The 917,381-nt window shown below is 71.8% G+C and carries 788 protein-coding genes, 1 tRNA gene, 15 pseudogenes and 2 riboswitches (2 of these 806 running past the window's edge); of the genes and pseudogenes, 447 read left to right on the plus strand and 357 right to left on the minus strand.

What is annotated here, in order from left to right; all coding sequences use genetic code 11:
* The 9 genes from ACGH7X_RS28540 to ACGH7X_RS28580 all read left to right on the plus strand — a co-directional run.
* On the plus strand, positions 1-1,630 hold the 3' portion of the coding sequence (locus ACGH7X_RS28540) for a DNA translocase FtsK (protein ID WP_399889898.1). 1,124 nt of this gene lie to the left of the window's left edge; 1,630 of the gene's 2,754 nt are visible here — the last part of the coding sequence; the start codon falls outside the window, past its left edge; its stop codon occupies positions 1,628-1,630.
* Positions 1,631-1,892: 262 nt separating this feature from the next.
* Complete coding sequence (locus ACGH7X_RS28545) at positions 1,893-2,756, plus strand: helix-turn-helix domain-containing protein (RefSeq protein ID WP_399889901.1); 864 nt, start codon at positions 1,893-1,895, stop codon at positions 2,754-2,756.
* Between the two features lie 91 nt (positions 2,757-2,847).
* Positions 2,848-4,329 (plus strand): 30S ribosomal protein S12 methylthiotransferase RimO, encoded by a 1,482-nt coding sequence (rimO, locus tag ACGH7X_RS28550; protein WP_399889904.1) that lies wholly within the window; start codon positions 2,848-2,850, stop codon positions 4,327-4,329.
* Entirely contained in the window at positions 4,326-5,144 is an 819-nt protein-coding gene (pgsA, locus tag ACGH7X_RS28555; RefSeq protein ID WP_399889906.1) for a CDP-diacylglycerol--glycerol-3-phosphate 3-phosphatidyltransferase, read from the plus strand. Before rimO ends, pgsA begins: the two co-directional genes overlap by 4 nt.
* Entirely contained in the window at positions 5,141-5,686 is a 546-nt protein-coding gene (locus ACGH7X_RS28560; protein ID WP_399889909.1) for a CinA family protein, read from the plus strand. The genes pgsA and ACGH7X_RS28560 overlap by 4 nt, the downstream gene beginning before the upstream one ends.
* A 109-nt stretch (positions 5,687-5,795) precedes the next feature.
* Positions 5,796-6,176 carry a helix-turn-helix domain-containing protein gene (locus tag ACGH7X_RS28565; RefSeq protein WP_007387871.1) on the plus strand — a complete coding sequence of 127 codons (381 nt, stop codon included), beginning with the start codon at positions 5,796-5,798 and terminating at the stop codon, positions 6,174-6,176.
* Between the two features lie 204 nt (positions 6,177-6,380).
* Positions 6,381-6,851, plus strand: a complete 471-nt coding sequence (locus ACGH7X_RS28570) for a Dps family protein (protein WP_399889912.1) — start codon at positions 6,381-6,383, stop codon at positions 6,849-6,851.
* A gap of 6 nt (positions 6,852-6,857) precedes the next feature.
* Positions 6,858-7,163 carry a hypothetical protein gene (locus tag ACGH7X_RS28575; protein ID WP_399889915.1) on the plus strand — a complete coding sequence of 102 codons (306 nt, stop codon included), beginning with the start codon at positions 6,858-6,860 and terminating at the stop codon, positions 7,161-7,163.
* 229 nt (positions 7,164-7,392) lie between these two features.
* Complete coding sequence (locus ACGH7X_RS28580) at positions 7,393-7,878, plus strand: SRPBCC domain-containing protein (RefSeq protein ID WP_399889918.1); 486 nt, start codon at positions 7,393-7,395, stop codon at positions 7,876-7,878.
* 22 nt (positions 7,879-7,900) lie between these two features.
* On the opposite strand, the gene ACGH7X_RS28585 is transcribed toward ACGH7X_RS28580, so the two are convergent.
* Positions 7,901-8,740, minus strand: a complete 840-nt coding sequence (locus tag ACGH7X_RS28585) for an Fpg/Nei family DNA glycosylase (protein ID WP_399889921.1) — start codon at positions 8,738-8,740, stop codon at positions 7,901-7,903.
* Between the two features lie 18 nt (positions 8,741-8,758).
* Positions 8,759-13,711 carry an ATP-dependent helicase gene (locus ACGH7X_RS28590; RefSeq protein ID WP_399889924.1) on the minus strand — a complete coding sequence of 1,651 codons (4,953 nt, stop codon included), beginning with the start codon at positions 13,709-13,711 and terminating at the stop codon, positions 8,759-8,761.
* A gap of 231 nt (positions 13,712-13,942) precedes the next feature.
* Between ACGH7X_RS28590 and ACGH7X_RS28595 the strand changes: the two genes are divergently transcribed.
* The 3 genes from ACGH7X_RS28595 to ACGH7X_RS28605 are packed head-to-tail and all read left to right on the plus strand — an operon-like array spanning position 13,943 to position 15,881.
* A complete protein-coding gene (locus ACGH7X_RS28595) occupies positions 13,943-14,809 on the plus strand; it encodes an AraC family transcriptional regulator (protein WP_399889926.1) in 867 nt (288 codons plus the stop codon).
* The gene (locus ACGH7X_RS28600) at positions 14,806-15,576 is read left to right on the plus strand and encodes an AzlC family ABC transporter permease (RefSeq protein ID WP_399889929.1); all 771 of its coding nucleotides are present in this window, start codon (positions 14,806-14,808) and stop codon (positions 15,574-15,576) included. The genes ACGH7X_RS28595 and ACGH7X_RS28600 overlap by 4 nt, the downstream gene beginning before the upstream one ends.
* The gene (locus tag ACGH7X_RS28605; protein ID WP_399889932.1) at positions 15,573-15,881 is read left to right on the plus strand and encodes an AzlD domain-containing protein; all 309 of its coding nucleotides are present in this window, start codon (positions 15,573-15,575) and stop codon (positions 15,879-15,881) included. The genes ACGH7X_RS28600 and ACGH7X_RS28605 overlap by 4 nt, the downstream gene beginning before the upstream one ends.
* 8 nt (positions 15,882-15,889) lie before the next feature.
* Here the strand turns inward: ACGH7X_RS28605 and ACGH7X_RS28610 are convergent, their stop codons facing one another.
* Positions 15,890-16,903 (minus strand): hypothetical protein, encoded by a 1,014-nt coding sequence (locus tag ACGH7X_RS28610; RefSeq protein ID WP_399889935.1) that lies wholly within the window; start codon positions 16,901-16,903, stop codon positions 15,890-15,892.
* Positions 16,904-16,984: 81 nt separating this feature from the next.
* Between ACGH7X_RS28610 and ACGH7X_RS28615 the strand changes: the two genes are divergently transcribed.
* Both ACGH7X_RS28615 and ACGH7X_RS28620 read left to right on the plus strand, forming a co-directional pair.
* Positions 16,985-17,179: a DUF3046 domain-containing protein gene (locus ACGH7X_RS28615; protein ID WP_007445009.1), complete on the plus strand. Its 195-nt coding sequence runs from the start codon at positions 16,985-16,987 to the stop codon at positions 17,177-17,179.
* Positions 17,180-17,350: 171 nt separating this feature from the next.
* Positions 17,351-18,514 (plus strand): AI-2E family transporter, encoded by a 1,164-nt coding sequence (locus tag ACGH7X_RS28620; protein WP_399897413.1) that lies wholly within the window; start codon positions 17,351-17,353, stop codon positions 18,512-18,514.
* A 7-nt stretch (positions 18,515-18,521) separates the two neighbouring features.
* Here ACGH7X_RS28620 and ACGH7X_RS28625 read toward each other — a convergent pair whose 3' ends face one another.
* Positions 18,522-19,262 (minus strand): hypothetical protein, encoded by a 741-nt coding sequence (locus tag ACGH7X_RS28625; RefSeq protein WP_399889939.1) that lies wholly within the window; start codon positions 19,260-19,262, stop codon positions 18,522-18,524.
* A gap of 328 nt (positions 19,263-19,590) precedes the next feature.
* Between ACGH7X_RS28625 and recA the strand changes: the two genes are divergently transcribed.
* From recA to ACGH7X_RS28640, 3 genes are all read left to right on the plus strand, one after another.
* Positions 19,591-20,718: a recombinase RecA gene (gene recA, locus ACGH7X_RS28630; RefSeq protein ID WP_399889942.1), complete on the plus strand. Its 1,128-nt coding sequence runs from the start codon at positions 19,591-19,593 to the stop codon at positions 20,716-20,718.
* Between the two features lie 3 nt (positions 20,719-20,721).
* Complete coding sequence (gene recX, locus ACGH7X_RS28635) at positions 20,722-21,504, plus strand: recombination regulator RecX (protein WP_399889945.1); 783 nt, start codon at positions 20,722-20,724, stop codon at positions 21,502-21,504.
* A gap of 272 nt (positions 21,505-21,776) precedes the next feature.
* Positions 21,777-22,739 carry a sugar ABC transporter substrate-binding protein gene (locus ACGH7X_RS28640; protein ID WP_399889947.1) on the plus strand — a complete coding sequence of 321 codons (963 nt, stop codon included), beginning with the start codon at positions 21,777-21,779 and terminating at the stop codon, positions 22,737-22,739.
* Between the two features lie 5 nt (positions 22,740-22,744).
* Here the strand turns inward: ACGH7X_RS28640 and ACGH7X_RS28645 are convergent, their stop codons facing one another.
* The 8 genes from ACGH7X_RS28645 to ACGH7X_RS28680 all read right to left on the minus strand — a co-directional run bounded on the left by ACGH7X_RS28645 (position 22,745) and on the right by ACGH7X_RS28680 (position 29,183).
* The gene (locus ACGH7X_RS28645) at positions 22,745-23,143 is read right to left on the minus strand and encodes a rhodanese-like domain-containing protein (protein ID WP_399889950.1); all 399 of its coding nucleotides are present in this window, start codon (positions 23,141-23,143) and stop codon (positions 22,745-22,747) included.
* Entirely contained in the window at positions 23,140-23,688 is a 549-nt protein-coding gene (locus tag ACGH7X_RS28650) for a cysteine dioxygenase (RefSeq protein ID WP_399889953.1), read from the minus strand. Before ACGH7X_RS28650 ends, ACGH7X_RS28645 begins: the two co-directional genes overlap by 4 nt.
* A gap of 79 nt (positions 23,689-23,767) precedes the next feature.
* Positions 23,768-23,971: a putative leader peptide gene (locus ACGH7X_RS28655; protein WP_399889956.1), complete on the minus strand. Its 204-nt coding sequence runs from the start codon at positions 23,969-23,971 to the stop codon at positions 23,768-23,770.
* A gap of 17 nt (positions 23,972-23,988) precedes the next feature.
* Positions 23,989-25,611 carry an FAD-dependent monooxygenase gene (locus tag ACGH7X_RS28660; protein WP_399897416.1) on the minus strand — a complete coding sequence of 541 codons (1,623 nt, stop codon included), beginning with the start codon at positions 25,609-25,611 and terminating at the stop codon, positions 23,989-23,991.
* 185 nt (positions 25,612-25,796) lie between these two features.
* Entirely contained in the window at positions 25,797-26,684 is an 888-nt protein-coding gene (locus ACGH7X_RS28665) for an amino acid ABC transporter permease (protein ID WP_399889959.1), read from the minus strand.
* Positions 26,681-27,349: an amino acid ABC transporter permease gene (locus ACGH7X_RS28670; protein WP_399889962.1), complete on the minus strand. Its 669-nt coding sequence runs from the start codon at positions 27,347-27,349 to the stop codon at positions 26,681-26,683. Before ACGH7X_RS28670 ends, ACGH7X_RS28665 begins: the two co-directional genes overlap by 4 nt.
* Before the next feature lie 84 nt (positions 27,350-27,433).
* Positions 27,434-28,270 carry a glutamate ABC transporter substrate-binding protein gene (locus ACGH7X_RS28675; protein WP_399889965.1) on the minus strand — a complete coding sequence of 279 codons (837 nt, stop codon included), beginning with the start codon at positions 28,268-28,270 and terminating at the stop codon, positions 27,434-27,436.
* A 136-nt stretch (positions 28,271-28,406) separates the two neighbouring features.
* Positions 28,407-29,183, minus strand: a complete 777-nt coding sequence (locus ACGH7X_RS28680; RefSeq protein ID WP_399889968.1) for an amino acid ABC transporter ATP-binding protein — start codon at positions 29,181-29,183, stop codon at positions 28,407-28,409.
* Positions 29,184-29,471: 288 nt separating this feature from the next.
* Here ACGH7X_RS28680 and ACGH7X_RS28685 point away from each other — a divergent pair, with 288 nt between their 5' ends.
* Positions 29,472-30,158: a response regulator transcription factor gene (locus ACGH7X_RS28685; RefSeq protein ID WP_399889971.1), complete on the plus strand. Its 687-nt coding sequence runs from the start codon at positions 29,472-29,474 to the stop codon at positions 30,156-30,158.
* Positions 30,159-30,167: 9 nt separating this feature from the next.
* A complete protein-coding gene (locus tag ACGH7X_RS28690) occupies positions 30,168-31,607 on the plus strand; it encodes an ATP-binding protein (RefSeq protein ID WP_399889974.1) in 1,440 nt (479 codons plus the stop codon).
* 29 nt (positions 31,608-31,636) lie between these two features.
* On the opposite strand, the gene ACGH7X_RS28695 is transcribed toward ACGH7X_RS28690, so the two are convergent.
* Positions 31,637-32,632 carry a TAXI family TRAP transporter solute-binding subunit gene (locus ACGH7X_RS28695; protein WP_399889977.1) on the minus strand — a complete coding sequence of 332 codons (996 nt, stop codon included), beginning with the start codon at positions 32,630-32,632 and terminating at the stop codon, positions 31,637-31,639.
* Between the two features lie 143 nt (positions 32,633-32,775).
* Between ACGH7X_RS28695 and ACGH7X_RS28700 the strand changes: the two genes are divergently transcribed.
* On the plus strand, positions 32,776-33,291 hold the full coding sequence (locus tag ACGH7X_RS28700) for a MazG nucleotide pyrophosphohydrolase domain-containing protein (RefSeq protein ID WP_399889980.1): 516 nt from the start codon (positions 32,776-32,778) through the stop codon (positions 33,289-33,291).
* A 77-nt stretch (positions 33,292-33,368) separates the two neighbouring features.
* Here ACGH7X_RS28700 and ACGH7X_RS28705 read toward each other — a convergent pair whose 3' ends face one another.
* Genes ACGH7X_RS28705 through ACGH7X_RS28715 form a run of 3 tightly spaced genes read right to left on the minus strand, consistent with a single transcriptional unit; the run spans position 33,369 to position 35,327 of the window.
* A complete protein-coding gene (locus tag ACGH7X_RS28705; protein WP_399889983.1) occupies positions 33,369-34,607 on the minus strand; it encodes a cation:proton antiporter in 1,239 nt (412 codons plus the stop codon).
* Positions 34,608-34,611: 4 nt separating this feature from the next.
* The gene (locus tag ACGH7X_RS28710; protein ID WP_399889986.1) at positions 34,612-35,097 is read right to left on the minus strand and encodes a cation:proton antiporter regulatory subunit; all 486 of its coding nucleotides are present in this window, start codon (positions 35,095-35,097) and stop codon (positions 34,612-34,614) included.
* 11 nt (positions 35,098-35,108) lie between these two features.
* Complete coding sequence (locus ACGH7X_RS28715) at positions 35,109-35,327, minus strand: hypothetical protein (protein ID WP_399889989.1); 219 nt, start codon at positions 35,325-35,327, stop codon at positions 35,109-35,111.
* On the opposite strand from ACGH7X_RS28715, the gene ACGH7X_RS28720 reads away from it, so the two are divergent.
* Positions 35,296-36,270, plus strand: coding sequence for a HAMP domain-containing sensor histidine kinase (locus ACGH7X_RS28720; protein WP_399889992.1), 975 nt, complete (start codon positions 35,296-35,298; stop codon positions 36,268-36,270). The genes ACGH7X_RS28715 and ACGH7X_RS28720 overlap by 32 nt on opposite strands.
* Positions 36,270-36,929 carry a response regulator gene (locus ACGH7X_RS28725; RefSeq protein ID WP_399889995.1) on the plus strand — a complete coding sequence of 220 codons (660 nt, stop codon included), beginning with the start codon at positions 36,270-36,272 and terminating at the stop codon, positions 36,927-36,929. The genes ACGH7X_RS28720 and ACGH7X_RS28725 overlap by 1 nt, the downstream gene beginning before the upstream one ends.
* A 118-nt stretch (positions 36,930-37,047) precedes the next feature.
* Here the strand turns inward: ACGH7X_RS28725 and ACGH7X_RS28730 are convergent, their stop codons facing one another.
* Positions 37,048-38,256 (minus strand): cellulose-binding domain-containing protein, encoded by a 1,209-nt coding sequence (locus tag ACGH7X_RS28730; RefSeq protein ID WP_399889997.1) that lies wholly within the window; start codon positions 38,254-38,256, stop codon positions 37,048-37,050.
* Between the two features lie 164 nt (positions 38,257-38,420).
* On the opposite strand from ACGH7X_RS28730, the gene miaB reads away from it, so the two are divergent.
* Positions 38,421-39,938 carry a tRNA (N6-isopentenyl adenosine(37)-C2)-methylthiotransferase MiaB gene (gene miaB / locus ACGH7X_RS28735; protein ID WP_399890000.1) on the plus strand — a complete coding sequence of 506 codons (1,518 nt, stop codon included), beginning with the start codon at positions 38,421-38,423 and terminating at the stop codon, positions 39,936-39,938.
* 50 nt (positions 39,939-39,988) lie between these two features.
* Complete coding sequence (locus tag ACGH7X_RS28740; protein WP_399890003.1) at positions 39,989-40,702, plus strand: class III extradiol dioxygenase subunit B-like domain-containing protein; 714 nt, start codon at positions 39,989-39,991, stop codon at positions 40,700-40,702.
* An 82-nt stretch (positions 40,703-40,784) separates the two neighbouring features.
* On the opposite strand, the gene ACGH7X_RS28745 is transcribed toward ACGH7X_RS28740, so the two are convergent.
* Together ACGH7X_RS28745 and ACGH7X_RS28750 are read right to left on the minus strand one after the other, a co-directional pair.
* Positions 40,785-41,072, minus strand: coding sequence for an antitoxin (locus ACGH7X_RS28745; RefSeq protein ID WP_399890006.1), 288 nt, complete (start codon positions 41,070-41,072; stop codon positions 40,785-40,787).
* A 24-nt stretch (positions 41,073-41,096) separates the two neighbouring features.
* Complete coding sequence (locus ACGH7X_RS28750) at positions 41,097-41,372, minus strand: hypothetical protein (protein WP_399890009.1); 276 nt, start codon at positions 41,370-41,372, stop codon at positions 41,097-41,099.
* Between the two features lie 182 nt (positions 41,373-41,554).
* On the opposite strand from ACGH7X_RS28750, the gene miaA reads away from it, so the two are divergent.
* The 6 genes from miaA (at position 41,555) to hflX (ending at position 49,854) form a co-directional block, all read left to right on the plus strand.
* Positions 41,555-42,493 carry a tRNA (adenosine(37)-N6)-dimethylallyltransferase MiaA gene (miaA, locus tag ACGH7X_RS28755; protein WP_399890012.1) on the plus strand — a complete coding sequence of 313 codons (939 nt, stop codon included), beginning with the start codon at positions 41,555-41,557 and terminating at the stop codon, positions 42,491-42,493.
* 107 nt (positions 42,494-42,600) lie between these two features.
* Complete coding sequence (locus ACGH7X_RS28760) at positions 42,601-43,101, plus strand: hypothetical protein (RefSeq protein ID WP_399897419.1); 501 nt, start codon at positions 42,601-42,603, stop codon at positions 43,099-43,101.
* Between the two features lie 102 nt (positions 43,102-43,203).
* Positions 43,204-44,073, plus strand: coding sequence for a diaminopimelate epimerase (dapF, locus tag ACGH7X_RS28765; RefSeq protein WP_399890014.1), 870 nt, complete (start codon positions 43,204-43,206; stop codon positions 44,071-44,073).
* A 274-nt stretch (positions 44,074-44,347) separates the two neighbouring features.
* Complete coding sequence (locus ACGH7X_RS28770; RefSeq protein WP_399890017.1) at positions 44,348-46,519, plus strand: RelA/SpoT family protein; 2,172 nt, start codon at positions 44,348-44,350, stop codon at positions 46,517-46,519.
* A gap of 175 nt (positions 46,520-46,694) precedes the next feature.
* A complete protein-coding gene (locus tag ACGH7X_RS28775; RefSeq protein WP_399890020.1) occupies positions 46,695-48,215 on the plus strand; it encodes a M1 family metallopeptidase in 1,521 nt (506 codons plus the stop codon).
* A gap of 145 nt (positions 48,216-48,360) precedes the next feature.
* Positions 48,361-49,854 (plus strand): GTPase HflX, encoded by a 1,494-nt coding sequence (gene hflX / locus ACGH7X_RS28780; RefSeq protein WP_399890023.1) that lies wholly within the window; start codon positions 48,361-48,363, stop codon positions 49,852-49,854.
* Between the two features lie 88 nt (positions 49,855-49,942).
* Here hflX and ACGH7X_RS28785 read toward each other — a convergent pair whose 3' ends face one another.
* Both ACGH7X_RS28785 and ACGH7X_RS28790 read right to left on the minus strand, forming a co-directional pair.
* Positions 49,943-51,154 carry a trypsin-like serine peptidase gene (locus ACGH7X_RS28785; protein ID WP_399890026.1) on the minus strand — a complete coding sequence of 404 codons (1,212 nt, stop codon included), beginning with the start codon at positions 51,152-51,154 and terminating at the stop codon, positions 49,943-49,945.
* Between the two features lie 115 nt (positions 51,155-51,269).
* Entirely contained in the window at positions 51,270-52,499 is a 1,230-nt protein-coding gene (locus ACGH7X_RS28790) for a trypsin-like serine peptidase (protein ID WP_399890029.1), read from the minus strand.
* A 449-nt stretch (positions 52,500-52,948) separates the two neighbouring features.
* On the opposite strand from ACGH7X_RS28790, the gene ACGH7X_RS28795 reads away from it, so the two are divergent.
* The 4 genes from ACGH7X_RS28795 to ACGH7X_RS28810 all read left to right on the plus strand — a co-directional run bounded on the left by ACGH7X_RS28795 (position 52,949) and on the right by ACGH7X_RS28810 (position 59,253).
* Positions 52,949-54,214: an aminotransferase class III-fold pyridoxal phosphate-dependent enzyme gene (locus tag ACGH7X_RS28795; protein ID WP_399890032.1), complete on the plus strand. Its 1,266-nt coding sequence runs from the start codon at positions 52,949-52,951 to the stop codon at positions 54,212-54,214.
* A 144-nt stretch (positions 54,215-54,358) separates the two neighbouring features.
* Positions 54,359-56,227: an IucA/IucC family protein gene (locus tag ACGH7X_RS28800; protein ID WP_399890036.1), complete on the plus strand. Its 1,869-nt coding sequence runs from the start codon at positions 54,359-54,361 to the stop codon at positions 56,225-56,227.
* Between the two features lie 55 nt (positions 56,228-56,282).
* A complete protein-coding gene (locus ACGH7X_RS28805; RefSeq protein ID WP_399890039.1) occupies positions 56,283-56,996 on the plus strand; it encodes a GNAT family N-acetyltransferase in 714 nt (237 codons plus the stop codon).
* Positions 56,997-57,240: 244 nt separating this feature from the next.
* A complete protein-coding gene (locus tag ACGH7X_RS28810; protein WP_399890042.1) occupies positions 57,241-59,253 on the plus strand; it encodes an ATP-dependent DNA helicase in 2,013 nt (670 codons plus the stop codon).
* Positions 59,254-59,387: 134 nt separating this feature from the next.
* Here the strand turns inward: ACGH7X_RS28810 and lexA are convergent, their stop codons facing one another.
* Positions 59,388-60,167, minus strand: a complete 780-nt coding sequence (gene lexA / locus ACGH7X_RS28815; RefSeq protein WP_104631071.1) for a transcriptional repressor LexA — start codon at positions 60,165-60,167, stop codon at positions 59,388-59,390.
* Between the two features lie 585 nt (positions 60,168-60,752).
* On the opposite strand from lexA, the gene nrdR reads away from it, so the two are divergent.
* The gene (gene nrdR / locus ACGH7X_RS28820; RefSeq protein ID WP_399890045.1) at positions 60,753-61,304 is read left to right on the plus strand and encodes a transcriptional regulator NrdR; all 552 of its coding nucleotides are present in this window, start codon (positions 60,753-60,755) and stop codon (positions 61,302-61,304) included.
* Positions 61,305-61,471: 167 nt separating this feature from the next.
* Complete coding sequence (locus ACGH7X_RS28825; RefSeq protein WP_399890048.1) at positions 61,472-64,369, plus strand: vitamin B12-dependent ribonucleotide reductase; 2,898 nt, start codon at positions 61,472-61,474, stop codon at positions 64,367-64,369.
* Between the two features lie 102 nt (positions 64,370-64,471).
* On the opposite strand, the gene ACGH7X_RS28830 is transcribed toward ACGH7X_RS28825, so the two are convergent.
* A complete protein-coding gene (locus tag ACGH7X_RS28830; RefSeq protein WP_399890051.1) occupies positions 64,472-65,005 on the minus strand; it encodes a TerD family protein in 534 nt (177 codons plus the stop codon).
* Positions 65,006-65,162: 157 nt separating this feature from the next.
* Here ACGH7X_RS28830 and ACGH7X_RS28835 point away from each other — a divergent pair, with 157 nt between their 5' ends.
* From ACGH7X_RS28835 to ACGH7X_RS28845, 3 genes are all read left to right on the plus strand, one after another.
* On the plus strand, positions 65,163-65,777 hold the full coding sequence (locus tag ACGH7X_RS28835) for a YdbC family protein (protein WP_399890055.1): 615 nt from the start codon (positions 65,163-65,165) through the stop codon (positions 65,775-65,777).
* Between the two features lie 107 nt (positions 65,778-65,884).
* Complete coding sequence (locus ACGH7X_RS28840; RefSeq protein ID WP_399890058.1) at positions 65,885-66,544, plus strand: histidine phosphatase family protein; 660 nt, start codon at positions 65,885-65,887, stop codon at positions 66,542-66,544.
* Positions 66,545-66,556: 12 nt separating this feature from the next.
* Positions 66,557-67,465 (plus strand): ADP-ribosylglycohydrolase family protein, encoded by a 909-nt coding sequence (locus ACGH7X_RS28845; protein WP_399890061.1) that lies wholly within the window; start codon positions 66,557-66,559, stop codon positions 67,463-67,465.
* A gap of 334 nt (positions 67,466-67,799) precedes the next feature.
* Here ACGH7X_RS28845 and ACGH7X_RS28850 read toward each other — a convergent pair whose 3' ends face one another.
* A complete protein-coding gene (locus ACGH7X_RS28850) occupies positions 67,800-69,347 on the minus strand; it encodes an MFS transporter (protein ID WP_399890064.1) in 1,548 nt (515 codons plus the stop codon).
* Between the two features lie 186 nt (positions 69,348-69,533).
* On the opposite strand from ACGH7X_RS28850, the pseudogene ACGH7X_RS28855 reads away from it, so the two are divergent.
* From ACGH7X_RS28855 to ACGH7X_RS28865, 3 genes and pseudogenes are all read left to right on the plus strand, one after another.
* Positions 69,534-70,065: pseudogene (locus tag ACGH7X_RS28855) on the plus strand (TetR/AcrR family transcriptional regulator C-terminal ligand-binding domain-containing protein).
* Between the two features lie 81 nt (positions 70,066-70,146).
* Positions 70,147-70,848 (plus strand): ribonuclease HII, encoded by a 702-nt coding sequence (locus ACGH7X_RS28860; RefSeq protein ID WP_399890067.1) that lies wholly within the window; start codon positions 70,147-70,149, stop codon positions 70,846-70,848.
* 68 nt (positions 70,849-70,916) lie between these two features.
* Complete coding sequence (locus ACGH7X_RS28865; protein WP_399890070.1) at positions 70,917-71,558, plus strand: hypothetical protein; 642 nt, start codon at positions 70,917-70,919, stop codon at positions 71,556-71,558.
* A 257-nt stretch (positions 71,559-71,815) separates the two neighbouring features.
* Here the strand turns inward: ACGH7X_RS28865 and ACGH7X_RS28870 are convergent, their stop codons facing one another.
* Complete coding sequence (locus tag ACGH7X_RS28870; protein WP_399890073.1) at positions 71,816-72,430, minus strand: hypothetical protein; 615 nt, start codon at positions 72,428-72,430, stop codon at positions 71,816-71,818.
* Positions 72,431-72,744: 314 nt separating this feature from the next.
* Here ACGH7X_RS28870 and ACGH7X_RS28875 point away from each other — a divergent pair, with 314 nt between their 5' ends.
* The 7 genes from ACGH7X_RS28875 (at position 72,745) to ACGH7X_RS28905 (ending at position 83,872) form a co-directional block, all read left to right on the plus strand.
* A complete protein-coding gene (locus ACGH7X_RS28875) occupies positions 72,745-74,904 on the plus strand; it encodes a RecQ family ATP-dependent DNA helicase (protein WP_399890076.1) in 2,160 nt (719 codons plus the stop codon).
* Positions 74,905-75,047: 143 nt separating this feature from the next.
* Positions 75,048-76,604 carry a DUF4192 domain-containing protein gene (locus tag ACGH7X_RS28880; protein ID WP_399890079.1) on the plus strand — a complete coding sequence of 519 codons (1,557 nt, stop codon included), beginning with the start codon at positions 75,048-75,050 and terminating at the stop codon, positions 76,602-76,604.
* 232 nt (positions 76,605-76,836) lie between these two features.
* A complete protein-coding gene (locus tag ACGH7X_RS28885; RefSeq protein WP_399890082.1) occupies positions 76,837-77,595 on the plus strand; it encodes an NUDIX domain-containing protein in 759 nt (252 codons plus the stop codon).
* Between the two features lie 94 nt (positions 77,596-77,689).
* On the plus strand, positions 77,690-79,867 hold the full coding sequence (locus tag ACGH7X_RS28890; protein WP_399890085.1) for an ATP-binding cassette domain-containing protein: 2,178 nt from the start codon (positions 77,690-77,692) through the stop codon (positions 79,865-79,867).
* 164 nt (positions 79,868-80,031) lie between these two features.
* The gene (gene whiH / locus ACGH7X_RS28895; protein ID WP_399890088.1) at positions 80,032-80,919 is read left to right on the plus strand and encodes a sporulation transcriptional regulator WhiH; all 888 of its coding nucleotides are present in this window, start codon (positions 80,032-80,034) and stop codon (positions 80,917-80,919) included.
* 427 nt (positions 80,920-81,346) lie between these two features.
* A complete protein-coding gene (locus ACGH7X_RS28900) occupies positions 81,347-82,882 on the plus strand; it encodes an RNA polymerase sigma factor (RefSeq protein ID WP_399890091.1) in 1,536 nt (511 codons plus the stop codon).
* A 135-nt stretch (positions 82,883-83,017) separates the two neighbouring features.
* On the plus strand, positions 83,018-83,872 hold the full coding sequence (locus ACGH7X_RS28905) for a S1 family peptidase (protein WP_399890094.1): 855 nt from the start codon (positions 83,018-83,020) through the stop codon (positions 83,870-83,872).
* Positions 83,873-83,983: 111 nt separating this feature from the next.
* Here the strand turns inward: ACGH7X_RS28905 and ACGH7X_RS28910 are convergent, their stop codons facing one another.
* Positions 83,984-84,214 (minus strand): hypothetical protein, encoded by a 231-nt coding sequence (locus ACGH7X_RS28910; RefSeq protein WP_031035360.1) that lies wholly within the window; start codon positions 84,212-84,214, stop codon positions 83,984-83,986.
* 440 nt (positions 84,215-84,654) lie between these two features.
* On the opposite strand from ACGH7X_RS28910, the gene ACGH7X_RS28915 reads away from it, so the two are divergent.
* The 6 genes from ACGH7X_RS28915 to ACGH7X_RS28940 all read left to right on the plus strand — a co-directional run bounded on the left by ACGH7X_RS28915 (position 84,655) and on the right by ACGH7X_RS28940 (position 91,593).
* Entirely contained in the window at positions 84,655-86,778 is a 2,124-nt protein-coding gene (locus ACGH7X_RS28915; protein ID WP_399890098.1) for a type IIA DNA topoisomerase subunit B, read from the plus strand.
* Between the two features lie 225 nt (positions 86,779-87,003).
* Entirely contained in the window at positions 87,004-87,528 is a 525-nt protein-coding gene (locus ACGH7X_RS28920; RefSeq protein ID WP_399890101.1) for a DUF1453 domain-containing protein, read from the plus strand.
* Positions 87,525-88,679 (plus strand): sensor histidine kinase, encoded by a 1,155-nt coding sequence (locus tag ACGH7X_RS28925; RefSeq protein ID WP_399890104.1) that lies wholly within the window; start codon positions 87,525-87,527, stop codon positions 88,677-88,679. The genes ACGH7X_RS28920 and ACGH7X_RS28925 overlap by 4 nt, the downstream gene beginning before the upstream one ends.
* On the plus strand, positions 88,676-89,359 hold the full coding sequence (locus ACGH7X_RS28930; protein ID WP_399890107.1) for a response regulator: 684 nt from the start codon (positions 88,676-88,678) through the stop codon (positions 89,357-89,359). Before ACGH7X_RS28925 ends, ACGH7X_RS28930 begins: the two co-directional genes overlap by 4 nt.
* A 69-nt stretch (positions 89,360-89,428) precedes the next feature.
* Positions 89,429-90,004: a DUF485 domain-containing protein gene (locus tag ACGH7X_RS28935; protein ID WP_399890109.1), complete on the plus strand. Its 576-nt coding sequence runs from the start codon at positions 89,429-89,431 to the stop codon at positions 90,002-90,004.
* Entirely contained in the window at positions 90,001-91,593 is a 1,593-nt protein-coding gene (locus ACGH7X_RS28940) for a cation acetate symporter (RefSeq protein ID WP_399890112.1), read from the plus strand. Before ACGH7X_RS28935 ends, ACGH7X_RS28940 begins: the two co-directional genes overlap by 4 nt.
* A gap of 46 nt (positions 91,594-91,639) precedes the next feature.
* Here the strand turns inward: ACGH7X_RS28940 and ACGH7X_RS28945 are convergent, their stop codons facing one another.
* The 4 genes from ACGH7X_RS28945 to ACGH7X_RS28960 form a co-directional block, all read right to left on the minus strand.
* Entirely contained in the window at positions 91,640-92,320 is a 681-nt protein-coding gene (locus ACGH7X_RS28945) for a response regulator (RefSeq protein ID WP_399890115.1), read from the minus strand.
* Entirely contained in the window at positions 92,317-93,987 is a 1,671-nt protein-coding gene (locus tag ACGH7X_RS28950) for an ATP-binding protein (protein ID WP_399890118.1), read from the minus strand. The genes ACGH7X_RS28945 and ACGH7X_RS28950 overlap by 4 nt, the downstream gene beginning before the upstream one ends.
* A gap of 89 nt (positions 93,988-94,076) precedes the next feature.
* A complete protein-coding gene (locus tag ACGH7X_RS28955) occupies positions 94,077-95,021 on the minus strand; it encodes a sucrase ferredoxin (RefSeq protein WP_399890121.1) in 945 nt (314 codons plus the stop codon).
* A 54-nt stretch (positions 95,022-95,075) separates the two neighbouring features.
* Positions 95,076-96,332 carry a citrate/2-methylcitrate synthase gene (locus tag ACGH7X_RS28960; RefSeq protein ID WP_399890124.1) on the minus strand — a complete coding sequence of 419 codons (1,257 nt, stop codon included), beginning with the start codon at positions 96,330-96,332 and terminating at the stop codon, positions 95,076-95,078.
* A gap of 113 nt (positions 96,333-96,445) precedes the next feature.
* Between ACGH7X_RS28960 and ACGH7X_RS28965 the strand changes: the two genes are divergently transcribed.
* A complete protein-coding gene (locus ACGH7X_RS28965) occupies positions 96,446-97,618 on the plus strand; it encodes a citrate synthase/methylcitrate synthase (RefSeq protein ID WP_399890127.1) in 1,173 nt (390 codons plus the stop codon).
* Positions 97,619-97,758: 140 nt separating this feature from the next.
* Here the strand turns inward: ACGH7X_RS28965 and ACGH7X_RS28970 are convergent, their stop codons facing one another.
* Both ACGH7X_RS28970 and ACGH7X_RS28975 read right to left on the minus strand, forming a co-directional pair.
* On the minus strand, positions 97,759-97,995 hold the full coding sequence (locus ACGH7X_RS28970; protein WP_100048050.1) for a hypothetical protein: 237 nt from the start codon (positions 97,993-97,995) through the stop codon (positions 97,759-97,761).
* 149 nt (positions 97,996-98,144) lie between these two features.
* Positions 98,145-98,675: a DUF6082 family protein gene (locus ACGH7X_RS28975; RefSeq protein ID WP_399890131.1), complete on the minus strand. Its 531-nt coding sequence runs from the start codon at positions 98,673-98,675 to the stop codon at positions 98,145-98,147.
* 318 nt (positions 98,676-98,993) lie between these two features.
* Between ACGH7X_RS28975 and ACGH7X_RS28980 the strand changes: the two genes are divergently transcribed.
* Entirely contained in the window at positions 98,994-100,115 is a 1,122-nt protein-coding gene (locus ACGH7X_RS28980) for a CobW family GTP-binding protein (protein ID WP_399890135.1), read from the plus strand.
* Here ACGH7X_RS28980 and ACGH7X_RS28985 read toward each other — a convergent pair.
* Entirely contained in the window at positions 100,112-102,568 is a 2,457-nt protein-coding gene (locus ACGH7X_RS28985) for a DNA topoisomerase (ATP-hydrolyzing) subunit A (protein ID WP_399890138.1), read from the minus strand. The two genes, ACGH7X_RS28980 and ACGH7X_RS28985, sit on opposite strands and share 4 nt — an antisense overlap.
* Before the next feature lie 306 nt (positions 102,569-102,874).
* Between ACGH7X_RS28985 and ACGH7X_RS28990 the strand changes: the two genes are divergently transcribed.
* The 4 genes from ACGH7X_RS28990 (at position 102,875) to ACGH7X_RS29005 (ending at position 107,662) form a co-directional block, all read left to right on the plus strand.
* Positions 102,875-104,224, plus strand: coding sequence for a M16 family metallopeptidase (locus tag ACGH7X_RS28990; protein ID WP_399890141.1), 1,350 nt, complete (start codon positions 102,875-102,877; stop codon positions 104,222-104,224).
* Complete coding sequence (locus ACGH7X_RS28995) at positions 104,221-105,609, plus strand: M16 family metallopeptidase (RefSeq protein ID WP_399890145.1); 1,389 nt, start codon at positions 104,221-104,223, stop codon at positions 105,607-105,609. The genes ACGH7X_RS28990 and ACGH7X_RS28995 overlap by 4 nt, the downstream gene beginning before the upstream one ends.
* Before the next feature lie 191 nt (positions 105,610-105,800).
* A riboswitch (cyclic di-AMP (ydaO/yuaA leader) is annotated at positions 105,801-105,965 on the plus strand.
* A gap of 12 nt (positions 105,966-105,977) precedes the next feature.
* Positions 105,978-106,742: a M23 family metallopeptidase gene (locus ACGH7X_RS29000; RefSeq protein WP_399890148.1), complete on the plus strand. Its 765-nt coding sequence runs from the start codon at positions 105,978-105,980 to the stop codon at positions 106,740-106,742.
* A gap of 224 nt (positions 106,743-106,966) precedes the next feature.
* Positions 106,967-107,662 carry a GntR family transcriptional regulator gene (locus ACGH7X_RS29005; RefSeq protein WP_399890150.1) on the plus strand — a complete coding sequence of 232 codons (696 nt, stop codon included), beginning with the start codon at positions 106,967-106,969 and terminating at the stop codon, positions 107,660-107,662.
* 168 nt (positions 107,663-107,830) lie between these two features.
* Here ACGH7X_RS29005 and ACGH7X_RS29010 read toward each other — a convergent pair whose 3' ends face one another.
* Positions 107,831-108,112 (minus strand): HPr family phosphocarrier protein, encoded by a 282-nt coding sequence (locus ACGH7X_RS29010; protein WP_399890153.1) that lies wholly within the window; start codon positions 108,110-108,112, stop codon positions 107,831-107,833.
* A gap of 198 nt (positions 108,113-108,310) precedes the next feature.
* Between ACGH7X_RS29010 and ACGH7X_RS29015 the strand changes: the two genes are divergently transcribed.
* From ACGH7X_RS29015 to ACGH7X_RS29030, 4 genes are all read left to right on the plus strand, one after another.
* Positions 108,311-111,322 carry a GNAT family N-acetyltransferase gene (locus ACGH7X_RS29015; RefSeq protein WP_399890156.1) on the plus strand — a complete coding sequence of 1,004 codons (3,012 nt, stop codon included), beginning with the start codon at positions 108,311-108,313 and terminating at the stop codon, positions 111,320-111,322.
* 138 nt (positions 111,323-111,460) lie between these two features.
* Entirely contained in the window at positions 111,461-112,057 is a 597-nt protein-coding gene (locus ACGH7X_RS29020) for a DUF5998 family protein (RefSeq protein WP_399890159.1), read from the plus strand.
* Complete coding sequence (locus tag ACGH7X_RS29025) at positions 112,057-113,250, plus strand: alkaline phosphatase family protein (RefSeq protein ID WP_399890162.1); 1,194 nt, start codon at positions 112,057-112,059, stop codon at positions 113,248-113,250. Before ACGH7X_RS29020 ends, ACGH7X_RS29025 begins: the two co-directional genes overlap by 1 nt.
* A gap of 49 nt (positions 113,251-113,299) precedes the next feature.
* Positions 113,300-113,950, plus strand: coding sequence for a thymidine kinase (locus ACGH7X_RS29030; RefSeq protein ID WP_399890165.1), 651 nt, complete (start codon positions 113,300-113,302; stop codon positions 113,948-113,950).
* A gap of 419 nt (positions 113,951-114,369) precedes the next feature.
* Here the strand turns inward: ACGH7X_RS29030 and ACGH7X_RS29035 are convergent, their stop codons facing one another.
* A complete protein-coding gene (locus ACGH7X_RS29035) occupies positions 114,370-114,873 on the minus strand; it encodes a PASTA domain-containing protein (RefSeq protein ID WP_399890168.1) in 504 nt (167 codons plus the stop codon).
* Positions 114,870-115,391, minus strand: coding sequence for a SigE family RNA polymerase sigma factor (locus ACGH7X_RS29040; RefSeq protein WP_399890171.1), 522 nt, complete (start codon positions 115,389-115,391; stop codon positions 114,870-114,872). Before ACGH7X_RS29040 ends, ACGH7X_RS29035 begins: the two co-directional genes overlap by 4 nt.
* Before the next feature lie 323 nt (positions 115,392-115,714).
* On the opposite strand from ACGH7X_RS29040, the gene ACGH7X_RS29045 reads away from it, so the two are divergent.
* The 5 genes from ACGH7X_RS29045 (at position 115,715) to ACGH7X_RS29065 (ending at position 120,560) form a co-directional block, all read left to right on the plus strand.
* Entirely contained in the window at positions 115,715-117,268 is a 1,554-nt protein-coding gene (locus ACGH7X_RS29045; RefSeq protein ID WP_399890174.1) for a sugar ABC transporter ATP-binding protein, read from the plus strand.
* 82 nt (positions 117,269-117,350) lie between these two features.
* Positions 117,351-118,370, plus strand: coding sequence for an ABC transporter permease (locus tag ACGH7X_RS29050; protein ID WP_399890177.1), 1,020 nt, complete (start codon positions 117,351-117,353; stop codon positions 118,368-118,370).
* Positions 118,371-118,413: 43 nt separating this feature from the next.
* Complete coding sequence (locus ACGH7X_RS29055) at positions 118,414-119,406, plus strand: ABC transporter substrate-binding protein (RefSeq protein WP_399890180.1); 993 nt, start codon at positions 118,414-118,416, stop codon at positions 119,404-119,406.
* 370 nt (positions 119,407-119,776) lie between these two features.
* On the plus strand, positions 119,777-119,902 hold the full coding sequence (locus tag ACGH7X_RS29060; RefSeq protein WP_399890183.1) for a hypothetical protein: 126 nt from the start codon (positions 119,777-119,779) through the stop codon (positions 119,900-119,902).
* A gap of 214 nt (positions 119,903-120,116) precedes the next feature.
* Positions 120,117-120,560 (plus strand): hypothetical protein, encoded by a 444-nt coding sequence (locus ACGH7X_RS29065; protein WP_399890186.1) that lies wholly within the window; start codon positions 120,117-120,119, stop codon positions 120,558-120,560.
* A 282-nt stretch (positions 120,561-120,842) separates the two neighbouring features.
* On the opposite strand, the gene ACGH7X_RS29070 is transcribed toward ACGH7X_RS29065, so the two are convergent.
* Complete coding sequence (locus ACGH7X_RS29070) at positions 120,843-121,646, minus strand: VOC family protein (protein ID WP_399890189.1); 804 nt, start codon at positions 121,644-121,646, stop codon at positions 120,843-120,845.
* A 250-nt stretch (positions 121,647-121,896) separates the two neighbouring features.
* Between ACGH7X_RS29070 and ACGH7X_RS29075 the strand changes: the two genes are divergently transcribed.
* Complete coding sequence (locus ACGH7X_RS29075) at positions 121,897-122,748, plus strand: sulfurtransferase (RefSeq protein ID WP_399890192.1); 852 nt, start codon at positions 121,897-121,899, stop codon at positions 122,746-122,748.
* A gap of 148 nt (positions 122,749-122,896) precedes the next feature.
* Here ACGH7X_RS29075 and sepH read toward each other — a convergent pair whose 3' ends face one another.
* A complete protein-coding gene (gene sepH / locus ACGH7X_RS29080) occupies positions 122,897-123,961 on the minus strand; it encodes a septation protein SepH (protein WP_399890195.1) in 1,065 nt (354 codons plus the stop codon).
* A 472-nt stretch (positions 123,962-124,433) separates the two neighbouring features.
* Here sepH and ACGH7X_RS29085 point away from each other — a divergent pair, with 472 nt between their 5' ends.
* Positions 124,434-125,291 carry a hypothetical protein gene (locus ACGH7X_RS29085; protein WP_399890198.1) on the plus strand — a complete coding sequence of 286 codons (858 nt, stop codon included), beginning with the start codon at positions 124,434-124,436 and terminating at the stop codon, positions 125,289-125,291.
* Here the strand turns inward: ACGH7X_RS29085 and ACGH7X_RS29090 are convergent.
* The gene (locus tag ACGH7X_RS29090; protein WP_399890201.1) at positions 125,215-126,552 is read right to left on the minus strand and encodes a D-arabinono-1,4-lactone oxidase; all 1,338 of its coding nucleotides are present in this window, start codon (positions 126,550-126,552) and stop codon (positions 125,215-125,217) included. The genes ACGH7X_RS29085 and ACGH7X_RS29090 overlap by 77 nt on opposite strands.
* On the minus strand, positions 126,494-127,750 hold the full coding sequence (locus ACGH7X_RS29095; RefSeq protein WP_399890204.1) for an MFS transporter: 1,257 nt from the start codon (positions 127,748-127,750) through the stop codon (positions 126,494-126,496). The genes ACGH7X_RS29090 and ACGH7X_RS29095 overlap by 59 nt, the downstream gene beginning before the upstream one ends.
* Before the next feature lie 174 nt (positions 127,751-127,924).
* Between ACGH7X_RS29095 and ACGH7X_RS29100 the strand changes: the two genes are divergently transcribed.
* Both ACGH7X_RS29100 and ACGH7X_RS29105 read left to right on the plus strand, forming a co-directional pair.
* On the plus strand, positions 127,925-129,052 hold the full coding sequence (locus ACGH7X_RS29100; protein WP_399890207.1) for a ferrochelatase: 1,128 nt from the start codon (positions 127,925-127,927) through the stop codon (positions 129,050-129,052).
* Between the two features lie 8 nt (positions 129,053-129,060).
* On the plus strand, positions 129,061-129,879 hold the full coding sequence (locus ACGH7X_RS29105; protein WP_399890209.1) for an inositol monophosphatase family protein: 819 nt from the start codon (positions 129,061-129,063) through the stop codon (positions 129,877-129,879).
* Between the two features lie 851 nt (positions 129,880-130,730).
* On the opposite strand, the gene ACGH7X_RS29110 is transcribed toward ACGH7X_RS29105, so the two are convergent.
* Positions 130,731-130,904 (minus strand): hypothetical protein, encoded by a 174-nt coding sequence (locus tag ACGH7X_RS29110; RefSeq protein WP_007387792.1) that lies wholly within the window; start codon positions 130,902-130,904, stop codon positions 130,731-130,733.
* 416 nt (positions 130,905-131,320) lie between these two features.
* Between ACGH7X_RS29110 and ACGH7X_RS29115 the strand changes: the two genes are divergently transcribed.
* The 4 genes from ACGH7X_RS29115 (at position 131,321) to ACGH7X_RS29130 (ending at position 134,902) form a co-directional block, all read left to right on the plus strand.
* On the plus strand, positions 131,321-131,974 hold the full coding sequence (locus tag ACGH7X_RS29115) for a response regulator transcription factor (RefSeq protein ID WP_003993508.1): 654 nt from the start codon (positions 131,321-131,323) through the stop codon (positions 131,972-131,974).
* A gap of 6 nt (positions 131,975-131,980) precedes the next feature.
* Positions 131,981-133,225, plus strand: a complete 1,245-nt coding sequence (locus ACGH7X_RS29120; RefSeq protein WP_399890212.1) for a sensor histidine kinase — start codon at positions 131,981-131,983, stop codon at positions 133,223-133,225.
* Between the two features lie 413 nt (positions 133,226-133,638).
* Positions 133,639-133,935, plus strand: coding sequence for a DUF4193 domain-containing protein (locus ACGH7X_RS29125; RefSeq protein ID WP_003993510.1), 297 nt, complete (start codon positions 133,639-133,641; stop codon positions 133,933-133,935).
* A gap of 13 nt (positions 133,936-133,948) precedes the next feature.
* Positions 133,949-134,902, plus strand: a complete 954-nt coding sequence (locus tag ACGH7X_RS29130; RefSeq protein ID WP_399890215.1) for a hypothetical protein — start codon at positions 133,949-133,951, stop codon at positions 134,900-134,902.
* Between the two features lie 32 nt (positions 134,903-134,934).
* Here ACGH7X_RS29130 and ACGH7X_RS29135 read toward each other — a convergent pair whose 3' ends face one another.
* A complete protein-coding gene (locus ACGH7X_RS29135) occupies positions 134,935-135,396 on the minus strand; it encodes a DUF3093 domain-containing protein (protein ID WP_399890217.1) in 462 nt (153 codons plus the stop codon).
* Positions 135,397-135,453: 57 nt separating this feature from the next.
* On the opposite strand from ACGH7X_RS29135, the gene ACGH7X_RS29140 reads away from it, so the two are divergent.
* The 8 genes from ACGH7X_RS29140 (at position 135,454) to ACGH7X_RS29175 (ending at position 142,903) form a co-directional block, all read left to right on the plus strand.
* Entirely contained in the window at positions 135,454-136,038 is a 585-nt protein-coding gene (locus tag ACGH7X_RS29140; RefSeq protein ID WP_399890220.1) for a PaaI family thioesterase, read from the plus strand.
* A complete protein-coding gene (gene dut / locus ACGH7X_RS29145) occupies positions 136,035-136,586 on the plus strand; it encodes a dUTP diphosphatase (RefSeq protein ID WP_399890223.1) in 552 nt (183 codons plus the stop codon). The genes ACGH7X_RS29140 and dut overlap by 4 nt, the downstream gene beginning before the upstream one ends.
* Before the next feature lies 1 nt (position 136,587).
* Positions 136,588-137,340, plus strand: coding sequence for a DUF3710 domain-containing protein (locus tag ACGH7X_RS29150; RefSeq protein WP_399890226.1), 753 nt, complete (start codon positions 136,588-136,590; stop codon positions 137,338-137,340).
* A gap of 208 nt (positions 137,341-137,548) precedes the next feature.
* Positions 137,549-138,241 (plus strand): ABC transporter ATP-binding protein, encoded by a 693-nt coding sequence (locus ACGH7X_RS29155; RefSeq protein ID WP_399890229.1) that lies wholly within the window; start codon positions 137,549-137,551, stop codon positions 138,239-138,241.
* A 122-nt stretch (positions 138,242-138,363) separates the two neighbouring features.
* Entirely contained in the window at positions 138,364-140,985 is a 2,622-nt protein-coding gene (locus ACGH7X_RS29160) for an ATP-binding protein (protein WP_399890232.1), read from the plus strand.
* Positions 140,982-141,665 carry a response regulator gene (locus ACGH7X_RS29165; protein WP_399890235.1) on the plus strand — a complete coding sequence of 228 codons (684 nt, stop codon included), beginning with the start codon at positions 140,982-140,984 and terminating at the stop codon, positions 141,663-141,665. Before ACGH7X_RS29160 ends, ACGH7X_RS29165 begins: the two co-directional genes overlap by 4 nt.
* 26 nt (positions 141,666-141,691) lie before the next feature.
* Positions 141,692-142,090 (plus strand): OB-fold nucleic acid binding domain-containing protein, encoded by a 399-nt coding sequence (locus tag ACGH7X_RS29170; RefSeq protein WP_115744619.1) that lies wholly within the window; start codon positions 141,692-141,694, stop codon positions 142,088-142,090.
* Between the two features lie 3 nt (positions 142,091-142,093).
* Positions 142,094-142,903 carry a DUF3159 domain-containing protein gene (locus ACGH7X_RS29175; RefSeq protein WP_399890239.1) on the plus strand — a complete coding sequence of 270 codons (810 nt, stop codon included), beginning with the start codon at positions 142,094-142,096 and terminating at the stop codon, positions 142,901-142,903.
* An 87-nt stretch (positions 142,904-142,990) separates the two neighbouring features.
* Here ACGH7X_RS29175 and ACGH7X_RS29180 read toward each other — a convergent pair whose 3' ends face one another.
* Together ACGH7X_RS29180 and ACGH7X_RS29185 are read right to left on the minus strand one after the other, a co-directional pair.
* A complete protein-coding gene (locus ACGH7X_RS29180) occupies positions 142,991-143,671 on the minus strand; it encodes a potassium channel family protein (RefSeq protein ID WP_399890242.1) in 681 nt (226 codons plus the stop codon).
* Positions 143,671-144,342, minus strand: coding sequence for a potassium channel family protein (locus ACGH7X_RS29185; RefSeq protein ID WP_399890245.1), 672 nt, complete (start codon positions 144,340-144,342; stop codon positions 143,671-143,673). Before ACGH7X_RS29185 ends, ACGH7X_RS29180 begins: the two co-directional genes overlap by 1 nt.
* Before the next feature lie 554 nt (positions 144,343-144,896).
* Here ACGH7X_RS29185 and ACGH7X_RS29190 point away from each other — a divergent pair.
* On the plus strand, positions 144,897-146,960 hold the full coding sequence (locus tag ACGH7X_RS29190) for an APC family permease (RefSeq protein WP_399890248.1): 2,064 nt from the start codon (positions 144,897-144,899) through the stop codon (positions 146,958-146,960).
* A gap of 53 nt (positions 146,961-147,013) precedes the next feature.
* Positions 147,014-148,402: a class I SAM-dependent RNA methyltransferase gene (locus ACGH7X_RS29195; protein ID WP_399890252.1), complete on the plus strand. Its 1,389-nt coding sequence runs from the start codon at positions 147,014-147,016 to the stop codon at positions 148,400-148,402.
* 74 nt (positions 148,403-148,476) lie between these two features.
* Here the strand turns inward: ACGH7X_RS29195 and ACGH7X_RS29200 are convergent, their stop codons facing one another.
* Both ACGH7X_RS29200 and ACGH7X_RS29205 read right to left on the minus strand, forming a co-directional pair.
* Positions 148,477-150,123, minus strand: coding sequence for an MFS transporter (locus ACGH7X_RS29200; RefSeq protein ID WP_399890255.1), 1,647 nt, complete (start codon positions 150,121-150,123; stop codon positions 148,477-148,479).
* Between the two features lie 211 nt (positions 150,124-150,334).
* Complete coding sequence (locus tag ACGH7X_RS29205; protein ID WP_399890258.1) at positions 150,335-151,111, minus strand: IclR family transcriptional regulator; 777 nt, start codon at positions 151,109-151,111, stop codon at positions 150,335-150,337.
* A 68-nt stretch (positions 151,112-151,179) separates the two neighbouring features.
* Here ACGH7X_RS29205 and ACGH7X_RS29210 point away from each other — a divergent pair, with 68 nt between their 5' ends.
* From ACGH7X_RS29210 to ACGH7X_RS29230, 5 genes are all read left to right on the plus strand, one after another.
* The gene (locus tag ACGH7X_RS29210) at positions 151,180-152,340 is read left to right on the plus strand and encodes a cupin domain-containing protein (protein WP_399890261.1); all 1,161 of its coding nucleotides are present in this window, start codon (positions 151,180-151,182) and stop codon (positions 152,338-152,340) included.
* A 2-nt stretch (positions 152,341-152,342) separates the two neighbouring features.
* Positions 152,343-153,170 carry a fumarylacetoacetate hydrolase family protein gene (locus tag ACGH7X_RS29215; protein WP_399890264.1) on the plus strand — a complete coding sequence of 276 codons (828 nt, stop codon included), beginning with the start codon at positions 152,343-152,345 and terminating at the stop codon, positions 153,168-153,170.
* Positions 153,167-153,802 (plus strand): maleylpyruvate isomerase N-terminal domain-containing protein, encoded by a 636-nt coding sequence (locus tag ACGH7X_RS29220; protein ID WP_399890267.1) that lies wholly within the window; start codon positions 153,167-153,169, stop codon positions 153,800-153,802. Before ACGH7X_RS29215 ends, ACGH7X_RS29220 begins: the two co-directional genes overlap by 4 nt.
* Before the next feature lie 13 nt (positions 153,803-153,815).
* Positions 153,816-155,084 (plus strand): FAD-dependent oxidoreductase, encoded by a 1,269-nt coding sequence (locus tag ACGH7X_RS29225; protein WP_399890270.1) that lies wholly within the window; start codon positions 153,816-153,818, stop codon positions 155,082-155,084.
* 302 nt (positions 155,085-155,386) lie between these two features.
* Positions 155,387-155,995: a TetR/AcrR family transcriptional regulator gene (locus ACGH7X_RS29230; RefSeq protein WP_399890273.1), complete on the plus strand. Its 609-nt coding sequence runs from the start codon at positions 155,387-155,389 to the stop codon at positions 155,993-155,995.
* A 19-nt stretch (positions 155,996-156,014) separates the two neighbouring features.
* Here the strand turns inward: ACGH7X_RS29230 and ACGH7X_RS29235 are convergent, their stop codons facing one another.
* The 4 genes from ACGH7X_RS29235 to ACGH7X_RS29250 are packed head-to-tail and all read right to left on the minus strand — an operon-like array spanning position 156,015 to position 159,442.
* Positions 156,015-156,938 carry a LysR family transcriptional regulator gene (locus tag ACGH7X_RS29235; protein ID WP_399890276.1) on the minus strand — a complete coding sequence of 308 codons (924 nt, stop codon included), beginning with the start codon at positions 156,936-156,938 and terminating at the stop codon, positions 156,015-156,017.
* A 10-nt stretch (positions 156,939-156,948) separates the two neighbouring features.
* Positions 156,949-158,088 (minus strand): NAD(P)/FAD-dependent oxidoreductase, encoded by a 1,140-nt coding sequence (locus tag ACGH7X_RS29240; RefSeq protein WP_399890279.1) that lies wholly within the window; start codon positions 158,086-158,088, stop codon positions 156,949-156,951.
* Positions 158,085-158,273 carry a ferredoxin gene (locus tag ACGH7X_RS29245; protein ID WP_399890282.1) on the minus strand — a complete coding sequence of 63 codons (189 nt, stop codon included), beginning with the start codon at positions 158,271-158,273 and terminating at the stop codon, positions 158,085-158,087. Before ACGH7X_RS29245 ends, ACGH7X_RS29240 begins: the two co-directional genes overlap by 4 nt.
* The gene (locus ACGH7X_RS29250; RefSeq protein ID WP_399890285.1) at positions 158,270-159,442 is read right to left on the minus strand and encodes a cytochrome P450; all 1,173 of its coding nucleotides are present in this window, start codon (positions 159,440-159,442) and stop codon (positions 158,270-158,272) included. The genes ACGH7X_RS29245 and ACGH7X_RS29250 overlap by 4 nt, the downstream gene beginning before the upstream one ends.
* 246 nt (positions 159,443-159,688) lie before the next feature.
* Here ACGH7X_RS29250 and ACGH7X_RS29255 point away from each other — a divergent pair, with 246 nt between their 5' ends.
* From ACGH7X_RS29255 to ACGH7X_RS29280, 6 genes are read left to right on the plus strand one after another with little or no spacing between them, the layout of a single operon-like run.
* Positions 159,689-160,663, plus strand: a complete 975-nt coding sequence (locus ACGH7X_RS29255; RefSeq protein WP_399890288.1) for a phosphotriesterase — start codon at positions 159,689-159,691, stop codon at positions 160,661-160,663.
* 49 nt (positions 160,664-160,712) lie between these two features.
* A complete protein-coding gene (locus tag ACGH7X_RS29260; protein WP_399890291.1) occupies positions 160,713-161,669 on the plus strand; it encodes a phosphotriesterase in 957 nt (318 codons plus the stop codon).
* Positions 161,670-161,681: 12 nt separating this feature from the next.
* Positions 161,682-162,806 carry an FAD-dependent oxidoreductase gene (locus tag ACGH7X_RS29265; protein WP_399890294.1) on the plus strand — a complete coding sequence of 375 codons (1,125 nt, stop codon included), beginning with the start codon at positions 161,682-161,684 and terminating at the stop codon, positions 162,804-162,806.
* A gap of 5 nt (positions 162,807-162,811) precedes the next feature.
* The gene (locus ACGH7X_RS29270) at positions 162,812-163,735 is read left to right on the plus strand and encodes an alpha/beta hydrolase (RefSeq protein ID WP_399890297.1); all 924 of its coding nucleotides are present in this window, start codon (positions 162,812-162,814) and stop codon (positions 163,733-163,735) included.
* A gap of 37 nt (positions 163,736-163,772) precedes the next feature.
* A complete protein-coding gene (locus ACGH7X_RS29275; RefSeq protein WP_399890300.1) occupies positions 163,773-164,732 on the plus strand; it encodes an MBL fold metallo-hydrolase in 960 nt (319 codons plus the stop codon).
* Positions 164,729-166,477, plus strand: a complete 1,749-nt coding sequence (locus tag ACGH7X_RS29280) for a CocE/NonD family hydrolase (RefSeq protein WP_399890303.1) — start codon at positions 164,729-164,731, stop codon at positions 166,475-166,477. The genes ACGH7X_RS29275 and ACGH7X_RS29280 overlap by 4 nt, the downstream gene beginning before the upstream one ends.
* Positions 166,478-166,761: 284 nt before the next feature.
* Here ACGH7X_RS29280 and ACGH7X_RS29285 read toward each other — a convergent pair whose 3' ends face one another.
* Both ACGH7X_RS29285 and ACGH7X_RS29290 read right to left on the minus strand, forming a co-directional pair.
* Complete coding sequence (locus tag ACGH7X_RS29285) at positions 166,762-167,271, minus strand: hypothetical protein (protein ID WP_399890306.1); 510 nt, start codon at positions 167,269-167,271, stop codon at positions 166,762-166,764.
* 360 nt (positions 167,272-167,631) lie between these two features.
* Positions 167,632-168,087, minus strand: coding sequence for a MarR family winged helix-turn-helix transcriptional regulator (locus ACGH7X_RS29290; protein WP_399890309.1), 456 nt, complete (start codon positions 168,085-168,087; stop codon positions 167,632-167,634).
* A gap of 176 nt (positions 168,088-168,263) precedes the next feature.
* On the opposite strand from ACGH7X_RS29290, the gene ACGH7X_RS29295 reads away from it, so the two are divergent.
* Positions 168,264-169,385 carry a Gfo/Idh/MocA family protein gene (locus ACGH7X_RS29295; protein WP_399890312.1) on the plus strand — a complete coding sequence of 374 codons (1,122 nt, stop codon included), beginning with the start codon at positions 168,264-168,266 and terminating at the stop codon, positions 169,383-169,385.
* Between the two features lie 155 nt (positions 169,386-169,540).
* Positions 169,541-169,759, plus strand: a pseudogene (locus ACGH7X_RS29300) (ATP-binding protein); the annotation flags it as partial.
* 178 nt (positions 169,760-169,937) lie between these two features.
* On the opposite strand, the gene ACGH7X_RS29305 reads toward ACGH7X_RS29300, so the two are convergent.
* From ACGH7X_RS29305 to ACGH7X_RS29315, 3 genes are all read right to left on the minus strand, one after another.
* Complete coding sequence (locus tag ACGH7X_RS29305) at positions 169,938-171,074, minus strand: M20 family metallopeptidase (protein ID WP_399890316.1); 1,137 nt, start codon at positions 171,072-171,074, stop codon at positions 169,938-169,940.
* A gap of 11 nt (positions 171,075-171,085) precedes the next feature.
* Entirely contained in the window at positions 171,086-172,510 is a 1,425-nt protein-coding gene (locus ACGH7X_RS29310) for an aldehyde dehydrogenase family protein (protein WP_399890319.1), read from the minus strand.
* A 73-nt stretch (positions 172,511-172,583) separates the two neighbouring features.
* Positions 172,584-174,146: a GMC family oxidoreductase gene (locus ACGH7X_RS29315; RefSeq protein ID WP_399890322.1), complete on the minus strand. Its 1,563-nt coding sequence runs from the start codon at positions 174,144-174,146 to the stop codon at positions 172,584-172,586.
* A 126-nt stretch (positions 174,147-174,272) separates the two neighbouring features.
* Between ACGH7X_RS29315 and ACGH7X_RS29320 the strand changes: the two genes are divergently transcribed.
* Positions 174,273-174,797: a GbsR/MarR family transcriptional regulator gene (locus ACGH7X_RS29320; protein ID WP_399890324.1), complete on the plus strand. Its 525-nt coding sequence runs from the start codon at positions 174,273-174,275 to the stop codon at positions 174,795-174,797.
* 48 nt (positions 174,798-174,845) lie between these two features.
* Here the strand turns inward: ACGH7X_RS29320 and ACGH7X_RS29325 are convergent, their stop codons facing one another.
* Together ACGH7X_RS29325 and ACGH7X_RS29330 are read right to left on the minus strand one after the other, a co-directional pair.
* The gene (locus ACGH7X_RS29325) at positions 174,846-177,548 is read right to left on the minus strand and encodes an AAA family ATPase (RefSeq protein WP_399890326.1); all 2,703 of its coding nucleotides are present in this window, start codon (positions 177,546-177,548) and stop codon (positions 174,846-174,848) included.
* Between the two features lie 98 nt (positions 177,549-177,646).
* Complete coding sequence (locus ACGH7X_RS29330) at positions 177,647-179,149, minus strand: multicopper oxidase family protein (RefSeq protein WP_399890329.1); 1,503 nt, start codon at positions 179,147-179,149, stop codon at positions 177,647-177,649.
* A gap of 244 nt (positions 179,150-179,393) precedes the next feature.
* Here ACGH7X_RS29330 and ACGH7X_RS29335 point away from each other — a divergent pair, with 244 nt between their 5' ends.
* The 7 genes from ACGH7X_RS29335 to ACGH7X_RS29365 all read left to right on the plus strand — a co-directional run bounded on the left by ACGH7X_RS29335 (position 179,394) and on the right by ACGH7X_RS29365 (position 187,289).
* Entirely contained in the window at positions 179,394-180,047 is a 654-nt protein-coding gene (locus ACGH7X_RS29335) for a TIGR03086 family metal-binding protein (protein WP_399890332.1), read from the plus strand.
* Between the two features lie 48 nt (positions 180,048-180,095).
* Positions 180,096-181,274: a cytochrome P450 gene (locus tag ACGH7X_RS29340; RefSeq protein ID WP_399890335.1), complete on the plus strand. Its 1,179-nt coding sequence runs from the start codon at positions 180,096-180,098 to the stop codon at positions 181,272-181,274.
* Between the two features lie 139 nt (positions 181,275-181,413).
* On the plus strand, positions 181,414-182,370 hold the full coding sequence (locus ACGH7X_RS29345; protein WP_399890338.1) for a polyphosphate polymerase domain-containing protein: 957 nt from the start codon (positions 181,414-181,416) through the stop codon (positions 182,368-182,370).
* Positions 182,367-183,044: a DUF4956 domain-containing protein gene (locus ACGH7X_RS29350; RefSeq protein WP_399890341.1), complete on the plus strand. Its 678-nt coding sequence runs from the start codon at positions 182,367-182,369 to the stop codon at positions 183,042-183,044. Before ACGH7X_RS29345 ends, ACGH7X_RS29350 begins: the two co-directional genes overlap by 4 nt.
* Positions 183,044-184,705, plus strand: a complete 1,662-nt coding sequence (locus ACGH7X_RS29355) for a CotH kinase family protein (RefSeq protein WP_399890343.1) — start codon at positions 183,044-183,046, stop codon at positions 184,703-184,705. The genes ACGH7X_RS29350 and ACGH7X_RS29355 overlap by 1 nt, the downstream gene beginning before the upstream one ends.
* Positions 184,706-184,905: 200 nt before the next feature.
* Positions 184,906-185,553, plus strand: coding sequence for a TetR/AcrR family transcriptional regulator (locus ACGH7X_RS29360; protein WP_399890346.1), 648 nt, complete (start codon positions 184,906-184,908; stop codon positions 185,551-185,553).
* 167 nt (positions 185,554-185,720) lie between these two features.
* Positions 185,721-187,289, plus strand: a complete 1,569-nt coding sequence (locus ACGH7X_RS29365; protein ID WP_399890349.1) for an MFS transporter — start codon at positions 185,721-185,723, stop codon at positions 187,287-187,289.
* Between the two features lie 33 nt (positions 187,290-187,322).
* Here the strand turns inward: ACGH7X_RS29365 and ACGH7X_RS29370 are convergent, their stop codons facing one another.
* Together ACGH7X_RS29370 and ACGH7X_RS29375 are read right to left on the minus strand one after the other, a co-directional pair.
* Positions 187,323-187,757 (minus strand): hypothetical protein, encoded by a 435-nt coding sequence (locus ACGH7X_RS29370; RefSeq protein ID WP_399890352.1) that lies wholly within the window; start codon positions 187,755-187,757, stop codon positions 187,323-187,325.
* A gap of 114 nt (positions 187,758-187,871) precedes the next feature.
* Positions 187,872-188,552 carry a helix-turn-helix transcriptional regulator gene (locus ACGH7X_RS29375; protein ID WP_399890354.1) on the minus strand — a complete coding sequence of 227 codons (681 nt, stop codon included), beginning with the start codon at positions 188,550-188,552 and terminating at the stop codon, positions 187,872-187,874.
* A 141-nt stretch (positions 188,553-188,693) separates the two neighbouring features.
* Between ACGH7X_RS29375 and ACGH7X_RS29380 the strand changes: the two genes are divergently transcribed.
* Complete coding sequence (locus ACGH7X_RS29380) at positions 188,694-189,413, plus strand: DUF2249 domain-containing protein (protein WP_399890357.1); 720 nt, start codon at positions 188,694-188,696, stop codon at positions 189,411-189,413.
* A gap of 30 nt (positions 189,414-189,443) precedes the next feature.
* Here the strand turns inward: ACGH7X_RS29380 and ACGH7X_RS29385 are convergent, their stop codons facing one another.
* From ACGH7X_RS29385 to ACGH7X_RS29415, 7 genes are all read right to left on the minus strand, one after another.
* Positions 189,444-190,292, minus strand: a complete 849-nt coding sequence (locus ACGH7X_RS29385) for an ATP-binding cassette domain-containing protein (protein WP_399890360.1) — start codon at positions 190,290-190,292, stop codon at positions 189,444-189,446.
* Positions 190,289-191,038: a cobalt ECF transporter T component CbiQ gene (gene cbiQ / locus ACGH7X_RS29390; protein WP_399890363.1), complete on the minus strand. Its 750-nt coding sequence runs from the start codon at positions 191,036-191,038 to the stop codon at positions 190,289-190,291. Before cbiQ ends, ACGH7X_RS29385 begins: the two co-directional genes overlap by 4 nt.
* Positions 191,039-191,386, minus strand: a complete 348-nt coding sequence (locus ACGH7X_RS29395) for an energy-coupling factor ABC transporter substrate-binding protein (RefSeq protein ID WP_399890366.1) — start codon at positions 191,384-191,386, stop codon at positions 191,039-191,041. It lies immediately after the preceding gene.
* Positions 191,383-192,090, minus strand: a complete 708-nt coding sequence (locus ACGH7X_RS29400) for an energy-coupling factor ABC transporter permease (RefSeq protein ID WP_399890368.1) — start codon at positions 192,088-192,090, stop codon at positions 191,383-191,385. Before ACGH7X_RS29400 ends, ACGH7X_RS29395 begins: the two co-directional genes overlap by 4 nt.
* Positions 192,091-192,119: 29 nt before the next feature.
* A riboswitch (cobalamin riboswitch) is annotated at positions 192,120-192,305 on the minus strand.
* 70 nt (positions 192,306-192,375) lie between these two features.
* Positions 192,376-192,969: a MerR family transcriptional regulator gene (locus ACGH7X_RS29405; protein ID WP_399890371.1), complete on the minus strand. Its 594-nt coding sequence runs from the start codon at positions 192,967-192,969 to the stop codon at positions 192,376-192,378.
* Positions 192,970-193,038: 69 nt separating this feature from the next.
* The gene (locus ACGH7X_RS29410) at positions 193,039-193,500 is read right to left on the minus strand and encodes a potassium channel family protein (RefSeq protein WP_399897422.1); all 462 of its coding nucleotides are present in this window, start codon (positions 193,498-193,500) and stop codon (positions 193,039-193,041) included.
* A 92-nt stretch (positions 193,501-193,592) separates the two neighbouring features.
* Entirely contained in the window at positions 193,593-194,939 is a 1,347-nt protein-coding gene (locus tag ACGH7X_RS29415; RefSeq protein ID WP_399890374.1) for a chloride channel protein, read from the minus strand.
* Between the two features lie 287 nt (positions 194,940-195,226).
* Here ACGH7X_RS29415 and ACGH7X_RS29420 point away from each other — a divergent pair, with 287 nt between their 5' ends.
* Positions 195,227-195,694: a hypothetical protein gene (locus tag ACGH7X_RS29420; RefSeq protein WP_399890376.1), complete on the plus strand. Its 468-nt coding sequence runs from the start codon at positions 195,227-195,229 to the stop codon at positions 195,692-195,694.
* 204 nt (positions 195,695-195,898) lie between these two features.
* Here the strand turns inward: ACGH7X_RS29420 and ACGH7X_RS29425 are convergent, their stop codons facing one another.
* Complete coding sequence (locus ACGH7X_RS29425; protein ID WP_399890380.1) at positions 195,899-199,030, minus strand: FAD-binding and (Fe-S)-binding domain-containing protein; 3,132 nt, start codon at positions 199,028-199,030, stop codon at positions 195,899-195,901.
* A gap of 195 nt (positions 199,031-199,225) precedes the next feature.
* Here ACGH7X_RS29425 and ACGH7X_RS29430 point away from each other — a divergent pair, with 195 nt between their 5' ends.
* The 7 genes from ACGH7X_RS29430 (at position 199,226) to ACGH7X_RS29460 (ending at position 207,141) form a co-directional block, all read left to right on the plus strand.
* A complete protein-coding gene (locus tag ACGH7X_RS29430; RefSeq protein ID WP_399890383.1) occupies positions 199,226-199,618 on the plus strand; it encodes a cell division protein SepF in 393 nt (130 codons plus the stop codon).
* 95 nt (positions 199,619-199,713) lie between these two features.
* Positions 199,714-200,877 (plus strand): ATP-binding protein, encoded by a 1,164-nt coding sequence (locus ACGH7X_RS29435; protein ID WP_399890386.1) that lies wholly within the window; start codon positions 199,714-199,716, stop codon positions 200,875-200,877.
* The gene (locus ACGH7X_RS29440; protein ID WP_399890389.1) at positions 200,874-201,218 is read left to right on the plus strand and encodes a nucleotide pyrophosphohydrolase; all 345 of its coding nucleotides are present in this window, start codon (positions 200,874-200,876) and stop codon (positions 201,216-201,218) included. Before ACGH7X_RS29435 ends, ACGH7X_RS29440 begins: the two co-directional genes overlap by 4 nt.
* A 185-nt stretch (positions 201,219-201,403) precedes the next feature.
* The gene (locus ACGH7X_RS29445; RefSeq protein ID WP_399890391.1) at positions 201,404-201,874 is read left to right on the plus strand and encodes a DUF6099 family protein; all 471 of its coding nucleotides are present in this window, start codon (positions 201,404-201,406) and stop codon (positions 201,872-201,874) included.
* Positions 201,875-201,988: 114 nt separating this feature from the next.
* On the plus strand, positions 201,989-202,912 hold the full coding sequence (locus ACGH7X_RS29450) for an LLM class F420-dependent oxidoreductase (protein ID WP_399890395.1): 924 nt from the start codon (positions 201,989-201,991) through the stop codon (positions 202,910-202,912).
* A 165-nt stretch (positions 202,913-203,077) separates the two neighbouring features.
* Positions 203,078-204,550 (plus strand): 3' terminal RNA ribose 2'-O-methyltransferase Hen1, encoded by a 1,473-nt coding sequence (locus tag ACGH7X_RS29455; protein WP_399890398.1) that lies wholly within the window; start codon positions 203,078-203,080, stop codon positions 204,548-204,550.
* Positions 204,547-207,141 (plus strand): polynucleotide kinase-phosphatase, encoded by a 2,595-nt coding sequence (locus ACGH7X_RS29460; protein ID WP_399890401.1) that lies wholly within the window; start codon positions 204,547-204,549, stop codon positions 207,139-207,141. Before ACGH7X_RS29455 ends, ACGH7X_RS29460 begins: the two co-directional genes overlap by 4 nt.
* 15 nt (positions 207,142-207,156) lie before the next feature.
* Here the strand turns inward: ACGH7X_RS29460 and ACGH7X_RS29465 are convergent, their stop codons facing one another.
* Complete coding sequence (locus tag ACGH7X_RS29465; protein WP_399890404.1) at positions 207,157-208,449, minus strand: cation:proton antiporter; 1,293 nt, start codon at positions 208,447-208,449, stop codon at positions 207,157-207,159.
* 184 nt (positions 208,450-208,633) lie between these two features.
* On the opposite strand from ACGH7X_RS29465, the gene ACGH7X_RS29470 reads away from it, so the two are divergent.
* The 3 genes from ACGH7X_RS29470 (at position 208,634) to ACGH7X_RS29480 (ending at position 212,489) form a co-directional block, all read left to right on the plus strand.
* Entirely contained in the window at positions 208,634-209,857 is a 1,224-nt protein-coding gene (locus ACGH7X_RS29470) for an arginine deiminase (RefSeq protein WP_399890407.1), read from the plus strand.
* Positions 209,858-209,922: 65 nt separating this feature from the next.
* On the plus strand, positions 209,923-210,930 hold the full coding sequence (argF, locus tag ACGH7X_RS29475) for an ornithine carbamoyltransferase (RefSeq protein ID WP_399890410.1): 1,008 nt from the start codon (positions 209,923-209,925) through the stop codon (positions 210,928-210,930).
* A 116-nt stretch (positions 210,931-211,046) separates the two neighbouring features.
* On the plus strand, positions 211,047-212,489 hold the full coding sequence (locus tag ACGH7X_RS29480; RefSeq protein WP_399890413.1) for an amino acid permease: 1,443 nt from the start codon (positions 211,047-211,049) through the stop codon (positions 212,487-212,489).
* Here the strand turns inward: ACGH7X_RS29480 and ACGH7X_RS29485 are convergent.
* A complete protein-coding gene (locus tag ACGH7X_RS29485; RefSeq protein WP_399890416.1) occupies positions 212,449-212,886 on the minus strand; it encodes an ATP-binding protein in 438 nt (145 codons plus the stop codon). The genes ACGH7X_RS29480 and ACGH7X_RS29485 overlap by 41 nt on opposite strands.
* Positions 212,887-213,061: 175 nt before the next feature.
* Between ACGH7X_RS29485 and ACGH7X_RS29490 the strand changes: the two genes are divergently transcribed.
* Both ACGH7X_RS29490 and ACGH7X_RS29495 read left to right on the plus strand, forming a co-directional pair.
* Positions 213,062-213,889 carry an enoyl-CoA hydratase family protein gene (locus tag ACGH7X_RS29490; RefSeq protein WP_399890418.1) on the plus strand — a complete coding sequence of 276 codons (828 nt, stop codon included), beginning with the start codon at positions 213,062-213,064 and terminating at the stop codon, positions 213,887-213,889.
* Between the two features lie 4 nt (positions 213,890-213,893).
* Positions 213,894-216,299 carry a bifunctional salicylyl-CoA 5-hydroxylase/oxidoreductase gene (locus ACGH7X_RS29495; protein ID WP_399890421.1) on the plus strand — a complete coding sequence of 802 codons (2,406 nt, stop codon included), beginning with the start codon at positions 213,894-213,896 and terminating at the stop codon, positions 216,297-216,299.
* On the opposite strand, the gene ACGH7X_RS29500 is transcribed toward ACGH7X_RS29495, so the two are convergent.
* The 3 genes from ACGH7X_RS29500 to ACGH7X_RS29510 form a co-directional block, all read right to left on the minus strand.
* Positions 216,287-217,177: a sulfotransferase family protein gene (locus ACGH7X_RS29500; protein ID WP_399890424.1), complete on the minus strand. Its 891-nt coding sequence runs from the start codon at positions 217,175-217,177 to the stop codon at positions 216,287-216,289. The genes ACGH7X_RS29495 and ACGH7X_RS29500 overlap by 13 nt on opposite strands.
* Positions 217,178-217,260: 83 nt before the next feature.
* The gene (locus ACGH7X_RS29505) at positions 217,261-218,106 is read right to left on the minus strand and encodes a PaaX family transcriptional regulator C-terminal domain-containing protein (RefSeq protein ID WP_399890427.1); all 846 of its coding nucleotides are present in this window, start codon (positions 218,104-218,106) and stop codon (positions 217,261-217,263) included.
* A 15-nt stretch (positions 218,107-218,121) separates the two neighbouring features.
* Entirely contained in the window at positions 218,122-219,792 is a 1,671-nt protein-coding gene (locus ACGH7X_RS29510) for an AMP-binding protein (protein WP_399890430.1), read from the minus strand.
* 127 nt (positions 219,793-219,919) lie between these two features.
* On the opposite strand from ACGH7X_RS29510, the gene ACGH7X_RS29515 reads away from it, so the two are divergent.
* The 3 genes from ACGH7X_RS29515 to ACGH7X_RS29525 are packed head-to-tail and all read left to right on the plus strand — an operon-like array spanning position 219,920 to position 222,411.
* Positions 219,920-221,128 carry an acyl-CoA dehydrogenase family protein gene (locus ACGH7X_RS29515; protein WP_399890432.1) on the plus strand — a complete coding sequence of 403 codons (1,209 nt, stop codon included), beginning with the start codon at positions 219,920-219,922 and terminating at the stop codon, positions 221,126-221,128.
* Positions 221,125-221,523: a RidA family protein gene (locus ACGH7X_RS29520; protein WP_399890435.1), complete on the plus strand. Its 399-nt coding sequence runs from the start codon at positions 221,125-221,127 to the stop codon at positions 221,521-221,523. Before ACGH7X_RS29515 ends, ACGH7X_RS29520 begins: the two co-directional genes overlap by 4 nt.
* Positions 221,524-221,583: 60 nt before the next feature.
* Positions 221,584-222,411 carry an alpha/beta fold hydrolase gene (locus tag ACGH7X_RS29525; protein WP_399890438.1) on the plus strand — a complete coding sequence of 276 codons (828 nt, stop codon included), beginning with the start codon at positions 221,584-221,586 and terminating at the stop codon, positions 222,409-222,411.
* Positions 222,412-222,442: 31 nt separating this feature from the next.
* Here the strand turns inward: ACGH7X_RS29525 and ACGH7X_RS29530 are convergent, their stop codons facing one another.
* On the minus strand, positions 222,443-222,712 hold the full coding sequence (locus tag ACGH7X_RS29530; RefSeq protein ID WP_399890441.1) for a DUF5999 family protein: 270 nt from the start codon (positions 222,710-222,712) through the stop codon (positions 222,443-222,445).
* Between the two features lie 240 nt (positions 222,713-222,952).
* Between ACGH7X_RS29530 and ACGH7X_RS29535 the strand changes: the two genes are divergently transcribed.
* Positions 222,953-223,396, plus strand: coding sequence for a DUF6299 family protein (locus ACGH7X_RS29535; protein ID WP_399890444.1), 444 nt, complete (start codon positions 222,953-222,955; stop codon positions 223,394-223,396).
* Positions 223,397-223,419: 23 nt separating this feature from the next.
* Here ACGH7X_RS29535 and ACGH7X_RS29540 read toward each other — a convergent pair whose 3' ends face one another.
* Both ACGH7X_RS29540 and ACGH7X_RS29545 read right to left on the minus strand, forming a co-directional pair.
* On the minus strand, positions 223,420-224,448 hold the full coding sequence (locus tag ACGH7X_RS29540) for a LacI family DNA-binding transcriptional regulator (protein ID WP_399890447.1): 1,029 nt from the start codon (positions 224,446-224,448) through the stop codon (positions 223,420-223,422).
* The gene (locus tag ACGH7X_RS29545; RefSeq protein ID WP_399890450.1) at positions 224,445-226,907 is read right to left on the minus strand and encodes a glycoside hydrolase family 2 protein; all 2,463 of its coding nucleotides are present in this window, start codon (positions 226,905-226,907) and stop codon (positions 224,445-224,447) included. Before ACGH7X_RS29545 ends, ACGH7X_RS29540 begins: the two co-directional genes overlap by 4 nt.
* 283 nt (positions 226,908-227,190) lie before the next feature.
* On the opposite strand from ACGH7X_RS29545, the gene ACGH7X_RS29550 reads away from it, so the two are divergent.
* From ACGH7X_RS29550 to ACGH7X_RS29560, 3 genes are all read left to right on the plus strand, one after another.
* Positions 227,191-228,513 carry an ABC transporter substrate-binding protein gene (locus ACGH7X_RS29550; RefSeq protein WP_399890453.1) on the plus strand — a complete coding sequence of 441 codons (1,323 nt, stop codon included), beginning with the start codon at positions 227,191-227,193 and terminating at the stop codon, positions 228,511-228,513.
* A gap of 97 nt (positions 228,514-228,610) precedes the next feature.
* The gene (locus tag ACGH7X_RS29555; protein ID WP_399890456.1) at positions 228,611-229,579 is read left to right on the plus strand and encodes a carbohydrate ABC transporter permease; all 969 of its coding nucleotides are present in this window, start codon (positions 228,611-228,613) and stop codon (positions 229,577-229,579) included.
* Positions 229,576-230,439, plus strand: a complete 864-nt coding sequence (locus tag ACGH7X_RS29560) for a carbohydrate ABC transporter permease (protein WP_399890459.1) — start codon at positions 229,576-229,578, stop codon at positions 230,437-230,439. Before ACGH7X_RS29555 ends, ACGH7X_RS29560 begins: the two co-directional genes overlap by 4 nt.
* Before the next feature lie 36 nt (positions 230,440-230,475).
* Here ACGH7X_RS29560 and ACGH7X_RS29565 read toward each other — a convergent pair whose 3' ends face one another.
* Positions 230,476-231,321: a DUF2637 domain-containing protein gene (locus tag ACGH7X_RS29565; protein WP_399890462.1), complete on the minus strand. Its 846-nt coding sequence runs from the start codon at positions 231,319-231,321 to the stop codon at positions 230,476-230,478.
* A 498-nt stretch (positions 231,322-231,819) separates the two neighbouring features.
* Between ACGH7X_RS29565 and ACGH7X_RS29570 the strand changes: the two are divergent.
* Positions 231,820-231,993 (plus strand): annotated as a pseudogene (locus ACGH7X_RS29570) (TetR family transcriptional regulator); the annotation flags it as partial.
* Between the two features lie 96 nt (positions 231,994-232,089).
* On the opposite strand, the gene ACGH7X_RS29575 reads toward ACGH7X_RS29570, so the two are convergent.
* The gene (locus tag ACGH7X_RS29575) at positions 232,090-233,082 is read right to left on the minus strand and encodes a hypothetical protein (protein ID WP_399890465.1); all 993 of its coding nucleotides are present in this window, start codon (positions 233,080-233,082) and stop codon (positions 232,090-232,092) included.
* A 410-nt stretch (positions 233,083-233,492) separates the two neighbouring features.
* Between ACGH7X_RS29575 and ACGH7X_RS29580 the strand changes: the two genes are divergently transcribed.
* From ACGH7X_RS29580 to ACGH7X_RS29595, 4 genes are all read left to right on the plus strand, one after another.
* Positions 233,493-234,365, plus strand: a complete 873-nt coding sequence (locus ACGH7X_RS29580) for a helix-turn-helix domain-containing protein (RefSeq protein ID WP_399890468.1) — start codon at positions 233,493-233,495, stop codon at positions 234,363-234,365.
* On the plus strand, positions 234,362-234,574 hold the full coding sequence (locus tag ACGH7X_RS29585) for a DUF397 domain-containing protein (RefSeq protein ID WP_399890471.1): 213 nt from the start codon (positions 234,362-234,364) through the stop codon (positions 234,572-234,574). The genes ACGH7X_RS29580 and ACGH7X_RS29585 overlap by 4 nt, the downstream gene beginning before the upstream one ends.
* 245 nt (positions 234,575-234,819) lie before the next feature.
* Positions 234,820-235,101, plus strand: coding sequence for a hypothetical protein (locus tag ACGH7X_RS29590; protein WP_399890473.1), 282 nt, complete (start codon positions 234,820-234,822; stop codon positions 235,099-235,101).
* Between the two features lie 522 nt (positions 235,102-235,623).
* Positions 235,624-236,148: a transglycosylase SLT domain-containing protein gene (locus tag ACGH7X_RS29595; protein WP_399890475.1), complete on the plus strand. Its 525-nt coding sequence runs from the start codon at positions 235,624-235,626 to the stop codon at positions 236,146-236,148.
* 484 nt (positions 236,149-236,632) lie between these two features.
* On the opposite strand, the gene ACGH7X_RS29600 is transcribed toward ACGH7X_RS29595, so the two are convergent.
* From ACGH7X_RS29600 to ACGH7X_RS29610, 3 genes are read right to left on the minus strand one after another with little or no spacing between them, the layout of a single operon-like run.
* Positions 236,633-237,307: a hypothetical protein gene (locus ACGH7X_RS29600; RefSeq protein ID WP_399890478.1), complete on the minus strand. Its 675-nt coding sequence runs from the start codon at positions 237,305-237,307 to the stop codon at positions 236,633-236,635.
* Positions 237,304-237,726 (minus strand): hypothetical protein, encoded by a 423-nt coding sequence (locus tag ACGH7X_RS29605; RefSeq protein WP_399890480.1) that lies wholly within the window; start codon positions 237,724-237,726, stop codon positions 237,304-237,306. Before ACGH7X_RS29605 ends, ACGH7X_RS29600 begins: the two co-directional genes overlap by 4 nt.
* A gap of 39 nt (positions 237,727-237,765) precedes the next feature.
* Entirely contained in the window at positions 237,766-240,228 is a 2,463-nt protein-coding gene (locus tag ACGH7X_RS29610) for a glycoside hydrolase domain-containing protein (protein ID WP_399890483.1), read from the minus strand.
* A 585-nt stretch (positions 240,229-240,813) separates the two neighbouring features.
* Here ACGH7X_RS29610 and ACGH7X_RS29615 point away from each other — a divergent pair.
* Positions 240,814-241,029: pseudogene (locus ACGH7X_RS29615) on the plus strand (VOC family protein); the annotation flags it as partial.
* A gap of 20 nt (positions 241,030-241,049) precedes the next feature.
* Positions 241,050-241,394, plus strand: coding sequence for a hypothetical protein (locus ACGH7X_RS29620; protein WP_399890486.1), 345 nt, complete (start codon positions 241,050-241,052; stop codon positions 241,392-241,394).
* Here the strand turns inward: ACGH7X_RS29620 and ACGH7X_RS29625 are convergent.
* Positions 241,376-242,290, minus strand: coding sequence for a tyrosine-type recombinase/integrase (locus ACGH7X_RS29625; RefSeq protein ID WP_366472475.1), 915 nt, complete (start codon positions 242,288-242,290; stop codon positions 241,376-241,378). The genes ACGH7X_RS29620 and ACGH7X_RS29625 overlap by 19 nt on opposite strands.
* 734 nt (positions 242,291-243,024) lie before the next feature.
* Between ACGH7X_RS29625 and ACGH7X_RS29630 the strand changes: the two genes are divergently transcribed.
* Positions 243,025-243,258, plus strand: coding sequence for an AlpA family transcriptional regulator (locus tag ACGH7X_RS29630; RefSeq protein ID WP_217171185.1), 234 nt, complete (start codon positions 243,025-243,027; stop codon positions 243,256-243,258).
* Positions 243,259-243,541: 283 nt separating this feature from the next.
* Here ACGH7X_RS29630 and ACGH7X_RS29635 read toward each other — a convergent pair.
* Both ACGH7X_RS29635 and ACGH7X_RS29640 read right to left on the minus strand, forming a co-directional pair.
* Positions 243,542-243,670 (minus strand): annotated as a pseudogene (locus ACGH7X_RS29635) (YdeI/OmpD-associated family protein); the annotation flags it as partial.
* A gap of 14 nt (positions 243,671-243,684) precedes the next feature.
* Positions 243,685-243,909: pseudogene (locus tag ACGH7X_RS29640) on the minus strand (transposase family protein); the annotation flags it as partial.
* Between the two features lie 183 nt (positions 243,910-244,092).
* Between ACGH7X_RS29640 and ACGH7X_RS29645 the strand changes: the two are divergent.
* Entirely contained in the window at positions 244,093-244,539 is a 447-nt protein-coding gene (locus tag ACGH7X_RS29645; protein ID WP_399890489.1) for an SRPBCC family protein, read from the plus strand.
* A 947-nt stretch (positions 244,540-245,486) separates the two neighbouring features.
* Here the strand turns inward: ACGH7X_RS29645 and ACGH7X_RS29650 are convergent.
* From ACGH7X_RS29650 to ACGH7X_RS29695, 10 genes are all read right to left on the minus strand, one after another.
* The gene (locus ACGH7X_RS29650) at positions 245,487-246,908 is read right to left on the minus strand and encodes an NADH-quinone oxidoreductase subunit N (protein ID WP_399890492.1); all 1,422 of its coding nucleotides are present in this window, start codon (positions 246,906-246,908) and stop codon (positions 245,487-245,489) included.
* A complete protein-coding gene (locus ACGH7X_RS29655) occupies positions 246,905-248,410 on the minus strand; it encodes a NuoM family protein (protein ID WP_399890495.1) in 1,506 nt (501 codons plus the stop codon). The genes ACGH7X_RS29650 and ACGH7X_RS29655 overlap by 4 nt, the downstream gene beginning before the upstream one ends.
* Before the next feature lie 5 nt (positions 248,411-248,415).
* Positions 248,416-250,287: a proton-conducting transporter membrane subunit gene (locus ACGH7X_RS29660; RefSeq protein WP_399890498.1), complete on the minus strand. Its 1,872-nt coding sequence runs from the start codon at positions 250,285-250,287 to the stop codon at positions 248,416-248,418.
* Positions 250,284-250,589: an NADH-quinone oxidoreductase subunit NuoK gene (locus tag ACGH7X_RS29665; RefSeq protein ID WP_399890501.1), complete on the minus strand. Its 306-nt coding sequence runs from the start codon at positions 250,587-250,589 to the stop codon at positions 250,284-250,286. Before ACGH7X_RS29665 ends, ACGH7X_RS29660 begins: the two co-directional genes overlap by 4 nt.
* Positions 250,586-251,155 carry an NADH-quinone oxidoreductase subunit J gene (locus ACGH7X_RS29670; RefSeq protein WP_399890504.1) on the minus strand — a complete coding sequence of 190 codons (570 nt, stop codon included), beginning with the start codon at positions 251,153-251,155 and terminating at the stop codon, positions 250,586-250,588. Before ACGH7X_RS29670 ends, ACGH7X_RS29665 begins: the two co-directional genes overlap by 4 nt.
* Before the next feature lie 14 nt (positions 251,156-251,169).
* The gene (locus ACGH7X_RS29675) at positions 251,170-252,099 is read right to left on the minus strand and encodes an NADH-quinone oxidoreductase subunit H (protein ID WP_399890507.1); all 930 of its coding nucleotides are present in this window, start codon (positions 252,097-252,099) and stop codon (positions 251,170-251,172) included.
* Positions 252,092-253,345 (minus strand): hypothetical protein, encoded by a 1,254-nt coding sequence (locus tag ACGH7X_RS29680; RefSeq protein ID WP_399890509.1) that lies wholly within the window; start codon positions 253,343-253,345, stop codon positions 252,092-252,094. The genes ACGH7X_RS29675 and ACGH7X_RS29680 overlap by 8 nt, the downstream gene beginning before the upstream one ends.
* A complete protein-coding gene (locus ACGH7X_RS29685; protein WP_399890511.1) occupies positions 253,336-253,686 on the minus strand; it encodes an NADH-quinone oxidoreductase subunit A in 351 nt (116 codons plus the stop codon). The genes ACGH7X_RS29680 and ACGH7X_RS29685 overlap by 10 nt, the downstream gene beginning before the upstream one ends.
* Before the next feature lie 314 nt (positions 253,687-254,000).
* Positions 254,001-255,254: an MFS transporter gene (locus tag ACGH7X_RS29690; protein ID WP_399890513.1), complete on the minus strand. Its 1,254-nt coding sequence runs from the start codon at positions 255,252-255,254 to the stop codon at positions 254,001-254,003.
* Complete coding sequence (locus ACGH7X_RS29695; RefSeq protein WP_399890516.1) at positions 255,251-256,384, minus strand: PLP-dependent cysteine synthase family protein; 1,134 nt, start codon at positions 256,382-256,384, stop codon at positions 255,251-255,253. Before ACGH7X_RS29695 ends, ACGH7X_RS29690 begins: the two co-directional genes overlap by 4 nt.
* Before the next feature lie 851 nt (positions 256,385-257,235).
* Here ACGH7X_RS29695 and ACGH7X_RS29700 point away from each other — a divergent pair.
* The 4 genes from ACGH7X_RS29700 to ACGH7X_RS29715 all read left to right on the plus strand — a co-directional run bounded on the left by ACGH7X_RS29700 (position 257,236) and on the right by ACGH7X_RS29715 (position 260,009).
* The gene (locus tag ACGH7X_RS29700) at positions 257,236-257,637 is read left to right on the plus strand and encodes a DUF6153 family protein (protein WP_399890519.1); all 402 of its coding nucleotides are present in this window, start codon (positions 257,236-257,238) and stop codon (positions 257,635-257,637) included.
* Positions 257,638-257,759: 122 nt separating this feature from the next.
* Entirely contained in the window at positions 257,760-258,401 is a 642-nt protein-coding gene (locus tag ACGH7X_RS29705; RefSeq protein WP_399890522.1) for a DUF305 domain-containing protein, read from the plus strand.
* Positions 258,402-258,495: 94 nt separating this feature from the next.
* Complete coding sequence (locus tag ACGH7X_RS29710; protein ID WP_399890524.1) at positions 258,496-259,398, plus strand: F510_1955 family glycosylhydrolase; 903 nt, start codon at positions 258,496-258,498, stop codon at positions 259,396-259,398.
* 86 nt (positions 259,399-259,484) lie between these two features.
* Positions 259,485-260,009 carry a DUF4396 domain-containing protein gene (locus ACGH7X_RS29715; RefSeq protein ID WP_399890527.1) on the plus strand — a complete coding sequence of 175 codons (525 nt, stop codon included), beginning with the start codon at positions 259,485-259,487 and terminating at the stop codon, positions 260,007-260,009.
* 263 nt (positions 260,010-260,272) lie between these two features.
* Here ACGH7X_RS29715 and ACGH7X_RS29720 read toward each other — a convergent pair.
* Positions 260,273-260,416 (minus strand): annotated as a pseudogene (locus tag ACGH7X_RS29720) (cation transporter); the annotation flags it as partial.
* A 230-nt stretch (positions 260,417-260,646) separates the two neighbouring features.
* Between ACGH7X_RS29720 and cutA the strand changes: the two are divergent.
* Entirely contained in the window at positions 260,647-260,973 is a 327-nt protein-coding gene (gene cutA / locus ACGH7X_RS29725; protein ID WP_399890529.1) for a divalent-cation tolerance protein CutA, read from the plus strand.
* A gap of 51 nt (positions 260,974-261,024) precedes the next feature.
* Here the strand turns inward: cutA and ACGH7X_RS29730 are convergent, their stop codons facing one another.
* Positions 261,025-262,272: a helix-turn-helix transcriptional regulator gene (locus ACGH7X_RS29730; RefSeq protein ID WP_399890532.1), complete on the minus strand. Its 1,248-nt coding sequence runs from the start codon at positions 262,270-262,272 to the stop codon at positions 261,025-261,027.
* A 245-nt stretch (positions 262,273-262,517) separates the two neighbouring features.
* Between ACGH7X_RS29730 and ACGH7X_RS29735 the strand changes: the two genes are divergently transcribed.
* From ACGH7X_RS29735 to ACGH7X_RS29810, 16 genes are all read left to right on the plus strand, one after another.
* A complete protein-coding gene (locus ACGH7X_RS29735) occupies positions 262,518-262,919 on the plus strand; it encodes an ATP-binding protein (RefSeq protein WP_399897425.1) in 402 nt (133 codons plus the stop codon).
* Positions 262,877-263,500, plus strand: a complete 624-nt coding sequence (locus ACGH7X_RS29740; protein WP_399890534.1) for a hypothetical protein — start codon at positions 262,877-262,879, stop codon at positions 263,498-263,500. Before ACGH7X_RS29735 ends, ACGH7X_RS29740 begins: the two co-directional genes overlap by 43 nt.
* 512 nt (positions 263,501-264,012) lie before the next feature.
* Positions 264,013-264,708, plus strand: coding sequence for an HAD family hydrolase (locus tag ACGH7X_RS29745; RefSeq protein WP_399890537.1), 696 nt, complete (start codon positions 264,013-264,015; stop codon positions 264,706-264,708).
* A complete protein-coding gene (locus ACGH7X_RS29750; protein ID WP_399890540.1) occupies positions 264,705-266,552 on the plus strand; it encodes a hypothetical protein in 1,848 nt (615 codons plus the stop codon). Before ACGH7X_RS29745 ends, ACGH7X_RS29750 begins: the two co-directional genes overlap by 4 nt.
* Complete coding sequence (locus tag ACGH7X_RS29755; protein WP_399890543.1) at positions 266,549-267,499, plus strand: thymidylate synthase; 951 nt, start codon at positions 266,549-266,551, stop codon at positions 267,497-267,499. The genes ACGH7X_RS29750 and ACGH7X_RS29755 overlap by 4 nt, the downstream gene beginning before the upstream one ends.
* A gap of 8 nt (positions 267,500-267,507) precedes the next feature.
* Positions 267,508-269,226: a carbamoyltransferase gene (locus ACGH7X_RS29760; RefSeq protein ID WP_399890546.1), complete on the plus strand. Its 1,719-nt coding sequence runs from the start codon at positions 267,508-267,510 to the stop codon at positions 269,224-269,226.
* Entirely contained in the window at positions 269,223-270,275 is a 1,053-nt protein-coding gene (locus tag ACGH7X_RS29765; RefSeq protein ID WP_399890549.1) for a hypothetical protein, read from the plus strand. The genes ACGH7X_RS29760 and ACGH7X_RS29765 overlap by 4 nt, the downstream gene beginning before the upstream one ends.
* A gap of 96 nt (positions 270,276-270,371) precedes the next feature.
* Positions 270,372-270,881: a topology modulation protein gene (locus ACGH7X_RS29770; protein ID WP_399890552.1), complete on the plus strand. Its 510-nt coding sequence runs from the start codon at positions 270,372-270,374 to the stop codon at positions 270,879-270,881.
* A 31-nt stretch (positions 270,882-270,912) separates the two neighbouring features.
* On the plus strand, positions 270,913-271,761 hold the full coding sequence (locus ACGH7X_RS29775) for a class I SAM-dependent methyltransferase (protein ID WP_399890555.1): 849 nt from the start codon (positions 270,913-270,915) through the stop codon (positions 271,759-271,761).
* Positions 271,758-272,519, plus strand: coding sequence for a phosphotransferase (locus ACGH7X_RS29780; protein WP_399890558.1), 762 nt, complete (start codon positions 271,758-271,760; stop codon positions 272,517-272,519). Before ACGH7X_RS29775 ends, ACGH7X_RS29780 begins: the two co-directional genes overlap by 4 nt.
* Entirely contained in the window at positions 272,516-273,172 is a 657-nt protein-coding gene (locus ACGH7X_RS29785) for a histidine phosphatase family protein (protein WP_399890562.1), read from the plus strand. The genes ACGH7X_RS29780 and ACGH7X_RS29785 overlap by 4 nt, the downstream gene beginning before the upstream one ends.
* On the plus strand, positions 273,169-274,005 hold the full coding sequence (locus tag ACGH7X_RS29790; protein WP_399890565.1) for a phosphotransferase: 837 nt from the start codon (positions 273,169-273,171) through the stop codon (positions 274,003-274,005). The genes ACGH7X_RS29785 and ACGH7X_RS29790 overlap by 4 nt, the downstream gene beginning before the upstream one ends.
* 35 nt (positions 274,006-274,040) lie before the next feature.
* Positions 274,041-275,039: an NAD-dependent epimerase/dehydratase family protein gene (locus ACGH7X_RS29795; protein ID WP_399890568.1), complete on the plus strand. Its 999-nt coding sequence runs from the start codon at positions 274,041-274,043 to the stop codon at positions 275,037-275,039.
* Between the two features lie 31 nt (positions 275,040-275,070).
* Positions 275,071-276,192, plus strand: coding sequence for an adenosylhomocysteinase (locus ACGH7X_RS29800; RefSeq protein WP_399890571.1), 1,122 nt, complete (start codon positions 275,071-275,073; stop codon positions 276,190-276,192).
* 5 nt (positions 276,193-276,197) lie between these two features.
* Entirely contained in the window at positions 276,198-276,749 is a 552-nt protein-coding gene (locus ACGH7X_RS29805; RefSeq protein WP_399890574.1) for an NUDIX hydrolase, read from the plus strand.
* 29 nt (positions 276,750-276,778) lie between these two features.
* Positions 276,779-277,588 carry a 3-deoxy-manno-octulosonate cytidylyltransferase gene (locus ACGH7X_RS29810; RefSeq protein WP_399890576.1) on the plus strand — a complete coding sequence of 270 codons (810 nt, stop codon included), beginning with the start codon at positions 276,779-276,781 and terminating at the stop codon, positions 277,586-277,588.
* Positions 277,589-277,683: 95 nt separating this feature from the next.
* Here the strand turns inward: ACGH7X_RS29810 and ACGH7X_RS29815 are convergent, their stop codons facing one another.
* Genes ACGH7X_RS29815 through ACGH7X_RS29825 form a run of 3 tightly spaced genes read right to left on the minus strand, consistent with a single transcriptional unit; the run spans position 277,684 to position 280,599 of the window.
* On the minus strand, positions 277,684-278,871 hold the full coding sequence (locus tag ACGH7X_RS29815) for a cytochrome P450 (protein WP_399890579.1): 1,188 nt from the start codon (positions 278,869-278,871) through the stop codon (positions 277,684-277,686).
* Between the two features lie 4 nt (positions 278,872-278,875).
* Positions 278,876-280,063, minus strand: coding sequence for an MAB_1171c family putative transporter (locus ACGH7X_RS29820; protein WP_399890582.1), 1,188 nt, complete (start codon positions 280,061-280,063; stop codon positions 278,876-278,878).
* A complete protein-coding gene (locus ACGH7X_RS29825) occupies positions 280,060-280,599 on the minus strand; it encodes a regulator component (protein ID WP_399890585.1) in 540 nt (179 codons plus the stop codon). The genes ACGH7X_RS29820 and ACGH7X_RS29825 overlap by 4 nt, the downstream gene beginning before the upstream one ends.
* Before the next feature lie 347 nt (positions 280,600-280,946).
* Between ACGH7X_RS29825 and ACGH7X_RS29830 the strand changes: the two genes are divergently transcribed.
* Positions 280,947-281,666 (plus strand): helix-turn-helix domain-containing protein, encoded by a 720-nt coding sequence (locus tag ACGH7X_RS29830; protein ID WP_399890588.1) that lies wholly within the window; start codon positions 280,947-280,949, stop codon positions 281,664-281,666.
* Between the two features lie 161 nt (positions 281,667-281,827).
* On the opposite strand, the gene ACGH7X_RS29835 is transcribed toward ACGH7X_RS29830, so the two are convergent.
* Entirely contained in the window at positions 281,828-282,274 is a 447-nt protein-coding gene (locus tag ACGH7X_RS29835) for a helix-turn-helix domain-containing protein (RefSeq protein ID WP_366472515.1), read from the minus strand.
* Between the two features lie 506 nt (positions 282,275-282,780).
* Between ACGH7X_RS29835 and ACGH7X_RS29840 the strand changes: the two genes are divergently transcribed.
* The 9 genes from ACGH7X_RS29840 to ACGH7X_RS29880 all read left to right on the plus strand — a co-directional run bounded on the left by ACGH7X_RS29840 (position 282,781) and on the right by ACGH7X_RS29880 (position 289,725).
* The gene (locus tag ACGH7X_RS29840; protein ID WP_399890591.1) at positions 282,781-283,014 is read left to right on the plus strand and encodes a transcriptional regulator; all 234 of its coding nucleotides are present in this window, start codon (positions 282,781-282,783) and stop codon (positions 283,012-283,014) included.
* A gap of 1 nt (position 283,015) precedes the next feature.
* Positions 283,016-284,023, plus strand: coding sequence for a hypothetical protein (locus ACGH7X_RS29845; RefSeq protein ID WP_399890594.1), 1,008 nt, complete (start codon positions 283,016-283,018; stop codon positions 284,021-284,023).
* Positions 284,023-284,730 (plus strand): ATP-binding protein, encoded by a 708-nt coding sequence (locus ACGH7X_RS29850; RefSeq protein ID WP_399890597.1) that lies wholly within the window; start codon positions 284,023-284,025, stop codon positions 284,728-284,730. The genes ACGH7X_RS29845 and ACGH7X_RS29850 overlap by 1 nt, the downstream gene beginning before the upstream one ends.
* A 117-nt stretch (positions 284,731-284,847) precedes the next feature.
* Positions 284,848-285,414, plus strand: a complete 567-nt coding sequence (locus ACGH7X_RS29855; protein WP_399890600.1) for a WhiB family transcriptional regulator — start codon at positions 284,848-284,850, stop codon at positions 285,412-285,414.
* The gene (locus ACGH7X_RS29860; protein WP_399890602.1) at positions 285,411-286,460 is read left to right on the plus strand and encodes a DUF2637 domain-containing protein; all 1,050 of its coding nucleotides are present in this window, start codon (positions 285,411-285,413) and stop codon (positions 286,458-286,460) included. Before ACGH7X_RS29855 ends, ACGH7X_RS29860 begins: the two co-directional genes overlap by 4 nt.
* Positions 286,461-286,561: 101 nt before the next feature.
* On the plus strand, positions 286,562-286,786 hold the full coding sequence (locus tag ACGH7X_RS29865; protein WP_399890604.1) for a hypothetical protein: 225 nt from the start codon (positions 286,562-286,564) through the stop codon (positions 286,784-286,786).
* Positions 286,783-287,448, plus strand: coding sequence for a plasmid mobilization protein (locus ACGH7X_RS29870; protein ID WP_399890606.1), 666 nt, complete (start codon positions 286,783-286,785; stop codon positions 287,446-287,448). Before ACGH7X_RS29865 ends, ACGH7X_RS29870 begins: the two co-directional genes overlap by 4 nt.
* Complete coding sequence (locus ACGH7X_RS29875) at positions 287,448-289,217, plus strand: relaxase/mobilization nuclease domain-containing protein (protein WP_399890608.1); 1,770 nt, start codon at positions 287,448-287,450, stop codon at positions 289,215-289,217. The genes ACGH7X_RS29870 and ACGH7X_RS29875 overlap by 1 nt, the downstream gene beginning before the upstream one ends.
* Positions 289,218-289,323: 106 nt before the next feature.
* Positions 289,324-289,725 carry a hypothetical protein gene (locus ACGH7X_RS29880; protein WP_399890610.1) on the plus strand — a complete coding sequence of 134 codons (402 nt, stop codon included), beginning with the start codon at positions 289,324-289,326 and terminating at the stop codon, positions 289,723-289,725.
* Positions 289,726-289,866: 141 nt separating this feature from the next.
* On the opposite strand, the gene ACGH7X_RS29885 is transcribed toward ACGH7X_RS29880, so the two are convergent.
* Genes ACGH7X_RS29885 through ACGH7X_RS29900 form a run of 4 tightly spaced genes read right to left on the minus strand, consistent with a single transcriptional unit; the run spans position 289,867 to position 292,575 of the window.
* Entirely contained in the window at positions 289,867-290,970 is a 1,104-nt protein-coding gene (locus tag ACGH7X_RS29885) for an ArsO family NAD(P)H-dependent flavin-containing monooxygenase (RefSeq protein WP_399897428.1), read from the minus strand.
* Complete coding sequence (locus ACGH7X_RS29890) at positions 290,919-291,146, minus strand: DUF2180 family protein (RefSeq protein WP_399890612.1); 228 nt, start codon at positions 291,144-291,146, stop codon at positions 290,919-290,921. Before ACGH7X_RS29890 ends, ACGH7X_RS29885 begins: the two co-directional genes overlap by 52 nt.
* Positions 291,146-292,270, minus strand: a complete 1,125-nt coding sequence (gene arsB / locus ACGH7X_RS29895) for an ACR3 family arsenite efflux transporter (RefSeq protein ID WP_399890615.1) — start codon at positions 292,268-292,270, stop codon at positions 291,146-291,148. Before arsB ends, ACGH7X_RS29890 begins: the two co-directional genes overlap by 1 nt.
* Positions 292,267-292,575: an ArsR/SmtB family transcription factor gene (locus ACGH7X_RS29900; RefSeq protein WP_399890618.1), complete on the minus strand. Its 309-nt coding sequence runs from the start codon at positions 292,573-292,575 to the stop codon at positions 292,267-292,269. Before ACGH7X_RS29900 ends, arsB begins: the two co-directional genes overlap by 4 nt.
* 93 nt (positions 292,576-292,668) lie before the next feature.
* On the opposite strand from ACGH7X_RS29900, the gene ACGH7X_RS29905 reads away from it, so the two are divergent.
* From ACGH7X_RS29905 to trxA, 3 genes are read left to right on the plus strand one after another with little or no spacing between them, the layout of a single operon-like run.
* A complete protein-coding gene (locus ACGH7X_RS29905; protein WP_399890621.1) occupies positions 292,669-293,091 on the plus strand; it encodes an arsenate reductase ArsC in 423 nt (140 codons plus the stop codon).
* Complete coding sequence (gene trxB, locus ACGH7X_RS29910) at positions 293,088-294,071, plus strand: thioredoxin-disulfide reductase (RefSeq protein ID WP_399890624.1); 984 nt, start codon at positions 293,088-293,090, stop codon at positions 294,069-294,071. The genes ACGH7X_RS29905 and trxB overlap by 4 nt, the downstream gene beginning before the upstream one ends.
* A gap of 24 nt (positions 294,072-294,095) precedes the next feature.
* Positions 294,096-294,422, plus strand: a complete 327-nt coding sequence (trxA, locus tag ACGH7X_RS29915; RefSeq protein ID WP_399890627.1) for a thioredoxin — start codon at positions 294,096-294,098, stop codon at positions 294,420-294,422.
* Between the two features lie 136 nt (positions 294,423-294,558).
* On the opposite strand, the gene ACGH7X_RS29920 is transcribed toward trxA, so the two are convergent.
* The 4 genes from ACGH7X_RS29920 to ACGH7X_RS29935 form a co-directional block, all read right to left on the minus strand.
* Positions 294,559-294,987, minus strand: a complete 429-nt coding sequence (locus ACGH7X_RS29920) for a cobalamin B12-binding domain-containing protein (protein ID WP_217171125.1) — start codon at positions 294,985-294,987, stop codon at positions 294,559-294,561.
* Positions 294,988-295,032: 45 nt separating this feature from the next.
* The gene (locus ACGH7X_RS29925; RefSeq protein WP_399890631.1) at positions 295,033-296,610 is read right to left on the minus strand and encodes a methylmalonyl-CoA mutase; all 1,578 of its coding nucleotides are present in this window, start codon (positions 296,608-296,610) and stop codon (positions 295,033-295,035) included.
* 107 nt (positions 296,611-296,717) lie between these two features.
* A complete protein-coding gene (locus ACGH7X_RS29930) occupies positions 296,718-296,993 on the minus strand; it encodes a DUF5988 family protein (protein WP_399890634.1) in 276 nt (91 codons plus the stop codon).
* Between the two features lie 553 nt (positions 296,994-297,546).
* Positions 297,547-297,900: a helix-turn-helix transcriptional regulator gene (locus ACGH7X_RS29935; RefSeq protein WP_217171121.1), complete on the minus strand. Its 354-nt coding sequence runs from the start codon at positions 297,898-297,900 to the stop codon at positions 297,547-297,549.
* A gap of 88 nt (positions 297,901-297,988) precedes the next feature.
* On the opposite strand from ACGH7X_RS29935, the gene ACGH7X_RS29940 reads away from it, so the two are divergent.
* Positions 297,989-298,765, plus strand: a complete 777-nt coding sequence (locus ACGH7X_RS29940; RefSeq protein ID WP_399890638.1) for an SDR family oxidoreductase — start codon at positions 297,989-297,991, stop codon at positions 298,763-298,765.
* A gap of 62 nt (positions 298,766-298,827) precedes the next feature.
* On the opposite strand, the gene ACGH7X_RS29945 is transcribed toward ACGH7X_RS29940, so the two are convergent.
* Positions 298,828-300,309: an NAD(P)-binding domain-containing protein gene (locus ACGH7X_RS29945; protein WP_399890641.1), complete on the minus strand. Its 1,482-nt coding sequence runs from the start codon at positions 300,307-300,309 to the stop codon at positions 298,828-298,830.
* Between the two features lie 36 nt (positions 300,310-300,345).
* Positions 300,346-300,510 (minus strand): hypothetical protein, encoded by a 165-nt coding sequence (locus ACGH7X_RS29950; protein WP_399890644.1) that lies wholly within the window; start codon positions 300,508-300,510, stop codon positions 300,346-300,348.
* A 502-nt stretch (positions 300,511-301,012) separates the two neighbouring features.
* Here ACGH7X_RS29950 and ACGH7X_RS29955 point away from each other — a divergent pair.
* From ACGH7X_RS29955 to aepY, 4 genes are all read left to right on the plus strand, one after another.
* Positions 301,013-308,011: an SDR family NAD(P)-dependent oxidoreductase gene (locus tag ACGH7X_RS29955; protein ID WP_399890647.1), complete on the plus strand. Its 6,999-nt coding sequence runs from the start codon at positions 301,013-301,015 to the stop codon at positions 308,009-308,011.
* A 26-nt stretch (positions 308,012-308,037) separates the two neighbouring features.
* Positions 308,038-309,078: a ketoacyl-ACP synthase III family protein gene (locus ACGH7X_RS29960; protein WP_399890650.1), complete on the plus strand. Its 1,041-nt coding sequence runs from the start codon at positions 308,038-308,040 to the stop codon at positions 309,076-309,078.
* An 86-nt stretch (positions 309,079-309,164) separates the two neighbouring features.
* Positions 309,165-309,860 (plus strand): DedA family protein, encoded by a 696-nt coding sequence (locus tag ACGH7X_RS29965; protein WP_399890653.1) that lies wholly within the window; start codon positions 309,165-309,167, stop codon positions 309,858-309,860.
* Positions 309,857-310,960, plus strand: coding sequence for a phosphonopyruvate decarboxylase (aepY, locus tag ACGH7X_RS29970; protein WP_399890656.1), 1,104 nt, complete (start codon positions 309,857-309,859; stop codon positions 310,958-310,960). The genes ACGH7X_RS29965 and aepY overlap by 4 nt, the downstream gene beginning before the upstream one ends.
* 119 nt (positions 310,961-311,079) lie before the next feature.
* On the opposite strand, the gene ACGH7X_RS29975 is transcribed toward aepY, so the two are convergent.
* Both ACGH7X_RS29975 and ACGH7X_RS29980 read right to left on the minus strand, forming a co-directional pair.
* The gene (locus tag ACGH7X_RS29975) at positions 311,080-311,481 is read right to left on the minus strand and encodes an ArsR/SmtB family transcription factor (protein WP_381506265.1); all 402 of its coding nucleotides are present in this window, start codon (positions 311,479-311,481) and stop codon (positions 311,080-311,082) included.
* A gap of 110 nt (positions 311,482-311,591) precedes the next feature.
* Positions 311,592-313,157 (minus strand): MFS transporter, encoded by a 1,566-nt coding sequence (locus tag ACGH7X_RS29980; RefSeq protein ID WP_399890659.1) that lies wholly within the window; start codon positions 313,155-313,157, stop codon positions 311,592-311,594.
* 756 nt (positions 313,158-313,913) lie between these two features.
* Here ACGH7X_RS29980 and ACGH7X_RS29985 point away from each other — a divergent pair.
* The 8 genes from ACGH7X_RS29985 (at position 313,914) to ACGH7X_RS30020 (ending at position 324,271) form a co-directional block, all read left to right on the plus strand.
* Positions 313,914-314,636: a hypothetical protein gene (locus ACGH7X_RS29985; RefSeq protein WP_399890662.1), complete on the plus strand. Its 723-nt coding sequence runs from the start codon at positions 313,914-313,916 to the stop codon at positions 314,634-314,636.
* Positions 314,637-314,744: 108 nt separating this feature from the next.
* The gene (locus tag ACGH7X_RS29990; RefSeq protein ID WP_399890664.1) at positions 314,745-317,267 is read left to right on the plus strand and encodes a molybdopterin-dependent oxidoreductase; all 2,523 of its coding nucleotides are present in this window, start codon (positions 314,745-314,747) and stop codon (positions 317,265-317,267) included.
* A 55-nt stretch (positions 317,268-317,322) separates the two neighbouring features.
* Positions 317,323-318,645: a 3-phosphoshikimate 1-carboxyvinyltransferase gene (gene aroA / locus ACGH7X_RS29995; protein ID WP_399890667.1), complete on the plus strand. Its 1,323-nt coding sequence runs from the start codon at positions 317,323-317,325 to the stop codon at positions 318,643-318,645.
* Positions 318,642-320,177 carry a 2,3-bisphosphoglycerate-independent phosphoglycerate mutase gene (gene gpmI, locus ACGH7X_RS30000; protein ID WP_399890670.1) on the plus strand — a complete coding sequence of 512 codons (1,536 nt, stop codon included), beginning with the start codon at positions 318,642-318,644 and terminating at the stop codon, positions 320,175-320,177. The genes aroA and gpmI overlap by 4 nt, the downstream gene beginning before the upstream one ends.
* Positions 320,174-320,533: a hypothetical protein gene (locus ACGH7X_RS30005; protein WP_399890673.1), complete on the plus strand. Its 360-nt coding sequence runs from the start codon at positions 320,174-320,176 to the stop codon at positions 320,531-320,533. The genes gpmI and ACGH7X_RS30005 overlap by 4 nt, the downstream gene beginning before the upstream one ends.
* Before the next feature lie 364 nt (positions 320,534-320,897).
* Positions 320,898-321,770, plus strand: a complete 873-nt coding sequence (locus ACGH7X_RS30010; RefSeq protein WP_399890675.1) for a phosphate ABC transporter substrate-binding protein — start codon at positions 320,898-320,900, stop codon at positions 321,768-321,770.
* 3 nt (positions 321,771-321,773) lie between these two features.
* On the plus strand, positions 321,774-323,594 hold the full coding sequence (gene pstC, locus ACGH7X_RS30015) for a phosphate ABC transporter permease subunit PstC (protein WP_399890678.1): 1,821 nt from the start codon (positions 321,774-321,776) through the stop codon (positions 323,592-323,594).
* A complete protein-coding gene (locus tag ACGH7X_RS30020) occupies positions 323,582-324,271 on the plus strand; it encodes an ATP-binding cassette domain-containing protein (protein ID WP_399890681.1) in 690 nt (229 codons plus the stop codon). The genes pstC and ACGH7X_RS30020 overlap by 13 nt, the downstream gene beginning before the upstream one ends.
* Positions 324,272-324,316: 45 nt before the next feature.
* Here the strand turns inward: ACGH7X_RS30020 and ACGH7X_RS30025 are convergent, their stop codons facing one another.
* Together ACGH7X_RS30025 and ACGH7X_RS30030 are read right to left on the minus strand one after the other, a co-directional pair.
* The gene (locus ACGH7X_RS30025; protein ID WP_399890684.1) at positions 324,317-324,580 is read right to left on the minus strand and encodes an ArsR/SmtB family transcription factor; all 264 of its coding nucleotides are present in this window, start codon (positions 324,578-324,580) and stop codon (positions 324,317-324,319) included.
* Positions 324,581-324,774: 194 nt separating this feature from the next.
* Complete coding sequence (locus ACGH7X_RS30030; protein WP_399890687.1) at positions 324,775-325,134, minus strand: ArsR/SmtB family transcription factor; 360 nt, start codon at positions 325,132-325,134, stop codon at positions 324,775-324,777.
* Between the two features lie 164 nt (positions 325,135-325,298).
* Here ACGH7X_RS30030 and ACGH7X_RS30035 point away from each other — a divergent pair, with 164 nt between their 5' ends.
* The 4 genes from ACGH7X_RS30035 (at position 325,299) to ACGH7X_RS30050 (ending at position 328,881) form a co-directional block, all read left to right on the plus strand.
* Positions 325,299-326,687, plus strand: a complete 1,389-nt coding sequence (locus ACGH7X_RS30035) for an NAD(P)-binding domain-containing protein (RefSeq protein WP_399890690.1) — start codon at positions 325,299-325,301, stop codon at positions 326,685-326,687.
* A gap of 66 nt (positions 326,688-326,753) precedes the next feature.
* Positions 326,754-327,098 carry a glyoxalase/bleomycin resistance/dioxygenase family protein gene (locus tag ACGH7X_RS30040; RefSeq protein WP_399890693.1) on the plus strand — a complete coding sequence of 115 codons (345 nt, stop codon included), beginning with the start codon at positions 326,754-326,756 and terminating at the stop codon, positions 327,096-327,098.
* Between the two features lie 10 nt (positions 327,099-327,108).
* Positions 327,109-328,332 carry an MFS transporter gene (locus ACGH7X_RS30045; RefSeq protein ID WP_399890696.1) on the plus strand — a complete coding sequence of 408 codons (1,224 nt, stop codon included), beginning with the start codon at positions 327,109-327,111 and terminating at the stop codon, positions 328,330-328,332.
* A gap of 168 nt (positions 328,333-328,500) precedes the next feature.
* Entirely contained in the window at positions 328,501-328,881 is a 381-nt protein-coding gene (locus ACGH7X_RS30050; protein ID WP_366472556.1) for a metalloregulator ArsR/SmtB family transcription factor, read from the plus strand.
* An 83-nt stretch (positions 328,882-328,964) separates the two neighbouring features.
* Here the strand turns inward: ACGH7X_RS30050 and ACGH7X_RS30055 are convergent.
* The 30 genes and pseudogenes from ACGH7X_RS30055 to ACGH7X_RS30200 form a co-directional block, all read right to left on the minus strand.
* Positions 328,965-329,081: pseudogene (locus tag ACGH7X_RS30055) on the minus strand (pyridine nucleotide-disulfide oxidoreductase); the annotation flags it as partial.
* Positions 329,082-329,243: 162 nt separating this feature from the next.
* Entirely contained in the window at positions 329,244-329,573 is a 330-nt protein-coding gene (locus tag ACGH7X_RS30060; protein WP_399890700.1) for an esterase, read from the minus strand.
* Positions 329,574-329,662: 89 nt separating this feature from the next.
* Positions 329,663-329,875, minus strand: a complete 213-nt coding sequence (locus ACGH7X_RS30065) for a hypothetical protein (protein WP_399890703.1) — start codon at positions 329,873-329,875, stop codon at positions 329,663-329,665.
* 241 nt (positions 329,876-330,116) lie between these two features.
* Positions 330,117-330,629, minus strand: coding sequence for a hypothetical protein (locus ACGH7X_RS30070; protein ID WP_399890706.1), 513 nt, complete (start codon positions 330,627-330,629; stop codon positions 330,117-330,119).
* A 70-nt stretch (positions 330,630-330,699) separates the two neighbouring features.
* Positions 330,700-331,638 (minus strand): DUF317 domain-containing protein, encoded by a 939-nt coding sequence (locus ACGH7X_RS30075; protein WP_399890708.1) that lies wholly within the window; start codon positions 331,636-331,638, stop codon positions 330,700-330,702.
* 175 nt (positions 331,639-331,813) lie between these two features.
* On the minus strand, positions 331,814-332,482 hold the full coding sequence (locus ACGH7X_RS30080) for a hypothetical protein (protein ID WP_399890711.1): 669 nt from the start codon (positions 332,480-332,482) through the stop codon (positions 331,814-331,816).
* Positions 332,479-332,955, minus strand: coding sequence for a hypothetical protein (locus ACGH7X_RS30085; protein ID WP_399890714.1), 477 nt, complete (start codon positions 332,953-332,955; stop codon positions 332,479-332,481). The genes ACGH7X_RS30080 and ACGH7X_RS30085 overlap by 4 nt, the downstream gene beginning before the upstream one ends.
* Entirely contained in the window at positions 332,952-333,737 is a 786-nt protein-coding gene (locus ACGH7X_RS30090; RefSeq protein WP_399890717.1) for a glycosyl hydrolase, read from the minus strand. The genes ACGH7X_RS30085 and ACGH7X_RS30090 overlap by 4 nt, the downstream gene beginning before the upstream one ends.
* A complete protein-coding gene (locus tag ACGH7X_RS30095) occupies positions 333,734-334,339 on the minus strand; it encodes a DUF4913 domain-containing protein (RefSeq protein ID WP_399890720.1) in 606 nt (201 codons plus the stop codon). The genes ACGH7X_RS30090 and ACGH7X_RS30095 overlap by 4 nt, the downstream gene beginning before the upstream one ends.
* Positions 334,340-334,432: 93 nt before the next feature.
* Positions 334,433-334,777, minus strand: a complete 345-nt coding sequence (locus ACGH7X_RS30100) for a hypothetical protein (RefSeq protein ID WP_399890723.1) — start codon at positions 334,775-334,777, stop codon at positions 334,433-334,435.
* Positions 334,778-335,098: 321 nt separating this feature from the next.
* Positions 335,099-335,329 (minus strand): annotated as a pseudogene (locus ACGH7X_RS30105) (DNA cytosine methyltransferase); the annotation flags it as partial.
* 121 nt (positions 335,330-335,450) lie between these two features.
* Positions 335,451-335,633, minus strand: a pseudogene (locus ACGH7X_RS30110) (DNA cytosine methyltransferase); the annotation flags it as partial.
* Between the two features lies 1 nt (position 335,634).
* Positions 335,635-335,805, minus strand: a complete 171-nt coding sequence (locus tag ACGH7X_RS30115) for a hypothetical protein (RefSeq protein ID WP_399890726.1) — start codon at positions 335,803-335,805, stop codon at positions 335,635-335,637.
* Between the two features lie 50 nt (positions 335,806-335,855).
* Positions 335,856-337,025 (minus strand): DnaB-like helicase N-terminal domain-containing protein, encoded by a 1,170-nt coding sequence (locus ACGH7X_RS30120; RefSeq protein WP_399890730.1) that lies wholly within the window; start codon positions 337,023-337,025, stop codon positions 335,856-335,858.
* On the minus strand, positions 337,022-337,252 hold the full coding sequence (locus ACGH7X_RS30125; RefSeq protein WP_399890733.1) for a hypothetical protein: 231 nt from the start codon (positions 337,250-337,252) through the stop codon (positions 337,022-337,024). Before ACGH7X_RS30125 ends, ACGH7X_RS30120 begins: the two co-directional genes overlap by 4 nt.
* Positions 337,249-339,037, minus strand: a pseudogene (locus tag ACGH7X_RS30130) (type IV secretory system conjugative DNA transfer family protein). Before ACGH7X_RS30130 ends, ACGH7X_RS30125 begins: the two are co-directional and overlap by 4 nt.
* A 66-nt stretch (positions 339,038-339,103) precedes the next feature.
* Entirely contained in the window at positions 339,104-339,790 is a 687-nt protein-coding gene (locus ACGH7X_RS30135; RefSeq protein ID WP_399890736.1) for a hypothetical protein, read from the minus strand.
* 50 nt (positions 339,791-339,840) lie between these two features.
* Positions 339,841-340,581: a hypothetical protein gene (locus tag ACGH7X_RS30140; protein WP_399890739.1), complete on the minus strand. Its 741-nt coding sequence runs from the start codon at positions 340,579-340,581 to the stop codon at positions 339,841-339,843.
* Positions 340,582-340,809: 228 nt separating this feature from the next.
* Positions 340,810-341,307 carry a hypothetical protein gene (locus ACGH7X_RS30145; protein ID WP_399890742.1) on the minus strand — a complete coding sequence of 166 codons (498 nt, stop codon included), beginning with the start codon at positions 341,305-341,307 and terminating at the stop codon, positions 340,810-340,812.
* 26 nt (positions 341,308-341,333) lie between these two features.
* Positions 341,334-342,098, minus strand: coding sequence for a hypothetical protein (locus ACGH7X_RS30150; RefSeq protein ID WP_399890745.1), 765 nt, complete (start codon positions 342,096-342,098; stop codon positions 341,334-341,336).
* Between the two features lie 97 nt (positions 342,099-342,195).
* On the minus strand, positions 342,196-343,341 hold the full coding sequence (locus ACGH7X_RS30155; RefSeq protein ID WP_399890748.1) for a hypothetical protein: 1,146 nt from the start codon (positions 343,339-343,341) through the stop codon (positions 342,196-342,198).
* A 134-nt stretch (positions 343,342-343,475) separates the two neighbouring features.
* On the minus strand, positions 343,476-344,174 hold the full coding sequence (locus ACGH7X_RS30160; protein WP_399890750.1) for a hypothetical protein: 699 nt from the start codon (positions 344,172-344,174) through the stop codon (positions 343,476-343,478).
* A gap of 27 nt (positions 344,175-344,201) precedes the next feature.
* Positions 344,202-344,645 (minus strand): hypothetical protein, encoded by a 444-nt coding sequence (locus ACGH7X_RS30165; protein ID WP_399890753.1) that lies wholly within the window; start codon positions 344,643-344,645, stop codon positions 344,202-344,204.
* A 54-nt stretch (positions 344,646-344,699) separates the two neighbouring features.
* Positions 344,700-346,205 carry an ATP-binding protein gene (locus ACGH7X_RS30170; protein ID WP_399890756.1) on the minus strand — a complete coding sequence of 502 codons (1,506 nt, stop codon included), beginning with the start codon at positions 346,203-346,205 and terminating at the stop codon, positions 344,700-344,702.
* A gap of 24 nt (positions 346,206-346,229) precedes the next feature.
* The gene (locus ACGH7X_RS30175) at positions 346,230-346,682 is read right to left on the minus strand and encodes a DUF6238 family protein (protein ID WP_399890759.1); all 453 of its coding nucleotides are present in this window, start codon (positions 346,680-346,682) and stop codon (positions 346,230-346,232) included.
* A gap of 35 nt (positions 346,683-346,717) precedes the next feature.
* Positions 346,718-348,184: an SCO6880 family protein gene (locus tag ACGH7X_RS30180; protein ID WP_399890762.1), complete on the minus strand. Its 1,467-nt coding sequence runs from the start codon at positions 348,182-348,184 to the stop codon at positions 346,718-346,720.
* Between the two features lie 133 nt (positions 348,185-348,317).
* On the minus strand, positions 348,318-349,742 hold the full coding sequence (locus ACGH7X_RS30185; protein WP_399890765.1) for an ATP-binding protein: 1,425 nt from the start codon (positions 349,740-349,742) through the stop codon (positions 348,318-348,320).
* A gap of 27 nt (positions 349,743-349,769) precedes the next feature.
* A complete protein-coding gene (locus ACGH7X_RS30190) occupies positions 349,770-350,459 on the minus strand; it encodes a hypothetical protein (RefSeq protein WP_399890767.1) in 690 nt (229 codons plus the stop codon).
* Complete coding sequence (locus ACGH7X_RS30195; protein ID WP_281907606.1) at positions 350,459-350,767, minus strand: DUF6112 family protein; 309 nt, start codon at positions 350,765-350,767, stop codon at positions 350,459-350,461. The genes ACGH7X_RS30190 and ACGH7X_RS30195 overlap by 1 nt, the downstream gene beginning before the upstream one ends.
* 86 nt (positions 350,768-350,853) lie before the next feature.
* Positions 350,854-351,993: a C40 family peptidase gene (locus ACGH7X_RS30200; RefSeq protein WP_399890770.1), complete on the minus strand. Its 1,140-nt coding sequence runs from the start codon at positions 351,991-351,993 to the stop codon at positions 350,854-350,856.
* A gap of 571 nt (positions 351,994-352,564) precedes the next feature.
* Between ACGH7X_RS30200 and ACGH7X_RS30205 the strand changes: the two genes are divergently transcribed.
* Positions 352,565-353,311, plus strand: a complete 747-nt coding sequence (locus tag ACGH7X_RS30205; RefSeq protein WP_399890773.1) for a DNA-methyltransferase — start codon at positions 352,565-352,567, stop codon at positions 353,309-353,311.
* 96 nt (positions 353,312-353,407) lie between these two features.
* On the opposite strand, the gene ACGH7X_RS30210 is transcribed toward ACGH7X_RS30205, so the two are convergent.
* A complete protein-coding gene (locus ACGH7X_RS30210) occupies positions 353,408-354,343 on the minus strand; it encodes a DUF5655 domain-containing protein (RefSeq protein ID WP_399890776.1) in 936 nt (311 codons plus the stop codon).
* A 260-nt stretch (positions 354,344-354,603) separates the two neighbouring features.
* Here ACGH7X_RS30210 and ACGH7X_RS30215 point away from each other — a divergent pair, with 260 nt between their 5' ends.
* The 6 genes from ACGH7X_RS30215 to ACGH7X_RS30240 all read left to right on the plus strand — a co-directional run bounded on the left by ACGH7X_RS30215 (position 354,604) and on the right by ACGH7X_RS30240 (position 372,263).
* Positions 354,604-356,715 carry an AIPR family protein gene (locus ACGH7X_RS30215; RefSeq protein WP_399890779.1) on the plus strand — a complete coding sequence of 704 codons (2,112 nt, stop codon included), beginning with the start codon at positions 354,604-354,606 and terminating at the stop codon, positions 356,713-356,715.
* A 255-nt stretch (positions 356,716-356,970) separates the two neighbouring features.
* Positions 356,971-359,127 carry a restriction endonuclease subunit M gene (locus ACGH7X_RS30220; RefSeq protein ID WP_399890782.1) on the plus strand — a complete coding sequence of 719 codons (2,157 nt, stop codon included), beginning with the start codon at positions 356,971-356,973 and terminating at the stop codon, positions 359,125-359,127.
* Complete coding sequence (locus ACGH7X_RS30225) at positions 359,124-360,554, plus strand: restriction endonuclease subunit S (RefSeq protein WP_399890785.1); 1,431 nt, start codon at positions 359,124-359,126, stop codon at positions 360,552-360,554. Before ACGH7X_RS30220 ends, ACGH7X_RS30225 begins: the two co-directional genes overlap by 4 nt.
* Positions 360,554-364,927, plus strand: coding sequence for a protein kinase (locus ACGH7X_RS30230; RefSeq protein WP_399890788.1), 4,374 nt, complete (start codon positions 360,554-360,556; stop codon positions 364,925-364,927). Before ACGH7X_RS30225 ends, ACGH7X_RS30230 begins: the two co-directional genes overlap by 1 nt.
* The gene (locus ACGH7X_RS30235) at positions 364,918-366,564 is read left to right on the plus strand and encodes a hypothetical protein (RefSeq protein WP_399890791.1); all 1,647 of its coding nucleotides are present in this window, start codon (positions 364,918-364,920) and stop codon (positions 366,562-366,564) included. Before ACGH7X_RS30230 ends, ACGH7X_RS30235 begins: the two co-directional genes overlap by 10 nt.
* Positions 366,564-372,263 carry a hypothetical protein gene (locus ACGH7X_RS30240; RefSeq protein ID WP_399890793.1) on the plus strand — a complete coding sequence of 1,900 codons (5,700 nt, stop codon included), beginning with the start codon at positions 366,564-366,566 and terminating at the stop codon, positions 372,261-372,263. The genes ACGH7X_RS30235 and ACGH7X_RS30240 overlap by 1 nt, the downstream gene beginning before the upstream one ends.
* A gap of 169 nt (positions 372,264-372,432) precedes the next feature.
* Here ACGH7X_RS30240 and ACGH7X_RS30245 read toward each other — a convergent pair whose 3' ends face one another.
* From ACGH7X_RS30245 to ACGH7X_RS30260, 4 genes are all read right to left on the minus strand, one after another.
* Positions 372,433-373,710, minus strand: a complete 1,278-nt coding sequence (locus ACGH7X_RS30245; RefSeq protein ID WP_399890796.1) for a nucleotidyltransferase — start codon at positions 373,708-373,710, stop codon at positions 372,433-372,435.
* Positions 373,711-373,712: 2 nt separating this feature from the next.
* Complete coding sequence (locus ACGH7X_RS30250) at positions 373,713-374,303, minus strand: SLATT domain-containing protein (protein ID WP_399890799.1); 591 nt, start codon at positions 374,301-374,303, stop codon at positions 373,713-373,715.
* Between the two features lie 933 nt (positions 374,304-375,236).
* Positions 375,237-376,766, minus strand: a complete 1,530-nt coding sequence (locus ACGH7X_RS30255) for a helix-turn-helix domain-containing protein (protein WP_399890802.1) — start codon at positions 376,764-376,766, stop codon at positions 375,237-375,239.
* Positions 376,767-376,852: 86 nt separating this feature from the next.
* Positions 376,853-377,050, minus strand: a complete 198-nt coding sequence (locus tag ACGH7X_RS30260) for a DUF4236 domain-containing protein (RefSeq protein ID WP_399890805.1) — start codon at positions 377,048-377,050, stop codon at positions 376,853-376,855.
* Positions 377,051-377,355: 305 nt separating this feature from the next.
* Here ACGH7X_RS30260 and acnA point away from each other — a divergent pair, with 305 nt between their 5' ends.
* Positions 377,356-380,091: an aconitate hydratase AcnA gene (acnA, locus tag ACGH7X_RS30265; RefSeq protein ID WP_399890808.1), complete on the plus strand. Its 2,736-nt coding sequence runs from the start codon at positions 377,356-377,358 to the stop codon at positions 380,089-380,091.
* Positions 380,092-380,155: 64 nt separating this feature from the next.
* On the opposite strand, the pseudogene ACGH7X_RS30270 reads toward acnA, so the two are convergent.
* The 4 genes and pseudogenes from ACGH7X_RS30270 to ACGH7X_RS30285 form a co-directional block, all read right to left on the minus strand.
* A pseudogene (locus ACGH7X_RS30270) lies at positions 380,156-380,626 on the minus strand (acetylxylan esterase); the annotation flags it as partial.
* Between the two features lie 49 nt (positions 380,627-380,675).
* A complete protein-coding gene (locus ACGH7X_RS30275) occupies positions 380,676-382,304 on the minus strand; it encodes an IS200/IS605 family accessory protein TnpB-related protein (RefSeq protein ID WP_399890811.1) in 1,629 nt (542 codons plus the stop codon).
* Between the two features lie 301 nt (positions 382,305-382,605).
* Complete coding sequence (locus tag ACGH7X_RS30280) at positions 382,606-383,136, minus strand: hypothetical protein (protein WP_399890814.1); 531 nt, start codon at positions 383,134-383,136, stop codon at positions 382,606-382,608.
* A gap of 160 nt (positions 383,137-383,296) precedes the next feature.
* On the minus strand, positions 383,297-387,103 hold the full coding sequence (locus tag ACGH7X_RS30285; RefSeq protein ID WP_399890817.1) for a GH92 family glycosyl hydrolase: 3,807 nt from the start codon (positions 387,101-387,103) through the stop codon (positions 383,297-383,299).
* Positions 387,104-387,762: 659 nt separating this feature from the next.
* Here ACGH7X_RS30285 and ngcE point away from each other — a divergent pair.
* From ngcE to ACGH7X_RS30330, 9 genes are all read left to right on the plus strand, one after another.
* Positions 387,763-389,175 (plus strand): N-acetylglucosamine/diacetylchitobiose ABC transporter substrate-binding protein, encoded by a 1,413-nt coding sequence (gene ngcE, locus ACGH7X_RS30290; RefSeq protein ID WP_399890821.1) that lies wholly within the window; start codon positions 387,763-387,765, stop codon positions 389,173-389,175.
* Positions 389,176-389,182: 7 nt separating this feature from the next.
* A complete protein-coding gene (locus tag ACGH7X_RS30295; protein WP_399890824.1) occupies positions 389,183-390,244 on the plus strand; it encodes a carbohydrate ABC transporter permease in 1,062 nt (353 codons plus the stop codon).
* Positions 390,241-391,149, plus strand: coding sequence for a carbohydrate ABC transporter permease (locus tag ACGH7X_RS30300; RefSeq protein WP_399890827.1), 909 nt, complete (start codon positions 390,241-390,243; stop codon positions 391,147-391,149). The genes ACGH7X_RS30295 and ACGH7X_RS30300 overlap by 4 nt, the downstream gene beginning before the upstream one ends.
* Positions 391,150-391,381: 232 nt before the next feature.
* Positions 391,382-392,593, plus strand: coding sequence for an ROK family protein (locus ACGH7X_RS30305; RefSeq protein ID WP_399890830.1), 1,212 nt, complete (start codon positions 391,382-391,384; stop codon positions 392,591-392,593).
* A gap of 133 nt (positions 392,594-392,726) precedes the next feature.
* Entirely contained in the window at positions 392,727-393,830 is a 1,104-nt protein-coding gene (locus ACGH7X_RS30310; protein ID WP_399897431.1) for a sugar ABC transporter substrate-binding protein, read from the plus strand.
* Positions 393,831-393,994: 164 nt separating this feature from the next.
* Positions 393,995-394,786, plus strand: a complete 792-nt coding sequence (locus tag ACGH7X_RS30315) for an ATP-binding cassette domain-containing protein (protein WP_399890833.1) — start codon at positions 393,995-393,997, stop codon at positions 394,784-394,786.
* Positions 394,783-396,075 (plus strand): sugar ABC transporter permease, encoded by a 1,293-nt coding sequence (locus tag ACGH7X_RS30320; protein WP_399890836.1) that lies wholly within the window; start codon positions 394,783-394,785, stop codon positions 396,073-396,075. Before ACGH7X_RS30315 ends, ACGH7X_RS30320 begins: the two co-directional genes overlap by 4 nt.
* 258 nt (positions 396,076-396,333) lie before the next feature.
* Positions 396,334-398,262 (plus strand): 1-deoxy-D-xylulose-5-phosphate synthase, encoded by a 1,929-nt coding sequence (gene dxs / locus ACGH7X_RS30325; protein ID WP_399890838.1) that lies wholly within the window; start codon positions 396,334-396,336, stop codon positions 398,260-398,262.
* Positions 398,263-398,421: 159 nt separating this feature from the next.
* Positions 398,422-399,951, plus strand: a complete 1,530-nt coding sequence (locus ACGH7X_RS30330) for an amino acid permease (RefSeq protein ID WP_399890841.1) — start codon at positions 398,422-398,424, stop codon at positions 399,949-399,951.
* A gap of 73 nt (positions 399,952-400,024) precedes the next feature.
* On the opposite strand, the gene ACGH7X_RS30335 is transcribed toward ACGH7X_RS30330, so the two are convergent.
* Together ACGH7X_RS30335 and ACGH7X_RS30340 are read right to left on the minus strand one after the other, a co-directional pair.
* Positions 400,025-400,192: a hypothetical protein gene (locus tag ACGH7X_RS30335; RefSeq protein ID WP_399890845.1), complete on the minus strand. Its 168-nt coding sequence runs from the start codon at positions 400,190-400,192 to the stop codon at positions 400,025-400,027.
* Positions 400,193-400,253: 61 nt separating this feature from the next.
* A complete protein-coding gene (locus ACGH7X_RS30340) occupies positions 400,254-400,631 on the minus strand; it encodes an NTP pyrophosphohydrolase (protein WP_399890848.1) in 378 nt (125 codons plus the stop codon).
* Between the two features lie 90 nt (positions 400,632-400,721).
* Between ACGH7X_RS30340 and ACGH7X_RS30345 the strand changes: the two genes are divergently transcribed.
* A complete protein-coding gene (locus tag ACGH7X_RS30345; protein WP_399890851.1) occupies positions 400,722-401,747 on the plus strand; it encodes a hypothetical protein in 1,026 nt (341 codons plus the stop codon).
* Positions 401,748-401,778: 31 nt separating this feature from the next.
* Here the strand turns inward: ACGH7X_RS30345 and ACGH7X_RS30350 are convergent.
* The 6 genes and pseudogenes from ACGH7X_RS30350 to ACGH7X_RS30375 all read right to left on the minus strand — a co-directional run.
* Positions 401,779-402,027 (minus strand): annotated as a pseudogene (locus ACGH7X_RS30350) (LytR family transcriptional regulator); the annotation flags it as partial.
* 211 nt (positions 402,028-402,238) lie between these two features.
* Complete coding sequence (locus ACGH7X_RS30355; RefSeq protein WP_399890854.1) at positions 402,239-404,377, minus strand: 3-hydroxyacyl-CoA dehydrogenase NAD-binding domain-containing protein; 2,139 nt, start codon at positions 404,375-404,377, stop codon at positions 402,239-402,241.
* Positions 404,374-405,591, minus strand: a complete 1,218-nt coding sequence (locus ACGH7X_RS30360) for a thiolase family protein (RefSeq protein ID WP_399890856.1) — start codon at positions 405,589-405,591, stop codon at positions 404,374-404,376. Before ACGH7X_RS30360 ends, ACGH7X_RS30355 begins: the two co-directional genes overlap by 4 nt.
* 251 nt (positions 405,592-405,842) lie before the next feature.
* Positions 405,843-407,129, minus strand: coding sequence for an HRDC domain-containing protein (locus ACGH7X_RS30365; RefSeq protein WP_399890859.1), 1,287 nt, complete (start codon positions 407,127-407,129; stop codon positions 405,843-405,845).
* A gap of 165 nt (positions 407,130-407,294) precedes the next feature.
* Positions 407,295-407,957 carry a response regulator transcription factor gene (locus tag ACGH7X_RS30370; protein ID WP_003972894.1) on the minus strand — a complete coding sequence of 221 codons (663 nt, stop codon included), beginning with the start codon at positions 407,955-407,957 and terminating at the stop codon, positions 407,295-407,297.
* Between the two features lie 288 nt (positions 407,958-408,245).
* Positions 408,246-408,923, minus strand: a complete 678-nt coding sequence (locus ACGH7X_RS30375) for a DUF3000 domain-containing protein (RefSeq protein ID WP_399890863.1) — start codon at positions 408,921-408,923, stop codon at positions 408,246-408,248.
* Positions 408,924-409,074: 151 nt separating this feature from the next.
* Between ACGH7X_RS30375 and hemE the strand changes: the two genes are divergently transcribed.
* Positions 409,075-410,142, plus strand: a complete 1,068-nt coding sequence (hemE, locus tag ACGH7X_RS30380; protein ID WP_399890865.1) for a uroporphyrinogen decarboxylase — start codon at positions 409,075-409,077, stop codon at positions 410,140-410,142.
* 7 nt (positions 410,143-410,149) lie between these two features.
* Here hemE and ACGH7X_RS30385 read toward each other — a convergent pair whose 3' ends face one another.
* The 11 genes from ACGH7X_RS30385 to ACGH7X_RS30435 all read right to left on the minus strand — a co-directional run bounded on the left by ACGH7X_RS30385 (position 410,150) and on the right by ACGH7X_RS30435 (position 423,438).
* Positions 410,150-410,989, minus strand: coding sequence for an ABC transporter permease (locus tag ACGH7X_RS30385; protein WP_399890868.1), 840 nt, complete (start codon positions 410,987-410,989; stop codon positions 410,150-410,152).
* Positions 410,990-410,994: 5 nt separating this feature from the next.
* On the minus strand, positions 410,995-411,834 hold the full coding sequence (locus tag ACGH7X_RS30390) for an ABC transporter permease (RefSeq protein WP_399890871.1): 840 nt from the start codon (positions 411,832-411,834) through the stop codon (positions 410,995-410,997).
* A complete protein-coding gene (locus ACGH7X_RS30395) occupies positions 411,831-412,856 on the minus strand; it encodes an ATP-binding cassette domain-containing protein (RefSeq protein WP_399890874.1) in 1,026 nt (341 codons plus the stop codon). Before ACGH7X_RS30395 ends, ACGH7X_RS30390 begins: the two co-directional genes overlap by 4 nt.
* Positions 412,853-413,947, minus strand: coding sequence for a hypothetical protein (locus tag ACGH7X_RS30400; protein ID WP_399890877.1), 1,095 nt, complete (start codon positions 413,945-413,947; stop codon positions 412,853-412,855). The genes ACGH7X_RS30395 and ACGH7X_RS30400 overlap by 4 nt, the downstream gene beginning before the upstream one ends.
* 165 nt (positions 413,948-414,112) lie before the next feature.
* The gene (locus ACGH7X_RS30405; protein ID WP_399890880.1) at positions 414,113-415,657 is read right to left on the minus strand and encodes a hypothetical protein; all 1,545 of its coding nucleotides are present in this window, start codon (positions 415,655-415,657) and stop codon (positions 414,113-414,115) included.
* Entirely contained in the window at positions 415,654-418,086 is a 2,433-nt protein-coding gene (locus tag ACGH7X_RS30410) for a pyridoxal phosphate-dependent decarboxylase family protein (RefSeq protein ID WP_399890883.1), read from the minus strand. The genes ACGH7X_RS30405 and ACGH7X_RS30410 overlap by 4 nt, the downstream gene beginning before the upstream one ends.
* Before the next feature lies 1 nt (position 418,087).
* The gene (locus ACGH7X_RS30415; RefSeq protein WP_399890886.1) at positions 418,088-418,768 is read right to left on the minus strand and encodes a class I SAM-dependent methyltransferase; all 681 of its coding nucleotides are present in this window, start codon (positions 418,766-418,768) and stop codon (positions 418,088-418,090) included.
* Positions 418,765-419,868 carry a hypothetical protein gene (locus tag ACGH7X_RS30420; protein ID WP_399890889.1) on the minus strand — a complete coding sequence of 368 codons (1,104 nt, stop codon included), beginning with the start codon at positions 419,866-419,868 and terminating at the stop codon, positions 418,765-418,767. The genes ACGH7X_RS30415 and ACGH7X_RS30420 overlap by 4 nt, the downstream gene beginning before the upstream one ends.
* Positions 419,869-419,873: 5 nt before the next feature.
* Complete coding sequence (locus tag ACGH7X_RS30425; protein WP_399890892.1) at positions 419,874-421,016, minus strand: monodechloroaminopyrrolnitrin synthase PrnB family protein; 1,143 nt, start codon at positions 421,014-421,016, stop codon at positions 419,874-419,876.
* 87 nt (positions 421,017-421,103) lie between these two features.
* Positions 421,104-421,733 carry an HAD family hydrolase gene (locus tag ACGH7X_RS30430; RefSeq protein WP_399890895.1) on the minus strand — a complete coding sequence of 210 codons (630 nt, stop codon included), beginning with the start codon at positions 421,731-421,733 and terminating at the stop codon, positions 421,104-421,106.
* A 193-nt stretch (positions 421,734-421,926) separates the two neighbouring features.
* Positions 421,927-423,438, minus strand: a complete 1,512-nt coding sequence (locus tag ACGH7X_RS30435; protein WP_399890898.1) for a glycoside hydrolase family 3 protein — start codon at positions 423,436-423,438, stop codon at positions 421,927-421,929.
* A gap of 503 nt (positions 423,439-423,941) precedes the next feature.
* Between ACGH7X_RS30435 and ACGH7X_RS30440 the strand changes: the two genes are divergently transcribed.
* Genes ACGH7X_RS30440 through ACGH7X_RS30460 form a run of 5 tightly spaced genes read left to right on the plus strand, consistent with a single transcriptional unit; the run spans position 423,942 to position 429,294 of the window.
* A complete protein-coding gene (locus ACGH7X_RS30440) occupies positions 423,942-425,030 on the plus strand; it encodes a phytanoyl-CoA dioxygenase family protein (protein WP_399897433.1) in 1,089 nt (362 codons plus the stop codon).
* Positions 425,012-426,337, plus strand: coding sequence for a DUF6271 family protein (locus ACGH7X_RS30445; protein ID WP_399890901.1), 1,326 nt, complete (start codon positions 425,012-425,014; stop codon positions 426,335-426,337). The genes ACGH7X_RS30440 and ACGH7X_RS30445 overlap by 19 nt, the downstream gene beginning before the upstream one ends.
* Complete coding sequence (locus ACGH7X_RS30450) at positions 426,334-427,542, plus strand: type III PLP-dependent enzyme (RefSeq protein WP_399890904.1); 1,209 nt, start codon at positions 426,334-426,336, stop codon at positions 427,540-427,542. The genes ACGH7X_RS30445 and ACGH7X_RS30450 overlap by 4 nt, the downstream gene beginning before the upstream one ends.
* Complete coding sequence (locus ACGH7X_RS30455; protein ID WP_399890907.1) at positions 427,535-428,083, plus strand: GNAT family N-acetyltransferase; 549 nt, start codon at positions 427,535-427,537, stop codon at positions 428,081-428,083. Before ACGH7X_RS30450 ends, ACGH7X_RS30455 begins: the two co-directional genes overlap by 8 nt.
* Positions 428,083-429,294, plus strand: a complete 1,212-nt coding sequence (locus tag ACGH7X_RS30460; RefSeq protein ID WP_399890909.1) for an MFS transporter — start codon at positions 428,083-428,085, stop codon at positions 429,292-429,294. Before ACGH7X_RS30455 ends, ACGH7X_RS30460 begins: the two co-directional genes overlap by 1 nt.
* A gap of 28 nt (positions 429,295-429,322) precedes the next feature.
* On the opposite strand, the gene ACGH7X_RS30465 is transcribed toward ACGH7X_RS30460, so the two are convergent.
* Positions 429,323-430,141, minus strand: coding sequence for a rhomboid family intramembrane serine protease (locus ACGH7X_RS30465; RefSeq protein WP_399890912.1), 819 nt, complete (start codon positions 430,139-430,141; stop codon positions 429,323-429,325).
* Between the two features lie 136 nt (positions 430,142-430,277).
* Here ACGH7X_RS30465 and ACGH7X_RS30470 point away from each other — a divergent pair, with 136 nt between their 5' ends.
* Positions 430,278-430,640: a hypothetical protein gene (locus tag ACGH7X_RS30470; RefSeq protein ID WP_399890915.1), complete on the plus strand. Its 363-nt coding sequence runs from the start codon at positions 430,278-430,280 to the stop codon at positions 430,638-430,640.
* Between the two features lie 15 nt (positions 430,641-430,655).
* On the opposite strand, the gene ACGH7X_RS30475 is transcribed toward ACGH7X_RS30470, so the two are convergent.
* Together ACGH7X_RS30475 and ACGH7X_RS30480 are read right to left on the minus strand one after the other, a co-directional pair.
* Positions 430,656-432,053, minus strand: coding sequence for an FAD-dependent oxidoreductase (locus ACGH7X_RS30475; protein WP_399890918.1), 1,398 nt, complete (start codon positions 432,051-432,053; stop codon positions 430,656-430,658).
* Positions 432,054-432,089: 36 nt separating this feature from the next.
* Complete coding sequence (locus ACGH7X_RS30480; RefSeq protein WP_399890921.1) at positions 432,090-433,106, minus strand: DUF4349 domain-containing protein; 1,017 nt, start codon at positions 433,104-433,106, stop codon at positions 432,090-432,092.
* 176 nt (positions 433,107-433,282) lie between these two features.
* On the opposite strand from ACGH7X_RS30480, the gene hemG reads away from it, so the two are divergent.
* Complete coding sequence (hemG, locus tag ACGH7X_RS30485; protein ID WP_399890924.1) at positions 433,283-434,827, plus strand: protoporphyrinogen oxidase; 1,545 nt, start codon at positions 433,283-433,285, stop codon at positions 434,825-434,827.
* A 4-nt stretch (positions 434,828-434,831) separates the two neighbouring features.
* Positions 434,832-435,563, plus strand: a complete 732-nt coding sequence (gene hemQ / locus ACGH7X_RS30490) for a hydrogen peroxide-dependent heme synthase (RefSeq protein WP_399890927.1) — start codon at positions 434,832-434,834, stop codon at positions 435,561-435,563.
* Here the strand turns inward: hemQ and ACGH7X_RS30495 are convergent, their stop codons facing one another.
* The 5 genes from ACGH7X_RS30495 to ACGH7X_RS30515 all read right to left on the minus strand — a co-directional run bounded on the left by ACGH7X_RS30495 (position 435,564) and on the right by ACGH7X_RS30515 (position 441,033).
* Positions 435,564-437,177, minus strand: a complete 1,614-nt coding sequence (locus tag ACGH7X_RS30495; protein ID WP_399890930.1) for an alpha/beta hydrolase — start codon at positions 437,175-437,177, stop codon at positions 435,564-435,566.
* A gap of 115 nt (positions 437,178-437,292) precedes the next feature.
* Complete coding sequence (locus ACGH7X_RS30500) at positions 437,293-438,090, minus strand: TIGR04222 domain-containing membrane protein (RefSeq protein ID WP_399890933.1); 798 nt, start codon at positions 438,088-438,090, stop codon at positions 437,293-437,295.
* 117 nt (positions 438,091-438,207) lie between these two features.
* On the minus strand, positions 438,208-439,536 hold the full coding sequence (locus ACGH7X_RS30505) for a DUF692 domain-containing protein (RefSeq protein WP_399890935.1): 1,329 nt from the start codon (positions 439,534-439,536) through the stop codon (positions 438,208-438,210).
* A gap of 117 nt (positions 439,537-439,653) precedes the next feature.
* Positions 439,654-440,226 (minus strand): GNAT family N-acetyltransferase, encoded by a 573-nt coding sequence (locus ACGH7X_RS30510; protein ID WP_399890937.1) that lies wholly within the window; start codon positions 440,224-440,226, stop codon positions 439,654-439,656.
* A gap of 33 nt (positions 440,227-440,259) precedes the next feature.
* Positions 440,260-441,033 (minus strand): peptidyl-tRNA hydrolase, encoded by a 774-nt coding sequence (locus ACGH7X_RS30515; protein ID WP_399890940.1) that lies wholly within the window; start codon positions 441,031-441,033, stop codon positions 440,260-440,262.
* Between the two features lie 43 nt (positions 441,034-441,076).
* Here ACGH7X_RS30515 and ACGH7X_RS30520 point away from each other — a divergent pair, with 43 nt between their 5' ends.
* Together ACGH7X_RS30520 and ACGH7X_RS30525 are read left to right on the plus strand one after the other, a co-directional pair.
* Positions 441,077-441,931, plus strand: a complete 855-nt coding sequence (locus tag ACGH7X_RS30520; protein WP_399890942.1) for an ATP-binding cassette domain-containing protein — start codon at positions 441,077-441,079, stop codon at positions 441,929-441,931.
* Positions 441,928-442,599 carry an ABC transporter gene (locus ACGH7X_RS30525; RefSeq protein WP_399890945.1) on the plus strand — a complete coding sequence of 224 codons (672 nt, stop codon included), beginning with the start codon at positions 441,928-441,930 and terminating at the stop codon, positions 442,597-442,599. The genes ACGH7X_RS30520 and ACGH7X_RS30525 overlap by 4 nt, the downstream gene beginning before the upstream one ends.
* Here the strand turns inward: ACGH7X_RS30525 and ACGH7X_RS30530 are convergent.
* Complete coding sequence (locus tag ACGH7X_RS30530; protein WP_399897436.1) at positions 442,591-442,785, minus strand: hypothetical protein; 195 nt, start codon at positions 442,783-442,785, stop codon at positions 442,591-442,593. The genes ACGH7X_RS30525 and ACGH7X_RS30530 overlap by 9 nt on opposite strands.
* Before the next feature lie 36 nt (positions 442,786-442,821).
* The gene (locus ACGH7X_RS30535; protein WP_399890947.1) at positions 442,822-443,610 is read right to left on the minus strand and encodes an IclR family transcriptional regulator C-terminal domain-containing protein; all 789 of its coding nucleotides are present in this window, start codon (positions 443,608-443,610) and stop codon (positions 442,822-442,824) included.
* 202 nt (positions 443,611-443,812) lie between these two features.
* Between ACGH7X_RS30535 and ACGH7X_RS30540 the strand changes: the two genes are divergently transcribed.
* The 10 genes from ACGH7X_RS30540 to ACGH7X_RS30585 are packed head-to-tail and all read left to right on the plus strand — an operon-like array spanning position 443,813 to position 453,573.
* Positions 443,813-444,796 carry an ABC transporter substrate-binding protein gene (locus tag ACGH7X_RS30540; RefSeq protein ID WP_399890950.1) on the plus strand — a complete coding sequence of 328 codons (984 nt, stop codon included), beginning with the start codon at positions 443,813-443,815 and terminating at the stop codon, positions 444,794-444,796.
* A gap of 1 nt (position 444,797) precedes the next feature.
* On the plus strand, positions 444,798-446,510 hold the full coding sequence (locus ACGH7X_RS30545; RefSeq protein WP_399890953.1) for a dihydroxy-acid dehydratase: 1,713 nt from the start codon (positions 444,798-444,800) through the stop codon (positions 446,508-446,510).
* A complete protein-coding gene (locus ACGH7X_RS30550; RefSeq protein ID WP_399890954.1) occupies positions 446,507-447,343 on the plus strand; it encodes an ABC transporter permease in 837 nt (278 codons plus the stop codon). The genes ACGH7X_RS30545 and ACGH7X_RS30550 overlap by 4 nt, the downstream gene beginning before the upstream one ends.
* A complete protein-coding gene (locus ACGH7X_RS30555) occupies positions 447,340-448,116 on the plus strand; it encodes an ABC transporter permease (RefSeq protein WP_399890957.1) in 777 nt (258 codons plus the stop codon). Before ACGH7X_RS30550 ends, ACGH7X_RS30555 begins: the two co-directional genes overlap by 4 nt.
* An 8-nt stretch (positions 448,117-448,124) precedes the next feature.
* Positions 448,125-448,916, plus strand: coding sequence for an ABC transporter ATP-binding protein (locus ACGH7X_RS30560; RefSeq protein WP_399897438.1), 792 nt, complete (start codon positions 448,125-448,127; stop codon positions 448,914-448,916).
* Positions 448,913-449,695, plus strand: a complete 783-nt coding sequence (locus ACGH7X_RS30565; RefSeq protein ID WP_399890960.1) for an alpha/beta fold hydrolase — start codon at positions 448,913-448,915, stop codon at positions 449,693-449,695. The genes ACGH7X_RS30560 and ACGH7X_RS30565 overlap by 4 nt, the downstream gene beginning before the upstream one ends.
* Positions 449,692-451,044 carry an FAD-dependent oxidoreductase gene (locus tag ACGH7X_RS30570; RefSeq protein WP_399890963.1) on the plus strand — a complete coding sequence of 451 codons (1,353 nt, stop codon included), beginning with the start codon at positions 449,692-449,694 and terminating at the stop codon, positions 451,042-451,044. The genes ACGH7X_RS30565 and ACGH7X_RS30570 overlap by 4 nt, the downstream gene beginning before the upstream one ends.
* Before the next feature lie 7 nt (positions 451,045-451,051).
* A complete protein-coding gene (locus ACGH7X_RS30575) occupies positions 451,052-452,338 on the plus strand; it encodes an aconitase X (protein ID WP_399890966.1) in 1,287 nt (428 codons plus the stop codon).
* Positions 452,331-452,738, plus strand: a complete 408-nt coding sequence (locus ACGH7X_RS30580; protein ID WP_399890969.1) for an aconitase X swivel domain-containing protein — start codon at positions 452,331-452,333, stop codon at positions 452,736-452,738. The genes ACGH7X_RS30575 and ACGH7X_RS30580 overlap by 8 nt, the downstream gene beginning before the upstream one ends.
* 4 nt (positions 452,739-452,742) lie before the next feature.
* Positions 452,743-453,573, plus strand: coding sequence for an SDR family NAD(P)-dependent oxidoreductase (locus ACGH7X_RS30585; protein WP_399890972.1), 831 nt, complete (start codon positions 452,743-452,745; stop codon positions 453,571-453,573).
* A gap of 18 nt (positions 453,574-453,591) precedes the next feature.
* On the opposite strand, the gene ACGH7X_RS30590 is transcribed toward ACGH7X_RS30585, so the two are convergent.
* The 3 genes from ACGH7X_RS30590 to ACGH7X_RS30600 all read right to left on the minus strand — a co-directional run bounded on the left by ACGH7X_RS30590 (position 453,592) and on the right by ACGH7X_RS30600 (position 457,550).
* The gene (locus ACGH7X_RS30590) at positions 453,592-454,458 is read right to left on the minus strand and encodes a polysaccharide deacetylase family protein (RefSeq protein WP_399890975.1); all 867 of its coding nucleotides are present in this window, start codon (positions 454,456-454,458) and stop codon (positions 453,592-453,594) included.
* Between the two features lie 102 nt (positions 454,459-454,560).
* Positions 454,561-456,084, minus strand: a complete 1,524-nt coding sequence (locus tag ACGH7X_RS30595) for an FAD-dependent oxidoreductase (RefSeq protein WP_399890978.1) — start codon at positions 456,082-456,084, stop codon at positions 454,561-454,563.
* Between the two features lie 71 nt (positions 456,085-456,155).
* On the minus strand, positions 456,156-457,550 hold the full coding sequence (locus ACGH7X_RS30600) for a PhoX family protein (protein WP_399890981.1): 1,395 nt from the start codon (positions 457,548-457,550) through the stop codon (positions 456,156-456,158).
* A 297-nt stretch (positions 457,551-457,847) separates the two neighbouring features.
* Between ACGH7X_RS30600 and ACGH7X_RS30605 the strand changes: the two are divergent.
* A pseudogene (locus ACGH7X_RS30605) lies at positions 457,848-458,039 on the plus strand (zinc ribbon domain-containing protein); the annotation flags it as partial.
* Positions 458,040-458,087: 48 nt separating this feature from the next.
* Here the strand turns inward: ACGH7X_RS30605 and zapE are convergent.
* A complete protein-coding gene (zapE, locus tag ACGH7X_RS30610; RefSeq protein ID WP_399897441.1) occupies positions 458,088-459,167 on the minus strand; it encodes a cell division protein ZapE in 1,080 nt (359 codons plus the stop codon).
* A 202-nt stretch (positions 459,168-459,369) separates the two neighbouring features.
* On the opposite strand from zapE, the gene ACGH7X_RS30615 reads away from it, so the two are divergent.
* The 4 genes from ACGH7X_RS30615 (at position 459,370) to msrB (ending at position 462,785) form a co-directional block, all read left to right on the plus strand.
* Positions 459,370-460,167, plus strand: a complete 798-nt coding sequence (locus ACGH7X_RS30615; RefSeq protein WP_399890984.1) for a pyrimidine reductase family protein — start codon at positions 459,370-459,372, stop codon at positions 460,165-460,167.
* Between the two features lie 217 nt (positions 460,168-460,384).
* Positions 460,385-460,858: an indole-3-glycerol phosphate synthase gene (locus tag ACGH7X_RS30620; protein ID WP_399890987.1), complete on the plus strand. Its 474-nt coding sequence runs from the start codon at positions 460,385-460,387 to the stop codon at positions 460,856-460,858.
* A 108-nt stretch (positions 460,859-460,966) separates the two neighbouring features.
* A complete protein-coding gene (gene murC, locus ACGH7X_RS30625; protein ID WP_399890990.1) occupies positions 460,967-462,370 on the plus strand; it encodes a UDP-N-acetylmuramate--L-alanine ligase in 1,404 nt (467 codons plus the stop codon).
* A gap of 13 nt (positions 462,371-462,383) precedes the next feature.
* A complete protein-coding gene (gene msrB / locus ACGH7X_RS30630) occupies positions 462,384-462,785 on the plus strand; it encodes a peptide-methionine (R)-S-oxide reductase MsrB (RefSeq protein WP_399890992.1) in 402 nt (133 codons plus the stop codon).
* Between the two features lie 5 nt (positions 462,786-462,790).
* Here the strand turns inward: msrB and ACGH7X_RS30635 are convergent, their stop codons facing one another.
* Entirely contained in the window at positions 462,791-463,240 is a 450-nt protein-coding gene (locus tag ACGH7X_RS30635; RefSeq protein ID WP_399890995.1) for a hypothetical protein, read from the minus strand.
* A gap of 149 nt (positions 463,241-463,389) precedes the next feature.
* Here ACGH7X_RS30635 and ACGH7X_RS30640 point away from each other — a divergent pair, with 149 nt between their 5' ends.
* Both ACGH7X_RS30640 and ACGH7X_RS30645 read left to right on the plus strand, forming a co-directional pair.
* Positions 463,390-463,716, plus strand: coding sequence for a hypothetical protein (locus tag ACGH7X_RS30640; RefSeq protein ID WP_399890998.1), 327 nt, complete (start codon positions 463,390-463,392; stop codon positions 463,714-463,716).
* Positions 463,713-464,198 (plus strand): hypothetical protein, encoded by a 486-nt coding sequence (locus ACGH7X_RS30645; protein WP_399891001.1) that lies wholly within the window; start codon positions 463,713-463,715, stop codon positions 464,196-464,198. The genes ACGH7X_RS30640 and ACGH7X_RS30645 overlap by 4 nt, the downstream gene beginning before the upstream one ends.
* Positions 464,199-464,492: 294 nt before the next feature.
* On the opposite strand, the gene ACGH7X_RS30650 is transcribed toward ACGH7X_RS30645, so the two are convergent.
* A complete protein-coding gene (locus ACGH7X_RS30650; RefSeq protein WP_399891004.1) occupies positions 464,493-467,756 on the minus strand; it encodes an AfsR/SARP family transcriptional regulator in 3,264 nt (1,087 codons plus the stop codon).
* A 281-nt stretch (positions 467,757-468,037) separates the two neighbouring features.
* Here ACGH7X_RS30650 and ACGH7X_RS30655 point away from each other — a divergent pair, with 281 nt between their 5' ends.
* A complete protein-coding gene (locus ACGH7X_RS30655) occupies positions 468,038-469,297 on the plus strand; it encodes a hypothetical protein (RefSeq protein WP_399891007.1) in 1,260 nt (419 codons plus the stop codon).
* Entirely contained in the window at positions 469,297-470,058 is a 762-nt protein-coding gene (locus ACGH7X_RS30660) for a hypothetical protein (RefSeq protein WP_399891010.1), read from the plus strand. The genes ACGH7X_RS30655 and ACGH7X_RS30660 overlap by 1 nt, the downstream gene beginning before the upstream one ends.
* On the opposite strand, the gene ACGH7X_RS30665 is transcribed toward ACGH7X_RS30660, so the two are convergent.
* The 3 genes from ACGH7X_RS30665 to ACGH7X_RS30675 all read right to left on the minus strand — a co-directional run bounded on the left by ACGH7X_RS30665 (position 469,968) and on the right by ACGH7X_RS30675 (position 474,369).
* Complete coding sequence (locus tag ACGH7X_RS30665; RefSeq protein WP_399891013.1) at positions 469,968-472,118, minus strand: ATP-binding protein; 2,151 nt, start codon at positions 472,116-472,118, stop codon at positions 469,968-469,970. The genes ACGH7X_RS30660 and ACGH7X_RS30665 overlap by 91 nt on opposite strands.
* Positions 472,119-472,225: 107 nt before the next feature.
* Positions 472,226-473,683: a sensor histidine kinase gene (locus ACGH7X_RS30670; protein ID WP_399891016.1), complete on the minus strand. Its 1,458-nt coding sequence runs from the start codon at positions 473,681-473,683 to the stop codon at positions 472,226-472,228.
* Positions 473,680-474,369, minus strand: a complete 690-nt coding sequence (locus ACGH7X_RS30675) for a response regulator transcription factor (protein WP_399891019.1) — start codon at positions 474,367-474,369, stop codon at positions 473,680-473,682. The genes ACGH7X_RS30670 and ACGH7X_RS30675 overlap by 4 nt, the downstream gene beginning before the upstream one ends.
* Positions 474,370-474,652: 283 nt before the next feature.
* On the opposite strand from ACGH7X_RS30675, the gene ACGH7X_RS30680 reads away from it, so the two are divergent.
* The 4 genes from ACGH7X_RS30680 to ACGH7X_RS30695 all read left to right on the plus strand — a co-directional run bounded on the left by ACGH7X_RS30680 (position 474,653) and on the right by ACGH7X_RS30695 (position 478,270).
* Positions 474,653-475,843 carry an ABC transporter ATP-binding protein gene (locus ACGH7X_RS30680; RefSeq protein WP_399891023.1) on the plus strand — a complete coding sequence of 397 codons (1,191 nt, stop codon included), beginning with the start codon at positions 474,653-474,655 and terminating at the stop codon, positions 475,841-475,843.
* Complete coding sequence (locus ACGH7X_RS30685) at positions 475,840-476,550, plus strand: ABC transporter permease (RefSeq protein ID WP_399891026.1); 711 nt, start codon at positions 475,840-475,842, stop codon at positions 476,548-476,550. Before ACGH7X_RS30680 ends, ACGH7X_RS30685 begins: the two co-directional genes overlap by 4 nt.
* Entirely contained in the window at positions 476,547-477,212 is a 666-nt protein-coding gene (locus tag ACGH7X_RS30690) for an ABC transporter permease (protein ID WP_399891028.1), read from the plus strand. Before ACGH7X_RS30685 ends, ACGH7X_RS30690 begins: the two co-directional genes overlap by 4 nt.
* Positions 477,213-477,310: 98 nt before the next feature.
* Positions 477,311-478,270 (plus strand): ABC transporter substrate-binding protein, encoded by a 960-nt coding sequence (locus tag ACGH7X_RS30695; protein ID WP_399891031.1) that lies wholly within the window; start codon positions 477,311-477,313, stop codon positions 478,268-478,270.
* Between the two features lie 12 nt (positions 478,271-478,282).
* Here ACGH7X_RS30695 and ACGH7X_RS30700 read toward each other — a convergent pair whose 3' ends face one another.
* The 5 genes from ACGH7X_RS30700 to ACGH7X_RS30720 form a co-directional block, all read right to left on the minus strand.
* Positions 478,283-478,894 (minus strand): GTP-binding protein, encoded by a 612-nt coding sequence (locus tag ACGH7X_RS30700; RefSeq protein ID WP_399891034.1) that lies wholly within the window; start codon positions 478,892-478,894, stop codon positions 478,283-478,285.
* Positions 478,881-479,240 carry a DUF742 domain-containing protein gene (locus ACGH7X_RS30705; RefSeq protein WP_399891037.1) on the minus strand — a complete coding sequence of 120 codons (360 nt, stop codon included), beginning with the start codon at positions 479,238-479,240 and terminating at the stop codon, positions 478,881-478,883. Before ACGH7X_RS30705 ends, ACGH7X_RS30700 begins: the two co-directional genes overlap by 14 nt.
* A 1-nt stretch (position 479,241) precedes the next feature.
* Positions 479,242-479,661: a roadblock/LC7 domain-containing protein gene (locus ACGH7X_RS30710; RefSeq protein ID WP_399891040.1), complete on the minus strand. Its 420-nt coding sequence runs from the start codon at positions 479,659-479,661 to the stop codon at positions 479,242-479,244.
* Positions 479,658-482,147, minus strand: coding sequence for a nitrate- and nitrite sensing domain-containing protein (locus tag ACGH7X_RS30715; RefSeq protein WP_399891043.1), 2,490 nt, complete (start codon positions 482,145-482,147; stop codon positions 479,658-479,660). Before ACGH7X_RS30715 ends, ACGH7X_RS30710 begins: the two co-directional genes overlap by 4 nt.
* Before the next feature lie 68 nt (positions 482,148-482,215).
* Positions 482,216-483,229 (minus strand): substrate-binding domain-containing protein, encoded by a 1,014-nt coding sequence (locus tag ACGH7X_RS30720; protein ID WP_399891046.1) that lies wholly within the window; start codon positions 483,227-483,229, stop codon positions 482,216-482,218.
* 355 nt (positions 483,230-483,584) lie between these two features.
* On the opposite strand from ACGH7X_RS30720, the gene ACGH7X_RS30725 reads away from it, so the two are divergent.
* The 4 genes from ACGH7X_RS30725 (at position 483,585) to ACGH7X_RS30740 (ending at position 488,549) form a co-directional block, all read left to right on the plus strand.
* Positions 483,585-484,232 (plus strand): ScbR family autoregulator-binding transcription factor, encoded by a 648-nt coding sequence (locus ACGH7X_RS30725; protein WP_399891049.1) that lies wholly within the window; start codon positions 483,585-483,587, stop codon positions 484,230-484,232.
* 101 nt (positions 484,233-484,333) lie between these two features.
* The gene (locus tag ACGH7X_RS30730) at positions 484,334-485,554 is read left to right on the plus strand and encodes a damage-control phosphatase ARMT1 family protein (protein WP_399891053.1); all 1,221 of its coding nucleotides are present in this window, start codon (positions 484,334-484,336) and stop codon (positions 485,552-485,554) included.
* Between the two features lie 110 nt (positions 485,555-485,664).
* Positions 485,665-487,863: a germacradienol/geosmin synthase Cyc2 gene (gene cyc2, locus ACGH7X_RS30735; protein WP_399891056.1), complete on the plus strand. Its 2,199-nt coding sequence runs from the start codon at positions 485,665-485,667 to the stop codon at positions 487,861-487,863.
* 83 nt (positions 487,864-487,946) lie between these two features.
* The gene (locus ACGH7X_RS30740) at positions 487,947-488,549 is read left to right on the plus strand and encodes a PDZ domain-containing protein (protein WP_399891059.1); all 603 of its coding nucleotides are present in this window, start codon (positions 487,947-487,949) and stop codon (positions 488,547-488,549) included.
* On the opposite strand, the gene ACGH7X_RS30745 is transcribed toward ACGH7X_RS30740, so the two are convergent.
* Positions 488,542-489,297, minus strand: a complete 756-nt coding sequence (locus tag ACGH7X_RS30745) for a metallophosphoesterase (protein WP_399891062.1) — start codon at positions 489,295-489,297, stop codon at positions 488,542-488,544. The two genes, ACGH7X_RS30740 and ACGH7X_RS30745, sit on opposite strands and share 8 nt — an antisense overlap.
* 171 nt (positions 489,298-489,468) lie before the next feature.
* Between ACGH7X_RS30745 and ACGH7X_RS30750 the strand changes: the two genes are divergently transcribed.
* Together ACGH7X_RS30750 and ACGH7X_RS30755 are read left to right on the plus strand one after the other, a co-directional pair.
* A complete protein-coding gene (locus ACGH7X_RS30750) occupies positions 489,469-490,599 on the plus strand; it encodes a M24 family metallopeptidase (protein WP_399891065.1) in 1,131 nt (376 codons plus the stop codon).
* A 63-nt stretch (positions 490,600-490,662) separates the two neighbouring features.
* Positions 490,663-491,598 carry an aminoglycoside phosphotransferase family protein gene (locus ACGH7X_RS30755; RefSeq protein WP_399891068.1) on the plus strand — a complete coding sequence of 312 codons (936 nt, stop codon included), beginning with the start codon at positions 490,663-490,665 and terminating at the stop codon, positions 491,596-491,598.
* A gap of 214 nt (positions 491,599-491,812) precedes the next feature.
* On the opposite strand, the gene treZ is transcribed toward ACGH7X_RS30755, so the two are convergent.
* Positions 491,813-493,558, minus strand: a complete 1,746-nt coding sequence (gene treZ, locus ACGH7X_RS30760) for a malto-oligosyltrehalose trehalohydrolase (protein WP_399891071.1) — start codon at positions 493,556-493,558, stop codon at positions 491,813-491,815.
* A 177-nt stretch (positions 493,559-493,735) separates the two neighbouring features.
* On the opposite strand from treZ, the gene ACGH7X_RS30765 reads away from it, so the two are divergent.
* The 3 genes from ACGH7X_RS30765 (at position 493,736) to ACGH7X_RS30775 (ending at position 496,262) form a co-directional block, all read left to right on the plus strand.
* A complete protein-coding gene (locus ACGH7X_RS30765) occupies positions 493,736-494,287 on the plus strand; it encodes an FHA domain-containing protein (RefSeq protein WP_399891074.1) in 552 nt (183 codons plus the stop codon).
* A 215-nt stretch (positions 494,288-494,502) separates the two neighbouring features.
* Positions 494,503-495,828: a M14 family zinc carboxypeptidase gene (locus ACGH7X_RS30770; RefSeq protein WP_399891076.1), complete on the plus strand. Its 1,326-nt coding sequence runs from the start codon at positions 494,503-494,505 to the stop codon at positions 495,826-495,828.
* The gene (locus ACGH7X_RS30775) at positions 495,825-496,262 is read left to right on the plus strand and encodes an SSI family serine proteinase inhibitor (protein ID WP_399891079.1); all 438 of its coding nucleotides are present in this window, start codon (positions 495,825-495,827) and stop codon (positions 496,260-496,262) included. Before ACGH7X_RS30770 ends, ACGH7X_RS30775 begins: the two co-directional genes overlap by 4 nt.
* Before the next feature lie 90 nt (positions 496,263-496,352).
* Here the strand turns inward: ACGH7X_RS30775 and treY are convergent, their stop codons facing one another.
* Together treY and glgX are read right to left on the minus strand one after the other, a co-directional pair.
* Complete coding sequence (gene treY / locus ACGH7X_RS30780; RefSeq protein WP_399891082.1) at positions 496,353-498,833, minus strand: malto-oligosyltrehalose synthase; 2,481 nt, start codon at positions 498,831-498,833, stop codon at positions 496,353-496,355.
* 70 nt (positions 498,834-498,903) lie between these two features.
* Positions 498,904-501,021: a glycogen debranching protein GlgX gene (glgX, locus tag ACGH7X_RS30785; RefSeq protein WP_399891085.1), complete on the minus strand. Its 2,118-nt coding sequence runs from the start codon at positions 501,019-501,021 to the stop codon at positions 498,904-498,906.
* Positions 501,022-501,386: 365 nt separating this feature from the next.
* Here glgX and ACGH7X_RS30790 point away from each other — a divergent pair, with 365 nt between their 5' ends.
* Positions 501,387-502,634, plus strand: coding sequence for an SAV2148 family HEPN domain-containing protein (locus ACGH7X_RS30790; protein WP_399891088.1), 1,248 nt, complete (start codon positions 501,387-501,389; stop codon positions 502,632-502,634).
* Between the two features lie 146 nt (positions 502,635-502,780).
* On the plus strand, positions 502,781-503,515 hold the full coding sequence (locus tag ACGH7X_RS30795) for a 3'-5' exonuclease (protein ID WP_399891091.1): 735 nt from the start codon (positions 502,781-502,783) through the stop codon (positions 503,513-503,515).
* A 26-nt stretch (positions 503,516-503,541) separates the two neighbouring features.
* On the opposite strand, the gene ACGH7X_RS30800 is transcribed toward ACGH7X_RS30795, so the two are convergent.
* Complete coding sequence (locus ACGH7X_RS30800; RefSeq protein ID WP_399891094.1) at positions 503,542-504,408, minus strand: phosphotransferase enzyme family protein; 867 nt, start codon at positions 504,406-504,408, stop codon at positions 503,542-503,544.
* Between the two features lie 197 nt (positions 504,409-504,605).
* Here ACGH7X_RS30800 and ACGH7X_RS30805 point away from each other — a divergent pair, with 197 nt between their 5' ends.
* The 5 genes from ACGH7X_RS30805 (at position 504,606) to ACGH7X_RS30825 (ending at position 510,095) form a co-directional block, all read left to right on the plus strand.
* Positions 504,606-505,577 (plus strand): carbohydrate ABC transporter permease, encoded by a 972-nt coding sequence (locus ACGH7X_RS30805; protein WP_399891096.1) that lies wholly within the window; start codon positions 504,606-504,608, stop codon positions 505,575-505,577.
* Positions 505,574-506,407: a carbohydrate ABC transporter permease gene (locus ACGH7X_RS30810; RefSeq protein ID WP_399891099.1), complete on the plus strand. Its 834-nt coding sequence runs from the start codon at positions 505,574-505,576 to the stop codon at positions 506,405-506,407. Before ACGH7X_RS30805 ends, ACGH7X_RS30810 begins: the two co-directional genes overlap by 4 nt.
* A complete protein-coding gene (locus ACGH7X_RS30815) occupies positions 506,407-507,690 on the plus strand; it encodes an ABC transporter substrate-binding protein (protein WP_399891102.1) in 1,284 nt (427 codons plus the stop codon). The genes ACGH7X_RS30810 and ACGH7X_RS30815 overlap by 1 nt, the downstream gene beginning before the upstream one ends.
* A gap of 300 nt (positions 507,691-507,990) precedes the next feature.
* A complete protein-coding gene (erm(O), locus tag ACGH7X_RS30820; RefSeq protein WP_399891105.1) occupies positions 507,991-508,773 on the plus strand; it encodes a 23S rRNA (adenine(2058)-N(6))-methyltransferase Erm(O) in 783 nt (260 codons plus the stop codon).
* Positions 508,774-508,841: 68 nt separating this feature from the next.
* Complete coding sequence (locus tag ACGH7X_RS30825) at positions 508,842-510,095, plus strand: glycosyltransferase (protein ID WP_399891108.1); 1,254 nt, start codon at positions 508,842-508,844, stop codon at positions 510,093-510,095.
* Between the two features lie 70 nt (positions 510,096-510,165).
* Here ACGH7X_RS30825 and ACGH7X_RS30830 read toward each other — a convergent pair whose 3' ends face one another.
* From ACGH7X_RS30830 to ACGH7X_RS30905, 16 genes are all read right to left on the minus strand, one after another.
* Positions 510,166-512,436, minus strand: coding sequence for an MMPL family transporter (locus ACGH7X_RS30830; protein WP_399891111.1), 2,271 nt, complete (start codon positions 512,434-512,436; stop codon positions 510,166-510,168).
* Between the two features lie 411 nt (positions 512,437-512,847).
* Complete coding sequence (locus ACGH7X_RS30835; protein ID WP_399891114.1) at positions 512,848-513,618, minus strand: sirohydrochlorin chelatase; 771 nt, start codon at positions 513,616-513,618, stop codon at positions 512,848-512,850.
* A gap of 8 nt (positions 513,619-513,626) precedes the next feature.
* Positions 513,627-514,538 (minus strand): ABC transporter permease, encoded by a 912-nt coding sequence (locus ACGH7X_RS30840; protein WP_399891117.1) that lies wholly within the window; start codon positions 514,536-514,538, stop codon positions 513,627-513,629.
* Entirely contained in the window at positions 514,525-515,319 is a 795-nt protein-coding gene (locus ACGH7X_RS30845) for an ABC transporter ATP-binding protein (protein ID WP_399891120.1), read from the minus strand. Before ACGH7X_RS30845 ends, ACGH7X_RS30840 begins: the two co-directional genes overlap by 14 nt.
* A gap of 30 nt (positions 515,320-515,349) precedes the next feature.
* Positions 515,350-516,453 carry an aliphatic sulfonate ABC transporter substrate-binding protein gene (locus ACGH7X_RS30850; RefSeq protein ID WP_399891123.1) on the minus strand — a complete coding sequence of 368 codons (1,104 nt, stop codon included), beginning with the start codon at positions 516,451-516,453 and terminating at the stop codon, positions 515,350-515,352.
* A 239-nt stretch (positions 516,454-516,692) separates the two neighbouring features.
* On the minus strand, positions 516,693-518,093 hold the full coding sequence (locus ACGH7X_RS30855; protein WP_399891125.1) for a sulfate adenylyltransferase subunit 1: 1,401 nt from the start codon (positions 518,091-518,093) through the stop codon (positions 516,693-516,695).
* A 2-nt stretch (positions 518,094-518,095) separates the two neighbouring features.
* Entirely contained in the window at positions 518,096-519,043 is a 948-nt protein-coding gene (cysD, locus tag ACGH7X_RS30860) for a sulfate adenylyltransferase subunit CysD (RefSeq protein WP_399891128.1), read from the minus strand.
* Positions 519,040-519,618, minus strand: coding sequence for an adenylyl-sulfate kinase (gene cysC, locus ACGH7X_RS30865; RefSeq protein WP_399891131.1), 579 nt, complete (start codon positions 519,616-519,618; stop codon positions 519,040-519,042). Before cysC ends, cysD begins: the two co-directional genes overlap by 4 nt.
* Before the next feature lies 1 nt (position 519,619).
* Positions 519,620-520,330: a phosphoadenylyl-sulfate reductase gene (locus ACGH7X_RS30870; RefSeq protein WP_399891134.1), complete on the minus strand. Its 711-nt coding sequence runs from the start codon at positions 520,328-520,330 to the stop codon at positions 519,620-519,622.
* Positions 520,327-520,506, minus strand: coding sequence for a hypothetical protein (locus tag ACGH7X_RS30875; RefSeq protein ID WP_399891137.1), 180 nt, complete (start codon positions 520,504-520,506; stop codon positions 520,327-520,329). Before ACGH7X_RS30875 ends, ACGH7X_RS30870 begins: the two co-directional genes overlap by 4 nt.
* On the minus strand, positions 520,503-522,200 hold the full coding sequence (gene sirA, locus ACGH7X_RS30880) for a sulfite reductase SirA (protein ID WP_399891140.1): 1,698 nt from the start codon (positions 522,198-522,200) through the stop codon (positions 520,503-520,505). The genes ACGH7X_RS30875 and sirA overlap by 4 nt, the downstream gene beginning before the upstream one ends.
* Before the next feature lie 148 nt (positions 522,201-522,348).
* Positions 522,349-522,522 (minus strand): putative leader peptide, encoded by a 174-nt coding sequence (locus tag ACGH7X_RS30885; protein ID WP_399891143.1) that lies wholly within the window; start codon positions 522,520-522,522, stop codon positions 522,349-522,351.
* A 36-nt stretch (positions 522,523-522,558) separates the two neighbouring features.
* Positions 522,559-523,131: a GNAT family N-acetyltransferase gene (locus ACGH7X_RS30890; RefSeq protein WP_399891146.1), complete on the minus strand. Its 573-nt coding sequence runs from the start codon at positions 523,129-523,131 to the stop codon at positions 522,559-522,561.
* Positions 523,132-523,194: 63 nt separating this feature from the next.
* The gene (locus ACGH7X_RS30895; RefSeq protein WP_399891149.1) at positions 523,195-524,508 is read right to left on the minus strand and encodes a hypothetical protein; all 1,314 of its coding nucleotides are present in this window, start codon (positions 524,506-524,508) and stop codon (positions 523,195-523,197) included.
* 627 nt (positions 524,509-525,135) lie between these two features.
* Entirely contained in the window at positions 525,136-526,425 is a 1,290-nt protein-coding gene (locus tag ACGH7X_RS30900) for a GAF domain-containing protein (protein ID WP_399891152.1), read from the minus strand.
* Positions 526,426-526,666: 241 nt separating this feature from the next.
* Positions 526,667-528,310, minus strand: coding sequence for an acyl-CoA dehydrogenase family protein (locus ACGH7X_RS30905; protein WP_399891155.1), 1,644 nt, complete (start codon positions 528,308-528,310; stop codon positions 526,667-526,669).
* Positions 528,311-528,408: 98 nt separating this feature from the next.
* Between ACGH7X_RS30905 and ACGH7X_RS30910 the strand changes: the two genes are divergently transcribed.
* On the plus strand, positions 528,409-529,611 hold the full coding sequence (locus ACGH7X_RS30910) for a YihY/virulence factor BrkB family protein (protein ID WP_399891158.1): 1,203 nt from the start codon (positions 528,409-528,411) through the stop codon (positions 529,609-529,611).
* Between the two features lie 34 nt (positions 529,612-529,645).
* Here ACGH7X_RS30910 and ACGH7X_RS30915 read toward each other — a convergent pair whose 3' ends face one another.
* Positions 529,646-530,512, minus strand: a complete 867-nt coding sequence (locus ACGH7X_RS30915) for an NmrA family transcriptional regulator (RefSeq protein WP_399891161.1) — start codon at positions 530,510-530,512, stop codon at positions 529,646-529,648.
* A gap of 82 nt (positions 530,513-530,594) precedes the next feature.
* Between ACGH7X_RS30915 and ACGH7X_RS30920 the strand changes: the two genes are divergently transcribed.
* Together ACGH7X_RS30920 and ACGH7X_RS30925 are read left to right on the plus strand one after the other, a co-directional pair.
* Positions 530,595-531,527, plus strand: a complete 933-nt coding sequence (locus ACGH7X_RS30920; protein ID WP_399891163.1) for an AraC family transcriptional regulator — start codon at positions 530,595-530,597, stop codon at positions 531,525-531,527.
* Between the two features lie 10 nt (positions 531,528-531,537).
* Positions 531,538-532,227 carry a helix-turn-helix domain-containing protein gene (locus tag ACGH7X_RS30925; RefSeq protein ID WP_399891166.1) on the plus strand — a complete coding sequence of 230 codons (690 nt, stop codon included), beginning with the start codon at positions 531,538-531,540 and terminating at the stop codon, positions 532,225-532,227.
* Here ACGH7X_RS30925 and ACGH7X_RS30930 read toward each other — a convergent pair.
* From ACGH7X_RS30930 to ACGH7X_RS30955, 6 genes are all read right to left on the minus strand, one after another.
* On the minus strand, positions 532,207-532,611 hold the full coding sequence (locus tag ACGH7X_RS30930; protein ID WP_399891169.1) for a VOC family protein: 405 nt from the start codon (positions 532,609-532,611) through the stop codon (positions 532,207-532,209). The genes ACGH7X_RS30925 and ACGH7X_RS30930 overlap by 21 nt on opposite strands.
* Positions 532,612-532,754: 143 nt before the next feature.
* Entirely contained in the window at positions 532,755-534,827 is a 2,073-nt protein-coding gene (locus ACGH7X_RS30935; protein WP_399891172.1) for a DUF4185 domain-containing protein, read from the minus strand.
* Between the two features lie 28 nt (positions 534,828-534,855).
* Positions 534,856-536,961, minus strand: coding sequence for an N-acetylmuramoyl-L-alanine amidase (locus ACGH7X_RS30940; RefSeq protein ID WP_399897444.1), 2,106 nt, complete (start codon positions 536,959-536,961; stop codon positions 534,856-534,858).
* A gap of 57 nt (positions 536,962-537,018) precedes the next feature.
* The gene (locus ACGH7X_RS30945; protein WP_399891175.1) at positions 537,019-538,521 is read right to left on the minus strand and encodes an FG-GAP repeat domain-containing protein; all 1,503 of its coding nucleotides are present in this window, start codon (positions 538,519-538,521) and stop codon (positions 537,019-537,021) included.
* Positions 538,522-538,567: 46 nt separating this feature from the next.
* Positions 538,568-540,061, minus strand: coding sequence for an FG-GAP-like repeat-containing protein (locus ACGH7X_RS30950; RefSeq protein WP_399891179.1), 1,494 nt, complete (start codon positions 540,059-540,061; stop codon positions 538,568-538,570).
* A 136-nt stretch (positions 540,062-540,197) separates the two neighbouring features.
* Positions 540,198-542,870, minus strand: coding sequence for an FG-GAP-like repeat-containing protein (locus ACGH7X_RS30955; RefSeq protein WP_399891182.1), 2,673 nt, complete (start codon positions 542,868-542,870; stop codon positions 540,198-540,200).
* A gap of 484 nt (positions 542,871-543,354) precedes the next feature.
* On the opposite strand from ACGH7X_RS30955, the gene ACGH7X_RS30960 reads away from it, so the two are divergent.
* Genes ACGH7X_RS30960 through ACGH7X_RS30970 form a run of 3 tightly spaced genes read left to right on the plus strand, consistent with a single transcriptional unit; the run spans position 543,355 to position 545,074 of the window.
* Positions 543,355-543,684 (plus strand): hypothetical protein, encoded by a 330-nt coding sequence (locus tag ACGH7X_RS30960; RefSeq protein WP_399891185.1) that lies wholly within the window; start codon positions 543,355-543,357, stop codon positions 543,682-543,684.
* A 50-nt stretch (positions 543,685-543,734) separates the two neighbouring features.
* Complete coding sequence (locus tag ACGH7X_RS30965) at positions 543,735-544,403, plus strand: hypothetical protein (RefSeq protein WP_399891188.1); 669 nt, start codon at positions 543,735-543,737, stop codon at positions 544,401-544,403.
* A gap of 23 nt (positions 544,404-544,426) precedes the next feature.
* Entirely contained in the window at positions 544,427-545,074 is a 648-nt protein-coding gene (locus tag ACGH7X_RS30970) for a ThuA domain-containing protein (protein ID WP_399891191.1), read from the plus strand.
* On the opposite strand, the gene ACGH7X_RS30975 is transcribed toward ACGH7X_RS30970, so the two are convergent.
* Positions 545,071-546,132, minus strand: a complete 1,062-nt coding sequence (locus ACGH7X_RS30975) for a LacI family DNA-binding transcriptional regulator (protein ID WP_399891195.1) — start codon at positions 546,130-546,132, stop codon at positions 545,071-545,073. The genes ACGH7X_RS30970 and ACGH7X_RS30975 overlap by 4 nt on opposite strands.
* A gap of 139 nt (positions 546,133-546,271) precedes the next feature.
* Positions 546,272-546,610 (minus strand): STAS domain-containing protein, encoded by a 339-nt coding sequence (locus ACGH7X_RS30980; RefSeq protein ID WP_399891198.1) that lies wholly within the window; start codon positions 546,608-546,610, stop codon positions 546,272-546,274.
* Positions 546,611-546,757: 147 nt separating this feature from the next.
* On the opposite strand from ACGH7X_RS30980, the gene ACGH7X_RS30985 reads away from it, so the two are divergent.
* Positions 546,758-548,260 carry a carboxylesterase/lipase family protein gene (locus ACGH7X_RS30985; RefSeq protein ID WP_399891201.1) on the plus strand — a complete coding sequence of 501 codons (1,503 nt, stop codon included), beginning with the start codon at positions 546,758-546,760 and terminating at the stop codon, positions 548,258-548,260.
* On the opposite strand, the gene ACGH7X_RS30990 is transcribed toward ACGH7X_RS30985, so the two are convergent.
* Together ACGH7X_RS30990 and ACGH7X_RS30995 are read right to left on the minus strand one after the other, a co-directional pair.
* Positions 548,217-548,447 carry a DUF397 domain-containing protein gene (locus ACGH7X_RS30990; RefSeq protein WP_399891204.1) on the minus strand — a complete coding sequence of 77 codons (231 nt, stop codon included), beginning with the start codon at positions 548,445-548,447 and terminating at the stop codon, positions 548,217-548,219. The two genes, ACGH7X_RS30985 and ACGH7X_RS30990, sit on opposite strands and share 44 nt — an antisense overlap.
* Positions 548,444-549,262, minus strand: a complete 819-nt coding sequence (locus ACGH7X_RS30995) for a helix-turn-helix domain-containing protein (RefSeq protein ID WP_399891207.1) — start codon at positions 549,260-549,262, stop codon at positions 548,444-548,446. Before ACGH7X_RS30995 ends, ACGH7X_RS30990 begins: the two co-directional genes overlap by 4 nt.
* 112 nt (positions 549,263-549,374) lie before the next feature.
* Between ACGH7X_RS30995 and ACGH7X_RS31000 the strand changes: the two genes are divergently transcribed.
* The gene (locus ACGH7X_RS31000) at positions 549,375-549,779 is read left to right on the plus strand and encodes an ATP-binding protein (protein WP_399891210.1); all 405 of its coding nucleotides are present in this window, start codon (positions 549,375-549,377) and stop codon (positions 549,777-549,779) included.
* Here the strand turns inward: ACGH7X_RS31000 and ACGH7X_RS31005 are convergent.
* Positions 549,776-550,645, minus strand: a complete 870-nt coding sequence (locus ACGH7X_RS31005; protein ID WP_399891214.1) for a LysR family transcriptional regulator — start codon at positions 550,643-550,645, stop codon at positions 549,776-549,778. The genes ACGH7X_RS31000 and ACGH7X_RS31005 overlap by 4 nt on opposite strands.
* Positions 550,646-550,750: 105 nt before the next feature.
* Between ACGH7X_RS31005 and ACGH7X_RS31010 the strand changes: the two genes are divergently transcribed.
* The gene (locus ACGH7X_RS31010) at positions 550,751-551,743 is read left to right on the plus strand and encodes an MBL fold metallo-hydrolase (RefSeq protein WP_399891217.1); all 993 of its coding nucleotides are present in this window, start codon (positions 550,751-550,753) and stop codon (positions 551,741-551,743) included.
* A 34-nt stretch (positions 551,744-551,777) separates the two neighbouring features.
* Here ACGH7X_RS31010 and ACGH7X_RS31015 read toward each other — a convergent pair whose 3' ends face one another.
* The 6 genes from ACGH7X_RS31015 to mmuM form a co-directional block, all read right to left on the minus strand.
* Positions 551,778-552,374, minus strand: coding sequence for a hypothetical protein (locus ACGH7X_RS31015; RefSeq protein WP_399891220.1), 597 nt, complete (start codon positions 552,372-552,374; stop codon positions 551,778-551,780).
* Complete coding sequence (locus ACGH7X_RS31020) at positions 552,371-553,717, minus strand: DUF58 domain-containing protein (protein WP_399891223.1); 1,347 nt, start codon at positions 553,715-553,717, stop codon at positions 552,371-552,373. The genes ACGH7X_RS31015 and ACGH7X_RS31020 overlap by 4 nt, the downstream gene beginning before the upstream one ends.
* Positions 553,714-554,712, minus strand: a complete 999-nt coding sequence (locus ACGH7X_RS31025; protein ID WP_399891226.1) for an AAA family ATPase — start codon at positions 554,710-554,712, stop codon at positions 553,714-553,716. The genes ACGH7X_RS31020 and ACGH7X_RS31025 overlap by 4 nt, the downstream gene beginning before the upstream one ends.
* Positions 554,709-555,302: a hypothetical protein gene (locus tag ACGH7X_RS31030; protein ID WP_399891229.1), complete on the minus strand. Its 594-nt coding sequence runs from the start codon at positions 555,300-555,302 to the stop codon at positions 554,709-554,711. Before ACGH7X_RS31030 ends, ACGH7X_RS31025 begins: the two co-directional genes overlap by 4 nt.
* On the minus strand, positions 555,299-556,198 hold the full coding sequence (locus ACGH7X_RS31035; protein WP_399891232.1) for a DUF4129 domain-containing protein: 900 nt from the start codon (positions 556,196-556,198) through the stop codon (positions 555,299-555,301). The genes ACGH7X_RS31030 and ACGH7X_RS31035 overlap by 4 nt, the downstream gene beginning before the upstream one ends.
* A gap of 111 nt (positions 556,199-556,309) precedes the next feature.
* Positions 556,310-557,224: a homocysteine S-methyltransferase gene (gene mmuM / locus ACGH7X_RS31040; protein WP_399891235.1), complete on the minus strand. Its 915-nt coding sequence runs from the start codon at positions 557,222-557,224 to the stop codon at positions 556,310-556,312.
* Positions 557,225-557,385: 161 nt separating this feature from the next.
* On the opposite strand from mmuM, the gene ACGH7X_RS31045 reads away from it, so the two are divergent.
* From ACGH7X_RS31045 to ACGH7X_RS31065, 5 genes are all read left to right on the plus strand, one after another.
* On the plus strand, positions 557,386-558,225 hold the full coding sequence (locus ACGH7X_RS31045) for a lysostaphin resistance A-like protein (protein WP_399891238.1): 840 nt from the start codon (positions 557,386-557,388) through the stop codon (positions 558,223-558,225).
* On the plus strand, positions 558,222-559,379 hold the full coding sequence (locus tag ACGH7X_RS31050) for a sensor histidine kinase (protein ID WP_399891241.1): 1,158 nt from the start codon (positions 558,222-558,224) through the stop codon (positions 559,377-559,379). The genes ACGH7X_RS31045 and ACGH7X_RS31050 overlap by 4 nt, the downstream gene beginning before the upstream one ends.
* The gene (locus ACGH7X_RS31055) at positions 559,376-560,035 is read left to right on the plus strand and encodes a response regulator (protein ID WP_399891244.1); all 660 of its coding nucleotides are present in this window, start codon (positions 559,376-559,378) and stop codon (positions 560,033-560,035) included. Before ACGH7X_RS31050 ends, ACGH7X_RS31055 begins: the two co-directional genes overlap by 4 nt.
* Before the next feature lie 64 nt (positions 560,036-560,099).
* Positions 560,100-560,561 (plus strand): hypothetical protein, encoded by a 462-nt coding sequence (locus tag ACGH7X_RS31060; RefSeq protein WP_399891247.1) that lies wholly within the window; start codon positions 560,100-560,102, stop codon positions 560,559-560,561.
* Positions 560,558-561,310 (plus strand): isocitrate lyase/phosphoenolpyruvate mutase family protein, encoded by a 753-nt coding sequence (locus tag ACGH7X_RS31065; protein WP_399891250.1) that lies wholly within the window; start codon positions 560,558-560,560, stop codon positions 561,308-561,310. Before ACGH7X_RS31060 ends, ACGH7X_RS31065 begins: the two co-directional genes overlap by 4 nt.
* On the opposite strand, the gene ACGH7X_RS31070 is transcribed toward ACGH7X_RS31065, so the two are convergent.
* Entirely contained in the window at positions 561,307-561,891 is a 585-nt protein-coding gene (locus ACGH7X_RS31070) for a TetR-like C-terminal domain-containing protein (protein WP_399891253.1), read from the minus strand. The two genes, ACGH7X_RS31065 and ACGH7X_RS31070, sit on opposite strands and share 4 nt — an antisense overlap.
* Positions 561,892-562,041: 150 nt before the next feature.
* On the opposite strand from ACGH7X_RS31070, the gene ACGH7X_RS31075 reads away from it, so the two are divergent.
* Together ACGH7X_RS31075 and ACGH7X_RS31080 are read left to right on the plus strand one after the other, a co-directional pair.
* Positions 562,042-563,766 (plus strand): PHP domain-containing protein, encoded by a 1,725-nt coding sequence (locus ACGH7X_RS31075; RefSeq protein WP_399891256.1) that lies wholly within the window; start codon positions 562,042-562,044, stop codon positions 563,764-563,766.
* Positions 563,763-564,287 carry a hypothetical protein gene (locus ACGH7X_RS31080; protein WP_399891260.1) on the plus strand — a complete coding sequence of 175 codons (525 nt, stop codon included), beginning with the start codon at positions 563,763-563,765 and terminating at the stop codon, positions 564,285-564,287. The genes ACGH7X_RS31075 and ACGH7X_RS31080 overlap by 4 nt, the downstream gene beginning before the upstream one ends.
* Positions 564,288-564,326: 39 nt before the next feature.
* Here the strand turns inward: ACGH7X_RS31080 and ACGH7X_RS31085 are convergent, their stop codons facing one another.
* Complete coding sequence (locus tag ACGH7X_RS31085; RefSeq protein WP_399891263.1) at positions 564,327-565,583, minus strand: FAD-binding protein; 1,257 nt, start codon at positions 565,581-565,583, stop codon at positions 564,327-564,329.
* A gap of 107 nt (positions 565,584-565,690) precedes the next feature.
* On the opposite strand from ACGH7X_RS31085, the gene ACGH7X_RS31090 reads away from it, so the two are divergent.
* From ACGH7X_RS31090 to ACGH7X_RS31100, 3 genes are all read left to right on the plus strand, one after another.
* Complete coding sequence (locus ACGH7X_RS31090; protein WP_399891266.1) at positions 565,691-567,010, plus strand: radical SAM protein; 1,320 nt, start codon at positions 565,691-565,693, stop codon at positions 567,008-567,010.
* A gap of 126 nt (positions 567,011-567,136) precedes the next feature.
* Positions 567,137-568,657 (plus strand): cellulose binding domain-containing protein, encoded by a 1,521-nt coding sequence (locus ACGH7X_RS31095; protein ID WP_399891269.1) that lies wholly within the window; start codon positions 567,137-567,139, stop codon positions 568,655-568,657.
* A gap of 87 nt (positions 568,658-568,744) precedes the next feature.
* Positions 568,745-569,017: a hypothetical protein gene (locus ACGH7X_RS31100; protein WP_399891271.1), complete on the plus strand. Its 273-nt coding sequence runs from the start codon at positions 568,745-568,747 to the stop codon at positions 569,015-569,017.
* A 25-nt stretch (positions 569,018-569,042) separates the two neighbouring features.
* On the opposite strand, the gene ACGH7X_RS31105 is transcribed toward ACGH7X_RS31100, so the two are convergent.
* Positions 569,043-569,999: a DUF1963 domain-containing protein gene (locus ACGH7X_RS31105; RefSeq protein ID WP_399891273.1), complete on the minus strand. Its 957-nt coding sequence runs from the start codon at positions 569,997-569,999 to the stop codon at positions 569,043-569,045.
* A gap of 266 nt (positions 570,000-570,265) precedes the next feature.
* On the opposite strand from ACGH7X_RS31105, the gene rsgA reads away from it, so the two are divergent.
* The 3 genes from rsgA (at position 570,266) to ACGH7X_RS31120 (ending at position 573,447) form a co-directional block, all read left to right on the plus strand.
* Positions 570,266-571,399 (plus strand): ribosome small subunit-dependent GTPase A, encoded by a 1,134-nt coding sequence (gene rsgA, locus ACGH7X_RS31110; RefSeq protein ID WP_399891276.1) that lies wholly within the window; start codon positions 570,266-570,268, stop codon positions 571,397-571,399.
* An 81-nt stretch (positions 571,400-571,480) separates the two neighbouring features.
* On the plus strand, positions 571,481-572,911 hold the full coding sequence (locus ACGH7X_RS31115) for a DNA-3-methyladenine glycosylase 2 family protein (RefSeq protein ID WP_399891280.1): 1,431 nt from the start codon (positions 571,481-571,483) through the stop codon (positions 572,909-572,911).
* Positions 572,908-573,447 carry a methylated-DNA--[protein]-cysteine S-methyltransferase gene (locus ACGH7X_RS31120; RefSeq protein ID WP_399891283.1) on the plus strand — a complete coding sequence of 180 codons (540 nt, stop codon included), beginning with the start codon at positions 572,908-572,910 and terminating at the stop codon, positions 573,445-573,447. The genes ACGH7X_RS31115 and ACGH7X_RS31120 overlap by 4 nt, the downstream gene beginning before the upstream one ends.
* Here the strand turns inward: ACGH7X_RS31120 and ACGH7X_RS31125 are convergent.
* Entirely contained in the window at positions 573,410-573,892 is a 483-nt protein-coding gene (locus ACGH7X_RS31125) for a DUF456 domain-containing protein (RefSeq protein WP_399891286.1), read from the minus strand. The two genes, ACGH7X_RS31120 and ACGH7X_RS31125, sit on opposite strands and share 38 nt — an antisense overlap.
* An 81-nt stretch (positions 573,893-573,973) precedes the next feature.
* On the minus strand, positions 573,974-574,957 hold the full coding sequence (locus ACGH7X_RS31130; RefSeq protein ID WP_399897447.1) for a winged helix-turn-helix transcriptional regulator: 984 nt from the start codon (positions 574,955-574,957) through the stop codon (positions 573,974-573,976).
* A 1,315-nt stretch (positions 574,958-576,272) separates the two neighbouring features.
* Here ACGH7X_RS31130 and ACGH7X_RS31135 point away from each other — a divergent pair.
* The 3 genes from ACGH7X_RS31135 (at position 576,273) to ACGH7X_RS31145 (ending at position 579,805) form a co-directional block, all read left to right on the plus strand.
* Positions 576,273-577,523 (plus strand): protein phosphatase 2C domain-containing protein, encoded by a 1,251-nt coding sequence (locus tag ACGH7X_RS31135; RefSeq protein ID WP_399891289.1) that lies wholly within the window; start codon positions 576,273-576,275, stop codon positions 577,521-577,523.
* 28 nt (positions 577,524-577,551) lie between these two features.
* The gene (locus tag ACGH7X_RS31140) at positions 577,552-579,294 is read left to right on the plus strand and encodes a pyruvate dehydrogenase (protein ID WP_399891292.1); all 1,743 of its coding nucleotides are present in this window, start codon (positions 577,552-577,554) and stop codon (positions 579,292-579,294) included.
* Between the two features lie 115 nt (positions 579,295-579,409).
* A complete protein-coding gene (locus ACGH7X_RS31145) occupies positions 579,410-579,805 on the plus strand; it encodes an ATP-binding protein (RefSeq protein ID WP_399897449.1) in 396 nt (131 codons plus the stop codon).
* Between the two features lie 43 nt (positions 579,806-579,848).
* Here ACGH7X_RS31145 and ACGH7X_RS31150 read toward each other — a convergent pair whose 3' ends face one another.
* Together ACGH7X_RS31150 and ACGH7X_RS31155 are read right to left on the minus strand one after the other, a co-directional pair.
* Entirely contained in the window at positions 579,849-580,901 is a 1,053-nt protein-coding gene (locus ACGH7X_RS31150) for a DUF2637 domain-containing protein (RefSeq protein WP_399891295.1), read from the minus strand.
* Between the two features lie 267 nt (positions 580,902-581,168).
* Positions 581,169-582,014, minus strand: coding sequence for a (2Fe-2S)-binding protein (locus ACGH7X_RS31155; protein ID WP_399891298.1), 846 nt, complete (start codon positions 582,012-582,014; stop codon positions 581,169-581,171).
* A gap of 168 nt (positions 582,015-582,182) precedes the next feature.
* Here ACGH7X_RS31155 and ACGH7X_RS31160 point away from each other — a divergent pair, with 168 nt between their 5' ends.
* Positions 582,183-583,007: a GntR family transcriptional regulator gene (locus ACGH7X_RS31160; protein ID WP_399891301.1), complete on the plus strand. Its 825-nt coding sequence runs from the start codon at positions 582,183-582,185 to the stop codon at positions 583,005-583,007.
* Between the two features lie 625 nt (positions 583,008-583,632).
* Here the strand turns inward: ACGH7X_RS31160 and secD are convergent.
* The 4 genes from secD to ACGH7X_RS31180 form a co-directional block, all read right to left on the minus strand.
* Positions 583,633-586,023, minus strand: a complete 2,391-nt coding sequence (secD, locus tag ACGH7X_RS31165) for a protein translocase subunit SecD (protein WP_399891304.1) — start codon at positions 586,021-586,023, stop codon at positions 583,633-583,635.
* Between the two features lie 76 nt (positions 586,024-586,099).
* A complete protein-coding gene (locus tag ACGH7X_RS31170) occupies positions 586,100-586,486 on the minus strand; it encodes a hypothetical protein (protein ID WP_399891307.1) in 387 nt (128 codons plus the stop codon).
* Between the two features lie 131 nt (positions 586,487-586,617).
* Positions 586,618-587,370: a response regulator gene (locus ACGH7X_RS31175; RefSeq protein ID WP_399891310.1), complete on the minus strand. Its 753-nt coding sequence runs from the start codon at positions 587,368-587,370 to the stop codon at positions 586,618-586,620.
* Between the two features lie 8 nt (positions 587,371-587,378).
* Positions 587,379-588,326, minus strand: coding sequence for a HAMP domain-containing sensor histidine kinase (locus ACGH7X_RS31180; RefSeq protein ID WP_399891313.1), 948 nt, complete (start codon positions 588,324-588,326; stop codon positions 587,379-587,381).
* Between the two features lie 341 nt (positions 588,327-588,667).
* On the opposite strand from ACGH7X_RS31180, the gene ACGH7X_RS31185 reads away from it, so the two are divergent.
* The 4 genes from ACGH7X_RS31185 to ACGH7X_RS31200 all read left to right on the plus strand — a co-directional run bounded on the left by ACGH7X_RS31185 (position 588,668) and on the right by ACGH7X_RS31200 (position 591,482).
* A complete protein-coding gene (locus tag ACGH7X_RS31185) occupies positions 588,668-588,994 on the plus strand; it encodes a TraR/DksA C4-type zinc finger protein (RefSeq protein ID WP_399891316.1) in 327 nt (108 codons plus the stop codon).
* Between the two features lie 56 nt (positions 588,995-589,050).
* A complete protein-coding gene (locus ACGH7X_RS31190; protein ID WP_399897452.1) occupies positions 589,051-589,440 on the plus strand; it encodes a TraR/DksA family transcriptional regulator in 390 nt (129 codons plus the stop codon).
* Complete coding sequence (locus ACGH7X_RS31195; protein WP_399891319.1) at positions 589,437-590,261, plus strand: rod shape-determining protein; 825 nt, start codon at positions 589,437-589,439, stop codon at positions 590,259-590,261. Before ACGH7X_RS31190 ends, ACGH7X_RS31195 begins: the two co-directional genes overlap by 4 nt.
* A gap of 576 nt (positions 590,262-590,837) precedes the next feature.
* Entirely contained in the window at positions 590,838-591,482 is a 645-nt protein-coding gene (locus ACGH7X_RS31200) for a hypothetical protein (RefSeq protein ID WP_399891322.1), read from the plus strand.
* Between the two features lie 28 nt (positions 591,483-591,510).
* Here the strand turns inward: ACGH7X_RS31200 and ACGH7X_RS31205 are convergent, their stop codons facing one another.
* Together ACGH7X_RS31205 and ACGH7X_RS31210 are read right to left on the minus strand one after the other, a co-directional pair.
* Positions 591,511-592,299 (minus strand): hypothetical protein, encoded by a 789-nt coding sequence (locus tag ACGH7X_RS31205; RefSeq protein WP_399891325.1) that lies wholly within the window; start codon positions 592,297-592,299, stop codon positions 591,511-591,513.
* Positions 592,300-592,473: 174 nt separating this feature from the next.
* The gene (locus tag ACGH7X_RS31210; RefSeq protein WP_399891328.1) at positions 592,474-594,186 is read right to left on the minus strand and encodes a PucR family transcriptional regulator; all 1,713 of its coding nucleotides are present in this window, start codon (positions 594,184-594,186) and stop codon (positions 592,474-592,476) included.
* Positions 594,187-594,472: 286 nt separating this feature from the next.
* On the opposite strand from ACGH7X_RS31210, the gene ACGH7X_RS31215 reads away from it, so the two are divergent.
* The 5 genes from ACGH7X_RS31215 (at position 594,473) to ACGH7X_RS31235 (ending at position 601,310) form a co-directional block, all read left to right on the plus strand.
* On the plus strand, positions 594,473-595,363 hold the full coding sequence (locus tag ACGH7X_RS31215; protein WP_399891332.1) for an FAD binding domain-containing protein: 891 nt from the start codon (positions 594,473-594,475) through the stop codon (positions 595,361-595,363).
* Positions 595,363-595,965, plus strand: a complete 603-nt coding sequence (locus tag ACGH7X_RS31220) for a (2Fe-2S)-binding protein (RefSeq protein ID WP_399891335.1) — start codon at positions 595,363-595,365, stop codon at positions 595,963-595,965. The genes ACGH7X_RS31215 and ACGH7X_RS31220 overlap by 1 nt, the downstream gene beginning before the upstream one ends.
* Before the next feature lie 2 nt (positions 595,966-595,967).
* Complete coding sequence (locus ACGH7X_RS31225; protein ID WP_399891338.1) at positions 595,968-598,352, plus strand: xanthine dehydrogenase family protein molybdopterin-binding subunit; 2,385 nt, start codon at positions 595,968-595,970, stop codon at positions 598,350-598,352.
* Between the two features lie 297 nt (positions 598,353-598,649).
* A complete protein-coding gene (locus ACGH7X_RS31230; protein WP_399891341.1) occupies positions 598,650-600,107 on the plus strand; it encodes an NCS2 family permease in 1,458 nt (485 codons plus the stop codon).
* A gap of 51 nt (positions 600,108-600,158) precedes the next feature.
* Complete coding sequence (locus tag ACGH7X_RS31235) at positions 600,159-601,310, plus strand: XdhC family protein (protein ID WP_399891344.1); 1,152 nt, start codon at positions 600,159-600,161, stop codon at positions 601,308-601,310.
* Between the two features lie 127 nt (positions 601,311-601,437).
* Here the strand turns inward: ACGH7X_RS31235 and ACGH7X_RS31240 are convergent, their stop codons facing one another.
* The gene (locus ACGH7X_RS31240) at positions 601,438-602,316 is read right to left on the minus strand and encodes an endonuclease/exonuclease/phosphatase family protein (protein ID WP_399891347.1); all 879 of its coding nucleotides are present in this window, start codon (positions 602,314-602,316) and stop codon (positions 601,438-601,440) included.
* 85 nt (positions 602,317-602,401) lie between these two features.
* The gene (locus ACGH7X_RS31245) at positions 602,402-602,842 is read right to left on the minus strand and encodes an SRPBCC family protein (protein ID WP_399891350.1); all 441 of its coding nucleotides are present in this window, start codon (positions 602,840-602,842) and stop codon (positions 602,402-602,404) included.
* A 490-nt stretch (positions 602,843-603,332) separates the two neighbouring features.
* Between ACGH7X_RS31245 and ACGH7X_RS31250 the strand changes: the two genes are divergently transcribed.
* Together ACGH7X_RS31250 and ACGH7X_RS31255 are read left to right on the plus strand one after the other, a co-directional pair.
* Positions 603,333-604,445 carry a glycosyltransferase gene (locus tag ACGH7X_RS31250; RefSeq protein ID WP_399897455.1) on the plus strand — a complete coding sequence of 371 codons (1,113 nt, stop codon included), beginning with the start codon at positions 603,333-603,335 and terminating at the stop codon, positions 604,443-604,445.
* A 72-nt stretch (positions 604,446-604,517) separates the two neighbouring features.
* Positions 604,518-605,735 (plus strand): glycosyltransferase family 4 protein, encoded by a 1,218-nt coding sequence (locus ACGH7X_RS31255; RefSeq protein ID WP_399891353.1) that lies wholly within the window; start codon positions 604,518-604,520, stop codon positions 605,733-605,735.
* A 3-nt stretch (positions 605,736-605,738) separates the two neighbouring features.
* On the opposite strand, the gene ACGH7X_RS31260 is transcribed toward ACGH7X_RS31255, so the two are convergent.
* Together ACGH7X_RS31260 and ACGH7X_RS31265 are read right to left on the minus strand one after the other, a co-directional pair.
* Positions 605,739-607,211 (minus strand): tol-pal system YbgF family protein, encoded by a 1,473-nt coding sequence (locus ACGH7X_RS31260; protein WP_399891356.1) that lies wholly within the window; start codon positions 607,209-607,211, stop codon positions 605,739-605,741.
* On the minus strand, positions 607,208-607,603 hold the full coding sequence (locus ACGH7X_RS31265) for a hypothetical protein (protein WP_399891358.1): 396 nt from the start codon (positions 607,601-607,603) through the stop codon (positions 607,208-607,210). The genes ACGH7X_RS31260 and ACGH7X_RS31265 overlap by 4 nt, the downstream gene beginning before the upstream one ends.
* Positions 607,604-607,913: 310 nt before the next feature.
* Between ACGH7X_RS31265 and ACGH7X_RS31270 the strand changes: the two genes are divergently transcribed.
* The gene (locus tag ACGH7X_RS31270; RefSeq protein ID WP_399891361.1) at positions 607,914-611,699 is read left to right on the plus strand and encodes a WD40 repeat domain-containing protein; all 3,786 of its coding nucleotides are present in this window, start codon (positions 607,914-607,916) and stop codon (positions 611,697-611,699) included.
* A gap of 57 nt (positions 611,700-611,756) precedes the next feature.
* On the opposite strand, the gene ACGH7X_RS31275 is transcribed toward ACGH7X_RS31270, so the two are convergent.
* The 3 genes from ACGH7X_RS31275 to ACGH7X_RS31285 are packed head-to-tail and all read right to left on the minus strand — an operon-like array spanning position 611,757 to position 613,296.
* A complete protein-coding gene (locus ACGH7X_RS31275; protein ID WP_399891363.1) occupies positions 611,757-612,095 on the minus strand; it encodes an Asp23/Gls24 family envelope stress response protein in 339 nt (112 codons plus the stop codon).
* Positions 612,092-612,751 (minus strand): Asp23/Gls24 family envelope stress response protein, encoded by a 660-nt coding sequence (locus tag ACGH7X_RS31280; RefSeq protein WP_399891366.1) that lies wholly within the window; start codon positions 612,749-612,751, stop codon positions 612,092-612,094. Before ACGH7X_RS31280 ends, ACGH7X_RS31275 begins: the two co-directional genes overlap by 4 nt.
* Positions 612,742-613,296 carry an RNA polymerase sigma factor gene (locus ACGH7X_RS31285; protein WP_399891369.1) on the minus strand — a complete coding sequence of 185 codons (555 nt, stop codon included), beginning with the start codon at positions 613,294-613,296 and terminating at the stop codon, positions 612,742-612,744. Before ACGH7X_RS31285 ends, ACGH7X_RS31280 begins: the two co-directional genes overlap by 10 nt.
* Positions 613,297-613,466: 170 nt before the next feature.
* Here ACGH7X_RS31285 and ACGH7X_RS31290 point away from each other — a divergent pair, with 170 nt between their 5' ends.
* From ACGH7X_RS31290 to ACGH7X_RS31315, 6 genes are all read left to right on the plus strand, one after another.
* Positions 613,467-613,994 (plus strand): Asp23/Gls24 family envelope stress response protein, encoded by a 528-nt coding sequence (locus tag ACGH7X_RS31290; RefSeq protein WP_399891372.1) that lies wholly within the window; start codon positions 613,467-613,469, stop codon positions 613,992-613,994.
* 45 nt (positions 613,995-614,039) lie between these two features.
* Complete coding sequence (locus ACGH7X_RS31295; protein ID WP_399891375.1) at positions 614,040-614,225, plus strand: hypothetical protein; 186 nt, start codon at positions 614,040-614,042, stop codon at positions 614,223-614,225.
* Entirely contained in the window at positions 614,222-615,424 is a 1,203-nt protein-coding gene (locus ACGH7X_RS31300; protein WP_399891378.1) for a DUF6286 domain-containing Asp23/Gls24 family envelope stress response protein, read from the plus strand. The genes ACGH7X_RS31295 and ACGH7X_RS31300 overlap by 4 nt, the downstream gene beginning before the upstream one ends.
* Positions 615,421-616,005 (plus strand): hypothetical protein, encoded by a 585-nt coding sequence (locus ACGH7X_RS31305; protein ID WP_399891381.1) that lies wholly within the window; start codon positions 615,421-615,423, stop codon positions 616,003-616,005. The genes ACGH7X_RS31300 and ACGH7X_RS31305 overlap by 4 nt, the downstream gene beginning before the upstream one ends.
* Positions 616,002-616,889: a YihY/virulence factor BrkB family protein gene (locus ACGH7X_RS31310; RefSeq protein ID WP_399891384.1), complete on the plus strand. Its 888-nt coding sequence runs from the start codon at positions 616,002-616,004 to the stop codon at positions 616,887-616,889. Before ACGH7X_RS31305 ends, ACGH7X_RS31310 begins: the two co-directional genes overlap by 4 nt.
* Positions 616,890-616,978: 89 nt before the next feature.
* Positions 616,979-618,085 (plus strand): winged helix DNA-binding domain-containing protein, encoded by a 1,107-nt coding sequence (locus ACGH7X_RS31315; RefSeq protein ID WP_399891387.1) that lies wholly within the window; start codon positions 616,979-616,981, stop codon positions 618,083-618,085.
* Positions 618,086-618,216: 131 nt separating this feature from the next.
* Here ACGH7X_RS31315 and ACGH7X_RS31320 read toward each other — a convergent pair whose 3' ends face one another.
* From ACGH7X_RS31320 to ACGH7X_RS31330, 3 genes are all read right to left on the minus strand, one after another.
* Positions 618,217-618,999 carry a S1 family peptidase gene (locus ACGH7X_RS31320; protein ID WP_399891390.1) on the minus strand — a complete coding sequence of 261 codons (783 nt, stop codon included), beginning with the start codon at positions 618,997-618,999 and terminating at the stop codon, positions 618,217-618,219.
* A 200-nt stretch (positions 619,000-619,199) separates the two neighbouring features.
* Positions 619,200-622,031: an AAA family ATPase gene (locus ACGH7X_RS31325; RefSeq protein ID WP_399891392.1), complete on the minus strand. Its 2,832-nt coding sequence runs from the start codon at positions 622,029-622,031 to the stop codon at positions 619,200-619,202.
* Between the two features lie 148 nt (positions 622,032-622,179).
* Positions 622,180-623,016, minus strand: coding sequence for a response regulator transcription factor (locus ACGH7X_RS31330; RefSeq protein WP_399891395.1), 837 nt, complete (start codon positions 623,014-623,016; stop codon positions 622,180-622,182).
* A gap of 124 nt (positions 623,017-623,140) precedes the next feature.
* Between ACGH7X_RS31330 and ACGH7X_RS31335 the strand changes: the two genes are divergently transcribed.
* Together ACGH7X_RS31335 and lbuL are read left to right on the plus strand one after the other, a co-directional pair.
* Positions 623,141-624,817, plus strand: a complete 1,677-nt coding sequence (locus ACGH7X_RS31335; protein ID WP_399891398.1) for an AMP-binding protein — start codon at positions 623,141-623,143, stop codon at positions 624,815-624,817.
* A complete protein-coding gene (lbuL, locus tag ACGH7X_RS31340; protein ID WP_399891401.1) occupies positions 624,814-626,427 on the plus strand; it encodes a linear/branched/unsaturated fatty acid:CoA ligase LbuL in 1,614 nt (537 codons plus the stop codon). Before ACGH7X_RS31335 ends, lbuL begins: the two co-directional genes overlap by 4 nt.
* Positions 626,428-626,433: 6 nt before the next feature.
* Here lbuL and ACGH7X_RS31345 read toward each other — a convergent pair whose 3' ends face one another.
* From ACGH7X_RS31345 to ACGH7X_RS31355, 3 genes are all read right to left on the minus strand, one after another.
* Positions 626,434-627,465 carry a hypothetical protein gene (locus tag ACGH7X_RS31345; RefSeq protein WP_399891403.1) on the minus strand — a complete coding sequence of 344 codons (1,032 nt, stop codon included), beginning with the start codon at positions 627,463-627,465 and terminating at the stop codon, positions 626,434-626,436.
* A gap of 31 nt (positions 627,466-627,496) precedes the next feature.
* Positions 627,497-629,464 (minus strand): DNA/RNA non-specific endonuclease, encoded by a 1,968-nt coding sequence (locus ACGH7X_RS31350; RefSeq protein WP_399891406.1) that lies wholly within the window; start codon positions 629,462-629,464, stop codon positions 627,497-627,499.
* A gap of 67 nt (positions 629,465-629,531) precedes the next feature.
* Complete coding sequence (locus tag ACGH7X_RS31355; protein WP_399891408.1) at positions 629,532-632,891, minus strand: ALF repeat-containing protein; 3,360 nt, start codon at positions 632,889-632,891, stop codon at positions 629,532-629,534.
* 367 nt (positions 632,892-633,258) lie between these two features.
* Here ACGH7X_RS31355 and ACGH7X_RS31360 point away from each other — a divergent pair, with 367 nt between their 5' ends.
* A complete protein-coding gene (locus ACGH7X_RS31360; RefSeq protein WP_254394723.1) occupies positions 633,259-633,801 on the plus strand; it encodes a hypothetical protein in 543 nt (180 codons plus the stop codon).
* A 56-nt stretch (positions 633,802-633,857) separates the two neighbouring features.
* Positions 633,858-636,071 carry a trypsin-like serine protease gene (locus tag ACGH7X_RS31365; RefSeq protein WP_399891411.1) on the plus strand — a complete coding sequence of 738 codons (2,214 nt, stop codon included), beginning with the start codon at positions 633,858-633,860 and terminating at the stop codon, positions 636,069-636,071.
* A gap of 15 nt (positions 636,072-636,086) precedes the next feature.
* Here the strand turns inward: ACGH7X_RS31365 and ACGH7X_RS31370 are convergent, their stop codons facing one another.
* Entirely contained in the window at positions 636,087-636,773 is a 687-nt protein-coding gene (locus ACGH7X_RS31370; protein WP_399891414.1) for a hypothetical protein, read from the minus strand.
* A 147-nt stretch (positions 636,774-636,920) separates the two neighbouring features.
* On the opposite strand from ACGH7X_RS31370, the gene gcl reads away from it, so the two are divergent.
* Positions 636,921-638,705, plus strand: a complete 1,785-nt coding sequence (gcl, locus tag ACGH7X_RS31375; protein ID WP_399891416.1) for a glyoxylate carboligase — start codon at positions 636,921-636,923, stop codon at positions 638,703-638,705.
* Between the two features lie 62 nt (positions 638,706-638,767).
* Here gcl and ACGH7X_RS31380 read toward each other — a convergent pair whose 3' ends face one another.
* The 5 genes from ACGH7X_RS31380 to ACGH7X_RS31400 all read right to left on the minus strand — a co-directional run bounded on the left by ACGH7X_RS31380 (position 638,768) and on the right by ACGH7X_RS31400 (position 643,665).
* On the minus strand, positions 638,768-639,415 hold the full coding sequence (locus ACGH7X_RS31380; RefSeq protein ID WP_399891418.1) for a TIGR04222 domain-containing membrane protein: 648 nt from the start codon (positions 639,413-639,415) through the stop codon (positions 638,768-638,770).
* 67 nt (positions 639,416-639,482) lie between these two features.
* Positions 639,483-639,776: a hypothetical protein gene (locus ACGH7X_RS31385; protein ID WP_399891421.1), complete on the minus strand. Its 294-nt coding sequence runs from the start codon at positions 639,774-639,776 to the stop codon at positions 639,483-639,485.
* Positions 639,777-640,235: 459 nt separating this feature from the next.
* The gene (locus tag ACGH7X_RS31390; protein ID WP_399891424.1) at positions 640,236-641,714 is read right to left on the minus strand and encodes a catalase; all 1,479 of its coding nucleotides are present in this window, start codon (positions 641,712-641,714) and stop codon (positions 640,236-640,238) included.
* A gap of 187 nt (positions 641,715-641,901) precedes the next feature.
* On the minus strand, positions 641,902-642,795 hold the full coding sequence (locus ACGH7X_RS31395; protein WP_399891427.1) for a 2-hydroxy-3-oxopropionate reductase: 894 nt from the start codon (positions 642,793-642,795) through the stop codon (positions 641,902-641,904).
* Positions 642,796-642,825: 30 nt separating this feature from the next.
* A complete protein-coding gene (locus ACGH7X_RS31400) occupies positions 642,826-643,665 on the minus strand; it encodes a TIM barrel protein (protein ID WP_399891430.1) in 840 nt (279 codons plus the stop codon).
* A gap of 139 nt (positions 643,666-643,804) precedes the next feature.
* Here ACGH7X_RS31400 and ACGH7X_RS31405 point away from each other — a divergent pair, with 139 nt between their 5' ends.
* The 7 genes from ACGH7X_RS31405 to ACGH7X_RS31435 all read left to right on the plus strand — a co-directional run bounded on the left by ACGH7X_RS31405 (position 643,805) and on the right by ACGH7X_RS31435 (position 649,634).
* A complete protein-coding gene (locus ACGH7X_RS31405; RefSeq protein ID WP_399891432.1) occupies positions 643,805-644,071 on the plus strand; it encodes a hypothetical protein in 267 nt (88 codons plus the stop codon).
* A complete protein-coding gene (locus tag ACGH7X_RS31410; RefSeq protein WP_399891435.1) occupies positions 644,068-644,436 on the plus strand; it encodes a helix-turn-helix domain-containing protein in 369 nt (122 codons plus the stop codon). The genes ACGH7X_RS31405 and ACGH7X_RS31410 overlap by 4 nt, the downstream gene beginning before the upstream one ends.
* A 185-nt stretch (positions 644,437-644,621) precedes the next feature.
* Positions 644,622-645,137 carry a 2-oxo-4-hydroxy-4-carboxy-5-ureidoimidazoline decarboxylase gene (gene uraD / locus ACGH7X_RS31415; RefSeq protein WP_399891437.1) on the plus strand — a complete coding sequence of 172 codons (516 nt, stop codon included), beginning with the start codon at positions 644,622-644,624 and terminating at the stop codon, positions 645,135-645,137.
* Entirely contained in the window at positions 645,134-645,535 is a 402-nt protein-coding gene (uraH, locus tag ACGH7X_RS31420) for a hydroxyisourate hydrolase (protein ID WP_399891440.1), read from the plus strand. Before uraD ends, uraH begins: the two co-directional genes overlap by 4 nt.
* Positions 645,536-645,542: 7 nt before the next feature.
* A complete protein-coding gene (gene pucL, locus ACGH7X_RS31425) occupies positions 645,543-646,478 on the plus strand; it encodes a factor-independent urate hydroxylase (RefSeq protein WP_399891443.1) in 936 nt (311 codons plus the stop codon).
* A gap of 136 nt (positions 646,479-646,614) precedes the next feature.
* The gene (locus ACGH7X_RS31430; RefSeq protein WP_399891446.1) at positions 646,615-648,003 is read left to right on the plus strand and encodes an 8-oxoguanine deaminase; all 1,389 of its coding nucleotides are present in this window, start codon (positions 646,615-646,617) and stop codon (positions 648,001-648,003) included.
* Between the two features lie 239 nt (positions 648,004-648,242).
* Positions 648,243-649,634 carry a nucleobase:cation symporter-2 family protein gene (locus ACGH7X_RS31435; RefSeq protein ID WP_399891449.1) on the plus strand — a complete coding sequence of 464 codons (1,392 nt, stop codon included), beginning with the start codon at positions 648,243-648,245 and terminating at the stop codon, positions 649,632-649,634.
* Between the two features lie 73 nt (positions 649,635-649,707).
* On the opposite strand, the gene ACGH7X_RS31440 is transcribed toward ACGH7X_RS31435, so the two are convergent.
* Positions 649,708-651,159 (minus strand): MFS transporter, encoded by a 1,452-nt coding sequence (locus tag ACGH7X_RS31440; protein ID WP_399891452.1) that lies wholly within the window; start codon positions 651,157-651,159, stop codon positions 649,708-649,710.
* 100 nt (positions 651,160-651,259) lie between these two features.
* Between ACGH7X_RS31440 and ACGH7X_RS31445 the strand changes: the two genes are divergently transcribed.
* A complete protein-coding gene (locus ACGH7X_RS31445) occupies positions 651,260-651,661 on the plus strand; it encodes a winged helix-turn-helix transcriptional regulator (RefSeq protein ID WP_399891455.1) in 402 nt (133 codons plus the stop codon).
* Between the two features lie 23 nt (positions 651,662-651,684).
* On the opposite strand, the gene ACGH7X_RS31450 is transcribed toward ACGH7X_RS31445, so the two are convergent.
* From ACGH7X_RS31450 to ACGH7X_RS31465, 4 genes are all read right to left on the minus strand, one after another.
* Positions 651,685-652,107, minus strand: coding sequence for an acyl-CoA thioesterase (locus tag ACGH7X_RS31450; RefSeq protein ID WP_399891458.1), 423 nt, complete (start codon positions 652,105-652,107; stop codon positions 651,685-651,687).
* A gap of 54 nt (positions 652,108-652,161) precedes the next feature.
* Positions 652,162-652,812: a hypothetical protein gene (locus ACGH7X_RS31455; protein WP_399891461.1), complete on the minus strand. Its 651-nt coding sequence runs from the start codon at positions 652,810-652,812 to the stop codon at positions 652,162-652,164.
* Between the two features lie 56 nt (positions 652,813-652,868).
* Entirely contained in the window at positions 652,869-653,468 is a 600-nt protein-coding gene (locus ACGH7X_RS31460) for a histidine phosphatase family protein (protein ID WP_399891464.1), read from the minus strand.
* A gap of 94 nt (positions 653,469-653,562) precedes the next feature.
* Complete coding sequence (locus ACGH7X_RS31465) at positions 653,563-654,771, minus strand: pyridoxal phosphate-dependent aminotransferase (protein WP_399891467.1); 1,209 nt, start codon at positions 654,769-654,771, stop codon at positions 653,563-653,565.
* 87 nt (positions 654,772-654,858) lie between these two features.
* Here ACGH7X_RS31465 and ACGH7X_RS31470 point away from each other — a divergent pair, with 87 nt between their 5' ends.
* Positions 654,859-655,506, plus strand: coding sequence for a winged helix-turn-helix transcriptional regulator (locus tag ACGH7X_RS31470; RefSeq protein WP_399891470.1), 648 nt, complete (start codon positions 654,859-654,861; stop codon positions 655,504-655,506).
* A gap of 51 nt (positions 655,507-655,557) precedes the next feature.
* On the opposite strand, the gene ACGH7X_RS31475 is transcribed toward ACGH7X_RS31470, so the two are convergent.
* From ACGH7X_RS31475 to ACGH7X_RS31485, 3 genes are all read right to left on the minus strand, one after another.
* Positions 655,558-656,376, minus strand: coding sequence for a hypothetical protein (locus ACGH7X_RS31475; RefSeq protein WP_399891472.1), 819 nt, complete (start codon positions 656,374-656,376; stop codon positions 655,558-655,560).
* Positions 656,376-657,641: a VWA domain-containing protein gene (locus tag ACGH7X_RS31480; protein ID WP_399891475.1), complete on the minus strand. Its 1,266-nt coding sequence runs from the start codon at positions 657,639-657,641 to the stop codon at positions 656,376-656,378. Before ACGH7X_RS31480 ends, ACGH7X_RS31475 begins: the two co-directional genes overlap by 1 nt.
* 62 nt (positions 657,642-657,703) lie before the next feature.
* A complete protein-coding gene (locus ACGH7X_RS31485; RefSeq protein WP_399891478.1) occupies positions 657,704-659,239 on the minus strand; it encodes an IucA/IucC family protein in 1,536 nt (511 codons plus the stop codon).
* A 112-nt stretch (positions 659,240-659,351) separates the two neighbouring features.
* On the opposite strand from ACGH7X_RS31485, the gene ACGH7X_RS31490 reads away from it, so the two are divergent.
* From ACGH7X_RS31490 to ACGH7X_RS31505, 4 genes are all read left to right on the plus strand, one after another.
* Entirely contained in the window at positions 659,352-660,905 is a 1,554-nt protein-coding gene (locus ACGH7X_RS31490; RefSeq protein WP_399891481.1) for an IucA/IucC family protein, read from the plus strand.
* Between the two features lie 63 nt (positions 660,906-660,968).
* Positions 660,969-661,583: a TOPRIM nucleotidyl transferase/hydrolase domain-containing protein gene (locus tag ACGH7X_RS31495; RefSeq protein WP_399891484.1), complete on the plus strand. Its 615-nt coding sequence runs from the start codon at positions 660,969-660,971 to the stop codon at positions 661,581-661,583.
* 165 nt (positions 661,584-661,748) lie between these two features.
* Positions 661,749-662,321, plus strand: coding sequence for a DUF5994 family protein (locus ACGH7X_RS31500; protein WP_399891487.1), 573 nt, complete (start codon positions 661,749-661,751; stop codon positions 662,319-662,321).
* A gap of 6 nt (positions 662,322-662,327) precedes the next feature.
* On the plus strand, positions 662,328-662,693 hold the full coding sequence (locus ACGH7X_RS31505) for an STAS domain-containing protein (RefSeq protein ID WP_399891489.1): 366 nt from the start codon (positions 662,328-662,330) through the stop codon (positions 662,691-662,693).
* Positions 662,694-662,727: 34 nt separating this feature from the next.
* On the opposite strand, the gene ACGH7X_RS31510 is transcribed toward ACGH7X_RS31505, so the two are convergent.
* Positions 662,728-663,768, minus strand: coding sequence for a fatty acid desaturase family protein (locus tag ACGH7X_RS31510; protein WP_399891492.1), 1,041 nt, complete (start codon positions 663,766-663,768; stop codon positions 662,728-662,730).
* Positions 663,769-663,924: 156 nt separating this feature from the next.
* Here ACGH7X_RS31510 and ACGH7X_RS31515 point away from each other — a divergent pair, with 156 nt between their 5' ends.
* Positions 663,925-665,166, plus strand: a complete 1,242-nt coding sequence (locus ACGH7X_RS31515) for a PP2C family protein-serine/threonine phosphatase (RefSeq protein WP_399891495.1) — start codon at positions 663,925-663,927, stop codon at positions 665,164-665,166.
* Positions 665,167-665,272: 106 nt separating this feature from the next.
* On the plus strand, positions 665,273-666,187 hold the full coding sequence (locus tag ACGH7X_RS31520) for a HipA family kinase (RefSeq protein ID WP_399891498.1): 915 nt from the start codon (positions 665,273-665,275) through the stop codon (positions 666,185-666,187).
* 95 nt (positions 666,188-666,282) lie between these two features.
* Here ACGH7X_RS31520 and aceB read toward each other — a convergent pair whose 3' ends face one another.
* Both aceB and ACGH7X_RS31530 read right to left on the minus strand, forming a co-directional pair.
* Positions 666,283-667,905, minus strand: coding sequence for a malate synthase A (gene aceB / locus ACGH7X_RS31525; protein ID WP_399891501.1), 1,623 nt, complete (start codon positions 667,903-667,905; stop codon positions 666,283-666,285).
* A 184-nt stretch (positions 667,906-668,089) separates the two neighbouring features.
* Positions 668,090-668,689 (minus strand): NTP transferase domain-containing protein, encoded by a 600-nt coding sequence (locus tag ACGH7X_RS31530; RefSeq protein ID WP_399891504.1) that lies wholly within the window; start codon positions 668,687-668,689, stop codon positions 668,090-668,092.
* 141 nt (positions 668,690-668,830) lie between these two features.
* Between ACGH7X_RS31530 and ACGH7X_RS31535 the strand changes: the two genes are divergently transcribed.
* Positions 668,831-669,145, plus strand: a complete 315-nt coding sequence (locus tag ACGH7X_RS31535) for a DUF5955 family protein (RefSeq protein ID WP_217165441.1) — start codon at positions 668,831-668,833, stop codon at positions 669,143-669,145.
* A 22-nt stretch (positions 669,146-669,167) separates the two neighbouring features.
* On the opposite strand, the gene allR is transcribed toward ACGH7X_RS31535, so the two are convergent.
* Positions 669,168-669,971 carry an allantoin degradation transcriptional regulator AllR gene (allR, locus tag ACGH7X_RS31540; protein WP_399891507.1) on the minus strand — a complete coding sequence of 268 codons (804 nt, stop codon included), beginning with the start codon at positions 669,969-669,971 and terminating at the stop codon, positions 669,168-669,170.
* 251 nt (positions 669,972-670,222) lie between these two features.
* Here allR and allB point away from each other — a divergent pair, with 251 nt between their 5' ends.
* Positions 670,223-671,578 carry an allantoinase AllB gene (gene allB, locus ACGH7X_RS31545; protein ID WP_399891510.1) on the plus strand — a complete coding sequence of 452 codons (1,356 nt, stop codon included), beginning with the start codon at positions 670,223-670,225 and terminating at the stop codon, positions 671,576-671,578.
* A 43-nt stretch (positions 671,579-671,621) separates the two neighbouring features.
* Positions 671,622-672,752: an allantoicase gene (alc, locus tag ACGH7X_RS31550; RefSeq protein WP_399891513.1), complete on the plus strand. Its 1,131-nt coding sequence runs from the start codon at positions 671,622-671,624 to the stop codon at positions 672,750-672,752.
* A 316-nt stretch (positions 672,753-673,068) separates the two neighbouring features.
* On the opposite strand, the gene ACGH7X_RS31555 is transcribed toward alc, so the two are convergent.
* Entirely contained in the window at positions 673,069-673,839 is a 771-nt protein-coding gene (locus ACGH7X_RS31555; RefSeq protein ID WP_399891516.1) for an SDR family oxidoreductase, read from the minus strand.
* Positions 673,840-673,973: 134 nt separating this feature from the next.
* Here ACGH7X_RS31555 and ACGH7X_RS31560 point away from each other — a divergent pair, with 134 nt between their 5' ends.
* Together ACGH7X_RS31560 and ACGH7X_RS31565 are read left to right on the plus strand one after the other, a co-directional pair.
* On the plus strand, positions 673,974-674,600 hold the full coding sequence (locus ACGH7X_RS31560; protein ID WP_399891519.1) for a dihydrofolate reductase family protein: 627 nt from the start codon (positions 673,974-673,976) through the stop codon (positions 674,598-674,600).
* Positions 674,601-674,707: 107 nt separating this feature from the next.
* Positions 674,708-675,103, plus strand: a complete 396-nt coding sequence (locus tag ACGH7X_RS31565; RefSeq protein ID WP_399891522.1) for a ribonuclease domain-containing protein — start codon at positions 674,708-674,710, stop codon at positions 675,101-675,103.
* An 18-nt stretch (positions 675,104-675,121) separates the two neighbouring features.
* Here ACGH7X_RS31565 and ACGH7X_RS31570 read toward each other — a convergent pair whose 3' ends face one another.
* Complete coding sequence (locus tag ACGH7X_RS31570; protein WP_399891524.1) at positions 675,122-675,322, minus strand: hypothetical protein; 201 nt, start codon at positions 675,320-675,322, stop codon at positions 675,122-675,124.
* A 170-nt stretch (positions 675,323-675,492) separates the two neighbouring features.
* Between ACGH7X_RS31570 and ACGH7X_RS31575 the strand changes: the two genes are divergently transcribed.
* Together ACGH7X_RS31575 and ACGH7X_RS31580 are read left to right on the plus strand one after the other, a co-directional pair.
* Positions 675,493-676,752, plus strand: a complete 1,260-nt coding sequence (locus ACGH7X_RS31575) for a histidine kinase (RefSeq protein ID WP_399891527.1) — start codon at positions 675,493-675,495, stop codon at positions 676,750-676,752.
* Positions 676,753-676,828: 76 nt separating this feature from the next.
* Positions 676,829-677,509, plus strand: coding sequence for a response regulator (locus ACGH7X_RS31580; RefSeq protein WP_399891530.1), 681 nt, complete (start codon positions 676,829-676,831; stop codon positions 677,507-677,509).
* A gap of 17 nt (positions 677,510-677,526) precedes the next feature.
* Here ACGH7X_RS31580 and ACGH7X_RS31585 read toward each other — a convergent pair whose 3' ends face one another.
* Positions 677,527-678,549, minus strand: a complete 1,023-nt coding sequence (locus ACGH7X_RS31585; RefSeq protein ID WP_399891533.1) for a Gfo/Idh/MocA family oxidoreductase — start codon at positions 678,547-678,549, stop codon at positions 677,527-677,529.
* Between the two features lie 128 nt (positions 678,550-678,677).
* Here ACGH7X_RS31585 and ACGH7X_RS31590 point away from each other — a divergent pair, with 128 nt between their 5' ends.
* The 9 genes from ACGH7X_RS31590 to ACGH7X_RS31630 all read left to right on the plus strand — a co-directional run bounded on the left by ACGH7X_RS31590 (position 678,678) and on the right by ACGH7X_RS31630 (position 691,117).
* Positions 678,678-679,415, plus strand: a complete 738-nt coding sequence (locus tag ACGH7X_RS31590) for a myo-inositol degradation transcriptional regulator (protein WP_399897458.1) — start codon at positions 678,678-678,680, stop codon at positions 679,413-679,415.
* A gap of 196 nt (positions 679,416-679,611) precedes the next feature.
* On the plus strand, positions 679,612-680,616 hold the full coding sequence (locus ACGH7X_RS31595; RefSeq protein WP_399891536.1) for a sugar ABC transporter substrate-binding protein: 1,005 nt from the start codon (positions 679,612-679,614) through the stop codon (positions 680,614-680,616).
* Positions 680,613-681,653, plus strand: coding sequence for an ABC transporter permease (locus tag ACGH7X_RS31600; protein WP_399891538.1), 1,041 nt, complete (start codon positions 680,613-680,615; stop codon positions 681,651-681,653). The genes ACGH7X_RS31595 and ACGH7X_RS31600 overlap by 4 nt, the downstream gene beginning before the upstream one ends.
* On the plus strand, positions 681,650-682,444 hold the full coding sequence (locus tag ACGH7X_RS31605) for an ATP-binding cassette domain-containing protein (RefSeq protein ID WP_399891541.1): 795 nt from the start codon (positions 681,650-681,652) through the stop codon (positions 682,442-682,444). The genes ACGH7X_RS31600 and ACGH7X_RS31605 overlap by 4 nt, the downstream gene beginning before the upstream one ends.
* Before the next feature lie 21 nt (positions 682,445-682,465).
* Positions 682,466-683,095 carry a suppressor of fused domain protein gene (locus ACGH7X_RS31610; RefSeq protein ID WP_399891544.1) on the plus strand — a complete coding sequence of 210 codons (630 nt, stop codon included), beginning with the start codon at positions 682,466-682,468 and terminating at the stop codon, positions 683,093-683,095.
* A 603-nt stretch (positions 683,096-683,698) separates the two neighbouring features.
* Positions 683,699-684,847, plus strand: coding sequence for an ROK family glucokinase (locus tag ACGH7X_RS31615; RefSeq protein WP_399891547.1), 1,149 nt, complete (start codon positions 683,699-683,701; stop codon positions 684,845-684,847).
* Positions 684,844-685,425 (plus strand): sugar kinase, encoded by a 582-nt coding sequence (locus tag ACGH7X_RS31620; RefSeq protein ID WP_399891550.1) that lies wholly within the window; start codon positions 684,844-684,846, stop codon positions 685,423-685,425. The genes ACGH7X_RS31615 and ACGH7X_RS31620 overlap by 4 nt, the downstream gene beginning before the upstream one ends.
* A 107-nt stretch (positions 685,426-685,532) precedes the next feature.
* The gene (locus ACGH7X_RS31625; RefSeq protein WP_399891552.1) at positions 685,533-688,559 is read left to right on the plus strand and encodes an SNF2-related protein; all 3,027 of its coding nucleotides are present in this window, start codon (positions 685,533-685,535) and stop codon (positions 688,557-688,559) included.
* A gap of 707 nt (positions 688,560-689,266) precedes the next feature.
* Positions 689,267-691,117 (plus strand): SWIM zinc finger family protein, encoded by a 1,851-nt coding sequence (locus ACGH7X_RS31630; protein WP_399897460.1) that lies wholly within the window; start codon positions 689,267-689,269, stop codon positions 691,115-691,117.
* A 24-nt stretch (positions 691,118-691,141) separates the two neighbouring features.
* Here ACGH7X_RS31630 and ACGH7X_RS31635 read toward each other — a convergent pair whose 3' ends face one another.
* Both ACGH7X_RS31635 and ACGH7X_RS31640 read right to left on the minus strand, forming a co-directional pair.
* Positions 691,142-691,819, minus strand: a complete 678-nt coding sequence (locus tag ACGH7X_RS31635; protein ID WP_399891555.1) for a response regulator — start codon at positions 691,817-691,819, stop codon at positions 691,142-691,144.
* Positions 691,820-692,998 carry a sensor histidine kinase gene (locus ACGH7X_RS31640; RefSeq protein WP_399897463.1) on the minus strand — a complete coding sequence of 393 codons (1,179 nt, stop codon included), beginning with the start codon at positions 692,996-692,998 and terminating at the stop codon, positions 691,820-691,822. It abuts the gene before it with no gap.
* A 190-nt stretch (positions 692,999-693,188) separates the two neighbouring features.
* On the opposite strand from ACGH7X_RS31640, the gene ACGH7X_RS31645 reads away from it, so the two are divergent.
* A complete protein-coding gene (locus ACGH7X_RS31645) occupies positions 693,189-693,842 on the plus strand; it encodes a hypothetical protein (RefSeq protein ID WP_399891558.1) in 654 nt (217 codons plus the stop codon).
* 44 nt (positions 693,843-693,886) lie between these two features.
* On the opposite strand, the gene ACGH7X_RS31650 is transcribed toward ACGH7X_RS31645, so the two are convergent.
* Genes ACGH7X_RS31650 through ACGH7X_RS31670 form a run of 5 tightly spaced genes read right to left on the minus strand, consistent with a single transcriptional unit; the run spans position 693,887 to position 697,836 of the window.
* Positions 693,887-694,516: a histidine phosphatase family protein gene (locus ACGH7X_RS31650; RefSeq protein WP_399891561.1), complete on the minus strand. Its 630-nt coding sequence runs from the start codon at positions 694,514-694,516 to the stop codon at positions 693,887-693,889.
* Positions 694,517-694,576: 60 nt separating this feature from the next.
* Entirely contained in the window at positions 694,577-695,056 is a 480-nt protein-coding gene (locus tag ACGH7X_RS31655) for a thioesterase family protein (protein ID WP_399891564.1), read from the minus strand.
* Positions 695,053-696,009, minus strand: coding sequence for a 3-hydroxyacyl-CoA dehydrogenase NAD-binding domain-containing protein (locus ACGH7X_RS31660; RefSeq protein WP_399891567.1), 957 nt, complete (start codon positions 696,007-696,009; stop codon positions 695,053-695,055). Before ACGH7X_RS31660 ends, ACGH7X_RS31655 begins: the two co-directional genes overlap by 4 nt.
* Before the next feature lie 28 nt (positions 696,010-696,037).
* Positions 696,038-696,931 carry a 3-keto-5-aminohexanoate cleavage protein gene (locus ACGH7X_RS31665; protein ID WP_399891570.1) on the minus strand — a complete coding sequence of 298 codons (894 nt, stop codon included), beginning with the start codon at positions 696,929-696,931 and terminating at the stop codon, positions 696,038-696,040.
* A gap of 47 nt (positions 696,932-696,978) precedes the next feature.
* The gene (locus tag ACGH7X_RS31670) at positions 696,979-697,836 is read right to left on the minus strand and encodes a TetR family transcriptional regulator C-terminal domain-containing protein (protein WP_399891573.1); all 858 of its coding nucleotides are present in this window, start codon (positions 697,834-697,836) and stop codon (positions 696,979-696,981) included.
* A 201-nt stretch (positions 697,837-698,037) separates the two neighbouring features.
* On the opposite strand from ACGH7X_RS31670, the gene ACGH7X_RS31675 reads away from it, so the two are divergent.
* On the plus strand, positions 698,038-699,042 hold the full coding sequence (locus ACGH7X_RS31675; protein ID WP_399891576.1) for a DUF6215 domain-containing protein: 1,005 nt from the start codon (positions 698,038-698,040) through the stop codon (positions 699,040-699,042).
* Between the two features lie 605 nt (positions 699,043-699,647).
* Positions 699,648-699,803 carry a hypothetical protein gene (locus ACGH7X_RS31680; protein ID WP_219186103.1) on the plus strand — a complete coding sequence of 52 codons (156 nt, stop codon included), beginning with the start codon at positions 699,648-699,650 and terminating at the stop codon, positions 699,801-699,803.
* 456 nt (positions 699,804-700,259) lie between these two features.
* Here the strand turns inward: ACGH7X_RS31680 and ACGH7X_RS31685 are convergent, their stop codons facing one another.
* Complete coding sequence (locus ACGH7X_RS31685) at positions 700,260-701,096, minus strand: lysostaphin resistance A-like protein (protein ID WP_399891579.1); 837 nt, start codon at positions 701,094-701,096, stop codon at positions 700,260-700,262.
* Between the two features lie 570 nt (positions 701,097-701,666).
* On the opposite strand from ACGH7X_RS31685, the gene pcaC reads away from it, so the two are divergent.
* The 4 genes from pcaC (at position 701,667) to ACGH7X_RS31705 (ending at position 705,042) form a co-directional block, all read left to right on the plus strand.
* On the plus strand, positions 701,667-703,043 hold the full coding sequence (pcaC, locus tag ACGH7X_RS31690) for a 4-carboxymuconolactone decarboxylase (RefSeq protein WP_399891582.1): 1,377 nt from the start codon (positions 701,667-701,669) through the stop codon (positions 703,041-703,043).
* A gap of 44 nt (positions 703,044-703,087) precedes the next feature.
* Positions 703,088-703,723, plus strand: a complete 636-nt coding sequence (locus ACGH7X_RS31695) for an MBL fold metallo-hydrolase (protein WP_399891585.1) — start codon at positions 703,088-703,090, stop codon at positions 703,721-703,723.
* Positions 703,724-703,795: 72 nt separating this feature from the next.
* Positions 703,796-704,575 (plus strand): exodeoxyribonuclease III, encoded by a 780-nt coding sequence (locus ACGH7X_RS31700; RefSeq protein WP_399891587.1) that lies wholly within the window; start codon positions 703,796-703,798, stop codon positions 704,573-704,575.
* 59 nt (positions 704,576-704,634) lie between these two features.
* Positions 704,635-705,042: a DUF6278 family protein gene (locus ACGH7X_RS31705; protein ID WP_399891590.1), complete on the plus strand. Its 408-nt coding sequence runs from the start codon at positions 704,635-704,637 to the stop codon at positions 705,040-705,042.
* Positions 705,043-705,258: 216 nt separating this feature from the next.
* Here the strand turns inward: ACGH7X_RS31705 and ACGH7X_RS31710 are convergent, their stop codons facing one another.
* On the minus strand, positions 705,259-706,023 hold the full coding sequence (locus ACGH7X_RS31710; RefSeq protein WP_399891593.1) for a hypothetical protein: 765 nt from the start codon (positions 706,021-706,023) through the stop codon (positions 705,259-705,261).
* A 141-nt stretch (positions 706,024-706,164) separates the two neighbouring features.
* Here ACGH7X_RS31710 and ggt point away from each other — a divergent pair, with 141 nt between their 5' ends.
* Positions 706,165-707,967 (plus strand): gamma-glutamyltransferase, encoded by a 1,803-nt coding sequence (gene ggt / locus ACGH7X_RS31715; protein ID WP_399891596.1) that lies wholly within the window; start codon positions 706,165-706,167, stop codon positions 707,965-707,967.
* 22 nt (positions 707,968-707,989) lie between these two features.
* Here the strand turns inward: ggt and ACGH7X_RS31720 are convergent, their stop codons facing one another.
* Both ACGH7X_RS31720 and map read right to left on the minus strand, forming a co-directional pair.
* Positions 707,990-710,518 (minus strand): ATP-dependent Clp protease ATP-binding subunit, encoded by a 2,529-nt coding sequence (locus tag ACGH7X_RS31720; protein ID WP_399891599.1) that lies wholly within the window; start codon positions 710,516-710,518, stop codon positions 707,990-707,992.
* 164 nt (positions 710,519-710,682) lie between these two features.
* Entirely contained in the window at positions 710,683-711,459 is a 777-nt protein-coding gene (gene map, locus ACGH7X_RS31725; RefSeq protein WP_399891602.1) for a type I methionyl aminopeptidase, read from the minus strand.
* Between the two features lie 127 nt (positions 711,460-711,586).
* Here map and ACGH7X_RS31730 point away from each other — a divergent pair, with 127 nt between their 5' ends.
* The 8 genes from ACGH7X_RS31730 to ACGH7X_RS31765 all read left to right on the plus strand — a co-directional run bounded on the left by ACGH7X_RS31730 (position 711,587) and on the right by ACGH7X_RS31765 (position 720,927).
* A complete protein-coding gene (locus ACGH7X_RS31730; RefSeq protein ID WP_399891605.1) occupies positions 711,587-711,838 on the plus strand; it encodes a helix-turn-helix domain-containing protein in 252 nt (83 codons plus the stop codon).
* 156 nt (positions 711,839-711,994) lie between these two features.
* On the plus strand, positions 711,995-712,837 hold the full coding sequence (locus ACGH7X_RS31735) for a nitrilase-related carbon-nitrogen hydrolase (protein WP_399891608.1): 843 nt from the start codon (positions 711,995-711,997) through the stop codon (positions 712,835-712,837).
* Complete coding sequence (locus tag ACGH7X_RS31740) at positions 712,834-714,117, plus strand: aspartate aminotransferase family protein (protein ID WP_399891611.1); 1,284 nt, start codon at positions 712,834-712,836, stop codon at positions 714,115-714,117. Before ACGH7X_RS31735 ends, ACGH7X_RS31740 begins: the two co-directional genes overlap by 4 nt.
* A gap of 90 nt (positions 714,118-714,207) precedes the next feature.
* Positions 714,208-715,833 (plus strand): PucR family transcriptional regulator, encoded by a 1,626-nt coding sequence (locus tag ACGH7X_RS31745; protein ID WP_399891614.1) that lies wholly within the window; start codon positions 714,208-714,210, stop codon positions 715,831-715,833.
* 135 nt (positions 715,834-715,968) lie between these two features.
* Positions 715,969-716,811 (plus strand): nitrilase-related carbon-nitrogen hydrolase, encoded by an 843-nt coding sequence (locus ACGH7X_RS31750; protein WP_399891617.1) that lies wholly within the window; start codon positions 715,969-715,971, stop codon positions 716,809-716,811.
* Between the two features lie 47 nt (positions 716,812-716,858).
* A complete protein-coding gene (gene hydA / locus ACGH7X_RS31755) occupies positions 716,859-718,262 on the plus strand; it encodes a dihydropyrimidinase (RefSeq protein WP_399891620.1) in 1,404 nt (467 codons plus the stop codon).
* 11 nt (positions 718,263-718,273) lie between these two features.
* A complete protein-coding gene (locus tag ACGH7X_RS31760) occupies positions 718,274-719,296 on the plus strand; it encodes a TIGR03842 family LLM class F420-dependent oxidoreductase (RefSeq protein ID WP_399891623.1) in 1,023 nt (340 codons plus the stop codon).
* A gap of 104 nt (positions 719,297-719,400) precedes the next feature.
* Positions 719,401-720,927 (plus strand): NCS1 family nucleobase:cation symporter-1, encoded by a 1,527-nt coding sequence (locus tag ACGH7X_RS31765; RefSeq protein ID WP_399891625.1) that lies wholly within the window; start codon positions 719,401-719,403, stop codon positions 720,925-720,927.
* An 18-nt stretch (positions 720,928-720,945) separates the two neighbouring features.
* On the opposite strand, the gene ACGH7X_RS31770 is transcribed toward ACGH7X_RS31765, so the two are convergent.
* The 3 genes from ACGH7X_RS31770 to ACGH7X_RS31780 all read right to left on the minus strand — a co-directional run bounded on the left by ACGH7X_RS31770 (position 720,946) and on the right by ACGH7X_RS31780 (position 723,576).
* Positions 720,946-721,611, minus strand: coding sequence for a hypothetical protein (locus tag ACGH7X_RS31770; protein ID WP_399891628.1), 666 nt, complete (start codon positions 721,609-721,611; stop codon positions 720,946-720,948).
* Positions 721,612-721,744: 133 nt separating this feature from the next.
* Complete coding sequence (locus tag ACGH7X_RS31775) at positions 721,745-722,566, minus strand: class I SAM-dependent methyltransferase (protein WP_399891631.1); 822 nt, start codon at positions 722,564-722,566, stop codon at positions 721,745-721,747.
* Positions 722,563-723,576 carry a carboxymuconolactone decarboxylase family protein gene (locus ACGH7X_RS31780; protein WP_399891634.1) on the minus strand — a complete coding sequence of 338 codons (1,014 nt, stop codon included), beginning with the start codon at positions 723,574-723,576 and terminating at the stop codon, positions 722,563-722,565. Before ACGH7X_RS31780 ends, ACGH7X_RS31775 begins: the two co-directional genes overlap by 4 nt.
* Positions 723,577-723,743: 167 nt before the next feature.
* On the opposite strand from ACGH7X_RS31780, the gene ACGH7X_RS31785 reads away from it, so the two are divergent.
* Positions 723,744-724,856 (plus strand): sensor histidine kinase, encoded by a 1,113-nt coding sequence (locus ACGH7X_RS31785; protein ID WP_399891637.1) that lies wholly within the window; start codon positions 723,744-723,746, stop codon positions 724,854-724,856.
* Positions 724,853-725,527 (plus strand): response regulator, encoded by a 675-nt coding sequence (locus ACGH7X_RS31790; RefSeq protein ID WP_399891640.1) that lies wholly within the window; start codon positions 724,853-724,855, stop codon positions 725,525-725,527. The genes ACGH7X_RS31785 and ACGH7X_RS31790 overlap by 4 nt, the downstream gene beginning before the upstream one ends.
* A gap of 5 nt (positions 725,528-725,532) precedes the next feature.
* Here ACGH7X_RS31790 and ACGH7X_RS31795 read toward each other — a convergent pair whose 3' ends face one another.
* From ACGH7X_RS31795 to ACGH7X_RS31810, 4 genes are all read right to left on the minus strand, one after another.
* A complete protein-coding gene (locus ACGH7X_RS31795) occupies positions 725,533-726,597 on the minus strand; it encodes a biotin/lipoate A/B protein ligase family protein (protein ID WP_399891643.1) in 1,065 nt (354 codons plus the stop codon).
* Complete coding sequence (locus ACGH7X_RS31800) at positions 726,587-727,642, minus strand: HAMP domain-containing sensor histidine kinase (RefSeq protein ID WP_399897466.1); 1,056 nt, start codon at positions 727,640-727,642, stop codon at positions 726,587-726,589. The genes ACGH7X_RS31795 and ACGH7X_RS31800 overlap by 11 nt, the downstream gene beginning before the upstream one ends.
* A 188-nt stretch (positions 727,643-727,830) precedes the next feature.
* Entirely contained in the window at positions 727,831-734,820 is a 6,990-nt protein-coding gene (locus ACGH7X_RS31805; protein WP_399891646.1) for a glycoside hydrolase domain-containing protein, read from the minus strand.
* 157 nt (positions 734,821-734,977) lie between these two features.
* A complete protein-coding gene (locus tag ACGH7X_RS31810) occupies positions 734,978-735,820 on the minus strand; it encodes a helix-turn-helix transcriptional regulator (RefSeq protein WP_399891649.1) in 843 nt (280 codons plus the stop codon).
* Positions 735,821-736,059: 239 nt separating this feature from the next.
* Between ACGH7X_RS31810 and ACGH7X_RS31815 the strand changes: the two genes are divergently transcribed.
* The 5 genes from ACGH7X_RS31815 to ACGH7X_RS31835 all read left to right on the plus strand — a co-directional run bounded on the left by ACGH7X_RS31815 (position 736,060) and on the right by ACGH7X_RS31835 (position 741,974).
* Entirely contained in the window at positions 736,060-736,998 is a 939-nt protein-coding gene (locus ACGH7X_RS31815) for an SDR family oxidoreductase (protein ID WP_399891652.1), read from the plus strand.
* A 142-nt stretch (positions 736,999-737,140) separates the two neighbouring features.
* Entirely contained in the window at positions 737,141-738,979 is a 1,839-nt protein-coding gene (locus tag ACGH7X_RS31820) for a gamma-glutamyltransferase family protein (RefSeq protein ID WP_399891654.1), read from the plus strand.
* Positions 738,980-739,063: 84 nt separating this feature from the next.
* A complete protein-coding gene (locus ACGH7X_RS31825; protein ID WP_399891657.1) occupies positions 739,064-739,909 on the plus strand; it encodes an inositol monophosphatase family protein in 846 nt (281 codons plus the stop codon).
* A gap of 110 nt (positions 739,910-740,019) precedes the next feature.
* Positions 740,020-741,429 carry a phytoene desaturase family protein gene (locus ACGH7X_RS31830; RefSeq protein WP_399891659.1) on the plus strand — a complete coding sequence of 470 codons (1,410 nt, stop codon included), beginning with the start codon at positions 740,020-740,022 and terminating at the stop codon, positions 741,427-741,429.
* 35 nt (positions 741,430-741,464) lie between these two features.
* The gene (locus tag ACGH7X_RS31835; RefSeq protein WP_399891662.1) at positions 741,465-741,974 is read left to right on the plus strand and encodes an O-acetyl-ADP-ribose deacetylase; all 510 of its coding nucleotides are present in this window, start codon (positions 741,465-741,467) and stop codon (positions 741,972-741,974) included.
* A 69-nt stretch (positions 741,975-742,043) separates the two neighbouring features.
* Here the strand turns inward: ACGH7X_RS31835 and ACGH7X_RS31840 are convergent, their stop codons facing one another.
* Positions 742,044-743,426: a ricin-type beta-trefoil lectin domain protein gene (locus tag ACGH7X_RS31840; RefSeq protein ID WP_399891665.1), complete on the minus strand. Its 1,383-nt coding sequence runs from the start codon at positions 743,424-743,426 to the stop codon at positions 742,044-742,046.
* 280 nt (positions 743,427-743,706) lie between these two features.
* Here ACGH7X_RS31840 and ACGH7X_RS31845 point away from each other — a divergent pair, with 280 nt between their 5' ends.
* Positions 743,707-747,624, plus strand: a complete 3,918-nt coding sequence (locus tag ACGH7X_RS31845; RefSeq protein ID WP_399891668.1) for a glycoside hydrolase family 2 TIM barrel-domain containing protein — start codon at positions 743,707-743,709, stop codon at positions 747,622-747,624.
* Positions 747,625-747,650: 26 nt separating this feature from the next.
* Here the strand turns inward: ACGH7X_RS31845 and ACGH7X_RS31850 are convergent, their stop codons facing one another.
* Positions 747,651-748,013 carry an ArsR/SmtB family transcription factor gene (locus tag ACGH7X_RS31850; protein WP_399891670.1) on the minus strand — a complete coding sequence of 121 codons (363 nt, stop codon included), beginning with the start codon at positions 748,011-748,013 and terminating at the stop codon, positions 747,651-747,653.
* Positions 748,014-748,063: 50 nt separating this feature from the next.
* Between ACGH7X_RS31850 and ACGH7X_RS31855 the strand changes: the two genes are divergently transcribed.
* From ACGH7X_RS31855 to ACGH7X_RS31870, 4 genes are all read left to right on the plus strand, one after another.
* On the plus strand, positions 748,064-749,995 hold the full coding sequence (locus ACGH7X_RS31855; RefSeq protein ID WP_399891673.1) for a heavy metal translocating P-type ATPase: 1,932 nt from the start codon (positions 748,064-748,066) through the stop codon (positions 749,993-749,995).
* 79 nt (positions 749,996-750,074) lie between these two features.
* On the plus strand, positions 750,075-751,559 hold the full coding sequence (locus ACGH7X_RS31860) for an AlkA N-terminal domain-containing protein (RefSeq protein WP_399891676.1): 1,485 nt from the start codon (positions 750,075-750,077) through the stop codon (positions 751,557-751,559).
* A 28-nt stretch (positions 751,560-751,587) separates the two neighbouring features.
* The gene (locus ACGH7X_RS31865) at positions 751,588-752,082 is read left to right on the plus strand and encodes a methylated-DNA--[protein]-cysteine S-methyltransferase (RefSeq protein WP_399897469.1); all 495 of its coding nucleotides are present in this window, start codon (positions 751,588-751,590) and stop codon (positions 752,080-752,082) included.
* A gap of 194 nt (positions 752,083-752,276) precedes the next feature.
* The gene (locus tag ACGH7X_RS31870) at positions 752,277-753,128 is read left to right on the plus strand and encodes an LLM class flavin-dependent oxidoreductase (protein ID WP_399891678.1); all 852 of its coding nucleotides are present in this window, start codon (positions 752,277-752,279) and stop codon (positions 753,126-753,128) included.
* A gap of 23 nt (positions 753,129-753,151) precedes the next feature.
* Here ACGH7X_RS31870 and ACGH7X_RS31875 read toward each other — a convergent pair whose 3' ends face one another.
* Both ACGH7X_RS31875 and ACGH7X_RS31880 read right to left on the minus strand, forming a co-directional pair.
* On the minus strand, positions 753,152-753,877 hold the full coding sequence (locus tag ACGH7X_RS31875; protein WP_399891681.1) for an SIR2 family NAD-dependent protein deacylase: 726 nt from the start codon (positions 753,875-753,877) through the stop codon (positions 753,152-753,154).
* Positions 753,878-753,917: 40 nt separating this feature from the next.
* Complete coding sequence (locus ACGH7X_RS31880) at positions 753,918-754,412, minus strand: NUDIX domain-containing protein (protein ID WP_399891684.1); 495 nt, start codon at positions 754,410-754,412, stop codon at positions 753,918-753,920.
* Positions 754,413-754,586: 174 nt separating this feature from the next.
* On the opposite strand from ACGH7X_RS31880, the gene ACGH7X_RS31885 reads away from it, so the two are divergent.
* Entirely contained in the window at positions 754,587-755,729 is a 1,143-nt protein-coding gene (locus tag ACGH7X_RS31885; protein WP_399897472.1) for a glycerate kinase, read from the plus strand.
* Positions 755,730-755,902: 173 nt separating this feature from the next.
* Here ACGH7X_RS31885 and pssA read toward each other — a convergent pair whose 3' ends face one another.
* The 9 genes from pssA to ACGH7X_RS31930 all read right to left on the minus strand — a co-directional run bounded on the left by pssA (position 755,903) and on the right by ACGH7X_RS31930 (position 766,740).
* Positions 755,903-756,685, minus strand: a complete 783-nt coding sequence (gene pssA / locus ACGH7X_RS31890; RefSeq protein WP_247696888.1) for a CDP-diacylglycerol--serine O-phosphatidyltransferase — start codon at positions 756,683-756,685, stop codon at positions 755,903-755,905.
* A 58-nt stretch (positions 756,686-756,743) separates the two neighbouring features.
* Positions 756,744-757,400, minus strand: a complete 657-nt coding sequence (locus tag ACGH7X_RS31895; RefSeq protein WP_399897475.1) for a phosphatidylserine decarboxylase — start codon at positions 757,398-757,400, stop codon at positions 756,744-756,746.
* A gap of 170 nt (positions 757,401-757,570) precedes the next feature.
* On the minus strand, positions 757,571-758,776 hold the full coding sequence (locus tag ACGH7X_RS31900; RefSeq protein WP_387059123.1) for an acyl-CoA dehydrogenase family protein: 1,206 nt from the start codon (positions 758,774-758,776) through the stop codon (positions 757,571-757,573).
* Positions 758,777-759,289, minus strand: coding sequence for a MaoC family dehydratase (locus ACGH7X_RS31905; RefSeq protein ID WP_399891687.1), 513 nt, complete (start codon positions 759,287-759,289; stop codon positions 758,777-758,779).
* 5 nt (positions 759,290-759,294) lie between these two features.
* Positions 759,295-760,257, minus strand: coding sequence for a CoA ester lyase (locus ACGH7X_RS31910; protein WP_127892804.1), 963 nt, complete (start codon positions 760,255-760,257; stop codon positions 759,295-759,297).
* Positions 760,254-762,281: a protein meaA gene (locus tag ACGH7X_RS31915; RefSeq protein WP_399891690.1), complete on the minus strand. Its 2,028-nt coding sequence runs from the start codon at positions 762,279-762,281 to the stop codon at positions 760,254-760,256. Before ACGH7X_RS31915 ends, ACGH7X_RS31910 begins: the two co-directional genes overlap by 4 nt.
* A gap of 10 nt (positions 762,282-762,291) precedes the next feature.
* Positions 762,292-763,635 (minus strand): crotonyl-CoA carboxylase/reductase, encoded by a 1,344-nt coding sequence (gene ccrA, locus ACGH7X_RS31920; protein ID WP_399891693.1) that lies wholly within the window; start codon positions 763,633-763,635, stop codon positions 762,292-762,294.
* Positions 763,636-763,982: 347 nt separating this feature from the next.
* Entirely contained in the window at positions 763,983-764,798 is an 816-nt protein-coding gene (locus tag ACGH7X_RS31925; protein WP_399891696.1) for a TetR family transcriptional regulator, read from the minus strand.
* 136 nt (positions 764,799-764,934) lie between these two features.
* A complete protein-coding gene (locus ACGH7X_RS31930; RefSeq protein WP_399891699.1) occupies positions 764,935-766,740 on the minus strand; it encodes a 3-hydroxyacyl-CoA dehydrogenase family protein in 1,806 nt (601 codons plus the stop codon).
* A 391-nt stretch (positions 766,741-767,131) separates the two neighbouring features.
* Here ACGH7X_RS31930 and ACGH7X_RS31935 point away from each other — a divergent pair, with 391 nt between their 5' ends.
* Positions 767,132-767,725 carry an adenylosuccinate lyase gene (locus ACGH7X_RS31935; RefSeq protein WP_399891702.1) on the plus strand — a complete coding sequence of 198 codons (594 nt, stop codon included), beginning with the start codon at positions 767,132-767,134 and terminating at the stop codon, positions 767,723-767,725.
* A 37-nt stretch (positions 767,726-767,762) separates the two neighbouring features.
* Here ACGH7X_RS31935 and ACGH7X_RS31940 read toward each other — a convergent pair whose 3' ends face one another.
* The 4 genes from ACGH7X_RS31940 to ACGH7X_RS31955 all read right to left on the minus strand — a co-directional run bounded on the left by ACGH7X_RS31940 (position 767,763) and on the right by ACGH7X_RS31955 (position 771,571).
* Positions 767,763-768,266 (minus strand): GNAT family N-acetyltransferase, encoded by a 504-nt coding sequence (locus ACGH7X_RS31940; protein ID WP_399897478.1) that lies wholly within the window; start codon positions 768,264-768,266, stop codon positions 767,763-767,765.
* Positions 768,267-768,292: 26 nt separating this feature from the next.
* Complete coding sequence (locus ACGH7X_RS31945) at positions 768,293-768,691, minus strand: RidA family protein (RefSeq protein WP_399891705.1); 399 nt, start codon at positions 768,689-768,691, stop codon at positions 768,293-768,295.
* Between the two features lie 43 nt (positions 768,692-768,734).
* Positions 768,735-770,321, minus strand: coding sequence for an alpha/beta hydrolase (locus ACGH7X_RS31950; RefSeq protein WP_399891708.1), 1,587 nt, complete (start codon positions 770,319-770,321; stop codon positions 768,735-768,737).
* A 194-nt stretch (positions 770,322-770,515) separates the two neighbouring features.
* On the minus strand, positions 770,516-771,571 hold the full coding sequence (locus tag ACGH7X_RS31955; RefSeq protein ID WP_399891711.1) for an Rv2578c family radical SAM protein: 1,056 nt from the start codon (positions 771,569-771,571) through the stop codon (positions 770,516-770,518).
* A gap of 159 nt (positions 771,572-771,730) precedes the next feature.
* Here ACGH7X_RS31955 and ACGH7X_RS31960 point away from each other — a divergent pair, with 159 nt between their 5' ends.
* From ACGH7X_RS31960 to ACGH7X_RS31970, 3 genes and pseudogenes are all read left to right on the plus strand, one after another.
* Positions 771,731-772,174, plus strand: a complete 444-nt coding sequence (locus ACGH7X_RS31960) for an SRPBCC family protein (RefSeq protein ID WP_399891714.1) — start codon at positions 771,731-771,733, stop codon at positions 772,172-772,174.
* Positions 772,175-772,324: 150 nt separating this feature from the next.
* Positions 772,325-774,736 (plus strand): MFS transporter, encoded by a 2,412-nt coding sequence (locus ACGH7X_RS31965; RefSeq protein WP_399891716.1) that lies wholly within the window; start codon positions 772,325-772,327, stop codon positions 774,734-774,736.
* 146 nt (positions 774,737-774,882) lie between these two features.
* A pseudogene (locus ACGH7X_RS31970) lies at positions 774,883-777,379 on the plus strand (SpoIIE family protein phosphatase).
* A gap of 28 nt (positions 777,380-777,407) precedes the next feature.
* Here ACGH7X_RS31970 and ACGH7X_RS31975 read toward each other — a convergent pair.
* The gene (locus tag ACGH7X_RS31975) at positions 777,408-777,665 is read right to left on the minus strand and encodes a hypothetical protein (RefSeq protein ID WP_399891719.1); all 258 of its coding nucleotides are present in this window, start codon (positions 777,663-777,665) and stop codon (positions 777,408-777,410) included.
* A gap of 208 nt (positions 777,666-777,873) precedes the next feature.
* Between ACGH7X_RS31975 and ACGH7X_RS31980 the strand changes: the two genes are divergently transcribed.
* The 6 genes from ACGH7X_RS31980 (at position 777,874) to ACGH7X_RS32005 (ending at position 784,677) form a co-directional block, all read left to right on the plus strand.
* Positions 777,874-778,599, plus strand: coding sequence for a class I SAM-dependent methyltransferase (locus ACGH7X_RS31980; RefSeq protein WP_399891722.1), 726 nt, complete (start codon positions 777,874-777,876; stop codon positions 778,597-778,599).
* Between the two features lie 100 nt (positions 778,600-778,699).
* Positions 778,700-779,533: a M55 family metallopeptidase gene (locus ACGH7X_RS31985; RefSeq protein ID WP_399891725.1), complete on the plus strand. Its 834-nt coding sequence runs from the start codon at positions 778,700-778,702 to the stop codon at positions 779,531-779,533.
* On the plus strand, positions 779,526-780,848 hold the full coding sequence (locus ACGH7X_RS31990; protein WP_399891728.1) for a M20/M25/M40 family metallo-hydrolase: 1,323 nt from the start codon (positions 779,526-779,528) through the stop codon (positions 780,846-780,848). The genes ACGH7X_RS31985 and ACGH7X_RS31990 overlap by 8 nt, the downstream gene beginning before the upstream one ends.
* 230 nt (positions 780,849-781,078) lie before the next feature.
* Positions 781,079-783,085 carry a prolyl oligopeptidase family serine peptidase gene (locus tag ACGH7X_RS31995; RefSeq protein WP_399891731.1) on the plus strand — a complete coding sequence of 669 codons (2,007 nt, stop codon included), beginning with the start codon at positions 781,079-781,081 and terminating at the stop codon, positions 783,083-783,085.
* Between the two features lie 5 nt (positions 783,086-783,090).
* On the plus strand, positions 783,091-784,017 hold the full coding sequence (locus ACGH7X_RS32000) for an LD-carboxypeptidase (RefSeq protein WP_399897481.1): 927 nt from the start codon (positions 783,091-783,093) through the stop codon (positions 784,015-784,017).
* 42 nt (positions 784,018-784,059) lie between these two features.
* Positions 784,060-784,677: a GNAT family N-acetyltransferase gene (locus ACGH7X_RS32005; protein WP_399891734.1), complete on the plus strand. Its 618-nt coding sequence runs from the start codon at positions 784,060-784,062 to the stop codon at positions 784,675-784,677.
* Here the strand turns inward: ACGH7X_RS32005 and ACGH7X_RS32010 are convergent.
* Positions 784,649-784,996 (minus strand): DUF6204 family protein, encoded by a 348-nt coding sequence (locus tag ACGH7X_RS32010; RefSeq protein WP_399891736.1) that lies wholly within the window; start codon positions 784,994-784,996, stop codon positions 784,649-784,651. The genes ACGH7X_RS32005 and ACGH7X_RS32010 overlap by 29 nt on opposite strands.
* Positions 784,997-785,142: 146 nt before the next feature.
* Here ACGH7X_RS32010 and ACGH7X_RS32015 point away from each other — a divergent pair, with 146 nt between their 5' ends.
* Positions 785,143-787,113: a DUF5107 domain-containing protein gene (locus tag ACGH7X_RS32015; protein ID WP_399891739.1), complete on the plus strand. Its 1,971-nt coding sequence runs from the start codon at positions 785,143-785,145 to the stop codon at positions 787,111-787,113.
* A gap of 18 nt (positions 787,114-787,131) precedes the next feature.
* Here ACGH7X_RS32015 and ACGH7X_RS32020 read toward each other — a convergent pair whose 3' ends face one another.
* Complete coding sequence (locus tag ACGH7X_RS32020) at positions 787,132-787,479, minus strand: VOC family protein (RefSeq protein ID WP_399891742.1); 348 nt, start codon at positions 787,477-787,479, stop codon at positions 787,132-787,134.
* Between the two features lie 80 nt (positions 787,480-787,559).
* On the opposite strand from ACGH7X_RS32020, the gene ACGH7X_RS32025 reads away from it, so the two are divergent.
* Entirely contained in the window at positions 787,560-788,090 is a 531-nt protein-coding gene (locus ACGH7X_RS32025) for a phage holin family protein (RefSeq protein WP_399891745.1), read from the plus strand.
* A gap of 41 nt (positions 788,091-788,131) precedes the next feature.
* Here the strand turns inward: ACGH7X_RS32025 and ACGH7X_RS32030 are convergent, their stop codons facing one another.
* Entirely contained in the window at positions 788,132-789,094 is a 963-nt protein-coding gene (locus ACGH7X_RS32030; protein ID WP_399891748.1) for an LLM class F420-dependent oxidoreductase, read from the minus strand.
* Between the two features lie 160 nt (positions 789,095-789,254).
* On the opposite strand from ACGH7X_RS32030, the gene ACGH7X_RS32035 reads away from it, so the two are divergent.
* The 13 genes from ACGH7X_RS32035 (at position 789,255) to ACGH7X_RS32095 (ending at position 799,434) form a co-directional block, all read left to right on the plus strand.
* Complete coding sequence (locus ACGH7X_RS32035; RefSeq protein WP_399891751.1) at positions 789,255-791,204, plus strand: FAD-dependent oxidoreductase; 1,950 nt, start codon at positions 789,255-789,257, stop codon at positions 791,202-791,204.
* On the plus strand, positions 791,201-793,048 hold the full coding sequence (locus ACGH7X_RS32040; RefSeq protein ID WP_399891754.1) for a transketolase: 1,848 nt from the start codon (positions 791,201-791,203) through the stop codon (positions 793,046-793,048). The genes ACGH7X_RS32035 and ACGH7X_RS32040 overlap by 4 nt, the downstream gene beginning before the upstream one ends.
* Before the next feature lie 26 nt (positions 793,049-793,074).
* On the plus strand, positions 793,075-793,980 hold the full coding sequence (gene ligD, locus ACGH7X_RS32045) for a non-homologous end-joining DNA ligase (protein ID WP_399897484.1): 906 nt from the start codon (positions 793,075-793,077) through the stop codon (positions 793,978-793,980).
* Positions 793,981-794,062: 82 nt separating this feature from the next.
* Complete coding sequence (locus ACGH7X_RS32050; RefSeq protein WP_399891757.1) at positions 794,063-794,425, plus strand: gas vesicle protein; 363 nt, start codon at positions 794,063-794,065, stop codon at positions 794,423-794,425.
* A 75-nt stretch (positions 794,426-794,500) separates the two neighbouring features.
* Positions 794,501-794,944 (plus strand): gas vesicle structural protein GvpA, encoded by a 444-nt coding sequence (locus ACGH7X_RS32055; protein WP_217166320.1) that lies wholly within the window; start codon positions 794,501-794,503, stop codon positions 794,942-794,944.
* On the plus strand, positions 794,941-795,714 hold the full coding sequence (locus ACGH7X_RS32060; RefSeq protein ID WP_399891760.1) for a GvpL/GvpF family gas vesicle protein: 774 nt from the start codon (positions 794,941-794,943) through the stop codon (positions 795,712-795,714). Before ACGH7X_RS32055 ends, ACGH7X_RS32060 begins: the two co-directional genes overlap by 4 nt.
* Before the next feature lie 4 nt (positions 795,715-795,718).
* Positions 795,719-795,982 carry a gas vesicle protein GvpG gene (locus ACGH7X_RS32065; protein ID WP_399891764.1) on the plus strand — a complete coding sequence of 88 codons (264 nt, stop codon included), beginning with the start codon at positions 795,719-795,721 and terminating at the stop codon, positions 795,980-795,982.
* Positions 795,979-796,695, plus strand: a complete 717-nt coding sequence (locus ACGH7X_RS32070) for a DNA primase (protein ID WP_399891766.1) — start codon at positions 795,979-795,981, stop codon at positions 796,693-796,695. Before ACGH7X_RS32065 ends, ACGH7X_RS32070 begins: the two co-directional genes overlap by 4 nt.
* Positions 796,692-797,831, plus strand: coding sequence for an SRPBCC family protein (locus ACGH7X_RS32075; protein WP_399891769.1), 1,140 nt, complete (start codon positions 796,692-796,694; stop codon positions 797,829-797,831). Before ACGH7X_RS32070 ends, ACGH7X_RS32075 begins: the two co-directional genes overlap by 4 nt.
* The gene (locus tag ACGH7X_RS32080; protein WP_399891772.1) at positions 797,828-798,154 is read left to right on the plus strand and encodes a gas vesicle protein; all 327 of its coding nucleotides are present in this window, start codon (positions 797,828-797,830) and stop codon (positions 798,152-798,154) included. The genes ACGH7X_RS32075 and ACGH7X_RS32080 overlap by 4 nt, the downstream gene beginning before the upstream one ends.
* Positions 798,151-798,960, plus strand: coding sequence for a GvpL/GvpF family gas vesicle protein (locus ACGH7X_RS32085; protein ID WP_399891776.1), 810 nt, complete (start codon positions 798,151-798,153; stop codon positions 798,958-798,960). Before ACGH7X_RS32080 ends, ACGH7X_RS32085 begins: the two co-directional genes overlap by 4 nt.
* Positions 798,957-799,139: a gas vesicle protein gene (locus tag ACGH7X_RS32090; RefSeq protein ID WP_399891779.1), complete on the plus strand. Its 183-nt coding sequence runs from the start codon at positions 798,957-798,959 to the stop codon at positions 799,137-799,139. The genes ACGH7X_RS32085 and ACGH7X_RS32090 overlap by 4 nt, the downstream gene beginning before the upstream one ends.
* Before the next feature lies 1 nt (position 799,140).
* A complete protein-coding gene (locus ACGH7X_RS32095; protein WP_399891782.1) occupies positions 799,141-799,434 on the plus strand; it encodes a gas vesicle protein K in 294 nt (97 codons plus the stop codon).
* A 33-nt stretch (positions 799,435-799,467) separates the two neighbouring features.
* Here ACGH7X_RS32095 and ACGH7X_RS32100 read toward each other — a convergent pair whose 3' ends face one another.
* From ACGH7X_RS32100 to ACGH7X_RS32110, 3 genes are all read right to left on the minus strand, one after another.
* Positions 799,468-799,638: a hydrophobic protein gene (locus tag ACGH7X_RS32100; RefSeq protein WP_399891785.1), complete on the minus strand. Its 171-nt coding sequence runs from the start codon at positions 799,636-799,638 to the stop codon at positions 799,468-799,470.
* 54 nt (positions 799,639-799,692) lie between these two features.
* Positions 799,693-800,514, minus strand: a complete 822-nt coding sequence (locus tag ACGH7X_RS32105; RefSeq protein WP_399891788.1) for a methyltransferase domain-containing protein — start codon at positions 800,512-800,514, stop codon at positions 799,693-799,695.
* 142 nt (positions 800,515-800,656) lie between these two features.
* The gene (locus tag ACGH7X_RS32110; protein ID WP_399891791.1) at positions 800,657-802,162 is read right to left on the minus strand and encodes a bifunctional phosphatase PAP2/diacylglycerol kinase family protein; all 1,506 of its coding nucleotides are present in this window, start codon (positions 802,160-802,162) and stop codon (positions 800,657-800,659) included.
* A 122-nt stretch (positions 802,163-802,284) separates the two neighbouring features.
* Here ACGH7X_RS32110 and ACGH7X_RS32115 point away from each other — a divergent pair, with 122 nt between their 5' ends.
* Positions 802,285-803,904, plus strand: a complete 1,620-nt coding sequence (locus ACGH7X_RS32115; protein ID WP_399891793.1) for an ABC-F family ATP-binding cassette domain-containing protein — start codon at positions 802,285-802,287, stop codon at positions 803,902-803,904.
* Positions 803,905-803,950: 46 nt separating this feature from the next.
* On the opposite strand, the gene ACGH7X_RS32120 is transcribed toward ACGH7X_RS32115, so the two are convergent.
* Entirely contained in the window at positions 803,951-805,072 is a 1,122-nt protein-coding gene (locus ACGH7X_RS32120) for a Vms1/Ankzf1 family peptidyl-tRNA hydrolase (RefSeq protein WP_399891796.1), read from the minus strand.
* Between the two features lie 60 nt (positions 805,073-805,132).
* Here ACGH7X_RS32120 and ACGH7X_RS32125 point away from each other — a divergent pair, with 60 nt between their 5' ends.
* On the plus strand, positions 805,133-805,411 hold the full coding sequence (locus ACGH7X_RS32125) for a DUF6158 family protein (RefSeq protein WP_399891798.1): 279 nt from the start codon (positions 805,133-805,135) through the stop codon (positions 805,409-805,411).
* A 74-nt stretch (positions 805,412-805,485) separates the two neighbouring features.
* On the opposite strand, the gene ACGH7X_RS32130 is transcribed toward ACGH7X_RS32125, so the two are convergent.
* From ACGH7X_RS32130 to ACGH7X_RS32140, 3 genes are all read right to left on the minus strand, one after another.
* Positions 805,486-806,028 carry a type 1 glutamine amidotransferase domain-containing protein gene (locus ACGH7X_RS32130; RefSeq protein ID WP_399891801.1) on the minus strand — a complete coding sequence of 181 codons (543 nt, stop codon included), beginning with the start codon at positions 806,026-806,028 and terminating at the stop codon, positions 805,486-805,488.
* An 88-nt stretch (positions 806,029-806,116) separates the two neighbouring features.
* Positions 806,117-806,509: a CBS domain-containing protein gene (locus tag ACGH7X_RS32135; protein ID WP_399891804.1), complete on the minus strand. Its 393-nt coding sequence runs from the start codon at positions 806,507-806,509 to the stop codon at positions 806,117-806,119.
* Positions 806,510-806,531: 22 nt separating this feature from the next.
* Entirely contained in the window at positions 806,532-806,939 is a 408-nt protein-coding gene (locus ACGH7X_RS32140) for a DUF2795 domain-containing protein (protein WP_399891807.1), read from the minus strand.
* A 197-nt stretch (positions 806,940-807,136) separates the two neighbouring features.
* Between ACGH7X_RS32140 and ACGH7X_RS32145 the strand changes: the two genes are divergently transcribed.
* The 7 genes from ACGH7X_RS32145 (at position 807,137) to ACGH7X_RS32175 (ending at position 815,782) form a co-directional block, all read left to right on the plus strand.
* Entirely contained in the window at positions 807,137-809,527 is a 2,391-nt protein-coding gene (locus ACGH7X_RS32145; RefSeq protein ID WP_399891809.1) for an ATP-binding cassette domain-containing protein, read from the plus strand.
* A 67-nt stretch (positions 809,528-809,594) separates the two neighbouring features.
* A complete protein-coding gene (locus tag ACGH7X_RS32150) occupies positions 809,595-810,023 on the plus strand; it encodes a helix-turn-helix transcriptional regulator (protein ID WP_399891812.1) in 429 nt (142 codons plus the stop codon).
* A gap of 5 nt (positions 810,024-810,028) precedes the next feature.
* On the plus strand, positions 810,029-810,445 hold the full coding sequence (locus tag ACGH7X_RS32155) for a VOC family protein (protein WP_399891815.1): 417 nt from the start codon (positions 810,029-810,031) through the stop codon (positions 810,443-810,445).
* Between the two features lie 335 nt (positions 810,446-810,780).
* Positions 810,781-811,575 carry an RNA polymerase sigma factor SigF gene (locus ACGH7X_RS32160; RefSeq protein ID WP_399891818.1) on the plus strand — a complete coding sequence of 265 codons (795 nt, stop codon included), beginning with the start codon at positions 810,781-810,783 and terminating at the stop codon, positions 811,573-811,575.
* A 250-nt stretch (positions 811,576-811,825) separates the two neighbouring features.
* Positions 811,826-812,689, plus strand: coding sequence for a hypothetical protein (locus tag ACGH7X_RS32165; protein WP_399891821.1), 864 nt, complete (start codon positions 811,826-811,828; stop codon positions 812,687-812,689).
* Between the two features lie 766 nt (positions 812,690-813,455).
* The gene (locus tag ACGH7X_RS32170; RefSeq protein WP_399891824.1) at positions 813,456-814,715 is read left to right on the plus strand and encodes an aminotransferase class I/II-fold pyridoxal phosphate-dependent enzyme; all 1,260 of its coding nucleotides are present in this window, start codon (positions 813,456-813,458) and stop codon (positions 814,713-814,715) included.
* Positions 814,712-815,782: an MBL fold metallo-hydrolase gene (locus ACGH7X_RS32175; RefSeq protein ID WP_399891827.1), complete on the plus strand. Its 1,071-nt coding sequence runs from the start codon at positions 814,712-814,714 to the stop codon at positions 815,780-815,782. Before ACGH7X_RS32170 ends, ACGH7X_RS32175 begins: the two co-directional genes overlap by 4 nt.
* A 36-nt stretch (positions 815,783-815,818) precedes the next feature.
* Here the strand turns inward: ACGH7X_RS32175 and ACGH7X_RS32180 are convergent, their stop codons facing one another.
* A complete protein-coding gene (locus ACGH7X_RS32180; protein ID WP_399891830.1) occupies positions 815,819-816,445 on the minus strand; it encodes a DedA family protein in 627 nt (208 codons plus the stop codon).
* Entirely contained in the window at positions 816,442-817,215 is a 774-nt protein-coding gene (locus ACGH7X_RS32185; RefSeq protein WP_399891833.1) for an MBL fold metallo-hydrolase, read from the minus strand. The genes ACGH7X_RS32180 and ACGH7X_RS32185 overlap by 4 nt, the downstream gene beginning before the upstream one ends.
* Before the next feature lie 94 nt (positions 817,216-817,309).
* Between ACGH7X_RS32185 and ACGH7X_RS32190 the strand changes: the two genes are divergently transcribed.
* From ACGH7X_RS32190 to ACGH7X_RS32210, 5 genes are all read left to right on the plus strand, one after another.
* Positions 817,310-817,711, plus strand: a complete 402-nt coding sequence (locus ACGH7X_RS32190; protein ID WP_399891836.1) for a hypothetical protein — start codon at positions 817,310-817,312, stop codon at positions 817,709-817,711.
* Between the two features lie 115 nt (positions 817,712-817,826).
* Positions 817,827-819,968 (plus strand): phage holin family protein, encoded by a 2,142-nt coding sequence (locus ACGH7X_RS32195; RefSeq protein ID WP_399891839.1) that lies wholly within the window; start codon positions 817,827-817,829, stop codon positions 819,966-819,968.
* A gap of 120 nt (positions 819,969-820,088) precedes the next feature.
* Positions 820,089-821,150: an ATP-binding protein gene (locus ACGH7X_RS32200; RefSeq protein ID WP_399891842.1), complete on the plus strand. Its 1,062-nt coding sequence runs from the start codon at positions 820,089-820,091 to the stop codon at positions 821,148-821,150.
* On the plus strand, positions 821,147-822,958 hold the full coding sequence (locus ACGH7X_RS32205) for a hypothetical protein (protein WP_399891845.1): 1,812 nt from the start codon (positions 821,147-821,149) through the stop codon (positions 822,956-822,958). The genes ACGH7X_RS32200 and ACGH7X_RS32205 overlap by 4 nt, the downstream gene beginning before the upstream one ends.
* 85 nt (positions 822,959-823,043) lie before the next feature.
* Positions 823,044-823,469 (plus strand): OsmC family protein, encoded by a 426-nt coding sequence (locus ACGH7X_RS32210; RefSeq protein WP_399891848.1) that lies wholly within the window; start codon positions 823,044-823,046, stop codon positions 823,467-823,469.
* A 20-nt stretch (positions 823,470-823,489) separates the two neighbouring features.
* On the opposite strand, the gene narI is transcribed toward ACGH7X_RS32210, so the two are convergent.
* The 6 genes from narI to ACGH7X_RS32240 all read right to left on the minus strand — a co-directional run bounded on the left by narI (position 823,490) and on the right by ACGH7X_RS32240 (position 831,847).
* Complete coding sequence (narI, locus tag ACGH7X_RS32215; protein WP_399891851.1) at positions 823,490-824,212, minus strand: respiratory nitrate reductase subunit gamma; 723 nt, start codon at positions 824,210-824,212, stop codon at positions 823,490-823,492.
* A complete protein-coding gene (gene narJ / locus ACGH7X_RS32220; protein ID WP_217166356.1) occupies positions 824,209-824,703 on the minus strand; it encodes a nitrate reductase molybdenum cofactor assembly chaperone in 495 nt (164 codons plus the stop codon). The genes narI and narJ overlap by 4 nt, the downstream gene beginning before the upstream one ends.
* A 4-nt stretch (positions 824,704-824,707) precedes the next feature.
* Positions 824,708-826,303: a nitrate reductase subunit beta gene (gene narH, locus ACGH7X_RS32225; RefSeq protein ID WP_399891854.1), complete on the minus strand. Its 1,596-nt coding sequence runs from the start codon at positions 826,301-826,303 to the stop codon at positions 824,708-824,710.
* Complete coding sequence (locus tag ACGH7X_RS32230) at positions 826,303-829,998, minus strand: nitrate reductase subunit alpha (RefSeq protein WP_399891857.1); 3,696 nt, start codon at positions 829,996-829,998, stop codon at positions 826,303-826,305. Before ACGH7X_RS32230 ends, narH begins: the two co-directional genes overlap by 1 nt.
* A gap of 110 nt (positions 829,999-830,108) precedes the next feature.
* A complete protein-coding gene (locus ACGH7X_RS32235) occupies positions 830,109-830,924 on the minus strand; it encodes an SAM-dependent methyltransferase (RefSeq protein WP_399891860.1) in 816 nt (271 codons plus the stop codon).
* A 59-nt stretch (positions 830,925-830,983) separates the two neighbouring features.
* On the minus strand, positions 830,984-831,847 hold the full coding sequence (locus ACGH7X_RS32240) for a helix-turn-helix domain-containing protein (RefSeq protein WP_399891863.1): 864 nt from the start codon (positions 831,845-831,847) through the stop codon (positions 830,984-830,986).
* Positions 831,848-832,074: 227 nt separating this feature from the next.
* On the opposite strand from ACGH7X_RS32240, the gene ACGH7X_RS32245 reads away from it, so the two are divergent.
* The gene (locus ACGH7X_RS32245) at positions 832,075-832,500 is read left to right on the plus strand and encodes a hypothetical protein (RefSeq protein ID WP_399891866.1); all 426 of its coding nucleotides are present in this window, start codon (positions 832,075-832,077) and stop codon (positions 832,498-832,500) included.
* Here the strand turns inward: ACGH7X_RS32245 and ACGH7X_RS32250 are convergent.
* Positions 832,482-833,306, minus strand: a complete 825-nt coding sequence (locus tag ACGH7X_RS32250; RefSeq protein WP_399891869.1) for a helix-turn-helix domain-containing protein — start codon at positions 833,304-833,306, stop codon at positions 832,482-832,484. The genes ACGH7X_RS32245 and ACGH7X_RS32250 overlap by 19 nt on opposite strands.
* Positions 833,307-833,435: 129 nt before the next feature.
* Between ACGH7X_RS32250 and ACGH7X_RS32255 the strand changes: the two genes are divergently transcribed.
* Positions 833,436-833,741 carry a 4a-hydroxytetrahydrobiopterin dehydratase gene (locus ACGH7X_RS32255; RefSeq protein ID WP_399891872.1) on the plus strand — a complete coding sequence of 102 codons (306 nt, stop codon included), beginning with the start codon at positions 833,436-833,438 and terminating at the stop codon, positions 833,739-833,741.
* 4 nt (positions 833,742-833,745) lie between these two features.
* Positions 833,746-834,504: a class I SAM-dependent methyltransferase gene (locus tag ACGH7X_RS32260; RefSeq protein WP_399891874.1), complete on the plus strand. Its 759-nt coding sequence runs from the start codon at positions 833,746-833,748 to the stop codon at positions 834,502-834,504.
* On the opposite strand, the gene ACGH7X_RS32265 is transcribed toward ACGH7X_RS32260, so the two are convergent.
* Both ACGH7X_RS32265 and ACGH7X_RS32270 read right to left on the minus strand, forming a co-directional pair.
* Entirely contained in the window at positions 834,473-834,940 is a 468-nt protein-coding gene (locus tag ACGH7X_RS32265) for a hypothetical protein (protein WP_399891877.1), read from the minus strand. The genes ACGH7X_RS32260 and ACGH7X_RS32265 overlap by 32 nt on opposite strands.
* Positions 834,937-835,416, minus strand: a complete 480-nt coding sequence (locus tag ACGH7X_RS32270; protein ID WP_399891880.1) for a hypothetical protein — start codon at positions 835,414-835,416, stop codon at positions 834,937-834,939. Before ACGH7X_RS32270 ends, ACGH7X_RS32265 begins: the two co-directional genes overlap by 4 nt.
* Positions 835,417-835,455: 39 nt before the next feature.
* On the opposite strand from ACGH7X_RS32270, the gene ACGH7X_RS32275 reads away from it, so the two are divergent.
* Together ACGH7X_RS32275 and ACGH7X_RS32280 are read left to right on the plus strand one after the other, a co-directional pair.
* The gene (locus ACGH7X_RS32275; protein WP_399891883.1) at positions 835,456-836,424 is read left to right on the plus strand and encodes a helix-turn-helix transcriptional regulator; all 969 of its coding nucleotides are present in this window, start codon (positions 835,456-835,458) and stop codon (positions 836,422-836,424) included.
* Positions 836,425-836,461: 37 nt separating this feature from the next.
* On the plus strand, positions 836,462-838,348 hold the full coding sequence (locus ACGH7X_RS32280) for a rhamnogalacturonan lyase (protein ID WP_399891886.1): 1,887 nt from the start codon (positions 836,462-836,464) through the stop codon (positions 838,346-838,348).
* 45 nt (positions 838,349-838,393) lie between these two features.
* Here the strand turns inward: ACGH7X_RS32280 and ACGH7X_RS32285 are convergent, their stop codons facing one another.
* Together ACGH7X_RS32285 and ACGH7X_RS32290 are read right to left on the minus strand one after the other, a co-directional pair.
* Positions 838,394-841,057 (minus strand): cellulose binding domain-containing protein, encoded by a 2,664-nt coding sequence (locus ACGH7X_RS32285; protein ID WP_399891889.1) that lies wholly within the window; start codon positions 841,055-841,057, stop codon positions 838,394-838,396.
* Positions 841,058-841,302: 245 nt separating this feature from the next.
* Positions 841,303-844,224, minus strand: coding sequence for a glycoside hydrolase family 48 protein (locus tag ACGH7X_RS32290; protein ID WP_399891892.1), 2,922 nt, complete (start codon positions 844,222-844,224; stop codon positions 841,303-841,305).
* A gap of 513 nt (positions 844,225-844,737) precedes the next feature.
* On the opposite strand from ACGH7X_RS32290, the gene ACGH7X_RS32295 reads away from it, so the two are divergent.
* The 3 genes from ACGH7X_RS32295 to ACGH7X_RS32305 all read left to right on the plus strand — a co-directional run bounded on the left by ACGH7X_RS32295 (position 844,738) and on the right by ACGH7X_RS32305 (position 848,367).
* Entirely contained in the window at positions 844,738-846,477 is a 1,740-nt protein-coding gene (locus tag ACGH7X_RS32295; RefSeq protein WP_399891895.1) for a cellulose 1,4-beta-cellobiosidase, read from the plus strand.
* A 160-nt stretch (positions 846,478-846,637) separates the two neighbouring features.
* On the plus strand, positions 846,638-847,567 hold the full coding sequence (locus ACGH7X_RS32300; RefSeq protein ID WP_399891897.1) for a class I SAM-dependent methyltransferase: 930 nt from the start codon (positions 846,638-846,640) through the stop codon (positions 847,565-847,567).
* Between the two features lie 98 nt (positions 847,568-847,665).
* Positions 847,666-848,367 carry an SDR family oxidoreductase gene (locus ACGH7X_RS32305; RefSeq protein ID WP_399891900.1) on the plus strand — a complete coding sequence of 234 codons (702 nt, stop codon included), beginning with the start codon at positions 847,666-847,668 and terminating at the stop codon, positions 848,365-848,367.
* Between the two features lie 66 nt (positions 848,368-848,433).
* Here the strand turns inward: ACGH7X_RS32305 and ACGH7X_RS32310 are convergent, their stop codons facing one another.
* The 3 genes from ACGH7X_RS32310 to ACGH7X_RS32320 form a co-directional block, all read right to left on the minus strand.
* Positions 848,434-849,267, minus strand: coding sequence for an aldo/keto reductase (locus tag ACGH7X_RS32310; protein WP_399891903.1), 834 nt, complete (start codon positions 849,265-849,267; stop codon positions 848,434-848,436).
* A gap of 83 nt (positions 849,268-849,350) precedes the next feature.
* A complete protein-coding gene (locus ACGH7X_RS32315; protein ID WP_399891906.1) occupies positions 849,351-851,177 on the minus strand; it encodes an AMP-dependent synthetase/ligase in 1,827 nt (608 codons plus the stop codon).
* Between the two features lie 215 nt (positions 851,178-851,392).
* Positions 851,393-852,907, minus strand: a complete 1,515-nt coding sequence (locus tag ACGH7X_RS32320) for an MFS transporter (RefSeq protein ID WP_399891909.1) — start codon at positions 852,905-852,907, stop codon at positions 851,393-851,395.
* A 122-nt stretch (positions 852,908-853,029) separates the two neighbouring features.
* On the opposite strand from ACGH7X_RS32320, the gene ACGH7X_RS32325 reads away from it, so the two are divergent.
* A complete protein-coding gene (locus ACGH7X_RS32325; protein ID WP_399891912.1) occupies positions 853,030-854,007 on the plus strand; it encodes an Lrp/AsnC family transcriptional regulator in 978 nt (325 codons plus the stop codon).
* On the opposite strand, the gene ACGH7X_RS32330 is transcribed toward ACGH7X_RS32325, so the two are convergent.
* The gene (locus tag ACGH7X_RS32330; RefSeq protein WP_399891915.1) at positions 853,986-854,867 is read right to left on the minus strand and encodes a LysR substrate-binding domain-containing protein; all 882 of its coding nucleotides are present in this window, start codon (positions 854,865-854,867) and stop codon (positions 853,986-853,988) included. The genes ACGH7X_RS32325 and ACGH7X_RS32330 overlap by 22 nt on opposite strands.
* Positions 854,868-855,025: 158 nt before the next feature.
* On the opposite strand from ACGH7X_RS32330, the gene ACGH7X_RS32335 reads away from it, so the two are divergent.
* Positions 855,026-856,036, plus strand: a complete 1,011-nt coding sequence (locus tag ACGH7X_RS32335; protein ID WP_399897487.1) for a bile acid:sodium symporter family protein — start codon at positions 855,026-855,028, stop codon at positions 856,034-856,036.
* Between the two features lie 19 nt (positions 856,037-856,055).
* Here ACGH7X_RS32335 and ACGH7X_RS32340 read toward each other — a convergent pair whose 3' ends face one another.
* The 6 genes from ACGH7X_RS32340 to ACGH7X_RS32365 all read right to left on the minus strand — a co-directional run bounded on the left by ACGH7X_RS32340 (position 856,056) and on the right by ACGH7X_RS32365 (position 864,731).
* Complete coding sequence (locus ACGH7X_RS32340) at positions 856,056-857,969, minus strand: exo-alpha-sialidase (RefSeq protein ID WP_399891918.1); 1,914 nt, start codon at positions 857,967-857,969, stop codon at positions 856,056-856,058.
* A gap of 196 nt (positions 857,970-858,165) precedes the next feature.
* A complete protein-coding gene (fdhD, locus tag ACGH7X_RS32345) occupies positions 858,166-859,014 on the minus strand; it encodes a formate dehydrogenase accessory sulfurtransferase FdhD (protein ID WP_399891921.1) in 849 nt (282 codons plus the stop codon).
* Positions 859,015-859,032: 18 nt separating this feature from the next.
* Positions 859,033-859,893 (minus strand): 2Fe-2S iron-sulfur cluster-binding protein, encoded by an 861-nt coding sequence (locus ACGH7X_RS32350; protein WP_399891924.1) that lies wholly within the window; start codon positions 859,891-859,893, stop codon positions 859,033-859,035.
* Positions 859,890-861,854, minus strand: coding sequence for an NAD(P)H-dependent oxidoreductase subunit E (locus ACGH7X_RS32355; RefSeq protein WP_399891927.1), 1,965 nt, complete (start codon positions 861,852-861,854; stop codon positions 859,890-859,892). The genes ACGH7X_RS32350 and ACGH7X_RS32355 overlap by 4 nt, the downstream gene beginning before the upstream one ends.
* Complete coding sequence (locus ACGH7X_RS32360; RefSeq protein WP_399891930.1) at positions 861,835-863,763, minus strand: molybdopterin oxidoreductase family protein; 1,929 nt, start codon at positions 863,761-863,763, stop codon at positions 861,835-861,837. The genes ACGH7X_RS32355 and ACGH7X_RS32360 overlap by 20 nt, the downstream gene beginning before the upstream one ends.
* Positions 863,760-864,731: a 2-dehydropantoate 2-reductase gene (locus tag ACGH7X_RS32365; RefSeq protein WP_399891933.1), complete on the minus strand. Its 972-nt coding sequence runs from the start codon at positions 864,729-864,731 to the stop codon at positions 863,760-863,762. The genes ACGH7X_RS32360 and ACGH7X_RS32365 overlap by 4 nt, the downstream gene beginning before the upstream one ends.
* 196 nt (positions 864,732-864,927) lie before the next feature.
* Between ACGH7X_RS32365 and ACGH7X_RS32370 the strand changes: the two genes are divergently transcribed.
* The 19 genes from ACGH7X_RS32370 to ACGH7X_RS32460 all read left to right on the plus strand — a co-directional run bounded on the left by ACGH7X_RS32370 (position 864,928) and on the right by ACGH7X_RS32460 (position 889,058).
* Complete coding sequence (locus ACGH7X_RS32370) at positions 864,928-866,268, plus strand: OFA family MFS transporter (RefSeq protein WP_399891936.1); 1,341 nt, start codon at positions 864,928-864,930, stop codon at positions 866,266-866,268.
* The gene (locus ACGH7X_RS32375) at positions 866,237-866,380 is read left to right on the plus strand and encodes a hypothetical protein (RefSeq protein ID WP_399891939.1); all 144 of its coding nucleotides are present in this window, start codon (positions 866,237-866,239) and stop codon (positions 866,378-866,380) included. The genes ACGH7X_RS32370 and ACGH7X_RS32375 overlap by 32 nt, the downstream gene beginning before the upstream one ends.
* A 181-nt stretch (positions 866,381-866,561) precedes the next feature.
* Positions 866,562-867,512 (plus strand): beta-ketoacyl-ACP synthase III, encoded by a 951-nt coding sequence (locus tag ACGH7X_RS32380; protein ID WP_399891942.1) that lies wholly within the window; start codon positions 866,562-866,564, stop codon positions 867,510-867,512.
* A gap of 132 nt (positions 867,513-867,644) precedes the next feature.
* Positions 867,645-868,322: a GntR family transcriptional regulator gene (locus ACGH7X_RS32385; RefSeq protein WP_399891945.1), complete on the plus strand. Its 678-nt coding sequence runs from the start codon at positions 867,645-867,647 to the stop codon at positions 868,320-868,322.
* A 252-nt stretch (positions 868,323-868,574) separates the two neighbouring features.
* Complete coding sequence (locus ACGH7X_RS32390) at positions 868,575-869,756, plus strand: ROK family protein (RefSeq protein ID WP_399891948.1); 1,182 nt, start codon at positions 868,575-868,577, stop codon at positions 869,754-869,756.
* 140 nt (positions 869,757-869,896) lie between these two features.
* A complete protein-coding gene (locus tag ACGH7X_RS32395; protein ID WP_399891951.1) occupies positions 869,897-871,414 on the plus strand; it encodes a sugar ABC transporter ATP-binding protein in 1,518 nt (505 codons plus the stop codon).
* Entirely contained in the window at positions 871,411-872,430 is a 1,020-nt protein-coding gene (locus ACGH7X_RS32400; protein ID WP_399891954.1) for an ABC transporter permease, read from the plus strand. Before ACGH7X_RS32395 ends, ACGH7X_RS32400 begins: the two co-directional genes overlap by 4 nt.
* 17 nt (positions 872,431-872,447) lie before the next feature.
* Entirely contained in the window at positions 872,448-873,494 is a 1,047-nt protein-coding gene (locus ACGH7X_RS32405; RefSeq protein ID WP_399891957.1) for a substrate-binding domain-containing protein, read from the plus strand.
* Between the two features lie 86 nt (positions 873,495-873,580).
* Positions 873,581-874,852, plus strand: a complete 1,272-nt coding sequence (locus ACGH7X_RS32410) for a Gfo/Idh/MocA family protein (protein WP_399891960.1) — start codon at positions 873,581-873,583, stop codon at positions 874,850-874,852.
* A gap of 16 nt (positions 874,853-874,868) precedes the next feature.
* Positions 874,869-875,867: a sugar phosphate isomerase/epimerase family protein gene (locus tag ACGH7X_RS32415; protein WP_399891963.1), complete on the plus strand. Its 999-nt coding sequence runs from the start codon at positions 874,869-874,871 to the stop codon at positions 875,865-875,867.
* A gap of 284 nt (positions 875,868-876,151) precedes the next feature.
* Positions 876,152-879,868 carry a ThuA domain-containing protein gene (locus ACGH7X_RS32420; RefSeq protein ID WP_399891966.1) on the plus strand — a complete coding sequence of 1,239 codons (3,717 nt, stop codon included), beginning with the start codon at positions 876,152-876,154 and terminating at the stop codon, positions 879,866-879,868.
* 145 nt (positions 879,869-880,013) lie between these two features.
* A complete protein-coding gene (locus ACGH7X_RS32425) occupies positions 880,014-881,279 on the plus strand; it encodes an inositol-3-phosphate synthase (RefSeq protein WP_399891969.1) in 1,266 nt (421 codons plus the stop codon).
* Positions 881,276-882,433, plus strand: a complete 1,158-nt coding sequence (locus tag ACGH7X_RS32430) for an SCO3242 family prenyltransferase (protein WP_399891972.1) — start codon at positions 881,276-881,278, stop codon at positions 882,431-882,433. Before ACGH7X_RS32425 ends, ACGH7X_RS32430 begins: the two co-directional genes overlap by 4 nt.
* On the plus strand, positions 882,430-883,533 hold the full coding sequence (locus ACGH7X_RS32435) for a sugar phosphate isomerase/epimerase family protein (RefSeq protein ID WP_399891975.1): 1,104 nt from the start codon (positions 882,430-882,432) through the stop codon (positions 883,531-883,533). The genes ACGH7X_RS32430 and ACGH7X_RS32435 overlap by 4 nt, the downstream gene beginning before the upstream one ends.
* Positions 883,534-883,547: 14 nt before the next feature.
* A complete protein-coding gene (locus ACGH7X_RS32440; RefSeq protein WP_399891978.1) occupies positions 883,548-884,285 on the plus strand; it encodes an EboA domain-containing protein in 738 nt (245 codons plus the stop codon).
* Positions 884,285-885,133 (plus strand): TatD family hydrolase, encoded by an 849-nt coding sequence (locus ACGH7X_RS32445; RefSeq protein WP_399891981.1) that lies wholly within the window; start codon positions 884,285-884,287, stop codon positions 885,131-885,133. The genes ACGH7X_RS32440 and ACGH7X_RS32445 overlap by 1 nt, the downstream gene beginning before the upstream one ends.
* A gap of 3 nt (positions 885,134-885,136) precedes the next feature.
* Positions 885,137-886,312, plus strand: a complete 1,176-nt coding sequence (gene eboE, locus ACGH7X_RS32450; RefSeq protein ID WP_399891983.1) for a metabolite traffic protein EboE — start codon at positions 885,137-885,139, stop codon at positions 886,310-886,312.
* Positions 886,309-887,724 carry a nucleotide pyrophosphatase/phosphodiesterase family protein gene (locus ACGH7X_RS32455; RefSeq protein WP_399891986.1) on the plus strand — a complete coding sequence of 472 codons (1,416 nt, stop codon included), beginning with the start codon at positions 886,309-886,311 and terminating at the stop codon, positions 887,722-887,724. Before eboE ends, ACGH7X_RS32455 begins: the two co-directional genes overlap by 4 nt.
* 113 nt (positions 887,725-887,837) lie before the next feature.
* Positions 887,838-889,058: a sugar phosphate isomerase/epimerase family protein gene (locus ACGH7X_RS32460; RefSeq protein ID WP_399891989.1), complete on the plus strand. Its 1,221-nt coding sequence runs from the start codon at positions 887,838-887,840 to the stop codon at positions 889,056-889,058.
* A 90-nt stretch (positions 889,059-889,148) separates the two neighbouring features.
* Here the strand turns inward: ACGH7X_RS32460 and ACGH7X_RS32465 are convergent, their stop codons facing one another.
* From ACGH7X_RS32465 to ACGH7X_RS32480, 4 genes are all read right to left on the minus strand, one after another.
* Positions 889,149-890,528, minus strand: coding sequence for an OFA family MFS transporter (locus tag ACGH7X_RS32465; protein ID WP_399891992.1), 1,380 nt, complete (start codon positions 890,526-890,528; stop codon positions 889,149-889,151).
* A 122-nt stretch (positions 890,529-890,650) separates the two neighbouring features.
* The gene (locus ACGH7X_RS32470; protein WP_399891994.1) at positions 890,651-892,795 is read right to left on the minus strand and encodes an acetate--CoA ligase family protein; all 2,145 of its coding nucleotides are present in this window, start codon (positions 892,793-892,795) and stop codon (positions 890,651-890,653) included.
* Between the two features lie 4 nt (positions 892,796-892,799).
* On the minus strand, positions 892,800-894,032 hold the full coding sequence (frc, locus tag ACGH7X_RS32475) for a formyl-CoA transferase (RefSeq protein ID WP_399891997.1): 1,233 nt from the start codon (positions 894,030-894,032) through the stop codon (positions 892,800-892,802).
* Between the two features lie 11 nt (positions 894,033-894,043).
* Entirely contained in the window at positions 894,044-895,726 is a 1,683-nt protein-coding gene (locus ACGH7X_RS32480; protein WP_399892000.1) for a thiamine pyrophosphate-binding protein, read from the minus strand.
* 143 nt (positions 895,727-895,869) lie between these two features.
* On the opposite strand from ACGH7X_RS32480, the gene sucC reads away from it, so the two are divergent.
* The 3 genes from sucC to ACGH7X_RS32495 are packed head-to-tail and all read left to right on the plus strand — an operon-like array spanning position 895,870 to position 899,496.
* Positions 895,870-897,012 carry an ADP-forming succinate--CoA ligase subunit beta gene (sucC, locus tag ACGH7X_RS32485; protein WP_399892003.1) on the plus strand — a complete coding sequence of 381 codons (1,143 nt, stop codon included), beginning with the start codon at positions 895,870-895,872 and terminating at the stop codon, positions 897,010-897,012.
* A gap of 22 nt (positions 897,013-897,034) precedes the next feature.
* Positions 897,035-897,940 (plus strand): succinate--CoA ligase subunit alpha, encoded by a 906-nt coding sequence (sucD, locus tag ACGH7X_RS32490; protein WP_399892006.1) that lies wholly within the window; start codon positions 897,035-897,037, stop codon positions 897,938-897,940.
* Complete coding sequence (locus ACGH7X_RS32495; RefSeq protein WP_399892009.1) at positions 897,937-899,496, plus strand: aldehyde dehydrogenase family protein; 1,560 nt, start codon at positions 897,937-897,939, stop codon at positions 899,494-899,496. Before sucD ends, ACGH7X_RS32495 begins: the two co-directional genes overlap by 4 nt.
* A 78-nt stretch (positions 899,497-899,574) precedes the next feature.
* Here the strand turns inward: ACGH7X_RS32495 and ACGH7X_RS32500 are convergent, their stop codons facing one another.
* Positions 899,575-900,906: a DUF2254 domain-containing protein gene (locus ACGH7X_RS32500; RefSeq protein ID WP_399892012.1), complete on the minus strand. Its 1,332-nt coding sequence runs from the start codon at positions 900,904-900,906 to the stop codon at positions 899,575-899,577.
* Positions 900,907-901,058: 152 nt separating this feature from the next.
* Between ACGH7X_RS32500 and ACGH7X_RS32505 the strand changes: the two genes are divergently transcribed.
* Together ACGH7X_RS32505 and fusA are read left to right on the plus strand one after the other, a co-directional pair.
* Positions 901,059-901,143: transfer RNA gene (locus ACGH7X_RS32505), tRNA-Leu, on the plus strand.
* A gap of 397 nt (positions 901,144-901,540) precedes the next feature.
* The gene (gene fusA / locus ACGH7X_RS32510) at positions 901,541-903,619 is read left to right on the plus strand and encodes an elongation factor G (protein ID WP_399892015.1); all 2,079 of its coding nucleotides are present in this window, start codon (positions 901,541-901,543) and stop codon (positions 903,617-903,619) included.
* A gap of 45 nt (positions 903,620-903,664) precedes the next feature.
* Here the strand turns inward: fusA and ACGH7X_RS32515 are convergent, their stop codons facing one another.
* Complete coding sequence (locus ACGH7X_RS32515) at positions 903,665-905,503, minus strand: coagulation factor 5/8 type domain-containing protein (protein ID WP_399892018.1); 1,839 nt, start codon at positions 905,501-905,503, stop codon at positions 903,665-903,667.
* A 266-nt stretch (positions 905,504-905,769) separates the two neighbouring features.
* On the opposite strand from ACGH7X_RS32515, the gene ACGH7X_RS32520 reads away from it, so the two are divergent.
* The 4 genes from ACGH7X_RS32520 to ACGH7X_RS32535 all read left to right on the plus strand — a co-directional run bounded on the left by ACGH7X_RS32520 (position 905,770) and on the right by ACGH7X_RS32535 (position 912,524).
* A complete protein-coding gene (locus tag ACGH7X_RS32520; RefSeq protein ID WP_399892021.1) occupies positions 905,770-906,846 on the plus strand; it encodes a DUF1996 domain-containing protein in 1,077 nt (358 codons plus the stop codon).
* A 97-nt stretch (positions 906,847-906,943) separates the two neighbouring features.
* Positions 906,944-908,695: a discoidin domain-containing protein gene (locus tag ACGH7X_RS32525; RefSeq protein ID WP_399892024.1), complete on the plus strand. Its 1,752-nt coding sequence runs from the start codon at positions 906,944-906,946 to the stop codon at positions 908,693-908,695.
* Positions 908,696-908,739: 44 nt separating this feature from the next.
* On the plus strand, positions 908,740-911,430 hold the full coding sequence (locus ACGH7X_RS32530) for a glycoside hydrolase family 3 C-terminal domain-containing protein (RefSeq protein ID WP_399892027.1): 2,691 nt from the start codon (positions 908,740-908,742) through the stop codon (positions 911,428-911,430).
* Between the two features lie 53 nt (positions 911,431-911,483).
* Positions 911,484-912,524 (plus strand): LacI family DNA-binding transcriptional regulator, encoded by a 1,041-nt coding sequence (locus ACGH7X_RS32535; protein WP_399892030.1) that lies wholly within the window; start codon positions 911,484-911,486, stop codon positions 912,522-912,524.
* 191 nt (positions 912,525-912,715) lie between these two features.
* Here ACGH7X_RS32535 and ACGH7X_RS32540 read toward each other — a convergent pair whose 3' ends face one another.
* Positions 912,716-914,032 (minus strand): ROK family protein, encoded by a 1,317-nt coding sequence (locus ACGH7X_RS32540; RefSeq protein WP_399892032.1) that lies wholly within the window; start codon positions 914,030-914,032, stop codon positions 912,716-912,718.
* Positions 914,033-914,210: 178 nt separating this feature from the next.
* Between ACGH7X_RS32540 and ACGH7X_RS32545 the strand changes: the two genes are divergently transcribed.
* The 3 genes from ACGH7X_RS32545 to ACGH7X_RS32555 form a co-directional block, all read left to right on the plus strand.
* Positions 914,211-915,527 (plus strand): ABC transporter substrate-binding protein, encoded by a 1,317-nt coding sequence (locus ACGH7X_RS32545; protein WP_399892035.1) that lies wholly within the window; start codon positions 914,211-914,213, stop codon positions 915,525-915,527.
* Between the two features lie 85 nt (positions 915,528-915,612).
* Positions 915,613-916,641 carry a carbohydrate ABC transporter permease gene (locus ACGH7X_RS32550; protein ID WP_399892038.1) on the plus strand — a complete coding sequence of 343 codons (1,029 nt, stop codon included), beginning with the start codon at positions 915,613-915,615 and terminating at the stop codon, positions 916,639-916,641.
* Between the two features lie 16 nt (positions 916,642-916,657).
* Positions 916,658-917,381: the 5' portion of a carbohydrate ABC transporter permease gene (locus ACGH7X_RS32555; protein ID WP_399897490.1), read on the plus strand. 116 nt of this gene lie beyond the right edge of the window; only the first 724 of its 840 coding nucleotides appear in the window; it begins with the start codon at positions 916,658-916,660; the stop codon falls past the right edge of the window.

Genomic DNA, 917,381 nt, shown 5'->3' on the forward strand with positions numbered 1-917,381 from the left:
GGCCGCGCGCCCGCAGCCGGGCAAGCTCAAGAAGGACGCCGCCAGGACGCGCGAGGCGGACTCGGCGGACGGCGCGGTCCCCGACCTCACGAAGACCCCGCTGCCCAAGGAACGGGATCTGCCGCCGCGCGCCGAGCAGCTCCAGCTCTCCGGCGACATCACCTACTCGCTGCCGGCCCTCGACCTCCTCACGCGCGGCGGGCCCGGCAAGTCCCGCAGCGCCGCCAACGACGCCATAGTGGCCTCGCTGACCACCGTCTTCACCGAGTTCAAGGTCGACGCCTCCGTCACCGGCTTCACCCGCGGCCCGACGGTCACCCGCTACGAGGTCGAGCTGGGCCCGGCGGTGAAGGTCGAGCGGATCACCGCACTGACCAAGAACATCGCGTACGCCGTCGCCAGCCCCGACGTGCGGATCATCAGCCCGATCCCCGGCAAGTCCGCGGTCGGCATCGAGATCCCCAACACCGACCGGGAGATGGTCAACCTCGGCGACGTACTGCGCCTCGCGGAGTCCGCCGAGGACGACGACCCGATGCTGGTCGCCTTCGGCAAGGACGTCGAGGGCGGTTACGTCATGCACTCGCTGGCGAAGATGCCGCACATACTGGTCGCCGGCGCCACCGGCTCCGGCAAGTCGTCCTGCATCAACTGCCTGATCACCTCGATCATGATGCGGGCGACCCCCGAGGACGTCCGGATGATCCTGGTCGACCCCAAGCGCGTCGAGCTGACCGCGTACGAGGGCATCCCGCACCTGATCACGCCGATCATCACCAACCCGAAGCGGGCCGCCGAGGCGCTCCAGTGGGTCGTGCGCGAGATGGACCTGCGCTACGACGACCTCGCCGCCTACGGCTACCGGCACATCGACGACTTCAACCGCGCGGTGCGCGAGGGCAAGGCCAAGGCGCCCGAGGGCAGCGAGCGCGAACTCTCGCCGTATCCGTACCTGCTGGTGATCGTGGACGAGCTGGCCGACCTGATGATGGTCGCCCCGCGCGACGTCGAGGACTCGATCGTGCGGATCACGCAGCTCGCGCGGGCGGCCGGCATCCACCTGGTGCTCGCCACCCAGCGGCCGTCCGTGGACGTCGTCACCGGTCTGATCAAGGCCAACGTGCCCTCGCGGCTCGCCTTCGCCACCTCCTCGCTCGCCGACTCCCGGGTCATCCTCGACCAGCCCGGCGCCGAGAAGCTGATCGGCAAGGGCGACGGCCTCTTCCTGCCGATGGGCGCGAACAAGCCGACCCGTATGCAGGGCGCCTTCGTGACCGAGGACGAGGTCGCGGTCGTCGTCCAGCACTGCAAGGACCAGATGGCGCCCGTCTTCCGGGACGACGTCACGGTCGGCACCAAGCAGAAGAAGGAGATCGACGAGGACATCGGCGACGACCTCGACCTGCTGTGCCAGGCGGCCGAGCTGGTCGTCTCCACGCAGTTCGGGTCGACCTCCATGCTCCAGCGCAAGCTGCGCGTCGGCTTCGCCAAGGCCGGTCGGCTGATGGACCTGATGGAGTCGCGGAGCATCGTCGGACCGAGCGAAGGCTCAAAGGCTCGTGACGTTCTTGTGAAGCCTGACGAGCTGGACGGCGTGCTCGCGCTGATCCGGGGGGAGTCTGAAGGGTAGGGAACGGCACGCGCGATGATCGTGCGACGGAGGGTCACGAGGGCCGGCGGCCGATCGTGACTCACCCGTTAGGGATCATTGAGCAACCGTTTCCCCACGGCCTACGTCAAGTTGAGGGAAGTGACAAACAGGTAGTCCGCCATCGGGGTCCCGGGCCATTCCGATGGCGTACAAAGTCGTACCGCCCGGTTGCCCCACCCGTTTGTACCCCCCCTAGACTGAACGTCCAGCACAGGCGGCTAAACGCTCGAAAGGCGCCCCCGTGTCCAACGGCAACTCCCCTGAAGACGAGCGTCCGATCGAAGACGTTTCCCAAGACGTTACTGAACCCGTCTCCGAGGAAACCCGCCCCTCCGTCGGCCGTGCCCTCCGGCAGGCACGGATCGCCGCCGGGCTGACCGTCGACGACATCACCACCGCCACCCGGGTCCGGATCGCCATCGTGCACGCCATCGAGGCGGACGACTTCGCGCCCTGCGGCGGCGACGTCTACGCGCGCGGTCACATCCGCACCCTGGCCAAGGCCGTCGGGCTCGACCCGGCCGAACTGCTCGCCCAGTTCGACGCCGAGCACGGCGGACGCCCGGCGCCGACCCCCGCCGCGCCTCTGTTCGAGGCGGAACGCATCCGTCCCGAGCGGCGCGGACCCAACTGGACCGCCGCCATGGTCGCCGCGATCGTCGCCGTGATCGGCTTCGTGGGGTTCACGTTCGTCAAGGGCGGCGACGACGGCGGCAACGAGGCGAGCGTCGCCGAGGGCTCCCAGCCGACCTCCGGGGAGTCCGCCTCGGCGAGTGCCAAGCCGAAGAAGCCCGCCGACCCCAAGCCGGAGCCGAGCGACAGCGCCATCGCCGCGGCACCCGCCGACAAGGTGACCGTCAAGGTCAGCGCCACCGAGGGCCGCAGCTGGATCTCCGCCCAGGACCACAACGGCCGGCTGCTCTTCGACGGCCTGCTCAAGCAGGGCGACTCCAAGACCTTCCAGGACAACGAGAAGGTCAAGCTCGTCCTCGGCGACGCCGGCGTCATCCAGCTGTACGTCAACGGCAAGAAGATCGAGGACGACTTCCAGCCGGGCGCCGTGGAACGCCTGACGTACACGAAGGGCGACCCGCAGGTCGGATAAGGGGTCGCGGGGACGAGTCGTCACGGGGTTGGCCGGGATCGGCCAACCCCGTCGACGTGGGCTGTCGGCGGGACGAAGTAGTCTTGAGCCCATGCCTGAAAGCCGTACCGTCGCACTCGTCACCCTTGGCTGCGCCCGTAACGAGGTGGACTCGGAGGAGCTCGCAGGCCGTCTGGAGGCGGACGGCTGGAAGCTCGTCGAGGACGCCGAGGAAGCGGACGTCGCCGTCGTGAACACGTGCGGCTTCGTCGAGGCCGCCAAGAAGGACTCCGTGGACGCCCTCCTGGAGGCCAACGACCTCAAGGGCCACGGAAGAACGCAGGCCGTCGTGGCGGTGGGCTGCATGGCCGAGCGGTACGGCAAGGAGCTGGCCGAGGCCCTCCCCGAGGCCGACGGCGTCCTCGGCTTCGACGACTACTCCGACATCTCCGACCGCCTGCAGACCATCCTGAACGGCGGCATCCACGCCGCCCACACCCCGCGCGACCGGCGCAAGCTGCTCCCGATCAGCCCCGCCGAGCGCCAGGAGGCCGGTGCCTCCGTCGCCCTGCCGGGGCACGGCCCGACCGACCTCCCCGAGGGCGTCGCCCCGGCCTCCGGGCCCCGCGCGCCCCTGCGCCGTCGCCTGGACGGCTCCCCGGTCGCCTCGGTGAAGCTGGCCTCCGGCTGCGACCGGCGCTGCTCCTTCTGCGCCATCCCGTCCTTCCGCGGCTCCTTCATCTCCCGCCGCCCGAGCGACGTGCTGAACGAGACGCGGTGGCTGGCCGAGCAGGGCGTCAAGGAGATCATGCTGGTCTCCGAGAACAACACCTCCTACGGCAAGGACCTCGGCGACATCCGCCTGCTGGAGTCGCTGCTGCCGAACCTCGCCGACGTCGACGGCATCGAGCGCGTGCGCGTCAGCTACCTCCAGCCGGCCGAGATGCGCCCCGGCCTGATCGACGTGCTGACCTCCACCGAGAAGGTCGTGCCCTACTTCGACCTCTCCTTCCAGCACTCCGCGCCGAACGTGCTGCGCGCGATGCGCCGCTTCGGCGACACCGACCGCTTCCTGGAGCTGCTTGACACCATCCGGAGCAAGGCGCCCGAGGCGGGCGTGCGCTCCAACTTCATCGTGGGCTTCCCCGGCGAGTCCGCCTCCGACCTCGCCGAGCTGGAGCGGTTCCTGAACCACGCGCGGCTGGACGCCATCGGCGTCTTCGGCTACTCCGACGAGGAGGGCACCGAAGCGGCGACCTACGGCGACAAGCTGGACGAGGACGTCGTCGCCGAGCGGTTGGCACGTGTATCCCGCCTGGCCGAGGAACTCGTCTCGCAGCGGGCCGAGGAGCGCGTGGGCGCGACCGTCCGGGTGCTCGTCGAGTCCGTGGAGTCCGCCGACGAGGGGGACGGCGTCCGCGGCCGCGCGGAGCACCAGGCGCCGGAGACGGACGGCCAGGTGCTGCTCACGAGCGGCGAAGGCCTGAGTGTCGGTCGTATGGTCGACGCGAAGGTGGTCGGTACGGAGGGTGTCGACCTGGTGGCCGAACCGCTGCCGGGTTCGCCCCAGTGGAGTGAGGAGGCCGGCAGATGACCGGAGTCCCGGCGTCCGCGGCGGGCGGCTCCTCCAGTGCGCGCAGGACCGGCCCGCGCGCGGTCCCGGGCTCGGCGCACGAACCGGCCGAGCGTGCGACTCCGGGGGGTGCCGTGGAACGGGGTGCGACGGAGCGGGGCAGGGCGGGACGGGGCGGCACGGAACGGGGTTCGACCGAGGGCGGCGCCGCCGGGCGCGGAGGCAAGATCACGGCAGCCGCCGTCAACCAGGCGAGCGTGTGGAACGTCGCGAATCTCCTGACGATGCTCCGGCTGCTCCTCGTGCCGGCCTTCGTCGCGCTGATGCTCGGCAACGGCGGGTACGACCCGGCCTGGCGGTCGTTCGCCTGGGCCTCCTTCGCCGTCGCCATGATCACCGACCTCTTCGACGGGCACCTGGCGCGCACCTACAACCTCGTCACCGACTTCGGGAAGATCGCCGACCCCATCGCCGACAAGGCGATCATGGGAGCGGCGCTCATCTGTCTGTCCGCGCTCGGCGACCTGCCGTGGTGGGTGACAGCCGTCATCCTCGGCCGGGAACTCGGGATCACCGTGCTGCGTTTTGTGGTCATCCGGTACGGCGTCATCCCCGCCAGCCGCGGCGGCAAGCTCAAGACCCTCACCCAGGGCATCGCCGTCGGGATGTACGTCCTGGCGCTGACGGGGCCCCTGGCGACCCTGAGGTTCTGGGTGATGGCCGCGGCGGTCGTCCTGACCGTGGTGACCGGGCTGGACTATGTGAAGCAGGCCATTGTGCTGCGCCGCCGGGGAATCGCCGAGCGCAAGGCGGCGTTGAAGGGGTCGGAAGCTTGAGTTCCACGGCCGCCGACGTGGTACGACTACTCACGGTCAAGGGCCAGACCCTCGCGGTCGCCGAGTCACTGACCGGCGGAATGGTCGCGTCCGCGCTCACGGCGGTCCCCGGGGCCTCCAAGGCCTTCCGGGGTTCCGTCACCGCGTACGCGACGGAACTCAAGCAGGAACTGCTCGGCGTCGACGCCACCCTGCTCGCGACCCACGGCGCGGTGGACCCGCAGGTCGCCGCCCAGATGGCGGCGGGAGTGCGCACGGCGCTCGGTGCCGACTGGGGCATCGCGACCACGGGCGTCGCCGGCCCGGACCCGCAGGACGGGCAGCCCGTGGGGACGGTTTTCGTGGCCGTGGACGGGCCTTCGGGGACCGTCGGGGGTTGCGCCGATGGCGGAAAAGTGGAGGCGCTGCGGTTGAACGGCGACCGCGCGGAAATTCGTATGGAGAGTGTACGGAGCGTACTCGCACTCCTTTTGAGGGAGCTTGCGGGCGAACAGACCGGGAATGAGCGGGCACAGGATACGGAACGGAACGGGGGGTTTTGATGTTTGCAGCCCTGAGTGAACACGACATCGCTCCCCGCACGGCCGCGGCGCGAGGCGGTACGGTGGGGCGTGAAGGATGCGGTTACACGGTCCGAGGAGGGAGCCACCGATGATTCTGCTCCGTCGCCTGCTGGGTGACGTGCTGCGTCGGCAGCGCCAGCGCCAGGGCCGTACTCTGCGCGAAGTCTCCTCGTCCGCCCGAGTCTCACTCGGCTATCTCTCCGAGGTGGAGCGGGGGCAGAAGGAGGCTTCTTCCGAACTGCTCTCCGCCATCTGCGACGCGCTGGACGTACGGATGTCCGAGCTCATGCGGGAAGTGAGCGACGAACTCGCCCTCGCCGAGCTGGCCCAGTCGGCCGCGGCGACGCCCAGCGAGACCGTTCCGGCACCGGTGCGCCCGATGCTGGGTTCCGTCTCGGTGACCGGTGTGCCACCGGAGCGGGTGACCATCAAGGCGCCCGCCGAGGCAGTGGACGTCGTCGCCGCCTGAGCGCCCGAGCACGTGTGCGTGCGAGACCCCGGCCGGGGTCACTCCGGGAGACCGGGGAGACGGGGCCGGGGTTTTCGCATGCCCGGACGGGGGCCGGCGCGCTTGCGTGAGCGCCGTCGGCGGTGCGTCCGCCGGTTTGCCGGTCCGTGCGGGTGCGGTCATCGTGGAGGGAGATGGCCGGGGGGCGAACCGACGGAGGTGTGGATGTACGTCGTGAAGAGCCCGTTGTCCGACGCGGACCTGAAGACCGTTTCCGAGGCGCTCCAGGGTGGCCTCGTCGACCTGGTGGACCTGGCCCTGGTGGCGAAGCAGATCCACTGGAACGTGGTCGGTCCGCGATTCCGCTCCGTACACCTCCAACTCGACGAACTCGTGGGCACCGCCCGCACGCACTCGGACACCGTGGCGGAGCGTGCCTCGGCGCTCGGTGTGTCCCCGGACGGTCGTGCCGCGACGGTGGCCGTCGGCAGCGGCATCGACGTGACCCCCGAAGGCTGGGTCGACGACACCACCGCCGTACAGACGATCGTGGACGCGCTGGGCGCGGTGATCGGGCGGATGCGCGAGCGGATCGCGTCGACCGCGGACCCCGATCCCGTGAGCCAGGACATCTTCATCCAGATCACGGCCGATCTCGAGAAGCAGCATTGGATGTTCCAGGCCGAAAACGGATGACGCGGTATGGCACCGGCGCGGACGGCTCGCCGGGCGGCCGCGCTGGGCCTCGGCGCGCTGTGGTGGTGGGCCGTGCTGCGCCTGGCGCTGGAGCCCGGCGCCGGTGTGCTCGAAGGGGCGGTCGCGGTCGGCGGCTGGGGGCTGAGCGTGCTGCCGGTGCACTGCGTGCCGCGGCGCAGTGCCGCGGGCGCGCTGGGGGCGGGTCGCTGGCGGCGGGCCCTGCGGGCGGCAGTGGGCCCCCCGGGGCCGGCCACGGCGCGTGGAACCCGTCGCTCCGGGGAGGACGCCGCGGCGGGCCCGTACGGCCCGTGAGCGCGCCGTGTGCTGGGTCCCCGACGCCCAGCCTTCAAGGCGGGGATGCTCGTCCAGAGCACGGCGGGCCCGGCCCACGGCGCCGGGATCGGTGCGCGAGAGCTGCTTCCGTCCGCGAGACCGCTTGACCACCAGGCCGGTCGGGGGCGGGTCGGGTCGACCGGCTGTCCGGACTGCTCGCCGAGGAGACGGGCCCCGACGCGCACCAACCGATGGAAGGACAGAGCTGATGAGTGTCACCAGCCTGGACAAGGATGTCGACAACCTGACCCTCACCCTCGTCGCCGACTTCTCCGCCCCCGTGGAACGGGTGTGGCGGCTGTGGTCCGACCCCCGGCAGCTGGAGCGCTGGTGGGGACCGCCGACCTACCCGGCCACGGTGGAGGAGCACGATCTGACGCCGGGTGGGGACGTCACCTACTTCATGACCGGCCCGGAGGGTGACAAGTTCCGCGGCTGGTGGCGGGTGGCCACGGTCGACGCACCGAGGTCGCTGGAGTTCACCGACGGGTTCGCCGATGCGGAAGGCGCGCCCAACGCCGCCATGCCGACGACCACGAACCGGGTGACGCTCACGGACCGCGACGGCGGCACCCGTATGGAGATGCGGGCGGTCTTCGACACCCGCGAGCAGATGGAGCAGCTCACGACGATGGGCATGGAGGAAGGCCTCAGGGAAGCGGCCGGCCAGATGGACGCCCTCCTCGTCGGCTGATCCACCGTCGAGGCCGGCCGGGTCACGCCCTCCCGCGCCGCTGCCCGCCACCGGCCGGGCGGTCCGGCCGCGGCGCGGGGCCGGGCTGGCAGGTCGGGCACCAGTAGGTGGGGCGTTCACGGGAGCCGTCGCCCTGGTCGGCGACGCGCACCGACGTGCCGCAGCGCAGGCAGGGGCGGGGCGCCCGGCCGTACACGAACAGGTCCTGGCCGCGCAGGCCCGTCGTACGCCGGACCGGGCGGTCGCGGTTGGCCTCCAGGAGCCTCTTCGCGAGGAACGGCAGCTGTGCGGCCCGGTCGGCGGGCAGGTCGCCGACCGGGAGCCACGGCGTGACGCCGAGCAGGAAGCAGAGCTCACTCTTGTAGACGTTGCCGATACCGGCGAGATTGCGCTGGTCGAGCAGGGCCTCGCCGAGGGGGCGGGCCGGGTCCGCGCGCAGGTTGGCGAGGGCCTGCCCGGGATCCCAGTCCGGGCCCAGCAGATCCGGGCCGAGATGGCCGACGGCGCGCTCGTCGTCGGCGGTGCGCAGGAGCTCCACCACGGGGAGGCGGTAGCCGACGGCCGTGCGGTCGGCGGCGGCGAGGATCACCCGGATCTGGTGCGCCGGGCCTCCGCTCCAGCGCTGACCGGCCGCGAAGACCTTCCAGGAACCGTCCATCCGCAGGTGTGTGTGCAGCGTCAGGCCGCCCTCGACGTGGGTGAGCAGGTGCTTGCCGCGCGGGGTGACGTCCAGGACGGTGCGCCCCGCGAGGTCGACCGTGGCGTACCGGGGGACGCGGAAGTCGCTGCGGGTCAGCACCTTGCCCGCGAGGGCGTCGTGCAGCCGTCGCGCCGCCTGCCAGACCGTGTCTCCTTCGGGCATGGGTCAAGGGTGGCAGGCTCACGCCCTGATGCGCAGACCACGCGGGGTGGCGATGAACCCCGCCTCCTCCAGTACGGGGCCGAAGGGGGAGGTCAGGGACGCGGTGCCGTTGACCCGCTCCACCGTGACCGTGCCGAGGGAACCGGCGCGGGCGGCCTCCGCGAGCGCCTCCGTGGCGGCGCGCAGACGTGAGTCGTCCGTGGGCAGCGCGTCGGGGTCGGCGGGCCACAGCAGGAGTGTCTTGCCGCCGCGCTCCATGTAGAGCGCCGGTTCGCCCTCGACGAGCACCACCAGGGAACCCGCCTTGCGGCCGGGTTTGTGCGTGGCACCGGCCGGCGGCTCGGGCCAGGCGAGGGCCGCGCCGTACGCGTTCGCCGGATCGGCGGCCGCCAGGACGACGGCCCGCGGCCCGACGGCCGGGCGGCCGCGACGGCCCGGGAATCCGGTGTCGTACGGACCGCGCGGGCCGCCGAAGCCGCCTCCGCCCTGCGCACCGCCCCCGCGCGGCCCCCCGGCGCCCGGCTCGGCATAGTCGCGAGGCGAGATGTAATCGCCCCGGGAAGGCGAACGGCCCAGGTGGTCGGGGTCGGCGAAGACGTCGTCGAAGGGGTCCGGGCCGCCGGAGCCCGCCGGACCGCCGGACGGGAAGTCGTCGAAGGCGGAGTCGGCGGACGCGAGGTGGTTCTCCGAGGCGCCGGTGGACCGCGCCTGCCCGGGCGGGCCGGCACCGCGCTCGCGGGCGCCCTCCACCGCGCGCAACCGGTCCACGGCGCCCTCCATGGCGAACTGCGCCGCGCCCAGCCCCTCCACGACATAGCCGCGCCGGGCCTGCCCGCTCTCCTCGAACGCGGCCAGGATCCGGTACACCGCCGAGAAGCCGCCCTCGACGCCCTCCGCCGCGACGGCGCCACGAGTCACCACGCCGTGCCGGTCGAGGAGCGTGCGGGCCAGGGCATGGGCACGCACCGTCCCGTCGGCCTCGCGGGCCGGAAGCAGCGACCAGCGGCCCGCGACCGTCGGCGGACCGGTGCGGGACACCGGGCGGGCGGCGGCCGTCAGCGAGCCGTACCGCCCCCTGGGCACCGCGCGTTTGGCGCGGTGCGCGGTGGAGCCCGCGGTGCGGCCCGAGCCCAGTAGGGAGCGCAGGGGCGCGAGTGTGTCGTTCGTCAGCCGTCCGGACCAGGCCAGGTCCCACAGGGCGTCGGCCAGCTGCGGATCGGTGGCGTCCGGGTGGGTGGTGGCGCGGACCTGGTCGGCGATCTGCCGGAAGAACAGGCCGTACCCGCCCGAGAGGGTGGTCAGTACGGACTCGTGGAGGGCGGTCGTCTCCAGCGGATGCGGGGGCGGCAGGAGCAGCGGAGCGGCGTCCGCCAGGTAGAGGGAGACCCAGCCGTCCTTGCCGGGGAGGGAACCCGCCCCCGCCCACACCACCTCACCTGCGGCCGTCAGCTCGTCCAGCATCGCGGGGCCGTAGTTCACCACCCGGGAGGGCAGGACCAGCTTCTCGAGGGCGGACGCGGGCACGGAGGCGCCCTGCAGCTGCTCGACCGCGCGCACCAGCCCGTCGACGCCGCGCAGCGTGTGCCCCTTGCCGATGTGCTGCCACTGCGGGAGGAACTGGCCGAGGGCGGCCGGCGGCACCGGCTCGAGCTCGTGCCGCAGCGCGGCCAGGGAACGGCGGCGCAGCCTGCGCAGTACGGTCGCGTCGCACCACTCCTGGCCGATGCCGGCCGGATGGAACTCGCCCTGCACGACCCGCCCCGTCCCGGCGAGCCGCTGCAGGGCGCCCTCGGTGACGGCCACGCCCAGACCGAAGCGGGCCGCCGCGGTGACCGACGTGAAGGGGCCGTGGGTGCGGGCATGGCGGGCGAGGAGGTCGCCCAGGGGATCCTTGACCGGCTCGGTGAAGGCCTCGGGCACACCGACGGGCAGCGCCGTGCCCAGCGCGTCGCGCAGCCGGCCCGCGTCCTCGATCGCCGCCCAGTGCTCGGCCCCGGCGACACGCACCCTGATCGCGCGGCGGGCCGCGGCCAGCTCCGGCGCCCACTGCGGCTCGGCGCCGCGCTCGGCCAGCTCGGCGTCGGTCAGCGGACCGAGCATCCGCAGCAGGTCCGCGACGCCCTCGGGGTCCTTGATCCGGCGGTCCTCGGTGAGCCACTGCAGCTCGCGCTCCAGCTCGGTGAGCACCTCCGCGTCGAGCAGCTCGCGCAGCTCCGCCTGGCCGAGCAGTTCGGCCAGCAGCCGCGAGTCCAGGGACAGCGCGGCGGCCCGCCGCTCGGCGAGCGGCGAGTCGCCCTCGTACAGGAACTGGGCGACGTAGCCGAAGAGCAGGGAGCGGGCGAACGGGGACGGCTCCGGGGTGGTGACCTCGACCAGGCGCACCTTGCGGCCCTCCACGTCGCCCATCAGCTCGACCAGGCCGGGCACGTCGAAGACGTCCTGGAGGCACTCGCGGACCGCCTCCAGGACGATCGGGAACGAGCCGTACTCGCTCGCCACCTCAAGCAGCTGCGCGGCGCGCTGGCGCTGCTGCCACAGCGGGGTCCGCCTGCCGGGGCTGCGGCGCGGCAGCAGCAGCGCACGGGCGGCGCACTCGCGGAAGCGGGACGCGAACAGGGCCGAGCCGCCCACCTGGTCGGTGACGACCCGGTCGACCTCGCCCTTGTCGAAGACGACGTCGGCCGCACCGACGGGAGCTTGCTCGGCGTCGTACTCGAGCCCCGGCTTCGCGGGGTCCTGGTCGAGGAAGTCCAGGCCCATCAGGTCGGCGTCCGGCAGGCGCAGCACGATGCCGTCGTCGGCGTGCATGACCTGGGCGTCCATGCCGTACCGCTCGGACAGGCGGGCGCCGAGGGCGAGGGCCCAGGGGGCGTGGACCTGGGCGCCGAAGGGGGAGTGGACGACGACCCGCCAGTCGCCCAGCTCGTCCCGGAAGCGCTCGACGACGATGGTGCGGTCGTCCGGGACGTGGCCGCAGGCCTCGCGCTGCTCGTCGAGGTAGGACAGCACGTTGTCCGCGGCCCAGGCGTCCAGGCCGGCGGTGACCAGGCGCAGCCGGGCGTCCTCCTTGGAGAGGGAGCCGACCTCACGGAGGAAGGCGCCCAGCGCACGGCCCAGCTCCAGGGGGCGGCCCAGCTGGTCGCCCTTCCAGAACGGCAGCCTTCCCGGCACACCCGGAGCGGGGGAGACCAGGACCCGGTCGCGCGTGATGTCCTCGATCCGCCAGGAGCTGGTGCCGAGCGTGAAGACGTCGCCCACCCGGGACTCGTACACCATCTCCTCGTCCAGCTCGCCGACCCGGCCGCCGCCCTTCTTCGGGTCGGCCCCGGCGAGGAACACCCCGAAGAGCCCGCGGTCGGGGATCGTGCCGCCGGACGTGACGGCGAGGCGCTGCGCGCCCGGGCGGCCGGTGACCGTGCCGGCCACCCGGTCCCACACCACGCGCGGGCGGAGCTCGGCGAAGGCGTCGGACGGATAGCGGCCCGCGAGCATGTCCAGGACGGCCGTGAAGGCCGACTCCGGGAGCGAGGCGAAGGGTGCGGCGCGGCGGACGGTGGCGAGGAGGTCGTCGACCTGCCAGGTGTCCAGCGCGGTCATCGCCACGAGCTGCTGGGCCAGGACGTCCAAGGGATTGGCCGGGACCCTGAGCGCCTCGATGGCGCCGCTGCGCATCCGCTCGGTGACCACGGCCGCCTGCACCAGGTCGCCGCGGTACTTCGGGAAGACCACGCCCGTGGAGACCGCGCCGACCTGATGGCCCGCGCGGCCGACGCGCTGGAGGCCGGAGGCGACGGAGGGCGGCGACTCGACCTGGACGACCAGGTCGACGGCGCCCATGTCGATGCCCAGCTCCAGGCTGGAGGTGGCCACCACGGCGGGCAGCCGGCCCGCCTTGAGGTCCTCCTCGACGAGCGCGCGCTGCTCCTTGGAGACCGAGCCGTGGTGGGCGCGGGCGATCACGGGCGGGGCGCCCTGGGCGGCGCCCGAGCCGCCCATCAGCTCGGCGGGGGAGTGGTGCTCGTCCAGGGGCTCGCCGGTGGCCCGCTCGTACGCGATCTCGTTGAGCCTGTTGCACAGGCGCTCGGCCAGGCGCCGGGAGTTGGCGAAGACGATCGTGGAGCGGTGCGACTGGACGAGGTCGGTGATCCGCTCCTCGACGTGCGGCCAGATCGACGGGCGCTCCGCGCCCTCCTTGCCGTCCGCGACCGGGGACCCGCCCAGCTCGCCCAGGTCCTCGACCGGGACGACGACCGACAGGTCGAACTCCTTGCCCGAGTCCGGCTGGACGATCTCGACCTTCCCGCGCGGGGCGAGGAACCGGGCGACCTCGTCCACCGGGCGGACCGTCGCCGACAGCCCGATGCGACGGGCCGGCTTCGGCAGCAGCTCGTCCAGCCGCTCCAGGGTCAACGCGAGATGGGCGCCGCGCTTGGTGCCCGCGACCGCGTGCACCTCGTCCAGGATCACCGTCTCGATGCCGGTCAGCGCCTCGCGCGTGGCCGACGTCAGCATCAGGAACAGGGACTCCGGCGTGGTGATCAGGATGTCCGGCGGCCGGGTGGACAGGGCGCGCCGCTCGGCGGCCGGGGTGTCGCCGGAGCGGATGCCGACCTTGACCTCGGGTTCGGGCAGACCGAGGCGTACCGACTCCTGGCGAATGCCGGTCAGCGGGCTGCGGAGATTGCGCTCGACGTCGACGGCCAGGGCCTTGAGCGGAGAGACGTACAGGACGCGGCAGCGCTTCTTGGGGTCGGCGGGCGGGGGCGTCGAGGTCAGCTGGTCCAGTGCGGCGAGAAAGGCGGCCAGCGTCTTGCCGGAGCCGGTGGGGGCGACCACCAGCACGTCCGAGCCCTCCGAGATGGCCTGCCACGCGCCCGCCTGGGCGGAGGTGGGCGCGGAGAAGGCCCCCGTGAACCAGCCGCGGGTCGCGGGGGAGAAGCCGTCCAGGGCTCGGCGTGCGGAGCTGACCATGGATCCATCGTGCACCCGGGCACTGACAATCGGCCCGAACCGGCTCCGGCCGGGCGCCTGAGCCGGGCGCCTGAGCCGGGCGTCGGAGCAGGGCGTCGGTCCGCCCGCCCGCCCGCGCCGCCCGCCCCCGAGCCGACCGCCCGAGCCGGGTCCGAGGCGGGCCCGAGCCTGGCGGTCGGACCGCCTCGGGCCGTCGCCGTGGGCGGAGGGCGGCTGACGGAGAATGGGGGCATGGCGGGATCGGACGAGCGGGCACGGCACTGGCGGTACGAGGAGCTGCCCGGCGTCGATCTGCTGCGCGCCCAGTACATACGGAAGACCTTCGTCCGCCACACGCACGAGCACTTCGTCATCGCCGCCATCGCCGACGGCGTCGAGGTCTTCCACCACGGCGGGAGCGACCAGTACGCCGCGGCGGGATCGCTCGCCCTGGTCAACCCGGACACCCCGCACACGGGGCGGGCCGGCGTCCCCGAGGGATGGCGGTACGGAGCCGTCTACCCGGCGCCCGAGCTGGTGGCCCGGATCGCCGCGGAGACGACGTCGCTGCGCGGGACGCCCGGGTTCGTCCGGCCGGTGCTCGACGATCCGTACACCGTCGAGCTGGTGCACCGCGTGCTGCGCGCCGCCGACGAGGGGAACGCACTCGCCGCCGACACCCTGCTGCGGGTGGCCGTGACCCGGCTGCTGCGGCTGAACGGCGGCACGCTGCCACGGCGTCAGGTGCGCACGGCCGGAGCCCGGACGGCGGCACGCGCGCGTGCCGTGCTGGAGGAGCGGATGGCCGACCCGCCGAGCCTGGAGCGGCTCGCCGGGGAGCTCGGGAGCAGTCCGTTCGCGCTGCTGCGGGCCTTCCGGGACGCCTACGGGATGCCACCCCACACCTGGCTGACCGACGCCCGGGTGCGTCGGGCGCGGGGGCTGCTGGACACCGGCACGTCACCGGCCGAGGCCGCCGTCGCCGTGGGGTTCACCGACCAGCCGCACCTGAACCGGCACTTCGCGCGGATCGTGGGCGTGCCGCCCGGCGCCTACCAGCGGGAGCGCAAGAACGTACAAGACGCGCGGCCCGGGCTGCTCCTACCGTTCGAGGCGTGACAGAACAGACAGCCCTTCCCGACGCTCCCGGCGCGGGTGGCGCCGGCGGCAAGCCGGACGCCGCCGTCGTACGGGACGCCCTCGGGGTCGGAGTCGCCGTCGGCCTGTCCGGGTTCGCCTTCGGGGTGACCTCGGCCGGCAGCGGACTCACACTGGCCCAGACCTGCGCCCTCAGCCTCCTGGTGTTCACCGGGGCGTCCCAGTTCGCGCTCGTCGGGGCGCTCGCGGCCGGCGGCAACCCGCTCACCGCGGCGGCCGGGGCCTTCTTCCTGGGCGTACGCAACGCCTTCTACGGGCTGCGGCTGTCGCAGTTGCTGGCCCTCCCGCGCGCGGTGCGGCCGTTCGCCGCGCAATGGGTCATCGACGAGACGACGGCCGTGGCCCTGGCCCAGCCCACACGGCGCAGTGTCCGGATCGGGTTCACCGTCACCGGACTCACCCTGTACGTCCTGTGGAACCTCACCACCCTGCTCGGCGCGCTGGGCGCGGAGGCCATCGGGGACACCGACGCGTGGGGGCTCGACGCGGCCGGCCCCGCCGTCTTCCTCGCGCTGCTCGCGCCGATGCTGAGCACCACCACCGAGCGCGCGGTGGCCGCCCTGGCCGTCCTCCTGGGCCTCGGCCTGCTGCCCGTGCTGCCCGCAGGCGTGCCCGTCCTGGTGGCCGCGCTGGCGGCACCGCTCGTCCTGTGGGGGCGCGGACGCCGCGTGGGTGCTGGCGCGGACGCCGCGGACCACGAGGGCCCCGCGGGGGAGGGAGACCGATGAGCGTCTGGATCGCCATCGGCGTGACCACGGTGGGCTGCTACGCGGTCAAGCTCCTCGGGCTGCTGGTGCCCGCGGGCGCCCTGGAACGGCCCCTGGTCCGGCGGCTCGCCGCCCTCCTGCCCGTGGCCCTCCTCGCGGCGCTCACCGCCCAGCAGACCTTCGCCGACGGGCACACGCTCGTGCTGGACGCGCGGGCCGCGGGAGTCGCCGCGGCCGCCGTGGCGCTGCTGCTGCGCGCCCCGTTCCTGCTCGTCGTCGCGGCGGCCGTGGTGGTCACCGCGGGCGTACGGGCCATGGGCGGCTGAGAACCGGGTCAGCCCAGGGTGCGGCCGTACGCCCGGAGGGTGCGCAGGGCCTCGAGCGTCACCCCGGGGCGGGCCTCCAGTGCGGGCGCGGGTGCCCAGCGGGGCCGGCGGACGGGCCAGCCGCCGTCGTCCTCCTGCTCCGCGACGAGGAAGTCGAGGGAGCGGACCATCTCGTCGTCGGTGAACCACGCGCGCGCGAGTGAGCGCGGGTTCCTCGCGTAGTCGTGCGGGAAATGGCGCTCGCCCGGGGCGCATCCCGGGGAGAGCGGGTACGCGTCGAGATCGCCCGGGTCCAGTACCGCCAGGCGCCGCTCGCGCACCAGGCGGCCGAGCCGGTCGGCCGCGGCCTGCGCGCGCGGCCGGTCGGGAGCGGTGTCCAGGAAGGCCACGGCGGCCTCGACCTCGTGCGGGTGCGAGGATTCCAGCGACTCGACTGCCCGCCAGCAGAAGTCCGTGGCGCGGAACAGCCAGGCGTGCCAGACCTCGTTGCGGTGCAGCAGACCGACCACCGGACCGGTGGCGAGCAGCTCGCCGGGCGGGTCGTCCACGACCGGCACGAAGGGCGCGGCCGGATACTCGCGCCGGCCCGGACGGATCGCGGGCAGCGCACCGTCCGGCGTGGACACGGAGGTCAGATAGCGGCACACCCGCTCGGCACGCTGCCCGCCGCAGCGTCCGACGGCGTCCAGGACGTGCAGGGCACGCGCCGTGTGCGGCGGCTGACTGACCGGGCCGCGCAGATCGGGCTCCAGGGCGTGGCCGTACCCGCCGTCCTCGTTGCGGTAGGCGTCCAGCGCGGTCTCCACCGGGTCCGGGTCCCCGCCACGGAAGTGGTACGCGAAGAGGCGCTGCTCCAGTACGCGCGCGGTGAGCCAGACAAAGTGCTCCGCGCGCGCGAGCGGTGAGCCCGATTCGGAGGTGCGAGGGGTCGGGGGGCGCGGGGTAGGGGGGCGTGGGGTCGGGCTGAGCGGGGTCGGGCTGAGCGGGGTCGGGGGGAGTGGGGAAGCTCCGGTTTCGGCCATGGGACAGACCGTAGGCCGGGGAGCGGTACCGGCAGGTGGTCCCGGCTCAGGGCCCACTCTCAGGGGCGGGATACTGGGGTCATGCGGTTGACGGTCTTCTGGGAGCGGATGACGGATCACTTCGGTCCGGGGTACGCCGACACCTTCGCGCGCGATCACGTGATGGCGGAGCTGGGCGGGCGTACGGTGCACGAGGCGCTGGACGCCGGCTGGGACGCCAAGGACGTGTGGCGGGTGGTCTGCACCGTCATGAACGTGCCGCGGGAGCAGCGGTGACGGTTCGCGAAGATCACCGGACGGGGCTCCGCCCGTGGTGGCGTGGGCGAGACTTGGCCCGTGGCATCCACTGACGAGACCGGGCAGGCGACCCGGCACGCATCCCCGACCGGCACCACGCCGCCCAGCGGGCCCCCGGCAGACGGCGCCGCCGCCGGGCCGGGCGCCCGCATGCCGCGCTGGCTGCCGCGCGCCATGGTGCTGGCCCTGGCGCTCATCGCCGCCTTCCAGCTGGGCAGCTGGGCCTTCCACCAGCTCACCGGGCTGCTGATCAACGTCCTCATCGCGTTCTTCCTGGCCCTGGCCATCGAACCCGCGGTGAGCTGGATGGCCGGGCGCGGCATGCGCCGGGGGTTTGCCACCTTCCTCGTCTTCCTCGCCGTGCTGATCGCAGCCGCGGGGTTCGTCACCCTGCTCGGCTCCATGCTCGCGGGCCAGATCGTCAAGATGGTCGAGGACTTCCCTGAGTACCTCGACTCCGTCATCAACTGGGTCAACGGCCACTTCCACACCGAGCTGAGACGGGTCGACATCCAGGAGGGCCTGCTGCGCTCCGACTGGCTGCGCAACTACGTGCAGAACAGCGCGACCGGCGTCCTGGACGTGTCGGCCCAGGTCCTCGGCGGCCTCTTCCAGCTGCTGACGGTCCTGCTGTTCTCGTTCTACTTCGCCGCCGACGGGCCCCGGCTGCGGCGCGGGCTCTGCTCCGTCCTGCCCCCCGCCCGCCAGGCCGAGGTCCTGCGCGCGTGGGAGATCGCCGTGGACAAGACCGGCGGCTACCTGTACTCACGCGGGCTGATGGCCCTGGTCTCCGGCGTCGCCCACTACGTCCTCCTGGAAGTACTGGAGGTGCCGTACGCCCCCGCGCTCGCGGTGTGGGTCGGCCTGGTGTCGCAGTTCATCCCCACCATCGGCACCTATCTCGCGGGCGCCCTGCCCATGCTGATCGCCTTCACGGTCAACCCCTGGTACGCGCTGTGGGTGCTGATCTTCGTGGTGATCTACCAGCAGTTCGAGAACTACGTGCTCCAGCCCAAGCTGACGTCCAAGACCGTGGACATCCATCCCGCGGTCGCCTTCGGCTCGGTCATCGCGGGCACCGCCCTGCTCGGCGCCGTCGGCGCGCTGATCGCCATCCCGGCGATCGCCACGCTCCAGGCGTTCCTCGGGGCGTACGTCAAGCGTTACGTCGTCACCGATGATCCGCGCGTCCACGGGCGCCGGAACCGTCCGTCCGGACCGGCGGGCGCCACCCGCATACGCGCCCTGTGGGCCCGCCGGCCGGAACCCGGCCGCCCCGATACGGGAGGAACCGGGGACGGCGGCGCCTCCTGAGGCCGGTTCAGTACGTGAGGGCGGCCCACACACCGGCGCCCGCCACGGCGGCCGCGTAGCAGCACACGGCCCCCGCCACCACCCGCCGGCGTACCGTCTCGCCCCACGGGGTGAGGGAGAGCAGCCAGGCCAGCACCGGCAGTACCAGCACGGCGTGCAGGGACACCCCGTGCAGCGGCTTGAGCCATGCCGTGGAGTGGTAGGCGGCCTCCTGGTGACCGGTGCGGGTGAGCACCACACCGCGCGCGATCATCGCGGCGCCCGAGGCGAGCCCGACGAGCAGCACCGCGAACCCCGAGCGCACGGCCAGGGCCATCCCCGCCGGCCCCGTGGGCCGACGGAGGAACGAGGCGAGCGCGAACGCGGTGAGCAGCACGACCAGGACGCCGCCGCCCACCGCGAGGGTCATGGACACGGCGGTGTCGAAGGGCGTCTCCATGTTGAGGTGCGAGGGCACCTCGCGCCATGCCTGGAGGGTGATGCCGCCCACCTCGACGACACAGTCGGCCGCGAACACGGCGAGCAGCGCGGCGCGCAGTCGCGGCCGGACGCCCAGGTACGAGGTGATCCAGGTGATCGCGATCAGCGTCACCCCGAAGGAGAGCCCGAACGTCACCGGTTTCCGCCAGGACACCGGTCCGTCCCACGGGCCGCCGTCCACCGCGAACACCACCAGGTGCACGAGGCCGGAGAGGATCAGCAGAAGGCCGATCGTGAGGGCGGTTCGGGCGGTCCTCGAGTTCTGCATGGGAGGAGCCTGGCAAGGAGCCCTCCACGCCGTCGTCCTCCGGCCGGAGGCACCCGCCCTGCGCCGCAGGGAGCAGAGACCGGTCGACCACGTCCGCCGGGCCGGTGGACGTACGCTCGGAAGTGCCGGGTGGTGCGCTTGACACGAAAATCGAACATCCATTCTTATGGAGGTTCCGGCGGGGCTCGGGACGGGTGATTCGAGTGGGTTCGGGTGGAGAAGTGCCCGAGTTATCCACAGGCCGGACCGGCATCGGGGCCCATTGTCAGTGGCAGGCATTAGCGTCTTTGACGTGAAGCGATCGAATCAAGCAAACCGGGTGGAACCCATGGCAGGAACCGACCGCGAGAAGGCCCTCGACGCCGCGCTCGCACAGATTGAACGGCAATTCGGCAAGGGCGCGGTCATGCGCATGGGTGACCGGACCAACGAGCCCATCGAGGTCATCCCGACCGGGTCGACCGCGCTCGACGTGGCCCTCGGCGTCGGAGGCATCCCGCGCGGCCGTGTCGTGGAGGTCTACGGCCCCGAGTCCTCGGGCAAGACGACCCTGACCCTGCACGCCGTGGCGAACGCGCAGAAGGCCGGCGGCCAGGTCGCGTTCGTGGACGCCGAGCACGCCCTCGACCCCGAGTACGCGAAGAAGCTCGGTGTCGACATCGACAACCTGATCCTGTCCCAGCCGGACAACGGCGAGCAGGCTCTGGAGATCGTGGACATGCTGGTCCGCTCCGGCGCCCTCGACCTCATCGTCATCGACTCCGTCGCCGCGCTCGTCCCGCGCGCGGAGATCGAGGGCGAGATGGGCGACAGTCACGTCGGTCTGCAGGCCCGCCTGATGAGCCAGGCCCTGCGGAAGATCACCAGCGCGCTGAACCAGTCCAAGACCACCGCGATCTTCATCAACCAGCTCCGCGAGAAGATCGGTGTGATGTTCGGCTCCCCGGAGACCACGACCGGTGGCCGGGCGCTGAAGTTCTACGCCTCGGTGCGACTCGACATCCGGCGCATCGAGACGCTGAAGGACGGCACCGACGCGGTCGGCAACCGCACCCGCGTCAAGGTCGTCAAGAACAAGGTCGCGCCGCCGTTCAAGCAGGCCGAGTTCGACATCCTCTACGGCCAGGGCATCAGCCGCGAGGGCGGCCTGATCGACATGGGTGTGGAGAACGGCTTCGTCCGCAAGGCCGGCGCCTGGTACACGTACGAGGGCGACCAGCTCGGCCAGGGCAAGGAGAACGCGCGCAACTTCCTGAAGGACAACCCCGACCTGGCCAACGAGATCGAGAAGAAGATCAAGGAGAAGCTGGGCGTCGGAGTGCGTCCCGAGGAGCCGGCCACCGAGCCGGGCGCGGACGCCGCCGTCTCCGCCGCCGCGGCCGACGCCGCACCGGCGGTCCCCGCCCCCGCGACCGCCAAGGCCACCAAGTCCAAGGCCGCGGCAGCCAAGAGCTGATCCGTGACACGACGAACCGACTGGGCCGAGTACGCGGGCGGCTCCGCCGGGACGGGTGACGACGCGTACGGGGCGGCTGCGGCCCCGTACGAGGCGGACCCGTCCGCCGCAGGTTCCCGCGACGATGGCGAGGCGCGTCACGGTGACGGCGAGGCGCGCCGAGGAGGCGGACGGGGCCGTGGCACGGGCGGCGCGCGCGGTCGCCGGCGGCGCGAGCGTGCGGAGCCGTCCACCGAGGACGGAGGTGCCACTTCCTCGTCGAGGGCCGAGAAGGGGGAGCCTCCGCGGGACCCGGTCGAGCAGGCACGGGCGATCTGCCTGCGCCTGCTCACCGGGACCCCGCGCACACGCAGCCAACTGGCCGACGCCCTGCGCAAGCGGGAGATCCCCGACGAGGCCGCCGAGGAGGTGCTGTCCAGGTTCGAGGAGGTCGGCCTGATCAATGACGGTGCCTTCGCGGAAGCCTGGGTGGAGTCCCGGCACCACGGCCGCGGGCTGGCCAGGCGCGCCCTCGCCAGAGAGCTGCGGACCAAGGGCGTCGACGCCACGCTCATCGACGCCGCGGTGTCCCAACTGGACTCCGAGCAGGAGGAGGAGACCGCGCGCGAGCTGGTCGACCGGAAGCTGCGCGCCACCCGGGGCCTCGACCGCGACAAGAGGCTGCGCCGCCTCGCGGGCATGCTCGCCCGCAAGGGCTACCCCGAGGGCATGGCCCTGCGAGTGGTCCGCCGGGCGCTGGAGGAGGAGGGCGAGGACACGGAGTACCTCGGCGACGAGGCCTTCTGACCCGACGTCACGTCGGCTGGGCCAACGTGACGGGAAGACGCCCGGGTCGGCGCATGCGGCGCGATACCGCGCCCGCACCGAGAGGCGAGGACCGCGCAGGATTACCTTGCGCTCCCGGAAGGGTGAACGCCCTCCGTACGGCTGTACCGTCTGCGCCGTCGCGTGACCGCGCGAGCCGCGGCCACCACGCGCGTACGCCGCCCCCGGAACACGGGCGGTGCACGGACCTCGCACGGACGCCCCTCCCGCATGCCCCGAAAGGCGGCCCAGCCATGCCTACGCCCCCGCGCCGCCGAAGAGCCACGCACGTTCTGCTCCTCGGCGCCGGCCTGCTTCTGAGCGGCTGCGGCCTCTACCCGGCCGACTCCGGTTCCGCGGACGACGGTCCGCTGACCCTCGGGTTCGTCAACGGCGGCGACAGCCAGTTCCACACCTGCCTCCAGCGGTCCGTGGAGATCGCTGCCAAGAACAACTTCGCGAGGCTGGTCACCGCCAACTCGAAGCAGGACCCCGCGACCGAGCTGGCCAACATCGAGGACATGATCGCGCGCGAGGTCGACGCGATCATCCTGCAGACCGTCGACACGGACGCCCTGAAGCGCGACATCGAGAAGGCCCGGAAGGCTGACATCCCCGTCTTCCTGACCTCCGTGAACGCCGACCCCGACGACATCCTGGGCGCGGTGGTCGTCGACCTCGAGGCCGTCGGGCGACTGGACGCCCAGTGGGTCGCCGACGACGCCGCGGGCCGGGACGTACAGGTCGCCGTCGTCGCGGGAGCGCCGGGCGCCGCCTCCGACCTGCTCACCGACGGCTTCACCGAGGCACTGCCCGCCAATGCCGAGGTGGTCGCCGACGAGCCCGGCATGTTCGATGCCGACAAGGCCGGAAAGGTCGCCGGCGCCATGGCCCGGGCCCACCCCGACCTGGACTACGCGTTCGTCGCCAACGAGCAGATGGCCTTCGCCGCCCGAGAGGCCTTCGACGCGGCCGGCGCCGACCAGGTCAGGATCGTGACGGTCAACGGCACCGACGAGGCCCTCGCCGCGCTGAAGGACGGGCGCTTCTCCGCGACGGTGTCCAACTCGGCCGGGAACACCGGCGAACTGGCCGTCCGCAACACCATCGCCCTGTTGCGCGACAGAAGGGCCGAGAAGATCGACCACACCGCGATCCGCCTGGTCACCAAGGGCAATGCGGACACCGCGCCGCTGTACTGCCCCTCCGACTACTGATCCGGCTACTGATCCGGCGCGGTCACCGGCAGACCCGCCGCCCGCCACGCCTGGAAGCCACCGATCAGATCGGTGGCCCGGTGCAGACCCAGACGGTGCAGGGACTCCGCCGCCAGCGTCGAGGCGTAACCCTCGTTGCACACCACCACGACACGCACGTCATGGCTCGTGGCCTCGGGGAGATGGTGGCTGCCCTGCGGATCCAGACGCCATTCCAGCTCGTTGCGTTCGACCACCAGGGCGCCGGGAATCACACCGTCCCGCTCACGCAGAGCGGCGTACCGGATGTCGACCAGAAGCGCCTTTCCGGCCTCGGCGGCGTCGTACGCCTCGCCCGGTGCGATCCGCCGGTATCCGCCGCGCACCCGCTCCAGCAGGGCGTCGATCCCGGTCGGCCCGCTCACTGCCAGTCCTGCGGGCGCTCGACCTGTTCCAGGCGCAGGGTCTGCCCGCTGCGGCTGTAGCGGCGGATCTGCGGAAGGGGCGGGTAGTAGGCGTGCACGGACACCGCGTGCCGGTCGGACGACTCGTTGAGGACCTCGTGCACGTGGTGCCGGCCGAAGGCGCGCCCCTTGCCGACGGTCAGCCGGCGTTCCCGGTCCACACCGTCGCTGAGCTCCAGGGTCTTCCAGCCGTCGGTGGGCAGGCGGGCGGCGAGCGCGTTCTCCTTGAGCTCGCCCGCGGCGGTCACGAAGGCGCCCACGGAGTCTGCGTGGTCGTGCCAGCCGGTGCCCGTGCCGGGCGGCCAGCCGATCAGCCAGGCCTCGCTGCCGCCCGGTCCGGCCAGCCGAACCCAGGTGCGGCCCTCGGGGTCGAGCGGCAGGGAGGCGATCAGTTCGGCGTCGGCGGCCGCACGCCGTACGAAGTCGAGGAGTTCGGCCTGCGTCGGGGCGGCCGGGGCCGCGGACGAGGAGGCCGGAGAGGCAGGGGCAGGGGAGGAAACAGACACGGGTACCGTCCTGTGAGTTTCGCGAGGAAGCGCGCGGCGGCACGTCGCGGTGGCGCGCGCGAAGGAAGAGGGGGCGAAGTCAGCAGGACGGACGACACACGCAGCCCGCATAGCGGACGAGGTCCATATGGACCCTCCGCCACAGGCGCACACAGGTGTCGGTCACGATCCGGAGTAGACCATGACGGTGTCGACCGGTCAACTCGCTGTCACCATGCGGACAGCGAGCGCGCGCAGGAAGCCACGGCCGATGGCCGGAAGCCATCAGCGAACCGGCGAACATACGGTCGGGACGACCCTTCAACGGGACCCGGCCGTCGCTCCCGCCCCCTCCTCGGCCTCCGACGCCACCGCGGCCTTCGCCCCGCCCAGCGCGCTCTCGGCGGCCGCGTAGAGGTCGGCCGGGCGCACCCCGTTCAGCGCCGTGACCAGGTGGCCGTCGGGCCGCACCAGCAGCACCGTGTGCGCCGCGGCGCCCGGATAGCTCTCGGCGACCAGCAGCTCGGCGCGGTGGGGCAGCGCCGTCACCGCCGCCGCCAGCCGGGGCATGATTCCGGCCGTCACCCAGTGCTTGCGGTCCCACACCCCCGTGCCCGGCGCGATCAGCACCACCAGCAGCGCCCCGCGCCCGAGCCGGTCGCGCAGCGGTACGAAGGTGCCGTCCTCCGCCGTGACCCGCACATCGGTGACGGGCGCCCCGGGCGGTGTGCCGACGGACACCTCCCCGGCGAGGCTCTCGGGCGCGAGGGGCGAGGCGGCGTACGTCCCCGGCGTGCCCAGCGTCCCGCGTCCCAGGTGGCCGTCGGCCAGCAGCGCGTCGTTGCCGCGGACCGCGCCGGGGACGTAGGAACGCAGGCCGCCGCCGCCGCGCAGCAGCGGGAGCAGTTGGTCGGCGGCACGCAGCCGAGCGGCGATCGCCGCACGCCGCTCCGCCTGGTAGCTGTCGAGCAGCGCCTCGCGAGGCCCGCTGTGCCAGGCCAGGGCCAGTTTCCAGGCGAGGTTGTCGGCGTCCAGCAGCCCCTCCTCGAGGCCCTGCGTGCCCAGCGCGCCCAGCACGTGCGCCGCGTCCCCGGCGAGAAGCACGCGGCCCACCCGCCAGCGGCGGGCGAGGCGGTGGTGGACCGTGTGAACGCCGGTGTCGAGCAGTTCGTACGCAGGGGTCGAACCGCCGGCCCACCCGGTGAGGGTCTCGCGGACCCGGTTCACCAGCAGTTCCGGTGTGACCAGGTCCTTGCCGGGAGGCAGCAGCCAGTCCAGGCGCCACACGCCGTCCGGCAGCGGGCGGCCGACGATCTCGCCGCCCGAGGGACCGGTCGTCCGCCACGGTGGCATCCGGTGCAGCAACGCCTCGTCGGCCCACGGGAGTTCGGTGCGCAGCGCGGCGACGGCGTATCGTTCCACCGCCGTACGGCCGGGGAAGCGGATGTCCTGGAGCTTGCGGACGGTCGAGCGAGGGCCGTCGCAGCCGACCAGGTAACTGCCGCGCCACCAGGTGCCGGCCGGGCCGCGGGTGTGGGCCGTGACGCCCGAGGTCTCCTGCTCGATGCCGTCCAGGCGGCTGTCCACCGCGACCTTGACGAGCGGCTCGCGGGCGAGTGCCCTGCGCAGGACACCGGTCAGCTCGTGCTGGGCGATGTGCAGGGGCGCCGGGTCGGCGTCGCCGAATCCGACCTCGCGCATCACCTGCTTGCGCCGCATCGACCGCCATCCGGCCCAACGCGTACCGAGCCCCGTCAGCGGTGTGCCGGTCAGCCGCTCGACGAGCGCCACGGCGTCCTCGCGCAGGACGGCGGTGCGCGCGGGACGCGGCTCGTCCTTGCCCGGCCCCTCGTCGAGGACGACGCAGGGCACCTCCTGCCGCGCCAGCGCCAGGGCGAGCGTGAGCCCGACGGGCCCCGCTCCGGTGATGATCACCGGGTCCACGGTGCGGCGCCCCCTGCCCGTGGCGGCGTCCCGGGGGACGTGGGTGAACAGGACGTTGGAGCAGGGTGCACGGTCACAGAACGTATGCAACCTATTGCCGCTGCTTGCGTCAAGTGACGGAGGCCGTGGCGATCATGCCACGGCCTCCGTTGATGGTCATACGAGGTGACTGAGTGTCAGGAGTGCTAGATCTTGCCGCCGGCACCGGCCTCGGCGGTCTCCACGTCGTCCGCCTTGAGCACCGCACCGGTCGACTTCCTGGCCCGCCGCAGCCGCCGCTCCAGCCAGCTCGCGAAGCTCGTGAGGGCGAAGTTGAGCGCGATGTAGATCACGGCGACCACGGTGTAGCTGGCGATTACGTTGGCGCCGTAGTAGCCGCTCATGGTGTTGGCGGACGCGAGCAACTCGGGGAAGGTGAGGATGGCGCCGCCGAGTGCGGTGTCCTTGAGGATCACGACCAGCTGGCTGACGATGGCCGGCAGCATCGCGGTGACCGCCTGCGGCAGCAGGATCAGCCGCATGACCTGGCCCTTGCGCAGGCCGATCGCCATCGCGCCCTCGGCCTGGCCCTTGGGCAGTGCCAGGATGCCGGCCCGGACGATCTCGGCGAGGACCGAGGCGTTGTACAGCACCAGGCCCGTGACGACCGCGTAGAGCGGGCGGTCGTCGGAACTGACGTTGGTGTACTCCGAGAACAGGGCGAGACCGAAGATCATCAGGACCAGCACGGGGATGGACCGGAAGAACTCGACCACGATCGAGGCCGGGACCCGGACCCAGACGTGGTCCGACAGCCGGGCGATGCCGAGGACGGCGCCGAGCGGCAGCGCGATGATCACCGCGAGGGCCGCAGCCTTCAGAGTGTTCTGCAGACCTGGCCAGATGTACGTCGACCAAGCCTCGGTGCCGGTGAAGAACGGCTTCCACAGGGCCCATTCCAACTGGCCCTTGTCGTTGAGGGTGCTGAACACCCACCACAGCAGTGCCGCGAAGGCGACGAGGAAGACGACCGTGAAGAGGACGTTGCGCCGCTTGGCGCGGGGGCCCTGGGCGTCGTAGAGAATGGAGCTCATCGCTTCACCGCCACCTTCTTGCCCACCCAGCCGAGGATCAGACCGGTCGGCAGCGTCAGAACCACGAACACGAGGGCGATGACGGCGGAAATCAGCAGCAACTGCGCCTCGTTCTCGATCATCTCCTTCATCAGCAGCGCCGTTTCGGCGACACCGATGGCGGCGGCCACCGTGGTGTTCTTGATGAGTGCGATCAGTACGTTCGCCAGGGGGACGACCGAGGACCGAAACGCCTGCGGCAGCACCACGTGGCGCAGTACCTGGCTGAAGCTGAGCCCGAGTGCCCTGGCCGCTTCGGCCTGGCCGACCGGCACGGTGTTGATGCCGGAGCGCAGTGCCTCGCACACGAAAGCCGAGGTGTAGAGGATCAGGCCGAGGACGGCGAGTCGGAAGTTGATCGTCTCGAAGTCACCCCCGGCGCCGAGGGTGATCTGCAACGTCTGGTTCAGTCCCAGCGACGCGAACAGAATGATCACGGTCAGCGGGATGTTCCGCACGATGTTCACGTACGCGGTTCCGAAGCCGCGCATCAACGGCACCGGGCCGACCCGCATGGCGGCCAGTATGGTGCCCCAGATCAGGGAGCCGACGGCCGAGAGCACAGCGAGCTGCACCGTCGTCCAGATGGCTCCCGCCAGGTCGTAATCCTGAAGAAAGTCGAACACGATCTCCCGCGCTTCCGCGTGTAGGGATGCCCGCCCCGGTGCGCCGCCCCTGCCGTGGGGCGGCGCACCCTGTCAGGCCCGGCCTCAGCTCTTGACGTCGCCGATCTTCGGCGCCGGCTCGTTCTTGTAGTTGGCCGGGCCGAAGTTGTCCTTGACGGCCTTGTCCCAGGCGCCGTCGGCGACCATGGCCTCGAGCGCGTCGTTGATCTTGGCCTTGAGGTCGCTGCCCTTCTTGACGCCGATGCCGTAGTTCTCGTTCGTCAGCTTGAAGCCGCCGAGCTTGAACTTGCCCTTGAACTGCGACTGGGAGGCGTAACCGGCGAGGATCGAGTCGTCCGTGGTCAGCGCGTCGATGGCACCGTTCTGCAGGCCGGGCAGGCAGGCCGAGTACGTCGGGTACGGCTGCAGCTGGGCCTTGGGAGCCAGTTTGTCCTTGATGTTCTGCGCCGAGGTCGAACCGGTGACCGAGCAGAGCTTCGCGTCGTTCAGGTCCTCCGGCGACTTGATCTTGTCGTCGTCGGCGCGGAGCAGCACGTCCTGGTGGGCGAGCAGGTAGGGGCCGGCGAAGTCGACCTTCTCCGAGCGCTCGGGGGTGATCGAGTAGGTGGCGGCGATGAAGTCGACGTCACCGCGCTGGAGCATGGTCTCGCGGTCGGCGCTCTTCGACTCCTTCCACTCGATCTGGTCCTCGGTGTAGCCGAGCTTCTTGGCGACGTACGTGGCGACGTCCACGTCGAAGCCCTCGTAGCCGTCCGGGGTCTTCTGGCCGAGGCCGGGCTGGTCGAACTTGATGCCGATGGTGACCTTCTTGCCGTCGCCGGAGGAACCGCTGTCGCCCCCGTCGTCGGAACCGCACGCGGTGGCGGTCAGGGCGAGAGCGAAGACGGTGGCCGAGGCGGCGGTGACCTTGCGGAGCTTCATGGGGAACATCCTTTGGCTGTGATCGAGCTGAGATCGAGCTGCGATCGGACGATCAGAGGATCAGGCGATCAGGTGCGGCCGTCGGGAAGGGGCCGCCGGGGCGGCCGACGCGGGACGTCGGAGCCGCTCCGGAGTCTCAGTGGTGCAGGATCTTCGACAGGAAGTCCTTGGCACGGTCGCTGCGCGGATTGCTGAAGAACTGGTCCGGCGTGGCCTCTTCGACGATGCGGCCGTCCGCCATGAACACCACGCGGTTGGCCGCCGAGCGGGCGAAGCCCATCTCGTGCGTGACCACGACCATCGTCATGCCGTCCCGAGCGAGCTGCTTCATGACCTCGAGCACCTCGTTGATCATCTCGGGGTCGAGAGCCGACGTCGGCTCGTCGAAGAGCATGACCTTCGGGTCCATGGCCAGGGCCCGCGCGATGGCGACACGCTGCTGCTGACCGCCGGAGAGCTGCGCGGGGTACTTGTCCGCCTGGGCGCCCACGCCGACCCGGTCGAGCAGGGCGCGGGCCTTCTCCTCGGCCTTCTTGGCGTCGACCTTGCGGACCTTGACCTGGCCCAGGGTCACGTTCTCGAGCACCGTCTTGTGCGCGAAGAGGTTGAAGGACTGGAAGACCATGCCGACGTCGGCACGCAGCTTGGCGAGCTCCTTGCCCTCGGCGGGCAGGGGCTTGCCGTCGATCGTGATCGATCCTGAGTCGATGGTCTCCAGGCGGTTGATGGTGCGGCACAGGGTGGACTTACCGGACCCGGAGGGTCCGATGACCACGACGACCTCGCCGCGGGTGATCGTCAGGTCAATGTCCTGGAGCACGTGCAACGCGCCGAAGTGCTTGTTGACACTCTTCAGGACGACCAGTTCGCCGGTCGCAGCCTTGTCTTCCTTGGCCACCGATACTTCGGTCATCGCTCTCGGGCTCCGTCCTCCTGGGTTTCGCAGGACAGTAGTGACCCGGGACACGTCACGTCTCTACATCTGAGCGAGATCTGAGCATCACGATCCGATAGCAATCGGACACGAGTCGTAGCACTTGTGAGCTGGGCGCATATCGGCCGGATAACTTCGAGCGGCCGCAACCGGAAGCCTCTTGACGCCGTCCCCCTCCATCGGCGTCACTGCACAGGGCGCACGCGCGCGTGCGGCTGCCTTTCTACCCGTTGTGAGCGTACGGCCGATGAACCGAAGGGAGCCCGGATGAGACTGCTGCTCGTCGAGGACGACAACCACGTGGCCGCCGCCCTGTCCGCGATCCTGGCACGGCACGGCTTCGACGTCACCCACGCGCGCAGCGGCGAGGAGGCGCTCCAGGCGCTCGTCCCCGAGGTCGACGGCTTCGGCGTCGTCCTGCTCGACCTGGGCCTGCCCGACCAGGACGGCTACGAGGTCTGCGGCAAGATCCGCAAGCGCACGAGCACCCCGGTCATCATGGTCACCGCGCGCGCCGACGTCCGCTCCCGCATCCACGGCCTCAACCTCGGCGCCGACGACTACGTGGTCAAGCCGTACGACACCGGGGAACTGCTCGCCCGGATCCACGCCGTCAGCCGGCGCACCGCCCACGAGGACGCCACGGGATCCACCGAGACCGTCGTGCGCCTCGGCGCGGTGCGCATCGAGCTGCCGACACGCCAGGTGAGCGTGGACGGTTCGGTTGTCCAACTGACCCGCAAGGAGTTCGATCTGCTCGCCCTGCTCGCCCAGCGCCCGGGCGTGGTCTTCCGGCGTGAACAGATCATCAGCGAGGTCTGGCGCACCAGCTGGGAGGGGACCGGGCGCACCCTGGAGGTGCACGTCGCCTCCCTGCGCTCCAAGCTGCACATGCCCGCGCTGATCGAGACCGTCCGCGGCGTGGGCTACCGCCTCGTCGCCCCCGCCGCGTAGCGGGCCGGGGTGAGCACACGCCTGCTCCCGCTGCTCATCGTCCTGATGGCGGCCGTACTGCTCGCGCTCGGCGTGCCGCTCGGCGTCAGCGTCGCCCGCGCGGAGCAGCAGAAGGTCGTCATCGACCGCATCGACGACACGGCACGCTTCGCCGCGCTCGCCCAGTTCGTCACCGAGGACGTGCCGGGCGGCTCCCGCCCGACGGACACGGACGAGCGCCTGGACACCCTGCAGACCGAGCTGACCAGCTACTACGAGGTCTACGGCATCAAGGCCGGCGTCTTCTACCGCAACCACATCCCGATGGCCAACGCCCCGACGACGTGGTTCCTGCCCCAGACCGGCGAGGTCCGCGACTCCTTCGACGAGGCCCTGCTCAGCCGCCGCAGCCACGATCCGCAGCAGGTGTGGCCCGGGCAGGACGGCCGGCTCGTGGTCGCCTCGCCGGTCATCCGGGACGGCGACGTGGTCGCGGTCGTGGTCACGGAGTCGCCCACCGACTCGATGCGGGCGAGCACCGTGCGCGGCTGGCTGTTCATCGGTGCCGGGGAGATCGCCGCGATGCTGCTCGCCGTCGGCGCCGCGCTCCGGCTGACCGGCTGGGTGCTCCGACCGGTGCGGGTGCTCGACGCCACCACCCACGACATCGCCACCGGGCGGCTCAAGTCCCGGGTCGCGCCGTCCGGGGGGCCGCCCGAGCTCAGACGCCTGGCCCGCTCGTTCAACGAGATGGCCGACCACGTGGAAGACGTGCTGGAGCAGCAGCGCGCCTTCGTCGCCGACGCCTCGCACCAGCTGCGCAACCCGCTCGCCGCGCTCCTGCTGCGCATCGAACTCCTCGCCCTCGAACTGCCCGAGGGCAACGAGGAGATCGCCTCCGTCCAGACCGAGGGCAAACGCCTGGCCCGGGTCCTGGACGACCTGCTCGACCTCGCACTGGCCGAGCACAGCCGGGCCGACCTGAAGGTCACCGACATCGGCGCGCTGGCCGCAGAGCGGGTGGCGGCCTGGTCACCGACGGCCGACGCCAAGGGCGTACGCCTGGTGGGGGAGTGTCCACCGACCACGGGCTGGGCCGACCCGGTGTCGCTCTCCAGCGCCCTGGACGCGGTCATCGACAACGCGGTGAAGTTCACGCCGCGGGACGAGACCGTGCGCGTCGAGGTCGCCTCCACCGGCGACGTCACCACGGTCGTCGTCACCGACAACGGGCCCGGGCTCACCGACGAGGAACTCGCGCGCGTGGGCGACCGTTTCTGGCGCAGCGGGCGGCACCAGAACATCAAGGGCTCGGGCCTGGGCCTGTCCATCTGCCGGGCGCTGCTCGCGGCGGGCGACGGTTCGATCTCCTTCGGCCACCACGAGCCGCACGGCCTGAAGGCGACGGTCACGGTGCCGAGGACCGGTACGGCGTCCAAGGAGCCGGAGCGGTCCCACGGCCTGCCGTAGCGCAGCCCCAAGGCCTGCCGTAGCGGCCCCTACGGCTTGACCGACCGGTAGTAGCGCCGGGCGCCGTCGTGCAGCTCCAGCGGGTCGGTGTAGATCGCGGTGCGCAGGTCCACCAGCTGCGCGGAGTGCACGTGCGCCCCGATGCCGTCGCGGCTGTCGAGCACGGTCCGGGTCAGCCACTCGGTCAGCCGCGGATCGACGTCCGCGCGGGTCACCAGCAGGTTGGACACGGCCATGGTGGGCACCACGGCGCCGTTCTGCACGGTGGGGTAGGCCGACTCCGGCATGTTGGTGGTGCGGTAGTAGCGCGTCGCGCCGCCGGATTCGTGCAGCTTGGTGACGAGGTCGTCGCCTATCGGCACGAAACGGAAGGCGGAGGTCTTCGCTATCTGCTTGAGGCCGTCCGTCGGCACGCCGCCCGACCAGAAGAACGCGTCGAGCTCGTCGCCCAGCCGTCCCGGCCCGGTGTCGATCCCGTCCGCACTGGGCGTGATGTCCTGCTCCGGGTCGATGCCCACGGCCTTCAGCAGCCGGGTGGCGATCAGCCGTACACCCGAGTCGGGCAGCCCGATGGCCACGCGCTTGCCGCGCAGGTCCGCGACCGACTGGATGTCCGAGTCGCTAGGCACCACCAGCTGCACGTAGTCGTCGTAGAGGCGGGTGACACCACGCAGCTTGTCGGCGCCGGGGCTGCCCGCGAGCTTGTACGTCTCGACCGCGTCGGCCGCGGCGATCGTGAAGTCGGCCTTTCCGGACGCCACCCGCTCGACGTTCTCCTGCGAGCCCGCGCTGGTCATCAGCCGCACGTCCAGGCCCGGCATGTCCTTGCGCAGCTCGGCGCGCAGCAGCTCGCCGTACTTCTGGTAGACGCCCGCGCGGGTGCCCGTGCTGAACGTGATCGTCCCGCTCGGCGGCTTCTCGCCCAGCGGCAGCAGCCACCACAGCAGCAGCCCCAGCACGACGGCACCGGCGACCGCGACCTGGGCGGTCCGGCGCCTGCCGATACGGGAGAACAGCGTGGACATGTGGGCGATCCTGCCAGTCCGCACCCGCACTGACCAGGGCCGGGCTCACACGGCGGGGCGTGCCACGGGGTGCGCGGGCCTGGGCCGGCGGCTCCGGCTCGGCCGCGGACCCGCTGTCAGTGGCGGTCACTACAGTCGTCGGCATGAGCAACACCTCGCCCGCCGAAGGCAACACGTCACCCGCCGAAGGCAGGACCTCGCCCGTCGAGGGCGAGGCCGCGCCCGTCGGGGCCAAGACGTCCCCCGCCGACCTGGTCCACGCCTTTCACCTGGCCTTCGGGCTGGACACCCGAAGTACCCCGACCGAGGTGTCGCCCGACCTGGCCGCGCACAGAGGCGAGCTGCTCGCCGAGGAAGCCGCCGAGGTCGCCGAGGTGTCGGTGCGGGGCCCGCTCGACCTGCTCGCGCACGAACTGGCCGACGTGGTGTACGTCGCGTACGGCACGGCCCTCGTCCACGGCATCGACCTGGACGCGGTGATCGCCGAGGTGCACCGCTCCAACATGACCAAGCTGGGCCCCGACGGCCGCGTCAGCCGCCGAGCCGACGGCAAGGTCCTCAAGGGCGACCACTACGAGGCACCGGACGTGTCCGGCGTACTGCGCCGACAAGGGTGGACGCCGCGGACGTCGCAGGCCCCGGAGACACCGGGCGACTGACCGCCGTACGACGACCCCGGTACCCGTGTACCGGGGTCGCAGCGGGCCGGCCACCACGTGCCGGGGGCGTGCCGGCGTCAGTCGCCCACCGAGGCCTCCGCCTCCGTCGCCGTCGTCCGGGGCGTTTCCTCCGTGGGGCCGCTGGGACGGTCGGGGTTGTCGTGGCGGCGGAAGAGACGGGACGCCAGCGGTTCGGTGAAGCGGGCGGTGAGGGGGCCGAGGACGACCAGGATGAGGACGTACGCCGTGGCCAGCGGGCCCAGGGACGGCTCGATGCCGGCCGAGACCGCGAGGCCCGCGATGACGATCGAGAACTCGCCGCGTGCCACCAGCGCGCCGCCCGCGCGCCAGCGGCCCTTGACGGAGATCCCGGCACGCTTCGACGCCCAGTAACCGGTGGCGATCTTCGTCACGGCGGTGAGCAGGGCCAGCGCGAGGGCGGGCAGCAGGACCGGCGGAATGCTGGCCGGATCCGTGTGCAGGCCGAAGAAGACGAAGAAGACCGCCGCGAACAGGTCCCGCAGCGGGCTCAGCAGCGTGTGCGCGCCCTCCGCGACCTCCCCGGACAGCGCGATGCCCACCAGGAAGGCGCCCACCGCGGCCGACACCTGGAGCTGCTGCGCGACACCGGCGACCAGGATCGTCAGGCCCAGCACCACGAGCAGCAGCTTCTCCGGGTCGTCGCTGGAGACGAACCGCGAGATGACCCGGCCGTAGCGCACCGCCACGAACAGGACCAGGCCCGCCGCGGCCAGCGCGACCGCCAGCGTGATGCTCCCGGTCATCAGCCCGGCCCCGGCCACCAGGGCCGTGACGATCGGCAGGTACACCGCCATCGCCAGGTCCTCGAGGACCAGCACGCTCAGGATCACCGGGGTCTCGCGGTTGCCGACCCTGCCCAGGTCGCCGAGCACCTTGGCGATGACACCGGACGACGAGATCCACGTCACGCCGGCGAGGACCACGGCGGCCACCGGCCCCCAGCCCATGAGCAGCGCGGCCACCGCGCCCGGCACGGCGTTGAGCGCACAGTCGACGAGACCGGCCGGATAGTGGGACTTGAGGTTGGTGACCAGGTCACTGGCCGTGTACTCCAGGCCCAGCATGAGCAGCAGGAGGATGACACCGATCTCGGCGCCGGTCGCGACGAACTCCTCGCTCGCACCGAGCGGGAGCAGCCCGCCCTCGCCGAAGGCCAGCCCGGCCAGCAGGTACAGCGGGATGGGGGACAGCCGGTAACGGCCGGCGAACCGGCCGAGCAGCCCGAGCCCCAGGATGATGGAACCGAATTCGATCAGCAGAACCGCGGAGTGCACAGGCTCACTCCTGCCCGAGTATCGCCGCGGCGGCGTCGACGCCCTCACGGGTGCCGATGACGATCAAGGTGTCACCACCCACGAGCCGGAAGTCCGGCGCCGGCGAGGGAATGGCCTCGGCCCGCCGCAGCACCGCCACGATCGAGGCCCCCGTGTCGGTGCGCATCCGGGTGTCGCCCAGCAGCCGCCCGTTCCAGCGGGAGGTGGCGGCCACCTCGATCCGCTCGGCGACCAGCCCCAGATCGGTGGTGTAGAGCAGGCTCGCACTGTGGTGGGAGGGCTTCAGCGCGTCTATCAGCGCGCCCGCCTCGGGGGAGGTCAGCCGCAGCGAGTGGGCGCAGGAGTCGGGATCGTCGGCCCGGTACACGTTCACCGTGCGGGTGCCGTCGCGGTGTGCCACCACCGAAAGGTGGCGGTGTTCGCGGGTCACCAGGTCGTACTGGACCCCGATACCCGGGAGCGGCGTGGCCCTCAGGCGTGGAGCTGACACGAGCTTTCCCCTCATTCGTCCTGCGTCTCGGGCCGCGCTTCCTGCACGTGCGTGACGTGCTCGCGACCTCGCCATGCTGCCATCCGCACGTACGGTGGCGATATGGGTGTCGTGACGGATATACGCGGCCGGTCGCGGGCGGCGAAGCTGGCTTCGGGGGTGTCGTGCGCGAAGTCCGGGAGGAGCGGAAAGAGGAACGTGTCGCTGTTCTGGCGGATCTTCTCGCTCAACGCCGCCGGCCTGGTCGTCGCCACCGCACTGCTGCTGGGACCGGTCACCGTGTCGACGCCCGTGCTCGCCGGGGAGGCGCTGATCCTGCTGGCGGGCCTCGCGGCACTGCTGGCCGGCAACGCGATCGTCCTGCGCATCGGACTCACCCCGCTGCACCGGCTGGGCCGGGCCATGACGACCGCCGATCTGCTCGTGCCCGGGACCCGGCCGAGAGTCTCAGGACCGGCCGAGGCGGCGCAGCTGATCGCGACCTACAACACGATGCTGGACCGGCTCCAGGCCGAACGCGCCGCCGGCGCCGGCCGGGCGCTGCAGGCCCAGGAACGCGAACGCCACCGCATCGCCCGCGAACTGCACGACGAGGTCGGCCAGACCCTCACCGCCGTTCTCCTCCAGCTCAAGCGCGTCGCCGACCGGGTCCCCGGGGAGCTGCGCGAGGAGGTGACCCTGGCGCAGGAGGCCACCCGGGCAGGGCTCGACGAGATCCGCCGCATCGCCCGCCGCCTGCGCCCCGGTGTCCTGGAGGAACTCGGCCTCGCCAGCGCCCTGCGCTCACTCGCCGCCGAGTTCACGCATCACGGACTGACCGTCCACCACCGCATCCCCGGCGACCTGCCACCGCTCACCCCGGAGGCCGAACTGGTGATCTACCGGGTCGCCCAGGAAGGCCTCACCAACACCGCCCGCCACGCCGGCGCCGACCGGGCCACGCTCACCCTCGGCCCGCTGCCCGCCGGTGTCGAACTGCTCGTCCGCGACAACGGCACCGGTCTCGGCACGGCCGCCGAGGGCGCCGGCATCCGCGGGATGCGTGAGCGGGCCCTGCTGATAGGAGCCGAGATCCACTTCGCACCCGCCCCCCAAGGGGGCACCGACGTACGCCTGCGCGTCCCCGTGCCGCCTGGGGACCGTTCCGCAGACCGAACCGGAGACAGCCCCTGATGTCCGCACGGCCCCCGATCCGCGTCCTGCTCGCCGACGACCACACCCTCGTACGCCGCGGGGTCCGCCTCATCCTGGACGGCGAACCGGACCTGACGGTGGTCGCCGAGGCCGGTGACGGTGCCGAGGCGGTCGCGGCCGCGCGGGCCAACGAGGTCGACCTGGCCGTCCTGGACGTCGCCATGCCCCGCATGACCGGCCTCCAGGCGGCCCGCGAACTCTCCCGCCGCCTGCCCGAGCTGCGCATCCTGATCCTGACCATGTACGACAACGAGCAGTACTTCTTCGAGGCCCTCAAGGCCGGCGCCTGCGGATACGTCCTCAAATCCGTCGCCGACCGTGACCTGGTCGAGGCCTGCCGGGCCGCCGTGCGCGACGAGCCGTTCATCTACCCCGGCGCCGAGCGCGCCCTGGTCCGCTCCTACCTGGACCGCGTCGAGGGCGGCGGCGGGCTCCCCGAGCGGCCCATCACCGAGCGCGAGGAGGAGATCCTCAAGCTCGTCGCCGAGGGCCACACCTCCAAGGAGATAGGCGAGCTGCTGTTCATCAGCGCCAAGACCGTCGAACGCCACCGTGCGAACCTGCTGCAGAAGCTCGGTGTGCGCGACCGCCTGGAACTCACCCGGTACGCGATCCGCGCGGGCCTCATCGAACCCTGAGCCGCTTCCGCGTCCGCCCGCCGCCGCGTCGAAGGCCGCCCGCGCCGACGCGTGCCGCGTGCGGCCCCACCGGCACGGCTGCACCGCCCGTGGGGCCGCGTCGACCGCCCGGCCCGCGTCAGCAGCCGATCGGCGTGGAGCCGACGGCCACGTCGTCGAACCAGAGGGTGTCGTCGCCCGTCGCGTAGCTTTCCCAGCCCAGCCGCAGAGCGGTCGGCCGGGGCGCGGTGGCACGGGCGAGCCACTGCTGGTCGACGTCCTGCGTCGGCACCCCGTCGGCATGCAGGCCCGGGACCTGCTCGTCGCCGAGCCAGGTGTCGAGGTTCGGAGCCGAGGTGTCGACCGCGAACCGCAGGCACTGCCAGCTTCCCGTCGGCAGCGGCCTGCTCAGCGCGACCCCGGCCGGGCTCTGCGCGGGCAGGGTGGCGTCGTCGCTCTCCCGGTTCCACTGCAGGGCGCCGTTCTGGCCGCCCACACGCAGCGCACGGCCGCCCTGTGCGGAGTCCGGCATCGACACGAAGGTGACGTGCGAGGTCGGGAGCGCGGTGGTGTGCCGGACCCACATGCGTACGTACATCACCGGGCCGAGCGAGGACAGGTCCGTGGCGTGGGCGACGAAGGCGTGGTTGCAGTAGCCGGCCCGGCCGTCCACCCGCAGCGACCTGCCGCCCTCGTGCGACACGGCCGAGTCGACGGCGACCGCACCCGTGCCCTGGCAGTCGGGTGCGGTGAACCGCCAGTCGCCGGACGGCTCGGAGCCTGCCTGGTCCTCGAAGCCCGAGCAGATCACGGCGTCACCGCACTCCGCGGACGGCGGCGGGGTCGTCGTGGGAGGCGTGGTCGGTGGCGTCGTGGGCGGGGTGGTGGGAGGTGTGGTGGGAGGAGATGTGGTGGGAGGTGTGCCGTCGCCGCCGCAGGAGGCGCCGTTGAGCGCGAAGTCGACCGGCGCGGGATCGGCGGACTGCCAGGTCCCCTGCAGCCCGAACTCGGCGGTGCCGCCCGTGGACAGCGCGCCGTTCCAGTCGGTGTTGACGGCGACCACGGACGTACCGGTCTGCGCGACGGTCGCGTTCCATGCCGACGTCACGTGCTGGTCGCCGGTGTAGGTCCAGGTCAGACGCCAGTCGCTCACCTCGGGGCCGAGGTTGGTGATCCGCACCTGGGCGGTGTAGCCGCCCGGCCACGCGTCGACGGTGTAGTCGACGCGGCAGGCGGCCGCCGCCGCACCGCTGGCGGGCATCGCCACCAGGACCGACACCACCACCGCGACGGCGGCCACCGCCGCGGTCCACGGCCGGCGCAGTAATCGCAGGACTCCGGTGCGCACAGGGTGCCTCCAGTGTGGGAGTGGGAGTAGGAGATGGAGAGGTGCGGGCGAGGGGCATGGGGAGTACGCATGGGAGCGCTCCCATGCATGACACCGACTCTGACGGCGTACTGTCAATAGGCGGGCGGCCTTCGTCGCGATCCGGACCGCCTACCCTTGTTGCCATGAGCAGCATCGACCGGAGCCAGTCAGTGGGCGGCACGCGCACCTATGAAGTACGCACCTACGGGTGCCAGATGAACGTCCACGACTCCGAGCGATTGTCCGGTCTGCTGGAGGGCGCGGGTTACGTCCGCGCCCCCGAGGGTGCCGACGGCGACGCGGACGTCGTCGTCTTCAACACCTGCGCCGTGCGGGAGAACGCCGACAACAAGCTGTACGGCAACCTCGGCCGCCTCGCCCCGAGGAAGGCGAGCCGGCCCGGGATGCAGATCGCCGTCGGCGGCTGCCTGGCGCAGAAGGACCGCGACACCATCGTGAAGCGGGCGCCCTGGGTGGACGTCGTCTTCGGCACGCACAACATCGGCAAGCTCCCGGTGCTGCTCGAGCGCGCCCGCGTGCAGGAGGAGGCGCAGGTCGAGATCGCCGAGTCCCTGGAGGCGTTCCCGTCCACGCTGCCGACCCGGCGCGAGAGCGCCTACGCGGCCTGGGTCTCCATCTCCGTCGGCTGCAACAACACCTGCACCTTCTGCATCGTCCCCGCGCTGCGCGGCAAGGAGAAGGACCGCCGCCCCGGTGACATCCTCGCCGAGGTCGAGGCCCTGGTCGCCGAGGGCGTCAGCGAGATCACCCTCCTCGGGCAGAACGTCAACGCCTACGGCTCCGACATCGGCGACCGCGAGGCGTTCGGCAAGCTGCTGCGCGCCTGCGGGAACATCGAAGGACTGGAGCGCGTCCGCTTCACCTCCCCGCACCCGCGCGACTTCACCGACGACGTCATCGCCGCCATGGCCGAGACGCCCAACGCGATGCCGCAGCTGCACATGCCGCTCCAGTCCGGCTCCGACCGGGTGCTCAGGGCGATGCGCCGCTCGTACCGCCAGGAGCGCTACCTGGGGATCATCGAGAAGGTCCGCGCCGCCATCCCGCACGCCGCGATCACCACCGACATCATCGTGGGCTTCCCCGGCGAGACCGAGGAGGACTTCGAGCAGACCCTGCACGTGGTCCGCGAGGCCCGCTTCGCCCAGGCCTTCACCTTCCAGTACTCCAAGCGGCCCGGCACCCCGGCCGCCGAGATGGACGGCCAGATCCCCAAGGCGGTCGTCCAGGAGCGCTACGAGCGTCTCGTCGCCCTCCAGGAGGAGATCTCCTGGGAGGAGAACAAGAAGCAGGTCGGCCGCACCCTGGAGCTGATGGTCGCCGAGGGCGAGGGCCGCAAGGACGGCGCCACCCACCGCCTGTCGGGCCGCGCCCCCGACAACCGCCTGGTGCACTTCACCAAGCCCGACCAGGAGGTCCGTCCGGGCGACGTGGTGACGGTCGAGATCACCTACGCCGCTCCGCACCACCTCCTCGCCGAGGGCAAGGCGCTCGGTGTGCGCCGCACGCGCGCGGGCGACGCCTGGGAGAAGCGCAACGCCGCCGAGCAGGCCAAGCCGGCCGGCGTCATGCTGGGCCTGCCGCAGATCGGGGTTCCCGAGCCCCAGCCGGCCGTGGCGAGCGGCTGCGGCTGCGACTGACGGCGGGGGTTGCCGCGGAGGGGCGGCGCTGCGGGGTTACGCTGCCGATCATGCTTGTCGCCGCCGCCGTCTGTCCCTGCCCGCCGCTCCTCGTACCGGAGGTCGCCGCGGGCGCCGCGCCCGAGCTGGACGCCGCCCGCGCCGCGTGCGTGGACGCGCTGGGCGTGCTCGCCGCGGCCCGGCCCGACCGGCTCGTGGTCGTCGGACCCGCGGATTCCGCCGGGCCCGAGGTCCACCCGCCGGGCGCGCGGGGGTCGTTCCGCGGCTTCGGTGTGGAGGTGGACGTACGGCTGGGCGCAGGGGCGGGGGCGTCGGACGGGCCGGAGCTGCCGTACGGGCTCGCCGTCGGGGCCTGGCTGCTCGGGCGGATCGGGTGGGCCGACGCTCCCGTCGAGGGCGTCGGGGTGGGGGAGGCCCTCGACGCCGGGCGCTGCGCGGCCCTCGGGCGGGATCTCGCCGCGCGGGACGATCGGGTGGCGCTGCTGGTGCTGGGCGACGCGAGCGCGTGCCGCACGCTCAAGGCCCCGGGGTACCTCGACGAGCGGGCGGCGCCCTTCGACGCGGCGGCGGGACGTGCGCTGGGCGCGGCGGACGTGACCGCCATCGCCGCGCTGGACGCCGTACTGGCCCGTGAGCTGAAGGTGTCCGGCCGGGCGCCCTGGCAGGTCCTCGCGGGCGCCGCCGAGGGCGCGGACCTCGCCGGCGCGCTGCTGTACGAGGACGCGCCGTACGGGGTGGGGTATATCGCGGCGACCTGGGCGTAGCTCAGGCGTGCCACAGCGCGCGCGGACGGTCCGGAGCGGGGTGTGCTGATCCGCTCCGTGGCCGTCCGCCGACGCGCTGGGGTCAGGAAGCCGGAGGCGGTCCGGCGGGCGGGGTGGCGCCGGGGGTGCCCGGTGTGCCGCCTCCGTCCCTGCCTTCGTCGTCCTTGTGAGCGAGGCGGTCCTTGGCGCCCTTGGCCTTGTCCGTACCCGTCTGGATCCGGTCGCTGTACTTGCCCTTGGTCCTCTCGTCGACGGTCCGCGCCATCTTGTCGAGACCGCGATCGATCTTGTCCCCGTGCTGCTGGGCGAGGTCGGAGACCTTGCCCTTCGCCGGTTCGAGTCTGGCCTTCAAGTTGTCCAGGAGACCCATGGTTCGCCTTCCCTCACGGGGCAGTCAGGTGCGGGCGCCCTTGTCGGCCTCGTTGTCGACGGCCTCCCCGGCGGACTGCTGCTTGGGGATGCCGACGCCGTCCGAGTCGCCGGCCTCGGCGGCTCCGGCGGCCGCGTCGGCCTCCGCCGTGTTCCGGGGACCGGCGTCGGTCGTCTCGGCGGCCTCGGCTGTCTTCTCCTCGGTCGCGAGCCCGGGGTCCGGGGTGTCGGTCCGCTTCTCGGCGGCCGACGCCTCCTCGGTGGTCTTCGACCTCCGAAAAAGCCGTGCAAAAACGCCCATATCAACTCCATACGTTACTCGTGCGGGCGAAATCCCGCGGCATCCGGTGCGTCCGTTTGCGTGGCCGGGGCCATGACCCGGTGGTCCGGGGAGCGGGAACCTCGCAACGGGCAACGACCCCGGCCGCGGAGCGTCACGTAACTCGTTCGAGGGCGACGTGGGAGGTTTGCGAGACTGGTGCCGTGAGCAGCGCACCCCCCGCCCCCCGCGTCATCGCCGTCGTCGGTCCCACCGCGGCCGGAAAGTCCGATCTGGGCGTTTTCCTGGCCGAGCGGCTCGGCGGCGAGGTCGTCAACGCCGACTCCATGCAGCTCTACCGTGGGATGGACATCGGCACCGCCAAGCTGACGCCCGACGAACGCGGCGGCGTCCCGCACCATCTGCTGGACGTCTGGGACGTGACGGTCACGGCGTCCGTCGCCGAGTACCAGCGGCTGGCGCGGGAGCGGATCGACGCGCTGCTCGCCCGGGGACGCTGGCCGGTCCTCGTCGGCGGCTCCGGCCTCTACGTCCGCGGGGCCGTCGACAACCTGGAGTTCCCCGGCACCGACCCCGAGATCAGGGCCCGGCTGGAGGAGGAGCTCGCACTGGGCGGCTCCGGTGCGCTGCACGACCGCCTGGCCGCCGCCGACCCGGAAGCCGGGCGGGCCATCCTGCCCAGCAACGGGCGCCGCATCGTGCGCGCCCTCGAGGTGATCGAGATCACCGGCAGGCCCTTCACCGCCAACCTCCCCGGTCACGACTCCGTCTACGACACCGTGCAGATCGGCGTCGACGTGGCCCGCCCCGAACTGGACGAGCGCATCGCCCTGCGCGTCGACCGGATGTGGGAGGCGGGACTGGTCGACGAGGTGCGCGCACTCGAAGCGCAGGGGTTGCGCGAGGGTCGTACGGCGTCGCGCGCGCTCGGCTACCAGCAGGTCCTCGCGGCGCTCGCCGGCGAGTGCACGCTGGACGAGGCGCGCGCCGAGACCGTCCGTGCCACCAAGCGCTTCGCGCGCCGTCAGGATTCGTGGTTCAGGCGCGATCCGCGGGTGCACTGGTTGAGTGGGGGTGTGGCGGATCGCGCGGAACTTCCGCGGCTCGCCCTGTCGTTGGTCGAACGACCGGTCACAGCCTGATCACGTGATGGCATCGGGACGCCCCGGCCGTCATCCGGGCCTTCGGCGGCGTGCCATCATCGAGCTTCGATCGACCGAGTGAGTCCAAGTTGGGAGGGCGCGTGGCGATGGAGGCCGGCCCTCGCGACACCGCACCGAGCACCGAGCACGGCACCGCCGACCACGGCGGACCGGAGCCGGACGGAGCCGCCCTGAGCCCCGACGGCCCCGACGAGGCGCCGGAGCGTGTCGCCGCCGACGGCCCCGAGCCCGACGCGATGTACGGGGACGAGGTCGAGGTCGAACTGCGTCCCCAGCGCCGGCTGCGGATCTGGCAGCTCGCGCCCATCGTGTGCCTGGCCGCGCTCGGCTCCCTGATGTTCGCCTTCCCGCTCGCCTTCGACTTCGGCGACAGCGGCGCCGTGATCGCGATGCTGGGGCTGCTGATCTGCTCCTGCGCGGCCGGCTGGGGCATGATGGCCGCCCGCCGGGTCGGCTACACCTGGCCCGGACTGCCGCAGCGCGGGTCGGGGCGGCGTGCCGACTGGCGGATGATCATGGTCTACGCCCTGGCCGTCGCCGCAGTCGTCGTCCTGGCCGTGTGGCGGGTGGCTCGCCTGCGGGGCTGAGCGGGCTCCGCCCCTCCCGATCTCCGCCGTCCCCGCCCACCTCCCGCCCGGCCCACCTCCGCCCCTCGTCGTCACGTCGTGCCCAACCCGTACGATCGAGGAATGAGCACGCGGATCGCCTTCCTCAAGGGGCACGGCACCGAGAACGACTTCGTGATCGTTCCGGACCCGGAGAACGCCCTCGACCTGCCCCCCGCCGCCGTCGCCGTCCTGTGCGACCGCCGCGCGGGCGTCGGCGGCGACGGACTGCTGCACGTGGTGCGGTCCGCGGCGCACCCCGAGGCCCGCGGCATGGCCGCCGAGGCCGAGTGGTTCATGGACTACCGCAACGGCGACGGCTCGGTCGCGGAGATGTGCGGCAACGGCGTGCGGGTCTTCGCCCGCTACCTCCAGCGCGCCGGGCACGCCGCCGAGGGCGACCTCGCCATCGCGACGCGCGGCGGCGTGAAGCACGTCCACCTCGCGAAGAACGGTGACGTCACCGTCGGCATGGGCCGCGCCGGGCTCCCCGAGGGCGACGTCGTGGTGAGCGTCGGTGAGCGCAGCTGGCCCGCGCGGAACGTGAACATGGGCAATCCGCACGCGGTCGCCTTCGTCGCCGACCTCGCCCACGCCGGCGACCTGTACACCCCGCCGCCCCACGAGCCCGCCAGCGCGTACCCGGACGGGGTCAACGTGGAGTTCGTGGTCGACCGGGGGCCCTGCCACGTCGCGATGCGCGTGCACGAGCGCGGCTCCGGGGAGACCCGCTCCTGCGGCACCGGCGCCTGCGCCGTCGCCGTCGCCACCGCCCGCCGGGACGGCACCGACCCGGCCGTCACCGGCACCCCGGCGACGTACACGGTCGACGTGCCCGGCGGCACCCTGGTGATCACCGAGCACCCCGACGGCGGGATCGAGATGACCGGACCCGCGGTGATCGTCGCCGAGGGCGAGTTCGACTCCGCATGGCTGGAAGGGGTACTCGCCTGAACCACGGATCAAGCACGGATCAAGCACGGATCAACGATGAATGACGACGAACGGGTGAACCACAGCCCGGACCATGACACTCAGTGCGAAAACGTAAACCCTCGGACCATCGCTCGAATGGGTGATCCGTTTCACGCTCGGCGAGAGGCGGTCAGCCGCACGTGGTGGGCTCGATAGCATCAAGCACCGGCCCGGACGGGGGACCGACACCATCCCCTGAGCCGTGTCCGCCCTGGGATACCCCGTCCGCCGGTCCGCGCAGTCGGAGGTGCCCATGAATGCGGAGGCCGTGAATCCAGCGAGCCCAGGCCCTGTGCCGCCCGCGGCCACCGGCGCCGTCGCGCCGGCGCCCCGCAGAAAGGCCCGCCCCCGGATCGACCTGCGCCGGCTGGGCCGCGCCGCACTGCTCGGCTCCGCCACCCGCAGCCGGCTGCCCGACGCCATCAGCCACGTCGTCGAGGCCCACCGCGCCCACCACCCCGACGCCGACATCGACCCGCTGCGCCGCGCCTACGTCCTGGCCGAGTCCTCGCACCGCGGCCAGATGCGCAAGAGCGGCGAGCCGTACATCACCCACCCCCTCGCCGTCACCCTGATCCTCGCCGAACTCGGCGCGGAGACCACCACACTGACCGCCTCGCTCCTCCACGACACCGTCGAGGACACCGAGGTGACGCTCGATCAGGTCGGCGAGCAATTCGGCGCCGAGGTCCGCTACCTCGTCGACGGCGTCACCAAGCTGGAGAAGGTCGACTACGGCGCCGCCGCCGAGCCCGAGACCTTCCGCAAGATGCTCCTCGCCACCGGCAACGACGTCCGCGTGATGTCGATCAAACTCGCCGACCGGCTCCACAACATGCGCACCCTCGGCGTCATGCGCCGCGAGAAACAGGAACGCATCGCCAAGGTCACCCGCGACGTCCTCATCCCGCTCGCCGAACGGCTCGGCGTCCAGGCGCTCAAGTCGGAGCTGGAGGACCTCGTCTTCGCGGTCATGCACCCCGAGGAGTACGAGCACACGCGGGAGTTGGTCAACGAGAACGCCGCCCGCGCGGACGACCCGCTCGCCGCGGTCGCCGACGAGGTGCGGGGTGTGCTGCGCGAGGCGGACATCCAGGCCGAAGTCCTCATCCGCCCCCGCCACTTCGTCTCGGTGCACCGCGTCTCCCGCAAGCGCGGCCCGCTCGGCGGCGCGGACTTCGGCCGCCTCCTGGTGCTCGTGCAGGAGGACGCCGACTGCTACGCCGTCCTCGGTGAACTGCACACCTGTCTGACGCCCGTCGTCTCGGAGTTCAAGGACTTCATCGCCGTCCCCAAGTTCAACCTGTACCAGTCGCTGCACACCGCGGTGGCCCGGGCGCAGGACGGTCAGGTCGTCGAAGTCCTCATCCGCACCCACCAGATGCACAAGGTCGCCGAGGCCGGCGTCGTCGCGCTCGGCAACCCCTACGCCCCGCCGTCGGAGGAGCAGCAGGGCGCGGGTGACGGCGAGCGCGCCGACCCGACCAGGCCCGGCTGGCTCTCCCGGCTGCTCGACTGGCAGCGCGGGGCCCCCGACCCCGACACCTTCTGGTCCACCCTGCGCGAGGACCTCGCCCAGGACCGCGAGATCACCGTCTTCCGCCCCGACGGCGGCACCCTCGGCCTCCCCGAAGGCGCGACCTGCGTCGACGCCGCCTACGCCCAGTACGGCGAGGACGCCCACGCGACCATGGGCGCCCGGGTCAACGGCCGGCTGGCGACCATGAGCACGGTGCTGCGTGACGGCGACACCGTGCAGCTCCTGATGGGCCAGGACCCCGCCTCCGAGCCCTCCAGGGAGTGGCTGGAGCACGCCCACACGCCGGCCGCGCGGATCGCCATCCAGCGCCGGCTCGCGGCCCACCCGGAGCCGGCACCCGAAGCGGAGGAGACGGCCCGCGGCTCCGTCGGGCCCGACGCCCGCTCCCACACCCCGCGCCCGGCCACCGACGCGCCGGCCGGCCGCCCCGACTCCGCCGACGTCCTCGTCGACCCACCGGGCGCGGCCGTGCGACTGGCGGGCTGCTGCACCCCCGTACCGCCCGACGAGATCACCGGCTTCGCCGTGCGCGGGGGAGTGGTGACCGTGCACCGCGCCCACTGCGCGGTGGTGGCGCGCATGAAGAGCGCCGGGCGCGCGGAGGTCGGTGTGCGCTGGGGGGAGAGCACCGAATGCCGGGTCACCCTGCTCGCCGAATCGTTCGGCCGCCCGCACCTGCTGGCCGACCTCACCGAGGCCATGGCCCTCGAAGGCGCCGAGATCGTCTCCGCCACCGTCGAACCCCCGGACCGGCAGCGGGTCCGTCACACCTACACCGTCCTGCTCCCGGACGCCGCCCGGCTGCCCGCCCTCATGCGCGCGATGCGCGACGTGGCCGGCGTGTACGACGTCAGCCGGGCACAGCCGCAGCCGACCGGCGCCTGATCCCGGCACGCCGTACGGGAGAGCCGCGCGAGCCCCACGCGTACGGGAGAGCCGGGAGAGCCGTCCCGGACGGTGATGCCGGTGCGCCGCGGCACGGCCCGGGGGACGTACCCGTTCGGGTGCCCCGGGCGCGCGCCGTCGCCGCGGGGCACGCGCGCGCTGATAGCCGTGAGGGATGCTGCACACCCCTCACCCCCCGACTCCGCGGTCCCGCCCGCGCTCCCGGCGCCGGCTCAGGGCCGCGGCGCTGCTCGCCTCGGCCGTCTCCGTCTGCCTGGTCGCCGCGAGCGCCCCGCCCGCCCCGCTGGGTGTCGGCGACCGTCTCTACCCGCACCTGGGCAACCCCGGCTACGACGTGGCGGCGTACGACCTCTCCTTCACCTACTCCGGCAGCAACACCAAGCCGCTGAAGGCCGTCACCACCATCGACGCCCGGACCACGGCCGACCTGAACCGGGTCAACCTCGACTTCGCCCACGGAACGGTCGACTCCGTCGAGGTCGACGGCGAGCCCGCCGACTTCGGCACGGCCGGCGAGGACCTCGTCGTCACGCCGGAGGACCCGCTCGACGAGGGCGAGTGGACGCGGATCACCGTGCGGCACAGCAGCGATCCCGTGTATCCCGAGGACCGCCAGGGCGGCTGGGTGCGCACCGCCGACGGCCTCGCCATGGCCAACCAGGCCGACGTCGCCCACCTCGTGTTCCCCTGCAACGACCACCCCTCCGACAAGGCGCGCTTCACCTTCCGCGTCACCGCCCCCGACGGGCTCACGGCCGTCGCGAACGGCCTGCCGACGGGCGTGGACCGCAGCGGCGGATCGACCACCTGGACCTACCGGACCCAGCACCCCATGGCCACCGAACTGGCCCAGGTGTCCATCGGCCGCTCCACCGTGCTGCACCGGGCCGGCCCGCACGGACTGCCCGTGAGGGACGTCGTGCCGACGAAGCACCGCGCGGCGCTCGAACCGTGGCTGAAGAAGACCCCCGACCAGATCGCCTGGATGGAGAAGAAGGTCGGGCGCTACCCCTTCGAGACGTACGGCCTGCTCATGGCCGACGCCACCACCGGCTTCGAACTCGAGACCCAGACGCTCTCCCTCTTCGAACGGGAGCTGTTCACCGAGCCCGCCTACCCCAAGTGGTACGTCGAGTCGATCATGGTCCACGAGCTGGCCCACCAGTGGTTCGGCAACAGCGTCGGCCCGGGCACCTGGTCCGACCTGTGGCTCAACGAGGGACACGCCACCTGGTACGAGGCGCTGTACGCCGAGGAGACCGCGGACAAGCCCATGGCGGCGCGCATGAAGGCCGCCTACGGTGCCTCCGACCGCTGGCGCACGGCGGGCGGACCGCCCGCCGCCCCCAAACCGCCGAAGAACGGCAGCAAGACCGGAATCTTCCGCGCCAACGTCTACGACGGCGCCGCCCTCGTGCTCTACGCCCTGCGCCAGGAGATCGGCCGCCCGGCCTTCGAGCGCCTCGAGGCGGCCTGGGTCGGCCGCCACCGGGACGGCACGGCCACGACCTCCGACTTCGTCCGGCTCGCAGCCGAGATCTCCGGCCGCGACCTGGGCGACTTCTTCCAGGCCTGGCTGTACGGCGAGAAGACCCCGCCGATGCCCGGCCACCCGGACTGGAAGCCGACGGCCACCGAGCAGGCGCCCGCGTCCCAGAAGGCACACGGGGAATAAGCCGATGACGAGACGGCCCGTACCGTGCGACCATCTTCGGGACGGCGCGGTACGGGCCGCGGGAATCTCCCCGGCGGCTCGTACGTTGTTCAGAGCGTCGCGGTTCAAGTGCCGCGCCACCCCTTCCCAGCTACGTAAGGATCCAATGACCTCCTCTTCTTCCCCCTCCCAGGACACCAAGCGTCTCGCGCAGACCTATCCCGAGGGCCTTCGGGCCGATGCCCTGATGGAAGAGGACGTCGCCTGGAACCACGAGAGCGGCTCGCAGTGGGACGGCGAGCAGTTCGACCGCTCCGACCGCGCGGCCCTGCGCCGGGTGGCGGGCCTGTCCACCGAGCTCGAGGACGTCACCGAGGTCGAGTACCGCCAGCTCCGCCTGGAGCGGGTGGTCCTCGTCGGCGTGTGGACCTCGGGCACCGTGCAGGACGCGGAGAACTCCCTGGCCGAGCTGGCCGCCCTCGCGGAGACGGCGGGCGCGCTCGTGCTCGACGGCGTCATCCAGCGCCGCGACAAGCCCGACGCCGCCACCTACATCGGCTCCGGCAAGGCCGAGGAGCTGCGGGACGTCGTCCTCCACACGGGCGCGGACACGGTCATCTGCGACGGTGAGCTGAGCCCGGGTCAGCTGATCCACCTCGAGGACGTCGTCAAGGTCAAGGTCATCGACCGCACCGCCCTGATCCTGGACATCTTCGCCCAGCACGCCAAGTCCCGAGAGGGCAAGGCGCAGGTCGCGCTCGCGCAGATGCAGTACATGCTGCCGAGGCTGCGCGGCTGGGGTCAGTCCCTGTCCCGGCAGATGGGCGGCGGCAAGGGCGGCGGCCTCGCCACCCGCGGTCCCGGTGAGACCAAGATCGAGACGGACCGGCGACGGATCCGCGAGAAGATGGCGAAGATGCGCCGGGAGATCGCGGAGATGAAGACCGGCCGCGAGATCAAGCGCCAGGAGCGCAAGCGCCACAAGGTGCCCTCCGTCGCCATCGCGGGCTACACCAACGCCGGCAAGTCGTCGCTGCTCAACCGCCTCACGGGCGCGGGCGTGCTGGTGGAGAACGCGCTGTTCGCCACCCTCGACCCGACCGTGCGCCGCGCGGAGACGCCGAGCGGCCGTCTGTACACCCTGGCGGACACCGTCGGCTTCGTCCGGCATCTGCCGCACCACCTGGTCGAGGCGTTCCGCTCCACGATGGAGGAGGTCGGCGAGTCCGACCTGATCCTGCACGTGGTCGACGGTTCGCACCCCGTCCCGGAGGAGCAGCTGGCCGCCGTGCGCGAGGTGATCAGGGACGTCGGCGCCACCGGCGTACCCGAGATCGTCGTGATCAACAAGGCCGACATGGCCGACCCGCTGGTCCTCCAGCGGCTGCTGCGGGTCGAGAAGCGGGCCATCGCCGTCTCGGCGCGCACCGGCCGCAACATCGACCAGCTGCTCGCGCTGATCGACAACGAGCTGCCGCGTCCCTCGGTCGAGATCGAGGCGCTCGTGCCGTACACCCACGGCAAGCTCGTCGCCCGCGCCCATGACGAGGGCGAGGTGATCTCCGAGGAGCACACCCCGGAGGGCACCCTGCTCAAGGTGCGGGTGCACGAGGAACTGGCGGCGGAGCTGACGCCGTACGTTCCGGCGCCGCTCGCCTGAGACCGGGGGCCGCCCCGCGCGGCCGTAGGGCAACGACCGAGGGCCCGTCCCCTGCCGCGGCAGGGGACGGGCCCTCGTCACGTGCGGTTCACCGACCGCCGTACGTCTCGCTCATGTTCTGGTACATCGCCTCGGCCGACCGGCCCAGCTGCGGACCCGCCAGCCAGGTGTTCTCCAGCGGGCCGATCGAGGTGTTGGAGACCAGCTTCGTCTCCCCGTCCACCACCCGGAACCAGCCGCCGCCCGACGAACCACCGGTCATGGTGCAGCCGATGCGGTACATCGGCGGCAGCGACGGGCTCAGCGACAGCCGGCCGGGCTTGTCGACGCACTTGAACATCTCCAGGCCGTTGTACGGCGGCGCGGCCGGGTAGCCCCAGGCACCCATGCTGGACACCTCCGTCGCCGACGGCGCGGAGAAGTCCACCTCCAGCGCGGCACCGACCGTCTCCTCCAGCGACTTGCCGCCCTGCTCCGGCTTCACGTGCAGCACCGAGTAGTCGTACGCGGCCCCGTCACCGCCGCTCTCCGAGCCGCCCCGGATCCACTGGTCCGAGGTCGACGCCCAGTCGGCCCACCAGGTGCCGTACGGGGCCATCTCGGTCGTGGTCGCGTTCGCCAGCTCCGCCTCGGACTTGCCGTAGTCGTTGTACGAGGGGACGAAGGTGATGTTGCGATACCAGCCGCCGCCACCACCGGCGTGCACGCAGTGGCCCGCCGTCCACACCAGGTTGGACTTGCCCGGGTGGTTCACGTCCTTGATCACCGTGCCGGAGCAGACCATCGAGCCCTCGGGGGAATCGAAGAAGACCTTGCCCACCGGGGCGGCGTTCTCGTGGTACGGCTTCTTCTCGGCCACGGCCTCCACGGGCGCCGGCTCCGGGTCGGTGGTGCCCTGGTCGGCGGCCGTGTCCTTGGTCGTGACGGTCTTGTCGGCCTCCTTCGCGGACTTCATCCGGTCCGGCTTCCACAGGCCCTCGATCACCGGGTTGACGAAGTCCTTGGCCTCACTGAGCCACTTGTCCTCGTCCCAGTTCTTCCAGCCGCCGTCCTTCCACTGGTCGACGTCGATGCCGTGCTCCTTGAGCCGGTCCGCGAGTCCGGCCGGGAGCCCGCCCTCGCCACCGGTGTCACCGGCGTCGGCGGCCTGGGAGGTGCCACCACTGGGCTTGGCGTCCGCCTCGTCCTTCTCCGCCCCGCAGGCGGTCGCGGTGAGCGTCAGGACGGCGGCGAGGCCGGTGGCGACGAGTACGGTGCGCCGCCGGCGCCGTGGCGCGGCGGACGTAGGTGTGGAACGCATGGTGCGACGACCCCCGTTGAAACGTATGAATGTCGTGGAACGTGCGGTGGGGTGCCGGCCTCGGCCCGACGCACCCCACCCCTGGCGCTGGTTCAGCGCGGTGCCCGGTACGGGATCACTGGCCGGTGAACTTGCCGCTCACCGCGTCGAACACGCCCTTGGCCTCCTTGCCGAGGCGCGGACCGGCCAGCCAGCCGGCCGTCACCGGGCCGATCGACGTGTTGGACACCAGCGTCGGCTTGCCGTCGGAACCCGTGGCGATCCAGCCGCCGCCGGACGAACCGCCGGTCATGGTGCAGCCGATGCGGTACATCGTCGGGTCGGAGGCGTTGATCGACAGCCGCCCGGGCTTGTCGGCGCACTGGTACAGCTTCTGACCGTCGTAGGGCGGCGCGGCCGGGTAGCCGATCGCCTTCATGCTCTCGATCTCCGGCACGGCGGGCGCGTCGAAGTCCACCGGCAGAGCCGAGCCGACCGTCTCCTCCAGGGACTTGCCGCCGCTGCCCTTCTCCGGCGTCACATGGATCACGGCGAAGTCGTACGAGGCGCCGTCACCGCCCGTCGCACCGCCCTGCTCGATCCACTGGTCCGAGGTCTGCGCCCAGTCGCCCCACCACACGCCGTAGGGAGCGACTTCCTCCTTGGTGGCGTTCTGCAGTTCCTCGGCCGACATGTCCGCGTCGTTGTACGACGGCACGAAGGCGATGTTGCGGTACCAGCCCCCGCTCTTGCCGGCGTGCACGCAGTGACCGGCCGTCCACACCATGTTGGACTTGCCGGGGTGGGCCGGGTCCGCCACGACCGTCGCCGAGCAGACCATCGAACCCTTGGGGGAGTCGAAGAGGAGCTTGCCGGCCGTGGCGGCGTTGTCGTGGTACTTCGCCGGTACGGCCGCCGCCTCGACGGGTGCCGGCTCCGGGTCGGTGACGCCCTGGTCACCCGAGATGTCGCTGTCGTCGACCTCCTGGTCCGGCTCCTCGGCGTCCCGCATCCGGTCCGGGTCCCACAGGTCCTCGATGATCGGGTTGACGAAGTCCTGCGCCTCGCGCAGCCAGTCGTCCTTGTTCCAGTTCTTCCAGGCGCCGTTCTTCCAGTCGTCGACGTCGATCCCGTGTTCCTTGAGCTTGTCCTTGATGTGGTCCGGGATCTGGATCCCGCCCTTGGCGTCGTCCGCGGCGGACGCGGAGGCCGAGGCGTCGCCGCCCGCCTCGGGGTCGCCGTCCTCGCACGCCGTGGCGGTGAGTGCGAGCGCCGAGACGAGCGCCACGGCGGCGGCCGCGGAGGAGGTTCCGCGGCGCCCGCGCCGGTTCTGGCGCGTGGTGAACGACGGCCGTATGGATCGCATGGTGTTGATTCCCCCTGCTGTGAACGTACGTGGTGCCGCGGCCGAGCCGCCGTGCGGCGGTGACCTGGAACGGCACCACACACTATTGGTTGGCTGTGGGGGAGTTCCGACGGAACGGCAACGGTTCGGACACAGCCGTCTGACCTGCCACGGGGCGCCCGACGTCCCGGACGGCCGGGCCGCGGCGCCGGACCGGACGGCGAAATCCCCGTTCGGGCAAGGATCTTCCGGCCGGCCGTAACCCGGTGAACGGTCCGCGGTTGGTAGCGGTGGGGGGCCCGCTGTCCGGACGCGGTCCCCCGTGCCGGGAGCGACCGGTGCGTCGCATCGTCCGGGCGGCGGGAGGTCGACGAGCCGTGGCGGAATCCGCGTACGGGGCATGTGCGTCCGCAGGCGTAGACGCCGGGCCGGTCGAGGGGAGGGGGCCCGCGGCCGAGACGCCCACACGGGTGCGCACCGCGCGAGAGGGCGCTCCGAGGCGCCAGCCGGCGCGTGAGCCGGCGGCGCGCACCTACGCGCGCGCCCTCCCGGTCGTACCGGTCCGGGCCCGGGGGCTCACCATCGAGGGCGCCGACGGCCGCCGTTACCTGGACTGCGTCTCCGGCGCGGGAACCCTGGCCCTGGGACACAACCACCCCGTCGTATTGGAGGCGATCCGCAGGGTCCTCGACTCGGGTGCCCCCTTGCAGGTCACGGACCTCACCACCCCCGTCGAGGACGCCTTCGTCACCGAACTGCTGCGCACCCTGCCAACCGGGCTCGCCGACCACGCGCGCGTGCGGTTCTGCGGCCCGTCCGGAGCGGACCCCGTCGCACATGCCGTCGCACTGGTGCGCGCCGCCACCGGACGGACCCGGGTGATCGCATCCACCGACGCCCGCCCCGGCACGACGGACGCCGACCACGGGGCCGCATCCGTCCTCGAGGACCTCCGGCCGGGCGAGGAGCCGCCCGCCGGTCTGATCCTGGAACCGGTCCGCAGCGAGGACGGGGTGCTTCCCGCGCCGGACGACTGGGTCCGGCGGATGCGGAGCAGCACGGCCGCACGGGCCGTCCCGCTGATCGTCGACGAGACCGGGACAGGCGTCGGGCGGACCGGCGCCTACTGGGCGGTCGAACACAGCGGAGTCACCCCCGACGTACTCGTTCTCTCCGGGGCGATCGGCGGCAGCCTGCCGCTGGCCGCCATCGTCCACCGCGACGACCTGTACGACCGGGACGCCCCGCGCGCAGGGGAGCCCGGAGCCGGTGCCTTCCGCGGCAACCAACTCGCCCTGGCCGCGGGCGCGGCCACCCTCGCCCACGTCCGCGAGCACCGCCTCGCCGAGCACGCCGCCGCACTGGGCGGCCGGATGCTGACCCGACTGCGTTCCCTGGCCGGGGAGTTCGCGTGCGTCGGGGAAGTGCGGGGGCGGGGTCTGATGGCCGGTGTCGAGTTGGTGGCGCCGGACGACGGCCCCGACGACCGTGCCCACGGCGCCCGTTCCGGCCCCTGCGCCGAACTCGCCGCCGCCGTCCGGCGGGAGTGCCTGCGCCGGGGGCTGATCGTGGACGTCACGGGCCCGCGCGCGAACGTCGTACGCCTGCTGCCGCCGCTGATCGTCACCGAGGAGCAGATGTCGGCCGTCCTGGACCGGCTCGCCGACGCCGTGCAGGCGGTGGACCGCCGCCCCGGCGACCCCGCCGGGTTACGCGAGGACCGCGCCCCGCGTTGAGACCCACCGCCCGGACACAGCACGTCAACCGGACACAGCACGTCAAGAGGACCCGCGTTGCACACCGACTCCGACTCTGCACCCGAACCGGTACGTTTCGCCGCCCCCGCACCTGGGGCTTCGGCAGCTCAGGAGACTGGCGCCGTGCCCGCGCCGGCGCCCGTGCCCGTCCCGGGGCCCGTGTTCGCGCGGGGGCCCGTGCCCGCCCCGGCGGCCGTGGCCGACCCCCCGGACCACCCCGATCCATACGCCGCCGCACAGGCCGCTGCCACGGAGAACCTGATCCGCTGCTGGGCCCGCGAGGCCGACGTACCCGCCCCCGACAACGGCGTCCTCCACGTGCCGCTCCCGGCCGGGCACGCGGCCCTGGCCGTTCCCGTCCACTACTGGTCCCCGACCGGCCTGCACCGCTTCGGCCTCCCACGCCTGGCCGGCGCGCCCGCCTCGGCGCCGCCCGTGGACGCGGTGACGCTGGCCGCGCTGCTCGTGCGGGAGACGGCGGGCGTCCCGGGCGGCCCGGACGCACCCGACCTCGTCGCGCGTGTCGCCGACTCCGTCCGCCGCACCGCCGTATTCCTCCGCGATCGCGGGGCACCTCCCGACGGCGACACCGGTCACCCGGCGCCGGCGCCCCCCGACCTGTTTCTCGCCGCCGAGCAGGCGCTCCTCCTCGGGCACCCGCTGCATCCCACCCCGAAGAGCCGCGAGGGCCTCACCGACGCAGAGGCACGCCGGTACTCACCGGAACTGCGCGGCTCCTTCCCCCTGCACTGGGTGGCCGTCGCGCCCTCCGTACTCGCCACCGACTCGGCCTGGACCGAGCGCGGCCGCCCGGTCACCGCGTCCCGGCTCAGCGCGCGCCTGGCCGCGGCCGGTCCGGCCGTGCCGGACGGATACGCGGTCCTTCCCATGCACCCCTGGCAGTTCCGCGCGGCAATGCACCGGCCCGGACCCGCCGCGCTGCTGGACGCCGGGCTGCTCAGGGACCTCGGGGCCCAGGGTGCCCGGTGGCACCCCACCTCCTCCCTGCGCACCGTCCACCGCACCGGCGCCCCCGCCATGCTCAAGCTCGCGCTGGCCCTGCACATCACCAACTCCCGACGGGAGAACCTCCGCAAGGAACTCCACCGCGGAGTCGAGGTCCACCGTCTGCTGCGCCGCGGCCTGTCCCGCCAGTGGCAGGCGGCCCACCCGGACTTCGACATCGTCCGCGACCCGGCCTGGCTGGCCGTCGACGGGCCGGACGGCAGGCCTGTGCGCGGGCTGGACGTCGTCATCCGCCACAACCCCTTCCGACCCACGGACGACGTCTCCTGCGTGGCCGGTCTCGTCGCGCCGCTCCCGCCCGCGCGGGCGGACGGCTGCGACCCGCACGCCGCTGCCGACTCCGTCCCGCGCTCCCGGCTGGCCGAGGTCGTGACCCGGCTCGCCGGGCGGACCGGCCGCCCGCGCGGAGCGGTCGCCGCCGAGTGGTTCCTGCGCTACCTGCACCACGTCGTACGTCCCGTCCTGTGGCTGGACGCCCACGCGGGAATCGCCCTGGAGGCGCACCAGCAGAACACGCTCGTGCTGCTGGACGCCGACGGCTGGCCCGCCGGCGGCCGCTACCGGGACAACCAGGGCTACTACTTCCGGGAGTCCCGGCGCGCGGAACTCGACGCCCGGCTGCCCGGGATCGCGGAGCACAGCGAGACCTTCGTGGCCGACGAGGTGACCGACGAGCGCTTCGCGTACTACCTCGCCGTCAACAACGTGTTCGGCCTCATCGGCGCCTTCGGCTCCCAGCGTCTCGCCGACGAACGGCTGCTCCTCGCCGCCTTCCGGCACTTCCTCGGATCGCTCGCCTCGGGTCCGGCTCCGATGGGCGGTTCGCTCCCGGCGTGGCTCCTCGACTCGCCCGTCCTGCGGTGCAAGGCCAACCTGCTGACCCGGTTGCACGGCCTGGACGAACTCGACGGTCCGGTGGACACCCAGTCCGTCTACGTCACGATCACCAACCCGCTGCGCGCCTGACCGGCTCGCCGCCGCCCCTTCTCAGCCCACTCCGCCCTCCCGAAAGAGCGACGCCTTGTCTTCCACGCCTCCCGCCGACGACACCCTGGACCTGCACCTGCCCGAGGACTTCCTCGCCCTCTTCGGGAACGCTGGTCCTGTGGGGACGGATCACGCCGGGACGGATCACGCGGGGACGGGCGCGGCACCGGCCGGCCAGGACCTGCTCGACCGCGTCGCCGACTGGGGCCCGGCCCCCACCCCGGCGGGCGTGTTCCACCTGGTCCCCGTCCGCGTCGAACGGGACGTTCCGCTGGTCGCCCGCTGGATGAACGACCCGGCCGTCGCCGCGTACTGGGAGCTGACCGGGCCGCAGAGCGTGACCGAGGACCACGTACGGGCCCAGCTCACCGGCGACGGTCGCAGCGTCCCGTGCGTCGGGGTGCTGGACGGGGTGCCGATGAGCTACTGGGAGATCTACCGGGCCGACCTCGACCCGCTGGCCCGCTACTGCCCCGTCCGGCCGCACGACACCGGCATCCACCTCCTGATCGGCGCTGACGCCGATCGTGGGCAGGGCATCGGCACCACGCTGATCAGGACCGTCACCGGCCTCGTCCTCGACGGGCGGCCCGCCTGCACGCGGGTGCTCGCCGAACCGGACGTCCGCAACACCCCCTCCGTCGCCGCGTTCCTCGGCGCGGGGTTCCGGTTCGCCGCCGAGGTCGACCTGCCCGCCAAGCGAGCCGCCCTCCTGGTCCGCGAACGCACGGCGCCCGAGTCGCCGTGACTCCCGTGCCGCTCCGGGCACAGTCCCGCCGGCCCGGCCCCGTTCGCCGGCCGGTCCCTTCGCCGCCCCGTCCCGTCCGTTCAGGAGCCCCCTTGCCCCGGCTGTCCCCCTTGCCCCGGCTGTCCCCGCAGTCCCCGCGATCCCTGCGGTCACCCGCGCCGGTGTCCGTCCCGTCGCCTCCTGCGTCCCTCGCACCCGCCTTGCCCGTCCGTTTGTCAGTCCCGGGCCGTAGGGTGGTCGCGCTATGACGAAGCCCTCACTCCCCGAACTCCTGCACGCCGCCGTCACCGCCGTCGGCGGCACAGAGCGTCCCGGCCAGGTGACCATGGCCGAAGCCGTCGAGGAAGCCATCGACGGCGGCTCCCATCTGCTGGTCCAGGCCGGCACCGGCACCGGAAAGTCACTGGGTTACCTGGTGCCCGCGCTGGCGCACGGGGAGCGGGTCGTCGTCGCCACGGCGACCCTGGCCCTGCAGCGCCAGCTCGTCGAGCGGGACCTGCCCCGCACGGTCGACGCGCTCCACCCCCAGCTGCGCCGCCGCCCGGAGTTCGCGATGCTCAAGGGCAGGTCGAACTACCTGTGCCTGCACCGCCTGCACGAGGGAGTCCCGCAGGACGAGGAGGAGGGCCTCTTCGACCAGTTCGAGGCCGCCGCCCCCACCAGCAAGCTGGGCCAGGACCTGCTGCGGATGCGCGACTGGGCGGACGGGACCGAGACCGGCGACCGGGACGACCTCACGCCGGGCGTCTCCGACCGCGCCTGGTCGCAGGTGTCGGTGTCCTCCCGGGAGTGTCTGGGCGCCTCGAAGTGCGCCTACGGTGCCGAGTGCTTCGCCGAGACGGCCCGCGAGCGCGCCAAGCTCTCCGAGGTCGTCGTCACCAACCACGCGCTGCTCGCGATCGACGCCATCGAGGGCGCGCCCGTTCTGCCGCAGCACGAGGTGCTGATCGTCGACGAGGCGCACGAGCTGGTCTCCCGGGTCACCGGGGTCGCCACCGGTGAGCTCACGCCCGGCCAGGTCAACCGCGCGGTGCGCCGCGCCGCGAAGCTGGCCAACGAGAAGGCCGCCGACCAGCTCCAGACCGCCGCGGAGGGCTTCGAGCGGCTGATGGAGCTGGCGCTGCCCGGCCGCCTCGAGGAGATCCCGGAGGACCTCGGTTACGCCCTGATGGCGCTGCGGGACGCCTGCCGTACGGTCATCTCGGCCATCGGAGCCACCCGGGACAAGTCCGTGCAGGACGAGGACGCGGTCCGCAAGCAGGCGCTGGCCTCCGTGGAGGCCGTGCACGACGTGGCGGAGCGGATCACCAACGGCTCCGAGTGGGACGTCGTCTGGTACGAGCGGCACGACCGGTTCGGTGCCTCGCTTCGGGTCGCTCCCATGTCCGTCGCGGGTCTGCTGCGCGAGAAGCTCTTCACCGACCGCTCCGTGGTCCTGACCTCCGCGACCCTGAAGCTGGGCGGCGACTTCAACGGGGTCGGGGCGTCGCTGGGCCTCGCCCCCGAGGGCACAGAGGGCGACGACGTGCCCCAGTGGAAGGGCGTCGACGTGGGCTCGCCCTTCGACTACCGCAAGCAGGGCATCCTCTACGTCGCCAAACACCTGGCGCGTCCCGCCCGGGACGGCGACCGCGGCGACATGCTCGACGAGCTCACCGAGCTGATCCAGGCGGCGGGCGGTCGCACGCTGGGCCTGTTCTCCTCGATGCGCGCGGCCCAGCTGGCCGCCGAGGAGCTGCGCTCGCGCATCCCGGAGTATCCGATCCTCCTCCAGGGCGAGGAGACGCTCGGCGAGCTGATCAAGAACTTCGCCGCCGACCCGCAGACCTGCCTCTTCGGCACGCTGTCGCTGTGGCAGGGCGTCGACGTTCCCGGGTCGAGCTGCCAGCTGGTCGTCATGGACAAGATTCCGTTCCCGCGCCCGGACGACCCCCTGATGAGCGCCCGCCAGAAAGCGGTGGAGGAGGCCGGGGGCAACGGCTTCATGGCCGTCGCCGCCACGCACGCCGCACTGCTGATGGCCCAGGGCGCGGGCCGGCTGGTCCGGGCGTCCGACGACCGCGGGGTGGTCGCCGTACTGGACCAGCGGCTGGCGACGGCCAGGTACGGGAGCTATCTGAAGGCCTCCCTGCCCGACTTCTGGTTCACCACGGACCGCAATCAGGTCCGCAAGTCGCTCGCCGCGATCGACGCGAAGGCACGACAGACCGAGGCCGCAGAACAGACGGAGAGCGCAGGGCAGACGGAGAGCGACTGAGCGCTCGCCCCGCGCCCCGCGCTGTGCCGGGCCCCGGGCCCCGCACAGCGCGGGGCCCCGGAACCGGCGCAGAGGTTCCGGGGCCCGGTCGGGTCGGCGGGTCGCTTTCGCGGCGTGCCCGCCCGCCGTGGCGCTCAGACGCGGCGCAGTACGGCCACCACCTTGCCGAGGATGGTCGCGTCGTCACCGGGGATCGGCTCGTACGCCGAGTTGTGCGGGAGGAGCCAGACGTGGCCGTCCTCGCGCTTGAAGCGCTTGACGGTGGCCTCGCCGTCGAGCATCGCGGCCACGATGTCGCCGTTCTCGGCGACGGGCTGGCGGCGGACCGTGACCCAGTCGCCGTCGCAGATCGCGGCCTCGATCATGGAGTCACCGACGACCTTGAGGACGAACAGCTCACCGTCGCCGACCAGCTGCCGGGGGAGCGGGAAGACGTCCTCGACGGACTCCTCGGCGAGGATCGGACCACCGGCGGCGATGCGTCCGACCAGCGGGACGTACGACGCGGCCGGCTTTCCGGCGGTGTCCGTGGGCTGCACCGAGGCGGCCTGGTCGGAGCCGCGCACCTCGTAGGCGCGCGGGCGGTGCGGGTCGCGGCGCAGGAAGCCCTTGCGCTCCAGCGCCATCAGCTGGTGTGCGACGGACGAGGTGCTGGAGAGACCGACGGCCTGGCCGATCTCCCGCATCGACGGCGGGTATCCGCGTCGCTGCACCGAGTCGCGGATGACCTCGATCACCCGGCGCTGGCGGTCGGTGAGTCCCGAGCTGTCCGCCCGGATGCCGGGAGGTCGTCCCGGCAGGGAGCGCTTGTGCCCCTCGGGATTCGCGGCGTCGCTCGTCGCGTGCACCGGCTCAGGTCGGCCCTGGGGGCGGTCCTGGGCAGTGATGGTGGCACTGTCGGCGGTGGTGGTCACGTCGGCCCCTCTCGATGGTCTCCCTGCTGCACAACGGTAGTAGCTTTCGAAAGGTTGCGCCAAACACACGTTCGAGTGAAAAACCGCGAATCACTCGCCCGCATCGCATGTCTGGGTGTATGGCTACCGTGGTGCCTGGCGGACAAAAGGGCTCATTGCTGTACTCTTCACCGCCGTGGTGACAACCTCGGGGATGTCGCTCCAGTCTGCCATCCGGCATCCCGTTCGACGGGGCGGGTCTCCCATCCCTCGCGGTAGTCCCACGCCCCCTCCTCGCGGTGCCCACCGTATCTCCGCATGCCCGCGGGCGATACGGCTGTGCGTGTGCGCGTCGAGACCGTGCGCGCGCGGGGTCGCCGAGCCGGCGTGGCCGAGCGGACGCGTACACACAGGCGCGACACGCGTGCAGGGTGTGAATGTATGCGCCAATCCCCACATGTAGTGGTTGGATTGCGGTAGCAGCCCACAAGTTGTGGTCCCCCGGGTCTTCGAGCCCGCCGCGATCGCCTATGCTGGGGGCTGCTTCGAGGGGCCTGAAGGGCTCTTCGAGGCCATTGAGTCTGCTGTGAGGAGGGTTCGGAGTCCATGCACTGCCCCTTCTGCAGGCACCCCGACAGCCGTGTCGTCGACAGCCGTACGACCGACGACGGCACGTCGATCCGCAGGCGCCGCCAGTGTCCTGACTGCTCCCGTCGGTTCACGACCGTCGAGACGTGCTCGCTCATGGTGGTGAAGCGGTCCGGGGTCACCGAACCGTTCAGCCGTACCAAGGTCATCAACGGTGTACGCAAGGCCTGCCAGGGCCGGCCCGTCACCGAGGACGCGCTCGCCCAGCTCGGCCAGCGGGTCGAGGAGGCGGTGCGGGCCACCGGAAGCGCCGAGCTGACCACCCACGACGTGGGACTGGCCATCCTCGGCCCCTTGCAGGAGCTCGACCTCGTCGCCTATCTGCGATTCGCCTCCGTCTATCGGGCGTTCGACTCGCTGGAGGACTTCGAGGCCGCGATCACGGAACTGAGGGAGACGACGGGGCATCCCGGCGCGGACGGCGACGACGCCGACGCGGGGAGCCAGGAGAACGACCGCGGGTCCACGGGGGCGGGACAGGTCCCCGAGCCCGCAGGCGCCGCCGACTGACACGGCGGGCCGGACCCGGACTTCGGCGCCCGGGCCGGCCGGACGGCGGCGAGTGAGAAAGACCTGTTGCGGGCGGAACGTGAGATGCCCGCAACACCAGACAGCACATCGTGCCACGGGAACAATCGCGGCACTTCAGGGCGTTTTCGCCCGTACAGGGAGGCGGCATGACAGAGACGGCGAGCGGTCCGGCACGGAGTTCCCGTGCCAAGGGCACCAAGGCGGGCAAGGGGCTCCGCGTCGAACGCGTCCACACCACTCCCGGCGTCCACCCCTACGACGAGGTGGCCTGGGAGCGTCGTGACGTCGTCATGACCAACTGGCGCGACGGCTCGGTCAACTTCGAGCAGCGTGGCGTCGAGTTCCCCGAGTTCTGGTCGGTGAACGCGGTCAACATCGTCACCAGCAAGTACTTCCGAGGTGCCGTGGGCACCCCGCAGCGCGAGGTGAGCCTGAAGCAGCTCATCGACCGCATCGTGAAGACGTACCGGAAGGCCGGCGAGGACAACAAGTACTTCGCCTCGCCCGCCGACGCCGAGATCTTCGAGCACGAGCTGGCCTACGCCCTCCTGCACCAGATCTTCAGCTTCAACAGCCCCGTGTGGTTCAACGTGGGCACGCCCCAGCCGCAGCAGGTCTCCGCCTGCTTCATCCTGTCCGTCGACGACTCCATGGAGTCGATCCTCGACTGGTACAAGGAAGAGGGCATGATCTTCAAGGGCGGCTCCGGCGCCGGCCTGAACCTCTCCCGGATCCGCTCCTCCAAGGAACTGCTCTCCTCCGGCGGCAACGCCTCGGGACCGGTCTCCTTCATGCGCGGCGCCGACGCCTCCGCCGGCACCATCAAGTCCGGCGGCGCCACCCGCCGTGCCGCCAAGATGGTCATCCTCGACGTCGACCACCCCGACATCGAGGACTTCATCCAGACCAAGGTCTCGGAGGAGGAGAAGATCCGCGCCCTGCGCGACGCGGGCTTCGACATGGACCTGGGCGGCGACGACATCACGTCCGTCCAGTACCAGAACGCCAACAACTCGGTCCGCGTGAACGACACGTTCATGAAGGCCGTCCAGGACGGCGGCAAGTTCGGCCTGACGTCCCGCATGACCGGCGAGGTCATCGAGGAGGTCGACGCCAAGGCGCTCTTCCGCAAGATGGCCGAGGCCGCCTGGGCCTGCGCCGACCCGGGCATCCAGTACGACGACACCATCAACCAGTGGCACACGTGCCCGGAGTCCGGCCGCATCAACGGCTCGAACCCGTGCAGCGAGTACATGCACCTGGACAACACGTCCTGCAACCTCGCCTCGCTGAACCTGATGAAGTTCCTCAAGGACGACGGCAAGGGCAACCAGTCCTTCGACGCCGAGCGCTTCGCGAAGGTCGTCGAGCTCGTCATCACCGCGATGGACATCTCCATCTGCTTCGCGGACTTCCCGACCCAGAAGATCGGCGAGAACACCCGCGCCTTCCGCCAGCTCGGCATCGGCTACGCCAACCTCGGCGCCCTGCTGATGGCGACCGGCCACGCGTACGACTCCGACGGCGGCCGTGCCCTGGCCGGCTCCATCACCTCCCTGATGACCGGTACCTCCTACCGGCGCTCCGCCGAACTCGCCGCGATCGTCGGCCCGTACGACGGCTACGCCCGCAACGCGAAGCCGCACCTGCGGGTCATGAAGCAGCACTCGGACGAGAACGCCAAGGCCGTCCGCATGGACGACCTCGACACGCCGATCTGGGCGGCCGCCACCGAGGCCTGGCAGGACGTGCTGCGCCTCGGCGAGAAGAACGGCTTCCGCAACTCCCAGGCGTCCGTCATCGCCCCGACCGGCACCATCGGTCTCGCGATGTCCTGCGACACCACCGGCCTCGAGCCCGACCTCGCCCTGGTCAAGTTCAAGAAGCTGGTCGGCGGCGGCTCGATGCAGATCGTCAACGGCACCGTCCCGCAGGCCCTGCGCCGCATGGGCTACCAGGAGGAGCAGATCGAGGCGATCGTCGCCCACATCGCCGAGCACGGCAATGTGATCGACGCCCCCGGGCTCAGGCCCGAGCACTACGAGGTCTTCGACTGCGCCATGGGCGAGCGCTCCATCTCCGCGATGGGCCACGTCCGCATGATGGCCGCGATCCAGCCGTGGATCTCCGGCGCCCTCTCCAAGACGGTCAACCTGCCGGAGTCGGCGACCGTCGAGGACGTCGAGGAGGTCTACTTCAAGGCCTGGAAGATGGGCGTCAAGGCGCTCGCCATCTACCGCGACAACTGCAAGGTCGGCCAGCCGCTCTCCGCCAAGACCAAGGAGAAGCCCGCGGCGGACGCCGCCGCGGAGAAGGCCGAGGCGACCATCCGCGAGACGGTCGAGAAGGTCGTCGAGTACCGCCCGGTACGCAAGCGCCTCCCGAAGGGCCGGCCCGGCATCACCACCTCCTTCACGGTCGGCGGCGCCGAGGGCTACATGACCGCCAACTCCTACCCGGACGACGGTCTCGGCGAGGTCTTCCTCAAGATGTCCAAGCAGGGCTCGACCCTCGCGGGCATGATGGACGCCTTCTCCATCGCGGTCTCGGTCGGTCTCCAGTACGGCGTGCCGCTGGAGACCTACGTCTCGAAGTTCACCAACATGCGCTTCGAGCCGGCCGGTATGACGGACGACCCGGACGTGCGGATGGCGCAGTCGATCGTCGACTACATCTTCCGCCGCCTGGCGCTGGACTTCCTGCCCTTCGAGACGCGCTCGGCGCTCGGCATCCACTCCGCCGAGGAGCGTCAGCGCCACCTGGAGACGGGTTCGTACGAGTCGTCCGACGACGAGCTCGACGTCGAGGCCCTGGCCCAGTCGGCGCCGCGCGCCCAGGAGCTGAAGGCCGTCGCCACGCCGAAGGCCGAGGTCGAGGCCGCCAAGCCCGCTCCGCAGCAGGCGCACACCAGCGCCGAACTGGTGGAGATGCAGCTGGGCATCCAGGCCGACGCCCCGCTGTGCTTCTCCTGCGGCACGAAGATGCAGCGCGCCGGTTCCTGCTACATCTGCGAGGGCTGCGGCTCGACCAGCGGTTGCAGCTGACGCTGACGCGTAGCTCCATATGAGTAAGGGGCGTCCGCCATGGTGGACGCCCCTTACTCATGCACTGATCGCCTTGCTCATGCACTGGTCGCACCGGCGCGGTCAGGGTCGGCGCGTCTCGCCCATCGTGTCGGCGAACGCGTCGGGATCGCCGTCGAAGCCGTGTACGCCGGCCCGGAACTCCCAGGCTCCCGAATCGTCCCGGACGAACTCAGCGACCGTAGCCGCGGTGGCGACGAGGACACCGCCGAAGTCGTCCGTGGCCAGGTCCGTGTACCCCTCCCGGATGCGCAGGCCCGGGTTGGCCACGTCGCCGAAGGTCCGGTCCTCGGTGGGCTGCTGTATGGCGACGCCCACGACCACGCGCGCGTACCGGGCGTCGAGCCGCTCCAGCTCCAGCGTCATGATCTCGTCGAAACCGAAGCCCTTGCCGTCCTTGCTGTCCCGGTTGAGATAGATCGTCCCGTCGGGGGAGCGGCTGTCGAAGTGCACCACGTACGACGGGCGGCCGTACGGATCGTCGGCCGGATAGGTCCCGGCGACGAGGTCCAGGTCGGCGGGTGGCTGCCCCGCCGGACTCGGGTCCCACCGCAGCGCGACCTCGACCTTGCGCATGCCCTTGCTGAGGCCGTTCACAGACTTCCCCTTCCCAGGTCCCCGCCCTGCCCGGCCATTTGAACTGCCGAGCGGTGACGGCCTGTTGTCCATCCTGCCACGCACAGAGACAGAGGTGCGGGCAAGCGGTCCTCCGGAGAGTGACCGGTGCCACGTTCCCTGGCCTTACCATGGCGCGGTGCTGGTCAAGTGGATTCGCTGCACCGTGGTGGACCGCCGCGGTTTCGAGCGGGGGCAGCGGAAGTGGGCGGGGCTTCCGGGGGAGCCGGGTTTTCGGGGACAGGGGGGTGGCTGGAGCCGGGGACGGCCTGACGTGGCGCACGTCTTCGCCTTCTGGGAGAGCCGTGCCTTTTACGACTCCTTCATGGCCCGCTCCCACGACAGGCTGGCCTCCGCCCAGGTGGGCACCTTCAAGGACGCCCAGGTCAGGCTCTTCGACTACCGGTTCGACGTGAAGACCGGCTTCGAGCCGCGCTTCACCGACGCCGACCTGCTGCGGGTGGCGCTGTGCCGCGTCCACGAGGAGCGGGCCGAGCACTACGTCCTCATGCAGGAGAAGGTCTGGAACCCGGCGATGGCCGGCTCGCCCGGAATGATCCGCGGCCTGTTCGGCGAGGCGCCGGGGAACGGGTACAACGAGTACCTGGTGCTGTCCATGTGGCTGTCGGCCGCCGAGCACGGCAAGTACCGCACCGAGCGGGTGGAGCGGCTCGCCCTGCGCGCCCAGACGGAGGCGGACGTCGCGGCGCTGACCGGGGACATCATTCGACTGGAACCCTCCTGGACCGTCTGAGATCCGCACTTCGCCTGTCCTCGCCCACGTGTGGAATCTGTGTGACGTACGCCGTATGGGGCCCGTACGAGTGCTTGGTTCCACCTGTCTCGATCTAGGGTTCTGGCATGGCACGACCACGGCGCATCGTTCTTGTCCGGCACGGCGAATCGACCGGCAACGTCGATGACACCGTGTACGAGCGCGAACCCGACCACGCGCTGGCCCTCACCGACCGGGGCCGGACGCAGGCGGAGGAGACCGGCAAGGGGCTGCGCGAGGTGTTCGGCCGCGAGCGTGTCAGCGTGTACGTCTCCCCGTACCGCCGCACCCACGAGACGCTCCGCGCCTTCCACCTCGACCCCGAACTCATACGGATACGCGAGGAGCCCCGGCTGCGTGAGCAGGACTGGGGCAACTGGCAGGACCGCGACGACGTGCGCCTCCAGAAGGCCTACCGCGACGCCTACGGGCACTTCTTCTACCGCTTCGCCCAGGGCGAGTCCGGTGCCGACGTGTACGACCGGGTCGGCGGCTTCCTGGAGAGCCTGTTCCGCAGCTTCGAGGACCCCGACCATCCGCCGAACGTACTCCTGGTGACCCATGGACTCGCCATGAGGCTGTTCTGCATGCGGTGGTTCCACTGGACGGTCGCCGAGTTCGAGTCGCTGTCCAACCCGGGGAACGCCGAGATGCGGATGCTCGTTCTCGGTGAGGACGGCAGGTACACCCTTGACCGGCCCTTCGAACGCTGGCGAGATCCGGAACCGTACGGGATCACCGGATAGAGTGGCAGGGCGATGACCGCTCATTCATCTCCTGACGGGCGCCTGGACCGGGCCCTGTCCAGCCTGCGCGGCCTTTCGGTGGGCGACGCGCTGGGCTCACAGTTCTTCGTACCCGCGAACTACCCGCGGCTCAAGCGCCGCGAGCTGCCGCCCGGCACCTGGCAGTGGACCGACGACACGGAAATGGCCTGCTCCGTGGTCTCCGTCCTGGCCACCCACCACCGCATCGACCAGGACGCGCTGGCGCTCTCCTTCGCCCGGCACCACGACTTCGACCGCGGTTACGGCCCCGCGGTCAACCGGCTGCTGCGGCTGGTCCGGGAAGGCGGCGACTGGCGCGAGCTGGCCGCGGCGCTGTTCAACGGGCAGGGCTCCTGGGGCAACGGCGCCGCCATGCGTATCGCGCCACTCGGCGCCTGGTACGCGGACGATCCGGAACAGGCGACCCACCAGGCGGAGATCTCGGCCTACCCGACACATCAGCACCGTGAAGCGGTTGTCGGCGCCATGGCCGTCGCGGCGGCGGCGTCGCTGGCCGCGGACCCGGCCGGCCCGCCCAGTGCGCACGCCCTCCTCGACGGGGTGATCGCACTGGTGCCGAAGAGCGCGGTGGGCGCAGGCCTGCGACGCGCCCGGGACATGCTCGACTACGGCGACGCGGCCACCGTCGCGGCGGTACTGGGCTGTGGGCGGCGTACGACCGCGCATGACACGGTCCCCTTCGCCCTCTGGTCCGCCGCCCGCGCCCTCGGGGCGTACGAGACCGCGTTCTGGACGACCTCCCAGGTCGGCGGTGATGTGGACACGACCTGCGCCATCGTGGGCGGGGTGATCGCGGCCGGCAAGGCGGGGGCGCCGCCGGCCGAGTGGGCGGGGCGGGTCGAGGCGTTGCCCTCCTGGATGACGGCGTCGGCTGGATGACGGCGTCGGCCTGACGGCTCCGCCCGGAAACTCTCCGTGTGCGACGGGAACTCTCCGTGACCACTTGCTCGTTGTCGTGACAATCGCTGTGTGAGGCCTCGGCCCTGCACAGGCCGGGAAGGTCATGAGGGGGTGGGACGTGGGGGCGCTGTCGGTGTTCGTCGCAATGATGCCCGTCGTGCCCGTCGTGCCCGTCGTGCCCGTCGTGCCCGTCGTGCCCGTCGTCCTGGCCGGTCGGCCGGGAGGGCCGGCGGCCGCGTGCCGAGGGGGTCTGGCCCGGCGAGCGTGTGGGACGCCCGCCGGTGTGCCCCGCCCGGCCCGCGGTGTCGCAGGGTCAGCCCACCCCCGGACCGGCCGAGCCGGACAGGGCCTCCAGGTCGCTCTTGCGTACCCGGATCACCAACCACGCCGTGGCCAGGGCGAGTACGGCCATGGCGGCGGCCGGGATGAAGGCGGCCGAGATGCCCTGTGCCAGCACGTCGTGCGCCCAGGGCGCCGGCAGCTGGTGGGTCTGGGCGAACTCCGCCTGCTGTTGCGGCGAAGCGTTGGTGAGGAAGTCCGGCACCTGCTTCTCCGCCTCGTTCTTGCTGGCCGTGCCGAAGACCGTCGTCAGAATGGCGAGGCCGATCGATCCGCCCACCTGCTGCATCGCGTTCAGCAGGCCGGACGCCGCACCCGCCTCGTGCTGGGCGACCCCGGAGACCGCGGTCAGCGTCAGTGTCACGAAGTTCAGCCCCATGCCGAAGCCGAAGATCAGCATCGGCCCCAGGATCCCGCCGACGTACGAGCTGTCGGAGCTGATGAGGGCCTGCCAGCCGAGCCCGAGCGCCGCGAGCGCCGAGCCGACGAGCATGAACGGTTTCGGACCGAAGACGGGCAGGAACCGCTGCGACAGACCCGCACCGAGCGCGATCACGACCGTGACCGGCAGGAAGGCCAGACCGGCCTCGATGGGGGTGTAGCCCAGCACGTTCTGCACGAACAGCACGATGTAGAAGAACATGCCGAACATCGCCGCGGCCAGGCTCAGCATGATCACGTACGTGCCGGAGCGGTTGCGGTCGGCGAACATCTTCAGCGGGGTGATCGGTTCCTTGGCCCGCGACTCGATGAAGACGAAGGCCAGCAGCAGCACCGCCGCGGCCGCGAAGGAACCGATGGTCAGGTTGTCCCGCCAGCCCTCGTCCGCGGCCCGGATGAAGCCGTAGACGAGGGATGCCATACCCGCCGTCGAGGTCACCGCCCCGGCGATGTCGAAGCGGCCGGAGTGCCGTTCGGACTCGCTGATGTACAGCGGGGCGAGCACGGCGATCAGCACACCGATGGGCACGTTGACGAAGAGCACCCAGCGCCAGTCGAGCCACTCGGTGAGCATGCCGCCCGCCAGCAGGCCGATGGCGCCGCCGCCCGCGGAGACGGCCGCGAAGACGCCGAAGGCCCGGTTGCGTTCTGGCCCCTCGGGGAAGGTGGTGGTTATGAGGGCGAGCGACGTGGGCGACGCGATCGCGCCTCCCATACCTTGCAGGACACGCGCCGCCAGCAGCTGCCAGGGTTCCTGGGCGAAGCCGCCGAGCAGCGAGGCGAAGGTGAACAGCAGGATGCCGGTCATGAAGACCCGGCGCCGGCCGAGGATGTCACCGGCTCGGCCGCCGAGCAGGAGCAGGCCGCCGAAGGTGAGCGTGTAAGCGCTGACGACCCAGGTGAGGTCGGTGGTGCTGAACTTGAGCGCGTCTTGAATGTGCGGGAGCGCGATGTTCACAATCGTCGCGTCGAGTACCACCATGAGTTGGCAGGCCGCGATGACCGCGAGTGCGATGCCGGGATGCCCCTCCCGGCGGGCCGCTCCCGGCTTCTGGTCTTTGATCAGAGAAGAGGCTGTCACAATGTGTCCCCCACGAATGACTTAGTGAACGCTCGCGTTCACTGTTGTTCAACGTTAGTGACTCGCAGACAGTGAACGCAGCCGTTCACTTAGTGCCTTGCTGTGCACCTCGTCCCCCGTTGAGGTCGCGCGGTGCGTCACTTATCCCCGAATACCCGTTTTTCCCGCTTTCTGGAGATCCTCGACATGGTTGCTTCGTACTGCGTGGCCGCCTCCGCCGAGACGTCCTCCCATCGGCGTGGTGCGGTCCTGGAGCGCGCGATCCTCGAGGCTGCGCTGGATCAGCTCGGCACCGTCGGCTGGAACGGCCTGACGATGGAGGGTGTGCCCGCGGGCGCGCAGACCGGCAAGGCGGCCGTCTATCGCCGGTGGCCTGCTGGAGCTGTGCCGCAGGGCGCGCGACGCGATGTTCTCCCGGCCTGGCTTCGCACTGCGTTCGGTGATTCACGAATGCGACAACATGCAGGCCGAGCGCTTCCATGCGGTGATCATCAAGGGTGTGGTCGAGCCGACCCCCGAGATGCTCTGCAAGGTCATCGACCGTGGAATAGAGCGGGGAGAGGTACGACGCGACGCGGCCAACGGATACGTCTTCGACGCCATCCCGGCGATGATGATGTACCGCTCGAAGATTTGTGCAAGTGAATGAGCGGACCAGGAGCTGGAGGAAATGATCGACCAGTTGACGGTCCCGCTGCTGCGGCCCGACGGCGCCTGATCCCGGCCTCCGGGAGCCCCGGTCCCGATTGGGGAACCGGGGTGTCGCCGGAGGTTCGCAGCGGCGTACGCTAGGGGCGCCATGCCGTACGAACCACCTACTCACACCGTCGAGCGCTCTCTGCGCGCCACGACCGGAGCGAAGGTCATTGCCGGTGTCGACGAGGTGGGGCGCGGTGCGTGGGCCGGTCCGGTCACCGTCTGCGCCGCGATCACCGGACTGCGTCGGCCCCCGGTCGGCCTGACCGACTCCAAGCTGCTCACCATCAAGCGACGCACCGAACTCGCCTTGGAGTTGCGGACCTGGGTCACGTCCTACGCCCTGGGGCACGCCTCCCCGGAGGAGATCGACGCACTGGGGATGACCGCCGCCCTGCGACTGGCGGCGGTGCGAGCCCTGGAAACCCTGCCGGTGCGCCCCGAAGCCGTCATCCTCGACGGCAAGCACGACTATCTCGGGGTGCCTTGGCGGGTTCGCACGGTGATCAAGGGCGACCAGTCCTGCGTCGCCGTCGCGGCGGCCTCGGTGCTCGCCAAGGTCCAGCGCGACAAAATGATGGCCGAACTGGGTGTCGACCATGCAGACTTCGGTTTTGCGGACAACGCCGGGTATCCGTCGCCCGTGCACAGGGCCGCACTGGAGGAGCGGGGCCCCACCCCGCACCACCGGTTGTCGTGGGCGTATCTTGATGCGCTGCCCCAGTGGCGGCACCTCAAGAAGGTCCGCAGTTGGGTGGACGGAAGCGTTCCGGAAATCGAGGGTCAGCTCGGATTCGATTTCTGACGGTTCCGCTCGCAGGTATGTGCCACCCGCCGACGCGAGCCGCACCAACGTTTGATAAATATCAGCTCATGCCTCTCATTCCCGAGGAGCCTCAGATTCACGAGAAGGCCCAGGGTCCCCGCGCCACTCCGGCCAGTGGCCGCACCGCGCCGACCCCCCGCCCCGTACCCGGCCCCCGTCCCGCGGCTCCGCCGCGCCCCGGCCGTCCCGGCCCGGTGCGGCCGGCACCGCCGGCGCAACGCGCGTCGCGAGACACGGCCGAGGCCAAACCCGGACCCTCGGGTCCGGCCACTCCGGCCACTCCGGCAGCCCCCCCGGCCGCCCCGCAGATCCAGTTGATCCCGGCCACGCCCGACGGCGCGCTCGACGCCGCCGAAGAGGCCGTGGACCTGCTGCTGGACTCGGGTCGTACCCCGGGTGACGTGCTGGTGATCACCACCGGCGACCCCCACCCGTGGGCGGCCCACGAACTGTCCTTCGGCGACGCCTCCTACTGGGCGCAGCACGACGCGGGCGACGACGTCTTCTACACCGACGCCGCCGTCGCGGACCGTGCCGTGTCGCGGGCCGTGGTCGTGGTGGCGCTCAACGGTGGCCCGGAAGCCGCCGCTGTCACCGCCCTGACCGTGGCCCACTCCCGGGCCGGCGCCCTGCTGATCGTCTGCGGAGACCCGCAGCGGATCAACTCGGTGCTGGGCGCGGGCGTCTGAGCCCGCTCCGCCGGGTTCGGCGGACGTCGGTGTGACGCAGGGGGGTGCCGGACCGGAGCCCTCGCACGGTGGCGGCTTCGGTGTGCCCGGCGCACCCGACGTCCTTCGACGCGCGCGGGCTCCCCGCACGACGAGCGAAGGCGGGCGGAACTGGTGGGCGTGCCCGCCTGGACGGCAGCGGCGGACGGCTCGTGCCGCGTCCTGTCACCGGTCGGGCCGTCCCGTCGCGGTCCCCGGACCCGCCGCTCCCGTGGCGCTCAGCGGGCCGCCGCGCGGCGCAGGACGTCCGACGCGACACCGCCGGTGCGCGGGGGCGGAGGCGGCGTGTCCGACGTGGCGAAGGGCTCCGGCACCGACGTCGCGTTCGGCCGGCGCCCGCCGCGGCCCTCGCCGAGGACCTGCCAGCCGTCCCGGGTGAGTGTGATGTACGCGCCGCAGCGCAGCCCGTGCAGCGTGCAGGCGTCCCGCAGCCCCCACATCCAGGCGCCGTCCTCCTCCGTCCAACGCGCGTCGCCTTCACGGCAGTAGAGCAGCACGGCGGTGCGCACCGGTGTGCGGCGCCGCAGATCGTGCGGGATGACACGGCGCAACTGGGAGAGCAGCGCGTTGCGGAACATCCATCCGTCGGCTGGGGAGCGGCGGCTGGTGAACGAGGCGCTGGCGCGCAGTCGTTCGTCCGGATCGAGTACGGCCACGACCGCCGTCGCCGGCTTGGGGCGGTGCCGCGAGTGCAGCCCGCTGACGACCTCCCGAGGATTGCGCAGCAGCGGGATTCCGGCGGCGGCCCACTCGGCCGGTTCGAGCATGCGAGTGGCGGAAACGGCGGACGACGAAAACGAGGCGGCCGAGGACGGAGCGAATCCGAAGGTCACGTTCCTCCCTTCGGCTACGCGCCCACACTGCGGGCAGGGTCGGATTCGGGGAGCGCGCACCGCAGTGAAGCCCTGCCGGATCACGGGAGGGCCGTGCGGGGAGCGGACTTCAATTCTTCCTGTCGAACTTGGATGCGGCAACGAGCAATTGAGACCGACGACCGTTATCGACTGATGTGCGTTCTATATCCCTACCCGGAGCGCCGCCTGGTGACGCACGGGACGCGGCACGTGCAACGGCTGCGGAGCGGGCGGCGACGGGCGGCGTGGCGGCTGATTCGCCGATTGTCAGTGCCATCGGGTTGCATGGAGACATGGACCATCAGGAGCTCCGCACCGAAGCAGACGCCGTCCTCGCCGAGCTCGTCGGTGACCCAGAGGGCTCCGCACGGCTGCGTGAGGACCAGTGGCAGGCGGTGGCGGCCCTGGTGGAGGAGCACCGGCGCGCGCTGGTGGTGCAGCGCACCGGCTGGGGCAAGTCGGCGGTGTACTTCGTTGCCACCGCACTGCTGCGTCGGCGTGGTGCGGGCCCCACGGTGATCATTTCCCCGCTGCTGGCGCTGATGCGCAACCAGGTCGAGTCGGCGGCACGGGCGGGAATCCAGGCGCGCACGATCAACTCGGCCAACCCGGAGGAGTGGGAAACGATCTACGGGGAGGTCGAGCGGGGTGAGACCGACGTTCTCCTGGTGAGCCCCGAGCGTCTCAATTCCGTGGACTTCCGCGATCAAGTACTGCCGAAGCTCGCGGCTACGACCGGCCTGCTCGTGGTGGACGAGGCGCACTGCATCTCCGACTGGGGCCACGACTTCCGCCCCGACTACCGTCGGTTGCGCACCATGCTCGCCGAGCTGCCGGCCGGGGTTCCGGTCCTGGCCACCACCGCGACCGCCAACGCGCGGGTCACGGCCGATGTGGCGGAGCAGCTGGGCACGGGGGGCGGGGACGCTCTGGTGCTGAGGGGGCCGCTCGACCGGGAGAGTCTTCGCCTCGGTGTGCTCCAGTTGCCGGACGCGGCGCATCGCCTGGCGTGGCTGGGGGAGCGGCTGGGGGAGCTGCCTGGTTCCGGGATCATCTACACGCTGACGGTGGCAGCGGCGGAGGAGGTCGCGGCGTTCCTGCGGCAGCGGGGGCATCCGGTGGCCTCCTACACCGGGAAGACGGAGAACGCCGACAGGTTGCAGGCGGAGGAGGACCTGCTGGCGAACCGGGTGAAGGCGCTGGTGGCGACCTCGGCGCTCGGTATGGGCTTCGACAAGCCCGACCTGGGGTTCGTCGTGCACCTCGGGTCGCCCTCGTCCCCGATCGCCTACTACCAGCAGGTGGGGCGTGCGGGGCGCGGCGTGGACCATGCCGATGTCCTGCTGCTGCCGGGACGGGAGGACGAGGCGATCTGGGCGTACTTCGCTTCGGTGGGCTTCCCGCCGGAGGAGCAGGTGCGGCGCACGCTGGCGGTGCTGGAGGAAGCGGGTCGTCCCTTGTCGCTGCCGGCGCTGGAGCCGTTGGTGGACCTTCGCCGTTCCCGGCTGGAGACGATGTTGAAGGTCCTGGACGTGGACGGTGCGGTCAAGCGCGTCAAGGGGGGTTGGACCGCGACGGGACAGCCGTGGGCGTACGACGCGGAACGGTACGCGTGGGTGGCCCGGCAGCGGCAGGCGGAGCAGCAGGCCATGCGGGACTACGTGGCGACCACGGGGTGCCGGATGGAGTTCTTGCAGCGGCAGCTCGACGACGAGAAGGCGGTCCCGTGCGGTCGCTGCGACACCTGCGCCGGGCCCTGGCTCGACCCCGCCGTCTCCTCCGCGGCCCTCACGGCGGCGACGGGCGAGCTGGACCGCCCGGGGGTGGAGGTCGAGCCCCGCAAGATGTGGCCGACCGGGCTGGCCGCGGTGGGCATGGACCTCAAGGGCCGCATCCCCGTGGGCCGCCAGGCGGTCACAGGGCGTGCGCTGGGGAGGCTGTCGGACATCGGCTGGGGCAACCGCCTGCGGCCGCTCCTGTCGGCGCAGGCGGCGGACGGGCCGGTCCCGGACGACGTGCTGGACGCCGTCGTGACGGTGCTGGCCGACTGGGCCCGCTCGCCGGGCGGCTGGGCGAGCGGTACTCCTGACGCGGTGGCGAGGCCCGTGGGCATCGTCGCCATGCCCTCCCGCGCCCGCCCCCAGCTGGTCGGCTCCCTGGCCCAGGGCGTGGCACGGGTCGGCAGACTCCCGCTGCTGGGCAGCCTCGCCCACACCCCGCACGCCGACGAGCACGCCGCCCACCGCAGCAACTCCGCCCAGCGGCTGCGCGCCCTGGCGGAGTCGTTCACCGTGCCCGACGAACTGGCCGCGGCCCTGGCCGGCGCCCCCGGCCCCGTCCTCCTCGTCGACGACTACACCGACTCCGGCTGGACCCTGGCCGTGGGCGCACGTCTCCTGCGCGAGGCCGGTGCCGCCGAGGTGCTCCCGCTCGTTCTCGCCGTGGCCGGATAGCCGGATAGCCGGATAGCCGGATAGCCGGATAGCAGGTCAGCCGGATACACGTCACGCCGCCGGGTCGGGCGGGGTGACGTGTCGCTGATGGTAGTTATCCACAGGTAAAAGCGGAACTTCCCGATTCGCGAGATCGTCAGTCCATGACGAACCACAGCGAAACGACTGGATCCTCCGAGAACGGCGACATCTCGGGCGCCGCGGAGCCCGGCCGGGCGGACGGCACCTCGCACGACGGCCCTGGAGACGAACACCAGGTCACTCTGCGCACCCCCGCCGAACTGGCCGACGCCCTGCCGTATCTGCTCGGGTACCGCCCCGAGGACAGCATCGTCCTGGCCGCCCTGCGCGACAGGGACGGCCGGGGCCGTTTCGGCGGACGGGCGAGGCTCGGCATCCCCGCGAGCCCGGACGACTGGGCGGGTGCGGCCGGACAACTGGTTCACGGCCTGGTCACCGGAAGCGAGCGGCGAGGGGTCCGGCCCGAGCAGATGGTCGCCTACCTCTGCCAGGAGCCGGCCCGGGGCGAGACCGGCCGGGAGGTGATGGAGCGATTGCGGCCGCTGGCCCAGAAACTGCGCGTCGAGTGCGGTGCCCTCGAGGTGCCCGTGGTCGAAGCCCTGTGCATTTCGGCCGGGCGTTTCTGGTCGTACTGCTGTGACGACCAGGTCTGCTGTCCGGACGAGGGCGTCCCCATGGGACTGCCGGGTACGTCGGTGCTGGCCGCGGCGGCCACCTACGCCGGTCTCCAGGTGCGCGGTTCGCTCAGTGAGCTGCGGGCCAGGCTGCTTCCCGTCGAGAACGTGGTGGTCGAGCAGGTGGCCGCCCTGGACGCCGCCGCCACGACGCTGGTCTCCAGGATCCTGGACGCCGTAGGCCGCTCGGACGTGGCCGAGGAGACGCTGCGGACGGCGGAGCGGGTCATGCGACGCCTCGCCGGGGCCCCGCCCGTGTCCGGCATGCCGGCCCAGGACCTGCGTGACGACCAACTGCTCGGGCACGACGAGGCGGCGGCGCTGATCCTCGGACTCCAGGACCGTACGACACGCGACCGCGCGGCCGCATGGATGGAGGGTGACGAAGCGGGACCCGCGATGCGCCTCTGGCGGGCGCTGGCACGCCGCTGCGTCGGGCCGTACGGCGAACACGCGGCCGCGCCCCTCACCCTCGCCGGATGGGTCGCCTGGTCCACCGGTGACGAACTGGAGGCCCGGGAGGCCCTGGCCATGGCCCTCGGCGCGGATCCTGACTATCTCTTCGCCCGGCTCCTGCACCAGGCGTGCAACGAGGGTCTCGATCCCGAGTCGATCCGCTGCTGCCTGCGCGAGGGCAGGGACGGCGGCGGGGGCACGGCGGACGGCGCTTCGGACGGTGACGGGCACAGTGGCGCGCCGACGGAGCGAGAGTCCACCGAGCCCTCGCCCGCGCCGCCGCCCGGCCGCCGGCGCCGCTCGCGCTCCCTCGCCTCGGCCAACGGCGTCCGTCGCCGTGGGAGGGCGCAGGACCGCGAGTCCGGCGCGAGGGTCGTGCGTCCCCGCACTCCGTCCGGGACCGAACGCCCCGGGACCGCACGGCAGGGCCAGACCCCTTCTCGCGCCTCCATGGCACGGCCGCCGGGCCGAAAGGGCGCCTGCCCGGAAGGGGCGCCTACGGCAGAGCGCGGGACCGAAGGGACCGAGAGCGGCAGCGAGCGCCCTTGAAGCGGGCGGGCGCCGGTGCGTCCCGGTAGGGAGCGTGCCCCTGGGAGAGTTCGCACGACCGAGGTCCAAGAGCTGGCTGCCGGGCAGCGATCATGCGCATGACCTGGTATGACGTGGCCTCGCGCGGCCCTTCGGGCAGGTGGCGGGAGGCGTGCGGAGCGGAAGTGGATCAGCGCCCGAAGCGGTTGGTGAAGGGAGTGTTTATCGTCAGGCAGACGACTATGATCGCCGCATGCCCTACGACCCGTCAGCCTTTCCGCCCTTCGCCGTCACTGTGGACCTGGTCGTGCTGACCGTGCGCCGCCACTCCCTGTGCGCGCTGGCGGTGCGCAGGGGCGAGCCGCCGTTCCAGGGCCGCTGGGCCCTGCCCGGCGGGTTCGTGCGGGCCGACGAGAACCTGGCGCAGGCGGCAGCGCGGGAGCTGGCCGAGGAGACCGGGCTGTGTGTCCACGACCCGGCGGCGCCGCCCCAGGACAACGGCGCCCACCTGGAACAGCTCGCGACCTACGGCGACCCCGGGCGGGATCCGCGGATGCGGGTGGTCAGCGTCGCGCACCTCGCACTCGCGCCCGACCTGCCCGCACCGCGGGCGGGCGGTGACGCCAGCAACGCCCGCTGGGCTCCGGTCGAGGAACTGCTGGAACAGAGTGGCTACGGCCGCGTCGACGAGGCGGTGGCACCGCTCGCCTTCGACCACGCCCAGATCCTGGCGGACGGGGTGGAGCGAGCCCGCTCCAAGATCGAGTACTCGTCGCTGGCCACCGCGTTCTGCCCGCCCGAGTTCACCGTCGGCGAGTTGCGCCGCGTCTACGAGGCGGTGTGGAGCGTGGCGCTCGACCCCCGCAACTTCCACCGCAAGGTGACGGGGACTCCGGGCTTCCTCGTCCCCACCGGCGGGACGACCACCCGCCAGGGCGGCCGTCCCGCCCAGCTCTTCCGCGCGGGCGGCGCCACCCTCCTCAACCCCCCGATGCTGCGTCCCGAGGTGTGACGCCGAGCCAGGGCGGGGGCGCCGTGCCCGGTAACCGGTGCGATAGGCCGTGCGATGCCCGAAAAACCGGATATGGCACGCTATCTTGCTACGGGTGATCCAGGCCTTCGGACTGACCAGCAACCCCCGCAAGGAGCTTCCGCCCGCCGTCGACGACGTCTCGTTCGAGGCGCGCGCGGGCCGCGTCACCGCACTGCTCGGAGCATCGGGCGCCGGCAAGACGACGGCACTCAGACTCATGCTCGAACTCCAACGCGGCCGGGGTCTCACCTACTTCAGAGGCCGCCCCCTGCACCGCATCGCCCACCCCTCGCGCGAGGTCGGTGTGCTGCTCGGAGACGTCCCGGGGCACCCGGCCCGTACGGTGCGCGGCCATCTCCGCATGCTCTGCGCGGCGGCCGGCGTCCCGGTCCGCAGGGCCGACGAAGTCCTGGAGTCGGTCGGTCTCGTGAGCTTGCGCGACGAACGCCTCGGCACCCTCTCCCGGGGCATGGACCGACGCCTCGGACTGGCCTGCGCCCTGGTGCCCGACCCGCACACCCTGGTCTTCGACGACCCCGCCGGCGCACTCTCCGCCCGTGAGGCCCGTACGCTCCACGGCGTGCTGCGTGCCCACGCCGCCCAGGGAGGCACCGTCCTGTTCAGCACGGCAGACCCCAAGGAGGCCGCACACAACGCCGACCACGTCGTCACCCTGGAGCGGGGCAGAGTCGTCGCCGACCAGGAGGCCGCGGACTTCTCCCGTACCCGGCTGCGCCCCCGTGTCGCCGTCCGCAGTCCGCACGCGGTCCGTCTCGCTGCCCTCCTGGCCAAGGAGGCGCGCGCGGCACGCCGTTCCGTCGAGGTCGTACGCGAGGGCGGCAACCGGCTCGCGGTATACGGGAGTACGTGCGCTGACATCGGCGAGTCCGCCTTCCGCCACGGGATCCTCGTACACCAACTGGCCGACGAGATCGGTGACATGGGTCCTGGAGCCGGTGCGGTTCCCGCGGCCCGGCAACAGGAGACGGACGGCGTTCGGGTGCGGGACGTCGAGAGGCCGGGTGGCACCCGCCCGTCGCCCGCGGGACCACCGCACCCGGCCTCCGCCGACTCGGTGGAGACCGACCCGCTCAGGTCCCCCGGCGCCGTCGGTCCGCGGCCCGGCGGCCCCTCGTCGCCTCCAGCCGACGCCGCGCAGTCGGCTCCCGACGACGGACGACCCCTTGGGAGTCCGGGGCATGCCTCCCCCGCCACAGACGCCGCCACAGACACCGGCGCGGACGGTTCCGCGCCCGGCGCCGCCCTCCATAGAGCCCCTGGGCCCCGCCACGCCCTCGCACCCGCCGCGGCCTCCGCCTCCGCCTCCGCCTCCGCCTCCGCCTCCGCCAAGCATTTCGAACTGCGCGAGGCCCCGGCGGCCGAAACCGCTCAAGGCCAGCGCCCGTTCGCCGTCCTCGTCCCCGGCACGGCGAAGTCCCGGGAAACGGCCTCCGCGCTTCCGCCCCCCATCTCCGTCCGCTCCGCCCCCAGCCCGCTCCGTCCGCTCCGCTACGAACTCCGTCGTGCGGCGGGTGTCAGTACTGGGTTCATCACCGGCGCGGCCGTACTCGTCGTGTCCGCGGTCACCGCCGTGGTCCTGGCCCGCGTCGGACACACGCCCCAGGCGCGGCTCCTGGCCGCGTGGCCGCGGGAGCTCCCGCTGCCGCCCGCGGCGCTGGGGGCGGGGTTGCTCGGCGCGCTCGCCTTCGGCGACGAGTTCCGCCACCCCGCCCTCGCGGCGGACCGCGGTACGGTGCCCCGCCGAATGGGACTGCTGACCGCCAAACTCCTCGTCTCCGCGGCCGTCGGTATGGTGCTGGCCACCCTGACGGTGGGCTGCGACGCCGAAGTGCTGCGTCTGTTCTACGGACAGGAGCTCGCGGAGGTTCCCGCCGACTGGCCCGCGCTGAGCGCCGGTTGGCTCGGGCTCGTGATCGGGTGCGCGTGGTCCGGCGTGCTCGCCGCGGGTGTCTTCCGGTCCACCACCGCCGGGCTGGCGGCGGTGGTCGCCGTTCCGGTCGTCGTCGTACCACTCGTACAGAAGGCCTGGGAGGGCCCGTCCGTACGGACGGCCGCCGGCTTCCCGATGCGGGTGCGCGAGGTCCTCCTGACGCAGTGGCCCTTCGGTGGTGAGCGGTACGTGGCGGACGTGCTGCGCCTGGTCGTCCAACCGGTCGGCGGCGCAATGACGTTGTCACTGACCGCTCTGCTCTGCGCCTATCTGCTCATGACCTTGCGCAGCAAGGTTTGAGGACGGGTGTCTCACGCTTCCGTTCCGACCGTGTGCGCAACTCCCCGGGGAAAGCCCATTTCTTTCCGATAAGGCGTCAATTGCGACGGGGTGAGCGATCACCCTTTCGTGTGCTTTTCACCAAAGACCTCAAGGGAGTTGGGAACGGCGCCGACAAAGGATGCGTGAGTACCCTTGCGCACACCATGATGACCGCCGCCCGCTCCGCCGACTCCGGCCTCGCGAACCCGGGCGAACTCGACCGCTACCCGTACGCCGAGACGCCCCCCGTCGACCGCGTCGGGGCGCCCTCCTGGGAAGGGGTGGAGCCCGAGCTGGGCCGCGTGGGCCGGCGCACCACGGGCAACCGTGGCCGCGGACTGCACGGGCAACTCGTCCAGCAGCTGGGCCAGATGATCGTTTCGGGCGACCTCGGTGCCGACCGCCCGCTGGTGCCGGAGGAGATCGGCCAGCGTTTCGAGGTCTCCCGCACCGTGGTCCGTGAGTCCCTTCGTGTACTGGAGGCGAAGGGCCTGGTCAGTGCCCGTCCGAACGTCGGCACGCGTGTGCGTCCCGTCAGCGACTGGAACCTCCTCGATCCGGACATCATCGAATGGCGTGCCTTCGGGCCGCAGCGTGACGACCAGCGCCGCGAGCTGAGCGAGCTGCGCTGGACGATCGAGCCGCTCGCCGCGCGCCTGGCCGCCGGGCACGGGCGCGAGGACGTCCAGCAGCGGCTCTCCGACATGGTCGGGATCATGGGCCATGCGATGGGGCAGGGCGACGCCCTCACCTTCTCGCGTGCCGATGCCGAGTTCCACACCCTGCTCATCCAGATCGCGGGCAACCGGATGCTGGACCACCTCTCGGGGATCGTCTCCGCCGCCCTCCATGTCTCCGGTGGCCCGGTCACGGGCTGTGACCGGCCGAACGACGTGTCGCTGGCACAGCACGGCAGGATCGTCGACGCCCTCGCCACCGGGGACGGCGCGGCGGCCGAGTCGGCCATGCGTCAACTTCTGACCGTCCACCCCGAGGTGGAACGCGTGGTGCCCGCCCCCCGCGAGCACTGACCGCCTTCCGCCGGAACGGCGGGGGCCGGGCACGCCAAACCCCTCCTGTGGCAGTGGCCGGTCGTTCGCCGTCACCGTCGGACCCCGTGGAGTCACCAGCGACTCCACGGGGTCCGACGGTGTGATGAGAGGCTGAGCCTCCCAGCGCGGCCGGGATGCACGAGTTGATGACCTTGTTTATCCGTGTCTGACCGATTTTGATCGCTTACGGGGTGTGACTCGGGCCACGCGGATTGGGCGTAACGCTCTTGGGAACAACACGATGACCTAAGAGGTGACAGCCGCGGAGGGAATACGGACGCCGTTCACGGCGCTGTGCATCTCCCCGGCCCGCCCGCACCGTCGGCCCATCCCCAAGCCGGTGGTCGGCTCCAGTCCACCGTGGACGGGGCCGGAAGCCGTTTTTCAACGTTCCGAGAGGTTGTTCGTGTCGGCCAGCACATCCCGTACGCTCCCGCCGGAGATCGCCGATTCCGTCTCTGTGATGGCGCTCATCGAGCGGGGAAAGGCTGAGGGGCAGATCGCCGGCGATGACGTGCGTCGGGCCTTCGAAGCTGACCAGATTCCGGCCACTCAGTGGAAGAACGTACTGCGCAGCCTCAACCAGATCCTCGAGGAAGAGGGTGTGACGCTGATGGTCAGTGCCGCAGAGCCCAAGCGCACCCGAAAGAGCGTCGCAGCGAAGAGTCCCGCCAAGCGCACCGCCACGAAGGCGGTCGCGGCGAAGGCGGTGACCAGCAGGAAGGCCACCGCCCCTGCCCCCGCCCCGACGGCGCCCGCCACCGAGCCGGCCGTCGAGGAAGAGGCGCCCGCCAAGAAGGCGGCGGCCAAGAAGGCGACCGCCAAGAAGGCGGCAGCGAAGAAGACGACCGCCAAGAAGACGGCGGCCAAGAAGACCACGGCCAAGAAGGAAGACGGCGAGCTTCTCGAGGACGAGGCGGCCGAGGAGCCGAAGGCCGCGACCGAGGAGCCCGAGGGCACCGAGAATGCGGGCTTCGTGCTGTCCGACGAGGACGAGGACGACGCTCCGGCCCAGCAGGTCGCCGCGGCCGGCGCCACCGCCGACCCGGTCAAGGACTACCTGAAGCAGATCGGCAAGGTTCCCCTGCTCAACGCCGAGCAGGAGGTCGAACTCGCCAAGCGCATCGAGGCGGGCCTGTTCGCCGAGGACAAGCTGGCGAACTCCGACAAGCTCGCGCCCAAGCTCAAGCGCGAGCTGGAGATCATCGCCGAGGACGGCCGCCGCGCCAAGAACCACCTGCTGGAGGCCAACCTCCGTCTGGTGGTCTCCCTGGCCAAGCGCTACACCGGCCGCGGCATGCTCTTCCTGGACCTTATCCAGGAGGGCAACCTCGGTCTGATCCGCGCGGTGGAGAAGTTCGACTACACCAAGGGCTACAAGTTCTCCACGTACGCCACCTGGTGGATCCGTCAGGCGATCACCCGCGCGATGGCCGACCAGGCCCGCACCATCCGTATCCCGGTGCACATGGTCGAGGTCATCAACAAGCTCGCGCGCGTGCAGCGCCAGATGCTCCAGGACCTGGGCCGCGAGCCCACCCCGGAGGAGCTGGCCAAGGAACTCGACATGACCCCGGAGAAGGTCATCGAGGTCCAGAAGTACGGTCGTGAGCCCATCTCGCTGCACACCCCGCTGGGCGAGGACGGCGACAGCGAGTTCGGCGACCTCATCGAGGACTCCGAGGCAGTCGTCCCGGCCGACGCGGTCAGCTTCACACTCCTGCAGGAGCAGCTGCACTCCGTCCTCGACACCCTGTCCGAGCGCGAGGCGGGCGTCGTCTCCATGCGCTTCGGTCTCACCGACGGTCAGCCGAAGACCCTCGACGAGATCGGCAAGGTGTACGGCGTCACGCGCGAGCGCATCCGCCAGATCGAGTCGAAGACCATGTCGAAGCTGCGTCACCCGTCGCGCTCCCAGGTGCTGCGCGACTACCTCGACTAGGTCGCGGCAGTACGAGCGACAAGGCCCGGTCCCGCCAGGTGCGGAACCGGGCCTTCGCGCTGGGCAGCGGGTGCGCGGCACGGCGCACTGGATCACTGTGGGTGTCTCATGACCACCTAGGAGTGAGGAGCCCGCATGCGTCGTCTCTTTGCCCGGGCACTGGCCCGGCCGCTGGTCCTGGCGGCCGCCGCGACCGCGATACCGCTGGGGTCCGCCGCCCCCGCGGCCGCCGACAGCATCGTCGTCGGAGGCTTTCCGGTCGAAGTGTCCGACAGTCCGTGGACCGTCGCCCTGTCCAGTCGTGACCGGTTCGGAGGTACGCGGGCGGGACAGTTCTGCGGGGGAGTGGCCGTCGGCCGGACCACCGTGCTCACGGCGGCCCACTGTCTGGGGGAGGAGGTTCTCGGGTCGCCGCCGGAGCAGGTGGACGACCTGAGGGTCATCGCCGGCCGGACCGATCTGCTGTCGGACCAGGGCCGGGAGATCCCCGTCCGTGCCGTCTGGGTGAACCCGGAGTATGACGGCGTCAGCAACGCCGGCGACTTCGCGGTGCTCACCCTTTCCCAAGCTCTTCCCGCCGACTCGGTCATAGGGATGGCGGCGGACGGTGACCCCGCGTACACGCCGGACACCGGAGCTCTCGTCTACGGCTGGGGGGACACCTCGGGTGCCGGGGACTACGCGAACGGCCTGCGGGCGGCTCGGGTGCGCGTGCTTCCCGACGCATCCTGCGAGCGGGCCTATCCGGGAAGCGACGACGGGCGCTATCTCTCCGGCACCATGCTCTGTGCCGGGGAGGACGCCGGAGGCCGTGACGCCTGCCAGGGCGACAGCGGCGGACCGCTGGTCGGCCGGGGTCGGCTCATCGGTCTCGTGTCCTGGGGGAGCGGCTGCGGACGCCCGGGCAGTCCCGGGGTGTACACGCGCGTCTCCTCGATAGTGCGGACGCTGGGCTGGGACACTGCCACGCGGCAGCGCGAGGGCGTCTGACGGCCACTGAGAGCCTTCTGGGCACGAGCACGGGCGGCCGCCTCCGTGGTCCGGAGGCGGCCGCCCGCTCATCGGCCTGTGCCGAGTCGGCTCGTCGTCGGGCGCGTAGTGTCAGCGCTCTTCCTCGGCGGAAGATTCCGGAACGGCCGTCAGCCGCTCCGTCTCGTCCTGTATCTCAGCGGCGATCTTCTTGAGTTCCGGCTCGAACTTGCGACCGTGGTGGGCGCAGAAGAGCAGTTCTCCGCCGCTCAGCAGGACGACGCGCAGGTATGCCTGGGCGCCGCAGCGGTCGCAGCGATCAGCGGCCGTCAGCGGGCTTGCGGAAGTCAGAACAGTAGTCACGTCGCCTCTTCTCTAGCTCGACGAGCTGTCGTACCAGGGTCAACATCCAACCAGCCCCAAAACGTTCCCGCTCGTGGCTTTTCCTCGAAAAAACTTTCCGAGGGGTCGGCTGTTGCCGATTGGCGGCGAATGTGCCGTATTGCGTGTCTCTGTGTCGTACGGGTTCGCGCAGTCGGTCAGTGTCGGTCCCGCCGGCTGGGTTGCCGGTTTGTTCATGAGGACGTGCCCGGAGCCTAAATGGTTCATGCGTCGAAGGGAACGTGATGTGTACTTCACCCCATCGAGGGATCGAACAGGCATACGACCCTGGACTAGGGTGAGTCCGTGACGAGGGTGGCGTTACAACGGCTCTACCAGGCCTCGGTACCCTCTGACCGGTGAACCGAGCCGCGCCCTTACCCAGCGGGGCCCCATCTGAAATTCAGCGAGGAGCGAACCGCGTGACCGCCGAGACATCCGTGCCGTCCACTGCGCTGCTGGCAGGAGCAGACCGGGACGGATCCAATTACACCGCGCGGCACCTGCTCGTCCTCGAGGGGCTCGAGGCCGTACGCAAGCGCCCGGGCATGTACATCGGATCCACCGACAGCCGTGGCCTGATGCACTGCCTGTGGGAGATCATCGACAACTCCGTCGACGAGGCCCTGGGTGGTTACTGCGACCACATCGAGGTGATCCTCCACGACGACGCCTCGGTGGAGGTCCGGGACAACGGCCGGGGCATCCCGGTCGACGTCGAGCCCAAGACCGGCCTGTCCGGCGTCGAGGTCGTCATGACCAAGCTGCACGCCGGCGGCAAGTTCGGCGGCGGCGCCTACGCCGCCTCCGGCGGTCTGCACGGCGTCGGCGCCTCCGTGGTGAACGCCCTGTCCGCCCGCCTCGACGTCGAGGTGGACCTCGGCGGGCACACCCACGCCATCAGTTTCCGGCGCGGAGTCCCGGGCGCGTTCGCGGGAGCGGGCCCGGACGCCAAGTTCGAGGCCGGGAACGGGATGCGCAAGGCCAAGAAGATCCCCAAGAGCCGCAGCGGTACGCGTACGAGGTACTGGGCCGACCGTCAGATCTTCCTCAAGGACGCGAAGCTCTCCCTCGACACGCTGCACCAGCGGGCCCGCCAGACCGCGTTCCTGGTGCCCGGCCTGACCATCGTCGTCCGCGACGAGCTCGGCCTCGGCGACGGCGGCAGCAAGGGCGAGGAGTCCTTCCGCTTCGACGGCGGCATCAGTGAGTTCTGCGAGTTCCTGGCCGGTGACAGGCCCGTCTGCGACGTCCTCCGCTTCACCGGGCAGGGCAGCTTCAAGGAGACGGTCCCGGTCCTGGACGAGGACGGCCAGATGACGCCCACCGAGGTCACCCGCGACCTCGCTGTCGACGTCGCGATGCGCTGGGGCACCGGTTACGACACCACCCTCAGGTCCTTCGTCAACATCATCGCCACGCCCAAGGGCGGCACCCACGTCGCCGGCTTCGAGCAGGCGGTGGCCAAGACGATGAACGAGGTGCTGCGGACCAAGAAGATGCTGCGCGTCGCCGAGGACGACATCGTCAAGGACGACGCCCTCGAGGGGCTCACGGCCGTCGTGACGGTCCGCCTCGCCGAGCCGCAGTTCGAGGGCCAGACCAAGGAGGTCCTCGGCACCTCGGCGGCCCGCCGTATCGTGAACAACGTCATCACCAAGGAACTCAAGGCGTTCCTGACCTCCACCAAGCGCGACGCGGCCCAGCAGGCGCGGGTGGTCATGGAGAAGGCCGTCGCCGCGGCCCGTACCCGCATTGCCGCCCGCCAGCACAAGGACGCCCAGCGCCGCAAGACGGCCCTGGAGTCCTCCTCGCTGCCCGCGAAGCTCGCCGACTGCCGCAGCGACGACGTCGACCGCAGCGAGCTGTTCATCGTCGAGGGAGACTCCGCGCTGGGTACGGCGAAGCTCGCCCGGAACTCCGAGTTCCAGGCACTGCTGCCGATCCGCGGCAAGATCCTGAACGTCCAGAAGTCGTCCGTGACGGACATGCTGAAGAACGCCGAGTGCGGGGCGATCATCCAGGTCATAGGAGCCGGATCCGGCCGTACCTTCGACATCGACGCGGCCCGCTACGGCAAGATCATCATGATGACCGACGCCGATGTGGACGGCTCCCACATCCGCACCCTGCTGCTGACCCTCTTCCACCGCTACATGCGGCCCATGGTGGAGGCGGGGCGGGTCTTCGCCGCCGTGCCGCCACTGCACCGCATCGAGCTCGTCCAGCCGAAGAAGGGCCAGGACAAGTACGTCTACACATACTCGGACCGTGAGCTGCGCGACAAGCTCATGGAGTTCCAGAGCAAGAACATCCGGTACAAGGACTCGATCCAGCGCTACAAGGGCCTGGGCGAGATGGACGCCGACCAGCTGGCGGAGACGACCATGGACCCCAGGCGCCGCACCCTGCGCCGGATCAACCTCACCGACCTGGAGTCCGCGGAGCAGGTCTTCGATCTCCTGATGGGCAACGACGTCGCACCGCGCAAGGAATTCATCTCCAACTCGGCGGCGACGCTGGACAGGTCGCGCATCGACGCGTGATCACACTCAGTGATCGAACCGGGCCCGGGAGCGAGAACCGGGCCCGGTTCCCTGTATGGGCGTGCGTCCGGCACGCTCCGTCCACCCCTGGGTGGACTTCCGTGTCTCGCGGGCTCCACCCATGATCCACCCGGGCTCCGATCCCGTGACCTCGCCGTTTCCGTAACGTCGAAGGCGTCGGCGGATCCGCCGCCGGCATCACCTTCTTCCGCTCACGGAGGCACGATGTCCGGGCTCGTCGACGCGTTGGTGATCACGGCGGTGGCCGGCGTGGTGATCGCCCGGCAGTTCCGCGCAAGCCGGATCGACACCGACCGGCGCTGGTGGGTGCTGCCCGTGGTGCTGGGCATCGTCGCCCTTCGCGAACCGGGCGTGATCGACGCCCACCACCACACCGCTTCCGTGCTGCTGCTCGCCGCCGAGATACTCATCGGCCTGATCACCGGAGCGGGCTGGGCCTGGACCACCCGGATCTGGGTCGAGGCGGACGGTGCGGTGTGGAGCAGAGGTAGCCGGGCGAGCGTCGCGGTGTGGATGATCGGCATCGCGCTGCGCGCCGGTCTCTTCGGGGTCGGCGCGGCCCTGGAAGTGCGCCAGGACAGCTCCGCCCTCCTGCTCGCCCTCGCGGCGACCCTACTGGTCCGGTCCGGCCTCCTGGCCTGGCGCGTTCAGGCCACGCGTCCGGTTGGGACGCCCGGTCCCGCGTACGGTGACGCCGTGTCCCGGCCCACCTGGAAGGAGCCCGCGTGACGGAGAACGTCTGGACGAGGTGGCCTTCCAGGGAGGCGCTTCTGCACGAGGGGATCTCCCGTCCCCGGCGCCTGCTCGCCTGGGCGGTGCGTGCGGTGGTGTTCGGGGTGCTGCTTTGGGGCGCGTTCACCAGCAGCCCTCTGCACGGGTGGGGCGCGGTCGCTGCGGCCGTGGGTCTGCTGGTCGCCGTCGGCGTGGCATGGGCCTTCTTCCGGACCACGCTCGCGCACCGGTTGTGGCCGTCCCTGGCCCTCGTCGCCGTGATGCTCGCGATCGCGGCCGTCGTCCAGCCCGTCGGCCTCCGGGTCCCCGCACTGGTCATCTGGTGCGGCTGCGCCGTCCTGGCCCTGGAACGGCTGCCCATCGCGGCCGCGCTGCCCGTGGCCTCGGCGGGCCTGGTCTCCTACGCCCTGATCAGCGACGACGCATGGCTGACCTCGGCGGCGACGGCGGGAGGACTGGCTCTGGCCGGATACGTCCTGAGACTCGACGCCGAGGCACGGGGGAACGCACAGCGGCTGCTGACCCAGGAGCGGGCCGCCCGGGCGGCCGAGGCGCAGTCCGCGGCGCTCGCGGAACGGGCCCGCATCGCACGGGAGATCCACGACGTGCTGGCGCACAGCCTCTCGGCCCAGATGGTGCACCTGGAGGCGGCCCGGTTGCTGATCGAGCGGGACGCGGACCGGCAGCAGATCCTCGACCGGGTGGTGGCCGCCCGGGGGATGGCCCGCGACGGGCTCGCCGAGACCCGGCAGGCGCTGTCCGCGCTGCGCGGCGAGCTGACGCCGCTGGAGGACTTCCTTGCCTGCCTCGTCGACACGGCCGAGGGCGATGCCGAGGTCACCATTACGGGGGATCGCAGACCGCTGCCGGCCGAGGCGTCGCAGGCCGTGCGCAGGGTCGCCCAGGAGGCGCTGACGAACGCCCGCAGGCACGCCCCCGGCGCCAGAGTGCGGGTGCGGCTGGACTACGGCGCCCACGAAGTGCTGTTGGACGTGCGGGACTCGGGAGGCTCGTCCGGTGAACCCACCGGCACCGGAGGTGGGTACGGTCTGCTGGGCATGCGGGAGCGTGCCGAATTGCTGGGCGGCTCGCTGCGGGCAGGTCCGGGCGAGGAGGGGTTCGTGGTGACGTTGAAGGTGCCCGTATGACGGAGGAGGCAGGGCAGAGCCCGGCACGGGTGGTGGTCGCGGACGATCAGACCGTTGTGCGGGAGGGGATCGTGATGCTGCTGGGACTGCTGCCCGGAGTGGAGGTCGTGGGCGCAGCCGGCGACGGAGAGGAGGCGGTGCGCCTAGTCGCCGAACTCGCTCCGGACGTGGTGCTGATGGACCTGCGCATGCCCAGGTGCGACGGGGTGGAGGCCACCCGCCGCATCCGGGCCGAACACCCCGCGACACAGATCGTCGTGCTGACGACGTACGCGGACGACGAGTCACTCTTCCCCGCGTTGAGGGCGGGCGCGCGCGGCTACCTCACCAAGGACGCCGGCGGCGACGAGATCGTCCGGGCGGTGCACAGCGTCCTGTCCGGAGATGCGGGACTCGCCCCGAGCATCCAGCGGCGGTTGCTGGAGCGCCTGTCCGAGTCCGAGCCGCGGCGGGAGGGGCCGCCCGAGCCACCGGACGGGCTCACCACCCGGGAGACCGAGGTGCTGGTGCTCATCGCCGAGGGGCTCAACAACCACCAGATCGCGAGCAGACTCCACGTCTCCACGGCGACGGTGAAGACCCACATCAACAACCTGTTCTCCAAGACAGGCATCAAGGACCGTGCTCAGGCGGTGCGTTACGCCTATGGGAAGGGGCTGGTGCGGCCACCAGGGGGATGAATCACCTGATGGGGTGAAGTGCGTGGGGAAGAAGAGTCGGGGATCTTCCCGTTCTGTCCATCCTTGGGCATGCAGTCAAGCAACGATCGGCCACGCGGTGCCAGGGGCGGTCCTGAACGCGCGGTCCACCACCGCGCCGTGCCGGGCAGGGCCTACGTCGAGACGGCCCCCGGCCCGCGGCACGACGAGCCGCGGTACGACGACCCGTGGTACGACGCACTCGCCTCCGGCTGGGGCGAGTCGGCCGGTCCGGGAGCCCCCGAGCAGGCGCTGCCACCGATGCGCCGGGAAGCGGGGCAGCCGCCCCGGGCCACGGCCGACGTGTATCTGGAGGTTCAGCGCAGCGCGGCCTTCCAGGAGGTCCGCAGTCGGTACCGAAGGTTCGTGATCCCGGCAGTCGCCGCCTTCTTCCTCTGGTACGTCGCCTATGTGGTGGCCGCCACGACGGCACCCGCCCTCATGGCCCGGCCGGTGGCCGGCGCGGTGAACGTGGCGATGGTCGCGGGGCTCGGGCAGTTCCTCACCACGTTCCTGCTCACCTGGGCCTACGCGCGTCATGCCCGGCTGCGCAGGGACCGGGCCGCGCTCGAACTGCGCTGGGACACCCAGGAGCTGACGCGCGGGATGCAAGGCGGTGCGTCGTGACGGGCGACCATCAGACGCTGGCGCTGCTGCTGTTCAGCACCTTCGTCGCCGTCACGCTCGGGATCACCACCTGGGCGGGCCGCCACCGGCACGGTTCGGCGGAGGAGTTCTACGCGGGCGGCCGTCTCTTCTCACCCATGGAGAATGGTTTTGCCATCGCCGGCGACTACATGTCGGCCGCGTCCTTCCTCGGCATCTCGGGACTGATCGCGCTCTACGGGTACGACGGCATGCTGTACTCGGTGGGCTTTCTGGTGGCCTGGCTCGTAGTCCTGTTCCTCGTCGCCGAACTGGTCCGCAACTGCGGGAGGTTCACCCTCGCCGACGTCGTGGCCGCCCGGATGAGGGAGCGGCCGGTACGGATCGCGGCGGGGACCTCCTCGGTCACCGTCTCGGTTCTGTACCTGGTGGCGCAGATGGTGGGCGCGGGCAGCCTGGTCGCGCTGCTGCTCGGCGGCACGACCGAGGCGGCGCGGACGTGGACCGTCATCGGCGTGGGCGCGCTCATGGTGATCTATGTGTCGCTGGGCGGGATGCGCGCCACCACCTGGATCCAGATCGTGAAGGCGGTGCTGCTGCTCGGCGGCACCGTGGCGCTGACCACGCTCGTCCTGGTGCGCTTCCACGGCGACATCGACCGTCTGCTGCGCTCGGCCGCCGAACGCAGCGGTCACGGTGAGGCGTTCCTCGCGCCCGGGCTGGCGTACGGCGGGGACTGGGTCTCCCGCTTCGACTTCATCAGTCTGGGGCTCGCCCTGGTGCTGGGCACCGCCGGACTGCCGCACATCCTGTCCCGCTTCTACACGGTGCCCACCGCACGGGCGGCCAGGCGGTCCGTGGTCTGGTCGATCGGGCTCATCGGCGGCTTCTACCTGATGACGATCGTGCTCGGTTTCGGTGCCGCCGCCCTGGTCGGGCCGGACACCGTGCGCGCGTCGAACGCCGCCGGGAACACCGCGGTGCCACTGCTCGCCCTCGACCTGGGCGGCGGCGCGCAGTCCACCGGCGGGACGGTCCTGTTCGCGGTCGTCGCCGCGGTCGCCTTCGCCACCATCCTCGCGGTGGTCGCCGGCATCACCCTGGCCTCCTCCGCGTCCGTGGCCCACGACCTGTACGCGTCCCTGCGGCGTCGCGGCTCCAAGCCGCGCAGCGAGGTCGCCGTGGCCCGTGTCGCCGCCGTCGGCATCGGCGCCGTCGCGATTGGGCTCGGCCTGCTCGCCCGCGACCTCAACGTCGCGTTCCTGGTGGGTCTCGCCTTCGCGGTCGCCGCGTCCGCCAATCTGCCGGTGCTGCTCTACTCGCTGTTCTGGCGCGGCTTCACCACGCGGGGTGCGGTGTGGGCGGTCTACGGGGGCCTGGTCCCGTCCGTGGTGCTCGTGCTGCTGTCCCCGGTGGTCTCCGGCAGCCCGCAGTCGCTCTTCCCCGGCCTCGACTTCCAGTACTTCCCGCTGCAGAACCCAGGCCTCGTCTCGATTCCGCTGGGCTTCGTCGCGGGCTGGCTGGGCACGGTCACCTCGCCGGAGATCCCGGACGAGGCCAAGCACGCCGAGACCGAGGTGCGGTCGCTGACCGGGGCAGGGGCCGTGTAGGAACCGGGAGCGTCGGGTTCCGGGCGTTCTGGTCCGACGGGACCTTTCAGGCGCGGGTCGCCCACTCGTAGCGGTGCTCCGGGCGGCCCGCGTCGCCGTACTTGAGTGTCAGTCGGGCCCGCCCGGTGCGTTCCAGGAGCTTCAGATAGCGCTGCGCGGTCTGGCGGCTCACGCCGGTCCGCTCGGCGATCTCCAGGGCGGAGAGCGGCCCGTCGGCCTTCAGCAGGCACTGGCGCACCAGTTCGGCGGTGGTGGGGGAGTGCCCCTTGGGCAGCCCCGGCTCCGACGGCGCGGACAGGGCGCCGAAGATCCGGTCGACCTCCGCCTGTTCCGCCTCACCGCCCCCGTCGAGCGTGCGGCGCAGCTCCGCGTACGCCTCCAGCTTCGCGCGCAGGCCGGCGAAGGCGAACGGTTTCACCAGGTACTGCAGGGCACCCTGGCGCATCGCCGCCTGTACGGTCGACACGTCCCGAGCGGCCGTCACCATGATCACGTCGGTCTGGAGGCCACGCCTCCGCATCTCCTGGACGACCTCCAGACCCGTCCGGTCGGGCAGGTAGTGGTCCAGCAGGATCAGGTCCAGGCGGGGCAGCCGCTCCACACTGCGCAGTGCCTCCAGCGCGCTGTGCGCCTCACCGGCGACATGGAAGCCCGGCACCTTCTCCACGTAGGCGGCGTTGACCCGCGCGACCCGCGTGTCGTCGTCCACGACCAGGACCTCGATCATCGGGACTCCTTCTCGGCAGCGGCGGTCACACGGGCGGTGGGGGCGGACCCCGGGTCCGATTCGGTCAGGGCCTCGGGCAGGACGACGACGAACTCCGCGCCGCCGCCGTACGCCTCGTCGACGCTCGCGCTGCCGCCCTGCCGCTCCGCCAGCCGGCGTACCAGCGACAGCCCGATGCCGCGCCGGCGATGTGCCGGCGGCTCCTTGGTGGACCAACCCGCCGTGAACACCAGCTCACGATGGTCCGGCCGAATCCCGGGGCCCGTGTCGCGCACCGTGAGCGTGGCGGCGCGCCCCTGCGCACGCAACTCGACCTCCACGCGCGCGTGCGGTGTTCCCGCGGCGGCGTCGAGGGCGTTGTCGACCAGGTTGCCGACGATCGTGACCAGTCCCCTGGGGTCGACCAGACGGTCCGGCAGCCGCGTCCGGTCCGAGACCCACAGGGCCACTCCGCGTTCGGCCGCGACGGTCGCCTTGCCGACCAGCAGGGCGGCGAGAAGGGGGTCGTGGATCCTCTCGGTGATCTGCTCCGCGGTGACCCGGTGGTCGCCGACCACCTCGCCCACGAAGTCCACCGCGTCGTCGTACATCTCCAGCTCGAGCAGGCCCAGCAGGGTGTGCATGCGGTTGGCGTGCTCGTGGTCCTGCGCGCGCAGGGCGTCGATCAGACCGCGCGTGGAGTCCAGCTCCCGGCCGAGCTGCTCCAGCTCGGTGCGGTCGCGCAGTGTGGCGACGGCCCCGCCGTCGTCGGTGGGCATCCGATTGGCGACCAGGACCCGCTGGCCGCGCACGGTCAGCAGGTCGGTTCCGGCCACCCGGCCGGCCAGGACGTCGGCCGTACGCCCCGCGCCGAGCGCCTCGTCGGGGGAGCGGCCGACGGCCTCGCCGCCGATGCCGAGCAGGCGCTGCGCCTCGTCGTTGAGCAGCCGCACCCTGCCGCCGCGATCGAGGGCGACGACCCCCTCCCGGATGCCGTGCAGCATCGCCTCGCGCTCCGCCAGCAGCCCCGCGATGTCCGAGAAGGCCAGGTCCCGGGTCTGCCGCTGCACCCGGCGCGAAATGATCCAGGACGCCAGGGCGCCGACGGCCAGGGCGCCACCGGCGTACGCGAAGAGGCCGGGAATGGCGTGGATCAGCCGCGCCCGGACGCTGTCGTACGCGATGCCCACCGAGACCGCCCCGACGATCTCGCCGTCGCCGTCACGCAACGGCACCTTTCCGCGGGCGGAGCGTCCCAGAGTGCCGTCGTCGATCTCCATGACCTCGCGTCCGCCCAGGGCCTGCCCGGGGTCGGTCGACACGATCTCCCCGATCCGCGCCGGATCGGTGTGCGACCAGCGCACGCCCTGCCGGTCCATCACGACGACGTACTCCGCCTTGGTGGCCTTGCGGACCCGCTCCGCCTCCCACTGCACCGGGCCGTCCGCCGTCGGCCGGGTGGTCCCGAGGTCCCGTACGACCTGCGGCTGCTGCGCGGTGGTCTGCGCGATCGCCAGCGCCCTGCGCATCGCCTGGTCGTCCAGCTGGTCGCCGAGCGGTGCCAGGAACAGCCCGGTCGCGAGCACCGCGACCCCCGCGGCGATCGCCAGCTGCATCAGCAGGACCTGCGAGAACACCCGCCGCGGCAGGCCCAGGCGCCGACGGCGTACGGAGGGAGTGGAGCTCATACCCATGACCGTACGTGGGAGGTGGCGGCATGCCGTAGAGGGGTGTGGCGCGGATCTCCCGCTCGCTGGGCGCCGGCCGGAGCGGAACGTCAGCTCGCGAGCGCCGCCGTCACCGACAGTTCGCGCACCTCGGTGACCTCCATCCGCGCGGGGGAGCCCAGGACCGACGCCCCGCAGCTCTCCGGGCGCGGCGGCGCCGACGCGCTCTGTACGACGGTGACGCGCCAGTGTCGGCCGTCGCGGTGGGCCAGGGTCACCTCCCAGCGCGGTGCGGCACCGTCCGTCCGTACGACGCTCAGCGCCTCGGCCGCGTCCTCGCCGGCGGCCGACCGCACGGCCAGCTCGGCCGCCTGACCGGGGCGCTCCCACGCGGAGTGCCCGCGGCAGCCCTCGACGACGATCCGGCCCTCCCGCGCACCGTGCAGGATCTCCTCGACGGTGTGGGACCGCACCCGGCCGTACACGTATCCGTGGGGCAGCACGAGCACGGTCGGCGAGAAACGGTGGCCCCCGAGGTGGGTGACTTCCCAGACGCCGTCGGCTCCACCGGCGGCGAGTTCGGCCGCCAGAGGCCTGCCGAGGAGTGCGCAGCACCGGTCGCGCTTGCCGTTGGTGCAGACGAGGGCGAGCGGATCGCCCAGGTGGGGCCCGCCGTCGAGCACCGAGTCGAAGGTATGGCGATCTCCCCGGCCGAGTGCCGCGAAATCGAGGTCGAGCAGCCGACGGGGGTCTCCGATCGTGGTGCCGTGCAACCACACCCTGCCCGGCACGGTGTGGGCCGCGTACACCCTGCGCTCTGCGGGCGTGCCACGGTCCGCGTGGCGTCCGGGGCGGCGGATGAGCGCGACGCGTACGCCCGTCCCCTTCGCGGCCGCCTCGAGGGCACGGCCCAGCGCGGGTTCCAGGTGGCTCGAAGTGAGCGCCTTGGCGCCCCACGGGCCGGGCTGTTCGAGTAGCAACCAGGTCCTCGCGACGGGTGCGGTGCCCGAAACGGGCTCGTCGAGGTCCCGGGAGACGGTTGAGCACGTACTCACAGAGGTGAGCCTAACCTGACTTGCCCGGTGGTGACTTCCAGCCGCGCCTGAGCGCTACTCCGGCAGAGGTCGTGGCGGTCTCGGTCCCGAGTAGAGCCCACTGGGACGCATGCGCAGCGGACGCTCCCCGTACTCCTCCAGCGCATGCGCGATCCAGCCCGCCGTACGGGCCACGGCGAAGATCGTCTCGGCCGCGGTGGGGGGCATGCCCGAGGACGCGGTGAGCACGGCGAGCGCCAGGTCGACGTTGGCGTGCAGCGGGGCGTGGCGGGCGGCGGTGGCCTGGATGTCCCGGGCCGCCGCGAGCGCGGGCGCGGCCCGGGGAATCTCCTCCAGGAGCGCGAAGAGGGCACGCGCGCGTGGATCCTCGCCGGGGTAGAGCCGGTGGCCGAGCCCCGGGATGCGCCGGCCGGCGCGCAGCTCCTCCGCCACCACCGGCGCCGCGCTGCCCACGTCGAGCACCTCCAGCAGCATCCGGTGGGCGAGCCCTCCGGCGGCGCCGTGCAACGGCCCCTCGATCACGCCGAGCCCGGCGGACACGGCCGCGTAGGCGTGCGCCCGCGCCGACGCGGCCACGCGTACGGCGAGTGTGGAGGCCGCCAGGTCGTGATCGACGAGGAGGGAGAGCGCCGTGTCGAGGGCGCGCAGTGTCGGTTCGTCGGCGGGCCGTCCGCTGAGCCGCGTCCACAGGCGACGGGCGATCGGGTCCCCGTCGGTGCCGTCGCGCAGTACGGGCGGCAGCGCGGCGACGAGGGTGGGGATGAGGACGCGCGCGGTGCCCAGCACCGCTTCCTCGGACAGGTCGAAGCGGAGCGGGTCCGCGACCGCCGCGGCGATCGCCGCGACGCGCAGCCGGTCGGTGGGACCGGCGTGTTCGGGCAGGGAGTCGACGGCCCGGCGGGCGACGGCCACGGAGGATTCGGGGGCGGAGAAGGTGATGCCGGGACGCAGCCGCCCCGTCCAGAGCCACTCGGCCACCTCCTCGTAGGTGTGACGGGCGGCGAGTTCGACCGCGTCGACGCCCCGGTAGTAGAACCGGTCGCTCTCGATGAGCGTGAGACGGGTGCGCACGGCCAACTCATGGCCGGAGGCGGCAGCGGCGCCGTCGCGCCGGTTGCGCCGGGCAAGGGCCCGCACCTCGACGGGGTCGAAGGTGCTGCCCCGGCCGCCGGGTGTGCGCCGGCTGCCGAGCTGGCCGCGGCTGACGTACGCGTACACGGTCTCGGGTTTCACTCCGAGCAGTTCGGCGGCCTCCCTGGTGGACAGCCGCCGCTCGCTGCCGACGGGGTGGTCGGGCTCTTGATCGCGCATGAGGTCACCGTATCGATCGAAGGATGTCTGCCTTGAGCTTTAGATTGATTCAATCAATATTGACAGAGACTCAGTCAAGTATGGACAGTGGGGTCAAGTTCGAGGAGGCAATCATGACTGTCAACAGAAACGCGGCCGCCGCGACGCTCGTCGAGGTACCGCGCGGGCTCGCCGGTGTCGTGGTGGCCGACACCGAGGTCGGCGACGTGCGAGGGCTCGAGGGCTTCTACCACTACCGGCAGTACTCGGCCGTCGAGCTGGCACAGAGCCGTGGCTTCGAGGACGTCTGGCATCTCCTGGTCCACGGGGAACTCCCCGACGCCCGACGCGGCGCCGCCTTCGCCGCCGAGACCGCGGCGCTCCGCCGGCTCCCCGACGCGGTGCGCGCGGCCCTGCCCGCCATCGCCGCGGCCGGCGGACGTTCCGGCCCGCTCGCCGGTATGCGCACGGGCCTGTCACTGCTGGGCGCCGCCCAGGGCTTCGGGCCCGTGTACGACCTGTCGGCAGACGAGCGCCGCCAGGACACCCTGGTGGCCGCCGCGGCCGTACCCACACTGCTCACCGCGCTGCACCGGTTGGGGCGGGGGCTCGATCCCGTGGAGCCCCGGGAGGACCTGTCGTACGCGGCGAACTACCTCTACATGCTGACCGGTGAGGTGCCGGACGAGGATCGATCGCGAGCGGTCGAGCAGTACCTGATCTCCACCATTGATCACGGATTCAACGCGTCAACCTTCACCGCGCGGGTCATCGCCTCGACGGGTGCGGATGTCGCGGCCTGCCTGGCCGGTGCGGTGTCGGCCTTGTCCGGCCCACTGCACGGCGGGGCGCCCAGCCGGGCCCTCGACACCCTGGACGCGATCGGCACGCCCGAACGGATCGACGCGTGGATCCGCGAGCGGGTGCTCGTCGGCGACCGCATCATGGGCTTCGGCCACGCGGTCTACCGCACGGAGGACCCGCGCTCCCGGATGCTGCGTGAGGTGGCGCAGCGGTTCGGCGGCCCGCGCGTGGAGTTCGCCGTCGAGGTGGAACGGCAGGTCGAGGCGATCCTCGCGGAGCTGAAGCCGGGGCGCGAGCTGCACACCAACGTCGAGTTCTACGCGGGCGTGGTCATGGAGCTGTGCGGTCTGCCCCGCGAGATGTTCACGCCCACGTTCGCGGCGGCGCGGGTCGTGGGCTGGAGCGCGAACATCCTGGAACAGGCGCGCGACTCGAAGATCATCCGTCCGGCGGCACGGTATGTGGGGCCGGGGGCGCCGGTTGGGGTGCCCGCGGTGGCCTGAGAAACACGAGCGGCCTGGTGCCGTTCGGGCGCCAGGCCTGGTCGGGGAGCGTCGAGCAAGGACGGGGTGCCGGATTGCTCGCCGGGTGGTGGGGTCCGTGCGCGGTCGGCGGTGGGTGCGGCCGGAGACACGGGGTGACGTCAGGCGTCGGGGATGTCCGCCTTGGCTCGAATGAGGGTCTCCCGGCTGACGACGACGATGCGTTCGTAGTCGGCCCGGGCGGCGTCGGCGGGCAACTCACGCTCCAGCGCCTCGGTGGCCTCGGTGCCGATGACGGCGAAGTTGCCGTCGCTCAGTTCGAACACGTCGGGGCAGGTGGATCCCGAGTTACTGCCCCTGGCGCTGGGAGGCACACCGATGCGGCGCACGATCTTCAAAGGTACCGGTCCTTATGAGTCTCCAGAGTGATAGTGAGCACACGCTACTGGTGTTCATGAGGCTCAAGTGACTGGATGGCTGAAAACCCACTCCGTCGTGTCGCCGCCGTCGGACCGTGTTGACCTGCTCGGACGATTCGTCGGCGCCGTCAGTCCGTCGGAGGGGTCCCCACGACCCACCATTCGTCGGTGTCGGCATCGTCGAGGTCCTGGACGAGGCCGTCGACCATGCGGCCCAGCCGGGCTTCCTCCGACGCCTCGTTGAGGGAGGCGCGCATGTGCTCGGACGCGTCCCAGTACTCCCGGAAGATGGGGCTCTGGAAGAACTCGCGCAGGATGCGGTACAGCTCCTCCCGGTCCAGCAGGCCCGTTCGATAGCAGTGGTACAGGTGCGTGTACCAGGCGTTGGCGTAGAGGAACTGACGGCGCCGCGCGGCCGGGATGCTCTTGTCGTACGTGTCGATGACCTCCGCCAGCGAAGGGTCGTCGATCGCCCTGTTCAGCAACTCCCAATGCATGCGCTGCTGGTGCCGCAATGCCTCGCGTCGGATCGCGGACTCCTCCAGCCGCAGCTGCCGCTCGTGCAGACGGACCCTGTCCAGTCGCCGCTGCCGCGCGGCCGTCAGCATCCCGGCCGCGGCGGAGCCGAACCTCCCCGTGATCTTCTTCCGTGTGGCCATGTCAACCCCCGAATCAGGCGACCGCCCGCCGGTCGTCGAGTGCGGGTCGGCTGACGGGGACCGGTGAGCGATGCGTGGTGCTGCCGCCTCCAGGGTGCCGAGCGGCGCTGACCGGCGGGGAGGCGGAGAGGAGGCGCACGGAGGGAAGTGAGGGTCGCACGGCCCGGCGCCATGCAAAACGTCTGCCCACCAAGTGCTGCTAACAATCGTTCACTCCGCGGGTGCTCCGCCGGCTCGTATCCTGAGCAGGCAATTCCGTACGTGGATGTACGCCCCGGCGCGGGCCGGCGTACGCGTGGGTGAGAGAGAGGTCGCACGGTGGGGCAGCGCCCGACTCCGCAGCAGATCCCGGTCGTCGTACTCGCCGGATTCCTCGGCTCCGGAAAGACCACACTCCTCAACCACCTCCTGCACCGCAGCGGAGGCAGCCGTATCGGCGCCATCGTCAACGACTTCGGCTCGATCGAGATCGACGCGATGGCCGTCGCGGGCGCGCTCGGCGACTCCACGGTGTCGCTGGGCAACGGATGCCTGTGCTGTGCCGTCGACGCGAGTGAACTCGACGGGTACCTGGAGCGGCTCGCCCGGCCCGAGGCCGGCATCGACGTCGTCGTCATCGAGGCCAGCGGTCTCGCCGAGCCGCAGGAACTGGTGCGCATGCTGCTCGCCAGCGAGCAGCCGCAGGTCGTCTACGGCGGACTCGTCGAGGTCGTCGACGCCGCCGAGTTCGACGACACCCGTGCCAGACACCCCGAGATCGACCGGCACCTGGCGCTCGCCGACCTGGCCGTGGTCAACAAGACCGACCGCGCTCCCGACGCCGAGCGCGTGCTCGCGCTCGTCCAGTCGCTCGGCGACGGCGCCGCCGTCGTGCCCGCGACCTACGGCCGTGTCGACCCCGAGTTCCTGTACGACTGCAGGCCGAGCCGGGAGCGGGTGGGACAGCTGTCCTTCGACGACCTGCACGACCACTTGGGGGGCGGCGCCCACGCGGGGCATCTGCATGCCGCCTACGACACCCTGTCGTTCGTCTCGGACCTCCCGCTCGACCCGCGCCGGCTCATGCGCTTCCTCGACAGCCGGCCCGAGGGCCTGTACCGGATCAAGGGGTACGTCGACTTCGGCCCGTACGACACGCGGAACCGGTACGCCGTCCACGCCGTCGGGCGTTTCCTGCGCTTCTACCCGGAGCCCTGGACGCCCGGCGACACCGACGCCGACACCCGCCGCACCCAGCTCGTCCTCATCGGCTCCGGCATCGACGCACCGGCCCTCCGCGAGGAACTCGACGCGTGCCGCCGGGACGCCGACGCCCCACCCGCCGACGAGCACGGCATGTGGGGCGTCCTGCGCTACGTCCAGGACGCCGACGGCGAGGACCCCGACGGCGAGGACCCGGGCGGCGAGGAGTCGCCACCCGCGTCCCAAGACACCCCCTAGACCGGACCCGCCACCACCGACACCGTCTTCGGCAGCGACACGCCCGAGCCGTCGCGGCGCGGGTCGATGTCCGGGAGCTGGGCCGGCGTGCCGTTCCGCTGCGCCGCGAGGGCCGGTGTGGCGCCCGCCCAGGCGAAGGCCAGGCAGTCCTCGCCCTTCAGGAACCGCTGGCAGCGCACGCCACCCGTGGCGCGGCCCTTGCGCGGATACTGGTCGAACGGGGTCAGCTTGGCCGTGGTCTGCACGGAGTCGTCCAGCGTGCCGCGCGAACCGGCGACCGTGAAGACCACCGCCTCCGCGGCCGGGTCCACCGCCGTGAAGGAGATGACCTTGGCGCCGTCGGTGAGCTTGACGCCCGCCACACCCCCCGCCGGACGGCCCTGCGGACGGACCTGCGAGGCCTGGTAGCGCAGGAGCTGCGCGTCGTCCGTGATGAAGACCAGGTCCTCGTCACCCGTGCGCAACTCGGCGCCACCGACGATCCGGTCGCCCTCCTTGAGGGTGATGACCTCCAACTCGTCCTTGTTGGACGGGAAGTCGGGCACCACCCGCTTGACGACGCCCTGTTCCGTGCCGAGTGCGAGGCCCGGCGAGGACTCGTCCAGCGTGGTCAGGCAGACGACCCCCTCGTCGTCTTCCAGGGACACGAACTCCGCCAGCGGCGCACCGCCCGCCAGGTTCGGCGTCGGCATGGACTCCGGGAGCTGGGGGAGGTCCACGACGTCCACCCGCAGCAGCCGTCCGGCGGACGTCACCACGCCCACCTCGCCGCGCGCCGTGGCCGGCACCGCCGAGACGATCAGGTCGTGCTTGATCCGCTTGGCCCCCGCCTCGGTGACGAGCGGATCGTCGTTCGCGGTGCGGGCCAGCAGGCCCGTCGAGGACAGCAGCACCCGGCACGGGTCGTCCGCCACCTGGAGCGGCACGGCGGCGACGGCGGCGCCGCTCGACTCCAGCAGCGTCGTACGGCGGTCGGTGCCGAACTTCTTGGAGACCGCCGCCAGTTCGGTGGAGACCAGCTTGCGCAGCTCCGCGTCCGAATCGAGGATGCGGGTCAGCTCCTCGATCTCCGCGTTCAGCCGGTCCTTCTCGGACTCCAGCTCGATGCGGTCGTACTTGGTGAGTCGGCGCAGCGGGGTGTCCAGGATGTACTGGGTCTGGATGTCGCTCAGCGAGAAGCGCTCCATCAGGCGCTGCTTGGCCTGCGCGGAGTTCTCGCTGGAGCGAATGAGCCGGATGACCTCGTCGATGTCGACCAGGGCGGTGAGCAGGCCCTCCACCAGATGCAGCCGGTCGCGCTTCTTGCTGCGGCGGAACTCGCTGCGGCGTCGGACGACGTTGAAGCGGTGGTCGAGATAGACCTCCAGCAGCTCCTTGAGGCCCAGCGTCAGCGGCTGGCCGTCCACCAGGGCGACGTTGTTGATGCCGAAGGACTCCTCCATCGGCGTCAGCTTGTAGAGCTGCTCCAGGACCGCCTCGGGCACGAAGCCGTTCTTGATCTCGATGACCAGACGCAGCCCGTGCTCGCGGTCGGTGAGGTCCTTGACGTCGGCGATGCCCTGGAGCTTCTTCGAGCCCACCAGGTCCTTGATCTTGGCGATCACCTTCTCCGGGCCGACCGCGAAGGGCAGCTCGGTCACGACGAGACCCTTGCGGCGGGCCGTCACGGTGTCCACGGTGACCGTCGCGCGGATCTTGAAGGTGCCGCGGCCCGTCGCGTAGGCGTCCCGGATGCCGGGCAGGCCGACGATGCGGCCGCCGGTGGGCAGGTCGGGGCCCGGAACGTGCTTCATCAGGGCTTCGAGGTCGGCGTTCGGGTACCGGATCAGGTGCCGGGCGGCCGCGATCACCTCGCGCAGATTGTGCGGCGGCATGTTCGTCGCCATGCCGACCGCGATGCCCGAGGCGCCGTTGACCAGCAGGTTCGGGAAGGCGGCGGGCAGTGCCACCGGCTCCTGCTCCTGGCCGTCGTAGTTGGGGCCGAAGTCGACGGTGTCCTCGTCGATGGACTCCGTCATCAGGCTGGTGGCCTCGGCCATGCGGCACTCGGTGTACCGCATGGCGGCCGGCGGGTCGTCGTTGCCCAGCGAACCGAAGTTGCCGTGGCCGTCCACCAGGGGCACGCGCATCGAGAAGGGCTGGGCCATGCGCACCAGCGCGTCGTAGATCGACGCGTCGCCGTGCGGGTGCAGCTTGCCCATGACCTCGCCGACGACGCGGGCGCACTTCACATAGCTGCGCTCGGGCCGCAGCCCCATCTCGTTCATCTGGTACACGATGCGGCGGTGCACCGGCTTGAGGCCGTCGCGGGCGTCCGGCAGTGCACGGGAGTAGATGACCGAGTACGCGTACTCGAGGAAGGAACCCTGCATCTCGTCGACTACGTCGATGTCGAGGATCTTCTCCTCGTACGAGTCGTCGGGCGGCGGGGTCTTCGTACTACGGCGGGCCATCGCTGCCGGCTCCTTGCTGAAGCGTGAACGGTGATCTGACGCCGTCCATTGTGGACTGCGGCACTGACAGCGACCGACCAGGACCCGTCACGGGCTGCCCGGCTGCCCGGCCCGGCGCTGCCCGCAGGGTACGCCCTCGACCCGGGCGGCCCACCAACCGCGTTCTCGCTCTCGGCGTACCGGGCCCGGGAACTCCACCGGCGCCCCGGACGCTTGCATACAGTGGCAGCATCGGTGGAATTCCGCAGTTCCGCCCAATGATTCACCAGTGATTCCGCCAAGGATTTCGCGATCGAAGGGATGTACATGCCCATGGGTCACACGGCCACAGCCCAGGCAGGCTCCGGCGGCCTGACAGCGACCGAGCACCGCCTGGCCAACGGCCTGCGCGTGGTGCTCTCCGAGGACCACCTGACCCCGGTCGCGGCGGTGTGCCTCTGGTACGACGTCGGCTCCCGCCACGAGGTCAAGGGACGCACCGGCCTGGCTCACCTTTTCGAGCACCTCATGTTCCAGGGCTCCGCCCAGGTCAAGGGCAACGGCCACTTCGAGCTGGTGCAGGGCGCCGGCGGCTCCCTCAACGGCACCACCAGCTTCGAGCGGACCAACTACTTCGAGACCATGCCCGCCCACCAGCTGGAGCTCGCCCTCTGGCTGGAGGCCGACCGCATGGGCTCCCTGCTGGCCGCCCTGGACGAGGAGTCCATGGAGAACCAGCGGGACGTCGTCAAGAACGAACGCCGCCAGCGCTACGACAACGTCCCCTACGGCACGGCCTTCGAGAAGATGACCGCGCTCGCCTACCCGGAGGGCCACCCCTACCACCACACCCCGATCGGCTCGATGGCCGACCTGGACGCGGCGACCCTCGAGGACGCGCGCGCGTTCTTCCGCACGTACTACGCGCCGAACAACGCGGTGCTGTCGGTCGTCGGCGACATCGACCCCGAGCGGACGCTCGCCTGGATCGAGAGGTACTTCGGCTCCATCGCCTCGCACGACGGCAAGCCCGCCCCCAGGGACGGCTCGCTGCCCGACGTCATGGGCGAGCAGTTGCGCGAGGTCGTCGAGGAGGAGGTCCCGGCCCGTGCCCTGATGGCGGCCTACCGCCTGCCGGAGGACGGCACACGCGCGAGCGACGCTGCCGACCTGGCCCTCACCGTGCTGGGCGGCGGCGAGTCGTCCCGCCTGTACAACCGGCTGGTACGCCGCGACCGCACGGCCGTCGCCGCCGGGTTCGGCCTGCTGCGGCTCGCCGGGGCGCCCTCCCTGGGATGGCTGGACGTGAAGACGTCCGGTGACGTCGAGGTGCCGGTCATCGAGGCCGCCGTCGACGAGGAGCTGGCCCGGTTCGCCGAGGAGGGCCCCACGGCCGAGGAGATGGAGCGCGCGCAGGCCCAGTTGGAGCGCGAGTGGCTGGACCGGCTGGGCACGGTCGCGGGCCGCGCCGACGAACTGTGCCGGTACGCCGTCCTGTTCGGCGACCCGCAGCTCGCCCTCACCGCCGTACAGCGGGTCCTGGAGGTGACCGCGGAGGAAGTTCAGGAGGTCGCCAAGGCCCGCCTGCGGCCCGACAACCGCGCGGTCCTCGTCTACGAGCCCACCGCCCCCACCGACGAGAACGACGCCGACGAGAACGAGGAGGCGGCCAAGTGAGCGAGCTCGCCACCATGGAATTCCACGCCCAGCCGCAGGCCGGCGAGCCCAAGCCGTGGGCCTTCCCGGCCCCGGAGCGCGGCAGCCTCGACAACGGCCTCACCGTGCTGCGCTGCCATCGCCCCGGCCAGCAGGTCGTCGCGGTCGAGGTGAACCTCGACGCGCCCCTGGAAGCCGAGCCGGCCGGTCTCGACGGCGTCGCCACGATCATGGCGCGCGCCTTCTCCGAGGGCACCGACAAGCACTCCGCCGAGGATTTCGCCGCCGAGCTGGAGCGCTGCGGCGCCACGTTGGACGCGCACGCCGACCACCCCGGCGTCCGGCTGAGCCTGGAGGTGCCCGCCTCGCGCCTGGCCAAGGCCCTCGGCCTGGTCGCCGACGCGCTCAGGGCGCCCGCCTTCGCGGACAGCGAGGTCGAACGGCTGGTGCGCAACCGGCTCGACGAGATCCCGCACGAGCTGGCCAACCCCTCCCGCCGGGCCGCCAAGGAACTCTCCAAGGAGCTGTTCCCGGTGCAGTCGCGCATGTCGCGCCCGCGCCAGGGCTCCGAGGAGACCGTCGCGAGCATCGACGCCGCGGCCGTGCGCGCCTTCTACGAGAGGCACGTCCGTCCCGCCACGGCCACCGCCGTGGTCGTCGGCGACCTCACCGGCGTCGACCTCAACGCGCTCCTCGGCGACACCCTGGGCGCGTGGACCGGCTCGTCCGCCGAGCCGCGCCCCGTGCCGCCGGTGACCGCCGACGACAGGGGCCGGGTCGTCATCGTGGACCGCCCCGGCGCCGTCCAGACCCAGCTGCTGATCGGCCGCACCGGCGCCGACCGGCACGACCGCGTGTGGCCCGCGCAGGTGCTCGGCACCTACTGTCTCGGCGGCACCCTCACCTCGCGTCTGGACCGCGTCCTGCGCGAGGAGAAGGGCTACACCTACGGCGTACGGGCGTTCGGGCAGGTCCTGCGTTCCGCGCCGGACGGTACGGGCGCCGCCATGCTCGCCATCAGCGGCTCCGTCGACACCCCCAACACCGGTCCCGCCCTCGACGACCTGTGGACGGTGCTGCGCAAGCTCGCCGCGGAAGGGCTCACCGACGCCGAGCGCGACGTGGCCGTGCAGAACCTGGTGGGCGTCGCACCCCTGAAGTACGAGACGGCGGCGGCCGTGGCGAGCACCCTGGCCGACCAGGTCGAGCAGCACCTGTCCGACGACTTCCAGGCGACGCTCTACCGTCAACTCGCCGCCACGGGCACTGTGGAGGCCACGGCGGCGGTCGTGAACGCCTTCCCGGTGGACCGCCTGGTGACCGTCCTCGTCGGTGACGCGGCGCAGATCAAGGAGCCCGTCGAGGCCCTCGGCATCGGTGAAGTCACCGTGGTCGCGGCCGAGTAGCGGCACGCGCGCGCGGTGGCCCTGGTGACCGGAGTGTCACCAGGGCCACCGTTTGTCCGAATTGGGGGAGTGGCTGCCTGTCTGCCCTGTGGCGTGCGCTACAAAAACCCTGTTGCGTTTGAGGATTGAAGACAGCCCCGTTTAGCTTCGTCCGGGCTGTTCGTCAGGCAGTGCGCCGCACCCGCGGCACCGGACAGTCATCGCCGAGTCCCCGTACGGCGCGAGCCAGGGGAGCCGGGGACCCAACGCAGTCCCTGGGGTGAATCGGACGCCCGCGCGCACGGCGAGGGTGTCCGTAGGAGACCTTCCACCTCCGAACCCGTCAGCTAACCCGGTAGGCGAGAGGGAAGGAAAGGACCAGCCTCTACATGGCGTTCACGCGCGCCACCGGGAAGCACCGCCGTACCGGCCGGGTGCACCGCACCACCGCCCGCGCGGCGGGTGTCGCGGCCCTCGCCACCACCGGCGTCGTCGGCACCCTCGCGGCTCCGGCGCTCGCCGCCGAGCCCGCGGTGGAGCAGAGCGGAATCACCCCGGTCATCACCATCGGCGACTCCATAGCCGACGAGATCGACGCCCAGGCCGTCGCCCAGGAGCAGGCCGCCGTGGACGCCGCGGCCCGCGAGGCGGCCCAGGAGGCGGCCCGCGAGCGGGCGGCCGAGGCGGCCAAGGAGGCGCGCGAGGCCAAGGAGCGCGCCGCGCGGGAGGCGGAGCGCAAGCGCCTCAACACCTTCGTCGCGCCGATCACCGCCTCCTACGTCTCCACCGCGTACCAGGCCGGCAGCTCCCTGTGGTCCTCCGGCAGCCACACCGGCATCGACTTCCACGCCTCCAGCGGCACCTCCGTGCACGCGGTCGGCGTCGGCACCGTCGTCGAGGCCGGCTGGGGCGGGGCGTACGGCAACCAGGTCGTGATCAAGATGCACGACGGCACGTACACGCAGTACGGGCACCTGTCGTCCATCGGTGTCTCGGTCGGCCAGTCGGTCGAGCCCGGTCAGCAGATCGGCCTCTCCGGCGCCACCGGCAACGTCACCGGACCGCACCTGCACTTCGAGGCCCGTACGAGCCCCGATTACGGCTCGGACATGGACCCCGTCGCCTACCTCCGCTCCCACGGCGTGGACGTCTGACGCCGACGTCCCGGCACGGACGTCACGGCACGGACGTCGCGCACCCGAGAGCCCCGGCTTCCCGAGCCGGGGCTTTCGCATTCCGTCCTCCGGCGGGGGTGCCCCATGTCCGAAAGGCATCCACGAAATCCGTCCCGCCGTCGGAATATCCGCTTGATTGGCCTAGAGTCGCTGAACACGCGTCAATCGTCGACGTTTCACGGGGATTAAGGCGGAGGTCGGGCATGCGTATTCCGGCGCATTCGGTGTGTACGGCGATCCGGGACGACATCGTCGCGGGCGTCCACGGGCGCGGGAGCCGGCTCACGGAGGAACTCCTCGCCCGCCGCTACGGCGTCTCCCGCGTCCCCGTCCGCGAGGCCCTGCGCACCCTGGAGGCCGAGGGCTTCGTGGTGACCCGGCGGCACGCGGGCGCGTGCGTGGCGGAACCGACCGAGCAGGAGGCCGCCGACCTGCTGGAGACGCGCACGCTCCTGGAGCCCCTCGGCGCCTCCCGGGCCGCCCGGCGGCGCACCGAGGCCCACCTCAAGGTGTTGCGCGGACTGGTCAGGCTGGGGCAGGAGCGCGCCAGGCAGGGCACCTTCGAGGACCTGCGCTCCCTGGGCGGCTGGTTCCACGAGACCCTCGCCCAGGCGGCCGGCAGCCCCTCGCTGACCGCGCTGCTGACCCAGCTGCGGCACAAGATCGCCTGGATGTACGTCGTCGAGGTGCCGGCCGGGCCGGTGGAGTACTGGGCCGAGCACGGGGCGATCGTCGACGCGGTGGCCCGGGGCGACGGCGATCGCGCGCGGGCGCTCATGACGCTGCACACCGAACGGTCGGCGCCGGCGCACCGGCTGCGATTCGCCTCCGACGGCGGGCGGCCGGACCGTGTGAGGAAATCGCAACGTCCCGTAAACATGCCGAGCCTGCGCCATTAACAAGGGTGCCGTATACAGAGAGGAGGAAATTCGGGGCCCTTTTTCTGCTGCCCGCAAGGAGCCTTTTCTGCTGCCGCAAAGAAACGGGCAATCGGATCGGGAAAGCGGATCGGGAAAGCGAAAGGCCCGCCCGGTGGGTCCGGGCGGGCCTTTCGATTCCGCTGTCCGTCAGACGGTCTCGGGAAGCTCCTCGAGCCCCTCGGCGACCAGCTTGGCCAGCCGGTCCAGGGCGGCTTCCGCGCCCTCGGCGTCGGAGGTGAGGACGATCTCCTCGCCTCCCTGGGCGCCGAGGCCGAGGACGGCCAGCATGGAGGCCGCGTTGACGGGGGACCCGTCGGCCTTGGCGATCGTCACCGGGACGCCTGTGGCCGTGGCGGCTCGGACGAAGATGGAGGCGGGGCGGGCGTGGAGACCCTCGGCCCAGCCGACGTTGACGCGGCGCTCAGCCATGTGATGCTGCCCTTCAGGTGTTCAGAGGGGTGAAGTTGTCTAGACCAGTCTTGTCTAGACCAGTTTCCCACATCGTGAAGCATGCCGGGACGGCCCTGTGCCGCCCCGGGCGATCGTCGGACCGCGGCCTCGGTCCGAGCTCTCGCCCCCACAGACTGCCCCGCGCCGTTGTCGTACGCGAGCCGTACTCTGGGGCCCATGCAGACCTCGTCGGACCGGCACGAGTATCCCGCCCACTGGGAAGCCGACGTGGTGCTGCGCGACGGCGGCACCGCGCGCGTCCGCCCCATCACCGTTGATGACGCCGAGCGCCTGGTCAGCTTCTACGAGCAGGTTTCCGACGAGTCGAAGTACTACCGCTTCTTCGCGCCGTACCCTCGCCTGTCCGCCAAGGACGTCCACCGCTTCACGCACCACGACTTTGTGGACCGGGTGGGACTCGCGGCCACCATCGGCGGCGAGTTCATCGCCACCGTACGCTACGACCGGATCGGCGCCGGCGGAACGCCCGCCTCGGCACCGGCCGACGAGGCCGAGGTCGCCTTCCTCGTCCAGGACGCGCACCAGGGCCGCGGCGTCGCCTCCGCGCTCCTGGAGCACATCGCCGCCGTCGCCCGCGAGCGCGGCATCCGCCGCTTCGCCGCCGAGGTGCTGCCCGCCAACAACAAGATGATCAAAGTCTTCATGGACGCCGGGTACACCCAGAAGCGGAGCTTCGAGGACGGTGTGGTCCGCCTGGAGTTCGATCTGGAGCCCACCGACCGCTCGCTCGCCGTGCAGTACGCGCGCGAGCACCGCGCCGAGGCCCGTTCCGTCCAGCGGCTGCTGCAACCGGGCTCGGTCGCGGTCGTCGGCACCGGCCGCACAGCGGGCGGCGTCGGCCGCAGCATCCTCGACAACGTCCGGGACGCGGGCTACACGGGGCGCCTGTACGCCGTGAACAGGGCCTTCCCCGAGGACATGAAGGAGCTCGACGGGGTTCCGGCGTGCCGCTCCGTGCGCGACATCGACGGGCCCGTCGACCTCGCCGTCGTCACCGTCCCCGCCGAACACGTCCCCGACGTCGTCACCGAGTGCGGCGAGCACGGAGTGCAGGGCCTGGTGGTGATCTCCGCCGGATACGCCGACAGCGGCCCCGAGGGACGCGAACGCCAGCGCGCCCTCGTGCGGCACGCGCGCACGTACGGCATGCGGATCATCGGGCCCAACGCCTTCGGGATCATCAACACCTCCCCGGACGTGCGGCTCAACGCCTCCCTCGCCCCCGAGATGCCGCGCCCCGGCCGGATCGGCCTGTTCGCCCAGTCCGGCGCCATCGGCATCGCCCTGCTGTCCCGGCTGCACCGGCGCGGCGGCGGGGTCACCGGCGTCACCGGCGTGTCGACCTTCGTCTCCTCTGGCAACCGGGCCGACGTCTCCGGCAACGACGTCCTCCAGTACTGGTACGACGACCCGCAGACCGACGTCGCGCTGATGTACCTGGAGTCCATCGGCAACCCCCGCAAGTTCACCCGCCTGGCCCGGCGCACCGCGGCCGTCAAGCCGCTGGTCGTGGTGCAGGGCGCCCGGCACGGCGGCGTGGCACCGCAGGGGCACGCGGTGCGGGCGACGCGGCTGCCGCACGCGACGGTCTCCGCGCTGCTGAGGCAGGCCGGCGTGATCCGCGTCGACACGATCACCGACCTGGTCGACGCGGGGCTGCTCCTCGCCCGCCAGCCGCTGCCGACCGGGCCGAGGGTGGCCATCCTGGGCAACTCCGAGTCACTGGGACTCCTCACGTACGACGCGTGCCTCTCAGAGGGGCTGCGACCGCACCCTCCCCTGGACCTGACGACGGCGGCTTCGGCCGACGACTTCCACGCGGCCCTGTCCCGGGCCTTGGCCGACGACACCTGCGACGCGGTGGTGGTGACCGCCATCCCGACCGTGGGGGAGGGGTCGGCCGGGGACGCCGCGCTGGCGGAGGCCCTGCGCTCGGCTGCCGGCGCGGTGCCCGCCAAGCCGGTCCTCGTGGTCCACGTGGAGCTGGGCGGACTGGCGGAGGCCCTGTCGGCGGCGGCGAGCACCGCCCCCCAGGCCGCGCCGATCCCCGCCGAGAAGCCCGCGCCGGCCGCTCCGGTACCGCCCTCGCCGCCCTCGCCGGCAGGGTCCTCGCCTGCCGCCTCGGCGCCGGACGCGCCTGCCGCCCCGGCGCAGCGCCCGCCCGACGCCCCGGCACAATCCGCGCCTGCCGCTCCGGTACCGCCCTCGCCCGTCGCTCCGGCGCAGCCCGCGCCTGCCACCCCGGCACAGTCACCGCCCTTCACCTCGACCCAGCGCACCCCCGGCGTGCGGGCCCCGGAAGGCGCGCACCTCATCCCCGCCTACCCCGCCGCCGAGCGCGCGGTCCGGGCCCTCGGTCAGGCGGTCGCCTACGCCCAGTGGCGACGCGACGCCGCCGACCCCGGCAAGGTGCCGGAGTACGAGGACATCGACGAGAAGGGCGCCGCCGAGCTGATAGCCGGACACCTCGCGCGCGGGCAGGGGCTCACCCTCGGCACCCAGGAGACCTGCGACCTGCTCGGCAGGTACGGCGTCCACGTCCACCGCGCCCTGCCCGCCCCCACCCCCGACGACGCCGCGGCCGCCGCGCGGACCATCGGCTACCCCGTGGCCCTCAAGGCGACCGCCCCGCACCTGCGCCACCGCGCCGACCTGGGCGGCGTACGCCTGGACCTCGCGGACGAGGAGCAACTGCGGCGGGCCTACGCCGAGTTGGCCGAGCTGTTCGGGAAGCCCGCCGAGCTGCGCCCCGTAGTGCAGGGCATGGCACCGCGCGGCGTCGACACGGTGGTGCGGGCGGTCATCGACCCGGCGGCGGGCGCGGTGCTCTCCTTCGGACTCGCGGGTGCCGCCACCCAGCTGCTCGGCGACGTGGCGCACCGGCTGATCCCGGTCACCGACCGCGACGCCACCTCACTCATCCGCTCGATCCGCACGGCGCCGCTCCTCTTCGGCTGGCGCGGCTCGGCCCCGGTCGACGCCGCCGCCCTGGAGGAGCTGCTGCTGCGGGTCTCCCGGCTGGTCGACGACCACCCGGAGGTCGTGGCGGTCACCCTGGAGCCGGTCGTGGTGGCCCCGCGCGGTCTGAGCGTCCTCGGTGCCTCCGTCCGCCTCGCGCCCCCGCCCGCCAGGGACGACCTGGGCCCACGGACCCTGCCGGCCTACTGACCCTCCAGTGCCCGGCCACTGCCCGGCGACGGCCCGGCCACTGCCCGGCCACTGCCCGGCCGGACCCGGTGACGGCCCGGCCGCGGCCCGGGACGGGTACCGCAGGAGCGTGCCTCGCAGTCAGTGGGTCCCCGTAGGATGGACGGCATGGCCAAGACCAGTACGACGACCCAGGGGCTGCGAGCGGCGATCGAGCGCAGCGGCTACTACCCGGCCCTCGTGGCCGAGGCGGTGGAGGCCGCCGTGGGCGGCGAGCCCGTGCGGTCGTACCTGGTCCATCAGGAGACGACGTTCGACCAGAACGAGGTGCGCCGGCACGTGACCGTGCTGGTGCTGACCGGCAACCGCTTCATCGTCAGCCACACCGACGAGCAGGCCGCCGACGACACCTCCCCGACGCCGTACGCCACGACGTCCACGGAGTCCGTCAAGCTCGGCCGGATCTCGTCCATCGTCGTGAGCCGTGTCGTCGCCAACCCGGAGCAGTACAAGCCGGGCACGCTGCCCCGCGAGATCGTGCTGACCATCGGCTGGGGCGCCGTGTCCCGCCTCGACCTCGAGCCGGCCGCCTGCGGCGACCCCAACTGCGAGGCCGACCACGGCTACACGGGCAGTTCGACGGCCGACGACCTCAGCCTGCGCGTCAGCGAGGCGGGGGACGGTCCCGAGACGGTGCGCCAGGCGCTGAGCTTCGCGCAGGCCCTCTCCGAGGCGACCGCGGACTCCACCCGCTGATGGCGCAGCACACCGCCTGGGACACCCACCCGGAACCGCTCCCCGTCGACTCCGCCCCCGTACCCGAGTACGGCACGGGCTCGCTCGCCGACCTCCTGCCCACCCTGGCCGCCGGCCTCGGCGTCCCCGGTATGACCGCCGGGATCACTGAACTGACCCCGGCCGACCGGAACTGCGTGTTTCTGATCGACGGCCTCGGCTGGGAGCAACTGCGCGCGCACCCGGACGACGCCCCCTTCCTCACCTCCCTCCTGGACACCTCGCGCGGCGGCACCGGACGCCCGATAACCGCCGGCTACCCGGCGACCACGGCGACCTCCCTCGCCTCCGTCGGCACCGGTCTGCCGCCCGGCGCCCACGGCCTGCCCGGCTACACCGTGCGCAATCCGGACACCGGCGCGCTGATGAACCAGCTGCGCTGGCAGCCGTGGACCGCGCCCGGCCCCTGGCAGCCGTACCCCACCGTCTTCCAGCTCGCCCACGAGGCGGGTGTGCACGCCGCGCAGGTCTCCTCCCCGACCTTCGCCAACACCCCGCTGACCAAGGTCGCGCTCAGCGGCGGCGAGTTCCACGGCCGGCTGTCCGGCGAGGACCGGATGGACTGCGCCGCCGAGCAGCTGGCGGGCGCCGACCGCGCCCTCGTCTACACGTACTACGCCGAGGTCGACGGCGCCGGTCACCGCTTCGGCGTCGACTCCGACACCTGGCGCGGCCGGCTCGGGCACGTCGACCGGCTCGTCCAGCGCCTCGCCGAGCGGCTGCCGCCGCGCAGTGCCCTGTACGTCACGGCCGACCACGGCATGATCGACGTGCCCTTCGACGAGGACCACCGCATCGACTTCGACGAGGACTGGGAGCTGAAGGCGGGCGTCGCGCTCCTCGGCGGCGAGGGCCGCGCCCGGCACGTCTACGCCGTCCCCGGCGCGCACAACGACGTGCTGACCTGCTGGCGCGAGGTGCTCGGCGAGCAGTTCTGGGTGGCGTCCCGGGACGAGGCGATCGCGGCGGGCTGGTTCGGTCCCCGCATCGACGACCGGGTGTACGGCCGCATCGGCGACGTGGTCGCCGCCGCGCGCGACGACGTGCTGCTCATCGCCTCCGAGCGTGAACCGAAGGAGTCGGCGATGGTCGGCAACCACGGTTCGATGACCCCTGCCGAGCAGCTCGTCCCCCTGCTCGAAGTACGCTCCTGACGCTCTGCCGCACGCCCCGACCCCGTTGCCGAAAGGTGCTCAACCCCTCATGCCCGAGCTGGTGTTCTTCTCCGGAACGATGGACTGCGGGAAGTCGACACTGGCTCTCCAGATCGAGCACAACCGCTCGGCGCGCGGACTGGCCGGCATGATCTTCACCCGCGACGACCGCGCCGGCGAGGGCAAGCTCTCCTCGCGCCTGGGTCTGGTCACCGACGCGGTGGAGGTCGGGGACGGCCAGGACCTCTACGCCCACGTCGTCGACCACCTCTCGCAGGGCGGGCGCGTGGACTACGTGATCGCGGACGAGGCGCAGTTCCTGGCGCCGGACCAGATCGACCAGCTCGCGCGCGTGGTCGACGACCTCGACGTCGACGTGTACGCCTTCGGCATCACCACCGACTTCCGCTCCAAGCTCTTCCCCGGCTCCCAGCGCCTGATCGAACTCGCCGACCGCGTCGAGGTGCTCCAGGTCGAAGCCCTGTGCTGGTGCGGCTCCCGCGCCACGCACAACGCCCGCACCGTGGGCGGCGTCATGGTCGTCGAGGGCGCCCAGGTGGTCGTCGGCGACGTCGCCCAGTCTCCCGACGAGATCGGCTACGAGGTGCTGTGCCGACGTCACCACCGCCGCCGCATGACGAGCGCTTCCGCCCGTGCCGGCGCGCTCTCGCCGGACGTCCTGCCGGTCCCGCCTGCCTGAGCGTTCGGCCGAACAGGCCGCGGTTCACTGTGCCCGTGGTCCGGCGGACGGCCTCTCCGTCCCCGCCGGGTGGTATAGGACGCAACCCAGCGCGTACAGGCGCCGTTCACACGGCGGGCGGCAGCCACCTCCCTGGGCGACCGTCCCAGGTACGCACTGCCCGTCCCACCCCAACCGAGCCCGGCCACCAGCCGGTACGGCCCGACCTGCTCCGGGTCGGTCGCCCGCAGCGCCGCGAACGCCTCCACCCGTCCCTTCTCCCTCCCGAACGGGACCAGCCGGGAATCGAGGGGGCATGACTCACAGGGAACGGAACTGACTTTACAACCGGTGCCCGCAGCGAGGTCTGGTGTGATGCTGTGACGGGCGCCCGCCCCTGATTGGTGCAGGGGCGGGCGTCGCATCCACTCAGGCCTGGTTCAGCCGGCGCAGACGGTGAAGCTGACCGTGTCGCCCTTCTTGACGGTCTTCGGGGCGTGCGGAGACACGCCGAGCACCGAGCCCGGCTTGCAGCCCTTGACGGCCTTCTTGGTGACGGTGCCGAGCTTCGTCTGGGTCTTCTCCATGTACGTCTTGGCCTGGTCCAGGCTCCAGCCCGCAAAGTCGATCGGGACGCTGTCGCCGTCGGAGAAGAGGTACAGCATGGTGGTGGCGTCGCTCTTGGCGGCCGTGCTGGTGGCCGCCGGGGTCGAGCTGCTGCTGCCGCCGACCGAGGTCGCCAGGGCCGTACCCCCGCCCGCCGCGATGAGTGCGGCGGCGACGGCGGCAATGCCGAGGGTGCGCCTGCGCCGGGTGCGGCGCAGGATCTGGGGCGCGTCGAAGTCGGGAGCCTCGGCGGAGTTCGCGAATCGGTTCATGGCGTTCATCAGTTCCTCTTCGAAGGGTGTGCAGCCGGAAGGCCGTACGTCGTCGTGCGAGGTCACCGGATTCCTTCCGTCTGCTGCTGTGGTGAGGGGGCGGAGAGTGCGGGGATCTCGTTTCTGAGCTTCTCGATCCCGCGAGTGAGCTGGGAGCGCACTGTGCTGGGCGATATGTCCAGATCGGCTGCGATCTCGCTGTCGGAGAGGTCGTGGAAGTACTTCAACACCACGACCGTGCGCATCCGCATGGGCAGTTGTTGCAGAGCGCGCACCAACTGGTCCCGGTTGTCCACCTGGCCGAACACGTCTCCCGGGGCGGCCTTGTCTCCGCTTTCCGAATCGGAGGTCGTGACCAGGCGGCGGAACCTGCGCCAGCGGTCGTTGGCCAGGTTCACCATGATCCGCCGCACGTAGAGGTCCGGAGCGTCCTTCCCGGCGATGGTGCGCCATTTGCGGCAGGCCCGCTCCAGGGTCTCCTGGACCAGGTCCTCCGCCGCGTCACGGTTGCCCGTCAGAACGAAGGCGCCCCGGAACAGCGCGGTTGACCTCGCGGCGACGAAAGCCTGAAAGTCCGCCTCCATGTGCTCCTCCCTTCCTGTCACCCTTCCTCGACGTGGACACCGCCCCATCTGCTGCACGGCCCCACTGAGACCTGGGTCACAGGTGTCGCGTTCGTGGACAGTCCCGGCCGCCCGGCCGCACCTGACGGCAGTGCTGAAACGGGCAGGTCTCGTTTTCAGACCGTATGAGAAATCGATTTCACTCCTTCCAGGGCGGTCGGTGCGTGCAGGATCTGTGATCATCCGCCGGTGTTCCTGTCGTCCTTGCCGTGGCCATTGACGACGTGGAGGACGCTTCCTACCCTCTGGTGAAATCGTTTTCTCGGTTCTGGCGGTGCTTGCTCATGAACGTTCACGCGGCCGGGGACCACCCGGCACTGTTGAGCCTGAAGGGCGTCTCCAAGGGGTTCCCCGGTGTCCAGGCGCTCCAGGACATGCGGCTCGAGCTCAGGAGCGGCGAAGTGCTCGCACTCGTCGGCGAGAACGGGGCCGGCAAGTCCACGCTCATGAAGGTGCTTTCAGGCATCCACACCCCGGACGCGGGGGAGTTCTCCCTCGACGGCAGCCCGGTCCGCATCGAGAGCCCACGGCATGCCCAGCGGCTGGGCATCAGCATCATCCACCAGGAGTTCAACCTGATGCCCGACCTCACGGTCGCGCAGAACGTCCTCATCGGGCGCGAGCCCCGCGGCAGGCTCCTGCTGCGGGAGAGGGCACTCAACGACAGGGCGAGGGAGCTGACGGAGCAGCTCGGGCTGCCGCTCGAGCCGCAGTGGCGCGTCGGTGACCTCACCGTGGCGCAGCAGCAGATGACCGAGATCGCCAAGGCGCTGTCGTACGACGCCAGAGTGCTGATCATGGACGAGCCGACGGCCGCCCTGAACGATGCGGAGGTGGCGGCGCTGCATGCCCTGATCGGCAGGTTCGTCGGGCCGGGCAGGGGCGTCATCTACATCTCGCACCGCATGGACGAGCTGAAGGCGGTCTCCGACCGCGTCACCGTCATCCGCGACGGGCGTTACGTCACGACCCTGGACACCGCGGACACCACGACGCCCGAGGTGATCACCCACATGGTGGGCCGTGAACTCAAGGCGGACGCGGGCCCCGAAGGCGTCCACGGCGACCGCGAGGCGGTCCTGGCCGTCGAAGGGCTGACGACCAGGGCGCTGCTCCGCGATGTCTCGTTCGAGGTGAGGAAGGGGGAGATCCTCGGCCTCGCCGGGCTGATGGGATCGGGCCGCACCGAGGTCGCCCGCGCCGTCGTCGGCGCCGATCCCGTGGAGTCCGGCACCCTCACGCTGCACGGTCGCCCGGTGAAGATCAAGAACCCGGCGGACGCCGCCCGGCACCGCATCGGCTACCTCTCCGAGGACCGCAAACGCCTCGGTCTGATGCTGGACGCCGACGTGGCCACCAACATCGGCCTCAGCTCGCTCGGCGACCGCTTCCAGTCGTACGGCTTCGTCAAGGACGGCGCGCTCCGGGAAACCGCCCGTGACCTGGTGGGCTCCCTGCGTATCAAGACCCCCTCGCTGAAACAGACGGTCAAGCACCTCTCCGGCGGCAACCAGCAGAAGGTGGTCATCGCCAAGTGGCTCGCCAAGGACTGCGACGTCCTCATCGTCGACGAGCCGACGCGCGGCATCGACGTGGGCGCCAAGGAGGAGATCTACGACCTGCTCAACGAACTGGCGAGCCAGGGCAGGTCGATCGTCATGATCTCCTCCGAACTCCCCGAAGTGCTGCGGATGTCGCACCGCGTGATCGTCATGAGCGAGGGCCGGATCACCGGGGAGCTCCCGGCGGGCGAGGCCACGCAGGAAGCGGTCATGCACTACGCGACCCTGCGGCCCGACGCGGTCGGCACGGCCGCCGACCCGCCCGGGGACGCCTGAGACCCGGCCGGACGGCACCAGCCCCTGCCGCCGGAGACCGCCTGCCCCCGAGGCCCGTGCACGCAGACAGGAAAGAAGCGACATGACAGCCCCCACCACGGCCACCGCCCCGCAGCGGCCCGACGGACCGGCCGGGCCCGGCGCCGTACGCGCGACACTGACAGGCAGGTTCCAGCAGATGCTGGCGTTCGCGAGCCTGATCGCGATCTTCGTGTTCTTCGCCTTCGCGAGCCCGCACTTCCTCAACTACAGCAACGTCACCTCGATGCTGTTCTCCACGGTGGTGATCGGGACACTCGCCCTCGGCGTCACCTTCGTCATCGTCGCCGGTGGCATCGACCTGTCCGTCGGCACCGGGATGGCGCTGACCGCCGTGATGTCCGGGGTGTTCATCACGGACATGGGACTGCCCGTCGTCGTCGGCGTGCTCGGCGCGATCCTCTTCGGCGGGCTCATCGGTCTGGTCAACGGAGTCAACGTCACCTTCCTCAAACTGCCGCCGTTCATCGCGACGCTGGCGATGATGCTGGTCGCCCAGGGACTCGCGCTGGTGATCTCCGGCAGCGCCCCGATCTACTTCGCCGACGACACCGGCTACACGGAGATCTCCACCGGCAGCATCATCCCGGGCGCCGACTTCCCGAACGCCGTCCTCATCCTGGCCGCCGCCGCGATCCTGGCGGGCATCGTCCTCAACCGCACGCTCCTCGGCCGCTACACCTACGCGATCGGCAGCAACGAGGAGGCCACCTCCCTCTCCGGCATCGACGTGCGGAAGTGGAAGATCGTCGTGTACGTCATCTCCGGGCTCTTCATCGGACTGGCGGGCGTCCTGATCTCCGCCCGGCTCGGCTCGGCCCAGCCCGCGACCGGCATGGGCTACGAACTCCAGGCGATCGCCGCGGTCGTCATCGGCGGTACCTCGCTCTCGGGCGGCAAGGGCTCGATCGTCGGCACGGTCATCGGCGCCCTGATCATCTCGGTGCTCAACAACGGACTGCAGATCACCGCCGTCCCGCAGGAGTGGCAGAACGTCATCCTCGGCTGCGTGATCGTCGCCGCGGTCTACGCGGACATGGCGAGGAAGCGCACGGCGGCCTGACGCCCGACGAGCCATCGACACGCGGAAGGGAAGCACCCACGCCATGAAGCCGAACCGACGCCGCACGCGCAGCACCACCCACGCCGTGCGGGCCGCCGCAGCGGCGCTCACCCTGGCCCTCGCCGCCTCCGCCACCGCCTGCGGAGGACAGGCGGACGGCGAGGACGGCAAGCCGTACATCGCCATCGTCTCCAAGGGATTCCAGCAGCAGTTCTGGCAGGCGGTGAAGGAGGGCGCCGAGCGCGAGGCGAAGAAGCAGGGCGTCACCATCAGCTTCGAGGGCCCGGCCACGGAGACCGAGGTCGAGGCACAGGTCAACATGGTCGCCAACAGCCTGGGCAAGAAGCCCGACGCGATCGGCCTGGCCGCCCTGGACTCCCGGGCCGTGGAACCGTCGCTCAAGCAGGCCGAGCGTGACGGGGTCCCGGTCATCGCCTTCGACTCGGGGGTCGACAGTGACATCCCGCTGACCACGGCGGCGACCGACAACAAGGCCGCCGCTGCCGAGGCCGCCGAGCACATGGCCGAGGCCCTGGGCGGCAAGGGCAAGGTCGCGATGGTCGTGCACAGCCAGACCAGCGGCTCCGGCATCGACCGCCGCGACGGCTTCGCCGACTGGATGCGTGAGCACGCCCCCGGCATCGAACTGCTGCCCGTCCAGTACGGCGGCGGAGACCAGACCAAGTCCGCGGACATCACCAAGGCCATCATCGCCGGCAACCCCGAGGTCAAGGGCGTGTACGGCTCCAACGAGGGCTCCGCCATGGGCGTCATCCAGGGCGTCAAGGAGAGCGGCAGGACGGACATCACCTCGATCGGCTTCGACTCGGGCCAGGGCCAGATCAACGCGATCAACGAGGGCCGGATGCTGGGCGCCATCACCCAGAACCCGATCAGGATCGGCGAACAGGTCGTCGCCTCCGCCGTCAAGGCCATCAAGGGCGAGGAACTGCCCAAGGTGATCGACACGGGCTACTTCTGGTACGACGAGAACAACATCGACTCGCCCCGCATCCGCCCGGTGCTGTACCACTGACCGGCCGGCGGCACCGCCGGATCCCTCGCCGAACAACTGATCGACAGTGCGGCTGATCCGGCTATGATCCTCCACGGCAAGACCGTGGCGCAGAGGTCGAGCGGCCCCGTTCTTCCACGCCGACGGCCGACCGCGCCGCGGCGACGAGCTGCCCACGGCCGATCCCGGTCCGGGCGACGCGGCGGCATGGTCCGAATGGGTCACCCTGCTGCACCACGAGGGCGAGGTCGAAGCGGCCTTCGCCGCGGCCGGGCTCGAGGTCGACCTCGAGCCCCCGAGCGTCCCCGGGTGGTACCGGACGGACCCGAAACCGCAGTTCCGCAGGTGCCCGCTCGATCTCACCCGCCTGGAGCGCGAAGTCCGCCGCCTGGTGGACGCGGGGGTCGGCGAGCGCTTCCTCGTCGCGGGCGACTGGCGCACGCACGTCCTGCTGGAGCCGACGGCCCGCGGTCCCCGGGCCGGACTACGGGTGAGCATCGTCCACCGGACGAGGTGAAGGACGTGCCCTTCCTGGCCGAAGCGCTCTGGCGCAGGCTCCCCGACCTCGACCTGATGCGCGTCGGCGGAGTCGAGCCGGAGCACCTGCATCCACTGGTCCGCGAGGCGCTCTTCCCTGCCCTCCGGGTCCCCGACGGGACCGTCGGTCCGCCCGGCCCCACCGCCCCCGCACCCGTCCGGGAGCGCTGCCGCGGTGAGGTGAGTGGCACGAGGTGGGATTCCGCCCGGGCGGCCTGCTCCACATACCGCACAGCGACGAGGAGCGACGGCGCGAGCAGGCCCTGCGCGCGTTCGGCGGTGCAGTCCCCGGGTGCTTCGCCGTCCAGCAGACGTGGACGCCGGGCAGCGGCCGGCTGCCGAAGGCCCTGCGCGCCCAGCAGCGGGACCTGTTCCTGCGCGCCCAGCACGGCGACACCGCCGGCGTACTCGAACTCCTCGACGCGGGCATGGATCCCTGCGCGGCGTCTTCCTGCCCAGCCTGCGCCGTCCGCTGCCCCGGGTGGCCCTCGTCGTCGACACCTCGGGGTCGATGGGCGACGCCGAACTCGCGGCCGCCCTGGGCGAGATCACGGGGCGTACTGCGCGAGGTCGGCGTACGCGGCAACCGCGTCACCGTCCTCGTCTGCGACGCGACGTGCACGCCGTGTCCCGGGTGACGTCCACCGCGCAGACTCGGCGGCGGTGGCGGCACGGGCATGCGCGTCGGCATCGAGGCCGCCCTCATGGCGCGCGACCGCGCGACCATCGTCGTCGTCCTCACCGACGGTTTCACGCCCTGGCCCGCCGAGACCCCGTCCTGCCGCCTCGTCGCGGCCCTGATCGGCCCCGAGACGCCCCGGCCCCCGGGCTGGGGGAGACGGTACGCATCCCCGTGGGATCCCCCGGGTAGCGGCGGGCCGGTCATCCGGTGCGCGGCCTGCCGGACTCCCCGACGGACGTCACCTCGCGCTGTGCAGCAGCGCGAACCGCGCCCCCTCCGGATCCGCCACCGTCGCGACCCGGCCGTACGACATGTCCTGGACGGGCCCCAGGACATGCCCGCCCAGCGCGACGAGCCGCTCCAGGGACTCGTCCGCGTCGGCCACCTCGAAGTACGTCACCCAGTGCGGTCCCCGGTCGCGGGGCAGGGTGTTGCCGACGCCGTGGATGCCGGCGACGGGGCGGCCGTCGAGGCGCAGGGTGACGTAGTCGACGTCGGCGGAGACGTCCGGTTCCAGTTCGAAGCCGAACACCGTCTCGTAGAACTTGGCGACGCCCGCCGTCTCGTACGTCATCAGTTCGTTCCACGCCGGTGTGCCGGGTACGCCCGTGACGGCGGTGCCGAGGTGTGCGGCGGCCTGCCAGACGCCGAAGACGGCGCCCGACGGATCGGAGCCGATGGCCAGGCGGCCGGCCTCGCCGGCGTCCAGCGGACCCACGCCGAGCGTGCCGCCGCACAGACGTACCGTTTCGGACGTCCGGTTCACGTCGTCGGAGGCGAAGTAGGGCGTCCAGGCGATGGGGAGCTGCCGGTCCGGGGGCAGTTGGCCGATTCCCGCCACCTCGTGCCCGTCGAGCAGGGCCCGTGCGTAGGGGCCCAGTTGCTGCGGGCCGGGCTGGAACTCCCAGCCGAACAGGGCTCCGTAGAAGTCGTGGGTCGCGGCCGGCCCGTGCACCATCAGACTCACCCAGCAGGGTGTGCCGGGCGTGTGCCGGGCGTTCGTCTCGCCGTCCCGGCCGGCCGACCCCCTTGCGTCGGTCATCGTCACTCTCTTCTCGGCCCTGCGCGGGCCGTGCGTCCGCTTCCGCCTGACCAAATCCGCTCCGACGGACCTCCGCGCCGATACCGGCACCGGACCCGGGCCGCGCGCTCCGGGCGGGCCCGTGGGGCAGCCCGGCTGCCCGGCCGGTACAGCATGTGCCCGAACCCGTACGCCTCGTGATCGGTACTGTCCGGCGGGCAGAGTAGCCCGACATCGGCGCCTCGGCCACTCGGTACGCCAGGATGGGGCCATGAACGCCATCATCTCCGCATCCGAACTCGCGAACGAACTGGCGGGTGCCGCCCCGCCCGTGCTGCTCGACGTCCGCTGGCAGCTGAGCACGGCGAAGGCGGCCGGCGCTCCGCCCTTCGACGGCCGGGCCGAGTACGCGGCCGGGCATCTTCCCGGTGCCGTCTACGTCGACCTGGACAGGGAGCTCGCCTCCGCGCCCGGCGCGGGAGGCCGGCACCCGCTGCCCGACGTGGCCGAGTTCGGTGCGGCGATGCGCCGGGCGGGCGTGTCGTCCGGCCGTCCGGTCGTCGCCTACGACGGCGGACAGGGGTGGGCGGCGGCCCGCGCGTGGTGGCTGCTGCGCTGGACGGGTCACCCGAACGTGCGGGTCCTCGACGGCGGGTTGCCGGCCTGGGAGGCGCCGTTGTCGACGGACGTTCCGACCCCCGCGGAGGGCGACTTCGTGCCGGCGCCGGGTGCGGCGGGGCTGCTGGACGCGGACGGCGCCGCCGCGCTGGCCCGGTCCGGGGTGCTGTTCGACGCCCGCGCGGGGGAGCGCTACCGGGGCGAGGTCGAGCCGATCGATCCGGTCGGCGGTCACATTCCGGGCGCCGTGTCCGCGCCCACGACCGACAACGTGGCGTCGGACGGCCGCTTCCTGCCCGCCGAGGAACTCCGGGCGCGCTTCAAGACCTTGGGCGCCACGCAGGACGACGAGGTCGGCGTGTACTGCGGCTCGGGCGTGTCGGGTGCCCACGAGGTACTCGCGCTGGCGGTGGCGGGCATGCCGGCGGCGCTGTACGCGGGCTCGTGGTCGCAGTGGTCGTCGGATCCGTCGCGGCCGGTCGCGACGGGTCCGGACCCCCAATAGGCCCGGACCCCAGTAGGCCCGGACCCCAGTAGGCCCGGACCCCAGTAGGGCCGCACCCGCGGTCGGATCGATGAAGTGGCTGGGGCCGCGCCCATGTGGGTGCGGCCCCAGCCACTTCATCGAAGACTCGCTACTCCTGCTACTCGTGCTACTCCTGCTTCTTCCGCCGTGTCCCGAACACGATCTCGTCCCAGCTCGGCACCGCCGCGCGGCGACCCGGTCGGACCCCGTCGGCCTCGGCCTGTCGGTCGGTGGAGCCGGTGAGGCGGTCGCGGTGGCTGGCCACCGAGCGCGGCATGAGCACGTCGGCGTACGCGGAACCGGCCGACGCCGCGGGGGCGGGGGGCTCCTCCACCTCGGGCTCCTCGGCGGGCTCCTCCACCGGTTCCGGAGCGCGCTCGGGCACCACCAGGTCACCGCGGAAGCTCGGTACGGCCTCCAGCAGGCTGGTGAGCGAGTCGCGTTCGCGTTCGCGTTCGGCCGAGGCGGTGGCCGCGGTGTCGTCGGCCGGCTCGGACGGCGGCGGGGGCAGGCTCGGCCGTTCCCGCTGCTCCCGGTCGAGGGTGCGGTCCAGCGGCCGGTCGCGCGGCAGCCGGGCGATGCGCGGGACGAACGGGAAACTGGGCTCGGGCGCGGCGAGATCGTCGGATTCACCGATCAGCGCGCGCGCCTCCGCGTCGACGGCCTGGACGAGCCGCCGGGGCGGGTCGTATGTCCAGCTCGCCGAGTGCGGTTCGCCCGCGACCAGGTAGACCAGCAGAACTTCCCAGGTGCCGTCGTCGCGGCGCCAGGAGTCCCACTGGACGGTGTCCTTGTCGGCGCCGCGCAGCAGCAGCCGCTCCTGGACGGCCTCGCCGAGGGGTGGCCCGGAGTTCTCGCCGGGACGACGGACGGGGGTCTTGCGGGCCCGCTCCGCCATGAAGGCGCGCTCGGCCAGCACGGGGCCCTCGAAGCGCCGTACGCGATCGACGGGGATGCCGGCCATCTGCGCGACCTCTTCCGCGGTCGCGCCGGCACGTATACGTGCCTGAATGTCGCGGGGGCGGAGATGGCTCTCCACCTCGATCTCGATCTGGCCGAGGCGGGGACGGTCGCCGCGCACGGCGGCCCGGAGCCGCTCGTCGATCGGAAGCGTGTACTCCGTGCTGTCCGCAGCCTTCAGCACCAGCCGTGTGCCGTCATTCGAGACGGCCACGACACGCAGTTCGGGCATGGGGACCTCCCGGGTGGTGCCTGCCGACGTCACGTGCGTCGCTGCTTCCGCTCTGTCGAGTGTGACCTGCCCGGGTGCAGCCTGCCACAACCTTGCCGAGTTGCCCGGCGTGTCGGGCGCGGGCCCTGGATCGCCGTTATGGCACGGTTACCTATTCGCAACGCTGAGTGACCAACTCCATCACCCTGTGCAACTAGCCCCCTCCCGGCGGTCCTTCAAGGTTTCGGTCCCCTCGCAGGGGGACCGGCCCCAGGGCTCGCAACAGTACTCCATTCGGGCCACGTGCGTGGATTGGCGTGCCGCCCAACTTCTGGCAAGGGGTGACGCCCGGCCGTCCCCGGCGGGATTTCCGCGATCTTGGACGTGGCGTACTTCACGCAATCACCAGAAACGGAACTAATGGTTTCGTTCGCACGTCCCTTTCTCATGCAGTTGATCGATCCCGTGCGGGAAAGGCAGGCAAGGTCCGAGGATGCGTGAAAGGTCCGATGGCGCAGGTGAGGCGGACGTGCGTACGAAGGGGGAGTCCAGGCGAATCGACCTGAGCGTGCCCCAGGTCGCGGGCAGCGCCCTGGCGGCGGTGGTCGCCGCCAAACTCGCCTCCTCGTTCGGCGTGTACGGCACGATCGTCGGTGCCGGTCTGATCAGTGTCGTCGCCACCTGCGGGGGCTCGGTCCTCCAGCACTTCTTCAAGCGCACCGGCGAACAGCTCCGGGTGAAGCGCACCGTCGGCGCCGTGCCGACCGGCGGGGAACCGGCGTCGGCTCCCGGCGAGTTCACCGAAGGCACCGTCTACCGCGCGCGGACCACGGGCTGGAAGCGCCCGGTGGTCGCGGCGGCCCTCGTCTTCGGCGTCACCATGGCCGGGATCACCGCGTACGAGGTCGCCTCCGGCCAGAACCTGAGCGGCGGCCGCAGCACCACTGTCGGCAGCGCCTTCACGGGTCACGACAAGTCCGCGGCGGACTCGGGGGAGTCGGGGGAGTCGGGCGACTCCGGCGGCTCAGGGGGTTCCGAAGACGTGCGGGACGGCCAGGACCCGGGTGGTTCCGGTGACGCGGGGGACTCCGGCTCCGGTGACCAGGCCCCGGCCTCCACCCCCTCCCAGGCCCCGGACGGCACCGGCGACGGTACGTCGTCCGACGGAGGTGCCGCGCAGGACGGCGGTACGGCGTCCAGCCCGGCGCCCACCCCGGACGCCACCGGTGACGAGGACTCCGGCGACGACGGGACCCCCGACCCGGACGCCTCGGCTACGGCCCCAGAACCCGGCGCAAGTAGTCGTTCAGGAACAAACGATCCGGGTCGAGACGGTCCCGCAGCGCCGTGAACTCGCCGAAGCGCGGATACACCCGGGAGAAGTACTCGGCGTCCCGGGTGTGGATCTTTCCCCAGTGCGGCCGGCCCTCGTGCGCCGTGAAGATGCGCTCGGCGGCGGTGAAGTACGCCTGGTAGGGCGCTCCCCGGAACATGTGCACCGCGATGTACGCGCTGTCGCGCCCCGAGGCGGTGGACAGCGTGATGTCGTCGGCCGGGGCCGTGCGCACCTCGACCGGGAAGCTGATCCGCAGCCGTGACCGGTCGACCATCGCCCTCAGTTCGCGCAGCGTCTCGACGACGGCCTCGCGCGGGACGGCGTACTCCATCTCCACGAACCGCACCCGGCGCGGAGATGTGAAGACCTTGTAGGGCGTGTCCGTGTACGTACGCGCGGAGAGTGCCTTGCTGGAGATCCGGGCGATCGCCGGGATGGTGGCGGGCGCGGCGCGGCCGACCCAGTTGGCCGCCTGGAAGACACCGTTGGAGAGGAACTCGTCGTCCAGCCAGCCCTGGAACCGCCCCACCGGCTGCTCCGGACCCGCGCTGCGGTTGTTGCGCTTGGTGTTGGTGCTGCCGGTGTGCGGGAACCAGTAGAACTCGAAGTGCTCGTTCTCGGACCACAGTTCGTCGAAGTCGGCGAGGACCCGCTCGAACGGCATCGGCTCCTCGCGGGCCGTGAGGAGGAAGGCCGGCTCCACGGCGAAGGTGATCGCGGTGACGACGCCCAGGGCGCCCAGGCCGATCCGGGCGGCGGCGAAGACCTCGGGGTTCTCCCGCTCGGAACAGGTCAGCACCGCCCCGTCCGCCGTGACCAGTTCCAGGCCCCGGATCTGGGCGGCGATCGAGGCCGAGTCGCGGCCCGTGCCGTGGGTGCCGGTACTGGTGGCCCCGGAGACGGTCTGCTCCATGATGTCGCCCATGTTCGTCAGCGACAGACCCTCCCGCGCGAGGGCCATGTTGAGCCTCTTGAGCGGAGTGCCCGCCTCGACCGTGACGGTCATGGCGGCACGATCAATGCTGCGGATACCCGTCAACAGTTGAGGGCGGATCAACACACCGTCCGTCGCGGCTATGGACGTGAAGGAGTGGCCGGTGCCGACCGCCTTGACCCGCAACCCGTCCTCGGCGGCCTTGCGCACGGCGCCGGCCAGTTCCTCGACGGAGGCGGGAGCGACCTCCCGCGCGGGGCGCGCGGAGACGTTGCCGCCCCAGTTACGCCATGTGCCGTTCCGGCCGTTCGTCCTGCCGCTCGCCGTGCGTGTGCTGCTCAACGGTCCCTCCCCGACGCGGTTCCGGCCGCTTGAGCCGGCGGTACCCGAGGAAACCGACCGCGACCGCGACGGCCCCGGCCACCGCCGGAACCCCGTACCCCGCGCGCGCCCCGGAGGCGTCGATCACCCAGCCGCCCGCGGAGGAGCCGAGCGCGACCCCGACCGCGAGTCCGGTACTCACCCAGGTCATGCCCTCGGTGAGCTGCGTGCGTGGTACGTGCTCTTCGATGAGGGACATCGTCGTGATCATCGTGGGAGCGATGGACAGACCCGCAACGAACAGCGCCGCGGCCAGAAACAGCAGGTTTCCGACCAGTAGGAGGGGGATCATACTCACGGCCATCGCACACACGCCCAGGAGCCAGCGACGTTCGGGCGGCCCGGCGAACCGCAGCAGCCCGAAAATCATGGCCGCCGTGCACGATCCCGCCGCGTACAGGGCGAGTACGAGGCTGGCGGCGGCCTTGTGTCCCTCCTCCTCGGCGAACGCGACGGTGACGACGTCGATGGCCCCGAAGATCGTGCCCGTGGCGGCGAAGGTCCCGACCAGCACCTGAAGCCCCCGGGAGCTCAGCGCGGTGCCGCCGCCCATGTGCTCGCGCGGGTGCGGTTCCGGCTCGGTGGCGCGCTGCGAGGTCAGCCAGAAGACGCCCGTCGCCAGGAAGCAGGCGGCGAGCAGTGGTCCGGCCTCCGGGAACCAGGCCGTGGACAGGCCGATGGAGATGATCGGCCCGAAGATGAAACAGACCTCGTCCACCACGGACTCGAAGGAGTACGCGGTGTGCAGTCGCGGCGTCCCCCGGTACAGGGCCGCCCAGCGGGCCCGGACCATCGCGCCGAGGCTCGGCACGCAGCCGATGCCGACGCAGGCCACGAACAGCACCCAGTCCGGCCACCCGTAGTGCGCCGCGGGCAGCAGCACCGCGGCCGCGGTGAGCGACACCAGGGTCGCCGGGCGCAGCACCCGCCGCTGCCCGTACCGGTCCACCAGGCGGGAGACCTGCGGTCCGGCCACGGCGGCGGCGAGCGCGATGGTGGCCGACAGCGCCCCGGCCAGTCCGTACCGCCCGGTGAGCTGCGAGATCATCGTCACCACGCCGATGCCCATCATCGACAGCGGCATCCGGCCGAGGAAGCCCGCGGCGGAGAAGGCCCTGGTGCCGGGGGAGGCGAACAGCGCGCGGTAGGGGCTGGGCAACGAGGTCTCCGGGAACGGCTCAGTGACGGCTCAGTGGTGGCTCAGTAAGGTGCGAATGCAGCTGATACAGCTTACTCGTCGGCAGCCCCGGAAACACCCCCGCGGAGCTGGTGAAACGCACGGTCGGTACCCCGCCGTTTCCCCGCTGTCAGTGCCGGGTGGCAGGATCGAGACATGCCAGACGTGCTCGATGCAAGCCCCTACGACGCCCTGCTCCTGCTCTCGTTCGGCGGCCCGGAGGGCCCGGACGACGTCGTCCCGTTCCTGGAGAACGTGACTCGTGGGCGAGGCATCCCCAAGGAACGCCTGAAGGAAGTCGGACAGCACTACTTCCTCTTCGGCGGGGTCAGCCCCATCAACGACCAGAACCGCGCCCTGCTGGACGCCCTGCGCAAGGACTTCGCCGAGCACGGCCTGGACCTGCCGGTCTACTGGGGCAACCGCAACTGGGCGCCGTACCTGACGGACACCCTGCGCGAGATGGTCCGCGACGGCCGCCGCCGCATCCTGGTCCTGGCCACCAGCGCCTACGCCTCGTACTCGGGCTGCCGCCAGTACCGCGAGAACCTCGCGGACGCGCTCGCCGCCCTGGAGGCCGAGGGGATGGAGCCGCCGAGGACCGACAAGCTCCGGCACTACTTCAACCACCCCGGCTTCGTCGAGCCCATGGTCGACGGGCTCGTGGAGTCCCTCGGAGAACTGCCCGAGGAGGTCAGGGACGGCGCGCACATCGCGTTCTCGACCCACTCGATCCCCACCTCCGCCGCGGACACCTCCGGTCCGGTCGAAGGGCACGGCGACGGCGGGGCGTACGTGCGCCAGCACCTGGACGTCGCGCGGGTGATCGCCGACGCCGTCCGCGAGCGCACCGGTGTCGACCACCCCTGGCAGCTCGTCTACCAGTCGCGCTCGGGCGCCCCGCACATCCCGTGGCTGGAGCCCGACATCTGCGACCACCTGGAGGAGCGTCACGCGGCAGGCGTCCCCGCCGTGGTGATGGCCCCCATCGGATTCGTCTCGGACCACATGGAGGTCATGTACGACCTCGACACGGAGGCCACCGCCAAGGCCGGGGAGCTGGGGCTGCCGGTGCGCCGCTCGGCCACGGTGGGCGCCGATCCGCGGTTCGCCGCCGCGGTCCGCGACCTCGTCCTCGAGCGGGCCGCCGACGAGCGCGGGCAGGAGGTCACCCCGTGTGCCCTCGGTGCCCTGGGCGCGAGCCACAACCTGTGCCCGGTCGGCTGCTGCCCCGCCCGTGCCGCACGCCCCGCCGCCGCGGGCGCCGACAGTCCCTACGCGTGAAGGGCCCCGTGACCGACGTGACGACCGATCCGCTCCATGCCGACCTGCTGAAGATCGCCCAGGAGGCCGCCCACCGCGCGGGCGAGCTGCTGCGGGACGGCCGCCCGGCCGACCTCGCGGTCGCCGCCACCAAGTCCAGCCCCATCGACGTGGTCACCGAGATGGACATCGCGGCGGAGAAGCTGATCACCGGGCTGATCGCCGACCGCCGCCCCGACGACGGCTTCCTCGGCGAGGAGGGCTCCGCCACGGAGGGGACGAGCGGCATCCGCTGGGTCATCGACCCGCTCGACGGCACGGTCAACTACCTCTACGGGCTGCCCACCTGGGCGGTCTCCATCGCCGCCGAGCAGGACGGCGAGCGGGTGGCCGGAGCTGTCGTGGCCCCCATGCGGGGCGAGTCCTACCACGCGCTGCTGGGCGGGGGCGCCTGGGCGACGGGAGCCTGGGAGGGCGAACGCCGGCTGTCCTGCCGGTCCGCCGCGCCGCTGGACCAGGCGTTGGTCTCCACCGGGTTCAACTACGTCGCCGACGTCCGCGCGGAGCAGGCCGAGATCGCGCGGCGGCTCATTCCGCTGGTGCGGGACATCCGGCGCGGCGGCTCGGCCGCGATCGACCTGTGCGACGTGGCCGCGGGACGCCTCGACGGCTACTACGAGCGGGGCCTACACCCCTGGGACCTCGCGGCGGGCGACCTGATCGCCCGGGAGGCGGGCGCGGTGACCGGTGGACGCCCCGGTGAGCGCCCCACCGGCACTCTGACGATCGCCGCCACCCCGGCCGTCTTCGAGCCCCTCCAGCGACTCCTGACGGACTTCGGCGCGTAGGCCTTCGGCGGTGTGTCGGCGGACGGTGCCTGTCGGGGCGGGGGAGTGCGGTCGGCAGCGTGCCCGCGCAGTATCCGCCGGCACAGCGGATCGCCCGGCGCGGCGGCCGGCGTCCCGTGCGGGGCGACCGTGAGCGCTGGTCCTCGGCTGTGGCAGCAGCCGTGCCCGATGTCGCGCGGCAGCGGCCTGCCGTGGCGTGGCCCCGGGTGACAGCGTCCGCTGGAGGGCGTCCGGGCGGTGAGGCCTGCGCGGTGGCCCGGGCGGTGGGACCGGTGCTGACGTGGCGGAGGTGTCCGGCCCGGGTACGGGGGCCCGGCCGTCGAACGGCGGGCACCGGCCGCTCCGGCCGTGCTCGGCTGCCGGTGGACGTCGAGCAGGACCGGCGGGTTCGAGCCCGCGAGTGGCGGCCTTTCCGGGTTCCGATGCCGGGCGCGGCAGACCGGCCCGTGCCCAGGCGCCGACGTCTGGAGGGGGCGCGGCCCCCTACGCGCCCGTGCGGCCGGATCGGTGTGCAAGGCGCCGAGCCGGGCTCCGGCCTCCGCGTGGTCAGGATCCGTACGTCGGCCCTGCCGGGCAGGACGACTGCGCATGCGGCCGGATCGTTGCTCCGCACAACCGGACCGGGCCGGCCCTCTCGCGAGGCCGGTTCGGCGACCGGGCCGTGCCCGACGGTCGCGAGCGCCCTCTCGCGAACGCCCTTCACGATGCACCGCCCGCACCTCGTGACCCATCGGTACGAGCCCGGGCCACCTCGGTGAGCACCCCGCGCGGCCGCTCGCCGCCGGGCGCCCACGCGCACGGCGAAGCCCCGGCGCTGGATGTCGCCGGGGCCTCGGTCGTTCACGGGCCGATCAGGCGTTGGTCGCGCTGACCTCCACACCGTGCTCGGCAGCGAGACGGCGCAGATCGTCGAGCTCGCCCAGCTCCACCTCGACAAGGAACTCGTCGCCCTCGTCGCGGGCCCGGGACAGGTCGGACTCGGTCGTCTTTATGCGCTGCAGAAGTCCTGCGGTGAAAGCGTCCATGCTGCGCCCCCTCGTCCTGGGTCGTGGGTCGTTGGCACGGGGGTGTGCCGTTCGGAAGGGGCGATCACGTCTCCGGTGGAGTGCCCAGCGCTGCCCGGCCGGGCGGCGACGGTGCCGGACACCCACGCCCGCTCTGCGGAAGCGGACCGCGGCGTACCGCGCGGTAACGCGGTACAGGCAGAGCGTGATCGCGGGGTGTAAAGCCGTCCTCCCCCAGCTCCCCTTCGCGGAAACCTCAACCGCGGGAGAAAATCTCGCATTCCCGCTCCGGCGACCTTCTTCGGCACCGGTCCCTCACCCGTCTTACAGCCGACTTATGGCCGAAAAGGGCAGGATGGAGGCAACACACCCACCAGGCCCCTGCCCTCGTGCGCCCGAGAAGCGCTACGCGGGTGGACACAGGAAGGACAAGCGACGTGCGCGTACTCGTCGTCGAGGACGAGCAACTGCTCGCCGATGCGGTGGCCACCGGACTGCGCCGGGAGGCCATGGCCGTCGACGTCGTGTACGACGGTGCGGCAGCCCTGGAGCGCATCGGCGTCAACGACTACGACGTGGTCGTCCTGGACCGCGACCTCCCCCTCGTGCACGGCGACGACGTGTGCCGCAAGATCGTCGAGCTGGGCATGCCCACCCGCGTGCTCATGCTCACGGCGTCCGGCGACGTCAGCGACCGGGTCGAGGGCCTGGAGATCGGCGCCGACGACTACCTGCCCAAGCCCTTCGCGTTCAGCGAGCTGATCGCCCGGGTGCGTGCCCTGGGCCGGCGTACCAGCGTGCCCCTGCCGCCCGTCCTGGAACGCGCCGGGATCAAGCTCGACCCGAACCGCCGGGAGGTCTTCCGCGACGGCAAGGAGGTGCAGCTCGCCCCCAAGGAGTTCGCCGTCCTCGAGGTCCTGATGCGCAGCGAGGGCGCCGTGGTCTCCGCGGAGCAGCTGCTGGAGAAGGCCTGGGACGAGAACACGGACCCGTTCACCAACGTCGTGCGCGTGACCGTCATGACCCTGCGCCGCAAGCTGGGCGAGCCGCCCGTCATCGTCACCGTCCCCGGCTCCGGCTACCGGATCTGACCGGCCGTGGCGACGACACCCGCGCCCCCCGGGGCGCCTCCGAAGCCCACCTGGGACCCCCGGTCGGTCACCCCCCTGCCGTGGCTGCGTCCCACCATCCGGATACGGCTCACGCTGCTGTACGGCGGCATGTTCCTGATCGCCGGCATCCTGCTGCTGTCGATCATCTACCTGCTCGCCGCCCAGGCGGTGCGCACCGGCAACGAACCGCTGTACAAGATCGTCGACTTCGCCGACCTCAAGGTCTCCAGCAGCGACTGCCCGGTGGTCGACAACGGCAACCTGTCGCTGTCCGCGTTCAACGCCGCGATCAGTGACTGCATAGACCACCAGCGCAAGGTCGCCCTGGACAACCTGCTCAGCCGCTCGCTGCTGGCGCTGCTCGGCCTTGCCGTGATCGCCTTCGCCTTCGGCTACGCCATGGCCGGCCGCGTCCTGTCGCCGCTGGGCCGGATCACCCGCACCGCGCGCGCGGTGGCGGGCTCCGACCTCTCCCGCCGGATCGAGCTGGACGGCCCGGACGACGAGCTGAAGGAGCTGGCCGACACCTTCGACGACATGCTGGAGCGGCTGCAGCGCGCCTTCACCGCCCAGCAGCGTTTCGTCGGCAACGCCTCCCACGAGCTGCGCACCCCGCTGGCGATCAACCGCACGCTCCTGGAAGTGCACCTGTCCGACCCGAACGCCCCGGTGGAGCTCCAGCAGCTGGGCAAGACGCTGCTGGCCACCAACGAACGCAGTGAGCAGCTCGTCGAGGGCCTGCTGCTGCTCGCCCGCAGCGACAACCAGATCGTCGAGCGCAAACCGGTGGACCTCGCCGAGGTGGCCGGCCAGGCCATCGACCAGGCGCACGGCGAGGCGGACGGCAAGGGCGTGGAGATCCGCGGCACACGCGAGGCCGCGGTCGTCCAGGGCAACGGCGTCCTGCTGGAGCGCATCGCCCTGAACCTCGTCCAGAACGCCGTGCGCTACAACGTGGCCGAGCAGGGCTGGGTGGAGGTCACCACGGCGCTGGAGAGCGGCCAGGCGGTCCTGGTGGTCACCAACACCGGCCCGGTCGTGCCGGCGTACGAGGTCGACAACCTCTTCGAGCCGTTCCGGCGCCTGCGCACCGAGCGCACGGGCAGCGACAAGGGCGTGGGGCTCGGGCTGTCCATCGCGCGGTCCGTGGCCCGGGCGCACGGCGGGCACATCTACGCCCAGCCGCGCGAGGGCGGAGGGCTCGTGATGCGGGTGACGCTGCCCGTCTGAGATCTGAGATCATGACCCCCGACATCTCACCGAGACCCGAGGATGTTCGCTTTGAGCGGAATTTCCAGGCCAGTGGCCGGGGAGTCGCGTGTGTGATCGATCACAGCGAGGACTTTCCCGCCATCTACTCTCCGTGATCATGCACCCTGGCGGAAAGCCGGGAAAATCCCGGTTTTCAGGGGCCCTGATCACGGGAAGTACACGGTGAGACGCCTTTGAAGTGCGGCATTCGGACCGTGTACGGTCCCCATCGCCATCCAAGCCGATCACTCATGAGGGGTCCGGTTGGGTGTCGATTGAGTAACAGACCTTGATGTGAGGCAAAATCTCCGCCTCAGGTCGGGCACAAGTCCGGCCTCTCACGCGTTACGTGCGCTGAAGACACCGCAGACACCCAGAGGGGGAGAGCGACCATGGCAACCGATTACGACACTCCACGCAAGACCGACGACGACGTCGACTCGGACAGCCTCGAAGAGCTGAAGGCCAGGCGGAACGACAAGTCCGCCTCGGCCGTCGACGTCGACGAGTTCGAGGCCGCGGAAGGCCTCGAACTTCCCGGCGCCGACCTCTCGAACGAGGAACTGGCCGTCCGTGTACTGCCGAAGCAGCAGGACGAGTTCACCTGCATGAGCTGCTTCCTGGTCCACCACCGCAGCCAGCTGGCCCGCGAGAAGAACGGCCAGCCGATCTGCCGCGACTGCGACTGAGGCGGGGTCGGCCGTGACTGGCTCGACCCCTCCCTGGAAGCGCCGTTTCTCCCGACGAGGAGCGGACCAAGGGCCGTCCGACGGTCCGTACAGCGCGCGTGACGACGAGCGGGGCCCGACCGATACGGAGAGGGCCCCGCTCGAACCAGTGGTCGACCGGACTGACCTCCCGGCGACCGTTCAGACGCCGGCGCCCGCTGCCCGGCGCAGGGCAGCGGCGTTCCGGGAAAAGGCCGGGCAGGGCGTCCGCAACGGCGGTGCCCGCGCCAGGGCGGCCCTGGCGCACCTCGCCGACCGCATCATCGACCTGGCCCCGCGCGTGCCCGTACGGGACCTGGAGACGCTGCGCAGACAGTTCCCCGGCCTGGGACCGGAGGAGCTGGCCGACCGGCTCGTGGCCGGCGCGGCCAAGGGCACGGCGACCGTGGGAGCGGGTGTCGGAGCGGCGGCGATGCTGCCCGTACCGCCCGCGATGCCCACCGAACTGGCCGCCGAGATCACCGGTGTCGCGGCGATCGAGCTCAAGATGATCGCCGAACTCCACGAGGTCTACGGCGTACGTCCGCCCGGCACCCTCGCGCAGCGCAGCACCGCGTACCTGAACTCCTGGTCCGACGAACGCGGCGTCGACGTGTCCAAGCCGTCGACCCTCGGCTCGGCGATGAACAGTCACATGAAACGCCAGCTCCGCCAGCAGATCATGAAGCGGATGGTGCGCGACTTGCCGAACCTGATGCCTTTCATGGTCGGCGCGGCCGTCGGCGCCGTCATGAACCGCCGCGACACCAGGAAGCTGGCCGCCAGAATCCGTGCGGACCTGCGCAAGAACCAGGTCGCCTGGAGCGCCCTCGACGACCTTCCGGCCCTGGAACAGCCGCAGAACGCCCTGGACATGGGCGACCTCGCCAAGGGCCTCGGACCCGGCCACGCGGGCCGTGACGACGAGCCCGGCAAGGGCGGTCGCTGACTCCCCCGCCCCCGCGCTCGTGATCGGTACGGCTACGCCGCGGCCTTCGCCGCCGTCAGGGCCTCGATCAGCCGCTCCGGCTCGCGCGTCGACAGATACAGATACGGAGTCGGGTCCTCCGGATCCGTGACCATCACGCGCACCGCCCTCGGGATGTAGGCGCGCAGCAGCAGGAACGCCCGGGTGTCGGCCTTGTACGTGCGCCAGGCACGGGCCTCCTCCGGATCGAGGATCTCCGCCTCGCCCAACGCCGAGACCGGCACCCTCGCCTCGCCCGCGATCAGCGCGTCGCCCACGACACGGATGCGGACCGCGCCGTACGAACTGGCCGCCACCGCCGCCACCGCCGTCCCGCCCGCCAGGCCGCCCAGCATCGGCAGCGTGCCGAAGGGCAGCAGGATCAGCGCGAACGCGAGACCCACCAGGAAGGAGACCAGCCACCAGGAGCGGGGCGCGGTGAGGCGTTCTTCGTACGGGGTGGTGGAGAGCTGCATGAACCAAGCTTGGCACGGTGGCGGCGTTCGGCCGACGCGCGGGTAAGGTCTGCGCCTGTGAGTGGTACTTCCCCAGGTCTTCAGCCTCCCGCCGACGCCGTGAAACCCGTCCGGCACCCCGACGCACCCGCCCCCGGCGAGCTGCTCGGCGCCCACTACGGCCAGTGCTTCGGCTGCGGCGGCGACCAGCCCCACGGACTGCACCTCCAGGCGCGGGCGGGTGAAGGCGTGTCGATCACCGCCGAGTTCACCGTGCGGCCCGCCCACCAGGGCGCCCCCGGCCTCGCACACGGCGGCGTGCTGGCCACCGCCCTGGACGAGACGCTGGGCTCGCTGAACTGGCTGCTGCGCACGATCGCGGTGACCGGACGGCTCGAGACCGACTTCAGGCGGCCGGTGCCCGTCGACACGACGTTGTACCTGGAGGCCGAGGTCACCGCCGTGGCCGGCCGGAAGATCTACTCCACCGCCACCGGCCGGATCGGCGGCCCCGACGGCCCCGTGGCCGTCCGCGCCGACGCCCTCTTCGTCGAGGTCAAGGTCGAGCACTTCGTCCAGAACGGCCGCGAGGCGGAGATCCGCGCCGCCATGGACGACCCCGACCAGCTCCGCCGCGCCCGCGCCTTCGAGGTGAACCCGTGAGCCACGCCGGCCTCGAGGTGCTGATCCGCCGCGTCGACCCCGACGTACCGCTTCCGACGTACGCCCAGCCCGGCGACGCGGGGGCCGATCTGCGCACCACCGTCGACTGCGAGCTGGCGCCCGGCGAACGTGCCGTACTGCCCACCGGCGTGTCTGTGGCGCTCCCGGAGGGGTACGCGGGGTTCGTGCACCCACGTTCCGGACTGGCCGCCCGTTGCGGCGTCGCCCTGGTGAATGCTCCGGGGACGATTGATGCCGGGTACCGTGGGGAGATCAAGGTGATCGTGGTGAATCTCGACCCGCGCGAGACGGTGCGGTTCGAGCGCTTCGACCGGATTGCCCAACTGGTCGTCCAGCAGGTCGAGAGGGTCCGCTTCCGTCAGGTCGCGGAGCTTCCCGGCTCGGCGCGGGCCGAGGGGGGCTTCGGGTCCACCGGCGGCCACGCCGGGTTGGACCGTGCAAGCGGCACAAGCGGTCAGGTCGCCGAGGGCGGCCCGACGGGTGGGAATCGATACGCTTCGGTCGTATCCGACCGGGAAGGACAGTGACGTGTTCGGACGTCGCAAGAAGAACGACGCCGCCGAGGACGCGGCCGGCGAGACCGAGCAGGTCGTCGACAGCGTCGACACCGAGGCGGACGAAGAGCGCGGCCGCGTGCGGCTCGAGCCCGAACCGCGGCCCGACGGACCCTGGGACAGCACCGAGGTCCGCGACCCGGCCGAGGGCCGGGTGGACCTCGGCGGCCTGTTCATCCCCGGGGTCGACGGCATGGAACTGCGGGTGGAGGTCGCGGGCGACGCGATCGTCGCCGCGACCGTCGTGCTGCGCGACAGCGCCATCCAGCTCCAGGGCTTCGCCGCTCCCAAGCGCGAGGGCATCTGGGGCGAGGTGCGCGAGGAGATCGCCTCCGGCATCACCCAGCAGGGCGGCATCATCGACGAGGTCGAGGGCCCGCTGGGCTGGGAGCTGCGGGCCCAGGTCCCGGTGCAGCTGCCGGACGGCAAGAGCGGCTTCCAGGTCGTGCGGTTCGTCGGAGTGGACGGCCCCCGCTGGTTCCTGCGCGGTGTGATCTCGGGCCAGGGCGCGGTGCAGCCGCAGGCCGCCGGTCTTCTGGAGCAGATCTTCCGGGACACGGTCGTGGTCCGCGGCGAGGGCCCGATGGCCCCCCGGGACCCGCTCGTCCTGAAGCTGCCGAACGACGCGCAGATGGTCCCCGAAGGGGTCCAGCAGGAGGAGGGCTCCCGCTTCGCCGGCGGCATGGGCCAGCTCCAGCGCGGACCGGAGATCACCGAGGTCCGCTAGGTACCGAGGTTCGCCGGGTGCCGAGGTTCGCCAGGTACCGAGGTTCGTCGGGTAAAAACTCTGTACGGGTTTTCGCCGTACGCGCGCAAGGGCCGCGTCCCCAGGGGGACGCGGCCCTTTGCCAAGTCACCGGTGATCCGGCCCGGGCCGTTGAATGTGTCCCCCTTCGCTGGTGATACTGGCGCCCGGTTTACGCGGGGGAGGACACATGAGCCAGGTGGTCACCGAGACCATGGTGCGCGTCGAGGACGTGCGGAAGTCGTACGGCCGGGACACGGCCGCCGTACACGCCCTGCGGGGCGTCTCCTTCGAGGTGCCGCGCGGTGAGCTCATCGCCCTCAAGGGGCGGTCCGGCTCGGGGAAGACCACGCTGCTCAACATCGTCGGCGGTCTCGACGTACCCGATGCCGGGCGGGTCGAGGTCGACGGCCGGAATCTCGCGGAGCTGGACGAGGACGGGCTGCTCGCGCTGCGCCGGGACCGGGTCGGCTTCGTCTTCCAGTCCTTCGGGCTCATCCCGATCCTCACCGCCGCCGAGAACGTGGGCGTGCCGCTGCGGCTGCGCCGGGCCGCCCCGCGCGAACGCGAGGAGCGCGTCGAGCTGCTGCTCTCCCTCGTCGGCCTCGCCGACCACGCCGCCCAGCGACCGGGTGAGCTGTCCGGCGGGCAGCAGCAGCGGGTCGCCATCGCCCGCGCCCTCGCCAACGAGCCCGCCCTGCTGATCGCCGACGAGCCCACCGGCCAGCTGGACGCCGAGACCGGCCACGCCGTGATGGAACTGCTGCGCGCGGTCGTCCGCAGCGAACAGGTCACCGCGCTGGTCGCCACCCACGACGCCACGCTGCTCGACCTCGCCGACCGGGTGCTGGAGCTGCGGGACGGCGAGATCGTCGAGCAGTGACGCCGCGGGCGTCAGAGTTCTGTCAAAGACGACCGGCACCGCGCCCCCGCCCCCTTTTGTCGTGATTGTGGGCCGTAGGGTCGACGCTGCGCAATCAGCGGTGACCGGAAGACAATGAGGCCATGGGACGCGGCAAGCTTCGGATCTACCTCGGTGCGGCACCGGGCGTCGGCAAGACGTACGCGATGCTGTCCGAGGCGCACCGGCGGGTAGAGCGGGGCACCGACTGCGTGTTGGCCTTCGTGGAGCACCACGGCCGAGCGCGCACCGAGGTGATGCTGCGCGGCCTGGAGCAGGTGCCGCGCCGGGAGCTGGACTACCGCGGCACGAGGTTCACGGAGCTGGACCTGGACGCGGTGCTGGCCCGGAGCCCGCGAGTCGCGCTGGTGGACGAGCTGGCCCACACCAACGTCCCCGGCGTCCGCAACGCCAAGCGGTGGCAGGACGTCGAGGAGCTGCTGGCCGCCGGGATCGACGTCGTCTCGACCGTCAACATCCAGCACCTGGAGTCGCTCGGCGACGTCGTGGAGTCGATCACCGGCGTACGCCAGCGGGAGACCGTGCCCGACGAGGTGGTGCGCCGCGCCGACCAGATCGAACTGGTCGACATGTCGCCCCAGGCGCTGCGCCGGCGCATGGCCCACGGCAACATCTACCAGCCGGACAAGGTCGACGCGGCCCTGTCCAACTACTTCCGCCCCGGCAACCTCACCGCCCTGCGGGAACTGGCGCTGCTGTGGGTGGCGGACCGGGCCGACGAGTACCTCCAGCAGTACCGCAGCGAGCACCGCGTCTCGAAGATCTGGGGCTCGCGCGAACGCATCGTGGTCGGCCTGACCGGCGGCCCCGAGGGCCGGACGCTGATACGGCGGGCCGCGCGCCTCGCCGAGAAGGGCGCGGGCGGCGAGGTGCTGGCCGTGTACATAGCCCGCAGCGACGGGCTGACCTCGGCCTCCCCGAAGGAGCTGGCCGTCCAGCGCACCCTCGTGGAGGACCTCGGCGGCACCTTCCACCACGTGCTCGGCGAGGACATACCGGCCGCGCTGCTCGACTTCGCGCGCGGCGTCAACGCCACCCAGATCGTCCTCGGCTCCTCGCGCCGCAAGGCCTGGCAGTACGTCTTCGGACCCGGCGTCGGCGCCACGGTCGCCCGGGAGTCCGGCCCCGACCTGGACGTCCACATCGTGACCCACGAGGAGGTCGCCAAGGGGCGCGGACTGCCGGTGGCCAGGGGAGCGCGGCTGGGCCGGTCCCGGATCGTCTGGGGCTGGTTCGCGGGCCTGGGCGGGCCGGTACTGCTGTCGCTGCTGCTGAGCACCGTCCACCTCGGGCTCGCCAACGACGTGCTGCTCTACCTGGCGCTGACCGTGGCCGCAGCGCTGCTCGGCGGGCTGTACCCGGCGCTCGCCTCGGCCGCCGTCGGGTCGCTGCTGCTGAACTGGTTCTTCACGCCCCCCGTCAACCGGATCACCATCGCCGACCCCAGGAACATGCTTGCGCTCGCCATATTCGTCGGCGTCGCGCTGTCCGTCGCCTCGGTCGTGGACGTGGCGGCCCGCCGCACCCACCAGGCCGCCAGGCTGCGCGCCGAGTCGGAGATCCTCTCCTTCCTGGCCGGCGACGTCCTGCGCGGCGAGACCAGCCTGGAGACGCTCCTCGAACGGGTGCGCGAGACCTTCGGCATGGAGTCGGCCGCCCTGCTGGAGCGGGAGGGCGACGTGGCGCCCTGGACCTGCGCCGGCCGGGCCGGGTCGGGGCCGCCGGTGGGACGCCCGGAGGACGCGGACGTGGACATCCCGGTCGGGGACCACCTGGCCCTCGCGCTGACCGGCCGGGTCCTGCCCGCCGAGGACCGCCGGGTACTGGCCGCCTTCGCCGCCCAGGCCGCCGTCGTCCTGGACCGGCGCCGGCTGCGCGAGGAGGCCGACCGGGCCCGCGCGCTGGCCGAGGGCAACCGCATCCGCACCGCTCTGCTGGCCGCCGTCAGCCATGACCTGCGTACCCCGCTGGCCGGGATCAAGGCGGCGGTGACGAGCCTCAGGTCCGACGACGTGGCCTGGTCGGAGGAGGATCAGGCGGAGCTCCTCGAGGGCATCGAGTCGGGCGCCGACCGCCTCGACCACCTCGTGGGCAACCTGCTCGACATGTCCCGCCTCCAGACCGGCACGGTCACGCCGCTGATCCGCGAGATCGACGTCGACGAGGTGGCGCCGATGGCGCTCGGCGGGGTGCCCGAGGGGAGCGCGGAACTCGACATCCCGGAGACGCTGCCGATGGTCGCCGTCGACGCCGGGCTCCTGGAGCGGGCGATGGCCAACCTGGTGGAGAACGCCGTCAAGTACAGCCCGGACGGCCGAACCGTCCTGGTGGCCGCCAGCGCCCTCGCGGACCGCGTGGAGGTACGGGTCGTCGACCGGGGGCCCGGAGTGCCGGACGAGGCCAAGGACCGCATCTTCGAGCCCTTCCAGCGGTACGGCGACGCCCCGCGCGGGGCCGGCGTGGGCCTCGGCCTGGCCGTGGCCCGGGGCTTCGCCGAGGCGATGGGCGGCACCCTGAACGCGGAGGACACCCCCGGCGGCGGCCTCACCATGGTCCTCACCCTCCGCGCGGCGGGATCACCCGCGGCGCACCTTCGTCCCGCGACAGCGCAAAGCACGACAGCGGAAGACGCCACGGCGGAGGACGCCACGGCGGAGGACGCCACAGCGGAAGACGCCACAGCGGAAAGGCAGGCCGCCCGATGACCCGGGTCCTCGTGATCGACGACGAACCGCAGATCGTGCGGGCCCTCGTGATCAACCTCAAGGCGCGGCACTACGAGGTCGACGCGGCCCACGACGGCGCCACCGCCCTCCAGCTCGCCGCCGCCCGCCACCCCGACGTGGTGGTGCTGGACCTGGGCCTGCCCGACATGGACGGCGTCGAGGTGATCCGCGGCCTGCGCGGCTGGACCCGGGTGCCGATCCTGGTGCTGTCCGCCCGGCACTCCTCCGACGAGAAGGTCGAGGCGCTGGACGCGGGCGCCGACGACTACGTCACCAAGCCCTTCGGCATGGACGAGCTGCTGGCCCGGCTGCGGGCCGCGGTCCGCCGGTCCGAGCCCGTCCCGGGCGGCGAGGACGAGGTGGTCGTGGACACCGCGGGGTTCACCGTCGACCTGGCCGCGAAGAAGGTCAACCGGGGCGGGAAGGACGTACGCCTGACGCCCACCGAGTGGCATCTGCTGGAGGTGCTGGTACGCAACACCGGGCGTCTGGTCAGCCAGCGGCAGCTGCTCCAGGAGGTGTGGGGGCCGTCCTACGGGACGGAGACGAACTACCTGCGGGTCTACATGGCCCAGCTGCGCCGCAAGCTCGAGACGGACCCCGCGCACCCCCGGCACTTCATCACCGAGCCGGGCATGGGGTACCGATTCGAGAAGTGAACGGCGTGCCCCGGTACGCTTCAGATATGAGTGCTGCTCCGCGTTCCGACAAGCCGGTGGGCCGGTTCCGGCGCATGTTCGACCGGCTCTCCTCGTCACAGGAGGACCTGGAGTCGGAGGAACTGCGCGAGGACGCCGACACCGCCGGCTGCACGCGTATCGGAGACTGCCGGGACCGGCAGGTCGTGTCGGTTACTGGTACCTTGCGCACGGTCACCCTGCGACCGCGCGCGGGCGTTCCGGCCCTGGAGGCCGAGCTGTTCGACGGTTCCGCCGCCTTGGACGTGGTGTGGCTGGGCAGACGCTCCATCGTGGGCATAGAGCCGGGGCGCAAGCTCATCGCATCGGGCCGGATCTCCATGAGCCACGGCCGCCGGGTGCTCTTCAACCCGAAATACGAACTGAGACCCCTCGGACGGGAGTAGCCGGTGACGTCGCTCGACAAGCCGACCGAAGAGACGACAGAGGCCGACGACGCCCGGGCGGTGACGGAGGCCGCGCTGTTCGAGGCGTTCGGCGGCGTGCGGGGCATGATCGAGACGGTGCTGCCGGGCCTGCTCTTCGTCACCATCTTCACCCTCAACAACGACCTGCACATGTCGGCGATCGCGGCCCTGGCCGTGTCGGTGGTGCTGGTCGTCGTCCGGCTCGTGATGAAGGACACCGTCAAGCACGCCTTCAGCGGGGTCTTCGGCGTCGCCTTCGGCGTGGTCTTCGCGATGATGACCGACAACGCCAAGAACTTCTATCTGCCGGGCATGCTCTACACCCTGGGCCTGGCGCTGGCGTACATCGTGACCTCGCTGGCCGGGGTGCCGCTGATCGGCCTGATCCTCGGCCCGGTCTTCAAGGAGAACCTCTCCTGGCGCACCCGCAACCCCGGCCGCAAGAAGGCGTACACCAAGGCCAGCTACGCCTGGGGTCTGATCCTGCTCGGCAAGAGCGCGATCCTCTTCCCGCTGTACTGGTGGGCGGACACCGAGCAGCTCGGTTGGGTCCTGGTCACCCTGAAGATCCCGCCCTTCCTGCTCGCCGTCTGGCTGACCTGGGTCTTCCTGGCCAAGGCGCCGGCCCCCATCGACGTGTTCGCGGAGATGGAGGCGGCGGAAGAGGCCGAGAAGGCGGAGAAGGCCGAGCGGGAACGGCGTGAGCAGGAGGCCGACGGCACGCTGCCGGGGCCGCCCGAGGCCGACGGGGAGACCGCGGATCTGCGCAGCGGCAGGCACCGCAAGGCCTGACGGGCCTGACGGGCCTGACGGGACGATACGGCGGTGGGGCGCCCGGAGATTTCCGGGCGTCCCACCGCCGTAGGTCCTCCGCGTCGGTCAGACCACGCCGTCGGGCCGCCGTCGCGCCGACAGCAGGTCCTCCAGCTGCTCCTCGCGGGCCTGCGCGGCGACGAACAGCAGTTCGTCGCCGGCCTCCAGGGAGTCCTCCCCGGAGGGCGTCAGCACCCGGGTGCCTCGGATGATCGTCACCAGGGACGTGTCCTCGGGCCACTGGACGTCGCCGACCTGGGTACCGGCCAGGGCCGACTCCTCCGGCAGCGTCAGCTCGACGAGGTTGGCGTCGCCGTGGCTGAAGCGCAGCAGCCGGACCAGGTCGCCGACGCTCACCGCCTCCTCGACCAGGGCCGACATCAGCCGCGGGGTGGAGACGGCGACGTCCACGCCCCAGGACTCGTTGAAGAGCCACTCGTTCTTCGGGTTGTTCACCCGGGCGACGACGCGCGGAACGCCGTACTCCGTCTTGGCCAGCAGGGACACGACGAGGTTGACCTTGTCGTCGCCCGTCGCGGCGATGACGACGTTGCAGCGCTGGAGCGCCGCCTCGTCCAGGGACGTGATCTCGCACGCGTCGGCGAGCAGCCACTCCGCCATCGGAACCCGCTCGACCGAGATCGCGGTCGGCGCCTTGTCGATGAGCAGGACCTCGTGGCCGTTCTCCAGCAGCTCGCCCGCGATCGAGCGGCCGACCGCGCCGGCTCCGGCAATGGCGACCCTCATCAGTGACCGCCCTCCTCTTCGGGACCCTTGGCGAACGCCGCCTCGACCTTGTGGACCTCGTCGGTGCGCATCATCACGTGCACCAGGTCACCCTCCTGAAGGACGGTCTGCGACGAGGGCAGGATCGCCTCCCCGAGCCGGGTGACGAAGGCCACCCGCACGCCCGTCTCCTCCTGGAGCCGGCTGATCTTGTGACCGACCCAGGACGCGGACGTGTGCACCTCGGCGAGCTGGACACCCCCGGTGGGGTCGCGCCACAGCGGCTCGGCGCCCGCGGGCAGCAGCCGGCGCAGCATCTGGTCGGCCGTCCAGCGCACGGTGGCCACGGTGGGGATGCCCAGGCGCTGGTAGACCTCGGCGCGGCGGGGATCGTAGATGCGGGCGGCGACGTTCTCCACGCCGAACATCTCGCGCGCCACGCGGGCGGCGATGATGTTCGAGTTGTCGCCGCTGGAGACGGCGGCGAAAGCGCCGGCCTCCTCGATGCCCGCCTCGCGCAGGGTGTCCTGGTCGAAGCCGATACCGGTGACGCGGCGACCGCCGAACGAGGAGCCGAGGCGCCGGAAGGCGGTCGGGTCGCGGTCGATCACCGCGACCGTGTGCCCCTGCTGCTCCAGGGTCTGGGCGAGCGCGGAGCCCACGCGCCCGCAGCCCATGATGACAATATGCATCGCCTCACACCGCGCTTCCTGCGGGCCCGCCGGCCATTGTGAATGTCGTGCTCATGTCTCTCTTTCGGCTCGCCTGGCGACACGTCGCGGCCGGAGTGCGGGCCGCAGGGGAACATCATGCCGGTGCGTACCGGCGCTGACGCCGCTAGGGGCCCGGGAACCGGGTTTCCCTGCCCGGGAGGCCGGGTCCCCCGACCGGATCGCACCCAACGTATCGGCACGCCTCCAGGGCCCGCAGGAGCCGTCTCACCCGCCGGCCGACGACCCCCGGCGGCAGATGCTGCGGATGCTGGCGAGCGTCAGGATTCCGAGGCCGACGAGCGTGGCGGCGCCGCCGATCAGTTCTGCGCTCAGGTGCATGGGACCTCCAGGGGCGGCAACGGTCGGGCACCGGACGATGCTTGTCAGGTAGGCAGTCATATAGACATGCCAATCCCGTCACCTGCGGAATCCGCAGCCGCGGCACCCCTCGAATTCACCCGTAGGGCAGACTGCGGGCGGATCGGGGGTGGCGGGTGGGCGGGCGCCCGTTCGAACGCATACGATCCTCTGTTGTGTCCAAACTGACCGACGTGCCCAAGCGGATCCTGATCGGGCGCGCTCTGCGCAGCGACCGGCTGGGTGAAACGCTCCTGCCGAAGCGGATCGCCCTGCCCGTCTTCGCGTCCGACCCGCTGTCCTCCGTGGCGTACGCGCCCGGCGAGGTACTGCTCGTCCTGTCCATCGCGGGCGTGTCGGCCTACCACTTCAGCCCCTGGATCGCGGTCGCGGTCGTGGTTCTGATGTTCACCGTGGTCGCTTCCTACCGGCAGAACGTGCACGCCTATCCGAGCGGCGGCGGCGACTACGAGGTGGCGAACACCAACCTCGGCCCCAAGGCCGGTCTGACCGTCGCCAGCGCGCTCCTGGTCGACTACGTCCTGACCGTCGCCGTCTCCATCTCCTCCGGCATCGAGAACCTCGGCTCCGCGATCCCCTTCGTCGTCGAGCACAAGGTCCTCTGCGCGGTCGCGGTGATCCTGCTGCTCACCCTGATGAACCTGCGCGGGGTCAGGGAGTCGGGCACCCTGTTCGCGATCCCGACGTACGTCTTCGTCGCGGGCGTCTTCATCATGATCGTGTGGGGCGCGTTCCGCGGCCTGGTGCTGGACGACACCATGCGGGCGCCGACGGCGGACTACGAGATCAAGCCCGAGCACGGCGGCCTGGCCGGCTTCGCGCTGATCTTCCTCCTCCTGCGGGCCTTCTCCTCCGGCTGCGCCGCGCTCACCGGCGTCGAGGCGATCTCCAACGGCGTTCCGGCCTTCCGCAGGCCCAAGTCGAAGAACGCGGGGAACACCCTCGCGCTGATGGGCCTGCTCGCCGTCACCATGTTCTGCGGCATCATCGCGCTGGCCTCCGCGACCGACGTCCGCATGTCGGAGAACCCGGCCACCGACCTCCTCCACAACGGCGTCGCGGTCGGCGCGGACTACGTCCAGCACCCGGTGATCTCGCAGGTCGCCGAGGCCGTGTTCGGGGAAGGCAGCTTCCTGTTCATCGTGCTGGCCGCCGCCACCGCGCTGGTCCTCTTCCTCGCCGCCAACACCGCCTACAACGGCTTCCCGCTGCTCGGCTCGATCCTCGCCCAGGACCGCTACCTGCCGCGCCAGCTGCACACCCGCGGCGACCGCCTCGCGTTCTCCAACGGCATCGTGCTCCTCGCCGGCGCGGCCATGCTCCTGGTCTTCGTCTACGGCGCCGACTCCACCCGCCTCATCCAGCTCTACATCGTCGGAGTGTTCGTCTCCTTCACGCTCAGCCAGATCGGCATGGTCCGCCACTGGAACCGCCTCCTGGCCACCGAGCGGGACCAGGCGGCGTGCCGCCGCATGGTCCGCTCCCGCGCGATCAACGCCTTCGGCGCCTTCTTCACCGGACTCGTGCTCGTCGTCGTGCTGGCCACGAAGTTCACGCACGGCGCCTGGGTCGCCCTGCTCGGCATGTGCATCTTCTTCGCGACGATGACGGCGATCCGCAAGCACTACGACCGCGTCGCCGAGGAGATCGCGGCCCCCGAGGACCCCGAAGAGGCGCAGAACGACGACATGGTGCGCCCCTCCCGCGTCCACTCGGTGGTCCTGATCTCCAAGATCCACCGCCCGGCCCTGCGGGCGTTGGCCTACGCCAAGCTGATGCGCTCCGACTCCCTGGAGGCGCTCAGCGTCAACGTCGACCCGGTGGAGACCAAGGCGCTGCGCGAGGAGTGGGAGCGGCGCGGCATCGCCGTACCGCTGAAGGTGCTGGACTCGCCGTACCGTGAGATCACGCGGCCGGTCATCGAGTACGTCAAGAGCCTGCGCAAGGAGTCCCCGCGCGACGCGGTCTCCGTGATCATCCCCGAGTACGTGGTCGGCCACTGGTACGAGCACCTGCTGCACAACCAGAGCGCCCTGCGCCTCAAGGGCCGCCTGCTGTTCACGCCCGGCGTCATGGTCACGTCCGTCCCCTACCAGCTGGAGTCCTCCGAGGCCGCCAGGCGGCGGGCCCGCAAGCGGCAGGACTGGAGCGCGCCCGGCGCGGTCCGGCGCGGTCCGGCCCAGCACGACCGGACGAAGGACTCCTCCTCGTCCACGTAGACTGGACGGCTGTTGTCCTTTGTCGTCACCCCGTTCTCTGGAGTCACCCCGCCATGCAGGCAGAACCGAAGAAGTCGCAGGCGGAGTCGCGAGAGGCCGCTCAGCCGGTCTCGAAGCCGGTCTCGAAGCCGGTCTCGCTGGTCGGCGAGGAGTACGAGGTCGAGATCGGCCCCGTCGCCCACGGCGGCCACTGCATCGCCCGCACGTCCGAGGGACAGGTGCTGTTCGTCCGGCACACGCTGCCCGGCGAGCGGGTCGTGGCCCGGGTGACGGAAGGCGAGGAGGGGGCCCGCTTCCTGCGCGCGGACGCGGTCGAGATCCTGGACGCCTCCAAGGACCGCATCGAGGCCCCCTGTCCCTTCGCGGGCCCCGGCCGCTGCGGCGGCTGCGACTGGCAGCACGCCAAGCCGGGCGCGCAGCGCCGCCTGAAGGGCGAGGTCGTCGCCGAACAGCTCGAGCGCCTCGCCGGCCTCACCCCGGAGGAGGCCGGCTGGGACGGCACGGTGATGCCGGCCGAGGGCGACAAGGTGCCCGCCGGCCAGGTCCCGTCGTGGCGCACGCGCGTGCAGTACGCCGTGGACGCCGAGGGCCGCGCCGGCCTGCGCAAGCACCGTTCGCACGAGGTCCAGCCGATCGACCACTGCATGATCGCCGCCGACGGCGTCAGCGAGCTGGGCATCGAGCAGCGGGACTGGACCGGCATGGAGTCGGTCGAGGCGATCGCGGCCACCGGCTCGCAGGACCGCCAGGTCATCCTGACCCCCCGGCCGGGCGCGAGGCTCCCCCTCGTCGAGCTGGACCGCCCGGTGTCGGTCATGCGCGTCGGCGAGAAGGACGGCGGCGTCCACCGCGTCCACGGCCGCCCCTTCGTCCGCGAGCGCGCGGACGACCGTACCTACCGGGTCGGCTCCGGCGGCTTCTGGCAGGTCCACCCGAAGGCGGCCGACACCCTGGTCACGGCGGTCATGCAGGGCCTGCTCCCGCGCAAGGGCGACATGGCCCTCGACCTGTACTGCGGCGTGGGCCTGTTCGCCGGCGCGCTCGCCGACCGCGTCGGCGACCAGGGCGCGGTCCTCGGCATCGAGTCCGGCAAACGCGCCGTCGAGGACGCCCGCCACAACCTCGCAGCCTTCGACCGCGTCCGCATCGAACAGGGCAAGGTCGAGTCGGTCCTCCCGCGGACCGGCATCGACGAGGTCGACCTCATCGTCCTCGACCCGCCCCGCGCGGGCGCGGGACGCAAGACGGTCGAGCACATCTCGTCGCTCGGCGCGCGGAGGATCGCCTACGTCGCATGCGACCCGGCCGCGCTGGCCCGGGACCTGGGGTACTTCCGGGACGGGGGGTACCGGGTGCGGATGCTGCGGGTGTTCGATCTGTTTCCGATGACGCATCATGTGGAGTGCGTGGCGATCCTGGAGCCTGCCGCAAAGGGGCTCTGACCTGTAGTTTCCCCGGGTTTCTCAGGGATGGTCGGATGTGCTCGACATGTTCCGGCACAGCATGACGCGGGGGGTCAGGGGCGCGTGGTGCCGGCAGTGGGTTCCGGCCGAGCGCGGTGGCCGGGCGATACGGGAGAGGGCACCCCGTCCACGGCGGGATCGCCGGTGTGCAGGCCGATCATGCCGAAGGCGGTGAGTGCCGCGGCGACGGCGGCTGCCGCGGCGCACACCAGGAACGCGGTGCTGAAGCCGCTGCCCAGGGCGTCCAGGGCCAGGCTGTGGGCCGCGGATCCCGGAGCGCCCGGCGGCAGGCTGTTCACGGCGATGGGGCCGCCTGCCTCGGCGATCTCCCGTGCTGCCGCGGTCTCAGCGGCCGGCAGGGCCGTGCCGGCGAGGTTCGTCGCGAACGCCGACCCCGCGCCGCTGAGGGCGACCGCGCCGACGACGACCGGACCGAGGGCGAACCCGAGGTCGCGCAGCATGTTGGTGGTGGCGCTGGCCATGCCCGCCAGATGCGGGGGCACGCTGCCCAGCGCCACGGCCGTGACGGAGCTGACGGTCAGGGCGAAGCCGACGCCGATCAGCAGGGCGGGCGCCACGAACGCGCCGAGCCGCGGGTCGGTGACGTCCAGCCGGGCGCACAGCAGGCAACCGACCGCCATCAGGACGAACCCCGAGGTCAGTAGCCAGGACGGGGCGACTCGGTGCAGCAGCCGTGAGACGACGGGGATGAGAAGGAAGGCCGGTCCCTGCAGGAGCAGGAAGGGAAGCGCCACCCGAATCGGGTCCTGGTGCTGCACCGGGCCCAGCCACATGCTCGTCGCGAAGCAGGCGCCGAGGAAGGCGAGCATGCCGATGACCGCTGCGGCCGACGACACGGTGAAGGCTCGACTGCGGAACAGCCGCAGGTCGAAGATGGGGGATTCCGCCCCCAGCTCCACCACGACGAACGCCGCCAGGAACATTGCGCCGAGAGCGAGGGAGAGGATGACGGGCAGAGTCGTCCAGCCCGACTCGGGGCCCTCGACGGCGCCGTACAACATCAGGATGAGGCCGGGCGCGAAGGTGACCTGGCCGGCTACGTCGAACTTGCGGCCCTCAGGTGCTTTCGACTCTGTCGCCAGCGTCAGGGTGAGCAGCATGCTGACCAAGGCGAGTCCGACGAGCACCCAGAAGGAGCCGCGCCACGACCCGATCCTGGCGAACATGCCGCCGAGCAGGGGGGACACGGCGGCGCCGGCGGACAAGAACCCGCTCCAGACCGCGACGGCGTGCGCCCGCTGCCGTACGTCCCGGGTGACCGCGGTGAGTGCGGTGAGCGAGCCGGGGAACATGGCCCCGGCGCCCAGTCCGTTCAGGGCGGCGCCGAGCCAGAGCACCTGGACGGTCGGGGCGAGCGCGGCGACGGTGCTGCCGGCGGCGACCAGCGCGGTGCCCGCGAGGACGAGCCTGCGGCGTCCGAACAGGTCGCCGAGGACGCCGAAGGTGAACTCGAAGCACACCACCGCGATCATGAACGCGGCGGTGATCCAGGTAAGTTGCGAGCCGTGGGTGTTCAGGTCCTGCTGGAACAGTCCGTTCAGCGAGGCCGGCAGCGCGTTCGCGACCTGGGCCACGAAGACCGCGCCGCAGGCGGCAGCCAATGTTCCCGCGTAGCCCGGCTTCCGGGCGGCCCCCGCGGTTGGGCCCGGGAACGTCGCCGTCCCGTTGTTGAGCGTCATTGCTGTTTCTCCCTGACTGGGACTCCGGGTCTCCCGAAGCGGGAATCCCGAAGCGTGGAAGCGCTCGGCTCCGCGCACGCGGTGGGGGAGTGAAGGCACGTCGCGCGTCCGGCGTGGTGCCGTGGAGAATGACACTTGCCTTTACTTGACGTCAAGGAAATGTGCAGAAGGTAGAGATGCTGTCCTTCGCGTAACGCTGGTGGGTCGGGTTCTACGGCTGGTCGGCCAAGTCCTCTTCAAGGGCGTGCGCCGCGGCCTCCAGCGTGGCGACCAGGGAGCGCAGGCGCTGCGGGTCGTAGCGCACGCTGGGCATCGATACGGAGAGGCCGGCCAGCGCGGTGCCGTCCCGGTCGCGCACCGGGACGCCGACGGCGACGAGGCCGCGTTCGGACCGTTCCCTGTTGACGGCGAAACCGTTGCGGCGCAAGCGCCTGAGCTCAGGCCGCAGCCGCGCCAGGTCGGGGCGGTCGGCCGGGCGGTCGCGGTAGCGCTCAATCGCGTAGACATCCTCCAACTCCTCGTCGGCCAGGTCGGCGAGCAGCAGGAGTCCCGCTGTGGTGCGGTGGGCCGGAAAGACCATCCCCTCCCGTGACCCGACCCGCAGGGCCTGCCGGCACTCGACGCTCGCGATGAACCGTGCTGTGTCCCCGGCGCGCACGATCAGGTTCGCCGTCTCCTCGAGGAGTTCGACGACCCGGTGCAGATGAGGTAGGGCCATCACGCGCAACCGTGACACCAGCGACCGCGAGTGGGCGGCCAGCTCCAGCACCGGCCCCGCGCGGTAGGTGCGATCCTCGCCCCGCACGGCGAAGTCCCGATAGACGAGCATCGCCAGGATCCGGTGGGCCGTCGACCGTGCGACGCCCAGACGCTCCGCGAGCTGCGCCACGGTCGCGCCGCCCTCCAGTTGCAGGATGGTCGCCGCGCGCAGCGCATGGTCCACGCTGGCGATCGGGTAGGGCGGCGGTGTCTTCAGCGGCTTGTCCATGCGCTCCTCGAAGTTCTGCTATGCAGAATCTATATGTTCTCTCAGCAGACACGCTGCACGCTGACCTCGTGACTGAGTCCTCCCACACCCAAGACATAGCCGCGGGCTCCCCGGTGCGGCTCAAGGCCGTCACCGCCGAGGGGCAGCCCGAGGTCACCCCGGCGCTCGAGGAGTTGTACCGGGGCTTCGAGCAGGAACTGCTGGTCCCGCTGTGGACCGAGATCGGCGACCTGATGCCGGTCCACCCGCGCTCGCGCGCCGTGCCGCACCTGTGGCGCTGGGAGCGGCTGCGCGAGCTGGCCGCACAGGCCGGCGACATCGTGCCCGTCGGGCGGGGCGGGGAGCGCCGGGCGATCGCGCTGGCCAACCCGTCCCTCGGCGGCAGGCCGTTCGCCACCCCGACACTGTGGGCGGCCATCCAGTACCTGATGCCCGGCGAGGACGCCCCCGAGCACCGCCACACCCAGCACGCCTTCCGGTTCGTCGTCGAGGGCTCGGGCGTGTGGACGGTCGTCGGCGGCGACCCGGTGCCCATGAACCGCGGTGACTTCCTCCCGCAGGCGGGCTGGAACTGGCACGCGCACCACAACGCCACCGTCGAGCCGATGGCCTGGATCGACGGTCTGGACATCCCCTTCCAGTACGTCACCGAGGCCCAGTTCTTCGAGTTCGGCCGCGACGAGATGAGTGCCGCCGAACGGATCACGCCCGAGCGGTCGCGCTCCGAGCGCCTGTGGGGCCACCCGGGCCTGCGTCCGCTGTCGGCCGCCCCGGCCACGCCGGGCAGCCCGCTGCTGTCCTACAAGTGGGAGTACACCGACGCGGCCCTGCGCGACCAGCTCCTGCTGGAGAAGGAGGGCTTCGGCTCCACCGTCGAGCCCGGCCACGCCGCGGTGCGCTACAGCAACCCGCACGACGGCTCCGACGTCCTGCCGACGATCCGCGCCGAGTTCCACCGCGTCGCCCGCGGCGCCGGGACCGCGCCGGTGCGTGAGACCGGTTCGTCGGTCTACCAGGTCTTCGACGGCTCCGGCGTGGTGAGCGTCGGCGACACGTCCTGGACGGTGACCCGCGGCGACCTGTTCGTCGTCCCGTCCTGGGAGCCGTTCTCCGCCAGGTCCGAGGCCGGTACGACCGACTCCGACTCCAACTCCCTCGACCTGTTCCGCTTCTCCGACGCGCCCGTCTTCGAGGTGCTGGGGCTCGACCGCACACAGAAGGACGCCTGACCATGAAGCTCGCCACCCTCCGCACCGCCGACGGCACCCGGGCGGTCCGCCTCGACGGCGACCTCCTCGTCGACCTCGGGTACGCCGACCTGGGCGAGCTGTTCGCCGAGGACGGCTGGCAGGCGAAGGCCGCCGCCGCGTCCGGCACCACCTGCCCGGTGGAGGACGCGGACTTCGCGCCGGTCGTCCCGAACCCCTCCAAGGTCGTCTGCGTCGGCCACAACTACACCAACCACATCAAGGAGATGGGCCGGGACCTGCCGAACCACCCGACCCTCTTCCCCAAGTTCGCCGACACCCTGCTGGGCGCGAACGACGACATCGTCAAGCCGGCCGAGACCGACGCGCTCGACTGGGAGGTCGAGCTGGCCGTCGTCATCGGCAAGCGGGTGCGCCGCGCCGACGAGGAGCAGGCCGCCGGCGCCATCGCCGGCTTCACCGTCATGAACGACATCTCGGCGCGCGACTGGCAGTTCCGCACCATCGAGTGGACCCAGGGCAAGATCTGGGAGGCCACCACCCCGGTCGGCCCCTACGTCGTCACCCCCGACGAGGTCGGCGGCGTCCGCCCCGCGCTCCAGGTCAGCACGGTCGTCGACGGGCAGGTCATGCAGCGGGACGACACCGGAACGCTGCTGTTCGACCCGGTCTTCCTGGTCCAGTACCTCTCCACCGTCATCACCCTGCGCCCGGGCGACATCATCGCCACCGGCACCCCGGCCGGCGTGGGCAACGCCCGCGACCCCAAGGTCTTCCTGCTCCCCGGCCAGACCGTGGTCACCGAGATCACCGGCCTGGGCGCCTGCACCAACAAGGTGGTCGAGGCATGACCGACGGCACGCGGACGTTCACCGACGCGCGCACGTGGGCCCGTACGGGCACCCAACTGCTGCTCGACGCCGTCGCGGGCCTCGACGAGGCCGCCTTCGCCGCCCCCAGCGCGCTGCCGGACTGGACCCGCAAACACCTCGCCGCGCACCTCGCCGCCAACGCCGACGCGCTGGGCAACCTGGTGCACTGGGCGGCCACCGGCGAGGAGACGCCGATGTACGCCTCCGCCGGGGAACGTGCCGCCGGCATCGCCAAGGGCCCCGCCCTGTCGGCCGACGAGCTCCGCTCCTGGCTGACGGACTCCGCGCACGAGTTGGCGGCGGGACTGGACCGGCTCACCGACGAGCAGTGGGGGCGCGAGGTCGTCACCGCCCGGGGCCGTACCGTCCCCGCCACCGAACTCCCGTGGATGCGCGCCCGCGAGGTGTGCGTCCACGCCGTCGACCTCGGCACCGGCGGCGTCACCTTCGCCGACCTCCCGAAGGGCTTCCTGACCGCCCTGATCGCCGAGATCAGCGACAGTCGCGGGCTGACCGAACTGCCCGACGGCCCGCTGCCCGAGGTCGCCGCCTGGCTGGCCGGCCGCCCCCACGCGCTCGCCGGCGCCCCCGAGCTCGGCCCGTGGCTGTAGAGGAGTGCGTCCCATGTCCCACCCTGATGTGATCGTCGTCGGCGGCGGCATCGGCGGCCTCGGCGCGGCGTTCTCGCTGGCCCGCCAGGGTCAGCGCGTCCGCCTGCTGGAGAGCGCCCCCGCCTTCGGCGAGGTCGGCGCCGGCATCCAGCTCGCCCCCAACTGCACCCGCATCCTCGACGACTACGGCCTCCTCCAGGAGGCCAAGAGCCTCGGCGTCGTCCCGGACACGATGGTCATGCGCGACGCCGTCGACGGCGACGAGCTGACCCGGCTCGACCTGCGCGACCTGGAGCAGCGCTACGGCTACCCGTACCTGGTCATCCACCGCAGCGACCTGCACGGCCTGCTGCTGCGCGCCTGCGAGCGCGCCGGTGTCGAGCTGGTCAACGACGCGCGGGTGACCTCGTACGAGAACACCGACGGCGGCGCCCGCGTGACCGTCGCCTCCGGCGCGACCCACGAGGCCGGCATGGTGATCGCCGCCGACGGGCTGCACTCTCCTGCCCGCAAGCTCTTCGTCGACGACGAGCCCGTCTCCTCGGCGTACGTCGCCTACCGCGGCACCGTCCCCGCCGAGTCGCCCCGCGTGGCCCGCGTCGACCTCGGCGAGGTCGTGGTGTACGTCGGCCCCGGCTGCCACTTCGTCCACTACGGTCTGCGCGGCGGCGAGATGCTCAACCAGGTCGCGGTCTTCGAGTCGCCCAAGGCGTTGGCCGGCCGGGAGGACTGGGGTACGCCGGACGAGCTCGACGCCGCGTTCGCCGAGACCTGCGGCTTCGTCCGGGACGGCCTGTCCTTCATGTGGCGGGACAAGTGGTGGCGCATGTTCGACCGCGACCCGATCATGAACTGGGTCCACGGCCGGATCGCGCTGCTCGGCGACTCCGCGCACCCGCCGCTGCAGTACATCGCGCAGGGCGCGATCATGGCCGTCGAGGACGGCTGGGTGCTGGGCGAGCACGTCGCCCGCAACCGCGCCGGGGACGGCACGGTCGACTGGACGGCCGCGCTCGCCGCCTACGAGGCCGTCCGTCCGGAGCACTGCCGGCGTGTGCTGACCACCTCCCGCACGTGGGGCGAGTTGTGGCACCTCGACGGTCTCGCCCGCGAGCAGCGCAACGTGCTGCTGCGCGCCCGCGACACCTACGACTACGCCTACACGGACTGGCTGTACGGCCCGACCGCACTGACCCCGGACGAGGAACCGGACATGTTCACGCCGGTCCCGCTGGCCTCGGCGGCCGTCGGGGAATCGACGACGGCGGGTGGCACGGCATGAGCGACGCCCACCTCTGGGCGGCGGCCCGCGCCTCCTCCGGCCGGTTCGGCGGAGCCCTCGCCGGAGTGCGCCCCGACGACCCGACGGCTGTCCGTCGATCTCCTCGTCCGAATCCCGAATCCCGAATCCCGGAGCCCGAATCCCGAATCCCGGAGCCCGGAGCCCGGAGCCCGGAGCCCGAATCCCGGAGCCGGCGCCGTGGCCGGCCCTCGGCGCCGGCCGGCCCCACGGTGCTTTACATGGCGTTCGTAGCGGAGCCGGTCCGTACAGCGAGCGTGCGGCGGGGCACTAGGATCTCCGGCATGGCGAACCTCCGACAGGCACAGAAGCAGATGACGCGCCGCCTCCTGCTGGAGTCCGGGCTGGAGCTGTTCACCACGAAGGGCTACGCCGCCACCACGGTCGACGACATCGCGACCGCCGCCGGCACCACCCGGGTGACCTTCTACGCCTACTTTCCCTCCCGCAGCGACCTGATGAGGGCGCTCATCGACGAGCGGCTCAACGAGGCGCTCCAGCGCGTCCGTTCCCCGGAGCACGGTTCCACGGCCCAGGACCTGGTCGCCACCGTCGCCGACGGGACGGCGGGCGCGATCAGCGCCTGGCTGCGGCGCACCGCGGACAGCTGGTCCGAGATCCGGCCGATCATCCGCGTGGGCCGGGACGCCGCGGCGGTCGACCCGGAGCTGCGCGACCTGGTGGAGCGGTGGCTGGAAGAAGCCATCAGCGACATCGAGGACGGTCTGACGCGGGCCGGCCGCCTCGACCCGCACCAGCGCCGCTTCCGGGGGGTGCTGGCCATGGCCGAGCTGGACTACGTCGCCCAGCACTGGGGCCGCACCGACTGGAAGCTCACCCGCGAGCAGCTGCTCGACGAGCTGAGCGCCAGCTGGGTGCGGCTGCTGACCTGATCCGGCGCGGGCGGCCCTCTCACCGCTCGGCCGCGGCGTCGCGCAGCAACTCCCGCAGCCAGGCGACGAAGTGCCGGTCGGCCAGGCGCGGGTTCCACACCATGTCGATGCCGAGCCCCGGCAGCGGGAACGGGAACTCCTCGATCCGCAGGTCGGCGAGGGTGCGCATCGTGGCGGCGACCCGGTACCGCAGCAGGGCGACACCACCGGCGCGCGCCACGTGGAACGGCACCAGGAGGAAGTCGGAGACCCACAGCCCGACGCGGTAGGGGATCGCCTCGTTCTCCAGCACCGCGTACGGGAAGACCCGCCGGTCGGTGTCGACGACGACGTGCGGCTCGGTGGTGAGCAGGTCGAGGGAGCTCGCCCGCGGCGGGGTGTCCGGCGAGGCCACCACGACACAGCGGTCGTCGTAGAGCCGTTCGCGCGGATACGGCGAGAAGTGCCCCTCGGAGATCAGCACGACGTCGACGCCCCCTTCGGTGAAGGTGGCCTCGGTCGGCACCGTGATCGTCCGGATCCGCAGGGTGGCGTGCGGGGCGCGCTCGGCGACGAGCCGGGTCAACCGGGGGCCGACGACGAACGCGGTGCTGTTGGTCATGGCGACCGTGAGGACCCGCTCGTCGGTGGCGGGATCGAAGGAGGGAAAGTCGACGACCCGCGCCGTCTGCCGCAGCGCGCCGCGCAGCGGGGCGATCAGCTCCAGCGCCCGTGGGGTGAGCGTGACGCCACTGCCCTGCCGGACGACGAGGTCGTCGCCCAGCAGGCGCCGCATCCGGGTCAGGGCGTGGCTCATGGCGGGCTGCGAGAGCCCGACCCGTTCCGCGGCCCTGGTCACGGATCCTTCCTCCAGCAGGGCGAGGAGGGGCACCAGCAGGTTGAGGTTGACCGAGGCCAGCCGGTCCAGTCCCGACGTCGCCGCGGTGCCCTCCTCGCCGTTCATGGCGCACACCTTATGCGGCGGTCCGGGTCATGCGGCGCAGCCGGGGGACAGGGACGCGGTAGTCCAGAGCGACGGCCGTGGTGCTGCCGTCCCCCTGCCGCCAGGTCATCAGCGCGGGGCCGTCGGGTCCCCCGTCCACGTACTCCGGCTCCCCCTCGGCGGGCAGCTGCCCGACGGCCTTGAGGGTCCGCCCGAACTGCTCGGTCCAGAAGTACGGCTGGAAGGAGAGCGGCGGGGCGGCGTCGCCGTGGACGAGCGCCCGCGCGGCGACCTTCGCCTGGTCGATGGCGCTGCTCCACAGGGGGACGCGGCGCAGGCCCTGCGGGGTGGGGAAGGCCGCGAGGTCGCCGACGGCCGCGACGCCGGGGCGGGCGAGGCCGCGCGCGTCGACCGGAACGGCGCCGTTCACGACGAGCCCGGTGCCGACGAGCCATGCGGTGTTGGGGATGTCCCCGACTGCGGTGAGCAGGACCTCCGCCCGCACCATCGTGCCGTCCTGGAGCGCCACGCGGGCGTCACCGGGCCGCCCTTCGACCCGTGCCGGGCCGGTCTCGACCACGGTGAGCCCCCGCTCGCGGGCGGCGGTGGTGAGGACGCGGGCGAGGTGCGGACCGAGCTGGGCGGTCAGCGGCTCCCCTCGCGAGACGAGGGTGACCCGGCAGCCGGCCGCCAGGCATCCCGAGGCGATCTCCATGCCGAGCGGGCCGCCGCCGACGACGAGGACGGAGGGCCGACCGGCCAGCCGGCGGCGCAGCGCCAGCGCGTCGTCGAGGCCGCGCAGGGTCACCTCGTCGGGCAGCTCGGACAGCCGCCGGGCCCGGGAGCCGGTGGCCAGGACGACGCCGTCGTACGGCAGGGCGGTGCCGTCGTCGAGCGTGACCAGGCGTCGGTCCGGGTCGAGGCCGGTCGCACGCACGCCGAGCAGTTCCTTCGCCCCGTGGGAGGCCGGCGGCAGCGCGTGCGAGGACGGGTCGTCGCCGTCGAGCAGCAGCGCCTTCGACAGGGCGGGCCGGCTGTACGCCGGATGGGGCTCGTCGCCGACGAGAGTCAGTTCGCCGTCGAACCCGGCTTCGCGGAGCGTGTCGGCGGCGGTGAGTCCGGCGATGCCGTTGCCCACGACGACGACGCGCTTGAGGGCGGCGGTGCTCATGCGACCCTCAGCGCGGCGACGGGACAAACCCGGGCGGCGGCCTGGGCGAGCGCGGCGTCGCCTCCTTCGACCTCCTCCCGGTCGAGCATCAGCTCGCCGTCGTCGTCGAGGTGCATGAGCCGCGGTGCGGCCTCCTCGCACAGGCCGTGGCCCTCGCAGCGGGGGCGGTCGAGAACGATCCTCACGCGGGGATCACCTCCAGGACGGGGAGCCGGTCGATGCTCCGGGTGATGTTGGCGGGAACGCGGACCTCGGGTCCGACGACGAGGCGCCCGACGCGCCGGGACAGTGCCCGGATCACGGCGTGGGCCTCCAGACGGGCGAGCCCCTGGCCCGCGCAGCCGTGCGGGCCGTAGCCGAACGACAGGTGGTCGACCGGGTTGCGCCCGACCAGGAAGGCGTCGGGGTCGTCGTAGTGCCGCGGGTCGCGGTTGCCGGCCCCGAACAGCACCGCGATCCGCGCGCCCGCCGGGACGACGACGCCCTCGATCTCCACGTCCCGGGTGGTGATGCGGCCCCAGACGTTGACGGGGGGCCAGTACCGCAGCACTTCGTTGAACGCCGCCGGAATCAGGGACGGTTCGGCGCGCACTTCGCGGAGCTGGTCCGGGTGTGCGGCGAACAGGGCGACGATGTTGCCGATGGCGGCGACCGTCGTGTCGACTCCGGCGCCGAGGTACTGGTGGATGATGTGGCCGGCGGTCCCCGCGGGGATGTCGCCGCGCGCCTCGGCGTCGAAGATGCCACGGCCCACCGAGCCCTCGGCCAGGTCGTCGGCCGTGACCTCGGAGCACCAGGCGTACAGCTCGCCGGCGACGGGGAAGCTCTCCGCGGTGCGCCGGTTCATCGGGCCGAGGACCTGCATGGCGGCCTGACCCCAGCGGAGCATGCTGTCCCGTACGCGGCCGGTGAAGCCGATTAGGTCGGCGACCACCTCCAGCGGGAAGACGCGGGCGAGAGCGTCGACGGCCTCGAAGGAGCCCTGCGCGACGAGTGCGGCGACCAGGCCGTCGGCCTTCGCCTCGATCCCGCCCTTCAGCCCGCGCAGGGCGCGGGGCGAGAGGTTCTCGGTGAGGGCGGCGCGCAACGGGGTGTGCACCGGCGGGTCGGACGCCAGGGAGGTGCCGGTCAGGGCCTGGTCGGCCGTCGGATTGAAGGCGATCGACGTCGAGGAGAACGACTCCCAGTCGGCGAGGGCGTCGCGGATGACGTCGTAGCGCGTCAGCGCGTAGGCGTCGCTATTCGGCAGGTGGACGACCGGGCCCGACTCGCGCAGCTCGGCGTGGAAGGGCAGGGGGTCCAGGAGTACTTCGTCGGCGAAGAGGTCGAGGTCGGAGGTGGGCGGTGTACGCATGCCCTCAGTGAAAGCGGCCCGCGCCACATCCATCAAGTGAATGATTCGCATGGTCCGGCATGCACAGGATGCATGCCCCGATGCTCGCCCGCCCCCTTCGTTGCTCTGATCCTCGCCTTTCTCGCAACTGTCAATGCATTGTTTTTTCGTGGCGTTCATTTCATTGACGTGCTGTAAAGCGAATGGCTACCGTGACGGCAGCCACAGGGTGCACCGTCGCACCTCCACCGGACACGTGAGGCAGGCATGAGCGTGAAGAGCACCACCGTGAACACCGTCCTGGGCCCGGTGCCGGCCGACGAGCTGGGCGTCGTCTCGGTCCACGAGGCGCTGCTGTCGGTGCTTCCGGGTGCCGAGCACGCCTTCGACATCACCCTCGACCGCGCCGAGATCTTCGAGACGCTCGCCGGCAAACTGCGCGACTTCCGCGCCCACGGCGGCGGCACTGTCGTCGACAGCACCGGCATGTTCCACGGCCGTGACGTCCGGCTCTACGAGGCGCTGTCCCGCACCACCGGCGTGCACATCGTCGCCTCGACCGGCCAGGGACCCGAGGAACTGCTCGGGGGCTACTTCCTCACCCCGCAGACCAACCCGCCGACCCCCTGGCCGGCCGAGAAGTTCGCCGACCTCTTCAGCCGGGAGATCACCGAGGGCATGGTGGTCCCGCGTGTGGAGCGCCGCGGCCCGGCCGGACTGGTCACCACCGCGGTGACCCGCGCCGGTATGACCGCCACCGACGAGAGCCTGCTGCGCGGCGCCGCCCGCGCCGCCCTCGCCACCGGCACGGCCCTCTCCTTCCGGTACGGCGACGACGCCGCAGCCGAACTCGACGTCGTCCTCGACGAGAAGCTGCCGGCCGACCGGGTGGCCGTCGGCGGCCTGGACCGGGGGGACGCCGTCGCCGCCGGCGCACCCGCGAAGGTCGCCGACCGCGGCGCCCGCGTCGTCCTCGACCACGTCGGCACCGAGGACGACGAGCACCTCACCGACGCCGAGCGCGCAGCCCTGGTCGCCGACCTCGTGCGCGCCGGTCACGCCGACCGGATCCTGCTCTCCGCCGGCGCGACCGGGGTGGCCAAGGGGCACCCCGCGAACGACCTGCCGTACAGCCATGTGCTGACCGCCTTCGTGCCGCTGCTGAAGGCGCACGGCGTCGGCGACGGCGACGTGCGGCGCATCCTCGGGGCCAACCCGGCCGCCCTGCTCGCGGTGCGCTGACCACACCGGCCCGAACGACCGTCAAGAACTCTTTTCGAAGGTGAGTGTTGTGTCGCGAGTGAACACCGTCCTGGGGCCGATCCCCGCCGAGGAGCTGGGCTTCGTGGCGATCCACGAGCACATCGGCTACGGCATGCCCGGATCCGAGCTGGACACGCGGTGGTGGAAGACGCCCGAGCAGCGCTACGAGGAGACCGTCCCCAAGCTGCGCCGCTTCCACGAGCTGGGCGGCGGCACCTTCGTCGACGCGACCGGCATCTGCAACGGCCGTGACGTCGACTACTACAAGTCGCTGTCGGCGAAGACCGGCGTCCACATCGTCGCCTGCACCGGCTTCGTCGGCGGCGACACCGCCCTGCCGCACTTCGCCCGCGCCGACGTCGACTACCTGACACGGCAGTTCGTCCACGAGATCACCGTCGGCATCGGCGACACCGGCAGCCGCGCCGGCGTCATCAAGGTCGGCGTGAGCCGGGGCGGGCGCATGACCGACCTGGACAAGCGCATCTACCGCGCCGCCGCCCGCGCCGCGCTCGCCACGGGCGTACCCATCCTGACCCACCTCGCGATCGACGCCGAGAACGCGATCGCGATCTTCGACGAAGAGGGTCTGCCCCTGGACCGCGTCCTGTTCGGGCACGTCGACGACGGGGTGAACGCCGACAAGACCCGTGACGTCTGGATCGCCGGGCAGGGCGGCCGCATCGGCTTCGACACCTTCGGCTACGAGACCGAGCTGCCCGACCCGCCGTTCTGGGCCCGCCCCCGCAAGGAGCGCCTGGACCACTTCCTGCGGTTCATCGACGGGGGCCGCCGCATCCGGCAGGTCCTCGCCTCGGCGGACGCCAACTGCTCCCCGCTGGGCTGGCCCGGAGTCAAGGGCCACACCATCAACTACCTCTTCGACGACCTGATCCCGGACCTGCGCGCCGCCGGCCTCGACGAGGCCGCCATCCAGACGATCTTCGTCGGCAACCCCGCCGACTTCCTGACCATCCAGAAGTAAGAGAGACCCACCATGCCGTCCTCGGACCTGAAAGACCTGAAAGACCTGAAGATCGCGATCGTCGGCGCGGGATACGGCGGTGCGGCGGCGGCCAAGGCCCTCAGCCTGCTCGGGGCGGACGTCACCGTCTACGAGCAGGCGAACCGGACCCGGGAGGTCGGCGCCGGCATCGGCCTGCGCCCCGTCACCATGAACCGGTTCCGCCAGTGGGGGATCTTCGACGCGATCGCCCGGGTCAGCTCGCCCAGCGAGTACTTCGAGATCCTCACCGCCACCGGCGACCCGATCATGAAGGAGGCGTGGCCTGCCGACGGCGAGCAGACCCACACGCACCTGATCCACCGCGGCGACTTCATCGAGGCCCTGCTCGGTGTGCTGCCCGAGGGCATGGTGCGCCTCGGCCACCGGCTGGAGACTATCGAGGACAAGGGCGACAGCTCGGTCCTGACCTTCGCGGGCGGCGCGACCGTCGAGGCGGACCTCGTCGTCGGCGCCGACGGCATCAAGTCGGTCGTGCGCCGGCAGCTGTTCGGCGACAAGGGCCCGGTGTTCTCCGGCGAGCACGCCTACCGCGCCGTCATCTCCGTGGACGAGGCCCACGGCATGGTCACCGACGACAACCTGCGCATGTACATCGGCCGCGGCACGAAGATCTATCTGCTGCCGCTGCGCCACCGCGGCCAGGTGTCCTTCGACATCACCGCCCTGTGCCCGGACGGCACCTGGACGCCGCAGGTCACCAAGGAAGACATGCTGCGCACGGTCGAGGGCTTCGACGAGCGACTGGTGGACATCACGCGCGGCCTCGACATGGACACCGTGAACATCCGCGCCGTCTACGACATCGACCCGGTCGACACCTGGCACTCGGACTCCGTCGTCCTCGTCGGCGACGCCGCGCACTCGATGCTCCACCACCAGGGCCAGGGCGCCAACTCCGCCATCGAGGACGCCGGCGCGCTCGCCGACGCCCTGCGCCGGGCGGACTCCCTGACGGAGGGCCTCGCCCTGTACCAGGCCACCCGCAAGCCGGTGACCGACCAGCTCCAGGCCGTCTCGCGGCAGGGCTGGACCGAGGACGAGATCAGCGATGTCTTCCCCGGCCAGAAGCCCGCGGCCACCGCGACGAAGGACTGAGGACCATGCCGCTGCACCCCGAGATCGCCACGTTCCTCGCCACCCTCCCGCCGCCGCCCGAGGGCCCGCTCGACCCGGTCGCGATGCGCGCCGCCGAGGAGTCACACGTACCCCCCGTCGAGAAGCGCCTGCCGCTGCACGCGGTGGAGGACCTGACCGCGCACACCGCCTCCGGCGACGTGCCCGTGCGCGTCTACACGCCCACCGCCGCGGACCGCCACGGACTGCTCGTCTACTTCCACGGGGGAGCGTTCTTCCTCGGCAGCCTGGAGACACACGACCACGTCGCCCGCTCGCTGGCCGAGGAGACCGGGCTGAAGGTCGTCTCCGTCGGCTACCGCCGGGCGCCCGAGGCCGCCTTCCCGGCCGGTCTCGACGACTGCTGGGCCGTGACCCGGTGGGCCGCCGAGCAGGGCGGGAGCCTTGGCTGGGACGGCACGACCCTCGCGCTGGCCGGCGACAGCTCCGGCGCCACCTTCGTCGCCGCCGTCGCGGCCCGGGCGCACGACGAGGGCTTCGACCGGATCACCCACCAGATCCTCTACTACCCCTCGCTCGACCTGGACTTCGACGAGGACCGGTACGCCTCGCTGCGGGAGAACGCGGTCGGCTACGGCCTGGAGACGGCCGGTCTGGGGCCGTTCAACGCCTTCTACCTCGACAGCGGCGCCGACCCGGCGGACCCGCTGGTCTCCCCGGTCAAGCGGAAGGACCTGAGCGGGCTGCCGCCGGCCCTGGTCGTCACCGCCGAGTTCGACCCCATGCGCGACGAGGGCGAACTCTACGGCCGGCGCCTGCGGGAGGCCGGAGTGGCGGCGACGGTGAGCCGGTACGAGGGCGCCGGCCACGGATTCGTCCAGCACTTCTCCTGGATCCCCGAGTACCACCGGGTCTTCACCGAGACCCGCGACTTCCTCACCCGCCGCTGAACCGGCCCTGGCCGCGCACAAGTTCGGAAGGAGGACCATGACACACGACGTCACCGTCCACCCCCTGGTCTCACCGTGGGGCCGGTTCGGTCTGTACAGCTTCTTCATCGACGCGCCCGAGCCGGCGATCGTCGACACCGGGATCGCCACCTCGCCCGCCGAGGGCATGGCCCCCGCGCTGGAGGCGATCGGGCGCCGTATCGAGGACGTGCGCTGGATCCTGCTGACGCACGGTCACATCGACCACGTCGGCGGCGCGCACGCCCTGTGGGAACTCACCGGCCGACAGGCGCGGGTGGTGATCCACGAGGCCGACGCGCCGATGCTCCGCTCCCGGCGGGCGCACGTGGACGAGTACCGCGCCGGACGCGGCCGGTACCTGCGCGAGTCCGAGGGCGAGGCCAAGGTGGCGGCGGCCGCGAACGCCGTCATCTCCGGGGAGATGGAACCCACCCTGCTCGTCAACGGCGGGGAAACCCTCTCGCTCGGTGGCGACGTCACCGTCTCCGTGCACCCGGTCCCGGGCCACACCCCCGGGTCGGTCGCCTACGTCGTCGAGGGTCAGCGCTCGGTCTTCGTCGGTGACGCCGTGCAGGTCCACGGCGCGGCCAACGGCTTCCCCGGCTACACCGACCCGGCCGCCTACCGCGCCGGCCTGGCGCACCTGCGCGACGAGGTCCGCCCGCGCCACCTCTACCTCGGGCACCCCTACCGGCGGGCCGACGGCACCCCGTACGGCGTCGAACTCGACGAGGCGCAGGCCCGCGAGGCCATCGACCAGAGCCTCGCCGCCGAGGACCGCGTCGCCGAGGCCGCCTGCCGCTGCCTGGAGGCCGGCCTCAGGGAGACGGACTCCCCGTACTCGCCCTTCGCCGGGGCCGCCGAGGAACTCGGCTACACCGGCGACCCCACGCTCGAACCGTCGCCGTTCTTCACCTCGATGCACGGCTACCGCACGCGTGACCGCAACACGCACCACAGGAGCTTCGCACCATGACCGACCTTCACCAGATCCAGGCGGGCGAGCAGACCATCGCCGTCCGCAAGGACCTCCGGGTGCCGATGCGCGACGGCGTCACGCTGGCGGCCGACACCTACGCCCCCGTGGACGACACGCCGCGCCCGGCGCTCGTCGCGCTCAGCCCCTACGGCAAGGAGCTCCAGGCCCTCGCCCTCACCACGCCCCCGCAGCGCCGCCCCAGCCCGATGTGGGACGGCTGCATCGAAGCCGGCGACATCGCCCGCGTCGTCAAGGAGGGCTACGTCCACGTCATCGGCGACCTGCGCGGCTCCGGCGCCTCCGAGGGTGAGCACATCGGCAACTACAACGCCGGCGGCGTTTCCCTCGGCCAGGACGCGTACGACTTCATCGAGTGGGTCGCCGCGCAGCCGTGGTGCGACGGCAACGTCGGCATGATCGGCATCTCCTACTTCGGCTCGATGCAGGTACTGGCGGCGGCCGAACGCCCGCCGAGCCTCAAGGCGATCTTCGTCAGCGGCGGCCACTTCGACTTCTACGAGACGACGTACCACGGCGGCGTCATGTGGTTCATGCCACGGGCCGCCCGCGAGGGCCGCGGTGGTGACTCCGGCTGGGCGTTCACCGACGGCGTCAAGTCCCGCATGCTGGAGACGTACTCGCCCGAGGAGATCGGGAAGCGGGTCGCGGAGCGGCTGAAGGACCCGGACGTGGCCGCCTGGCCCAACCTCGTCCATGTGCTCAACTACCCGAAGAACCACGAGGCGTGGTTCGACATCGTCATGAACGAGGTCGACGGCGACTGGTACGAGGAGCGCAATCCGATCACCCTCGCGCCGGACATCGACATCCCGGTCCGGCTCCAGATCGACCAGGGCCGCGGCTGGACGATGGACGGCACCATCGAGCTGTACAAGGCGTTGAAGGGCCCGAAGAAGCTCGACATCGGCCCGTACCCGCCGATGCAGTCGCGCCCCTTCATCGAGGAGCACGACAAGATGTTCCGCTGGTACGAGTACTGGCTCAAGGGCATCGACAACGGGGTCATGGACGAGCCCGCCGTCACCGTCCACGTCGAGGGATCGCGCGAGAGGGCCACCGGCGCCGAGTGGCCGCCGAAGGACGTCGAGTACCGGTCGCTCTACTTCCGTCCCCGCCGGGCGCTCTCCTTCGAGCCCGAGCCGATGGGCGCCGAACACGCCGCTCCCGACGGTTTCTACCAGGCACCGCTGACGGTGACCGACAAGGTGGAGATCCTCAGCTGGAGCACCGCCCCGTTCACCGAGCCCACCGAGATGATCGGCCAGGGCGCGGCCCACCTCTTCGCCGAGATCGACCAGCCCGACACCAACTTCGTCCTGCGCATGTGGGACGAGGCCCCGGGCGGCAAACGGCAGCTCATCACCACCGCCTACCTCAAGGCGTCGCACCGCGAGCTCGACGAGGAACGCAGCACCGAGGGCGACCCGCACCACCCGCACACCCGCGCGGTGCCGGTCGAACCGGGGAAGATCGAGGAGTACGTGCTGCGGGTCTACCCGTTCGCGGCGACCTTCCTGCCGGGGCACCGGCTGGTCGTGGAGCTGTCCAACGACGAGCCGCTCGCCGACGAGCACAACGCGCTGCTGCCGCCGGACGCCTTCCACCTGCCGGTGGGCCGGCCCGTCACCCACAAGATCTACCGGGACGCGGCACACCCCTCCCGCCTGGTGCTGCCCTTCACGACGACGACGCCGGTGGCGGCTGGCGACGCGCGTCGGTAGAGGTCGCGAGAGGGCACGGCGGCGCGCGGCGCCGAGTGGCCGTCGTGGCGCTGCCGTCCGTACGCCCGCCCGGGCGTCAGGGCCGGGACCGGGCGACGGACTTCAGGGGCCGCAGCGTGACGGTGGCGCCCACTCCCCTGACCGCCGCGGCGAACCGGACCTTGGGCCACTCGGCCCCGGCCCGGCCCGCCGCCTCCAGCGCGTGCGGGGCGACGGCCGGCGACGTGGGTGCGGATCCAATCCGATCAGCACAACGCTCTCGTACAGGGTGCCGGGTGCGGATGTCAGGCCGCCGCGAGCGCGGCGCGGGCGTCGGCGCGCTGGTGATGGAGGCGCATGACCTGCCGGGCGACCGGTTGGGCGAGCAGTGCCTCGATGAGGAACGCGATGGTGCAGTTCCGCGGCCACAGGTGTGCGAACTGATCGAGGGGCTCGGTGGAGATCTGCCGCGTGCCGATCCAGGTGCCGACCACCGTCATCACGAGGGAGATCAGCAGCACGCTGCACAGGGCGTTCAGGATCATATGGGCGCGGAAGCTGTCGCCCGGGCGCACGAGTCGCGAGGTGAGCAACTGGGCGGGCTTCATCGTCAGCAGGACGACGGCCACGACCGCGACCAGCAGGACCGGCATCACCCGCAGCAGACCGGTCCACATGGCCAGGGTGAAGCCGGAGGTCAGGCCGCCGATCACCACCGGGATGGTGTTCACCGAGATCACGGCGATGACCAGCATGAACGTTACGGATTCCTTCGGGTTGCGTGGCAGGCAGGTGTGGAAGCGGTTGTCGCTCACAGTGCAGTTCCTTCGTCGCTCGATACGGAGGCGGCAATAAAAAACAGCGCCCGTCTTCCGAGTCGACTCGGAAGACGGGCGCTGTTTCGACATGCTTATACGCGCCGGACTTCGCAACCAAGGATACCGGCCCGCAGCGTGTGTCTCGAACGGGGCCGACTTCCTGGGCGACGGCTTCGGCGAACCCTTCGACGGGCTCACTTGGTGGAGATGATGTGGTCGACCTGGGCGTCGGTGCGTTCTTCGGCTGCGCCGAGCAGGCCGTGGCCGGCGTTGGAGACGATCGCGTCGACGCGGCCGGCCGCGAACCACTGACCACCACACGAGGCCGGCCGGCTTGTCGGCTTCGTGTTCCGGCGGCTACAGCCTGCGGAGGACGGAACTGAGTGTTGCGACCTCCTGCGCGGAGAGCTTGTCGGTGAAGTGGCGGCGTACCGCGGCGTCCAGGCCGGGGTGCACGGTGGTGATGGCCTGGCGTCCGATGTCGGTGAGGGTGACGGTGACACCGCCGGCGCGTTCGCGGGTGACGAGTTCGCGCTTGCTCATGCGGGTGAGCTGGTGGGAGATGCGTGTGCGGTCCCAGCCGAGCGACGCGGCGAGCTCGCTCTGGCGCAGGGAACCCCCCGCCTTGCTCAGGCTGACGAGGATCGTCAGGTCCGGCTCGGACAGTCCCGCCGCCTCGGCGGCGTCCGCGATCACACGGATTCGGACGATCTCGTGGGCGCGCTTGAAGGCGGACCAGAGGTCGACGGGATCCAGTGCGGCCCCGCCCATGACCTCGTCCGGTCCGGGAGCCTCACCAGCCGATGTTGACATGTCAACACACCCCTTCTAGTGTTGAAATGTCAACGCTAACAGGTGGTCGCGATCTCCGAGCTGGTCCGGACTTCGCGCCTTCCGGCGACGCGGTCATTCCATCGGCATGTCCGGTGAAACGACCCGGAAGTGCGAGTGACGTCCGTGCCATTCACGCAAAGAACAGGTGACGCATCATGAACACATCCCAGTCACTGCTTGCCGAGCTGGCCCGGTCCGAGAAGCCGATCGGAGTGGGGATCATCGGACTCGGGGCGCACGGCAGCTGGGCCGAGCGCTCTCACCTGCCTGCCCTGCGCGCCGTCCCCGGTTATGAGCTGAGGGCCCTGAGCGCGAGTTCGAAGCAGTCGGCGGAGCGCTCCGGACAGACGCATGGTGTGTCCGGCACCTTCGGGACGGCTGCCGAACTGGTGGCCTGCGACGAGGTGGACCTGGTGGTCGTGGCGGTGAAGGTGCCGCACCACCGGGAACTGGTGCAGACGGCGCTGGACGCCGGCAAGGGCGTGCTGTGCGAGTGGCCGCTGGGCAACGGGCTCGCGGAGGCCGAGGACATGGCGCGGCAGGCGCGCGGCCGCGCCGTGCCGACCGTCGTCGGTCTCCAGGCGCGGTCGCACCCGGCCCTCGCCCACGCACGGGATCTCGTCGCCGACGGCTACGTGGGGGAGGTGCTGTCCACGACGGTCGTCGGCTCCGGCGGTGCCTGGGGCGCCACCGTGGGCCCCGCGGATCACTACGTGCTCGACGCCGCGAACGGCGCGACACTGCTGACTATTCCCTTCAGCCACGCCCTCGACGGACTCGCGTCGGTCCTGGGAGAGCCCCGGGAGCTGCGGATCCAACCGGCGTCGCGGCGTACGTCGGCCGTGGACACCGAGAGCGGACAGCCCGTGCCGATGACCGCCGCGGACCAGGTGGTGGCCTCGGGACGGCTGCCGGGCGGCGCGGTGGCCACCTTCCACTACCGCGGAGGCATGTCCCGGGGAACCAACTTCCGCTGGGAGATCAACGGCACCGAGGGCGACCTCGTCCTCACCGCCCCGACCGGCCACCCCCAGCTCAGCCCGGTCACCCTGGAGGGCGGCCGCGGAACGTCCACCGGACTCGCTCCCCTGACGGTGCCGGAATCGTACGTTCGCGTCCCGCGGCTGGACCCCCGAGCCGACGCGCCGGCCTACGCGGTCGCCCACGCCTACCGGCAGTTCCTGGACGACCTGCGCGAGGGCACGTCACGCGTTCCCGATTTCGCACACGGCGCCGCCCGGCACCGCAGCATCGCAAACGTCATCACGCCGGCGTGACCGGACGTGTGGACCTCGGGCGGACGGGCCGAGCCGGTGATGGAAGACAGCTGGAACGCGTGACGTGCCCTCACCAGGCGCTTTGCTCTCCCTTGCCAGAGAGCGGCTGACACGGCTCTTCGCGATCGCCGCCACGATCCCCGTTGTCAGCCGTCGCCCTGACCCTGGGCGAGCGCCCTCAGGTTCCCCGCGCCACGATCGCCCTCGTCGGCGAAGCCAAGGCCACCGCCGCCCGCCGCGGTACCGGCGACCTGCGTCGCCTGGAGCGCATCCGCACCTTGCTCACCGAGGGCTACGACACCGCGGGCACCACCCTGGCCCTGCTCTCCCTGCACGGGTTCTACCCGGACCTGATCGAGTCCGCGGCCTGCCGGTGGCGCGCCGAGGCTGGTCCCGGGAGGCCGGACGACGCCGACGACAGGCCAGTCCGTCGCGTGCGCCGGGCCTCGCTGCCCGGTACGCAGCCCGGCACGGATCACCAGTGTTTTCGACCGTCGACCGCGACGTTCTCGGGTAGCCCAGCCGCGTCCCGGAGGAGGCGCGCCCGCTTCGTTACGGCGCGCGGTCGGCGGCTGCGGCGAGGTCGGTGGCGGTCCAGGCCATTGCGGTGGCGCCGTCGAGGACGGCGCGGTCCGCGGCCGGTGTGATGCACGCGGCGGTGAACTCGCGTTGGTGGTTGACGGCGGGCGCGCAGTCCAGTCCGAGCATGGGGTGGATGGTGGGGACGGCGTGGGAGACGTTGCCCATGTCGGTGGCGGCTCCGGCGGCGGCGCCGTGGGGGAGGTCGAGGAAGGTGCGGCCGAGGGCCTCGGCGTTCGCCCGGTACAGGGCCAGCAGCGTGGCGTCGGGGCGCAGGTCGGCGTAGTCGGGGCCGACGGGACTCACGGTCAGTTCGCAGCCGGTGGCCAGCGCTCCCGCTTCGAAGCAGCGGGTCACCCGGGTTTTGAGGGGGGTGAGCGCTTCAAGGGTGTCCGCGCGGACGATCCATCGGCCTCGGCTGGACTCCGGGATGACGTTCGCCGCGCTGCCGGCTTCGGTGACGATGCCTTGGACGCGGTCCGAACCGGCGGTCTGCTGGCGCAGCAGTCCAATGGCCACCTGGGCGACGGTCATGGCGTCGGCGGCGTTGACTCCGCGCTCGGGGTAGGCGCCCGCGTGCGCGGGGGTGCCGCGGTAGCGGATGTCGAACTGGGAGACGGCGGTGCCGGGCATGGCATCCGTCTCGGCGGCCGCGGGGTGCACCATCATGGCGGCGTCGACTCCGTCGAAGGCTCCGCGTTCGAGCATCAGGACCTTGCCGCCGCCGCCTTCCTCGGCGGGTGTCCCGAGCACGGTGACCGTCAGGCCGAGGTCGTCGGCGAGTGCGGCGAGGCCGACTCCCGCGCCCACCGCGGCGGCGGCGATGATGTTGTGCCCGCAGGCGTGGCCGATCTCCGGCAGCGCGTCGTACTCCGCGCAGACGGCGACGTGCAGCGGCCCGGAGCCCACGGTGGCGCGGACCGCGGTGGGCAGGCCGTAGCAGCCGTGCTCGACGTCGAAGCCGGCCGCGTCCAGGTGCTGGGCGACCCAGGTGCTGGCGCGGACCTCTTCGAAGGCCTGCTCCGGATGGGCGTGGATGCGGTGGGACAGGCTCACCAGGTCGCGCTCCGCGGCCCGGACCCGCTGTTGGATCACGGTCTTGGCATTCATCGGCGCGGTCCTCACGACGCGGGCCGGGCGGCGACGTGGACGGCGGCCGGGCGGGTGGCGGCGTCGTAGGCCGCGCTCGCACCGGTGGCGCCCATGCCGCTGTCGCGGGCCGGTTCGTAGAGTCGTTCGGGGCCACCGCCCTGCCACTGGTTGATCCAGACGACGCCCGCGGGAATCCGGGTGGCCGCGGCCACATGGCCGGGGTCGCGGGTGTACACGGTGGCTGCGAGGCCGAAGCGGGACCGGGCGGCACGCTCGAGTCCTTCCTCGAAGGAGGAGACGACCACGACGGGGGCGAGCGGCCCGAACGTCTCCTCGGTCATCACCGACATCGACTCGTCGACGCCGGTCAACACCGTGGCCGGGTAGAAGAAGCCCTTGCCCTCCGGTTCCACTCCTCCCGCACGGACCGTCGCTCCGCGCTGGACGGCCTCGGCGACATGTCGGCGGACCGTGTCGCGTTGCCGCTCGTCGACCAGGGGACCCATCACGACCCGCTCGTCGTGTCCGTCGCCGACGGTGTACGTCCCCGCCGCCTCCACCAGGGCGTCGACGAACTCCTCGGCGATGTCCTGGTGCACGTATATGCGTTCCATGGACGTGCAGATCTGCCCGGTGTTGAGGAAGGCGCCGAACGCCACCGCTGCCGCGGTCGCTTTGGGGTCGACGCCGGCGTCGACGACGACGGGGTCCTTGCCGCCGAGTTCGAGGACGGCGCGGTGCAGCAGCCTGCCCGTTGCCGCACCGACCTGCCGGCCGGCCCCGACCGAGCCGGTGAAGTGCACGAGTTGGATGTCCGCGTGCTCGGCCAGCGGCGCTCCGGCACGCGCGTCGCCGAGGACGAGGTTGACCACGCCGGGCGGCAGGGCGAGCAGTTCGAAGAGCCGTACGGTCGACAGGGGTGAGCGTTCGGAGGGTTTTACGACGACGGTGTTGCCGGCGGCCAGCAGCGGGCCGAGCGCACCGAGCACCATCGCGACGGGGAAGTTCCACGGAGTGATGACCGCGGTGGCACCCAGCGGATGGCGCAGGAGTTTCGTGGCGCTGCCGTCGGGATGATCGATGGTCTCCTCGAAGTCGTACGACAGCGCCTGGCCGGTGGACGCCTTGAGGGCGGCGACCGCGCCGTCGATGAACGTACGGCCGATGCCGACCGGCTTGCCCATCTCCCGGCACTCCAGATCGGCGAGTTCGTCCGCGTGCTCGGCCACGGCGTCGGCCCACGCGGAGATGCGCGCGACGCGTTCGGTCACGGGCAGCGCCGCCCACGCGGGCTGCGCCTCGACGGCTGCGGCCACGGCCCGGTCCACGTCGGCCTGGCAGCCGCCGGGCAGGCGGGCTACGACATCCTCGGTGGCCGGGTTGACGACGTCGAGCAGTGTGTCCTCGAAGGAGTCCCCCCAGACGCCGCCGGTCAGGTTCTGCAAGGTCTTCATCGGGAATCTCCTTCATGCGGCGCTTCATGCGGCGCGATCACGCGCCGACGGCGGACGGGCAAGCGGTGCCGTGTCAGGGGAGGCGGTCGGCCATGAGTTCACCCGCCATGATCGTGGCGAGGTTGGTGTTGGCCCGGGGCACGGACGGGAAGACCGAGGCGTCGACCACGTACAGGCCCTCGACGCCGAGGACGCGGCACTCGCTGTCCACGACGGTGCCGGGGTCGTCGGCGGGGCCCATGCGGCAGGTGCTGGTGCCGTGCTGCGCGTCCACGACCGTCCTCAGCAGGTAGTCGTCGAGGCCGTCGTCGCTGCCCAGGACGGAGAACAGAGCCGCGTTCTCCTCCTCGATCGATCCTTGCGTGATCGCAGCCGTCTCGGGCCGGCGCGCCAGGTCGACGAGCGCCCGTATGCCCAGGCGCATACGACGGCGGTCCCGCTCGTCGGACAGCATCCGCTGCCGCACCAGCGGCTGGTCGAAGGGGTCGGTGGACGCCAGCGTCAGCACGCCCCGGGAGTGGTTCTGGTTCAGCCAGACTCCGTACGCCCCTGAAGCGGTGGTCGTCGCGGCGGAGGCCATCGCCAGCACGTTCTGGTTGAGCGAGACGAACATCAGGTCGTGTTCGGGGGCGTCGTCGCCGCTGGTCCACCGGACACAGACGTTGGTGTGCCGATCGTGCGGCGTCCTGACCGCCGCCGGCTCCCGCAGCGGGATCGACACGAGCGCCATCGGGTGGTCCTGCATGCCGTGGCCCACCGGCAGGTCGTGGCGCACGTCGATGCCGAGCGCGCGCAGGTGCGACGCGGGTCCGACGCCCGAGCGCATGAGGACGGCGGGGGAGTGGATGACGCCGGCACTGAGCACGACCGTGCCGGCGTACTCGGTCGTCGCCTGTCCGTCGACGAGCAGCCGGACCCCCACCGCCCGGTTCCCGGCGAACACCACCTTCTCCACCAGGGCGTCGCCCCGTACCGTCAGCGTGCTCGACTCCCGGGCCTGTTCCAGGTACGCGTCGTTGACGGACACGCGGCGGCCGCCCCTCGAGTTGATCGGGTAGGGAGAAACCCCGTGCGCGGAGGGCGCGTTGACATCCTCGGACCAGCCGTAGCCCGCCGCGAGGGCCGAGCGGGACAGGGCGGTGTCGACCCCGCCCCACTCGTCCTGCGGCGTCCGGTGGATCGGTGTCGGCCCGCCGCGGCCGTGATACGGCGCGTCACCGAACTGCTCGTCGTCCTCCAGTTTCGCGAAATACGGCAGGACATCCGCGGGAGCCCAGCCCGCGCAACCGGTGCCGCTCCAGTCCTCGAAGTCCGCCATCGGGGGCCGGATCGCGATCTGCCCGTTGACCGACGAGCTGCCGCCGACACCCCTGCCGCGCCAGTACGGCGCCTGCGTCTGCGCGTCGGTGCGCGCGGAATTCAGCCCCGCCCACAGCAGTCCCTCGGCCGCCGTGGGGTCCATCAGCGCGACCGCTGGATTGGGTGAGCGCCACGCCTCGTGCATCTGCGCCGAACGGTAGTCGGGGCCGGCCTCCACGAGGAGTACTCGCTTGCCCTGCTCCGCCGAGCGCACCGCGAGCGCGGCGCCCGCGGAGCCCGCCCCCACCACAACGACATCCCAGCTCGTGCTCGTCATGCATCTTCTCCCGCGTAGGGCGATCCGACGTGGCCTAGGTATCGGGCCGGAGAGCTTGTAATATCGACCTCATAGTGAGTTCAGTCAAGACTGAACGTTCATTTCCTACTGAATTTCAGGAGTTCCGTGTCCCAGGTGGCCGAGGACGGCACAGAAGACTCGTCCGCAGACTCGTCCGAGGCGCTTGTCGAGGAGTTCGGCACCCACGTCGGCAGGGCCATGGGCTGGCCGCGCATGGCCGGTCGCGCGGCAGGACTGCTGATGCTGAGCGACAGACCGATGACCCTCACCCAGCTTCAGGAAGCCCTGGACGCCAGCAAGGGATCGGCCTCGGAAATGACCCGGCTGCTCATCGCCAACGGCACCGTGGAGCGCTACAAGGAGGCCGGAGCACGGCACTTCGTCTACCGGTGGCGCGACGACGCCTGGGTCGGCTGCCTGCGTCACATCGTGGCCGCGACCACCGAACTGCGGGAACTCGCGGCGCACGCGCAGGAGCGCGGCGCCGACATGTCCGAGGAACAGCGCGAGCGGCTGCGCGACATGCACTCCTACTACCGCTTCATGGTAGGGCACCTCGAGTCGATGCTGACGGAATACACCGCGACCTGGACGGCGAGCAGGGATCGGCCCGTAGGGGATCGGCCGTGACAGCCGGGCCGGGACGAGCACCCGTCGGTCGATCCGCGAGCTTGCCCGCTAGTCGGCGGGTCGCGGGTCGGCGGGTCGCAGGTCGGGGCGGTCCCTGAGCTGTCTGCGGGAGTTGATGCCCAGCTTGCGGTAGATGTTGCGCAGGTGGGTGTCGACCGTTCGTGGGCTGAGGAAGAGCCGGGCGGCCACCTCTTTCGAGGTCGCGCCGGTGGCGACCAGCCGCGCTATGTGCAGCTCCTGCATGGTCAGTTGGTCGCGGGCGTGAGCGGTGCGGCTGCGCGCCGTCTCGCCCGTGGCGCGCAGCTCGTCGGCCGCGCGCCGGCCGAACGCCTCGAGCCCGGCGCCGGAGAAGAGCTCGTGCGCGGTGCGCAGCTGGGGCCGGCAGTCCTGCCTGCGGCCCTGCCGGCGTAACCACTCCCCGTACAGGAGGTGGGCCCTGGCCCGGTACGGCAGCATCGGCGTGTCGGTGAGGTGGGCTATCGCCTCCCGGTAGTCGTCCTCCGCTCCCGTCACCAGCGCTCGCGCGTAGGCGGCGATGCCCAGGCCCGAGGGGGTCGCACAGGCCTCGGTGCGTTCGGTCAGCGACGCCAGCGCGGCGACGGCGGCCGCGTGCTCGCCGCACCGTACGGCGGCCTCCACCAGCTCCGGCAAGGTGAACCCCGCGGTGAAGAGCTCCCCGTCGGCGGTGGCACGTCGGGCGGCGGCCAGCGCCTCCCGGTAGTTGGCCAAGCCGTTGTTGAGCACGGCGCTTGCCCAGTGGACGTTGGAGATCACCTGGCCCGTGGCGGTGGCCGTCGTCATGACGGCCTCGAACAGCGCGGACGCCTCCTCGCGGCGTCCGCGCATCGCGGCCAACTGCAGCCGGTGGTAGATGACCGCAGGCGTACCGGTCGCGTCGGCGATCGCCTGCTCCTCGGCGATCGCGGCCATCGACTCGTCGAGGTCGCCGGTGAGCGCGGCGGCGGACGCGGCCTGCGCGAGACCGAGCCGCAGGACGAGCGGTGATCCCGACTCACGGCCGGACTTCAGCAGCCACTCGATGATCCGCTCATGGGTGTCCGGGTCCCACAGCTCGGCCGCGAGGATGATCGCGAGCGCGGGGTGCCGGTTCCACAGCGGACCCTCCGCACCGTCGAGGGCCTGCCTGATCCGGGGGACGGCCGCCCGGTGCCCGTGCGTGGCCAGGATGTCCAGCGCGTCGAGGATGTCCGGTGGATGCGGCGGCGCGGACTTCGCCTCGGCGAGGACCACGTCCAGCACACCGTTCGCGCGCCCGACGAGCAGACTCGTCTCGAGTGCTTCCAGGTAGCTCTCCCGGGAGCGCTCGGGGTCCAGGGGCGCGAGCCGCCGCGCGGCGCGCAGCATCCACGCCAGCCCCTCACCGTCGTCGACCCGGACCAGGGCGATCCGGCCCCGCAGCAGGTCGGTCTCGGCCTGCTGGAACTCGTCGAGGCCCCAGCTCTCGGCCGTACCGAGCAGCATGGCCGCCCTGTCGGTGGCGCCCGCGTCGAGGTGGGCGCGCGTGGCCGCGAGGGTCCGTTCGATCCGCCGCGCGGTGTCGAGCGTCAGATCCGCCGCCCGTTCGAGGAAGGCGGCCGTGGCCGCCGCACCACCACGCGCCTGGGCCCGGGACGCCGAGCGCTCCAGCTCGGCGGCGACGTCCTCGTCGGGGACGGCGGCGGCCTGGGCGCGATGCCACGCGCGCCGGTCGGGGTCGGCGACCGGATCGGTGGCTTCGGCCAGCACGCGATGGGCCAGCCGCCGCTCGTCCGGCGCGGCGGCGTCGTACGCAGCGGCCCGCGCCAGGGGGTGGTAGAAGCGCACGCGGGTGCCGAACTCGACCAGTCCGGTCGCGGTGGCGGCCGCCCCCGCGGTCGGCAGGTCGATGTCCAGGCCACGCGCGGCGGACCACAGCAGCCCGGGGTCGCCGGTCGGGTCGGCGCCGGCGATCGTGAGCAGGAGTCGCGCCTGCGGGGGCAGGCCGCAGAGCGTGGCACGGAATTCGTGTCCGACCCGGGTCGGCACCGAGGCGGGGCGCGGCGGGGCGAACCCACCGGCCCTGGGCAGCGCGAGCAGCGCCAGGGGGTTGCCACGCGCCTCGGCCACGAGCCGGTCACGCACCTGTTCGTCGAGCGTCTCGTGGCTCTGCGCGGCGAGCAGCGCCCGCGCGTCGGTGTCGCTCAGCCCGTCGACGCTCAGGCTCGGCAGGGCGTCCAACTCGCCTGCCTCGCGCGGCAGCCGGACGGCGAGCACCAGGGCGACCGACTCGACGGAGACGCGCCGGGCGAGGAACGCCAGCGCCCTCGACGAGGCCGCGTCGAGCCAGTGCGCGTCGTCGACCACGCAGAGCACCGGGCGCTCCTGGCCCGCCGCGGTCAGCAGCCCGAGGGTCGCCAGGCCGACCCGGAACACGTCCGGTGTCCCGCAGGCCAGGTCGAAAGCGACGCGGAGCGCCCTGCGGTGTTCGGCGGGCAGCTCGGACAGGTGCCCAAGCACCGGAAGGCAGAGCTGGTGCAGTGCGGCGAACGGCAGCTCCGCCTCGAGCTCGGACCCACCCGCGCGCAGTACGCGGAATCCGGACGCCGCCGCCTCCGCGTGCTCCAGCAGCGTGCTCTTGCCGATCCCCGCCTCACCACGCAGGACCAGGGCGCCGCCCCGGCCCGCCCGTGCCGCGCCGATCAGCTCGCGAAGGCGCCGCGTCTCGTACTGCCTGCCGAGCAGCGGACCGTGGGGAGGAGCCGACGTCTGCACAGCGCGTAGGCTACAGCGCCCAGGTCGTCCAACAGGTCCGGGCGTCGTCGGCTGCGGCGTGTGGTGGCAGCGTGTGGCGGCGTTTGGTGGCGGCGATGTCAGGCGTGGTGGTGCGACCGCGGCACGGCGCCGACCTTCTCGCCTTCACCCAGGACCACGAACTGGCCCATCATTCCGTCGTCTTCGTGCTGCAACAGGTGGCAGTGGTACATGTACGGCGTGTTCGGGTCGGTGTGGCCGCGAAAGCGCATCGCCAGCCGGTAGTGCTTTCCCTGCGCCAGCAGGACGGTGTCCTTCCAGCCGCGCAGGTGCGGTTCCGGCTTCCCGCCGTCGACCGTCAGCACCTGGAACTGCACGTCGTGGACGTGGAAGTTGTGCAGGAAGCCGTTGTCGTTGACCACGTCCCACACCTCGACGGTGCCCTCGCGGACACCGAAGTCGATGCGGTCCATGGCCATCGACCGGCTGTTGATCTGGTCCGACGCGAGCACGAAGGAGCGTTCCCGCGCGACCCTTTCGCCGGCGAGGTCCGGCGCGACGCCGAGCACGGCGGGGACCTCGGCGCCGTCGGACAGGGTGGCCGCGGCCCGGAACTGGCAGATGTCGAGACGGTCGTCGAAGCCGTCGATCCGTCCCAGGGTGCCGCCGTACTCGGACGGGTACGAGCGCAGTTCGACCCGCTCTCCCGGCTTGAAGGCGACCACGATCTCGGCGCGTTCCCCGGGCGAGAGGTACAGACGCTCGGTGTTCCACGGTCTGGCGAGCAGGCCGCCGTCGGTGGCGACGAGCGAGAACGTCCGGTCGTCGGAGAACCCGAGGTTGTACAGGCGGGCGTTGGAGCCGTTGAGCAGCCGCAGCCGCACGAGCCTCGTCGTGACGTCGACGTACGGACCGATCGTGCCGTTGACGAGCACCTCGTCACCTATGACGCCCAGCGAACCGCCCAGCGGCACCCGCTTCTCGAACTGGTTGTCCCCGTCGAACGCGCGGTCCTGAACGATCATCGGGATGTCGTCGACGCCGTACTCGGACGGCAGCTTCGACGCCTCGCTGTCCTCGTCGTCGACGATGAACAGCCCGCCCAGGCCCCGGTACATGTGATCGGCGGTCGAGCCGTGTACGTGCGGGTGGTACCAGAGCGTCGCGGCAGGCTGGTCGACCGTCCACCGCGGCCGCCAGGTCCCCTTGGCCGGGACGACCTGGTGCGGGCCGCCGTCCATGGCCGCGGGCAGGTGCATCCCGTGCCAGTGGAGCGAGGTGTCCTGATCCAGGCCGTTGCGCACGGCGAACTCGATCCGCTCGCCGCGCCGCGCGCGGATCGTCGGACCGAGGTACGTACCGTTCACGCCCCAGGTGCGGGTGGGCGACCCGGCCTTGAACCGCGTCTCGCCCGACTGGATGCCGAGCGTGAAGACCCGGGCACCCGAGGTGCTGGTCTCCGACTCCGCCTGCGGTGGGATCGACAGGGCCTTGTCGAAGGAGACCTTGCCGACCGTGTCCAGCTTCGCGGTGGCGTAGTAGACACCGAAGCCACCGCCGGCGAGGACGACCGAGCCTCCGATGCCGAATCCGAGGGCCTTCAGCGCTGTGCGTCGTTTCATGGAGACACCGTCCCGAGCGGGAGGGCCCCTTCGCGTCGGCACAAATTGCGTAGGCCCGACCTCGACATACGCAGCCGTACGCAGCCGTACGCAGACGGACGCGAACGTACGTAGTTCCTACCGACGCGAAGGTCCACCCGTCGCGGGAGGATCTTCCCCTGGGGCCCGCCCCGGGATGGAGAACGCCTCCTCGTGCCTCCTCGTCCCGTGGCTCGTGAACATCCCGACGAGCGAAATGGAACCGATGTCCTCCCATCCGGTGCTTCCCGTCCTGGACCAACTGGCCCGCGTGATCGGTGCGACGACTCCGCAGCAGGACACGGCGCCGACGCCCTGTGCCGAACTCGACGTGGTCTCGCTGCGCAGACACCTGCTCGGCGGAATCGGGTACTTCACCGTCGTCCTGGCCGACCCGGACGGCGACCGGCGACCGGATCCGCGGGCCTACACCGGTCCCGACGGGGCCGAAGTCCTGGTCGCGGCGATCGGGGACCTGTCGGCGGCGGTGCGTGCCGCCCTGGCCGACGGCATCGAATCGGCCTCCGTGCGGGTACCCGCGCTGGGGGGCACGTTCCCCGGGGACCATGTGCTGAACATGCTGGTGGCCGAGGCGGTGGTGCACGGCTGGGACGTCGCCCGCGCCACCGGTCAGGCCTGGCGGCCCGATCCCGTGGCGTCGGAGCGGGCGTACGCGCTGCTCGCCGACCAGATCAAGCCCGAGTACCGGGGCGGCGCGGGCATGCCCTTCGCCCCCGAGGTGCCGGTGGGCCCCGATGCCCCCGCGCTGGACCGGTTGTTGGGCTTCGCGGGCCGGTCACCGCACTGGACGCCCACGGCCACGCCCACGCATACGTCCACGCATACGTCCACGCCCATGCCCGGCACCGAGCACGGCTGACCGGGGCCGGGCACGACTTGTTCACTTCACCCGTCTCCTGGAGGCCCGTTGTCCCCCGTACCCACCAGTGACGTCGACCTCTACACCGAGTCGGCGCGCATCGACCCGTACGGCATCTATGCCGAGCTGCGGGCTCTCGGGCCGGTGGTGTACCTGTCCCGCCACGATCTCTACGCGTTGCCCCGCTACGACGAGGTGCGCGCCGCCCTGATGGACTGGCGGACGTTGTCCTCGGCGCGGGGCGTGTTCGTGGATCCGGACGTGAACGCCCGACTGGAGGGGATCACGCTGTGCAGTGATCCGCCCGAGCACACGGCGATGCGCTCGGTGCTGGGGCGGCCGCTTCGGCCGGACCGGATGCGCGAGGTGACTCCGCGGATCGAGGCCGAGGCCGACCGGGTCGTCGAGCGGGTGGTCGGCCGGGGCCGGTTCGAGGTCGTCACCGAACTGGCGGAGTACCTGCCCATGGCCGTGGTGTCGGACCTGGTCGGACTCCCCGATCACGGGCGGGAGAAGATGCTGGAGTGGGCCGCGGCCATCTGGAACACCCAGGGGCCCGCCGACGACCGGGCGGCCGCGGCGGGGCCGGTCGTCGAGGAGTTCATGGCGTTCGCCGTGAACGACGCCGTGCCGGGAAGGATCGACCCCGACGGCTGGGCGGCACACCTCTACGAGGCCGCCGACCGTGGCGAGATCCCGCGCGACAAGTGCCCGGCCATGATGCTCGACTACGTCACCCCCAGCCTGGACACCACCATCCTCGCGATCACCAGCGCGGTCGCGTTGTTCGCCGAGAACCCGGACCAGTGGGATCTGCTGCGCGCGGACCGCTCGTTGATCCCGCACGCGATCAACGAGTCGCTGCGTCTGGAAACCCCGGCGCCCCAGTTCAGCCGGGTGCTCACCGAGGATCACGAGATCGGCGGAGTTCCGCTGGCCGCCGGCTCACGGGTCGCGCTGCTCTACGCCTCCGCCAACCGCGACGAGCGTCACTACCCGGACCCCGAGCGCTTCGACATCACCCGCCGCCCCTCGGACCACCTCGCCTTCGGACGGGGAGAGCACGTGTGCGTCGGGATGCACCTCGCCAGGCTGGAGATGAGCGCGCTCCTGGAAAGGCTCGCCGACCGGGTCGCCGGCTTCGAAATACTCGAACGCCGACCGATGATCAACAACGGGTTGCGCGGCCTAGACCACCTGGAAGTGGCGATCGAACCCGCGACCTGACGCCCGGCGCCGCATTCCGTTCATCTCCCAGTTGCCTGGAATTCACTGGGAATTGACGCCTCATTCTCAGCTGTCTCCAAGGTAGCGACTGTTGCGTGTCCCGTGCCGGCCGAGGAGGCCGGGGGGACAAAGGAGGCGCATGGTGGCACTGCCGGGGACCTCACGGCGGAAGGCCCGGGAGCAGGAGCAACGCGCGGACGGCACGGGCGCGGGCAGGGACGAGGGCGACGGCGACGGCGAGGCTGAGGAACCGTTGCACGTGGCCAGCAGGCTGCACGCGTTCAACCGGTTCGAGCTGAAGTACCTCGTACCGGTCGAACAGGCCACCGGGATCCGGGACGAGCTGGCCGAGCGCATGGACCGGGACCTGAACGGCCCGGCCGGCGGCTACGGAGTGTGGAGCCTCTACTACGACACTCCCCAGCTGCGCTTCTACTGGGAGAAGATCGAAGGGCTCAAGTTCCGGCGCAAGCTGCGCATCCGGCACTACGGGAACCTGGACGGAGTGACCGACGAGTCGCCCGTGTGCGTGGAGATCAAGCAGCGGGTCAACCGGGTCACGCAGAAGCGCCGGATCACCCTCCCGTACGGGGTCGCCCGGCAGTTGTGCGACGGGCGGCAGATGATCGACCACTCGCCGCGGGAGAGCGCCTTCGTCCAGGAGGTCCTCGAACTCGTCGTACGGCTGAACCTGCGACCCACCGCCATCACCGGCTACCAGCGTGAAGCCCTGGTCGGCCGGGACGCGGACACCGGTCTGCGGGTGACGTTCGACCGGCGCGTCCGCGGCCGGGACCGCGACTTCCACTTCGGCACGCCGAACGCGGAGAACCGGTTCACCCTCCCGCCGCACATGTCGGTGATGGAGATCAAGGTCAACGAGCGCACGCCGCACTGGATCACCGACCTGGCCGCCCGCCGCAACCTCAGTCTCGTCCGGGTCTCCAAGTACGTGCAGTCCGTCGAGGCGTTCGGTCTGGCACCCCGGTCCGTCTTCCACGTCAACGAGGCCGACTGTCCGCCTCCCACCCCCACCACGCCGCTGTCCGAGCAGCGGTCGGCGCCCGACGCGCCCGTGAAAGCAGGAGCACAGTGAACTTCGATCTCCAGGAACTCAGCGGCACGTTCAGCGTCGCCGACGTCGTCGCCGCCATGGCGCTGTCCTTCGTCCTGAGTACGCTGATCGGCTACGTCTACCGGTACACGCACCGGAACGTCTCCTACAGCCAGTCCTACGTGCAGACCCTGGTGATCGTGGGCATGATCGTCGCCCTCATCATGCTGGTCGTCGGGTCCAACCTGGCCCGCGCGTTCTCGCTGGTCGGCGCGTTGTCCGTGGTCCGCTTCCGCAACGCCGTGAAGGAGACCCGCGACGTCGGCTTCATCTTCCTCGCCATGGCGATCGGCATGGCCTGCGGCGCCCGCTTCTACACGCTGGCCGCGGTCGGCGCCGTAGTCATCTGCGCCGTCGTCGTCATCATGTTCAAGTTCGACTGGTTCGCCCTGAACGTCCAGCGTCAGGTGGTCAAGGTGCAGGTGCCCGCCGGTGAGAACTACGGTCCGGCGATCAGCGACGTGCTCATCAAGTACACCAGCGAGTACGAGCTGGTGAGCACGGAGACGATCCGGGGCGGCGCCCTCAACGAGGTCTTCTACACGGTGCGCATGAAGAAGGGCACCGAGCCCGGAGATCTGGTGAGCGCGCTCCAGGAGCGCACCTCCGGACAGCGGGTGACGGTGCTGACCGGTTACGACACCACCGACCTGTGATGCCGGACAACGCCACGCCGGTGCGCGCGCGACGGCGGCTCAAGGACCGGGTGCCGGTACGGCTGCGGCACCACTGGAAACCGGTCGGCGCGGTGTGCGCGGGACTGGCCGTCATGCTCTACGCCTTCGGTGACGCCCGCGTCTCGCCGTACGTCACCTCCTCCTCCCGCGTGGAGGCCGACGTCATCACGGACGACGTCCGCGGCACGGTCGACCTCTACGACACGTCCGTCGCGCACTCCGTCCAACTGGAGTACGACCAGACCGAGTTCGACAAGATGATGAAGGAGTTCCAGGAGGACGGGAACAAGGAGTACATCAAGGCGGACCTCACCGTCGACGGTGTCTACCTCCAGGACGTCGGACTCCGTCTCAAGGGCAACTCCACACTGATGTCCCTGCGCGGCAACGGCCAGGGCGGGCCCGGTGGCGGCCGGAACATGCCTGCCGGTGGTGCCGGTGGCGGGCAGGGAGCAGCCCCGGCCCCGCAGCAGCAGCAAGGCGGCGGGGCCGGGGGACAGCGCGGTCAGCAGCAAGGCGCCGCAGCTGGCGGCGCCGGCGGCGGCATGGGTGGCGGCATGACGCAGTACGACCTGTCCGAGGACAGGCCCGAGGAACTGCCCTGGCTCATCAAGGTCGACGAGTTCGTCGAGGGCCGCGCCTACCAGGGCGAGCGTGAGATCTCGCTGCGCCCCGGCAGCAACGAACAGGTGCCGGTGAACGAGGCGCTGACGCTGAACCTGATGGACACCAGCGGCCTCAAGAACGAGCGGTACGCCTTCACCTCGGTCCAGGTCAACGACCGGCCCGAGGCCACCAGGCTGATGGTCGAGAACCCCGACACCGAGTACGCCGACTCCGTCGGTGACGGCAACGGGGTGATGTACAAGGCGCGGGCCGGCAGCAGCTTCTCGTACGTCGGGGACGACCCCACCGACTACGAGGAGTCGTTCAAACAGCTCAACAAAGTCGGCAGCCAGGACCTGGAGCCGGTCATGAAGCTCATCCGGTGGGTCGACCGGGCCTCGGACGAGGAGTTCGAGAAGAACCTCGACCAGTACGTGGACGTGGAGTCCTTCGCCACCTACGTCGCCGCCCAGAACCTGCTGCTGAACTCCGACGACATGGCGGGGCCGGGCAAGAACTACCTGCTCTGGTACGACCTGGACACCAAGAAGTTCTCCGTCCTGGGCTGGGACTACAACCTCACCCTCTCCGGCGACGCGACCACGGGCCCGGACGACGAGTTCGGCATGGGCGGTGGCGGTGGCGGTGGCGGTGGCGGCGGCCGGGGCGGGGACACCGCGATGCCGGAAGGTGCGCCTGAAGGCATGCCCGAGGGGGCGCCGGAAGGCATGCCCGGCGGTGTCGCGGCGCAGGGCCGGAACGGCCCGGGCGCCGGCGGCATGGGCGGCCACGTCCTCAAGGAGCGCTTCCTCGCCTCCGACGCCCTCGACGACGTCTACAAGAAGGCGTACCGGGAGCTGTACGAGAAGTTCTACGGCTCGGGCACCGCGCTGAAGGCGCTCGACAGCGTCGCCGACCAGGCGGGCACGGCCGGCGCGGACGGTGACCAACTGGACTCCGTCGTCGAGAACCTGCGCAAAACGCTCGGCCAACGCACCGCGGCACTGGCAAAGGACAAGGCGGTCACCGGCTGATCTCCCGCTGCCCCGACCGAAGGTTCAGAGGCGTGAGTCGGTCGCGGTGCGGGCCGAGTGCGCGACGGTCCCCGGGCCCGAGGGGCCAGGGGGAACGGCCCGCAGAGGGCGCGCCGCCGGTCGGGCATCGCGCACCCCTCCGTGCCAGAATGGAGGCCCGCCCGCCACCCGCTCCGCACCGTTCCGCCCTTGAGGTTCCCGTGACCAAGCCCGTCGCCCGTGAGCCGCAGCGACGCAACGCGCGGTCCAACCGGGCGCGCATCCTGGCCACCGCCCGCCGGGAGCTGGGGCGGAACCCGGACACCACCCTGGAGGAACTGGCCAGGGCGGCGGGCGTCGTACGGCGTACGCTGTTCGGTCACTTCCCGGGGCGCGCGGCGTTGCTCGAGGCCCTCGCGGAGGAGGCGTCCGAGGTGCTGCGCGGCGCGATGGCCGACGCGGCGGAGCCGGGCGAACCGGCCGACCGGGCGCTCGCGCACTTCGTGCTGCTGATGTGGCCCGTGGGCGACCGCTACCGGATGCTCCTGGCGCTGGCCCGGCACGACCTGGGCGTGGAGCGGGTCGCCGAGATCCTGGCCCCGGCCCGCGCCGAAGTCACCGCCATCCTGGAGCGCGGTGGGCGGGACGGCGTCTTCCCCGCCCATCTGCCGCCCGCCGTGCTGAGCGCCGGGCTGGAGGCGATGATCGTCGCCCTCCTCGAGCAGGTCAACACCGGTGCGCTGGAGGACGACGGCACCCGCGCCGCCGTCGCCATGCTCATCGCGGCCGGCGTACCGGAGCGGCGGGCCCGCGCGGTGGTCGGGGGCGTCCGTCCCGCCGTGACCGCGGAGTCCGTCCCGAGCGAGTAGGGCACCCGCTCGCGGTTCGTCCACGTTCCGCAGACCCACCTCTGCTTTCCCCTCTCTCCCGCTCTTGATGCGCGTATTTGCACACCGGCGTGCAACAAATTACTCTGACGCTTGTCTGCTCATCTATGGGCAATTAAGTTGCCCGTGCTCGTTTCCCGGGAGCCTCCATGCCCCTACTGGCCACCACCCCCGTCGAAAAGATGTCGGGGCCCTACGCCCGGCGCTGGTGGGCTCTCCTCGTCCTCTGCCTGAGCCTGCTGATCGTCGTCATGGCGAACACGTCCCTGATCGTGGCCGCCCCGGACATGACGGCCGACCTGGGCCTGAGCAGCAGCGACCTGCAGTGGGTCATCGACGGCTACACCGTCCCGTACGCCGCGCTGATGCTGGTGCTCGGCGCGATAGGCGACAAGTACAGCCGCCGCGGCGCCCTGGTCACCGGCCTGGTGATCTTCGCGGGCGGTTCGGTGATGGGCAGCCTGGTCCACGAGACGGGGCTGGTCATCGCGGCGCGGGCGGTCATGGGCGTCGGCGCCGCCGTCGTCATGCCGGCCACGCTGTCCCTGCTGGTCGCGGTCTTCCCGAAGGGCGAGCGGGCCCGCGCGATCACGGCGTGGACCGCCACCTCCGGGCTCGCCATCGCCGTCGGGCCGCTGGTCGCCGGCTGGCTCCTGGAGGACCACGCCTGGGGGTCGACCTTCCTGGTCAACGTCCCCGTCGCGGTGGTCGCCGTCATCGGCGCACTGCTCCTCGTACCGCCGTCCAAGGCTTCCGGCATGGGCCGCATCGACTACGTCGGCGGCCTGCTCTCCATCGTCTCCGTCGGCAGCCTGGTCTACGCGACCATCGAGGGCCCGCACTTCGGCTGGGGCGCCGGGCCGGTCGCCGCTGCCGTCGTCGCCGCGGTCGGGCTCGTCGCCTTCGTCGCCTGGGAGCTGCGCCACCCGCACCCCATGCTGGACGTGCGCCGGTTCCTGCTGCGGCCCTTCAGCGGCTCGATGCTGGCGGTGCTGTTCTTCTTCTTCGGCACCTACGGCGCCATCTACTACGCCACGCAGTTCCTGCAGTTCGTGCTGGGATACGGCGCGCTGGAGACCGGCGTACGGTTGCTGCCGCTGGCCGGTGCCGTGTTCGTCGGCGCGGCGGTGACCGGGCGGCTGACCCCGAAGCTCGGTGTGAGGGCGATGGTCGGCTCCGGCATGGCGATCGGCACCGTCGGTGTCTTCCTGCTGGTCCTGATCGACCAGGGCTCCGCCTACGCCGACTTCCTCGCCCCGATGCTGCTGCTCGGCCTCGCCATCGGCCTCAGCGTCTCCCCGGCCACCGACACCATCATGGGCACCTTCCCGGAGAACGAACTCGGCGTCGGCGGCGGCGCCAACGACACCGCGCTGGAACTCGGCGGCTCGCTGGGCATCGCCGTCCTGGGCTCCCTGCTCGGCACCGCCTACCGCGACGAACTCGCCGGCCTGGTGGGCGACCGGCTCCCGGCCGCCGCGCTGGACACCGCCCAGGACTCGGTGGGCGGCGGACTGGCCGTCGCCGAGCGGCTCGCGACCAGCCCGGACGCCGGACCCCAGCAGGCCCAGGCCCTCACCGACGCCGTCAACCAGGCCTTCGCCCACGGCGTCTCGACGACCAGCCTCGTCGGCGGCATCATCATGGCCGCCGGTACGCTCATCGTCCTCGCCGTCCTGCCCGGCCGCCGTCGGGCAACGCCCGAGCCGCGCGGGTGAACGCCGCCGGCGCGAGATACGGCGGGCACGGGCTCAGGCGGCCAGGGCCACGCAGCCCAGCGCGAGCAGGGCGAGAACCTTCACGATCTCCAACGCGACGTAGTAGAGGTGCGCGCGGGAGCGGTGCTCCGCGGGGTCCTCGCCGGCGAGCACCGCGTCGGAGCGGCGGTTGAGGCGGGGGCGCACGGCGCCGAGTTGTATCGCCAGCACGGCGACGGCGGCGGCGGTGAGCGTCACGACGGCCGTGGTGGGGGAGCCGATGGCGACCGCGGCGATCACGGCGACGGCGAGGGCGGCCTCGGCGAGGTTCAGCGCCCGGAAGACCCTCCGGCCGATGCCGAGCCCGATGGGGATCGTCACCCCGGGGGCCCCGAACTTCAGCGGCGCCTCCAGGAAGGAGATCGCCAGCACCATGCCGAGCCACAGGAAGGTGACGGCGCCTGCCACGGCTGCCGAGGTCGAGTCCATCGTTGTCGTCCCGTCTCTTTCTGGTGGTGCCAGGCCTGGTGGTGCCAGGTCTGGTGGTGAGGCGTCAGGTGAGGGGAGAGCGCGAGAGGGGGCGTCGCGCTCACGCGACCGCGGTCACGCGGCCCCAGTCGCGGACAGATGCGCCAGGCAGGCGTCGGGCTCGGCGAACGGCTCCAGTCGCACGGCCGCCACGGGGGCACGCAGCTCGGCCAGGGCACCCTGCATCAGGCCCAGGTGCAGCGGGCAGACGATCGAGCCGTGCTCCTCGGCGAGTTCGAGGAACGGGCAGTGCCGCAGCCACACCCGGTCCGTCGGGCCGTCGTCCCCGGCCGGGCGGGGATCGAAGCCGAGATCGGCGAGCATGGCGGTCAACCGGCCGGTCGCTTCGGCGGCGGTCGGCCGGTGCGCGGGGGGCACCCGCTCGACCAGGTGCCTTCCCCAGTCGCGGCCCGTCTCGGTGGCCGCGGCCGCAGCCTCGGCGCCCGTTCCGGTGGAGGCCAGCCGGCTCAGCAGCATCCGGGCCAGCAACTGGTAGTGCCGTTTCCCGCCGCGGTCCATCCCGCCGCGCGCGGCGTAGACCGTACGCGGCCGTCCCGGGCCCGAGGGCCGCTCCACCGTCCGCTCCACGTGCCCCTGCGACATGAGGGCGTCGAGGTGGAAGCGCACCGTGTTGGGGTGCACGTCGAGCAGCTCGGCGACCTCGGTGACACCCTGGGGGGCGACGGCGTCGCGCAGGGCGTCGAGCACCGCGCGGCGGCGTGGGGAGAGGGGCTCCGTTTCCTCGCTCGACGGCATGATGTCAGTCCTCCCGGGCCGGTGCGGCAACTCGTCGGTGCAGGGGAATGCCGAATTTCTCCAAATGGTACATGTAATAATCGGGCGCCATGGAACACCCCGCGGTGCGGGGTGGCAGCGCAGGTCGAGAGGAGCACCGTCGTGACATCGTCGTCCGAGGTCTACATCGAGGGCACGGCGGCCGACCCGGTCGTCCGGGCACAGGCCGTCGTCCGCGACGCGCACAGCCGACTGCGGGCCGGTCTCGCGACCGTCGCGCAGGGCACCTCGGCGGGCGGCGGGCAGAGCGAACTGGTGGAGTTCTGCACCGGTGAGCTGCGCCGCCATCTCGCCGCCACCGAACAGACGCTCTACGCGGCCGCCTCCGGCGCGGCAGGCACCCGCCTCCTGGTGCGCGCCCTGCGCACCACCGCCGCGTCCCTCGACCGGCGCATCGACGAGGTGGCCGGTGCCGGGAACCCCGCTTCCGCCGCGGCCGCCGCGCGCTCCGTCGAGGCGATCCTGGACGTTCACCTGACGACCGAGGAGACGGTCCTGCTGCCGGCGCTCGCGGAGCTCCCCGGTGCCGATCTGCCCAGTCTCGTCGCGGATCTGACCACCCTGCTCGAAGGCGGCCGACTGGAGACCCCGGCGGTCGTGGACGTCCGCGACATCCCCCACGGGCAACGGCACCCGCGGATCTTCGCCCGTTACGCCCGCCTCGCCCCGGGGGAGGGTTTCGTGCTGGTCAACAACCACGACCCCAAGCCACTGCGACGCGAGTTCGAGGCCACCCACCCGGACGCCCACACCTGGGACTACGTCGAATCCGGCCCCGAGATCTGGCGGGTACGCATCGGCAAGGCCGCCGTCGAGGGCTGACGCCGCGAGCCCTGCCGTGGGCCAGGCGGCTCAGTCGGCCAGCGCCGCCAGCTCCTCCGCCGTACGCGGGCCCGTCGCCGAGTCCGCCAACAGGCCCCGCGCCCGCAGCAGTCCGGCCGCCGCGACGCCCCAGGGCAGCCGCAGCCCCGCCTGCCGCAGCAGGTCGGTGCGGGCCAGCGTCGGGGCGGTCGGGCCGGTGTGCACGCCGTCCGGGGTGAGCAGGGCCGCGTCGTCGGACCAGCGCAGGGCGAGGTCGACGTCGTGGGTGGCCATCACCACGGTGGTGCCGCCCGCGCGCAGCCGGTCCAGGGTGGCGAGCAGCCGCTCCTGCCCGTCCGGGTCGAGCCCCGCGGTCGGCTCGTCGAGGATCAGCACCCGGGGCCGCATCGCGACCGCCCCGGCGATCGCGGTCCGCTTGCGCTGCCCGTACGACAGCAGGTGCGTGGGCCGGTCGGCCAGCGCCGCGATGTCCAGCGCGGCGAGCGCCTCCCCGACCCGGGAGCGGACCTCCGCGTCGGGCAGCCCGAGGTTCAGCGGCCCGAAGGACACGTCCTGGCCGACCGACGCCGCGAAGAGCTGGTCGTCCGGGTCCTGCACCACCAGCTGCACCGTGGTCCGCAGCCGGGTCAGCCCCTTGCGGTCGTACGTCACCGGCTCCCCGCCGACCGTCAACGTCCCCGCACGCGGCCTGAGTCCGCCGCTGAGCAGCCGCATCAGCGTGGTCTTGCCACTGCCGTTGCGGCCCAGCAGCGCCAGCGCGCGCCCCTCGCGCACCGCGAAGTCCAGGCCCACCAGCACGTCCGGGCCCTCCTCGTACGCGAACGACGCGCCCCGCAGGGCGACCAGGGCCGGTTCCGGTGACTGCGCCGGTCCGCTCACGACAAGGGTCCTTCCAGTACGAGGGTCAGACAGGCCAGCGCCGCCAGCAGCGCGACGCTCGCCGCGGTGAAGGGCGCCGAGACGCGGGCCTCGGGCACCAGGACCCGCAGGGTGCCGTCGTAACCGCGCCCGGCGAGCCCCGACTGGAGCCGCGCCGCCCGGTCGAAGGCCCGTACGAACGCCGTGGCGCCGAGACCGCCGAGCGAACGCCAGGTGGCCGCCCGGGTGGTGTGCCCGAGCCGCGCGGCCTGCGCCTGGCGGATCCGGCGCACCGAGTCCAGCAGCAGGAAACTCATCCGGTACGTCACCAGCGCCACGTCCACGACCGGCGCGGGCACCCCGGCCCGCACCAGCCGGGGCAGCAGGTCCGACATCGGCGTGGTGAACGCGAACAGCAGCACCCCGAGCGAGGCCGCCGAGGTACGCAGCAGCAGCTCACCGGCGCGCACCGCACCGCCGTCGGCCACCGAGAGGAATCCGTCCGGGCCGCCCACCTGCACCAGCAGCGGAAGCGCCCCCGTCACGCAGAACCCCAGCGGCACCCGGTACGCCCGCCACAGCCCGCGCCGGGGCACGCCCGCCGGGCCGAGCAGCACGGTGAGCGCCGTCACCAGCACCAGCGCCGCACCCGGCCAGGGCGGCAGCGAGATCGCCAGCACGGTCAGGCCGAGCCCGAGCACGGCCTTGTCCACGGGATGGCGGCGGCGCCAGCGACTGCTGTGCGCCGCCGCGTCGATCGGCAGCACTCAGTCCCCTTCGGGGGTGTCCCGCGGTGCCGCCGTCGCCGCCGACGCCCGTTCCTCGCCCTGCCGCCGACCCCGGCGCAGACCGAAGTAGTACGCCAGCACACCCGCGCCGAGCGCGGCCTGAAGCGCGAACAGCGCCGACTCGATCTCCCCGGACGGCGGCTCGTACAGCGGCGAGAACCAGGGCTCGTAGTCCGGCTCGATCTCGGTGATCGCCGTCTCCGCCTCGGCGTCGGCACCGGCGAACGGCTCCTCCTTGTGGTCGCCGAGCCCCAGCACCAGCGGGAGCACCGCCAGCGCGGCCACGGCGAGCAGCAGCAGGGCGTTGACCTTCGTGTTGCGCTTCACCGGGCCACCGCCTCCCGCTCACCGGAGGAGGCCTTGCCGGCCTTGGTCAACAGGACGCCCAGCCGGGTCAGTTCCCCCTTGCTGGACTGCACGAGGAGCCGCATCACGACCACCGTGAGCAGGCCCTCGCTCACCGCGAGCGGGAGCTGCGTGACGGCGAAGATGGACCCGAACTTGCCGAGCGCGCCCAGGAAACCGCTGCTCGGGTCCGGGAAGGCCAGCGCCAGCTGCACACTGGTGACGCAGTAGGTGGACAGGTCGGCGACGAACGCGCCGAAGAACACGGTGACCATGAGCGGCACGTCGTAGCGGCGCAGCAGCCGGTAGACGCCGTACCCGGCCCAGGGGCCGACGATCGCCATCGAGAAGACGTTGGCGCCGAGCGTGGTCAGCCCGCCGTGCGCGAGCAGCAGCGCCTGGAAGAGCAGCGTGATGGTGCCCAGCACCGCCATGATCGGCGGTCGGAAGAGGATGGCACCCAGGCCGGTGCCGGTGGGATGTGAACAACTCCCGGTGACGGACGGCAGTTTCAGGGCCGACAGCACGAACGTGAAGGCCCCGGAGGCGCCGAGGAGCAACGTGCTCTCCGGGTGCTCCCTGACCTCACGGGTGAGTGACCGTACTCCGTGGACGACGAACGGCGCGGACGCGACACCCCAGGCGATCGCGTGCGCCGGTGGCAGAAAGCCCTCGGCTATGTGCATGGCTCAGCAGACCCTCTCCAGCACCTCGTGGATGGACGACGCGCCTTGGCCGGTCTCCTGGCTTACGGGTACCACCGCCCGTGCTCCGCCTTCCCGGGTCGCAAGGACCCAGTGGCTGCCCCTGAGGGCCGGAGCCGGACTTCCCGATTCACAGTGGCGAGGGCCGCACCGGCATCACACCGGATTTCCCGTTCACCAAGGCGTGGCGACAGTAGTGCGCCCACGGGGGTGGTGACAAGCGGGCCTCGGGCCCGGCGGACGCCCTGCCCGCCCGCCGGACAGGCCTCAGGGCTGCGGAAACAGCTGGCGGCGCCGCTCCGTCAGCCGTCGCCTGTCGTCCTCGCTCAGCGCGGCGAAGGTCTCCGCGCGGCGGCGGTGCAGGGCCCGGCGCTCCTCGTCGGTGAGGGTCTCGGCGTAGCGGCGCCGCGCCTCGCTCAGGCGGGCCACCTCTTCGGGGGTCAGGGGTCGTTCCACGGCGGTCATCTCCTCGATCACTTCCAGGTAGGCCTCGGTCGTGGTCCCGGCCGAGGCGTCGAGCGCGTCCAGCACCCCGAGCAGCCGGAGCCGCAGCTGCGCGGTCTGCCGCAGCCGCTCCTCGACCACGTCCAGTTGCCGCCGGATCAGCCGCGCCGGGTCGTGGTCCGGCTCGGCGTCCAGGACCGCGCGGATCTGCGTCAGGGGGAGCCCGAAGCTGCGCAGCGCCAGGATCCGGTGCAGGCGCCGGACGTCGGCGGCGTCGTAGCAGCGGTGCCCGCCGCCGGTGCGGGCGGACGGGGTGAGCAGGCCGAGCCGGTCGTAGTAGCGCAGGGCGCGGATGCTCAGGCCGGTCTCCCGGGCGAGTTCGCCGATGCGCCGGGTGCCGTCGTTCGCGTGCGTCATGGGCTCCTCCACGGGTGTACACCCGAGGCTAGAAGGTGACGCGGCGGCACCTTCAAGCCCCGGTCGGCCTCAGTGGCGCCGGCCCCGGTCGGTCCTGCCGACCACCCTGTCGCGCATCCGGGTGGTCAGCGCGGTGGCGGCGGCCGTGAGGAACACGAAGCTGTACGTGATCTGCAGCACGGTCACGACCCGGGCGGCCTGGCCCCGCGGGGTGATGTCCCCGTACCCGACGGTGGCGAGCGTGACCACGGTGAAGTACAGCGCGTCGACGCGGGTGTGCAGGCCGTTGAACTCGCCCGGCTGCTTGGCCAGGGCGTAGTACGTCGCCGAGAAGACGTGCACGGACAGGACGATCAGCAGGGAGATGACCACCCCGGGCCGGCTCTCCGGCCGGTCGAGCAGCACGTGCCGGATCTGCCGGAGCAGCAGCACGGCCACGACGGTCAGCAGCAGGGCGAACAGCACCCAGCTCAGCAGGGGGCGCTGCGGACCCAGTTGGTCGAGGGGGAGGAGGAAGTAGGCCACGACCACCGCCGCCGCGATCCCGGTCCTGACGATCCAGGGCCGGACGGTGTTCCAGGCGGTGTTCCGGGCGGTACGGGATCCGGCGGGCCGACGCTCCGTCACCGCGCCGCCCCCTCCGTCGACGCCCGGCCCGCCTCCGGGTCGGCCCTGCGCACCAACTGGGCGACGATGAAGGCGACGACCGACGCCATGACGATCAGCGGCATCTGGTCGTGGGCGTCCCGGCCCATCAGCAGCACCGCCAGTACGGCGCTGGCCAGCGGCAGCCCCGTCACCGCGGCCGCCGCGGCGGAGATGCCGAGGGCGAGGGCCGGGGTCGTGCCGAAGCCGGGCAGCCCCGAGCAGGCCAGGGCCGTCGCCGCGCCCAGCAGCACGGCCGGGAAGATCGGGCCGCCGCGCAGGCTGCCCAGCGCGATGCCCCAGGCCAGCCCCTTGCACGCGACCAGCGCGACCAGCGCCCCCACGGACCAGACGTGCGGGTGGGCGGCGAGCTGGGCGAGGGTGGCCTGGCCGGACAGCGCCGCCTCGGCCGGGGAACGGCCGGTGATCAGCGCGTACGCGGCGACACAGACGCCGACCGCGGTGGCGCAGACGACGGTGCGCAGCGCCGTGCGGTGCCGCGTCCAGGTGACCGTGCGCCGGCCCAGTTCGCGGGCCAGCGTGATCAGTACGGCGATCAGTGCCGCCGTGGGAAGGCCCCACAGGAAGTCGCCCACGTCCGGGTTGGCCTCGGGCGGCAGCTCGGGCAGGGACAGCGCACCGATGTCCAACCCCGTCCACTGCCCGAAGCCGGTGAAGACCAGGGCGCCCGTCGCGCTGGCCAGCAGACAGGGCAGCAGCAGGGCGACCAGCTGGGTGCCGGCCAGCCCCGCCCCCTCGATGAGCAGGACCGCCGCGGCCACCGGACCGCCGAGGATCGTGGAGATCGCGGCGGTGGACCCGGCCGTGGCGAGGATCGCGCTCGCCCGCTGGTCCGCGCCCGCGCCCGCCCGCCGCACCGCCAGCAGGGCGAGGCCGCTGCCGACGGCCATCAGCGGCGCCTCGGGGCCCAGCACCACGCCGAGCGGCAGCGTGGCCAGCGCGGCGAGGACCGCGCCGGGCAGTGCGCGGGGGCCGACGGGTGCGCCGCCCAGGCCGTTCACCGGCAGATGACCGCCGCCGCCCGGCATCCGGGTCACGATCGGCGCCAGGATCAGCCCCGCCAGCACCAGCGCGGGCAGCGGCCACCACCACGGCGGCGTGTCGTAGCCGGCCGCCTCGGGCAGCGACGTCCACACCCAGTGCTGCAACTCGTGCTGGAGGCCGACGAAGAAGAAGCAGGCCAGCGCGATGGGCACGCCGAGGAGCACACACAGCAGCAACAGCCGCCGGTAGCCGGGGCTGAGCAGCGTCTGCCGCAGGGACTGCTCGGCACGGGCCGGGACGGCGTTCGCCGGCGCGGTCACCGCACTCGCCCGCGCGGTCCGCGCCGGGGCGGCGGCCGACTCGTCACACGCTCTCCTTCGTCCACGCCACTCCCTCCCGCGGTCCGTCGCGCGCGCGGTCGCGGGTCCGGTCCAGTCAACGCGAGGGCGCGAGGGGCCGCATGCGCACGCCCAGGGCGCGGTTCACCCGTCCGGCGGGCCCGCGTGGCCGGGGCGCGCGGTCGCCCGCAGGCTCAAAGCGACCTGTCGGTGCCGTCGGCGCCGGTGGGCGAATGCCCCGTACGGGGGACACAGAAAGGATTCCGCTCATGAGCCAGCACGCCGAACCCTCTCCCGGCCGGCCGTCCCACGGCGGCGACGCCTCCTGGGCCCAGCGCTCGGGCGGCGACCGCACCAGCGGCTGGGTGACCGGCGGTGTCGTCTTCGCCGGCGTACTGCTGCTGCTGAACGGCGCCCTCGCCGTCCTCCAGGGCATCGCGGCCATCGCCGAGGACGACGTGTACGCACGTATCGGCACCTACGTCTACGAGATGAGCCTCACCGGCTGGGGGATCGTCCACGTCGTCCTCGGCGCCCTCGTGTTCGTCACCGGGTTCGGCCTGCTCAAGGACATGACCTGGGCGCGCATGGCGGGCATCGTCCTCGCCTCGCTGAGCCTGATCGCCCAGTTCCTGTTCCTGCCGTACTCGCCCGTCTGGTCGGTGATCATGATGGCGATCGACGTGTTCGTGATCTGGGCCCTGGCCAGCCGCCAGGACAGCTCGGCCCGGACCTGAGGCACCGCCACCGGCCCTCGGCCATCGGCCACCGGCCCTCGGCCACCGGTCCTTGGCCACTGGCCCTCGGCCACCGGTCCTTGGCCACTGGCCCTCGGCCCTCGGCCATCGGCCCTCGGCCATCGGCCCTCGGCCATCGGCCATCGGCCCTCGGCCACCGGCCACCGGCCACCGGCCACCGGTCCTCGGCCCTCGGCCACCGGGTTAGCGGCGACGCAGGCAACGCGCCAGCGCCGCCGCCGCGCCGATGGCGGCCACAGTCGTGCCCGCGAGGGCCAGAGCCCGCGCGCCGCGCCCGGGAGTGCCCGGCCGGACGCCCGGCGCGGTGCCGTACGCGCTGCCCGGCACCCCGGTGCCGCCGGCCGCGCCGGGCAGTGCCGAGGCCAGCAACTCCGCCAGGTGCACGCCCTCGTGGCCGCCGCTGTCGAACTCGTGGATCTGGGTACGGCAGCTGAACCCGTCGGCGAGCACGACGGTCGCCTCGTCCTCCGCCCGCAGCCGCGGCAGCAGCACCCGCTCCGCACACGCCTCGCTGACGTCCAGGTGACCGCGCTCGAAGCCGAAGTTGCCCGCCAGCCCGCAGCAGCCGGAGTCCAGCCGCTCGGCGTCCACCCCGGCCCGGCGCAACAGCTCCTGGTCGGTGTCCCAGCCGAGCACCGCGTGCTGGTGGCAGTGCACCTGGGCCAGCGCCCGCGCGGACCGCTCGGGCACCTGCGGCGGCTCGTAGCCGGGGGAGTGCTCGGTGAGCAGCTCCGACAGCGTCACCGTCTGCTCGGCCAGCCGGCGCACGTCCTGGTCACCGGGGAACAGCTCCGCCGCGTCCGCCCGGAACACCGCCGTGCAGCTCGGTTCCAGCGCCACGACCAGGCCGCCCGCCCGCACATGGGCGGCCAGGGCGCGCACGGTGCGGGTGAGGACCTTCTCCGCCGTGCCGAGCTGCCCGGTCGAGATCCAGGTCAGTCCGCAGCACAGCGGTTCGTCCGGCAGCTCCACCCGCCAGCCGGCGTGCTCCAGCACCCGTACCGCCGCCCGCCCGACGTGCGGGTGGAAGTGGTTGGTGAAGGTGTCCGGCCACAGCAGCACCGACCCGCGCCGTCCGTCGCCCTCCGGTACGTGGTCCGCGAACCACTGCTCGAGGGTGCGCTCCGCGAACAGCGGCACCTCCCGGTCCGCCACCCCCGCCACCAGCACCGCCGCCTTCGACAGCGGCGGGGTGTGCGTGAGCGCGTTGACGACCGGCGCGAGCCGGGTGCGGCCCACGACCCGGGCGAGCGCGGGCAGCCAGCCCATCGACCAGTCGGAGCGCGGCCGGCGCCACGGCCGCCCCTCGTAATGGTGGGACAGGAACTCCGCCTTGTACGTGGCCATGTCCACGTCCGCCGGACAGTCCTTCTTGCACCCCTTGCAGGCCAGGCACAGATCGAGGGCGTCCTTGACCGCCTCCGAGCGCCAGCCGTCCTCGATCGCCCCGTCGCCGTGCCCGTCGAGCATCTCGAACAGCAGCCGGGCCCGGCCCCGCGTCGAGTGCTCCTCCTCCCGCGTCACCTGGTACGACGGACACATCACCGTGCCGTCGCTGGTGTGCTGGCGGCACTTGCCCACGCCGACGCACCGGTTGGCCGCCTTGGAGAACGAGCCCCCGTCGTGCGGGAAGCGGAAATGCAGGTCGCGAGGTTCGAACGGGGCCCAGTCACCGCCGAGGCGCAGGTTGTCGTCCAGCCCGTACGGCGCGACGACCTTGCCCGGGTTCATCCGGTCCAGCGGGTCGAAGACGGTCTTCAGCCGCCCGAACGCCTCGACCAGCCGGTCCCCGAACATCCGCGACAGCAGCTCACCCCGGCTCTGCCCGTCCCCGTGCTCGCCGGAGAGCGAGCCGCCGAACTCGACCACGAGATCCGCCGCCCGTTCCATGAACCCGCGGTACGTCGCCACCCCGTCCGCGGTGTACAGGCCGAACGGGATCCGGGTGTGCACACAGCCCTGCCCGAAGTGGCCGTACAGGCTGGGCCCGGTGTCGCTGAGGTAGCCGAACTCCTCGAAGAGCGCGCGCAGTCGACGCAGGTAGTCGCCCAGCTTCTCGGGCGAGACCGCCGAGTCCTCCCAGCCCTCGAAGGTGTCCGGCTTGCCGGGGATGTGCGCGGTGGCACCGAGCCCGGCCTCGCGGACCTGCCACAGGTCCCGTTCGTGCGCCGGGTCGTCCATGAACGCGCAGTCGGAGTCGTGTTCGGAGCGGTGCACCGCCTCGAGCATCCGATGCGCCCGGGTGTCCGCCTCCTCGACGGTGTCACCGCCGAACTGCACCATCAGGTAGGCGTTGCCCTCGGGCATCTCGGCCAGCGCCTTCGGGTTCAGGTGCTTGATCCGCTCGTCGCGGACCAGGCGGGCGTCGACGCCCTCCAGCGCGATCGGCTCGTGCGGCAGGATGTCGGGCACCGCGTCGGCGGCCTTGTCGATGGTGTCGAACCCCAGCACCACCAGGGTCCGTTCCTTCACCACCGGCACCAGCTCCAGCTCCGCCCGCAGGACGGTGACCAGCGTCGACTCGCTGCCCACCAGCAGCCCGGCCACGTCGAAGCCGTACTCCGGAAGCAGCGAGTCCAGGTTGTAGCCGGAGACCCGGCGCGGAATGTCCGGGAACCGGCGGCGGACCTCGTCCCCGTAGGTGTCGCGCAGCGCGCGCAGCCGCCGGTACACGGTCGCCCGCAGATCGCCCTGCCGCTCGATCTCGGCGTACTCCTCGTCGCCGGTCTCCCCGCACCAGAAGCGGGTGCCGTCGTAGAGCAGGACCTCCAGGCGGGCGATGTTGTCGACCACCTTGCCGTGCGCCTGCGCGGTGGCGCCGCAGGAGTTGTTGCCGATCATGCCGCCGAGGGTGCAGTTGGCGTGCGTGGCGGGCTCGGGTCCGTAGCGCAGACCGTACGGCGCGAGCCGCCGGTTCAGGTCGTCGAGCACGATCCCGGGCTGCACGACACACGTACGGGCGTCCGCGTCCACCGACTCCACCAGGGTGCAGTACTTCGACCAGTCGAGGACCACACCGGCGTTGGTGCACTGCCCGGCCAGGCTCGTCCCACCGCCCCGCGACAGCACGGGTGCGCCGAACTCCCGTGCCACGGCCACCGCCTCCGCACCGGCCTCCGGGGTGCGCGGGAGGACCACGCCGATGGGCGTCTGCCGGAAGTTCGACGCGTCCGTGGAGTACGCGGCCCGGCTCCCGGCGTCGAACCTGACCTCACCGTCCACCCGCTCGCGCAGCGCGGCCTGGAGCGAGGCGGTGTCGACCGGCTGCGGCGCCCCTTCGCGCGTGACGGGCTCGGGCAGATCCAGCGCACCCATGGGCTCTCCTTCGTGTGTCGGCGCGACAACGGCGCCCTCGCGGGCGCAACGGCCGTCGCTGAGTACCCCGCTCGCCGCCGGGACAATCACCGGACACGGAGCGTCGCCAACCGTGTCGCTGTTGGGCCGAACGGGTGACTTGGCGTAAGAATTGGCCGGTGCAGGCAATGAAGGCGAGTGAGATCGGGGGAGCCGGTGAACAGCCACGACGTCACCGATGAACAGTGGGAAGGGCTCGCCCAGGTCGTTCCGTTGCGCGGGCGCGACGCCTGGCCGTCGGCGGTCGGTCACCGGGCGATGCCCGAGGCGGAGACGGAGCGGCGCCGCCGGTTCGTCGTCCTGCGGGTCAACGTGTTCGCGGACGCCCGCGAGGTCGCCGAGACCCTGATGGGGGGCATTCCGGTCCTCCTGGACCTGACCAGCGCCGAGGGCGACGTCGCCAAGCGCGTCCTGGACTTCAGTACGGGCGTGGTCTTCGGCCTGGCCAGCGGGATGCACCGGGTGGACCGCAACGTCTTCCTGCTCACCCCGGCGGGCACCGAGGTGAACGGTCTGATGGAGGACGCGGCGGGGGTGCCCGGAGTGTGACGGCCCCTCCCGGCCCTGACGGACCGGTCCCCCGATCGTAGGAAAGCCGACCGGGCAAAACGGTTCGCCGTTCCGCGGAGTCCTACGGTCCGCATATGGCAGCGTCACCTGCGTCACCTGCGTCACCGGCGTCCGGCACGTCGCTCCCGGACCGTCCCTGCGTCACGGAGCTGCGGCTGTCCGCCTTCGCCGGGCACCGGCGCGCGGTGCTGCGGCTGGGGCCGCTCACCGTGCTCGCCGGCCCCAGCGGCTGCGGCAAGACCAGTGCGCTCAGGGCGTACGACGCCCTGGCCCGGCTCGGCGGCGGCGCGGCACTCGGCGCGGTGTTCCCCGACCCGGTCGCGTGCGTGCCGGAACGGGCCCGGCCCGACGCCCAGCACCGCCGGGGCTTCCGCATCGGCTGTACGGCCGACGGGGCCGAGGGGCCGGTGCACCTGGACGTCGCCGTGCAGGCCGAGCCCGAACTGCGCATCGTGGGGGAGCGGCTGACGGCGGACGGCGTCGTCCTGCTGGAGACGGCCCTGCGCGACCCCGGCCGCCGAGCCGTGCAGGCGGCCTGGCACACGGCAGGTTCGGCGCCCGTGACCCGCGCCCCGCTGCCGGACGACCGGCTCGGCACCCCGCTGCTCCCGCTGCGGGTGGCCGGCAAGACGGACGGGCAGCGCAGGGTGCTGGCCGCCGCCGAGCAGATGGTGGTCGCCCTGCGCTCCGTCTTCGCCTGCGATCCGCGGCCCGGCCGGATGCGGGAGCCCGTACCCACCGGCTCGGGGCGTCTGCTCGGCGGCTGCGACAACTTCGCCGACGTGCTGTGGCGCACCCGCGCCGAGTGCGGCCGGCGGCACGCGCAGTTCGTCGCGGCGGTACGCACCGGATGCGCGGGTCCCGTCGAGGACGTCCTGGCCGAACCGGTCGTCGGAGGCGTCGTCCGCGCGCTCCTCGACCGGGGCGACGGCATGCGCACGGGCCTCGCCCGCCTCGGCTACGGCGAGCTGCGCTACCTGGCCCTCGCGCTGGTGCTGTTCACCGGCCCCGGGGTGCTGGAGGTCGACCCGGCCGGCGAGGTGCCCGCGGCGCTCCAGACGCTCACCGTGCTCGCCGACGGCTTCGACCGCGGGCTCGACGTGCGGCAGCGCGCCGAACTGCTGCGGCTGGCGGGGCGGATGTGCGACCGCGGGCACATCCGCTTCGTCGGAGCGGTCGCCGACGCCTCGTGGACGGCCGGGGCGGACGGTGTCACGGTGGTACACCTGAACCCGTGACCGATCATCCCCAGGACCTCGCCACTCTGCGGCGCAGGCTCGCCGAGTTCGCCGCCGCGCGGCACTGGCAGCCGTACCACACCCCCAAGAACCTGGCCGCCGCGCTCAGCGTGGAGGCCTCCGAACTCCTCGAGATCTTCCAGTGGTCGACTCCCGAGCAGTCGGCCCGCGTCATGACCGACCCGGACACCGCCCACCGGGTACGGGACGAGGTCGCCGACGTCCTGGCGTATCTGCTCCAGTTCTGCGAGGTGCTCGACGTCGACCCGCTGGCGGCGCTGGAGGCGAAGATCGAGCGCAACGAGTCCCGGTTCCCCGTGCCGGGCGAACCGGGAGACTGAGCACCGAGGAGCCGAAAACTCCACTATCACTCTCCGCAGTCAAATTCCGGCCAGATATCAATTTGTTGTCCGAAGATTTCAACCTTCCTCTGGCTTTTCGCCCCACACGCCTTCACTCTGGGTAGTGAACAACGGAGTTCGGGCGGACGCGCCGCGGGTGCGTCGCAAACAGACGGGGGCAGCGCATGGACGCTGTGCGGCTCATCGTGACGAGTGGGCGTGCCCTGGCCGCCGGCGGCGAGGTGCCGGACGTCCTGACGGAGGTGTGGCAGGTGCAGGCCCTGGCACAGGCGATCGGCAGCCGACTGGCGGTCCACGGACCACCCGAACTGCGCGGCGAGGCCATCGGGTTGACCGAGCTGGCCGGCCGAGGCTGCGGCGTCCTGCACACTCCGGACCTGGCCCCGGGCGAACTGCGCGCCGCCCAGCTCACCGAACTGGGCGACGCCCGGCAGGCCCTGATGCGCCTGGGCACCCTGCTCGGCGAGACCGGCATCGCGCTCGTGGGCGTCGCCTGCGCCGCGGACGACGAGGCCACGTACTGGCAGTGCATGGAGGCCATCGACGCGGCGGACGAGTCACGGGACCGCGTCCTGGAGATGCTGCGCAAACTGGCGGACCGCGACGCGGAGTTACCCGAGCGGGAGGCGGGCTAGCCCGGCCCCGGACGGTGCGCCCCGCCGACCGCCCCCACACACACCACGGCCACTTCGCGCCCCGCGGCGGGAGCCTGTGCCGCACACCCGCGCCGAGCAGGCAGGATGGGAGACATGGATCTCCGTATCTTCACCGAGCCCCAGCAGGGGGCCACCTACGACACCCTGCTCGCCGTGGCCAAGGCCACCGAGGATCTCGCCTTCGACGCCTTCTTCCGCAGCGACCACTACCTCCGCATGGGCTCCGTCGACGGCCTCCCCGGCCCCACCGACGCCTGGATCACCCTCGCGGGTCTCGCCCGGGAGACCAAGCGCATCCGCCTGGGCACCCTCATGACCGCCGGCACCTTCCGGCTGCCCGGCGTCCTCGCCATCCAGGTCGCACAGGTCGACCAGATGTCGGGCGGCCGCATCGAACTGGGCCTGGGAGCGGGCTGGTTCGAGGAGGAGCACAAGGCGTACGGCATCCCCTTCCCGAAGGAGAAGCTCGCCCGCCTGGAGGAGCAGCTGGCGATCGTCACCGGTCTGTGGGCCACCGAGACCGGCAAGACCTTCGACTTCCACGGCACGTTCTACGACCTCACCGAGTCGCCCGCGCTGCCCAAGCCCGCGCAGGCCAAGGTGCCCGTACTCATCGGCGGCCACGGCGCCACCCGCACACCGCGGCTGGCCGGCCAGTACGCCGACGAGTTCAACATGCCCTTCGCCTCGATCGAGGACACCGAGCGCCAGTTCGGCCGGGTACGGGCCGCCGCCGAGGCCGCCGGCCGCGGGGCGGACGCGCTCACCTACTCCAACGCCCTCGTCGCCTGCGTGGGCAAGGACGACGCCGAGGTCGCCCGCCGCGCCGCCGTGATCGGCCGCGAGGTCGAGGAGCTGAAGGCCAACGGCCTCGCGGGCTCCCCGGCCGAGGTCGTCGAGAAGATCGGCCGCTACGCCGAGGCAGGCGCCCAGCGGATCTACCTCCAGATCCTCGACCTCGACGACCTGGACCACCTCGAGCTGATCTCCTCGCAGGTCCAGTCGCAGCTGTCCTGAGACCACGCGTCGTACGGCCGAATAACCGAAGGCGCCGGTCACCGGCACTGTGCGATGGTGTGACCGTCGTCCTGCCGGAGCCCCCGGGAACACTCCCTGGGGGCTCTCGTGCGCACGGCACCCACGCAGTCCTCCGTTTCACCGTCGACCCGGCCGGAGAGGCCCATGTTCCTGACCATCACCACCACCGGTACCCCCGAGCACCCCGCGACCGACCTCGGTTTCCTGCTGCACAAGCATCCCGACAACGCGCAGGCGTTCTCCACCTCCTTCGGCACGGCCCACGTGCTCTACCCGGAGGCGGAGGAGCAGCGCTGCACGGCGGCGCTGCTGCTGGAGGTCGACGCGGTGACGCTGGTCAGGCGCGGCAAGGGCAAGGGCCGCGGCGGCGCCCCCGACGCGGCACTCGCGCAGTACGTCAACGACCGCCCGTACGCGGCCTCCTCACTCCTCGCCGTCGCGCTGAGCAACGTCTTCTCCAGCGCGCTGCGCGGGGTGTGCAAGGCCCGCCCCGAGCGCGCGGCGCAGCCGCTGCCGCTGCGCGTCGAACTCCCGGCACTGCCCGCCCGCGGCGGCCCCGACCTCGTACGGCGCCTCTTCGAGCCGCTCGGCTGGGCGGTCACCGTCGAGGCCGTCGCGCTGGACACCGAGTTCCCCGAGTGGGGCGACTCGCGCTACGTCCGCCTCGTGCTGGAGTCGCAGACCCTGACCCTCTCCGAGGCGCTGCGCCACCTGTACGTCCTGCTCCCGGTGCTCGACGACGCCAAGCACTACTGGGTCGCCCCGGACGAGGTCGACAAGCTGCTGCGGGCCGGTGCGGGCTGGCTGCCCGGCCACCCCGAGCAGAAGCTGATCACCAGCCGCTACCTGTCCCGCCGCTGGTCCCTGACCCGCGAGGCGATGGACCGGCTGGAGCTGATCCGGCTGGCCGAGACCGACGACAGCGAGGTCGAGGAGATCGACAACGCGGTCGAGGCCGAGACCGAGCGGGAGGAGAAGCCGACCCCGCTCGCCGTGCACCGCCGCGAGGCGATCCTCACCGCGCTGCGCGACCACGCCGCCGCCCGCGTCCTCGACCTCGGCTGCGGCGAGGGGCACCTGGTGCGCGAACTGCTGAAGGAGCCGCGGTTCACCGAGATCGTCGGCGTGGACGTGTCGGTGCGCGCGCTCACCATCGCCTCCCGGCGGCTCAAGCTGGACCGCATGGGCGAGCGGCAGGCCGCGCGCGTGCACCTCTTCCAGGGGTCCCTCGCCTACACCGACAAGCGCCTGAAGGGTTACGACGCCGCCGTGCTCAGCGAGGTGATCGAGCACCTCGACCTGCCGAGGCTGCCCGCCCTGGAGTACGCGGTCTTCGGCTCGGCACGCCCCCGCACCGTCGTGGTCACCACCCCGAACGTCGAGTACAACGTGCGCTGGGAGACCCTCCCGGCCGGCCACGTCCGCCACCGCGACCACCGCTTCGAGTGGACCCGCGAGGAGTTCCGCGCCTGGGCGGAGACGGTCGGCGAACGGCACGGCTACGGCGTGGAGTTCCGCCCGGTCGGCCCCGACGACCCCGAGGTGGGCCCGCCCACCCAGATGGCAGTGTTCACCCTGACCACGATCGAGAAGGACAAGGAGGCGAAGGCCGCATGACCACCACCGGCACCACCGACACCACCGTGCGGGCCCGCGCCCTGCCCGTCACCGACCTCTCCCTCGTCGTACTGATCGGCGCCTCCGGCTCCGGCAAGTCGACCTTCGCGCGCCGCCACTTCAAGCCCACCGAGGTCATCTCCTCCGACTTCTGCCGGGGCCTGGTCGCCGACGACGAGAACGACCAGAGCGCCAGCCGCGACGCCTTCGACGTCCTGCACTACATCGCGGGCAAGCGGCTCGCCGCCGGCCGCCGCACCGTCGTCGACGCGACCAACGTGCAGCAGGACGCCCGGCGTCAGCTGATCGAGCTGGCCCGGAAGCACGACGTGCTGCCCATCGCCATCGTGCTGGACGTGCCCGAGCAGGTCTGCGCCGAGCGCAACGCCACCCGCAGCGACCGCGCCGACATGCCCCGCCGGGTCATCCAGCGCCACACCCGCGAGCTCCGCCGCTCCCTGCGCCACCTGGAGCGCGAGGGCTTCCGCAAGGTGCACGTCCTGCGCGGCGAGGCCGAGGCCGAGCACGCCACCGTCGTCACCGAGAAGAGGTTCAACGACCTCACCCACCTCACCGGCCCCTTCGACATCGTCGGCGACATCCACGGCTGCGCCGCCGAACTGGACGCCCTGCTCGGCAAGCTGGGCTACGCCGACGGCGTCCACCCCGAGGGCCGCACCGCCGTCTTCGTCGGCGACCTGGTCGACCGCGGCCCGGACAGCCCCGGCGTACTGCGCCGCGTGATGTCCATGGTGAAGTCGGGCAACGCCCTGTGCGTGCCCGGCAACCACGAGAACAAGTACGGCCGCTTCCTGAAGGGCCGCAAGGTCCAGCACACCCACGGACTCGCCGAGACCGTCGAGCAGATGGAGGGCGAGAGCAAGGAGTTCCGCGCCGAGGTACGGGAGTTCATCGACGGCCTGGTCAGCCACTACGTCCTCGACGGTGGCCGGCTGGTGGTCTGCCACGCCGGACTGCCCGAGCAGTACCACGGCCGCACCTCCGGCCGGGTCCGCAGCCACGCGCTGTACGGCGACACCACCGGCGAGACCGACGAGTTCGGCCTGCCCGTGCGCTACCCGTGGGCCGAGGACTACCGGGGCCGCGCGGCCGTCGTCTACGGCCACACCCCGGTCCCCGAGGCCACCTGGCTCAACAACACCATCTGCCTGGACACCGGCGCCGTCTTCGGCGGCAGGCTCACCGCGCTGCGCTGGCCGGAGCGCGAGCTGGTCGACGTACCCGCCGAGCGGGTCTGGTACGAGCCGGCCAAGCCGCTGCGCACCGAGGCCCCCGGTGGTCACGACGGCCGCCCGCTGGACCTGGCGGACGTCCAGGGCCGCCGGGTCGTGGAGACCCGGCACGCCGGGCGGATCACCGTGCGCGAGGAGAACGGGGCGGCGGCCCTGGAGGTCATGAGCCGCTTCGCCACCGACCCCCGGCTGCTGCCGTACCTCCCGCCGACCATGGCACCGACCGCCACCTCGAACGTGGACGGCTACCTGGAGCACCCGAAGGAGGCCTTCGCCCAGTACGCGGCCGACGGCGTGGCGCGGGTCGTGTGCGAGGAGAAGCACATGGGCTCGCGGGCGGTGGTCCTGGTCTGCCGCGACGCGGACGCGGCCCGCACCCGCTTCGGAGTCGACGGCCCCACCGGTTCCCTCTACACCCGTACCGGCCGCCCCTTCCTCGACGACGCCTCGCTCACCGAGCAGATCCTCGACCGGCTGCGCACCGCGATCGGCGAGGCCGGCCTCTGGGACGAACTGGCCACCGACTGGCTGCTGCTGGACGCCGAGCTGATGCCGTGGTCGCTCAAGGCCTCCGGGCTGCTGCGCTCCCAGTACGCCGCCGTGGGCGCCGCCTCCGGCGCGGTGTTCCCGGGCGCACTGGCCGCGCTGGAGGGCGCCGCGGCACGCGGTGTCGACGTCGGTGACCTGCTCGACCGGCAGCGCGAACGGTCCGCCGACGCCGCCGCGTTCACGGACGCCTACCGCCGCTACTGCTGGACCACCGACGGCCTGGACGGCGTCCGCCTGGCCCCGTTCCAGATCCTCGCCGCCCAGGGCCGCAGCCTGGCCGCACTGCCGCACGACGAGCAGCTCGCCCTCATCGACCGCCTCGTCGAGCACGACGGCAGCGGCCTGCTCCAGACCACCCGGCGGCTGTACGTCGACACCGGCGACCCCGAGTCGGTGGCGGCGGGCGTCGACTGGTGGCTGGAGATGACCGGCCGCGGCGGCGAGGGCATGGTCGTCAAGCCGGTCGGCGCGCTGGTGAGGTGGGGGTCCCCCCGCTCGAGCGAAGCCGAGAGTGGGGGAGACAAGGGCCGCCTGGTCCAGCCCGGCATCAAGTGCCGGGGCCGCGAGTACCTGCGGATCATCTACGGTCCCGAGTACACCCGCCCCGACAACCTCGCCCGGCTGCGGCACCGGTTCCTGAACCACAAGCGGTCCCTGGCGATCCGCGAGTACGCCCTCGGCCTGGAGGCCCTGGACCGCCTCGCGGACGGCGAGCCGCTGTGGCGGGTGCACGAGGCGGTGTTCGGGGTGCTGGCCCTGGAGTCGGAGCCGGTCGACCCCCGCCTGTGAACCGGCGGCCCGGTGTCACCCGGCGTACGGCTTCACCGCCGTGCTCCGGGCCGACACCGGCCGGCGGTCGCGGGCGGCGAGGCGTGCGTTCAGCAGCAGGAGCGGCTGGGTCAGGAGCGTCGTGGCGAGGGCCATGAAGACGAGGACCGTGTACAGCGGGGCGCTCAGCAGGCCCGCTTCCAGACCCGCGTTGAGGACGATCAGCTCGGTCAGCCCCCGGGTGTTGAGCAGGATGCCCACGGTCCGTGCGTCGTGCCGGTCCAGGCCGCCCAGCCGGGCCGTCGCCGCCCCGCTGACGGTCTTCGTCGTGACCGCGAGCAGCGTCACCACCAGCAGGGCCGCCCAGCCGGTGCCCGTCATGCCGTTCAGGGCCACGGACTGGCCCGAGAGCACGAAGAAGAACGGCAGCAGCAGCGAGGCCACGGAAAGCAGCGGCCGCAGCAGGTCGGGGTCGAGCGTGCCGCCCGCCTCGCGCGGGACGACCACGCCGGCGAGCAGCGCGCCGAAGATCACGTGCAGCCCCAGGGCGTGCGTGACCCACGCCGATCCGAGCGCGAAGCCGATGAGCAGCGCCATCCTCAGTGAGGGCTCGAGCCGTGTCCGCCACAGCAGCCGGCGCAGCAGGGGACGCGCCGCGCACGCCATCGCGGCCACGAAGCCGAGCGTGAGCCCCACCCGCCACGGCCAGTCGAGCCCCGCTCCGGCGTCGCCGCCGCCGGCGTTCAGCAGCGCACCCGCCAGTACCGTCCAGCAGACCGCGTCCAGCACCCCGGCGGCGGAGACGGCCACCACCCCGGGCACCGTGCGGGACAGCCCGTTCTCCCGCACGATGGCCGTCAGCACCGGCACCGCCGTCGTCGCCAGGGCGACACCGGCGAAGACCACCACGGCGGGGGAAGGGTCCCTGGGCATGCCCAGATCGTGCAACGCGTCCCAGAACACCAGCGCACCGCCGCTGCCCACGGCCATCGGCACCGCGAACGAGGCAAGCGCCACCAGCACCGAGCTGCGCGCACGGACGCCGAGGACTCTCAGGTCCAGTTCGTAGCCCACCGCGAACAGGAACACCACCAGCGAGAACTGCGCGAGACCGGTCAGCGCCGGACCGATCGCCGCCGGGAACAGGGTCGCGTACGCCTTTGGGGCGGCGCTGCCTAGCAGCGAGGGACCGAGCGCGATGCCCGTCGCCAACTGGCCCACGATGTACGGCTGCCCGAGCCGCCGGGCCAGCCATCCGCCGCTGTGGGCGGCCACCAGGATCAGAGCCGAGGCACCCACGAAGTGGGTGATCATCGTATCGGGACTCAACAGGTCTCCCCCCGGACGGACGGCCGGGCACTCCGGCCTCGCCACGGTTTACGCGGCACCGCCCCGGCACCCGGAGTCGCACAGGGGCACCGGGAGGGCGCACTGCGGTCACCGGCACCGCACTGTGGTCGCGGGCACGCGAAAGCAGGGGGTGAACACGCGCCCGAGTGGTCAGGATGGAGACATGGGATTCCAAGTCGACTCCGAAGCCGGGCGGCTCACCCGCGTCATCCTGCACCGGCCGGATCTCGAGCTCAAAAGGCTCACCCCCAGCAACAAGGACGCCCTTCTCTTCGACGACGTGCTGTGGGTGCGCCGGGCGCGCGCCGAGCACGACGGGTTCGCCGACGTGCTCCGCGACCGCGGGGTGGCGGTGCACCTCTTCGGCGACCTGCTCACCGAGACCCTGGACGTCCCCGCCGCCCGGCGGCTCGTCCTGGACCGGGTCTTCGACGAGAAGGAGTACGGAGTGCTGGCCACGGACCATCTCCGGGCCGCCTTCGAGACCCTGCCCGCCCACGAACTGGCCGAGTGGCTGGTCGGCGGCATGACCAAGCGGGAGTTCCTGGACGCGCACCCGGAGCCGACCTCGGTGCGCTTCCACGCCATGGAACTGGACGACTTCCTGCTCGGACCGCTGCCCAACCACCTCTTCACCCGGGACACCTCGGCCTGGATCTACGACGGCGTCTCCATCAACGCCATGCGCTGGCCCGCCCGGCAGCGCGAGACGGTGCACTTCGAGGCGATCTACCGGCACCATCCGCTGTTCCGCGACGAGACGTTCCACCTGTGGTCCGAGGGGCAGGCCGACTACCCCTCCACCATCGAGGGCGGGGACGTCCTGGTCATCGGGAACGGCGCGGTGCTCATCGGCATGAGCGAGCGCACCACGCCCCAGGCCGTCGAGATGCTCGCCCACAAGCTGTTCGCCGCGGGCTCCGCCCGCACCATCGTGGCCCTCGACATGCCCAAGCGGCGCGCCTTCATGCACCTGGACACGGTGATGACGATGGTCGACGGCGACACCTTCACCCAGTACGCCGGGCTCGGCATGCTCCGCTCCTACACCATCGAGCCGGGCGCCGGTGACAAGGACCTGAAGGTCACCGACCACCCGCCGGAGCACATGCACCGCGCGATGGCCGCCGCCCTCGGGCTTGGCGAGATCCGGGTCCTGACCGCGACCCAGGACGTCCACGCGGCCGAGCGCGAGCAGTGGGACGACGGCTGCAACGTCCTGGCCGTCGAGCCGGGCGTCGTCGTCGCCTACGAACGCAACGCCACCACCAACACCCACCTGCGCAAGCAGGGCATCGAGGTGATCGAGATCCCGGGCAGTGAACTGGGCCGGGGCAGGGGCGGGCCGCGCTGCATGAGCTGCCCGGTGGAGCGGGGGCCTGTATAGAAATTCAGAAGGTCGTATAGACTTCCAGAAGTCAGTCCCCGACCCTGCACCTCTGGAGCGCCCCCATGGCGACAGTCCCGACCGCCCTCGCCGGCCGCCACTTCCTCAAGGAGCTGGATTTCACCGAGGAGGAGTTCCGCGGCCTGGTCGAGCTGGCCGCGGAGCTGAAGGCCGCGAAGAAGGCCGGGGCCGAGACACGGTATCTCCAGGGCCGGAACATCGCCCTGATCTTCGAGAAGACCTCGACGCGCACCCGCTGCGCGTTCGAGGTCGCCGCCGCCGACCAGGGCGCCTCGACCACGTACCTCGACCCGGCGGGCTCGCAGATCGGTCACAAGGAGTCCGTGAAGGACACCGCGCGCGTCCTGGGCCGCATGTACGACGCGATCCAGTACCGGGGTGACAGCCAGGCCAAGGTCGAGGAGCTGGCCGCCTTCGCGGGCGTCCCCGTCTACAACGGCCTGACCGACGACTGGCACCCCACCCAGATGCTCGCCGACGTGCTCACGATGACCGAGCACAGCGACCGGCCCCTGCGGGAGATCACCTTCGCCTACCTAGGCGACGCCCGCTTCAACATGGGCAACTCCTACCTGGTCACCGGCGCCCTGCTCGGCATGGACGTGCGCATCGTCGCCCCGAAGGCCTACTGGCCCGCCCAGGAGGTCGTCGACCGGGCGAGGAGGCTCGCCGAGTCGAGCGGGGCGCGCATCACCCTCACCGAGACCGTGGCCGAGGGCGTGCGCGGCGCCGACTTCGTCGTCACCGACGTCTGGGTCTCCATGGGCGAGCCCAAGGAGGTCTGGGCCGAGCGGATCAAGGCCCTCGCGCCCTACGCCGTGACGATGGACGTCCTGCACGCCACCGGCAACGCGGACGTGAGGTTCCTGCACTGCCTGCCCGCCTTCCACGACCTGGGCACCAAGGTCGGCCAGGAGATCTTCGAGGCCCACGGTCTTCAGTCCCTGGAGGTCACGGACGAGGTCTTCGAGTCGAAGCACTCGGTCGTCTTCGACGAGGCGGAGAACCGGCTGCACACCATCAAGGCGGTCCTGGTCGCCACGCTGGCCTGACCAGGCGGCCGACCAGGCCCGTTATCCTGACCGACGGCTCCGGAGCCACCCCTTCCGGTCCGTCGGCCGCGACCACCGTCGCGCCCCCGCACCACCAGAGACGAGCACCACCCGCAATGCCCGCTTCCCGCCTCAAGTCCCCCCGCCTCCTGGTCGCCGAATCCGGCGCGGACCGCGAGGGCCACGGCCTCAAGCGCACGATGGGCCTGTTCCAGCTCGTCTGCTTCGGCGTCGGCGCGATCGTCGGCACCGGCATCTTCGTCGGCCTGTCCGACTCGGTCGCCGAGGCCGGCCCGGCCGTGGTCGTCTCCTTCGTCCTCGCCGCGATCACCTGCGTGTTCACCGCGTTCGCCTTCGCCGAGCTGGGCGGCGCGATCCCGGTCTCCGGCTCCTCGTACTCCTTCGCCTACGCCGGACTCGGCGAGCGGACCGCCTTCCTGGTCGGCTGGTGCCTGCTCCTGGAGTACGGCGTGTCCGTCTCGGCGGTCGCGGTCGGCTGGAGCCAGTACGTCAACGAGCTGCTCGACAGCGTCCTCGGACTCCGCCTGCCGCAGGCGCTCTCCGCGGGCCCCGCCGAAGGCGGCGCCGTCAACCTGCCCGCGGTGATCGTCATCGCCCTGGCCTGCGTGCTGCTGGTGCGCGGGGTGCGGGAGAGCGCCCGGGCCACCGCCGCGATGGCCGTCCTCAAGCTGGCCGTCCTGGTCGCCTTCTGCGCCGTCGGCTTCTTCGCCTTCGAGGACGGCAACCTCACCCCGTTCTCCCCGGCCGGGCTCGGCGGCATCGGCGCCGGCACCACCGCCGCCTTCTTCTCGTACATCGGCTTCGACGCGATCACCACGGCAGGCGAGGAGGCCAAGAACCCGCGCCGGGACATCCCCGTCGCGATCCTGGTCTGCATCGGCCTGGTCACCCTGCTCTACTGCGCCGTCGCCCTCGCCGCGATCGGCGCCGTGGGCGGCGACGCGGTCGGCGACCGGCCCGCCGCCCTCTCGTACGTCGTCGACGAGGTCACCGGCTCCGCGATCGGCGGCGGTGTGGTCGCCTTCGGCGCGGTCGTCGCCATCGCCTCGGTGGTGCTCGCCGTGATGTACGGCCAGACCCGCATCCTGATGTCCATGTCCCGGGACGGCCTGATCCCGCGCGTCTTCGAGAAGGTCTCGCCGCGCACCGCGACGCCCGTCGCCGGCACCCTGATCGTCGGCGTGGTCTTCGCCCTCCCGGCCGCCTTCGCCCCGCTCGACGCGGTGGTCAACCTGTGCACCATCGGCACGCTGGCCACGATGGCGGCCGTCAACGTCTCGGTGATCGCGCTGCGCCGCCGCGAGCCGGGCCTCGCCCGCACCTTCCGCGTACCGCTGTATCCGGTGACGCCGCTGCTCGGGGTCGTTTTCTGCCTGTACCTGATGTACGAGACGGGCGGGGCCACCTGGCTCCAGTTCGCGGCGTTCCTCGCGGTGGGTCTGCTGGTGTACGCGGCCTACGGACGCCGCAACTCCCGGCTCGCCCGGACCGCCGCCCTCAGTGCGGACGACGCTGAGCGGGTACCGCGGGAAGCCTGAACCAGACCGCCTTGCCGGAGTCGGTGGGCCGGTGACCGCAGGACGAGCTGAGGGCGCGGATCAGGAGCAGGCCGCGCCCGTCCTCGCGCCACGGGTCGGGCGGCTCCACCCCGGGCCGGGTGAGGTCGGCGGGCGGGTCCGGGTCCGGGTCGTGGACCTCGACCTGGCAGCCGGTCGGCAGCAGCTCCACCACCAGCTCGATCGGCGTCTCGCCGGAGGTGTGCTCCACGGCGTTGGCGACCAGCTCCGCCGTGAGCAGCTCCGCGGTGTCGCCGTCGGCCGTGTGCTCCAGCTCGGCCAGCGCCGTACGCACCAGGGCACGGGCCACCGGCACGGCCGCGGCCGAGTGCGGCAGCGCGATGCGCCAGGAGGCGGGTGCTTTGGAGTGTTCGTACACGACTGGTCCGTTTCGTGGAGCAGGGCGTCCTGTCCTGCTTTCAACCTTATGAATGGTACGGCGCCGCCCGGCAGTGCCGTTCGACGGGCAGGGTCCGGGACCTTCGGCCCGTGACAGCGCGGCCTTATCGTGCACTCGTGACGACAGTCACAGAAGAGTGATAACTTCGAGTGTCATGAGTCCCTTCACCGGCTCGGCCACCCCCACCCCCGACTGGCGGCACCTGCGCGTCGAGATCACCGACGGCGTCGCCACCGTCACCCTCGCCCGCCCCGACAAGCTGAACGCGCTCACCTTCGAGGCCTACGCCGACCTGCGCGACCTGCTCGCGGAACTGTCCCGCGCGCGGTCCGTACGGGCGCTGGTGCTGGCCGGTGAGGGGCGCGGCTTCTGCTCGGGCGGCGACGTGGACGAGATCATCGGCGCGACCCTGTCCATGGACACCGCCCGGCTGCTGGACTTCAACCGGATGACGGGCCAGGTGGTCCGGGCCGTACGGGAGTGCCCCTTCCCGGTGATCGCCGCGCTGCACGGTGTCGCCGCCGGTGCGGGCGCGGTCCTCGCCCTGGCCGCCGACTTCCGCGTCGCCGACCCCTCCGCCCGCTTCGCCTTCCTCTTCACCCGCGTCGGCCTCTCCGGCGGCGACATGGGCGCCGCGTACCTGCTCCCGAGGGTGGTCGGCCTCGGCCACGCCACCCGCCTGCTGATGCTCGGCGAGCCGGTGCGGGCCCCCGAGGCCGAGCGGATCGGCCTGATCAGCGAGCTGACCGACGAGGGCCGCGCCGACGAGAGCGCCCACGCCCTGGCCCGCCGCCTCGCCGACGGCCCGGCCCTCGCCTACGCCCAGACCAAGGCCCTCCTCACCGCGGAACTGGACATGCCGCTCGCGGCAGCGGTCGAACTGGACGCCTCCACCCAGGCCCTCCTGATGACCGGCGAGGACTACGCGGAGTTCCACGCGTCGTTCACGGAGAAGCGCCCCCCGAAGTGGCAAGGGAGGTAGACGGATGCTCTCGTCCCGGGGAAGTGCGGTTGGCCCAGGGGCGCGGGGCCGTGTCGATCAGCGGCTCCGCCGCGGGGCGCGAGCAACCACAACGGCGCCGCAGCCGCCCGCGAAGACAAGCCACCCCCTGCACGCGGCGATCGTCGGCGGAGGCCCCGGCGGCCTCTACACCGCCGCGCTCCTCAAACGCCTCGCCCCCGACCGCGACATCACCGTCTACGAACGCAACGCCCCCGACGACACCTTCGGCTTCGGCGTCGTCCTCTCCGACGAAACCCTCGGCGGCATCGAACACGCCGACCCGGTCGTCTACGAAGCCCTGAAACGGGACTTCGTCCGCTGGGACGACATCGACATCGTCCACCGAGGCACCCGCCACACCTCCGGAGGACACCGCTTCGCCGCCCTCGGCCGCCGCCGCCTCCTGGAGATCCTGCACACCCGCTGCCGCGACCTCGGCGTGGAGCTGCGCTTCGGCACCGAGGCCCCGCCCCCGGACGAGCTCGCGCGGACGTACGACCTCGTCGTCGCCGCCGACGGAGTGCACAGCACCACCCGCGAGGCCCACCGCGACGTCTTCCGGCCCCAGGTCACCGGCCACCGCTGCCGCTACATCTGGCTCGCCGCCGACTTCGCCTTCGACGCCTTCCGCTTCGAGATCGCCGAGACCGAGCACGGCGTGATGCAACTGCACGGCTACCCCTACGCGCCGGACGCCTCGACCGTCATCGTCGAGATGCGCGAGGAGGTCTGGCACGCGGCCGGCTTCGACGAACTGGACGAGCCGGAGTCCACCGCCCGCTGCGCCAAGATCTTCGCCGACGCGCTCGGCGGCCGGCCGCTCAGGTCCAACAAGTCGGCCTGGACCACCTTCCGCACGGTCGTCAACGAACACTGGTCCCACGGCAACGTCGTCCTGCTCGGCGACGCCGCCCACACCGCCCACTTCTCCATCGGCTCCGGCACCAAGCTCGCCGTGGAGGACGCCCTCGCGCTCGCCGCCTGTCTGGAGGAACAGCCCACCCTCCAGGCGGCGCTCGGCGCGTACGAGGCGGAACGGCGGCCCGTCGTCGCCTCCACGCAGCGGGCGGCCAAGGCCAGCCTGGAGTGGTTCGAGGACCTCGATCGGTACCTCGGTCAGCCGCCGCGCCAGTTCGCCTTCAACCTGCTCACCCGCAGCCGCCGGGTCACCCACGACAACCTGCGGCTGCGCGACGCCGACTTCACCGGCGCCGTGGAGCGCGAGTTCGGCTGCCCGCCCGGCACGCCCCCGATGTTCACCCCGTTCCGGCTGCGCGGTCTCACCCTGCGCAACCGCGTCGTCGTCTCCCCGATGGACATGTACTCCGCCACCGACGGCGTCCCCGGCGACTTCCACCTCGTCCACCTGGGCGCCAGGGCCCTGGGCGGCGCCGCACTGGTGATGACCGAGATGGTGTGCGTCAGCGCGGAGGGCCGCATCACCCCCGGCTGCGCGGGCCTGTACACCGGCCCGCAGGGCGAGGCGTGGCGGCGGATCACGGACTTCGTGCACGCCGAGGCGCCCGGCACCGCGATCGGTGTGCAGCTCGGGCACAGCGGCCGCAAGGGCTCGACCCGGCTGATGTGGGAGGGCATGGACGAACCGCTGCCCGAGGACAACTGGCCCCTGGTGGCGCCCTCCCCGCTGCCGTACCGGCCCGGCAGCCAGACCCCGCGCGAGCTGTCCCGGGAACAACTGACCGACGTACGGAAGCAGTTCACGGCCGCCGCCGTACGGGCCGCCGGGGCCGGGTTCGACCTGCTCGAACTGCACTGCGCCCACGGCTACCTGCTCTCCGGCTTCCTCTCCCCGCTCACCAACCACCGCACCGACGCCTACGGCGGTTCACCGGAGAACCGGCTGCGCTTCCCGCTGGAGGTCTTCGACGCCGTACGCGAGGTGTGGCCGGACGAGCGGCCCATGACCGTACGGGTCTCCGCCACCGACTGGGCCGAGGGCGGCACGAGTGCCGACGAGGCGGTGGAGATCGCCCGTGCCTTCGCCGCGCACGGCGCCGACGCCATCGACGTGTCCACGGGCCAGGTCGTGGCCGGTGAACGGCCCGAGTTCGGGCGGTCGTACCAGACGCCGTACGCGGACCGCATCCGCCACGAGGCGGACGTCCCGGTGATCGCCGTCGGCGCGATCTCCTCCTGGGACGACGTCAACTCGCTGATCCTGGCCGGACGCACCGACCTGTGCGCCCTCGCCCGCCCGCACCTCTACGACCCGCACTGGACGCTGCACGCCGCCGCCGAGCAGGGCTACGAAGGGCCGGGTGCCGGCTGGCCGGCGCCGTACCGGGCGGGCAGCCGCCCACCGCGCGCCGGACGCACCGACGCGCCCAAGCCGAGGCTCACGCTGCACGGCCGCGCTCAGGACGTGTAGCCCCAGGCCGCGCACATCGCGCGCAGCCGCTCGGGGATCTCGTTCTCCCCGGGCAGCGCGCGCCCCGGCTGCACGGTGCCGGTGCGGATGTTCTCGCGCCAGTCGCCCAGGCCCCTGACCAGCTCGCCGCCGCTCTTCCTGCCGTAGTTCAGCATGGCCGGCGCGTAATCGATGTCGAGGAACGCGCACAGGCGGCGCATCTCGCGCTCGGGGTCCTCGGTGATGTCCTCGTAGCGCACGGTGAAGCCGTCGGCGTCGGCGGTACGGGCGTCCTCGACGGCCCTCATGTAGCGCAGCACGTCCGTGACGGCCGTGTCGTACGGCCGCTTGACGGGGTCGGTCTCGTGCCAGGAGCGGCCGATCGACTCGGGGTGGCGCAGGAGGAAGACGAAGCGCACGTCGGGCCAGCAGTCCTTCAGGCGCTGGTACATGTACACGTTGGCCGGTGTCTTCTCGACCACGAAGTCCTTGCCGGACCTGGTGAGTTCACGGTGCAGGACGCGGTCCCACAGCAGGTGCTCCAGGTCGCCGCGCTCCAGGTCCAGGGCGCCCATCGCGCGCTGCGAGAACCAGTTGGTGCAGGCGACCTCCAGCCGGCCGATGTGCAGTTCGTGCGGGGCGTGCAGCCGCGGGTGGGCGCCCAGCATCATGCGCAGCAGGGTGGAGCCGGAACGGATGGAGGAGATGATGAAGACGGGCCGCCGCAGCAGCCGCTCGGTGGGCAGTTCCTCGGCCGACGGACATCGGTACCCGGCCTTCTGCCGTGCCGCGGGTTTCGCCGCGGCGGACGTCTTCCCCTTCGCCGCGTGCGGTGCTCTCCGTACCTGGAGGCCGGTGGTGGCGGTGAGGGCCCGGTTCAAGTTGCGCGCGAGACTCATGCGTCCGCACGGTAGGTGAGAAACCTGAGAAGAGGGTCTGAAGCGGCTGAGGGTTCCCTGATCCCCGGGAAGTGTGAGGGAAGTCACTGTCCGGGAGGTGAGGTTTCTCCCATGTCCGCGTAGCGCGCGCCCGCGTCGCGCAGCCGCTCGTGCAGGGCCCGGAAGACGGCCGCCGAGCGGGTGCCGGGCCAGCCCTCGGGCAGCAGCCGGGCGGGCAGCCCCGGGTCCGCGTAGGGCAGGTGGCGCCAGGAGTCCAGGGCCAGGAGGTAGTCGCGGTAGGCCTCCTCGGGCGGGGTGTCCGCCCGGCGCTCCCAGTCGTGCAGCACGCGCGCGTGGCGGTCGAGGAACGCCTCGTGCTCCTTGGCGATCGCGGCCAGGTCCCACCAGCGCGCCGCCGCCTCGGCGGTCGGCGTGAAGCCCAGGTGCTCGCCGCGGAAGAAGTCCACGTAGGAGTCCAGGCCCAGCCGGCCCAGCGCGTGCCGGGTCTCCGCGTACAGGCGGGCCGGGGCGATCCACACGCCGGGGGCCGCGGTGCCGAAGCCGAGACCGGCCAGCCTCGAGCGCAGCACGTGCCGCTTCTGCCGCTCCGACTCGGGCACCGAGAACACGGCGAGCACCCAGCTCTCGTCGCCGTGGGGCGCCGTGGCGTAGATGCGCCGGTCCCCGTCGTCCAGCAGCTGACGGGCCTCGGCGGAGAGTTCGTAACCCGCCGCGCCCTCGGCCGTACGGGCGGGCAGCAGCAGCCCGCGCCGCTTCAGCCGGGACACCGACGAGCGCACGGAGGGCGCGTCCACCCCGACCGCGGACAGCAGCCGGATCAGCTCGGCGACGGGCACCGGGCCCGGCGCGTACCGGCCGTACGCGCCGTAGAGCGTGACGATGAGGGACCTCGGGGCGTGCTGCGCGTGCTGGTCGGACACGTTGATCATCTTATGTCGTCGGCGTCAGGCCCGGTCGCCCCGGGGATCCGGCCGGGCGTCTGGGCCGGGGCCGGGGGCGGGCGGGCCCAGGAGGCGGTAGCGCTGGAGCTTGCCGGTCGCCGTGCGCGGCAGCGCGTCCAGGAAGACGATCTCGCGCGGGCACTTGTACGGCGCCAGCTCCGAGCGCAGGAACTCACGCAGCGCGTCGGCGTCCCGCTCGGCCCCCTCCTTCAGCACCGCGTGGGCCACCACGACCTGCCCCCGACGCTGGTCGGGCCGGCCCACCACCGCCGCCTCCACGACGTCCGGATGCCGCAGCAACGCGTCCTCCACCTCCGGCCCGGCGATGTTGTACCCGGCGGAAATGATCATGTCGTCGGCGCGTGCCACGTACCGGAAGTACCCGTCGGGATCGCGGACGTAGGTGTCCCCGGTGACGTTCCAGCCGTCGCGCACGTACTCCGACTGGCGCGGATCGGCGAGGTACCGGCAGCCCACCGGCCCGCGCACCGCCAGCAGTCCGGGCTCCCCGTCGGGCACGGGCGTGCCGTGCTCGTCCTGCACGCGCGCGTGCCACCCCGGCACCGGAACGCCCGTCGTGCCGGGCCTGATGGCGTCGTCCGCCGCGGAGACGAAGATGTGCAGCAGCTCGGTGGCGCCGATGCCGTTGATGATGCGCAGGCCGGTGCGCTCCTGCCAGGACCGCCAGGTGGCCGCGGGCAGGTTCTCGCCGGCCGAGACACAGCGTCTGAGGCTCGTCACGTCGTACGCGTCCAGCTCGTCGAGCATCGTGCGGTACGCCGTCGGCGCGGTGAACAGCACCGACACCCGGTGCTCGGCGACGGCCGGCAACAGCTGTCTGGGGCCCGCCTGTTCGAGCAGCAGGGCGCTCGCCCCGGCCCGCATCGGGAAGATCACGAGACCGCCGAGTCCGAAGGTGAAGCCGAGCGGCGGACTGCCCGCGAAGACGTCGTCGGGGCGCGGCCCGAGCACGTGCTCGGAGAACGTGTCGGCGATCGCCAGCACGTCGCGGTGGAAGTGCATGCAGCCCTTGGGGCGCCCGGTGGTGCCCGAGGTGAACGCGATCAGCGCCACGTCGTCGGCGGCGGTGTCGACCGCCTCGTACGGCGTGTCGGGCACCGAGCCGGACGTCGTACGGGCTTGCAGGTCGTCCGGCGTGTCCCCGCCGTACGTCGTGATCCGCAGGCCGTCGACCTCCGCCTTGGCGAGGTCGTCGACGGCCCGGACGTCGCACAGGGCGTGCCGCACCCGGGCGATGTCGCAGATCGCGCGCAGTTCGTGCGGGCGCTGCTGAGCCAGCACGGTGACCGCCACCGCGCCCGCCTTCAGCACCGCCAGCCAGCAGGCGGCCAGCCACGGGGTGGTCGGGCCGCGCAGCAGCACCCGGTTGCCCGGGACGACACCGAGGTCGCCGGTGAGCAGCCGGGCGATCCGGTCGACGCGGGCCCGCAGCAGGCCGTAGGTCCAGGTGTCCCCGGACGCGGTGCGGAAGACCGGGCGGTCGTCGGGCGGACCGGCGAGCAGCTCGGCGGCGCAGTTCAGCCGGGCCGGGTAGCGCAGCTCGGGCAGGTCGAAGAGGAGCTCGGGCCACTGCTCGGGGGGCGGCAGGTGGTCGCGCGCGAAGGTGTCGACGTGGGCGGAGCGGTGCGGGTCCGCGCGGCGCGGATCGGCCATGGCGGTTCGCCCCCTTTGTCGTGGTGGGCTCGCGCAACGAGCGTATCGTGTTGGTGACGACAGTCAACGGGGCGCGATAACCTCGAGTCCGGCCCGGTGGACAGGGGAGCAGGGGAAGGGACCGGCGATGACCGCATTCTCGCTCGAACCGGCACAACTCACCTGGTGCGAAGAGCTGCGCGGCCTTGCCGCCGAACGGCTGCGCCCGCTCGCGGAGAAGGGCGAGCCGGGCCGCGTCAACCGCGCCCTCGTCGCCGAGCTCGGCACCCTCGGCCTGCTGCCCCGCCTGTTCACCTCGGGTGCGCTCGACCTGTGCCTGATGCGCGAGTCCCTCGCCCACGCCTCGACGGAGGCCGAGACCGCCCTTGCCCTCCAGGGTCTCGGCGCCCACCCCGTGCACGCCCACGGCACCGACTCCCAACGCGCCCGCTGGCTCCCCCGCGTGAGCGCCGGCACCGCGATCGCCGCCTTCGCCCTCAGCGAGCCCGACGCGGGCTCCGACGCCGCGGCCCTGTCGCTGCGGGCGGACCCGGACGCGCGACCGTCCACCGCGGAGGGGGCCGCGTTGGCCGCCGAGCCCGACGGACCTTCCGGCTGGCGCCTCACCGGGGAGAAGTGCTGGATCTCCAACGCCCCCGAGGCCGACTTCTACACCGTGTTCGCCCGTACCACCCCGGGCGCCGGCGCCCGCGGCGTCACCGCGTTCCTCGTGCCCGCCGACCGCCCCGGTCTCACCGGCACCCCGCTCGACATGCTCTCGCCGCACCCCATCGGCGCCCTCGCCTTCGACGCCGTGCCGGTCACCGCCGACGACGTGCTGGGCGAGCCGGACCGCGGCTTCCGGGTCGCCATGGACACCCTCAACCTGTTCCGCCCCAGCGTCGGCGCCTTCGCCCTCGGCATGGCGCGGGCCGCCCTGGACGCCACCCTCGCGCACACCACCGCCCGCGACGCCTTCGGCGGCAAGCTGCGCGACCTCCAGGCCGTCTCCCACCAGGTCGCCGAGATGGCGCTGCGCACCGAGGCGGCCCGCCTGATGGTCTACGCGGCGGCGACGGCGTACGACGCGGGTGCGCCGGACGTCCCGATGCGCGCGGCGATGGCGAAACTCCTGGCCACCGAGACCGCCCAGTACGTCGTCGACAAGGCCGTCCAGCTGCACGGCGCCCGCGCCCTGCGCCGCGGCCACCTCCTCGAACACCTCTACCGCGAGGTCCGCGCCCCCCGGATCTACGAGGGCGCGAGCGAGGTCCAGCGCGGCATCATCGCCAAGGAGCTGTACCGGACGCAGGACGCCCAGACCCAGGACGCCCACACCAAGGAGGCCGGAGCATGACCGCCGAACGGGTGAACCCGCCCGCACTCTCCCCGCCCACCGGCTTCTCCCACGCCGTCGTCGCCACCGGCACCCGCGTCGTCTTCCTGGCCGGCCAGACCGCCCTCGACCCCGACGGCAAGATCACCGCAGACACCCTCCCCGCCCAGTTCGAGCAGGCCCTGACCAACCTCCTCACCGCCCTGCGCGCCGCCGGCGGCACCCCCGCCGACCTCGCGCGCGTCACCGTCTACGCCACGGACGTCGCCGCCTACCGCACCCACGCCGCCGGCCTCGGCCGCACCTGGCGCGAGCTGGCCGGCCGCGACTACCCGGCGATGGCGGTCGTGGAGGTCGTACGCCTGTGGGACGAGCGGGCCCTGGTGGAACTCGACGGCTTCGCCGTACTGCCGTAACTCCCGTAACTGCCGTAGGCCCTACTGCCCCGGCACGCGCACCAGCCCTAGAGTGCCGTCATGCCGGACATCGAACTGAGCGCGGGAACCATCGAGTACGAGGACACCGGCGGCGAGGGACCCGTCGTCGTCCTCCTGCACGGCCTCGTCCACGACGCGACCGTCTGGCGCAAGGTCGTCGCGGACCTGCGCACCGACCACCGCGTGATCGCCCCCACCCTGCCCTACGGCGCCCACCGCCGGCCCATGTCCCGGCCGCCCACGCCCGACCTGGTCAACGAGCTGATCGCGGAGTTCCTCGACCGCCTCGACCTCACCGACGTCACCCTCGTCGAGAACGACTGCGGGCGGGCCCAGACGGTGGCGGCCCGGCATCCCGGGCGGCTCGCTCGGCTGGTGCTCATCGCGTGCGAGGCGTTCGACAACTACCCGCCGGGCCTGCCCGGAAAGATGATCGGCCTCGCCTGCCGGGTCCCCGGCGGCGTCCCGCTGCTGGTCCGCACCCTGGGCCTCAAGCCGCTGCGCCGCCTGCCCGTCGGCATCGGCGCCCTCACCAAGCGGCCCGTGCCCGACGCGGTCGTCGACGGCTGGCTGCGCCCGCTGCGCACGGACCCCGCGATCCGGCGCGACTTCCGGCACTACGGCACCCACGTCCGCCGCGACGAACTGCTGGAGGCCGCCCAGGGCCTGCGGAGGTTCGACCGGCCCGCCCTCGTCGTCTGGGCGACCGAGGACCTGATGATGCCCCGCGCCCACGGCCGGCGGCTGGCCGAACTCCTCCCGCAGGGGAGGCTGGTGGAGGTCGAGGACGCCCGGACGCTGATCGCCGAGGACCAGCCGGAGCTGCTCGCCTCACTGCTGCGGGAGTTCGTCGCCGAGAAGCACTGAGCGCCGCCCGGCGGGAACGAAGGAGGGGCGCTCAGGCAGCCATCGCCAGGCGGCCGCCGGACACCCGGCGCGGCGCGACGACCCGGCCGTCGGGCCGCAGCTCGCCGGTGTCGTCGAAGACGATCGTGCCGTCGCACAGCAGGTTCCACCCCTGCTCGGGGTGGGCGGCGACGAGGTGCGCGGTGACGGCCCGCGCCGAGGGGGACCCGGACGCGGGAGTGCCGGCTGCGGGAGAACCGGCTGCGGCGGAACCGGCTGCGGGAGAGTCGGATGCGGGGCAGGAAGGCCGGTGGGTACACATGGCGCACCTCCACGTCGGGAGACCGTCCCGTCGTCGGGACCGTCGCATGAGAAGACCGTGCGCCCGCCGGGAAGTCATCGCCAAGACCCCGGCGGCAAGCGTGACAACACCCGGACAAGCCGGCGACGGTTCCACGACGGCCGACGCGGACTCGCCACCGAAGGGGTGACGGTCACTGCCGCGGGACCGTCCGCCCGGTACCAGTGGAACCCCCCATTCCGACCGACCGGGAGGTCTCCCATGCCCGTACGATCCGCGGTTCTCGCCACGGCCGCCGGCGCCGCCCTGCTCCTGCTGGCCGCCCCCGCCGCGACGGCGGCCGAGCACGACGCCCGCCTCGGCACGGAGTCGGTGACGGTCGACCCGACCGGCCGCATCGCCGCCGACGGCACCGTCACCCTCACCGGCACCTACCGCTGCACCCCCGGCAGCGGCGCCGTCTTCGTCAGCTCGTCCGTGAGCCAGAGCGACCAGTCCGTCCGGTACGGCGTCGGCGGCACCCGCGCGGTGTGCGACGGCATCGAGCACCGCTGGGCCAACACGGGCACCCCCTCCGCGGACGCCCTCAAGCCCGGCGCCGCCCACGTCGAGGCCACGCTGATGGAGCTGCGGGCCATGGGCGGCCTGCCGCTCCCGAGCTTCCACGCCCGCCACGGCCAGGACGTCACCCTGATCGCGTCCTGAGCACCCGGGGGCCCCGCCCCGCCTCACACCCTGGGCGGGGCCGTCGAGGCGCGCGGCACCAGCGACGGCGTGGCCACCGGCCGGGACACGGCGTCCTGACCCGAGATCACCTCGAACAGCACGTGTGCCACCTGCGCCCCGAACCCGTGCACGTCGTGACTCATCGCCGACAGCGTCGGATGGGTCAGCCGGCACAACTGCGAGTCGTCCCAGGCCAGCAGCGACAGGTCGTCCGGCACGGACACGCCCATCTCGGCGGCCACACCGAGACCCGCGACCGCCATGATGTCGTTGTCGTAGAGGACGGCGGTGGGCCGCTCGGCGGAGAGCAGCAGCGAGCGGGTGGCGCGGGCGCCCTCGTCGCCGGAGAAGCCCGTCGCCACCTGTCGGCTCGCGTCCAGTCCCAGCTCCGCCAGCGTCCGGGCGAACGCCGTCGCCCGGATGGCGCTGTGCCCGAGCCCTTCGGGTCCGCCCACCCGGGCGATACGCCGGTGGCCGAGCGCCGACAGGTACCGCACCGCCTCCGACACCGCCGTGGCGTCGTCCGTCCACACCGAGGGGAGGCCGCCGGTGAGGTCGGGATGCCCGACGGCCACCGCGGGCAGCCCGAGCGCCCGCAGGGGGCCGATGCGCGGGTCGTCCTCGTGGAAGTCCACCAGGACGGAGCCGGAGACCTGGCGCTCCCGCCACCACGTCTCCTGGAGCCCGATCTCCTCCTCCAGGCCGCTGACCAGGCGCAGCAGCAGCGAACAGTGGCGTTCGGCCAGCACGCTCTCGATGCCGGAGATGAACTCCATGTAGAACGGCTCCAGGCCCAGCAGCCGGGCCGGCCGGCAGATGGCGAGACCCACGGTGTCGACCGACTGCCTCGACAGGCTCCGGGCCGAGGAGTTCGGCGCCCAGCCCAGCTGCCGGGCCACCGCGAAGATCCGCTCCCGGGTGGCGTCGGAGACCCCCGGCTTGTGGTTGAACGCCAGCGACACCGCGCCCTTGGACACACCGGCCGCCGCGGCGACGTCCTTGATGGTGACGCGTTCCATGGGTGCGCTCACGCCGGTTCTCCGCAGAAGAGCGCCGCGCGCACCGCGTTGGCGCCGGTCTGGGCGGCTCCCCGCACCCGCATCCGGACCCGCTCGCCGGGGAGCAGCGTGCGCAGCCCGGTGTCGCAGACGGCGCCCGGCCCGAGCCGGTCGGCCTGCAGGAGGAGGTCCCGTACCAGGGTGTGTGCTGTCACCACGACCTCGAGACTACCGCCACCCCCGACGACCGCGGATTCCACCGCGACGTCGTAGCGCGGCACCGGAAGGGCGAACTCCTTGTCCGGGCCGGGGAAGAGGAACGCACGCAGCCCGTCGGCGTCCGCGACCAGGAACTCCTTGCCCGACCGCTCCTCCGGGACCAGCGCCCCGGGCACGGTGACGCGGGCGACGGCACGGCGGCCGGCCGGCGCCTCGACCACCGACTCCGCCACCACGGTGCCGTCCGCGCGCAGCCGCCGCAGGGTGACCACCGCGGGCCACGGCTCGGCGGACTGGTTGACCACCGCGAGCACCGCGCCCGTGCCCGCGCCCGCGCCCGTGCCCGCGCCCGTGGCGCCGCCGGCCTCCGGCTGGAGGGTGAGGAGACGGTCGGCGTAGACCCGGCGCAGCTCGTGCCAGAGCGGCTTGAGCCGGCCGTCGCCGTCCACCGCCGACCAGGAGCTGACCGGCCAGCAGTCGTTGAGCTGCCAGACGACGGTCCCGGCGCACACCGGCCAGTGCGACCGCCAGTGCTCGATCCCCGCGGCGACCGCCCGCGCCTGCACGACCTGGGTGAGGTAGTGCCAGCGGTCGAAGTCGTCCTCGGGCAGGGCGAAGTGGCGCTCCACGCCCCGGTTCAGCTTGCCGTTGCCGTCCTCGGCCCGCTGGTGGTGCAGCATGCCGGGGGAGTCGGGGGCGAGCCGCTGGCCGGGCAGCGCGCGCCGCAGGGTCGCCATCGCGGGCGGTGCCTGCCAGCCGAACTCCGCCACGAAACGGGGCACAGAGTCGCGGTACTCGGCGTAGTCCCGGCGGTTCCAGACCTCCCAGGAGTGATGGGTGCCGTGGGCGGGGTCGTTGGGGTGATGGTCCCAGGAGCCGGACCAGGGACTGCCCGCCGTGTAGGGGCGGGTGGGGTCCAGTTCGGCGACGATGCGGGGGAGCAGCCCCAGGTAGTAGCCCTCGCCCCAGGAGTCCCCGCGCAGGCCGGGCTCCCAGTCCCAGTCGCGGAACCCCCACAGGTTCTCGTTGTTGCCGTTCCACAGCACGAGGCTCGCGTGCGGCATCAGCCGGACAACGTTGTCGCGGGCCTCCGCCTCCACCTCCCCGCGCAACGGCTGCTCCTCGGGATAGGCGGCGCAGGCGAACAGGAAGTCCTGCCAGACCATCAGTCCCAGCTCGTCGCAGACGTCGTAGAACGCGTCGTCCTCGTAGATCCCGCCGCCCCAGATCCGCACCAGGTCGACGCCCGCCTCCGCCGCCTGCCGCAGCCGGGTGCGGTACCGGGCGGGGGTCACCCGGGAGGGGAAGACGTCGTCGGGGATCCAGTTCACCCCGCGGGCGAAGATCCGTACGCCGTTCACCACGAGGGTGAACCCGGTGCCGTGCCCGTCCGGGGAACGGTCGAGCTCGACGCTCCGGAAACCGATCCGCCGCCGCCAGGAGTCCAGCGGCCGCTCCTCGTCGCCCTGCTCGAACAGCGTCAACCCCAGCTCATACAAGGGCTGTTCGCCGTATCCCCGCGGCCACCACACCTCGGGCCCCGGTACGTCGAGGACGAGCACCGCGCTGTCGCCGGTCACCGTGGCGCTCGCCGTCACGCCGGTCACCGAGCCACGCACGCCCAGCGGTCGCCGGTGCCCCGCCCCGGTGCGCTCCAGATCCACGTGCGCCTCCACCCGTCCGGCGCCGTCCGTGACGGTCACGACGGGACGCACCCGCGCCAGCCGGGCGGTCGACCAGTGCTCCAGCCGGACCGGGCGCCAGATCCCGGCGGTGACGAGGGTGGGCCCCCAGTCCCAGCCGAAGCCGCAGGCCATCTTGCGGATGTACTGCGACGGCTCGGGATAGACGTTGGGCCGCTCGCCCGTCACCTCGCGCACGCGCGCGGCCTCGTCGTAGGCCGAGTCGAAGGCGACGCGCAGCTCGCCCGTGAGGCCGGTGACGTCGAAGCGGTGGGTGCGGTGCATGTTCCGGGTCCGGCCCAACTCGCGCCCGTCCAGGGTGATGCGGGCGGCCGTGTCCAGCCCTTCGAAGACCAGGTCGGTGCGCTCGTGGTGGCCCGCGGCCGCCTCGGCCGCCGGCAGGTCCCGGCGGTACGTCCAGGCCTTGCGGCCCACCCAGGCGACCTCGGGCTCGGCGAGGTCCACGTACGGGTCCGGGATCAGGCCGGCGGTGAGCAGGTCGGTGTGGACGCAGCCGGGGACCCGGGCGGGCAGGAGGGTCCCCTCGTGGTGGAGGCTCCAGCCCTCGGTGAGCTGGGTGACGTCCTTCATGTACGGCTCCAATCGGCAGACAGGGGGGAAGAGTCCGGGTTCCGGGAAGGCGACGCGGCTCAACTTAGCCCGCGATCTATAAACCGGTCTAGTCCTTGAGGTGAACAGACCGCACCCGGATATCCCCAGGCGGGACTTGGTGTTGACCCTGATGCGCGCCCCGGGCAGGTAACGATTGGATATCGCGCAGAAACTTGCAGCTTTACCGGTTCAACTCCGGCTGACATAGTGCCGGGCATCCACCGCACAGCCCGAGCCGTAACCCTTGAAAGGAGTTGGGCACATGGGGAGGAAGTCGCTGAGCGCCGCTCTGCTCACCACCGCGATGCTGACCGTCGCGGGGTGCGGCGGGGGAGGCTCGCCGTCCTCGAACGAGACCGCCACCGCTCCGTCGGATCCGGGCGCCGTCTCGGGCACCATCACCGTCCTGACCCACCGCACCGACCTCGTGCAGGACGGCACGATGAAGAAGTACGCGGACGAGTTCCGCAAGACCTACCCCGAGGTGAAGGTCGAGTTCGAGGCCATGACCGACTACGAGGGGGAGGTCAAGATCCGCATGAACACGGAGGAGTACGGGGACGTCCTGATGATCCCCGCGGCCATCGCCAAGGGCGACTACCCCAAGTTCTTCGCGCCGCTCGGCGACACCGGCTCGATGCGGGACACCTACCGTTTCACCGACAAGACCGACGTCGACGGCCGCACGTACGGCATCGCCACCTTCGGCACCGCCAACGGCTTCGTCTACAACAAGGCCGTGTGGAAGCAGGCCGGCGTCACCGAGTGGCCGACCAGCCCCGCCCAGTTCCTGGACGACCTCGAAGCGGTCGGCTCGAAGACCGACGCCGTCCCGTACTACACCAACTTCAAGGACGGCTGGCCGCTCAGCAGCCCCTGGACCAACAGCGTCGGCTCACCCAGCTGCGACACCAAGGCCTCCGACAAGCTCGCCTCCACGCAGGAGCCGTGGGCCGAGGGCAGCGACCTGAACGTGATCGACACGCTCCTGTACGACATCGTCCACGACAAGCTCTCCGAGAAGGACCCGAGCACCACCAACTGGGAGAGCTCCAAGACCCTGCTGGCCAAGGGCGAGATCAGCAGCATGCTGCTCGGCTCGTGGGCGATCACGCAGATGCGGGACGCGGCCGAGAAGGCCGGTGAGAACCCCGACGACATCGGCTTCATGCCCTTCCCGGCCCAGAAGGGCGGGCAGTTCTGCGCCACGCTGCTCTCCGACTACCAGCAGGCCGTCAACGTCCACTCGGACCACAAGGACGCGGCACGCGCCTGGATCGACTGGTTCACCGAGAAGTCCGGCTACGCGGACACGGAGGGTGCCGTCTCCGTCCTGCGCTCCGCCGCCCTGCCGAGCACGCTGAAGTCGTACATCGACAACGATGTCAAGCTGATCGAGCGCTCCGAAGCCGACACGGCCGAGGTCAACGCCATCGACAACGCCTCCGAGATCGGTCTGGCCAAGCAGGACTACCGCCAAAAGCTCGTCGACATCGCCCGCGGCGCCGTGGACGGCTCCCGCGAGGACTACTTCGCCGAACTGAACAAGCGCTGGGCGGAGGCCGCCCGGACCGCCGGCTCCTGACCCCCGCGGACGCCGGGGCCCGGTCCCCCTCCTGACACGGGACCCGGGCCCCGGCCGCCGGCCGCTCACCGCGGACGACGAAAGGCCATGGCCCACGATGACCCACACCCTGCGTACCCCCGCGCCGGCGACCGCGAAGACCGCCGGCCGAGCCGGACGGCGCACCCGCCGCCGCCTGACGGGCGCCGGCCCCGGAGACCGCCGGCCGCTGCGCCGCCTCACCCCCTGGCTGTTCCTCCTCGCGCCCCTGGCCCTGCTGATCACGTTCACCTACGTGCCGGTGGGCAACATGCTGTACTACAGCTTCACCGACTGGGACGGCGTCAGCCCCGACCGGAACTACGTCGGCGCCGACAACTACACGCAGTTGTTCACGCGTCCGGAACTCTTCCGTGTCTTCGCGGTGAGCCTCTACTACCTGGTCGCGTCGGCCGCACAGATCGCGATCGCCCTGTACTTCGCCACCGTCCTCAGCTTCGACCTGCGCTTCAGGAACCTGTTCAAGGGCATCCTGTTCTTCCCGTACCTGATCAACGGGGTCGCGATCGGCTTCGTCTTCCTGTACTTCTTCCAGGACGGCGGCACCCTCGACTCGATCCTGTCCTGGTTCGGCGCCGACACCGGCCACGCGTGGCTGGGCAGTCCGGAGTCCGCCAACACCTCGCTCGCCGGCGTGTCCGTCTGGCGCTACACCGGCCTGAACTTCGTCCTGTTCCTCGGCGCGATCCAGTCCATCCCCGGCGAGCTGTACGAGGCCGCGCAGCTCGACGGCGCGACCAGGTGGCAGCAGTTCCGGCACATCATCGCGCCGAGCATCCGGCCGGTGCTGAGCCTCAGCGTCATCCTGGCGGTCTCCGGCTCGCTGTCCGTCTTCGAGATCCCGTACATCATGACCGGCGGCGCGACCGACACCTCGACCTTCGTCATCCAGACCGTCAAGCTCGCCTTCCAGTTCAACAAGACCGGCCTGGCCTCCGCCTGCGCCGTCGTGCTGCTGCTGATCATCCTGCTGGTCACCTGGATCCAGCGCCGCCTCGTGCCCGACGAGAGGGTCGACCTCGTATGACCACGAACGCTTCCCGACGGCCCGCGCGGCGCCGGCGCCCGGGTGTCGCCACCGCGCTGACGTACCTGTCGCTGGTCGTGGCCTCGCTGGTGGTCCTGATCCCGCTCGCCGTGGTCTTCCTGACGTCCCTGAAGTCCTCCGGCGAGGTCGCGGACGGCCGTGGCGCCCTGGCCCTGCCGGAGGACTGGCTGAACTTCTCCAACTACGCCACGGCGTTCACCGACGGCCACATGCTGACCGCCTTCGGCAACACGGCCTTCATCCTGCTGTTCTCCATCACCGGCACAGTGATCATCGGCTCCATGACGGCGTACGCCATCGACCGCTTCGAGTTCCGCTTCAAGAAGCTCGTCATGGCCCTGTTCCTGATCGCCACCCTGGTGCCGGGCGTGACGACCCAGGTCGCCACCTTCCAGGTGGTCAACAGCTTCGGCCTCTTCGACACCCGCTGGGCCCCGATTCTGCTCTACATGGGCACCGACATCGTGTCGATCTACATCTTCCTGCAGTTCATCCGGGGTATTCCGAGGTCGGTGGACGAGGCCGCGCGGATCGACGGCGCCCATTCCTTCACCATCTACCGGAAAATCATCTTTCCACTGCTCAAACCGGCGACCGCGACGGTCGTCATCATCAAGGGAATCACGACCTACAACGACTTCTACATTCCGTTCCTCTACATGCCCTCGGAGGAACTGGGCACCATTTCGACCGCGTTGTTCCGCTTCAAGGGGCCTTTCGGCGCCCACTGGGAGAACATCTCGGCCGGAGCCGTCCTGGTGATCGTCCCGACCCTGGTGGTGTTCCTGTTCCTCCAGCGCTACATCTACAGCGGGTTCACGCGCGGCGCCGGCAAGTAGAGCCGCCGGCCGCCGCCGTGGTGGGTGCGTGACGGCTCAGGGCCGCCTCCTGGGTCCCGGGCCGGGCCGCGAAGGGCGCTGGGCGTTCTGCCGCTGCTGCGGAAGGGACACCGGGTCGGGGGCCGCCGTGCCCGACGGCCCCTCGCCCGGCACGGCCGCGGCGCGCTGCCGGTGGCGCGGCACCGCCCGCCGGGGCGGACGGGTGAGCGTGATCTGGCGGATGACCTGCTGGAAGCAGACCAGCGAGGCCAGTCCCGGCAGGGCGGCGGCCGCGCCGTCGCTGAGTGTTCTGGGCGCCTCCGCGATGCACAGCAGCATCGCGATGGCCGAGAACAGCAGGACGACGGCCCAGGAATGCACCGCGCGGCGCTGGTGCAACGCGGCCCGCAGCACCGCGAGCGAGGCCACCAGCCAGGGCCCGTAGACCAGCAGCGGCCACCAGGAGACGACGCTGCCGCGGGTGCGGGTCACGGCGGCCAGACGCAGCGGTTCGTAGGCCACCATGCCGCCGAACAGGCTCACGGAGGCCGCGATGACCGCGGCGAGCGCGGCGACGAACAGGCTCGCGGCGCGCAGCCGGCTCACCTTTCTCCCTCTGCGGACCCTTCGGTGACTGGTCGGCGACTCTCTCAACGGGGGCAGTTCCGCCGTGATTTCCTGAAGGTTGCTCAGCGGTGTGCCCGGGGCGGGGGTGAGCGCCGAGGTGTCCGTCGCGTGCGGGACGCCGGTCTGCTGCTCCATCGCGTCCTGAAGCAGGAACGCGAGCTCCTCGGCCGGGTCCCAGCCGGGTTCGGGCGGAACCAGGGTCTCGTGGAAGGCTTCCTCGGGCGCCCGGTGCCGGCCGGTGCCCGTCGTGCGGAACGAACCTTCGCCGTACGGCATGTGGGGGTACGTGTGTTCTTCGTGCACGACGCGCGGGTCACTCCGCCCGGGTGTACGTCAGGGAGCCCTGCGCCCGGCCCCACCGCTCGGCGAGGCCGGTCTCCAACTCGGTCATGACGTCCAGGAACCGTTGCAGGACGGGCTCGGTCACCCGGAGAGGAACGGGGTGACCACCTCTGGTCAGAGTTCCGTCGCTCGGTGACGGACAGTGATTTCTGCCGGGCCTGTAGGTGTACGGGCCAAGCGCCGTCAATTCCCCGTGTTCCTCGGTCATATCCGAAGTAACGTCTGCCTACTCCGTCGGATGCGCGGCAGTCGAGTGAACGATTTCTGCGATACTTACGCAATCCAGAATTCACACCGGTTCGCGCGGGCCCTTGTACGAAAAGCGGCGAAGGGTGCGCCGAATGGCGGAGCGATGGTCACCCTCGGTAAGCGGCAGGGCATCCGGGGACAGATCGCCGCGGCCCAGGCGGCGGGCAAGACCGGCGACGCACCGCCGACCGGGCGGACCGGCACCTCGTCATGCTCCGGGACGGCGCGATGACAGCCGGCTTCCTCTTCGACCCCGAACTGGTCTCCGAGACCTTCCTGTACGCCGTCGAGGAATCCTGCACGCGCGCACGGCCTCGACACCTGTGCCGAGCACGCCCGCCCCCCGGATCGCGCTGAAGTTGTGGTCGAGGTCCAGGTCACCGGCTCAACCGCACGCCCCCGGGAGCGTGCGCACGACCGTGGCCCAGCACCTGAACTCGTGAAGACAAAGCGTCAGCACCAACGGGTGCGCGGGCAGTTCCAGCCGTCCCCGCCGTCCCCGCCGTCCCCGCCGTCCCCGCCGGACGAACCTCCGGAGCTGCCCGAGCTGTCCGGCAGGCCGTTCGGGAAGGTGCTGTTGCGGTTCTGGTCGCTGGGGAAAGGGTCGCGGTAGTCGGGGTCGCCGTCTTCGTCCTGGTCCGGCAGGCGGAGGCTGTCGCCATCCTCCCGGTCGGGCCCCGGGCAACCGTTGTCCGGGTGGGTCAGATCCAGGGTCACCCGGGTGTCGATGGTGACGTCCGAGCCCTCGGCGGGGTCGGTGACGCACACCCGCCAGTCGTCGTACTCGCCCTCGTCGGGCAGTGTGTCGTTGAGATACGCCGTGTCCGCCCGTACGTGGTCCTCCGGGACGATGTCGAGGTCCAGGACCTCCTTGTGCGCGGTCTTCCAGGTCTTCCAGACCAGGTCCGACATCTTCGGCCACGGGATGGCTCCGCCATCCGCCTCGGGGCACGGTGCGCCCGTCTGTACGGCACCGAAGTCGATCGTCTCGGTGTCGGACGACGTCCAGCCGGTCTTCTGGAAGCAGACGGTCCAGTTGGACCGCATCCAGATGCGCTTGTCGTCGTCGGCCGCGTTGTGGTCGTCCACGCCGAAACCGGCGGCCTCGGCCTTGTCCCCCGCCTTGTCCAGCCGCAGGCCCCGGTAGTCGGCGGCCTTCGGCCGGGGCTTGGGTGCCGGCTCCCCGCCGGTCCCGGTAGTCGAGGGCGTCGGCAACGCCAGAGTGTCGACCGCACGCCCCTTCCCGTCCGCCTGGGCCACGGAAGAGGCCGCGTCCTCGGGCCGGTCCGGGACGACCGCGCCGAGCAGCGCCATGGCCCCGATGGTGGCGGCCACCTTCACACCCTTCTGCCAGGGATTGTCCTTCCAGACCAGGACGATCGCGAAGACCAGCAGCAGGAAACCGAGAAACGTGTTGACCAGCCCCAGCAGGGGCACGCCGAGCACGAAGCCGACGCGGGCCGGGGTGGTCAGCCACCACCGGGTGCCGGGAGCCGCGGGGCGGCGAGAGGGTCGGGGTGTCGGAGGGGCGGGCGGTGCATGGGCGGTGTTCTCTTCTTGAGCAGGGTCGTGGCGGCCGTGAGGTGAAGTCGCTCCGGCTGTCGGTCCGTCGGTCGAGCGACGGCATCGTACGGAGTGCGTGGAAGCCCTCAAGGACGGACCAGTGTATGCCGGTCGCTCATCCACGGCTGTCACACCTTATGAGCGGAACTTTCGGACTTCTTCCGCCTGTCGACGTGTTGGGTTCTAGCGTTGACGCCGGGTGTGGAGCCGACCGGGGCGCCGTACGCGTACCCGTGGTGCTTGTAGGCGGAGCGGGCCGTGTCCCTCCGCGAGGTGAGGGAGTTGGGCGGTCCATGAGCGAGCTGGTGCGGGAGCCGGGGGAGCAAGGAGAGCAGGGGGAGGAAGTGGTACCGGGGTCTTCCCCTGAGCCGGGGGCGGGCATCCTGCGGGTGTTCGGGCGGCAGCTGAAACGGTTCCGGTTGCGGGCGGGCCTGGAACGGGTCGACTTCGGGGCACGGGCCGGGTACTCGCCGTCCACGATCGCGTCGTACGAGCAGGGGAGGCGGGTGCCGCCGCCCCTGTTCATCGACCTGGCAGATGAGTTGCTGGACGCGGGCGGGGTTCTCCAGGAGATGAAGGAGGAGGTGGCGCGGGCGCAGTATCCGGCGTTCTTCCGGGACGCGGCTCGGTTGGAGGCGGAGGCGGTTGAACTGTGGGTCTACGGAACCCATGCCTTCCCCGGGCTGTTGCAGACCGAGGAGTACATGCAGGCTGTGTTCGAGATGTGGCGCCCTCTATTGGATGAGGCGACGGTCCAACAGCGCGTCGCTGCGCGACTGGCTCGACAGCAGATCTTTGATCGGAAGCCGACTCCGCTGGTGAGCTTCGTTGTCGATGAGTCGGTTCTGCGACGGCCCTTGGGAGGTGCGGCCGTTATGCGAGGACAGCTGGAGCAGTTGCTGCTCGTTGGCGCCTACCGCAACGTTGAGATTCAGGTCATGCCTCTGGACAGAGAAGACAACGCCGGAGTGGATGGGCCGTTCGTCGTTCTGCACAGAGACGGGGGAGACCACGTCGCCTACCTGGAAGCCCAGGGGCGGAGCACTATTGTGTCCGAGCGAACAGAGGTTCGCGGCATCGCGTCCCGCTATGGAATCATCCGAGCGCAAGCCCTGACTCCGCGCGAGTCGTTGGCATTCATCGAGAAGTCGCTGGGAGACCTATGAGCGTCGTGGATACCGCCAACAGCTCGGACCAGCTGACCTGGTTCAAGAGCAGCTACAGCGGGGGCGCCGGTGGTGAGTGCCTGGAAGTAGCCACCTGCCCGCACACCGTGCATGTACGGGACTCCAAGGACACCGCCCGTCCCGGGCTGGCTGTTGGATCGAATGCCTGGGGGGTGTTCGTCGGGTACGCCGCTGGAGAGATCAGCTGAGCAGACGTCGTACGACCGTGCCCTGCGACTTCGGACGGAGCCGCAGGGCACGGTCGTTGACGGCTCACCTGTGACGGGGGCTTGGTGCGGCAGGCGCAGGCCACTGGCCGAGCTGGTGGACGAAGTCCTTGTACAAGCGGTTGGTGCCGGTCAGGGCTGAGGCAAGCAGACCCAACGACCGGGCCTGCTCAGCCACCTGGGAGCCGTCGCTTCTTTCACATGACCGGGTGGAGGGAAGCGGGCCTATGAGTGATGTGGGCGGACGCGTGCCGTGTGCGGAGGAGATGCGGAGTACGGCCGTGGCCTTCACCGTCGGCGTCAACATCCGCGATCGAGTGGCCCACCTCACCCTCAGCTACCGCACCACCCGCGAAATCCTGAACCGGGCCATGGAAGTGGTGAACCCCAAGAGCGACCAGATCACCTTCGACGACCTGGACGACGGCACCGGCAACCTCGACGGCTACCGCTCCGTTCTGCGTGGGCGGTCGTGGCGGTACACGCGCAGGAATACCGGGCAGCGGTGACCACACTGGCCGAGGAGGAAACGGTGCTGAACGACCTGCTCACGAACCTCGGCACGCGGTCCCGCTGAGGCGCGTCACCCGGCCGGTACCGGGACGCCGGCCTTCCAGGCGACCCCGAAGGGTGACCGGATTGTTTCATTGAGTGAGATACCGACCTCCGCAGGGTGACTAGATGTGACCGCTGGGTGACCGGCTCTGTGAGGGCGCGCACAGGACCCACGTCACACGGGGCCGGGGTTAGTAGACGCCCGACGGCCGCTCGCCCGCGTGGTCACCAGCCGTCCGGGTGGTCACGCGGCCGGTCTACGAAGCGGCGTAGTAGGTCACACACTTGTCGCGGCGCCGGAGCGTTCCGCAGTGTGTTCGGCGTACCGGGGAGCCGAGCGCCGGGACCGGACGGGAAGAGCCCGTCCGTGATCCAGACACCGGCCCTGATGACGCGAAGCCGCGTCCAACGCGGACACCGCGTCGCCGACCCCCCGTCGGCCTCCCCATCACGTTCCCGAATGGAGAGGTACACCCATGCACGCCATCCTGCGCCGCCCCAGCATTCGCAAGTCCGCCGTGGCCTCCCTCGCCGCTGCGGGCGCCGCCGCCGTCACCCTCACCCTCGCCCCGAGCCCGGCACACGCCGCCGAGCCGGCCAAGACGTCCACCACGCAGACCCAGGCCCAGGCTCAGGCCGACAAGATCAAGGCCATCGTCAAGGCCGGCGAGAAGAAGCACGGCGACGACCTCGACGGCTGGATCCGCACCGCCCTGGACGTCATGGACGCCAAGAACATCCCGGGCACCTACGACGGCCTGCACCGCAACATCATGCGCGAGTCGTCCGGCAATCCGAACGCGCAGAACAGCTGGGACATCAACGCCCAGAACGGCATCCCCTCGAAGGGCCTGCTCCAGACGATCCAGCCCACCTTCGACACCTACCACGTCAAGGGCACGAAGGACTCCATCACCGACCCGGTCGCCAACATCGTCGCCGCCTGCAACTACGCGGCCGACAAGTACGGCTCCATGGACAACGTCGACTCCGCCTACTGACCGGCGGACCCACAGACCGCCTGAGCCCCCGGGACAACCGGTCCCGCGCGGAGGCCGGCGGGGCCCAGGCAGCACGGCGGGGCCGGAGGGACGACACGTCCCTCCGGCCCCACCTGCGTCGCACCCCTCCTGGCTCGCATACGCGCTGCTCAGGAGGGGTGCGGCGGCATTGTTCCGGAAGGCTCTCACCTCTCACGCTCGTGCCGGCTGATGCGGCCGGAAGTCCCAGAAGAGTCCCAGAGGGCTCCCGATGGAATGGGGTGCGGACCCGTTCACGGGTAACCGCTACACGTTCGGCGGGGGCAGTCCGACCAGCTTCGTCGAACTCGACGGACACCGTCCGGCCGACTGCAACGAGCCGGGTGCCACGTGCCGCATGAACAGCGCCGGTGGCTGGGATGTCGGGTTCGCCGCTGCCGCGCTGCCCGGAAAGTACGGGAACAAGACATCCCGCCACGATCAGGCCCAGGCACGGGCGATCCTGCTAGCCGCTACGGCGTGCGAACGCCTTGACGTCTTCGCGGCGCCCCGGCTCGAACGCGTTCACCGCCCCCGCCCCCAGCCCCGGGGTGTCCCGCCAGGTTCGTAGCTTGCGGGCCACGCCCCGCACCTTGGGGTGGGCGGGTCCCAGAGCGACTTCGAAGTGCGACTCCTGCGGCGTGTCGAAGTCACCGCCCCAGGCGACGGCACCGTCCAGCTCGGCCAGGATGTCCCGCACCACGACCAGCTCGTGCGGGTACAGTCCACCCCTCACGTCCGGCGGGTAGGCGTACGGCCGGATCGCGATAGCCGTTCCCGAGAGGTAATTCGACTCGTGGGGCCGATGGACCGTGCGGGACTTGCGGTGGCCCGTCACGTCGTCCGAGCGAAGCTGGTCGATCTCGTAGTGGAACCGGCGGGCGACATGCAGCAGGAGCGTCGCGGCTGCGCCGCCCGCCAGGTGGACGGATCGGCCGCTGCCCTCGATGGGGTGGGACTCGGTCTGGGCGAGGATCTTCCAGCCGTTGGCCGAGCGTGGACCGCGCCAGGTGGTCGCTGTCTGGTTCGTGCGGAGCGGGGCGGCGGCCGCGGTCGAGGTGATGGCCGGCAGGCCAAGGGCGGCTGCCCCGGTCAAGGTGCCGGCGACGCCGAGCACACGGCGTCTGCTCAGATCGTTCATGAGATGCCCTTCTTCTTGGTTCGGCGTTGGACTACGGCCAGGCCCACGGCGTAGCCCAGACAGACAAGCGCCAGTACGAGGAGTACGACGAAGACCGGGTTCACCCAGGCCGGTACCAGGTCATAGCCCGCGTGGCACTTGTCGTGCAGTGGGAACCAGCGCGTGTACTCCTCGAAGTTCGCCCTGCGATACGTCCGGTCGTAGCTCTCGCCCGCTCGGTGGCATGCCTCCTCCGGGTCCAGTGACGCCCCTGCGAGGGAGCCGACGAGATAGGTGACCCCGGCGCCCAGCAGCAGGAGCAGCGCGCTCCAGGTGAACCAGGCAGGGCTGCGCCGCCACGCGCCGGAGAACAGCGGTCGGCTCCAGAACCACAGTCCGACCAGGAGGGGCAGGAGGATGGGGATGAGAATGACGGCCATGGCACAACCCTGCAGGCTCTCGCCGGTCTGTCGGGACGCCTATCGTGCCGCAGCCCGCCGCGCGGCCTGCTTGCGATAGGTGGCCAGGTTCTCCTTGTACTGGGCGGCCAGGCTGTTCTCCAGGCCGATGAGGGAGAGCTGGCGGTCGGTAAACCCCTGGCAGAACAGGGCAAGTTTCTCCGTATTGCCCGGCAGGAGGACGAAGTCTGCCGGCAGGGCGGCGCCGGATGCCGTGATGAGCGCGAGCCGGGCCGCGTTGACGGTGACGTCGGAGGGGCCGGCGAGGACGTCCCAGCAGCACGCGCGCGCGTTGGTGGCGTTCTGCCAGCGCTTGTCGAAGTGGCTGCGGAAGCGGGTGAGGCCGCCTCCGTTGTTGTACTGCGCCTTCATCCAGTCGACGACGTTCCCACCGCCTGCTACGTGCTTGGCCAGCAGGTAACCGTCGACGTCCTCGATCATGTCCGTGTAGCCGAAGCTGGAGACGGTGCCGGGGACGGCCAGCTTGGCCTCGCAGAACGTGAGTGGCGAGGCGTACTCGTCCACCGCGTCCCGCCAGTTCGCCCAGAAGGTCATGATGTCCCCGCCCCAGCCGGCGATGTCGCCGCCGGTCGACTCCTTCTTGTCGGCCGGGTCGGCGTTCTCCAGGAAGCCGTTGGCCGTGGCCATCAGGTGGGTGGCATCGAGCTGGTATCCCGTGACGGTGTCGGTGAAGGAGTCCTGGACCGACATGCCGCGGGAGTTGCAGTACTCGACGAAGTCCTCGTCGTAGCTGTCTGCCAGCCACCACCACGTCAGACCGCGGTACTTCTCGTGACGGATGTACTCCATCACCAGCCGGCTGGCGTTGGTGTCGACGCCGTTCGACGACCTGTACGCGACGGCGTGGTCGTACAACCGCTGCACGTAGGCGATGTAACCATCGGCGGGACCGCCCGTGTTGTTCACCGAAGCGACGCCCGGCTCGCTACGACTCCGCCAGACGTCCCGGTCCAGGTCGAACGTGTCCGCACCGTTGGTGACCTTGAACTCCTTGATCTGGTTGATCGCCCAGTTCGCGGGCAGGGGATAACCGAGGTTGCCGGAGAAGCCCCAGGACATGCCTGAGACGAAGGAGAAGCGGGCGCCGGTCTTGGCGGTGACGTTGAGGCAGACGTTGCGGGAGCCGTAGACCCCGTGGAAGTACTTCCTTCCCCTGCTGGCCAGGCCCGCCACCACGCCGTTGAAGTAGGTGACGACGCCCTCCGGGTGGCCGTCGATCTCCCACTGCTGGGCGTCGTAGTCGACCGCGAAGTAGATCGTGGTGCCCCGGTTGAAACCGTACTGGCTGGCCAGGTCGTGCGCGTTGAGGGCGTGCTGGTAGCCATGGCTGTAGGTGAAGTCGGCGAGCTGCCGCGCGTTGTCCTGGTAGATCGGGAAGACCCGCAGGCCGGCGTCGAAGATGGTCTGCAGCTCGCCGGGCTTGATCTCCTTGTCGAGCGTCGAGCCCGGCGGGTCGTAGAGGTAGCGGCCGACCAGGCGGTAGCCGTTGTCGTACAGCCAGCGAGCGCGTGAGGCGGTGATCTCGAATCTGGTGTCCGAACCCGTCGCCGCCCGGTCCGCGTTGCCCATGGACACCAGCAACTGCGCCCAGGTGTCGTACTCGCCTACGCCGTAGGAGGCGTCGACTTCCGTGTACAGCTGGGAGAACTTCTGGAAGATCTCGACGAACTCCCGGGTCTTCGAGTCGAAGGTGCTCTTGAAGGTCGTCCTGACCTCCGCGTCGTCGAGGCCACGCACGATCACCGGCTCGTTGAAGACGCAGGCGGCCGTGAAGAGCTGCACGAAGATGCCCGAGTCACCCTCCCGCACGGAGTGGGTACGCAGGCCGGCCTGCGTACCCGGCCCGAAGTTGCCGTTGGGGCTGAGTCCGAGCTCGTACTGGATCGCGATCACCAGGGACTTCTGCACGTCCCGGGAGTAGATGCCGTCGCACGGACCGATCGAGTAGGCATCCCGCTGCCAGTAGCGGCCGTTGAGCCACTGCTGGATAGCGCGGATCTTCTCGGTTCCGCCGGCCACGACGACGTACGCGTCCATGTTGAGGATGCACTTGAAAATCTGTGCGGTGACAGTGCCACCGGTGGTGCCGGTGCCGCCGTCCGGCAGCCCCATGTTGACGCGGAGAGCCTTGACCGCCTCCGTGGTGACCGCGCCGAATTCCCCGTATCCGTTCGCACCCCAGTATCCCTTGCAGAAGAGACCGTGCTGAATTATCCGCACGATGTTCGAGTTCTGGTTCCAGCCGAACCCGATCTCCCCGAGGGCCTGGACCTTACTCATCGTGGTGGGGCCGAAACTGGCCACCACCGCAGAAATGCCCAACTCGTGCTGTAAGCCCATGATCAGGGAGTTCATAGTAGGCCAGCCGGTTTTGCCGTCTTCCGGGCACCGTACGTAGCCGGCCACGCCACCGTATGTCGCATTTACCCATTTTTGGGCGTCAAGTACCTTCTCGTCTGCCACGGCAAACCCCCCACGGTATCTGCTCACGCGTGATCGCCACGCGCCATTAAGCCGACTGGGCCCCCAGAAATGAGGACTGCCTCACTCAAGCCGATCAAGGCAACGCTGAGAAGAGGGAACCGGCGAACTCGGGACTCAGCGGGGGAGCGCGTGTTACTCAGCGTGACTCGTGACCTCCGGTGTGGTCGGGTCTCTGGGGCGGTTGATGGAAGGGTGCCGCGCACCCAGCGCATCGCCGCAAGTGGGAAGCAGTTCCCGGCCAGGGGACTGCAGAACGTGCGGGGCGGGCAGCGCACGGAGTGTACCCAGGACGACTGTGTGATTCCGGTCACTTCACTGGCCTGGCCGGCGGTGGGAGGCAGTCGTTGATCGCGCACCGAGCTGGGCACGAACAAGCCGACCGTGAACCGCGGCTTCAAGGAGCTCCGCGAGTGCGGACTCGCCTGGAGCCTTGAGGACGGCCTCTACCAGCTCCGCCCGCTGCTGACCGGCGGCGCGGTCTCCTCCCCCGTCATGCACGTCCCGGAGATCAATGCCGCCGAACCCGGACGCTTCACCGAACAGCGGCGGGCCCGCTTCGCTGTGGCCGCCGACCCCTCGATCGCCGCGTCGGAACGCGACACCGTCCTCGAGCATGACGGCCAAGGGCACCTACGGCTGGGTCGTGCTCGCCACCCCGGACCTCGACGCCACGTTCGACGGGTGCAGGCGGCCGACGCCGAGGTCGTCCAGGAGCCGGTCCGCCAGCCGTACGGGGTGCGCCGGGGCGGTACGGGGCCGCGCCGGTCCTGCAGCGGGTGATCGGCCTGGGCGGTGACCGTGTGGAGTCCCTTGACGGTACGCGTGTCGCGGTGAACGGCAAGGAGATCGACGAGCCGTATGTGCTGCGCGACAGGCTCGCCCGGGCGATTCGTCTCTCAGCCCCCGAGACCGGCTCCGGCTCGAGTCAAAAGTTCCTGAGAAGTCCCACAGATGAAGCCGAATCCCCTCCTGACTTGCGTACATGCACGTCAGGAGAGGGTTTCGCGTTTTCTTTCTTGGAGCCCTCAGATGTCCCGGAACTCCTATACCATCCGCCTGACCAGTGCAGACAGACCCGTTCGATGATCATCTTGCACGAGCGTTGCACAAGCCGAACGCTGCGGAGTCAGGTGGCTCGCGTGTAGGCGCTTTGGACCGCGACGCGGATCTTGGAACCGGCTCCCGCGATCCGATGCACGTACTTACGCAGAGTGAACGCAGGATCGGCGTGGCCGAGCCGATCCGCGAGCGTGTACACGTCTACCCCGCCGTTGATCATCATCGACGCGTACAGGTGCCGAAGGGCGTGCATCATCTTGTCGCGGGAATTCTCCCAACGCCGTCCCTTCTCTTCGGGGTCGAGGGGCTTGATGAGGCCGGCCGCTGCCAAAGCGGGCTTCCAGCGGTAGGAGTTGAACCAATTCGACTGGATGGCCGTTTTCTCTCGAGTGTAAAAGATCAGCCGCACCGTGACCGGGGCGCCGTCTTGGCTGCCCCATGGTCGGGTCACCTGGACAGGCGGGTATGTCTCCATGTGCTCGCGCAGGGGGACGGCCACATCATCGGTCAGTTCGACCCACCGGTCCTTTGGGTCTTCGTCGTCTCCGCCCTTGGGAAGGGCGTACACCAGGAACGACCCGTCGTGGACCACTTGCCGTTGCACGTGCACAAGCGGGCCGTCGGGATGGGCCCAGTCGATGTCGTCTGGCGACAGGCCGAAAATTTCTCCCTGGCGAAGACCGAGGCCGCGACCGCAGTCGACGAGTGCCTTGTAGCGCTCTGGAAGTTCGGCACGGATCTTATCGGTGTCCTCCCACGTCAGGGTCAGCTCTGCCCGGCCGCCGCCTCCTCGTTTCGGCTTGGCGTCCTGCACCGATTTGGCGAGGCATGGATTTTTGTGTATCAGGCTGTCGTCCACGGCCAGATCAAAGACAGCCCGAAGATTGTCGAATACCAGGCGCAGCGTGGAACTTTCGAGCAGCCGACGACGGTCGTGCAACCAGTCCAGCAAAGACGACGCGTTCACGTCCTTTACGCGCATCTTCCCAACTGCGGTAGGAGCGACGTGTAGGAGAATCCGCTCCTTGTGGCGTCGGTACGTGCGCGGATTCTTGTGTTCATGCCTCTTGAGCCACGTGAGGGCGAGTTCACCGACCCTGACCTCTCCGGCGCGAGGGTTGATATATGACCCGTCGTCCACTCCGGACCGCATCTTGGTCTCGTGCCTGCGAGCTTCGGCCTCGGTGCGGAACAGCTCAGTCTGCTGGACATCTTCCCGGTTACGCCAGCGGGCCTGCCACCGCTTCCCGGTCCCGTGATCCCTCGTTGGAACCTTACCGTGTTCCCTGCAGGTCGACTCCCCGGCTTTCGGGCGTGACTTGTGCCAACGGTCGTACGGCATGGACTCAACTCCTAGTTTGCAGCGGGCCTTGAACCTTCTTTGTGGGTTCTCTCGTATCAGGTGAGTGGGATGTTGATCCAAGCAAGCTGAAAATGTCAAACGCATTCTTGGGCTCTTCGCGGCAAGGCCGCAGAGTGGTAGGGAGGAGGATCTCACCTAGGCGAATTCTCGCTGAGGGTTCGGCGAGGCCTCGCCGAACCCTCCGCGAAGATTCGCTTGTGTCCTTCGAAAGTTCGCAAGGGTGGTAGGAATCTCTTCGCAAGTTCTTCTATTTGGTCCGGCTGGAATTTCATGTAAACGTTCCGTGCGTCACCACTGCGGACTGCTGCTCACGTGGTTCTTTCCTGCCTATGCCGAACCGTTCTGGAGTGCCCATGCGTCGAACCACTGCCCGTGCCGAAGAAGCCGCCAGTGGCGCGGGAGACCGCTGCCCGTTGATGAGCGCGGAGGAACTGGCCGACTTCCTGGGCGTACCGCTGAACACGGTCTACATATGGAATCACCGACACCAGGGTCCGCGAGCCCACAAGGTCGGCCGCTATTTGCGCTACCGCTGGACGGAGGTAGAGGCATGGCTGGAAGCTCAAGCGGTGAATCGCGCGACATGATCGGCCAAGAGTGGCTGGTGCCCATGTTCTTGGTAGGGCGACAGAACCCGGCGTACAGTGTGGCTGGTCTGCCGCCACCTGCGGCCTCTCCTTGGAGAGGGCCTCTGGGCCTGCGTCGGAGGCCCTTTCTGATCTTTCAGCGGTTTGCCGGGTCTTCGATCTTGAGCGGTGCGCCTTCTCAGGGCCTCTGACGTTTCGTTACGTTCAGTGAGGCACTTGGTGGCTGCGGCCGGGGCCGCAGGCGCGCCGGGCCCCCGGAGTACTACCCGGTTGCGCTTCGGGACTACGGGTACAGCTTTTCGCCCTTGGCCAGCATCGCTAGGTACTTCTCTATCCGGCACGCCCGGGTCTCGGACTTCTCGGCGTCTTGGATCCGGTACAGGATGGCGTAGCGGTTCTGCCGGTCCAGTGAGCGTTTTTGCAACCTCATGCTGATGCGTGGTGAAGGACGACTACTGCCTTCACGACATTGGTGATGCGGTTGGTGCTGCATCGGAGTTTCCGCAGGAAGCGCCAGCCCTTGAGGGTGGCTATAGCCTGCTCGCCAAGGCAACGGATCTTGGCGTGGGTGGTGCTGTGGCGGCGCGGAAGCAGTTCTCTGGTCAGGGCGTCCCTTCGCGCTTGCTTCGGCGGGCGAGGTTTCGGGCCTGCCCTTCGTGAATGCCGCTTGCCCACTCCCAGCCGGGTTTGGGCGATACGACCCGTGGGTCGCTGGAAACCCGGGCTTCACGTAGGTCCTCCACGTACGCTCGATCCAGTTCGATCCTTGCGCGTACCTTCTCGTCCTTGGAGCTCGTAACACGATCACGGTGAGACACGGTCTAGCCTTGTTGGGTGCCGTCCCTCGCCGTTACTGCTACCTCGCACTCACCGGTGCCTGCCGCTCTCGTCTACGCCTCGCTCCTAGATGCAGAATCCTGGCCGTCGTGGACCTCGTACTACGAGGTCGAGTGGGAGCTGCCCGCGGGGGTCGAGCGGCCAGCACGGGTTGGTGATCTCCGCACCATCCGTTCTCGCCTTGGACGGGTGTGCTGCCGCGAGCGCATTGTCGAGATGGTTCCCGACCAGCGGTTCAGCTACGAACAGGCCGCCGGGTTGTTCACTTCTCATCGGGGGTCTGTGGACCTGGCCCCAGCACCCCACGGCGGCACCGACATCACCTGGTCAGCGACTTACCGGCATACTCTTCCCCTTGTGGGCACGCTCAGGCGACGGCGCCTGCAGGCTTCGACCCACGATCTGGCTTCATACGCAAGCTCGGTCGTGAGTCGACACTCCTAGCTGATCCGGTCCTCTTGAGCCGCCGCCAGCAGATCAGGCTGCTGGCCAAATTGAGGAATGCGTCGTGGAGTTCAGGGCGGCGTTCCCAGCGGACGGCGAGGCGTTTGAACTGGTGGAGCAGGGCAAAGGTCTGCTCGACGACGTAGCGGAGCTTGCCCAGGCCCTTGATGTTCGGGGCGCCCTTGCGGGAGACGACGGGCAGGATCCGCCTGCGGCGCAGTGCCAGGCACACGGCCTTCGAGTCGTATGCCTTGTCTCCGAGGACAGCCTCGGGGCGCCGCCTGGGTCGGCCGGGTCGTCCGGCGACGGGTGGGATGCCGTCGAAGGTCGTTCGCCAGGCAGGTCATTTCGGCACCGGTAATCCCGGCGTCTACGAGTAGCACGCTGTCCCTGCCCTGCACGACAACGGTGTTGTTCTCGAGCAACTCACTCTGGTGGATCAGCACACCCTCGGCGACTGCTTCAGCATGAGTCCCTCCCCCTTTTGATGTCCGCACCCTGCCAGAGGGTCTGGCGCACATCAACACAACCGGACGGCGGTGTGTGATGCCGACTCCCTACGGTGAGACCGTCCACGGAGGCTTCTTCAGGGGCCAGCCCGCGTCAGCTGAGGCCCCTGAGGTGGCACTTCAGGTTGGAAGAGGCTCAGTGTCTCGAAGAACTCCGCCGTGGCCGGGTCGGTGGTCAGGGCAACCGCGAGGACGTCAGGCACCGTGGCGGTCTTCGCGCCGTCGTAGGCCGCCTCCCAGCGGCCGTACACGAGCCCCCCGGAGTCAGCGGGGCTGCCACCTCCTACACGCTTCGCCACCTCCGCCAGCAAGAGGGATCCCGTGCCCGGCCCGGCCGACGTCCTGTTCCTCGAGATCGACGTCGTCGGCCCGTCCGACTTGAGCGACACCCTCGCTGCCCCGGCCTTCGACTCGGCCAGCTCGAGGACGCACGGAACTTCACGACAGCAGCGGTCCCGCGGCGACGGTGAGAACAGCCTGTCCGCCGATGCCGAGTGCAAGGGAGAGGGCTGCTGCCAGGTGAGCGGTGACGGCGGGCCAGCGTCCCGCGCCCGCGTGTGTCTCGGAGGGTGCCGTGTCGGTGGTGAGGAACAGCGGGCCGAGCCAGCGCAGGTAGTAGAAGAGCGAGGCGACGGTGTTGGCGACGGCGAGGACGGCGAGCCAGGTGTAGTCGCCGTCGATGGTCGCGCTGAAGATTTCCAGCTTGCCGAGGAAGACGCCGGTGGGCGGCGTGCCGACCAGGCCCAGGAGACAGACGACGAGCACGGCTGCCAGGCCGGGGTGGCGTCGGGCGAGGCCGCGGTAGTCGGTGAGGGTACGGGCCCGGGGGAGCGCGGTGACGACGGCGAAGGCACCGAGGTTGGTGGCGGCATAGGCGGCCAGGTAGAGCAGCAGGCTTCTCTGGACGGTGTCGCTGCGGGTGGTGACGGCCAGGGCCATGAGGAGGTAGCCGACCTGGCTGATGGTGGAGTAGGCGAGCAGCCGTTTGACGGAGGTCTGGAAGAACGCCGCGAGGTTGCCCAGGGTCATGGTGACCGCGGCCAGGATTGCGAGGAGCAGCGGCCAGTTGACGTCGCTGTCGGCGATTGCCTGGTGCAGCAGTCGGTAACCGGCGATCAAAGCACCGACTTTGGGCAGGGTGGTGACGTACGCGGCGACGGGTGCCGGGGCCCCGTCGGTGACGTCGGGCACCCAGAAGTGGGCCGGTACCGCGCCGATCTTGAAGAGCAGGCCGGCGAGGACGCCGACGAGTCCGACGGCGACGAGTCCGTAGGGGGCGGAGGGCAGGGTGGTGGCGAGGTCGCTGTAGTGGGTGGCGTGACCGGCGCTGTAGAGGAGCGCGGTGCCGGCGAGCATGATGATGCCCAGCAGCGCACCCATCAGGTAGTACTTCAGGGCGGCTTCGGTGGCGGGGGCGTCCTTCGCGAAACCGGCGAGTGCGTAGGCGGGGACGCTGGCCAGCAGATAGGCGGCGAACAGCATCAGCAGGTCGTTTGCGCCGATGAGGGCGAGAGTGCCGGCACCGGTCATCAGGAGCAGCACCCAGTACTCGGCTTCGCGTTTGTGGCCCCTCACGGTCTCCACCGACATACCGATGATCAACAGCAGGGCGGCGAGCACGATGAGCCGGCCGATGTCGGTGGCGGTGTCGACGGCGAACGCGGCGGCGAAGACGGTCTGCTCGTGGCCGGTGGCCATGGTGACCGCGGTGGCCGCCAGGCCGGTCACGCAGGCGGCAGCCGCGAGTACGGCCACCAGCCACTGGCGCCGGCGGGGCAGCCAGGAACCGGCCAGGAGCCCGATGACGGCGGCGCCGAGGAGGGCGATCTCGGGGATGAGCGCGGCCAGGTTTTCGTTCACCGCGCCACCAGGCCGGTCAGGGTACGGCTGGCCGGTTCGATGACGTCCAGCAGCCATCGGGGTGCGACGCCGATCACCAAGGCCACCGCGAGGAGCGGCACCGTGGACAGCGCCTCGGCCCTTCTCAGGTCTCGGATACCACCGGTGGGGATGGTCTCGGGAAGGCGCGGGCTACCGAGGAACATGCGCCGCAGTACGGTCAGGAACAGGGCGGCGGTGATCAGGATGCCGGTCACGGCGATGGCAGTGGCGATGGCGTGGGAGGCCAGGCTGCCGGTGAAGATCTGGAATTCGGCGATGAAGCCGGAGAAGCCGGGAATGCCGAGGCTGGCGAACGCGGCGACGGCGGTGACCGCCGCGAAGCGCGGGGTGTGCGCGGCCAGGCCGGAGTACGAGTCCATCGTGTAGGTGCGTCCGCGGTCGTAGAGCACGCCGGCGAGCAGGAACAGAGCGGCGGTGATCAGGCCGTGGCTGACCATCTGGGTGACCGCTCCGGTCACTGCCAGGGTGCGCGCCTGGGCGTCGCTGCCCGCGAGTGTCCCGGCGGCGCCTACGGCCAGGACGACGTAGCCCATGTGGTTGACCGACGTGTAGGCGATCATGCGTTTGAAGTTCGTCTGCGCCAGCGCCACCAGGGCCCCGTAGACGACGGACACGGCGCCGATGATCACGATGAGGAGCGCGTAGTGGCGCCAACTGCCGGGCAGCAGGGGCATGGCGATGCGGACGAAGCCGTAGGTGCCCATTTTCAGCAGCACGCCGGCGAGGATCGCCGAGCCGGTGGCGGGGGCGTCGGTGTGGGCGGGTGGCAGCCAGGTGTGGAAGGGCACGGTCGGTGTTTTGACGGCGAGGCCGACGCCGATGGCCAGCAGTACCAGGCCCGCGTACAGGCCACGTCCGGCCAGCGGGTTCACGCGGGTGAGGTCGACGATGTCGAAGGTGTGCGGGTCGGCCGCCAGGTAGAGGCCGATGAAGCCGAGGAGGAGGGCGAGCGAGCCGACGAAGGTGTACAGGAAGAACTTCAGCGCCGCGGCCCGGGCTCGTTCGCCGTGGCCCCAGCCCGCGATGACGAAGAACATGCCGACGATCGACAGGTCGAAGAAGACGAAGAACAGGATGAGGTCGAGAGCGACGAACAGACCGATGCTGACGGTCTGCAGGAACAGGAAGAGGCAGACGTAGGAGCGTACGCGCCGCGTCTCGCGCAGGGAGTGGACGGCGACGGCCAGGAACAGCAGGCAGGTCAGAGCGACCAGCGGCAGGGACAGGCCGTCGACGCCCACGTGGTACCCGACTCCTGCGCTGGGGATCCAGCGCGCCCGCTGCTCGTACTGCATCCCGCCGTCGGCGTCGTAGCCGGCCCACAGGCCGACGACCAGGGCCAGGTCCACGGCGGCGGTGGCGATCCACACCCATACGTACGCCCAGTCGGGGAGGGTGCGGGGGAGGAGCGGCAGTACCGCGCACACCAGCAGCGGGAGGAACGTGACGACGCTCAGCACAGGGGTTACCTCACCAACAGGATGATCAGTACGAGCACGGTGAAGCCCACGGCGGCCTGGGCGTAGTACTGGTGCAGCAGTCCGGTCTGCGGGCGGCGTGCCCACCGGCCCAGGCGCCGCGCACCGGTCGCGACGGCACGGACTCCGGCGTCGATGCCGCCGTCGTCGAGACGGCGTGCGAGCCGGGCCGCCGCGAGGCCGCCGCGGGCGGCCTGCCGTACGGCGCCGTCGACGACGCGGTCGTCGAAGGCGGCCAGCGTGCGCGCGAGGGCCAGTACCGGGCGGACCACGACGTGCCTCGCCGCCTGCTCCAGGTACAGCCACCCGTGGACCATTCGGATGGCGGCGCGTGGTGCGGGTGCCGGGCGGGACGCCCACCGCCAGGCCAGGCCGGCGGCGGCGAGCGCCACCCCGGCGGACAGCCCGAGTTCCCAGGGCTCGGGGGACGGTTCGCCCTGGGCTCGGACCAGCCGTTTCAGCCAGGATGCCGGTCCTGGCAGGGCCAGCACTCCCAGTACCGCCGCGGCGAGGGTGAGGGCGAGGAGTGGGGCCGGTGTCGTAGGGGCGACGCGCCGGGTGCCGCGCTCCTCGGTGTCGTACCCGGATCCCGCGTCGTGCGGGAGGGGGCGGGTGACGTACCAGACGGCCTTGACGCTGTACACGGCGGCGACGGCCGCCGCCGCGACGCCCACCGCGTACAGCGCGGTCGACTCGGTGCGGGCGCCGGCGAGAACTTCGTCCTTGGCCGCCCACAGGGACAGGGGCGGCAGCCCGGCCAGGGTGAGGGCGCCCACCGTGAAGGCCACGCCGACCAGTGGGTGGGCGCGGGCCGCGCCGCGCAGTGCGGGCAGTTGCTTGGTGCCCAGCGCGGTCAGCCATGCGCCCGCGGCGAGGAACAGACCCGACTTGGTGGCGGCGTGGGCGACGAGCTGCGTGGTGCCCGCGGCGACGCCGCCGCTGCCCGCGGCCAGCACCATGAAGCCGATCTGCGCCGAGGTGGAGGCCGCGAGGAGCTGCTTGAGGTCCCGCTGGGCGACCGCGACCAGCCCCAGGACCAGGGCGGTGGCCACGCCGGTCCAGGCGACCAGGGGCCCCGCCCAGACCGTGGCGTCCAGCAACGGGGCGAGTCGCAGCAGCAGGTAGGCGCCGGCGGCGACCATGGTCGCCGAGTGCAGCAGTGCGGAGACGGGGCTGGGGCCCTGCATGGCGCGTGACAGCCAGAACGAGAACGGCAGTTGCGCGGACTTGCCGAGGGCGGCCGCCACGACACCCGCGGTGACCAGGTGCAGCCAGGGCGCGTCCGCGTGCGGCAGGGCGTCCAGGCGCAGCGAGCCGATGCCGCCGGCCACGGCGGCGCCGGCGGCCAGGTACAGGCCGAGGTCGGCGGCGCGGGTGGTGAGGAAGGCGACGTCGGCGGCTTCCGCCCGTTCGGGGCGTTGCCACCAGTAGCCGATCAGTGCCCAGCTGGTGGCGCCCATCAGCTCCCAGGCCATCAGCAGCAGCGGCAGGGTGGTCGCCGTGACGGTGACGAGCATGGCGCCGGCGAAGAGCAGCATGAGCCCGAAGAACCGGCCCCTGTTCTCGTGGGCGGCGAACTCCCCCGCGGCGAAGACCAGCACGGCGACGGTCACCGCGGCGACGGTGACCACCATCACCGCGGACAGGCCGTCCACCGCCAGCCCCGCCTCCATCCCGACGAACAGCGGCGCGCTCGCGTCCGGCCGGGTCAGCGCGGCGGCGACCGCCGCGCTGAGCGTGGCCACGGCGACCCCCACACCGGCGGCGGGGACCAGGCTGCCCCGGCGGGGCCCCGTGAGGGCAAGTACCGATCCGCCGCCCAGGGGGAGAGCGATGAGCAGCCAGAGCAGCGCGCTCATCCCTTCAGGTCCTCGGCCATGTCGGTCATGTCGACCTGGCGGGCGCGGTAGATGGCGGTGGTGACGGCGAAGCCCATGGCCATCTCCACGGCCATCGCGATCACGGCCGCCACGATCACGACCTGGCCGCTGCCGGCGGCGGGGGCGAGAAAGTACCAGAAGTCGGCGGCGGCGACGATCACGCCGCCGATCATCAGCTCGATCCCCATCATGATCATGACGATGGACTGCTGGGACAGGGCACCGAACAGGCCGGTGCAGAAGAGCCCGGCCGCGAGGACCAGCAGGAGTTCGAACGTCATCGGCCCACTCCGCCGCCGGACGGGTCGTTCGCGGGCCGCTGGTCGAGGTCGTCGCCGAAGCGGTCGTACCGGCCGCGGTGGGTGGCGAGGACGGTGGCGCCCACCATGGTGGCCAGGAGGACGAATCCGAGCGTGACCATGGTCAGCATCTGGTCGCCCATCAACGCCATCCCGACCTGGAAGGTGGTGTCCTTGGGCCGCGCTCCCGTGCGGTCGGGCCACGGCACCAGGAAGATCCCGGCGACCAGCGCGGCGAACACGAGGCCGCTGATGACCAGTGAGCCGCGCTTGTTGTGCAGCATCGACATCGGCATCAGACCGGCCGGGTTCATCATGTACGCGATCATGAATACCGCCATGATCACCATTTCCATGACCATCATCAGCACGATCACCACGCCGAGGTACGGCAGCCGCAGCAAGGTCACCACCCCGCCCACGCACACCAGAGAGGCCAGGAGTGCGAAGGTGACCCGGGCCATGGAGTTCAGGGTGAACACCAGGACACCGCCGGTCAGGGCGAGCACGCCCAGTACCCACAGCAGCACCGTGCTCGTCGTGCCCATGTCGCGTTCCCTTCCTAGTGGCTGAGACTGACCAGGGCCGGCACCAGTGCCTGGAGGACGGACAGCGGCAGGAGCACCACCCAGGCCAGTTCGACGTAACGGTCGGCACGGACCATGGGCAGCCGCCGCAGTACCCACACCAGCACCGTCAGCACCAGCAGCGTCTTGACCAGCGACCAGGCCCACGGCGGCAGCCCCGGCCCCGCACCACCGCCCAGGAACAGCGGCACCGCCATCGCCGCCCCGGCCGCCAGCCACAGCCACCGCCCGGCCTGCAGCAGCAGCCGGTCCACCCCACTCGTCTCCCCCAGTACGCCGTCGGCGACATCGGGCCCGGCCGGATACGCGAACGGACCCAGGAAACTGAAGGCCAGGACACCCGCCAGGTAGACGACGAAGGCGAACGGCATCCACACCGCGTACCACAGGCCGTGCTGGGCGGCGGCGATGTCGGTCACCCGCAGGGACTGGGCGCCCGTGGCGGCCGAGATCAGCGCAAACATCAGCGGCAGCTCGTAGGCCAGGCCCTGGGCGAGGAAGCGGTAACCGCCGACCAGGGAGAACGCGGCGTTCGGGCCCCAGCCGGACAGCCACAGCCCGGCCCAGGTCAGCACCTCCATGGCGTTGAACCACACCACCCCGACCGAAAGGTCGGCGACGACGTGGTCGCCGAACGGGATGACGAGCGTGGACAGCACCGCGGCCACCGGTACGGTGATCAGGCCTGCCCGCCACAGCAGCCGGTCCGGCGCGGGCAACCGCCGGGGCTGCGCCAGCAACGCCCTTGGCACGGCGAGCAGCGGCCGTACAGCGGTGCCGACTGTGATCCGTCGGCCCGCGTTCCGGGCGTCCAGTGCCGCGTCGGCCGCCACCGCCAGCACCGCGAAGCCGAGCAGCATCGCCGGGGCTACCAGCAGCGCCCACCACGTCCCCGTCTCAGCCACGGGCCACCGCCGGCCGACACGCGGTCAGTTCGTCCGGGTCCGGGTCGAGGCTGGCGACGATGAGACGGGCCGCGCCCAGTTCGGCTCCCACCAGCAGGCGGGGAAGCAGCCTCGCCAGGGCGGCCGACGGCGGGCGTTCGGCGTCCCACCGGCCGCGCGGGCTTTCCTGGGCGGCCGGAACGAGGACGGCAGTCGCGTCCAACTGGCTTACGTCGTGCACGACATCGGTGAGCCACTGCCGGTAGCGGGCCGGTACGTCCCCGCCGACCGCCCGTACGGCGGGACCGGTGACACCGGCGGCTCGGGCGTCGTCCGCACTCAGCAGGCCGACGCCTCGCGTCAGCCAGTACAGGGTCCGTGACCGCCCGACCCGCCGGGCGAAGCGCTCCACCCGGGGCAGGACCGCCGACGCGGGCGCCTCCTCCAGTAGGTCGTCGCGCAGTCGCCGGGCCGTCACCGCCTCGGCGGGCCAGCCCGCCACCGACAACAGCCGGCCCAGAGTGTCCAGGTGCGCCGCCGCCCGCCGCCGGGATGCCTCCCCCACGACCACCAGCTCGCCCGTGGCGGCCCGCAGCCACGGCCGGCTCCAGAACGGGTCGCCCGGCTTGCCGACGGGCGGCTCGTCGAGGTCGGCCCGCTGGATGAGGTCACCTTGAAGCACCACGCGAAGGGTCAGACCGGCGGGCCAGTCGGCCAGGAACGGGCCCAACGGCACATGCAGGCGGTCCAGCGTCAGACCGTCACGGTCCTCCCCCTGTTCGGCCATGGCCAGCCCGCCCGGCACCTCTATGTCGCCATGACCGTGATCGGTGTGACCGTGAACGTCGGGACCGGTGTGGTCATCGTCGCTGCGCCCGTGACCCGTGCTGCCGTGACTGTCGTGCTCCCCGCCATGACCACCGCCCTTCGGACCGTCGTCGTGATGCCACGTGAGCTTCGGCTTGCCCAGCCGGGCGCGGCTGGCCTCGAGAACCGATGCCACCTCGTCGGCCGCGACCGCCCGCACCCGCACCCGCGGCCGAGGCATGTCCTGCCACAACCGGTCCAGCGCCGGATGCAACCGCGAGCAGTCGGGCCCCGCCACCAGCATCAAGTCGGCTCCGGCCGGGGTCGACGCCGACGGCCAGTCCCGCGACCGCAACTCCTTCTCCGCGGCCAGCCTCACCGGCGTACCGCCCGGCGTGGTCACCAGCAGGACGCGTGGCCGGAGGGCCGCTGCGCGGGTCAGGACGGCGGTCAGGCCCACCGCAATACTCCTTCACGCCATGCGTAGACCACACCTGCGAGCAGGACGGCGAGGAAGACGAACATCTCGATCACCGCGCTGGGCCCCATCACGGAGATCACCAGCGTCCACGGGTACATGAAGACCATCTCCATGTCGAAGGCGAGGAAGAGCATCGTCACCGTGTACCAGCGCATGTGGAAACGGCTGACCGCGTGTTCCGTCGGCTCCAGTCCCGACCCGAACGGCTGAGCGGGCAGCGGAGCGGACGGGATCCGAAGCGCCCAGGCCGCTCCGTACGCTCCGGCCACCGCCAGCAGAGCCAGGCCCAGCAAGGACAGTGCGGCAGTGATGCCGCTCACCGGATGCCACCACCAGGGAGGCGCGTCTCACGCCCCGTCGCCCCTGCACCGGAGCGCCCGTTGGAGGGCGCTCTGCCGCCCGCACTCTGCGTCGTACACATCTGCCGCTCCGTTCCCGCCGCGCCCGAAGCGTGGGGTACCCCCCGGCGGCATACGCAGTCTCGAAGGGCACGAGTCGCAACGCGGCGTGGACCCGGAAACGGCAGTCGGCACGCCCAGTCACCCGGCGTCGAGTGCTACGGCCACGGTGCCGGACATCCACACACTGCGCGAGGCGGCCGGGTCCATCGGTGCCCCGTGGGGGAGTCCACGCCTCAGGCGGGGGCGAGTGGTGCCTCTGTCCGTGCGATCAGTCGCCCGCTGCGTGCCAGGGCAGCGACGGATGCCGCGCAGGCCAGTCCGGTCGCGGCCAAGGAACACCACGTCAGCCAGAGGGCGTCCGCGCGTTCGGCGAAGTCCCACAGGGCTCCGGTGATGAGGTTGCCGAGGGTGATGCCAAGGCCCGAAACGGTGTTGTACAGCCCGTAGTGGGTCGCCACGAGCCGATTGCCCGAGAGCGTGACCACGGTGTCCATCTCGAAGGGATAAACGACGGCACCGCCGACGGCCAGTAGAGCCACGGCCAGGACCAGGGCGGTCAGTACGGCGGCGGGGGCTTCGGGTGGTGCCAGTGCGAGCGGCACGAAGGCCATCCCCATGGCGGTGAGTCCGCGGACGAGGGCCTGAGCATGCGTCCAGCGTCGCTTCGCCCAGCCGGTGAGGCGGAGTTGCCCGACCACGGCGACGGCGGCCGAAACGACGAAGAGTCCGCTGGTCGCCCAGGCGCCCTTGTCTCCGAGGACGTCGGCTGCGGCCAGGGGCAGCGCCAGGTAGACCTGGAAGGTGAGGACGTAGGAGCCGATCATCGCGAGGGCGAAGAGGAGGAAGGGCCGGTTAGCCACCACGGTGCGCCACTGGGTCAGCACGCTGCCCGGCGTCGCGCCGGGGGTTTCGCCGCGGCGGGCCGGCAGGGCACGCCACTGCAGGACGGTCAGCAGGGTGAAGATCGCGGCAGCGACCGTGCAGACGAGCCGGAAGTCCGCAGCCAGGAGAGCCAGGCCCACCAGCGGTCCGAGGAGCATGCCCGCCTGGTAGTAGACGTTGAAGGTGGCGAAGGCGTCCACACGCCGTTCGCCGGCTTCGGCGGCCAGGTAGGCGCGTACAGCAGGGTTGAACAGGGCGCCGGCGAAGCCGGTGGCCGCCGATGCTGCGATGAGGGTGGGCAGGTTGTCGACCCAGCCGAGCAGGCCGAAGCCGACGGTGCGGAGCAGGCAGCCGACCATGATCGGGGCCTTGTAGCCGTAGCGGTCGGCGATGGTGCCTCCGATGAGGAACATGCCCTGCTGGGAGAAGTTGCGTACGCCCAGGACGAGTCCGACGGCCCAGGCCGCCAGCCCGAGCCCGCCGGCCAGGTGGGCGGCCAGGTAGGGCATCAGCATGTAGAAGGCGAGGTTGATGGCGAACTGGTTGGCCATCAACAGCCGGATCGGGGCCGGGAACGAGCGGGACTGCTGCCACAGTTGCTTCATCGTGCAGCCCCTACGGTCTCGTCTCCCGCGCCCTGGGCGCCGGCGGTGGCCAGGGGGTCGATGACGCGGGTGCAGCGCGTCCAGCGGGTAACCACCCGGTCGCCCGGCCGGGCGACCTCCTCCGGGTCATCGGCGGGCAGGGCGTCGAGCAGGCCGTGTTCACCGCAGTAGGCGTCGTCGAAGACCGTGCCGATGTACCGCTGCGGGCCGTCGGGGAAGACGGCGACGGTCCGGTTGTCCGCGGGCAGGGTGCGAGCCGCCCACCGGGCGACGAGCGCGACCGCGCCGACGCTCCAGCCCCCGGTGGCGTAGTGGTCACGGGCCAGCCTGCGTGCCGACCACACCGCTTCCGGCGCGGCCACCCAGTGCACCTCGTCGAACAGGTCGTAGGCGACGTTGCGTGGATGGATGCTGCTGCCCAGCCCCCGCATCAGACGGGGTGCGGCGGGCTGGCCGAAGATGGTCGAGCCACAGGTGTCCACCCCCACGACCCGCAGGTGAGGGAAGAACCCGCGCAGGACGGAGGCGATCCCGGCGGAGTGGCCGCCCGTACCGACGGACACGACCAGGGTGTCGATCCGGCCCAGCTGAGCGACGAGTTCGTGGGCGAGCGGAGCGTACGCGGCCACGTTCTCCGGGTTGTTGTACTGATCAGGGCACCAAGCGCCGGGACAGTCGGCGAGTAGCTCTTCGACCCGGTCCCGGCGTGCGCGCTGCCAGCCTCCACGGACGTGCGGGGTGTCGACGAGGTCCACGACGGCCCCGTACGCCGTGAGGAGTCCCGTCATCAAGGGCTCCATGCCGGGATCGGTGACGACGGTGACGGGGTGGCCGTAGGTCGCGCCGGCGAGAGCCAGGCCGAGACCGAGCGTGCCGGAGGAGGACTCGACGATGCGGGCGCCGGGCAGGAGCTGTCCGCGCTCGCGGGCGGTGCGGACCATGTGCAGGGCGGTGCGGTCCTTGATGCCGCCCGGATTGTGGCCCTCGATCTTGGCCCAGAAACCGCGTCCCGGGAGGGTGAACGGGGCTCCGATGCGGAGGACGGGGGTGTTGCCGACCAGTCCGGCGGGGGTGTGTGTCAGTCGCTCGGTTGCAGGGAGAGGCTGCGCGGACGCAGCCAGGACAGACATGCGGGTCAGGCGATTCATGGCGTGGTTCTCCTGCGGCCGGTGCCTGAACAAGCAACGGGCCGCGATTAGAGGGGCGGAGGTGATCGGCTGCCGGGCCGCGGCCGGGTGACGAGGCCGCGGTACTTGGTCGATCAGGTCCGCCACACGCCGAGACGGGACCGCGTATGTCCGGTGGACGAGCAACCCGGGTCGGGAGCCGATGCCTGCGCGCCGGACCGTGGGGGCGACGGCGGGGCGCCGTGTTCGACGCGCAGAACATGGAGGGCTGGGCCGTCGGCAAGGGGGATGTCGCGGGAGGGCTGAACCGTGGGTCCGTCCAGATCACAGCAGTGCGACTGGTGGTCATGGGCCGGCGCGCTCTGCAGCGACGCAATCCCCCCGCCGGCCGGTCCCGGCGTATGCCCGCAGAACGCTCCCGCGCTGTGCGCAGCGTCTGCGCTTGCCACCCCGGCCGTCACCGGTCCGTGCGCACAGGCCAGCAGGTGCACCAGCACGGCGAGCAGCACGACGAGCGGCGCCGCCGTGGGCTTCGCGGGCCGAGTGCTCGGTAGTACTGACCAGGCAGACATCAGGACGGAATGTAATCGCTCACACGCGCAAGGTCATTGCGGCAGATCGCCACTCTGCGGCTCTGCTGACGCGCGCCAGGGGCCGGGCGACGGCTGGGACGTCCACGAATGCGACTTGCAGCGGCCCCTGGCTGTCCGTGAGTGCGAGTTCCGCTGACCACCGGATCGGGTGAACGTCAGCACCAGCTGGGCGAGAGACGTGCACGGAGGCGTACGAGCGGGGACAGCCGCCGATCGCGCAGTCACATCTGCGCTTTCGCGAAGGGCCCGTACGATGGGTGCGTGACCATGAGCACCCGATCAAGCAGCCGCCCGGCCGGGCGGCTGTTCGTGCTGCTGGTGCTGGCGGTACTGGCCGGCGTGCTGGGCATGCACGGCCTCGCCCCCGGTGCGACACCGGCGGTACAGGCAGGTGCTAGCCACGAGATGGTGATGACCGCGGCGGACGGCGTTCCGCACGCGGACGGGGGGTGCACGCACACGGACGGCGGATCGAGCCATCTCGATCATGCCGACGGGACGTGTGCGGCGGCCGGCGTCGGTTCGGCGTACACGCCGCCCGTGTTGACCGGCGCCCTGCTGAACGCGCCCGCGGCCCCCGCGCCCGCTGCGGCGTCTCCGGGGGCGCCGCATGACGGGCGGGCTCCGCCCGACCTCTCCGAGCTGCAGCTCCTGCGGATATAGAGCGGCCCGCCCGGCTCCCGTGCGCCCGGCCCTTGCCGGTGACGGGTGCCGTGCTTTCGCACGCTCTACATCCGTTCCCACCGCGTGCCGCGCGACGGCGCGCGTCAAGGAGTTGCACCACCATGATCCGCAAGCGTTCTCTCATGCGCCGCACTGCCGCCGTAGCCGCCGCAGGCGCGGCAGCACTCGTCCTGGCCGCCTGCGGCGGCAACGGCGACGATGACAGCTCGGCCGGACACGGCGGCCACGCCGCTACCGCCTCCTCGTCCGCCCCGGCATCTGCGTCCGCGTCACAGGGGCAGCACAACGCTGCCGACGTCGCCTTCGCGAAGGGGATGATCCCCCACCACCGCCAGGCCGTCGAGATGGCCGACCTCGCGCCCGACCGTGCGCAGTCGGCCGAGGTGAAGAAGCTCGCCGTCGACATCAAGAAGGCCCAGGACCCGGAGATCAAGACGCTCTCCGGCTGGCTGACCTCGTGGGGCGAGGACGTGCCCGCCGAGGGTGCCATGGACCACTCCATGCACGACATGGGCGGCATGATGACGACAGAGGAGATGACCGGGCTCGAGAACGCCTCGGGCAAGGCCTTCGACACCGCCTTCATGGAAATGATGATCAAGCATCACGAAGGCGCGGTCGACATGGCGAAGACCGAGCAGGCCGACGGCACATACGGACCGGCCAAGAAGATGGCCGGAGAGATCATCGACTCGCAGAGCGTGGAGATCGAGCAGATGAACGAACTGCTCGGCAAGGACTGACCCCATCGCGTCGGCGTGGGGCGGGCACCATCGGTGCCCGCCCCACACCGACCTGCCTTCCTGTCGTCCCTTCTCCCCGCTTGGACCTCACACCATGACTCGCATACCGCGGCGCCGCCCGCGTGCCCTGATCCTGCTCGCGGCTGCCGGCCTGCTACTCGCTGCCTGCTCCGCCACCGACACCACCGCCGAGACCGGCCGGGACGGCGCCGCACCCGACCCTGGGACCGGCCATCTGCACGGGCTGGGCGTCGATCCAGCCGACGGCGCGGTCTACGCCGCCGGGCACCACGGCGTCTTCCGCCTGGATGGCGGCACTGCCACCCGGGTGGCCGACCGCTATCAGGACACCATGGGCTTCACCGTGACCGGTCCGGCCACGTTCCTGGCCAGCGGTCACCCCGACCCCGCCGAATCCGGCACACGGCCCGCGCACCTGGGCCTGATCCAAAGCACGGACGCCGGCCGCACCTGGCAGACCCTCTCCGCCGAAGGCGAGGCCGACTTCCACGCGCTCGAGAACGCCGGTGAGGTGCTGTACGGGTTCGACAGCCAGAGCGAGCGGGTGTGGGCCAGCACCGACGGGGGCCCCAAGTGGGCCAAGCGCGCGGACGTGGCGGCGCTCGACCTCGCCTCTCACCCAGACAGCGCGACCACCGTGTGGGCGGCCACCGGCACCGGCCTGTCGCGCAGTGACGATGGCGCACGGACCTTCCGTCCGGTCCCTTCGTCGCCCGGCCTGGTGGCAGTGGAGGAACCGGAACCCGGCAGGTTGCTGGCGCTCACGGCTGACGGCCGGGTCGTCGCCAGCCGCGACGGGCGGACATGGACGGAGAAGGGCCGCCTGCCCGCGGGCGGTGAGGGGAGGGTGCTGACGGCGGTGACCTCTCAGCGTCTGCTGGCGTCGGACAGTGGCGATGTCGTCTACGAGTCCGTTGACGGTGGGCGCACGTGGGTGCTTCTTCATCGTCCGGCAATTGGTTCGGATCACTCCTGACCCTGGCTGCATACCCCTATGGGGTATATGGTTCGGTGTTGCAGAGCCGCAGGGGCCTTGCGGGGCATCGAATGGGGATGAGGGTCATGGACCACACCACGCACCACTCCGGTACCGCGCACGCCCACGCCTCGTCCGCGGGCGGCCACGGCGATCACCACGGTGATCAAGCGCACGGCACGACCTGGCCGACGGCGATGAAGGCGACGCTGCACTGCCTCACCGGGTGCGCCATCGGCGAGATCCTCGGCATGGTGATCGGTACCGCCCTGATGTGGGGCAACGCGCCGACCATGATCCTCGCGATCACCCTGGCCTTCGTCTTCGGTTACTCCTTCACCCTCTTCGCGGTGGTACGCGCGGGGGTGTCCCTGAAGGCGGCGATCAAGGTCGCGCTGGCCGCCGACACCGTCTCCATCGCCGTGATGGAACTGGTCGACAACGGCATCATCGCCCTCGTACCAGGCGCGATGGACGCGCACTTGTCGGACGGACTCTTCTGGTACGCCCTGCTCGGCGGCTTCGCCGTGGCCTTCGTGATCACCACGCCGGTCAACAAGTGGATGATCGGCCGCGGCAAAGGCCACGCCGTCGTCCACGCCTACCACTGACCCACACCGCCACTACGACACCAGGCGGCCTTCGAATCCGGGGCCGCCCGGCGTCGTAGTGCCGTAGCGGCGTGCTGTCTTTGGTCAGCCCAGACCGGCGAGCAGTTCGTCGCCCGCCCGCTCGCAACGTCGTCACGCCTCGACGCAGACTCGGCATCTGCGCGTGCAGATCACGCTGGGTAAACAACCGGGTGCCGGCGCGGGGCGGTGTGCTCAGCTCGCGGCCTTGAAGCCTCGCAGGCGCAGGGAGTTGCCAACGACGAGGCCGTCTCGGTGGCGTAGTTGACGGTCGCGGTGACCCCGTCCATCCGGTTGAGCTTCTTCTCGATCCGGGCGGCGCACGAGGCGCAGGTCAAGCCGCCGATGGCGAGTTCCACCTCGGCTGTGTCGGAGACCGTGGTGGCCATCACTACTCCTCCGCCAGTGACCGGTTCAGGCCTACGCAGCACACGAAGCCGTTGGGCGAGCGCACCTTCACCGTCATGCCAAAACGGCGCTCCTCTCACGCGATCACGGAGCGCTGTAGAGATGACCGGTGCGGACGATGATTTCGCCCAGCTCTCCCGGCGACTACCACCGTCGGTCTGCCTCGGACATCTGGATAGGGTCGCCGTACCCGAGCTGGAGAGGTAGCCGCATGGACCACGAGATCGTGATCGCGCAGACGACCAGTGACGACGAAGACCAGGCGAAGGCTCTCGCCCGAGGCGCGGTTGAGAGCAGGCTGGCGGCGGGCGTTCACATCGATGCACCCATCACCGCCTTCTACTGGTGGAAGGGGAAGGTCGAAGAGGCTCAGGAGTGGCGCATCTCGTACATGACCTCGTCGGACCGCCTCCCGGCCCTGGAGGCGTGGCTGCACGAGAAGCACCCGTATGACGTCCCCCAGTGGGTCACGCTGCCCGTGACCGGAGGGTCGGAGGCGTACCTGACATGGGTGGTCGACGAGACGCGCCCGCAGTAGGGCGCGCCACCCAAGGCCTTGCCCTCAAGCGAGCCCCCACGATGCTGCGGTTCACGACGACGCGAATGTCAGCAGGTGGCCGGTCAGATCGTGCTCCGTGTCAGGGAGTCCGGCAGCGATGGCCTGCGCCCGCTGACGTCCCATGGTGTTGGGCTTGGACTCGGCTGCTGCTGCGAACTGGTGCGCGACGCAGGCTCCGCGGTCTACGTCGCCGCCCCGTAGAAGTGCCGACGCCAGGTCCCCGAGGACCACCACTCCGGAGTCGGGCAGTTCTTCACCGAGGCGCTCGACCGCGGAGTCGGCTGTGGCCGTCAGCTCTTGGCGCTTGAGTTCGCCGTATACCGAGAGCGCCAGTGAGTCCATCCGGTACGGCGTCACGAAGCGGACCCACGCCTGCTCACTCCTGTGGTCGGCGAAGTCGTAAGCGAATATCGCCTGCTCCAGGGCTCGGAGAGCGCCGGCGTCATCCCCTGACTGGGCCGCTTCCTCCGCGTACCGGCCCAGGGCCCACGCTGCAGCGGTTGCGTTGCCACGCCCGCGCACATCCTGAGCTGCCTGTGACAGCATCTCCAGCGCCTTCGCAGGGCTGGGGGCGCCGTAGCTCGCGTAGCCCAGTGCCAGGGCGCGCAGAGGGGGGTGCCCGGCCTTCTTCGCGCACTCCGAGGTCACCCCGTAATAGGCGGCTGCCTTGTCGTGCTCCCCAAGATCCCAGGCAACCCACCCGGCAAGAGCTGCGGTTTCTCCCGCCGCGATGGTCAGTGCTCGCTCATGGGTGCCGGCACGGGGGAGGGCCGCGGTGATCGCGTCCAGGTGTGACTCGACCCTAGCCTGCAGACTGCGTGCGCTTTCGCTCAGTTCGTCCACATGCAACCGGGCCGCATGATCAATGAGGACACCCGCCGACTCAGGGTCGATCTTGGCACCCCTGCTGAGTGCGTAGGCGAGTCGGCCCCACGGCTCAGCGGCCGTAGCTGCGCCGACGACGGCGCCTCCCAGCAGCGTTCGGCGCTTCACGTCGTCCAGGTCCTCCCCTTCAGCCTTGTTCCTCTCTCGCCGCCTGGCTCGGGCGGCTTTCGCCTCGCGCAGCAGCGGCTCCAGCGGGATGCCGCAGGCCAAAGCGATGTTCCCCAGTGTGTGGTCCGTGGGGACGTTGTCACCTCTTTCGTACCGACCGACCTCTCGGCGAGTCATCGTTGCCCGGCCGGAGGCGGCGTTGATCGCCTGTGCCTGTTCGTCCTGCGTCCGGTTCGCGTTAAGCCGCAGGCGACGGAGTAGCTCGGCAAACGGATCTACTGCCACGAGTCTGACCTCTATCGGTGGGGGTCATCCAATTCTGGCCCCAACTCCCCTCTTATTTTCCCCCCTTGACAAAGGTTTTCCCCCTCGAGTTTCCCCTGTTCCGGATCACGGAGGCGCGGTGCGATGGGCGCATGACCACGCACCGGGCAGCAACGCCACCCCGATCCAGGAGTGATGACGCCGGGACCACCGCCGGCCCCACGCCTGCTGCGTGCCCGCTTACGTCTCGTGTCTTCGAGATGGTCATGGAGCCGGCGGGTATTCACGTCGCTCAAGCGAGACGAACCACGACCACGGTGCTGAGGCAGTGGTCATTGCCGGACGCCCCGGCAGAAGACGCCCGGCTCGTTGTCTCGGAGTTGGTGACCAACGCGATCACCCACGGCTCTGGGGATGTCCGGCTGCGACTGCGGTACGACAACCACGAGCTGCGGATCTCGGTCACCGACGACAGCATCGTCCCGGCCACGCGACGACGCGCAGGTGCCGACGATCACAGTGGACGAGGGCTGCATCTAGTCGCTCGTGTGTCGCTTCGGTGGGGCGTGGCTGACGGCGGTCGGACCACCTATGCGGTGATTCCCACTCTTACGGAGGCACCCCCATGTCGTCGCGCGACGTCCCCGAACTCGGCTCCGACGTGTTGAGCCCCGTGGCTGCCCGCGGCCTGGATCGGAAGACGCAGGCAGATGGCGAAAGGCTGGTTGCCAGTAAGGGCCGCCCGAGGCGGCCCCGCGCCCTACAGCCCTCGAAGCGCCAGTCCCACGCCGGCCAGCTTCACAAGGTCCGCCAGCACTTCTATCGCGAGGTCGTCGGCACGCGGACTCGTCGGAACGCCGACCAGCCGCTGCGCTTGCTGGCGTACAGCCTGGTGCCGAGCCCGGGAGCCCACCCGGACGAGGACTGGGGCACCCTACAGGCCGAGGCCGAGCAGCACGGTTACGCGATAGGTGCACGGCTCCACGACGTTGCGGTCCCCGTGCCCGCGACGTACTTCCCTGGCTCCCGTATCGGCCGGAGCGTCTACACGCCCCCTTGGCAGCGCCCTGGCTGGAGGGAAGCCGAGCGACAGATCCGAGACGGTTTTGCGGAGGGCGTGATCGTCCTCGACCGGCACAACATCAGTTCCGATGACGACGAATACCACGCCGTGATCAAGCACCTGGGCGAGCGGTACCAGGCTTTGGTGCACCTCGTGATCTCCGAGGAGCCCAGCGCCCCGACTTGAAGGCGTCCGCTGCGCTGGATGGACGAGAAGGGCTGGGGCTGGAGGCAGATCAGCGCCCAGATCCTCCTCGTCACCACCGTGTGTGCCGTGCTCGCCATCACCTTCACATACACCTGACCAGGGGGCTCACCATGACATTCGAGGGACACACCGACCGGGCGCCGCAGTTCCTGCCGCACCGTGCGCAGGGCGAAGCGCTCCTCTGCATCCAGGAGGCCGCCCCGAGGCCGCCCAGCGAGGTTGGGCTCGACCTCTTCGCTGTTCCGGCCGGCGAGGTGCAGGGGAGCGGCTTCGACCTCTCTCGTTTCCACCGGCGCTCTCGCCTGCCGGCCTCGGAGAACGGGTCGCCCTCGTCGTCGAGTGACGGACCGCCGGACGCAGCGTAGAGACCCTGTCGCACTGGAACGCGGCCTTCGAGGAGGCCGACGGCCCGGACCAGTACCCCGAGTGCGAACTCAAAACGGCTTCGGCTCTCTGAAGCGCGACAGCCACCCCTGACGAGAAGGACGACCATGACCGTTCCCGCTCCGGAATCGCCATCAGCTCCGCCCACGCCGAGCGACAACACGTCGCACGCTCTTCTCCTTGACCTCGACGGCGTCCTGCTCGACACCCGTCCGGTGATGCGGACGGCTTGGCGGAGGGTCCAAGAGCTGCATGGCGTCACCCTTCCGTTTCACGCCTACGAGCGCCACCTGGGGCGCGAATTCGGCGACATCATGCAGCGACTAGGCGTGGCCGACGCCGAGACAGTCCGCCGGACGTACGAAGCGGAGTCCGTCGGCCACGCGCATCTCGCGCAGGAGTTCACCGGCATCGTCGAGATGCTCCACGCCTTCGTGGCCGCCGGCTGGCGGCTGGGTGTGGTGACGTCCAAGCACGTCGACCGCGCGGCCCCTCTCCTCGCGCGTCTCGGATGTCCCTTCGCGACCGTCCGCACCCCGGCGGGAGCGGGCCGGACGAAGCCGGCCCCAGATCCGCTCCTCCTCGCCCTGATCGATCTGGAAGTCGATCCCGCCGCAGCCGTGTACGTGGGGGACATGGCGGTCGATCAGGAATCGGCCGCACGGGCAGGGGTCGCCTACATCCACGCTGGATGGGGATACGGGCAGCCCACAGCCCCCGCACCCGAGACGGTCGCCTCGCCCAAGGAACTGCTGCGCCTTCTCCGCCCCGCCGAGCAGCTCGTCGAGGGGAGCATGGTGTGAGTCCCCGCACGACCGGTGGTCTGGGCCTGGTCCGCTCCGCCTTCGCCGGGAAGTCGGCATGGGCTCTCGTCGGTAGCGGCGCCCTGGCGCACGCGAGAACCGACCACGTCCACACCACCGAGCTGGAAGCCACGGCCGTCGACCGACAGGAGCTGCGCGCCTGCGTTGAAGGCGCCATGGCCTCCCTCTACCGCTATGGCGCCTCGTTCGCCTCCACTCCGGGTGGAGCCGGCTGGCTCCACGTCCAGCATGTTCCCGTGCGGCGCTTCGTTGCCGAGATCGTGCGCAAGCTCCTGGCGCTGAACGCCTGGGAGCCGTTCGCTTCGGCGCCGGGACCTCTCGCTCTGGCCCCGTACGAGGGACTCGTGGGACTGCGTTCGAGCAGCTCGCGAGAGTACCTGGCCTACACCGTGGCATGGTCCGGCATCGCGTACCTGCTCGGGGCTGCGGCACCGCACAACCCCACCCGCTCCGCCCAGCTACGCAACCACGCCCGGACAGGCACGGTGAACAAGGAAGCGAGCCCACTCCCCGCAGACCTCGGACGGCAGGACGTCCTGGCGCTGTCCTGGACCTCCCGCCACGCTGCCACGCTGAGGCCGGTTCTCACCGAACTGGCGCGCGACGGACAGATGAGCCTTCTGCTGGATCTCGCGACCGATCCCGCAGAGCGGTGCACCGCGGGATCGGTCACAGGCATCGAACTGCGCTCGGCGCCGAGTGACCTCTTCACCCTCTCCGGCACCGTCGAGGACCTGCACCTGCCCGACGACGAACACGTCGTCCACGTTGCAGGCCACGGTGTTCAACTCGCAAGGTTGGTACGGCTCTTGTCCGTACTGCTGGAAACCAGCGGGGGCTGCACGCAGCCGTCGTGGCGGACCCTGGGGCGGGTAGAGAGCTGGCTCGACGACATGCTGTCGACGACCAGGCCGCACACCGTCCTTCTGAGTAACGACACCAGCCCTCTCGGCGTGCTGGCCGCGCACGCCGCCGAGCGACGCGGCGCGAATTCGGTCCACGTCCAGCACGGGGCGTGGACGGCGGAATCGGCCGCCTGGCCGGCCCTGCACAGCCGCGACATCATCGTCATGGGCGAACGGGACCTCGCTCTGGGACGAGCGTGGGTGCGCCACCCCGACGCTGAGGTACACGTACTCGGACAGCCCCGTTTCGACGCACTTGCCGACCTGGGCCGCGAGGCGCAGCGGCGGTACCTGGAGAAGTTGCTGGCTACGGGTGGCCGCCGCGCGCCCGCCCGGATAGCGGTGTGGGCCTGCCAGCCGTTCAGCCCCGATCACCTCAAGTCCCATGCGGACCTTCTCCTGGACGGACTCGGCAAGGCGGACGGCGACTGGGGTCTCGTCATCGCTCCACACCCGGCGCAGGGCGCCGATGCCTTCACCTCTCTTTTGAAACGGGATGGCGGACCGCTCGTCGCCGTGGCCGATCCCCGGGTCGGTGCACGAGGCAGCCTCGCCGGCGCTGACGCCCTCGCGAGCGCGTACTCGACGTGCGGGATCGAAGCCGCGCTGCTCGGGGTCCCAGTCCTCGAAATCGGCCCGCCGGATGAACGCACGCTGGACCTGGCCGGTCAAGGTCTCGCAACCCGGTGCCACAAGGCCGGTGGCGTCGCCGAAGCGCTTTCCGCGCTGCGCGAGCCGCCCACGCCCATCCCGCAGACGGCCCTGGACGCGGTGTGCCGGTGGCGCGGCGACAGCGCCGCTCGGATCGCTCGCTTCATCACCGATCGCGCCGCATCCGCCACCGGGTCGCGCAGTTCCATCCACCAAGATGCGGGCGCCTCTGCCTCGCCCCAGGACGAAGGAGCATCCGTCCGATGACACGCCTCACCGCCGACAGCATGGCCGAGTTGTTCTCCGGCGCCGTCACGCTGGCGAAGTCCGGCGAGAAGGTCAGCCCCCGGGGCATGGCCACCCGCGAAGTCCGTGACGTGCACCTGATGCTCACCCAGCCGCGCGCCCGCCTGCTTTACGCACCGCCGGCCCGGATCGTCAACCCGGCCTTCGCGGTCGCCGAGACGGTCTGGCACCTGTCCGGATCCGACGCCTCGTGGATCTTCGACTACAACGAACGGCTGCGGCAGTACGCCGACGACGGCGTCCTCCTCGGTGCGTACGGACCCAGGATGCGGAACTGGGCCGGCAAGGTGGACCAACTGGCCCGCGTCGTGGAGATCCTCCAGGAGGACCCCGACTCCCGGCGGGCCCTGATCCAGCTCTACGACCCGGCCCAGGACGCCGCCGGCCACAAGGACGTGCCTTGCACCCTCGGCTTCCGGTTCCACCTGCGCGGCGGCCGCCTGCACATGGCGACCATGATGCGCGGCCAGGACGTGTGGATCGGCATGCCGTACGACGTGTTCTTCTACACCGTGCTCCACGAACTGGTCGCCGGGTGGCTCGACGCGGAACTGGGTGAGTTCCATCTGCACGTCGGCTCGCTGCACATCTACGACGAACACGCGGAACAGGCGGACGCGTTGACCTCGCTTTCGGCGAGCCCGCACATGCCCGATCTGCGAACGCCCTGGACGGGCTTCACCGCCCTGCTCGACCAGGTCGAGGCCCGCGACGCGACCGGCCACCCCGGCTGGGACGCGATGGCCGAGACGCTACGCAGCTACCGGCTGTGGAAGGACGGCAAGCACGAACGGGCATGGCGGGCAGCCGACATGATCGACGGACCCCTCGGCCGGGCCCTCACCGCCTGGTACGGAGAGTTGAAGCGGCGCTCTGCCAAGCGCGCGACAACGGCCGAGGCAAGGTGATCGCGGCCATGAAGCGCACACCTTCCGTCGTCCTCGGACTGTGCTCGTACACTCACGACTCGTCGGCCGCCCTTCTCGTAGACGGTGAACTCGTCGGCTTCGTCGAGGAGGAGCGCCTCTCCGAGCAGAAGCACACCAAGCTCTACCCGGCCCACGCCATCGGGTGGCTGCTCGACCAGGCCAAGCTGAGCGCCGCCGACGTGGACGCCGTCGCCTACAACTTCCAGCCCGCTCGCTACCTCGCCGAGTCGCCCGCCGCCCTAAGCGTGGCGCTCTCGCCGACGACTCGTGACCGGAGCCTGGCGCGTGCCCAAGGGTTCGCCAAGGTGGCCGTGCGCACCCAGCGGCGGCTGGGTGTCCTCGGCCGGCAGTTCCCCTCTGCCCATGTCACGCCGGTCCTGCACCACCGCGCCCATCAGCTCACCGCCTTCGCGGCCTCGGGCTGGCAGGAAGCCGCCGTGCTCGTGGTCGACAGTCTCGGCGAGCGGCAGACCACCACCATCGCCCGCGGCCAGGGCACTCATCACCCCCGCGCCCGAACACTGGAAGCGATCAACGACCCGGCCTCCCTGGGATACGTGTACGGCGCTGTCACCGAGCACCTGGGCTGGCGACGGGGCGACGAGGAAGGCACCGTCATGGCGCTGGCCGCCCTCGGGGACCCTTCCCGCTTCCGCCACCTGTTCGCGAGGGCTGTCCGCACGACCGCTACGGGCTTCCACATCGACCCCGGCTACTTCCCCACGCGCACCCTCACATCGGGATACCCGAGGACATCGCGGCGGTTCGTCGCCGAGACATGCTCCGAGCGACACCCGAGCGAGCCGCTCACGGACGTCCACCGAGATCTGGCGGCTGCCCTCCAGGAGCGGACCGAGCAGGTGATGGTGCACCTCGCCCGCCGCACCCGTGTGCTCACCGGCTCCCGGCGCCTGTGCGTGGGAGGCGGTGTCGCCACGAACTGTGTGAGCATCGGAAAGATCATCGAGTCCGGCATCTTCGACGAGGTGTTCGTGCCGCCTGCGCCGGGTGACGCCGGAACCGCAATCGGAGCCGCCCTCGCCGTGCACGTCGACCGGCGCAACCCTTGCCCGGTCGTCGGCATCGCCCGCACCTGCTACCTCGGCCCCTCCTACGAGGACCAGTCCCTCGACCTGACCCCCTGGCCCAGCCTCCGCCAGAAAACCCTGGGCGTCGAGACCGCCGAGTTCCTCGCCGACCAACTGGCCCACGGCACGATCGCCGGACTGTTCCAGGGTGCCGTCGAAGCCGGGCCGCGCGCCCTGGGCAACCGCTCGATCCTCGCCTCCCCGCTGGAACCCGGCGTCGTGGAGCGCCTGAACGCCACCGTGAAGTTTCGCGAACCATTTAGGCCCTTCGCCCCGATGGTCCCGGGCGAGCGCGCTGACGAGTTCTTCACGCTCGGCCAGCCGGCGCCGTACATGTCCGTGGCCTCCGGCGTGACCGACCGGACACGCGAGCGCGTGCCCGCCATCGTGCACGCGAACGGCACCTCGCGCCTGCAGACCGTGACCAGGTCGCAGAACCCGTTCATGCACGCGGTCCTGACCGCCTTCGGCCGCCGGACCGGCGTACCCGTGCTGATCAACACCTCCCTCAACATCAAGGGCAAGCCGATCTGCGGGACACCCGAGATGGCACTGGACTGCCTGGCCAACTCCGGACTCGACGCCCTGCTCCTCGAAGGGCGGTGGATCACCAAATGAAGATCGGATACAGCTTCTGGGGCTTCCTCGGCAACGGCGTCACCGACACCCCGGACGGGGGCCGCAGCCACCGCCGCCCCTTCATCGACGCCCTCCTCGCCCGCGGTCACGACATCGTCTTCCTTCAGGCCGACCGCGACCGCCTCGAAGCCGGCGACGACCTCGGCGGCGCGTACACCTTCGACGACGGCCTCCCCGGCATCGACGTCCTGTTCCTGGAATGGCGCTGGGCGATCACCGGCCGCAACACCACCGTGTGCGGGACCGAAGCGCACGCCTGCGACCTCCACCGTCAGGCCCAGCTCATCAACCACTACACGGTCCGGCACCGTACGCCCACCGTGATCTGGGACAAGGACCGCACCCTGCGGGCCGAGAGCGTGTGGCGACGTACGGCCCACACCCTCGTCTTCGAGGCCGCGCTCGCTCCGACCCACGGCGCGCGCTCCCTGCTCTTCCCCGTTGCCGAGGACCTCATCGCTCAGGCGGACCCCGTGGCCCTCGCGGCACGGCGGCGGGACCTCGTGCTCGGCTACGTGGGCAATCAGTACGACCGCGACGAACCCTTCGACCGCTTCTTCGCTCCGGCTGCCGCCCGCGTCGATCACCTGGTCGCCGGGAAATGGACGAAGACCGACCGCTGGCCGCACGTCCGCTTCGTGGGCCGGATCCCGTTCGAGGCCGCTGCCAGCGTCTACGGCCGGGCCCTGGCCACGGTGCTCATGCTGCCCGAGCGGTATGCCCGCGTCGGGCAGATGACCCAGCGCATCTTCGAGGCCGTGCTCGCCGGGTGCCTGCCGCTGGCCCCGGCGGACATCCGCTTCGCCGACCGCTTCGTTCCGCGGGAGCTGGTCGTGCGCTCCGGTCGAGACGTACTGGAACGCCTCTCCTACCTCCGCGAGATCGCCGGCACCCAGCAGCACGCCGACCTGATCGCCGCGTGTGTGGACCGCCTGCACCTGTTCGGCCTGAGCAGGCAGGTCGACACCATGGAATCGGCCCTGCACGCGCTCGCCGGGACTTCTGCGACCGAGCGGGGAGCTGCCTGATGCAGACCGCTCGACAGGCCAAGACATCTGGATCATCCGATCGCGTCCCGGCGGGTGGGTCCGCCGGACGCCCGAACCTCTCTACGCTGGAGCACCATGAAGAAGGTCGCCATCGTCGGCTGCGGAGGCAGCGGCAAATCCCACGTCGCCCGCGAACTGGGCACGATCCTCGTCGCCCCGGTGACGCACCTGGACGCCGCGTTCTACGACGACGAGTGGAACGCGCTGCCCATGGACAAGTTCACCGACGTGCAGCGCGAGCTGGTCGCGCAGCCGCGGTGGGTGATCGACGGCAACTACAACTCGACGCTGCAGGTGCGACTCGAAGCCTGCGACACGGTGGTCCTGATGGACGTGTCGACCGCGGCGGCGTTGTACGGGATCTTCTCCCGGCAGATCCGACACGGGGCCGGGCACAAGGGCAACGGGGTGCACAACCGCATCCACTGGGGCGTGATCAAGTACGTCGCCACGTACCGGCGCAAGATGCGGCCGCGCGTGATGGCGAAGATCAAGGAGTTCGGCTCCGGCGCCGATGTGGTGCTGCTGGCCAACCGGCGCCAAACGCGCCGCTGGCTGCGGAAGGTGGCCGCCGAGCAGTCCTGAACTGCCCGCGCCCCCGGGCAGAGGGTGCGGCATGAACGAGCCCAACCCGTTCCTGGACCCCGCCCGGCAGCAGGAGCTGTACGGCCGTGCCTCGCGGCTGGCCGGGCGGACCAGCGCCCTGATGCGTGCGAAGACCTCCGGCCGCCCCGTACCCGAGACGATCGTCAGCCTGGTGCAGACCCACCACGGGCAGCCCGACCGACTTGGCGTGGTACTCGACATCGGCTGCGGTCGCGGCACGAGCAGCCTCGTCATCGCCGAGCAGCTCCGGCCGCAGCGCGTCGTCGGCCTGGACGCTGCTCCCTCCCTGCTCGCCCGGGCCCGCGAGCGCGCCAAGGAGCTGCACGACACCACGGTGGACTTCGTCGAAGGCGACTTCCATGACGTCCCGATGCCAGCCGGATCGTGCGACGTCGCCATCGCCGCGTTCTGCGTCTACCACTCGCCGAGCCCCAAGGACGTCATCGCGCAGATCGCCAGGGTGCTCGCCCCCGAGGGTCTGGCCGTACTCGTCACCAAGGGCGTCGACAGCTACCAGGAGATGGATCACCTGGTCGCCTCCGCCGGCCTCGATCCGCGGGCTGACCAGCACGACAGCCTCTACACCGCAGCCCACAGCGGCAACCTCGCCGACCTGGCCGCTTCCTCGCTGGACGTGATTGCCGTCCTGGACGAGGAGCACGTCTTCACCTTCGACGGCCACGACCACACGGCGCAGTACCTGGCCACCAACCCCAAGTACGACCTGGCGCCCGGCCTGTACGGCAACCCCGGGGCCCTGGCCGCGACCCTGCACGAGTTCCTTCCCGACCGGCCGCTCATCACCCGGTCCCGCGTCACCTTCGTCGTCGCGCAGCCGAACGAGGGGCGGCCGGCATGAACCTCGCGCCGTTCACCAAGCACTACCCGACACCGGAACGCGCGGCGGCGGCGGTGCGCCACTACCGGTGGATCAACGAGCACGCAAAGCCGCTGCGACAGCCGGCCCTCCGCACCATCGGACCTGACAGCCTGACGTTCGAACGGTTCGAGGGCCGCTCCGTACGCCCCGGGGACCTCCCGCGCATGGCGGAACTCCTGGGCCACGCCCACGGTGCCGCCTGGGCCAGCGACCTGCAGTCCGCGTCGCTGGACACCCTGCACCGCTTCCAGGACGGCACGGCGTTCGGCGACTACCTCGGTCTTCGGGAGAAAGCCCTGCGGCGACGCCACGAACAGGGCTACCTGCCGAACAAGGCGGCCCTGTACGCGATGCTCGGCCTGCTGGAAGCGACCGCCCAGGGACCATGCGCCTTCTACAAGGACAGCAACCCGCGGAACTTCATCATCACCAGCACGCAGGACATCGTCGCCGTCGACACCGACGACCTGTCGCTTGCCCCGATGGGTTACGACCTCGCCAAGCTCATCGCGACACTCCATCTGACGTACGGACCGCTCAGGGACCAGGCCGTCAACGCCGCCCTGCTCGCGTACAACACGGCAGCCCGAAGTCACGACGCCCGGCTGGGCACGACGGACCGAGGACGGCTCGACAGCTTCCTGGGCCTGCACGCAGTGCTCACCGCCCCGTACGTCGGCCGTAACGGCTACCGCTACGCCCTGCCCCTCCGTTTCCACCACCGAGGAGCCTCGTGATCACCACCGAACTCGTCTTCGTACGGCACGGTCAGGCCCAGTGCAACGCCGACGGCCTCGTCGGGGGACCGCGCACCTGCACCGGCCTGACCAACCTCGGATACGCCCAGGCCGAGCAGGCAGCCCGCCGCCTGGCTACCGAACACCTGAAGAAGCCCTTCGACGTGGTCTACGCGGGCCCGCGGATCCGTCTCGTCCAGACCGGCGAGATCATCGCCCAGACGCTACAGATCCCACTGCACCACGACGATCGTCTCGACGGCCCGGTCCACGGCGACGCTGACGGCAAAGCTTGGGATGCGGTGAGGACGGCCGCCGACGGCGGACCGCATGCGCATCCCGACACCCCCTGGGCCGCTGGCTCCGACACCTGGAACGGGTTCCTGAAGCGCGCCAGCAGGAACCTGAGCCAGCTCATCGAGGAGAACCAGGGGAAGCGCATCGTCTTTGCGGCCCATGGGGAGACGGTGATCACCGCACACACTCTGCTGCTCGGTATCCCGATCGGCTCGCCGGCCGGCTTCACCCACAACCACGCGTCCATCACCCGCTGGCAGCACCACCGCAACCGTCTGGGCCAGACGCGCTGGATGCTCGACCGGCACAATGACACCGAGCACCTCAGTCTCCTCACGCCGGAGCCGACCCCGTGATCACGGCATCGGACGATCCCCGGATCCGACTGGCGTATCACTTCCTCGGCGCAGTCGAGATCGCACCCGAGCCCGTGCTTCCGCCCCGGGTCGTGCGTCTGGTCGCCGGCGACGGGCGTCACTTCATCGCCAAGCAGCACGCAGAGCGCGACCCGTACGCCGGGGAACTCCACGCCTACGATGCATGGGGCACCCACCTGGTCGGCCACGCGCCGAAGCTGGTCGGCCACGACGACGCCACCCTCACCCTGCTGTTGACCGCGCTCACTGGCGATCGGGCGGACACTGCGGCCCCGGGCTCACCCGAGGAGGAACTGGCCCATCACGAGGCCGGCCGCGTCCTCGGCAAGCTTCACCGGGCCACCTCCATGCCGCAGGGCGGCGCCGTCGGGGCAGCGCTCGCCGAGCGCTTCCAGAGCTGGATCGACCGGGCCGTCCACACCGACCTGATCGATCCGGCCGAGGAGAACCTGCTGAAGCACCACGCGGCGATCCTGGGCGCCAGCCGCATGGACAGCGCGGTCTGCCATCTCGACTACCAGCCGCGCAACTGGCTGATCGGCGACACCTTCGGTATCTGCGACTTCGAGCACATGCGACACGATGCCCGGGTCCGCGACTTCGCACGGCTCGAATTCCGACGCTGGCAGGCCGCGCCCCACCTCCGCACGGCCTTCTTCGACGGTTACGGGCGTTCGCCGAGCGACTCCGAGCGTCGCCTTCTGGAGTCCTTCGGCGCCATCGAGGCGGCCACGGCCCTGGTCAAGGGCCACCAGGAGAACGATCTCGCCCTCAGCGAGCACGGCAGAACCGTCCTGTCCCGGCTCACCTGACCTTCCTTTTCGACGAAACCCCTCTGGAGATCCCCGTGCCGCAGCACGAGCAGTCACCGACCATCGCTGCCCCCCGACGGGCTGTGGTGACCGGCTCCGCCGGATTCATCGGCTCCCACCTCGCACACGCCCTCGTCCAGGCCGGCACCACCGTGATCGGCGTGGACCGCCGAGACCCGTCCATCGACCCCACGGCCGCCGCCAACCTCGCTGCGCTGCGGGGAGTCACGGGATACCACCACGTCACGGCCGACCTCCTCCACTGCGCGATCGACCCTCTTCTCATCGACGCGGACGCGGTGTTCCACCTCGCCGGGATTCCCGGTGTACGGCCCTCCTGGGGGCCGCAGTTCGGCGACTACCTCGCGTCCAACGTGCTGGCCACCCACCGCGTCCTGGAAGCCTCCACTCGCATCGGTGTCCTCCGACTGGTCGTCGCCTCCTCCTCCAGCGTCTACGGTCCGATCGACGGCGGCGCGAGCCTCGAGGCCGACCGCCCGAAGCCCGCGTCCCCGTACGCCGTGACCAAGTTGGCCGAGGAGCAGCTCTGCCTCGCCTACGCCGAGCGTGCCATCGGCCCCAGCGTTGTCGCCCTGCGGTACTTCACCGTCTACGGCCCCCGGCAGCGCGCCGACATGTTCACCCATCGCGTCCTACAAGCCGCCCTGACCGGACAGCCCCTGCATTTGTACGGAGACGGCCACCAGCGCCGTGACTTCACCTACATCGACGACGTGGTCGCCGCCACGATCGCCGCCGCCGTCGTGCCGACCGCTCACGGTGCCATCAACGTCGGCGGCGGATCGAACGCATCGCTGCTGGACGTGATCAACGTCGCCACCAGCCTCACCGGTCGCGACATCCAGCTCCACCAGGACCACGCGCGCAACGGTGACGTCCTCCTCACCCGTGCCGACCCCAGCCGCGCCCGAGAACTCCTCGGCTGGCAGCCGCGAGTCGACCTCCACAGCGGACTGCGCGCCCACATGCAGGCGCTGGCTGTCCAGGTTCCGGACTACAGCCGGGCCGCGTAGCCCTACGCCTCGGAGCCCGAGAGGAGTGGTAATGGAAACTCGCGAGCGAGCGCGGCTGGACGCCTTCTTCCGACGGATCACCGCGCAGTTCCCCGCCGGCGAGACGATCACGACGCTGGTCATCACGCACGTGCTCCCGGAAAGGCCAGCGTTCCTGCGTGCCATGACCGCGGTGTCCACGGTCGGCGCCGTGCTCCCCAAGCCCCGGTCGATCCACCAGCCGACCCTCGACGCAGTCCGCCGCACCCTGCCGGTCCACGACCTGACCCGGGAGAGGTTCACCGACGAGACTCAAGCGCTGGACTACCTGGAGGACACGGCCGGCGGCCAGGACGTCGTCCTGGTGGACATCGGTGGGTACTTCGCGGCGAGCCTCGACACGCTCGTGAGTAAATTCTCCGGCCGCATCCTCGGCGTCGTCGAGGACACCGAGAACGGTCACCAGCGGTACGCGGCCCTCGACTCCCTGCCGTGCCCGGTCGTGTCCGTGGCCCGCTCCCCGCTCAAGGACTGCGAGGACCACCTCGTCGGCCGGTCGATCGTGTTCTCCACCGACGCCCTCGTCCGGGCCCGCGGGGACATCCTGACCAGCCGCAACGCCTGCGTCATCGGCTTCGGCAAGATCGGCCGCGCCATCGCCCAGGCCCTGCGGGCCCAAGACCTGCGCGTCACCGTGTACGACAGCAATCCGGTCAAGCGGGTACAGGCGCACTCCCTCGGCTTCCGCACCAGCGCGTCCACCACCGAGGCCGTGTGCGACGCGGAACTCGTCCTGTGCGCCACCGGCAATCTAGCCCTTCGGCATGAGGACTTCGCCGCCCTGCGGAACGGCGCGTACCTCGGATCAGTGACCTCTTCCGAGGACGAACTCGAACTTGGCAGCCTTCACGACCTATACGAACGCACCGCAGCCGGCTCTCAGTTGACGCGATACGAGGTCGCCGGCCACTACTTCTACGTGCTCGCCGACGGCGGCGCCGTCAATTTCGTGCACGGCGCAGCCGTCGGCGCGTACATCCACCTCGTGCAGGCCGAGATACTCGCCGCCACGGCGGCACTCAGCCACACCCGCTTCCGGCCCGGACTGCACGAGATGCCGGCGGCCGACCGCGACGCCATCGCCAGAATCTGGCTCAACCACTTCGAAAGGTGAACCCCGTGCCGCCCGCCGTCGACCACATCCGTTCCGTCACCGAGGCGTACCTCGCCCGCCATCCACACGAACGCGACTCACTCGCACCGCTGTTCTCAGCGCTGGCCACCTCGGACGATCCCACGCACCGGAAGACGTTCCCCGCCCACGTGACGTGCAGCGCCATCGTCATCGCCAGCGACTGGCGCGTGCTCCACATCGCGCACAGGGCGTCCGGGAAACTGCTGGCACCCGGCGGGCACAACGAACCGGGGGACCGCGACCTTCGGGCCGCTGCCCTGCGTGAACTGCACGAGGAGGCGGGTGTCCCGCCCAGCGCAGTCGTTCCCCTCCCGGACTACGAGGACGTGCCCCTCGACATAGACGTGCACTCCATCGACGCGAACCCCTGGAAGGACGAGCCGGCCCACCACCACGTGGACTTCCGATGGGTTTTCCATCTCACCGTCGAGCACCCGCTGACGCTCCAGAAGGAAGAGGTCGACGGCTACGAGTGGCGGCCGTTCACCAGCGCTGCCTCGCCCACCGTCCGCTCCAAGCTCGCCCTGCTGCTCTGAACGTAACCCCCGACCATCAGGAGAACGCCGTGGCCGCCACCACAGCCGCAACGACCGGCACCAAACCACGACGGCACATCGCCGTCATACCCTGCCGCTGGGGCGCCTCACGCTTCCCCGGTAAACCGTTGGCCGGACTCGGCGATCAGCCGCTGCTCTGGCACGTCCACCAGCGCTGCCTGGAGGCCAAACGCCTCGACGGAGCCGTCGTGGCAACCGACGACGAACGCATCGAAGCGGCATGCCACGAACTGGGCATCGAGTGCATCCGCACCGGAGAACACCTCACCGGCACCGACCGCGTTGCCGAGGTCGCCGAGCGACTGCCGGCTGATGCATACATCAACGTTCAGGGTGACGAGCCGTTCATCTCGCCGAACGCAATCGACGACATCTCCGAGGCCCTGGAGTACCTGCCGTCGGGCTCGCTCGCCGTCAACGCGTACACCGAACTGGTCGATGTCGGCGCGGTCCTGGACCACAACGTCGTCAAGGTCGTCGTCGCGGCCCGAGGCGAGGCCCTGATGTTCTCGCGCCAGCCCATCCCCTACCCGAAGGGTGACCGGCCAAAGTACCTGCGCCAACTGGGTCTCTACGGCTTCACCGGCCCGGCCTTGCAACGCTTCCGACAGCTCCGGCAGGGTCCCTTGGAGCGCGCCGAAGGAGTGGAGATGCTGCGCTTCGTCGAGCACGGCCACGCGGTGCAGATGATCCCTGTCATGGACGGCGGTGTAGCAGTCGACACCCCGGAGGATCTCGCTCGAGCCGAGAGCCTGCTCCCCAAGCGAGCAGAAACATGCGCTACGCATGGCGAGGCAGAGCGGCCCGCCAACCATTGAAGCAGCGGTTGGAAGAGCCGCTACTTTGTCCCGCCCGTTGGTCGTCGCTCGGGTCATGGTGCGGCGGAAGGCGCGCGCCCAAGTCACTGGTCCCACTATGCAGGCGAAACAGACACCGGCAGCGTCGTAAGGCCTCGAACCAGGCGTGTCCTTCGCCAAGTGAGCTGTTCAGCCGGTACCGCGAGCTTCATGTCGGGGAACCGTGTGAGCAGCTTCCGAAGCGCGATGTCCGCCTCGGCCTTTGCCAGCGGTGCTCCGACGCACCTGTGGATCCCGTGTCCGAAGGTCAGGTGACCGGCAGCGCCTCTGTCGAGATCCAGGTCGTCCGGCTCCGGCCAGCGCGCCGGGTCGCGGTTGGCGGCGCCGATGGCAACGAGTACCGGATTGCCCGCCGGGATTTCGACGCCGCCCAGGGTGACCGCCTCGGTGGTGAACCGAAACGTCGCGGTGCTGATGGGCGAGTCGTACCGGAGCAACTCGTCGAGCGACGAAGTGATCTCGGCGGGGCGCCGGCGAAGGCGGTGAAGCTCCGAGGGATGTTGGAGAAGGGCCAGGACCGCGTTTCCAAGAAGGTTGGTCGTCGTCTCGTGGCCGGCGACCAGCAGCAGTACACCCAGGGACACCAGCTCTTCCTCGGAGAGCCGGTCGTCCCCGTCGCGGGCCGAGATGAGGCGGTCGAGCAGCGCCTGCCCCGGCTGAGCACGCTTCTCGGCGATCAACCCCGTCATGTAGTCCGCCAAGGAGTGCGAGGCGGCGTCGATGACGGCGGGCGCCCCGGAGGCGAACAACTCACCGGACCAACGCCGGACGTTTGCGCGGTCCGGCTCCGGGACACCGAGCAGCTCGCAGATCACGATGACGGGGAGCGGCACCGCAAGCTCGGCGACGAGGTCGACAGGGCTGTCGGTCGGCCACCGATCCAGCAGCGCGTCCGCCGTCCGGGCAATGAACGGCCGAAGATCCTCCACCGCGCCAGTGCTGAACGACCCCGTCACCAACCTGCGCAGGCGGGTGTGCTCCGGGGGATCGGTGGCCAGCATGTTGTGCGCGACAGCCGGATGGAGACGACGGCGCGACTCCTTGCCCGCGAAGAACGCCGCGGTGTTCTTCGAGAGCCGCGGGTCCGCGAGGGCTTGTCGGGCCTCCTCGAATCCGGTGACGAGGTAGTTGCTGTGCCCGCCCGAGCCCGTCGGCACATGCTGCACCGGGCACTGCGATCGCAGCGCGGCGTAGGTCGGGTAGGGATCATGCAGAAAGGCAGGGTCTGCCGTCGGTTCGCTCATGCCATCAGGCTCCAATCGGCTCGGGCGGGGCATCGTCGGCGACACGCACGGGCCCGTAACGGGAGTAGGCGTCGGCCACCAGAAGGAACCACTCCGTGTCGTCTCGGAGGTTCTTCCTGACGGAGGCGTCCGTCGTCGCCGGGGCAGCAACGACCTCGGGGAATCTGCCTGCTCGTATCGCTGCCACGGCGGCCTTGTCTATGGCCGCCTCCACGAAGGCCGCGCCCTTCACGCCGTGGTCGGGCGAAGCCTTCCTCGCGGCGTCCTCCACCTGCTGTGAGCGGTACGGGCGGAGTGCGAGTATCCCGTCGCTGATCTCGATCACTCGTCGTTGCAGAAGGAAGTCGGTTTCCTCGGTCGACGGGCTCTCGGCGTCCACGGAGGAGAGGACGATATACGGCATCGCGGACGACAGGTCCTGCCACAGTGGGCCGAGCGCCTCGAAGGACTGCACCTCCCAGCGTCGGCGGTGGGCCTGGCCGATCGGGTAGGCCACGGCGGGGAAGGTCAGGCCGATGCAGATCAGCAGGACGGCGAGCGCCGGCGCCGTTACGCTGAAGGCACACCTGCCGCCGAGCGAGGAGCACTCCGAATCGCCGTTGATGAGACTCAGACCCAGGCCCAGGTCGACGAGTCGGATCAGTTTGTAGGCGACGTAGACCAGAGCGAGGACACAGCCCGCCGCTGCTGTCCGAAGCCCTGCCCGGACGCTTCCTCGCCGTGTCGCGTTCGACTGGCGTACGGCCTGCATCAGGAAGTCGATGACGGCGAAGCCGAGGTATGAGATGAACAGGAGCAGATACAGGGCATGGGCCTGCGGGGACCTGTGCGTCATTTGCTCCACGGCGAATAGCAGCGTCATGCCGAACACGACGGCGGTCAGAAGGCTGACGCGGGATTTCGTGCGGCGGCGGGCCTCCTCGCGCGCAAGGTTCACCTGGTAGGAAACGGCCAGGACCGCAGTGGCTGCGGCTAGAGAGGCGCTGTTGCTCAGGAGACGAGCCACATGCGGGACGACCGCCTCGACCGCGCCCTCAACCGGTGCGGAGTACGAGGCGAAGGCGGCGGCGAACGATGCCAAGAGCGCCCCCATGGCCCAGGTGCCAGCGGGCCTGGGCGTGCCCCGGCCGAAGACCCAGTAGCCGGCAGCCGTCGCGAGTATGCAAGCCATGCCGAGGAAGACTGTATTCATCGGAAGCGAAATCGACCTTTCAGGGCTGGTTGGGAAAACAGTGCGTCCCAGCTGTCTGCGCCCTTTTCAGGGGCCAAGGGTGGGCGCTCCCTTTCGCGGTAGATGCGCTGGCGAATTACGCTCGCCATCGTCTCTGCTTCGCGCTCATCGGCGGTCGAATAGCTAGTCCGTCCGGACATTCGCATCACCAGCGTGGGGTTGACCTCGAGCACGTGCGCGGTATCCGTGTCGACTGTGAGGCTGCCGGGGTGGTCGAAGAAGACGTGGCACAGCTCATGAGTGAGGATGTGGCGCTGGTGATGGACTGAGGTGCCCTCCTCGTAGAACAGAAGGTCTGCCGTGGGCGTCTCCAGTCTTATGCCGCATGGAGCATCGGCAGTGCCGCGCGTTTTCAGAGGTTTCAGTACAATGGCTTTACCGCGAAGCGCTGATATGGATTCTCGCAAATCGCGTGTGCTGAATCGGTAGGGAAGGCGCAGGCGGTCGACCTGCTCCTCACACCATTCGCGCCGGTGACTTCCGTCGGTCTTCGGCAAGGGCAAACCAATCCCCCCACGGCCTGGGTTGTGCGCCGCCTTGTCGCGGCGATGACGGGAGAATGGCAGAACTTAGCTGGAACCCGTGGTTCCAGGAACGGCCGGTTCCGACTACATGCAGTGATCAATCGCTGGTGTGCGCGTCAGGGCTGGGTGAGTGCTCTGAGCGGCCGACTGCCGAGTTGGGTCGTGGGTTCGGCTCTGTTCCTTGGAGTTGAGGTCGCCGCAACCGGTCGACCGAATGAATGGCACAGGTGAGAGCCGACTACTCTGAATGACGATTTCAGGAAGCCTCGGCGCGTTTCGTGTCTCAGATCACCCGGCAGTGCGACCTAGAGTTTGGCGCTATGGACTTCCGGGACGGGCAGGATGACGTCGGCGATCCCTTCGGGGAGTCCCTGTCTGAGCTGCTGCGGTCCTGGCGCAGACGCTCGGATCCCCGCGCGATCCCGGGCCTGCCGGTGCAGGGTCGACGAAGCAAAGGTCTGACGCACAGTGATGTAGCTCGTCTGGCCGGCGTTAGCGCGCGGTGGTACGGCGCGCTGGAGCAGGGCCGGGAGGCTGGCTACTCCGGGGACTTCCTCGACCGTGTCTCGGCCGCGCTGCGGCTGAGCCGCGCGGAGCGTCAAGCGCTGTACCTGAAAGCCGTGGGGCGTCCGCCGGCGCTTGCCGCTGTGCCGGCGGCGGACGCCGCTGCGGAGATGGACGCGACGCTCCAGCACTTCATCGACAACCAGGCGCCGGATCCAGCCGTGGTCACGGACCTGGCGTGGAACATGGTCGGGCACAACAAGGCGGCCGAGCTATGGCTCCCCGGAGCGGTGCAGATGGGCAATCAGATGCGATGGACGTTTCTCAGCTCCGAGGCGCGTGAGCAGCTGGTGTGCTGGGAACGGGACTGGGCTCGTCCCTATTTGGGACAGATCCGGTACGAGCGAGCCAATCACCCGAAGGACGAGGCCCTGCAGCGTCTGGAGCACGACATCCTCGAGGGTTCGCCGGCCGCGCGGAGGATCTGGGACCGACGGGAATGGTTGACCACGGCGACGGGGCTCTCCGCAGGCTGAGAGTCCGGTACCACCGAGGCGGGGAGGTCGCCGTCCGTACCGTCGCTCTCCGGCCCGCGCGTAGCGACATGCTTCGGGTCACGGTGCTGATGGAAGACAGTCAGGAGGCGATCGGTCGTTGATCTGAACTGGCGGCAGCGGGAGGCTGCATGGCAACCTGCTCAGTCGTCGTCGAGCAGGCCGGAGTCGGCTGAGTCTTCCGGGATCCCTTCCAGCCGCCGGGCCTGGTCGATCACGGCAGTCACCATCTGGAGACTGCTGGTGCTCAGTCCGTTCGCACGCAGCGCGACTCTGCGCACGTTCGTATCGCGCATCGCGGCGACCACACCGATTTCGGCCAGCGTCCGTTCGGCTGCTTCCTCCTCGAAGAAGTACGAGGGCGACACCCCGAAGAACCCGGCGAGCGCTGCGATGGTCTGCATCTTCGGGTTGGTGTTGGTGCCCGTCCGTAGCTGCTGGATGGCGCTTGCCGAGATGGCTACCCCGGACTTCTCCCGGATCCCGTTCGACACCTCGGCGTACGTGTACGGGCCCCGGCTCTTCGGGTGTACCGCGCGGAACAGGTAGTCGAGCAGCTCCGCGAAGGTTCGCTCGGTCTCGTGGGTCATCTCCAGCCCTTCGTTACCCCCATGCTATCCACTCCAGTGGCGATCGCGCACGTCGGTGGATCGGGCTTCGCCATTGCAGTTGACGAAGGAGCGACACTGCAGTGTACGTTGACTCCCAATCGACCACATTGCGATGTTCCGCACCTGCTCAGGCGGGGTAAGCGATGGACTTGTGTCCGGGGTCGCCATATGGTCCTGGTCCCCGCGTGGGCGGAGCATGGACCGCGAGGCAAGGAGGAGAAGCGATGCAGACGCGGGGCCCGTGAATCCCAGGGGACGCAAAACCGGCGCCCGGGAGCTATCAACTCCCAAGCGCCGGGGCGGCGCCCCGAGGGGGCACCGATTCACATCTCGCGGGCGGCGCGCTTCTTCGCACGAGAACGCCGCACGCGCTCCTACGAACAACGGAGTATCGCATGCACACCGCCGACGGCGGAAGTTTGGCCTGCCTGGATACGGCCCGGCAACAGCGTCTCGCGGCTCAGCTCGCTGACATGATCCCTGGCGTGGCCACCATCCGCGTCAGCCTCAACGACCCGAGGCAGTCCAGGCCACACCCGCACCTCATCGCGAAGGACGCGGCTGGGAAGACGATCGACCTGAACCGGACCACGAGCAGGGTGGCGGCCCGCTGGATCCTGCGGGTCTGGCCCGCCCTGGACTGGAACCGAGCCCACATCTTCGACCTCGCCACAGCGGCGCTCACCCGCAGCGACCTCGCCGCAGCTCGGCGCCGCTGACATGGCGCGGATCCGAACCATCAAGCCGGAGGCTTTCACCTCCGAGTCCCTCGCCGAGGTGGCCGTCGCGGCCGAGCGCACCTTCTTCGGCCTTCTCACCCAGGCCGACGACCACGGTCGCCACCGGGACAACGCCGCGATCATCGCGGGACTTCTCTGGCCCCTGCGCGCCGAGCACACCAGCGTCCACGTCGAGGACGACCTTCAGCAACTCGCCAACGCGGGCCTCGTCTGCCGCTACTCCGGCTGCGACGGCAGACGGTACCTGCACATCGTCACCTGGTCCGACCACCAGAAGATCGACAAGCCGAGCCAGTCCCGCCTGCCCGCCTGCCCGCAGCACCATGCGGCGGACCGGTGCGGCCCCTGCAAGGGGACTTGCAACGGCAGGACCGAGGCGTCGCCCACCCATACCCGAGCGCTCGCCGAGGCTTCGCCGAACCCTCCCCGAGACCTCGACGGACGCGCATCGCCCTCACCGACCGCTACCGCGCCCCGGACCGTCCAGCAAGGCACCCTCGTCGACCCCGACGCCGAGCCTGACAAGGGAGAGACGAAAGTCGCAGGTCAAGCGATATTTTCCGAAGACTGCCCGAAGCCTCCCCGAAACCTCGGAGAGGGCTCGGCGCCTGGATCTAGGATCTTGGATCCTGGATCTCCCTTCCCTACGGGGCGCGGTGCGCCCGCCCCCCAGGTCTCGGCCAACCAACTCGTCGGCGAGTACGTCAGCGCATGCGACAAGCGCCCGCCGGGCGACGTGATCGGGCACCTCGGTCGGATCACCAAGAAGCTCCTGGCCGAGGGCATCGACCCGCAGGACATCCGGGCCGGGCTGGCGAGGTTCGCCGCCAACCCCAAGCACCCGAGCGTGCTGACCAGCATGGTCAACGAGGCCATGAACGCACGACCCGGCGGTTTGGCGGGGCCGGGATCCGGCCTTAACGTGCCCGCTCACCAGGCGTGGACCAACCCGGTCGATGCTGCCGCCGCCTACGCCGAGGAGCTGTGATGACCGCCCGTACCCGCGACCCCCAGACCCTCGGCAGCGCAGGAACCCTCGACCGGATGGCCCGCATCCTGGCCGCTCGCAACATCGACCCGGCCTCCCTCGAAGACCTGGCCGACGAGCCCGAGCCGTTCTCGCCACTGGAAGCCCTGTCCGCCGGGATGCCCCCGCGTTACAGGGAGGCCCTGGCCGACCACCCGCAAGTCCTGGCCTGGGCCCGGGACGTAGCCGCGCCGGCCGTCGCCCCCAGCCTCGGAGCGCGCAGGCAGGTCACGACCGGTCCGAGCCTGCTGATGGCCGGGGTGGTCGGCGCGGGCAAGACGCACCAGGCGTACGGCGCGATCCGGCTGCTCGTCCGGATGGGCCTCGGGGTCCGCTGGCGCGCGACCACCGCCGCTGACCTGTACGCGGACCTGCGCCCCCGGCCCGGCGTCGACAGCGAGCGCGAGCTGGCGGCCGTCAGCCGCTGCCCGGTGCTGCTCATCGACGACCTCGGGGCGGCCAAGACGTCCGAGTGGGTCGAGGAAGTGACATACCGGCTGATCAACCGCCGCTACAACCTCATGCTGCCGACCCTGGTGACCACCAACCTGGCGATCAAGGACCTCCGGGCCTGCCTCGGCGACCGTGTCACCAGCAGGCTCGCCCAGATGACCGACCGGGTCGAGTTCGAGCCGGTGGACCGCAGACGCCACCGGGCCGCTGCCTGACGCCCGGCACGCCGGCACCCCATGGCCGCGCGGCCGCAGCGCTGCCCCATACCTTCCCGACCCACCGCACCCCTCCGCCGACGCCTCTGCGCGCGGAGGGCGATCGGAGCAACCCGCATGACCCACACGACGATCAACCCTGCCCGTCACCGGTCGCTCGGCGACCAGACCTGGCAGGACGATGCCGTCTGTCAGAGCACCCAGTACAACCCGGTGGACCCCGAGACCTTCTTCCCGGAGCCCGACGAGACAGGGAAGATCGCCGCCGCAAAGTCGCTGTGCGGCCAGTGCCCGGTCCGCCGAGCCTGCCTGGACGCCGCGCTGGAAGGCGGTGACACCGACGGCATCCGCGGGGGACTGACCGAGGAGGAGCGCGGGCCGCTGCACGAGAAGATCGCCCACCGCCTCGACTACAGTCGCGTCAACGACACGATCGCCGGACGCGACGTCCACCTCACCAAGGCCGAGCGCCGCGCGGTTGTCTACGCCGCCTTCCGCCATGGGGTGACCGAGCAGCGTCTGGCCTGGCTGTTGAAGATCACCGAGGAGCACGCCCAGAAGCTGTACCGCGAGACCCGCCGCGCCCTGCGCAACCGCGACCTGAACCAGCCCGCGACGACCACCGCGCCACCCGAGGCCGGCGGAGGGCGCCTGGGTCGCGACGACTTCGGAACGGCGGCATGACCACCACGAGCGCGCCGAAGGCGGTGCACGTCCCCGGCTGGGACCGCGCGGTCGTCGTCGCCCTGGGCGGCGCGGGATGCGCGCTGTCGTACGACGCCCTCCAGCAGATGGCCGTCGCCATCCACGTCCGAGGTTTCCTCACGTACCTCTTCCCCCTGGTGATCGACGGGTTCATCGCTTACGGCATCCGGGCACTCCTGGTCCTCCGCGACGCGCCCCTGCGCGGCCGGCTCTACGTCTGGACGCTCTTCGGAACCGCCACTGCCGCCAGCATCTGGGCCAACGCGCTCCACGCGGTACGACTCAACGAGGACGCGGTCGCAGGCACCGGCCTCCGGCTCGGGGACACGGTGGTCGCGGTGCTGTCCACCATCGCCCCGCTCGCTCTGGCCGGAGCGGTCCACCTCTACATCCTCATCGCCCGGGGGCCGGTCAAGAGCAGTGACCGCGAGGCTCTCGGTCAGGCCGGTCACCTCGGTCAGACCGAACGGCGCGACGGTGTCGAGGGCACCCGGGCCGACCGGGTCGGTCAGCAGCCGGAGGCCGGTCAGCCGGTCACCGCCCTGTCCGACGGGCCGCCGCTGTCCCCGGACAAGGCGACCCCCGCCCCCCGGTCACTGACCCGGAACAGTGCCCCGGCGGACAACAGCAGGCCGGTCAACGGTGACCTGGGTCAGCCGCACGAGGTCACTCACCTGCCCGGACAGTCGGACGCAGCGCGGCCGGTCACTGTCCGCCCCGACAACACCGCCCCGGACACCGGCGACCAGGACAGCCCGGCGCCGGTCACCGGCCGACCGGTCGCTCCTCCGCCGGTCACTGACCGGGATGTCCGGACACCCGGTGACCGGCGGCCCGACCCGGACACCGAGGAACTGCTGAAGATCGCCCGGTCAGCGGTCAGGGCCGAGGACAAGCTGACCCGCAAGGTGGTCGCCCAGGCGATCCGCGGCCAGCAGATCCCGCTGTCCAGCGACACGCTGACCGCCCTGATGGCCCAGCTCCGCGCCCAGCACGGACAGCCGGTCACCTCCGTCCGGAGCTGACCGGACACCACGGAGCGGGTGACCGAGCCGGTCACCTCGGCCGGTCACCCGCTCCGGGCACCCGCCCCACAACCCTCCAGAGCAGAAGCGGAGAACACCCGATGCGCACCCGCCCGGCCACTCCTGCCGAAGTCGACTCCTGGCTGACCGTTCTGTACCGGCGCGGCCACCTCCATCGCGCGCAGTCCGGTCCCGACAACCCCTGGATCGTGCAACGAGAGCAGCACAGTCGCCCCTGGACCCTGCACCACCCGATCCTGGCCATGGACTGGATCGAGGAACTCGTCCGCGAAATCCAGCAGCAGGATCCGGAGACAAGCCGGTGACCACCGACGACCCGGCGGCGACCACCGCCGGACAGCAGCGTGACCCCACGACGGCTCCTGGCGGAGCAAGTTGTCGCGTACGACGGTCCTACGGCCCGTCGTACGCACTTGCCCCCGCCCAGGAGGGCGGAGGAAGCCCGGCTGGTCCCCGAGCGAGGGCGCTCGGGGGCAAGCCGGGCGACCGGCACCAGGGGGCGCCGGTCACTGGGGGAGAAGCCGACCGCGACGACCACCGCGAGCAGCCGAGCCCGAGCACGCCCGCCTTCCCCGACCGCAAACCGCGCCGCCGCAGCCGCAACCCGAACGAGCGCACCCGCAAGACGACCACCCGCCTCTCCGACACCGAGAAGGCCGAGATCGTCGCCGCCGCCGCGCAGCGCGGCATCACCGTCGCACGCTTCCTCGCCGCCGTCGGCCTCGCAGCCGCCCGCGGTTCGACCACCCTGCACACCAACGAACGACTCGACGCCGCCATCGACGAGCTGGCCGCCCTGCGCACCGCCCTGGCCCGGATCGGCAACAACATCAACCAGATCGCCTACGTCCTCAACGCCGGCGGACAGCCCCGCCCCGGCGAACTCGACCGCGTGCTCACGGTCCTGACGCGGCTCCTGGCCCGCGTCGACGACACCGCTGACGCTCTGGTGAAGAAGCGGCTTTGATGGTCCCCAAGATCCGGCGCGGCTCCCGAACCCACGGCCTGCTCGCCTACCTGTACGGCCCCGGCAAGCGCGACGAGCACATCGACCCCCACCTCGTCGGGAGCTGGGACGGCTTCGCCCCCGACCCCGGACGCAACACCAGCCCGGACCCCGATCCGAAGGTCACCCTCGCTCGCCTCGCTGCCGCGCTGGACCTGCGCGTCAAGCAAGCCGGCACCAAGGCACCGGCCGAGCACGTCTGGCACTGCTCGGTCCGCACCGATCCCGGCGACCGGACCCTGACCGACGCCGAGTGGAACACGGTCGCCCGCCGCCTGCTCCACGCAGTCAACCTCGCCCCCGAAGGCGACCCGGACGGTTGCCGCTGGATCGCCGTGCGCCACGCCGACGACCACATCCACATCCTGGCCACTATGGTCCGAGGCGACCTGCGCCGTCCCCGGATGAACTACGACTTCAAGAAGGCCCAGGCCGAATGCCGGCGCATCGAAAAGGAAATGGGCCTGCGTCGGCTCAAGCCCGGCGACGGCACCGGAGCCAAGACCCCCACCAGCGCCGAACGCTTCAAGGCCGAACGCACCGGCCGACCCGAAGCCCCACGCGAGACGCTCCGCGAAGCCGTCCGCCAGGCCCTCGCCGGAGCGGCCACCGAAGAGGAGTTCTTCACCCGGCTGCGCGAGGCGGGCCTCCGCGTCAAGACGCGGACCGCCCCGTCCGGCGACGCCATCGGCTACAACATCGCGCTCCCCGGTGACCGCAACCGCCACGGCGAGCCGATCTGGTATCCCGGCTCCAAGCTGGCCCCCGACCTGTCCCTTCCGAAGATCCGTCTCCGGCTGGCCGGAGGCGTCGCCGAGCGGGCAACGTCTTCGGCCCCCGGTGGCCGGGCGGATTGGTCCCCGCCCGCCCGAGAGCGACGGAGCGCCACCGGGGTCGTCGAGCGTGCTGCCGTCCTCCTAGACAGCGACGACGACGAAGCCGCCGTCCAGCTCGTCGGAGTCGGAGAACTCCTCGACGCGGTCGCCCAGACCTCCCCGGCCACCGTCCGCGCCGAGCTGGGGGAAGCCGCCCGAGCCTTCGAGCGGGCGACCCGCAGCCATGTCCGAGCAGAACGTGCCGACACCCGGGCTCTCCGCTCGGCCGCACGGGGAATCGTCCAGGCCGGCGGCGCTCTCGGCCGTGGCGAGGACGGCGGCACCACCGCCATGCTCGTCTCCACACTGGTCCTGGTCACCCTCGCCGCCGCCCGCTGGCACTCCGCCCGCGGCCACGCCCAGCAGGCCCACGCTTCCCGTCAGGCCGCCGAGCACCTGCGAGCCGCCTACCGCCAGGTCGCCGCCACGCCGATGCGAGTGCTGCACGACCAAGGCCGTGCCCTCCCCGACGCCGAACGCCGGACACATGAGGCCACCATCCGCGTAATTCTGCCGGAGCAGGGACCGCGAGCAGACAGCCCGTCCACTAAGAACCACGCCTTGATCGCCACCCTTGCTCAGGCCGAGCAGGCGGGCCACGACCCCGACACACTCCTGCAGCAGGCCATCGACATGCGGGAACTCGACACCGCCGCGGACACGAATGACGTCCTTGTCTGGCGCCTGCGCCGGATCGCCCAGCTCCCCGCCCACCCCGGCGAAGCTCTCCGTCACCCGAAGGCCGCCGCCCGCCCGACCAAGACCTCGGCCAACCGCGTCAGCGAACGCAACGCCCTCATGGCGGCGGTTCGCCCTGCTGCCTCGGAACCGCGCAGCCGCCCACCCCGCCGCTGAGCAGAGTCCAGAAGGCCGCCCACCGACCGGCCGGCCTCCACGAATTGCCTGGACAGCTGATTCCACCGGCTGTTACGGATGGAAACAGAAAGCCCACGACCGGGAGATGACGCTCGTGCTCAGAACCACCGACCGCACCGCAGAGCCGACACCGGTGCTGCCCGTCCTCCCCGCCGGCACCGATCCTCTGCTGCAACTTCAGTACGAGACGCAGCCGGCCACCGGTCCCGGCGCGACCCGCTGCCTCAGCCACCCACACGAGCTGGCCTTCGGCGGCATCCCCGCGACGTGCTCGGCCTGCCGGGCCCGGCGCGACTGGCTGCTCATCAACCACGGCCGCCGTGTCTGGATCCGCTGCCGGTGCAGCAACCAGTGGCTCGAACCCGAGATCAGCCGCGCCCACTTCGACGCCCTGATCGACAGCCCGGACGTCACGACCTACCCCGGCGTCGAGCAGTGTCTCGTCGCGCTCGGCTTCGACGGCGCCTTCGCCGGCATCTACCTGTAGTAGGCGAGCAAGGACCAAACGCCGAAGAGCGCAGCGTTGTCGGACGAGGGCAACGGAGGGGACGGAACCATTGGCCGTCGCTGCTGGCGGCAGCACGCTCAGCAGTCGGCACCTGGCGCACCGTACGGGGTCGGTCGAGGGTCAGCGGCTCACCCGGCGCGCAATCTGGTGGGCGGCCGCCCGGGCAGGGCGGCCCACGCCGATCAGGGTGGCGGAGGCCGGGCCGGTCCAGTCGCCGTAACCGAGCAGGTGCAGACGGGCTTCACCGACGGCCTGAGTACCGGAGGTAGCGACGTGGCCCCGCGGGCCACGCAGCCCGAGCGGGGCGAGGTGCGCCAGGGCCGGCCGGAAGCCGGTGCACCAGATGATCGCGTCCGCGTCCGACCGGCTGTCGTCGGCCCACTGGACGCCGGTGGCGGTGAGCCGGCTGAACATCGGGCGGGCTTGCAGGAGTCCAGCGTCGCGCGCGGTGCGGATCGGTGGCACCGCGACGATGTCACCGAGCGAGGCCACCCCGCCGGTGTCACCGCGGCCGGCGTCCAGGGCGCGGCGGCGGGCCGTGGCCGCGTCGAACAGGGCACGGCCGTCGATGTCGTCGGCCAGGAAGCGCGGCGCGCGCTGAGTCGTCCACGTGACGTCGACGTCACCGTCCAGGGCAAGGTCGGCGGCGATCTGCGCGCCGGAATTCCCGCCGCCGACCACGATCACGCGCTGCCCGGCGAAGTCGGCCGGACGGCGGTAGTTCACCGTGTGCAGCTGCCGCCCGGCGAATATGCCGCGGCCGGGAATGGCGGGAACGAAGGGCCGCGACCAGGTGCCGGTCGCGCTGATGACAGCCTTCGCCCGCCAGGTGCCGGAATCCGCCTCGACCAGGAGCCGGTCGCCGTCGCGGTGTACGGCTTCCGCCCGGGTTCCGTGTTGGACAGGCAGGTCGTAGCGCTTCTCGTAGTCCGCGAGGTATTCCACGACGTGGCCGGCGTCCGGGTAGGTGTTGCCGGGCTGGGAGGGCATGAGGCGGCCGGGCAGGGAGGAGTGGTCGGCCGGGGAGAACAGGTGCAGGGAGTCCCACATGTGCTGCCAGGCCCCGCCCTGGCTGGCCTCGGCGTCCAGAATTACGAAGTCCAGGCCCTGGCGGCGCAGGTGGTAGCCGGCGGCGAGCCCTGCCTGGCCGCCGCCGACCACGACGACGTCCGTCACGGAGCCGGAGCCGGGGTCGCTGCGGTGGGAGCCCAGGCTGCCGCGCAGAGAGGGCACAGCACCGTGCGGGCCTCGGCCTCGGCAGGTGTTCCGATCACCGGACCCAGGCGCATGCTATGGGTCGCGATCCGGGCGTGCTGGGCGCATACCCCAGCGCCGCAGCGTCGGCAGACACCGACGCACGGGCTGTTGCTTCCTGCGGTCTGGCAGTCGAGGCAGTGCATCAGATGTCCCTTCCCGGCGTGGTGAGGGCAGTGGGCGCGAACTTCTTGCGCCAGGCGAGCGCGACGTAGACCAGGCCGATCAGCACTGGTACTTCGATGAGCGGTCCGACGACGCCGGAGAGTGCCTGGCCGGAGGTGACGCCGAAGGTGGCGATGGCGACGGCGATGGCCAGTTCGAAGTTGTTGCCCGCGGCGGTGAAGGCGAGCGTGCTGGTGCGGTCGTAGGCGAGACCGAGGGCCTTGCCGAGGAGGAAGGTCCCGAAGAACATGATCGCGAAGTAGACCAGCAGCGGCAGTGCGATACGGACGACGTCGAGCGGCTGCGAGGTGATCGTCTTCCCCTGCAGGGCGAAGAGGATGACGATGGTGAACAGCAGGCCATACAGGGCCCAGGGGCCGATCTTCGGCAGGAAGCGCTGCTCGTAGGGTTCGCGGCCCATCTTCTTCTCGCCGACGCGGCGGGTGAGGAATCCGGCGAGCAGGGGGATGCCGAGGAAGACGATGACGTTGAGGGCGATGTGCCAGACGGGTACGTCCAAGCCCTGGCCGTCGCCGAGGCCGAGCCACTGCGGCAGTAGGTCAAGGTAGAACCAGCCCAGGACGCCGAACGCGATGACCTGGAAGACGGAGTTGAGCGCGACCAGGACGGCGGCGGCCTCCCGGTCGCCGCAGGCCAGGTCGTTCCAGATGATGACCATGGCGATGCAGCGGGCGAGACCGACGATGATCAGTCCGGTGCGGTAGTCGGGCAGGTCGGGCAGGAAGATCCAGGCCAGCGCGAACATCACCGCCGGGCCGACGATCCAGTTGATGACCAGCGAGGAAACCATCAGCTTCTTGTCGCCGGTGACGGTGTCGAGCCGGTCGTAGCGGACCTTGGCGAGCACCGGGTACATCATGACCAGAAGGCCAAGCGCGATCGGCAAGGAGACCCCGCCGACCTCGATCTTCGCGAGCGCGTCGTTCATGCCCGGAATGAGACGTCCCAGGCCGAGGCCGACGGCCATGGCGAGAAGGATCCACACCGCGAGGTAGCGGTCGAGGGTGGAGAGCTTCTTGACGATCGAGTCGTCACCGCCGGCTCCCGGCGGGGCGGGGGCGGCAGTGCGTTCGGTGGAGGTCACGGGCAGGCCCTCTTGTTCTCGGCGGCGATACGGGCGGAGTCGGCGAGCGCGGCGAACTGCTCGGAGAGCCCGGCCAGGACCTCGGGCTTGAGCTTGTAGTAGGTGTAGCGGCCGCAGGGCTCGGTCTCCACGATCCCGGCCTCGCGCAGCACCTTCATGTGGTTGGAGAGGTTGGTCTGCCTGGCTCCGGTCTCCTCGACCAGGTGCGTCGTGCAGAGCGTCTCGCCGGCCAGCAGGGTCACGATTTTCAGGCGGAGCGGATCGCCCAGCACCCGGATCACGTCAGGATCGACTGAAGTCAGCATGGACTGATACTCTCACATCGATGACCGCTGATACCAGCGAGGGCTGAAGTCATTGGCGGCTGGTCCGTCATGCGACGAGAGAGAACGATCACCATGGCCGAGTCTTCCGGCAAGCCGTCCGTCCTGTTCGTCTGCGTCCACAACGCCGGCCGCTCCCAGATGGCCGCCGCGTGGCTGACCCACCTGGCCGGCGACCGCGTAGAAGTGCGCTCCGCCGGCTCCAACCCCGGCGACGGCGTGAACCCGGCCGCGGTCGAGGCGATGGCCGAGGCCGGCATCGACATCTCCGCCGAGACGCCGAAGGTCCTGACCGTGGACGCGGTCAAGGAGTCGGACGTGTGCATCACGATGGGCTGCGGCGACACCTGCCCGGTCTTCCCCGGCAAGCGCTACCTGGACTGGAAGCTGGAGGACCCGGCCGGACAGGGCGTCGAGGCCGTCCGCCCCATCCGGGATGAGATCAAGAAGCTCGTCGAGGGTCTGATCGCCGAGATCGCGCCGGAGAAGACCGCATGAGCGAGATACGCGACGTCATCGTCATCGGCTCCGGCCCGGCCGGGTACACCGCCGCCCTCTACGCAGCCCGCGCCCAGCTCAAGCCGCTTGTCTTCGGCGGGGCCGTCTTCGTCGGCGGCTCCCTGACCACCACGACCGAGGTCGAGAACTTCCCCGGCTTCCCCGAGGGTATCGACGGGCCGGTCCTGATGGAGAACATGCGCGCCCAGGCGGAGCGGTTCGGCGCCGACATCGTCGAGGACGACATCGTCTCCGTCGACCTGTTCGGCCGTGTCAAGGAAGTCACCGACTCCGCCGGCACCGTCCACCGGGCCCGCGCCGTGATCGTGGCCACCGGCTCCGGCTATCGAAGGCTGGGCCTGCCGAACGAGGAAAAACTGTCCGGGCGGGGTGTGTCCTGGTGCGCCACCTGCGACGGCTTCTTCTTCCGCGACCGCGACATCGTCGTGGTCGGCGGCGGCGACACCGCCATGGAGGAGGCCACCTTCCTCACGCGCTTTGCCCGCTCGGTCACCGTCATCCACCGGCGCTCGGCCCTGCGGGCTTCCCAGGTGATGCAGAACCGCGCCTTTTCCGATGACAAGATCTCCTTCGCGTTCGACAGCGAGATCGCCGAGATCAAGGAGAAGGACGGCATGCTCTCTGGTGTCGTCCTGCGCGACACCTTCACCGGCGACACGCGCGACCTGGACGTGACGGGGCTGTTCATCGCCATCGGCCACGACCCGCGCACCGAGATCTTCGCCGGCCAGCTCGACCTTGACAGCGAGGGCTACCTCAAGGTCGCCGCCTCCTCCACGAAGACCAATATCCCCGGCGTGTTCGGCGCGGGCGACGTGGTCGACCACACCTACCGACAGGCCATCACCGCCGCCGGCTCCGGCTGCGCTGCGGCTCTGGACGCCGAGCGCTACCTCGCTGCTCAAGGACACGGCGAGCAGGCCGAACCGGACAAGGCGTCCGCGGCCGTCACCGCCTGACTCTCTGACTTAAGGGAAGCCGCAATGGCACTCAAAAGCACCACAGACGCCACCTTCGACCAAGACGTCCTGACCGGCGACAAGCCCGTCCTCGTCGACTTCTGGGCCGCCTGGTGTGGCCCCTGCCGACAGCTGACTCCCTCCCTGGAGGCGATCGCGGCCGAACACGGAGAAAAAATCGAGATCGTCAAGCTCAACATCGACGAGAACCCGGACACCGCCGCCAAGTACGGCGTGATGTCCATTCCAACGATGAACCTCTACGTCGGCGGCGAAGTCGCCCAGACCATCGTCGGCGCCAAGCCGAAGGCGGCGTTCGAACGCGAACTTGGTGCATACCTCGACGCGTGATGGTCGCAGAGAGGTGCTGCAGAGCGCAGACAGCGCCTATTGCGCCGGGAGCCGATGCGGTCTGCCAACCAGTGTCGAATGGGCTGCCTTGGATGTCGGCTGCGGCCGGCGTCCACAGTCTCGTCGCGCGGGGGCACTACGAAGGCACGGACCCGAGGGATTCCTTGCTCGAGCCCACATGAGTCGTCACCCAGTCCACGACCGTTGCCATCGAAGTCCCTGGTGTGAACAGTGCGGCGACTCCCTCTTCCAGGAGGTTTTCGACGTCGTCCAAGGGAATGATGCCGCCCCCGAACACGACAATGTTGGACGCTTCCTCGTGCCGCAGCAGCTTCATGACTTCCGCGAAGGCGGTCATATGAGCGCCGGACAGCACAGAAAGTCCGATGCCATCAGCATCTTCCTGGACAGCGGTGGCAACGATCTGCGCCGGTGTCTGGTGCAGCCCCGTGTAGATGACTTCCACGCCAGCGTCTCGCAGTGCTCGTGCGACAACCTTCGCGCCACGGTCATGGCCGTCGAGGCCGGGCTTGGCCACGACGACGCGCAGGGGGGACGATTGCATAAACGCTCGACTCCTCGTGTTCGCAAGTACGACATTGGGCCATCTCTAGACGTCCAACGGGACGTAGGCTCCCCAGACCTCGCGCAGGGCGTTGCAGACCTCACCCACCGTCGCCCGGGCCCGCAGCGCGTCCTTCATCGGGTACAGGACGTTGTCCTCGCCCTCGGCCGCCTTCTTCAGGGCCGCCAGTGCCGCATCCACCGCCTGCTGGTCGCGCTCCGCGCGGAGCGTGGCCAGCCGCTCGGCCTGCTGGGCCTCGATGGCCGGGTCGACGCGGAGGGGCTCGTAGGGCTCCTCGGCGTCGAGCTGGTAGCGGTTGACGCCGACCACGACGCGCTCGCCGGAGTCGGTCTCCTGGGCGATGCGGTAGGCGCTGCGCTCGATCTCGCTCTTCTGGAAGCCGTGCTCGATGGCGTTGACCGCGCCGCCGAGGTCCTCGACCTTCCGCATCAGCTCCAGCGCCGCCGCCTCGACGTCGTCGGTCATCTTCTCGACGACGTAGGACCCGGCGAAGGGGTCGACGGTCGCCGTCACGTCCGTCTCGTAGGCGAGGACCTGCTGCGTGCGCAGGGCCAGACGCGCGCTCTTGTCGGTGGGCAGCGCGATGGCCTCGTCGAAGGAGTTGGTGTGCAGCGACTGGGTGCCGCCGAGGACAGCGCCCAGGCCCTGCACGGCGACGCGGACGAGGTTCACCTCGGGCTGCTGGGCGGTCAGCTGCACGCCGGCGGTCTGGGTGTGGAAGCGCAGCATCAGCGACTTGGGGTTCTTCGCGCCGAACTCCTCGCGCATCACCCGCGCCCAGATCCTGCGGGCCGCCCGGAACTTGGCGACCTCCTCGAGGATCGTCGTACGGGCCACGAAGAAGAACGACAGGCGGGGCGCGAAGTCGTCCACGTCCATGCCGGCCGCGACCGCCGTGCGCACGTACTCGATGCCGTCCGCGAGCGTGAACGCGATCTCCTGTGCGGGCGAGGCACCCGCCTCGGCCATGTGGTAGCCGGAGATCGAGATGGTGTTCCACTTCGGGATCTCGGCCCGGCAGTACTTGAAGATGTCCGCGATCAGCCTGAGTGACGGCTTGGGCGGGAAGATGTACGTCCCGCGCGCGATGTACTCCTTCAGCACGTCGTTCTGGATCGTGCCGGTGAGCTTCTCCGCGCTCACGCCCTGCTCCTCGGCGACGAGTTGGTACAGCAGGAGCAGCAGCGAGGCCGGGGCGTTGATGGTCATCGACGTGGAGACCTTGTCCAGCGGGATCCCGCCGAACAACACCCGCATGTCGTCGAGGGAGTCGATGGCCACGCCGACCTTGCCGACCTCGCCGCTGGAGATCGGGGCGTCGGAGTCGTGGCCCATCTGGGTGGGCAGGTCGAAGGCGACCGACAGTCCCATGGTGCCGTTGGCGATCAGCTGCTTGTAGCGGGCGTTGGACTCGGTCGCCGTGCCGAAACCGGCGTACTGGCGCATCGTCCACGGCCGGCCGGTGTACATGGACGGGTACACGCCCCGGGTGAAGGGGTACTTCCCCGGCTCGCCCAGCTTCTCGGCCGGATCCCAGCCCGCCCGGGTCTCGGGCCCGTAGACCGGTTCGATGGGCAGCCCGGACTCCGACTCGCGCGCCATGTGAGGGGACCTTTCGCGGGGCGTTGGATGGAGGAGGTCGGCGCCGCCGGCCGGCGATGGTTGTCCGTTGCCGCAGGTGCGCCATGCTTCTGGCGTGGGGGAACGCTCTACTCGGCTATGTAGGTCCGGTAGATCCACGCGTAGACGCGCAGGGAACGTCCGTCGACGTCCCGTACCTCGGAGGTCGCCTCGAAATGCTCGTACCGGTTCTGGACACTGAGCTTGACCCGATCCGCGAACTCCGCAACCTGGTGCACTCGCAGGTCCTCCGGGATGTCCTTTCCACCTGACAGGAAAATGTTGGGCTCCGCAGGACGGCTGTCGTCACTTCGCAGGATGTTGTTGGGGCGGGCCTGAGCAGTGCTGAGGATGGTGCTGGTCATGTGCGAGTCCTCTCACGCAGGGCGCTGTGAACAGCCGAACTGACAGGGGTGGGGAGGCGCGGCCGTGTGGGCGGCGCATCGGTGATCGATGGTGCGGAGGCTCCCTGCGCGTCGATGCGCCAGGGGACACAACGGTCGTAGAAGCGCCACAAAGGGTTCCCGCGACTTCGCTATATCGACTGTTGCCGAATCAAGGCTCAGCTTGGCGTCGATCTGTGGCGACTGTCAACCACTTCCCGGAACTCGAGGATGACGATCTTTCCGGGAGGGTGGAGGTGTGGCGGCACCGGCAGGAGGTGCAAGACACGTGGCGGCACGGCTCTGCGGATGCGGGTACGCGCAAGAAGGCTGCCTGGGCGACGGAGTCCGAGAGTAGACCAGGGATTTCCGCGGACGCTGCGGCGGACCACCGGGTGTCCGGACTGTCGCATGTCGAGTTCGCCCAGCAGGGTGCCGTACCGCTCAGCTGCCGGCGGCAGGGCATGGCTCAGGCGCACGTGGCGGGGAGGCTCAGCCGTCTACGGCAGGGATCGAAAGGGCGTCGGAGTGCCGTTCAGTCGCGGGCAGTGAGGAAGCCGGACAGCGCGGCAAGGACCGCAGGAGCGAGCCGGTAGTACACCCAGGTGCCACGCCGCTCCGAAAGCAGCAGGCCTGCTTCGCGTAGCTTCTTCAGGTGGTGGCTGACGGTGGGCTGGGAAACACCGACATCGGCGATGTCGCACACGCAGGCCTCCCCGTCGGGATGGGAAGCGACCTTGGAGAACAGGCGTAGCCTCACCGGATCACCCAGCGCCTTGAACATGGCGGCGGTGACCTCCGCTTCCTCGTCTGTGAGCTCCCGGTCCGTGAGGGACGGGCAGCATGGTGGAGCGGCGGTGGTGGCCGCCAACTGCGCTAGCTTCGACATGCATCTATGTTGACACTGGTTCTGCCTCCTGCCAAGATCGCTTGATTAGATGTCCATCTAATCATTAGCTGGGGGAAGCATGACAGACGTGCGCACCGCCGATGAGAAAGGGCCTGCGAGGACGGCCGTCGTCTCGGGGGCCAGCAGTGGAATCGGTGCGGCAACCGCACGGGCACTGGCTCGCGACGGCTTCGAGGTCGTTCTGACCGCACGCCGGACCGACAGGCTGGAGGCCGTCGCCAAGGAGATCAGGGACGATGGGGGAGCGGCCCGGGTCTTCCCGCTGGACGTGACCGACCGGGAGGCAGTCCTCGCCTTCGCCGGCCAGGTGCCGGCGTGCGACGTGCTGGTCAACAACGCGGGTGGAGCCTACGGAACGGAACACATCGAGAACGCCGATCCAGGCGACTGGCGGTCCATGTACGAAGTGAACGTCGTCGGTGCGCTGCACATGACCCAGGCGCTGCTCCCGAGCCTGAGAGCCTCTGGTGACGGAGTCGTGGTCGTCATCTCGTCCACCGCCTCGTTCACCTGCTACGAGGGCGGCGGCGGTTACAGCGCCGCCAAGCACGGCGCCCATGTACTGGCCGAGACTCTGCGTGTGGAGGTCTGCGGGGAGCCGCTGCGGGTGGTTGAGGTCGCTCCAGGCATGGTCCACACCGAGGAGTTCGCTCTCAACCGCTATCGCGGGGATCTGAACAAGGCCGACGCCGTCTACGCCGGGGTCGCCGATCCGTTGGTCGCCGAGGATGTTGCCGACGTGGTGACGTGGGCGGTGACCCGGCCGCCGCACGTGAACATCGACCTCCTGGTGGTGCGGCCCCGGGCGCAGGCGGCGCAGCACAAGGTGCACCGCACCTCCTGATACCGGACCGTCGCGAACGCGGTTGTCTCTCCTCGCGGGAGAGGCAACCGCGTTCGCGTAGTTCAGCAGCCGGAGGCGCCGGGTGCGTCGAACATGTCGGCGGCGTAGGCGGCCAGCTGCAGGGCGGCCGTGTGGTCGATGCCGAGTTCCGTGGCAGCGGACAGCACGGCGTCCGATGCGGTGGCCGAAGTGCCCAGGTGCTTGGCGGTGACGTGAAGGAGCTGCTCGTGCTGGTCCTTGGTCAGGCCCAGGCGTAGGGCCAGTGCCTCTCCTCCGGCGGTCACCGAGCACACCCCGGTCTCGGGCAGCTGCAGTTCGACCGACCGGGCGGCTTCCATGTCACCGGCCAGGGCGGCGGCGATGGAGCGGACCTGCTCGTAGCCGGTGAGCATGAGGAAGGTCGGGGCGCGGCCATAGCTCTTCATACCCACGGCGAAGTAGCCGGGTTCGGGGTGGGCCAGTTCACGGTAGCCGTGCGGGGTGACGGTGCCGCAGGAGTGCTGGTTGGGGTCGATGAGCGGGGCCAGCGCGCGGGGCGCGGACATGATCGGGTCCAGTTCCAGGCGCAGTTCGTCGGCGATGCGGTAGTCGGGCCGGAAGCCGGTGGCCGCGACGATCCGGTCGGCGGTGAGGGTCTGCTCGGTGCCGTCCGGGCCCCGGGAGACGAGCTCGACCTGGTCGCGCGCGGGATCGCTGCCCAGGACACGGACGGCGTGGGTGCGGAAGTTGGCGGCGAGGGTGACACGGCCGGTTTCCACGAGCATCTTCAGACCGGAGCCGATGGCGCCACGAGCGGGCAGCTCGTCGTCGCCGCCACCGCCGAAGGAGCCGGCCGGGTCGGCGCCGCGGATGGCCCAGGTGATGGTGGTGTCCGGTACCGTGTCGGCCAGCTCGGCCAGGGCCAGCAGAGTGTTGGCCGCCGAGTGACCGGCGCCGACCACGACGGTGTGGCGGCCGGCGTGCTGGTCGCGGTCCGCCCCGAAGACGTCGGGCAGGCCGTGGTTGATCCATGCGGCTGCGTCCTGCTCACCGTGGGCGGGCAGGCCGTTGGCGCCGACGTGGTTGGGCTGGTTCCAGGTGCCGGAGGCGTCGATGACGGCGCGAGCGAGCAGCTCTTCGCCGTCGGCCAGCCGCAGGGCGAAGGGGGCTGCTTCCCGGCCGGCGGTGCGCAGGCGGTCGATGCCCAGCCTGCTGATGGCGGTGACGGCGGTGCCGTAGCGGATATGTGCGGCGAGGGCGGGCAGTTCAGCCAGTGGCTGGAGGTACTGCTTGACGAGTTCGCCGCCGGTGGGCAGGCCGGAGGCGTCGGGCTCGTCCCATCCGGCCGCCGCGAGCAGACGGCGCGCGGCGGGGTCGGTGTTGAACTCCCAGGGACTGAAAAGCTGGATGTGGGACCAGGCCTGCACGGCAGATGCAGCGGCGTCGCCGGCTTCCACGACGACGAAGGGGACGTTGCGTTCGGCCAGGTGCGCTGCGGCGGCCAGGCCGACGGGGCCGGCTCCGATCACGGCGACGGGGAGACGGTCGGGGCTGAGGTCAACCACGGTGCGGTGTCCTTTCACGAAGGGCGGAGGCGGGAGTCAGGCGTCGCGCGCGGCGTCGCGCGCGGGCGTCACGAGGCCCTCACCGCTGTCCGCCTGCACATGCCGCTCGGTTCGCTGCTCTGCCCGCTGTCGCCATGCGGCGATCGCGGCACAGCAGGAGCTGGTCTGCTCGGCACCAGCGGGGCCGGCGAGTTCGCTCATACGGGTCGGCTCCTGTCGCGGCGGTTCAGACGGCGACACGGGAGCGAGCGCATCACAACCGCCTATATAGATAAACAACGAATCAGGACTCCAGGTTCGCCCCTGTTTCGATGAATGTCAACCTCACGTCCTGGCTTGACGGGGTGTGACGAGCGTCACCCCGCGCCGCGTTGCGTAGGCACCTCACGTCGGGCCAATCTCGATACATGTCGAAACAGCGGGGGTAGTGGCACAGGGGACACCCACCCAGTGCCACAGCAACATCGGGGAACAGCGGCTGTGCCGATAGCCGCGTCCGGCCCGTGAACGGTCAGTGCACTCGCCCCGCACGTGACCGCTCAGCCAGCGGAGCCGACCCTTCCCCGCTGTCACTCCCGTTCTGCCCACGGTATGTGCGCCCGCCACCGGGCCGGTTCCTGCTGCCGGTCCGCCGCGCCCGTACCGCAGTTCCTTCCGTGCTGCTTCACCAGTGAACGGCTTCGCCATGCCCGGAAGGACATTCATGCCTCACGACTCCACCCGCGCGGCTGAGACCGCCAGTGAACCGATCGCCATCGTCGGCCTGGCCGGACGGTTCGCCGATGCGACCAGCCCCGAGCAGCTCTGGGACATGCTGCTCCAGGGCCGCGACGCCATCACGGACATCCCGAGCGAGCGCTACGACATCGATGCCGTCTACGACCCCACACCCCGCACACCCGGCCGCTCGGTGAGCCGGTGGGGCGGCCTGCTGCGCGACATCGACGCCTTCGATGCGGAGTTCTTCGGCGTCTCCCCCCGTGAGGCCGACCGTATGGACCCCCAGCAGCGGCTGCTGCTGGAAGTCGCCTACGAAGCCCTTGAAGACGCAGGTCAGCCGCTTCCCCGTATCGCGGGCACCGACACGGGCGTGTTCATCGGGCAGCTGGGCGGCGACTACTGGCATCTGCAGTACGACAACCGTGATCAGCTCGACCTGTACGCCATGACCGGTGCCGCTTCCCGCGCCATCACCTCCGGCCGCCTGTCCTACGCCTTCGACCTGCGTGGGCCCAGTTTCACCGTCGACACCGCCTGCTCCTCCGCGCTCGTCGCGGTACACAACGCCATGCAGGCGATCCGGCTCGGCGAGTGCCCCATGGCGATAGCAGGCGGCGTCAACCTCGTGCTGCTGCCGGAGGAGGGGGTCGTCTACTCCGGCGCCGGCATGCTCGCCTCCGACGGCCGCTGCAAATTCGCCGACGCCTCCGGTGACGGCTTCGTCCGCAGCGACGGCATCGGCGCGGTCATCCTCAAACCGCTGTCGGCCGCTCTCGCCGACGGCGACCGTATCCGCGCGGTCATCCGCGGCTCCGCCGTCGGCAACGACGGCCAGAGCAGCGGCTACCTGGTCACCCCCGCCGTCGAGGGCCAGCGCGACGTACTGCGCCGCGCTTACGCCAACGCCGGTGTGGACCCGGCCGACATCGACTACATCGAGGCCCACGGCACCGGCACCAGCGTCGGCGACCCGGTCGAGCTCGAGGCCTTGGCCGACATCGTCGGCCCCCGCTCCTCTGACACGCGCTGTCTTGTCGGCTCGGTAAAGACCAACATCGGACACGCCGAGGCGGCTGCCGGGATGGCCGGTCTCATCAAGGCCGTGCTGTGCCTGGAGCACAAGACGGTCCCGCCCAGCCTGCACCTGAAGAACCCCAACCCGGCAGTGGACTGGGACGCCCTGCCACTGACCATTCCCACCCAGGCCACACCGCTGCCGGAGCAGGACCGGCCCGCCATCGCCGGGGTCTCCAGCTTCGGCTTCTCCGGCACCAACGCCCACCTCGTCCTGGAAGCGGCGCCCGGGCCGGCCCCCCGCGCCGCCGACGCCCCGACACCGGGCTCCCGCAGCGAGCTGCTGGTGCTGTCCGCGCTCAGCCCCGAAGCCCTTGCCGACACGTCCCGCGCCATGGCCGACCACCTCGAGGGTCCCGGCGCCCGGCACACCCTGCGCGACATCAGCCACTCCGCAGCACTGCGCCGCACCCACCACGACGCCCGGCTCGCGCTGGCCACCGACAGCCACGCCGAGGCCGTCGCCGCGTTGCGGGGCTTCGCCGAGGGTGACAACGAACCGGGTCTGTCCTTCAGCGACTACACCGACCCGGAAGCGGCGCCCCGGATCGCGTTCGTCTTCCCCGGCCAGGGCTCGCAGTGGCCGGGCATGGGCCGCGAACTCCTCGACACCGAAACGGTCTTCAACCAGACCATGCAGGCCTGTGACGAAGCCATCAAGGCTGAGACCGGCTGGTCGGTCATCGAGCTGCTTCGCTCGGCGGACGAGGAGCGGCTCAAGCAGCTCGACGTCATCCAGCCCACCCTGTGGGCCATGGAGATCGCCCTGGCCGAACTCTGGCGGTCCTGGGGCATCGAGCCTAACGTGGTCATCGGCCACAGCATGGGCGAATCCGCAGCCGCCTACATCTCCGGTGCGCTGTCGCTGCCGGATGCCGCAGCGGTCATCTGTCGGCGCAGCCGCCTGGCCAAGCGTCTCTCCGGGCGCGGCACCATGGCCTGGGTCGGTCTGCCCGCGGACGAGACCGCCGCCGCACTGGCCGGTCACGAGGACAAGGTGGCGGTCGCCGCCATCAACAGCCCCACGTCCACCCTGCTGTCCGGCGACGTCGACGCTCTCACCCAGGTGCTGGCCGCCCTCGACGCGCGCGGTGTCGACAACCGTCGCGTCAATGTGGACTTCGCCTCGCACTGCCCGCAGATGGACGCCCTGCGCGACGACCTGCTCGCGGAGTTGTCCCACATCTCCCCGCGCGCGGGCCGCATCCCGCTGCACTCCACCCTCCTCAACGAAGTGATCGACGGCTCCGGCATGGACGCCGACTACTGGGTACGCAACATCCGTCAGCCGGTCGACTTCGTCGGCGCGGTCCGCGGCCAGCTCGACCTCGGCGACACGGTGTTCGTCGAGGTCAGCCCCCACCCGCTGCTCGTGGCCGGCATCCGCGAGACCAGCCGTACGTTCACTGGCGCGGACACCACCGCGGTGGGCAGCCTGCGCCGCCACACCGACGAGCGCACCGCCCTGCTGACCTCGGCCGCCGCCCTGCACACGGCCGGCGCCAAGCTCGACCTCGGCACACTGACCGCCGACGCCCACTATGTGCCGCTGCCGACCTACCCGTGGCAGCGGACCCGCCACTGGATCAGCCCTGGCCACACCCTCACAGCACCCGCCGCCGCACCTGCTGAGCAGGAACCGGGCCGACAGCCCGCTCATCCGCTGCTGGGTCGGCCGGTGCCCGCCGAGGGCACCACCCTCATCTGGCAGGGCCCTGTGCGCCTGACCGATAACGCCTACCTGCGCGATCACCGCATCCAGGACACGATCATCCTGCCGGGCACCGCCCACCTCGAACTCATCAGCTCAGCCGCGCGCACCGAACTGGGCATCAGTGCGCTGTCGCTGAGCGACGTGCACTACCACCGCGCCCTCTTCCTCGACGAGGACGGGCCCGAACCCGAGGTCCGGGTCACCCTCACCCCCAGCCCGGACGCCTCACTGCACTGCCGCATTTACAGTCGGGAGGACGATACCGACGACTGGACCCTGCATACCGAAGCCACCGCCCGCGCCGTACCCGATGCCGCTCCTCGGGTCGGCGAACCGCTCCACGAGATCCGCGCCCGCCTGCCGCAACACCAGGACGCCGGCGACTTCTACCCGTGGAACGCCGCACGCGGAAACCAGTGGAACGGCACCTTCCAAGGCATCACCGAACTGTGGCGCACCGACGGTGAAGTCCTCGCCCAGTTGATCTGCCCCGCCACGCTCGTGGACAGCCTGGCACGCCACCACTTCCACCCGGCGCTCCTGGACGCGAGCGGGCACGCCATGGCTGCCGCCCGCCCGCTGACCGCTCCCGGTGACGAAGGCGTCTTCGTTCTCGGCGGCATCGACGAGGTCCGCTTCTACCAGCAGCCGTCCGCCCAGTTGTTCAGCCACGCCAGGCTGCTGCCGTCCCCGCGTGAGGACTCCTTCGTCGCCGACATCGACATCCGTGCCGACGACGGCGCACTGATCGCCCAGATGCGCGGCCTGCGCCTGCAGTACCTGGCCGGCCACGCCCCCGGTCTGCTCAATCCCCACACCGAGGACTCCATGACACCACCGCACGCCCCCGCCACTCCGGCATCCCCGCCCAGCAGTACCCGTGACGCCTGGCTGCACACGCTCACCTGGGACCAGGCACCCCTGCCCGCCCCCGACGCAGCCACCACCGACACGGACGGGTTCTGGCTGGTGCTGACCGACAGCGGGTCCACGGGGCGGGCCCTGGTGCGGGAACTGAACGGCCGCGGGCAGCGCGTGGTGGCCGTCACCGCCGGTGCGGGCCAGCTGGCAGGAGGCGGCGACCGCTACCGCATCGACCCGTCGGACGAAGGGCACTACCGCGAGGTCCTGGTGGATGTCGCCCGCTACGGCGCCTGCCGCGGCATCATCCACCTGTGGGCCCTGGACGCCCAGGCCGGTCTGGACGCCACACCCACCGAGATCCGCCGCGCCCAGCTGCTGGCCGCGCACAGTGTCCTGCACCTGGCCCACGCTCTGGAGAAGGAGTCGCTCGGAAACCCGCCGCTGTGGCTGGTCACCCAGCTCTCCCAGGCCACCGGTAGCGCGGAGCAAGTGCGCCACCCCCTCCAGGCCATGTTGTGGGGGCTGGGCCGCACTCTGGCCGCCGAGGCCCCCGCGCTGCACCCACGGCTGGTCGACCTCGACCGGTCCGCAGCCGGCGTCCCCGCCCTGACGGAGCTGCTGCTGCACCCGGACCAGGAGGACCAGATCGCTTTGCGCGACGGTCGGCGCCTTGCAGCCCGGCTGCGGCCGGCGGACGCCAAAGCCCGTCCGCCGCAGGCGCTGTCGCTGCCCGCGCCCGGTGTCATCGACGACCTGCAGCTGCTCGACACGCCCTCACGTGCCCTCGCCGCGGACGAGGTCCGTATCCAGGTCAGCCATGCCGGCGTCAACTACCGCGATGTGCTGCTGAGCCTGGGTATGTACCCCGGACAGGACAACAGGCCGCCGGTGATGGGCTGGGAGTGCGCCGGCACGGTCATCGAGACCGGCCGCGCCGTCACCGACGTCGTGGTGGGCGACGAGGTCATCGCATTCGCCGAAGGGTCCCTGGCCTCCGAAGTCGTCACTCGCGCCTGCCTCACCGCCCCCAAGCCGTCCCGGCTGACCGCGGCCGAGGCGGCGACACTGCCGGCCGCCTATCTCACCGCCTACCACGCCCTGCACGACATGGCCCGCTTGGAGCGCGGCCAGAAGGTCCTCATCCACACCGCCACCGGCGGCACCGGGCGAGCGGCGCTGAACGTCGCCCGCTGGAAGGGAGCCCGCGTCTTCGCCACCGCCGGCAGCGACGCCAAGCGGCAGCTGCTGACCGACCTCGGTGTGGAGCAGGTCGCCGACTCACGCAGCCTGAGCTTCGCCGAGGCCTTCAAGCCTGCCGTCGGCGAGGGTTTCGACGTCATCTGCAACACCCTGGCCGGTGAGGCCATCGAAGCGAACCTGTCGCTGATGGCCCCGTACGGGCATTACCTGGAGCTCAGCAAGCGCGACATCCTCGACAACAACGCGTTGCCGCTGGGCGCCTTCGCCCGCAACCTTTCCTTCCACGCCATCGACGTCGTGCACATGATCCAGTACGCCCCCGAGCGCGCCGGCCGGGTGCTGCGGGACGCCGCCGCCCTGGTCGACAAGGGCGACCTGGAGGCGCTGCCGCACACGGTGTACCCGGTCGAGCAGGCGGCCGACGCCTTCCGCCTGATGGCCCAGGCACGGCACACCGGAAAGATCGTACTGTCGTTCGATCAAGCGTCGACTGCGGCAAGCGGACCGCGCGGCCGGGCTGTGACCGTGCACGCCGACGGCACCTACCTGCTCACCGGGGGCGCGGGCGGCATCGGCGGCCGGCTGGCACTGTGGTTGGCCGACCAGGGGGCCCGCCACCTGCTGCTCACCGGCCGCAGCACACTGCCACAGTGGGACTCGGCATTGGATGCGAACCATCCGCAGGCCACCGCTGTCGCTGTACTCAGGCAGTTGCGTGAGCGCGGCGTGCACGTGACCTATGAGGCAGTGGATGTCGCTGACGCCCAGGCGATGCGGACGATGCTCGAAGCCCGGCGCCACACCGGACTGCCGCCCGTGCGTGGCGTCTTCCATGCGGCCGGGGTCATCGATTACACGCCGCTGAGCGACATGAGCGGTGCCGACATGGACCGGGTGCTGGCGGCCAAGGTCTCCGGGGCGTGGAACCTGCACCGGACGCTGCGCGAAGAACCGGTGGACGCGTTCGTGCTGTTCTCCTCCGGTTCGGCCCTGCTCAGCTCTCCCATGCTGGGCGGATACGCGGCCGGCAACGCCTTCCTCGACGCGCTGGCCCACCACCGGCACGCCCAGGGGCTGCCTGCCACGGTCGTCAACTGGGGCTTTTGGGACAGCGTCGGCATGGTGGCCCGCAAGGAAGAGCAGGAAGAACGCACGCTGCTGCCGCAGGGCATGGCTTCCTTCAGCCCGACCGACGGGCTGGCACTGCTGGGCAGGATTCTGGCCGAGGGGAGGGTGCAGGCCGCGGTGTTGCCGGCCGACTGGCCCGCGTGGGCCCGTGCGTATCCGAGTGCCGCGACAGCTCCGCTGCTGCAGCACCTGACCGGCGGCGACCGGTCCGGGCAGCAGGAACCCGCCCGTGAGGAGCGGCTCGTCGAGCTGGTCACGCCGTCTCAGGTCGCGGAGCCTGCCGTACCGCGCCCGGCCGCCCCCGGTGCCGTCGCGGAGCCCGTGGCCGCTGCCCGGCCCGCGGCGCAGGCCCCGGCTTCCGGACCGGTGACGCCCAGCAGCGAACTGCTGGACTTCCTCAAGCAGGAAGTGGCCGTGGTCATGGGACTGCGCGCGGAACGGGTCAACGTGAGTCGGCCGCTGAACCGGCTCGGTATGGACTCCCTCATGGCCGTCGAACTGCGCAACCGCGTCGAACGCCGCTACCAGGTCAAGCTGCCCATGGTGCAACTCCTCAAGGACGGCACCGTCACCAGCGTCGCCCAGGCCCTGGCCGCCGAACTGAACTCCACAGACGCCACGCCCCACGACGCACCGACGCAGACTGCTGCCGCACCGGCCGCACCGCGCCCCGAGGCGACTGCCCCGGCCACTGAACCGGTCGTCGCGGAGCCCGCGGCGCAGGCCCCGGCTTCCGGACCGGTGACGCCCAGCAGCGAACTGCTGGACTTCCTCAAGCAGGAAGTGGCCGTGGTCATGGGACTGCGCGCGGAACGGGTCAACGTGAGTCGCCCGCTGAACCGGCTCGGTATGGACTCCCTCATGGCCGTCGAACTGCGCAACCGCATCGAACGCCGCTACCAGGTCAAGCTGCCCATGGTGCAACTCCTCAAGGACGGCACCGTCACCAGCGTCGCCCAGGCCCTGGCCGCCGAACTGAACTCCACAGACGCCTCGGCCTGACCGAGCGAGGGACGAGGACCGACTTCATGAAGACCACTGACATCCGCATCGCCGGACTGGGCACGTACATCCCTGAGATCGTCGACGCCCGTAAGGCCGTCGCGCTGGGCTTGTACGACGCCGACGAATACGAGTTCTACGGCTGGACCGGCGCCGCGGTCGCCGACGACATGCCCGCTCCGGACATGGCGATCGCCGCTGCCCGGCAGGCCATGGAACGCTCCGCTCTGCACCCGCACGACATCGATCTGCACATCCACGCCTGCGGTCACGAGCAGGGCCCCGAGGGTTGGTCGCCACAGCACTACATCCTGCGGCATCTGACCGACCGCGACGTGCCCTCCTTCCGTGTCTGGCAGGCCTGCAGCGGCTTGATCGGCTCCCTGGAGCTGGCCGCCTGCTACCTCAAGGCCGTGCCCGAACGCGGTGCCGCTCTGCTCACCGGCGCCGACAACGTCGGGACCCCCAACTTCAACCGGTGGGCCTTCGGGATCCAGAACGGTGTTCTCGGTGACGGAGGCAGCGCGATCCTGCTGTCGAAGACCGAGGGGTTCGCGAGCCTGCTGTCCATCAACACCGGGTCCACCGCCGAGGTCGAGGAGCAGTACCGCGGTAGCGAGCCGCTCTTCCCGCCGTCGCTGACGGTCGGCCGCGGCATGGACTTCAAGGGGCGTCTGGCCGCTGCGGGCGGGCTGGAGGATACCGTCGCCGAGGTCGTGCGCCGTCAAGGCGAACTGCGCACGGAGATCGCACTGCGCACCCTGGCCGAGGCCGGACTGGAACCGGGCGACGTCACCCGCGTCTGCCACGTCTTCACCGGCCAGGAAAGCTATCTGAAGGTCATCCTCGACCCGATGGGTCTCTCCGCCGACCTGGGCCTGCTCGACTTCGGCCGCAACCTGGGCCACATGACGGTCAACGACCAGATCGTCGGCCTGACTCACCTGGTGGAAACCGGGCAGGTCGGCCCCGGCGACCACGTCCTGATCGTCGCCCATGGCGGCGGGGTGTCCATCACCTGCGCCGTCGTACGCATCGACCAGCGGCCCAACTGGGCCGCTGCCTGATCAACCGCGCCCGTCTGCCGGCCCCGCCACGGGGCCGGCAGACGGCATGTCCGCTTGCTCGCACACCACTGTCCTGGGGGGCACCCGTGCAAAACCTCGCCTCATCACCCTTGCTTGACGCCGAAGCCCTGATATCCGGCTTCGGCCTGCTGGGCATCATGGCCACCGTCTTCGCCGAATCCGGCCTGATCGTCTGCTTCTTCCTGCCCGGCGACTCGCTGCTGTTCACGGCGGGTCTGCTTGTGGCCAACGACCAGTTCCTCCACCAGCCCCTGTGGCTGGTCATGCTCGCCATCGCAGCGGCCGCCGTCCTGGGTGACCAGTTCGGCTACGCCTTCGGCCGAAAAGTAGGTGGTGCTCTCTTCAGGCGTCCCAACTCACGGTTCTTCAAGCAGGAGAACGCCGAACGGGCCCAGCAGTTCATGCTCAAGCACGGCCCCAAGGCTCTGGTGATGGCCCGTTTCATCCCCGTCTTCCGCACCTTCATCCCCATCACCGCCGGCATCGGACGCATGTCGTACCGCACGTTCTTCCTGTTCAACGTGATCGGTGCGGTCCTGTGGTCGGTCACCTTGACCCTGGTCGGTTACTACCTGGGCCAAGTCGCCTTCGTCCGCGACAACATCGAAGCCATCGTCATAGGCATCGTGCTCATCTCCGGCATACCCATCATCGTCGAAGGCATCAAGATGCGACGCCGCGCCCGCAATGCCCAGACCGCGGACCACGCACCGTCCACCGCATCCGCCGCCACCCTCGAAACGGAGCAGCCCCGCATATGATCTCCGCAAAGGAATTCTGTGACCTTCTGGCCGACCGTGGCTTCACGTTCGCCAGCGGCGTTCCCTGCTCTCATTTCGGTGGGCCGATCGCGCATCTGAGTACCCAGCCCGGCCGCTACGTTCCCGCGCCGAACGAAGGCAGCGCGCTGGCGGTGGCCGCCGGCGCGGCCCTGGGCGGACAGCGTGCCTACGTGATGCTGCAGAACTCCGGTCTGGGCAACCTCATCAACCCGCTCACCTCGCTGGTGATGACCTACCAGCTGCCGATCCTGACCTTCACCAGTCTGCGAGGCTGGCCGGACCCGGCCACGGACGAGCCCCAGCACGCGGTGATGGGGCCGGCGACGCCAGGGCTTCTCGACAGCGTCGACGCCCCGCACCACACCCTGTACGCGCAGGACGGGGTTGAGGAGTTCTCCGCGGTCCTGGAGAAGGCAGAGAAGGATCTGGCCGGTCAGCGGGCGCCGTTCGTGCTGGTCGAACGCGGCGCCATCGGCAAGGCCACCGCGGCCAACGCCCCGCACACCGAGGGGCTGCCCGCCTCAGAGGCCATCCGAATTGTCACCGCCGCTGCGCCGCAGGCCGCTGTCATCGCGACCACCGGCTTCACCGGCCGCGACGCGTTCGCCGTGGCCGACGCACCCGGCACCTTCTACATGCAGGGCTCCATGGGCCACGCCTCCTCCATCGGCCTCGGCGTGGCGCTGACGCACCCGGAGCGGCCCGTAGTGGTCCTGGACGGGGACGGTGCACTGCTCATGCACTTGGGCACGTTGTCGATGATCGGCAGTGAGGCACCCGCCAACCTGATCCATGTCGTGCTCGACAACCGGGTACACGAGTCCACGGGCGGGCAGGCCACCACTTCGGCGACCACCTCGTTCCCCGACATGGCGCTGGCGGCCGGATACGCCGGCGCGGTCGTCTGTGACAGTGAGGACGCGCTACGGTCTGCGATGCTGCAGGCCCAGGCTGCTGCCGGCCCGTACCTGGTCTGTGTCAAGACGCTGCCTCGCACGGGCGCTGTTCCACCACGCGCGACCAATGCGCTCAGTACGCTGGACATCCGGGACCGCTTCCAGAGCGATCTGCAGCAGTAGCTCGCCCCGGCTGATGGGGGGTGTCCCGCGCGTTGCGTGGAACACCCCCCTCGCCCCGGCTGATGGGGGGTGTCCCGCGCGTTGCGTGGAACACCCCCCATTGTCAGGCCTTCGTGAGTTCAGGCACCTGCAGCCGTCGCGGGCTCGTCGACCCCGGTCTGGAGGCAGGCCGCCACCGTCTCGGGGTCCATGGCGGCCAGGCTGGCGAACATGCGCAGCGGTTCGGCCAAGGTCTGGCAGCACATCACGTACTGATTGCTCCGACCCTTGGGAATCGCCTCGACGAGGTTCTGTTCCCGCAGCGGAGCCAGATGGTGGCTGACCAGGGTCTGGCTCAGACCGGTGGCTTCCTGCAACTCCTTGACCGTGCGGGGACGCTGAGCGATCAACAGGATCAGCATGAGCCGGGTCTCGTCTGCCAGGGCACGCAGTTTGGGTGCCAGCATCTGTGCCCGCTCGTGCTCGCTGAGCCACTGGGCGGGATCACTGACCGCCACTCTGAGCTTTGATGGCCGTGCCATCGCCACCTCCCTCTCGCCCGTGAGCCAGCCGTCCGGCTCGGGCCCCGTCCTGGCGTGCGGGCCGGGGCGGGCTGCGGAGTCGATCCTATGCACTGTCACTCCCCAGTTCTTCAGGAGGCGGCAGGTACGTCGGCACCGCCGCTGTGGGCGCTGACTTCGGGCTGTTCTGTACCGTCGTCGTCGGTGACACGGCCCCGGGGCAGAATCAGCGCGGCGGCGACGGCACCGACGGCGGCGACGCCGACGGCGATCAGCAGGGTGGTGGCGAACCCCCCGACGAACGACTGCTGCGCCGCATCGAGGACACGCTGGCCGGCAGCACCACCGAGCTGCTGGGCAACTGCCGACGCGCCGCTCAGGGACTCGTGTACCGCCTGCCCGGCCTCGCCGGGCAACTGGGCGGCCTGGGGCAGGTCGTCACGGTACAGCGTGGTGATCACGCTGCCGCTGATGGCGATACCGAGTGCGCCGCCGACCTGCATGCCGACATCCGCGACCGCGGAACCGGCTCCCGCCTGGCGGGCGGCGGAGACGACGAGGATGGCATCCACGGCAGCCGGCAGGGCGACGCCCATGCCCAGACCGAACACGGCCAGCCCGATGAGCGCCTGTGCCTGGTCGTCGACGGAGAGCCCGGCCAGGACTCCCAGCCCCGCCGCACACAGCAGCAGACCGAGCACCACCGTCGTCTTCAGCCCCGCGCGCTCCACCAGCTTCGCCGACAGAGGCGCGCCCACCATCATCGTGCCGATGGCGAGCATGCGCAGGCCAGCGCCCAGCGGATCGAGTTCAAGTACCGACTGCAGGTACTGGGTGAGCAGGTACAGGCCGCTGTAGAGGCCGAAGGAGGTGCAGGCGATGGCCAGGGCCCCTCCGCCGTAGCGGGCGTTGAGGAACAGGCCGACGTCGAGCATCGGATGGGCGGTCTTCCGCTCCCACACAACGAAGGCAACCATCAGAACCACGCCGAGGAAGAGAGAGCCGAGCGTGATGACGTCGCCCCAGCCGTTGTGCGGTGCCTCGACCAGGCCGTAGACGATCGCCACCAGGCCCGCCACCGAGAGAAGGGCGCCGACGAGGTCCAGTCCGGGGTGGCCTTCAGCCTTGGACTCGGGGATCAGTTTGGCTCCGCCGATCAGGGCGATGGCCGCCAGGGGGACGTTGATGAGGAACATCGAACCCCACCAGAAGTGCTCCAGCAGCAGGCCGCTGACGAGCGGGCCGAGGGGCACACCGACCGCGGCTGCGCCCGACCAGATGCCGATCGCCTTGCCCTGCTCCTCACGTGGGAAGACGTCCTTGATGATGGCAAGGGTGGCGGGCATCATCAGCGCTGCCGAGATACCCATGAGGGCGCGGAAGGTGATCAGCGTCTCGGCGTTCGAGGCAAACGCGGCGCCCAGGCTGGTCAGCGCGAAGGCGCCCGTGCCGATGGAGAGGAGCCGTTTGCGGCCGAACCGGTCGGACAGACCACCGGCCATGAGCAGGAGCCCACCGAAGGCCAGAGCGTAGGAGTCGACCATCCACTGCAGCTGGCTGCTGGTGGCATCCAGGTCCTTCTGGATGCTGGGCAGGGCCAGGTTCAGGATGAGGGTGTCCAGACCGATCAGGACCAGGCTCAGACACAGGATGTTCAGGATCTGCCATCTGCGGGGATGGCCGGCGGAGCTGTTCACTTACTTCTCCTCGAACGCAACAGGTTGGCGCCCCGTGGGGCGGCCGGGGCCGGCTGTGCCCGCGGGGGTAGGACAGCAGGCCGGCCACCAGCCACGTCCCACTAAACAGCACTGACCCTTATCAACAGTAAACGCTGGTGATAATGGCGCACTTTGTACGCCGCTTCCGGCCATCTCGGCCGGTCGTTCGCAAGTCGCTTCAAGTTGAGCCCAGTTGTCGCTCTGGCGTGCTCAAACAACCCCCGGTGCGACGGGCCGGCCACGAAGGGGCACCCCCGGACAGCGAACGCCGACCGCCAGCGAGTCCCGCCAACACCGCTGATGGGACCGCCATTGCGTGCACCGCTCACCCCGCTCGAGATCACTTCCTACGGCGCAGTAGAGATGGCGCGATCGTTTCCAGTGCTACCGCGAGATACTCGAATACTTTGACCGTCATCGATAAGTTGGTCGAGAAGCAGCACGGAGGGCCTGCATCGGGCCCTGCACGGGGTGCCAAGGGGGCGGGGGCTGGAAGACATGCGTACATCCGACGGGCGGCGACTCGCAGCCCCACCACAGTCAACGCGGCGATAGCACCCCACCACTTCTTCTGTCACGGAACCCGTGCGTGGCGGCACGGTCGTGACATCACCTCAGGCACCACACCAGGCTCGCGCATCGGAGCGCTCGGCACGCGCTCTGCTGCGCCCACAGGGCTGGAACTGTCACTGGCGAAAGCAGTTCAAGGCCTTCCTGTACTTGAAGGGGATAACGATGTCAGTCCACGCCCAGCCACGCCTTGCCCTGGTGGGAGACCGCGGCAATCACGACGAGCCGGCCCACCCGAAGATCGACGCGATGCGTGAGCAGTGGGACTTGACCACCGAGTGGATACCGACCACTGACATACACGATGCCTCTGTTCTCGACGGCTTCGACGGCATATGGGTCGTGCCGGGAGCTCCGTACTTCAACCAGAAGGGCGTGCACGTCGCCGTGCGCCACGCCCGTGAGAACGGGCTGCCGTTCCTGGGCACCTGCGGCGGCTTCTTCAGCGCCCTGATCGAGCACGCCCAGAACGTGCTGCACCTGCCGGAGGCAATCGGCGTCGACGAGGATCCCGAGAAGCTGATGCCTCTCGTCACCCCGCTGAAGTGCTCCTTCCGCGGAGAGAAGGCGCCCTTGCGGGTCAAGGAGAATTCCCGGCTCGCCGCCATCTACGGCACGACCGAGGTGGAGGAGATCTTCCACTGCGACTACGGGCTGACCGACACGTTCATGAACGCCGCCAACGAGGGATCGCTGCAGCTCAGCGCCTGGGACAGCGACGGCGCACCTCGCGCACTGGAGATCACCGGGCACCCGTTCTTCATGGGCAGCCTCTTCCAGCCTGAGCTCTCGTCCGCGCCAGGCGCCGAACACAAGATCCTCAAGGCCTTTCTGGCTGCCGTACGTACCAACGCCAACGCCGACGCTGTGCCGACGCTCACCCTCTGACCCAGGCGACATCTGCTTGTGACAAGGCCGTGCGGTGTAACCGCACGGCCCGGGCACCGCCATGCCCGCCTCGTTCCCCACACCAGGCGGAAGGACCCCCACGTCTCTATGAAGCATGATCAGAACGGCCTGTCCCGGCGCGGCTTCGTCCGCGGCAGCGTCATCGGTGGCGCCGGCCTTGGAACGCCGGTCCTGTTGCCGGTGATATCCGCACACGCCGCCGAAACATCCGCCGCAACAGGTGGGCCATCCGCTGCCGGCGGTGTGACAGTCGCAGGCTTCACCGACCATTCCGCTGCGCTGACGCCGGACAAGACCGTCGCCACGGCCTGCCAGTTCTGCAATTCCAACTGCCGGCTCAACGTCGATCTCAAAGCAGGCCGGGTATTGGCCGTTCGAGGCGAGGACCGCGACCCCGTCCAACAGGGACAGGTGTGCGTCAAGGCCGAGATGATGCCCCAGCTCGTCTACAACGCCGAACGGCTGACCCGTCCGCTTCGCCGCGTCTCCGGTGCGAAGGGCTCACGGCACTCCAAGTTCGAGGCCGTGAGCTGGGAGGAGGCCCTGCGCACCATCGCCAGGAAGTTTCTGGCGCTGCGCGACGCCGGGCAGGCGCACACCATCGCCAACCGCACCACCGGCCGGATGCCCCGAGGTACTGGTTCGCTTGTGGCCCGTATGTTCGCGATGCTGGGCAGCCCCAACAACACGGACGTCGGTCCGGTCTGCAACGACGCCGGCGGCAACGCCCTCGCGATGACCTTCGGACTCGGCAACTTCACCAACGGGTACGGAACCGACGGCGCGACCGGCAAGGACGACCTCGGCTCAGCGCGCCACTACCTGTTCCTGGGCACGAACCAGGCCGAGACCCACCCGGTCACCTTCGACTACCTCCTGCGCGGCCGCAAGAAGAACAACGCGACCCTGACGGTCGTGGACCCGCGTCTGACGCCCACCGGAGCCGCCGCCGACCGCTGGGTGGCGCCGAAGCCGCACACGGACCTCGCGCTGCTGCTGGCCATGCTCCACCACATCGTGCAGGAGAAGCTGTACGACAAGGCGTTCGTCAAACGGTGGGTGGCAGGTTTTGACGAGCTGCACGAGCATCTCGCGAAGCGCCAGTACACCCCCGAGTGGGCGGCAAAGGTAACCGGAGTCGAGGCCGACGTCATCACCGAGATGGCGGTGGAGTACGCGACGGCGAAACCGGCAGCGATCTTCTGCAACGCGGGGATCTCCCACCAGCTCGGCGCCTTCGACACCTACCGGGTGGCCACGTTCCTGGCGGCGGTGACCGGCAACATCGGGCAGCCGGGCGGCGGCTGCAACTTCATGCACAACACCTGGCCCGGCGACCTGCACCTGCCACCCCTGGACGCCGACGTGCCCCAGCTGCGCGAGGCGCTGCCGGTCGGCCCGGACTACTTCGCCGAGTCCATCCTCACGGACAATCCCTACCGGCTGCGCGCGGTGGTGACCCAGGGCAATCCGCTGGTGTCCTCCGCCAACACGACCAAGGTCAAGAAGGCGTTCGAGCAACTCGATTTCTACGTGTACACCGGCCTGTTCATGGAAGAGGCCGCGTACTACGCCGACATCATCCTGCCGGTCTGCAGCGGACTGGAGATGGAAGGCGTCTACATGCGCCGCGACGACCGGGCCATCCGCTGGCAGGACCAGGCCGTCGACCGGGTCGGCGAGTCCCGGCCGGACTGGGAGATCTGGGTCGGTCTCGCTCACGCGCTGGCCGAACTCGACAGCCGTCGACCAGCCGCCGAGTGGCGTGCGGCGTTCCCCGAGCGGTGGATGAACTACCGAGACCTGTGGGACGACTTCGTCACCCACACCCCCGGCGTGGGCGGAATGACCCGCTCCCGGATGCAACGGCGCACCGAGCCGCTTCGCTGGCCGTGCCCCACCGAGGACCACCCCGGCGTGAGCACCCTCTACCTGGACCACCCCAGCTGGTACCAGGCGGCCGAGTCACTCGACCCGGCCAACCGCGGGAAACGCTTCCTCACACCCAGCGGCAAGGTCGAGATCTCGACACCGGCCCTGGAGAAAAAGCTGGCGGTCACCGGACACGGCGCCCTGCCGATCTTCTACACGCACCCCGAGGTCACCGGCAAGAACCCGACCCTGGCCTACAGCCGCAAGTTCGTCACCAACCCTCTCAACCCGCAGGCCGTCACCCATCCGGTCCGCCTGGGCGTACCCGGAAGTGACGCGGTGCACCGTGACTTCCCGCTGATGGGCATGACCGGCCGGCCCAGTGTCGTCCACTTCGCCGAGGTCACCCACTGGACGCCGACGGGCAAGCAGCTCAACGGCATCCGCTTCATCCAGATCCACCCCGACACGGCACGCCGCTCCGGCATCGCCGACGGCGACGACGTCCGCGTTGAAAGCCCTCGCGGATCGGTGACGGGCACCGCGCTGCTGTGGGAGGGGATCAGAACGGACACCGTGTTCGTCCCCAACACCTTCGGCCCTGCCCAGAAGCTGGGTGACCTCTTCGACGACCCCCGCTACGAGGCGGCCAACACGCTCCCCGACGACCGCTTCTACGACAACCTCTCGGGCCAGCAGGCCTTCAAGTGCTTCGCCTGCCGGGTCGTCAAGGCCTGATCCATCGCACGAGTACCGGCTCCACCCACCCGTTTCGCACTGCTGGAGGCAACGCATGTCCGCCACGCCCGACCCGCGCCTTGAGGCCGAGTCCGTCACCGTCCGGACATTGGCCGGTTTCGACGAGACTGTAAGAGTCCTCGGATCCAAGAGCTACACCAACCGCTACCTGGCCATCGCCTCCCTGTCCGGGCAGGAGACGATCATCGACGGCGCGCTGTTGTCCGACGACACCGTCTACCTCTCCCGCGCCATCGAGGCGTTCGGCCACGTCACCTGTGACATCGACCACGCCACCGCCCGCATACGCGTCACCCCCACGGGCCAGGCGATGCGGGCTCCCGACGAGGAGATCTTCGTCGGCGGTGCGGGCACGCCCCTCCGGTTTCTGATCTCCATGGCCGGGCACGCCGAGGGCACCACGGTCATCAACGGCAATGCCCGCATGCAGGAGCGTCCCATGGGCGACCTACTCAAGGCACTGCCCGCGCTGGGCGTGGACGCCACCGCGGTGCGCGGAAACGGCAGCCCGCCCATCCGGGTCGTCGGCGGCTCCTTCAAGGGCGGCGCCACCTCCATCAGCGGCGCCGTCTCCAGCCAGTTCACCTCGAGCCTGATCATCAACGCGCTGCGCGCCCAGACCGATACCGAGATCACCATCAGCGACGAGCTGGTCTCCAAGCCGTACGTGGAGATGACGCTCGCCGCGCTGAGCGAGATGGGCGTGAACGTCGGCAGGGACGGATACCGGCGCTTCACCGTCCCGGCCGGGCAGCAGGCCCGCGGCGGACAGGTCACCGTCGAACCGGACGCCTCCGGCATGTCCTACTTCCTGGCCGCCGCCGCAATCCTGGGTAGCCGCGTGGTCATCCCGGGCATCGGTTCCGGCTCCCACCAGGGCGACGTCCACCTCGTCCGGGCTCTCGAGCAGATGGGCTGCCGCACCGAGGTCGGCGACGGCTCGATCACGGTGACCGGCGGGTCCCTGCGCGGCATCGACATCGACATGGAAGCGATGCCCGACGTCGTGCCCTCCCTGGCCGTCGCCGCCGCCTACGCCGAAGGCACCACCCGCATCACCAACATCGCCTCGCTACGGGTCAAGGAATGCGACCGCATCGCCGCCGTCACCACCGAGCTGCGCAAGATGGGCATCGAGGTCGAGGAGCACGAGGACGCGATGTACATCACCGGCGGCACCCCGCACGGCGCGACCATCGACACCTACGACGACCACCGCATCGCCATGACCTTCGCCATCGCCGGTCTGCGCACCGAGGACGTGGTCATCAAGGACCCCGGCTGCGTCGCCAAGTCCTTCCCCACCTTCTGGCAGACCCTCGACACCCTCCACCCCGACCTGAAGAGCACCAAGTGAGCGCGATCGAACCGGTGTTCGCCGGCCCGGGAATTCTGTTGGTCATCGACGGATGGGGCCACGCCGACGCGTCCGACGACAACGCTCTGACGCTGGCACGTACCCCGGTCCTGGACGAACTGGTGACCCACCGCCCGAGCACGCTGGCCAAGGCCTCGGGCGACGCGGTCGGCCTGCTCCCCGGCACGGTCGGCAACTCCGAGATCGGCCACATGGTCATCGGAGCCGGACGGCCCCTGCCCTACGACAGCCTCCTGGTCCAGCAGGCCATCGATACCGGCACCCTGCGCACACATCCGCGGTTGGGCACCCTGCTGGAAAGGATCACCGCTTCGTCGGGCGCGCTGCATCTGATCGGTCTGTGCTCGGACGGGCAGATCCACGCCAACGTCGAGCACCTGAGCGAGCTGCTGGCCGCCGCGGCCACACACCAGGTGGAGCGGGTCTTCATCCATGCGATCACCGACGGCCGGGATGTGGCCGACCACACGAGCGAGACCTACCTGACCCGGGTGACCGAACTGGCCGCCCAGGCCGGAGCAGGGCAGATCGCCACCGTCATCGGCCGCGGCTGTGCCATGGACAAGGCCGGCAACCTCGATCTGACCGAGCAGGCGGTCACCCTGGTCGCCGACGGGCGCGGCGTGCCCGCCGACAGCATCCACGCGGCAGTCAGCGCCGGTGAGCGCGGCGACGAGTGGGTCCCTGCGACCGTGCTCACAGCTGTCGGAGACGCGAGCGTCGCCGACGGGGACGCGGTGGTGTGGTTCAACTTCCGCAGCGACCGCATCCAGCAGTTCGCCGACCGCCTCAGCGAGCACCTGACGGCCACCAGCCGCTCGGTGGACATGGTCAGCCTGGCCCAGTACGACACCCGCACCGCCATACCCGCTCTGGTCCAGCGCGCGGACGCCTCCGGCGGCCTGGCCGACGAGCTCGCCACGGCCGGGCTGCGCACGGTCCGCATCGCCGAGGCCGAAAAGTTCGAGCACGTCACCTACTACATCAACGGCCGTGACGCCACTGTGCGCGGCGGGGAGGAGCACGTGCGCGTCACAGGGGACGGCAAGCCCGACTACGTCGCGCGTCCCCGGATGAACCTCGACCGCGTCACCGCAGCAGTGGTCGAAGCCGCCACCCGTCCGGAAGTCGACCTGGTCATCGCCAATCTGGCCAACATCGACGTGGTCGGGCACACCGGCAACCTCGCCGCCACCGTCACCGCCTGCGAGGCAACCGACGCCGCGGTCGACCAGATCCTGGAAGCGGCCGGGGACAGCCACCGGTGGGTACTTGCCGTCGGTGACCACGGCAATGCCGAACGCATGACCAAGCAGGCACCGGACGGCACCCTGCGGCCCTACGGCGGGCATACCACCAATCCCGTGCCGCTGGTGATCGTCCCTCCGGGCACCGACACACCCCCACTCGCGCTGCCGCAGACGGCCACGCTGGCCGATGTCGCCCCCACCGTCCTGCACCTGCTGGGACACAAACCCGGATCCGCAATGACAGGAAGGACCCTGCTTTGAGCCCCCTCGCCTCCGCACCCACCTCGGGCCTGTCGCATCAGACTCCGGCTCTGTCCGGCTGTCTCGACAAGCCCCACATCGCGGCTGCCTTCGCCGAGGACGCCACCGTCCGCAATCTGGCCGCCGACAGCATCGAGGGCGTGCTCCACGAGCCCGCCGACCGCTCGCGCGTGGTCCTCGGCCTGCACAACCCGTCTGCGACCGAGGCCCGTATCAACCTCAGCACTCTGCTGCCCGAACGAGCCGACTGCACCTGGCACTTCCTCAGCGGCTCCGTGCGCACCAGTGAGGCGGCCGACGGTATGTACGTCCACTTGGACGCAGCCGGCACGGCGTGGCTCACCGCAGCCCCGTAGAGGAGGGCGTCGGGGTCCGGGCCACCTGACGTCTGATCACCCCGCGCCCGGGTGCTGACGGACACGAGCCCGTCAGCACCGCCTCGCCAGATCCGCAGCCTGCGCGGGGCAGCCCCCTACGGGTGCGCTGTCCCGCATTCCTCTTTCAGGGCACCGCCATCCCCGAAGGATCTGACATGCACACTTCCATATTTCTCTCGGTATCGGCTCTCGCCGCTGCCGCAGGCACAACCTCGGCTCTCAGGCCTCCCTGTCCGGCCCGTCCCCTTCTGTCACACGAGTGACCGCCCAAGGAGTGTCGCAGCACGCTCCGCTCCCTCTCGTCCCACGTACAGCGGTCACGCACGAAGGAAGGGTCTCAACAGTGTTCAGCAAGAAGTTCCGCCGCGCATACCTCGTCACCTCGGCTCTGACGGTCATGTCTCTGGCAGGCTGCGCCGACGGCGGAGCCGGAGCAGGTGGTGCCCTGCAGGTCAGCGGGTCGACCACGGTGGCGCCGGTCGCCGCGGACGCGGCCGAGGCGCTCAAGGCCGATGGGCTCGACATCACCGTCGCCACGCAGGGTGGTTCGGCCGGCGGCATCTCGCAGCTCGCCTCGGGGCAGATCGACATCGCCATGAGCTCGAAGCCACTGGCGAAGGAGGACAAGGCCGCCAACCCCGACACCGACTTCCTCACCACGCAGATCGGTGCCGACGCCGTCGGCGTCATCGTCACCAAGCAGGTCGCCGACGCCGGGGTCAAGAACCTCACCGCCGCGCAGGTGCGTGGCCTGTTCGAGGGGAAGATCACCAACTGGTCCGAAGTCGGCGGCCCCGATCTCGACGTCTTCGTCTACGACAAGGAGCCGGGGCGCGGTACGCGTGAAGTCCTCGACAAGTACCTCTACGGAGACGAGAAGGCTCCGCCTCCGCCGAAGTCCGGCAACTTCGCCATCGTCGGCGGCAACCTTGAGACCCGCAACAAACTCGAGTCCACGCCCGGCGCCGTGGCGCCGCTGTCCACCAGCTTCGTCGAAGGACGCGACGGTCTTGCCGCGGTGACGCTGGACGGCATCGAGCCGTCCCCGGAGAACATCGCCTCCGGCAAGTACCCCATGTCCCGGCCGTTGTACTTGTTCACCGACGGCAAGCCCGAGGGGTCCGCCAAAGAGTTCATCGACTACGTGCTGACCTCCAAGGGCCAGAAGCTGATGACCAAACACGGCTACCTGACCCTCAAGAACATCGGGAAGTAGCGGATGGCAACCGGAACCCTGACCCGGCCGCCCGACGCACCCGACGCACCGGACACCGGCAGTCGCCCGCGCCCGTCCAAGTGGATCTGGGCCTGGCTGTATGCCGGGGTGTTCGCCGTGGCGGCTCTCCTCCTGACCGTCGTCGGCTATCTCGGCGCAGGAGTCACCAGTGGACACGTCGACTGGCTGGAGCTGCTGACCGAAGCCGCGTGGAGCCCGGCCAGTTCGTTGTACGGCGGCTTGGCGATGATCTACGGCACGGCGGTGGTGTGTGCTCTTGCGCTCGTCATCGCCGTGCCCGTCAGCTGGGGGGCTGCCGTCGCGCTGTCGGAGTACCTCCCGCCCCGCCTGGCCCGACCGCTGCGCATGTGCGTGGAGTTGCTCGCAGCCGTACCGTCCATCGTCTACGGCCTCATCGGCATCATGGTCATCCGTCCGGTCATCGCGCGGATCGCCGACGTGCCCGGCGGAGACAGTCTCGCGGCCGCCGGCATCGTCCTCGCCGTCATGATCACTCCCACCATCGTGGCGGTCAGCGTCGACGCACTCGCCGCAGTGCCGGACCGCGTCCGCGAAGCCGCGTACTCGCTCGGTCTGACCCGCCGGGAAGTGGTGCGCTCGGCGGTACTGCCGCTCACGCGGTCCGGCATGCGAGCGGCTGTTCTGCTCGGTCTTGCCCGGGCACTTGGCGAAGCCATCGCCGTTTTCCTGGTCGTGGGACGGGCAGACGGCCGACTGCCCACCAGTTTCGGAGAGTTCCTCGACTCGCTGAGCCACCCCGGCCAGACGCTCACAACGAAGCTCGCCGGTCCGGAGCCCGTGCTGGCGGGAACGTCCGGCCCCCACTTCGCCGCTTTGTGCGGACTCGGCCTCGTCCTCCTGGCGCTGGTGGCAGCCATGACAGTCTGGGGCACACGAGGCCGCACCCGCGGTGCGGCGACCGAACGCCCCGCCAAGTCCCACGGCACAGCGCGGATGCGTCTGCAGCGGGACCGGCTGGTGAGGACGCTGCGGCTGGGGGCCCTGGTTCTGCCCAGCGTTCTTCTCGTCGGCATGCTGGCTCTCCTGGTGACGAGAGGGAGTTCGGCCCTCAATCCGTCCTTCTGGATCACGCCCGCAACGGGCGCGTCCGGAGGGGGCGTGCGTGACCAGATCATCGGCACGGTGCTGCTCATTGCCACCACAGGCATTCTGGCTCTGCCCCTCGGCTTCGGCGCGGGCGTCCTGATCGGTGTCCACGCGTCCGAGCGCACGGCACGCGTTCTGCAGAATGTCACGGTCGTGCTCGGTGGGGCGCCGACCATCCTGCTGGGCCTGGCCGGGTTCGTGATCCTGTCCACCACGATGGGCTGGGGCCGGTCCTGGCTGGCGGGTGCGATCGTGCTCGTTCCCGTGGTGGTGCCGGTGATTGCCCTGACCACCTCCACCCGTGTCAGAAGTATCCCTCCCGAACTCACGGAGAGCGTCATGTCCCTGGGGCTGACGCGTGCGCAGTATGTCCGGTCGGTCGTCGTTCCGTACACCTGGCCGGCGACCATCACCGGCCTGCTGCTCGGCCTGGCGCGGGCCGCGGGCGAAACCGCCCCGCTGCTTTTCACCGCGACTGTCTTCTTCGGTGCGCCCGCCGTGCCGGGCGGAATCGTGGACTCGCCGGTGCAGGCGTTGCCGACCCACATCTTCACTCTTTCCCAGGACTCAGGTGACCCGCAGGCCGTCACCCAGGCCTGGGGGAGTGCCATGGTGCTGGTCCTCATCACCGCAGTACTCCTCAGCGCGGCTGTCGCGCTGCGCAACCGCTTCGAAGGAGAGCGATGGACAACGTAATCACCGTGCGCGAGCTGCGCGTACTCAGCCGCGACAAGACCCTGGTCGGCCCGGTCTCCTTCAGCCTGGAACACGGATCCACCACCGGGCTGTGCGGACCGTCGGGCGCGGGCAAGTCCACCATCCTGCGTGCCCTGGTGGACCTGCTCCCTCACGGACTCACCCGGGACGGCGAACTGCGGGTGCTGGATCGCACGATCGCTCCTGGCAAGGGAGACGCCGACCTGCGGGCCAAGGTCGTTCTCGTGCCCCAGATGCCGGTCGTCTTCGGAGGCAGCATCCTCGACAACGCCCTTTTCGGTCTCCGTCATGTCCTGCGCGCCTCTCAAGAGCTCCTGAAGGAGCGGGCGGAGCAGGCACTGGAGGAGGCCGGACTGTGGAAGGAAGTCGCCGACCGCCTCGATTCCCCGGCGCAGAACCTGTCCGCCGGGCAGCGCCAGCGGCTCTGTCTGGCCCGTGCCCTGGCACTGGAGCCGGCCGGGCTGCTGCTCGACGAGCCCACCAGCGCACTCGACGAACGCAGTAGGGACAAGGTCGAACAGTCCATCGCCGCGCTGAACGGCCGACGGGCGGTGCTTCTCGTCTCCCACGACCCGGCGCAGGTGGAGCGCCTGTGCGACACGACCGTTCACCTGGACCAGCCCATGACGACAGCACCTGCCGTCGCCGTGGGCTGATCACCGGCATTGCAGCGGAGCCGGAGCCTTGGTTCGTCTCTGCGCTCACTGGACGTTGACCTGGCTGCGCTGATGCAGGATCTGCATCAGCGCAGCGCGCACGCCCACACCCAGCCTGTAGTAGACGAGGCGGCCATCACGCCTGCTCTCGATCAGACCGATGCATCGCAGCCGTTTCAGGTGATGACTGACGGTCGCCAGAGACACCCCGACGTCTGCCAGCTCGTGCACGGCGGCCTCGGCGCCCGCCCGTTCAGCCAGCTGCATCAGAAGCTGCAGGCGGACAGGATCTCCGAGCGTCTTGAACACATTGGACCACCAGACCATGTCTGCCGTGCTCAGCTCCAGGCACGAACCGTCACAGGCGGAGGCAGTCCCCTTCTGACACATGACCTTTCCCTCCCAGCGTCCCTTCCGGGATCGTTACCGGTCGGCATGTCTCTGCGCCCGAAATCGTCATGCCTGGCCGACGCCCGCATTACGGATCGCCGGAGCCTACCGGTTCAGGGAGTCTGTGACAGCAGGCCCGCCATAGCCGACAACACCCCAGGCGCAACGCGGTAGTACACCCAGCTGGCGCGGCGCTCCGACTCGAGAAGCCCAGTCTCCCGCAGCTTCCGTAAGTGGTGACTCACCGTGGGCTGAGAAACCCCGACGTCCTGGATGTCACAGACACAGGCTTCTCCGCCCGGCCGGGCTGCAATTTTCGAGAACAGCCGCAGCCGGACGGGGTCGGACAGCGCCTTGAACATGACGGCGATCTTCTCCGAGTCCGGAGCGGACAGCTCTTCCTTCCCCAGCGGCTGGCAGCACCAGGTCATGCCAGCGGTCAGATTGGTGGAGCCCGGAGCCAGATTAGACATACCTCTATGTTGACAGCCATCAAATCATTTGCCAAGCAGGGAACGGAACCCCTCTGCGCCCGTTCGGGCGCAGATTCGATGACTCTCTATGTTGACGTACGTCGATCTCAGGCGCCATGCTGGGCGACATCGACACCTATCGAATCCGAGGAGTCATCGCCATCATGTCCGCAGCTCCTGCCCTGCCGGTAGTCATCATCGGCGCCGGTCCCGTCGGCCTGGCCGCCGCAGCCCATCTGTCCGACCGCGGTCTGCCCGCTCTCGTTCTGGAAGCCGGTCAAGGCGCGGGCACCGCCGTGCACGAATGGGCACACGTACGTCTCTTCTCCACCTGGGGCGAAGTCGTTGACCCCGCGGCCGAGAAGCTTCTCGCCCCAACAGGCTGGCGGAAGCCCGACGCCGGCACCTACCCGAGCGGCGGCGACTGGATCGAGAACTACCTGCAGCCGCTCGCCGACGCGCTCGGTGACCAGGTCCGCTACGACGTCCGGGTCACCGGCGTCTCAAGGGCCGGCCGCGACCGCATCGTGGACACCGATCGTGAGACGCAGCCTTTCGTCGTGTACGTGCAGCACGCCGACGACCGGGAAGAACGAATCCTCGCCGCTGCCGTGATCGATGCCTCAGGCACCTGGGCCCTGCCCTCACCGGCCGGCGGCAGCGGCCTGCCCGCCCTAGGCGAGCGCGCGGCGGCCGATCGCATCAGCTACCGCGTCCCCGACCTCACGGACTCGGCCGTGCGTGCCCGATACGCGGGCAAGCGCACCGCCGTCATCGGCTCGGGCGCCTCCGCGTTCACCGCGCTCTCGTCACTGGCCGAACTGGCGCGTTCCCAGGACGGAACGGATACGAAGGCGGTTTGGGTGTTGCGCCGCGGCATCTCCGGCTCCACCTTCGGCGGCGGAGATGCCGACCAGCTGCCCGCGCGAGGTGCCCTCGGCCTCGCCGCGAAGGCCGCCGTCGACGACGGCCACGCAGAGGCGGTCACCGGCTTCCGCACCGAGGCCGTCGAGGGCAGCGCCAACGGCCGACTGGTGCTGGTCGCCGAGGACGGGCGACGGTTGGAGGCGGTGGACGAGCTCATTGTTCTGACCGGTTTCCGCCCCGACCTGTCCTTCCTCTCCGAGGTCCGCCTGCGCCTGGACGAACGCCTTCAGGCACCGGTGGAGCTCGCCCCGCTGATCGACCCCAACCAGCACTCCTGCGGCACCGTCTACCCGCACGGCCACCGGGAGCTCTCCCACCCGGACTCCGGTGTCTACCTCGTCGGCATGAAGAGCTACGGCCGTGCTCCCACATTCCTGGCCATGACCGGCTACGAACAGGTCCGTTCCGTGACGGCAGCCCTGGCCGGCGATGCCGAGGCGGCCGACCGAGTGGAACTGGTCCTGCCGGAGACCGGTGTGTGCGGTGGGTCCGGCCTGTTCGACACGGCCGACACCTCCCAGGCCGCCACAGAAAGCTGCTGCGCCCCAGTCGCTCAGCAGCCGATCCAGCTCGTCACCGCCTCTCCCGGCTCGGCAAGCGCACCCGGCAGCTGCTGCAACGCCTGACCACCACCACCCAAGCCGTCACGGCTGCGGGCAGCGCGCACCACCGAACCGGCAGGAGTACGACCCATGTCCCGGACACAACTCACACCGCGAGTGCCCGACCTGCAGGCCGCGACCAACTTCCACAGCAGGCTCTTCGGCACCGCGCCGGCCAAGCTTCGTGATGGCTACGCCGACTCCGCCACCACTGAGCCCGCGCTCAATCTCGCCGTCGTCGTAGGAAGGGCGGGCGAGGGCGCCGCCTACTGCTACGCCCCGCAGGGCAAGGTGCGCGGTCCCGGCCAGGAGCCGTGGGAGGTGCACGTCGTCAAGGCCGACGTCGACACCCTGGCCATGCAGCCTGGTAGCACCTGCTGCATCCCCGCGACCGCCACCCTGCCCGAACAACAGCCCGATACGGCTCGTTGCTGATGACCGACTCATGAGCGACCTCTCCACGGCCACTGCGGCCGCCGTCACCGATCAACCGACGCGGCCACGGGCGGCCCTGCCTGCTCTGTGCCTCACCCAGATCACCAGCTGGGGCATCGTCTACTACGCCTTTCCCGTCCTCAACCCGCAGATCACCACGGCCACCGGCTGGAGCGCGGCCACGACCACGGCCGCCTTCTCCGCCGCTCTGCTCGTCTCCGCCCTGGCCGGTATCCGCGTCGGCCGGATCCTGGACGCCCGCGGCCCCCGCACGGTGATGACCGTCGGCTCCGTCATCGGCACCGCCAGCCTGGTCATCGTCGCCACCGCGCCCAACCTTGCCATATTCACCGTCGGGTGGCTGCTGGCCGGTCTCGCCATGGCATCCACCTTCTACCAGCCCGCGTTCGCCGCACTCACCCGCTGGTGGGCCCCCGACCACATCCGCGCCCTCACCACCGTCACTCTCGCCGGCGGTCTGGCCTCCACCGTCTTCGCGCCCCTGACCGCTCAGTTGGCCGGCCACTTCAGCTGGCGGCACACGTACCTGATACTGGCCGCCGTCCTGGCCGCCGTGACCGTACCCGCCCACGCCCTCGCCCTGCGCGGGCCGTGGCCCCCCGCTCCGCCCCCGGCCACCACCGGCGGGACTGCCACCACGGCCGCCATCACCCGCAGTCGTCCGTTCCTCCTTCTGGCCACCGCCCTGACCCTCTCGGCTTTCGCGATGTACGCCGTAGTCGTCGCCCTCGTCCCCCTGTTGCTCGACCGCGGCTACACCGCTACCCAGGCCGCCTGGGCCCTGGGCCTGGGTGGGGCCGGGCAGACTCTCGGCCGCACGCTGTATGCCGCCCTGGCACGCCGAAGCTCACCCGCCCTACGCGCCGCTGTCCTCATCGGCCTGGGCGGAGCCACCACCGCCGCCTTCGCGTTCGTCCCCGGCCCTTACCCGCTGCTGGCAGTCCTGGCCGTCGTCGCCGGCACCGTCCGTGGCAACCTGACCCTGTTGCAAGCCACTGCCATCACCGACCGATGGGGCGCAAATCGTTACGGCCGGCTGTCCGGAATCCTTGCCGCCCCTGCGACGACCGCCTCCGCGCTAGCCCCGTTCGCCGGCGCCGCCCTGACCGTGCCGCTCGGCGGCTACCCCAACCTGTTCGTCGTACTCGCGCTGGTCTCGGCCGCCGCCGCACTCATCGCCTGGCACACCACGCCAACCGGCAAGACAACCTGACAGCGTTGGAAGACAGCCGCCACCGCGCCGCCGGCCGACGCCCACGAGATCTGCTGCCGCTGCGTCGATCCCTGCCCCCACTGCCGACCAGTCTTGGCCGAGCGCCCAGTCCCAGTCCGGCCATTTTCGATCGTGCCAAAGTGATCACAAAGCGCTTATGGTCGATGGGTGGCTGTCATAGATCTGCAGACGTCGGAGGATGGGTTCCTCGAAGGTGGCTCGTGCGGGCCGGGGCTGAACTGCAAACCCCTCAACCGTTCCGAAGCCGAACAGTTGTCGGCGATGCTGCGAACCATCGCCGACCCCACCCGCCTGCAGTTGTTCCGGCTACTGGAACAAGCCCCCAACGGTGAAGCCTGCGTATGCGACTTGGCCGACAGCCTGGAGCTACGCCAGTCCACCGTCAGCCACCACTTGAAGATCATGACCGAAGCCGGACTCCTGGACCGCGAGCGGCGTGGCACCTGGGCCTGGTTTTCTGTCAACCACAACGGACTGCAACGCATTCGGTCCATCCTGGACCCGGCACCTCGGACCTCAGACGGGTGACCGGTCCTCACCGCTTCTGTCGAGCGGACAGCGGCGGTCTGAGCCCCACAGGTCCGGCTCTTCACCTCGCGAGGTCCCGAGGATCATCCTTCGGTATCGAGAGGCCAGGCGATCTCGCGGGCCGCGTCGTGCACCGGCCGTCCGACCCCGATGAGTACCGCTGAGGCCGAACCCGTCAAGTAGGCGTAGCCGAGAAGGTGATCACCTGACCGGTGATCTGCGCTTTGAGCCCGTTCCACCGAACACCGTCGGCACCGTCACCTTTCCGCCCGGTTACGCCCAGCAGGTCGGCATCCGCTGGGGCCCCTCGGTCCTGCACGGCGCCCCTGCTTCGACGCCCGCCGGCACCCTGCGGTTCTCGGTCAGACCTCGGCGAGGCGATTCGAGAGGTCGAGGGCGTCGGTCGCGAATGTGAGGGCGGAGCACAGGCCGATCACCTCGTGGACGGTCGGACGGACCAGGCGCGGCCAGTCGTCCGGGGCCGCGAGCCAGGAGGCGAGGTGCACCTCGGTGGTGGCCAGGCCCAGGTGGGCGGTGACGTCCCAGCCCGCGAGGGAGGCGGGCTCCCAGTGGAGACGGATGCGGCCGAGGGGGAGTCTTGGAGTTCCGTCGGCGAGCCACGTGATGGCGAGAGGGCCGTCGGGCCGGGCGGAGACGCGCCGGACCAGCGCGCCGCATACGCCGTCCGGCATGGGGCGTATGGCGAGGTCGTGCAGCGGAAGGACGGACGAAGGGTGGGGTCGCGACGGGATAGAAGCCTCCGTGGTGTTGGTGGAACCGGTCAGGCCCAGGCGAGAGCGTCGCGCACCGCCGTCGGGAGGTAGCCCTCCTGGCCGTCCTCTCCGATGAACGCCTTGCCGTCCCGGACGACGACATCGGCCCCCACATAGTGGGCGAAGGGGAAGTCGGGGTTGACGGCGAGGCGAATCGGCAGGTTGGGGTCGAGCCCCTGGAGCTGGCGGAGCAGGTGGCCGACGGTCAGGTTTTGGGGCAAGGTAACCTCCGGGAGCAGTACGGAAAGACAGGTGCGGGTTGGTGGTGATGGTTCGTCAGGAGGTCAGCCGGTAGGGATAGGCGGGACAGGTAGGGCTGCTCTCCGGGACGGCCAGGCGCCGTCGGCGACCAGACATTCGTCGACCTGCGATTTTCCCGACATCCGTACGTTGACATGCAGTGTGCCGAAGCGCGTAGTCGTTTCCCGGGAGTGACGTCTGCCGTGGGCGAACTCGCGACTGTCAGCCGGGGCCGACGGCCGGGGAATGGATCGGCGAACGCGGTTGTCGTACCGACGGCCCTACCACGGTCGAAGGAGCAGGTGGGTCGGGCGCCTGGCCCAGGGCGGTTTGCGCGTGCCCGGAGCGGGCGACAGCGGCCTGGGCCAGGCGAACTGCCGAGGCTCCGTCCGCGGGCGCGGCGGCCTCCCGGGCTTCGATCACACGCCTGATCGCCTGCAGGTACGTATGGCTCTCCGCATGGGCGACGCGAAGTTCGGCCGCTGAGCCGGTGAGCCGCTCCAGTTCGTAGAAGGCCGGCACGTATCCGGGCCGGGTAAGGGCGTGCAGACGGTTCTGGTGAGCGGTTACTGAGTGGTCGGTGATGGCCAGGGCCGCATAGATGTGCATGGTCGAGCGCAGGAGCGGGTCGTCGCTGGGGCGGCGGACCGCGAGTATTTCCAGCAATTCGATGGGCTGGCCCCAGGCATTCTCGATCATGGCTGCGGCCTGGTTGAGCGCGGTGGCGGTGGGCATGACGGAACTCCCGTGGTTCAGGGGCGAGGCTTGGGCCGGAGGTGGTGTCCCGGAAGGCCCGGTCCGGGAATCAGCGGCTGTGCCGTGGAGCCGCCGAGATGGCCGGCGGCGTGGTTGCGGCGGCGGGCGCGAAGTTGCCGGACCGGTTCTGCGTCGCACCTGCGGTGCGGCTGCGGGCGGCCATCACACGGAGATCTGCTGCGGTGCGCGGGGCGCGAGCGGCGCGGTGGACGGCCTGGACGACAGCGGTGCGGCGCACGTCGAGTGGGGTTGGAGCGCGAGGGAGCTGGGGATCGGTGACCTGGCCGACCGGGGTCAGCGTGACCAGGTGCTCCATCCTGCGGTCGATCTGGTGCCGTTCACGGGTCACTGGTGCCGACTCCGCCATGACGGCTGCCGTCGCGGCGATCAGGTGGGATGGCGTGCGGGCCGTGAACACCGCCTCCGCTCGAGTGCCCCAGCCCGGTGGGCCGGCCCACAGGGTGACGGTTTCGTCGTCCCAGCCGGAGAGACGGTTGTCGATCAGGACGCCTGCTTGCCCGTCGGGGGCGACGATCTCGACGGTGCCACGTGCGCCGGCCACACGATGCCAGCCGGCGTCGGTCAGAGGCTGGACGGCGTCGGCCCAGTAGAGCGACGGCTCCGCCAGGAAGCGTCCGTTGCCGTCGTGTGCGTCGGCCTGGGCGTAGTCGTGGGCCAGAGCGGTGGTGAGGCCGGCGACGATCTCGGCCGGGGTGACGTGGTTGAAGGTGGCAGTCCAGCGGGGTGCGGAGACGGCCTCTGCGGCTGCGGTGATCTTCCACAGCTCGAAGTCGTCGCCGAACCAGCCGATCCGAATCCTCTGGTCGGGCGAGGTGACGACGAGCTGGCAGGGGCCCTCGTCGAGGTGGTGTTGCGGCCAGTGGGCGACCGGGGCGAAGCCGGCGTCTCCGGTCCCGTTGGAACCGGCCAGGTACATGGGACTGACCAGGACCTCCTCGTAGCGGTACGGGTCATCAGGGACGGGCATGGTCGAAGCTCCGGGCAGGTAGGAGGAGAACGCACCCGCGTGCGCGGCGGGAACCAACGGTTGGAGTGCACACAGGCGCCGGACAGCGGCGAGACGGCTCCGGCTCTCGCGCCCTCGACACCGAACACCTCGGCGACCAGGTGGGCCCCGGCCCGCTCGGTCGCGTCGTGCGGGTTCACTCCGTCACCTCCATCCGGGCAAGCAGAGAGCGGACCAGGGTGGGCAGGCTCTCGGGGCCGTCGCCGAGCCAGACGTGGTCGGTTGCCTCGTCGAGGACGTATGCGGCGTCTTCGAGCAGGCCGCTGGAGATCTCCATGCAAGCGTCGGTGATCCGGGAGGCGGCGAGCAGCGACTCGGAGAGGACCTCGACGTAGTCGTCCGGCGCCAAGCCAGCAGCCTCGGCCGCGGTGCGGATCGCCGCCAGCTCCAGCGCGCTGAAGGCGAAGTCGAACTCGTCGTCCTGTTCGGCGCCGTCGGGCGCGGCGAAGACCGGGTTGCGAGGCTCGGTGGGGATGCCCACTCGGGTGCAGATCTGATCGACCGAGGCGGTCAGCTCGGCGAAGGACTCGGTGAGCCACCCCAGTGCGGAGGCATAAGAGGCCAGGGTGAACAGGCCCGCCGACGTGGCGGGGCGCGGCTCGGCGGCCACGAACCCTTCGAGGCGGTCGTTCAGCTCCCCGACCACCTGGGGCCCGGCCGACAGCGCGCCCAGCACAGGGTGCAGGTAGGAGCGGCCGGCGGCCGTCGGGTACTCGGCGGTGAGGATGCCGGAGACGCTCTGCGCGGCGTCGGTGAGAAGATCCGCCAGTTCGGCACGGGTCAGGGGAGTGCGGTCGGTGGTCATCGGTGGACAACCTTTCGGGGAGCGGCGGCCGGGGACGGGGCTGCTGCTGGGGGAGTTGCCTGACCCGCCGACGGTCGGTCGACGGCGAGCGACGACCGGGACCGGGCGGCCTGCACGCGGGCCTCGGTGGCGGAGTCGGTCTCGACATTCTGCTGGGCGCCGGTGCGCAAGTGGGCCGAGCGGTAGACCGCGTAATCCTTCCGGCTTCCGGCGGCGACGAGGTAGATCTCGCGCATGTGGGTCGAGGTCGGCGGGGCCGGACGGAACTGGATGACCATCCGGTAGGCGACGGGAGGGTCGACATAGACCTTGTGGAAGCCGGCGAGTCGGCCCTTCAACGGCAGGCAGTCATCACTTCCGTGGACCAGGTTCTGCAGTTCCAGCAGCGCCAAGTCACGGATCTCATCGGGAAGCTCGCGCAGGTCGGCGATGGCGTCGGGGTGCGCGGCGAAGGCGAAGCGGGCGCGGCTCACAACAGCCGCCCCTGCACCGGACGCGGGGCCGGTTCCGCCGGGGGCGTGCGGGGGGCGTCGAAACCGGCCTTCGGTGTCGCGGGAGCGCCGGCCGACCGGGCGAGGGCGATGCGGGCGATTCGGGCCCGGACGACGGCGCCGTTGTGATCGCTGTATTCCGGTGGTTCTGGCAGCGGGTGGCCGCGGTCGTCCAACCAGGATCGGGCGGCGCCCACGTCGGCGAAGGCGCCCTCGCGCATCGTGTACGTGCCGGAGTCGCGGTCCCACTCTTCGAGGAAGACTCGAACCGGTGCTTGATCGGCTCGGGAGTCACGGGCCAGCGTCCATGTCTCGCACGGGTCGGATTCCGAGGTCTGGGTGTCGAGGACCTCGTAGCGAGTGCCCGACTCCCGGATCTGCTGTTCGACCTGGAGAGTGAGGTCGTCGGCGGGCTTCACGTAGTCGTCGCCGACCAAGGCGATCCGCTCGGGCGGGCAGCCCCGTTCGACCAGCCAGTTCTGGGCGAAGGGCACCGTGGCGTGGTAGCTCGTCTCCAGGGTGAACGTGAGCCGGCTGAGATCCCGCGCGACCGCGATCGCAACCACCTGCGGCGCGCCGGGTATTCCCCAGGTGACCGACCGGTCGTGGGCGACGACGAAGCTGTGGGAGCCGTTCGGCGTGGTGTGGTGCTGGGACAGGGCCGTCAGCTCACCGGACCAGAACATCTCCGCCGCCTCCTCGGAGGCGGCATCGGCGGGCGCGAGTTCGTCGATTCCGAAATCGAAGTCGAAGGCGTCGTTCACGCCGCCACCCCTGACTGCTCGGGCGCCGGGGTGGCCAGCACACGGTGGTTGGGGCGGCTGGTGCTCGTCGTACACGCCGCGAAGGGCCCGTCGGGGGCGCGCAGGTGCATCAGCGCCTGGTCCAGGTGGTCGCGATGCCAGGTCGAAGGACCGGACAGGCCGGCCTCCGTATCGGTGAACTGCTGCCACGCGAGCCAGAGCGCGTGGAGCCGGGCGACGGCCTCCGAGTGTTCGTACCACTGCGCGCACCACGGACGCGTCGTGCTGATCTCCCGGCCGTACACCGGGAGGAAGAGGTAGTTCACCCAGTCGCTGAGCGCGGCGAGTTCGACGGCGTATGCCTCCCCGCCCAGGGCGAGGATGAAAACCGAGGCCGGGCTATCCGACCGCTCGGGGTCGGCCGCCCCGGTTTCCGGAGCACCGTCCGTGGGCTGGCCGGCAGCGGGGACGGGATCGGGCTCGGAGCCGAGGCGGTCGAGGATGACGCCGTGCTGCCTGACCTCGGCCATGGTCTTGGCGAGGGTGCTGGCGAGGTCGTCGAGGTCCCCGTCGGAAACGCGGAACGGCTCGGGGGTGGAGGCGGTCGGGCTGGTGTCGGACATGGGGGCGTGCTCCATCTGTGAGACGGCGACATGCCCGAGAGGATCCGGAGAAACCGCGGTTTGGACCGGCCGGGAAAGCCCAGTAGTGGGGCGCTACACGGCCGTGCAGCGGGGGCAGCGCGGGAAAGGAGGCGTCAGCAACTGCAGAGCCCGGGAGGCCTGCTGGGGGACGACGCCGTTGCCGAGCGCGGTGAGCTGTGCCGGGCGTCCGAGCCCCGGGGTGGCGGTGACCCAGCCGGCGTCGAGGCCCTGCATCCACTCGACGAAGTCGGCGCGGAGCCGGCCGGCCGCGTCGGTGGGGTCGGGTGCGGGGCGGGTGAGCCTCTCCCATCGGGTGATGGCGGCTGCGTACGCTCCCCATTGCCGGTCTGTTCCGCGGCTCCCGGGGGCGACTCCGTCCAGAGCGGCAGGGCCGTCGCCGACAAGGGAGGGCGCCACCCCTTGCCGGGGCGACGGCCCGGGGTGCCCGTGTCGCCGGCCCTCGTCGTGGGCAGCAGCGACGCCGCCGCGCTCGGCAGGGTCATGTCCCCGTTGCCGTGGCGCTGGTTGGGCGAGCCCTTGCTCCCGTCCGACGCCTTCGGGGTCGGCAACAGGAGCCACTCGACCTCGTCGGCCAGGTTCGGGCCGTGGCCTCCGCTCTTCCTCTTGGCAGGGTGCTGCGAGCCGCCGTTCTTGCCGATGTTGCTGGTAGGCGTCTTGAGCAGGGTGTCCGGCGGGCCAGGCGGTGAGAAAGGTTCGCTCGCGGCGGTGCGGGGCCCCGACATCGGAGGCGCGAAGCACGAGCCACTTCGCGTCGTACCCGAGGTCGGCCAGGGATCCGAGTACGGCACCGAGTGCCCGCAGAGGAGGCTGACCTGGGGTGTCTCCCAGACACCACGGGCAGGGTTCCACGTCGCCAGCGGAACCGGCGGGGGAGGTGAGGAGGCCGCGCACATTCTCGATCACAACCAGGCAGGGTCGGAGGGCCTGGACCGCACGGGCGACGTGCAGCCAGAGCCCGGAGCGGGTCTGGGCGTTGAGTCCGGCCCGGCGGCCGGCGACCGAGACGTCTTTGACAGGGGAAACCGGCCGTCAGGACGCACACCCGGGGGACGGTGGACCAGCCGACGGTCGTGATGTCGCCCAGGTTGGGGATGCCGGGCCAGTGGCGGGCCAGGATGCGCGAGGCGTTTGGATCGACCTCTGCATGCCAGGCCAGAGTGCCGCCGACGACAGACTGCACTCCCAGGTCGAGGCCGCCGTACCCCGAGCAGAGAGACCCGATCAGCGGAGGACGCACGAGGGCGGTGGGCATGTCACCGACCCCGCGCGATCAGCGTGCCGAGTCCGGAGAGTTGGCGGGCGACGGTGACGCTGGCGAGTGAGCGGCGGGGATCTCCGGCGACCGGGAGCTTGCCGCGCACGGCATCGAAACCCGATGCCGTGGTGCGAAGGGCCAGGGCGTCGGAGGAGGAGGTGTCGAACAAGGCGAATTCCAAGGCGTGAGAGCTAGCGATGGTCTGGACGCTGACGGGCGTCACAGGTGGCCGCGAGAGGGCGGCCGGGCGGCGGCCGGCGCGGGGAGGGGGCCGGTTCGGGCCGGGGGTGACGGGGCTGGGTGCGGCGTGCTGCGGGTGAGGGCGGCGTGCACCCGGGCAGGAGGTGGTCCGTCCGGCGAAGGTGCGGAGGCCGGCGTCTTCGGGGCCGGGCTGTCGTTCGCGTTCTCCCAGCGAGTGCGCACCTCGTCGAGCGGACCGAGCGCGTGCAGGGCGTGGTTGATCAGCCGACCGGGAACCAGGACTTCGTCCTCGGCCAGGGCTCGGACCGCACGTGCGGAGGCGGCTGCGGTACGCGTGAGCGAAGAGCGCATCACCCGTTCCCCGAGCCATTCGGCGCTGCCGGCACCCACGCTGTCGCAGATGGCGGTGAGCTGCTCGCCCGACAGCGAGCCGTCGGCCAGGAGGCCGCGCCGCTGGGCCTCCCAGAGCAGGGTGATCCGGTCGATGGGTTCGCCCCGATGGTGCAGCGCGCCGAGGCACCGGTAGAGCTGCCCGTGGCCCGGATCAGCGAAGTCCCCCGGCCGCAGCCAGGCCACCACCTCGTCCATGGCCCTCGGCTGCTCGGCGAGGACGGCCAGGAGGAACCGCTCGTCCTCGGCGACCTGGTCAGCCCGAACCGGTGGGGGAATCGGGGCGGTGGCCGGCGCAGCGGCGGGCGCGACCGGACGTGGGTCGGTTCCCCAACGTCGCGCAAGGTCGGTGAGTACCCCGGTCAAGACATCCGCAGAGCGCAGTGCTCCCTCGACCTCACCCTGCAGGGCGTCGGCCCGAGCCACCTGGTGAAGACGGATCGCGTGCTGGGCGACGGAGCGGTGGATCGCTCCCTCCAGCACCATGCGGCCGTACACCGGAGCATGCTCGGGGCGCGGACATGCCTGGGTCAGAGTGTGGGCGTACACCGCGGTAAGCCCCCGGACATGGAGGCCGGCCTCGTCGACCGCGTCGGTCACCCATGACAGAGGCACCGGCCCGTCGGCTCCGACTGCGGGGTGGCCGTCGCTTCGGAGCTTGCGGAGCGCGCCGAACAGCGCTTGGTGGACTGGTCGGTAGAAGTGATCCGGGGCGAGCCAGTCCAGGTGCGAGAGCTGGTTCGGGTCGAGGAGCACGGAGCCGAGGACCGCCTGCTCCGCACTCAGTAGCGGGTTCATCGCCGGTGACCCGGGTCAGAGGCGGAGGTCTCGCTCTGCCGGGTGTGGAGGTCGGCGACCGCCCGGTCGGCAGCGGCCATCGCCCGGGCGAAGTCGTCCAGCACGGGGGTGAACGCGGGATCGGAGGCGGGAATCGAGCCGGTCCTGCTGACCAGCCACCACCGGCCGTCGCACAGAACGACCGGCGAGGGCGGCAGTTGTTCGGGACGCGGTGTGGGCGCGCTCATGCCGACAGCCCGAAGTCGTCGTGGCCGATGCTCTTCGCCAGGGCCCGCTCGGTGATCGCCTTCGTGGCGCGGACGGAGGCCGGCCCGACCACCTTGGCGGAGGGCTCCTTGTACCAGGGCTTGAGGTTGAGCATGGCGACCCGGATGCCGGTGGCTAGGAGCAGCACCTTGCCCTTCGGGAGAGCGCGGATCGCGTCGGGCGGCAGGATCCGCTCGGTGCGCATGCTCACCGAGGTGGACTTGCCGCTCTCGCTCGTCGACACCGAGGTGGTCTGGACGTCGTGGTCACCGACCTGCCTGCTGAGGCGGTCGGCGAAGTCGGCGTCGTCGATGCCCGATCCGATGATCTTGACCGTGGCGGCGGAGTACAGGGCGTCCATGCCGGCCTCGCCCCAGCATCGCTGACCCTGCCGGTAGGACTGCAGGATCGTCATGGGGATGACGCCCCGGCTGCCCAGGTGGCTGTACAGGTCAGGGAGATCCGCGATGCGGCACACGTTGGCGGCCTCGTCGAGGACGCACAGGGCGGGCGGGTCGAGCCGTCCGCCGGAGCGCTCGGCGACGATCACGGCCGCGCGCATCACGGAGTCGGCCGCCGCCGCGATGATCGCGCTCGCACTGCCGCCGCCGTCCTTGCTGAGCAGGTACAGGGTGTCGCGGGACGTGGCGAAGGCGAGCGGCTTGAACTCGGGGAGGTCCTCGTTCGGCGTGACCCAGGCGGCGACGTCCGGATCGAGCAGGCAGCTCGCGTACTGCCTCGCTGTCTCGAAGATTCCGTCGCGGGTCTCGGTCGCGCCGGACACGGTGCCCTGGAGCTGGGCGGCGACCGCGTCGTGACCGGCGTCGGTGAGCAGGTCCACCGGGGTCCGGTCGGCCGGCATGGCGAGCCAGGCCAGGACATCGGTGATCGGCCGCCGGTGGCTGGCGGCGGCCAGGAACAGGGCGCCGAGGGTGTTGCTCGCGGCGGTGGACCAGAAGTCGGAGCCGCTCGACTCGTCCACGCTCGCGGCGACGAAGTGCCCGGCGAGCCGCTTCGCCCCGGCCAGGTCGCGGGCGTCGGCCAGGATGTCCCACCACATCTCGCGCGGGTGGTGAGCGATCTGCTGCGGGTCGAGGGTCCAGATCGTGCCGACCTCGGCGCGGGCGTCCACCGTGGCGGTGAAGGCGTCGTTCGCAGCCTTGTTGCTGGTGAGCAGGACCGGTCCGGGTGCCGAAAGGATCGCGGGGATTGCCAGTCCGGAGGTTTTCCCGCTTCGCGGGGCCATGATCGCGACGATCACGTCCTCCCAGGAAGCGCGGACCTCGGCCCGTCCCGGGGCGAGGGTGCCGAGCAGGATGCCGCGGTCAGCTGGAGCGACCTCTTTTACACTCCCGGTCGCTGAGGGACGGCCGCAGGCTCTTGGCCTTGGCGGTGATCTCCTTGCCCAGCAGCGCTGCCAGGTCGCCCTTGCGGGCAAGACTGCTCTTGGAGCCGGAGCGCCAGCGAATCCACAGCACCACGCCGGTGGTGGCCAGGGCCAGGGTGAGCAGGCCGGGGACGACGCGGGTGCCGACCAGCAGGGCGGTGGTGCTCAGGGTTGGCCACAGCACCTCGGGGTGCAACAGGGCGTCGGTGGCGCGGAACGGGGCCCACGGTCCGCTGCCGACGGCGGCGTTGGTGAGGTTGCCGGTCAGCCAGGCGAGGGAGCCGAAGGTTATGGCGGCGCCGAGGACGCCGAACAGGAGGTAGAGGAGCGCGTCCGACCCGGTGGTGGTCGAGGGCGCGCTGGTGCGCGGGGAGGGCACGGCGATTCCTTGGGTGTGCGATCGGGTGGGGGCGGGGAGCGCTCGACTCTCGTGCAGCTCACGGGCCTATTCCTTGTGGATCGAGCGGAACGTTTCAGCGGGGGCGGCGGGCGGGGCGTGCCGTGGGTGGGAGTGGCGCGGCGGTCGGAGGGGCGCTGGTCGGCGACGACGGTCGTCGGGGGCCGGCCTGTGGCGAGGAGGTACGGCGGCACGCTTCCGATCCGCTTCGGGATCCCAGGCGGAAGCCGGTACGGGGACCGTGCCGGTACCGAGGACGTCGTCGAGCAGTTCCCGGGTCCGGAGGACGTTGACCGTCTCGTGGTGCCTGGGGTCGCTGCGCTCGGCGGGGCATGCCGCGATCCTGTCCTCAGCGATGCCCAACTGCTCCTGAACGTCCCGGAGTAGCCCGTGGGCGGCGGCCAGCCGTGTCCAGGTCTCGAAGGCGGGGCTGTGGTGCGGGTCGTCGAACGCCAGACGGACACGGGTCCAGTCGGCGGCAGCGGCGACGAGTTCGGTCAGTTGAGGGAGAGCCCCGACCAACGCACCGTTGACCTCCTCGATGATCCTCGCAACCTCGTCGGGCGTTGCGTCCTCGGTGAGACGGGCGATCATCCCGGGGACGGAGTACGGGTCGGCGGAGGCGCTGGGCAGGTGACGGACCTGCAGGGGCTTGTCGGGGCCGTGAGCGAGCCGGATGTTGTGTTGCATCGCGGCGCCGGTGGCGTCGCCGATGCTCGGATAGAACTCGGGCACGAGTGCTCCTTGACGGTTGTCCTGGGCGACCAAGCCGGGTGGGTGCCGGATTACTGCCGCGGACCAGGGACGTGTGGCGGGCGTACGGCCGCGCTGGAATGTGCCGCTTCGACGCCGGGGGCCTGGGAGACCTTGGCTTTCGCCGCAGCCGGTGACGTGGCCAGAGCGACGCCCTGATGGTCGGGCGGCTTCGGGGAGTGCGTTCGCGTCTCGGTCTGGGGCTGCTGTGCGTTGCCGACACGGCGCAGCTCGACCTCGAAGTCGACGAGTTCCGACTGCGCCGAGCTGACGAACTCCGAGGCGAAGCCGAACCGGTCGGCAAGCGCGTACGCCTCGTCGTCGAGGTCGTTGATCTGTTCGCCCGCTGCTTCCAGCGCTTCCCGCACGCGCTCCAGGGCGCCGTGCTCGGGGTGAAGGAGGTGGTCGACCGCTCGCTGGAGATCGGCCCCGTTCTCGGCCGACCTGATTCGGTCCGTGATCTGGAGGAGTTCCGCTCCGGCGGCATAGGGCCCGAGGGGGTGTGCCGGAGTACTCGTCCGAGTCGTGTCCAGGGCGGGGGCGAGGTCGACACCGTAGCGGGCAGCGCGGAGCATCTCGGCTGCGTGGGTGGCGATGGCGACCTGGTCGGCGGACGGGGTGGTGGTGGGAAGGCGATGGCGTCGGCCGTACCAGTCGTCGATCTGATGGAAGCCGGCGTGCTTGAGGAGTGAGGCGGAGAGATCGTCGGTGGCGCTCTTTGCCACGACGCTGCCGCTGAACTCGGAAGTAATGGTGATCGAAGGAGCAGGCACGTGGGCCTCCTGGGTGCGGGGGCGGGTCTGGAGCGGTGGGCTGGTGCCCCGGCTCGGAGACGGGCGGCGGGACGAGGGCCCGTGGGTGGGCGTCGGGGAGAGAGCCCGCAGATTCTGAGATTTGGACCGGCCGAAGATCGCTGCTAGAGGCCGGTGCCCGCCTGGGGCGCCCAGATCGCCGACGGGAAGAAGGGGACTGGTGTCCCGCCGCAGCGGGACACCGGGCTGTCAGAAGTGGGGATTCTCGGTCGGCCGGTCGGCCTCGGTGGCGGCCTGGAGTAGCTCGGTGAGGTCGTCCGGCTCGGAGGAGCGCTGGTCGATCCACCATCCGGCGCGAGTGACGGTACGAGCGGTCTCCTCGATCCCCTCCCACTCCGTCTCGGTGGTTCCGCCTTCGAGGACCAGGGCGGTGTAGGCGGCGGCCAGGACCTGGTGACGACAGCGCACGCCCCAGGCGACGGCCCGCTCGGTCCCCTCCAGAGGAGGCATCCGGTACTGCTCCGACCAGGCTTCGGACTCTGCCTGCTCTTCGGCCCGCTTGGCCTTGAGCCAGGCGGCCTTGTCCTGCTCGTCGCCCTCTTTGGAGGCACGCCAGCAGTTGGTGCACTCCTGCCTGGTGAGCCACTCGGCAAAGCCCACCCGGCGGTCGGCTGCCCGATCGGACAGGTCGCGATCGGCCTGATGACCGCAGGTGTGGTTGATCGACCAGATGGTCTTCACGGCCATGGGATCCTCCCTTTACGGCAGTTGGATCAGCGGGTGTGGGAGAACGCGATGCGGGGGTCGACCGGCCGCGCCGCCGCAGCGGGGGCGCCGGGTGCGGGGACCGGTGCCTTGCCCGGGAGGCCGGCACGGGCCGGGCTGGCTGCGAGCGCGGCGGCAGTGACCGGAGATGCGCGGGGGGCGCCTTGGCCGCGCTCACGGGACGCGGTCGTCGCGGCAGCAGTGCGGGTGCGCGCTGCTACGTCCTGAGCGAGGCGGGGCTGCACCGCGATCCGAACGCCGGACCGGTGCAGGGACACCGTGGCTCCGGCGACCTTCCCCAGGGCCTCGTCACGGTCGGTCGCGGCAGGCAACGTGTAGATGTCCAAGCCCGGGTTGTGCCGCCAGCCGTGTTCCATCAGGGCAAGTCCGGTGAGCCCGGAGGCACGGTCGTTGATGGCCGCGACGATGCCGAGCCGCGGATGCTCGGCGAAGGCGACATCGGGTTCACCGAGCGGGACCCGGCTGTGGGCGGGTGCCGCATTGGGCGCCGGCGAGGGATCGAACGCGGCGTCCACGTCGACCCGGAAGCCGGACTTGCGCAGCAACGCGACTGCCCGGGCCGTACGGTCCGGTCCGTCACGCTCCTGATCGGCCAGCGCATACAGCGTGGGCTGGTCCGGAACGGGGTGGAAGTCGAACCCCTTCAACATCCATGTGCTGGCTGCGAGGTTCTTCGGGTTCGCGGCGACGATGCCGTAGACGGGGTGGTGGCCGAAGGTGAGATCAGGCAACGCGTCGTAGGGGCTGGGCATGGCGGATCCATCCGGGGTGGGCTCGGGCGCAGTTGTGGTCGAGGGGTGAATCGCTTCTGCCGGTGCGGTGCACTGGGGACTCCGAGACGGTGGGTGGTCAGCGACCGGGTGCGGACGAGGGGCGTGCGGACGGCAACACGGTCTGCGCGGACGATTCCGTCGGTGGGCGGACAGGGACCGTGCGCTGTCCGGCCGACGGTGAAGGTGCGAGAGCAGCGTTCACCCGTGGTGAGGCAGAGGAAGAGGGGCCGGTCCGCTCTGTCTGTCCCCGAGCCCTGCCGGGGTGGGCGATGTGGCGGTCGGCCAGGTCGCCGCGTATTGCTCGAAGCTCGACCGCGTAGGAGTCCAGGCCTTCCGCGATCAGGCGCAGGTGGTCCGCGTAGCGGTGATCGGCCGTGTCGCCGAAGTCCTGCCACCAGTCGGCCGTCGTGTCGAGGATCTCGACGACCCGCTGGAGAACGCCGTCGCCGGGAGCAGTCAGCTCGCTCAGCGCGGCGACCGCCTCGCTCGTGTGCGTCGCCGCCTGGATGGACTGGGCCAGGCGTCCGAGACGGTCGCCGAGACTCGTCTCGTGGGCCCGGCGAAGAGGGAGGCCGGGTTCCAGGAGCGCCGGGTCGCAAGCGAGGCGGAAGCCCTCGACCTGCAGCAAGTCGAAGGCCCGGGTCACCAACAGGCGCTGTTCGGCCGGGTCGGTCATGGCCGAAGGCAGCCGGTAGTAGTGCTCACCGCCGAATGTGACGGCGGGGACGAAGCCCGCGCGGTGGAGCACCGAGCCGGCGGCGCGTTCCTCGGCAACTCGCCTCTGCTCGCGTCGCGGCGACACGCCGAGTTGGTCCAGGCGCGTGTCGACGGCGGCGAGGAGAGCCGGGACGCTGCCGCCGTGCCGGGCGTGGGGCCCGTCGAGCGCCGAGTCGTAGATCAACTCGTACACCGCGGGCTCGGTAGACCGGTGGCGGGTGACCATCCAGCTCTCGGGGGACTCGGGGTGCTCGGACGGTGGTTCCTGCGGCGGCGAGATGATCAGTGCACTGCCGTCGGGAAGCTCGGCGTGGACGATGTAGTCGCTGAGGCCGTACTCGACGGTGCACTCCAGGCCGCGTTGCCGTAGGGGAGCGGTGAGGTAGCCGTACCGGTGGTCTCGTTCAGCAGCGTCGTCCGCGGGCGGGGAGGGCGATGCGCTGATCCACGCGAGGACGCGTGATCCCTCCTGTTCGAGGGTGACAAGGGTGTTATCGGCGTGCATGGGCTTCTCCGTGGCCGTACGCCCCCGAGCTGACGGCGCGAGCCGCTGACACGTGGGGCTGGAAGGGGAGCGGTGGTCCATGAGGATCCGGCGATCGGTCGGTTTGGTGCTGCCGCGACTCGGTGCTAGGAGCGTCAGCGGGAACGACCTGGGGCCGGCGGATTCGATGCCGTCGGCGCAGGAGGCGAAGCGGGCAGGACGCCACGGGCCTCGGAAGCGGACCGCGTGAGGGCCACCCGCGCACGTTCGGTCTGCGAGGGCTGTTCGGCGTCCACCCGGTTGGCCAGGTACTCGGCAGCCCGGACGAGCGCGGGACCCTGGTAGGACAGCTCGTGTGCGTAGTGCCAGCCCTCGGAGTTGCGGTGCTCCTCCGCACGCTCCTGATACAGCTTCCGTGAGCCCGGGAGCGAGGCGTCCATGAGTGCCATGATCTGGTCCCACTCGTGCCGGAGTTGACCCGCTCGTACCAGGGTGGTGTCGATCCCGCGCAACCGGCGGAGATCGTCGCTGATTCGCCCCTCGACGTAATCGGGACCGTCGGCGGCGGCTCGCACCCCGGCCAGCACCTCGGGCCCGTGATCGAGGAAGACCTCGGCGTGCCTCCACGCCTCGGCGTCGCGCTTCACCTTGCCGTCTGCGTAGCCCTCCTCGTCGATGGGCCAGCCGTCCTGGTCACAGAAGGAGTCCGAGACCAGGTCCCAGGCATCGGACGCCTGGTTGATGCCGTCGGCGGCGGAAGCCAGTGCCGGGAGGTGCCGCCGCCACGCCGGGTGATCGGTGATCGCCGACGGCTGGTCCTCAGCCGATGCGGGAGAAGTGGAGGAAGTAGACATGATCGATCCTTGTTCCTGTGCCGATCTTCACCGTGAGCACGGCAGCGAGCGGACGGGGGCCGGCGGCAGAGGAGCGGACGTCGTGGTCGGCGGACCGGCGAAAGCCTCGCGTGCCGAGACGGTCGGAGAGGTACGGGCCGTCGCTGCCGCTCGATGCGAGCGGATCTCGTGGCCGGTGCCCTCGCCCACGAGGTGCAGCTCCTCTCCGAGATCGGCCAGGCGCTCCGCGAGGATGCCCAGTTCGGCGGCGCTGCCGCAGGCGCCGTGAGCGCGGCACCACTCGGATGCGGTTTCGAGAGCCTGGTGCAGTCGGGCCACTCCGCCGAAGTCTCCTGTGAGGACCGTGGAGAACAACTCCTCGAACTCCTCGGGCCGGGCGGCGGCGAGGCGGTCGTTCCAGTCGGCGGTCGGTGTGTCGACGCCCGGACTCGCAGCCGGTGTCCGGACGTTTCCGCGAGTTCCGTGGTTCACCCGCGATACGGTTGAAGACAAGAGGCAACTCCCTTGTAGGTCAGGGTGGTTGGGTTAAGCCGCCATGCGGGCGTCGGTGTCGAACAGCTCGCGCTCCGCCGGGTGCAGGATGTGCTGCGTGATGAAACTGCGGCCCGCGACTTTCCACAGGCCCCGGCCCTTGGTCAGGGCGGAGACCGCCTGGGTCTCGACGCCGGTCAGGCCGAGCAGCGATGCGGCGGCGGCGAGCTGGTCGGGCTCCTGGCGGTAGATGATGCGGGTGGAGCAGTCGGCCAAGAGGCCCTCGGCCAGCACCCGGCCGCGCGAGCCGGCATCCCCAGCCGAGAGCAAGTCGGACAACCGGTGGATGACCATGAGGTTCGCGATGCCGAGCCCCCGGGAGAGCTTCCACTGGCTCTGCATCCGTTCCAGCAGGCCGATGTGCCTCATCAGCCTCCACGCCTCGTCGTAGATCACCCATCGTCGCCCGCCGTCGGGGTCGGCCAGGGCGGACTCCATCCACGCGCTCGCGCAGGTCATCGCGAGGACCAGGGCGGTGTCGTCGCCGGATCCGCCGAGGCGGGAGAGGTCGATGGACAGCATCGGGGTGTTCGGGTCGAAGGCCACCGTCGAGGGGGCGTCGAACATGCCGCTGAGGTCGCCGCGCACCAGGCGGCGCAGGGCGTGCGCGAGGTCCTGGGCCGCGGGCCCCAGGTGCCCGGCCTGTTGGCCGAGGGCCCGGTCGAGGCGTTCGGGCGAGCCGAGGGTGTGCGCGATCTCGCCGAGCAGGGGCACCGTGCCACGGGCGGCTGCCTCGGCGACGACCAGGTCGAGGGCGAGGTCCAGGGCGGTGTGCTCCATCGGCAGGAGATCGCGTTTCAGCACGGTGCGCGCCAGGCCGGCCAGGAGCAGCAAGCGGCGCTTTCGGACCTCGGTCGCCCAGTCGTCCTCGCTGATGGAGGCCGGCCGGGCCGGGGCGTCCAGCGGGTTCAACCTGCCCGGCAGCCCTGGACCCAGCGCGATGCTGTAGCCGCCGAGGGCCTGCGCGACACCGGTCCACTCGCCCTTCGGATCGCAGGGGATGTAGATCCGGTAGCCGTGGGCGATCGACCGGGTGGCGATGGACTTGGCCAGCGCCGACTTGCCCATGCCGATGATCCCGGCGAGGACCGCGTTCGGGTTCGTGAAGCCCTCGATGCGGCCGCTGCTGTACAGCGAGAAGGGGTCGTAGCAGAACGCGGCTTCCGCGTGGACATCACGGCCGATGAAGACGCCTTCCGCCCCCAGGCCGCCCTCGGCCACGAAGGGATAGGCCCCGCTGGCCGTGGCGGTGGTCATCCGGTGGGCGGGCAGATTGAGCTTGCCACCCCGGGCCGAGGCCGGGCCGGGACGACCGGCCGGCGGGTAGGTTGGCCGCAGTTGCGGGTCGAAAGTCTCCTCGGTGTGGTGCTTGGGCGATGTTCCAGCGAGGTGGGCCTTGCGGCGGGCCTCGGCGAAACCGGCTCGGGCGGCCCTCTGCTCGGCACGCGACGCCTTGTGCGGCACGAACAAGGGGGAGGCGCTGGCGCGGGTGCGGGACATGAACGTTTCTCCAGACGGGGCTGGTCAGCGGCGGACGAGGCCGGTGAACGGCGCGTGCAGGTCGGCCGGGGTGGTGCGGCGGCGGATCAGTTGCGCGGTGCGCTGGTGGCGCTGGCAGATGGTCAGTTCCGGCGCCCCTTCGGGCAGGCCGGTCTGGCACGCCTCGAGTGCGGGCAACTCGCCGGACTCCGGCCGGGGCGCCGCGTGGTAGGCGGCGTGGACGTGGTCGGCGACCTGCCAGATCCGGGTGCGGGCGGCGCGTAGCTGGTCGCCCTCGCTCGCCACGAGCTGACCGGTGCGGGCGGCATGGGCATCGAGCAGTCCGTACAGCGCGGCCAAGTGGGCGTGCAGGGCGTCCAGCTCGGCGCGGCTGGTGACGAGGGGGCCGCCGGGGATGTTGAGCGCGCGGTGGAAGTCGAGCGCGGCGGTGGCGAAGGGCACGAAGTCCTGCGCAGTCGGGCTGGCGGTGCGGGACATGAGGGTGCTCTTTCGAGGGGAAGGGGAGGCCGGCGTCAGGCGGCGAGCGCGAGCGGCATGGCGGCGGCGGTGAACGCTTCGGCCTGCTGCCAGGTCAGCGGCCGGACGTCGAGCTGGGCGCCGACGGCGGCGGTCTCCACGACCGCGCAGGCGGAACGGAGTTCGTGCTCGGAGTCGGCCGAGACGGTCAGTAGCCCCGTCAGGGCGACATCGGCGTGGCCCGCGATGAGCTGGCGCTCGCGGGACTTGATGTCCTGGTACTCGATCGAGTCCGCTTCGGAGTCGACCTGTCCGCGCCGGGCCCGCTCGGCGGCATCGGCGATCACGCTGGCCTTCTTGCGCTGGACGTCGCGCAGGGCGGCGTCCAGTCCCTTCGGCTCGTAGGAGAGCGACAGCGTGCGCCGGACCCCGCCGGTGAACAGGAGCTGGTGGAGGAAGCCGGCCGACGTCTCGGTCCGGGGCCAGTTCTCCACCCAGTACGTGGCGTGGACGGCCGAGTCGGTCGCGATGTGGTCCGCCTTCTCGACGACCACGACGGGTCCGGCGGCGGTGGGCTCGGCCTCGGGGCGGCCGGCGGAGGACCAGCGGTCCAGCGTCGCGAGGGCCTTGGGGTCGTAGGCGGTGCGTACGACGGCGGCGATCTCGCGGGCGGTGAGCCAGCCGGTGGGATTGAGCCCGGCGGTCCGCGCGGCCTGGTCGAAGGTGGAGGTGAGCTGCGCCAGGACGCTGAAGGAGCCGGTCAGGCCGCCGCCGGCCTGGTTGATCAGCCGTCGCGCCGCCTTGGTGTCCAGCGACAACGCGGCGTACGCCTCGTGGGGGGCCGCCGCTGGGCCGGCGCTCTGGATCAGCTCGTTGTAGATCGCGCCGGCCATGGGGGCGTCGGGCCGGCCGTGTTCTTCCCAGTAGCGGCGCAGGGCGTCGCCGGAGTCCGGGACGGTGCGCTCGATCACCTGGATGCGGGCGATCTGCCCGGTGCGGGCGAGCGCGGCCAGGGCGCGTCCCCAGCCGTTGACGTTGGCCTGCTGGGTGCCCGGGTCGAGCAGGGCGTAGGCGCGGGAGGAGACCTTGACCACGGCGGTCAGCGTGTTGTTGTGGGGGTCGTGGACCGCGCCGTACCTACCGTCGGGGGCGGTGACCACGCGCAGGCTGGCGGCGGTGCCGGGAAGGTGGAGGAGCCCTTCGCGGGTCGGCCGACGGGAGGGCCGGGTGAGCCAGACGAGTTGGCCGCGCATCCGGCGCAGGACGTACCGGGTGACGATCGGAGCCCAGTCCGCCAGGGCACGGCCACGGTGGCGGACGAAGACGGCAAGGGCGATCACGGCCCACAGGGGGATGAGCTGGAGAGCGCCGACCACGCCGCGGGTGAGGACCACGGCGAGAAGGAGAAGCCCGGTGAGGCCGGCGACGATGAGTTGCGGGGCGGTCAGACCGAGCAGGATGCCGCGCCTGCTCCGGTGGGGAAACTTCACGGTGGCTGTAGGGGCCTGGTGCTTGCCGGACATGGTGGTTCCAGACGGTGGGAGCGGGCGGAGGACGGGGCACGCGGCGCTCTTCTGAACGTCATGGCGGAACCCTTCTGCTGTCGGGCGGGATGGGGCGGGCCGTGGAGTACGGCCCGCCCTCAGGCGTGGTGGGTCAGGAACCCGTCGGTGGCTGGGTGGGGTACACCCAGTTCGTCGGCGTCGGCGTCGGCGTCGGAGAGCCAGTGGCCGACGGTCCGGTAGAAGACGGCGGCGTGGTCGAGGATGCGGGGCCGGTGGACGGCACGGTGCCCATGTAAGCCGCGCTGCCGCCCGGCGCCGACGTGCCGGCGACATGGTCGGAGCCGCCACTGACGCCCTGGACGGTCGCCTCGGAGCCTTCCGCTTCGTCCTCGCCGGGACGCGAGATCAGCGGTGGGATCCCGGGCCGCTGGATCAGGGCCCGGCCCTTGTCGCCGCCGGCGTTCGAATCCTCGCCGTACCGGAAGCGGGTCTGCGGCTTCGGCGGGCCGGCGTCGATGCCCTCCTTGCTGAGGTTGCCGCCGGAGGGGTTGATGCCGGAGGCGACGCCGTCGGTGCCCGCACCGGGGACCTGGCTCGGGCCCTGCGGAGCGGGGGTTCCGGTGCTGACCCGCATCGCCAGGCTGCCCGCGGTCTTCGCTGCTCCCGCGGCGACCGCCATGCCGGTGACGCCGGTGCGGTGCAGGTCGTCGTGGCCGCCGCCGTCGCTGGCCCAGTGGACGAACTTGTACGTCGCGTACGGGCAGAGCAGCACCAGGACCATCACGACAATGCCCGCCATCGCGTCGGACAGGGCCGCCATCCCGTCGCTGCTGTCGGTTTTGCCCATGGCGGATACACCGATCAGGAAGACGACGGTCATCAGGAGCTTCGAGACGATCAGTGTGGCGGTGGCCTCGATCCAGCCGCGTCGCCACCGTTTGGCGACCTCCCAGCCGCCGCCGGCTCCAGCGAACACGGCCAGGGCGACCATGATGAGCACGCCGACCTTGCGGGCGACCATGACACCCCAGTACAGGAAGGCGCCGATGGCACATCCCAGGGCGACCAGCGCTGACACCCCCCAGCCGAGGCTGAACATCGAGCCCAGTTGATCCACCTTGACCACCCGGCGGATCGCGTCGTCGACCGACGAGTTGGCCGCTTGGAAGAGCCCGTCGGACAGAGCGTCGACCACGGTGATGGCGACGGTGGTGAAGGCGGCGGCGGAGAAGCTGAAGAGGACGCCGGTCATCGTGCCGAACGCCGCCTGAGCCAGGGCGCGTTCGTCACGTCGCCAGGCCGCGGACATGATCTGGATACAGAAGATGCCGACGGTCAGGGCGAGCCCGATGGGCAGCAGCAGCTCGTAGTTGTCTCGGAACCATCCGGCGTTGAGGTCGATGGCGGTCGTCTTGTTGACGGCCTCGGCGGCGAGATCGGCTGCGCTGGCCGCCAGTTCGCCCGCCGATTTCGCGATCCAGGCCCCGAGGCCGTCGGTGACGGTTCCACCCGGGTTCGTGGCGAAGTCGACGGCGGTGCACACCTTGTCCATCAAGGGAATGCCGCAGACATCCATGGCGGTACCTCCTTCCGTGAACGGGGGTCAGGGCGCGACGGACGGCATGACGCCGACCAGGGCGCAGGGATGGTCTGGGCGGCACTGGACCGCGAGGGTGGTGGAACGGCTTTCCGCACCGCCGGCGGGCGAGCCCTTCCAGGCGATCGACTGCCTCCCGGAGACCGTGACGGCGTAGACGTACGCCTGGGTGATCACCCCGGGATCGTCCTGAAGGGCCTGGGTGAACGCGTGCGGGAAGTGCCCCTCGTGCACCTTGGCGGTGGCGAACTGGCCGTTGGCGGCCATCTCCTTCCACAGCACGGGCGAGGGGATGATCTTGTCCACCGAGGCCGGGTCGGCGTACTTCGTCTCCGCGGTCAGCCACCCGTGAAGGGCCTCCTGCAGCTCGGTCTGCGAGTACGCGCGGGTGTCGTAGGACCACAGCGCTGCTGCGGCTGCCTTCCCGAACGCGATCGGATCGCGGGTCTTCGGCGGGACCGGAAGGTCACGGGGACGGGTGCGCGGCGTGAGCGGCTCGGGCGGTGATGCGGGTGGGGAGGCAGCGGTGGGTGAACTCGACGGTGTAGCAGGGGTTTCGGAGGTGCTCCTGCCGTCGCGGGTGAGGTACGCGGCCAGGCTGGCGAGGGCGACGAGCACCATCAGGCCGATGGTGCCGAGCAGCGCCCGGCGGCGCACGCGAGATGCGCCGCCGGGGTGAGTGGGGTGCTGAACCATCAGTGGACCTGCGTCCCGAGCGTGCTGAAGAAGGCCACCACGCCGTTCGCCGCGCCGAGCAGGAGGGCAGCGCCGGCGCTCACCAACACGCCCTTCTTGCCGTTCGCCTCCGCCTGGTGACCGCCGGAGTGGTGTCCCCAGGCCCACACACCGGCGCTGACGGCGAGGGCGCCGACCACGGCGATGAGACCGAAGAGGTTGATCGAGCCCATCACCTGCTTGAGGACGTTCAGGCCCGGCAGACCGCCCTCGTTCGGCTTGATTCCGGGATCGTAGGCGAGCTGTATGACCTGGTCGGCGAGAAACATTGCGAACTCCAGTTCGGTTGAATGCGCGCCAAAGCCCGCTGTGGCGAAGCGACGGTGCGAGGAAAGGGGGAGAAGGGAAGCGCCGGTCAGACGACTCGGCGGGCCGCGAGAATCTGCGGCTTCCACGACGCGAGGGTCGTGATGCGAACTACGTCGCCGGTGTGCGGCGCGTGGACGATCAGGCCCTGCCCGATGAACATGCCGACGTGCTCGGGCACGGCAGCCGACCCCTCGGTGAAGAGGAGGTCGCCCGGACGAAGGGCGTCGGCCGACACCGCCTTGCCGTCCTTGACCTGTGTGTACGTGGTCCGCGTCAGGGTGACCCCGGCGGCCTTGTACGCCTGCTGCATCAGGGAGGAGCAGTCGCATCGGCCCATCGGGTCGGTGCCGTGGGAGTCGGTGCAGCTCCCGCCCCACTGGTACGGAGTGTCGAGCTGACCCAACGCCCACCGGATCGCCGTCTGAACCTCTCGTGAGGCAGTGGCGGGGATCTTGTACTCGGTCGGCAGTGCACCGGCAGGGATGGTGCCGAAGTCCGTCCCGTCCCCGTCCGCCGAACAGCGGCCTGCGGTACTGGGCGAAGGACTGCTTGCGTGGGCCGAGTCGGACGGGCTCGGCGACGGGTGGCCGGCCTCCTGCAGCAGGGGCTCGATGGCCTTCTGCAGGGCGGTGGCCAGCGGCTCCCACTTGGCATACGCCTCGGGGAAGCCCGACTTCTGCACCGCCTGGGCGGCCTGAGTGACGGACAGGGACTGCCAGCCGGAGACCTTCTTGAGACCCTCGTAGAACTTGGTACTGGCGTGCACTGGGTCGAGGATCTCGTTCGCCGTGCCCCAGCCCTGCGACGGCCGCTGCTGGAACAACCCCAGCGAGTCGCGGTCGCCGTAGGTCAGATTCCGCAGGCCGCTCTCCTGCAGGGCGGTCGCCAGGGCCACGACCTGCCCCCGGGCGGGGATGTTCATCGCGACGCCCGTGGCCTGGATCGTCTTGGCGTTGGGCACCTGATCGGCCGGGTCGTCCAGGCCCGGCACAGAGACCGAGCCCTTGTCGCCGCCGTCCAGGATGGCCTTCACCTGCTTGGCGACGGCGGCGGTATCCACACCCGGTGCAGTGTCGGTCGAGCACGAAGCCGACGCGGTGCCGGCACCGATGGCGAGGATCGGAAGGGCCAGCAGTAGCGAGCCGGTCGCGCAGAGACCGACAAGGGCTCCGGTCGCCTTCTTCATCGCCGCCGCCGTTCACCGGGATGGCGGTGACGGCCAGGTGACAGTGGTGGGTCGGGACGCGGGTGTATCAGGGCATGCTGCATCGCAGCGGCTCCTCGGTTTTCGTAGAGGCGCGGTGCCGACTTCTCGTTGGAAGTCGTCGGCACCGCGCCGATGTGCATCCGCCTCTAGGGGGCCCGGGTCTGAGGAGTTGATAACTCCCCGACGCGGGTTTCAGGTCACACGCGGCAGCCAGCCGCGCTCGTAATCTCAGGCAGCGCATCGGGACCTCCGGAGGCGCTCGGGGATGCATGGTCAACGTGCCCCCGACACTGCTCGATTGGACGAGACAGCACGGATAAGTACAGGTCAGCAGGTGCGGAGCGAGTCTCCTGCCCGGTGACACGGCGAGACAGTAGACCCGGATCCCGGCCGTAACAAACGACTGCCACCCGGGGCCCGTGGCAGGGGGCGCCTCCTTAGGCGCGGCCGGAATTGGCCGTTAACCTCCGGTACAACCCCGCCCGAAACGACCGCTGCTGAGCGCTGTCCGGGGCGGGCCCGGATCCGCCGTGCCCGAAGAGAGGTCCTAATGAGCTACACGCTGCACCGGGGCGACGCCCTGACCGTCCTGAAGTCCCTCCCCGACGAGAGCGTTCACGCGGTGATCACCGATCCCCCGTACAATTCCGGTGGACGCACCAGCTCGGACCGCACCGGCCGCACCGCGCGAGCCAAGTACGTCACCAGCAACAGCGCCCACGATCTCGCCAACTTCCCCGGCGAGAACCGCGACCAGCGTTCCTACCGCTCCTGGCTGACCGAACTGCTCACCGAGGCGTACCGGGCCTCGACCGAGCACGCGGTCGCCATGGTTTTCACCGACTGGCGGCAGGAGCCGACCACCTCCGACGCCCTGCAGTTGGCGGGGTGGACCTGGAGCGGCACCATCCCGTGGATCAAGCCCTCCAGCCGTCCTCGCAAGGGCGGGCCGAAGCAGGACTCGGAGTTCATCATCTGGGGCGTCAAGGGATCCCTCGACAACACCCGCGACCTCTACCTGCCTGGTCACTACATCGCCTCCCAGCCCCGAAAGGGCCGAGTCCACATCACCCAGAAGCCCGTCGAGGTCATGCAGCAGCTCGTCCAAGTTTGCCCCGAGGGCGGCACCGTCCTCGACCCGTTCACCGGCAGCGGCTCCACAGGGGTCGCGGCCCTGCGCGAGGGACGCCGCTTCGTGGGCGTCGAGCTGTCCGCGCACTACGCCGACGTCGCCGAGCAGCGACTGTGCGCCGAGCTGGCGAAGGACGACTTCGAGCTGGCCGGACCGGAGGCGTGAGCGTGAGAGCGGAGAGCCCGGGGCCGACGGTACGCAGACGCCGAAGGGCGGCTGGTGCATCGAGTAACTGATGCACCAGCGGCCCTTCTCGTCGCGTCAGGCAGCCTCGAACGCCCGCCGGATGAGCGGCGCCGCCTTCTCCAGGTCGGCTGCCGAGACGACGCGAACCTCCAGGTCTCCGGTCCCGAGATGTCCGATGCCGCGCATGTCTCGGGTGAAGCCCTCCTCCAGCTCGACCGTTTCCGGGTCGAGTCTGAGGTAGACGAGGATTGCCTCGTGCTTCGGACGGAAGATCACCGACGCCACGTTCACCAGCCGCCGGTAGGCGATGTAGTGCCGCAGGGCCGCGACCTCGACCTCGCCCCACGCCGTAAGTGCCTCGTCCAGCTCCCCGTACAGGTCCCGCAGGCACTCGGGAACGAGGCCGGCACCCGTCGACGAAGGAGCCGCCGGTACCGCCGACGCGTTGTCGGCCACCGTGTTCCGCTCCCGAATCCGCCGGGACGAAGCGACACTCGGCGCGCCGGGTGAGGAGTCGACGAGGGTCAGGCTCAGCAGGCCGCCCTCGAACACCCGGTAGCGCACCAGGTCGATCCGCTCGGGCAGCCACTGCACGGCCACGCGGTCGTGGTGAGAGAAGCCAGCCGCGATGCAGACCATCCGCGGCCGCCGCCAGTCGATCGACTTGGCGGCCTCCGCCCCCTGCACCTTCCGGACCAACGCCTCGAACTCGTGCTGCGCCGAGCGCAGCCAGCCCAGATACGAGACGGCCTGCGACATCACCCCGCTGTCGGAGCCCTTCTTGAACTCGATCACCACTGGGCTGCCGTTCTCGTCCAGCCCCAAGGTGTCGATCCGCCCCCGGTGCCACGGACCGGTCGTGTACTCCGACGCCACGAACCGGATGCCCAGCATCTGCTCCAGACCGGCCTCAACCCGCCGCTGCAGCTCGACCTCCAGTGCGACTGTCGAGCCGCGCAGCTCGATGTCCCGGCCGTCTGCGTCGAGCCGGAACAGCTTCAGGTCTGTCACCAGCGTCCCCTCCCGCGATCTCTGCAAGGAAACCAATCGAACGGAGGCGCTGGTTATTCCTTCTGCGGGCGACCCGGTCACCCAGCGGGGCGATCCGCAGGGAGCGTACACACCTCCGGGTGAAAGCGTGGCTGAGCACGATAGTTGGCCCCGACGGACAGCTGCGATGCACAGAACACAGGTAGGTGCGCGGGAGGAAGTTCACAAGGACCTCCCGCCGATAGGGTGTTGACGATCTGAGGCATTGACAGGGGTGGATCGTGAGCAAACTGCACGTGGGGTATGTCCGCACGGCGATCGAGGACCGTTTCACCGGCCTCATCGACATGTCGGACCAGGCGCGCCTGTCGAAGGCCAATCGCCATCAGGCGTTTCTGAGCCGTGGTCTGGCTGCGCTCGCCGCGCAGATCGAGCACCCGTGCAGCGACCGGGTCGCCGCCACACGAGTCTTCGACGGGCAGGACGATCAGGGCCTCGACTCGATCGCCGTGGACTTAGGAACCATGCGCTCCCGAATCTGTCTGGTGCAGGCGAAGTGGAGCGACCAGAACAAAGGAGGCTTCGGCGAGGCCGAGGTGCACAAGATGTTCCACGGTCTGGACCTGATGCTCGACCGGAACTTCGGCCGGTTCAACCGCCGCTTCCAGCCGTTCGTCCCCGACATCGAGCGGGCCTACGACGGCGGCACTCCGAAGATCACCATGGTGCTCGCCTTGATGCGTGAGGCGCCGCTCAGCGACGGCGTGCGCGAGCTGATCAAGATGAAGCAAGACGAGCAGAACCAGGTCGTCCGCGACATGGTTGAAGTCAAGGTCCTCGACCTGCGCGACTTCCATCGCGCGACTCTCGGCGACTCCGCCGCACCGAAGATCGACACCAAGGTGCAGTTGGAGTGCTTCGGTCAGGAGTTGATGCCGTACAAGGCGATGTACGGCACCATGACTGTCCCCGACCTCGCCGATCTCTATGAGGAGCACCGGCGCGGCCTCTTCGCCCGGAATATCCGTGACTCTCTCGACGAGAGCGACGTCAACTCCAAGATCAGGGAGACTCTGCGGGAGGAGCCCGAGCACTTCTGGTACTTCAGCAACGGCATCACCATGCTGTGCGAGTCGATCCATCCGATCGGCCGGGCACTGCCCGGCAAAGTGGGCAACTTCCAGCTGTCCGGCGTCAGCGTGGTCAATGGCGCGCAGACGGTGAGTGCCATCTACCGGGCCTTCACCGAGGACACGGGTGCCGCGCAGGACGGACGGGTCCTGGTGCGCCTGATCTCCCTGGAAGACTGCCCGCCAGGCTTCGGTGACCAGGTCACCACTACCACGAACACGCAGAACCCGATCGAGGAGCGCGACTTCAAGTCCCTCGACCCCGGGCAGATCAGGCTCCGCGACGACTTCGCCATGCTTCTTAACCGCAGTTACGTCACCAAGCGCGGCGAGACGGTGCCCGATTCGGCGCACGGCTGCTCCATCGCCGAGGCCGCCGAGGCGCTCGCTGCCGTCAGTCCGAACGCCCGGCTCGCCGCCGTGGCCAAGCGCGACGACAACCTTGCCGGGCTGTGGGAGGACCACAACTATCAGGAGACCTTCGGCTCCGAACCGAACGTCTTCAAGGTCTGGCGCAGCGTCGAACTCCTCCGCGAGGTCCGGGCGCAGCTGCAGTCCCTCCGCGAAGGGCTGGTCTGGCGTGCCGACGCGGCGGCCTTCTACGGCGATCTCCTCGTCACCCACATTGTCTACCGCCGTCTGGACACCCGGGCCATCGAGGACCCGGAGTGCGACTGGGCGGCGGAACTCGCCAAGGTGCCCGACCTGGTCCGTGAGTCCCTGTCCTGGGTGCTCGATGCGATCGACAACGAGTACGGCACTTCCAGCCACATCATCGCCGCCGTCCGGAACACGGAGCGGATTGAGCGAGTGGTACGTGCGGCCCTGCGCAAGCTCGACTCCGAGGAGAAGGCGCCGGCGCTCAACGAGGACTACCAAGTAGCCACGGCCGAGGCTCGAGGGCGGAAGGTGAACGCAGTGACGACCCTGGTTGCCGCCGGCGCGATCGAGGAAGGCTCGGTCCTGGAGTTCCGCCCATACAGCAAGCCGGAGCGCCGCGAGATGACTGAGTGGCTGGCGGCGGATCCGCATCGGGCCCAGGCGACGTGGAGCAACGAGGCGGGGCGTAACCCCTTGCAGTGGCACGCCGACGACGCCTGGTACTCGCCCAGCGGCCTCGCGCGGAAGATGCGCTTCGAGGCCTCCGGGGTGGACAGCTCGACGCAGGGCACGATCCGGTGGTTCGTGCCGGGTCAAGGGTCGCTGGACGAGCTGGCACTGGCAGTACGGCTGCGGGAGGGCAACGAGCCGACGGAGAAGTGAGCGCGACCAGGGGGCATCGGGCTGGGGCCCCGCTGCCCAGCTCGGTCGTCCGCTCCGCCCAGGCGTTGTCAGTACTCCCCGGTAGGGTCCGGAATCACCAGACCGCACACCCTGCAGCCTGGCGGAACGCGCCTTCGGAGGCGTCCCTGGGGCCCGTAGGATCAAAGGTGGCGACTGTGTTGGCGCACGCACAGACCGCCCCGGGGCGCAGGCCCCTACCCGCACCACCGAGCACAGGAAAGAAGCAGCACGTCGATGGAGGAACTGACCTTGGACCTGGACATCCCGCAGCAGCCCGAGGACGGCGCGGGGCCTGCCGCGGAGGGCTCCGCGCCCAAGGTCACGGCCCTCAAGGAGGGCCAGGTCGTCGATTACATCTCCGGCGATGCGATCAAGGAGACGGAGAAGGAGAAGGTCCGGCAGCGGATCGCCCGCGCCCTGGTACACGAGCACGGTATCGACCCCGGCGACATGCAGCGCGACTTCTCCATCACGGTCAGTGAGGAGGGTGCCGTGCGGAAGCGCAGCAAGAAGGCCGACATCGCGATCTTCGAGTCTGGCGCCCCGCACACCACGGCGAACCTCCGGCGGGTGGTGATCTGCAAGCAGGAGCCCAAGCGCGGGAGGAACGTCGTCAAGCTCCGCGAGCCCGACCAGGCCCGGAAGGACCTGGAGGAGCTCCAGGAGCTGATGGGTAACGAGGACCGCCCGCAGTGCGCGGACGGTATGTGGACCGACGGTGTCGACTTCTTCTTCCTCAAGAAGGTGGTCGGCGACTTCGGCGCCGACTTCGAGGACCGCAGCGACTGGGAGGTCGCCGACGGCACCCTCGGCAGCCGCACCGTCGCCTCGCACCAGCGGCTGCGCCAGGCCGACCCGGAGATGCTCAAGATCGCTTTCCGGCGCTGCCACAACTACATCCACGGTAACGAGGGCATGCCGAAGGACGCCGCCTTCTGGCAGTTCCTCTACCTGCTCTTCGCCAAGATGTACGACGAGCGGGTCAGTCACGGCTCCGTGCACGGCCGGTTCCGCACCGGCCTGAAGGAGATGTTCGACCCGAACGGACGCGCGGCCATCAGCAAGCGAGTCAAGGAGCTCTTCGAGGACGTCAAGAGTGAGTACAGGGACGTCTTCAAGCCCACCGACGAGATCACCCTCTCCGACCGGGCTCTTGCCTTCATCGTCAGTGAGCTTGCCCCCTACGACCTGATCGGCACGGATGTCGACGCCAAAGGCATCGCCTATCAGGAACTCGTCGGCACCAACCTGCGCGGTGACCGAGGCCAGTACTTCACCCCGCGCGGCGCGGTCAACCTGATGGTCGAGATGCTGGACCCGAAGGAGGACGAGACCGTCCTCGACCCGACCTGCGGTACCGGCGGCTTCCTCCAGGCAACGCTGAAGCACTTGCACCACACCTGGAAGAAGGAGGCCGGCACGCTCGGTTTCCCGGATACTCCGGAGGAGCGGGAGCGGTACGGCGACAAGCTCAAGGCGTTCGCGGAGAAGCACCTGTTCGGCTCCGACTTCGACCCGTTCCTGGTGCGTGCGACGACCATGGCGATCATGACGCTCGCGCAGACCACGGGGAACGTCTTCCACATGGACTCGCTCGCCTTCCCGCGGGGACATCTCGCGGGTGTGGAGGCGGCGAAGAAGAAGATCCCGCTCGACAAGCCCACCGTGGACGTACTCCTGACCAACCCGCCCTTCGGCGCCGACATCCCGGTCAGCGACGAGTCGGTGCTCGGGTCGTTCCGTAACGGGATCGCCAAGTCCTGGGGGCGCAACAAGGAGACCGGCGAGGTCGAGGCGAGCACGACCAGTGTGCCGTCGAGCATGGCGCCGGAACAGTTGTTCATCCAGCGCGCTGTCGAGTGGATCAAGCCGGGCGGGAGGATCGGCATCGTTCTACCGAACGGCATCCTGTCAAACCCGGGGCCGACGGACGAGGCGATCCGCAGGTACATCCTGCGGAACTGCTGGGTCCTCGCGAGCGTCGAGCTGCCGGTGGAGACGTTCGTCGTCGACGCCAACGTCAACATCCTCACTACGCTCCTCTTCCTGAAGCGGAAGACCCGGCAGGAGATCCAGAACCACGACCTCGGTACGGAGAAGCCGTACCCCGTCTTCATGGCCGTCGCGGAGAAGGTCGGCTTCGACCGACGAGGCAACGAGCTCTATAAGCGTGAGCCCAACGGGGAGATCGTGGTGGAGACGGAGGTCGTCATGGAGCGGCTTCGTATCCGAGGTAAGAAGGTGACCCGGCCGCTGACCCGCAGCAAGAAGGTCATCGACAACGACCTGCCGGTGATCGCGGAAAAGTACCGAGAATTCCGGGCGAAGTACCCGGTGCCGGGTGTGGACCCGCGTTCGGCCAGGTCGGCGGGAACGGAGGTCGGGGCGTGAAGGTCGCCGAGCTGTCCAACCCGGTGGAGTCCGACTGGTTCACGTACCAGGGACTTCGGCTCGATGCCTCGCCGTATGTGGCGGGGTCCATGAAGACGAAGAAGATGCTGGAGCAGTTGCCGAGGACGGAGCCGCTGGCGAGTCTGACGGCGGGGCACAATGGAGGGATCTTCAACGGGCCCATGTTTCGGCGGGTCTATCTCACTGATCCGGAACACAGTGTGCCGTTCCTCGGGACGAAAGATATGATGGCGGCCGACTTGACCGGGCTACCGCGGCTACGCAAGTCGGATGCGGAATCATCGGCCTTGTCGTATCTCCAACTCAAGCCTGGTATGACACTGATCTCGTGCTCGGGATTCAACGCCGGTCGGCGGGCCTACGTCCGGCCCGATATGGGCGACTGTTGGTCTTCGCAGGACACCCTCAAGGTCGAACCCAACCCGGAGAAGATCAAGTCCGGGTACCTGTACGCCTTCCTGCTCAGCAAGTTCGGCGAGTCGCTCGTGCGAGGGTCGGTGTACGGCTCGGCCGTGAAGCACATCGAGCCGCATCACATCGCGGGGCTGCCAGTGCCGCGGTTGGGGGCGGATCTGGAGGGTCAGATCCATGACCTGGTGGAGGAGTGCGCGCGGCTGCGTGCCGAGTTCCAGTCGGATTTGGTCGGAACGACCGAGGACTTGTTCAAAAGCGTCGGACTTCCCGAATTGGCTGATTTTGACTGGCATCATCAGCCTCGGGACCTGGGGTTCACAGTCGATCAGCTCTCCGCTGTGTCCTTGCGCGCAATGAATTATGGAGAGCGAGCCCAGTGGCTGAAGCGCAAGCTGGCCTCGGTCCCACACAGGCGGCTCGGCGATATCTGCGCTCAGGGCCAGCTGAAATACGGACCCATCTTCAAGCGTGTTGACAGTTCGTACGATCACGGTGGCCGACTGTTGGTCGGACAGCGGCAGGGCTGGTGGATCCGACCGGAAGATGGCCGTGTCATCAGCCCGAAGCACACACCCGCGGGCGTGTTCGTTCCGGACGAGACGGTAATGCTCGGCGGGCATGGCATGCCCAGCGAGAGCGGGCTGTTCGGCAGAGCAACATTGGTAACCGGGCGCTGGTTGCAGCACGCTTACAGCCAGGACTTCCTACGGGTAGCGTCCGGTGCAGCTGACGTTCCGGGTGCCTACCTGTTGGGATTCTTCCGATCGCCGGTCGCGATGAGACTAATTCGCAGCATGCTGACTGGCGGCGGCCAGCAGAGCATTCACAGTGAACTTGTCGCCGCAATGCCGATCCCGCTCGCGCCGAGCGCTGACCGTGATCGCATCACGGCAACCGTCCGAGCCGCCTACACGAAACGCGACCGCGCCGACGTCCTCGAAGACAAGGCGCTCGCGCTGCTCACCACCGCCATCGGGGAGGCCACCGGCTAATGGGTGCCAGGATCGTTGCTGTTGGGGAGGCCGTCAACGATGCCGAGCGGAGGGTGATCGCGCATCTGCGTGATCAGGCCCCCGACGACTGGACGGTCCTGCACTCCGTCGAGATTCCGTACAACCGGAACGAACTATTCGAGGTCGACCTCGTCGTGGTCACCGGGCACGCCGTGTACGTCGTCGATGTCAAAGGCACCCGGGGCCGCATCGAGGTCGACGGCGGCCGTTGGCAGCCCTCTCACCGGGCGCCGTTCCGTTCCCCGCTGCCGAAGCTGCGCGGGCACGCCAAGCGGTTGAAGACGCTCCTGGAGACGGCCCACCGTCCGCTGTCCCGGCTCTACACGGACGCCCTCGTCGTCCTTCCCGCACCCGACGCCCTGTTCGTCGACCGGACGCCCCGCCAGCACGATGCCTGTGACACCGTCACCCTCCCGGACCTGATCGGCCGGCTCGCGGACGTGAGCCGCGTACCCACCTCGACCAAGCGCTTCGACACGGACGTCTCTACGCACCACGAGCTGATCGTGCGCGCGGTGCAGGGGCCGTCCCGGCCGTCGTCGGACCCCCTGCGGTTCGGCAGCTGGGAAGTGATCGAGCGACTGAGCGAGACGGGCCCGGAGGAGGGCGACGACGTCCACCGCGAGTACCGGGCGAAGAACGCCCTGGCAGTGCAGGGGTCGGGCACGGTCCGGCTCTCCGTCCGCAGGGCCGATCCGTATGCGCCGGAGGCCGAGCGGCTTCAGCAGCAGAAGCGGATCGGTATCGCGTACGAGGCGCTCGGCAAGCTACCCTCGCACCCGAACATCGTCGGAGTGCGGGACTTCTTCGCCGACGAGGACAAGGACTCCTTCGTCACTGTCTACGACGACGTTCCGGGGCACGCACTCGCCCTGCACCTACGCGGGGCCGCAGATCCGCTGACCGCCGACGCGAAGCTGCGGACGATCCGTCACATGCTGAGGGGCCTGGCCCACGCGCACAGCCGCCTGATCGCGCACCGCGAGCTGAACCCGTCCACTGTGCTGATCGCACAGGACGGCCGGGCGATGCTGACCGGTTTCGAGTACGCGAAGACTGCGCAGCGCCGCGCCCACACGGTCATGCGGGAGGCGTATCAGGTCGCCGATCGCGCGTATCTGGCGCCCGAGTGCCATGCAGACCCGGTGGCGATGGGCATGAAGGCGGACATCTACGCGGTCGGTGTCCTGGGCTTCCAGCTTCTCACCAGCGAGCTGCCGTTCACCTCCGCCACCGAGCAGGCCGACGCGGCAGGGCGGCTCCCGGCGCAGGTCCTCGAAGCCGCCGAGGTCCGCGTCGAACTTGCCCACTGGCTGCAGAAGTTGTGTGCGACGGCCCCGGACGACCGGCCGACCGCCGTAGAGGCACTGCGCCGCCTGGACCTGGTGATGGGAGCGCGGAGGGCTCCGGCACGGCGCATTGGTTCCTCGGTCGCAGTTCCCCCGGCTCCTCCTACGTCCTCAGCCGGGCAGCCCGTGCATGACGGTCCGCGAGGCCCGGAGTTCTTCCGTGACCTGCCGGCCGACCACCAGCTCGGTTCGAAGTACCTGGTGCGCCACCGGCTCGGCCGTCCCGGCTCTTTCGGTGTGGCCTACCGGGTGTACGACACGATAAGGAGTGTCGACCGGGCGGTGAAGCTGGTCCTGCGTGACCGGGACTCCGTCCTGGAGCGGCTGCGCCGCGAAGCGGGCGTCCTGGACCGGCTGCAGAACGCCCCGCACCCCAATGTGGTGTCGATGGTGGACGCGGACCGGTTGATGCCACCGGACGAGTACCCGTACCTGGTCTTTGAGTTCGTCGACGGCAAGGACATCGCCGAGGTGATCCGCGGCGGCCGGATGGGCGCGGCGGACGTGCTGCGGCTCGCGATCGACACCGCGCGCGGGCTGCGCCACATCCATGATCGCGGGGTGTGGCACTGCGACATCAAGCCGAGCAACCTGCTGTGGACCGATGACGGCGTCAAGCTGATCGACTTCGGGATCTCGAAGACCTCCGACTCCTCCGAGGGGCACAGCTACACCAGCCCCCGCTACAGCCCGCCGGACCTGGACCAGGTGCCCGCAGACGCCTCTGGCTACACCGACCGGGACCTCTTCGGCTTGGGCGTCACGCTGTACGAGGCGCTGACCGGCGGGCTGTACCCGTGGGAGGGTGTCGGGCGCCCCTCGCCCGGTGTGCCGCCGGTGGACCCGCGCACCGCGTACAGCGGTTTCGGTGATCTGGCGCCCGGCTTCGCCGAGATCATGCTGCGCGCGATCTCCCCGTACCGGGCGGAGCGGTTCCCCACGGCCGAGGATCTGCTGCGTGCGTTGGAGGCGCTGGAATCCGTACGCGTCGCCCCTACACCGCTTCTACCAGCCGTGTCACCATCGTTCCAGCATCCGCCGGCGCCACCGGCTGATCCCAGTGTCGGTCAGGAGCCGCAAGAGCCCGAGCCGAACTCCAATCCGTTCGTGGCACACCTACAGACGCTGTACAGCCAGAGCCGCCGCAGCAACCGGGGCACTCGCGGCCTTGATCCGCGCACGATGTCCGTGTACGTCGAGACGGCCTTGGACCGGGAGCTCGTGCCCGCGCTGCGGGAGGGCCGGCACGCGCTGGTCGTGGTGACCGGCAACGCGGGTGACGGCAAGACGGCATTCCTGGAGCGGTTCGAGCGCCAGGCGCGCGAGCTCGGCGCCGAGTTCGGGCCGCGCCGGGCCAACGGCAGCGATTTCACTCTGGACGGGCAGCGGTTCCGTACCAACCACGACGGCAGCCAGGACGAGGGTGAGGTGAGCGGCGACGATGTACTGGCGGAGTTTTTCGCACCGTTCGCCGCAGCCGACGCATCGGCATGGCAGGTCGCGGGGGAGACCCGGTTGATCGCCATCAACGAGGGGCGTCTGGTCGACTTCCTCAGCCATCACCACGACCGCTTCCCGCATCTCGCCAAGGTGGCCAACCTCGGCCTGGCGGGCAGGGACACCGGGCAGGCCGTCGCCGTCGTCAACCTCAACGCACGTGATGTCGCGGCCCGGCCCCTCGGTGCCGACGGCGAATCGCTCCTGGAGCGCATGCTCGACCGGATGACGCACGACCGGTTCTGGGAGGACTGTGAGCGCTGCGACCTGGCCGCCACCTGTTATGCCCGGCACAACGCCCAGACTTTCCAGCACCCCGCCGCCGGCCCGCAGGCCGCGCGTCGTCTGCGCCGCCTTTACGAGGTGACCCAGCTACGCGGAAGGCTCCACATCACCCTGCGCGACCTGCGCTCCGCTCTCGCTTATACCCTCACCTCGGGCCGCGACTGCGCCGAGATCCACCAGCTGTACGCGGCCGGCTCCGGTCAGGAGATGCTGGATAGCTTCTACTTCTCCGCCCACCTCGGCGCCCCGGCCGCCGCCGACGGCAGTCCGCGTGAGCGGGACCGACTGCTGACTCTGCTGCGCGAGGCCGATGTGGCGGCGGTCCCGCAACCGCAGCTCGACCGTCGTCTGGACTACGCCGGGCTCCTGGAGGACCGGGCGCTGGTCGCGGCCGACGGGCGCGGCGACCGTGATCGCGTACTGCTGCGCGGCGCGTTCGAGCAGCTAGGCCGGTCGGTCACCGAACGCGTCTCCCAGGCCGCTGCCCACCGCCACTACGTGGACGCGGCCCGCCGCCTGCTCTACTTCGAACTCCACGACGAGGACCGCGCGGAGCGGATGCTGCCGTACCCGTCGGTGCTGCACTTCATGGCGCTGTTGTCACGCGCAACGCAGACGGGTACCAAGGAGCGGGACCGGATCCTGCGGGCGCTCAACCGTGGTGAGGGACTCGTGGCCCCCGAGCGGATCGGCGACGCCCTCGCGCTGAAGGTGCGCGAAGTACCCGGCGGCACCATCCGCACCTTCCGCCGCTTTCCCGCCGAAGGGTTCCAGCTCGAACCGGGCGACGCAGCGACCTCGCCGTACATCGAGTCGGGGCGCACCTCGCTGCGGCTGAGCTACAGGGATCCGGCCGGCAGCCAGGGAGGGACGGCCGAACTCGACATCCGACTGGACCTGTTCGAGCTCCTCCAGCGGTTCGAGCGCGGCTACCGGCCGTCCGTGACCGACCTGCAAGGGCAGCAGCTCGCCCTCGCCGTGTTCAAGAACCGGCTGGCGGCCGTGCCGTACCAGGAGATCCTGCTCACCACGCATGGACACGACCTGCGACGGATCCACCGCAGCGAGGACTCCGTCCTGCACATGGAAGAACTGACAGCACGGTCCGGCGACGACCACAGCGATGCGGACAGCGACGGCCTGTCCGGCGCAAGCACGACCGACACCGCGGCGGGCATCGCAGGGGACGTAGCGACGGCGGAGGAGACGACATGGCGCTGAGCGGTTCCCTGGGGACTTTCCACCACCCCGGCGTCAGCCGGCTCGACTACAAGACACTGGACATGGACCGTGTCCTGACCGGGCTGCTCGCCCGCCTGTGGCACCAGGGCATGCCCAGCAAGATCAACCGCTCCAACGAGCTCAAGGTCGACGTCTTCGTCAAGCTGTTTCTGGACCACCCGGAAGTCTTCGACGGCTTCGACCGGGAGACCACCACCCGGTGGGCGTCCACCCATCTCCTCGACATGGTTAACCGGGGCAGGGCTACCGAGGCGGTGGCCGGCCCCAGGCCGCTGCACGGTCTCACCTACCGGTTCCGCAACAAGCGCAAGTCCCGCCCGTACGGGGCCGACGAGCAGCTGTACGAGATGCTCGCCACCGAAGAGGGGGCCTTGGACCAGCTCCGCGAGTTCTTCTTCTCCGACGTCGACCGCGCCACCGCGGAGATCACCCCGGGGACGGACACCGACGTAGAGACCCAGGCGCTGCTCCACTTGGTGGAACAGGCGGGCGGACAGATGCGGGACCGGCCCGACACCACCCGCCCTCGCACCCCCTACCCCGCCCTGTGCGCCGAACCGGCCCGCCAGCTGTGCCGGGATGTCCTGCGGCTGCTCTACCACCAGGACCACATGCCCCGGACCGTCCTTGTGGACTACCTGAAGATCCTCTTCGCCTTTCACCTGGCCCTCTACCACCTGCGGATGATGAAGCTGTTGCCCGCCGCGATCGAGGCCGGATCGGCGCCTGCCACCTGCCGGACCGGGCATCCGGGCACGCGGACGGCCGATCGCTGCCCGCACCGCGTCCGGCTCTTCGTCGACGTCGAGGGCCTGCCCGGCACCCCGGCGGCTGCGCTCGCCGAGCGCAGCGCCGGCATTTGGTACGGGCGGATCACGCGTTTCGTCCAGGCGACTTATCAGATCAAGAAGCTCGACGAGTTCTCCGAGAACCTCGTCAAGAGCCAGAAGCTGGCCCCGCCCGTCGGCCGGAGCTACTTCACCCCGGCCGAGGTCCTGCGGCGGCTCTCCACCCATCCCAAGGAACGCGAGGCGTTCTTCCTTCAGCGCGCCACCCGCGTACGGGACGAGGAGAAGGACCTTCCGCCGGAGCTGAAGCAGATCACCCAGCTCGGGCTCAACGCCTTCGACGAGTACATCGAGATGCTGATGCACTATAAGGGCAGCTACTACCGCAGCTACTTCATCGACTGCCTGGACTCGATGCTGCTCAAGCACCGGCCCGGTGCCCTGCTCGCCCAGCCGCGTGGCAGACGCGACAGCGCCGTCCGGCGATTCGTCCTGGACGCGCGCCTGCTCGAAGTGCTCCTCCAGGTGTCGCTCCTCAGGGAGGAGGAAGATGACACCGGCAATCTGCGTACCGCGCCCATGCGCGTGGACGAGTTCCTCACTCTGCTGCGCGAACGGTACGGACTCCACATCGAGCAGCTGCCGGACGGCGACGGCTTCTCCGGCGCCCACCTGGACGACCAGGTCGCACTGCATGCCAACGCAGCGGCCTTCCTCAACCGACTGCGTGAGATCGGCTACTACCAGGACATGTCGGACGCCTATCTGACGCAGACCATTACTCCCCGGTACATCATCGGGGCCGCGGTGACGGGGGCGACGGCCTGATGAGCACCACTACCACCACAGGCCTTGCGGAGCCCACCGCGAAGGACCTCCGCGAAGCCCTCGAAGGCGTCCTCGTGCCGCGCCTGGCCAAGCTGGTCGGCAAGCGGGGCGCCGGGCACTGCATGCGGGTCACCGCGGTGGAGACCGCGCTGGCGGCCGCGCTGGTTCGCAGGCTCCGGGGAGCACTCGGACCCGCCGCCACCGTCTGTGTCCTGGGCACCACCGAGGACCTCGCTCCCGAACAGCCGCACCACGACACCGTCGTCACCAGCACCAAACTGGTCGAGCTTCGCAACCGCACTGAAAGTGACGACGGGAACGGGAACAGCCTGCCCGGACCGCTCCTCGTCTTCGTCCCCCCGGGCACCCGGGTCAGCGCCGAGGACTCCTTCGGCATCGCGACCTTCGAGGAAGTACTCCTCGGCGACGCCTACGCTCAGCTGGCCGACCACCTTCTCGACCAGGTACCGGCCCGGCTGCGGCCCGGCGTCGACGAGTTGCTCGCCGTACTTCGCGACAGGCCCGGGCATCGGACGGGCGACCGGGCCATCGCCCTGTACCTGCTGACGCTCCGGACCAACGACTACCGTGATCAGGTCGCGGGGGCCGCCGTCTACCACTTCGGCCTGGTACCCGACTTCGAGCTGTACGCCGACCCGTCGCTCGTCAAGGACCGGGCCGACCGGAACCGCAAGCTGGTCGATAAACTCACCACCTCCAGCCGCTCGGAGCGTCAGCGCGTCCTCGATCTGGGGCTGACTGACGCGGACTTCGCCAGCAGGCTCGCGGGATTCGCCACCCGCTGCGGCCTGGAGGATCCGGTGGCATGGACCCGCCGTATCGTCGTCGACCGGGAGAACTGGACGCTCTCCTTCGGGAACTGGCGCGTCGACGAACGACGCCGCGCCACCGTCTCAATCGAGGTACGCGAACTCGGTCTGCCCGCCGCCGGCGACAACGCCGAGGAGCTGCGGGCCCACCCGGCGCTCGAAGCCATCGTGGGGCAGCCCTACCTGCTCGCCGGGGACAAGGGCGTTCGCGAGCTGACAGCTCGGTTCACCGTCGAACCGTCCCCCCTCAAGGTGGAGGGTCTTGAACGCTTCCGCGTGGAGATCGTCTCGGAGAGCGGCGGGCCGATCGGGCGGATCGCCCATGTTGCCAAGGGGACCCGGGCCAAGCCTGATTACAAGACGCCACCGCTGCGCCGCCTGAACAAGATCGACTGGGAGGAAGGGTGGCACTACCTCAAAATCACCCCGCTCGACGCCTCCGGTGACGCTCTTGACATCGCTCCTGGTGCGCATGACCTGCCCGGCGGCGAGAGCGAACGCTTCTACGTCGTCCCCGAGGGGGAGGCCGAGGAACCGCCGGAGCGCAGTGCCGGGCGCTATGACGGCATCACCCAGGCGCTGCGCTCACTGCAGTTCGACGCGCTGGCCGCCGGGGACGATCCGGTCCGTGTCAACTTGACGGACGTCCGCTGGAAGACCACTTCGGCGCGCAGCCCTCTGCGCGTCCTCAACGCCCGGATCCACACGGCGGGAAGCGCAGAGATCCGGCTCTCCCCGCTGCTCGTGCAACTTCAGCAGGACCTACTCGCCCGCCCCCAGGACACCTCCCTGCGCCGGCTCGAACTGCGCCCCGACGGCACCAGCGAGACCCCCGAGGGGAACGAGGAGGACTTGTCCCTCGCCCTGACCGGGCGGGCTGCCGAGGCCTACGACCGCTACCTCGCGACGCGCCACGTCTATTTCGCCGCCCTGTGCGGCCAGGCGGGAGAACTTGCCAATCCTGATCAGCTTCTGGTCAGCGAGGCTGTCGACTTCGAGACGGTCCGGGACGAACTGGTCGCCTACACCGAGGCGTACGCGGAACTGGTGGAAGCCCAGTCGCTTCAGGTGGAGCGGGCTGGTGACGGCGCCCGGGGTGCCGCGCTGGTTGCGCTGGCCCGCATCCAGCAGGGCGACTGCGCTGCCGTCACCCTCACTGACGGTCTCGGCGGTCGCGAGACGGTTCTGCTTGTCTCCCCGACGCACCCCCTTCGCGCACTCTGGCTAGCGACCTGGTCGGCCCTGGGCCGGGACTGGGCCGCGCGCCTCGCCAGTGAGGACACGCGCCGCGTCATCGCCGCACGCGACTCCTTCCTCCAGGCCCTCTCACCCTTGGGTTTCCCGTTCGCCGTCCCGCGCCAGGACGGCCGACTCATGACGGCTGCGGACAACCTCACCCCGTACTGGGCCGCCTACCTGCCCAGCGAGACCGCCGATCCCCGTGGCCTGCTGGGCCGGCTCACCACAGCGCTGCACCTCCCGGCCGCCGGCCCCCGCGCTGCAGGCGGAGCCGGTGCGTTGTCCGGCACGGCGCTCGCCGACCGGATCGAGCGGTACGTACGCCTCCACCCGTACGTCCGCACCCTGATCATGAACGTCGTCAACGCAGGCCGCGCGGAGATCGTCGCCGACGCTCTCCTCGAGCTGCAGCGCCGCACTCCCACCCGGGACCTCACCTACGACATTCGGCTGTGCGTGTCCGGCCCGGAAGCCCTCGAGTCCGGTGCGGCGCTGGGTGAACTGATCAGCGCGCAGAATCAGTTCGCCTCTACCGAGGCGGAGGCTTTCCTGCACGCCGCAGAAGGCACCCGGAGCGCGAAACTCGTCTACTCCGTCCGCTCGGTGGAGGAGTTCAGCGAACCCGGAGCCGAGTTCGACGCCCATCTGACCGTGCTCATCGACGCCTTCGGCGGGGAACAGCACGGTTCCGTCACACGCCACGACATCGCGCACGCCCCGGTCCACGGCCTGGTGCAGCCGACGTCCTCCACGTACGAGGACAACGAGCAGCAGATCGTATGGCGGACCATGCCACGCCACGGCATCGCCCTGCCTGCCGAGGACGCGGAGGACCTTGCCACTCTCCTGAGTCGGCTGCCCGGGCTCCTCGCCGGCGCCGCGGCCAACGTCGCCACCGCGGGACAGGCGCCGCGCCATGTGCCGTGCACCGTCCTTTCCCTCGACAACGCCGACCGGGCCCTGCTCTACCAGGCCCACCAGGTCGGCGACTGGGTCGTCACCATCGACAGGACCCTCGGCCTGGAGTACTTCGACCACGCCGGACAACGCGACCGACCTGAGTACGTCATCGACTATGCGCCCTCGCTGGATAGCGGTCTTGGCCACCAGATCATGGTCAGCTCGAACTCGGTCGACGAACTGCGCACCCTGCTCGGACCGACCGCCCAGCAGCATGGGCTGGACGTCGAACAGCGCCACCTCAACACCTTCTTCGAGCAACTGCGCCTACTCTCCGGCAACCTCGCCTTCAAGCTGGCCTCCACCGCCCCCACCCAGCGCACCGAAGTACTCGGCCTCGCCCTGGCCCGCCTCTACCTGGACTACCAGGACGTCCTGTACAACCAGATCGTCGTCCCCCTGGACGCCCACCCCGAGCTGTACGCCGAAGTACGCCGTCAGGCCCGGGAACTCGGCGATGCACTCTCCTTCCAGCGCAGCGATCTCGCCCTGTTCCACCTTGACGCGCGGACCCGGACCATCACCTGCCGCCTCGTCGAGGTCAAGTGTTACACCGCGCTCGACGACATCGGCGCCTACCAGCGCCTCAAGACCAAGGTCACCCAGCAGCTCGGACGGAGCCAAACCGTCCTCGCCGAGTCCTTCGATCCGGCCCACATCACCCCAGACCGGGTGGACCGGTCGGTCAAGAACCTGGCCCTCGGCTCTCTGCTCCGCTTCTACCTGGAGCGGGCGGCACGCCACCGGACCATGGGGCACGCCCCCAGGACGGCGGCCCACGCCCTGCTCGACAGCCTCGACGACGGCTACGCCCTCCATTTCACCCGCAGCGGCCTGATCTTCGACCTCGCCCGCGAGGGAACCGACCGCGAACTCGACGACGAGGTGGAGTTGCACCGCATCGGCAGTGATCTGATCACCGAGCTGATCAATGCGATTCCCACTGTTCGGCGGGGCGTACCCGAGCCCACGGACCTAGCTGTTGAGGAGCAGGAGGAGGACGGAGCGGCCACCGCTCCCACCCTGGCACTGTCGCAGTTGGCCGTGCCACGGCTCTCTCACGCTGAGTTCCGGGCACCTGACGTACAGGACGAGCGGGATGCCAAAGACGCCCAGGAGGAAGACCGCGGGCAGGCCGGCGGGGGCAAGGCAGCGACCATCCTCGACACGGACGAGGTCGCGAACGGCAATGAGACCACGCCGCTCACCGCACCTGAGGGTGCGGGCCGTGAGACAGGTCCGGCCCAGCCCTTGGCAACTTTGACCGTGCCTGCTTCCGACGCGGCGGGGGCGGCCCCGGTGTCTCTCTCTTTGGAAGGAACCTCATCGGCTGCTGCTGCTCCTCCTCCGGGCGGTACCCGAAATCCGCTGAGGACGGGCACCGTCCCTGAAAGCCAAGGCTTCCACGAGTCGCCGACCACCGACGACCAGCCCACGCCTGTCACACCGGGACCGGCTTCACCAGGGGGCCTCCCCGAGATCTTCCTCGGTGTCACCCGCTCCTCCTCGCAACACGGTGTACTCGGCGAAGTAGCCGGCCGGAAAGTCGCGGTCGACCTCGACGAAACCCACACCATCAGCCTCTTCGGCGTACAGGGAGGCGGCAAGAGCTACACCCTGGGCAGCATCATCGAGATGGCCTCGCTGCCTGTCCCACCGGTCAACGAACTTCCCCGCCCTCTCGCGACCGTGGTGTTCCACTACAGCCGCACCATGGACTACGCGCCGGAGTTCACTTCCATGGCGCGCCCAAATGATGACCAGGCGCAGCTCCAGGTTCTGAAGGAGCGCTACGGAGCCGAACCCCAAGCGCTGTCGGACGTACTGCTGCTCGCCCCCGCCGACCAGGTCGCCGACCGCCGACGGGAATTCCCCGGCATCGACGTCCAGTCGCTCGCCTTCTCCTCCGCCGAACTTCAGGCATCCCACTGGCGCTTTCTCATGGGTGCGGTCGGCAACCAGTCAACGTACATCCGGCAGCTGACCCGCATCATGAAGTCGAACCGCAACAACCTAAACCTCGGCGTCATCCGACAAGGCGTGGCCGATTCCGGTATGCCCGACCACGTCAAGCAACTGGCCCAGGAGCGGCTCAACCTCGCCGAGGACTACATCGACGACAATGCCCGGCTCACCAGCCTCATCCGACCCGGCCGACTGATCATCGTTGACCTCCGCGACGAGTACATCGAGAAGGACGAAGCACTCGGACTCTTCGTCGTCCTGATGCAGCTGTTCGCCGAGGCGCGCAGCGGGGATGAACACTTCAACAAGCTGGTCGTCTTCGACGAAGCGCACAAGTACATCGACAGCCCAGACCTCGTCGCCGGCCTAGTCGAGACCGTCCGCGAGATGCGCCACAAGGGAATGAGCATCCTGGTCGCCAGCCAGGACCCGCCATCAGTACCGATCTCTCTGATCGAACTCTCCGACCACGTCATCCTGCACAAGTTCACCTCGCCGGCCTGGTTGAAGCACCTCCAGAAGGCGAACACCGCCTTCGCCAGTCTGCGCTCTGAGCAGATGGCGCAGCTTCAGCCCGGCGAGGCGTACGTGTGGGCGAGTAAGTCCACTGACCCGGCGTTCACTCACGGAGCCGTCCGAATGCGATGCCGTCCTCGGGTGACCCGGCATGGCGGAGGGACGAAGACGGCAACGGGCGGACAGTGAGCTGGCAGCCCGTCGCCCAGAGTCGGTCTCCGAACGAGGTGGTACCGAAGCGCGCCAGGGTAGGTCCTCGATCACATCGGAGCTTCGGCAATTCCCATACACCATTGCCTCACCTGCACAAACGTCAGATCAGCCGCGTTTGCCACAGCCCTGACAGCCTCCTGCCCTGTCAAGCGATCGGCACATCTATGCGGTCGCGTGCGACCGCTACACCGTCCTTAATGATGTAGCACTCGACAACATGCTCGCCGCGGAACTTCGTGCGCTCATGGCGAGCATCCTGGCGGTTTGACTTGATGATCTGTCCGCGGATTTCGTTGCGCTTCTCGGCCTCGCTTCCGCGGTTGAGTACTTTCCACCACACCTCGAACGGTCGATCAGCGCTGCATTCGATGATGGTGAAGTCGAGTGTCTTGTTGGCGTGAAGGAAAGTTCTCTCCTCAAGCATCTTCCGTAGAGAGGCGGGCCGCCATCCGTTCTGGGCGACTTCGCAATCGATCGTGAGCGAGTGGCGAATGTCGACAGGGTACCAATCCTCGATGAACTGTTCGCTGTTGTCGAACGCGTGGGCAGCACTTACGGCCTTCAATGGCACTGATGTGCCGAACATGCTGCGCCACTTTTTGTTGGCTGTCGCAGTCCCCTCTGACGCGATCGCTTCGAGACTCCGCTTGTACGCCTTCTTCGCTTTCGGCTGGAAACCCTTCTTCGCCGCCACATTCTGGCCGCTGCCCAGCGCGGAGTAGTAGCTTTGATCGGGCTGGACAGCGAGGAATTCGAAGAAGTCGCGGACCATCAAGTCGTACGTGTGCAGTCCGGCTGAATTATAGCATTCGGTCCGTGAGAAGAAGCGGTGTACGAGAGTGTCGATGAGCAGGCCCCCCATATTAACGCCATGGGTGTTCTTCCATGCGCGGACCATCCGGGCGAGATGACGCATGTTGTTCGACGTGCGCTCGTTGCACTCCTGCGTCGCACGGATCTCGTCGCGTGGCTTGGTGACCTTCCATCCTCTATCAACAGAATCGGGATAGGAGAAGCTCTTGTCGTCGTTTTCGAAGACTGGCTGGACCTCAAACTTGAAGCTATTGCTAGAGAACTGCACGCGCACGACGCACTGGTCGACACGGACCTCGGTATTCGGGTACCGCTTCTGTAGCGTGTCCTTGACCTGTGCGAGAATTCGTCGCGGGCCCGTTTCGCCGGCGTGGTTCGCGCGTATGCTGGGCGGGAGAGCATAGAGCATGTCCAGGTCCGATACGCCGCGGATGGCTGTGTGGCGACCATATGAACCCACCATCAATCGGTGCTCGGTGGAGCCCTCCTTTGCCCTGAACTCCTTGTTAAGAGCCTTGGTTATCTCATCGCGACGCGACGCGACGGTGATATTACTGTCGCCGACCTTCAGGTTCTGGAGAAGGCTGCTAAAAAGCTCTGAGGTTTCCATTCTCACGCCTCATCTTCGTTGAGTCGCAGGGCGCCGGGCAAGAATAGGTCGATTTCTCGAGACGTGAACGTCATTTCCTCGTTGTTCTGCAGCCCGTCACTGGCCCTGGAGAATGCCCTGGCGCTGGTCCTGGGGGCATCCGCGTACGCGGCCCGCGCGGCCTCCTGTAGCTCCTCGCGGCGAGAGCGCGCATCGGGCGCTGAAGCCGCGCCGGACATGACGTCGGCGATCAAAGACAGGTAGGACTCGCGGACGTCCCAGAGCTGCGAAGCGACGTCACGGTGGGACTCGGCTTCCTCGGCGAACTTGAACGTCTTGGTGCTCAGGCTCGCCACCGTGACGAGGAGCGCGATGAAGGACGTCGCGAGACTGGCCTGCTGGGGATTGACCACGATCCCCAGCACGGAAGCCAAGAAGGTTCCGGAACTGATCGCCGTGAGGCTGACGAGAGCCACTTGCTGCCATCTGTGCCGGCGGAAGCATATGTCCGCCTGTTTCTCGTGTGTCTTGTGGCTGTAGACCACGCGACCGAATGTCTCGCGCACCTGTGCCAGCAGATAGAGATCACGGTGGTTCGGATGCTCACTCGTCATGTCGCTCCGTTGTCCATGGCCAGAAGGTGCACCCGGTGGGTTCCTCTTGGGCATCTGGAGCCCCGGAAGAGCGACGGCTACTGACGTTCGCTGCACACACTCCGATTATGGCCGGTTCCACTGACACTCAGCCGGGATTCACCAGAATCACGGACCAGGGGGTCCGGGCTCATGGGGAACTGCCTACCGCGGCAGTAGCTATCACGAAGATTCGGCTGCCCCAAACCGCTGCTTCTTCGAATCCTGATGCCCCTCACCGGCAGACATGCGCAGCATCTCGGCGCGCAGGCGCTGGGACGGAGCGTTCGCTGTTTCGGCAGCGCTTGCCTCGGACACACGCGATGCGTTACGAACCCAAGCGCGCCGTTGAGACCGCCTTCGTGAACGTCCAGACCGCGGCGACGTACATGGGCACTTGTGCCCCGCGGCCATTGCAGGGGGTGACTATTGGGTGATTACCCTTCAGGTTTCCCCATCCGGCAACGGCAGGCCCCTGTTCCCACGAGCTGGGTGCAGGCTCAGCACGTGACACGGCGCCCGTCTACGACAGAGGACCCGCGCCTGCGTGGTGTCGGTCCTCTCTCGTGGCGAGGTAGTCAGCCGGAGGAGTCGGATGCGTCGCCGGGCTCCAGGCTTCGTCGCGAGGTCGGGGACAGATGGCGGTTCGCCTCGTCGACGACGCGCGGTCGGCGTGACGCGACCAACGCCGGACGTCACGAGATTGCTTCGCCGACAACTCTGCGCAAGGGCTGACGGCTACTCAGCGCTTCCTGACGCGCCATCAACCAATCAAGATCATCTTGCACCTGCGCTGCACAAGGTGCTGAAAAACAACAGTGATCAGCGAAGGGCTGCGAAGTCAGGTATCCGCAGGTCAGCTGGCATGTTGAGGTGTCGTGCCCCTTGCCTCCAAGGGGCACGACAACCCTCCGGTCAGATGTCCCGGAAGATCTCGATCTGCGCCCCGATCGAGTTCAGCCGCTCGGCGAGGTCCTCGTAGCCGCGGTTGATGACGTACACGTTACGCAGTACCGACGTGCCCTCGGCGGCCATCATCGCCAGGAGGACGACCACGGCGGGGCGCAGGGCGGGCGGGCACATCATCTCGGCGGCGCGCCAGCGGGTGGGGCCCTCGACCAGGACGCGGTGGGGGTCCAGGAGCTGGAGGCGGCCGCCGAGTCGGTTGAGGTCGGTGAGGTAGATGGCGCGGTTGTCGTAGACCCAGTCGTGGATGAGGGTCTGGCCCTGGGCCGAAGCGGCGATGGCCGCGAAGAAGGGGACGTTGTCGATGTTGAGGCCGGGGAAGGGCATCGGGTGGATCTTGTCGATCGGCGCCTCCAGCTTCGAGGGCCGGACAGTCAGGTCCACCAACCGCGTGCGGCCGTTGTCCGCGAAGTACTCGGGCGTGCGGTCGTGGTCGAGGCCCATCTCCTCCAGGACCGCCAGCTCGATCTCCAGGAACTCGATGGGGACCCGGCGCACCGTCAGCTCCGACTCCGTGACCACGGCGGCGGCCAGCAGGCTCATCGCCTCTACCGGGTCCTCGGAGGGGGAGTAGTCCACGTCGGCGTCGATGACCGGCATGCCGTGCACGGTGAGGGTGGTGGTGCCGATGCCTTCGACGCGGACGCCGAGGGCCTCCAGGAAGAAGCAGAGGTCCTGGACCATGTAGTTGGAGGAGGCGTTGCGGATGACGGTGACGCCGTCGTGCCGGGCGGCGGCAAGGAGCGCGTTCTCCGTGACCGTGTCGCCCCGCTCGGTCAGCACGATCGGGCGGTCCGGGCGCACCTGGCGGTCCACCACCGCGTGGTAGTGGCCCTCGGTCGCCGCGACGTCCAGGCCGAACCGGCGCAGCGCGATCATGTGCGGCTCGATGGTCCGGGTGCCGAGGTCGCAGCCGCCGGCGTAGGGCAGCTTGAAGCGGTCCATGCGGTGCAGCAGCGGGCCGAGGAACATGATGATCGAGCGGGTGCGGACGGCGGCCTCCGCGTCGATGGCCTCCATGTCCAGCTCGGACGGCGGCACGATCTCCAGGTCGGTGCCGTCGTTGATCCAACGCGTGCGCACGCCGATGGAGTTGAGCACCTCCAGGAGGCGGTAGACCTCCTCGATGCGGGCGACCCGGCGCAGTACCGTGCGCCCCTTGTTGAGCAGCGAGGCGCACAGCAGGGCCACGCAGGCGTTCTTGCTGGTCTTGACGTCGATGGCGCCGGACAGGCGACGGCCGCCGACCACACGCAGGTGCATCGGACCCGCGTAGCCCAGGGAGACGATTTCGCTGTCCAGCGCTTCGCCGATCCGGGCGATCATCTCAAGGCTGATGTTCTGGTTGCCGCGCTCGATGCGGTTGACGGCGCTCTGGCTGGTGTTGAGCGCCTCCGCGAGCTGTGACTGCGTCCACCCGCGGTGCTGCCGGGCGTCACGGATGAGCTTGCCGATGCGTACGAGGTAGTCGTCTGCCATGAGGTTGAGGCTATCTCAGATATGAGATCGCGCCTCTCGGGGGGTCTGTTCGGGTGACGTGATGTCAAGGAGCCCCCGGTGGAGCCTCAGTGCCGCTTGCCCGACGTCGTGCGACGCCAGCCGAAAGGTCCCGGCAAATCCATCGATGTCGTACGACGTCCGGTGCTGCTGCGGGTGTGGCGCGGGCCGTTCCCGCCGCCGGTCGTGATGGACCACGAACGTTTGTTGATGTTCAGACGTACTCCGGGGAGGATTCGGAAACTCTTGCGGAACGTGAGGGGCATCGTGCCTCCTTCCGAGTCGTGCCGGGCGGGCCGGCAGGCATCGGATACCCCCGTTCTGCTTAGTGATGGCCGCACGGGTCACTCGGGGTGGGGTGCACGCCACACGGTGCCCGGGCATGACCAGACCGCCCCCATGTACTAGAGTTATCTCGACATCGAGATATCTGCCGAGGCGCACCGCAGTCGCACGCCGCTACCGGGTCTGGCAGTAAGGGTTACCTAACTTAGCCCTACCTTAGCGGATGGGCCAGGGCGGCGTGGCGGCAGGATGCGGTGGTACGCGCACATAAATGAAGGAGACTGTCGTGTCGGCGAACAGCTTCGACGCCCGCAGCACGCTGCAGGTGGGCGACGAGTCGTACGAGATCTTCCGGCTGGACAAGGTCGAGGGCTCCGCGCGCCTTCCCTACAGCCTGAAGGTCCTGCTGGAGAACCTGCTCCGCACCGAGGACGGCGCGAACATCACCGCCGACCACATCCGCGCCCTCGGCGGCTGGGACTCGCAGGCCCAGCCGTCGCAGGAGATCCAGTTCACGCCGGCCCGCGTGATCATGCAGGACTTCACCGGCGTGCCCTGTGTCGTCGACCTCGCCACCATGCGCGAGGCCGTCAAGGAGCTCGGCGGCGACGCGGCGAAGATCAACCCGCTGGCGCCGGCCGAGCTGGTCATCGACCACTCCGTCATCGCCGACAAGTTCGGCACCAACGAGGCGTTCAAGCAGAACGTGGACCTCGAGTACGGCCGCAACAAGGAGCGCTACCAGTTCCTGCGCTGGGGCCAGACCGCCTTCGACGAGTTCAAGGTCGTCCCGCCCGGCACCGGCATCGTCCACCAGGTGAACATCGAGCACCTGGCCCGCGTCGTCATGACCCGTGACGGCAAGGCCTACCCCGACACCCTGGTCGGCACCGACTCGCACACCACCATGGTCAACGGCCTCGGCGTCCTCGGCTGGGGCGTCGGCGGCATCGAGGCCGAGGCCGCGATGCTCGGCCAGCCGGTCTCCATGCTGATCCCGCGCGTCGTCGGCTTCAAGCTGACCGGCGAGCTGACCCCCGGCACCACCGCCACCGACCTCGTCCTCACGATCACCGAGATGCTGCGCAAGCACGGCGTCGTCGGCAAGTTCGTCGAGTTCTACGGCGAGGGCGTCGCCGCCACGTCGCTGGCCAACCGCGCCACCATCGGCAACATGTCGCCGGAGTTCGGCTCCACCGCCGCGATCTTCCCGATCGACGACGAGACGCTGAACTACATGCGCCTGACCGGCCGCAGCGACCAGCAGGTCGCGCTCGTCGAGGCCTACGCCAAGCAGCAGGGCCTCTGGCTGGACCCGAAGGCCGAGCCGGACTTCTCCGAGAAGCTGGTGCTCGACCTGTCCACGGTCGTGCCCTCCATCGCCGGCCCGAAGCGCCCGCAGGACCGCATCGTCCTCGCCGACGCGAAGACCCAGTTCAGCCAGGACGTGCGCAACTACGTCAAGGACGGCGGCGACGTCGACGAGGCCAGCAAGGAGTCCTTCCCGGCCTCCGACTCGCCGGCCATCACCAACGGCGCCCCCTCCCACAAGGTGAAGGTCACCGCCCCCGACGGCACGGAGTACGAGCTGGACCACGGCGCGGTCACCGTCGCGGCCATCACGTCCTGCACCAACACCTCCAACCCGTACGTCATGGTCGCCGCCGCCCTGGTGGCCAAGAAGGCGGTGGAGAAGGGCCTGACCCGCAAGCCGTGGGTCAAGACCACCCTCGCCCCGGGCTCCAAGGTCGTCACCGACTACTTCGAGAAGGCGGGCCTGACCCCGTACCTCGACAAGGTCGGCTTCAACCTCGTCGGCTACGGCTGCACCACCTGCATCGGCAACTCCGGCCCGCTGCCGGACGAGGTCTCCAAGGCCGTCAACGACCACGACCTCGCCGTCACCTCGGTGCTCTCCGGCAACCGCAACTTCGAGGGCCGGATCAACCCCGACGTCAAGATGAACTACCTGGCGTCCCCGCCGCTGGTCGTCGCCTACGCGCTGGCCGGCTCCATGAAGGTGGACATCACCCGTGAGGCCCTCGGGTACGACCAGGACAACAACCCCGTCTTCCTGAAGGACATCTGGCCGTCCGAGGCCGAGGTCAACGACGTCGTCGCCAACACCATCGGCGAGGACATGTTCTCCAAGTCCTACAGCGACGTCTTCGCGGGCGACGCCCAGTGGCAGGCGCTGTCGATCCCGACCGGCGACACCTTCGAGTGGGACGCCGAGTCCACCTACGTGCGCAAGCCCCCGTACTTCGAGGGCATGGGCATGGAGCCGGCCCCGGTCGAGGACATCTCCGGCGCCCGGGTGCTCGCCAAGCTGGGCGACTCGGTGACGACGGACCACATCTCGCCCGCCGGTGCCATCAAGGCCGACACCCCGGCCGGCAAGTACCTCACGGAGCACGGCGTCGAGCGCCGCGACTTCAACAGCTACGGCTCGCGCCGCGGCAACCACGAGATCATGATCCGCGGCACGTTCGCCAACATCCGCCTGCGCAACCAGATCGCGCCGGGGACCGAGGGCGGCTACACCCGCGACTTCACTCAGGCTGCGACTGCTGACGCGGCTCCGGTCTCGTTCATCTACGACGCCTCCCGCAACTACATCGAGCAGAACATCCCGCTCGTCGTGCTGGCCGGCAAGGAGTACGGCTCCGGCTCGTCCCGCGACTGGGCCGCCAAGGGCACCGCGCTCCTCGGCGTCAAGGCCGTCATCGCCGAGTCGTACGAGCGCATCCACCGCTCGAACCTCATCGGCATGGGCGTCCTGCCGCTCCAGTTCCCGGAGGGCCACACCGCCGAGTCGCTCCGTCTGACCGGCGAGGAGTCCTTCTCCGTCTCCGGCGTGACCGAGCTGAACGACGGCACCACCCCGCGCACGGTGAAGGTCACCACCGACACCGGCGTCGAGTTCGACGCGGTCGTCCGCATCGACACCCCGGGTGAGGCCGACTACTACCGCAACGGCGGCATCCTGCAGTACGTGCTGCGCAGCCTGATCCGCAAGTAGGCCACGCCGCACGACAGTCGAGGGCCGCATCCCCGTCGCCGGGGGTGCGGCCCTCGCTCATGTCTCAGTCGGTCCCCCACACCCCCGCCAGCCAGGCCAGTTGGCGGCGGACATGCACCGCGTCCCCGCCCTCGTGCCCGTTGAACGAGTAGGCGTGGATCTCCTTGCGGGGCTCGGCGCCGGACAGTTCCGCGTAGCGGTTGAAGGCGGCGTACGCCCCGCTCGGCGGGCACACCGTGTCGCGCAGGCCCACGCCGAAGTGGGCCGGGGCGTGCGCGCGGCGGGCGAAGGAGACGCCCTCCAGGTAGGAGAGGGTGCGGTAGGCGGCGCTCTCGGAGCCTCGGTGCACCGACAGATACGCCGCGATCTCGCCGTAGGGTCCCGCGTCCGTCAGGTCCAGCGCGCGGCGGATTCCGCACAGCAGCGGGGCAGAGAGCAGTACCGCCGCCAGGTCCGGCACCAGGCCCGCGACGGCCAGCGCCAGCTCGCCGCCCTGGCTGTTGCCGACGGCCGCGACGCGCGCCGGGTCCACGCCGACAACGGGTGATCCTCACTGGTGTCGTGGTGGTGACGCTCTACCGTTCCTATTCAGTGAGCAGGAGTGAGTCTTGGACCCATTCCTGTTCGCTGCGGACATCCCGAACGGTCTTGGGTGTCCTGGTTGCCCGCGTTCGCTCCGTGTCCGGTGGCACGGATCGTGTCCGTGGTCCGGGAATACGGGGGCGGGGTCCCTCACGCCCAGTGCTGTCCGGTCCGGTCTGGGCGGTCCGATGCCCGCATCCATCGCTCTGGTGGGTGCGGGGCGGTGCCGTCCGACGCCGGATGGGAAAGCCCTGGGCGCGTCGCCCGATCGCGATGCTTGCCGCATCGTGCCGGGTCGTCCTACGGGTGGAGCTGGTCAGCGGCTTCTGCCAGTGCTGGGCACCCCACTTGCTGGTGTACGCGGGATCCACGGCAATGATGGCGATCCCGGTCTGGTCGGCCATGGAGGTCAGGCGGGCGCGGAGCCGGCCGGTGGGCATGTCGGCGACCAGCTGCCTGAACCGTTTCCTGCGGCCATGCATTTCGCGGGTGGTCTCGTCGGTGAAGTCGAGGTCTTCGACGGCGATGGCCTTCACGCCGCAGGAGGTGGCCCAGTGCAGGAGCCGGGTCAGGGCGTGGCGGACTTGGGCGTCGCGGTGGTCGGCGGGGCCGGTGAGGTCGTAGAAGAAGCGGCGCGGGTCTCCCGTCGGGTTGCCGTGGGTGTCCAGGCACCAGGCGGCGAGGTGGTCGGCGTTCATGTCGACGCCGATCACTCCCGCGGTCAGCGCTGCGGTCAGGGGGATGGTGGGGGTGGCGGGTTTCTGCCAGGACGCGGTCACATACCAGCGCCCACGGCTGACGTCGTGGTGGATGCGGTAGGCGACGGCCCGGTTGGCTTCGACGCGGTCGGCCCACTCCTGCCCCCGGTGCGCGAAGGTCACCCGGCCCGACAGGACGTACCGGCCGTGCGGAGCGTTGGCCAGACGGGCGAGCGGGGTCGGGAGTCGGATGCTGATCTCGCCGTCCGGGCTGATGCGGATGGTCTCGTTCCCAAAGCGTTTCCCGGATTCGCCGTCCGCCTGCACAAACCACCGTGCCGCTTCCCAGCGCTCACGCCACTGGGTCTCGGTGAGGCCGGCGGCGGTCAGGTGATGCCGCGCGCGGGCCAGCCGCTTGCCACCCCGCACCACACGCACCACGCCCGCCGTCCAGTCCGCGCGTGCCCGAGTCAGCCGGCCCTCCAGCACGTGCAGGCGCCGGGATTTGGCGTGCCACTCCCGCCGACTGCGATACCCGCCCGGCGCGTGCTTGGAGCCCTTCTCGCCGACGGGCAGCGACAGCCGGTGGCGCAGGGCCCGCACCCCTGCTTCCAGGGACTGGATGTGGGTGTGGGCACCACGGCGGGCCAGCGCCCACTGATCATGCGTGGCTTTGGTGATCGCACCCGCCCACCGGGCCGACGACAGGGGTGTCAGCGCCCGCTTACGCACCGCCCACGCCCCGGCGTCATGCCCCAACCCGTCACGACAACGCGCCTTCAGGTCACGGGAAGCCAGTGCGCCCAGATGCGCGCCCACCTGCCGCAACACCTGAACATCCATGTCGGTGAGCTGCTTGAGCCGGGTACGGACCACCACCCCCGACGGGCCCAGTACGACGAACGGCGCCGCAACCTCCCGCAGACCACCCACCCCACACCCCCGATCAGCAGCGAAGACCTCCCACCACGTCCAACGAGTGCGTCAGTCGGAGGTCACGCACTCGACAGGCGAACCTCCGTTTCCTTCCCGGACGCGACGGCGTAGACCCTCGATGCCTCCCGTACTCACTTGATGGCCCGCACCACCGCCGATTACCTGCTCACCGGGGTCGCACGGACCGGCGCGATCCCAGCACAGGCTCTACCGCGGTGTCCTCGCGCACGAGTGTGCGCCCACCGCGCGGAACGCGGCGTCCGGGAGCCAGGCCGGGTCGATGTCGACGTCCATACGGTCAGGCGACCGCCCCGCCGGTGCCGCGGGCCGCGGCGATGTAGTCGGAACGGCCGGAACCGTCGTAGACCGTGATGTCCACGTACGCGCCGTCCGGGATGCTGAAGTTCTTGACCGTCATGTCGACGGTGGCCGAGGTGCCCGGCGCCGAGAAGGTGCCCAGATCGTGGTACGAACCACCCGAGGAGTAGCCGACGGCCACGTAGAACCCGTCGCCGTCGTTCTTGGTGTCGTACACCCAGAGCTTCTCGCCGTCGGGGTGGAACTCGACCTTGCCGATGAACCAGCCCGCGTCGTTCAGCTCCATCTTGACGGCCGTGCCGCCCGCGTCGTGCGCGAAGTAGGTGCCGTCGAACGGGTCGCCGAGCGTGCCGCCGCTGCACGGGCAGTCGCTCGTGTTGCGGTAGTACGTGGAGACGCTGGGGTCCGGGTCGTAGGCCTGGGCCGGGGCGGCGGTCGCGAACAGCGCCCCCGCCGCCAGCAACGCGCCCGTGACCAGCCCTGTGACGCGTTTGCCGATGTTCGTCCGCATGTGCTCCCCCTGACGATGCGTGACGCGCCTGCCGTGGCTTGCGGCGGCGCCCGCTCATCTTGGTGCATGCGCCGGCGCAGGGGAATGGGGTGGCACAAGCAGGCGGCGGGTTCCGGCCGAAGCCCGAACCCGCCGCCCGTCCGTCGGTCGCGGACGTCGCCTACGCCAGCAGTTCCACCTCCGCCAGCGTGTGCCCGCCGTCCAGGACCAGCCGGTACTTCGCGTACGAGCCCGGCGACTTCACCGAGAACGCCCGCGTCTGCCGGTCCCAGGCGAAGGACTCACCGGAGCGCTCGTCCAGCGTCCGCCACTTCGTGCCGTCCGCCGAACCCTGGAGCTTCCAGCCGGCCGGCGCCAGGGCGCGGTCGGCCGACGAGGTCAGCGTGTACTGGACCGCCTTGACGCCCTTGTCGGACACCGGCAGGTCCACCGACGTCACGTTCGCGTCCGTCGCCGACGTGTTGTCGAACAGGGCACCCTCGCCCGTGATCGCGTCGGCGCGCGGGGTCGGTACCTCGTCGTCCTTGGTGATCGACGGCGGCGCCGCGTTCTTTCCGGTGCCCCACGAGGAGGGCTTGGAGCCCATGTCGAACTCCAGGACGCCGCCCTTCGAGATCAGCGAGTGCGGCAGCGAAGTGGAGTTCCAGCGCTTGCCGTTGACCTTCAGGCCCTGCACGTAGATGTTCTTCGTGCTGTTCTTCGGCGCCTTGACGACCAGCTTGCGGCCGTTCTCCAGGTGGACCGTCGCCTTGGTGAACAGCGGGGATCCGACGGCGTACTCGCCACTGCCCATCACCAGCGGGTAGAAGCCGAGCGAGGAGAAGAGGAACCAGGCCGACTGCTCGCCGTTGTCCTCGTCACCGTGGTAGCCCTGGCCGATGTCGCTGCCGGTGTACAGACGCTGGAGCACCTCGCGGATGTTCTTCTGCGTCTTGTACGGCTGCCCGGCCGCGTCGTACATGTACAGGGCGTGGTGGGCGACCTGGTTGGAGTGCCCGTACATGCCCATGCGGACGTCCCGCGCCTCGGTCATCTCGTGGATGACACCGCCGTAGGAGCCCTTGAACTCGGGGGAGGCCGTCTCCGGGGTGCTGAGATACTCGTCGAGCTTGTCCCCGAGACCGTCCCGGCCGCCGTACAGGTTGGCGAGGCCGCGGCTGTCCTGCGGGGCGGTGAAGGCGTAGCCCCAGCCGTTGGTCTCCGTGTAGTCGTAGCCCCACACGCGCGGGTCGTACTTGTCCGAGTCCACGCGCCAGTCGCCCGCCAGGTCCTTGCCCTGGAAGAAGCCGGCCTTCGAGTCGAACATGTTGACGTAGTCCTGGGCGCGGTTGAGGAAGTACGCCGACTCCTCCTTGTACCGCTTCTCGCCGGTCTCCTTGTAGAGCTTCTCGCCCATCTTGGCGATGCCGTAGTCGTTGAGGTAGCCCTCCAGCGCCCACGACATGCCCTCGTGCGTCTCGGTCGAGGTGTATCCGAGGAAGGGCGAGGTGTCCATGCCCTTGCGGCCCACGCCCGAGGACGGCGGCACGACGGTGGCGTTCTTGACGGCCGCGTCGTACGCCGACTTCGCGTCGAAGTCGACGCCCTTGACGTAGGCGTCGGCGAAGGCCACGTCCGAGGAGGTGCCGGTCATCAGGTCCGCGTAGCCGGGGGAGGACCAGCGCGAGGTCCAGCCGCCGTCCTTGTAGTGCTGCACGAAGCCGTCGACCATCTCACCGGCCTGGGAGGGGGTGAGGAAGGAGTACGCGGGCCAGGTGGTCCGGTACGTGTCCCAGAAGCCGTTGTTGACGTAGACCTTGCCGTCCACGATCTTGGCGCCGGTCTCCGTCGGGGTGTTCTCCTTGACCGCCTTGGAGAACGGCGAGGCGTACCTGTACTTCCCGTCGACCTTCTCGTGGCCCGCGTTCGGGTACAGGTACAGCCGGTAGAGGCTGGAGTACAGCGTGGTCAGCTGGTCCTGCGTGGCGCCCTCGACCTCGACCTTGCCGAGGATCTTGTCCCACTGCTTCTGGGCGTCGCGCTTGACCTTGTCGAAGGAGGCCCGCTTCGGGATCTCCTGGCGCAGGTTGTCCTTCGCCTGGTCGACGCCGATCAGCGAGGTGGCGATGCGCATCGTCACGGCGTGGTCCCGGCCGGCGTCGAAGCTCAGGTGCCCCTTGACGCCGCTGGAGTCGCCGCCGGTGACCTTGCTGTCGAACTCGCCGTAGACGAAGAGGCGGGTGGCGCCCGCGGAGCCGCCGGACTTGACGTCCGAGTAGCCGCTGAAGGTGCCGTTCTCCTTGTCCAGGGTCAGACCGGCGTTGTCCTCGACGTTGTCGAAGATCACGCTCGCGTCGTCACCGGGGTAGGTGAAGCGCATCATCGCCGCGTGGTCGGTCGGCGCCATCTCGGCCTTGAGGCCGTTCTCGAACCGCACCCCGTAGTAGTACGGCCGGGCGGTCTCGTTCTCGTGCCGGAAGGCCAGCTCGCGGGCGTCCCGGCCGGTGTCCGGGGTGCCGGAGGCGGCCGAGGGCATCACCTGGAAGGTCTGCCGGTCGCCCATCCACGGGCTCGGCTCGTGGCTCGCGCCGAACGCCTGGAGGGTGGGCAGGTTGTCGTCGTTGTTGCCGCGCGCGTACTCGTAGATCCAGCTGAGGGACCCGGCGTTGGTCACCGGCGTCCAGAAGTTGAAGCCGTGCGGCACGGCGGTCGCGGGGAAGTTGTTGCCGCGCGAGAAGCTGCCGCTGGAGTTGGTGCCGCGGGTGGTGAGCGCGTAGTCGGACAGGTGGGCCTTGGGGCGCTCGTGCTTCGCCCGCTTGATCTCCACGTCGTCCAGCCAGCCGCGGAACTTCGCCGGGCCCTTGGGGGAGTCGTACGCCACCAGGATCCGGTCGACGGTCTTGCCGGCCGCGACCGAGCCGATGCCCGACTGGACGCTGTTCCACTGGTTGACGTAGAGGATCTTGGCGTCGCCCTGACCGCGCGGCGTCAGCGGGAACCCGTGCTGGTCGGTGGCCTTGAGGTCGCTCAGGTAGGTGCCGTCGGTGAAGGCCAGGTCGACGGAGACGTTCGTGGCGTCGTAGTCGAGGTCGGCGTCCGCCATCGACGGGAAGATCTTGTACGACAGCTCGGTGCGCCGGTCGACCTTCACGTCGACGTCGAAGACCTTGTTGTACGAGTACGCCCGGCCGTCGGCGGTGTGCCGGCCCGCGTAGCGCAGCGCGTGCGTGCCGGTGAAGCCGGCGTCCGCCTTCGCGGTGGGCGAGCCGGTGGGGCCCTCGTCGACGAAGGAGAGCATGTCCTCGGGGACGGGGGTCTCGGTGTCGCCGGTGGAGAGCTGGACGTCGCCGAGCTGGAGCGCGTCGCCCGCCCCGTTGTTCTTGGTGATCTCCAGCCGGAAGTGCTGGAACTCGGCGGCCTCGGCGAGGTCGTACGTCTTCGTCGTGAAGGGGTCGCCGAAGGTCTCGCCGGAGCGGGTGTCCAGCGTCTGCCAGGTCTCGCCGTCCGCCGAGCCCTTCAGCGTCCAGTCCCGGGGGTCGCGTTCGGAGTGGTCGTTGGCGGAGGTGAGCGCGTACTTGGTGATCTTCGTCGGCGCGTCCAGGTCGAACTCGACCCAGCCGGTCGGCGCGAACGTCAGCCACTTGGTGGTCGGCTCGTTGTCGGCGAGGTTCTCCTTCACCTCGCCGCCGCCCGTGTTCTCGGCGCTGGCCCGCACACCGGTGACGTGTTCGGTGACGTTGCCGGGTATGCCGGTGCTGTACCCGCCGTCCACGCCCGAGGACCGCTTGCCGCCGTCCGCGTCGGTGTCCACGGTGTCGAGCCAGTCCGGAGCCGGGTCGTCGGCCTCGAAGGACGACGTGAACTCGCGGTCGGCCTTCGCGGGCGCGCCCGGCAGCGCGACCGCCGCCCCCTGAGAACCCACCGCCAAAGCGAAGGCGGTCGTCATCACGACCGCCGGACCCCATCTGTGCCGAACTCTGTACTGCATGTCCTGGCCACCCTCCCTGCGCTGGGGACAACGTTGTCAAATCAACTGCGCAAGGACCAGTAGGGGTCAAGTGGCATGTGATGTCAAGGGTGTTGGATGTGGCGTTCAGGGCTTATGCCAGGGATTCTTACGGCATGCGGTGCACAGGCCACTCATATTTCCGGGAGGTCTCAACTCGGAAAAGACGTACCGCCAACCTTGCATTCGATCTTGCTCCGCTGACGGAAAGTGGACTATACCTGTCGGCCACCGGGGGATACGGGGGGAACCGCGACGAGGAACCGCCCAAGCGCCCGAACAGCAGTGACGTACAAGTGACACCACAGCAGTACCCGCATTTCCTGCACGACCCAGCGTGACCCGATCGCGGTGCCGGGGAGGATCCGGTTCACCGCCTGAGTCCTGGAGAAGGCGAGGACTTGAGCATGGGATCCACCACCGGCGTGGGCCATCACGATCTGATCAGGCGGAGCGCGACCGCCGCTCCGGCCCCGGCGACTGTTGTGCCGGCATCGCTCAGCTGATCATCGGCGCCGCACCGCGGCTCCGAGACGACGGCGACAACGCCTCACGTGCGGCCGGCCCAGGACCGGTCCGGTCACGGCGGCCGCGCACGCAGCACACCCGGACAGAACCAACCGATCAGTGAGGATGCAAAGATGACCATTCGTGCCGGCTCTCTTGACAGGCGGACGCTCCTGCGCGGGGCCATCGCCACCGCGGCGATGGGCTCGTTCGCGGTCGCGTGCAGCTCTCCCTCCAGCGAGGACGAGGACAGCGGCGGCGGCCCCAAGGGCGAGAAGAGCGCCCAGAACCCGTTCGGTGTCGCTGCGAACTCCGCGGTCGAAGCGGCCATCTTCGACGGCGGCTACGGCACCGACTACGTCGACTACACCAACCAGGTGCTCGGCAGCCAGGTCAAGGGACTCAAGGTCCAGGTCAAGCCGGTCGTCGACATCGCCCCCCAGCTCCAGCCCCGCTTCGTCGGCGGCAACCCGCCGGACCTCATCGACAACTCCGGCGAGGACCAGATCGGCTTCCTCGGCATCCTCGACCAGCTGGAGGAGCTCGACGACCTCTTCGAGGCCAACACCTACGAAGGCAAGAAGATCGCCGACATCGTCTACCCCGGCGTCAAGGACCCCGGAACGTACAACGGCAAGTTCGTCGCGCTCCGGTACGTGATGACGGTGTACGGCGTCTGGTACTCGAAGTCGCTCTTCGAGGAGAACAACTGGACCCCGCCGAAGACCTGGGACGAGGCGCTCGACCTCGGCCAGCAGGCGAAGAAGAAGGGCAAGTACCTCTTCGTCCACGGCAAGGAAGCCGCGACCTACTACCAGACGATGCTGTTCGCCTCAGCGATCAAGGAGGGCGGTGACGAGGTCCGGCTCGCTCTCGGCAATCTCGAGAAGGACGCCTGGTCGCATTCGGCCATCCAGGGCGTCCTCAAGGTCATGGAGACCATGATCAAGGAGAAGATGTTCGTCCCCGGCGGCTCCGGCACCCAGTTCCAGAAGGCGCAGGCGATCTGGAGCAACGACCAGAAGGCGCTGCTCTACCCGTCCGGTGGCTGGATCGAGAACGAGATGGCGAAGGCCACCAAGAAGGACTTCCAGATGACCGGCTTCCCGGAGATGACGCTCACGGACAAGCCGAAGCTGCCCTACGAGTCGCTCCACGCCGCAGCGGGCGAGCCGTTCATCGTGCCCAAGCAGGGCAAGAACCCGGCCGGCGGCAAGGAAGTGCTGCGGGCGATGCTGTCCGAGAAGGCGGCCGCCAACTTCTCCAAGTCAAAGCTGGCCCCGACGGTGGTCAAGGGCACCGTGCCCGCCGACGGCTTCGGATCGGCCGCCCTCGTCTCCCAGACGACGATGCTCGAGGCCGCGGGCGACAACATCTACGACATGAGGAGGTTCGTCGAAGCCTACGGCATGAACACCGACCAGTTGGTGCCGTGGAACTCGTTCCTCTCCGGTGACCTCGACCGCAAGGGCCTCACCGCGGCCCTGCAGAAGATCTCCGACAAGGTCCGGGACGACGACTCCATCGACAAGATCAAGATCAGCTAGTACAGGGATGAAAGACAACATCACCACCTCCGACGCCGTGAGCCGCCGGCCCGAGCCGGCCGCTCGCGGCGGGCGGCCACGGCGCCGCAGGCTCACGTTCGACCGGGTGACGTTCTTCCTCGCGTTCCTCGGTGTCCCGCTGGCCATCTTCGTGATCTTCGTTCTGATCCCGTTCGGCCAGGCGATCTTCTGGGGGATGACCGACTGGCGCGGCTTCAGCCCGGACTACAACTTCGTCGGCTTCGACAACTTCACGAAGATGTTCCAGGACGACATCTTCCTGAAGGCGTTGCGCAACGTCGCACTCCTCGCGGCCTTCGTGCCGCTGGTGACGCTGACGCTGGCCCTCGGGGTCGCCGTGGCCATCACCCTGGGCGGGCCCAGCAAGGGCCCCGTCCGAGGGATCCGGGGAGCGTCGTTCTACCGGATCATCTCGTTCTTCCCCTACGTCGTGCCGGCGATCATCGTCGGTCTGATCTGGGCGCAGATGTACGACCCGAACGCCGGCCTGCTCAACGGCGTCCTCACCGGCCTGGGCCTCGACCAGTTCGAGGCGTTCGCGTGGCTGGGCGAGAAGTCGGCCGCGATGCCGGCCGTGATGTTCGTCATCATCTGGGGGCTCGTCGGGTTCTACGCGGTGCTCTTCATCGCCGCGATCAAGGGCGTTCCCGGCGAGCTGTACGAGGCGGCGAAGATCGACGGGGCAGGCCGGTTCCGCACCACGATCTCGATCACCCTGCCGGCGATCCGGGACAGCGTGCAGACGGCGTACATCTACCTGGGCATCGCCGCCCTCGACGCGTTCGTCTACGTCCAGGCGATGGTGCCGAACGGCGGCCCGGACAACTCGACCCTGACGATCAGCCAGCGTCTGTTCAACGTCGCTTTCGCCAAGCAGCAGTTCGGCTACGCCACCGCGATGGGCGTCGTCCTCGCCGCCGTCACCCTGGTGTTCGCGGCGCTGGTGTTCCTCGTCAACCGCCTCACGGGCGGCGGCGAGGGCGAGAGCAAGAGGAAAGCACCTGGGTTCAGGGCTCGGCGTGCCGCAGCCAAGGGAGGTGCCAGGTGAGCGTCATCGCCGCCGACCGGAAGCCGGCCAGTGACCCGAAACCGGCGAGCGACCGCAAGCTGACGAGGGCCGCCGCGAGCAGCGACCGCAGATTCGCGGCGATCTCGCACGCCCTGCTGATCCTGTGGTCCGTGATCGTGATCGTGCCCATGCTGTGGGTACTGATGTCGTCGTTCAAATCGACCGGCGAGATCCTTTCGTCGCCGTTCTCGCTGCCGGATCACTGGCGCTTCGAGAACTACGCGAACGCGTGGACCGACGCGAACATCGGGAAGTACTTCCTGAATTCCGTGATCGTCGTGGTCTCGGCACTGATCCTGGTGATGCTGCTCGGCGCGATGTGCGCCTACGTTCTCGCCCGGTTCGAGTTCCCCGGACGCCGGCTGATCTACTACGTGATGCTCGCCGGCCTGACTTTCCCGGTCTTTTTGGCGATCGTTCCGCTCTTCTTCCAGTTGCAGAACTTCGGGCTGCTGAACACACGTCTCGGACTGATCCTCACCTATGTCGCGTTCGCGCTGCCGTTCACGATGTTCTTCCTCTATTCGTTCTTCCGGTCGCTGCCGCACGACGTGTACGAGGCCGCGCTGATCGACGGTGCCGGGGACTGGCGGGCGTTCTTCCAGGTGATGCTGCCGATGGCCCGTCCGGGCATGGCGGCGGTGGCGATCTTCAACTTCCTGGGCCTGTGGAACCAGTTCCTGCTGCCGGTGGCGCTCAACACCGACCAGGACAAGTGGGTCCTCACTCAAGGCATGGCCGCCTACGCGTCCTCGCAGGTCTACGACATCGACTACGGTGCGCTGTTCGCGGCGATCGTGGTCACGGTGGTGCCCGTACTGCTCGTGTACTGCGTCTTCCAGCGGCGGATCGCCGGTTCGGTGTCGCAGGGAACCTTCCGCTGACGCCCACCGCCGCTTCACCGTCGTACGCAGGGGTCCGTCCCCGGAGAGACAGCTCTCCGGGGACGGACCCCTACGGCGTACCACCGGCAGCCGACCGTGGACACGGCCTGGAACCGATTTCTTTCAAGGGCTTGACGCCACTGGGCGATCCAGCGGAGTTTGGGGTTCATAACTTGTACAAGGTCCGCATCGCACCGGGTGACGCGGACCCAGGGGATGAGGGTGAGAGTCAATGGAGACTCCCGGGTCGCAGTCGTCGCTGCACCGCGCCAACCTGGAACGCGTCGTACGGGCGGTACGGCTCGCCGGTTCGCTCACGCAGGCGGAGATCGCGAGGACGACGGGCCTGTCCGCGGCCACGGTCTCGAACATCGTCCGGGAACTGAAGGACGGCGGGACCGTCGAGGTCACGCCCACCTCGGCGGGCGGCCGGCGGGCCCGCAGCGTCTCGCTGAGCGGGGACGCCGGCATTGTCATCGGCGTGGACTTCGGGCACACCCACCTGCGCGTCGCGGTCGGCAACCTCGCCCACCAGGTGCTCGCCGAGGAGTCCGAGCCACTGGACGTCGACGCGTCCGCGGCACAGGGCTTCGACCGGGCGGAACAGCTGGTCAGCCGCCTGATCGCGGCCACCGGCGTGGACCGCGCCAAGATCGCCGGGGTGGGTCTGGGCGTGCCGGGACCGATCGACGTGGAGTCCGGGACGCTGGGCTCGACCGCCATCCTGCCCGGCTGGGGCGGCACCCGGCCCGCCGAGGAGCTGCGGGGGCGGCTCGGCGTGCCGGTGCACGTGGACAACGACGCCAACCTCGGCGCCCTGGGCGAGCTGGTCTGGGGCAGCGGCCGGGGGGTGCGGGACCTGGCGTACATCAAGGTCGCCAGCGGTGTCGGCGCGGGCCTGGTGATCAACGGCAAGATCTATCGCGGTCCGGGCGGCACAGCGGGAGAAATCGGGCACATTACACTCGATGAGGCCGGTCCTGTCTGCCGTTGTGGAAACCGGGGTTGCCTGGAGACGTTCGCGGCAGCACGCTATGTGCTTCCGCTCCTCCAGCCCAGCCACGGCACCGATCTGACGATGGAAGGCGTCGTGCGGCTGGCGCGGGACGGTGACCCGGGCTGCCGTCGGGTGATCGCCGACGTCGGCCGCCACATCGGCAGTGGAGTCGCCAACCTCTGCAACCTGCTCAACCCGAGCCGAGTCGTCCTCGGCGGCGATCTCGCCGAGGCGGGGGAGCTGGTGCTCGGGCCGATAAGAGAGTCCGTCGGGCGCTACGCCATCCCCAGTGCGGCGCGTCAACTCTCGGTGCTTCCCGGGGCCCTTGGCGGCCGTGCGGAGGTGCTGGGGGCGCTCGCCCTCGCCCTGAGCGAGATGGGCGATTCGACCCTTTTGGACGGAACTGCGACCGGCGCTCTGCCGGCGGCCACGCCTGCCTTCACTTAGAGCACGGATGGCACCGTTGTCATCTCGTTAAGGATTTACTTCTTGACGTCGCACCTGCGGCCGAGTTGACTTCCAGCCACCTCGGCCGCAACGACGCGGCCTCGTCAGGGAGGTTTGTGTAGTGAACACGCGTATGCGTCGTGCCGCCGTTGCCATCGCCGCCGGTGCCATGGCCGTCTCGCTCGCCGCTTGTGGCAGCGCCAAGGAATCCGGCGACGGAAACGACTCGTCCGACTCGGCTGCGAAGAAGGGCGACGACATCAAGGTCGGTCTGCTCCTTCCGGAGAACCAGACCGCTCGCTACGAGAAGTTCGACAAGCCCATGATCGAGAAGAAGGTCAAGGAGCTCACGAACAACAAGGGCGAGGTCGTCTACGCCAACGCCAAGCAGGACGCCAGCCTGCAGAACCAGCAGGTTGACACGATGGTGACCAACAAGGTCGACGTGCTGATCGTGGACGCGGTGGACTACAAGGCCATCGCGGGCTCGGTGAAGAAGGCCCACGAGGCCGGTATCAAGGTCGTCGCCTTCGACCGCCTGGCCGAGGGCCCGATCGACGCCTACACCTCGTTCGACAACGTCACCGTCGGCAAGACGCAGGGCGAGGCGCTCCTGAAGGCGCTGGGCGACAAGGCCAAGGACAGCCAGATCGTCATGATGAACGGCTCCTCCACGGACCCGAACGCCGCCCAGTTCAAGGAGGGCGCCCACTCCGTGCTCGACGGCAAGGTGAAGGTCGGCCGCGAGTACGACACCAAGGAGTGGAAGCCGGAGAACGCCAACGCCAACATGGAGGCCGCGATCTCCGCGCTCGGCAAGGACAAGATCGACGGCGTCTACTCCGCCAACGACGGCATGGCGGGCGGTTCCATCACCGCCCTGAAGCGGGCCGGCATCACGGACATCCCGGTCACCGGCCAGGACGCCGAACTCGCGGGCGTGCAGCGCATCGTCACCGGTGAGCAGTACATGAGCGTCTTCAAGTCCTACCCGAAGGAGGCCGAGACCGCGGCCGAGATGGCCGTCGCTCTCGCCAAGGGCGAGTCGCTCGACTCCATCGCCAACGACAAGGTCGACAGCGCCACGACCAAGGGCGTCCCCGCGGTCATCGTCCCGGTCGTCTCGCTGACCAAGGACAACATCAAGGAGACCGTCATCAAGGACGGCTTCTACACGATCGACGAGATCTGCACGGGCAAGTACAAGGCCGCCTGCGACAAGATCGGCCTCAAGTAAGCGGACCCGCCTCCCGCGGTGCGTGAGCGCCCGGGACCGGCCGCCCCAGCTCCTCCGGCGCCCCGCGCCCATCAGCCCCGCAAGCTACGCGCGGGGCGCCGGACGGAACACCCCCCCAAAGAAACGTTCTGCACAACCTCCCGCCGGGTCAGGCGGCGAAGGAGATGGTTCACGTGTCCGCTACGCCCGTGCTGGCGTTGCGCGGGGTCTCCAAGCGATTCGGTGCCGTCCAGGCGCTCACCGACGTAGAGCTTGAGGTCCACGCCGGTGAGGTGGTCGCCCTGGTGGGCGACAACGGCGCCGGAAAGTCCACGCTGGTCAAGACGATCGCCGGCGTGCACCCCATCGATGAGGGCGCCATCGAGTGGGACGGCAGGTCCGTCTCGATCAACAGGCCGCACGACGCCCAGAACCTCGGCATCGCGACCGTCTACCAGGACCTCGCGCTGTGCGACAACATCGACGTCGTCGGCAACCTCTACCTGGGCCGGGAGATCCGCAGGCGCGGCGTCCTGGACGAGGTGGAGATGGAGCGCCGCTCCCGCGAGCTGCTGGACACGCTGTCCATCCGCATACCCAGCGTCCGCATCCCGATCGCCTCGCTCTCCGGCGGTCAGCGCCAGGTCGTGGCGATCGCCCGGTCCATGCTCGGCGAGCCCAAGCTGGTCATCCTCGACGAGCCCACCGCCGCCCTCGGCGTCGAGCAGACGGCGCAGGTCCTCGACCTCGTCGAGCGGCTGCGCGAGCGCGGCCACGCCGTCATCCTCATCAGCCACAACATGGCGGACGTCAAGGCGGTCGCGGACAAGGTCGCCGTGCTGCGCCTCGGGCGCAACAACGGCATCTTCGAGGTCAAGTCGACCTCCCAGGAAGAGATCATCTCCGCCATCACGGGCGCCACGGAGAACGCCGTGACCCGTCGTGCGGCACGCGCAAACGGGGAGATCAAGAAGTGAGCATCGACAAGACCTCCACACCCGCCGCGGACCACACGGTGGAGAACACCGACGCGGCCGCCGCCGCCGTGACCGCCGTCGACCCCCGGCTGCTGGTGCGCGAGCAGGGCTTCGCGGGCTACCTCGGCGAGTTCAAGCGGAAGATGAAGGCCGGTGACCTCGGGTCCATCCCGGTCGTCGTCGGACTGCTGATCATCTGGGCCATCTTCACCAGCCTGAACTCCAACTTCCTCACCGCCGGCAACTTCTCCGACATGTCGGTCGCCATGGTCGGCACCGGCATGATCGCCGTCGGTATCGTCTTCGTCCTGCTGCTCGGCGAGATCGACCTGTCGGTCGGCTCGGTCAGCGGTGTCGCGGGCGCCACCTTCGCGGTGCTGAGCGTCACGCACGGGATGAACGAGTGGCTCGCCCTGCTGCTGTCCGTCCTCACCGGCACGGTGGCCGGTGCCATCCACGGCTTCGTCTTCGCCCGCATCGGCGTGCCGGCCTTCGCCGTCACGCTGGCCGGACTGCTGTTCTGGCAGGGCCTCATGCTGCAGATCCTCGGCAGCAACGGCACGATCAACCTCGACTCCGAGGGTGTGGTCGTGAAGATGACCAGCTACTACTTCACCGACGTGGCCGCCGCCTACGGGCTGGCGGTCGTCGTGACCGCCGGGTACTTCCTCAGCGCGTTCTTCGACAACCGCCGCCGCGCGGCCGCCGGGGTGCCGTCCCGGCCGCTGAACGAGATCATCGTGCGCACGGTGCTGCTCGCGATCCTGGCCTTCGTCGTGGCGATCGTCTTCAACCAGTACAAGGGCCTGCCCCTGGCCGTGGTGATCTTCCTGGCGTTCCTGCTGCTCACGGACTTCGTCCTGCGCCGCACCGGCTACGGTCGCAAGATCTTCGCCCTCGGTGGCAGCGTCGAGGCGTCCCGCCGTGCCGGTATCAACGTGGAGCTGGTCCGGATCTCGGTCTTCGCGATCGCCGGTGGTTTCGCCGCGATAGGCGGCCTCTTCATGGCGTCGAAGATCGCCGCCGCCAACCAGGGCGCGGGCACCGGTGAGTTCCTGATGAACGTCATCGCCGCGGCCGTGATCGGCGGCACGTCCCTCTTCGGCGGCCGCGGCCGCACCTGGGACGCGCTGCTCGGTGTGATGGTCATCGTCTCGATCCAGTACGGCCTCGCCCTGGAGGGCATCGCCTCGCCGGTCCAGTACATGATCACCGGTGGCGTGCTGCTGGCGACGGTCGTCATCGACGCCATCACCCGCAAGACGCAGAAGACGGCCGGCCGCGCATAGGTCCTGCCGTACGGCCGACAACGGTCCGCCCGCCCGCCCGGCTGAACCCCGGGCCGGCGGGCGGACCGCTTTGCCGTCCCCGGACCACACGGGCAACCTTGTCCCCGAGCCGGGCACCGCGGACGGGATGTCGTAGAACGGTCCGCCAGTGGGTAAGGCCGAACGCGTGACGTACGACGCACCGCCCGGACACGTTCCGCCAGAGCGGAACATTAGACTCGACGAGCCCGGCAACAGCTCTACTGCAAGGAGGCACGGGTGCCGCTGCTGACCCGCATCACGGGACCGCGCGATCTGGACCGGCTCAGCCTGGAAGAGCTGGGCCGGCTGGCCGAGGAGATCCGTACCTTCCTCGTCGACGCCGTGTCCAAGACCGGCGGCCACCTCGGCCCCAACCTCGGCGTGGTGGAACTCACCCTCGCCCTCCACCGCGTCTTCGACTCGCCGAAGGACAAGGTGCTCTGGGACACGGGCCACCAGTCCTACGTGCACAAGCTCCTCACCGGACGCCAGGACTTCTCGAAGCTGAAGATGAAGGGCGGCCTGTCCGGCTACCCCTCGCAGGGGGAGTCCGAGCACGACGTCATCGAGAACAGCCACGCCTCCACCGTCCTCGGCTGGGCCGACGGCATCGCCAAGGCCAACCAGGTCCTTCAGCGCGACGACCACGTCGTCGCCGTCATCGGCGACGGCGCCCTGACCGGCGGCATGGCCTGGGAGGCGCTGAACAACATCGCCGCCGCCAAGGACCGCCCCCTCGTCATCGTCGTCAACGACAACGAGCGCTCCTACGCGCCCACCATCGGCGGCCTCGCCAACCACCTGGCGACCCTGCGCACCACCGACGGCTACGAGCGCTTCCTGGCCCGCGGCAAGGACCTCCTGGAGCGCACCCCGGTCGTCGGGCGCCCCCTCTACGACACCCTGCACGGCGCCAAGAAGGGCCTGAAGGACTTCATCGCCCCCCAGGGCATGTTCGAGGACCTCGGCCTCAAGTACGTCGGCCCCATCGACGGCCACGACCTCGAGGCCCTGGAGTCCGCCCTCACCCGCGCCAAGCGCTTCGGCGGCCCGGTGATCGTGCACTGCCTCACCGAGAAGGGCCGCGGCTACCAGCCGGCCCTCCAGGACGAGGCCGACCGCTTCCACGCCGTCGGCAAGATCCACCCCGACACCGGCCTGCCGATCTCCACCTCCGGCGCCGACTGGACGTCCGTCTTCGGCGAGGAGATGCTCAAGCTCGGCAAGGAGCGCGAGGACGTCGTCGCCATCACCGCGGCCATGCTCCAGCCGGTCGGCCTCGACAAGTTCGCCAAGGCCTTCCCCGACCGCGTCTACGACGTCGGCATCGCCGAACAGCACGGCGCGGTCTCCGCGGCCGGCCTCGCCCACGGCGGCGTCCACCCGGTCTTCGCCGTGTACGCCACCTTCCTCAACCGCGCCTTCGACCAGGTGCTGATGGACGTGGCCCTGCACAAGTGCGGCGTGACGTTCGTGCTGGACCGCGCCGGTGTCACCGGCACCGACGGCGCCTCCCACAACGGCATGTGGGACATGTCGATCCTCCAGGTCGTCCCCGGCCTGCGCCTGGCCGCCCCGCGCGACGCCGACCAGGTCCGCGCCCAGCTGCGCGAGGCCGTCCAGGTGGACGACGCGCCGACCGTGGTCCGCTTCTCCAAGGGCGCCGTCGGCCCCGCCGTGCCCGCCGTCGGCCGCGTCGGCGGCATGGACGTGCTGCGCGCCCCCGGCACCGACACGCCCGACGTGCTCCTGGTCTCCGTCGGCGCGCTCGCGCCGATGTGCCTGGAGGTGGCCGACCTGCTGAACAAGCAGGGCATCTCCACCACCGTGGTCGACCCGCGCTGGGTCAAGCCCGTCGACGAGGCCATGGCCCCGCTCGCCGAGCGGCACCGCGTGGTCGTCACCGTCGAGGACAACTCGCGCGTCGGGGGCGTCGGCTCCACCGTCGCCCAGGCCCTGCGCGACGCCGGCGTCGACGTACCGCTGCGCGACTTCGGCATCCCGCCGCGCTTCCTCGACCACGCCTCCCGCGCCGAGGTCATGGCCGAGATCGGGCTCACCGCGCCGGACATCGCCCGCCAGGTCACCGGCCTGGTCGCCAAGCTCGACGGCAGGTACGACCGCGCGGGCGCCGAGGTGGACCAGGTGGAGGCCGCGCGCGACTGACGCGGCGCACTCCGCGACACCGCACTGAGCCGAATGGGCCGGTTCCACCACTCGTTGCAGTAGTGGAACCGGCCCATCCGCGTGAAATCGCCCACGCCGGGGCATACGCAGTACGCCCCCTCTCGATCATGTCGAGGACGACAAGCGTGGGAGGTCCCCGTGAGCAACACCCTCTTCAGGACCAAGAAGATCGAGCAGTCCATCCGTGACACGGAGGAACCGGAGCACGCGCTCAAGAAATCCCTGTCGGCGCTGGACCTGACCGTCTTCGGTATCGGCGTCGTCATCGGCACCGGCATCTTCGTACTGACCGGCACGGTCGCCAAGAACAACGCCGGACCGTCGGTGGCTCTCGCCTTCACTCTGGCAGGCGCCGTCTGCGCACTCGCCGCGCTCTGCTACGCCGAGTTCGCCTCCACCGTCCCGGTGGCCGGGTCCGCGTACACCTTCTCCTACGCCTCACTCGGCGAGCTGCCGGCCTGGATCATCGGCTGGGACCTGGTCCTGGAGTTCTCGCTCGCCACGGCGGTGGTGGCCGTCGGCTGGTCGGGCTACATCCGCTCGCTGCTGGACAACGCGGGCTGGCACCTGCCCGCGGAACTCGGCGGCAGGGACGGCGCGGAGGGATTCGGCTTCGACATCCTCGCCGCCGCCCTGGTGCTCGTGCTCACCGCCATCCTCGTGTTCGGCATGAAGCTGTCGGCGCGGGTCACCTCGGTCGTCGTCGCCATCAAGGTCGCCGTCGTCCTCATCGTGATCATCGCGGGCGCCTTCTTCGTCAAGGGCGCCAACTACGACCCGTTCATCCCGAAGGCGCAGCCCGTGGAGGCCGGCGGGGGACTGCACTCACCACTGATCCAGTTGATGTTCGGCTGGGCGCCGTCCAACTTCGGCGTGATGGGCATCTTCACGGCCGCCTCGGTCGTCTTCTTCGCCTTCATCGGCTTCGACATCGTCGCCACGGCCGCCGAGGAGACCAAGAACCCGCAGCGCGACATGCCCCGCGGCATCCTCGGCTCCCTGATCATCTGTACCGTCCTGTACGTCGCCGTGTCGATCGTCGTCACCGGCATGCAGCACTACAGCAAGCTGTCCATCGACGCCCCGCTCGCCGACGCGTTCAAGGCCACCGGGCATCCCTTCTTCTCGGGCGTCATCAGCTTCGGCGCCGCGGTCGGCCTGACCACGGTGTGCATGATCCTTCTCCTCGGCCAGACCCGCGTGTTCTTCGCGATGAGCCGCGACGGACTGCTGCCGCGCTTCTTCTCCCACGTCCACCCGAAGTTCCGGACCCCCTACCGGCCGACCATCCTGCTCGGCGTGATCATCGCGATCGTGGCCGGCTTCACCAGCCTGAGCGAGCTGGCGGAACTGGTGAACATCGGCACGCTCTTCGCCTTCGTCGTCGTCGCCTTCAGCGTGATCATCCTGCGCAGGACCCGCCCCGACCTGCCCCGCGCCTTCCGCACCCCGCTGGTCCCGCTGCTGCCCATCGTGTCCGTGGCCGCCTCGCTGTGGCTGATGCTCAACCTGCCCGCCGAGACCTGGGTCCGGTTCGCCGTCTGGATGGCGATCGGCTTCGTCGTGTACTTCCTCTACGGCCGTACCCACAGCCGCCTGGCCCTCGGCGAGGAGACCCCGGCCGACCCGGCGGGCCCGGCCAAGCGGTCCGGCCCGGACGGTCCGTAGCCCCCACCGGTCACGGCCGGGGCCCCGTACCCGCTCGGCGCGTACGGGGCCCCGCCCGTGCCCGGATGTGCCCTCACCCGGGACGCACGGTCCTCGGCCCCGCCACCTCCGCGCCCAGCTCCGTCACCCGGCGGCGCAGTTCGCGGTCGGCCGTGACGACCAGGACGGGCCGGTCGCCCACGACCCGGCGGGCCCGGCCAAGCGGTCCGGCCCGGACGGTCCGTAGCCCCCCACCGGTCACGGGGCCGGGGCCCCGTACCCGCTCGGCGCGTACGGGGCCCCGCCCGTGCCCGGATGTGCCCTCACCCGGGACGCACGGTCCTCGGCCCCGCCACCTCCGCGCCCAGCTCCGTCACCCGGCGGCGCAGTTCGCGGTCGGCCGTGACGACCAGGACGGGCCGGTCGCCCGCCGCCCGCGCGACCAGCTCGACCATGTGGTCGTCCCCGCTGCCGGGCGCGGACTCCACCCGTACGCCGGGAACGGACTCCACCCCGCGGGCCGCGCCCTCGACGACGAGCACGACCTCCACCGGCCCGGGCCGACCCGGCACCCCGTCCGCCGCCAGCCGGTCCCGCAGCCGCTCCGCGGCCCCGCGCCGGTCCCGCCACCACCCGTCGGGCACCGAGCCGACCACGTTCGCGGCGTCGACGATCACGAGCACGGGTGCGTTGTCGTCCATGGCGTCAGGGTCGCACGGCGCCGCCGGCCGCCGCCGTCCACGGCCGTACCCGAGCTACACGGAGCCGGCGGCCCCGCTTACAGTGAACCGGTGAACGGCGACTGGCTTCTCCTCGGCCGCGACGGCCGCCTCAGCGTCTACCTCCCGTCGGACGGCGCCGCGCTGTGGCGTGCCGAACGCACGCCCGCGGGTCCCTGGGACGCCCCGCGCCGCGTCGGCGGAGACCAGGAACTGTGCCCGGGCGGTCCCGCGATCGGCCGGGGCCCGGACGGCTACGCTCATCTGGCCGCCTGGCGGCCCACCGCCTCCAGCACTTTCGACCTTGTGCACACCACGCACTTCCGACCCCTGCTCGCGCCCCTGGACTGGCAGTCGGCCGGTCACCCGAACAAGCAGGGCGACCGCACCGGAACACCCGCGGTCGCGGTGGACGCGCAGGGACGCGCCCACGTCTTCGTCCGCAACCGGGGCGGTGGCATGAGCATGGTGGCCCAGCGGGAGAAGGGCGGCTGGGCACCGTGGCGGGACCTGAAGGGCAGCGGCGTCCAGGAGACGCCGACGGCCCTGACGACCCAGTCCGGCCTGGTCGAGGTGTACGCGCCCGTCCAGGGCGGGATCCTGCACTGGAGTCAGGAGGAGCCGGGCACGCGCATGGTGCTGGGGGAGCGCCTCGAGGCGGCCGTCCGCCCGGGCACCCTGCGCGCGCTGGCGACCTCCGAGGAGCACACCACCGTCTTCTTCACCGACGACGACACCGGTGAGCTGTGCGCCTGGCGTCCCGGTGGGAAACCGGCCCCCCTGCTGCCCGCCGCCGGCCCCGGCCCCGTCTCCGCCGTCCGCACCGTCATAGACGGCCACGACTGCACGCTGGTCGCCCAGCGCTCGGCGGGCAGCGGCCGCGTCGCCTTCGCCGCGTACCCCTCGGAGCTGGAGGAGATGAGCGCGACCTGGACGGAGTCGGGCCCCGCACTGCCGGCCGACGCGACGGTGTCCCTGGCACTGGACGCCGACGGCTGGCTGGTGGCGGCGACGCTGTCCCCGTCCACCGGACAACTCCTGCTGTCCCGACGGAAGGACGAGGCGGGGCTGGCGCTGGGGGCTTGGGGGGCGGTCTGAGGAGCCCGCTCCCCCGAGGCGTGGGTCAGGATCAGGAAGTGCCGCCGCTCGCGGGGGACTTCTTCGCCGACTCCGGGATCTCCTCGTCGGCGCGGATCGCCTTCCGCAGGGTGGACGCCTGCGGCTCAGCGGCCACCACCCGGTTCGGGTCGGTCTTGTCGCAGGCCACCGGCAGCATGATGGTCTCCATGGTGGACGGGTCGACCCCGTTCAGGCTGCGGCCGAAGTCCGCCAGGGCGGTGAGCGAGGCGAGTTCGGAGTCGGTGGTCAGCGCGGCGGTACTTTCGCCGACGCACCCGCCACCGCTTTCGACGGCCTGGGCCGCGCCACGATCGCAGTCGTCGGTGCCGATGGGCGTCTGGTCGGTGCCCGCCAGGTCGCCTCCGGCGCCACCGAGTTCGGCCCCTGGACGGTGGCGGGCCGAGCCCGCGGCCCCGCAGCGGAGAGGGCCTCCGCCGACGGCGGAGGCCCTCGTCACGCACACCGGGAGACTACGCCGGAACCGACGCCACCCCCGCCTCCAGGAACCGCTTCCCGTTCACCCGCTCCGCGACGCCCTCGCGGTCCAGGTACGGGGTGATGCCGCCCAGGTGGAAGGGCCAGCCGGCGCCGGTGATGAGGCAGAGGTCGATGTCCTGGGCCTCGGCGACGACGCCCTCGTCGAGCATCAGGCCGATCTCCTGGGCCACCGCGTCCAGGACGCGGTCGCGGACCTGCTCCTCGGTCAGGACGGTGTCGCCCTGCTTGAGGAGGGCTGCCACCTCGGGGTCCAGCTCGGGTTTGGCGGGATTTTCGGCGGAGTACGTGTAGAAGCCGCGCTTGCCCGCCTCGACGACCGCCTTCAGGTTCGGGGAGACCGTGAAGCGGTCGGGGAAGGCCCGGTTGAGGGTCTGAGAGACGTGCAGGCCGATGGCCGGGCCGACCAGCTCCAGGAGGACCAGCGGGGACATCGGCAGGCCGAGCGGCTCCACCGCCTTCTCCGCGACCGGCACCGGGGTGCCCTCGTCGATGACGTTCTGGATCTCGCCCATGAAGCGGGTCAGGATGCGGTTGACCACGAACGCCGGGGCGTCCTTGACGAGGACCGCGGTCTTCTTCAGCTTCTTGGCGACGCCGAACGCCGTGGCCAGCGAGGCCTCGTCGGTCTGCTCGCCGCGGACGATCTCCAGGAGGGGGAGGATCGCGACCGGGTTGAAGAAGTGGAAGCCGACGACCCGCTCGGGGTGCTTCAGCTTCGACGCCATCTCCGAGACGGAGAGGGAGGAGGTGTTGGTGGCGAGGATGGCGTGCGCCGGGGCCACCGCCTCGACCTCCGCGAAGACCTTCTGCTTGACGCCCATCTCCTCGAAGACGGCCTCGATGACGAAGTCGGCGTCCGCGAAGCCCTCGGCCTTGTCCAGGACGCCGGTCACCAGGGCCTTGAGGCGGTTCGCCTTGTCCTGGTTGACACGGCCCTTGCCGAGCAGCTTGTCGATCTCGGCGTGGACGTAGCCCACGCCCTTGTCGACGCGCTCCTGGTCGATGTCCGTGAGGACGACCGGGACCTCAAGGCGGCGGAGGAAGAGCAGGGCGAGCTGGGAGGCCATCAGGCCGGCGCCGACCACGCCCACCTTGGTGACCGGGCGGGCCAGCGACTTGTCCGGGGCTCCGGCCGGGCGCTTGGCGCGCTTCTGGACCAGGTTGAAGGCGTAGATGCCGGAGCGCAGTTCGCCGCCCATGATGAGGTCGGCGAGGGCCTGGTCCTCGGCGTCGTAGCCCTGCTGGAGGTCGCCGTTCTTGGCGGCGGCGATGATGTCCAGGGCGCGGTAGGCGGCCGGGGCGGCGCCGTGCACCTTGCCGTCGGCGATGAAGCGGCCCTTGGCGACGGCCTGGTCCCAGGCCTCGCCGCGGTCGATCAGCGGGCGCTCGACGGTGATCTCGCCCTTGAGGACGGACGCCGTCCAGAGCAGCGACTGCTCCAGGAAGTCCGCGCCCTCGAAGATCGCGTCCGCGATGCCGAGTTCGTGGACCTGCTTGCCCTTGAGCTGCTTGTTCTGGTTGAGGCTGTTCTCGATGATCACCGAGACGGCCTTGTCGGCGCCGATCAGGTTCGGCAGCAGCGTGCAGCCGCCCCAGCCGGGGACCAGCCCGAGGAAGACCTCGGGGAGGGAGAAGGCGGGGAGCGCCGCGGACACCGTGCGGTAGGTGCAGTGCAGGCCGATCTCCACGCCGCCGCCCATGGAGGCGCCGTTGTAGTACGCGAAGGACGGCACGGCGAGGTTCGCCAGGCGCTTGAGGACGTCGTGGCCGCCCTTGCCGATGGCCAGCGCGTCCTCGTGCCGCTTCAGCAGCTCGACGCCCTTGAGGTCGGCGCCGACGGCGAAGATGAACGGCTTGCCCGTGACGCCGACGCCGACGATGTCGCCGTCCGCGGCCTCCTTCTCGACCTGGTCGACCGCGGCGTCGATGTTCGCCAGCGACTGCGGGCCGAGGGTGGTCGGCTTGGTGTGGTCGTGGCCGTTGTCCAGGGTGATGAGCGCGAAGCGCCCGGCGCCCAGGGGCAGGTCGAAGTGGCGTACGTGTGCCTGCGTGACGACCTCGCCGGGGAACAGCTCGGCCGCACCCTTCAGCAGCTCTGCGGTGGTGCTCACTTGTCCCCCTCGAAGTGCGGGTTCTCCCAGATGACCGTCGCGCCCATGCCGAAGCCGACGCACATGGTGGTCAGGCCGTAGCGGACGTGCGGCTGCTCCTCGAACTGGCGGGCCAGCTGCGTCATCAGCCGGACGCCGGAGGAGGCCAGCGGGTGGCCGAAGGCGATGGCGCCGCCGTACTGGTTGACGCGCGCGTCGTCGTCGGCGATGCCGTAGTGCTCCAGGAAGGCGAGGACCTGGACGGCGAAGGCCTCGTTGATCTCGAACAGGCCGATGTCGGAGATGGACAGGCCCGCCTGGGCCAGCGCCTTCTCCGTCGCCGGGATCGGGCCGTAGCCCATGACCTCCGGCTCGACGCCCGCGAAGGAGTACGCGACGAGGCGCATCTTGACCGGCAGGTTGTTCTCGCGGGCGAAGTCCTCGCTCGCGATGAGGGAGGCGGTCGCGCCGTCGTTCAGACCGGCCGCGTTGCCCGCGGTGACCCGGCCGTGCACGCGGAACGGTGTCTTCAGACCGGCGAGGTTCTCCAGTGTGGTGCCGGGGCGCATCGGCTCGTCGGCGGTGACCAGGCCCCAGCCCGTCTCGCCCGCCTCCTCGTTGGTGCGGCGCACCGAGACCGGCACCAGGTCGGCCTGGATCTGGCCGTTGGCGTAGGCCTTGGCGGCCTTCTCCTGCGAGCGCACGGCGTACTCGTCGGCGCGCTGCTTGGTGATGCTCGGGTAGCGGTCGTGCAGGTTCTCCGCCGTCATGCCCATGAACAGGGCGGACTCGTCGACCAGCTTCTCGCTGACGAACCGCGGGTTCGGGTCCACGCCCTCGCCCATCGGGTGGCGGCCCATGTGCTCGACACCGCCCGCGACGGCGACGTCGTACGCACCGAAGGCGACCGAGCCGGCCACCGAGGTGACGGCGGTCAGGGCGCCCGCGCACATGCGGTCGATGGAGTAGCCCGGGACCGAGGTGGGCAGGCCCGCCAGGATGCCGGCGGTGCGGCCGATGGTCAGGCCCTGGTCACCGATCTGCGTGGTCGCGGCGACCGCGACCTCGTCGATCTTCTTGGGGTCGAGACCGGGGTTGCGGCGCAGCAGCTCCCGGATCGCCTTCACGACCAGGTCGTCGGCGCGGGTCTCGTGGTAGATGCCCTTCGGGCCCGCCTTGCCGAACGGGGTGCGGACGCCGTCTACGAAGACGACGTCCCTGACGGTACGAGGCACGATGGCTCTCCTCCAGGGTGCGGGATGGCACTGCTGCGGCACGCATGCACTGAGCGCGCGCTCAGCCCCATGCTACTTATGAGTAACGTAGCTGCCCAGTCCCCCCGGCGGGAGCGGTGAACGTCACACCGCCCGTCACACCACCGGAGCACCGCGCATCCCAGGATCTTGGCCGGAACCCGCCGCTCCACCGGCGCCGCGACCCGCGCCCGCTGTGGCCCGAGGTGGGCCCGCGGTCGGCCCCGGCCCCGCTACGACTCGTCCCGGCTCAGTGCCGTCACCAGTACCGGTGTCACCTGCTCCACCTGCCAAGGCCGGGCCCCGTGTCCGGCCAGCGCCGCGCTCACGGACTCGGTGTCGACCGTCGCGGGCGGCTCCCAGCAGACCCGGCGCACCGTGTCCGGCGTGATCAGGTTCTCCTGGGGCATGCTCAGCTGCTCGGCCAGCGCCGTCACCGCCGCGCGCGCCGCGGACAGCCGGGCCGCGGCGGCCGGGTCCTTGTCGGCCCACGCCCGGGGTGGCGGCGGACCGGTCACCGGCTGGCCGGGCTGCGGCAGCTGCGACTCGGACAGTGCCTTGGCCCGGTCGACCGACACCTGCCACTGCTCCAGCTGCCGGCGGTTCACCCGCCCGAAGCCGTTCAGCGCGGCCAGTGCGTGCGCGTTGGCCGGCAGCGCGAGCGCCGCCTCGACGATGGCCGCGTCCCCGAGCACCTTGCCGGGGGAGACATCCCGGCGCTGCGCGATCCGGTCCCGGGCCTGCCACAGCTCCCGCACCACGGCGAGCTGGCGGCGCCGGCGCACCTTGTGCATGCCGGACGTACGGCGCCACGGGTCCTTGCGCGGCTCGGGCGGCGGGGCCGACGCGATCGCGTCGAACTCCTCCCGGGCCCACTCCAGCTTGCCCTGCCGGTCCAGCTCCTTCTCCAGCGCGTCCCGCAGGTCGACCAGCAGCTCGACGTCGAGCGCGGCGTAGCGCAGCCAGGGCTCGGGCAGCGGGCGGGTCGACCAGTCGACGGCCGAGTGGCCCTTCTCCAGGACGAAGCCCAGGACGTTCTCCACCATCGCGCCGAGGCCGACGCGCGGGAACCCGGCGAGCCGGCCGGCCAGCTCGGTGTCGAAGATACGGGTGGGCACCATCCCTATTTCGCGCAGGCACGGCAGGTCCTGGGTGGCCGCGTGCAGCACCCACTCGACGTCGGCGATCGCCGCGCCGAGACCGGACAGGTCGGGACAGGCCACCGGATCGATCAGTGCGGTCCCGGCGCCCTCGCGGCGCAGCTGGACCAGGTAGGCGCGCTGGCCGTAGCGGTACCCGGAGGCGCGCTCGGCGTCGACGGCGACGGGGCCGCTGCCGGCGGCGAAGGCGGCGGTCACCTCGGCGAGGGCGGCCGCGTCGGCGATCACCGGCGGAATGCCCTCGCGCGGTTCGAGCAAGGGGATCGGCGCCTGACTCACAGAAGATCCGGCGTCGTCCGGAGGGGCGCCTCCGGTGGTTCGCAGTGAACGGTCTGCTGCGGTTTCGTGGGCGTCGGTCACCTGTCAAGGGTATCGGTGGATTGACGGCGCCCGCCGACGGAACGTTCCGTCGGCGGGCGCCGGGGGGTCGTAAACCAGTCAGGTCAGTGAAAGATCGGCTTCACGGGGCGTCGTCAGGGGAGTGGGGAGCGGGGCACGAGGAGCGTGGAGTGGGGATCGGAGCGGTCAGTGGATGATGCCCGTGCGCAGGGCGACCGCGACCATCCCGGCGCGGTCGCCCGTGCCGAGCTTGCGGGCGATGCGGGCGAGGTGGCTCTTGACGGTCAGGGCGGACAGGCCCATCGAGACGCCGATCGCCTTGTTCGACTGGCCCTCCGCGACCAGCCGCAGCACCTCCACCTCGCGGCCGGAGAGCTCGCGATAGCCGCCCGGGTGGCTCGGGGCGCCCGGGGGGCGGCGGTGCAGACGGGCGGCGGCCGCGCCGATGGGGGCGGCGCCCGGCCGGGTGGGGAGCCCGACGTTGGTACGGGTGCCGGTGACGACGTAGCCCTTGACGCCGCCGGCCAGGGCGTTGCGCACGGCGCCGATGTCGTCGGCGGCGGACAGGGCGAGCCCGTTGGGCCACCCTGCGGCGCGGGTCTCCGACAGCAGGGTCAGGCCGGAGCCGTCGGGGAGATGGACGTCCGCGACGCAGATGTCACGGGGGTTGCCGATGCGGGGACGAGCCTCCGCGACGGACGAGGCCTCGATGACGTCGCGCACACCGAGCGCCCACAGGTGGCGGGTGACGGTGGAACGGACGCGCGGGTCGGCCACGACCACCATGGCGGTCGGCTTGTTCGGGCGGTAGGCGACCAGGCTTGCAGGCTGCTCGAGGAGAACGGACACCAGGCCTCCTGGGGTGCGGGACGGGGCCGGCTCATGGGGGTGAAGCCGGGACGAACCGTGCTTTCAAGGTCACAGTCGTCTTCGGCACCGAACGCGTCCGCCTTTAGAGAATGATCACGATCTGGTGAGTAACAATCCGAGCAATTCGGACACGCGGTCGATCATTCGAAGATCGAACGGTTCCGCACTTTGTCGATACGAGGCCGAAAGTGGCCGTGTCGACAAAGTGACGGAACGCGCTCCAGGCGTGCTGTGCCCCCTTCGCGAAGTGGTGAACGGCAGGTGGGGTCAGCGCGACTGCGGGCCGCGTCGCTGCGGCAGCGTCACGATCGACGCGTCGCCCGGCGCGGCCGGCGGCAGGCCCGCTACCTGGGCCAGCAGATCGCACCACGAGGCCAGGTGCGCCGCGGTGTCCGGGACGCCGCCCAGACCCTCGCGCGGCGTCCAGGACGCCCGGATCTCGATCTGCGAGGCGGACGGGCGCGCCGAGAGTCCCCCGAAGTAGTGGGAACTCGCGCGCGTGACGGTGCCGCTGGGCTCGCCGTACGTCAGCCCGCGCGCCTGGAGCGCGCCGGTCAGCCAGGACCAGCACACGTCCGGCAGCAGCGGATCCGCGGCCATCTCCGGTTCCAGCTCGGCGCGCACCAGCGTCACCAGCCGGAAGGTGCCCCGCCAGGCGTCGTGCCCGGCCGGATCGTGCAGCAGCACCAGCCGCCCGTCCGCCAGGTCCTCGTCGCCGTCGACGACGGCGGCCTCCAGCGCGTACGCGTACGGGGCGAGGCGCTGCGGTGCGCGCGTCGCCTCCACCTCGATCTGCGGCCGCAGCCGCGCGGCCCGCAGTGCCTCGACGGCGGCCGCGAAGGGCGGCGGTGCCGTACTCCCCTTGTGCCGGGCGTCCTCCTCGGTACCCTCCGGTTCGTCCATTCCGCCAGCGCCGTCCGACAGTCGTCCCTGAGCCGCAGCCATGCGGGGAACATTAAGCGGAACGGCGGCTCGGTGCAGGGAGGGACACCCGCGTGCGGGCGCGATGTCCGGATCACGCGGTCTCGCGGGGGCGCACGGGGGCCGCCCCACCCGTGGTCCGGCGCCGTCCGGGGGTCATGGGAGACTTGCCGGTGTGAGTGCCAACCAGAGCCCCGCGGGCCAGCAGCCGACCGCCACGTACGACTCCGCGTTCCTCAGGGCGTGCAGGCGTGAGCCGGTGCCGCACACCCCCGTGTGGTTCATGCGGCAGGCCGGACGCTCACTGCCGGAGTACCTGAAGGTGCGCGAAGGCGTCCCGATGCTCGAGTCCTGCACGCGGCCGGAGCTCGTCGCCGAGATCACCCTCCAGCCGGTGCGCCGGCACGGCGTGGACGCCGCGATCTACTACAGCGACATCGTGGTCCCGCTCAAGGCCATCGGCATCGACCTCGACATCAAGCCAGGTGTCGGCCCCGTCATCGCCGATCCGATCCGCACCCGCGCGGACCTGGCACGGCTGCGCGAGCTCACCCCCGAGGACGTCACCTACGTCACCGAGGCCTTCGGCCTGCTCACCCGCGAGCTCGGTGCCACCCCGCTGATCGGCTTCGCGGGCGCGCCGTTCACCCTCGCGAGCTACCTCGTGGAGGGCGGCCCGTCCCGTAACCACGAGCACACCAAGGCCCTCATGTACGGCGACCCGCAGCTGTGGGCCGACCTCCTGGACCGGCTCGCGGGCATCACGGCCGCCTTCCTCAAGGTGCAGATCGAGGCGGGCGCGAGCGCGGTCCAGCTCTTCGACTCCTGGGTCGGCGCACTGTCCCCCGCGGACTACCGCCGCTCGGTGCTGCCCGCCTCCGCCAAGGTCTTCGAGGCCGTCGCCGGGTACGGCGTGCCGCGCATCCACTTCGGCGTCGGCACCGGCGAACTGCTCGGCCTGATGGGCGAGGCCGGCGCGGACGTCGTCGGCGCCGACTGGCGCGTCCCGCTGGACGAGGCGGCCCGCCGCGTCGGCCCCGGCAAGGCGCTCCAGGGCAACCTGGACCCGGCCGTCCTCTTCGCCGGCCGTGAGGCGGTCGAGACCAAGACCCGCGAGATCCTGGACGTGGCCGCGGACCTGGAGGGCCACGTCTTCAACCTCGGCCACGGCGTCCTGCCCACCACCGACCCGGACGCGCTGACCCGCCTCGTGGAGTACGTCCACACGCAGACCGCGCGCTGAGCCGCCCTCACCCGTTGCGGGCGTACCACGCCAGGCACCGGCGCCACAGTGCCAGCCCGGACAGCAGCACCACCAGGGCGACCAGGGGCGACAGGTACACCAGCAGGGGGGAGACCGGGACCGTGTCGGCGTGGCCCGTCAGCCACGCCGCCGGGTAGTACCCGGCGAACGCGATCGGCACCCCGAAGGTGAACGCGCCCTGGAGCGCCACCGGGAACACGCTCAGCGGATAGTTGCCGAAGTTGCCGGCCGTGTTGTCCAGCCAGAAGAACAGGGACTCACTGCCCCGGAACCTCAGCACCAGACCGGCGATGTGCAGATTGAGCCCGAGTTCGATCACGGTGGCGGCGACGACCGCCACGGCCAGGAAGCCCAGCGCGGCGGGCGACCACGTGACGTCCAGCAGGGACAGGCACACGCCGAGCGACGCGCCGGCCACCACCAGGTCGCCCAGCGCGTTGATCGGCGCCTCGTAGGTGAAGACCTGGAGCAGCACCGGCGCGGGCCGGGTGCGGAAGGCCTCGAAGCGGCCCTCGCGCAGCAGGTGCGGGATCAGCCCGAGATTGCCGAAGAGCAGCATGTACAGGCCGTGCCCCAGCATGCGGATGCTGCTGATCAGGAGGATCTCGCCGAGGTCCCAGCCCGCCAGGGACGGGAACCGGCTGAAGATCACCGCGGCGAAGAGCAGCACGGTGATCTGGAAGGTCACCCCGTTGGCGACGGCCATCGCGAAGTCCGCGCGGTTGGCGAGCTGGCTGCGCAGCCCGGCCCGCATGATCACGGCGGCCAGCCGCAGCCGGCCCACACGGTGCGCCGCGGACGGGGGTACGGCGGTGCCGGAGGCCATCGGCGTCACCCGCCCAGGACGAGCAGTCGGCGGGCGGCGCGTCGCCACATCACCCGGCTCAGCACGGCCAGCAGCACGCACCACAGGGCCTGTTCGGCCAGGTACGGCAGGCAGTCCCCCACGGTGATCCGACCGGTGTACAGGGAGACGGGCACGTTGATGGTCGCGGCGAAGGGCAGATGCCCGGCGACGGCGAGGAACCTCTCGGGGAAGAACCACAGCGGGATCAACCCGCCCGACAGGAGCAACTGGGCGAAGGCCACCAGCCGGTTCACGCCGAAGCTCGTGATCGTCCAGAAGCTGGTCAGATCGACCAGCAGGCCGATCTGGTAGAAGACGACCTGTCCCAGTCCGTAGGCGAGCACGGTCACCGAGGCGGCGGCCGCGGACGGCGGCAGCGCGACCAGGCCGCACCCCACGCCCACGGCCAGGCCGACGAGCAGCCAGGCCGTGGCGTACAGGCTCTCCCCGAGGCCCCGCCAGGCACAGTAGCGGCGGGCGGAGAGCGGGCGGACGAACCAGAACACCACCGAGCCGTCGCGGATCTTGCTCTGGGCCGTCTCCTGCGAGGCCCCCTCCATGATCACCCGGCCGGTGCCCATCAGCGTGGCCAGCACCGAGTAGGTGATGGCCTGGTCCACGTCCAGGCCGACCACCTCGCCGCCGCTCTCGCGGTACAGCGCCCGCCACAGCAGCACGTACAGGAAGACCTGGGTGACGATCACGAAGGCGGTCGCGGCCAGGCGCGGGCGGTAGGCCCACTCGGTGCGCGGGACCAGGGTGACGAGCCGGTGCGCGCGCGAGGGCGGCCGCGCCGCCGGGCCGGGCTGGTCGAGGACGCTCATCCGCCCGCCCCCGGTGCCGCGGCCCGCTGCGCTCGCGCGCCCCCGTGCAGGGCGCGCAGGACGTCCTCCGCCGTCGCCCCCTGGTACCGGACCGAGCGGACCGGGTGGACGGCGAGGAGTTCCGCGGTCACCCGCGCCCGGTCCGCGCCCGGCAGTGGCCGCACCCGCACGCTCGGCCCCTGGGCGGAGACGACCTCGGCGGTCAGCAGGTCGAGCGGCGGCGGCGGCGTCTCGAACTCGACCAGGAAGACGGCCTCCGTCCCGGCGACGGACAGCCGGTCGCGGGGGCCGTCGTGGACGACCCGGCCGCGGTCGATGACGACGATGCGGCCGCACAGCGCCTCCACCTCCGCCATGTCGTGCGTCGTCAGCACCACGCAGTGGTCCCCGGTGGCGGCCAGCCGCGACAGCAGCTCCCGCACCTGGTCCTTCACCAGCACGTCCAGGCCGATGGTGGGTTCGTCCAGGAACAGCACCCGCGGCCGGTGCAGCAACGCGGCGGCCAGATCGCACCGCACCCGCTGACCGAGCGACAGGAATCGCACCGGGGTGTCCCAGAAGTCCGACAGCGAGAGGACGTCGTCGAGTTCGGCCAGCGCACCGCGCCAGGCGTCCTTTGGCAGCCCGTGGATGTCGCGCAGGATGGAGAACGAGTCCCGGGCGGGCAGGTCCCACCACAGTTGCGTGCGCTGCCCGAAGGTGACGCCCATGTTCCGGGCGTTGGCCTCCCGGTCGGCGTACGGATCGAGAGCGCACACCCGGACGGTGCCCGCCTCCGGGAGCAGCAGGCCCGTCATCAGCTTGATCAGGGTGGACTTGCCGGCGCCGTTCTGCCCCAGCAGCCCGACGAACTCGCCCTGCCCGATGCGCAGTTCCACATCGCTGAGGGCCACCGCGCGTCCGGCCCGCCGCCGTCGCAGGGGCCGGCGGATGCTCCAGGCGTCGGTCCGGTCCCAGGTGCGGAAGGTCTTGGTGACACCGTCCACGTCGATGACGGGTGCCGCGTGCCCCGGACCGCTCACGAGCCGCTCCCCGCCGCCTCCGCGTCCGCCGCCCCCCGCAGGACGGCCGCCGCCACCAGCGGGTACAGCAGCTCGCCCACCGCGGCCAGCCACCGCACCGGGACGACCCGGCGCAGCGCTCCCGGTGCCAGCGTGGCCAGCGCCTCCCGGGCCGCCGGACGTCCGAGGTCGGGGAGGCCCCCGAGGTCCCGGGTCACCACGCCCAGGGCGTAGGCGGTGGTCCACACCTCGGCGAGCAGCACGTCGCCGACCCGGTCGTGGATCAACTCCCGGTGCGGGACGGTCTCCAGCGCCGTGCGCAGCGACGCCACGACCTGCTCCCGTCCGATGCCCCGCTCCAGCAGCGCCTCCTCGGCCGGTACCCGGCGCCAGCCGTCCGGGCTCGCCGGGTCGCGCAGGTAGACCACGGCCAGCTGCTCCCACCAGCAGAAGTACGGTACGGCGCGCATCGCGGGCAGGACGGAGCCCCCGGGGTCGCCGGCGGGGGCGAGGCAGGCGGCGCTGCGCGGCCCCATCACGTCGTTGCCGACCAGGCTCGGCGGGTTGGCGTGGTCGACCGGCCCTGCCACCGGAACGACGCGTTCGACGTCGTGCAGGTAGTCGAGCAGGGTGACGTCGTCGGTCGCGTCCGGGGCCGCCTTCGCGGCGGCGTACTCCTCGAAGCCCCGGGCCCGTTCAGCGGGCAGCACCAGCGCGACGGACGGGAGGTAGTCGTCCACCACGGGCGCCCAGGCGTGGCCGAGCAGGGCCGCGGCACGGACCGCGTTGGCGGTGCGCGAACCCCACTCGGTGAACAGGCTGACGGAGTCCCGCGGACGCGCGGCGAGCAGCGCGGCGACGGTGTCGGCGAAGTGCGGGCAGAGCACGGCGTCGTCCTGGAGCACCAGGTGGTGCGTGGCGTCGGCGGGCACCGACCGCCAGGCCAGGCGCGCGGTGCGCAGCGCCGACGGCGGTCCCTGCGGTTCCGGGTCGGTGACGACCCGCGCGGCGAGGGCGGGATGCGCCTGCCCCAGCGCCTCGGCCGCGGCCCGCCGCCGGGGGTGGGCCATGATCACGGTGGACAGACGGAGATCGGAACGGTGCGGTGTCATCGGCGGGTCCTTCTCGCGGGCCTCGGGGGACGAGGAGTCTGGGGGGTGGCGACGGGTGTCGGGGGCGAAGGGCGTCAGGGGGACGAAGGGGCGGACGGGTCGGGGGGCGGACGGGTCGGGGGTGCGGGCGTGGCGGGGGCGGTGGACCGGACTGGGACGTGGCTGTCACCGCTCCGTCTTGCCGAGCACCAGCGGCCCGCCGCGCAGCAGGCGGGCCAGGTGCCGGACCGGGCCCGCCCAGTGCAGGAGCGGTTGGAGCAGGAACGCCAGGCCCAGGACGAGGGGCGCGGGGCCGTCGGGGGGTTCCGCGCGGGCGTCGGCGCCGCGGTGCGCGGCCAGCCAGTGCCGGGCCCGCCGTACGCACCACCAGGCGTGCAGCAGCGTGTAGGCGCACGCCGCCGCGGCCCAGGCCAGCAGCGGGCCGTGGGCGCCGCGCACGACCAGGGTGCCCACCGCGGCCAGGACGACCCCCGGACCGGCGAACCACCACAGCGTGTCCAGGCCCTCCTTGACCAGCACCACGGCGTTGCGGAGCCGGAACGCGCGCAGTACCGGATCGGTCAGCAGCCGCCGGCACCCGGCGAGCGAGCCGTGCGCCACCAGCGCATACGCCTTGCCGAGCGCCGCCGTCCCGGAGTACCGGTCGACCAGGTTGAACACGGGCAGCACCTCCATCACCGCACCCGCGGAGGAGAGTTTGTAGCCGACGAGCAGATCGTCGACGGGCTCCTCGTACATGCCGATGGACACCAGGGTGTCGTGCCGGACGAACAGGCCGGCGCCGACCCCGTACACCACCGGCTCGGCCACGGCCGTCACGCCCGCCGGCAGCCGCGCGGCCCGGATGCGGCGCCGGGCCAGGATGCGGTGCGCCTCGACGCCGGCCCGGCGGCGCAGATCGGCCAGGGCGTGGGCCCGCAGCAGGACGTCCGCGCCGCCGCGACGGGCCGCGTGCGGGCGGCGCAGCTGGAGCGGGAGCTGCTGGACCAGGTCGGGCGCGGGGCCGCCGCCGGCCGGGGAGACGGCGGCGGCCAGGTGCGTGAGGGTGTCCAGGTCGGGCTGCGAGTCGGCGTCGTAAAGCCCGACGTAGGTGAACGAGGGGGTGGCGTTTGGCGGCAGCAGTTCCGGCAGCCGTTCCACCGCGTGCACGAGCTGGCTGCTCTTGGCGCCCTCGTCCGTGTAGTGCAGGTGGTGCAGGCCCACCCCGGGGTGCTCCGCGGCGACCTCGGGCAGCAGCGCCGCGGCGACCTCGCGGGTGGTGGGGACCGCGTCGAGCGCGGCCCGCAGGGTGCCCGCCGGGTCGGCGGCGGCACGGGTGCGGCGCGCCGTCTCGGCCGCCAGTCCGGAGGGCACCACCCCGGCCAGCCGGGCGGCCGCGTCCTGCGTGCCGCCCGCGACGAGGGCCGCCGCGAGGCCGGGCAGCAGGTCGAGCACCGCCAGCCGCTCCCGCTCCTCGCGTTCCGTGGTGACGACGACCACGTGCAACAGGCCCGGCGGGTACGGGAGTCCCGCCGCGGCCCGCACCACCTCGCCCAGCAGCTCCTGCTCGCGCAGGGCCGGCACCAGCAGCACGACGTGCGGCGCGGTGTCCGGCGGCACCGTGGCCTGCCTCCGCCGGTCCAGGACGCGGGCCGCGACGGCCGCGCGGACGCTCAGCAGCACGCCCCACAGCAGCACGCCCCACAGCACGGCGAGAGCGGTCACGGTCACGCCGGCTCCCTCCGTTCGGCCAGGCCGTCCGGCACGGACAGCCGTCGGTGCCCCTGCCGGGCGAGCGCCGCCTCGCGCAGCGAGCCGAGCCGCGGATGCAGGCGCGCGGCCCACGCCACCACCTCGGCCGGGGAGAGGGTCTCCGGTTCGCCCACCGGGATGCCCGGCAGCAGGCCGGGCAGCCGCGCGCCCAGACCGAGCGGCACCGTGAAGGCGGCGGTGCCCGGCCCGCCGACCGCCGCCAGCTCCACGCACAGGGCGCCGTCGGCGACGGACGGCGTCACGCGCACGAGGTCCAGCAGGGCCGACCGGGCGAGCAACGGCCCCTCGGAGCCGGACGGGACGGGCTCCCCGGCCGGCCACCGCGCCTCGTACCGCCGCCCCGCCGTCATGTCGACGACCGTGTCGAAGAAGCGGTTGGGGAACCGGCGGTACTGCCCGCGCAGCAGATGGCGGCGGCGCGGCAGCGCGGGATCGGCGTGGCGGGCCACGCGGGTGATCCGGGGGACGGCGGCGTCGTCCGTCAGACGCACCCTCAACTCCAGTGAGGTGTCCAGGGAGAAGGAGTAGTCGTCCCCGTCGCGGCGCACACTGCGCGCGTCCTTGCCGATCTTCACCACGACGTGGTCGGCGAAGACCTGCACCTCGTCGTTGTACCGGCGGTCGCCGTACTTGTACTCGACGGACCGGAGGCCGCCGTCCGCGTGGAAGTTGGCGAGGACGACGGGCCGGTCCGGGGTACGGGGCTGCGGCCCGAAGACGGCGAAGTGGGCCGCGCCGACCAGCGAGAGCTTCTGCTGGTTGCGGTCGAGCACCTCCAGCGAGTACCGCTCGGGGTCGGTCACGCCGAACAACTCGTTCGCGAACGGCGTCTCCAGGTCGGGTGCGTAGACGTACAGACCCGTAGGGCTGCCGTCGTCGCCGGTCCACGGGCGGGCGGCCAGCTGCTCGCCGAGCCCGGCCCGGTCCTGGAAGGTGTGGAAGGAGTAGGCGTGCGGGTGGTCGTCCGGATCGCGGCGGCCCGGCGGATGGACCACCAGGTGCCGCAGGCAGACGCTGCTGCGCCGCAGGTCCCGCAGCTCGGCGGCGGGCGCCGCGGGGGCGGTCGGGGCGTCCCGCCGGGGCCCGCGCGCGGCGCCGGCGAGCGAGCCGGCGAGCGCGGCGGCGAAGCCGTCCACGTGGGCCGGGGTCAGGTGCGGCATGGCGTAGAAATGGTGGAACAGCCGGTCCCCGACCGAGCCGTCCGGGGCCGTCCACGGCAGGCTGTTGCCCACCAGGCGGTACCGCTCGGCCAGTTCGGCGGGCAGCCTGCCGTCCCCCTGGGAGAAGGCGGCGACGACCACCGTGTTGCCGGGCGAGGGCAGGACCACCGCGTCGGGGTCGGCGGCGCGGATCGCGTCGGCCAGCCGGTCGCGCACGCGCAGACAGTCGCGGAACACCTCCCGGTAGCCGTCCGCGGCCAGCCCGAACACCAGCGACCACAGGGCCGCGGCCATCGCGCCGGAGCGCGAACCGCTGATCGTCTCGTCGACGAAGCCGGACATCGGGGCCGGCACCGCACCGTGCCCCAGCAGGCCCTTGCGGCACAGGAAGACCCCGCAGCTGTACGGCATCAGCCCGGACTTGTGCGGGTCGAGCACGATCGAGTGGACGTACGCGCTGCGGAAGTCGAAGGGCACCTCGGGCGCGGTGAACGGCAGGATCATGCCGCCGTGCGCGGCGTCGACGTGGTGGAAGACGCTCAAATTCCCGCCGTCCGCCGCCCGCCGGGCCAGTACGCCCGCGATGGCATCCACCGGGTCGACCAGGCCGGTGTTGTAGTACCCGGCGGTGGACACGACGACGACACCGGTACGGACTCCCGTACCGGTCTCGGCCGCGAGGGTGTCCAGCGCGGCGTCCACGGCGTCGGCCTCCAGCAGCCAGGAGGGCCCGGCCGGGCACAGCCGCAGCTCCAGGTCGAGGATCTCGGCCGCCTTGGCCACCGAGTGGTGGGTGAGCGCCGAGGCGAGGACGACGACGCGTCCGGCGCCCGCCGCGCGCAGGGCGTTGCGGCCGACGCGCAGACCGGCGAGGGTGCCCTCGTTGGCGCCGCCGGTGAGGTAGCCGTCGGCAGCGTCGGCGTGCAGCAGCCCGGCGAGCGCGAGGACCGCCTCCCGTTCCAGCCGCCGGGTGCCGCGGACGCCGTCGCCGAAGCGGGTGTGGACGCCCACGTTGTTGGGATTGCGTTCGGCGAAGCGCCCGAAGGCGTCCAGGGCCAGGGCGTGCGGTGCCGTCATGGCGAACCCCAGCCGCACCGGGTCGTCGGGGGCGTGCCAGCCCGGCACCTCGGCGAGGCGCGCGTCCAGCACCCGCGCCAGCTCGGCGCCGGACAGCGGGACGTCCGGAAAGGCGTCGGTCTCGGTGGAACCGTCCTCCAGGTCGGCCACGTCAGTCCTCCCCCCGGCGCGGCCCCCGGCGCAGCACGCACCGCAGGACCGCGCGCGGCCCGACCTCGAGGTCGCGGACGTAGCTGTGCGTCCCGCCCTCGGTGTGCAGTCCGGCCCCGGCGAACGCGTCGAGGATCCGGGCGTCGGGCAGCAGGGTCATGGGCACGTCGTCGGGGAGCAGGTACTGGCCGTCGCCGGTGCCCGGCCGCAGCCGCGGGTCCAGTGTCTCGGAGGTGAAGGTGTTGAGCGCCAGCCGACCGCCCGGGCGCAGCACCCGGCGGATCTCGCCGACCGCCGTCTCCCACTGGGCCCGGTCGACGGCGTTGTGCAGGACGCCGTAGCAGACCACCAGCGCGAAGGTGCCGTCGTCGGCCGGGATCGCGTGGGCCGCGCCCTGCCGGACCGTGACCCGCCCGGACGGGTACCCGGCGGTCCGGGCACGGGTCGCGTCGACCATGCCGTCGTGCAGGTCAACGGCGAGGACGTCGAAGCCCCGCTCCAGCAGGGCCACGGAGTTGCGCCCGCCGCCGCAGCCGAGGTCGAGGGCCGGGCCGTCGACCGGGACGCGGCCGAGCAGATCGGTGAGGTAGGGCCGCACACCCAGGGAACGGAACTCCGCGACGGTGTCCGGGGCGTTCCAGTAGGCGGCGGCGCGGCCGGCGGCCGTGGTCGCGTCGGTCATCGGGCTGACCCCGTCTCCTCGTAGGTGCCGTTGTGCGGCCGGGCGTGCACGACGTCCATGTCGAGCTCCGAGAAGCGGCCGGCGCAGCGGTCCGGGTCGTCGGTGAGGGCGAAGAAGGCCGGGCCGACGGAGGACAGGGCGAGCACGGTCGCCGCCTTCTCGTGCCACAGGGACTCGACCTCGCCCGCCAGTTCGGTCAGGCCGGGGTGCGAGAAGGAGCAGTTCTCGATGCTGCCCATCCGGAACCGGTAGTCGAAGACCAGGGAGCCCAGCGGGCCCAGGTCGCCGCGCTGGGCGGCCGGCATGGCCTCGTGCAGCATCCGGAACGCGATGGTGGGCGACCAGCGTTCGCCGGTGGCCCGGAACCGGTCGAAGTGGGCGACCTCGGCGGCCATCAGTTCGTCGGTGGGGCGCTCCTCCAGGGCCCGTGGGACCCCGATGACCAGGGACAGGTGATCGGGCACGGGCGCGGACAGCACGACGGTGCTCCGTCCGGCGACGACCTGCACCCCGCCCGGGTAGAGACCGGACGCGGCCGAGCCGCCGATGCACTGCACGGGCGTGAGCAGACCGGGCCGGCCGCCGTGCTCCTCACCGTGGTTGCCGGTGAGGTACGGCAGCAGGTCGGCGCGGTCCACCGGGCAGCCGTACAGGTGGTTGACGGCGGCGGCGACGGCCGCGATGAGGCTGCTGCTGGAGCCGAAGCCGGCGTGCACGGGCAGGGGGTCGCTGTCGACGCCGATCGCCAGGTCGGGGTCCACGCCGAGGGCCGCGCACATGATCAGGGCCGCGTGCTCGACCAGTTCGGGCCTGCGTACGCCGGGGTCCAGGAGCAGCCCGGCCCCCGGTTCCCGGCGGTGCACGTGGACGTGGTGGTGGCGCGCGACGGAGAAGACGACCTCACCGGCGTCGTAGATCAGGTTGTTGTCGCCCGCGATCGCCCCGGGTTGCAGGGCCATGGCGTTCAGCCGGGTGGGGTAGCGCACGCGCACCTCGTCGGCGGCCGGGCGTACCGGGCCCGGGGACACGGCGAGGGGGTGGTGGACGGTGCCGGGGGTGAAGGGCGCGAACATGGGGGGTGTGGGTGGGGTGGAGGCCATGGGGGTCACTTCTCCGTGGTTGCGCCGGCGGTGGCACCGGTCAGGAGCCGGTGCCGGGCGAGGGTCAGCTCCGCCAGGTGGTCGAGGGAGTCGGTGGTGTAGCCGCCGCTGCCGAGGGAGCCGTCCGGACGGATGTTCATGTTGGCCTTGGCGAGTTGCAGGTGGGGCAGGCGGAAGCGGAGCAGCTCCCGCATGAGCGCGCCCAGTCCGGCGAGCGTGCGTGCGGCGGCGGAACGAGCGGGGGAGCGCCCCGCCTCGTCCACCAGCCGGGGGAGCAGGGGGCGGTGGCGGCGGGCCCGGTCGCTCGCCGCGCGGTAGGCGGCGGGCAGGTAGGGCAGGTTCTCGCGCAGGTACCCCTCGTACCACTCCTCCGCGGGGTCGCCGGGTTCCGGCCGGATCAGCAGGATGTCGACGAGCAGCGGGGTCATCTGGGCGCCGCCCGGGGCGTACAGCACCTGCCCGCCGACGGTCATGGGCGGGAAGTAGGGGCGCAGTTCGCCCGAGAAGGTCTGCGGGGTGATGGCGCGCTTCACGGCCAGCAGCGACTGGGCGAAGACGGTGAACCCCCGGGTGGCCTCGGCCAGCAGCTCCGGCAGTACGGGGTCGTCCACGGCCGGGGTGAGCGCGTCGAGCAGCGCGTCGACGGCGGGACGCAACGCGACCCCCGCGGTGCGCACTTCCCGGATGAACAGCGCCTCCTCGGGCAGTTCGGTGAAGGAGCGCACGGCGTCCTCGGGGTTGCGCAGCGCGTAGGTGTAGACGCTGTCGCGGGGCACCTCCCCGGTGCGGTCGCCGAGCCGCAGCAGGTGCTCCTCGGCACCGGGCACGCTGCGGTAGTCGACCCCGTGACGTTCCAGCGAGGCGAGGGCGAAGCCGAGGTCGCGCAGGGCCGCGCCGGCGGTGACGGTGTCGTGCACGTTCGCCACGACCCGGTCGTTCCAGGTGCGGGCGAGGCGGTCGAGGCCGGCGATGTCCCCGGCTCTGTTGAGGGCGGGCAGCCGCGGCGCGTCGCGGGCGGCGTCGAGAGGGTCGGAACCGGCCACGAGAAGGTCCAGTTCGCGCATGGGTGAGGCGAGCAGCACGGAAATCGCAGTCTCCTGGGTGGGGTGAGAGCGCGGTTCGACGGCGGCGACGGCGTCACGGGGCATGGAGCGGCCCCGTCGCGGTCCCCGGCCGAAGGACGGTGGTGCGGTTCGTTGCTCGGCGGATGGGCCGGATGTGCGGATGCGGACGGGTCAGAGGGAGCCGATGAGTTCGTCCAGGGCGCGCACCCGTCGTGCGACGGGCCCGGGCGGGACCGCCGAGCGGGGTGCGTCGGTGAGCCAGACGGCGGGCAGGCCCGCGGCGTCGGCGGCGGCCAGACCGGCGTAGGAGTCCTCGACGGCGAGGGGTCTCGCGGCCGGTCCCGCGGGGGCGCAGGCGCGCAGCGCGCCCAGGTAGGTGTCGGGGGCGGGCTTGGTGCGCACCCCGGGGCCCGCGCAGTGCACGGAGTGGAAGGCGGACCGGATGCCCAGCCTCCCGAGGTGGCCCTCCACCCAGTCCCGGCAGTTGCCGGAGGCGACCGCGAGACGGTGCCCCCGCTCCCGGCAGTGGGCGAGGAAGGGGCGTACCCCGGCGCGGGCGTCCAGGAGGTCGGCCCGGGCACGGTTGCGCCGTTCGAACTCGGACCACAGGGCCCGGGTGCGCCGCCGGCCCAGCGTGCCGGTCAGGCCGCTGCGCAGCGTGTCCCGGTCGAGCGTGCCGTCGGGACGTACGCTCAGTGTGCCGCGCGGCTCCAGCGAGTTGTCGCGCAGCAGATGGCGCCAGACCTCGATGCCGGTGCGTTCCGTGTCGAGCAGTACTCCGTCGAAATCCAGGACGATCACCCGTCCTGTCGCGCCGACGCCTAAGTCCTGCGCCCTCACGATCAATTCCCCCGTCCCCCGTGCACGGCGAAGCCGACGGCACACACGGATGCGGCCGCCCTGCTCGCCCTTTGGTCTGGACCATTGAACTCTAAGCGGCAACGTCCCGTACTTCAACAGGCTTTGGGGATCAGCGCGTAGCGCGTCCCGGGCGTCAGTCGGTGCCGACCAGGATCTCGGCCGCGGCCACCCCCGAGGCCGCGCTCGCGCCGTGGGTGAAGATCTGGGCCGCGGCGGCGGTGGTGCCCGGCAGGCCCATCTCCACCACGATCGCGTCCGGCCGGGCGGTGGTCAGGCCGGTCACGGCACGGCTCATCCAGGCGTGCCGGGCCGCGTCGCGGGCGACGATCACCAGCGGGCGGCCCGCGGCCGGTTCGAGGGCGCAGCTCTCCAACGCGACCGTCCCCTCCTCCAGTTCCTGACCGCGCACCCGCACCGAGGTCGTGCCCGGCAGCCGCTCGCGCAGCGGGCCCGCCACGCCCCACGGGGTCTCCTTGCCGATGGCCATGTTGGTGACCGGGGCCAGCTCGACCACGTGCGGCGCGACGGTCAGCGGCAGTGCGGCACGCGCGGCGCCGGTGAGCCGGACGGCACGGCGCGCGGCGACGTGGCCGATGCCGTCCCCGGCGGCCTCCCCGGCGGCCCCGGCCGCCCGCAGCCCGGCCGACCAGCGGGCGAACTCCCGTACCCGGCCGGCCGCCTCGGCCAGCCGTTCCTCCGGCAGCTCGCCGGCGGACACCGCGGCGGACAGCGCCTTGACCAGCAGGGCGACGGTGCTCTCCTCGGCGCTCTCGCCGCCCACGCAGATGGCGTCCACGCCGGCGGCGACGGCCTTCACCGTGGCGCCGTCGATGCCGTACCGGGCGGTGACGGCGCCCATCTCGATGGCGTCGCTGACGACGAGGCCGTCGAAGCCCAACTCCTCGCGGAGCAGGCCGTGCAGGATGCGCCGGCTCAGCGTGGCCGGCAGGTCGGGGTCGTAGGCGGGCACCAGGAGGTGACCGCTCATGACCGCGCGCACGCCGGCCGCGACGGCGGCCCGGAACGGGGGCAGGGCCTGGGCGGCGATCTCGTCCAGCCCGGCCGGGTAGGCCGGCAGGTCGTGGTGGGAGTCGACGGCGACGTCCCCGTGGCCGGGAAAGTGCTTGGCGCAGGCGGCGACGCCGGAGGACTGCAGGCCGCGGATCCACGCGGCGGTGTGCCGGGACACCAGGTCCGGGTCGGCGCCGAAGGAGCGTACGCCGATGATCGGGTTGTCGGGGTTGGAGTTGACGTCGGCGCTCGGCGCGTAGTCGAGACTCACTCCGGCGGTGCGCAGTTGCCGGCCGAGGTCCGCGGCGACGGCCTCGGTCAGCTCCGTGTCGTCGACGGTCCCGAGCGCGAAGTTGCCCGGCCGGGACGACCCGGTGGCGGACTCGATCCGGGTGACGTCGCCCGCCTCCTCGTCGATCGCGACGATCAGCTCGGGGTTCTCGGCGCGCAGCTGTGCGGTCAGCCGGGCGACCTGCTCGGTGGAGACGATGTTGCGGGAGAAGAGCACGACGGAGGCCAGCCCGTCGCCGATGTCGCGCAGGATCCAGTCGGGGGCCTCGGTGCCCACGAAACCCGGCTGCAGAACGGAGAGCGCGAGCCGGCGCGACTCGCTGCTGTGCTTGCTGGAGGACATCGGCCGCGCCTTTCGGATGGTTTCTTGGTATAGACCAAGAGGGTGCGCGTTCAGGTTAACCAGACGTGTCAAGGGAGCCGTCGCCGAACTCGGAAGTAACAACTGCCCTCGTCGGGAGGGGTGTTGAAGAGGTGTTGACACCCTCCCTTGGTCTAGTCCATTGTGAGGCGCAAGTTCAGCGAGGGACGCATGTGACACCAGTTTCCGCGCCGGACACCTGCCGCGGCCGGACTGCGCAGACCGCTGTCGTGGCGACGACTTCCGTACGACGACTTCCGTGACGACCACCCCGGACGAGACGACCATTCCGGACGAGAGCGCGGACCGGGCGACCCCCCGAACGGGGAGAACCCCGTCCCTCCGAGCCGCCCTCGTCGCCCCGCTCCCGCCCCGAGACGCGAGCGGGCCACGCTGCCACCACCGACCTCATGTGCGACGGCCCGACCTCCGTCGCACGCACCGCCGTTGCCAGAGCGGGCGACGGCGAGGACCTGGAGCACCACATGGCGACGCCCGATTCCTACCTCCACCGAGCCCCGTCGGACCTGCCCTACTTCAGCGCGGACGCCGACACCTACCTGGCCCGCACCCAGCTGCGCGACCTCGACAAGACACGTCCCCTGCGGGTGCTGTCCGAGGAGGACTTCGCCCACTGGCAGACGTACGGCTACGTCGTGGTCAAGGAGGCGATACCCGCCGACTCCGCCCGCCGACTGCTCGACTTCGCCTGGGAGTTCCAGGGCCTCGACCCCGAGCGCCCCGACACCTGGTACCAGGAGCGCGAGTACCGCTCCGACCTCGACCGGGAGCTGCACATCTACGGCTTCGTCGAGGCGTACCAGCACCAGCTCATCTGGGACAGCCGCCAGGCACAGCGCGTCTACGACGCCTTCGTCGACGTCTGGGACTGCGAGGAGCTGTGGGTCACCCTGGACCGGCTCAACCTCAACCCGCCCAACACCGGCAACCGTGACCGCGCCCTGATCAACAAGCCGGAGCGCGGCTTCGACATCGACCTGCACTGGGACGTCGACACCACCCTCGGCATCCTGCCCCAGCGGGTGCAGGGCATCATCGCCCTCAACGACACCAAGCCCGACCACGGCGGCTTCCAGTGCTGCCCCGAGCTGTTCCGCCGCTTCGACCGTTGGAAGGCCCTCCAGCCCGACGGCCGCGACCCGATCCGGCCCGCGATCGACCGCGAGGACATGCCCGTCGTACGGCCCGACCTGGAGGCCGGCGACCTGCTCATCTGGAACGGCCTGCTGGCCCACGGCGTCGCGCCCAACATCTCCGGCGAAGGCGTGCGCTCCGTCCAGTACCTGTCGATGATGCCCGCGCTGGAGAGCCACACCACGCTGCGCGACTCCCGCGTCGACTCCTGGCGCACCCTGGCCACCCCCGACTGGAACGCCACCCTCCTCGGCGACGCCCACCGGCACGAGTCCGAGCGCTACGGCCCCGCCGAACTGACCGAACTGGGCGAGAAGCTGCTGGGCCTCAAGCCCTGGCACGCGAACGCCGGCAGCGACAAGGACGACGAGGCGACCGACGAGGCCACCGGGGACGCCGCATGCGCAGCATCTGCCTGACCCTCCCCACCAACCGGCCCTGCCCGGAGACCATCGCGGCCCTCGGCGAGGAAGCCGCCCACGCCGCCGACCACTTCGACATCGATGTCCACGTGCTGGTCCTCGACTCCTGCCCGCCCCCGGACCACGCCGCCCACGCCGCGGCCTTACGGCGGCTGCCGGCCCACCCCCGCATCACCGCCCACCACCTCGACGAGGCCGCCCAGCGGGACTTCCTGACACGGGTGACGGCACACTCGGGCAGCGCCAAGCCCGAACTGCTCCTCGACCTGATGCTTCCCGACGGCCTGTCCTACGGCGCCTGCACCAACCGCGCCTTCCTGATCGCGGCCGCGCTCGGCTGCGACTCCGTCCACCGCAGGGACTCCGACAGCCGCTACCAGAGCGTGGCCGGCCGCACGGTCTTCCCCGTCCACCACGAACTGCTGTCCCTGGGCGCACGCGCCGCCGACGCCGTCCCCGGCGTCACCGAGTCGACCCTGCCGGGCCCGCTCCTCGAGCGGCGCGTCGCCATGGTCGGCAGCTCCTTCGTGGGCGAACCCTCCGTCGACATCGCGCAGATACGGGACGCCGACCCCGGTGTCTACCACGACGTCGTCTCCCTCTGGGCCCCCGAGGGCTGGTCCGCCGAACAGAAGCGGGAGCTGGTCGAGGAGTCCTTCACCGGCGCCGGCACGCATCCGTTCACGGCCGACCACTCGCTGCTGACGGTGGTCGACCCGATGCGGGTGGACATGTGCAACATCGCCTTCCACGGCGACACGATCACCGAACGGGTGCCGCTGCCGCCCGCCCGGGACACCATCGGCAGCGACTACTTCCTGATCCACCTGGTGCACGACGCCCGGCTGCCGGGCGTGCTGCACAACCGGAACATCGTCAACTACTACACCGGCGAACGCAGGACGGGACCCGGCTTCCTCGCCTACCAGACCCGCTTCGCCAAGTTCCTGCTGTCGATGCTCTACTTCCACTTCGTCTACGACCGCATGGCCGAGGCGGGCGACGCGCTGCTGGACGAACACGGGCGGGCCCGCCCCGCCGGCGTCGCCGCCCTGGCCCGCGAGAGCACCGGCCTCGACACCGCGGAGAACGTCCGCCGGCTCGACGCCCTTGACACCGCCTATCGGCGACTGGGCGGCAGGTACGCCGACTTCGCGGATCTCCTGGCCGGCCGCCGCGCCCGCCTCCTCGACGAGGCACGCGGCGACATGGCGGACTTCGCCCTGCTCACCGAGGCCTGGGAGGGCATGGTGGCCGCCGCCAAGGCCACGCCCCTCGCCCACTCCCCGGGGCAGCCGCGGTGAGCGCGGTGACGGGCGCGTTCCTCAGCGAGCCGCTGGCCGCCGCGCTCGCCGCCGCCACCGAGGACCGGATCGTGTACGACCTGGCAGGCATCGAGCGGCGCCACGACACGCTGCGCCGCGAACTACCCGGCGTACAGGTGCGGTTCGCGATGAAGGCCTGCCCGGTCGACGAGGTCCTCGCCGCCCTGGCACACCGGGGCGCAGGCGTCGACGCCGCGAGCCCCGGCGAGGTGGAGCAGGCGCTGCGGGCCGGGGTGCCGGTGGGGCGCGTGCACTACGGCAACACCGTCAAGTCCGACCGGAACATCGCCGAGGCCTACCGGCTCGGCATCCGCACCTTCGCCACCGACGGCGTCCAGGACGTGACCGCCCTCGCCGCCCACGCCCCCGGCTCCCGCGTGTTCTGCCGGGTGACGACCGGCGGGGCGGGCGCCGTGTGGGGGCTGAGCAACAAGTTCGGCTGCCCGCCCGGCGACGCCGTCGACGTCATGGAGGCGGCCCGGAACGCCGGTCTGGTGCCGGCCGGCCTGTCCGTGCACGTCGGCTCCCAGCAGATGACGGGCGAGGCGTGGCACGGTGCCGTCGAGGACCTGGGCGACGTCCTGCGCGAACTCGGCCGGCGCGGCATCCGCGTCGACCACGTCAACCTCGGCGGCGGCCTGCCCGCGGTCGGCTACCGCGACCGGCGCGGCACCCCCCTCGACCCACCGCTCGACAAGATCTTCGCGGTGATCCGGGAGGGCATGGACGAACTGCGCCGGATCCACGGCGGCCCACTCGAGTTCGTCATCGAACCCGGACGGCACCTCGTCGCCGACCACGGCGCGATCCGCGCCCACGTCGCCCGCCTCGCCGAACGCCGGGCGGCGAACGGGGAACGGCAGCACTGGCTGTACCTGAGCTGCGGCAAGTTCAACGGCCTGTACGAGATGGACGCCCTCCAGTACCGGCTGGTCTTCCCGGGCCACACCGAGGGCCCGCGGGTCCCGGCCGTCGTCGCCGGACCCACCTGCGACAGCGACGACGCCTACTCCCACGAGGAGGGGCTCGTCCCGGTGCCCGCGGCGCTGGCCTCGGGTGACCCGGTCTGGGTGCTGTCCTGCGGCGCGTACGCGGCCGGCTACACGACCGTGGGCTTCAACGGCTTCGCCCCGCTCCCGTACGCCTGTGCGGGCCACCCGGACGGGACCGGCGCCGATGGGTGAGACCGTGCGGGTACGCCCGCTCGCCGACCGGGACTGGGACGCCGTCGTGGCGCTGGAGCGGGACGCCTACACCGGCCTCGGCCTGTCGGAGGGCCGGGCCGCGCTGCAGTCCCGGGCGGCGGCCTCGCCGGACACCTGCTTCGTCGCGGACGTCGGCGCCCGCACGGCCGGCTACGTGCTCGCGCTGCCCTATCCGCCGCACCGCTACCCGGACCTGACGCGGGCGGAGGGGGCCGCGCCCGCCCTCCCGCCCGGGAACCTCCACCTGCACGACATCGTCGTGGCACCCGGCCTGCGCCGCAGAGGCCTCGCGCGGCACCTCCTGCGCCACCTCACCACCGCCGCCCGGGCGCGCGGGGACGAGCGGATCTCCCTGGTCGCCGTGGGCGGCACCGAGCGGTTCTGGTCGGCGCGCGGCTTCGTGGCCGAGCCGGGGGTGGTGCCCGTCGGCGAGTACGGCGGGGACGCCGTGTACATGTCCAAGTCGGTAGGGGTCCGCCCGGCCCCCTCCCCGCCCAGCACCCTGCGCGAAGTGAGCTGATGCGCGTGTCCCGCCTCCACGATCCCTTCCTGCGCGGCCAGTTGGCGATCGCCGCGCTGTTCCTGTCCCTCGGCTTCCAGTACGCCACCTGGGCCGCGCGGATCCCGGCCGTCAAGGCCGACCTGGACCTGAGCGCGGCCGAGGTGGGCGTGCTCCTGATGGCCGCCGGGGTCGGCGCGGCGGTGTCCTTCCCCGTGGTGGCCTGGCTGATGCGGCGCCTGGGATCGCGGCGGCTCGCGCTGGTGTCCCAGCTCGGCCTGGCCCTGCTGCTGCTGGCCCTGGCGGCGGCCCCGGACTATCCGACGGCCCTGGTGGTGATGTGCGCCGACGGCGTCCTCGTCGGCTGCCTGAACGTGGCCATGAACGCGCAGGGAGCGGCCCTGGAGACCCGCCACGAACGCAACACCATGGCCAAACTGCACGCCACCTTCAGCGCCGGATCACTGCTCGCGGCCCTGCTCGCCTCCGGCATGACCGCCGCCACCGGATCGGTCGCCGCGCACTTCGGCGTGGCCGCCGCCCTCCTCGCCGTACTGGGCGTGTCCGCGCGGACGGGACTGCTCGACGAGGACGCCCCGGCCGACCGGGCCGAGCCGGAGACCCCCGCCGGCCCGAAGCCGGGCGGCCGCCGCTGGACCGTCCCCTCGCGCCTGACCCTGTGGATGTGCTGCGCCATGGTCTTCGGCACGGTCGCCGAAGGCGCCATGAACGACTGGTCCGCCCTCTACCTCAAGGACGTCGCCGAGGCGTCGGCGCAGCTCGCGCCCCTGGGCATCGCCGTCGTCTCGGGCATGATGGTCGTCGCCCGCCTCTTCGCCGACGGCTGGCGGGGCCGCTGGGGCGACGGACGGGTCGTCCTGCTGGGCAGCGCGGTGGCCGGCACCGGTCTCGCCGTCGCCCTGGTCAGCGGCGGCGTCGCACCCGCCCTCGCCGGGTTCGCCTGCATGGGCCTGGGGATCGCCGCCGTGACCCCCTGCGTCTACGCCGCCGCCGCCCGCCAGGGCTCGGACGCGCTGACCCTGGTCGCCGCCATGGGCACCACCGGACTGCTGGCCGGCCCGCCGCTCATCGGCTTCATCGCGGGCGCCAGCGACCTCTCCTGGGGCATGGGCGCCGTGGCCGCGTCGGCCGTCGCCGTCGCGCTGTGCAGCACCCGCATCCGCTGGACCGCCCCGGCCCCCGTCGTCCCCGGCGAGGCATCCCACGCCTGAGCGCACGGGCGCGCACCGGCGCCGACGGTCACCACCCCGGCCGCGCCCGCCTGCCGAACAGCAGCCCGCGCGGCTCCGGCGGGGGTGGGGTGCCCCGTCGCAGCGGCCAGGCGATCAGCATGCCGACGACGAAGCCCACGACGTGGGCCACGTACGCCACGGTGCCCGCGTCCGAGACGGCGCCGCCGGACGAGTAGACCGCCTGGAGCCCGAACCAGAAACCCAGCACGAGCCAGGCCGGCAGCCGCAGCGGCAGGAAGATCAGGAAGGGGACCAGGACCCAGACGCGGGCCTTCGGATACAGCACCAGATAGGCGCCGAGCACACCGGCGATCGCGCCCGAGGCGCCGATCAGCGGAGCGCCCGAGTCGGCGTTGAGGAGGGCGAAGCCGTAGGTCGCCGCGTAGCCGCAGACGCCGTAGAAGAGCAGGAAGCGCACGTGGCCCATCCGGTCCTCGACGTTGTTGCCGAAGATCCACAGGAAGAGCATGTTGCCCAGCAGGTGCAGCCAGCCGCCGTGCAGGAACATCGCCGTCAGGACGCTCAGCTCGGGCGACTTGTCGTAGCCGGGCGGAGCGACCACGCAGCCCGGTCCCTGCGGGCCGACGCCGGTCGCGCCCGTCGGCACGAGCCGGGGCATCCGGTGCTGGAGCAACTCCTGCGGCACCGCCGCGTAGTGGTCCAGGAACGCCTGGAGGTCACACAACTGCGCGAGCGAGCCGTCGCCCGTCGCCGACCCGGTCATGCAGGGCGTGAACAGGAACACCAGGACGTTCGCGAGGATCAGGGCGTACGTCACCCACGGGGTGCGGCGCGCCGGGTTCACGTCATGGACGGGGATGACCACGAGACACTACTGCCCGCCCGACGGACCGTGAACCGGTCCGCCCCGTTGAACGCCCCCGTCCGTGTGTACGTATGTCCTCCCAACCGCCCGCGGTCCGGGGAAGGCGGGGCGCGGGGACGACGTGAGGAAACAGGCGATGAACGAACGGGTCACACCGGCTCCGGCGATACACGCCCTGCCCGACGGCGAGGCCGAGGTCGCCCTCGTGCTGCGCCTGCCCTGGGAGGACGTCGCCCGGCTCGGTCAGGAGGCCGGGCGACTGGCCGCGCAGACGCAGCGGCCGGTGACACTGGACGAGGCGGTGAGCAACCGGCTGCGCTCCACGCGCAGTGCGTCCCACGCCAGGCCGGCCGGCGAGCAGCCGCCCGCGGTCACCACCCCGGCACCGGCGAGTGCCCCGGCGTCGATGGGCACCCCGGCCTCGGTGTCCTCCCTGCCGGCCCGGCCACCGGCCGAGCAGGCACGGCAGGCCATCGACCGCATCAACGGGACGGCATAGGTTCCGGCGGCCCGCTCAGCGCTGCTGCTGCACCGCCCTCGTCGCCTTGCGCGCGGCCACCAGCACCGGGTCCCACACCGGGGAGAAGGGCGGCGCGTAGCCGAGGTCCAGGGCGGTCATCTGCTCGACCGTCATCCCGGCCGTGAGGGCCACCGCGGCGATGTCGACCCGCTTGCCCGCGCCCTCACGGCCGACGATCTGGACGCCGAGCAGCCGTCCGGTGCGCCGCTCGGCGAGCATCTTCACCGTCATCGGGGAGGCACCCGGGTAGTAGCCCGCACGGCTGGTCGACTCGATCGTCGCCGTCACGAACCGCAGCCCCGCCCGCAGCGCGTCCTTCTCCCGCAGTCCGGTCCGCGCGATCTCCAGGTCGCAGACCTTGCTGACCGCGGTGCCGACCACGCCCGGGAAGGTGGCGTAGCCGCCGCCCACGTTGGTGCCGATGACCTGACCGTGCTTGTTGGCGTGGGTGCCGAGCGGGATGTGCCGTTCCTGCCCGGAGACCAGGTCGAGCACCTCCACGCAGTCGCCGCCCGCCCAGATGTTCTCGTGTCCGCGTACCCGCATCGCCAGGTCGGTCAGCAGCCCGCCGTGGGCGCCGAGCGGCAGCCCCGCGGCCTCGGCGAGCCCCGTCTCGGGACGGACGCCGATGCCGAGCACCACCACGTCCGCCGGGAACTCGGCGTCCTCGGTGGCCACCGCCCGGACCCGGCCGTCGTCCCCGGTCAGCACCTTCGTGACCTCGGCGCCGTTCACCATCGTGATGCCGAGTCCCTCCATCGCCTCGTGCACCATGCGGCCCATGTCCGCGTCCAGCGTCGACATCGGCTCGCGGCCGCGGTTGACGACGGTCACCTCGTAGCCGCGGTTGATCAGCGCCTCGGCCATCTCCACGCCGATGTAGCCGGCGCCGACGACCACCGCGCGACGGCCACGCGTGCGTGTCAGCGTGTCGAGCAGCGCCTGCCCGTCGTCCAGCGTCTGCACCCCGTGCACACCGGGCGCGTCGACGCCCGGCAGCTGCGGCCGGATCGGGCGCGCCCCGGTCCCGATCACAAGCTTGTCGTACGACGTCCAGGACTCCGCCCCGGAATCGACGTCACGCGCGCGTACCCGCCCGCCGGCGACGTCGATCTCCGTGACCTCGGTGCGCATCCTGAGGTCGATGTCGCGGGCGCGGTGCTCCTCGGGCGTGCGCGCGATCAGCTGGTCCCGCTCGCTCACGTCGCCGCCGACCCAGTACGGGATGCCGCACGCCGAGAACGAACTGAAGTGGCCGCGTTCGAACGCCACGATCTCCAGCTCGCCGGGTCCCTTCAGCCGGCGCGCCTGCGACGCCGCGGACATCCCCGCGGCGTCACCGCCGATCACGACCAGCCGCTCTCTCGTACCGCCCGCAGTACTCATGCTCATGCGAACACGCTACGCGGGCGGGGCATTTCAGTCCCGTCAGTCCTGCTCGCCGGACTCCTCGCCGCGCGACGCCTCCCGACGCGCGGCCCCGGGCGCAGGTGCAGGTGCAGGCGCCGGCGCCGCCGCCGGGCGGTGCGGCAGCCGGGGGCGTACGACCCGCAGCCACAGCAGCGCGAGCAGCGCCGCCACCGCGGCGAACGGCAGCACCGCGCCGAGCACCACCGCCACCCAGCGCAGCATCGTCACGAAGGCGTCCCAGCCGCCGGCCAGCGCGTCCGTGAACCCGGGGTCCTCGTCCTCCTTCTTCTTCTCCACCCGCTTCACCGGTGTCTCGGACAGGGACAGGGTGATGGTGGCCAGGCTCGTACGGTCCTTCAGGGCCGCCTGCCGGGCGAGCAGCGCCTCCAGCTCCGCCTGCCGGGTGCTCAGCTCGCCTTCCAGGGCCACCACGTCGCTCAGCTTCGTCGCCCGGTCCATCAGCTCGCGGACGCGGGCCACGCTGGCGCGCTGGGACTTCACGCGGCTGTCGACGTCGACCACCTGGTCGGTGACGTCCTCGGCCTTCGCGTCGCGCCGGAGCAGCTTCCCGGCGCCCTCCAGGTCGTCGAGCACGTCCTCGTAGCGCTCCACCGGTACGCGCAGCGTCACCTCGGTCCGCTCGTGGCCCTCCGAGTCCCGGTTCGTGGTCTCGTCGCCGACGTAGCCGCCCGCGTTCTCGGTCGCGGTGCGGGCCGCGTCGAGTGCCTTGGCGGTGTCCTTGACCTGCACGCTCAGGGAGACGGTGCGGATGATGTGGGCGGGGGCGAGCTTGGGCGGGGCGCTCGCCCCGGCGCCCGACCCATCTGCCTGGCCTCCCTCACCGGCCGCCCCGGCCTGGCCGTCCGCCGGGGAGTCCGCCCTGGACGCGGGGGCCTTGGCGGCGCCGCCGGCCGAGTCGGAGCCCGCGCCCGAGCCGCTGCAGCCCGTGAGCGCGAGTGCCGTGACCAGCAGCAGGCCGGCCAGGGCGCGGGCGGGCGGTGCGGACCGGCGTGTCGATGATCGTCGTGACTGCATGGCAAGTCCCCCCGAGGGTCGTGACAACTGACGTCTCTACGACGCGCGAAGGGGTGCGGACGACGGCGCGGAACGGTTCCGAAGAGATCACGGTCCGGACTCGCGGGACCTGTGGGCGCGGGGGCGGGGCCACCCGCCGCCGGGGCCGGGTCGACCGGGTCTGAGACGCTGGGGTCATGTGCGCAAGCGAGAGCCCCGCGGGCGAGTTTCCCCCGGACACGGAGACGGTCACGGAGGCGGTCACGGACACCGACACGGACACCGACACGGACACCGACACCGACACGCGACATGTAGTCGTCGTCGGAGCCGGTATCGCCGGGCTGGCCGCCGCCCACCGCCTGCTGGAGCGCGGCGCCCGGGTGACCGTGCTGGAGGCGTCCGACCGCGTCGGCGGCAAGCTGCTGCCCGGCGAGATCGCCGGGGTGCGCGTCGATCTCGGCGCCGAGTCGATGCTGGCCCGCCGCCCCGAGGCCGTCGGCCTGGCCCGCGCCGCCGGTCTCGCCGACCGCCTCCAGCCGCCGTCCACCGCGTCGGCCTCCCTGTGGACCCGCGGCACCCTGCGCCCCATGCCCAAGGGCCACGTCATGGGCGTACCCGGCACCGCTGCGGCCCTGACCGGCGTGCTCTCCGAGGAGGGCCTCGCCCGCATCGAGCGCGACGCGGAGCTGCCCCGCACCGAGGTCGGCGACGACGTGGCCGTGGGCGAGTACGTCGCCGCGCGCCTGGGCCGCGAGGTCGTCGACCGCCTCGTCGAACCCCTGCTGGGCGGCGTCTACGCGGGCGACGCCTACCGCATCTCCCTGCGCTCGGCCGTACCCCAGCTCTTCGAGGCCGCCCGCACCCACACCTCCCTCACCGAGGCGGTGCGCGCGCTCCAGGGCCGGACGGCCACCTCCCCGGTGAGCGGCCCGGTGTTCATGGGCATCGAGGGCGGCATCGGCACCCTTCCCCTCGCCGTCGCGGAGTCGGTGCGCGCGCGGGGCGGCGAGATCGTCACCCGAGCGCCCGTCACGGAGCTGCGCCGCACCGCCACCGACGGCTGGCGGATCGTCGCCGGCGACCGGGTGCTGCACGCCGGCGCGGTCGTCGTCGCCGTGCCCGCAGGACCCGCCGCCGAGCTGCTGCGCGCCGAGGCGCCCGCGGCCGCCGCCGAGCTGTCCGCGGTGGAGTACGCCTCGATGGCCCTGGTCACCCTCGCCTACCGCCGCTCCGACGCCGCCGTGCTCCCCGAGGGCAGCGGCTTCCTGGTGCCGCCGGTCGACGGGCACACCATCAAGGCCTCCACCTTCGCCTCCCGCAAGTGGGGCTGGATCGCCGACGAGGACCCGGACCTGGTCGTCCTGCGCACCTCCGTCGGGCGGTACGGCGAGACGGAGATCCTCGGCCGCGACGACGCGGGCCTCGTCGCCGTCTCCCGGCACGACCTGGAGGAGGCCACCGGCCTGGCCGCCGAGCCCGTCGCCACCCGGGTCACCCGCTGGCGGGACGGCCTGCCCCAGTACCCCGTCGGCCACCACGCGCGCGTGACCCGCGTACGCGAGCACGTCGCGAAACTCCCCGGCCTCGCGGTGTGCGGCGCGGCCTACGACGGCGTCGGCATCCCGGCGAGCATCGCGAGCGCGTACGCCGCCGTGGACCGGCTCCGGGGGGACTCGCGGGGTGTGGAGGAGCTCACCGCCCACCCGGTGCAGAGCCTGCACGGCGGAGCGGGAGAATAGGGGCATGAGTGACGACGCCACCACCCCCGCTGCCGACCGGATCCCCAACAAGGGCAAGCTGGCCAAGGACCTCAACGAGGTCATCCGCTACACCCTCTGGTCCGTCTTCAAGCTCAAGGACACCCTCCCCGAGGACCGCGCCGGTTACGCCGACGAGGTCCAGGAGCTGTTCGACCAGCTCGCCGCGAAGGACGTGACGATCCGCGGCACCTACGACCTCTCCGGTCTGCGCGCCGACGCCGACCTGATGATCTGGTGGCACGCCGAGACCGCCGACCAGCTCCAGGAGGCGTACAACCTCTTCCGCCGTACGAAGCTGGGCCGTGCGCTGGAGCCGGTGTGGTCGAACATGGCGCTGCACCGCCCGGCCGAGTTCAACCGCGCGCACATCCCGGCCTTCCTGGCCGACGAGACGCCGCGCAACTACATCAGCGTCTACCCGTTCGTGCGCTCCTACGACTGGTACCTGCTGCCCGACGAGGACCGCCGCCGCATGCTCGCCGACCACGGCAAGATGGCCCGCGGCTACCCGGACGTGCGCGCCAACACGGTCGCCTCCTTCTCGCTGGGCGACTACGAGTGGATCCTCGCCTTCGAGGCCGACGAACTGCACCGCATCGTCGACCTCATGCGCCACCTGCGCGGCTCCGAGGCCCGCCGCCACGTCCGCGAGGAGATCCCGTTCTACACGGGGCGCCGCAAGGACCTCGGCGAGCTGGTCGCCGGGCTGGCCTAGTCAGGTCTTCGGTGCCGCGGACCCCGGTGCGGCCGTGGGCCTCGGCTCCGGTTCCGGGCGCGGGGCGCAGGACGCGTCCCGCGCCGGGAGGCGGCCGTCCAGCAGGTACGCCTCCAGGTGGCCGTTGACGCAGGCGTTCGGACCGGCGGCGATGCCGTGCGTCCCCGCGTCCCGCTCGGTCACCAGCACCGAGCCCGACAGCCGTCGCCGCAGCTCCAGCGCGCCCTCGTACGGGGTGGCCGCGTCCCGCTCGGCGGCCAGGATGAGCGTCGGCGGCAGCTCACCCGGCGCGGTGCGCACGTCGAGGGGCCGCTGCCGGGGCGCCCGCCAGTAGGCGCACGGCAGGTTCGTCCACACGTTGTCCCAGGTCTCGAACGGCGCCCGGCGGGCCAGCCGCGTGTTGTCCCGGTCCCAGACCTCGAAGTCGGTCGGCCAGGGCGCGTCGTTGCACTCCACGGCCGTGTACACGGCGTTGGAGTTCTCCGCCGCGACGGCACCCTCCTCGGTCCGCGTCCCCGCCTGGTCGACCAGCGGCTGCGGATCTCCCCGCAGATAGGCCGACAGCGCCTCGGCGCGGTGCGGCCAGTAGTCGTCGTAGTACCCGGCCTTGAGGAACGCCCCCTGCAACTGCGCGGGTCCCACCGTCCCGCCCGCGGGCTTCTCCGCCAGCCGCGCGCTCGCCTCCTCGTAGGCGTCCTGCACCTGCCGCGGCCTGTCCCCGAGCCCGTACACGTCGTCGTGCTCGGCGACCCACTCCTTGAAGTCGTCCCAGCGGTCCTCGAACGCCTCCGACTGTTCGAGGTTGTTGCGGTACCAGACCTGCCCGGGGTCCGGATCCACCACCGAGTCGAACACCATCCGCCGCACGTGCGAGGGGAACAGCTCGGCGTACAGCGCCCCCAGATAGGTGCCGTACGACGCGCCCATGAAGGTGAGCCGCCGCTCGCCCAGCGCGGCGCGTACGACCTCCAGGTCACGGGCGTTGTTGAGGGAGTGGAAGTGCCGCAGCGCGGCCCCGCCCCGTTCGGCGCAGTCGCGCGCGTACGCCTCGGCCTCGGCGGCGCGCTTCTTCTTGTACGCGTCCGAGGGCCGGGTCGGCGCGGGCCGGGGCCCCTTGAAGAAGGTCCCGGGGTCCTGGCAGGACAGCGGCGCGGAGGGCGCGACCCCGCGCGGGGCGTACCCGACGAGGTCGTAGGCCGCCGCGATCCGCTTCCACTCGGGCACCATGCCGACCAGCGGGAAGTACAGCCCCGAGCCGCCCGGTCCGCCCGGGTTGAACAGGAGGGCGCCCTGACCGGGCACCTTGCGCCCGCTGTCGTCCGGGTCCTTGTGGGTGGCCCGCACCCGGCTGACGGTGAGCGTGATCCGCCTTCCGTCGGGGTGCGCGTAGTCCAGGGGCACCTCGACCGTCCCGCAGCGCATGCTGCCCGGCAGCTCCTCCGCCTTCGGGCACCTGCCGAACTCGACACCGGCCGCCGCCGCGCGCCCGGCGGCCACGGCGGTGCCGCGCGCCTCGGCCGATCCGGGACCGGCCGGGGCCGCCTGCGCCGGGGCGACGGCGAGGGTCGTCAGCAGCAAGGACCCGGCGGCCGAGTAGAGGGCGGCAGCTCGCATCGCGTATCCCTTCGGTGCACGGTGTGACACAAGGGATGTTTGGTGCGGCGGCCGGGCGGGGCAAGCACCGCCCGCGAGTGTCGGCGCCGAGTGCCTCCGTACGCCCCCCGGCGCGTCAGGCCCGGCGCTCCCAGTGGTCCCCGGCGTACTTCTCGCGGTGGGCGAAGGCCGCACGCAGGTCCGGCTCGCCGATCGCGTGTACGCCGCGCACGGCGACCGAGGTCAGGTAGGTACGGTCGTCGGCCGTGCCGTCGGCCTGCCGGACCAGGGCACCGATCAGCCGCTGCCCGGCCGGGGAGGCCCAGCGCGAGTACGGGTGGACCTCCATCCGCGTGATGGCGAGGCAGCCCAGGGTCAGGGCGAGCGGCAGCGCGAACCAGAGGGCGATCAGCGGGCGCGGCTGGTTGGCGGGAAGGGGCAGTGCGAGGGCGGCGGCGCCCAGCGCGCACACCGCCACCGCGGCGACCCGCACCCGCCGGACCCCGGCCGCGACACCGTCGGCGCCGCCGTCCGGCGCGGCGAGGCCCGCGCCGACCAGCCGGTCGGCCAGACCGCGTATGGCCTCCGCGCCGGCCGCGGTGCTCCGCAGGGGCGCTATCCGGGACTGGCCCCCGGGTCCTATCGCGCCTATGACCGAGCGTTCCATGTCGTCGCGCCCGCACGGGTCGACGACGGTCGCCCAGCCGGTGTGCGCGAGCAGCAGCCGGCGCTGGCGTGCCATGGAGACCAGCGTCAGGTCGGCCACCCGCCGCGGGCCGCCGGACAGGAACGCCGCCTCGTAGAGCGTCAGCGCGTGCTCACGAGCGACGCCGTGCGGGGCGACGGCCGCCGCGCGCACGGCGGCCAGACACAGCCGCAGGCACGACAGACCGGCGACGGCCCAGGCCGACAGGAGGAAAAGGACCCAGAACATGCCGTACTTCTATGCCAAAGGCTTTCGCCGGCGCCATGCCCTGTTCACATTTCGGGACGCAGTGTTGTGGGTATGTGACGTTCCGTTTGGTGATGTCCCGGCGCGGGCCTGCCCGGCTCAGCGGCGCAGCAGAACACGCCTGGTCGCACGGGCCAACCTGACCCCGGGCCGCGTCGAACGCGGCACCGGCCCCGACCGTTCCAGCCACCACTCGCGCAACTCCCCCCGCACACCGGAGTCCGCGCCGCTGGGCGCCGACCGCAGCACGTGCGCGACGAAGTCGAGGGCGTCCCGCCGGTATCCGCCGGTCATCGGGCACCCCTGTGCGTAGGCGAGGAAGGCCGGCCGGTACCGCGTGCCCAGGATCACCGGCAGTTCGGGCGCGACCTTCGCCACCACGTCGGCCCGTTTCCCGGCGAGCGCCCGCGCCTGCACCCCCAGCCGCGCCCGGTCGAACCCCTCGGGCACGGGCGTCCCCGCGACCAGCGCGGACAGCAGCGCGGCCTGCGCGAGCCCGAGCCGCTGCCGTACGGCGTCGTCGGCGCGGGCGTCCGGGGACGCGGGCGCGGCCCGCCGCGAAGCCGCAGCCGCCGCGCCCCGGTCCGCGGGCATCCCACCCGTACGCCCCTTCGCGACGGCGGCACGGATCGCCTCCACCTCGCCCTCGAGTTCCTCCCCTTCGGGGAAGTTCTCGTCGCGCTCCAGCAGGACGCCCGGCGGTGCCACGCGCGAGGCGAGGTCGGTCAGGATGTCGAGCACCGGCTGCGCGACCGGGTGGGCGTGGCTGTCGTGCCAGACGCCGTCCCGTTCGAAGCCGCCCGCGACGTGGACGTAGGCGATGGCCTCCAGGGGCAGTTCGGCGAGCGCCTCGGCCGGGTCCTCGCCGCGGTTGACGTGGTTGGTGTGCAGGTTCGCCACGTCGATCAGCAGCCGCACCCCCGTCCGGTCGGCCAGCTCGTACAGGAACTGGCCCTCCGTCATCTCCTCGCCCGGCCAGGAGATCAGCGCGGCGATGTTCTCCACGGCGAGCGGCACGGGCAGCGCGTCCTGCGCGATGCGTACGTTCTCGCACAGCACGTCGAGGGCGTCGCGGGTGCGCGGCACGGGCAGCAGGTGCCCTGCCTCCAGAAGCGGTGAGGCGGTCAGCGCGCCGCCCGCCCGGACGAACGCGATGTGCTCGGTGACCAGCGGCGACCCCAGTACCTCCGCCCGCTCGGCCAGCGCCGCCAGTCGTCCCGCGTCCGGCCGTTCCCCGCCGCCGAGTCCGAGCGAGACCCCGTGCGGCACGACGGTCACGCCGCGCTCGCGCAGTCGCAGCAGCGAGTCGGGCAGATGGCCCGGACACAGGTTCTCGGACACGGCCTCGACCCAGTCGATGCCGGGCATCCGCTCGACGGCGTCCGCGATCTCCGGCCGCCATCCGATGCCGGTTCCCAGTCGTCGCACGGTCGATCCCTCCCTCCCCGTCGTCATGCCCGGGGTATCGCCCGCGCGGCCGGGCCCGAACCCCGCGCGGGGCGCCTTCAGAGGAACATTTGAGGTTCGCGGGTCACCCCGGGGGGCTCAGCGCAGGTCGAGCCGCATCAGCACCCGTGGATGTCCGGCCAGCACCGAGGTGGTGTCGGCGGCGTGGACGAACCCGGCACGCTCGAAGTTCCTCCGGAGCCCGGCGTAGGCCATGGTCAGGTCGACCTTCGCGTCCCCGTTGTCGAGCGGGTACGCCTCGATCGCCGGGGCGCCCCGGGCGCGGGCGAAGTCGACCGCCCCGGCGATCAGCGCGTGCGAGATCCCCTTCTTGCGGTGACCGGGGCGGACGCGAACGCACCACAACGACCAGACCGGCAGGTCGTCCACGTGCGGGATCTTGCGGGCGCGCGCGAAGGAGGTGTCCGCGCGAGGCGCCACCGCGGCCCAGCCGACCGGCTCGTCACCGTCGTAGGCGAGCACCCCCAAGGGCGCTCCCGCACGGCACAGCTCGGCGACGTGGGCACCGCGGGCCGGGCCCCGCAGCTCGTTGTTCACCTTGGAGGGGACGCGGTAGTTCAGACACCAACAGACGGTGGCCTGTGGCGACTTGGGGCCGATCAGGGTCCGGACGTCCTCGAAGACCGAGGCCGGGCGGACGTCGATGGTCATGCCCCCACGATGCCACGGGGCGCGGGACGCCGCCTAAGGGTTGGCCCGCCGCAACGCCGGGTGGTCCGCCACCACCGTGCACGAACCCGGCGCGATCTCCGTGAACCCGGCGTCGCGCACCACGGGCAGGCCGCTCGTCGTGAGGCCGCCCCAGCGGGCCGGGGCCGCGGTGCGCACCGCCAGCGGGAAGCCCGCGTCGCGCCAGGCGGCCCGGGCCGCGTCGTCCAGCTCCCACCAGGCGAGCTGCGCACCGTGGCCGGCCTGGGCCATCGCCTTGCCCGCCGACATGTCCAGGTCGGGGCTCATCCAGAGCACCGGCGCCGAGAGGTCGGCGTCGAGCGGGGGCTCCGGGTCGTCGAGGTCGGTGCCGGAGACCTGGAGGCGGGCCAGGTCCTTGGGCCAGCCGTCCAGCGGGACCGGCGGGAAGACCCGCACCTCGGCCGACTTGCCGGTGACCGTGATGCCGGGCAGTGCCTCGGCCCGCCGCCACTCGGCCCCGCGCGCCCGCCGCACGACCTTGCGGATGCGCGCGTCCTGCCAGTCCCGCATCGCCCGCGCCCACTCGCCGTCACCGGTCGACCGCTCGTCGGCGAGCATCACCAGCACCGCCCGGGCCGCGGTCTCCAGCGCGTCGGTACGAGGCGGCGGCGCCGCCCGCTCGACGCGTACGACGAGCGGCAGGACGAACTGCGGCGCGAGGTCGCGATCGCCGGGCTCGGGACGGAAGGGGCTGTCGGGAACGGGGGAGGGGGCTGGGACGGGAACGGGGGAGGAGTCTGGGACGGGCGTCGTCGGATCGTTGCTCACGCCCTACAGTCTGCCAACCGGCCGCCCGCGAGAGTATGGCCCCATGCGAAGCGAGCTACGGCTGGACGGCGTGGGACGCCGCTACGGCCTCCGCGGCCCCTGGGTGCTGCGCGGCGTCGACCTGGGCGTGGCGCCCGGCACCCTCGTCCGCGTCGAGGGCACCAACGGCACCGGCAAGTCGACCCTGCTGCGCGTGCTCGCCGGGATCGACGCCCCCACCGAGGGCCGGGTCACGGGCCGTCCGCGCACCGCCTACGTCCCCGAACGCTTCCCGGCCGCCCTGCCCTTCACCGCTGCCTCCTACCTCACCCACCTCGGCACCGTGCACGGGCTGTCCCGCCGGGCCGCGGCCCGCGCCGCCGGGCAGTGGCTGGAGCGGCTGGGCGCCGCGGGGTACGCCGACACACAGCTCTCCCGGCTGTCCAAGGGCAGCAGCCAGAAGGTGGCCGTGGCGCAGGCCCTGCTCGCCGAGCCGGAGCTGCTCGTCCTCGACGAGGCCTGGACCGGGCTCGACACGGACGCCCGGGCCGAGTTGGAACGGGCGGTCGCCGAACGGACGGCGGCCGGCGGTGCCGTCGTCTTCGTCGACCACGACCCGCGCCGCCTGACCGACGCGCCCGATGCCACGTACACCGTGCGCGACGGCGCCCTGCACCGCCGTACCGCACCTGCGACGGCGCCGGCCGGACCGCGCGTCGTCGTCCGGGTGCAGGGTCCGCCCGGCGCCGCCCCGCCCGCCGACGCACTGCGCACCGCCGCGTCCGCCGAGGAGACCGGCCCCGGCTCCCACACGCTCACCGTCCCCGCCTCCCATTCCGACGTCCTGCTGCGCACGCTCCTGACCGCGCGGCCGCCCTGGCACGTGGTGAGCGTGCACGCCCCCGAGGACCACCGATGACCGCCCTCCTGCGCTACCAGGCCGCCCTCCTGCTGCGTTCCCAGCGCTGGCTCCCGCCCGTCGTCCTGTACGCCGCCGCGCTCGGCGTCGGGGTGCAGGGCGGGCAGCCGGTGCTCGACTCGCTGGGCTGGGCGGCGGCCATGCTGCTGCCGGTCGCGGCCTGGCTGGTACGGATCTGCGTCACCGGTGAGCCGCCCGCCGCCCGGGGGTGCGTGTCGGCGGCGCGCGGCCCCGCGCGGGCCCATCTGGCGTGCGTGCTGGTGGCCCTCGGCGCCTCGGCGGTGCTGGGCACGGCGGCCACCGTCGTCGTGACGCTGATCAGCGACCCCGTCAGCACCGGTCACGGCACGCGCGTCCCCCCGCTCCCGGCAGGGGGCGCCGGACTGCTCGCCGCGCTGGTGTGCGCCCTGCTCGGCACCGCCGTCGGCGCGCTCACCGCCTGGCCGGTGCTGCGCTCACCCGGCCGCGCGGTACCGGCGCTGCTGCTGGCCGCCCTCCTGGCGCTGGTGGCGACGGGCTCCCCGGCCCGGGCGGCGGTCAGCGGTCTGGTCACCGGGTCGAAGTCGGGCGCGGTCCCGCTGCCGCTGCTGCCGCTGGCCGTGGCGGCCGTCGTCGCCTCCGCCGCGACCGCCGCGGCCTGCCGGCTCAGCTCGCGCAGATCAGCCTGAGCAGGCCGGGCGCTGGGCCTCCTGCCACTCGCAGACCGGGCAGAGGGTGATGCCCTTGTACGACTCCGGGTACTCCGTCGGCTCCCGGCACAGCACATTCCCCCACTCTCGGCTGCGCTCGAGCGGGGGGACCCCCATCGCGTACGGCGGGCCGTCGGCCCCGGGTGGGCGGGTCGCGTCGATCAGGCAGTAGCCGCCGGGGCCGGAGCGGCAGGGTGTGGTTCAGGGGCCGGCGACCAGTTGAAGGTCCGCCTCGATACCGGCGGCGCACGTCTGGAGCCGGGGCACCATGGCGCGCAGCTCGTCCAGACCTCGCATGCCCGCGCCGACGGCGATGTTGGCCGCGGCGATCACGGCGCCCGACCGGTTGCGCACGGGTACGGCCACGGCCCGCAGGCCCTGGTTCAGCTCCTGGTCCGCGACGCAGAAGCCGCTGTCGCGGACCGACTCGATGATCGTGCGCAGTTCCCCGGTGTCGCGGACCGTGCGGTCGGTCAGCGGCTGGAGGTCGACGCGGCCGAGGTAGCCCTGGAAGGCATCGTCGTCCAGGCCGGCGAGCAGGACCCGCCCCATGGCCGTCGCGTAGGCGGGGAACCGGGACCCGACGTTGATCGACACGGTGATCACTCCGCGGGCCGGTACGCGCGCGACGTGCACCACGTGGTCGCCGTCGAGCACGGACAGCGCCGTGGTCTCGTGCACATCGTGCATCAGGTCCTTGAGGTGGGGTTCGGCGATCTGCGGAGTCGACAGCGCCCGCAGGTAGGCGTGCCCCAGTTCGAGTGTCTTCGGTGTGAGGCCGAACAGCGTTCCCTCGCTGCGCACATAGCCGAGTTTCAGCAAGGTCAGCAGTGAGCGCCGGGCCGCCGCGCGCGAGAGTCCGGTCGCCCGGGCCACATCGCTGAGCGAGCGGGACGGATGGTCCGCGTCGAAGACCTTGATCACTTCCAGCCCGCGGGCCAGCGACTGGACGAAGTCCGTGTCTCCCGGCTCGACTTCGAGCGTTTCCATGTCGCATCTCCTGTCTCGGCGCGGTCGCGGCGCCCACTGTCCCACATCCACTGAACGGGTGCGAGCAGCAGTGTACGCATAGCGAACGACTGTGCGTGCGTCTAGCGCACAGGTGTACAGATATGTATGGTCCCTTCCATCGCACCTCGGGTCCGGTGTTCCGGACCCCATTTCAGTGGGAGGAACGATGGAGTTCCGGAGCATGCGCAGAAGGACTGCGCTGACCGCCGCGGCCGGACTGGCCCTGTCGCTCACCGGCTGCGGCAGCGGTGATTCCTCGGCCGGTCTGGACCCCTCGGCCGAGACGCCGGTGACCGTGCGGGCCGGGTTCATACCGGTCATCGACGTCGCCGCGCTCTACCTGGGGCAGAAGCAGGGCTTCTTCTCCAAGCACGGCATCAAGCTGGACATCAAGACCGCCCAGGGCGGTGCGGCGCTGGTGCCACCGGTGGTCACCGGGGAGTACCAGATCGCGTTCAGCAACATCGTCTCGGTGCTCGCCGCCCGTGACAAAGGCCTGCCTCTGAAGGTGATCGCCTCCGGGTCCGACTCCACGGGCGTCGCGGGCAAGGACGTCACGATGATCCGGGTCCCGAAGGACAGCCCCATCAAGTCGGCGGCCGACCTCGCCGGCAAGAAGGTCAGCGTGAACACCCTCAACAACCTTTTGGAGATGCTGGGCGAGGTGGCCGTCAAGGCCGACAACGGCGACCCGGACGCGGTGAAGTTCGTCGAACTGCCCTTCCCCGACGCGGTCACCGCACTGGGCAAGGGCGACATCGACGCCATGGTCACCGCCGAACCGTTCGACACCATCGCCGCGGGCGTGGACACCAGGGTCATCGCCTCGCCCTACCTGGAGATGTCGAAGAGCAGCCTGACCACGTCGGTCTACTTCAGCTCGGAAGAACAGCTGAAGAAGAACCCCAAGCTGTTCACCGCGCTCAAGACCGCCATCGACGAGTCACTCGCCTATGCGCAGTCCCACCCGCGCGAGACCCGGGCCCAGCTGGCCTCCTTCATGACGATCGATCCGGCGGTGGCCCAGAAGGTCACCCTGCCGACCTTCTCGCCCAAGATCCCGAAGTCGTCGGTCGAAGCGTTCGCCAAGGCCGCCCGAGACCGCGGTCTCGTCGACGGCGACATCTCCTACGACGACCTGGTGTGGTCGGGGGCGGCGGGCTGACATGACGACCAGTCTCCGCAGTGACCTGCCGGTCGGCAGCTCCCGCTGGGCGGTCCGACGGGCCCAGTGGCGCTCCCTCGGCATCACCGACGAGGAAATGGCCCGCCCCAAGATCGCCATCGTCAACTCGTCGTCCGACCTCGCCGCCTGTTTCGCCCACCTCGACGACATCGTGCCGGTACTCAAGGAGGCCATCCGCCAGGCGGGCGGCCTGCCGTTCGAGATCCGTACCGCCGCTCCGTCCGACTTCGTCACCAGTGCCGGCGCCGGCGGGCGGTACATACTTCCCACCCGCGACCTCATCGTCAACGACATCGAAGTGGTCGTGGAGGGCGCCCTGCTCGACGGCATGGTGTGCCTCAGCTCGTGCGACAAGACCGCGCCCGCCCACATGATGGCCGGCGGCCGGCTCGACCTGCCCACCCTGCTCGTCGCCTGCGGCTACCAGCGCAGCGCCCTGCACGAGGAGGGCGGCGCCGACATCGAGGACGTCTTCCTGCACGCCAGCAACACGGCACTGGGACGCACGTCCGCCGACGACCTGCTCGCCATGTCCGACAGCGCCATCCGCGGCCCCGGCGTCTGCGCGGGGATGGGCACCGCCAACACCATGCACATGGCCGCCGAGGCGCTCGGCATGGCACTGCCCGGCACCACCCCGACCCGCGCCAACGGCACCGTCATGTGGGACGCCGTACGGGAGGCCGGCCGGCGCATCGTGGGCATGGTCCACGAGAAGCGGACGGCCCGCTCGGTGCTCACCCCGGCGGCGATCCGCAACGCGGTCGCCGTGATGCTCGCCGTCGGCGGCTCGATCAACTCCGTCAAGCACCTCCAGGCCGTCGCCGTCGAGGCCGGGCTGGACGTCGACGTGTGGCGCACCTACGAGGAACTGGCCGACCGGGTCCCCGTCCTCACCGCGGTACGGCCCAACGGCCCGCACCTCGTCGAGCAGCTCGACGACGCCGGCGGCACCCGCGGCGTACTCGCGGCCCTGGCACCGCTGCTGGACCTGGACACCGTCGGGGTCACCGGCCGCCCGCTCGGCGAACTCGTCGCCGAGACACCCGCCCCCGACCCGGAGTTCATCCGCCCGCTCACCGACCCCTTCACCCGCCGCCCCTCGATCGTGATCCTGCGCGGCTCCCTCGCCGCCGAGGGATCCATCGTCAAGCTGCCGGCCGACGAGGAACGGCCCACCGGCTTCCGCGGGCCCGCACGCTGCTACCCCTCCCGGGAGACGGCCATCGCCGGCCTCGCCGCCGGCGAGGTGCAGGCCGGCGACGTGGTCGTCCTGCGCGGCATGGGCCTGCACGGCGGCCCCGGCATGGCCATGGCCTCGGCCTTCGTCTTCGCCCTCGACGGCGCCCAGCTCGGCGAGAAGGTCGCGGTCGTCACCGACGGCCAGCTCTCCGGACTGGTCAACAAGGGCATCGTGGTCGGCGAGGTCTCTCCCGAGGCCGCCACCGGCGGACCCCTCGGCCTGGTCCACGACGGCGACCTGATCAGCATCGATCTCACCGCCCGCACGGTCGACCTCGAGGTCGACGCGGACACCCTGGCCGGCCGCGAGCCCGCCGCCGCGGAGACCCTCCGTACCCCGGGCTGGCTGGCCGCCTACGACCGAACCGTCACCAGTCCCGCCTGCGGCGCCGTCCTCGCCCGCGAGGGCTGCGCCACCGGCTGCGGGCAGACCCGCGGAGGCGTCCGATGAAAGTGCTCGAAGCCACCCGGCCGGCCCGGGCCACGGCCGCCCCGTCCCCGCGCGTGCGCAGGACCCGGCCCCGTGTCGCTCCGCTGGTCGGCATCGTCCTCGCCGCACTCGCCGCCGAACTGATCCCGCGCACCGGACTGATCGCGGACGGCGCCCTGCCCCCGCTCAGCTCGGTCCTGGCCGAACTCGGCCGTCAGGCGGGCGACGCCGCGCTGTGGGAGGCACTGGGCCGCACGGTCCGCACCTGGGCCATCGGACTGGTGGCCTCCGTCGTCGCCGGTGTGGTGGCCGGGGTGGTCATCGGACTGGTGCCGGTCCTGCGCGCGATCACCGCGTCCACGGTGGAGTTCCTGCGCCCCATCCCCTCCGTGGCCCTCATCCCCGCGGTCATCCTCGTCTTCGGCACCGGCTTCGAGTCCGGAGTGGTGCTCATCGTCTACGCCGGCTTCTGGCAGGTGCTGGTGCAGGTGCTCTACGGCGTCCAGGACATCGATCCGGTCGCGCACGACACCGCCCGCTCCTACCGCTTCAGCGTCTGGGGCCGGGTACGGCACGTCATCTGGCCGACCACGCTGCCCTTCGTGTTCACCGGGATCCGGCTGGCCGCCTCGGTCGCCCTGGTCCTGGCCATCACCGGCGAGCTGGTGATCGGCACCCCGGGCCTCGGCCAGCTCATCTCCGTCGCGCAGAGCAGCGGCGCCACGACCGCGATGTTCGCACTCGTCCTGGTCACCGGCGTCCTCGGTGTCCTGGTCAACATCGGATTCAGGTACGCGGAGCGAGCCCTGCTCGGCTGGCATCCCTCCGTCCGGCGATCGGAAGGTGCGCGATGAACGTCCTGCGCCGCATCCTGTTCGCGCTCGGTCTGCCCGTCGTCCTCGTGGCGCTGTGGTGGGTCACCAGCGTCAACAGCACCAGCTACTACTTCCCGCCGCTGCCCGACATCCTGGACTGGTTCGGCCGGCTGTGGCTCGCCGGCGGATTCGCCGACGACGTCGTGCCCAGCCTGCTCAGGCTGCTCGCCGGGTTCCTCGTCTCCGCCGTGCTCGGCGTGGCCCTGGGCGTCGCCCTCGGCCTGACCGACGTACTGCGCAGGGGCGCCGAGCCGGTCCTGGAGTTCCTGCGGGCCCTTCCCCCGACCGTGCTGGTACCGGTCATCGCGATCGTCGCCGGCATCGGCGACGGGTCGAAGATCCTGGTCATCGTCTCCGGCTGCGTGTGGCCGATCCTGCTGAACACCGTCGAGGGTGTACGCGCCGCCGACGAGGTCATGGTCGACACCTGCCGCACCTACGGCATCACCCGCGGCGCGCGGCTGCGGCACATGGTGCTCCCCGCCGCCTCCCCGCAGATCGCGGCCGGGCTGCGGCAGTCCCTGTCGATCGGGCTGATCCTGATGGTCATCGGCGAGATGTTCGCCGCCACCAACGGCCTCGGCTTCAGCATCGTGCAGTTCCAGCGCACCTTCGCGATCCCCCAGATGTGGAGCGGCATCATCATGCTCGGCATCATCGGATTCGTCCTCTCCGCGCTGTTCACCGTTGTCGAGAAGCGGGCCCTGGGCTGGTACCTGGGCCTGCGCGAGTCGCAGAAGAGGAACGGCTGATGACAGACATGGTCACCGTCAGGAACCTCAACAAGGTCTACGAGTCGGCCGGCCGCCGGGTGGAGGCGATAGGAGACATCACGTTCTCCGTCGCCCGGGGCGAGTTCGCCTGCATCGTCGGCCCCTCCGGCGCCGGCAAGACGACCCTGCTGAAGTGTCTGGCCGGACTGCTCGCCCCCACGGCGGGCGACATCCTGCTCGACGGCACACCCGTGACCGGGCCGCCGCCCGGCATGGCCGTGGTGTTCCAGGAGTACGGCCGCAGCCTGTTCCCCTGGAAGACCGTGCAGCAGAACATCGACCTGCCGCTGCGGCAGAAGGGCCTGTCCCGCGCCGAACGCGACCGGCTGGTCACCGAAGCCCTCGCCGCGGTCGGACTCGCCGACTCCGGCAACTCCTACCCCTGGCAGCTCTCGGGCGGCATGCAGCAGCGCGTCGCCATCGCCCGGGCCATCGCCTACGAGCCGCAGGTGCTGCTCATGGACGAGCCCTTCGCCGCCGTCGACGCTCAGACCCGCGCCGACCTCGAGGACCTCGTCCGCTCGCTGTGGCGCACCCTGGGCATCACCACCCTGTTCGTCACCCACGACATCGACGAGGCGGTCTACCTCGGCGAGCGGGTCCTGGTCCTGTCCGCCTCGCCCACCCGCGTCCTCGACGACGTCCCCATCGGGCTGCCCGCCGACCGCGACCAGGTCACCAGCCGCTCGACGGCCGCCTTCGCCGACCTGCGCACCCGCGTGCACCGCGGCATCCAGGACGCCAAGGCCGGCCGCCGTACCTCCGGAGTCGCCGCATGACCGCGTACACCGACGAGGGCTCGGGCAGCCCGGTCCTCCTCTCGGCCTCACTCGGCACCACCGCCGCGATGTGGGCACCCCAGCGCGAACGCCTGCGCGAACAGCGCCGCGTCATCGCCTACGACCACCGCGGGCACGGCGGCTCCCCGGCACCCCCCGGCCCGTACCGCCTCGCCGACCTCGTCCACGACGCCGTGACCCTGCTGGACGAACTGCGCATCGCATCCGTCGACGTCGTGGGCGTGAGCCTCGGCGGCACCGTCGGGCTGGCGCTGGCCGCGGCGCATCCGGGCCGGGTCCGCAGCCTCGTCACCGTCAACGCCCCCGTCCTCGCCGACGCCCCCGGCTTCTGGCGCGCACGTGCCGCCACGGTCCGCGAGCAGGGCATGAGCGCGGTGACCGGGGGTCTGCTCGGCCGCTGGTACGCCCCCTCGGTCGCCAAAGCGCCGCCGTCCCTGGTGACCGACACCGTCACCGGCGTCGGGCGCCTCTCCCCCGAGGGCTACGCCGGATGCTGCGAGGCCATCGCCGGAACCGACCTGCGCGACCGGCTCGCCGGCATCCGGTGCCCCGTACTCGCGGTGAACGGACTCGCCGACGCCGTCGTCCCCGCGCACCACGCCGAGACGATCGCGACCACCGTGCCCGTCGCCCGGCACGTCGCCCTCCCCGGCGCCGGGCACCTGCTGACCCAAGAGATCCCCGACCGGTTCCACGCGCTGCTGACAGAGCACTGGACCAGCGCCTTCGGTGGAACCGACAGAAAGGCCACCGCGTGAACGCCGTGAACAGCCATGTCACCGAACCCGCCCGCACGACACCGGTGCTCGGCGAGTGGGAGGTCGTCGTCCTCGGCGGGGGGCCCGCCGGACTGGCCGCCGCCACCGCCGCCGCCCGGGCCGGCCGCAGCACCCTGCTGGTCGAGAAGAGCGGATACCTCGGCGGCGCCGGTACCGGCGGCGGGCTGTCCACCTTCTGCGGCATGTACTCCAACGTCCACGGCGAGCACGTCCTCACCGTCCGGGGACACGCGACCGAACTCCTGGAGCGCATCGACCGCCTGGGCGGACTGCGGGCCCCGCACCTGTCCTTCGCCGACCGCATCCAGGCCCAGGCCTACGACATCCCGGCCTACCGCAGCGCCGCCGACGAGCACGTACTCGCCGCCGGAGCCCAACTCCTCTACCACGCCTTCGCGGTGGCCGCGCTCACCGGCCCGACGGGCATCGAAGCCGTCGTCGTGGAGTCCAAGTCCGGCCGCGGCATCCTGCGCGGCCGGGTCTTCATCGACTGCTCGGGGGACGGCGACCTGATCGCCTGGTCCGGCACGGGACACGAGAAGGCCGATCCGTACGGCGACATGCTCTACCCGTCCACCATGTTCCGTATCAACGCGGTGGACGACGAGCGGGCCGGGCCCGCCTGGAAGACGCTGCCCCGTCTCATGGACGAGGCGGTCGCCGCCGGCCGCCCGCGCTTCCCCCGCCGCGGCGCCATCGTGCGCCCCCAGCGCGACGCCATCGAGTGGCGGGCCAACGCGACCCAGCTGCGCAACCCGGACGGCAGCGCCGTCGACGGCACCGACGTCTGGCAGCTCACCCACGGCGAGGTGCAGGGCCGCGCACAGGCCCAGGAGGTGTTCGGCTTCATCCGCGAGAACCTCCCCGGCTTCGACCGGTCCTACATCGTCGACATCGGCCCCGAGATCGGCATCCGCGAGACCCGCCGACTGCTCGGCCGGTACGTGCTCACCGAGGACGACGTCCGCTCCTGCGCCCGCTTCGAGGACTCCATCGGCCTCAACGGCTGGCCGGTGGAGGCCCACGTCGACGGCGACCTCGACATCCGCTGGCCCTACGGCGACGACCCGGCGGGCTACAACCAGCTGCCGTACCGCATGCTCGTCCCCGCCGACGGTCCCGGAAACCTGCTGGTCGCCGGCCGGTGCGCGTCGATGACCCACGGCGGCCAGTCCGCCGCCCGCGTCGCCGGCCCGTGCTTCGCCATGGGACAGGCCGCCGGTTCCGCCGCCCACCTGGCACTCAAGGCCCGTGGCACGGTCGACGAGGTCGACACCGCGCAACTGCGCGCCGAACTCGAAGCGGAGGGCGCATGTCTGACGCTGTGAGGCCCTCATGATGCTGAGCCCCGCCGACGAACGCATGCTGGCCGGCGAACAGGGCCCGGCGGTCCGCGCCGCCCTCGAACTCCTCGTGAGCTACGGCGAGTTGATGGGCGCGGAACGTCTCATCGACACCGACAACGTGTGCGGCGCCAACCTCTTCGGCCCACGGCACGCCCGGGTGCTCGGCACCACCGACCCGGCCGCGCTGTTCTCCCGGTTCTCGCTCGACCTCGACGAGAAGGCCGATGTCCCGCCGTTCCGCGCGCACAGCTGCCAGCTCATCGGGCCCCGCGACCGCGACCAGTGGGACCTCCAGGGCATCGCCCCCACCGACGCCGCCGCGATGAACGACAGCGAGAGCTACCTCGCCGAGCGGGGCGTCGACCTGCTCTCGACCTGTACGCCGTACCAGGTGGGCAACGTGCCCCGGTTCGGCGAGCACTGCGCGTGGATGGAGTCCTCCGCGGTGGTGTACATCAACTCCGTACTGGGCGCCCGCACCAACACCGAGGGCCGGGAGTCCTCGGCCGCCTCCATGCTGACCGGCCGGACCCCCTACTGCGGCTACCACCTGGACGGACACCGCCGGGCCACGCACCTGGTCGAGGTGCGGCACCCGGTCGTCACCACCGAGGACTGGAACCTCCTCGGCTACTGGGTGGGGGAGCGGGTGCAGGAAGCCGTCCCGGTCCTCACCGGCCCGGGACTCGCGCACGCCGCAGGCGTGCCGACCCCGGTGCGGCTCAAGCAGTTCGGCGCGGCCGCCGCCTCCTCCGGCGACGTGGAGATGTACCACCTCCCCGGTGTCACACCGGAGGCCCGGACGGTGGAAGAGGCACTGGGCGGGCGGGAACCCGCGGCGGTCTCGGTCTTCGACGCCACCGCACGTGCCGAGACCCTGGCATCGCTGTGCCGGACCGCGACCGACCGCGACGTGGACTTCGTGATGATCGGCTGCCCCCACGCCTCGCTGGAACAGGTCCGTGAGGTCGCCCGGCTGCTCGACGGCCGCCGACTCGCGGATTCCACGACTCTGTGGGTGTTCACCCCCAGGGCACTGCGCACCGTGGCCGAACGCAGTGGGTACGTCGCGACCATCGAGAAGGCCGGCGGGCGCGTGCTCTCCGACACCTGCCCGGCGATCGGGCAGTTCCTGCCGCCCGGCACGAAGGTGTTCGCCACCGACTCGGCGAAGCAGGCGCACTACCTGCCGGCGATCACAGGCGTACAGGGCTGGTTCGGCAGTGTGGAGACCTGTGTCACGGCGGCTCTGAAGGGCCGGTGGCCCGATGCCTGAGCTGCTCCGGGGCCGCGGTGTCGTCGCCGGCCGCGCGAGCGGACCCGTACTGCTGTGCACCGCGCCGGTGTCGGGATGGGGCGGCATCGACCCGAGGACCGGCACCATCGTGGAGAGCCGCCACCCCCAGCACGGGCAGAGCGTCGCCGGCACGGTGCTGGTACTGCCGGGCGCCAAGGGGTCGTCCGGCTGGTCCGGGCAGTTCCACCTCGCCAAACTGCAGGGCACGGCACCGTGCGCCATCGTGTTCACGCGCATGAACAGCAAGCTCGCCCTCGGCCTCGTCGTCCTCCGCGTTCCGGCGGTGACCGATCTGGAGACCACCCGGACGATGCACACCGGAGTCATGGCGGACGTCGACGGGACGGCCGGCACCGTGCTGATTCGAAGGGAAGAATGATCGAATGGACACTCTCGGCATCGAGGGAAACGTGGTGCTGGTCACCGGCGCGGCGAGCGGCATCGGCCACGCCGTCGCCCGCGCCTGCGTGGCCGAGGGAGCCACGGTGCATCTCGCGGACGTGTCGGACGCGGTGCACGCGGCGGCAGCGGAACTGAGGGGGACGGGGGCCGGGACCGTCGCCTCGCACGTGTGCGACGTGCGGGACCCGGAAGCGGTCCGTGCCCTCGTGGACGACGCCGTCGCGGCTTCCGGCCGCCTCGACGTCGCGTTCCTGAACGCGGGCGTCAACGGCGTGCCGTCCCTGCTCCAGCCCGGCGGCGCGATCGACGAGCTGTCGTTCGAGCAATGGCGACGGGTCATGGACGTGAACCTGGACGGCCTCTTCCACTGCCTCCAGCAGTCCGCCCGGGTCATGAAGCGGCAGGGGTCCGGAAGCATCGTCGTCACCGCATCCACGGCGGGCCTGCGCGCGGAGCCCCGCGTCAGTTACCCCTACGTCGCGTCGAAGTCCGCCGTGGTCGGTCTGGTCCGCCAGGCCGCGCTGGAACTCGCCCGCTTCGGCGTGCGGGTCAACGCCCTGGCACCGGGGCCGGTGGTCACCAACATCGGTGGCGCGGGTCCGAGGCCCGCTGCCGCCGTGGCCGCGTGGGAGGACTCCATCCCGATGCGGCGCTGGGGCCGGCCCGACGACCTCGCGGGGTTGGCCCTCCTGCTGGCTTCCGACGCGTCTTCCTGGATGACCGGTGGTGTCCACGTCGTGGACGGCGGCGCGTCGGCCCTCACCCAGATCGACAGCGGTGCCCTCCCGGCTCCCGACACCGGCGCACAGTGAGCGGGGCGGGGGAGCCCGTCAGCGGCGGCCGTTCGTGGCGCCGACCAGCTCCGAGACCTTTACGAAGCGGTACCCCTGGCGGCGCAGCTCGGGCACGACGGCCCGTACCACCTCCTCGGTCACCGGGGCGGCGCTGCGTGTGCAGTGCATGACCACGACCGAACCCGGCCGCACCCCGTCCAGCACCTGCCGGGTCACCGCGTCGGCGTCCGTCGCGAACGCGTCGCCGCTCACCACGTCCCACTGCACGGCGGTGACGCCGGTGGCGGCCAGCTCCTTGAGGACCGACTTGTCGTAACAGCCGCCGGGGAAGCGGAAGTACGGCATCGGGTTCGGCACCCCGGCCTTCTCGAACGCCGTGTACGCCCGCTCCAGGTCCGAGCGCATCCGCTCCTTGGACACGGACGGCAGGCCGTAGCAGTCGTCGGTGTAGGCGTAGTGGCTGTAGGAGTGGTTGGCGATCTCGAACCGCGGGTCCCGGCCGATGGAGCGGGCCTCGTCCGGGTACTCCTCGGCCCACCGGCCGGTCATGAACACGGTGGCCGGCACCTTCAGCTTCCGCAGCGTCGCGATCAGCTCGGGATTGTCGAACCGTTCGCCCGACGCCGCCCGCGGCCCCTGGTCGGCGGTCATGTCGGCGTCGAAGGTGAGCGCGACCGTCTTGCCGTCCCCGCGCGGGCCGTGCTCGAAGACGGGGGTCAGCCCGGCGGGGCCGGGGGCGAGGGTCGGGGGCCGGGAGGAGGCCGGCTTCGACGGGGCGGCGGAGGGCGCGGACGGCGCCGGCCGGGGGGCCTGCGGTGCCTCGGTGGTGCCGCAGGCGGCGAGGGCGGTGCCCAGGGCGCACAGGGCGGTGGCGCGTCGTACGCGTCGCACGAGAGTGATCATCGTACGAACGTATGAGTGCGGTGTCTTGTTTGTATGACTATGCGGTGCGACGTGCCCGAGGGGTCACCCTCCCGGGTCAGGCGGGGGCGGGCCGGGGACGGTTCAGATGTCCCGCTGCTCCAGCGGCTTCGTCGCCGGGCCCTCGATCACCTTGCCGTCCGTGCCGAAGCGGGAACCGTGGCAGGGGCACTCCCAGGCCCGCTCGGCCCCGTTGAAGGCGACCAGACAGCCCAGGTGGGTGCAGCGCGCCGAGACGGCGTGCAGTGCGCCCGCCTCGTCCCGGTAGACCGCGAGCCGGTCGCCGCCCGCCCGGACCACCGCGCCCTCGCCCGGCGGCAGCGCGGCCACCGGCGGGGCGGGCCGCAGCCGGTCGCCGACGAAGTGCCGGGCGACCTCGGCCTGCGTCTTGAGCAGCGCCGGTGCCTCGCGCACCGCCGTGCGCAGCCGGCGCGGGTCGTACAGCGCACTCCAGGCGCACTCCTCGCCGGTGATCTGCGCGGTGAGCAGCCGGCCCGCCATCATGCCGCCGCTCAGCCCCCAGCCGCCGAAGCCGGTGGCGACGTACGTGTGGTGCGCGCCCGGGTGCAGCGGGCCCACCATCGGCACGGTGTCGGTGGGGTCGATGTCCTGCGTGGCCCAGGCGTGCGTGAGGTCCACGCCGGGGAAGTGCTCCGTCGCCCAGGCGGCCAGGCGGTCGAAGCGCTCCCGGGTGTCGCCGGTGCCCGGCGTGAAGTGCTCCCCGGTGACGACGAGCAGCCGCCGGCCCGTCTCCTCCAGCGGTGCCGTGCGCACCGAGCGGGTGTTCTCCTCCGGCGTGATGTACATGCCGTCGACGTCCCGGCCGGCGTCGACGCTCCCGGCGACGACCAGCTCGCGGCGCGGGGAGAGACGGGCGAAGAGCAGCGCCCGGTCGAAGACCGGGTAGTGCGTGGCCACCACGACGTCCCGGGCGGTGACGGTCGCCCCCGTGTCCGTCGACACGCGGCAGGGCGTGCCCTCGTCCAGACCGTGGACCGTGGTGTCCTCGAAGATCCGCCCGCCCCGTGCCTCCAGGTCCTCGGCGAGGGCCAGCAGATACTTGCGCGGATGGAACTGGGCCTGCCCGCTCACCCTGACGGCGCCCGCGACCGGGAACGGCAGCCCGGTCTCCGTCTCGAACGACGCCGGCAGCCCCGCCTCCTTCGCCGCGGCCGCCTCGGCGCGCAGCTCGTCCACGCGGCCCGGGTCGCGGACGTACGTGTACGCGCTGCGGGTCTCCCAGTCGCAGTCGATGCCCAGCTCGGCGACGATCCCGGCGGCGTGCTCGATCGCCTCGGACTGCGAGCGGGCGTACAGGCGGGCGCCCTCGGGGCCGCGGGTGCGGCGCAGCCGGTCGTAGATCAGGGTGTGCAGGGCGGTCAGCTTCGCACTGGTGTGGCCGGTGACGCCGGCCGCGACCCGGCCGGCCTCCAGCACCGCCACGCGGCGCCCGGCCCGCGCCAGTTCCCAGGCCGCGCTGAGCCCGGCGACACCGGCGCCGATCACGGCGACGTCGACCTCCACGTCGTCCGCGAGCGCGGGGCGGGGCGCACCGCCCGGTGCCGTCTGAAGCCAGTACGAGCCGTTGACCTGCACGTTCTGAGTCATGCGGGCCGAGTACCCCGTTGCCCCGGCTTCAGTGTCCCGGCGGTGCGCCCCCGGACGCGCCTACGACGGCGCTACCTGCGCCAGGGCCCGGTCACCGCGAAGGTCGTGCCGGGCGTGTAGCAGTTGACGTACATCGTGTCGCCGTCGGGGGAGAAGGTGACCCCCGCGAACTCGCCCCATTCGGGCTCCTCCTGCGTACCGATGTTCTGGGCGCCGCGGGCCATGGCGTACACCTCGCCGCGCCGGGTCACACCGAAGACGTGCTGCGCGCCGTTGCCGTCCTCGCAGACCATGAGGCCGCCGCTGGGGGCGAGACAGATGTTGTCCGGAGACTCGCCCGGCAGCTGCACGTCGGTGTCCGGGCCGAAGACGATCACCAGGGTCAGGCGGCGCCGCTCGGGGTCGTAGCGCCAGATCTGGCCGTAGTGGTCGGCGGCCGAGCCCTCGTCGCTGTGGGCGAACGACGACACGAAGTACACGCTGTGCCCGCCCCAGTAGCAGCCCTCCAGCTTCTGCGCGTGGGTGATGCCGCCCCGGCCGAAGTCCTGGAAGCGGATGGGCGTCTCGGCGGCCAGCGGGTCGGGTACGTCCACCCACTCGATGCCGTCGAAGGTGGCGCCCGTCTCCTGGATCGAGGACAGGTCGGGCACGCCGGGCACCCGCATCGCCTGGAGCCTGCCGCCCGCCCGCAACGAGCCCCTGCCGCCCAGCGGCTTCTCGGGGAGGAAGCGGTAGAAGAGGCCGAAGGGCCGCTCGAAGGCGTCCTCCGTCTCGTACACGACGCCCCGCCGCGGATCCACGGCGATCGCCTCGTGCTGGAAGCGGCCCATCGCGGTCAGCGGCACCGCCCCGGTGCGGTGCGGGTCGACCGGGTCGACCTCGAAGATGAAGCCGTGGTCCTTGGTGTAGCCGTTGGTACCGGCCTTGTCCTCGGTCTCCTCGCAGGTCAGCCACGTGTGCCAGGGCGTGGGCCCGCCCGCGCAGTTGACGGCCGTACCGGCGATGCCGACGCGCTCGGACAGGACGTGGTTGCGGGAGTCCAGCTCCAGCGCCGTACAGCCGCCCTTGCCCTCCGGGTCGTACGTCAGGCCCTTGACCGTCGGGACCGGGACACGGCCGTCGGCGCGGTTCTCGTGGTTGCGGACGAGGTGGACGGTGCGGTGTCTGCCGGAGGAACGGCCCGGGAAGGCCGACATGCCGTCGTGGTTGGACGGCACCTTTCCCTCGCCGGAGCGCAGCTCGTCGCCCTCGCGGGACAGCACCCGGTAGCGGAAGCCCTTGGGCAGGTCGAGCAGCCCGTCGGGGTCGGGGACGAGGGGGCCGTAGCCGGTGTGGCCCAGGGACTGGGCGGCGGCGGTGCCGGCGAAGAGTTCGGAGAGGGCGCCGGTGAAGGCGATGCCTGCGCCCAGGGCTCCGGTACGGGCGAGCACCTGGCGTCGAGTCGCCGCGCGACTGGACATGGACATGGGGTGACCTTCCTGCTGGCGGACAGGATTGCGACCCCGCCGTGTCTATCACCTGCCAGGAGTCCCGGGAACCACGCGTGTAGCTCGTGTCACCGCTCGACCGGATGCTCCTGCGCCTTCTCTGGGAACCCCGTGACTACGGTGCTGCGCCGACGCGATGAGACCGTGTGTGCCTGTACTCGCTGGTGGGGGCGGTCGCGGGATCGCCGGGTGCTTGTGCGGCTGTCGTACGTACGGTCTTCCGTGGGGTCCGGGACGATGCAGTGTCCTGTCGGTTCCTCAGCAGCAGGTCATCCGTGCGCGCAGTGCGGAGCGAGAGCCAAGCACGCACTGCCGCTGGGTGAGCGCACCCACACCTGCACCGCCTGCGGAACCGCGTCCCCCAGGGACAAGAACTCCGCACGCGTCATGCTCGTCCGGGCTGGTCTCAACCCGGCTGGTGCCGAAGGCGGAAGACCTCCTGGAGCGCCGCTCCAGGAGGCAGCCTGAGCCAGGAATCCCCTTCCCCCTTTAGGGAGGCGAGGATCGGGGCGAGTGTCAGGGCGCGTCGACGAGCCGTGCCGCGTCCCGCGCCAGCGCGGTGAGCCGGGAGATCGCCCGGAAGTACTTCTTGCGGTACCCGCCCTTCAGCATCTCCTCGCTGAAGAGGCGGGCGAAGGGCTGCCCGGAGGCCAGCACGGGCACCTCACGGTCGTAGAGCCGGTCCGCGAGCACCACCAGCCGCAGCGCCGTCGACTGGTCCGGCACCGGACGCACCCCGGTGAGGCACACCGCCGCGAGGCCGTCGGTCAGCGCGCCGTAGCGGCTGGGGTGGACGCGGGCGAGGTGGTCGAGGAGGGCGGGGAAGTCGTCCAGGGAGGCGCCGTCGGTGGCCCGCGCCGCGCGGGTCACCTGCTCGTCGGAGTACGGCGCCGGGGCCTCGGGCAGACCTCGGTGGCGGTAGTCCTCGCCGTCGATGCGCAGGGCGCGGAAGTGCGCGGACAGGCCCTGGATCTCGCGCAGGAAGTCCACCGACGCGAACCGGCCCTCGCCGAGCTTGCCGGGCAGCGTGTTGGAGGTGGCGGCCAGTGCCACGCCCGCCTCCACGAGCCGGGCGAGCAGGCTGGAGACGAGGACGGTGTCGCCGGGGTCGTCCAGCTCGAACTCGTCGATGCACAGCAGACGGTGGCCGGACAGGGTCTGCACGGTCTGCTGGAAGCCGAGGGCGCCGACGAGGTTGGTCAGCTCCACGAAGGTGCCGAAGGCCTTGCGGGAGGGCTCGGCGGGGGTGGCGTGCCACAGGGAGGCCAGCAGGTGGGTCTTGCCGACGCCGTAGCCGCCGTCGAGGTAGACGCCGCGGGGGCCCGTGGGCGGCTTCGGCGCCCGGCTCCGGCCGAAACCGAAGAAGCCGCGCCTGCCGGTGGCCGTGCCGGGTACCTCGCCCAGTCCGGTCGCGAAGTCCTCCAGGACCCGTACGGCCTCGCGCTGGCTGGGCTGGTTCGGGTCCGGGATGTACGTGCCGAAGCGGACCGAGTCGAAGCGCGGCGGCGGCACCATCTCGGCGACCAGGCGGTCCGCGGGGACGCGGGGCTCGCGGGCGCACAGGGAGGGCACGGCCGGCGCGGCCGTCCCGGATATCGGAGAGCGGCCGGAGGGAGGGGAACCGGGGGAGGGGGAGGCAGAGGACACGGGGGTCCATGGTAGGCCCTGCCAGGCGGGAGCCCATGGTCGTACGGGTGCCTGCCGGGCCCGTCCGGCACCGGGGGAGAGGGGATCGCCCGCGACCGGGCGCCGTACAGCCGCGGGGTTCGGGTGCCGGGCGCGTGGAACACTGCACGGCATGCGACGCCTGTTCCCCGTGACCCCTGTGACCGATCAGACAGCCGGCGTCCCGGGCTCCGACGGGACCGACCGGGAGTGGAGCCCGGCCGAGCTGGCCGCCGCCTACGCCTATCCCGAGCCGGACGGTCGGCGCCGGACGTGGCTGCGGGCCAACATGGTCTCCACCCTCGACGGCGCCGCCCAGCACGACGGCCGCTCCCAGCCCATCTCCAGCGCGACCGACATGCGTGTCTTCGGCACCCTGCGCGCCCTGGCGGACGTCGTGATCGCCGGCGCCGAGACCGTACGGCAGGAGGGGTACCGTCCGGCACGCGCGCGGGCGGACTTCGCCGAGGCGCGGCGGGCCGCCGGACAGGGCCCCGTGCCGGTGATCGCGGTGGTCAGCGCGAGCCTCGAGCTGGACTTCTCGCTGCCGCTGTTCACCTCCCCGCTCGTGCCCACCCTGATCCTGACCGGAGCCGCCGCGGCCCCCGACCGGGTCGCGGCCGCCGAGAAGGCGGGCGCGCGGGTGGTCGTCGCCGGTGACGGCGTCGGCGTGGACCCCGCCCGTGCCCTGCGGGCGCTCGCCGGGCTCGGTCACACCCGGCTGCTGACCGAGGGCGGTCCGCGGCTGCTCGGGCAGTTCGTCACGGCCGGCGTGCTCGACGAGCTGTGCCTGACCGTCTCCCCGATGCTCACCGCGGGGGACGCGCAGCGGATCGCGGGCGGGCCCTCGGTCGAGGTTCCGCGGCGGTTCGCACTGGCGTCCCTGTTGGAGGAGGAAGGTTTCCTCTTCAGCCGGTACCGGCGCGACTAGGACGATCCCGGGCCCGGGCGGGCGGCGGCGACCGGACAGGGGTTCGGTCGTTACCGCGCATCCGGGAATCGGCGGAATCTTCCGTTCCGTTTAGTCCGCGCCGGGCACACTGAATCCGGCAGTACCCGTGAGATCACGGGGCAGGATGGTTTCCGCAGGGTCCGGTACGGCCTACGGAGGGTGGGCCCACGGGCCCTCGAAGGAGAAGGGGCGCCTGGTGTTCACAAGCGTTTTGATGATCGAGAAGGCCCTGACGTCCGCCGACGTGGAGTTCGTCACCACCTTGCACGGGGACGAGCAGGTCGCCTTCCACGTGCTGCTCCAGCCGCGCGGCGATCAGGCCGACCGGCTGCTGCGGGCCATCGACGACGTCGCGCTCGGCGAGCTCGACGACGCCGTACGGGAGGGGGAGACTCCGGAGGGCCAGGAGGCGCAGAGCGTCGGAGAGCGGGCCCTGGAGGTCTCCCTCACCGCCCTGCGGGCGTCCGGCGCCCGGGCCGAGGGCAGGCTGATCGAGGACCACCCGCTGGACGAGTTGAAGGACCTGGCCATGCAGACCGGGGCCGACGAGGTGATCGTCCTGACCGATCCGCACTATGTGGAGGAGTTCTTCCACCGGGACTGGGCCTCACGGGCCCGGCACAAGGTCGGCGTACCGGTCCTGAAACTGTTCTCCCACAGCAAGGCTTAGGCTGGGGCCGGCCCGCCGGCAGAGCAGGGCCGCGCTCCCGCGCAGGGGGCGCGCCCACCGGCGCACCACCTCTCGCACCACCCGTCGCACCTCTGGGGAGAACAGCGCATGGCACCCGGCCTTCCTACCGCCATGGAACGACCGCACTTCATCGGCATCGGCGGCGCCGGAATGTCGGGTATCGCCAAGATCCTCGCCCAGCGCGGCGCCGAGGTGGCGGGCAGCGACGCCAAGGAGTCCGCGACCGCCGGGGCGCTGCGCGCGCTGGGCGCCACCGTGCACATCGGCCACGCGGCGGAGCACCTCGCCGACGACGCGAGCTGCGTGGTCGTGTCGTCGGCGATCCGCGAGGACAACCCGGAGCTGGCCCGCGCCGCCGAGCTGGGCGTTCCGGTCGTGCACCGCTCCGACGCCCTCGCCGCCCTGATGCACGGCCTGCGCCCGATCGCCGTCGCCGGCACCCACGGCAAGACGACCACCACCTCGATGCTGGCGGTCTCCCTGTCCGAGCTGGGCCTGAACCCGTCGTACGCGATCGGCGGCGACCTGGACGCGCCCGGCTCCAACGCCCTGCACGGCGACGGGGAGGTCTTCGTCGCCGAGGCCGACGAAAGCGACCGCAGCTTCCACAAGTACGCGCCCGAGGTCGCCATCGTCCTCAACGTGGAGCTGGACCATCACGCCAACTACGCGTCGATGGACGAGATCTACGAGTCCTTCGAGACCTTCGCCGACCAGATCACCCCCGGCGGCACCCTGGTGATCGCCGCCGACCAGGCGGGCGCCCGCGAGCTGACCCGGCGGCTGACCGGCACCGTGCGGACGGTGACCTACGGGGAGTCCGAGGACGCCGACGTGCGCATCCTCTCCGTCGTCCCGCAGGGACTGAAGAGCGAGGTCACCGTCGTCCTGGACGGCACCGAACTGACCTTCGCCGTCTCCGTCCCCGGCCGCCACTACGCCCACAACGCGGTCGCCGCCCTCGCCGCGGGCGCCGCCCTCGGCATCCCCGCCGCCGAGCTGGCCCCCGCGCTGGCCGCCTACACGGGCGTCAAGCGGCGCCTCCAGCTCAAGGGCGAGGCGGCCGGTGTCCAGGTCGTCGACTCCTACGCGCACCACCCCACCGAGATGACCGCCGACCTGGAGGCCATGCGCGCCGCGGTCGGCGACGCCCGCATCCTGGTCCTCTTCCAGCCGCACCTCTTCTCCCGCACCCAGGAGCTGGGCAAGGAGATGGGCCAGGCGCTGGCGCTGGCGGACGCCTCGGTCGTCCTCGACATCTACCCGGCCCGTGAGGACCCGATCCCGGGCATCACCAGCGAGCTGATCATCGAGGCGGCCAGGGCCGCGGGCGCCGACGTCACACCGGTCCACGACAAGGACGGGGCGCCCGTCGTGGTCGCGGGAATGGCGAAGGCCGGTGATCTCGTTCTCACCATGGGCGCGGGCGACGTCACCGACCTCGGACCGCGCATCCTCGACCAGCTTTCGAGCACGGACACGGACAGGTAAGGGGCTGAGACTCATGTCGTACGACGTTGAGAAGCCGGACGAGCAGTGGCGGGCGGAGCTGGCCCCGGCCGAGTACGCCGTACTGCGCCAGGCCGGCACGGAACCGGCCTTCACCGGTGAGTACACCGACACCAAGACCGAGGGCGTCTACTCCTGCCGTGCCTGCGGCGCGGAGCTGTTCACCTCCACGACCAAGTTCGAGTCGCACTGCGGCTGGCCGTCCTTCTTCGACCCGAAGGACACCGACGCGGTCGAGCTGATCGAGGACCGCTCCCACGGCATGGTCCGCACGGAGGTGCGCTGCGCCCGGTGCGGCTCGCACCTCGGTCACGTGTTCGAGGGCGAGGGATACGCGACCCCGACCGACCAGCGGTACTGCATCAACAGCATCTCTCTCAGGCTGACGCCTGCTTGAGGATCTCAGTCGGTCTGATCCTGTGCTGTACCCCCGGCGGTGTGGAATGTCAGATTTGTAAAGGTGTGTCCCTGGAGTACGGGGCCGCTTTGTCTACCACCGGTGATGCTGTTGTGCACAGGATCCGGTGAATCGGGCCGGGTGGTGGGGGCGAACTCATCGACGAGACGCTGGAGTTCCTCGGACGCGCCGGGATCCTGTTCGAGCAGGCGGCGGAGTCGGAGCCGCACCGAGGCCGTCAGGTCGGACCTGAGGTCCTCCTCGTCGGTGGTTTCGTCGGCCGTGACCAGGGCGGTGCGAGACTCTTCCAGCTCTCCGGCAACGGAGTCGGCGTCGCTGTCGGAGGCGAAGAGCCCGACCACTCGGTGCTTCACCTGCCCCCACGCGTCAGTGACCATGAGGCCTACCACCGTGGTCGCTCCGGTCCCGATCAGTGCCATGAGTTCCGCTTCCACAGGGCTTCTCCAGTCGCTGTCTGCGGACTCTCTGCGTGCTGTTCAGGCCATACAGCGTATGCCCGCACGTTCGTCGGTGCCACGGGCGGGCGAACTCTGTCTTGCCGTGCCCGCTTGCTCCTCCGTAATACGTGTCATACGGTCGTTGCATGGCAAAGATCCGTATCAGCATCAGCCTGGAGCCGGCGCAGGCCGAGCGCATCAGACAGCACGCGGAGTGGTCAGGCATGGATGTCTCGGCGTACCTGGTGCATGCCGCCACCCGGCAAATGGCTGAGAGCGATGCCATAGAGGAACAGTTCGCCGGGGTGGATGCCCTGATCGCCCGGGCGGAGCGGGAAGCGGCCGACCTGCCCGAGGAGCCCGCTGCGGTGTCGATGGATCTGACGGAGCAGGAGCGCCGCGAGGTCGAGGAGGCCGTCGGGCTCGTTCACGGCCGGGACCAGCAGGGTCGGCGGCCGGGGCACGCGGCGTGAGCGCTCGAGTGCCGGTCTATGACACCGGCATGCTCATCGCGCTCGCCGATCGCAAGGCGAAGGCGGTGGCACTCCATCATGGGCTGCGAGCGGCTCCGCACCGAGCGTTGGTGCTTGGCCCGGTGCTCGCCCAGGTCTGGCGCCCCCGTCCGGCGCTGGTGCACTCCTTGTCCGGGGTGCTCAAGGACTGCACCGTGCCTCGGGCACGTACGTCCGAGCCGCCGATGCGGGAGACGAAAGCGGGCCGTCCGGAGTGCGTGGCCTGTGCCACGGGCCCGGACCTGGTCGACTGGCGGCGCATCGGCACTGCGCTGGGGCAGGCCGCCCTCCCGGCGAAGAAGCGGCCGGACGCGGTCGATGCCTGGGTGGCCCTGGCGGCGGTCCGGCACGGCAGTGCGGTGATCTTCACCAGTGACCCGGAGGACATCCGTGCGTACCTGGCGGTGTTGGCACCGCCGGACGTGCACGTGGTTGCCGTCTGACGATGGCGGGCCCCTGGAAGGATGATGTGATCAATTCTTCGGTTCCGGCCCGTGAGCGTGTTGTTCCCACTACGTTGTGTGCCCGTCGGCGTGATCATGCGCGTCGGTGTGTCAGGCATACAAGTACAAGGAGCACGAGCACAGTGAAGCGCAACTCTTTCGTCCACGCTGCCCTCGCCGTCCCGGGCGCCGCCTTCATGGCGCTGGTGGTGACCCGCTGGATGTGGGTCGTCGAGAGTGGTCTGGTCAGCTGACGGGGGAGCCGTCGAGGCGGCTCCCGGGCCCGTACAGGGCTCAGGTGCCGGTCGACGTCCGTTGCCTTGCCAGGAACCGGAGCAGGTCCGCCGCCTCTGTCTCCGCGCCCAGGGAGCGGTAATGGGCGGCGGCCCGTGCGCCGTATCCGTCAGCGAGGCCCGTAGGGCGGTGGGACAGCGCCGTCGCCCGGGCCAGTCCCGCCAGCGCCTGGGCGGAACCCAGGACGTAGTGGATCCGCTCCGCTACCTCCAGAGCCCGCTCGTAGCCCTTCGACGCGAGATCGAGCCGCCCCGACTCGCGCTGGACGTCCGCCGCGCCGATCAACGCACGCAATCTCTCGAACGGGTTGTCTATGCCGACGGCGACGCGTTCCGCCATCGTGAAGTGCAGCAGGGCCTCGCCGTGGCGACCCGACTCGGCGTAGGCCGTCCCCGTACGGATCAGGGCGTCGGCCTCTCCCAGCCCGTCGCCGCTGGCACGGTGGGCGGCGAGTGCCCGCTCGAAGTGGGTGAGCGCCTCCCCCGTGCGGCCCACGGCTTGGTGCACGGCACCCAGATTCGTCGACAGAATCGCCAGGTCGACCCGGCCGCCCCACCGCCGCATCAGCACCAGTGAGCGCTCGTAGCAGTCGCGGGCGTCCGCGTAGCGTCCCTGGAGGAAGTGCAGCTCACCCCGGTTGTTCAGGGCCTGGGCCAGTCCGTGCGGATCGGGCAGCCCTTCGTAGATCGCCTCCATCCGCTGGACTTTGGCCAGCGCCTCGTCGTACTTCCCCGCGTAGGCCAGGGCCGCTCCCTGCACGTTGAGGCAGTCGGCCTCCCCGGCGGGGTCGCCGACGCTGCCGTAGAGCGTGCGCGCCTGTTCCAGGATGGGCAGCGCGGCGTCGCCGTGGCCCGCCGCCAGCCGAGCCCGGCCGGACTGGAACAGCGCGTCGGCGCGGCCGTGCGCGTCGTGCAGTTCCCCGTGGATCGAGAGGGCTTCGGTCGCACAGTCCAGGGCCTCGCCGTGATTGAGCTGCGCCAGGAGATCCGCCCGGTCCGTCAGGGTCTGGGCGAGCAGGGCGCGGTTGCCCGACGCCCGCAGCACGGGCAGTGCCGCCTCGAAGAGTTCGCAGGCGACGCCCCAGGCACCCCACAGCTTGAGGCTCCTCGCCAGGACGCGCGGGTAGAGCGCCGCGTACTCCGGATGCCTCGCGGCGGCCATCCGCGCGACCGCCGTGAGATTGGCGCGTTCCACGGTCAGCCACACCGAGGCCTCGTCGGCGTCGGCGAGAGCGGGGCCGGGCAGCGACTCGGCCTCCCGGGGCAGCAGCAGGGCAAACGCGCGGCGGTGGGGGCGGGTCAGCCGGTCGGCCTGGTGCGCCGTGGCCAGATAGTGGGCGGCGAGACGGCCGGTCGCGGCCCGCCGCAATGGTTCGGCGTCCGTGTCCAGACCGACCTGGACGGCGTAGGAGCGGGTGAGGTCGTGCAGGCGGTAGCGCCCGAGTACCGACTCCTCCAGGAGGCTGGAGTCGAGGAGTTCCTCGATGCACCCTTCCAGCAGTAGGTGCTCCTCGGCGAAGGCCGGGCCGGTCAGCGCGGCGGCCGCGGGCAGGGTGAGGTCCGGGCCGGGATGCAGGGCCAGCAGGCGGAACAACGCCTGTGCGGGAGCGTCGAGTTCCGCATACGAGAAGCGGAAGACGGCACTGATCAGCGCGTCGAACTCCTGGAGTGGCCGGCTCGCCTGCGTCAGCCGGTCGAGCAGATGCTGCAGGTCCCACGCGTCCCGGTGGCGGAAGCGGCTCGCCAGTACCTGCAGGGCCAGGGGGTGGCACGCACACGCTTCCGCGATCTGCCGCAGGTTCTCCGGCTCGGCGGCCACTCTGGAGGCGCCGACGATCCGGGTGAAGAGGGACGCCGCCTCCTGACCCGACAAGGTGTCCAGGAACAGCGACGCGGCTCCGTCCAGCCCTGCGAGCCGGGTTCGTGTCGTCACGAGGACACGGCAGGCGGGGGAGCCGGGCAGCAGCGGGGCGACCTGGGCGGCGTCCCGTACGTTGTCCAGGACCACCAGCGCACGACGCCTGGCGGTCCACTCCCGCCACCTGGTGGCGCGTTCGTCCGCAGTTGCCGGCAGTTCACCCTGCCAACCGGCGGTGTGCAGCAGGACGCCCAGGGCGTCGGCCGCCTCCAGCGGCTGCTGACCGCTGTATCCGCGCAGGTCGACGTAGAGCTGGGCGTCCGGATAGACCGGGCCCAACTGGTGCGCCGCGTGCACCGCGAGGGCCGTCTTGCCGATGCCGGGCATCCCGTGGATCACGGTGACCGGCAGCGCGGTGCTCGCACCGTTGCCGGCCGAGGCGGAGGCCGAGGCCGCGGATGGGGGTGAGGACGCGGCTTCGGCGAGGAGAATCCGCAGCTCGCCCGCACGCCCGACGAAGTCCGGGATGTCGCGCGGCAGGCAGTTGCGGGGCCCCACCTGCGCGGCGGGAGTGGGGAGAGCTGGGGGAGTGGTCGGCGAGACGGGCGGCGCGAGGCGAGCGGTGGGCGCGGTCTCGGTCCCGGTCCGCAGGAGGTCGTGATCCTGTTCGAGCATGCGCAGATGAAGCTGCTGGAGCTCCGCGGTCGGCTCGATGCCCTGACTGCGGTGCAGCCGTGTGCGGGTGTCCCGGAAGACGGCGAGCGCCTCGTCGTGGCGGCCCGAGCGGTAGAGCACCAGCATCAGGGAGCCGATCACCCGCTGCGCGAACGGGTTCTGCGAGGCGAGTTCCTGAAGTTCGCCCACCAGGTCCGCGTGGCGGCCCAACTCCATTTCCAGACCGATGCGTTCCTCACGTACCCGGCGGTGGTCCTCGGCCAGCCGCACCCGCGCCGACTGCGCCCAGGAGTTGTCGGCGAACTCGGCCAGCGGCTCCCCGCGCCACAGGGCCTCGGCGGTGCGCAGCAGCCCGATGGCCAGTTCGCGTTCGTCCCGGGCGGCCGCGGCCAGTGCCCGCGAGCGCAGGCGGCCGAACCGCAGCAGGTCGATGTCGTTCGGGTCGGCGCGCAGTTGGTACAGCCTGGAGGACGGCCGGGCCACCCGTGCCATGTCGTCGCCGACAGCGCGGCGCAGCCGGCCACGCAGCCGGGAGAGGTAGGTGTGCAGCGTGTCCACCGCCGACGGGGGCGGCTCACCGTCCCAGACCCGGTCCACCAGCGTGTCCACCGTGACCGGTTCACCCCGTGCGTGCAGCAGCACGGCCAGCACACAGCGTTCCTTCAGCGATCCGAGTTCGTGCTGCCGCTGGTCGTGCCAGAGCTCAAGAGGTCCCAGAACGAGAAGGTCCACCGTCTCCCCCGATGGGTGCGCTTCTTCCCCCGGTTTTGGCAAAGGTGTGATGCGAACCACTGTTCTACGGTCGCACTTGGGAGTCAGGGGTGGAGGCGCGGGCGCACGGAAGCAGCGAGGGGCGCACGGACACCGGGGCCGACGGGCCTTCCACAGGAGTGCAGGATTCCTGCAAGCCCGCCGTCCAGCCCTCGGGGCATCCCCCTGTCATCGGCGGCGCAACGGCGCGGCCGTACAGACCAGCCGTACAGACCATACGGAAGGACCGGGGGATCTCAACGATGAGCTTGACAGTGCCGGAGCCGCACGCGCGGCACGTGCCGGTGCGTCTGGACGTCCAACGATGGGCCACGCACCGGAGCCGCCGCAGGCTCCTGGTCGTGGTGCACACCGTCGTCACGGGCCAGCGACTGCTCGACGCGATACGCCTGCTCGAAGGCGACATCAGGGTGCAGACCTTCTTCACCCAGGCACCCGATGTGTTCAGCAACGGGGTGGGTGCCTTTCTCGAACGGCTGGGCGGCCTCGTGCTGCCCTGGAGCCAGGCGGTGCAGACGCCTTTCGACCTCGTACTGGCCGCCGGCCACGGCAACCTGCACGATCTGCAGGCGCCCGTGGTGGTACTGCCGCACGGGGCCGGACACAACAAGGTCGTCCAGGTCGCGCCGGGCGGCCGCCCCATGGCGCCCAGGGGTGCCTACGGGCTCAGCAGGCAGCGCCTGATGCGGGACGGCGCGGTGGTGCCCGAGGCGATCGTGCTGGCCCATCACGAAGAGCTGACCCGGCTCGGACAGGACTGTCCAGAGGCCGTGCCGGCCGCGGAGGTGGTGGGGGATCCGTGCTTCGACCGCGTTGCGGCCAGCCTGCCCTTGCGGGCCCTGTACCGGGAGGCACTGGGCGTCGGGGGCCGGCGGCGGCTGGTCCTCGCCTGCTCCACCTGGGGGCCGGACTCACTGCTGGGACACGGGTGGAACACCCTGGAACGCTTGGTCGCCGAACTGCCCAAGGACGAGTACCGGATCGCCGCGCTCCTGCATCCGCATGTCTGGAACGCCCACGGCGACTGGCAGGTCCGTGCCTGGCTCGCCGAACTGGCGCGCGCGGGCCTGCTCCTGGTCAGCCCGCACGCCGACTGGACCGGGGCGGTGGTGGCCGCCGACCACATCGTGGGCGACCACGGTTCGGTCTCGCTCTACGGCGCGATGACCGGAGTGCCGGTGCTGATGGCCGGCCGCTCCGACGCGGCCGTGGACCCGGGCTCGCCGATGGCCGAACTCATGTCCTTCGCACCACGACTGCGCGACGACCGCCCGGTGCCACCGCAGCTCAAACGGAGTTCCGTGCTGCGCCGGGCCCACCGGTACGAGCGGGTCGCGGCCCGGATCACCTCGGAACCCGGCCGGTTCGCGCGTCGGATGCGTGCGCTGCTCTATCGGAAGCTGCGCCTGCGCGCCCCCGCCGTACGCGGGCCGGCGGTGGAACCCGCGAGCCTGCCCCTGACGGTGCGCTACGACGATCCCGGCGCGGGGGTGTCGCGGTGATGCCGCTCGCGCTGGTGTCCCAGACGGTGCGGGTCCTGACCGCGGGCGGCGTCGGCGGCGGTGCCGTCCACCGGGTACGGACCGTGCTGGTGGTCTCGGTGTCCGGGACGCTGTCCGTGGACGAGCACGTCAGGGTGGGGTGCCGCGCACCGGCCGAGTGGACGGCGCTCGGCGACGTGCTGATCGCGCCCGGCGCCGGAGCCCGGCGGGCCGCCCGGCTCTCCGGATCCTGTCCGGGAGCGCTGATGGTGGCGGTGCACCACGGAAACCGCTGCTGGCTGCGGCCGGGACCGAGCGGCCCGGTGTCCGTGTTCGAGGCCCGTGGACCGGGGCAGCCGCACGCAACGTGGGACCGAATCGCCTCACTGGCCCATTCCTGCCTGGTGGCGGGCCTGCCGGCCGTAGACCTGGGGCCGGCGCTCGCGATCCTGGAGCCGACACTGGCAAGGCTGGGTCCGGCGCACGCCGCCGCGGGTCCGGCGGTCGTGCCGGTGGTTTCGGCGGTCGCGGTCGTCGGCTCGGCGGACACTGCCCGGGGTTCGGTGGTCGCGGCCGTGAGTTCGGCGGACGCTGCTGCGGGTTCGGCGGATGCCGAGGTGGGTTCGGCGGGCGCGGCTGAGTGTGCGGTGGTCCAGGATCCGGGCTGGGCGGGGGGCCAATTCCCGTCGGCCTACTGCTCCGGCTCGTCGCGTTTCAGCGGTTCGAGGCGGCGCCGGACCGCCTCGGCGCCCGCCGAGCGGGACCGGCCCGCCGAGGAGTAGAGGTCCAGTGCCTCCCGGTAGCGGTCCCGGGCGAGTTGCCGCCGCCCGCGCCGCTCGGAGACCTCGGCCAGGACTCCCAGGGCGCGGGCGGCCTCGTACGCCGACAGCCCGCGCAGTGCCGCCAGGGCCGGGGACAGCAGTTCCTCCGCCGGGTCAAGCCGGTCGAGAACGAGGTGCGCGCGGCCCATGCAGATGGCCGCGCGAGCGGCGTTGTACGTGTCGCCCGCTTTGTCCAGCGTGCCGCGGGCGGCACCGGCATGACGGACGGCCTCCTCGGCCCGCCCCTCCTCCAGCGCGAGGTCGGCGAGGTTGAGCGCGGCCAGTGCGCCCGCCCGCCGGTCTCCGTGCGCCGGCAGTTCGGCGGCGGCACGCCGGAAGAACTCCGCGGCCCTTTGCGGACGTCCGAGCCGTTGCAGGGCGAGCCCCCGGTAGTTGAGGGTGCGGGCATGGCCGAGTGGGTCGTCGGCCGCGAGAAACAGACCGGCGGCCCGCTCGAACATCTTCAGCGCGTCCCCGGGGTTCCCGGAACCCAGTTCTCCGACCCCTCCGGAGGTGAGCATCCGGCACTCGGCGGCCGGGTCGCCCAGCTCCCGCGCCGCCGCCAGCCCCGCCCGGTGCGCCGCGCTCCACTCCGGGTAGAACTTCCGCCGTAGGAAGAGCGGCCACAGGGCGTCGGCGAGCTGCCAGCACACGGTGGTGAATCCGGCGGCGGGTGCTTGTTGGAGCACGGCCATCAGGTTGGGCAACTCCCGCTCCAGCCAGTCCAGGGCGGCTTCGGGACCGGGGCCCACCTCCGCGACGACCACGGGCCCGGGGCCGTAGTCCCGGGCCATGGTCCGGTGCTGGGGGTCGAGGATCTCCTCGGCACGGGTGGCGCTGGCGAGATAGTGATCGGCGATACGCCGCACCGCACCCGCCCGCACGTCCGGCGGCTCGTCCTCGACGGCCTTTGCGGCCGCGTGCAGCCGGACCAGGTCGTGGAAGCGGTGGCGTTCCCCGGCGGCCTCGACGAGCAGGCTCGCGTCGTGTAGCACGTCGAGGGAGTCGGCCGCGCCCCCGTCGTCGTCCTCGCCCGTGGCACACAGCGCGGCGGCCACCGAGCCGTCGAACTCCCGGCCCGGGTGCAGCCCCAACAGCCGGTAGAGCCGGGCGGCCGGCCGCGGGAGCGCCCGGTAGGACACGTCGAGCGTCGCCAGCACGTCGTGGTCGCCGTCTATGGCCAGTGCCTCCAGGCGTCGGCGCTCCTCGCCGAGGGCGCGGACCATCGTGCTGATGCGCCGTCCGGGACGCGTTGCCAGCCGGGCGCCGGCGACCCGGACGGCGAGCGGCAGCCCGGCGCACAACTCGACCAGGGCGCGGGCGTCCTCGGGTTGTTCGCCCACCCGCCCGTCCGGCAGGGTGTCCGCGAGCAGCTCAACCGCCGCCTCGGGGGCCAGCGGTTCCAGATGGACGGGACAACAGCCGTCGACCGTCAGCCCCGGGAGCCGTCTGCGACTGGTCACCGCGGTCACGTTGCCGCCCGCGGGCAGCAACGGCCGCACCTGGGCCGCGGTCGCCGCGTCGTCGAGCAGCACCACCACCCGGCGGATCGCGGTCAGCGACCGGTACAGCGCCGTCCGTTCGGCGAGCCGCTCGGGGACCTGCTGCGCGGGAATGCCCAGGGCCCGCAGGAACCGGCCGAGCACCTCCGCCGGATGCTCCGGCCCGTCGGACGACTGCGCTCCGAGATCCGCGTGGAGCTGGCCGCCCGGAAACCGGGGACGCAGGGTGTACAACCACCTCAGCGCGAGCGTGGTCTTGCCGACGCCGCCGAGCCCGCTCAGCGCTGCCAGGACGGGCCGGTCCTCCCGTGCGGCGCGGACACGATGCCGTTCCAGGGCCGCCAGCTCCCGGGTGCGGTCGATCACCCGCACCAGCGGCGGCAGCTGCCAGGGCGTCTGCTCGATGCCGCCCGGCCGAGGAGCGAAATGGATGCCGCCGTGCACGGAACCCGCCTGGACGACGGGTCCGCGCACGGTGCCGCTCAGGTCGTTGTGCGACTCCTGCCCGCCGCTGCGCACCCGTGCCCCCGCCCCGTGTGTGAGTACCGAGTCCTTTACGCATCCTTTCCGTGGGCGCCGCCGATATCCCCGGAGGCCGGGACCGATCTCCGTGCGCCGCCGACCGGTCAGCGGGCGGCGGCCGGGCGTGTCGGGGTGAACGCGGGGAGCGTCACGGTGAACACCGTCACGCCCGGCTCGCCGTCCAGCTCGAGCGTGCCGCCGTGCGCCCGCACCAGCGACGCGGCGACGGCGAGGCCCAGGCCGCTGCCGCCGCGGTCGCGGCTGCGGGCCTTGTCGACGCGGTAGAAGCGGTCGAAGATCCGTTCCCGGTCGGGCGCCGGGATGCCGGGACCCGTGTCGGCCACCGACACCCGGGCCCCTCCGGGCGCGGCCGAGAGTGTGACCGAGACCTTGGTGCCCGGCGGCGTGTGCACGGCCGCGTTGGTGAGCAGGTTGTCGAGCACCTGCCGGATCCGCTGCGGGTCCAGGCGCAGCTTCACCACCGCGGGACCGGTCGTCACCGTCAGCGGATGGTCCGGACGACCGGCGCGGAAGGCGTCGGCCGCCTGCCGCACCAGCTCCGTCAGATCCGTGTCCTCCCACCGCAGCGGCGTCTCCACCTCGGCCGCGTCCAGCCGCGCGAGCAGCAGCAGGTCGTCCAGGAGCACACCCATCCGGGCCGCCTCGGCGCGCAGCCGGGCCAGATGCCGCTCCCGCTCCGCGGGCTCGTTGGCCGCCGCGTACTGGAAGAGGTCGGCGTAGCCCCGTACGGACATCAGCGGGGTGCGCAGCTCGTGCGAGGCGTCCGCGACGAACCGGCGCAGCCGCTGCTCGGCCTTTGCCCGCACCGCGAGCGACGCGTCGATGTGCTCCAGCATCGTGTTGAACGCGGTGCGCAGCTCCGCCACCTCCTTGCCGCCGTCCCGTCCGTCGGCGCGTAGCGGCAGCCGGGCGGCCGACTCGGTCAGGTCGTGCGAGGCGATGCCGTGCGCGGTGCTCGCCATGTCGCTCAGCGGCTTCAGACCGCGCCGCAGCATCCGCCGCCCGAACACCACCAGGGCCAGCAGCGCGAGCCCGAAGGCGACGACCTGCACCGTGATCAACCGCCGCACGGTGTCCTCGACGTCGCCCATCGGCGCGGCGCTCACCAGCACCACCCCGGGCTCCACCTCGCAGGCCCGCAGCAGATACGGGCCGTGCCCGCCGATCCGCACGGTGCGGGTCAGGTCCTTGTCCGAGCGGGCCATGGTCCGCGCCAGCTCGGTCAGGGCACGGCTGTCGGCCGGCACCTCCGCGGGCGTCCGCAGGTCCGCCGAGCCGCCACCGGACACGTCGTACACGGCCGTGTACCAGCCGTAGTACGGCTTGCGCTCGACCGTGCCGTGCGCCGCGGCGTCCTTGGACTGCACGACCTGCACCAGCTTCATCTGGTCGGCGAGCTGCCGTTCCAGATAGTCCCGCATGTACGCCGTCAGCACCGTGCCGACCACGGCGAACACCACCAGTGACAGCACCCCGAGCCCCAGCGCCAGCCGGGTGCCGAGGCGCAGCCCGCGGTAGGCGCGCCACCACCGGCGTGTCACCGGGCGGCCTGCCGGATCACGTAGCCGAAGCCCCGCACGGTCTGGATCAGGGGCTCACCCGTGTCGTCGAGCTTGCGGCGCAGCCGGCTGACGACCAGCTCCACGACGTTGGACCGGCCGCCGAAGCCGTACTCCCACACATGGTCGAGGATCTGCGCCTTGGTCAGCACGGCCGGCGACTTGCGCACCAGATAGCGCAGCACCTCGTACTCGGTCGGCGTCAGCGAAAGCCGCCGCTCGCCGCGGCGCACCTCGCGGGAGTCCTCGTCCATCGTCAGGTCCGCCACCCGCAGCACGGACCGCTGGAAACCAGGACCGGTGCTGCGCCGCAGCACGGTGCGCAGCCGCGCCATCAGCTCCTCCACCGCGAACGGCTTCACCAGGTAGTCGTCACCGCCCCGGGTCAGCCCCGCCACCCGGTCGGCCACCCCGTCGCGCGCGGTGAGGAACACCACCGGCACCATCGTGCCCGAGCCGCGCAGCCGGTCCAGGACCCCGAATCCGTCGACGTCCGGCAGCATCAGGTCGAGCACCACGATGTCCGGACGGAACCCGGCGGCCAGCCGCAGCGCCTGTTCGCCCGAGTTCGCGGTGACCGCCTCCCAGCCCTCGTAGCGGGCGACCGTGGCCACGAGATCGGCGATGGGCGGGTCGTCGTCCACCACGAGCAGTCGCACTTTTTCCACCCGCTCATACTGCGCCACCTGCCGCCCGCACCCCAGACCGCGCGGACCGCCGTACCGGGATCGACACGTACTTGAAAGCCGGCCGACAGCAAATCGACAGACTGGCGGGCGGTGCCCGGCGCCCGGCGGCGAATTGGCCGGTGTGAACGCCGGGACAACGGGAAGAAGTCGCCCCGGACCGAACGGGCCCCGCGGATCAGCCGTCTACACTCGACCGGCGACGGCCCCACCGACCGCGGCCGGAGCGGGCAGCTTCTGCCAGACCCGAAGGGCATTCGGCGCTTTGATACGGATGGAATCAGTCACCAAGCGGTACCCGGACGGCACCGTTGCGGTCGACCGGCTGTCGCTGGAGATACCCGACCGCTCGATAACGGTCCTCGTCGGACCCTCCGGGTGCGGCAAGACGACGACCCTGCGGATGATCAACAGAATGGTCGAGCCCACCGAGGGCTCCATCCTCCTCGACGACGCGGACCTCGCGCAGCAGCCGGTCACCACGCTGCGCCGGTCGATGGGGTACGTCATCCAGAACGCCGGGCTTTTCCAGCACCGGACGATCCTCGACAACATAGCCACCGTGCCCCGCATGATCGGCTGGGGCAAGCAGAAGTCCCGCGAGCGGGCGGCCGAGCTGATGGAGCGGGTGGGGCTCGACGCCTCCCTCGGCAAGCGGTACCCGTACCAGCTCTCCGGCGGCCAGCAGCAGCGCGTCGGGGTGGCACGGGCGCTCGCCGCCGATCCGCCGGTGCTGCTCATGGACGAGCCGTTCTCCGCCGTCGACCCCGTGGTCCGCAAGGGCCTCCAGGACGAACTCCTGCGCATCCAGGACGAACTGGGCAAAACCATCGTCTTCGTCACGCATGACATCGACGAGGCCATCAAACTGGGCACCATGGTCGCGGTGATGCGCACCGGCGGCCGGCTCGCCCAGTTCGCACCGCCCGCCGAGCTGCTGTCCGACCCCGCCGACGACTTCGTCGAGGACTTCCTCGGCGCCGACCGCGGCATCCGGCGGCTCTCCTTCTTCCCCTCGGCCGGCCTGGAGCTGACGACCGGCCCGGTCGTGCGCGCCGACGCCACCGCCGAGCAGCTCGCCGCCGCCGACGCCCCCCACCTGCTGGTCACCGACGCGGACGGCAGGCCGCTGGGCTGGGCCGAGCCGGAAGACCTGACCGCAGGGGAGATCGCGCCCGAGCGGCTGCTGTCCTACGGGCGGCCGTTCGTGCCCGGCACCGACTCGCTGCGCGCCGCCCTCGACGGCGCCGTGCTCTCGCCCACCGGCTGGGCCGTCGCGGTGGACACCGACGGGCGGGTGACCGGCGTCGTCTCCCAGCAGACCATCGGCGAGGCGATCCGCAGCGCCCACGGCGCGGGCGACGACGACGGCGCGGGCGACGACGACGGCGCGGGCGACGCCGGCGGTGCGGCGGCTGCCGCGGCTGCCGGCGACGTCACGAAGGTCGCCCCGTGAACGGCTTCTTCGACATCCCGAGCGACCTCGACAACACCTACTTCGGTCTGATCGGCCTCCACCTGCGCGAGGCGCTGCTGCCGGTGCTGGCCGGCCTGCTCGCCGCGCTGCCCGTCGCGCAGCTCTGTGTGCGCTTCCGCTGGCTGTACCCGCCCGTGCTCGGGGTGACGACCGTCTTCTACGCCATCCCCTCACTGGCCGTCTTCGTGGTCCTCATCGACTACACCGGCCAGACCGAGCTGACCGTGATGATCCCGCTGGCCGTGTACAGCCTGGTGGTGCTCGTCCCGGCGATCGTCGACGGCGTGCGGTCGGTGCCCGAGGAGACCCTGGCCGCGTCCACGGCCATGGGCTTCGGGCCACTGCGCCGGTATCTGCAGGTGCAGTTGCCGATCGCCGTGCCGGCGATCCTGGCCGGCCTCCGGGTGGCCGTGTCGGCCAGCATCTCCCTGGTCAGCGTCGGCGCCCTCATCGGCAACCAGGGCGCCCTCGGCAACCTGCTCGCGGACGCCCAGAAGTACGGCCGGCCGGAGCTGGCGGTGAACTCCGTCCTCACCACCGCCGTACTGGCCATCCTGTGCGACGCGGCCCTCGTCCTGGTCCGGAACCTGCTGACCCCGTGGATGCCACGCGGCAAGAGGCAACGCCCGAAGGAGGCCGCGGTGCGGCAGGAGCAGACCGAGCCCCAGAAGGCGGCGGCCCGGTGAACGTACTCGACTTCGTCAACGCCTTCTTCAGCGACAGTGCCCACTGGCACGGCTACGACGGCATCCCGCAGCGCCTGGTGGAACACGTCCAGTACTCGTTGATGGCGCTCGGCCTCGCCGCCGCGATCGGCCTGCCCGTGGGGCTGCTGACCGGGCACACCGGGCGGGGCGGCAACGCCGTCGCCTTCGTCGCCACCGCCGCCCGCGCCCTGCCCAGCTTCGGACTGCTGGTGCTGATCGCCGTCGTCGTCGGCATCGGCCTGCTGCCCGTGATGATCCCGCTGGTCATCCTCGCGATCCCGCCGATCCTGGTCACCACCTACGAGGCGGTCCGCTCCGTCGACCCCTCCCCGGTGGACGCCGCGCGGGGCATGGGCATGCACGAGAGCGACATCCTCTTCCGGGTCGAACTGCCGGTGGCCCTCCCGCTGGTCCTCAGCGGGCTGCGCTCGGCCGCCATCCAGGTCGTGTCGACGGCGACCATCGCCGCGTACGTCAGTCTCGGCGGGCTCGGCCGGTACATCATCGACGGGCTCTACCAGCGCGACTACGAGAAGGTGGTCGGCGGCGCCACGCTGGTGGCCCTCCTGGCGCTCGTCACCCTCGCGGCGTTCTGGGCGGCCGGGCGGTTCGCCGTGTCGCCGGGGGTGCGCAGGCGCTGACCGCGGACCCCCGCGCACCTCTCGTGAAGCACGCCGTAAAAGAAACCGTAACCAGGCCGTTCTTGACTGACCGGCGAGTGGCTCGTTTGGATCGACGGATGACTTTCACCGCCAAGAGCAGCAGGTCCAGGACGAGGCACACCGGTGCGGCGGTCGTCGCGCTCGCCGCCGCGGCGGCGCTGCTCGCGGGCTGTTCCTCCGGCTCCGACGACTCAGACAACCCGCTGGCAGGCGAGAAGGCGGAGGCCGGCACCGTCGTCGTCGGCTCGAACAACTTCGCCGAGAGCACCCTGCTCGCCGACATCTACGGCGAGGCGCTCAAGGCCAAGGGCCTCAAGGTCACCTACAAGCACAACATCGGCAGCCGGGAGACCACGTACGGCCTGATGAAGAACGGCTCCGTCACGGTGCTGCCGGAGTACAACGGCTCGCTGCTGGCCTACCTCGACCCCGATGCCGAGCAGAAGTCCGCCGCGGCGGTGAACGCGGCGGCGAAGGCCAAGCTCGACAAGAAGCTGACCCTGCTGGAGTCGTCGCCCGCCGAGGACAAGGACTCGGTGAGCGTCAACGCCGAGACCGCCGAGAAGTACAAGCTCACCTCCGAGTCCACCCTCGCCGACCTCAAGGACGCCGCACCGGACCTGGCGATCGGGGGTTCGCCCGAGTTCCAGACCCGCCAGCAGGGTCTCAAGGGCCTGGAGTCGGTGTACGGGCTGAAGTTCAAGTCCTTCAAGGCGCTCGACGCGGGTGGACCGCTGACCCAGTCGGCGCTGACCAAGAACACCGTGCAGGCGGCGGACATCTTCACCACCGACCCGACCATCATCAAGGAGAAGTTCGTCGTCCTGAAGGACCCGGAGAACCTCTTCGGCTTCGCCAACGTGACGCCGCTGGTCTACAAGGACGGGCTGTCCAAGGAGGGCGTCGGCACGCTCAACGCGGTCTCCGCCAAGCTGGACACCAAGACGCTCCTCGACCTGGACGCGCAGGTCCAGCTGGACAAGAAGGACCCGCTGGACGTGGCCAAGGAGTGGCTCAAGACGGCCGGTCTCGTCTGACGGGGGACGCCGTCACGACGCCGCGGCCCCGGTCGCGGCGTCGATCAGCTGGTCGATCAGGGCGATGAGGACGTCCCGGCTGGAGGTCCGCTCCCGCGCGTCGCACAGCAGCACCTGAACGTGCTCCGGCAGCGCGAGGGCCTCGCGGATCTCCGCCGCCGGGTACGGATGCCGTCCGTGGAAGCCGTTGACGGCGACGACGAAGGGAATGCCCCGTCGCTCGAAGAAGTCGATCGCGGCGAAGCTCGACTCGGGCCTGCGGACGTCGACCAGGACCACCGCCCCGAGAGCGCCGATCGACAGGTCGTTCCACATGAACCAGAACCGCTGCTGACCGGGCGTACCGAAGAGGTACAGCACCAGGTCCCGGCCGATGGTGATCCGCCCGAAGTCCAGGGCCACGGTCGTGGCCCGCTTCTCCTCGATGCCGGCGAGATCGTCGACGTCGAGTCCCGCCGCGGTCAGCGGCTCCTCGGTGCGCAGCGGGGCGATCTCGCTGACCGACCCGACCATGGTGGTCTTGCCGACGCCGAAACCCCCGGCGATCAGGATCTTGACGGCATCCGGCGCGGTGGAGCGTGCGGATGCCGTGGGCGCCTCAGCGACGCGCTCAGAGCCGGCCAAGGCCGTCCCTCACTTTCTGCAGCAGGTCCAGGTCCGGGTTGGCACGGGAGACGAGGTGCGGCGGCCGCGCGGTGATCCGGCCGGCCTCCAGCAGGTCCGAGAGCAGGATGACGACCACACTCACCGGCAGGTCGAGCCGGGCCGCGACCTCGGCCACGGCGAGCGGCTCGGCACACAGCCGCAGGATCCGCAGGTGCTCGGGCTGCGGTCGCGCGGCCCGGGTGGGCTGCGGGTCCAGCGCGGTCACCGTCGTGATGAGGGTGAAGTCGGCGCGGCTGGGCCGGGTCCGGCCGCCGGTCAGGGTGAACGGCCGCACCAGCCGGCCCCCCGCGTCGCCTCCGGTCACGTCACTCGCCGGGGCCGACGGTGGCCCGCGGTGCCGCGCTCAGGTGCTCGCCGATCCTCTTCACCAGCATGTTCATCTGGTACGCCACCACGCCGACGTCGGCGTTCGGCCCGGTGAGCACCACGAGGTGCGCGCCGGGGCCTGCGGAGGTGAGTATCAGGTAGCTGTTGGCCATCTCGATCAGCGCCTGGCGCACCGGCCCGCCCCGGAAGTCCATGCTGACGCCCTTGCTGAGGCTCATCAGGCCCGACGCGGTCGCCGCCAGCCGCTCGGCGTCGTCACGCAGGAACCCGGTGGACTTGCTGACGACCAGTCCGTCCTCGGAGAGCACCACGGCCTGGTTCACGTCGGCGACCCGCTCCACGAGTCCGGTGAGCAACTGGTCCAGCTCGGTGTGCGTGGCGGGGGAGGGTCGGGTCATCGCGTGTCCTTCGTCGGCGGTCGGCGGTCGGCTGTCGGAGTCGAGGGGGCGGCGGAGGAGAGCACCTGCGCGTCGGTGTCGGTGGCGGTGTCGGTGTCCACGCCCGTGCCGGTGTCGGTGCCGTCCGCGTCGTCGTCGGTGTGGGCGCGCAGCGTGCCGCGCTGGAAACCGGCGAGGGACGAGGCCGCGCGCTCGGCCGTGAAGTCGGCGTAGTCGTCGGACGCGTCGCCCCGGCCGGGGCCGGAGTCCTCGTCGCGCAGCTCGGCGGCGAGGCTGGTCTGCGGCACCCGACGGGGCAGCGGCATCAGTCCGTTCCGCTCCTGAGGAGATCCGGGAGAGTCGGGGGAGCCGTCGGAGCCTGGAGAGCCGGCGGGGGCCGCGGACCGGCTCGCGGGCACCGGTCGCGGCGGCCGCACGGGCCGGTCGGCGCCGGCCGGTTCCTCCCCCGGGGCGGAGGACAGGCCCGACGAGGCCGGTACCGGGTCTTCGGCTGCTCCGTGGTCGTCCGTACCGGCCGCCGCGTCGCCGGTGCCGCCCGCGGCGCCGAACGGCTCGCGCACCACGATGTCGTGCGGGATCAGCACGATCGCCGTGGTCCCGCCGTACGGCGAGGAGCGCAGCGTCACGGTGATGCCGTGCCGGTGCGCGAGGCGGGCGACGACGAACATGCCGAGCCGCAGGTCGTCGGCGAGCGCCACCACGTCGAACTGCGGAGCCACCGCCAACTGGGCGTTGAACGCGGCGTAGTCCTCCTCCGACAGACCAAGGCCCCGGTCCTCGATCTCGATGGCCAGGCCCTTGGCCACCAGCGCCGCCCGCACCCCGACCGGGTTGGGGGCGGGGGAGTAGGCGGTGGCGTTGTCGATCAGCTCGGCCAGCAGGTGGATCACGTCGGCCACCGCGGGCGGGGCCAGCGCCACCTCCTCGTCGGTGTGCAGCTCCACCCGCTGGTACTCGGCGACCTCGCCGACGGCGCTGCGCAGGATGTCGACCAGCGAGACGGGCTCGCGCCAGGTGCGCCGGGGCTGCTCGCCGCTGATGATGACGAGGTTCTCCTCGTAGCGCCGCAACTGGCTGGCCGTGGAGTCCAGTTCGTACAGGCCCTTCAGGATCTCGGGGTCCGTGTGCTCGCGCTCCAGGGCGTCCAGCTTGCCGAGCTGCATGTTGACGAGGTTCTGGCTCTGCCGGGCGATGCCCAGGATCACCTTCTGGAAGCCGCGCCGCGTGTCGGCGAGTTCGACGGCGGTGTGCACGGCCGTGCGCTGCGCCGTGTTGAACGCCTGGGCGACCTGCCCGAGTTCGTCCCGCCCGTAGTCCAGCGGCGGGGTCGCCGACTCCACGTCGACCGTCTCGCCCCGCTCCAGCCTGGCCACCACGTCGGGCAGCCGCTCCTCGGCCAGGCTCAGGGTGGCCAGCCGCAGCCCGCGCAGCCGCCGGGACAGCGAGCGGGTGATGCGCCAGGACATGACGATGCAGAGCAGCAGGGCGATGAGGCCGCCCGCGCTCAGGACGCCGGCCTTGATCAGCAGGCCGCGGGCCTCCGCGGCGCTGCGGTCGAGGAGTCCGTCCGTCTGCTGCCTGATGAGCTGCCCGTACTGGGTGGAGATCTTCTCGAAGGCGGTGATCCAGCGCTGCCGTGCGGCCGGCAGGTCGATCCGGTCCTCACCGTCCGCCGAACGGGCCTCGAGTACCTGGTCCTCGACGTCCTGCATGGACTTCCACTCGGAGCTCGCGAGGATGCGCTCCGTCTGTGTCTTCGCGCTGCCGGTCAGCGAGGGGACGATCTGGTCCTGCACGAGCCAGCGGCGGGTGTGCACCAGCTGGGCGAACCGGGACCACTGCTCCTCGTCCATCCGGCCGGACGGCCAGGCCAGCGTGAGCCGGGCGTCCTCCTGGGAGACCAGCTCGGCGGCGTGCTCCAGGGCGACCAACGGCCCCGCCTGGGAGGTGAGGTCGCCGTCGTCGACCTGGGAGAGCTCCTGGAAGGCGTGGATCTGCTCGTCGACGATCGAGGTGTACTGGTCGAGCGCCTGCTCCGCGGTGATGTCGCTGGGGTCGTCCACCTGGTTGCGGTAGTACTCCAGGCTGCCCACCGAGCCGAGGACCGAGTACAGGCGGTCCGAGACCCGGGAGGGCGCGCTCTCGATCGCGTCGGACTGGCCGACCAGCTGCGCGACCGCCGCGTCCGTCTTCTCGCGCTGCGCGTCCAGTGCCGTCCGGTCGCCGTCCGGTGCGGCCAGCCAGGCGGCCGACAGGCTGCGCTCCTTCTGCAGGGCCAGGGTGGCCTCGGTGCCCATGGCCCCGGTGTCGCGGCTCAACTCCGTCTGCGCGCGCAGCCGCAGGCCCTCCGAGAACATCTGGATCGTCGTCACGCCCCACACGGCGGCGAGGGTGACACCGGGGACCAGGGCCAGGAGGATCAGGGAGAGACGTATGGAGCCGAGGCGGCGCCGGGCACCCTTCTTCCGTGTCTTCCGTGCAGGCATCGTCGTCCTAGGCGATCAGTGGGGGAGGGTGGCGGGAGTACGCGGGCGCCGTGGGCCGCGGGACCCGGTCACCGGGTGCCGCCCGCGGCGAACTCGGCGACCGCGTCGGCGTTGGTCCGGGTGACGAACGCGGGGCCGGTCAGCACGGGGGCCACTCCGCCGCCGCTGACGTTGCCGTTGGTGCGGTACAGCCAGAGCGCGTCCACCGCGAGATAGCCCTGGAGATAGGGCTGCTGGTCCACCGCGAACTGGACGTCCCCGCTCTTGACCGCGGCGACCAGGTCGTTGTCGAGGTCGAAGGTGGCGACGTGGGCGCTGCTGCCCGCCTCGTCGACCGACTTGACCGCGGTCAGCGCGAACGCCGCGCCGTTCATGACGACTTCGTCGATGCTGGGGTCCTGCCGCAGCCGCGCGGTGACGGCCGCGTCGACCGCCTTCATGTCGGTGCCCTCGACGTAGAGCATCTCGCTCTCGCCCTCGAAGGTCTTCTTCACGCCCGCGCAGCGGGCCTCCAGGGCGACGTTGCCGCGCTCGTGGATGACACACAGGGCGTGCTTGGCCTTGAGGCCGTTCAGCTTGTCGCCGACGGCGCGGCCCGCGACGCTCTCGTCCTGCCCGAAGTACCCCAGGAGCCCGGTGGACCGCCAGGCGTCGATACCGGAGTTGAGGCCGACCACGGGAATCCCGGCGGCCTTGGCCTCGGCGACCGGCGCCTTCATCGCCTGCGGTTTGGCGAGGGTCACGGCGATGCCGTCGGCCTTGTCGCGGACGGCGTCCCGCACCAGGTCGGCCTGGTCGGCGGTGTCCGCGTCGCCGGCGTACGTCAGGTCGATGCCGTCCTTGGCGGCGGCCGCCTCGGCGCCCTTGCGCACCCGGTCCCAGAAGGCGTCGCCCTCACCGCCGTGGGTGACCATGACGATCTTCAGCCGGTCGGCGCCGGACCCGCCCGCGGCGTCCGCGGTCGAGTCGTCCTCGTCCCCGCCGAGGGCGGAGCAGCCGGCCGCCAGCAGACAGACGGCCGCGGCGAGGGCCGCGGCGCGCAGAGGTCCGGGGGAGTGGATGGACGGGGGAGATGTACTCATGGGAGCTGGGGCACCTCGCTGTGCGGCCGTGCAGGAGGAACGGGACGAGGTGGCCCGGAGCCGCGGGTCAGTGCGCCAACCGGGTGAAACTCGCCTGGCCGGAGCAAACCGTGTGTGACCGCTGGTAGTCAAGTGACCAGCGAACTGCTGTCAGTTGTCGGTGCCGCATCGTGATGAACGGGGAGGCGAAAGCGGGCCGAAGCGGAATGCCGCGCGGTATGCCCGGCGGCGTCCGCGCTCCGCGACGGTTCCAAGGAGACTGATCTGACGGGCAGTTAGTCGGTGAGTTATCGTGTACGGGGGGTAAAGACAGGCGGCACGGTCTGTTGAGTTCCAGCCCAGGAGAGTTCAGCCGATGGCGAGGCAGCTACGCGCCGAGCAGACCCGCGCGACGATCGTCGGTGCCGCTGCCGACCTGTTCGACCGTCACGGCTACGAGTCGACCAGCCTGAGCGAGATCGTGGCCCACGCCGGGGTCACCAAGGGCGCGCTGTACTTCCACTTCGCGGCGAAGGAGGACCTCGCCCACGCCATCATGGAGATACAGTCCCGGACCTCCCGCCGGCTCGCGACCGAACTGGACGGGCGGGGCTACTCCTCGCTGGAGGCGCTGATGCGCCTCACGTTCGGCATGGCCCGGCTCTGCGAGGAGGGCCCGGTGCTGCGGGCCGGGCTGCGGCTCGCCACCGCGGGAGTGCCGGTCCGGCCGCCGCTGCCGCATCCCTTCACCGAGTGGCGGGAGATCGCCACGTCCCGGCTGGTCGACGCCGTCCGGCAGTCCGACGTGCAGCCGGACATCGACGTCGACTCCGTGGCACACACCCTCGTCTGCTCCGTCGTCGGCACCCGCGTCGTGAGCGGCACCCTGGAACCGGCCGGGCGCCAGCCCCGCCGCCTGGCCGAGATGTGGCACATCCTGATCCGGGGTATGGTGCCGGTGACCCGACGCGCCCGCTACCTCACCCTCGCGGCCCGCCTGGAGCGGGAGACGGGCGCGGCCTGACAGGGTGCCCGAGCAGGTGCCCGAGCGCGTGCCCGAGCGCGTGCCCGATCAGGCGGCCGGTTCCGCGGGCCCGGTGCGGTCCGCGCGATACGGTGACGCGCATGCCCGACACCCCGCCCGAGCCCGCCCCCGTCATCCTCGGCAACGAGCCCGGGTCCTTCCCGCACGGCGTGCTGGCCGATCGGCACCCCGCCATCGTCCGGCAGGTCCGGGACGCGTTCCCCCACGACCCCGCACGCCGACACGCGCTCGACGCGCTGCTCGCGAGCTGCGCCGACGGGGTGATCGAGGCGCTGCCCGCCGACGCCGACCCCACCGGCCGCGACCGGGACCGCTGGGCGCACTGGGGCATGGACGCGTACGCCGGCCGCTCCTGGTACGACGTGCCCTGGCTGTGGGCGGAGAGCCACTTCTACCGCCGGCTCCTCGACGCCGTCGGCTACTTCGGACCCGGCGCCTGGCAGGGCGTCGACCCCTTCCGGCCCGCCAAGCTCGCCGAACTCGACGCGCCGGAGACGGACGAGGAACTCGCCGCGCTCGACCGCCTCCCCGCCCTGAACGCCGACGAGCGGACCCGGGCCCTGCTGCACGGCTCCCTCTGGGGCAACCGCGCCGACCTCGGCTTCCGTCTCTCCGACGCGAGCACCGGCGCTACCGACACCAACGGCGCGGTGGAGGCCCTCGTCGCCGACGACAGCGACACCCTGTGGTCCCTGCTCCCGCCCTCCGGGACGGGCACCTCCGGCCCGAACACCCTCTGCCTGGTCGCCGACAACGCGGGGCGCGAACTGGTCCCCGACCTGCTTCTCGTCTCGCACCTGCTCGCCGAGGGCCGCGTGGACCGGGCCGTCCTGCACGTCAAGCCGTACCCGTACTACGTCTCCGACGCCACGCCCACCGACGTGCTCGACGCACTGCGGCGGCTCCTCGCGGCGGGCGGCGAGGCCACCACGTACGGCGAGCGGCTGTGGACCGCGCTGAGCGACGGGCGCGTCACCGTCCGCGCCCACCCCTTCTCCTGCGCCCCGCTGCCGTACGCGGACATGCCCGACGACCTGCGCGAGGACTTCGCCGCGGCCACCGTCACCGTCCTCAAGGGCGACCTGAACTACCGCCGCCTGGTGGGCGACCGGTGGTGGCCGCCCACCACCTCCTTCGCGGACGCCACCGCCTACTTCCCCGGCCCCGTCGCCGCGTTGCGCACCCTGAAGTCCGACGTGATCACCGGCCTGAGTGCCCGGACCGAGGCGGCACTGGTGGCGAGCGGCGAGCAGCGCTGGCGGACGAGCGGGACGCACGCCCTGATCCAGGTCAGGCGCTGAGCGACGTGGTGCTGAGCCAGAAGTTCCCGGATTCCGCACTGATTCACGCGATGGTGTGATCATGTCCTGCGTGGGGGATGTGTCCGAAGTGCCCTGGGTAGTGCCCGGCCATGACGCAACAGCCCTTCGAACTCCCGCACTTCTACCTGCCGCATCCCGCGCGGCTCAACCCCCATCTCGACGAGGCCCGCGCCCACTCGACGACGTGGGCGCGCGAGATGGGCATGCTGGAGGGCTCCGGGGTCTGGGAGCAGTCCGACCTCGACGCCCATGACTACGGCCTGCTCTGCGCCTACACCCACCCCGACTGCGACGGGCCGGCGCTCTCCCTGATCACCGACTGGTACGTGTGGGTCTTCTTCTTCGACGACCACTTCCTGGAGAAGTTCAAACGCAGCCAGGACCGCGTCGCCGGCAAGGCCCACCTCGACCGGCTCCCCCTGTTCATGCCGCTGGACCCGGCCGCGGAGACGCCCGAGCCGGAGAACCCGGTCGAGGCGGGCCTCGCCGACCTGTGGACCCGCACGGTGCCCGCGATGTCGGCCGACTGGCGCCGCCGCTTCGCCGTCGCCACCGAGCACCTGCTCAACGAGTCCCTGTGGGAGCTGTCCAACATCAACGAGGGGCGGGTCGCCAACCCCGTCGAGTACATCGAGATGCGCCGCAAGGTCGGGGGCGCCCCCTGGTCGGCCGGGCTGGTGGAGTACGCGACGGCCGAGGTGCCCGCCGCCGTCGCCGGCTCGCGGCCGCTCAGGGTGCTCATGGAGACGTTCTCCGACGCCGTGCACCTGCGCAACGACCTCTTCTCCTACCAGCGTGAGGTCGAGGACGAGGGCGAGCTGAGCAACGGCGTGCTGGTCCTGGAGACCTTCTTCGGCTGCACCACCCAGGAGGCCGCCGAGCTGGTCAACGACGTCCTCACCTCCCGGCTGCACCAGTTCGAGCACACCGCGTTCACCGAGGTGCCCGCCGTGGCCCTGGAGAACGGGCTGACCCCGCCCGAGATCGTCGCCGTCGGCGCGTACACCAAGGGCCTCCAGGACTGGCAGTCCGGCGGCCACGAATGGCACATGCGCTCCAGCCGGTACATGAACAAGGGCGAGCGTCCCCTGGCCGGCTGGCAGGCGCTGACCGGGCCCGGCACCTCCGCCGCGGACGTCGGCGCGCTGCTCGCCGCGGCGGTCGCCGAGCGGGCCCGCCCCTACACGTACGTGCCCTTCCAGAAGGTCGGCCCGGCCGTCATCCCCGACATCCGCATGCCGTACCCGCTGGAGCTGAGCCCCGCCCTGGAGGGCGCCCGGCGGCACCTGTTCGAGTGGTCGCGGCGGATCGGCTTCCTCAGCGAGGGAGTCTGGGACGAGGACAAGCTCGCCAGCTGCGACCTCCCGCTGTGCGCCGCCGGCCTCGACCCCGACGCCACCCAGGACCAGCTCGACCTCGCCTCCGGCTGGCTTGCCTTCGGGACGTACGGCGACGACTACTACCCGCTCGTCTACGGGCACCGCCGCGACCTCGCCGCCGCCCGGCTGACCACCGCCCGCCTGTCGGCCTGCATGCCGCTCGACGGCGAGCCGGTCCCGCCGCCCGCCAACGCCATGGAACGCTCCCTGATCGACCTGTGGGCGCGCACGACGGCCGGCATGACACCCGAGGAACGGCGCCCGCTGAAGGCGGCCGTGGACACGATGACCGAAGCCTGGGTGTGGGAGCTGTCCAACCAGATCCAGAACCGTGTCCCCGACCCCGTGGACTACCTGGAGATGCGGCGCGCCACCTTCGGCTCCGACCTGACCCTCGGCCTGTGCCGAGCCGGACACGGCCCCGCCGTGCCGCCCGAGGTCTACCGAAGCGGCCCCGTCCGCTCCCTGGAGAACGCGGCGATCGACTACGCCTGCCTCCTCAACGACGTCTTCTCGTACCAGAAGGAGATCGAGTACGAGGGCGAGATCCACAACGCGGTCCTCGTCGTGCAGAACTTCTTCGGGGTCGACTACCCGGCCGCCCTCCATGTCGTGCAGGATCTGATGAACCAGCGCATGCGCCAGTTCGAACACGTCGTCGCGCACGAACTCCCCGTCGTCTACGACGACTTCCAGCTGTCCGAAGAGGCGCGGACCATCATGCACGGCTACGTCACCGACCTGCAGAACTGGATGGCCGGCATCCTCAACTGGCACCGCAGCGTCCCGCGCTACAAGGCCGAGTACCTCGCGGGGCGCACCCACGGCTTCCTCCCGGACCGGATCCCGGCCCCGCCGGTACCCGCGCCGATCCCCGTGCCGGGGAGCAGTCCCGCCCTGACGCCCTGATGCCCTGACCGCCGTTCAGTCTCACTCGTTCGTGGCTCGTCACGCGCCGGTGCGCCGGGTAGAGCACCTGCCGGAGGCGATCCATGGAACAGACAGCGTTGCGTCCCAAGCCGATGCCCGGCCGGGAACCGTGCCCCGGTACCACGCCCGACACCGCCCGGCGCCCGCATGCCGGGCGCCGGCGCCGCCGGCGGCTCACCACCGTGCTGCTCGGCCTGTTCGCCGCGGCCGTCCTGATCCTCGCGGGTGTGGGACTGGGCACGGTGGGCGCCACGGTGATCGGTATGAGCAAACTCGCCGAACTGCGACAGCAGGCCGGGGCGCCGGGAGGGGGAGCGGGAGCGGGGGCGCAGTCCGGCACCCGGGCCGCCCAGGCCCACCCGTCGGCCGCCCCGTCACCCTCCGCCTCCCCGGCGCCGGCCGCCGCGACGCTCGGCGTGGAGGCCGTGGACGACGACAGGCCCGGGGCCCGGATCGTGGGTGTCCACGTGCCGGGCCCCGGGTACACGGCGGGCCTGGTGCGCGGTGACGTACTGCTGGCGATCGGCGCGACCCGCGTCGACTCGGCAGCCGACCTCGCACACGCCGTGGCCCGCGCCAGGCCCGGCAAGGAGGTCAAGGTCACCGTGCGCCACGAGAGCGGCGGCTACCAGCAGCTCACGGCCGTACCGGGCGTCGTCACATGACCGTACGGAAGTGGCTGGTGAGCCGTCCGGCGTCGTCCAGTACGTGGTAGGCCAGCCCGACCGGCGCGTCCCGGTCCGCGATCTGCTCGCCCTCCCAGGGCAGGCGCAGGGTCCACGTCACCCCGGGGCCGACCACCAGGGGCCGCCCGGCGAACACGGTGGCGGCGGGCGTGTGGGCGTGACCCGTGATCAGCCCCGCGATCCCGGGCCGCCGGTCCAGCAGCGCGGCGAGGCGCTCGCGGTCGCGCAACTGGTAGGAGTCGGGCAGGGGGTGGTGCAGCGCGGCGGGCGGGTGGTGGAAGGCGAGGAGGGCCGGGCGGTCGCCGTCGAGTCCGTCGAGAGACGCCTCGATCCAGTCGTACGTCTCCGCGTCCAGCTCTCCCTCGTCGCTGCCCGGAATGCTGGAGTCGCACATCAGGACCGCACCGCCGTCGAAGACGTGCAGGTCGTTGACCGGACCGTCGGCTGCGGGGCGGCCGAGCAGGGCCTTGCGGTAGGGCGCGCGGCTGTCGTGGTTGCCCGGGCAGGTGAGCACGGGGAACGGCGCGGAACCGTCGCGCAGTCCCAGGATCGCGGCGGCCTCCTCGTACTCCGCCTCCGCGCCGTGGTCCGCGACGTCCCCGGTCACCAGGAGCGCGTCCACCCGCCCCGGCAGCCGCCACAACCGGTCGCGCACCCGCTCGGCGCGCTCGGTCGCCCGCGCGCTCCCGTCCAGGTGCAGATCGCTGATGTGCGCGAGTACGAGCATGGTTCCGGCCTCCTCCGGGTGCCCGAACGGCAGGCCCCCGTTGCTAATGCTTGAAGCGCATCAAACCATTAGTCATGGGGGTTGATCAATGCCAATCGGCTCGCGTCGCCCCCTTCCTGAGGGCAGGATGCTGCCCGTGGTCCCTTCACTCTTTCGCCCTGGGAGGCCCGGATGACCGGCAGCAGCCCCGCCGCTTCCTTCACCGCCGACGACTACCGGGCCCGCATGGAGCGCGCCGCGCGCGCCGCCGCCGACGCAGGCCTTGCCGGGCTGCTGGTGGCCCCGGGCCCCGACCTGGTGTGGCTCACCGGGTACGCGCCCACCGCGGACACCGAACGGCTCACCCTGCTCGTCCTCGCCCCCGGCCGTGACCCCGTGCTCGTCGTCCCGACGCTCGAGGCCCCCGACGCCGCGAAGGCGGCCGGAGCGCCCGCCCTGACCCTGCGCGACTGGACCGACGGCAAGGACCCCTACGCGGCCACCGCCGCCCTCCTCGACGGCTCCGGACGCTTCGGCATCAGCGACAACGCCTGGGCCATGCACCTGCTGGCCCTTCAGCGCACGCTGCCCGACACCTCCTACGCCTCCCTCACCGTGGCGCTGCCCATGCTGCGTGCCGTCAAGGACACGGCGGAGCTGGAGCTGCTGGCCGCGGCGGGCGCGGCCGCCGACGCCGCCTTCGAGGAGATCCGCGAGGTCCGCTTCGGCGGACGCAGGGAGTCCGAGGTCGCCGCCGACCTCGCCGAACTGCTGCGGCGCTTCGGCCACTCCCAGGTCGACTTCACCATCGTCGCCTCGGGACCCAACGGCGCCAACCCGCACCACGAGGTCGGCGACCGCGTCATCGAGGACGGCGACATGGTCGTCCTCGACTTCGGCGGCCTCAAGGACGGTTACGGCTCCGACACCTCCCGCACCGTCCACGTCGGCGAAGCCACCGACGAGGAGCGCCGCGTGCACGACCTCGTCCGCGAGGCGCAGGAGGCCGGCTTCCGGGCGGTGCGTCCCGGCGCCGCCTGCCAGGACGTCGACCGGGCCGCCCGCGCGGTCATCGCCGGTGCCGGGTACGGCGAGTACTTCATCCACCGCACCGGGCACGGCATCGGCGTCACCACGCACGAACCCCCGTACATGATCGAGGGCGAGGAACAGCCCCTCGTGCCCGGCATGTGCTTCTCCGTCGAGCCCGGCATCTATCTGCCCGGCCGGTTCGGGGTACGCATCGAGGACATCGTCACCGTCACGGAGGACGGCGGCCGCCGGCTCAACGACACCACCCGGGAGCTGGTCACCGTGGACTGACCGGCGACCCACGGACCCCGAAGCCCCGGCAGCCCCGGCAGACCCGGAAGACGACGGCGCGAGATGACCCAGGCACCGACACCCACGGCGGACACCGTCCGCCGGCTGGTCCGCTCCCTGCTGGGCGGGAGCACGGAACCCGACGTCCGGCCGGTCGCCGGCAGCGGCGGCGAACCCGACACCTGGTGGGTCGGCTCCCGGCACGTGCTGCGGCTGTCCCCCGACCGGGAGACCGCCGTGCGCCGGCGCCGCGAACTGCGGCTGCGCGAACTGGTCCGCCCGTACGCCTCCGTCGCGGTCCCCACGAGCGTGGCGCACGGCGAGTGGGCACCGGGCCTCACCTACACGCTGGACGCCAAGCTGGCCGGCGGGTCGGGTGAGGACCACGAGGTGTCCGCCCTGGGCGAGGCGGACCTCGCGGCGCTGCTCACCTCGGTGCGCGAGGTACCAATCCGCCAGGCGGAGACGCTCGGCGTGCCACGGGCGGCCCCGCGCTCCCTGGAGACCCTGCGGCAGGCCGCCGAGCGTGCCGTCCGCCGCCTCGCCGCAGCCGACGAGTTCGACGCCGGACGGCCGGAGCGGCTCACCCGGGAGGCGGCCGCCCAGCTCGGTGTCCAGCCGGGCGCGGCGGTCCTCGTCCACCACGGACTGACCGGCGAGCACCTCGTCGTCAGCGCCGACGGCCGGGTGCGCGGCGTCCTCGGCTGGTCCGACGCGGTCCTCGGCGACCCGGCCGAGGACATCGCCGGGCTCGCGCTCTCCGTCGGCTCACCTGCCGCGGTCCGGGCCGCCACCCTCGCCGGTTACGGCGCCCGGCCCTGCCTGCGTGGCCTGTGGCTGGCCCGCTGCGACACGGTGGTCCGGCTCGCGGAGGGGATCGCCGGCCGATCCGACGCTCCGCTGCCCCTGCTCAGGACCCGGCTGCGCCGCGCCTGGGAACCGATCCTCCTGGAACGGGTGACGGAGCTGCGCGAGGACGGCACGGGCGACGCCTCCTGAGCGGCCTCGCTCCGGTACGGCGGAGCGGCCTCGCTCCGGTACGGCGGAGCGGCCTCGCTCCGGTACGGCGGAGCGGCCTCGCTCCGGTACGGCGCTCGCGCGAACGCCCCGTCGCCTCACGGCCGTCGCCTCGCGGCCGTGGCCTCATTCCTGGCGCCTCATTCCTGGCGCCTCACTCCTGGCGCCTTGCTTCCGGCGTCCTGCTCTCGTCGCCTCACTCCTGCGCCAGCACCACGCTCGACTCGCCCGGTACGCGCAGCAGCCCGTCCGCGCCCGGGCCCTCCACCGGCTCCCACGCCGCGAGTACGCGCGCGGGGCGGTTGCCCAGCGGGATCGCCGCCGGCTCGGTGCCCAGGTTGACGGCCACCCGGATGTCGCCGCGCCGGAAGGCCAGCCAGCGCGCCGCACCGTCGTACGCCACCCTGGTGTCGGCCAGGTCGGGGTCGGTCAGGTCCGGCTGCTCGCGGCGCAGGGCGATCAGCCGCCGGTACCAGTCCAGCACGCGCGCGTGCGGCTCCCGTGCCGGCTCCGACCAGTCCAGGCAGGAGCGCTCGCGCGTCGCCGGGTCCTGCGGGTCGGGCACGTCCTCCTCGCGCCAGCCGTGCGCGGCGAACTCCCGCCGCCTGCCGCGCCGTACCGCCTCGGCCAGCTGCGGGTCGGTGTGGTCGGTGAAGAACTGCCACGGCGTGCCGGCCGCCCACTCCTCGCCCATGAACAGCATCGGTGTGAACGGCGCGGTCAGCGTCAGCGTGGCCGCGCAGGCCGCGAGGCCGGGGGAGACCAGCCCGGCCAGCCGGTCGCCCTGGGCGCGGTTGCCGACCTGGTCGTGGGTCTGGCTGTAGCCCGTCAGCCGGTGCGCCGCCACCCGGCCGCGGTCCAGCGCACGGCCGTGCGAGCGGCCCCGGAAGCTGGAGTAGGTGCCGTCGTGGAAGTAGCCCCGGGTCAGCGTCTTGGCGAGCGCCGCAATCGGGTCGCGCGCGAAGTCGGCGTAGTAGCCCTGCGACTCCCCGGTCAGCGCGGTGTGCAGGGCGTGGTGGAAGTCGTCGTTCCACTGCGCGTGCACGCCCAGGCCGCCCTCCGCGCGCGGGGTGATGATCCGCGGGTCGTTCAGGTCGGACTCGGCGATCAGGAAGAGCGGGCGGTCCAGGTCGGCGGCGAGGTCGTCCACGGCCGTCGACAACTGCTCCAGGAAGTGGCACGCGCGCGTGTCGACCAGGGCGTGCACCGCGTCCAGGCGCAGCCCGTCGATCCGGTAGTCCCGCAGCCACGCCAGCGCGCCGTCCACCAGATACGCCCGCACCTCGTCCGAGCCGGGCGCGTCCAGGTTCACGGCGACGCCCCAGGGCGTGTGATGGGTGTCGGTGAAGTACGGGCCGAAGACGGGCAGGTAGTTGCCGGAGGGGCCCAGGTGGTTGTGCACCACGTCCAGGACCACGCCGAGGCCGAGTTCGTGGGCCCGGTCGACGAACCGTTTCAGCGCCTCGGGCCCGCCGTACGGCTCGTGCACCGCCCACAGCGAGACCCCCTCGTACCCCCAGCCGTGCCGGCCGGGAAAGGGGCACAGCGGCATCAACTCGACGTGGGTGACGCCCAGTCGCACCAGGTGCTCGAGACGCCCGGCGGCGGCGTCGAGCGTGCCCTCGGGCGTGTACGTCCCCACGTGCAGCTCGTACAGGACGCCACCGGGCAGCGCGCGCCCGCCCCACTCGGCACGCCACGCGTGGCGCCCGTGGTCGACGACCGCGCTGAGCCCGTCCGGTCCGTCCGGCTGGCGGCGCGAGCGCGGGTCCGGCAGCACCGGCCCGTCGTCCACCGCGAAGCCGTACCGCGAGCCGCCTCGCGCCTCGGCCTCACCGCACCACCACCCCGGTCGTCCCGGATCGCGCTCCAGCGCGCGCGTGGCGCCGTCGCACCGCAACGTCACTCGGCCGGCCTGCGGTGCCCACACCTCGAACTGCACGGACGGTTCCCCTTCGTCTGCTCACCGTGATGTAGCCCGCGTCCATGGTCCTGCAAAAGGGATCATTCCGCTGGGGAATGCCCCCGTTCGCGGCGGGTGTCGTGCCGCGTCGCGCGCGCGGGAGGCCGTTTTCCCGTTTCCTGGACACTCCGGCCGGGCTGACCGACAATCAGCTGCGTGACGTCGTCCTTCGAGTTCAACACGTACCCCGCGCGGTTGTCCGACGCGGAGCGCGACAAGGCGCTGAAGGTGCTCCGGGACGGCGTCGCCGTGGGACGTCTGTCGCACGACACGTACATCCGCCGCATGGAGCTGGCGCTCGTCGCCCGCCGCTCGGACGAGCTCGCCGTGCTCACCGCCGACCTGCCCACCGAGAGCCGGCTGTCGCGGCTGGTGTTCGGCACCGTCGAGGCGGTGTCCGGGTTCGGCGTACGGCTCGGCAGGGCCTGGCGGGCCGAGCGGCTGCCCAAGCTGCTGCTGCCGCACCCCGGTGCCGGCCATTCGCTGCGCATAGGGCGGGACCCGGCGAGCGGGCTGCGGCTGAACCACGAGACGGTCTCCCGGGTGCACGCGGAACTGAGCCGCCAGGGCGGCATGTGGGTGCTGCGCGACCTTGGCTCCACCAACGGCACCACGGTCAACGGACGGCGGGTCATCGGCGCGGCCGTCGTCCGCGAGGGCGACCAGATCGGCTTCGGCCGGATGGCCTTCCGCCTGGCCGCGAACTGACGCGACGGGACCCCGGCCGAGCGGACCCGACGGATCTCTGGCCTGGGCTTCACTCGGTGTCGTGTCCGGTTCCGTGGGGCAAATCCCTTTGCTTTTCGTGGTGTTGACGTACCCCCCAAGTCGTGACTGACTGTGCGTACACCGCGCACGCCAGGTGAATCGACGGCCCGCATTCGTGGAGGTGTGCCCTGCCGCCCCTCCTGCGCTACCCGACCGTGGACGAGCTGGGTGCCCGGGCCGCCGCGTTCGTCGCCCGGTACCCCCGACACGCCCGGCTGCGCCGCGTCGGCACCTCCCGCGCGGGCATCCCGCTGCTGCTGCTCTCCGTCGGCCACGGCAGCCGTCAGGTCCTCGTCGTCGCCGGACCGCACGCCAACGAGCCCGTGGGCGGCGCCACCGCCCTGCGGCTGGCCGAGCGGGCCGTGGCCGACCCCCGGCTCACCGAGGGCGCCGACGCCACCTGGAACCTGCTGCTGTGCGTCGACCCCGACGGCCTGCGCCGCAACGAGGGCTGGCTGAGCGGCCCGTACACCCTCGGCCGCTACGCCCGGAACTTCTTCCGGCCCGGCTTCCTGGAGCAGCCCGAGTGGCTGCCCGACGGCCCGGACCGCGCCACCCTGCCGGAGACCCGCACCCTGCTCGCACTCCAGGACGAACTGCGGCCCTTCCTGCAGTGCTCCCTGCACGGCGTGGACGTCGGCGGCGGCTTCGTCGAGCTGACCCACGACCTGCCGGGTCTCGCCCAGCGGATCGCCCAGACGGCGGCCAGGCTCGGCGTCCCCCGCGAACTCGGTGCCTACGACACTCTGTACTGGCCCGACCTCGGCCCCGCCGTCTACCGCATACCGCCGCCCCGGCGCGGCGACCTCACCGCGGCCATCACCGAGGCCGCCGTCGACTCCACGTGGTGCCACCCGCGGCGCCACGGCACCGTCACCGCGGTCGTCGAGGCGCCCATGTGGGGCGTGGCGGCCGTGGCCGACGGCTCGCCCCCGGCCGACCGGGACGCGGTGCTGCGCTCCGTGAGCCGTACCCTGCGCCAGGACACCCGGCGCCTGCACCGCGTACTCGCCCGCGTCCGGCCGCACCTCGCCGCCGTGCCGGAGGCGGCCCACCTCCTCGCACCGGTCGACGACTATCTGCTGGTCTGCCCCCGGCTCGCCGACTCGTGGGATCCGGACACCGACGACGGTTCGGGCCGCTCGCTGCCGCCGATGAGCACCGCCCACCTGATCGCGTTGCGCCTGGCCGGACGACGCCTGTCCCTGCGGACCGCGGGCCTGCTGCACCAGCTGGTGACACGTGCCGGAGGCGATCCGGCGGGCGTCCTGCCCGAGCTGGACCGGCTCGTCGACGAGGGCTGCGCCGACTACCGCGACGGCTGCGCGGCCCACTGGATACCGGTCGCGCGCCAGGTGGAGTACCAGACACGGGTCGTACTCGCCGCGTTCGAACTGGCCGGGCGGCGCCCCACCGCGAGCTCCCGTTCGGGTGAGCCCGGCTGGGGTTCCGAGGCCGCGGTGCCGATGCACCGGGAATGACCCACACCCTCACGGCCGGCACGGCCGCAGCGGCCCGCGTCGGCCTCCTGGCGCTCGCGGCCACCCTCCTCCTCGTCTGCGCACCCCCGGCGCGGGCCACCGCGGAACGGGCCACGTCGAGTGACTGGCTCCTCCTCACGGTCAGCCGCGGCGACACCCGCTCCGGCGACGCCCGCACCGCGCTCCTGCTGTGCGACCCGCCCCGCGGCCACGCCCGCTCGGCCCGCGCCTGCGCGGAACTCGACGCGACGGACGGCCGCATCGCCGACCTCCCGCCGCGGGACACCTACTGCCCGATGATCTACGCCCCGGTGACCGCCCACGCGCGCGGGCAGTGGCGGGGCCGGCCGGTGGAGTACACCCGGACCTTTCCCAGCGTGTGTGTGATGGCGGCGCGGACGGGCGCGGTGTTCGCGCTGGACGGGCAGGGCTGAGCGCGGGGCGTCGGTGCACGGACGTCGGGGGCGCCCGCCCGCACACGCGCGTGCCGCGGGGGCCCGCCCGCACACGCGCGCGTGCCGCGATCAGTCGCCGTCCCCCTCCGCCGCATCGGCGGCCTCCCCCTCGTCCGTCCCCTCCACCCGCTCCAGCAGCGCCACCGGTGTGACCGCGAAAAGGTCCTCCACGCGCGCGTGCCCCGTGAACTCCCGACCGGGCGCCAGCGTGTCGGCCCACCGGCCCGGCGGCAGCGGCAGCGTCGTGCCGCGCCAGCCGCCCGCCTCCGCGAGCCGCAGCGACAGCCGGGTCACGGCGGTCACGGCCTGCCCGGAGCGGGCGAACGCCACGCAGTGCGCGGCCGCCGGGCCTTCGGCCCGCAGCGGTTCGTACGTCGCCGTGTCGCCGAAGGCGCCGGGTCGCCGCGTCCGCAGGGTCAGCGCCGCCCGGGTCACCGCCGTCTTCTCCCCAGTGCCCCGGACGTGTCCGCGCCCCTCCCCCTCGGCGGGGAAGTCCACCGGCCGGCGGTTGTCCGGGTCCACCAGCGCCAGGTACTCGTGCTCGGTGCCCTGGTAGAGGTCGGGCACGCCGGGCATCGTCAGGTGCGTCAGGGCGGTGCCGAGGACGTTGGCCCGGATGTGCGGCTCCAGCGCGTCGCGGAGGGCGGCCACCCGCTCGCCCGGCGCGCCGCACGGCCCCGCCGCGACGAACCGGGCCACCGCCTTCTCGTACGTCGGGTCCTGTTCCGTCCAGCTGGTGTGCATCCCCGCCTCGCGCACGTGCTTCAGCAGCGCCTCCCGCACGCGCTCCTCGCCCGCCGGGCCCAGGCCGAACACCGTCTGCCAGGCCGCCCACGCCACCTGGGCGTCCGGCGCCTGGGCGTCCCGTACGCCCTCGCCCGTGCGGGTGACCTCCGCCAGGACGTCCGCCCACCGCTCGGGGCACTGTGTGAGCACCGCCAGCGCGGCGCGCACGTCGGCGCTGCGCTTGGTGTCGTGGGTCGAGACGACCGTGCCCGACGCGGGCCAGTCGCGCTGCACGCGCGCGCAGTACGCGTGGAACTCCCGGGACGACACGGCCGGACTCCCCGGGTTCCCGCCGACCTCGGTCGCCGACAGCAGCGGCACGTAGCGGTAGAAGGCCGTGTCCTCGACGGACTTGGCACGCAGCGCCGACGCGGTCTGCGCGAACCGCGTCCGGAACTCCACGTGGTCGGGACCGTCCCCGTACCGCCCCAGCACGAGGTCCCGTACGACGTCCACCGCGCCGGCCTCCTCGGGCACCGTGAAGGCGAGCCGGGCCTCGGCCGCCGCCTCCTCGGTGACGACCGTCGCCGCGTCCGCCGGAGTGTACGGCCGGTACACCTCCATCCGGACCAGCAGTTCCCGCGACGCCGTGCGCAGCGCCCAAGGCGCCCGGTCGCGCAGTGCGGGGTCCGGCGAGGCGACGCACAGGCGGTGCGCCACCCGGGTCAGCCGGTCCATCTCGGTCGCCAGCTCGTGCGTGAGCACCTTGTACGCCGCGCGCCGCACCGTCGCCGCCCAGTCCCCGCCCCGGTCCGTCCGCGGGGCGGCGAACCCGCGGTACCGCCCGAGCAGTTCCCCGTACCCGGCCGGATCCGTGAAGAGCCCGTCGACGTGCCGCAGCGCGTCGTAGCCGGTCGTGCCCGCGACCGGCCAGGCGGCGGGCAGCCGCTCCCCGTCCGCGAGGATCTTCTCGACCACCGTCCACCGGCCGCCGCTCGCCCGGTGCAGCCGCTCGAGGTACGCGCCGGGGTCGGCGAGGCCGTCGGGGTGGTCGACGCGCAGTCCGTCGATCACGCCCTCGCGCAGCAGCCGCAGGATCGCTGCGTGCGTGGCCTCGAACACCTCGGGGTCCTCCGCGCGCACGCCGATCAGCTCCGAGATGCTGAAGAAGCGCCGGTAGTTCAGCTCGGTGCGGGCCAGCCGCCACCACACCGGGCGGTACCACTGCGCGTCAAGCAGCCGCGGCAGCGGCAGGTCCGCGGTGCCGTCCCGCAGCGGGAAGGCGTGCTCGTGGTAGCGCAGTACGTCGCCGTCGACCCGGAGGTCGTCCAGGACCTCGCCGACCGGGGCACCGAGCACCGGCAGCAGCAGCCGGCCGCCCTGCGCCTGCCAGTCGATGTCGAACCACCGCGCGTACGGCGACTGCGGACCCTCGCGCAGCACCTCCCACAGGGCGCGGTTGTGGCGCGGGGACATCGCCATGTGGTTGGGCACGATGTCCACCACCAGGCCGAGACCGTGCTCCCGCGCGGTGCGTGCCAGTGCCCGCAGCCCCTCCTCTCCGCCCAGTTCCTCGCGCACGCGCGCGTGGTCGACGACGTCGTAGCCGTGCCGCGAGCCCGGGACCGCCTCCAGTACGGGGGACAGGTGGAGATGCGACACGCCGAGCGAGGCCACGTACGGCACGGCCGCCGCCGCGGCCTCGAAGGGGAAGGCCGACTGGAGCTGGAGCCGGTAGGTGGCCGACGGAGCGGCGGAGACGAGGGAGGCGGGGGAGGCGTGGGAGGCCGAGGGCAGCACCGGGTCGGGTCGCTCAGGTGTCATGGAAACCTACGTACCCGCCCCGCCGCCTTTCCTGTCACCGTCCCCCTGCACGGGTGCAGGGGAGACGGCCCTACACCGGCCGCTGCAACACCGTCAGGCTCCGGTCCACCAGCGTCAGCCGGTCCCCGGCCTGCACCTTCGGGCCCGTTTCCGTCGGTACCCCCTCCGTCAGGGCGGTGTCGACGACCACCTCCCACTGCCGGCCGTGGTCGATCGGTACCACGAAGTCCAGCGGCTTCGGCGAGGCGTTGAACATCAGCAGGAACGAGTCGTCGGCGATGTGCTCCCCGCGGGTGCCCGGCTCGGAGATCGCGTTGCCGTTCAGGAACACCGTGAGCGCCGACGCCCGCGCGGAGTTCCAGTCCCGCTGGGTCATCTCCGCGCCCTCCGGGGTGAACCAGGCGATGTCCGACAGCTCGTCGTGCGTGCCCTGCACCGGGCGTCCGTGGAAGAAGCGGCGCCTGCGGAAGACCGGGTGGTCCTTGCGCAGCCACACCATCGCGCGGGTGAACTCCGACAGCGCGGAGCCCGTCGCCCCGGCGTCCGGCCACGCCACCCATGCCAGTTCGTTGTCCTGGCAGTAGGCGTTGTTGTTGCCCCGCTGGGTGCGGGCGAACTCGTCGCCGTGGCTGATCATCGGGACGCCCTGGGAGAGCAGCAGGGTGGCGGTGAAGTTCCGCATCTGCCGGGCCCGCAGCTCCAGCACCGCCGGGTCGTCGGTGTCGCCCTCGACGCCGCAGTTCCAGGAGCGGTTGTGGCTCTCGCCGTCCCGGTTGTCCTCGCCGTTGGCGTGGTTGTGCTTGTCGTTGTAGGCCACCATGTCGTGCAGGGTGAAGCCGTCGTGGCAGGTCACGAAGTTGATCGAGGCCAGCGGGCGGCGCCCGTCGTCCTGGTAGAGGTCGGACGACCCGGTCAGCCGGGACGCGAACTCCGCGAGCGTGCGCGGCTCGCCGCGCCACAGGTCCCGCACCGTGTCCCGGTACTTGCCGTTCCACTCGGTCCACAGCGGCGGGAAGTTGCCCACCTGGTAGCCGCCCTCGCCGACGTCCCAGGGCTCGGCGATCAGCTTCACCTGCGAGACCACGGGGTCCTGCTGCACCAGGTCGAAGAACGACGACAGCCGGTCCACCTCGTGGAACTGCCGGGCCAGGGTCGCCGCGAGGTCGAAGCGGAACCCGTCGACGTGCATCTCGGTGACCCAGTACCGCAGCGAGTCCATGATCATCTGAAGCACGTGCGGGGACCGCATGAGCAGCGAGTTCCCGGTCCCCGTGGTGTCCATGTAGTAGCGGGGGTCGTCGGCCAGCCGGTAGTACGAGGGGTTGTCGAGGCCCTTGAAGGACAGTGTCGGGCCCAGGTGGTTGCCCTCGGCGGTGTGGTTGTAGACGACGTCCAGGATCACCTCGATCCCCGCCTCGTGCAGCGCCTTGACCGCCGACTTGAACTCCAGCACCTGCTGGCCGCGGTCGCCCCAGGAGGCGTACGCGTTGTGCGGGGCGAAGAAGCCGACCGTGTTGTAGCCCCAGTAGTTGTTCAGCCCCATGTCCACCAGCCGGTGGTCGTTGACGAACTGATGGACCGGCATCAGCTCCAGCGCCGTCACCCCGAGCCCCGTGAGGTGCTCGATGAACGCCGGGTGCGCGAGGGCCGCGTAGGTGCCCCGCAGCTCCTCGGGCAGGTCCGGGTGCCGCATGGTCAGGCCCTTCACATGGGCCTCGTAGATCACCGTGTGGTGGTACTCCGTCCGGGGACGGCGGTCGTCGCCCCAGTCGAAGTACGGGTTGACCACGACCGACGTCATCGTGTGCGGAGCCGAGTCGAGGTCGTTGCGCCGTTCGGGGTCGCCGAAGTGGTAGCCGTACACCTCCTCGCCCCACTGGACCGCACCGCTGATCGCACGCGCGTACGGATCGAGGAGCAGCTTCGCCGAATTGCAGCGCAGCCCGCGCTCCGGGGCGTACGGGCCGTGCACGCGGTACCCGTACCGCTGGCCGGGCATCACGCCCGGCACGAACGCGTGCCGCACGAACGCGTCGCTCTCCCGCAGCTCGATCGCGGTCTCCGAGCCGTCGTCGTGCAGCAGACACAGCTCTACTCGGTCGGCGGCCTCCGTGAAGACCGCGAAGTTGGTGCCGGCGCCGTCGTACGTGGCACCGAGTGGATACGCCTCTCCAGGCCAGACCTGCATGAACACGACTCTTTCAGGTGTGGGGCGCCGGTGCGGACGCCTTGGCTCCGAGTCCCCCGGAAGTCTCCCCGAAAGTGAGGCGACCGCCTAGCACGTACGTCCTCCTACCCACCCGTCGGCGTTCCGCTCCGTACCCGCCCCGGGGCGGGCGCGGGGCATCCTTCCCCGTACCCGGCCACGTCACCGCTATGAATCCGCTCACTCCCCGGTGTCAGGGCGATCGGAACGCGCTTGTGGATCAAGGATGTTGGGAAAACCGGCCCGTCCATCGGGCTGCACCGCGGACCGCACCCGGAGTACCCTTCCTTGATCGTTGGGACGGGGTGTCCCCGGCAGTGTCCGGGGGAGCGGAAGGCGGTACTCGGGTGGGCTCGGGAGGGCTGGAGCTGCCTCCTGGTGACGACGGTCACCAGGGGAACTCCACGGACGTCCCGCCCGGTGCGGTGTCCCTGGCGCGGCCGATGAACGCGGGCGCGATCGGTCCGGAACTGGACTGGGACGCCGACGCCTGGCACGAGGTGCGCACGCGTGCGCAGCGGGCGGGCCGGGCCTACATCTGGCTGAACCTCGTCGAACAGCGCCTGCGCGCCGTCGTGGCCGCCGTCCTGCGGCCGATCTACGAACCGGTCCACGGCGACGACTGGGTGGTCGCCGCCGCCGGACCCGCCGGCCAGGAGTGGGTGCAGCGCGCCGTCGCGGTCCGCGAGGTCAGCCGCCGCAAGGGCTACCTGCTCGACCCGGCCGACGACAACGTCCTCAGCTTCCTCACCCTGCCGCAGCTGCGCGAGCTGATGGTGCAGCACTGGCCGTGCTTCGAGCCCTACGTGGACGAGCGCCGCGACGTCGAACTCGCCCTGGACGAGCTGGAGGTCACCCGCAACGTCGTCTCCCGCAACCGGGCGCTGTCCGAGGCGGTCCTGAACCAGGCCGAACGGGCCTCGGCGCGGCTCCTGGAGGTCCTCGGCGCGGGCAGCGACGTGCCCTCCGCGCGCCGGCTGCCCGTCGACGCCGTGGAGGACCTGGTCGGCGACCGCTACGCCGACGTGGTCGCCGTGCACTCCGACCGGGTGCGGCTGCTGCGCCAGTTCCCCGCCGAGGACCTGTTCGGCAGCGCGCGTCGCGTGGACGCCCTCGGTATCGGCCTCAACCTGCTCGTGCAGAACTTCTCCGGCCGCCGCCTGGTGCGGATGGCCGAGTCCGGCGGCCGGGTGCGGCTGCTCTTCCTCAACCCGGCCTCCAGCGCGATCAAGCGCCGCGAGCGCGAACTGGGCATCAAGCGGGGCGAGCTGAGCCGCGCCGTGGAGATGAACATCCTGCACATGCGCCGGGTGCGCGCCCGGCTGCGGGACCCGGGCGCGTTCGAGATCCAGGTCTTCGACGAGACACCCCGCTTCACGGCCTACCTGGTCGACGGGGACGGCGCCGACGGCATCGCGGTCGTCCAGTCCTATCTGCGCCGCACCCGGGGGATGGAGGCGCCGGTCCTCGTGCTGCGCAACGGGCGCAACGGCGGCAAGGTCGTGAAGTCGGACCAGCTCGACGAAGGCGGACTCTTCCCCACCTACCGTGAGGAGTTCGAGCTGATGTGGGCGGATTCGCGGCCGGTGTCGTGAACGCCGGACCGGGCGGCCCAGGGGCGGTCCAGGGGCTGACCCGGGGCCGGCTAGGGCATAAGCGGAATGCGATCCTCTGATTGTCAGTGGCCCGTGGGAAGGTGGAGACCACTGGGGGAACGCACCACCAAGAAGGGGGACCGCCCATGGGCTGGCACCGGGAGCTGCTGATCGGCTTCGACCTGGAGACGACGGGCACCGATCCGCGCGAGGCGCGCATCGTCACGGGGGCCGTGATCGAGGTCAGGGCGGGGGAGCCGCTGGGCCGCCGCGAGTGGCTGGCCGACCCGGGCGTGGAGATCCCGGCGGACGCGGTGGCGGTGCACGGCATCAGCAACGAACGCGCGGCCAGTGAGGGCCGGCCCGCCGACCAGGTCGCGGACGCCATCGCCACAGTCCTCGCGGACCACTGGAAGGCGGGCGTCCCGGTCGTCGCCTACAACGCGGCCTTCGACCTCACCCTGCTCTCCGCCGAACTGCGGCGCCACTCCCTCCCGTCGCTGCGCGAACGCCTGGACGGCCTGGACCCGGCCCCCGTCATCGACCCGTACACCATCGACCGTTCCGTCGACCGCTACCGCCGCGGCAAGCGCAATCTGGAAGCGGTCTGCCGGGAGTACGGCGTCCCGCTCGACGCCGCCCACGACGCCACGGCCGACGCCCTCGCCGCGGCCCGGCTGGCCTGCGCGATAGCCGGCCGCCACCCCAAGGTCGCCTCCCTCGGCCCGGCGGACCTGCACCGCCGCCAGATCGAGTGGTATGCCGAGTGGGCGGCGGACTTCCAGAGCTTCCTGCGCCGCAAGGGCGACGCCACGGCCGTCGTCGACGGGACGTGGCCGCTGCGCGAGCCGGCCGGGGAAGCGGCCGACGAGCGGGTCTGACCCCGACGCCTCCCCGCGCCCCGCGGTCAGAAGGGATACCAGCGCACCGTCGGGTCCTCGTCCCGCAGCGACGCCACCCTGCGCTCGAACTCGGCCAGCGCCTTCGGGTTGCTCGGCGCGTGCTGGGCCACCCATGCGCAACTGGCGGTCTCCCGCGCACCGCGCAGCACCGCACACCCGTCCCACTCGCGCACGTCCCAGCCGTAGGTCGCGGTGAAGGCGTCGTAGGCCTTCGCGGGCAGCCCGTAGCGGTCCCGGCTCAGCGCCATCACCACGAGGTCGTGCTCGCGCAGGTCGGCGGAGAAGGTCTCCAGGTCGATCAGGACCGGCCCGTCGGCACCGACGTGCACATTGCGGGGCAGTGCGTCCCCGTGGATCGGCCCCGGTGTCAGGCGCGGGGCGAGCGCGGCGGCGGCCGACGCGAAGCCGTCCCTGCGCGCGCGCAGATACGCGGCGTCCGCCGGGTCGATCACGTCGCCCGCGAGTCGCAGCCAGCGTTCCACACCGCCCAGCAGTTCGCGGGGCGGCAGCTCGAAGGAGGAGGGGAGGGGGAGTTCGTGGACGAGCCGGAGCAGCGCGGCCACGTCCCGCGGCTCGGCGGGCCGCACCGGGTCGGGCAGCCGCCGCCACACGGTCACCGGGTGCCCGTCGACGAACAGCGCCGTCGGGTCGGCCGCCCGCACCGCCGGCACGCCGGCCTCCTCCAGCCACACCGCGACGGCCAGTTCCCGGCGCGCCCGCTCGAGGAGTTCCGCGTCGCGGCCCACCTTGATCGCCAGGTCACCGGCGGCGAACACCGCGTTCTCGCCGAGGGCCAGCAGCCGCGCCTCCCGCGCCGGGCCGGGCAGTACCCCCGCCGCGGCCAGCACCTCCCGCGCCCGTGCCTCGTCCATCGTCCCGCGCCTCCGTGTCCGTCGGGTCCGCCGTGCCGGGCGTGCCCGCTGTGTCCGTCGTGTCCGCCGGGTTCCCGCCGTCCGTCGGCCAGTGTCGCATTCGTACAGGTGGGAGCGTGTGCGCGGGCTCTTGACGGGGCACGGCGCCTTCACGACCATGACCAGGCCCGTCCGAGCCGTGCAAAGGGGCTGATTACGTGACATTGGTGACCGATTCGATGAGACCGGCGCGCCGTGCGCCCGGTCCGGACCGCCCACCGGGCGGACCGGACCACGGCGCCTGGTTCCTGGTGCTGCCCGCGCTGATCCCCATCCTGGTGCTCAGCGTCGGGCCGCTGCTCTACGGCATCATGCTGGCGTTCACCGACGCCCAGTCCGGCCGCACGGAGCCCACCCAGTGGATCGGCACCCTGAACTTCCAGGACCTGCTGCACGACACGCTGTTCTGGGAGTCCTTCCGGATCGGCCTGCTGTGGGCCGTCGGCGTGACGGTGCCGCAGTTCCTGCTCGCGCTCGGCCTCGCCCTGCTGCTCAACCAGAACCTCCGGCTGCGCTGGCTGGCCCGCGCCCTCGCGATCATCCCCTGGGCCATGCCCGAGGTCGTCGTCGGCATCATGTGGCGGCTGGTCTACAACGCGGACGCCGGCATCCTCAACGAGACCCTGCGCGACCTCGGCCTCGGCGACGGCCACGACTGGCTCAGCGGCCTCGGCACCGCCCTGCCCGCAGTCATCGTCGTCGGCGTCTGGGCCGGCATGCCGCAGACGACGGTCGCCCTGCTCGCCGGGCTCCAGAACACCCCGCGCGAGCTGCACGAGGCCGCCGCCGTCGACGGCGCGGGAGCCTGGCGCCGCTTCCGCACGGTCACCTGGCCCGCCCTGCGACCGGTCGCCCTCGCCATCACCGCGCTCAACCTCATCTGGAACTTCAACTCCTTCGCCCTGGTCTACGTGCTGACCAACGGAGGACCCGGCGGCCGCACCCGGCTGCCCATGCTCTTCGCCTACGAAGAGGCCTTCCGCTACGGACAGTTCGGCTACGCGGCGGCGATGGGCTGCGTCATGGTCGCCGTGATCTCGGTCCTGCTGGCCGTCTTCCTCGTCGGCCGGCTCAGGGGCGAATCCAGGGGCGAATCCAGGGCCGAATCCAAGGGAGGTGGCGAGCGTTGAGAACCTCGACCGGGGCCCGCGTGGGCCAGTACGCCGCGCTGCTCGCCTATCTCGTCTTCCTGGCCTTCCCGTTCCTCTGGCTGATCTCCATCGCGTTCAAGCCACCGCGCGAACTGGCCAGCCTGCACCCCACCTGGATCCCGGAGAACCCCACCCTCGACAACTTCCGGCAGGCCTTCGACGAACAGCCGCTGCTGCACGCCGCGCTCAACTCCCTGCTCGCCGCGCTCGGCGCCGCCGTGATCGCCGTGCTGATCGCGACGCCGATGGCGTACGTCATGGCCCGCCACCGCGGCCGGCTCACCAAGGCGGCCACCGGGTGGGTCGTGGTCAGCCAGGCCTTCCCCTTCGTCCTGCTGATCATCCCGCTGTTCCTCGTCCTCAAGAACCTCGGCCTGATCAACTCCGTTCCCGGTCTGGTGATGGTGTACGTCGTGTGGTCGCTGCCGTTCGCGCTGTGGATGCTCGCCGGATACGTCCGTGCCGTGCCGCCCGAGCTGGAGGAGGCGGCCGCGGTCGACGGCGCCGGGCGGCTGCGGACCCTGGTCTCGGTGACCGCGCCACTGCTCGCGCCGGGGATCGTGGCGACGGCCCTGTTCGCGTTCATCACCGCGTGGAACGAGTTCTTCTTCGCGCTGGTGCTGCTCAAGACACCGGAGAAACAGACCCTGCCCGTGATCCTCACCCACTTCATCGGCGCCGAGGGCGTCGCCGACCTCGGCCCGCTCGCCGCGGTGGCCTTCCTCGCGACCCTGCCCTCACTGGTCGTCTTCGCGCTCATCCAGCGACGGATCACGGGCGGCATGCTCGCCGGGGCGGTGAAGAGCTGATGCGCACGAGAACCGCGACCCTGCTCCTCGCCCTCGCCCTGCTCCTCGCGGGCTGCACCCAGGGCGGCGACGGCGCCGACGACGGCCGGATCACCCTGCGCTTCCAGTCCCTGGCCTGGCAGGACGAGTCGGTCAAGGTCAACAAGGAACTGGTGCGGGAGTGGAACGCCACCCACCCGGACGTGCGCGTCGAGTACGTCCAGGGCAGCTGGGACAGCGTCCACGACCAACTGCTCACCTCCTTCGAGGGCGGCGAGGCGCCCGACATCATCCACGACGCCTCCGACGACCTCGCGGACTTCGCCTACGGCGGCTACCTCGCCGACCTGACCGACCTGCTGCCCGCGCGGCTCAAGTCCGACATCCCGCCGCGCGGCTGGGAGACGGTCACCTTCGGCGACGGTGTCTACGGCGTGCCGTTCCTCCAGGAACCGCGGGTGCTGATCGCCAACGCGACCCTGCTGAAGAAGTCGGGCGTGCGGATTCCGACGCCGGAACGCCCCTGGACCTGGCCGGAGTTCCGGCAGGTGACGAAGAAGCTGAGCGGCGACGGGACGTACGGCGTGGCCTGGCCGCTCAAGGAGCCCGTGTCCGCCACGCTCAACCTGTCCCTGTCCACCGGCGGACAGCTCTTCCACCGGGGCGCCGACGGCAGGGTGACCATCCGCTTCGAGGAGGGCGACCAGGTGGTGCCCCGCACCGTCCACGACCAGGTCGACACCGACCACAGCGCCTCCCCCACCACCCTGGGCAGCGGCGGGTCCGACACCCTGCCCGGCTTCTTCGCGGGCAAGTACGCGATGGTGCCGCTCGGCTTCTCCTACCGCCAGCAGATCGAGCAGCAGGCCCCCGAGGGCTTCGACTGGCAGGTGCTGCCCGCCCCGGCGGGCGCCGACGGACTCACCCAGGGGGTCAGCCCGCAGACCCTGTCGATCGCCGAGGACAGCCCGCACAAGAAGGAGGCCGCCGCGTTCGTCGACTTCCTCCTCCAGCCGGACAACATGGTGCGCCTCGCCCTGGGCGACTGGATGCTGCCGACCGGCGAGGAGGCCCTGAAGGACCCCGCCCTGCACACGGCCGAACAGGGCTGGGCCACCGGCACCGCGCTCGCCGGCCACCTGCGTTCGGCGCCCGCGCAGTCCGTGCGGGGCTATGCCGAGTGGAAGGACAAGGTGGCGACGCCCGCGCTCCAGGAGTACTACAGCGGGGCGATCGGCATGGACGAACTGCGCCACAGACTGGAGGAGGACGGAAACCTGGTACTCGCCCGGTACCAGCGCTGACGGCGCCGGTCCCGGCACGCGAAAACCCGTTGCCCGCCCGGCACACGGCCGCCTAACGTGCCTTCCGTGGCAGCTTTCGACGCGATCTTCAACTCCGGTCTCGGCCGGGGCTGCACGTACTCCATCAGGATGCGTCGTGGCCCCGGAGCCCTGACCGGCCCGGGGTCCCCCCGCCGCTGATACACGTCTCACACGTGCGGCGGGGCTGAGCCTCCGCGATCTCATTTCGCCTTCGTCTTCCGGTCAGGGCCTTCGGCTGCCCTTTTCCGCCCTTTCACGGAAGACAAAGGACCGCAGGCCATGGCCCGCCCCACCCAGCGTGCGCGCACGCTCTCGCAGAACTTCCTCACCGACCGCTCCACCGCCGAACACGTCGCCCGGCTCGCCGCCCCCGACCTCCGGCACCCTCCCCTCCTGCTCGAAGTGGGTGCCGGAAACGGCGCCCTCACCGCGCCGCTCGCCCGCCGCAGCCGCGAGCTGCACGCCTACGAGATCGACGCCCGGCTCGTCCCCGGGCTCCGCGCCCGTTTCGCGGGCGTCCCCCACGTCCACGTCGTCGCCGGGGACTTCCTCACCGCGCGGCCCCCGCGCACACCGTTCTCGGTCGCCGGGAACGTGCCGTTCTCCCGGACCGCGGACATCGTCGACTGGTGCCTGACCGCACCCCGCCTCACCGACGCCACCCTCCTCACCCAGCTCGAGTACGCCCGCAAACGCACCGGCGACTACGGCCGCTGGACCCTGCTCACCGTCCTGACCTGGCCGCGCCACGAGTGGCGGCTGGCGGGCCGGGTGGGCCGGCACCGCTTCCGCCCGGCGCCCCGCGTCGACGCCGGCATCCTCCGCCTCGAACGCCGCGGCACCCCGCTGCTCACCGGCGCCGCCGCCCGCCGCGACTGGACCGACCTGGTCGAGCTGGGCTTCTCGGGCGTAGGCGGCTCACTGCACGCGTCCCTGCGCCGCGCCCACCCCCGGCGCCGGGTGGACGCCGCGTTCCGGGCCGCGCGGCTCGACGCCGGCGTACTCGTCGGCGAGGTCGCGCCCGACCGGTGGCTGCGCCTGCACGAAGAGCTGGCGGCATGAACCGAAAGGAGTCGCACGGGATGACGCGAATGGAGCCGCACGAGATGAACCGAAAGGATTCGCACGGGATGAACCCAAACAAGTTGCACGAGACGTCTCGTCTCGCGTACGGTCGGCGCATGACCAGTCCCGCTCACATCGCCATGTTCTCCATCGCCGCGTACGGCCACGTCAACCCCAGCCTCGAGGTGATCCGCGAGCTCGTCGCGCGAGGACACCGGGTGACGTACGCGATCCCGCCGCTCCTCGCGGAGAAGGTCGCCGAGACGGGCGCCGAACCCAAGCTCTGGAACAGCACCCTGCCCGGCCCCGACGCCGACCCGGAGGCGTGGGGGAGCACCCTGCTGGACAACGTCGAGCCCTTCCTCGACGACGCGATCCAGTCGCTCCCGCAGCTCACCGAGGCCTACGAGGGGGACGAGCCCGACCTCGTCCTGCACGACATCGCCTCCTACACCGCCCGAGTCCTCGGCCGCCGCTGGGACGTGCCCGTGGTCTCCCTCTCGCCCTGCATGGTGGCCTGGGAGGGGTACGAGCAGGAGGTCGGCGAGCCGATGTGGGAGGAGCCCCTGAAGACCGAGCGCGGCCAGGCGTACTACGCGCGCTTCCACGCCTGGCTGGAGGAGAACGGGATCACCGACCACCCGGACCCGTTCGTCGGCCGCCCCGACCGCTCCCTGGTGCTGATCCCGAGGGCGCTCCAGCCCAACGCCGACCGGGTGGACGAGAAGGCGTACACGTTCGTCGGCGCCTGCCAGGGGGACCGCACCGCCGAGGGCGACTGGACCCGTCCCGAGGGCGCCCGGAAGGTCGCCCTCGTCTCCCTCGGGTCGGCCTTCACCAAGCAGCCGTCGTTCTACCGGGAGTGCGTCAAGGCCTTCGGTGAGCTGCCCGGCTGGCACACCGTGCTCCAGATCGGCCGGCACGTCGACCCCGCCGAGCTGGGCGACGTACCGGACAACGTGGAAGTGCGCACGTGGGTGCCGCAGTTGGCGATCCTCCAGCAGGCCGACCTGTTCGTCACCCACGCGGGTGCGGGCGGCAGCCAGGAGGGACTGGCGACCGCCACGCCGATGATCGCCGTACCGCAGGCCGCGGACCAGTTCGGCAACGCCGACATGCTCCAGGGACTCGGCGTCGCCCGCGTTCTCGCCACCGAGGAGGCCACCGCCGGGGCACTGCGCACCGCCGCCCTCGCGCTGGTCGACGACCCGGAGGCGGCAGGGCGGCTGAAGGAGATCCAGGGGCAGATGGCCAAGGAGGGCGGCACCCGGCGCGCGGCCGACCTCATCGAGGCGCAGCTGGCGGCCGCGAGGGCCTGACCCGGGCGGCAACGCCGAAGGGCCCGTCGGTTCCCCCGGAACCGACGGGCCCTCCCGTGAAGCGGGCCGCTCAGACCCCGACCCGCTCACCCCGCTCCCCGCGCTCGCCCTCGCCGCCGCGCACCGTCGGCGCGATCGCCTCGGGCGACTCGTCGTGGGTGAGGTCGGGCAGCCGGTGCAGCCACTTCGGCAGGTACCAGTTGCGCTCGCCGAGCAGGGACATCACGGCCGGCAGCAGCACGCCCCGGATGATCGTCGCGTCGATCAGCACCGCCGCCGCCAGGCCCACGCCCATCTGCTTCATGGACTGCATCGACAGCGTGCCGAAGATGGCGAACACCGCGACCATGATCACGGCCGCACTGGTGACGACCCCCGCCGTGGTGACCACGCCGTGCTGGATCGCGTCCCGGGTGCTGCGCCCGCGCAGCCGCGCCTCGCGGATCCGCGAGACCACGAACACGTGGTAGTCCATCGACAGGCCGAACAGGATCACGAAGAGGAACAGCGGCAGCCACGTGATGATGGCGCCCACCCCCTCCGCGCCCACCAGCGAGGCGCCCCAGCCGTGCTGGAAGACGGCGACCAGGATGCCGTACGCCGCGCCCACCGACAGCAGGTTGAGCACGATCGAGGTGGCCGCGATCGTCAGCGAGCGGAACGACAGCAGCATCAGCAGGAAGGCGAAGACCACCACGAACACGAAGACCGGCAGGACCGACCCGACCAACTGGTCGTTGAAGTCCTTCGAACCGGCGACCTGCCCGGTGATCGGGGCCTCGACACCCTCGACCTCGCCCAGCGTCGCCGGCCGTACGTCGTCGCGCAGCTTGTCCAGGCTCGCGCCCGCCTTGTCCTGGTCGGAGCCGCCGACCAGCGGGACGTACACCAGCGCGACGTTCTGCTCGTCGTGCACCGTGATGTCGACCGGCCCGCGCGACGCCCCCGAACTCACCGCCCGCTCCTGGAAGTCGGCGAGCGCGGCCCGTACCTCGGGCGCGTTGATGTCGTCGGCCTTCACGACCACCTCGGCCGGGTCCGAACCGCCGGGGAAGGCCTCGTTGACCCGGTTGTACGTCTGCACGATGGGCAGCGAGTCGCCGAACTCCTGGTCCAGCGTGAGGTTCTGCGTCTTCATGCCGAGGGCGGGCGCGGCCACGGCCAGCAGCGCGCCGACGGCCACCGCGGCGGCGAGCAGCGGCTTGGCGAGCACCCGCCGCAGGACCGCCGTCCAGAACCGGCTGCCCTCGGTGGTGCCGCCGCTCGGCCTGCGGCGGCGCAGGAACGGCAATCGGCCCTTCTCGACCCGCTCGCCCAGCAGGGACAGCAGCGCCGGCAGTACCGTCACCGAGCCGACCATCGCGACCGCGACCACCATCAGCGAGGCCAGGCCCATCGCCTCGAACTCGGCGATACCCGTGAACAGCATGCCCGCCATCGCCACGCACACCGTGACACCGGAGACGACGATCGCCCGGCCACTGGTCGCGGCGGCGATCCTGAGCGCCGTCTGCGCGTCCCGCCCGGCGGCGCGCTCCTCGCGCTCACGGCGCAGGTAGAACAGGCAGTAGTCGACGCCGACGGCCAGACCGACCAGCAGCATCACGGAGTTGGCGGTCTCGCTCATCGGCTGGAAGTGACTGACCAGGCCCATCAGACCCATCGTCGCGACGATCGCGGTGATCGCCAGCGCCACCGGGACCAGCGCCGCCACCAGTGCGCCGAAGGCGACGAGCAGGATGCCGAGGGCCACCGGCACCGCCGAATACTCGGCCTTCTTGAAGTCGTCGCCGAACGCGTCGTCGAACGTCTTCATCATGCTGGCGCCGCCGATCTCCTCGATCCGCAGCGTCTCGTGCTCCTTCTGCACCCCCTCGACGGCCTTCAGCACCGGCTCGACCCGCTCGCCCGCGGTGTCCGCCTCGCCGCGCATGTCGAACTGCACCAGCGCGCTGCGGCCGTCCTTCGAGATCGTCTTCGCGTCGTACGGCGAGGTCACGCCGGTGACCTTCCCGGTCCCCTCCACCGCAGTGACGACCGCGCCGACCGCCGCGCGGAACTCGGCGTCCGTGGCCTTCGGGCCCCCGTCCTTCGCCTGGACCAGGACGCTCTCACTGGCCGGTTCGTCGATCCCGGCGTCCTCCACGATCCTGGCGGCGGTGTGCGTCTCGCCGCCCATCTGGTCGCTGTCCTTGACGTCGACCCGGCCGGCCGCCGACCCGAGCCCCATCGCCAGGACGACGAACAGCACCCAGATCCCGACGGCGGCCCATCGGTGCCGGGCACTCCAGCCGCCGGCCCGGGCGGCTATGCCCCGCACCCGTGTCTCTCCGTTCCGCATGACGGGCCTGCCCCCTCGTGAGCGGTGCCGGCCCCCTGCCGCCACCTCGCGTTTCGAAGGTATGGCCCGCGTAAGGGCGAGGCGTCGTGCTCTCCGGTGACGTGCGGCGGCGCCGGCTCATCCCTCCGTATCGCCGCCCTCACCGCTGAGGAGGACACCGGCCCCTTACATCTACCGGGGACTCCGGGGCCGCGGATCAGGGTGCGGTGCCGCACCGGGGCTCATTTGAAAAGTTGTTGATTAAGTCACAGGCGCGCGTAGTGGTTGAACCCCGCACGCCGCATCGGCGAGAGTGGCGCGCACGTCCGCCCGGCGCGGACCAGGCCGTCGTGCCCACCCCCACGGGGCACGACGGCCTTCTCGTGCCCGAACCGAATCGACCGGCGCTCCCCGGTGGACGCCGCCGCCCCGTCAGGCCCCGACCGCGACCGCCACCGGCACCCGCGCCGCGTCGTACCGCTCCAGCAGGACCCGCGCCACCTCAGAAGAGGGGCCGAGGACGTCCGCCAGCACGTCCGCCCCGGCCGCGCCCCGCGCGATACGGTCCGGCAGGAAGCCGGGCGCCAGGACGTACGGGGCGACGGCGACGCGCGCACAGCCCAGCGCGCGCAACTGCCGTACGGCGTCCTCGGTGCGGGGAAGGGATGCGGAGGCGAACGCAGGCCGCACGGCGCACCAACCGGTGTGCCGCCACTCCCGCGCGATGTCAGCGATCACTGCGATCGCCTCCGGGTCTGAGGACCCCGCAGAGGCCAGCACGACCCCCGTCGAGGACTTGTCGGCGGGCGTGAGGCCCGCCTCGTACAGCCGCCGCTCCAGCGCCGACAGGAGCAGTGGCGCGGGGCCCAGCACCTCGGCCTGCCGGATCCGCAGGCGCGGCGGCGCGGCCGCCAGGACCGCCGGGATGTCCGACTTGGCATGGAAGGCGCGGGTCAGCAGCAGCGGCAGCGCCACCACGTCCCGCACCCCCTCCGCCTCCGCCTCCAGGGACTCCAGCACCCCCTGCACCGAGGGGACGTTGAAGTCCAGGAAGCCGGTCTCCACCCGTACGTCCGGGCGCAGCGCCCGCACCCGGCGGACCAGGGCGTGCACGGTCGCGGCATGCCGCGGATCGCGGCTGCCGTGGGCGACGACCAGCAGGACGGGCCGGGCGGGACGGACGGTGCGGACCGGACGGTGCATGAGGTGCCTCAGCTCTTCACCAGCAGGCCGCGGCTGCGCAGGACCCAGCGTTCCAGCGGGCTGAAGATGAGCAGGTCGATGGCGATACCGACGACGAGGATGAGCAGGATGGCTTCGAAGACCATGGCCATGTCGCTGGCGTTGCGGCCGTTCTCCAGCAGTTGTCCGAGGCCGATGCCGAGGTCGGGGAAGGAGGCGATGATCTCGGCGGCCATGAGTGAGCGCCAGGAGAAGGCCCAGCCCTGCTTGAGGCCGGCCACGTAGCCGGGCAGTGCGGCGGGCAGCACGATGTGCCAGGTGCCCTTGAGGCCGGTGGCGCCGAGGGTGCGGCCCGCGCGCAGGAAGAGGGGGGAGACCTGGTCGACGCCGGAGACGAGGCCGTTGGCGATCGAGGGGACGGCGCCGAGGAGGATGACGGCGTACATCATGGAGTTGTTCAGGCCCAGCCAGATCACGGCGGGCGGCACCCAGGCGACCGAGGGCAGGGACTGGAGGCCGGACAGGATCGGGCCGATCGCGGCGCGTATGAACTTCACCCGTGCGACCAGCAGCCCCAGCGGGGTGCCGATCAGGAGGGCGAAGCAGAAGCCGAGCAGGCCGCGGGAGACGCTGGTCCAGATGTAACCGAGCAGTTCGCCCTCCAGCCAGGCCTGGTGGAGGACGCTCCACACATCCGACGGGGCGGGCAGTTTGGTCGGGTCGTCCACGATCTTGAAGGAGACCAGGGCCTGCCACACGGCCAGCACCAGCAGGACCGCGACGGCCGGGGGCAGGATCTTCTCCACGAAGGTCTGCCGCAGTGGCGTGCGGCGCTGCTGCACCGTGTCCAGCGCGTCCAGGCCCGCCTCCAGACCGGCGAGATCGCCGCCGTCCTTCGCGCCTGCGTCCTCGGCGGGACGCGTCGTGTCAGTGCTGGCCATGGCGGCGGATCTCCCCACGCAGTTCTTCGGTGATCTCGACGGACAGCTCCGCCACGGCGGTGTCCTCGATGCGGCGCGGCTGCGGGATGCCGACGGTCCACTGGCGTGCCACGCGTCCGGGCCGGGAGGACAGCAGCACCACGCGCTCGGCGAGCCGGACGGCTTCGCGCACGTTGTGGGTGACGAACAGGACGGACACCTGCGTCTCGCGCCAGATGCGGGTCAGTTCGTCGTGCAGTACGTCGCGTGTGATGGCGTCCAGGGCCGCGAACGGTTCGTCCATCAGGAGCAGTTTGCTCTCCTGGGCGAGCGCGCGGGCGAGTGCGACGCGCTGGCGCATGCCGCCGGACAGCTCGTGCACCCGCTTGCCGTACGCGCCCTTGAGCCGGACGAGTTCGAGCAGTTCCTCCGCCTTGTCGCGGCGTTCCGACTTGGGCACGCCTCGCAGCCGCAGGGCGAGTTCGATGTTCTTGCCCGCGGTGAGCCACGGGAAGAGGGCGTGCTCCTGGAACATCAGGGCGGGGCGCCCGTCCGTGCTGATCTCTCCGGCACTGGGCTTGTCCAGGCCTGCCACCAGGTTGAGCAGGGTGGACTTGCCGCAGCCGGAGGCCCCCAGGAGGGTGACGAACTCGCCGGGCGCGACGTCGAGGGTGATGTCGTCCAGCACGAGCTGCTGCCCGGCGGGGCCCGCGAACGACTTCGAGACGTGGTCGATCCGGGCGGCGGGCGCGTCCGACTCGGTGCCGTCGGCGGCCTTGGCGAGGGTCGTGGTCGTAGCCATGGTCGTCACCTCCTGGGGACGGTTGCGGGCTTACTTCGCGCCGAGTCCGGCGTCGTCGACGGCGGGTTCGCCCTTGGCCTTGAGGACCTTGTTGAGCAGGGTGAGGTCGTAGATGCCGGTGAGGTTGGGCTTGTCGAGCAGGCCGGCCTTGACGGCGTGGTCGGCCTGGGCGTCGAGGGTGGCGGCCAGCGGGTCGTCGGTGAGCTGGATCGACTTCCATGCCGGGTCCAGGACCTCGGCGGGCAGGGCCTTGCCGGTGTCCTTCTCCAGCTGCTTGTTGGCCGCGTCCTTGGCCTGGTCGGGGTTGGCCTGGATCCACTCGTTGGTGTCGACGGAGGCCTTGAGCACGGCCTCGACGGCCTTGGGGTGCTCGGTGAGGAACTTCTGGGACACGATGATGTTCGTGATCACGAACTTCTTGTCCGGCCACAGCGTCGACTCGTCGAGCAGTACTTTGCCGCCCTCGGCGACGAGCTTGGAGGCGGTGGGTTCGGGGACCCAGGCGCCGTCCAGGGAGCCGGACTTGTAGGCGTCGGGGGTGACCTTGTTGTCGCTGCGTACGACGGTGACGTCGCCCTTGCCGCTCTGCGCGTCGGTCTTCCAGCCCTGTTCGGCGATCCAGTTGAGGAACGCGACGTCCTGGGTGTTGCCGAGCTGGGGGGTGGCGATGCGCTTGCCCTTGACGTCGTCCAGGGTTTTGATCTTGTCGGGGTTGACCACGAGCTTGACGCCGCCGGAGGCGGAGCCGCCGATGATGCGCAGGTTCTTGCCGCCGGACTTGGTGTAGCCGTTGATCGAGGGGGAGGGGCCGATCCAGCCGATGTCGATGGAGCCGGAGTTGAGGGCCTCGATCTCGGAGGGGCCGGCGTTGAAGGTCGCGTACTTGGCCTCGGTGGCGCCCAGTGCCTTCTGGAAGAAGCCCTTCTGGTTGGCGACCAGCGGGGTGGCGTGGGTGATGTTCCCGAAGTAGCCGATACGGACGGAGTCCAGACCGTCGATCTTCTCGGCGCCCTCGGCGACCTTGGCGGTGTCCTCGCCGTCGGACTCGGAACCGTACCCGCACGCGGCGAGCGTGAGCAGGGGCAGGGCGGCCAGGACCGCGAGGGTGCGGCGCAGAGCGGTGGTGGCAGGCACGGGAGGTGTTCCTCTCGTTGGCCCGGCGGTCACGCCTGTCGGTTCGTCCGAGGTGTCAGGTCGCGGCCGGGAGGTCGGCAGGTCTTCGGCTGTGCGGGTGGGGGGTGAGGGCGCGCAGGCAGTGCGCGTACGTCACCGCGCACATCGCGCCACTCCGCCCTGCCCGCTGCCGAGAGCACCGCTGCCGACGCGGCCGCCCTCCTTGGCGAACGTGGAGTAGAAATCGGGGGAGTTCATCGTCAGAAGTCCCATCCGTCGTCGTCCGCGGTGCTGTTGACGGGTTCGGGTGCGGCGAAGGACTCGCCGGCCATGCCGGCGGTGAGGGTGGTGCCGTCGCTGGGGTCGATCAGGATGAAGGATCCGGTGCGGCGGGAGTCGGCGTAGGAGTCGGCGGGCAGCGGCTCGGCGGTGCGGATCTTGACGCGGCCGATGTCGTTGGCGACGAGCTGCCCGGGATGCGGGTGCAGCGACAGGTCGTCCAGGGTCAGACGCGCCGGGATGTCCTTGACGATGGCCTTGACGGTGCGGGTGCCGTGTTTGAGCAGGACGCGGTGGCCGACGGTGAGGGGGGCGTCGGCGACGTGGCAGACGGTGGCCTCGACGTCCTGGCTGGTGGCCGGCGCGTCCTGGCGGGGCACGATCAGGTCGCCGCGGGAGACGTCGATGTCGTCCTCCAGCAGGAGGGTGACCGACTGCGGGGTCCAGGCCGCCTCGACGGGCTCGCCGAGCAGGTCGATGCCGGACACCTTCGAGGTGCGGCCCGAGGGCAGGACGGTGACCTCGTCGCCGATGCGGAAGGTGCCGGCGGCGATCTGACCGGCGTAGCCGCGGTAGTCGGGGTGCTCGGCGGTCCGGGGCCGGATCACGTACTGCACGGGCAGCCGGGCGTGGCAGTGTGCCAGGTCGTGGCTGACCGGGACGGTCTCCAGGTGCTCCAGGACGGTGGGGCCGCCGTACCAGTCCATGACCGCGGAGGGTTCGACCACGTTGTCCCCGGCCAGCGCGGAGATGGGGATCGCGGTGACCTCGGGGACGCCCAGTTCGGTGGCGTAGGCGGTGAACTCCTCGGCGATGGCGGCGAAGACGGGCTCCCGGTAGTCGACGAGGTCCATTTTGTTGACGGCCAGGACGACGTGCGGGACGCGCAGCAGGGCGGCGATCGCGGCGTGCCGGCGGGTCTGCTCGACCACGCCGTTGCGGGCGTCGACCAGGATCACCGTCAGCTCGGCGGTGGAGGCGCCGGTGACCATGTTCCGCGTGTACTGCACGTGCCCGGGAGTGTCCGCGAGGATGAACCGGCGGCGCGGGGTGGCGAAGTAGCGGTAGGCCACGTCGATGGTGATGCCCTGCTCCCGCTCGGCCCGCAGACCGTCGGTGAGCAGTGCCAGGTCGGGGGCGTCCTGGCCGCGGCTGGCGGAGGCGCGTTCCACGGCCTCCAGCTGGTCGGTCAGCACCGACTTGGAGTCGTGCAGGAGGCGGCCGACCAGGGTGGACTTGCCGTCGTCGACGGAGCCGGCGGTCGCGAACCGCAGCAGCGTCGTCTCCGACAGCTGCCAGACCGACAACGCCTCGACGGCCCCGGCGGATTCGACGGAGGCGGTGGGGCCGGTGGGCTCGATGGGTTCCGTGGTGCTGGTCATGGCTAGAAGTACCCCTCGCGCTTGCGGTCTTCCATCGCGGCCTCGGACATCTTGTCGTCGGCGCGGGTCGCGCCCCGCTCGGTCAGGCGGGAGACGGCGATCTCGGCGATGACCTTCTCGATGCTGTCGGCGTCGGAGTCGACGGCGCCGGTGCAGGACATGTCACCGACGGTGCGGTAACGCACCCGCCGCTTCTCGACACCCTCGCCGTCCTTGGGGCCGCCCCACTCACCGGCGGTCAGCCACATGCCGGCGCGGGCGAAGACCTCACGCTCGTGGGCGTAGTAGATGCCGGGCAGCTCGATGCCCTCGCGGGCGATGTACTGCCACACGTCCAGCTCGGTCCAGTTGGACAGCGGGAAGACGCGGACGTGCTCGCCGGGGGCGTGCCGGCCGTTGTAGAGGTTCCACAGTTCGGGGCGCTGGCGGCGCGGGTCCCACTGGGAGAACTCGTCGCGCAGCGAGAACACCCGCTCCTTGGCCCGCGCCTTCTCCTCATCACGCCGTCCGCCGCCGAAGACCGCGTCGAACTTCTCCGCCTGGATCTTCTCGGTCAGCGGCAGGGTCTGCAGCGGATTACGCGTCCCGTCGGGACGCTCGCGCAGCACACCGCGGTCGATGTAGTCCTGCACGGATGCGACGTGCAGGCGCAGTCCGTGCTCGGCGACCGTGCGGTCGCGGTAGTCGAGGACCTCGGGGAAGTTGTGCCCGGTGTCCACGTGCAGCAGCGAGAAGGGCACCGCCGCCGGCGTGAACGCCTTCAGTGCCAGGTGCAGCATCAGGATCGAGTCCTTGCCGCCGGAGAAGAGGATCACCGGCCGCTCGAACTCACCCGCCACCTCACGGAAGATGTGCACCGCCTCGGACTCGAGGGCGTCGAGGTGGGAGAGGGCGTACGGGCTGCCCGTACCCTCCTCCGCCGTGGCCGCGGACGTCGCGGACGTCGTCATGCCAGTCCCCTTTCGGTGAGCAGGGCGTGGACCGCCGCGGCGGACTCCTGAACGGTCTGGTCCTGCGACTCGATGCGCAGGTCGGGCTTGACGGGTTCCTCGTACGGGTCGTCCACGCCGGTGAGCCCGGTCAGTTCACCCGCGGCCTGCTTGGCGTACAGGCCCTTCACGTCACGCACCGAGCACACCTCGACCGGGGTGGCCACGTGCACCTCCACGTACGCCGTGCCGTTCGCCTCGTGGCGTGCGCGCACCGCGTCCCGGCTGTCCGCGTACGGGGCGATCACCGGGACCAGGGCCGTGACGCCGTTGCGGGCGAGCAGCTCGGCGACGAAGCCGATGCGCTGCACATTGGTGTGCCGGTCCGCGCGGTCGAAGCCGAGGCCCGCCGAGAGGAACTCGCGGATCTCGTCGCCGTCGAGGAGCTCGACGCGGCGGCCCTCCTCGCGGAGGCGTCCGGCCAGCTCGTGGGCGATGGTGGTCTTGCCGGCGCTGGGCAGCCCCGTGAGCCAGACGGTGGCTCCGGTCGTCACGTGGTTCTCCCTGGATATCGATGGTCCGGTGGTCGTCGTCATGTCAGCCGTGCAGTCCGCACTCGGTCTTGGAGCGGCCCGCCCAGCGTCCGGCGCGGGCGTCCTCGCCCTCCAGCACACGACGGGTGCAGGGCGCGCAGCCCACGGAGGCGTAGCCGTCCATCAGCAGCGGGTTGGTGAGAACGCCGTGCTCGGTGACGTACGTTTGCACATCTTCCTGTGACCACTTGGCGATGGGCGAGATCTTCACCTTGCCCCGGTTCTCGTCCCAGCCGACGACCGGAGTGTTCGCCCGCGTCTCCGATTCGTCGCGGCGCAGCCCGGTCGCCCAGGCCTGGTAGCCCTTCAGACCCTCTTCGAGCGGCTTCACCTTGCGCAGCGCGCAGCACAGGTCGGGGTCGCGATCGTGCAGCTTCGGGCCGTACTCGGCGTCCTGCTCGGCGACCGTCTGGCGCGGGGTGAGCGTGATGACGTTCACGTCCATCACGGCCTCGACCGCGTCCCGGGTGCCGATGGTCTCCGGGAAGTGGTAGCCGGTGTCGAGGAACACCACGTCCACGCCCGGCAGGGCGCGGGAGGCGAGGTGGGCGACGACCGCGTCCTCCATGGAGGAGGTCACGCAGAAGCGGCTGCCGAAGGTGTCGGCGGCCCAGCGGAGGATCTCCAGTGCGGAGGCGTCCTCCAGCTCACGGCCCGCCCGCTCGGCGAGGGCCCTGAGTTCGTCGGTCGTACGCTCTTCCTGAACCGCGGTCATATCGGTTCCCCTCCGGTGGAGTTGGGCTGAAGCCCCCGGGCCAGCAGCCCGAGGAACTTCAACTGGAATGCGCGGTTGCACGCCGCGCATTCCCAGGCGCCGTGGCCCTGCTCACCCGGACGCAGGTCCTCGTCGCCGCAGTAGGGGCAGTAGGAGGGTGCGGCGCGCTCCGTCACGACAGGGCCTCCTCGGAGGCGCGGGCCGCCCAGGTGGCGAAGCGCTCGCCGTCCTCGCGCTCGGCCTGGTAGCGCTTGAGGACGCGCTCCACGTAGTCCGGCAGCTCCTGGGCCGTCACCTTCAGGCCGCGCACCTTGCGGCCGAAGCCGGGCTCCAGGCCCAGCGCGCCGCCCAGGTGCACCTGGTATCCCTCGACCTGCTCGCCCCGCTCGTCGAGCATCAGCTGGCCCTTGAGGCCGATGTCCGCGGTCTGGATGCGGGCGCAGGCGTTCGGGCAGCCGTTGAGGTTGATGGTGAGGGGCTCGTCGAAGTCCGGGAGGCGGCGCTCCAGCTCGTCGATCAGGGAGGAGCCGCGGGCCTTGGTCTCGACGATGGCGAGCTTGCAGAACTCGATGCCGGTGCAGGCCATGGTGCCGCGCCGGAAGGTGGAGGGGCGGGCGGTGAGGTCGAGTGCCTCCAGGGACTCCACCAGGGAGTCGACCTGCGCCTCCTCGATGTCGAGGACGATCATCTTCTGCTCGACGGTGGTGCGGACGCGCTGCGAGCCGTGCGCCTCGGCCAGTTCGGCGACCTTGGTCAGGATCGTGCCGTCCACGCGGCCCACGCGCGGGGCGAAGCCGACGTAGTAGCGGCCGTCCTGCTGCCGGTGCACGCCGATGTGGTCGCGCCAGCGGCTGGTGGGCTCGGCGGGCGCGGGGCCGTCGGTCAGCTTCCGCTTCAGGTACTCGTCCTCCAGCACCTGGCGGAACTTCTCCGCGCCCCAGTCGGCGACCAGGAACTTCAGGCGGGCGCGGTTGCGCAGTCGCCGGTAGCCGTAGTCGCGGAAGATGGAGATGACGCCCTCGTAGACGTCCGGGACGTCCTCGATCGGCACCCAGGCGTTCAGGCGCACGCCCAGCTTGGGGTTGGTGGACAGCCCGCCGCCGACCCACAGGTCGAAACCCGGCCCGTGCTCGGGGTGCTCGACGCCGACGAACGCCACGTCGTTGATCTCGTGCACCACGTCGAGGACCGGCGACCCGGAGATCGCGGTCTTGAACTTGCGGGGGAGGTTCGAGTACGCCGGGTTGTTCAGGACGCGGCGCTTCATCTCCTCCAGGGCCGGCGTGCCGTCGATGATCTCGTCCTCGGCGATGCCCGCGACCGGGGAGCCGATCATCACGCGGGGCGTGTCGCCGCAGGCGGTGACCGTGGACAGGCCGACGCCCTCCAGGCGGTTCCAGATCTCGGGCACGTCCTCGATCCGGATCCAGTGGTACTGGACGTTCTGCCGGTCGGTGATGTCGGCCGTGCCGCGCGCGAACTCCTGCGAGATCTCGCCGATGACGCGAAGCTGCGCGGTGGTCAGCGCGCCGCCGTCGATGCGGACGCGCAGCATGAAGTAGCTGTCGTCCAGCTCCTCCGGCTCCAGAATCGCCGTCTTGCCGCCGTCGATGCCCTGGCGGCGCTGGGTGTAGAGCCCCCACCAGCGCATCCGGCCGCGCAGGTCGCCGGGGTCGATCGAGTCGAAACCGCGCTTGGAGTAGATCGTCTCAATGCGTGTCCGAACGTTGAGACCGTCGTCGTCCTTCTTGGTCTGCTCGTTCCCGTTCAGCGGGGTGAAGTGGCCGGCCGCCCACTGGCCCTCGCCGCGGTGACGGCTCACCTTGCGGCGGGGGGTCGCGGCAGCAGGCTTCGGTGGGGTGGCGGTCATGTTTGACACGTCCTTCGGGACAGACGGAAAGCGGCTCTGACCTGCGCGCGGGCGCATGGCGTACGGGAGGCGTACGGGAGGCATACGTGCGCGTCATTGCGCGGGAATCAGGCGAATGCGGGGAATCGGGAGGTGCTGGAGGGTGCTCTCAGCGGCCCGGACAGATGGCGCTGGACATGCGGCCGAGGTCGACGTGCCGCCGACTCACCAAGGCAATTCCAGTTCCAGACATGGCGGAAGCGTGGCACGGAGATCTGGAGGAGGTCCAGCTTAATCCAAAATGTGGACACCCATGTCTCATGGGGTGAGACATGGGTGTCATTGGTCACACGGCTGAAAATGGACGTGTCGACGCAGGTCAGGAAGGGAAAGCCCCCGGCCACGGCCCCGGAGTGGCCGCTTCCGCTTCTTCCTCCACCTTGGTGTCGAACAGGTGGAACCCGCGGCGCCGGTAGTTGTCCATCGCGTACGCGCCGTCCTTGCTGCACGTGTGCAGCCACACGCGCTTCGTCGTGGCCAGCCCCGGCCACCGCTCCGCCAGGTCCCACGCGCGGGCGGTGCCGTACGACAGGAGGTGGCCGCCGATGCGCCGCCCCCGGAACGCCGGGATCAGGCCGAAGTACTCGATCTCCACGACCCCGTCGTCGCCGGGCGTCAGCTCCACGTACCCGGCGGGCGTGCCGTGGTCGTGGGCGACCCAGGTTTCCACGCCGGGTCGCTCCAGGTGCTCCCGCCAGCGCGCGTGGCTCCAGCCGAGCCGGTCCGTCCAGCGGATGTCGCCGCCGACCGAGGCGTACAGGAACCGGCTGAACTCGGGGGAGGGCACCTCGGAGCGGACGATCCGGACGTCTCCCTCCGGCGCGGCGGCCGGCAGCAGATCGGTGGGCGCCGTCTGCTCCAGGGACCACGTGGTCACGGCGATGTTGGTCATGCCGGTCAGGGAATCATCCGCTTCGCGGATCTGTCGATCCCCGCCCGCGCGGGCCCGTGCCCGTCAGTCGAGCGCGTCCTCGATCGAGGTCAGCGGCAGCGCGAACAGCATGCGGCCCGACTGCGACCAGACCTCACCGGTCTGCGCCCAGTACGACAGGGAGCTCGCCTCCCCGCTCCAGCACCGCTGCGACTGGTCCGCCCCGCACTCGGTGGCCCGGGCGCCCTCCGCGTCCTGGCGCCACAGGGTGCCGCGCCCGTCCTGTCCGCCGGCCGCGCGCGCCAGGTACCAGTCGGAGCGTGCCGTGCCGGGCGGGCGGTACGACAGCACACCGCCGACCTCGGCGGCCCCGGTCTCGTACGCCTCCACCGCGTCCGCGTGCCCGGCGGAGTCAGTGACCGGCAGTCCGGTGCGCTCGGGATTCGTACCCGTGCGCAGCGCGTAGCGCCACAGCCGGGTGGGGCGGTCGCCGTCCGCGTCGACCTGCTCGCTCGCCACCAGGCTGTCGGGGGCCGTGCCCCGGTCCAGGGAGATCGCGCCCGGGCGCGCGGCGCCGTCGGTGTCGGGGAGCCGGTAGGAGGCGACGGCGGGCAGTACGTACCGGTGGCCGTTCGCCGCCCAGCCTCCGGGCACCCGGCCGACGGCGTCCGCCGCGGTGGTGGCCCGCTGGATGCGTTCCACGTCGTACACGTACAGCGCGTCGGGGTCCCCCGCGCCGGTGGTGACCAGCAGCTTGTCCTGGTACCAGACCATGCCGGTGACGGGGGAGGCGAGCCCCCGGTAGTCGTGCCCGCCGTCGACCGGGACGGCGAGGAGCGCCGAGGTGTAGCCGAGGTGGGCCGGGTCGTCGGCGTCGACGAAGGAGACCCGGGCGAGGCCGCCCTCGGGCGTGTCGTCTTCGCGGGACCAGGCGGAGAGGATGACGCGGTGGGTGCCCCAGCGGCCGTCCTCGTCGGCGTCGCCCGAGGTGGTGACCGCGCCGGGGCGCCAGCCCTCGGTGTCGGCGTCGTCCCAGCAGTAGGCGCGGGTGGCGGCGGGGGAGACCGGCAGGTCTTCCCGCTCCCCGGCCGTGCAGTCGGCGGCGTCGCGCAGTGTGCGGTCGGCGGAGTCGAGGACGGTGTCGACGCCCACCGGTTCGCCCATCGCGGCGGAGAGCCGGTCGAGCCAGGGGCGCGGTACGCGGTGTTCCGTCAGCCGCAGCGCGTCGGTATCGGCGTCGGAGGTGAGGGGCTTGAGGGCACCGGGGTCGTCGGCGACCGTGGCCTGCGAGGCGCTGATCAGCGTGGCGGCGCCGGTCAGCGCGAGCGCCGCGCCGGTCAGGGCCGCGCGCAGCGCCCTGCCCCGTCTGCGCCGGCGGTGTCTGCCGCGCTGCTTCATAGAACCTCCACGGGCACCGGTCCAACTGCGCTCGACGGTGGTCGCGTTGACCGAGGAGCGGATGGGGCGGTCCCTAGAGGATGCTACGACAGACGGAGGGGTCGGCGGACGCGGACGATGCAAATATGCGAAATCAACCCGTCTTTACGGCCATCCGGGGCGCCGGGGACGCGCCGCGTCGAACACTCGCCCGCCACGACGGCTGGAGCGGGCAGGCCCGGAGTCGTGGATGTGGGCGAACGCCCTTGGCACGGCGGGCGACTGACGGCGCGAACGCCGTCGAAGGCAACGCCGGGCCGGAGCCCGGCCCCCGGGGGCCTCGGCCTCCATCGCGGCCGCGCCCGCCGTCGTGGCGCCGGCTGTCGGCGTGCCGCGCCCGCTGTCGTGGCGCCGGTGTTGGCGTGCCCCGCCCGCCGTCGCGGCCCCGCCCGCTGTCGTGGCATCGGCTGTTGGCGTGCCGCGTCCGCTGTCGTGGCGCCGGCTGTTGGCGTGCTGCGTCCGCCGTCGTGGCGCCGGCTGTCGGCGTGCCGCGTCCGCCGTCGTGGCGCCGGCTGTTGGCACGCCTCGCCCGCCGTCGTGGCGCCGGCTGCCTGCGTGCCGCGCCCGCCGTCACGGCACCGCTCGCCCTCACGGCACCCCCATCGACCCCCGGCCGTCCGCCACCGCCGGTGCCGTTGAGTGGGGGAGCAGGTCGTGGGGGTCGGACGGGAGGAGGAGTTCGAGTTCGGCGTCTTCGCAGAAACGATACGGCCGGTGTTCCAGGTAGGCCCCGAGGTATCTGCGGACCCGCGACATCTCGGCCCGTACCGTCACCGTGCGGGCCGGGTCGCCGAACATGTCCTCGGCCAACTCCGCGGCGCTGCGACCACCCCGGTGCACGGCCAGCAGGTACAGCAACTCCGCGTGCCGGGGACTCAGTTCCCGGGCCCAGTCCTCCGCGCCCCCCAGCACCCGTACCGACCAGCGGCGCGGCTGCCCGAGGTCCAGCACGATCCGGGTGGCACCCTGCGGCACCGGTTCGACGGCGGCCCGCACCAACCAGCCCTCGGCCAGCGGCTCCACGGTGCACGCCCCGAGCACCGGCAGCCACCGTGCCCCCGCCTCCGGCGACTTGGGCAGCACCACCCGGTCCAGGTACGGCATCCCCGTCACCGCCGCCGTCCACCCGTCCCGGTCCGCCACCAGCGCCCGCCCCTCCAGCCGGGCCAGCACCGGCGCGGCCACCGCCCGCAGCCGCTCCAGCGACTGCGTGTGCAACTCCCGCAGCCGGGCCTCGGCGAGCTTGGCCACCGAGTCGACCCAGGCGAGCGTCGCCGGATGCATCGTCTCCAGCGGCCCGCTCACGTCGACCACGCCGAGCAGCAGCCCGCTGCGCGGGTCCGTGATGGGCGCCCCGGCGCAGGTCCAGGTCGCCTGGGACCGTACGAAGTGCTCGGAGGCGAAGACCTGGACGGGCCGCCGGGTGACCGCCGGCGTCCCCACGCCGTTGGTGCCGACCACCTCCTCCCGCCAGTCCGCGCCCAGTTCGAACCCGAGCCCGTCGGCCCTGCGCAGCACCGGCGCGCTGCCCTCCCGCCACAGCACCCGCCCGTCGTCGTCGGCGACCACCATGATGTGGTGGGCCACGTCCGCGACCGACAGCAGCGCCTCCCGCAGCACCGGCAGCACGTGCCGCAACTCCGAGGACTCACGCCGCCGCCGCACCTCCTCCGGGGACAGCAGCCCGGAGCGGCAGTCGTGCTCCGGATCGACGCCGCCGCGCAGCATCCGGTCCCAGGACTGCTCGATCACCGGGCGCGGCGCCACCGGAGCCCGCCCGCCCGAGAGTCTCGCGGAGCGGACCTCGCTCAGCATCCGGGCCGCACGCGCCGTGTCGACGGCGGCGAACTGCGTCACGTCCATCGGCGAGAGCGCCACGGATCCTCGTCCTTCCGGAAGCCGAATGTTCGTCTCATAGTGACCGGTTGCCCAAGCCACGAGGACACAGTCCGCACACAGCCGACCGCAAGTTGCAACCCCCTGCAACCCTGGTGGACGGACGTGCCGGTGTCCAAACTTGAACCACGCCGTCCCGAGCGGCGTACGCGGCCTGAACGGGCCCGTGTGGCGGGGGTGGTGCCGTGTCGGCGCAGCACCACCCCCGCGCCACGCGGCGGGATCAGGCCACCGGCCGGGCCCGCTCCACCACCGACGCCAGGTCCAGCGTGGGCGGCAGCGTGCCGAAGGCCGCGCCCCCGTCACCGCCCAGCCGCGAGGCGCAGAACGCGTCGGCCACCTCCGGCGGCGCGTACCGGACCAGCAGCGCGCCCTGGAACACCAGCGCCAGCCGCTCCACAAGACGCCGCGCCCGCCCCTCGGCGGCCTCCAGGTCGGCCAGTTCCGTCAGCAGACCCCGGATCGCCCCGTCCAGCCGGTGATCGGCGCCGCGCGCCAGGCCCACCTCCGTCAGATACGCGTCCAGTGCCAGCGGCTCCCGCCCCAGCGCCCGCAGCACGTCCAGCGCCTGCACGTTCCCGGCGCCCTCCCAGACCGAGTTCAGCGGCGACTCGCGCACCAGCCGGGGCAGGCCGGACTCCTCCACGTACCCGTTGCCGCCCAGGCACTCGGCCGCCTCCACCGCCAGCGGCGCACACCGCTTGGTCACCCAGTACTTGGCCGCCGGCACCGCAAGCCGCAGCAGTGCCCGCTCCCGCTCGTCACCGGCCTGAGCGGCGTCGTACGCCGCCGCCAGCCGCAGCGCCAGCGTGGTGGCCGCCTCCGACTCCAGCGCGAGGTCCGCGAGGACGTTGCGCATCAGCGGCTTGTCGACCAGCCTCCCGCCGAACGCCTCGCGGTACGCGCAGTGGTGCACCGCCTGCGCCACCGCCTGCCGCATCAGGCCCGCCGAGCCCAGCACGCAGTCGAGCCGGGTCGCCGCCACCATGTCGATGATCGCGGGCACCCCGCGGCCCTCCTCGCCGACCCGGCGCGCCCAGGTCCCGGCGAACTCGACCTCGGCGGAGGCGTTGGACCGGTTGCCCAGCTTGTCCTTGAGCCGCTGGATCAGGAAGACGTTGCGGGTGCCGTCCGCCAGCACGCGCGGCACCAGGAAGCAGGTCAGCCCCCCGGGGGCCTGCGCCAGCACCAGGAAGCCGTCCGACATCGGCGCCGAGCAGAACCACTTGTGCCCGGTCAGCTCGTACGTCCCGTCCTCGGCCAGCGGCCGCGCAGCGGTGGTGTTCGCCCGTACGTCGCTGCCGCCCTGCTTCTCCGTCATGCCCATCCCGAACAGCGCCCCGGCCTTCAGGTGGGCCGGCCGCAGCTCCCGGTCGTAGACCCGGGAGGTCAGCCGGGGCTCCCACTCGGCGGCCAGGTCCGCGTCGGCGCGCAGGGCCGGTACCGCCGCGTGGGTCATCGACAGCGGACAGCAGTTGCCCGCCTCCACCTGGGTCCACATGAGGAAACCGGCCGCGCGCCGCACGTGACCGCCCGGCCGGGACCAGGCGTCGGTCAGCCCCGCCGAGACGCCCTTGCCCAGCAGCCGGTGCCAGGACGGGTGGAAGTCGACCTCGTCGACGCGGTGGCCGTAGCGGTCGTGGGTGCGCAGGACCGGCGGGTTGTCGTTGGCCCGCGCGCCCCACTCCTGGCTCTGCAGCGAGCCGCAGCCGCTGCCCAGGCCCGACAGCTCCGCCAGCGCCTCCTCGCGCAGCTCCGGTGCCAGATGCCGCTCGACCGCCTCCCTCAGGGCCCGGTCGGCGGTGAAGACGTCGTAGCCGGTGAGCGGCGGCGCCTGATTCGTCACGGTGTGGGTACTGCCTGCCATGACGTGAACCTACCGTGCCGTGCGCCCGCGGCGGGCCGGGACGGATCGGAGGGCGTCCGCGGATGAGCGCGACCCTCCGCGGCGGATACCTTTAGGGCGTGCAGCCAGCAAGTGAATCCCCCGAACGGCCCCCGGGCCGGCTCCACCGTGCCCGGGTTCTGTACCGGAACGTATCCAAACGCAGGACCGCCTGGCTGTTGCTCAAGGACACGGTCAACTCGTGCATGGAGTACCGCATCCTCGGCCTGGCCGCCGAGGCCGCGTTCTTCACCCTGCTCTCGGTGCCGCCCCTGCTGCTGAGCCTCCTCGGACTGCTCGGCTACGTCGACTCCTGGATCGGCTCCGACACCACCGAGAGCCTGCGCGACAACATCCTGGACGCCTCCCGCGCGGTGCTCTCCGAGAAGGGAGTCAAGCAGATCACCGAGCCCATCCTGGACGACGTGATGAAGGGCGGCCGGCCCGACGTCATCTCCATCGGCTTCCTGTTCGCCCTGTGGTCGGGCTCCCGCGCGGTGAACGTCTTCATCGACACCATCACCGTGATGTACGGCCTCGACGGCGTCCGGGGCATCGTCAGGACCCGCCTGATGGCCTTCCTGCTGTTCGTCGTGGCGCTGCTGATCGGGTCGATCGCGCTGCCGCTGATGGTGGCGGGACCGGACGCCGTGGTGCGGATCGTGCCCTGGTCGACGACGGTCGTACAGGTTCTGTACTGGCCGGTCGTGATCATCCTGTCGGTGGCGTTCCTGACCACGCTGTACCACGTGTCCGTGCCCGTGCGCTCCCCGTGGATCGAGGACGTCCCCGGCGCGCTGGTCGCCCTCGCGATGTGGGTGTTCGGCAGCTTCCTGCTGCGCATCTACCTGACCAACACCGTCGAGGGCCCCACCATCTACGGTTCCCTGGCCGCGCCCGTCGCCGTGCTGCTGTGGATCGGCGTGTCCGCGTTCGCGGTGCTCGTCGGCGCCGCGGTCAACGCGGCCATCGACCGGGTGTGGCCGGCCGCCGCGACCGCCGCGGCCCGCGAGGCCAACGAGCGGCTGCGCCAGGCCCAGGTCGCCGAGTACGTGGCCCGCACCTCCGCCACCGCCGACAGCGACCCCGACATGCCCTCCGAGTTCCCGGAACGCTGGTCCCGCTTCCTGCCCCCCGAGGACGTCACGGCCCGCCTGCGCACCCACGCGAAGAACCCGCCGCCCACCAACCACAACAGCCGCGACCTCAACCACAGCCGCGACCACAACCACGACCACAGCCACAACCACGACCAGAACCACGACAAGCCCGAGGCCTCGTGACCGTCCCCGACCGCCTCGGGGGAGACCGGCGCCGCTAGACGGTTTCCGACGGGTCGGGCGCCTGGTCCCACCACCCCGCCGCCGCGCCCTCGCGCACGAAGTCCCCGAAGTCCCCCGGCGCGCGGCCCAGCACCTCCTGGACCCCGTCCGACAGACGGGCGTTGCGGCCGTCGAGCAGCGAGCCGAACAGCTCCACGAGGAACGCGGCCTCCTCCTCCGGCACACCGAAGGCGGCCAGGTTCTCGCCGTACTCGCCCGCCGAGACCGCCCGGTACGTCAGTGCGCGCCCCGTCTCCTTCGCGATCTCCGCCACCGCGTCCCCGAAGGTCAGCAGCCGCGGCCCCGAGACCTCCAGCACCCGCCCGGCATACCGGTCACCGGAGGTCAGCGCGGCCACCACGACGTCCGCGACGTCCCGCAGGTCCACGAACGGCTCCCCGACCCCGCCGGCCGGGAACACCAGCTCCCCGTACTCACGCAGCTCCGCCACCAGCGGACCCTCGCTGAAGTTCTGCGCGAACCACGCGGACCGCACGACCGTCCAGTGCGCGCCCGCCCCGGCCAGCGCCTCCTCGGCCGGCCGCGCCTGTTCCTCGCCCCGCGCCGACAGCAGCACCAGCCGCCGTACACCGAGCCGGACCGCCTCTCGCGCGAGCGCCCCCACCGTTTCGGCGGCGTCGGGGGCACCGATGTCGGAGGGATGCACCAGGTACGCCCCGTCGGCGCCGCGCAGGACGTCCGCCCAGGTCGACCGGTCCCGCCAGTCGAAGCCCGTCGCCCGGGACGCCGCCCGCACGCCCAGCCCGGCCGCCCGCGCCGCCTCGGCCACACGCCGTCCGGTACGCCCGGACGCCCCCGTCACCACGATCGTCATGTTCTCTCGCCCGCTCGTCCGTGTCATGACGTCAGTCAACCGCCGGGCGTCGAACGTTCCCATCGCCGAACGGCTCGCTCGCATGCGCGTGCGTCTACGCTGTGCGGTCATGGACGCACTCGCCGGCCTGCTGGAGGGCCCCCGCGCCCGCGGGGCGTTCATGATCCGCGCCTGTTTCGACCCGCCGTGGGCCGTACGCGTCGAGGACCGGGCGCCGCTGACGGTGATGCTCATGGTCCGCGGCGACGCCTGGATCGTGCCGGACACGGGGGAGCGGCTGCGGCTGCGGGCCGGGGACCTGGCCATCGCGCGCGGCCCCGACCCGTACACCTGCGCCGACGACCCCGCCACCGCCCCGCAGGCGGTGATCCTGCCGGGCGGCGCGTGCAGCTACCCCGACGGACGCCCCCTCAACGGCTCGATGGACCTCGGCGTACGCACCTGGGGCGACCGCCCCGACGGCGAGGCGGTCCTGCTCATCGGCACCTACCTGGTACGGGGCGAGATCGGCGGCCGCCTGCTCGACGCCCTGCCCCCACTGCTGTCCCTCACCTCCGACGCGTGGGACAACCCCCTCACGCCCCTGCTGACGGCGGAGGTCACGCGGGACGAACCGGGCCAGGAGGTCGTCCTGGACCGGCTCCTCGACCTGCTGGTCATCGCCGCGCTGCGGGCCTGGTTCGCCGGCCCGTCGGCCGAGCCGCCCGCCTGGTACCTGGCCCTGGGCGACCCGGTCGTCGGCCGGGTGCTGCGGCTGCTCCAGGACGACCCGGCGCACCCCTGGACGGTCGCGTCCCTCGCCGCCAAGGCCGGGGTCTCCCGCGCCGCGCTCGCCCGGCGCTTCACCGACCTCGTGGGCGAACCCCCCATGGGGTACCTCACCGGCTGGCGCCTCGCCCTGGCCGCCGACCGGCTGCGCGACACCGAGGACACCCTCGGCGCCATCGCCCGCCAGGTCGGCTACGGCAGCGCCTTCGCCCTGTCCACCGCCTTCAAACGGGTCTACGGCGTCAGCCCGCAGGAGTACCGGAGCCCGGCGTAACCTGGCACGCGTGTACGCGGAACGGGCGTCCCGGCTGACCGGCGCGGTGGTGTGGACCAACACCCCGACCGAGCCAGGACCCGGCCGGGTCCTGCCCGACGGCTGCATGGACCTGCTCTGGTACGACGGCCGGCTGCTGGTCGCGGGCCCCGACACCCGCGCGTACGTCACCGAAGGCGCCCTGGGCCGCTGGGCGGGCGTCCGCTTCTACCCCGGCACCGCACCCGCCCTCCTCGAAGTCCCCGCCGACGAACTGCGCGACCGGCGCGTCGACCTCACCGACCTCTGGCCGGCCGCGCGGGCACGGCGCCTGGCCGCCCGGGTGAACGCGGCCCCCGACCCGGCGACCGGCCTGGAGCAGGCCGCGCTGTCCCGGGCCGCCGAGACCGAGCCCCCCGACCCGCTGCTGCGCCGTGTCGTGGCCGCCCTCGACGCGGGCCGCCCGGTCGCCGCCACCGCCGACGAACTCGGCATCGGAGCCCGCGGGCTGCACCGCCGCTCCCTGGCCGCCTTCGGCTACGGCCCCAAGACGCTGGCCCGCGTACTGCGGCTGCAACGCGCCCTCGCCCTGGCCCGCGACGGCGCGCCCCTCGCCGAGACGGCCGCCCGGGCCGGGTTCGCGGACCAGGCGCATCTGGCGCGGGACGTGCGCGAGTTGGCGGGCCTGTCGCCCGGCGAGCTACTGCGCCGGCGTGGCTAGCGGCGCGAACAGGTCGACGCCGTGGCCGTCGGGGTCGCCCAGCACGGCGTACCGCTGTCCCCAGGGGGCGTTCCAGGGCTCGCGCTCGCCGTTGCAGCCCGCGCCCGTCAGCTGCGCGTAGAAGGCGTCCACCTCGGCGGGCGTGTCGCACAGCAGGGCGAGCGAGTGCCGCCCGCCTCCGGCCGGCGGCTGCCACCCGGGGGTGAAGGAGCGGATGGACTCCTCGGTGTCCAGCAGCAGCCGGATCCCGCCCGGCAGTTCGGCCTCGGCGTGCGGCTGCCCCTCGGAGCCCTGGGGGAAGGCGAAGCCGAGCCGGCGGTAGAAGGCCACGGAGGCGGCCATGTCGGAGACGATGAGGCTGATGGCGTTGAATCGTGCGGTCATGGGGCCACCGTAGGCAGGGCGTGCGGGCCGGGTCTTGGAGAAAACGGACACCGGGCGGGGCGTGGCGGCACGCCGCCGGCCGCGGCCCCCGTACGGAGGGGACCGCGGCCGGTGGGGCCGTCCGCAGGTGCGGAGCTACCGCGTCACAGACTTGTCTCTCCCGCGAGCCCGAAGAAGTCGTGCCACTTGCGACCGTCCACGAAGCCGTCCCGGCCGTTCGACAGGTTCACGTACACGTCGGCCAGGTCGTTGTGGGTGAAGGTGACGATGTCGTCCTTGCCGTCGCCGTCGTAGTCGCCGACGTACGGGAACTCGCCGTCCGGGGCGAAGTAGTCCGCCCACTTCTGCCCGCCGCCGAAGACGGCACCGTCCGACAGCGCCACGTAGACGTCCTTGGCCTCGCCGCCCGTGAAGGCGACGACGTCGTCCTTGCCGTCCCCGTTCACGTCGGCGACCCGCGGCCGCTCGCCCTCCGGCGCGAAGTGGTCGTGCGCCTTGCGCGGGGCGCCGAACCCGTCGCCCTCGTTGAGCGCCACGTACACCTCGCTGTTGGCGTCCTGGGTGAAGGCGATGATGTCGTCCAGGCCGTCTCCGTCGACGTCGCCGACCGCGGGGAACTGGGCCCAGGGCGCGAAGTCGTCGTGCCACTTCTCGCCCGTCCCGAAGGACGTGCCGTCCGAGAGGGCGACGTAGACGTCCGCGGTGTCCTGGCGGGTGAAGGCGATGATGTCGTCCTTGCCGTCCCCGTCGAAGTCGCCGACCGCCGGCACCTCGCGGCCCGGCGCGAAGTGGTCGCTCCACTGCTGCCCCGTGCCGAAGGACTCACCGTCCGACGGTGCGACGTACACCTTCGCCTCGGTCCCGTGGGTGAAGGTGACGGCGTCGTCCTTGCCGTCGCCGTCGAAGTCGCCCGTCAACGGGGTCTCGCCGCCCGGCGCGAAGTGGTCGTTCCACAGCGCCGACTTGCCGGCGAAGGCGCTGCCGTCGGACTTCGCCACGTACGCCTCGGCCCGGTCGTCCTGGGTGAAGGTGGCGATGTCGTCCTTGCCGTCCCCGTCGAAGTCGGCCGGGGAGCCGCCCATGATGCCGCCGCCGGTGAGCCGCACCCGCATCAGGAACGAGTTGTACGGCTGCCACTGCGACATCGTGAAGTACAGGTACGGGCTGTTGGAGTCGGCCGACCACGGGTGGATGAACGACCCGTACAGCTGCGGGAAGTCCGCACCCGACGCCACCACCTGCTTGTCGCTCCACGGACCCCACGGCGTCGCCGAGGTCCGCATCACGATCGAGCCGCCCGGGTCGTCCAGGTACATCATCACGAAACGGCCGAGATAGCGGCTGTACTGCACGGACAGCTCACCCACCGGAGCCCCGGCCACGGGCGTCGCGGCGGCCGGGTCGGTCACCCAGGAGCCGCCGGTCCAGTAGCGGTAGGCGCCCGGCTCCAGAAGCTGGTTCTCCGGCACGCGGGACAGATGCACGTTGCCGAACCGGCCGTTGGGCGTGCCGTACATGTAGACGTAGCCGCCCTGCTTGAGCATCGCGGCCATCTGGAACTTGTTGCTCCAGGAGCCGTTGTTCTGCCAGCGGGCGTCGGCGTCCTTGACCCAGTTCTCGCCGTTGTCGTCGGAATAGGCGATGCCCGAGTAGTTGGTGAACCACTCGCCCGGGGCGCCCCAGCGACGCACCGACATGTAGTGCATGTACTGACGGTTGCCCACCGAGATGCCCGCGGTGGGGATCGTGGTCAGTTCGTCGTCGTTGACGCGCTTGCAGGGCAGCAGTTGCTTGGCGTGGCCCGGCCGGTCGGTCGCCATGCTGTCGATGTTCATGCCGTCGGCGAGGTTGCGGTCACCGCTGCGGGCGAGCAGATTGCAGCGCCAGTCGAGCGTGGCCGGATCGCCGACCGCGGCACCGGGGCCCGTCCAGCCGTTGCCGTACGAGTCGCCGAAGGCCGTCAGGATCTCGCCCTTGCCGTTGTCCCACATGATGCCGAGGTCGGTCGCCTTCAGCTGCCAGCGGGCATCGGTGGCACTGGTCGAGCCGGGCCCCGTCAGCTTGGCGACGCGCTCGGCACGCGAGACCACGCCCGCGGCCTTGGCGCCGGACTCCTGAGCCGCGGCGGAACTCGTCGCCCCCGCGAAGAGGGAGCCGATGACCAGCGAGGCGAGCGACAGCGCGACCGGGAGTCGTCTCCCGGTGATGCGTTTCACCACGTGTTCCTTCCTGTGAGAGGTCCTGCTAGAGGGTGGTTTCGCCGGGGGTGCCGAAGAACTCGTGCCATTTGCGGCCGTTGATGAAGGCGTTGGTGCCGTTGGAGAGGGCGACGTAGACGTCGGAGTCGGCGCCCTTGGTGAAGGTGACGATGTCGTCCTTGCCGTCGCCGTCGTAGTCGCCGAGGTAGGGGAGTTCGCCGGTGGGGGCGAAGAACTCGTTCCAGAGCTGTCCGGTGCCGAAGCGCGCTCCGTCGGAGAGGGCCACATAGACGTCGGAGTTGGCGCCTTGGGTGAAGGCGACGATGTCGTCCTTGCCGTCGCCGTTCACATCCCCGATACGGGGTTGTTCGCCGGTGGGGGCGAAGTGTTCGTGGACGAGTTGTCCGGGTCCGAAGGCGTTGGTGCCGTTGGAGAGGGCGATGTAGACGTCGGCGGTGTCGCCTTGGGTGAAGGTGATGATGTCGTCGTTGCCGTCGCCGTTGATGTCGCCGATGGCCGGGAATTCGCCGGCGGGTGCGAAGTGGTCGTGCCAGACGGTGGCGGGTCCGAAGCCGTCGACGCCGTTGGACAGGGCGACGTAGACCTTGGCGTTCGTGTCGTGGGTGAAGGTGATGATGTCGTCGTTGCCGTCGCCGTTGATGTCGCCGACGGCCGGGATCTCGCCGCCCGGGGCGAAGTGGTCGTGCCAGACGGTGGCGGGTCCGAAGCCGTCGACCCCGTTGGACGGGGCAACGTAGACGTCGGAGTCGGCGCCCTTGGTGAAGGTGACGGCGTCGTCTTTTCCGTCTCCGTTGAAGTCGCCGGTCAGCGGGGTCTCGCCGCCGGGGGCGAAGAAGTCGTGCCAGACCTTCGCGTCGCCGAACCCGCTGCCCGTGGAGGGGGCGACGTAGACGTCCGCCTCGGGGTTCTGCGTGAACGTGATGATGTCGTCCTTGCCGTCACCGGTGAAGTCCGTCGGCGAACCACCCGGCGTGCCGCCGCCCCCGCCACTGGTGACGAGCTGCATGTAGTAGCCCCAGTTCCAGTGCGGTCCCGGATCGGTGTGGTCGTTGCCCGGCAGTTCGTTGTGGCCCAGGATGTGCGCGCGGTCCTTCGGGATGCCGTGCCGGTCGCACAGGTACCGGGTCAGAGCGGCGGACGAGCGGTACATGGTGTCGGTGAACCACGAGGCGTTGTCGACGTACCCCTCGTGCTCGATCCCGAGCGCCGACGCGTTCGCGCTGCGGGCGTGGTACGCCGTGTCGGCGTCCCGCACCGTCTGGGTCACGTCACCGTCGGACGAACGGACCACATAGTGGGCGCTGACGCCCGACGCGCCGTTCTGGAACCAGCTGATGGAGCCCGCGTACGAGCCCTGCGTGACATGGATGACGACCTTGTCGATCCGTGCCGCACGCCCGGCCTGGTAGTTGTTCGGGTGGGCGGGAGCCCAGTGGGCGGGCCCGTAGTCGGCGCTCAGCACCGAGGCCTCGGCCGCCTCGCCGTCCCCGGTGGACATCCCGAACGGGAGGGCCTGCTCGTACGGCCCACGTTCCGGCGCCACCTTCCGCGCCCGCACGGTGACGCGCTCGCCGCCCCGCACCTTCTGGGCCAGCCCCGTGCCGAGGAGGCCGTAGGCGGTGTCGGCGTACAGCCGCGCCGTGTCGGCCCGGTCCGCACCGCCGTACTCGGCGACGACGGGATACCACTCGTCGATACGTCGCCGTTCGGCCGCGTCCAGCCCGAGTGCGTCGGCGTGGGAGCGCAGGACCGCGGCGGCACCCCGGATGTTGGACTCGGTGTCGCGCTTCAGTTCGGCGGTGGGCAGGCCGGTCAGTTGGGCGGCGGCCTCCAGTGTGTGCTGCCGCGGATTGCTGACGAGGTGCATCACCCCGTAGCCGCCCGCCGCGCTCGGCTCGCCCGCGTGGCCGTCGAGGTGGGTCTCCCCGTAGCCGACGGCGACCAGGAGGTCACGAGGAACGTCGAACTCCTCGCTCGCGGCGGCGAAGGCGTCGTTGAGGGCGGCGCTGTCCGCCCGCTCCTCGGCGGTGGTGCGGTCGGCCGGGGTCGCGCTCGCCTGGCCGGTCAGGGTGAGCGCCGAGGTGAGCAGGGCGGCGAGTACGGCCGCCCCCGCTCTGGCATGTCGGCGGATGAAGTCGTGTTGGGACAAGGGGTTCCCCCTGGAGACGAGGACGGAAAATGACCGGGTTCAGAGGGTGGTTTCGCCGGGGGTGCCGAAGAACTCGTGCCATTTGCGGCCGTTGATGAAGGCGTTGGTTCCGTTGGAGAGGGCGACGTAGACGTCGGCTTCGGTGTTGTGGGTGAAGGTGACGATGTCGTCCTTGCCGTCGCCGTCGTAGTCGCCGAGGTAGGGGAATTCGCCGGTGGGGGCGAAGAACTCGTTCCAGAGCTGTCCGGTGCCGAAGCGCGCCCCGTCGGAGAGAGCCACATAGACGTCGGAGTTGGCGCCTTGGGTGAAGGCGACGATGTCGTCCTTCCCGTCGCCGTTCACGTCGCCGACGCGCGGCTGCTCCGTGCCCGGGGCGAAGTGTTCGTGGACGAGCTGGCCGGGTCCGAAGCCGTTGGTGCCGTTGGAGAAGGCGACGTACACGTCTCCGGTGCTGCCTTGGGTGAAGGTGATGATGTCGTCGTTGCCGTCGCCGTTGATGTCGCCGATGGCCGGGAACTCGCCGGCCGGTGCGAAGTGGTCGTGCCAGACGGTGGCGGGTCCGAAGCCGTCGACCCCGTTGGACAGGGCGACGTAGACCTTGGCGTCGGCGTCGTGGGTGAAGGTGATGATGTCGTCGTTGCCGTCACCGTTCACGTCCCCGACCGCCGGGGCCTCGTGGCGCTGCGCGAAGAACTCGTGCCAGACGGTCGCCGGACCGAAGCCGCTGCCCTGGGAGAGCGACACGTACACGTCGGCTTCGGGACCGTGCGCGAAGGTGACGACGTCGTCCTTGCCGTCTCCGTTGAAGTCGCCGGTGAGCGGGGTCTCGCCGCCGGGGGCGAAGAAGTCGTGCCAGACTTTCGCGTCGCCGAACCCGCTGCCCGTGGAGGGGGCGACGAAGGCGTCCGCCTCGGGGTTCTGCGTGAACGTGACGATGTCGTCCTTGCCGTCACCGGTGAAGTCGGTGGGGCCGCCGCCGAAGATGCCCGAGCCTCGCTCCGCCTCGGCGAGGAGTGCACGTGCCTTGGCCTCATGCTGGTCGTAGCGCTCGGGATAGCCGGAACGCTGGACGCTCTGGGCGAGCCCGCCGGGGCTGTAGCCGGGGTTCGCACGGTCGTTGGCGATGGCGGCGGTGACGAACCGCGTCGCCGCGTACCAGGGGTCCATGATCTGTTCGACGGTTCCCCAGCCGTAGCTCGGGCGCTGCTGGAAGACGCCGATGGAGTCCTTGTCGCCGCACGGCAGATTGTTCATGTGGGACTCGACCCACCCGGCCTCGAAGGCGGCGAGGGTCACCTTCGCGTTGGCGTTGTGGGCGCGGGCGACCCGCAGGACGTCCACGAGGACGGTCGGGTCGTGGGTCGCCGGAACGGCGCAAGAGGCGTCCAGTATCTCGGCGTTGGCCAGGTTCCGGGGAGGCAGCGGCAGCGGGTCGGAGGCCGCCTGGACGGGGGCGGTGGCGGCGGCCACGAGCAGACCGACAGACGCGAGGCCTGCGACGCAGGAGGACAGGAGAACGCGGTGATGTCTGAGCCGGGACATGGGTGTGCCCTTTCGGAGTCACGGTTCGGTGAGGACTGGAGGAGGACTAGAGGGTGGTTTCGCCGGGGGTGCCGAAGGACTCGTGCCATTTGCGGCCGTTGATGAAGGCGTTGGTGCCGTTGGAGAGGGCGACGTAGACGTCGGAGTCGGCGCCCTTGGTGAAGGTGACGATGTCGTCCTTGCCGTCGCCGTCGTAGTCGCCGAGGTAGGGGAATTCGCCGGTGGGGGCGAAGAACTCGTTCCAGAGCTGCCCGGTGCCGAAGCGCGCCCCGTCGGAGAGGGCCACATAGACGTCGGAGTTGGCGCCTTGGGTGAAGGCGACGATGTCGTCCTTCCCGTCGCCGTTCACGTCGCCGACGCGCGGCTGCTCCGTGCCCCGGGCGAAGTGTTCGTGGACGAGCTGGCCGGGTCCGAAGCCGTTGGTGCCGTTGGAGAGGGCGACGTACACGTCTCCGGTGCTGCCTTGGGTGAAGGTGATGATGTCGTCGTTGCCGTCGCCGTTGATGTCGCCGACGGCCGGGACCTCGCCGGCCGGTGCGAAGTGGTCGTGCCAGACGGTGGCGGGTCCGAAGCCGTCGACCCCGTTGGACGGGGCGACGTAGACCTTGGCGTCGGCGTCGTGGGTGAAGGTGATGATGTCGTCGTTGCCGTCACCGTTGATGTCGCCGACGGCCGGGATCTCGCCGCCCGGGGCGAAGTGGTCGTGCCAGACGGACGCGGGTCCGAAGCCGTCGACCCCGTTGGACAGAGCGACGTAGACGTCGGAGTCGGCGCCCTTGGTGAAGGTGACGGCGTCGTCTTTTCCGTCTCCGTTGAAGTCGCCGGTCAGCGGGGTCTCGCCGCCGGGGGCGAAGAAGTCGTGCCAGATCTTCGCGTCGCCGAACCCGCTGCCCGTGGAGGGGGCGACGTAGACGTCCGCCTCGGGGTTCTGCGTGAACGTGATGATGTCGTCCTTGCCGTCACCGGTGAAGTCCGTCGGCGAACCGGCCGTCATCGGCTGCGGGGTCCCACAGTTGCCGCTGGTGTGGCGGGCGGCCGTGGAGCTGTAGCGCAGGGCGGTGCCGTCGATGACGATGGGCTGGTTCTGCCCGTCCGCCTCCTGCTCGTAGTGCAGGTGCGGACCGTCGGAGTTGCCGGTCGTGCCCACTTTGCCCAGCTCGTCGCCGGTGCGTACGTACTGACCTTTGGCCACGGTGATGCGGTCCAGGTGTGCGACCAGGGACGTCCAGCCGCCGCCGTGGTCGACGCGGACGTGGTTGCCGTAGCCGGAGCTGTTGGGCATCGGGACGACGTCGACGACCGTGCCGGACGCGGAGGCCAGGGCGGGGGTGCCGAGGTCGGCGGAGCCCGCGATGTTGAAGTCCAGGGCGTTGTGGACCTCGGACGAGTGGTGGTAGTAGTCCCGGACCTGGCCGCACGGCCAGGGGGCCCGGAAGTCGGGTCGGGGTCCGGCGCCCGCCGCCGGGGAAGCCGTGAGCGCAGTGCCGCTCAGGGCCAGCAGGGCGCCGGTCAGGCCGAGGCCGACGTGCCGTCTTCGCATGTGATCGTCTTCCTTCCGTAGGCTCCCGATGGAGCGACAGGGATGGCCCGTTGGCGCCGACCGCCGTGTCCGGGCACATGGCGACCCGGGACGCGCACCTGGTGGTGGTGCGCGCCGCCGGGAAGCAGGGGGTGGGTCAGATGGAGGTTTCGCCGGGCAGACCGAAGAAGTCGTTCCATTTCGTCCGGTCGCCGAAGGCGCTGCCGGTCGAGAGGGCGACGTGCACGTCCGCCTCGGGCGTGTGGTCGAAGGTGACGACGTCGTCCTTGCCGTCACCGTCGTAGTCGCCGACGTACGGGTATGCGCCCGGGCCCGACACGGCGTCGTGCCAGACGCCCTCGGCGGCGAAGGCGTCGCCGTCGGACAGGGCGACCCGGACCTCGGCCGCCGCGTCGGCGGTGAAGCTGGCGAGGTCGTCCCTGCCGTCGCCGTCGAAGTCGCCCACGCGCGGCAGTTCGGCGCCGGGGGAGAAGCCGGTGAGGACCTTGCGGGCCGCGGCGAACGAGTCGCCGGTGGACAGGGCGACGTAGACGGCGGCCTCGGCGTCCTTGGTGAAGGTGATGATGTCGTCGTTGCCGTCACCGTTCACGTCGCCGACGGCAGGGAACTCGCCTGCCGGTGCGAAGTGGTCGTGCCATTTCCCGCCCGTGCCGAAGGAGTCACCGGTGGACAGGGCGACGTAGACGTCCGATGCCTCGCCCTGCGTGAACGTGACGATGTCGTCCTTGCCGTCCCCGTTGAAGTCGCCGACCGCCGGTACCTCGTCTCCCGGCGCGAAGTGGTCGCTCCACTTCCGGCCGGTGGCGAACGAACTCCCGCTGGACGGTGCGACGTAGACGTCGGCGTCCGCACCGTGGGTGAAGGTGACTGCGTCGTCCTTGCCGTCGCCGGTGAAGTCGCCGGTCAGCGGGGTCTCGCCGGCGAGGGCGAAGTGGTCGTTCCACTTGCCGCCGCCGGTGAACGCCGAGCCGTCCGACCCGGCCGCGTACACGTCGGCGGACGCGTTCCGGGTGAAGGTGACGATGTCGTCCTTGCCGTCCCCGGTCACGTCGGTCGGCGAGCCGCCGAGCATCGCACCGCCCGCCGCGTTGCCGTAGTAGACCTCCAGCTCCGCAAGGGAGGTGAAGGTCCGCTCGCCGCCGGGGCGGCCGATGACGCGGACGCCGTCGCCCGCCGTGGGATCGAAGGAGAAGGTGTACGTGCGGTGAGGGCCCGCCGACTTGTCGTACGGGTAGGCGGGACCGACGCGCTGTCCCGACACGTCCACCCACTGGTTGTCGCGTCTGACCTGCACGCGCAGGTCGTCGGCGAACCAGCCGCCGTCCGCGAACATGTCACCGGTCGTGTAGACGACCTTGTTCACCATGTACTCGCGCGGCCAGGTGTATCCCCACCAACTGGCGTCCTTGCGCTCGTCGTTCCAGTCGTCCTCGCTCTGGTCGCGGTTGCCGTCGGCGTACCAGGCGTCCCGGCCGAAGTGCGTGGCCCGCTGCACCGGCACCGTGCCGGGCTCGCGGCCGAGATTGCGGGCCGGGTCCGCGGTGTTGGCGGGCGTGGAGTCACGGCCCGGTTCCAGGCTCAGCCTGCGCAGGGAGAAGGTGTACGCCCAGTGATCACCGGCGGGATAGCCACCGCCGCAGGGGCAGACGTTGGACTGGAGCCACATCGACTTGCCGTCGGCGCTGATGTACTTGGACGGGATCGTGGTCGCGTAGCCGCCGTGCTTGGTGTGGGTCCAGGGGTAGCCGCCGAAGTCCTTGGTCGCGAAGTGCTTCCAGGGGCCCCAGGGGGTCGCGGCCTCGTAGAACTCGAAGGTGTACTCGGTCCACGAGGTGTAGATGTAGCGGTTGAGCGGCTTGTTGTAGACCACGCCTCCCTGGCCGAGGACGGTCATGTCCCGTGCCCGGCCGGGGGTGAGGACGTTCTGGTAGACCCGCCGGTCGTCGTGGAGGACGGGCTGCCGCCGGGCGATGTCCGTGGACCAGACCGGGTTGCCCGAGGCGTCGCTGCCGGACGCGTACTGCCAGGCGTTCTCGTCCATGACGGAGTTCTTGTGGACGCGGGCCAGATACAGGTCGACCGGATCGGGGACGGTGTCGTCGAAGGAGTCCCGCCAGTTGTGGTCCAGGCCGTACGCGTACACGTAGTCGTCGGGGGCGTTGGCGTAGTTCTTGCCGTAGTCCAGGAACATCACCGTGGTGAAGACGCCGCCGCCGAACATCGGCCGGCCGCGGTCCCAGGTCCAGGTGCGTCCCTTGTCGGTTGACCTGGCGATGGTGGCGGCCGGCGCGTCGTTGAAGTCCGTCGCCAGGTCCTGCACCGCGAGATAGAGATCCCCGTTCACGCAGGCCATGCCGGTGGGCTTGCGGTTGTGGCCCGCGCTCCAGATCTGGCCGACGTCCGTGGAGAGCTGCGTTCCGGTGAGCCCGCCGGGCATGCCGGAGATCCTGGTGACCCCGATGTCGCTGTCCACGTTGCCGAAGCCGACACCGTCGCCGTACGCGGCGTAGACGTTGTCGTCGTCGGACCAGCAGTTGGGCCAGAGGTCGCCGTGGTTCCTGTTGTCGCCGGCCGCCGGCGCTCCGACGGAGGCGGCTGGATCCACCGCGACGGTGGAGAAGAAGTCGCCGGCCGGAGGGGATCCGGCGGCGAGAGCGGCGGCCTTCGAGGGCGGCGGTTCCGGAGCCGGGGTGTCCGCGGCCGTGCTCGACGGCACGACGGTCAGCACCGTACTGAGGGCGAGGAGGGCCGTGGCCAGGACACGGCCCAGGGGTCTCGCAGGTCTGGAGGGCGGGGCGGATCTGCGCATAGGACTGTGCTCCCGGGGTGAACTCGGGCCGACCAGCTTGGAAATCGATTTCAGCGGACGGTACTAGGGCCCTGTTGGTGCGTCAACTGGCCGCGACACCGCGGAGGTTGGGTGTGTATCGGGCGGTGCGCCCGCATTTCTCCAGCGCGACGGAGGGCGTGGCCGACGGTTCAGGGTCTCCTCGCGGGTCGCCTTTCGGCAGGTCACAGAGATGGTGCAGGGGCGTCGAGGCCCCACGCCCTTCGATCTCACCGACGTTTCTGAAATGGATTTCTCGAACCCCGAGGTCCGCGCTCACACACGCGAACGGTGGATGACCAATCCCTTGAGCTCCGACGTCGTGGCGCCCCGACTACTCCTCCGCACGCGCACCACCGCCTACCGCCACATCTTGAAGAAAACGGACACGCGGATACCGCTCCGGTGCCTCAGAAGCTCCTCAAGTCCGTTGAATGACACCGGGCGCCGAGCCGATCATGTCTCCATGTTCGGACGACTCGCCCCACCGGAACTCAATGTCCTCGTCCTGCGCGACACGGACGTCGTCGCCCACGGCATCCGCCAGGCGCTCGCCGAGGCGACGCCCGAAGAACGGCCCGGGCTGGAGCGCGCCGCGGCCCTGGTCGAGCAGGCCGCCGCGGCGCCCGACGCGGAGCTGTTCGCCCGCTGGGTGCACGAACGCCTCGCCGCGGCCGGTCACGAGGGCCCCGTCGACTCCGTCCGCGCGGTCAAGACCCTGCGTGAAGCGGCCCCCGGCCTCAGCCTGCGCCAGGCCGTCAAGCTGACGAAGGAAGCCGCGGCACATCACCCCTAGGTCCCCACCAAGACCGCCCCTGAGGAACACCTGTACGGCAGGATGGCCGCATGATTCATCACGCGCGCGTCCTGCCGGTGCTGCTGCTGGCGCCGCTGCTGCTCACCGCCTGCGGCTCCGAGAAGGCCGACGCGGGCGGTCCGCCCGGTTCCCCCTCGGCGGCCGCCCCGGCCGCGGCAGCCCCTGACGCCGGCACGGGTGAACTCCAGGTCCGCGCCCAGGCGATGGGTGTGGCCCCCGAACTGGTCTACGTCACCGAGGCCCCCGGATTCGCCCTCGCCCAGCAGTCCGTCGGCGTTCTCGGTGACGAAGGCTTCTCCGCCACCTGGGTCAACGGCGAGACCAACGCGCTGCTGCGGCTCGCCGTCGACCGGGGCTCGATCACGGCCGCCACCTGCACCGAGCAGCCGGTCGGCGACATGTCGGGCGAGCGCACGACCTGCGAGCGCGACGGCGACACCTGGTACCGCACCGGTGCCGGACGCCACGAGTACGCCGTGCCCGAGGAGGGCCATGTCGTGCGCGTCTCCGGCGAGGCGGACGCCGTGCCGCGCGACGTCCTGCGCGCGGCCGCCCTCGCCGCCCACCGCCCCGACGCCGCCGAGGCCGCCCGCCTCCTGCCCTCCGCCGAGCCCGCGCCCACCGCGCCGGTCGAGCGCGGCGACCTGCCCCCGTTCGGCGACGGGGCTCCCGACAACCACGTGGACGTGGGCGGCTGAACAGGTCTGTAGGGTCGGCCGTCATGGCACCCCGACTGCTCCTCTGCACGCGCACCACCGCCTACCGCCACGACTCCATCCCGCACGCCGTCGCCGCCGTACGGGCGCTCGGGGAGTACGAGGCCGACCACACGGAGGACCCTGCGGTCCTGGAGCGGCCGCTCGACCCCTACGCGGCCGTGGTCTTCCTTTCCACCAGTGGTGAGGTGCTCACCCCGGCGGGGCGCGACCGGCTCGCCGCGTACGTCGAGGGGGGCGGCGGGTTCGTCGGGGTGCACGCGGCGGCCTGCACCGAGTACGACTGGCCGTACTTCGGCGAACTGCTCGGCGCCCGCTTCGACCGGCACCCGGAGTACCAGCCGGGCCGGGTGGTCGTCGAGGACCGCGACCATCCGGCGACCCGGAAGCTGCCGCCCGTCTGGGAGTTCACGGACGAGTGGTACGACTTCCGCGCCAACCCCCGCGGTTCGGTCCGCGTCCTCGCCCGCGCCGACGAAACGTCGTACGAGGGCGGCGGCATGGGCGAGGACCATCCGCTGGTCTGGTGCCGCGAACAGGGCGCGGGCCGCGTCTTCTACACGGCCCTCGGCCACGCCGCCGACGCCTACACCGACCCCGACTTCCGCGCCCATCTGCGCGGCGGGATCGACTGGGCGGCCCGTACGGCCTAGGCGATGCCGGGCGGTGCCGTGCTCGCCCGCTCCACCAGGCGGGTCGAGAGTTCCGTGCGGGTGCTCTCCGGACGGTGGCCGTCCATCATGAGCAGCAGCAGGCGCAGCGCGGTGGCCGCCATCTCCGACAGCGGCTGGCGGACCGTGGTCAGCGCGGGGGTGACCCAGCGGGCCTCGGGCAGGTCGTCGAAGCCGACCACGCTCATGTCCCGGGGCACCGTCAGCCCCCGCTCGCCCAGCGCCTCGTAGACGCCGAGGGCCATCGCGTCCGAGCAGACGAACACGGCCGTCGGCGGCACGGGCAGGTCCAGCAGCTCCCGCATGCGGCGGCGGGCCGCGGCCCGGTCGAAACCGGCGTGGCGGACGTACTCGGGACGATGGCGCACCCCCGCCGAGGCGAGGGCGGAGCGATACCCGGCGACCCGCGCGTCGCTGCACAGCCCGCGCCGCCGGCCGGCGAGGACGGCGACGCGTTCGTGCCCGAGGCGCAGCAGGTGCTCGGTCGCCGTCACTCCGCCCTGCCAGTTCGCCGCGCCCACCGACACCACGCCGGGCGGCGGTTCCACGGCCGGGTCGATCATCACGAAGGGGATGCGGTGGTGCCCCAGCCAGGCGTACTGCGCGGCGGTCAGCTCGGCCAGGTTGAACAGCACGCCGGACGTGCCCCGCACGACGAGCCTGTCCAGCCGGCCGCCTTCGTGCCGGGTCTCCTCCGGTGAACCGGCCCGGGGCCGGTGCGGGTCCGCCGAGACCACGACCTCGAGGCCCGCGTCGTACGCCGCCTCCTCCACCCCGTGCAGCACCGCGCCCGACCAGGAACTCTCCAGGGAGTGCACCACGAGGTCGACCAGCCGCGGCGCCCGCGCGGTGTCGAAGCGGGGCCGGCGGACATAGCCGAGGCGGTCCAGCGCCTCCGCGACGCGGCGGCGGGTCTCGGGCGCCACGTCCTCGCGCCCGTTGACCACCTTGGACGCGGTCGGCACCGAGACCCCGGCCTCCCGGGCCACCACCGCCAGCGTCGGCCCGGCCGACGTGCTAGCACTCGCCGTACGGACCATCGGTCAACCACCTCTCCGGCCCGCTCGGGGCCCGGGGATAGAAAGCGCTTCCTATCCTAGGTTCGCCGAGACCCGGCGGGAAGAGCGGGGAAGAGCGGGGAAGAGCGGGGAAGCACGGGGCAGCAGGGGAGGTAACCCGCTACTCGGTGAAGGTGGCGACGGTGTCCAGCCCGGCCTGCCGCAGCGTCCGGTGCACGGCCGGGCGGGCACCCCGGACGGTGAGCGTCGCCGGTGCCGGCGTCCGGGTGACCGTCCGCAGCAGCGCGTACGCGCACGCCAGGTCGATGTGCTCCAGGTCGCCCATCTCCAGGACCCACGCCCCGGGCTGCCGCAGCCGGGGATCGAGGAGGAGCTCTTCCAGCAGGCCCAGCGCGGGGGCGTCCAGCGTCCCGGAGAAGGCCAGCACAGCGCGCTGCCCGTCGGCCTCGGCGATCCTTACGGGTGCGTTCTGACCGGAGTGATGAGGGTCGACGGTCACGTCAGCCTCCTCGGTGGCGCATCACGGGCGTGCGTGCTTCCCATTGTCCCCCACCGGTGACGAGCGGGACGGCCCGGAATAGATCAGGGCGCCGTGACGCTCTGACATGAGCGGTGCAACTGTGCGGCGAAGGGCTGGTGGCGCGAGATGGCAGGCCAGACGAACCCCGTGGTGAGCACTCCTCACGGGGCTGTACGTGGCAGGTACGAGCACGGGGTCGCCGTGTTCCGGGGCATCCCGTACGCGGCGCCCCCCTTCGGGCCCCGCCGGTTCCGGCCGCCCCTGCCGCCCGAACCCTGGGACGGCGTGCGCGACGCGGGCTCCTTCGGCCCCACGGCACCGAAACCGCCGTACTCCGAGGCCTTCGCCCAGTACCTCTCCGACCCGGACGTCCCCGGCGACGACTGCCTCAACCTCAACGTCTGGACCCCCGAGCCGGGCCCCGGCGCCCGCCTGCCGGTCCTGGTCTGGCTGCACGGCGGCGCCCTGACCAGAGGTTCCTCCGCCGTCCCCGTCTACGACGGCCACACCTTCGCCCGCGACGGCGTGGTGTGCGTCTCGATCAACTACCGACTGGGCATCGAGGGCTACGGACTGTTCCCGGACGTCCCCGCCAACGCCGGCCTGCGCGACCAGATCGCCGCCCTGGAGTGGGTGCGGGAGTCCATCGCGGCCTTCGGCGGCGACCCCGACCGGGTCACCCTCGCCGGCCAGTCCGCGGGCGCCATCAGCACCGGCGCCCTCCTCGCCGCGCCGCGCGCCCAGGGCCTGTTCCGGCGGGCCGTGCTCCAGAGCGGCGCCCCCGAAGCCGCCGACCGCGACAAGGTACGGCGCATGGTCCGCCGCATGGCCTCCCGCCTCAGGATCCCCGCCACCGCCGAGGCCTTCGCCGCCGCCGACCGCGCCCAGCTCCTGCGGGCCCAGGCCGAGGTGGGCCGGTTCAGCAGCCCCGTACTCGGCGGACCCGGGTTCGGCATCGTCGTCGACGGCGACGTACTGACCCGCGATCCCCTGGAGGCGCTCGTCGACGGCGACGCGGCACCGGGCGTCGACCTCATGATGGGCTGGACCCGGGACGAGTACCGGCTCTGGCTGGTCCCCGGCGGCCTCCTCGAACGCGTCGACCGACTCGGCGCGGTGGCCCTCGCGGGCGCGCGTGCCCGTTGCCACTGCGGCAACGAGGTGGTGCGCGGCTACCGTTCGCTGCGTCCCGACGCGGGGGCCGCCGAGACGGTGGGCCAGCTGGTCACCGACCACCTGCTCCGCATCCCGATGCACCGCGTGGCCGACGCGCGGCCCACGTCCTCGCACGTCTACGAGTTCGCCTGGCCGTCCGGCCTGCCCGACCTCGGCGCCTGCCACGCCCTCGAACTGGGCTTCGTCTTCGACTCCGGGGACACGCCCGACTCGCGCAGGCTCGCGGGCGAAGGGGCTCCGCAGGCCCTTGCCGACGCGATGCACGGCGCGTGGGTCCGGTTCGCCGAGTCCGGAGACCCGGGCTGGGCGGCCTGGGACGCCACGCATCCCGTGCGGGTCTTCGGCGACGGTGCCCCGCACACGGCGTACGGTCCGCGCGACGCCGAGTTCGACCTGTGGAAGGCCGACGTCACCACGCGAGGAACGCGGACCAGGCGGCTGGTGCGACGGTGACGTGTCCCTCCGGGGTTTTGGAGTCGCGGATGTGGATGGCGGTGGGGGCGGCGGCTACCTCTACGCAGTTGCCGCCGTCGCTGCCGCTGTAGCTGGACTTGCGCCAGTCGTAGGCGACTTCGAGGCACTCGCCGCCCTCACTGCCGCTGTAACTCGACTTGAACCACCGAAGTGCGCTGCCGCTCATTGGTCTCCTAGCAGACGGTCCAGAAGGTCCCTCGTGTCCTCGGGCGTGAGGGCTTGTGACCGCAGCATCGCACACCTCTGCGTAAGGATGGCCACCTCGTCGGGAGCAGCGATCAGTTGGCTGCCCCGTTGGGTCTCGGTGTAGGCAAGCCGCTGATGATCGGGTGTCTCAAGCAGCACGAACGGCCCGTCGAGTGCCGCATGCGCAGTGCGTGCCAGGGGCAGGACTTGCACAGCGAGGTTGGGGAGTTCGGAGGACTCTCGCAGGTGGCGGACCTGCTCCAGGAACACCGCTTTGCCGCCCAGGTGGTCTCGCAGTACGGCCTCCCAGACGACAAAGCAGGTGATGGGCGGCTCCTTGCGGTGGAAGATTGCCTGGCGTTCGACACGGGCCGCCACGTGCCGTTCGATCTCGTCCTCATCAAGGGCGGGGATGCGGCTGTGGAACACGGCTCGGGCGTAGCCCTCGCTCTGAAGCAGACCGGGCAACACTTGGTTCTCGTAGGAGGAGATGACGATGGCCTCCCGCTCCCGATCCAGGTACTCCTCTGCCCAGAGCGGCACCAGATCGACCTCCGGCATTCTGCTCAAGGCAACCGACAACGCCCCCTTCGTCTCCAGGAGTTCGTCGAGCTGCTCGGCGAGATCCGGCTTCAGTGGGCGTCTGCCCTGCTCGATCGACGCGATCTGCTGCTCGCCGATGACGAAGCGCTCGCCCAGTGATCTCTGGGTGTGGCCGGCGGCCTGGCGGTAGAGGGCGAGCAGGGCGCCCACCATCTTCATCGCGGAGGCGTTCCTCCGTGTCGTCGTGCTCATGAGGTCGAACTCCCCACCCGTGCGCGTACGTTCACCGTCGCGCACGCGTACAGACCGGCTGTACGGACATGCGCACTGTCTCATCATGACCACGGAGCGTGACCCTCGTCACGTGAACAAGGAAACTCAACCCCCGTCCCCACGTGAACGCTTCTACCGCCGTGAGCGCCGATCCGTCCCCGCCGCACGGGCGTTCGCGCGTGAGGCGCTGGCCCAGTGGGGTGTGCGCGGGCGCGCGGACGACGTGGTGCTGTGCGTCAGCGAACTGGCGACCAACGCGTTGGTGCACGGCGTCCCGGCCGGCCGGGGATTTCTGCTGCGGCTGCTGCCCTGCGGGGACGGCGTACGCGTCGAGGTGCACGACAGCGGGGGCGGCGTACCGGCCGTTCCCCTGGACCCCGGTGAGTCGGACGAGGGCGGTCGCGGGCTGCTGTTGGTGTCGGAACTGGCGGACAAGTGGGGCGTGGCGGAGCGGGAGCCCGGCAAGATCGTGTGGTTTGAGGTGGGTGGTGCTTAGGGAGGCCCCGCGTCGTCGGCGGCGATGTCGATCAGGTCGAGGACGAGCTTGTCGGGCTCACCGGCCCGCCAGGCGAGTACCACGCGGCTGGGGAGGTGGCCGGTGAGGGGCACGAAGCTGACGCCCGGGGTCGCGTGGCGGTGGGCCGCGGCCGACGGGAGCAGGCCGACGGCGGACTGCCACACGACCGCGTGCAGGCACTCGCCGACCGTGCTCACCACGGGCGTGTCCGGATCGTCGGAGCCGGCGGCGAGCCAGAAGTCACGCCATTGGGGGTCGGCGCCCGGCGGCAGCCGGAACGTCGTGCGTCCGCGCAGGTCCCGGACGTCGATCCGGGCCGCCCCGGCCAGTGGGTCGCCGGAGGGCATGACGGCCACCAGGGGTTCCTCGTAGAGGACCCGGACGGCGAGGCCCGTCGTGTCGAAGGGCAGGCGGGTGAGGGCCACGTCGACCTGCCCGGTACGCAACCCCGCGCTCGGATCGGCCAGGTCGCACTCCCGCAGCCGGACGGCGGCCCGCGGATACCGTCGGCGGAAGGTCTCCTGCGTCCCGGCGTCGAGGGCCGCTCCCGCGCCGGCGACCGCGCCGACGACGATCGTGCGGTGCCCGGTGCTCCGGCGCACCTTCTCCTTCGCCCGCTCGGCGTGTTCCAGCAGATCCCTCGCCTCGTCGAGCAGGACCCGGCCGCTGTCCGTGAGCAGCACACCTCGCGGTGAGCGTTCCAGTAGCCGGCAGTCGAGTTCGTCCTCCAGTTCCCGGATGCGCCGGCTCAACGGCGGCTGCGACATGTGCAGCCGGGCGGCGGCGCGGCCGAAGTGCAGTTCCTCGGCCACCGCGACGAAGTACCGGAGCTGCCGCAAGTCCATGACCGGCCACGATACCGAGACGCTGGGAGCGATACGGAATCGGTCCTGGACCTGGTGGTCAGGGACGCGGTGACATCGGTGCGGGACCGAACCGAGGAGGAAGAAATGCACGTCGAGCTGCGACCGGTCGACGGCGCGCGGGTGACGACGCTGATCGACAATTCCAGCGACGCCCTGCTGCCGGACGGACAACTCGTGCGGCGCTGGGGCCTGGCCGGGGCGGGAGCCGGCGCGCCGCTGCCCGTCGCACCGGCCGGTCTGACCACCGAGGGCACCACGATCGACGTCCTCCGGGCCGAGCACGGCTTCTCGGCGATGGTGGAGATCAGCACCGGCGGTCGCGACCGGCGGATACTCTTCGACGCCGGAGCGACCACCGACGGTCTGATCGGCAACCTCGACCGCCTCGGCGTGCACCCGGACACGTTCGAGACCATCGTCCTCAGCCATGGGCACTTCGACCACGTGACCGGTCTGCACGGACTGGTACGCAGACTCGGGCGACCCGCCATGCCGGTACTGCTGCACCCCGACGCGTGGCGGCGGCGCCGGATCGCCGGTCCCGGCGGTGTGCTGGACCTTCCGACACCCAGCCGCGGCGCCATCGAACAGGCCGGGTTCACGGTGATCGAGGAGCGGCGCCCGTCCCTGCTGCTCGACGACTTCCTGCTGATCACCGGAGAAGTCGAACGCAGCACCGACTTCGAGACGGGCATGCCGGGCCACCAGGCGTGCCTCGACGGGGAATGGGGCCCGGACGAGCTCATCGAGGACGACCAGGCCCTCGTACTCAACATCCGGGGCAAGGGGCTGGTGATCCTGACCGGATGCGGACACGCGGGGATCGTCAACCTGGTCCGGCACGCCCAGAAGGTGACGGGGATTCAGCGGTTGTACGGGGTGCTGGGCGGCCTGCATCTGCGGTTCGGGCCGGTCGTCGACCGGACGATCGACGCGTTGGCCGCCGAGGGGCCCGCGGTGGTGGTGCCCGCGCACTGCACCAGCTGGGCGGCACAGCAGGCACTGGCGGCCCGGCTGCCCGGCGCCTTCCTGCCGAACTCGGTCGGCAGCACCTTCCTGCTGGGCGGAGCGGCATGACCCCGCCTCGGCAGGCTCCGGGCGGCCCCCACGGTCACTTCTCCGACGCCGTCGGCGACCTCCGCCGTGTGCCGAGTACGCCACTGCCGACCAGCACCAGACCGACCGCCAGGCCGACCACCGTCCCGGCAGCGATCACCCGCCCCAGTCCGGAACCGGCCCCGGACACCGGGACCGCCGCGGCGGCGGCCACCACACCGGCCCCCGCGCAGGCCGCGACCGCCTCGCCCCACACACGGGCGGTCCCGCGCCCCCACCGCCACGGCCACGTCTCACTCGTCACCAGGTAGGCGACCAGCAGGCCGACCACGCAGGCGCCCTCCCACCAGGCCGGGTCGCCGAACGCCGCGATCACCACAACGCCCGCCGCCAGCACCGTCGTACGGTGTCGCAGCAGCCGGTAGGACCACCAGATGGCCTCGACCGACGGGCGCCGGTCCAGCGCGGGCGCCGCCCACGCCGCGAAGGCGATCGCGCATACGAGCGGAACCGCCTCCCCGGCCGTGCCCACGCTCGCCCACGGTTGCCACGCCATCACCACGGCCGCCACCGCGAGCACCCGCACCGGCACGGTGCCGATCCAGTACCCGAGGTACTCCCGAAGGCCGACCCGCGTCTCCAGTGCCGTCATCCCGCGCGTCCCCTCCCGCCGACCCGCCCCGACAGCAGCGGCGCCAGCGCCAGATCCAACGACTCGCCCACGACGTGCCGAAGTACCGGCACCCCGCTGTCCCGCAGGGCGAAACGCATCGCGTCCCGCTCCGCGTGCCACAGGCGCAGCCCCAACTCGCCCGCCTCGTCGCCGGGTTCCACCAGGGGGTCGCCGCTCGGGATCTCCACGACGACCGGGCGGCGCCCCCGCGCCTGGAGATCCCGCAGCACCGTCAGAATCCGGGCGTCGCTCAACGGGGTGAACACGTACACGAGGGCGCCCTCCGGCAGTCCGGGCGGCGGGACCCGCTCGAGCCCGTCGCGGCCGAAGTTGCGGTCCTTGCGGACGTCGAGGACGCTCTCGACGATGCGGTAGAACGCCGCGTCCCCGGTGCCCGGCGCCAGCCATCGGGTGGTGCCGCCGGTCGAGACGACCCCCACCCGGTCGTGGGTGCGCAGGTAGGCACGGGCCAGTCCGGTGGCGGCCCGTACCGTCTCGTCCAGCGAGGACAGCCCGGTCACCGGGTCGACGACGTCGCCGAACGCGTCGAGCAGCATCACCGTGTCGGCGGCCCGCTCGGCCGCGAACCGGTGCAGCTGCACGGCCCCGCGCCGGGTCGTCGACGGCCAGTGGATGCGCCGCTGCCGCTCCCCGGGAACCCAGGGCCCCACCCCGATGACCTCGACGCCCTCACCGGACTGCGGCGACGCGTGCTCGCCGAGCCGCTGCGGCAGCCGGACCGGGATCGGCGTGAACCGGGCCTGCGTGGCGTACGGGAACACGGACACCTCGGCCGCCTCGACGCGCACCGTGCGGCGCACGAGGCCGCCGGCGTCGTACACGTCGAGGTCCACCGGGCCGAGTGACCAGCGCCCCCAGTGCGTGGCGGTGTGGCGCAGCGTCACCGTGGACGCGCCGACGACGACCTCGTCGAGCCGCAGGCCGGGGCCGAGCGTCACACCGGGGTCGAGTCGCACGGCGTCGCCGTCGTGAGCCACCGAGATGCGGACGGTGACCGTGTCACCCTCGAAGCAGCGCCCCGGCTCGACGGTCGTCGACGTCTCGATGCGGCGGGCCGAGGCGCGGGGCAGCGCGAGCGCGAGCAGCACCAGCGGCGCCGCCGCGAGCGCGAGCAGCCACGCCCGGCCGGTGAGCAGCGCGGCGGACAGCGCCACCACGGCGACGGTCAGCAGGCGCAGCGTGCGCTCGCCCGGACGCGGGCCGCCGGGCGGCGGGTGCGGCGGCTGCGTCGGGGCGGTGCGGCCCTCCAGGGCGCGGACCACCGCCGCGCCCGGCCGCGACGCGGGTGCGGGCGCGGTCACGACGGCACGGCGGCCGTACGCCGCGTCGTCGGCGTACCGACGCCGGCGACGATCTCGCGCAGCACGTCGTCCGTGGACATCTCGCGCACCCACAACTCCGGGCGCAGCGACACCCGGTGGGCCAGCGCGGGCACCGCCAGGCTCTTGATGTCCTCCGGGACGACGTAGTCGCGGCCGTCCAGCACGGCGCGGGCGCGCGCGAGCTGGACCAGGGCCAGTCCGCCGCGCGGCGAGGCGCCGATGCTGATCTGCGGGTGGTCGCGGGTCGCGCCGACGAGCGCGACGGCGTACTCCAGCAGGTCGTCGTCGATCTCCACGCGCTCCACGACGGCCCGCCACGCCACCACGTCGGCCGGGCTCGCGAGTGTGTCGAGCACGGCCTCGGGCGCGGCCCGGTCGATCCGGGCCCGCAGCATCGCCAGCTCCTCGCGGGCGGCCAGATACCCCATCCGCACCCGCAGCTGGAACCGGTCGAGCTGCGCTTCGGGCAGGGAGTACGTGCCCTCGTACTCCACCGGGTTGGCGGTCGCCACGACCAGGAACGGGTCGGCGAGCCGCCGGGTCTCGCCGTCCACGGTCACCTGCGACTCGGCCATCGCCTCCAGCAGCGCGGCCTGCGTCTTCGGCGGGGTGCGGTTGATCTCGTCGGCGAGCAGGAGGTGCGTGAAGATCGGGCCGGGGTGGAAGACCATCTCGCCGGTGCGCTGGTCGTACAGCGGCGTTCCGGTGACGTCCGACGGCAGCAGGTCGGGGGTGAACTGGATGCGGCGGAAGTCCAGGCCGAGCGTGGTGGCGAAGGACCGCGCCAGGAGAGTCTTGCCGAGCCCCGGCAGGTCCTCGACGAGGACGTGACCGCGGGCCAGCACGCCCAGCATCACGAGTTCGAGGGCGTCCGGCTTGCCGACGACGGCACGGCCGATCTCGCGCAGTACGGCACCGGCCTGCTCGCCGACCTGCTCGGCGGTGCGGAGCTGGGGCGTGGAGGAAGTCGTCACTTCGCTTGGTCCTTACCGGGACGGGGGCCACCAGAGCCGGGCGGCCTACGGGTGCGGGGTGCGCCGAGTACTTCCAGCCGGTCGACGAGGCGGCGCAGCACGTCGACGGGGACCTCGCCGTCGGGTCCGGTGCGTGGTGGCTCCGGCCCCAGCCACGGCCACAGCTCGGGGCCGATCAACTCGGCGGCCCGCTCGGGCTGGTGCTCCAGAGACACGTGGTGGTGCTCGGCGAGCGCGGCGGCGTACAGGTGGCGCAGTTCGGTCCGGAGCACCGCACGGTAGTAGAGGGCGCCGTCGGGTCCGGTGGAGGTGCCCACGTTCCGTCGCCACTCGCCCATGCCCGGGGCCCGCGTCCGCAACAGCCGCACATCGTCCCGGTATCCGGAGTCGAAGGCGCCCGCCCCGGCGGCGTACCGGGCGACGAGCAGTCCCACGGCGACCAGGACGGCCACGAGGGCACCGGCCGCCTCGGGGCCGTCGAAGAGCACGACGAGCAGCACGCCCGAGCCGGCGACCGCGCCCGCGAGCAGCCCGAGGCGGCGCGGTGTGAGCGTGTCCTCTCCGGGTGTGGTCTCCGTGGGCCGGTTCACCGCTCCGCCTCCCTTTCCCGGTCCTGGAGCAGCGACGCGATCTCCTCCAGGGCGCCGGCCGCGGCCTGGCGGTGCGAGCCGTCCATGGGGTGCGAGGAGTAACGCGCCTCGCGGAACAGGGCGGTGAGCCGCGGCGCGGCCGGTCCCGGGGCGAGACCGGCGCCGACGGCGCGGGTGAGCAGGTCGGTGGGGCTGTCGGAGGCGTGCCGCGGCACTCCGGACGCGACGAGGGCGTCCTCCATCGCGGCGTAACAGGCGATGACGGCCGCCCGCGCGTCACCCGTGCCGGCCAGGGCGCGGCGGCCCGAGTGCACGGCGGACAGCAGCAGCCGCGCGTCGTCGTCCTCCGTCGCGGTGCCCGCCGGGCCCGGGAGCTGCGGCACCCTCAGCCCGAACCGTCGCAGCCGCCGTACGACCGCCACCACGACGAGCACCACGACGACCGCGGCCAGCAGGGCGAGGACGAGATACAGGGGCAGGGAGGAGCCGTCCGTCGGACCGTGCGCGTTTTTCCGGGGCGGGGGAATGACGAGGGTCGGTGAGGGCGCCGGTTCCGTCGCGAGGGGCAGGGGCGGGCCGGTCGTGGTGTCCCCGGTGGAGAACCGGTGCAGGACCATGGCCAGAACGCCGATGACCCCCGCCGCCGCGAGCAGCAGGGGCGCGGCGACCTCCCGCAGCCGCTCCTCGCCCGGCGGCAGCGAAGGGCGGTCGGCGCCGAAACGGGGGCGGAAGCGCCTGACGACGGTCAGGGCGGCGAGGGTCCAGACGACGGACACCCCGATCACCACGAAGCCCCAGTGGCCGAGCGGCCCCATGCCGGAGTGCAGCAGCCCCTCCTCGGGCCGCAGCGCGAGCGCGGCGACGGCCAGCGCACCGACCACCGCGGCAGCGACCACCGCCCCCGGCACCGCCCGGTGTCGCGTCCGCTCCCCGTGTGCCACGCCGTCCCCCCGCCGACCCGCCCCCCGAACGCCTGTTCACCGCAATTTTGGCACATGTCGCGCCGCTCACCCCAGGTGCAATGCCTGCGAGATCGAGGTGATCGCGTCCGGGCACACGCGGCAGCAGCCGCCGATCAGCCGGGCCCCGTGCTCCCGCCAGCCCCGTACGCGCTCGGTCGCGAAGGACGAACGTCCGCGCCAGGCACGGGCCTTCGCGTCCCACGTCTCCCCGCTGTTGGGGTAGGCCACGACCGGTTTGCCCGTGACGCGGGCCGCGGTCTCCACCGCGCCGGACACGTCCTCGGGGGCGCAGCAGTTCACGCCCACCGCGATCACCTCCTCCGCGCCGGCGGCCAGGGCGAAGGCCTCCTCCAGCGGCTGCCCGGCGCGGGTGCGGTCCCCGGCGACGGTGTACGACAGCCAGGCGGGCACGCCCAGTCCGCGCACCGCCCTCAGCAGCGCCGCCGCCTCGTCGGTGTCGGGGACCGTCTCCAGCGCGAGGACGTCGGGCCGGGCGGCGGCCAGGACCTCCAGGCGGGGGCGGTGGAAGCGCTCCAGCTCGCCCACCCCGAGACCGTACCGGCCGCGGTACTCGGAGCCGTCCGCGAGCATCGCCCCGTACGGGCCCGCCGACGCCGCCACCCACAGCGGGCGGTCCGGGTGGTCCGCACGTGCCCGGCGGGCGGCCTCCCTTGCCGACTCCACGCTGAGCGCGAGCAGTCCGGCGGCCCGTTCCCGCCCGATGCCGCGCCGGGCGAAGCCCTCGAAGGTGGCCTGGTAACTGGACGTGATCGCCACGTCCGCGCCCGCCTCGAAGTAGGCGAGATGGGCCCGAGTGATCGCTTCGGGATTTTCGGCGAGCAGCCGCGCCGACCACAGCGAGTCGCCCAGGTCGTGCCCGGCCGACTCCAGCTGGTTGGACATCCCGCCGTCGAGCACGAGCGGGCCGGAGGCGAGGGCGTCGGCGAAGTCGCTGGTCATGGCACGAGGCTACGGCTTCTCGCCCCCGGTCCCCGGGGCCTTGTCCCCCGTGCGAGCTACAGCCAGGTGTCCACCGTGAGGTGACGACCTCCGACCGCCGGATCCGTAGCGTCCATGTCAGCCCGCGGCACTCACGTCCCGGGCCCGACGAAGGAGTTCCCGTGAGGTTCGTGTGGCAGTTCCTGGCCGTGGTGGCGGCCTACGCCCTCGGCGGCATCGCCGTCCAGGCGGTCAAGGACAACGACTGGCTCACGCTGGTGGTCGGGCTCACGTCGGCCGCGCTGGTGGTGTTCGTGTACGCCTGGGTGGTGCGGCGGACCGAGCGCCGGCAGGCCCTGGACGTGGCCCGGGAGGGCGCCGCGGCCAAGGCCGGCTGGGGGATCCTGATGGGTGTCGGAATGTTCACGGCCGTCATCGTGAACCTCTTCGCCTCCGGGCACTACGAGGTCGACGGAGTGGGCTCGGTGCAGGGCGCGGTCGGGTTGGTCGGCTTCATGGCCGGGGCCGCCGCGACGGAGGAGGTCTTGTTCCGCGGGGTCCTGTTCCGGATCATCGAGGAGCACCTCGGCACGTACCTCGCGCTGGGGCTGACCGGCCTGGGGTTCGGGGCCATGCACCTGCTCAACGAGGACGCCACCCTGTGGGGCGCCCTCGCCATCGCCATCGAGGCCGGCTTCATGCTCGCCGCCGCCTACGCCGCCACCCGTAGCCTGTGGCTGGCGATCGGCGTGCACTTCGGCTGGAACTTCGCCGCGGCCGGCATCTTCAGCGTCGCCGTCTCCGGCACCGGCACCAACGAGGGGCTGCTGGACGCCGCGATGTCGGGGCCGAAGCTGCTCACCGGCGGCGACTTCGGGCCGGAGGGCAGTGTGTACTCGGTGGGCTTCGGGGCGCTGCTGACCCTCGTGTTCCTGTGGCTGGCGCACCGGCGCGGGAACATCGTGCCGTTCGGCTCCCGGCGTGCCGCGGGCGCCAACTCCACCGCTACACTTCCCCGATGATCGATCGCCGACGGATCCCGGAACTGTGGCGTCGACTCGACGTCACGGCCCGGGATCTCCCGCTCGGGGTACTGCTCCTCGTCGCGTCGCTCGTGCCGGCGCTGCGCGGCAACGGCACGGAGGTCGGCGGCCTGCCGACCCGTCCCGCCGACGCCCTGGCCGGGGTGGCGGCCGTTCTCCAGTCCGTCCCGCTGGCCGTGCGCCGGCGGTGGACGCTCGTCTGCCTCGCCCTGGTCTCGCTCGGCTTCGCCATCGACCAGCTGCGCGGCTACCACCTGTTCGCGGGCACGGCACTGCCCATCGCACTGATCAGTGCGGGGTCGTACCTGGAGAAGTACCGGCGCGCCGCCCTGGTCGCCGGCTCCGTGGCGTTCGTGGCCCTGTCGGTCGAGCTGTACCGGCGCGGACCCGGCGAAACGGCGTTGGAGTTCGTGACGTTCTACCTGGTGCTGGCCCTCGCCTGGGGCATCGGAGCGTGGATGCGCTCCGCACGTGCCGCCGAGGCCGAACGCCGCAGCCGGGTCGCCGAGGACGCCCGCAACGCCGAGCGGACCCGCATCGCCCGCGAACTCCACGACGTCGTGACCCACCACGTGACGGCGATGGTCGTGCAGTCCGAGGCGGCACGGTATCTCACCGCCGCCCCCGACCGGCTCGACGAGACGCTGGCCGCCGTCAGCGACACCGGCCGCCGGGCCATCACCGACCTGCGGCACCTGCTCGACCTGCTCAACCCGGACCACGGCACCTCCGAGCCCAGGACGCCGCCCGTCGGCCGGGTGCTCACGCTCGTCGAGCAGACGCGCCGGGCCGGGCAGCCGGTGGAGTTCACCGAGGAGGGCACGCCGGCGGCCGCGACCGGCAGCTCCGACCTCGTGGCCTACCGAGTCGTGCAGGAAGCCCTGACGAACGCGCTCAAGTACGACCACGGCGGCAGGACCTCGGTCCTGGTGCGGCACGGCGAGAGGGAGATCACGGTGGAAGTGGGCACGGACGGCTCCGGTTCGGGAGCCGCGTCCCCCGGCGGAAGCGGGCGGGGGCTGGCCGGCCTGCGAGAACGGGTCGACGTCCTCGGCGGCGACTTCAGCGCGGACCGCTCGACGGACGGCGGCTTCGTCGTCCGGGCCCGGATACCCGGGGGGAGCACGTCATGAGCGCGCCGGTCCGGGTCGTGATCTGCGACGACCAGGTACTGATCCGCACCGGTCTCGCGACCATCGTCGACGCCCAGCCCGACCTGGAGGTGGTCGGCGAGTGCGGCGACGGGCAGGCCGGGGTCGACCTGGCCCGTGAACTGCGCCCGGACGTCGTGGTGATGGACATCCGCATGCCGGTGCTTGACGGCCTCGAAGCCACCCGCCTGCTGGCCGGTGCCGGGGTGCAGCATCCCGTCAAGGTGCTCGTGGTGACCACGTTCAACCTCGACGAGTACGTCTACGAGGCCCTGCGCGCGGGCGCCAGCGGCTTCCTGCTCAAGGACGCGCCACCGGACCGGCTGCTGCACGGCATCCGGACGGTGGCGATGGGCGCCGCGCTGCTCGACCCCGACGTGACACGCCGCCTCGTGGGCCGGTACGCCGCCCGCATCCGGCCCGCCGAGGGCACCCCCCGGGAGATACCGCTGACGCCCCGCGAGATGGAGGTCCTGCGCCTCATCGCGGACGGCCTCTCCAACAGCGAGATCGCCGCCTCCCTCGTGATCAGCCCCGAGACCGTCAAGACCTTCGTGTCCCGCATCCTCACCAAACTCGACCTCCGCGACCGCGTCCAGGCGGTCGTCTTCGCCTACCGGCACGGGCTGGTGACCTGAGCGCCGGTCCCGGCCGGGAACACTTCGGCCGCCACCGAAGGAACCGGCACCTAGCGTTCGGGACATGAGCGACACGAACACCGTCACCGCGTCCGCCGCCGTGGTCACCGGCATGGTCGAGCACGTCCTGGCCCTGGCCGCCGGCTGGACCCACTGGGACGGGCGGCCCGCCCACGTCGACGACCGCGTGTACACCCCGCACAAGGCGATCCGGCGGGTCGCCGACCACATGATCGACCATCTCGCGGAGCTGGAGGCACGGCTGGCGGGGGAGGAGACGCAGCCCGACCGCTGGCACGCCTCCATGGTCACCACGGAGGCAGACCGTGCCGCCTTCACGGCTGCGGATCTCGACGAGGCGCGCAGCCGTCTCACCCGGCTCGCCCGGATCTGGGCCAACCGCCTCGACGCGCTCACCGACGAGCAGCTCGACCACTCGCCGGGCGAGGGCTGGAGCTTTCGTGAACTCGCCGTCCACCTCGGAGGATCCGTGTACTACGCCGACGCGGTGGGTGACCTGTCGTGACCGCGTTCGCCGAACTCCACCGGCCCGGCGAGCCCCTGCTCCTGCCGTGCGCCTGGGACCACGCCTCCGCGCTCGCCCTCGCCGGGCGGGGCTTCGGCGCGGTCGGCACGACCAGCCTCGGCGTCGCGGCGGCGGGCGGGCTGCCCGACGGCGCGTCGGCGACCCGCGACGAGACGCTGCGGCTGGCCCTCACCCTGGGCTCGCAGTCGTTCCTGCTGTCCGTCGACGCGGAGGGCGGGTTCAGCGACGATCCCGACGAGGTGGGGGAGTTCGCGCGGCAGCTCGCGGCGGTCGGTGCCGTCGGGATCAACCTGGAGGACGGGCTGGGGCCGGTGGACCGGCACGCCGCGAAGATCGCCGCGGTCCGCTCGGCCGCCCCAGCGCTGTTCGTCAACGCCCGTACGGACACGTACTGGTCGGGCGACGGCGACACCGCGGAGACGATGCGCCGCCTGGAGGCCTACCGCGAGGCCGGCGCCGACGGCGTCTTCGTCCCCGGGCTCACCGACCCCGCCCGGATCGCGGCCCTCGCCGCCCACTTCGACGTGCCCCTCAACGTCCTGTACTCGCCCACGGGGCCCGCTCTGGCGCACCTCGCCGACCTCGGCGTACGCCGCGTCAGCCTCGGCTCGCTGCTGTACCGGCGGGCGCTGGGCGCGGCCCTGGACGCCGTGGCCGACATCGGCGCCGGCCGTCCTCCGCAGGGCACGACACCGACGTACGACGAGGTACGGGCGCTGACCGGCTAGCCGTCGGCGCCCTCGTCCCGCGGCCAGTTCTCCAGCGCCACGTGCAGGGCGTCGATCGCCTTGTCCCAGGACGCCCGGACGTCGCGCGGGGCGCCGAAGCCGCCGGTGGCCTCCAGGGCGCAGTAGCCGTGGAAGGTGCTGCGCAGCAGGCGCACCGCGTCGGTGAGGTCGGGTTCGGTCAGGCCGTAGGCGCGGAGCATGCCGTGGGTGATCTCGGCGGTGCGGCGCAGGGCGGGGGAGTCGGCGACGAGGGACTGGTCGATGCGGATCTGCGTCGCGGCGTAGCGGCCGGGATGGCGCAGGGCGTACGCCCGGTAGGCGCCCGCGAAGGCGGCCAGCGCCTCCTTCCCGGCCCGGCCGGCCACCGCCGTCGTGATCTCGTCGATCAGCTCGCCGCCGGCCAGCAGCGCGACCCGGACGCGCAGGTCCTGGAGATTGCGGACGTGCGTGTACAGGCTGGCGTCCTTCACCCCGAAGTGCCGGGCGAGCGCGGAGACGGTGACGGCCTCGAACCCGGTCTCGTCGGCGAGGTCGGCGGCGGCCGCCACCACACGGGCGGTTGTAAGACCCACTCGGGGCATGGGCCACCTTCCTGCAACCTAGGACTCCTAGGTTTCATGCTAGGGCAGGCAGAGGGGCAGGCGGGGCTCACCTCAGAGTCGTTCAACGTTCACCTGCTGCCTCGATTCTCCTCACAGCCGCGTACGGCGGCGGTATCCAGGAGGATCTTCATGGGGCACGGACACGGGCACGGCCATCACCACCACGGACACGCACACCCGCACGACCACGACCACGACCACGAGCACGACACCGCGCCGGTCCTGCCCGCCGCCTTCGACACCGACGTCCCCGACGAGGCCCTGAGCCCCGAACAGCAGTCACGACGCGGCCTGCTGCGCCGGGCGGGCCTGCTCGGCGCCGGACTGGCCGCCGGTACCGTCCTCGCCCAGACCGCGACCGCCGCCCCCGCGCAGGCCGCGAGCCAGGGCCGGCAGAAGAAGGGATTCCTCTGGCTGGCCGGCGACCACCACATCCACACCCAGTACAGCAGCGACGGCAAGTACCGCGTCGTCGACCAGGTCCGCCAGGGCGCCCGGCACGGCATGGACTGGCTGGTCATCACCGACCACGGCAGCGTCACCCACTCCAGGATCGGCGTGGAGAAGGTCAACCCGGACATCCGCGAGGCCCGCGACGCCCACGAGGACACCCTCGTCTTCCAGGGCCTGGAGTGGAACATCCCGGCCGCCGAACACGGCACCGTCTTCGTCCACCCCGGCCGCCACGAGGTCTCCGTCCTCAAGCAGTTCGAGACCGACTACGACGGCAGCGTCAAGGGTGCGGGCGACTCCACGCCCGCCAACGAGGCCCTTGCGGTCGCCGGGCTCTCCTTCCTCGCCGACCAGGTCAAGCGGCGCAAGGTCAAGGACGCCCTGATGCTCGCCAACCACCCGGCGCGCAAGGGCATCGACTCCCCGCACGAGATCCGCGCGTGGCGCGACGCCACCTCCCGCGGCCACCAGATCGCCGTCGGCTTCGAGGGCGCCCCGGGCCACCAGGCCGGCGGCCTGCCGAAGCCCCTCGGCCCGGGCGGGGCCCGCGGCATCTACGACGGCAGCCCGAGCGCCAACTCCTTCGCCGGCTACCCGCTCGAGAGTTACCGCACCTGGGGCGGCTTCGACTGGATGACCGCCACCGTCGGCGGCCTGTGGGACAGCCTCATCGCCGAGGGCCGCCCGTGGTGGATCACCGCCAACTCCGACTCCCACCAGGTGTACGCCGACACCGGCGCCCGCGGCGGCGGCGACTTCGACGCCAACGGCCGCTACGACGACCCGGTGTACGCCGGACAGATCGACATCACCCAGAACGACTTCTGGCCCGGCCAGTACAGCCGCACCCACGTCGGCTCCGACGGCTTCTCCTACGCCGCCGTCATGGACGGCATCCGCGCCGGCCGTATCTGGGTCGACCACGGACAGCTCCTCAGCGGCCTCGACGTGCGCGTGTCCGGGGGCGGCCGCTGGGCCACGCTCGGCGGCGCCCTGCACGTCCGCAAGGGCACCCGGGTCACCCTGTCCGTGGACGTCGCCCTCGCCGGCGGTCCCAACTGGGCCGGGTTCACCCCGAAGCTGGCCCGCGTGGACGTCATCCAGGGCGACGTGACCGGCCCCGTCGCCGACAAGGACACCTTCACCGCGCCGACGGCCAGGGTCGTCAAGTCGTACGAGGTGAACAAGGACAGCGGCACCGTCCGGCTCACCTACGACCTCGGCCGGGTCGACCACCCCGTGTACGTCCGCACGCGCGGCACCGACGGCAACCGCTCCGCCGTCGGCACGCTGGGCGCCAAGGTCGACCCGGGGGGCCCCGCCATCGACGTCGTCGGCGACGCCGACCCGTGGCGCGACCTGTGGTTCTACTCCAACCCGGTGTGGATCCTGCCCTCGTGACGCCGCCCGCCGCACCGTACGTCCTCGGTGTCGACACCGACGCGACGACCCTGCGCGAGGCCGACCACCTGCTCCAGGCACTGGCGGCCGAACTCGACCTCCCCGAAGGCGTTCTCGGCTGCACGCACCTGGTGCGGGACGGCCGCCCGCGGGTCGCCCTGTCCCTGGCGGCCCGGGCGGAGCCGGTCCTGCGCACCGCCCGGGACCGGCTCACCGCCCGGGGGTACGACGTCCGCGACGGCGCCCCCGACCAGGTCGGCCGCGCCGTCCTCTACCCGGGCGCGGGCGCCCTCACCGGCACGCTGACCCTCGCCGAGCTGCTCGCCCGCTCCGCGATCGACCGCGTGACCGTCCTGGGCACCCCGGACCCGCCGTCGCCGGACACCCGGATCGTCACCCGGGACCACGTCCGCCCGCAGTGGGAGGACGGCCGGCTCGTCCTGGCCGCCATGCCCGCGGTGGGCGGCACCCTGGTGCCGTTCGAGGACCCCGACCCGACCCCGTGCTGCGCGGACCACTGAACACCGGGACCGGGACCGGGAGCCCGGAGGGGAGTGTGCTCAGCCCGCCAGCACCCCGCGCACGAACGCGTTGGTGAACTTCCCCGCCGGATCCAGGGCCCCGGTCAGCGCCCGGAAGCCGGCCAGCCGGGGGTAGAGCGCGCTCAGCTCGCCCGCCGGGGTGGTGAACACCTTCCCCCAGTGCGGGCGGGCCGCGAACGGGGCCAGGGCCTCCTCCAGCCGCCGCACCACCGGCAGCACCGCCGCCGTGTCCTCGACCCAGGTGAAGTGCGCCGCCACGGTGTCCCGCCCGTGGGCCGGGCTCAGCCACTGCTCGTCGGCGGCGACCGTACGGATCTCGCAGGTCTGCAGCACCGGCGCGAGGGTCTCGCGTATCGCGTCCATCGCCTGCAGCGCGGCCACGGCGTTCTCGCGCGGCATCAGGTACTCCGACTGCAGCTCGGCACCGCTGCTGGGCACGAACTCGGCGCGGAAGTGCGGCAGCCGCTCGTGCCAGGGCCCCGGCACGCCGAACTGCTCCGTGCAGTTCACCGCGGGCATGCCCGGCACCGGATGCATCTTCTCGGCGGCCGGCGCCGCGTAGGGGAATTCGGGCAACGGCTGGTCGGTGCGGCGCTTCAGCCACACCTGCCGGAAGCCCGGCGCCCGCCAGTCGGTGAACAGGCTCACGCTGTACGCCGCCGCCATCACCGTCTCGAACGTCGCCGTGTCCAGTCCGGCGAGCGGCAGCTCGGTGAAGACGTGCTGCTCGACCTCGTACGCCGGCTCCAGATCGAGGGTGAGCGCCGTCACCACGCCCAGCGCGCCGAGCGAGGTCACCGCACCCCCGAAGCGCTCGTCGCCCCGCGCGACGGTCACCGTCGAGCCGTCCGCGGTGACCAGCTCCACCTCGCGCACCACCGACGCCAGCGAGCCGTTGCGCACCCCGGAGCCGTGCGTGCCGGTCGCCACCGAACCGGCGACCGAGATGTGCGGCAGCGACGCCATGTTCGGCAGCGCCAGCCCCCGCGCGTGCACCAGCCGGGCCAGCTCCGCGTACCGGACCCCGCCGCCGACCCGCACCGTACGGGCCGCCGTGTCCACGTCCACCTCGGCCGGCAGGCCGGCCAGCGACAGCAGGACGCCCTCGGCGCCCGGCTCGGCGATCTCGTTGAAGGAGTGCCCGCTGCCCAGCACCCGCACCCGGGCGCTGTCCGCCACCAGGGCCCGCAGCGCGTCCAGGGAGTGCGGCCGGAGCAGTTCCTTGGCCGTGTACGTGATGTTGCCGGCCCAGTTGGTCACGGTGATGTCGCTCATACCGCGGAAACCTACCCGGCGCGCCTGGGAGGGGCCCCGCCCGGGAAGACGTACCGCCGGGGGCATACCGTGAGAAGTCGAACGCCGGACCTGGGAGGAGACACGGGATGGACAGCCGTACCGCGCTGGTCGAGGATCTTATGGAGCGGTTCCCGCACGTGCCGCGTGAGGCCGTCTTCAAGGAGGACCTGCTGCGGGGCGGTGTCGCCTTCGACCCCTCCGCGCTCAGCGACAACGAGGACGGCGAGGTCAAGCCGAAGTCGTACTTCATCTTCTCCTTCGACCACGGCACCCTGCCCGAGCTGGGCGAGGCCGCGCTGCGCCGCCCGCCCGAGGAGATCATTCTCACCGGCGGCCCCTACGACCTGCGCCGCACCGTCGTCTCGGTCCGCGTGAACCCGGCCTCCCCCTACCGGGTCGCCGCCGACGAGCAGGGCCAGCTCGGCCTCTACCTCGACGGCAGGCGCATCTCCGACGTCGGCGTGCCGCCCATGCCCGAGTACTACCGGCACAAGCTCTCCAACGGGAAGTCGGTCATGGAGGTGGCCCCGACCATCCAGTGGGGCTACCTGATCTACCTGACGGCGTTCCGCGTCTGCCAGTACTTCGGCGCCAAGGAGGAGTGCCAGTACTGCGACATCAACCACAACTGGCGCCAGCACAAGGCGGCGGGGCGGCCGTACACGGGCGTCAAGGACGTCGACGAGGTCCTCGAGGCGCTGGAGATCATCGACAAGTACGACACCGCGAAGATCTCCACCGCGTACACGCTCACCGGTGGCGCGATCACGTCGAAGGTCCAGGGTCTTGACGAGGCCGACTTCTACGGGCGGTACGCCAAGGCCATCGAGGAGCACTTCCCCGGCCGCTGGATCGGCAAGGTCGTCGCCCAGGCCCTGCCCAAGCCGGACGTCCAGCGCTTCAAGGACTACGGCGTGCAGATCTACCACCCCAACTTCGAGGTGTGGGACGAGTACCTGTTCAAGATGTACTGCCCCGGCAAGGAGCGCTACGTCGGCCGCGACGAGTGGCACAAGCGCATCCTGGACTCCACCGACGTCTTCGGCGCGCGCAACGTCATCCCCAACTTCGTCGCGGGCGTGGAGATGGCCGAGCCCTTCGGCTTCAAGACGGTCGACGAGGCGATCGCGTCCACCACCGAGGGCCTGCGCTTCTTCATGTCGCACGGCATCACGCCCCGCTTCACCACCTGGTGCCCCGAGCCCACCACCCCGCTCGGCAAGACCAACCCCGACGGCGCGCCGCTGGAGTACCACATCCGGCTGCTCGAGGCCTACCGCGCCACGATGGACGAGTTCGGCCTGTCCTCGCCCCCCGGCTACGGCCTGCCCGGCGCCGGCCGCGCCGTGTTCTCGGTCAGCTCCTTCATGGACAGCCTGCCGGAGGACGCGTCCGTCGAGGTGTGAACACGGCGCTTGTCAGTCGTGGCGAAGACGTGCGAAGCTCTGCGCCTGCCGTGAGGCCCTGCCCCAACTCCATCACCAGTGCGGTGAGTTGGCCTCGCCCGTGGACGCAGTGGATGCAGGAGTCCGATGCCCGACCTGCCGAGCCCGAAGGACGCCGCCGAGGCCGCGCTGCTCGCCGAGAGCTGGGACACGGTGCTCTCCTACGCGGACCTGTGCACCGCCGGGTCCGAGGCGGCCGTCCATCTGGCCACCGAGGCGTTCGCCCACGGCCTGCGCGAGGTCCGCGCCGCCGACGCGGCCGGGGCCCGGAGCGTGGCCCGCCGCCCGTCCCGGCTGCCCCGCATCCCCTTGCTCCTGACCGCCGTACGCACCACGGCGGCGGCCTGGGAGGACACCGGCCAGGGACACGAGCTCGACCCCGACCTGCGGCTGTGGCTCGGCTCCGAGCGGGCCGCGCGCTACGCCGGACCGCCGCCGCGCCGCCCGCTCGCGCTGCGCGGGCTCCGGGACATGCAGGCACCGGACGCCGAACTGCTGTGGCTGGCCGACGTGGAGGCCCTGCCGCTGCCCGTGGTGGCCCGCCGGCTCGGCCTCGACCCGGCCACCGCGTCCGACGAACTCGCCCAGGTGCGCGAACTGTTCCGCGACCGCTGCCGGCGCGGCCACCTCGACGCACCCCCGTCAGCCGCATGCCGCCCGTACGCCCGGCTGCTGGACGCGGTCACCAGGTCGCCCGCCGCCGACACCCCGGACGACCTCGACCACCACCTCGCCACCTGCCCCGACTGCGCCGAGGCCGCCGCCTGTCTGCGCCCGGACGGTGCCGGACTGCCCACGGCCCTCGCCGGCGGCGTGATCGGCTGGGGCGGCCGCGCCTACCTGGAGCGCCGCCGCCGCGCCGCCGAGGTACGGCTCGGAGCGGGCCGCCCGGCACCGGCCGACGACGGCCGCGCCGACGGGACACCCGACGGCGTCCACCGGGCCCGCGTCGTCCGCGGCGGCCTCCTCGCCACGGCCGTCCTGGTGTCCCTGCTCGCGCTCACCGTCTCCCTGATGCCCTTCGGCGGCGCCGCCGAGGACACCGCGGCGCCCACCGACACCGCGGCGCCCACCGACACCGTGGACCGCCGTGCGGCCGCCGTCCCGGATCCCGCGCCGACCGGGGCGGGCACCCCGACGGCACAGTCGCCGACGGCCGGGTCGTCGCCCGCCGCCGACGTCACGACGCCCGCGCCGGACGGGACCCGGCCGCCGGAGGAGGACCCCGACCCGGAACCCCAGGGCACCGCCACGCCCACCGTGCGCACCGAGGACCCGCCTGCTCCGGACCCCGCGCCCGCCGCCTGCCGCGTCCACTACGACCTGGTCAACCAGTGGCCCGACGGCTTCCAGGCCACCGTCACCGTCACCACCGCCGACGCCCTCGACTCCTGGCAGGTCGCCTGGACCTTCCCCGACGGTCAGCGCATCGGCCAGATGTGGGACGCGAGCCACACCCAGAGCGGCTCCCGGGTCACCGCCACCGCCGCCGAGTACAACCGCTCCGTCCCCGCCGACGGCCGCCTCGCCCTCGGCTTCATCGCCTCCTGGCAGGGGAAGAACTCACCGCCCTACGACTTCACCCTGAACGGCCGGGACTGCGCGTAGGCGCTCCCACATGCGTAGGCGCTCCCGAAACCGAGCGGCGCCGACGGGGAGAGTGACCCGCCCGAAACCGCCGAGCAGGACCGTTCGGTGCTGCTCCGGACCATCGGTACCCACCTGCGGGAGGCCCTCGGCTACGCGGTCGCGGTCTGTCTGCGCACCGTCCCGGAGATGGAGGAACTGGTCGCGCTCGGCCCGTTCAAGGGCGTCACCGTCACCGACGGCATGCGCTGCTGCGTGGTGTTCACGATCATCCGGACCACCGCGTACGAGGCCTTCGTGGTCTGGTACCTGATCAGGGGCAGGGCGCCGGCCGCGAAGGGATTCCAGGAACACCACCTCGGGCGCGTCCTGAACGGCTGAGCCGCTCACCGGCGCACCGCCGTGTTCAGGGGTTGGCGTGCATCTGGACGGCCACCCGGTCGAAGCGGCGGGCCGCGAGATCCTGGCGGGTGATGGTCCAGTACAGGATCGACATGGGGAACCCCACCCACTGCGCGAGCAGAACCCAGTTGTCGGGGTCCGAGAGCGGTTCACCGTCGTCCGGGTCCGCGGAGCCGGCCACCGGGTCGCCGTAGTCGTCGAAGTCGGCGGCGTGGCCGCCGAGTTGCCAGCTTCCGCCGCCGTCGGTCTGGTCGGACCAGACCTCCCGCAGGGTTTCCGCGTGGGGGTGCCGGGCGAGCATCTCGTCGTCGGGCGGTGTGGACGGCAGGGACACGCCGGGCACCAGCCGCAGGTCGCCGACGCGGCGCAGCTCCTCGTCCAACTCCTCCGGGGTGTCGTACTCGTAGACCTCGTAGTCGGGCGACGACTCCCGTTCCTCCACCGGGACCCCGGCCGGCACATACACGGCGCCGCCCGCGGGCCAGGATTCCAGGTCGGCGTTGACGAAGAGCAGCAGCGTGCCGTCCGGCGGGAGCGGCAGGTCGCTCACCCCGTCCGGGACGGCGGAGCAGTCGAGCGTCAGGATGAGCTGATGGTCCGCCTTGTACCCCTCGTCCTCCTCGCCCGCCGGCTCCCAGCCGTCGCCGGGGGTGGGGACGTCCGGCGGGAGCATCAGCGGTCCGCCGAGCCTGCCCACCACCGGTCCCTTCCCGTCGGGGGCCGTCCGCAGCGTCGGGCGGGCCAGCCCGAGCCACCGGTTCACGTCCGGCGCCGGAACGCCTCGTTCCAGCGCCTGCGTCCTGAAGCGGTCGAGCCACTGGAGCGTCGCGGCGGGCAGCGCCCGGGTGGCCGGGGACAGCACGCCCTCGCCGAACTCCCAGGTGGGTTCCGGCGGCACGATGCCTCTGACGTCTTGTATCTCGGCTGTCTCGGCTGTCTCGGCTGTCTCGTCCTGTGGCATGCCGGGATCCTATTGATTTCTCGGCCGCTCCAAATCGCTGGTGCATCCCCGAAGGGGGCGGCTAGGGTTGGCCGCGTCGCGGTGGCCGCTCTGCCACCGCCGCTCGCCGTAAGAGATCTGGGAGGTGTTGACCGATGGCTGTCGTTGAGATGGGCGCTGCCCGCATCCGGAAGTTCGTCAAGTCCACCTCTGTGGCCACCGGCTGACCCACCTCTTCCCTCCGCGTACGACACGCGGCGCCGGGGCCGCCCTGTGAAGGGTTTCCCTTGAATCTCTCCTCTCCTTCGTCGTCTCCGTTCTCTTCCTCCTCTTCCTCCTCTTCTTCCGCGCACCCGCTCGCCCTGTACGGCTGGGACGCGGAGTGGGAGTCGGAGTTCGCCCCGTATGCCGAGCAGGGCTGCCTGCCCGGCCGGGTCGTCCGCGTCGACCGCGGGCAGTGCGACGTCGTCACCGCGGACGGCGTGTTGCGGGCCGACACCGCGTTCGTCACCCCCAACGACCCCCTGCGTGTCGTCTGCACCGGCGACTGGGTCGCCGTCGAACCGGGCGGCAACCCGCGCTACGTACGGACGTGTCTGCCGCGCCGTACCGCCTTCGTGCGCTCCACCTCCTCCAAGCGGTCCGAGGGGCAGATCCTCGCGGCCAACGTCGACCACGCGATCGTCGCCGTGTCGCTCGCTGTCGAACTGGACCTCGCCCGGATCGAAAGGTTCCTCGCCCTCGCCTGGGAATCGGGGGCACAGCCCCTGGTCGTCCTCACCAAGGCCGACCTCGTCCCCGACCCGGTGACCCTGTCGTACCTCGTCCAGGACGTGGAGACCGCCGCTCCCGGCGTGCCGGTGCTGTCCGTCAGCGCCGCGCACGGGGAAGGGCTCGACGTGCTGGCCGCCGTCGTCGGCGGCGGTACGGCCGTGCTGCTGGGACAGTCCGGCGCCGGCAAGTCCACCCTCGCCAACGCACTGCTCGGCGAGGACGTCATGGACGTGCGGGCGGCCCGCGACGTCGACGGCAAGGGCCGGCACACCACCACCACCCGCAACCTCCTCGCCATGCCCGGCGGGGGAGTGCTGATCGACACCCCGGGGCTGCGGGGCGTCGGGCTCTGGGACGCGGGCAGCGGGGTGGACCAGGTGTTCGCCGAGATCGCGGAGCTGGCCGAGGGGTGCCGGTTCCACGACTGCGCCCACGAGAGCGAGCCGGGCTGCGCCGTGCTCGCCGCCATCGACAGCGGTGAACTGCCCGAGCGGCGGCTGGAGAGCTACCGCAAGCTCATGCGGGAGAACCAGCGCATCGTCGCCAAGACCGACGCCCGGCTGCGGGCCGAGATCCGCAAGGAGTGGAAGCGCCGGGGCGCCATCGGCAAGGCGGCGATGGAGGCCAAGCGGGGCGGAATGCGGTAACCGTCACCCAACGCGATGTCCGATTTCCGCCAGCCCGGTCCTCCGGCCTGGCGGAGACTGGACAGCGTGAAGGAGGACGTCATGCAGACCGCGGAGCACGAGAGCAAGCGTGAGAGCAGGCACGACGACGGCAGGTACGAGGCCGTACGGAGCCGGGACGCCCGGTTCGACGGCGCGTTCTTCTTCGCCGTCGAGACGACCGGCATCTACTGCCGGCCCAGCTGCCCCGCGGTCACGCCGAAGCGGCACAACGTGCGGTTCTTCGCGACGGCCGCCGCCGCGCAGGGCTCGGGTTTCCGGGCCTGCCGGCGGTGCCGTCCGGACGCCGTGCCGGGCTCCGCGGACTGGAACGTGCGCGCCGACGTCGTCGGCCGGGCCATGCGGCTGATCGGCGACGGCGTCGTCGACCGCGAGGGCGTCGCCGGACTCGCCGGCCGGCTCGGCTACAGCGCCCGCCAGGTGCAGCGGCAGCTCACCGCCGAACTGGGCGCCGGACCCGTGGCCCTCGCCCGCGCCCAGCGCGCGCACACCGCCCGCGTCCTGCTGCAGACCACAGGACTGCCGGTCACCGAGATCGCTTTTGCCTCCGGGTTCGCCAGCGTGCGGCAGTTCAACGACACCATCCGGGCCGTGTACGCGGCCACCCCCAGCGAACTGCGCGCCACGGCCCCGGCCCACGACCGGGCCTCCCGGCGCGCGGCCACCCCGTCGGCCGGCGTCCCGCTGCGGCTCGCCCACCGGGGCCCCTACCAGCCGGGCCCCGTCTTCGACCTGCTCCAGCGGGAGGCGGTCGCCGGGATCGAGGAGGTGAGCGGCGCACCCGGCCGGCGCGTGTACCGGCGCACCCTGCGCCTGCCGTACGGCACCGGGATCGTCGCCGTCCAGGAACGGCCGGGCCGGCCGGGCACGGGCAGCGGCGGCTGGCTCGAGGCCCGCCTCCACCTCACCGACCTGCGCGACCTGACCACCTCCGTACAGCGGCTGCGGCGGCTGTTCGACCTGGACGCCGACCCGTACGCCGTGGACGAGCGGCTCGGCGCCGACCCCCGGCTCGCCCCGCTGGTCGCCGCCCGCCCCGGGCTGCGCTCACCGGGCACCGCCGACCCCGCCGAACTCGCGGTCCGGGCCCTGGTGGGGCCCGGTGAGGCCGAGCGGCTCGTCCAGCGGTACGGCAAGGCGCTCGACGCGCCCTGCGGCACCCTCACCCACCTCTTCCCCGAACCGGCCGTTCTTGCGGAGGCTGAACCGGGCGGCACCGCGGGCGCCCTCGCCGCCGCCCTCGCCGACGGCGCCGTACGGCTGGACCCGGGCGCCGACCGGGACGACGCCGAGCGCGCCCTGCTCGCCGTACCCGGCCTGGACGCCCGTACGGCCGCTGTCCTCCGCACCCGTGCCCTCGGAGACCCCGACGTCGCCCCGCCCGGCCCCGCCGTGCCCGACACCTGGCGCCCCTGGCGCTCGTACGCACTGAACCACCTGCGCGCAGCAGGAGAGTGGGAGCAGGACCGATGACCACCACGACCACCACCACCGACACGTACTGGTACGAGATCGACAGCCCCGTCGGACCGCTGCTCCTGACCGCGGGCCCGGACGGAGCGCTCACCTCCCTGTCCGTGCCCGGGCAGAAGGGCGGCCGGAGCGTCCAGGACGGCTGGCGGCACGACGCCGGGCCCTTCCGGGCGGCCGAGGAGCAGCTCGGCGCCTACTTCGCCGGGGAGCTGACGGAGTTCCGGCTGCCGCTGCGCGCCGAGGGCACCGCCTTCCGCGAGCGCGTGTGGGCCGCCCTGGACGACGTGCCCTACGGGGCGACGACGACGTACGGCGAGATCGCCGCGCGCATCGGCGCCTCGCGGCCCGCGGTACGCGCCGTCGGCGGCGCGATCGGCGCCAACCCGCTGCTGATCCTGCGGCCCTGCCACCGGGTGATCGGCGCCGACGGCTCCCTGACCGGCTACGCGGGCGGTCTGGAGCGCAAGACGCGGCTGCTGTCGCTGGAGGGCGCCCCGCTCAGCCGGCCAGTACCGCTCCCAGCCACGCCCCGGTGATCAGCAGGCAGGCGAAGAGTTCCGTCAGCAGGTCGGCGCCGCCCGTGCGCATCGCCGTCCGCAGCGACGCCATCGCCTCGCCGTGCCGCCCGAGCCGCAGCCGCTCGGCGAGGTAGATGCCGCCCATGAAGCCCGGAACGGCGCCCAGCACGGGGATCAGGACGAAGCCGACGACGGCGCCCGCGCCCCCGTACGCCGTGAGCCGGCGCATGGCCTCGTCCCGGCGTCGCCTCCGCGTCGGCAGCGCCCAGCGCACCGCCCGGGACAGGAGCAGTACGACGGTGGCGCCGACCAGGACGGCCCACGCGACCGGCTGCGGATCCTTCAGCGCCCACCACAGGACCCCGGCCCACACCAGCCACGACCCGGGCACGCCGGGGAGCAGGATGCCGCACAGCCCGAGCAGAATGACCAGGCCGGTCAGCAGGAGGTCCCACGCTCCCATCTGTCCAGGGTGCAGGAGCCGGGCGCGGTCCGCAGAAGTGCGGGGCGGCGGACCGGGCCGGCTCGGCGTCCCGCGGCCCGGTCAGCGGTTCCTGGCCACCCAGTCCCGTTCGTAGGCGTGCCAGCCCAGCTGGAGCCGGGTGGTCACGCCGGTCAGCTCCATCAGGCGCTTTACCCGCCGCTGTACGGTCCGCAGGCCCAGGTCGAGCTGTTTGGCGACGCTCGCGTCGGTCAGCCCGGCCAGCAGCAGGGAGAGGATCTCCAGGTCGGTGCCGTCCGGTCCCTCCGGGCCGTGCTCGCGCACGCCGGACGCGCCGAGCCGCAGCGGCAGCGCCTGCCGCCACACCGCCTCGAACAGGCCCGACAGCAGCTCGAGGAGCCCACTGGAGTGCACGACCAGCGCGGCCGGCTCCGAGGAGCGCGCGGTGAGCGGCACCAGGGCGAGGGAACGGTCGGCGACGACCAGCTTGGTCGGCACCCGGTCCACCACCCGTACCTGCTCGTCGCGGCCCAGCGCGGCGGTCAGCTCGGTGATGCCGGTCGGCTGGTCGAGGACCGAGCGCTCGACCACCACGCGGTAGCGGACGCCGCGCCCGGTGGCCTGCTCCTCCGCGTCGTTCTCCATGCCGGTGACGGCGACCGGATTGTCGGTGACCAGCGCGCAGACCTCCTCGCTCGCCCCCAGCTGGAGCTGGAGGAAGCGCTGGGCGACCGCCGCGGCGCCGGTCACCACCTCCACCAGGTCGTGCACCGCGGGCTCGGCCGCCGCCGCGCGGTACTCCTCCGCCAGCAGAGCGGCCGCCAGCTCCGCCTTCTCCAGCTCGTGCCGCTGCTGGGTCAGCAGCGCGCCCAGCGCGACGCCCGGCGGGGCGGCGACCCAGCGTCCAGGGCGGGCCGAGGACTGGGCGGCGAGCCCGTTCTGCTCCAGCCCGCGCAGCGCCCGCTCGGTGTCCCGCTCGCCGAGCGCCAGCCGCCGCGCCAGATCGGGCACGTCGGCCGCGCCCACCGACACCAGCGCCCGGTACGCCGCCTCGTGCGTGTCCCCAAGACCCAGCACTCCCAGCATCAGGCGTCGCCCCTCCCCAAGAACCATGCTCGTCACCACCTGCGCGAACGGCCGTGGCGGAAAACAGCCACGGCGCAAACCCGCCTGCGGACATCATCGCCGTACCGCCGGTCACTCTGCCAAGGTGGCGTCGCCGAGCGGTTCTCCCGTGGGGGGTGGGACCGCTCGGCCACCCCACCTCGCAATACTGTTCGACGCGTCCCCCGACACGCCGTCCGGCGCACGCCGGTGCGCCGGAATTTCCCGATGCCCCGTTTCCATCGGGCTCCGTCGGTGGACAATCAGGAGCATGAGTCAGCAGGGGGGAAGGCCCACCGGTCCTGAGGACGACTGGTGGGGGCAGCTGTACGACGACTCCACCGACGACACCGGCCCGACGGCCGCACCCGATTCCCTGGACGACCGCTTCGCCTCGGCGTCCGGCACGGTGGGCCGCCGCCCGGACCCCGGCACCGGGGACGCCACGAGCCGGCCGCCGCAGAACCCCTCCGCCGGCCGAAAACCCCCTGCGGCCGAGCCCCACCCCTGGTGGGCCCAGTCAGCACCCCCCGGCGTCCCCGACCCTCGCACCCCGGGCCCACCCCACCCCGACGAGGCATCATCCGACGGCAGCCTTTCGCCGGGCGGCAGCCTCTCGCCTGGCGGCAGCCCCTTGCCTGGCGGCAGCCCCTTGCCTGGCGGCAGCCCCTTGCCTGGCGGCAGCCCCTCGCCCGGCGGCAGCACCTTGTCCGAGGGCGGCCTGCCGCCCGGCAGCGACCCCTTGCCCGAGGGCAACCTCTCGGCTGGCGGCAGCCTCTCGTCCGGCAGCGACTCCCTGTCCGGCGGCAGCCTCTCGCCCGGCGGCAACCCGTGGCCTGGCGGTAGCCCCTTGCCCGGCGGTAACCCTTCGTCCGGTGGCAGCGCCTTGTCCGAGGGCGGCCTGCCGCCCGGCAGCGACCCCTTGCCCGAGGGCAACCTCTCGGCTGGCGGCAGCCTCTCGTCCGGCGGCAGCCTCTCGCCCGGCGGCAACCCCCCGCACCCTCCCGGCCCGCCCCTGCCCCGGGCCCCCTGGGAACCCCCGCCCACGAGCCCCACAGGGCCGGTGAGCTTCCCGTCGGCTGGCAACCGATCCGGCACGGAGCCTCCCGGCGTACAGCACCCCGCGCCCGCGCAGCCCCCTGGCCCGCCGGAAGACGCGCGGCCCGGTCCGGGGCCGTCGGTGGGTGAGGGGGCCGTTGTGCCACCGCGGGGTGAGCGGGCCGGTCCCGTGCGGCCGGGGGGCGGAGGGCCAGGCCTGGGTTCGCCGGCTGGTGGGCAGCCCGGCTCGGGGCCGTCGGTGTCGCCCGGTCCCGTGCCGTCGGCGGGTGCGCAGCGGGCCGGTGCCGGGGAGGCCGCGCGGCTCGGCGGGCCCAGGGACGGCGGGCTGCGTGGGCGTACGACCTCGGGGACCGGGGACGCCGATCTCAGCGAGCCGCCCGCAGTCGTCCCGTTGTCCCAGCGGCCGGTCCCGCCCCGGAGCGTGGCCGACCTGCCGCCGCCCCCGTCCTCGTTCCTCCCGTCGTCGCCCGCGGAGCGGGACGGCGGCGACCGGGACTACGTCGGCACCGGGCCGCCCACCTACGACGCCGAGCCCACCGCGTTGCCGCCCGCCGACCCCGACGCGCTGGACGAGCTGGTCCCGGACACCGTGCTGGACGGCGCCCGGTACGGGACCTGCACGCTGCGGGCCGTCTCCGTGCGCGGGGACTCCGCGCGCTACCGGGGCGAGCCGCGGCGCGACGCGCTGCTCGTCGCCCGGTTCGGCGCGGGCGAGCAGGCGCTGGTCCTGGTGGCGATGGCGACCGGTGCCCGCGCGACCCCCGGGGCGCACCGGGCGGCGGCCGAGGTGTGCCGGTGGATAGGCCGGGCCGTGGGCCGCAGCCACGCCCGGCTCGCCGAGGACCTGCGGGCCGCCCGGCGCGGCGAGCTGAAGTCCGGCCTGCACCGCCTCACCGACCGCAGCCTCGGCCGGCTCCGCGCCGGCGCCGCCGCACAGGGCCTCGCCCCGGACGAGTACGCGGCCACCCTGCGCTGTCTCCTGCTGCCCGCAGACCCCGAGTGTCGCACGCGGGTGTTCTTCGGCGTCGGCGCCGGCGGACTGCTCCGGCTGCGGGACGGTGCCTGGCAGGACATGGAGCCGGACGCCGGCGACAGCACCGGTGAGCCCGTGCTCGGCTTCGGCTCGGCGCCCAGGGGCCTGCCCAACGACGCGCGGAACGACGCGCCGGGCGAGACGCCCGAGGGCGACCGGCTCACCATGGACCTCGGCATCACCACCGCGCCCGGCCCCTACGACGGACCGCCCGCCGGGCGCCCCCGCGAACCCTTCCGCTTCCGGGCCTCGGTAGCCCGCCCGGGTGATGTGCTCCTGATGTGCACCGCGGGCCTCGCCGAGCCACTGCTGAACGAGCCCGAGCTGGGCGAAGTCCTCGCCCGGCGATGGGCGGGCCGCACCCCGCCCGGACTCGCCGAGTTCCTCACCGACAGCCGCGTCCGGGTCAAGGGATACGCGGACGACCGTACGGCCGCCGCCGTTTGGGAGGCGTGAGGCCGCTCGCTGTGGCATAGCTGGAGCCATGGCCAAACAGAACGTCGCGGAACAGTTCGTCGACATCCTCACCCGCGCCGGGGTCGAGCGCCTCTACGGAGTCGTCGGCGACAGCCTCAACCCGGTCGTGGACGCCGTACGCCGCCACTCCGGCATCGAATGGGTGCACGTGCGGCACGAGGAGACCGCCGCCTTCGCCGCCGGCGCGGAGGCCCAGATCACCGGGAAGCTCGCCGCGTGCGCCGGCTCCTGCGGCCCCGGCAACCTCCACCTCATCAACGGGCTCTACGACGCCCACCGCTCCATGGCCCCCGTTCTCGCGCTCGCCTCGCAGATCCCGTCCAGCGAGATCGGCCTGGGCTTCTTCCAGGAGACCCACCCCGATCAGCTGTTCCGCGAGTGCAGTCACTACAGCGAGCTGATCTCCAGCCCGAAGCAGATGCCCAGGCTGCTCCAGAGCGCCATCCAGCACGCCGTGGGCCAGGGCGGCGTCAGTGTCGTCTCGCTGCCCGGCGACATCGCGGACGAGCCCGCCCCGGAGAAGGCCGCCGAGACCGCCCTGGTCACCTCCCGGCCGACGGTCCGCCCCGGCGACGAGGACCTCGACCGGCTGGTGCGGCTGATCGACGACGCCGACCGGGTCACCCTCTTCTGCGGCAGCGGCACGGCGGGCGCGCACGCCGAGGTCATGGAGTTCGCCGGGAAGATCAAGTCCCCGGTGGGGCACGCCCTGCGCGGCAAGGAATGGATCCAGTACGACAACCCGTTCGACGTCGGGATGAGCGGACTGCTCGGCTACGGCGCCGCCTACGAGGCCACCCACGAGTGCGACCTGCTGATCCTGATCGGCACGGACTTCCCGTACAACGCCTTCCTGCCCGACGACGTGAAGATCGCCCAGATCGACGTCCGGCCCGAGCACCTGGGCCGGCGTTCCAAGCTCGACCTCGCGGTGTGGGGCGACGCGCGCGAGACGCTGCGCTGCCTGATCCCGCGGGTGAAGGAGAAGAAGAACCGCCGCTTCCTCGACCGGATGCTGAAGAAGCACGCGGACGCGCTGGAGGGCGTCGTCAAGGCCTACACCCGCAAGGTCGACAAGCACGTCCCGATCCACCCCGAGTACGTGGCCGCCGTGCTCGACGACATGGCCGACGACGACGCCGTGTTCACCGTCGACACCGGCATGTGCAACGTCTGGGCCGCCCGCTACATCTCGCCCAACGGCCGCCGCCGCATCATCGGTTCCTTCTCCCACGGCTCGATGGCGAACGCGCTGCCCATGGCGATCGGAGCCCAGTTCACCGACCGGCGCCGGCAGGTCGTCTCGATGTCCGGGGACGGCGGATTCACCATGCTGATGGGCGACTTCCTCACCCTGGTCCAGCACGACCTGCCGGTGAAGGTCGTGCTGTTCAACAACTCCTCCCTCGGCATGGTCGAGTTGGAGATGCTGGTCGCGGGCCTGCCCTCGCACGGCGTGGCCAACAAGAACCCCGACTTCGCCGCCGTCGCCGAGGCCTGCGGCGCCTTCGGCGTGCGGGTGGAAAAGCCCAAGGACCTGGCGGGCGCGCTGAAGGCCGCCTTCAAGCACAAGGGACCCGCCCTCGTCGACGTCGTCACCGACCCCAACGCCCTGTCCATCCCGCCGAAGATCAGCGCCGACATGGTCACCGGCTTCGCCCTGTCCGCCTCGAAGATCGTCCTGGACGGCGGCGTCGGACGCATGCTCCAGATGGCCCGCTCGAACCTGCGCCACGTGCCGCGGCCGTGACCGAAAGAGCGGCCCTCGTCAATCGTGATGAGTGGCCGGTGCCCGAACGGGCAAGGCTTCCTCCGTGAAGGTGTTCGAGCGGAGGGGGAACGACATCAGCACGCCGACGGGGGACATGAAGGAACAGGCGGTGCCACAGCTCAGACGGCGACTCGGCCGGGCGGACCTGCGGGCGGTGCCCGAGGCCCGGCGGGCCCTGCGCGAGCTGCTGCGGCACTGGGGCGAGCCCGGACAGTCGGAGGTCGCGGAGCTGCTCACCAGCGAGCTGGTCACCAACGCGCTCGTCCACACCGACGACGGCGCCGTCCTGACCGCGACGGTCGGCCCGAGCGCGCTGCGGGTCGAGGTACGGGACTACGTGGGCCGGCGGCCCACACCGCGCGCTCCGGCGGAGGAGAGAACCAACGGCAGGGGGCTGGTCCTGGTGGAGTCCCTCGCCGACGACTGGGGGGTACGGCCCTGCGAGGTGGGCAAGTCGGTCTGGTTCGAACTGGGCGCGGAAGCGGCCTGAGGCGCCGGAAACCCGGCGCCTCAGGCCCTTGGTCCGGCGTGTTCTAGCCGAACTGCTGCTCCAGGTCCTTGAGCTTGCGCTCCAGGGAGTCCAGGCGGGGCAGGGCCTGGGTGTCGTCCTCCGCGGTGAGGTCGACGGTCACCTGGTCAGCGCCGCTCCGCACGGGCTGAAGGGAGGGCCGCCGGGCCGAAGGCAGTTGCTCCGGGGTGGATATGGCAGGCTCCGCGGTGGCGCGGTCCGAGCCCCGCTCCACCTGCTGCACCTCGACCTCGACCTGACGGCCGCCGCGGCCGGGGAAACCGCGGTGGCCGTGGCCCCGGCTGATCGCCTTGAGCTGCGCCCGCTCCAGCCGCTCCTGCTCGCGCCGCCGCAGCTTCTTCTCCTCCTTGAGGCGCCGGTCGTCCCGGACCTCCTCGACCGCCTCGTCCAGGCTGCGCACGCCCTCCAGGAGCATCAGCGACCAGGCGCGGTACGTCTCCCGGGGAGCGCGCAGCCAGCGGACCATGCGGATCTGCGGCAGCGGCCGCGGCACCAGACCCTGCTCGCGCAGGGCGGCCCGGCGGGTCTGCTTCAGGGCCCGGTCGAACAGCACGGCCGCCGACAGCGACATGCCCGCGAAGAAGTGCGGGGCGCCCGCGTGACCCAGACCGCGCGGCGCGTGCACCCAGTTGAACCAGGCCGCGGCGAACGCGAAGGCCCACACGAGTATGCGCGAGCCGAGGGCCGCGTCGCCGTGGCTGGCCTCGCGCACCGCGAGGACGGAGCAGAACATCGCCGCCCCGTCGAGGCCGAACGGGACCAGGTACTGCCAGCCGTCGCTCAGGCCGAGGTTCTGCTCGCCGAAGCCGACCAGACCGTGGAAGGAGAGCGCCGCGGCGACCGCGGCACAGCAGAAGAGCAGCACGTAGGAGAAGGTGCCGTAGAGCGCCTCCTTGCGCCGGCGGCGCTCCTCCATGCGCTCCCACGAGTCGTCCGCGCCCGCGTCCTTCCCCGAGGAACGCTTGCCGCGCGCGAGCACCGCCACCGCCGCCAGCATGCCCAGGAGCAGCACGGCGCCCGGAAGCAGCCAGTTCAGCGATATGTCGGTCAATCTCATCTGGGGTCCCTTGCAGTGGGATAGGGCGTAACGCCCGCCATGGTGGCCCAAACCCAGCGGCCCTCAGGGGGTTTCGGGGCAAGAGGCCGCCAAGGGAGTGCAGAGGGGATGCCCAGGACGGCGTTCTGCTCGAACAGCCGCGTGAGGGGCGGGAGTTGAGTTCGAATAAGACTACCCGTACGAGTGGTTCCACGGAAAGTTACCGCGACGCGTGGGGAAGTTGTGAAACAACGCCGATGATCTTAGTCGACGATCTTGCGTGGCGGCTCAACCCGCCGTGGCGAGCAGCTTGTCGACCCGGTCCGCGTCGCAGGTCCGCGGACAGGTGGCGCAGGTGTCCTCGGGGCGCAGGGTGTAGAACATGCAGCAGCTCGCCCGGTCCCGGGTGTGCAGCGGCTGCCCGTCCGGCCCCTTCAGCTCGCGGAACGCGGCGTCGCCGACGTACGGCTTGGTCGCGCCCGGCAGCAGCAGCTCCAGCTCGTGCCGGGCCCGCTCCTGCTCGCCGAGCAGATGGGCGACGTACCACAGGCCCTCGACGATCTCGTCGGTCGCCATGCCCCACAGGGCGCGTCCGCGCCGCCGCATCCGGGGGCCGAATCCGGCCAGGACCGGCTCCAGGTGCTCGGCGACCGAGGCCCGCACCTCGGCGCGCAGCTCCTCCTCGTCGGCGACCACCCGGGCGCCGGGCAGGGCGGCGGCCGGATCGCCGGGCAGGCAGGCGAAACCGGCCGGGCGCACGGCCATCCGGCCGAGGGGGAGCCCGGCGGCGGTGCGGTCGTAGGCGACGTGCGTCGCGGGACAGCGCGGCACCCGGCGGTGCAGGAACCAGGGCACCGTGATCAGCAGACAGGCGGGCCACGCGTACCGGTGCAGTCCGAAGCTCGCGATCACGTCCGGCCGGGCCCGCTGACCGTAGTCCCGCAGCACCTGGGCATCGTCCCAGTCCAGGAACGCCGCCAGCTCCGCCCCGCCCGCGGCGAGCGAGGCGGCCGTGACCCAGCCGTCGCCGGGCGGCAGTGCGTCGGCCGCGGTCTGCTCGGTGACGCCCAGCCCCGGGAGGACCTCGGACAGGCGCGCGTAGGCGTCCGTGAGGGCCGAGCGGGTGACAGGCATGCGGGACCACCGATCCACGTCAGGGCGACTGGCTGCTTAAAGGTAAGCCTTACCTTACCCAAGATCCCTGGGATTTGAACTGGCGGCCCGTGCCCTTATGGTGCTTGACGGACAGGTGACAACCCGCCGTAATGACCCCAAGTACCGACACGTCCCGCAGGAGGACCCGTGAACCCCAGCGCGCAGCGCGCCGCAGGAACGGGAACCGGGCGGGTCCGGGCGGCCGCCGCGGACGCGTCGGTCCGGATCCCGGCGCAGCCCGGAGCGGCCGACGCGGCCCGCGACCGGGCGGGCGGCACGGGGGAACCGGACGGCGCCGCGCGCGGCGAGCACACCCACGGCGAACCGCCGGTGCCCCGCCCGCGCACCCTCGTCCAGCGCTCCTCCGTGCGCGGGCAGATCCTCGACGCCCTGCGCACCGCGCTGGTCACCGGTGAGCTGCGGCCCGGCGAGGTCTACTCGGCGCCCGCGCTCGGCGACCGGTTCGGCGTCTCGGCCACCCCCGTACGGGAGGCCATGCAGCAGCTCGCCCTGGAGGGCGCCGTCGAGGTCGTCCCCAACCGCGGCTTCCGCGTCGTCGAGCGGGGCGACCGCGAACTCGCCGAGCTGGCCGAGGTCCGGGCCCTGATCGAGGTCCCGGTCTGGCTCCGCCTGGCCCGCACGGTGCCCGCCGAGCGCTGGGCGCGGCTGCGCCCCCTCGCCGAGGGCACCGTCCGGGCCGCGTCCGCCGGCTGCCCGGCCACGTACGCCGAGGCCGACCGCGCCTTCCACCGCGCGGTGCTCGCGCTGGCCGGCAACGAACAGCTCGTCAAGATCGCCGGTGACGTGCACCGCCGCGCCCAGTGGCCGCCGGCCGGCGCACCCGCCGCGCGGGGGCGGGCCGACCTGATCGCCGACGCCCACGAGCACACGGCCCTGCTGGACGCCCTGATCGCCGCCGACCCCGACGCGGTACGGGCCCTGGTGGGCCAGCACTTCACCGGCACCCCCTGAGCGACAGCGGCCCTACGGGGCCGCCTGCCGTCACGGGGCTTCTTGCCCCTGCGGGGCCGCCCGCCGTCACGGAGCCTCCTGACCCTGCCGGGCCTCGGGCCGCCACGGGGCCGGCCGCTGTCACGGGGTCTTCTGCCGCTGCCCGGGCCTCGGGCCGCCACGGGACCGCCTGCCCCTACGGGACGGCTGTTCCTACCGGGCCTCTTGCCCTGCTGCGGGGCCGGCCGCCGTCACGGGGCCGGCCGCTGTCACGGGGTCTTCTGCCGCTGCCCGGGCCTCGGGCCGCCACGGGACCGCCTGCCCCTACGGGACGGCTGTTCCTACCGGGCCTCTTGCCCTGCTGCGGGGCCGCCCGTCGTCACGGGGCCGGCCGCCGCCACGGGGCCTCTTGCCCCTGCCGGGCCTCGCGCCGCCACGGGACGGCTGTCCCTACCGGGCCTTCTGGCCCGCCGGGATCGGCCGCCCCGGCGGGGCCCACCGCCGCCATGGGACCGCCCGGCGTCACGGGACCGCCTGCCCCTCCGGGACCGCTGTCCCTACCGGGCCTCCTGCCTCGCCCGGATCGGATGCCGTCCGGGACCGCTCGCCCCGCCGGGGCCGCCCGCCGTCACGGGACCGCCCGTCCCTACGGGGCCTCCTGCCGCTGCCGGGCCTGCTGGCGGTCCCGGCGGGGCGTCGGCGTCTTCTTCGTGGTGGTCCGGTTCTTGCCGCGGGCGGGGCGGGAGCCGGCGTCGGCGCCGCGGGCGTGGAGTTCGATGGCCAGCGGGGAGGCGGTGAACACCGAGGAGTACGTCCCGACTCCTACGCCGATGAGCAGGGCGAGGGCGAAGTCGGTGAGCGAGTCGTCGGCGAGGACGGCCAGCGAGGCCAGGATGAGCACCGCGCCCATGCCGGTGTTGACCGTGCGCGGCAGGGTCTGCAGGATCGCGTCGTTGGTGAGCCTGTCGAACGGGGCCTTGCGGTCCCGGCCGAGCAGCTCCCGGACGCGGTCGAAGAGGACGACCGAGTCGTTGACCGAGTAACCGATCACCGTCAGCAGCGCGGCCAGGAACACCCCGTCGATCGGCTTGCCCAGCCAGGCGAACACACCGACCAGGATGACCACGTCGTGGGCGAGCGCGCTGACGGCCGCCGTGCCGAACAGCAGGCGGAACCGGGCGGCGAGGTACAGCAGCTGGGCGCCCAGGGCCAGGCCGAGGGCGATCAGGGCGTCGCGCCGCAGCTCCTCGCCGAGGCTCGGGCCGATCAGCTCGTCGCGGACCTTCTCCGTCTCGCCGCCCAGTCCGGCGACGGCCTCGGTGACGGTCGCCGCCTCGGCGTCGGTCAGTTCCTCGGTGCGCACCGTGAGGTCGCCGTCGCCGGAGGACTGGACGACGGCACGCGGGAAGCCGGCGTCGGCGAGGGCGTCGCGGGCCCGGTCGGGGTCGACCTGAGTGGCGGTGGAGTACTCGATGAGCCGCCCGCCGGTGAACTCGATGCCGAAGTTCAGCCCGCGCACCAGGATGCCGGCGCCGGCGACCACCAGGACGACCAGCGAGGCGGCCAGCCAGCGGCGCGGCCGGCGCATCAGGAAGGGGTTGCGGCGCAGCAGCGCGTCGCGGACCGGGCCGGTGCTCGAGATCCCGGTGATACGCGGACGGCGGAAGACCGCCGGGCGACCCGCGGCGAACTCGGCCAGCGCCCGGGTGATCACCAGGGCGCTCACCATCGAGGCCAGCACACCGATCCCCAGGGTGACGCCGAAGCCCTTCACCGGACCGGAGGCCAGGAAGAACAGCAGGGCGGCGGCGATCAGCGTGGTGATGTTGGAGTCGGCGATCGCGCTGAAGGCGCTGCGGAACCCGGCGGTCAGCGCGGAGCGCGTGCTCGGGCGGGTGCGGGCCGCCTGTTCCTCGCGGGCCCGTTCGAAGACGAGGACGTTGGCGTCCACCGCCATGCCGATCGCGAGGACGAAACCGGCGAGTCCCGGCAGGGTCAGGGTCGCGCCGATCGCGGCCAGGGCGGCGTAGGAGATCAGGCCATAGCAGAGCAGTGCCACGGTGGCCAGGGCGCCCATCAGCCGGTAGACGACGATGATGAACAGCCCGGTCAGCGCGGTGCCGATGAGGGCGGCCCAGGCACCGGCCGAGATGGCCTCGTCGCCCAGGGTGGCACCGATGGTGCGCTGCTCGATGGTCTCGACCGGTACGGGCAGGGCGCCACCCTTGACGAGCAGGGCCAGTTCGCGGGCCTCGGCGTCGTCGAAGGAGCCGGTGATCTGCGTGGAGCCGCCGGAGATGCCCGTCCCGCACGCCACGGAGGGGTCGACCTGCGGCGAGGAGATGATCTTGCCGTCCAGCACGATGGCGACCCGGCGCTGGGGGTCGCCGGCCGGGTGGCAGGCCGCCTCGCCGGTCACCTGGGCCCAGCGGTCGCTGCCGGCGTCCTTGAAGTCGACGGTGACGTGCCAGCCCGCGCCGTTCTGCTGGTCGAAGCGGGCGTCGGCGCCCTTGACGTCCTGCCCGGTGAGCGTGGGGGACTTCAGCCGCAGGGACTGCCCGGACTCGTCCGGGAGCACCCGCTCGCCGTCCTTGCCGGACGTGTCCCCGGCCTTCCCTCCGGCCGTGTCACCGGTCTTGTCACCGGTGTCCTCGGCCGGGCCTAGGACCGAGTGGACGGTGAGCTGTGCGGTGCGGCCCAGCACATCCGCGGCCTTCTTGGGGTCCTGTACGCCCGGCAGTTCGACGACGACACGGTTCTCGCCGGAGCGGACGATGGTCGGCTCGGCGACACCGAGGGCGTCGATGCGGCCGCGCAGCACCTCCACGGTGCGGTCGGTGGCCTCGCGGTCGGCCTTGGTGGTGTCGGTGGACTTGGTCTCCAGGACGATCTGGGTGCCGCCGCGCAGGTCGAGCCCGAGGCGGATCGGCATGGTCAGGGCGATGGCCACGGACACGGCCAGCACGGCGAGCGCGACGAGCGCACGGACGTTCAGGGAACGCGAACGCGAACGCGAAGGGGGACGGGAGCGTTTCAACACGGGCCTCCGGCGGGCACGCCACGGCGGCGGCCGAGCGCGGCCGCGGCGGAAGAAGGTGAAAGGTCGGGGCGTCTCAGGTGCCGGAGGAGACGGGCGGCGCCCGCCCGTTGTCGTGGCTCGCGCGACCGGGGGAGACCGGCAAAGGACCGGGCGCCGCCGAGGTCCGGGTACGGGCGCCGGGGGTGGCGCCCGGGGCGTGCGGGGCCGTGGCCGCGTGCTGGTCCGGCGCCGTCGGGCGCTCGGCCGGCTGGTCGTGCCGGGCCCTGGGCTGGGCGGCGCAGACCGGCGTACAGCCGTCGTCCGCGTACTGGTCGAAGGCCGGGTGGGGCACGGCGGTGGCCGTGGCGGCCGCGAGGGGGCCGCTGGGGCCGACGTGCGCGCCGGCCGCGGGCCAGGCCGGGACCAGGGGCAGCAGGACGGCCAGCAGGACGGTGAGCACTGTGGCGAGCCGCCGGCGCATGCACCGTCCCCTTTCGTGGTGGGTGATCGGGCGGGTGATCGGGTGTAGGGAGGAAGCCCGGGGCTCCGGCCGGGGAGTGGGCGGCCAGAGCCACGGGCGGCTTCGGGGTCGTGCCGGTGGTGCGGAGACCGTCAGGGCTCGATGAGTCCGGCACGGATGGCGTACCGGGTCAGCTCCAGGCGGTCGCGCAGGCCGAGCTTCTGGAGCAGGTTCGCCCGGTGCCGCTGGACGGTCTTGATGCTGATGAAGAGGATCTCGGCGATCTCCTTCGAGGAGTGCCCCTCGGCGACGAGCTTGAGGACCTCCTCCTCGCGGGGCGTGAGGATGTGGTCCGAGGTCTCCTCGCCGTGCCGGACCCGGTCGAGGTAGTTGCGGATCAGCGCCGTCACCGCACCCGGGTACAGGAACGGCTCGTCGCGCATCGCGGCCCGGCAGGCGGCGACCAGATCACGGTCGGCGACCGACTTCAGCACGTAACCGCAGGCACCCGACTTCAGCGCCTGGAACAGGTACTGCTCGTTGTCGTGCATCGTCAGCATCAGGATGCGCAGCCCCGGTTTCAGCGCCGCCAGTTCGCGGGCCGCCTGGAGACCGGTGAGGCGGGGCATCGCGATGTCCAGGACCGCGAGATCGGCCTCGTGCGCCCGCGCCATCTCGATGGCCTCCGCGCCGTCCCCGGCCTCGGCGACCACCTCGAGGTCCGGCTCCCGGTCGAGGATGAGGCGCACCCCGCGGCGTACCAGCGCGTGGTCGTCGGCGAGCAGGATGCGGATCTTCGCCGGGGCGGACGCCGGGGCCGGGCCGTACGCGGACGGCCCGGCGGACTCGGACGGCCCGGCGGGCTCGGACGGCTGGGACGGCTCGGGCAGGGACGGGTCGGACATGGTCGGGGCTACTTCCTGGGAAGGGGTGCGGTGAGCCGGATGCGGGTGCCCGCGCCGGGTGCCGACGTGATGTCGAGGGCGGCCCCGATGAGCAGGGCCCGTTCACGCATGCCGCGGATGCCGGCGCCCTCGTGCGCCGCCTCGATGCCGCGGCCATCGTCGGAGATGGTGAGCGTCACCGCGCCGTCGGCGCGGCCCAGACCCACTTCCAGCCGCTCGGCGTCCGCGTGGCGCGCGGCGTTGGTCAGGCTCTCCTGCGCCACACGGTAGAGGACCAGTTCGGTCTCGTGGTCCAGGACGGGCAGGTCGGGGTCGAAGCGCCGCACCACCCGCAGACCGGTGTGGGTGGCGAAGTCGTGCGTGAGCGAGGACAGCGCGCTGATCAGGCCGAGGTCGTCCAGGACCCCGGGCCGCAGCCGGCGCACCAGGCGGCGGACCTCGTCCAGGCTCTCCCGGGTGATCTCCTGCGCCTGGTGCAACTCCTCGCGCAGCGGCTCGTCGGCGTCGTCCGCGGCACGCCCCAGGACCAGCAGGATCGCCGTCATGCTCTGCCCGACCTCGTCGTGCAGCTCCTGCGCGATACGGCGCCGCTCCGCCTCCTGGGCGAGCAGGACACGGGCGCTGCTGGTGACCCGCTCGGTCTCCAGGCGGTCCAGCATGGCGTTGAAGGTGCGGATCAGCTCGGGGACCTCACCGCCGCCGGACACCGGCAGGCGCTGGCCGGGACGCAGCAGGTCGACGGTGGTCATCAGCTTGGTCAGCCGCTCCAGCGGCGCCAGTCCCCAGCGCAGCAGCGCGCCGTTGGCCACCAGCATGACGCCCATACCGACGACCAGGCCGACGGCCTCGGTCAGCAGGATCGGCACGGAGACGGTCACCGGAGCCCACAGCAGCAGCGCCGTGGCGAAGCCCAGCACCACCGCGTTGAGCCCGAAGATCCGCCAGAACAGGGACACCGGGGGTACGCCTCCTTCTGCGACGTGTCGACTGGTACGCCTCTACTGTCGGTCATCGCGCACCCTCGGTGGGAGCTGCGGCCCAGGTAGCGACCGAGCAAGCGACCAGCGTGCCCCTCCCGGACCCGCCCGGTCGATGGGGCCCGGCCCCCATTTCCGGATCGCGGCATACCCATTCGGCCGCCTCCGCGCGCCGCCGAGTGGATCCCGCGCCCCCGGGCAAATGGGCTCTGCGCCCGATGGGTTTCCCCGGGCGGTCCGGCCATGGTTGAGGTGACCGGGCCCGATCGGCCCGGCGCTAGGCATACCCGCAGAACCTTCCGAGAAGAGGACCACCCACCGTGTCGCTCGACGCCTCCCGCATCGAACCCCGCCCCGAGCGGCTGACCGCTCACGAGGCGCGCCAGCGTCTCGAACACGCCCGCAGCACCCGTATGACCCAGCTCCAGGCCCTCGGCGAGAGCGGCCAGGCGGACGATCAGCTGATGTCCGCGCAGAAGACCGCGATCGAGCGGGTGCTCAAGGAGATCGACGAGGCCTTCGCCCGGGTCGAGGAGGGCACGTACGGCGCCTGCCTGGGCTGCGGCAAGCCCGTCCCGGGGGAGCGCCTGGAAATCCTCCCCTACACGCGGTACTGCGTCGCCTGCCAGCGCCGCGCCGCCGCCTGACCACCCGTCCGTCCAGTCTTCGTCTCCCGCCCCGCCCGAGGGGTGAAGTGGGTGAAGTGGTGAACAACCAGATCATCGACGACCGCGACACGCCTGTATCGCCGCTGTCGCCTCTGTCGTCCGAGGACCTCGCCGTGCTCCGGGACAACCTCCGGGAGCAGCGGCTGTTCCGCGAGGACCAGTTGCGGCAGATCGCGGCGGTCCCGTCCCGTACCGACGCACTGATCCAGCGGCGGTCCGCCGCACAGACGGAGGTCCGGGTCAAGCTCGCGGCCTCCGCGCGCATGGTCCTCGCCGACGTGGAAGCGGCCCTCGACCGCATGGCCGAGGGCCGGTACGGCCGTTGTCATCTGTGCCGGCGCACGATCGACCGCGAGCGCCTGATGGTCGTGCCGCAGGCCCGCTACTGCGCCCGCTGCCAGCAGGTGCGGGAGGCCGGGCGATGACCGCGGTCCGGCGGCCCCGTGCCGCCCGCTTCCGGCACCGGCCCTGGCCGCTGTGCCGGCAGTGCAGCGGCGTCGCCCTCGACATGGGCAGCGCCCGTACCCGCGCCTGGGTCGCCGGGCGGGGGATGATCCTCGACGTGCCGACGGTGACCTTCCCGGGCGCCGGCGCGGTGTATCCGATCCAGCGCGGCTCCATCGTCGACACCCAGGGCACGGCGCGGATGCTCGACCGGCTGCTGGGTCACCGCCTACCCCGCTTCGCCCGTCCGATGGTCGTGGTCACCGCGCCGGTGCTGGACGGGTTCGCCTACCGGACCGAGGCCCGTACGGCCGTGGAGGTGCTGCGGCCGCGCAGTGTGCTGACCGTTCCCAGCGCGCGGGCCGTGGCCCTCGCGGCGGGCGCCGACCTGACCCGGCCGCTGCTCGTGATGGACATCGGCGCCCATCTCACGGAGGTCGTGCTCCTGGTGGACGGCGCCGTCTTCGACGCGCGCCGCACCGCGCTGGGCACCGGGGACATCGACGACGCGACCCCGTCCGCGCAGATCGGTGAGGCGCTGGTCGACATGACGACCTCGATGCTGAACCAGGACCGTACGTCCCTCACGGTCGACGCGCTGAGCAGGGGCCCGCTGCTGGCGGGCGGGGGCGCTCTGCGCCCCGAGATCACCTGCCGGCTCGCCGACCGGCTGCACGTGCCCCTGCGGGCCGTGCCGGCGCCGCACACGGCCGCCGTGCGCGGCGCCGCCAAACTCCTGGAAGCGGCGCACTCCCACCCGTCGACCACGGGCACCGACCCTCCGGACGGCCACCCGTACTGACCCCGCCGGCCGGTGCCGGCCCGTGTCCCGGACGGCGGGGGCACCGTCCGTCCCCCGCCGCCACGACCGACCGCTCCGGTACGCCGGGCCATTCCCGGTACGGACCACCGCACCCGTCCGGCGCCCGGGGCCGCACCACACCCCGGTACACCGCCGCGCGATCCCGCCGCCCAACCCCGGTGCGGCCACCCGCACGAACCCGCCCCCGTCCCCCGCTCGTGCGGCCGGCGCCCGACCTTCCGGGCGCCGTCCGCCCGGGCCACCGCACCCAACGAATCCGTCCCCGTCCCCGCCCCAGCCGCCCGTCCCCGTCCCCCGCTCGTGCGGCCGGCGCCCGCCCCGGTGCCGGTCGTGCCTCACGCACTCCGTACGCCCCCCGTCCCCGCCCCAGCCGCCCGTCCCCGTCCCCCGCTCGTGCGGCCGGCGCCCGCCCCGGTGCCGGTCGTACCTCACGTACTCCGTACGCACCCGACCCCGTCCCCGTCCCCACCCGACGGACCCGCCCGACCGCCGTCGGCGCCGCATCGGTGTCGGCGGTCCCGATCCGGCTGCCCCGAGCCAGGAAGGAGGTACACCGTGGCCGGTGAGATTCCCCCCGCCCAGCCACCACCCGGCGTCCCCGACCCCGACCCCGTGCGACACCCGTATCTCGTGCTGTGGAGGTGGCGGCGCAACCCGTTGCGGCGCCGCAACGACCGGCTGCGGGCGTGGATCACGCTCGGGCTCGTGGTCGCCGTGCTGGTGGCGGCCCCGGCGGCGATGTTCGGGGCCGGGGACAGCGCCTACCGCCACTACCGCGGCACCGCCGAGCACGAGGCACGGACCCGGGATCACCGCCCCGCCGTCCTCGTGCACGACGCCCCGCGCCACCCCGAGCCGGGGTCGGACGAGGCGAAGAAGGCCCGCTACCCGGTCCCCGTCCGCTACACCGGTCCGGACGGAGCGCCCCGGACCGCGAGGACCGACGTCGAACCGGGGCTGCCCGCGGACAGTACCGTCCTGGTCTGGGTCGACGCGGAGGGCGGGATCACCGGGCCGCCGCTGACCGCGGAGCAGATCCGCAGCCGCACGATGGGCTGGGCGATCCTCGCCTTCCTGGGCGTCGTCCTCACCGGCCTCGCGGCCCACGCCGTCACGGGTCTGGTGCTGCACCGGCGCAACCTCGCCCAGTGGGACGCGGCCTGGGCCACCACGGCCCCGCGCTGGAGCAGACTCCCGTGACCGCCCGACGGGGGACGGACGGCAACGGTCACGCCGTCGCCGCGCCCGCGGCAGGGGGCGCCAACTGCTGTGCCAGCCACGTCGGCACACCGCCCAGCAGCCGGAACAGCCGCCGCGCCTCCTCCCGCAGCCGGGACGCCTCCGGCTCCGACTCCGCGTCCGCGAGCGACGCCAGCGCCGGTGCCGTACCGACGAGGTACCCCAGCTCCTCGCGGATGCGCAGCGACTCCGCGAAACCGTGCCGTGCCTCGGCCAACTCCCCCTCACGCAGGGCGAGCCCGGCCAGATGCCGCCAGGTGAAGGACAGCAGCAGCGGCTCGGCGTGCGCCGTGGCGCCGGCGTGCGCGCGCCGGTACGCCGCGCGGGCGGCCTGCGGCGAGCGGGTCAGGTTCTCCGCGAGCAGTCCGCGCCGGAAGTCCAGCAGCGCCCGCCCCCCGGCTCCCGGCGCGATGAGCGCCGCCGCCCGGCCCAGCGCGGCCCGCGCCTCGTCGGCCCGGTCGCGCACCCCGTGCACCGTGGCGGCGTACGCGAGTTGCCCCCGTTCACAGGCGGCGGCGCCGCGCTCGTCGTCGCTGTGCGCCAGCGCCTCCGCGGTGCGCAGCGCGTCCTCGGCCTCGGCCCAGCCCTGCTCCGTGTACAGACACCGCTCCACCAGCAGCGCGGTCCGCTGCAAGGCGGTGTCCGCGGTGACCGGCTCCAGCAGGGCCGCCGCGTCGGCCCAGCAGGCGCGCGAGCGCAAGCGCCATACCGCGGTCTGGAGCGGATCGTCACCTTCGGTCGTTCCCCAGCCAGAACCAGCCATGGCGGAATGCGCCACGTCGCCCTCCCCTTAGCACGCCATCGAGCTCTCGAGTGGTGGCCGCATCTCAGCACGGATCCGGCGGCCCGGCCAAGGGGATGGGTGAAAGTTTTCACAAAGTGGTGGGACTTCCCGCTCCGAGGTTTGGGACCGCCCCCGCGCTTCCCCGGGGCCCGCGTCCCGTCCCGCGCCTCAGCTCATGCGCAGCGCGAGGAAGAAATCCAGCTTGTCCTCCAGGCGCGACAGATCACGTCCCGTCAACTGCTCGATCCGCCCGACGCGGTAGCGCAGCGTGTTGACGTGCAGGTGGAGCCGGTTCGCACAGCGCGTCCAGGAGCCGTCGCTGTCGAGGAAGGCCTCCAGCGTCGGGATCAGCTCGGCGCGATGGCGCCGGTCGTAGTCCCGCAGCGGGTCGAGGAGCCGCGCGGTGAAGGCGCGGCGCACGTCGTCCGGGACGAACGGGAGCAGAAGCACGTGCGAGGCCAGCTCCTGGTGGCCGGCCGCGCAGACCCTTCCGGGGCGCGCCGCGGCGACCCGGCGCGCGTGCCGGGCCTCCTCCAGCGCCCCGCGCAGTCCCTCCGCCGAGTGCACGGCCGCGCTGACGCCGAGCGTGACGCGCCCGTCGCCGTCGAGCCCCGCCGACAGCGGCTCCCGTACGGACTCCAGCAGCGCGTCGGCGAGGACGCCCACCTCCGAGCCGTCGTGCTCGCTGGAGACCGCCGGCAGCGGTACGAGGGCCACGGCCTCGTCACCCGTGTGCGCCACGGCGATGCGGTCGGACTGCTCGGGGCCGGTGGCGTGCGGGTCGACGAGGATCTCCTCCAGCAGGGTCTGCGCGACCTGGCCGGTCTCCTCGGCGCAGTCCTCCCACTCGACGCGGGCCACCACGACCTGCCAGTGCGGGGCGGCGCCCAGGCCCGGCAGCAGCACCGGCGCCGCCACCCGCAGCCGGGCCGCGATCTCGGCGGGCGCGGCGCCCGTCTGCACCAGCTCCAGGACCTCCTGCGCGAGCCGCCGCCGCACCGTGCGTGCCGCGTCCCGCCGGTCCCGCTCCACCGCGATCAGCTGGGTGACGCCGTACAGCAGGTCGAGCCGTTCCTCGGCCCAGTCCCCGGCGTCCGCCTCCACCACGAGCAGCCAGTCGGACAGCACCGTCTCGCGCACGCCCCGGCTGCTGCCCGCCCCGCCTTGCGGGCCGCGCGCCGCCCCGGCCCCCGCCGGCAGCTGCCCCCGGCCGCGCACCGGGAAGAGGCTGTACGTCGTGCCGCCCACGGGCACCCGGTGCGGGGCGCGCCGGCCCGTGCGGGTGGCCGCGAGGTGCTCCGCCGCCAGCTTCGCGCACACCTCGGCGGAGAGCGCGGGATCGGCGTCCTTCGGTCCCGCGACCGGACGTCCGGTGGGGGAGAGCACCCAGGCCCGCAGGTCGAGGTCGGAGCCGAGCAGGTCGAGGACCACGTCGGGGCCGCCGCCCGCCGGTCCCGAGGTCATCATCCGGCGGTGCCGGTCCACCACCGCCGCGAGGTCCCCGGCGCGCTCCCCGGAGACCTGGCGCACGACATGCTCGGTGATCGTCGCGAAGGCCACCGACTCGTGCACCGCGAACAGCGGCAGCCGGTGCCGTACGCACGCCACGACCAGGTCCTCCGGCACGCACCCCAGCTCCGCCTCACCGGCGGCGAGGGCGGCCACCCCGGCCTGCACCATCAGGCGGACGAACGGCTCGGAGTCGGCGGCGTCCCGGCGCCAGGCCAGGCCCGTGAGGACCAGCTCGCCGCCCGAGAGATAGCGGCTGGGGTCCCGCAGGTCGGTGGTCATCACGCTCCGGACCGTGCGGTCCAGCTCGTCCTCGCCGCCGAGCAGCTTGAGGCCCAGCGCGTCGGTGTCCAGCAGTGCGCGCAGCCGCATTCTCGTCGCCGCCGTTCTTTGTCTCGAAGTGTTCCAGGTCACGCGGGTGTGGCGCGCGTTGCCGGAGGAAAAGCAGGAGGGTGATGAGGCCCTCCGTTCATACGAATCTACAAGATGCCCGCCCTGGCCAGCCAACTCCTTCATGGTTTCTGCGACTGACCCCGGTGGCGGACAGGACGGTGTACTGAGCCCACTCCACGTGAACACCACATGAACGAGCCGGGCCCGCCGCACACGGATTGGCTCAATCTGTACGCCCCCAAGTAGCCGAAGAAGAGAGCCGGTCATGGACTTCCTTCGCCCCGCCAGCTGGGAGGAGGCGCTCGCCGCCAAGGCCGAGCACCCCACCGCTGTGCCGATCGCGGGCGGCACCGACGTGATGGTCGAGATCAACTTCGACCACCGGCGGCCCGAGTACCTCATGGACCTCAACCGCGTCGGCGATCTCACCGAGTGGGAGGTCGGAGAGGACTCCGTACGGCTCGGCGCCTCCGTGCCCTACAGCAGGATCATGGAGAGCCTGCGCGCCGAGCTGCCGGGTCTCGCCCTCGCCTCGCACACGGTCGCCTCCCCGCAGATCCGCAACCGCGGCGGCGTGGGCGGGAACCTCGGCACCGCCTCCCCGGCCGGCGACGCGCACCCCGCGCTGCTGGCCGCCGGCGCCGAGGTCGAGGTCGAGTCGGTGCGCGGCGCGCGCCGCATCCCGATCGACGCGTTCTACAAGGGTGTGAAGCGCAACGCGCTGGAGCCCGACGAGCTGATCCGCGCGGTGCACGTCAAGAAGGCCGAAGGCCCGCAGCAGTTCTCCAAGGTCGGCACCCGCAACGCCATGGTCATCGCCGTGTGCGCCTTCGGCCTCGCCCTGCACCCCGAGACCCGCACCGTCCGCACCGGCATCGGCTCGGCGGCGCCCACGCCCGTGCGGGCCAAGGCCGCCGAGGAGTTCCTGAACGCGGCGCTCGAGGAGGGCGGCTTCTGGGACAACGGGAAGATCATCACCCCGTCGGCGGCCAAGCAGTTCGCCGACCTGTGCTCGGCCGCCTGCAACCCGATCGACGACGTCCGGGGCACCGCGAGCTACCGCCGCCACGCGGTCGGCGTGATGGCCCGCCGGACGCTCACCTGGACCTGGGAGTCGTACCGCGGCACCCGCCACGCAACGGAGGGAGCCGCGTAATGCGCGTCAACTTCACTGTCAACGGACGCCCGCAGGAAGCCGACGACGTGTGGGAGGGCGAGTCCCTGCTGTACGTGCTGCGCGAGCGGATGGGCCTGCCCGGCTCCAAGAACGCCTGCGAGCAGGGCGAGTGCGGCTCCTGCACGGTCCGCCTCGACGGCGTGCCCGTGTGTTCCTGCCTGGTCGCGGCCGGACAGGCCGAGGGCCGCGAGGTCGTCACGGTCGAGGGCCTGGCCGAGTTCGCCAAGGACCGCGCCGAGGGCTGCGCCACGGGTGCCCCCGGCGCCTGCGGCGGCGGAGGCGCGAGCGCCTCGCTCGACGGGGCCAGGCGCTGGCAGGCCAAGGGCACCGACTCGCAGACCGGCGAGGGCATCGAACTGGCCCCCATCCAGCAGGCGTTCATCGACGCCGGTGCCGTCCAGTGCGGCTTCTGCACGCCCGGTCTCCTCGTCGCCGCCGACGAGATGCTGGAACACAACCCGAACCCGTCCGACGCGGACATCCGCGAGGCGCTGTCGGGCAACCTGTGCCGCTGCACGGGCTACGAGAAGATCATGGACGCGGTCCGCCTGGCCGCGGCCCGCCAGTCCGAGGGGGTCTGAGCATGGCTGCCACCGGCGCACCCACCAAAATCACCCAGGGTTCCCAGACCAGGGGCGGCATCGGCGAGTCCACGCTGCGCCCGGACGGCACCCTCAAGGTCACCGGCGAGTTCGCGTACTCGTCCGACATGTGGCACGAGGACATGCTCTGGGGCCAGATCCTGCGCTCCACCGTCGCGCACGCCGAGATCGTCTCCATCGACACCGGCGAGGCCCTCGCGACGGCCGGCGTCTACGCCGTCATGACCTACGACGACCTGCCCACCGAGGTGCGCAACTACGGCCTGGAGATCCAGGACACCCCGGTCCTCGCCCACGGCAAGGTCCGCCACCACGGCGAGCCGGTCGCCATCGTCGCCGCCGACCACCCGGAGACCGCGCGCCGCGCCGCCGCCAAGATCAAGGTGGAGTACCGGGAGCTGCCCGTCATCACCGACGAGGCCTCCGCGACCGCCCCCGACGCGATCCTCGTCCACGAGGGCCGCGACGACCACCACATCGGCCACGTCCCGCACCCCAACATCGTGCACCGCCAGCCGATCGTCCGCGGCGACGCCGACGCGGCCGCCGCGCGCGCCGACGTGATCGTCAAGGGCGAGTACTACTTCGGCATGCAGGACCAGGCCTTCCTCGGCCCCGAGTCCGGCCTCGCGGTGCCCTCCGAGGACGGCGGGGTCGAGCTGTACGTCGCCACCCAGTGGCTGCACTCCGACCTGAAGCAGATCGCCCCGGTACTCGGCCTGCCCGAGGACAAGGTGCGCATGACGCTCTCCGGCGTCGGCGGCGCCTTCGGCGGGCGCGAGGACCTGTCGATGCAGATCCACGCCTGCCTGCTGGCGATGCGCACCGGCAAGCCGGTCAAGATCGTCTACAACCGCTTCGAGTCCTTCTTCGGCCACGTCCACCGCCACCCGGCCCGCCTCTTCTACGAGCACGGCGCCACCAGGGACGGCAAGCTCACCCACCTCAAGTGCCGGATCGTCCTGGACGGCGGCGCCTACGCATCCGCCTCCCCGGCGGTCGTCGGCAACGCCTCCTCGCTCGCCGTCGGCCCCTACGTGGTCGACGACGTGGACATCGAGGCCATCGCCCTCTACTCCAACAACCCGCCCTGCGGCGCCATGCGCGGCTTCGGCGCGGTCCAGGCGTGCTTCGCCTACGAGTCGCAGATGGACAAGGTGGCCGGGGAACTCGGCATGGACCCGGTGGAGTTCCGCCGGATCAACGCCATGGAGCAGGGCACGATCATGCCCACCGGACAGCCGGTCGACTCCCCGGCGCCGGTCGCCGAACTCCTGCGCCGCGTCAAGGCGATGCCGATGCCGCCCGAGCGTCAGTGGGAGTCCAGCGAGGGCGCCGACGTACGGCAGCTGCCCGGCGGCCTGTCCAACACCACGCACGGCGAGGGCGTCGTCCGCGGGGTCGGCTACGCGGTCGGCATCAAGAACGTCGGCTTCTCCGAGGGTTTCGACGACTACTCCACCGCCAGGGTCCGCATGGAGGTCGTCGGCGGCGAGCCGGTGGCCACCGTGCACACCGCGATGGCGGAGGTCGGCCAGGGCGGCGTCACCGTCCACGCGCAGATCGCCCGCACCGAGCTGGGCGTCACGCAGGTGACCATCCACCCGGCCGACACCCGGGTCGGCTCGGCCGGCTCCACCTCGGCCTCCCGGCAGACGTACGTCACCGGCGGCGCCGTGAAGAACGCCTGCGAGATCGTGCGCGAGAAGGTCCTGGAGATCGGGCGCCGCAAGTTCGGCTCCTACCACCCGGCGTGGGCGACGGCCGAACTCCTCCTGGAGGGCGGCAAGGTCGTCACCGACGGCGGCGAGGTCCTGACCGACCTCGTGGACGTCCTGGAGGGCGAGGCCGTCGAGGTCGAGGAGGAGTGGCGGCACCGGCCGACCGAGGCCTTCGACCTGCGCACCGGCCAGGGCAACGGCCACGTCCAGTACTCCTTCGCCGCGCACCGCGCCGTAGTCGAGGTCGACACCGAACTCGGCCTGGTCAAGGTCATCGAGCTGGCCTGCGCGCAGGACGTCGGCAAGGCACTCAACCCGCTGTCCGTCATCGGGCAGATCCAGGGCGGCACCACCCAGGGGCTGGGCATCGCCATCATGGAGGAGATCGTCGTCGACCCGAAGACGGCGAAGGTCAGGAACCCCTCCTTCACGGACTACCTGCTCCCCACCATCCTCGACACGCCGACCATCCCGGTCGACGTGCTCGAACTCGCCGACGACCACGCGCCGTACGGGCTGCGCGGCATCGGCGAGGCCCCCACCCTGTCGTCCACCCCGGCGGTCCTCGCGGCCATCCGGAACGCGACCGGACTGGCGCTCGACCGCACGCCGGTACGCCCGGAACACCTGACCGGCACGGCGTGAGCAGGGGGTGTCGTCCGGATCAGGCCGGCTCCAGGCAACGCCGCAGATGGGCGTGCCGGGCGCCGCGACCCCGGCCGGATCCGGACGACACCCCCTGACCCTCCGGGCGGCGCACGGAACGTCACACACTCCGCGTCGCCCGGAGCACAGTCCAAGTCCCGCTCCGCTCGCGGTGCTTGAAGTACCACCACACATACGTTCGTCTCGGGCCGTCCCCCGGGTCGTGCACGTCCCAAATCCCCGCAGCCGCCCCGGCGGCCGGCGCGGGTGCCCCTTTGAACCTTGGGAGACGGCCCCATGACCCAGCAGTCAGTGGAGCCCAAGACCACCGCCGAGGACGCGGGCGCGGGTTCCCGCGTCCCCTCCGGCCGGTCCTGGCTCGACCGGTACTTTCACATATCGCACAGAGGATCCACCGTCGCGCGTGAGGTGCGCGGCGGCGTCACCACCTTCATGGCGATGGCGTACATCGTCCTGCTCAACCCCGTCATCCTGTCCGGCAAGGACGCGGCGGGGGACACCCTGGGCCAGAAGGCCCTGATCACCGCGACGGCGCTCGCGGCGGCGGTCACCACGCTCCTGATGGGCTTCGTCGGCAAGGTGCCGCTCGCCCTGGCCGCCGGACTCTCGGTGTCCGGGGTGATCGCCGGGCAGGTCGTCCCGCAGATGACCTGGCCGCAGGCCATGGGCATGTGTGTGATGTACGGCGTGGTGATCATGCTGCTCGTGGTCACCGGGCTCCGAGAAATGATCATGAACGCGATCCCGCTGGCCCTCAAGCACGGCATCACCATGGGCATCGGCCTGTTCATCGCCATCATCGGCCTGGTGAAGGGCGGCTTCGTCCACGCGGGCGAGGCGACCCCGCTCACGCTCGGCCCCACGGGGGAACTCGCGGGCTGGCCCGTGCTGCTCTTCGCGGGCACCCTGCTGCTGATCTTCATGCTCCAGGCGCGCAACATGCCCGGCGCGATCCTGATCGGCATCGTCACCGGCACGATCGTCGCGGCGATCCTGAACGCCACCGGGGTCATCGCCCCCGACCAGTGGGCCAACGGCGCCCCCGAGCTGCACGGCAGCGCGGTCTCGATGCCGGACTTCTCGCTCTTCGGCGGCCTGGAGTTCGGGGGCTGGGGCGAGGTCGGCGCGATGACGGTCGGCATGATCGTCTTCACGCTGGTGCTGGCCGGGTTCTTCGACGCGATGGCCACCATCATCGGCGTCGGCACCGAGGCGAAGCTCGCCGACGACAAGGGCCGTATGCCGGGCCTGTCGAAGGCGCTGTTCATCGACGGCGCCGGCGGTGCCATCGGCGGTGTGGCGGGCGGCTCCGGCCAGACCGTCTTCGTCGAGTCCGCGACCGGCGTCGGCGAGGGGGCCCGCACCGGGCTCGCCTCGGTCGTCACCGGCGCGTTCTTCGCGGCCTGCCTCTTCTTCACCCCGATCACCGCGATCGTCCCGCAGGAGGTCGCCTCGGCGGCCCTGGTCGTCATCGGGGCGATGATGATGATGAACGCCCGGCACGTGGACTGGGCCGACCGGGCCACCGCGATCCCGGTCTTCCTGACCGTCGTCCTGATGCCGTTCACGTACTCCATCACGGCGGGTGTCGCCGCCGGCGTCATCTCCTACGTCGCCATCAAGGTCGCCCAGGTCAGGGCCAGGGAGATCGGCGCCTTCATGTGGGCCCTGACGGTGATCTTCGTCGTCTACTTCGCCCTCAACCCGATCGAGAGCTGGCTGGGCGTGCACTAGCCGCCACGACGGGAACCCTTCACGTACCCCTTGTCCAAGGAGGACCGAAAGATGCTGGACATCGCCGAAGAGCTGCACCGGTGGGTCGAGCAGGGACGCGACTTCGCCGTGGCCACCGTGGTGGCCGTCGGCGGCAGCGCGCCCCGCCGCCCCGGCGCCGCACTCGCGGTGGACGCCGAGGGCACGGTGATCGGCTCGGTCTCCGGCGGGTGCGTGGAGGGAGCCGTGTACGAGCTGTGCCGGCAGTCGCTCGAGGACGGCGAAACCGTCCTGGAGCGCTTCGGCTACAGCGACGAGGACGCCTTCGCCGTGGGGCTGACCTGCGGCGGGGTCATCGACATCCTCGTCACACCGGTACGGGCGGCCGATCCCGCCCGCCCGGTGCTGGCCGCCGCGCTCGCCGCCGCCGCGCGCGGGGAGACGGCGGCGGTGGCCCGGATCGTGAGCGGTCCGGCGGACCTGCTGGGCCGCGCGCTGGTGGTCCGTGCGGACGGCTCCCGCACCGGCGGCTTCGGCGGCCACCCCGAGCTGGACCGCACGGCGGCCGCCGAGGCGGGCGCCTTCCTGGACGCCGGGCGCACCGGGACACTGGAGATCGGTGAACAGGGCTCACGGTGCGGAGCACCTCTCACGCTGCTGATCGAGTCCTCGGTCCCGGCCCCCCGCATGATCGTCTTCGGGGCGATCGACTTCGCCTCGGCACTGGTGCGGGCCGGCAAGTTCCTCGGCTACCACGTGACGGTCTGCGACGCCCGCCCCGTCTTCGCCACCCCGGCCCGCTTCCCGGACGCGGACGAGATCGTCGTCGAGTGGCCCCACGAGTACCTGCGGCGCACCGGGGTCGACGCGCGCACGGTGCTGTGCGTCCTGACCCACGACGCCAAGTTCGACATACCGCTGCTGAAGCTGGCGCTGCGGCTGCCGGTGGCGTACGTCGGCGCGATGGGCTCCCGCCGCACCCACCTGGACCGCAACGCACGCCTGCGCGAGGTCGGCGTGAGCGACCCGGAGCTGGCCCGCCTCAGGTCGCCGATCGGCCTCGACCTGGGCGCCCGCACCCCCGAGGAGACGGCCCTGTCCATCGCCGCCGAGATCGTCGCGACCCGCCACGGGGGCACGGGCGCCTCCCTGACCGGCGCCCACACCCCCATCCACCACGACGGCCCGACGGCACCGGCCGGGCGTATCGGCTCGGTCGCGTAAGGGCGTGACAGGCCCTTCCGGGTGGGGGAGGGCGTGCCGGACCCCGTGTCCGGGGCGTGTTCCGCCGGACAGGCTCCAGACCCGCGGGCGCACAGGGGCTCGCGGGTCTGGGCTCGGTCGAGGGGCCTCAGCCCCGGCCGGGTCCCCGCCCGGCCAGGGACACGTCCGCGACCACCGGGCGGTGGTCCGAGGCCACGGCCTCCTCCGGTACCGCGGCGCCGTGCACCCGTACGCCCTTGCCCACGGCCACGTAGTCGATGCGCTTCACCGGGGCCTCGGCCGGATACGTGCCGGTGTTGCGCGGTCCGGCGTCGCGCAGCTCCTTCCACAGCGGTCCCAGCTCGGGCGCCGAGGGCTCGGCGTTGAAGTCGCCGAGCAGCACCTGCCGCGCCCCCGGCAGCTCCGCCCGCTCCCGGGCCATGATCCGCCGCGTGTCGGCGACCTGCGCCGCCCGGACCGCCGGGTCCGCCCGGTAGTCGAGGTGCGTCACGAACACCTGCACCGGCACCCCGCGCACCTTGACCGTCACCTCGCCGAACCCGGGGGCGGGCGCGGGCACCGGGTTCTCCTCCTGCGTGGACAGGCGGGTGATCTCGTGGTTCGCCGCGGAACGGATCGGGAAGCGGGACAGCACCGCCACGCCGTACTCGCGCCGGGGCTCCCCGGCCGTCACCGGATCGAGGCTGTAGATCGGCGCGAACGACACGCGCATGCCGAGCCGCCGCGCCAGCTCCCCGGCCACGTCGAGCCCCTGACTGCGGGCGCCCCAGTGCACGTCGACCTCCTGGAGGCCGATGACATCGGCGTCCAGGGCACGCAGCGCGGCGGCCTGCCGGTCGAGGTCGAAGACGCCGTCCGTTCCCGTACCGGCGTGGATGTTGTAGGTGGCGATGCGCAGCGGGACCGGGTGACCCTGGCCGGCGAAGGCGGGTGGCGCCGCCACGGCCAGTGTCAACAGGGCACCCGTGAGGGACAGTTGAGTGAAGGTGCGCGCTCTGGGAGACATGCCGGCACGGTACGCGGGAAACGGCGTCCGCGAGGCGCGCGGCGCGACATCGTTCGCGGCCCTTACGCCGCCCGCAACCCGAGGTTCACGGGCGCCGCAGCAGGTGGTTGACCGTGCGGCCGAAGACGTGGCGCCCCGCGCGGGCGAGGACGCCGTCGAGGAAGGACGGCAGGAGCCGCACGTCCAGCTCCTCGCGCCACACGACGCGCGCCCGGCCGCCGGGGCCCGTCCGGACCTCGATCTCGGCCCAGCCCCGGACCACCCGGCCGCGCTTGTCCAGCCGGCACAGGCCGGGGGCGTCCTCCCGCGGCGGCTGCCACACCGTCACCTCCATCGTGTCGGCGAAGGCGAACGGGCCGGCGCCCGTGCGGGCCACGACCAGCGTGCCCCGGCGGGTGGGTCCGGGCGGCTCGGCGCCGACCCGGGTCAGCGGCACGGTGTCGCCGTGCCGCTCCCACCGGGTGAGCCGGCGCCAGGCCTCGTCCGGGGCGAGCGGAGCGGTGCGTTCGAGCGAGAAGGTGGCCACCGGACGATCGTAGGCAACGCGCCCAGCGGTACACCTTCCCCGGCTCGGCCTTTCCCGGGGCCGGCAGCTGCGGCACCGTCACGAAGACGTAGCCCCGCTTCTTGAGTATCTCGTCCGGTTCGGCGTCCGTGAGGATCTTGTGCGTCCAGGTGTGGCCGGCCACCTCGTGCAGAGGGGGTACCCCCATTCACTCCGGCTTCGCTTCGTTCGCGTGCCCGCAGTCCACGGTGCCGAACCCGGCCGCTCGCGCCTGGGCGCCCGCCGCGCCCACGCCGCTCCGGACGGAGCCGGGAGAGGTCGTCTCCAGTTTCGTACAGGCGCTCGGCGCGAGTGTCGGAGCGGCGGCGGCCGCCGTGAGGGTGGCGGCGGCACGCAACCTGGTCCGGCGCCGCCGGGAGGTTTCCACGTGTTTGAGCCGGTTCGGCTGCGGCACCCGCGACCCCGAGAGAGGAGCACCCTCATGCGCGGTCGCAAGGGCGAGGACGTACGGATGAGCGGCGACCCCGGGGCCGACGGCCCCGGGCCGGGGTACGCCGTCGTCGTGCCCACCCTCGTGCGCGACACGCTGGCCGACTGTCTGGCCGCGCTGGCCGCCGCGAACGGCCCGGCTCCCGACGAGATCGTCCTGGTCGACGACCGGCCCGGGCCCGACGCCGGTCCGGACGCGCTGGAGCACCCCCTGACCGTCCTCGGTGACCTGCGCGAACGCACCGTGGTGCTGCGCAGCGGGGGCCGCGGCCCCGCCGCCGCCCGCAACACCGGCATCCGCGCGGTCGCTTCGCCCTGGACCGTCTTCCTCGACGACGACGTCCAGGTCGGCCCGCACTGGTGCGAGCAGCTGATCCAGGACCTCGCCGAGGCGGCGCCCGACACCGCGGCCGTGCAGGGCGTGATCGCCGTACCGCTGCCGGGGGAGCGCCGCCCCACCGACTGGGAGCGCGGCACCGCCGGCCTCGCGCGGGCCCGGTGGATCGCCGCCGACATGGCCTACCGCACCGGCGTACTCGAAGAGTTCGGCGGCTTCGACGAACGCTTCACCCGCGCCTTCCGCGAGGACGCCGACCTCGCGCTGCGCGTCCTCGACGCGGGCTGGCGTATCCGGCGCGGCCGCCGCACCACCCGCCACCCCGTGCGCCCCGCCGCCCGCTGGGCCTCCCTGGGGCAGCAGCGCGGCAACGCCGACGACGCCCTGATGCGGCGGCTGCACGGACCCGACTGGTGGGCCAAGGCGGTGGCGCCCAGGGGCCGGATCCGGCGTCACGCGGCGATCACCGGCGCCGGCGCGGCCGCCCTGGCCCTGGCCGCCGCCGGGCGCCGCCGCGCCGCCGGGGTCGCCGGGCTCGGCTGGGCCGCGGGCACCGCCGAGTATGCCTGGGCCCGCATCGCGCCCGGACCGCGTACCCGCGACGAGGTCACGACCATGCTGGTCACCAGCGCGCTCATCCCGCCCGCCGCGACCTGGCACCGGCTCAGCGGACTGTGGCGCCACCGCGGCGCGCCCGCATGGCGGGAGTTGGCAGCCACGAGCCCCGCCGAGGCCGTCCGCCCCGCCCGCCCCGCCAATGCCGTCCAAGGGCCCTCACCGGGCCTGTCCCCGTCGTGAAGGACGTAGCAGGCGGTGCAGGACGCAGCCGGACGTAGCAGGCGACGTAACAGGACGTAAAGGAGGTGCCCGATGAGGATCGCCATGGTGTCCGAGCACGCGAGCCCCCTGACCGCGCCGGGCGGCGTCGACGCCGGTGGGCAGAACGTCTACGTGGCCCACCTCACCGAGGAGTTGTCGGCCCGCGGCCACGAGGTCACCGTCTACACCCGCCGCGACGCCGCCGACCTGCCCGACCGGGTGTCCCTGCCCGGCGGCGCGGTCGTCGAGCACGTGCCGGCCGGACCGCCCGTGCCCCTCCCCAAGGACGAGCTCCTCCCGCACATGCCCGCCTTCGGCACCCACCTGGACCGCGCCTGGGCCCGGGTGCGGCCCGACGTGGTGCACGCCCACTTCTGGATGTCCGGCATGGCCTCGCAGATCGGCGCACGGCCGCACGGCATCCCCCTCGTCCAGACCTTCCACGCCCTGGGCACCGTCAAGCGGCGCCACCAGGGCATGCGGGACACCAGCCCCTACGAGCGCATCGGCATCGAACGGCGGCTCGGCCACGCCTGCGAACGGATCCTGGCCACCTGCGCCGACGAGGCCGCCGAACTCGACGACATGGGCATCCCGCCCCGGCGGATCTCCGTGGTGCCCTGCGGAGTGGACACCGAGCACTTCCACCCCGCCGCCGACACCGGCCGCACCCCCGAACGGCGTCTGCGGCACCGGCTGCTCGCCTGCGGGCGGCTCGTCCCGCGCAAGGGCTACGACCAGGCCATCCGCGCCCTGGCCGACATCCCCGACGCCGAGCTCCTCATCGGCGGCGGCCCGCCGGCCGGCGCCGTGGACACCGAGCCCGAGGCCCTGCGCCTGACCGGGATCGCCCGCCGCGCCGGCGTGGCCGACCGGGTCCGGCTGCTCGGCGCGGTCGACCCGGACGACATGCCCGCCCTGCTCCGCAGCGCCGACCTGGTGCTGTGCACCCCGGTGTACGAGCCGTTCGGCATCGTGCCGCTGGAGGCGATGGCGTGCGCGGTACCCGTCCTCGCCACCGACGTCGGCGGCCACCGCGACTCCGTGGCCGACGGCAGCACCGGCCGCCTGATCGCCCCGCAGGACCCCGGGGCCACCGCGGACGCCGTCCGGGAACTCCTCGCCGACGAACGGCTGCGCCGCCAGCACGGCAGGAACGGCCGCGAACGCGTCCTGCGGCACTACACCTGGGCACGCGTCGCCGACGCCGCGGAACAGGTCTACCGCCTGACCCTCGCCGACCACGCGGTGCCGACCGCGACGGCGTGACGCTCAGCGCCCGACGACCGGCCCGAAGGCGTCGCGCACGTCCGCCTTCGAGGGCGTGACGGCCATCCGCGACGGCAACTCGTCGAAGTACCGCAGCAGGCCCGGGCAGCTCTCGCCACCCATCTGCACCTTGCGGTCGATCACGAGCTTCCCGGTCCGCAGCGCGTACGCCTTCACCGGCACCGCCAGCTTGTTGAACCTGACACTGCCGATGTTTCCCCGGTGGTCCTGGTACTGGCACGTCTCGACCACGTCCCCCGCCTCCGTCCCGCCCGTGCACACCACCAGCGCGGCATCGGGGGTGTCGGCCCGCCACCCCTCGGGCAGCTTGTCCGTGTACTCGGTGTCGCCGACGAACACGGCGCGGCTCTTGCCCTTGCGGTAGGCGGGGGCCGCGGAGTACTTCGCCGGCTTCTCGCAGTATCCGGTGCTCATGCCGTCCGCCGCCGCCACCAGCTCCCTGACCCGGCCCAGCTGAATCGCGAGGTCCGCCTTCCTGATGCCCTTGCGTGCCTTGTCCGCGTGCCCGTCGTCCGGATGCTCGTCGAGCAGCCGCTGGTAGCGGTCCCGCGCGTTCGCCCACTCCTCGTCGGTCATGAGGGCGTCGCCGCACTCCATGAGCGCCCCGGGCGCTATCCGGGCCGAGGTGGCAAAGGCCGGTGCGGTGAGGGCCTTCGGTCCGGTCTCCCGGTCCCGCAGCCAGTCCGCGATACGCACCGTCAGGCAGCCGTCGTCGGTGGGCAGCCCGGCGAGGAACCGGTCCAGGGTGGCCGCGACGGTCCGCTCGTTGCCCGACTCGCCGAGCACCGCGCCGAGCCGTCCGAAGCCTGACTCCAGCGAGTCCAGGTCACCGTTCAGCCCGACGTTCAGTTCGCCCGCCGCCGTGTCCAGGCGCTCGCACGCCTCGATCACCGTGTCACCGCGGGCGACCACCGGCGCGGCGGTGAGCCGGTGGCGGAACCCGACCCCGTCCTGCGCCGCCGCCGCGTCTGCGCAGTCCCCCCGCTCGCGGGCCCCGGCCACGGCGTCCTCGATCTCGTGGGCGTCGAACCGCAGCCATCCGGCGGACACCAGCACCGGCAGGGCCAGGGCGAGCGCGAGGACCCGCTGTCCGCGCCGGGGTCCCGCCGCCGGGTTCCGTCGCGCCAGCCACCAGCCGTGCGCGACGACCGCCGCCCACCACAGCACCACGAGCAGCTCGCACCACGTCCCGGCGGTCGTGTACGTCAGCCACAGCAGCGACGCGGTGACCGCCGCGGCGACCCAGAACAGTCCGCGTCGCCCCATGATCAGATAGCCCGCGCCGAGCAGCGAGGCGTTGCCGACGGCCACGGCGAGCGGATCGGGGTCCCGGGGCTCGCGGGGCACCGGCGGCGGCCAGTCGGGTCCGGGATACTCGGCCTCCGGGTACTCGGGGTGCTCGGGGTGCTCCGGGTATTTCGGGTACTCCGGTTCCCCGTCCGGCGGCCGGGTCATCCTCCGATCATCTCCTCGCCGCTCTCCCCGCTCTCTCCGCTGCGGGCACGGACGTACGCCTCGGCGGCCGGCAGGTACAGCAGGACCACTCCCGGGACCGCGAGCAGCGCGGCGAGCAGCAGCGTGGAGCCGCCGTACAGCGGATCGTCGAAGGCGAACGTGGCGCCCAGGACGAGGATCGCCGCGGTCAGACAGCTCACCGCGGTCCGGGCGCCGCGCCGGCCCCGGCCCGCCCGGACCGCGCACCAGAAGCAGGCGGCCAGCAGCAGGAGCACCAGCGTCGCCGCCCCCTGCGGGCCGGCCGCCGTCGTCGCCGCGACCAGCGTCCCCAGCATCACCAGCACCACCGCCAGCGTCACGCTTCGCGGCCGGCGGCTCGCGTCGGCGATCATTGGACCACTTCCCTCACATGCTTTCCCGGAACGGGGACGACGTGGGTGCGGGGTGGCACGGTCGGTGACGGACCCGGCGGTCGTGCCACCCCGCACTCCCCCGGACACCGATTCCACCGCGGACCACCGTTGTTCAGCAGCCCGGACGCGGAACTGAACAATGCGCGACAATGCGGAACCGGAGTGAAGACACCGTGAACTCCCCGTGCGCCACCCCCCGATGGGGACCCCTTCGCTTGCCGCCCCCGCCAGGGGCTACCTACCGTGGGCGCCCGGACGGGGACCGAGAGCGACGGCGGGGCGGGGACACGTGGGCGGAAACGGAGTGGGGCGCCGGGAGCGACGGCTCGACCCGGAAGCCGGACCGGTACAGCGGTTCGCCGCCGAACTCCGCGCCCTGCGGGAGTCGGTGGGGCGCCCGACCTACCGGACGATGGCGGACAAGGTCCCGTTCTCGGTGACCGCCCTGTCACAGGCGGCGGCCGGACGTCAACTGCCCACGCTCGCGGTCACCCTCGCCTACGTCGACGTCTGCGGCGGCGACCCGGGGGAATGGGAGCGTCGCTGGCGGGCGGCGAACGAGGAGGCCGCGGGCCTCTCCGTCGACGAGGAGACACGCCCGCCCTACCGGGGTCTGACCCGGTACGAACCGGACGACGCCGCGCTGTTCTTCGGCCGCGACCGGCTGGTGGACCGGCTGGTCGAACTGGCCCGCGAGCACCGCTTCACCGCCGTCTTCGGCCCCTCCGGCAGCGGCAAGTCCTCCCTGCTGCGGGCCGGCCTGATCCCGCGCGTGCGCACGCCCGGAGCCGGCGCCGACGCACCCGCCGCCCCCGCGGCCGTACGCATCCTCACCCCCGGCGCCCGCCCGGCGGCCACCCACGCGGACCGGCTCGACCCCGTGCCGGACACGGACGCGGACACCTGGCTGATCGTCGACCAGTTCGAGGAGCTGTACACCCTCTGCACCGACCCGGCCGAACGCGACGCCTTCGTCGACCGCCTCCTCGCCGCCACCGCCCCCGGCAGCCGACTGCGCGTCGTGGTCGCCGTACGCGCCGACTTCCTGGGGCGCTGCGCCGAACACCCCGGGCTCACCGCCGCGTTGCAGGACGCGACCCTGCTGGCCGGGCCGATGAGCCGGGAGGAGCTGAGGGAGGCCGTCGTCCGGCCGGCCGCAGCGGCCTCACTGATCGTCGAACGCGCCCTGACCGCACGGCTGCTCGACGAGGTCGAGGACGCGCCGGGCGGACTGCCGCTGATGTCGCACGCGCTGCTGGAGACCTGGCGCCACCGCACCGGCCGCACCCTGACCGAGTCCGCCTACGAGGCGGCCGGGGGACTGCGCGGCGCCGTCGTGCGCACCGCCGAGGAGGTGTACGGCGAACTCACCGCCCCCCAGGCCGACCTGGCCCGCCGGATCCTGCTGCGGCTCGTCGCCCCGGGCGACGGCACCCCCGACACCCGGCGCCCCGCCGAACACGCGGAACTCGACCTCGGCGACCCCGACGACACCCGCGCCGTCCTCGACCGGCTGGTCGGGGCCCGGCTGCTCACCCTCGACGACGGCACCGTCGAACTCGCCCACGAGGCCCTCATCACGGCCTGGCCGCGGCTGCGCGGCTGGATCGACGCCGAACGCGACCGGCTGCGCGTCCACCGCGCGCTCTCCGAGGCCGCCCGCACCTGGCTGACCCTCGGCCGGGAGAACGCCGCGCTGTACGCGGGCTCGCGGCTGGCCGCCGCCCACGACGCCTTCCCGCAGGACCACCGCAGCGGGCAACTGACGCCGGTGGAGCGCGAGTTCCTCGCCGCCTCCATCCGCAGGCGGCGGCGCGCGGTGTGGCTGCGGCGCGGACTGTCGGCGGCCCTCGCCCTGCTGGTCCTGGTCGCCTCGGGCACCGCCGTCGTCGCGCTCCGGGCGCGGGCCACCGCCCAGTCCGAGCGGGACGACGCCGTCTTCGGCCGGATCACCGCCGAGGCCGACCGGCTGCGCGACACCAACGCCGCCCTCTCCGCCCGGCTGGACGTCGCCGCGCTCGGCATGCGCACCACCCCCGAACTGCGCACCGCGCTCACCTCGGACGCGGGCCGGGTGCTGTCCACCCGGCTGCCCGGACACGACGACATCGGCAGCGCCGTGGCCTTCGCCCCCGACGGCCGCACCCTCGCCAGCGGGGGCCACGACGGCACCGTACGGCTGTGGAACACGGCCGGGGACGGCCGGGACGAGCAGCTCGGCGAGCCGCTGCGGATCGCCGGCGGTCCGGTGGGCGCGGTGGCGTACTCACCGGACGGCGCCCTGCTGGTGGCGGCCGGGCACGGCGGCGGCATCCGGCTGTGGGACACCCACGACCGCACCCGGCCCGAGCCGCTGGGCCGGCCCCTGGTGAGCCACAGGGGCGAGTCCGTCACCTCCGTGGCCTTCGCGCCCGACGGCCGCACCCTGGCCACCGCGGGAGAGGACGGCACCCTGCGCCTGTGGGACCTGGGCGACCCGGCCGCGCCCGCGCCCCTCGGCACCCCGGCCCGCGCCGACGCCCGCAGCGTGCGGGACGTCGCCTTCGCCCCGGACGGCCGCACCCTTGCCACCGCCGGACACACCGGCACCGTACGACTGTGGCGGCTGGACCGCGCCGACGGACCGGTCCCGCTCGGCGAGCCCCGGCACGCCCACGACGAGGCCGTCTGGTCGGTGGCGTTCTCCCCGGACGGCGACACCCTCGCCACCGCGGGCTACGACAACACGGTGCGCCTGTGGGAGGTGACGGACGGCGGCCCGCGCCCCCTGGGCGAATCGCTCACCGCGCACACCGCCGCCGTGTGGGCCGTGGAGTTCAGCCCGGACGGACACACCCTGGCCAGCGCCGCTCAGGACGACACCGTGATCCTGTGGAACGTGTCCAACCCCGCCTACCCGCAGCAGATCGGCGAACCGCTGACCGGACACACGGAGGGCCTGTGGGACCTCGCCTTCGCCCCGGACGGCCGCACCCTCGCCACCACCGGCGCCGACCGCAGCGTCCGCCTGTGGCATCTGCCGGAGACCGTCCTCACCGACTTCACCAACCCGCTCACCTCCGTGGCCTACGACCCGCAGGGCCGGCTGCTCGCCGCCGCCAGCACCGACGACGCCCTGATCCGGCTCTGGGACGTCCGCGCGCCCCGGCAACCGCGCCCCCTGCCACGACCGCTCGCCGGCCACGAGGCCGCCGTCCTGACCGTGGCCTTCGCCCCGGACGGCCGCACCGTCGCCTCCGGAGCCGAGGACGGCACCGTACGGCTGTGGGACGTCACCGACCCGGACCGGCCGGCACCCGCCGCCACCCTCCGCGACGCACACCCCGGCGGTGTCCTCAGCGTCGCCTTCGCCCCGGACGGCCGGACCCTCGCCACCGGCGGCGCGGACGACCGGGTCCGCCTGTGGGAGGTGCGCGGCCCCGACGACGTACGTCCCGTGGGCGCGCCCCTGACCGGGCACACCGACTGGGTCGGCGCCGTGGCCTTCTCCCCGGACGGGGACACCCTCGCCACCGGCAGCCAGGACAAGACGGCCCGGCTGTGGGACGTGCACGACCGCGACCGGGCCCGGCCGGTGGGCGAGCCCCTGACCGCCCACGGGGACTGGGTCAACTCGGTCGCCTTCGCACCCCGGGGACACGTCCTGGCCACCGGCGGCCGCGACCGCACGGTCCGGCTCTGGGACGTCACGGCCCCCGGCCGCGCCCGCCCCCTGGGCGGGGAGCTGACCGGGCACCGCGGCGGCGTCACCTCGGTGTCCTTCGCCCCGGACGGCCGCACCCTCGCCAGCGGCGGCGAGGACCACGCCGTACGCCTGTGGAACGTGGCCGACCCCGCCCACGCCGAGGCCTTCGGCAACGCGCTCACCGGACACGTGGACACGGTCACCTCCGTCGCGTTCGCGCCCGGCGGCGACACCGTGGCCTCCGTCGGCAACGACCTCACGGCCAGGATCTGGACGCTGGACACGGACCCGGCGCTCCGCCAGGTCTGCGCCCACACCGGCGGCGACCTCAGCCCCGCCCGCTGGGGCGAACTCCTGCCGCAGCTCGCCTATCGGACCACCTGCGGATAGGGCCGGGCGCGGCCGGGGAGAGGACGGGGCCGCGCGCAGGAGGGCCGGGGGCGGGTCTCACACCGCGTTGGTCACGGTCACCGTCACCTGCGCGCCGGGTGCCGCCTGCGCCAGGGCGGCGGTCACCGCGTCGCGCACCGCGCGGGCCACGGTCAGCGCCCGGTGGTCACGGCGGACGACGACCTGGACGTCCACCTCCCACGGTCCGGCCCCCGAGGCCCGGGTCACCCGCACGCCCGCCGGCGTCCGCCCGTCCGCACGCGGCGGTCCGGTGCGGGCGGAGCCACGGAACAGGTCCACGAGTCCCGGCCGCAGGAAGGCGACGCCGGGCACGTCCGCGGCGACCCGCGCGGCGGTGCCGGCGAGTGCCTCACGGCCGGTGGCGGCAGCGGTCACGGTCGGCTCCCTTCTTCCGTGCCGGCCTGGTCAGGGTCCGCCCCGGCCGGGTCCGTCACGTCGGTGATGTGCACGTCCACGTCGTCCACCGGCAGCCCCAGAGCGTCGTCCGCCGCCCCGTGCACCCGCCGCCGGATCTCCTCCGCGAGATCCCGGAGCCGAGGCGTGAGCGGGACGACGACCTCCAGCCGCACCCGGACGGGGCCGCGTACGGCTCGGCCACCCGACTCGGCGGGCCGGATGCGGCAGGAGCCCGCGCGCACGCCCGGGACGGTCTCGGCGGCGGCCCGCAGCGCCTTGGCGGCCATCGCCTCCCGCACCCACAGGTCCTCCTCGCGCTCCCCGAGGGGCAGCGGCGGGCCGGGACGCAGCTCCAGCCGCACCACGTCCATGACCCGTTCGGTCAGCGCCCCGGCGTCCCAGTCCGGCCCCCGCCCGCTCCCGGCCTCGCGCACCGCCGCGCCGAGCAGGTCCAACTGCCGTACGGCGGCCGAGCAGTGCGGGCAGGCCCGCAGATGCGGGTCGTGCCCGCCGTCCTCCCAGGCCTCCCACACCTGGGAGAGCAGCCGCCCGCAGGCCAGCCGTTTGTCGTCGGCGGCGCCGTCCGCGCCCCCGGTGCCGGGCCCGGGCAGGTCCGCGCCGGTGTTCATCGCCATGCGGTCATCGCCTCCGTCAGGCAGCGTCGTGCGCGGAACACCCGGCCGCGGGCAGCCTCGGGGCTGATGCCGACGGTCTCCGCGATCGTCTCGTACGACCGGCCCTCCAGCTCTCTGAGCACCCAGCAGACCCGCTGCTCGGGGGAGAGCTCGGACAGCGACCGGCCCAGGGCCACCGCGGCGGCGTGCGACTCGGCGGCCCGCACGGGGGAGACCGCGTGGTCCGGCGCCTGCGGCTCGGGCACGCTGTCGAGGTCCGCCACGGGACGCCGGGAGCGCAGCATGTTCAGGCACCGGTTGACGACGATGCGGTGCATCCAGGTGGCGAAGGCGGACTGCCCGCGGAACTCCGGGAGCCTGCGCCAGGCGCTGACGAACGCGTCCTGCACCGCGTCCTCCGCCTCGGCGGGGCTGCCCAGCATGCTCGCCGCGAGCCGCAGCAGGCCGGGCGCGTGCCGGCGCACGAGCGCCTCGAAGGCGTCCTCGTCGCCCTCCGCGGCCCGCACCGCGAGCAGTCCGTCGTCCCCCGGCACGTGTGCTCCCATCCGTCGTTCCGCTCGGTCCCCGCAACGGGTTCCCCCGTTGGACACGCCGACCGCCCCCGGCGTTACGCGACGGAGCCGGAAAAGAAATCCGGCGGCACGGCGTAACGCCGGACCGCCGCCCGGGTCCAACGTCCACAAGCACCGAACGACCACGGCTGACGGAGGACACCATGACGACGACACCGCAGGCGCCCCGGATCGAGCAGAAGAACGGCGGTACGGGCCCGGCCGGCGGCACCGGCCGGTCCACCCAGGGCGGCGCGACGACGACCGTGAGCGGCGGCTCCACCGGCGCCACCGAACCGGCCGCCACACGGGGCCGCACGTCCATCGCCGACGTCGTCGTCGTGAAGATCGCCGGCATGGCGGCGCGGGAGATCCCCGGCGTGTACGACATGGGCGGCGGCCTGTCCCGCACCATCGGCGCGGTCCGCGACCGGGTGCCCGGCGGCCGGCCGAACGTGGGGCGCGGCGTGAAGGTCGAGGTCGGCGAACGGCAGACGGCGATCGACCTCGACCTGGTCGTCGAGTACGGCGTGCCCATCGCCGACCTCGCCCGGGACGTACGGGAGAACGTGATCGACGCGGTCGAGCGCATCTCGGGCCTGGAGGTCGTCGAGGTCAACATCACCGTCAACGACGTCCACCTGCCGGACGACGAGGACCCGGAGCGCCCGGTGGAGGCGCGCGTGGAGTGAAGAGCGGGTTTTGGAGCATCAGCAGGTTCGAGGCGGAGGTGAGTGATGAGCGGAGCGGTGATCGGCATGCTGGTGGGCATGGCGCTGGCCTTCGCCGGGTGGTTCGGCGGCTTCGGGGCGTTCCTGCTGGTGGCCGCGCTGGGCGCGGTCGGCGCCGTCCTGGGGCGACTGGTGGACAGCGGCACGGACTGGCGTGAGTTCCTCGCCCCACGGGACCGGAGGCCGCGGTGACGGGCACACCGGCCACCGGCGGGCCCGCCCGCACCGCACCGGCCGAGCGCGGCAGCACCGTCGTCGCCGACCGCGCCGTGCGCCGGATCGCGGAACGGGCGGCCACCGAGGCCGACCTCGCCGGGCGGCGCGCCCGGGTGACGCACGGCACGGCGACGGTCCACGGACGCCGCGCCGACGTCTCGGTCGACGTACGGCTGCCGTACCCGGCGACGCTCGGCGAGACGGGGGAGCGGGTCCGCGGCCGGATGGCGGAGCGGGTCGCCGAACTGAGCGGCCTCACCGTGCGGTCCGCGACCGTCCGGGTCCAGTCGCTGTCCGCGGACCGGGCCGCCCCGCCGTCGCGCCCCGCCGACGCGGACAGCCCCTGCGGCCGGGCCCGGCGGCCCTGGTCGGCACGCCGGGCCCCGGCCGCGGTCGCGGCGCTGGTGGCGGCGGCAGCGTGCGCGACCCTCCTGTACGACGTCCTGTCGGTCCACCTCGCCGACCGCCGGCCCGCCGACTGGCGCACCGGGGCGGTCGACTGGCTGGCCACGCACGGCCCCGGGGACGCCCCCGTCGTCGCGGGCGGCGCCGTCGCCGCCGTACTGGGCGCCTGGCTGCTCTGCCTCGCCCTCACCCCGGGCCTGCGCGGCGTGCTCCCCATGGCCCCGGTACCGGGGCGCGGCGGGCAGCGGGCCGTACTGGACCGGACCGCCGCGGCCGAACTCGTACGGGACGCCGCCTCCGCCGTCCCCGGCGTCACACGCGTCCGCGTGCGCTGCGGCCGACACCGCGTCCGAGTGCGGGCCCACCTCGCCTTCGGCGACCGCCCCACGACCCGCGCCGCCGTCCGCACGGCGACCGACACCACCCTCACCACCCTGGGCCTGCCCCGGCCCCTCACCCCACGCGTCACCCTGCGCACGGACCCACACTGGCGCCCGCCCGGCGCGGGGCCCGCGTCCGGCCGGACGACCACGACCGAACCACGGCCCGCCCCCGAACCGGCGCCCCCTCACCCGACCGCCCCGACCGACAGGCCGGGGTCGGGGAGCGGCGTCGAGTCGGCCGGTGCGCCGGGGCGCGCGGCCGGGTCGGGGGGCGAGTTCGAGGCGGGCGGTGCGGGCGGACCGGGTGTCGGGGGCCGTGCCGCCGTTGAGCGGTCCGCGACGAAGGGGCCGCACGACCCGACGACGGCGAAGGAGACCGACTCGTGAACCCCATGCGCAACGCGGTCAACCGCACGCTGCTCGCGTCGACCGGGGCGGCCCTGCTGGCCGGCGGCGGGTGGCTGGCCCTCACCGGGGGAGCGGCCGCCGAACGGCTGCCCGGCTGGTGGCCCGCCCCGGACGCCGGGACGGTGCTGCTGGACCGGGCCGGCCTCGCCGGCCTGCGCGGGCACGGCTGGTGGACCCCGGCCGTCGTCGCCGGCACGGTCTGCGCGCTGCTGCTGTGCCTCGCCTGGTTCCTGACCCAGCTCCGTCGCGGCGGCGGACGCCGGCTCCCGCTGGCCGGACCGCCCCTCACCCTGCGCTCCCGCGCGCTGGGCGACGCCGTCGCCCGGCGGGCGGAGGCGACTCCCGGCGTCGACCGCGCCCACGTACACCTGCCCGCCGGGAAGAAGCGGTCACGGGCCCGCGTACGGCTCGTGCTGGAACCCGGCGCCGCACCCGGCTTTGTCCTGGAACAGCTCGCCCACGGCCCCCTCGACGAGGCCCGCGCCGCCCTGGCGCCGCACCCGCTGGAGACCCGCGTCCGCATGGGCGTACGGTCCCGTCGCGAGCGGCGTGCGCGATGACGACGTACCTGGAAGCACGCCTGACCCGCCTTCGGGGCCGCTCGGCGCCGTGGGCCGGGGCGCTGCGCCGGGTGCCGCGCGCCATGTGGGACGACAACGTCTCCGACTGGGCGGCGGCCCTCACCTACTACGCCGTCCTCGCGCTGGTGCCCGCCCTCGTCGTCACGGCGTCCGTCACCGGCATGGTCGCCCCGGACCTGACGGACCGGCTCATCGCCGACGTGACGTCCTGGGCCCCCGCCCAGTCGGGCGCCGAACTGCACCGCACCCTGCACGAGATGGCCGGGGAGCGCTCCGCCGCCCTGACCGTGGCCGTGGCGGGCGCGGTCGGTGCGCTGTGGTCCGCCTCCAGCTACCTGGCCGTCTTCCGGCGCGCCCTGCACGAGATGCACGGCGTCCCCGACCGGCGGCCCCTGTGGCACCGGCTGCACCGGATCGTCCTCACGGCACTGAGCCTGCTCGGTCTGCTGGTCGCCAGCGCCCTGGTCCTGCTCCTGACCGGACCGCTGGCCCGGGCCCTGGGCCGGCAGGCCGGCCTCGGTGCGACGGCGACCACCGTCTGGTCGCTGCTGCGCTGGCCGGTGCTGCTGTGCCTGGCCGCGCTGCTGGTCCTCGTCCTGTTCCGCACCGGCCCCGCACCGGCCCGCCGCAGTCGGGAGGCCCTGCCCGGCGGCGCCCTGGCGGCCCTGCTGTGGCTCGGCTCCTCGGCCGCCTTCTCCCTCTACGCGTCCGGCATCGGCACCTACGGCCGCCTGTACGGCCCCCTGGCCGGTGTCGTCGTCTCCCTCGTGTGGCTGTGGGTCTCGCACCTGTCCCTGCTGGCCGGCGCCCGCTTCGCCGTGGAGCTGAGCCGGGCCGCCCCCGCGCCCTCGGCCGGGGACTGAACGCGCGGCGCGCGGACGGATCGAGGACGGACGGATCAAGGACGGATCGCGGACAGGAACCGTCCGCAACTCCCGCTAACGTGCCCGGCATGACGACCAAGGCAGGAACGACCGCCCCCGTCCTCGGTACCCGCGCCCTCAACCGCGCCACCCTGGCCCGGCAGTTGCTGCTGCGCCGTGCGGCGATGTCCGCCGACGACGCCGTCGCGCATGTCGTCGGACTCCAGGCCCAGAACGTGAAGCCGCCGTACTACGCGCTCGCCGCCCGGCTCGACGGCTTCACCCCCGGCGACCTGTCGGAGTCGATGGCGGAGCGCCGGGTCGCCCGCCTCGTCACCATGCGCTCGACCATCCACACCCACACCGCCGACGACTGCCTGACCCTGAGGCCGCTGGTGCAGGCCGCCCGGGACCGGGAGTTGGGAACCTTCCGCAAGGGACTGGTGGGCGTCGACCTGGACCGGCTCACCTCCCTCGCCCGCGAACTCGTCGAGGCCGAGCCGCGCACCCTGCGGCAGGTGCGCGAGGCCCTCCTCGCCGAGTGGCCCGACGCCGACCCGCTGGCCCTGTCCGTCGCCGCCCGCTGCCGGCTCCCGCTCGTGCAGGTGACGCCGCGGGGACTGTGGGGCAGGAGCGGTCAGGTCACGCTCACCACCGCCGAGCACTGGTTCGACCGCCCCACGCGGCCGGCGCCGGCCCCGGACGACACCGTGCTGCGCTACCTCGCCGCCTTCGGGCCCGCGTCCGTGAAGGACATGCAGACCTGGGCGGGACTGACCCGGCTCCGGGACGCCTTCGAACGGCTCCGCCCCCGCCTCGTCACCTTCCGGGACGAGAACGGCACCGAACTCTTCGACCTCCCCGACGCGCCGCGCCCCGACCCGGACACCCCGGCCCCGCCGCGCTTCCTGCCCGAGTTCGACAACCTGCTGCTCTCCCACGCCGACCGCACCCGCGTCGTCCCGCCCGAACACAAGGGCCGCACCTGGCAGAAGAACCAGGCCTACCGCGTGCTCCTCGTCGACGGCTTCGTGGCCGGACTGTGGAAACTCGGGGACGACGCCCTCGTCGTCGAGCCCTTCGCCCGCCTCCCGAAGGAGTGCCGGGACGAGATCGCGGCCGAGGGCGAGCGGATGCTGGCGACGATGCACCCCGCGACCGCGTACGACATCCGCTTCGGGACCGTACGCGACTGAACGGAAGAAGCCGGAGGGAAGGCCGCCGGCATGGAAAGGGGGCGTTGCGGGCCGCTCGTGGAGGCTCGCAACGCCCCCTGGTCTCGCACCTGAGGGTTGCTCAGGAGATCAGGGAACCCGCCGGGGCGGGGCTACGAGGTGACCTGCGCGGTCACCAGGTCCGAGAACGTGGTCAGCCGGGAGTAGACCCCCGGATAACCCGCCCGGGCGCAGCCCTCGCCCCAGGAGGTGATCCCTGCCAGGACGCCCCCGACAAGCAGGGGTCCGCCGCTGTCGCCCTGGCAGGTGTCCACGCCGCCGGAGGGGAGTCCGGCGCACACCATGTCGCTCGCGACGTAGTCGGAGCCGTAGGAACCGCCGCAGTCCCCGTCGGAGACGACCGGCACGGTCGCGGTCCGCAGCTGGTTGGAGGAACCGCCGTTCTCCCGGGTGGTGCCCCAGCCGAGCACGCGGGCCTCGTTGCCCGCCGCGTAGACCGAGGTGTCCGAGGCGGCGACGTACTTCGCCGGGGTGTACGGCATCGACGAGGACAGGGTCAGCACGGCCACGTCGTCGCCGTCGGTGGCGTCGGTGTAGTCCGGGTGGACCCAGATCCGGCTGACCCGGGCGACCGTGCCGTCGGTGCCGTTCAGGTAGGTGCGTCCGCCGACCACGCGCACACTGCCGGTGCTCTCGCCGGCCATGCAGTGCGCGGCGGTGACGACCTTGGTGGGTGCCACGAGGGTGCCGCCACAGAACTGGTTCTGCGAGGCGTCGGTTATCTGCATGACGAACGGATAGGCGTTCGTCGTCGTGGTGGAGCCGCCGACGATCGGCTGCGGCGCGGCGACAGCGGAGGGAGCGGCCAGCAGTACGGCGGCGCCGGCGGCGGCCAGGGCGGCGGTGGCCGATCTGGCGCGAGTGAGCCCGAACATGAGTCTCCTCAAGTGGTTGCCGGTGGGGGGTCGCACGGGCGTGGGGGGTGCACGGGGGTCTCGGGACAGACCCCCGTATGCCCGGGCGAGCGGCACGTGTTCACGCTAGAACCGGCGGTCGGGACCGCCCAATGAGGGAAGCCCCTAGGGGAGTCGGGCAGGGAAAACCCTCGGTTTACCGCCGGTAAACCCGGCCGTTCTCATTCGGGTCGCCGGCCCGCCGCCAGTCGGACGATGTCGACCCGGGACCGGATCCCGAGTTTGCGGTAGACCCGGGTCAGGGTCGCCTCGACGGTCTTGACGCTGACGAACAGCCGGGCCGCGATCTCCCGGTTGGTCGCGCCCTCCATGACGAGGGCGGCCACCTGACGCTCCATCGAGGCGAGCCCCGCCAGACCGTCCGGCTCGGCGGCCCGCACCGGTGGCGGCCCGGCCGCCCGCGCCGCTACGGCCGCCTCCACCCGCCGCAGCCAGGGCAGCGCCCGGCACCGCCGGAACAGCCGAGCCGCCTCGTCGTACGACGCCGACTCCGGGGCCCGCCCCGGCCGTTCGGCGTGCAGCTCGGCCAGAGCGAAGACCGCCCGTGCCGCCTCCAGGCCGAACCCCAGCTCGGCGAGCCGCTCCCGTGCCGACGTCAACCGCGTGATGGCCGCCCGGTGTTCACCCCGCGCGGCCCGCACCAGGGCCTCGGCCCGGTCCAGGACGGCGAGGACGCTCCCGCGCCCGAGCCGCAGCGCGTGCGCGCGGGTGACCTCGATGACGTCGAGCGCCTCGGCCGGCTCCCCGGTGCGCACCAGCGCCTCCGCGAGATCACCCTGCCAACGGCCGCGCGCCGGGTCGGTGATGCCCGCGCCGGCCTCCAGCTCCCGCACCCGGCGCAGCGCCCGCACGGCCGCCGCCGCGTCGCCCGCCGCCAGGTTCGCGTGCCCGAGCGCGGCCAGTGCCCGCGACAGGTACACGGCGTCGCCGTCCCCCTCCGCCCGCCGCACCGCCTCCCGCGCCAGCTCCAGGGCCCGGTCCGGGTCGCCGCCCGCGGCCTCGGCGAGCGCGGCCTGCATCGCGCCCGCACCCTCGCCGATGCCCGCGTCGCGCGCCAGCGTCAGGCTCTCCCGGGACAGCTCGAGCGCCCGGCCGCAGTGGCCGGAGTGCAGCTCGGTCTCCGCGAGGAAACGCAGGTAGTGGACCTCGCTCTCGGCCATGCCGCGCCTGCGCACCTCGCGCAGCAGCGCGGTGACGGTGGTCCGCGCCTCGGCCAGCCGGTCGCTCATCACCAGCCACCGGAACCGGGAGGACCCGGCACCGTTGTGATGGCACGCCACCCGGGGGTCCTGGGGCTCCTGAAGCGCCCGCTGGATGGTCGCCGGGGCGCCCGGATGCCCCATCAGCGTCTCGGCCTGCGCCTGGAAGGCGAGCGCCAGCAGCTCGGTGCGCCGGTCCCCGGCCCGCGCCGCCAGCCGGGCCGCGTGCGCCGCCTCCTGGCGGCCCTGGGCGAAGTCGCCCTGCACCACCAGGGAGCGCCAGGCCAGCTGGTAGTGGACCAGGGCGAGCAGCCGCGGATCGTCGCCCGCGTCGGCCAGGGCCTGCGGGAAGACGGCGTCGACCTCGCCGATGGCCTGCCCGGCCGCCTCGATCACCACCATCCAGGCCCGCACCCGCCCGCCGGGCGCGGTGGCCCGGGTCAGCACCTCCCGGGCGATGTCCCGGGCGAGGTCCGGCTCACCCGCGGTGATCGCGTCCTCGGCGGCCGCGAGCCGGCGCTCGTCCGGCCCCGGTGCGCTGTCCGCCGGGGTGTGGCGGGCGGCGAGCAGCCCCAGCGAGGCGGCCACCGACGGCGCCCCCCGGTCCCGGGCCAGCGCGGCGGCCTCCGCCAGCCGGGCCGCCACCTCCGGGTCGGTGCCGGTGGTGGCCAGCGCCAGGTGCCGGGCGCGCTCGATCGGGTCGAAGGCCGCCGTGGACAGCGCGGCGTGCGCGGCCCGCCGCTCCGCCGCCGGAGCCTCCGCGTACAGCGCGGCCGAGATCAGCGGATGCGCGAACCGTACGGCCGGGCCCTCCGGGTCGGGCGCCAGCAGCCCGAGCGCCGCCGCCTGGGCGGTCTCCGCCTCGGCGTCGTCCCGCCCGGCCGCGTGCAGCAGGGCCGGGGTGGGGCGGGCGCCGGCGCTGGCCACCAGCAGGGTGCGGCGCGCCTCGTCCGACAGCATCTCCAGCCGGGACAGCACCAGGGCGCGCAGCGAGGTCGGCACCGGCAGCGGCTCGCCCGGCCGCGGTGCGGCGGGGCTCTCGGCCAGGGCCCGGCCCAGCTCCAGGGCGAACAGCGGATTGCCGCCGCTGGTGCGGTGGATGTCGCGGACCGTGGAACGGTGCAGGCCCGCGTAGCCGCGCTCGTCGAGCAGCGTCGACACCTGGGCGCGGGTCAGCGGGCCCAGGCGCACGGCGCGGGTGTCCGGCGGGGAGGCGCGCAGATGGCGGTCGTACTCCGCGCTCTCCGTCTCGGGGCCCTCGGTCCGCACCGCGCACAGCAGCCGCACCGGGATGTCGCCCAGGCGGCGGGCGGCGAAGCCGAGGAGTTCCGCGCTCGCGGGATCGAGCCACTGGAGGTCGTCGGCGACGACGAGGACGGGCCCCTCGGCGGCCAGCGCGCGCAGCGCGGACAGCACGGCCAGCCGCAGCGCGAGACCGTCGCGCTGGAGGGTGGACTCGCCGCGGCCGGTGAGCGCCGACTCCAGCGCGGTGCGCTGGGCGGCGGGCAGCGCGTCCGACACCTCCGCGAGGACCAGACCCAGGAGGTCGGCCAGGGCGAGGAAGGGGAGATGGGATTCGGACTCGGTGGCCGAGCAGCGCAGCACGGTGTGCGCCGTGCGGGCGTATTCCGTCGCCAGGGTCCGCAGGACCGTCGACTTTCCAATTCCGGCGGGCCCGTGCAGCAACACACTGCCGCCCCGGGCGAGCTGCTCACGCGCCGCGCCGAACGACTCCTCCCGCCCGATGACCAGGTCGGAGCGGCATCCGGCAGACTCCGCGAAGTCCCGTCGCACGGTGACCGCTCCCCTCCGTGTGTCGTGTCCGGGCCAATATTAGGCAACGGCTCATTGCATTACGGAGGGACGGCGAGGTGAGCCAAATTACAAACGTGAGGGCATCGAAAACAAACTCCGGCGAGAAATCCCCGGCCCGGCCCGCGCCCTACGGCAGCCACCCCGTCCGGCGGGCGGCCGCGACGGCCTCGCCGCGGGTGCGGGCACCCAGCTTGCGCATCGCCGAGCGCAGATAGCTCTTGACGGTCTCCGGGCCCACCCCGAGCCGCTCCGCCGCCACCCCGTTCGTCGCGCCCGCGGCCACGCAGGCCAGCACGTCCACCTCGCGCGGAGCCAGCCGGGGCCCCGGGGCGGGCGCGTTCCCCGCCGCCAGCAGGCCGCACGCGCGCAGCAGTTCGTCCCGCAGCGCCGGGTCCGTGATCCTGGGCGCCAGCGCCCGCAGCGCCGCGTGCGCCTCCCGCACCTGCTCCCAGGCCGCCGCGCCCGCCGGGTCGTGCGCCGCCCGGGGCCGGGCCGCCGCCAGCAGCTCGCCCGCCTCGTCCCGCAGCACCAGCGCCTGCTCCGCGTCCCGGGCCGCGGCCACGGCCGCGCTCAGCGTGCGGTCGCCCAGCGGCTGGGCCGTGCGCAGGGCGCCGTACAGCACGCCGCGCACCTGGCGCCGTACGACCACCGGCACCGCGAGCACCGAGCGCAGCCCCTCGGCGGCGACGGGCAGGTCGTACTCGTGGCTGATCTGCCGGGACACCGAGTAGTCGGTCACGGCGCACGGCCGCGACAGGGCCACCGCCCTGCCGCCCAGGCCGTTGCCGGAGGTCACCGCCAGGGCGCGGAGCGCGGTCGTGGCGGTGCCGCTCAGCTCGCTGATGCGCACCTGGCGCCGCCCGGACTCCAGCAGCCCGCCGAAGGCCACCGGCAGCCCGGTGGCGCGCCGCAGCCGCGCCAGCGCGCCGCGGATCTCCGCCGCGTCGACCGCGTCCACCGCCACTCGTTCCGCCCTCCCTCGCGCCCGTCCCGGGACGCACACCCCCGTTCGGGGGTAGTGAGACCTGCATCACGGATTACACGATGGCACAGAGCCGCCCGGCAAGGTCCGGCACAGAGGAGGACAGATGACGACGGCCACGGAGCTGTTCCGCAGCGCACGGGACTTCCTGCTGGAACACCGTGCGGACTACACCGCCGCCTACGAGGGCTTCACCTGGCCCCGACCCGAGAACTTCAACTGGGCGCTGGACTGGTTCGACGTCATCGCCGAGGGCAACGAGCGCACCGCGCTGCACATCGTGGAGGAGGACGGCGCCGAGGTCCGGGTCTCCTTCGCCGAGATGTCCGCCCGCTCCGACCGGGTCGCGAACCGGCTGCGCGAGTGGGGCGTCGGCCCGGAGGACCGCATCCTCGTCATGCTCGGCAACCAGGCCGAACTGTGGGAGACCGCGCTGGCCGCGATGAAGCTGCGCGCCGTCGTCATCCCGGCCACCACCCTGCTGGGCCCCGCCGACCTGCGCGACCGCGTCGACCGCGGCCGGGTGAAGCACGTGATCGCCCGCTGTGCGGACACCGGCAAGTTCGACGCGGTGCCCGGCGACTACACCCGCGTCGCGGTCGGCGGCGCCGCGTCGGCACCCGGCTGGCAGCCGTACGAGGACGCGTACACCGCCTCCGACGCCTTCACCCCGGACGGGCCCACCGCCGCCGACGACCCGCTGATGCTGTACTTCACCTCGGGCACCACCGCCCGCCCCAAGCTCGTCGAGCACACCCACGTGTCCTACCCCGTCGGGCACCTGGCGACCATGTACTGGATCGGGCTGAAGCCCGGCGACGTCCACCTCAACATCTCCTCGCCCGGCTGGGCCAAGCACGCCTGGTCCAACCTGTTCGCGCCGTGGAACGCCGAGGCGACCGTCTTCCTGTACAACTACACGCGCTTCGACGCGTCCCGCCTGATGGCCGAGATGGACCGGGCAGGCGTCACCACCTTCTGCGCCCCGCCGACCGTGTGGCGCATGCTCATCCAGGCCGACCTGACGCAGCTCGCCACCCCGCCGCGCGAGGTCGTCGCCGCCGGTGAGCCGCTCAACCCCGAGGTGATCGAACAGGTCCGCCGGGCGTGGGGGGTGACCATCCGGGACGGCTTCGGACAGACCGAGACCGCCGTCCAGGTCTCCAACAGCCCGGGTCAGGTGCTCAAGACCGGCTCCATGGGCCGCCCCAGCCCCGGCTACCGCGTCGAACTCCTCGACCCGGTCAGCGGCGCCCCCGGCGTCGACGAGGGCGAGATCGCCCTCGACCTGTCCGGCAGCCCCGTCGGCCTGATGACCGGCTACCACGGAGACCCCGACCGCACGGCCGAGGCAATGGCCGGCGGCTACTACCGCACCGGCGACATCGGCTCCCGCGACGCGGACGGCTACCTGACCTACGTCGGACGCAGCGACGACGTCTTCAAGGCCTCCGACTACAAGATCTCCCCGTTCGAGCTGGAGAGCGCCCTGCTGGAGCACGAGGCGGTCGCCGAGGCGGCGGTCGTGCCGGCCCCCGACGAACTGCGTCTGGCCGTACCGAAGGCGTACATCGTGCTGGCCGCGGGCTGGGAGCCCGGCCCGGACACCGCGAAGGTGCTGTTCGAGCACTCCCGCGACGCCCTCGCCCCCTACAAGCGGCTGCGCCGCCTGGAGTTCGGCGAGCTGCCCAAGACCGTCTCCGGCAAGATCCGCCGCATCGAACTGCGCGAGGCCACGGCGGCCGGTTCCACGAACGAGTACCGCGAGGAGGACTTCCGATGACCGCCCTCTCCTACGCCCACGGCACCGGCACGACCCCGCTCCTCGGCGACACCATCGGCGCCGACCTCGCCCGCGCGGTCGCCGCCCACCCGGACCGCGAGGCCCTCGTCGACGTGCCGTCCGGACGGCGCTGGACCTACGCCGAGTTCGGCACCGCGGTCGACGAGGTGGCGCGCGGACTGCTGGCGAAGGGCGTCAGCAAGGGCGACCGGGTCGGCATCTGGGCCGTCAACTGCCCCGAGTGGATCCTCGTCCAGTACGCCACCGCCCGGATCGGCGTCATCATGGTCAACGTCAACCCGGCCTACCGGTCACACGAGTTGGAGTACGTCCTCAAGCAGTCCGGCATCACCCTGCTCGTCGCCTCCCTCGCGCACAAGGGCAGCGACTACCGGGCCATCGTCGAGCAGGTCCGCGGCCGGTGCCCCGCGCTGCGCGAGACCGTGTACATCGGCGACCCGTCCTGGGACGCGCTGACCGCGGGCGCCGCGTCCGTGCCGCAGGAGCGGCTGACGGCCGCGGCGGCCGAGCTGAGCTGCGACGACCCGGTCAACATCCAGTACACCTCCGGCACCACCGGCTTCCCGAAGGGCGCCACCCTCTCCCACCACAACATCCTCAACAACGGCTACTGGGTGGGCCGCACCGTCGGCTACACGGAGCAGGACCGGGTGTGTCTGCCGGTGCCCTTCTACCACTGCTTCGGCATGGTGATGGGGAATCTCGGAGCCACCTCGCACGGCGCGTGCATCGTCATCCCCGGCCCGTCCTTCGAGCCGGCCGCCACACTGGAGGCGGTCCAGCGGGAGCGGTGCACGTCCCTGTACGGCGTGCCCACCATGTTCATCGCCGAGCTGAACCTCCCCGACTTCGCCTCCTACGACCTCACCTCCCTGCGCACCGGCATCATGGCGGGCTCGCCCTGCCCGGTGGAGGTGATGAAGCGGGTCGTCGCCGAGATGCACATGGAGCAGGTCTCCATCTGCTACGGCATGACCGAGACCTCCCCGGTCTCCCTTCAGACCCGCATGGACGACGACCTCGAACACCGCACCGGCACCGTCGGCCGGGTCCTGCCGCACATCGAGGTCAAGGTCGTCGACCCGGTGACCGGCGTGACCGTGCCCCGCGGCGACGCCGGTGAACTGCGCACCCGCGGCTACAGCGTGATGCTCGGCTACTGGGAGGAGCCCGAGAAGACCGCCGAGGCGATCGACCCGGGCCGCTGGATGCACACCGGGGACCTCGCGGTGATGCGTGAGGACGGCTACGTGGAGATCGTCGGCCGCATCAAGGACATGATCATCCGGGGCGGCGAGAACATCTACCCGCGCGAGGTCGAGGAGTTCCTCTACGCCCACCCGAAGATCGCGGACGTCCAGGTCGTCGGCGTACCGCACGAGCGCTACGGCGAGGAGGTCCTCGCCTGCGTCGTCCCGCGCGACGCGGCCGACCCGCTCACCCTGGAGGAGCTGCGGGCGTACTGCGACGGGCAGCTGGCCCACTACAAGGTGCCCAGCCGGGTGGAGATCCTGGGCTCCTTCCCGATGACCGTGTCCGGGAAGGTGCGCAAGGTCGAGCTGCGGGAGCGGTACGGGACGGGCGCCTGAAGGGACTTACTGGACCAGCTCCAGGTGCGGATGGTCCGCGGAGACCGGGCAGACGTGGAGTTGCAGGGCGTAGCCGTCGGCGACGACGATCCGGGTGTAGTTCGCCGGCGGAACGCCCGGGGGAAGCGGGTCGCGGGCCTGGTCCCCCTCGGGGGCCCAGTCCTTGGTGCCGCCGTTCCATTCGGTCGAGGCGATGGTCAGCAGCGGTTCCATCGCGGTGCCGCAGGCGGAGCAGGTCCGGGGCATGGGGTCGGTGAGACCCCAACGGGACCAGCCGCCGGCCTTCCAACCGGGAGAGACGGACAGCTTGTTCGTGTAGAACTCCTGCGGCGCCACGGCATAGGCGCCGTCCACCGCGTCCCCGGCGGCCTGCCACCTGCTCCAGTCCGCCAGCCGCTCCCGCAACTCCTTGTCGAGCTCAAGGAAGTGGGGGTACTCGGTGACCTCCTCCGGCGAGAGCAGGCACGGCTGGGGCACGTAGTCGGAGAACTGGACCGCGGGCGGCTCGCAAGGCGCCTCGAGGACGTCGGTGACCTCGGCGGCGGACCGCCACACCAGCGCGGTCCTCGGGTGTTCCGGATGGTCGAAGGGGCACCACAGCACCTGGAGCAGGTCGGCCCCGGCCTGCCCGGGCGGGCGCAGCAGGGGGACGTCGCGCACGTACAGCTGGGCCACGGGCAGCATGGCGATCGGACCCTCGGGCCACGGGCGGCCGGCGTTGATCCGCTCGAGGGTCGCCCGCTCCTCGTCCGTGTACCCGGACCCGTGCGGCCGGTTCGCCGCGGCCTCGTGGATGCGCCGCTGCACCCGCACGTCCTGCGCCGACGTCGGCTCGTTCACCCCGTCCCACTCGTGCGGGCCGTCGCAGTACGGCCACGGCTCGCCGGCGGGCCACAGGAGCGGCCCGCCGACCGAGCTGTCGTGCCGCGACGGCGACCCGGCGCGCGGATGCAGCCGGGTCGCCGTGCGTGCCAGCGGGGCCAGTTGAGGGAAGAGCGCGGTGACGTCGAACGGCCGCGGTGGGGTGGTACGACTCATACTGGCTCCCGATGGCGCTGATCAGACGGGTTCAGTTCCCGAGGTTGAGCGTCCCGGTGTTGCCCTTGGTGTTGGTGATGTAGACCTCGGGAAACAGCGGCTGGGACGTTCCGTCCGCCCGCTGCACTGTAGCGGTCATCGTGACCCCCACCGGAATCGTGCTCGTGGCGTCCTGGTACTCGGGCGTCACCTGGTAGAAGAGCGCGTCGTTCGCCTGGAAGTTGGGGTCCTCCTTCACCAGCTTCTGTGCCGCCAGCTCGAAGGTCCGCATGCTGGGCGTGCCGGTGTTCATGCCGGACTGCCAGCAGGGGACGAGGTTGTTCTGTCCGCCGTCCACCACCTGGCCCTTGCCACCGAGGATGTTGGGGATCAGGTGACACCGGGCGAGCCCGGTGCTCGGCGAGTAGGTGTCGCGGAACAGCTGCGCGTCCTGCCATCCGGTGATGTCACCGGACGCGTCGGAGCCCGTGTCGAGGTTCTTCCCCAGGCAGGCCTGCGCCATGGCCGCGCGGGTACCGGCTCCGTTCGGCGTGGTGGTCTTGTTCACGTGGTCGACGGCGTCGGTGGTGTTCTTGATCCACCCGTCGCCGGCCCGGAGCGATCCGTTCGGCTGGGCCCGCAGGCAGGCTCCCTGCGGCTGGGCGGTCGCGCCGGTGATCTCCACCATGAACTTCTCGGCTTCCACGACCCGCTGGTTCACGAAGCCGTCGAAGAGCTGGCTCTGGGCGGCCTGGTTGTCGCCAGCGGGGACGTGGGCGCGCACGCAGGACCTGCCGAGGTCGGTGCCGCCCAGTTGCTGGACGGCCCAGCCTCCGCCGGTGTCCTTGAGGACGATCTCGGCACACAGGGCGCCGTCCGTGCCACCCTCGTGCGTGGCCGCGAAGGGGAACGTGCCGCAGCTGTCGTTCGTGACGACGTCCGGCAGGGCCTGGAAGGGCTTCGACCCGCCGCAGGTGCGCGCGGTGCGGTCGGCGATGCCGCTCTTCGCCCGGGTCAGCGGCTTGTCGCGCCCCCAGCCGCCCGCGAGGTTCTGCTGGGCCCACCGGTACCCGACCGCCGCGGCGCCCGACGCGGCGTCGATGTTGACGACCGGCATGATGCTGGGCACCACGCAGCCGGGTCCTGGCGTGCCGGCGGAGGCGGTGTCGCTGACGGCGTCGTCGCAGCGGATCTGCTCCGGGTTGCTCCAGGAGGCGCTCGGGTCCGTGATCTGGGCGCCGGGAGAGGTCACGTACAGCTCGTACGACGTCGTGAACTCGACCTCGGTACCGGCGGCGGGGGTGGAGGAATAGGCGACGCGGCCGTTGCGCGAATCGCCCTTGACCAGCGTGCCCCCGTACCACGGGGCGGTCTTGGTGGCCTTGCAGCCGGCCGAGCACGCGGACCTGAACTTCGCGGTCAGGGACGTGACGGCCCCGGTCGCGCCGGTCATGGTCACGGTCACGTGCTCCTCCCACGACGTGCCCTCGGCGGGCAGGAGGGCACTGGTCGTCACGCCCAGCGTGCCGGTGCCGATCTCCTTGCCGTTGCTGTCCTTGAGCACGTACAGCACGGTCAGGCCGGTCACGCAGTAGCCGAAGCGGTTGAACTTCCATGTTCCGGGGGCGGTGATCGCGCAGCTGGCCTCGTCGTCGGCGGCGGCCGCCGCCGACGACACGGACGCCGCGGCGAGGGACTGCCGCTCGGCCGGCTTCACCGGCGTGGCGCTCATGGAGACGCAGGCCTGTACGGCTCCTGCCCTGCGCTCCTGGGAGCCGGCGCGGGTGGGCTCGCACCGCTCCCCGGGCGTCACCGTGGCAGGGCGGGTCATGGTGGGGCCGGGAGTGGCGGCCGCCGGATCGGCCGGGGCTGTCCGGTCCGCCTGGCGCCCGGGCTGCTCCTGGGTCTGCGGCGTCTCCTGCGCCGGGACCATGGCCGTGGTGGTGGCGCCGAGCGCCAGTACGGCCAGCAAGGAGAGAAGCACGCGCCGGGAGCGCGGTATTCGGGACGAGGGTCTCATCGTGGGACTGTCCTTTCGGGTGTGACGTGCCGTCCGGTGGCGGCCGGTGCGTCCGGCCCGCCGCCGGTCAGAAGAAGTTGGACAGTCCGCCGGTGATCGAGGACACCAGCTCCTTGCCCTCCTCGGCGACCTTGTGCACGACCGGGGCCACCTTCTTGCCGGCCGAGAGGACGAGCTTGCCCCGGCCGAAGGTGGCCAGGTTCAGCGCGGTCCCGCCGATGGACTTGACGAACTCACCGCTGGTGAAGCCGTGTTCGAGGCCGGTGAAGAGCGACCCCAGCGCGCCCGCGCCCAGGGACAGGTAACCGAAGAACGCCGCGCCCACGGCCAGCGGGGGGAAGACCAGACTGGCCAGACCGAGCCCGGCGGCGATGAACCCCGAGGCGATGCTGACGGTGTTCGCCGCGTCGGCCCACCAGCTCGCGTCCGACCACCAGTCCTCCTTCTCGGGACCGGTGCCGTTCGGGTGGACGTCGTCGTTGCTCTCGTTGTTGGCGGGGTTGCGGCCCTCCTCCCGCTCCTGCTGCGCCCTCTCCTTGGCCTTGCGGGCGGCCTCGGCCTGTTCGGCGGCGCGCTTTTGGGCGACGATGGCGCGCGCCTGGCTGGATGCCGCGGCGGCCGCCCTGGAGTCCCGGCCGGCCTCCAGTTCCGACTGGCGGGCACTGGCCGCCGACGCTTGCGCGCTGTAGGAGGACTGGAGTGCCGAACGGGCCGAGTCGATCGCCTTGTTGGCCGAGTAGTTCGCCGAGCGGGACGCGCCCCGCGCGGTCGCGGCCGCGGCCTTGGCCGTGCTCGCCGAGGCCTTCGCGTCGGCGGCGGACTTGTCGGCGGCGTCGGCGTTCTGCTTGGCCTGGTCGGCGTAGTTGTCCGCCTCCTTGGCCGAGGCGATGGCCTTGTCGGCCCACTCCTGCGCCTGGTCGGCGGCGTCGCGGGCGTCCGCCGCGGCCTTCGACGCCAGCGCCGCGTTCTCCTGCGCCGTGTAGGCGATCTTGGCGGCGGCGGCAATCGCCCCGCGGATCGCGGCGACGTGGGTGGCGCTGTCGTGGTCCAGCTGGGCCGCCGTGTACTGGACGACCTGGACGAAGTTCCGGCGCATCCAGGTGGGACCCTCGAGGGCCACCTCGGCGTACGACTTGACGTACTCGCCCCCGTTGGCGAGCGCCGTGGAGGTCTCCACCGCGTCGTCCTCGCGCACCGCCGCCGGGTAGGTGCGGTCGAAGAAGTCCGAGATCGCCTCGGGGGTGTTGGCGTCGAGGGCGTCGTTGGCCGCCTTGGTGACGGCCTTGCCCGGATTGTCGTTCAGAATGCGGGCGATCTGCACCTTGCTGTCGTCCTGCGACGCCCGGACCATGCCCGAGGTCAGGAAGTCGCCCACCGCCGTCGCGGTGTCGCTCTCCAGAGCCGCCTGCGCCGCCTGCGCGATGGCGGGGCTGGATATCTCGGCGATGTGCAGGACGGTCTCCCGGTCGTCCTGGCTCTGGGCGAGGGTCCGGTCCAGGTCGATCCACGAGTACAGGTCGTCGTCGCTGCCGGCCAGCGCGTACTGGGCGGCCTGTCGCGTCCAGGCGCCCTTCGCCTCCAGCAGGCCCGTGGCGGCCTGGCGGCCCAGGGTGGCGGCGAGCGCCAGGTCCCCGGTCTCGAACAGGGCCTTCTCGGCGGAGGCGATCAGCTCCTTGAGGGCCTGTGCGGTCTGCTCCTCCTGCGTGCGCTTGTCGTCGTACTCGGCCTGCTCCTGAGCCTCGATCTCGGACAGCAGCCGGGCCTCGTCCATGCCCTGGAGCCTGTCCTGTTCCAGCCGGGCCAGTTCGGCCTCCCGCGCGGCCTTCTCCGTCGCCATGGCCTCGTCCACGGCCTCGGTGGCGTTGTTGGCCGCCTTGACGGCCTCGCCGGCGTGCGCGGTGGACTTGTTGGCGTAGTCGATGGCCTGGCCGGCGTACTTGACCGCCTCGTCGGCCGCGTCGGCGGCCTTGAGGGCGTGCTCGGCCGCGGAGTAGGCGGCGTCGCGGGCCTTGCGCGCCGCGGAGGCGGCCGTGTTGGCGAGTGCCTGGGCCGTGGAGGCGGCATTGGTGGCGCGGTTGGCCGCGGTCGTGGCGATGGCGGCCTGGCGCTTGGCCTCGTTGGCCTCGGACTGGGCGGCGCCGGAGGCCGCGGCGGCCTGCGCGGCGGCGTTGGCCGCGGCCGCCGAGTTGCGGGCGGCGGAGGCGGCCGAGCTGCCGGCGTTGGCGGCCTGCGCGGAGGCGGCGGCCGCGTAGTCGGCGGCCCTGGCGGCGGTCTTGGCCTTCTCGGCGGAGTCACGGGCGGCGAAGGCCGCGTCCTTGGCCGCCTTGGTCTTGCCGGCGTCCTTCGACGCGGCGATGGCGGCGTTGTAGGCCCGGGAGGCGGCGTTGCCGGCCGTCGCGGCGGCCTGGGAGGCGGCCGCGGCCGCCCACGAGGCACGACGGGAGGCGACCACGGCCGCGTTGGAGGCGCTGATGGCGTCGCGGGCGGCGTTCGCCGCGCCCTTGGCGGCGCTTGCCGCCTTCCGGGCGGCGGCGGCGGACTTGCGTACGTCGTCCTTGGCGGCGGCGGCCTCGGCGGCGGCCTTCTCCGCGGCCTCCTTGGCCTTCTGAGCGGCGGTCAGGGCCCGCTCGGAGGCCTCGACGGCGAGGTCGGTCTCGGCCTGGGCCTGCTTGCCCTCCCGCTCGACCACGGCCACCAGTTCGGCGATGGTCGCCGACTCCTGGTCCCGGGCCCGGGCGATGTGCTGGCCGGTGTCGAGGAACCACTGGACGTCCGACGCCGTGCCGCTCAGGGCGCGGTCCGCGTACTTCTGCACCTCGGGCCCGGCGCCGACCAGCATCGTGGCCACCTGCACCCGGGCGTCCTCCAGAGCGGCGTCGTACTGGCCGTCGGTGAGGAAGTCTTCCAGCGCCTGCTGGGTGTTGGCGTCGAGGGCGGCGGAGGCCTCGCGCCTGACCCCCTTGCCGCCGGTGCTCGACACGACGGACGTCGTCACCGCCAGGTCCTCCAGCAGGGCGGGCTTGTACCCCGCGCCCAGGAACGCCGCGACGGCGGCGTCGCCGTTGTCCAGCGCGGCGGACGCCTCGCGGCGCGTGCCCTTGCCGGCCCGGAAGATGAGCCGGGAGACGGCGACGCGGTTGTCCTCCGCGACGACCTTCGGCAGCGTCTCGGTGAGGAACGTCTGGATGTCGCTGTCGGTGCCGTAGAGCGCGTAGGCCGCCGCGGCCTTGGTGGCCCGGCCGCCCGTGGACCAGGCCTTGACCACCTTCGCCCGGTCGGTGTCCGGCAGGACGAGCGAGCCGTCCGCCGGGTCCTCCGCGTCCACCGCACGGGCGGGCCGCGCGAGCGTGAGGGGAGAGGCGGCCACGGCGGTGACGGCCGCGACCGCGCCGAGAAGCCGTCTGCGGCTCCAGAACATCGTCTGCATGGGTGAGTTGTCCTCGTCGTTGTGGGTGGCGGCAGCGAATGCGTGCGATGGCCGTGCCTATTTGAGCGCGCTTCGATGGGGAAATCAATTGCGTATATGGGGATGTGAGGCGACGTCAGTAATCTCCCCGAGATGCGGTGAACGATCCACACAATTTCTTCACGAAAAGTCGCACAACCTTTGCAAAACGTGAGAGACGTCACCCCGTCTCCTCAACTGCCGCCCAGTTTGCGGTGGTTCAGTGGGTGGACAGGGTGAGGCGATTGACGTGGCATGGTCAGGCTCGACGGCACCGTGAGTGAATTCCGCCCCGGAATATCGACCGGATGCGGACACTCGGCCGCACGCGAATTGATTAAGGATCGGCATGAGAGAAAACGTCGTTGTCGCGGCGAATTCACGAAAGAGGAAGCGAATCGTCGCGCGCACCCTGATCGCGGCCGCCGCCGCGGGCGCCCTGGCGTGGGGCGTGCTGGCGTCCGTACCCCAAGGCGCGGCCGGCGGCCCGTCGGTGGCAGTCGCCGACGACGCCCCGGGGTACGCGGTGGAGGACTTCGACTACCCCCAGGCGGACAGGATCGAGGCGGAGCAGGGCATCCTGCTCAAGCGCGGAGACGGCCACATCACGCTGGTGGACTGTGCCGGCGGGACCGGCTTCATCGAGGTGCTGGCGCGGCGGACCGCGGAGAAGGTGTGCTTCAAGTCGGTGGGCGACTCGGGCTGGCTGACGCTGGAGATCCCCGCGGTGTACTCGATGCGGGGCAACGACTACGACACGCAGGTGGACATGACCGTCGGGGACGAGGAGAAGTCCTTCGACCTGGAGAAGAACACCTGGACCCCGGTGGGCGAGAGCGCCGACGAGCAGAACCGTGAGCACCTGCTGGTGGAGATCAGGACCTCCAAGTAGTGCCCAGCCTGCCCAGCCGAACGCCTCAGCCGGACCTCCCACCAAGGAACTCAACCATGCGACACACCAGATCCGTGCGCCTCGCCGCACTGGTCGCGGCCCTCACCGCGGGGCCCCTCGTCATGACCGCCGTGCCCGCCACCGCCGTGACGGGACCCGCCTCCGCCGCCTCCGACACCACGCACGCCTACACGGCGCAGGTCGTCGTCGGGGACCACGACCGCGGCTGTTCCGGGGTCCTGGTCGACACCGAGTGGCTGCTCACCGCGGCCAGTTGCTTCGCCGACAACCCCGCCGAGAGCCTCGCGGTACCCGCGGGCAAGCCGGCCCGCACGACCACCGCGACCATCGGCCGCGCCGACCTCACCGGCACCGGTGGCGCGGTCCGCACGGTCGTGGAGCTGGTGCCCCGCACCGACCGCGACGTGGTCCTGGCCCGGCTCAACCGCCCGGTCACCAACGTCACCCCCATCGCCCTGGCCACCGCCGCGCCCGCCGTCGGCGAGGAGCTGACGCTCGCCGGTTACGGCCGCTCGAAGACCGAGTGGGCGCCGCTGAACCTGCACACCGGTGCCTTCTCGGTGGACGCGGCCGACGCCACCACCGCGACGGTGACCGGCAAGGACGGCGTGGCCGCGTGCATGGGCGACACCGGCGGCCCGCTGGTCCGCACGGTCAACGGCACCGGGCAGCTCGCCGCCCTCGGCAGCCGCTCGTACCAGGGCGGCTGCTTCGGCATCGACGCCGCCGAGACCCGTACCGGCGGCGTCGCCACCCGCGTCGACGACCTCGGTTCCTGGGTCGCGTCCAAGACCGGCGCCAACCGCATCACCGACTTCAACTGCGACGGCGTCGAGGACATCGCGATCGCCGACCCCGAGGCGACCGTCGGCGGCGACGCCAAGGCCGGCCTGATCCGCGTCGTGTACGGCGGCGGCAAGGGCACCGCCGAGATCAACCAGGACCTCGACTGGGTCCCGGGCGCCGGCGAGGCGAACGACCTCTTCGGACAGGCCTTCGACACGGTCGACTACAACGAGGACGGCTGCACCGACCTGGCCGTCGGCGTCCCCGGGGAGAACCTGGGCGACGCCGTGGACGCCGGCATGGCCGACCTCCTGTACGGCGCCCCCGGCGGCATGGGCACCGGCGCCACCAAGAACACCCACTTCGAGCAGGCCTCGGGCAACGGCTCCATCAGCGCCTCCGCGCCGGAGACCGGTGACCTGATGGGCCAGGCCATCGTGGCCGGCACCACCGCCGCCGGCGAGCCCTTCCTCGTCATCGGCACCCCCGGCGAGGGCCTCGGCGACCTCGCCAAGGCGGGCGAGGCGTTCTACGTGCGTGGCGGCACCAACGTCTCCGTCCACCAGGACAAGCTGGACGTGCCCGGCGCGGTGGAGGCGAACGACGGTTTCGGCGCGGTGCTCGCCGCCGACGCCAACCACCTCGCCATCGGAGCGCCCAACGAGGCCATCGGCAGCGATGCCGCCGCCGGCAACCTCGCGGTCTTCTCGCACACGCTGAACAGCGAGAAGCGGCCCACCCCGCTGTTCGGTCTCGACCAGGACCTGGACACCGTCGCCGGCGGTGCCGAGGCCGGTGACCGCTTCGGTGCCGCCCTGGCGCTGGCCCCGTACCGCCCCTCCGGCGCGGCGAGTGCCAACGAGTCGATCCTCGCGGTCGGTTCGCCGGGCGAGGCCCTGAGCATCAACGGCGCCGACAAGGCGGAGACGGGCAACGTCCTCACCTTCCGGGTCACCGCCGCGGGCACCTACACCCAGCTCGCCAACTACTACTCCGGCACCAACGACGACGACGTCTCCGGCGCCTCCGAGGCCGGTGACCACTTCGGCTCCGCACTGACCGCGATCAACACCGCACCGCGCGCGGTGAGCACCGTGGCGACCATGAAGATGGCCGTCGGTCTCCCGGACGAGGCCATCGGCTCCGCGGCCAAGTCCGGCGCTGTCCACGTCTTCTCGCTGCTGGGCGCGCCCGGCGCCAACGACAAGTGGATCGAGTCCGGCGACGGCGACGGCATCCCCGGGGCCCCCGGCGCGAACCAGCGCCTCGGCTCCAGCATCCACTTCACCGGCACCCACCTGTACGTCGGCATGCCCTACGGTCCGACCAGCACCGGCGCGCTCCACGCGCTGCCGATGTCCAACGTGACCCTCGGCGAGCCCAACGCGGCGCCCACCGTGTACCAGCCGGGACAGGGCGGCCTGCCCGCCTCCGGCACCACCTTCGGGTACGCGGCGAGGTAGTCGCCGCGGCAGTTCTCAGCCGGCCGTGGCGTCCAGCGCCACGGCCGGCGCGTTCGCCGGACGCGGCACGCCCGTCGGCTCGAGCACGAAGAGCGGGACGTCCAGCAGGTCGGCGCGGACCCGGGCCTCCTCGGCGTACCCGGCCAGGGAGAAGTACACGCACCGCGCCGACTCCGCCATCGCCGTCAGCCACAGGCACTCCACGTCCCGCACCGAGGCCGGGCCCACCGTCGGATCCACCTGGACGACGATGCCGGGCGCGGCGAGGCCGATGCCGGACAGGGGCCGCTGGTCGGCGCGGCGCACGTCCCGGTGGCCGAGCCCGCGCAGATACAGGACGGCGGCGGTGACCGCGTCGCGGGCGGTGCGGATCGGGACGGCCCGGTGCGCCGGGACCCGCGAACCGGGGGTGCGCCCGGAGCGGCCCGCGGCCGAGCGGTCCACCGGCACGCACAGCACCGTCCCGCACGGGCAGCCCAGCTCCGGCCGCGGCCACCTGCTCTCGGCCCCGCAGGCCGCGCAGCGCACCCCGATCCACTCCTCGTCCCACGTCCGGTGGGTGACCGCGGTCGCCGTCCCGCGCGGATCCAGCTCCGGGGCGACGGGCGCCCCGCAGGCGCAGGGATACGACGGTGCCGTGTAGCGGTGCCGGCGCCCGCAGGCGGTGCAGCACACCGAGATGGTCTCGGACATGACCCCCATCGTCCTCCCTTGACGGCCTTCGGCTGCCCACTTACATTACTTCCAGATCGTAGAAATCTAATTTCGCTATACGGAAGTTGCTACGGAAGAAGCTCACCGCGGGGCGCGACGGGAGTGCGAATCCGACAGCCGGAGCAGGAGTACTCGATGGCTCGTATGACCGCTGCCCGAGCGGCAGTTGAGATTCTCAAGCGCGAGGGCGTCACCGACGCGTTCGGTGTGCCCGGCGCGGCGATCAACCCCTTCTACGCGGCGCTCAAGGCGTCCGGCGGCGTCCAGCACACCCTCGCCCGCCACGTCGAGGGCGCCTCGCACATGGCCGAGGGCTACACCCGCACCCACCCCGGCAACATCGGCGTCTGCGTCGGCACCTCCGGTCCGGCGGGCACCGACATGATCACGGGCCTGTACTCCGCGATCGGCGACTCGATCCCGATCCTGTGCATCACCGGCCAGGCGCCGACCGCGGTGATCCACAAGGAGGACTTCCAGGCCGTCGACATCGCCTCCATCGCCAAGCCGGTCACCAAGATGGCGGTCACCGTCCTGGAGGCCGCGCAGGTCCCCGGCGTCTTCCAGCAGGCCTTCCACCTCATGCGCTCCGGCCGCCCGGGCCCGGTCCTCATCGACCTGCCCATCGATGTCCAGACGACCGAGATCGAGTTCGACCCGGACACCTACGAGCCGCTCCCCGTCTACCGGCCCACCGCCTCCCGCGCCCAGATCGAGAAGGCCATCGGTCTGCTCAACGCGTCCGAGCGCCCGCTGATCGTGGCCGGCGGCGGTGTCATCAACGCCGACGCCGCCGACCTCCTGGTGGAGTTCGCCGAGCTGACCGGCACCCCGGTCGTGCCGACCCTGATGGGCTGGGGCCTGCTGCCCGACGACCACGAGCTGAACGCCGGCATGGTCGGCCTCCAGACCTCGCACCGCTACGGCAACGCGACCTTCCTGGAGTCCGACTTCGTCCTCGGCATCGGCAACCGCTGGGCCAACCGCCACACCGGCAAGCTCGACGTCTACACCGCCGGACGGAAGTTCGTCCACGTCGACGTCGAACCGACCCAGATCGGCAAGATCTTCGCCCCCGACTACGGCATCGCCTCCGACGCCAAGGCCGCCCTCGAGCTGTTCGTCCAGGTGGCCAAGGAGCTGAAGGCGGCCGGCAAGCTGCCCGACCGCTCGCAGTGGGCCGCCTCCGCGCAGGAACGCAGGGCGACCCTCCAGCGCCGTACGCACTTCGACGACATCCCGATCAAGCCGCAGCGCGTCTACGAGGAGATGAACAAGGCCTTCGGCCCGGAAACCCGCTACGTCTCCACCATCGGCCTCTCCCAGATCGCCGGCGCCCAGATGCTGCACGTCTACCGCCCGCGGCACTGGATCAACTGCGGCCAGGCCGGACCGCTCGGCTGGACCGTCCCGGCCGCCCTCGGCGTCGCCAAGGCCGACCCCGACGCCCAGGTCGTGGCGCTCTCCGGGGACTACGACTTCCAGTTCATGCTGGAGGAACTGGCCGTCGGCGCCCAGCACAAGATCCCGTACGTGCACGTCCTGGTGAACAACTCCTACCTGGGCCTGATCCGCCAGGCGCAGCGGGCGTTCGACATCGACTTCCAGGTCAACCTGGAGTTCGAGAACATCAACTCGCCCGAGCTGGGCGTCTACGGCGTCGACCACGTCAAGGTCGCCGAGGGCCTGGGCTGCAGGGCGATCCGGGTGACCGACCCGAACGAGCTGGGCGCGGCCCTGGAACAGGCCAAGAAGCTCGCCGCCGAGCACCGGGTGCCGGTCGTCGTCGAGGCGATCCTGGAGCGCGTCACCAACATCTCCATGTCGGGCACCAACGACATCTCCAACGTCATGGAGTTCGAGGAGCCGGCGACCGAGCCGGGGCACGCCCCGACCGCGATCAAGCCGCTGAAGGTCTGACGCGCCGAGTACCCGGAGCGGCCCGTTCCTCTGGGACGGGCCGCTCCCACGCGTGCACGGGCTCAGTCCGAGCCACCCCCGCCGCCCCCTGAGCCGCAGCCGCCCGAATGGTCCCCGTGGCCCGCGCCCCAGTCGCCCGAGACCGAGTCCTCGTACTCGTCGCGCCACCTCAGGAACCTGCCCCGGCCCAGGGAGAAGCGCACCCCGTCGGCCGGTGCGCCCGGGTCCGTCAGCCCGGTCCGCAGCGCGAAGCGCGGCAGGAGCAGGCGCAGGGCGGCGTCGCCGTGCAGGGCGACCGCGAGGAGCGTGTCCTCGTCCGTCAGCCCGTGCCTGACCACCGGCAGCGGATGCCGCTCCCGCCAGAACGCCACGCGCCGGCGGGCGCCGCGGGTCGGCCTGAGCCAGGGGTGGCCCAGCAGCCCGTCCTCCGCGAGCGGGATGCGCGTCAGGGCCAGGGCCAGGCGCACGTCCGGGTTCCGGACCAGCTCACGAGCGGTGAGCGGCTCGCGCAGACAGTCCAGGACGGTCCCCTCGAACGGTCCCAGTCCCTCCGGCTCCGGACCCGTCGCGCACAGCGTCCTGCGCGGGCCGGTCTCGACGGCGCCCCGCAGGTGCAGGGCGACCACCGCCACCGTGACAGCGGCTCGCGGGCCGCCGCCCAGCAGCGCGATCTCGTGCGGCTCCCACCCGATCTCCGTGCCACCGCCCACGACACCACCCCCGTGCGCCCCCGTGTTTGCCGGGGTTGTGCCCGCTGCGGGGGGCTCCTACGCGCGTTCAGCCACCGCGGTGCTCGTCGTGCTCGTGGTGCTCATCGCGTTCGTCGTGTTCGTGGTGCTCGTGCAGCCCGGGCCAGTCCTCCGGGCCGCCGCCCTGCCACTCGACCAGGCCGCTCGACTCGACGTCGGTCACGTACAGGTCGGCCAGCCGCAGCAGTTCGGCGACGTCGTCGATGTGCGAGGCGACGCCGAGGGTCTCCTCGCCCGAGGTGACCCGGCGGGAGCCGTCGAGGGCGGGGGAGTGGACGACGATGTGCGGAGGCCCGGGTGGGGGTGTCGTGGGAGGCGCCATGCCTTCAGGCTGCTGCGCGGGCGGCCGATCCGCACCCCGGCGAACGCCGAACGCCGAGCGGCGCCGGATGCGGGACCGTCCGCATCCGGCGCCGCTCGGCCGGTGAAGGTTCTTGAGGTTCTTCACGTGGTGTCCGTCCGGCGGCGCGAGGCTGGGCGCGACAGGTCGTTCGCGCCGCCGGACGGAGTCCTGGGGCCTCTTCGCGGGTTCCGAAGAGGCGGGGTGAGGCGGGGTGGCTGGGACCGCGGCGGTGCGACGGGCCGGAGCGGCTCCTCCCCTCAGGTCGTAGGAGGAACGTCCGTGCCCTTCACCACCGCACTGGCTCGCTGGCCGCCGCGGTCCTCGCCCTGCCCGCGCCCGCACCTCGCGGTGACCCCTCATCCGGGCCGCTTCGGTGCCTGCGCGGGCCGCGCGCACGGTCCCGGCCTCCCCGCCGGGTCCCGTGCGCGAGCCGGTGGGTCAGTCCTCGCGCAGGGCGCGGACCGCCTCCTCCACGCGCTTGCCGTACTCCGGGTCGGCGGCGTGGAAGTGCGCGAGGTTCTTGTCGACCACGTCACCCCGGGAGACCTGGGACAGGCCGCCGGCGATGTTCGCGATCAGACGCTTCTTCTCGTCCTCGCTCATCAGCCGGTACAGCTCACCGGCCTGGAAGAAGGGGTCGTCCTTGGTGTGCAGCGGTGCCTCGTGGGTGCCCGTGTGGCCGGACACCGGGAGCGGGGCCGCCGGCGGACGGCCGGTCTCGGCCGGACCGTCGTAGGAGTTCGGCTCGTAGTTCTTGGCGTACCGGTCCTGCGCGTTGGACGCCATCAGACCGTCGCGGCCGTAGTTGTCCGCGCCGCCGGGCACCGCCTTCGGGGCGTTCACCGCGAGCTGGGTGTGGTTGACGCCCAGGCGGTAGCGGTGCGCGTCCGCGTAGGCGAACAGCCGGCCCTGGAGCATCTTGTCGGGGGAGGGGCCGATGCCCGGCACGAAGTTGTTCGGGGAGAACGCGGCCTGCTCGACCTCGGCGAAGACGTTGTCCGGGTTGCGGTCCAGCACCAGCCGGCCGACCCGCTTGAGCGGGTAGTCGGCGTGCGGCCACACCTTGGTCACGTCGAACGGGTTGAAGCGGTAGTTCGCCGCCTCGGCCACCGGCATCAGCTGCACGTGCAGGGTCCACGACGGGTACACACCCCGTTCGATGGCCTGCACCAGGTCCGTCTGGTGCGAGGTCGGGTCCTGGCCCGCGATCTCCGCCGCCTGCTCGGCGGTCAGGCAGCGGATGCCCTGGTCGGTCTTGAAGTGGTACTTGACGAAGAAGGACTCGCCCTGGCCGTTCGTCCACTGGTAGGTGTGCGAGCCGAAGCCGTCCATGTGCCGGTACGACGCCGGGATGCCGCGGTCGCCCATCAGCCAGGTCACCTGGTGGGTGGCCTCGGGGGAGTGCGCCCAGAAGTCGAAGACGTTGTCCGGCTCCTGACGGCCCGTGAACGGGTCGCGCTTCTGCGAGTGGATGAAGTCGGGGAACTTGATCGGGTCCTTGATGAAGAACACCGGGGTGTTGTTGCCGACGAGGTCGTAGTTGCCCTCCTCGGTGTAGAACTTCAGCGCGAAGCCCCGCGGGTCGCGGACCGCGTCCGCGCCGCCGAGCGAGTCGGCGACGGTGGAGAAGCGCAGGAAGACCTCGGTGCGCCTGCCGACCGTGTTCAGGAAGTCGGCGTGCGTGTAGCCGGTGACGTCGTCGGTCACCTCGAAGTGGCCGTAGGCGCCGGAGCCGCGGGCGTGCACCACGCGCTCCGGGATGCGCTCGCGGTTGAAGCGCGCGAGCTTCTCGATGAGGTGCTGGTCCTGGAGCAGGAGGGGACCGCCGATGCCGGCGGAGGCGGAGTTCTGGTTGTCTGCGACCGGGGCGCCGGACTCCGTGGTGAGAGTTCGCGCCGTGAGCACGCGCTGCGACATCGTGGACCTTCCGTGGTCTTCCGTGCGAGGAGCGGCGGAAACTCGTTTCTGCTTCGTGGAGCCTAGATTTGGGGCGGGGGCAGGTCAACAGTTTGTTGAAGTGGGTTCCGGGCGGCGCCACCGCTCGGGCGCGACATGACAGGTGTCAGCGGCGGCGCCACCCGGAGGTCTCAGGGGACGCGGCCGGTCAGACCTGGTCGCCGGAGAGGCGCTCCACGGCCCGCAGCAGCGCCGAGTGGTCCAGGCCGCCGTCCCCCTGGGCGCGCAGCGAGGCGACCAGCTGGGCCACCACGGCGCCGACCGGCAGTGCCGCGCCCACGTTGCGGGCGGCGTCGGTGACGATGCCCATGTCCTTGTGGTGCAGGTCGATGCGGAAGCCCGGCTTGAAGTCACGGGCCAGGAAGTTGTCCTTCTTGCGCGTCAGCACGGTCGAGCCGGCCAGGCCGCCGCCCAGGACGTCCAGGGCGGCCTTCAGGTCCACGCCCGACTTCTCCAGGAAGACGACGGCCTCGGCGCACGCCTGGATGTTCACGGCGACGATCAGCTGGTTGGCGGCCTTCACGGTCTGGCCCGAGCCGTGCGGACCGCACAGCACGATGGTCTTGCCGAGCGCCTCCAGGAGCGGCTTGGCCTCGTCGAAGTCGGCCTGCTCGCCGCCGACCATGATGGACAGCACGGCCTCGATCGCGCCGGCCTCGCCGCCGGAGACGGGGGCGTCCAGGACGCGGATGCCCTTGTCCTCGGCCGCCTTCGCGAGGTCCACGGAGGTCTGCGGGGTGATCGAGGACATGTCGACCAGCAGCGCGCCGGACTTCGCGTTCTCCAGGATGCCGTCGGGGCCGTAGGCGATGGCCTCGACCTGCGGCGACGCGGGCACCATGGTGACGACGACGTCGGCGTCGCGCACGGCCTCGGCGATCGAGCCGGCCGCGGTGCCGCCGGCGGCGGCCAGGCGGTCGAGCTTCTCCTGCTCCAGGGTGAAGCCGGTGACCTGGTAACCCGCCTTGATCAGGTTCTCCGACATGGGGGAGCCCATGATGCCGAGACCGATCCAGGCGACGGAGGGAAGGTTGTTGCTCATGTCGGGGTGCCTCTCAGTACTCGGTGGTGATCAGCGGGCGGCGCGGGCCTCGTGGGGCAGCCAGTCGAAGGCCTGGGCGCTCGGGCGGTCGTCCGGCTTGTACTCCAGGCCGACCCAGCCGTCGTAACCCGCCTTCGCCAGCCGGTCGAGCAGCTCCTCCAGCGGGAGGGAGCCCGTGCCGGGGGCGCCGCGGCCCGGATTGTCGGCGATCTGGACGTGGCCGGTCTTCGCGGCGTACGCGTCGATCACCTGCGGGAGGTCCTCACCGTTCATGGACAGGTGGTAGAGGTCCATGAGGAACTTGGCGTTGCCGAGTCCGGTCGCCTCATTGACCTTGTCGACGACCTCGATCGCGGCCGGCGCCGACACCAGCGGGTACCGGGGGGACTCGGGCGCGTTGAGCGCCTCGACCAGCAGGATCGCGCCGATCCGGTCGGCCGCGCGGGCGGCGAGGACCAGGTTCTCCAGCGCGAGCCGGTCCTGCTCGGCCGGGTCCACACCCTCGACGCGGTTGCCGTACAGGGCGTTGAGGGCGGTGCAGCCCAGCGACGCCGCGAAGCCGGCGGCCACGTCGATGTTGGCGCGGAAGCGGTCCGACTCCTCGCCGGGGACCGACAGGGCGCCTCGGTCGGGACCCGGCAGCTGTCCGGCGTAGAAGTTGAGCCCGGTGAGCTGGACGCCCGCGTCCTCGATCGCCGACTTGAGGGCGTCGAGTTCGGACTGCTCGGGGGTGGGCGAGTCGATCCAGGGCCACCACAGCTCGACCGCGGTGAAGCCGGCCGCGGCGGCGGCCGCGGGACGCTCCAGGAGCGGGAGTTCCGTGAAGAGGATCGACAGGTTGACGTTGAAGCGCTGGTCTGCAAAGCCCATCGGGTGCCGCGCTCCCTTCCGTTCGATCGTGTTCCGCATTACGGAAGTTCGTTTCTGCTTAATGGAAGATTGCCGTCAGGCTTCCTGCCTTGTCAAGAGGGGGCGGCGGAAAGTGGTCACCCCGCGTTAGGTTGACCGCGTGCGATTGAGAGTGGAGTTCACGACCGAGCCCTTCGACCTGGACGAGGCGCCCGCGCACGCGGTGGTGGCCCGGGAGGTCGTCGAGGCCGCGGAGCTGGACGCGGTCGACGTCGGCCCGTTCGGCAACACCGCCGAGGGTGGCGCCGACGCGGTGCTCGCCGCCGTCGACGCGCTGCTGCGCAGGTCCCTGCACGCGGGCGCCACCCGGATCTCGCTCCAGGTCAACGTGGTCGACGAGCGCGTGGCCGAGGACGGCGACCGGTGACCGGCCCGGGGGAGGAGCCCTTCATCGCGGCCGTGAAACCCCTGGTCGACGCCATGGGCGGCGAGATGCTCCCGCCGGACGAGGCCGGCCAGGACGACGTCGTGCTCTCCTGGGAGGGCGCCGACGTCGTCGCCGTACGCCTGCCGCAGCTCGCGGACTCCCTGGACCACATCCTGGCCGCCCTGGAGCGCCGGCAGGGCAGGCCGCTCGCCGACCTGGACCGGCGGGCCAAGCAGGAAGTGGTGCGGATGCTGGAGGCGCGCGGTGCCTTCTCCGTGCGCCACGGCGTGGAAACCGTCGCGGGCGCCCTGGGGGTCAGCCGCTTCACCGTCTACAACTACCTCAACCGCGAGAAAGGCATCTGACCCGCGCGGGGTGCCTGACCCGAGCCTGGCGCCTGACCAGGCACGACTCCCTGAACAGCAAGCCGCCGTCCGGTGACCGGGCGGCGGCTTCCGTCACCCCGAATTTTCAACAAAGTGTTGACGGCGTGTTTCCGAGGGCGTTAGCTGTCGGCACGCCCGCTCAGCACAAGGCCACGGAGGCTCCCGTGACGTCCACTTCCGCGTCGGGCCTGGCCCGATTCAACACCCTCGAGGAGTCCGCGGCACGCGCCGAACTCCACGAGGCGTGCGCCTCCACGGCATGGGCCCGGCACCTGCTCGCCACCCGCCCCTTCACCACCCCCGAGGACCTCTACGCCGCCAGCGACGCCGCCACGGCCTCGCTGAGCGCCGAGGACCTCGCGGAGGCGATGGCGGGGCACCCGCCGATCGGCCGACCCGAACCGGGCGACCCCACCTCGTCCCGCGAACAGTCGGGCATGGCCTCGGCCGCCGACGGACTCAAGGCGGAGATGCTCGAACTGAACCTGGCCTACCAGGAGAAGTTCGGCCACGTCTTCCTCATCTGCGCCACCGGCCGGACCGGCGAGCAGCTGCGGGACGCGGCCCTGGAGCGGATCGGCAACTCGCCCGAGCAGGAGCGGGAGATCGTCCGCACCGAACTGGGGAAGATCAACCGCATCCGCCTGACCCGACTCGTCGAACAGGACGCCCGACCATGAGCACCAGCACCACCGCCTCCGTGTCCACGCACATCCTGGACACCAGCGTCGGCCGCCCCGCCGAGGGCGTCCCCGTCCACCTCGGTGCCCGCACCGGGCGCGAGGCGGACTGGAAAGAGCTCGGCGCCTCCGCGACCGACGCGGACGGACGGTGCAAGGACCTGCCGGCCCTGCCGGAGGGCACCACCCACGTACGGCTCGACTTCGACACCGAGACGTACTTCGCCAACAAACAAGCCGCGGCCCAGCAGGACGCCCCCGCGCTCCGGGACAGCGAGAACGGCCGGCCCGTGTTCTTCCCCGAGGTCACCATCACCTTCGCGGTGGTGCCCGGCGAGCACTACCACGTTCCGCTGCTGCTCAACCCGTTCGGCTACTCCGTTTACCGAGGGAGCTGACCGAATCATGACCCGTTTCGTCCTGGGACAGAACCAGTACGGCAAGGCGGAGAACCGCGTTGTCAAGATCACGCGTGACGGCGACACACACCACATCAAGGACCTCAACGTCTCCGTCGCCCTGTCCGGCGACATGGAGGAGGTCCACCGCAGCGGCTCCAACGCGAACGTCCTGCCGACCGACACCACCAAGAACACGGTGTTCGCCTTCGCCAAGGAGCACGGGATCCGGAGCGCCGAGGACCTCGGCGTCAAGCTCGCCCGCCACTTCGTGGACGACAACGCGCCCATCCACCGGGCCCGCATCCGCATCGAGGAGTACGGCTGGGAGCGGATCGAGACGTCGAAGGGCGGCGCCCGCTTCGTCGGCGCGGACGAGATCGCCCACTCCTTCGTCCGCACCGGCCAGGAGACCCGGGTCGCCCAGATCACCTACGACGGCCACGGCATCCAGGTGCTCTCCGGCTTCAAGGACCTGACCGTCCTGAACTCGACCAACTCCGAGTTCTTCGGCTTCCTCAAGGACAAGTACACCACCCTCCAGGAGGACCACGACCGCATCCTCGCCACCACCGTCTCCACCTGGTGGCGGCACAACTGGGACGGTGTCGACTCGCACGCCCCCGACTGGGACCGCTCGTACGGCGGGGTGCGCAAGCACGCGCTCCAGGCGTTCGCCGAGACCTACTCGTACTCGCTCCAGCAGACCCTCTTCGAGATGGGTGTGCGGGTACTCAACACCCGCGACGAGGTCGACGAGATCCGTTTCTCGATGCCGAACAAGCACCACTTCCGCTCGGACCTGTCGCCCTTCGGGATCGACAACGAGGCCAAGGACGGCGCCGTCTACTACGCCGCCGACCGCCCCTACGGCCTGATCGAGGCCACCATCCTGCGGGACGGCGCCGAGCAACTCATCCCGGTCGACATGACCAACCTCTGACCTGTTCTTCGACCATCTCGGCACCCGGAGCCGCAACGCGGCTCCGGCACTCAAATCCTCCTAGGGTCCTGCCGTGCCCTTCCTGTGGGTACTCGACTCCCCGCCCATGGGCCCCACTGAAAGACAAGGAAGCAGCATGGCAGCATCATCGGCAGCCGAGCGCACCGTCATCGAGAACTGTGCGATCGCCACCGTGGACGCGGGCGACACCGAGTACGCCTCGGGCCACGTGGTGATCGCCGGCAACAGGATCGAGTCCGTCGGCGCGGGATTGGCACCCGAGGACCTGGCGAACGTCGTACGCCGGATCGACGCGACAGGGCACCTGGTCACGCCGGGGCTGGTCAACACCCACCACCACTTCTATCAGTGGATCACCCGGGGACTGGCCACCGATCACAACCTGTTCGACTGGCTGGTCGCCCTGTACCCGACCTGGGCGCGCATCGACGAGCCGATGGCGTACGCGGCGGCCCAGGGCTCGCTGGCGATGATGGCCCGCGGCGGTGTCACCACCGCCATGGACCACCACTACGTCTACCCGCGGGGCACCGGCGACCTGTCCGGCGCGATCATCCGCGCCGCCCGCGAGACGGGCGTCCGCTTCACCCTCGCCCGCGGCTCGATGGACCGCGGCGAGTCCGACGGCGGACTGCCGCCGGACTTCGCGGTGGAGAGCCTGGACGGCGCGCTCGCCGCCACCGCGGCCACCGTCGAGGAGCACCACGACGCCTCCTTCGACGCCATGACCCAGATCGCCGTGGCGCCCTGCTCTCCCTTCTCCGTCTCCACCGAACTGATGCGCCAGGGCGCCGAGTTGGCTCGCCGGCTCGGCGTGCGGCTGCACACCCACGGCTCGGAGACCGTGGAGGAGGAGAAGTTCTGCCACGAGCTGTTCGGCATGGGCCCCACCGACTACTTCGAGTCCACCGGCTGGCTCGGCGAGGACGTGTGGATGGCGCACTGCGTCCACATGAACGACTCCGACATCGACGCCTTCGCCCGCACCGGCACCGGCGTCGCCCACTGCCCCTCCTCCAACGCCCGGCTGGCCGCCGGCATCGCCCGCGTCCCCGACATGCTCGCCGCCGGCGTCCCGGTCGGCCTCGGCGTCGACGGCACCGCCTCCAACGAGTCCGGCGAACTCCACACCGAGCTGCGCAACGCCCTGCTCGTCAACCGCCTCGGCGCCCACCGCGAGGCCGCCCTGGACGCCCGCAAGGCGCTGCGCCTGGGGACGTACGGCGGCGCCCGGGTCCTCGGCCGGGCCGCCGAGACCGGCTCCCTGGAGGCGGGCAAACTCGCCGACCTGGTGCTGTGGCGGATGGACACCCTCGCCCACTCCTCGATCGCCGACCCGGTGACCGCCCTCGTCTTCGGCGCGGCGGCCCCGGTCACGGCCTCGTTCGTGAACGGCCGGCAGATCGTCGAGGACGGCCGGCTGCTCACGGTCGACGAGGACGCCATCGCCCGCTCCACCCGGGACGAGGCACGACGCCTGGCGCAGATCACCGCGCAGGGCTGAACCCCGTACAACAGAACACCACTTGATCTCCGGCCGGGAGGGACGGCTCCCGGCCGGTAACCGTGGACCCGAGCGGGGTCCACGGTGGCCGACTCCGGGGCGTGCGCCCTGCGCGCACGCCCCCGGAGCGGTCCCCGTTTCCCCGAACGGTCCGTCCAGGTCCTGCACGACCACCATCCGCACCACCTCCATGACACCCGCGTCAGAGCCGACGTGTAACCGACCGGAGGAACGCCGCCGTGGCCGACCACCCTGTTGACGAGAAACTTCCGCCACTCAAGATGGCGACGACCGGCCTCCAGCACGTGGCCGCCATGTACGCCGGAGTCGTCGCCCCACCCCTGATCGTCGGCGCGGCCATCGGCCTGAGCGCCACCGAACTGACCTTCCTCACCGGCGCCTGCCTGTTCACCGCGGGCCTGGCCACCTTCCTCCAGACCCTGGGCATCTGGAAGATCGGTGCCAGGCTGCCCTTCGTCAACGGCGTCACCTTCGCCGGTGTCGCCCCCATGACCGCGGTCGTCGCCTCCACCGACGACAAGTCCGACGCGCTGCCGATCATCTTCGGCGCGGTCATCGTCGCCGGACTGCTGGGTTTCGTCGCCGCTCCCTTCTTCAGCAAGGCGATTCGCTTCTTCCCGCCGGTCGTCACCGGCACCGTCATCACGCTGATAGGCATATCCCTGCTGCCCGTCGCCTTCGGCTGGGCGCAGGGACCCAGTCCCACCGCGGACGACTTCGGATCGGCGACCAACCTGGGCCTGGCCGCGATCACCCTCGTCATCGTGCTTCTGCTGCGCCGCTTCACCCGCGGCTTCGTCAAGCAGATCGCCGTGCTGCTCGGCCTGGTCGCGGGCACGATCCTCGCGATCCCGTTCGGCGTCGCGGACTTCGGCCCGGTCGCGGACGCGGACGTCGTCGGCTTCCCGACGCCGTTCCACTTCGGCGCCCCGCAGTTCCAGATCGCCGCGATCCTCTCCATGTGCGTGGTGATGGTCGTCTCGATGACCGAGTCCACGGCCGACATGCTGGCCCTCGGCGAGATCGTGGACCGCCCGGCCGACGAGAGGACCATCGCGGCCGGCCTGCGCGCCGACACCCTGGGCTCGGCCCTCAGCCCGGTCTTCAACGGCTTCATGTGTAGCGCCTTCGCCCAGAACATCGGCCTCGTCGCGATGACGAAGATCCGCAGCCGCTACGTCGTCGCGGTCGGCGGCGGCTTCCTGGTCCTGATGGGCCTGTGCCCGATGGCCGCCTCGCTCATCGCCGTCGTACCCCGCCCGGTGCTCGGCGGAGCCGGCGTGGTCCTGTTCGGCTCGGTCGCGGCCAGCGGCATCCAGACGCTGGTCCGGGCGAGCCTGGACAAGGACAACAACGTCCTGATCGTGGCGGTCTCCCTGGCCGTCGGCATCATCCCGATCGCGGCGCCGGAGTTCTACCACTCGTTCCCGGAGAACGCCCGGATCATCCTCGACTCGGGCATCTCGACCGGCTGTGTGGCCGCCGTCCTGCTCAACCTGGTCTTCAACCACATCGGCGGCGGCGGGGAACGGGAAGCGGAGGACGTGACCCACCCGATGGAGGCGGGAGAGGAGATCACCGAGACCTCCCGGACCCCGGTCACACCGTGACACCGTGACACCGCAGACCTGACACGGCCGGGCCGGTGTCTCGCGACGCCCCGCGAGACACCGGCTTTTGCCGTCACCGGCTCCCGCCGGCACCGGTCCCGCCCGCGGGCTCCCGCAGAGCCGCCGCCGCCACCGCGAGCGCGACCACCGCGAACGCGGCCGCCACCCGGAACGCCAGCTGATACCCCTCGGCCGTCGCCGCCACCGTCCCGGTGCCCCCGCCGACCAGCCCTTCGGTCCGGCCCGCCGCCAGTGTCGACAGCACCGCCAGACCCAGCGAACCGCCCACCACCTGCGTGGTGTTGAACAACCCGGACGCCAGTCCCGCGTCCTCCTCGCGCGCCCCCGCCATCGCCAGCCCCGTCAACGCGGGCATCGCCGCGGCGAACCCGACCGCGAGCAGCAGCAGGGGCGGCAGTACGTCGGTGAGGTACGAGCCGTCCACCGGAGCCCGGCTCAGCAACGCCATTCCGGCGACGATCAGCACCAGCCCCGCCAGCAGCACCCGGTACGGCCCGAACCGGCCGACCGTGCGGGCCGACAGCCCCAGCATCAGCACCCCGATCGCGACCGGCGCCGGCAGGAACGCCGTACCTGTCGCCAACTCCCCGTAGCCGAGCACGCGTTGCAGATACAGCGCGCCGATGAACTGGAACCCGTACATCGCCGCGACCATCAGCACCTGAACGGCGTTGGCGCCGGTCAGCAGCCGTGAGCGGAACAACCGCAGGCGCAGCAGCGGACGCGCGGTGCGGGCCTGCCGGACGGCGAACCCGGCGAACAGCGCGCAGGCGACGACGGCCAGGAGCGCCGTGGTGGACGCCCCGCGATCACCGGCGCCGGTGATCGTGTACACCGTCAGCATCAGCGCGCCGGTGACCAGCGCCGCGCCCGGGCAGTCGGCGCCCCGGCCGAGTCCCGCGCCCTCGTCGGGGGCCAGGACCCGGACCGCCGCCAGCCAGGCGACCACGCCGATCGGCAGGTTGATCAGGAAGATCCAGTGCCAGCTCAGTGCCTCGGTCAGGGCGCCGCCGAGGAAGGTGCCGAGCGCCCCGCCGGCCGCGCCGACCGCACTGAACACCGCGATCGCGCGGGCCCGCTCCCGGGGCTCGGGAAAGAGCGCGACGACCATGCCGAGCACGACCGCCATGGTCATCGCCCCGCCCACGCCCTGGAGGGCGCGGGCGGCGATCAGCACCCCCTGGCCCGTGGCCACCCCGCACAGCACGGACGCCACGGTGAACAGCGCCAGCCCCGTGGTGAACATCCGCTTGCGGCCCACCAGGTCGCCGAGGCGGCCCGTCAGCAGCAGCAGCCCGCCGAACGGGATCAGATAGGCGTTGACGACCCAGGCCAGCCCGGGACCCGTGAAACCCAGGTCGTTCTGTACGGCGGGCATGGCGACCGTGACGATGTTGCCGTCCAGGATCGTCATCAGCGCCCCCGCGCACAGGACGACGAGGGACGCCCAACGGGAGTACGTTCTCCTCGGTGTCCGCGCCGGTGACTCGACCGTGCTCGTCATGGTGACATGCCCTCCGCTCTCTTCCGCACCCCTATGGGGCACGACTTGTAACGGGGACCATCGTGAGTAACGTAGGAGACCGGCATAAGGAGGCAGTTCGATGTCCCAGAGGAACACCGGTGTTACCTCCCAGGTCGTGAACGCGCACGCGTGCCCGGTCCGCGAGGTTCTTGACAGGGTCGCGGGCAAGTGGAGCGTCCAGATCCTGGTCGCGGCGGCGCACGGCCCGATCCGTTTCACGGAACTGGAGCGCGGCATCGAGGGCATCAGCCGCCGCATGCTCACCCTGACCCTGCGCAACCTGGAGCGCGACGGCCTGGTCACCCGCACCGTCCACCCCACGGTGCCGCCGAAGGTGGAGTACGAACTGACGCCCGTGGCGCGTGAACTGCACGCATCGCTGCAACAGCTGACGGACTGGGCCGAGCGCAACCGGCTGTACATCGCCGAGGCCCGCGCCGCCTACGACACGGAACACCGCCCCGAGCTGCTGGACACCTGATACCGCCGTACCGGTCTACAGGCCTACAGACCGAACAGCCCCGGCTCCGCCGCCAGTTCCTTGAAACGCTGCCGGGGGTCCGCCACCAGCCTGCGCTCGCGCAGGTCCATCAGCCCGCCGACGCCCTCGACCTCCGCGGCGAGGGTGCCGTCCGCCTTGCGGATGAGCTGCCGGATCCGGAAGGTCTTGCCCTCGCCCCACTCGAACGCACAGGTCACCGTGACCTCGTCACCGGCGAGCAGCTCCCGCCGGAACCGGATGGTCGTCTCCAGGGCCACGGGCCCCACGCCCCGGGCCACCAGGTCGGCCTGCCGGATACCGGCCGCCTGGAGCAGTGACCAGCGGGCGTGCTCGGCGTAGTTCAGGTACACGGACTGGTTCAGATGGCCCTGCGTGTCGGTCTCGTATCCGCGGACCGTCACGGGGACGGAAAACGGCTCGCTCACCGCTGCTGCCTCTCGTCGTGGACGTACTGACCGGTCGATCCTGGCACGGGTGCCTCACACCTTCCGAGGGGAGGCCAGCAGATAGCGGGCCCGCGTGCGCGGCTCTGTGTGCTCCCCGACCTGCCATCCCGCCCGCTCCAGCGTCGCCGCGCAGCCCCGCAGCGCGGTGCCGTCCGGCTCGTACACGGCGACGGCCTCCGGCTGCGGCGTGGCCCGCACCCGGTACCCGTCGTCGCCGGCCGGGCCCGCCGGAGGGTGCCCGGCCGCCTCCAGCGCGAGCGCGGCGGCCCGCACGAGATGGGTCCGCTCCCACCCGCAGGGCCGGTCCGTGCTCCCGTCGGGATGCGTCATCCGGCGCAGCTCCAGCAGCCCCTGCCAGGCGCCGCGCACCTCCCGCAGCCGGGCGGGCCCCGCGTCGCCCGGCGCGGCCTCCTCCCCGCCGACCCGCGCGGCGAACACGTCCCCGGCGGCCGATGCCGCGGGCGCCTCGGACGCCACCGCCACCACGTCCGGGCCGTCGGCCGCCTCCCGTATCCGGTGCCCGGCGGGTGTCAGGAAGTGGTCGTGCGGCGGGCGCGGATGCCGGAAGGCGAGCCCCCGCTTCACCAGCGCCGCGAGCTGCGCCTCGGTGCCCTTCACCCGTCCGGTACCGGGGTCGGCGGCGGCGATGACGCGCCGCTGCGCGGCGGTGGGCGACAGTGCCACGACGTCCCTCCCTCCCTCACCGTCCACGCCTACGAAGCCCTCGAAGCCCTCGAAGACTACGACGGAGGTCTGACATTCCAGGCCGCGATCACCGGCCGACCGTGCTCCGTGCCCAGCCGGCACAGGGTGCCCGTGCCCAGCTGGAACAGCGCCCCGTGCGACGGCGGCAGCCCCAGGTGCCGCGCGGTCAGCACCCGCAGGAAATGCCCGTGGGCCACCAGCACCACACACCCCTCGGTGTTGGCGAACGCGGCCTCGACCCTGGCCAGCACCCGGTCGGCCCGCTCGCCCACCTGATCCGGCGTCTCCCCGGGATGGTCCGGCGGCCCGGGCGCGACCCCGTCGTCGAACAGGAACCAGCCCGGCCGGCTCCGATGGATCTCGACCGTCGTGACCCCCTCGTACCCGCCGTAGTCCCACTCGTGCAGGTCGGGGTCGATCCGCACCCCGTGCAGCCCGATCAGCTCGGCCGTCTCCCGGGCCCGCTGGAACGGGCTGACGAAGGCGGCCCCGATCCGGTGCGACCGGATCAACGGCACCAGACTCCGAGCCTGCTCCCGCCCGTTCTCGGTCAGCGGCACGTCCGTCAGCCCGGTGTGCCGCCCGGACCGCGACCACTCCGTCTCACCGTGCCGAACCAGAAAAAGATCACCCATGCCCCCAGGCTACGGCCGGGGCTTTCCCTCCGGCCGCTTGTCGGCGGTGTCGCTGGTGACCGGACGCTTTCCGGACCGGTGAACCGGGTGACGCCTACTGCCGGTACCCGCTCAGGAACCGCCCGATGCGGCCGATCGCCGCCTCCAGGTCGTCCGCGTGGGGCAGGGTCAGGATGCGGAAGTGGTCGGGGGACGGCCAGTTGAAGCCGGTGCCCTGGACGACCTGGATCTTTTCGCGCAGCAGCAGGTCCAGGACGAAGCGCTCGTCGTCGTGGATCCTGTGGACGGCCGGGTCGATGCGCGGGAAGGCGTACAGCGCGCCCTTGGGCTTGACGCAGGAGACGCCGGGGATGTCGTTCAGCTTCTCCCAGGCCGTGTCGCGCTGTTCGCGCAGTCGCCCGCCCGGAGCGGTCAGCTCGTGGATGGACTGGCGGCCGCCGAGCGCGGCCTGGATGGCGTACTGGGCGGGCGCGTTGGCGCACAGGCGCATGGAGGCCAGCATGGTCAGGCCCTCCAGGTAGTCGCGTGCGTGCTGCCGCGGGCCCGTGACCACCAGCCAGCCGGAGCGGAAGCCCGCCACCCGGTACGTCTTGGACAGGCCGCAGAAGGTGAGGACGACCAGGTCGGGGGCGAGGGCGGCGGCCGCGTGGTGCACGGCGTCGTCGTACAGGATCTGGTCGTAGATCTCGTCGGCGAAGACCATCAGGCCGTGCCGGCGGGCGAGGTCGAGGATGCCCTCGACGATCTCCTTGGGGTAGACCGCGCCGGTGGGGTTGTTGGGGTTGATGATGACGACCGCCTTGGTGCGGTCGGTGATCTTCGACTCCATGTCGGCCAGGTCCGGGTACCACTCCGCCTGCTCGTCGCAGAGGTAGTGCACCGCCTTCCCGCCCGCGAGGGTGGTCACCGCCGTCCAGAGGGGGAAGTCGGGGGCGGGGATCAGGACCTCGTCGCCGTCCTCGAGCAGGGCCTGCACGGCCATGGAGATCAGCTCGGAGACGCCGTTGCCCAGGAAGACGTCGTCCACGTCCACCTCCAGGCCGAGTGCCTGGTAGCGCTGGGCGACGGCCCGGCGGGCGGAGAGGATGCCGCGCGAGTCGGTGTAGCCGTGTGCCCGCGGCAGCATGCGGATCATGTCCTGGACGATCTCCTCGGGCGCCTCGAAGCCGAAGAGGGCGGGGTTGCCGGTGTTCAGGCGCAGCACGCTGTGCCCCGCCTCCTCCAGCGCGTTGGCTTGCTCGATGACCGGACCGCGGATCTCGTAACAGACCTCGCTGAGCTTGTTCGACTGCCGGAACTCCATGCGCGGCTTCCCCTCCGGAATCTGGTGTTGCTTGGTTTTACCAAGTAGCAGCTTGGAAAGTCCAACAACTTGTCTACACTGCGTCGCATGTCACCACGTGCTCGCCGTAGCTACGACCAGTACTGTTCCGCCGCCCGCGCGCTCGACGCCGTCGGCGACCGCTGGACCCTGCTGATCGTCCGGGAGCTGCTCGCCGGTCCGCGGCGCTACACCGACCTGCACGCCGACCTGCCCGGCGTCAGCACGGACGTACTCGCCTCGCGGCTGAAGGACATGGAGCAGGGCGGGCTGACGACCCGGCGCCGCCTGCCGCCGCCCGGAGCGGCGTACGTCTACGAACTCACCGCGAGGGGGCGCGACTTGCTGCCGGTACTGGAGGCGCTCGGCGCGTGGGGCGCCGTCGAGCTGGGGGAGCGGCGGCCCACCGACGCCGTCCGCGCCCACTGGTTCGCGCTGCCCCTGCGGCGGGCCCTGCGCGAGGCGGGGGCGGGGGAGGGGCTCGTCGAAGTCCGACTGGAGGAGGGGGAGTTCCACCTTCACGCGGGCGACGCGGAGGACGGCCCCGTGTACGGCGACGGGCCCGCGCCCGGGGAGCCCGACGCGCGGCTCGTGCTGGACGCCGTGACGTGCGCGGCGCTCGGGCGCGGGGAGATCGCCCTGCGGGACGCGGTGCGGGACGGCCGGGTCGAGGTGAGCGGCGACGGCGCGGCGGCCAAGGCGCTGCGGGAGGGATGAGACGGCAGAAGGCCCGCCGACCGGGAGGCGGGCGGGCCCTCTGAGGGGAAATCAGACCGTCGGCGGCACCCGTGACGGCCGCCCAGACCCGCGGGTCAGCGCGTAGCCGCCGATGCCCGCGAGCGCGGCCAGGACGGCGCCGATCCCGGTCCACACCCAGCGGTCGGACCACCAGCCCGACGACCAGCCGTCCTCCGGCTCGATCGCGGACAGTACGGCGCCGCGGTCCTCCGAGTCGCCGGCGTCCTCCCCCTCGTCCCCGCCGGACGTCACCGCGATGCCCGGCACCAGCGGCTCGGCCAGCGAACCGTCCACCGCCGCGGCCCCGCCGACGTCCTTCGAGCCGACCCGGACCTCTGTGGAGACCGGGACCCCGAGGTCGGCCGTCGGTACGTTCACCGCGGTCAGCCGGACGTAGTACGTGCCCGGCAGCGGATCGTTGGCCCACGGCTCGGACCAGGCACGCACGGTGCGCAGCACACAGGCCAGCTCCACGGAGGAGGCGCCGGCGTCCGCGGTGCGGGACTGGGCGCCGTACTGGCAGGCCTGGCGGCGGCGCAGACCGTCGTACACGTCGACCCGCCAGGTCTGGGCGGCATGGGTCTCGGGCAGCTTCACCGTGGCCTCCACGGTGGGACGCTGTCCGGCGTCGGCCGGGAACGACCAGTACAGGTAGTCGCCCGCGGACCCGTTCGCCGTGGCCTGCTGCCCCTGCTCGAACTCGGTGGCCGTACGGAAGGACGTGCCCGCCTCGGTCGGCGCGCCGCCGTCGTCCGACGGGCTCGCGGAGGGCGAGGAGTCGGCCGCCGCGGGGGTCGCGGCGAGACCGAGGAGCAGCACCGCGGCACTCAACGCTCGGGTGAATCGCATCAGTTGGTCCTCCAGACCGCGAGCCGCCAGCGCGACAGCCAGCCCCACAGCAGACCGGCGACGAAGCCGACGAGCACCAGTACGCCGAGCAGCCACCAGCCGCGCCCGAGGCCGAACGCGGCCACGTCGTCGGAGTCGCCCGGCCCGTCCACGACGTCGACGGTCAGCTCCAGCGGCAGCCCCGGCGTGGTCTTCACACCGGAGGCGACGGAGAAGGAGTTGGTGACCTGGAGGCACACGGCCTCGGCCACGGCATCGTCGTCGTCGCTCTCCGCCTTCGGGTACCGCAGTCCCGTCGAGAGCACGTCGGTGCGGCCGTTGCCCGCCGCCTCACCGCGCACGATCTCCCGGCCGTGCACCGTCACCGCCCGCAGCAGCACCCCGTAGGACGGGTTCACGGCCCGGTCGGCGCCCACGCTCACCGAGGCGCGCAGCTCCTTGCCCGGCTCCACGTCCACCCGGTACCAGCGCTGCTGCCCGAACTCCTCGCGGTCCGTGTACAGCCCCGACTTGAGCGTCGGCGCCTTCGCGCACGCGTCCGCACCCTCGGTGGCGACCGGCGTCACCACCGGGTCGGCCGCCCGGTCCACCAACTGGTTGACCTTGTCGGTCAGTTCGTCGGTGTGCTCGACCGAGGTGTACGTGCCACCGGTCGCCTCGGCGATGCAGCTGAGCTGCTGCCGCATCTTGGCGTTGGGCACCAGGCCCAGGGTGTCGATGGTCAGCCCGATGCCCTTGGCGGCTATCTCGCGGGCCACCTCGCACGGGTCGAGCGGGGCGCAGGTGTCCTCGCCGTCACTGATCAGCACGATGCGCTTGGAGCCGTCGCCGCCCGCGAAGTCGTCGGCCGCCTTGAGCAGCGCGGGGCCGATCGGCGTCCAGCCGGTGGGCGACAGGGTCGCCACCGCCGTCTTCGCCTCGGTGCGGTCCAGCGGCCCGACCGGATAGAGCTGCGCGGTGTCCTTGCAGCCGGTCTTGCGGTCGTCGCCCGGATAGTCCGCGCCCAGGGTCCGGATCCCGAGCTGCACCTCCTTGGGCGTCGCGTCGAGCACCTCGTTGAACGCCTGCTTCGCCGCGGCCATGCGCGTACCGCCGTCGATGTCCCGCGTCCGCATCGAACCGCTGACGTCGAGCACGAGGTCGACCTGCGGCGCGTCCTCGCCCGTGGGTTCACCGGCGTGCGCCGTGGCCGGGAACGCGATCCCGGCCGTCAGCGCGGCGAGCAGGGCACAGGCCCCCGCCGCCAGCCGTGTTCTTGTGATCATCGGCGGATCCTATTGACCAGTGGCGCCGGGCTCCAAAACGAGACCGCGGCGATGCCCCGACTTCACCTCCACTGCAGGGGATTGGGCAGCTCCGTCCACAGATCACCCGTCCTCCCCGGCGAAGTCCGCATCAGCGTCAGCGCCTTCACCGGCAGCGGAGCCTCGCGCAGGGCCACGACGTCCTGCGTGCGCGGCAGTTCGCGTACGGCCGCCTCCAGCGCCCCGCGCAACGCCGGGCCCGAACCCGTCGTCCCCGCCAGCGCGCCCGCCACCAGCGAACCGAACAACTTGCGGCGCAGCGCAGCGGGGTCGTCGGTGAGTATCCGCGCGGGCAGGTCGGGGACGGGGATGCCGTGCCGGGCCAGGCGGGCCGGGCTGACCCGGATGTCGGCCAGGTCGCGGTAGACCAGGCGCAGCGGGTCGCCCGCCGGGGACAGGACGACGAGGAGGTTCTGACCGTGTGCCTCCAGGGCCACGCCCAGCTCCAGCGCGCGCAGTCCGACGGTGAGCGCCAGCCGGGCGAAGGCGGCCGACCAGGCGGGGGAGCGGGGCAGTTCGGTGGTCGCCAGCGCCGCCACGGGGACGACGTGCTCGCCCCGGGCGGCGTACACCCGCGGCGACTCGCGCAGTACGGCGGCCAGGTCGGGGGAGTGGGCGGTGGCCGCGCCCAGGGTGCGGGTCACGTGGAGCAGGCCGTCCATGCGCGCCGCCAGCTCCTCCCCGAACGACGACAGGGTCGCCGACGCGGTGATCGAGGCGACCGAGATGTCCCGCACCGAGGACGTCAGCCGGGCGCTCAGCGCGGTTTTGACGTGCGGTCCACCGGGCACGGCGAGCGTCCGCAGGGACATCAGGGGGTGGGCGGCGAACGCCTCCTCGCAGGGCCGCTTGAGCACGTGCGCGGCCTGCCACGGATGCACCGGGACCAGCACCCGCGCACCGTCCCGCAGTTCCCCGGGCCACGCCCCCGTCACCAGGCACTCGGCCGCCGGGACCGGCACCAGGCCAAGACCCACCACCGGCCCGTGCTCGGGCCCGTACGCGAGCTGCTCCGCCACCGAGAAACCCGGCCGCGAACGGCAGCCGGGGTGGTACGGATGCCCGTCGACCACCCGCCGCTCCCAGCCCCAGTCACTGTCCGGCCACTCGTCCGGGTGATTCTCCGGCGCCGCCCCCGCCGCCGCCCGCACCGCCCGGGGCCGCGCCGCGCGCGAGAGCGCCAGCGACGCCGCGCTGTGCCCGAGTTCGGCGGCGAACCCCGCCGAGTGCGGTACGGCCAGGTCGGTCATCAGCCGCCCCGGGTCGTCGTACGGGGCCTCGTCCAGCCGCACGACCGGGACGTACGCGTCCGTGCGATACGCGTCCGCGGCCGGACCGGTCAGCCGGCGGCCGTCCCGAAGACCGAGGACCAGTTCGTCCCCGGCCCGCTCGCGGCCCTCGATCCACGGCAGCGGCTCATGGGCGAACGCACGCCACAGCCTGGACAGCACGGCCGCGCGGGCACCGGGCCGCTCGGCCGTGAACCGGTCGACCAGAGCGGGACGGACGGCCGCCAGCTCGTCTGCGACCTCGGCCTCTGCGCTGCGGGGACGATGCACGGGCTGGCTCCTCGGGTACGAGTACGGCGTCACGAAGGCGGGACAACGAAAGACATACTGATCGTCTCCGTCGTCTCCGTCCTCTCCGCCATGGACCGACCGTAGGGAACGAGTGGAACGCGTGGATCTACTGCCCCCGCCCACCGGCGCCGACGCCGCCCCCCGGGACGGCGCCGCCTCCCCGGACGACGTCGCGCGCCGTGCCGACGCCTACGCGGCCGTACCGCTGCTGAACTGCCTGCTGCGCGAGGTGGCCGAACCGCTGCCGGGTCCCGGCGCCCGGCCGGTGTACCGGCTGCCCGGCGGCAGAGCGCTGCGGGTGCGCGGGGAGCGCCGGCCCGCCGAACCGGAGATCCGCACGGCGGACGGCTGGCACCGCGTCGACCACGCCGAGCTGGTGAAGCTGGTCGCCGAGGAACTGCGCCGGCACACCGGACTGCCCAACCACGAACTGCCCACCGAGATGACCGACAGCAGGGACGCGGTGGCCGCGCTGCTGACCGTACGCGCGCGTGCCACCCCGCCCGCGGACCCGTATCTGCGCTCCGAGCAGTCCCTGCTCACCGGCCACACCCACCACCCCGCCCCCAAGGCACGCGGCGGCGGCCCGCACGCCGGGTGGCTGCCGTACGCGCCCGAGGCGCACGCCCGCTTCCCGCTGACGCTGCTCGCCGTGCGCGAGGACACGGTCGTCGACGAGGGCGACACCGCCGCCCTGGACGCCCTCGGCAAGGCCCCGCCCGGCTACCGGCTGCTGCCCGCCCACCCCTGGCAGCTGGCCCTGACCGCGGCCGCCCTCGCGCCCGCCTTCGCCGACGGCCGCCTCGTCCGGCTGGGCACGACCGGCTTCTTCACCTGGCCGACGGCCGCGATCCGCACGGTGTACGCGCCCGAGTACCTCCCCGGTCAGGACCTGTTCCTGAAGTTCAGCCTCGACGTGCGGATCACCAACGACATCCGCCGCCTGTGGCGCCACGACCTGCTGAAACTGCGCCGCACCGACACGGCTGTCACCGAGGCCTTCGCCTCCGTCGGGCCTCCTGCGACCTGGCTCGGCGACCGCGGCTACCGCACCGCCGACTTCGCCTTCGAGGAACTGGCCGTCGTCGTCCGCGACGGGCTGCGCGGGCGCGTCCTGCCCGGCGCGACCCCGCTGCTGGCCGCCGCGTTCGTGGAGGGCTTCCCCGGCAGCCCGCTGACCCGCACCACGGACCCGGCGGCCTGGTGGGAGGCGTATCTCGCCGCCGTCGTCCCGCCCGTGCTGACCGCCTTCGCCGACGACGGCGTCGTCCTGGAGGCGCATCTGCAGAACACGCTGGTCGCCGTGGACACGGCCGGGACACCGGTGCAGGCCCTCTTCCGGGACGCGGAGGGCGTCAAGCTGCTGCCGGACACCCCCCGGGCGGCCGGCTGGGAGCGCCTCGTGTACTGCCTGGTCGTCAACCACCTGTACGAGATCGCCGCCGCCCTCACCGAACACCACCCGGGCCTCGATCCCTGGCCCGCCGTCCGCCGCGCCCTGGCCCGCCACGACCTCCCCGAGATCCCCGCCCTGCTCGCCGCCCCCACCCTCCCCGGCAAGACCAACCTCCTGCTGCGCTGGACGGGCGCGGACGGTGCCGACGCCCGCTACCGCCCCCTGCCCAACCCGCTGCGCGAGGCGTGAGGGAGGACGAGACGAGCCGGATATTCCGTGCCGTCCCGGCCCGCACGGGTGCACACTCGCTGCATGGCGGACATGGAGGCGTTCCGGGACGAGGTCGCCCGCTGGGCGGCCGGCGGCACCGGCGGTACGGCGGGCGCTCTTGCGGCGGACCTCGGGCTGCGGACGGCGGTGCTCCTCGAGGGCCCCAGCGACCTCGCGGCCGTCGAGGCGCTGGCGGCGCGGGAGGGCCGGGACCTGACCTCCGAGGGCGTGGCCGTGGTGTCGATGGGCGGCGCGATGAGCGTCGGCCGCTACGCGTCTCTGCTCGGCCCACCCGGTCTCGGCCTGCGCCTGACGGGGCTGTGCGACGCCCGGGAGGAGCCCTTCTACGACCGGGGCTGGCAACGGGTCGGCGCCCCGCGCGACTTCTTCGTCTGCGTGGCCGACCTGGAGGACGAGCTGATCCGAGCCCTCGGCACGGCGCGGGTCGAGGAGGTCATAGCGGCCGAGGGCGAACTGCGCCCCTGGCAGACCTTCCTGGGCCAGCCCGCCCAGCACGGCCGGTCCCGGCAGCAGCAGTTGCGGCGCTTCCTCAGCACCAAGAAGGGCCGCAAGATCCGCTACGGCCGGCTCCTGGTCGCGGCGCTCGACGCCGGACGGACACCGGCCCCCCTCGGCGAACTCGTCGCGAACCTGTGACCGACGCGGACACGGCGGTGGGGCGGTGCGGCACGGGTCCCGCCCCCGCCGCGAGGAGTACGCTGAGCCTACCGAGGATATTTCGAGCACCGGTTTCGTGCCTGTGTCGTTTTCGGTGATTCAATACGCCGGGCCGGTCGACCGGCCCGGGGCAGGGTCCGCGTCATGACTGTGACCATCTCCCGCCCGACGACATCCGAGGGCCGACTGCTCCCGGGCTCGCCCGCTCCGCGCCTGTCGCTCGCCCCCACCGGTTCCGCCCCGGCTCTGCTGGACGGCGCGTGGTGGCCGCGCTCACGTGATCTCGAAGCAGAACTGCCCGCTCTGGCCGCGGTGCTCGATCCGCTGTGGGGGAGGATCACCCGGATCACGGTGAACCCCGGTCAGTGGCCCGTCGTGCCGCGCAAGGTGCCCGTCGCCGGGCATGTGGTGAAGGTGGGCTGGTTCCGGGCCGAGCAGGACCCGCACGAGTTGTTGCTGCTCTCGTACCGCGCGGGCCGCTGGAACCTGCTGGTGGTTCCGCCGCGGACCGAGCCCGCCTCGGCCGCGTGGCTGATGGCCGCCGCGAGTGACCCGCGGCGGACCTCCACGGCGAGCGGGTTGATGGCGGAGGCCGCGCGGCTGCGGACCGATGCCGAGGCCGACCGGACCGTGGAAGAGGTCTGGGACTCCGAAGGCGGGCACGTGGCGCGCGCTCCGGCCGGCGCCGCGCCCCAGGACGCCGTACCCGCGGGATGAGGAGCCATGCCCCCTGCACAACTGAACGTCCACCGAGAGGACCGTGGCACGCGGGCTCTGACCACCTTCGTGGGGGAGATCGACCTCACCACGGCCTCGCTGGCGCGTACCGTCCTGGACCGGTGTCTCCACGACGGAATCCGCACCGTCGACGTCGACCTCACCGCTGTCACCTTCTGTGACGTCAGCGGGCTGAACGTCTTCCTCACGATCTCAGAACTCGCCAGAAGCACCGGGGCGACCCTGCGGCTGCACCGTCCGCCGCAGTCCCTGAAGCGCGTCATCGAGGTCACGGGGGCCGGGTTCCTGCTCGACTCCCCGCGCCCGGACCGCACCCCGTCGCGAGAGACCGTCCCGGCCGCCACGCCCTGAGGCCCCGCGCACGTGAGGTTCTCCGCAGGAGGTCCTAGGCGCGGACCCGCGCCTGCCGCAGCGGTGCCCCGGCCGCGTGGAGGCCGGCGAGGGCCTGCCGGTAGGAGGCGATCAGTCCGGTCTCCAAGTAGTCCACGTCCAGTTCCTGGCAGTGGCGCCGGACGAGGCCGCGGGCCTTGCGGAGGTTGGGGCTGGGCATGCTGGGGAACAGGTGGTGCTCGATCTGGTGGTTCAGGCCGCCCAGTGCGACGTCGGTGAACCAGCCGCCGTTCACGTTGCGCGAGGTGAGCACCTGGCGACGCAGGAAGTCCGGCCGGTTCTCGCTCGTCAGGATCGGCATGCCCTTGTGGTTGGGCGCGAACAGGGAGCCGAGGTACAGGCCGAACAGGCCCTGGTGAACGGCGAGGAAGGCGATCGCCATGCCGGGCGGCAGGACCCAGAACAAGGCCGTCAGATAGACCACGCAGTGGGCGAACAGCAGGGTGCCGTCGAGCGTCCGGTGCCTGAGCGAGCGATTGGCCAGCGCCCTCCCGCTCGCCACGTGCAGGTTGAAGCCCTCCAGGGTGAGGAGCGGGAAGAACAGGAACGCCTGCCAGCGGCCGATCAGCCGGGGGAGCCCCGTGGCGGCCCGGGCCTGCTCCGGGGACCAGACCAGCAGGTCGGGCTCGACATCGGGATCGAGGTCCTCGTTGTTGGGGTTGGCGTGGTGACGGGTGTGCTTGTCCTGCCACCAGCCGTAGCCCATCCCGATACCCGCTCCGGCGATCCGTCCGGACACGTCGCTGAGCCGGCGTCGGCGGAACACCTGCCGGTGCGCCACATCGTGGGCGACCAGCGCGACCTGGCCGAAGACGATCGCCAAGAACGCGGCCACCGCCAGGGTCCACCACGTGTCGCCGAGCGCCACGAAGGCGATCCACCCGCCGGCATAGAGCGCGGCCACGACGGCGATCCGGAGCGTGTAGTAGCCGGGGCGGCGCTGCAGCAGCCCGGCCTCCGTGATCTTTCTCGACAACCGGGCGAAGTCACTGCCGGGGCTTTTCGGGGGCGGGCGGCGGTCCGTGCTGGTGGTCATCTGGGTGACTCTCTACGAAGGGGGCTGCCCGGGTTCCCTCGCCGGCAGGCCTTACACGGGCTGCCCCGTACCGGGGGACAGGCCCATTATCGGCCTAATGGGCGTGCCGGACCCCCGGGCGCGTGAAGCTGACTCCGACGGTGAGGAAGGGACGCGATGTCGGACGGCAAACGGGAGTCATCGGACGCCGGGGTGGACCGCTCGGAGGGGTTCGGCGAGCGGTTGCTGGGTGTTCTGCTCGACCGGGCTCACGAAATGCCGCCTTCGTTGATCGCCCCGCTCATCGCGGAAGAGGTGGCGGCGATCGGCGGACGTGACGTCTCCATCCTGCTGCAGGACTACGAACAGCTGCTTCTGGTGCCGTTGTCCGGTCGGCGGCTGCTCGTGGGAGAGCCCAAGCCGATGGAGGCGTCCCATGCCGGTGACGCGTTCCTCCAGCGCCGAGCGGTGGAAGTGCTGCAGGAGGGTGGTGTCCGCATGTACCTGCCCCTCCTGGACGGCAGCGACCAGGTCGGCGTGATGGTCGTGACGCTGGACGAGGTCGACGACGACGACCGGCGGCTCCTGCGCCGCCTCGCCGGCCTGGTGGCCGACATGATCGTCACCAAGGACTCCTACACCGATCTCTTCTTCAAGGCCCGCCGCCGCGCCCCCATGAGCCTGGCCGCCGAGATCCAGTGGTCACTGCTGCCGCCCCTGTCCATGACCGTCCCCCAGGTCGAAGTGGCCGGAATCCTGGAACCCACCTACGACGTGGCCGGTGACAGCTTCGACTACGCCCTCAACGAGGACGTTCTCCACGTGGCCATGATCGACGCGATGGGCCACGGCCTGGACGCCGCCACCATGGCGACGGTCGCCATCGGCGCCTACCGCCACGCCAGACGCTCCGACACGGACCTGGCGGAGGTGTACAACTTCATGGACAAGGCCATCAGCGACCAGTTCGGACCCGATCACTTCGTCACGGCGCAGATGATGCGCCTCGACATCAGCACTGGCCAGCTGCAATGGGTCAACGCCGGACACCCCGCCCCGCTCCTCATCCGGGACCACGCCGTCGCGGACCGGCTGGAGAGCCCCACCACCCTGCCGGTCGGTTTCGGCGGCCACCAACCGGTCGTGACGGAGCGGACTCTGCGGCGCGGGGACCGGGTGCTGTGCTTCACCGACGGCCTGATCGAGGAGCACCGCACAGGAGAGGAACAGTTCGGCGAGGAGCAACTCGTCGAGTGCACGAACCGCGTGGCGAGCGAGCACATCGGAGTACGCGCGGTGGTGCGTATGCTCTCCCACACCCTGAAGCACGAGCGCGGCGGCGTCACCAGCGACGACGCGACCATCTTCCTCATCGAGTGGCGCGGCGGCAGCAGCGATCACCTCGCCTCCTTCGGATGAGCCGGCGACTGTCACGCTCGGTTACGCTGCTCCTCACTGCCGGAGGCCCCGGGGAGGAGTGAGTCGTGGTTCGTCGTCAGCCCACAGCACCGAGTGACCCGGGTTCATGTTGAGAACGGTCACCGCGACCCGCTACGTCGAGCCCCTGCGCTCCGGCGGCTCCGTCCCCGCCGTCGTCGAGGCCGACGACCTCGGCACCTACGTCCTGAAGTTCACCGGCTCCGCGCAGGGCCGCAAGGCGCTGGTCGCCGAGGTGGTCGTCGGCGAGCTGGCCCGTGAGCTGGGGCTGCGGGTGCCCGAACTGGTCCTCGCGCACTTCGACCCGGCGCTCGCGACCGCCGAACCGCACCAGGAGGTGCGGGACCTGCTGAACGCCAGCGGGGGGCTCAACCTCGGCATGGACTATCTGTCGGGCGGCGCCGACCTCACGCCCGAGCTGGCCGAGGTGTTCCCGGTTGACGAGGGCGAGGCCGGGCGCGTCGTCTGGCTGGACGCCCTCACCGTGAACGTCGACCGCACGGTGCACAGCTCGAACCTCATGGTCTGGCCCACCTTCGGCACCGCACCCCCGCGCCTGTGGCTGATCGACCACGGCGCGGCCCTCGTCTTCCACCACCGCTGGGGCGCCTCCGCACCCGAGAAGGCGTACGACTTCCGTCACCACGCCCTCGGCCACTACGCGCCCGACCTCCCGGCCGCCGACGCCGAGCTGGCGCCGAAGGTGACGCGGGAGCTGTTGCGCGAGGTGGTGGGCCGGGTGCCGGAGGCCTGGTTGACCTGCGAGGACGACCTCGACACGCCGGAGAAGGTACGCGCGGCCTACGTGGACTACCTGCACGCGCGCGTGCAGGCCTCCCGGGAGTGGCTGCCCACCGGCTTCCCGAGCCGTGCGGAACTCGCCGCCGAGAACGCCGCCCGTGCGGCACGTACGCGGCGGGGCCGGCCCGCCTGGCTCAAACAGGTCCCCGACCTGCACGGCAAGCCGCCCGCCGAGCAGGACTGGTCGATCCACCTGGGCTGACCACCGCCTGGGCTGACGCACGGCCGCGCCCCCGGTCCCGTGCTTCGGTACCCGGGGGCGCGGACGCGTGGAGCGCGTATCGAGCGCGTGCGGCGTCAGCCCTTCAGCTGCTCGTACGCCGGCAGCGTCAGGAAGTCGGCGTAGTCCTCGTCGAGGGAGACGGTCAGCAGCAGGTCGTGGGCCTGCTGCCAGTTTCCGGCCGCGAAGGCCTCGTCGCCGATCTCGGCGCGGATGTTCGCCAGCTCCTCGGCGGCGACCTTGCGGGCCAGTTCGGCGGTGACCTGCTCGCCGTTGTCGAGGACGACCTCCGCGTTGATCCACTGCCAGATCTGCGAGCGGGAGATCTCGGCGGTGGCCGCGTCCTCCATCAGGTTGAAGATGGCGACCGCGCCGAGTCCGCGCAGCCACGCCTCGATGTAACGAATGCCGACCTGCACGGCGTTGACCAGACCCGCGTACGTCGGCTTGGCCTCCAGGGAGTCGACCGCGATCAGGTCGGCCGCCTTCACGTCGACGTCCTCGCGCAGCCGGTCCTTCTGGTTGGGACGGTCGCCGAGGACCTTGTCGAAGGACTCCATGGCGATCGGGACCAGGTCGGGGTGGGCGACCCAGGAGCCGTCGAAGCCGTCGCCGGCCTCACGGTCCTTGTCGGCGCGGACCTTCTCGAAGGCGACCTTGTTGACCTCGGCGTCGCGACGCGAGGGGATGAACGCCGCCATGCCGCCGATCGCGTGCGCGCCCCGCTTGTGACAGGTGCGGACGAGGAGTTCGGTGTACGCCCGCATGAACGGGGCGGTCATCGTCACCGCGTTGCGGTCCGGCAGGACGAACTTGGCGCCGCCGTCCCGGAAGTTCTTGACGATGGAGAACAGGTAGTCCCAGCGGCCCGCGTTCAACCCGGAGGCGTGGTCGCGCAGTTCGTAGAGGATCTCCTCCATCTCGTACGCGGCCGTGATCGTCTCGATCAGGACGGTGGCGCGCACCGTGCCCTGCGGGATGCCGACGTAGTCCTGCGCGAAGACGAAGACCTCGTTCCAGAGGCGGGCCTCCAGGTGGGACTCCGTCTTCGGGAGGTAGAAGTACGGGCCCTTGCCGAGGTCGATCAGGCGCTGGGCGTTGTGGAAGAAGTACAGCCCGAAGTCGACCAGGGCGCCGGGGACGGGGCGGCCGTCCACCTGGAGGTGACGCTCGTCGAGGTGCCAGCCGCGCGGGCGCATGACGACCGTCGCCAACTCGGCGTCCGGGCGCAGGGCGTAGGACTTGCCGGTGCGCTCGTCGGTGTAGTCGATGCCCCGGTGGTACGCGGAGGTCAGGTTGAGCTGGCCGAGGACGACGTTCTCCCAGGTCGGCGCGGAGGCGTCCTCGAAGTCCGCGAGCCAGACCCTCGCGCCCGAGTTGAGCGCGTTGATCGTCATCTTGCGGTCGGTCGGGCCGGTGATCTCGACCCGGCGGTCCTGCAGCGCGGCCGGGGCCGGGGCGACCTTCCAGGAGTCGTCCGCGCGGATCGCGGCGGTCTGGGGGAGGAAGTCGAGCGTGGAGGTGCGGGCGATCTCGGCGCGGCGCTCCGCACGGCGGGCGAGGAGCTCGTCACGCCGGGGCGTGAACCGCCGGTGCAGCTCGGCCACGAAGGCGAGCGCCGCGTCGGTGAGGACCTCCTCCTGCCGGGGCAGGGGCTCGGCGTCGACGATGGCCAGCGGGGACGGCGCTGGTGCGGACATGAGCTGTCACTTCCTTCAGCGGTGGCACCGGGTGCCAACGGGCACGTATGGGGCATTGCGCACCCACGACGCGGCGGGGTGCCTCTGGTCAGTGGATAGTAGTTTCCTCATCGTGGAACTTCAATGGTTTGTTGATGTCGAGATTCTCTGAGTCGAGGGAAGGTGGCGCTCGGTGCCACGCCCTTCACTCAAGGTGGACCAGGTCGGCCTCCGTGTCGATGTCGTACGGGCGCGCCACGTCCCCGCACTCCACGAGTGCGAGCTCCGCCTCGTGTTCCCTCAGATAGGCGCGTGCCCCCCGGTCCCCGGTGGCAGTCGCCGCGATCCCCGCCCAGTGCGCGGCGCCGAGCAGCACGGGATGCCCGCGCACGCCCGCGTACGCCGCCGAGACCAGCGACGTCTCGTCCTGGTACCCGGCCCGCACCCGGCCCATCGCCGCCGCGCCGATGCCGGGCTGGTCCACCAGCGAGATCAGCGCCGCCCGCGTAGCCGTTTCGGCCAGCGAACCGAGCCCGGCCCGGAGCGAGGACCCCATGCCCTGCTCCCACTCGGGGTTGTCCACCAGCACGCAGCCATCGAGCGCCGCCCGCGCCCGCACCTCCTCGGCCCGCGCGCCCAGTACGACGTGGACGCGGGCGCAGCCGGCCGCGCGCAAGACGTCGACCGCGTGTTCGACGAGCGGATGTCCACGGTGTTCGAGCAGTGCCTTGGGTCGGCCGCCGAGTCGCCGTCCGCCTCCGGCGGCCAGCACCAGCCCCGCCACCTGGTCTTCGATGTCCGTCATGCGTCCTGCATACCTGACCGCCCGCCAAACGCTCCGGCGTGCGCGGGTTTTCGGAGACTGAATTTCGGTCCGCGCGCTGGCGCGTCCGGCGCGGGGTGGCGTTTACTGGCCCGCGCACAACGGGGTGTGAGGGGGAGGGCTGTGTTGCGTAGCTTGGGGCAGAGGCAAGTGACCGTCGGCGACGAGGACGTGAGAGTGGCCGCACTGCGGACCGCGGTGTCCCGGCTGCGCCGCCAACTCGCTCTGCTGCCTGCCGACTTCCCGGACCGGGCGATCGCGGAGGACGAACTGGCCGACCTCGCCGCGATGGCGGGTCACGGTGTCCCCGAGGCGCCGCGACTGCGCCGCTCGCTGCTGCTGATAGCCGGCGCGATCGGCTCCGTCAGCGCCCTGAAGCCGGGGCTGACGGAGGTCCGCCACGCCGTGGAACTGTTCGGGGACCCGCCGCGCCGCTGAGCCCGCGGCGCGCGGGCGCCGGTCAGGCGGCCGGGTTGCCGTTCGAGGCCAGCAGGGCCTCCGACAGCTCCGCCGCCACCTGCTGGAGCAGCGGCACGATCCGGTCGGTCGCGCTCTCCGTGACCCGGCCGGCCGGGCCGGAGATGGAGATGGCCGCCGCGGTGGGGGAGTCCGGCACGGAGACGGCCAGGCAGCGGACGCCGATCTCCTGCTCGTTGTCGTCGATCGCGTAGCCCTGACGCCGGACGTCCTCCAGCGCCGCGATGAAACCGTCCGGCGTGGTGATCGTCTTGTCGGTCGCGGCCGGCATGCCGGTACGGCCCAGCAGGGCCCGCACCTCCTCCGCCGGGAAGTCCGCGAGCAGCGCCTTGCCGACGCCGGTGGAGTGCGGCAGGACGCGCCGGCCGACCTCGGTGAACATGCGCATCGAGTGCTTGGACGGCACCTGCGCGACGTACACGATCTCGTCCCCGTCGAGCAGCGCCATGTTCGCCGTCTCGCCGGTCTCCTCGACCAGGCGGGCCAGGTGCGGGCGGGCCCAGGTGCCGAGCAGCCGGCCCGCGGACTCGCCGAGGCGGATCAGGCGGGGGCCCAGCGCGTAGCGGCGGTTGGGCTGCTGGCGTACGTATCCGCAGGCCACGAGCGTACGCATCAGGCGGTGGATGGTCGGCAGTGGCAGGCCGCTGCTGGCGGACAGCTCGCTCAGGCCGACCTCGCCGCCCGCGTCCGCCATCCGTTCGAGCAGGTCGAAGGCGCGCTCCAGGGACTGGACGCCGCCTGTGGCGGACCTGGCGGAGTCGGTGGTGCTGGCGCTGGACGTCGGCACGGCACGTTCCTTTCGGGGCTGGCGGGAGAAAGAAGCGTACCCGGCGGCCGGTTGACTACCGGCTTGTACGTAGCTACGTTCTGCTTGCTGGAAGTCTAATTCCGCTTTGTGGAAACGTCCAGGGCGGGGTCATTGGGCATGCCGTCACAAAGGCCGTCACAAAGGGTGCCTCTTGACGGGGTGGAGCCGGGAATGAAGACTCCTTCAACAGAACGTTGAAATCGGCGGCAGAGAGCAGAGAAGGGGATTCGGTGTCCGAAGCTGAACTGGTGCTGCGCTCGACGCGCGTCGTCACTCCCGAGGGGACACGCGCCGCGTCGATCGCGGTGACCGGCGAGAAGATCACGGCCGTCCTGCCGTACGACGCCCCCCTGCCGGCGGGCGCCCGGCTCGAGGACGTCGGCGACCACGTCGTCCTGCCCGGCCTGGTCGACACCCATGTGCACGTGAACGACCCCGGCCGCACCGAGTGGGAGGGCTTCTGGACCGCCACCCGCGCCGCGGCGGCCGGCGGCATCACCACCCTCGTCGACATGCCGCTCAACTCCATCCCGCCGACCACCACGGTCGACAACCTGCGCACCAAGCGCGAGGTCGCCGCCGACAAGGCCCACATCGACGTCGGCTTCTGGGGCGGCGCCCTGCCCGACAACGTCAAGGACCTGCGCCCGCTGCACGAGGCCGGGGTCTTCGGCTTCAAGGCGTTCCTGTCGCCGTCGGGCGTGGACGAGTTCCCGCACCTCGATCCGGAGCAGCTCGCCCGGTCGCTGGCGGAGATCGCCGCCTTCGACGGCCTGCTGATCGTGCACGCCGAGGACCCGCACCACCTGGCCGCCGCCCCGCAGCAGGGCGGTCCCAAGTACACCCACTTCCTCGCCAGCCGCCCGCGCGACGCCGAGGACACCGCGATCGCCACCCTCCTCGCGCAGGCGAAGCGGCTCAACGCGCGGGTGCACGTGCTCCACCTGTCCTCCAGCGACGCCCTGCCGCTGATCGCCGGGGCCCGCGCCGAGGGCGTACGGGTGACGGTCGAGACCTGCCCGCACTACCTCACCCTCACCGCCGAGGAAGTGCCGGACGGCGCCAGCGAGTTCAAGTGCTGCCCGCCGATCCGCGAGGCCGCCAACCAGGACCTGCTGTGGCAGGCGCTGGCCGACGGCACCATCGACTGCGTCGTCACCGACCACTCGCCGTCCACCGCCGACCTCAAGACCGACGACTTCGCCACCGCCTGGGGCGGCATCGCAGGCCTCCAGCTCAGCCTGCCGGCCATGTGGACCGCGGCCCGCGAGCGCGGCCTCGGCCTGGAGGACATCGCGCGCTGGATGTCGGCGCGGACGGCACGGCTGGTGGGGCTCGACGGGCGCAAGGGCGCCATCGCGGCCGGCCACGACGCCGACTTCGCCGTCCTCGCCCCCGACGAGACGTTCACCGTCGACCCGGCCGCACTCCAGCACCGCAACCGCGTCACCGCGTACGCGGGCAAGACCCTGTACGGCGTCGTGAAGTCCACCTGGCTGCGCGGCACGCGCATCGTGACGGACGGCGCGTTCACCGAGCCGAAGGGACAGCTCCTCGACCGGGCCCGACACGCCCGGACCCCCTGAATCCAGTCCACCCCGAACGACCCGAAAGGAACACCTGATCACCGTGACGGACCGGCAGAACACCTCGTTGGCCAGCTTCACCGGCGACGCGAACCCCTACGGAGGCGGCGACCCGTACGCGGACTACCGCACCGCAGACCTCCCCTTCACCCAGTACGCCAACCTTGCCGACCGGCAGCTCGGCGCGGGTGTCGTCGCCGCCAACGACGAGTTCTTCGCCCAGCGCGAGAACCTGCTGGTACCCGGGCCCGTCGAGTTCGACCCCGAGCACTTCGGGCACAAGGGCAAGGTCATGGACGGCTGGGAGACCCGCCGGCGGCGCGGCGCCTCCGCCGAGCACCCCTGGCCCACCGAGGACGACCACGACTGGGCGCTGGTCCGCCTCGGTGCCCCCGGCGTGATCCGCGGCATCGTCGTCGACACCGCCCACTTCCGCGGCAACTACCCGCAGGCCGTCTCCGTCGAGGGCACCTCGGTCGCGGGCTCCCCGTCCCCCGGGGAACTGCTCGCGGACGACGTGAAGTGGACGACCCTCGTCCCGCGCACCCCGGTCGGCGGCCACGCCGCCAACGGCTTCGCCGTCTCGGCCGAGCAGCGCTTCACCCACCTGCGGCTGCGACAGCACCCCGACGGCGGCATCGCCCGCCTGCGCGTCTACGGCGAGGTCGTCCCGGACCCCGCCTGGCTGACCGCCCTCGGCACCTTCGACGTGGTCGCCCTGGAGAACGGCGGCCAGGTCGAGGACGCCTCCAACCTCTTCTACTCACCGGCCACCAACACCATCCAGCCGGGCCGCTCCCGCAAGATGGACGACGGCTGGGAGACCCGCCGCCGCCGCGACCGGGGCAACGACTGGATCCAGTACCGCCTGGTGGACCGCTCGCAGATCCGCGCGATCGAGATCGACACGGCGTACCTCAAGGGCAACAGCGCCGGCTGGGCGTCCGTCTCCGTCAAGAACGGCGAGGCGGACGAGTGGCGCGAGGTGCTCCCGCGCACCCGGCTCCAGCCCGACACCAACCACCGCTTCGTCCTGCCGGAGGCGGCCGTCGGCACGCACGCGCGCGTGGACATCTTCCCCGACGGCGGCATCTCCCGCCTGCGGCTGTTCGGCTCCCTCACGCAGGACGGCACCGCCCACCTCGCCGCCCGCCACCAGGAACTGGGCGGCTGACCCACCCCTCCCGAACCCGCGCGGGGCGCCCCGACCGGACAGCACCGGTGCGCTCCGCGCGTACGTACGTTCCGGGGGGTGGCAGCGCCCCGAGGTCTGCCACGCCGCGCGGGCGTTGCCTCCGGGTTACCGCTGCGCCGCGCGGAGTTGGCCTGCGGCTTGCTGTTAAGGCGCCTGGTCGCGGCCTGCGGGTTGTTGTCACGCCGCGTGGGCGCCGCCTGCGGGTTGCCGTCGCGGCGTGCAGGCGCCCCGTCCGGGCTGTCGCCGCGTCGTGTGGGCGCCCCCACGGCATGTGGGCGCGGGGCCGGGGCGACGGCTACGCCGCGTGGCCGCCGTCCACCGCGAACTCCGCGCCGGTGACGTAGGAGGCGGTCGCCAGGTAGGCCACCGTCGACGCCACCTCGTCCGCCGTGCCGAAGCGGCCCAGCGCGGTCATGGCCGCCTGCCCGTCGGCGTAGGGGCCGTCCGCCGGGTTCATGTCGGTGTCGATCGGCCCCGGGTGCACGATGTTCGCCGTGATGCCGCGCGGGCCCAACTCCCTGGCCAGGGCCTTGGTCAGTCCGATCAGCGCCGACTTGCTCATGGCGTACAGCGTGCCGCCGGGGCCGGGCACCCGCTGGGACATGCAGGTGCCGACGGTGATGATCCGCCCGCCCTCGGTCATGCGGGCCGCGGCCGCCTGGGAGGCAAGGAAGACACCGCGGACGTTCACGGCCAGCAGCCGGTCCACGTCGGTCAGGGACAAGCTCTCCAGCGGGCCCAACAGCCCCAGGCCCACGTTGTTGACCAGCACGTCGAGGCCGCCGCCGAGCGCCTGCGCGGCCCGCTCGACCGCCCCCGCCGCCTCGTCCGCGTCGGCGGAGTCCGCCCGCAGGGCAACCGCCCGGCGCCCCAGGGCCTCGACGGCCCGTACGACGTCCTCGGCCGCGTCCTTGCCGTTCACGTAGGTGACGGCCACGTCCGCGCCCTCCCGTGCGAGCCGCAGGGCGGTCGCCGCGCCGATGCCCCGGCTGCCGCCGGTCACGAGGGCCGTCCGGCCGGTCAGGGGGGCCGGGAAGTGTGCGGGTGGGTTCGTGTTCGTGTTCATGGCTCCATCCCACCGGGCGGGCCGCGCCCACGCTGGCGGCGAACGGACGTCGACCTCACCGATGAGTCGCCGGCTCCCGCACGGTCTCAACCCTCGACAGCGGACTCCACCGCACCGAAAGGCAGGCACCCGTCATGGGCAGGCTCGTACTCACCACCTTCATCACGCTCGACGGCGTCTACCAGGCCCCCGGCGGCCCCCACGAGGACACCCGCGACGGCTTCGAACACGGCGGCTGGAGCGTCCCGTACGGCGACGAGGACTTCGGCCGGTTCGTCGACGAGGTCTTCGGCCGCGTCGGCGCCTTCCTCCTCGGCCGCCGCACGTACCAGATCTTCGCCTCCCACTGGCCGAAGACGACCGACCCGGCCGATCCCGTCGCCGCCAAGCTGAACGCCCTGCCGAAGTACGTCGCCTCCACCACCCTCACCGACCCCGGCTGGGCGGGCACCACCGTGATCGACGGCGACCTCGCCAAGGAGGTCACCGCGCTCAAGGAGCGCACCGACGGCGAACTCCAGGTGCACGGCAGCGGAGCCCTCGCCGGGTCCCTGCTGGCGCTCGACCTCGTCGACACCGTGCACCTGCTGACCTTCCCCGTGGTGCTCGGCGCCGGCCGCCGCCTCTTCACCGAGGGCGCCCTGCCGACCGCCTTCCGGCACACCGGCGGGCGCGTCACGGCCGCGGGCGTCTCCATCCAGTCCTACGACCTGGCCGGGCGGCCCGAGTACGGCTCCTACGAACTGCCGGAGCAGGCCTGAGCCGCCGTTGGCCGGGGTGTGAACACGCCGAAAACACATATGACGTCCCGGGAAACTCCACGGTCTTGTCATTGACATGCCACTGTCTACGCGCGTCATCATGAGGCATGCGATTCCCCCCACGCGCCGCTCGGCTCGGCGCAGCAGCCGCAGTCCTGTCCGCCCTCCTCGTGGGCGGCACCGTCTCCGCGACCACGGCGGGCGCCGCACCAACGGCGGTCGGCGACATCTGTTACAGCGACCTGCCCTCCCAGGCGCACGACACGCTCGACCTGATCGAGCAGGGCGGTCCCTACCCGTACGAGCAGGACGGGACCGTCTTCCAGAACCGGGAGGGCATCCTGCCCAGCCAGTCCACCGGCTACTACCACGAGTACACGGTGATCACGCCGGGCTCAGACACCCGCGGAGCCCGGCGCATCGTCACCGGTGAGGAGAACCAGGAGGACTACTACACGGCCGACCACTACGCGTCGTTCGACCTCGTCGACCACGGCTGCTGAGAAGCGGAAACGGTTCTCTCACCCGGGTTTGCGGCTCTCGGCGGCGGCGAACAGCGCCACGCCGAGAGCCAGCAGCGCGACGCTCGCGTACAGCCCGTAGCCGTCGAGGAAACCGATCCGCTGCACCAGCCCCAGGTTCCAGTCGGTGAACTCGTGCACCAGGCCCATCACGCCCTGGATCACGGCCATCAGGCCCAGGAACTCCAGCAATTCCTTCATGGCGCCGACTCTCGCCCCGCGGTACCCCCACACGCATCGGCCGCGGGGCGGGCTCCGGACGACGGAAGGCTCCGGCACGCGCGGTCCGCCGCGACCGAAGTCGCCGCTTCGGCGACTTTGGTCGGCGATCCCCTTCTCGTGGGGGTGGCTCCCGCACGGGCTGCGTAGATTTGTCGACTGTGAAGAGTGATGAGCAGGCCACCGAACCCCTCGCGTACGCGGGGCGCCGCTGGGCGCTGCCCGCGGCCGTGGTCGAGGACCTGTACCCGCGGTCGGGGCCGCCCGGTGGAAGGCCGCGGCGCACCGCGCGCGACTGGGTCGTCGACTTCACGTGCTTCCTGCTCGCCGTCGCCGTCGGATTGATGGCCGCCGACTCACTCGACCAGGAGGCCGGCCTCTCGCCCACCATGGCGGCCGCCGACCAGGTGATCGGCGCCCTGGCCTGCGCCGCCCTGTGGTTGCGTCGCCGCTGGCCGGTCGGGCTGGCCGCGGTGATGGTGCCGGTCTCCCTGTTCTCGGCCACGGCGGGAGGCGCGGTGCTCGCCGCCCTGTTCAGCCTCGCCGTGCACCGGCCCTTCCGGTACGTGGCCTGGCTCGGCGGCGCGAGCCTCGCCCTGACGCCCCTGTACTACTGGATGCGCCCCGAACCCGGCCTGCCGTACCTGGCGTCGCTCCTGATCGCCTTCCTGCTCGCCGTCGTCGTCATCGGATGGGGCCTGCTCGCACGGTCCAAGCGCCGGCTCCTGCTCAGCCTGCGCGACCGTGCCCGGCACGCCGAGGCCGAGGCGCGGCTGCGGGCCGAACAGGCGCAGCGGCTGGCCCGGGAGGCCATCGCCCGCGAGATGCACGACGTCCTGGCGCACCGGCTGACGCTGCTCAGCGTGCACGCGGGCGCCCTGGAGTTCCGGCCCGACGCGCCCCGCGAGGACGTGGCGCGGGCGGCCGGTGTCATCCGCGAGAGCGCGCACGATGCCCTCCAGGACCTGCGGGAGATCATCGGCGTACTGCGGGCGGGGGAGTCCGACGACGCGGGCCGCCCCCAGCCGACCCTCGCGGCGCTCGACGCACTGGTCGCCGAGTCCCGTGCGGCCGGCATGAAGGTCGCCCTCGCGGGCCGCGTCACCGACCCCGGCGCGGTCCCCGCCTCCGTCGGCCGCACCGCCTACCGCATCGCCCAGGAGGCGCTGACCAACGCGCGCAAGCACGCCCCCGGCACCGAGGTCACCGTCTCGGTCACCGGAGCGCCGGGCGACGGACTCGCCATGTCGGTGCGCAACGCCCCACCCGAGGGCGAGGTGCCCCACGTGCCCGGATCCGGGCAGGGCCTGATCGGGCTGAGTGAGCGGGCCTCGCTCGCGGGCGGCACCCTGGAACACGGCCCCACACCCGGGGGCGGCTTCGAGGTACGGGCACGGCTGCCGTGGGGGTGAGGCGGCGCCCGGTGGCCGGGCCGCCGTCACCACGGGGGCGAAGTCGGTTCCCGGCGGCCGTGATTACGTTTGCCCCATGACTGCGATCAGACTGCTCCTCGTCGACGACGACCCGCTGGTGCGGGCCGGGTTGTCCCTGATGCTGGGCGGCGCCGATGACGTGGAGATCGTTGGTGAGGCCGCCGACGGCGACGAGGTCGAGGCGCTCGTCGACCGCACCCGCCCGGACGTCGTCCTCATGGACATCCGGATGCCGGTGGTGGACGGCCTGACGGCGACCGAGCGGCTGCGGGGCCGCGCGGACGCCCCGCAGATCGTCGTGCTCACCACCTTCCACGCGGACGAGCAGGTGCTGCGGGCCCTGCGCGCCGGCGCCGCGGGGTTCGTCCTCAAGGACACCCCGCCCGCGGAGATCCTCGACGCGGTGCGCAGGGTCGCGGCCGGCGACCCCGTCCTGTCGCCCGCCGTGACCCGGCGGCTCATGGAGCACGCGGCCGGGGGCGCCGCCGACACGCGCCGCACGCGCGCGCGGGAGCGCATCGCCGCCCTCAACGACCGCGAACGCGAGGTCGCCGTCGCGGTCGGCCGGGGCATGGCCAACGCCGCCATCGCGGGGGAGCTGTACATGAGCGTCGCCACCGTCAAGACGCACGTCTCCCGCGTCCTGGCCAAGCTCGACCTCGACAACCGGGTCCAGATCGCCTTGCTGGCGTACGACGCGGGACTCCTGGAGGAGTACCAGGAGGACGGGCAGTAGTCGGTGGGCGCGCCGGTTCAGCCCGCCACGGGGGCCGCGGCCCCCGGCACCTCCGCCAGCCGTACGGGTCTGCGCTCGCGGCGGGAGATGTCACAGGCCTCGGCGATCCGCAGGGCCTGCAGCGCCTCGCGCCCGTCGCAGGGGTTGGCCCGCTCGCCGCGCACCACCTCCACGAACACGGCCAGCTCCGCCTCGTAGGCGGGCCCGAAGCGCTCGACGAAGCCGGTCCACGGCTTGTCCGCGGCCGGTGGCCCGGTCGGTTCGGTCGACGCGATCGGCGTACGGTCGTCCAGGCCGACCACGATCTGGTCCAGCTCCCCGGCCAGCTCCATGCGGACGTCGTATCCCGCCCCGTTCAGCCGCGTCGCGGTCGCCGTGGCCAGCGTGCCGTCGTCCAGTGTGAGCAGGGCCGCGCCCGTGTCCACGTCGTCCGCCGCCCGGAACATCGTCGGTCCGGCGTCGGATCCTGCGGCGTACACGTCGACGACCTCCCGCCCGGTCACCCAGCGCAGGACGTCGAAGTCGTGGATGAGCGTGTCCCGGTAGAGCCCGCCGGACTGCGGCAGGTACCGGGCCGGCGGGGGCGTCTGGTCGCTGGTCACCGCCCGGACGGTGTGCAGCCGGCCGAGCCGCCCGGACCGCACCGCCTCCCGGGCGCCCGTGTAGCCGGTGTCGAAGCGTCGCTGGAAGCCCATCTGGAGGATCGTCCCGGCCGCCTCCACCTCGGCGATCGCCTGGAGCGTGCCGGGCAGGTCCAGCGCGATGGGCTTCTCGCAGAACACCGGTAACCCCGAGCGTGCCGCCCGGCCGATCAGTTCGGCGTGGGCCGGCGTCGCCGTGGTGATCACCACTGCGTCCACACCCCACTGGAAGATCTCGTCCACTCCTGGTGCCGCCGTCTCGCCCAGCCGATGGGCCAGGTCCTGGGCCCGCGCGATGTCGGCGTCCGTGAGGATCAGGGATCCGACGTCGCGATGGCGGCTGAGCGTGTTGGCGTGAACGGTGCCGATGCGGCCCGTTCCGATGACCCCGATGCGCATGGAATCAAAGTGGGCTCACAGCCGCTCCCTGTCAATGCGTATGTCCGGACAATCGAACTACACAACTTCCCGTCATCTGCGCACGGAGCTACGCTCGGCCCGTGCCGAAACCAGAAGTGGACCCGACCGTGTCGCTGGACCTCAGCGTGGATCGCAGCAGCCCCGTGCCGCTGTACTTCCAGCTGTCGCAGCAGCTGGAGGCGGCGATCGAGCACGGCGCGCTGACCCCCGGGAGTCTGCTGGGCAACGAGATCGAGCTGGCCGCGCGGCTCGGTCTGTCCCGGCCCACCGTCCGTCAGGCCATCCAGTCGCTCGTCGACAAGGGCCTGCTCGTGCGCCGCCGCGGCGTCGGCACCCAGGTCGTGCACAGCAAGGTCAGGCGCCCGCTGGAACTGAGCAGCCTCTACGACGACCTGGAGGCCGCGGGACAGCGCCCGGCCACGAAGGTCCTGGTCAACACCGTCGTCCCCGCGACCGCCGAGGTCGCCGCCGCGCTCGGCGTCGCCGAGGAGAGCGACGTACACCGCATCGAGCGGCTGCGGCTGACGCACGGGGAGCCGATGGCGTACCTGTGCAACTACCTGCCGCCCGGCCTCCTCGACCTGGACACCGGCCAGCTGGAGGCCACCGGCCTCTACCGGCTGATGCGCGCCGCCGGGATCACCCTGCACAGCGCCCGTCAGTCCATCGGCGCCCGCGCCGCCACCCCCGGTGAGGCCGAGCGGCTCGGCGAGGACGAGGGCGCCCCGCTGCTCACCATGGAGCGCACGACGTTCGACGACACGGGACGCTCGGTCGAGCTCGGCACCCACACCTACCGGCCGTCCCGCTACTCCTTCGAGTTCCAGCTGCTCGTGCGGCCCTGACCGGCTCCGTCCGGTGGCTCTGCCCGCCGTGCGGGTTCGTCGCAATGTCCGGACAATGTGACCGTCGTCCGGTCCCCGGAGGCAGGCGCTCCGCTTGTGTGTCGGACAATGGGGCGTTTGGGGTTTCCCGACCCCGGCCGGGCCGCGGTGAACGCCCGGCACGCACAGCACGGCACAGCAAGAAGGGCACGGCCTCGTGGCACGGTTTCGGACATGGGTGGGCATCGCGCTGGCAGGGGCACTTTCGGTGTCCCTGGCCGGGTGCAGCAGCACCGGCGGCAAGCGGGCCGAGGACGCCCGCAAGGCCGCGTCGGCCCAGGGGAAGGCGGCGGTGAACACCCCCCGCTGGACCTTCGCGATGATCACCCACTCGGGTGACGGCGACACCTTCTGGGACATCGTCCAGAGCGGCGCCGAGCAGGCCGCGGTCAAGGACAACATCAACTTCGTGTACTCCCACGACGACGAGGCACAGCAGCAGGCCCAGCTCGTGGACGCGGCCGTCGACAAGAAGGTCGACGGCATCATCGTCACGCTGGCCAAGCCCGCCGCGATGAAGTCCGCCCTCGCCCGTGCGCGCAAGGCGGGCATCCCGGTGATCACGGTGAACTCCGGGTCCGAGGAGTCCAAGGAGTTCGGCGCCCTCACCCACGTGGGCCAGGACGAGACCATCGCGGGCGAGGCCGTCGGCGAGGAGCTGAACGAGCGGGGCCGCAAGCAGGCGATCTGCGTGCTCCACGAGCAGGGCAACGTCGGCCACGAGCAGCGCTGCGACGGCGTGGAGAAGACCTTCGACGGCAAGGTCCAGCGGCTCTACGTCAACGGCACCAGCATGCCGGACGTGCAGTCCGCCATCGAGGCCAAGCTCCAGACCGACAAGTCCCTCGACGCCGTGGTCACCCTCGGCGCCCCCTACGCCGACACCGCGGTGAAGGCCAAGCAGGGCGCCGGCAGCAAGGCCGAGATCGACACCTTCGACCTCAACGCCAAGGTGGCCGCCGGACTGGAGGACGGCACCCTCGGCTTCGCCGTCGACCAGCAGCCCTACCTCCAGGGGTACGAGGCCGTCGACCTGCTGTGGCTGTACAAGTACAACGCCGACGTCCTCGGCGGCGGCCGCCCGGTGCTCACCGGGCCGCAGATCATCACCAAGGAAGACGCCGCCGCGCTGGCCGACTACACGGACCGGGGCACGCGATGAGCGGCACGCAGGTGAAAGAGGATGACGAAAGGATTCTGCGGACCTCTCCGCTCCGGAAACTCCTGGGCCGTCCCGAGCTGGGCTCCGTCGTCGGCGCCATCGCCGTCTTCGTCTTCTTCGCGTTCTTCGCCGACAGCTTCCTGCGCGCCACCAGCCTCAGCACGGTCCTCTACGCCGCCTCCACGATCGGCATCATGGCCGTCCCGGTGGCGCTGCTGATGATCGGCGGAGAGTTCGACCTGTCCGCGGGCGTCATGGTCACCTCGTCGGCCCTGGTGTCGTCGATGTTCAGCTACCAGATGACCGCCAACGTCTGGGTAGGCGTCGGCGTCTCCCTGCTGGTCACCCTGGCGATCGGCGCCTTCAACGGCTTCATGCTCACCCGCACCAAACTGCCCAGCTTCATCATCACGCTCGGCACCTTCCTGATGCTGACCGGGCTGAACCTGGGCTTCACCAAGCTCATCGACGGCACCGTCTCCACCAAGTCGATCGACGACATGGAGGGCTTCCCCTCCGCCCACGACGTCTTCGCCTCCACGATCACCGTCGGCGGAGTCGGCTTCAAGGTCACCATCCTGTGGTGGCTCGCCCTGGTCGCCGTCGCCAGCTGGATCCTGCTGCGCACCCGCGCCGGCAACTGGATCTTCGCGGTCGGCGGCAACAAGGACGCCGCCCGCGCGGTCGGCGTCCCGGTCACCAGGACCAAGATCGGCCTCTACATGGGCGTGGGGCTCGGCGCCTGGATCTCGGGCCAGCACCTGCTCTTCTCCTACGACGTCGTCCAGTCCGGCGAGGGCGTCGGCAACGAGCTGATCTACATCATCGCGGCCGTCATCGGCGGCTGCCTGATCACCGGCGGCTACGGCAGCGCCGTCGGCTCGGCGGTCGGCGCGTTCATCTTCGGCATGACCAGCAAGGGCATCGTCTTCGCCGAGTGGAACCCCGACTGGTTCAAGTTCTTCCTCGGAGCGATGCTGCTCCTCGCGACCCTGCTCAACGCCTGGGTCCGCAAGCGCGCGGAGGCCACCAAGTGACGCAGACCCCAGCACGCGACGCGCTCGTCGAACTGTCCGACGTCAGCAAGAACTACGGCAACGTCCGCGCCCTCGAGGGCGTGTCCCTCCAGGTGCACGCCGGCGAGATCACCTGCGTCCTGGGCGACAACGGCGCGGGCAAGTCCACCCTCATCAAGATCATCGCCGGGCTGCACCAGCACGACGGCGGCACCCTCGCCCTCGACGGCGAGGAGACCCGCCTGTCCTCGCCGCGCGAGGCCCTGGACCGCGGCATCGCCACCGTCTACCAGGACCTGGCCGTCGTCCCCCTCATGCCGGTCTGGCGCAACTTCTTCCTCGGCTCCGAACCGCGCAAGGGTGTCTCCCCGTTCAAGCGCATGGACGTCGACCACATGCGCCGCACCACCCACGCGGAACTCCTCCGCATGGGCATCGACCTGCGCGACGTCGACCAGCCCATCGGCACCCTCTCCGGCGGCGAACGCCAGTGCGTGGCGATCGCCCGCGCGGTCCACTTCGGCGCGAAGGTCCTGGTCCTCGACGAACCGACGGCGGCACTGGGCGTGAAGCAGTCGGGTGTGGTCCTCAAATATGTGGCGGCGGCACGCGACCAGGGCCTGGGTGTTGTCCTGATCACCCACAACCCGCACCACGCGTACCTGGTCGGGGACAGGTTCGTGCTGCTGCAGCGCGGCGCCATGGTGGGCGCGTATGCGCGTGACGAGGTCACCCTGGACGAGCTGACACGCCAGATGGCAGGCGGAAACGAGCTGGACGATCTACGCCATGAACTGCAACGCCCCTCTTAGGGGCCCTAACAGCCTGCGATCATGCCGGGCATGATCGATTCGCTCAGTGGCCCCTACTACACGGCTCTCCAGGCGCACGCGCAGCGGTATCTGGGGCGGGGGTATGCCTGTGTGCCTCCCGTCGGAGACGACAACTTCGGTGTGGGCTTGCATCGTGACGACCGTGCTGGTCTGGTCTCGGCCCTGACCTTGGGGGTTCCCTTCCAGCCCAGTGTCATCGAGCCGGTTGAGTTCGTCTGCACCCTGCAGACGAGTCAGGAGCGGGAGGCGCACCATCTCGCGAGGGTCGCGGCGCGCTGGTTCATCGCATCGGGTGCGAACGTCACGTTCGGGGAGTGGATCCAGCGGGACCGCCCGATGTTGCCGGACACAGGCATCCACGGCCTGCTCTTCGACATCGATCCCATGGTCGGCGAAGCGCTTTCGGTCTTCGACGGCGCCGTTTGGCCGGGCGGCCCTGTAGGTTCCGGGACGGCGTACGGAGCGCTGCATGTGGTGGTGCTGATCCCGCTCACCGCTGCGGAGATCGACGTTCTGGAGTCCCCGGGCCAGGGCCGGAAGGCACTCTGGGAACGGTGGCGGGCCGACAGGACCCGGCTGTGGGACGTTGGGCGCGACGAACGCCCTGGGACCGGTGCCGCCTCCGGTTGACCCTGCGAACGCGCCGCCGTCCTCGCCGGGCGAAGACGCCGCACACGCTGTATGACCTCCGCGGCCAGAGGTGTGCCGTGTGGCTCGCCCCGTTTCGCGAGCACGGGGCGGATCCCTCGCTGCCAGAGCAGGCAGCGGTACTTGTCGTGGTCGCAGCCGCGGTCGGCCGGCAGTGCGTCGGGGCGCCGGCGGGGTCTGCCGACCTGGCCCGCGACGGCGGGATCTTGTCGAGCGGCGGCTCGAGCTGGGTGCCGTCGCCCGCGGTTTTTGCCGGTCAGCGACACCGCGAGCGGGATGCCCTGTCCGACGACGACGAGGGTGGTGCTTGCTGCCCGGCCGTGCGCGGCCGACCGGGCCGGGCCCGCATTCGGGCCCCGTCGGGCGGCCCGCACGTGTGAGGAGTCGATCACCGCCCGCTCCCGGTCCAGCCTAGGATCCCGCACAGGCCGAGACTCTCATGATCAGCAGCTCTTGGCAGAGCCAGTTGGGGGCGCGGGGAACGGCGCGACCAGCCACAACGCACCCGAACCCGGCAACGAACCGCGCATCCCACCCCCTGTCCCATTCGGCACCCGGCACAGCCGTGCGGCACAATCGCACCCGATGAGCACCTACCGCGACTTCACCGCCCCCATCGGATCCCGCCGCGCCCCGGTCCTGCGCACCGTGGGTACGAGGGAACGCCGCTCGCACCTCACGGCACCCCGCGTGCCCACGGTCGGCATCGACATCGGCGGCACGAAAGTCATGGCGGGTGTCGTCGACGCCGACGGCAACATCCTGGAGAAGCTCCGCACGGAGACCCCGGACAAGTCCAAGAGCCCGAAGGTCGTCGAGGACACGATCGTCGAACTGGTCCTGGACCTCTCCGACCGGCACGACGTGCACGCGGTGGGCATCGGCGCGGCCGGCTGGGTCGACGCCGACCGCAATCGCGTGCTGTTCGCCCCCCACCTGTCCTGGCGCAACGAACCACTGCGCGACCGCATCGCCGGCCGCCTCGCGGTCCCCGTCCTGGTGGACAACGACGCCAACACCGCCGCCTGGGCCGAGTGGCGCTTCGGCGCCGGCCGCGGCGAGGACCACCTGGTCATGATCACGCTCGGTACCGGCATCGGCGGCGCGATCCTGGAGGACGGCCAGGTCAAGCGCGGCAAGTACGGCGTCGCCGGCGAGTTCGGGCACATGCAGGTCGTCCCCGGCGGCCACCGCTGCCCGTGCGGCAACCGCGGCTGCTGGGAGCAGTACAGCTCCGGGAACGCCCTGGTCAGGGAGGCCCGCGAGCTGGCCGCCGCCGACTCGCCGGTGGCGTACGGGATCATCGAGCACGTCAAGGGCAGCATCGGCGACATCACCGGCCCGATGATCACCGAGCTGGCCCGCGACGGCGACGCCATGTGCATCGAGCTGCTCCAGGACATCGGGCAGTGGCTCGGCGTCGGCATCGCGAACCTCGCCGCCGCCCTCGACCCGTCCTGCTTCGTGATCGGCGGCGGGGTCAGCGCCGCCGACGACCTGCTGATCGGCCCCGCGCGCGACGCCTTCAAGCGCCAGCTCACCGGCCGCGGCTACCGCCCCGAGGCCCGCATCGTCCGCGCCCAGCTCGGTCCCGAGGCCGGCATGGTGGGCGCCGCCGACCTGTCCCGGCTGGTGGCCCGCCGGTTCCGCCGGGCCAAGCGGCGCCGGGTGGAGCGCTACGAGCGTTACGAGCGGTACGCCGAGGCCCGCCGCACGTCCGGGGAGTCGCTGTGACGCAAACCCTGCCCCACCAGGCCGGACCGCCGCAGGCTCCCGGCTCCCCGGCGGAGGGCCGCCGGCACATGATCCGCCGCCGTACGCTCACGCTGCTCATCATCGTGCTGCTCATCGGCGTCCCCGCCGGCTACCTCGCGATCTCCGCCAGCCAGAGCCGCGACAGCGGCAGGGACAAGGAGGCGAAGTACGCGGCGACCGGCATGACCGAGGGCTGGCCGTCCAAGCTTCAGCGCCGCATCTACGAGGTGCCCGTCCCGGTCCCGTCCGAAGAGATCGCCTACTACGAGACGAACAACTGGAAGACCAGCCGCCTCTACGTCCAGTTCGAGACCACCGGCGCCGGCCTCGACGTCTTCCTGGCCGGGCTGGGCGTGGACCGGGACGCGCTGAAGAAGGACAAGATCGCGATCAGCGACCGTGCCCAGCGGGTCACCGGCTGGGAGTTCGGCGGGTCCGGTTCCTGGTGGGGCGTCGTCAACGAGCAGGAGAACCCGGCACCGACCCAGGACGTCGTCGTGAACATGGACGACCCGGACTACCCGATGGTGTACGTCGTCTCGCACACCGTTCCCTAGAGCTTCCCCCCAGGACCTGGCGGCAGGCCGCCGGAGCCGGTTGTCAGACCCCGCCCGTAGAGTCGAAGACATCTGATCGGGCTGACGGGCGGGAGGTGACAGGACGTATGGGCGACATGGCCGTGACGGACATGACGGCCCCCGGACGAGCGGGGGAGCCAGTGGAGCCGGGGGAAGCGGGGCGGCCCGAGGGGCGGACGGCGTCCGTCCCCGTCCGGCTCGCGGCCGTCTTCCTGCCCGCCCCGCTCCCGCGCGAGGGACGGGTCGCCTTCTGGGACCCCGACGGCGGGCCCGTCACCGGCGCGCTCTCCGCGTACGAAGCCGAAGCCGAAGCCGAAGCCGTAGCCGAAGTGGAAGTGGAAGTGGAAGCTGACGCCCAGGCCGAGGGCGTCGGCGGAGCGGCCGCCGGGGACGGAGCGCGGCCCGCCGGATCGGCGGAACTGACCGTCGTGCGGCGGCACGGCGCCGGGGTGCGGCGCAGGACGGCGCCCGCGCTGTCGCTTCCGCTGGGCGAGGCGCTGCCGCTCCTGGTGCGCGCCCGGCACGACCCGGCCGCCCACCCGGCCACCGCCTGCTGGGGCGCGGCGGCCCTGCACGCCCTGCGGCTCACCGCGCGCGGCCGACTGCTGCCCGGCCTGACCGCGACCGGGCACGACGCCTGGCGCGCCGGTCCCCTCGACCCCGACGACATCGCACACCTGCGGGCCGTGGCCGCCGCCCTGCCCCCGGAGGGCCACGCGGTCCCGCTGGACGGGCCCGGCCCGATCCGGCTGCCCGAGCCGGAAGCACTGGTCCGCGCCTTCCTGGACGCCGTCGCCGACACCCTGCCCCGCACCCCTGCCGCGCCGCACGCCTCGGGCCGGCCGTTCGCCGCACGCGGCGCCCAGCGCCTGCCCGACGCCCACGACTGGGCGGCGGAGGTCGCCGCCGGCATGGACGCGGGCGTGCGCGTCTCGCTCCGCCTGGACCTGTCGGCGTACGACCTGTTCGACGGGGACGACGCCCCGGCCGGAGGGGGCGCGGGCGTGCGCAACGCGGGCGCGGCGATCGTCCAGGTGCACAGCCTCGCCGACCCCACCCTCGTGGCCGACGCGGCGGACCTGTGGTCGGGGCTCGCCGACGCGGCCTTCGGTGCCCGCGCGCGCGTGGACGCCGCGCTGGCGGTGCGGCGCGCGGCGCGGGTCTGGCCGCCTCTGGACCGGCTCACCGAGCAGGACGTGCCAGACGTCCTCGGCCTGTCCGAGGAGGAGGTCACCGACCTGCTGGGCGTGGCCGCCGGCCGGCTCGCCGCGGCCGGAGTCGCCGTGCACTGGCCCCGCGACCTGGCCCACGACATCACCGCGACCGCGGTGGTCAGGACCGCGCCCGGTTCGGCGACCGACGGCACGGGCTTCTTCGAGAGCGAGGACCTCCTCCAGTTCCGCTGGCAGCTGGCGATCGGCGGGGACCCGCTCACCGAGGCCGAGATGGACACCCTGGCGGAGGCCCACCGCCCCGTCGTCCGGCTGCGCGACCAGTGGGTGCTGGTCGATCCCGCGCTCGTCCGCCGGGCCCGCAAGCGCGACCTGGGCCTGCTCGACCCGGTCGACGCCCTCTCCGTCGCCCTCACCGGCAGCGCGGAGGCCGACGGCGAGACGGTCGACGTGGTGCCGGTCGGCGCGCTGGCCGCCCTGCGCGACCGGCTCACGGCGGGGGTGAGCCCCGCCGAACCGCCGCCCGGCCTGCACGCCACCCTGCGCGACTACCAGCTGCGCGGCCTGGCCTGGCTCGACCTCATGACCTCGCTCGGCCTCGGCGGCTGCCTCGCCGACGACATGGGCCTCGGCAAGACGGTCACCGTCATCGCCCTGCACCTCAAGCGGGCCCGCACCGAACCGACCCTGGTCGTCTGCCCGGCCTCGCTGCTGGGCAACTGGCAGCGGGAGATCAACCGGTTCGCGCCCGGCGTCCCGGTCCGCCGCTTCCACGGCCCCGACCGCACCCTCGACGACCTGACCGGCGGCTTCGTCCTCACCACGTACGGCACGATGCGATCCGCCGCCACGACACTGGCCGAACAGCCCTGGGGCATGGTCGTCGCGGACGAGGCCCAGCACGTGAAGAACCCCTACTCGGCGACCGCGAAGGCCCTGCGCACGATTGCGTCCCCGGCGCGCGTGGCACTGACCGGCACCCCCGTGGAGAACAACCTCTCCGAGCTGTGGGCCCTGCTCGACTGGACGACCCCCGGGCTGCTCGGCCCCCTGAAGTCCTTCCGCGCCCGGCACGCCCGCGCGGTGGAGAACGGCGAGGACGACGAGGCGGTGGAGCGCCTCGCCCGGCTGATCCGCCCCTTCCTGCTGCGCCGCAGGAAGTCCGACCCGGGCATCGTCCCCGAACTGCCGCCGAAGACCGAGACGGACCGCCCCGTCCCGCTCACCCGCGAACAGGCCGCGCTGTACGAGGCGGTGGTGCGCGAGTCGATGCTCGCCATCGAGTCGGCCGAGGGCATGGGCCGCCGGGGCCTCGTCCTCAAGCTCCTCACCTCGCTCAAGCAGATCTGCGACCACCCGGCGCTGTTCCTGAAGGAGGAGCACCCGCCGGGCGGCGCCGACCGGATGACCGCCCGCTCGGGCAAACTCGCCCTGCTGGACGAGCTGTTGGACACGCTGCTCGCGGAGGACGGCTCGGCGCTCGTCTTCACGCAGTACGTCGGCATGGCCCGCCTCATCACCGCCCACCTGTCCGCCCGCGCGATCCCGGTCGACCTGCTGCACGGCGGTACGCCGGTGCCGGAGCGCGAGCGCATGGTGGACCGCTTCCAGAGCGGGGCGACCCCCGTGCTCGTCCTGTCCCTGAAGGCCGCCGGCACCGGCCTGAACCTGACCCGCGCCGGCCACGTCGTGCACTTCGACCGCTGGTGGAACCCGGCTGTGGAGGAACAGGCCACCGACCGCGCCTACCGCATCGGCCAGACCCAGCCGGTCCAGGTCCACCGGCTCATCACCGAGGGCACGGTCGAGGACCGCATCGCCGAGATGCTCCAGTCGAAGCGGGCCCTGGCCGACGCGATCCTCGGCTCCGGGGAGTCGGCCCTCACCGAGCTGACGTCCCGCGAGCTGTCCGACCTCGTGTCCCTGCGGAGGCCGTCATGACCTCCCGCCCCGCCGACGAGGCCCGCCGCGCCCTGCGGGAGGCGCTCAGGCGCGGCGAGACGATGCCGGGCCGCGCCGCCGTCGAGGCTGCCTCGGACACGGACGCCGCCTCGGACACGCACACGGGCACGGACGCCGCCTCGGACCGCGGGTCGGCGCGGGAGCAGGGCCAGGAGGAGGGCGAGGGGTCGGGGCCGGCCCGGGAGCAGGACCTGGGACGCAGGCCGGAGGAGCCCGCCGCGCCGCGCCCCGGGGACATCGCACGCGCGGCGCTGCGCAGCGCGCGGACCGCCCGGCACACGGGGCCGGACGGCGGCGCCGGCAGCGCGAACGGGGAAGGCGCAACTCCGGCGGGCCCGGGAGCATCGGCCGACCCGGGAGGGGAAGCGGACCGGCCCCGAGCGCTGACCGAGTCCGCCGGGGCGGCCGTCCCCAACAGCACCGCATCGGCCACCGAGGCGGACCACCCCGACGCTGCGGCGGGCCCTGCCGTCGACCCCGGGTCCCCTCCCGGTGACCAGGGCCCCGGCGACTCGGGCGCCTCCGGAGCGACCTCTCCCGCCGCCGCTGCGAGCCCCGCGGACCGCCCCGGCTCCGTGGGCGGGGACGACGGTAGTCCGGCGGACGTGGCGCGTGAGGCGTTGCGGGCGGCTCGCCGCCGGGCGAAGGCGGACTCCGCGGCCAAGGGCGCGGCGAGCACACGGCGGATGACCCGCCCGGCCGTTCGTCCGCGGGGGGCCGAGGCTTCGGGCACCGCCGACGCCCGGGCCCGCGCCGTACGGGACTTCGTCGCCGACGCCTTCCGCCTGCCCCCGGAGGCGGACCCCGCCGGAGAGGCCCTGCCCCGGGCAGAGGCGGCCGGTGGATCCTCACCCGAGAGCCCAGTGGTCGCCCACTGGGAGCCACACCCGACGCCCGACTCGGACCCCGCCACCGCGTCTCCTCCCGCGTCTCCTCCCGCGTCTCCTCCCGCGTCTCCTCCCGCGTCTCCTCCCGCGTCTGCTCCCGCGTCTGCTCCCGCGTCTGCTCCCGCGTCTGCTCCCGCGTCTGCTCCCGCGTCTGCTCCCGCGTCTGCTCCCGCGTCTGCTCCCGCGTCTCCTCCCGCGTCCCCTCCCGCCGCGGACACGGCGGGCGGTGAAGCCCCGGCATCCGCCGCCGTCGAGCCGTCGCGCCCGCCCACTTCGTCGTACGAGCCCTCGGCGGCTTCGGACCGCCCGGCCCCGCGTCCGGTGACGCAGGGCCGGGCGGCCGACTCCCCGCCCCCCGCGAACTCTCGTACCCCGCGTTCGATGGCGGCCCCGGGCCGCGACGGCGAGCACCGCCGCACCTTCCCCGCCCTCCCGCCCAGGCCGCCGGGAGAGGGCTTCGCCGGGACCTGGTGGGGGAACGCGTGGGTGACCGCCCTGGAGGAGGGCGCCCTGGACGCCGCGCGGCTGGAGCGCGGACGCGGGTATGCCGAGCGGGGGCACGTCGACGCCATCACCGTGACGCCCGGCCTGGTCCTCGCCTACGTACAGGGCAGCCGCGCCCGGCCGTACCGCGTGCAGGTGCGGCTGCGGACGCTCGACGACGCCGACTGGGAGCGGTTCCTGGACGCCGCCGTCGAACGGCCCGGGCACATCGCCGCCCTCCTCGACAAGGAGCTGCCCCACTCCCTGGCCGACCTGGCCGACCGCGGCGTCCCGCTGCTCCCCGGCGTCGGCGACCTCACCCCGCATTGCAGCTGCCCCGACTCCGGGCACCCCTGCAAGCACGCCGCCGCCCTCTGCTACCAGTCGGCCCGCCTGCTCGACGCCGACCCCTTCGTCCTGCTCCTGCTGCGCGGCCGGGGCGAACGCGAGCTGCTCGACGCCCTGTCCCGGCTGAACGCGGCCCGCGCGGCCCGTGCCGCCCAGGACCGGGGACCGGCGTCCCTGCCCGGCGTACGGGCGGACGAGGCCCTGACCCGGCGCACCCTGCCGCCCCTCCCGGCGCCGCTGCCCGCGCCCCCGCATCCCGAGCAGCCGCCCGCCTACCCGGCCGCGCCGGGCGGTCCCGACCCCTTCGCGCTGGACCAGCTGGCCACCGACGCGGCCGGCCGCGCCCACGCCCTGCTCACCACGGGCCGCGACCCGGTCGGCGGGCTGACGTTGTGGCAGGACGCCGTCCGCCTGGCCGCGGCGCGCCCCGGCTCGGGCCTCACCGCCGGCACTCGCGCGCTCTACGCGTCCCTCGCCTCGGCCGCCGGCCGCGACACCGCGGAGCTGGCCCGCGCCGTGGCCGCCTGGCGACAGGGCGGACCGGACGGCCTCGACGTCCTCGAGGAGCCCTGGGATCCGCCCGCCGGCCGTTTCGACCGCGCCCGCCCCCTGCTGCTCGCCGCCGACCTGCCCGCCTTCCGCCCCTGGCACAACCGCCTCACCCACCCCCGGGGCCACGTCCAGCTCAGGCTCGGCCGGGCAGGCCTCTGGTACGCCTACGAGTCGGAGCCCGGCCGCGAGGACTGGTGGCCGCGCGGCACGCCCGACCTCGACCCGGTCGGCGCGCTCACGGGCCTGGGCGGCCCCGGCGACGTCTGACCGGCCGCGCGCCACCGCCGTAGGTCATTCCTCGGCGTCGCGGACCAGGAGCGCGATCTGCACCCGGTTGTCGACCGCCAGCTTGGCGAACAGACTGCCCGTGTGAGCCTTGACGGTCGCCACGCCGATGTTCAGCCGCCGGGCGATCTCCGGGTTGCCCAGTCCGTCGGCGACGGCCCGAGCCGTCTGGAGTTCTCGTTCGGTCAGGGCGGACAGCTGTTCGCGTGCGGCTTCGCGCGACGCGTCGCGGGCGTGGGCGGACTGCGGCCCGGTGGCTGCCGCGATCACCCGGGCCGTGGCCGCCGGTGACAGCACGGGATTGCCGTCCGCGACGGTCCGTACCGCGTCGAGCAGCCGCGCGGGCTGGGTGTCCTTGAGGACGAACCCGAGTGCTCCGGTGCGCAGTGCGTCGAGCACGAGATCGTCGGAGTCGAACGTGGTCAGGATCAGCACCCGTGGCGGTGCCGCCCGCCCCAACAGTTCCCGGGTCGCGCTGAGACCGTCCCGGCCGGGCATCCGTACGTCCATCAGCACCACGTCGGGCCGCTGCTCGTCCACCACGGCGACCGCCGCGTTCCCGTCGGCCGCCTCTCCCACGACGGTCAGGTCCGGTTCGCCGTCGATGACGAGCCGCAGCGCCATGCGCACCAGCTGTTCGTCGTCGACGACGACGACCCGCACCGGCTCCCGCTCGCTGTCCACTCAGGTTCTCTTTTCGTGGGTGGGGCTGCGCCAGGGCAGTTGTGCGGTGAGGAGGTACCCGTCGTGGGCCGTGGGGCGATGCTCGAGTTCCCCGCCGGCGAGATCGACCCGTTCGGTGAGGCCGAGCAGCCCGAACCCGGATCCCGGTGGTGGTGCGGTCCGTGTGGTGGCCGAGGAGTTGTGGACGCCGACGTCGAGCCGGCCGCCCACCGTCCCCCCGAGGCTGATGTGCACGTGGGCACCCGGGGCGTGTTTGGCCGCGTTGGTCAGCCCTTCCTGGACGACCCGGTAGCAGGTCCGTCCGACGAGGTCGGGCGGTGTTCCCGTCACGGTCGTGGTGAGCGTGACGTCCAGCCCCGACGCGCGGGCGTCGGCCACCAGGTCGGGAATTCCGTCGAGCGAGGGCTGCGGCGGTTCCGGGCGGCCCGGGTCAGCCCGGAGCACGCCCAGGACGTCGCGCAGGTCTTCCAGGGCCTGGTGCGAGCCCTCGGCGATGCCGCGGACCAGCACACGGTTCTCCTCGGCCCTGAGGTCGCCGCGATGGTCGAGCACCCCGGCCTGCATGGCGACCAGGGAGATCCGGTGCGCGAGCACGTCGTGCATCTCACGGGCGATCCGGTTGCGCTCCAGGGCCCGCGCCTGTGCGGCCCGTGCGCTCTGTTCCCGCTCCGCGCTCTCCGCCCGCTCGCGCAGGGACCGCACTTCGACCCGCCGCGCACCGACGGCCATGCCCACCGCCACCGCGATGCCCGCGGTCAGTGCCGGGAACGCCAGCCGGATCCACCAGGAGTCGGGCGGGCTCGCGACCGAGTAGAACGTGACGGCGAAGTGCGACGCGGCCACGTACGTCACCACCACGACACCGATCTCCACCGGGCGGCGACGGGTGGAGATCGAGCCCAGCGCCATGAGCGCGGCGCCGGTGGCCAGCGCCGACACGGTCGAGGCGACGGTGACCGCCATGGCGACCGCGAGCGGGAACCGCCGCCTCCACAGCAGCACCGCGAGACAGCCGAGAGCCACCAGCGGGTCCCCGACGAGGAACCAGGCGTCGGTCCCGCCCTTCTGTTCCCGCGCCAGAACGACACCGGTGAGGAACCACGCCGGTACGCCCACACCCACGGCCGCCGCCGACCGCCAGAGCTGCTGCCACCACCCGAGCCGTGGCGAGACGTCCATGTTCACCCGGCCAGTATCGCGAAGCCGGGCGGCCGGTGGGTCAGACCAACGGCTGATACGCCATAGACCAAAGTCGAATCCGTGCCTCGCCCGCGGTCGAGGACGTGCCGGGCCGCTGGGACGATGTGCCCGCCGCGCCGCACCCACAGACTCGTTCACGAGCCCGGACAACCCGGAGGAAGTGGGAGGCATGTTCAAGGAGTCGCGGCGCCGGCGTGCGCTGAAGCGGGTCGTGCCCGGTGACGGGCGAGCGCTGAAGCGCTTCCGCCTGTGGCAGTTGTTCATCCGCGCCCTGTTCTATCTTCGGCTGACGGCCGACGACGGCCGGCAGGCGGTCTACGCCGTCGACGTCAGGCATTGGCAGAACAATTCGTCCGGCAACGTCAGAGCCCATCTGTACCTCGACGGCAGGCACCACGCCGAGTCCAGGCTCCCCGCCTTCTTCCCGGTCCCGGGCGGCACCGTCGAGGTGAGGATGAGCGCGTTCGGGCTCAAGCGCTGCCACTACGTCACCGACGACGGAACCGAGCACCAACTCGTCCCGGACCGCGACTCGGCCGAGGGGCGCCGCGCCCACTTCGACCGCAGGCACCCCGTACTGAGCCGCACGATCGGTTCCCTCTCGTCGGTCGTCCTCCTCGTGGCCCTGCTCGTCCTCGCCTCACAGCTCGCCGAACAGCTCACCCGGCCGGAAGACATCGCCCAGCACGTCGGGAGCTTCACTTCGCCCGTCGACCTGCCGGCCTGGGGCAACACCGCGGTCGGGCTCGCCACACTGATCGCCAGCACGGAGCGGGCGCTGCGCCTGCGCTACCACTGGCTGCTCGACGGCGGTGCGGGCTGACCCCACCTCGCCGGGGCCCGGGTGCTCCGCCGTCGACCCCACGCCTAGGCCCAGGACCTCGCCTCGGGGGGAAAGCCCGTCCAGCGCAACTCGGCCGGCAGATGGCGCATGTCGTTGGAGAGGAGGACGGAAGCCGGTCGGCCGGGCGCGTACCTGATGACCGTGAGCGCCGCGTTGCAGTAGTTGAGGCCGAGCCAACGCCACTTCGGCGCGTGCATGGCGTCCCGGACGAGCCAGGCGACCAGGAAGTTGTGGGTCACGACCAGTTCGTGCCGGTCCTCTTCGCCGTCCACCGGCCCGGTGAACAGCTCCAGCGCCCGGCGGGCCAACTCCGGTCCCCGCGTCCGCTCCTCCTCGGTGGCACCATCGAGGAAGCGGAGGAAGAAGTCCGCCGAGTCGGCCGGTAGCTCCGCTCTTTCCGGCATGTGGGGCACGTAGTCACCGGCGGCCTCCGAGACGTGCAGCGGGACGTTCTCCAGCTGGTCGCCGATCAGGCGTGCGGTCTGCTCCGCCCGGGCCAGTGGACCGTGGTGGACGGCCGCGAAGGGGACGCCCCGCAGGCGCCGGCCGAGCAACGTGGCCTGCCGCCGCCCGCCCTCGGCCAGTCCGCCCTCGTCCGGCGCCGCCTCGCCGTGCCGGACGAGATAGAGGTATCGGGTGGCCGTGCCGGTCATGTCGAACTCCTCCGTGCCCGTCGGTGATCTTCTGCGGCAAGGGACGTTACCTTCCCCGCGTCAGGCCACGGCGGCGATGGAACGGCCCGCCCAGTCGGGAGCCGGCTCGGTCAGCTCCGTGAAGCCGCGCAGGACCGCCGCCGGGAACTCGGTGGCCCGGCCCGCCCGTTGGTCGACGTGGACCGCGAGCAGCTCCGTCGTCGCCACCGGGGCCGCGCCGGGCGCCGGCTCCGACTCCGGCTCGGACACCACGTACATCTCGTGCACGAAGCGCGCCTTGCGCGCCGCCGCGCCCAACACGCGCGTACGGATGGCCAGATGGGCCGCCTCGGGCACGTCCTGGAGAAAGCGGACGTGGGACTCGACCGTGTAGAGGGAGCAGCCCGTGGACTCGCGGTAGCCGGAGTCCAGGCCCGTCTCGATCATCAGCGCGTCCGTGGCGTGGCCGAAGACGAGGACGTAGAAGGCCTCGCTCATGTGGCCGTTGTAGTCGATCCACTCCGGGCGGACCGTGCCGTGGAACAGGGGGAGCCTCGTCATCGGGCGTCCTCCTCGCGGCCCAGGCGGCCGGTGGCGCGCAGTACTTCGACGACACCCCGGTCGCGTTCGGCCACCAGGTCGGCGAGGGAGCGGCCGTCCGCCGCCTCGTCGCAGCCCGTCACCACGGCGTCGTACAACTCCTTGTCCAGCTCCGGCGCTTCGAGGCGTGTCCACGGCGACTTCAGGGACGGCCCGAAGTGGTCCAGCATGTGGGCCATGCCGCCCTCGCCGCCCGCGAGCGCGAAGGTCAGCATCGGCCCCATCACCGCCCAGCGCAGCCCGGGACCCTCGGTGATCGACAGGTCGATGTCACGGACCGTCGCCTCGCCGCTCGCGACCATGTGCAGCGCCTCGCGCCACAGGGCCTCCTGGAGGCGGTTCGCGATGAACCCCGGTACCTCGTTGTCCATCGTGATGACCGACTTGCCCGCGACCTCGTAGAAGCGGGAGGCCCAGGCGACCGCCGCGGCGTCGGTGCGCTCGCCGCCGACCACCTCGACGAGCGGGATGAGATAGGGCGGGTTGAACGGGTGGCCGACGACCAGGCGCGACGGGTCCGCGGCCGTCGACTGCATGTCGGTCATCGGGTAGCCGGAGGTGGAGGAGGCGATGACGACGCCGGGCGGTGTCGCCGCGTCCAGGCGGGCCAGCAGCTCTCGCTTGAGGCCGAGCTTCTCGGGCGCGCTCTCCTGGACGAACTCGGCGTCGGCCACGGCCTGTTCGAGGGTGTCGGTCACGGTGAGCCGGTCGGTCGACGCGCCGTCGGCCAGGCCGAGCGAGGTGAGCGTCGGCCACGCCGCGTCGACCAGGCGGCGCAGCTTCTCTCCGGCGTCGGGCGCCGGGTCCCAGGCGGTCACGTCGTAGCCGCGCGCCAGGAAGTGGGCGACCCAGCCGCCGCCGATGACTCCGGCACCTACGCAGGCGACGCGGCGGACGTTCTCCGGTGAGGTCATGAGAGGGATCCTTCGTGGTCGCGTTGGACTACTTGCGCGGCTTGAGGCCGAGGGTGGCGCGGGCCTCGTCCGGGGTCGCGACGCGTGCGCCGATCGACTCGGTGAGGGTCACGGCCCGCTCGACGAGCTGGGCGTTGGTCGCCTTGTTGCCCTTGCCGAGGTACAGGTTGTCCTCCAGGCCCACGCGGACGTGGCCGCCGAGCAGGATCGACTGCGCGACCCACGGCATCTGCATCCGGCCGAGCGCGAAGCTCGCCCAACGCGCGCCGTCGGGAAGCATGTTGACCATCGACTGGAGCACTCCGGGGTCCGCCGGCGCGCCCCACGGGATGCCCATGCACAGCTGGAACACGGTCGGGTCGTCGAGCAGGCCCTCCGCGAGCAGCTGCTTGGCGAACCAGAGCTGACCCGTGTCGAAGATCTCCAGTTCGGGCCGCACGCCCAGCTCCTGGATGCGTCGCGCGCCGGCACGCAGCATGTCGGGCGTCGAGACGTAGAGGTTCGAGCCGTCGCCGAAGTTGAGCGAGCCGCAGTCCAGCGTGCAGATGTCGGGAAGCAGGTCCTCGACGTGCGGAAGTCGATCGAGACCGCCGACGAGGTCGGTGCCGGGGAGGTGGGTGAGCGGGTCGTCCGGGTCGATGACCAGGTCGCCGCCCATGCCGGCGGTGAGGTTGATGACGACGTCGGTGCCGGTCTCCTTGACGCGTTCGACGACCTCCCGGTACAGCTTCGGGTCGCGGGACGGGTCGCCGGTCTCCGGATCGCGTACGTGGATGTGGACGACGGCCGCTCCGGCGGCGGCCGCCTCCACGGCGTTGGCGGCTATCTGCTCCGGGGTGACGGGCACGTGGGGACTCTTGCGTACGGTGTCGCCGGCGCCGGTGAGCGCGCAGGTGATGATGACGTTCTCGGTCATGGGCATGTGGGGGCCTCCCGAAATCTTGCCGTTCCGGCCTCCGTGGCGTGGGGCTACGGAGCCAGGATCGTGTGAGTGACGTGGTTGGTGAGTGCCGCGTGCATCGCGTCCGCGGCAGCGGCGGACGCGGGCCCGTCCACCGAGAGGACGTGTGTCGCCAGGCCGTCGATCAGCGCGGTCAGCGTCAGTGCCGCCGCCCGCGGATCGATCCCCGCGCGGAACACGCCCTGTCCGACGCCTCGGCGTAGGACGTCGGCGACGGTCTCCCGCCACTGCCGGTAGTACTCGGAGTGCAGCCGGCCCACCGTCGTGGAGCGCGCGGCCTCGGCCCACAGGTCGAGCCACACCGCCCACTGCCGGCGCTGCTGCGCGGTGCGCGGCGTCTGCAGCGCGATGAGCTGGCGCAGCTCGGCGGCCGCGTCGTCCGCCTCGGCGAGACGGGCGGCACGGCGCGCGGTGTCCTCGTCCATGCACCAGCGCACGGCCGCCTCCAGGAGCTCGGCGCGGCCCGGGAAGTGGTAGTGGATCGCGGCGCTGCTGGTGGCGCAGGCGCGGGCGATGTCGGCGACCCGCACCGCGTGGAAGCCGTGCTCGGCGATCAGCCGGACCGTCTCGCGGACGATCTGCAGCGGTCGCCCGCCCTCCACGCCGGCGGCCGGCGCCGCGGCCTTCTCGCGCGGGCGGGTGCCGAGCAGCCGGCCCACGTCCACCCGGCCCTCGTCGGCGATCCGCGCCAGCTCCGCGGCCGTGAAACGGCGGGTGCCGCTCAGCGAACGCGAGAGCTTGGACGGATCCATGACGACCCGGCGCGCGAACTCGCGCTGGCTGACGCCCGCGGCCGCGATGACCTCGCGGACGCGGGCTGCGGTGTCGACGGTCGGTGCGCCGTCGAGTACGTCGTCGGTTTCCACGGGCCACGACCCTAGGGGCGTGTTGCGAAAAACTCAACACTGCTTCATGAAGAAGCCACTGATGCAGGCCCCTATTGAAGTCCTGACTGACATGCCAGTCAGAAGCGCAACGCCAGGACCCCGTTCATCACGGTTGAGCACCGAGCCGGAACTGTGGCTTCCACCACAGCGAGCGCGATCTTGTCCTGGTGAGATCGCCGGGTGCTCGGTTTCCTCGTCCGTCTCCTGCCCTTCTGGGTCCGTGAGCCCCTGCTCATCGTGGTCGGCTCCGTTTTCGGCGTACGCATCATGTATCTCGCCCTCCGCGACGGCGAATGGCTGGCGGCCGGGATCGGCGTGCTGTTCCTGGTGTTCACCGCGGTGCGCGTCCACACGGTGGTCCGTGCCCTGCGCGCCCGCCGGACCCCGAGCCCGGCGGCCACCGCGGACGGCACGGTGTCCGACGCCGCTGTCCAACCGCAGCCGCTGCCTCCGGCGGTGCAGCGGCCCACCCCGGCCGCTCCGGAGAAGGAACCCAACGCGTGGGGCCAGGCCGTCGCGGCCGTGGCCGTGTTCGCGGCACTCGGGGCCGCGGTGTGGTTCGGCCCGCGGTTCCTGCCCTCCGACGACGTCAGCGCGCCGCAGGCCGCCTCGTGTTCGAGCGGGGAGGCCGAGGAACTGCCGGGCGCCTACAAGAAGACGACCCGGGCCGTGACCGGCGACGAGCTGTGCAAGGCGCTCAACCGGTCCGACCTGGCCCAACTCCTCGGAACGCCCGCGGAGAAGGCGACCGTGGCGTCCGGCTCCAGCGGCACCGCCCCCCTGACCGACGGGAAGGTCGCCCAGCCGGAGGCCGAGGTCCAGTTCGACACCTACACCGTGAACGTCTCGGTCACCTACAACGAACTGTCGATCGCCCAGTACGTGAAACTGATGAAGTTCGGGCAGGAGACGGACGTCAGGACGCTCACGGTCCTCGGCCGGCCCGCGGTCCTCTCCTCGGACCACACCATGAAGATCGAGATCAATCTCGGATCCGGCGGATCCGGCGGACCGGTCGAGCAGGGCCCCCTGGCCAGAACCCTGTCCGTGGCCCTCGACGGGAAAGACCGGGGCGGCTACTACGACATCACCGTGTGGAGCACCTCCGGAGCCCTCCCGGACGACAGCGTCCTCCTCGACATCGCCGAGAAGGTTCTCCCCACGATCCCCGAACGCACCGTCTGACGAGGCGCTCGGGCATCACTGGCCGCCGCGGGCATGGAATGGCAGGTCAGAGCCTCTTGGTCGGGGAGGGTCCGACCGACCCGGAGTTCCAGTGCCCCGCCACCGTGGTGAGTGGGTCGTGCTGATGCGCGCAGCTCTCGCAGGAGCCGTAGGTGTCCCAGGCAGGGCAGGGCAGGGCAGGGATCGGAAGCGGTAGAGCTACGCCTTCCTGCATGAGGCGGTCGTTCGGGTCGGCCCGCAGCAGCTCCGCGTCCATCTGGGTACCGATGCAGACGAGGCCCAGCGCAGGGCCGGCTGGTGAGGGGGATGAATCCCTTGGGCCTGAGGACCTGCCCGTAGGCGCCGCTGCCCATTGTCTCCGTCACCAACGTCCAAACCGTCCGGAGTGGAAGGGTTTTCCGGAGCAGAGGACGGTCGGGAGGGTGGCGCACTGAACGAAGTTTCGAAGGAATGCGTGAACACCGTGTCGCCGGGCACTAGGGCTATCACACCGAGGTCCTGTCAGTCGGAGCTGGTTGGGACCTATCAACCAAGGGACGAACTCTGGCCGCTGTGAAACTGATACGCGTGCGCGCCTGAGTCGGAATTGAAGATGGAGTTTTGAAATGATCATTCTTGGACTCATTCTGCTGATCATCGGCCTGCTTGTCGGCATGGGTCTGCTGACGACGATCGGTGGCGTCCTCATTCTGGTTGGCGCCATCCTGTGGATCCTGGGTGCGACCGGTCGCGCGGTCGGTGGACGCAAGCACTTCTTCTGAAGTCAAGGCGCCTCGGCTGCGGTCTTTCCAGCTCTGACCCGAACGAATTCAGGGCCTTCTGTAAACCATGTTCGTGATCCGAAGCACCGTAGTTGTCACCGATGCGGACGCGTCGTCACCATGCCTTTCGTGCAGGCCAGGTCGCGCCGTTCTCGCCGCGGCAGCCTGCCCGGGGGAGTGGTCAGTACTTGCAGGCAGACGTGGCCGGCTCCCGCTTAGAGGTGTTGCTGAACGCGTTGGCGGATCGTTTCCGTGTCTCCGTAGGCGACGATCGCGTCCACCAGCCTGCGACTCGGTCCGCCGACGATGTCCTCGTCTCCGAAGCCGAGCCGCAGACTGGCGAGTGTTTCTCGATTGACGGCCAGGTTTGAACGCAGAGGCCGATGTGTTGTGGGGGGCGGGCGGGAACATGGGTGGGTGCTGTTCCGGGTCCGGCCCAGACTTTCCGCAGATCGGTTACTGGGGGAGTGCAGCGGCGGCCTCGCCCCGGCCGACGCGCCGACGACGGGGCACCACATGTCCGCGCCGGTGGGCCAGCCACATGAACACGATCGTCAACAGCACGCCCCACACCACCGAGTACACGCTGCCCTCCGGGCCGAAGTCGCCCCCGGTGATCAGCTGCGGGCCGGAGATCTCAAAGTCCAGCAGCCCCTGCCGGGTGTCGGTGCCCGATATCCCGGTGCTGAAGATGCCGGACTCGGCGAAGTTCCAGCCGAAGTGCAGCCCGATCGGCAGCCACAGCTTGCGCGTTGCCACGTACGCGGCGGCGAGCATGCCGCCGGCCTCGATGGCGATGGCGATGGCACCCCACAGCGTGGCGTCCGGGTTGACCAGGTGCAACAGACCGAACAGCAGACCGGTCAGCGCCAGCGCGATCCAGCTGCCGGCGCGTTCTTCGATGATCCGGAACAGGATCCCGCGGAACAACAGTTCCTCCGACACGGCCGCAGCGGTCATCACGCCGAACAGTGTCACCGCGCCCGTCACCGAACCCAGGCCGTCGAGCTTGTACTCCGCGGCGGAGGCAATGTTCACGATCACGGCCCCGAACATTGCGAGGCCGATCAGTACCCCCCGCGCCCCCTCTCCCACGGCACCCTTCCGGGCCAACTCCGTGACCGGCCGCCGTTCGGTTCGCCCCACCACCCACCTGTAAACCAGCACGCCGAGCACGGCTGTCAGGGCGCCGAGGCCAAGGCTGAGCCACGGATTCCCCTGCGCCGCGGCAACAGCCTGGTTGCCGATCAGGGCGATGCCCAAGACGGCCACAAGCTGCCAGACGATTCTCATAGGACTCCTTCACCGGATCCGCCGCAGGAGCGCCACGGCTGTGCCCACGTTAGAGATCCAGCCCGCACGTATCGTCACCCCAAGGAGGACAGCCGCACGTAGCTCGCACGGGGGACACGGCCCTTTCAGGCAGGCCCTGGACGGCATGCCGGCAGTCGCATGGCGGGTGGGGTGGTCGGCGATCTCCCACTCTCCTTTGGACGGGCCGGGGAGGCGAAAAGCATGTTCAGCTGGGCGAAGGCACGTTGCCTACGGCGGCGTGGTCCGAATGGTCGACCGAACGGCGGTGGGGCAGGGGTACGAAGACAGCGGCTACGTTCTCGTGGATGCTCGGGGCGGAGCGCTCAACGGGCGGCAGCTGCGTGAGCGGGCTACCCGTGCGAGCTGCCTGACGTACCTGGCGAACCACGGGGTCCCGGACCGCCTCCTCGCCCGGTGGGCCGGCCACGCCGACGTCCGGACCACGAAGCGCTGGTACGTGAAGCCGGATGTGGAGGACCTGCGGCCGGCGGCGGACACGTGGGGAGGTCTGGCGAGTGGCTCCGCCCCCGTTCACGAAGAGAATGTGAGATGTGGGAGCGTGAACGGGTGAGTGAGAAGAACGTCGACAGCATGCAATACCGCTTTGACGGGCCGGAACAGGCCCCAGTCCTGGTCATGGGGCCGTCCCTCGGTGCTACATGGCACATGTGGGACCGGCAGGTTCCCGAGCTGGCGCAGCAGTGGCGGGTCTTCCGTTTCGACCTGCCCGGACACGGTGGCGCCCCCGCCCACCCGGCCGGTTCCGTCGCCGAGCTCACCACGCGGCTGCTGGCCACCCTCGACGGGCTCGGCGTGCAGCGCTTCGGCTACGCGGGCTGCGCGTTCGGCGGCGCCGTCGGGATCGAACTGGCCCTGCGCCATCCGGAACGCCTCGCCTCCCTCGCGCTGATCGCCACCTCGCCCCGCTTCGGCACGGCCGACGAGTTCCGCCAGCGCGGTGTGATCGTCCGCACCAACGGGCTCGACCCCATCGCCCGCAGCTCGCCGGAGCGCTGGTTCACCGGCGGGTACGCCGCCGCCCAGCCCGCGATCACCGAGTGGGCCGTGCAGATGGTGCGGACCACCGACCCCGGCTGCTACATCTCCGCCTGCGAGGCCCTCGCCGCCTTCGACGTCCGCGGCGAACTCGGCCGGGTCGGCGTCCCGACCCTGGTCCTCGTCGGCTCCGACGACCAGGTCACCGGCCCCGCCGAGGCCCGCACCCTGGTCGCCGGGATCCCCGACGCCCGCCTCGCGGTCGTCCCCGCCGCCTCGCACCTGGTCCCGGTCGAGCAGCCGGCGGCCGTCACCGACCTGCTGGTGCGGCACTTCACCGCCGCCTGGCAGGTCGCCCACGACGCCACCGCCACCGGCCAGATCGCCGTCCCGGCCCACCTCACCGCACACCCGGCCCCCGTCGCCGTCGCCGGGCCGCCCTCCACCGCCGCCGTCCAGCCGGCGCCGGCCCCGGCCCCGCCACCGCCGCACGCAGCGCCCATCGCCGAGATCGCCCCGGCCGTCGTGCCACCGCAGGCGCAGGTGCGGCCCGACCCGTACGACGCGGGGCTCAAGGTGCGCCGCGAAGTGCTCGGCGACGCGCACGTCGACCAGTCGCTCGCGCAGGCGGACGAGTTCTCCGGGGACTTCCAGGAGTTCCTCACCCGGTACGCGTGGGGCGAGATCTGGGACCGCCCGGGCCTCGACCGCCGCGCCCGCAGCTGTGTCACCCTCACCGCCCTCGTCGCCGGCGGGCACCAGGACGAACTCGCGCCCCATCTGCGGGCCGCCCTGCGCAACGGCCTCACCCCGGGCGAGATCAAGGAAGTACTGCTCCAGGCGGCCGTCTACTGCGGCGTGCCCGCCGCGAACCGGGCCTTCCGGGTGGCGCAGCAGGTCATCCGCGAGGAGACGACACCACCGGAGTGAGCCCCGCGGCCCCTGTGCGCGGCCGCGGCGGCAGGATGGGGGGCATGAAGCTCACCAAGAAGTCGCACTCCTGCGTCCGCCTCGAAAAGGACGGACGCACGCTCGTCCTCGACCCGGGCGGATTCAGTGAGGAGGACGCCGCCCTCGGCGCGGACGCCGTCCTCGTCACCCACGAGCACCCCGACCACTTCGACGAGCCGCGGCTGCGCGCCGCGATGGAGGACAACCCGGCCGCCGAGATCTGGACGCCGCGGTCGGTCGCGGAGAAGATCTCGGCGGCGTTCCCCGGCCGCGTGCACACCGTCGGCCACGGCGACACCTTCACCGCCGCCGGTTTCGACGTACAGGTCCACGGGGAGTTGCACGCGGTGATCCACCCGGACATCCCGCGCGTCACCAACGTCGGCTTCCTCGTGGACTGCGGCAAGGTCTTCCACCCCGGCGACGCCCTCACCGTCCCCGACCACCCGGTCGAGACGCTGATGCTCCCGGTCATGGCCCCCTGGAACAAGATCGCCGAGGTCATCGACTACGTCCGCGAGGTCGGGCCGCAGCGCGCCTACGACATCCACGACGCGCTCCTGACCGACCTCGCCCGCCCGATCTACGACCGTCAGATCGGCGAGCTGGGCGGCTCCGAGCACCTGCGGCTGAGCTCGGGCGACTCCGCCCGCGTGTGAGACCGGAGCGCCGCCGAGGGCCCGCCCCCGGGCGGAACCGTGTTGTCAGTGCCGCCCGGTAGGTTGTGAGACATGCGCATCGCGACCTGGAACGTGAACTCGATCACCGCCCGCCTGCCGAGGCTCCTCGCCTGGCTGGAGAGCAGCGGCACCGACGTGCTGTGCCTCCAGGAGGCCAAGGTCGCCGAGGCGCAGTTCCCCTTCGACCAGCTGCGCGAGGCGGGTTACGAGGCGGCGGTCCACGCCACCGGCCGGTGGAACGGGGTGGCGGTGCTCTCCCGCGTAGGCCTCGAGGACGTCGTCAAGGGCCTGCCCGGCGACCCGGGCTACGAGGGCGTCCAGGAGCCCCGCGCGATCTCCGCCACCTGCGGCCCGGCCCGCGTCTGGTCGGTGTACGTGCCCAACGGCCGCGAGGTGGAGCACCCGCACTACGCCTACAAGCTCCAGTGGTTCGAGGCGCTGCGCGCCGCCGTCGAGTCCGACGCCTCCGGCAGCCGCCCGTTCGCCGTGATGGGCGACTACAACGTGGCGCCGACGGACGACGACGTCTACGACCGCGCCGCCTTCGAGGGCGCCACCCACGTCACCCCCGCCGAGCGCGCCGCCCTCGCCTCCCTGCGCGGGGCCGGCCTGTCCGACGTGGTCCCGCGCCCGCTGAAGTACGACCACCCCTTCACGTACTGGGACTACCGCCAGCTCCGCTTCCCCAAGAACCGCGGCATGCGCATCGACCTGGTGTACGGGAACGAGCCCTTCGCCAAGGCGGTCACCGACTCCTACGTCGACCGCGAGGAGCGCAAGGGCAAGGGCGCCTCCGACCACGCGCCGGTCGTGGTGGACCTGGAGCTGTAGCCGCGCACCGCCCGCGTGCCCTGTGGTGCACCTGGCGGTACGAATGACAGTGTGGAGGTATGAACTTCCCCTTTCTGGGCAAGCGGCGCGAAGATCCCCGGGCTCACGACGCGGAGGGCATCGGTGAGCTGCTGGCCGACTGCGATCTGCTGCGCTCGCGCGCGCTGCGGGAGGGGGTCAGGCTCGACGACTCCGAGGTCTCGCTGGAGCAGTTGGACCAGGTCCTGCCGCGCTGGCGGAGCGACGAGGAGATCCTGACCTGGCTGGGCAACGACGCCGGTCTGTACCTCGGCACCGTGATCGTGCGCACTGTGCCCGGCGCCGTGTGGACCATCCGGTCCGACGGCCAGCCCGTCGTACGGCTCGCCTCCGGCCGGGAGTTCGACGTGGTGGCGTCCGGTCACGAGTGGGCGGCGGACGGAGTGCCCGAACTATCGCAGCTGTACGGCGAAGTCGCCGAAGCGTGAAACCTTGGCCCCGCATTCGCCGTAAATAGGGGTAATGCCCGAAAGATGCGTGTCGGCGGCATACCTGATGTTTGTCCCGATACGTTGCACTTGTCGGAGTGTGCACGAACACACGGGGGCATACGCAGGGTGCAGCCGGAGATCACTGCTCGCGCAGCGGAGCGGACACCACCACGAGGTGCCCGCGGGCGAGGAGAAGGTCAGCTGCACACCGGGCTAGGCCCGATGGGAGTTGCGGGAGGTCGTTGCCGGGTCCGGTTTGGGCAGGGGAGTGGTTGCCGTCCGGGTCACGTCTCCGACGAGTTCGACGACATCCGGCCCGTATGCCTGCGAGTTGACCACCTTCAGCAACAGCACGAAGGAGTTGTTGCCGTGCTTGCGGGCCAGTTTCTCGTGGTGCCGGGCGAGGTAGCGGGTGGCGGCCTGGTTGGTGATCGCGCGCTGACCGCAGAACAGGAACGCGGGCCGGGCCTCGCGCCGGTCCCCGGCGGTCAGGCGGGCCAGCAGCACGTACTCCGTGACGCCCGCGTCCATGCGGTAGCGCTCACCGCCGATCTGGAAGGCGCCCCGGTCCGGACCGGGTTCCGGATCGATGTTGATCCGCACCCCGGGCAGCATGGCGGCCATGTGGGCGACCATGCGCCGGTTCGAACCGGGGCCGCCCACGCAGAACTCCGTCCGCTCGCCGAAGCCCTGGCTGACCATGTCCTGGGTCACCACCTGGACATGCGCCCCGCACTCCTTGACCAGCGCCGAGAGTTCCAGCAGCGCGAAGACGTCGAAGCGGTGGACCGCCGGTTCGGAGGCGGCGGGGTCCCGGTTGACGACGAGCAGCGATTCGGAACTGTCGGGCAGCCCGAAGAACGCCTGCTTGCGCCGGAGTTTCCGCTTCGACAGGTAGGTACGGGCGAGCCAGCCCAGCGTGGCGCTGATGCCCGCCGCGACCACACCCAGGACGATGTTGCGTACGTCGTCAGTCATGGGCGCGCATGCTAGCGGGCGTCCGCGTACCTGTGTTCGACGGGCCGCGGTGTACGGGCGCTCCACGCGCTTCCCATGTGCTCCTGACGCGGCCATGACGATCAACTAAGCTGCCCGAACGGCCCTTCCCTGGAGGTGCGGATGCGTCGCCCTGTCGCACGGAATCTGACGGTCCTCGCGGTCTCGGCCGCCGTGGTGTCGGTGGGGGCGGCCGCGCCGCCCACGCCCCAGAGCCGGCCCGTCGCCCCGAAGACCCCGGTCGCCGTCGGCTACGGCGGCGCGGTCGCCAGCGTCGACAAGGACGCCTCGGCCGCCGGTATCGAGGTGCTGCGCAAGGGCGGCAACGCCGTCGACGCCGCCGTGGCGACCGCGGCCGCGCTCGGCGTCACCGAGCCCTACTCCGCCGGAGTCGGAGGCGGCGGCTACTTCGTCTACTACGACGCGGGGTCCCGCACCGTGCGCACCATCGACGGCCGCGAGACCGCGCCGCTGAGCGCGGACGAGGACCTCTTCACGGAGAACGGCGAGCCCCTCGCCTTCCCCGACGCCGTCAGCAGCGGACTCGCCGTCGGCACGCCGGGCACCCCGGCCACCTGGCAGACCGCCCTCGACCAGTGGGGCAGCCGCAGGCTCTCCTCGGTGCTCGAGCCCGCCGAGCGCCTCGCCCGGCACGGCTTCACCGTCGACGACACCTTCCGCTCCCAGACCGCCTCCAACGAGCAGCGGTTCCGCTACTTCCCGGACACCGCCGAGCTGTTCCTGCCGGGCGGTGAACTCCCGGTCGTCGGTTCCACGTTCAAGAACCCCGACCTGGCGCGCACCTACAAGGAGCTGGGCCGCAAGGGCGTCGGCGCGATCTACCACGGCGAACTCGGCGAGGACATCGTCGCCACCGTCAACAAGCCGCCGGTCGACCCCGACTCCGGCTGGAACGCCCGCCCCGGCGACCTCTCCGCCAAGGACCTCGCGGCCTACCGCGCCAAGCTCCAGGCGCCCACGAAGACCTCGTACCGCGGCCTGAACGTCTACTCCATCGCGCCCTCCTCCTCCGGCGGCACCACGGTCGGCGAGGCCCTCAACATCCTGGAGCGCACCGACCTCTCGAAGGCGGACAAGGCCGGCTACCTGCACCGCTACATCGAGGCCAGCCGCATCGCGTTCGCCGACCGCGGGCGCTGGGTCGGCGACCCGGCCTTCGAGGACGTACCGACGAAGCAGCTGCTGTCGCAGCGGTACGCCGACTCGCGCGAGTGCCTGATCAAGGACGACGCGGTGCTCACCAGCCCCCTCGCGCCCGGCGACCCCAGGCACCCGGCCTCCTGCGCGGGCGGCGGCACGGCGGCGCCGACGACGTACGAGGGCGAGAACACCACGCACCTGACGGTGGCCGACAAGTGGGGCAACGTGGTCTCCTACACGCTCACCATCGAGCAGACGGGCGGCAGCGGCATCACCGTTCCCGGCCGCGGCTTCCTGCTCAACAACGAGCTGACGGACTTCTCCTTCGCCCCGGCCAACCCGGCCGTCCACGACCCGAACCTGCCGGGACCCGGCAAGCGCCCCCGGTCCTCGATCGCGCCGACGATCGTCCTGGACCGGCACCACAAGCCGGTCGTGGCCCTCGGTTCGCCCGGCGGCGCCACCATCATCACCACCGTGCTCCAGACGCTCACCGGGTTCGTCGACCGCGGACTCCCGCTGGTGGACGCGATCGCGGCGCCGCGCGCCAGCCAGCGCAACGCCGCCCAGACCGAGCTGGAACCCGGTCTCTACGACAGCGGGTTGCGGGCCGAGCTGGAGGCCCTCGGGCACTCCTTCAAGCTCAACCCCGAGATCGGCGCCGCGACCGGCGTGCAGCGGCTGCCGGGCGGCAAGTGGCTGGCCGCCGCCGAGAAGGAACGGCGCGGCGGCGGCTCGGCGATGGTGGTCAAACCGGTGCGCTAGCCGGTAACGAGCCGGCCGGGACTCACAGTTCGGCGACGGGCTGCTGCGGTGTACGGAACCTCAGCCGCCCATCCTCGACGTCGACCGTGACCCGGCCGCCCTCCGCGATACGGCCGTCGAGGAGCAGCCGGGACAGCTCGTTGTCGACCTCGCGCTGGATGGTGCGGCGCAGCGGACGGGCGCCGTACTCGGGCTGGTAGCCGCGCTCGGCGATCCAGTCCACGGCCGCGTCGGTGAAGTCGACGGTGATGCCCTGCGCGTGCACCATGCGCCGGGTCTGCTCCAGGAGCAGGCTGGTGATCTGCCGCAGCTGCTCGCCGCTGAGCTGGCGGAAGACCACGATCTCGTCGACGCGGTTGAGGAACTCGGGCCGGAAGTGCTCACGCAGCGGGCGCAGCACCTGTTCGCGCCTGGCCTCCTCGTCGGCCTCCGAGCCGCCCGCGCCGAAGCCGATGCCGGCCCCGCGCCTGGTGATCACGTCGGAGCCCAGGTTGCTGGTCATCACGACGACCGTGTTGGTGAAGTCCACCGTCCGGCCCTGGGAGTCGGTCAGCCGTCCGTCGTCCAGGACCTGGAGCAGGATGTTGAAGACGTCCGGGTGCGCCTTCTCCACCTCGTCGAGCAGCAGCAGCGAGTACGGGTGCCGGCGGACCACCTCGGTGAGCTGACCGGCCTCCTCGTGCCCGACGTAGCCGGGCGGGGCGCCGACCAGGCGGCTGACCGTGTGGCGTTCCTGGTACTCGCTCATGTCGAGCCGCACCATCCGGTCCTCGCTGCCGAACAGCGCCTCGGCCAGCGCCCGCGCCAGCTCGGTCTTGCCGACACCGGTCGGGCCGAGGAAGAGGAAGCTGCCGATGGGCCGGTCGGGACTGGAGAGCCCGGCGCGGGAGCGCAGCACGGCGTCGGAGACGACCCGCACGGCCTCGTCCTGGCCGACCACCCGCTCGTGCAGGTGGGACTCCAGACCCAGCAGGCGCTCCTTCTCCTCCTGGGTGAGGCTGGCGACCGGGATGCCGGTCTGCCGGGACACCACCTCGGCGATGGACTCGGTGCAGACCTCCAGGTCCAGGCCCTCGTCGGCCTGGCCGTCGCCCGTGGCCTCGGTGATCCGCTGCTTCAGCTCGCCGATCCGGTCGCGCAGCCCGCTCGCCTGCTCGTACTGCTCGTCGGCGACCGCCTGGTCCTTGTCCCGGACCAGCTGGTCGACCTCGCGCTCCAGGGCCCGTACGTCCGTGCCCTTGGTGCGCGACTGGAGCCGCACGCGGGCGCCCGCCTGGTCGATCAGGTCGATGGCCTTGTCGGGCAGCCGCCGGTCGGTGAGGTAGCGGTCGGACATCTCCACGGCCGCGACCAGCGCCTCGTCGGTGTAGCGGACCTGGTGGTGGGCCTCGTAGCGGTCGCGCAGCCCGCGCAGGATCTCGATCGCGTCGGCGGTGGTGGGCTCCGGCACCAGGATGGGCTGGAAGCGGCGGGCGAGGGCCGCGTCCTTCTCGATCCTGCGGTACTCCTCCAGCGTGGTGGCGCCCACGATGTGCAGCTCGCCGCGGGCCAGGGCCGGCTTGAGGATGTTCCCGGCGTCCATCGAACCGCCCTCGCCGCCCCCACCGGCGCCGACGACGGTGTGCAGTTCGTCGATGAAGATGATCAGCTCGTCGGAGTGGGCGCGGATCTCGCCGACGATGTTGTTCATCCGCTCCTCGAAGTCACCCCGGTAGCGGGTGCCGGCGACCACTCCGGTCAGGTCGAGGGCGACCACGCGCCGCCCGACCAGTACGTCGGGCACGTCGCCGTCGGTGATGCGCTGCGCCAGGCCCTCCACGATGGCGGTCTTGCCGACGCCGGCGTCACCGATCAGTACGGGGTTGTTCTTGCCGCGGCGGGAGAGCACCTCGACGGTCTGCTCGATCTCCTCCTCCCGCCCGATCACCGGGTCGATCCGGCCCTGCTGGGCCAGCTCGGTGAGGTCGCGGCCGTACTTGTCGAGGGTCGGCGTGTTCGTGCTCCGCGCGCTCTCGGCACGGGCCTTCGCGGCGTCCGGTGCCTCCGTGGGCAGGCCCGAGGGCGCGAACCGGGCCGCGTTCAGGATGTGCCCCGCGGCCGAGTCCGGGTTGGCGGCCAGGGCGCTGAGCACGTGCTCCGGGCCGATGTACCCGGTGCCGGTCGACCGGGCCAGCTCGTGCGCGTCCAGCAGGGCGCGCTTGACGGCCGGGGTGAGCGAGAGCGACGTGGGCGGCGGGGCCTCGCCCGGCGCGTGCTGCACCGGGCCGGTCCGCTCGTCGATCTGCGAGGCCAGCGAGTCGGGATCGGCGCCGGCCCGGCTGAGCAGCCCCCGGGTGGGCTCGGTGGAGAGCGCGGCCCGCAGCAGGTGCTCGGTGTCCAGGTCCCGGCTGCCGTGTTCGGCGGCGTACTGGGCGGCGCCGCGCACCAGCTCCCGGGCGGGCTGGCTGAGCAGCCGGCCGATGTCGATCTGCCGGGGCCTCGGCCCGCCGAAGAAGCGTGCCAGGAATTCCGCGAACGGGTCGCCCTCCGGGCCCATGAAGCCGCTGGTCATCGTTACCGGTCCTCCGCTGCTTCGCTGATCGGCGTGCCGGGGCCGGGTAACCCGGTCGGCCTGCGGTCATGCCCAACATGACACGTTCTGTTCCGGCGGGCATGCCGGGAAGCAGCCGGTGAGCAGGAAGGGCGGAGCGCCCGGGGGCGGGGCCGCGCGGCCGCTCAGAGGCCGTTCCGCGACGTCAGGACACGCGGACCGCTCTGCGTGATCGCCACGGTGTGCTCCACGTGCGCCGCCCGGGAACCGTCGTTCGTGCGCAGGGTCCAGCCGTCGGGAGCCGCGTGGTAGTCGTCCCGGCCGCTGTCGATCAGCATGGGCTCGATGGCGATGACCATGCCGTGCCGCAGGGGGAGACCCCGTCCGGGCCGGCCCTCGTTGGGCACGCCCGGGTCCTCGTGCATGCGCCGTCCGATGCCGTGGCCGCCGAAGTCCTCCATGATGCCGTAGCCGCCCGCCCGGCACACCGTGCCGATCGCGTGGGCGATGTCGCCGATGCGATTGCCGACGACGGCGGCCCCGATGCCCGCCTCCAGGGCCCGCTCCGCGGTCTCGATCAGCGTCACGTCCGCCGCGCGCGGGGTGCCCACGACGAAGCTGAGCGCCGAGTCGCCGGCCCAGCCGTCCAGCGTCGCGCCGCAGTCGATGGAGACGAGGTCCCCGTCGCGCAGCCGGTAGCCGTCCGGGATGCCGTGCACGATCGCGTCGTTCACCGAGGCGCAGATGACGCCCGGGAAGGGCGTCGGCGCGAAGGAGGGCCGGTAGCCGAGGAACGGCGAGCCCGCGCCCGCCTCCCGCAGCACCCCGTGCGCCACCGCGTCCAGCTCCAGCAGGGATACTCCGACGTCCGCGGCCTGCCGTACGGCGGTCAGGGCGCGCGCGACGACCTGGCCGGCCGCGTGCATGGCGTCGATCGATGTGTCCGTCTTCAGTTCCACCATGCCAATTACTATACCGGTATTTGAATTGGATTCGCGACGTGGGACGCATGGAGGACGCATGGAGGACGCAAGGGGTGCCTGGGGGCGCACCGGGGCCGGTACGGGAAGCCGGTATTAGAATGACGCCATGGTACGCACCCCCCTGACCCCCGAAGAGCGTGAGCGCGGCGAGCAGCTCGGCCGCCTGCTCCGCGCGGCCCGCGGCGAACGGAGCATGACGGCGGTCGCCGCCGAGGCCGGCGTCTCCGCCGAGACGCTGCGCAAGATCGAGACCGGCCGGGCGCCCACCCCGGCGTTCTTCACGGTGGCCGCGCTGGCCCGCGCGCTGGGGCTGTCCATGGACGAGCTGGTGGGCAGGTGCGCGCCCGTGCCGGCCTGAGGCGTCCGCACTCACCCACAGGAGTGCGAAACGTGATCGACACCGCGCCTTGACGACGATGGTCTTGGCAAGCCCGTCCGGCCAGGCTTACGTTCGTCCCTCTACGGCCTGCTCTACGGGCGTAGAGGCTCTGACGTCGTGTCGAAGGAGCAGCTCATGGCCAACGTCGTACGTGCCGCTCTCGTCCAGGCCACCTGGACCGGCGACACCGAGTCCATGGTGGCGAAACACGAGGAGCACGCCCGCGAGGCGGCCCGGCGGGGCGCGAGGATCATCGGGTTCCAGGAGGTCTTCAACGCCCCCTACTTCTGCCAGGTCCAGGACCCCGCGCACTACCGCTGGGCCGAACCCGTGCCCGACGGGCCGACCACCAGCCGTATGCGGGCGCTCGCCCGCGAGACCGGCATGGTGATCGTCGTCCCCGTCTTCGAGGTCGAGCAGTCCGGCTTCTACTACAACACCGCGGCCGTGATCGACGCCGACGGCACCGTCCTCGGCACCTACCGCAAGCACCACATCCCGCAGGTCAAGGGCTTCTGGGAGAAGTTCTACTTCCGCCCGGGCAACCTCGGCTGGCCGGTCTTCGACACCGCCGTCGGCAAGGTCGGCGTGTACATCTGCTACGACCGGCACTTCCCGGAGGGCTGGCGTCAACTCGGCCTCGGCGGCGCCCAGCTGGTATACAACCCGTCCGCCACCCACCGCGGCCTCTCCGCCCACCTGTGGCAGCTGGAGCAGCCCGCGGCGGCCGTCGCCAACGAGTACTTCGTCGCGGCGATCAACCGCGTCGGCGTCGAGGAGTACGGGGACAACGACTTCTACGGCACCTCCTACTTCGTGGACCCGCGCGGGCAGTTCGTCGGCGACCTCGCCAGCGACACCAAGGAGGAACTCGTCGTCCGCGACCTGGACTTCGACCTCGTCGACGAGGTCCGGCAGCAGTGGGCCTTCTACCGGGACCGCCGCCCCGACGCCTACGAGGGGCTGGTGCGGCCGTGACCCGTGACCTCTTCGGCCGCCACCGCGCCGTCCTGCCCGACTGGCTCGCCCTGTACTACGAGGACCCGCTGGAGATCACCCACGGCGAGGGCCGCCACGTCTGGGACGCGGCCGGCAACAAGTACCTCGACTTCTTCGGCGGCATCCTCACCACGATGACCGCGCACGCCCTGCCCGAGGTGACCAAGGCGGTGAGCGAGCAGGCCGGGCGGATCATCCACTCCTCGACCCTCTACCTCAACCGCCCGATGGTCGAACTCGCCGAACGCGTCGCCCAACTGTCCGGCATCCCCGACGCGCGCGTCTTCTTCACCACCTCCGGCACCGAGGCCAACGACACCGCCCTGCTGCTCGCCACCGCCCACCGCCGCAGCAACTCGATCCTGGCGATGCGCAACAGCTACCACGGCCGCTCCTTCAGCGCCGTCGGCATCACCGGCAACCGCGGCTGGTCCCCGACCTCCCTCTCCCCGCTCCAGACGCTCTACGTCCACGGCGGCGTGCGCACCCGGGGCCCGTACGCGCACCTGGACGACCGGGAGTTCATCGACGCCTGCGTCGACGACCTCGTGGACCTGCTCGGCCACACCCGCGCGCCCGCCGCGCTGATCGCCGAACCCGTCCAGGGCGTCGGCGGCTTCACCTCCCCGCCCGACGGGCTGTACGCGGCCTTCCGCGAGGTGCTGCGCGAGCGGGGCATCCTGTGGATCGCCGACGAGGTGCAGACCGGCTGGGGCCGCACCGGTGAGCACTTCTGGGGCTGGCAGGCCCACGGGAGAAGCGGACCGCCGGACATCGTGACCTTCGCCAAGGGGATCGGCAACGGCATGTCGATCGGCGGCGTCATCGCCCGCGCCGAGATCATGAACTGCCTGGACGCCAACAGCATCTCCACCTTCGGCGGCACCCAGGTCACCATGGCGGCCGGCCTCGCCAACCTCACGTACCTGCTGGAGCACGACCTCCAGGGCAACGCCCGGCGCGTCGGCGGACTGCTCATCGAACGGCTGCGGGCGGTCGCCGCCCAGGTGCCGCACGTAACGGAGGTGCGCGGGCGCGGCCTGATGATCGGCGTCGAGCTGGCCCGGCCCGGCACCGACGAGGCCGCACCCGAGGCGGCGTCCACCGTGCTGGAGGAGGCCCGCGCGGGCGGGCTGCTCATCGGCAAGGGCGGCGGCCACAGCACCAGCGTCCTGCGCATCGCCCCGCCGATGTCGCTCACCGTCGCGGAGGCCGAGGAGGGCGCCGCGATCCTCGAACGGGCTCTGCGGAGCATCTGAGAACGCGTTCCGCGGAGCGACCGAGAACGCGCCCCGCGGAGCAACCGGCCGCAGCGTCCCGAGCGCACCCCGAGCAGAGGAACCGCCGCCATGACCTCCACCCCGCAGACCCTGGACCAGCAGCCCTGGGAACCCGCCCTGTCGGTCCGTCAGGTCCTCGGTCTCGAGCGGGTGCTGGCCGGACAGCCCGAGGTGGTGGCCGGCGCACACCGGCTCGACCGGCCCGTGCGCTGGGTGCACGTCGCCGAGGCCGCCGACGTCGGCGTGATGCTCAGCGGCGGCGAGATGGTGCTCACCACCGGCGTGCTGCTCGCCGGTGACGAGGACAAACAGGGCGAGTACATCCGCTCCCTGGACCGCGCGGAGGCGGCGGCCGTCGTGCTCGGCCTCGGCCGCGCCTTCCCCGCCCCGCCCGACGTGATGCGCCGGGCGGCGGAGCGGTGCGGACTGCCCATGGTCGTCCTGCACCGGCCCTTCCCCTTCGCCGAGCTGACCGAGGAGGTCCAGTCCAGGCTGCTGCGGCGCAAGTTCGCCGCCGTCAGCCTCTCCGAGGCCGTACGCACCGAACTGACCGGACTGATCACCGCGGGCGCCCCGGTGCAGCGCCTGCTCGACGAGGTGGCCCGGCACGGCGGCTGCCCGGTCGTCGTCACCAACCTCGCCCACCGCGTCCTCGCCACGGCGGGGGAGCGGCCCGCCGTCGACGACGTGCTCCGCGACTGGGAGCGCATCGCCCGCCAGGCCGGGGCCTCCGCCGCCGACGGCTGGACCCGCGCCGAACTGAGCTGCCGCGGAGAGCGCTGGGGGCGGCTCGTGCTGTGCGGCTACCGCGGCGACCGGGCCGCCGGACGGCTGCTCGCCGACCGGGCCGCGGAGGCCCTCGTCCTGCACCGCATGCTCGCCGGCGACGGCACCAACGCCCAGGGCACCGGCGGCTCGGGGGGCTCGGGCGGCTCCTGGGACTCCTGGGAGGAGCAGTCCGCGCGGGGTCTGCTCACCGACCTGGTCAGCGGGGCGGTACCGGCGCGGCAGCTGCTGCCCCGGGCGCGCGCCGCCGGGCTGCCGGTCAACCGGCGTGTTTTCGTCCCCCTCGTCGTCCGCGAGCGGCAGCCCGCCCGGCCGGCCCGGGTGCTGAGGCTGCTGGGACTGCCGGGGATCGCCGCGCGGCTCGCCGACGACCGGGTGGCCGTCCTGCTCAGCCTCGCCCCCGACCAGGACGCCCGAGCGCTGACCGCCCACTTCGCGACCCGGCTGCGTTCGGAACCGGACTCCTGCCACGCCGTGGTCGCGGCCGCCGACGCGCGCGCCGACTGGGCCGACGTACCCGCGGGACTGCGCGAGGCCCAGCACGTCGCCGACGCCGTCGCCGACTCCGCGGCACCCCTGGACCTGCCGCCCGTCGTGCGCCTGCGCGACATCCACCTGCGCGGTCTGGTCCGGCTGCTGCGCGACGACCCGCACGTGCAGTCCTTCGCCGAACGCGAGCTGGACGGACTGCTGCGCGGCCCCGACGAGGACCTGCTGTCCGTGCTGCGCACCTACCTCGCCACCGGCCGCAACAAGTCCCGCACCGCCCAGCTCCACCACGTCTCCAGGCCCGCCCTCTACCGCCGCCTGGAAGCCATACAGGGCCGCCTCGACGTCGACCTCGACGACTTCGAACAGGCCGCCTCCGTCCACATCGCGCTCCTCGCCCACGACGCACAACAGGGGTGACACCGTGCAATGCCCGACCCCCGCAGACGTGACACCGTGCCACTCATTTCGGCCACCCGGCGTCCCTAGTCTCGCCGTACACCGAGCGCCACAGCGAGCGCCACATCGAGTGATTCGAGCGAGTGGAGGCCGAAGTTGAGCCGAGTGATCCGTGCCGCGCTCTTCCAGACCGCCTGGACGGGCGACAAGGAATCGATGATCAAGGTCCACGAGCAGGCGGTGCGCGACGCCGCCGCCCAGGGCGCACAGGTCATGTGCTTCCAGGAGCTGTTCTACGGACCGTACTTCTGCCAGGTCCAGGACCCCGAGTTCTACGCCTACGCCGAGCGCGTCCCCGACGGGCCCGTAGTCGAGCGCTTCCAGCGCCTCGCCCGCGAGCACGGCATCGTCCTGGTGCTCCCCATGTACGAGGAGGAGCAGCCCGGCGTCCTCTACAACACCGCCGCCGTCATCGACGCCGACGGCTCCTACCTCGGCAAGTACCGCAAGACGCACATCCCGCAGGTGCGGGGCTTCTGGGAGAAGTTCTACTTCCGCCCCGGCAACTCCGGCTGGCCGGTCTTCGACACCGCCGTCGGCAAGGTCGGCGTCTACATCTGCTACGACCGGCACTTCCCGGAGGGCTGGCGGGCGCTGGGCCTCGAAGGCGCCGAGGTCGTCTTCAACCCGTCGGCCACCTCGCGCGGCCTGTCCGGCTACCTGTGGCAGCTGGAGCAGCCGGCGGCGGCCGTCGCCAACGAGTACTTCGTCGGCGCCATCAACCGCGTCGGCGTGGAGGAACTGGGCGACAACGACTTCTATGGCACCTCGTACTTCGTCGACCCCGAGGCGCGGTTCGTCGGCGAGGTCGCGAGCGACAAGGAGCCCGAACTCGTCGTCCGCGACCTCGACATGGCCAAGCTGCGCGAGGTCCGCGACCGCTGGCAGTTCTACCGCGACCGCGCTCCGGGCGCGTACTTCCCGCTGACCGCGCCCTGACCGTGCCGTCGACCCGACCGGTGCCCCTGACAGGAGGGAACAGCAGCATGAGCAGCCGTACCGTCGTCCGCGGCGGCCTCGTCATCACCGCCTCCGACGAGCTCCACGCCGACGTCCTGATCGAGGACGGCCGCGTCGCCGCGCTCGCCGCGACCGGCACCCCGGCGGCCGAGGCGTTCACGGCCGAGAGGGTCGTCGACGCGAGCGGCAAGTACGTCATCCCGGGCGGCGTCGACGGGCACACCCACATGGAGATGCCCTTCGGCGGCACCTACGCCGCCGACACCTTCGAGACCGGCACCCGGGCCGCCGCCTGGGGCGGTACGACCACCATCGTCGACTTCGCCATCCAGAGTGTCGGGCACTCCCTGCGCGAGGGCCTGGACGCCTGGCACGCCAAGGCCGAGGGCAACTGCGCCGTCGACTACGGCTTCCACATGATCGTCTCCGACGTGAACCAGGAGACCCTCAAGGAGATGGACCTGCTGGTGGAGGAGGGGGTGACCTCCTTCAAGCAGTTCATGGCGTACCCCGGCGTCTTCTACTCCGACGACGGCCAGATCCTGCGGGCCATGCAGCGCGCCGCCGAGAACGGCGGGCTGATCATGATGCACGCCGAGAACGGCATCGCGATCGACGTCCTGGTCGAGCAGGCGCTCGCGCGCGGCGAGAGGGACCCCCGCTTCCACGGCGAGGTCCGCAAGGCCCTCCTGGAGGCCGAGGCCACCCACCGCGCCATCCGGCTCGCCCAGGTCGCCGGGGCGCCGCTGTACGTCGTGCACGTCTCCGCGACCGAGGCGCTCGCCGAGCTGACCCGGGCCCGCGACGAGGGCCTGAACGTCTTCGGCGAGACCTGCCCGCAGTACCTGTTCCTGTCCACCGACAACCTCGCCGAACCCGACTTCGAGGGCGCCAAGTACGTGTGCAGCACCCCGCTGCGCCCGCGCGAGCACCAGGCGGCGCTGTGGCAGGGGCTGCGGACCAACGACCTCCAGGTCGTCTCCACCGACCACTGCCCCTTCTGCTTCAGCGGCCAGAAGGAGCTGGGCCGCGGCGACTTCTCCAAGATCCCCAACGGCATGCCGGGCGTCGAGAACCGCATGGACCTGCTGCACCAGGCCGTCGTCGACGGGCACATCAGCCGCCGCCGCTGGATCGAGATCGCCTGCGCCACCCCGGCCCGCATGTTCGGCCTCTATCCGAAGAAGGGCACCATCGCGCCCGGCGCCGACGCCGACATCGTCGTCTACGACCCGCAGGCCGAGCAGGTCATCTCCGCCGAGACCCACCACATGAACGTCGACTACTCGGCGTACGAGGGCAAGCGGATCACCGGCCGGGTGGAGACCGTGCTCTCGCGCGGCGAACCGGTCGTCACCGAGCGGGAGTACACCGGGCGCAAGGGCCACGGCGTCTACACCCCGCGCTCCACCTGTCAGTACCTCAGCTAGGAGCCCCGCTCATGGACTTCGGACTCGTCCTGCAGACCGACCCGCCGGCCTCCCGCGTCGTCAGCCTGATGCAACGGGCCGAACGCAACGGCTTCAGCCACGGCTGGACCTTCGACTCCGCCGTGCTGTGGCAGGAGCCGTTCGTGATCTACAGCCAGGTCCTGGCCAACACCAGCACACTGAAGATCGGCCCGATGGTCACCAACCCGGGCACCCGCACCTGGGAAGTCACGGCCTCCACCTTCGCCACCCTCAACGACATGTTCGGCAACCGCACCGTCTGCGGAATCGGCCGCGGCGACTCCGCGATGCGCGTCGCCGGACGCAAACCCAACACCCTCGCCCGGATAAGCGAGGCCATCAAGGTCATCCGGTCGCTGGGCAGGGGAGAGGAGGCCGACCTCGGCGGCGGCACCGTCGTCAGGTTCCCCTGGGTGAAGCCGGGCGCCGAACTCCCGGTGTGGATGGCGGCCTACGGGCCCAAGGCGCTGAAGATGACCGGCGAGGAGGCCGACGGCTTCATCCTCCAGCTCGCCGACCTCTACCTGACCGAGTACATGGTCAAGGCCGTCCGGGACGCCGCCGAGGCCGCCGGACGCGACCCCTCGGAAGTGAGGATCTGCGTCGCCGCCCCGGCCTACGTCACCGCCGACGACTCGCCCGAGGCGCTCGCCCACGCGCGCGAGCAGTGCCGCTGGTTCGGCGGCATGGTCGGCAACCACGTGGCCGACCTCGTGTCCAAGTACGGTGCCCACACCGGCGCCGTACCCGACGAACTCACCGACTACATCAAGGCCCGAGAGGGCTACGACTACGCCCACCACGGGCGCAGCGGAAATCCCGACACGCAGTTCGTGCCGGACGAGATCGTCGACCGGTTCTGCCTGATCGGACCGGCCGAGAAGCACATCGAGAAGCTGACCGCCCTGCGCGCCCTCGGCGTCGACCAGTTCGCGCTGTACGACATGCACGACGCGCAGGAAGCCGTGATCGACACCTACGGCACGCGGGTCATCCCGGCCGTCAACGCCTGACCTCCCCCCTCTCCCGCTCGGGAGAGGGGCCCAGGGCGCACCCGCGCACCCCCCTCGGCACCGCCCGCACGGCCTCTCCCGTCCACCGCATGATTGGCCTGCCCATGACCGACACCGCGCCCACGGCCATACCGCCGTCCGCCCAAGTCACCCTCCCCGACGGGCGCGTGGAGCTCGCCCCGGGCTCCCCGCCGCCGAGCGGCCGCTACGCCAACGAGGACCTGCTGCCGGTCCCCGTCGGCAAGCGCACCTGGACCACGTACAACTTCTCCGCGCTGTGGGTCGGCATGGCCCACAACACGGCCTCCTGGACCCTCGCCTCCGGGCTCATCGCCGTCGGCATGGACTGGAAGCAGGCGGTGTTCACCATCGCCCTGGCCAACCTGATCGTGCTCGTCCCGATGCTGCTCACCGGGCACGCGGGGCCGAAGTACGGCATCCCCTTCCCGGTGTTCGCCCGCGCCTCCTTCGGTATCCGGGGCGCCAACCTGCCCGCCGTGGTACGGGCGTTGGTGGCGTGCGGCTGGTTCGGCATCCAGACCTGGATCGGCGGCGAGGCCATCTACTTCCTGGCCGGCAAGCTGATCGGCGACGGCTGGACGAACGCCGGCACGGTCGGCGGCTACGCCTGGACGATGTGGCTGTCCTTCGCGATCTTCTGGGCGATCCAGGTCGCCATCATCTACCGGGGCATGGAGACCATCCGCCGCTTCGAGAACTGGGCCGCGCCCTTCGTCCTCGTCGGCGCCTTCGTGATGCTGTGGTGGATGGCCGACAAGGCGGGCGGGTTCGGCCCGCTCTTCGACCAGCCGTCGAAGCTGGGCTGGGGCGCCGACTTCTGGAAGCTGTTCTGGCCCTCCCTGATGGGCATGATCGGTTTCTGGTCTACGCTGTCCCTCAACATCCCGGACTTCACCCGCTACGGGAAGAGTCAGAAGGCCCAGACCCGCGGTCAGGCCCTCGGACTGCCGACCACCATGACGCTGTTCGCGTTCCTGTCCGTGATGGTCACCTCCGGCTCGCAGGCGGTCTACGGGGAGGCCATCTGGGACCCGGTACAACTCGCCGCCAAGACGGACAACGTGGTGGGGCTGCTCTTCGCGCTGGTCACCATCCTGGTGGCGACCCTCTCCGTCAACATCGCCGCCAACCTGGTCTCACCGTCCTTCGACTTCTCCAACGTCGCACCGCGCAAGGTGAGTTTCCGGGCCGGCGCGCTCATCACGTCCGTCCTGGCCGTACTGATCTTCCCGTGGAAGCTGTACTCCGACCCGCAGGGCTACATCTTCACCTGGCTCGGCCTGGTCGGCGGGCTGCTCGGCACCGTGGCCGGCATCCTGATCGCCGACTACTGGATCCTGCGCCGCGCCCGACTCGACCTCACCGACCTCTACCGCCCGGGCGGACGCTACTGGTATGCCAACGGCTGGAACTGGCGGGCCGTCCTCGCCTTCGTCGTCGGCGGCGTCCTGGCCATCGGCGGCGCCGACTTCCACCCCCTGATCGACGGCCGACCGGTACCGTTCCTCGAACCGCTGGCCGACTACGGCTGGGCGGTGGGCCTCGGTACGTCCATGCTGCTGTACCTGGCGCTGATGCTCTCCCGTACCGGGACCCGGACGGCAGACTGACGCGTCCCTGGAGGACGGTCAGCCGGAACCGCCGTCCTCCAGGGCCGCCACCGCTTCCTTCGCCGCCTTGATGGCACCCTTGTTGATCTCGGTCGTACCCGGTGCCTTCTTCGACTCGAAGTCACTGCCGTTGTACGTGATCATCACCAGCGCGTTGGACGCGCGGACCAGGACGGTGCCCTCGCGGGTCTGCTGCTTGTCCTCGGTGGTGAGGTTCACGACCGAGTACGCGGCGTCGCCGAGCCCCGGCACCTCGCCGCCGCCGCTGCGGTCGGCGACCCGCTCCTTGTACGACTTCTGCGCCGCCTCGTCCGTCTCCATCACCTCGAAGGAGACGTCGAGCCAGCGGTAGTCGTAGCCCTTGAGCGCGTTCCAGGAACAGGTGCGGCGCACCTGGGTGTCCGTGGACGGGATCTCCTTGCCGGCCGCCTTGGCACCCGGCACCAGCGAGGTGACCGTCTTGCCGACCAGGCTCTCGCACGGTGCCGGGGAGGCGGGGTAGGTCTTCGTCGCCGCCTGCGTCGCCGGTGCGGAAGCGGACCGGTTGGTGGTGTCGGGCGGCGTCTTGTCCTTCGCGGCCGGCGACGTGTCCGGCCCGGAGGACAGCGCCCAGCCCGCCGTGGCGAGCACGGCGACCGGCGCCAGACGGGCGGTCAGGGCGAGCGGCAGGGGAAGAGAACGCACGGCGCACTTCTCGTGGGGGATGGTGCGGAGGGGTCCGCACGGCGGACGGGACGCCAGTGTCACACGAGTCCCGGTGGGGCGGAAGGGCGAACTCGGTGCGTGGCCGCGCCGTGACGCAGACGAACCGGAGTCCTCAGGGCCGCAGGGCCGTCACCAGCCACACGCCGGCCCGCAGGCGCACCCCCGTGTCGGTGGCGTACGGGCGCAGCGCCTCCTCCAAATCCGCGAGCCGCCCGGCTGGGAGCGCCCCACCGGGGTAGCGGGACAGCAGGAACTCGACGGCGTCCTGCACATCCCGGCCCCAGACCGCCTCCACGGTGACCGGGGTCACCGTCACGCGCTCGTATCCCGCGAGGACCTCGCGGATCCGGTCGGGGTCCGAGAGCGACGCCATCGCGGTCTGCGCGGCGACCACGTCGGGGCCGGGCTCCTCGTCGACGAGCCGCGCGAACAGGCCGAGCGTCCGCGCCTCTTCCGAGTGTTCCCCCGGAGGCCGCGGGCAGACGAACGCGAGCCGGCCGCGCGGCCGCAGCGCCCGCGCCAGATTGCGGAAGGCGGCGGCGTGATCCTCGAAGAACATCACCCCGCCCCGGCTGACGACCACGTCGTAACCGCCGGCCGGGAAGGGGTGCACCTGCGCGTCGGCGCACTCGTACGCGGCGTTCGCGACCCCCTCGGCGGCCGTGCCCGCGCGGGCACGCTCCAGCAGCGGCGCGGAGATGTCGACGCCGACGGCGTGCCCCGGGGCGGCGAGCCGCGCCGCGATCCGGGTCGTGGCGCCGGCCCCGCAGCCGACGTCCAGGACCCGGTCGCCGGGCGCGACGGCCGCGGCGTCGAACAGGGCGTCGTTCAACGGGGCCAGCATGGCGTCGTAGCGGGTCCGGTGAGTGGCCCAGTGGGTGCCCACGGGGCCGTTCCAGGCCTCGGCCTGGCGGGAGTTGGCGACGAGCGTCATGAGGTCTCCTTGGCCGTGGGCCGGGTGGCGGGTGCGGACAGGGCGCTCTCGATGCGGTCGACGGCGGCGAACGCGCCGTACGCGACGAGGTGCACCAGGCAGTGGTCGGTGTGCTCGGGCCGCCGCCAGGCCGCCACGTCCGCGTCCGTCATCCGGTACGGCGCGAGCGCGGCCAGCAGCGCCAGCCGCGCGCCCGGCCGGTCCCGGCGGTCGGGGAACGGGTCGCGGGACACCGGCGGGTGCGATCCGTCCCAGTCGCGCAGCGCGGCGCGTACGAGTGCCTGGTCGTCGGCGTCCAGGAGGCCGGCGCCCATCGTGGCGGCGGTGCTCAAAGCGGCGTACGCGGGGCCGACGGGCGTCCCCGCCGCCCACGCCGGTCCCCGGCCGGGGTCGTCCAGCAGGGGCAGGGAGGCGCCGGGCACGGCGGGGCGGCGCACGGTGCGGGACAGCGACCGGCCCGCCAGGCTGCGCACCGGACGCAGCCGCTGTGCGTCGGCCGGCAGCAGCCTCTCGGTCACCAGGGACGACACGACGCGGTTGATGAAGTGGAAGGCCAGCGCCGTGCCGAGGTAGCCGGGAGCCTCCTCGGGCGGGAACGGATACGGCTCCCGCACGGCCCCCGGGACACGGGTGCTCCGCGCCCAGTCGAGCACGCGCGCGTGCCGCTCGTCGGCCGGCTCCTGACCCCGGGCCAGCCGCTCGGCCAGCGCGTGGTCGCCGGTGGCGTGCAGCAGCAGGGTGTGCGCGTCCACGCAGAACCGGCACTTGTTGGCCTGCGACACCCCGAAGGCGGCGACCTCCTTGCCGGTCCGGTCGCCCGGTCCCGCGATCAGGGACTCGCGCATCAGCGCCCAGGCCGGGGCGACGAGAACGGGCGCGGAGGAGAGGACCACGAAGGGTGCGGGTTCGGGGATGCCGAAGTCCCGCGCGGCCTGTGCGTAGACCTCGGCGACGCGTCCGGTGGCCGCCTTCGGCGGCAGCGGTTCGGTGTGACGGAAGAGTGTGGGCATGGACAGCAGAGTGCGCCCCGGGGGCGCCCGCGGTCGTCGTACGGCCGGATGCGGTCGGCGCTGCGCCGCCGGGGTCCGGTCGGCAGGCCCACTACTTCACCGGGAGTAGTCCGCAAGCCGTCCACAGGGCCGACGCGGCTGTCGGCGGGGCCGTCTAGGGTGCGGGCATGAGTGGGCGTCGGATCGATCGCGGGCGGCTCGCCGACATGGTCCTGGCGGCCGTGGTCGGCGCCCTCGGCATGGGAGCCGCCGCCTTCGACGAGGACACCACGGCCCTCGACCACACGCTCATCGCCCTCGCCTCGGCCGCGCTCGCCTTCCACCGCGCCGCCCCGCGCGCCGTGCTGGCCGTCGCCACCGTGCTGGGCACGGCGTACGTCGTGCACGCCCACCCCGGGCCGCTGTCCGCACTGCCCGTCCTGGGCGCCGTGCACACCGCGGCCCGTGTCGGACACCGGGGCGTCGCGGCGGCCGGCAGCGCGGTGTTCCTGGCCGGGTACGTGGCCACCGGACCCGGCACGCAGAACGTGGCCGAGCGGGCCGGGCTGCTCGCGGGGTGGTTCCTGTGCGCCGTGGTGACCGGGCTCGCCGACCGCAACTGGCAGGCGTATCTGCGCCAGACCGAACAGCGCGCCCTGGAGGCGGAACGCACCCGCGAGGAGGTGGCCCTGCGCCGCGCCGGGGAGGAACGGCTGCGCATAGCACGCGAGTTGCACGACTCGCTCACGCACAGCATCTCCATCGTCAAGCTCCAGGCGGGCGTCGCCGTCCACCTCGCCCGCAAGCGCGGCGACGAGGTGCCGCCCGCGCTGCTCGCCATCCAGGAGGCCAGTGGCGAGGCGATGCGCGAACTGCGCTCCGCCCTCCAGGTGCTGCGCGCCGACGAACCGACCGGCACCCCGGCCCTGCTCGTGGAGCGGGCCCGCGCGGCGGGACTCGCCGTCGACCTGGCCGTCACCGGGGACGAGCGCCCACTGCCCCGGGCCGTCGACCGGGCCGCCTACCGCATCGTGCAGGAGGCCCTCACCAACGCGGCACGGCACGCCGGACCCGCGAAGGTGAAGGTCCGCATCGGCTACGGCACCGGGAACGAGGGGGAGTTGACGATAGACGTGGACGACGACGGAGCCGCCGATCCGGCCCGCCCACCGGTGCCGGGCACCGGTCTGACCGGCATGCGCGAGCGCGTGGCGGCACTCGGCGGCACCCTGTGCGCCGCCCCGCGCACGGAGGGCGGCTTCTCGGTGCGGGCACGGCTGCCGCTGGGGGAGACGGCATGAGTGGTGTCGTCCGGGTCGCGCTCGTCGACGACCAGGCGCTGATGCGGGCCGGCTTCCGGGCCCTGCTCGACGCCGAGGAGGGCATCGAGGTGGTCGGCGAGGCCGCCGACGGGGAGCAGGGGGTGGCGCTGGTGCGGGAGCAGGTGCCGGACGTGGCACTGGTCGACGTACAGATGCCGGTGATGACGGGCATCGAGGCCACCCGCCGCATCGCCGCCGACCCGGCCCTCGCCGCCGTACGCGTCGTCATCCTCACCAACTACGGCCTCGACGAGTACGTCTTCGAGGCGCTGCGGGCGGGAGCCAGCGGCTTCCTCCTGAAGGACACCGAGCCCGCCGACCTCCTCCAGGCCATCGAGGTGGTGGCGCACGGCGAGGCCCTGCTCTCCCCGTCGGTCACCCGCACACTGATCGGCGAGTTCGTCGCCCGGCCCCCGGACCGGTCCACCGCGCCCGGCCTGGACCGCCTCACCCGCCGCGAACGCGAGGTGACCGGGCTCGCCGCCCGCGGCCTGAGCAACGAGGAGATCGCCGCCCACATGGTGATCAGCCCGCTGACCGCCAAGACACACATCAGCCGCGCCATGACCAAGCTGGGCGCCCGCGACCGAGCCCAACTCGTCGTGTTCGCCTACGAGTCGGGGCTGGTCGCGGTGCGCGGCGCGTCCTAGGCCGCTCAGGGCACCCGCGCGGTCCACTCGGCGGAGGAGAACTTCGCGCGCGCCAACTCCCGGGCCCGCGACAGCTCTTCGTCGGTCACCATGCCCTGGCTCAGCCCGTACCGCCCGCCGAAGGAGGAGATCATCCGCTCGATCACGGCCTCGCGCGCCAGCCCGGTCTGCCGGCGCAGCGGGTCCACCCGCTTCTTCGCGGACCGCGTGCCCTTGTCGGACATCTTCTCCCGCCCGATCCGCAGCACCTCGAGCATCTTGTCCGCGTCGATGTCGTACGACATGGTCACGTGGTGCAGGACGGCACCGGGCCCGCCCCCGGGGCCCACGACGCGTTTCTGCGCGGCGCCCGCGATCTTGCCCTGGTCGGTGGCGATGTCGTTCAGCGGCTGGTACCAGGCGCGGATACCCATCTCGCCGAGTGCGCCGAGCACCCAGTCGTCCAGGTAGGCGTAGCTGTCCTGGAACGAGAGGCCCTGCACCAGCGCCTCCGGCACGGACAGGGAGTAGGTGATCGTGTTGCCGGGCTCCACGAACATCGCGCCGCCGCCGGAGACGCGGCGCACGACCTCGATGCCGTGCCGGGCGGCGCCCTCGGCGTCCACCTCGTTGCGCAGCGACTGGAAGCTGCCGATGATCACCGCCGGGGCGCCCCACTCCCACACCCGCAGTGTCGGCGGACGCCGGCCGGCGGCGACCTCGGCGGTCAGCACCTCGTCGAGGGCCATGTGCAGCGCGGGGGACTGGGGGCCTTCGTGGATCAGCTGCCAGTCGTAGTCCGTCCAGTCCGTGGCGTGCGCGAGGGCGCGGCGCACGGCGACACCGACGCCCTCCGAGGTCAGCCCGTACATCACGGTGCCCTCGGGCAGTGCCGCGTCGATCCGCGCGGCGAGTCCCGTCGCGTCGGTGTCCGCCGGGGCGCCCTCCAGCGCACGGTTCACGGCGTCCAGCGCCTCGTCCGGTTCCAGAAAGAAGTCGCCGGCCACGCGCACGTGCCGCAGCACGCCGTCCTCGGCCTCCACGTCCACGACGACCAGCTTGCCGCCGGGGATCTTGTATTCACCGTGCACTGTTCCGCCTCCGTTTCGCATCCGGAGACAACAGCGCGCCCGGCCGCCGTGTTCCCGCCCGCCGCGGGTCCCGGCCGGCCACCTGGTCCGCTCCCTCGGTCCGGTCGCCGGCGGGCACGGTCAGCCGCACCTCGCTCCCGCCCCCGGGCGCGGGGCCCACGACCAGGTCGGCGCCGATCAGCAGAGCGCGCTCACGCATGCCGCGGATACCGGCCCCCTCCGTCTCGTCGGAGCCGTCGATGCCCCGGCCGTCGTCGCGCACCCGCAGCTCCACGCCGTCCCCGGCCCGCTCCAGAGTGAGGAGCACCAGGCGCGCGTCGGCGTGCCGGGCCGCGTTGGTGAGGCCCTCCTGGGCGACCCGGTAGAGGACGAGATCCGCGTTGTCCCCGAGGTCGGGCAGGCCGGAGGCGATCTCGTGGCGCACGGTCAGCGACGGGCCGGTGAACTCGTCGGCAAGGGACCTGAGGGCGCTGGTCAGGCCCAGTTCCTCCAGGACCCCGGGAAGCAGGCGGCGGGCGATGCGGCGGATCTCGTCCAGGCTGGCCCGCGTGGTCTCCTGCACCTGCGAAAGCTGTTCGCGCACCGAGTCGGGGGCCTGGTCCGCGACCCGTTTGAGGTCCAGCAGTACGGCGGCGAGGGTCTGCCCCACCTCGTCGTACAGCTCCTGGGCGACACGGTGGCGCTCCGACTCCTGCGCGCTCAGCGTGCGGGCGGCACTCAGCGCGCGTTCGGCCTCCAGCCGGTCGAGCATGGTGTTGAAGGTGGTGATCAGCTCGGCGATCTCGCCGTCGCCGTCCACCTTCGGACGGATCCGCGGCCGCAGCAGGTCCGTCGTGGTCATGGCACGCGCGAGCTGCCGCAGCGGCCCGAGACCGATCCGCAGCAGCAGGACGTTGGCGATCAGTATCAGCACAAGCCCCACCGTGAGGATCGCGGCCTCGGTCAGCAGCACGGGCGTCGACACGGTGACCGGTCCCAGCAACAACGCCGTCGCGGCGACCAGCACCACGGCGTTGAACAGCGAGATCCTCCAGAACAAGGGCACCCGGTACCGCCTCTCCACCGCGCAGTCGTTCGCAGCAGCGTCCGTGACGGACGGCCCGGAGTCCATCGGTTCCGGCACCCATTTCGTCCGCCGCCACGCGCCGCCGCCACGCGCCACCGCCGCCGTGCGGCTGTGCCGTCACGGCGGCGGCGGTGCGCCTGTCGGGGGTCAGCGGGAGCCCGCCGAGATCACCCCCTGCCCGGTGCCCAGGGCATGTCCCGCGTCGCCTCCCACTCCCGGGCCGGCGACCAGAGCTGTCCACGACCGCCTACGGCACCGTGACCGCCTACGGCACCGTGACCGCCTACGGCACCATGACCGCCCACGGCGCCGCCACCGCCGGTCGCGGCCGAGCGGTGATCGTGGTCCGTCCGCTGGATCCCGACCGTGTAGGTCCGGGTGACCGCGCCGCTCGCCGAGGTCACCGTGATCGTGCGGGTGGTGAACCGGGACTGGGACGACGAGACGGTGGAACTGCCGTTGGTGACCTTCACCCGCGCGCCGGACGCGGCGGCCACGGCGCCGACGGCCGGGATCCTCCCGCGCTTCGGCCAGTCCACGACGTACGTGCTCACGTCCGGATCGAACCCGTCGATCGCGACGCCGCCCACGGTGATCGCGGAGGCGTCGGCGACACTGGCCTTCGTGGCGTCCGGGAAGTCAGTCACCGTGACCGACCCGTCGGCGTTGACCACCACGTCCGCCGCCATGGCCGCCGCCAGGTTGATCCGCTGCCAGCTCGGCCCGCCGGTCCCGGTGAGGTCGAGCGGGTACCCGGAGTCCGTCGCGGTCTGCTCCAGAACCTCGGTGCGCTGCTCGTCGGTGAGGTCGGGGAAGGCCGTGATGAGCAGCGCCGCCGCGTCGGACGGCGTGTCCAGCGCCTGACCGCCCTTGCCGACCTGGGAGAACCCGTACGACAGCCGCTGCGTGTACTGGTCGACGTGCTGGGTCGTGCTGAGGCCTGCGTAGGGGTCGCCCGCGCAGGCCGTGAGGGTGTCGCCGTATCCCTCCTTCGCGCACTGCGCGAGCAGCACGTTCTCGATCTCGGTGTGGGCCTGGGTCAGCAGCTCCCCGAAAGCGGGGTCCGCCCACCGGTGCGCGACGGTGGCCTGGGCGGTGACGCGGCCGCCCATGACGTCGAGCGGGTAGTGGAAGCCGAGGACGAGGCGGTTGTCCCCGTACTCCGAGGTCCGGGCGAGGATCGACGGTGCCAGGTCCGGCAGCAGCGTGGCGAGGATCGTCCCGGCCTCGTAGCCGCCGTAGGTGTGGCCGCTCGGGTAGGAGCCCTGCCCCGCGAGGCCGCTGTACGAGCTGTCCTGCGACTCGTACACGGCGCCGCCGTCACCGGCGAAGCCGAGCCGCACGTACGGGCGCAGGTAGTCGTAGTGGTTCTTCGCCGCGTCGTGGGTGTCGAGGTTCTTGGTGACGCGGGAGAAGAGCGCGCTGGTCTTGGGCAGTTGGCCCTCCTCCAAGGCGTCGCGGTAGATCGGGCCGAGCCGGGAGCCGAGGCCGTCGGCCATGGTGACGGTGGCGCTGTTCGTGGCGTCCACCTCGGCCCGGTCGACCTGCTTCTGCGACGCCGCGTTGTTGACGCGCACGGTGATCTTGTCGTTCTCCGCGCTGAGCGGGGAGCCCGCGGGCAGCTCGGTGTTGGCGCCGAGGGTGCCGGCGGGGAGGTCGTCGAAACCGCTGAGGAGCTTGTTGAAGTAGTCGGTCCCGTCGTCGGTCTTCGGCCACGCGTCCGACGCGTACGTCGCGTTGAGCACGTCGTCCGGGAAGGGGGACGGCTCGTAGTCCGCCGGGACGGCGCCGGCGGAGTCGGAGGCGGTGGAGGACCCGGTCGTGGTCGTGGTCGTGGTGGTCGACCCGGCCGCCGGGTCGGGGTCCGCCGAGGTGCCGGCCAGGGTGACGGCGGTCACGGTGGCGGTGTGGGTCCTCGCCTTGCCCGCGGTGGCGAGGAGCGCCGAGTCCGTGGTGCCGGACACGTGCGCGGTGGTTCCGTCGTCGAGCGCGACGGTGTAGCCGATGACCGGGAATCCGCCGTCGCCGGCGGACCGCCAGGTCACCCGGACCCGCTTGCCGTCGGTGACCACGCCCGTGACGGTCGGCGTCTGAGGCCTGTTGTCGCCCGTGACGGAGGGCCGGGTGGCGGCGCTCGGAGCCGAGTCGCCGAGGGCGTTGACCGCCCGGATCCGGGCCGTGTACGACGTACCGGACCTCAGCCGGGTGAACACCGTGCTCCGGCTGTCCGGATCGGCGATCTCGACCTGGTGACCACCGCTGAGGGTGACCTCGTAGCCCGTGACCGGCGAACCCCCGTCGTCCTTCGGAGCGGACCAGGCGACCTTCACGCTCGAGCCGGACGGGGTCGCCGACACCGCGTCGGGCGCGCTCGGCACCGTCCTGCGCTTCGTGGTGAGCCCGGACATGGCGCGCTCGAGCGCCGTGTGGCGCGTGGTGAGGGTGCCGTCCGTCGCCGCCTCGTCGGCGACTGCGGCCTCGGCCCGGGTGAGCGCCTTGGTGAACGCCGACCAGGACGCCTGCGTGTAGCGCTCGTCGCCGAGGGCGGACGCGGTGGCGACCAGGTTCTCCAGCCTGAGCCTCGGGAGCGGGACCAGCTGGTTGGCGGCGAGGGTGAGGCTCCGGGTCCGCAGGTCGACCTCGAGCTGCGTCGCGTCGTCGGCGCCCAGGAGGGTACGGGCGGCGGCGAGTTCGCGCCGGAACACACCGAAGTCGATCGTGCCGTACCGGTCCGCGTCGTCGGACAGCCCCTCGTACTGGTCGACCGCCTTGCGCAGCGCGGACAGGTCCGTCTCGGCGGGCGCCTCGACGTGGTCGAAGGTGACCTGACCGAGGTTGGCGACGTACGGGTGCGAGGCGTCCGCGTTCGTCGTCAGCCGCAGATGCACGGCGTGCGTGCCGGTGATCCCCTCGGGCAGGGTCAGACTGGTCGTCCCTCCCGACGACCACGAGCTGCCCGTGACCGGCAGCGGGACGGTCGCGTACGGAGTACCCGGGGCGTGCGCGTCGAAGGAGTCCAGGTAGAGCTGGACGGCGGAACCGGTGCCGCAGCGGGCGGAGTTGTTGACGTAGGTGAGGGTGAGGGTGTTCTTCGGCGAGTCGCCGAAGTCGATGTCCCCGTAGTCGAGCCAGGCCCCGTCGTAGGTGCCGCCGAGGCTGGTGGCGGAACCGGCGTCGCTCCAGGTGGCCGGCTCGCTCTTGAGCCCGCCGCCGCTGCCCGCCTCGAACGCCGTGGCGTCGAACACCACCGGGGCGTCCGCCTCCCGCGTCAGGGTGAGCGAGTGGACGTTGGCCACGTAGGGCTGGGCGTCGGTCTGGGTGCTGGAGACGAAGACGGCGTACACGTCCTGGACGCCCTCGAAGACGTCCGGGTCGAGCCGCACGCTGGTGGTGGAGACCGTTCCCCAGCCGGAGCCGGTGTAGTCGAGGGGGATCGTGACGGCCGTCGGGCCGTCCTTCGAACCCAGGCGCAGTTCGATGTGCGAGTCCGACGCCGCGCGGGAGCGGGGCTTGTCGTAGCTGACGGCGACGGTGTCGGCGCCGTCACCCAGGCCGGTGTCCCGCCACTCGGCCCACGCGCCGTTCGTCACGTTCTCGAAGACGCCGCCCGACACCTTCAGCGGCAGCGAACCGTCCCCGGTCGCCGCGGTGTTGGCCGTGGTCAGCGTGGCGAGTGTCGTGGTCGGGGAGGTCGACGAGGACTGGTCGGGGGAGAACTGGAACCAGTCGAAGTTCGACACCCACTGCCGTCCGGCCGGGGCGTGGAACACGAACGTCGCGCTCGACGCGTCCAGCAGGGCGGCCGGGTCGGTGACCGCCGCCCGCACCGTGGTGTAGTACTGCCAGCCGCCGGTGCCGGGCAGTTGGACGGTGGCGACGACGGGCCCGTCGGCGTCTCCGGCGTGGATGTCGACGCTGCTCGGTTCCGCCGTCGTGGCCTGCGAGTTGGCATAGCGCACGGAGACGCTGCGCGGCGCGACCCCGCCGAAGTCGAGGTCGCTGAACTGCTCCCACGACCCCTCGGTGACGCCGCCGAGGTCGCCGTCCGAGTAGTACGCCTCCTTCACGAGGCTGGGGCCCTCCATCCGGTCGGGGTCCTCGGCCTGGAGGACGGCGTAGCCGCCTTCGTCGAGGGTGAGCGCGTCGACGGCGGACCGCAGCGCGTCGTGCGCGGCCATGAGCGTGCCCGTCGCCGAGCCGGAGTCCGCGAGGACGGTCCGCGCGCGCTCCAGCGCCGCCCGGAACACGCTGTAGGAACCCTCGGAGTAATTGCCCTCGCGCACCAGCGACGCCTCGTCGGCGAGTGCGTCGAGGCTCTTGCGATGCACCGCCGCGGCCGAGACGACCAGCGGGTCGGTCACCGACACCCCGGTGCCGCTCACCGTCGAGGCCGGTACGCCGTGGGCGAAGGCCCGGTCGCGGAAGGTGAGGCCGACGCGCACGTCGGTCTTCGTGGTGCCGGTGAGCTTCAGCGACGCCGTACGTCTGCCGGTGACCCGCAGGTCGGCCTCGAGACCGTCGGGGAGGCCGGTGACGCTCGCCGCGCCGGTCCGGGTGAGGCTGGTCCCCTTGCGTGCGGCGAACGACGCCCTGCCGGACAGGCGGAGCTCGACGCGCGCGTCGACGGTGCCGTCCGCGGCCGTGTCGACGCTGTCCGGGCGGGCGGAGACGACGGTCGTGCCCTTGCCTGGTCCGGAGCCGTCACCGTCGTCGCCGGTGTCGGTGTTCAGCGAGTACGCGGGCTCGCCGCGGGCGCCCCACGAGGACGGCTTGGAGCCCATGTCGAACTTCAGGGTCCCGCCGGAGACGATCTGCGAGTAGTCGAGCCACGTGTTCGAGAACCGCTTGCCGTCGAGCGTCGCGCCCTGCACGTAGTAGTTGCTCGGCGAGACTCCGTCGGCCTTCACCGTGAACTCGGCGCCGTTGGCGTAGCTGATCGTCGTGGAGTCGAAGAAGGGGCTGCCGATCTGGAACTGGCTGGAGCCCGCGGTCACCGGGAACAGCCCGAGGGCGGCGGCGACGAACATGGTCGACATGGTGCCGGCGTCGTTGTCCATGGTCGGCAGGAAGCCGTCGGGGGCGAGTTCGTAGACCTTGGTCTTGACGGGCGGCCTGAACTCGCCGCCGGAGCTGGGCGCTTCGTTCGTGGAGCCCGTCGCGATGTACCGGTTCCAGGTCTCGCCGGTGTAGATGGCGCGCACCCACTTCTGCGTCAGGCTCGGCTCGCCGACGTAGTTGAAGAGGTAGGGGGCCTGGAGGTCGATCTCGTTGGCGTTGGAGTGCAGCATGGCCGAGCCGTCGTCGGCGTCCGAGTCCTCGCCGAACATGTGCCGGATCGCCGCCCTGCCGGCCTTCTCACCGCCCATGGCCTCGATGAGACCGCCCATGTCGTAGGCGTCGTACCAGTGGTACTGCCAGAGGGTGCCCTGGTAGAGCTTGGCCTCCTCGAACTTCTCGTAGTCGACGCCCTGCCAGTCGCCCTCGCCGTCGCGCGGGGTGAGCAGACCGACCTCGGTGCCGTCGGCCGCCGTCCAGGCGCCGGGCTTGACGAGGTTGTCGATCGCCATGGTCGCCTGCTCGCGCAGCTTCTTCGCGTCCGCGTCCTCACCGAGCGCGTCGGCGATGACGGAGAGCGCCCACTGGTCGTAGCCGCGCTGGACCGTCGTACCGGGGTCACCGGTGACGTATCCCTGCCGCAGCTGCGTCCCCGTGTAGTAGCCGGTGTACGACTTCAGCGCCGGGTAGGCCTCGTCGAGACGGTCGAAGTTCTTGTAGCCCTTCGACACCGCGTCGGCGATCACCACCGCCGAGCGTTCCCAGCGCACGGTCGGCACCGAGTGGGTGAGGCTGCCGAGGCTCTTGCCGGAGGCGTGCGCGTCGGCGAAGAGGATGACGGCGGACTGCACCATGTCCCGGTAGGTGGCCGGGTCGATGTAGGCCTCGACGGAGTACTTGCGGAAGTCGTCCCAGGTGGACCAGCCGTCGTAGTACGTGAAGCCGTTCGCCTTGTGCACCGCGCCGTCCACGCCCCGGTACGTTCCGCTGGTGCTGGTGGCGTTCACCGGCAGCGCGTACATGCGGTACAGGTGCGTGTAGAACTGCTTGGTGAGGCTCGAGTCAGGGTCGGCCTTTTTCGAGGCCTTGACGGCGACGGCGCCGAGCGTGCTGTTCCAGTCCGCCTTCGCCTGCGCCCGCACCTCGTCGAACGTGCGGCCCCGCACCTCGCTGTGCTGGTCGGTCGCGGCCTGTTCGGCGCTGATCGGCGACAGCGTGACGCGCAGTTCGATGTCGTCGCCGTCGGCCTTGCCGAACCCGAGGACGGCCCCGGTGTCGGTGCCGTCCCGCGAGGTCGCGTCGCTCAGCGTGCCGTCGTCGCCCCAACTGCGCAGGGACGTCACGGGGGCGTTCGTGGTGGCGTAGTAGTACAGGCGGTACGAGGCGCCGTTGAACGACCCCGCGATCAGTCCGCTGATCGCGGTGGTCCCGTCCTTCAGCGTCGTCGCGTCCAGGGTCGCGCGGGTGCGGCTGGTGAAGTTGTTGGCGAGGTCGAGGACGAGCTGGGGCTCGGCACCGTCGGGGAAGCTGTACCGCTCGAGCGCCGTGCGCGTCGTCGCGGTCATCTCGGCGTCGATGGTCCCGGAGGGGGCCCCGAGGCCCACCCGGTAGTAGCCGGGCGTCGCGGTCTCGTCGTCGTGGCTGTACGGGTGCGCGTACGTGCCGGTGGCCGGGCGGCTGTCGTACCGCTCGGACGTCGGGACGACCAGCAGGTCGCCGCCGCCGCCCGAACCGCCCACGCCGTCCAGGTTCGTGGCGGTGAACCCGGCGATGTGGTCCTCGTTGTAGTCGTACCCGGAGTGGTTGCGGCCGGGGGTGGTCATCGGGTTGACCTTGGCCAGGCTGTGCGGGGCCTGCGCGCCGGGCAGGTCGTTGCCGTCGTCACCGGCGGTCGACACGAACGGGTCGACCAGCTTCGTGTAGTCCGTCCCGCCGGACGCGTCCCCGGAAGCGGACGCGGACGTCGCGGGTACGGCCGCGGCGGTGCCGCCGCTCGTCAACACGCCGAGGCCGAGCGCCCCGGCGAGCACCGCGGCGACCGTCGCGCGCAGGGCTCGGGGTCTGGCCGGCCGTATCGGTGGTCTCTTGGATCTGTCAGGCATGACGAGCACGGACCCTTTCCCCTGAGGACAACGTTGTCAACCGACACCCGAAGCGCGCGCCTCGGTAAACGCATCCACCATCACATAGGGAGAAGTCATACAACGGGGAAACAGAGTTCGTACAGAGTCTTCACGCGAACACCCGCGTCGGAGTCGGTCAGCCCACCGTCTGGCTGCCGATGACGGAGAGCAGCCGCAGCCTGTCGTAACTCTCGGAGCCGGGGGTTGCGGTGTAGACGAGCAGAAGGTGCGACTGGTCGGGGTCGACGAGGGTCTGGCAGTGCAGTTCCAGGGGGCCGACCTCCGGGTGGAGGAAGTGCTTGACGTGGCTGGGGCGGACGCCCACCTCGTGCGTGTCCCACAGGCTCCGGAACTCCTCGCTGCGCTCCAGGAGGAGGTCGGCGTAGTGGGCCGCCCGGGAGCCCGGCCCCCGCACGGTGGCGATCTGGCGCAGTCCGGACGCGAACACGCGGGAGAGCAGGGCGTGTTCCTCCGGTGCGTACAGCGCGCGGGTGGCCGGCAGGGTGAACCAGCGGAAACCGATGCTCCGTTCCGGTCCGGTGAAGTCCGTGGTGTCCCCGGTCAGGGCCACGCCGAGCGGGGTCTGGCGCAGGGTCTCCCCGAGTTCGGTGACGATCTCGGCGGGGGTGTCCGCCAGGCGGTCGAGGATACGCAGCAGGCCGGGGCCGACGTGTTCGCCGACCGTGCCGCGGACGGGCGGGTTGTGCCCGGCCAGACGGAACAGATGGTCGCGCTCGTCCAGCGACAGGTGCAGGCCCTGGGCGATCGAGGCGGCCATCTGCTCGGAGGGCTGCGGGCCGCGCCGCCGCTCCAGACGCGCGTAGTAGTCGGTCGACATGTTGCACAGCGCCGCGACCTCCTCGCGGCGCAGACCACTGGTCCTGCGGCGCTGTCCCCGCGGGAGTCCGACGTCCTCGGGCTGCAGCAGCTCCCGCCTGCGCCGGAGGAAGGCGGCCAGCCCGGTCCGGTCGATCTCCATGGGGTCCTCTCCTCGGTGCCGCTTCTCTTTCTACCGCCGCCGCGGGCGCCCAGCCACGGACGGCCGATCCCCCTCTCCGGCACCCGGCGGCCCCCAGCCTGTCCGGAAAAGGGACCTGACCTGCGCGGACGGCACCCTGGCGCCGTACCTCGGCCCCGCTATCAGGGGATCGGCAGGCCCTGCACCGGCACCGCGGATTCGGTGACGGTGGAGGCAACGACGCCACGAGGGAGCGAACCATGCCACGCACCGACTTCGACATCACCGTCCCCGATCAGTCCGGCAAGCGCGCGGTCGTCACCGGCGCGAGCGACGGCATCGGACTCGGCATCGCGACCCGCCTCGCGGCCGCCGGCGCGGAGGTGCTCCTGCCGGTCCGCAACCCGCGCAAGGGCGAGGCGGCACTCGAAGCGATCCGCGCGGGGGTGCCCGGCGCGGACGTCTCGCTGCGCACGCTGGACCTGTCCTCGCTCACGTCCGTGGCCGCGCTGGGCAAGACCCTGCTGGTGGAGGACCGCCCGATCCACCTGCTCGTCAACAACGCCGGCGTCATGACACCGCCCGAGCGCCAGACGACCGCGGACGGATTCGAGCTGCAGTTCGGCACCAACCACCTCGGCCACTTCGCCCTCGTCGCCCACCTGCTGCCGCTGCTGCGGGCCGGCCGGGCACGCGTGACGTCACAGGTCAGCGTCGCGGCGAACCAGAACGCCATCAACTGGGACGACCTGAACTGGGAACGCTCCTACGACGGCAGGCGCGCCTACAGCCAGTCGAAGATCGCGTTCGGACTCTTCGGCCTGGAACTCGACCGCCGCAGCGCGGCCGGTGACTGGGGCATCACCAGCAACCTGTCCCACCCGGGCGTCGCCCCCACGAGCCTGCTCGCCGCCCGCCCCGAACTGGGCCGTACCGAGGACACCCTGGGCGTACGCGTCATCCGCGCCCTGTCCGCCCGCGGCATCCTCCTCGGCACGGTCCGCACCGCGCAGCTCCCCGCGCTGTACGCGGCCACGTCGCCGCAGGCCGGACGCGGGGAGTTCTACGGCCCCAGCGGCCCGGGCCACCTCGGCGGCCCGCCCGCGCGGCAGAAGCTCTACGGCCGGCTGCGCGGCACGGACGACGCCCGTCGGATCTGGGAACGGTCCGAGGAGCTGGCCGGGGTGCGCTGCGCGTGACGGTGCGGGGGCGGGGCCGGTGCGGGTGTGGTCAAACGGTGCGGGTGTTGGGGGACGGTGCAGTGGAACGACGCATTCCCCCCGGGCCCCGTTGTGATGTTGGATGGGCCGACGCGACGTATACAAGCACCGAGGTCCCCCTATGCAGTTCACGACCCGCCCCACCCTCCAGGGCACCTTCGGCATGGTGTCCTCCACCCACTGGCTCGCCTCGCAGTCGGCCATGGCCGTACTGGAGGACGGGGGCAACGCCTACGACGCCGCCGTGGCCGGTGCCTTCGTGCTGCACGTCGTCGAGCCGCACCTCAACGGGCCCGCCGGAGAGGTGCCGATCCTGCTCGCGCCGGCGGACGGCGAGGTACGGGTGCTGTGCGGGCAGGGCGTGGCGCCGGCCGGGGCGACGGTCGCGCACTACAAGGGCCTCGGTCTGGACCTCGTCCCCGGCACCGGGCCGCTCGCCGCCGCCGTGCCCGGTGCCTTCGACGCCTGGCTGCTCCTGCTGCGCGACCACGGCACCAGGTCACTGGCCGAGGTGCTGAAGTACGCCATCGGCTACGCCGAGCACGGGCACGCGCCCGTGGAGCGCGTCGCGGAGACCGTCGAGACCGTCCGCGAACTCTTCGAGACCGAGTGGACGTCCTCGGCCGAGGTCTACCTGCCGGACGGGCACCCGCCCCGCCCCGGCGAGCTGTTCCGCAACCCCGCCCTCGCCGCGACCTGGAAACGGCTGCTGGCCGAGGTCGCCGGCGCGGGGGACCGGGAGGCGGAGATCGACGCGGCCCGGGAGACCTGGCGCTCCGGGTTCATCGCCGAAGCCCTCGTACGGCAGGCCGGGCGGCCCACCAAGGACACCAGCGGCGAACACCACACCGGCACCCTGACCGCCGCCGACCTCGCCGGCTGGTCCGCCCACTACGAGGCCCCCGCGACCTACGACTGGAACGGCTGGACCCTGTGCAAGGCCGGCCCGTGGAGCCAGGGCCCCGTCCTGCTCCAGCAGTTGGCGCTCCTTCCGCCCGAACTGCCCGCTCACGGCTGCGCCGACTACGTCCATCTGCTGGTCGAGGGCTGCAAGCTCGCCATGGCCGACCGGGAGGCCTGGTACGGCGACGCGCACGGCGCCCACGAGGTGCCCCTCGAAGACCTGCTGTCGCCGCGGTACAACGCCGAGCGGCGGCGACTCGTCGGCGAGAAGGCGTCCTTCGAGCTGCGGCCCGGCGCTCCCGGCGGGCGCACCCCGCGGCTCAGCGCGCACGCGCTCGTCGCGGCCGTGGAGGGCGAGGGCCTCGACGCCCTGGGAGTCGGCGAGCCGACGGTCGCCAAGAGCCCGACGTCCCCCGTGCCGGGCGAACCGGACGTCGCCGCCGACGGGGGCACCCGCGGCGACACCTGCCACCTCGACATCGTGGACCGCTGGGGCAACATGGTCTCGGCCACGCCCAGCGGCGGCTGGCTCCAGTCCAACCCCGTCGTACCCGAACTGGGCTTCCCGCTCGGCACCCGGCTCCAGATGACGTGGCTGGAGGAGGGCCTGCCCAACTCACTCACGCCGGGCCGCCGGCCGCGGACCACGCTCACCCCCTCCGTCGCCCTGCGCGACGGGGTGCCCGTCATGGCGTTCGGCACGCCCGGCGGCGACCAGCAGGACCAGTGGCAGCTGCACTTCTTCCTGTCGGTCGCGCTCCGTGCACGGGTGCGTGGCGGTCTCGACCTCCAGGGTGCCATCGACGCCCCGAACTGGCACAACGACAGCTTCCCCGGGTCCTTCTTCCCGCGCGGCATGCGGGCGGGCGGCGTCACCGTGGAGTCCCGCATGCCGGCCGAGGTCGTCGAGGAGCTGCGCCGCCGCGGGCACGACGTCACGGTGGGCGAGGCGTGGTCGGAGGGCCGGCTGTGCGCCGTCGCGCGGGACCCGGAGACGGGCGTGCTGTCGGCGGCGGCGAACCCGCGCGGCATGCAGGGGTACGCGGTCGGCCGCTGACCCCGCACCGGGTGTTCGTGTCGATTCCACCCGGAGTACACCACCCGGGTGGGGATTGTCAGTGGCGCGTGCTCTCATGGAGCAATGATCGAGAACAACGAAACCATCGACGAGTTTCTCGCCCGGCACGCAGACGACGTGGAGGAGGCCGTCCGCAAGGCGGCCGCCCAGGAGATCATGCCGCGCTGGCGCCGGCTCGCGGCGGACGAGGTCGACCAGAAGGCCGGCCCGCACGACCTGGTGACGGACGCCGACCGCAAGGCCGAGCTGTACCTCACCGACGTCCTGGCCGGCCTGCTGCCCGGCTCGGTGGTGGTCGGCGAGGAAGCGGTGCACGACAACCCCGCGTCGTACGAGGCGATACGCGGCGAGGCGCCGGTGTGGATCATCGACCCGGTCGACGGGACCCGCCAGTTCGTGCGCGGCGAAGAGGGCTTCTGCACGCTGGTCGCGCTCGCCCACCGCGGCGTCGTCCACGCCTCCTGGACCTACGCCCCCGCCCAGGACCGGCTCGCCACGGCCGTGCGGGGCCGGGGCGCCTTCCTGGACGGCGAGCGGCTGTACGCCGGACCGCCCGAGCCCGGCCGCGACCTGCGCGTCGCCACCTCCCACCCGGACTACACGACGGACGAGCAGAAGCGCGCCCTGCTCGTCCTGCGCACCCCGGGCGTGGCACCCCGCGCCTGCGGCTCGGCGGGCCTGGAGTACCTCGCGGTCGCCCGCGGCGAGTCCGACGCCACGGCGTTCTCCTGGGAGGCCGCGTGGGACCACGCGGCGGGACTCCTGCTGGTCGAGGAGGCGGGCGGCACCCACCTGACCCGTACGGGCGAGCCCTTCCGCATCACCGGTGACAACGACCTGCCGTTCACCGCGGCCCGCGACGCGGCCACGGCCCGCCGGGTGGTGGCACTGCTGTCGGGCGAGGCCTGATCCGCACCGGCCGCCGCGGGCGGGGCCCCGCGACCGCGGGCCGCCCCACCCCGGGCATATCCTGATGCCGAGTGGCCATCGGCTGACGAAGGGGTCCCAAGGTGCCGTCGATGCTCGATGCGGTCGTAGTGGGTGCGGGGCCGAACGGACTGACCGCCGCCGTGGAGCTGGCCCGCCGCGGCTTCGCGGTCGCCGTGTTCGAGGCCCGGGGCACCGTGGGCGGCGGGGCCCGCACGGAGGAGCTGACCCTGCCGGGCTTCCGGCACGACCCGTGCTCCGCCGCGCACCCGCTGGGCATCAACTCACCCGCATTCCGCGACCTCCCCCTGGCGCGGTACGGGCTGGAGTGGCTGCACCCCGGCCTGCCCATGGCACACCCCTTCCCGGACGGCTCGGCCGCCGTGCTCGCCCGCTCGGTCGGCGAGACGGCCGCCTCCTTCGGAGCACGCGACGCGGGCACTTACCGCAGGCTGGTCGAGCGCTTCCTGCCCAGGTGGGACACCCTGGCCCGGGACTTCATGTCCCTGCCGCTCACCGCGCTGCCCCACGACCCGGTCACCCTCGCCCGGTTCGGACTGGTCGGTCTGCCCCCGTCGACGTGGCTGATGCGCCGCTTCCGCGACGAGAAGGCCAAGACCCTCTTCGCCGGGCTCGTCGCGCACGTCATGGCCCCGCTCGGCGGCTTCGCCACCGGCGCCATAGGCCTGGTCTTCGCGCTGGCCGCGCACGCCCGCGGCTGGCCCGTGGCGCGCGGCGGCTCCCAGGCCATCTCCGACGCCCTCACCGCCTACCTCGAGGACCTCGGCGGCGCCGTCCACACCGACTACGAGGTCAAGCGCCTCGACGACCTGCCGCCCGCGCGGGCGTACGTCTTCGACACCTCGCCCACGGCCCTGGCCCGCATCGCCGGCCTCGGCAACCACTACGCCGGCTACCGCTACGGCCCCGGCGTCTTCAAGATGGACTACGCGCTGGACGGCCCCGTCCCCTGGACCGCCGAGGAACCCCGCAGCGCCGGCACCGTGCAGATCGGCGCCGACAGCGCGGAGATCGGCGCCGCCCTGCACGCGGCCTCCCGCACGGACCGCGCGCCCGAGCGGCCGTTCCTCATCACCGTGCAGCCCAGCGTCGCCGACCCCACCAGGGCCCCGGCAGGCAAGCACGTCTTCTGGGCGTACGGCCACGTCCCCAACGGCTGGACCGGCGACCTCACCGACGCCGTCGAACGCCAACTGGAGCGCTTCGCCCCCGGCTTCCGCGACCGCGTCCTCGCCCGCGCCACCGCCGGCCCGCCCGAACTCGCCGCCCGCAACGCCAACTACGTCGGCGGCGACATCGCCTCCGGCGCGGTCTCCGGCCTCCAGCTCCTGCTGCGCCCCAAGCTGTCCCTCTTCCCGTACTCGACCCCGCACCCGGCCGTGTTCATCTGCTCGTCGGCCACCCCGCCAGGACCCGGCGTCCACGGCATGTCGGGCCACAACGCGGCGAAGGCCGTCTGGCGCAGACTCCGCCAGACCTGACCCCGACACACACCCGAGCCGAGCGAGGACCGGCCATGCCCACCATCACCCTCGTGCAGGGCGACATCACCCGCGAGAGCGCCGACGCGATCGTCAACGCCGCCAACTCCTCCCTCCTCGGCGGAGGCGGCGTCGACGGCGCCATCCACCGGCGCGGCGGCCCCGCGATCCTCGCCGAGTGCCGCAGGCTCCGCGCGGGCCACCTCGGCAAGGGCCTCCCCACCGGCCGCGCCGTCGCCACCACCGCGGGCGACCTGGACGCCCGCTGGGTGATCCACACGGTCGGCCCGGTACACAGCACCACCGAGGACCGCTCCGCCCTCCTCGCCTCCTGCTACCGCCAATCCCTCCGCGTCGCCGACGAACTGGGCGCCCACACGGTCGCCTTCCCGGCCATCTCCACCGGCGTCTTCCACTGGCCCCTCGACGACGCGGCCCGCATCGCCGTCGAGACCGTCCGAACCACCGACACGTCGGTCACGGAGGTCCGCTTCGTCCTCTTCGACGACCGCGCGCACGAGGCGTTCACGGCGCGGGTGGACTGACCCCGTCGGGCGCCGGGGACCGCTTTAGTGCGCCTCCTCGGCGGAGCGCCGACCCCTGTCCCGGGTACGTCAGCGCGTGCTCCACTTCTGGTTGTCCTGGCCGTTGCACTCCCAGAGGTGGAGCCTGGCGCCGTTGCCGGTCTTCTGGTCGACGACGTCGACGCACTTGTTGGCCTGCACATTGACCAGGTCCTTGGGGCCGGCCAGGATGAACTGCTGTGCCGGGTTGCCGCTGCACACCGCCACCTGGACCACCGTTCCGTTGGCCGTGCCGCCCCAGGTCGCGTCCATGCACAGGCCCATCGACCGGATCGTGCCGTCGGAACGGAAGTCCCACTTCTGCCAGTTCTTGCCGTTGCAGTCCGCGATCTGCAGCGGTGCACCGTCTCGCCACTTGTGGCCCACCACCTCGATGCAGCGGTTCGAGGCGTGGCCGTAGATGGTCGTGCCGGGGGCGACGGTCTCCGGGGCGGGCTCGGGCTCGGTGCCGGGCTTCTGCTTCTCGCCCCCGCCCGACGTCTCCTTCTCGGGTGTCTTGGGCGCCGGCGGCTTCTCGGCGTCGTCGTCCTTCGGTTGCTGTGTGACCGGCTGCTGCGGTTGCGGCTGCTCGGCGGGGGCCGACTCGGCGGTGCTGGGCAGGATCTCCGGACTCGCACTCGGACTGGGTGCGAGTGCGGCGCCCGCCTGCTGCGTCTGCTCGGTGGCGCTGGTGCGGACCTGCGGCTTGTAGGCGATCCAGATCATGACGAAGGCGATGGTCAGCGCCACCGCGATGCCCAGGAACGTGGCCAGCCAGCGGGGCAGGAACCCGCGCTGGACGTACGTGCCCTCGACAGCGGTGGGGTCGACTCCGGAGCGCCGCACGGCCAGCGTGTACGGCCGCTCCTCCTTCGAGCCGAACCAGATGACCTGCTTCGGTTTCAGCGTCGTCTCCACGAACGCCGCGCGCCCCGGCTCGATCTGCACGTTCGACGGCCGGATCTCGTACGACAGATGGTCGCCGTTGTCGCTGCCGGCGATCGACGCCGTCACCTTCGTATTGCCGAGGTTGTCCACCGCGAGCTTCGGCCGGCCCCGGAACCTGCCCTTCACCGTCGGCGGCACCAACTCCGCCCGCACCTCGGTGAACGAGGTGATCGTCAGGTTGCCCTCAGGCACCGTCACCGCGTCCGGATGCTCCGTCGGCGTGATCCGCACCGCGTACGGGTTCGGCCCCGCCACCGCATCCGGCGTACGCGGGGGCGCGAAGGTCAGCTCGACCGTCCCCGTCGTGCCCGGATACAGACGCAGGGTCTGCGGCTCGATCGTCGTCCAGGGAGCGATGTCCCCGACGGGCTCGAACCGGTACTCGTCCACCACGTCACCGGTATTACGCACCCTCAGCCGTACGCGCGTACTGCTGCCGGGGTCCACAGTCGCGGACGCGGGCTCCACGGAAGTCCACAGGCTCACAGGGAGACGTTACGTGGTGACCGGTTCCCCGTCAGGGGCCGTTGGGGCACTCCTGGCTGCCCCAGCGGCCCTGATCGCGTGGCCGGTCACTGAAGACGCCCCTGTTCACCAGGAACGAACAAACTCCGACGGGATAATTGATTCGGTTGTGTTCGGGTCCTAGGGTGACCACTGACTCAGTAGTCGCCGCGTCACCTGCAGTTGCCATCCGCCCCCACGTCAACTGCACTCACAGCACCGTGCGTTGAGCCGCCCCCGAAGCCCACGGAAGGCCACGGTCATGCCGCACTCATCCGTGTCACCCGCCGGATTCCCGGCCCGCCCCCACCGTCCGGTCGTCAGCCGCCGCCGCCTCCTGGAGGGCGGAGCCGCCGTCTTCGGCGCGCTCACCCTGTCCGCCTCGCCGCTCGCCGCGCACGCGGCCGGGCGGCGGACGGCCGCCGCCGACGAGCCCCCGGAGTGGAACGACTTCGGCGTCTTCCGGCTCGGCACCGAACCGCCGCACACCACCCTCACGCCGTACGCGGACGTGAAACAGGCCCTCGCCGGCGACCGTGCCCGCTCGCCCTACCGGCTGAGCCTGGACGGCAGCTGGAAGTTCGCCTACGCCGACCGCCCCGAGGACCGGGACGCCGACTTCCACCGCACCGACGTGGACGACGGGGACTGGGAGACCATCCCGGTCCCGTCCGTGTGGCAGCTGCACGGCCACGACTTCCCGATCTACCTGAACATCACCTACCCGTACTGGGGCCCCAACGGCCTCGGCGAGGACCCGCAGCCGCCCGCCGCGCCGACCCGCTACAACCCGGTCGGCCAGTACCGGCGCACCTTCACCGTCCCCCGCGACTGGAAGGGCCGCCGTACCTTCCTCCACTTCGAGGGCGTCAAGTCCGCGCACTACGTGTGGATCAACGGCGAGCTGGTCGGCTACGACGAGGATTCCTACACACCCTCCGAGTACGACGTCACCGACCACCTCAAGCCCGGCACCAACCAGATCGCCGTCGAGGTCTATCGCTACGCCGACGGCGACTGGATGGAGGACCAGGACATGATCCGGCTGAGCGGCATCTTCCGCTCGGTCCACCTCTACTCCACGCCGGCCGTGCACCTGCGCGACTTCAAGCTGGACACCCCGCTGAACGACACCTACACCGGCGCCGAGCTGGCCGTCACCGCGAGCGTGCGGGCGTACGGCGAGGGCGGCACCGGGCGCTACACCGTCGAGACCCAGCTGTACGACGCGCGCGGCCACGCCGTCTGGTCCCGGCCGCTGGAGCAGCCCGTCGACATCGGTTCGGCAGGCGCCGGCGAGGACGTCACCGTACGGGCCGCCAAGGCCGTGTCGAAGCCCAGGCTCTGGTCGGCCGAGCACCCGGACCTCTACACGGCCGTGCTGCGCCTGCGGGACGCGGCTGGCAAGGTGGTCGAGACCCTGTCCCACCGGGTCGGCTTCCGCGAGTTCGCGCTCAGGGACGGGCTGATGCGGATCAACGGCCGGCCCGTCTCCTTCCGCGGCACCAACCGCCACGAGATGCACCCCTCTCGCGGCACCGCGCTCAGCCGCGAGGACATGGTCAAGGACATCGAGATCATCAAGCGGATGAACATCAACAGCGTCCGCACCTCGCACTACCCCAACAACCCGTACTGGCTGGAACTGGCCGACGAGTACGGCCTCTACCTCGTCGACGAGACCAACCTCGAGACCCACGCCATCCGCGACGAGTACCCCGGCGACCATCCCGACTGGACCGACGCCTGCGTGGCCCGCGCCCAGAACATGGTCCACCGCGACAAGAACCACGCCTCGGTCGTCATCTGGTCGCTGGGCAACGAGGCGGGCGGCGGCTCCACCTTCACCGCCATGCACGACTGGATCCGCTCCTACGACGAGACCCGCGTCATCCAGTACGAGGGTGACGACCGCCCCGGCATCAGCGACATCCGCTCGGCGATGTACGACAGCCCGCAGCGCGTCGAGCAGCGGGCGCAGGACACCTCCGACACCCGGCCGTACGTCATGATCGAGTACGCCCACTCGATGGGGAACTCCACCGGCAACTTCAAGAAGTACTGGGACGTCGTGCGCGCCCACGACGTGCTCCAGGGCGGCTGGATCTGGGACTTCGTCGACCAGTCCCTGTACACGCCCGTCCCCGCCCGCACCCTGCTGACCGAGGCCGGACCGGCCGGACTGCGCGGCGAGATCCTCGCCACCCGCGGCACCCTCGACCGGGACAAGGGCCTGTCCGGCATCACCGTCTTCGAGCGCCACGACAGCCTCGACCTCACCGGCTCGCTGACCCTGGAGGCCTGGGTCACCCCGCACGTGACGGGCTACCACCAGCCGCTCCTCGCCAAGGGCGACACCCAGTACGCGCTGAAGCAGAACGGGCGGACACTGGAGTTCTTCATCCACTCCGAGGGCCAGTGGATCACCGCGAACTGGAACGTACCGGACGACTGGACCGGCAGCGAGCACCACATCGCGGGCGTCTTCGACGCGGATGCCGGGACCCTGACCCTGTACGTCGACGGCGTCGAGCGGGCCACCCGCACCACCGACCGGCGCCCCAGCAGCAACACCGCGCCCCTCGCGCTCGCCACCGACGCCGACAACCAGGTACGGGAGTTCAGCGGCACCATCCGCCGCGCCCGTGTCTACGCCCGCGCCCTCGGCGCCACCGAACTGGCCTCCGACGGCCGCGGTCCCGGCGACGACGGCGTGCGGTTCTGGTTCGACGCCGCCACCGTGAAGACCGGGACGAAGCGGCCGGGGGACAGGACGTTCCTCGCCTACGGCGGCGACTGGGGCGACAACCCCAACGACGGCGCCTTCGTCGCGGACGGCATCGTCACCGCCGACCGCGGACACACCGGCAAGGCCGCCGAGGTCAAGCGCGTCTACCAGGCCGTCAACGCGGCCCGCGGCCCCGGCCAAGACCCCGGCGCGGTCACCCTCACCAACGAGTACCTGTTCACCAACCTCCGCGAGTTCGACGGCCGGTGGCAACTCGTCGCCGACGGAAAGGCCGTACGACGCGGGAAACTGACCCGGGATCAGCTGGACGTGGCACCGCGGTCCAGCAAGGACATCACCCTCCCCGTCCGGCTGCCCGGCGCCCCCGACCCTGGCACCGAGTACTTCCTGGAACTCTCCTTCACCACCAAGGAGTCCACCCCGTGGGCGAAGGCGGGCTTCGAGGTGGCCCGGCAGCAACTCCCCGTCGAGACCGGCGCCCCCGCCGTGACCCCGGCACGCCTGCGGAGCGTCCCGGCGCTGCGGCACGAGGACCGCGACCAGGACGTCAGGGTCAAGGGCGGGGACTTCTCGGTCACCGTCGACAAGCGCACCGGCACCATCACCTCCTACGAGGCCAGTGGCACCCGCCTGATCACCTCCGGGCCCGTGCCCAACTTCTGGCGGGCGCCCACCGACAACGACAAGGGCAACGGCCAGCACACCCGCAACCAGACCTGGCGGGACGCGGGCGCCCGCCGCGAGGTCACGGACGTCGCCGTGCGCACCCTCGGCGACCGGGCCGTCGAGATCAAGGTGACCGGCACCCTCCCCACCACCACCGAGTCGGCGTACACCACCACGTACACGGTCTTCGGCAACGGCGAGATCAAGGTCGACAACACCCTGCACCCGGGCGCCGCGAACCTGCCCTACCTCCCCGAGGTCGGCACGATGCTGTTCCTGCCGGGCCGCCTGGACCGGCTGCACTGGTACGGGCGCGGCCCGGAGGAGAACCACTGGGACCGGAACGACGGCACGGACGTCGGCCTGTACTCCGGGACCGTCGCCGAGCAGTGGACGCCGTACATCCGCCCGCAGGAGAACGGCAACAAGACCGACGTCCGCTGGATCGCCCTCACCGACCGCCACGGCGTGGGCCTGCTCGCGTCCGGCGAACCCCTGCTGGAGGCCAACGCGTCCTTCTTCACGCCGGAGGACCTCTCGGCCGGCGTGCGCCACGACTACCAGCTGACCCCGAGGGACGAGGTCGTCCTGCGCCTGAACCACCGTCAGATGGGCGTCGGCGGCGACAACAGCTGGGGCGCGCACACCCACGACGAGTTCAAGCTCTTCGCCGACCGGGACTACGCGTACACCTACCGGCTGCGCCCGCTCACCGACGTCCGTGACGCGACGCGCGCCTCGCGGCGGCCGACGGCGACGCAGTAGCGGACGGGAGCGGGGGAGCGGCGCCGTCAGCCGGCGGCGTCGCTGATCCCCAGCCGCAGGTGCTCCACGTGGTACACGGCCTGGTCGAGCAGTCCGGCGACATGGTCGTCGTGCAGGGCGTACACCACCGAACGGCCGTTGCGCTCGCCGACCACCAGACCGAGGTTGCGCAGCAGCCGCAGCTGGTGCGAGCAGGCCGACTGCTCCATGCCGACCTCCGCCGCCAACTCCGTGGCGGGCAGCGGGCCTTCGCGCAGCCGGGCCAGGATCAGCAGCCGGGACGGGGTGGACAGGGCCTGGAGGGTCGTGGCGACCTTCGCGACGTTGTCCGCGTCCAGGCGCACCCGCTCGGCGGCGTCCTGCGCGGTGGTGGCGGCTCCATGACCCATGCGGTCATCTTACGCATTCCGCCACGGCACATGAACGGATGAACGAATGAATGAGTCTTCATGTGTTCCTGTATGGTGGCCGCGTGTCCACCACCCTCGCCCCCGCTCCCGCGAAGGCACCCGCCACCCCCGCGCGCCCTCACCGCACCCGCGTCCTCGCCCTGCCCGAAGCCCGCTGGGCGCTCGTGTCCCTCGTCGCGTTCCTCCTGGCGCTGCCCCTGGACATCGGCGGCGCCCCCGCCTGGACGTACGCCCCGCTGTACGCGATCGCCTACGCCGCCGGCGGCTGGGAGCCCGCGCTGGAGGGCCTGCGGGCGCTGCGCGAGAAGACCCTGGACGTCGACCTGCTGATGATCGTCGCGGCGCTGGGCGCGGCGGGCGTAGGGCAGGTCCTCGACGGCGCCCTGCTGATCGTCATCTTCGCCACGTCCGGCGCGCTGGAGGCCCTGGCCACCGCCCGCACCGCCGACTCCGTGCGCGGCCTGCTCGACCTCGCGCCCACCACCGCGACCCGCGTGCGGGAGGACCGCGAGGAGACCGTCCCCGCCGCCGACCTCACCGTCGGCGACCTGGTCCTGGTCAGGCCGGGGGAGCGGATCGGCGCCGACGGCACGGTCCTCGACGGCGCCGGCGAGGTCGACCAGGCCACCATCACCGGCGAATCCGTGCCCGTCCTCAAGCGCCCCGGCGACGACGTCTTCGCCGGCACCCTCAACGGCACCGGCGCGCTGCGCGTCCGCGTCACGCGCGACCCGGCCGACTCCGTCGTCGCCCGGATCGTCACCCTGGTCGAGGAGGCGTCCCGCACCAAGGCGCCGACCCAGCTGTTCATCGAGAAGATCGAGCAGCGCTACTCGGTCGGCGTGGTGATCGCGACCCTCGCGGTCTTCGGCATCCCGCTCGTCCTCGGCGCCGCCCTCACGGACGCTCTCCTGCGCGCCATGACGTTCATGATCGTCGCCTCGCCCTGCGCGGTCGTCCTCGCGACGATGCCGCCCCTGCTCTCCGCCATCGCCAACGCCGGCCGGCACGGCGTCCTGGTCAAGTCGGCGGTCGCCATGGAACGCCTCGGCGAGATCGACGCCGCCGCCCTCGACAAGACCGGCACGCTCACCGAGGGCACCCCCGAGGTGACCGCCGTACGCCCCCTTCCCGCGTCCGACCTCGACCAGGACGCCCTCCTCGCCCTCGCGGCAGCGGCCGAGCACCCCAGCGAACACCCGCTGGCCCGCGCGATCGTGGCCGCCGCCCGGGCCCGGGGACTGCACATCGCGTCCGCCGACGACTTCACGGCGGCTCCCGGCCGCGGCGTGACGGCCGTGATCGACGGCCGCACGGTGCACGTCGGCCGCGCGGACACCCCCGAGGGCGCCGAGACCACCGTCCGGGTCACCCGCGACGGCACCCTCCTCGGCACCCTCGCCCTGACCGACCGCCTCCGCGCCGACGCCGCCCCGGCCACCGCCGCGCTCACCGCCCTCACCGGTGCCGCCCCCACCCTGCTCACCGGCGACCACGCGGCCGCCGCCGCCCGGGTGGCCACCGCGACCGGCATCACCGACGTCCACGCGGACCTGCTGCCCGAGGGCAAGGTCGAGGCCGTACGGGAACAGGAGCGGGCCGGCCGCAAGGTGCTCTTCGTCGGCGACGGCGTCAACGACGCCCCCGCGCTGGCCGCCGCGCACGCCGGCGCCGCCATGGGCCGCGCCGGCTCCGACCTGGCCCTGGAGACGGCCGACGCGGTCGTCGTGCGCGACGAGCTGGCGGCCGTACCCGCCGTCGTACGGCTCTCCCGGCGCGCCCGTCGGCTGGTGCTCCAGAACCTGGTCGTCGCCGGTGCCTTCATCACCGTCCTCGTCCTGTGGGACCTGATCGGTCACCTCCCGCTGCCGCTCGGCGTCGCGGGCCACGAGGGCTCGACCGTACTGGTCGGCCTCAACGGCCTGCGGCTGCTGCGCGAGTCGGCATGGCGGTCGGAGTGATCCGAGAGGCCCCAGGAAGCGTGACGTCCATGTCGGATTCCCGCCAGCCACGGCTCGGCCGGTGGACCATCCTGGACGCATGCAGACGGGAATGCACACGGACACCGAGCGCTGCCTGCGCGCCGTCCGGTCGAAGGACGCGCGGTTCGACGGCTGGTTCTTCACGGCCGTCCTGACGACCGGAATCTACTGCCGGCCCAGCTGCCCGGTGGTGTCGCCCAAGCCGGCGAACATGACCTTCCACCCGAGCGCGGCAGCCTGTCAGCAGGCCGGGTTCCGGGCCTGCAAACGCTGCCGTCCGGACACCAGCCCCGGCTCGCCCGAGTGGAACCGGCGCGCCGACCTCACGGCCCGCGCCATGCGGCTGATCGCCGACGGCGTCGTGGACCGCGAGGGCGTACCCGGCCTCGCCGCCCGGCTCGGCTACAGCACCCGGCAGATCGAACGCCAGCTGCTCGCCGAGCTGGGCGCGGGCCCCCTCGCACTCGCCCGCGCGCAGCGCGCCCAGACCGCCCGGCTGCTCGTCGAGACGACCCCGCTGCCGATGGCGGACATCGCCTTCGCGGCCGGCTTCGCCTCCATCCGCACCTTCAACGACACGGTCCGCGAGGTCTACGCGCTCTCCCCGAGCGAACTGCGCACCCGCGCCCCCAGGAACCGCCAGACCCGCACCGCCCCCGGCGCCCTGTCCCTGCGCCTCCCCTTCCGCACCCCGCTCAACCCGGACAACCTCTTCGGCCACCTCGCCGCCACCGCCGTACCCGGCGTGGAGGAGTGGCGGGACGGCGCGTACCGGCGCACCCTGCGCCTCCCCTACGGTCACGGCATCGTGGCCCTCACCCCGAACCCCGACCACATCGGCTGCCGCCTCACCCTCAGCGACCTGCGCGACCTCACCGTCGCCATCAGCCGCTGCCGGCGCCTGCTCGACCTGGACGCCGACCCGGCGGCCGTCGACGACCAGTTGCGCGCCGACCCGCTGCTCGCGCCGCTCGTCGACAAGGCACCCGGCCGGCGGGTGCCGCGCACGGTGGACGAGGCGGAGTTCGCCGTACGGGCCGTGCTCGGCCAGCAGGTCTCCACCGCCGCCGCCCGCACCCACGCCGCCCGCCTGGTCACCGCGCACGGCGATCCGGTGGACGATCCCGAGGGCGGACTGACCCACCTCTTCCCGTCCACGCAGGCCCTGGCGGCCGTGGACCCGGAGAACCTCGCGATGCCCCGGACCCGCCGCACGACCTTCACGACCCTGGTCTCCCACCTGGCCGACGGCTCGGTCAACCTCGGCGTCGAGTGCGACTGGGCCGAGACCCGCACCCGGCTCCTCGACCTCCCCGGCTTCGGCCCCTGGACCGCCGACGTCATCGCCATGCGCGCCCTCGGCGACCCCGACGCCTTCCTCCCCACCGACCTCGGCATCCGCCGCGCCGCCGGCGAACTGGGCCTGCCCGCGACCCCTGCCGCGCTCACCGCCCGCGCGGCGGCCTGGCGGCCCTGGCGGGCGTACGCCGTCCAGTACCTGTGGGCGACCGACAGCCACCCGATCAACTTCCTGCCCGTATGAGCCCGTTCGAGGAGCCGGCGTGACACCCGTGAAGCAGTACACCGTGATCGACAGCCCCTACGGCGCGCTCACTCTCGTCGCCGAGGAAGGCGTCCTGTGCGGCCTCTACATGACCGACCAGCGCCACCGCCCGCCGGAGGAGACCTTCGGCACGGCCGACGACGGGCCCTTCGCCGAGGCGGAGGAGCAACTGACGGCGTACTTCGCCGGTGAGCTGAAGGAGTTCACCCTCGACCTGCGCCTGAACGGCACCCCGTTCCAGCGCACGGTCTGGGACCAGCTCCGGAAGATCCCCTACGGAGAGACCCGCACCTACGGCGAACTCGCCGACGCCCTCGGCAACCCGGCCGCCTCCCGCGCCGTGGGCCTCGCCAACGGCCGCAACCCGATCGGCGTCATCGTCCCCTGCCACCGCGTCATCGGCGCGAGCGGCGGCCTCACCGGCTACGGCGGCGGTCTGGAACGCAAGCGGCGGCTGCTGGACTTCGAGCTGGGGGCGGCGGGACCCGTGCCGCTGTTCTAGGGCGCATAGGCGCAGGCGCATGGTCCGGGCAAAACGCGTTGCCCGCGTGCCGCGGGGCCCGTTACGCTCACCGGACTTCGAAGACCACGCTCTCTCGAACGATGCCGCAGAACGGGAGCAGGCCCGCGCACAGCGCGCGGAGCCACGGAGGGGCGGCGCCACTGTTTCGGCATGCCCTCCGGAGGACTGTTCTCATGCACATCGGCCTCGGCCTTCCCATCGACGACCCCGCCCTGCTGCTGAGCTGGGCACGGCGCGCCGACGCGCTTCCCTTCAGCACGCTCGGCCTGCTCGACCGGCTCGTCTTCGACAACCCCGAACCCCTGATCACCCTGGCGACCCTCGCGGGCGCCACCTCCCGCATCCGCCTGCAGACCGAGGTGCTGATCGCCCCGGTCCACAACACCGCGCTGCTCGCCAAGCAGACCGCGACCCTCGACCGGCTGTCGGACGGCCGCTTCACGCTCGGCGTCGGCGTCGGCGGCAGGGCCGACGACTGCCTGGCCGCCGGCATCGACCTCCACCGCCGGGGCCGCCGCCTCGACGAGCAGATGGCCCTACTGCGCCGGACCTGGGACGGCGAGCCCTACGCCCGGGACGTGGGACCCATCGGGCCCCGCCCCGCGACGCCCGGCGGACCGGAGGTACTGTTCGGCGGCTTCGCCCCGGCCGCCCTGGAACGGGTCGGCCGCTTCGGCGACGGATTCCTCGGCGCCGCGCTGCCCGCCGCGCACATGGCCGGGCTGTTCCGCGACGTCGAGGCGGTCTGGCGCACCCACGAGCGCCCCGGCCGGCCGCGCCTGGTCGCCCAGGCGAGCGTCGCCCTCGGCCCCGACGGCACGGTGGAGCGCGCCCGGCACAACCTCCTCGACTACTACGCCTTCACCGGGCGCGCCGAGTACATGACCAAGGGTCTGCTCACCACGGCACGGGAGGTCCGCGCGGCCGTCGACGCCTTCCGCGACATCGGCGCCGACGAGGTCGTGCTCTACTGCTGGTCCTCGGACATCGACCAGGTCGACCGGCTCGCCGACGCCCTGTTCTGACGCCCTGTGCCGACCGGCGTGGCTCAGCCCAGCCCGCGCAGCAGCTCGGGCAGGGCGGTGCCGATCGGCTCCCGGACCACCTCGTCGGCGAGGTCGTCGTACGGTGTCGGCTCGGCGTTGACGACGATCAGACGGGCCCCGTGCTCGACGGCCACGCCGGCCAGCCCTGCCGCGGGGTGCACCTGGAGGCTGGTGCCGACGGCGACGAACACCTGGCACGCCTTGCTGATGGCGAGCGCCTCGCCCATGACCACCGGGTCGAGGTGCTCGCCGAACATCACGGTCGCCGACTTCAGGATGCCGCCGCACTCCAGGCACGGCGGGTCGTCCTCACCGGCCTCGACCCGGGCGAGCGCGTCCTCCATCGGCCCGCGGGCACCGCAGCCCGTGCACACGTAACCGCGCGCCGTGCCGTGCAGTTCGAGGACCTTGCGGGCGCTCACCCCGGCGAGCTGGTGCAGTCCGTCCACGTTCTGCGTGATCACCCGGACCGGCACCCCGCGCCGCTCCAGCTCGGCCACCGCGCGGTGCGCCGCGTTCGGCTCGGCGCTCAGCGCCCGGGTGTCGCGCCGCATCAGCCAGGAGCGGCGCCTGATCTCCGGATCGCCCATGTAGTACTCGTACGTGACGAGCTTCTGGGCCTCCGGATCGCGCCGCCACAGCCCGTCCGGGCCTCGGTAGTCGGGAATGCCGGAGTCGGTCGAGACGCCGGCGCCGCTCAGGATGGCGACGAGGGGCTTGCTGGTCATGCGGCCGAGGGTAGGGCGCCGGTGCGCGACGGGCGAGCGGTTATCGGTCGACCCGGACGCCGTTCTCCAGCTCGGCCGTCCCGGACCCGTCCGCCAGCACGTCCAGCGCGGCCAGCACCCGGCCGTGCAGCGTGCCGAGCAGGTGGTCGCCCAGTTCCCCGCGCGGCACCAGCCGCCAGGACAGCAGCTCCTCCTCCTGCAACCGGATCGCCTTGAGGTTGTCCTCGGTCAGGACCCCTCCGTCGTACAGGTACGCCACGATCGGCGGTCGGCCCGTCCCGCTCACCCAGTCCACCGCGAGCAGCCGGCCGATGGGCAGGTCGAGCCCGATCTCCTCGACGGTCTCCCGCCACGCGCCCTGCCGCGGGGTCTCCCCGTCGTCGGACTCGATCGTCCCGCCGGGCAACGCCCACCCCTCGCGGTAGTTGGGCTCGACGAGCAGCACCCGCCCCGCCGTGTCCCGGAAGACCGCGGCGGCACCGGCGAGGACGCGGGGGAGACCGGCGATGTAGGTGGCGTAGTCAGCAGTGGTCATCCCGGAAGCGTAACGAGCCCGAGCCCGGACGGAGCCCGAGCCCGGACGGAGGTTCCACGGTGTGGGCAGGGCATGACGACGCGGGTGTCCTCCGGTTAGGGTCGCAACGGCGCGACTGCCTTGACGTGCGCAAGGCTCGGAGAGCAAGGGGAGATCAAGGTGGCTGACGCTGCAGTGGACGGCACCCGGCGGGTGCTCGTCGCCGCGGACAAGTTCAAGGGGTCGCTGACGGCCGTGGAGGTCGCCGAGCGCGTCACGGCCGGACTGCGCCGTGTCGTGCCGGACGTCCGGGTCGAGGCCCTGCCCGTCGCCGACGGTGGCGACGGCACCGTGGCCGCCGCGGTCGCGGCCGGGTTCGAGCGCCGGGAGGTACGGGTCACCGGGCCCCTCGGCGACGAGGTGACGGCGGCGTACGCGCTGCGCGAGGGCACCGCGGTCGTGGAGATGGCCGAGGCGAGCGGATTGCAGCGGCTGCCGGCCGGCGTCCTCGCACCGCTGACCGCGTCGACGCACGGCTCGGGTGAGCTGCTGCGGGCCGCGCTGGACGCGGGGGCGCGGACGATCGTGTTCGGGGTCGGCGGCAGCGCCACCACCGACGGCGGCGCGGGGATGCTGTCCGCGCTGGGCGCGCGGTTCCTGGACGGGGAAGGGGCGCCCGTCGCGCCGGGCGGGGGCGGGCTGGCCGCGCTGGCCTCCGCCGACCTGTCCGGCCTCGACCCGCGGCTGTCCGGCGTGGAACTGGTGCTCGCCAGCGACGTCGACAATCCGCTGACCGGGCCGAAGGGCGCCCCGGCGGTCTACGGCCCGCAGAAGGGCGCCTCCCCGGACGACGTGACGGCCCTGGACGCGGCCCTCGCGCACTTCGCGAAGGTGCTGGAGGAGACGGAGACCGTGGGTGCGCGGGCCGCCGAGTACGCCGCGTCGCCGGGCGCCGGTGCGGCGGGCGGCATCGGGTTCGGTGCGATGCTGCTCGGGGCGCGGTTCCGGCCGGGCATCGAGGTGATGCTGGACGTGCTCGGCTTCGCGCCTGCGCTGGCACGGGCGGACCTGGTGATCACGGGGGAGGGCTCGCTGGACGAGCAGACCCTGCACGGGAAGGCCCCGGCGGGTGTCGCGGCTGCGGCGCGGGCGGCGGGCAAGGAGGTCGTCGCGGTGTGCGGGCGCCTCGCGCTGCCGGCGGAGGCGCTGGGGCGGGCGGGGATCCGGCGGGCGTATCCGCTGACGGATGTCGAGCCGGACGTGGCGAAGTGCATCGCGGACGCGGGGCCGATCCTGGAGCGGGTGGCGGAGAGCATCGCGCGGGACTTCCTGGCCTAGAGAGGATCTCGGCTGGAAACCTCACCCCTGTCCCCACCGAGTCGGGTGGTGGGTGGCCACAGGCCCGGGGGTCTGGGGGCGGAGCCCCCGGGGCGGCCCGCACCACCGCCCGGCGCGTACGAACAGCAGGGCCCCGAACCCGACCCGGGTCCGGGGCCCTGCCCAGCGGAGCGCTACGGCAACTGCGCCGCCCGCGCCTCCCGCCGGTTGTCACGGAAGTTGTTCACCCTGCGAGCGGTCGCGAACAGGGGGATCACCGCCCCCATCACCAACTGCAACGCACACCCCGTCTGCAGCAGCAGCTGCCCGCTCGGCGCGTCGAACGCCCAGCCGGCCAGCAGGCCCATCGACAGGACGATCCACGACAGCATCGCCACCGCGAGGCGCCCGCGGGGCTTCGGGTACTCGACCCGGCTCACCATCAGCCAGGCCGTGCCGAGGATCGCGAGGAGCGTCGCCACGAAGGGCAGCTCCAGCAGCACGATGGAGACCACCGTCAGCGCCCCGAAGGGCGACGGCATGCCCTGGAACGTGCCGTCCTTGACGGTGACGCATGAGAACCGCGCAAGCCGCAGCACCACCGCCAGCAGCACCACGATCGCCCCCACCGCCGCCACCCGCTGGTAGGCGTCGTCCGCGACCATGCCGTAGACGAGGACGAAGTACGCCGGCGCCAGCCCGAAGCTGATCAGGTCGGAGAGGTTGTCCAGCTCCGCGCCCATGGGCGAGGACCGCAGCTTGCGCGCCACCAGCCCGTCGCACAGGTCGAAGATCGCCGCGCACAGCATCAGGATGACCGCGGTGGCCGCGCTGTGCCGGGCCATGCCCGATTCGTCGCTGCCCATGAGGTGCGGGATGAGGATGCCGGTGGTGGTGAAGTACACCGCCATGAAGCCGCACGTGGCGTTGCCGAGCGTGAGCGTGTCCGCTATCGACAGGCGGAGCGAGAGCGGCATCTCCTCCTCGTCGTCCATCTCGTCGGCCTCGGGCACCCACCCGGCCTGGGTCTGTGGATCAACCACGGTCAATTCGAGTCACCCCAGCCACCGTCTTCTGACCCACCTCGACATCCACCTCTACGCCCTCCGGCAGGTACAGGTCGACGCGCGAGCCGAAGCGGATCAGACCGACCCGCTCGCCCTGCTCGACCTTGGTGCCCTGCGGCACGTACGGGACGATGCGGCGGGCCACCGCGCCGGCGATCTGGATCATCTCGATGTCGCCCAGCTCGGTGTCGAAGTGCCACACGACGCGCTCGTTGTTCTCGCTCTCCTTGTTGAAAGCGGGAACGAAGCCGCCCGGCACGTGCTCGACCGACGTCACCGTGCCCGACACCGGGGCGCGGTTCACGTGGACGTTGAGCGGGCTCATGAAGATCGCGACGCGGGTGCGGCCGTCCTTCCACGGCATGATGCTCTGCACCACACCGTCGGCGGGCGAGATGACCCTGCCCTGGGTGATCTCGCGCTCGGGGTCGCGGAAGAACCACAGCATCCCCGCCGCGAGCGCGGTGGCGGGGACGGCGACGGCCTTGGCGGCGCCGGAGCGGCGGGCACGCAGGAGGCTGACGGCTGCGGTGGCGACGGTCGGCAGAAGCCACGGCGATGCTCCGCGCGCGAGGCGTACGCCGGCGAGGCTGTCGCGAGGTGCAGAGGTTTGGCTGTGGGGCATGGATGACCTTCGTAGCGGATGATGCCGCGCACTGACGGGGGACGGCGGCTTTCCGGCGATCGTAGCGGCTTCCTGCCACAACTGGGTAAGCCAGGAAGCGGAGTCGGCGGCCGAACTCTGCCTACGGGGTGTGACCTTCTTCTCCAAGAAAACACCCCGTATCCGGACATCTAACCCTGGAATCGATACTCTTCGAGCAGTCGGCGGCCGATGATCATTTTCTGGATCTCGGCGGTGCCTTCGCCGATGAGCAGCATCGGCGCCTCACGGTAGAGACGCTCGATCTCGTACTCCTTGGAGAAGCCGTACCCGCCGTGGATCCGGAAGGCGTCCTCGACGACCTCCTTGCAGTACTCGGAGGCGAGGTACTTGGCCATCCCCGCTTCCAGGTCGTTTCGTTCGCCCGAGTCCTTTTTGCGCGCAGCATTCACCATCATCGCATGCGCCGCCTCCACCTTGGTAGCCATCTCCGCGAGCTTGAACTGAATGGCCTGGTGCTGGGCGATCTGCTTGCCGAAAGTGTGACGCTGCTGGGCGTACTGGACACCGAGTTCGAAGGCACGCTGAGCGACGCCGCAGCCACGGGCCGCCACGTTCACGCGGCCCACTTCGACACCGTCCATCATTTGGTAAAAACCTCGGCCGGTGACGCCGCCGAGCACCCGATTGGCCGGAATGCGCAGGCCGTCCATGATGAGCTCGGTGGTGTCGACGCCCTTGTAGCCCATCTTGTCGATCTTGCCGGGGATGGTCAGTCCCGGGCGGACCTCACCGAAACCGGGCTCCTTCTCCACCAGGAAGGTCGTCATCGACTTGTGGGGAGCGGTCCCCTCGGGGTGACCCTCGTCACTCTTCACCAGTACGGCCACCAGCGACGACGTGCCGCCGTTCGTCAGCCACATCTTCTGGCCGTTCAGGACGTACTCCTCGCCGTCCCGCACCGCCTTCGAGGAGATCGCCGAGACGTCCGAGCCGAGCGCCGGCTCGGACATCGAGAAGGCGCCCCGGATGTCGCCCGCGGCCATGCGGGGCAGGAAGTGGTCCTTCTGCTCCTGTGTGCCGTGCTGCTTGAGCATGTACGCCACGATGAAGTGCGTGTTGATGATGCCGGACACCGACATCCAGCCGCGGGCGATCTCCTCCACGCACAGGGCGTAGGTCAGGAGCGACTCGCCCAGGCCGCCGTACTCCTCGGGAATCATCAGGCCGAACAGGCCCAGTTCCTTCAGCCCGTCGACGATGTCCTGCGGGTACTCGTCCCGGTGCTCCAGCTCGGTGGCGACCGGGATGATCTCCTTGTCCACGAAGTCCCGGACGGTGGAGAGGATCTCCCGCTGGACGTCCGTGAGGCCGTGGGTCTGGGCCAGGCGGCTCATCTACTTCCCCTGTTCCTTCGGCTCGGGGCGGCCCGGCTGCTCGCCGCCGCGCTCCTTGATGTACGTCTCGGTCGGCACCATCACCTTGCGGCGGAAGACGCAGACCAGCGTGCCGTCCTGCTTGTAGCCCCTGGTCTCGACGTGCACGATGCCGCGGTCGTCCTTCGACTTGGACGGCCACTTGTCGAGCACCGTCGTCTGGCCGTACAGCGTGTCGCCGTGGAAGGTCGGAGCCACGTGCCGCAGCGACTCGATCTCCAGGTTGGCGATGGCCTTGCCGGAGACGTCCGGGACGGACATGCCGAGCAGGAGCGAGTAGACGTAGTTGCCCACCACCACGTTCTTGCCGAAGTCCGTGGTCTGCTCGGCGTAGTTGGCGTCCATGTGGAGCGGGTGGTGGTTCATGGTGAGGAGACAGAACAGGTGGTCGTCGTACTCCGTGACCGTCTTCCCCGGCCAGTGCTTGTACGTCGCCCCGACCTCGAACTCCTCGTAGGTGCGTCCGAACTGCATTGCCCTCAGCCCTCCGGGATCTCGAACTTCGACGTGCGCCGCATGCCGGCCGCGCGCCCCTTGCCGGAGACGACCAGGGCCATCTTGCGGCTGGCCTCGTCGATCATCTCGTCGCCGAGCATCGCCGAGCCCTTCTTGCCGCCCGCCTCGGACGTGTAGTAGTCGTACGCGTCCAGGATCAGCTCGGCGTGGTCGTAGTCCTCCTGGGAGGGCGAGAAGATCTCGTTGGACGCCTCGACCTGGCCGGGGTGCAGCACCCACTTGCCGTCGAAGCCGAGGGCGGCGGCGCGCTGCGCGACCTCGCGGTAGCCGTCCACGTTGCGGATCTGCAGGTAGGGGCCGTCGATCGCCTGGAGGTTGTTGGCGCGGGCGGCCATCAGGATCTTCATCAGGATGTAGTGGTAGGCGTCCGCCGGGTATCCGGGCGGCTGCTCGCCCACCACGAGGGACTTCATGTTGATGGACGCCATGAAGTCGGCCGGGCCGAAGATGATGGTCTCGACGCGGGGGCTCGCCTGCGCGATCTCGTTGACGTTGTTCAGGCCCTGCGCGTTCTCGATCTGCGCCTCGATGCCGATCCGGCCGACCTCGAAGCCCATCGTCTTCTCGATCTGGGTGAGCAGCAGGTCCAGGGCCACGACCTGCTGGGCGTCCTGGACCTTCGGCAGCATGATGCAGTCCAGGTTGGGTCCCGCGCCCTCCACCACCGTCACGACGTCGCGGTACGTCCACTCCGTCGTCCAGTCGTTGACGCGCACGACGCGGGTCTTGCCGGTCCAGTCGCCCTCGTTGAGGAACTTGACGATCGTGTGCCGCGCCTCGGGCTTCGCGAGCGGCGCGCAGGCGTCCTCCAGGTCGAGGAAGACCTGGTCCGCCGGGAGGCCCTGGGCCTTCTCCAGGAAGCGCGGGTTGCTTCCCGGGACCGCCAGACAGGAACGCCGGGGGCGGAGACGGTTGACCGTGGTCATGCGGGGACCTCCAGGGGGTCGAGCTTGTTCGCGTTGCGGATCTCGTCGACGATCCGGCCGATGATGCCGGTGATGTCGAAGTCCTTCGGGGTGAAGACCGCGGCCACTCCCGCGGCCCGCAGTTCCTCGGCGTCACCGTTCGGGATGATGCCACCGGCGATCACCGGAATGTCTGTGGCACCGGCCACACGGAGCCGTTCGAGCACGTCCGGCACCAGCTGGGCGTGCGAGCCGGACAGGATGGACAGGCCCACCGCGTGCACGTCTTCCGCGAGGGCGGCGTCCACGATCTGCTCGGGGGTGAGCCGGATGCCCTGGTAGACCACCTCGAAACCGGCGTCGCGGGCCCGCACGGCGATCTGCTCGGCGCCGTTGGAGTGGCCGTCGAGGCCGGGCTTGCCGACCAGGAAGCGCAGCTTGCCCACGCCCAGCTCCTTGGCCGTCAGGTCCACCTTGCGGCGTACCCCGGACAGGGCGGAGCCCTCCTCGGCGGTGACGGCGACGGGCGCCGAGGACACGCCGGTCGGCGCCCGGAACTCGCCGAACACCTCGCGCAGCGCCCCGGCCCACTCGCCGGTCGTGGCGCCGGCGCGGGCGCACTCCAGGGTGGCCTCCATGAGGTTGCCGGTGCCCTTGGCGGTCTCCTTCAGCTTCTCCAGCGCCTTGCAGGGGCGCGGGTGGTTGAAGGGCGGCTGGTAGCGGGTGTCGCGCCAGTTCTCCAGGGAGGCGATGACACGGGCCTCCACCGCCGGGTCGACCGTCTGGATGGCGGTGTCGAGGTCGGCGGTCAGCGGGTTGGGCTCGGTGCCCTCGAAGGCGTTGACACCGATGATCTTCTCCTCGCCGGACTCGATCCGGGCCCGGCGCTCGGCGTGCGAGGCGACCAGCTGCGACTTGAGGTACCCGGACTCGACGGCGGCCATCGCGCCGCCCATCTCCTGGATGCGCTCCATCTCGGCGAGCGACTCCTCGACCAGCTCCGCCACCTTCGCCTCGACGACCTTCGAACCCTCGAAGAGGTCGCCGTACTCCAGCAGGTCGCTCTCGTAGGCCAGCACCTGCTGGATGCGCAGCGACCACTGCTGGTCCCAGGGGCGGGGCAGACCCAGCGCCTCGTTCCAGGCAGGCAACTGCACGGCACGCGCGCGTGCGTCCTTCGAGAGGGTCACGGCCAGCATCTCGAGCACGATCCGCTGGACGTTGTTCTCCGGCTGCGCCTCGGTCAGGCCGAGGGAGTTGACCTGCACGCCGTAGCGGAAGCGGCGGTGCTTGGGATCCTCGATGCCGTAGCGCTCGCGGGTGACGCGGTCCCAGATGCGGCTGAAGGCGCGCATCTTGCACATCTCCTCGACGAAGCGGACACCCGCGTTCACGAAGAAGGAGATGCGGCCGACCACGTCGCCCATGCGCTCCTGCGGCACCTGGCCGCTGTCGCGCACCGCGTCGAGGACGGCGATCGCGGTGGACATCGCGTAGGCGATCTCCTGGACCGGCGTGGCTCCCGCCTCCTGCAGGTGGTAGCTGCAGATGTTGATCGGGTTCCACTTCGGCAGGTGCGAGACCGTGTACGCGATCATGTCGGTCGTCAGACGGAGCGACGGTCCCGGCGGGAAGACGTGCGTCCCCCGGGACAGGTACTCCTTGACGATGTCGTTCTGCGTCGTCCCCTGGAGCCGGGTGATGTCCGCGCCCTGCTCCTCGGCGACGACCTGGTAGAGCGCCAGCAGCCACATGGCCGTGGCGTTGATGGTCATCGAGGTGTTCATCTGCTCCAGGGGGATGTCCTGGAACAGCCGGCGCATGTCACCGACGTGCGCGACGGGCACGCCGACCCGGCCCACCTCGCCGCGGGCGAGGATGTGGTCGGAGTCGTAGCCGGTCTGGGTCGGCAGGTCGAAGGCGACCGACAGACCCGTCTGGCCCTTGTCGAGGTTGCGCCGGTACAGCTCGTTGGACGCCTCGGCCGTGGAGTGACCGGCGTAGGTCCGCATCAACCACGGCCGGTCCTTTTGACGATCGGTCATGCGGCGCTCCTCAGATGTTCCGGAAGCGGTTGATGGCGTCGACGTGCCGGGCGCGCATCTCCTGGTCGCGCACACCCAGGCCCTCCTCGGGCGCCAGGCACAGCACGCCGACCTTGCCCTGGTGGAGGTTGCGGTGGACGTCGTACGCCGCCTGGCCGGTGTCCTCCAGGGAGTACACCTTGGAGAGCGTCGGGTGGATCCTGCCCTTGGCGATGAGGCGGTTGGCCTCCCAGGCCTCGCGGTAGTTGGCGAAGTGGGAGCCGATGATGCGCTTGAGGGACATCCACAGGTAGCGGTTGTCGTACTCGTGCATGTAGCCCGAGGTCGAGGCGCAGGTGGTGATGGTGCCGCCCTTGCGGGTGACGAAGACGGAGGCGCCGAAGGTCTCGCGGCCGGGGTGCTCGAAGACGATGTCGATGTCCTCGCCGCCGGTGAACTCGCGGATGCGCTTGCCGAAGCGCTTCCACTCCTTCGGGTCCTGGGTGTTCTCGTCCTTCCAGAACCTGTAGCCCTCGGCGTTGCGGTCGATGATGGCCTCGGCGCCCATCGCCCGGCAGATGTCCGCCTTCTGCTCGCTGGAGACGACGCAGATCGGGTTGGCGCCGCCGGCGAGGGCGAACTGGGTGGCGTAGGAGCCGAGTCCGCCGCTCGCGCCCCAGATGAGCACGTTGTCGCCCTGCTTCATGTCGGCGCCGTTGCGGGAGACCAGCTGGCGGTACGCGGTGGAGTTGACCAGCCCCGGCGCGGCGGCCTCCTCCCAGCTGAGGTGGCCGGGCTTCGGCATCAGCTGGTTGGACTTGACGAGGGCGATCTCCGCGAGGCCGCCGAAGTTGGTCTCGAAGCCCCAGATGCGCTGCTCGGGGTCGAGCATCGTGTCGTTGTGGCCGTCGGACGACTCCAGCTCGACGGAGAGGCAGTGCGCGACGACCTCGTCACCGGGCTGCCAGGCGTTGACGCCGGGGCCGGTGCGCAGGACGACGCCGGCCAGGTCGGAGCCGATGACGTGGTACGGCAGGTCGTGGCGCCTGGTGAGCTCGCTGACCCTGCCGTAGCGCTCCAGGAACCCGAAGGTGGACATCGGCTCGAAGATCGAGGTCCACACCGAGTTGTAGTTGACCGAGGAGGCCATGACGGCCACCAGGGCCTCGCCCGGGCCCAGCTCGGGCACCGGCACCTCGTCGAGGTGGATCGACTTGCGGGGGTCCTTGTCGCGGGTCTCGAGGCCCGCGAACATCTCCGTCTCGTCCTTGTGCACGGTGATCGCGCGGTACGACTCGGGAACCGGCAGAGCGGCGATGTCGGCCGGCGTGGATTCGGGCGACTGGATCGCGTCCAGGATGTCCTTCACGGTCACGGTGTTGCCTCCGGCGGTGAGCGCCCTGAGGGAGGGGCGCCGATGGGTACGTCGGTGCTGCAGAGGGATGGTGAAAGTGCCTGTGACGCAGGCGTTCGGGCGCGCAGGGGGTGAGTGCGGGGACAGCCCGGACACCTTCAACGTATGACACCGCGTGTCACCTCGCAAGGCACTGAGTGCCAGAACCTGTACTCAGATGAAATCTTTACGCAACAGATGAGCGATGATCGATCGAATTGTCTCTCACCAACGGTGGAAAAGGGGCGCCGACATGCAAAAACGGCCACCCGGTGGGTGGCCGTTGTCACAGAGAGGAAGGGCGAGCGGAACGTCGAGTGGAAGGTCGGTCAGCGCTCCTTGAGCGCCTGCTCGATGGTGCGCATCACCTCGTGCAGCGGCGCGTCGGTGCGCGCCACCGTCACGAGCACCTCGCCCTGCACGGAGGCCGAGGACGCGGCCGGCCGCGTGGTCGAGGCCGTACCGCGCCCCGCCCCGATGCCCGTGCCGAACGTCTTCCGCACGATCGCGAAGGCGTGGTCGAGCTGGGCCTCCACGTCGCCCTGCCCGTCGGCCCGCAGCCAGCGCCGCAGCACGTGGTTGTGCGCGGTGACCACGGCGGACGCGGCGACCTCCGCCAGCAGCGGGTCGTCGTTGGCGTCGTCGTCGTGCGCGTGCTCGTCGAAGTGGCCGAGCAGATACCGGGTGAACAGACGCTCGTAACGGGCCACCGACGCGATCTCCGCCTCGCGCAGGGTGGGCACCTCGCGCGTCAGCTTGTAGCGGGCGACCGAGATCTCGGGCCGGGCCGCGTACATCTTCATGACTTCCTTGATGCCGCGGCACACCGTGTCGAGCGGATGCTCGTGCGCGGGCGCCGCGTTGAGCACCGCCTCGGCGCGCACCAGGGTGTCGTCGTGGTCCGGGAAGATCGCCTCTTCCTTGGAACGGAAGTGACGGAAGAAGGTACGGCGGGCGACCCCGGCCCGGGCCGCGATCTCGTCGACGGTGGTCGCCTCGTACCCCTTGGCCGCGAACAGCTCCATCGCCGCCGCCGCCAGTTCCCGGCGCATTTTGAGCCGCTGGGCGGCGGCTCGGCTGCCGGCCGCGCTCTCCGGCGCGTCGGGCGTGGCTGAGGTACGTGAGGACTTGGCGGGCTGGGACATGACCTGAACGTACTGCATGTGTGCGCAATCATGCGCGTGACCGGGGATTCCCCCGCCCGCACAGAGCGGGGGAGACCCGGCCGGATCGAGCAGTCCGCCCCAGTCCTCCTCGGACCGCGGCCAGTCGCCCGGTCGCTCAGCGGCGGGCATGTTCGCGGAAGCCGCGCCCCGTCTTGCGGCCGAGGCAGCCCGCGGCCACCAGATGCTCGAGCAGCGGTGCCGGGGCGAGGCCCGGGTCGCGGAACTCCCGGTGCAGGACCTTCTCGATGGCGAGCGACACGTCGAGTCCGACCACGTCGAGCAGCTCGAAGGGGCCCATCGGGTAGCCGCCGCCCAGCTTCATCGCCGCGTCGATGTCGTCGAGCGTCGCGTAGTGCTCCTGCACCATCTTGACCGCGTTGTTGAGGTACGGGAACAGCAGCGCGTTCACGATGAACCCGGCCCGGTCGCCGCAGTCCACGGCGTGCTTGCGGACCTTGGCGCAGACCTCGTGGACGGTGGCGTGCACGTCGTCCGCCGTCAGCACCGTGCGGACCACCTCGACCAGCTTCATCGCCGGCGCCGGGTTGAAGAAGTGCATGCCGATCACGTCCTGCGGGCGCGAGGTGGCGCGTGCGCAGGCGACGACCGGCAGGGAGGACGTCGTGGTGGCCAGCACCGCGCCCGGCTTGCAGACCTTGTCCAGCGTGGCGAACAGCTGCCGCTTCACCTCCAGGTCCTCGGCGACGGCCTCCACGGCCAGGTCGACGTCGGCGAAGTCGTCGTACGTCCCGGTCGGCGTGATCCGCTCCAGCGTCTGCGCGGCGGCCTCGGCGGTCAGCCGGCCCTTGTCCACGCCGCGCGCCAGGGACTTGCCGATCCGGGCCTTCGCCGTCTGCGCCTTCTCCGCGCTGCGGGCGGCGAGCACCACCTCGTACCCGGCCTTGGCGAACACCTCCGCGATGCCGGACGCCATGGTGCCCGAACCGGCCACGCCCACCGCGCGGACCGGACGCCCGGCGACCGGGGCGTCGCCCTCGCGCGGGGTCAGGGCGTCCGGCACGACGACCGCGCTGTCCGGCGCCTCGTAGGTGTAGAAACCGCGCCCCGCCTTGCGTCCCGTCAGGCCCGCCTCGCTCAGCTGCCTGAGGATCGGCGCGGGGGCGTGCAGACGGTCGCGGGAGGCGGCGTACATGGCCTCCAGGACCGTACGGGCGGTGTCGACACCGACCAGGTCCAGCAGGGCCAGCGGCCCCATCGGCAGGCCGCAGCCGAGCCGCATCGCGGCGTCGATGTCCTCGCGGGAGGCGTAGTTCGCCTCGTACATCGCCGCCGCCTGGTTGAGATAGCCGAACAGCAGGCCGTCCGCGACGAACCCCGGCCGGTCCCCGACGGCGACGGGCTCCTTGCCGAGGTCGAGGGCGAGGTCGGTGACCGCCGTGACGGCGGAGGGCGCGGTCAGCACCGAGGAGACGACCTCGACCAGCTTCATCGCCGGCGCCGGGTTGAAGAAGTGCAGGCCGAGCACGCGCTCCGGGCGGGCGGAGTCGGCGGCCAGCCGCGTGACGGACAGGGCGTTGGTGCCGGTCGCCAGGATGGTCTGCGGGCGCACGATCCCGTCCAGCTCCCGCAACACCTGCTGCTTGGCCTCGTACGACTCCGGGACCACCTCGATCACCAGGTCGGCGTCCGCCGCCGCGCGCAGGTCGGTGGAGGTGCGCAGACGCCCCAGGGCGTCGGCGCGCTCCTGTTCGCTCAGGCGCCCGCGCCGGACGGCTCGGGCGGTGGAGGACTCCAGCGCGGCGACCGCCCTGGCGGCCTGCGCCTCGTCGACGTCGACGCCGACGACGGCGCGGCCGGCCCGGGCGAGGACCTCGGCGATGCCGGTGCCCATCGTGCCGAGGCCGACGACGGCAATGGTCCGGAGCGGGGACAGAGGGGTGTCGGACAGGGGAGTGGCCATCGCGGAACTCCAGGAATGAGGGTGACGACGGGAACACGCCCAAAAGCGCCGAGGGCGCGTCGGGTGCGTGTGGAGAGGAGTGGAGAGGAAAGGAGTGCGGGTGTTGCCGGGCTGACTGGCGCACACGCCCGGTGCCGTCGCGGAGGGCGTGCACACGCCCGCCGGGCGGCGGTGTCCGACCGGCCCTGTCCCGGGGCCGAGCCGTACGTGCGGTACCCGAGGTACCGAACCGACTGCTCTCCCGGTGGCCGCGTCACCAGACCACCGTGAGGAGTTGCTGCGAGTGGGTGACCCGCTCGTCTGAGGTTAACTCGCCGGTAACGAGCGCGCCAGCCCTCGGTGTTCGTGATGTACGTCCCACGGGTGGGGTGACGCCTCTAACCTCGGTGTCATGGACGAAGAGTTGCGAGCGCTCACGGAGCGCTTACGGGCCGAGTCGGCGGCGTCGGGCGCTCCGGGGGCCCCGGCGGCGTACGACCGACTCGTGGCGACCGGGGACCACGACGAGCTGGCCGGCGTGCTCAGCGAGCCCGGGCATCCGCTCTGGGCCCGGGAACTGGCCGCCTTCCGGCTGGGCGTCGCGGGGGACCGGCGGGCCTTCGAGTCCCTCGTGCTGCTCCTGAACCACCGCGACCCACCGCGCTGCGCCTCCGCCGCCCATGCCCTGGCCCGCCTCGGCGACCCGCGCACCGCCCGCGCCGCCGCGGCGCTCGCCACCAACGAACTGCGGGTCGCCTACGCCCTGCACCCGGTGCGGCTCCTGGTCGAGCTGCGCGCCCCCGAGGCGGTGCCCGCCCTGATCACCACGCTGGAGCGCCGGCTGCGCCCGCACGACCCGTACCGGCGCGTGGCGCTCGCCTGCGTCGAGGGGCTCGGCGCACTCGGCGACGACCGGGCGGGCCCCGTACTGAACGACGCGCTCGCCCACCCGGCGCTGGCCCAGGCGGCGGTGCGGGCGCTGGCGCTCATCCCGGGCCGGCGGTGAGCGGCGAGCGGTCAGCAGGTCACCAGGTCAGGTCGGCTCAGCCGGTCAGGTCGGTCGCGTACCGCACCTCCGGCACCTCAACCCCCTCCACCTCGAAGGGCTCCTCGGCGCCGTCCGCGCCGAAACCGGCCCGCTCGTAGAACCGCCGGGCTCGGGCGTTGCCCTTGAGTACCCACAGCAGCATGCGCGCGTGTCCGGCGGCCGCGCACCGGCGCACCGACTCCCGCAGCAGGGCCTGCCCGACGCCGGTGCCGAACCGCCCGGTGTCGACATAGAGGGCGTACAACTCGGCGTCGGCGGTACGGCGTTCACCGTCGCGATAGGGGCCGTGGCAGGCCCAGCCGACGATCTCGCCGCCGGCGTCCTCGGCGACCAGGTTCACCAGGCCGGCCGGGGGCCGGGCGAACAGGGCGCGGCGGCGCTCGGCGTCCTCGGCGGCGTCCAGCGCGTCTAGGTACGGCTGCGGCATCAGGCCGCGGTAGGCGGTCTGCCAGCCCCGGATGCGGATCTCCGACACCCGGTCGCAGTCGGCGGGCGCCATGTCCCGCACCCGCACCGGCGACCCGCTCACGGGGCCACGACCGCGAACGCCTCGATCTCCATGAGGAACTCCGGCCGGACCAGCGCGGCCACCTGCACCGCCGAGGCGGCGGGCAGCCGGTCGTCGGGTATGTGCTCGGCGCGGGCCGCGCGGATCGCGGCCATGTGCGCCATGTCCGTGACGAAGAAGGTCAGCTTCACCACGTCGTCGAAGGACGCGCCGGCCGCGGCCAGACACCGGCGCAGGTTCTCGAAGACCTGGCGGGCCTGGGCCCCGGCGTCGGCCTCGCCGACCACCCTGCCGTCCTCGTCCAGGGCGAGCTGTCCCGAGACGGCCACGAACCGCCCGGTGCCGAGGACGACATGGGTGTACTGGGCGGCGGGCGCGACGCCCTCGGGGGCGGGGATCCTGGTCAGCTCACTCATGGGTCCATCGTGGACCACGGCACTGACAACGCTCCCCGCAGGGTCAGCGGCGGAAGCCCAGCAGCGCGTGCAGGGTCGAGCCGCGCGAGGACGTCGAAGCCGCCTTGGACTCCAGCGGCTTCGGGTCGGGCAGCGCCGGGCACACCGCGTCCGCCTCGCCGTCGCCGCGCGGCACGGTGCCGTCCGTCAGGTACGCGGCGAGGTGCTCGTCCAGGCAGGTGTTCCCGCTCAGCGTGATGCCGTGGTTCCCGCCGCCCTCCTCGACCACGAGGCTCGAACCCCGAAGCAGCCGGTGCGCGGTGACGCCGCCCTCGTACGGGGTGGCCGCGTCGCCCGTCGCCTGGAACAGCAGCGCCGGGGGCAGTTCGCGGTTGCCGACGTCCACCGGCTGCCGCGACCGGGTGGGCCAGAACGCGCACGGCGCGTTGTACCAGACGTTGTTCCACACCATGAACGGCGCCTTCTCGTACACGTCCCAGTTGTCGTCGCGCCACTCGTCCCAGTCCTGCGGCCAGCCGGCGTCGCGGCACTGCACCGCGGTGTACACGCTGTAGCCGTTGTCCCCCGACGCGTCCAGCGCGCCGAAGTTCTCGTACGCCTCGACGAGCGGGTCGGGGTCCCGGTCGTCGACGTACGCCGCGAACGCCTCCGCCAGGTAGGGCCAGTAGCCGTTGTAGTAGCCGCCCGGGATGAAGGTGTCCTCCAGCTCCGAGGCGCCGACCTTCCCTCCCGCCGGCTTCCTCGCCAGCGCCGCCCGCATGGCGTACCACGCGGACTCGATCCGCTCCGGGTCGGTGCCCAGTCCGTACGCCGCGTCGTGCTCGGCGATCCAGGCGAGGAACGCCCGGTGGCGGTCGTTGAAGGCGAGGTCCTGGTTGAGGTTGGCGTCGTACCAGACGTCGGACGGATCGACGACGGAGTCCAGGACCAGCCGCCGTACCCGGTCCGGGTGGAGCTTGGCGTAGACGGCGCCCAGGTAGGTGCCGTACGAGTAGCCGAAGTAATTGATCTTCTCCGAGCCGAGCGCCTCGCGGATCACGTCCAGGTCCCGGGCGGCGCTGACCGTGTCGATGTACGGCAGGACGTCCGCGTACTTCTCCCCGCAGGCGTCGGCGAAGGCCTTCGCGCGCGTGAGGTTGGCCTGCTCGACGTCAGGGGTGTCCGGCAGCGAGTCGGGGCGCACCGGGTCGAAGTGGCCCGGCCGGCAGTCCAGTGCGGGACTGCTCTTTCCCACGCCGCGCGGGTCGAAGCCGATGACGTCGTACTGGGCGGCCACCTTCGCGGGCAGCGAGGACGCCACGAACCCGGCGAGCGTCAGCCCGCTGCCGCCGGGGCCGCCCGGGTTCACCAGCAGGGGGCCCTGGTACCGCGCGGCGGTGTGCGGGACGCGGGACAGCGCCAGGGTGATCTGCCTTCCACGCGGCCGCGCGTGGTCGAGCGGCACCTTGACGGAGGCGCACTGGAGCGTCGGGTAGTCCTCCGTCGCGCACTTCTTCCAGTGCAGGTCCGAGGCGGGCGCGGCGGGCACGGTGCGCGTGGGCCGCGGTGCGCTCGCCTCGGCGGGAACGGCCGTGACGGTCCCGGCGGCGATGACGGCGGCGCCGCACAGCACGGCTGCGCGTTGTCTCATGGCGTTCTCCCAGGATTCCCAGGACGGAGAGGCTGCGGTCGGTCCGCACGGCGTGCGGTCCTCGCCGCATCGTCCCTAGGGGCGCTCCCGGAAGAACACGTTCTGGCGATACTTGACCCAATTGGGGCGCAAGAAGCCCTCTAATGCTCTTGTATCAGCTATATCGGCTGTGTCGGCTATGTCAGCCGTGTCAGCTACATCAGCGAGAGCTGAATCGGTTCGCTCGTCGCGGGCGGGGTCGCCTCAGGGGTCGGTTCCGGAGCCGGCTCCGCGATCCGCCTCGGCATCCCCGCGCGCGTGGGCCCGATGCCGTACTCGCGGGCCAGGTCGTGCACCTGGCGGGTGATCCGGCGCTGGTACCACTTCGGGGCGTAGGCGCCCTCCGCGTACAGCCGCTCGTAGCGGCGCACCAGGTGCGGGTGGTGCTGTCCGAGCCAGGCCATGAACCACTCCCGGGCGCCCGGCCGCAGATGCAGCACCAGGGGCGTCACCGACGTGGCGCCGGCGGCGGCGATCGCCCGTACGGTCGCCCGCAGTTGGGCCGGTTCGTCGCCGAGGAAGGGGATCACCGGCGCCATCAGCACGCCGCAGCCGATGCCGCGCTCGCCGAGGGCCCGTACGACCTCCAGTCGGCGTTCCGGTGCCGGGGTGCCCGGCTCCACGGTGCGCCAGAGCTGCTCGTCGGTGAAGCCGACGGACACCGAGATGCCCACGTCCGTCACCCGGGCCGCCCGCGTCAGCAGGTCCAGGTCGCGCAGGATCAGCGTGCCCTTGGTCAGGATCGAGAAGGGGTTCGCGCGCTCGGTGAGGGCCTCGATGATGCCCGGCATCAGCCGGTAGCGGCCCTCGGCGCGCTGGTAGCAGTCGACGTTGGTGCCCATCGCCACGTGCTCGCCCTGCCAGCGGCGGGAGGCCAGCTGGCGGCGCAGCAGTTCGGGCGCGTTGACCTTGACGACGATCTGGGAGTCGAAGCCGAGTCCCGTGTCGAGGTCCAGGTAGCTGTGCGTCTTCCTCGCGAAGCAGTACACGCACGCGTGCGTGCAGCCCCGATAGGGGTTCACCGTCCACTCGAACGGCATGCGGGAGGCGCCCGGCACCCGGTTGAGGATCGAGCGGGCCCGCACCTCGTGGAAGGTGATGCCGCGGAACTCGGGCGTGTCGAAGGTGCGGGTGGTGACGGCGTCCGCGCCGAACAGCGCGGTGTCCGCCGCCCGGGCGTGGTCGGAGTCCGTGAGGTTCTCCCAGCGCATTGAGGCCTCCTCGGTAGCACTGCCGCCACAATAGAACACTTGTTCCCTTGATCGTGCGGGTGAGTCGTGCGGGGCCGCTTCACGCCCCCCGATTTGGTGGCCGGGCGGTGGGGTGGTTGGCTTGCCCCGACCCCGAGAACCAGGCCCTGGAGGAACCCGATGGCGCAGGTCGAGGCGGAGACGGAACGGATCGTCGCAGCCGACGCGGAGAAGGTGTTCGACACCCTCGCCGACTACAGCGGCACCCGCGAGAAGCTGCTGCCCGAGCACTTCAGCGAGTACGAGGTCCGCGAGGGCGGCGACGGCGAGGGCACCCTCGTGCACTGGAAGCTCCAGGCCACCAGCAAGCGCGTCCGCGACTGCCTGCTGGAGGTCACCGAGCCGACCGACGGCGAGCTGGTCGAGAAGGACCGCAACTCCTCCATGGTCACCACCTGGCGGGTCACCCCGGCGGGCGAGGGCAAGTCCCGGGTCGTCGTCACCACCACCTGGCAGGGCGCCGGCGGCGTCGGCGGCTTCTTCGAGAAGACCTTCGCACCCAAGGGGCTCGCCCGGATCTACGACGCCATGCTCGCCAAGCTCGCCACCGAGGTCGAGAAGTAGCCAAAGGGCAGGCAAGGGGCGGCCGTTGGCCGCCTCACCGGTTCGAGTGATCTCCACTCGAACCCGCCCCACTTCCGTAACTCGTCGCACTTGTTCGCAGTTGTCGCCTCAGGCGGCAAATGTGAGCAGGTGTGACGAGGGGAGCGGTACATGGGCGGGATCACTCTGGTGCAGGATCCGGTGCAGGACGAACCGGTCGCCGCACCCCAGGTGCCACCTGAGCCACCCGCTCCCGAACCGGAGCCGGACGCCGGGCTGAGCCCGCGCCGGGTGCGGCTGGTCTTCGTCGGACTCATGCTGGCGCTGCTGCTCGCGGCCCTCGAGCAGATGATCGTCGCCACCGCGCTGCCGAAGATCGTCGGCGAGCTGCACGGCCTGGACAAGATGTCCTGGGCGATCACCGCCTACCTGCTCACCTCCACCGTCGGCCTGCCGATCTACGGCAAGCTCGGCGACCTCTTCGGCCGCAAGGGCGTCTTCCAGTTCGCGATCCTGGTCTTCGTCGTCGGCTCCGCGCTCGCCGGACGCGCGCAGACCATGGACCAGCTGATCGCCTTCCGCGCGGTGCAGGGCGTCGGCGCGGGCGGCCTCATGATCGGCGTGCAGGCGATCATCGCGGACATCGTGCCGCCCCGCGAACGCGGCCGCTTCATGGGCCTGATCGGCGCCGCCTTCGGACTCGCCTCGGTCGCGGGCCCGCTCCTGGGCGGCTACTTCACCGACCATCTCTCCTGGCGCTGGTGCTTCTACATCAACGTGCCCTTCGGCCTGCTCACCATGGCCGTCGTCGCCGTCGTCCTCAAACTGCCCAAGCCGCGGGTCAAGCCGCGCCTGGACATCCTCGGCGCCCTGCTGCTCGCCGCCGCCTCCACCTGCCTGGTGCTGCTCACCAGCTGGGGCGGCACCGAGTACGAGTGGGGATCGAGGACGATCCTCGCTCTGGCCGCCGGAGCGGTCGGGGCCACCCTCCTCTTCCTGGTCGCCGAGCGCTTCGCGCCCGAACCGCTGATCCCGCTGCGGCTGTTCCGCGACTCCGTCTTCAACGTCACCGCCCTGGTCGGCCTCGTCATCGGTGTCGCCCTCTTCGGCGCCGCCAGCTACCTGCCGACCTTCCTGCAGATGGTCGACGGCGCCAGTGCCACCGAGTCCGGCCTGCTCATGCTGCCGATGATGGGCGGCATCGTCGGCGCCTCGATCATCTCCGGGCAGCTCATCAGCCGCACCGGGCACTACCGCGTCCACCCGATCCTCGGCAGCGCGCTGTCCGTCGTCGGCATGTGGCTGCTCTCCCGCCTCGACACCGACACCCCCCGGCTGCACTACAGCATCTGGATGGCCGTCCTCGGCGCCGGCATCGGCATGGTGATGCCGGTCCTGGTCCTCGCCGTGCAGAACTCCGTGCGCCCCGCCGACCTGGGCACCGCCACCAGCGCCAACAACTACTTCCGGCAGATCGGCGGCAGCGTCGGCGCGGCGATCTTCGGCACCCTCTTCGCGGGCCGGCTCACCGACGCCCTCGCCGACCGGATCCCCGCCGACGCGGGCGCCGGGCTCCCCGACGCCGAGGCCATCACCCCACAGCTCGTCCACTCCCTGCCCCCGGCGCTGCGCGACGCCTACATCGGGGCGTACGCCGACGCCATGCCGCGGATCTTCCTCTACCTGGTGCCGGTGCTCGTCCTCGGGCTCCTCATCGCCCTCTTCCTCAAGGAGAAACCACTGGTGTCCCACAACGCCCCCGTCACCGAGCCGGAGACCGCGCACCCCACCGCCCAGGTCCCGCAGGCCCGATCGCCGTACGCCGCCGGCATCCCGGTCTGCGGCACGGTGCAGCACCCCGACGGCACCGTCGTGCCCCGCGCGGCGCTCACCCTCATCGACGTCGGCGGACAGCAGATCGGCCGGGGCGCCAGCGGCGACGACGGACGGTACGCGCTCGCCACGCCCGGCTCCGGGGCGTACGTCCTGATCGCCGCGGCCGGCGGCCACCAGCCGCAGGCGGTCTCCGTGACCGTCGGCGAACGCCCGGTGGAACTGGACGTGGTCCTCGGCGGCGCCGGGCGCCTGGCCGGCAGCGTGCTGACCGCCGACGGCAGCCCCGTGCGCGACGCGACGGTCACCCTCACCAACGTCCACGGCGAGGTCGTCTCCACCACCCGCAGCGGCCGCGAGGGCGGCTACGTGATCACGGAGCTGGTGGCCGGCGAGTACACCCTCGCCGCCAGCGCCCCCGCCTTCCGTCCGGCCGCGCTGCCCGTCAGCGTCCAGGCCGCGCGGGAGACCCGCCAGGACGTCGAACTGGCCGGTGGCGCCGTGCTGCGCGGCACCGTGCGGGCCGGTGGCGGCCGGGTCGTGGAGGACGCCCGCGTGACCCTGCTCGACGCGGCGGGCAACGTGGTGGACACCCTCACCACCGGGCCCGACGGCACCTTCCGGTTCGTCGACCTGTCGTCCGGCGAGTACACCGTCATCGCGGCCGGATACCCGCCCGTCGCGACCGTGCTCCAGGTGGCGGGCGGCGGCCGCACGGAACGCGACCTCCAGCTCGGCCACGAGGACTGAGACCGGTTCACCGGCGCGCGGGCGCGCGCCGGTGGGTCCGCGTGCCACCAATTCCCCCGTTGCCGCACATGGTCGCCGGACGCCACCGTACGGTGGTGACGGCGACACAGATCTTGCGGAGCCGTGGGCAGAGAGGGCCTGACGCCATGGACCATGGCACCGAGCGGGACACACCTCCCGGCCACCGAGCCGGACCCGGCGCCGTGCCGGCCGACCCCGTGGCGGGGCGCGTCCCGCTGGCCGTGGTCGTGGTGGACCGGGACGGACTGGTCTCCCACTGGAGCCGGGGCGCACGACGGCTGTTCGCCCTCCCCAAGGAGGAGGCGATCGGTCGGCCCGCCCCCGACCTGCTGCCCGTCTCGGGCGTGCTCCCCGAGGACGGGGAGCAGACCGAGCACATCGCCGGGTACGCCTCGTACGCTCCCTACGACGGCCTCGGGCCCGGCCTGGAGTCCTCCCTCGACGGGCACCTGTCCTACCCGGCGGCGGGCCGCGCCCGGCTGACCGTGCCGGCCGACGACCGCGTCGACGTGCTGTGGTGGGCGTACCCGCTGGTGGGACCCGGCCGGGAGCGGCTGCTCGTGCTGGCCGCCGACGCGGAAGGGCTGCGGCGGGACTACGCCGACTCCGACTCGGGTCCCGCGGCGGCCACCGTCGAGCGGATCGCGCCGGGCTTCGCGCTGCACACCGACTTCGCCGGTGCCGAGGAACTCGCCCGCCGCCTCCCCGAGATCCTGCCCAGCATGAGTGTCGGCGAGAGCGCCCGCATCGTCTCGCAGGTCCTCGAACTGGGCTACCCCGTCCTGGAGTTCAGCCAGAACGACCGGGTGCCCGTCACCCCCGACTGGGGCGTGCCCCGGCGTGCCGAACGCAGGGCGCGCCGTGAGCGGGCGGCGCTGGCACTGGCGGCCGGTGAGCCGGTGCCGGACGACCTGCGGGACGAGGCCGAGGACCTGGAGTACACCGCCGTCCGCGAACGCCTGGAGTTCCTCAACGAGGTGAGCGGCGCGATCGGCACCTCGCTCGACCTCTCGCGGACCATCGTCGAGGTGAGCCGGGCCGTCGTGCCCCGCTTCACCGACGTCGCCGGCACCTATCTGCGCGAACAGGTCGTGGCCGGCGAGGGCTTCCCCGACGGGGTGCCCGACACGACGACGATGTGGCACCGGGTCGCCCTGGAGCACACCGACGAACCCGGCCGCTGGGACGACGTCGTACCGGTCGGCGAGGCCATGCCGTTCCCGGCGCACACCCCCTTCTTCCAGTGCATGACCAGCGGCGAGCCGGTCCTCGTGCCCCGCATCACCGAGGAGATGGGCCACGCCATCGCCTCGCAGTTCGAGAAGCGGGACATCCGGCCGCTCATCACGGGTCGCTCGATGCTGCTGGTGCCCCTGAAGGCACGCCATGTCGTCCTCGGCTTCATGGTCCTGCTCCGCCACCCCGAGCGGCCCGTCTTCAACGACATGGACCGCGTCACCGGCGCCGAACTCGCCGCCCGCGCGGGCCTGGTACTCGACAACGCGCGCATGTACACCCACCAGGAGAACGTCGCCGAGACGCTCCAGGACAGCATGCTGCCGCACATCCCCGCGCGCATGGCCGGCTGCGACATCGCCACCCGCTACCTGCCGGGCACCCTCCTCGGCCGGGTCGGCGGCGACTGGTTCGACTCGGTGAAGCTGCCCGGCGCCCGCACCGCCCTCGTCGTCGGCGACGTCATGGGCCACGGCCTGAACTCCGCCGCGATGATGGGCCAGCTGCGCACCGCCGTACAGACCATGGCCGGCCTCGACCTGCCCCCCGGCCCAGCTCCTGCGCAACCTCGACGACCTCGCCCAGCGGCTCGGCGACACCCACCTCGCGACCTGCCTGTACGCCGTGTACGACCCCATCGCCGGTGAACTGCACCTCGCCAACGCCGGGCACATCCCGCCCGTCCTGGTCCGTGCCGAGGACGGCGTCAGCGAGCTGATCGAGCTGCCGACGGGGGCGCCGATCGGCGTCGGCGGGGTGCCCTTCGAGTCGGTACGCGTGCCGGTGGCGCCCGGCGACCGGCTGGTGATGTGCACCGACGGCCTGGTGGAGGTGCGTGGCGAGGACATCGGCGTCGGCCTCGCCACCCTCTGCGAGTCCGCCGCGCACCCGGCCGCGTCCATGGACGACGCCTGCGACACCATCATCCGCGCCCTGGGCACCCGCGGCGGCCGCAAGGACGACGTCGCCCTGCTGATGGCGCGGCTCACCGGCATCGAGCCCGACGCCGTCGCCGAATGGCGCCTCGCCCGCGACCCGGCCGAGGTGGGACGCGCCCGTGCGGCCGTCCGCGAGCAACTCCACGACTGGGGCCTGCCGAAGCTCGCCGACGCCGCGGAGCTGATGGTCAGCGAACTCGTCACCAACGCCCTACGCCACTCCCACGCCCGGCCCGTCGAACTGCGCCTCGTGCGCGCCGACACGCTGCTGTGCGAGGTGGACGACGACGACCACGAACTGCCCACGCTCAAGAGCGCGGGCCCCGACGACGAGACCGGCCGAGGCCTGCGCGTCGTCAGCACCCTCGCCCGCGAATGGGGCGCGAGCCGCACCAACGCGGGCAAAACCGTCTGGTTCGAACTGAGGCTGCCCGCCCGGCACCGCTAGCCCGGCACGCCAGGCGTGTCAGGCGTGGCTAGGCGTTGTCGCGTCGTCGTGCCGCCTTGCGTTGCAGGGACTCGCGCCGGGCGCGCAGTTCGTGCTGCCGACGTCGGCTCTTCTTGCGCCGCTCGGCCCGCGCACGAGCACGGGGGTCCCTGAGCTTCGTATGGTCAAGCCTGGTCAGGTACCAGATGAGGCCGCAGAACAGCGCCAGAAGGAGCACGCCCAGGACGGCGGCGACCGCCGGCGGCATGTCTGCGACCTCGATGTCCCGGTATCTTCCGACACCCACGTGTTCCCCCGCCCCCGTCGCCGCACTCGTCGCCCCGTACCGGCCGACCGGCGCAATGTACCGGACCCGCAGCCGTCCGAATCCGCTCCGGCGCGAACGACCGGTGAAGGAATGCGCCGGGCGCTTGTGGCCGTGCGCGGGGCGCGATACACCGTACGGACCCGTCGTCGTCGACGGGCCGTACGTCGTCGCACCTGGGGAGACGGGCATGAGCGTGACGAGTCGGTACCGGGACGCCTGGGAGAGCTTCTGGAACGAGGCCCCCGAGGATCAGGGGGCGGTGTTCTGGGACGCGGAGCCGATGCTCACCGCCGGGCGACACCTCGCCCACTTCGAACCGCACCTGACCGACCCCGGCCTGCCCCTGATCGACCTCGGCTGCGGCAACGGCACCCAGACCCGCTACTTCGCCGAACGCTTCCCGCACGTCGTCGGCGCCGACCTCTCCGCCGCCGCCCTCGACCACGCCCGCCACGCCGACCCGGCCGGGCTGGCCGCGTACCGGCAACTGGACGCGGCCGACAAGTCCGAGGCGGAGACACTGCACGCCGAGCTGGGCGACGCCAACGTCTATGTGCGGGGCGTCCTGCACCAGTGCGAGCCCGACGACCGGCAGCCACTGGCCGACGCACTCGCAGCTCTCCTCGGCGAACGCGGCCGCGCCTTCCTGGTCGAGCCCTCCCAGGCGGCCAAGACCGTCCTGATGGGCATCGCCCAGGGCCCCGACGGCCCACCCGCCAAACTCGCCCCCGTCCTCCGCCACGGTCTGACCCCCGGCGCGGTCCCCGACGAGGCGGTACCGGAGTACCTGCGCGCGGCCGGACTCACGGTCCTGGCGAGCGGCGAACTCCCGCTGATCACCACGGAGTACACGACGGACGGCACCCGCATCGAGCTGCCGTCGACCTGGGTGGTGGCGGGACGTGGTGCGTGACGTGGCGCCTGACCAGGGCTGACCTGTTATTGGTCTGGACCGGTGAGAGTTATCCACAGGCCTGGCTGAGGCTCGGCGGGACCGCGTAACGTGACGCCACATGAAGATCCTCATCAGTGCCGACATGGAAGGCGCCACCGGTGTCACCTGGCCGGCCGACGTGCTGCCGGGGACGCCGCAGTGGGAGCGCTGCCGGTCGATGTTCACCTCCGACGTGAACGCGGCCGTGCTGGGCTTTTACGACGGCGGTGCCGACGAGGTGCTGGTCAACGAGGCGCACTGGAGCATGCGCAACCTGCTCCTGGAGCGGCTCGACGAGCGGACGCAGATGCTCACCGGGCGGCACAAGGCGCTGTCCATGGTCGAGGGCGTCCAGCACGGGGACGTGGACGGCATCGCGTTCATCGGGTATCACGCGGGCGCCGGCATGGAGGGCGTCCTCGCGCACACCTACCTCGCCAACCAGCTCACCGGCGTGTGGCTGAACGACGTACGGGCCAGTGAGGGTCTGCTCAACGCGCACGTGGTCGCCGAGTACGGGGTGCCGGTGGTGCTGGTCACCGGGGACGACGTGGCGTGCGAGGACGCGCTCGGGTACGCGCCCGAGGCGCTGAAGGTCGCGGTCAAGGACCACGTCTCGCGGTACGCGGCCGTCTGCCGTACGCCGGCCAGGACCGCCTCCGACATCCGGGCGGCGGCCAAGGAGGCGGCGGCCCTCGCGGTGCGGCACGAGCCGGTGAGCGGCGGGCCGTTCACCCTCGCCCTGGAGTTCGACGCCGAGCACCTGGCGGCGGCCTCGACCGTGGTGCCCGGCGTGGCGCAGGTCGGGGAGCGGAAGGTGGCATACACCCACGAGACCATGTTCGAGGCGATCCGGACGTTCAAGGCGGTCACCACGATCGTCTCGGCGGCGGTGGAGGAGCAGTATGGCTGAGCAGCACACGGCGTCCGACGCGCAGGCGCTGGACGAGGTCGTCCGGTTCACCTCCGAGCTGATCCGGATCGACACCACGAACCGGGGCGGCGGCGACTGCCAGGAGCGGCCGGCCGCCGAGTACGCCGCCGCGCGGCTCGCCGAGGCGGGGATCGAGCCCACCCTGCTGGAGCGGACCAAGGGCCGCACCAACGTCGTGGCCCGCATCGAGGGCACCGACCCGTCGGCCGACGCGCTGCTGGTGCACGGTCACCTGGACGTGGTGCCCGCCGAGGCCGACGACTGGAGCGTGCACCCGTTCTCCGGCGAGATCCGCGACGGAGTCGTCTGGGGGCGCGGCGCCGTCGACATGAAGAACATGGACGCGATGATCCTCGCCGTCGTGCGCGACTGGGCCCGCAACGGGGTGCGGCCCCGGCGTGACATCGTGATCGCCTTCACCGCGGACGAGGAGGCCAGCGCCGAGGACGGGTCCGGGTTCCTCGCCGACCGGCACGCCGCGCTGTTCGAGGGCTGCACCGAGGGCGTGAGCGAGTCCGGCGCGTTCACCTTCCACGACGGAGCAGGTCGGCAGTTCTATCCCATCGCCGCGGGCGAGCGCGGTACCGGCTGGCTCAAGCTCACCGCCCACGGGCGGGCCGGACACGGCTCGAAGGTGAACCGGGAGAACGCCGTCACCCGGCTCGCCGCCGCGGTCACCCGCATCGGCACCCACGAGTGGCCGCTGCGTCTGACCCCGACCGTGCGCGCCGCACTGACCGAGATCGCCGCCGTCTACGGCATCGAGACCGACCTGAGCGACGTCGACGTGCTGCTGGACAAGCTCGGTCCCGCGGCCAAGCTCGTCGAGGCCACCGTCCGCAACAGCAGCAACCCGACCATGCTCGACGCCGGGTACAAGGTCAACGTCATCCCGGGGGAGGCCGTCGCCCACGTCGACGGGCGGTTCCTGCCCGGCGGCGAGGACGAGTTCCGCGACACCCTCGACCGGCTCACCGGGCCGGATGCGGACTGGGAGTTCGCCCACCGCGAGGTCGCCCTCCAGGCGCCGGTGGACTCGCCCACCTACGCCCGGATGCGCGCCGCCGTCGAGGAGTTCGCCCCGGAGGGGCACGTGGTGCCGTACTGCATGTCCGGCGGCACCGACGCCAAGCAGTTCTCGAGGCTCGGCATCACCGGCTACGGCTTCGCGCCGCTGAAGCTGCCCGCGGACTTCGACTACCAGGCCCTCTTCCACGGCGTGGACGAACGGGTCCCCGTCGAGGCGCTGCACTTCGGTGTCCGCGTCCTGGACCGTTTCCTGCGCACGGCCTAGGGGGTGTCGTTTGGATCGGGCCGGCTCCAGCCAACGTTGCGTTGTTGCCGACCCGAGCGGGGCCTGGTGCGTGCAGCTGCAAGGCGGAGGAGGGCGACAACGCGGAGCGTTGGCAACCGACGACAACGCCGCAGATGTGCGTGCCAGGCCCCGCGACCCCGGCATGATCCAAACGACACCCCCTAGGACCCCGGCCGGCGCGCAGCAGTAGACAAGGAGTTGGAGGACAAGTGGCGGAGTCAGTGCGGACTCTTGCGTACGGATCGTGGCCCTCGCCCATCGACGCGGCCCTCGCCGCCGCGCACGACGGGCGGCCCGAGGACGTGGGCTTCGTCGGCGAAGAGGTGTGGTGGACCGCCCCCCGGCCCACCGAGGGCGGGCGGCGCACCCTGGTGCGCCGGCACCCCGACGGCACCGAGGAGCCGGTGCTGCCCGCGCCGTGGAACGTGCGCAGCCGCGTCATCGAGTACGGCGGCCGGCCCTGGACCGCGGTCATGACCGACGGCGGGCCGCAGGTGGTCTTCGTGAACTTCGCCGACCAGCGGCTGTACGCCTACGAGCCGGGCGGTGGCGAGCCGCGTCCGCTGACGCCCGTCTCCCCGGTGGGTGGCGGGCTCCGCTGGGCCGAGCCGGACCTGCGCCCCGAGCGCGGCGAGGTGTGGTGCGTCCTGGAGGAGTTCACCGGCGAGGGACCCACCGACCTGCGCCGGGCCCCGGTCGCGGTGCCGCTGGACGGCTCGGCGGCCGACGACCGGGACGCCGTGCGCGAACTGACCGGCGAACGGCACCGCTTCGTCACCGGCCCCCGCCTCTCGCCCGACGGGCGGCGCGCGGCCTGGCTCGCCTGGGACCACCCCCGCATGCCCTGGGACGGCACCGAGCTGATCGTCGCCGAGATCGACCCCGAGGGCATCTTCAGGCAGGCCCGGACCGTCGCCGGCGGGCCCGAGGAGTCGATCGCCCAGGTCGAGTGGGCCCCGGACGGCACCCTGCTGTACGCCTCCGACCGCACCGGCTGGTGGAACCTGTACCGCGACGGACAGCCGCTGTGCGCCCGCGAGGAGGAGTTCGGCGGGCCGCTGTGGAAGCTCGGACAACGCTGGTTCGCGCCCCTGGACAGCGGCCTGATCGCCGTCCTGCACGGCAGGGGCGCCGCCGTCCTCGGCATACTCGACCCCGAGACCGGCGAGGTCGTCGACGCGGCGGGCCCCTGGACCGAGTTCGCGCCCGCCCTCGCCGCGCACGGCGAGCGAAGCGAGATGGGGGTCCCCCCGCCCGGAGGGTGGGGGAGGATCGCCGGCGTCGGCGCGAGCCCGTACAGCGGCTACGAGGTCGTCGAGCTGGATGCCCGCACCGGCCGGGCCCGGGTGATCGGCGCCCCGCACGAGGACGCCGTGGACCCGGCGTACTACCCGCGGCCGGAGATCCGCACCTTCGCGGGCCCGGACGGGCGTGACATCCACGCCCACCTCTACCCGCCGCACAACCCCGGCTGCCACGCCCCGGACGGCGCCCTCCCGCCGTACGTGATCTGGGCGCACGGCGGCCCCACCAGTCGCTCACCGCTGGTGCTCGACCTGGAGATCGCCTACTTCACCTCCCGCGGCATCGGCGTCGCCGAGGTCAACTACGGCGGCTCCAGCGGGCACGGCCGGGAGTACCGCAACCGGCTGCGCGAGCAGTGGGGCGTCGTCGACGTCGAGGACTGCGCGGCCGTCGCCCTCGCCCTCGCCGAGGAGGGCACCGCCGACCGGGAGCGGCTCGCCGTGCGCGGCGGCAGCGCGGGCGGCTGGACCTCGGCGGCATCACTGGCCACCACCGACGTCTACGCCTGCGGCACGGTCATCTACCCGATCCTCGACCTGACCGGCTGGGGCACGGGGGAGACCCACGACTTCGAGTCGCAGTACCTGGAGAGCCTGATCGGCCCCTACGCCGAGGTGCCCGGCCGGTACACCGAGCGCTCACCCGCCGAGCACGCCGCCAGTGTCACCGCGCCGTTCCTGCTGCTCCAGGGACTGGACGACGTGATCTGCCCGCCCGTGCAGTGCGAGCGGTTCCTCGAACGCATGGCGGGCCGGGGCGTGCCGCACGCCTACCTCACCTTCGAGGGCGAGGGCCACGGATTCCGCCGGTCGGAGACCATGGTGCGCGCCCTCGAGGCGGAGCTCTCCCTCTACGCGCAGGTCTTCGGACTGACCCCACCCGACGTCCCGGTCCTGGAGCTGACCCGGTGAGCCGCGTGGGAGAGCTCACCCGGCCTGCCCGGCTCGCCCCCGGCGCCCGGGTGGCCGTCGTCGCGCCCAGCGGGCCCGTGCCCGAGGAGCGGCTCCAGGCCGGCCTCGACGTACTGCGCGGCTGGGACCTCGACCCCGTCGTGGCGCCGCACGTCCTGGACCGTCACGGCACCTTCGACTACCTCGCGGGCGATGACACCGACCGCGCCGCCGACCTCCAGGCCGCCTGGTGCGACCCGGCCGTGGACGCGGTGCTGTGCGCCCGCGGCGGGTACGGTGCCCAGCGCATGACGGACCTGCTCGACTGGGAGGCGATGCGCGCGGCCGGGCCCAAGGTGTTCGTCGGCTTCAGCGACATCACCGCGCTGCACGAGGCCTTCGCCACCCGCCTCGGCCTGGTCACCCTGCACGGCCCGATGGCCGCGGGGGCCGACTTCATCAAGAACGCGCGGGCACAGGAACACCTGAGAGCCACCCTGTTCGCCCCGGAGACGGTCCGCGTGATCGCGTCGTCCGACGGCACGCCGCTGGTCCCCGGCCGCGCGCGGGGTGTCACCCTCGGCGGCTGCCTCGCCCTGCTCGCCGCCGAACTGGGCGCACCGCACGCCCGCCCCGGCGCGCGCGGCGGACTGCTCTGCCTGGAGGACGTGGGGGAGGAGACGTACCGCCTCGACCGCTACCTCACGCAGTTGCTCCGCGCCGGCTGGCTCGACGGGGTCGGCGGCGTACTGCTCGGGTCCTGGCAGGAGTGCGAGTCCTACGAGCGGCTGCGGCCGATGCTGGCCGACCGGCTCGGCGGCCTCGGCGTGCCGGTCGTCGAGAACTTCGGGTTCGGGCACTGCGAGGGGGCGCTGACCATGCCGTTCGGCGTGCGAGCGGAACTCGACGCGGACGCGGGCACCCTGACGCTGGAGAGGCCCGCACTCGGCTGACGGCGCCCCACGCGGACCTGTCCGGCGTCGTAGGCTGGCCCCATGCCGCACACCCCGCCCCGCCACCTCGCCGAGGGCCCGCGCGTGGGCATCCGGCACTTCACCCACGCGGACGCCGCCGAGTTCACCGCCCGGGCCCGGCAGAGCAAGGACCTGCACCACCCCTGGCTCTTCCCGCCGGACAGCGCCCACGCGTACGAGGCCTACGCCTCCCGGCTGATCGAGGACCGCACCAAGGCCGGGTTCCTGGTGTGCGAGAAGGCCGCGGACGGGCCGGCGGAGGACACCTCGGGCGACGCCTCGCGGGACGGTTCGGACGGCGCCTCGCGGGACGGTTCCATCGCGGGGTTCGTGAACATCAACAACATCGTCGAGGGCGGCTTCCTCAGCGGTGCGCTCGGCTACGGCGCCTTCGCGCACGCGGCGGGCCGCGGGCTGATGCGCGAGGGCCTGGGCCTCGTGGTGCGGTACGCGTTCGGGCCGATGCGGCTGCACCGGCTGGAGATCAACGTCCAGCCGGGCAACGCCGCCTCGATCGCGCTCGCCCGCGCCTGCGGTTTCCACCTGGAGGGCTTCTCGCCGAGGATGCTCTACATCGACGGCGCCTGGCGCGACCACCAGCGCTGGGCGATCACCGCCGAGACCGTGACTTCCGGTTGATCTTCATCGTGTCCAGGTCCGTCACGGTCGACCTGAGGTCGCGGAAGCCGTAGCCGAGTCCGCGCAGCGTGCCCTCCGCCCGGTCCTCGGCGATCGCGCCCGCCATCTCCTCGCCGTCCGCCGCGTCCGACACCACCACGTAGCGCATCGAGAAGTGCTTCAGCGGCGCGGGCTCGTAGGACAGCGAACCCTCCTGCGTGAATCGCATGCTCGCCATCCCGTGGTCGCCGGCCTCGGCGAGCAGCCGGGCACGGGCGTCCTCGGTCAGACCCTCCCAGGTGCCCCGGACGATCACCCGGTAGGTGTGCTGCTCACTCAATGCCGCTCCTTCGTACGCGCGCCGACCGCCCGACTCTATGCGGCCGCCGACCCGTCGCCCAGGGATTTAAACGTGACCGACGTCGCGCGAACGAGACACGCGGCTCCCTTGTTCACCGCACCGGTGAGCGGCTTCCATGGGGAACCGTGACGACGATCCGACGCGAGGTACTGACCCTGCCCGCCGCGCGGCTGGGAGCGGACAACCCCCTGCCGCCGCTGCGCCCCCTGGACGAGGCCCACCGCATCGACGACCGGGACCGGGCCGGTCTGCCGCGCGACATGGCCCGCCAGGTCGGCTACGAACCGCTGCGCAGCCTGCTGCCCGTACCGGTCCGGGACGGCTACGACCGCGGCCGCGAACCGCGCGGTCTTGAGGCGCTCGTCATCGAGAACGACCGGCTTCGGGCCACCGTCCTGCCGGCCCTCGGGGGCCGCATCGCCTCCCTCCACCACAAGCCGACCGACCGTGAACTCCTCTACGTCAACCCGGTACTCCAGCCCGCCAACTTCGCCCTCAACGGGGCCTGGTTCTCCGGCGGCATCGAGTGGAACATCGGCGCCACCGGCCACACCACCCTCTCCTGCTCACCCGTGCACGCCGCCCCCGTACCCGCCCCCGACGGCGGTCGGATGCTGCGCCTTTGGGAGTGGGAGCGGCTGCGCGACCTCCCCTTCCAGGTCGACCTGTGGCTGCCCGAGGGCTCCGACTTCCTGTACGTCGGCGCCCGGATCCGCAACCCGCACGAGCGCCCGGTGCCCACGTACTGGTGGTCCAACATCGCCGTGCCCGAGGACCGCCGCGTCCTCGCCCCCGCCGACGAGGCCTGGCACTTCGGCTACGAACGGCGCCTGCGCAGCGTGCCCGTCCCGGCGTACGACGGAGTGGACCGGACCTACCCGCTCAACAGCACCTACGCCGCCGACTACTTCTACGAGGTGCCGGACGTCCGGCGCCGCTGGATCGCCGCGCTCGACGAGCACGGGCACGGGCTGGTGCAGACCTCGACCGACGTACTGCGGGGCCGCAAGCTCTTCGTGTGGGGCACCGGGCCCGGCGGACGCCGCTGGCAGGAGTGGCTCACCGAACCCGGCACCGGCGGCTACTGCGAGATCCAGGCCGGCCTCGTGCGCACCCAGCTGGAACACGTCAAGCTGGAGGCCGAGAGCGAGGTGTCCTGGCTGGAGGCGTACGGGCCGCTCGACGCCTCGCCCGACGGCGACTGGCACACCGTACTGCGCGGGGCGGAGGACCGGCTGGAGACCGCCCTGCCGCGGGCGGACGTCGACGCGGCGTACGAGGCCTGGCGTACATGCGCCGACGCCGAGCCCGGCGAACGCCTGGCCACCGGGTCGGGCTGGGGCGCGCTCGAAGTGCTGCGCGCGGGCTGGAAGCTGCCCGGCACACCCTTCGACGAGGACACCCTCCAGGACGAGCAGCAGCCGTGGCTGCGGCTGCTGCGCGCCGGGTCACTGCCCGAGCCGGAGCACCACGAGCCGCCCGGCGGGACGCTCGTCGCCCGGCCCTGGCGGGACATGCTGGAGACCACGGCCGCCACACCGGTCGCCGAGTACCACCTCGGCATCGCCCAGTGGCACGGCGACGACCGCGCGCAGGCGGTGCGCAGCTGGGAGCGCGGCCTCAAAACCGCCGCCGACCGCTGGCCGTTGCTGCGCTGCCTCGCCGTCGCCGACCAGGAGGGCGGTCACCACGAACGGGCCGCCGACCAGTACGCGGAGGCCTTCGACGACCTGTGCGCACGCCGGCCGGACGGGGCGGACGGGGCGGGCGGGGACGCCCGGTGGACGGCCGTCGCCGCCGCACTCGGCCGGGAGGCGATCGAGGCGCTGCTCGGCGTCCGGCGCACGGCGGACGCCCGTGCCGTGTGGGAGCGGCTCGACCCCACGACCCGGGCCCGCGGCCGGTTCCGGCTGACCGAGGGGGAACTGCTGGCCGCCGAGGGCCGGCGCGAACAGGCGCGGGCCCTTTTCGACGAGGGTTTCGAGGTCGCCGACCTCCGGGAGGGCGCCGAGAGCATCGGCCTGCTGTGGGCGCGGCTGAGCGACGAACCGCTCCCGGCCCGGCACGACTTCCGGATGCGGCCGGACGGGAGATGAGCCCCGTCCGGCCCGCCGCTACGCCCTCCGGTCGACGTACTCGTAGATCGCCCCGTCCGGATGCCGGGCGATCAGGTTGCGCCCCGCGGGCGTCGGGACGGGGCCGGCGATGACGTCCGCGCCCAACGAGGTGAGGACGCGCTGGGTCTCCTCGACGTCCGTCACGGCGATCGTCGCGGTGACCTTGCGCAACACCTCGAGCTGGGACTCGGGTCCGCTCATCAGCAGGAAGCAGCCGACCGCGGCGACTTCGACGCCGCCGCGTTCGAAACGCATGGCCGGACCGCCGGCCAGACCTTCGTAGAAGGGGATCGCCTTGTCCAGGTCGTCGACGTAGACGCGCAGTGTGGCTCCCAGAATGTCCATGACGACGAGCCTAGTTGGCGACGAGCGGGTCGGACTCGCGGTCCCGCCATGGAAGTTCACCCACCGGGTACCCGCACGCCATGGACCGCATCGATCACCTTGAACATCTGGACAGGCACCTGGTAGACGAGCTGACGCAGGTGGCACGCGAGACCGTGCGCGACGAACTGCGCGAGCAGACCCGCAAGCAGCGCCGCAAGGCCACGCTGTACGCCGCGTCCGGCGCCACCGCCCTGTACGCGGGCGCCGCAGTCGCGCTCACCGTGGGCCTGGCCCTCGCCCTCGCCCTGCCGGCCTGGGCCGCCGCACTGATCACCGCCGCCCTCCTGGGCATCGCGGCCCAACTGCTGCGCCGCGCCGCCCGGCCCCACCCCTCTGGGCCCGGAGCAGCCCACGGCAGCGGGCACGAGCACGTCCTCGGCGGCACCGCGCCCACCGCGCCGCCGGGTGGGCTCGGCGTGCCGTACCCGCCGATGCCGCCCGTCGCGCCCGGCGGCGTGGGCGGCGCGACCGGCGCCCCCGGCGCGGGCACACCGGCCCCGGGCGGCACCGGACCTGCGGCGCCGCGCCAGGACGACATCAACCCCGAGACGCCGAACGGCCGCGGCTGACCGGACCGGCCGGCTCGGCCGACCCGGATCGGCCGACCGCGTCAGGCGCCCTGCTGGAGCTGCGGCAGCACCTTGGTGCGGTAGAGGTCGAAGAAGCCGCGCAGGTCCGGGCCGATCTGGTTGACGTAGACGCGGTCGAAGCCGGCGTCGGCGAACTGCTTCAGTTCCGCGACGTGCTCGTCCACGTCGTCGCCGCACACCCGGTTGCCGCGGACCATGTCCTCGGTGACCAGGGTCTGCGCCTGCTCGAAGTGCTTGGGCGAGGGCAGGACCTGGCCCAGCTCGCCCGGCAGCAGCTCATTGGCCCACAGCCGGTGCACCGTGCGCACCGCCGCGTCCTTGTCGGTGTCGTAGCAGACCTTGGTGCCGCCGCTGACCAGTTTCGCGCCGCCCCCGCCCTTGCGGTACTGCTCCACCATCGAGGTGTCCGGCATCATCGTGATGTAGCCGTCGCCCACCCGCGCCGCCAGCTTGGTCGCCGCCGGGCCGAAGCCCGAGATGTCGATCGGGACGGGCTCGTCGGGGACGGTGTACAGGCGGGCGTTCTCCACCGTGTAGTGGGTGCCGTGGTGGTTGACCTCCTCCCCGGTGAGCAGCCGGCGCATGACGAGGATGGCCTCCTCCAGCATCTCCAGCCGTACGTGCGCGGCGGGCCAGGCGTCGCCGAAGATGTGCTCGTTCAGCGCCTCGCCGGTGCCGACGCCCAGCCGGAAGCGGCCGTCGGTCATCACCGCGCTGGTCGCCGCGGCCTGGGCCACCACCGCCGGGTGGATACGCAGCGTCGGGCAGGTCACCGCCGTCTCGACGGGCAGGGACACCGCGTCGGACAGCGCGCCGATCACCGACCACACGAACGGGCTCTGTCCCTGTTCGCCGTTCCAGGGGTGGTAGTGGTCGGAGATCCACAGTGCCTGGAACCCGGCCTGCTCGGCCATCCGGGCCTGTTCGATGAGCTCCGCGGGACCGTACTGCTCGCACGAGAGGAAGTAGCCGTACTCGGGCATGAGGGGGTGCCTCCGGACAGGGAGCGGTTGGGACCGGGGCCGAGTACCCGGGCGCAGGGCGGAAAACCGACGGCGTCGCGGCTGCCTCGCGGACGTTTGGGTGCCCCGGCCAAGGGGACGCGGAAGGCCCACGAGGTACGCGACAGCCCGGAGGCGAACCGTGAGCCGACCCCGCATCGTGATCGTCGGTGCCGGCTTCGCCGGGTACCGGACGGCCCGCACCCTGTCCCGGCTCACCCGGCACCAGGCCGACATCACCCTGCTCAACCCGACCGACTACTTCCTCTACCTGCCCCTGCTGCCCCAGGTCGCCGCCGGGATCTTGGAACCGCGCCGGGTCAGCGTGTCCCTGTCGGGCTCGCTGCCGCACGTCAGGCTGGTCCTCGGGGAGGCCGACGGCATCGACCTCGACGGGCACACCGTGCACTACACCGGCCCGGAGGGCGAGGAAGGCACCCTGTCCTTCGACCGGCTGGTGCTCGCCGCGGGCAGTGTCAACAAGCTGCTGCCCATCCCCGGCGTCGCCGAGCACGCCCACGGCTTCCGCGGGCTGCCGGAGGCGCTCTATCTGCGCGACCACGTGACCCGGCAGGTGGAGCTGGCCGCCGCGGCCGACGACCGGGCGGAGTGCGCCGCGCGCTGCACGTTCGTCGTGGTCGGCGCCGGCTACACCGGCACCGAGGTCGCCGCGCACGGCGCGATGTACACCGACGCACAGGTCCGCAAGCACCCGATGCGCACCGGCATGCGGCACCGCTGGATGCTGCTCGACGTGGCGCCCCGGGTCATGCCCGAGATGGACGAACGGCTCTCCCGCACCGCCGAGCGGGTCCTGCGGCAGCGGGGTGTCGACGTGCGGATGGGGGTCTCCGTGAAGGAGGCCACGCACGACGGGGTCGTGCTGACCGACGGTTCGACCGTCGACACCCGCACCCTGGTGTGGTGCGTCGGGGTGCGGCCCGACCCGCTGGTGGAGTCGCTGGGGCTGCCCATGGAACGCGGCCGCCTGCTCGTCGACCCCCACCTCCAGGTGCCGGGCCGGCCCGAGCTGTTCGCGTGCGGTGACGTCGCCGCGGTGCCCGATCTGAACCAACCGGGCCAGTACACGCCGATGACCGCGCAGCACGCCTGGCGGCACGGCAAGGTCTGCGCCCACAACGTCGCCGCGTCCCTCGGCGTCGGCGAGCGGCGGGCCTACCGCCACCGTGACATGGGGTTCGTCGTGGACCTGGGCGGCGCGAAGGCGGCCGCCAATCCGCTGGGTGTGCCGATGTCCGGCCCGGCGGCCGGCGCGGTCACCCGCGGCTACCACCTCGCGGCGATGCCGGGCAACCGCGTCCGGGTCGCCGCGGACTGGCTGCTCGACGCGGTGCTGCCCCGCCAGGCCGTCCAGCTGGGCCTCGTGCGGTCCTGGTCCGTGCCGCTGGAGTCGTCGTCGCCCGAGGTCGCGCGCGTGCCGGGGCGCCCGGAGCGGCCGGAGCGGACCGGGCAGGACTCCGGGCCCTCCGGCAGCCAGCCGCGCGGGGAGTCGGCGAAGAGCGGGCCGGGCCGCCCTGAGCCCGAGCCCGCGAAGAATCAACCTGGTGGGGAGCCCGCGAAAACTCAGCCGGGCGGGGAGCCCGCGAAGGACCAGCCGGGCGGGCAACCCGCCGAGAAGCGGCCGGGCGAGGAGCCCGCCAAGAATCGGCCTGGTGGGGAGCTCGCCAAGAGCCAGCCGGGCGAGGAGCCCGCGAAGAATCAACCGGGCGGGGAGCCCGCGAAAACTCAGCCGGGCGGGGAGCCCGCCAGGAACCAGCCGGGCGGGGAGCCCGCGAAAACTCAGCCGAGCGCGAAGCGGAGCCAGTCCGGCTCGCCCCGTGCTTCCGGCAAGCCCCGCCGCGCCGTCGAAGCCGCCGGACCACGCCCCGCCCGCGGTCCCGGCAAGCCGGACAAGCCCTCCCGGGCCGCCGGTGGGAAACGGCCCGCTGCCCCGTCAGGACCGAGCCGGTCCGCGGGCGCGCCCCCCGGTCCCGGCCCCGAACCCCCGGCGAACCAGCCGCCCCCCGGACCCGACATCGCCCCCGGCCCCGTCAGGCGTTCCGACGGCCGTGCCGTGGAAGGAGACTCATGAACACCGGTGAACTCGTCGACCTCGGACAGCAACTGCGCGTCGACAGCGTACGGGCGTCCGCCGCCGCCGGCTCCGGGCACCCGACGTCGTCGATGTCCGCCGCGGACCTGATGGCCGTACTGCTGGCCAACCACCTCCGCTACGACTTCGAGCGCCCCGCCCACCCGGGCAACGACCGCTTCGTCCTGTCCAAGGGGCACGCCTCGCCGCTGCTCTACTCCGCCTTCAAGGCGGCCGGCGCCATCGACGACGAGGAACTGCTCACCTTCCGCAAGCAGGGCAGCCGCCTGGAGGGGCACCCCACGCCGCAGCGGCTGCCGTGGGTCGAGACGGCCACCGGTTCGCTCGGGCAGGGACTGCCCGTCGGCGTCGGCATCGCGCTGTCCGGCAAGCGGCTCGAGCACACCGACTACCGCGTGTGGGTGCTGTGCGGCGACAGCGAGATGGCCGAGGGATCGGTGTGGGAGGCCGCCGAGCACGCCGGGTACGAGCACCTCGACAACCTCACCGTGATCGTCGACGTCAACCGGCTCGGCCAGCGCGGCCCCACCCGGCACGGCCACGACCTCGACGCGTACGCGCGCCGCTTCCGCGCCTTCGACTGGCACACGATCGAGATCGACGGCCACGACGTGGACGCGATCGACCGCGCCTACGGCGAGGCCCAGTCCACCAAGGGCCAGCCCACCGCGATCATCGCCCGCACCCTCAAGGGCAAGGGCGTGAAGGCCGTGGAGGACCGCGAGGGACAGCACGGCAAGCCGCTGCCGGAGGCGGAGGAGGCCGTCGCCGAGCTCGGCGGCCCGCGCGACCTGCGAGTCCGGGTGCACGAGCCGCAGTCCGCACGGGCACTGCACTCGACGGGGACCGGACAGACCGAGCTGCCCCGCTACGACAAGGGCGACGAGGTCGCCACCCGCAACGCCTTCGGAGAGGCGCTCGCCGCGCTCGGCACCGCCCGGGGCGACGTCGTCGCCCTCGACGGCGAGGTCGGCGACTCGACGCGGGCCGAGTTCTTCGCCAAGGAACACCCCGAGCGCTACTTCGAGTGCTACATCGCCGAGCAGCAGATGGTCGCCGGCGCGGTCGGGATGGCGGCGCGCGGCTGGGTGCCGTTCGCGACCACGTTCGCGGCCTTCCTGACCCGCGCGTACGACTTCGTGCGCATGGCCGCCGTCAGCGGCGCCGGCATCAACCTCGTCGGCTCCCACGCGGGCGTCGCCATCGGCCAGGACGGGCCCAGCCAGATGGGCCTGGAGGACCTCTCGATGATGCGGGCCATCCACGGCTCGACCGTGCTGTACCCGTGCGACGCCAACCAGACCGCCCGCCTCGTCGCCGAGATGGCCGGCCTGGAGGGCATCCGCTACCTGCGCACCTCGCGCGGCGAGAGCGAGGTCATCTACGGCCCCGACGAGGAGTTCCCCGTCGGCGGCAGCAAGGTGCTGCGCTCCTCCGACCGCGACCGCCTCACCGTCGTCGCGGCCGGCGTCACCCTGCACGAGGCGCTCGCCGCCGCCGACGCCCTGGCCGGGGACGGCATCCCGGTCCGGGTGATCGACCTGTACTCGGTCAAGCCCGTCGACCGGGCCACGCTGCGCGAGGCCGCCGAGGACACCGGCGCTCTGGTGACCGTCGAGGACCACCGCCAGGAGGGCGGCATCGGGGACGCCGTCCTGGACGCGTTCTGCGACGGGCGGCCCGTGCCCCGGCTGGTGCGACTGGCCGTCGGGACCATGCCCGGCTCCGCGACCCCGGCGGAGGAACTGCACGCGGCGGGGATCGACGCCGCGTCCATCGAGGCGGCCGTACGGATGCTCGTGGAGCAGGCGATCGTTTCGTGAGCGGGAGCGGTGACGGCGCACGGACGGTGCGGGCCGGCCGGCACACGGTGGAGGTCCACCGGCCGGACAAGGTGCTGTTCCCCAAGGGTGACGGCGGCGCGCAGGAGTACACCAAGGGCGATCTCGTCGACTACCACCGTGCCGTCGCCCCGTTCATGCTGCCGCATCTGCGGGGCCGCCCGCTGATGCTGGAGCGGCACCCGGACGGCGTCGACGGGCCGCGCTTCATGCAGAAGAACACCCCGGAGCACTACCCGGAGTGGATCGGCCGCGTCGAGGTCGGCAAGGAGGGCGGCACCGTCTGCCACACCGTCTGCGACGACTCCGCCACCCTCGTCTACCTGGCCGACCAGGCCGCGCTCACCCTGCACCGCTGGCTGTCCCGGACCGGGCAGGTCGACCGGCCGGACCGCATGGTCTTCGACCTCGACCCGTCCGGAGACGACTTCGAGGCCGTCCGGGTGGCCGCCCGGCTGCTGGGAGAGCTGCTCGACGAACTGAAGCTGCCCTCGGCCCTGATGACCACCGGCTCCCGGGGACTGCATGTGATCGTGCCCCTGAACGGCCACCAAGACTTCGACGACGTACGGGAGTTCGCGCGCGCCGTCGCCGACGCCCTGGCCGCGGCCCATCCGGACCGGCTCACCACCGCCGCCCGCAAGAAGGACCGCGGCGAGAGGCTCTACCTCGACATCCAGCGCAACGCCTACGCCCAGACCGCCGTGGCCCCCTTCACCGTGCGCGCCCGCCCCGGCGCGCCCGTGGCGACGCCCATCTCCTGGGACCAGCTGGACGACCCCGCCCTGCACGCCCGCCGCTGGACCATCGCGGACGCCGTCGAGCAGGCGCGCACCCGGCCCTGGGCCGGGATCCTGAACCACCCCCGGGCCCTGGGCCCCGCACGGCGGCGGCTGAACGCCCTGCGCGGCTGAACTCCTCGCGCGGCTGAACGCCCTGCGCGGCGGGGTGAGGTTTGGCGAACACACATGCGGCCACACGGAGGGGGAGGTGGCCATGTCGAACACGAAAAACACATCCGAATCGCAAGGCTCACAACAGAGTTCACGAAAGTCACATACGTCACAAACTTCACATGAGTCGCGCCGTCCCAAGCCCATGGAGGTCCTGCGCGAGGCGCGCGCCCAGCTTGCCGAGCTCACCGGTATGAACGCCGAGTCCGTGTCGTCCTTCGCGCAGACGGAGGACGGCTGGGCGCTGGACGTCGAGGTCCTCGAGCTCGAGCGGGTGCCCGACACGATGAGCCTGATGGCGAGCTACCAGGTGGAGCTCGACTCCGAGGGGCAGCTCACGGGCTACCGGCGCGTCCGGCGCTACGAGCGCGGCCGCTCCGACGCAAGAGGTTCCGGCGGCCGCTAGACGGCCCGGCCGGACCCACCGAACGCACCCACGGAACGCACCCACATCCGCAATCAAGACGGAGGAACAGCTGGCATGACAGTCGTACCGGCACAACAGACCGGCGGTGGAGGCGGCAGCAGCGGCCTTTACGACGTGCTTGAGCTTGTTCTGGACAGGGGGCTCGTCATCGACGCATTCGTGCGCGTCTCCCTGGTCGGCATCGAGATCCTGAAGATCGACGTCCGCGTCGTCGTCGCCAGCGTGGACACCTATCTGCGCTTCGCCGAGGCGTGCAACCGGCTCGACCTGGAGGCCGGGCCGCGCAAGGACCCGGGCCTGCCCGACCTGGTCGGGAAGATGACCGAGTCCGGCGCCAAGGGCAAGTCCAAGGGGGCGCTGTCCGGCGCCGCCGAGACCATCTCCGACGCGTTCCAGCAGTCCCGTGACGAGGGCGGCTCCGAACGCGAGCGCGAGCCGGCATCGCGTCCGCGCGCCCGCAAGGCCGCGCCCTCGCGCCGGAAGGAGGAGCAGGAGTGAGTACGTACGTCTACGGCATCACCGCCGCCACGCACCCCTCGCTCCCCGAGGGCACGAGCGGAGTCGGTGACCCGCCGCGCGAGGTGCGGATCCTGAAGGAGGGCGAGCTGGCGGCCGTCGTCAGTGACGCGCCCGAGGGGCTGCGCCCCAAGCGCAGGGAACTGCTCGCCCACCAGAACGTGCTGAGCGAGATCGGCGCCGACGGCTGTGTGCTGCCCATGCGCTTCGGCAGCGTGGCCCCGGACGACAAGGCGGTCACCGGGGTGCTGGCCGAGCGCGCCGAGCACTACAGGGAACGCCTCGGGGCGCTGGACGGCCGGGTCGAGTACAACATCAAGGCCAACCACGTCGAAGAAGCCGTACTGCACCACGTGATGGCCCAGAACCCCGAGATCCGCGCCCTCGCGGAGTCCAACAGGCAGGCGGGGGGCGGCAGTTACGAGACCAAGATCCAGCTCGGCGAGATGGTCGCGGCCGCGATCAAGGGCAAGGAGGCCGAGGACGCCACCACGCTCGAGCGCGCCCTGGAACCGGGCGCCGACGCGGTGAGTGTGGGCCCCGAGTCCACCGGCTGGCTGGCCAACGTGTCGTTCCTCGTGAACCGGGACACGGCCGAGGAGTTCCTCGCCGCCGTGGAGCGGGCGCGGGGCGACATGCCGCACCTCGAGGTGCGGGTGAACGGTCCGCTGCCGCCGTACAGCTTCGTCGAGCCCGGCCCGGCCGAGCCCGCGGGCACCGCGGCCGGCGGTGCGGACGCCGGAGCGGGGTGACGGCATGGGACTGATCTCGGAGGTCCTGCTGCTGCCGTTCGCACCGGTGCGCGGCAGCGCGTGGGCCATCAGACAGGTGATGAACGAGGCCGAGCGGATCTACTACGACCCCGCCACGGTCCGGGCCGAACTTGCTCGTCTGGAAGAGCAGTTGGAAGCCGGCGAGATCACCGAGGAGGAGTTCGACCGACAGGAGGACGAGCTTCTGGACCGGCTGGAGATCGCAACGCGCACGAGCGCGGGATTGGGCAACGGGACGGCATCATGAATCGAGTAGGACTTGGCCTCGCCGTAGGGGCCGGATATCTGCTGGGACGTACGAAGAAACTGAAATTCGCGATCGCCGTGGGCACCATGGTCGCCGGCAAGAAGCTGAACCTGACCCCGAAGGGCATCGCGGAACTGGCTTCCTCGCAGCTGCAGAACAACCCCCAGTTCAAGGAGATCGGGGATCAGCTGCGCACCGACCTCCAGGGCGTGGGCAAGGCCGCTTCCGGTGCCCTCGTCGAGCGGCAGATTGGAGCGCTCGCCGACCGCCTGCACGGGCGCACCGCAGAGGTGCGCGACCAGCTCTCCGGCGTGGCGTCCCAGGCGCCCGGCGTCGGCTCCGACGACTCCCGCGACTCCGAGGACTCGGAGGACTCGGAGCAGGACGCGGAGTACGAGGACGAGCAGCCGGAAGAGCAGCCGGAAGAGGAGCCGGAAGAGCAGCCGGACGGACAGGCGGACGAGGAGTCCGCGGACGACGGTGCGGAGGAGCCCGAGGCCCGGCGCCCGGAGCGGCGCGAGCCCCGGCGGGAGCGGCCCGCGAAGAAGGCCGCGCCCGAGGCCCGGAAGGCGGTCAAGAAGGCGCCGGCGAAGAAGGGCGCCGCCAAGCGCGCCCAGCCCGCGAAGAAGGCGGCCGGCAAGAAGACGGCCGGCGCCAGGAGCGCCGCCCGCGGTGCCGGCACCCGGCAGTCGAAGGGCGGTGGTGAGCGATGAGCGACACCCTCGGTTCCGCGGCCTCCACGGCAGGAAAGGCCGCGAAGAAGAACCCGATCGCCGACGTCGCCCGGAGCGAGGCGGCAGACCGCCTCAAGGCGGAGGTGCAGGACTACCTCGCCGCCCAGGTCACGCGACTGCTGACCGGCGTCGGCACCAAGCTCGGCGAGACCACCGGCAAGCTGAACGACGTCGCCGAGGGCAACAGCCCCGGCTTCGCCAAGCTCGCCCTCGACGGCGGCCGCAAGCTCGCCGAGGGCAAGAGTCCGGTGCGGGCCGCGTTCGAGGTCGGCGCCGGCAAGGTGAAGGACAACGTGGTCGGCGCCTTCAAGAACCTCACCGGCGGCAAGGGCAGGAAGAAGGGCGGCGGCGGCCAGAAGCCGACCGTCATCATCGAGTACGTCGACGTCGGCGTCCCGCTGCGCACGGCCTACGACCAGTGGACCCAGTACCAGGACTTCAGCACCTTCGCCAAGGGAGTCAAGAGCGCCAACCGCGCCGACGACACGTCCTCCGACTGGCAGCTGAAGGTCTTCTGGTCCAACCGCAGCTGGAAGGCGAAGACCACCGAGCAGGTGGCCGACGACCGGATCTCCTGGACGTCGGAGGGAGCCAAGGGCACCACCAAGGGTGTCGTCAGCTTCCACCAGCTCGCCGACAGCCTCACGCGGGTGATCCTGGTCATCGAGTACTACCCGAAGGGCCTGTTCGAGAAGACCGGCAACATCTGGCGCGCCCAGGGCCGCCGGGCTCGGCTCGACCTGAAGAACTACGTCCGTCACATCACCCTCAAGGGCGAGGCCGACGACGGCTGGCGCGGCGAGATCCGCGACGGCGAGGTCGTCCGCAGCCACGAGGACGCGGTCGCGGAGGAGGAAGAGGAGCAGCAGGAGCAGGACCAGGAGCAGGAGCCCGAGGGCGAGGACGAGGCGGACGCCGAGTACGAGGAGGAGCCCGAAGACGAATCCGGCGAAGAGCCCGAGGAAGAGCCGGAGGGCGAGTACGAGGAGGAGCCGGAGGGCGAGTACGAGGAGGAGCCCGAGGGCGAGTACGCGGAGGAGGAGAAGGAAGGCGGGGAGGACGAGGACGCGTCCCGTGAGGAGTACGAGGACGCCGAGGGCGGGAGCCGTCGATGACCACCCCCAGCCGGCTGCCCGATCCCTACGGCCAGGGACAGAGCGCCAACCTCGCCGACATCCTGGAGCGGGTGCTCGACAAGGGCGTCGTGATCGCGGGCGACATCAAGATCAACCTGCTCGACATCGAGTTGCTGACCATCAAGCTGCGGCTCGTCGTCGCCTCCGTGGACAAGGCCAGGGAGATGGGCATCGACTGGTGGGAGAGCGACCCCGCACTGTCCTCGCGCGCCCGGCGTGACGAACTGACCAGGGAGAACGCCGAGTTGCGGGAACGACTGCGTGAACTGGAGCCGGGCCGTGTACCGAGGGAGGCACCGTGACCGGACTGCGCTACGTCTACGCCGTCTGCCGTCCCTTCGACGCGGCCCTCCAGGCCCAGCTCGTGGGGGTGGCGGGCGACCCGCCCCGGCTGCTGCCGCACGGCGACCTGGTCGCCGTCGTCAGCCATGTGCCCGACGCCGACTTCGGCGAGGAGGCGCTGCGCGCCCGCCTGGAGGACCTGGACTGGCTGACCGGCACCGCCCGCGCCCACCAACAGGTGGTCGACGCGCTCACCGCCGTCACCACCCCGCTGCCGCTCCGGCTGGCCACCGTATTCCGGGACGACAGCGGCGTACGCGTGATGCTGGAGGAGCGCGAGAGCGCCTTCCGGCGCACGCTCGACCGGCTGGACGGACGGGTGGAGTGGGGCGTGAAGGTGTACGTCGAGGCCGAGCCCGAGCAGGCGGCCGCACCGGCGCAGCCCGCGCCGAAGCCCGCCTCGGGCCGGGACTACCTGCGGCAGCGGCGCCGGCAGTCACGGGCGGACGACGACCTGTGGAGCAGGGCGGAGGAATTCGCCACGGGCCTGCACCGGACGCTTTCCGACCGGGCCGACGACGCGCGGCTGCACGCACCGCAGAATCCCCGCCTTTCCGGTGCCGCCGGACGGAACGTCCTCAATGCCGCCTATCTGGTGCGCCGCGACGCCTCCGAGGAATTCGTCGAAATGGTGGACGGGACGAAGGACGACACCCCCGGAATTCGCGTGGAACTCACCGGACCATGGGCTGCCTATTCCTTCGCCGGTGAGGAGACCGCCGGCGACGAGACCTCTGGCGGGAACGACACGGGGGAGGGATCGTGACCGTCGTCGAACGCCGTGAGATCGCGCTCGTGGACCTGCTCGACCGGCTGCTGGCCGGGGGCGTCGTCATCATGGGCGACGTCACGCTGCGCATCGCGGACGTCGACCTGGTCCGGATCGACCTGAACGCGATGATCAGCTCGGTCAACCGCAACGTACCGTCACCGTTCGAGGACTGACGTGAGTGAACGCCCGGAGCCCCGCAAGCACCTCGATCTCGACCCCGACACGGTCGAGCGCGACCTGATCAAGCTGGTCCTGACGGTCGTCGAGCTGTTGCGCCAGCTCATGGAACGCCAGGCGCTGCGCCGCGTCGACGAGGGGGACCTGAGCGAGGAGCAGGAGGAGCGGATCGGGCTCACCCTGATGCTCCTCGACGACCGCATGACCGAACTGCGCGACCGGTACGGACTGCGGCCCGAGGACCTGAATCTGGACCTCGGGCCGCTGGGACCGCTACTGCCCCGGGAGTGAGTCTCCCGGGGCAGCAGCCTCACCACACGTCGTTCACCACCTGTACCAGCGGCCCCTGCCGCCGCCGGCCTTCGTCCCGCGGGCCAGGAAACCCAGCACCCACAGGACCAGAACCACCAGAGCGATCCACCAGAGAATCTTCACCGCGAATCCGACGCCGAAAAGTACGATCGCCAGAAGCAGTACGAGCAAAAGCGGAACCATAGTTTTGAACCTCCTGCCGTACTGGTGTCCCGAAAGTCATCGAACAGACGTCGGTCACGCTTCCTTTCGGCACAGAATCTCTCCGTGCAGGACACCGAACCAGCTTTCCGGCCGCTTTCCCCACTCCCGCCAGGCCGCCGAGACCGCTTGCAGCTGCTCCGCCGTCGCATGGCCGCCCTCGGTGGCGCGCTCGGCGTACGCCGAAGCCAGGGTGCGGTCCGCCCACAGGCCGCTCCACCACTCCCGCTCCTCGGGTGTGGTGAAGGTCCAGGTCGCGGAGGTCGCCGTGATGTCCGTGAACCCCGCCTCCAGAGCCCAGGCCTTCAGCCGGCGGCCGGCGTCCGGCTCGCCGCCGTTGGCGCGGGCCACCCGGCGGTACAGGTCCAGCCAGTCGTCCATGCCCGGGGACGCTGGGTACCAGGTCATGGCGCCGTAGTCGGAGTCTCGGACGGCGATGATCCCGTTCGGCCGCGCGACCCGCCGCATCTCGCGCAGCGCCCGCACCGGGTCGCCCACGTGCTGGAGCACCTGGTGGGCGTGGACCACGCAGAACGTGTCGTCCGGGTAGTCCAGCGCGTGCACGTCGGCCACCGCGAAGTCGGTGTTGCCGAGCCCGCGTCCGGCGGCCGTCGCCCGGGCCCGCTCCACGATCTCCGGAGACCGGTCCACACCGGTGACGTGGCCGTCCGGAACCAGTTCCGCCAGGTCCGCGGTGATGGTGCCCGGGCCGCAGCCGATGTCCAGGATCCGCATGTGGGGCCGCAGGGATCCGAGCAGGTAGGCGGCGGAGTTCTCGGCGGTGCGCCAGGTGTGCGAGCGGAGCACGGACTCGTGGTGCCCGTGCGTGTAGACGGCGGTCTCGTGCGGCCTCGGCATGGTGGATCCCCTCTCCCGACAGTGCGATCACGGTACGCCCGTCAGCCGCATGATGAGATCAGCGTTTTACTATCTGGACTGACGGCATGTCAGGAGAAGGCGTGTCAGGAGACCGATGGTGGCGGACCCGCGAGGGCCGCCGTCAGGAGAGCAGGCCGCCGCCGGGCAGCGGCCGGTACACCGTGAGCGCCTCGGGCAGCTTCTCGAGCGTCAGGTCGCCCTCCGTCTCGGTCAGCTCGCCGTCGAACGCCATCAGCGTGCCCGGCGCCACTCCCGAAAGGCGCAGCCGGGGCACCTGCACCGCCGCGTGGGCGGGGGAGCGGGTCAGCGGCCCCGCCAGGGCCGCGGACAGCAGCCGCAGGGCGGGCCGCCGCCCGCCGTGCACCACCCGGACGTCCAGCTGCCCGTCCGCCAGGTCGAGCCGGCGCCCCGAGGCGAGGCCCCTGCGGTGGTACGTGCCGTTGCCCGCGAACAGCATCCACAGCGGGCGCCTGCGACCGCGTACCTCCGCCTCCAGCGGATGTCGGTCGGCGCGCAGCACCCGCACGGCCGCCACCACCCCGGCCGGCCACCCGCCGATCCGGGGCGACCACCGCTCCCGCTCGTTGACCAACTCCGGGTACACACCGAGGCTGAAGGTGTTCAGGAAGACACCGCGCCGCCCGCCGGAGGCGAACCGGCCCACGTCCACCCGTACCCCCTCGCCCCGCTCCAGCGCCCCGCACAGATCCCGTACGTCCTCCACACCCAGGTCGTAGGCGAAGTGGTTGAGCGTGCCGCCGGGCAGCACCGCCAGCGGCAGCCCGTGACGCAGCGCGATCTCGGCCGCGGCGTTCACGGTGCCGTCGCCGCCGCACACGCCGAGCACCCGGGCGTGGCCCGCCGCCTTCTCCAACTCCGCCCTGACGTCAACCGGCTCGCACTCCACCACCTCCGCGTCGGGCAGCGCGTCGCACAGCGCCCGCACCCGGTCCGAGGTGCCCGAGCCGATGTTGGCCACCATGACGAGACCCTCGCCCCCGGGCAGCGCGGGCACCTGCGCACGAGGCCGGGCCGGCGGGGTGTGCTGGGCCCGCGTCGGCACCATGCCCCGTACGGCGAACGCGGCCCCCGCCCCGAGGGCCGCACCGGCCAGCACGTCGCTCGGGAAGTGGACGCCGGTGTAGACCCGGGACAGGGCGACCGCCGCGGCCACCGGGGCCACCGCCGCGCCCCACGCCGGGGACTCCAGCGCGACGCCGGTCGCGAACGCGGCCGCCGACGCGGCGTGCCCGGACGGGAAGGACGTCGTGATCGGCTGCCGCTTCAACTGCCGCACCAGCGGAACCGGGTCCAGCACGGGACGGGGCCGGCGCACCGAGCGCTTGCCGAGCGTGTTGATCGTCAGCGAGGCCAGGCCCAGCGAGGCCAGTCCCCGGGCCGCCGCGCGACGGGCCCTCGGGGTGCGCGACGCGGCCAGGACGGCGGCCGCCGCGAACCACAGCACCCCGTGGTTGGCGCCGCGGCTCAGCCGGGGCAGCAGGGGGTCGGCGCCGGGCCAGGTACGGGCGGCGACGGCCTCGAAGGCACGCTGGTCCAGGCGCAGGAATCCGTTGCGCAGGGGGTGCGGGCCGGGCGTCGGGGCGGTGAGGTCTACATCGGGGCTCATGGCTCCCGCCTACCCTGCCGACGCCGTTTCCTGCGGGTGGCGCTCCCCACGTGCCGCGGTCCACCGCGGGGCGGCCGTAATCGGTTTGCCCGGAACGTGGCCGGGGCCGCAGAATCCGGCTCATGGGTCACCTCGAAGCCGCGCACCTGGAGTACTACCTCCCCGACGGGAGAGCGCTGCTCGGCGACGTCTCCTTCCGCGTGGGGGAGGGGGCCGTCGTGGCCCTCGTCGGACCCAACGGGGCGGGCAAGACCACCCTGCTCCGCCTCCTGGCCGGGGAGCTGAAACCGCACGGCGGGAGCGTCACCGTCAGCGGCGGCCTCGGGGTGATGCGCCAGTTCGTCGGCTCCGTCCGGGACGAGACGACCGTGCGCGACCTGCTGGTGTCCGTCGCGCCGCCCCGGATCCGCGAGGCCGCCCGCGCCGTCGACGCCGCCGAGCACGCGATCATGACGGTCGACGACGAGGCCGCCCAGCTGGAGTACGCGCAGGCACTCTCCGACTGGGCCGAGGCGCGCGGGTACGAGGCCGAGACCCTGTGGGACATCTGCACCACGGCCGCGCTGGGCATCTCCTACGAGCGCGCCCAGTGGCGGCAGGTGAGCACGCTCTCCGGCGGCGAGCAGAAACGCCTCGTCCTGGAGGCCCTGCTGCGCGGCACCGACGAGGTGCTGCTGCTCGACGAGCCGGACAACTACCTCGACGTGCCCGGCAAGCGCTGGCTGGAGGAGCGGCTCGCCGAGACCCGCAAGACCGTGCTGTTCGTCTCCCACGACCGGGAACTCCTCGCCCGCGCCGCCCACAAGCTCGTCTCCATCGAGCCGGGGCCCGCGGGCGCCGACGCCTGGGTGCACGGCGGCGGCTTCACCACCTTCCACGAGGCCCGCCGCGAACGCTTCGCCCGCTTCGAGGAACTGCGGCGTCGCTGGGACGAGAAGCACGCACAGCTCAAGAAGCTCGTCCTGACGCTGCGTCAGGCCGCCGAGAACAGCCCGGACATGGCCTCCCGCTACCGCGCCGCCCAGACCCGGCTGCGCAAGTTCGAGGAGGCCGGGCCGCCGCCCGAGCCGCCGCGCGAGCAGGACATCAGGATGCGCCTGAAGGGCGGACGCACCGGCGTCCGCGCCGTCACCTGCGAGCAGTTGGAACTCACCGGCCTGATGAAACCCTTCGACCTGGAGGTCTTCTACGGCGAACGGATCGCCGTCCTCGGCTCCAACGGCTCCGGCAAGTCGCACTTCCTGCGGCTGCTGGCCGGCGACGACGTGGCGCACACCGGCCACTGGAAGCTCGGGGCGCGCGTGGTGCCCGGACACTTCGCGCAGACCCACGCCCACCCCGAACTGCTGGGCCGCACCCTCCTGGACATCCTGTGGACCGAGCACGCCCAGGACCGGGGGGCCGCCATGTCCCGGCTGCGCCGCTACGAGCTGACCCAGCAGGCAGAGCAGGGCTTCGAGCGGCTCTCCGGCGGCCAGCAGGCCCGCTTCCAGATCCTGCTCCTCGAACTCCAGGGCGTCACCGCCCTGCTGCTCGACGAGCCGACCGACAACCTGGACCTGGAATCGGCCGAAGCCCTCCAGGAGGGACTGGAGGGCTTCGAGGGCACCGTTCTCGCGGTCACCCACGACCGCTGGTTCGCCCGCTCCTTCGACCGGTACCTGGTCTTCGGCAGCGACGGGCGCGTGCGCGAGACGCCGGAACCGGTCTGGGACGAACGGCGGGTGGAGCGGGTCCGCTAGCGCGCCCGGTCGACCCGGGTTCGTCCGGCAGCCCGGTGCCCGGTGGTCACTTCCAGCGCAGCAGTGCCCCCAGGCCGCCCACCGGTGCCTTGTCGGCGGCCTTGGCGGGCAGTGCCGGGGTCACCGAGATCGCCGGGGCGCCGGTCATCACGGCCGAGCGCAGCAGGGCGTCGTCCGCCCGTGCCGACCAGGAGTTCTGCTCGCCGAGCGTCTTCAGCTCCGTACGGCGCACGGCCAGCTGGTCGGCGTCCTCTCCGATCCACACCTCGCGGTGCGTGTCGGGGCCGTCCGGGATGATCAGCAGCTCGTCGATGCGGTGCTCCCGGGCCGCCTCGACCAGCGCGGGCACGCCCTCCGCGGCGCCGGCCCGGCCCTGGCCGTCCGGCGACCGGGCGGCCAGGAACCGGTCCAGGTCCTCGCGCGCCCGCGAGCGCACGTGGTCGTCGCGCAGCCCCTCCACCTCGTCGTCCAGCAGCCGGCTGCCGGCGCCGCGCGAGGCCTCCGCGATCCGCTCCTGGATCCGCTTGGGCAGCCGCTCGTGCACCGACCGCCGCTCCCGGTCGTCGCCCACCAGGATCAGCAGGTCCGCACCCGTCTCCTCCTGGCACACGGCGAGCGCGTCCGCGATCTCCGCCGCGTTGTGCTCCCAGGTGTTCTCCACCCGCAGCTGGAAGTGGCGCTCCGACCAGTCCACGCTGCTCGTCCGGTGCACCGGCCACTGCCTGCCGGTCACGCCGCCCGCGTCGGAGCTGCCCAGCGCGCTGCGCAGCTCGAAGTCGGCACCCTTGCGGTCGATGTACGCCACCACGCACACCGGGTCCTCGCCGGCCAGGTCGAGCAGTGGCGTGACGTGCGGCAGCGGAGCCCAGTCGGCGGTGGTCCCGCCGTACGGCGGCCGGGCCAGCGGCGGATCGAGGACCACCTGTCCGGCACACGCGAACAGGGCCCGCCCGTGCGGGTCGGTGGCGTGCCGCAGGTCGTCCACCGCCTCCCGCACCGCCCGGCAGGTGGCGTCGTCCGCGCCCTGCTCCGCCAGCTCCCGGGCCACCGCGGCGGCCGTCAGCTCACGTTCGTGGGGGGTGTCCTCCGTGTGCCGGGACAGGTCGACGTACACGGAGGCCCAGGGCCCCTGGTGTTCGTAGAGGGGGTGTAGAAACGCGAGATCCATGGCTCTCTCCCGGGTGCCGCTCGGGGGTGGTAGTGCTCCGGAGGCGGGTACCCGGACCGCATGAACGAACACGACACGCGGGACGACGCCAGGACCGGTGTGGACCCGGGCCGCCTGGACGACCAGCAGCTCATGAAAGAGCTGGAGACCATCCACCGCACGCGCCACGACACCCTGCTGTACGGGTCGAACGACGCGCTGCGGGCCCACAACGACCGCATGGCAGGCCTGGAGGGCGAGTGGCTGCGCCGCAATCCCCGGCGCAGCGTCGCCCCGGGCCGCACCCGCGAGGGGGCCAGGGAACGGAGCTGCGGCCAGGCCGCCACTCCCGGCGGCTGAGGGCGGCCGGGCGCGGCCGAGGGCCACCGAAGGGGCGCCGGCCGCGCCCGTCCGGTGGCCCGTCGGCGCGTGTCTCAGCCGCCCGCCTTGGCGAACTCCGCGAGATACGTCTCGCAGAAAGCCTCGAGGTCGTCCGGCTTGCGGCTGGTGATCAGGACGTTGGCGCCGTGGTCGCAGACCTTCACCTGGGCGTCGACCCAGGTGGCGCCCGCGTTGCGCAGGTCGGTGCGGAGACTGGGCCAGGAGGTCATGGTCCGGCCGCGTACGACGTCCGCCTCGACGAGCGTCCACGGCGCGTGACAGATCGCGGCCACCGGCCGGCCCTGTTCGAAGAAGTCCCGGACGAACGCCACGGCCTTCTCGTCGGTCCGCAGGAAGTCCGGGTTCGCCACGCCGCCGGGCAGGACCAGGCCGCCGAAGGAGTCGGCGGACGTGTCACCCACCACCTCGTTGACCGGGAACGTGTCCGCCTTGTCGAGATGGTCGAAGCCCTGGACCTCGCCGGACCGCGTGGAGACCAGCACGGGCTCGTGACCCGCGTCCTTCGCCGCTTTCCACGGCTCGGTCAGTTCGACCTGTTCCACGCCTTCGGGCGCGGTGAGAAATGCGATGCGCATGGGGTTCGGATTCCTTTCCGGGCGCGTCGGCGGTGTCGTCGTCCGACGACGCCGTCGTATGGCGCGCGTGTGTGTTGTGCGGCCGGTCTCAGCCGGTGTCCGGGGAGGCGCCGCGTACGCCGGCCAGGTCGCCGAGGCCCACCGTGCCGACCGGCAGTCCGTCCTCCACGACCGGCAGCCGGCGTACGGCGTGCTCGCGCATCAGCGCCACCACGTCCGCCACCGGATCGTCAGGGGAGACCAGCAGCGGGTCGTGGGTGCAGACCGACCGGACGCTCACCGCCATCGGGTCGAGACCCTCCGCCACCGCCCGGACCGCGATGTCACGGTCGGTGAGCATGCCCACGACGTCCTGCCCGTCCGCGACCACCACGTCGCCGATGTTCTGCGTACGCATCAGCCGCGCCGCCTCGACCAGGGACGACCCCGGGCGGACGGCGGCCACGCCCGGGGTCATGACGTCCTTCACGTACTCGGCCATCGGGGCCCGCCCTTCCCGGTGCCTACGCGCCCTGCGGCCCGGGAGGACCGGACCGGCCGTTGTCGGTCAGGGCCACCGCCAGTTCCTGGACGTTGTCGTAGCGCGCCTTGTTCGGCAGCCGGTCCAGGCCCTCGACGAGGGCGTCCGGCGCGTTGCCGCGGCGCAGCGTGCGGGTCAGTTCCCGCGGTCCCGCGGGGAAGCTGCCCCGGGTCAGGTTCCGGGCCAGTTCGAGCCGGAGGGCCTCCAGATACGTCGGCCCGCGGCCTGGTGTCACCGGTCCGTAGGTGACTTCCGGGTCGTCCTCGGCGGCCGGTTCCGGGTCGTTCCACTCCTCGCTGCGGGTGGGGTGCCCGGACCTGAGCAGACCCTGCAGTTCGTGCTTCATCTCGTCGTCGCGGTGGACGCTCATCCGGTCACTGCCTCGCTGCATGTCTCCCTCCACATCCTCAGGGGGTGCCGACCGCGTACCCGGACACCGGGGGCCGACACGGATTCACCCGGACGAAAGGGATCGGGGACGGATCAGGAATCGAGAAGCGCGGGCCGCCGCCCCCCATCTAGCGTGTGACCACTGTGGGCGTCACCTTCACCTTCACCTTCACCGAGCCCCCGACAGATGGAGACACGATGAGCAGCGCCAAGAGGACGGGCACTCCGGAGCCCGAGCCGCACGTCGCCGACAGCCACGACCTGATCCGTGTGCACGGCGCCCGCGAGAACAACCTCAAGGACGTCAGCATCGAGATTCCCAAGCGGCGGCTGACGGTGTTCACCGGCGTCTCCGGCTCCGGCAAGAGCTCGCTGGTGTTCAACACGATCGCCGCCGAGTCCCAGCGGCTGATCAACGAGACCTACAGCGCCTTCGTCCAGGGCTTCATGCCCACGCTCGCCCGCCCCGAGGTCGACGTCCTGGACGGCCTCACGACCGCGATCATCGTGGACCAGCAGCGCATGGGCGCCGACCCCCGCTCCACCGTCGGCACCGCCACCGACGTCAACGCGATGCTGCGCATCCTCTTCAGCCGCCTCGGCGAGCCCCACATCGGCCCGCCCAGCGCGTACTCCTTCAACACCGCCTCGGTCCGGGCTAGCGGCGCGATCACCGTCGAGCGCGGCAACAAGAAGGCGGTGAAGGCGACCTTCCAGCGCACCGGCGGCATGTGCACCCACTGTGAGGGCCGCGGCACCGTCTCCGACATCGACCTCACCCAGCTCTACGACGACTCCAAGTCGCTCGCCGAGGGCGCGTTCACCATCCCCGGCTGGAAGTCGGACAGCCAGTGGACCGTCCAGGTGTACGCCCAGTCCGGTTTCGTCGACCCGGACAAGCCGATCCGCCGGTACACCAAGAAGGAGCTGCAGGACTTCCTCTACGGCGACCCGGTCAAGGTGAAGGTCAACGGCGTCAACCTCACCTACGAAGGTCTGATCCCGAAGATCCAGAAGTCGTTCCTGTCCAAGGACAAGGAGGCGATGCAGCCGCACATCCGGGCCTTCGTGGAGCGGGCGGTCACCTTCACCACCTGTCCCGAGTGCGAGGGCACCCGGCTCAGCGAGGGCGCCCGGTCGTCCAGGATCGGGAAGATCAGCATCGCCGACGCCTGCGCGATGGAGATCCGCGACCTGGTCGAATGGGTCCGCGACCTCGACGAGTCCTCGGTGGCTCCACTGCTCACGGCACTGCGGGACACCCTCGACTCCTTCGTGGAGATCGGCCTCGGCTACCTCTCGCTCGACCGGCCCGCGGGCACCCTGTCGGGCGGCGAGGCACAGCGCGTCAAGATGATCCGCCACCTCGGCTCCTCGCTCACCGACACCACGTACGTCTTCGACGAGCCCACCATCGGACTGCACCCCCACGACATCCAGCGGATGAACGACCTGCTCCTGCGGCTGCGGGACAAGGGCAACACGGTCCTGGTCGTCGAGCACAAGCCCGAGGCGATCGCCATCGCCGACCACGTCGTCGACCTCGGCCCCGGCGCCGGCACGGAGGGCGGCACCGTCTGCTTCGAGGGCACCGTCGAGGGGCTGCGGGCCGGCGACACCATCACCGGCCGCCACCTCGACGACCGGGCCACCCTCAAGGAGACGCTCCGCAAGTCCACCGGAGCCCTGGAGATCCGCGACGCGCGGACGCACAACCTCCAGGGCGTCGACGTCGACGTCCCGCTCGGCGTGCTCTGCGTGGTCACCGGCGTCGCAGGCTCCGGCAAGAGCTCGCTGATCCACGGCTCGGTCCCGGCCGGCGCAGACGTCGTATCGGTCGACCAGAGCCCCATCAAGGGCTCGCGCCGCAGCAACCCGGCGACGTACACCGGACTGCTCGAACCCATCCGCAAGGCCTTCGCCAAGGCCAACGGCGTCAAGCCCGCCCTGTTCAGCGCGAACTCCGAGGGCGCCTGCCCCACCTGCAACGGCGCCGGTGTCATCTACACCGACCTGGCGATGATGGCCGGCGTCGCCACCCCCTGCGAGGACTGCGAGGGCAAGCGGTTCCAGCCCTCGGTGCTGGAGTACCGCTTCGGCGGCCGGGACATCAGCGAGGTGCTCGCGATGTCGGTCGCGCAGGCCGAGGAGTTCTTCGGAGAAGGGGAGGCGCGCACCCCGGCCGCGCACAAGATCCTCGAGCGCCTCGCCGACGTCGGCCTCGGCTACCTGACCCTCGGCCAGCCGCTGACCACCCTGTCCGGCGGCGAGCGGCAGCGGCTGAAGCTGGCCACCCACATGGGCGAGAAGGGCGGCGTGTACGTCCTCGACGAGCCCACCACGGGACTCCACCTCGCCGACGTCGAGCAGCTGCTCGGCCTGCTCGACCGCCTCGTCGACGCCGGCAAGTCGGTCATCGTCATCGAGCACCACCAGGCCGTCATGGCGCACGCCGACTGGATCATCGACCTCGGCCCCGGCGCCGGTCACGACGGCGGCCGGATCGTCTTCGAGGGCACCCCCGCCGACCTGGTCGCCGACCGCTCCACCCTCACCGGCGAGCACCTCGCGGCGTACATCGGCGCCTGAGCGTGGCGACGGCCCACGGCGCCGGCGCCGCTACCGGTGGCGTCCGGCGCTGTGGGATCGTGTGCGGGTGACGACGCTGGAGGATCTGGCCCGGCTGCGCCGGGCCCGCGACCTGATGGACCGCGAGTACGCCGAGCCGCTCGACGTCCCGGCGCTGGCGCGCGCCGCCCTCATGTCGGCGGGCCACTTCTCCCGCAGCTTCCGCGCCGCCTACGGCGAGACGCCGTACAGCTACCTGATGACGCGCCGCATCGAGCGTGCCAAGGCGCTGCTGCGGCGGGGCGACATGAGCGTCACCGAGGTCTGTTTCGCGGTCGGCTGTACCTCGCTGGGCTCGTTCAGTTCGCGGTTCACCGAACTCGTCGGCGAGAGCCCGAGCGCCTACCGGGACCGCGACCACACCGACGGCGCCGCCGTCCCGGCCTGCGTCGCCAAGGTCCACACCCGGCCGGTCAGGAACGGAGAAGCGAAGCCCGCGGCACCGCCCGTAGCGTGACGCGCATGGACATCAAGCTCTCGCAGTGCTTCATCGCCGTCGACGACCACGACAAGGCGCTCGCCTTCTACCGGGACGTACTCGGCATGGACGTCCGCGACGACGTCGCGTTCGAAGGGATGCGCTGGGTGACCGTCGGCTCCCCGGCCCAGCCCGACGTGGACATCGTCCTCGAACCCCCGCTCGCGGACCCGGGCGCCTCGGCCGCCGACAGGGAGGCCATGGCCGAACTGCTGGCGAAGGGCCTCCTGCGCGGCGTCATCCTCACCACCGACGACGTCGACGCCACCTTCGAACGCATCCGCGCCGCGGGCGCCGAGGTCCTCCAGGAGCCGGTCGACCAGCCCTACGGCGTCCGCGACTGCGCCTTCCGCGACCCGGCCGGCAACATGCTGCGCTTCAACCAGCCGCGCACGGGGTGATCACCGGCGGCGCGGGCGCCGCGACCCCTGGTCCCGCACGGAGGACTTCCGGGTGTTTGCCGTGAGGGACAGGGGGCAGGTGCAAGTTCAGTGCTTCGGACAGGAGGCACGTCCGTGGGAGCGGCGCGACGCCGCCACGGATGCGTCCGTCGGGGGCCCGGACGCCCTCCCGCGGTGACCGCCCGACCCAAGGGCCGTGTCGTCGTACCGGTGCCGCCCGCCCCGCGCGCCGGAGGTTCTCCGAGCCCCGGCCGCCCATCGTGCGGGCCGCGCCGACCGGGCTGCCGTCCGGCTGCGACGACGGGACCCCGCGCTCCGAGGGAGTTGCGACGCACATGCCGATCCACGCCAGTGTGAAGCACCCGCACGACGACGCCCCCGACACCGCCGACGCGTTCCGTCGGCTCGCCACCCTTCCCGACGGCCCGGAACGCGACGCGGTCCGCGACCGGATCGTCGAGGCATGGCTGCCCATGGCCGAACGGCTGGCGGGGCGATTCCGCAGCCGCGGCGAGAGCTACGAGGACCTGCGCCAGGTCGCGGCCCTCGGTCTCGTCAAGGCCGTCGACCGGTACGACCCCGAGCGCGGCAACGCCTTCGAGAGCTACGCCGTGCCGACCGTCACCGGCGAGATCAAGCGCCACTTCCGCGACCACATGTGGACCCTGCACGTGCCGCGCCGGGTCCAGGAGCTGCGCAACCGCGTCCGCTTCGCCGGCCAGGACCTGTCCCAGACCATCCCCGGCCGCAGGCCCACCGTCACCGAGATCGCCGAGCACGCCGACCTGAGCGAGGACGACGTCCGGGTCGGTCTCGAGGCGCTGGAGAGCTTCACCGCCCTGTCCCTGGACGCCGAACTCCCCGGCAGCGAGGACGGCTACTCGCTCGGCGACGCGCTCGGCGCCCCCGACCCGGCCCTCGACACGGTCGTCGACCGCGAGGCCGTCAAGGACCGCCTGGCCGCACTGCCCCCGCGCGAGCGCGCCATCCTCTACATGCGCTTCTTCGACGACATGACCCAGAGCCGCATCGCCGAACAGCTCGGCATCTCCCAGATGCACGTCTCCCGCCTGATCACCCGCTGCTGCGACCGGGTGCGGGAGCAGGTACTCCGGGACCCGCCGGCCTGAGGGGGCCGCGGTCGCCGGGGTGAGTGCCGTCACGCGTGAGCAGACGGACCGCCGCCGGATCGCCGAGCAGCGTGCGCGAGCCCGGGGGAAGGGGCGGGGGAGGGCCGCGAAACCTCCGGCTCACTCGCACGGGCCGTCCCTTCGCACGAACGGCGCACGGTGACGCGCGGGCCCGGGCCGGGCGGGCTGTGATGGCCGAGGGGGCGCGAGCGCCGTGCCCCCGGAGCCGTCGCTCGAAGGAGCCCGCACCATGCGCCGCACCGCCCGCGCCCTGTCCGTCGCCGTCCTGGCCAGTGCCACCCTCGGCGTCTTCGCGGGGTCCGGCGCGGCCGACCCGGGCGTCCCGCCACCTCCCTCCGACGCCGGGGAACCCGTCGCCCCGCCCTCCGCCGAGGAGGCCCTCCCACCGGCCTCCGGGCAGGCCGCCGCCCAGGTCAGCCCCGCCGACGTCACTCCGGGCGGCACCGTCACCGTCTCGGTCTCGTGCGGCCCGACCGGCGCAGCGGCGCCGGCGACCCTCGAGGCCACCTCACCGGCCTTCGACGAGGGCACGGTCGCGCTGCGCAAGGTGGCGGACGACGAGGGGACGACGTCCGGGCCGGCCTACCGGGGCACCGCGCGCATAGCCGCCGCCGAGGACTTCGAGGCCGAGCGGGCCGAGGAGGGCACGGACGAGGCGGCGTTCGCGGGCGACGCGGAAGACATGCCGGGCGCCGGGGAGGACTGGACCGTCGACGGCGCCTGCCCGGACGCCTCCGGCGGCGAGGGCGATCCGTGGAGCGCGACCATGACCGTGCCGGGCGAGAGCGGTGCCGCCGAGCCGGGGTGCCGGGAATCCGCCGCCCCGCGCGCCGGGACCTCCACGCACGGCACGCCCTGCGCCACCACCAAGCCGGCCTGCCCCGAACCCACCGCCCCGCGCGGCCAGCCCTCCGGACAGGGCACGTCCTGCGGCGGTGGGACGGCCGAGCACGGGGTGCGGGCCGGCACGGGCGGGACCTTCAGCGACTCGGTGCCCGTCCTGGTCGCCGGTGGCGTCCTGATCGCGGGCGCGTGCGGTGCGGCCGCGTACCGGCTGCGGCTGCGGCTGCGCGGGGAGGACGGGGGACGCTGACCCGCGTGAGCCGAGCCGGTACCGGAGCCATGGCGGGGCGCCACGGTGGGTACTGGGATCAACGACCGGCGAGCGAGCACACCGCCCGACGGAGACAGGGCACGGACACGGCACCACGGACCGCGCGGAGGTACGCATGCGGCGCACGCACTCCGAAGGCCCCGCCACCGCCTCCGCACACGGAGGACACGGCACGGCGGACCCCGCCGACACGGGTCATGACGGCGGGAGCCGTGGCAGCACGGGCCGCGAGGCGCTGGGGCACGACTCCGCGGGCCGCGACTCTGCGTGGCGCGAGTCGGGGGGCCGTGACTCGGTGGGTCGCGAGCCCGGGGCCCGTGATTCCGTGTGGCACGAGTTGGTGGGCGCTGACTCTGCGGGGCGTGAGTCGGGGGGCCGTGACTCTGCGGGGCGCGACTCCGGGGTCCGTGATTCCGTGGGGCGCGAGCCGGTGGGCCGTGACTCGGTGGGGCGTGAAGCGGTGGACCGTGACGGCGTGGGGCGCGACTCGGTGGGCCATGACGCCGGGGGTCGTGGCTCTGCGGGTCGCGAGCCGGTGGGGCGTGAGCCCGTGGGCCGTGATTCCGTGGGGCGCGAGGCGGTGGGCCGTGACTCGGTGGGGCACGAGGCCGGGGGTCGTGGCTCTGCGGGTCGCGAGCCGGTGGGGCGTGAGCCTGCGGGCCGTGACTCCGTGAGGCGCGACTCGGTGGGCCGTGACTCGGTGGGGCACGAGGCCGCAGGCCGCGACTGTGCGGGTCGGGGCTCCGTGGGGTGTGGGTCGGTCGGGCGGGAGGCCGTGGGGCATGGGTCGGTTCGGTTTGGGCCGCATCTTCCCGGGGACGGGCTGCCGGTGCTGACCGAACTGTCCGCCGTGCTCGCCGCCGCGGCGGGTCGGGCCCGTGGTGAACCGGTCGGCGGGGCGCCCGCCCTCCTGGACGCCGCGTGCGGCTACTGGGACCGGCGCGGGCTGCCCACCGAGCCCGGTCACGTGGCCGCCGCCCCCGGCGCCAACGCCCTGCTGCTCGCGCTGACCGCCGCGCTCGGCGGCGACGTCCTGGTGCCGCGCCCCTGCGCCGCCTGGTGGGCGCCGTACGCACGGCTGCTGGGCAGACCCGTCTTCCACGTACCGACGCCCGCCGAGTCCGGCGGCGTCCCCGATTCGTACGCCCTCCTGGAAACCGTCCGCCGGGTCCGCGCCGAGGGCGGCGATCCCCGCCTGCTCGTGCTGTCCGTCGCCGACGACCCCACCGGCACCGTCGCGCCGCCCGAACTGTTGCACGAGACCGTCGAGGCCGCCGCGGGCGAGGGGCTGCACCTGGTCAGTGACGAGACCTGGCGCGACACCCTGCACGACCCGCACGCCACCGTGCTGCTCAGCCCTGCCGAGATGCTGCCCGAGCAGGTCACCGTCGTCACCGACCTGGCCGGCGCGCTGCTGCCGCCGGGCTGGCCGGCGGCCGTCGCCCGATTCCCCGCCTCCGCCGCCGGGAACGGCCTGCACGCGCGCGTGCTCGACGTGCTCACCGCGCTGGGCGCCGACGTCGCGGCCCCCGTCGCCGCCGCGGCCGGGTACGCGCTCGGCGAGCCCGAGCCGGTCACCGTCCGCCGGTCCGCCGCCGTACGCCTGCACGCGCGCGTGGCCGCCGCCGTGCACGCGGCCGTCGTCGCCGCGGGAGCCACCGCCCGGCCCCCGCAGGCCGGCCGTCACCTGTACGCCGACCTCGGCCCGCTGCGCGACGCGCTCGGCGCCGAGGGCGTCGGCGACGCGCAGGAACTGGAGGACTTCCTCACCGCCCGGCTCGGCATGCCCGCCCCCGGAGGCCACCGGTTCGGCGACGACCTGCCGGCCCTGCGCGTCCGGCTCGCCACCGGCCCCCTGCTCGGCGCCGGCACCGACGAGCAGCGCGCGGAATGCCTCACGTCCCCCGACCCGTTGGAACTGCCACACGTGCAACGCGCGTTGACCGCTCTGAAGTCGGTCTTCGACGGTCTCCGCGACGCTCAGCGATGGGAGCCCCCTCGATGACGCAGCAGCCCCGGTCGGCCACGAGCACCCCCACGCCCGCCGAGAGCACCGAGACGTCCGAGGACGCGTCGGCCGCCTCGTCCGCGGATTCCTCGTACCCGCCGCTCGCCGCACCCCGGCCGCCCGCCGAGCACCGGCTGTGGCCGCGGGCCTTCCACGACCGGCTGACCGCGCCGCTGCCCGGTCTGAAGTCCATCGCCAGATTCGCCCGCGAGGGCGCGGTCAGACCGGGCCCCGCCGGCCTCGCCGACATCCCCCGGCTGCCCTACGCCCCCGGCCCGCTGCCCCGCGTGGACGCGCGCACCGTCGCCGTCACCTGGGCGGGACACGCCAGCTGGGTGGTGCGGATCGGCGGCCTCACCGTGCTCACCGACCCGGTCTGGTCCCGCCGGATCCTCGGCACCCCGGCCCGGATCACCCCCGTCGGAGTCGCCTGGAGCGACCTGCCCAGGGTCGACGCCGTCGTCGTCAGCCACAACCACTACGACCACCTGGACGCCCCCACCCTGCGCAGGCTCCCGCGCGACACCCCCGTCTTCGTGCCCGCCGGCCTCGGCCGCTGGTTCCACCGCCGCCGCTTCACCCGCGTCACCGAGCTGGACTGGTGGGAGGCGAGCGAGCTGAACGGCGTCCGCATCGACTTCGTACCGGCCCACCACTGGTCCAAGCGCGGCCTCACCGACACCTGCCGCACCCTGTGGGGCGGCTGGGTGCTCACCGACCCCGACGGCCGGCGCGTGTACTTCGCCGGCGACACGGGCTACGGCCACTGGTTCACCCGTATCGGCCGCCGCTACCCCGGCATCGACCTCGCCCTGCTGCCCATCGGCGCCTACGACCCCCGCTGGTGGCTCAGTGACGTGCACTGCGCCCCGGAGGAGGCGGTGCGAGCAGCCCAGGACGTCGGCGCGCGCCACATGGCGCCGATGCACTGGGGCACGTTCGTCCTGTCCGCGGAACCGGTACTGGAACCGCTCACGCGCGTACGCGCGGCCTGGGAACACGCGGGGCTGCCCCGCGACCGCCTGTGGGACCTCCCGGTCGGCGCCTCCCGCGTACTGCGGTAGTGCCACCCCGCCCGGGACCCGCCGACCGCCGCAGGCCTACGCCTTCGCCGGTCCCCGCAACCGCCGCCACACGCCCGGTGCCACGCTGACCAGCACGGTGAGCGCGATCGCCGCGGCCACGCCCTCCCACGGCTTGCTGAACAGGGCGCCGCTCAGGACCCCGATCAGCTGGTACGTCACCGCCCAGGCCAGACAGGCCGGCAGATTGCCCCGGGCGAAGCGCCGCAGCGGCCACTCGGCCAGCAGACAGGCCAGCATCACCGGTATCCGGCCGGCCGGCACCAGGCGGGAGAGGACCAGCACCGCGACGTCGTGCTCGGCGAGCTTGTCCTGCGCCTGCTCCAGCCGGTCCTCCGGTGCCCGGGACCGGATCGCCTCCAGCCAGCGCGAGCCGTTCTTCGAGCCGACCCCGCGCCGCCCCAGCCAGTACAGCGCCATGTCCCCGCAGAACGCGGCCAGCGACGCCGTCGCGAACACCATCAGCATGGCGAAGGGCAGCGTCTGGTGCATCGCCACCACGGCCGCCGAACTCACCAGCGCGCCCGTCGGCACGACCGGCACCAGCGCCCCGATCAGCACCAGCAGGAACAGCGACGGATAACCGAACGCCTGCTGCGTCGGCTCCGTCGGAATACTCGTCGTGGCGGCGCCCAGCCAGCTCACCGCGCGACCTCCACCCGCACACTCTCGCCGTGCCCCAGCCGGTGCACCGCCACCCCCGGCGCGCGCAGCGCCGACAGGCGCACGAACTCCTCGCCCGGCGTGTGGAACTCGTGGGGGCGCACGGCGTCCATCCCGATCGGCCAGTACGTGCCGTAGTGCACCGGTACCGCGATGCGCGGCGCCAGCCGGGCCAGCGCCTCGGCCGCCCGCCCCGCGTCCAGGTGCTCCGCCCCCAGGTACGGGCCCCAGCCGCCCACCGGCAGCAGCGCCGCGTCGACGGGCCCGACCTCCTTCTCCATGCCGTCGAACAGCCCGGTGTCCCCGGCGAAGTACGTCCGCGCCTCGCCCTCGACGACATAGCCGAGCGCGGGAGAGCGGTGCCGTCCGACCGGCAGCCGCCGCCCGTCGTGCCGCGCGGGCACGGCCCGTATGCGCAGGTCCCCCACCGTCGTCTCGTCGCCGGGCGACACCTCGCTCACCTCCAGGTGCCCGAGCCGGCGCAGCCCCGGCACCGCACGTCGTGCGCCCCGGGGCACGAGCAGGCGCGTGCCCGGCGCGAGCCGCGCGAGCGACGGCACATGCAGGTGGTCGGCGTGCAGATGGGACACCAGCGCCACGTCCGCGCGCCACGCGTCCGGCGGCGGCACCGCCCCCCGCCTGCGGCGCAGGTGGGCGAGCCGGCGGGCGAACAGGGGATCGGTGAGCACGCGGATGTGCGAGTCCTCCACCGTGCAGGTGGCGTGACCCCACCACGTGAGCTCCACCGGCACTTCTTTGCCTCCTTCGCGCGACTCCCCGCAGCCTACGTCCAGGAGTAGGGTCGGCGGCGAAAACGGGAGGTGGCGGGAGGTGAGGGGGGAAACCATGAGGCCGGTGCGGGTGACGGCGATCGCGAGTCTGACGCCGCTGGAGCAGCTGGACGACGATCCCTTCCTGGTCGACTCCCGCAGCCAGCACGCCATGTGCGCCCGCTGGGCCGCGGAGCACGGTTACGTCGTCGCCAGGGAACTGCTGGTGCGCGGTCTGCGGCACGACCACGACGCCCTCTGGGACGGGGTCCGCCCGGGTCACGACCTGTTCGTCGCGCCCAGCGACCGGGTGCTGGAGAGCGCGCTGTCCTCCGTTCAGGAGTTCACCGCGGAGTGCGCGCGGCGCGGCGTCCGCGTCGAGACGGTGGGCCACGCGGAGCCGTCCTACGACGCCCTGATGAAGGCGTGCGTGCACCGCAGACTGTCGATGCCGACGGCCGGGTACGACGGCCGCTGACCGCCGTCGCGGGGTGTGAACCGGACCAGGGGGACAAACGGGCACTCCGGGGCGTTGTGGCAGGGTGGGGAAGGCCCGCACGGACGACGGGCCGGGGACGTGAGGTGTGCGGAGCGTGGGTGGAGGGCGTTGGCGCCGGGTCGCCAGTCAGATCGGGCGGAGTGTCACGGTGTGGGCCGTGTCCACCCTCACCATGCTCGCGCTCGCCGGGATCCTGCCGGACTTCCGGCTCCAGTCGCCCGACGGGGACAGCGCGACCGACATCGCCATGACCGCCGCGGTCGGCGCCGGCGCGTTCGGTCTGCTGTCCGCCCTGGTGTGGCCCCTCATGGTCCGCCTGCTGCTCCTGGTGCCGGCGCTCGTCCTCGGGCTGCTGGTCTTCTTCCTCAACGGCGGGCTGCTGCTCCTCGCGATCGACGTCAACCCGGCCGGGCGCGGCGGCGTCGCCCCCGAGACGGCGGTCGTGGTGGCCGCCGTCATGTCCGCCGTCGCCTCCGCCACCGGCGGCGCGCTGGCCGTGCGCGACGACGACGCCTACCGGCGCCGGCTCTACCGCCTGGCCGACCGCCGCCGCGGGTCGGGACCGCCCTGCCCGGCCGACCCCGGCACCCTCTTCCTGCAACTGGACGGCGTCGGCCACGACGTCCTGCTGGCCGCCGTCGACAGCGGCGCCATGCCCACCGTCGCCCGCTGGCTCGGCCGCGACGGCGGCTCCGCGACCCACCGGCTCGCCCTGTGGCGCACCGACTGGTCCAGCCAGACCGGCGCCAGCCAGCTCGGCATCCTGCACGGCAGCAACCACGACGTCCCCGCGTTCCGCTGGTACGAGAAGGACAGCGGCGAGGTCATGGTCTGCAACCGCCCGACCAGCGCCGCCGAACTCCAGTACCGCGCCGTGCGGCGCACTGGGGACGGCGGACTGCTCAGCCTCGACGGCGCCAGCCGCGGCAACCTGTTCGGCGGCGGCGCCGACGAACAGGCCCTCGTGCTGTCCATAGCCACCCGCCGCCGCAGCCGCGAGACCCGCTCCAGATCCGGCTACTTCGCCTACTTCTCCGACCCGGCCAACGCCGTGCGCACCGCGATGTCCTTCGTCGCCGAGGTGTGCCGGGAGATCGGCCAGTCCACCCGCGCCCGTGTGCACAAGGTCCGCCCACGCGTGTCCCGCGGCGGCCTCTACCCCCTCGTCCGCGCCTTCGCGACCGTCGTCGAACGCGACGTCGTCGTCGCCGCGGTGATGGGCGACATGCTGGCCGGCCGCACCGCCGTCTACGCCGACCTGGTGGCCTACGACGAGGTCGCGCACCACTCCGGGCCGGGCGGCCGGGACGCCGCCAAGGTCCTCGGGCGGCTCGACCGGTCCCTCGCGCTGATCGAGAAGGTCGCCGAGCACGCCCCCCGCGCGTACCGGATCGTGGTGCTGTCCGACCACGGCCAGAGCCCCGGCGAGACCTTCCGCACCCGCTACGGCCTCACCCTCGGCGACCTGGTGCGGGCCGGCTGCGGGCTGCCCGTGCCGCGCCGTGCCCAGCGCACCCGCAGCGGCGCCGAGGCGCGCAACACCGTACGGGCCGCCCTGCACCGCCCCGTCGAGGAGGGCGCCGACCAGCAGCGGCCCGCGGACACCCCCACCGGCCGGCGCTCCGAGCCGATCGTGCTGGCCTCCGGCAACCTCGGCCTGGTCTCCTTCCCGGACGTGCCGCACCGGATGACCAGGGAGGAGATCGACGCCCGCCACCCCGCCCTGCTGCCGACCCTCGCCAACCACCCCGGCATCGGCTTCCTGCTGGTCCGCAGCGAGCGGCACGGCGGTGTGGTGCTCGGCGCGCGCGGCGCGGAAGTACCCCTGGACCGGCTGGACCAGGACCCGGGGCCGCTCGCCCCCTTCGGCCCCGGCGCCGCCGACGCCGTACGCCGCACGCACTCCTTCCCGCACACCGCCGACATCATGGTCAACTCCTTCCACGACCCGGCCGACGGCGAGGTCCTCGCCTTCGAGGAGCAGATCGGCTCCCACGGCGGACTCGGCGGCGCCCAGTCGCGCGCCTTCCTGCTGTCGCCCGTCGTCCTGTCCGCGCCGGCCGGCGAGGGCACGGACATCGTCGGCGCCGAACACGTCCACCGGGTGCTGCGCCGCTGGCTGCGCGAGTCGAACGGACCGCAGGTGCCCGTGGACGCGGACGATCCGCGATCGAACGTCGTCGACAGCGCGCCCTTTCCGGTCGCGGACGGATTCGTACAGGACAAAAGCGCCTGACACGGCGGCCGCGACGACGCGTGGAGGGGCCCGCCGCACCGTAATTCGGCTGCGCGGGGACACCGGGGACGCCCACACTGGGGCGGCCACCTCCCGACACCCTTCCCAAGGAGCCCCTGCGTGCAGGCAGCCGTCACCGTCACTCCCGCCCGCCTCCCGGAGCTGCTGCTCGGTCTCGCCACCGTGCGGCCGGTCTTTCTGTGGGGCGCACCCGGCATCGGCAAGTCCTCCCTGGTGAGGAACTTCGCCGACTCGCTGGGCCTGGAGTGCGTGAGCCTGCTCGGCACCCAGCTCGCGCCCGAGGACCTGATCGGCGTACCGCAGATCCGGGACGGCCGGTCGGTGTTCTGCCCGCCGGAGTCCATCGCCCGCGACGAGCCGTACTGCCTCTTCCTGGACGAGCTGAACGCGGCGGGACCGGACGTGCAGAAGGCGTTCTACTCGCTCATCCTCGACCGCCGCATCGGCAGTTACGAGCTGCCCAAGGGCTCCATCGTCATCGGCGCCGGAAACCGCGCCACCGACAACGCCCTGGCCCGCCCCATCGCCTCCGCGCTGGTCAACCGCCTCACCCACGTCCACCTGGACGCCTCCGCCAAGGACTGGCTGGTCTGGGCCGCCGAGAACGGCATCCACCCCTGGATCACGGACCACCTCAACGACCGCCCCGACCACCTGTGGTCCAAGCCGCCCAAGACCGAGGAGCCGTTCTCCACCCCGCGCTCCTGGCACATGCTCTCCGACGCCCTGCACTCCTTCGGCCAGGACCTCGACGAGGAGACCCTGAAGGTCCTCGCCCACGGCACGCTCACCCCGTCCCACGCGACCGCCTTCTGCGGTTACGTCAAGATCGTCCGCAGCCGCTTCGGCATCGAGGCGATTCTCAAGGGCGAGGCCCGCTGGCCCAGCCGCCTCCAGGACCGCGACCTGCTCTACTACCTGGCCGAGTCCTTCCGCGGCCGGCTGGTCAAGGAACTGCCCGCGAGCAAGGAGCACATGTCGGCGAACGGCCGTCAGACCGCGTACCGCGCCAAGTCGCTGCTCGTGCAGCTCGCCGAGATCTCCGTCGAGGTCGCCCAGAGCGTCATCGCCTCCGACAGCGACGGCAACCCGGTCCTGCCCGCCTGGTTCCTCGTCGAGGCCGCCCGCGACATGCCCCGGCTGGTGGAGGCCCGCCGATGAGCCGCACCCGCAGGCAGAAACAACAGCAGCAGAAGAAGAAGGACCCGGCCGCCGAGGACTGCGCCAAGGGCGTGCGGCTGGTGTGGGCCAATCCGGCGCTCGCGGCCATGGAGGTCAAGCTGTGCCGGGAGGAGGAGTGCGAGTTCGCACCCCGTCAGGGCCTCGTACGCGTCAGCTCCAACGGCCGGGTCCACCTGCACCCCACCCGCCACGCCGAGCCCGCCGACTGGGCCTGGGCCATCGCCCACGGCCTCATCCACCTCGGCTTCGGCCACGTGCCCGCCGCCACCGGCGAGCGCGTCCAGCCCGACCGGTACGACCTCGCCGCCCGCTGCGTCGTCGTCAACCGCTTCCTGCAGACCTTCGCCGTCGGCCGCACCCCGGACGACCTGCCGCCGGCCTATCCCGGTGGCGACGAGGAGCGCATCGCCGCCGCCTGGCGCCGCGAGGGCGGCATCCCGGCCGCCTACGAGCACTGCGGCACCGCAGGCGACGAGCCCGACCAGCTCCTCGTTTCCTGGGACAGCTGGAACGGTCGGGTCCCGGACTGGCAGCTGGCCTTCGCCCACGCCCTGACCCGCACCATGTCCACCGCGCTGGACCTCGCGGGCGGCCGCCGCGACGACATGCTCGGCGGCCCCACCCGCCTGCGGCCCTGGCAGCGTGCCCTGAGCTGGTTCGTCTCCTCCTACCCGCTGCTCGGCGGCATCGCCTCCGGCATCACCCTCGTCGCCGACGCCGAACTCGCCCGCGCCCACGGCATCTCCGTCGCCGCCGTCAACCCCGAGGCGGCGGAGATCTACGTCAACCCCCTGCGCCGGTACGACGACGAGGAATGGCGTTTCATCCTGGCCCACGAGATGCTGCACGCCGCACTGCGCCACGGTGACCGCTGCGGCACCCGCGACCCGTTCCTGTTCAACGTCGCCTGCGACTACGTCATCAACGGCTGGCTCGTCGAGATGCAGGTCGGCACCATGCCCGAGGGTCTGCTGCACGACCCGGAGCTGACCGGCCTGTCCGCCGAGGAGGTCTACGACCGCATCACCGTGGACCTGCGCCGCATGCGCCGCCTGTCCACCCTGCGCGGCAAGGGCGTCGGCGACGTCCTCGGCGGCCCGCTCGGCGCGCCCCGCGACTACGTCGATCTCGACGGCTTCTACCGCCGGGGCCTGGCCCACGGCCTCGACCTGCACCAGCAGCAGGAGCGCGGCTTCCTGCCCGGCGGCCTGGTCCAGGAGATCCGCGCCCTCAGCCATCCGCCGCTGCCCTGGGACGCGCTGCTCGCCCGCTGGTTCGACGAGTTCGTGCCCCGCCCCGAGGCCGTACGGTCCTACGCGCGCCCCTCCCGGCGCCAGGCCGCCACCCCCGACATCCCGCGCGCCGGACGGTACTTTCCGCCGGAGGAGGTGGCCCGCTGCACCTTCGGCGTCGTCCTGGACACCTCCGGCTCCATGGACCGCACGCTGCTCGGCAAGGCGCTCGGCGCCATCGCCTCCTACGCCGAAGCCCGCGACGTGCCCGCCGCCCGGGTCGTGTTCTGCGACGCGGCACCGCACGACGCCGGCTACCTGCCCGTGACGGACATCGCGGGGCGGGTGCGGGTGCACGGCCGCGGCGGCACCGTCCTCCAGCCCGGCATCGACCTGCTGCTGCGTGCCGACGACTTCCCGCCGGCCGCGCCGGTCCTCGTGATCACCGACGGCTGGTGCGACGTGCTGCGGGTGCGGCGCGAGCACGCCTACCTGATTCCGCGGGGCGCGCGGCTGCCGTTCACCGCCCGGGGGCCGGTCTTCCGGGTGAGCTGAGCCCGAGTGTGATCGGATGGGGGCGGGAACCCGGGCACGGGCTACCACCACCCCAGTACAGCAAGCGAATTCGAGAGGACCCGCCGTGGCAACCACGCGCACCGCACACACCGTCTGGGAAGGCAACCTGCTCGAGGGCAACGGTGTCGTCACCTTCGACTCGTCCGGCATCGGCGAGCAGCCGGTGTCCTGGCCGTCGCGCGCCGAGAAGGCCAACGGGAAGACCAGCCCGGAAGAGCTGATCGCCGCCGCCCACTCCAGCTGCTTCTCCATGGCCCTGTCGAACGGCCTGGCCGGCGCCGGCACCCCGCCCACCAAGCTCACCACCTCCGCCGACGTCACCTTCCAGCCCGGTGAGGGCATCACCGGCATCCACCTCACCGTGGAAGGCACCGTCCCCGGCCTCGACAACGACGCGTTCGTCGCCGCCGCCGAGGACGCCAAGAAGAACTGCCCGGTCAGCCAGGCCCTGACGGGCACGACGATCACCCTGTCGGCGAAGCTGGCCTAGGTGTACCGCCCAGCACAGGGCTAGGAGCCCGCGCGCTCCCAGCCCCGCCGGTCCGGGCGCGGCCCCAGCTGTCTGGGGTCGCGCGACCGGTAGACCACGTAGGGCCGGGTCAGGTACTGCAACGGCGCGCTGAACATGTGCACCAGGCGTGTGTAGGGCACCAGGGCGATCAGCACCATCCCGACCACCGCGTGCACGTGGTACAGCAGCGGCACGCCCGCCATCAGCTCCGTCTTCGGGTTCAGGGTGAACAGGCTGCGCGACCAGGGGGCGATGGTGCTGCGGTAGTCGTAGCCGTTGCCGGAGGTGTCGGAGAGCTTGGCGACCATGCCCAGGACGATCGCGCCGAGCAGGAAGACGTACATCACCTTGTCGTTGGCCGTGGTGGCGCGGAAGACCGGCGCCTTGGTGCGGCGCCGGTAGATCAGCAGCCCGATCCCGGCGACCGCGAGGACCCCGGAGAGGGTGCCGCCGTACAGCGAGAACAGGTGGTACGCGTGTTCGCTGATGCCGATCGACTGCGTCCAGGACGCCGGGATGAACAGGCCGATCAGATGGCCGGCGAGGACGAAGAGGATGCCGTAGTGGAAGACCGGCGAGGCGATGTTGAGCAGTTTCGACTCGTAGACCTGCGACGAGCGGGTCGTCCAGCCGAAGCGGTCGTAGCGGTGCCGCCAGACGAGGCCGGCGATCAGCAGCGCGAAGGCGGCGTAGGGCAGGACACCCCACAGGAAGACGTTCATCGGCGGGCTCCGGTGGGTGCGGGCGGCAGGGTGGCGCACACCGCGTCAAGGACGCACGCGTAGGGCGTGCCGAAGGCGGTGAGCCGGGAGCGCAGCTGGTCCAGGGCGGCGCGGTGCTCGGTGAGCATGCCGATGTCCCCGGTGCGCGAGACGAACTCCAGCACCGCCGGCAGGAAGTCCGGCAGTTCCTCCCCGGTGAACTCCAGACCGTGGGCGCGGTACAGCTCCTTGAAGCGGACCAGCGACATCCCGCGGTTGCGGGTGTCGCCGTCGGTCCACCAGCTCAGGTACAGGCTGTGCCGGTTCTTGAAGTCGAAGACCTCCACGTAGTGCGCCTGGAGCTCGCCCTGTTCGGTCGCCGCCGCGTGGTCGGTGAAGGGGCGCAGCTGTGGCGCGGCCTCGCGCAGCAGGGGCAGCCGGGCGCGGAAGTCGTCGTCGGGATACGTCAGACAGAGCGCCGCCGCCTGGTACAGCACCTCGAACCCGGGCATCGGATCAGACCTCCCTCTCGTCGTCCGCGGTCTGCCGCCTGCGCAGGATGTGGAAGTTCTCCACCGGCACCAGCGGCAGCTTCTTGCGTCCCGAGTCCTGGCCGAAGGGGCCGTCGCCGCCCATGCCGGGCCCGCCGTCGGTGTCGAGGCTGCACGTGCCCGGCAGCGCGGAGGCCTCCAGCCGGTGCGCGTCCCCGACGGCCGCCGTCGGGATCACGTACCGCTCCTCGTACTTGGCGATCGCCAGCAGCCGGTACATGTCCTGGACCTCCTGGGGGCGCATGCCGATGCTCGAGCAGACGGCGGGGTCGGGGTCCTCGCCGAGGTTGACCGACCTCATGTGGGAGCGCATCGCCGCCAGCTTCTCCAGCGACGCCCGCACCGGGCCGGTGTCCCCGGCCGTGAACAACTCGGCCAGGTACTCCAGCGGGATGCGCAGCGTGTCGATGGCGCCGAAGAGGTTGTCCGCGTCCTCGCCGTCGTGCCCGGTCTCCGTCAGCGCGTCCACGACCGGCGACAGCGGCGGGATGTACCAGACCATCGGCATCGTGCGGTACTCCGGATGCAGGGGCAGCGCGACGCGGTACCTGCTCACCAGCGCGTGCACCGGGGAGCGCCGGGCCGCCTCGATCCAGTCGAACGGGATCCCCGCCTCCTCCGCGGCCCGCCGCACCTCCGAATCCTCTGGGTCGAGGAAGACGCCCAACTGCGCCTCGTACAGGTCGCGTTCGTTCGGCGTCTCGGCGGCCTCGGTCACCTTGTCGGCGTCGTACAGCACGACCCCCAGGTACCTGAGGCGCCCCACGCAGGTCTCCGAGCAGACCGTGGGCTGGCCCGCCTCGATGCGCGGATAGCAGAAGGTGCACTTCTCCGCCTTGCCGGTGCGGTGGTTGAAGTACACCTTCTTGTACGGGCACCCCGTCACGCACATCCGCCAGCCCCGGCAGCGGTCCTGGTCGACCAGGACGATGCCGTCCTCCGAGCGCTTGTACATCGCCCCGGACGGGCAGGACGCCACGCACGACGGGTTCAGGCAGTGCTCGCAGATGCGCGGCAGATAGAACATGAAGGTCTCTTCGTAGGCGAACCGCACCTTGTCGGAGGCCTGTTGACGCGTCCGTTCCACCATCGGGTCGAGGTCGCCGTAGGCGGGCGCGCCGCCCAGGTCGTCGTCCCAGTTCGAGGACCAGCCGATCTTCATCGGCTTGCCGTCGAGCTGCGAGACCGGCCGGGCGACGGGGTAGTCGGAGCCGAGCGGGGCGTCGGTGAGGTTCTTGTAGTCGTACGTCCAGGGCTCGTAGTAGTCCTTGATCTCCGGGAGCCTCGGATTGGAGAAGATCCCGGCGAGCTTCTTGAACCGGCCGCCCGCCTTCAGCTTCAGCGCGCCCCGCCGGTTCAGCTCCCAGCCGCCCCGCCACTTCTCCTGGTCCTCGTAGCGGCGGGGGTAGCCCTGTCCAGGGCGGGTCTCGACGTTGTTGAACCAGACGTACTCCATGCCCCGCCGGTTGGTCCACGCCTGCTTGCAGGTGACCGAGCAGGTGTGGCAGCCGATGCACTTGTCGAGGTTCATGACCATGGCGACCTGGGCCATCGGGCGCATCAGTACTCGACCTCCTGAGAGCGGCGCCGGATGACCGTCACCTCGTCGCGCTGGTTCCCGGTCGGGCCCAGGTAGTTGAAGGCCCACGACAACTGGGCGTAGCCGCCGATGAGATGGGTCGGTTTGAGGAGCAGGCGGGTGAGCGAGTTGTGGATGCCGCCGCGCTTTCCGGACGCCTCCGCCAGCGGCACGTTGACCGTGCGTTCCTGCGCGTGGTGCATGTAGACCGTGCCGGGCGGCATGCGGTGCGAGACGATCGCGCGCGCCACGACGACGCCGTTGCGGTTGACCGCCTCGATCCAGTCGTCGTCGGCGACCCCGATGGCGTCCGCGTCCTGCGTCGACATCCAGATGCACTGGCCGCCCCGGGACAGCGCCAGCATGAACAGGTTGTCCTGGTACTCGGAGTGGATGGACCACTTGTTGTGCGGGGTGAGGTAGCGGACCGTCACCTCGCGGTGGCCGTCGGGGCCGAGCCGCGGCTCCCCGAACAGCCGGTTCATGTCCAGCGGCGGCCGGTACACGGGCAGTGCCTCGCCCAGCTCGTGCATCCAGTCGTGGTCGAGGAAGAAGTGCTGACGCCCGGTGAGGGTGTGCCAGGGCTTGAGGTGCTCGGTGTTGAGCGTGAACGCCGTGTAGCGCCGCCCGCCCGCCTCGCTGCCCGACCACTCCGGCGAGGTGATCACCGGCACGGGCGCCGCCTGGGTGTCGGCGTAGGTGATCCGCTTGCCCTCGTGCTCCGCGGCGAGATGGGCCATCTCCTGCCCGGTCTTCGCCTCCAGCGTGTGGAAACCCTGGGTGGCCAGACGCCCGTTGGTGGTGCCGGACAGGGCCAGGATGGTGTTGGCCGCCTTCACCGCCGTGTCCATCGCCGGACGCCCGTCGGCGGGGCCGCCGCGCACCGCGCCGTTCAGGTCCCGCAGCCGCGCCACCTCCTCGTCCGGTCTCAGGGTGATGCCCTTGGCGGGCAGGCCCTTGGCCTCCACCAGCGGACCCAGCGCGGCGAACTTCGCGCCGATCGCCGTGTAGTCGCGCTCCACGACGACGAGGTTCGGCATGGTCTTCCCCGGCTCCGGCTCGCACTCCCCGTTCCGCCAGTCCCGCACCACCCCGCCCGGCTGGGCGATCTCGCCCGGGGTGTCGTGCTGGAGCGGCGCCGCCACCAGGTCCTTGCGCACCCCGAGATGCTCCCCGGCCAGCTCGCTCAGCTTCTCCGCCAGCACCTTGAACGTGTCGAAGTCGGTGCGCGTCTGCCACGGCGGGCTCACGGCCGGGGAGAAGGCGTGCACGTAGGGGTGCATGTCCGTACTGGACAGGTCGTGCTTCTCGTACCAGGTCGCGGCGGGCAGCACCACGTCGGAGAGCAGCGTGGAGGAGGTGTGCCGGAAGTCCAGTGACAGCAGCAGGTCGAGCTTCCCCTCGGGCGCCTCCTCGTGCCACACCACGTCCCGCGGGCGCTGGTCCGGCGCCGCCTCCTCGGCACGCAGCGAGGACTGGGTGCCCAGCAGGTGCTTGGTGAAGTACTCGGCGCCCTTGCCCGACGAGCCGAGCAGGTTGGCCCGCCACAGGGTCACGATCCGCGGCCAGTTCTCCGGCGCGTCCGGGTCCTCGCAGGCGAACTTGAGCGTGCCCGCCCGCAGTTCGGCCACCGCGTTCGCCACCGGGTCGCCGAAGGCCTCGCCCAGCGCCAGCGGGTTGCGGTCGAAGGTCGGGTACGAAGGCATCCACCCCGTGCGGGCCGACAGCGCGAGACAGTCCGCGCCTGCCATCCCGGACAGCCGCCCCTCGCCCAGCGGGGAGGACAGCACATCCGCACGGAACCGGTCGTAGCGCCACTGGTCGGTGTTCAGGTACCAGTACCCGGTGCCGATCGCCTGGCGCGGTGGCCGCGACCAGTCCGACGCGGCGGCCAGCGACGCCCAGCCGGTCACCGGACGGCACTTCTCCTGGCCCACGTAGTGCGCCCAGCCGCCGCCGTTGCGGCCCTGACAGCCGGTGAGCTGGAGCAGGGCCAGGAAGGTCCGGTAGATCGTCTCGGAGTGGAACCAGTGGTTGGTGCCGGCCCCCATGAGGATCATGCAGCGCCCCTTGGACCGCTCGGCGGTCCGCGCGAACTCCCGGGCGATCCGCACACAGGCCGCCGCCGGCACCGAGGTGTGCGCCTCCTGCCAGGCCGGGGTGCCGGGCGCGTCCCCGTCCTCGTACGACGCCGGCCAGTCGCCCGGCACGCCCGGCCGCGCCACGCCGTACTGCGCGAGGAGCAGGTCGAAGACGGTCGTCACCAGCGGCCCGGTCGCCCCGCCCAGCCGCGTCGTCGGCACGCCCCGCCGGACCACGGCTCCGCGCCCCTGTCCGTGCGTGCCGCCCTCGGTGTCGAAGCGGGGCAGCAGCACCTCCACGCCCGACGCCATCGCGTGGCCGTGCAGGCTCAGCAGGGGCCGTACGTCACCCAGGTCGAGGTTCCACCTGCCCTGGTCGGCCTCGTTCCAGCGAAAGCCCAGCGAACCGTTCGGGACGACCGCGCGGCCCGTCGCCTCGTCCAGCACGACCGTCTTCCAGGCCGCGTCGTCACCCGCCTGCCCCAGGTCGGCGGCGCGCAGGAACTTCGCCGGGACGTACGCCCCGTCCCGCTCGGTCAGCGTCACCAGGAACGGCAGGTCGGTGAAGCGCCGCACGTAGTCGTCGAAGAACGGGGTGACGCGGTCGACGAAGAACTCCTTGAGCACCACGTGCCCCATGGCGAGGGCGAGCGCGGCGTCCGTGCCCGGGTGCGGGTGCAGCCACTGGTCGGCGAACTTGGTGTTGTCGGCGTAGTCGGGCGAGACCACCACGACCTTCTGGCCCCGATAGCGGGCCTCGGCCATCCAGTGCGCGTCCGGGGTGCGGGTCACCGGGACGTTCGAACCCCACATGATCAGATACGCCGCGTCCCACCAGTCGCCCGACTCCGGCACGTCCGTCTGGTCGCCGAAGACCTGCGGGGACGCCACGGGCAGGTCGGCGTACCAGTCGTAGAACGACAGCATCGGGGCGCCGATGAGCGAGTGGAAGCGGGCGCCCGCCGCGTGCGACACCATCGACATCGCCGGGATGGGCGAGAAGCCGGCGATGCGGTCGGGGCCCTGGGTGCGGATGGTGTGCACGTGGGCGGCGGCCACCATCTCGACGGCCTCGTCCCAGCTCGCCCGGACCAGGCCGCCCTTGCCGCGCGCCCGCTGGTAGCGCTTCCGGCGCTCGGGGTCGCCCTGGATGTCGGCCCAGGCCAGCACCGGGTCCTTCAGCCGAGCCTTCGCCTCCCGGTACAGCTCCAGGAGCACCCCGCGCACATACGGGTAGCGCACCCGCGTCGGCGAGTACGTGTACCAGGAGAACGCCGCGCCCCGGGGACAGCCGCGCGGCTCGTACTCGGGGCGGTCCGGGCCGACCGACGGATAGTCCGTGGCCTGGGTCTCCCAGGTGATGATGCCGTCCTTGACGTACACGTTCCACCGGCACGAGCCGGTGCAGTTGACGCCGTGCGTGGAGGTCACGACCTTGTCGTGGCTCCAGCGGTCCCGGTAGAAGGCGTCCGCCTCCCGGCCGCCGACCAGCCCGATGCTGTGCAGGTCGGGAGCGGCGGTGCCCGGCCGGAAGAACCGCCCCGCGCGCAGCAGCGCCGCGCCCGGTTCGGTGGGCGGTGTCCGCGTGTCGGTCACGTGCGCTCCTCTGCTCGCCCGGGCCCTGGCTTTTGAACCTAGGGGCGGGGGCGGGAGCGCACCCGTTCGCGGCGCCCGTACGGGTCAGGGCGCACCGTGCGGTGTGCGGGTCAGGGCTTGCGGGCCACCCCCGCGTACACCGGCACGATGCCCTCCGCCTGGGCCGCCACGTCCTCGGGGTCCGGCCGCCATCCGGTGACCGGGATGATGCCCGGGCCCAGCAGTTCCAGGCCGTCGAAGAAGCGCGCGAACTCGGTGAGGGAGCGCGGGTAGAACGGTGTGCCGCCGCGGGCGAACAGTCCCGCCGCCTTGCCCACCGCCTCGGGGTTCAGGTCGGGCGTGACCTGCGAGAGGACCAGGTGGCTGCCCGGCGCGAGCGCGTCGGCGTAGCGCTTGAGCAGGCCGTGCACGTCGTCGCCGTCGGCCGCGTCGCCGAGGTAGTGCGTCAGGGCCACCAGCGACAGGGCGACCGGCCGGTCGAAGTCCAGGGTCTCGCCCGCCAGCCGCAGGATCAGGTCCGGGTCCCGGACGTCGGCGTGGACGTACTCGGTCGAGCCCTCGGCCGAGCCGTGCAGCAGCGCCTCGGCGTGCCTGAGGACGATCGGGTCGTTGTCGGCGTAGACGATCCGCGACCCGGGGGCCACCGCCTGGGCCACCTGGTGCAGGTTCGGCTCGGTGGGGATGCCGGTGCCGATGTCCAGGAACTGGCGGATCCCGGCCTGGGCGAGGGTACGGACCGCCCGGTGCATGAACCGGCGGTTGGCGCGGGCCCCGCGCACGGCCGTGCTGTCCGCGGCGAGGATCCTGCGGGCCAGCTCCTCGTCCACCGGGTAGTTGTCCTTGCCGCCCAGCCACCAGTCGTAGACCCGGGCCGGATGCGGCCGGCTGGTGTCGATGGAGGTGGCGTCGGGGTCGGATCCGGTCATGCGGTGTCGTCTCCTCAGGGCCTCGGTGGCGGGTGGCCGGTCGCCGGGTCGTCGCCCGGTCAGAAGTTCTCGCGGTACTCGCGCAGGATCTTCTCGGTGCGCTGGGTCGAGGCGGCACGCGCCGTCATGTGGTCCAGGACCTCCAGGTGCGCGGAGACCTCGGCCCGGGAGTCCAGGTACAGGGCGCCCGTCAGGTACTCGGTGAAGACCATGTCGGGCAGCTCCGGCTCCGCGAACCGGAACAGGGTGAACGGCGCGTACGTCCCGGGGTGCGGCCCGTCCTCGAACTCGGCGACCTGGAGCGTCACCCGGTCCCGGGCCGCGAGCTCCAGCAGCTTGTCGAGCTGCTCGCGCATCACCCGGCCGTGGATGCTCACCGGACGCCGCAGCACCGTCTCGTCCATCACCACCCACAGGTGGGGCGGGTCCGGGCGCTCCAGCAGCCGCTGCCGCTCCATGCGCAGCGACACGTGCCGCTCCACCGCGTCCCCGCCCGCGTTCCCGATCGTCCCGGCCTCCAGGACCGAGCGCGCGTAGTCCTCGGTCTGCAGCAGCCCCGGCACGAAGTGCGGCTCGTAGGAACGGACGATCCGCGCGGCGCCCTCCAGGCTCACGTACATGCTGAACCAGTCGGGCAGCACGTCGTGGTAGCGCTGCCACCAGCCCGGCTGGTTGGCCTCCTCGGCGAGCGCGACGAACGCCGAGACCTCGTCCGAGGCGACTCCGTACGCCGTCAGCAGTATCTGGACGTACGGGATCTTCAGCGCGACCTCGGCCATCTCCATGCGCCGCACGGTTGCCGGGGCCACACGGAGCACCTTGGCGGCCTCCTCGCGCCTGAGACCCGCCGTCTCCCGCAGTTCCTGAAGCCGTCTGCCGAGGACCACCTGGCCCACGGTGGGTGCGGCCCGCCGCTCACTCACGCCACGCCTCCCCAACGCGCCCAAGTCACACCGCAGTCTGTCATGTTCCTCTGCCGGTCTCACAGGGGTGTTCGTGGATCATTCGTCGGCCGGACCCATTACCCGGCGGGTAATCGACCGCGCCCGTGCGGGGCGGGATCGTGGAGCCACCGGGTTCCGGTCCGGCGCACTCCGGCCCGGGACCCGGCCCACCCCACCATGTCCGACCCGACGGAGGATGACTCGTCATGTCCACGCACCAGCTTGCCGCACTCGCCCGTACGGCCGAACCGCGGCTGATGCTCCGCCGCTTCCTCGCCCTCGACGCGGCGGTGACCGGCACCAACGCGCTCGCCTACCTCACGCTCTCCGGCCCGCTCGGCCGCTACCTCGGCGCCGGCTCCGGGACGCTTCTCGCCCTCGGCGCGTTCCTCGCGGTGTACGCCGGGTGCGTGGGCCTGCTGGCCGCCCGCCCCCGGCCCCCGGCGCTCGCCGTGCGGGCCGTCGTCGAGGCCAACCTCGCCTGGGCGGCCGTCAGCTTCGTCGCGCTCGCCCTCTGGCTCGCGCCCACCACGGCCGGAGCGGTGTGGACGGTGCTTCAGGCCTTCGTCGTCACCGGGTTCGCGCTGCTCCAGTACGGCGCCCTGAGGCGCAGTCAGGGCAGCAACGTGTGAAGGTACTTGACCGTCGCCGGGTCGGCCGGGAGCAGTGTCTCGATGGCCAGCTCGGCGACCGTCACGTCCATCGGGGTGTTGAAGGTGGAGATGGACGAGATGAACGACAGGACGTGGCCCTCGTGCTCGATCTGCATCGGCAGCGCGAAGTACGGCACCGGCTCGTCCGGCTCCCCGTCCGGCGCGCCCGGCACGGGGTCCGGCACGGGATACGCCGCCACCTCGTCGTACAGCGCCCGCAGCGGCTCCGAGCGGTGCAGGGCGATCTGCCGCCGCATCTGCTCCAGCAGGTGTCCGCGCCACTCACGCAGGTTGCGGATGCGCGGAGCCAGGCCCTCCGGGTGCAGGGTCAGCCGCATCGCGTTCAGCGGCGGCGCGAGCAGCTGCTCCGCGACGCCGTCCATCAGCATCACGATGCCCCGGTTGGCCGCCAGCACCTGGTACGTCGCGTCGACGACCAGCGCCGGATACGGCTCGTAGCCCCGGATCAGCCGCTCCATTCCCTCGCGCAGCGCCCCCAGGGCGGGGTCGTCCAGCGGGGTCTCGGGGTAGTGCGGGGCGTAACCGGCGGCGAGCAGCAGCGCGTTGCGCTCCCGTACGGGGACGTCCAGGTGCTCGGCGAGACGCAGCACCATCTCCTCGCTCGGCCGGGAGCGGCCCGTCTCGACGAAACTGATGTGCCGGGCGGAGGAGTCGGCGCGCAGCGCCAGCTCGAGCTGGCTGACCCGCCGCCGCTCCCGCCAGGCCCGCAGCAGCGGGCCCACGCCCCGGTCGGTGGCGGCGGTACCGGACATGAGTGCGGTCATGGGCCGAACGGTAGTCGACGGCGGTCCGCGACGGGCCGCTGCGGTCCTGCTGACCAGGCCTCGGGCGGCCGCGCTGTGGCAGGCTGAAGGAGTACCCGGGGTATCCGACCCAGCAAGGGAGCGCACGACATGCCAGTCGAACCGCTGTCGCGGCAGGAGATCGAGGAACGGCTGACCGGGCTGCCCGGCTGGTCCCTGGACGCCGGCCGCCTCACCCGCTCCTACCAACTCGGCTCGCACTTCGCGGCGACCGCGATGGTCGTCCACATCGCCCAGGTGCAGGAGGAGCTCGACCACCACTCCGACCTGACCCTCGGCTACAATACGGTAGCCCTCGCCGTGCACACCCACAGCGCGGGCGGCGCCGTCACCGAGAAGGACGTCGAGCTCGCCCGCAGGGTGGAGGACCTGGCCACCGGCCACGGGGCACACTGACGGTGTGCTCGACTACGACAAGGAAGCCGAACGGTACGACGCGTCCCGCGGCGGCGAGCCCCGCGCGGAGGCTGCCGCGGAGGCCGTGCTGAGCCTGGTGCCGGGGCAGGCGCGCAGCCTGCTCGACGTGGCCTGCGGCACCGGCATCGTCACCCGGCGGCTCGCCGCCGCACGGGAGGGTCTGCGCGTTGTGGGCGCCGACCTCGCCCCCGCCATGGCCGGGCGCGCCGCCGCCCGGCTGCCCGGAGCCGTCGTGCGCGCCGACAGCCGCCGACTGCCCTTCCGGGACGGGGAGTTCGACGCCGTCACCAGCGTGTGGCTGCTGCACCTCGCCGGCGGCGCCGACAACGTGCGGGCGATCGTCGGCGAGTGCGCCCGCGTCCTGCGGCCCGGCGGCGTGTACGTGACCACGGTGGACAAGGGCGCCTCGCACAACGTGGGCAGCGACATCGACGCCGTGCTCGCCACCCGCCCGCCCAGTACCGCCCACGACGCCGCCCGCCTCGTCGAGTCGTACGCCCGCGCGCACGGTCTGACCCCGGCCGGACGGGCCCGCTTCACCGGCCACGGCCAGGGCCGCAGCCCCCGCCGCACCGTCGCGGACCTGCGGCGCGGCTGGTTCGTCACGCTGCCGCCGGGCGAGCCGCTCGCGGAGGACTTCGCCACCCGGCTCGCCGCCCTGCCGGACCAGGACCGGCCCCGGCCCGACCCGGTGTTCACGCTCGCGGCGTTCACGAAGTCGCGGGCCGGCCGAACTCCATGATCCAGTTGGTCACCCAGGTTTCCCCGTCGTCGACGGAGAACGCCTGCTCCCAGCGGGCGGCCGTGTCCCGGCAGCCGGACCACACGAACCGCACCCGCACGTCCCGGCCGTCGTGGGTGTCCTCGCCCAGGAACTCGCCCCGGCCACCCTCGAAACGACCGGTCACGGGCGGGTCCAGGCGTCCGGTGCGGCTGGAGGACCAGTACAGCGACCATCGACGGCTCTCCGGGTCGAAGAGCCGCAGCGTCATCCCCTGGGAGCCGAGACGGGGCATGTCGATCTCGTCGACGTTCGCCGCTCCGCCGAACAACGGCCGGCACCGGGTGGTGCCGGAGAACTCCTCCCAGCCACTTCGCGGGTCGAGGAAGTCGGCACGGCGCCGGTTGCGGACCTCCCAGTCGCCGTGGAGGAAGTCGAAGTCGTGGGCGCTGCTCATCGGTGGTCTCCCGTGGTGCCCTCGGGCAGGGCGTCGGTCAGATAGGCGTTCAGGTCCGGGGACTCGGGGGCCAGCACGTGCCGCACCCAGGCGTCGCGCTCGTGCAGGATCGGCGGCAGCTCCCACACGCAGCCGATCCACGGCAGGTCCGGCGTGACGAAGTGCGCGGGATCCCGGTCAGGACAGCCGAGAGCCGGCTGGCCGGCCGCCGCGCCACGGAAGTGCAGGACGTTGTCCCACACCCAGCTGTAGGCGTTGAGGTAGGCGCCGTCGTCGCCGCCCCGATGCAGCACGACGAAGGTCGCCGGGGGTGTGCCGTCCGGTTCGGGGAGCAGTTCGGGCAGGATCGCGTACGCGGCCTTCTCCACCTCGGGAGCGATGCCCGCCGGGTCCGAGGTGACGTGGTAGCGCTTGATCCGGCGGCCGGCGACCTCCAGCGGCGGGGGAACGGTCAGGAGCTTCTCTGCGAAGGGCATGCGGGGACGCTACGACCGCTTCCCTGACATCCTGTGTCAGTGAAGTCCAGCCGGCTCGTCTCCATCCTCCTGCTCCTCCAGACCCGCGGCCGGCTGACCGCCGCCCAGCTCGCCGACGAACTGGAGGTCTCCGTCCGCACGGTCTACCGGGACGTCGAGGCCCTCGGTGCCGCGGGAGTCCCGGTGTACGGCGACGCGGGCCACGCGGGCGGCTACCGACTCCTCGACGGCTACCGCACCCGCCTGACCGGCCTCACCGCGGCCGAGGCCGAGACCCTCTTCCTGGCCGGCGTCCCCGGCCCCGCCGCCGAGCTGGGCCTGGGCGGAGTCCTGGCCGCCGCCCAGCTCAAGGTGCGCGCGGCCCTGCCGGCGGAGCTGCGCGCCCACGCCGACCGGATCAGCGACCGCTTCCACCTCGACGCCCCCGGCTGGTACGCGGACTCGGACCGGACGCCGTACCTGCCGGCGGTCGCGGACGCCGTGTGGAACCACCGCGTGCTGCACGTGACGTACCGACGCTGGCGTGAGCCCACCGACGTGGAGCGCCGCCTGGAACCGTACGGACTGGTCCTCAAGGCGGGCCGCTGGTACGTCGTGGCGGGCCCCGGACCGCGCACCTACCGCGTCGATCAGATCCTCGACCTCACCTCGGCCGGCACGGACTTCACCCGCCCCTCCGGCTTCGACCTCGCCGCGTACTGGACGGCGTACCAGCGCGAGTTCCACGGTCGGCTGCACCGGGACCGGGCGGTGGTCAGGCTGGCCCCCGGCGTGACGCTCACCGGCCCGGCGGGCGAGGCGGTGCGGGCGAACGGGCGCCCGGATCCGGACGGTTGGACCCGGGCGACGGTTCCCGTCGAGTCCATGGACCACGCCCACGGCGAGTTCCTGCGCCTCGGAGCCGGAATCGAGGTGCTGGAGCCCGCCGAACTGCGGACGAGGATCGCCCGCACCGCGGCGCAACTCGTCGAGAGATACGGCAACCCGGCCGCCCCCGGCGGCGACTGAGAGGCGGAACCCGTCCGTCCTTCAGGAGGTTCGTCCCGTGAGGCACCCCCACACCCGTCCCCACACGCAACGCAGACGCCCGCTCGCCCTGGCCGCCGCCCTGGCAGCCGCGGGGCTCGTCGGCGCGGGTCTGACGACGCTCGCCCCCGACACCGCCGAGGCCGCCACCGCACGGCAGGTCGAGGCCCTCGACCGGGGCGTGGTCAGCGTCCACACCGACGCCGGCAACCTGGTCAGCTGGCGCTGGCTGGGCACCGACCCCGACAACGTCTCCTTCAACGTCTACCGGGCCGGCACGAAGGTCAACTCCAGCCCGATCACCGGCTCCACCACCTACTTCCACGCCGGCGCCCCCTCCCAGGCCGACTACACCGTCCGCGCGGTCGTGAACGGCACCGAGCAGGGCGACTCGGTCCACGCGATCCAGTTCCGCGCCGGCTACAAGGACGTGCCGATCAGCCCGCCGTCCGGCGGCACGACCCCCGACGGCGTCTCCTACACCTACGAGGCCAACGACGCCTCCGTCGGCGACCTCGACGGCGACGGCGCGCTCGACTTCGTCCTCAAGTGGCAGCCGACCAACGCCAAGGACAACTCCCAGTCCGGATACACCGGCAACACCATCGTCGACGGCGTCAAGCTCGACGGCACCCGGCTGTGGCGCGTCGACCTGGGCCGCAACATCCGCTCCGGCGCCCACTACACGCAGTTCCAGGTGTACGACTACGACGGCGACGGCAAGGCCGAGGTCGCCATGAAGACCGCCGACGGCACCAAGGACGGCACCGGCGCGGTGATCGGCAGCTCCTCCGCGGACCACCGCAACTCCTCCGGCTACGTCCTGTCGGGACCCGAGTACCTGACGATGTTCAACGGCCAGACCGGCAAGGCCATGGGCACCGTCGACTACGTCCCCGCCCGCGGCACGGTCTCCTCCTGGGGCGACTCCTACGGCAACCGCGTCGACCGCTTCCTGGCGGGCACGGCGTACCTGGACGGCTCCCGGCCCTCCGTGATCATGGCGCGCGGCTACTACACGCGCTCGGTGATCGCCGCCTGGGACTGGCGGAACGGCCAGTTCACCCGCCGCTGGACCTTCGACACCAACTCCTCCACCAACAGCGGCAAGGGCTACGACGGTCAGGGCAACCACCAGCTCTCCGTCGCGGACGTCGACGGCGACGGCAAGGACGAGATCGTCTACGGCGCGATGGCCGTCGACGACAACGGCTACGCCCTGTGGACCACGAGGAACGGCCACGGCGACGCCATGCACGTCGGCGACCTCGACCCCTCGCGCGCGGGCCTGGAGGAGTTCAAGGTCGACGAGGACGGCTCCAAGCCCTCGTCCTGGATGGCGGACGCGCGCACCGGCCAGATCATCTGGTCCACCGGCGCGAGCGGCGACAACGGCCGCGGCGTCTCCGGCGACATCTGGTCGGGCAGCGCGGGCGCCGAGTCCTGGTCGTCGGCCGAGAGCGGCATCCGCAACCCGAAGGGCACGGTCGTCAACAGCCGCAAGCCCTCCAGCGCCAACTTCCTGTCCTGGTGGGACGGCGACCCCGTCCGCGAACTCCTCGACGGCACCCACGTCGACAAGTACGGCACCTCCGGCGACACCCGCCTGCTCACCGGCTCCGGCGTCGCCTCCAACAACGGCACGAAGGCCACCCCGGTCCTCGCGGGCGACATCCTCGGCGACTGGCGCGAGGAGGTCGTCTGGCGCACGTCCAACAACACGGCCCTGCGCGTCTACTCCACCCCCTACGACACCGACACCCGCATCACGACCCTCCTCCACGACACCCAGTACCGCACGGCTCTGGCGTGGCAGAACACCGCGTACAACCAGCCTCCGCACCCGAGCTTCTTCATCGGCGGCGGCATGGCCACCGCACCGAGGCCGACGGTCTACACGCCGTGAACAAGAGTGGGGCGTGCACCCGCCGGTGCACGCCCCACCCTCGGCTCAGCCGACCGCGCAGCTCCCCTCGCCCAGCGTGAACGAGGCCGGTTCCGCGTTCGCCCCCGACCAGTCGCCGGTGAAGCCGAAGCTCACCGAGGCGCCGGGGGCGACGCCCTTGTTCCAGGCCACGTTCCTCGCCGTCACCGACGTGCCGGACTGGGTGTGTTCCGCGTTCCACATCTGGGTCACCCGCTGGCCGCCGGCGAACGACCAGTCGAGGGACCAGCCGTTCCAGGCCGACGTGCCGGTGTTGGTGAGCCGGACGTCCGCCTGGAAGCCGCCGGACCACTGGTTCGTGACCGTGTAGGTGACCTCGCAGGCGCCGGTGGGCGTCGGATCGGGCCCGGGTCCCGGGTCGGTGCCGCCGTCGCCGCCCGCCGTGTCGCCGTAGACGACGCCCCGGCCGTTGGTCGCGACGTACACCCGGCCGTACACGCGCGGGTCACCGGTGATGGCGGCGCCGGTCCAGCCCCACTGGTGGGCGTCGTCGTTGACGCGGGTCCAGGTGGCACCCTTGTCGGTGGAGCGGAAGATGCCGCGGACGCCGCCGATCTCCGCGCTGGTGTAGAGGGTCTGGTAGGAGGCGTCCGGAGCGGCCTTCCCGAAGCCGACGGTGTCGGCCGCGTCGACGTTCCCCAGCTTGGTGAAGGTCGCGCCGCCGTCCGTCGAGTGCCACAGGCCGTACGGGCCGTCCGCCGCCCCGCCGGCCAGCCAGACGTCCCCCTCGGCGCCGGGCAGCGCCTTGAAGCGCACGCTGTCACCGGCGGGCAGGCCGGTCGCGGCCGAGGCGGTGAAGGTCGCGCCGCCGTCCGTGCTGACGTAGAACTTCCCGGACTTGAAGCCGTAGAAGGTGGCGGGGTCCACGCGGTCGGACTCGACGACCGCGCCCGCGGGGATGCCGGTCGACGCCTGCCATGACGTGCCGAAGCCCGTCGTGTACTGCACACCGGTGCCCTCCGGACTCCACACGAAGCGGCTGCCGTCCGCGCCCGCCGCGACCGTACCGCCGCCGCTCACCCCCGACGGGTCGGTGCCGCCGAACCAGTTGGCGCCGTTGTCCGTGGAGAACGCGATGTGCGGGCCCGAGTCGAGGTTGCCGGCCCGGACCACCGTGTCCGGGTTCGCCTCCGCGAAGTCCAGGCTCGTGGTGGAGGTGAAGTTCGGCGAGGTGTACATCATCGACGGCACCTCGGTCAGGCTCGTGTGCCTGAAGCCGCCGATGTCGCCCAGCGCGCTGAGCAGCGGGGCGCCGGAGGGGGGTGACGCCAGGTCGTTCACGGCCGTCTCCTCCAGGCCGCGCACCATGGGTTCGATGGCGAACGTGCCGCCCTCGTCGTCCCAGTCGGTCAGCTCCTGCGTGCCGTAGATCGTGGCGCCCGTCCCGTACATCATCCGGTCGGAGTCGAACGGGTCGATCTCCAGCGCCTCCGTCATCCAGCCCAGCTTCGGCGTCTGCTCGGGCGGGGTCGGGTTCGCGCCCCAGGTCAGCCACGGGGACGAGGAGACGTCCATCGTGTAGCGGTTCTCGCGGTTCGGGTACGACGTGTAGCTCCACGCCTGCGTCCACGTGCCGCCGCTGTCCGTCGAACGGAAGATCTGCGTGTCCGGCCACCACGAGCTGTACGCGGTCGCCATCACCGTCCCCGGATGCTGCCGGTCGACGGTCAGGCCGCTGAAGCCGAAGTAGGTGTCGGCCTCCGCGACCGGGCTGATGTCCGTCCAGGTGCCCGTCGCCGTCGCGTACCGGTACAGCCGGCCCTTGCCGCCGTCGTACGGGCCGCCCGTGTCGCTGTAGGCGAGGTACAGGTAGCCGTTCTCGGCGTCCAGGACGCCCTTGTGGGCCAGGTGACCCGTGGGCTGGCCCGCCAGCCGCTCCCAGGTCGCGCCCGCGTCCGTCGAGCGGTAGACGGCGTTCTCCTTGTCGGCGACCCCGACGTAGACGGTCTTCGTCGCCGTCCCCCCGCTGCCCGTCGACTCGTCGAAGGTGACCCAGGTGATGCCCTGGTTGTCGGAGGCGTAGCCGGAGGTGTCGCTCGGGTCCTGCGCGTAGTTCCCCGGGTTCGGGAAGGCCGTCACCTCGGACCAGGTGACGCCCGCGTCGGTGGAGCGCCACAGGCCGTGGCCGCTGGGCGCCCCCAGGTACAGCACGTCGTTGTCGTGCGGGTCGACGGCCAGGCGCTCGCCCATGCCGCGGCCCGGCATGTTGCCGCCCAGCTTGAACGGCAGGTCCGTCTTCTGCCAGCTCGCGCCCCGGTCGGCGGAGCGCAGCACCGCGCCGTTCGTCGGGTCCCAGTCGTTGGTGTACGTGCCGACGGCCGCGTACACCCGGTCGGGGTCCACGGAGTCGGAGGCGACGCTCACCACGCCCGTGTGACCCCAGTCGTCCCAGCCGACGTGGTCGAGCAGCGGCGTCCAGGTGTGGGACGACTCCTGCCAGCGGTAGGCGCCGCCGATGTCGGTGCGGGCGTACGCCAGGTTCTTCTCGGCGCGGTTGAACACGATGCCGGGGACGAAGCCGCCCCCGTCGATGCGCGCGTTCTTCCACGTGTAGCTGTCGGCGGCCACGGCCGCCTTCGGCGCGTCGGCTGCCAGCGCCGTTGGCGGGCTGCCCGCCAGAAGACCGGCCGCGAGGGCCAACAGCACGGTCAGGATCCGGGTTCTTCGCACGGTGGGGAACCGTCCTTCCGTCAGGAGCAGAACACATGCGAGGACCGGGCGGCCCCAGACGTGAACAGGGGCCGCCCGGTCGGTTGGTCCCGTCGTCCGGTGACGAGACCGTGCACACGGAGCCGTCAAGCGCCCCGAAGGGAAGCGGGGCTGCGTCGAGGTGCGGCTACCGCCGCGCGAGCGCGACCAGCCACGTACCGGCCGGCAGCCGAAGAACCGCCCACCCGCGGAGCGCTTCGCGGGGACTATTCGAGCAGCTCCGCGTACGAACCCATGGCGAGGGCTATGTCCGCCTGGGCCCAGAACCGGTGGTACGTGAACGTGGGCGTGGCGCCGCCCTGGAGATAGCTCTCGATCTTCGACCAGGCCGGGTCGTCCTGGTAGAAGGAGCGGATCGAGGCGAAGGTCGACGACTCGTCGATCGTGTCGCCGTTCGGCATGGTGCCGCTCCAGCCGCTCGGAACGTAGATCCCGTCGTCGAAACGGTTGTAGTCGGCGCGGGTCTCCGGGACGGCGATGCCGAGCGCGTCCTGGTCGTTCTCCCACATGCCGTCGAGCAGCGCCTTGGCGGTCGAGGCCGCCTCCGTGTCGCCCGAGCGGTCGGCGTAGTACGTCAGGGTCTTGGCGTACGCCGCCGCCACACCGACGTCGTTGGTGTAGTCGGCGACCGTGACGTGCAGGTCGCCGTTGTCACCCGGCGACGAGGCGTTCCAGGTGTCGGGCTGCCCCGACCACTCGAGCGTCGACGGGATCCGGAAGGTGCCGTCCGGGTTGACCGTCGTCTCCGACAGCGCCCAGTCGACCCACTTGTCCAGTACGGCCTTGGCGTCGGCGTCACCGCTCTGCTGGTAGTACTCGGCGACGCGTTCCATGGACCACGCCTGGAAGCCGAACCACTGGTTGGACGGCGGGTCGTGGTACACCGGCTTCTCGTCGTAGTACATGCCGTAGAAGGTCGGCGTACCGGCCGGCGGCGTCCCGTACCGGCCTGCCCAGCTGTTGGTCGCGCCGCCCGCGATGGCACCCTCGTCGGCCTGGAGCCAGCGGTAGAACTCCACCTGCCGGTCCAGGGACTTGGCCCAGTCGGACGCGCCGGTCGCCGACTTGGGCTTCAGGTCGGCGTCGGTGCTCAGCGCGTACGCGGCCAGCGGGTTCTGGTAGCCGCCGTGGGTGTGGCTGGAGCCGATGCGCCAGGCCCAGCCCGCCGAGGTGTCCACCGCGCCGCCCCAGGCGTAGTACCAGGACAGCAGGTAGTGCGAGGAGTCCTTGCCGGTGCCGGCCGGGCAACTGGACGGTCCGACGCAGTTGCCGATCTTCTTGAAGTACTTGTCGAACATGGCGTAGCGCAGGTAGTCGCCCATCTTCGCGGCCTTGTCCAGGGTCGAGGAGATCTCGTCGGCCTTGCCCTGCTCGCCGGCCCAGATGTCCGCCCAGTACGCGGCCTGCACGGCCCGCGCGTCGGCGTCCGGGGCGTTGGTGAACTTCCACTGCTTCGCGTAGGACGCGTCACCGGTGAACAGGTCCAGATACCCGTTCTCACCGCCGTACTTGAACGCGTCGCAGGTCGGCTGCGGCACCGTCTCCCACACCGACTCCTGCGCGCCGCGCTGGAAGGTGTTGATGTACGACGGGCCGGTGTCCGACGGGCCCGCCTCGCAGTTGCCGGGCGAGTTGCCGTAGCCGTAGGTGTTGTCGACGTCCTGGAGCCAGTGCATGCCGTAGACGTCGTCCGTGCCGTACGCCGACTTCAGCTCACCGGCGATCGGGTCCGGGCCGACGGAGACCGCGCCGTCCAGGGGCGCCGGGTACTCGTTCGGCGTGTCCAGCTCGGGTGCGTAGGTCGCCGGCTTCGTGGCGTTGTACGCCGAGTTGGTCGGCTGGTCGGCGTGGGTGGGGATCATGTACGTCTCCATGATCTCCCAGGCGTTGTTGAACCTGTCCCAGTCGCCGGTCACCTTGCCGTACATGGCCTGGAGCCACAGCAGGTAGCTGTACGCCTCGGAGGTGGTCTCGTGCCCGTGGTCCGGCGCCTCGACGATCAGCGTCTCGACCGAGTGGTACGGGATGCCCTCGGGCGAGAAGTAGCCGTTGGCCGGGTCGGTGATCTTGCCGTACAGCTCCAGGAAGCGGGCGTCGTAGTCCTTCGCGGCGGCCAGCTGGGTCACGGTGACCGCGGCCTTGCCGTGGCCGGGGGCCGTCGACTCGAAGACCGCCGAGCCGCTGCCCGAGGCGTTGGCGGAGACGGTCACCTCCTGGGCGGTGTTCCAGTTCGACGGGGTGAAGGTGAGGCTCGCCCCGCCCGTGACCGAGAGGCCGGTGTTGCCGCTCGCGCGGGCGGTCGTGACGCTCACGTTCGCGGTCGGCTGCTTCGAGAGCTTGACCTCGTAGGTCCCCGACCCGCCCTGCTGAACGCCCAGTTGGCCGGGCGAGGCGACCACGGCCGGTCCCGAGGCGACCGTGATGCCGACCGGAGTCGAGTCCGCCGAGGCGCCCATGCTGTCGTAGGCCTTCGCCACCAGGGAATGACTGCCCACGGTCAAGCCAGCAGCGGAGTACGTGTAGGGCGAACTGGTGTCGGTGCCCAGCAGGGTGGCGTCGTCGTAGAACTCCACCTTGCTGATGGTGGCTCCGTCGGCCGCGGCCGACGTGGCCGCCAGCGGCACGGCCTCGCCCTGCGAGTACACCGCGCCCGCCTCCGGGCTGGTCAGCACGGTGATCGGCGGCTGGTGCGCGCCGACGCAGGAGGTGCCGTTGACCGCGAAGTCGGTCGGCGCCGCGTTGCTGCCGCTGTACGTGAACTGCCCGCCGGTGGAGACGGCGGCCCCGGCGGCGATCCGCGCGTTGTACGAGGCGCTCTTCACGGTGACGTTCCGGCCGGACTGGGCCCAGGTGCCGTTCCAGCCGTTGGCCAGCTTCTGGTCGCCCGCGTAGGAGTACGTCAGCGTCCAGCCGTCGATGGCGTCCGAGCCCCGGTTGGTGAGCGTCAGCTCCGCGGTGAAGCCGGCGCCCCAGTCGTTGGTCTTGTAGTCCACGCTGCACTGAAGTGCGGCCGCCTGGGCCGGAGTTGAACCTGTGCCCAGCATCGTGAGGGGTAGCGCGAGGGCCGCCAGCGCGGCGGTCCACAGTCGTCGCGCGGTGCGACGTCTGCGTCTGTGTCCTGAGTGCATGGTGCTGGTTCCTCCTTGCGGCTCGGGGAGGGGGAGTGGGGGAGGAGCAACAAGCCTTGAACCAGTGGGAGCGCTCCCATAGTGGGGAGAGCACCCTGGGCGGTCAAGATGTGTGAAGAGTCGAAAAGATTCGACAGGTCCGGCTGAGAGAAAGTCAGTAACTCCTCTGTTCTTTGCCGTCACTTGGCGCTACCTTCGCTGCACCAGTGGGAGCGGTTCCATCAGTCGACGCGTCCGTCACGGCGCGCCCGAACTGCAAGGAGTCGCTCATGCGACACCCCCCGTTCCACCTTCCGCGTTCAGGACTTTTAGCCGCAGCCGCGGCCTGTCCGACGCGTCGTCGGCCGGCGTGCCGGCTCGTACCTCCCCCGGGCGCTTCCAGCCTGCCCGTGGGCCGTTCCTGACCTCCGATCACGACGGCACCCCCATGCCGATCGGCAGCGGGCCGCGCCGATGGACGCGCGGCCCGGGACGACCGCACCCGCACCCCCACGAAAGAAGGAACCCGCACTCATGACCCGTACCAGAACCGCGATGCTCGCTGCCCTGACGCTGGTCGCCGGCGCCTCGGGCACGGCCCTGGCCGCCCACTCCGCGAGCGCCGGAGCCGCGGCCGCCGCCTGCACCGTCGACTACAAGGTGCAGAACGACTGGGGAAGCGGCTTCACCGCTGCCGTGACCGTCACCAACAACGGTGCCGCCACGTCCAGCTGGTCGCTGGGGTGGACGTACGCCGGCAGCCAGAAGGTCACCAACAGCTGGAACGCGAAGGTCAGTCAGAGCGGTGCCGCCGTCACCGTGGCCAACGAGTCCTACAACGGCACCCTGTCCACGGGCGGTTCGACGAGCTTCGGCTTCCAGGGCACCTACAGCGGCAGCAACGCCGTCCCGGCCACCTTCACCCTCAACGGCGTGACCTGCAACGTCGACGGCGGGACCGACCCGACGGACCCGCCCACCGATCCGACCGATCCGCCGACCGACCCCACCGGCCCGGGCGACCGGGTGGACAACCCCTATGACGGCGCCCAGGTCTACGTGAACCCCGAGTGGTCCGCCAACGCCGCCGCCGAACCCGGCGGTGACCGCATCGCCGACGAGCCGACCGGTGTGTGGCTCGACCGGATCGCCGCCATCGAGGGTGCGAACGGCGGCATGGGCCTGCGCGACCACCTGGACGCCGCGCTGGAGCAGAAGGGCTCCGGCGAGATGGTGATCCAGCTCGTCATCTACAACCTGCCGGGACGCGACTGCGCCGCCCTCGCCTCCAACGGCGAGCTGGGCCCGACCGAGATCGACCGGTACAAGACCGAGTACATCGACCCGATCGCCGAGATCCTCGCCGACTCGAAGTACGCGGACCTCCGGATCGTCACCACGGTCGAGATCGACTCGCTGCCCAACCTGATCACCAACGTCTCCGGGCGGCCCACCGTCACGGAGAACTGCGACGTGATGAAGGCCAACGGCAACTACCAGAAGGGCGTCGGCTACGCCCTGAACAAGCTCGGCGACGTCGGCAACGTCTACAACTACGTCGACGCCGGCCACCACGGCTGGCTCGGCTGGGACAGCAACTTCGGCCCCTCCGCCGAGATGTTCAAGACCGCCGCCACCACCGAGGGGGCGACCGTCGACGACGTGCACGGCTTCATCGTCAACACCGCCAACTACAGCGCCCTGAAGGAGGAGAACTTCAAGATCACGGACTCGGTGAACGGGACCTCCGTGCGCCAGTCCTCGTGGGTCGACTGGAACCAGTACACCGACGAGCAGTCCTACGCCCAGGCCATGCGCGACAAGCTGGTCTCGATCGGCTTCGACACCAACCTCGGCATGCTGATCGACACCTCCCGCAACGGCTGGGGCGGTGCCGACCGGCCCACCGGACCGGGCGCGACGACCGACGTGAACGCCTACGTGGACGGCGGGCGCTACGACCGCCGTATCCACCTCGGCAACTGGTGCAACCAGTCCGGAGCCGGCCTCGGTGAACGCCCGCAGGCCAGCCCCGCCGCCGGGATCGACGCGTACGTGTGGATGAAGCCCCCGGGGGAGTCCGACGGCTCCAGCAAGCTGATCGACAACCCGGACGGCAAGGGCTTCGACCGGATGTGCGACCCCACCTACACGGGCAACGAGCGCAACGGCAACAACATGTCGGGCGCCCTGCCCGACGCCCCGATCTCCGGGGCCTGGTTCTCCGCGCAGTTCCAGGAGCTCATGAAGAACGCCTATCCGCCCCTGTCGTGAGCGGATTCCCGCGCGCGTGGCGCGGGTGAGCCGTCGGGGTCCGGTCCCTGCGGGCCGGGCCCCGGTGGCCTCCTCTTTTTTGCGGGAGCGGCAACATCTGTTGCACCCGGCCGGTGAGTCGTCGCACCCTGGCGGCACCGCGAACGGGAGGCTGACCAGCATGGCGCACGACCACCATCACCACGACACCCACGACCCCGCCCACGAACAGGGCCACGGACACGGGCACGGGCACACGCACGACCACGCCGACATCGACTGGGCCGAGATGGCCCCGCACCTCGAGGCGCAGGCCGAGCTGTACACGCCGCTGTACCGGCAGGCCGCGACCTGGCTGGCCCGGGAGGTGACCGACCCGGGCCTGGTCGTCGACGTCGGCAGCGGACCCGGCGTCGTCTCCTGCCTGTTCGCCGACACCTTCCCCGGCGCCCGCGTCGTCGCCGCCGACGGCGCCGCACCGCTCCTGGAGCGGGCTCGCGCCCGTGCCGAGCGGCTCGGGTTCGGCGACCGCTTCGGCACCCTCGCCGGGGACCTGCCCGGCGCGTTGTCCGAGCTGGACTACCCCGCCGACCTGATGTGGGCCAGCCAGAGCCTGCACCATCTGCCCGACCAGCGCGCGGCGCTCGCCGCTCTCGGCGGGCACCTCGCGCCCGGCGGCACCCTGGCGATCCTGGAGGGCGGACTGCCCGCCCGGTTCCTGCCCCGCGACATGGGGATCGGGCGCCCCGGTCTCCAGGCCAGGATCCGCGCCGCGGAGGAGGACGCGTTCGCCGAGATGCGCGCGGACCTGCCGGATTCCGTGGCCGAGACCGAGAACTGGCCCGCGATGCTGACCGCCGCCGGGCTGAAGCACACCGGCACCCGCAGCTTCCTGCTCGACCTGCCCGCGCCCGTCTCCGACGCGGCCCGCGACTACGTCGCCACGTCACTGTCCCGGCTGCGCGAGCGGATCGGCGAGAGTCTCGCCGCCGATGACCGCGCCACCCTGGACCGGCTGCTCGACCCCGCGGACGAGGCGGGCGTGCACCGGCGCCAGGACCTGTTCGTACTGGTGGCGCACACCGTCTACACGGCGGTACGGCCGGTCTGACGCGGGGGCTTGACTTCGAGAGCGCTCGAAATGATGGACTCCCCCCGTTCGTGAGAGACGAGTACAGACACCGACAAAGTACAGACACAGGGGGAACCATGACCGACACGCCGGTCACGCTCATCACCGGTGGCGGCAGCGGCATCGGTGCCGCCGTCGCCCGGCGGCTGCTGGACTCGGGGCAGCGGGTGGCCGTCACCGGGCGCGGGGAGGCGAGGCTGCGGGCGTTCGGCGCGGAACTCGGCGACCCCGAGGGCCTGTTGACGATTCAGGGCAGTGCCGCCGAGCACGCACAGGTGACCTCGGCGGTCGAGGCCACGCTCAAGGAGTTCGGGCGCCTGGACACGGTCGTCGCCAACGCCGGGTTCGCCACCCACGACTCGGTCGCCGAGGGCGACCCGGCGGGCTGGACCGAGATGGTGCTGACCAACGTGCTCGGCCCGGCCCTGCTGATCAGGGCCTCCATCGACGCGCTCAAGGAGACACGGGGGCGGATCGTGCTGGTGGGCAGCGTCGCCGGCTTCGTGAACACGCCGGGCAACATCTACGGCGCCACGAAGTGGGCGGTGACGGGGCTCGCCGAGAACACCCGGCGGGAGGTGACGCAGTGGGGCGTGGGCGTCACGCTCATCGCGCCCGGCCGGGTGGAGACCCCGTTCTGGGACGGCACCGGCGGCCTGCCGCCCGGCGAACTGCTCACCGCCGACCAGATCGCCGACTCGGTCGTCTGGGCCATGACCCAGCCCGCCGGGGTCGACGTCAACACCGTGGTCGTACGACCGCTGGGGCAGCCCAACTGACCCACACGGGACACGGGAGGGGCCCGGCCGGACGCGCGGCCGGGCCCCTCCCGTGTGCGGCACCGTTCAGGAGTTGACCTCCGCCGGGTCCGAACCCAGCCGCCGGTCCTCGTTCAGCGCGCTGATCGCCGCGAGGTCCTCGGTGTCCAGGGTGAAGCCGAACACGTCGATGTTCTCCTTGATCCGGGACGGCGTCACGGACTTCGGGATCACCACGTTGCCCAGCTGGAGATGCCAGCGCAGCACGACCTGGGCCGGGGTGCGCCCGTGCTTCTGGGCGATCGCGACGATCGCCGGGATGTCCAGGATGCCCTTGCCGGAGCCGAGCGGGGACCAGGCCTCGGTGGCGATGCCCTGCTCCGCGTGCACCTCGCGCGAGGCGTGCTGCTGGAGGTGCGGGTGCAGCTCGATCTGGTTGACGGCCGGGATCACCGACGTCTCGGCGGTCAGCCGCTCCAGGTGCTCCGGCAGGAAGTTGGACACGCCGATGGCCCGGACCCGGCCGTCGGCGAGCAGCTTCTCGAACGCCTTGTACGTGTCGACGTACCGCTCCTTGGCCGGTACGGGCCAGTGGATGAGGTAGAGGTCCAGGTACTCCAGGCCCAGCTTCGCCAGTGAGGCGTCGAAGGCGCGGAGGGTCGTGTCGTACCCCTGGTCGCTGTTCCACAGCTTGGTGGTGACGAAGAGGTCCTCTCGGGCCAGCCCGGAGGCCGCGATCGCCCTGCCGGTGCCCTGTTCATTGCCGTAGATCGCCGCTGTGTCGATGCTGCGGTACCCGGCCTCCAGCGCCTGGCCGACGGCCGTGGTGGCCTCGGCGTCCGGCACCTGCCAGACGCCGAAGCCCAGCTGGGGCATCTCGACGCCGTTGTTCAGGATGATCGGGGGGACCTTGCTGCTCACGAGCTCTTGATCCTTCGGTTGTGGTCAGGTGGTACTCATATCGTCAACGATCACGAGCTCCGACGCATTCCTGACCGTGGAACTCACGCTCTGTAAAGCGCCTCGACCTCGGTGCCGTAGGCGTTCTCGATGGCCTTGCGCTTCAGTTTCAGCGAGGGCGTCAGCAGCCCGTGCTCCTCGGTGAACGGCTGGGCGAGGATGCGGAAGGTGCGGATCGACTCGGCCTGCGACACGAGCGTGTTCGCCGCCACGACCGCGCGCCGCACCTCCGTCTCCAGGTCGGCGTCGTGCACCAGGTCGGCCGGGGACATCCGCGGCTTGTTGCGCATCGTCAGCCAGTGCTCGACCGCCTCCTGGTCGACGGTGATGAGGGCGGCGACGTAGGGCCGGTCGTTGCCGACGACGATGCACTGGTTGACCAGCGGGTGGTCCCGGACGCGCTCCTCCAGCAGACCGGGGGAGACGCTCTTGCCGCCGGAGGTCACCAGGATCTCCTTCTTGCGGCCGGTGATGGTGAGGTAGCCGTCCTCGTCCAGTGCGCCCAGGTCACCGGTGGCCAGCCAGCCGTCGTGCAGGGTCTCGTCGGTGGCCTTCGGGTTGTTCAGATAGCCCTCGAAGACGTTGTCGCCGTTCAGCCAGATCTCGCCGTCGTCCGCGATGTGCACGGTGACGCCCGGGACGGGCTGCCCGACGGTGCCGTAGCGGGTGCGCTCGGGCGGGTTGGCGGTGGCGGCGGCCGTGGACTCGGTCAGTCCGTAGCCCTCGTAGATCTGCACGCCCGCGCCCGCGAAGAACAGGCCGAGGCGCCGGTCCATCGCCGAGCCGCCCGACATGGCGTTGCGGATGCGTCCGCCCATCGCGGCCCGCACCTTGGTGTAGACGAGCTTGTCGAAGAGCTGGTGCTGCATCCGCAGCCCCGCCGACGGGCCGGGCCCGATGCCCCAGGCCTTCGCCTCCACCGCCTCCGCGTACTTCACGGCCACGTCGACGGCCTTCTCGAAGGGACCGGCCTTCCCCTCCTTCTCGGCCTTGCGCCGGGCGGCGTTGAACACCTTCTCGAAGATGTACGGCACGGCCAGGATGAAGGTCGGTCTGAAGGCGGCCAGGTCGGGCAGCAGCGCGGCGGCGTTCAGCTGCGGCTGGTGGCCGAAGCGGACCCGGCCGCGGATCGCCGCGACCTCCACCATCCGGCCGAAGACGTGGGCGAGCGGCAGGAACAGCAGCGTCGCCGCCTCGTCGCCGCGCTTGGAGTGGAACACCGGCTCCCAGCGCTCGATGACCGTGTCCGCCTCGTACATGAAGTTGCCGTGCGTGATGACGCAGCCCTTGGGCCGGCCGGTGGTGCCCGAGGTGTAGATGATGGTGGCGACCGAGTCCGGCGTGACCGCCTTGCGGTGCCGGTGGACCACCTCGTCTTCGAGGTGCGCGCCCGCGTCGTACAGCTCCTGGACGGCGCCGGAGTCCAGCTGCCACAGGCCGCGCAGGTGCGGCAGCCGGTCGATGACGGTGGCGATCGTCATCGCGTGGTCCTCGTGCTCCACGACCGCGGCCGTCACCTCGGCGTCGTAGAGCATCCACATGCACTGCTCGGCCGAGGAGGTCGGGTAGATGGGGACCACCTGGGCGCCGATCGTCCACAGGGCGAAGTCGAAGAGCGTCCACTCGTAGCGGGTGCGGGACATGATGGCGACCCGGTCGCCGAAGCGGATGCCCTGAGCCAGCAGTCCCTTGGCGAGGGCCAGCACCTCGTCGCGGAAGGCCCCGGCGGTGACGTCCCGCCACTGCCCCGCGTCGTCCTTGCGGCCGAGTGCGATGTGTCGCGGATCCTCCTGGGCATGCTGGAAGACGACGTCGGCCAGACCGCCCACCGGTGGTGCCAACGTCAACGGAGGACTGGTGAACTCGCGCAAACCCCGCTCCCCGCATTTCTGGTGACGCCCCCCGCACAGCGCGGTGAAAGCTACCCCACCCGGCGCGTGGACGGGAGGGGTGCCAAAATCGAACAGGGCTCATGTTCGCGCTGGTCAGCGAGTGGAAATGCGCTCACATGGGGAAGGGTCGGACAGTTTCCTGAGGGTTGAGCAAGTTTCGGTGCCGTAATCTCCACCGAATCTGTACGACCCGCTTACCCCCGGTACGGGGACAGCGGAGCGGCCTTCTCCTCCTTCAGTGTGTCCGTCGCGGAATCCGTCACTCCGGCGTCTCGGCCCCCGCGGTCGGCCCTGACCAGTACGAGGACCAGCACCCCGGCGACCGCCGCGACCGCGCCCGCGGCCACCGCGGCCGCGTTCAGTCCGGAGGCGAACGCGGCCCGCAGCGTGTGCTCCCCGAACACGCCCCGCAGGGCGCCCGCCGCACCGCCCGCCAGACCGTGCGCCGCGTCGTGCGGCAGCGTGCCCTCCATCCGCGAGGTCAGCACCGTGCCGAACACGGCGATGCCGAGCGCGTACCCGAGCTGCCGGAAGGTGTTGACCGCGCCCCCGGCCATGCCGGCCCGCTCCGGCGGCACCGCCGCCAGTGCCGCGCCCGCGATGCCGGGCGACACCAGGCCCGTGCCGACGCCCACCAGGAGCAGCCCCGGCACCAGCGAGGACGCGCTCGAGGAGGCGTCCAGGAACGCCATGCAGAACTGCCCCGCCGCGATCAGCAGCAGCCCGCCGCCGATCGTCAGCCGCGCCGGCACCCCGTGCAGCAGCCGTCCGCCCGCCGCGGCCACCAGGAACGACGCCAGCGACAGCCACACGAACACGAGCCCGCCCCGCACCGGGCTCATCCCGAGCAGCGTCTGCAGCCATATGGAGGTGTACGCCATCACGCCGAACGCCGCCCCGTTGAAGGCCAGCCCGCCCAGCATCACGCCCGAGAACGCGGGCCGCAGGAACAGCCGCGGATCGAGCAGCGGATCGGCGACGCGCCGCTCCACGGCGACGAAGCCGCCCAGCGCCACCACCGCGAGGGCGAAGGAGGCGAGGGTGCCGCCCTCCGTCCAGCCGTGCGACCCGGCCCGCACCGCCCCGTACGTCAGCGCGGCGGCGAACGCCGCGAAGGCCGCCGTACCCGCCCAGTCCACGCGGCGCCCGATCGCCCCGCGCGACTCCGGCACCACGCGCAGCGTCAGCCAGACCGCCGCCACGCTCACCGGCAGGTTCACCCAGAAGATCCAGCGCCAGCCCGGGCCGTCGGTGAGCAGCCCGCCCAGCACCGGGCCCACGGCCGCCGCCGCCCCGCTGACCGCGCCCCACACCCCGAGCGCCATCGACCGACGGCGCCCCTGGTAGACCGAGCCGAGCAGCGGCAGCGTGGTGGCGAACATCGCCGCCGCGCCCACCCCCTGCAGCCCGCGCGCGGCGACCAGCATCCCCGGCCCGGTGGCCAGCCCGCACAGCAGCGAGGCCGCCGCGAACAGCACCACGCCCGCCACGTGCACCCGGCGTCGCCCCAGTACGTCGGCGGCGGCCCCCAGCCCCAGCAGCAGCGCGGCCAGCGCCAGCGCGTAGCCGTCCATCACCCACTGCAGATCGCTCAGCGACGCGTCCAGCCCCCGGGCCATGTCCGGCAGCGCGACGACCGCGATCGTCACGTCCAGCAGCAGCATGAACGTCCCGAGGCACACCGCCGTGAGCGGCCCCCATGTACGCATGTTCTGTCTTCTTCCTGTGTGCTACGAGTCTCTGTGTCTCCGTACGATGGGTCGAACCCGGCCGAATGGCCTGGTCCATGGCGCCTGCGTGACGGAACTCGATGGGATGGTCCGCCTTGAGGATGGAATCCGACACCTTCGACGAACTCGACCTGCGCGTGCTGGACGCCCTGGAGGTGAACGGCCGCGCCTCCTTCAGCCGCATCGGGGCGGTACTCGGCGTCTCGGACCAGACCGTCGCCCGCCGCTACCGCAGGCTGTGCGCCGAGGGCGGGCTGCGGGTGGTCGCCGTCCGGGACCCCGAGCGGCTCGGCCAGGACCACTGGACGCTGCGGCTGCGCTGCGTCCCCGACAGCGCCCTTCCCATCGCGGACGCCCTCGCCAAGCGCCCCGACACCAACTGGATCGGGCTGGCCGCGGGCGGCACGGAGGTCATCTTCGGCACCCGGCCGCGCAGCGCGGGCGACCGGGACGACCTGCTCCTGGGCAAGCTGCCGCGCACCCCGCGCGTCCTGGAGATCCACGCCCACCAGATCCTGCACCGCTTCTACGGCGGGCCCAGCGGCTGGCTCCGCAAGTTCCGGGTGCTCGGTGACGACCAGGTCGCGGCGCTGCGGCCCGAGGCGGTCCCGCCCTCGCCGGGGGCCGCCCGCATCGAGCCCGAGGACGAGCCGCTGCTCGCCGTGCTGGAACGCGACGGGCGCGCGGGGTACCCCGAACTCCAGCGCGTCACCGGCCGCTCAGAGTCCGCCGTCAAACGCCGCCTGGCCGCGCTGCTCGCCTCCGGAGCCGTGTACATCGACGTGGAGTACCACTCCGAGATCCTCGGCTACCCCACCGCCGCCGTCCTGTGGCTCACCACGAGTCCGGCCGCCCTCCACCGGGTCGGCGAGGCGCTCGCCGCACACGACGAGATCGCCCACGCCGCCGCGACCGCCGGTCCGTCCAACATCATCGCCACCGCCGTCGTCCGCAGCACCGCCGATCTCTACGCCTACCTCAGCGGTCCGCTCGGCCGGCTGGAGGGCGTCCAGCACGTGGAGGCGTCCCCGTTCCTGCGCCGGGTCAAGCAGCTCACCTATCCGAGGCCCGTGCGCTGAGGCCGGTGCAGCCGGTCGCCGCCCGCCAGGATCGCCGCCGCCAGGGCGTCGGCGGCGCCCTGTGCCGAGGGGCGGCGCCGGCCGTGCACCAGCACGAAGTCGACGCGGCCCAGCTCGGGCAGGCCCGCCCGGTCCGGCACCCGTACGAGGCCGGGCGGGACGAGGCCGCGCGAGTGCGCCATCACGCCCAGGCCCGCGCGGGCGGCCGCGATCAGGCCGTTCAGGCTGCCGCTGGTGCACGCGACGTGCCACTCCCTGCCCTGCCGCTGCAGCGCGTCCAAGGCCAGCGCGCGGGTGATGCCCGGCGGCGGATAGACGATGAGCGGCACCGGGCGGTCGGCGTCCAGGCGCAGCCGCCGCGCGCCGATCCACACCAGCCGGTCACTCCACACCGGTTGCCCACGCGGGTCCTCCGGCCGCCGCTTGGCCAGCACCAGGTCCAGCTTCCCGGCCCCCAGCTGCTCGTGCAGCGTGCCCGACAGCTCCACCGTCAGCTCCAGGTCGACCTCTGGGTGGTCGTGCCGGAAACCCTCCAGGATCTCCGGCAGCCGGGTCAGCACGAAGTCCTCGGACGCCCCGAACCGCAGCCGCCCGCGCAGCCGGGTGCCCGTGAAGAAGGCCGTCGCCTGCTCGTGCACCTCCAGGATCCGGCGCGCGAACCCGAGCATCGCCTCGCCGTCCTCCGTCAGCTCCACGGAGTGGGTGTCACGGCTGAACAGCTGCCGTCCGGTGGCGTCCTCCAGCCGACGCACGTGCTGGCTCACCGTCGACTGGCGCAGCCCGAGCCGCCGGGCGGCCTGCGTGAAGCTCAGCGTCTGGGCCACCGACAGGAACGTACGCAGATGGGAGGGGTCGTACATGCCCGCAGGCTATCGCGGAACGTGATGACAGTCAGAGCGGTATACGGGATTCCCGATCGCGGAGTGAGAGAGCACGATGGAGCGGGGACCCGCGACCCCCGTGAACGGAACGAACGAGCAAGTGGAGCACCGTGAAACGCCTACGCCCGCCGCGTTGGATGCCGATCGACCCGTACATCCTGCTGCTGCTCGCCACGGTGGGCCTCGCGGCGCTGCTGCCGGCCCGCGGCACGGGCGCGGACGTCGCCTCCGGCGCCTCCACCGGCGCGATCGCGTTCCTCTTCTTCCTCTACGGCGCCCGGCTCTCCACCCGTGAGGCGATGGACGGCGTGCGGCACTGGCGGCTCCACGTCACCGTGCTGGCCTGCACCTTCGTCGTCTTCCCGCTGCTCGGCCTCGCGTCCCGCGGTCTGGTCCCGGTGTTCCTGACCGACCCCCTCTACCAGGGCCTGCTCTTCCTCACCCTGGTCCCGTCGACCATCCAGTCGTCGATCGCCTTCACCTCCATCGCCCGCGGCAACGTGCCCGCCGCCATCTGCGCCGGGTCCTTCTCCTCCCTGGTCGGCATCGTCGTCACACCGCTGCTGGCCGCCGCCCTGCTGGGCAGCGGCGGGGGAGGGTTCTCCGCCGACTCGGTGGTGAAGATCGTGCTGCAACTGCTGGTGCCGTTCGTCGCCGGACAGCTGCTGCGCCGGTGGATCGGCGGCTTCGTCGCCCGGCACAAGAAGGTCCTCCAACTCGTCGACCGCGGCTCGATCCTCCTCGTCGTGTACACCGCCTTCAGTGAGGGCATGGTCGAGGGCATCTGGCACCAGGTCAGCCCGGTCCGGCTGGCCGGGCTGCTGGCAGTGGAGGCGGTACTGCTCGCCGTGATGCTGCTCCTGACCTGGTACGGCGCGAAGGGCCTGGGCTTCGGCCGGGAGGACCGGATCGCGATCCAGTTCGCCGGGTCCAAGAAGTCACTGGCCGCCGGACTGCCCATGGCGAGCGTCCTGTTCGGCGCCCACGCCTCACTGGCCGTGCTGCCGCTGATGCTCTTCCACCAGATGCAGCTGATGGTGTGCGCGGTCATCGCCAAGCGCCGGTCGCACGATCCGCAGGCGGTCCCGCCCGAGGACTCCGCCGCCCCCGCGCGCACCGCGGTCGGCACGGGGAGCCGCTCCGGCTGAACGGGCCGCAGGGGCGCGGTCAGCCGGCCGCGTCCACCCGGTCCATGGGCAGGTGCAGGACGGTGTCGCCGGTGGCCGAGGGCGGGTTGCCGGCGGCGATCTCCTCGTCGGTCAGGGCCCGGTTCCACACGTGCACGTCGTCGATCGCGCCGCTGAAGCGCGCCCGGCCGTCCATCCGTTCGCCGATGTGCACACCGAACGGCGAGTTCCGGCTGACCGAACCCGGCACGTCCGCCGCGCCGGCCGCCGAACCGTCGAGGAACAGCGTGAGCTGGCCCCCGCCCCGGCGCAGCGCCAGATGGTGCCGGCGGCCGTCGTTGTGGGCGCGGTCGGTGCGCACCCACGCCGAGCGCGGGGCCGCCGTGCCGTCGCGCGCGGTGATCAGCCCCTGGACCCGCCCGTTGCCGGGCTCGGCGCGCAGCCACACCTGCGGCTGCGTGGTGCCGACGCCGCCCATCCACAGCAGCGGCTGCTCCCCGTCGGCCGCCGAGTACCGGAACCACAGCGCAGCCGTGAAGTCCCCGGCCCCGAGCGGAAGCCGCCCGTCGTAGGGCAGCCGTACGGCGTCGTCGGCGCCGTCGAACGCGAGCGCGCCGCCCACCGCGCCGTCCGTCGTACCGGAGCTTTTGGCACCGCCGAGCACGGTCGCGGGCGAGGCTCCCGCGGCGAGGTCGGGCGTGGTGGGGTCGGCGGCCCGGCGCGGCCCGAGCCAGTCCTCGGTGAAGCGGGCGAAGCGGATCTCGTCCCGTGCGTCCACCGCCCCGGCCTCGTACAGCAGGCCCACCGCGGTGTCGTCGACGGCCACCAGGTCGGAGTAGCCGGACCAGTCCCGGGTGACGACGGTGCCGCGGTCCACGCTGTCCCAGGTCGCGCCGTCGTCGTAGGAGGAGCGGACCGTCATCGTCCGGCGGCGGTCGGGGTCGGCCGGTGCGGACAGGAGCGTGCGGTCGCCGAGGCGCAGCACCGCGCCCTGCACCTGCGGGGCGTACAGGTCGGGAAGGGCCTGGAAGGGGGCCGCGAAACCGTCGCCGCCGTCCCGGCTGACGGCCTGGGTGCGGTGGCCGAGGTCGGTGCCGTTCTCCTCCCGCCCGCTGACCAGGAGCGCACCGTCGGCTCGTTCGGTCAGGGTCAGTTCGGAGGGCTTCTGCCGGAAGGTGCCGTCGGCGGCGACGGGCCAGGTGTCGGTGGCGCCGACCTTCCAGTGCTCGCCGCCGTCGTCGCTGACGACCAGGGCGGCGTGGTTGGCGGTGACCCTCCCCCAGCCTCCGGCCGGGGGGACCCCCATCTCGCTTCGCTCGCCGTCCCAGCTCTCGGCGTTGACGCCGACGACGAGCCGTCCGGGGTGGGAGGTACCGGTGAGCTGGATGCCGTGCACGGGGCCCGTGGCGTACCAGGAGTTCCAGTCGGGCGGCAGGACCTCGGGGCTCAGGTCGCGGGGCGCCGACCAGGAGCGGCCGTCGTCGTCGCTGTACTGGAGGTGGGGTGTGCGGGCGCAGGGCACCGCGCAGTTGGCGGCGTCGGTGCGGCCGGCGTTGTACGTCTCGACCAGCAGGACGCGGCCGGTGGTGCGGTCGACGACCGGGGCCGGGTTGCCGTGGGTGTCGCCGCCGCCGTCGTTGACGACCTGGAGCGGGCCCCAGGTGCGGCCGCCGTCGGTGGAGCGTTTGAGGACGATGCCGATGTCGGCGGCGTCGCCGCAGTTGAGGACGCGGCCCTCGGCGAAGGCCAGCAGGGTCTCGTCGGTCGTCCGGACGATCGCCGGGATGCGGAAGCAGGCGTATCCGCCCGGGTCCCGGGCCGCCTCGAAGAGGACCTGCTGCTCGAACTCGGGTGCCCGGTCGCCGGGCCCCGCGTACGCCGGGTGCGTGGACAGCGCCAGGGCGAACGACGCGGCGAGGGCCGGCCAGAGGGCGCGGGGAGGTCGTGACGGCATGGCGCGGTCTGCCCTTCAGGCGGCTGGTCGGAACCGGTCGTCGTCCGGACATCAGTACAACAGGACGTCGCGCACGCAGGGTGATCACCCGCGTGATCACCCGCGTGTCGGCCCGTACGGTCGAGACGGGGCCCCTGAGGCGCAGGGGGCGCTCCCCGCCGGTCGGGGCCCCGCCGCCGTGCCGCGGAGAGGCCGATCAGCCCTGGACGGCCGCGGTCCGCAGGGCGACGCGGTCCTCACCCGCGTACACGTTCATGGAGCTGCCGCGCAGGAAGCCCACCAGCGTCAGCCCCGTCTCGGCGGCCAGGTCCACCGCCAGCGAGGACGGCGCCGACACCGCGGCCAGCACGGGGATGCCCGCCATCACGGCCTTCTGCGCCAGCTCGAAGGAGGCCCGGCCCGACACCAGCAGGACCGACCGGGACAGCGGCAGGTCCCCGTTCTGCAGCGCGCGGCCGACCAGCTTGTCGACCGCGTTGTGCCGTCCCACGTCCTCCCGCACGTCCACCAGCTCCCCGTCCTCGGTGAACAGGGCCGCCGCGTGCAGTCCGCCGGTCCGGTCGAAGACCCGCTGGGAGGCGCGCAGCCGGTCGGGCAGGTCCGCCAGCAGCTCCGGGGTGACACGGACCGGGGGAGTGTCGGCGATGGGCCAGCGGGCCGTCGTACGCACCGCGTCCAGGCTCGCCTTGCCGCACAGCCCGCAGGACGAGGTGGTGTAGACGTTCCGCTCCAGCGTGATGTCCGGGATCCGCACGCCGGGGGCGGTCCGCACGTCGACCACGTTGTACGTGTTGGAGCCGTCGACGGTCGCGCCCGCGCAGTACACGATGTTCTGGAGATCGCCCCGCTCGGCGAGCACGCCCTCGCTGACCAGGAAACCGGCCGCCAGCGCGAAGTCGTCGCCGGGCGTGCGCATGGTGATGGCGAGCGGCTTGCCGTTCAGCCGGATCTCCAGCGGTTCCTCCGCGACGAGCGTGTCCGGGCGCGTGGAGACCGCACCGTCCCGTACGCGGATCACCTTGCGTCGTTCCGTGACTCGTCCCATGTCCGTGCCCCTTGCCGGTCAGTCCCGGTTCTGTACGTGCTGGTAGCCGAAGCGGCCCTTGATGCACAGGTTGCCGTGGGTCACCGGATTGTTGTGCGGTGAGGTGACCTTCACGATCTCATTGTCCTGCACGTGGAGCGTGAGGTTGCAGCCCACTCCGCAGTACGCGCACACCGTCGTCGTCTCCGTCTGCCGCTCCTCGTGCCACGTCCCGGCCGCGCGCATGTCGAACTCCGACTTGAAGGAGAGGGCTCCCGTGGGGCACACCTCGACGCAGTTGCCGCAGTACACGCACGCCGAGTCGGTCAGCGGCCCGTCGTGCTCGACCGAGATCCGGGCGTCGAAGCCCCGGCCGGAGACGGAGATCGCGAAGCTGTTCTGCCACTGGTCCCCGCAGGCGTCCACGCACTTGTAGCAGAGGATGCATTTGCCGTAGTCGCGCACGTAGAGGTCGTTGTCGACGCGCGGTTCCTCGTCGACGCGGGCCGCGTCCGGGCCGAAGCGGTCCGGCTTCGCCTCGTACTCCTTGAGCCACTGCGCGACCGAGGGGGTCGTGGAGAGGTCGACCGAGGAGGCGAGGAGTTCGAGGACGACCTTGCGGCTGTGCCGGGCACGCTCGGTGTCCGTGCGCACCACCATGCCCGGCTCCGCCCGGCGCGAGCAGGCGGGCGCGAGGGTCCTGGCGCCCTCGACGTCCACCACACAGACCCGGCAGGCGTTCTTCGGGGTGAGCGTGTCGCCCTCGCACAGGGTCGGGACGTCCTTCCCGGCGGCCCGGCAGGCGTCGAGGATCGTGGACCCCTCGGGGACTCTGGCCTCCTGCCCGTCGAGGGTGAACTCCACCAGGCGGCGCGGCACTCCGAGCGGTATCGCGGTCATTCGTACGCCCCCAGACGGTCGATGGCGGATTCCACGGCGTTCCACGCGGTCTGCCCGAGACCGCAGATCGAGGCGTCCCGCATCGCCCGGCCGACCTCGCGCAGCAGTGCGATGTCGTCGGCCGCGGCGGCGCCCGTGCGCCCGGCGATCCGGTGCAGCGCCTCCTCCTGGCGCACGGTGCCGACCCGGCACGGCACGCACTGCCCGCAGGACTCGTCGCGGAAGAACTCGGCGATGCGCAGGAGGAGGCGGGGGAGCGGGACCGTGTCGTCGAAGGCCATCACCACTCCCGAACCGAGGGTGGTGCCCGCCTCGCGGGTGCCCTCGAAGGTGAGCGGGATGTCCAGTTCGTCGGGGCGTACGAAGCCGCCGGCGGCTCCGCCGAGCAGGACCGCGCGCAGGTTGTCGCGGACACCGGCGAGGGTGAGCAGCTCGCCCAGCGTCGCGCCGAAGGGGAGTTCGTAGACGCCGGGGCGGTCCACGCTGCCCGACACGCAGAACAGTTTCGGGCCCGTGGACGTCCGGGTGCCGATCGCGGCGTACGCCTCGGCGCCCGTCGTCAGGATCGGCAGCACGTTGACGAGTGTCTCGACGTTGTTCTCCACCGTGGGTTTGCCGAACAGGCCCTTCTCCACGGGGAACGGCGGCTTGGAGCGGGGCTCGCCCCGGTAGCCCTCGATGGAGTTGAACAGCGCCGTCTCCTCACCGCAGATGTACGCGCCGGCGCCCCGCCTGATCTCGATGTCGAAGGCGTAACCCTGGCCGAGGACGTCGTCGCCGAGCAGGCCGCGGGTGCGGGCCTGGGCGATGGCGTGGGTGAGGCGGGCGAGGGCGCGGGGGTACTCGCCGCGGAGGTAGAGGTAGCCCTTGTGCGCGCCGGTCGCGTACGCGGCGACGGTCATCGCCTCGACCAGGGCGTAGGGGTCGCCCTCCATGAGGACGCGGTCCTTGAAGGTGCCCGGTTCCGATTCGTCGGCGTTGCAGACGAGGTAGTGCGGGTGGTCGGGCTGGGCGGCCGTCGCCTGCCACTTGCGCCCGGTGGGGAAGGCGGCGCCGCCGCGGCCCACCAGGCCGGCGTCGGTGACCTCGCGGATGACGCCGGCGGGGCCGAGGTCGAAGGCGCGGCGCAGGGCGGTGTAGCCGCCGTGGGCGCGGTAGTCGTCCAGGGAGGTGGGGTCCACGGTGCCGATGCGTTTGAGGAGGGTGAGGGTGGGGTCGGGGGTGCTGGTCTGGGGGACCGCCAGGGCGGGGGCGGGCTCGGCGGGGGCCGATTCGGGGGCGGTGGCCGCGTGGACGGCGGTGTCCGGGGTTGCGGGGGCGCATACGGCCGTCGCGTGGAGGGTGTTTCGCCCCCGCCGCCCCTTCCCGTTCCCGTCCCCGGGGGCTGCCGCCCCCGGGCCCCCGCTTTCGGCCTGAACGGCCTCGTCCTCAAACTCCCCCAGAGGGGGTACCCCCGGACGGGCTGACTTGCCCGCCCGGACCACCAAGGTTGCCGGGGCGCGCTCGCACAGGCCCAGGCATGGGCTCCGTTCGACCTGCACGCCGCTCTCCGGGCCCAGACGTTCCTCCACGGCCGCGCACAACTCGCTCGACCCCGCCGTCGTGCACGCCAGGTCGGTGCAGACGTGGAGGACCGTTGCCGGGCGGGGGCGGACCGAGAACATGGCGTAGAAGGTGGCCACTCCGTATGCCTCGGCCGGGGGCACCGTCAGGCGGCGGCACAGGTAGTCCAGGGCGCCCTCGCTGATCCAGCCGACCCGGTCGTTGAGCGCGTGCAGGCCCGGCAGGAGCAGGTCGCGGCGTTCTCGGGCCTCGCGGCCGCCCCGCGCCCACCTGAGGTCGCCGGCGTCCGTCTCGTCGCGGGCGGCGCCCTCCCACGACGACTCGGGCGGCCCGAGCAGGGCGTCCACGGCCGCGCGTTCCTCGTCCGTGGGCTTGCTGTCACCGAAGCGCAGGTCCACCGGTGCTCACCTTCTCGATCCGGATCGCCGAGGCCTTGAACTCCGCCGTCCCGGCGATCGGGCAGTTGGCCTCGATGGTCAGCTGGTTGGTGTCCACCTCGTCGGGGAAGTGGAAGCTCATGAAGGCCAGGCCGGGGCGCAGTGCCGTGTCCACCCAGACGGGCGCGAGCAGCGAACCGCGCCGCGAGGTCACCCGCACCTCCTCGCCGACCGCCACCCCGTAGCGTTCGGCGTCCTCCGGGCACAGCTCCACGGACTCGCCGCGCCGCAACGGAGAGGCGTAACCACCGCTCTGCACGCCCGTGTTGTACGAGTCGAGCCGTCGGCCCGTAGTCAGCCGGATCGGGTACTCCTCGTCGGTGAGGTCCACGGGCGGGTCGTGCCGGACGATGCCGAAGGGGGCGAGCCGACCGCGGCGGGCCGGGTCCGGATCCCACAACCTGCCGTGCAAGTACGTCGGTTCCAGCTTCTCGGTGCTCGGGCACGGCCACTGGATGCCCTGGTGCTCCTCCAGGCGCGCGTACGTCATCCCGTGGTGGTCCGGGGACAGGGAGCGAAGCTCGTTCCAGACCGCCTCCGCGTCGGCGTACTTCCAGTCGTGGCCCAGGCGGGCCGCGAGGTCGCAGAGGATGTCGATGTCGTCCCGGGCCTGACCGGGCGGGGTCACCGCCTTGCGGACCCGCTGCACGCGTCGCTCGCTGTTGGTGGTGGTGCCGTCGGTCTCCGCCCAGCCGGCCGTCGCCGGGAGGACCACGTCGGCCAGTTCGGCGGTCTTCGTGAGGAAGATGTCCTGGACGACCAGGAAGTCCAGCGCCCGCAACCGGCGTACGGCCTGTTCGGCGTCCGCCTCCGACTGGGCCGGGTTCTCGCCGATGCAGTAGACGGCGCGGAGCGTGCCCTCGTCCATGGCCTCGAACATCTCCGTCAGGGTGAGCCCGTGGCCCGGCTGGACGACCGTGTCCCAGGCCGTCTCGAACTTCCGGCGGACCTCCGGGTCCAGCACGTCCTGGAAGCCGGGCAGCCGGTTGGGGATCGCCCCCATGTCGCCGCCGCCCTGCACGTTGTTCTGGCCGCGCAGGGGTTGCAGCCCCGAGCCGTAGCGGCCGATGTGGCCGGTGAGAAGGGAGAGGTTGATCAGGGCGCGGACGTTGTCCGTGCCGTTGTGGTGCTCGGTGATGCCGAGGGTCCAGCACAGCTGGGCACGCTCGGCGCGGGCGTAGGCGTGGGCCAGTTCGCGGACGGCGGCGGCCGGTACGCCCGTCACCTTCTCGGCGAGGGAGAGCGTCCACGGCTCGACGAGGGCCTTGTACTCCTCGTAGCCCGTCGTCGCCCGCTCGATGAACGCCTCGTTGGCCAGCCCCGCGTGGATGATCTCCCGGCCGACCGCGTGCGCCAGCGGGATGTCCGTGCCGACGTTCGGTCCGAGCCAGCCCTCCGCCCACTCGGCGGTGGAGGTGCGGCGCGGGTCGACGGCGTACATGCGGGCGCCGTTGTGTATGCCCTTCAGTACGTGCTGGAAGAAGATCGGGTGTGCGAAGCGGGCGTTGGAGCCCCACATCACGATGACGTCGGTGTGCTCGATCTCCTCGTAGGAGGAGGTGCCGCCGCCCGAGCCGAAAGCGGCCGACAGGCCCGCGACGCTCGGCGCGTGGCAGGTGCGGTTGCAGGAGTCGACGTTGTGGGTGCCCATGACGACGCGGGCGAACTTCTGCGCCACGTAGTTCATCTCGTTGGTCGCCCGCGCGCAGGAGAACATCCCGAACGCGCCGCGCGCCGCCGCCAGGCCGCGGGCCGTGCGGTCCAGGGCCTCCTCCCAGGTCGCCCGGCGGAAGGGCTCCTCGCGCGAGTCCCGCACCAGGGGGCGGGTGAGACGGGTGTAGGTCTTCGGGCTTCGGTCGCGTTTCCTCATGCGGCGCTCCTCAGCGCGAGCAGGTCCGACAGGGCGTGCACGGTGCGCAGGGTGGGCACCGGGACCCCGGTGATCTCCGCCAGCTCGACGACGGCCGCGAGCAGGACGTCGAGTTCGAGCGGCTTGCCGCGCTCCAGGTCCTGGAGCGTGGAGGTGCGGTGGTCGCCGACCTTCTCGGCGCCCGCGAGCCGGCGCTCGATGGAGACGCCGACCTCGCAGCCGAGGGCTCCGGCGACCGACAGCGTCTCGGTCATCATGGTCTCGATGACCTCCCGGGTGCCGCCGTGCAGGCACATCTGCCGCATGGTGGCGCGGGCCAGGGCACTGATCGGGTTGAAGGAGATGTTGCCCAGCAGCTTCAGCCAGATGTCGTCCCGCAGGTCGGGTTCGACCGGGCACTTCAGGCCGCCCGCGCGCATCGCCTCGCTGAACGCCAGACACCGGGCCGAGACGTCCCGGCCGGGCTCGCCGATCGAGAACCGGGTGCCTTCCACATGGCGTACGACGCCCGGCTGTTCCAGTTCGGTGGCCGCGTACACGACGCAGCCGACGGCCCGTTCGGGCGCGAGCACCGCACTGACCGCGCCGGCCGGGTCCACACTCTCCAGGCGGCGGCCGTCGTACGGGCCGCCGTGCCGGTGGAAGTACCACCAGGGAATGCCGTTCTGGGCGGCCACGACCGCCGTGGTCTCGTGGAGCAGGGGCTCGATCAGCGGCCCGCACGCCGCGTACGAGTTGGCCTTCAGGCCCAGGAACACGTAGTCGACCGGGCCTATCTCGGCCGGGTCGTCGGTGGCGCGCGGGTGCGCGGTGAAGTCGCCGCGCGGGCTGCGCACCCGTACTCCGTACTGCCTCATGGCCGCCAGATGCGGTCCACGGGCGATGAGATGCACGTCGGCGCCCGCACGGTGGAGCGCGGCGCCGACGTAGGCGCCGATCGCTCCGGCGCCGAGGACTGCGACTTTCATGGCGGGGGAGCTCCGTTCGGTCGAGGGATACCGAGGAACCGAAGATTTCCGTGAGCAGGGTCGAAGATGTCGACGAAATATTGTCTACAGTATGGAGGTTGAGGCAGCAAGGCTTTGTGCAGCAGTAGTGGTGGTCTGTAGTTGTCTGCTCAACAGTCTTCTCAAGCGCTTTCCGGATGCCTACGGTTGGGGACTCATGAGTCCCCCCGTCGCACCCCCGGGCTGGAGCCGCTGGCTCGTTCCCCCAGCCGCTCTCTCGGTCCACCTCTCCATCGGGCAGGCCTACGCCTGGTCCGTGTTCAAACCGCCCCTGGAGTCGGCGCTCGATCTCAGCGGTACGCAGAGCGCGCTGCCCTTCCAGCTCGGCATCGTCATGCTCGGTCTGTCGGCCGCGTTCGGCGGCACGCTCGTGGAACGGCACGGGCCGCGCTGGGCGATGACCGTCGCCCTGGTCTGCTTCTCCTCCGGCTTCCTGCTCTCCGCGCTCGGCGCGGCGGTGGAGCAGTACTGGCTGATCGTCCTCGGCTACGGCTTCGTCGGCGGGATCGGCCTCGGCATCGGCTACATCTCACCGGTCTCCACGCTGATCAAGTGGTTCCCCGACCGGCCGGGCATGGCCACCGGCATCGCCATCATGGGCTTCGGCGGCGGCGCCCTCATCGCCTCGCCCTGGTCCGCGCAGATGCTGGAGTCCTTCGGCACCGACAACTCGGGGATCGCCCTCGCCTTCCTCGTGCACGGAGTGACGTACGCCGTCTTCATGCTGCTCGGCGTGCTGCTGGTACGGGTGCCCCGCCCCAAGGAGCGGGCGGACGGACGGCCGGTCCCGCTCGAGGGCGTCCAGGTCTCGGCGCGTTCCGCGATGCGCACCCCGCAGTTCTGGCTGCTGTGGATCGTGCTCTGCATGAACGTCACGGCCGGCATCGGCATCCTGGAGAAGGCCGCGCCGATGATCACGGACTTCTTCTCCGACACCTCCACGCCGGTGTCCGTGACCGCCGCAGCCGGCTTCGTGGCCCTGCTGTCGGCGGCCAACATGGCCGGCCGGTTCGGCTGGTCCTCCGCCTCCGACCTGATCGGACGCAAGAACATCTACCGCGTGTACCTCGGCGTCGGCGCGCTGATGTACACGCTGATCGCGCTGTTCGGCGACTCCTCCAAACCGCTGTTCGTCCTGTGCGCCCTGGTCGTCGTGTCCTTCTACGGCGGCGGCTTCGCCACGGTCCCCGCCTACCTCAAGGACCTCTTCGGCACCTACCAGGTCGGCGCGATCCACGGGCGCCTGCTCACCGCCTGGTCCCTGGCCGGTGTCCTCGGCCCGCTGATCGTCAACTGGATCGCCGATCACCAGGAGGAGGCGGGACGGCACGGCTCGGACCTGTACGGCACGTCCTTCCTCATCATGATCGGGCTGCTGGTCGTCGGCTTCGTCGCCAACGAACTCGTCCGCCCCGTCCACTCCCGCCACCACGAACCCGCCGTCCCCGCGCCGAAGGAGGGCAACGATGTCGTCCGACAGCAGCCAGAATCCGCCTGACCTGCCCGACCGGCGGCCGCTGATCGCCTTCACCTGGCTCTGGGTGGGCGTACCGCTCGCCTACGGGCTGTACGAACTCGTCCGGAAGGCGACCCAGCTCTTCACCGGGTGAGGGCGCGCGCCGGGGCACGGGGGACGGGCGTCACCCCGCGGGGACGGTCGAGGGCACCGGAGGATGCTGACCGAAGCCGACAAGCCGGGCGCCCGTTTCCTGTCGTATCACCTGCCGTCGTACCCGTCGGTCACTGATCACACTGGTGGATCCCGTACCCGAGGCAGCGAGGACTCCACCCATGCACCAAGGCTCCCGCATCACCGCCGTCGGCCACTACCAGCCCGCCGGGATCCTCACCAACGAGGACCTGGCGGGCATGGTCGACACCAGCGACGAGTGGATCAGGAGCCGGGTGGGGATTCGGTCCCGCCGCATCGCCGGACCCGACGAGCCGGTGGACGAGCTGGCCGGCCACGCCGCCGCGAAGGCGCTCGCGGCGGCCGGGCTGACGCCCGCCGACGTGGACCTGGTGCTGGTCGCCACCTCCACCGCGATCGACCGCTCCCCGAACACCGCCGCCCGCGTCGCCGCCCGCCTCGGCATCCCCTCGCCCGCCGCGCTGGACGTCAACGTCGTCTGCGCGGGATTCACCCACGCGCTGGCCACCGCCGACCACGCCGTGCGGGCCGGTTCGTCGAGCCGGGCCCTGGTCATCGGCGCGGACAAGATGTCCGAGGTGACCGACTGGACCGACCGCACCACCTGCGTACTGGTCGGCGACGGGGCGGGGGCCGCCGTCGTGGAGGCCTGCGGTCCGGGCGAGGAGGCGGGCGTCGGCCCGGTGCTGTGGGGCTCGGTGCCCGAGATGGGCAACGCGGTCCGCATCGAGGGCACGCCCCCGCGGTTCGCGCAGGAGGGGCAGAGCGTCTACCGCTGGGCCACCACACGGCTGCCCGCCATCGCCCGGCAGGCCTGCGAGCGGTCCGGTCTCGAGCCGGCCGACCTCGCCGCGGTCGTCCTGCACCAGGCCAACCTGCGCATCATCGAACCCCTCGCCGCGAAGATCGGCGCGGTCAACGCCGTCGTCGCCCGCGATGTCGTCGAGTCCGGCAACACCTCCGCGGCCAGCATCCCGCTCGCGCTGTCCAAACTGGTCGAGCGGGGTGAGATCACCACCGGCGACCCGGTGCTCCTGTTCGGCTTCGGCGGCAACCTCTCCTACGCCGGACAGGTCGTCCGCTGCCCCTGAACGCCCCGCACGGCCCCGCGATGTGACGTGGCCTACACCCGGGCCCTCCGCCCTGAGCGCGCCGTAGACTGTAGACGAAAGACAATCAATACTTCGCGTACTGGTTGTGTGCCGGCTGCCGAGGGGGGACCGATGTTGTCCGCAGGACTGCCGCAGGGCGCGGTGCCCAAGCTCGAACGGCCCGGCCCGCTGCGGGACCGTGTCTACGAGGCGTTGCTCGAACTCATCACGACCCGGGCCCTCCAGCCCGGCCAGCACCTCGTGGAGAGCGAGCTCGCCGGTCACCTCGGTGTGTCGAGGCAGCCGGTGCGCGAGGCGCTCCAGCGGCTCAACACCGAGGGCTGGGTCGATCTGCGCCCCGCGCAGGGCGCCTTCGTGCACGAGCCGACGGAGGAGGAGGCCGACCAGCTCCTGACGGTCCGTACGCTCCTGGAGGCCGAGGCGGCGCGGCTCGCCGCGGCCAACGCCTCCAGCGCCGGTGTGGCCGCGCTGGAGGAGCTGTGCGAGGAGGGCGAGCGGGCCGTCGCCGTCGAGGACGTGGACGCCACCGTCGCCTTCAACGCCCGCTTCCACGGCAAGGTCATGGAGCTGGCCGGCAACGCCGTCCTCGCCGAACTGGCCGCACAGGTCGACCGCCGGGTCCGCTGGTACTACACACCGGTCGCCCGGCAGCGCGGCCGGCAGTCCTGGATCGAGCACCGCAAGCTGATCGCCGCCATCACCGCCCGGGACGAGCAGTCGGCGACCCGGCTGATGCGCGAGCACACCGAGCACACCCGGCGCTCGTACCACGCGCGCGAAGAATCCTGAGGTCAGAGCCCCTTCGCAGGCCGCCCGGCGTGATGCCCGGGCGGCCTCGTCGCGTCCGGGGCCCGCGATCGGCGAGCCGTTCTTTGTCCACTCAGAGGAGAAAGTTCGCAGTAATTCATGCGTGACTTCTTCCCACACCCGGCGCCCACTGCTACGTTCCATCCGAAAGCAAGCCACGACGCCATGGCGCGGACGTGGCCGGAAACCGGCGGACTCAAGGCCGATTGAGGCGGGGAGGGGTTCGTGAGACGCATGACCGCACGACCCGCGAACGCTCACCAGGCGCGACTGCTCCAGTTGTTGCGCGACGGAGGGCCCAACTCCCGTGCCCAGCTCGGCGACCAGGTCGACCTCTCCAGGTCGAAGCTGGCCGTGGAGGTGGACCGGCTGCTGGAGACCGGTCTGGTCGTGGCCGACGGACTCGCCGCCTCGCGCGGCGGGCGCCGCAGTCACAACGTCCGGCTCAACCCCGAACTCCGCTTCCTCGGCGTCGACATCGGCGCGACCTCGATCGACGTCGCCGTCACCAACGCCGAACTGGAGATCCTCGGGCACATCAACCAGCCCATGGACGTGCGCGAGGGCCCGGTCGCGGTCTTCGAGCAGGTGCTGTCCATGGCGGCCAAGCTGCGCGCCTCGGGGCTCGCGGAGGGCTTCGACGGCGCCGGCATCGGCGTCCCGGGGCCGGTCCGCTTCCCCGAGGGTGTGCCGGTGGCACCGCCGATCATGCCGGGCTGGGACGGCTTCCCCGTACGGGAGGCGCTCAGTCAGGAACTCGGCTGCCCCGTCATGGTCGACAACGACGTGAACCTGATGGCGCTGGGGGAGCAGCACGCGGGCGTCGCCCGCACCCAGCACGACTTCCTCGTCGTCAAGATCGGTACCGGCATCGGCTGCGGCATCGTCGTCGGCGGTGACGTCTACCGCGGGACGACCGGCAGCGCGGGCGACATCGGGCACATCCAGGCCGTGCCCGAGGGACGCCAGTGCGCCTGCGGCAACCGGGGCTGCCTGGAGGCCCACTTCAGCGGCGCGGCCCTGGCCCGCGACGCCACGGAGGCCGCCCAGCAGGGCCACTCGGCCGAGCTCGCGAACCGGCTGGAGGCGAACGGGGGCCTGAGCGCCGCCGACGTCGCCGCCGCGGCCGCCGCGGGCGACGCCACCGCACTGGACCTGATCCGGGAGGGCGGCCGCAGCACCGGCCAGGTCATCGCCGGCCTGGTCAGCTTCTTCAACCCGGGCCTGGTGGTGATCGGCGGCGGGGTGACCGGCCTCGGCCACAACCTGCTCGCCGCGATCCGTACCCAGGTCTACCGTCAGTCGCTGCCACTGGCGACCGGCAACCTGCCCATCGTGCTGGGGGAGTTGGGACCCACCGCCGGAGTCATCGGCGCGGCCCGGCTGATCAGCGACCACCTGTTCTCACCCGCGTAGACACCGTTCGGTTCCCGAGCTCCATCCAGCACAGCGCTCCACTCAGCTCTGTCCTGCTCCGTACCGTCAGGCCCTGTTCCGCCCTGCCCTGCTCTGCTCTGCCCTGACACCGGCCCGCACGTCCGCCGAGGGGACCTCACATGGCACCAGAACCACCGCTGCTCAGCATGTCCGGCATCACCAAGTCGTTCCCCGGAGTCCGGGCCCTCGACGGCGTGGACCTCGACGTCCAGGCCGGCGAGGTGCACTGCCTGCTCGGCCAGAACGGCGCCGGGAAGTCCACCCTCATCAAGGTGCTGGCCGGCGCCCACCAGCCCGACACCGGCACCATCCGCTGGCGCGGAGAGGACGTCACCCTGCGCTCGCCCATCGCGGCCATGCGCCTCGGCATCGCCACCATCTACCAGGAACTCGACCTGGTGGAGCACCTCTCGGTCGCCGAGAACGTCCACCTCGGCCACGAGCCGACCGCCGCCGGCTTCGTCGTACGGGGCAGGGCGGCCAAGGCGTCAACGGCCGCGCTGCTCAAGCGACTCGGGCACCCCGAGGTCGATCCCGGCCGGCTGGTCGGGGACCTCTCGGCGGCGCAGCAGCAGATCGTGTCCATGGCGCGGGCGCTCTCGCACGACGTACGGCTGATCGTGATGGACGAGCCGTCCGCCGCGCTCGACCCGGACGAGGTCGACAACCTCTTCCGCATCGTCGCCGACCTCACCGCCGCCGGCGTCGCCGTCGTCTACATCTCGCACCGCCTGGAGGAGATCCGCCGCATCGGCGACCGGGTCACCGTCCTGAAGGACGGCCGGGCCGTGGCCGGCGGGCTGCCCGCCGAGTCGACGCCCACCAGCGAGGTGGTCGCGCTGATGACGGGACGCAACGTCGAGTACGTCTTCCCGGACCGGCCGGTCGCGCCGCCCGCGGCCGAGCCCGTGCTGAGCATCCGCGGACTCTCCCGCGAGGGCGAGTTCGCCCCGCTCGACCTGGAGGTGCGCCCCGGCGAGATCGTCGGCCTCGCCGGACTCGTCGGCTCCGGCCGCTCCGAGATCCTGGAGACGGTCTACGGGGCCCGGAAGGCGAGCACCGGCCAGGTCCTCGTGGACGGGCGCCCGCTCAGGCCGGGCAGTGTGCGCGCCGCGGTACGCGCCGGCCTCGGGCTCGCCCCCGAGGAACGCAAGGCACAGGCCCTGCTGATGCTGGAGTCCGTCACCCGCAACGTGTCGGTCTCCGCCATGTCCCGTTTCTCGCGCGGCGGCTGGATCGACCGCGGCGCCGAACTCGGCGCGGCCCGCAAGGCGACCCAGGAGCTGTCGCTGCGGCCCGACAACCCCTCCGTGCCCGTGCGCACCCTCTCCGGCGGCAACCAGCAGAAGGCGGTCCTCGCCCGCTGGCTGCTGCGCGGCTGCCGGGTCCTGCTGCTCGACGAACCCACCCGCGGCGTCGACGTCGGCGCCCGCGCCGAGTTGTACGCCGTCATCCGGCGCCTGGCCGACGAAGGACTGGCCGTGCTGCTGGTGTCCAGCGAGGTGCCCGAGGTACTGGGCCTCGCCGACCGCGTACTGGTACTGCGCGAGGGCAGCGTCGTGCACGAGGCCCCCGCCCGTGACCTCGACGAACCCCGCGTACTCGACCTCGTGATGGAAGGAAGCCCGGCGTCATGACGCAGCACGTGTCCCCGCCACGGGGCGGCACCGGCAAGGCGGCACCGGTGGAGGCTCCGCCGGCCTGGCGGGTCCGGCTGGGCCGCGCCGACGTCCGCACCCTCACCCTGCTCGGGGTGCTCGCCGTACTGGTCCTCATCGGCGGCATCACCCAGCCCGACTCGTTCCTCGACACCCGCAACCTCCAGCTGGTGCTCACCCAGGCGTCCGTCATCGGCGTCGTCACCGTCGGCATGACCTTCGTCATCGTCTCCGGCGGCATCGACCTGTCCGTCGGCGCCATCGTGGCGCTCTCCTCGGTGTGGGCGACCACGGTCGCCACCCAGGAGTTCGGGTTCGTCGGCATCCTCTTCACGGCGATCGTGGTGGGAGTGGGCTGCGGACTGGTCAACGGGGTGCTCATCGCCTTCGGGCAGATGGTCCCCTTCATCGCCACCCTGGCCATGCTGGCCTCGGCCCGCGGCCTCGCGCTCCAGATCACCGACGGCCGCACCCAGGTCGTCACGGTCCCCAGCGTCCTGGACCTCGCCGAGCGCGACTGGTACGTGCTCGGCATCCCGCCGCTGGTCATGGTCTTCGCGGCGGTCACCGTCATCGGCTGGCTGGTGCTCAACCGGACCACCTTCGGCCGCCGCACCGTCGCCGTCGGCGGCAACGCCGAGGCCGCCCGGCTGGCCGGCATCGACGTCCGCCGTCAGCGTCTCTACCTCTACCTGCTGTCCGGGCTGTGCTGCGGCATCGCCGCCTTCCTGCTGGTGGCCCTCGCCGGCTCCGGCCAGAACACCAACGGCAACCTCTACGAACTCGACGCCATCGCCGCCGCGATCATCGGCGGAACGCTGCTGACCGGCGGCCGGGGCCACATCCTCGGCTCGGTGCTCGGCGTCCTGATCTTCACCACCATCACCAACATCTTCGCCCTGAACAACCTGCAGACCGACGTGCAGCAGATCGCCAAGGGCGCGATCATCGTCGCCGCCGTGCTGGTCCAGCGTCGTACCGCAAGCACGCATTGAGGAAAGGGTTCACCGTCATGACGAAGCTCACGAGTCGCAGAGGGATGCTCTTCGGAGCCGCCGCCCTGTCCGCCGGTGCCGTCCTCACGGGGTGCACCAGCAACGACCCCGACGACGGCGACGACAAGGCCGCAGCGGACACGCAGCCGGCCGCCGACGACAAGCCCGGCAAGCCCGTCACCATCGGCTACGCCGGTCCGCAGGCCGACCACGGCTGGCTCAACGCCGTCAACGACCAGGCCAAGAAGCGCGCCGAGAAGTACTCCGAGATCACCATGGAGATCACCGAGGGCTCCAACGACACCGCGCAGCAGATCGGCCAGATCGAGACCCTCATCAACAAGAAGGTCGACGTCCTGGTCATCCTGCCGGCCGACGGCAAGGCCCTCACCCAGGTCGGTCTGAAGGCGATGCGGGCGGGCATCCCGGTCATCAACCTCGACCGGATCTTCAACAGCCCCCAGGCCTACCGCTGCTGGGTCGGCGGCGACAACTACGGCATGGGCCTGAACGCCGCCCACTACATCGGCGAGAAGCTGAAGGACAAGTCGGACGCCAAGGTCGTCGAGCTGGCCGGCATCGACAACCTGGAACTGACCCAGCAGCGTACCCAGGGCTTCGACGACGGCCTGAAGAACTACCCGAACATCAAGAAGGTGGCCCGCCAGGCCGCCGAGTTCACCGTCGAGTCCGGTCAGTCCAAGATGGCCCAACTGCTCCAGGCCCAGTCGGGCTTCGACGCCCTGTGGAACCACGACGACGACCAGGGCGTGGGCGCCCTGCGCGCCATCGAGCAGGCCGGACGCGACGACTTCCTGATGGTCGGCGGCGCGGGTGCCCTCTCCGCCTTCCAGGCCATCAAGGCGGACAGCGGCGTACTGAAGGCCTCGGTGCTGTACCCGCCGACCATGGCCGCCTCGGCGATCGACCTGGCCCGCGCCCTCGGCCAGGGCAAGGGCATCGGCGGTCTCGCCGAGTTCGAGATCCCCTCGACCGTCACCTGCTACTCGGCCGTCGTCGACAAGGACAACGTCGACCAGTACATGTCCACGGGCTTCAAGTGACGGCTGCCGCCCCGGCAGCGGCCTGACCAGCCGGCCGGGGCGGGGCCCACCCCCCACCGCGCCACCACGACGAGGAGGACATCCGCATGGGACAGCCGCAGCAGCCCGAGGGGGCCGGGGCCGAGGAACCGGCCACCGGGACCGACAGCGGGACCGGGACCGGGCCGACGGGGGCGTCCGCGACCAGACCGCCCCTGCGCGTCGGCATGGTCGGCTACGCCTTCATGGGTGCCGCACACTCCCAGGGCTGGCGCACCGCCGGCCGGGTCTTCGACCTGCCGCTGAACCCGGTCATGGCCGCGATCTGCGGTCGGGACGCCGACGCCGTCCGGACGGCGGCCGACCGGCACGGCTGGGCGAGCACCGAGACCGACTGGCGGACCCTGGTCGAACGGGACGACATCGACCTCGTCGACATCTGCACCCCCGGCGACAGCCACGCCGAGATCGCGCTGGCCGCGCTCGCCGCCGGAAAGCACGTCCTGTGCGAGAAGCCGCTGGCCAACACGGTCGAGGAGGCGCAGGCGATGACCCGGGCCGCCGAGGAGGCGGGCGCCCGCGGGCAGTTGGCGATGGTCGGGTTCAACTACCGCCGCGTACCCGCCACCGCGCTGGCCCGGCGGATGGTCGCCGAGGGCCGCGTCGGCCGGCTGCGGCACGTGCGGGTGACGTACCTCCAGGACTGGCTGGTGGACCCGCAGGCCCCGCTCACCTGGCGGCTGCGCAAGGAACTGGCCGGTTCGGGTGCGCTCGGCGACCTGGGCGCCCACATCGTCGACCTCGCCCAGTACCTGACGGGGGAGCGGATCGCGGGCGTCTCCGCCCTCACCGAGACCTTCGTACGGGAACGCCCGCTGCCCGCCGGCGCCTCCCGGGGCCTGTCCGCGGGCTCCGCGGACGGGGTGACGGGGCAGGTCACCGTGGACGACGCCGCAGTGTTCACCGGCCGCCTCACCTCCGGCGCCCTGGTCTCCTTCGAGGCCACCCGGTACGCCACCGGCCGCAAGAACGCCCTGCGCATCGAACTCAACGGCGAACGCGGCTCGCTCGCCTTCGACCTGGAGCGGCTCAACGAACTGTCGTACCACGACGGCACGGAGCCCGGGGAGCACGCCGGTTTCCGCCGGATCCTGGTCACCGAACCCGAACACCCCTACCTGGACGCCTGGTGGCCCCCGGGCCACGGGCTCGGCTACGAGCACACCTTCGTGCACCAGGCGCGCGACCTCGTCCACGCCGTCGCCGCCGGCCGCCTGCCCGACCCCTCCTTCGCCGACGGGCTGCAGGTGCAGCGCGTGCTCGCGGCCGTGGAGGAGAGCGCCGAGAAGAACTCCGTCTACACCCCGATCGCCCCTTGAGGAGGCTGGCAGCGACATGCCGCGCAACTTCACTCTCTTCACCGGTCAGTGGGCGGACCTCCCCCTGGAGGAGGTCTGCCGCCGCGCCCGCGACTTCGGCTACGACGGCCTGGAACTCGCCTGCTGGGGCGACCACTTCGAGGTCGACAAGGCCCTCGCCGACCCCTCCTACGTGGACTCCCGCCACCAGCTGCTCGACAAGTACGGCCTCAAGTGCTGGGCGATCTCCAACCACCTCGTCGGCCAGGCCGTCTGCGACGCCATCATCGACGAACGCCACCAGGCCATCCTGCCCGACCGCATCTGGGGCGACGGCGACGCCGAAGGCGTACGGCAGCGGGCGGCGGCCGAGATCAAGGACACCGCACGGGCGGCCGCCCGCTTCGGCGTCGACACCGTCATCGGCTTCACCGGGTCGGCCATCTGGCACCTGGTCGCCATGTTCCCGCCCGCCCCCGAGGCGATGATCGAGCGCGGCTACCAGGACTTCGCGGACCGCTGGAACCCGATCCTCGACGTCTTCGACGCCGAGGGCGTGCGGTTCGCGCACGAGGTGCACCCCAGCGAGATCGCCTACGACTACTGGACCACACACCGCGCCCTGGAGGCCGTCGGCCACCGGCCCGCCTTCGGTCTGAACTTCGACCCCTCGCACTTCGTGTGGCAGGACCTCGACCCGGTCGGCTTCCTGTGGGACTTCCGCGACCGGATCTACCACGTCGACTGCAAGGAGGCCCGCAAGCGCCTCGACGGCCGCAACGGGCGGCTCGGTTCCCACCTGCCGTGGGGCGACCCGCGGCGCGGCTGGGACTTCGTGTCGGCCGGCCACGGCGACGTCCCCTGGGAGGACGTCTTCCGCATGCTGCGCTCCATCGACTACCAGGGACCCGTCTCCGTCGAGTGGGAGGACGCCGGCATGGACCGGCTCCAGGGCGCGCCCGAAGCCCTCACCCGGCTCAAAGCATTCGACTTCGAACCGCCCAGCGCGTCCTTCGACGCCGCCTTCAACAGCTGATCCCCAGGTGATCCACAGCTGATCCGTACGCCCGAGCGCAGGTCGGGACGGGGACCGGAGCATCCGCCGGTCCCCGATCCGGCCTGCCCGAATCCCGCTTTGTCCTGAGTTGGGAAAAAGTTCAACCAGCCACGGTCCAAGGGGTGTTCGCCCCGGAAGAACGCGGTTACCGTCCCTGAAGTGTTCAGGACATTCACACCTCCGGGGTGACGGCGCACCCCGGCGCCCGCATCGCACGTCTACGCACCCATCCCGTACGGCCCACCCGTTCCCGGAGGGACTTCGTGCACAGAACCAGACTCAAAGGCACCAGGACCACAAGGCGTCCCAGGCTTCGCACCACCCTCGCCCTGTTCACCGGCCTGCTGCTGGCCGTGGGCTCCCCCGCGACCGTCGCCGGAGCCCACCCCGGCCACCCGGAGCACGACGAGACGGCAGCCGCCGCCGAGGGACAGTTCCAGCAGGTACCGCTCGCCAAGGGCGAGCCCGAGATGGGCGAGCCGATGTCGCTCGCCGTACTCCCGGACCGCAGCGTCCTGCACACCGCCCGCGACGGCACACTGCGCCTGACCGACCAGGGCGGCGTCACCAAGGTCGCCGGCAAGATCCCCGTCTACAACCACGACGAGGAGGGCCTGCAGGGCGTCGGCATCGACCCGGACTTCGAGAACAACCGGGCGATCTACCTCTACTACGCCCCGCCGCTCGACACCCCCGCGGGCGACGCCCCCGAGAACGGCACCGCCGAGGACTTCAAGAAGTTCGACGGCGTCAACCGCCTCTCCCGCTTCGTCCTCAACGCCAACGGCACGCTGGACATGGCCAGCGAGAAGAAGGTCCTGGACGTCGCGGCCTCCCGCGGCACCTGCTGCCACGTCGGCGGCGACATCGCCTTCGACGCCGAGGGCAACCTCTACCTCTCGACCGGCGACGACTCCAACCCCTTCGCCTCCGACGGCTACACGCCGATCGACGAACGGGCGGACCGCAACCCGGCCTTCGACGCCCGCCGCAGCGCCGGCAACACCAACGACCTGCGCGGCAAGATCCTGCGCATCAAGGTCGCCGAGGACGGCTCGTACACCGTCCCGGAGGGCAACCTCTTCGCCCCGGGCACCGAGAAGACCCGCCCCGAGATCTACGCGATGGGCTTCCGCAACCCGTTCCGCATCAGCGTCGACAAGAAGACCGGCACGGTCTACGTCGGCGACTACGGCCCCGACGCGGGCGCCGCCGACCCGAAGCGGGGCCCCGCGGGCCAGGTCGAGTTCGCCAAGGTCACCAAGGCCGCCAACTTCGGCTGGCCCTTCTGCACCGGCGACAACGACCCGTACGTCGACTACGACTTCGCCACCGGCGCATCCGGCGAGACCTTCGACTGCGCCGCCCCGAAGAACACGTCCCCGCACAACACCGGTCTCACCGACCTGCCGCCCGCGCAGGCCGCGTGGATCCCGTACGACGACGACTCCGTGCCCGAGTTCGGCAGCGGCTCCGAGTCCCCGATGGGCGGCCCGGTCTACCGCTACGACCCGGACCTCGACTCCAAGGTGAAGTTCCCCGAGGAGTACGACGGCGACTTCTTCGCCGGCGAGTTCGGCCGCCGCTGGATCAAGCGGATCGAGCAGACCGAGGACGGTGCGGTCGCCAAGATCAACGACTTCCCGTGGACCGGCACCCAGATCATGGACATGGAGTTCGGCCCCGACGGCGCGCTCTACGTCCTGGACTACGGCCTGTCCTGGTTCCAGGGGGACAAGGACTCCGCGCTCTACCGGATCGAGAACGCCCAGGACGGCTTCTCCCCGATCGCCGAGGTGAGCGCCAACAAGACCTCCGGCGCGGCCGGCCTCAAGGTGGCCTTCACCGCCACCGCCAAGGACGCCGACTCGCCGGACCTCACCTACAGCTGGGACTTCGGCGACGGGACCAAGGGCGAGGGACTCACCCCCACCCACAAGTACAAGAAGGTCGGCACCTACACCGCGACCTTCACCGCCAAGGACCCCGAGGGCAACACCGGCAACGCCAGCGTCCGGATCGTAGTCGGCAACACCGAACCCAAGGTGACCATCGAGACCCCCGGCAACGGCACCCTGCTCCCCATGGGCGAGCCCATCCCGTTCAAGGTGAAGGTCACCGACCCCGAGGAGACGATCGACTGTTCCAAGGTCAAGGTCGCCTACAGCCTCGGCCACGACTCCCACGCCCACGAGCTGACCAGCGAGATGGGCTGTGAGGGCACCCTCAACCCGCCGCCCGGAGACGGCGGACACGACCCCAACGCCAACATCTACGGCGTCGTCGGCGCCAGCTACACCGACGGCGGGGCCAACGGTCAGGAGGCCCTGACCGGGACCGCCCGCACCGTGATCCAGCCCCCGCACCGCCAGGCCGAGCACTTCACCACTCAGCAGGGCGTGTCGCCGATCGACAAGACCGGCGCCAACGGCGGCAAGACCGTCGGCGACATCAACGACGGCGACTGGATCTCCTTCAGCCCCTACAAGTTCGACGGGCAGAAGAAGCTGACCGTACGCGCCTCCTCCGGCGGCGCCGGCGGCTACATCGAGGTGCGCACCGGCTCGCCCACCGGCAAGCTGCACGGCTCGGCGTACATCCCGCCGACCGGCAGCTGGGAGACCTTCCAGAACGTCGACGTGCCGCTGCGGTCCCTGCCCAAGAAGACCACTGACGTCTACCTGGTCTTCAAGGGCGGCGAGGGCGCGCTGTACGACGTGGACGACTTCGAGTTCTCCAAGGAGCCGTTCAAGGCCGGCAAGAAGGTCCTGGTCTTCTCCAAGACCGCCGGCTTCCGCCACGACTCCATCCCGGCGGGCATCGCCGCGCTGAAGGAGCTGGGCACCCCGGCCGGCATCTCGGTCACCGCGACCGAGGAGGCCGGACAGTTCACCACCGCCAACCTCGCCAAGTACGACGCGGTGGCCTTCCTGTCCACCACCGGTGACGTCCTCAACGCCGACCAGCAGACGGCGTTCGAAAACTACGTCAAGAACGGCGGCGGCTACATGGGCATCCACGCCGCCGCCGACACCGAGTACGACTGGGAGTTCTACGGCGGCCTCGTCGGCGCCTACTTCGACTCCCACCCGGCCATCCAGAAGGCCACCGTCCGCGTCGAGGACCACGACCACCCGGCCACCGCGCACCTGGACGACGCCTGGGAGCGCACCGACGAGCTGTACAACTACCGCACCAACCCGCGCGAGCAGGCCAAGGTCCTCGCCACCCTCGACGAGACGACCTACGAGGGCGGGAACATGAAGGGCGACCACCCGATCGCCTGGTGCCAGAGCTACGGCGGCGGCCGCTCCTTCTACACCGGCCTCGGCCACACCAAGGAGTCCTACGCGGACGAGTCCTTCCGGGGCCACCTGCTCGGCGGCATGCAGTACGCCACCGGCCAGGTCAAGGCCAACTGCAAGCCGAGCAAGGGCTACCGGGACATCTTCAACGGCCAGACCCTGGAAGGGTGGAAGCAGGCCGGCCCCGGCAAGTTCAACGTCAAGGACGGCGTCCTGGAGTCCGAGGGCGGCATGGGTCTGCTCTGGTACCAGGCCAAGGAGCTGAAGTCGTACTCCCTCAAGCTCGACTGGAAAATGCAGGGCGACGACAACTCCGGGATCTTCGTGGGCTTCCCCGCCTCCGACGACCCCTGGTCCGCCGTGAACAAGGGCTACGAGATCCAGATCGACGCCACGGACGCGGTGGATCGCACCACGGGTTCGATCTACACGTTCAAGGCGGCGAACATCAAGGCCCGTGACCAGGTTCTGCGGCCGCCCGGCCAGTGGAACTCCTACGAGATCAAGGTCCGGGGCGAACGCCTCCAGGTGTTCCTCAACGGAGTCAAGATCAACGACTTCACCAACAAGGACCCCGAGCGGAGCCTGACCGACGGCTACATCGGCCTCCAGAACCACGGCGCCGACGACCAGGTCTCCTTCCGCAACATCCAGCTCAAGGAACTGCCCTCCTAGGGCGACCAGAACGGCGGCGGGCGGAGGACGCCGGACCTCCGCCCGCCGTCACCCCCCACCGTCACCCCCCACCGCCATCACCGGCCGTACCACCGGCTGTACCACCGCTTTTGTGTGCTCGACGCGCTCGACAAGGAGGCTGCCCATGTCCGCGTCCCCCTCTGCTTCCTCCCGTGAACCCCGTACCGGCGTCTGGCTGATCGGAGCCCGCGGTTCCGTCGCCACCACGGTGGTGGCGGGCTGCGCCGCCGTGACCGCGGGGCTGCATCCCCCCACCGGCATGGTCACCGAGACCCCCGACTTCGCCGACACGGGACTGCCCGCACTGTCCTCCCTCGTCTTCGGCGGCCACGACACCGTGGACTGCCCGCTGCCCAAGCGGGCGGAGGCGCTCGCCGACGGCGGTGTGCTGCCGCACGGCCTGCCCTCGGCCGTACGCGCCGAACTGGCCGCCGCCGACAGCGAGATCCGCCCCGGCGGGCCGCTGCCGGGCGACGCCCGCGACGAGGACGAGCTGATCGCCGCGTTCGCCGCGGACATCACGGACTTCGTACGACGCTCGGGAGCCGACCGGGCGGTGGTGGTCAACGTCGCCTCCACCGAGCCCGCGCCCACTGAAGGCACCCTCCCGGCCAGCTCGCTGTACGCGGCCGCGGCGCTGCGCGCCGGCTGTCCGTACGTCAACTTCACCCCGTCGACCGGCCTGCACCACCCGTCGCTGGCCGCACCGGCCGCGGCGAGCGGACTGCCGTACGCGGGCCGCGACGGCAAGACCGGGCAGACCCTGCTGCGCTCGGTGCTGGGCCCGATGTTCGCGCAGCGAGCGCTGACCGTACGCGCCTGGTCCGGGACCAACCTCCTCGGCGGCGGCGACGGCGCCGCCCTCGCCGACCCCGCGGCCGCCGCCGCCAAGAACGCCGGCAAGGAACGCGTCCTCGCCGACACCCTCGGGGCCGCACCCGAGGGCGAGGTCCACATCGACGACGTGCCCTCGCTGGGCGACTGGAAGACGGCCTGGGACCACATCGCCTTCGACGGCTTCCTCGGCGCCCGGATGTTCCTCCAGACAACCTGGCAGGGCTGCGACTCGGCGCTCGCCGCCCCCCTCGTCCTCGACCTGGCCCGGCTGGCCGCCCGCGCCCGCGAAAGGGGCCTGACCGGCCCGCTGAGCGAACTGGGCTTCTTCTTCAAGGACCCGGTGGGGGACGGCCCGTCGTCGCTGGCCGAACAGTACGCCGAGCTGAGGCGCTTCGCCGGACGGCTGCGCGACGGGAGCGGCGACGGCCACGGTGGCGACAACGGTGGCGGTGGCGACTCCGGCGAAGGTGCCGGCACAGGAGTGCGTGAGGACGCCGATGGCGGGGCCGGCCGGCCCGGCGACGACGCCGACGAGAGCGGGGCGCGGCGATGAGCCGCACCGCCGCCACGGCGGGGGACACGCGCGCGCCCGCCGGGTCGACGCGGGCGGACTCGCCGGTCACCGGGGACACCGGACCGCTCCCCGGCGACGGCGCACCCCGCCCGCCCCGGCCCCGCTCCGGTCACGCGGGCGCGTGGGCCGAACTGCTTCGCCTGCCCGCGCTGTTCACCGTCCCCGGCGACGCCCTGGCCGGCGCGGCCGCGGCCGGCGCACGCCCCGGCCCCCGCACCCTGCTCGCCATCGGCTCCTCCCTGTGCCTGTACGAGGCCGGCATGGCCCTGAACGACTGGGCGGACCGCGCCGAGGACGCCGTGGAACGCCCGCACCGCCCGCTTCCCTCGGGCCGCATCCGCCCGGCCGCCGCCCTCACCGCCGCCGGTGTCCTCACCGGCACCGGTCTGGCCCTTGCCGCCGGTGCGGGACGACCCGCCCTCGCCGTGGCCGCGCCCCTGGCCGCAACCGTGTGGGCCTACGACCTCGCCCTGAAGCACACGCCCGCCGGTCCCGCGGCCATGGCCGCCGCCCGCGGACTCGATCTGCTCCTGGGCGCCGCGGCCACCGGCGGCGGCACCCGCGCCGCGCTGCCGTCCGCCGCGCTGCTCGGCACGCACACCCTCGCGGTCACGGCCGTCTCCCGCCGGGAGACCACCGGCGGCTCGGTCCTGGCCCCGCTGGCGGCCCTCGCGACGACGGGAGCGCTGACCCGGCTCGTCACCCGCCGCACCCGACTCCCGGCAGGCCGGCGGGCAGCAGCCGCCCCCGGCCTGCCGGGCTCCAGCCCGGCCGAGGGTCCGCCGAGGGCCACGGACCTTCCGCCGAAGACCACCGACGTTCCGGTGAGGGCCACTGGTGGTCCGGCGAGGGGCACTCACGGTCCGCTGAGGGCCGCCGATGCCCTCGCTGCCGCCCTGGGCGTCGCCTACGCCGCCACGGCCGCCCGCCCCTACTTCCACGCCGCGCTCAACCCGTCACCCCCGCTCACCCAACGCGCCGTCGGCGGCGGTATCCGGGCCACCGTCCCCCTCCAGGCGGCCCTCGCCGCACGTTCCGGTGCCGCCCTCACGTCCGTCCTGGTCGCGGCCCTGGCCCCGGCCGGCCGGATGTTCGCGAGGAGGGCCGGCATGAGGAAGGTGAGCATCACATGATCCGGAACCCGAACCAGGCCCGCCCGAACGCAGACGGGGAGGCCGCCGAGCACGGTCCCCGAACCCCGGCGGGGGGCGAGAGCGAGGCCGGGAGCGAGCACGTAGCCCGGAGCGAGCACGGGGCGGGGAGCGAGCGCGGGGCCGGGGACGAGCACGGCGCCCGGGCCGGGACGGAGGCCGCGGGCGGCCCGGCATCGGTCCCGGACGGCGCCGCCCACCCGCTCCGCTTCGGCTACGGCACCAACGGCCTCGCCGACCTGCGTCTCGACGACGCCCTCGCCCTCCTCGCCGACCTGGGCTACGACGGCGTCGGTCTGACCCTCGACCACATGCACCTCGACCCGCTCGCCCCCGACCTGGCCGCCCGCACCCGCCGCCTCGCGCACCGGCTGGACGCGCTCGGGCTCGGTGTGACCGTGGAAACCGGGGCCCGCTATGTGCTCGACCCGCGCCGCAAGCACGGCCCCTCCCTGCTCGACCCCGACCCGGAGGACCGCGCCCGCCGCGCCGACCTCCTGGTCCGTGCCGTAGACGTCGCCGCAGACCTCGGTGCCCACGCCGTGCACTGCTTCAGCGGCGTCACACCGGCGGGCACGGACGAGGACACGGCGTGGAAACGGCTGGCCGAGTCCCTCGCACCGGTCCTCGACGCCGCCGCCACCGCGGGCGTCCCCCTCGCGGTGGAGCCCGAACCGGGGCATCTCCTGTCCACCCTCGCCGACTTCCACACGCTGCGCCGAACCCTCGGCGACCCCGAACACCTCGGCCTCACCCTGGACATCGGCCACTGCCAGTGCCTCGAACCCCTCCCTCCCGCCGACTGCGTGCGCGCCGCCGCCCCCTGGCTGCGTCATGTCCAGATCGAGGACATGCGCCGCGGCGTCCACGAACACCTCCCCTTCGGTGACGGCGAGATCGACTTCCCGCCCGTCCTCGAGGCCCTCGCCGCCACCGGCTACCAGGGCCTGACCGTCGTCGAACTGCCCCGCCACTCCCACGCGGGCCCCCATTTCGCCGAACACTCCCTCCCCTTCCTGCGCCGGGCCGCGCCGGCGTCCCACCGCACCAACCGCTCGGGCGAGCCCTCCGCCACCCATTGAAGGGAGCCACACCCATGACGCAGCCGCACGCCGCCCACGTCACCCCCGACACCCAGGACGCGGATGGCACCCCCGCCGGGCAGGACCCCCAGGGCACCACCCCCGCCCACGTCCCGCCCGACGACCTGCGCACCGCTCTCGCCGCCCGGCTCGGCGGAGCCGCCCGCGCCTGGCTGGACCAGGCCCTGGACGAGGCCGCCGCCCACCCCGGCACGCACGGCCCCATCTCGGTGTGGGAGCTGCGCCTCGCCGAGGCCGGCCGCCGCTGCGGGCCCGCCCACGCCGACGCCGCCCGGGTCCTCGTCCTGCACGCCGCCCGCGCCGACACCGAGGCCCTGACCCGGGTCTACTCCCAGGGCACCGCCGACGAACGCCGCGCCGTCCTGCACGCGCTGCCCCATCTCGTGCCCGGTCCGGAGGGTCTCCCGCTCGTCGAGGACGCCCTGCGCACCAACGACACCCGGCTCGTCGCCGCCGCCCTCGGCCCGTACGCCGCCCGGCACCTCGACGCGCACCAGTGGCGGCACGCCGTACTGAAGTGCCTGTTCACCGGTGTCCCCGTCGACAGCGTGGCGGACCTCGCCCGCCGGGCCCACGGGGACGACGAACTCGCCCGCATGCTCGCCGACTACGCCGCCGAACGCACCGCCGCAGGCCGCACCGTCCCCGAGGACCTGCACCGCGTCCTGGCCCTGACCGAGTCCGCGCCTCCCGCGCCCGGCACCGCCGACCCCCACGGCAAGGAGTCCTGATGCGCATCTTCGACCCCCACATCCACATGACCTCCCGCACCACCGACGACTACGAGGCCATGTACGCGGCCGGTGTCCGCGCCCTCGTCGAGCCCTCCTTCTGGCTGGGCCAGCCCCGCACCTCGCCCGCCTCCTTCCGCGACTACTTCGACGCCCTCCTCGGCTGGGAACCCTTCCGCGCCGCCCAGTACGGCATCGCCCACCACTGCACGATCGCCCTCAACCCCAAGGAGGCGAACGACCCCCGCTGCCTCCCCGTCCTCGACGAACTGCCCCGCTATCTCGTCAAGGACCGCGTGGTGGCGGTCGGCGAGATCGGCTACGACTCGATGACGCCCGCCGAGGACACCGCCCTGGCCACCCAGCTCCAGCTCGCCGCCGACCACGGCCTGCCCGCCCTGGTGCACACCCCGCACCGCGACAAGCTCGCCGGCCTGCGCCGCACCCTGGACGCGGTCCGCGAGTCGGCGCTGGCGACGGAGCGGGTACTGGTCGACCACCTCAACGAGACCACCGTCAAGGAGGCCAAGGACAGCGGCGCCTGGCTCGGCTTCTCCGTCTATCCGGACACCAAGATGGACGAGGCCCGGATGGTGGCTCTGCTGCGCGAGTACGGCCCGGAACAGGTCCTGGTGAACTCCGCCGCCGACTGGGGAAAGAGCGACCCGCTCAAGACCCGCAAGGTCGGCGACCTGATGCTCGCCGAGGGCTTCACCGAGGACGACGTGGACCGCGTGCTGTGGCGCAACCCCGTCGCCTTCTACGGACTCAGCGGGCGACTGGAACTCGACGTGGCCTCGGCCGACGCCACGCACGAGGGCAACTCCATCCTGCGCGGCGGGGAGTGAACCATGCGCTTCCGGCACCCCGACGGCTCCACCGTCCACCTCGCCTACTGCACCAACGTCCACCCCGCCGAGACCCTCGACGGCGTCCTCGCCCAGCTCCGCGAACACTGCGAGCCGGTCCGTAAACGCCTGGGCCGCGACCGGCTCGGCATCGGGCTGTGGCTCGCCCGCGACGCCGCCCACGCCCTGGTCACCGACCCCGCGGCCCTGCGCGGCCTGCGCACCGAACTCGACCGGCGCGGCCTGGAGGTCGTCACCCTCAACGGCTTCCCCTACGAGGGCTTCGGCGCCGAGGAGGTCAAGTACCGCGTCTACAAGCCGGACTGGGCCGACCCCGAGCGCCTCGACCACACCACCTCCCTGGCCCGGCTGCTCGCCGGACTGCTGCCGGACGACGTCACGGACGGCACCATCTCCACCCTGCCGCTCGCCTGGCGCACCGCCTACGACGAGACCCGCGCCGACAAGGCCCGCGCCGCCCTGGTCACCCTCGCCGAACGCCTCGACGCCCTCCACGAACTCACCGGCTGCTCCATCCGCATCGGCCTGGAACCGGAACCCGGCTGCGTCGTCGAGACGACCCAGGACGCCATCGCCCCGCTGACCGCGATCGCCCACGACCGCATCGGCATCTGCGTCGACACCTGCCACCTCGCCACCTCCTTCGAAGACCCGCACACCGCCCTGGACGCCCTGACCGCGGCCCGCGTCCCCGTCGTCAAGTCCCAGCTCTCCGCCGCCCTGCACGCCGAACACCCCCGTGACCCCGGGGTCCGCGAGGCGCTCGGCGCCTTCGCCGAACCCCGCTTCCTGCACCAGACCCGCACCACCACCTCGACCGGCGCCCTGCACGGCACCGACGACCTCGACGAGGCCCTCGCGGACGGCGGCCCGCTGCCCGACACCGCGCCCTGGCGCGCCCACTTCCACGTGCCCCTGCACGCGGCCCCCGCCGCGCCCCTCACCTCCACACTCCCCGTACTCAGGGCCGCGCTGACCCGGCTCGTCGGCGGCCCGCACCCCCTCACCCGTCATCTGGAGGTCGAGACCTACACCTGGCAGGCCCTCCCGCCCGAGCTGCGGCCCCGCGCCCGCGCCCAGCTCACCGACGGCATCGCCGCCGAGCTGACCCTCGCCCGCGACCTGTTGACGGACCTCGGCCTGAAGGAACTGCCATGACCGGACCGACCCACACCGACGGCCCAGCCGGCCCCGACCGACCGACACCGCTCCTCGTCCTGGACGTCGTCGGCCTCACCCCCCGTCTCCTCGACCACATGCCCCACCTCAAGCAGCTCGGCCAGTCCGGCTCCCGCGCGCCGCTCGGCACCGTCCTGCCCGCCGTCACCTGCGCCGCCCAGTCCACCTTCCTCACCGGCACCCACCCGGGCGAGCACGGGATCGTCGGCAACGGCTGGTACTTCCGCGAACTCGGCGACGTCCTGCTGTGGCGCCAGCACAACGGACTCGTCGCCGGCGACAAACTCTGGGACGCCGCCCGACGCGCCCACCCCGGCTACACCGTCGCCAACATCTGCTGGTGGTACGCCATGGGCGCCGACACCGACATCACCGTCACCCCCCGTCCCGTCTACTACGCCGACGGCCGCAAGGAACCCGACTGCTACACCCGGCCCCCGGCCCTGCACGACGAACTCACCGACAAGCTCGGCACCTTCCCCCTCTTCCACTTCTGGGGACCCGGCGCGGACCTGGTCTCCAGCCAGTGGATCATCGACGCCACCCGGCACATCATGGCCACCAGGCATCCCGACCTGACGCTCTGCTACCTCCCTCACCTCGACTACGATCTCCAGCGCTTCGGCCCCGACGACCCGCGCTCCCTGAAGGCCGCCGCCGACCTCGACGCGGCGCTGGCCCCGCTGCTCGACGACGCCCGCGCCGAGGGCCGCACCGTCGTCGCGCTCTCCGAGTACGGCATCACCCCCGTCAGCCGGCCCGTGGACATCAACCGCGCCCTGCGCCGCGCCGGTCTGCTCGAGGTGCACACGCAGGACGGCATGGAGTACCTCGACCCGATGGCCTCCCGCGCCTTCGCGGTCGCCGACCACCAGGTCGCCCACGTGTACGTCTGCCGCCCCGAGGACCTCGACGCGACCCGGGCCGCCCTGGAGGGACTGCCCGGCATCGAGCAACTCCTCGACGACGAGGGCAAGAAGGCCCAGCACCTCGACCATCCGCGCGCCGGTGAACTCGTCGCCCTGGCGGAGCCGGACGCCTGGTTCACGTACTACTACTGGCTCGACGACGACCGCGCGCCCGACTTCGCGCAACTCGTCGAGATCCACCGCAAACCCGGCTACGACCCGGTCGAGCTGTTCATGGACCCGCTCGACCCCTACGTCAAGGTCAAGGCGGCCGGCGCCCTGGCCCGCAAGAAGCTCGGCATGCGCTACCGCATGGCGGTCGTGCCCCTGGACCCCTCACCTATTCGAGGCAGCCACGGCCGCCTCCCCGCGAGCGACGACGACGGTCCGCTCCTCATCTGCTCCACCCCCCGCGCTGTCGGAGACCGCGTCGCGGCCACCGACGTGAAACAACTCCTGCTCCGGCTCGCCGGACTCGGCTGACGCACCACCGGTGCGGTCTCCGAGATCCGACTACTGAGAGTGAAACACACGGCACTGACAACGGCCCGCCCGAGCCGCATCGGCGCAGGCCACGACCCAGAAGGCAGGCACCCGTGACCCCGTTCACCGACCCCTCCCGCACCGACGCCGGCACCGACCCGTCCGCCGACGGCCCGGGCGAGAGCCTGCGCCGCACCCTCGGCGTGGGCAGGCGCCGCTTCCTCAGCACCTGCACCGCCGTGGCGGCCGGAGCCGTCGCCGCCCCCGTGTTCGCAGCGTCCCCCGCCCTCGCCCACGGCCGGGGCAGAGACCACGACCACGGGCACGGCCACGACCACGACCACGGCCACGGCCAGATCCTCGTCCCGGCGGACAAGCGCGGCATCATCCTCTACACCGTCCGTGACGCCACCGCCCGCGACCCCCTCGCCTCCGACCTGCCGTCCGGCTTCCGCGAGGTGTTCAAGCAGCTGGCCCGGCACGGCTACCGCCAGGTGGAGTTCGCCGGCTACAACCAGCACGCGAACGCCCCGGGCGGCGCGAGCCTGGAGTCCGTCAAGGGCGCCCGGCTGCTGCGTTGCTGGCTCGACGACTACGGGCTGCGCGCCCAGGGCAACCACGGCTTCATCCCGTCCTCCTGGCCGCTGACGTCGGAGGACAAGGACACCTTCAAGAAGCACCTGGAGATCGCCAACATCCTCGGCATGGACCACATGGGCACCGGCGGCGACCCCACCGGCAGCTCCTACCGCGCCGACTGGGACGTGGCCGCCGACAAGTGGAACGCCCTCGGCGCGATCGCCCACCGCGAGGGCATCAAGCTCTACACCCACAACCACGACGGCGCCTACGGCTTCCTCCTCGACGGCGGACCGCTGGACGACCAGGGCCGGCCGACCCGCAGCTCGGGCATCCGCAAGCTGGAGTACTTCCTCAAGATCACCGATCCGAGGGTCGTCTGGCTGGAAATGGACATCTTCTGGGCGCACGTGGCCCAGTACAAGTTCCACGAGTACACCGCCCACGACGGCTCCACCAGGAAGAACGTCTTCGACCCGGCAGGCCTGGTCGTCCGCCACAACCGTCGCTACCCGCTGTTCCACGCCAAGGACGGCGTCGTCAGCACGACCAACGGCATGGGCTACGACATGGCGCCCTTCGGAACCGGGGTCATCGACTACACGACGTTCTTCTCCCGGGTCGGACAGCGGAACTACCGCAACCCGATGATCGAGGACGACAACTCCCCGAGCGCCACCGACCCCGCGCAGTCGCTACGCGAGGCCAAGATCAGCTACGACAACCTGGCGGCCCTGCGCAAGCGGCGCCACTGACCGGAAGACGGACCGGAACACGGACCGGGCGGCCCTTCCCGCGTGCTGCGGGAGGGGCCGCCCGGTCCGTGCGAGGCAGGCTTCGCCAGGTCATCCCTCACCGAGCGGCTGAGGGTTGGGCGTGATGCGCCTGTCCTTCGAGCGACCCGGCGGACGCAGGAACAGCGCCATGAATCCCGCGAAGATCGAGATGCTGCCCGCCAGAGTGAAGGCGCCGTTGTAGCCCCAGGCACCGACGACCACGGAACCCATGCCCGCGCCCAGACCGGAGACGAGCTTGGAGCTGTAGACCATCCCGTAGTTGGTGGCGTTGTTGTTCTCGCCGAAGTAGTCCGCCGTCAGCGCCGCGAACATCGGGAAGATGGCACCACCGCCGAAACCGGAGACGGCGGAGAAGACCAGGAACAGTGGCAGGTTCTTGATCTCGGCCGACCAGATGATGCCGAACTGGGCGAGACCCAGGATCGCGCACACGTAGAGCAGGCACTGCTTGCGGCCGTAGAGGTCGGAGAGCCAGCCGATGACGCCCCGTCCGGTGCCGTTGACGATCGCCTTCAGCGACATCGCGGCGGCCACGATTCCGGCCGCGAAGCCCGCCTCCTCGCCGATGTCGACCTGGAAGGCGATGCCGAAGATGTTCACGCCGGAGGTGCAGGCGAGACAGAACCACATCAGCGCCACCCGGCCGGTCTTCCAGGCCTCCATCGGGGAGTACTGCTTGACGGCCGGCGGATTCTTCTCCAGCGAACGCCGGGCCCGCGGGTCGGCCGGCGGGTTCAGCGGGTCGACGGCGGCCGGCCACCAGTTCTTCGGCGGGTCCCGGAAGTAGAAACCGGCGATCGCCACCATCGCCGCGAGGAAGACACCCGCGGACACCAGCACCCAGCGGAAGTTGGAGGTGTCCATGTAGCCGTGGAAGATGAACACGAACGGCACCGAACCGTAGGCGAAACCGCCGTTGACGAAGCCGGTCTTGCCGCCCCTGCGCTCCGGGTACCACTTGCCGACCATGTTGACGCAGGTCGCGTACACCATGCCCGCGCCCATGCCGCTGAACACGCCGAAACCGATGAAGGCGAGTGAGACGTGCGGCGCGAACGCCAGCGACAGGTAACCCAGCAGCGTGCCGGCCGAACCCAGCATCATCGCCCAGCGCGCCGGCAGTTTGCCGCTCTCACGCAGCCGTCCCGCCGGGAACGCGACCGCGGCCTGGCAGAACACCCAGGCGGTCATCATCCAGTAGATGCTGCCGCTGGACCAGTGCTGGGCCTCGTGCAGCGTGTCCTCGGCGGAAGCGAACGCGTACTCGGCGGAAGAGATGCCCATCATGCCGACCCAGGGCAGGATCACCATCCACTTGCGTTTGCGCCCCATGATGTCGACGTCGGACTCGCCGACGCGGTAGACGCGTCCGTTCCTGTCGGTCACCTCCCGATAGGCGGCGACCTGTGTGACGTCAGTGGTTGTCATGTTTTTCGCACCCCTAGCGTTCGAAAGATCTGGCCAGCGCCCCCTGTCCATGTCCTTTCGTGCGCGCGCGGGTCCTGGGGCCGGCCGACGCGCACCGTCGGCCGGCCCCGTGCTCCCTCAGCTCATGGACCGCCCCCCAACAACCCCGCGGCCCGGGCCCAGCGGTACTTGGCACCCAGCACGGCCACCGGCTTCTCGGTCGTGTACGGGTACGCCACCACCCCGCGCTCGAAGAGGTACTGGCACGCCTCCTCGACCTCCACGTCGCCCGCGAGAGAGGCCACCACCGGCTTCTCGACGCCGCGCTCACGGAACTCGGCCACCACGCGCGCGGTGAGTTCGGCGAACACCATGGGAGGCGTGACGATGGTGTGCCAGTAGCCGAGGACGAGCGCGTGGATGCGCGGGTCCTCGAGGCCGAGCCGGATCGTCGCCTCGTACGTCGACGGCGGCTCGCCCCCGGTGATGTCCACCGGGTTGCCCGCCGCCCCGAACGGCGGGATGAACGCGCGGAACGCCGTGTCCAGGTCCGGGGGTATCTCCATCAGCGACAGCCCGTTGTCCGTCACCGCGTCGGAGAGCAGCACCCCGCTGCCGCCGGCCCCGGTGATGACGACCACGTTGTCGCCCTTCGGGGCCGGAAGCACGGGCAACGCGCGCGCGTACTCCAGCATGTCGTTCAACCCCGGCGCCCGGATGACGCCGGCCTGCCGCAGGATGTCGTCGTACACGGCGTCGTCCCCGGCGAGGGCCCCGGTGTGCGACCCGGCGGCCTTGGCGCCCGCCGCGGTACGCCCCGCCTTGAGCACCACGACCGGTTTCCTGGGCACGGTGGCCCGCGCGGCCTCCACGAACGCGCGCCCGTCCTTGAGGTCCTCCAGGTGCATCGCGATGCACTCGGTGTGCGGGTCCTCGCCGAACCAGGTCAGCAGGTCGTCCTCGTCCAGGTCCGACTTGTTGCCCAGGCCGACGATCGCCGACACGCCCGTCTTCGTTGTCCGCGCGAAGCCCAGGATGGCCATTCCGATGCCGCCCGACTGCGAGGTCAGCGCGACGCCGCCCTTGACGTCGTACGGCGTGCAGAACGTGGCGCACAGGTCCTGCCACGTCGAGTAGTAGCCGTAGATGTTCGGGCCGAGCAGCCGGACCCCGTACCGTTCGGCGATCGCCACGACCTCGTCCTGGAGCGCGTGCTCACCGGTCTCGGCGAACCCGGAGGGGATCAGTACGGCGTTGGGGATCCTCTTGCGCCCCACCTCCTCCAGAGCCGCCGCCACGAACCTCGCGGGGATCGCGAAGACCGCCACATCCACCTCACCGGGAACGTCGGTGACACTCTTGTACGCCTTGCGGCCCAAGATGTCATCGGCCTTGGGGTTCACCGGATGGATCTCGCCCGCGAAGCCGCCGTCGACGAGGTTGCGCATCACCGAGTTGCCGATCTTGCCGGCCTCGTTGGAGGCGCCGATCACGGCGACCGACGAGGGCTGCATCAGGCGGCGCATCGAGGCGAGGATCTCTTCGCGCGTGTAGCGACGGCGCTCCTTGGGCGTGTCGGTCGCCAGGATCACCCGGATGTCGGCGGCGACCGCGCCCTCGGGCGTGGCGATCACCGGGTTGAGGTCCACCTCGGCGATCTCCGGGAAGTCCGCCACGAGTTCGGAGACCCGGCGGATCTGCTCCGCCACCGCCCACCGGTCCACGCCCGCCTGCCCGCGCACTCCGCGCAGCACCTGGGCCGCCCGGATCGAGTCCAGCATGGACAGCGCCTCGTCGGCGTCCACGGGCGCGAGGCGGAACGTGACGTCCTTGAGGACCTCGACCAGCACCCCGCCGAGCCCGAACGCCACCACCTTCCCGAACGTCGGGTCCGTCACGGCGCCGACGATGACCTCCTGCCCCTTCGGCAGCAGCTCCTGGATCTGCACGCCCTCGATCCGCGCCGTCGCGTCGTACGCGCGCGCGTTGTCGACGATCCGGCAGAACGCGGCCCGTACGTCCGCCGCGCCCTCCACCCCGACGACCACACCGCCGGCGTCGGTCTTGTGGAGGATGTCCGGCGATACGATCTTCATCACGACCGGCCCGCCGAACCGCGCCGCGCACGCCACCGCCTCGTCGACGTCCCGCGCCAGATCCTCGCCCGGTACGGCGATCCCGTAGGCGTCGGCGAGCACCTTGCCCTCGGGGGCGGTCAGCGCGGTGCGCCCCTTCGCCCGTACGGAGTCCAGGAGCCCGCGCACCCGCGCCAGCCGGTCCTCGGCCATCACGTCAGACCACCCCGTTCGACTTGAGCAGCCGCAGTTCCTCGTCGCCGAGACCCAGCTCGCCGACGTAGACCTCTTCGTTGTGCTCGCCCAGCAGCGGCGAACTGGTCACCCGCACGGGGGAGTCCGAGAGCTTGAGCGGACTGCCGACGGTCACGAACTCGCCCCGCTCGGGATGGGGCACGGTGACGACCATCTCGTTGGCGGCCAGCGAGGCGTCCTCGATGATCTCCCTCGTGGACAGGATCGGGCCGCACGGGATGTTGTGGGCGTTGAGCCGCTCCAGCACCTCCCACTTGGGCAGGGTGGACGACCACTCCTCGATCAGCTGGAACATCTTGTTCAGCTTGGGCAGCCGCACCTGCGGCGTGGCCCACTCCGGGTCCTCGGCCAGTTCGGGCCGGCCGATCAGCTCGCTCAGCGGCTGCCAGCCGACCGGCTGGACGATGACGTACACGTAGTCGTTCGGGCCGCCCGGCGCGCACCTGACCGCCCAGCCCGGCTGCCCGCCGCCGGAGGCGTTCCCGGACCTGGGAACCTCGTCGCCGAAGTCGTCGTTGGGATATTCGGCGAGTGGACCATGGCTCAGGCGCTGCTGGTCGCGCAGCTTCACCCGGCAGAGGTTGAGCACCGCGTGCTGCATGGCCACGTTCACCCGCTGACCACGTCCGGTGCGCTCCCGCTGGTACAGGGCGGCGAGGATGCCCGCCACGACGTGGACGCCCGTGCCCGAGTCCCCGATCTGGGCCCCCGTCGCCAGCGGTGGTCCGTCCTCGAAACCGGTGGTGGACATCGATCCGCCCATGGCCTGCGCGACGACCTCGTACGCCTTGAAGGCGGTGTACGGGCCCTCGCCGAACCCCTTGATGGAGGCGTAGACGATCCGTGGATTGATCTCCTTGATGCGGTCCCAGGTGAACCCCATCCGGTCCACCGCGCCCGGTCCGAAGTTCTCGACCATGACGTCCGAGCGCCGGATCAGCTCGGTGAGGATCTCCTTGCCGCGCTCGGTCTTGGTGTTGAGGGTGATGCTGCGCTTGTTGCAGTTGAGCATCGTGAAGTAGAGGGAGTCGACGTCCGGCAGATCGCGCAACTGCTTGCGCGTGATGTCACCGCTCGGCGCCTCCAGCTTCACGACGTCGGCGCCGAGCCAGGCGAGCAGCTGGGTCGCCGAGGGCCCGGACTGCACATGCGTCATGTCCAGGACGCGAATGCCCTCAAGGGCCTTGTCTGTCATGGGCCTTCACCTCACTTGTACATCGTCTGGTTCATGGTTCCGGGGGCGTACGCGTCCGGGTCGACCCAGACGTTGATCAGGGACGGCTTGCCGGACTCGCGGGCCCGGCGCAGTGCGGGGCCGATGTCTGCGGGGTCGCGGACCTCCTCGCCGTGACCGCCCAGCATCCGGGCGAACTCGTCGTAGGGCACGTCGCCGAGGGTGTTGCCGACCCGCTCGCGCTCCTTGCCGTACTTGGCGGCCTGGCCGTAGCGGATCTGGTTCATCGAGGAGTTGTTGCCGACGATGCCGACGAAGGGCAGGTCGTAGCGGACGAGGGTCTCGAAGTCCCAGCCGGTGAGCGAGAAGGCGCCGTCGCCGAAGAGGGCGACGACCTCCTTGTCGGGCCGCGCCTGCTTGGCGGCGAGTACGAAGGGGACACCGACGCCGAGCGTGCCGAGCGGTCCCGGGTCCATCCAGTGGCCCGGTGACTTGGGCTGCACGACCTGCCCGGAGAAGGTGACGATGTCGCCGCCGTCGCCGATGTAGATCGAGTCCTCGGTGAGGAAGTCGTTGATCTCGCCGACCAGCCGGTACGGGTGGATGGGGGAGGCGTCCGACTTGAGCTGCGGCAGGCGCTTGTCCAACGCCGTCTGCTCGGCCGCCCGCAGCTCGTCCAGCCACTCCTTGCGCTTCGACGCACCGCCGTTGACCCGGCCGGACGCCGCCTCGGTCACCGACTTCAGCACGAGCCCCGCGTCGCCGACGATCCCGAGGTCGATGTCGCGGTTCTTGCCCACGGTGCGGTAGTCGAGGTCGATCTGGACGACGGTGGCGTCCGGGGAGAGCCGTTTGCCGTAGCCCATGCGGAAGTCGAAGGGCGTGCCGACGATGACGACGACGTCGGCATTGGAGAAGGCGTACCGGCGGGAGAGCTGGAAGTGGTGCGGGTCCCCGGGCGGCAGGGTGCCGCGGCCGGCACCGTTCATGTACGCCGGGACGTTGAGCGTGCGGACCAACTCGACGGCCGCCTCGGTCGCACGGGTCGTCCACACCTGGCTGCCGAGCAGGATGGCCGGCTTCTCGGCGTGCACCAGCAGGTCGGCGAGCTTCTCGACGGCCTCCGGGTCGCCGGCCGATCGGGTCGAGGCGCGATACGCCCCGGCCTTCGGCACCCGCGCCTTCTCCACCGCCACCTTGGCGTCCAGGACGTCGCGCGGAATCTCCAGGAAGGAGGGCCCCGGCGCGCCGTGGTAGCACTCGCGGAACGCCATCGACACCATGTCGGCGGCCCGTGCCGTGTCCGGCACGGTCGCCGCGAACTTGGTGATCGGCGTCATCATGTCGACGTGCGGCAGGTCCTGGAGGGACCCCATCTTGTGCTGGGTGTGGGCGCCCTGACCGCCGATCAGCAGCATGGGCGACTCGGCGCGGAAGGCGTTGGCGACACCGGTGACGGCGTCGGTGGTGCCCGGCCCCGCGGTGACCACCGCGCAGCCGGGCCTGCCGGTGATACGGGCGTAGCCGTCGGCCGCGTGCGCGGCGACCTGCTCGTGGCGCACGTCGACGACCTCGATGCCCTCGTCGACGCAACCGTCGTAGATGTCGATGATGTGGCCGCCGCACAGTGTGTAGATGCGGTCGACCCCCTCGGCCTTGAGTGCCTTGGCGACGAGGTGACCGCCGGAGATGACGTCCTGGGTGTCGTCGGGCATGGCGAAGTCCTGTCCCTTCACGAGGGGTTGGGGCGCTGGCGCGGTACATTGCATACAGTCGACGAATACTGTATGAAGCTTGTTATCCCGCATCCGGTGGGTGGTGTCCAGGGGGCGTGCGGCACTTTCAGTCAGGAGCCGGAATGGACCTGTACGAACACCAGGCAAGGGAACTCTTCAAGGAACACGGCATCGTGGTGCCCAGGGCCGAGGTCACCGACTCGCCCGAACGGGCCCGCGAGATCGCCCGCGCACTCGGTGGGCGCGCCGTCGTCAAAGCGCAGGTGAAGACCGGTGGACGCGGCAAGGCGGGCGGGGTACGGCTCGCCGCCGACCCGGCCGAGGCCGAGGACGCGGCACGGCACATCCTCGGCATGGACATCAAGGGCCACCCGGTCGGCACGGTCATGCTCGCCGAACCCTGCGACATCGAGCGGGAGTTCTATGTCTCCTACGTCCTCGACCGCGCGGCCGGCCGCTTCCTCGCGATCGCCTCCGCGGAAGGGGGCATGGAGATCGAGGAGGTCGCCGCCCGGCGGCCCGAGGCCGTGGCACGCATCCCCGTCGACCCCGCCGTGGGCGTGCACACGGCCACCGCGGTACGCATCGCCGACGCCGCGGGCCTGCCCCCGCAGACCGTCGACACGCTGGTGCGGCTGTGGAAGGTACTGGTCCGTGAGGACGCCCTCCTGGTCGAGGTCAACCCGCTGGTCAGGACCGCTGACGGCAGGATCGTGGCCCTCGACGGCAAGGTCACCCTCGACGACAACGCCCGCTTCCGCCAGTCCCGTTGGGGCGACGAGCGGTCGACATCGGCCGACCCGCTGGAGGCTCGGGCCGCCGCCAAGGGACTCAACTACGTCAAGCTCGACGGCGAGGTCGGCGTCATCGGCAACGGCGCCGGACTGGTCATGTCGACCCTCGACGTGGTCGCCGGCTGCGGAGCCAGGCCCGCCAACTTCCTCGACATCGGCGGCGGCGCCTCGGCCCGGGTCATGGCCGACGGACTCTCGGTCATCCTCTCCGACCCGGCCGTGAAATCCGTCCTCGTCAACGTCTTCGGCGGCATCACCGCCTGCGACGCGGTCGCCGACGGCATCGTCCGCGCCCTGGACGAGGTCAGGTTGACCAAGCCGCTCGTCGTGCGCCTCGACGGCAACAACGCCGCCCGGGGAAGGGCGTTGCTCGACGCACGCGCGCATCCGCTGGTCGAACAGGCCACCACCATGGACGGCGCCGCCCGCCGTGCCGCCCGACTCGCCACCGCGGCGTCCACCGCCGCATAAGGAGACAGGGAGACAGGACGACATGGCGATATTCTTCACCAAGGAGAGCAAGGTCCTCGTCCAGGGCATGACCGGCGCCGAGGGCATGAAGCACACCCGCCGGATGCTGGCCGCCGGCACCGACGTGGTCGGCGGCGTCAACCCGCGCAAGGCGGGCCGCACCGTGGACTTCGACGACCGTGCGGTCCCGGTCTTCGGGTCGGTCCGCGAGGGCGTGGAGCGCACCGGCGCCGACGTCAGCGTCGTCTTCGTGCCGCCCGCCTTCGCCAAGGCCGCGGTCGTGGAGGCCGCCGACGCCGGCATCGGCCTGGCCGTCGTCATCACCGAGGGCATCCCCGTCCACGACTCGGTCGCCTTCACCGCGTACGCCGGGAAGAAGGGCACCCGGATCATCGGGCCCAACTGCCCCGGTCTGATCACCCCCGGCCAGTCCAACGCGGGCATCATCCCGCCCGACATCACCAAGCCCGGCCGGATCGGCCTCGTGTCCAAGTCGGGCACCCTCACCTACCAACTCATGTACGAACTGCGCGACATCGGCTTCTCCACCTGCGTGGGCATCGGCGGCGACCCCGTCGTCGGCACCAGTCACATCGACTGCCTCGCCGCCTTCGAGAACGATCCCGACACCGAACTGATCGTCCTCATCGGCGAGATCGGCGGCGACGCGGAGGAACGCGCGGCGGCGTACGTCCGCGAGCACGTCACCAAGCCCGTCGTCGGCTACATCGCCGGCTTCACCGCGCCCGAGGGCCGCACCATGGGCCACGCGGGCGCCATCGTGTCCGGCTCCGCCGGCACGGCGCGCGCGAAGAAGGAGGCGCTGGAGGCGGCCGGCGTACGGGTCGGCAGCACGCCGACCGAGACGGCACGGCACGTGCACGCCGTACTCGAGGGCGCGGCGGCACGCGACGGAGCCCGCGCATGACGGCCGGCGCCGAGGACACCGCGACCCTCACCCTCAAGTCCGGCACGACCTGGGCGGACGCCTGGCAGCGCTGTCTCGCCGTCGCCCCGGAGGCGTTCCGCGGCGACCGCGTCCTGAACCTCTGGAACGCGGGCTGGCGCGCGGACGGCCGCGTCCTGCCGGCCACCAGCCCGGTCGACGGCGCGCCGATCACCGGCCCGCCCCGGCTCGACGCCGCGACCGCACACCACGCCGTACGCGCCTCGCTCGACCAGCACCGGGCCTGGCGCCACGTCCCCCTGCCCGAACGCCGCGCCCGCGTCGCCGCCACCCTCGACGCCCTCGCCCAGCACCGCGAACTGCTCGCGCTGCTGCTCGTCTGGGAGATCGGCAAACCCTGGCGGCTCGCGCAGGCCGACGTCGACCGGGCCGTCGACGGCGTGCGCTGGTACGTCGACGGCATCGACGACATGCTCGACGGGCGAGCCCCGCTGGACGGACCGGTGTCCAACATCGCGAGCTGGAACTACCCGATGAGCGTGCTCGTTCACGCATTGCTGGTACAGGCACTGGCGGGCGACGCGGTCATCGCCAAGACCCCGACCGACGGCGGCGTCGCCTGTCTGACCCTGGCCTGCGCGCTCGCCGCCCGCGAGGGACTTCCCGTCACCCTCGTCAGCGGCAGCGGAGGCGAGCTGTCCCAGGCGCTGGTGCGGGCGCCCGAGATCGGCTGCGTCTCCTTCGTCGGCGGCCGGGACACGGGCGCCGCCGTCGCCACCGCCGTCACCGACCTCGGCAAACGGCACATCCTCGAACAGGAAGGACTCAACACCTGGGGCATCTGGAACTTCACGGACTGGGACGCGCTCACGAGGGTGGTCCCGAGGCTCTTCGACTACGGCAAGCAGCGCTGCACCGCCTACCCGCGCTTCGTCGTCCAGCGACAGCTGTTCGACGCGTTCCTCGCGGCGTACCTCCCGGCGGTCCGCACGCTGCGCGTCGGCCACCCGCTCGCCGTCGAGGCACCGGACGACCCCTTCCCGGCGCTCGACTTCGGGCCGGTGATCAACGCGGCCAAGGCCAAGGAGCTCCGGGACCAGGTCGCCGAGGCCGTCGACCGGGGCGCCGTGCCTCTGCACCGCGGCAGTACGGCCGACGCCCGGTTCCTGCCCGGCCAGGACACCTCGGCCTACGTCCAGCCGGTCACCCTCCTGAACCCGCCCCGCTCCTCGCCGCTGCACCACGCGGAACCGTTCGGCCCGGTCGACACCATCGTCCTGGTCGACACCGAGGCGGAGCTGCTCGCCGCGATGAACGCCTCCAACGGCGCGCTGGTGGCCACGCTGTCCACGGACGAGCCGGCGACGTACGACAGGCTGGCGCCGCAGATCCGCGCGTTCAAGGTGGGCCACGGCATACCCCGTTCCCGCGGTGACCGCGACGAGCTGTTCGGCGGGCACGGCGCGTCCTGGCGCGGGGCCTTCGTGGGCGGTGAGCTGCTGGTGCGCGCCGTCACACGCGGTCCGGCCGGGGAGCGGCTGCCCGGGAACTTCCCGGACCACCACCTCATGCCGTAACGGCGTGGGTCGGGACCCCCACGGCGTGACCCGGGATCCCGACGGCGTGGCCCCGGGACCCCCACGGGGTGACCCGCGTCAGCCGATGCCCTGCCGGTCGGGCAGCAGGGCGAAGGCCCGGTCCGCCGGGGTCGGCGCGGTCCGCTCGACGGCCTGCCGCAGCAGCTCGCGGTGGCGCAGCAGCGGTGCGCGCCGCTCCGGCGGCACGAGCAGCAGCAGGTCGTCGAACCCGGCCAGCAGACGCCGCGTGACCTGCGGCGCCCCGGCCGCGCAGGCACGGACCTCGGCGAAGCCCAGGTCCACCAACTCCGTCCAGCCGGGCACGGGCTGCACCAGCCGGACCGCCCCGCGCCGGTCCCGGTGCACCGCCGTGTCCAACGGCCGCCGGGACAGGGCGGCCAGGATCTGCACGACCCGGTCAAGAGCCTGAACGGCGGTCGTCGGATCGTTGATCGCCCCGGACATGGCGCGCAGCCCGATGTCGGACAACTGGCGCAGCCCGAACGCCAGGTCCTGGTGGAAGGTGCGCTCCACCCCCACGGACAGGGCGTACCGCAGCGCCCGGCGCGGCGGGGCCGCCCCACCGTGCACCGCCAGGACGGGGGTGCCCGGCACCAGGAAGTCGCCGATACGGGGGACCAGTCGCAGCACCACCCCGTGCCCCCGTGCCACCCGCACCAACCGCGCGATGTGCACGTCCCGCAGCACACCGGCGTGCCCGTCGTGGGCGACCCACGCCGTCACCGGCCCGAGGCCGGGCCTCTCGCCCCCGTCCACCGGCACGGGCATCAGCGCCGCCACCCGGAAGGTTTCGGCGGCGATGCGGGCGATCACGTGGCTGATCCGCATCAGCCGCAGCGTCGCGTTCACGTACATCACGAAGAGCAGCAGGCTCAGCGCGACCATCACGAGCGTGAGCACCGACTGCACCAGGGGGACGGACGTGGCGGCGCGGGGATCGGGGTTGCTGTCGTAGCTGGTCAGGACGAGCAGCGTCAGGACGAAGGTGGCGAGGAAGACCGCGAAGGTCGCCTTGGTGATCCGGCTGCGGACGAAGAGCCGCACCACCCGCGGGGTGAACTGGCCACTCGCCATCTGCACGGCCACCAGCGAGATGCTGAACACCACACCGATGAAGGTCATCATCGCCGAGCCGACCGCGGACACCACCGTCTTCGCGTCGTCCGCGAACCGCAGCAGTTCGGCGAGCGTGTCGTAGTCGCCGTCGTCCTGCAACGAGCGGACGAGGGCGGCATCCAGCTCCTGGGCCACCAGCCACACCACGAAGACGCCCACCATCGCCGCCGTGGGCGCGAACCAGAACGTGTCCCGCAGATGCTCCCTGAGCGGCGACAACGCCCGCGGCCTGCGGCGCGGAAGCGGGCTCTGGGTAACCATCCAGTCACTCATGGTCCGACCCTAGGCGCCCCGGAGCCGCCGGTCCCGGACCGCCGCTCAGGGGGAGAGCGGGGGAAGGAAACGCAGGTGAAAGGCACTGCGAAAGCTTGGTATGGTTGTCCATGTCGCCGCGGGGTCCACACCCGCACGGTGACGGACACCTCGTCCGGGTGGCGGAATGGCAGACGCGCTAGCTTGAGGTGCTAGTGCCCTTTATCGGGCGTGGGGGTTCAAGTCCCCCCTCGGACACAAGACAAGATCAAGATCAGGTGGACCGGATGCCGGTCGGGAGCGATCCCGGTCGGCATCCGGCGTTTCTCCGGCCCCACGCCGCACGGAAAATACGGTGCGGCGGGGCTCCCGCTCTCCCTACACTCAGCACGACACCGAGATCGAGTGAGGGGAGCCGGGCCGTGCGTATCCGCACCGCTGCCGTCGTTCCCCCGTCCCGGTACGAGGTGATCCTGGTGTCTTCGGCCGTCCGGTGTCCGCCGCGCGGCCGGCACCGGATGCCCGCGACGAGCGTCTGACACACCGACACGCCTGCCCTGACACGGGTGGGACGTGGCTCCGGTTGTGCTCCTGATCCGCTTACGTCCCGGGAATCGCGCCGCCCTTCTCACGATCCAGCGAAAGGCCACGGGCCGTGCGCACCCACACCAACCCGCTCACCACCGTCCGCAACCTGGGCATCCTCGCCCACGTCGACGCCGGCAAGACCACCGTCACCGAGCGGATCCTCTACACCACCGGCACCACCTACAAGCGCGGCGAGGTCCACGACGGCACGACCGTCACCGACTTCGACCCGCAGGAGCGCGACCGCGGCATCACCATCTTCGCCGCGGCCGTCAGCTGTTCCTGGGACGGTCACCGGATCAACCTGATCGACACCCCGGGGCACGTCGACTTCGCCGACGAGGTGGAGCGCTCCCTGCGCGTGCTGGACGGCGCGGTCGCCGTGTTCGACGCCGTCGCGGGCGTGGAGCCGCAGAGCGAGTCCGTGTGGCGGCAGGCCGACCGGCACGGCGTGCCGAGGATCGCGTTCGTCAACAAGATGGACCGGGCGGGCGCCGACCTCGACACCGCCGTCGCCTCCATCCGCGAGCGACTGCACCCCGTACCCCTGGTCGTGCAGCTGCCCATCGGCACCGAGGACGGCTTCACCGGCGTCGTCGACCTGGTCCGCATGCGCGCCCTGGTGTGGGCGGACGGCGCGGAGAGGGCCGAGGAGCGGCCGGTGCCCGACGCCCTGCGCGAGGAGGCGGCACGCAGGCGGCGACTGCTGGAGGAGGCCGTGGCGGAACGCCACCCGGCGGCACTGGAGGAGTTCTGCGACCGGGAGACGCTCACCGCGGCCACCCTCACCGCCGCCCTGCGCGACCTGACGCGCACCGGCGACGGCGTGGTGGTGCTGTGCGGCTCGGCCTACCGCAACCGCGGGGTCGAACCGCTGCTGGACGCGGTCGCGGCCTACCTGCCGTCCCCGTTGGACGTGCCCCCGGTACGCGGCACCCACGACGGCGCGGACCAGGAACGGCCCGCCGACCCGGCGGCACCGATGGCGGCACTGGCGTTCAAGGTGAACGCCACCCCGACGGGACGGCTGACGTACCTGAGGGTGTACTCGGGCACGATCGAGAAAGGAGACACCGTGTGGGACGCGGGCACGCGTCGCAGCGAGCGTGTCGGCCGCATCCTGCGGGTGCGCGCCGACCGGCACGACCCGCTGGAGCGGGCGGTCGCCGGGGACATCGTCGCCGTGGTCGGGCTGAAGTCCGCCCGCGCCGGCTCGACCCTGTGCGCGCCGGGCGCCCCGCTGGTCCTGGAACCTCCGGGCGTGGCCGAACCGGTCGTGCACGTGGCGGTGGAGGCGCGGCGCTCCACCGACACCGACCGGCTGGCCACGGCGCTCGCCCGGCTCACCGAGGAAGACCCCTCGCTGGCCGTGCGGACCGACCCGGAGACCGGGCAGACCGTCCTGTCGGGCATGGGCGAACTCCACCTCGAGGTCGCGGTGGAACGCGTCCGGCGCGAGCACGGCATCGAGGTGTCCGTGGGGCGCCCCGGTGTGGCGTACCGCGAGACGGTCGGCGAAGGCGTGACCGGCTACGTCCACCGGCACGTCAAACAGGACGGAGGCGCAGGGCAGTTCGCGCACATCGTGCTCGACGTGGAGCCGTGGGAGGCGGACGAGGCCGGGCACGGGGACGCGGCGGGCGGCGGTTTCGCGTTCCGTTCGACGGTCGTCGGCGGGCGCGTGCCGCAGGAGTTCGTCCGGGCCGTCGAGGCGGGCTGCCGTGACGCCCTCGCCGAGGGTCCGCTCGGCGGGCACCCGGTGACCGGCCTCAGGGTCACGCTCACCGACGGCCAGACCCATGTGAAGGACTCCTCGGACACGGCCTTCCGCACCGCCGGCCGGTTCGGTCTGCGCGACGCCCTGCGCGCCTCGGCGATGGTCCTGCTCGAACCGGTCGTGGAGGTGACGGTCACCATGCCCGAGGACGCGGTCGGCGGTGTGCTCGGCGACCTCGCCGCGCGCCGCGGCCGGGTCACCGGCTCCGACACGCGGGGCGGGGCGGCGGTCGTGACGGCCACGGTGCCGCTGGCCGAGCTGTTCGGCTACGCGACCCGGCTGCGCAGCCGCACCCAGGGCCGGGGCACCTTCACCGCCCGGCCCACCGGCTACGCGCCGGCGCCGACGGCCGTGACGCAGCCGCGGTAGTGCCAAGGATGCCCCCGCACCACGCGGGCGGGGGCATCCCCGCACTCAGGGGTACTGCACCACCTTCGACGGCACGGTGTCCGTCCCGGAGGTGGGTGAGCCCGAGTCGTTGATGACGCACTCGTACTGCCCCTGGCCGCCCAGCGACACGACGAGCAGCCCGTGGAAGCGCACCCCGGACCGGTTCGGCGCGGCGAAGCCGTGGTGCTGCACGATGGACGGGTTCACGTTGTAGTAGCAGTAGCTGCCCATGCCCCAGCCCTCGTGCTCGGTGACCTGGTCGCCGACCTTGTAGGCGGCGTAGCCCTTGATCGAGCCGTTCTGGATGGCGGCCTGGTCGGGGGCGTCGTACGCCTTCTCGTTCTGGAAGAAGATCGTGCGGCCCCGCTGCCCGTTCCACTGCACGTCGTACTTGTTGAAGTGCTCCACGAACAGGCCGGTGATGAGGACGTCGTCGCCGTTCACCACCACGCCGTAGTCGGCCCGGTTGGTCTCCCAGCCGACGCCGTCCCCGTGGTCGGCGCGCCACACCCAGGTGTGGTCGACGACGGTGTGCCGGCTGTTGACCACCACGCTGGTGGTGGCCTTGCCGGGGCCCGCCCCGCCGATCCGGACGAACACGTCCTGGACGGTGGTCGGGTTGGCCGAGTGGTCCGCGGACGCGCCCTCGGGGCCCACCTCCAGCAGGGTCGCGGAGTTGACCGGGCCCGCGTCCACGAGGAAACCGGCCAGCCGTACGCCGTCGACGTCGGCGACCTTCAGCGCGGAGGCCCCGTTGTCCGGGATGAGCGTGGCGTAGCCGAGGCCCAGGACGACCGTGTTCGCGCGCTTGACCTCGACGGCCTGGTCGACGTGGTAGATCCCCGGCGTCAGCAGCAGGTGGAGGCCCTCCTCCAGCGCCTGGTTGAGCGTGGCCGCCGAGTCACCGGGCTTGGCGACGTAGAACTGCGTGAGCGGCAGCGAGGTGCCGCGCGGGGTGCCGTTGCCCCACGAGACGCCGCGGGCGTTGGTCCGCTTCTCCGGCAGGAACACCCGGTACTCGTCGCCGTCGAGGTACAGGAACGGCTTCTCACGGGAGACGGGCGTCGTCTCCAGCGTCGTGTACGGCGGCTCGGGGAAGCTCTGCCCCGGAGCGCCCTCCACACCGGAGAACACCATGTTCCACACGGCGTTGAGCCACCCGCCGACCGAACTGTCCCGGGTGTACCACTGCTGCTGCGAGTACGGGCCGACCTCGCCGTCGATCCGGCTGTCCGCGATGTAGCCGCCGCTCGCCCAGCCGTAGCCGTCGGGGGCGAGGTTGAGGCCGCCGCGCACGTGCATCCGCCGGAAGGGCGCGGCCTGGGAGACCGCCCAGCGGTTGGTGCCGCTGACCGGGACCAGGGCGAGGTTCTCCGCCGAACGCCAGAAGTTCTGCGTGGCGTTGCCGTCGAACCAGCCCGCGTCGACCGTGACGTCGCCGTTGATGGTGGTGTCGTCGGGCGAGAGGCCGAGACCCGCGATCGAGGTGTAGAAGCCGAGCTGGGCGTTGAGCCCGTTGTAGGCGCCGGGCTTGAACAGCAGCGCGTAGCGGCCGGTGCCGAACTGGGCCGACTCCTGCTGCTTGAAGATCTCGTCCAGTCTGCCCTGGATGTTGGCCGTGGACGGGTCGAAGACGATGACGTTCGGCCCGAGATCGCCGCCGCCGGGCAGGGCGCGGGGGCTGTCCGCGGACGCAGACGCGGAACCGGAACCGGAGCCGGCTCCGGAGTCCGCGGAGGCGGCGGCGGCTCCGGCGCCGGCCAGCGAGGCCAGTACGGGCGCCGCGGCGGCCGCTCCGAGGAGGGTGCGTCGCCGCACGCCGGAGGGCTCGGACGCGGGGGAGTGCGTGGGGGAAGAGGACATGTGGGGCGGCTCTCCTTGTTCGGAAAGTGAACGAAGTGGGGGTGGGGGAGCGCTCTCTGGGAGTGCATGCTTCATCTGCCTTGCACGGCACGTCAAGAGTTGTGACCGCTTCATGTGTGCTGCGTTCAACAAGTGGGGCCAATAAGTCGGTTGGTCCGTCCCTCGTTCCTTCTGTCGAATCCCTTGACACCCTCCCGTGCGCCCTCAACACTCCGAGTCGGGAGAGCGCTCTCCGAGATTTTCCCCGACCTTCCCAGGAGGTCTCCATGCCACGGAGATCGAAAGTTCTGTCCGGCACCCTCGTCGCGAGCGCGTTACTGCTGACCTCGATCGGCATCGGCACGGTCGCCGCCAACGCGAACACCCCGGCCCCGGCGCAGCAGTCCGCGCACACCGGGCACACCATGGCCCGCTCGACCGCCGCCTCGCCCGAAGACCCGGACGGCGACGGCTACATCCCCGCGAATCCGCCGGTCACCGGCGTCTCTCCGTCCACGAAGGAGCCGCCGCACCGCTACTTCCACGAGTTCCAGGCCAACTGCTCGGTCACCCACACGGCGCCCGACGACCCGATCGTCTATCCGCAGCAGCCCGGCAAGTCGCACGACCACACCTTCATGGGCAACACGACGACCAACGCGAACAGCACGACGGCCTCGCTCGACGCGGGCTCCACCACCTGTCTCGCGCCCGGCGACCGGTCGGGGTACTGGATGCCGACCATGTACGACGGCGACACCCCCGTGCTGCCGGTGGGCCCGCAGACCATCTACTACAAGGCCGGCGTCACCGACTACACCAGCGTGCGCCCCTTCCCCAAGGGGCTGCGCTACGTCGTCGCCAGCCCGATGCAGAGCGCCCAGGAGTTCCGCGACCACCCGGGCTTCGTCGAGGGCTGGGAGTGCGGCGACAGCTTCTTCAACGTCGACTTCCCCACCGACTGCCCGGAGCGCCAGGACGTCCAGGTCAACATCCGCTTCCAGGCGCCCAGTTGCTGGGACGGCAGGAACCTCGACACGCCGGACCACAAGAGTCACATGGCGTATCCGGTGGTCAACCCGGGGACCAACAACAACATCTGCCCGGCCGACCACCCGGTCGCCCTGCCGATGATCGAGTTCAAGATGGCCTTCCCGGTCAACGGCGACCTCTCCCAGGTGCGGCTCGCCAGTGGCGCGAGCTACACGTTCCACTACGACTTCTTCAACGCCTGGGACGAACCCACCCTGGGCGCCATGGTCGACCACTGCATCGTCGGCGGGCTCCAGTGCGACGCGCGTGGGTACGACCAGACCCACCCGGAGGCCGGCGCGGCGCTGAACGAGGACTACGAACTGCCCTGACCCCGCCTCCCCTCCCCCCACGAGACAGGCCCGGCCGTCCACGCCCCGCCACGGCCGGGCCGCCCCCCCATACCCCGCAGACCGGAGACACACCCCCATGAACCGACCCCGAACCCCCGCCCGCAGACTCGCCGCCCCGCTGACCGCCGGACTGCTCACCGTCGGCGCCCTCACCGCCCTGCCGGCCCAGCAGGCGAACGCCGCCGGAAGCGTCGTGAAGGTCACCGGAAGCCAGGGTGCCTGGCAACTGACCGTGGACGGCAGCCCGTACCAGGTCAAGGGCCTGACCTGGGGCCCGTCCGTCGCCGACGCCGAACGGTACATGCCCGACCTGGAATCCATGGGCGTCAACACCATCCGCACCTGGGGAACCGACGCGAGCAGCAAGCCCCTGCTGGACTCCGCCGCCGCACACGGCGTCAAGGTCATCGCCGGCTTCTGGCTCCAGCCCGGCGGCGGCCCCGGCAGCGGCGGCTGCGTGAACTACCTGACCGACACCGCGTACAAGGACCAGATGCTCGCCGAGTTCCCGCGCTGGGTCCAGGAGTACAAGGACCACCCGGGCGTCCTGATGTGGAACGTCGGCAACGAGTCGGTGCTGGGCCTGCAGAACTGCTACAGCGGCGACGAGCTGGAGCGCCAGCGCGACGCCTACACCACCTTCGTCAACGACGTCACCAAGAAGATCCACGCCGTCGACCCGAACCACCCCGTCACCTCCACCGACGCCTGGGTCGGCGCCTGGCCCTACTACAAGAAGAACGCCCCCGACCTCGACCTGTACGCCGTCAACTCCTACGACGCCGTGTGCGACGTGCGGACCGCCTGGGAACAGGGCGGCTACACCAAGCCGTACATCGTCACCGAGTCGGGGCCGGCCGGCGAGTGGGAGGTCCCGGACGACGCCAACGGCGTACCGAAGGAACCCGCCGACCAGGCCAAGGCGCAGGGCTACACCGACGCCTGGAACTGCATCACCGGACACCGGGGCGTCGCCCTGGGCGCGACCCTGTTCCACTACGGCACCGAGTACGACTTCGGCGGCATCTGGTTCAACCTGCTGCCCGCCGGACAGAAGCGGCTGTCGTACTACGCCGTGAAGGAGGCCTACGGCGGCGACACCTCCGGCGACAACACCCCGCCGGTCGTCGACGGCTTCGGCGTCGAGGGCGACGCGGGCAAGGTGCAGGCCGGCAAGGACCTCGTCCTCACCGTGCGCGCCACCGACCCCGACGGCGACCCCGTCTCGTACGAGGTGCAGTCCAACAGCAACTACATCGACGGGAACAAGCAGTTGACCACGCTGCCCGTCACCGACCTCGGCGGCGGGCGCCTGAAGGTCACCGCTCCCGACCGGCCCGGCGTCTGGAAGCTGTACGTCAAGGCCACCGACGGCAAGGGCAACGTCGGCGTGGAGACGCTCTCGGCGCGGGTCGTACCGCCCGCCGTGGACGGCACCAACGTGGCCCTCGGCAAGGCGGCCACCGCCTCGTCCTTCCAGCCGAGCTACGGCGACTGCCCCTGCACCGCGGCCAACGCCGTGGACGGCGACCCGAACACCCGCTGGGCCAGCGACTGGAGCGACCCGCAGTGGCTCCAGGTGGACCTCGGCACCCGCACGACGTTCCACCACGTCCAGCTGTACTGGGAGGCCTCCTACGCCAAGGCGTACACCGTCCAGACCTCCGACGACGGACAGAACTGGCAGACCCTGCGCACCGTGACCGACGGCAACGGCGGCGTCGACACCCTCGACGTGAGCGGCGCCGGCCGCTACGTGCGCGTCAACGGCACCGCGCGCGGCACCGGTTACGGCTACTCGCTGTACGAGTTCGGCGTCTACAGCTGACGCCGAGGCACCCGCGCCGAGAACACAGGGGAGGGGAGACCCGGGTGGGGACGAGCGACGAAGAGATCGAACGGCTGCTCGGCAAACTGACACCGCGTGCCAGGGCGCTGTTGCCGGCCGGCGCCACGACCTGGCGCACACGGGCGGAACCAGCGGTGGGGCTCCGGGAGTTGGTGATGTCCGACGGTCCTGCGGGCGTCCGCGGTCAGTCGTGGGACGAGCGGAACACCTCCGTTCTGCTGCCCTCGGCCTCGGCGCTCGCCGCCACCTGGGACGAACCGCTGGTCGAACGCCTCGGCGGCCTCCTCGCCGCCGAGGCCCGGCGCAAGGGCGTGGACGTCCTGCTCGCCCCGACCCTCAACCTGCACCGCAGCCCACTGGGCGGCCGGCACTTCGAGTGCCTCTCCGAGGACCCCGAGCTGACCGGCCGCATCGGCGCCGCCCTCATCCGCGGCGTACAGGCCCACGGGGTGGCCGCCACCGCCAAGCACTACGTGGCCAACGACTCCGAGACCGACCGCCTCACCGTCGACGTACGGGTCGGGGAGCGGGCCCTGCGGGAGGTGTACCTCGCCCCCTTCGAGGCGGCGGTGGCCGCCGGGGTGCGGCTCGTCATGGCCGGGTACAACGCGGTCAACGGCACCACCATGACCGCGAGCCCCCTGCTCACCGACCCGCTCAAGAGCGAGTGGGGCTTCGACGGCGTCGTCGTCTCCGACTGGGGCGCGGTGCGCGCCACCGTCGACACCGCCCGCGCCGGTCTCGACCTCGCCATGCCCGGACCCGACGGCCCCTGGGGCGAGGCGCTGGCCCGGGCGGTGGCCGACGGCGGCGTGCCCGAGGCGGCCGTCGACGACAAGGTACGACGCCTGCTGCGGCTGGCGGCGTGGCTGGGGGCGCTGGGCGGGCGAGACCCGTCTGGGCGCGCCCCGTCCGGGAGCGACTCGTTCGGGCGCACTCCGTCCGGGCGCACTCCGTCTGGGAGCGACTCGTTCGGGCGCACTCCGTCCGGGCGCACTCCGTCCGGGCCGTTCGGAACGGGCGCGCTCGACTCGTCCGGGCCAGACTCGTCCGGGCCCGACTCGTCCGGGAGCGACTTGTCCGGGCGCGCCCCGTCCGGGCCGTTCGGAACGGGTGCGTGGCCCGGTGCGGAACGTCCGTCTCTCCTGACCCCGGCGCGCACCCGCGACAGCCGGGCTCTGGCCCGCCGCGCGGTCGCCGCGGGTACCGTCCTGCTGGCCAACCGCGACGTCCTGCCGCTCGACGCCGAGCGCCTCGGGACGGTCGCCGTGATCGGCGCGCACGCCGCCCGGACCCGCACCCAGGGCGGCGGCAGCGCGGGCGTCTTCCCCCAGGACGAGGTGTCCGCCCTCGACGGCATCCGCGCCGCCCTGCGCGGCCGGGCCCGCGTCGTCCACGTCCCGGGGCCCCGGCCGGACGGCCCTCCACCTCCACTGGACCAGGACACGTGCACCGACCCGAGCTCCGGCCTGCCCGGCGTCCTGCTGCGCATGCTGGACGCGGACGGCCGCGAGCTGTATGCCGAACGGCGTTACGGTGGGCGTCAGTTGGAGCCCCGCCTGGTGCCGGGCGCGCACACCGTCGAGATCGCCGCCCGGCTGCGCCCCCGTACCGCGGGCCGCTGGACGCTGGGCGTGGCCGGCTTCGGCCGGATGAGCCTGACCCTGGACGGACACCCGCTGCTGGAGGGCGACTTCCCGCCGTCCACCGACGACCCGGCGGTCGTGCACGTCAACCCGCCCGCGCAGTACGCCACGGCCGACCTCGCCGTCGGCCTGGACGCCCTGCTGGTGGCCCGCCGGGAACTGGCACCCGGCACCGGCCGGGCGACCGTCGTCGTCGCGGCCCCACCGGCCCCGGACGTCGCCGCCGCGCTCTCCGAGGCCGCCCGTACGGCCGGTGCGGCGGACGCGGCGATCGTGGTCGTGGGCACCACCGAGCACGGCGAGTCGGAGGGCTACGACCGTACGAGCCTGGCCCTCGGCACCACTCAGGACGCGCTGGTCGGCGCCGTCGCGGCCGCCAACCCGCGCACCGTGGCCGTCGTCAACAGCGGCGGCCCGGTGGAACTGCCCTGGCGCGAGGACGTGGGCGCGGTCCTGCTGGCCTGGTTCCCCGGGCAGGAGGGCGGCGGGGGACTGGCCGACGTGCTCTTCGGACGCGCCGAGCCGGGCGGACGGCTGCCCACCACCTGGCCGGCCGCCCTCGCCGACGCCCCGGTCACCCGCACCCGCCCGGCCGACGGCCGTCTCGACTACGCCGAGGGCCTGCACATCGGCTACCGGGGCTGGCTGCGCCACCACCGCACGCCCGCCTACTGGTTCGGTCACGGGCTCGGCTACACCACCTGGGCGTACGAGGAGCTGACCGTCCCGCCGGTGACCCGGGCGGGGGACGACCTCACGGTGCGCGTGCGGGTGCGCAACACCGGTGCGCGGGAGGGGCGCGAGGTGGTGCAGGTGTACCTCGCCCGGCCGGCGTCGGCGCTCGACCGTCCGGCGCGGTGGCTCGCCGGGTACGCGGCGGTGCGGGCGCGCCCGGGGGAGACGGTGACGGCGACGGTACGCGTCCCGGCGCGGGCGCTGTGCCACTGGTCGGTACGGGAGCACGCCTGGCGTACGGAGGCGGGGCGCTGCCGGGTACTGGCGGGGAGGTCGGCGGGGGACGTGCCGCTGGTCGCGGAGCTGGAGGTGGTGCACCCGTCTTCCGCGTGAGGGCGGGGGAGAGCGCTCTACCAGTGCCGGACCTCGCCGGTTAGGGTGCGGGCATGAGCAGACAGGCCCCGACCCTGGAGGACGTGGCCCGGGAGGCCGGCGTCTCCCGGGCCACCGTCTCGCGGGTGGTCAACGGCGTCCGCAACGTGGACCCGGCCATCCAGGATTTGGTCCGCCGGGCCATCGAACGGACCGGGTACGCGCCCAACCAGGCCGCCAGGCAGTTGGTCACCCGGCGCACCACGACCGTGGCCCTGGTCGTCTCGGGCGCGGGCGACGCCTCGGACTCGGAACAGAACGCCTTCGCCACCAGGGTGTTCGCCGACCCGTTCTTCGGCCGCGTCGTCGGCGGCGTGGTCGGGCACCTGCGGCCGCGCAGGATGCATCCGGTGCTGATGTTCGCCGAGACGCCCGAGGCGCGGCAGGAGGTCGTGGCGTACCTCAGACAGGGCGGCGCGGACGGCGCGCTGGTGGTGTCCACGCACCCCGACGACCCGCTGCCCGCGCTGCTCGCCGGCGCCGGACTGCCGGCGGTGCTCTTCGCCCGCCCGGGACGCCCGGTGCCGCTCAGCTACGTCGACCTGGCCCACCGCGACGGCGGCCGGCTCGCCGCCGAGCATCTGCTCAAGCGGGGCTGCCGGCGGATAGCCACCGTCGCGGGCCCACTGGCCGTCGCCGCCAGCCAGGAGCGCCTCGCCGGCTTCCGCGACACCCTGGCCCGGCACGGGCACCCCTACGTGCCGGTGGCCGAGGGCGGCTTCACGGTGGACAGCGGCATGGCCGCGATGACGTCGCTGCTCGCCGAACACCCCGACACCGACGGCGTGTTCACCGCCAACGACCTGATGGCCCAGGGTGCCGTCCAGGTGCTGCGCGACCACGGACGCCGCGTGCCGCAGGACGTCGCGGTCGTCGGCTTCGACGACTCCAGCGTGGCCGTCACCTGCCGTCCCCGGCTGACCACCGTCCGGCAGCCGGTCGAGCAGATGGCGGCCACGATGGCCCGTCTCCTCGACGAACACATCAAGACCGAGCGCACCGCCCCCACATCGGTGATCTTCGACCCGGAACTGGTGATCCGCGACTCGGCGTAGCCGCCCGACGGGAGGGCTGACCGGAGGGACCGACGGGTGGGGCGACACCTCGCCATGCCGTACCCGGTGCGCGGATCGAACGGCCCGCCGGCCACGCCGCACACAGGTGCACGCACCTCACCACGCCGGGCCCGGCGAACCCCGGTACGCGGGGCCGAGTGCCGCCTCGCCGCGCGGGTTTCAGGGGCGCCTCACCCCCCGCCCCACTGTCCCGCGAGCCTCCCGCCCAGGGCCGTCCGCCACGCCGGCGTCGGCGCGGGGGAGGCGACCGGCAGGCGGTGGCCGCCGCGGGCGAAGAACGCCGCGAGGGGCAGGATCGCGGCGCCCACGGTCACCGCGTCCGGGCCGAGGCGGCCGAGGGCGATGCCCACCCGTCCGGCGGGGTGCCGCAGCGCGTGGGCGAGGGCGTGAGCCCGTACCGACTCGAGGAAGGGCGGGCCGAGTTGCAGGCCGGCCCAGCCGCCCACCAGGATCCGCTCGGGCTGGAAGAGGTTGATCAGGTCGGCCAGGCCGGCGCCCAGGTACTCGGCGGTCTCGGCGAGCACCCGGGCCGCCACCGCGTCCGGTTCGGCCCCGTCCCCGGGGCGGGCGGCGGACAGCAGGGCGGTCAGCGCGGCCTCCTCGTCGGCGCCGGGCGGCGGCTCCCCGCCCGCCTCCCGCCAACGCGCGAGCAGCGCCTCCGCACCGGCGTACGCCTCCAGGCACCCCCGCGCCCCGCACCGGCACCGGCGCCCCCGTACCCGTACCGTCAGGTGCCCCCACTCCACCGCACGCCCGTGCTCCACCTCGTCGGTGACGACGCACGCGCCGACGCCGGAGCCGAAGAGCACGACCACGGCGTTGTGCGCCCCGCGTCCCCCGCCGAACCACATCTCGGCCTGCCCCAGCGTCTTGGCGCCGTTGTCGATGAACAGCGGCACGTGCGCGGGAAGCCGGCCCGAGCCGCGCAGCAGCGCCTCCAGGGGGACCGCGTCCCAGCCGATGCTCTGGCCGTGCACCAGGGCGCCGTCGGCGCCGCGCTCGACGATCCCGGGGACACCGATGCCGACGCCCAGCAGCTCACCGGCCCCCGGCGCGGGACCGTCGGCGCCGAGCACCTCGGCGATGCCGTCGAGGATGTGCCCGGCGACGACACCGACGTCGTACGAACGCGACCCGTGCCCGGGCAACACGCGCTCCGTGCGGGCCAGTTCGGACATCGACAGGTCGAACAGCTCGACGCGCACGCGGGTCTCGCCCACGTCGACCCCGACGAGGCGTCCCCGGCCCGCCGCGACGCGGACGAGGGTGCGCGGCCGGCCGCCGTCCGCGCCGAGGCTGCCCGCCTCCTCCACCAGTCCGTCGGCCATCAGCTCGGCGACCACGTTGCTGACGGAACCTGAACTCAACCCCGCCGCGGAGCCCAGCGCGAGCCGGCTCATCGGCCCGTCGAAATACAACCGTTGCAGAACGGCGGTCCGACTCTCCCGCCGCAGGTCACGCACCGTTCGCCCGCTGTGCCTGGCCATCCGGCCCCTTCCTTCTGCGCCTTCGCCCGCCCATCAACCACGCGCGAGACCTTGACGAGTCCTTCTCTCGGGGTTTAACTCACGTCCTAAATTAAGCCATGAGGGGCTTCGGGAAGGAAACACCGACCGAAGCCGCCGTCGGGACTTCCCGACCGACTCCCGGAAGGACCCAGGAGCCATGCGCAGCATCCGAGCCGCGGCCGTAGGCGCCGTGACCATGTCTCTCGCTCTTGCCGTCACGGCCTGCGGAGGGGGCTCCTCCTCGGGCGGCGGATCCAACGACTCGCCGAAGGAACTCACCTACTGGGCGTCCAACCAGGGCGCCAGCATCGAGGTCGACAAGAAGGTCCTCCAGCCCGAACTCGACAAGTTCGAGAAGGAGACCGGCATCAAGGTGAAGCTGGAGGTCGTGCCCTGGTCCGACCTGCTCAACCGGATCCTCACCGCCACCACCTCCGGGCAGGGCCCGGACATCCTGAACATCGGCAACACCTGGAGCGCCTCCCTCCAGGCCACGGGCGCACTGCTGCCCTGGGACGCCAAGAACTTCGACAAGATCGGCGGCAAGGACCGCTTCGTCGACTCCGCCCTCGGCTCCACCGGCGTCAAGGGCCAGGACCCGGCCGCGGTCCCGCTGTACTCGATGGCGTACGCGCTCTACTACAACAAGCAGATGTTCGCCGACGCCGGCATCACCAAGCCCCCGGCCACCTGGGACGAGCTGGTCGAGACCGGCAAGAAGATCTCCAAGGACGGCAAGTGGGGCCTGGGCGCCGAGGGCTCCAACCTGTCGAACAACATCCACCAGGTCTTCGTCCTCGGCAAGCAGCACGGCGCCGACTTCTTCACCGCCGACGGCAAGCCCGACTTCACCTCCGACGGCGCCGTCGCGGCCGTCAAGCAGTACGTCGACCTGATGGCCGTGGACAAGGTCATCGCGCCCGGCAACGCCGAGTACGCGCAGAACCAGTCCCTGAGCGACTTCGCCAAGGGCAAGACCGCGATGGTGCTGTGGCAGACCGCCTCCGCCACCTTCAAGTCCATGGGCATGAAGGACGACGAGTGGGGCGTCGCCCCCGCCCCCGTCCCGTCCGGCACCCCCGGCGCCGACGCCGCCACCAACTCCATGGTCGCCGGCATCAACATGGCCGTGTTCAAGAACACCGACAACGTCGACGGCGCCACGAAGTTCGTGAACTTCATGACCAGCGACGCCGAGCAGAAGATCCTCAACAAGGCGTACGGTTCCATCCCGCCGGTCAAGGCCGCCCAGTCCGACCCGGCGTTCAACACCCAGGCCACCGCCGTGCTGCGCGAGACCCTCGCCACGAGTGCCGCCGCACTGCCCCAGGTGCCCGACGAGTCGCAGTTCGAGACCGCGGTCGGTACGGCCGTCAAGGAACTGTTCGCCGACGCCGCGGCCGGCCGCGAGGTGACGACGGAGTCCGTCAAGGAGAAGCTCGCCAAGGCCCAGCAGCAGATGCCCAACAAGTGAGCGCCCCGGACCCGGACCCGGCCCCAGCCGCGGACCCGGCCCTGAACCCGACTCCACCGACTCCGACACGGACACGGACCTCGCCATGACCACCACGACCGCCTCGGCGCAGCCCGGCGAGCGGACGGTCGGCAAGAGCTCCCCCGGGACGGCGCGCGGCCCCCGCCGCCGTCCCGGGCGGATCCGCCGCATCGGCCTGCCCTACCTGCTGCTCCTGCCGGCCCTGCTCCTCGAACTCCTCGTCCACCTGGTGCCGATGGTCATCGGCATCGTGATGAGCTTCAAGGAACTCACCCAGTTCTACATCCGCGACTGGACCACCGCCCCGTGGACCGCCCTCGACAACTACAGCATGTCGGTGGACTTCGACGCCCCCGTCGGCGAGGCCCTGCTCCACTCCTTCCTCGTCACCTGCGCCTTCACCATCCTCTCCGTCGGCCTGTGCTGGTTCATCGGCACGGCGGCGGCGATCTGCATGCAGGACGCCTTCCGCGGCCGGGGCCTGCTCCGCGCGATCTTCCTGGTGCCGTACGCCCTGCCGGTCTACGCGGCCGTCATCACCTGGGCGTTCATGTTCCAGCACGACAACGGCCTGGTGAACCACGTCCTGCACGACCAGCTCGGCCTCACCGACAAGCCCTCCTTCTGGCTCATCGGCGACAACAGCTTCATCGCGCTGCTCGTCGTCTCGGTGTGGAAGGGCTGGCCGTTCGCCTTCCTCATCGTCATGGCCGGCCTGCAGAACATCCCCAAGGAGCTGTACGAGGCCGCCGCCCTCGACGGCGCCGGCGTCTGGCAGCAGATCCGCCGCATCACCCTGCCGTCGCTGCGCCCCGTCAACCAGGTCCTGGTCCTGGTCCTGTTCCTGTGGACGTTCAACGACTTCAACACGCCGTTCGTCCTGTTCGGCAAGGCCGCGCCGGAGGCCGCCGACCTGATCTCCATCCACATCTACCAGTCGTCGTTCGTCACCTGGAACTTCGGCGCCGGCTCCGCCATGTCGGTCCTGCTGCTGCTCTTCCTGCTCGTGGTGACGGGCGTGTACCTGTTCCTGACCTCCCGGGCCACCCGGACGCCCCGGGCCTCCCGAGGACGGAAGGCAGCCGATGTCTAAGACCACGACGTCCACGATGGCGGCTCCGCGCTCCTTCGTCTGGACCCGCCGCGTCTTCCTCACCCTGCTCACCGGCTTCGTCCTGCTGCCGGTGTACGTCATGGTCTCCAGCTCCCTGAAGCCGCTCGAGGACGTCTCCAGCCAGTTCCACTGGCTGCCGAGCAACCTGACCATCCGCCCGTACATCGACATCTGGTCGACGGTCCCGCTGGCGAAGTACTTCGTGAACTCGCTGATCGTGGCGGGCGCGGCGACCGTCTGCTCCGTCGTCATCGCGGTCTTCGCCGCCTACGCCGTCAGCCGCTACGAGTTCCGCGGCAAGCGCGTCTTCTCGGTGACCGTCCTGTCGACGCAGATGTTCCCCGGCATCCTCTTCCTGCTGCCCCTTTTCCTGATCTACGTGAACATCGGCAACACCACCGGCATCGCCCTGTTCGGCTCCCGCGGCGGCCTGATCCTCACGTACCTGACCTTCTCGCTCCCCTTCTCCATCTGGATGCTGATCGGGTACTTCGACTCGGTCCCGCGCGACCTGGACGAGGCGGCCCTGGTGGACGGCTGCGGGCCGCTGCGCGCCCTGTTCAAGGTCGTCGTGCCCGCCGCCGTCCCCGGCATCGTCGCGGTGGCGGTCTACGCCTTCATGACCGCCTGGGGCGAGGTCCTGTTCGCCTCGGTCATGACCAACGACGCCACCCGCACCCTCGCGGTCGGACTCCAGGGCTACTCCACGCAGAACGACG

Origin of the sequence: Streptomyces sp. BBFR51 (assembly GCF_044591655.1) — a bacterium.
Taxonomy (GTDB): domain Bacteria; phylum Actinomycetota; class Actinomycetes; order Streptomycetales; family Streptomycetaceae; genus Streptomyces.

What these genes read in the sequence shown, in the direction of transcription:
- ACGH7X_RS29715 (WP_399890527.1), top strand. Translation starts at nt 259,485, where the DNA reads ATGGACCACACCACGCACCACTCCGGTACCGCGCACGCCCACGCCTCG.
- ACGH7X_RS29170 (WP_115744619.1), top strand. Translation starts at nt 141,692, where the DNA reads ATGAGTGCTGCTCCGCGTTCCGACAAGCCGGTGGGCCGGTTCCGGCGC.
- ACGH7X_RS31845 (WP_399891668.1), top strand. Translation starts at nt 743,707, where the DNA reads ATGCCGCACTCATCCGTGTCACCCGCCGGATTCCCGGCCCGCCCCCAC.
- ACGH7X_RS30660 (WP_399891010.1), top strand. Translation starts at nt 469,297, where the DNA reads ATGCCGCTCGCGCTGGTGTCCCAGACGGTGCGGGTCCTGACCGCGGGC.
- ACGH7X_RS29045 (WP_399890174.1), top strand. Translation starts at nt 115,715, where the DNA reads ATGAACGTTCACGCGGCCGGGGACCACCCGGCACTGTTGAGCCTGAAG.
- ACGH7X_RS30150 (WP_399890745.1), bottom strand. Translation starts at nt 342,098, where the DNA reads ATGCCCAGCCCCTACGACGCGTTGCCTGATCTCACCTTCGGCCACCAC.
- ACGH7X_RS29880 (WP_399890610.1), top strand. Translation starts at nt 289,324, where the DNA reads ATGACGCTCGTGCTCAGAACCACCGACCGCACCGCAGAGCCGACACCG.
- ACGH7X_RS29405 (WP_399890371.1), bottom strand. Translation starts at nt 192,969, where the DNA reads ATGACGCACGCGAACGACGGCACCCGGCGCATCGGCGAACTCGCCCGG.
- ACGH7X_RS32160 (WP_399891818.1), top strand. Translation starts at nt 810,781, where the DNA reads ATGCCGATCCACGCCAGTGTGAAGCACCCGCACGACGACGCCCCCGAC.
- ACGH7X_RS30965 (WP_399891188.1), top strand. Translation starts at nt 543,735, where the DNA reads ATGATTCATCACGCGCGCGTCCTGCCGGTGCTGCTGCTGGCGCCGCTG.
- ACGH7X_RS31760 (WP_399891623.1), top strand. Translation starts at nt 718,274, where the DNA reads ATGGACTTCGGACTCGTCCTGCAGACCGACCCGCCGGCCTCCCGCGTC.
- ACGH7X_RS28825 (WP_399890048.1), top strand. Translation starts at nt 61,472, where the DNA reads ATGACAGAGACGGCGAGCGGTCCGGCACGGAGTTCCCGTGCCAAGGGC.
- mmuM (WP_399891235.1), bottom strand. Translation starts at nt 557,224, where the DNA reads ATGACCAGCGACTTCGCCGACGCCCTCGCCTCCGGCCCGCTCGTGCTC.
- murC (WP_399890990.1), top strand. Translation starts at nt 460,967, where the DNA reads ATGGCACCCGGCCTTCCTACCGCCATGGAACGACCGCACTTCATCGGC.
- ACGH7X_RS32435 (WP_399891975.1), top strand. Translation starts at nt 882,430, where the DNA reads ATGATCCGGAACCCGAACCAGGCCCGCCCGAACGCAGACGGGGAGGCC.
- ACGH7X_RS29205 (WP_399890258.1), bottom strand. Translation starts at nt 151,111, where the DNA reads ATGGACAAGCCGCTGAAGACACCGCCGCCCTACCCGATCGCCAGCGTG.
- ACGH7X_RS30800 (WP_399891094.1), bottom strand. Translation starts at nt 504,408, where the DNA reads ATGGACGAGGCACGGGCGCGGGAGGTGCTGGCCGCGGCGGGGGTACTG.
- ACGH7X_RS29030 (WP_399890165.1), top strand. Translation starts at nt 113,300, where the DNA reads ATGCCCGAGCTGGTGTTCTTCTCCGGAACGATGGACTGCGGGAAGTCG.
- ACGH7X_RS31900 (WP_387059123.1), bottom strand. Translation starts at nt 758,776, where the DNA reads ATGAGCCGCCTGGCCCAGACCCACGGCCTCACGGACGTCCAGCGGGAG.
- ACGH7X_RS30730 (WP_399891053.1), top strand. Translation starts at nt 484,334, where the DNA reads ATGCCCGACACCCCGCCCGAGCCCGCCCCCGTCATCCTCGGCAACGAG.
- ACGH7X_RS30095 (WP_399890720.1), bottom strand. Translation starts at nt 334,339, where the DNA reads ATGTCCGACACCAGCCCGACCGCCTCCACCCCCGAGCCGTTCCGCGTT.
- ACGH7X_RS29280 (WP_399890303.1), top strand. Translation starts at nt 164,729, where the DNA reads ATGACCGACCTTCACCAGATCCAGGCGGGCGAGCAGACCATCGCCGTC.
- ACGH7X_RS31990 (WP_399891728.1), top strand. Translation starts at nt 779,526, where the DNA reads ATGGCTGAGCAGCACACGGCGTCCGACGCGCAGGCGCTGGACGAGGTC.
- ACGH7X_RS31600 (WP_399891538.1), top strand. Translation starts at nt 680,613, where the DNA reads ATGAGCGGCACGCAGGTGAAAGAGGATGACGAAAGGATTCTGCGGACC.
- ACGH7X_RS31830 (WP_399891659.1), top strand. Translation starts at nt 740,020, where the DNA reads ATGCTCGATGCGGTCGTAGTGGGTGCGGGGCCGAACGGACTGACCGCC.
- ACGH7X_RS29930 (WP_399890634.1), bottom strand. Translation starts at nt 296,993, where the DNA reads ATGACCAGCACCATCCTCAGCACTGCTCAGGCCCGCCCCAACAACATC.
- ACGH7X_RS32535 (WP_399892030.1), top strand. Translation starts at nt 911,484, where the DNA reads ATGAGCAGACAGGCCCCGACCCTGGAGGACGTGGCCCGGGAGGCCGGC.
- ACGH7X_RS31790 (WP_399891640.1), top strand. Translation starts at nt 724,853, where the DNA reads ATGAGTGGTGTCGTCCGGGTCGCGCTCGTCGACGACCAGGCGCTGATG.
- ACGH7X_RS31935 (WP_399891702.1), top strand. Translation starts at nt 767,132, where the DNA reads ATGGACGAAGAGTTGCGAGCGCTCACGGAGCGCTTACGGGCCGAGTCG.
- ACGH7X_RS30175 (WP_399890759.1), bottom strand. Translation starts at nt 346,682, where the DNA reads ATGTCCCGCACCGCCAGCCCGACTGCGCAGGACTTCGTGCCCTTCGCC.
- ACGH7X_RS30550 (WP_399890954.1), top strand. Translation starts at nt 446,507, where the DNA reads ATGAAAGTGCTCGAAGCCACCCGGCCGGCCCGGGCCACGGCCGCCCCG.
- ACGH7X_RS29155 (WP_399890229.1), top strand. Translation starts at nt 137,549, where the DNA reads ATGAGCCAGGTGGTCACCGAGACCATGGTGCGCGTCGAGGACGTGCGG.
- ACGH7X_RS29000 (WP_399890148.1), top strand. Translation starts at nt 105,978, where the DNA reads ATGGCGTTCACGCGCGCCACCGGGAAGCACCGCCGTACCGGCCGGGTG.
- ACGH7X_RS29240 (WP_399890279.1), bottom strand. Translation starts at nt 158,088, where the DNA reads ATGAGCACCGCCGCCCTCAAGCGCGTCGTCGTCGTGGGCAACGGCATC.
- ACGH7X_RS30340 (WP_399890848.1), bottom strand. Translation starts at nt 400,631, where the DNA reads ATGGACGACAACGCACCCGTGCTCGTGATCGTCGACGCCGCGAACGTG.
- ACGH7X_RS28655 (WP_399889956.1), bottom strand. Translation starts at nt 23,971, where the DNA reads ATGTTCGCCGGTTCGCTGATGGCTTCCGGCCATCGGCCGTGGCTTCCT.
- ACGH7X_RS28620 (WP_399897413.1), top strand. Translation starts at nt 17,351, where the DNA reads ATGCCGCGCTGGCTGCCGCGCGCCATGGTGCTGGCCCTGGCGCTCATC.
- ACGH7X_RS29450 (WP_399890395.1), top strand. Translation starts at nt 201,989, where the DNA reads ATGGATCTCCGTATCTTCACCGAGCCCCAGCAGGGGGCCACCTACGAC.
- ACGH7X_RS31985 (WP_399891725.1), top strand. Translation starts at nt 778,700, where the DNA reads ATGAAGATCCTCATCAGTGCCGACATGGAAGGCGCCACCGGTGTCACC.
- ACGH7X_RS31250 (WP_399897455.1), top strand. Translation starts at nt 603,333, where the DNA reads ATGAGCGGCGACCCCGGGGCCGACGGCCCCGGGCCGGGGTACGCCGTC.
- ACGH7X_RS29160 (WP_399890232.1), top strand. Translation starts at nt 138,364, where the DNA reads ATGGGACGCGGCAAGCTTCGGATCTACCTCGGTGCGGCACCGGGCGTC.
- ACGH7X_RS29185 (WP_399890245.1), bottom strand. Translation starts at nt 144,342, where the DNA reads ATGCATATTGTCATCATGGGCTGCGGGCGCGTGGGCTCCGCGCTCGCC.
- ACGH7X_RS29085 (WP_399890198.1), top strand. Translation starts at nt 124,434, where the DNA reads ATGCGTGAAAGGTCCGATGGCGCAGGTGAGGCGGACGTGCGTACGAAG.
- ACGH7X_RS31660 (WP_399891567.1), bottom strand. Translation starts at nt 696,009, where the DNA reads ATGACCTCACCGGAGAACGTCCGCCGCGTCGCCTGCGTAGGTGCCGGA.
- ACGH7X_RS28860 (WP_399890067.1), top strand. Translation starts at nt 70,147, where the DNA reads ATGCCGTACGAACCACCTACTCACACCGTCGAGCGCTCTCTGCGCGCC.
- ACGH7X_RS28775 (WP_399890020.1), top strand. Translation starts at nt 46,695, where the DNA reads ATGCTGCACACCCCTCACCCCCCGACTCCGCGGTCCCGCCCGCGCTCC.
- ACGH7X_RS29985 (WP_399890662.1), top strand. Translation starts at nt 313,914, where the DNA reads ATGTCAGTCCACGCCCAGCCACGCCTTGCCCTGGTGGGAGACCGCGGC.
- pucL (WP_399891443.1), top strand. Translation starts at nt 645,543, where the DNA reads ATGACCCGTTTCGTCCTGGGACAGAACCAGTACGGCAAGGCGGAGAAC.
- sepH (WP_399890195.1), bottom strand. Translation starts at nt 123,961, where the DNA reads ATGCCCGAACTGCGTGTCGTGGCCGTCTCGAATGACGGCACACGGCTG.
- ACGH7X_RS31315 (WP_399891387.1), top strand. Translation starts at nt 616,979, where the DNA reads ATGACGACCAAGGCAGGAACGACCGCCCCCGTCCTCGGTACCCGCGCC.
- ACGH7X_RS29770 (WP_399890552.1), top strand. Translation starts at nt 270,372, where the DNA reads ATGAAGAAGGTCGCCATCGTCGGCTGCGGAGGCAGCGGCAAATCCCAC.
- ACGH7X_RS30920 (WP_399891163.1), top strand. Translation starts at nt 530,595, where the DNA reads ATGGACGCACTCGCCGGCCTGCTGGAGGGCCCCCGCGCCCGCGGGGCG.
- ACGH7X_RS30435 (WP_399890898.1), bottom strand. Translation starts at nt 423,438, where the DNA reads ATGTCCTCCAGCAAGCACAGCAGCGAGTCGCGCCGGCTCGCGCTCTCC.
- ACGH7X_RS31915 (WP_399891690.1), bottom strand. Translation starts at nt 762,281, where the DNA reads ATGACCGATCGTCAAAAGGACCGGCCGTGGTTGATGCGGACCTACGCC.
- ACGH7X_RS30440 (WP_399897433.1), top strand. Translation starts at nt 423,942, where the DNA reads ATGGCGACGCCCGATTCCTACCTCCACCGAGCCCCGTCGGACCTGCCC.
- ACGH7X_RS28875 (WP_399890076.1), top strand. Translation starts at nt 72,745, where the DNA reads ATGGACCATCAGGAGCTCCGCACCGAAGCAGACGCCGTCCTCGCCGAG.
- ACGH7X_RS31005 (WP_399891214.1), bottom strand. Translation starts at nt 550,645, where the DNA reads ATGGACTTGCGGCAGCTCCGGTACTTCGTCGCGGTGGCCGAGGAACTG.
- ACGH7X_RS31950 (WP_399891708.1), bottom strand. Translation starts at nt 770,321, where the DNA reads ATGAGACAACGCGCAGCCGTGCTGTGCGGCGCCGCCGTCATCGCCGCC.
- ACGH7X_RS30125 (WP_399890733.1), bottom strand. Translation starts at nt 337,252, where the DNA reads ATGAGCGCGCCCACACCGCGTCCCGAACAACTGCCGCCCTCGCCGGTC.
- ACGH7X_RS30580 (WP_399890969.1), top strand. Translation starts at nt 452,331, where the DNA reads ATGCCTGAGCTGCTCCGGGGCCGCGGTGTCGTCGCCGGCCGCGCGAGC.
- ACGH7X_RS30200 (WP_399890770.1), bottom strand. Translation starts at nt 351,993, where the DNA reads ATGAAGAAGGCGACCGGAGCCCTTGTCGGTCTCTGCGCGACCGGCTCG.
- ACGH7X_RS31530 (WP_399891504.1), bottom strand. Translation starts at nt 668,689, where the DNA reads ATGACGGACATCGAAGACCAGGTGGCGGGGCTGGTGCTGGCCGCCGGA.
- ACGH7X_RS31235 (WP_399891344.1), top strand. Translation starts at nt 600,159, where the DNA reads ATGCTGGACATCGCCGAAGAGCTGCACCGGTGGGTCGAGCAGGGACGC.
- ACGH7X_RS29780 (WP_399890558.1), top strand. Translation starts at nt 271,758, where the DNA reads ATGAACCTCGCGCCGTTCACCAAGCACTACCCGACACCGGAACGCGCG.
- ACGH7X_RS32390 (WP_399891948.1), top strand. Translation starts at nt 868,575, where the DNA reads ATGACCGCACGACCCGCGAACGCTCACCAGGCGCGACTGCTCCAGTTG.
- ACGH7X_RS32140 (WP_399891807.1), bottom strand. Translation starts at nt 806,939, where the DNA reads ATGCAGCGAGGCAGTGACCGGATGAGCGTCCACCGCGACGACGAGATG.
- ACGH7X_RS32385 (WP_399891945.1), top strand. Translation starts at nt 867,645, where the DNA reads ATGTTGTCCGCAGGACTGCCGCAGGGCGCGGTGCCCAAGCTCGAACGG.
- ACGH7X_RS29460 (WP_399890401.1), top strand. Translation starts at nt 204,547, where the DNA reads ATGACCACCACCGGCACCACCGACACCACCGTGCGGGCCCGCGCCCTG.
- ACGH7X_RS29355 (WP_399890343.1), top strand. Translation starts at nt 183,044, where the DNA reads ATGCCGGACAACGCCACGCCGGTGCGCGCGCGACGGCGGCTCAAGGAC.
- ACGH7X_RS30545 (WP_399890953.1), top strand. Translation starts at nt 444,798, where the DNA reads ATGACGACCAGTCTCCGCAGTGACCTGCCGGTCGGCAGCTCCCGCTGG.
- ACGH7X_RS31125 (WP_399891286.1), bottom strand. Translation starts at nt 573,892, where the DNA reads ATGGGAGCGTGGGACCTCCTGCTGACCGGCCTGGTCATTCTGCTCGGG.
- ACGH7X_RS30220 (WP_399890782.1), top strand. Translation starts at nt 356,971, where the DNA reads ATGGAGGAACTGACCTTGGACCTGGACATCCCGCAGCAGCCCGAGGAC.
- ACGH7X_RS29760 (WP_399890546.1), top strand. Translation starts at nt 267,508, where the DNA reads ATGAAGCGCACACCTTCCGTCGTCCTCGGACTGTGCTCGTACACTCAC.
- ACGH7X_RS32175 (WP_399891827.1), top strand. Translation starts at nt 814,712, where the DNA reads ATGACGCAGCAGCCCCGGTCGGCCACGAGCACCCCCACGCCCGCCGAG.
- ACGH7X_RS29225 (WP_399890270.1), top strand. Translation starts at nt 153,816, where the DNA reads ATGTCCCACCCTGATGTGATCGTCGTCGGCGGCGGCATCGGCGGCCTC.
- recA (WP_399889942.1), top strand. Translation starts at nt 19,591, where the DNA reads ATGGCAGGAACCGACCGCGAGAAGGCCCTCGACGCCGCGCTCGCACAG.
- ACGH7X_RS29270 (WP_399890297.1), top strand. Translation starts at nt 162,812, where the DNA reads ATGCCGCTGCACCCCGAGATCGCCACGTTCCTCGCCACCCTCCCGCCG.
- ACGH7X_RS31230 (WP_399891341.1), top strand. Translation starts at nt 598,650, where the DNA reads ATGACCCAGCAGTCAGTGGAGCCCAAGACCACCGCCGAGGACGCGGGC.
- ACGH7X_RS31680 (WP_219186103.1), top strand. Translation starts at nt 699,648, where the DNA reads ATGATCATTCTTGGACTCATTCTGCTGATCATCGGCCTGCTTGTCGGC.
- ACGH7X_RS29445 (WP_399890391.1), top strand. Translation starts at nt 201,404, where the DNA reads ATGGACGCTGTGCGGCTCATCGTGACGAGTGGGCGTGCCCTGGCCGCC.
- ACGH7X_RS28930 (WP_399890107.1), top strand. Translation starts at nt 88,676, where the DNA reads ATGACGGAGGAGGCAGGGCAGAGCCCGGCACGGGTGGTGGTCGCGGAC.
- ACGH7X_RS31580 (WP_399891530.1), top strand. Translation starts at nt 676,829, where the DNA reads ATGACTGCGATCAGACTGCTCCTCGTCGACGACGACCCGCTGGTGCGG.
- ACGH7X_RS31910 (WP_127892804.1), bottom strand. Translation starts at nt 760,257, where the DNA reads ATGACCACGGTCAACCGTCTCCGCCCCCGGCGTTCCTGTCTGGCGGTC.
- ACGH7X_RS32405 (WP_399891957.1), top strand. Translation starts at nt 872,448, where the DNA reads ATGACGAAGCTCACGAGTCGCAGAGGGATGCTCTTCGGAGCCGCCGCC.
- ACGH7X_RS31835 (WP_399891662.1), top strand. Translation starts at nt 741,465, where the DNA reads ATGCCCACCATCACCCTCGTGCAGGGCGACATCACCCGCGAGAGCGCC.
- cyc2 (WP_399891056.1), top strand. Translation starts at nt 485,665, where the DNA reads ATGACGCAACAGCCCTTCGAACTCCCGCACTTCTACCTGCCGCATCCC.
- ACGH7X_RS31825 (WP_399891657.1), top strand. Translation starts at nt 739,064, where the DNA reads ATGATCGAGAACAACGAAACCATCGACGAGTTTCTCGCCCGGCACGCA.
- ACGH7X_RS30945 (WP_399891175.1), bottom strand. Translation starts at nt 538,521, where the DNA reads ATGTCCCGGCTCAGACATCACCGCGTTCTCCTGTCCTCCTGCGTCGCA.
- ACGH7X_RS28725 (WP_399889995.1), top strand. Translation starts at nt 36,270, where the DNA reads ATGTCCGCACGGCCCCCGATCCGCGTCCTGCTCGCCGACGACCACACC.
- ACGH7X_RS30425 (WP_399890892.1), bottom strand. Translation starts at nt 421,016, where the DNA reads ATGCCCCGTGACGCCGTCGCCGCCGTCGAACCGCGCTCTCACCCCACC.
- ACGH7X_RS31860 (WP_399891676.1), top strand. Translation starts at nt 750,075, where the DNA reads ATGCAGACGGGAATGCACACGGACACCGAGCGCTGCCTGCGCGCCGTC.
- ACGH7X_RS30180 (WP_399890762.1), bottom strand. Translation starts at nt 348,184, where the DNA reads ATGTCCGGCAAGCACCAGGCCCCTACAGCCACCGTGAAGTTTCCCCAC.
- treY (WP_399891082.1), bottom strand. Translation starts at nt 498,833, where the DNA reads ATGACACCTGAGCGACCCGACCCGGTGCTGCCCTCGGCCTCCCACGCC.
- ACGH7X_RS32290 (WP_399891892.1), bottom strand. Translation starts at nt 844,224, where the DNA reads ATGCACTCAGGACACAGACGCAGACGTCGCACCGCGCGACGACTGTGG.
- ACGH7X_RS31570 (WP_399891524.1), bottom strand. Translation starts at nt 675,322, where the DNA reads ATGAAGGAATTGCTGGAGTTCCTGGGCCTGATGGCCGTGATCCAGGGC.
- ACGH7X_RS30595 (WP_399890978.1), bottom strand. Translation starts at nt 456,084, where the DNA reads ATGACTCAGAACGTGCAGGTCAACGGCTCGTACTGGCTTCAGACGGCA.
- ACGH7X_RS31355 (WP_399891408.1), bottom strand. Translation starts at nt 632,891, where the DNA reads ATGCAGACGATGTTCTGGAGCCGCAGACGGCTTCTCGGCGCGGTCGCG.
- gcl (WP_399891416.1), top strand. Translation starts at nt 636,921, where the DNA reads ATGGCTCGTATGACCGCTGCCCGAGCGGCAGTTGAGATTCTCAAGCGC.
- ACGH7X_RS29530 (WP_399890441.1), bottom strand. Translation starts at nt 222,712, where the DNA reads ATGTGTACCCACCGGCCTTCCTGCCCCGCATCCGACTCTCCCGCAGCC.
- ACGH7X_RS30740 (WP_399891059.1), top strand. Translation starts at nt 487,947, where the DNA reads ATGGAACAGACAGCGTTGCGTCCCAAGCCGATGCCCGGCCGGGAACCG.
- ACGH7X_RS31695 (WP_399891585.1), top strand. Translation starts at nt 703,088, where the DNA reads ATGAAGCTCACCAAGAAGTCGCACTCCTGCGTCCGCCTCGAAAAGGAC.
- ACGH7X_RS31685 (WP_399891579.1), bottom strand. Translation starts at nt 701,096, where the DNA reads ATGAGAATCGTCTGGCAGCTTGTGGCCGTCTTGGGCATCGCCCTGATC.
- ACGH7X_RS29665 (WP_399890501.1), bottom strand. Translation starts at nt 250,589, where the DNA reads ATGACGTTCGAACTCCTGCTGGTCCTCGCGGCCGGGCTCTTCTGCACC.
- ACGH7X_RS32520 (WP_399892021.1), top strand. Translation starts at nt 905,770, where the DNA reads ATGCCACGGAGATCGAAAGTTCTGTCCGGCACCCTCGTCGCGAGCGCG.
- ACGH7X_RS31855 (WP_399891673.1), top strand. Translation starts at nt 748,064, where the DNA reads ATGAGTCTTCATGTGTTCCTGTATGGTGGCCGCGTGTCCACCACCCTC.
- ACGH7X_RS30890 (WP_399891146.1), bottom strand. Translation starts at nt 523,131, where the DNA reads ATGACCAACATCGCCGTGACCACGTGGTCCCTGGAGCAGACGGCGCCC.
- ACGH7X_RS30555 (WP_399890957.1), top strand. Translation starts at nt 447,340, where the DNA reads ATGAACGTCCTGCGCCGCATCCTGTTCGCGCTCGGTCTGCCCGTCGTC.
- ACGH7X_RS28880 (WP_399890079.1), top strand. Translation starts at nt 75,048, where the DNA reads ATGACGAACCACAGCGAAACGACTGGATCCTCCGAGAACGGCGACATC.
- ACGH7X_RS31720 (WP_399891599.1), bottom strand. Translation starts at nt 710,518, where the DNA reads ATGACCAGCGGCTTCATGGGCCCGGAGGGCGACCCGTTCGCGGAATTC.
- ACGH7X_RS29295 (WP_399890312.1), top strand. Translation starts at nt 168,264, where the DNA reads ATGAACACATCCCAGTCACTGCTTGCCGAGCTGGCCCGGTCCGAGAAG.
- ACGH7X_RS29510 (WP_399890430.1), bottom strand. Translation starts at nt 219,792, where the DNA reads ATGGCCGATCCGCGCCGCGCGGACCCGCACCGCTCCGCCCACGTCGAC.
- ACGH7X_RS32050 (WP_399891757.1), top strand. Translation starts at nt 794,063, where the DNA reads ATGTCGAACACGAAAAACACATCCGAATCGCAAGGCTCACAACAGAGT.
- ACGH7X_RS31240 (WP_399891347.1), bottom strand. Translation starts at nt 602,316, where the DNA reads ATGTCTCCCAGAGCGCGCACCTTCACTCAACTGTCCCTCACGGGTGCC.
- ACGH7X_RS31555 (WP_399891516.1), bottom strand. Translation starts at nt 673,839, where the DNA reads ATGAACACGAACACGAACCCACCCGCACACTTCCCGGCCCCCCTGACC.
- cysC (WP_399891131.1), bottom strand. Translation starts at nt 519,618, where the DNA reads ATGACGACGACCACCGGACCATCGATATCCAGGGAGAACCACGTGACG.
- ACGH7X_RS31875 (WP_399891681.1), bottom strand. Translation starts at nt 753,877, where the DNA reads ATGACCAGCAAGCCCCTCGTCGCCATCCTGAGCGGCGCCGGCGTCTCG.
- aepY (WP_399890656.1), top strand. Translation starts at nt 309,857, where the DNA reads ATGATCTCCGCAAAGGAATTCTGTGACCTTCTGGCCGACCGTGGCTTC.
- ACGH7X_RS28770 (WP_399890017.1), top strand. Translation starts at nt 44,348, where the DNA reads ATGAATGCGGAGGCCGTGAATCCAGCGAGCCCAGGCCCTGTGCCGCCC.
- ACGH7X_RS31085 (WP_399891263.1), bottom strand. Translation starts at nt 565,583, where the DNA reads ATGAGCGACATCACCGTGACCAACTGGGCCGGCAACATCACGTACACG.
- ACGH7X_RS29455 (WP_399890398.1), top strand. Translation starts at nt 203,078, where the DNA reads ATGTTCCTGACCATCACCACCACCGGTACCCCCGAGCACCCCGCGACC.
- ACGH7X_RS30745 (WP_399891062.1), bottom strand. Translation starts at nt 489,297, where the DNA reads ATGCTCGTACTCGCGCACATCAGCGATCTGCACCTGGACGGGAGCGCG.
- pstC (WP_399890678.1), top strand. Translation starts at nt 321,774, where the DNA reads ATGGCAACCGGAACCCTGACCCGGCCGCCCGACGCACCCGACGCACCG.
- ACGH7X_RS29890 (WP_399890612.1), bottom strand. Translation starts at nt 291,146, where the DNA reads ATGCACTGCCTCGACTGCCAGACCGCAGGAAGCAACAGCCCGTGCGTC.
- ACGH7X_RS30245 (WP_399890796.1), bottom strand. Translation starts at nt 373,710, where the DNA reads ATGGAAACCTCAGAGCTTTTTAGCAGCCTTCTCCAGAACCTGAAGGTC.
- ACGH7X_RS30030 (WP_399890687.1), bottom strand. Translation starts at nt 325,134, where the DNA reads ATGTCTAATCTGGCTCCGGGCTCCACCAATCTGACCGCTGGCATGACC.
- ACGH7X_RS28575 (WP_399889915.1), top strand. Translation starts at nt 6,858, where the DNA reads ATGGCACCGGCGCGGACGGCTCGCCGGGCGGCCGCGCTGGGCCTCGGC.
- ACGH7X_RS30970 (WP_399891191.1), top strand. Translation starts at nt 544,427, where the DNA reads ATGGCACCCCGACTGCTCCTCTGCACGCGCACCACCGCCTACCGCCAC.
- ACGH7X_RS31370 (WP_399891414.1), bottom strand. Translation starts at nt 636,773, where the DNA reads ATGGGGGTCATGTCCGAGACCATCTCGGTGTGCTGCACCGCCTGCGGG.
- ACGH7X_RS31735 (WP_399891608.1), top strand. Translation starts at nt 711,995, where the DNA reads ATGGCCAACGTCGTACGTGCCGCTCTCGTCCAGGCCACCTGGACCGGC.
- cutA (WP_399890529.1), top strand. Translation starts at nt 260,647, where the DNA reads ATGGACCACGAGATCGTGATCGCGCAGACGACCAGTGACGACGAAGAC.
- ACGH7X_RS32360 (WP_399891930.1), bottom strand. Translation starts at nt 863,763, where the DNA reads ATGAGGAAACGCGACCGAAGCCCGAAGACCTACACCCGTCTCACCCGC.
- ACGH7X_RS32245 (WP_399891866.1), top strand. Translation starts at nt 832,075, where the DNA reads ATGTCCACGCACCAGCTTGCCGCACTCGCCCGTACGGCCGAACCGCGG.
- ACGH7X_RS30400 (WP_399890877.1), bottom strand. Translation starts at nt 413,947, where the DNA reads ATGACACCGCACCGTTCCGATCTCCGTCTGTCCACCGTGATCATGGCC.
- ACGH7X_RS29835 (WP_366472515.1), bottom strand. Translation starts at nt 282,274, where the DNA reads ATGACCCACGAGACCGAGCGAACCTTCGCGGAGCTGCTCGACTACCTG.
- ACGH7X_RS28680 (WP_399889968.1), bottom strand. Translation starts at nt 29,183, where the DNA reads ATGACCGAAGTATCGGTGGCCAAGGAAGACAAGGCTGCGACCGGCGAA.
- ACGH7X_RS28920 (WP_399890101.1), top strand. Translation starts at nt 87,004, where the DNA reads ATGTCCGGGCTCGTCGACGCGTTGGTGATCACGGCGGTGGCCGGCGTG.
- ACGH7X_RS29630 (WP_217171185.1), top strand. Translation starts at nt 243,025, where the DNA reads ATGCGTCGAACCACTGCCCGTGCCGAAGAAGCCGCCAGTGGCGCGGGA.
- ACGH7X_RS31010 (WP_399891217.1), top strand. Translation starts at nt 550,751, where the DNA reads ATGCACGTCGAGCTGCGACCGGTCGACGGCGCGCGGGTGACGACGCTG.
- ACGH7X_RS31500 (WP_399891487.1), top strand. Translation starts at nt 661,749, where the DNA reads ATGACTGTGACCATCTCCCGCCCGACGACATCCGAGGGCCGACTGCTC.
- ACGH7X_RS29480 (WP_399890413.1), top strand. Translation starts at nt 211,047, where the DNA reads ATGCCCGCTTCCCGCCTCAAGTCCCCCCGCCTCCTGGTCGCCGAATCC.
- ACGH7X_RS30870 (WP_399891134.1), bottom strand. Translation starts at nt 520,330, where the DNA reads ATGACCGCGGTTCAGGAAGAGCGTACGACCGACGAACTCAGGGCCCTC.
- ACGH7X_RS31955 (WP_399891711.1), bottom strand. Translation starts at nt 771,571, where the DNA reads ATGCGCTGGGAGAACCTCACGGACTCCGACCACGCCCGGGCGGCGGAC.
- ACGH7X_RS31105 (WP_399891273.1), bottom strand. Translation starts at nt 569,999, where the DNA reads ATGCCACAGGACGAGACAGCCGAGACAGCCGAGACAGCCGAGATACAA.
- ACGH7X_RS30725 (WP_399891049.1), top strand. Translation starts at nt 483,585, where the DNA reads ATGGCGAGGCAGCTACGCGCCGAGCAGACCCGCGCGACGATCGTCGGT.
- ACGH7X_RS32380 (WP_399891942.1), top strand. Translation starts at nt 866,562, where the DNA reads ATGCACCAAGGCTCCCGCATCACCGCCGTCGGCCACTACCAGCCCGCC.
- ACGH7X_RS31265 (WP_399891358.1), bottom strand. Translation starts at nt 607,603, where the DNA reads ATGATCGCCGACGCGAGCCGCCGGCCGCGAAGCGTGACGCTGGCGGTG.
- ACGH7X_RS31070 (WP_399891253.1), bottom strand. Translation starts at nt 561,891, where the DNA reads ATGCCCCGAGTGGGTCTTACAACCGCCCGTGTGGTGGCGGCCGCCGCC.
- ACGH7X_RS30640 (WP_399890998.1), top strand. Translation starts at nt 463,390, where the DNA reads ATGGCAAAGATCCGTATCAGCATCAGCCTGGAGCCGGCGCAGGCCGAG.
- ACGH7X_RS31060 (WP_399891247.1), top strand. Translation starts at nt 560,100, where the DNA reads ATGAGCGACACGAACACCGTCACCGCGTCCGCCGCCGTGGTCACCGGC.
- ACGH7X_RS29865 (WP_399890604.1), top strand. Translation starts at nt 286,562, where the DNA reads ATGCGCACCCGCCCGGCCACTCCTGCCGAAGTCGACTCCTGGCTGACC.
- ACGH7X_RS29235 (WP_399890276.1), bottom strand. Translation starts at nt 156,938, where the DNA reads ATGAACGGCGAGGAGGGCACCGCGGCGACGTCGGGACTGGACCGGCTG.
- ACGH7X_RS29745 (WP_399890537.1), top strand. Translation starts at nt 264,013, where the DNA reads ATGACCGTTCCCGCTCCGGAATCGCCATCAGCTCCGCCCACGCCGAGC.
- ACGH7X_RS30240 (WP_399890793.1), top strand. Translation starts at nt 366,564, where the DNA reads ATGAGCACCACTACCACCACAGGCCTTGCGGAGCCCACCGCGAAGGAC.
- ACGH7X_RS31130 (WP_399897447.1), bottom strand. Translation starts at nt 574,957, where the DNA reads ATGCTGGGAGTGCTGGGTCTTGGGGACACGCACGAGGCGGCGTACCGG.
- ACGH7X_RS29050 (WP_399890177.1), top strand. Translation starts at nt 117,351, where the DNA reads ATGACAGCCCCCACCACGGCCACCGCCCCGCAGCGGCCCGACGGACCG.
- ACGH7X_RS32415 (WP_399891963.1), top strand. Translation starts at nt 874,869, where the DNA reads ATGCCGCGCAACTTCACTCTCTTCACCGGTCAGTGGGCGGACCTCCCC.
- ACGH7X_RS31815 (WP_399891652.1), top strand. Translation starts at nt 736,060, where the DNA reads ATGCCACGCACCGACTTCGACATCACCGTCCCCGATCAGTCCGGCAAG.
- ACGH7X_RS29820 (WP_399890582.1), bottom strand. Translation starts at nt 280,063, where the DNA reads ATGAATACAGTCTTCCTCGGCATGGCTTGCATACTCGCGACGGCTGCC.
- ACGH7X_RS30960 (WP_399891185.1), top strand. Translation starts at nt 543,355, where the DNA reads ATGTTCGGACGACTCGCCCCACCGGAACTCAATGTCCTCGTCCTGCGC.
- ACGH7X_RS29845 (WP_399890594.1), top strand. Translation starts at nt 283,016, where the DNA reads ATGGCGCGGATCCGAACCATCAAGCCGGAGGCTTTCACCTCCGAGTCC.
- ACGH7X_RS31090 (WP_399891266.1), top strand. Translation starts at nt 565,691, where the DNA reads ATGGACAGCCGTACCGCGCTGGTCGAGGATCTTATGGAGCGGTTCCCG.
- ACGH7X_RS32340 (WP_399891918.1), bottom strand. Translation starts at nt 857,969, where the DNA reads ATGCCGTCACGACCTCCCCGCGCCCTCTGGCCGGCCCTCGCCGCGTCG.
- ACGH7X_RS31805 (WP_399891646.1), bottom strand. Translation starts at nt 734,820, where the DNA reads ATGCCTGACAGATCCAAGAGACCACCGATACGGCCGGCCAGACCCCGA.
- ACGH7X_RS30845 (WP_399891120.1), bottom strand. Translation starts at nt 515,319, where the DNA reads ATGGCTACGACCACGACCCTCGCCAAGGCCGCCGACGGCACCGAGTCG.
- ACGH7X_RS29250 (WP_399890285.1), bottom strand. Translation starts at nt 159,442, where the DNA reads ATGCGTACACCGCCCACCTCCGACCTCGACCTCTTCGCCGACGAAGTA.
- ACGH7X_RS29975 (WP_381506265.1), bottom strand. Translation starts at nt 311,481, where the DNA reads ATGGCACGGCCATCAAAGCTCAGAGTGGCGGTCAGTGATCCCGCCCAG.
- ACGH7X_RS30190 (WP_399890767.1), bottom strand. Translation starts at nt 350,459, where the DNA reads ATGGTTCAGCACCCCACTCACCCCGGCGGCGCATCTCGCGTGCGCCGC.
- ACGH7X_RS32070 (WP_399891766.1), top strand. Translation starts at nt 795,979, where the DNA reads ATGAATCGAGTAGGACTTGGCCTCGCCGTAGGGGCCGGATATCTGCTG.
- ACGH7X_RS29705 (WP_399890522.1), top strand. Translation starts at nt 257,760, where the DNA reads ATGATCCGCAAGCGTTCTCTCATGCGCCGCACTGCCGCCGTAGCCGCC.
- ACGH7X_RS31510 (WP_399891492.1), bottom strand. Translation starts at nt 663,768, where the DNA reads ATGACCACCAGCACGGACCGCCGCCCGCCCCCGAAAAGCCCCGGCAGT.
- narI (WP_399891851.1), bottom strand. Translation starts at nt 824,212, where the DNA reads ATGAACGTCTTCCTGTGGGGTGTCCTGCCCTACGCCGCCTTCGCGCTG.
- ACGH7X_RS29660 (WP_399890498.1), bottom strand. Translation starts at nt 250,287, where the DNA reads ATGAGCGCGCTGCTCTGGCTGCTCATCGCTCTCCCCCTGGGCGGCGGA.
- ACGH7X_RS30600 (WP_399890981.1), bottom strand. Translation starts at nt 457,550, where the DNA reads ATGTCCATGTCCAGTCGCGCGGCGACTCGACGCCAGGTGCTCGCCCGT.
- ACGH7X_RS30510 (WP_399890937.1), bottom strand. Translation starts at nt 440,226, where the DNA reads ATGACCATCGACGTCCGCCCGGCCTCGGTCTTCGAGGACGTCCGGACC.
- ACGH7X_RS30020 (WP_399890681.1), top strand. Translation starts at nt 323,582, where the DNA reads ATGGACAACGTAATCACCGTGCGCGAGCTGCGCGTACTCAGCCGCGAC.
- ACGH7X_RS31195 (WP_399891319.1), top strand. Translation starts at nt 589,437, where the DNA reads ATGACCGCGGTCCGGCGGCCCCGTGCCGCCCGCTTCCGGCACCGGCCC.
- ACGH7X_RS31775 (WP_399891631.1), bottom strand. Translation starts at nt 722,566, where the DNA reads ATGACGCTCGTCGCCAACTCCCGCCAGGCCGAGGCCTGGAACGGCCCC.
- ACGH7X_RS30990 (WP_399891204.1), bottom strand. Translation starts at nt 548,447, where the DNA reads ATGAGCGGCAGCGCACTTCGGTGGTTCAAGTCGAGTTACAGCGGCAGT.
- ACGH7X_RS30310 (WP_399897431.1), top strand. Translation starts at nt 392,727, where the DNA reads ATGCGTCGTGCCGCCGTTGCCATCGCCGCCGGTGCCATGGCCGTCTCG.
- ACGH7X_RS30750 (WP_399891065.1), top strand. Translation starts at nt 489,469, where the DNA reads ATGACCGGCAGCAGCCCCGCCGCTTCCTTCACCGCCGACGACTACCGG.
- ACGH7X_RS28590 (WP_399889924.1), bottom strand. Translation starts at nt 13,711, where the DNA reads ATGGTCAGCTCCGCACGCCGAGCCCTGGACGGCTTCTCCCCCGCGACC.
- ACGH7X_RS31480 (WP_399891475.1), bottom strand. Translation starts at nt 657,641, where the DNA reads ATGATCACAAGAACACGGCTGGCGGCGGGGGCCTGTGCCCTGCTCGCC.
- ACGH7X_RS31880 (WP_399891684.1), bottom strand. Translation starts at nt 754,412, where the DNA reads ATGACCACTGCTGACTACGCCACCTACATCGCCGGTCTCCCCCGCGTC.
- ACGH7X_RS31905 (WP_399891687.1), bottom strand. Translation starts at nt 759,289, where the DNA reads ATGCAGTTCGGACGCACCTACGAGGAGTTCGAGGTCGGGGCGACGTAC.
- ACGH7X_RS31960 (WP_399891714.1), top strand. Translation starts at nt 771,731, where the DNA reads ATGGCGCAGGTCGAGGCGGAGACGGAACGGATCGTCGCAGCCGACGCG.
- ACGH7X_RS31120 (WP_399891283.1), top strand. Translation starts at nt 572,908, where the DNA reads ATGACCACCACGACCACCACCACCGACACGTACTGGTACGAGATCGAC.
- ACGH7X_RS29110 (WP_007387792.1), bottom strand. Translation starts at nt 130,904, where the DNA reads ATGGACGCTTTCACCGCAGGACTTCTGCAGCGCATAAAGACGACCGAG.
- ACGH7X_RS30930 (WP_399891169.1), bottom strand. Translation starts at nt 532,611, where the DNA reads ATGACCGCACGATTCAACGCCATCAGCCTCATCGTCTCCGACATGGCC.
- ACGH7X_RS29370 (WP_399890352.1), bottom strand. Translation starts at nt 187,757, where the DNA reads ATGGACTCGACCTCGGCAGCCGTGGCAGGCGCCGTCACCTTCCTGTGG.
- fdhD (WP_399891921.1), bottom strand. Translation starts at nt 859,014, where the DNA reads ATGGGACGAGTCACGGAACGACGCAAGGTGATCCGCGTACGGGACGGT.
- ACGH7X_RS32400 (WP_399891954.1), top strand. Translation starts at nt 871,411, where the DNA reads ATGACGCAGCACGTGTCCCCGCCACGGGGCGGCACCGGCAAGGCGGCA.
- ACGH7X_RS29425 (WP_399890380.1), bottom strand. Translation starts at nt 199,030, where the DNA reads ATGGGTGCGCTGGATCTGCCCGAGCCCGTCACGCGCGAAGGGGCGCCG.
- pssA (WP_247696888.1), bottom strand. Translation starts at nt 756,685, where the DNA reads ATGCCGCTCTCGCTCCGCCTGTCGATAGCGGACACGCTCACGCTCGGC.
- ACGH7X_RS30500 (WP_399890933.1), bottom strand. Translation starts at nt 438,090, where the DNA reads ATGTTCTGGGTCCTTTTCCTCCTGTCGGCCTGGGCCGTCGCCGGTCTG.
- ggt (WP_399891596.1), top strand. Translation starts at nt 706,165, where the DNA reads ATGCGTCGCCCTGTCGCACGGAATCTGACGGTCCTCGCGGTCTCGGCC.
- argF (WP_399890410.1), top strand. Translation starts at nt 209,923, where the DNA reads ATGGCGACAGTCCCGACCGCCCTCGCCGGCCGCCACTTCCTCAAGGAG.
- ACGH7X_RS31780 (WP_399891634.1), bottom strand. Translation starts at nt 723,576, where the DNA reads ATGCCCACACTCTTCCGTCACACCGAACCGCTGCCGCCGAAGGCGGCC.
- ACGH7X_RS30080 (WP_399890711.1), bottom strand. Translation starts at nt 332,482, where the DNA reads ATGACCACCGACCGCACTCCCCTGACCCGTGCCGAACTGGCGGATCTT.
- ACGH7X_RS31810 (WP_399891649.1), bottom strand. Translation starts at nt 735,820, where the DNA reads ATGGAGATCGACCGGACCGGGCTGGCCGCCTTCCTCCGGCGCAGGCGG.
- ACGH7X_RS32320 (WP_399891909.1), bottom strand. Translation starts at nt 852,907, where the DNA reads ATGCGTACATGGGGGCCGCTCACGGCGGTGTGCCTCGGGACGTTCATG.
- ACGH7X_RS32545 (WP_399892035.1), top strand. Translation starts at nt 914,211, where the DNA reads ATGCGCAGCATCCGAGCCGCGGCCGTAGGCGCCGTGACCATGTCTCTC.
- ACGH7X_RS29905 (WP_399890621.1), top strand. Translation starts at nt 292,669, where the DNA reads ATGGCCGAGTCTTCCGGCAAGCCGTCCGTCCTGTTCGTCTGCGTCCAC.
- trxB (WP_399890624.1), top strand. Translation starts at nt 293,088, where the DNA reads ATGAGCGAGATACGCGACGTCATCGTCATCGGCTCCGGCCCGGCCGGG.
- ACGH7X_RS30495 (WP_399890930.1), bottom strand. Translation starts at nt 437,177, where the DNA reads ATGCGAGCTGCCGCCCTCTACTCGGCCGCCGGGTCCTTGCTGCTGACG.
- ACGH7X_RS30480 (WP_399890921.1), bottom strand. Translation starts at nt 433,106, where the DNA reads ATGCAGTCACGACGATCATCGACACGCCGGTCCGCACCGCCCGCCCGC.
- dapF (WP_399890014.1), top strand. Translation starts at nt 43,204, where the DNA reads ATGAGCACGCGGATCGCCTTCCTCAAGGGGCACGGCACCGAGAACGAC.
- sucC (WP_399892003.1), top strand. Translation starts at nt 895,870, where the DNA reads ATGGACCTGTACGAACACCAGGCAAGGGAACTCTTCAAGGAACACGGC.
- ACGH7X_RS32335 (WP_399897487.1), top strand. Translation starts at nt 855,026, where the DNA reads ATGCCGATCGACCCGTACATCCTGCTGCTGCTCGCCACGGTGGGCCTC.
- hemG (WP_399890924.1), top strand. Translation starts at nt 433,283, where the DNA reads ATGTGCGCAAGCGAGAGCCCCGCGGGCGAGTTTCCCCCGGACACGGAG.
- ACGH7X_RS28665 (WP_399889959.1), bottom strand. Translation starts at nt 26,684, where the DNA reads ATGAGCTCCATTCTCTACGACGCCCAGGGCCCCCGCGCCAAGCGGCGC.
- rimO (WP_399889904.1), top strand. Translation starts at nt 2,848, where the DNA reads ATGCCTGAAAGCCGTACCGTCGCACTCGTCACCCTTGGCTGCGCCCGT.
- ACGH7X_RS32165 (WP_399891821.1), top strand. Translation starts at nt 811,826, where the DNA reads ATGCGCCGCACCGCCCGCGCCCTGTCCGTCGCCGTCCTGGCCAGTGCC.
- ACGH7X_RS31095 (WP_399891269.1), top strand. Translation starts at nt 567,137, where the DNA reads ATGCCCGACCTGCCGAGCCCGAAGGACGCCGCCGAGGCCGCGCTGCTC.
- ACGH7X_RS29400 (WP_399890368.1), bottom strand. Translation starts at nt 192,090, where the DNA reads ATGCACATAGCCGAGGGCTTTCTGCCACCGGCGCACGCGATCGCCTGG.
- ACGH7X_RS31320 (WP_399891390.1), bottom strand. Translation starts at nt 618,999, where the DNA reads ATGTTCGGGCTCACTCGCGCCAGATCGGCCACCGCCGCCCTGGCCGCC.
- ACGH7X_RS30070 (WP_399890706.1), bottom strand. Translation starts at nt 330,629, where the DNA reads ATGCCCACCGCCACCGCGCTCAACCAGGCCGCAGCCATGATCGAGAAT.
- ACGH7X_RS30235 (WP_399890791.1), top strand. Translation starts at nt 364,918, where the DNA reads ATGGCGCTGAGCGGTTCCCTGGGGACTTTCCACCACCCCGGCGTCAGC.
- ACGH7X_RS29125 (WP_003993510.1), top strand. Translation starts at nt 133,639, where the DNA reads ATGGCAACCGATTACGACACTCCACGCAAGACCGACGACGACGTCGAC.
- ACGH7X_RS32105 (WP_399891788.1), bottom strand. Translation starts at nt 800,514, where the DNA reads ATGCCGAGGCCGCACGAGACCGCCGTCTACACGCACGGGCACCACGAG.
- ACGH7X_RS32515 (WP_399892018.1), bottom strand. Translation starts at nt 905,503, where the DNA reads ATGTCCTCTTCCCCCACGCACTCCCCCGCGTCCGAGCCCTCCGGCGTG.
- ACGH7X_RS30460 (WP_399890909.1), top strand. Translation starts at nt 428,083, where the DNA reads ATGCGCGTGTCCCGCCTCCACGATCCCTTCCTGCGCGGCCAGTTGGCG.
- ACGH7X_RS30045 (WP_399890696.1), top strand. Translation starts at nt 327,109, where the DNA reads ATGAGCGACCTCTCCACGGCCACTGCGGCCGCCGTCACCGATCAACCG.
- ACGH7X_RS28750 (WP_399890009.1), bottom strand. Translation starts at nt 41,372, where the DNA reads ATGGGCGTTTTTGCACGGCTTTTTCGGAGGTCGAAGACCACCGAGGAG.
- ACGH7X_RS31650 (WP_399891561.1), bottom strand. Translation starts at nt 694,516, where the DNA reads ATGACCGGCACGGCCACCCGATACCTCTATCTCGTCCGGCACGGCGAG.
- ACGH7X_RS30955 (WP_399891182.1), bottom strand. Translation starts at nt 542,870, where the DNA reads ATGCGCAGATCCGCCCCGCCCTCCAGACCTGCGAGACCCCTGGGCCGT.
- ACGH7X_RS32125 (WP_399891798.1), top strand. Translation starts at nt 805,133, where the DNA reads ATGAACGAACACGACACGCGGGACGACGCCAGGACCGGTGTGGACCCG.
- ACGH7X_RS31390 (WP_399891424.1), bottom strand. Translation starts at nt 641,714, where the DNA reads ATGTCGCAGCGCGTGCTCACGGCGCGAACTCTCACCACGGAGTCCGGC.
- ACGH7X_RS31565 (WP_399891522.1), top strand. Translation starts at nt 674,708, where the DNA reads ATGCGATTCCCCCCACGCGCCGCTCGGCTCGGCGCAGCAGCCGCAGTC.
- ACGH7X_RS32370 (WP_399891936.1), top strand. Translation starts at nt 864,928, where the DNA reads ATGAGTCCCCCCGTCGCACCCCCGGGCTGGAGCCGCTGGCTCGTTCCC.
- ACGH7X_RS31175 (WP_399891310.1), bottom strand. Translation starts at nt 587,370, where the DNA reads ATGTCCGACCCGTCCCTGCCCGAGCCGTCCCAGCCGTCCGAGCCCGCC.
- ACGH7X_RS28760 (WP_399897419.1), top strand. Translation starts at nt 42,601, where the DNA reads ATGGAGGCCGGCCCTCGCGACACCGCACCGAGCACCGAGCACGGCACC.
- ACGH7X_RS28615 (WP_007445009.1), top strand. Translation starts at nt 16,985, where the DNA reads ATGCGGTTGACGGTCTTCTGGGAGCGGATGACGGATCACTTCGGTCCG.
- msrB (WP_399890992.1), top strand. Translation starts at nt 462,384, where the DNA reads ATGTCGTACGACGTTGAGAAGCCGGACGAGCAGTGGCGGGCGGAGCTG.
- ACGH7X_RS32305 (WP_399891900.1), top strand. Translation starts at nt 847,666, where the DNA reads ATGACCGACACGCCGGTCACGCTCATCACCGGTGGCGGCAGCGGCATC.
- ACGH7X_RS31295 (WP_399891375.1), top strand. Translation starts at nt 614,040, where the DNA reads ATGAGCGGAGCGGTGATCGGCATGCTGGTGGGCATGGCGCTGGCCTTC.
- ACGH7X_RS29550 (WP_399890453.1), top strand. Translation starts at nt 227,191, where the DNA reads ATGGGGAGGAAGTCGCTGAGCGCCGCTCTGCTCACCACCGCGATGCTG.
- ACGH7X_RS31895 (WP_399897475.1), bottom strand. Translation starts at nt 757,400, where the DNA reads ATGCCCCACAGCCAAACCTCTGCACCTCGCGACAGCCTCGCCGGCGTA.
- ACGH7X_RS30710 (WP_399891040.1), bottom strand. Translation starts at nt 479,661, where the DNA reads ATGACCCGACCCTCCCCCGCCACGCACACCGAGCTGGACCAGTTGCTC.
- ACGH7X_RS32250 (WP_399891869.1), bottom strand. Translation starts at nt 833,306, where the DNA reads ATGACCGCACTCATGTCCGGTACCGCCGCCACCGACCGGGGCGTGGGC.
- ACGH7X_RS29755 (WP_399890543.1), top strand. Translation starts at nt 266,549, where the DNA reads ATGACACGCCTCACCGCCGACAGCATGGCCGAGTTGTTCTCCGGCGCC.
- ACGH7X_RS32550 (WP_399892038.1), top strand. Translation starts at nt 915,613, where the DNA reads ATGACCACCACGACCGCCTCGGCGCAGCCCGGCGAGCGGACGGTCGGC.
- ACGH7X_RS28845 (WP_399890061.1), top strand. Translation starts at nt 66,557, where the DNA reads ATGACCGCTCATTCATCTCCTGACGGGCGCCTGGACCGGGCCCTGTCC.
- ACGH7X_RS31645 (WP_399891558.1), top strand. Translation starts at nt 693,189, where the DNA reads ATGTTCAAGGAGTCGCGGCGCCGGCGTGCGCTGAAGCGGGTCGTGCCC.
- ACGH7X_RS30160 (WP_399890750.1), bottom strand. Translation starts at nt 344,174, where the DNA reads ATGTCTACTTCCTCCACTTCTCCCGCATCGGCTGAGGACCAGCCGTCG.
- ACGH7X_RS32205 (WP_399891845.1), top strand. Translation starts at nt 821,147, where the DNA reads ATGAGCCGCACCCGCAGGCAGAAACAACAGCAGCAGAAGAAGAAGGAC.
- ACGH7X_RS29020 (WP_399890159.1), top strand. Translation starts at nt 111,461, where the DNA reads ATGGACGGCATGGCCAAGACCAGTACGACGACCCAGGGGCTGCGAGCG.
- narJ (WP_217166356.1), bottom strand. Translation starts at nt 824,703, where the DNA reads ATGCCCGGGTTCGAGGTGCTGTACCAGGCGGCGGCGCTCTGTCTGACG.
- ACGH7X_RS31925 (WP_399891696.1), bottom strand. Translation starts at nt 764,798, where the DNA reads ATGTCCCAGCCCGCCAAGTCCTCACGTACCTCAGCCACGCCCGACGCG.
- ACGH7X_RS32495 (WP_399892009.1), top strand. Translation starts at nt 897,937, where the DNA reads ATGACGGCCGGCGCCGAGGACACCGCGACCCTCACCCTCAAGTCCGGC.
- ACGH7X_RS30995 (WP_399891207.1), bottom strand. Translation starts at nt 549,262, where the DNA reads ATGAGCACGACGACACGGAGGAACGCCTCCGCGATGAAGATGGTGGGC.
- ACGH7X_RS29195 (WP_399890252.1), top strand. Translation starts at nt 147,014, where the DNA reads ATGCAGGCAGAACCGAAGAAGTCGCAGGCGGAGTCGCGAGAGGCCGCT.
- ACGH7X_RS32255 (WP_399891872.1), top strand. Translation starts at nt 833,436, where the DNA reads ATGCCAGTCGAACCGCTGTCGCGGCAGGAGATCGAGGAACGGCTGACC.
- ACGH7X_RS30720 (WP_399891046.1), bottom strand. Translation starts at nt 483,229, where the DNA reads ATGAGTACATCTCCCCCGTCCATCCACTCCCCCGGACCTCTGCGCGCC.
- ACGH7X_RS31215 (WP_399891332.1), top strand. Translation starts at nt 594,473, where the DNA reads ATGGACTTCCTTCGCCCCGCCAGCTGGGAGGAGGCGCTCGCCGCCAAG.
- ACGH7X_RS29490 (WP_399890418.1), top strand. Translation starts at nt 213,062, where the DNA reads ATGAGTCCCTTCACCGGCTCGGCCACCCCCACCCCCGACTGGCGGCAC.
- ACGH7X_RS31615 (WP_399891547.1), top strand. Translation starts at nt 683,699, where the DNA reads ATGAGCACCTACCGCGACTTCACCGCCCCCATCGGATCCCGCCGCGCC.
- ACGH7X_RS32080 (WP_399891772.1), top strand. Translation starts at nt 797,828, where the DNA reads ATGACCACCCCCAGCCGGCTGCCCGATCCCTACGGCCAGGGACAGAGC.
- ACGH7X_RS30835 (WP_399891114.1), bottom strand. Translation starts at nt 513,618, where the DNA reads ATGCACCGTCCGGTCCGCACCGTCCGTCCCGCCCGGCCCGTCCTGCTG.
- ACGH7X_RS29470 (WP_399890407.1), top strand. Translation starts at nt 208,634, where the DNA reads ATGGGATTCCAAGTCGACTCCGAAGCCGGGCGGCTCACCCGCGTCATC.
- ACGH7X_RS28960 (WP_399890124.1), bottom strand. Translation starts at nt 96,332, where the DNA reads ATGCGCGATCAAGAGCCCGACCACCCCGTCGGCAGCGAGCGGCGGCTG.
- ACGH7X_RS28965 (WP_399890127.1), top strand. Translation starts at nt 96,446, where the DNA reads ATGACTGTCAACAGAAACGCGGCCGCCGCGACGCTCGTCGAGGTACCG.
- ACGH7X_RS31515 (WP_399891495.1), top strand. Translation starts at nt 663,925, where the DNA reads ATGTCGGACGGCAAACGGGAGTCATCGGACGCCGGGGTGGACCGCTCG.
- ACGH7X_RS28865 (WP_399890070.1), top strand. Translation starts at nt 70,917, where the DNA reads ATGCCTCTCATTCCCGAGGAGCCTCAGATTCACGAGAAGGCCCAGGGT.
- frc (WP_399891997.1), bottom strand. Translation starts at nt 894,032, where the DNA reads ATGACAGACAAGGCCCTTGAGGGCATTCGCGTCCTGGACATGACGCAT.
- ACGH7X_RS29765 (WP_399890549.1), top strand. Translation starts at nt 269,223, where the DNA reads ATGAAGATCGGATACAGCTTCTGGGGCTTCCTCGGCAACGGCGTCACC.
- ACGH7X_RS30775 (WP_399891079.1), top strand. Translation starts at nt 495,825, where the DNA reads ATGACCCACACCCTCACGGCCGGCACGGCCGCAGCGGCCCGCGTCGGC.
- aroA (WP_399890667.1), top strand. Translation starts at nt 317,323, where the DNA reads ATGTCCGCCACGCCCGACCCGCGCCTTGAGGCCGAGTCCGTCACCGTC.
- ACGH7X_RS31785 (WP_399891637.1), top strand. Translation starts at nt 723,744, where the DNA reads ATGAGTGGGCGTCGGATCGATCGCGGGCGGCTCGCCGACATGGTCCTG.
- ACGH7X_RS30305 (WP_399890830.1), top strand. Translation starts at nt 391,382, where the DNA reads ATGGAGACTCCCGGGTCGCAGTCGTCGCTGCACCGCGCCAACCTGGAA.
- ACGH7X_RS31395 (WP_399891427.1), bottom strand. Translation starts at nt 642,795, where the DNA reads ATGAGCAACAACCTTCCCTCCGTCGCCTGGATCGGTCTCGGCATCATG.
- ACGH7X_RS31765 (WP_399891625.1), top strand. Translation starts at nt 719,401, where the DNA reads ATGACCGACACCGCGCCCACGGCCATACCGCCGTCCGCCCAAGTCACC.
- ACGH7X_RS29800 (WP_399890571.1), top strand. Translation starts at nt 275,071, where the DNA reads ATGGAAACTCGCGAGCGAGCGCGGCTGGACGCCTTCTTCCGACGGATC.
- ACGH7X_RS31745 (WP_399891614.1), top strand. Translation starts at nt 714,208, where the DNA reads ATGACCTCCACCCCGCAGACCCTGGACCAGCAGCCCTGGGAACCCGCC.
- ACGH7X_RS28640 (WP_399889947.1), top strand. Translation starts at nt 21,777, where the DNA reads ATGCCTACGCCCCCGCGCCGCCGAAGAGCCACGCACGTTCTGCTCCTC.
- ACGH7X_RS31445 (WP_399891455.1), top strand. Translation starts at nt 651,260, where the DNA reads ATGTCCCAGAGGAACACCGGTGTTACCTCCCAGGTCGTGAACGCGCAC.
- ACGH7X_RS28675 (WP_399889965.1), bottom strand. Translation starts at nt 28,270, where the DNA reads ATGAAGCTCCGCAAGGTCACCGCCGCCTCGGCCACCGTCTTCGCTCTC.
- ACGH7X_RS29830 (WP_399890588.1), top strand. Translation starts at nt 280,947, where the DNA reads ATGGACTTCCGGGACGGGCAGGATGACGTCGGCGATCCCTTCGGGGAG.
- ACGH7X_RS30250 (WP_399890799.1), bottom strand. Translation starts at nt 374,303, where the DNA reads ATGACGAGTGAGCATCCGAACCACCGTGATCTCTATCTGCTGGCACAG.
- ACGH7X_RS30840 (WP_399891117.1), bottom strand. Translation starts at nt 514,538, where the DNA reads ATGGCCAGCACTGACACGACGCGTCCCGCCGAGGACGCAGGCGCGAAG.
- ACGH7X_RS29920 (WP_217171125.1), bottom strand. Translation starts at nt 294,987, where the DNA reads ATGCAATCGTCCCCCCTGCGCGTCGTCGTGGCCAAGCCCGGCCTCGAC.
- ACGH7X_RS30315 (WP_399890833.1), top strand. Translation starts at nt 393,995, where the DNA reads ATGGTTCACGTGTCCGCTACGCCCGTGCTGGCGTTGCGCGGGGTCTCC.
- pcaC (WP_399891582.1), top strand. Translation starts at nt 701,667, where the DNA reads ATGTGGGAGCGTGAACGGGTGAGTGAGAAGAACGTCGACAGCATGCAA.
- ACGH7X_RS32330 (WP_399891915.1), bottom strand. Translation starts at nt 854,867, where the DNA reads ATGTACGACCCCTCCCATCTGCGTACGTTCCTGTCGGTGGCCCAGACG.
- ACGH7X_RS32190 (WP_399891836.1), top strand. Translation starts at nt 817,310, where the DNA reads ATGAGGCCGGTGCGGGTGACGGCGATCGCGAGTCTGACGCCGCTGGAG.
- ACGH7X_RS32270 (WP_399891880.1), bottom strand. Translation starts at nt 835,416, where the DNA reads ATGCCCTTCGCAGAGAAGCTCCTGACCGTTCCCCCGCCGCTGGAGGTC.
- ACGH7X_RS30385 (WP_399890868.1), bottom strand. Translation starts at nt 410,989, where the DNA reads ATGGCCTCCGGCACCGCCGTACCCCCGTCCGCGGCGCACCGTGTGGGC.
- ACGH7X_RS28585 (WP_399889921.1), bottom strand. Translation starts at nt 8,740, where the DNA reads ATGCCCGAAGGAGACACGGTCTGGCAGGCGGCGCGACGGCTGCACGAC.
- ACGH7X_RS30795 (WP_399891091.1), top strand. Translation starts at nt 502,781, where the DNA reads ATGGGCTGGCACCGGGAGCTGCTGATCGGCTTCGACCTGGAGACGACG.
- ACGH7X_RS28790 (WP_399890029.1), bottom strand. Translation starts at nt 52,499, where the DNA reads ATGCGATCCATACGGCCGTCGTTCACCACGCGCCAGAACCGGCGCGGG.
- ACGH7X_RS32040 (WP_399891754.1), top strand. Translation starts at nt 791,201, where the DNA reads ATGAACACCGGTGAACTCGTCGACCTCGGACAGCAACTGCGCGTCGAC.
- cysD (WP_399891128.1), bottom strand. Translation starts at nt 519,043, where the DNA reads ATGACGACGTCCGCGACGTCCGCGGCCACGGCGGAGGAGGGTACGGGC.
- ACGH7X_RS32430 (WP_399891972.1), top strand. Translation starts at nt 881,276, where the DNA reads ATGAGCCGCACCGCCGCCACGGCGGGGGACACGCGCGCGCCCGCCGGG.
- ACGH7X_RS29075 (WP_399890192.1), top strand. Translation starts at nt 121,897, where the DNA reads ATGAACGCCATCATCTCCGCATCCGAACTCGCGAACGAACTGGCGGGT.
- ACGH7X_RS30475 (WP_399890918.1), bottom strand. Translation starts at nt 432,053, where the DNA reads ATGAGCATGAGTACTGCGGGCGGTACGAGAGAGCGGCTGGTCGTGATC.
- ACGH7X_RS29335 (WP_399890332.1), top strand. Translation starts at nt 179,394, where the DNA reads ATGTCCTCCCATCCGGTGCTTCCCGTCCTGGACCAACTGGCCCGCGTG.
- ACGH7X_RS31980 (WP_399891722.1), top strand. Translation starts at nt 777,874, where the DNA reads ATGAGCGTGACGAGTCGGTACCGGGACGCCTGGGAGAGCTTCTGGAAC.
- ACGH7X_RS31585 (WP_399891533.1), bottom strand. Translation starts at nt 678,549, where the DNA reads ATGCGCATCGGGGTCATCGGAACGGGCCGCATCGGCACCGTTCACGCC.
- hemQ (WP_399890927.1), top strand. Translation starts at nt 434,832, where the DNA reads ATGAGTGACGACGCCACCACCCCCGCTGCCGACCGGATCCCCAACAAG.
- ACGH7X_RS29990 (WP_399890664.1), top strand. Translation starts at nt 314,745, where the DNA reads ATGAAGCATGATCAGAACGGCCTGTCCCGGCGCGGCTTCGTCCGCGGC.
- ACGH7X_RS31505 (WP_399891489.1), top strand. Translation starts at nt 662,328, where the DNA reads ATGCCCCCTGCACAACTGAACGTCCACCGAGAGGACCGTGGCACGCGG.
- ACGH7X_RS29165 (WP_399890235.1), top strand. Translation starts at nt 140,982, where the DNA reads ATGACCCGGGTCCTCGTGATCGACGACGAACCGCAGATCGTGCGGGCC.
- ACGH7X_RS28785 (WP_399890026.1), bottom strand. Translation starts at nt 51,154, where the DNA reads ATGCGTTCCACACCTACGTCCGCCGCGCCACGGCGCCGGCGGCGCACC.
- ACGH7X_RS29735 (WP_399897425.1), top strand. Translation starts at nt 262,518, where the DNA reads ATGGAGCCGGCGGGTATTCACGTCGCTCAAGCGAGACGAACCACGACC.
- ACGH7X_RS31460 (WP_399891464.1), bottom strand. Translation starts at nt 653,468, where the DNA reads ATGGGTGATCTTTTTCTGGTTCGGCACGGTGAGACGGAGTGGTCGCGG.
- ACGH7X_RS30585 (WP_399890972.1), top strand. Translation starts at nt 452,743, where the DNA reads ATGGACACTCTCGGCATCGAGGGAAACGTGGTGCTGGTCACCGGCGCG.
- ACGH7X_RS32065 (WP_399891764.1), top strand. Translation starts at nt 795,719, where the DNA reads ATGGGACTGATCTCGGAGGTCCTGCTGCTGCCGTTCGCACCGGTGCGC.
- ACGH7X_RS32455 (WP_399891986.1), top strand. Translation starts at nt 886,309, where the DNA reads ATGACCGGACCGACCCACACCGACGGCCCAGCCGGCCCCGACCGACCG.
- ACGH7X_RS29580 (WP_399890468.1), top strand. Translation starts at nt 233,493, where the DNA reads ATGAGCGAGCTGGTGCGGGAGCCGGGGGAGCAAGGAGAGCAGGGGGAG.
- miaB (WP_399890000.1), top strand. Translation starts at nt 38,421, where the DNA reads ATGAGCAGCATCGACCGGAGCCAGTCAGTGGGCGGCACGCGCACCTAT.
- ACGH7X_RS30815 (WP_399891102.1), top strand. Translation starts at nt 506,407, where the DNA reads ATGCGCACGAGAACCGCGACCCTGCTCCTCGCCCTCGCCCTGCTCCTC.
- ACGH7X_RS28740 (WP_399890003.1), top strand. Translation starts at nt 39,989, where the DNA reads ATGCTTGTCGCCGCCGCCGTCTGTCCCTGCCCGCCGCTCCTCGTACCG.
- ACGH7X_RS30895 (WP_399891149.1), bottom strand. Translation starts at nt 524,508, where the DNA reads ATGAAGCAGCGCGGCAGACACCGCCGGCGCAGACGGGGCAGGGCGCTG.
- ACGH7X_RS29070 (WP_399890189.1), bottom strand. Translation starts at nt 121,646, where the DNA reads ATGACCGACGCAAGGGGGTCGGCCGGCCGGGACGGCGAGACGAACGCC.
- ACGH7X_RS31930 (WP_399891699.1), bottom strand. Translation starts at nt 766,740, where the DNA reads ATGGCCACTCCCCTGTCCGACACCCCTCTGTCCCCGCTCCGGACCATT.
- ACGH7X_RS31075 (WP_399891256.1), top strand. Translation starts at nt 562,042, where the DNA reads ATGGGGCACGGACACGGGCACGGCCATCACCACCACGGACACGCACAC.
- ACGH7X_RS31360 (WP_254394723.1), top strand. Translation starts at nt 633,259, where the DNA reads ATGAGAGAAAACGTCGTTGTCGCGGCGAATTCACGAAAGAGGAAGCGA.
- ACGH7X_RS32470 (WP_399891994.1), bottom strand. Translation starts at nt 892,795, where the DNA reads ATGGCCGAGGACCGGCTGGCGCGGGTGCGCGGGCTCCTGGACTCCGTA.
- ACGH7X_RS30280 (WP_399890814.1), bottom strand. Translation starts at nt 383,136, where the DNA reads ATGCGGACGAACATCGGCAAACGCGTCACAGGGCTGGTCACGGGCGCG.
- ACGH7X_RS28810 (WP_399890042.1), top strand. Translation starts at nt 57,241, where the DNA reads ATGACGAAGCCCTCACTCCCCGAACTCCTGCACGCCGCCGTCACCGCC.
- ACGH7X_RS30830 (WP_399891111.1), bottom strand. Translation starts at nt 512,436, where the DNA reads ATGCGGAACGGAGAGACACGGGTGCGGGGCATAGCCGCCCGGGCCGGC.
- ACGH7X_RS30230 (WP_399890788.1), top strand. Translation starts at nt 360,554, where the DNA reads ATGGGTGCCAGGATCGTTGCTGTTGGGGAGGCCGTCAACGATGCCGAG.
- ACGH7X_RS30470 (WP_399890915.1), top strand. Translation starts at nt 430,278, where the DNA reads ATGAACGAACGGGTCACACCGGCTCCGGCGATACACGCCCTGCCCGAC.
- ACGH7X_RS31365 (WP_399891411.1), top strand. Translation starts at nt 633,858, where the DNA reads ATGCGACACACCAGATCCGTGCGCCTCGCCGCACTGGTCGCGGCCCTC.
- ACGH7X_RS32055 (WP_217166320.1), top strand. Translation starts at nt 794,501, where the DNA reads ATGACAGTCGTACCGGCACAACAGACCGGCGGTGGAGGCGGCAGCAGC.
- ACGH7X_RS29925 (WP_399890631.1), bottom strand. Translation starts at nt 296,610, where the DNA reads ATGGCGCGCGAGTCGGAGTCCGGGCTGCCCATCGAACCGGTCTACGGG.
- ACGH7X_RS28745 (WP_399890006.1), bottom strand. Translation starts at nt 41,072, where the DNA reads ATGGGTCTCCTGGACAACTTGAAGGCCAGACTCGAACCGGCGAAGGGC.
- ACGH7X_RS30390 (WP_399890871.1), bottom strand. Translation starts at nt 411,834, where the DNA reads ATGAGCGTCCTCGACCAGCCCGGCCCGGCGGCGCGGCCGCCCTCGCGC.
- ACGH7X_RS32020 (WP_399891742.1), bottom strand. Translation starts at nt 787,479, where the DNA reads ATGGACATTCTGGGAGCCACACTGCGCGTCTACGTCGACGACCTGGAC.
- ACGH7X_RS31495 (WP_399891484.1), top strand. Translation starts at nt 660,969, where the DNA reads ATGGCGGACATGGAGGCGTTCCGGGACGAGGTCGCCCGCTGGGCGGCC.
- map (WP_399891602.1), bottom strand. Translation starts at nt 711,459, where the DNA reads ATGGTGGAACTGAAGACGGACACATCGATCGACGCCATGCACGCGGCC.
- ACGH7X_RS32295 (WP_399891895.1), top strand. Translation starts at nt 844,738, where the DNA reads ATGACCCGTACCAGAACCGCGATGCTCGCTGCCCTGACGCTGGTCGCC.
- ACGH7X_RS31350 (WP_399891406.1), bottom strand. Translation starts at nt 629,464, where the DNA reads ATGAGACCCTCGTCCCGAATACCGCGCTCCCGGCGCGTGCTTCTCTCC.
- ACGH7X_RS32425 (WP_399891969.1), top strand. Translation starts at nt 880,014, where the DNA reads ATGTCCGCGTCCCCCTCTGCTTCCTCCCGTGAACCCCGTACCGGCGTC.
- ACGH7X_RS29265 (WP_399890294.1), top strand. Translation starts at nt 161,682, where the DNA reads ATGCCGTCCTCGGACCTGAAAGACCTGAAAGACCTGAAGATCGCGATC.
- ACGH7X_RS30185 (WP_399890765.1), bottom strand. Translation starts at nt 349,742, where the DNA reads ATGGATGTCTGCGGCATTCCCTTGATGGACAAGGTGTGCACCGCCGTC.
- ACGH7X_RS30655 (WP_399891007.1), top strand. Translation starts at nt 468,038, where the DNA reads ATGAGCTTGACAGTGCCGGAGCCGCACGCGCGGCACGTGCCGGTGCGT.
- ACGH7X_RS29515 (WP_399890432.1), top strand. Translation starts at nt 219,920, where the DNA reads ATGACCGCATTCTCGCTCGAACCGGCACAACTCACCTGGTGCGAAGAG.
- ACGH7X_RS29595 (WP_399890475.1), top strand. Translation starts at nt 235,624, where the DNA reads ATGCACGCCATCCTGCGCCGCCCCAGCATTCGCAAGTCCGCCGTGGCC.
- ACGH7X_RS29950 (WP_399890644.1), bottom strand. Translation starts at nt 300,510, where the DNA reads ATGAGCGAACTCGCCGGCCCCGCTGGTGCCGAGCAGACCAGCTCCTGC.
- ACGH7X_RS31050 (WP_399891241.1), top strand. Translation starts at nt 558,222, where the DNA reads ATGATCGATCGCCGACGGATCCCGGAACTGTGGCGTCGACTCGACGTC.
- ACGH7X_RS28985 (WP_399890138.1), bottom strand. Translation starts at nt 102,568, where the DNA reads ATGGCCCGCCGTAGTACGAAGACCCCGCCGCCCGACGACTCGTACGAG.
- ACGH7X_RS29740 (WP_399890534.1), top strand. Translation starts at nt 262,877, where the DNA reads ATGTCGTCGCGCGACGTCCCCGAACTCGGCTCCGACGTGTTGAGCCCC.
- ACGH7X_RS31850 (WP_399891670.1), bottom strand. Translation starts at nt 748,013, where the DNA reads ATGGGTCATGGAGCCGCCACCACCGCGCAGGACGCCGCCGAGCGGGTG.
- ACGH7X_RS32440 (WP_399891978.1), top strand. Translation starts at nt 883,548, where the DNA reads ATGACGCAGCCGCACGCCGCCCACGTCACCCCCGACACCCAGGACGCG.
- ACGH7X_RS31705 (WP_399891590.1), top strand. Translation starts at nt 704,635, where the DNA reads ATGAACTTCCCCTTTCTGGGCAAGCGGCGCGAAGATCCCCGGGCTCAC.
- ACGH7X_RS30985 (WP_399891201.1), top strand. Translation starts at nt 546,758, where the DNA reads ATGGCAGGCCAGACGAACCCCGTGGTGAGCACTCCTCACGGGGCTGTA.
- ACGH7X_RS31115 (WP_399891280.1), top strand. Translation starts at nt 571,481, where the DNA reads ATGCAGACCGCGGAGCACGAGAGCAAGCGTGAGAGCAGGCACGACGAC.
- ACGH7X_RS28570 (WP_399889912.1), top strand. Translation starts at nt 6,381, where the DNA reads ATGTACGTCGTGAAGAGCCCGTTGTCCGACGCGGACCTGAAGACCGTT.
- ACGH7X_RS31430 (WP_399891446.1), top strand. Translation starts at nt 646,615, where the DNA reads ATGGCAGCATCATCGGCAGCCGAGCGCACCGTCATCGAGAACTGTGCG.
- ACGH7X_RS31055 (WP_399891244.1), top strand. Translation starts at nt 559,376, where the DNA reads ATGAGCGCGCCGGTCCGGGTCGTGATCTGCGACGACCAGGTACTGATC.
- ACGH7X_RS30905 (WP_399891155.1), bottom strand. Translation starts at nt 528,310, where the DNA reads ATGGCAGGCAGTACCCACACCGTGACGAATCAGGCGCCGCCGCTCACC.
- ACGH7X_RS32100 (WP_399891785.1), bottom strand. Translation starts at nt 799,638, where the DNA reads ATGGTTCCGCTTTTGCTCGTACTGCTTCTGGCGATCGTACTTTTCGGC.
- ACGH7X_RS32410 (WP_399891960.1), top strand. Translation starts at nt 873,581, where the DNA reads ATGGGACAGCCGCAGCAGCCCGAGGGGGCCGGGGCCGAGGAACCGGCC.
- ACGH7X_RS28625 (WP_399889939.1), bottom strand. Translation starts at nt 19,262, where the DNA reads ATGCAGAACTCGAGGACCGCCCGAACCGCCCTCACGATCGGCCTTCTG.
- ACGH7X_RS30170 (WP_399890756.1), bottom strand. Translation starts at nt 346,205, where the DNA reads ATGTCCCGCACCCGCGCCAGCGCCTCCCCCTTGTTCGTGCCGCACAAG.
- glgX (WP_399891085.1), bottom strand. Translation starts at nt 501,021, where the DNA reads ATGCAGGTCTGGCCTGGAGAGGCGTATCCACTCGGTGCCACGTACGAC.
- ACGH7X_RS31945 (WP_399891705.1), bottom strand. Translation starts at nt 768,691, where the DNA reads ATGAGTGAGCTGACCAGGATCCCCGCCCCCGAGGGCGTCGCGCCCGCC.
- ACGH7X_RS29200 (WP_399890255.1), bottom strand. Translation starts at nt 150,123, where the DNA reads ATGACGCTCAACAACGGGACGGCGACGTTCCCGGGCCCAACCGCGGGG.
- ACGH7X_RS31220 (WP_399891335.1), top strand. Translation starts at nt 595,363, where the DNA reads ATGCGCGTCAACTTCACTGTCAACGGACGCCCGCAGGAAGCCGACGAC.
- ACGH7X_RS31260 (WP_399891356.1), bottom strand. Translation starts at nt 607,211, where the DNA reads ATGACCCGGCCGCCGGACGGGGAACCGGAGTACCCGAAATACCCGGAG.
- ACGH7X_RS31610 (WP_399891544.1), top strand. Translation starts at nt 682,466, where the DNA reads ATGCCGGGCATGATCGATTCGCTCAGTGGCCCCTACTACACGGCTCTC.
- ACGH7X_RS29100 (WP_399890207.1), top strand. Translation starts at nt 127,925, where the DNA reads ATGCCAGACGTGCTCGATGCAAGCCCCTACGACGCCCTGCTCCTGCTC.
- ACGH7X_RS28885 (WP_399890082.1), top strand. Translation starts at nt 76,837, where the DNA reads ATGCCCTACGACCCGTCAGCCTTTCCGCCCTTCGCCGTCACTGTGGAC.
- narH (WP_399891854.1), bottom strand. Translation starts at nt 826,303, where the DNA reads ATGCGCCCGATGGCCCAGGTCGCCATGGTCATGAACCTCGACAAGTGC.
- ACGH7X_RS29860 (WP_399890602.1), top strand. Translation starts at nt 285,411, where the DNA reads ATGACCACCACGAGCGCGCCGAAGGCGGTGCACGTCCCCGGCTGGGAC.
- ACGH7X_RS28990 (WP_399890141.1), top strand. Translation starts at nt 102,875, where the DNA reads ATGCCCATGGGTCACACGGCCACAGCCCAGGCAGGCTCCGGCGGCCTG.
- ACGH7X_RS29505 (WP_399890427.1), bottom strand. Translation starts at nt 218,106, where the DNA reads ATGATCAACGTGTCCGACCAGCACGCGCAGCACGCCCCGAGGTCCCTC.
- ACGH7X_RS29590 (WP_399890473.1), top strand. Translation starts at nt 234,820, where the DNA reads ATGAGTGATGTGGGCGGACGCGTGCCGTGTGCGGAGGAGATGCGGAGT.
- ACGH7X_RS30060 (WP_399890700.1), bottom strand. Translation starts at nt 329,573, where the DNA reads ATGCCGGACGGCGTATGCGGCGCGCTGGTCCGGCGCGTCTCCGCCCGG.
- ACGH7X_RS30155 (WP_399890748.1), bottom strand. Translation starts at nt 343,341, where the DNA reads ATGCACGCCGATAACACCCTTGTCACCCTCGAACAGGAGGGATCACGC.
- ACGH7X_RS32025 (WP_399891745.1), top strand. Translation starts at nt 787,560, where the DNA reads ATGGACCGCATCGATCACCTTGAACATCTGGACAGGCACCTGGTAGAC.
- ACGH7X_RS31870 (WP_399891678.1), top strand. Translation starts at nt 752,277, where the DNA reads ATGCACATCGGCCTCGGCCTTCCCATCGACGACCCCGCCCTGCTGCTG.
- ACGH7X_RS28700 (WP_399889980.1), top strand. Translation starts at nt 32,776, where the DNA reads ATGAGCAACACCTCGCCCGCCGAAGGCAACACGTCACCCGCCGAAGGC.
- ACGH7X_RS29520 (WP_399890435.1), top strand. Translation starts at nt 221,125, where the DNA reads ATGACCGCCGAACGGGTGAACCCGCCCGCACTCTCCCCGCCCACCGGC.
- ACGH7X_RS29330 (WP_399890329.1), bottom strand. Translation starts at nt 179,149, where the DNA reads ATGAAACGACGCACAGCGCTGAAGGCCCTCGGATTCGGCATCGGAGGC.
- ACGH7X_RS31465 (WP_399891467.1), bottom strand. Translation starts at nt 654,771, where the DNA reads ATGGAGTTCCGGCAGTCGAACAAGCTCAGCGAGGTCTGTTACGAGATC.
- ACGH7X_RS29315 (WP_399890322.1), bottom strand. Translation starts at nt 174,146, where the DNA reads ATGACGAGCACGAGCTGGGATGTCGTTGTGGTGGGGGCGGGCTCCGCG.
- ACGH7X_RS31665 (WP_399891570.1), bottom strand. Translation starts at nt 696,931, where the DNA reads ATGCCCATGACCGAGAACGTCATCATCACCTGCGCGCTCACCGGCGCC.
- ACGH7X_RS29600 (WP_399890478.1), bottom strand. Translation starts at nt 237,307, where the DNA reads ATGAACGATCTGAGCAGACGCCGTGTGCTCGGCGTCGCCGGCACCTTG.
- ACGH7X_RS31280 (WP_399891366.1), bottom strand. Translation starts at nt 612,751, where the DNA reads ATGGCGATGAACACCGGCGCGGACCTGCCCGGGCCCGGCACCGGGGGC.
- ACGH7X_RS29900 (WP_399890618.1), bottom strand. Translation starts at nt 292,575, where the DNA reads ATGCTGACTTCAGTCGATCCTGACGTGATCCGGGTGCTGGGCGATCCG.
- ACGH7X_RS29290 (WP_399890309.1), bottom strand. Translation starts at nt 168,087, where the DNA reads ATGTCAACATCGGCTGGTGAGGCTCCCGGACCGGACGAGGTCATGGGC.
- ACGH7X_RS29695 (WP_399890516.1), bottom strand. Translation starts at nt 256,384, where the DNA reads ATGTCTGTCCTGGCTGCGTCCGCGCAGCCTCTCCCTGCAACCGAGCGA.
- ACGH7X_RS30715 (WP_399891043.1), bottom strand. Translation starts at nt 482,147, where the DNA reads ATGCCTGCACGGAAGACACGGAAGAAGGGTGCCCGGCGCCGCCTCGGC.
- ACGH7X_RS30525 (WP_399890945.1), top strand. Translation starts at nt 441,928, where the DNA reads ATGACCGCCCTCCTGCGCTACCAGGCCGCCCTCCTGCTGCGTTCCCAG.
- ACGH7X_RS30615 (WP_399890984.1), top strand. Translation starts at nt 459,370, where the DNA reads ATGCGACGCCTGTTCCCCGTGACCCCTGTGACCGATCAGACAGCCGGC.
- ACGH7X_RS30035 (WP_399890690.1), top strand. Translation starts at nt 325,299, where the DNA reads ATGTCCGCAGCTCCTGCCCTGCCGGTAGTCATCATCGGCGCCGGTCCC.
- ACGH7X_RS31640 (WP_399897463.1), bottom strand. Translation starts at nt 692,998, where the DNA reads ATGGACGTCTCGCCACGGCTCGGGTGGTGGCAGCAGCTCTGGCGGTCG.
- ACGH7X_RS30825 (WP_399891108.1), top strand. Translation starts at nt 508,842, where the DNA reads ATGAACCCAAACAAGTTGCACGAGACGTCTCGTCTCGCGTACGGTCGG.
- sirA (WP_399891140.1), bottom strand. Translation starts at nt 522,200, where the DNA reads ATGACCGCCACCCCACCGAAGCCTGCTGCCGCGACCCCCCGCCGCAAG.
- ACGH7X_RS29670 (WP_399890504.1), bottom strand. Translation starts at nt 251,155, where the DNA reads ATGGGCACGACGAGCACGGTGCTGCTGTGGGTACTGGGCGTGCTCGCC.
- nrdR (WP_399890045.1), top strand. Translation starts at nt 60,753, where the DNA reads ATGCACTGCCCCTTCTGCAGGCACCCCGACAGCCGTGTCGTCGACAGC.
- ACGH7X_RS29560 (WP_399890459.1), top strand. Translation starts at nt 229,576, where the DNA reads ATGACCACGAACGCTTCCCGACGGCCCGCGCGGCGCCGGCGCCCGGGT.
- ACGH7X_RS28610 (WP_399889935.1), bottom strand. Translation starts at nt 16,903, where the DNA reads ATGGCCGAAACCGGAGCTTCCCCACTCCCCCCGACCCCGCTCAGCCCG.
- ACGH7X_RS30520 (WP_399890942.1), top strand. Translation starts at nt 441,077, where the DNA reads ATGCGAAGCGAGCTACGGCTGGACGGCGTGGGACGCCGCTACGGCCTC.
- ACGH7X_RS32480 (WP_399892000.1), bottom strand. Translation starts at nt 895,726, where the DNA reads ATGCCCGACGACACCCAGGACGTCATCTCCGGCGGTCACCTCGTCGCC.
- ACGH7X_RS30120 (WP_399890730.1), bottom strand. Translation starts at nt 337,025, where the DNA reads ATGAACCCGCTACTGAGTGCGGAGCAGGCGGTCCTCGGCTCCGTGCTC.
- ACGH7X_RS29555 (WP_399890456.1), top strand. Translation starts at nt 228,611, where the DNA reads ATGACCCACACCCTGCGTACCCCCGCGCCGGCGACCGCGAAGACCGCC.
- ACGH7X_RS31310 (WP_399891384.1), top strand. Translation starts at nt 616,002, where the DNA reads ATGACGACGTACCTGGAAGCACGCCTGACCCGCCTTCGGGGCCGCTCG.
- ACGH7X_RS29305 (WP_399890316.1), bottom strand. Translation starts at nt 171,074, where the DNA reads ATGAATGCCAAGACCGTGATCCAACAGCGGGTCCGGGCCGCGGAGCGC.
- ACGH7X_RS32525 (WP_399892024.1), top strand. Translation starts at nt 906,944, where the DNA reads ATGAACCGACCCCGAACCCCCGCCCGCAGACTCGCCGCCCCGCTGACC.
- ACGH7X_RS28840 (WP_399890058.1), top strand. Translation starts at nt 65,885, where the DNA reads ATGGCACGACCACGGCGCATCGTTCTTGTCCGGCACGGCGAATCGACC.
- ACGH7X_RS29815 (WP_399890579.1), bottom strand. Translation starts at nt 278,871, where the DNA reads ATGAGCGAACCGACGGCAGACCCTGCCTTTCTGCATGATCCCTACCCG.
- ACGH7X_RS31700 (WP_399891587.1), top strand. Translation starts at nt 703,796, where the DNA reads ATGCGCATCGCGACCTGGAACGTGAACTCGATCACCGCCCGCCTGCCG.
- ACGH7X_RS29955 (WP_399890647.1), top strand. Translation starts at nt 301,013, where the DNA reads ATGCCTCACGACTCCACCCGCGCGGCTGAGACCGCCAGTGAACCGATC.
- ACGH7X_RS31335 (WP_399891398.1), top strand. Translation starts at nt 623,141, where the DNA reads ATGACGACGGCCACGGAGCTGTTCCGCAGCGCACGGGACTTCCTGCTG.
- ACGH7X_RS29040 (WP_399890171.1), bottom strand. Translation starts at nt 115,391, where the DNA reads ATGGAGGCGGACTTTCAGGCTTTCGTCGCCGCGAGGTCAACCGCGCTG.
- ACGH7X_RS31225 (WP_399891338.1), top strand. Translation starts at nt 595,968, where the DNA reads ATGGCTGCCACCGGCGCACCCACCAAAATCACCCAGGGTTCCCAGACC.
- ACGH7X_RS32365 (WP_399891933.1), bottom strand. Translation starts at nt 864,731, where the DNA reads ATGAAAGTCGCAGTCCTCGGCGCCGGAGCGATCGGCGCCTACGTCGGC.
- ACGH7X_RS31710 (WP_399891593.1), bottom strand. Translation starts at nt 706,023, where the DNA reads ATGACTGACGACGTACGCAACATCGTCCTGGGTGTGGTCGCGGCGGGC.
- ACGH7X_RS29275 (WP_399890300.1), top strand. Translation starts at nt 163,773, where the DNA reads ATGACACACGACGTCACCGTCCACCCCCTGGTCTCACCGTGGGGCCGG.
- ACGH7X_RS29255 (WP_399890288.1), top strand. Translation starts at nt 159,689, where the DNA reads ATGAGCGTGAAGAGCACCACCGTGAACACCGTCCTGGGCCCGGTGCCG.
- ACGH7X_RS28565 (WP_007387871.1), top strand. Translation starts at nt 5,796, where the DNA reads ATGATTCTGCTCCGTCGCCTGCTGGGTGACGTGCTGCGTCGGCAGCGC.
- ACGH7X_RS31820 (WP_399891654.1), top strand. Translation starts at nt 737,141, where the DNA reads ATGCAGTTCACGACCCGCCCCACCCTCCAGGGCACCTTCGGCATGGTG.
- ACGH7X_RS31655 (WP_399891564.1), bottom strand. Translation starts at nt 695,056, where the DNA reads ATGACGAGGCTCCCCCTGTTCCACGGCACGGTCCGCCCGGAGTGGATC.
- ACGH7X_RS29935 (WP_217171121.1), bottom strand. Translation starts at nt 297,900, where the DNA reads ATGTCGAAGCTAGCGCAGTTGGCGGCCACCACCGCCGCTCCACCATGC.
- ACGH7X_RS32120 (WP_399891796.1), bottom strand. Translation starts at nt 805,072, where the DNA reads ATGGATCTCGCGTTTCTACACCCCCTCTACGAACACCAGGGGCCCTGG.
- ACGH7X_RS28595 (WP_399889926.1), top strand. Translation starts at nt 13,943, where the DNA reads ATGGCGGGATCGGACGAGCGGGCACGGCACTGGCGGTACGAGGAGCTG.
- ACGH7X_RS28950 (WP_399890118.1), bottom strand. Translation starts at nt 93,987, where the DNA reads ATGAGCTCCACTCCCTCCGTACGCCGTCGGCGCCTGGGCCTGCCGCGG.
- ACGH7X_RS32375 (WP_399891939.1), top strand. Translation starts at nt 866,237, where the DNA reads ATGTCGTCCGACAGCAGCCAGAATCCGCCTGACCTGCCCGACCGGCGG.
- ACGH7X_RS28695 (WP_399889977.1), bottom strand. Translation starts at nt 32,632, where the DNA reads ATGTCCACGCTGTTCTCCCGTATCGGCAGGCGCCGGACCGCCCAGGTC.
- ACGH7X_RS30375 (WP_399890863.1), bottom strand. Translation starts at nt 408,923, where the DNA reads ATGGCTGCGGCTCAGGGACGACTGTCGGACGGCGCTGGCGGAATGGAC.
- ACGH7X_RS29005 (WP_399890150.1), top strand. Translation starts at nt 106,967, where the DNA reads ATGCGTATTCCGGCGCATTCGGTGTGTACGGCGATCCGGGACGACATC.
- ACGH7X_RS29495 (WP_399890421.1), top strand. Translation starts at nt 213,894, where the DNA reads ATGCTCTCGTCCCGGGGAAGTGCGGTTGGCCCAGGGGCGCGGGGCCGT.
- ACGH7X_RS31150 (WP_399891295.1), bottom strand. Translation starts at nt 580,901, where the DNA reads ATGAGATTGACCGACATATCGCTGAACTGGCTGCTTCCGGGCGCCGTG.
- ACGH7X_RS29010 (WP_399890153.1), bottom strand. Translation starts at nt 108,112, where the DNA reads ATGGCTGAGCGCCGCGTCAACGTCGGCTGGGCCGAGGGTCTCCACGCC.
- ACGH7X_RS29215 (WP_399890264.1), top strand. Translation starts at nt 152,343, where the DNA reads ATGAAGCTCGCCACCCTCCGCACCGCCGACGGCACCCGGGCGGTCCGC.
- ACGH7X_RS29585 (WP_399890471.1), top strand. Translation starts at nt 234,362, where the DNA reads ATGAGCGTCGTGGATACCGCCAACAGCTCGGACCAGCTGACCTGGTTC.
- ACGH7X_RS32110 (WP_399891791.1), bottom strand. Translation starts at nt 802,162, where the DNA reads ATGAGCCCCGATGTAGACCTCACCGCCCCGACGCCCGGCCCGCACCCC.
- ACGH7X_RS30195 (WP_281907606.1), bottom strand. Translation starts at nt 350,767, where the DNA reads ATGTTTCTCGCCGACCAGGTCATACAGCTCGCCTACGATCCCGGAATC.
- ACGH7X_RS29525 (WP_399890438.1), top strand. Translation starts at nt 221,584, where the DNA reads ATGCCGGACATCGAACTGAGCGCGGGAACCATCGAGTACGAGGACACC.
- ACGH7X_RS29565 (WP_399890462.1), bottom strand. Translation starts at nt 231,321, where the DNA reads ATGCCGTACGGCGAAGGTTCGTTCCGCACGACGGGCACCGGCCGGCAC.
- aceB (WP_399891501.1), bottom strand. Translation starts at nt 667,905, where the DNA reads ATGTCCGCACCAGCGCCGTCCCCGCTGGCCATCGTCGACGCCGAGCCC.
- ACGH7X_RS29500 (WP_399890424.1), bottom strand. Translation starts at nt 217,177, where the DNA reads ATGAGTCTCGCGCGCAACTTGAACCGGGCCCTCACCGCCACCACCGGC.
- ACGH7X_RS31285 (WP_399891369.1), bottom strand. Translation starts at nt 613,296, where the DNA reads ATGGGAGCACACGTGCCGGGGGACGACGGACTGCTCGCGGTGCGGGCC.
- ACGH7X_RS29625 (WP_366472475.1), bottom strand. Translation starts at nt 242,290, where the DNA reads ATGCGCGTAAAGGACGTGAACGCGTCGTCTTTGCTGGACTGGTTGCAC.
- ACGH7X_RS29135 (WP_399890217.1), bottom strand. Translation starts at nt 135,396, where the DNA reads ATGCAGCTCTCCACCACCCCGTACGAAGAACGCCTCACCGCGCCCCGC.
- ACGH7X_RS30975 (WP_399891195.1), bottom strand. Translation starts at nt 546,132, where the DNA reads ATGGTCCGTACGGCGAGTGCTAGCACGTCGGCCGGGCCGACGCTGGCG.
- ACGH7X_RS31385 (WP_399891421.1), bottom strand. Translation starts at nt 639,776, where the DNA reads ATGGCGCCTCCCACGACACCCCCACCCGGGCCTCCGCACATCGTCGTC.
- ACGH7X_RS29420 (WP_399890376.1), top strand. Translation starts at nt 195,227, where the DNA reads ATGAGCCAGCACGCCGAACCCTCTCCCGGCCGGCCGTCCCACGGCGGC.
- ACGH7X_RS31475 (WP_399891472.1), bottom strand. Translation starts at nt 656,376, where the DNA reads ATGCGATTCACCCGAGCGTTGAGTGCCGCGGTGCTGCTCCTCGGTCTC.
- uraH (WP_399891440.1), top strand. Translation starts at nt 645,134, where the DNA reads ATGAGCACCAGCACCACCGCCTCCGTGTCCACGCACATCCTGGACACC.
- ACGH7X_RS30255 (WP_399890802.1), bottom strand. Translation starts at nt 376,766, where the DNA reads ATGGCAGACGACTACCTCGTACGCATCGGCAAGCTCATCCGTGACGCC.
- ACGH7X_RS30540 (WP_399890950.1), top strand. Translation starts at nt 443,813, where the DNA reads ATGCGCAGAAGGACTGCGCTGACCGCCGCGGCCGGACTGGCCCTGTCG.
- ACGH7X_RS30205 (WP_399890773.1), top strand. Translation starts at nt 352,565, where the DNA reads ATGAGCTACACGCTGCACCGGGGCGACGCCCTGACCGTCCTGAAGTCC.
- ACGH7X_RS29230 (WP_399890273.1), top strand. Translation starts at nt 155,387, where the DNA reads ATGGCGAACCTCCGACAGGCACAGAAGCAGATGACGCGCCGCCTCCTG.
- ACGH7X_RS28685 (WP_399889971.1), top strand. Translation starts at nt 29,472, where the DNA reads ATGAGACTGCTGCTCGTCGAGGACGACAACCACGTGGCCGCCGCCCTG.
- ACGH7X_RS30445 (WP_399890901.1), top strand. Translation starts at nt 425,012, where the DNA reads ATGCGCAGCATCTGCCTGACCCTCCCCACCAACCGGCCCTGCCCGGAG.
- ngcE (WP_399890821.1), top strand. Translation starts at nt 387,763, where the DNA reads ATGACCATTCGTGCCGGCTCTCTTGACAGGCGGACGCTCCTGCGCGGG.
- ACGH7X_RS28905 (WP_399890094.1), top strand. Translation starts at nt 83,018, where the DNA reads ATGCGTCGTCTCTTTGCCCGGGCACTGGCCCGGCCGCTGGTCCTGGCG.
- ACGH7X_RS29180 (WP_399890242.1), bottom strand. Translation starts at nt 143,671, where the DNA reads ATGAGGGTCGCCATTGCCGGAGCCGGCGCGGTCGGCCGCTCGATCGCG.
- ACGH7X_RS30145 (WP_399890742.1), bottom strand. Translation starts at nt 341,307, where the DNA reads ATGGCCGTGAAGACCATCTGGTCGATCAACCACACCTGCGGTCATCAG.
- ACGH7X_RS31560 (WP_399891519.1), top strand. Translation starts at nt 673,974, where the DNA reads ATGGGCAGGCTCGTACTCACCACCTTCATCACGCTCGACGGCGTCTAC.
- ACGH7X_RS32465 (WP_399891992.1), bottom strand. Translation starts at nt 890,528, where the DNA reads ATGACAACCACTGACGTCACACAGGTCGCCGCCTATCGGGAGGTGACC.
- ACGH7X_RS28935 (WP_399890109.1), top strand. Translation starts at nt 89,429, where the DNA reads ATGCAGTCAAGCAACGATCGGCCACGCGGTGCCAGGGGCGGTCCTGAA.
- ACGH7X_RS28945 (WP_399890115.1), bottom strand. Translation starts at nt 92,320, where the DNA reads ATGATCGAGGTCCTGGTCGTGGACGACGACACGCGGGTCGCGCGGGTC.
- ACGH7X_RS31470 (WP_399891470.1), top strand. Translation starts at nt 654,859, where the DNA reads ATGTCACCACGTGCTCGCCGTAGCTACGACCAGTACTGTTCCGCCGCC.
- ACGH7X_RS31210 (WP_399891328.1), bottom strand. Translation starts at nt 594,186, where the DNA reads ATGCGGCTGCGCGCACTGCTGGACACCGACGCGCTGGGCCTCAAGCTG.
- ACGH7X_RS29015 (WP_399890156.1), top strand. Translation starts at nt 108,311, where the DNA reads ATGCAGACCTCGTCGGACCGGCACGAGTATCCCGCCCACTGGGAAGCC.
- ACGH7X_RS32155 (WP_399891815.1), top strand. Translation starts at nt 810,029, where the DNA reads ATGGACATCAAGCTCTCGCAGTGCTTCATCGCCGTCGACGACCACGAC.
- ACGH7X_RS31440 (WP_399891452.1), bottom strand. Translation starts at nt 651,159, where the DNA reads ATGACGAGCACGGTCGAGTCACCGGCGCGGACACCGAGGAGAACGTAC.
- ACGH7X_RS32005 (WP_399891734.1), top strand. Translation starts at nt 784,060, where the DNA reads ATGCCGCACACCCCGCCCCGCCACCTCGCCGAGGGCCCGCGCGTGGGC.
- ACGH7X_RS30755 (WP_399891068.1), top strand. Translation starts at nt 490,663, where the DNA reads ATGACCCAGGCACCGACACCCACGGCGGACACCGTCCGCCGGCTGGTC.
- ACGH7X_RS30915 (WP_399891161.1), bottom strand. Translation starts at nt 530,512, where the DNA reads ATGACACGGACGAGCGGGCGAGAGAACATGACGATCGTGGTGACGGGG.
- pgsA (WP_399889906.1), top strand. Translation starts at nt 4,326, where the DNA reads ATGACCGGAGTCCCGGCGTCCGCGGCGGGCGGCTCCTCCAGTGCGCGC.
- ACGH7X_RS29055 (WP_399890180.1), top strand. Translation starts at nt 118,414, where the DNA reads ATGAAGCCGAACCGACGCCGCACGCGCAGCACCACCCACGCCGTGCGG.
- ACGH7X_RS30040 (WP_399890693.1), top strand. Translation starts at nt 326,754, where the DNA reads ATGTCCCGGACACAACTCACACCGCGAGTGCCCGACCTGCAGGCCGCG.
- ACGH7X_RS31145 (WP_399897449.1), top strand. Translation starts at nt 579,410, where the DNA reads ATGAAGGAACAGGCGGTGCCACAGCTCAGACGGCGACTCGGCCGGGCG.
- ACGH7X_RS29435 (WP_399890386.1), top strand. Translation starts at nt 199,714, where the DNA reads ATGGCAGCGTCACCTGCGTCACCTGCGTCACCGGCGTCCGGCACGTCG.
- ACGH7X_RS30590 (WP_399890975.1), bottom strand. Translation starts at nt 454,458, where the DNA reads ATGATCACTCTCGTGCGACGCGTACGACGCGCCACCGCCCTGTGCGCC.
- ACGH7X_RS29025 (WP_399890162.1), top strand. Translation starts at nt 112,057, where the DNA reads ATGGCGCAGCACACCGCCTGGGACACCCACCCGGAACCGCTCCCCGTC.
- ACGH7X_RS30950 (WP_399891179.1), bottom strand. Translation starts at nt 540,061, where the DNA reads ATGCGAAGACGGCACGTCGGCCTCGGCCTGACCGGCGCCCTGCTGGCC.
- ACGH7X_RS29775 (WP_399890555.1), top strand. Translation starts at nt 270,913, where the DNA reads ATGAACGAGCCCAACCCGTTCCTGGACCCCGCCCGGCAGCAGGAGCTG.
- eboE (WP_399891983.1), top strand. Translation starts at nt 885,137, where the DNA reads ATGCGCTTCCGGCACCCCGACGGCTCCACCGTCCACCTCGCCTACTGC.
- ACGH7X_RS31940 (WP_399897478.1), bottom strand. Translation starts at nt 768,266, where the DNA reads ATGGCGCCCGCCGACTGCGACCGGGTGTCGGAGATCCGCATCCGGGGC.
- ACGH7X_RS32130 (WP_399891801.1), bottom strand. Translation starts at nt 806,028, where the DNA reads ATGCGCATCGCATTTCTCACCGCGCCCGAAGGCGTGGAACAGGTCGAA.
- ACGH7X_RS32030 (WP_399891748.1), bottom strand. Translation starts at nt 789,094, where the DNA reads ATGCCCGAGTACGGCTACTTCCTCTCGTGCGAGCAGTACGGTCCCGCG.
- lbuL (WP_399891401.1), top strand. Translation starts at nt 624,814, where the DNA reads ATGACCGCCCTCTCCTACGCCCACGGCACCGGCACGACCCCGCTCCTC.
- ACGH7X_RS32540 (WP_399892032.1), bottom strand. Translation starts at nt 914,032, where the DNA reads ATGGCCAGGCACAGCGGGCGAACGGTGCGTGACCTGCGGCGGGAGAGT.
- ACGH7X_RS30420 (WP_399890889.1), bottom strand. Translation starts at nt 419,868, where the DNA reads ATGGCCTCCACCCCACCCACACCCCCCATGTTCGCGCCCTTCACCCCC.
- ACGH7X_RS29345 (WP_399890338.1), top strand. Translation starts at nt 181,414, where the DNA reads ATGGTGGCACTGCCGGGGACCTCACGGCGGAAGGCCCGGGAGCAGGAG.
- ACGH7X_RS32115 (WP_399891793.1), top strand. Translation starts at nt 802,285, where the DNA reads ATGGGTCACCTCGAAGCCGCGCACCTGGAGTACTACCTCCCCGACGGG.
- ACGH7X_RS31345 (WP_399891403.1), bottom strand. Translation starts at nt 627,465, where the DNA reads ATGAGTCGTACCACCCCACCGCGGCCGTTCGACGTCACCGCGCTCTTC.
- ACGH7X_RS32445 (WP_399891981.1), top strand. Translation starts at nt 884,285, where the DNA reads ATGCGCATCTTCGACCCCCACATCCACATGACCTCCCGCACCACCGAC.
- ACGH7X_RS29850 (WP_399890597.1), top strand. Translation starts at nt 284,023, where the DNA reads ATGACCGCCCGTACCCGCGACCCCCAGACCCTCGGCAGCGCAGGAACC.
- ACGH7X_RS30295 (WP_399890824.1), top strand. Translation starts at nt 389,183, where the DNA reads ATGAAAGACAACATCACCACCTCCGACGCCGTGAGCCGCCGGCCCGAG.
- ACGH7X_RS30885 (WP_399891143.1), bottom strand. Translation starts at nt 522,522, where the DNA reads ATGACACCCATGTCTCACCCCATGAGACATGGGTGTCCACATTTTGGA.
- ACGH7X_RS29310 (WP_399890319.1), bottom strand. Translation starts at nt 172,510, where the DNA reads ATGAAGACCTTGCAGAACCTGACCGGCGGCGTCTGGGGGGACTCCTTC.
- ACGH7X_RS30575 (WP_399890966.1), top strand. Translation starts at nt 451,052, where the DNA reads ATGATGCTGAGCCCCGCCGACGAACGCATGCTGGCCGGCGAACAGGGC.
- ACGH7X_RS30565 (WP_399890960.1), top strand. Translation starts at nt 448,913, where the DNA reads ATGACCGCGTACACCGACGAGGGCTCGGGCAGCCCGGTCCTCCTCTCG.
- ACGH7X_RS29605 (WP_399890480.1), bottom strand. Translation starts at nt 237,726, where the DNA reads ATGGCCGTCATTCTCATCCCCATCCTCCTGCCCCTCCTGGTCGGACTG.
- ACGH7X_RS31140 (WP_399891292.1), top strand. Translation starts at nt 577,552, where the DNA reads ATGGCCAAACAGAACGTCGCGGAACAGTTCGTCGACATCCTCACCCGC.
- ACGH7X_RS29855 (WP_399890600.1), top strand. Translation starts at nt 284,848, where the DNA reads ATGACCCACACGACGATCAACCCTGCCCGTCACCGGTCGCTCGGCGAC.
- ACGH7X_RS31730 (WP_399891605.1), top strand. Translation starts at nt 711,587, where the DNA reads ATGGTACGCACCCCCCTGACCCCCGAAGAGCGTGAGCGCGGCGAGCAG.
- ACGH7X_RS30695 (WP_399891031.1), top strand. Translation starts at nt 477,311, where the DNA reads ATGACTTTCACCGCCAAGAGCAGCAGGTCCAGGACGAGGCACACCGGT.
- ACGH7X_RS31255 (WP_399891353.1), top strand. Translation starts at nt 604,518, where the DNA reads ATGAGGATCGCCATGGTGTCCGAGCACGCGAGCCCCCTGACCGCGCCG.
- ACGH7X_RS31520 (WP_399891498.1), top strand. Translation starts at nt 665,273, where the DNA reads ATGTTGAGAACGGTCACCGCGACCCGCTACGTCGAGCCCCTGCGCTCC.
- ACGH7X_RS29545 (WP_399890450.1), bottom strand. Translation starts at nt 226,907, where the DNA reads ATGAAGGACGTCACCCAGCTCACCGAGGGCTGGAGCCTCCACCACGAG.
- ACGH7X_RS30415 (WP_399890886.1), bottom strand. Translation starts at nt 418,768, where the DNA reads ATGACCGACGCGACCACGGCCGCCGGCCGCGCCGCCGCCTACTGGAAC.
- ACGH7X_RS28605 (WP_399889932.1), top strand. Translation starts at nt 15,573, where the DNA reads ATGAGCGTCTGGATCGCCATCGGCGTGACCACGGTGGGCTGCTACGCG.
- ACGH7X_RS30455 (WP_399890907.1), top strand. Translation starts at nt 427,535, where the DNA reads ATGGGTGAGACCGTGCGGGTACGCCCGCTCGCCGACCGGGACTGGGAC.
- sucD (WP_399892006.1), top strand. Translation starts at nt 897,035, where the DNA reads ATGGCGATATTCTTCACCAAGGAGAGCAAGGTCCTCGTCCAGGGCATG.
- ACGH7X_RS30075 (WP_399890708.1), bottom strand. Translation starts at nt 331,638, where the DNA reads ATGCCCGTCCCTGATGACCCGTACCGCTACGAGGAGGTCCTGGTCAGT.
- ACGH7X_RS30535 (WP_399890947.1), bottom strand. Translation starts at nt 443,610, where the DNA reads ATGGAAACGCTCGAAGTCGAGCCGGGAGACACGGACTTCGTCCAGTCG.
- ACGH7X_RS32300 (WP_399891897.1), top strand. Translation starts at nt 846,638, where the DNA reads ATGGCGCACGACCACCATCACCACGACACCCACGACCCCGCCCACGAA.
- ACGH7X_RS30855 (WP_399891125.1), bottom strand. Translation starts at nt 518,093, where the DNA reads ATGACCAGCACCACGGAACCCATCGAGCCCACCGGCCCCACCGCCTCC.
- ACGH7X_RS28580 (WP_399889918.1), top strand. Translation starts at nt 7,393, where the DNA reads ATGAGTGTCACCAGCCTGGACAAGGATGTCGACAACCTGACCCTCACC.
- hydA (WP_399891620.1), top strand. Translation starts at nt 716,859, where the DNA reads ATGAGCAGCCGTACCGTCGTCCGCGGCGGCCTCGTCATCACCGCCTCC.
- ACGH7X_RS32350 (WP_399891924.1), bottom strand. Translation starts at nt 859,893, where the DNA reads ATGACCGCGATACCGCTCGGAGTGCCGCGCCGCCTGGTGGAGTTCACC.
- ACGH7X_RS29220 (WP_399890267.1), top strand. Translation starts at nt 153,167, where the DNA reads ATGACCGACGGCACGCGGACGTTCACCGACGCGCGCACGTGGGCCCGT.
- ACGH7X_RS31170 (WP_399891307.1), bottom strand. Translation starts at nt 586,486, where the DNA reads ATGCGCCGGCGGCTCGCCACAGTGCTCACCGTCCTGCTGGCCGTCCTG.
- ACGH7X_RS29960 (WP_399890650.1), top strand. Translation starts at nt 308,038, where the DNA reads ATGAAGACCACTGACATCCGCATCGCCGGACTGGGCACGTACATCCCT.
- ACGH7X_RS31625 (WP_399891552.1), top strand. Translation starts at nt 685,533, where the DNA reads ATGGGCGACATGGCCGTGACGGACATGACGGCCCCCGGACGAGCGGGG.
- ACGH7X_RS31965 (WP_399891716.1), top strand. Translation starts at nt 772,325, where the DNA reads ATGGGCGGGATCACTCTGGTGCAGGATCCGGTGCAGGACGAACCGGTC.
- ACGH7X_RS29535 (WP_399890444.1), top strand. Translation starts at nt 222,953, where the DNA reads ATGCCCGTACGATCCGCGGTTCTCGCCACGGCCGCCGGCGCCGCCCTG.
- ACGH7X_RS32075 (WP_399891769.1), top strand. Translation starts at nt 796,692, where the DNA reads ATGAGCGACACCCTCGGTTCCGCGGCCTCCACGGCAGGAAAGGCCGCG.
- ACGH7X_RS32135 (WP_399891804.1), bottom strand. Translation starts at nt 806,509, where the DNA reads ATGGCCGAGTACGTGAAGGACGTCATGACCCCGGGCGTGGCCGCCGTC.
- ACGH7X_RS29875 (WP_399890608.1), top strand. Translation starts at nt 287,448, where the DNA reads ATGGTCCCCAAGATCCGGCGCGGCTCCCGAACCCACGGCCTGCTCGCC.
- ACGH7X_RS32325 (WP_399891912.1), top strand. Translation starts at nt 853,030, where the DNA reads ATGGAATCCGACACCTTCGACGAACTCGACCTGCGCGTGCTGGACGCC.
- ACGH7X_RS31400 (WP_399891430.1), bottom strand. Translation starts at nt 643,665, where the DNA reads ATGGGCTTTGCAGACCAGCGCTTCAACGTCAACCTGTCGATCCTCTTC.
- ACGH7X_RS32500 (WP_399892012.1), bottom strand. Translation starts at nt 900,906, where the DNA reads ATGAGTGACTGGATGGTTACCCAGAGCCCGCTTCCGCGCCGCAGGCCG.
- ACGH7X_RS32265 (WP_399891877.1), bottom strand. Translation starts at nt 834,940, where the DNA reads ATGAGCAGCGCCCACGACTTCGACTTCCTCCACGGCGACTGGGAGGTC.
- ACGH7X_RS29690 (WP_399890513.1), bottom strand. Translation starts at nt 255,254, where the DNA reads ATGAAGCAACTGTGGCAGCAGTCCCGCTCGTTCCCGGCCCCGATCCGG.
- ACGH7X_RS31015 (WP_399891220.1), bottom strand. Translation starts at nt 552,374, where the DNA reads ATGACGGCACTGGAGACGCGGGTCGGCCTTCGGGAGTACCTCGGGTAC.
- ACGH7X_RS29365 (WP_399890349.1), top strand. Translation starts at nt 185,721, where the DNA reads ATGCCCCTACTGGCCACCACCCCCGTCGAAAAGATGTCGGGGCCCTAC.
- ACGH7X_RS29375 (WP_399890354.1), bottom strand. Translation starts at nt 188,552, where the DNA reads ATGCCGTCGAGCGAGGAAACGGAGCCCCTCTCCCCACGCCGCCGCGCG.
- ACGH7X_RS30260 (WP_399890805.1), bottom strand. Translation starts at nt 377,050, where the DNA reads ATGCCCCTCACGTTCCGCAAGAGTTTCCGAATCCTCCCCGGAGTACGT.
- trxA (WP_399890627.1), top strand. Translation starts at nt 294,096, where the DNA reads ATGGCACTCAAAAGCACCACAGACGCCACCTTCGACCAAGACGTCCTG.
- ACGH7X_RS30560 (WP_399897438.1), top strand. Translation starts at nt 448,125, where the DNA reads ATGGTCACCGTCAGGAACCTCAACAAGGTCTACGAGTCGGCCGGCCGC.
- ACGH7X_RS32235 (WP_399891860.1), bottom strand. Translation starts at nt 830,924, where the DNA reads ATGACCGGATCCGACCCCGACGCCACCTCCATCGACACCAGCCGGCCG.
- ACGH7X_RS31155 (WP_399891298.1), bottom strand. Translation starts at nt 582,014, where the DNA reads ATGCCTGTCACCCGCTCGGCCCTCACGGACGCCTACGCGCGCCTGTCC.
- ACGH7X_RS32395 (WP_399891951.1), top strand. Translation starts at nt 869,897, where the DNA reads ATGGCACCAGAACCACCGCTGCTCAGCATGTCCGGCATCACCAAGTCG.
- hflX (WP_399890023.1), top strand. Translation starts at nt 48,361, where the DNA reads ATGACCTCCTCTTCTTCCCCCTCCCAGGACACCAAGCGTCTCGCGCAG.
- ACGH7X_RS28975 (WP_399890131.1), bottom strand. Translation starts at nt 98,675, where the DNA reads ATGGCCACACGGAAGAAGATCACGGGGAGGTTCGGCTCCGCCGCGGCC.
- ACGH7X_RS31630 (WP_399897460.1), top strand. Translation starts at nt 689,267, where the DNA reads ATGACCCGCCCGGCCGTTCGTCCGCGGGGGGCCGAGGCTTCGGGCACC.
- ACGH7X_RS32145 (WP_399891809.1), top strand. Translation starts at nt 807,137, where the DNA reads ATGAGCAGCGCCAAGAGGACGGGCACTCCGGAGCCCGAGCCGCACGTC.
- ACGH7X_RS29710 (WP_399890524.1), top strand. Translation starts at nt 258,496, where the DNA reads ATGACTCGCATACCGCGGCGCCGCCCGCGTGCCCTGATCCTGCTCGCG.
- ACGH7X_RS31290 (WP_399891372.1), top strand. Translation starts at nt 613,467, where the DNA reads ATGACGACGACACCGCAGGCGCCCCGGATCGAGCAGAAGAACGGCGGT.
- ACGH7X_RS30285 (WP_399890817.1), bottom strand. Translation starts at nt 387,103, where the DNA reads ATGCAGTACAGAGTTCGGCACAGATGGGGTCCGGCGGTCGTGATGACG.